Source organism: Peribacillus asahii (assembly GCF_004006295.1).
Lineage (GTDB): Bacteria > Bacillota > Bacilli > Bacillales > DSM-1321 > Peribacillus > Peribacillus asahii_A.
Genome location: NZ_CP026095.1, coordinates 1,998,776 through 2,921,521, shown reverse-complemented (window position 1 = coordinate 2,921,521; position 922,746 = coordinate 1,998,776). Strand labels below are relative to the sequence as shown.

The window sequence follows — 922,746 nt, the reverse complement described above, 5'->3', positions numbered from 1 at the left end:
CAATTTCACGTTGAATAATTTCGCCATTTTTAAGATGTTGAGTAATACTTTCTTTAATGATTCCGTTATTCTCTTTAGAGATGGTTTTTTCTTCTTTCATTACTCTGTTTAAGTCTTGGTTAATCTTTTTGTGATTTTCCATAGCTTGAGAGTATTGAGCTAGGATTTTGGACACCTTTTCATCGACTTGGATATTTAATTTTATACTATTAATTTTCTTTTCAAGTGTAGCGATATCTCTGTTTATCTGAGATGTCGATTGGTTTATGTCTAAAATGGAAACTATGGATATTTTAATGTCATTGTTCATATGAACACTCCTTTCTTAAAAATAAAAAAAGAAGTGCCAATGAAAGGACACTTCCTAAATGTTATTTATTCATCTATCTTTATTCCGTAATCTGACTCAATTTTATTTAATATACCTTCATATTCTTTGCGTTTTTCATCCATTGTTTCTCTGTTACCAGTTTGATACGCCAACATATAGTGAGAGTTAATAACTTCTAAATGATAAATATCATAAACAATTTGTTCATCTTTAGTTTTATTAACACCATCTTCGTTATATTTATATTCATCAAAGAATGATTGGAGCTTAGCTTCTTCCTTTTCGTTTAACATACGTTCACCTTGACCATGCATTTGATTAATAATATTTATAATTTCTTCACTGTCTTTATAAAGAGAATTATCTACGCCACTTGTATTAGATGAACATGCGAATAAAAAGAAGGGGAGTAGGATTGATAATAGCTTTTTCAGTGTAATCACCTCATGGTAAATTTTACTTACATTATAACATATTTACCATGAGATAATACTTATTTTCTTAATTGTAATCTATATTCGACAGCACACTTTACACTACAACAATGACTTTTATTATTTTTGTAGTGCGATATTAATTGTTCTTTTTCTGTGCCACAATTATCACAATTAAATATTATCCACTTATCAGCTTGTTTTTTGTTTTTCTTTTTACCTACTATATTAATTAATGTTCTTAATTCTTCAATGCTGTACTCCATAAATGGAATTATAATGTTATTCGTTATCTCGATTTTATTATCGTTTAAAGCATAGTTAAAACTGTGATAATAATCTAACTTTCCTTGTGACTCTATATATTCTTTTATAAGTAACTCGCACAATTCTCTATTTTCTAAGATGTCTTCTTCCCATAGATACAAAATATTTATTTCATAATTATTTTTAATGTAAGTATTTTTTGCTTTGTCGTTTTTAATTCTATCAACTTGATTCTGATAATTTATTTCATGATAAATTCTTGGGTCAGCGTGCCAATATCCTCCATTAACTTCAATCATTAAATTATAATCAACTAAATAATTATCTACAGCATAATATTTGCAATTGTATTCATTTTCATATTTTATTTTTAAATTGTCTAATATCTCATTGATTATCATTTGACACTCTGTGTCAGTTTTATTAAAAGTGCCATCTTCTAACATTCTGACTGCTCTCATTCTACTTTCATCTTTCCATTCGAGAGATTGTGACCATTCTTTCGCATACCATTCACGATAGCATCTAATAGAACAAAATAACGATTTACCTTGTTCTCTCATTTTGATTTTATAAGGGGCTTTCAATTCATATTTCGTTCCACACCAATCACAATTATGCATTCTCATTTCAGATGTGATATTCGAATTATAATTGTTGGCATTTTCACCAATTAAGTATTTTGATTGCCAAATTTTTTGACATTCAACAGAACAGGTGACGCTTTTCTCAGCTTCCGAAGGTTTTACATCATAATGTGTATTACATATCAAACATGTTTTATTAATCCTGTTTTCTTTATGTCTAATAGCGTTATATTTTCCAACACATTCGTTTGAGCAAAATACTTGACCACTTTTACTTTGTTCGATTTTAGAAGGTGCTACTTCTAATTTCTTATTACAAACCCCACAATTTATTTCTATCCTTTTTCTAGAACCAATTCTTTTACATTTATCAGAACAAAATTTAGCAGTATGTTGTCTGTGTTTTGGTACTGAAAATTCTTCTTCACAGTATTCACAGTTTATTTTGATTGAATTAAAATGTGGGTTATTCTCTCCTGTGCGATTTAAGCTGTTCCATTTACCTTGACATTCTCTGCTACAAAATAAATTTTCATGCTCTCCGTTTTTTACTTGTTGAAATCTATAATTAGCTACTCTGAAAGATTTGTCACACATATCACAATTGTATTCTACTTTTGTTTCAGGAGTTATCGGGTTTAATTTATTGTATTTATTTCTGCATTCATTTGAGCAGAAATGTTTATCGGATTTAAAAGCACGTTTAGCTTCTCTTTTAAATATATCTTTACATTGATTACAAGTGCATTCTATTTCTATCCTTGATCCTTTATTTAGCTCATTTATTCTTATTTCGAATTCTTCACCTTTACAGGTAAATTGATATCCAAATAATTCGAAATATTTTTTATTTTTTGTCGTCCATTTAACTTTAACCATTTGTCCCTCAATAATAGCCATCACAAATCACCCTCCACACTCATTAAATTTATCTGTATGTTATGAAAAAATATCGAGCATGAAAGGAGAAGAGTAGACCAACCAATCATACTCACATAATAATCACTCATTTTATGTATCTACTAATTACTCATCCGCACAAAAATACTTTAAATTCTCCAAATCAGCTTCCCAATCATGAACATCCACAACGTGAGACTTTCCTTCATTATCAATTCTAATAAGAATAAATCTACTTGTTGTTAATGAGTCAAATGTATAACCTCCTTCTAATAATCCATCTTGTTCGCTTTCCGATGCAACCTCTGTAGATACCGACAATTTTAGATCTGTAAATACTGTGGGTTTCATATTTAAAACACCCCTTCTGAATAAGTGTAACTAGGAAGCTATTTCCTGTTGATATACTTATTATAAAAGGTTTATAAACCATTTGTCAATAGTTTCAAAGGTTAAAAGTTTACAAAAGGTTTATAAATAATATGGAAACTTTTTATAAATTTTGTTATTATAAATTTAATACCTTAACCTTAAGTAATTAGAAGGAGGAATTTCATGTCTATATCTGAAAACAATGATCGTTTAACTATAATTATCAATAAACAAATTAAAGAAGAATTGAAGAACATTGCCAAAGAGAATAATAGGAGTCTGAGTAATTATATAGCTCATATCCTTGAACAACATGCGTTACAAGTAGCAGTCACTAAAAATGCAATCAATAAGAGAAATCAACTTGAGAGAGAATTACAAAGAGATACTAATCGTAACTTAGGTAATGAAGAGGGATTACCTAGAAACGATATGAATGGTTATCACATTATCAAAAATGAACAATCTTCTCGTGAATACAACCCTTATGAAGTTGATTTCGATAATTCAGATGAGATACAACTTATGGACAAAGGTAAACTTAAAAAGCTTAAAATTCCAAAGTCACTTAGAGAAGATGAATGATTTATACGTTATAAACACAAAAAGACATTCAAATTTAAATGAGTGTCTTTTTCTACTTACAAAATGTATTTCAACCGAACGCCTAGAAGGGAGTATAGACGCTCAGTTGATACGAATAGGGGAGAGGAGATACTGTGATAAAAGGGTAATTTTACAGTAATCAATTAGCCGAAAATACCGTTTTTCTCATCTTCAAAATCTCTTAGATCATATATTGAAGTAGTCGAAATATCGTTATGGTGTGCAATAAACTTGCTGACTAAATTGATGTCCACTCCATTTTCTAGATGATAAGTAATACAAGAATTTTTGAAAATATGAACATTAATTCGTCTTCCTAAAATGTTACTTAATACTTCTGTACAAAAATAATCAGCCCAACTAGGAGACATTTGACGAATTTCACCATTATGCTTTGTTGTAAAAACATATTCACTTTCATAGCCTCTAAATTCAATCCATTTTTTCCAATAGGGTAATACATCTAACGGGATCATGTATTCTAGAGGTTTACCATCAATCGATGATCCCTTACCACGAACAATATGCGAAAGTACATAATTTTGACCTTCTTTTGGATTTTGTTCCAGAATACTTGTTCTGAATTGGATAATCTCGGAACGTCTAGCTCCCACTAAGAATGCAGTAGCTAACCAAGCCATACCTAGATAATTCTCATCGGATTCTAAAACTTTCATCATTTCTTGCCATTCATCATATGTAACTTTAATTTTCTCATATACTTTATTTCGGGGGATTGAAGGCAGACCACGTGTGAAATTTCTAAAATTTTTATAGTTTTGATCTTCATCTGCTACTACATTTTCAATATAATTACATAAGCTAGATACGGTTGCTTTTTTTAAATTCATTCCACTTGAAGACATTTTTCTATCATCTCTCAAATAACTTAAATATCGCAAGAAGTCACGTTTAGTTATTTTATATAGTGGTTTGTTATTCATAGACTGACACATAAACCAGCCAAATTGACGGAGAGATGAGGTGTACTGTTTCTTAGTTTGTGGACTGTGAGATTGAACTGAGATATATTCTTCAACAAGCAATCTATAATCCTCATTAACTTGTTTCCACATTTCATCTGTTACATCAGGCAATTTTTTAGCACGTTCTCTGAGCATATTTTTCTCAATTTTCTTACTCAAACTTTACACCACCTTTATATAATTTTATTTAATGTTCAACCCAACTGACTTCAAATCATCTTTCATTGCATTAGTCAGTTTATTACTATTTCTCAATGCTTCTCTAGTTGGCTCCACTGCATGACGAGGCTTCTCATAGCCATATCCATATGTATCTTCAATAGAATATTCTTTATGTCCTTCGATAATTTCTAACGCATACACATCTTGACCACTTCTATCTGTAGCTTCCCTTGTAGAGTAGATAGACACACCTTCAGCAGTTTCATCCATCGCAAAGTTTTCAGGGTCAGTTAATCCACCATCAGTAGTTTGACGAGTATACATCTTTGGGTCATATTTCGGATAAATATTTTTATCAATCTTTTCAATCATTTCGTCAACAACTGCTCTTTTAACATTTTTACCTTTAGACATAGCTTTCTTAGCCTGTTGATTCATATATTTCTCTAAATCTTTCAAGTTTGAAAAAGTTGGCATACATATCAACTCACATTCTATTTATCTGCTAAAACATTACTCACGTCAGATTTATTAGGGAATAGAATTTCTTTATTTTCTAAAGGTAATTCCTGCATTTCCTTTTGTACATTCGTAATCATATTTTGAAATTTAGCATTGAAATCTCGAACTTCATAAATACGTTCCATTACTGATTTAACTGATTCTTCAGGAAACGCTTGTAATAGTGTTTTGAATACGCTTGAATTTTGAGCAATCTTAAATTCTTTATAAATTGTTGAAGCTTTTTTACTATTGGTGAACTTTAGGTTGGTGAAATATTTTACAATAAAGAATCCAATTAAATCATCTTCATCTAACTGATCAACTTTCACTTTTTCTTTTTCAGCAGCCTTAAAGAATTCAATCAAGCTGTTAACTAGATCACGCACTTTGGTAGGGGAGAAGAAAGGGTAGAGTTTAATATTTAACTCTTCAGTTTGACCTTGAATAGTGACGGGGATATCAATATGCTCACTGTAGAGCTTAGTTTCTTCTTCCAACATTTTAATACTTACTTGTTTTGCCATAATATTTAATTCCTCCTTATGATCCTTGTCGAAAACCCTTGTAAATAAAGGACTTTCTTCTCTTAAATTTGCGATAAAATCATGCTTTTAACGGATTAAAAAAAATAAAACACCTCACTTTAGGGAGTGGGTGTTGGTTAGTACAGAATTCATTATCTTTTTACTTCTTGCGTCATATGCAGTTATTACATTGTTCTTTTTTGCAAATTCTTTTAGTGAGTCATATCTTTTTAATACTTCTTTAAATAGAAATTCATGTTTGTTTTCTCTCATAGTCCCATATGATGGTAAAACTCTTTTTATTTTACTAAACTTCATTATTTCTTCAAACAGTGTTTCATCAGACATTTCGTGAAGAGTAAATGTTGAAACAAGTCTATCTTTAACTTCGATGAAAGGGAGATTTAAATAATCTGAAAATATATTATATAATTTCTTTTTAATCATTCCCATAGAATTATAGAATATGTCTGGAGTTACTGATATTAATTCTATGTTATATTTTTCGTATAATTGAAGCTTTTCTTTCATTACTGAATCATAATCGTATAATTCTCTTTGTCCATTAAATGTTCTCATTCCGCCCCAAACTTCAACGTGAATTTCTTTTTCATCGAGATAAAATGTAAAATCACTTCTATAATTTAAATTTTTATTAAATACCTTAAAAGGAAGTTGTTCACGTTTGTAAGGGATATTTTGTGCAATTAAGTAATTTGCAACTATCAATTCAAATGAAGATTTATTTATAAACCCTCTGTTATCTGTTAAATACTTTTTATCATTATATCCTAACTTATCTCTTATTTCTACTAAAGCACCATGTTTTTGATAATCTGAACTGTGTATTTTTAAATCTTTAGATAAGTTTTTCTGATCCGGGAAAAATCCATACTCTTTAACAAAGTTATCAATTTTTTCTTTTAACTCTTCAAATGGAATAATATAACCATTAGGCTTTCTTCTTTGAATGTTATTTAAATCGTATCCCAAATCGCTTACTAATTCACCTAAGTCTAATTCATTTCTTTTCACAGACCAACTAATCATATTCCATTTTTTATTTTGTTCTTCATTGTCACTTTTCCCAGTAAAACCATTGAATCTGATATACTCATTTAATTCATTTTTAATATTATCTACACTAGACCAATAACCACGTTCACTTTGATTTTCTATTAAATTATTTCCAAGTTTATAATTTAAAATATCTTGTCTTTTCTTATGCCAGCATTTTTTACAAGCGTCTTTATGTAGGAATACATGTTTAGTTCTAACATAATCACAATATCTAATGTTATATTTATCACTACAATAATCACATTGAACTTCAATCTCTTTACCTGAGCTTTCTGGTAAATCTTCAATCGAAACTTTAATCACATTACCGACAATCGAATCGTTGTAGCCTTTATTTAAATAAATATTTTTATTCCTATGAGAAATCGACACATCAACTGTTTCACTTAGTAACATTTTAATCCACCATCCCTAGTGTATTTATCCCTTTAAATAAAATAAGGGAAGAGAGGTGGGATTGACCCCTCTTATCAGTATTAATCCTTACCTATCCACACATTAAATATAACATATAATTTTATTTGCGTAAATGGTTTAAATAAAAAATTATTTAAGTTTTTCAAATTTTACACTGTGAGGATTTTCAATATCTCCAGTATATTTGACTTTAATTGTTGTACCTTTAGATACATGTCCTTTGAAATCTTTATCAAAGTAAACACGCATACGCCAACCATCAAGATTAACGATTACTGATTTTTCTTCTACTTCATGGATAACTAATTCAGTTTCCTTGATAGTTTCTTTTTCTTGTGTCGCCATTTGCTACACCTCCATAAAAGGGGAGAGGGTATTTTTTACAATACCCTCAGTGTTTTTCTCCTAAATATTAAACAATTGCAGATTGATCGTAAACGATTAATTCCCACATAGTTGAAGAAGTTGGAGATTTTAGAATTTCCATGTTTAAATCTAGAACCGCTGGATCTCCATCAGCAGCAACGCTTATATTCACACGAATTCGCTAAATTCATGCAGTTCTCTTATGAACTTCTCTATATTTCTATAGAGGCTAGACTATATCAAAATCTTCAGCATTATCCGTTAAGATTCCACCCATTTCCACCATCAATCGCTTATGGTGTACGTCTTTCGACTAGTCGTTGCACCTTCTATATAATTTTGTTTATATAGCTTGGCTCAGAATTGTCCTCAACCTTACTTGTTAGGAGTTTCTCTGAATTAAAGTGGTTTCGATATGATATTTCTATCATAAAGCCCTATTAAATTTTTAAGGAAAGATTAAAGTTGTCTTCAAACTTAGCATTAGGAATTACAAGGTCAGCTTCAAAAGCATCTTTAGTGAATTCATCAACAACAAGACATTTAAGAACTCCACGGAAAGTGCCTCCGAAAGCATCAGATGATACCTTGATTGTTTTAGTATCAGATGCAGTAGTTACTTTGTAGTATACTCGGAATTGAGTTCCGTTTGTTACTCCAGTATGGAAAGTTAAATCCTTACCAGCTACAGAGTATTCAGTTGCATTTGTTCCCGGTGTACCAAGAGTATATTCTTGACCATTTGTACCATCTACATTAACTTTATAAACAGTAACGATAGCTCCTGTAGGAGTTTTAGATAAAGTTAATTTGTTAGAAGTTACAGCTTTAACTTCATAGAAGTCAATAACTTTTGTTCCAGAAACAAGATCATTTCCAGTCAACATTGCAACTGCTTCGTTATCAAAACATTTCTGTTATCTATGAGACTTTTTATTCTCATATTCTAGGAGTTTCCTCGCATTACGGTATGTCACTTCATACCTAGTTCAGCATACATTTTCACCTTCAACATTACTTGTTAAGGTGTCAACCACTCGTGGCTACATTTTTCCTCTCTTAACGGTCAGTAGCTATGCGTTACGGTGACAGGTGATGTTCCTGTTTACCTCGGTATTACCATATTATAATTTTATTCATAACTTAGGCTTCACCGATTTTGGTTGATGACTATCTAAAACATTTCTGTTTTAGGCGACCTTTGATAAGTTGATCGCATCTTGAAGTGTAATTTTTGCTTGACGGTTAGATGAGAAACCGATTAATCGTGCGTTCAATTTTGTTATCGTAGAAGTTTTTTATCATCTACTTCTTATAGTTTCCTATAAGTTCAGCATACTTTTTCATCCTCATCGTACATAAGAGGAGCAGGAGTCTCTTGGGTAGATTGTATTCTTATAATAAGGTTCACTACCTATGCGTTGCCCCTGACTAAAGTTTTACCTTTAGCCTTCGGTTCGAGTTAGCATATCATCAGACTTAGCCTTCTCGCTTAATACTCCTGTTTTACATATACGTTACCGTATAAGGTGGCTAACGCTTAACCACGTCCACCCTGTGCGTAAACTGTTTCCACATTGTTATCGCATGGCTTTTTATCCATACTTCTTACACTTTGCCATTGTGCAAGGTCGGCATATATTTTCATCCTTTAAAATAAGAAAGGATGTCAAGCACTCGTGGGAATATTGTATTCTACTATAAGTAGTTTCAATTCCTATGCTCTACGGTGAGCCACACCTTTTAAAGTGTGCTTTACCTCGGTATTATCCTATGATTAATTGGAGGACTTCACCGATTTTGCTCGATTTTCACTAATATATTACTATACTAGGTGGCAAAATCTACCAGTAGTTTCCACGCCAGAAGTTTTTAATGTTGTTAAAGTTACTTTTGCTTTGCCTGTTACTAAATCATAAGCTGTAAATTCTCCAGCTTCTCGGATTGCCCAACGATTAGGTGTTGCCATAATAAAATTCCTCCTATTTCTATAATTTTATGTATTAAAAATGTTAGCCCAATTAATATCCTCTAACTTAAGTTTCGAGGTATCGATTGTGCCAGCATAAATACCATTCATTGTGTAATGGTAGTTGTCAAACAATTGAAATCTAGAATAGCCATTATAAAGTTGATAAATGTTTAATTGATTAATAAAATCAAAGCTTTTAGATTTCCAACCAACAGCAGAGATAATGCTATGCAAGTTGATTTTAGGTTTTTTAAGTTTAGCTAACAGAGCTTTTCGTTTCTTTTGTTCTTCCATGAACTGTCTAGCTCTTTCGTTGCCTGCAATTATTTCATCTTCCTCTTTTTCTTCTTCAGCAAGATTATTAGCTATCCTTATCAACTTTTTCATGTACCCGAATCTCTCATCAGTCAAAACAGTTTCCTCAGACGCTTCATCAAAATAGACGAAACCTTGTTCATGTAATCGAGGTGTCTTACCAAAATGCAATTCTAAAGCATCAAAAAAGACATCTCTAAATGAACCATCATGATAAATAATAGATGACAGTATCTCAAAATCAGATAAATCTTTAACTTGCTCTGGATCTACATCTAAATTTTTTCTATCGAAGAAAATAGAAGATAGTGCCATATTATAAGATTCCTCAGTCAAATCAACAATGTCTTTGAGTAGGGGAGACTTAAGCTCTCCAATTCCATCCACAGGTATAGATAATCCCAATAGAAACTTCAAATGAATATCATTTTCATTCAATATCTTCATATCCAATCACCTTAATAATTCTCATGACAGAATTCATAGATTAACCTATATCCAACATAATTAACTGGTGCACTTACCGGATGTCTCTGTATAAACAAAGTTTTACCTAATCCAGCAATTGACTTATTAAAGACCAGCTCATTCACTCTGTCACAAATCCATTCTAAACGTTTATCTGTGTTTTCAATTGACTGATGAACAAATACATCAAAATGGAATTGCTGCTTAGAAAATAAATAATTATCCTTCGCACTCCTACCGTTACCTGCATAGTAAAATAATCTACATATAGGTGACGTATCAAATCCATTGAAATTTGAAGCAGTCATAATCTTATCGTTGAATATTGCCCATTTATCCTTAGTAGGTTTATCAAGTATATTAGGTTTAGCGGTATCTAATGGATTATCCAACACATTCTTAGGCATGTAATAAAGTAGGCGTAATAACTCTTCATCCATTAATACATTTTCAATTTTGTATGTATATTCACGTAAATTCATTTATTACACCTTCTCTCCTAAGACTGTCAATAATCCAACTCCATTAATAACCTTTGTTTTATCAACGGTTTTAACTTGATAAATATTCTCATATAACTCAATTTGAGTTTCTTTAAAATCAAAGTAGGGGAGAGTGACCTGAACAACATCATTATTGATGCGAATGGGTTGATTCTCTAGATTTTCATTCTCTAATTGCATTGTTACTATACAAGGGTAGGTTGTAGGTACTCCATCTTGATATTCATACACAGGCTCTCCAGTATAAGGATTTGTTCCAACTTGAGTTTCTGTAGGTTCACCTTTAACTGTCAATGAGTTGTTGCAAAGTTTCAATGTAGCTGTAGGATATATCTCGTTAATTCCATCACCAAGAAAATCAAAAACAAGATAATTTGACTCTTTGATTTTAACTACTGATCCAATATTAATTTTGACATCAGGTTTTAAAAGTAGTTGTTTATCATTACTTTTTTCACCTTGCGTAATAATAGCTTCATATTCATCATCATTGATTAAAACCAATTCAGAAAATAGTGAGTTACTAAAGTTATTCTTAACCGTATGTTTACTTGAAAAGACAATGCCATCTGTAGAATTATCACCACTAGCTTGAAGTCTTGTTTTGTAAATATCTAAATAACTCATTTTCACTCTCCTTTCTGAATCTTTTCGATTAATCCAATCAATCTAAATATTTCACTTCTAATAAACTTCAAGTCTTTTTCTTTTACTAAAACTTCATCCAATATTGACTCAAGACCGCATAGTAGCGATAAGTAATTAAATGACTCTTTAACTCCTGTGATAACGTACTGTAAGCCATATATCTCAAAAAGCAATGAATCTACATAATGATACAATCCTTCATTTTCTTCTTCTAATAATGGAAGTATTTTATATACTCGACCTTTAGACACCTCTAAGTAACTATCAAACAATTGACTGTTTCTAGGGATTTTATATGTTGTCATAGGAAATCATCCATCTTTGATTTAGTGAAGGTGTACAATATCATTAGATTGTTTGCCTCTTTTTGAAAAATATCTCTAAGTTGACGAATTTCTTTAATGTGATTCGCTTGAGAATATAGACTATAATCTTTAGAGTTTAAAGTTTGCTTTAGTAGGTCATCAGTCAAGAGTTTAGGAGTTAAAAATTCAACGCACATGAGAGTGGCTAAGATTTCTTGTTCCTCATCTGTTAAATTTTCATTGAATACATTTACTGCTTCATCTCGGTCACTTAGTTTGTTGCAATATCTAAATTTGATGATAGAAGACTTCATGAATGTTTCTAAGTTATCTTCAACTTCTTCATTGGTTAAATTCAGATAAGAGTAGTCTGTTACTTTCGGAAGAAACCTTGCGTATATATCTTGATAAGAAGTTGCCATTTTCAGCACCTCCTAATCAACGAAGAATACTTAAATCGATTTTCAATTTATCTTCTAATAGTCTAATTTTTCTTGTGTCATATAAAGTTTCATCTTCAATTTTCTTTCTAGCGCGAATTGATACCGTTTCCTTTAATCCTTTAGGAAGTTTAGTTAAGACTTGTTCCATTTCAGAAACAGGTGATTCGAAAAATTCATCTAAATCTTCAATTTCAACAAGGTCTTCATACATTTTAGTTAAACCTAAATGTTCAGCTACATCTTCATCATCAATAATCAACCAAGGCTCTTTTAAAAACTTAGGCTGAGATGCCTTCATTGTTAGTAATTCTCCAACAGTTAACATTTCCTCAGCATCATATTCTGACCAAATAGTTTCTAAGCCAGTTTTTTTCGATACATAAACTAACAGTCCGTCAGTCACATTACGACATGATACTAAAATATCTAGATCAACTTGTTTTTTACGTTTAACTTGTTTTTCTTCTTTAACTTCTACAGTTTCAACCACTTCTTCTGTTTGAACAGGTTTTGTTGGAGTAGTAGTCTTTTTTCGTGTAGTTGTTCGTTTAGTTGTTTCAGCCATTTAATTTAAATCCTCCTTGTATTCATATAAAAAAGGATGTGCCATATTGAACACATCCTTATATTATGTAATTTAATTTTATTAAGCAGTAATAGTATATGACCCATAAAGAGTGTTAAATACAACTTGAACTCCAAAACGAGTTAAGAATTTGTATTCTAGTGACATATCCATATTTTGAGTACCATCAGATACTTCTTTAACTAAAGAATCGCCTTCGAAAACTAGTTTAACTGGTTTTGCATCGTTTGCAGGTAGTACAAGAAGTTTATTGTCGTCATATGCAAATTCAAAAGTATTAGCTTTATGTACAGTTGGTAATTGAACTAGTACAAGACCATTATAAACAGAAAGATGACCTGTTTGATTTAATTGATCTTTCATACTTTCAGAAAGGTTTGCTCCAGCAGTAACTTTTGCTAACGCTTTACGAGTACCAACTACCATAGGAGTAGCACCAGTAGCAGCTTCAACATGACCAACGATATCCATTAACGTACCTTCTGAATAAGAACCAGTTGCTTTAAATTCAGTAGGTAGGTATCCTGCACCTGCTGCGAATGATGCTGCAACTTCTTGAGCGATTTTGTTTTGGATTGCTTTAGCTACTTTTGCAACTAATTCTGCGAAATCAACACGACCAGCTAAGAATTGCATGAAGTCAGCGTACACAGCCATACCGAATGAACGAGTTTTAACTGTGAAAGATTGACCAACATCTAATTTTTGACGAGTGATATCCCAATGATTTCCTGCAAGTTCAGAAGCCACTAGTAAACTATTATCAGGTACATAGAATTCTAATTGATCTCCAAGTGCTACGTTACGAGTTTCTGCAAATTGCATGAAGAAATCATCTTCGTTTACACCATTGATAACTGTTTGGTCTAATACTTCTTCAAGAATCTCAAATACTTCTACTTTATGTTTACGTAAATCTTTATACGTAGGTTTTTCTGTACCAAGGATTTCGAAGAATTCTTTACGAATTACATCACTTGGATTAAGCCCTTTTGAAAAGTTTTGTACAATTGATGGATTTTTAACTGTGTCAACACATAGTTTTACTAATTCTTTATTCATTTAATTTTATCCTCCTAGATATTATATTTTATAATTTTATTTAATTAAGCGTTCTTTTGTACTTCGATTACAGCGTATTTTAATACACGACCAACTGAACCTGCTTGACCAGTTACAGCAGTAGTACCTAAAGTATCAATACGAACGATTTTACCAACAAATGCTTCTGTTCCAGCCACAGTTGTAGATTCTTTAAGTTTGTATGTAGATGCATCTCCAATTACATAGTTACCTACAACTAGGTCTGTTCCGAGTAGAGTTAAACCTTCTTCAGTTACAGAAAAGATGTCTGTTTTTTGTAATTCGTAAGCACGAACAACTTCTCCGTTTGCAATTGAATATTCTTGTTCAGAATTTGCACCTTGACGAGCATTGTCATAGTTGATTGCAGGGTTAGCAATTAAAACTACAGGTTTAGTTGTACCTGCTTTTTCGATTTCATAAATTTCACGCTCTCCTGCTTTAAGTCCTTTAAGTGCTGCAACGAAACCATTTTGTAAAGCTTCAGGTGCTAACACGGAGTAAATGTGACCCACTCCTGTAGATTTTACTTTATCTAATCTTACTACGCTATTTGCCATTCTTATTTCCTCCTAATTGATTTTGTTTTATAAAATATAAAAAGACATCACTAATGTAACGTCTAATTTAATACCTTAATTTAATTTTTAATGTACTTATTCAAAATGCCACCATAAGGAACAACTTCTTCATCCTTATGTTCGAACTCAATTTTAATTGAAGATGATTTTTCTTTTTTAGTTTGTTTAGAGAAATTAGCTTTCTTCTTACCGACTAATGTAAATAATTTTTCTTCAATTTGTTCCAATGTGAATTCAGAAGCAATTTCTTTAACTTCTTTCATTTCATCTTCTGTAAGTTCAGTAGAGAAACTTTCAAATAATGACTGTTCTTCTTTTAAACGTTCAGCAGATAATTTTTCTTGTTTAAATTGACGTAAACCTGTAACCTCTTCTTCAAGTTTATTGAAGTTTCCAGATAGTACATCAAGCTCATCTTTAATTTCATTTACAGCCGTTTCTTTTTCTGTAGTGAAATTACTTTCTAACTCTTTTCCTTTTACATTTAACTCGTATTCAACTTTATCTTTTGATGTTAAGTTAAATTGTAAATCAGATTCACCTTCGATAGTTTCATATGCAAGTTTTACTCGTTTTTTAGAATCGAAATCAATTTCAATTACATCATTGTTAACTGTATAAGATAAACCAATCAGACGATAATTATCTTTAGCATCTTCTGCGATAACTAATCCGTCAGTATGGTCTACATACCAATAACTACGAGATTTATAACCCCATTCATCTTCAGTGTAATCTTTATAAAGTTCTGCTCTAATTTCATCTTTTAATTGACTAGCAACTAAAGCGAAATCTTTATTTTCTACAGAAGCAATTTCTTGTAATTTAACGTCTAACTCTTCAATTGAATATTCTTCTAAGTTGATTTCTTTTACTTTTAAATCTTCTTCTGTAAGAGAGTATTTTTTCAACAACTCTAATTTTTCATCCACGTTTTCGTTACCTCCTTCATCAGTCTTACTAAATACAAGCTTGAATTGCTCCATTTTGTTTTGAATTTCTCCAAACATGTTGTCATATGAAAACTGTGCCTCAATCGTTGCTGATCGCATAGCAGGTAAAATTTCTGTACCTAGAGCACATGCACCAAAGAAGGAGAATTTTGTGAAATGGAATAATCCGTCTTCTCCAAACTGTCCTTCATAATCATCATGAAGTTCCATTGATTGAGCTTTAAATACGTCACGATTAAAAATATCTACAGGATCGTCCCATTTTGTCCACACTAATCCATCAACTGTTAGGAATTCTCGTTCAATGCCATCGTCACATAAACGTGTTTCAAATTGAGCGTTATTATCTTCAGGAATGACACCAATAGCTTGACCGATGTATTTTATTTTAAATTGTCCATCTTCTTTTGTTAAAACCATTCTATGATCAGAGAAGTCTACTTCATCTTCTGAATTTTCTTCAATGTAAGCAAGAATAGGAGTGTTAGCTAATGTAGGGATAGCTTCTTCAACTACTTTTTTATCAAAATAACTACCATTAAGATTTTCTTCAGTGTGCATTAGCCAAATTTTAACCTTTAAGAATCTTGTATCTTCTGATTCATTTTCGTATGTATTTAATTTTTGAAAGAGGACGGGTACAAATTTATCAATTTTCTTGTCCAACCATTTCACCTCCTTCCAAGCGAAATATTAAATTAATCATTCTCTAATATTCCCATCTGTATCCTTAGTTTTAAGTCCAGACTCGCTTAATTCATCCTCATTTTTAGTTGGTCTTCCTGCACCATCTTTTCCACTTATGGTATGTGAAGAACTCAATGGGATTAATTTGTTATGTAAATCTAGGACATCATTTTCTAAGAATGTTTTACTAATTAAACTAGAAGGGGAGAGTCCTAATGTAGCTGCTAATTCTTGTTTGACTGGCATTCCATATTGAGCAGCCTTTAAATATAAATCACTAATTTCCTTATAGTTGAAATTTGTAGTATCAAGGAATTTAACTCTAAACTTATATTTATTATTGATATATTTTAACTTACGATTTACCCATCGCTCTATTTGTCTCAATACAGTTAAAACAATTTGCTCATCAGTAGTAATAGATTTGCTTAATGCTGTACTATTTGTCTTATCACTATTAAATAGCATTTGACTTACACCTGAAGCATTATAATAATCACGTTCTGACTGTGCTACATGGTCAGCGTCTTTATTTCGTCTTTCTAATTTAATAGCTTCAATTTTCATAGGAGAGGTGACTAGTCCGACTTCTTCAGGTAAAGACTGAATCGCTTTATTATGGAATGCAATTGCAGTATCTAAGTCTATTAGGAATTGATTCGGTTCACTTTTCTTGTCATCAATAGGAATCTGCTGAGTAAGAATCATATAGTTATCCATTTTCGTACTTATCTTACGCATTCGTTTAGTCTCATCAATATCAAATACAGCTTCAAATACAGTATTGAAGGGAGGTACAGGATATTCAAACTCATCATTTATCTTGATACAAATTGTTTGTTTGGAGTCTAGCTCCTGCCATCTATTATTTAATTTATCATTAAGATATAATTTACGTTTCGTTTGAAATTCTTGTGGATAATTCTCAACGTTATAAGTTGAATCATTAAAGAAAGAGAAGTCGAATTCAAAATTATAGATACCATCTTCAATACTACTAATTCTACAGAAATCGGGATTCAGTCTTTGGATGAAATAAGAATCGACTGTAGAATGCTCATAACCATAAAACACATCTTCCTTGAAACAAGTTTTCAAAACTTTTTGCATTTCATGAGGGATGTTCATAATTTCTAATGATTTTATAGTTTGTAAGTATTGTTTCTTAAATTTATCTATTTCAATTTTCTCTGTATTCAAGTCAAAAGGCTCAACAATATAGTCAAATTTCAACATATTAGCAAAGTACAAGATTAATCGTCTATAGTTAGGGGAACCGTTGAATAGGAAATTGCTTAGTTTACGTAATTCTTTTTGATTCCCTTTGGGATTCTCTAAAAAGCGAACAATTTGTTCTTTTGTATACTTTGTCATGATAGATGACTTTGTTGTAGATTTTTCGATATCGTTATAAATTAATTTACCTAGTTGAGCGAATGAAATAGGGATGTTTTGATTTACTTGTTCAGTCATATTATTAATTCTACACCTCCTTGTTTATAAATTTGGTTGTTTGAACATGAATAACTCACTAATATTTACTTTAGGACTTTGTCTCTTAGTGATTCTTTCACGTCTTAATTGTTGTAAATACCAAGCCAACATAGCGATAGTATAGGCACGGTCATCATGAATTTTATTTTGTTTATCAGGTGGTAAATCATAACGAACGTTACCATTTGAACTTTTGAAAGCATAAATACTAACCAATTCTTCTTTTGCTATATCAATATTAGTCAATGATAATATTTCATCGTCAGTTAACTTGTATTTTTTAACTTCTCCATTTTCAAGAGGGATTGTTAATTCACCTTTATAGTCATAGGTTTCTGGAAAAGAAATGAGATTCAAATTCATCATTTCTATTAAAGCTTCAAACATTTCTTTTTTGTATTTTTGAGGGGAGAGTAGGCTTATTTTATCAACAGCATTTGGATATTTAGGAGAGTAAGTTTTATACTCATCATGATTTTTATCAATCAATCCTCTACGCTTAATACCGTTATTATCTGTCCAATCTTCTAATAATCCATCAGCCCAAGCAGACATACCTGCTCCACCAGCACCAGCATCAATTAAAACTCTATGAATATTCTCGTAATCAGCCACTTTAACTCCATTGTAGTCGAGTAACATTCTTTTGAAATCTTTAATTTGATCAGGAGTTTTAATAGGTGTCTTTTTCTTTTTTTCTAAATCAGTCCAAGACACATTGTTTACTATTTCCATTCTCCAACCTATATTTTCATCCTCTATTAATTCAGCTACAGTTGACACTGAATTATCATGATTCCTAGCAGGGTCAATAGCAAAAACAAATATTCCATTCCCATCATTAGATAGAATAGGCGGTCTAGTTTCTGAATTTCTAATAATCATTGCACGCTTGATGATTTGATTATCAGAGCCTTCACTTGTGAATATATTCTTATACTCACGCATTGCTTTCTCTTTATTATCCCTCATTGCAGCGTCAACCGTTTCTTGAGATAGAAGAGAAACAGGATATAATTTTCCGTTAAACGTAGCGTTAATAACCACATCTGAACTTATATCTGCAACAAAGTATCTTTTATCTCCTAAGAACATTTTCTTAGCAAAATCAGAATACTTCCTAAAAAAGTACGTATCAGTAGATGACGCAGAAGATGCGTATACTAATTGGTTTGGCATTTGTTTCGGGAATAGAGTTACATCGACATCTCCACCTAAACGAAAGTCGCTATTTTGTACAGCGAATGGTTCCGATGTTGTGAACAATTCATCTGGAGCAAATCCGCTTTCATCATAAAAATTCAAGTTTGATCTTTTACTTCTGTTATTGTCAAATGAACCGTTCAAAGAGTTTACAATAGAACCATTATATAATTTGTATTGAAACGAAGCAGGATTATGAGTAAATCCATCTGTATTTGCAGCACTTTTTACTGTTTCGTTATAGAAAACATCAGTAAGCCCTGTAAAGGATGCAATTTCTCTTTTAGCTATCTTCTCAATTTTTAAGAACATTTCTTGTGACTGTGAACCAACACCTGCTAATATATAAGCTTGAAAATTTGGTATTAACAAACTTTTTGCCATAATGAAAGGGGAGCCTAGTGTGGTTTTTCCACTATTACGTCCCATGCACCAAAGTACGTATTGCTTATACCAACTTTCCATGAATACATATTTTTGATAATCCAATAATTCCATTCCGAAGAATCTTTCCACAAAACGTACAGGATTTTTTCTTCCCCACTGAATTATTTGTGCTAACTTTAAATATCCGTCTATTTTCCTTTGAGATAAATTTTGATTATTCATCGGAATCACCATCTGACTGCTTATACCTAATTAACTCTTTTTTTAACAATCTGTTTTCTTCTTCTAGTTTCGTTACTTTTGCATCTAACTCCTGAATCATTTCTCTTTGTTCCATTAACATGCTAGTGTAATCATTTTCATCGAACTGTAGTTGAGCCATTATGCTTTGATTACTCAAATCAGCAACTTGTCTAATGCCTTGTGCCGTCTCAATATCATATAAGTTTAGTTCTCCTTGTTCGATTCCTTTTTCTTGGAGAGTCTTAATGATTCCTGTAAGAGTTCCAGCACCTTTACTTTTTTGAGTATTGTGTTTAACTGATATACCATTTTCTTCAGCTAATTTAATTAATGATGCAAGAATGTTCTTCTTCGAATCAATCAGCGACTTTATTCCGCCTGATTTATCTGATAGTCTATCAATATCATTAGTGATATTTGTAATAGCATGGTTTATTTTATCTATCTGATTAAATCCTATAACGATTTCAATGACAGCTTGTAACTTAAACCCATCCTCAAGCGTACTTTCATCTAGGAAATCAACAAGCCTACTATAAAGATGCTTTTTGTCATTAGGATTTTCATGTTCAAATGGATCATAACCCAACATTCTAATAACATCTTCTTTATCTCTAGTGTCAATTACAACAATTTCTTCATTTTCTTTTTTATTTGATTTATTAATTACTTCTACTTCGACTTTATTTTCGGTGGATGGAAGGTTAGGTTCGAATTCACTATCTTTCCATGAGTAATCTCTATATTGAGGCATGGATATATTTTTAATATACATCCCGAACAATTCTCTACCAGTTCTTGATGATTCTTCAACAGAAGTAGTCCATTGTGAGAAAAGGAAGGGGCGATTCATTTCAATTAATACATTTTTAAGAGACTCTATAGCTTCTTGAGACATAGGTTCATCTAATTTTAAATTATTTTTAATACAGGTTTTACAGATAGGGTAACGAGAATCTGCATGATTAGTTGAATTTGAAAGATAAAAATCTTTAGTAATCGGCTTATCTTTTTCACATTTTAAACATGGTTTTTTTGTAGGTTTGTTTGTAGTCATGTAATCTCTCCTTTCTTATAAAAGAAAAGAACACTCATGACAGTATTCGATACAAGAATAATCAAGTATCAAATACTGGATAAAAGAGTTCTTTTAATTATTAATTATGTAATTTTACTTAAATAATCTCGTTTACAATTCCTAACTCAATACCTTCTTGATCGGCAAACATGTACCACTCTTCATCTTCTTTTTCTTCATACAATTCTGCTGAAATCTTTGTATTAGCTAGAATAAAGTTTTTAATTCGTTCATCTAAGCGATCATAAAAATTCATTGTATTTTTAGCTTTCTTACTTGTAGAAGAAACAGCCATAGAACCATCATGAATCAGGATTACAGTATTAGGATATGCAATTCTCTGATGACCAGACATTAACAATAATGCTCCCATAGAAGCACAAAGTCCAATACCTTTAGTAACTACTTTTGTTTTGCTTTTCTGGATCGCATCAATGGCAGCAAAACCTGTAATCACATCTCCGCCTCCAGAGGTAATTTCAATTGTAATCTGAGGACGGTCATCTCCAACTAATCCTGCTTTATCATCTTGGGCATTCCATAGTTCAATCCAACTTACAATTCGGTCAATAATACTAGAATCAACTTCTTGGTTAAATGCAATTTTACGTTCTTTTAATTTTAACCAATCTTGATAGTCATCCAAATTCGTTGACATTTCTTGAATTAATTCTAAATATTCCTTTTCGAATCCAATTGTTTTCATATTTCACAACCTCCAAATTTTTTATTATTTGTTTTAATTCAGAGATAGCGCACAGTCATACTGTGATACCTATTTTATAATTTTATTTTTTAAGTTTTACTCACAATCACAATGTTCTTCACGTTGAAACTTTAATAAATCAGACATTTGTAATCTCCTTTAAAGTTTAGCCATCAAACAATTTTATTTAATTTGAATCGATATGTACTTTCAATCCCATCTTCATTTAGCACCATGAATTTTTGACTTGGGATTCCACCGTATCTACCTTGTACAGTGTGATCGTCAGCACCAATCAATGAACCATTGACTGAAACAAGTGTTCTACCATGTTCTTTTTCGTAATGGTGGTGAACATGTCCTCCGAAAATCAGAGTAGGAACATACCCTAATACTTGAGGTAAGTTTTTAACACTCTGTTCAATCTTATCAAAGTTCCCATGAACAAATACAACTTCTTCATTCATAATCTTAGCAGGAATGTATCCATCTTTATCGGTAATGATTTTGATATTATTGAAATCTTTTAATCGAGCTTCAATAAACCAAGGGATTAAATACTCAAAGTTTTCTTTGATACCAACGTCATTCTTGTGTCCGTTTCTTCCGTGATTGCCAATTACATTGTAATAAATGATATTAGGGAAGGTGTTTGCTAATTTAGCTAATACTTCAGATAAAGTTTCCGACACATATTTAATTTGACCAATCGAATCCTCATGTGAATCAGCACGTAATGCAACATGAATAGTACCAGTAATCATGTCACCTAAATTAGCAACGTGAAGAGTAGAAATGTTATTCTTTTTACCATGTTCAATAATCTTATTAACCAAATGTTCAACACGTATATCAAATATTTCTTTGTTAAACTTATTGAAAGTATTATCAACACGCAACCCAAAATGCCAATCACTAAATAAAGCTAATCCTTCTTTATGAGTATCTGAAACTAGAATAGGGGACTTGAACTCTAAAGGTTTCTTTTTCTCAAGATTTAACACTGCTGCTAAAATTTCATCTTTAAGATGTTCAAATCTAGCTTGATTACGAATAAGCTTTTTATACTCACGTTTCTGATCTTGATTTCGGATTTTCTCTTTTTCAGATTCAATTCTAATTTCTTCATATTTTTGAAGTTTCTCAGAATCCAGATCCTTTTTAATCAGATAATCCTTCCATTTCACAAACTGCGAATAGTCTTTCCGCCATTTGGACTCATCGTAATTACTACCGTATTCAACATTTAATAAGGAAGCTATTTCATAATTATCAATTCCGTACTCATTTTTATTCTCAAATAAGCGTATATGATAGTCAATGAATGACTCATTATCTTGTCTAGTTAGAATAGGATTCATTTTAACTCCTCCTATTCGTCTTTCACTGGTAATTCAATCTCTTCTTTTAGGTTAATAGAAATTGTTTTACCGTCAAATCCACGAAGAATAGATAGGAAATCGTAAGTGAATTCTCCTTCTTTGGTAACTTCTGTCACTGTCATATCATCTAATGATAATTCACCTTTTAAGTTTACCGACTGAATTTTCTTACTTGCCATTTGTAATTCCTCCTTGTAATCCTCATGAAAATAACCACTCCTAGAACACTAAGAGTGGCTTGAATAGTTTATTTATTGTGAGAGTAGAACGTCAGAAAGTATAGTGTTTGCCATACTTTATGCAAGCTTATAAAATATCCGCGCATAACTGTGCCAGTGGAGAACGCTCTCCTTTAACTAAGCTAATATGACCTGCAATCTTTTGGTCTTTCATTTTTTCAATTACATATGTAAGTCCATTTGAGTAAGCATCCAAGTAAGGGTGGTCAATCTGTTCAGGATCTCCTACTAAAACAATTTTCGCTCCTTCTCCTACACGAGTTAGTATTGTTTTAGCTTCATGTTTCGTTAAGTTTTGAGCTTCATCAATAATAATGAATTGATTTGGAATACTGCGACCACGTATGTACGTTAGAGCTGCTATCTGAATAATATCTTCGTAACCTTGAAGAATGTTATTTAATTCTGCATCATCTTTACAATTGAATAAGAATTCCAAGTTATCGTAAATTGGCTGCATCCAAGGTCTTAGCTTTTCTTCCATTTCACCCGGAAGGTATCCGATATCTTTCCCCATTGGAACAACTGGTCTAGATACTGTAATCTTACTATAGAACTTATGTTCATGTGTTTGTTGTAACGAAGAAGCTAAAGCTAATAATGTTTTACCTGTTCCTGCTTTTGCCGAAATCGTCACTAAAGGAATATCTCTATTCAATAGTAATTCAATCGCCAATCTTTGTTCCACGTTTTTAGCGGAAATACCATAAACATATTCTTTTTCATTATAATTATATAGTGGAATCAAAAATCCATCTTTATATGTTGCCAACGCACTCATTTGTCCACATTTTAAAATTGCAAAATGATTAGGTGGATACTTTTCGGGAGAAATCAATTTTTTCTCGCTATAGAATACATTAATATCCTCTGAATCCACTTCTAGATAGGTAACACCTGTGTAGTGGTCATCTGATTTACTTAAAACTTTATCATTAAGATAATCTTCAGCAATAACGAACATATCTGATTTAACACGAACTAATACATCCTTAGACACCAAAATTACTTCTTTATCTACATTTTGTTCTTGAACACATAAAGTTGTTGCGATAATCTTTGAATCGTTTGAATCATCATTAAACGCTTTATACACGATAGAATCTTGAGGATGAAGTTGAGTAGAAATTATTCCTCCAGTGATTAACTCGATACCTTCATGCAATTTGCCTTTTTCACGCAACTTATCAATTTGCTTACTTATGTATCTAGCATTTCGTCCTACTTCATCCATTAAACTTTTCTTAGAGTCTAGTTCCTGAAGGACTACAGTAGGGATTAGAATGTCGTTATCACCAAAAGAATAAATTGCATTTGGGTCTGCAAGTAGTACGTTGGTATCTAGAACATAGATTTTATCAGCCATATATAATGCTCCCTTAATTTTAAGATTTATCAACAGAGAAGGGAGGTAACGAGGGGCATTGATAACCTTCTCTGTGATATTTGAATTTTATCTTATATGTGTAAATTACTTAATTTTATTTATAAAAAATTAAACTTCTAATGCTTTAAGTGTATCTTTTAGTTTCTTAGAAGGTTTAAATTTAGGAGCATACTTAGCTGCTACTTCAACAGGCTCTCCTGTTTGCGGATTTCGAGCAGTACGAGCTTTTTTAAATGCTTTTTCAATTTCACCTAAATCTCCAATTTGTCCAGAACCGTTTTCGATTACTTCTTCAAGAACTGTTTCAAATACTGCGTATACAAATACTTCTGCTGTTTTGCGATCCAGTTGTGTTTTTTCTGCTACCTTTTGTGCGAATTGTTGTTTTTTAGTTAATGCCATTTAAATTCCTCCTTGATATCCTTTTATAATTTATTTTTAGCCGTTGGTTAAAACAGCTATTTTATTAATTTTACTTATGAAAAAGGGAAGATACTTGCCATTATTACTTGTACTTTAGTTTTTTCTTCCTTTATAGACAATTAAGGAAAAATGCTCACAAACGTTGATATATCAATGTTTTAAAGGGTTTTGAATTTTGAAATTTTACTTAAATGTTGTCATATCAAGGGTTCAAACCGCATCCAATTGTCCACGTTTCTTTAACCTATACAATTTTTCTTTTTCTTTTTTATATTCTTTTCTACGTTCAATAAAACAAACATCGCAATATTTAGATTGACTATTTACGATTTCAATCCTAGTTCCACAGCATTCACATTGCTTTGTTCCTTTTAAGTTTTGTTTTACATTTAAAAGAAGGATGTCACCATAAGTCCACCACAAAGTATCTTTGTAACAACTGTTCTTTCTATTGTATAGATACTCAACTAAAACATTGACTATTCTATTTTCATCGCTATGTATTTTAGACATTTCTTCTCTTATGAGTTTGAAAATATACATCCGATCATTTGATTTTAATTTTTCTACGCTTTTACCAATCCATTTTTTACTTCTATCTAACTCTACATATCTCTTGATTATTTCTTCATTTAGATATTCAACTTCTTCACTTTGCATCACCTTATAATCAAACTTTCCAGCGATTTCTTCAAAATTAATCCTTTTATTAGGGATTATCTTTCTCAATCTATTCACTGTACTGTCATTAATTGGTTCAACCTTATTCTTTTCTTTATCTTTAGCTTCAATAAAGAAGTAGGGGACTTTACTTTTTATGTACCCTCGAATAAGTTTATCTACCCATTCAGGTCTTGTAGGCATGTATAAGCTTTTAGCAAAATCGATTATGTAATTATTTTCAGCAGTCAACCATCTCACAACTCGTAAATCAATATTATTACTGTTAAAGACTTTTGTTATGTTATTACTAACTTCTCCGATATTCGCTTTAAAAGCTAACAATAGACTGTCATATATCTTTGTATTAGTAATTGTCTCTGCTTTTGCTGAACCCATTTCATAGTACAGAGGAACAATACCTTCCATATTCCTTTCTGCGATTTCCGTAAACAAATCACTTTGTATGACTAGTGCTTTATCCCCATCGTTGTCAAATTGAAGTATGCGAGAGATTGGATCAAAAATACTCGTATAGATACCTTTTGTAATAAACCATTTTTTTCTTTCTTCATTAAACTTATTTTCTCTAATACAATGCTCCTTATATAAATGAGGACTACGTAGAATATCTAATTTCCCTTCATTATATATACCACAATAAACTTCACCGTTTCCGAGTAACCCTGTTGGACTTTCTTTACCTAAAAATAGCCGTTCACAGAATGCATATAAGTCTGGAATAAGATAAATATACTTCCCGTTAATTCTCAATTTAGCAGCTCTCGCATCGTTAACCATTGATTTCTTTTTGTCTTTTATGATTTTCTTAGAGTGTTCATCATTCAGTAGTTCAGGATAGATATATAGTGCTTCTTGATAATAATTTTTCCTTTTGTTTGTTTCTGTAGCACCTAGAATCCTTAACATAGTTTCTTTATCAGATCCTATTTTTAAAATATCGTCCACAGTAGGTTGAGCTAAAACCTTCAATTCTTTTGTGGAAATGTCAGTGAGAGTTTGCATCATCTGGTAGTTCAGAGTTGCATTTTCTCCGATATCCTCTTCATTTAACTTTACAGCTTGACATTTATTTTCTTTGAATCTTGTTTTATAATCGTTCCAATCCTCATAATATTTCTTCATTTTGAATTGGGAAGCTGTAAATATTACTTGAATATTGTCTTCAATAATATCCCATTCTTTGCCGTAGATATCTGTAACTTTAGTGTTACCGTATTCCTTTGCAAAATCATCAAAAGCAAATGGAACTAACAATCCTTTTACGTAAGGCAACCTAACCATGAACGATTTCTTCGACTTTTTAGGCAATATAATTCCGCAACCATCTGTATGTTCAATAGGGACACTCATTTCTTGTCTAGTAATCTCGTATGTATCACGATTGATATAATCAAACATTGAAGTTACTTTCGTTTCTAAATCTGGAACAACGATTGTTCTATCAATGTCAAAGTTATCCCATCTTTTTGAAGCTGAAGCTGTCAATGCTTTATAAGCCAATAGCTTGTTGACATTACATCCACCTTTTTCGTTGATTTCATCAATACTTAAGCCACAAGTTAAAGCACCTTCATGTTTATTCCATAATGCTTCTTTGATGAATACTGCTTTTTTAGTACGAATTTGTCCTGCACTAGAAGAGAAGTAGATGTATTTTTCACCTTCATATATGAATCCATCTTCTATAATCTCTTTTAACACTTGGTAATAATAAGCTCTGACAACAAAGAGACTCGTTGAAACTTGATCTGTTTTCATTCCTATGGTTCTTGTTAATGCAGAATCAAACATTCCAATCTTTTTATTATCCTTTAAGGTGTCCTGTCTTAGAGTTCGTATGCCTTTGTGATTAAAAAGAAGATGTTTTAATTCTGTTTTATATCTATTTAGAAACTCATTTAATTTTCGATTTCCTTTGTTTAATTTCTTCTTCTTTTCAATTAAGATGTCTTTTTCGGATTCACTTGTTTGATTATCAGTCATCGATGTATCAATTTTACGTAATTTTTCTTTAATTGATTTTTTAAGTATATGTAACTTTGAAATCTTATTATGTAGAATCATTTCTTCATCGGTGTAGAAGCTCTCTGTGCCGATACTAAATATGTACACTTGTTTATCTAATCCTTTAGCCAATAACAAAACACCACCTATATGTGTAATTTTACTTACTAAGCCTATCGGCACTTTACACCAATAGGCTCATTATATGTATTACTCGCCACGATATTCTTTGTACATTTCTTTCAATAGTTGCTTATATGTATTTCTACTGAATTTCCCATTCCATTTATAATCTTCATATACTCTCATTTCTTCATCGGTTTCAAGGTTGTTACCGATTTTCCACTCTAAATAAGCGATCACCTCGCTCGGAATAAATTTATTACGCTCCATCTTTCTCACCTCCATTCTAAGTTGTTATTAAACTCTTAATATGTAATTTTATTAAATTGCTCATTGAAGAGAAGGGGTGCTCCTCTTGTTACATTCATTATAGTATATAAATAAAATTATGTAAATAGATGATTGAGAAATATTTCAAATTAAAAAATAATAATTTTTATTATAATAATGGAATCAAGACAAGTTATACCTGCATAATATTTATCAAGACTTACAAATCACTTACAAACAACAAACAAAAACCTCACAACTCACTTATAAGTATCTTGTAAGTCACTTACAAACATCTAGGAGGCTACTTACAAATGGATTACTTCACGTTTATAACCAACCGTTTAACTCATGAGGACTTGTCTATGTTAAATGTACTTTATTCAGAGGATTCAACAAATGTATTAAAAGCATTAAATAAGAAGCAATTACTCGAACAGACACAAATCAGTGACTTCACTTTTAAACGCTCACTATTAAGACTTGAAGCAATGGGAATGATTGAAATTGCCAATGGTAAAAAACATCATCAATACTTCATTACTCATTTTGGCAAATTAGCCATCGAGAAAATTACAGAAGAGGTGAGTGTATAATGTTTGCTTGTATTGGAATTGGTCAGGGTGGAAGTATGATTTGTGATAAGTTTGCTGAATATGGAATACCTACAGCTATCATCAACTACTCTCAATCCGATTTATCAGCATGTGTACACGTAGAAAATAAATTATTATTACAAGGAAGCGAAGGAGTAGGCAGAGATAGAAGTTTAGCAGCAGAGCAAATGTCTAATAATTATGAAACTGCTATTTCCTTCATTAAAGAACACTTCTCACAACCTTCCACAGAATTAATATTCATCATATTTTCAACAGGAGGGGGAACAGGATCAGGAATCACACCAATAATTAGCGAATTACTAATGAACGAAATGGATAAAACACTCGTTCTTTGCCCAATCATCCCTGATACAACAGAATCCATCAACTCACAACTAAACTCATTAAATACACTTGCTGAAATTTCTAATTTAGAGTGTGCTATAGCTCCAATAGACAATCAGAATGTATTTACTCTAGGTATAGGTAAGAATCAACTGTACAACGCTGTAAACTCCAAATTTGTACACTCTATCATATCTCTAATTGAATACACAGAACGTAACACTGCATTTGGTAACATTGACAGAAACGATATCCTCCGTTTATTTGAAACCAAAGGATTCCTTAATATATCCCACATCGATATTTCAAATTTATCAAATGGAGTTTCATTAGAACCTTCCTATATAAATAAGGCAATTCAAGAATCATGGAGTAATAACATTTTCACTTCACCATGTTTTGATCAAGTTATACGAACAGGCTTAATATTTGATGGTCAAGAGTCTTTAATGAGTCTCATTCAACCTAAAGAAATATTCTCATCATTCACTACTCAACCACTTGATGTATTTGAAGGGTGGTATACAGGAGAGAAGGGGAAAGTGTTCACAATTTTAACGGGAATGAAGTTTAATCCAACTAGACTACAACAAATAAAAGACATCGTAGAAAGTCAATCTCAATCTATTCAAAATGTACTATCTGCTGACGTAAGTATTCCGGTCTCAACGATTAGTTTTCAAACTAAATCTAAAACTCAAAAGAAGAAAAGCTTATCTGACATTCTAAATAAATACAAAAAGTAAATATATCAATATACTAAATGTTCGTTACCCACTTCATTACCGATTGCTTGTATATCTCGTTACCGAACCATGTTACCCATAGTGGGTAATTACCCAAGAGGCAAATAAGCAGATTTTGATAATATGAATTTTCGGTAATGAAACTTAATTTTTACTTTTCTATAAAAATAACAACTTAGATTTACATCTAAGAAAGGATGTTTCAAAATGTATAAAATCACCTCGAAATTTCATCAGCAGGAAGCCTTCAGATTAAAACCTCATAATGGCATCGATTTAAAAATGGAGGTTGGCGAACCTTTACGCTCAATAAAAGAGGGAGTTGTTCGTACAGCCGATTACGGCAGCACTAATGCTGGAAAAACGGTATTTGTGGAATGGGAAGATGGAAAGACTGCGATATATGGACACTTATCAGAATTCGCAGTTAAAAATGGGCAACAAGTGGAAGCAGGTGACTTGATTGGGTATGCAGGAAATACTGGTCATTCAACAGGAAGTCATTTACATTTTGGATTAAAAGAAGGGAGCGAATTTATTGATCCAACTCCCTATATAGACAGTCTTCAGCATATGAACGATGTAGGATATTTTGTACAATCAGCATCTACGAAATTCAGCTTCTTAAGTTTCTTCCAACAGCACATGAGCTTATACACTGACATGAAAATGCATTTAATTAACATTTTCTCAACGGATTACATGCCATTCATAAAGCTTTTCCAAAATGTTATACAGCTTATCTTTTTCAATATTTAATCTGTCAAAGTCAATTTTAGTTAATTTTTCAAATTCGATTTGCCAAGCAAGTCTGTCATCAGTAGCCCATCCAAAGCCTCTCATTTAGATTCACCTCTATTTTTATCAGAACTGTCAAATATTTCATCTATTAGTCGGTCAATATCTTTATCATCTCGTTTGAATGTTGTCATAATTTCCTCCAAGGTGATGTATTTAATCATATACTGTCCAAGAAGGAGTTGAGTTATACGTGGAATACACTAGTATAAATTTACTTATTAAAAAAGAAACAATGGATAAAATTGAAAAACTCACTCAACACAGAAATTTAAAAAATGATTTATTTAATAAAGGAAAAAGGTTTAACACTGTTGAGGATTTTATCATTGGCACTTTGTATCATTATTTAGATCAGATAGAGAATCAAGATTTATCTGCTGGTTTAGATGACTTAGGCAAACCGTATAGACTTAAAAATAATTTCAAGGAAATTGCAAACTCAAAGAGCCTGTCACAACAAAAGGTGTCTGAAATGACTAATATTGAACCAAGTAATATAAGCCTGATATTCAGGAATAAGAATCAGCCTTCCTTGGATTATTTTCTAAGAATTTGGATAGCGTTAGGATGCCCTCCAATATCTAGTTGTCTTTATAGGGAAATTGCAGAAAAATAAAAATAATTATTAAATTGTATCGGACAATTCACTAGGCGAATATCATGAACATATGATGTATTAGATAACAAAGGAGTGAATGAAATGGTAACAACCTTAATTGTTGGTGGAGTTGTCAAGTTAGCAGGTATTTGCGGAATTGGCGTAGGTGTTTCTGGAATGTTGAAGTTTTTCCATGAGTACGAATTAAACTTTAAAAAGAAAGGTGATAAAAATGCAAACAACGATCAAAGTGAATCTTTGCGTGAAAGAGCCTCAAGATTACATTAATTATCAACGGTCATCATTTGATGTAGGTAAAGAAATAAATTTTCCAAATTCAATGATAGAGGAGGTGATGAATCTTTCCAAAAAACAAAGAAAGAAGTACGACAAAATCATCAAGTCATTCATAGGAACAACAATAAGCTTTCTGACATTAACGTCAAAATCAATGGCATCTCAATTACAGAATACACAACCTCAACAGATAATGGAAACAGGGCTTCCAACAGATCTAATCGAACCGATTATGGAATTAATCAGGCTGGCTCTGGGAGGTTCAGTTCTTCTATCCGTAATACTTCTAATAGCAGCAGGAACACTAAGGCAGTTCAGAAAGAAAAAAGAAGCTATGGAATGGAGCACCGACATAATAAAAGGATTCATACAAATTCTAATCGCCACTCCTCTAATTTTTCTACTATATTACGTAGTAACTTCGATGTTAGGAGGATTTTCAATGTTTTTAAAACCATTCTAAACACATCTAAAAAAGTATTGATTCCAACCACTGCTATTTCTACAACATTCCTATTCGCTAAATTCACTCAGGCTAAATCATTCTTAGAAAGAGGAGATGTAAGTAATGGTTACTTTTCAGGTAAAGCGATAGCTGAAAGGGGAGGACTTACGTCCGAAATATCTAGATTCTTTGAGGAAGCGAATAAAACAATTGAGTATTTTAAAAACATAAATCAACACATATATCAGTGGTCATTAGACCTTCTTTCCTTTACTTATGAAACTCTAACAACCATCGTCCTCCAAACTCCTCTATTTTTATTCAATAACTCATTTGTAAAAAATACTTCTACTACATTTTCAATGATATCTGTAAGCATAGTTATTCTATTTACCATTTATGAAATGATTATGAAATTACTAAAAAAGAGACATACGGATTTTAAAACAATAATAAAACGTTTCCCATTAGCCGTTGCAGCCACAGGATTTGCACCATTCTTGTTCGAGAAATCATTTGAGTTAATTAATAAAATTACAAAAGGAATTACTCAAGTTGGAGGAATAACACTCAATGGTAGCTCATTTGCAAATTTCGTAACTGTTGGAGAAATAGATGTATTGATCTTGTTGCTATTCGATGTAACATTGTTATCCTTACTAATCCCTATATTTTTACAACAAGGTAAACGATGGTGGGAATTATTTTGCTTATCAGCTATAAGTCCTCTCGCATTGTCAGCTTGGGTTTTTGACAGACATTCTCATTTATTCCATCAGTGGTGGAATCATATAAAAAGATTATCAATGGTTCAATTAGTTTATGGTACATTCATAGTCCTATTAGGAGTATTCATATATGGAACAAGATTCATTTCACCAGAAATGTTTTTCGTTAAGCTGTTGGTGACAATAGGAGCACTAACTTCACTTAGTAACCCTCCACAAATAGTTAAAGCGTACAGTAGAGGTGATGGGGATATATTCAGTATGTATGATTCATATAAAAATACTGCACTAGGAATTTACAAAACAGTTACATTTAAGAATTTCAGACCGACTCAATTTATAAAGAATAAGCAACAAGAAAAGTTAGCGAAAATTACTAAACTGAGAAAGCAACACAACAGGCGATTTGTTGACGACTTACTAAAATAGGGAGGTAATTCATATGAAACTAGAAAAAAGAAGTTATAGGTATATTAAATATAAAATGAATCAATTCCAACAAGATGTAATGGATAGCTTTCTTGACTCTAATCATGCTTCAGAAGGGGTATTTGGTTTTGAAATAGCTAATACTCCCTCTAAAAAAGAAATCCTCGCATTTTCACCAAGCTTTTTAAGGATCGATTTACCTATCTCATCACTAGATACTCCTATACTTTACTACGAAAATCAATCCAAATGTTATGAGTTAACTATGGAATATCCAACATTTCTTCCTTTATATAATGAGCCAATTGACTTGATAAATAAAATAATGAATGTTGATGTTTTAGACGGAGTGTTGTTTAATCAGATTTTAATATCAAAGTATAAAGGGAGGTGGAGAGAAAATTTAGTTGATATGTATGACGACTACCTCAAAGGCAATGATTATCCTTCTTCTGTAGCGGTAATTAGAAATATTCAAACTGGCTTAATTAAGCTTTTCAATAAGATAGGAAATTTTGAAATTAGTCATTCGTACAGCACTGATGTAGAAGAAAAAATATTGGAACCAAATTATAGGATGGAAATGAGATTTTTAATTAATAGTAAAAACAGTGAAGAAATTGTTCAAAATGTTAATGATTTACTCAAAAAATTAGACTTTTTCAACAAAATTACTGTAAAAACTGTAGAAAATAATGACCAATTTATTGAAGATATTCGTCAGAAAAACTTTTCTTCAACATCTAAAAACATCTATTACTCTAGAAGTGAGGTAATGAATATTCTAAGCGACTCGGAAACGTCTAATCAACCCATTGCTCTGATAGAAAACAAGACAGATAAATCATTAGTCAATACCTCTTGTGTAAATTTCATCGAACTATTACCACGAGGGAAAGAGCGAAACCAAGTAATTGATAAATCCATTACTAAATTACTCGAATCAGCCTTTAGCCGATTAAATATTACCAAAAGCAAATTAAAGATACAGAGCATTGAACAGGGGGCTACCCTACAAAAGGCAACCGTCACTATTCCTAAAGATACAACCTACTCACATGTTGAAAAGAATCTCAAAAACATTCAAGCTACCATTGGCAACGAAGCTGTAAGTATGGAAATAGGCGATAAACCAGAAACAATTAACTTTTATTTACCTTGTGAGAATAGAGAAGTTGTATACTTGAGATCCTTAATGGAAACTGAACAGTGGAAGGAATTTACAAAGGAAGCTATTTTACCTTTTGTTGTTGGTGAGGATTCTATTGGAAACCCATTATTCGCTGACTTACAAAAGCTCATTCACATTTTAATAGCAGGAGCAACAGGAAGTGGGAAATCCGTATTTCTAAACAGTATAATATTCTCTTTATTGTTAAGTAAGACACCTGATGAATTGCAATTGTATTTAATTGATCCTAAGCAAGTTGAATTAGGGATATATAAGGATGTTCCTCATGTCAAAAAGGTCATTACTGACATGGATAAGGCTTATCAAATTCTAAATTCATTGATAGTGGAAATGGAAAACAGATACAACACTTTCTCAAATGCAGGTGTACGTAATATTGAATCATATAATCAAAAATCAAATCACCCCCTCCCATACATCATAACTATCATTGACGAATTAGCTGACTTAATGGATACGCACAAGAAAACAGAGGAGCTAATTAAAAGGTTAGGTCAAAAAGCTAGAGCAGCAGGAATCCATTTAATTGTAGCTACTCAAAGACCAAGTGTAAAAGTTATCACAGGGGATATTAAAGCTAATCTACCTTCATCATTTTGTTTGAGATTAAAGTCTCAGCATGATTATAAAACAGTATTCGGAAAAGGAATTCCATTCAACCTGCTTGGAAATGGCGATGCAGTTGCTTCTATAGAAGGAAATCAAAAAGAGTTCGAACGTTTCCAATCTCCAGTTGTTTCACTAGATGATGACGAGGTTGTTGATATTTTAGATGAATTATCAAATCAAATAGGAGAATGCGATACAAAAGAATTAGAAATCATTGATCCAGAAAGCAATCTAGATAAATTAAAAAGACTCATCGCTACAACAGGAGAAAAAAGAGTGGCTGCATTACGCAAGGAAATGGGAATAAGGATTAATGATGTATCTGAACTAATGCAACAATTAACAGAAGAAGGATGGTTAGAAAAACAGGGGAGAAGTTATAATATCATAGCCACAGAAGAAGAACTAAACAAATGGAGAGAGTCATAGGAGGTGTTCGTTAGCCTCCTGTTTACTGTTTTAAGAGTTTCTGAGAATGTTACACAAACGTTAAAATAATCCATGACCAATTACATTCGTACAACTTAAAGTGTCTCTAACACTCTTGTACATAAATTAAAGTTTAATAAATAAAATTATGTATTGAATAAATATGATAATCGAGTTATAATCAACTTACGAAATCAACAAGAGCAATTTCTACATAGTTAAAAATAAAATTACATATCAAAAAGGAGTTAATAAGATGACTAAATTTAACGATGAACAAAAACTTGCAATCGAATTTCATACTGGAGCAGCAGGTATCGTAGCTGGAGCTGGTTCAGGTAAGTCAACAGTGCTACTTAACCGAATCAAAAACTTAGTGGAGGTACATAATGAACCGCAGAATTCCATCTTGGCTATTAGCTTTACACGAAAAACAGCAGATGAGCTAGAGAAGAAATTATCTAAAATGGGACTTGGTGATGTCAATGTAGGGACATTTCATTCTATATGCGGAAGAATTCTTGTTCAAGAAGGTATCACATTAAAACTAATTCAAGATTGGCAGGTTGCTAATTATCTCAAATCAGTTGATAAAAACGTTGATATAGATGATGTGAAAAGTTTCATCAGTTATCAAAAGAATCATAATAAAACATTCACTGATAAATTTATACCTAAAGATAGCCTATACAATGAAAATGAACTTAGAGTATTTTTCAAGAAATATGAAACTATGAAAAGTAAAGCAGGATTATGCGACTTCGATGACTACTTAACAATGTGTTTGGATATCCTTCAGAAAAATAAAGGAAAGTATACATATGAATTCATATTGGTTGACGAGCATCAGGATAGTTGCCTCGTGCAGAACATGATCTTACAAGAACTCTGTCAGTCAGGTAACATGTTCTGTTTATATGACCCAAGACAGGCAATCTACTCATGGAGAGCAGGTAATATTGAATACTGTATAAATTTCGATAAGTATTGGGAAAATCCAACTATCATTAACTTATATAAGAATTATCGTTCCGCTAAGAATATTGTGAATAATGCAAACAAATTCATTAAGCCTTACTTTAAGAATTATGAGCACTATGTGGATTCAGAAGCACATAATCAATCTGATGGTGAGATTACTATCCGTACATATGGAACCAGAGAAATTGAAGGAGTGGAAGTTGTAGATAAGATCGAGGAATTAATTGAACAAGGTGAAAAGTTAAGCGAGATTGCTGTATTATATAGAATGAACTTACATAGCAGCTTTGTTGAAAATGAGTTAAAAAGACGTGGAATTGACTATGAAATTACGAATGATTCAGGTTTCTTTAAGTTAAAAGAAGTGGAAGCCATTCTTTCTTATTTGAGATTATTACATAATCCACACGATGATCAAGCATTTGAAACAGTGTTTAGATCAAGAAATTATCCGTTGAAGTATTTAAAGAATGACATGTTAGATAAAGCTAAACATTATTCAGGTTTACATGATATATCTACATATGAAGCTTTTGTAACTATGGAAGTGTCTGAAGCAAAGCATAAAAGAAGCATCAGAGAATTTGAGAATTCAATAAACAAACTAAGACTTCAGGTAGATAGAGAAGCGAGTGTAATTACATTGATTAGTAATATTGTGAAAAGTTTCAATATTGATAGTGGGATTAGAGAGAATTATAGCAACAACGATGAAATTAATGATCGATTGAATAGTATTGACGTATTGAAAAGTTTTGTTAAAGGGAACAATTTAGAGCAGTTTATTACATACGTATATAGTAACAATACGAAAAAGAAATCTAAGAAGAATAGTGTTAAGTTAATGTCCATTCATTCATCCAAAGGGCTTGAGTGGAATAATTGTTTCCTAATTGGAATTGAGGATGGTAAATTTCCTCATGAAAAGTCAGGATTAGATGAGGAGGCTAGGTTGCTATATGTTGGAATAACTCGCAGCAAAGAAAACCTTTATATTTCACAGATTGGATTAGGGGAAAGTGGTAGAGGTAATCAATTTATCTTAGAGTATTTTGGTGATATTAAGTAAAATTACATAAATACATATTATTAACTAAGGTGGCTTATATAGCTGCCTTTTTATTTTGGATGAAAATATAGCCCCCTCTATGGTCAAATGTGAGTGTCGTATTCTTAAAATAGGGATATATGAGATATAAGGGTTCGATAAGTTGGTTATCGTATAAGCATGATTATAGTGTGAAAATGTAGTATTTATCAGGGTTTTTGTGATATGTGGAGATTAGTTGACTATAGGAGTCGGATGAAGCGTTGGTGTATATAGGTTTGTGGATGATTTGAGGGTGTGATATGGGTGATTTAGGTGAAAATGAGGGTAGAGTGAGGAGTGGGAAGTGTAGGTAATATAAGGGTTTCTATCGTGAGTTTCGACAGACATTTCGATAGATGATAAGGGGAAAATGTAGGTTTAATTCTTAGTATCGAGATTGGAAAAATAGGTATGGTGTGTGGATAGATGTGTTAGGCGTTCTAACTGATAACCATTCCCAATTATAAATGTAAAATAGCCCCCGTATACCCTTATGAGTTGCGGATATAATATCCATTATCATGCGTACTGACTACTATTCCTAAACAGTCACCAATATCAAGCTGATCTACACTAATATTCCCAACTAACCCAATACAACTTAAAAAAATTATACATCTCACCTCAAAAATTTAAACGTATTCTATATCATACCTAACTAGTCGGTTATAACATAACCTTGACGCTTGAAGTATTCTATAAGAAAATATTATCACTGTGCATAAGTTTTAATTATTATATACTGTACATCATACACTAGTGTAGATACTATAACTATCACATGTAGTTTTCAATACTACTTATACTATACGTCATACACTATCCACAATAAAAATAATCAAATAAACTTAATAAAAATATATAATTTTACTTCTATTTTCCATCAATCTATAGTATAATAAGAGTATAGAAAACGGAAACAAAATAAATTAATTAAAGGGGTTAAATAATATGACAACTATCCAATTAGTACCACAAAAGAAAGCATTCTTTCAAGACATGAACAATATCACATTCTCATATGGAGAAGGGTATAAAGCTTTTGATATCTATAATGTAGATAATTATAACTCTGATATCGTTTATGTAGAACTATTTTTAAATGTAGCTTATGCATCTAATCAAACTGTACATATTCACTTTAATTATAAGACACTTGAGCTAGTAAAAATTAAATTGGTTGGAACCGGATCACGCAGAAATCAAGAAACAAAGAAACAACATGCAGAAGCTTTCTTTAATAAAGTTATTATTCCAACTATTATTGAACGTTACCACGAGAAAGCAATTGTTATGAACTATGATTACAATAAACAAGTAAATGAAGTAGCTGCTTCAATTGAAGTAAATGAAGTTACATCTAATAAACAAGAAGAAACAACTTCTTACAATGTAGGCAATAGAGCCTTTAACACTCACAAAGAAGCAGTAACATATTGCGATAGTGTAGACTATGAATACAACATGATAGAGGAAAGTAAACAAACCGAACCTACTCACAACATGAATACAGTTACAATCAATCCATTATCCGATTCATTCAATACTCACATGATGGAAGCTTATTCAAAAGGTTATACTGTGGTATGTGCTCAGCGTCCTTTAAACGGCTTACAAACATGGCAAGGTAATTCACTAGGAAATGGTATCTACTTTGCGTATGGTAACATGTCAGACTATGCTAAAGGCTGGGAGTTCCTAGACGCTTCTATTGTAACTATACAAACTAATGAAGATATTATTAAGCTAATAACTAACATGTGTATAGAGGAAGGGACAACAATAGAGGAAGTCTTACAAGATAGCACAATGAAAGAGATAGCGGAATCACTTGAATTAAATTATATAAATCAATCTGATAACGTGTTACCTGAAACATTAAAAATTATAGAAGCTCATAACACTGGGCTTCTTTCCAACAATGATATGAATGAATCAATTAAACAATCTGAAGTAGTAACAACAATTGAATATGATGAGAATGAAACATATCACCTATATAAGAATACATTCAGCACATACAAAGAAGCCTATAATTACTCTCTAAAGTATAATATACCTGACACTATGATAATAAGCTCTAATCATCCAACAATGACAAACGAACGTTTACAAGAACTAGAAAAGGAATATGTATTTTCTAAACATAAGATGTCATACGATAACATGAAAGAATATTTTAATTATATATCTGTTTTACCTGTCTCACTTGATCAAGAAGAAAGATATTACAAATTGCGTGATTGGATTAATAGATACGAATACAAAGAACACACAAAGAAAGAACGAGAAGAAAAGCAGCACAAAGAAAATATTGACACTGCTAAGCGTTTATCATTCATGGTATCAAAAGGATTAATAATCAAACACGCTACAAAGAATTATGGCTTTACTGAATATTATTTCAATGGTTCAAAGGTTTGGAGCTGGTATAGTGGTATCTCTACAATCAAATACAATGAAGCTATTCACAACATATTCAATCAATACTTTTCACAATATGAAAACGAGTACCAAACAAACTACACACTATACGAATATGAACTATCACAACCATACAATATAGACATGAATCTAAACGAGCTAGAAGGCTGTATATACATTGATAATAAAAGTAGTATCAATGGTACTGTAGTAACAAATAGAAAGCTCACAAGCCAAGAATTAAACGAATATAAGCTAATAACTAATAAAGCAGTATCAGCGTAAACATAATAAATTAATAGGATAATCAAAACGGTTATCCTTTTTTCTTCTACCTAAATAAACTTACATAATCACCTTAAACTATATACAATCCTACCATAATATGTTATTATTAAGAGTGGATAGTTATATCTATTCGGACTATCGCAACTAAAATTATATAGGAGGTTATACGTAAATGGACATTGATCAATTAGAAGTGGGACTCATAGTAAAGAACTACAAAGAATTATGCAAGCTGTTAGGTGAGGAACCAAAGAAAGCTAATAGCAAGAAGGCACAACTTAAAGAATGGAATAGGTACTTTGCTCATGAGAATCAAGGTCATAAGTTTATTATTACTGATATATACGATATCCCAAAGGATAAAGTTGACTTGCGTACTAACAATAGAGCAGCGTATATAGAATACATAGAAGACTTACTTATCAGCATCTTAGTTAATAAAAAGAAATTATTTCTTTCTCGAAACGGAATACTAAGACTATTGAAAATGATTAATGACAACTATACATATGTTAAATATAATCCATACAAAGAGATACAGGAACTAATTGACGTTGATAAAGATGAGATAAGGGACTTCTACAATACTACAGATGATTTGTTAAAAAGGAATATAGAAACTGCATTGGATGGATTAAGAAAGAAACGTCTTATATCTTGGAATAAGATTACAACAGTATGCTTTATCAATACAACTATAGATAAGAATGATTCAAATATGATAAGGGTAACTAAGCATGAAGAGATAACCGAAGAAGGGGATATTATAGTCTCATACGATACAGCACAGCCATTAATAAGAGAGATACATAGAAAGGCTACTGAAGAAGAAACTAGACTTATAGACAGTGTAGAAAGGTTATTGCTGGATCAATACAAATACACTGACATATCAGACATATATAAGAATAGAACGGCTGAAAAGTTTTACAAGCAAGCTAATAGCATATTATTAGATAAAGCTAACATTGACTATTATTATAGTTCATATGAGATTATCTGCAATGATGAATACATATTAAAGAAGTATAATGACCCAAACTATTTAAGATTAAGTAATGATAAAACAAAACTTAATATTGATATGATAAATACAGGTATCATTAACAGAATAGAAGACAATGCAAACAAAAGACATATGAAAGCAATTGAATCATATGTACTTAAGAATGATACAAGGAAGCTAACTAAATTAAGGTCAAATGAAGCCTATCTCACTAATACAAATAAACTTACAGAAACTTTAATTGATATCAATTCAAAGAGTCTTAAACCTGAAGAATAATATCTTATAATAAGTTAAATTATAAAAAAGTAACAACTTATCCAATATAATTATATAGTCTTATTATGGGGCAACATGTTACTTTTTTATTTCTCTATATATGGGATTGATGGACAAAAAATAAAATTACATAAAAGGAGTATGTTGCTAATGGAAAAATTAATGGACAATGAATTTAAAAATGTAGTGTGTATTTATAAAATCATGAATAATAAAACTGGTAGAGTGTACATAGGTAGTACAACTAACCTAAAGCATAGGATTAACTCTCATTATACCCATTTAGCAAACAATAAACATTATAATACAGACTTACAAAAAGATTGGAATATATATGAAAGTAAAAGTTTTTCTTTTAAAATTCTTGAGTTAATTAACAATAGAGATAATTTACCTAAAGCCGAAAAGAAATACATAGATGAATATAAAAATATAAATGGAGTATATAATAAAAGTGATCCAACAGAAGAAAATATCCATATACGATATAAGCCTAAATTAAAATTATCTGAAAAATATCCTGTTAAAGAAGGGACTATTTTTATACATACACAAACTTATATATTTAATTATATAAATGAAAAATTTAAAAACTTAATCGAGTCAATGAAAGATCACGCTGCTACAAGAATATATTACTGTAAAAATGATGTTGATCAATGGATTATAAGTAACATAGATGATAATGACATAAAAAATGATACGAGAATTCTAAAGGTGCTTCATAAATGGTATAATAAAAACGGCTTTGCTGTTACAACTTCTCAACTATATAAAAGAGAGTTAAGAACTATCTTCGGAATTACAATAGCAGAAGACATAGAAATACTTTTAACAACCAAGTCATACGATAAACTATACCTTGAAAGGAAAAAGAGATACAAAAAAGGTAAATGAATTTACATATACATTAAAACCATTCTATCCTGTTATAGAGTGGTTTCTTTCTTTGTCTCCTTATATATTTCAAAAGTGACAACAAAAGATCAAAACATTAAAACCTTTGTCAGTCACGAGAAGACCGCTCGTTCCTGAGATTAAAACTTTTTAATAAATAAACTTACATATTTAAATAAAATAGTTGTATTTTTCCTCATTGTATCATATAATAAGTATATAGAAACCAAACAAATAATAAATAAAATTATATCAAATGGAGGTTTTACATTATGAAAAAATATACTATGACTTACAAAGGTGAAGCTTATTGTTCATTCGAGCGTGAAACGGATCAAGCAGCTATTGAATTAACAAAATTAACTATTGAAGAAGATGGACTTAACCAAGAAGAAGTTATTCTTTACCTTTTCAACTCTGATGAAATCATTGATCTTGACACTCAAGAAGAAGAGTCTTCTACTGTTGAACCATCATTAACTATCCACATGGAAAAAGCAGTAACTCTTATGAAAGATATTTCTAACAATAAAACAGCAATTTGGACTGTTAAGTATAAAGAGTTAGAAAATGAACTATTAAATGAAAATGAAATTGTAGTTCAATATTGCTTTGGTCAATTAAAGAAGCGAGTAAACTTATTAGCTAAGTTAGGTTATAAACTTAAGAATACAATTTGGTTCAATGATGAAGCTCCTTATTCTAAAATAAAAGAGGTCTGGACTAGATAAGTCTAGGCTTCAATATAGAAAGGGGGATCATAATGTATAGTAAAATTAATCAATGGAATAAACTTGCGAATGATTTTCGTGATTTAAAAGAAGATGAAGAATTAACAATATTATTAGGCGATAGAAGGTATATAGTTAGAGTATTAACCAATGAAGAATCAAATAGTGAAAATGAAATATTAAAAGAAAAGATAGGACAATTAAAAAGTGCTTATAAAGATAAGGTTAATGATATTAAAGCATATGAAGAAGTATTTAATGAAATTGGAAAAGTAGTTTGCACAGTAAAGAACGATAAAGAAGCTATATATTCAATAGCTAAAATATTAGATAGTTTAAAGTTGTCGGATTAAAAGGTGTTACACATGAATAATATTTGGTGTAAATTATTTCATCGTAAATATTGGTTTAGTAATGACTTTGGGACTTGGTGGACTAACTGGGACATTCATAATGGGAAGTTTGAAATAAAATGTATTAAATGTGGGAAAATACATAAAGGTCAACATAAACATTAAAACAAATTAACTTATTAGAGTAGGCTTTATACTTACTCTTTTTAACTAAATTAAATTAAGTATTTATCAAATAAAACTTTACTTTTAATCCTTTTCCATGGTATACTAGGTATAAGAAATCAAGGAAATAAAAAATAAAATTATACGGAGGTTTTCGGTATGACTAACTTAATTTACACTGTGGAAGTAAAGGATTGGAACAATGATGATACATACCCAACTTTATATGAGGGATCAAGCCTTATTATCGCTATGATGCATTTTAAAGAAGCTCACCTTAATAATGAAGATGTTGTATTATTCATTACAGACCAAGAAGGAAACGAACTTGACGTTATTACTAACTATAATAATGAAAATAATAATGTTATTCATTGTAATGACTTCTTTGTTCCAACTGACAAAGAACTAAAGAAAGAACATAATGAAGTTGTTAAACAAAAAGAAGTATACGTTAATCTATACCAAGAAGAATTAACTAAAAATGAAACAATCAAAAAGGATAACGAGCGTCTATATAATCAAGTAAGAAAACAAAGTCAAGAAATCAATAAATTAAATAATACAATTAAGTCATTAAAGGTTGTAAACGAGAATGACACAACAAAACAACAAACTAATAACAATCTATTCTGGTATGCTTACCGTTTACGTGGTTTCTCTCCATTCTGTCAACCTAAAGGACATATTAAAGTAGATCAAACTATAGGAAGATATGGTATAATTGCATACGCTAGACCGCTAACAGATAACGAACTAGAAGAGTATGACCTTGTACCATATAATGAAGCGGTAACGGCTTAAAAATCTTATAAGGAGTAGATAGAAAATACTATTTACTCCTTTACTAAATAAAATTAAATCTAATCCAAAAGGGGATAACCAAAATGAAAAAACTTATCCAATTAATCATTATCGCTTCAATCCTATTCTCTCTATCTGCATGTAACACTAAACAGTCGGAAACAGCTCACAAGGTAACAGCAGTCCAATCAAACGAATTAACACAAGAATACACAGTGACAAAGGTTATCGACAATGTAGAAGGTAATGACGAATACTTTGGAGTATCTGAAGAATCAGACAACAATATTTACTTTACATCAGATTACATACAATCCACTGGACAATTACATGAAGGAGACACAATAGAAGCATTCTTTGAAGATATCACTATTGACGATTCGCTACTATACGTAAAGAAAACTAATAAACCAGCTAACATTGTAACGGAATCATTCAAAGTAACATCAATTGAAGGCAATCAATACATTGCAACTAGTACCACTCATTCAGCAGATAAACCACAATTAATCTTTACTATGGACGATATAGAAGGTAATAAGCGTATCAATGTAAATGATCATGTAACTGGTTACTATATAGAAGCAGGTAAGGAAGATATATTTTATAAAGTTAAACGGGAATGACTAACAAACCTTAAGGAGTAGATATATAAAAATATTTGCTCCTTTTTAATAAATAAAATTAAGTAATTAGTAATAAAAGATTGAAATTTATCATAGACTATAGTATAATAAACTTAAGTTAAAGGAATCGAAAAAATAATAAATCCTAAACAGGATCAAAGGAGCCGATTAATTATGAAAACTCAAAACGTTATTAATATGATTAACTCTAACCCACGTCACGCAAAGAAAGCACTTGAAACAGTTTACCATTCTAAAACGTTCGTAGCAGTTGACGTAGCTTCTGAATGTATTGACGGGTTCTACAAAACTAAACGTGGAGCAGAAGGTTATATTAAACGTCAACAATCAGTATCATATTATGACGAAATGACTTTCAAAATGGTTACTTGCGGTTCTAGTTTGGAAGTATTCGAAATTCCTGCATCTGAAATTGTTGATCCAGCTACAAACGTTAAAATTTGGTATAAACATATCAAATCATTATTTTCTCGTAATTGGTTAGTAGGAGATGCACTATCAGCAGCTAAACATTATGGAGTATCTGAAGAAGTTCTTACATACGTTGAAAAAGCAGTCAATGAAGCACTAACAGAAGGAAGCTTTACAAACATTGAAAAATATGAAGAAAAAGAAATTGAAGCTATTCAAGAAGTAAATGAAATTACAACTACAGAAGAAGCACCAGAACAAATTGAAACTGTAATAATGGAAGAAAATGCAAACCAAGGAACAAGTGGAGCTGTATATACAACTGGTACAGGATCAAAAGGAAATGGGATTGAAATAACGTTCACTGAAAAGCCTTCAGAAGAAGTTAGGAACGCAATGAAAGCAATTGGGTATAGATGGGGAGGAAAGAAACGTCCTTCTATCTGGTGGGCTATTATGGATGAAAATACAATCTCACTTGCTAAACAATTAGTAGGTGAAACAGTTCTAGAATCTAAAATAGAATCAGATTATTTAGACCAGCTCACACCAGCGCAAAAGGAAACATTATCTACACGTTTACAAAAGGAACATGTGAAGCCTTTACGCTTATATAAAGCCAGTAAAGGGAATAGCATCTTATTGGAATGTGTCAATGCTAACCTAGAAACAAATGAATCTTTCTACTTCCTTATTACTGATAGTGGTATAGAACATGGTAAAGGATATAATTTTGAGTATTTAAACGAATATACATTAATTTATAATTATGACAATAAAGTAGCGAAGGAGCAGGAAGAAAAACCTTCTTTCTCCTATCCTGAAATTAATATAGATGATGTAACGGACGAAAAATATAATATTAATCAACAATTACAAGACAGGGAACACGATTCAGCATGGATATTCAGAAAAGAGAAGAAAGATCACAACAAAGAATTACAGGAATACTTTACAGAGTGTAATAACAAGGTATTAGAGGCTATTGGAACTACTAACAACGAATATTATATCTATAAGCTCAAAGAGGCTTTACAACGTCATAAAAAGAATTATCACGCTCAATACGTAAAATATTTAAATCATCGTGCCTCAAACCCTTCATGGGTGATAACTGGAAGAGGAAATATGAACGTTTCTAGATACAATAATAAAATGGATCAACAAAGTAGAATCATGATGGAGCTTGCAACCATGCCGGAAGAATTCAACAAACTAATTAATAAGTATGAAAATAAAATATACAAGGATAAGCAAACTGAACTAAACGAACAATTGCAAAATGAATTAAACCAACCTTTACCGGATTTAAAATTTAAAACAATCAATAAAGAGGTTGATATATACGGAAGTGGTAGATTATTTAACGTTCGTTTTTATGAGTGTGAAGGTTATCTGATTTCAAAAATTGCTGGTGCATTCCGAGTATATAACAGTAAAGGAAAAGAACTATGGTCTGCTAAGTCTAAAGGTAAATTATCCGATGCAAAAGCCTATGTTAGTTTATTGATCAAGAAGGATAGAGATCAATCCCAAAAAGCAGTATAAAAGCCATAAGGAGTAAGTAAGGACGCTTATTTGCTCCTTAATAACTAAAATTAAGTGTTATAAATTATAAGGGGTTGCATATAATAATGTTAAGTAGACAAGAATTAGCAACCGTGATCAAACAATTAGAATATGAAGTAGTAAACACCGGAGAGTATCACAACATCATCAATAACCATTTAATCGACAATGTAACTATCAACGAATTAACCGCAGTAGAAGCAATATGGCTTTACAATCATCTATCCAAACTACCAACAAAATAAATTTAACTAAAATGGAAAATATTTCTTGACTATGTACAAAGCAAATTATATACTTTACTTAACAAAACAAATTAATTTAATTGGAGGCGTTTAAAATGAAATTAAATAGCGAATCAATTAACGAGTATATTGTACACTTACAAAACCATGCATTAGTATTAAATGGATATAAAGGTAAAGTAAAAGAAATCCCATTAGATGTATATGCAAGTTTATTAGATAGTCATATTGAATTAGCTAATAAATATAGAGATGAAGCAGACAAAAATAATACAATTTCAAATAAAGTTAAAGAATTAATGATTGTATGCTAACCAGTCTTAAATATGAGGCTGGCTCTTTTTTGTTTATGGACTTGCTTAATTGTATTATTTGATCCTGAATAAAACACACTGACCAACAAAAACGAACCCATACAAGGCGAATACAGACGTTTTAAAAGTAAATGAATACAAATACATTAATAGTTATCAAGCGTGTTAGAAGGCTATTTTAGACGTTTTATGATAACATGAATAAATTTATAGAATTAATCATAAAAATCATTTACATTTATAATTTTATTTGGTAAACTGTACTTAAGTTAAATAAATAATTTTTTGGAGGTTCTACACATGGAACAATTAGCGAATCATGTTATGAGTGAGGCTCTTAATTCATATTTTGCAGTCAATAGAAAGATTGCATTTTTAGAAAGCGAACTTAAATCAGCTAATGAGGATCAAAAGAATTACATTTCTTATTGGTTAGATACATACAGTGAAGCTCAATTAAATTTAATAGAGGATTTCATGGCGTGGGACTATGAAAACTATGTTGATTTCATTGAATCTAACGGTCATTTATTTGATGAAGTTAAGGAAGGCGAATTTGATTTTCATATAGAAAATTTAGCTTCATTTCAATCATTCGAACTTGGAATGACTGTTAAAGAAAACAAATCAAATAAAGTTTATGAGGTTGTAAATAAATATAAGGAATATGATTTCATAGACGATGTTGAATATAACGTTATAGTCCTTAAAGGTGAAAATAACAAGAAAACTGGAATTGCTGAAAATATTGTTTTACGTGACTTTACAATAATGAACTAATAACGAGCACTGTAAAAGGTGCTTTTTTATTTTTATATAACAGTGATGTTTTAAGTAAATTTATAAAATTATTTGCTTTTTCATTTTTAAGCGTGTTACAATAAATTCAAGAAATTGTAAATATTACATTTAGGAGGGGTTTTATGAAAAAGTTAATGAAAATTTTTATCACGTCAGTTATTGCATTGTCATTTTGCACATTTAATTCATCAGTCACAGAAGCAGCAAAGAAGGCTAGTTACTTACAAAATACTAAAAAAGTTTATGTTTTCAATGATTTTATTGATGGAGTCAAAAGAACATATAATTTAAAATATACGAAAAAATCAAATGGGAATTACTTTTGGCAAGATAAACTTTCTTATAAAGAAATTTCATATGCTTTTAAAGAGAAAGAAACAACAAAAGGATTATACCATGACGGTTATTTAGCTTTAGCTTATCCAATTAAAAAGGGTAAAACGTGGAAAACTTGGTCAGGAACAGTTTGTAAAACTACATCAACAAATAAAACAATTAAGGTAAAAGCAGGTACTTTTAAAAATGTAATAGAAGTAACATGTGATCATGGTTCTCCATATCCCGGTTATCCAGAATACTCTAAGTTCTATTACGTGAAAAGTGTAGGGAAAATTTTAACAAAGTACACTTATACTACTAATGATTCTAAAGGTAACAAAGTAAAAGATACAGTGACTCTTTATGAATTAGTTAAACTTAAGAATAGATAATTTACAGGGGATATGTCTTTTAAGATGTATCTCCTTCTTTTTGCTTTAAATAATCCACAGAAAGCCATATAGCAGCCAAATATCACACCAAATTACACAATTAATAAAACATGTCTTTTATCGTGATTCTAAGGCATTAACTAAATAAATTTATTAAAATGAATATAAAAGTATTTGACTTTACATTAGTTAAATTATATAATAAATACAAGAGAACAAGTTAAAAAATATTTTTTAAAAAAAGGGGAAATGAGAAAATGAATAAAACAGTTAAAGAATTAGATGTATTGTTAGCTGAAGAAGAAATGGAATTAAAAACAATCGAAGAATGGGAAAAAGTTTTTGACACTTTTGTTATGGATGCCGATGGTTTCCCTATTGGAACAAACAGAAAAGAAACGCTTTTTACCGAAAAAGATTTTTTAAAAAATTGTAAGACAAGTACGATTAGATTTAGTGAAACGCTTTTAAAAGCAATGAAGTGATTATGTCGCAGTCCGAAGAGAAGGAAGGTGAAATAATGAATTTTAAGCAAAGACTAAAACAATTATTCTGCAAACATCATTATTGGAATGTCCTCTTGGGTGAAAACAACCTTACATTAAAAAGATTTATGAACTTAACAGAAGAAGTTATTATAGTTCAGCGTTGTGAAAAGTGCGGATATTGTGTATTAAAGTAATTTATATAACGGGAGGCTATACCAATGACAAAAATTATAACTGTAAAAATGAATGATGATTTTACTTGTAAGTGTGGGAATGATGTAATGGATAGTGGTTTCCATCCTTGTGATAAAAAGGGAAATGAAATTGAGCCTGCTACAACATGGGAAGGTTATTACAAATGTGCTAAGTGTGATAAAATTTATTTAGATGAAGAGTAGATTTCATATCTGCTCTTTTTCTTTTGTGTAAATGACTATAACAGCAGCCTCTTTTAAACACTAAGACATTTTCACGAATCCGCTATAACAGATCGACAGTTTGAACGCTGAGCTTTAAGCAGAGTGAAAATAATATGAATTAAATTATAAAAAGTTTTGTATAAATGTAGACAAAATATTCCATTCATGATATGATAGAGAGGTATTAAACAGAAGGGGGTAGTCTGACCTTTTGTCAGTACAGTAATAAAATTATATATAATATAGTAGATTAAAAGTTATCAGGTAGCGAGGTGAAGGAATGGAAAGATGTATTTGGTGTGAAAGTGTATATAATTTAGAAGAATCCACAGCCAGCGAAAAAGTAAAATCAGCAGTTTGTTCAGAGGAATGTGAACAAAATTTTAAAGAATGGAATAGTAAGCCATTGGAATTTGTTACTGAATAGTCTGAAGAAACTGGAGTAGATCTTAAAATATAAGGAGGTGTAATAAGTAGATGAATACATTTATCTATGAGTATGGATAACTAATATTTATATAAATACAAATTATTCAACTAACTAAAATTAAAATGTTTTAAAGGGGAATCACTGTTATGTCAAAAAACTTCTTTTTCTGTTACTCAAAATATGTATCTACTTATCTTGTGAATAAAGGTTTCAAGCCGATCACGACAGCTAGAGAAATGAAAGAAAATAAAGTTTTTACGCTTTACGAAATTACACCTGATTTACAGGCAGCATTAACTGAATACAAAAAGAACAGATAACGAAGTATTTTATTATTCAATCTATATGGTTAATTAATCAATCTACATAATCATATAATCAATCTATATAATCGGAGGAATTTAAAAATGAAATATGAGGAAATTGAAAGCTTATTAAAGTTTGATGAAAAAGAGTCTAAATTATTTATGCCTAATGAAATTTTTGAAGATTTACAAAACAATATTAAAAAAGGTGTGCATATTCCAGTAGCCTATTCTTATTATTACTTGGTTAATTGGTTATATCGTCACGCCAAATTTGCGTACAATCAAATTGATAACAGGAAGATGAAGGAGATTCTAGGCTACAATCCAGATACCAAAGGTATAGACTACATACTTAAGAAGAATGGTGCACTTGATACAATGGGATATACTGAAACAGTAAAGGATTTCCCTGTTGTTTGGGAATTATCGGAAGATGATGGATTGACTTTTACTTTACTTAGTGAAATGGATGATTATTTTAAAGAAGAAATAAAAGGGAGTATCAGTAGAAAGTATACAGTTAAATTTCCTGTTAAAGCATTTCATAGACATATTTATGATGAAGAAATGAAAGGGGATTATAATAATGGGTATGAAGATGGGACATTTTTTGAAGTTGATAACACTCATTTAATCCCTTTTGAAGTATTTATGTATTGTATGAATAACGATAAGATAGGCTGCACTGGATTCTATTTATATGCTTTCTTAAAGATGAATAATCAAATATTCAGGGGAGCTTATGATATTCCAATGAAAACATTAGCAGAAAAGACAGGTTTACCATATACAACTATGACAGATTCATTATCTAACTTAAGGAAGTATAAAATGGTCGAGGGAATACATAATCAAGAATTTTTCTGTATAGCACTAGAGGATCATAAACGCAAAGCAAACTCTTACATAACAAATGAATTTACACAATTCACAAATGAACCTGTAGAATATGAAAGAATAAAAGTGTTGGAAGTTGAGGAATACTTTGAATTATTGGAAAAACAGCAGAATCAAGAAAATGGACAGGAATTTGACTCTGACACAATAACTCAAATTTAAAGCTTAATTAAATAAGTTACAATTTCGGACTATATACAACAGAATTCAAAATGGTTCAAATTTAATATAATTATAATAAACGAATAAGTTATAAATTAATACTACACATAATAAATAAAATTACAATTATTATTCAATAAGTTATATATTTATACTACATAAATAATTATATATAGTGTGAAAATGTAACTTATTCAAATTTGATACTAAGGTTAAATATTAATATCTGTTAAGTATAGTCCGAAAAGATAACCTATTAGACTGAGCTGCTACATGTGAATGTGGTGGCTTTTTTCTTTGTTCAAATTCAGATAAAATATTACATTTATTAGCCTAACTGAATTAAATTATAAAATTAATCATAATACCTAAAATCGCTCATATAATAAACTATAACCAAAGGGAGGCGTTACAATGGAAAACTTAATTAACATCATCAAGAAGCACGAATTAGAGCCTACTGAGCTTGCGAGGATCATTTATGTATATTTAGATGTGTTCGGGGATGAAAACTACGAGGAACTGAAAGAGGAGATTTATTTTATATACTTATCTGAATAATGTATAATTTTACTTGTTATATGATTCCTTATGTATTATAATAAGCTTAACGAATCAGAGAATAACATAAATAAAATTAAGTAAAATATAAAATAAAGGTTGTAATTTCAGAAACAATAGCATATAATGGAATTAAGAAGTAAGGGGATAACAATAACAGTCCAAAAGGGACTTAAAGGGGATATGAAGAATGAATAAAACAATTTCAAAATATGATGAAATGGTTAAAAAGTATGCTACAAGTGATGTACAAGAAGAATACATTTACAACTTAGGTTCGGAAGTTTTTGAAGAAGTGTATGAAACTATTGAATACATGGAAAATCATGAAAATAAAAAAGTTACATATGAAGATGTACTTGAGCAAGCATTGGTATACTGCATAGTGAATTTCGATTATAATACACGATATAAAGTTGAAGAATTATCAAAATTAGTAAGTTATACTTTGTTACATGAAGTTGCTTCTGACAGTGAATTCTCTATAGAGCAAGATGAATTCGGAAATACAACAGTAAACATTAAAATGAAAGATGAGAATTTTGTAGTTATGTCCTTGGTTGGAACTTTAGAGGAACTGAAAGATTTTATGAGAGAACAGGGCGTTGCTTATAACATTAACATCACTGATCTTGAAGGAAATAAATATTAACTCGTCTGGGCGAGTATAAAAAAGTGCATTAAGCCTAGAGCGTTCCCACTATAACAGGTGGGAGGTTGTAACTAAAATACATATAACAGGGGAGTGAATTGAATGTTTAAGAAACTATTCAAGAAGAAAGCAACTCCAAGTATTGAATCAATTATAACTAAACAAATGGAATTATCAGCTTTGTTTGATCAGCAGCAGGTTAAAGTTTTGAATGAAGTAAAAGTATTAACTAAATAAATTTATTATAAAAGAATCAGCTAAAGAACACTGGACAAAATAAAGGAGTGGGATAGATGGAAGAAAATACAATTAGAATAAACGGAAATAGTATTGAAGCATTAGAAGACGGTGGAGTTTTGATAAATGGTATTAAAGCTGATAGTAAGGAAGATTTAGAGAAAGCGATTAATATTTTAATAAAGGCGACAATCGCAATCGTTAGATGTTAAAATAAGTATTTTAATAGGCGGATAAAATTATATTAAAGGGGATTGTTAAAATGAAAAATTATAATTTTGAGCAGAAAATAAAAAATGGTGGATATAAAAAGATTGTTAGGACTGCTGAAAATATTTTATTAAGACCAAATGATAATAAACTGCTGATGGGCGAGGAAAGACTTAATGCTTTAACCATTGCACTTGAAAAAGTATTAGAGGATTACAAACACGATGAAGTATATAATTATTATTATGAGTTTAATAAAAATAAACACGGCTTTTGCACTTTTGAAAGATGGAAATGTGTATATATGCAGAAAAAAGAAATAATTTAACTTAATAGACCCAAATATACAATAAGGGAGTTGAGAGCTTGAGTAAAATTCAAGAAATCAAAGATGAAAGCTTACATGATGGAAAAGGTGTAATTGTTCATATTGATAACTTTAAATGGCTTATAGAGCAAGCTGAAAAGGTTGAACAATATAAAGAACAACTTACTGAATTAATTTGTACTATTTATGAACACGCAAATGAAGGTACAGCTTTGATGGATTTGGCTGAAAGAATTGATGAAATGGAATAACATGCAGTACGATAAAACTATCATTTTAATTCAATTTGATTGTGAAACGAGGTTGAAAAAGCTAGTATTTACAGGGTTTTTATAAAGTTAAATTTCACAAACTTTTTAATAATTTCAATCAATTGATGATTATGGTAAAATCGAATAAAGCAGAAAGGATGTGCAAGGATGAAATTTTGTGAAGTTAGATTTTACGATGAAAATCACAATAATTTAATTGAAAAGGTGATTATGCCTTTAGGTGATGATGTTAGACTTCAAATTCTAATAAAAGAACAAGCTTCTAAATATCTTGAGACAGGAAAATATAAAAAGATTAATTGGAGTATATGGAAAGAAGTTTCTTCAGGAAGTCTAAGCAAATAACTTATAGTTCCGTCTTATGATTTTCATTAATAAAATTATAACTATTGATGTTTGTAATTACTTCATTCTAACCAGTGAGGTGAAAGGAAATATTAATAATACATTATGGAGGAGAATTCAAATGAAATCTAAACAATTTAGAGCGTTATCGGCTCATGAGGTAGTTAGCTTAGGCTTCGAAGGATTTTACACTTACATAACAAAAAGGCAGCATCAAAGGATGTCACGAGATCAAGTGAAAGATAAGTATGATATGTACGTTGAAGTTTATAGAATATTTCAGGGGATATAGGAGTTGAAATAAGTAAATGGAAAAATTTTTATCAAACAAAATGACATTACCTATATTAATTTTCTTTGTAGGAATCTTCAATAGTGGCTTTAACTTGAATAAAACAATAAATGAAGCTTGGTGGTATACACTGTTACCATTATTTATAGGTCTATTCTGGGGAATGGCAATAATTGCAATAGAACAGTTTAAATATTTTAATGATATTGATTAATTAATGTAGTCAAAAAACTTTAATCTATGATAAATGGAGGTATTAATATGTACATAACAATGAGTAAAGAGAAATTAGAAATTCTGAAGGAATTCGCTGAACTATCGTATGAGGAACAGCTAGTATATTATGATTTTGTCCTAGAAGCTGTTAGGGAATGTAGGGAGACTGCAAAGGGAGTATGAAAATGAAAAATAGCTTTAGAATTTTAATAATGTTTATAGAAGGTTTCTTAATAAGTAGTATTTACCATTTAGCTAAAAATTATATTAATAATGTAATGGATATTTATGATGTTATCGTAAACCTTGCTATATTGGTTATCTCTGTATTAATTGTTAAGGATTTATTGAAATATGCAAAAGATAATGAATAAAATGCTAATTTAATCGTAAATTAAAGGAGATAATTATGTTTAAACAAATGGCTGAATTAAAAAAGATTACAGAAAACTTACGGAATCAAGGAAAGACCAATGAACAAATTAAAGCTGCAATAGGGGCATATCTGGATGAATCAAAAAGGAAAATCAATCCTAATGGAGATTTAGATATACTTTAGTCTTATAAAACACATCTTTTATCATAGTTTTAGCGATGAAAAACGGAGCATTTGGGAGTATAAGAGAGAATGAGGGAGGCTACATAATGAATAGAGAAATTGACCGTTTGGTTATTGAAAAGGTTTTAGAATTGTCCTATAAAGAGTCAGATGAATTTGGGTTATGGGTAATTTTAGAAGAAGGGGAGGATGCTGTTTTATTTAGACCTTCAGAAAATATAAAAGATGCATGGATAGTTCTTGAAAAATTCGATTTCGCTGATGTTAAACGAGTTACAGGGTATGGTGATGACTTTTACAGTGTTACATTAGCAGTAGCTATGATGGATGGGGCGTATAATGATATTGAAGTAAGGGAAAATACAGCACCGATGGCTATCTGTAAAGCAGCGTTAAAATCAGTTGGTGTGGAAATTTAATTATAAGATAAATTACTGATTTTATGAGGCGTAGTAGACCAAAACTGTGCGATAAAAGGAGAGGTGTAAATTGAATTACGGATATACAGAAAAAGAATGGGACGATATCAAAGCAGGTAAGTGGAATGGAAGATATTTCGATGTTGTCAAAAAACATATTGAAGTTGATAACATTCACATGCCGCACTTGCTTTATTTAATCAATTTAGTGGAGCGACAACAAAAAGAAATCCAATTGCTCGATAGCGCAATAGAAGATGATGACATAACAAAAACTCGATATGCAACAACAATTGGTGAATTAATTAGTTTGAATCTATGGTCTGCGAGAAGGTTGCATAAGACTCATAAAAAGTTCGCATATGATGAACTAGAAAAAATCACTGGGTTTAAACACGAACGTCTTTGACACACAGTCCGACCAAGTATTAACACAACCAATGAGATAGGAGGAATGGTGAGTATGAATACAAGGCAAGCGTATAGAACTTTTATCAGACACCAATTAGAGGTGATGAGTGATGAAGGAGAAATTTCCTTGTCATGCGAAGAAATTGAAGCTTTTGTTAGTGGTGCAGAGGATGATTACGATTTTTACAAACAGTTAGGAGAATTTCTATCTGAGTACATTGAAAATTACGGAGAACGTTACGGTATTGATGTTTAACTACCGCACAGTCCAACGAAACTATGATTCATAAAATTACACGTATTGTATTATAGGGCGGTTATAGTTTAGCTGCCCTATAATATGAAAATGACTATAACAGCACTACATACGATGAAATGGGACTTTTAACTAAAAAGGAGAATGAGAGTATGAAAACTTATATTAAAGGATTCTTTGCAGAATACACTTGGTTTTTAGTTGGTGTAGTGTTTGTTTGGGGATTAAGTTTACTATATTCTAGCAACTTGCAAGATCGTTGGTAAATATATGTTGCAATTAAATAAGTAAAATTATATACTATTAATAGGCGGACACATCGTGGTTTAATCTTCTTTAAAATAAAAACTATAAAGGGGAATACGAATGACAAATAATAAGCAATTAGAAGCTGGATTAACCGAATCAAACGAAATGGTTTTAGTTGAAAGTAGAACAATGAGAGATCAATACGTTTATAAAGATAGTGTACTAGATAAAATCAAAATTGTGCCGCTATTAGAAAATACAGTAGAAGTAACTACAGAAATGATTGCTAACTATTATGAAGTACCAGTAGGAACAATTAAAACTATAATTTCACGTAATCGAGATGAATTCAACCTATACGGGGAGCTAAGAGTGTTGAAAGGTAAGACGTTAAAGGAATTCAAAAGCGAGTTTCAAGATGAAACTGCCTTTAAAGGAGCTAGTTCCTTAACACTTATTAATAGAAGAGGGCTGCTTAGAATAGGAATGGTGTTGACCGAATCGGAAGTAGCTCAATCAATTAGAAATTATCTTTTAAATGTTGAAGAAATATCTGATAAAGAACAAAAGATGTGGGCTGTGGAACGTGAAATTAGTAAGCGTGAGAGAAAACAGTTAACAGATTCAATTCAAGAATTTTACCAAGGAACATTAAAACAAGGCTTTGAATTTTCCACATTCACGAATCTAGTTTATAAAGTTCTATTTGATTCAAATGCGAAGAGACTAAGAGAGATGTATGAGCTAGATAAAAATGATCCTATTAGAGATTCATTTACTACTGAGGATTTAAGAAAAGTCGTTAATGTAGAAAGAACTATTTCAGTACTCATACAGTTAGGGAAAGATTATAATGAAATCAAAGAAGAATTGTTGAGTAAGAAAGAGCGATATCAATAAATAAAATTATAATGAGAAGCTAGTGAGGGAAATTACATAGTATATAACAGATAATATCTACTAGCTTTATTAATTACATAATAGACACATATTGTGAAGGAGGAATTTGAATGGTTGAAATGAGATTTCATTGGTGGAACGAGGATGCAGAAAAAGAAGGAACGGTAAAAGTTTCTGCACCAACAGTAGAAGATTGTATTGAGATTGCGGAAGATGAAATAGAAGGTGCAGGACTTACAATTACAGATTATTACGTTATTTAATATCTCACAGTTCAAATATAACACAAGATAAAATTAAAATTTTTTCGTAATTTAACTATGAATAGGAGGTTTATTTTACATTGAATAAAAAGGTATGTTCAGATTGCGGAGAAAATAAAGCTTTGACGGATTTTTACTCACAAAATAAATATTCGAAGACAAGAGGTAATTGGATTTATTTTAACCCTGAATGCAAGGAATGTACTAAAAGGAGGGCTGTGACATGGAAAGCGCAAAATATGGATAGATGGTATGAAAATTATAAAGAGTATTATGTTGAAAATAGAGATATGTATATAGATAACGCTAAGAATTGGAATAACGAAAACGCTGAAAGAAAACAAGAAAATTATAAAAGTTGGCAAAGAAGTAATCCAGAAAAGTTAAGTGTATATAATCAGTATAAACGAATGCACGGTACTCATAAAATAACAAATGAAGAGTGGGAGAACTGCAAGAACTATTTCAACTATAGATGTGCGTATTGTCATTTACCAATTGAGGAACATTACATAAAATTTAATGGTAAAGTTAGATTAGGTGATTTCCATAAAGAACATGTGGATCATAATGGTTCTAACAACTTAGCTAATTGTGTTCCGAGTTGTAAGAGTTGCAATGGAAGAAAACACACCTCTAGTTTGGAGGAATGGTTTAATATCAGTAAAGATTTTGATCAGAACAATTTACATAAAATCAAGAAGTGGTTAGATAGTGATTATAAACAATACATAAATAAAATTACAATATAACAGGAATTTCATTAGGAGTAAATCTAGAAAGGAGAATAATATTGGTTATAGTTTGTGACATTAAAACTAAGAAAGAAAAGAAATTTAAATTTCCATATGAAAATAACCACAAATATATTTGTGGTGTAGAACATAAATTATGCTCAGATTGTAATGAATGGCTGCTGATGACCGATGAATTTTATTATAAGAACTCTGCTAATAGAGTTGATGGTTATAATCCATATTGTAAAGAGTGTACTATCAGAAGATCAGCTACATACGTCAGGAAACCTGAAAACTGGAAAAGAAAATTAGAATTAAAAAGGATGAGAAAAAATAGAGATAAAAGTAATGAGTATCTAAGAAAACGAAAGGCAGAAAATGAAGAATTAAGAGAATACATAAAAGAATATAATAAAAACTATCGGAAAAATAATAAAGATAAAATTAAAATATATAACAATAATAGAATGCAGAAAAATCACGATATAACAACTCAGGAATGGAATTCATGTAAGTCATATTTTAATCATTCTTGTGCATATTGTGGGATATCAGAAGTTGAAGCAAAAGATCTTTATGGTCAAAATTTACATAGGGAGCATGTTATCCCTGAAGGTAGAAATGATTTGAAAAACTGTGTACCTGCATGTAGGATGTGTAATTCTTTAAAAAACAGAATCCCTTTTAATACTTGGTACAATCCTAATAATCCTATTTTTAGTGAAGAAAGATATCTAATGATATATAAATGGCTGAGATTTGATGTTAAGAAGTTCATGAAGAAAAAGAAGAAATGATTATAGAGTAAAATTATAAAATAAGTTATATTAAATCCTCCTTGGTCATACATTTAATTGTAACCATCAAAGGAGGTATTTTTATGACCATCGACCCTAGAGAGTTGCTATTGAAGATGAAGGAGTACGATTTCATCTATGACACTAAATTAGGCAAAATAATGAATAAGAAATCAGAAGAAGATAAGTATTTCATTTTTAAAATTTTAGATTTGTTATATGATAATTTCGACAGAGTTAAGTATACTGATGATTTAAGCGAGTCTGTTATAGGTAAAGAAAAATGGGGTATTTTAATATCTCAAAAGTTCGCAATATCAGATAAACGGATGCCTATTCCACAGGTTCCTTTTAATTTACTATATAGCAGCAAGCTCATTAGTATGAGTTTGAGTGCAAGACAAGGATACTATACACTTGTAGGCTTGTTACTAGAAACAGATGAGGATATATACGTTATGTTGAATTTTAGAGATGAAAAATATAGAAAAGAGTATAAGAGGTTGACTAAAGAGAAAAAGAAAGTTAAATGATCATATTGGGTTCAACGTCTGAAAAGTCCTATTTTTAGGGCTTTTTTGTTTGTTCGAATCAGAATTGTTATAACATTAAAGGTGAGGAGAAAAATAATTAAAAATTTAATAACATAAATGAAACGTTGATATATAGAGGTTTGCTAACCTTATTTATATTTAAAATTTTCCGAAAACAAGTTGACAGTTTGTTATAACTGTTATAACATGGGTTATGTGGAAGAGACAACCACTAAAAACTTATCCGAATTGGGGGAATTGGAAAATGGGTTTATTTACAAGTAAAATTGCTTTAAGTGTTATTGCTGGTGGAGGACTTACGTTAGGTGCTTTAGGGTTAACATTCGGAGGATCAGACACACTACAAGCTGCTACAAGTAATGTTAAGGATTTTGGGGAGCGTTTAGTACAATTCGAAAACAATGAAAATAGTTTACTACAAAAAATTGGTTTAATTAAAGAAGATGCAGGAACTAAGATTGCTAATGCCAAAGCAGAGATTGATAAATTGACGGGCGAAAAGGCTGAATTAGAAACTACTGTAACTGATCTGCAAACTCAAGTAAGTGGGTTAGAAGCCGATATTGCAGAATTAACAGCGAGTCTAGAAACAGAAAAAGGGAATCACGCTGAAACTCAAGCAGCTTTAGATGCTAAAACGGCTGAATATAATACTAAAGTTGCAGAGTTAGAGACTGCTAACCAAAAAATAGCAGACCTGAATACAGCGATCAAAGTTGCAGAACAAAAAATGGGAGAAGCTGATGATTTAGTAACGGAGCTAGAAGCAGAGATTGAAAGGGCAAATCAGGAAGTAGAGGCTCATGGACAAGCAGTAGAAGCAGAGAAAGCGAAAACTGAAAATGCCCAACCAGTCACTCAAGAGGAAATCGATGCTATTGATACTACTGTAGGTGATGACGATGCAAGCCCTGTTGAAAGTCCTGAATCTACTGAAGGTACACAAGAATAAGTTCGCCATGTATAATGTAGATAGGGTGGAGATTATTTCTTCACTCTATCTCTTTATAAGGAGCGAGTTTATGGAGGTTGAACGTAAGATTCGAAAAGTAGGAAATTCATTAGGAGTATTATTACCATCTAGTATGCTTAAAGAAATAGGGGTTAAAGATGGTGACACTGTATATATAAGTATGGGAAATGATGGTGAAATCGTCATTAGAAACACTGAACAGAAAAAGAACAACGAAAAGTTTAAAAAACAAGTAATTGCAATAATTGATGAGTATATGGAAAACAAAGAATGATATCAGGAGGCTAAAGAGTCTCCTTTTTAATTGCTTATTTCTATACAATTCACAGATTATGGTATAAAATATACGTAAGATAATACAATCTCAGAAATAGCAGCCACTAATAGAAAGGAGTGGTGAAAATGATTCTGATTAAAGTGGATAATAGAAAAGCTAAGTACGGGGTTTATTATAATGTAGTGAATGAAGAAACTAATGAAACTATATACAAAGGTAGATGTAGTAAGTTTTCATATGTGAGTGATTTATATTATGATCTAAAGGATAAATACGGTTCGAAAAATGTTAGGATGATTTTAAAATAGTTGGTAACTTTTTCTTTACGTAAATAAAATTATATGTTATTATGTATTTAAGGGTTAAGGGAATAATAAATTTCATTAAGAATGGAGATGGCTTTATGTACGTATATCGGATTGTAGAGGAAGAAATTAATGAGGAAATGGAAGATGGTTTTGCAACCGACTTTAGCTATGTAACACATGAGCAGAAATTTTCAGAAGTCGAGTTCGAGGATATGTGTAAAAAAGCTATTACGATGTCTGAAGAAAAAACAGTCTATTCTTTTTATCTAATAAAAATACTTTGTAGTGAATTCGGTTTTGAAAAATTAAATCCAGTAGCTTCTTTTCAATACACAATAGAATAAAAGAAGAGATTTATTCGATGAGGAGGAATACAATATGGCTACATACTTACTTTTTCAAGGAGAATATAGTAGAAGAAGAGTAGTATCTGTAACGGAAGATGTGAAATATACAGCTAAAATGTACACTGATTTATTAAAAGATGGAGAAAAAGTAGATGTTGAAATTTGGGAAAATAATAAACCCATAGGATATTTTTATGATTATGAAAAAGTTGAAAGTAAAGTCAAGAAAGCTATGAGTATGATTGCGATTGGTAAACATGAAAAATCATTAAGATAAAAATCTCTTTCATCTTATATAAAAGTGATTCATTTTTAAAATATAAAGAATAAAAAGGAGATTATGAATGCATGTAATTATTTTTGATTTAGAGATGAATAATGTTTATAAAAAGGAGCGAACGAATAGTATCGTTGAAATTGGGGCAGTTAAAGTTAAATTAGAAAATTTAGAAATTCAACAATATTTTCAAACATATATTATGCCTCACGTGGGAATAGGGAAAGGTACTATGAAATTTATACAAATGGATGAAAATGATGTAAGAAAAGCGGTTAGTCCTAAACAAGCTTTAAGTGAATTTGTTGAATGGATTGGAAAAGATTATTATTTATGTTCATGGGGTGATATAGATAAACTTTATTTAATACAGGAGTGCGTCAATGAAAGTTTTCCTTTATCATGGTTAAAAAATTATAATGATATTCAACCTGCAATTGCCAACGCTATAGTCGGGAAAAAAATTATTAAATTAAAAGATGCGATAAGAGAATCTGGAATTAAGGAAGAAGGATATTCGCATAGCGCAATGTATGATGCAGTGAATACATCATCATTATTTATTAAATATCATGATCAAATTGAATTAAAAACAAGCACTGCATCTGAAAATTATTCATATAGCAAAGACTTATATAGGAAATGTAATAAATGTGGAATAGTCAAATATTTCACAAAGCTACATCGTATAAAAAAGAAACCTACAAATTTTTGTAGAGATTGTCATTTGGAAAATCAAATATTAAAGAGAAAAGAGAAGTTTGGAGAGTAATAAAACAAGTCTTTTACTTTAAATTAGGAGGAATTAATATGAAAGTATCTGAATTAAAAGAAATAGTAGATAAGTTAGTCAGAAATGGTAATGGTGAAATGGAAATTGTTATCCCTGACAATAGTAGATTAATGACTTTTAAAAAGTTGAATAAAATGGAAATTAATATGTTTTATCGTAATGGTATTGAATTTCCTGATGTAGATACAGGAGATTACTGTGATAAAGAAAATACAGTTAAGAAGTTGTTTTTGTACTAAAAATCCGATTAAAACGAATAACTTATTCAGAAAGGATGTTTGATGTGAAGTGTGTTATGACTGAAGAAGAAATGCAAAAATATGCAAATGAACAGGAAGGTTACGAAGTTGAATTTTTATATGAGTATGCTGATATATTAGGGTACTCGGCAGAACTTAAGGAAGATGATAATGGAAAAGAATATTATGTTTTTAAATTAAGGGCTAAATAAAATGACAATTTTAAAGGAGATGAATTAAATGAATGAATTAGAAAATACTTTTATAGCTTGGAGAGAAATATTAAAGAAACAAAGTGTAGATGAAAATATAATACAACTATTTGAAACTATTTTTGCCTATATGAGAGATAAAGAAAGAAGAACGGAATTGTTGAAGTTAGCTATTAAATCATGTGGTAATGGAGAATTGACAATTGAGCAGTTAAATGAATTAATAAATGGAGGGAAATAATGAAAGAAATATACTGGAATGATGGTTGTTATCGAGAAGGAGGAACAGTTATTTATAATGGTAAGGTGGAAATTGTGAAAAGTTTAAATGTTATTACAATTCAAAATGGTTCAATATTTGATAGAAAACAAGTATTAAGAATTATCACAAGGAATGGAAAAGTTATTGAATCAGAACAAGGGGAAATAGTTAACTAATAAAATAACTACGTTATCGCTCATATGAACCAAATTACATAATTTATTATTAGTAACGCACATATTCATATGAGCGATATAAATAAAAACTTATCGAAAAAGGAGAGGTTCACAATGAGTAAAAAAGAAATCGATGTGCTCCTAGATACGTATAACGATTATGTGAAAATGTATGCTATTTTCGGTGATGTAGAATATAAATACTTAGCAAATTCAGTTTTAGAAAAACTAAGGAAGGGTGTAAATCATGTACCTTATTAAGTGGATCGAGAACGGGAAAGAAAAATCATTTGTAGCTGACGCTTGGATTGTAAGAGATGTATACCAAGAAGAGTTAGCAGCTAAAGGAATTCACTTCACAACTGAACTTATATAATTATACATAATGAACAGGAGGTGAAATGGTAAAGGGGTTTATTAAGTAAAATTATATTTGTTGACGTATAATTAATGGCAATATATACTAAGGATTAAGAAATAAAAAATATCCGTCTACATAGCGCAAGTAGACGGATTAAAGGTTAACGGTGATATTATTAGGATTGTCCACTAATAATAACTTTTATACACAGTTTACGAAAAAATAATCATTTTAATCGAAAAGGAAATGGTGATAGTGTTAAATATAATCGGTATTACATTGGGATTTTTAGGATCTTTGATTTCAGTATTTGGTATTATTAGTAAACCGAATAAAAAAGAAAGCACATATGATGATGTGAAAAATTCATGGATAACAGAAAATATAAATAAGTTTTATACCATAATAGGATTATGTTTTATAGCAGTTGGTTTTTTACTCCAACTGACATCGGAAATTATTAAATTTAAATAAAAGAAATATTTCGTTAGGGAGTGAAGTGTAATGATAGTTAAGGATTTAATCCAATTATTGCTGCAACAGAAGCAAGATGATGAGGTGAAAATTTGGTCACAAATCAAAGTGAACGGTGGGGGAAATGCAAGTCAACATGAAATCGATGAGTTATTTTCATTAAATAGCGATGGAACTGTAATGATTAAACAGAAGGAATTGAATATTGGGACTGATAATGAAGAGTTTCAAAAATACGTATATTGTAGCAGTGATGAAGCAACTCATGTAGTCTTTCCAATTGATGATATATCATCAAACATCTCTTCAAATAAAATATATTCCTTGATTGAAGATGAGGAGGAAGATGACATAGTTATCGAAAATGACATTGGAGTTACTTGTGTTGCTATGGATATTATTAATACTTGTTATTATTTGAAAAAAATCTAATTATAAATATGCCTGTTAAAAGAATTGTTTTAATTTACTAATAAAAGAGGAGGATATTTATGATTAAACAATCGCTTATGATCATATCTTTTTCTATCTCACTGCTGCTATTACAGGGTTGCAACGATAGTGCAGAAGAGGTTAAATCGGAAGACAAGCAAGAAGTAAGCCAACTAGAGTCGACTAAACCAAAAGAAAAAGTTGAGCCTAGTGAAACAAAGAATCTTAAGAATTCGCTTACTATTGATGAATTTAACGCGATGTTCAAACAAGATCCTGAAGAAACTCAATATCCACATGGTAAGTTTGAGTTAAAGGATGGGACAATTGTTAATGCTGATTATCTCATGTATGGTGAAAGCAGTGTATTCGATTATGCAATGGTAACTTTTTATGAAGACAAATTAGCAAAAATACAAGTTGACACTGAATCAAATATAGAAGACATCGAAAAAGGATTAGGTGTCTCTTTTAAAAACGCCATTGTTGAACCGTATAAATTCGGTGAAGGTTATGAAATTATTTTTAATGAAATTTTTACAGATGAGAATATTACAAGACTTCCTAATGAGTGGGATTAATTATTGGAAATGATTTAAATAATGAAATAAATTCTTAGTTTTAATTGGAGGATGATTATATGTATATTAGTAATGCAGATGTACGTTTGGTAACTGTTAAAGAGGATGGTAGCGTGGAAATCCTATTTAAAAATCAAACATTTATGGATGTCCCGAAAGAGAGAGTTGAAATTAAAATCAAAAAAGATTGATAATCGTATTACGGAAAAGGAAATTCTATAGATAAAAACTCAATTTTAAAAGGAGGTACGTATGGAGAATCAGAGAGTGTTTGAGCTACAGCCATTAACAGAAGATCAAAAAAGAGAGATAAGAGAAATTATGGGGAAATTAGGCTTTAAAACAGATGATAACTACATTGAATTGGACACAAAAGAAATCAAGTTTTAAACTTAGGTTGATTTCGTAAGGAGAAATGACATGAGAAGATCACTCAACGATAGACTAGACATGATAATTGAAAAACTAGAAAGTGTTAAAGTTACAGGTAAATGGGACGCTGTTGTAGATTTTTGTGAAAAGCATGATATTGATCCTGAGTGGCTTTTAAATTATTTAATAATGACAAGAGATATAGCGATGAAAAGTCAAGCTAGGCGTGAAGCAAAGAATAGTTGAGTATTACACTTGACTATTTTCCAGTTTTATCATAAATTAAATTATATAAACAACTTGTGTTTAAGGTACATACAACATGATGGCTTTACAACAACTTAGATAAAATAGGGAAGATAAGAGGAGATGTGGTACTATATGATATCAGAAAGTATGTTAAAGTTCATAACTGATTCAAAAGCGTTAGAGGTTCAATTAGAAGAGAAACTAAGTAAAAAAGAAGAGGTCTATAGTAGCTGGTATGCGTCTGAAGAATCAAAGGGGTTAATGAAGGAGCTTTACAATTTCCAAAACTTGAATGAATCGTATGAGTTCAGTGTTCCGATTGCAGCACCAGTTGAAAAAGATCAGATTGAATGTGTCTAATAGTACCTAGCCACGTTATCCATAGTTAAGGTGCGTGGCTTATTTAAATAAAATTATATAAAGTGATTGAGTTAATGTGGAGATAGTGGTAAAATGTAAATATAAATAAATTACAGGAAATTAGGGGTGGAATACAAATGATGAACGAAAGAGAAGTGATGTCTAAATATGTAACAGTTGACGATTATATGGATTTTTATAGAGCTGTGTTCGGTGAAGAGGTAAAAGCTGATGATGAGTTTTCACAATTCAAAAGGAAGAAAGAAAAAGAGAAGACAGAAGATGAATGGGCGCAGCAGTATATTGATCTATATGGATATGCTTATACACCTGAGTATAGCACACATAAGAAAAAGCAGGTTAATTTTAGATAGCATGGGAGATGGGTTAAATGGAGAAATGTATTTACTGTGAATCTTCTTATTGGATATATAAATCTAACTCAAGTTTTCCAGAATCGTGTTGCTCCAAAGATTGCGAGGATAAATATAAAGAGTATATTGAGAATTTAATATCTATGAATTCTGAGAAATAAAGGAGGAATAAAAATGGCTTGTGAATGTTGTCCGTTTGCTTTTACAGATGCTTCTGAGGAAGTTCAGAATTATGGTTGTCTACCAACGCCATACGATATTATTCAAATGAAACGAAAGACTGGTCACAATTGGGCTTGTCATAGTAACGAAAAGAAGATTTGTAAAGGATTCGTGGATCATGTTAAATGGTCACAAGAAAATGCTTTTGCAGATAAGTTAGATGATATTGATACGTCAAAAGGAAATCTTATTTCGTATGAAACTTGGTATTACAAAGGTGAAGAAGAAGCAATTAAAGAAGCTGACAGTAAAGAACATACGAAGAAAGGATAGTTTTATTTGGAGGTGAGCAGCTATAAAAGACAGTAAAATGAAAGAAATGATGTGTAATTTAGAGAATATAAAACATGAGCATAAAGAAGATTTATATATGTTACGTTTAATTGAGGATACAGAAATTTATCTTAAAATGATTGATCTTCGTATTCGAAGAAATGAAAAATAATGGGGTGAAGTTATGGAGAGATTGAATGAAATTATGAATCGAAAACCTAGTAAATGGGGTAATTTAACCATTAAAGAATTTGAAAGAGATATAAAGTTACTTCAAGAAACTTGTAGACATTTAGTTATAAATGATAAATACGTTAATCTGCTTGAAGAACAACGAAAAGAACTAATTAGCTTAAGCCTTTGGTCAGCTAGGAGATTGCATAAAATTCATAAAAATTTTGCTTACAATGAATTAGATAAAATTACAGAACAAAAACATGAAAGGTTATAAGTTAAAAATTGAAATTTATTCGAAGGAGGTTAAACTATGGATTGCAAACATAAAGAAATTGTCATGGTCAATAAGGTAGGTAAAAGGTGCGAAACTGGTGGTCATGAAGTAGATTTTGTTATTAAGTGTCGCATGTGTGATGAAGACTTATCCCGTATAAGTGAATATAAAAGAATTATTTATAATATTTCAAAACATTAAAAGGCAGATGATAAATGAAATTAATAATTAAATTAATGTTATTTTCAGCAGCGTTATTAATTGTATCTTATCTCATATTCGTTAATACTTCAGATCGCAAGGAAGATTTAGAATTAGGTGATAAAGTAACTATAATAATGCCCAATGGAACCACTATTCATACTTACGAAGGATACATAATTAAAGATGGAGATAAGTTAATTTATAAAGGTAAATATGATGAATACAATATAACGGGTGGAGTTGTTGAATATGAAGAGTAGAAGGGAGCAAGGGAATGGAATACATAGTTAAGGTGAAGCAAGATATTAGAAAGAATTGGTTTAACAATCATATAGCTAAAATTGAAGGAGAAGAAGGTTTACAAGTTATTTATTGGGGAGAACCGGGAACAAATATGTATCGTACTAAATATGTGTTGTCTGGTAATAACGTTTTTATTTCGGGTGACATCGGAGAAGCTGTCTACTCACTTACTTGTGCAGCGACATTGGATAATATTAAGGATTTCAATTTAAGTTATTTCACCAAGAAATTATCAGCCTTCTGTGAAGATCGTTGGGACTTTGATGAAAAACTAGCTAAAAAGGAACTAAAAGAATATTGGGAAGAATATGAAATGAGTCAAATCGAGGACAGTAAAGAAATTTATGACGGTATTATATCTGCAATTGAGGAAAGTAGAAGTATTAACGAGTATCACTCTTGGCTTATGACGGTTTACCATGATACTTCAATAGATTCAGATATTATGGAATATGTATGGGATTTCGGGCGGAAAATGCCACCTCGTTTAATTGGTTATTGGGTAGGGTTGCAAATGATAATTGAACAGTTAGAGAAAAAAGATAAGGTAAATTAAAATACCAATTTTATCACAGGTTTTATACTAGATATAGATATAAAATTAATTAAAGACACTATATATAGTTATGGTTTTATAACTAGGAGGAGAAAATATTGAACAAAGATCAATTAGAGATCCTTACAGAGATATTAATTAATATAGGTGATAAGTTGCAATACTTACAAAAAGAATATGATGATTACACAATACATAATATGGCTGAATGGCTCAAATATCCTGATATTTCTGAAGGTGTGATAGTGAAACACAAATTTAAGGATTATGGAGAAGGATACGTTAGAAACATTAATATGGAGTCTACTCATCCACTTGAAGTTCATTTCTCTTTTTATCCAGAATACGTGGATTGTAATTTTAGTGATTTGGAAGTAATTAAATAATTCCAGTAAAACATTTATTTTAAAGGAGGTATTAATAAATTTATGAAAATAAAAGTAGATAAAATTAAAAAAGGTTTAATGCGTATACATTACATAAAAGAAATTGAGTATATGGATAATAAGTATAGAAAAATAAATAGGCTGACCTCTCAGGTTGGAGATGTCGCTTTAACAATAAAAGATGGATTATGGACTACTAAAGGTGAGTTTTATCTATTACAAGAATGTTATCCTCCAAATGGATTTAAAGGTATTATCGCTGACGATGGTAATCCTATGGGTATCCACGATGATTTGGGTGGATTTGATTTCTATAGAAGGATTTAATAATCATACGATGAAAGCACTATTTTATTACGAGCAGCACTTGATATAGGTGTTGCTTTTTGTGTATAAATATGTCCACTTATATCCTTAAAATCCCATCATACCCAACAATTACACATTAAATTTTAGTTGACTATATGATATAATTTAGACCGTAAAAAATAAACAGTAAGGGGTTTAATTGAGTTGAAAGAATTTAACCTCAAGAAGTACATTCGTGATTTACAATCGAAAGATCATACTTTACTATCTAAATTAGCTGAAATAGCAGGTCATACAAGCACATCACCCATTATAAAATGGTTAGATAACCCTCATCGAGAACTTGACAATTTTTGTAGTCTACTATTAATTGTAAGACATCTCTTCCCACAAAAAGAGAATGAAATTATGTCTAGGTACTCTTTACTACTAGACCCAAATAAAAAAGCAGCTCGTTACATGCTTGAATATCTCTCTACACATAGACTTCTCGAACCTATGCAATTATTATTAGACAAAATGGGAAAAGAGTCATATAAAAAGAGTCAAGAGTGGGTAGAAGTATACTCTGTTTTGTATGAATTACAATTAAATTATAGAACTTTAGATAAAGAAGAATACTTAAGAAAGATTATAAAAATAAAAGTTAATGATCCCAAATTAAACTTTCTCCTTAATTCTATTAAAGCATATATGTATTTTATTAAAGGAAATCATAAGATGTCTAATGAAATTATCAAAGTATTAGCAATTAAATTTGAAGATTTAAAAGATAGCTATGTTAAAAATAGTTATTATGCTAGGCTTAACGAATCATTAGCATATCTGAACTTATGGGTATTAAATGATAATGATGCAGCTCGTAAAAATGCTTCGATTGTATTGGAGTCGAATATAGGGAAACAGTTTGATGCTCAAGCTTATTTCACATTAGGTTATTCATATTACTTTACGTCATACGATAAGGCAGAGGAATATATATTAAAAAGTATTGACATGTATAACAGAATTGGTTTCACCGAAACGACGAGACAAATAGAAGAAGGTTATGAACGCTTAAAGATATATTGGGGTAAAAAACAAATAGATGAACCTTTTCTAACAGTGGAAAACGAACTCTTATTTCGCGCGTTGAGAAAAGAAGACATTTCAGATGATTTACAGAGGTTTGGTGGAGATATCGATGAAGCTAGAAGGAATTTTATATTAGGAGTTAGTAAAGATGATGTAGATTTATTGTTATTATCCATGATACAGTATTTGAAAAATGGAAATACACTGTATGCGAATGTACCAATGAATGAGTTAAAAAAAATAAATTATAATCCAGTTATTTTAAATGAATTGATAAATGTTCATAGATAATTTCAAATGGATAGTCATGCTTTCAAATGAAAAGTGTGGCTATTTTTTAATTATTTAAATAAAATTATATAAAATAGTAATAAAAGTATTGCACTTTGGATATAATTACTATATACTAAGTTTAAGAAATAACATTGAGAGGTGAAACAAATGTTAAACGACCTGTACGGATGGTATAAACGAAATTTAAATAATTGGACTACATATAATAAGCGAAAAGCAAAAGATGAGCTATTGGCTATAGTAAAATTAATCGATGAGGATCTCAATAAAGGAAAGGGAGGGGTTAAAAATGCAAGCTGCTAATAATAAAGAAGTAAAATTATTAAATGCCATTGAAAATAACAGAGAGTCAAAAATTTCTGATTTACATGACTATAAAGTTTTCAATGACATACAAAATTATTTTAATGACCTCGAAACATTTAGCAAGAATACGAAAAGAGGTTACGAAAGAGATATTAAAGATTTCTTTGAAGGGTTTCTAAAAAAAGATATCAGATACCTTACTGAAAATGATTTAAAAATTGATAAAAAGCTCATTTTAAAGTTTAGAAAATGGCTCATAGATAGTGAAGAATATGCAAATTCAACAATCAATAGAAAAATTAGAGGATTGAAGAGTTTATACGATACATTAAGTTCATATGAGTATGATGTTAATTTAAACTCATTTAATAAGATTAGAGAGCTTCCTAATAAGACTAAAGCACACGGAACATTAACACCTGAAGAAGCTTTTAAGATGGCTGAGTTAGCATTAGAAACTGAAAGAGAACAAAAGAAAATAAAATATTACCTAATTCAAACTGCAATAAGAACGTCTTTGAGGATTAGTGATTTGTTAGCTTTAGAATGGAACGACTTTAAAGAAAAAGATGATTTAGTAGTAATTACAATATATGAAGAGAAAACAAATAAAGAAACTGAAAAACCATTAGTACGAAGTTTTCATGAAGAATTATTAAGTATTAAAGAAGAGGGAAAAGATAAAGTATTTAATATCGATAGAGATACTATAACTAGAATGATGAAAAGACTTAGAGTGAAAATGGGTTTCCCACCAGAAAGAAATATTGTATTTCACAGTTTCCGAAATGTAGGGATTAACTTTGTATTAGATGTTACTGGGGACGTTAAAGCAGCAGCCGAACAAGGAAATCACAGTAACATCAATACTACCTATTCTCATTATTTAGATAGAAATAAGAACTATGATAATATGGCTGGAGTATTAATGGATAAAGAGCTAAATGAGAATGTTTTAAATGATCTAAGTAAAGAAGAGTTGTTAGAATTAATTGATAAATTAAGTTTTAAAAGTAAAGTTGAATTAATAAAATTAGCAGAAGGAAATATAAAATAGATGAATTAAAATAAATAAAAACATTTAAAAATGCATATTTCTTGCATAAATTTAACAATAATTTATGCCATTAAACTTTACAATGTAGTTTATAGACTATATATTATAAATTGAGGAATATATAAATTTACTATCAATACTTATAAAAGAGGTGTTATATATATGTTAAAAGAGAGAGGATTATTAGAATCTAATCTTATTGAAGTAATTAATAAGGTTAAATATGATAAACCAAAAGTAAAAAAGATTAAACAAGGAATGAAAGAATATAATTTTACACCGGGGGAAATACAAAGTTATTTTCACGATACAGAAGATAAATTACCTGAGTTAGACTTAAGGATTCTTTGTTTATTAACCCAAGAAATTTATATTGTAACTTTAGAAGATAATATTAAACCTGATGTATACTTTACTACAACAGAATTAAAACAAGCTAAAACTTTTGACTATTCTCTAGCTAGAGAATTTGAAGAAGTTAAATTTCCGATTATTTTAGATAAAGTAATTATGATTGACTCAGAAAATTATATAACAATATGGGATATACACTTCATTAAAAAGTTGATGGACAATCAATTATTAAGATATAATTTTGATACTCAACGTGAGCATATTAGAATAAAGAGAAATAATACTATGCAAAGAGGTATCAATGTAAATAGTAAATCAGTAAAAGAAATCGAAGAGAGTGCATTAAATAATGAATTAGAAACTACTACAATTACTATTAATGCACTTGTTGGTACATCCGATGATGGGGAAGAGTTGACTTATGATGCTAAAAAGATGCAGCTATCTGTTCATGAAGGAACTTTCCTTGATATCGTAGATGGATTCCATCGTATAACAGGTGCATTAAATGCTCTTAAGAAAGATCCAGAAATTAATCAAGTATTCCAAGTAGCAATTAAAAATTTTAATATTAAACAAGCCCAGAAACATCTCGCCCAAATTTCGAAAATCAATGAAATTAATAAGACTCACATTGAGGCTTTAGAAGCTTCTAGAAAGTCTGACTTGGTTGTTAGACAACTACAAAGAGAATCTGATTTAAGAGGGAAGATATCTCAAACGAATAGAATACACTCTAAAGTGGGAGAGTTAGTTTCTTATAATACACTTGCAGATACAATCGAAGAAGAGTTCAACATGAAAACTAAGATGGATGCTATGGAAGTAGGAGAGTATCTAACAGAGTTCTTTGATCTTTTAATTGGTTCCTACCCAAATGAGTTTATTAAAGATGAGGAAAATAATTCTTTAATGAGTGAAAATATTATGTTTGGTGGATATGTAGTCTTAGCTAAAAGAATGAAAGAAGAAGGAATGCCTTTAAGTAAACTTAAAAAGATTGTAAATAATATTGATTTTGACAGAAACAATGTAGATTGGACTATGGTGAATATTCTTGATGTAGAAGGAAGACTTTCTCCTACTGCAAAAAATAATGTGAAGAAGTTTTTCAGGGGTTTAGAGTTGTAAATGGATTGGACTAAAAATGGAGGGCAAATGACATGCTGTACAATGAGAATATTAAAGAAGAGTTTTTAAACGAATATAACAACGAAGCTACCCAAGATACAATGAGACATTTATTTTTAAAGAGTGCTGAAACAGAAGACATGTTGAAAAAGGACTTATACGATTTTACACTTGAAGAAATCGGTACTATTATGTATGAAATAAACCCAAAAACCACTAATTCAGCAAGAACTTACGGAAGATTTATTAATTATTATATAGATTGGGCTATTGAGCATTATAGAACAGGTAATGTAAGCTCTTTAAATGGCGAGCCTATTGATCATTTTGATAAATATATTGATAAGGATTTAAAACTACTTTATTCAGAAGAAGAAATTATTGAAATGGAAGATAAGCTTATAAATTATCAAGATAAAGTAGTCATTAGGATGTTGTTTGAAGGTGTTGAAGGTGACGGGTTATCTGAGTTGTTAAATTTACAAGAAGATGATGTTGACTTTGAAAAGGGTATTTTACATCTTAAAGACGATAAAAAAGGAGAAAGAACATTAGAGATTAAAGATGAAGATAAACGCTGTTTAGAGTTTATTCAGAAAGCATCTGGAGAATCTTATTATCATTTTAAAAATGGAGAAGGAAAAGGTAAAAATAAAGGCATAGAATTATTAGAAAATAACTATGTTGTTAAATCTGTGAGAAATAGAGCTATTAATTTAGAGAGAGCAGATAAACATTTAATTTATAGAAGGTTAGCAACAGTTAGCAAGATGTTGGAATACCCGTACCTTAATGCGAAGAATATCATGAAATCTGGCATGTTGAAAATGGCTAAAGATTTATACGTTAGAGATGGAGAACTGGAGAAAGTGCAATTAACTGAGATAGCAGAAAGATTCAATGCTACAAAAGTTAAGATAAATAATACACTTGATTACAATTTAACGCCTATTAAATCTGTGGTAACAATAGATAATTTAAAAGAACTATATCCTGAAATATTTATGTAATAATCTCAACAAACGGAACATAATTCATTAAATCCCTGTGCTTAGGGGTTTAATAATACATACTAAATAAATAAAATTATAACATTTCCAAGTTTTCAAATAAAAAATATTGGAAGTTTGTGAACTGTATATTGGGTTAAAAACCTTTGTTTACCAAGGGATTGCGATTGAATCCGATATAGAATTCACAAACTCACTTAAAAATTATGACATAATTCGACAAAAGTAGACAATGACATCTTTGTAAAATTGATGTAATATTATCCTATTACTAAATGTTCATTACATAATGAACTCGTGAGGAGGCTAAGGAGAAATCCCTAACCCATACCTACTATTGATCTTCGACAATCTGATATTCATAAAGGTCATCAACATGACAGTCTAAAACAGAAGCGATGAGAATTGCAGTCTTTAATGACATGAATTGTTTATTGTGGATATAAGCAGATATTTGAGACTTTTTGATACCTGTTTTATCACTAAGAGCAATTTGCGTCCAGCCACGCTTCTTTAATAAATCAAATAGTAGGCATTTTCCGAGTTGAATTTCAATCATCGGAAACCTCCTTAATTAAAAAGAACAGCTTATATAGTTTAACAAATATTGTTCAAATAAGAAAGTATTAATATAGGTAAAAGGATATAGGTTGCTTTTGTTTAATATGTGTTAATCTGTTAGATGAAAAAATAATCCATTGGTTGAAAGTTAAAACATGTGTGGTACACTAGGAAAAAAGGTGGTGAAACACATATGATGAAGGTGAATGTGGGTGATTTTCTTAGATTGAAAAGACTAGAGAAAAGAATGACACTTAGCGACATAGCAAGTAAAGTTGGGGTATCAACTAATTATATAAGTGAAATTGAAAAAGGTACTAAATCAAATCCATCTGATGATAAAATTATTCAGCTTGCTGAAATTTTTAATTTAAATGAAGATGATTTATTTGTTGCGTTTAATAAATTACCTCTATCAGCAAGAAAAGAAATTTACGCTCACCCTAGTTTAGCAAAAGCCTTATCGGAGTTAAACAACGATCAATCATTGAGCTACGAAAAGAAAGAGCAATTTTATAACAAATTAGTATATTGGTATAAAAAGATATCAGAAGAAGATAATTAAGAAAGGAAGTATTATACAATGAATGAGCAGCGTCAACGAATGATTGAGAATCAAGAAGAGATTTTGAGAAATCAAGAACTCATGATGGATAATGAGCCATTTTGGGAGCACTTCAGTGATCACCTTATTATTGCTTTCTCCTTTTCCTCCCTAGGTTTCATAGCAGGTACGTATCTAATCTATTACCTTTATAAGAAAAAAATAAAAATAGACTATGATATAGAAGAAGGTGAAGTTATGAGAGTGGATAGAAATAACGGTAAAAGGTTATTAGTCGTAAGACCTGAGAATCTTATGCAAGTATATGATATAATACTTCTTTCCTTTTTTGATAGAGGAAAAGGTAAATATATATTCAAGCATGATACAAAAAGAATTCGGATAATTAGAAATGTAATTATTATTCTGATGGCAATACTTATTTTATCAGGAGTACTACTTCTTTTATCAGCTTTGAAAATGGATATGAACCCATTTAACTATATTTTCAAGTAATTTTATTTATTTAAAAAAAATAATATAATGATAGCCAATATAGGAAAATAAGGGTATAATAAATAAGAACTGATGTTCTTGTTTTGAGAGAAGGTTCGATACAATGTAAAAAATCAAGGCTTATTTTCATAAAAACATTAGTAAAAAAGAAGTGTATAAATTATAATATTTAACAAGGGAGAATGATACAATGGAAACGTATAGATTAACTGGAGAGGTTACAATTAACTTTGATACATACTTGAAGGGGAATAAGAAGGACGCATTAGAGTTTATAAATAAGTTTAACGAATTTGCTTTACAGTTTCAAAATGTCGATTTAAAAGTAGTTGATGGAGAGTGTAAAGGTAGAGTGCTCGATCATAGTTTTCGATGGATATCTATTGAAGATGAAGAAGAAAATATACAAATTATAGACGAAGATTTACTAGCAGATAAAAAAAAGACACTAAGTAAAACTTAGCATCCAAAATTACTATTTGGGCGGCAACCCATGTAGTGATAGAAATCACATTAAATTATTTTATGACACAATAATATCACATTTTAAATTCGTTATCAATGGTAATATGTTAAACTTGATTTAACTTTGAATCAAACTAGAATTAGTCATCTTAGAATTTTCTGAATAAGAAGTATACTGAGGTGACTAATTTTAATGGTTTACATAAATAAAATTATGTGATATATTGGTAGTGGGATAAAGTTTATATTTTGTTAGAAGGAGGAGATGAGTAAGTTAATGGCTATATTGGAAAAAGAAATATTAGTAGAAGCTTCTGGAATGAATATTAAACACTACGAAGAAATAGGTTATACGATCCCTAGGCAAAAAGATAGAAAAGGTAGATTGAATGTAAAGAAAGGAACTAAAATTTTAGTCAAAGTAACTGACTTACCTAGAAGAAGTAGCACATTGGTAACTAAAATATGTGATGAGTGTGGAAAACACATTGGGGAAATTGCATATGCGTCCCTTATGGCTAATAGAAATAAAGGGGACGGAATAGACAGATGTAGAAAATGTGCAATGTTGAAAAATGGGATCAACAGAAAAGAAAATGTACCGTATGAAAAGTCTCTTGATTATTTTGCTAAAACAAATAACAAAGAATATCTATTAGAGGAGTTCAGTGATAAAAATGATAAAAAACCAGAAAATATAAATTACTGTACTACTGATGAATACCTATGGATATGCAACAAATGTAAAAGTGAGTTCGTTATGCAACCAGCTTATAGATCATCTGGTGGAAATTGCCCTTATTGTATAGGAAGAAAGGTTAATCATACCAACTGTTTATGGACTACTCACCCTGAGATAGCGAAGTTGCTTAAAAACAAAGAACGTGGTTATGAAGTACTTTCTACACACAGTAAATCATTAGAAATATTAAAGTGTGATAAATGTGGCTATGAATCTGAAAAAATAATCAACCACATTAGAAAATATGGATTTGTTTGTCCGAAATGTTCAGATGCTGTGAGTTATCCTGAGAAATTTATGGCTAGTATGTTAGATCAAATTAATATTGAACATAAAAAAGAAAAAACATTTGAATGGTCGAAAGTTAATAATAGTAAGAAAAGATACGATTTTTATATACCTTCATTGAATTGCATCGTTGAAACTCATGGTAAACAACATTATGATGGTGGTTTTGAGTATCACAATGGAGGTAAAACTCTTGAAGAAGAAAGGAAAAATGATTTAATCAAAAAAGAGTTAGCTATCAATAACGGAATTCAACATTATATTATCATTGATTGCAGAGAATCTAGTATCGAATACATAAAAAGCAATATAATGTCAAGCGATTTATCAGTTTTGTTAAATTTAAATGAAATTGATTGGTTGAAATGTCATGAGTATGCTTGTAATTCAATGGTGAAAGCGGCTTGTGACTTATGGAATGAAGGGGTTAAAAGCACATCGGAAATAAAAAATAAACTATCAATAGGTAAAGGTACTGCTTTAAGGTATTTAAAACAAGGTGCTGAATTAGGTTGGTGTGATTATGATCCTAAAAAAGTAAGCAGTAAAGCTAGGTCGATTAACGGTAAAATAAACGGTAAAAAGAAATCTAAGAAAGTGGTTCAATTGTCACCAAAAAGAGAATTTATAAATGAATTTGAAAGTATGGAAGCTGCTAGAATAGCAACGAACGCCAAGAATATACCAGCAGTTTGTAAAGGGATATTTAAGTCATCTGGTGGCTTCTTGTGGATGTATAAAGAGGATTATGAAAAGAATAAGGATTATCTTCTTTCTTTACCCGAAGTACAAGTTAGCAGAGAAAGAAAAGTAATTCAACTATCTTTGAACGGAGAGTTTATAAAAGAATGGAGCAGTGTAAAAGAAGCGACTTCTATATCACATGGAATACGAAGAGTGTGTAAAGGTAGACAAAAAACCGCAGGTGGTTACAAATGGATGTATAAAGAAGATTATGATAATATTTATAAATCTACGAATAAAGGAGTAAAAATATGACAATTGTAGAATCTGAAATGAGAAAAGAACGTTTGCTATATATTTTAAAAAATTCATTAACATGGTCTTCTAGTATAATAAACAGTTTCGATGATGCATCATTGAATCATATTTATCAGTTGCTCTTAGATCAGCAGAAACTATATAAAGTTAAACTTTCAGAAAATAGTGTATTTAGTCTTAGACTAACTTTACCGTCAAAGCTTGCTAAAGAACATGGGGTTACATATGGAGATCGCTTTAATATTAAGTTTAATGTTGATAAGAAGGAAGTATATTTAGATTTCGTACATAATGGCAAATGTAAGATTGATAAGAATAGATTGATTGTAATGCCTTATTCATTGGTTGAAAGAAATGTACTCAAACGTAATGATGATACGCTGCTATATTATAAGGATGGTAGGATTACCATTAAGTCGTTTAGCTTTATGCAATAACTAAATAAAATTATATAAAATGATTGACTTTTAAGTTTGGTAAATTTATACTTGAAATATATAGAATAATAGTAAGTGAGGTAAGAAAAGTGACACCTGAAGAAAAAATCAATAAAGCAATTAAAGAGTGTTATAAAGCATTGGAACATTTAGAACAAGATAATAAACGAATGACTATTGGGACGCTAGACATCGTTGAAGAAAGAATTCAAGCTGCACGGTGGATGGTTATTAACATGATCGAAGATGAAGAAGGAGAGTTTTAAGTTAGTATAGACTTATACTACAAAGTAGGTGATTAAATGGTTGATTTCAGAAAAGTCTTTTTTCCAACGGGAGAAGAGAAGCGTCAACAAAAAGAACTTCTCAATAGACTTGAGAGGGAGCGTGTACTCCACTTTATGAATCAAGGATTCAATAGACAAGAGGCAGAAGAACAAATTGATAAAGAAGTAAAGGAGTTTACGGAGCGAGATTATTACAGTTAATTCGCAGTTCAAAGGTACGTTAAAAGATGCATTTTATAAGGAGGTTAGTGGAATGAAAATTAGTGAAATGATTGAAAAACTTCAACGGATTAAAAATGAATATGGGGATTTAGAAATTTATGAGCATAATGACTGGACTACACTATCTAAATATGAATCAGGTTATAGACCTAGAGTAAGTAAAATTTATTATCAAAAATGGGAAGATGCTGAACATATGCAGAATGAATTAAGTGAAGGGAATGTAAATGAAGCAGATGATGAATTATTTGATGTGGATATAAGTAAACCTATTATTCTAGGGGTTACTATCTAACGAATAAAAGTTAAGTTTTAACTTAAAAGGAGATGTTGAATATGTATTTTTACACAATTTCAAACGGTGAGTATTCTGACTACTCATATACAACTATTTACCATGAAACAAAATTCACGAATAAACAATTTGTAGAAATGTACAATAAAGCACTTGAAAGTATGAATGGGGAATATGAGTACCATGATGGAGTAGCTGAGAAAATGGCTGAAATGTTCGGGTTTAAAATAGCAGAAGATGAATATGAGATTGGTGTTGGTTATGGTTCACATAAGCCAATTAACTTAAATGAAGTATCTGAAGATTACAATAGCTATTATAGAGATGGAATTTAACATAAGGGGTAGTAATATGAAAAGGAATTACGTGATGCAGATAACACATGAGGAAATGGCTGAGTATGGTAAGCTATTCAGATCACTTAGAAAGTCAACTGGATTAAGTTTGACTAAATTTGCAGATGAGCTAAAGATTATATCAAGAACAAGCTTAAGTAAGTGGGAGAAAGGTATCTCAGTGCCTAAAGAGGATATTTACTTGATTGAATGTAGAATTAGAGAAGTTGCTGAGAATTATAATAAATAAAATTACAAATGGAGGTTTTAAAATGAGCAAAATTAAAATACCTTACAAATTAGCAAATTCTATTGAATTAATCAAATCAGAAAAAGGAGAAGAGTATCTATATAAAATTGAATGGTTGATTAGTTATTTTAAAAATACAGTAACATTTGAAGATGAACTACAAGAGGCGATTAATTACGTTGTATCTTACATAAAAGAATCAGATGTACATAGAAAAACATATTTTAAAGTATTAGTTGATGGATACGAAAAACAAGATCCCTCTAGCTTTAGAGATTTGAATAGACAAGATAAAGAAATAATTCTAGAAGGTCTTACGAATGTTATTAAGGGATATATTTTCAATGAAAAAACTTATAAATTTACATATAATCATGAGCGTGGTACAGGTGTAACAGTTAAAACGGGAACTGGTATTCCTTTGATGAGTGGTTTGAACGGAACAGCCACTATCACCATTGAAGTTAATGGTGGAGCTGAAGATACTTATTAAGTTAAAATATACATTTTAACCTATAAATAGCGTTGAAAAACGGAGCATAAGCGAGTAAACGGGAGTATTCGAGAGGTATAAAAAGGAGGAGTAAATATCATGACAGTAGAAACAATTAATAATCTTATAGCAGATGAAGTGGCTAAAGGTATTGAACAGTTTAAAAGAAATTACATTAACACAAAATTCGAAAAGAATAAATTGTATGATTATCTCGGTGAAGATCTAATAGATACATTTAAGCATCATAATGCAATAATTGCAGGTGGAACAGTTACGAGTCTTTTCAATAATAAAGATATAAATGACATTGACGTTTATTTTAGAGATGAAGATTCACTTATTAACTTCCTGTCAGATGTATGGAGTAGTAGTTGTTGGATTGTTTCAAATACTAATAAAGCTACACAATTCATGTATAAAAAGAAAGACAAAGAAGTTAATGTGCAACTAATCCATTTTAAATATTTCAATGCAGCAGAAGATATCTTTGACACATTCGATTATACAGTTTGCATGGGAGCATATGATTTTACTACAGAAGAATTTATCTTACATCCAGATTTCCTTAAACATAACTCGCAACGTATTTTAAAGTTTAATAGTGAAACAGCTTTTCCAATTGTATCATTACTACGTGTTCAAAAGTATGAGAAGAAGGGATATGTAATTTCTAAGCCTGAATTTATTAGAATTATACTTACATGCATGAATTTAAATATCAATACATATGAAGAATTAAAAGATCAACTTGGTGGAATGTACGGAATTAATTACGACAAATTATTTGAAGATATCGAAGATGAAGAATTTGATTTACAATATGCGATAGATAAAATTGCTAATATTTCATTAAGTGAAGATTATTTCGTTAAACCTGCACCTGTAGAGTTTGGAGGCATTGACGATATCATTGACAATATTATTAAAACACCTTTCCAATACATCAAAAAGAATGATGAAAACTATCGCATTGGATCAACAGGATTACTTAGAAAAACGAAAGTTATCACATACGGTGAACAGGTTGATGGAAGTGATTACTTCAATGGTTTGAAAATTTATAAGTTTGTTAAGAAGGAAGACGATGTTTATAGAAGTTTTTATAAAAATAAATTTATATATAAAATTGGAGAAGAAGTTAAAGCTTCAAGAGAAGACTATGCCGATGGAAAACTGTATTTCAATTATAAGGATACCATTGCTCAATCGACATATAAAGACAGAAACAATGCAGTATTAATTGAAGCAACAATTGATCTAGATGGATTCGAATATGGTGAAGATGGTGTTATTACGACAAATAAAGCTTTTATCACAAGAGAAGTGCCGATATCTGAATGGGAAGAGTGGAATAAACCAGAACACGAAATTGATGATCTTACTAAGTTTTTCGATTAAAAAGCTGATTTTAAAGGAGGAGTAAACATGTGCAAATATGAAATTTTCCAAGTTAAACGTGAACTAACTAGAGAATTCGGCTATATGAGTAAGGATATGCTTGAAAATGAAATAAATCTAGATAACTATGATTCAGTTTATCAAGGAGAAATTGAAGGTAATTATAGCAACATAGATACACTGTTAGAGGATTTATTTGTAATGTTTAATATAAGTCATCCAGATAATTTCACTGGTAGATCAATGAGTGTTTCAGATGTCGTACAAATAAACGACAATTACTTCTATTGTGATTCATTCGGTTGGGAGAAGATTGCAGTATAAAATACGAATTTTAACTTAGAAATTAAAAGGAGTGTGCAGTATGAAAAATATATCAGTAGAAGATTTAAAAACGCTAAATAGAATTTTCAATATTATTGAGGATAGAGGATATGAGTTAATTCGTTTAAATAGTGAATTGTCTCCAGAAGAATATGGTCATAACCTTTACTCACATGGAATTCATGAAGTTTTGGAAAATCAAATAGGATTCTATTGTGAAGATAAATGGGATGAAATTCATTATAAATATTTTTCGTTTGAGCAATTTCTTAATGATGAGTATTTTGAAAAACTTAAAAAACAAGTAGATGAAAAACAGAAAAAAGAACAAATAGAAAAGGAAAAACGTGAAAAAGAAAAGTTAAAGATTAAAGAACGGGTGGCTCAAAAAGAAGCATTCGAAGTTGTAATAAAAGCAATGAGAATTCAAATTAATAAACTTAAAGAAGAAATAGAAACTGAACAGGATTATACTTTAAAAAGACGAAAGTCTCATGAGTTAGAATCTTTTAATCAATCTATAGAATACATTGAAGATAAAATGGTCGATCTAAAATTAATATAAAAGTAAGATTTTAATGAGTGGTGAACTGTATGAGCAAAGAAGAAATAGTAAAGAAAGCAGAAGCACAATTGAATAAATACAAAGAACAAAAGAGTGTGAATGACATTATAAAAAATGTGAATATACATAAAAATGATGGGATGTTGAGGAGGATTTTAACAATATTTAGAGGATATCCTTAAGGGGGAATTATCTGATGTTATCGTATACCGAATTGGGTAAAGGAACGCCAGTGGTATTTTTACATGGATTAGGCAGCAATTCGAAAGCTTGGATTCCACAACATGAATTATCAGATAAGTATAGACTTATAGCAGTTGATCTCCGTGGTCATGGTAGCACTGAAATAAATTACAATCTAACCGTTAAAAATTTTGCATCTGACATTATAAAACTATTAGAGCATCTAGATATACAGTCGGCTGTTATATGCGGATTGTCGTTAGGTGGTATCGTTGCCCAAGAAGTCTACAAACAACGTCCAGATATGGTTCTAGGCTTAATATTAGCTAATACGTGTTCATATGTCCCTCCTATACTTGCGTATGGAATAGTTAAGGAATCTGAGAGGCATATACGAGATGGAACGTTAATTGACCATGTGTTAGATAGAGGGTTACATAATCAAGCTTACAGAGAAGAAGCTAGAAATGCTTTTCTAATAAGAGATACATATTTAGAGTCGGCTAATGCTGCTACTGGATTAAATTATTTTCCATTATTACATAAGATAAGAGTACCAACATTACTTATAGGAAGTACAAACGACAAAGTCACACCTGTTATAAATACATACACAATGAGAATGTTCATTAAAAACGTAAGAAGTGTCATATTGTCTGATACCGGACATTTGAGCAATATAGAACAAAGTGAAAAATTTAATCAAAGTATTAGAGAATTTATGGAAATTTTCGGTTGACTATATAAATAAAATTATGTAATATAAAGATATAAATAGAAAGGGTGATTGATAAATGGGATTCAAATTACCAGCGAGTTTTTACGAGAAACAGAAAGAATTATATGAAAAGAAATACATCTCAATTGGTGAGAAAGAAATTCATGTTAGCGAGTTAGAGGATAGAAGTGTAACTCCTGAAATGAGAGCTACAATGAGAATGAACTCTTACGCACAAGATGATTTGCCTCCGAAGCTAACAGATGAAACTTTGATCAACACAGTTAAACATTATCTGTCACATTGTTCGAAACCTAGTTTCCCTTGTTCAACCTATGACGAAGCTATAATTCATAAATATGTTCCAGAGTTAATTAAACGATTGGGAGAGAAATGAGATAAAATTTAGGTTTTAACAGATGAATTCGATAAAAAAGGAGAGATGATTAAATGAATCAAATTACAAAAGAGGCGTTATTGTTTTTAGAAAAAGCTAAAAAAGGATTTGAGGAAAATAAAGAATGGACTACATACAGAGATGAAGAAGAGAATTTCATTGCGTTGAGAACTGGAATGTTTGAAGATTGTATTACTGTTTACGAACTAAGTAATCCAGTGGGTATTTTTACAGAACAATTAACACGTCAAAATAATAAAGTAATTGACTATGATGATTACGGACGATTAAAAGAGATCGAGAAGACGATGAATGAACTTAGATATTATCTAAATAAAGACAGTCATTTTACAAGTCTTAATGAGCTTTACTTGTACATAAAAGATACTTTAAATGAACTAGAAAGAAAATAAAAGGTCAATTTTATAAGGAGGGCGATATCTTGTTTAATTGGATTGCTGAAGAGAATAAATGGATAAAGAAAAACGTTCCTTCATTTATAAAGGTAAGGAAAGATTATATTAATACTTTTTTAAATGAAGATGTTAAGGAATTGCCTTATGTCGGGAATGGTTTTAATTCAGATGGTGAAATGTGGATTACTATAAACGTTTTGAGTCGAGATATAGATATTCCAATAGTCATCTTAGGGGATTTGATTGATAATTACGAGCAGGTGTTTTCGGAAGACTAATAAGGAAAGAGGGAATTTGAATGTTATGGACGTTCAAAAAATTCCTTATTAAAGCCTTACTAGTAGTCGCAGCCTTATTTTTAGCATTTAACGTACTTAATTTACATAAGGAAAATCAGAATAAAGTGGAAGTTATAAAGCAAACCGAAGAAGTAAAAAGTTCTACATATATAATTGATAAAGAAATGGTTCTAGGGAAGCTGAAAATGAACCCACAAATTGTTTCTCTAGAACAAAAGTTTTCAGATAAAGACACTCAGGTTGATGACAGTTGGCTAGGAGAAAGACATGTAGAACTTAAAGTAAAAGGTAAGTTTAAGTTAGGTATAAATACAAGTGAAATTGAATTGAAACATATCGATTTAACGAATAGGATTGTATACCTAAAGCTAGGAAAACCGACACTTATTAGCTTAGAATTGCCATACAATCAAGTAAAATTTGAAAAGACACAAGGATTCTTTAGGTTAGCATTAGATGAAAAGGAACGAGAGAATTTCTACATAGCAACAGAAAAGAGCATTAGAAATGAAATATTACATAATAAAGAAATAATGAAGCAAGCTAACTTATTTAACCAAGCTGTAATCAGTGGTTTATTAAAGGAAATGGGAGTTAAGAGTGTTATATTTGAATGATTAATAAAATTACATAAGGATGTGCTGATATGAGCTTTATAGAAGAAGCAACCGAAGCGTTTAAAGATTCATTAAAAGGTTACGGAGCCTCTGAATTATTCATTAAAAATGCTATAGCTTCATTTATAACAGGAGTTGCAGTAGGATCTTTGATTAACTCTAGTGAGGATTTACAAGAAGAAATGATCAATACAATCTTAAATGGAGAAATCATTAATTAACTCTATTACATAGTAAAACTCGTCAGAATATAGTTTGTTTAAATTAGAAGTAGCGGTTAGGGGATTGGTGATGAATGAAATAGAGGAGTTAATACAAAGGAGAAGACGACAGGTTCTTGTGAATAGCTATTTGTATTATCAAATGAACATGAACCTCATTGACGATCATACTTATGATAAGTGGTCGAAAGAGTTAAGTGAATTACAACAGAAATATCCTCAAGAATCTAAGAATGTGAAGTTTTATTATGAAGAATTTGAGGACTTCGATGGATCAACGGGCTACCATTTACCAAAGGACGAATGGCTGCATGATTTATGTTTTAGATTATTAACTGAACACAAGAGGAGGAAGGAAGATGGAATTTAAACAAGGTGATACGCTAATTTCAAGTTACACTGACACAGTTAATAAGGTGACAGAGAATAAGCTGTATACGGTGGATAAAGTTAATGAGGAAGGCTTCTGTATTGTTAATGACGATGGTGTAGAGGTGTATCCTAATGAATCTAGTTTCACGAAGTTGGAGTTCAATGGAATTTTTTAAGGGGTGTCTCATTGCGCTTCCTGTCGGGATATTGTTTTGGGCATTGATTATATGGGGAATTATGAAGTTGTTTAACTAGGAGGATGATACATGAAGAAAAGTAAAATTGAGATTGCTGCTATGACAGTGATAGGATTTGTAACTATCAGCATGATCGCCACGCTTGTATTGTATGGTTTTGTAGGAATTAAGCTTATTAATAACCCGGAGGTATTTGGAGAATGGTTTGCTAAATTAGTTGAAGGATTCAATAAAGAGTAAATTTATAGATTAAAATGGTGATTTTATTAGATGAAATTACATAAAGGGAGTGTATTAAGATGAGTGAATGGTTAACTATTGGTAAGTTGGTTGATCAATTAAATGTTGGTGAAATAGCTGAATGTAGTGACGGTAAAAGCTATGTGACAGTTACAGAAGAGGGACATTTTAGTTTTTGCGATAAGAATGGTCATCATAGATGTTTTCTTGACTTTTATGCAACTAAACCTAATAGAGAAAGAATGTATAGAATAGTTCCTAATTATGTAACTTTAGATGAAGCTATAGCTGCGTATCAGGATGGTAAAACAATAGTTTCATATTGGAGAGGTTCTACTATGGAGTTCACAAAGAAAGCAGAATGTGATAAATGGACAGTATGCAGTGGTCGATTTTTCGATGGGAAATGGACAATTAAAGATTAAGATATAACAAGTATTTTATAGGAATAGAGGTGTGTCATGAAAAAATTACTTACATTACTTTTTGCTACTTCATTATTAGCAGCTTGTAGTAACAGTGAACAAGGTAATAATGAAAAACTTATAAAAGTAGATAATATTGAGGTTGTAAAAGTCGAAAATGGGGGATGTAGTCGCTTTGGTTGTAATAACTTTGTAACCTTTAAAAAAGGAGATACATCTTTGAGAATGAGCGTATCTACAAATTTAGTGGAAGCAGTTACAAAAGGAGCTGTTTTGGATATATCATATGATCCAGAAAATTTATATGTTGAGAAATATATGTTTAGTGATTTTCAAGAATCGAAATAAATTCTTGGTTTTAATCGAAAGGAGGAAAAACAAATGAAAGGTGATTTATTTATCAACAAGGATCAAGTAATAAGTGCTACCCTATCAGCACCTGTCGCTCCAACCATCTTCTTTAAAGGTAAAGAAGATATTGAGATTTTGCGATTAGAGCCAAATGGAGATATTTTCATTCGTGGACGACTAGTTGAAAATGACAAACAAATTACAGACGGATTACGGCAGTTCTTATTAAGTCATGGATATTAATAAAAAGTAGGGAGGAATATTATGATGCCTTGGAAGTGTGATGATTGTGATTACGAGCTTACAGATAGTCTATTCGTAACTTACATTGAATGTCCTAAATGTGGCTCTGAAAACTTCTTTCATGGTTAGATGATTGAAGAGGATATTGAAGATTATAACATTTACGATGATGAGGACTAACACGGTTCGAACAAATTATGAGATAAAAATCTTGTTTTATAAAGGAGAGAGGTATTGTGGAAGAATTAGCAAATGGTGTAGAGAATGGTATTGAATATAAGGTAGTTTGGAAATATGGAGATTATGTCTATATAAATGTGAAAGATACGCTATCAAATAGAGAACAGTTATACGAATATAAACTGATACATAGACCTATTTTTGGTATTGATATAGCAGACCATGTAGAAATCAAAAAGAAATTAGATGAAATGATTGATATGGTTAGTAAATAAAAATTCTCTTTTATTCGAGGTGACATAAATGAATTTAAACGATGAGCAAATGTTAAGTGAAATAATTAGCTATTACAATGATTTTGATGGTGAGTTGGAAGAAAGTTTATTTAATTGGCTTGTTTCAAGATTTAAAGAGTTAAAAAAGGAAAATGAAGAGTTGAAAGTAGATATTACAAAAAGAGATGAACAAGATGAATATGACTATTGGGAATGGAGAAACGGTCAAGATTGATAAAAAGAGAAATATGAGATTCAATTAAGAAGGATGTGAATTAACAATGAGCGTAAAAGTAGAGTTTGACAATATTAGAGTATTGATCTTGAATATCTTAGAGAATCATCCAGAGGCTAGAGATAATGACACCCTACTATATTTAGAAGCTTGCAAGTACCTTGGAGCAAAAAGCATAGAGGACTTGGTTAAATTAAATCTAAGTATAATTTCTATACATAAAATGAGACAAGTGATTCAGAATAAAGAGGGTTTATTTAAGCCTTCTGAAGAAACTGAGAAAGCTAGAAGTAGAAGAAGAGTTGCAATTAAAGAGTATATGTCTAGATTAGGTTAAATGAGATTGGAGACAAACATGAATTGGTTTGATGTATGGAGTAAGGTGAAGTTTTACGGTGTAGCGTTAAATGTACTATTGATGATGTGGTATTTAGCAGCACTATCGTTTGTTGATCGTAAGAATAAAGTTAAAAAATTTAATAAATAAAATTACATAAAACTATTTACATAAATAAAATTATGTAGTATTATAAGTATATACCAAATGAACAGGTGGTGAGGAGATGAAGCTACTAGATTTAAATCATTCAGCTTTACAGATTTATAGAACGACAAAAGGTAATGAGGGAATCGGATTTACAGATGCAAAAAGGAAGCTAACGAGAAATGTGCAGCTTGCAATTAAGTTAAAAGAAACTAACAGTATTATAACATACAAATATGGTAATCTACTGATCAAAGTGAACAAAAAGAGAAATCGCATCGTTTGGATTCACAACTGGAAAGGTTATCGAGATAGTGAAGGTTGGGAAGAGAACGAATTCATGAAATACATACTGAATGAGGATTTAAGAATCAAAACTTCATAAATTAGTAGAAGGTGATGATTTGATGGTGAGAAGCCCACCAAAAACCATTGAAAAATAAGGGTTTTGAAGCACTAATTTTAAGTTAAAATGGATTTTTTATCAGAAGTACTCATTAAATGAAATTATAAAATTAAAATGGATATTATAGGAGGAATTATACATATGACAATTGAAAACACTTTACGCCAAGCAGATAACGAGGTAATCGTAGAAGGTTTGTTACAAGAGGTTCGCTTAGAAACAAGAAATACTACTGATGGTCGTGGATTTATTGGTGGAGAAATTGATATTGAAGTAAGCGAAGGTTCAGTACATACATTACGAGTGTTCAGTATGAAAGAAAAGAAAGATGGGTCTGAAAATGGCATTTACAAAGGATTATTAACAGTTAAAGAAGAATATGTATCAATTGCTAAAGTTGGTAGAGATGAAGCTGATAAAGTACGAATTACAGCAGGTCAATTAGGAGTTAATGATTATGTGGGTGGAGATGGACAGGTTAAAACTCATCCTCAACTATCAACAAACTTTATCAATCGTGTGCAAGCTAACGACACATTTGAACCTAAAGCAGAATTTGAAGTTGAAATGGTTATTCAATCTGTAGCCGAAGAAATGGATCGTGAAGGTGAAGAAACAGGTCGAGTTAAATTAAAAGGTTTTGTTCCTCAGTATGGAGGAGGAATTGCTCCACTTGAATTTGTAGCTGAAGGAGAAGGTGCAGAATATATTCGTGATACATACGAAAAAGGTCAAACAGTTAAAATTTATGGGGATATTGTCAATAAAGTTGAAATCACAAAAATTGAAGAAGCAGTTGGTTTTGGTAAACCGAAAGAAAAAATTAAACGTAACTTTGTACGTGAGTATTTAATCACAGGTGGTTCCGAGCCATACGAAGAAGAAAATGTGAATACATATGATGTAAAAGCTATTGGTAAAGCATTAACTGAGCGTGAAGTATACTTAGAAGGCTTAATTAAAAAAGCTGAAGAAAAAGCTAAGAACGGCAACAAACCTGCGAAGAAAGAAGAGAAAAAAGGATTTGGAAGTAAGCCTAAGAAGGAAGAAAAAACAATTGACATCAGTGATGATGACCTTCCATTTTAATAAGTAAAATTATAATTTGAATAAAAAGAGGAGAGGGTTTCTCTCCTCAATATTAATAAAACTAATAAGTAAATGGAGGAATTTTATAATATGACAACTTTCGATATCTTTAACCCTCAAATTTCAGTAGTAGCAAAAGGATTAGACGGAAAAATGATTTTGGTTTACGGTGATAATTCTACTGGTAAAACGAAACAAGCTACACGAATGAAAAAACCTTACTATCTTGGATTTGAAGCTGGTATTCGTGCAATTAGCGGTGTCCCTTTCCTACCTATTAATAAATGGAGTGACTTCAAAAAGATTAATAAGCAATTAACTGATCCTAAAACATTAGATCGAGCAAAAGATTTATACCAAACTATTATTTTTGATGAAGTATTCACCGCTGCCAAGTATTGCCAAGACTATTTATGTAAAAAACATGGAGTAGAAACAATTGGAGATGGCAACAACGGATATGGGTTGTGGAAAGAATATGAGAATGAGTTTTGGAGTGAGCTTGATAAGTTAATGAAAGCAGGATATACACTTCTATTTATCGGTCATATTCAAGAAACAAAAGAAGGTAAAATCATCCCTAAAGGCGATGCTCGCAGTATGCAACCTGTACGTGATAATGCAGATGTTGTAGCATACTTGACTCCGAACGGGATTGATGAAAATGGAAAAGTAATTAAATCATCTGCTTGGTTCGCACAAACTGATGAATTCTTTGCACGTTCACGTTTTGATTACATTGATACATATTTAGAAGAATTTACAGCAGAAAATCTAGAGAAAGTAATTGCTAAAGCGATTGAGCGTCAAGAAGAAGAAGAAGGTATTACGGCTGTTACATACGAAGAACAAAAAGAATCATTTGAGTCAGAAGAGTTAGTTTATGATGATTTGATGGCAAAAATTAAGAAGCTAGGCACTCAGCTTACTAAAGCAGGTAAACTTGAAGAATTACAAGAGGTTGTGGAGAAGCATCTTGGTGTAGATGCTAAAGTTACTGAATGCACAAAAGGACAGGTTGAAACAATGGCAGTAATTTTAGATGATCTAACAGATTTACTTGAAGATATTGAAGATTAATTAAAAAACTTAATTGGAGGGTAGGTAATATACTTACTCTCCTTCCTTTTATCATTAGGAGGTGTATTGATAAATGGGTAGAATGGTCAAATGTCCATACTGCGAGCAACAAGTTGATAAAGATGTTTCAGTGTCACATCAGAAACGTTACTATCATGAATTATGCTTTAAAACAATGAAACGTGAGCAAGATGATTATAAATCTCTAATGGACTACATAGTTGAATTATTTGGTGAAGATAAGCCTTTGATGCTATTGAAGAAGCAAGTTAAAGACTTAAAAGATGAAGGTTACAAATATAAAGGAATGGAATTAGCCCTCAAGTATTTTTTTGATACTTTAGGAAATCGAGTGAAAGAGAATACAGGGATTGGAATTATTCCGTACATATATGAGGATGCCAAAAATCACTATATTACAATCAAAAAAGTAGAGAATAGTACTGAAGGATTTAACACTGATATAAAAAAGAAAGTCGTGATTATAGAGTCTCCAAAACAAACTTTTCAAAAAAAATCAAAATCAATAGATATTGAGTCATTATGAACGAGGTGAAAAAATGTCATTAATATGCAAAAGATCAATCTTTCAGATACTAGGGAATTTAATGAAAAAACCATCTTTACTACACGATAATAAATACAACTTTCAAAAAGATGATTTCACATCTGAAGGAGAGTCATCCTTTTATGTTATTATATTTGCAGCCATTAACAATCTGTATGATCAAGGCATCGAACAAATTGACTTAATGATGATTGATACATTCTTAAGTAGTTACGATGTTCAATATAAAATTTTCAGCGACAATAAAGGACTAGAGTATTTAGAAAGTGGTATTGAGAAAGCAAGCATGAAGAATTTTGATTATAGCTATAATCGTTTAAAAAAATTCAGTTTGCTAAGAACATATAAACGCAATGGATTTGATATTTCAGAATTATATGATGAATCAGTTTTTGCTCCAAAAGAGTCTGAATCAATGATTGAGGAATTTGATAAATTAACTATCGATGAAATGATTGCACATTTTGATAAAAAACTTTTAGAAATATCTAGTCAATTTTCTAAAAGTGAAGAAACTAAAACGATTCATGCTTCATCTAATGCAAAGCAATTATTACAAAAATTTAAAGAGAAGCCCGACTATGGTATTTCTATGATCGGTGATATACAGAATACTATTTTCAGAGGAGCGAAATTAAAATCATTAGGATTGCGTTCTGCACCTTCTAACTTAGGTAAAACTCGTATTGCACTTGGCGAAGCAACTGATATGGCAATTGATGAGATATATGATTTAAAGAAAAATGAATGGGTAAGTAATAATAATGCTGAAAATGTTCTTTTTATTAGCACAGAAATTGAAGGAGATGCTCTTCAAAGTACAATATTGGCATACATATCAGGTGTTCCAGAGAGAAAAATTAAAGACGGGGCAACAAATCAAGAAGAAGATAAAAGATTAAATAAAGCAGTGGAAATACTTGAAAGAAGTAGTTTTTGGATTGAGTATATTCCTGACTTTGATACACAACTAATTGAAAACAAGATTAAGCAACATATTATTGAAAATCAAGCACAGTATATCTATTTTGACTATTTGCATATTAGTATGAGTATTTTAGAAGAGCTTGCTAATGCATCAAAAGGAATGAAATTACGTGAAGATATGGTTTTATTTATGTTTATGAATAGACTTGATCAAATTAGAAAAAGGTACAATGTCTATATTCAAACTGCTACACAAGTAAACGGAGACTGGAAAAATAGCGAAAATGCAGACAGTACAGTACTGAGAGGCTCAAAAGCCATTGCCGACAAAGCTACAAGAGGGATTATTGCTTTATCTCCCACAAGTAAAGATTTGAAGTCAATTGACCCAATCCTAAAAAAAGGATTCCATCCTGAGCCGAATGTTGTTTATCACATTTATAAAAATCGTGAAACTGAATATAAGGATTGTAAACTTTGGTTATACATAGATTACGATACAATGAGACAAGAGGAATTATTTTTAACTAAAAATGATTATACATTAATTGATATCAAACCAACTGAAATACAAAGTAAGACTGCACCAGTAAACAAAGAATATGATTTTTGATTAGTATACATATATTTAGATTAATACAAAAGAAGGATATCGAGGTGATTAAATGGCAAAGTTTACAGATGATGAAATTAAGGGAATTTTAAAACAATATAACTTACAAATATTGGATGGTGAAGTTTATAAAAACAATAATACTAGTTTTACCTGTGTAACAAATGAAGGATACATGGTCAATATAAGAATTGGTGATTTAAAAGCTGGTAAAAAACCAAGACCTTTTCACACAAAGAATCAGTATACTATTGAAAATATTAAAATGTGGTTAAAAATGAATGATGATAATTATGAATTATTGTCCACAGAGTACGCAGGATGTGGCAAGTATTTAATTTGGAAGAAAAAAGGAAGTGATAAACCATTTGAGATGAATTGGAGGAATTTTCAAACAGGTTATAGAGATAGAGCGACTATGAAAGAAACGATGTCAAAAAAGAAAAGGAAACCACTGGAGATAGTTAAAAACGAAATTGATGATATTTTAAAAAAAGAAATATTCAAAGGTTGGAACATAAATACAGAAGAATTAAATAAATACAAAAACGCCCATACTAGATTACTATTTAATCATGTAGATGGATATAAGGTAGTGTGTACATTAGATGCTTTTCGTAGATTAAAAACAGGATTTCAATTTTTAAACATGAGCGAACCAGATTTATCAATTAACAATATTTCTATTTTTATTGATAAAAACACACCTTATAAATTTAAAGAAGGGCAAATATATCAAGGCAATCATTCTGAGTATATATTTATTTGTGAAGAACATGGGGAATTTAAGTCAATACTAAGAAATGTATTTTTTAGGAAAAAAGGATGCTCAAAATGTGATCTTGAAAGAAGAAAAGGTGAGACAAGTCCGAATTACAATCACGATTTAACAGAAGAAGAAAGGCAAATGAGAAGAGAATATCCTGAATATAAGCAATGGAGAAAGCAAGTTTACGAAAGAGATAACTATACATGTCAATGTTGCGGTAAAACGAATACAGAGTTAAATGCACATCATAAAGATAGCTACCACTGGTGCAAAGAGCGAAGAACGGATGTATCAAATGGTGCTACATTATGCGAAGAGTGTCATAATGAATTTCATTCAGTTTATGGACTTAGAGATAATACTGAATCTCAATATACTGAATTTATAACCATTATAAAAAACAGCACAATTCCTATTTAAGTGGGTGACACCCAATGAAATTAGATAAAGAACTTATCAAAAATAGTTTAACTGTAGATGAAATTAATAAAATACTATTAGACTTAGGTAGTGAAGAACCTAAAAAGGATAAAGAAGGGAATCCAATCTTCACTACCGTATGCCATGGTGGAAACAGTCATAAACTCTACTATTATCAAGATTCAAAGCAGTTTCATTGCTATTCAGGTTGTCAGGAAAGTGTAGATGTATACTCTCTTATAGCCAAGGTGAAGAAACTAACCTTTCCAGAAGATTTTCCAAAAACTGTTCAATATGTAGCTAATTTAACAGGGAAGAGATTTGGCTACAGTGCAGCAAATACAATTCAAAGTAATAAAATTGATGATTGGGATTGGTTAAGTAAATTCCAACGAAAAGATAAGCCTAAAGTAGAGTTAAATACATATGATGACAAAGTATTAGAAATGTTTCTGAAATATCCTCATGAAGAATGGCTAGATGATGGCATTAGTGCAGAAACAATGAAGAAGTATGAAATTAGCTATCATGTCACACAAAATAAAATTGTGATACCTCAACGATCAATTACAAATGAGTTGCTAGGCGTAAGGGGGCGAGCATTGAATCAAGAGGATGTTGAAACAGGTAAAAAATATATGCCATTAACCATTGAAGGCAAAACATATTCAACCATGAGTTTTTATAGTTTGTATGGATTGAATCATACACAACACGCTATTAAAAGAATCAAAAAGGTTATCATTTTTGAAGATGAAAAATCAGTATTGAAATGTGAGGATTATTTTGGAGAGGATAACTTTGCGGTAGCTACATATGGTTCTAATTTAAGTGATTATCAAGTTAATTTATTGTTATCTTTAGGTATTGAAGAAGTATTTATAGCAAGAGATAAAGAGTATGAAGATCCTGAGAGTGAAGAGGCTTATCGTTATTCGGATAAGCTGCTACGACAAGCTATGAAATTTACTCCTTTTGTTAGAACGTATATATTGTTTGATAAGTGGGACTTACTAGGATACAAGTGTAGCCCTGCTGATCGTGGAAAAGAAGTTTTACTGGAATTAATGAAGAATAAATATGAAGTAACAACAGTTGAGGAGGAATGTATTTGAAGTATAAGTTAATAGGTGAAAATCATTTTATGAATCCAATTGAAACTATATTACGCAACAGAGGGATTGACGACATTCAATCCTTTTTACATACAAGTGAGAAGGATATAATACACTGGAATAAACTTAGGAATATTGAAAAAGCAGTCGAATGTATGATTTCCCATATCGAGAAAAAGAATAAAATATTTATTCAAGTAGACAGTGATTGTGATGGCGTTTCGTCAAGTGCTATTTTAATTAATTATCTTAGAGTAGTATTCCCTAATATAGAAATAGAATGGAATATGCATGATGGCAAGCAGCATGGGGTTATTCTAGAACATGTTCCTGATGATGCCGATTTAGTTGTTATCCCTGATGCAGGATCAAATCAATATAGAGAGCATAGACAACTAAAAGAAAAGGGAATTGATGTAATTGTTTTAGATCACCATGAATGTGAAAAAGAATCAGAATATGCAATTGTAGTTAATAATCAAATGTCACCTGATTATTCAAATAAAGCTCTCTCTGGAGCTGGTGTCACATATAAATTCTGTAAGGCATTAGATTCTAAATTAGGAATCGATATTGCAGATAATTATTTGGACTTGGTTTCATTAGGGAATATAGGGGATATGATGGACTTACGTTCACTTGAAACAAGATATTATGTATTAAAAGGACTTAAGCAAATTAAAAATTTATTTTTGCAAGCACTATATGAAAAACAGTCTTTTTCAACAAAAGGAATTATAAATATTATTAATACACAATTCTATGTAGTTCCATTGATTAATGCCAATATTCGCACAGGAAATTTACAAGAAAAACTGCAAATGATGAACGCTTTTTTGGAGTCTAAGGAGTTAATTTATAATACTAGAAAAAAAGAATCAGAAACTATTCATGTCGCTACCGCAAGACTCTTAACAAATGTAAAAGCAAGACAAGGGAGAATACGTGATAAGAATGTGGCAGCCATTGAAGAGAAGATTGCAGAAAAGAATCTTTTAGATAATAAACTCCTAATCGTTGAGGTTGGTAGTATATTAGATAAAAATTTAACGGGACTCGTAGCAAATAGTCTTGCAAAAAAATACAAACGTGGAACACTACTACTAAGATATAATAAGGAAACAGGTATTTTAAACGGCTCTGGACGTGGATATGATAAAGGGGTAATCAAAGATTTACGACAACTCCTGTTAGAAACAGAAAAGTTTATTTATGTAGAAGGACATGGTAACGCACACGGTATTTCAATAGAAGCTAAAAACTTGATTGAAGCGAATGAAATTATCAATGAGAAATTAAAAGATGTAGAAATTGACGTTGGATTTCACGAGGTTGATTTTATCGTCCCATCAAAACAACTCAAGCCAAAGTTTATTAAAGAGTTACATTCACTTAGAGACAACTGGGGTTATAAAGTAGAAGAACCTCTAATAGCAATTAGCGATATTGAGGTAAATAAAGATGAAGTATACATAAATGGATCAAAGAAAAACACTTTAAAGTTTACATGCAAAGGAATTGAATTTATTAAATTCTTTAGTAGCGAATCTGAATGGGAATCAATTGTTAATCAAGGAGAAAGATTAGTAATTGATGTAATAGGTAAATGTTCACTAAACGAATATCAAGGTAAAAAGACAGCTCAAATTCTTATTGAAGATTATGAAGTGGCTAAAGTCAAAGAAAAAGAATTTGTTTTTTAATTGCAATAAGTAAAATTATATAATATAATTAAGGTATAAATAAAAAGGAGGGATAATCAGTTGAGCTACTTCTCAGTACATAATCACAGTATGTATTCTAATATTCGTTTAATTGACGCTCTGAATAGACCAGAAGAGTTAATATCTTACGCAAATGAAATTGGACTTAATGGTATTTGTTTATCTGATCATGAATGCTTATCAGGTCATGTTAAGTTTATTCAGGCATACAAGGAAATGAAAAAGGAGGGTAAACTGTCTGATGGGTTTAAAATAGGATTAGGCAATGAAATTTACCTAGTGAAAGAAGATTCGTTAGAGGAATTGAAAGAGAATTATTCAAATAAAAACCCTAATACTAAATTCTATCATTTTCTGCTATTAGCAAAAGACTTTCAAGGGTACGAACAATTAAAAATCTTGAGTAGCACAGCATGGGAAAACTTGTTTAAAACAGGGTTCATGGAACGAGTGCCAACTTTTAAAGATAAGTTAAAAGAGGTTGTTCAAGGAGGACATGTGGTTGCAACAACTGCATGTCTCGGTGGAGAATTGCCTCAAGTTATCTTAAAGTTAATCGATGCAGAAGAAAATGGCGGAGAAGTAGTAAAATTTAAAAGAGAGATTAATGACTTTATAAAATATTGTGTAGATGTATTTGGTAAAGAAAATTTCTTTTTTGAGATTCAACCTTCAAACAATAAACAACAAAAAGTAGTAAATAAAAAATTAATTGAGTTATCTAAAGTTTACGAGATTGATTATATTGTTGCTACAGATGGTCACTACCTTAAAAAAGAAGATAGGTACGCTCATAAAGTTTATTTGCAAAGTCAAGATGGAGAAAGAGAAGTAGATGATTTTTATGATGCTACATATATCATGAGTGAAGATGAAGTTAGAGAAAATCTTAAAGATCATTTATCAGAAGAGGAAATTGACATAGCTTTTAAAAATACACTGAAAATACATAATATGATTGATATATTTGATCTCAAGAAAGACACAGCTATTCCTCATGCTGGTATCCCTAATTTTGAAGTTAAACACATCTTTGCGCCCGCATATCAAAAATTCAATTATATTGAAAAATTTGCAAATAGTGAGTATGAGATAGATCAATATTTATTGGCTTTAATCGAAGAAGGGTTTAACAGCTATATTAACAATGATAATTTAACAAGAGAATACTTCTATACAGTTATGGAGCGTATCAATACAGAACTAAGAGAGTTATGGCTTATTTCCGAAAGACTTGGGGATAGAATGTCTTCTTATTATGTGTTGACTAAGCAAGTTGTTGATATCATTTGGACAAAAGGCGATTCTTTAGTTGGAGTGTCACGAGGTTCAGCAGCAGGATATTTGCTAAATTTCTTAATTGGTATTACACAAATCAACCCCTTAGATTATGACTTGCCTCATTTTAGACACCTTACAGCAGAGCGTCCTGAATTACCTGATATAGACTTAGATTCAGAGCAAAATAAACGACAACAGATTCTTGAAGCAATGAAAGAAGTGTTTGGTCAAAAGCAAGTTTTAAATATCGCTACATTTGGTACAGAAGGTAGTAAAAGTGCTTTATTATCAGCTTGTCGTGGAATGGGTATTGATGTAGACGAAGCTTCCCATATGACGACTTTAATCCCTATTGAGCGTGGATTTAACTGGAGTTTATCAGATTGTTATTTTGGCAAAGAGGAAAAAGGAAGGAAGCCGATTACTGAATTAGTAAACCTTGTAGAGAAACATGATGGTTTGAAGGAAATATCATTAAGAATTGAAAACCTTGTTAATAAACGTTCTATCCATGCTTCAGGAGTATATATTTACAACGAAGAATATACAAAACATAATGCAATGATGCGATCTAGCTCTGGTCAACCAACTACTCAATTTGATATGGGCGACAGTGATTATATGGGGAATCTGAAGATTGATATGCTAACTGTGCAAGGAATTGATAAAATTAGAACTTGCATGGACTTGCTCTTAAATGATGGATACATTGAATGGAAGGAAACATTAAGAGACACCTATAATGCTTATTTACATCCTTCTAAACTTAACTACACTAACAAGAAAATGTGGAGTAAAGTTGGTAAAAATGAAATCCCCGACCTTTTTCAATTTGACACTCAAGTTGGTTTACAGTGTGCTCAAAAAGTTAAGCCTGAAAGCGTAACTGAATTAGCAGTTGCAAACTCTTTGATGAGGCTAATGTCAGATGGAGATTTGCAGCCTGTAGATAAATATGTGTTACATAAAAACAATCCTGATATATGGATTAAAGAAATGGAAGATTACGGTTTAAATAGTGGTGAAATTATAGTATTAAGAAAACATTTAGATGAAGTATATGGAGTTTCTGATTCACAAGAAAGCATCATGTTGTTATCTATGGATGAAAATATTTCTAATTTTGATGTCATTGAATCCAATAAACTTAGAAAAGGTGTAGCCAAAAAGCTAGAGGAAGTATTAAAGAAAGTTAAAGAAGATTTTTTTGAAAAGGGTAAGAAATATTCGAGTGAAAATATGCTGAACTATGTTTGGAATACTCAAATCCTACCACAAGCAGGGTACAGTTTTTCACGATTGCATAGTGCAGGTTATTCTCTCATCGCCTTACAACAAATGAATTTAGCGTATTTTTATCCTTCCGTATATTGGAATACATCATGTTTAACTGTTAACGCTGGAGCTAATGAAGATAACGATAATAATAAAGCAACTCAATATGGAAAAATCGCCTCAGCAATTGGATCAATGAAAAACAGAGGAATTAAAGTGTCTCTACCGGATATCAATAAAGCTGAATTCGGCTTTAAGCCAGATGCAGAAAACAATACAATTATCTTCGGATTAAAGGGGATGAATGGCGTTGGGGATGATCTTGTACATTTAATTATCTCTAATCGTCCATATACATCATTTGATGATTTCTTAATTAGAATGTTTGATACCAAACTAGTCAAACAAGCACAAATTGTTCAATTGATTAAAGGTGGCTGTTTTGATTCTTTCGGTGATAGAAAAGACATCATGAAGAAGTTTATCGAACATACATTTGAACCGAAGAAACAATTGAATATGCAAAATATGAAAATGTTGGTTAGTAATGGATTTATACCTGATGAATACAATTTAAATGTACGCCTGTATAATTTTAAAGCTTATATATCAAAGAAAGTACACGAGACTGTTACAAAGCCTAAAGATAAACTATTCCTTCTTGATGAGGTGTCTATTCCGTTTTTTGAACAACATTTTACTGATAATCCGATTGTAGATATGGTTGATGGAAGACCCGTAGTTTCTGAAAAGCTATTCAATAAAGAATATGATAAGTTGATGATCAATCTAAAGGAATGGATGTCTAAACCTGAAACATTAGATTATATTAATGAAGAATTACTAACTACTGAATATGAACCGTATGAGTGTGATTCATTAAGTAAATGGGAGATGGATGCATTATCTTATTATTATCATGAGCATGAATTAGTTCATGTAGATAAAGATAAGTATGACATCAGTAATTTCTTTGAGTTACCTGAAACTCCTATTGTAACAAAAGAATACATATCTCGTGGGATTCCACGTCAAGAATATCAGTTAAGTAGAATAGCCGGAACTGTACTTGATAAGGATAAAAATAAACATACAGTAACCATTTTAACTACTGATGGAGTGGTAACTGTGAAGATGTACGGAGGCAGCTTCGGATTTTACAATAAACAAATCTCAAGACCAATCTCCAAAGATAAAAAAGAAGTATTAGAAGGCTCATGGTTTACACGAGGTAACATGCTTTTATTCACAGGATTCAGACGTGGAAATCAGTTTATCCCTAGAAAGTATCGTGATTCTATCTACAGACACACTATTAGTAAGATTGATCACGTATATGAAGATGGTAAATTAGATTTAACTACGGAACGTGTAGAGGTATAAATCTATGAAAACTTACATAAATAAAATTATAAAATGCTCATTAGATGTATTGACTTGGGTGGTAATAGTTGGTATACTTACATTAATCACATATCTTATATCCACCTACACTAACTGGCTTAACTAGTAGATTAAAAGATTCCCCCTCAATAAAGAGGGGGTGAAAGGAGATAATTAAGATGGATTCTGTTGAAATGGAATTAAAAGTTTGTAAAGTGTGTGAATTAGAGAAACCTTTGACAGAATTTTATACGCAAAATAAAACAAGGAAAGATGGAACTGAATACATATATTATCGTCCAGATTGTAAAGAGTGTACACAAAACAAATCGATGAAATGGGCTAAAGATAACATTGAAAGACATAGACAATTACAAAAGAAGTCTAATAGCACCCCAAGAGTCAGAGAGCTTAGAAGAGGATATAGTAAACGCCAAAGAGACAGTGGGTACACAAAATCATATTATCATAAGAACAAAGAACAACTTAGGGAATATAATAAAAATAAATTAATGAATAAAACTCATAAAATATCCAATGAAGAGTGGGAAAATTGCAAGAATTATTTTAACTATAGGTGTGCTTATTGTGGTTTAGCAATTGAAAATCACTACATAAAATTCAATGGTGAAATTAGATTAGGTGATTTTGCAAGAGAACACGTAGATGATGAAGGTGTGAACGATTTAAGTAATTGCGTACCTTCGTGTAAAAGTTGCAATAGTCAAAAATCAACATTTACATTAGAAGAATGGCTTGACATTAACGCTAGAGGTTTTAATGAGCAAAAATATAATAAAATTATTAAATGGATATCAGAGGACTTCATGAAATATATCGAAAGTGTTCATGTTGATGAAATTATATAATACAACTGAGAGGTGATGGAAGCCGTTGATATTATAAGACGGTGAGAATATGAGGAAAAATACATTAGTCATTGGCGGAATTGTTGCTGCATTATTAACTACAAATGGAGTTACAGCTTACAAGTACAATAAAGATATTAATAGTTTAGAAAGTAAATTACATAATAAAACGGAACAGTTGAGTGAACTAAGTGGCGAATACTTAAAATTGAGCAAAGTGTCTGATCAACAGTCTAATAAAATTCAGAGCTTATCAGATAAAGTGTATAGATTGAATGATAAAAACACTGTATTGACAACTAAATTTAACAATTTAAATAAGAAAGTCAAGAAACAAGAAAATACTATTACTGTTTTAAAGCAAGAATTAGAGCAAGCGAAGAAACGAAACAAAGAGTCACCGCATCCCTAGTGCAACATCTGATAGCAATGTAAATAAAATTAACGAAAGTGGAATTAAAACGCTAACTATGGAGTTATCATTCTATACGAATCATCCTTCGGAGAATGGTAGTTGGGGTGCTATTACTAAGAGTGGGTATGATATATCCAATACAACTACATATCAAGGAATGAAAATAGTTGCTGCTGATACCAACTTACTCCCTTTGTATTCAATTATAAACATTGAAGGGTTCGGCAAAGCGATTGTATTGGACACAGGATCATATATCATTGGAAATCGGTTAGACGTGCTAGTCGGTAGTCAAAGTGATGCTAGGAAACTAGGGAGGTACAATGAAGAAGTGCAAGTGTTGAGATATGGAAAGGAGAAATAATATGACAGATTACAAAATTGATGAAGTAGCAGTCATTAACACTAAGAGTAGAGACTTGTCAGAATACAATGGTGAACGTGTTCTTATTGTAGATAAATTATTAGATCATCTACAATCTGACTATGAAGTTAAATTTAGTTGGGGAGAAAAAGTAAAAGTTAGAGCTGATGAATTAACTCCAATTAAAGATAAATATAAATACTTAAAGTTAAAAGTAGGAGATGATATCGGATTACTTTATGAAAATGAAGATAAAGTTAGGGTATCTAAAATTGATTGGATTAATGAGCAGGTTGAAATTCAATACGATAATGAGAATTTTAAAGTGGTTAAGTTGAGCGATGTTATTTTAGAAAATGATGCTGAATTGGAGTGGGTTAAAGTGACTGATAAGGTTGAAAACAAAGAAGATGTAGTTAATAATCCTTCACATTATAAATCTGGTGGAATTGAGACACTGGATTACATTAAGGCGAAAACTAAACCTGAAGCATTTCAAGGATTTCTTGTAGGAAATGTTATTAAGTATATTTCACGCTATGAACATAAGAATGGACTAGAAGATTTGAAGAAAGCTAAATTTTACTTAGACAAATTAATTACCGAAAAAGAATCTGTTAAATAATTATACATGTGATATACATAAAATGAGAAGATTTTCGACGGTAAGATAAAGTTTTATTCATTCTAATGAATATTAATAGAAAAGGAGAAAGTGAACTATGGGTATATTTTTAACAATTGCGTTTTTCTTGGTTAGTATTATGTATTTTTCTAAACCTAAACAATTTGATGCTCCGAATTGGTTGGTCGGTATATATGCTTTTACTCTGTCTTTGATGTATCTATTAGACGTATTGAAATAATTAAAAGGAGGATTAAAATGACTAAACTTGAGCAGTTACTCAATGAATACTTTAAAACTGAAAATCTCACACTTGATGAACAATTTGAGGATATGAAAGCAGCGTTATCCAGTTTAGAAATTGCGGATCAATTTCATGATTTTTCAAAATGGTTGAATAATAGATTAAAATAAGTTAAATTACATAATTAAAGATGAATCCTGATAAGGCTGACTAAACAACTGGTGATATATTATCAGGATTCATCTTTAAAATAACATATGAGACTACATAAGTGTTTGTGTTGATTGGAGGAATAGCCTTGGACGTATTAATCAAATTTACAGCTTCTTAGCTGAATTGGAGGAGTTAATATGGAAATCAAACAATTTGAAGGTTTTCGTTTCAGTGTGGATGATAGGGTTATTATAAAGGACACTGATACAGCAGGAGTAATTAGTCAATGCAGATATGAGATTGTGTCAAACAAGACAGGCGAACTTATTGTGGAAGAAAACTATATGGTTAAGTATGGAGGATATAGTCAAAAGAAATGTAAAGTAGATGAAATTAAGTATCAATATGGTATGGAACCTGAAGTGGAAAGAGTTGTACTAAGTGTATTGATCGATGTTGAATTAATGAGGAAGAACTTTGGTAGAGCTGCCATGTTAGATAAAGAGAGAAATGAAATTAGGTAAATACATAATATGTTGTAAGTGTATGAGTTTAAATGACTTATACACTTACAATGAAATAGAATTTTTAACTTGATTTTCTTTTGTCTAAATTATGAGACTTTAAAAAAGGAGATTATAAAATTAAAGAAAGTTATTATAATAGTAAATAAGAATTGCGATAAAGGAGAAATCAGAATGAATTTTAAAAAAGGCGACATTATTGGATATTGTAATGAATTTTTCGAAGTTGATACTAATTACGGTTCTAGCGGTTCCGTATGGGAAGTGAATGACAAATTTGAAAGAACTGGTGTATTTATTAACAATTTTCATTGGTCTGCTTATGGCGAAGATTGTAAATTAATAAAGAGTAATTAGTACTTAGAATTTTCATCGAATGATAAATTTAGGAGAGGGTGAATCAATGAGCGCAAGAGTAAAAGGAATGGGCGGTCATCAATCAGCTAAGATGATGAAAGATGAATGGCTTACACCACCAAATATAATTAAAGATTTAGGTGAGTTTGATCTTGATCCTTGCTCACCAATACATAGACCTTGGGACACTGCTAAACAACATTACAATATCTTAGATGACGGATTAAATAAGGATTGGTTTGGAAGAGTGTGGTTAAATCCTCCTTATGGGAAAGAAGCTGTAAAATGGTTAGATAAATTATCAATACATAATAATGGAATAGCGTTAATATTCGCAAGAACTGAAACAGAAATGTTCTTTAGTCAAGTATGGGAAAAGGCAGATGCAGTATTATTTTTCAAAGGTAGATTATATTTTCATCATGTAAATGGCGAACGAGCTAGAGCTAATGCAGGTGCACCTTCAGTATTAATAGCATATGGAAAAGAGAATGTAGAAGCATTGGAAAGAGTTAGTGAGTGGGGTAAATTAGTTAAATTATAAAATACATAAAGGGTTTGATAAAATGAATAAAGAAAAATTAAAGGAATTTATAAGAGAATTAAACAGATTGCAAGAAAAGCATGGAATTTACATTTCGGCTGGTTATGATGAAATGATAGATTATAACTGGGATGAGGAACCTTATGTAAGTGGCGTACAATCTTACCTTGTTTTCTCTGATAAAGAAGGGAACGAGAAAACATTAGATGATCTAGATATCGATGATCTTGCTGATATCTAATAAAGTAATAATTTTATTAGAAAGGAAAGTGAAAATAATGAAAGAAAAAACATTAAGACAACAGTATCCTAAACTTTATGCTGTATGGTCTGTAATGAAGCAAAGGTGTAATAATAAAAATTCAAAACCTTATAAAAACTATGGCGAAAGAGGAATTAAAGTTTGTGAAGAATGGAATAATTCATTTGATTCATTCTGTAAATGGGCTTTGGATAATGACTATGTTATTGGAATGACTTTAGATCGAACAGATAACGATGGAAACTACGAACCTGACAATTGTAGATGGATAACTCATGCGGAACAACAAATGAATAAACAGGCACAAGCATATGCAACAATAGATGGAGTCACTAAAAGAGTTCATGAATGGTGTAAAGAATACAATATTAATTATCAAACAGTAAACACAAGATATTGGACATATGGTTGGGATTGGGAAAAGGCTATTAAAACTCCAGTTCAATCGAGAAGTAATCCAACAGGGTATAAATTAAAAAGGAAACATCTAAGAGATAAATCAAATGCATGATATAATCAGGTTTTTAACTGAAAAAAGAAGGGAGAATATTAATGAAAATTTCTTACTTAGAAAGTGATACTTGGAAAATTGAAAGTGAAAAAGGTGAAGAAGTATTTATCGGATCGGGTTTTTCAAATATATATGAACTTAAAAAGAAATATTTAGAAATAGCTGAATTAAACTTTGATCAAGAAGTAGATAGGCTTATCAAAGCTGCAATTGCCATGAGAAACATACAATAATATCTGTCTTTTAAAGGAGGTAAAATATGATTCATAAACATAGGGAATTCCTCTGCAATTTAGCTATTAAAATACTCAAACGTTACAACTTAGGACACTCACATGATTTAAAACAATACACATACATAAAAGTTAATGGAAAGTATTATGCGGTTGATTCAGTCACAGTAGAAAAGGGAACTAATCATACAAAGGTTGAAATTGACGCTTATGATTTAAAGTATTTTATTAAAACTAATAGTAAATAATGAATAGGAGAGTGCGCATCGCATATGAATGAATTTCGACCAGTTATTCAGGAGAATAAGAAGGAGACACTTACACAATGCGTAAACAGTCTCACAGAAGTCTTAGACGACCTATATATTGCTATTGATAACTTAGACTTAACTGAAACGCAGCGTAAAATAATTGATCCTGTAGTGGATAGACTCGGCTCTGAATTAAATGAATTATCTGAAGAAATTTATTTTACATAATTTTAAAATAAAGCTTTACATAAATAAAATTACGTAATATAATAATAGTGTACCAAGTTGATAGGCGAGTCTTAAAAGCTTGGTACACTACATAAAAAGGAAGGTGAATGAGATGAATAGTAAATTAGAAAAGCTACATTCACTCCAAGATCAAAAAGCAGATGTTAAACGTCAAATTAGCAACCTAGAGGACTTCGAGGAAGAATTGAATAAAGAAATTGATAAAGTAAAAGAAGAATTATGGGAAATGGGGATTGAAATATGAATTTTAAATTAGATGAAAATTTCGTTATAATTACTGATCCTAGAAATTTCACGTTACATAAACTACATGAGGTTAATAAACGAAACGGTGAGACAGAGAAAGATTGGAAAGACATTGGTTACTACTGGACATTTCGAGGTGTACTACATAGATATGTTAATGAAGTTTTAAGAGATGAAGAATATACTGATGTTAAACAATTACTTAGTAAAGTGGACGAATTACATAATAAAATCGAAGAAATTGGTGAGCAATTGAAGGTAAATGCAGAGCAAGTACATGAATATTATAGTAAATGAAATTACAGATTTGAGGTTAGCGTATGTTTTGTGGTTTATGTGAAGAAACAGGTGATCGAAGTCATGTTATAACTTTGACAGATAAGGTTTCTAGAGTTGAGATTAAAGGTTGTAAGAATTGTATAGATGATGTGTGGATTAAGATTAGACAAATTGAAGGTCGAGATAAGATGAGCAATGAGAAAGTTTTAGAGTTGCTTGGATTGAGTATTGATGATTTTGAGGTTGAGCAGTTAAGGAAGTGATGTAGAAGGAGGTAATTACTTGGATAAAGAGAAAAAGATTTCTTTTAAAAAGTCTCATCCTCGCTTATTACCAAACTTGGGCTAATATGAAATACAGATGTAATACACCGACAAATTGGGCTTATAAGTGGTATGGAGGAAAGGGAATTACGTATCATGATGAATGGGAAAAGTTTGAACCATTTTATAATTGGGCAATCTCAAATGGATATGAAGATAATTTAACTTTAGACCGAATTGATCCAACTAAAAATTATGAACCAAGCAACTGTAGGTGGGTAACGATGGAGTTTCAAAATAAAAACAAATCAAACTGTTATAAAATAACGATTGATGGAGAAACGAAAACTTCATTGGAATGGTGTGAAATATATAATCTAAATCACAGGACATTCTTAACAAGACGAAATGTATATGGGTGGGATAATGTAAAAGCAATTACTACACCTGTAACAAAAAGAAAAAATCCTGCTGGATTCAACACAAAAATAAACGAAAACAAATCGCAAATTACATAATAAATTTGATTTTTACAAGGAGTGATTTACAAATGGAAAATGAAAAAGACTTAGGATATGAAGCTTTTAGCAAATTAATGGATTCAGTATTTGATCTAGCGTATGAGCTAAATGATGAACATCCTGACAATCTAACTACCAATGAGCTTAACTTCCCTTAAAGCAATGGACACATATTGTGAAACTATGGAAGAGGAGGGGTAAAATGAAGAAACCAATTATCATTTTAGGCTTAAGCACCTTATTATTAACTGCTTGTAGTTCAACTGGGAAAAACTATCACATATGAAAATAAACGTCAATCTGTTAAGTAAAGTAGAAGAGAAACTTGAGGATAAATTAGAGTCTGAGAATCCTAATATGGATTTAGAAGTTAGTATTTATGAAGATGATGACAAGAAAAAGTCAAAGAAGCGATAAAACGAGGTGGAAAAATATGAAAAATAAATTTGATAAAATATCAATATTACTAGGAATTACAACAGTCGTATGTTGGGAATGTTGTATATACAACGGTTGGAGTTTAATGAAAAACTAGATAGTCTTGAAGAATCAGTAAACACTCTACATGGATTGACTGATAAATAAAACATTCCTTTTATTGGAGGTGACAAGAAATAATGAATACTTTAACACTTGAAAAAGTTGTGCTGTACAACGAATATACAGAATGGTTTAAATGAAGACTTGAATTTTGAAGATCGCTCAGTAGGTATTTACTGGACTAGTGAACTATATAAAGAATTAGTAGATGAGATAGTTGAAAATTCGAAGAATAAATTGATCTATTGGGATAAAGAAACTTTAGTTATGAAAGACTCATGCTATCGTGTAACAATTAAACTAATAAAATTGGGCGATGAATCCAAATGGATTGTTGCAGGAATTAAATGATCTATAAAAATTTAAATGGAGAGTGATATAATGTTAGAGTTAAATAAAATTTATAATGAAGACTGTTTAGGTGATAAAGAATTAGGAACAGGTATGTGGAGAATTCCTGATAAATCAGTTGATATGATTCTATGTGATTTACCTTATGCTAAAACAAAAAATAAGTGGGATTCATTAATTCCACTTGATAAACTTTGGGAACACTACAAGAGAATTATTAAGGTAAATGGAGCTATTGTTTTAACAAGTGCAGAACCTTTTACATCTCAACTAGTAGTCAGTAATTTAGATATGTTTAGATATGATATTATTTGGGAGAAGCAAAAAGGGTAGCGATCCTTTGAATGCTAACAGAAACCATTAAGAAGTCATGAAAATATATTAGTATTTTATAAGAAACTGCCTACATATAATCCACAATTTGAATACGGAGAGCCTTATATAAGAAAAGGTGATTGTTCCGTAAAAAGCAGTAATTTTAATAAAACAAATGAGATAAGAGACTTGGGTTCAGAAGACGGTAAGAGATATCCAAAGACAGTGATTAAATTCTCAAATGAAGGCATGAACTCTAAGAATCTACATCCTACTCAGAAACCTTTGAAATTATTTGAGTGGCTATTAAAAACATATTCAAATGATGGTGAAGTTATTTTGGATAATTGTATGGGATCTGGAACTACCGCAATCGCATGTATAAACACAAATAGAAACTACATAGGTTTCGAATTAGAAAAAGAGTATTTCGATGTAGCTAATGAAAGAATATATAATCATAAATTATTAGAAGTTTAATTAAATAAATTTATACATAAAAATCTAATTTAAAACTAGGAGGATCATATTATGAAAAATATTAACACTATTCTAGATCAATTTGGATTAACTATTATGGATGATGAATTTATTGAAGCTGTAGAGGCTTATCATGCAGCAATTGCTAAAGAATTAGATTAAAAAATTTAATAAATAAAATTATATAATTATAGACAACGTTTTTAAAATATGGTAATATAATAGTATACCAGTTAAGGAGGTGAGTGCCTTCATCAAGATTAACTAAGTTACATAATAAATAAAATTATAAACTAAAATAATTAAAAGGGGATAATAAAATGGCATTTAAAAAATCTTACACAAAGTTTAACTGGGGTCAACGTACAGTATTCAACAACTATCACGAGGCTACACCTGATCACATCAAACAATTCGCAGGAACGATATTAGTTGACGGTAAAGAGGTATTAGTAACACATAAGTGTAAGTTTAGAATTCAAGCAATTAATGAGTTTGAAGCAATCGCAAGAGAATTAGGTGGAAAATTCTTTAAAACTATATCCAATGCAAGGTTAATACATATGCAAAAATTCGCCCATAAAGGATTTTTAGTTTCTGTTACTAAGGCTACTGAAAAAGGAGTAATTGAAACACAGTATGGTAAAGCGATTATTTGTCCTAATGATCTTATTCTAACTGATAAAAACGGTAATACGCAAATTACAACTGAGGAATTATTTAAACAGAATTACGTCCCTGTTGAAGAAGTAGTTGAGTCAGAAGAAGACTTAGCAAGCACATATGCTGAAGCTCTACAGGCATTTAGTTTAGATAGCACTGAAGAGGATTATACAGAGTTTCAGAAGAAAGTTAGAGAAAGAAATAGTATTACATATTGAGTTAGATAATAAATGAAATTACATAAAAATATATTATAAGAGGTGTATGAGTTGACAGCTATCACAAAGGATAAAGGACGAAGACAATTACCGTTCGATAAAGAAAGATTAGAAAGATTTATTGACAATGTGATGAAGGATTTCCCACAATTAAACTCAGAAAGTTACAAACATCGAATTGTACGTTCAATTGAAAATGTTGATGAGTATAGAGCAGCAGAAATTACAGATAAATTAATTTTGAATGCATTGGATAATATTTCACGAGAAGAAACGGAATGGACGAATGTGGCAGCAAGAATTCTTCTAAACAAGCTTTACAAAGAAGCTGCTTATAATCGTTCATATGATGCAAATGATAAGTATGGTAGTTTTTACGGACTTCTTAAAAAACTAGGTGAGATGGGAATTTACTCTGAATTAATTCTAAAAGAGTATTCAAGAGATGAAATTAAACAGGCAAGCGAACTCATTGTTCCAGAAAGAGATTATAAATTCAATTATATTGGTTTAAAAACATTTCATGATCGTTATTTAGCTAAAGACTATGATAAACGTACATATGAACTTCCTCAAGAACGATTCCTAGTAATTGCTATGATTGAAATGATTAATGAGCCAAAAGAAAAACGAATGAAACTTGTAGAAGAATCTTATTGGGCATTATCTAATTTCTATATGACTGTAGCTACACCTACTATGGGTAATGCTGGTATGGCATCTGGACAATTATCAAGTTGCTTCATTGATACGATAGGAGATAGCTTACAAGGTATTTACGATAGTAATACTGATGTTGCCAATTTATCAAAATGGGGCGGAGGAATTGGAGCCTATCTTGGTAAAAATTAGAAGCTTAGGGTCAAATATTCGAGGACATAAAGGTGCTTCAGGTGGAGTTATTCCTTGGATGCGACAACTAAATAATACAGCAGTTAGTGTGGATCAACTAGGAAAACGACAAGGTTCAATTTGTGTAACACTTGATGCATGGCATAGCGACATCTTCTCATTCCTTGAAGCAAAATTAAATAATGGTGATGAACGTTTGAAAGCACACGACTTATTCTTTAGCGTAAGTATTCCAGATTTATTCATGGAGCAAGTTGAAAAGCGTGGAGATTGGTACTTATTTAATCCTCATGAAGTGAAAGAAGTAATGGGATGGTCATTAGAAGATTCGTATGACGAAGAAAAAGGTAAAGGTACATTTAGAGAACGTTATGAGCAATGTGTACAATCAAATGAATTACACAAAGAAAAAGTGTCAGCTATCGAAATTCAAAAAAGCAATTATGAAGGCACAATTAGAAACAGGAACACCTTTCCTTTTCTTTAGAGATACAGTGAATCGTGACAATCCCAATAAACATGCAGGAATTATCTATTGCTCAAACCTTTGTCATGAAATCGCTCAAAACACAAGCGAAACAACTGTTACAGAAACTTACACTAACGATGGAAAAATTATCATCGTTAAAAGAAGCAGGTGACTTTGTTGTATGTAACTTGTCATCAATTCATTTAGGCAATGCAGTCCCAGATAATGTTTTAGAAAGACTGATCTCTATTCAAGTTTAGAATGTTAGATAATGTAATTGATTTAAACAATATCCCAGTTCTACAAGCTAAATTAACTAATCTAAAATATAGAGCAATTGGCTTAGGAACTTTTTGGCATCACTTACTAGCTCTAAAAGGAATTCAATGGGATTCTGAAAAAGCAGTAGATTACGCTGATAAGTTATATGAGAAAATTGCGTATTTAACAATCAAAGCGTCAAATGAATTAGCTATTGAAAAGGGTGAATATCCTGTATTTGAAGGTTCTGATTGGCATACTGGAAGTTATTTTGAACGAAGAAATTACGGGAAACAAGATGACACCGAAAGATTTGTTACTAATGAACAGTGGAATGAACTCATCAACTCGGTGAAAGAAAATGGGATGAGAAATGGCTATTTAATTGCTGTAGCTCCAAATGGCTCTACGAGTGTAATTGTAATGGAAGTGCATCAATTGATCCTATTTATCGACAACTATATTTCGAAGAAAAGAAAAATTATAAGATTCCTGTAACTGCACCTGATTTAAATCCTAACACAGTATGGTATTATCAAAGCTCTCACGAGGTTAATCAAATTCAAAGTATCAGACAGAATGCAGCAAGACAGAAGCATATTGATCAATCTCAAAGTTTCAACTTATATGTACACAACAAGATTAAAGCAAAAGATTTACTAAACTTGCACATGGAAGCATGGAAAAATGATTTGAAAACTATTTATTATGTGCGTTCTACTTCTGGTGGCTCTAATGATGATTCAACCAATGCGAGATATAAAGAGTGTGAGGCTTGTACTTGATTAAATCTTTAATTGTTTACTATTCATTAGGCGGAAATACAGAAGTAGTAGCAAATAAAATAGAAGAGAAATTAACTTCTCTAGGGAAAGAATTTGATGTTCTTTCCTTGGGGAAGAAAAGTAAATTTGAATCAGTCGACATAGAAAACTATGATATTGTTTTCATTGGTAGTCCGACATACAAAGAAGGGAAAACACCTTTATATGTATTGGATTATCTAAGATATATCTTAAATACAATAATTTTAAACTACCTAAATTCTCTGTATTTGGAACAGGGGATACGCAATGGACACACTTTGCAAGAGCAGTTGATGAAATATCTTATCACCTTAGTAAAAAAACAGAGGTAGTTAATCAACTAAGAATTGAACAAAGACCAACTAGTGATTATCAAATAAATAAAATTAATGAATTTGTTATCGATTCAATGAGGAGGATGTAATTTTGTTACAATTAGATGATAAAGTAAAAAGAGTTCCGTTATTAATTCCAGAGAATCCAAATCAAGCTACAGCGATTGTAAATGGTTCAGCCAGTGGGATTTTAAATTGGAATGATGTTAGAGATGATCTTGCTTATGAACGACTACGAGAACTTGAAGAAAACTTTTGGACACCATTTGAAATTAATATGAGTGATGACGTTAAACAATGGAAAGACTTCTCCGAAGAAGAAGAGAAAGATACTTTTATGAAGATTAATGGACTAGTTGCAATTCTTGACTCGGTTCAACCTAAATTCTTTGGACTATTAATTAAATACATATCAGATCCAGCGTTCCAAGCAGATTTCATTTTCAGTATGCAACAAGAGGTAATTCATAATCAATCATATTCATATATTCTATCTTCCTTAGAAAAGTCTGCAAGACAAAATAAAGCATTTGAAATGGCACGAACAGAAAAACCTATTTACGAAAGAAATAAACTAATTGTAGATGTTTATGAGAAGTTAGAAGATAATCCAACAGTAAAAAACTTCATCGAAGCTCTAGTTGCTTGTGGCATTAGAAGGAATTAATTTTTACTCTGCCTTTGCTTACTTCTACAACCTTGCAAGAAACCAAAAAATGCTTAAAACTTCAACTATGATTTCATACATTAATCGTGATGAACTTGTTCATACAAAATTGGTTGTTGACGTTTTAAATAGTTTTATTAAGGAAAACCCTAACTTATCAAATTATGTTGGTGAATTTGCTAAAGAGTTCTTTGAAGTAATTGTTAATAAAGAAATTGAATGGTCTGAATATATTCTTAAAAATGAAGAAGACATCGATATGATTGAGATGAAGGAGTATATCAAGTATAGAGCAAATAAATGTTTGTCAATGATGGGAATTACTCCACTTTATGATGATATCAGCGATAACCCTATGCCTTGGATTAGAGCTTTTTCAGAAGAAAATATCAATGATAGTAAATCAGATTTCTTTGAGCAAAAACCTAGAACGTATACAAAAATTAATGATGATAATGGATTTGATGATCTGTGAGTAAATCAACCAGTATTGTCGGAGAAGTTTTTAAAAAATAATGCGAATCAAGAATATAGGGTCATTTGTACAGAAGGTAAAAATAAATCGGGTAACACTAAATATAGGATTAGATTTTCAGAAAACAGGATATGAAAGAGTCGTAGAAAAGGTTGAAATAAAAAGAGGAAAAATTAAAGATAGATTAGAGAAATCAGTGTTTGGAATAGGTATTCTTGGAGATATTAAAATGGTTAACTTCAAAAGAGAGTATACAGTGTGGAGTGGAATGCTGGAAAGATGTTATGATGAAAAGTTTCACTCTTATCATAGATACGGTGGTAGAGGTGTTACTGTATGCGAAAGATGGGCATACATTCACCAACTTCCTAAATGATATTGAAAATATTGAAGGTTACGATGAAAAGTTATTTAAGAAAGGCTTAATTTTTCTAGAAAGACATAAAACAAAAAGAAGTAGAATACAAAGTATATTCTTTGAAACTTGTAAATTTGTATCAAGTAAAGAAAACAACGAAGCAATAGATTACGAAGATAAAAAGAAAACATTCTATGCGCTACCTCCTGATGGAAACATACAAAAAGTAAAAGGATTGGGAGAGTTTTCTAGAGAGCATAGCTTAATACGCCAAGGCATTTACAATTGTTTAAAAGGAAAGGTTAAAACACATAAAGGATGGAAGTTTAGTTACAGAGAGGAAGATTTATTGTGAGTAAAATTATTAAATTAGAAAAACCAAATTGTAATCCATGTGGAATGGTATCAAGTTTTTTGAATGACCAAGGAGTAGAGTATGAAGCTTTCAATGTAATGGAAAATCCAGAGATGGAGCTAAATATGGAGTAATGAGCGTTCCTGTGACAATCTTATTAGATGACAATGGAAATGAAGTACAACGATCAATTGGCTTTAAACCTGATGAATTAGAAGAAATCATTTCGAAACTTTAGTTAGACAAGGGAGGTTGATTCCTCCCTTAATGATAATTAATAAAAATACACAATAAAAGGATGATTATAAATGGGTAAAATGGATGAAATCATTGTAGTAGCACCACGTAAAGAAGTATTTGCAGATGAGGCTTTAACATTCCAAGGCGTAAATTCAAATAAAGAAACAACAAAACAAATCACAGATAATTTAGCAGCTACTTTTTCAGAAATGCGAAGAGGAGATGCTGAAGAAAACAATGACTACAAGCAACCTATCCCTTATTGTGTAATCAAACGTGGAGATGAAGTATTCTCTTATACTCGCTTAAGTGGTGGAGGAGAAACACGTTTACATGGTCAAATCTCTCTTGGGGTTGGAGGACACGTTAATACTGTTCCTGAGAAAGATTTCTATGAAACACTTTCAATCAACTTGCAACGTGAACTAGAGGAAGAGTTAATTATTGACGCTGATAAAATGGATTTAAATACAATCGGTTTAATTAATGACGATGCTAATGACGTAGGCAAAGTTCATCTAGGAATGTTGGTTATCGGTGAGTTACCTGTTGAGGAAGCTGTTCTAGTTCGTGAAACAGATCAACTACTTGGCAAATGGATTAAGATTAAGGATTTAAAATCACCTGAAATTTACGATAGATTAGAGTCTTGGTCACAATTTGTAGCTGATATTCTATATTAAAATTTTACTTTTATCACACTGACAGAGGGTTCATACGCTCTCTGTCTTTCACTATGAGAGGAGGATAAATCAAATGTCACCTGAAGAGTTATTCGAACAGAATACAAAATTAGTAGCTATCACACTAAAGAAAATGTTTAAAAATCCGAAAGCAATAGCAGAAAAAAATAAAATTAGCTATGATGACCTTTTGCAATATGGATATGAAGCTCTATGGGAATCTTGTCTCGGTTATAAATCCAGTAAAGGTAAATTTAATACATATGCAATTAATGCAATTCGAAACAATATTGTTAGACGATTACATTTAGACTGTAGAGCAATGAAATATGATAAGAAAAGCAAAAAATGCCCCTAAAGATTCAGATTTATATAAGCTAATGTCTATTGACAATGAAGTGCCAGAAACAGGCGACACATTCCATGAGTATATCAAGTCATCGCAATATATGAATGTGGAAGATGAAGCTATATTAAACTTATTGAATAAAGATATATTTAAATTACTTAGTGATAAAGAAAAAACTATAACTACATATGAAAATGAAAGAAAGAACTACATATGAAATTGGTGAATACTTAGGGTTAACTCATCAAATGATAAGTGTTTATTGTAGGAAGATTAGAAGTAAAGTTAGAGAATATTTAGATAAAAGTGAGGTTGCTTAGTTATATGACGTATGTGGATAAAATTTTTATTGATGATTTAAAACAGGTTTTTAAATGAAGATTGGGAAGTTGATAATAGAGCAAAATGGGAAGATGGCTCTCAAGTTAAAACTAAGCGTATTTTGCAGGTTTCACATAAGTATGATCTATCTAAAGGGTTCCCAATTTTAACGCTGCGAGACATCAATTATAAAGCTGCAATAGAAGAGATGCGATGGATATATATTCAGATGTCTAATGAGATTAAAGATTTAAAATCAAGCATTTGGGATTCTTGGAGTAACGAAAACGGTGAGATAGAAAAAGCTTATGGATTTCAAATCGCTAAACCTACAATGGGATTCCCGTCACAACCTCATTATGTCCTAAATGAAATTAAAACTAATCCAACAAGTAGACGTATTCAAATGAACATGTTTAACGCAGAAGAACAAGAGACTAAAGCTAAAAAATCACTCATTGAATGTGCATTTGGAACAAACCTTTCAGTTAAAAATGGGAAACTGTATATGACTCTTACACAAAGAAGCGGAGATAAACTTACCGCAGCAGGTGCAGGAGGATGGAATTTAGTACAGTATGCAAGTCTAATGCACGCAATTGCAATGGAATGCAACTTAGAAGTAGGGGTATTGAAACATGATATCCAAGACCTTCATATCTATAATAAACATATCAAACAAGTTGAAGAAATGATTAGAAGATATGAAGAATTAGAACAATATGAATTGCCACAGTTAAAAGTTAAAAAAGAAGCCATTTTTCGAATTAACTGCTGATGACTTTGAATTAGTTGGTTATGAAAATCATGGTAAAATTGGAAAAGTTGAGGTGGCTGTATGACTATTACACTTGTAGCAGCGATTGATAAAAATAGAGGGTTAGGATATAAAAATCAACTATTGTGTAAGCTTCCCTCAGATATGCGACACTTTAGGGAGTTAACCTTAAATACTATCTGCATCATGGGTCGAAATACGTATGAGTCTATTGGTTCTCCCTTACCTGAACGAACAAATCTTGTATTGTCTCGTGATGCTAATTATGATCCACATCCAGCAGTATTCGTATATTCGTCCATTAAAGATATTATTAGAGAGTATGAAACCTATAGCGACATAAGTGAACAGGTCATGATTTTAGGTGGGAGTTCCATCTATAAGCAATTCTTACCTTATGCCGACTCAATTGAATTAACAGTTATTCACCATGAATTTGATAAAGTAGATGCATTTTTCCCTGAATTTTCGCTAGATGAATTTGAAGTAGTTAACAATGTATTTAATTCAAAGGATAATAAGAATCCTTATGATTATTCATTTGTAAGTTATAAACGTAAAATTAAATAATCATTTACATAAATAAAATTAAGTATTATAATAAAAGAGTAGTTAGTAATAGCTGCTCTTTTTACTAAAATGAAGGAGGATATGAAATGATTAAAATTAAACCACTTGGAGTAAATGGAGCTTTTACAAAATACTATCACAACAACTATGTATTTGAATTAGGGGATAGAAATCTATTGGTTGATGCAGGGACAACATTGAGATACAGCTTACCAGAAGCAGAATATAAAGAGTCAGATATTACAGATATAATTATTACTCATTTACATAGTGATCATGTAGGTGGTTTAGAGGAGTTCGCTCAACGTTGTAAATGGATTCATAATCACAAACCTAATTTATGGCTTAGAGGTTCTATGAAAGAAGAATTTGAAGAAGTTGTTGGTAAAGGATTATTTACAGATGGATTAACCTTGAATGACTATTTCAATGTATATACTTGTGGAATTGGATACTTGAATTCTTTTAAAATTGGTAATTATACAGTCGAATTAATTCAAACTGATAATTTACATGCTCAAGGAATGAAGTCTTTTGGTATTAAAGTACATGACGAGGAATTACATAATAATGTGATTTTCACAAGTGATATCGCTAAACATGAAAATGCTCAATTTAGAAATCTAATTAATCCAGAAACAGTTGCATTATTCCATGATGTTTCAATTATTCCTAATGCTGTACATTCTTATTTAGAAGATGTAGTTGAGTTTTATAAGGATGATATTGATTTAAATAAGATGTATGGAATGCATTATCAAGATGACGCTGATTTAGACCACTTAAAGCAAATATATGGTATTAATTTTGTTGAAAAGGGTAAGGTAATTGAATTTAATTAAAGTTTGTGAAATTGATGGGTATAAAACTATTGAAAATAAAGAGCTTTTAAGCCTAATTTCACAATATAATTCAGATAAAATATATCTTATATCGAGTGAAATTAATGAGTAGTAGATTAAAAATTGTGCAGAAAGGGGATTTAAAATAATGTTGAAAAAAGAGGATTTAGATAAACGTATTTGTGATGCGGAAGAGGGAGCAACAAACCTACAAACTTTTAGAGAGTTTATTGAAAGTAGCGAATCGGAATTTGAGTTAATCGCTAAAAATTTAGATGTTATGAGCGAAAAACAACTAAATGAGTATCTAGATTTCTTAGACTATCTATGGGAGAAGTAATAAATTTGCATGTTTTATTAGGAGGTGAAACACATGAGTAAACTTGAAGAATTAGCTAACAAACTGTTCAATATGAAGCCTGATGAAAAGTTAATTAAAACTTTAAAAGGGGAAGTAATGATTCCATCAAAGGATATTAAGAAATAATTAAATAAAATTACATATTAGGAGTGATTAGAATGTTAGAGGTATACAATTCTAAAACAAACGAAGTACTATACTGGAATAATGATATGATTCAATGTTTCGAGTTCATTCACAGTAACTTTAATGAGTTACACGAGGATTGGGGAAACATTTGGATGAGAGAAGCTGAATAATAAAGTCAACTAAAGAGGAGATGATTAATTGGAATTAAAACTTACTTTGCCTTTACCTATATCATTAAACGCTTTATACATAAATAAGTTTGGTTATAATCCTAAAACTAGGAGTCGTATTCCAACTGGTCAACGTATTCTTAGTAAAGAAGGAGAAAAAACAAAGAAAGCTATTCAAACAGCAGCTAATGAACAAATTAAAAATAGTCATTGGGATTATGAGTATACGTTAGATAATTACATATACATGGATACAGAAATATACTTTAATCGCAAGGGACGTGACGACAACAACGTATATAAGCTCCTATGTGATGCTTTAGAGAAGATAGTGTATGAGAATGATAGTAGGGTATTAATCAGAACACAAAAGATACTATACAATCCAGATGATCCAAAGGTTGTTGTTACATTCACTCCAGTTACATATAGAGGAATATTTAATGATGAAATACATATGAATGAATTTGAAGACAAATGTAAGGTATGTAAACGATACAAGAGGAATTGTTCTATATTAGCTAAAGCTAAAGAAGGACGTATTCAAGAGGAAATTAATGATGAGTTTGAATGTGTTAAATATAATCCAATTAAATAAAATTACATAAGGAGTACATATGAGTGAATTAAAAACAATGACTATGACGTTTGAGGGGAAACTAAGCAAAGAAGCAATTAAAAACTTCGTTACTGTTTTAAATGAATTATACGATAAAGGTAAATCAAAAGAATTAGAATCTACTAAAAATTGAATGGATTGTAGAAGATGGCATTTCGCTATCTTCTATTTTTATTTTAAATTGTAAATATGATAGTGAAATATCCAAAAATGTATGCTAAATTAATTCTATCATATTTATTTTAGGAGGGAATAGGAATGCCTAAAGGTACTTCGTGGACAGAAAATGAACTATCATTATTAGAAGAAAACTACAACAAGGTAAATATAAACCAATTAATTAGGTTACTTCCTAATAGAACTGAAGCAGCTATTGTAAATAAAGCTAAGAAATTGAAGCTAAGCACTACTCAAAAATTAAAATGGACTGAGGAAGAAGAAGTTAAACTTAAAGAATTGTTCCCATGTAATACGATAGATGAACTATTAACTCATTTTTCTAATAGGACATCTAATAGTATTCTAGCAAAAGCAAAAGAGATGAATTTAAAGAAAGATGAATCTCATATTCAAAAGGTAAGAAGAAAAAGATCAACTAACTGGACTGAATCAGAGGATGCGATTTTAAGAAAGCATTACCCTACAGGTGGATATAAACCAGTAAACGAACAATTACCTCACAGAAATGCAAAATCAATCCTATCTAGAGCAGTTAAATTAGGCATCAAAAGGATTGATAAATACGGATGGAATTGGAACAGAGAAGTGGTGTCTATAGAGGATATCGGTCATAGAAGAACAGTTGTTATTAAATTTACTAAACCTGAAATAGAAATTGGAGAATAATCAATGGAAATCAATGCAGTAAATCATATTAAAGATGTTGCAATTTATTTGAGGAAGTCTAGGGGTCAAGAGGAAGACCTTGACAAACACAGAGAAGAATTAGTCGAGCTATGTGAAAAGAATGGTTGGAGATATGTAGAATACGGTGAAATAGGATCAAGTCAAAAGTTAATGGATAGACCTGAGTTATCGAGACTCTTGAAGGATATTCAAGAAGACATGTACGATGCCGTAGTTGTAATGGACAAAGATAGGCTTTCTCGTGAAGGTGTAGGACAAGCTCAAATCAATAAAATATTAGCAGAAAATGATTGTCTTATTGTTACACCTACAAGAGTATACGATTTAACAAATGAAAGCGACATGATGGTCTCAGAATTTGAAGATTTAATGGCTCGATTCGAATATAGAGCTATTGTTAAACGTTTAAAACGTGGTAAAAGACGTGGAGCTAAACAAGGTAAATGGACAAATGGAACTCCACCTATCCCATACATCTACAATCCAAAGTTTAGAGATAAGACGGATAAGAGTATTGAAAAAGGTGAGGACTTAGATTCGTTAATTGTTGATGAAGAAAAATTAGAAATATATAGATTCATCGTAGACTCATTCTTAAACGGAATGTCACCTTATACGATAGCTTGGGAGTTAAACAAAAGGAAAATCGCATCCCCTAGAGGTTCAACTTGGAACAATACAGGTATTAGACGATTACTTAAAGATGAGACTCATTTGGGACGGATTATCGCAAATAAGACAACTGGATCAAAAAAGCGACTGAGTACAGGTAGATTAGATTACAAAGTAAATAAACGTGAAGACTGGATTATTGTTGAGAATTGTCATAAAGCAGTAAAAACAAAAGAGGAACACGAAAAAATACTCATTGAGATGCAAAAACGAAAACGTGATTCTTATGCAACTACAGGTGAAAATGCTTTATCAGGTCTAATCGTCTGTTCAAAATGTGGAGCAACTATGGCACAAAAGAAAAGTAAAATTGAATCGGAAAGATATTCATACGTAGAAGCATGTAAAAACTTCTTAGAAGATGGAATAACTAAATGTGATAACCACGGTGGCAGCACAATGTATCTCATGAAAGAAATAGAGAGACAATTAGTTATGTATAGGGATGACATTGAGAAAGAAAATGAAAGGGTATCAAAAGGTGGAGGATTGACTAAAACGATTGAAAGTGAGAAAAAAAAGAAAGAGGAACGAATCATTGAGCTGGAAGACGAATTAGAACAAGTTACAACATTAGCTCTAGCTAAATTCTTTACACCTGAAGAAGCTGTTCAACAAAAAAAGAAAATTTTAGATAATATTTCTAAATTGGAATCAGAGTTATATGCCTTGAATTTACAAACAGATAATTTAGGCAACATGACAAGAAGCGAAAAAGTAAACGCAATTAATAAATTCTTAGAGGTAATGGATATGCCTCATATTTCTAATAGTGATCTAAACAGGCTTTATAAAACAATCATACATTCAATTATATGGGATAAATCGAATCCTGATGAGCTAAAGGTAACTATAAATTTTCTATAGGCGAATAGCATATATCACAACTCATTTTAAATGAGAGTCACTAAGTTTACCTTGTGTTTTAGATATTTCTCTTTATTTAAATAGTTGGTCGTAAATTACCACATGCTATTGGGGACATGATTTTCGGCCAAGCTATTTAAAAATTAAAACCCTTTTAAAAGAGCTGCCATCGAAACCAATTGTGCTTGCTTTAACAGCGACAGCTACACCGGAAGTAACAGCAGACATTTGTCAGTCGCTTGGAATTGATAATGAAACGACGATTTCTACAGGGTTTGCTCGGGATAATTTGTTTTTTTCGGTTGTGAAAGAGGAGAATCGTGATCAATTTCTCATGCGCTATATAGAAAAAAATAAGCAAGAATCGGGTATCATCTATGCAGCAACAAGAAAAGATGTTGATTTGCTTTATCAGCGGTTACAAAAAGCAGGCATCCAAGTTGGACGTTATCATGCGGGAATGAATGAAGGAGAACGCTCTTTCATGCAGGATCAATTTATTCAGGATGACCTATCGGTGATGGTCGCAACGTCTGCATTCGGAATGGGGATTGATAAATCAAATGTCCGATATGTGATTCATTATCAAACTCCTAAAAACATGGAAAGTTATTATCAAGAAGCGGGACGTGCTGGACGAGATGGATTAGATAGTGAGTGTATTCTCTTATATTCTCCCCAAGATATGCAAGTGCAGCGTTTTTTAATTGAACAATCTCACCCAGATCCCGAACGAAAAGAAGAAGAGTTAAAGAAATTAAATAAAATGAAAGGTTATAGTTTTACCGAAGGATGCTTACAAGCTTTTATTTTACGCTATTTTGGCGATGCAAATCCTGAAGATTGCGGTCATTGTGAGAATTGTACAGATCAACGTCATTCAATGGATGTAACAACGGAAGCTCAAATGGTACTATCTTGTATGATTCGTATGGGGGAACGTTTTGGAAAAACATTAATTAGTCAAGTGTTAACAGGCTCTCGTAATAAGAAAATTGAAGAGTTTGGTTTTGGGCGTTTATCAACCTATGGTATTATGAAGCATCAAACAGCGAAGGAAGTAGCGGACTTTATTGATTTTCTTACCGCTAAGCAATATATCGAAATGACAGGTGGGCAGTATCCGGTATTAAAAGTAACGCATAGTGGGAAAGAAGTTTTAATGGGTCAGAAGCAAGTGTATCGTAAGGAAAGAAAGCAAGTTGCTGCCCTTACAATGGATAATGTCTTGTTTGAACAATTACGTCATGTGCGTAAAGAATTGGCGAGTGCGGAAAATGTTGCACCATTTATCATTTTTTCAGATGTAACGTTAAAGGATATGGCGGCTAAATTACCGCAAACGAAGGATCAACTCCTTGATGTGAAAGGAGTCGGGCAACAAAAGCTTGAACGATATGGTCAAGCTTTTATGGAGAGTATTCAAGCATATGTCGCTGAGCACCCCGAGGCAGCGCATATACCTCAACCGAAGGAGAAATCACGAAAAAATGGAGGAATACCAACGCATCTTGAAAGTTATCAATTGTATCGTGAAGGAAAAGCGATAAAGGACATTGCGACAGCTCGCAGTTTATCAATTGTGACGATTGAAAGTCATATTATCAAGTGTGCTGAAGAAGGTTTGGAAATAGACTGGAATCAAATTTTTTCAGAAGCGGCATATCAACAAATTATTGAAACAGCCAATCGGCTCGGTGCAGACAAGCTTAAGCCGTTAAAAGAAGCGTTATCTGAGGAAACATCCTATTTTATGATTAAAGCAGCCCTTGTAAAAGCGAGGACAGAAGAGTAATTAAATTTTTTTCAGTTCATAAATAAGTTATAAACGTAATGCGTATACTATGGAAAAGAGGAGGTTGCCCATGTATTTTGCTAAAAGAAATTCAGAGGAGCCCGAAATAGTTATTGAAAACACCGTTGTATACGCATGTGAATCAGCTAGTTGTAATGGGTGGATGAGGAAGGACTTTGCTTCTGAAAATTATGTATGCCCAATGTGTGGCAGTCAGTTAATTGAAGAAGTACGAGAACTGCCGAAAATCCAGACAGACTTTACTTCATTTAAGTAAGGGGTGAGTTGCTCACCTCTTTATTTTTTTTGTAATTCTTTACATATAGAAAAAAATGTGTTATTATTAAAATTCAGTGATTTAAATGATAAATCGCTAGAGAGTAATTTTTTATAAGGCACTGTTAATGTATTGGTTGGCGTAACTTTTAGCTTAGTGTGTACACAATTACTGTTTCACACATAGTTGCATGAAAGAAACTAACAATCAATCGCCTCATATAACATAGCCTTTTATAAAGCAGCATTTTTATTAAATTATGCTCGTGAGTTGAGTATAAGCATGAAAGATTAATCAATTGATTTCTCCACATTTATTTAGCCTTCAAGATTTTCTACAACCTTTTTATGTGTAAATTTCATTTTCCATTATTATGAGAGATTTTGTGAATAAAGATGTGCTTTGTGTCCTAGAACTTGATTCTCACAGGCGCGGTTTTGGAGCCGTATGGATGAGAGAGAGGCAGGGCTTTCATTGTTTCAGGTTTGGGCAAAAATTACGCTCGTGTATAAAGTAGCTTAATAGGAAATGCTTTGTTTATATACCGATTGGGGCTTTTATCCAAATAGTTGAGCTGTAATATGATATAATAGAATTAGATTTCTTGTTCATACTAACGGGTTCTCGTATCTCGTTCCACTTGAATGAAAAATAGTTTTTCAAAGAATCTAAGGAGTGAGATATATTGTATAGACGAAATAATGCAGAAGAAGTTGTCCCCGAAGAAACGAAAGTATGGGAATGTGTAGCTGATGATTGTAAAGGGTGGATTCGTGATAACTTTACAAGCAGCGATGATCAAAAGTGTCCGTTATGTGGTAGTGAAATGAAGGCCGGAACACGCATGCTGCAAGCGATTAATAATCCAAGAAACTATTAAGTGGAAAAAAGAGCAAATGCTTAAAACAGCATTTGCTCTTTTTTAATGAATATCTTTTTTCTTAAAGCGGCCGCCGCGTACTTCAGCAATATCCCCAACGGCTAGAAAGGCAGAGGAATCGTATTCTTTTACGATATCTTTTAACTTAGCTTCTTCAAGACGGTTAATGACACAGAAGATGACTTTCTTATCATCCCCAGAGTAAGCCCCTTCACCAGTTAAATATGTAACCCCGCGGCCGAGTCGATGGAGAATTGCATCGCCAATGTCATGAAAGTTGTCACTGATAATCCAAACGAATTTCGATTCATCAAGTCCTGCAATCACGACATCCATTGTTTTATAAGCGACGAAGTAAGCAAGGATAGAGTACATAGCACGATCCCAGGAAAAGACAAAACCAGCACTGCCTAAAATGAAGATGTTGAAAAACATGACGATTTCCCCAACGGAAAAGGGCAGTTTCTTACTGGCTAAAATCGCCATAATTTCTGTACCGTCGAGAGAGCCGCCATATCGAATAACAATCCCAATTCCAACACCAAGAATCATACCTCCGAAAATTGAAGCGAGCAGAATGTCTTGCGTAAAGGCAGAAACAGGATGCAATAAGCTTGTGGAGATAGAAAGAATGATAATTCCATAAAGGGTGGAAATAGCGAAGGTTTTACCAATTTGTTTATAGCCGACGAAAAAGAAAGGAAGGTTTAAAAGAAAGATAAATATCCCTAATTTCCAACCTGTCGTGTAAGATAACATAATCGAAATTCCAGTAATACCTCCATCGATTACATTATTCGGTACTAAAAAGATTTCAAGACCGATACTCATTAAGATGGCGCCTAGTGTAATAAGAAAAGCACGTTGGATAATTTGGCGCATTGTTAAGCGTTTATGTTGCGTTTTTTTTTGGACAGCTTCCGCTGCGTGATAGCTTATTATGTCTGACATATACCTGTCCCGCTCCTTTTTCTATAAATATATTTATTGTTAATTATAAACGTAGAGAGATTTGTAAATAAAGGACTTTACATCATAAATGTGAAGTTTTTTGTTGATATTCCTTATTTTGGGTCGAAGATGGGAGAAAAGAAATATTATAAAATGAAATAAAAACAAAAAAAGTTTTTAATATCGTTACTTTTTCCATTACAATATAAGAAAATAGATGTAGAAAGGTAATATGAAATAATGGACGGACTTATTGTATCACCCAATTCAGTTATTTTTATTACCGCGGTAATGTTGACTTTTATTTCGACATATACAGCGATTGAGCTATTACTTATGATGCGGACAACGAAAGGGCATATGAAGCGTTTCTTATATCTAGGCAGCAGCTTTGCGTTAGGAATCGCGATTTGGACACTTAATTTCTTTAATAGTTTAATTGGCGGTGACAATCGTATCGTTTCAATGAACGTAGCTATTAGTGTTTTAGCTTTTGTACTTGGAACGGCTTTAGCAGCAATGGGTTTCTTAAGTTTATCTAAAAAAAGCTGCTTCTTTCCCAGTTGTTAATGGCCAGCTTTTTGCTCTCTATGGCTGTATTTTCTAGTTATATTATTGGAATGTATGCCCTGCAACATTCATTTGCGTATAATGTAGTCTTACTCGGTATACCATTTGCTATTCTTTTTTGTTTATTTGTTGTGGCCCTTCTTATTTTATTTTATCCAAGCAGATTTAATCGAGGGAATACGTACTTTTTGAAGTTGGTTAGTACGTTGGTCATGACGGGGGCGATTACCCAAGGGCATTTTCTGCTGCTAAGCGCGTTCCCTATTAATCACGCAATCGGCAGTATTAATGAACTCTTGAATGAGATGCCTTTTATTATGTATTTACTCTTTTTTGTTTCGCTTCTTGTATTATCCGGTTTGATTACGTCTAGTACGATTATTAATCGTCGTTTAGCAAAAAGTGATAATTATGTAAAGGATATTCGCTTTGCGCTTGATCAATCTTCCATTGTCGCGATTACCGACCCACAAGGTATTATTACGTATGTAAATGATAAGTTTGTTGAGATTTCAAAGTACAGTGAAGAAGAGCTGCTTGGACAGAGTCATTCCATTATTAACTCGGGATATCATCCAAAAGAGTTTTTCGGGAATTTATGGAGCACGATTAAGCAAGGGCGCACATGGAGCGGGGAAATATGCAATAAAGACAAATATGGTAACTTCTATTGGGTCCATACGACGATTGTCCCTTTTATGGATCACGGAAAGCCATATCAATTTATTTCGATTCGTTCAGATATTACGCGTCGTAAACAAGCAGAACAGGATTTGAAAACATCGATTCGCGAATTACAAGATATTTATAATGCACTTAATCATTCGTCCATTGTCATGATTACGGATAAAGCAGGGAAAATCGTTCAAGTGAATGACCAATTTATCGCTATTTCTGGATATACAGCAGAGGAACTAATCGGTCGTTCACATTCAATCCTGCAATCGGATTATTATACAAAAGCATTATTAAAAGAAATCGACGAAACGGTTTGGGCAGGCAAAGTGTGGAAAGGAGAATTGCGCAATCTAGCGAAAGATGGCCGGGAGTATTGGGTAGATGCGACCATTGTTCCATATCGTTCTGAAGCAGGAAAACCGACGTACTTCCTATCTATTCTTCATGATATTACCGAACGGAAGAAATCAGAAGAGCTATTACATCAACAAGATAAATTAGCCGCCGTCGGCCAATTAGCGGCAGGCGTGGCCCATGAAATTCGTAATCCACTTACATCGATGAAGGGGTATACAGAGTTTTTACAATTGGATGAAAAAGACCCAACAAGGCTCGAGTATTTGGATATTATCTTAGATGAAATTGATCGTGTAAATCAAATTGTTGAGGAGTTTCTTGTGCTTGCGAAGCCGCAGTCTGTTAAGTTAGAAACAAAAAATATTGTTCCAATCATTCAAAATGTTTTATCCTTAATGGAATTTGATGCGAGGAAGAAAAAGGTCAATTTTTATTTTGAAAACATGTATGATTTCATTTTCGTTCGTTGTGATGAAAATCGTTTGAAGCAAGTGTTTTTAAACTTTGTGAAAAATGGAATTGAGGCCATGCCTAATGGCGGTCATATTAAAGTGACAACAGAGCTTAAAGAAGGCGAAGTACAAATTTCTTTTGAAGATACTGGTGTCGGCATTCCGCCCGATCGTTTGAAAAAGCTAGGCGAACCATTTTATACGACTAAGGAAACCGGAAATGGCTTAGGGTTAATGGTGAGCTTTAAAATCATTGAAAGTCATCAAGGGCGTATAGTCGTTGAAAGTGAAGTGAATAAAGGAACTGCTTTTAATATTTTATTACCGTTAGAAACGGCATAGGGGTTTGGTCAAATTATGATGTGTGAGTAGGGATGATAGATGAATACATTTCATTGTTGCGCAACATGTGAACACTTTCGCAGCGAGAGAGTTGATGATAAGATGCGTTATTATTGTTCAAGACTTCGTTATGAAACGCATCCAAAATATCAATTTAATTGTTGGTCTCCGACAGAAGTCGTTCAAAAATTGATGGAAAAAAGAAATCAAGAGAGATAAAGACAGAAGAAATTTTCTTTCTGTCTTTTTTTTTGTCTTTTTATAGAGATGTGTTTTAATGGAAACATTAGAATGTTTTGGAGGGATGAAGGTGAGCAGATGGAGGGTAAGAATCGTTACGGTTTTCTCGGCGCTGCTCGGTCTGTTGTGGATGGGCTGTCTTAGCTGGGCAATCGTGGATTATTATCACGGAGAAGCTTCTGGTGTTGAAGATCTATCCGCACAACCGATTGAAAAGCGTCCGGATGAGTTTACTGTTGTTGCTTTAGGAGATTCATTAACACGGGGAACAGGTGATGAAACAGGAAAAGGATATGTAGGCACTGTGACTGAAGAGCTTGAAAAGAAATTCGATCATCCTATTACGGTGCAAAATCTTGGGATTAAAGGATTAGTATCTGCTCAATTAGCAGAACAAGTACAAGAACGAGAAGTGGAACGGCAGCTTCAACGAGCAGATGCGATTTTAGTAACCATAGGGGGCAATGATTTATTTCAAAAAGGAGATACGTTGCTAAATCTAGATTCAACAACGATTTCTAAATTACAGAAAAATTATTTAGTACATTTAGATGAGATTTTATCGACAATTCGTCAGAATAACAGTTCAGCTCAACTGTTTATGCTTGGTTTATATAATCCGTTTATTGAATTGGATGAAAATGGGGAGATGAATGCCATTGTACGGCAATGGAATAATGAGACAGCTGAGGTGTTAGCGAAATATGAAGACATGGTGTTTGTGCCAACCTTTGACTTGTTCCAATTATCGGTTAATGAGTATTTATATTCGGACAGGTTTCACCCAAATAGTGCTGGATACCGCTTAATGGCTGAACGAATTGCCCCATTAATTGAATGGGAGGCAAAGGACGATGAGTAATGTGACATTAGAAGTAAACTCTGTAAAAAAGACAATTAGAAAACGAGAAATTATTAAAGATATTAGCTTCACTGTTAGAAAAGGAGAAGTTTTTGGATTTTTAGGGCCAAATGGTGCAGGTAAAACAACGACCATTCGAATGCTCGTTGGACTAATTAAACCAACAGCAGGTTCCATTCGTATTTGTGGCTATGATGTGAAAAAAGATTATAAGAAGGCCATGCAGCATTTAGGCTGTATTGTTGAAAATCCTGAACTATATCCTTTTCTGAGTGGCTGGAATAACTTACTTCATTTTGCGAGAATGCTGCCGAATGTAGGGGAAGAGCGAATGATGGAAGTGGTCAAATTAGTTGGGCTAGAGCAAAGAATTCATGATACGGTGAAAACGTATTCTCTTGGTATGCGCCAACGACTTGGAATTGCCCAAGCGATGTTAAATCGTCCAAAGTTATTAATTTTAGATGAGCCAACAAATGGTCTTGACCCAGCAGGAATTCGCGAAATGAGACAGTTTATTCGTATGCTGGCAGAAGAGGAAGGAATGAGTGTGCTCGTTTCTTCTCATTTATTAAGTGAAATTCAATTGCTCTGTGACCGCGTAGCGATTATTACGAAAGGCGAAATTGTGAAGGTAGGTACAGTTAGTGATTTATTAAGTGTACAAGAGCGGATGAATTGGCGTGTTGAGCCAATAGAACTTGGAACAGAAGTATTACGTTCATTAACAGAGGTAATGGAAACAGAAGATGGTTATATACTGACGAGTTTTGATGAAGAGGAAACACCGAAATGGAATGAAGCGCTAGTAAAGCATGGTGTGAAAATACTTGAAATGAACAGAAGACTTCCGACGTTGGAGGATTTATTTTTAGAGCTTACAGACGGAGGAGGTGCAGGTATTGATTAACTTAATTCAAAACGAAATGATGAAGCTGTTGGCAAAGAAAAGACTGCTTATTATTGGCGTAATTGTCGCTGTATTAGTCGTTCTGTTTACATACGCGCAATATAAACAAGCCGAAGAGCAAAGAGAGAAGCTTGGGACAGATGATTGGCGTACAGCTGTACAGCAGCAAATTATTGATATTCAAAATCGTTTAAGTTCTAGTCGGATGTTAGATGAGTGGAGAGAACAGCTGCAGGTAACAGTTAAACAGCAGCAATATTATCTTGATCATAATATTAATCCATCTGAACCTGGAGCGGCTACATTTACGAGAATGTTTATCGAAAATGCGAGTTCTTTATTCATTCCTTTATTGGTCATGATTGTAGCGAGTGATTTAGTCTCATCTGAAAGTAGTCAAGGAACGATTAAATTATTGTTAACAAGGCCTGTGCCGCGTTGGAAAATATTAATGAGTAAATATATTACGTTACTCTTATCGATTTCCATAATTGTGGCGATGACAGGAGTTTTAGCATATGCATTATCTGGTGTCGTTTTCGGTTATCATGGTTGGAATGCCCCGATTATTACTGGATTTACAGTGGAAGCTGGAAATATAGATACAAGCGGTGTTCGTTTAATTAGCCAATGGCAGCTATTATTGATGGATTTTGGATTAGTTTGGTATATCGCTGTTGTCGTTGGTACGCTTGCGTTTATGTTATCTGTATTGATACGCAGTACTCCTGCAGGGATGGGAATTATGCTGGCAGCTCTTATTTCGGGGGCTATTTTGAACAATATGGTATCGTCTTGGGAGTCTGCTAAATATTTTTTATGGTCAATTTACAGCTTACTAATTATTTAAGTGGAGTCGCTCCACCGATTGAAGGAATGACGCTTTTATCGTCTGTGCTTATTCTCTTTGTGTGGTGGCTGGTAGCGTTAATCGTTTCATTTATGGTATTTATTCGAAAAGATGTATATTAGACAATTTCATTCCACACTTAACGGGCAGTAAGCCCCCTCAAGTATGAGTAATTAAAGAAGATAGATGTGGGGGATAAAGGGAAAACCAACTTCTGGAAGATCCGCTTTATTCTTTATAGAGGCTGTTTTCATTTTCCACGTGTATGAGACTGTAGCATGGATAATAATAAATTTGTACCAACTACAGAAGTGGAGGAATTCTCATGCAAACAGTAAGAGATATTATGACAACGAATGTGGATTGTTGTACGACACTAGATAATATTTATGAAGCGGCACTAAAAATGAAACAGGATAATGTGGGGATGATTCCTGTTTTGGATAATGATACGTTAGTCGGTGTTATTACTGACCGTGATATTGTTATTCGCTGTGTTGCTGAAAAGAAACCAAATTCAACAAAAATTACTGATGTGATTTCCACACGTCTAGTAACAGGCACACCAGATATGTCCATTGATGATATCGAAGAGTTAATGGCAACCGAACAAATTCGTCGTGTTCCAATTATTGAGAATAATCGACTGGTTGGTATTGTTGCACTTGGGGATTTAGCTGTTCGTAAAGAATCGGATCAAAGAGCGGGCATAGCCTTAAGTTCCATTTCGGAACAGCATAATCAAATTCAGCATTAACAAAAGAAACCTCTGTTAGCGAGTGCTAACAGAGGTTTCTTATATGTTTATTAAACCAATTTTTAATTTCTTGAAGGTGCTGCAAGCGCATATTTGGTGAACCGTTACGTGTAATTTCATGTGTTTCATCGGGAAAAATAATAAGAGTAGTTTCTTTCTTTTGCCGTTTTAAAGCAATAAATAGTTGCTCGCTTTGTTCGAGCGGACAACGTAAATCTTTTTCTCCATGTAGTAGAAGCAAAGGTGTTTGTATATTAGCAGCATACTTTAATGGCGAATGATTCCATAGCTTCTCTGGTGTTTGAAAAATATCGCCCTCGAGTTGCCATTCCGTAAAATAATAGCCAATATCACTTACCCCGTAAAAGCTAAACCAGTTGGAAATGGAACGTTGGCTGACAGCTGCTTTAAAACGATCCGTATGGCCAACAATCCAGTTTGTCATGAAACCGCCGTAGCTGCCACCACTAACTCCTAGTTTATTGCGGTCTATAAAGTCGTATGTGTTAGTCACATAATCAACAGCAGATATTAAATCTTCGTAATCCATACCTCCATAATCACCACGACAAGCGTTTACAAATTGTTGACCATAACCGACACTGCCACGCGGATTAGTATATAAGATTGTATATCCTTCGTTTGCTAATGCTTGAAATTCATGCATGTAGCTGTTTCCATACATTAAATGCGGTCCACCATGAATTTCTAAAATGAGGGGATAGGTTTTTCCTTCTTCGTAACAGACAGGCTTGATAAGCCAACCGTGAAGATCCAAGCCATCCTTCGCTTTCCAGCTAATCGCTTCAGCTTCAGCTAGTGATTTGTTCTGGACAAAACTTGTATTCACAAAGGAAATTTGCTCCTGTTGCCCATTCATTAAGTTAAAATAATACAGTTCTCCAGGGTTTGTTGGAGTACTGATTGCTACAACGGCTTGATGGTGATTTGGATCAATAGAAAGTCCGTAAATATGTTGATTTTCTAAGATAGATGGATACATAGCCCCTTCAATGGAGCCATAGTATACTCCTGTGTTCCCGTCATCGCTCATTAAAAAATAAAACCCTGCGCTGTCATTCGTCCAAAGAATACCCGGGTCGACAGCCCCCATTTGAAAATCGGTAATACAAGAATTTCCTAATTCTACATCCCAGCCTTCCGTTAAGCAAGAAGTAGTTTGCTTGTTTATGTCATATAGCCAGATTTTAGCTAATGTAGCATTGAGAAATTCTCGCTTATGACCAAGAAAAGAGAGATATTCACCGTTAGGAGACCATTTGGGGTCATAAAAAAATCCAGCTCTATTTGTAATGTTGACTGATTTCTTTGTTGAAATATCCATAGTGAAAATATCAGAAATAAAATCGTATTCGCCTTGTTCTATCGTTTTACTAACGTATGTAATATGCTTTCCATCTGGAGACCATGCACTTGGAGAATAATGTTGTCGTCCTTTTGTCAAAAATTCGATTTCTTCTGTCAGCACATCAACAACAGCTAGATGTTTATACAGCCCGTTAAAATATCCTTGCCCTTCTGATTTATATTGAATGCGTTCAAATCGAAGTGCCGTTTTCTTTTCTTCATTTCTGTACTCCTCTTGGTCGCTAGCTGGACGACTAGTTGAAAATAAAAGCTTCGTTGAGCAGGGAGACCAGATGGGCGGAGATACTTCAGATTTTAAGTTTGTTATTTGCTTTGCTTCTCCTCCTGCGGAACTCATTACATATAATTGGTTACTTCCTGATTGGTTAGAGACGAAGCTCATATATTTACCGTCTGGAGACCAACGCGGGCTAGAATGTCTGTTTTGTCCAGTTGTCCATTGTTTCGTTTCTTTTGTAAGGACATTATATAAATAGAGATTAGATATGTATTTCTCGGTTTCTCGATCAATGCTCGTTTGAACATACATGACGAGATGTCCATCAGGAGAAAGTTGAGGGTCTGTTACGGATTGTAAGTGAAATAAGTCCTCAGCAGTTATACCGTGTGTGTTCATTTTTATCATCCTTTCCATTGAACTAGAATATACTATTCGTTATGTACTGTCGAATTCCTTGTTGGAATAAAGTGAAACATATTATACAGCCTGTTAAGTGAAGGATAAAAAAATCCGACCGTTGTCTGGTCGGATTTTTTATCATTTTAGCCAAGAAGACTCCCATCTTCAAGCCATAGCCATGCGATAGCGAGCGAAGGGTAAGTGGGAGATGAGTGGGCTTCTTTTTTGTTTCTTCAGTTATTTTAGATTGAAAAATTCGCTAGCAACAGGTAAAATATTCATATATATAGGAACTTATGTTCTGATTGGTGGTGAAAGCGGGTGAAAGCAACTTATTTTTCAAAACGATTATATAAAAACAAAATGAGCAAATCGTTAGTGGATGAAATTTCTCGTTTTACAGAAGTATTCAATCAAGCTAAGAGATTCGCCTTTCAAACATTAGTTCGCGAAAAAAGATGGAAACGAAAATTACACAAAGAAAGCATCCATCAAGTCGTAAAGAAAACGTTTGATGTAAGCGACTATGTTGCGAACAGTATCGTTAGAGAAGCGAACGCTCTTTTCACATCCCGAACCAAATTAACCCATTTGTATATCCGCCAAACAGAAGAAAAGATGAAAAAAATCAAGAAAAAGCTCAAAAACGAACGGAAATATCTTATGCAGTTGAAGAAAATCAAAGAGAGTTGTATCAAAGGAGACCTACGATTTCCTAAGAACCTGAAGTTTTCTTATCATTCAAGTGGGATTTTTTCACTTGAACAGAAGAAACAATCATTGATTTGGTTCAATGCGTATTTGTTTGAACATCAATATGTAGATAAAGAGCTTACCTTTCGAAAAGCCCAAATTGGACGTTTAGAACATCGCCTTTTTCGATTAGAGCAAAAGAAAGAAAAACAAAAAACATCTATTCCAAGTGTGGTGTTTGGCTCTAAGAAATTATTTAAACAACAATTCACCAAAGAAGAGTATGTTCAAGATCATGCATGTTGGAGAAAGCTCTTTTTAGCTGCACGAAATAAAGAATGTTTGATTTCTGGTCGGAAAGATGCCGGATCGGGTAATTTCGTTTTTCATTACCATACAGAAAATAATGAACTCCATATGACTGCCTTAGGTGGCCAAGTCGTAACCATTCCTGGTGTTACCTTTCCATATGGACAAGAGATGGTCAATCAAGCGACAGATAATCAAAAGAAATGTAAAAATAAAAAAGAATTCGGGAAACCGATTTCGTGGTCTATCGAAAATCACGGAGATTATTACATGATTAAAAACATTGTAGATGTTGACTTGAATCCTTGTGTTAATTTCTCTACTTCGGATGGTGTAATGGGTGTCGATTGTAATGTGGATCATTTTGCTTGGGCAGATGTTTCAAAGGACGGAAATTATCTCGATAGTGGAAAGCTATTATTTTCTATTCACAAGAAAACATCTGGACAAATCACCAAAATCATCGAAGCAGAGGCCATTGCTTTGGTCGATTTGGCTTTTCGTAAAAATAAACCCATCGTAATCGAAGATATCGATACAACTCTATCTAAAACAGGCGACATTTACGGTAACAAAAAAGCCAATCATCTAAAAAGTATATTCGCTTATCGTAAAATGTCTCAAGCCATCATTAATCGAGCCAATAAAATAGGATTAGATGTCATTCAAGTGAATCCAGCTTACACATCGATTTCAGGAAAAATGAAATACATGCGTAAATTTGGCACCTCGATTCATCAGGCGGCCGCTTACACAATTGGGCGTAGAGGGTTAAGGTATAAAGAAAAAGTACCAAAAGTGCTTACTGCCTATATTGTTCAAAAGGAAAAACATCATTGGAGTCAATGGTCTGTCTTGCATAAAAAGTTTTCTATTCATTTACATTCGTTTTACCACATTTTTAATGTAAATAAACCACATCAAGGGATAAATGTTTACTATTCTTCTCTTCAAGAGGAAGAAACCAGAAAATTGTTAAGAGTATTCACATAAAACATACACAACCCAAGAACGCATTGTACCAGTCTTTTACTTTGACCACCGGAGCAGATGGTGTCCCTTTTAGGGCGTAATGATTCTAGGAGCTGGGTGCATTGCAATGCGTTCTTCTATTCTGTGCGAATGAAAGATGGTGTACCTTTTTGTTTGCTTCCATAGGAATAAAAGAGGTCGTCTCGAAAGAGACACTTCTACCATCTCGCATAGCTAACCTATCTCGTTGAACGGATGGGGTTCTCAGGTCTAAGACTTAGGAATCCTCCACTTCAAGCTTGCTAAGTGGGGGTAGTTCAATGATGATGAGGTTTATGGTGCATATGGTGAGGTGGATATTGAAAGCCTCGTTCTTCAATCATTTCATATCGTTTCTCTAAATGTTCGATTATTTTATCAGCTTGTTCTTGCTTGAGAGCGCCATATTCTACGTATTTATTCAACAGTTCTTTTTTGTCTGTCAAAATCTTTTGATGCAGTTTGCTTAGTTCTGATTTTTGCTCTTTGGTAAAGGTGACTTCTGGTGTTTTATTCTCTGTTTGTTTCTCTTGTGAATATGCCTGGGCCATAGGAGATAGAGAAAGTAGTATGCAGGTTAATCCCGATATAAGTAGTTTTTTCATAGTGGCTGTCTCCTTTTTATAAATGGATTACGATAAACATGTTTATTATTTGTATAACTGGTTTGTTTATACAAAAATATACTTCATGTAGAGCAGTTTGTTTTTTCCTAATCAGGAGATGCTATCCATATATAACAGAGGAGAAGTGAAGAAGGTTTTTAAAATAAGGTTCTGTTAAATCAACAATACTGATTTACATAGCCTAAAATCATTTTAGAAGAAGATAGATAGGGCCCTTCTGTTATAAAAGGGCCCTACGTTTCATCTTATAATTTGGAGCTAATCCGTATCAGCTCTTACGATTCTTCTTCTACTGATTTAATCCAGTCTGATGACCATTGTTGAATTTCATTAATGACAGGTGCTAATGCAAGCCCTTTTTCTGTTAATGAATATTCAATTCGAACTGGTGTTTCAGGATAGACGTCTCTTTTTACAATGCCTTCTTGTTCTAAGTCTTTTAAACGTTCCGAGAGAATTCGACCACTAATTGGGAAGGCGGCTTCAATTCTACAAAACCGTTGAGGGCCATTCAGTAATTGGTGGACGATTAATCCTGTCCATCGTTTGCTTAAAATTTGCATCCCTTTTTCAAATCGAGGACAAATCGTTGTATTATTCATAAAATCACCCCCTCCATACTATTATAAATCATTTACGGTTTATGTAACAACTTTACATATTAAAATAAAGTTACTTCATATAGGGTGTTAATAAAAGGTTTGTTACTTATATTAAGTAAGTTTTGTGTCAAATTTCACAAAATGTATAAAGTAGCGAAGAGAATCGAGGGAAAAGATAGTACAAAATATGATACCTTATTAGAAAGAGCATATAATTTTGGAAGGAATTGAATAAATGAACCTTATATTTCAAGAGGCAGAAGCGTTCATCCGTAGCAGTTATTTAGAAATGGGGAAGACGGAGGATGAAATCAATAGCCGAATCATGGATATCCAAAAAGAAATAGAAGAAACACATACGTATCAGCATTCAGTAGAGGAGCTTGAAATAGGAGCGAAACAAGCATGGCGGAATAGTAATCGCTGCATTGGCCGATTATTTTGGGATTCGCTTCGTGTGATTGATCAGCGTCATCTTCGAGATGAGGAGCAGATTAATGAGGCGTTGCGTCATCATATCGAATTTGCTACAAATGATGGTGCCATTATTCCGACGATTACAATTTTTAAGCCGGCAGATGAACAATTCTCGATTCGCTTATGGAACCATCAATTGCTTCGCTATGCAGGCTATGAGACAGAACACGGGATTGTTGGTGACCCGGCTTCTGTTGAATTTACGAAGATCTGTCAGGAGCTCGGTTGGAAAGGGAGTTTGGGGTCTTTTGATATATTACCACAGGTTATTCAAGTGAATAGGCAACAGCCAAGATGGTTTGAAACACCTGCTTCCATTGTAAAGGAAGTACCGATTCATCACCCCGATTTTGAATGGTTTAGTGAACTAAATCTAAAGTGGTATGCCGTTCCTATTATATCAGATATGTGTTTAGAAATTGGGGGAATTAAGTATTCGGCGGCACCATTTAACGGCTGGTATATGGGAACGGAAATTGGAGCGCGAAATTTTGCGGATGAGGGTCGCTATAATATGTTACCGCGAATTGGAAAAAGGATGGGGCTCGATATTAAACGTGATGCAACACTTTGGAAAGATCGCGCGCTAGTTGAATTAAATGTGGCTGTGCTACATTCCTTTAAAGAAGCGGGCGTAAGTATAGTGGATCATCATAATGCAGCCAAGCAATTTAAACATTTTGAAGAAAAAGAAACAGCATGTGGACGGAATACAACAGGAGATTGGACATGGCTAATTCCACCTGTTTCACCTGCAACCACTCATATCTTTCATAGGCCATATCGCAATCAAAAGGTAAAGCCTAATTTCTTTTATCAAAAAAAGCCTTATTAAACAATATAACAGCGAAACATAAAAATCATTAGGTTAATATGTAATACTGAAATTAAAATAATTTAAGAAATATAAGTATCACTGCACGACAACGCATGTGTAGTTTTAAGGTGTATCAACACTTTGCTTGATACGCCTATTTTTTTATGATTTTTTCTTCATTTTATTACTACATTTAGTGGATTTATCAAGACTTTTATTGCTACATTTGAACTTTTTAACACCACTTTTATTGCCACATTGTTTTAGGTTAGGTCTGCTAAAGGATAGTGTTGATTATCTTGTGGAACTAAACCAGCTAATAGTTTAACAGTCAAACTATCAAATTCATTATTTTATATTGTATAGTAATTCATATATAAATACTTATACATGTTAGATAGGAGTGGAGATAATGAAATTGATTTGTGAGTCTGATAATTTAGATGATTATTTACTTGAATTAAATGAAGTTAATTATTCCAATCCAATAATAAAAAGGAAAGCGGATGAACTTTTCAATCTAAATCAAACAGAAATTGAAAAAGCTAAAGTAGCTTTTGAATTTGTTCGTGATGAAATTTCTCATTCTTTGGATTTCCAATCAAAACGAGTTACTTGTAATGCTTCGGAAGTATTAGATTTTAAAGAGGGGATTTGTTATGCAAAATCACACCTATTAGCGTCTTTATTGCGTTCACAATTAATACCAACAGGTTTTTGTTATCAAAGATTGATGTTGTCTGATACTCCAGAAAAAGGGTATTGTATTCACGCTTTAAATGCTATCTTCTTTAAATCACTTAATAAATGGATTAGGGTAGATGCTCGTGGAAATAAGAAGGGAATTGATGCCCAATTTTCAATTAAAGAAGAAAAATTAGCTTTTCCTATTAATGAAGAACTTGATGAAAAGGATTATCCAGTTATCTATGCAAAGCCTCATCCCAAAACAGTAGCTGTTTTAAAAAAACATACGAATGCATTGGAAATGTGTAAAAATCATTTACCGGAGAGTTTGTAGTTGTTTCACTAAACCAGCTAATAGTTTGTCAATATTTTTTCAATAAAATCTTAAAATATTTAATGCTATACCGAATTTGTGCGTACTAAATAACCTTCCAAAGTTCTCTATCTGGGAATTTCCGGTCCGTTTAGTTATAGTTCCCAATTAGACTAGATCATAGAAGCTGAGCGGTATATCGCAAAAGGAAATAATGAGTATTTGAAAAGATTATTTGAGACGTATGAGGGATAAAATTGAAATAAAACCATCAGTTGTCGTAATAAAAGGAGTGGATTTACCACTCCTCTTTCATTTTTTATAATTGTTAAACATCATGTCTTTACTCTTAATTTAAGCCTTAAACTTCATTTCTCTAATCTTTCAGTAAAAGTACTTGGCCTAGTGATTTTTTATGTATAGAAGCTGGTTGGGGCTCTAATAATACCTGTATTGAAATAGAAAACAGGTGATGAAAGATGAAAGCCATTATACGTATCTTTCAAGATGATTTACGAAGTATATATACAAATTGGGCAGTCCTTATCGTGGTATTTGGGCTGTTATTTTTACCTGGTTTGTATGCATGGATAAACATAGAAGCTTCATGGGACCCCTATAAACATACGAATACGATTCCAATTGGGGTTGTGAATAATGATAGAGGAGCTGTGTTTCAGAATAAAGAAATTAATATCGGAAAAAAAATTACTGATGCTCTCAAAGAAGATCAATCACTTGGGTGGCATTTTACGAGCGAAGCGGAAGCAAAGCAAAAAGTGAGACTAGGTGAATACTATGCCTGTATCATCATTCCAGAAAATCTGTCTGAACGGATTACAACTGTATTAACCGATGAGCCTATTAAGCCGGAAATCATATATTACGTAAATGAAAAAAGCAATGCGATTGCTCCAAAAATTACGTTCAAAGGTGCAAGCGGCATTGTAGAACAAGTGAGTAAAAGCTTTGTGAAAACATCAAGTACAATGCTCTTAACGGTATTTAATGAAATAGGAATTGAGCTTGAGCGAGAGTTACCAACCATTCAACAGGTGAAACAAATGGTGTATCGGTTAGAAGATACATTTCCGGAAATAGAACGCATTACAGAGCAGGCGTTGACAGATGTTCAGAAGGTAGAAAAAAGAATGGACCGAGCAAACGCGGCCCTTGATAACATCAAGCAAGTTACCTCAAATGGGGAAGCATTACATAAAGCGATAGAGAACTATGTATCTACGACAAACGAGACATTACAGGCTCTTGGTCCTAATCTTAAACAAAATATATCAAATCTACTGCAGCAGGAAATGACGATAGCTTCCATGATGGGAACGTTGGATATAAACAATCAAGAGGCGGTACAAACTGTATTGGATAGAGTTTCTAGCAATAGGAATGTGTTAGTTGCCATTCAACAGATGATTCAGCGTCTAAATGTTTTTGCCGGTACAAACTTATTTCAAACCGAACAGGGTGCGCTAGAAAGAGTGCTTGCTAATCAAAACAAACAGATTGAGGGGTTAAGGCAACATCATTTGTCGGTTTCAGAGCTTCAACAATTAACTGAAGCAAACGTAGGTGAATGGGAAGGATTACAAGAGAGATTTGCTTCAGAAACAAGTCCAAAGCTAGCCAAAGTGGTTGATCAAGCAAGAACAACGATGAAAGAATTTGAGGCGTTAAGTAAGCAAGGGCAAAATAAGTTAAATGAAGCACAAGCAATGCTTCAGCATACAAAACAACGTGTTGTTACTGGTAGTAAAGACCTTGCTTTTTTTCAAACTCAATTACCTGAATTAAAAAGAAAGATTTCAGAAATAGCAAGTCAAATGCGTGCATTTGACAAAAATCATGATTTACATGAAATTATTGATTTATTACGAAACGATATTAAAAAAGAAAGTGATTTTTTTGCAGAACCTGTATTGTTAACTGAACATAAACTATTTCCAATCCCTAACTATGGTTCAGCGATGTCACCGTTTTTTACAACGTTAGCTCTTTGGTTTGCAGGTCTTGTACTCGTTTCTATTTTTGGAGTCCATATTCAGGATTTAGAGGGAACGTATAAATCTTACCAAATTTATGTTGGGCGTTATCTAACTTTCTTTTGTATAGGCATTTTACAGTCAATTATTATTTCCGTTGGTAATATTGTATTCCTTCACACATATGTAGCTGAAAAACTATGGTTTTTTTTTGTTCTCAGCTTTCATTGCTACAGTGTTTGGCATGCTGATTTATACATTAGTAGCGCTCTTCAGTAATGGAGGGAAAGCTGTTTGTGTGATTTTACTTGTGTTGCAAATTTCGTCTTCAGGCGGCACGTTTCCAGTTCAAGTGACTCCGCCATTTTTTCAATTTATCAATCCGTACTTGCCTTTTACGTATGCAATTAGTTTATTACGAGAAACTGTTGGAGGAATGATTTGGAGCGTTGTGAACATGGATGTGTTGATTTTGTTTTTGTTTTTTATGATAACCTTTTTTATTGGGTTTTTCTTGAAAAATCGATTACTACAAAAAACAGCAGCATTTCGACGGAAATTAGCTCAAAGTCGTATGACAGAACATGAATAATGGAAAATAATTGATCGGTGAGTTGATTATTTTTGAGTATATGTATGAATTCATGGTTGTACTTTGAAAATATTAGCATTAAGATAGAAGAATCAACAGGGAGGAGATGATACGATGGGTGGAAGTTCTTACGATCCTGAACCCAGTAGGTATGAGAAAGCTTATCTTATTCTAAAGAATCGAGTTTGCATATTCTTCTCAGAGTATCCTCTCGAACAGACAGATAAATAGGCTTTCTCTTTAAAGAAGAGGAGGTCGAGCAGATGATAGAAATTTTCAAAACAATGGAAAACCGAGAATTAATAACTGTTGATGAAATTGTTAAAGGTTCTTGGGTGAATATGATTGCCCCAACAGAGGCTGAAATTAATGAAGTTTGTGTGAAACTACAATTGCCGATGGATTTTATGAAGGATCCCCTTGATGATGAGGAACGTCCACGGATTGAAAGGGAAGACGATCATTTACTGCTTATCGTTGACTATCCTTATATGACACATGATGAAGCGGGTTCGCGGATTTACGAAACGATTCCAATTGGGATGATTTTTACTCCCGATTGCTTTGTTACGATTTCCCTTAAAGATACTCCTATTTTAGCAAACTTTAAAAATAACAAAATTAAACAATTTTATACAAATAAAAAAACAAGGTTTGCACTGCAATTATTATTTGAGATTTCATTATATTATTTACGCTATTTAAAGCAAATTAATAAAATGACAACCGAATCAGAACGAGAGCTTCATCAATCGATGAAAAATAAGGAGTTATACACATTTTTAGCATTGGAAAAAAGTTTAGTCTATTTTACGACTTCCTTAAAATCTAATAAAGTAGTGTTAGATAAAATTCTTCGCTTCAATTATTTAAAAATGTATGAGGAAGATAAAGAATTATTAGAAGATGTAATTATTGAAACGAACCAGGCAATTGAGATGACCGAAGTATATACATCAATTTTGAATGGAATGATGGAAGCTTTTGCTTCTATTATTTCTAATAATGTAAACAATGCGATGAAGTTTTTGACCTCGGTTACAATTATTTTAACGTTGCCAACAATGGTCGCTAGCTTTTTCGGTATGAATGTTGATTTGCCATTCTCTCATAATCAGCATGCTTTCATGTTCACCTTGATGATTGCTTTAGGTTTAGCGGGAACAGTCGCTTTTATTTTTTGGAAAAAGAAATATTTTTAATCGTTTAGGCCAACTTCATTCAATTGGAGTTGGCCTTTTATTTGGATACATAGATAAAAGAAAAAATGGACAATTTAACAAAGAGGAGGTGTAACCTTATTATGTCAAAAATTGGTGTAGAGCAATCATTAACGAATGTGCAAGACGCATTGCGTGCAAAGGGTTACGACATTGTTGAACTAAAACAGGAATCAGATGCACAAAATGTAGATTGTTGTGTTGTTACGGGGTTAGACAGTAATGTGCTTGGCGAACAAACGACATCTATTAAAGGGTCAGTCATTGAAGCGAATGGTCTGACTGCGGATGAAGTTTGTCAGCAAGTAGAGCAAAAACTAAGACATTGATGTGTAAAAACAAGCCAGGTTGTAAATGATGACCTGGCTTGTTTCATTACAATAGTGTGAGCTCTAATTCGATATCTACATTTCCTTTTAGTGCTTTTGAAATCATGCAAGAAGATTCTGCTTTTATGGCTAGCTTTTTTGCCCTTTCTCTATCCCGCTCGGTTGCCGTTGAAGAAAGAGTGAGAGTCGGCCGATGGATAATTTTTTTATAAGTAAATACTCCGTTTGTTACATCAACAATACCCTCTGAATTCATATGTAAATCTGTTTTTTCAATGTTACTTCGCTCTAACATTGCAGCAAGTGTGATGATATAGCAGGTTGCCGCAGCCCCTAGCAGCATTTCATCTGGATTTGTACCAATTCCAGGTCCGTTCATCTCTGGCGGGATACTTACTCTTGTTTGTAACTGGCCGGAAGAAATAGTCCCTGAACCATTTCTTCCATCAGGCCAGTGTGCTTGTAAATGAAAATGATGTGTAGTCATTATGAATCTCCTTTAGTTTGTTGTTTATTATATACTATACAGTGAAACTTTTACTTAATTAAAGAGAGAGTGTTGACATTTTCATAAAAAAGAATTATCTTTAAATCAAGATATTTTAATTTGAACTATTTAAGTGGTTATGGAATATGGAGGGATTATACATGCAACTCAAAGGAATTCATCATTTATCAGCGATTACGGCAGATGCTGCTGCAAACTATGACTTTTATACAAAAACATTAGGATTACGCTTAATTAAAAAGACTGTCAATCAAGATGATATTCGTGTTTATCATTTATTTTACGGCGATGAAGTAGGTTCACCTGGAACGGAATTAACGTTTTTTGAAATTCCACAGGCAGCACGCGTGCACGAAGGAAATAATAGTATTTCTGAAACGTCTTTACGTGTAGCAAACGATGCGGCACTTCAATTTTGGAAAAAACGTTTTGAAGAGTATGAAGTAGAGCATGAAGAGATTGGTGAGCGCTTTAATCGGAAAGTTCTTTCGTTTAAAGATCCAGAAGGTCAAAGATTGCTTTTAGTATCAGATGAAACGAACAAAGGGGTTACCGGTGGTGTACCGTGGGATAAAAGTCCAATTCCAAAAGAGTTTGCGATTCTTGGTTTAGGGCCGATTAAATTAACGGTACCGATTATTAACCCGACAGCAGAAGTATTAACAGACGTGTTAGGTTTTCGAAAAGTTGGCTCCTATCCAGCGCTTGTAGCAGGACAAGGGAGTATTGAAGTGTATGCAACAGGAGAAGGCGGAACAGGTGCTGAAATTCATATTGAGAAAAGAAATGATCTACCGCCAGAATATTTAGGACGAGGTGGCGTGCATCACGTAGCATTCCGAGTTGATAATGAAGAAGAATTGCAACAATGGATTGAACGAGTGAATTATGCTAGATATGCAAATTCCGGATTTGTTGATCGCTTCTTCTTCCGTTCGCTTTATTTTAGAGAGCCAAATGGCATTTTATTTGAACTAGCTACGGATGGACCTGGATTTGCAACAGATGAAGAGCTGGAGCACTTAGGTGAATCTCTTTCTTTACCACCGTTTTTAGAATCGAAACGAGCGGAAATTGAAGCGCACTTAAAGCCATTAAACACAACTGTTGAAGAATAAGATAGAATATGGAGAGGAGAACGTACATGAATAAGCAAACAACAGGCATCCATCATATTACCGCTATAGTCGGTAATCCGCAGGAAAACGTAGACTTTTATGCAGGCGTATTAGGAATGCGCCTTGTGAAAAAAACGGTAAACTTTGATGACCCAGGTACGTATCACCTGTATTTTGGAAATGAAGCAGGCTCGCCCGGAACGATTATTACCTTCTTCCCTTGGCCAGATGCTTATAAGGGACGTATTGGTTCAGGGCAGGTTGAAACTACTACGTATGTCGTTCCAGAAGGGGCTTTAGATTTTTGGGAAAAACGATTAGCGAAATTTAAGATTGCCTTTGAAAAAGTGACACGTTTCGGCGAAGAATTTCTTGAATTTAATGATCCACATGGCTTACATTTAGAGCTAGTTGCCCGTCAATCTGGAGAGAACAGTGAATGGACATTTGGTGGTGTACAGGCGGAGCAAGCGATTAAAGGATTTGGGGGAGCTGTGTTATTAACGGCAAATCCTGAGAAAACAATGCAAGTGTTAGAAGGTGTGATGGGTCTTCAAAAGGTTGGGGAAGAAGGAGAGTTTGTTCGCTTCCAAACAACAGGAGATATCGGGAATATCATTGATGTGAAGAAATCGACTTTACCAATGGGACAAATGGGGGTCGGAACGGTCCATCATATTGCTTGGCGTGCCAATGATTTTGATGATCATAAGGAATGGCGTGAGCATGTAAGCAGCTTCGGTATTGGGGTAACACCATTTAAGGACCGTCAATATTTTGACGCCATATACTTCCGTGAACCAGGCGGTATTCTGTTTGAAATTGCGACAGACCCACCAGGATTTGCTCGCGATGAGTCGAAGGAAACATTGGGAAGCAAATTAATGCTGCCACCGTGGTTAGAAGAAAAACGAGAATTTTTAGAGAACACGCTTTTACCAGCTATTCCGCGAGTTCTTGAGGAGGATATAATATGACCATGAAACATATTTATCAACAAGGGAGCAATCCGAATGCACCTGTATTGCTACTTTTACATGGAACAGGTGGTACGGAAACGGATTTATTACCATTAGCGGAAATGGTATCTCCTGACTCTTCTGTTTTAAGTGTACGAGGAAATGTGTTAGAAAACGGCATGCCGCGCTTTTTCCGTCGTTTAGCAGAAGGAGTTTTCGATGAAGAAGATTTAGTGTTCCGTACGAAAGAATTACAAGAGTTTCTAGATGCTGCAGCGAAAGAATATGGATTTGATCGTAGTAATGTTGTAGCAATCGGCTATTCAAATGGTGCCAATATTGCAGCTAGCTTATTATTTCATTATGAGAACGCTTTAAAAGGAGCGATTCTTCATCATCCAATGGTACCTCGACGTGGGCTAGAGCTACCGTCACTTTCTCAAGTACAGATCTTTATTGCTGCAGGTAAAAATGATCTAATTTGTCCAGCTCGTGAAACAGAGGAATTAGCGGAACTGCTTCAATCAGCCCATGCGGATGTAAATGTATTTTGGGAAAACTATGGTCATCAGCTGACTCGTTCTGAAGTAGAGGCAGCCGCTAGTTGGTTTCAAAAAAATTTTAGTTAAGCATAATAAAGAGGGGGTTACAGATGATTTCTATTACTCCAGAAAGTATGAGCCAAAGAGAGAATTATAAATTTTTAACGGGGAGTATTATTCCCCGTCCAATTGCGTTTGTCACGACACAATCGGACGAAGGAGTGGTGAATGCCGCGCCGTTTAGCTATTTTAATATTGTGAGTGCCAATCCCCCGCTTATTTCGGTATCGGTTCAACGAAAAAATGGAGCGATGAAAGACACCGCAAGAAATGCATTAAAGTTAAAAGAGTTTGTCGTTCATATTGTTGATGAAGACATTGTTGCGGATGTGAATGAAACAGCGGCTGAATTGCCAGCAGATGAAAGTGAGTTATCACGAACTAATTTTACGTTAGTGAAGAGCGAACGAATTGCTGTACCTGCTGTGAAAGAGGCAAAAATTCGTTTTGAATGTAAGCTGGAAGAAGCGATTCAGCTTGGAGGCCAAAGTGGGGAAGTAGGTTGCGATTTATTAATTGGCAAAATTGTCTGTTATCATATCGAACCATCGCTCTATCAAGCGGGCCGAATAAACGCTGAAGCATTAAAGCCTGTAGCCCGACTAGCTGGAAACTATTACAGTAAATTAGGTCAAACATTTGAAATAAAACGTCCAACCTCTTTGTGAGTGGTTAACGATATCTCCTAATATTAGCGAATCGGCTGATTTAGGAGATATTTTACTGTCTGACCACTCCCATGGCTAAGGCCACGGGGTTCTTTCTCACAAACACCCCACTTACCACCTTCCATAAGAAGAGGCAGATTTTCGTTCCAGTTTTTCTTTTTCTTCTTCGTTAAAAGGTCAGAGAGGGAGAATCCATAGTCTACTTTTTTAATCGTGATGGTGTTTGTTGAAATGTCCATAGAAGCTTTTTTTAAGGGGATACAATAATAATATTTTCTTCGCCACGGATATTTGGCTTTTTTATCCGTTTTTCTCAGCTGTCGAATCGTTTCACGGTTTGCCGCATATTTATCTGCAATGGCTTGAACCGTTTGCGAATGAAGGTTGTAGGTTTGTTTTCGAATGGCTTGAATCTCTGTTTTACTTACCCACTTTTTGCAAGCAAAATAATAGGAAGTAGCTTCCCGCACGATATCGTTCCAAACGGAGGCTGCTTCTCGTTGCATCGTTCTTAATTCTTTGTATATGTTTCGATCATAAGGAATTTGAAAGGAATGAGTGACAAACAAATCGTTTTGCCTCCTTTCTCTTTTACTTACACTCATTATATCAGAACGTTTGTTCTTAATACAAGAGTATATCCTATAAAAAAAATCGAACCTCTGACGTGTCATAAAACACGCCCGGTTCGATCTCACTCTCATCCCATCCCTAAAGGGGGTGTGACTCACACCGTAATGGGCTTTCTCGTTCGGAAAATCGGTAAAAACTAAAACATAATTAAAACTTTGAACGTTGACAACATACCTACAAGGGTATATATTGAGTGTAGTAGTTTTCTTTCATAATGAGCCTGTATAATAGGGTAACCTACATACAAGCAGTAAAGGAGGCCGTTACGTATGGAATATGATGCTCAAGTGAAAAATCGAGTCAAGCGAATTGAAGGTCAGCTTCGCGGTATTCTGAAAATGATGGAAGAGAATAAAGACTGTAAAGATGTTGTAACACAGCTTTCAGCCACACGTTCTGCAATCGATCGTACAATTGGTGTAATTGTTAGTTCTAATCTTGTGGAATGTGTTCGTATGGCAAATGAAACAGGTGATAAAAATCCTGAAGAGCTTGTCAAAGAGGCAGTAAATCTACTTGTGAAAAGTAGATAAAATAAAAAAAGGCTTGCAACCTTTTTTATTTTATATATAATATACCCTATAGGGTATAAAATAACGTTTGGAGGAATGAAACATGAAAGTAGATAAATTTTTAGATGCAAAAAGTTTAGCATGTCCAATGCCAATTGTTCGAGCAAAAAAAGCGATTCAAGAGTTAGAAGAAGGAGAAATTCTTGAAGTGCATACAACGGATAAAGGATCAAAAAATGACTTTGCAGCTTGGACTAAATCAACGGGTCACGAATTAATAGAAGTAACAGAAGAGAATGATGTAATTCAATTTTTAATTAAAAAGCGTTAATTTTTTTTACGTTTTAATATACCGATAGGGGTGTATGTATAATAAGGGGGTAAACAAGTGACTGAAAAGAAAAAAACAACGATTGTCTTGTTTAGTGGAGATTACGACAAAGCGATGGCAGCTTATATTATTGCGAATGGAGCAGCGGCTTATGATCATGAAGTGACAATTTTTCATACATTTTGGGGATTGAACGCGCTTCGTAAAGAGGAAGAAGTGAAAGTAAATAAAGGATTTATTGAAAAGATATTTGCAAAAATGATGCCGCGTGGGGCAGATAAAATGGGCATCTCTAAAATGAATTTTGCAGGATTCGGTCCAAAAATGATTAAACATGTAATGGCAAAGCATAACACGATGACTTTACCACAATTAATTGAAATGGCTCAGGAGCAAGACGTCAAGTTAGTAGCTTGTACGATGACGATGGATTTGCTTGGCTTACAGCAAGAAGAATTGTTAGAAGGCATTGAGTATGCAGGAGTAGCTGCCTATTTAGCCGATGCGGAAGAGGGACATGTCAATTTATTTATTTAAATGAGGAGGAGTATAATGAAAACTATTTCAGCGGAAGAAGTGAAGTCTCTTTTAGAAAAAGGGGAACAACTACATTTAATTGATGTACGTGAAGCAACGGAAGTGGCAGAGGGAAAAATTCCTACAGCTCTTCATATTCCCCTTGGTTTATTAGAATTTCGTCTTCAAGATTTAGATAAAGTGAAAGAATATATTATGGTTTGTCGTTCGGGTGGACGCAGTGCTCAAGCTGCATTATTTCTAGAACACCAAGGATTTAAGGTGATAAACATGGATGGCGGCATGCTTGCTTGGGACGGAGATGTAGAATAAAGTGAAATTTCCATCGGTCATGCATGGGTGATTGCTTATGAAGTATGAAATAAAAAATTTTAATTTAAAATATACCCATATAGGTATAATAGGAGGCTTGAAATGGCTATTCAAACAAATGTAACACTTGATGCAACCGGATTAGCTTGTCCAATGCCCATCGTGAAAACGAAAAAAGCGATGAATGCGATGGAACCAGGACAAGTTTTAGAAGTGCTAGCGACAGATAAAGGATCTAAAGCAGATTTACAGGCTTGGGCTGCTAGCAGCGGGCATCAATATATTGGAATCATTGAAGAAGGTTCAGTATTAAAGCATTATTTACGTAAGTCTAACGGAGAAGAAGAAACAGAGAAAAAACATCCTTATGTAATTTCAAATGAAGGGTTGGCTGAGAAGTTACATGATTCTTCCGTCATTATTGTAGATGTTCGTGAAGCAGCAGAGTATGCATTTACTCATATACCTGGTGCTGTATCTATTCCGCTAGGAGATTTAGAAAAAGAAGCATCTTCTTTAAATAAAGAGGCTGAAATTTATGTGGTATGTCGTACCGGAAACCGAAGTGATTTGGCGGCTCAACAATTAGCGAAACAAGGCTTTCACAATGTTATAAATGTCGTGCCTGGAATGAGTCAATGGACGGGGGCAACGGAATCGTTATAAAGCATAAAGGAAAGCTTTACTCATTGAGGAGATTGACTTGCTGTTAACCTGAGATAAATGACTACTCCTAGTTAATGGGAGTAGTAAAAAAATGCATTTTTAAATACTATAGGGGGTATATTAGATGACTTATCAACCAATGACAGCTAAGGAAGTAACGAAAAAGATTTTTAATAAAGAGCCACTTTTTATTTTAGATGTACGAAATGCAAGTGATTTTGAAGATTGGAAAGTGGAAGGAGCTAATTTCGCACATTTAAATATTCCTTACTTTGACTTATTAGACGGAGTAGAAGAATTACTGCCGAAGCTTCCGACTGATCAAGACATTCTAGTTGTTTGTGCCAAAGAAGGATCTTCGGTTATGGTAGCTGACATGCTTTCTGAAGCTGGGCGAGATGTTAGCTATTTACAGGGTGGTATGAAAGCGTGGAGTGAACATTTAGAACCGGTGCGGGTTGGGGATTTAAAAGACGGTGGCGAGATTTATCAATTCGTTCGTATTGGAAAAGGCTGTCTTTCTTATATGGTCATTTCAGATGGTGAAGCTGCTGTGATTGATGCGACAAGAATGACGGATGTGTTCCTTCATTTTGCTAAAGAAAAACAAGCAACTATTAAGCATGTATTTGACACACATTTACATGCAGACCATATTTCTGGCGGCCGAGTCATTGCGAAAGAAACAGGTGCGAATTATTGGTTACCTCCAAAAGATGCGGCTGAGGTAACGTTTGACTATAACAAGCTTGAAGGCGGCCATGAAGTAATGATTGGAAGTACAGCTATTTCAATTGAAGCACTATACTCTCCAGGGCATACAATTGGTTCTACTTCCTTTGTAGTCGATAACACATATTTATTATCAGGAGATATCCTTTTCATTGATTCGATTGGTCGTCCTGATTTAGCAGGCTTAGCAGACGATTGGGTGGGGGATTTACGTGAAACATTATATAAACGTTACCGTGCACTATCGGATGAGTTACTTGTTCTACCAGCTCATTTCATGATTGTGAGCGAGCTTAATGAAGATGGTACGGTTTCTGAGAAGTTAGGCAAACTATTTGCTGAAAATCATGGATTAAATATTGAAGATGAAGCAATATTCCGAAGCGTTGTATCGGAGAATCTTCCACCACAACCAAATGCGTATCAACAAATTCGTGAAGTCAATATGGGGAAAATTACACCGGATGAAGAAGAGCAAAGAGAAATGGAGATTGGCCCTAATCGCTGTGCTGTAAGATAAAGTGAAACTTCCATCAGTGGGGGGTTCCTTCATCCCCCACTGATGGTTAGTTGAACGAATCGGACCTTTACGGGCAGTTGTCCCCCACCTCTCTTCTTTGGTTCCTCATAAGCTTGAGGTGGGGGTCTTACTGCCCGTTAAGTGTGGGATAAAAAACAACCTTTACTCTGTAAACCTTATTGTCGGTTACAGAATCAATTTGAAAAGGGGCCCTTATTTGGTCCCTTTTCTTAAAGGGAGAGTTTAAAATGGATATAGGATTTATGATTGTTATTTTTCTAATTGGATTTATCGGCTCCTATCTTTCAGGGATGGTTGGAATCGGCGGGTCCATCATTAAGTATCCGATGCTGCTCTATATTCCTCCTCTATTTGGCATTGCAGCATTTAGCGCCCATGAAGTATCCGGTATTAGTGCCGTACAAGTATTGTTTGCCACGATTGGCGGTGTTTGGGTTTATCGAAAAGGCGGCTATTTAAATAAAACACTCATCGGCTATATGGGAATTAGTATTTTATTAGGAAGCTTCATTGGAAGCTATGGATCACGCTGGATGTCCGAATCGGGGATTAACGTCATTTATGGCATTCTTGCCTTGATTGCTGCTGTCATGATGTTTATACCGAAGAAGAATATAGACGACCAATCATTTGATCAAGTTACATTTAATAAATGGCTAGCAACAGGATTGGCGTTTATTGTTGGAATTGGTTCAGGAATTGTCGGTGCCGCAGGTTCTTTCTTACTTGTGCCGATTATGTTGACCGTGTTAAAAATTCCGACAAGGATGACGATTGCTTCTTCCTTAGCGATTACGTTTATTTCATCTATTGGCTCAACAGTTGGTAAAGTATCTACCGGACAAGTGGATTTATATCCAGCTGTTATTATGATTATTGCAAGCTTACTTGCCTCTCCGCTTGGTGCAAAAGCAGGTAAAAAAATGAATACAAAGGTTTTGCAAGTGCTCCTTGCGCTCTTAATTTCCGCGACAGCAATAAAAATATGGCTCGATATTGTGTGAGCAATAATGGAGTCACCTGATTTTTTGCTGTTATAAAAAGAGGCTTTTCATGTTTTTGGAGGGCCTCTTATTTTCTTTTAGTGAAATGGTCCTTATGAAACGACGTTTATTCCTTTTTTTAATAAAGAATGAATGTTATCCTTAACAGAGAAGATAAAACTTGTTTGTGAGGATTTTACTATGTCAATTACATCGATTTTCCTTATTTTAATTCTCATTTTAAATCTTTTGTTTGCGACGATTGTTATTTTTATTGAAAGAAGAGAGCCGAGTACAACATGGGCTTGGTTATTAGTGTTATATTTTTTACCTGTTGCTGGCTTTGTTCTTTACCTTTTATTTGGACGCACATTACGCCGTTCCCATTTATTTTATTGGGAGGATAAGAAGAAAATTGGAATTGAAAAGATTTTAGATCAACAGTTAACGGGCTTGACAAATAATCAGTTTTTATTTAGGAATGATTCAACTAGAGACTATCGCGATTTAATTTATATGCATTTATGGACAAATGATGCCGTGTTAACGGAAGATAATGAAGTTTCAATTTTTACGGATGGTAAGCAAAAGTTCGAGCAATTGTTTAAAGATATTGCGCAAGCGAAAAATCATATACATATTCAGTATTATATTATTCAAAATGATTGCTTAGGGAAGCGGTTTATTGAAGCGTTAACAGCTAAGGTTAAAGAAGGGGTTAAAGTTCGTGTATTATATGATGATTTGGGATCACGAACGTTGAAGAAGAAGTTTTTTAAAGAGTTCCGCGAAGCCGGTGGACGAGTGGAAGTGTTCTTTCCGTCTAAAGTAAAGTTTTTTAATCCGCGTCTTAATTTTCGTAATCACCGGAAATTAGTCATTATTGATGGGAAAATTGGCTATGTGGGAGGCTTTAATGTAGGGGATGAGTATTTAGGATTAGTTCAAAAATTCGGCTACTGGCGTGATACCCATTTACGGATAGAGGGTTCAGCGGTATATGCGATTCAAACTCGGTTTATTCTCGATTGGAATCAAGCGTCTAAACATCATGATATTGTGTATCAACCAAATTATTTTCCTGTGCTTGAACCAAATGGCTCTATCGGTTTACAAATTGTCACAAGCGGCCCAGACTCAGAATGGGAACAAATTAAAAACGGTTATATTAAATTAATTACATCGGCGAAAAAGTCGATTTTGATTCAAACGCCATACTTTATTCCAGATTCCAGCTTGTTAGATGCACTAAGAATTGCGAGCCTTTCAGGAATTAGCGTGAAGCTTATGATTCCGAATAAGCCAGATCATGTGTTTGTATATTGGGCGACGACATATTATGCAGGGGAATTATTAAAGACTGGAGCACAAGTATATATTTACGATAACGGTTTTATTCATGCCAAAATGATTGTAGTAGATGAAGAAGTTTCATCGGTTGGCACAGCCAATATTGATGTAAGAAGCTTTAAATTGAATTTTGAAGTCAATGCCTTCATTTATGATGAAAGTATTGCCCAGACGCTGACCGACGTTTTTTATAAAGATATCGAAGTGTCCACAGAGTTAACGAGGGAATTGTATGAAAAACGTTCTAAAAAAATCCGTATGAAGGAATCGTTATCGAGATTATTATCGCCAATATTATAAGTATCAAAAAGCAGTCAGGTTAAACATCTGGCTGCTTTTTTCATGCGCCTGACATAGGTGCTACGTAATTTAGTGCGGGGAAAGGATTCGAATATTAGCCTTGTTATAATCTTCTACTATATTTGAAGGGATTGAACGATCCGTAACGATAAGATCAATTTCCTTTAATGGACAAACATTAATATAAGAGGATGTTTCAAATTTTGATGAATCTGCTACTACAACTTTATATTTTGTTCGTGAGAGAATCGTTTGGATAACGCCTACTTCGTGAATTCTAAAATCTGTTAAACCGTTTTCAAGTGATAATCCATTTACAGTAATAAAAGCGATATCAATATTAAAATTGGCAAGAATTTCTTCACATTGTTTTCCGTATAGGGTGTACTCTTCTGGATTAAAAAAACCACCAGAAAGGATAACGTTGAAATGTTTATTAGCTCCAAGAATACTTAAAATACGAATATCATTTGTAATAATCGTTAATCTCTGAAATTTTTCTACTAATACTTTTGCTATCTCAATTGTAGTTGTCCCGCCGTTGAGAGCAATTGCTTGTCCTTCTTCAATCAATTCAACTGCTAATGCAGCAACTTCTTGTTTGTTTTCTAAATTTTTGACTTCTCTTTCATTAAAAAGTTTATTTAAAACATTATTATTATTTTGTTTTAAAATAGCGCCTCCATGAACTCTTTTTACTGTTCCTTTTTTCTCAAGTGTTTCTAAATCCCTGCGAACAGTATCTATAGAGACATTTAATAATGATGCAAGTTCAGCAGCTTTTACAGCTTTGTGTTGTTTTAAAAAAGACTCAATTTTTTGATGCCGATGTTCTTGTAACAAATTTCTTTCCTCCGATTTATATTCATTTGATAAAAATAGTTATTATTCCTTTCTTAAATATTAACATTTATTATAAAAAAGCAAAATAAAGCAAAAAAGAGCAGTTTGTAAAGTGAAAAGTCCATGTTTTCTATGTAAAAAACGTTAATGTTATATGAATAAAGCGTAAATACCATTGTAAAACTGCAAAAAACGGATTAACCTTGCATTATGAAGCATAAAACAATAACAAAGTGGGTGAAGCTATTGAGTGAAAAAATTGAAGCAGTTATTTTTGATTGGGCAGGAACAACGGTAGATTATGGTTGTTTAGCTCCAATGAATGTATTTGTAGAAATCTTTAAAGAAAGGGAAATTGTCGTCACTTCTGAAGAGGTTAGAGGGCCGATGGGGATGAATAAGTGGGATCATATTTATGAACTATGCCAATTACATAGCGTAAAAACGCAATGGAGAGCAAAATACGACAAATATCCAGGGAAAGAGGATATAGATGAGCTGTATTTGAGATTCGAACCTATTTTACTCTCTAACCTTAGATCATTTGCAAAACCAATCGAAGGAATAATTGATGTAGTAGATAAGCTACGTAAACAAGGGATTAAAATAGGATCGACGAGTGGCTATACGAAAGAAATGTTGGATATTGTAGCTGAAGAGGCAGCCGAACACGGGTATAAACCGGATATTAGGATTACGTCAGAGACAGTCGGCAAAGGGCGCCCATTTCCTTACATGTGTTATGAAAATGCGATCCAGTTAGACATTAATGGGATGCAAAAAATGATTAAAGTAGGCGATACAGTATCTGATATTCAAGAAGGCATACAGGCAGGGATGTGGAGTGTTGGAGTCATTTTAGGAAGCAGCTTGCATGGGTTTAGTGAGAGAGAAATAAATTACATGAATCAAACTGATCTTTTCATGAGTATGGAAGCAGCTAGAACGAAATTCTATCAAGCTGGTGCTCATTTCGTCATTAATTCAATTAAGGAGTTACCTGAATCCATTGAAAGACTAAATGATTTATTGCAACAAGGGGTTTATCCTCACGAATATACAAAAAGAAGGGAAATGGGACAATGGGAAACTTCTATAATCCAGTAAAGGTAGTAATAGATAGTATCGATGTAATTGGAAATATGTTGGAAAATATTAGTGATCAAGTGAAGAATATTGTGCTTCTTACCCGAGGTGGAGATTTCTCAGATTCTCTACCTGCTTATACCTTAGTTAAGTGTCTTGAAAGATTTAACGTTAAACATATCGGAATAGAAATTTCTAATCCTGATATCGAAGATTTATTTCATTATTATTTAGAAACTAAAAACTTTGACTTCCAATGCATCATCGGTGTTGGCGGAGGGAGTATTTTAGATCTTTCGAAATCTTTGTCCGCATTAACTCATATGGAGATTGATTCTACTACTACACTTCGAGCAGTGATTGAGCAAAAAAGCTATGTAGAAAACGAAAACATCGTGCCATGGATTGGAGTACCGACTACATCAGGCACAGGTTCAGAAGTTACTTGCTGGGCTACTATTTGGGATCGAGCTAGAGGAGTGAAATTATCAATAGATTGTGAAAAGTTGTATGCACATACCGCTATTATCGATTCTGCTCTTACAACAACATTACCGAAAAAATTAACAGCTTCAACAGCACTTGACGCTTTATGTCATGCTACAGAGGCTTACTGGTCCAAGAACTCTAATGAAATATCAAGGGTATATTCTCTAGAAGCAATAAAACGTATTGTAGGCAGCTTGGAAAAAGTATTAAATCGACCTAATGATATTCAATTAAGAAATGAAATTGCTTTAGGAAGTTTATATGCTGGATTAGCTTTTAGCAATACAAGGACGACGGCATGCCATTCCATTTCTTATCCTCTTACTTTGAATCTTGGAATAGATCACGGTGTAGCGGCAAGCTTAACCCTAGCTAAAATAATGGAATTAAATCTTGAGAAAATTATTGAGAAAGATCAATTATTTGAAGCATTCGGTGTAAATCATTGTAAAGAAGTTCAACAGTTTATTGAGCATATTTATGAATGTGTTGGCTTCTCAAGTAATCTTAAAGATTACAATGCTAGTCCGAAAATTATTGAATCTATAGCTGAAAATGCTTTTACTAAAGGGCGGATAGATAATAATCCTATCGCGTTAACAAAGGAAGATGTTATAACCGTTCTTATGTCGATATTTAATGATCAAGGAGAGAAGGTAAAATGATGAAAAAAATAGTAACTGCAATCTTAGCCGTAATCTGTTTATTAAGTGTTGCTGCTTGTAGTCAAACTAATGAAGCTAATACAGAAAAGCAAGAAACTATCAAAATGGGAGTTATTCCGACAGATGACAATGCAGATGTTTCTGCAATGTATGAACCTGTAGCAGAGTATTTAGAAAAAGAAACAGGTATGAACGTTGAATTATTTTTAGCTAATGATTATACAGCAGTTATTGAAGCGATGAAAAACGATAAAATTGATATTGCGCGCTTAGGTGCTTTCTCTTATATTTTAGCAGCAGACCAAACGAAAGTAGAACCATTAGTAGCTGAAATCAGTAAAAAAACGGGAGATAAGTTCTATACAAGCTTACTTATTACTCAAAATGATTCTAGCATTAAATCTATTAAAGATTTAAAGGGAAAAACAGTAGCTTTTGTCGACCCTGCGTCTTCTTCTGGGAATTTAGTTCCAAGAAAATGGTTATTGGACAATGGAATTGATCCAGATAAAGATTTAAAAGAAGTTATTTATAGTGGCGGACACGATGCATCTGTGCTTGCTGTAGAAAATAACAAAGTAGATGCAGCTTTTGTGGCTGTTAACATATATGAAGATATGAAACAAAAAGAGATGATAAAGAATACAGTTATTTTAGGTGAATCTGAAAAAATTCCAACTCAGCCTATTGTAGCACGCAGCGCTTTAGATGCAGAAACGATTGAAAAAATAAGAACAGCATTTATCGAGATGGATAAAAATGCTCCAGAAATTCTAGACTCCTTTAAGGAAGCTCAAGGATTTACTAGTGTAGAAGATAATGAGTATGATGGGCTACGTGAATTAGCTAAGTTATTAAACCTTGATTTAAGCAAGATGGAATAACAGATCAATTTTGGAGGAATATATGAATGATTAACATTCAAACCTTAAAAAAGAATTTTAACAATGAAACCGTACTGAAAGATATCAATCTAACTATTTCTAATGGTGAAATAATAGCTTTATTAGGTCCTAGTGGAGCTGGGAAATCTACTTTGTTAAGATGTTTAAATGGTTTTGAGCGACCAACGTCAGGAGTATTGACGATTAATGGGCAACCTATTCCAACACAACCCAAATCATTACAAGCCTTCCGGAAAAATATTGGTTTTATCTTTCAAAATTTTAATCTAGTAAATCGAATGACGGTTCTTGATAATGCCCTTTGTGGCAGACTTGCGTATACCTCGACAGTAAAATCATTTTTCAAAATATTCAGTAAAGAAGATCGTGAATTAGCCGAATATTATCTAAATAAAGTTGGTATTTATGAGTATCGGCATAAAAGAGTGGACCAATTAAGTGGCGGACAAAGACAGAGGGTAGCCATTGCGAGATCACTTATTCAACAACCAACTATTCTTCTCGCTGACGAACCTGTAGCAAGTTTAGACCCTAAAACAGCTCACTCGATTATGAATTTACTGCAACGTTTAAAAGAGGAGGAAAATCTTACTCTTATTATGACCTTGCATCATGTAGAGCTGGCAAAAGAATATGCCCAGCGAATCATTGGCTTAAATCACGGTGTAATCAAAATTGACGCTTTATCTCAGCTGATTTCGGTAGAGCAGTTGTACAAATTATATGAGCAACATGAAAATAACAGCGAACAAGAAATGAAAGTAGGTGAATTAATTGCAAGCTATTGATAAGAAAAGAACGACTATCCAAAAAATACTCAAAAGCAATAGTAAAGTTCTAATTTATACTTTGCTATTTATGGCCGTTATTTATTGGAGTGCAATAGGTGTAAAGTTGAATGTAGTTGAACTAATGGAAGGACTTCCAAATATGTGGAACATAATTTCTTCCATGTTTCCACCAAGTTTGGCCAATTTCGGGCAATATGTTTCTTCAATGCTGATTACGATTCAAATGTCTATTACAGGAACTTTAATTGCGATTATTCTTTCGATACCGTTAGGAATAGGAGCGGCACAAAATATGAGTCCGCATTCATCCATTTATCGAGCTTGCAGATTTATTTTAAATGTGATTCGATCCATACCAGAATTAATTGTGGCACTTGTATTTGTGGCGGCCGTTGGATTAGGTCCTTTTGCAGGGGTAATGGCAATGGCAATACACTCGGCAGGAATGCTAGGGAAATTTTACGCAGAGGCTATTGAAAATATTAGTAAGGGAGAAATTGAAGCATTACAAGCAGCTGGTGCGAATAAGATTCAAATTTTACGATTTGCTGTATGGCCGCAGATTTTACCTGAGTTTATTGGGGTAAGTTTATATCGATGGGAAATTAATGTACGTGCAGCAACCGTTTTAGGACTTGTAGGTGCTGGAGGGATTGGTTTTGATTTATTATCTACTCAGAGATTGTTTAAATATGAAGAAACGGCAACAATCATTATCCTAATACTAGTTACAGTAGTCATTATGGACAGATTATGTGCAAGTATTCGGAGTCGAATCATTTAATACCTTTAATAAGGTGAAAGAAAAAGATTGCATCTAAGCAGTGTAAATAAAAAATAAAAATATATCGATAGTACTGAAAGGTGTTCAAAATTTGAGCATCTTTTTTTATAGTGTCTTTTCTTTTTTATGAACGAATGATTATATGAGGATTATTTTTTCTTCCTTGAAAATCAATTCATATGGTTTTGCAAAAGTCGTATTGAAAGAAGGCAGCCGCGGTGAAGCTGTCCGTACCTTGCAAAAGGGATTAAATGAGCTGTCTTAATCGAGAAGGGTTTTTTATTTAAACTTGCAGGATTTCAAAGTAAGTGCCACTGTGCACGAATTTGATTAGTCCGGAAGTTCTTTCTTTGAATAAGGGAGAATGCTTTGACGAAGAAGTTAACTAAAGAAGAAAAGACTCTGGAGGTTGTCCCATCTCCAGAGTCTTTTACATTAAATGTATAGTAATTTTATTTAACGGCTTCTTTTAATTCCTTACCTGGTTTAAAAGCTGGAACTTTAGACGCAGCAATGTCTATTTCTTCACCTGTTTGTGGATTGCGACCTTTTCGAGCTGAACGTTCACGTACTTCAAATGTACCGAATCCAATTAATTGGATTTTTTCATCTTTAGCAAGTGTGTTAGAAATCGTTTCAAATAACGCATCAACTACTTTTGCAGCATCTTTCTGTGTCATTTCAGCTTGCGCAGATACAGCTTGTACTAATTCGGTTTTATTCATTTTGATACACCTCTTTTTTAGATACTATATGGAAACCAAAATATAACATAAATTTTCTTCGTTTGCCACTTTAAGGTGTTCGACTTTTTCTTTTTCTTTCTCTTCTCCAAATACTTTTATAAAATTTGTTCAATTTGTTGCTTTTAAATAAAGTTTAATCATTCTTTTATTCATGAACTTTGCAATATATATAATTAAAAATGTAATATATATATTGCAAAATGTTAAGTGAAGCATATAATAAGTGTAAGGGTTCAAAAAAACGGGAGGTTGATTAAAATGAATCTATTTAAACGAACGAAAAAAACGACGGATGAACGAATTGAACATGTTAGAAATAAAATTTATAAAGAAATGTATCATGTTATTATGGCGATTTGCTTAGTCAGTTTTGTCGTGAAAATGTATAAGTATGGTGCAGGCATTGAAGAGGTAGTTCTAGAATTAGTGATTTTGATTGGAGGAGGAGTATACTTTTTAGCTCGTTCTATTTTCTTAGGGGTATTCTGGGATGAAGTCGAAATGCATGATCGTACTAGCAAAACATCTATGAGTATGAAGACTATTTTTAGTAGTGTTGGTTTAGCTTTTATTATAGCTGTAGTGATGGGCATAAATAGTGCTGTATCCTATGCAGATAGCAGTTCTCAAGGTTTATGGTATTTTACATTAGTATCATTTGTTTCAGTTATGATCTATTTGCCTATTTTACTGCTCTTGTTTGGTGGTATATACTTGCTAGCAAAGAAAGTTAGTATGAAATATCAAGATGATGATAAGAAGTTGTAGGTGAAGTCTTTTGAAAAATATGAAATTGAAGCTTGCAAGAGTAGAGAAGGACTTGTCGCAAGAAGAGTTAGCCAAGATTGTCGGTGTTTCTAGACAAACAATTGGATTGATTGAATCTGGAAAGTACAATCCCTCATTAAGTTTGTGCGTTAATATTTGCAAAGCATTATCTCGTACGTTAAATGATTTATTTTGGGAAGAAGAGGTAAAGTGAAAGGTTTACTACCTCATCAGTTCAGGGAGCTAGAGCAAGCAGGAGCCAGGAATCGTTCTGCCGACTAGATGGGATAATGTCAGAAAATCAATTTGGATTTATATAGTTTCTGTCCAAAATAAAAGAAAGACATATGGAAATAACATTTATCCCATCTATTTCTTGTAAAAATAACAGCCTTTTTCCTGTATAATCTGTTAGGAAGGAGGCGTGATTATTGAAAATATTATTGATTTTTGTTTTAATGATTATTCTTTATTGTTTCATTAAAAAAGCATATAAAAACACGAAAGATATCGTGATAAATAAATTGAAAATCAATGCACAATTATCGAATCAACACCATCCAAAATTAAATATTCTGCAGCTTTCTGATTTGCATCTTGAAAATATATCAATTTCCCCTAATGAACTGTATGAGAAGTTAAAAGATGAACCCATTGATTTAATTGCACTCACTGGAGATTTTCTCGATCGTAAACGTACAATCCCCAAGCTTATTCCGTATTTAAAAACACTAAACCAATTACAGCCAAAGTATGGCATCTACGCTGTCTTAGGCAACCATGATTATGTACTACGCCCCAAAAATTTAAAGGTATTAATTGAAACACTTGAAAAATATAACTGTAAGGTTTTACAAAACGAAACGGACATCATTTCGGTCCAAGGTACACGAGTCAATATCATTGGCATTGATGATTTTAGTACAAAACGAAGCAACATTGAAGCCGCTTATGAAGGAATTACATTTGGAACAAACTTAGTATTAACTCATGATCCCAATATTGTTTTGAATATGAAGAAATATCATTTTGATTATTTGCTTGCCGGCCATTTTCACGGTGGACAAATTTGCTATCCAAAAGCGTATCACCTTGTAAAAATGGGGAAGTTGGCACGAATGAATATTATTAAAGGATTTCATACGCAGGATGGAAAGCCATTCTATATCAGTGAAGGACTTGGTCAAACAGGTGTTAATATCCGTGTAGGAAGCCGACCTGAAATGACTCTTCATGAACTAACATTGGAAATTGCTAATAGAGAAGCAGTAAAAGTAATATAAGGAAAAAAAGCTGTTATTTATTAACGGCTTTTTTCTTTTCGGAGGTTAATTAATGGGTTACTTATGGTTAGCAATTGCTATTATAGCTGAGGTATTTGGTAGTTCAATGTTGAAATTAACAGGAGGATTTAAAAAGTTAGTCCCAACAATAGGCGTTATTATTGGCTATGGGATTGCATTTTATGCATTATCACTTTCATTAAGCTACTTACCATTAGGTGTTGCCTATGCTATTTGGGCTGGAGCTGGAACGGCTTTAACTGCTCTTGTAGGTGTTGTGGTTTATAAAGAAGGGTTGGATATGAAAAAATCACTCGGTATTTTATTGGTAATTGGTGGCGTTGTGCTACTGAAAAGTGGAATATAGGAGGCTGTTATGAAAGGATACGGATTATTAAGTATTGCAATTGTAGCTGAAATTGTCGCAACGATTTGTTTGAAACTTTCAGAGGGGTTTACCGTTTTAGCACCTTCAATTGTTGTAGTTATTGGATACGGATTAGCATTTTTTATGCTAAGTAAAGCATTAGCCTTTCTACCACTTAGCTTAGCTTATGCCATTTGGTCTGGAGTAGGAACAGCGTTAACAACAATTTTAGGGATTTTAATATTTGCCGAACCATTTAGCTTAGGAGTTGTTTTAGGGATTTCTTGTATCATTTTAGGAGTTGTATTTATGAATACATCAAAATCTGGAGTACACTAAAAAAGGCTATTCCATTATTAACAATGGAATAGCAATACTGATGTTTTAAACCATCTTATATACTTCCGTATTAAGGAAATTAATTCTTTCCAATGTATGTTTCAAGAAAATCAGCCAACTTAGAATAGGCATATATTTTATTTTTAAATTTTACTAACCTATGCCCCTCATCTTTTATACGAATATATGTAACAGGATGATCTCGTTTCTTAAGTTTATTCACAATCTGCTCTGATTCTTCAATCGGGACTCGCGGGTCATTAACTCCATGGATTACCATAAGGGGAGAGGTGATTTTATCCGCATGATTCAGAGGATCAATTTGATCGAAAAATTCTCCATCTTTTTCAACCGTTCCATATTCATCCTCTCTAAACTTCTTCCGCCAAGGACTTGTTGTTTCTAGGAACGTTCGTAGGCTTGATATTCCTACGATATCAACGGCAGCTGCCCACAAATTAGGATAATGACTAATTGCGGAAAGAACCATAAATCCACCATAGCTGCCCCCCATAACCGCTATCCTACCAACATCAACATTCGTATTTTCCTTAAGCCATTTCACTAAAGAAATAAGGTCTTTCACAGCGTCCATACGTTTACGAACATCATCTAAATGGGTATACGTTTTTCCGTAACCTGTACTGCCGCGAACATTAGGAGTTACCACTGCATAACCAAGACTTAAAAAATATTGCAAAAGAGGGTTATAAACAGCACGACTTTGACTTTCCGGGCCACCATGAATATATATGACAACAGGGAATTTCTCAGCCGCGCATTTCGGCTTATAGTAAAAGGCGGGTATCTGAAGATTATCGAAAGAACGAAAGAATATTTGCTTAGGCTCAATTAATTTCCCCTCGAGAATAGGAATTCGGGAAACATATGTAAGGCGTTTTGTCTTGAGGGTTTCAAGGTCAAGCTCCCATATATCAGATGGGTGCGCAGGTCCATTTAATATATAGATGAGCCTTTGATTTTTTGGTGAAAATTTGAGGTTTGTGATTACGCCCATTGGCGTTTCCCATGTATAAAGAGTACTTATATTTAAGTCTAGTAAATACCCTTTGGATATTCCCCCTTCATTGATAGTAAACGCTAATTGGTTTTTCTTCTCATTCATGGCTAGGCCTTCAAAATCGCATTTTCCCTGCTCCAGCCAAGTGAATTGTTTAGTAGATAAATGTATACATGCCAGCCCAAAGAATTCACGGTCTTTATTTGATAATAGATAAATATGATCTCCATCCTTATTAAAATGGACATTCTTAAAACTCGCTTCTCCCGAATGTTCTGTTATCCAGTCCATGCATCCAGTTAAAAGAGAAAATACACCTAAATCATTATCAAGAGGAGAGTTAGTTTTTCTAATCAATAATGAATTCCCATCAGGAAACCATTTCACCACAGAAAACTTCCCATCTTTGGCAAAAACGAGGCGAATTTCAAGGGTCTCAAGATTCTGAATATAAATATCAAAAAATGCTTGATTTCGTCGATTGCTAGACCATGCAATCCATTTTCCATCTGGAGAGCTTCCACCATATAAGTGAACATGTTCTGGGGAGTTTGTTAGGGCGATCAACTCTCCATCCATCTTTAATAAGTATAATTGTTCTCTTTCATCACCCGAAACATCCATCCCGATAATCAGATCTGATTTACCAGTAACATATTTTAAGAAGGTGATTCCTTCCTTTGTGAAAGAGGATTGAGCAATCCATCCATTTTCTTGATCATACTCCCATATCTGTGGTAATTCCGTATAATCAGAAATAAAGCTTATCTTTTTTTCGTTCGGTTCGTATTCCAGATTTTTTACGGTACGAACATGTACATAAGGGTCTAGACTTATTTCATCCATTGTATGATCACCCTTTATCTAGTTTCAAAAAATAGTCTGCCAAAATAGCATTTTTTTGAATGTTGCTTCTATGGAGTAATCTTTATTAAACAAAACAATACAATATCAATTCATTATATTTAGACAGAATGAGTATCATACTTTATTAATGTGTAAGAAGGTGGCGGTTAATCACTATTTGAAAAAGCTATATTTCTCATTTGCAAAGCTTTGAGTGCCCCACCTTAAATCAATCATGTATTTCCTGCTCCTTTAAGTGCTAATTTAATTCCTTGTTTAAGGACACCTATCATCGCTTCTCGTTCAAGTAAGAGTCGTTGTGCTTGCTGAACAGAGATTTCTTGAAAGGATAAGACATCACCTGGTTTTAATTGCGCGATGAGCGGTAGGTCGACTGATGCGACTTCACCGATTCGTGGATAGCCGCCTGTTGTTGGATGATCAGCCATTAAAAGAATTGGGCGGCCATTAGTAGGAACTTGAATCGAACCGAATGTAACGGGTTCAGACAAATATTCTTTTGGCCCTACTAATGATAGAGGAGTTCCTTTTAAACGATAGCCCATACGATCTGAGTTCATGGAAATGGTAAAAGGTTTGGTGAAAAAATGTTCTTGGCTATCTCGTGTAAACTGTGAAAAATGTTTTCCTTTCATAATAAAAACGGTATGTTTCTTATTGAAATGCGGGATACATTCATAAGAAATATGCCATTTTACTGGAAGGTGGTTTTTCGTTGTCATGCAAGTAAATCGTTCGATAAGTTTGGTTATGTAAGGAGAGGGAGAATAACTTGATAATTGGTCGCCGCTTTGAACGGCGCGTCCTTGTACACCTCCTATCCGTGCTTTTAAAAAAGTAGAGCGACTGCCCATTACGTTTGCAACACGAATCCCTCCTGCAATGGCTAAATAGGCGCGACAGCCATTTTTACAAAAACCAAATGAAAGCTTGCTGCCTTTGCGAACAAAAATCGGTCGCCATAACGGCAATGGTTCATTATCGATGGTTGGAGACAAATCCGCTCCGCAAATAGAGATGAATGTATCGTCTTCGAAAAGGATGGCAGGCCCAATAAGGGTCATTTCTAGTGTTGCTTGCTGTTCATCGTTTCCAACTAGGAGATTGGCGATTCGATGGGCAAATGTATCCATCGCTCCAGAAACGCTGACCCCGTATTGCTGATAGCCGTGACGTCCTAAATCTTGTATTGTCGTTAACATGCCAGACCTGATAATGGTAAACATCGTGTTATACAGCTCCTTATCCTCATTATCTACCCCTTTTTGTTTCGTAAAGTGGTGTATTCTGCTTCTGAAATTGGTACAAAACGTATTTGATCGCCGCTTTTCAGTAAAGACGGTGGGTCGGCATTTTCAAGAAATAGTGCAAGCGGTGTCTGACCGATTATCTGCCAGTTCCCAGGTGAATCGAGCGGATATACGCCTGTTTGCTCACCGCCGATTCCCACAGAGCCTGCTGGAACAAACAGACGCGGGCTCGTACGTTGCGGGATATGAAGTTTTTGATTTAATTCACCTAAATAAGGGAAACCAGGAGCGAAGCCAATCATATAGACGGTGTATGTACGCTCAGAATGAAGTTGGATGACTTCTTTTGGCGTCAGCTTTGTGTACTGCGCCACATCAAGTAAATCCGGTCCTAGCTGCCCCCCATAACAAACAGGGATATCGATTTGTTTAACTTTCTTCGTTGTGTGAGGAGGCGTTTGTTTGAAAAGGATGTTTATTTCCTCACAAACGATTTCATAAGGAGAATGCTTTGCTCCGTATTGTTTTTGTAAAATTAGCGGGTTATATAGGACGGTGAGCGTTGTCATGGCTGGGATATATTCTATCAGCCAATCGGGTTTGATGTGCTCTAATGTTTGCGCGAGTTGACGTAGTTTTTGCCATTGTGCAACGTTTAGCTCAGATTCTAATTCAATTGTGACTGCTTGATCGCCGAGCGGATAAATGGAATAGGTCATTCTTTTCACCTCAAAATCGTATAGAATGGTTATATAAGAACTTATTCAAGTTCAGCTCGTTGTAATACTGATAGTGAGGGGAAGTTTGAGTACATTGGTTTCTGAATAAACACATAATTCAATGCAATTTGCAACGAGGTAAACTTTTGCTAGAATAAGGACAGCTAAATATTTTAGGAGTGTTGTCTTGTGAATCACAGGTTATCGAATGGTATATGCTATATACCGCCTAAGGGTGATTTTATTACTTTCGAGAACGAGGAAACTTATATTGCAAAAGGTATTGAGTGGAAATTGTTCACAGAACGTTCAGTTAAGAAAGAACTTGTGTATAAATCAAACAGTTATCAAGCAAAGGTCAAGTTAGTCGGGTATGAAGAGTATGGCGGCAGTACACAAACTATCGTGGTGGAGTTTGAAGATGGCAGCCTTGGCTGTATTCATCCTGCCTATTTAAAAGAAATGCAAAGCGCTAGTTTTGGAAAAGACTCATTTATAGAAGAGGCGACAGCGGCAACAGATTCCCATGCGGAACAAACAGAGGTAAAGTCCGATAAGAAGCCTAAATCTAAGGCTAAAAAAGAGCCGGCACAACCGAAACTTGTGTTACCTGAAGATAAGGTTCATTTCACTGCAACGGTTAAAGAATTCACATCGAAAATGAATCATTTTACCGGAGAAGAAGATGAAGTCATTCTTCTTGAACATGTCAAAATAGAAGGTGAACAGGAGCTAGAAATTGGAGATGCTTGGTGCAGCTATAGCAAAACGTTAAAAAAACTGGAATTAGCAGAAGGGGACAGCCTTGAATTCGATGGTAAAATTGTTGATAAAAAGTTTGACAAAGCGATTCGTTATAAAATAAATAATCCATCAAAGCTGAAAAAAACAACAACATCCTAATTGGGAGTTTAAGGGGGAATAGGGCAATGAAACTTCGTGTTTCTGCAGTACAGTATCATTTACATACGATTAGCTCATTTGAGGAATTTGCTAAGCAATGTGAACATTATGTAAAGACAGCTCAAGAGTTTGAAGCAGAATTTGTTTTATTTCCGGAGTTTTTTACGACTCAACTATTATCAATTGGTGATGAACAAGGACAAAGCTTAACGATTCAAGATTTACCAAGTTTCACGGAGAAATATCACGCACTGTTTAGTAAGCTTGCGCAAGAAACAGGGATGCATATTATTGGAGGCACTCACGTTATTGAACGAGAAGGGTGTTTGTATAATGTAGCCCATTTATTTTATCCAGATGGTCGGATTGCGGGGCAAGCGAAGCTTCATAGTACACCGACTGAAGTGCATGAATGGAATATGCATAAAGGTGATAAGTTGAATGTGTTTGATACGGATAAAGGACGGATTGCGATTTTAACATGCTATGATATCGAATTCCCAGAAATTGTAAGAATGGCGAAAGTGAAAGGAGCCGATGTTATTTTCTGCCCGTCTTGTACAGATGATCGTCATGGCTTCCATCGTGTTCGTTATACAGCGCATGCTCGTACAATTGAAAATCAAGTGTATGTTGTCACGACTGGAACAGTCGGTTCGCTTCCGACGGTTGACTTTATGCGTGCCAATATCGGTCAGGCAGCGGTCATTACACCTAATGATATTCCATTCCCGCCAAAAGGCATTTTATGTGAAGGTGAGCTGAACCATGATATGATTATTACGGCTGACCTTGATTTAGACTTACTATATCAAGTTCGTGAGAAAGGTTCTGTGACAACATGGCGAGATCGCCGCACGGATTTATATCCTGATTGGGAGACATCCGATTAATAATGGCATACTATAGCGGGTTTTTTGTGTTCGATCAACAGAAGCCACGGCGTGCCGTTTTACGGAATTATACAGAAGCGGATTTTGATGAATTAATCAAAGTTCAATCGGAGTGCTTTCCGCCCCCTTTTCCAGAGGAACTATGGTGGAATCGTGAGCAGTTAAACAATCATATTACACTCTTTCCAGAAGGAGCTATCTGTGTGGAAGTAAACGGACAATTAGCTGGTTCACTTACGACTCTTTGCGTGGATTTTGATCCAGCTCATCCTACACATTCCTGGTCTGAGATAACGGATGATGGGTATATTCGTAACCATCAAGGAAACGGAAATACACTGTATGTTGTCGATATTAGTATTCGACCAAAGTATCGAAAGTTTGGACTTGGAAAATGGATGATGCTGGCGATGTACCAGCTTGTTATTGAGAAGAAGCTTGATCGCTTATTAGGTGGTGGCCGAATACCTGGATTTAAGCGGGTTTCCGGCAGGATGACAGCGAAAGAATATGTAGAAAAAGTTTTGTCTGGTGAGATAAATGATCCGGTCATTAGCTTTTTATTAAAATGTGGCCGAACGCCCATCGCTGTTGTTGAAAACTATTTGGAAGATGATGAATCACAAAATTATGGCGTGTTGATGGAATGGAAAAATCCGTTTAAATAATGATGGCTAGCGTAAATAAGGATAGCTCTTATGTTTTTTATTGGTAATTAAGTATTTTTATGTAAAGCTAGGTCCGTATTAATGGATCTAGCTTTTGATTTTTTACCAATTTTCATGATGATAACTACCTTTTATATGTTTTTCTGACCACTCCCATGGCTAAAGCCACGGGGTTCTTTCTCACAAACACCCCACTTACCACCTTCCATAAGAAGAGGCAGAGGCAAGACTTGAGTGAGCAACACTTGAGAGAAAAACAGTCTTTCAAGTGGGCAAGGTCTGTGCCAACTACGCCGTTCGACCGGCGATACTTTTTCCTGTTAGGGCTTGTCCTTAAGAGAAGGAATCTCCTTGTTTTTTAATAGAATTTGTTTTTTTGAAAAATACATTTGTATTTTTATGAGTTGTTTATTATTATAAGATAGGAAACCGGTTGTATATATAATCTTGCTAATAAATCAAGAATTAATTAAGAAGCTAGTATAGAGAAGTATAGCCGTTAATTTGTATTCGAAGGAGTCAATCATGTCAAACAAAGAATTAAAGAGAGGATTAGAGGCACGTCATATTCAGATGATTGCTTTGGGCGGTACCATTGGTGTGGGCTTATTTATGGGCTCAGCTAGTACAATTAAATGGACCGGGCCATCTGTCATGCTAGCTTATGCTGTCGCTGGTCTTTTTATATTTTTCATTATGCGTTCAATGGGGGAAATGCTTTATTTAGAGCCTACTACAGGTTCATTTGCAACCTTTGCGAGCGATTATATTCATCCTTTAGCAGGGTATATGACTGCGTGGAGTAATTGGTTCCAATGGGTAATTGTCGGAATGTCTGAGATTATTGCTGTTGGGATGTATATGAAGTATTGGTTCCCTGACTTACCTGCATGGATACCAGGCGTGATTGCCATGGGTATTCTAGGAGCTGCAAACCTCATTTCTGTAAAATCCTTCGGAGAATTTGAATTTTGGTTTGCACTTATTAAAATTGTAACAATTGTACTTCTGATTGTTGCTGGCTTGGGCTTAATCTTCTTCGGATTAGGAAATGACGGCCAGGCGATTGGATTATCAAATCTTTGGGAAAATGGCGGTTTCTTTACAGGAGGATGGACAGGCTTCTTTTTTGCACTTTCTCTTGTTATAGCAGCCTATCAAGGGGTTGAACTGATTGGGATTACTGCAGGTGAAGCGAAAAATCCACAGAAGACCATAACAAAAGCAATTCAAACCATTATATGGCGTATTTTAGTCTTTTATATTGGTGCCATTTTTGTGATTGTAACAGTCTATCCTTGGGATCAATTGGATGAACTCGGAAGTCCCTTTGTTTCAACGTTTGCTAAAGTCGGAATTACTGCAGCTGCAGGTATCATTAACTTTGTCGTTATCACAGCAGCAATGTCAGGATGCAACAGTGGGATTTTCAGTGCAGGGCGTATGCTTTATACGCTAGCCATGAATGGTCAAGCTCCTAAAATCTTTGCGAAAGTATCTAAAAATGGCATCCCAGCCTATTGTACGATTGCTGTCCTTATAGGTTTAGCTATTGGTGTTGTCTTGAATTATCTTGCTCCGCCAGAAATCTTTGTCTATGTTTATAGTGCCAGCGTTCTGCCCGGAATGATTCCATGGTTTGTGATACTGATTAGTCAGCTTAGATTCAGAAAGGTAAAAGCTGCTGAGATGGGTAACCATCCGTTTAGAATGCCTTTTGCCCCTTATAGTAACTATGCGACAATTGCATTTTTACTAATCGTGCTAGTTGGGATGTGGTTTAACCCTAGCACGCGTCTATCTCTTGTTGTTGGAATCGTTTTCCTAGCTCTTGTCGTAGCAAGCTACTACGTGTTAAAAATGGATAAACGAGTACCGTTAGACGTTAAGACGGATGATGATATTTCTAAATAATAATAACAAGCTGACGGCATTTCGATAAAGGAGTCCGTAGTACGTACATGTGATTCTGTTATAAGGGATTAAAGCCCTGTCATCTAATTCAAGGAAACATAATAGTTGCAATCATCATTCAAGCGAGGTTGCAAACGTAATGCTTGTTAAAATAGAAGTAAATAGGAAGGAGAGCTCAGTCTTTAAAGACTGAGCTCTCTTTGTATTATGAAATAGCTGTTTCAAGGTAAAGATAATGGCTAGTATATACAAATAAAATCATCTTATATTTCTAGGATTCTTTCTATCTGAATTACCGATATTTAGGAGGGACAGGAACGTGGAATTAATTCCCGCTAAAAATGATTAAAAATTAGGAATTCTCATTCTTTAGTTTTTTATATAAACTTGTTAATATAGAAGTTAACTATTATACCAATCATAGGAGTGAACAATCATGAGTGTACACAAGGCTATCACGTTACATGCCCAAAAACAAAATCAAGATTTCACTAAATTTACTCGTTTAGACCAACAACGGGAAGAATATATTCAAGAGGCTATAGATTTATGTAAAGCAGGAAAGGACTTTACAACAGACAAAATTAATGAAGTCACTTTGCAAATTAATGTGCTTGCAAATGAAAGATTTATCCCTACTCGTAAACTCGTTACGACCGAAATGGTTCGTGTTTATGTCGAGTCATTGAACTAACCAATCCCATGGCTAAAAAGCCATGGGATTCTTTCTCGCAACCATATTACTTACCATTCCTTCGTAGGAAGAGGCAGGGGGAGGGACATGTAGAAATTAGATTCCATGCTGTTCGCAATATTCATTAATTAGCTGTTCAATTTGATTAAGTTCGGGATATTTCCCGGAAAAGGAAAATTTTACTTCTTCAACAAACGCCCCTTCATTATATACGTGAATTGCCCCATTTTGCCCGATTACACTATACTCGGGTTCAAATCTATACCCATTCCGTTCTATAGCACCCATCTGTAAAAAGCATCTCCTTAAAACTCAATGTATTCACTGTTATTATTATTTCACGTTCTAGCTTGTAATAATCTAGAAGTTTTATTTTTCTTTTATCAAAAAAATAGGCGAGAATACCCCTTCCTCAAGGAATGTGAAGGGTGATAGCCCGATGAGTAGGGAGGGGATGAATCGCCTTCTGATTGGGATGGCTTACTTGCCATCTCGATTGTCCGACTGTTGGTTGAATCATAAGAAAATGACGATGATAGGAGGACCATCCCTTTTGTCCTTTTGATTAGTGACTATTTTTTTAAAAAAGGGAATATATGTTTGTATCCTTGGGTTTACATATGGTATAATAAGGTAAATGGTGAAGGAGGTGCTCAACCATGTTCATCCACAAAGCTTTTAAGTTTCGCTTATACCCTAATCAGAAACAAAGGGAACTCATCCATAAGACAATCGGTTGTTCAAGATTTGTCTTTAATCTCTTTCTTGGTAAACAGAAAGAAAAAGACGCTTACTGGTTTATCACAGAAGAAATGAAGCAGAATGGTCAACTTTCCTCAAATAATTGGAAAGGGGACTATTTGAATAAATATGAAACCATCAAAGAACTTCCAGAATTAAAGAAACAGTATTCTTTTTTGAAAGAAGTGGATAGTATCGCTTTGCAAAAATCGGTGGAAAACTTAGCGGATGCTTATAGTCGATATTACAAAAAACAGAATAAGCTACCACGTTTTAAATCAAAAAAGAATCCTGTCCAGTCTTACGTTACGAAGCATACGAATGGAAATATCGCTGTTATAGACGACCAGATCAAGTTGCCAAAGCTAGGTCTTGTTCGTTTTGCCAAAAGTCGTGAAGTACACGGTCGTATTTTGAGTGCGACGATTAGACGGAATCCATCGGGAAAATATTTTGTTTCTCTAACGACCAAAGTAGAAGGAACAGAATTACCAAAAACAAATTCGGCTGTTGGCATCGATGTCGGCCTAAAAGATTTTGCGATTCTGTCAGATGGAACCATCTATTCAAACCCAAAGTTTTTCCGTTCTCTGGAGGAAAAATTGGTGAAAGCACAACGGATCTTATCGAGAAGACAAGAAAGAGCGATTCAACAAAAGAAGCCACTAAATGAAGCAAAAAATTATCAAAAACAACGAAAAAAAGTGGCGCGTATTCACGAAAAAATCGTGAACGCACGAATAGACTACCTTCAAAAAATATCTACCGAAATCATCAAAAACCACGATGTGATCGGAATAGAAGATTTAAAGGTAGCGAATATGAGGAAGAATCACAATCTGGCAAAAGCGATCAGTGAAGCATCTTGGTCACAATTCCGTACCATGCTCAAATATAAAGCGGAATGGTATGGGAAAACCGTCATCGCTGTCCATCCTACGCGTACCTCACAGCGTTGTCATGCTTGCGGCCATACAGAAAAAGCCAATCGTCCATCGCAAGCTGAATTTGTGTGTCAAAAATGCGGTCACACAGACAACGCAGATGTGAACGCATCTAAAAATATAAAAGAATTAGCGTTAGCTGTCTAACTAGATTCTTTTTTTTGCAGGAGACTTGCTAGGTTAGTCGTTTGTACTGCTAACTGTCGGTGCGACAGGGATCGCCTACTCCATTAAGGTTCGATAGAATCTTGTACGTAGGAATCCCCCTCCTCAACGAAACGTAGTGGAGTAGGTGGGGGTAGTTCAAGGATTTAACTAATCAACAAATTCTAAATAGCCTTTTTCTAATGTTGCTCGGTTCTTCAAACTTTCAACAGGAAAAATAAATGTCCATGGCATACTAGTTTCTCGTTGAATGACTAGTGATGGAAGGTTAAAGATATACTCCGCGATGATTTCTTTATTTTCAATATAACGTAGTTTTTTATTATGGAATAAAAGTACTTGTTGGCTAAAATTATGGACAAGTACGGTAACTAATAGTTCTTCCTTATGATTGGTGGCTTGCCATAAAGGGGTTAGTTGCACATTAGCAGGATTGGATAAGCTCGTTTCGAAATAAATTTCCTCAATTCTTTTACGATCTTTAGGGGATAAGGTTTTATCCCATGATGGTTCAAACTGAAGCTTTTGCATGTAGTAACACCTCTTCTTTTAAACTAACTCTATTTTAACATAGCAGTTAATATATCAATTTTATAATCATTATCAGGTTTGCGAAGTATTAATTAATAGTTCTTATTAAACTAAGAGCCAGAGTAGCTGCATAAGGAGGGAAGTATCTAAGTAGAAGAATGCTGCTTATTGTACACCTGAAAATTGTATTTTATCAAATAATAATGTATAAACACCTATAAGAATAGGTAAACGAATGATGAAAATGATGTTTCAGCTATGCTTACTTGAACAAATCTAGGTAGGGTACAACTATATAGTGAAAAATGTAAGGGAATAGCAGTAAACGTCTGTCGTCTAACTGCCTAGAAAACGGTTGCGGAATATTTTGAACTATTAGTGAAAAATATATATGATTCTATTCATTCTCGTTATTTTATAGTGAGCAACTAGGGAAAACAGATAGCCCGTGGGGAGAGTAATTAAGTCGTAAGGGCTTTTCTATAGTCAAGTCATGTGGAGTGCTGTTCACTACTCTTAAGGAAAGATGAATAAGGTATGCAGCAGTGAGTAAGAGTCTTTTCGTTTGGCTATTTTCGTATAGATTGTTTATTACACATAGAAAATCTCGTAAACGTGGTGGGGTAGCTACCAAAAGGGGTATTTCGAAGGAACAAGTCTGTGTTTTAGTAGCACAAGACTGTAATGGACAAAGTTATCTCTCAAATGGCGGGAAAAGGACGTATTAAATCAACGGACATTGATAAGGTGTTAGGTTCGTTTATCGATACCTCTGCTTTGCTATGTTCTGATACGGCTAAGAATTATAAGAAATTCGCCAAAGATAAGGGGTTGCAACACGAAATGGTGAATATGAGAAAAGGAATTTATGTGAGAAAGTCTATCTATCATATCCAGCACGTAAATGCGTACCGTAAACGTTTAAAACAATTTACGGAACGATTTCAAGGTGTGGAAACGAAATACTTGTATAACTATTTATACTGGTTCAGATACCTTGAACAAGCTAAGAAAGTTGCTCAAAAAGAACGAGTGAGGCAACTTTTATTAAGTGCTGTCCACAAATCAAACTATGCAACTGTTGAGATGTTTAGAATTGCATAAAAAAACTCGGCATTATACCAAGTTATGGTTGCTTTTATGCTTATTTTGAGTATTCGTTCTGTAATAAATCCAACGACAAAACCAATTATAATAGGAACAACCGAACCTCCTGCTTCAAAAATTACCCCTTTAGATGGATTTTCTTCATAAAAATTCCAACCCAAAAATGAGATTTCAAATACGTTTCCGATTGTATATAAAACTCCTATTGATAACAATGCCGCTAACAAAGGAAACCAAAACAACTTCTTTTTCACAGATAACACCTCCTTTTTTTTATTTTAATTTTAAGTGAAAAAATGTCAATTTATTAATTTAAGTTTAACTATGTAATATCCATGTATAATTCTCAATTATATAAGGATGTTTCGAAACACCTTGTGTCCTTGTTTATAACGACATAATCTACTACAATTCTTTGAATATATCTTGTTCATTTTCTGAGAGATGGCCTGTTTTGAATGGATGATTCAGTATAGTTAGAGCATCTAATAACCGAACTCCGCCGTTGATGTTGTAAGTTGGATACAACGTCAGATGTGATTAATTATTCTAGTATTATTTTAAAAATTGATATCTTCCCGTTATACTTCTGTGATATCTGTCATCTATTCTTTATCTGTTTGTTCTTTGTATAGGAAATAACTGTGATATGATTGCAAATATTAGCTTACAGGGAGGTAACAACATATGAAAAAATCAATCTTATCACTAGTGGCAGCGGCTGCAATATCTAGTGCATTTACTAGTCCGGTACAAGCAGAAGATGTCGAACTGAAAGATGGAGACACATTATGGGGGCTATCTCAAACATATAAAGCTTCAATAGAAGAAATTAAGTCTTGGAACCAGTTGTCGTCAGATACAATTTATGCGGGAGAAACACTACAGGTTTTTCAAGAAGTGGATTATATGGTCGAGTCGGGGGACACGCTATCGGAAATCGCGCATAACAATGATGTATCAGTAAACGATCTTAAGTCTTGGAACGGTTTAAATTCAGATACAATTCATCCGGAACAGAACCTAGTTATGAAACCAGGGGTAAATAAAGTTGAGACAGAGAACGTAGAATCTGGAACGAAATCAGAGCAAGCTGTACCAACTAACACAGCTGTACCAGCTAATACAGCGGAACAAGAAAAAACAGTATCAAAAAGTGAAACTACGAATCAATCAGATATAGAAAAAGAGATTACCGTAAGAGCGACGGCATATACTGCTGATTGTCAGGGGTGTATTGGGACTACAGCTACAGGTGTCGACTTAAAATCGAATCCGGATGCAAAAGTCGTAGCAGTTGACCCATCTGTCATTCCGCTTGGATCAAAAGTGTATGTGGAGGGCTATGGCTACGCAACAGCCGAGGATACAGGTAGTGCTATAAAAGGAAATAGAGTAGATGTCTTTATTCCTAATGAGCAGGATGCTTTAAATTGGGGCGTTAAAAAGGTGAAAGTGCAAGTGTTGGATTAACTCATTCATATAATTGATCGTGTAGAAGATATCTTCTACTTCGATTTCAACTTGTTAAACCGACATAAGAATGTTTATTTGAATACGCTGTTGAAATTTTTGTGACGAGGTACAAAAATGATTCATTTTTCAGGCTGATGTCACTCAATATAACATGATGTGGCGTAATAAGAGGGGAAGGCGGAACATTGTGAACACAGATCAAGTATTTGAGCTGTTACAGGATGCGGGAGTATCAGAAAGTACTAGCATTCAAACTGTGAGACGTTGGCTGCGTGAAGGGAAGATTAAATATGAGGGAGGAAAAAGGAGTAGAGAAACTGACTGCATAATTGATGACACAGATCAAGCGTTTGACCTGTTAAAAGATGCAGGAGTATCAGAAAGTATTAGTAATCAAATAGTTAGACGTTGGTTACATGAAGGCAGAATTAAATACGAAGGAAACAGAAACAAGAAAACTGATTACATAGTTGATGATACAACCTCAAAGCTGTTTATCGATGATCATACTAATCAAAATATGGATGAAATGATCCACCGATTAAAACTAAAAATACAGGCACAAGATAAGCATATAGAAGGAATGGAAGAACTTCACGAGAATGCAAAGCGCAGATTAATTGAGCAAAGAGATAAGCTGAAAAAAGAAGTGATCATTTTACAGAATAAGGAAAATAAATTACAAAGTGAAATAAAGAATTTAGTGAAACAAAATATTGAATTACGTAATGAATTAAAAAAATTAAAAGAAAGCAAAGGAGACCATTACACTCTCACCTCCAACACTCAATCAAATAATTATAGTAAAAAATTAGGGCTTTCAAAAATGGCGAGTAATAAAGAAGTGTTGGCAGAATATAAAGGGTTATTAAAAATAACTCATCCAGACCAAGGCGGCAACGCAAAGTTATTTCATTACATTAAGACGGATTACGATAATTTTAGAAATAGTACTAAAGATAAATGATGATTACGTGTATAAAAAAATCAGTGCCTGTCCCCGACGACATTAAAGCATCAACGAATGAGGGGAACAGGCTTCTTGTAGTAGATTGTATTGTTGGTGTTAAAATATTGTCTCAAAACATAAACTCTTCATAGTAATTATTAGACATTGAGGAGATGAAGAAATGAACTTCGAGATGCAAATAGCGAAAATGCTGGCTGAAAATATAGATGGTTTTGTAAAATTTGTTCATAAACATTATCAAAATAAAAAAAACAGCTTGATTTTAAATCGAGATAAATTGTATCAAGTAAAACTTCTTGTTGAGGAGTTTAAATTCCAAATATTAGCAGACGAACTTCTGAGAATAAACCGATTTATTTGGAATGAAGAGTACACGTATTTATTAGTTAATAGATTTAGGAAAGGGCTAAGCATTATTGATGAATACATAGAAAATAACTACGATGATTTATTCATTCTTACTGCCAGACTTCACACATTAAAGAGCCTCAGCTTATTATTTAACAATAGGGAATAATTGTGAATTTTTTCTTTGTTTCTTTTATACTTTCTCCCCAATCCCTCCTTCTCATCACGTTCACTTCTCTTTTGCTGTATTGTTTTTTAGTATACCAGTCAACTAGATGCAGTTTGGCGGGGAAGGTTCAATAAACAAATATAGTATAAAGAGGAGAGTTGAAATGCGACAAAATAAAAGAAAACAGAGAATCATAGGTAGCATAATTGGGATATTTGTAGTGATTATTGGGATAGTGGGCATTAATTATTCATTGGATAAGACGTTAAATGACATGACCGATTTATTTGTGGTAAAGAGCGAAGGTTTAGACATCCAAAAACCTTTAGAGGAGCAAACAGATTTATTGGGAACAGAGGAGTTTAAAACATTAGAAGTCAAAAAAATGAAAGGGAAGTATGTCACTCATATCGAACAAATTAAAGGAAAAAAATTAAATCGAACGATAGAGGTAGGGCGTCCTATCCCCTTGATGCGCTAGAGGATATAAAATGACAGAAGAGAAAATGGAAGTATCTTTTCCTTTCCCTCGAACTAATAATTTGTAGGAATTTTATTTTCATTTGTGCAGATACTATTTTTGAAATTAGTATAGGGAGGGTTACATATGCCAGGAAAAGCTAAACAATACGTTGACCAAAGTATGTCGTCTGTACAGGATACGGTTAACACATTGCAACAAGCGCTTAGTTCTGTAGAAAAACAAGACAACAAAGAAAAGATTGAACAAGCCATTAACTCACTTAATTCTGCGCAGCAACAATTATCTAAGTATCAAGATTAGCAAGAATGCACATTGATTGTGTATTTAAACCTGTTGAAAACACTTTATTCTAATTTCTTAGAGTAAAGTGTTTTTTTCATTCTCCTGTATCAGTGCTAACCAGGATTTTCTAGGAACTTGTTCAAAATGGGCGAAAAGCACGAAGGTATAATAAGCGTACACCATTCGATATTCTTCGCATCACTTAAGAATATACGATGGGACTTCACCAAGATATATAAAAATACAGAATGAAGAAAGTTTTATTTGAGTATGTCCAAAACATATTTATCCTAGTTCCTTTTATAAAAAAACAAGTTCGATGACTTTGGCATCGAACTCGTTTTTCTAAAATTGATGGCTGTGACCCTGTAGGTAGACTTTTTTAAGTGTCTACTCTATAGGGTACATTGTATTTCGGAATGGTGCTGTTTTTTTATTAAATTATGCTTTTATACCATCCAATAACGTGTGTATAATCTTTTGAGTTTCTAGTAAAAGGTCAAAATTATCATCGCCGATACACCAATCGAAAAGTGTTCCGCGCATGCATCGTGTAATGATTATGGTGATTTCTTCGGGGGAAAGATCTTTTTTGAATTCTCCTTTTTTTTGACCTTCGCTTACAAACTGATGGACTATTTTAAAGATAGCTCTGTTTTTATTCAAAAAGTAATTGTTATTTGGGGAAGCGTTCGTATACAGGGTTCGAAACAGATCCTTTCCCCAATAATCTCTGAGATAAACCATTTGCAATTCAGAAAGCTGCCGCAATTTTTCGCTGGCATCTGTTTCTTCAGGCAAAGACTGAGTAAACTCCCAATAAACCTCGTCAATCTCTTTAAATTTTTCAAAGAAAATTTCGTATTTAGATTTAAAGTGTGTGTAAAATGCCCCTTTTGATGTACCGCTCAGTTTAACTATTTCATCAACGGTTGTATCATCGAAGGATTTTTTGCTAAAAAGCTCTAAAGCCGTTTCTAGAATCTTTTTTCTTGTTTTCCTGGCTTTTATTTGTCTGGGGGTTAAATCTGACATCTATGAATCTCCTTAATCAAACAAAGAATGTGTGTGTTGTCGTATAATTCATAATTTTAGCATAAACAAATTAATTTATGGAATTAAGAAAGAAAATTTTAGAGCTTAAGGGCTCTTTGAAGTTGGCCAAATTGTTAGTGGCATATCTTCATAGGTCTTTAAGGATGGGTGAAAAAATTACGTATTTTTTGTAATTAAGTAATTTTTTAAAAATATTGACAATTTAAAACATTTAAAATAAAATTCAAATACAGACTACGGTCCGGGACTGTAGTCCGAGACTATAGTCTTTGCTATTTAGTTTTTCAAAATCGGTCTTAGGGGGAAGTGGGGAAATGGGAAAAACAGTAATTGTTAGTGCGGCCAGAACTCCTTTTGGAAAATTTGGAGGAGCTTTAAAGGATTTACAAGCTGTTGACCTTGGCGGGGTTGCAATAAAAGAAGCGTTGATCCGTGCTGGAGTTGAAGGAGATCAGGTGGATGAAGTAATCATGGGGATGGTTCTTCAGGGCGGCGCGAAGCAAATACCCTCAAGGCAGGCAGCAAGGATTGCGGGATTACCTTGGGAAGTTCAAACGGAAACAATTAATAAAGTGTGTGCTTCTGGCCTTCGCAGCGTAACATTAGCAGACCAAATCCTTCGTGCCGGTGACGCTGATGTCATTGTGGCAGGCGGAATGGAGAGCATGAGCAATGCACCTTACATATTGAAAGATGCACGTTGGGGTATGCGTATGGGGGACGGCAAGGTAGTCGATTTGATGCTGAATGATGGACTCACCGATGCTTACGATGGACAGCATATGGCCGTTCATGGAAGTAATGTTGCTGCTGAATATGAGATTTCACGTGAAGTGCAGGATAACTGGGCATTGCGTAGCCAGCAGCGTGCGATTGAAGCAATTGAGGCAGGCAAATTTAACGAAGAGATCGTGCCTGTAGCTGTGCCGCAGCGCAAGGGCGAACCAATTTTGATAAATAAAGATGAAGCACCGCGTGAGACAACATTCGAACAACTGAAAAAATTGCCTCCGGTTTTCACCAAAGACGGATCCATTACAGCAGGGAATGCACCTGGTATAAATGACGGTGCCGGTGCCATGGTTTTGATGTCGGAGGAGAAAGCAGCCGAGCTGGGCAAAACGCCGCTAGCCGTCATCCTGGGACACGCCGCGGTGGGACAGGAAGCTCCTTACATCGCTACAACTCCTGGCCTTGCAATAAATAAGTTGCTGGAAAAAACAGGATATACTATAGATCAAATTGATTTGTTTGAGGTAAATGAAGCATTTGCAGCTGTAACTCTCACAAGTGAGAAAATTGCCGGATACAATCTGGAAAAGGTAAACGTAAACGGTGGAGCGGTTGCCTTCGGACATCCGATTGGTGCAAGTGGAGCGCGGATTATAATGACGCTGATTTATGAACTGCGCCGGCGCGGCGGCGGTCTCGGTATTGCAGCAATCTGCTCCGGAGCTGCACAGGGCGACGCTATCCTCATTGAAGTACGATAAAGAAATTTGAAATAGAGGGGCAAAGGAAGTATAGAAATTAAAACGTTTATGGTTATTGGCGCAGGTCAAATGGGAAGCGGGTTTTATCAATATAACTAATAAAAGAAACAAGAAAAATACAGAGGAGGAAAAAGTATGTGTTTGGAATTTACTGAAGAACAAGAAATGATGCAAAAAATGGTGCGCAACTTTGCTCAAAATGAAATTGCTCCTTTTGTTGAAACGATGGAAGAAACGGACGAATATCCATTGCACATTATCCGCAAAATGGGCGAATACGGCCTGATGGGGATTCCGATTCCACAGGAATATGGAGGAGCAGGGGCAGATTTCACTTCCTACATATTGACTATTAATGAGATTGCCAAAGTAAGTGCTACCCTGGGAGTCATTTTATCCGTTCATACATCTGTGGGAACCAATCCGATTCTGTATTTCGGAACGGAAGAACAAAAGCAAAAATATATTCCGAAGTTGGCATCCGGTGAGTACATTGGCGCCTTTGCACTAACGGAGCCAAATGCGGGATCCGATGCAGGGAGAATTCGTACTTCCGCGGTGAAAAAAGGCGATAAATACATTTTGAACGGCTCCAAGATTTTTATTACAAACGGCGGTGCTGCCGATACTTATGTTACGTTTGCCGTAACGGATCCAACTGCAGGTACAAGAGGCATTTCCGCATTTATCGTCGAGAAAAATACCCCAGGCTTCACTGTTGGCAAAAAAGAGCGGAAAATGGGGCTCCATGGTTCCAATACAACCGAATTAATTTTTGAAAATGCCGAAGTTCCTGCAGAAAATCTGCTGGGCCAAGAGGGAGAAGGATTCAAAATTGCCATGGCCAACCTTGATGTAGGTCGGATTGGTATTGCAGCCCAGGGTCTGGGTATTGCCGAAGCCGCTTTGGAATATTCGATCCAGTATGCAAAGGAACGGATTCAGTTTGGCAAGCCACTCGCAGCAAACCAGGGAGTTGCCTTCAAAATCGCCGATATGGCTACAGAAGTGGAAGCAGCCAAACTGTTTGTTTACCGTGCAGCCAAGCTTCGCAGCCAGGGCATCAAATGTGGGAAAGAAGCTTCGATGGCAAAACGCTATGCAACCGATACAGCGATGAAGAATGCGATGGAAGCGATCCAAATTTATGGTGGTTATGGCTATACGAAGGATTATCCGGTGGAAAGATTATTCAGAGACGCAAAAGTTACCCAAATTTATGAAGGTACCAATGAGATTCAGAGATTGGTAATTTCAAAATATTTGTTGGGAGATCAACCAAAGGCACAAAACACTCAATCAAAAAACGCAGGTCAAACGGTCTCAGTGTAATTTTTACAGACGACAATAGATAAGATAGGGGGAGAAAGAAGTATGCAGGACAAGAGATGTTCTTTAAAAGAAGCTGTGCAAATGATCCAAGATGGCAGCATGATTACCTTTAGCGGATTTACCATTTGGCGGCGTCCAATGGCCGCAATCTATGAAATGCTGCGCCAGGGGAAAAGAAATCTTCATTTAATCGAGGTTAATTCGGGAACGCATACCGAAATGCTGATTGGGGCGGGTGCTGTCTCCATTTGGGAATCTTGCTGGAACGGCCATGAACTTTACGGGAAAGTGCCTTATTGTATGGACCGAAAAATGAAATCAGGCGAAATAATCGTTGAAGATTACAGCCACCAGCATATTCTGTACCGAATGCAGGCAGGAGCAGCTGGAGTTCCATACCTCCCAACATGGGCCTCAAGGGGTACGGACATTTTGAATCCGGAATATGATATGCTCGGCAAAGCAGGCTTAAGGGACGGAAAGAACCCGCACATTCCTTTTCAAAAGTTTGGGTATGCACCCGATCCGTTCTACGATGAAGGCGAAATTATTCTTGTACCGGCGGCAAGGCCGGATGTATGTATCATTCATGCCCAGCAGGTGGGGGAAGAGGGTACGGTACGTGTGATGGGACAAACCTTCTCCGATGAACAGGCCGCTAAAGCAGCGGATAAAGTCATTGTCATTGCCGAGGAAATTGTTCCGGAGTCCTATCTAAGAGAGGATCCTGATCGCAATCTCCTCCCAAGTTACATGGTTGATGCGATTGTTGAAGTTCCATGGGGGGCGCACCCAACCGGTATGTACGGCTGCTATGATGTGGACGGTGCGTTTATCAATGATTTTGCAACCGCCTCCAAAACAGAGTCCGGAACGCAAGACTGGCTTGACGAATGGGTTTACGGGGTCGGAAGCCATGAGGAATATCTGGATAAACTGAATGTTTCCCGCCTGATGAACCTGAGGACGAACAGTTTTTACAAATATAGCACTCGTGCAAAAAGGGGGAGTAATTAATGGAAAAGGTACTAGTACAGAATAAAATGTATGCAGCCCCTGGTGAGTATACTGCTGCCGATTTGCTTGCCGTAGCTGCAGCCAGGGAAGTAAATAACGATGAAGTTGTTTTTGCCGGTACCGGGCTTCCGGTGCTGGCGGTCATGCTGGCTGCTCAAACCACCGCACCTGACTGTAAGGTTATTTACGAAGCGGGGACGATTGGATCCAGAAGTACTTCTCTGCCTTCGTCTGTTGGGGACCCCCGCTGCGTGGAAGGTTGTTCGATTGCCTCCGGTTTACTGGATGTTTTTGACCAGTTGCAAAGAGGGAGAGTGGATCTCGCTTTTTTGGGCGGAGCAGAAATTGATCAGTATGGAAATGTGAATACGACCGTTGTCGGTGATTACTTAAATCCCGACATGCGCTTCCCGGGCAGCGGAGGAAATAATGATATTAATTCGCTGGCAAAACGTACCGTTTTTATCATGGTTCAGGAAAAACGCCGTTTTAAAGAAGAAGTTGACTATCTCACCTCTCCGGGCTGGCGTGTCCGCCAATGGCCTTCCGGTGAGTGGATGCACCGCCGTCAGGCCTACGGAAAAAAATTTCTAGGCGGTCCATCCGCTGTAATTTCGAACATGGCAGTGTACCGCTTTGATGAGGAAACTGGGAAGATGTATGTAGACACTTTGCACCCGGGAATTACTGAAGAGATTCTCCAGGAAAACACTGGTTTTACTCTTGATTTCTCACGCTGTCGCGGTGAAACATTGCCTCCAACACATGAAGAATTGGATATTCTTTATGGAGTCGTCGACCCTGAAGGAATCTTTCTTCCGAAGAAATAAAGAAAATGCTATGTGCTGCGGGGCAAGCGGCGACAGGATGTGGATAGAGGCAACACAGGGAAAACGGATAAACGTTGAACGTGTCGAACAAGCACTTGGGCTTAGTCCAACAATGCTCGGAAGTAATTGTCCCTACTGCTTGACCACGCTGAGCGATGGGACCAAGGTAAAGGAAGCAGAAGACCAGGTCAAAACAATGGATATTGTAGAAATTTTGGGAAAATCTTTGCAGTAGAAAAAGAAATTAAGAGTAATAATTTTTGGTTTGCACTTGCATGATGAATGCGAGTGTTTTTTTCTTTAACGAACTTAGCCAGAAGTCTCCTTCCTCAAAAATTCGATAGGGTTTTAGGTGGGAGATGAATGGCTGTTTTTTATGTTTTGAAATAAAGTAAAAACAAAAAATGACAAAAAGAAAATAATAGAATAAAACAAAAGACAAACTAGTGTTCGGTTGGTAAAATATACATATAGATGGATTTGGAGGTGAAAAAACATGTATCGAACCATGAAGATCCCTTTGCGAGCAAGTTCAACTACTATCCAAAGCCTTTTTGATATTCGACGTTTAGGGGGGACGATTTGGAATGATTGCGTCCAATTGGCCCGTTATTACTATCGTTTAGGTGGAGGATGGATCACCAAAAGTGACCTTCAAAAAGAATTGAAAGGTTTATATCCTCTGCATAGTCAAACGGTCCAAGCAATCGCACATAAGTTTCTCCAAGCTAGAGACGCCGCAAAAGAGGCACGTAAAAAAGGCTATCCTACTCGGTATCCTTGGAGACATAAATTTGTGTTCCATCCAAAATGGGTGGATCAAGCGTTCAAAATAGAGGGAAAGAAACTCATTCTTTCAATGGGAGATTGGAACGGAAAACGACAACCCAAACTGACGCTTAGACTCCCTAAAGTCCCTGTTGGAAAAGTAAAAGAATTAGAAGTAGTATTTGACCGCAAATGGTTCGTTTGTTTATCTTATGACGATGGAATGAAAGAAGAGAGCCAAAAACAAGGAGTGACCGCAAGTATCGACCCTGGTGAAATTCATACGATTGTCGGTGTGACAGAAAACGGGGATGGTATAGTGATTACGGGTAGGTATATGAGAAGTGTTCATCGTTTACGAAATAAAAAAGTAAAAGAACTTCAAGAACGGATGAGTCGTTGTAAAAAGGGCTCAAGGCAATGGAGAAAGTACAACCGCGCAAAGAAATTTGCTCTTTCCAAAAGCGAAGCTCAACTTCAAGATGCCTTACATAAAACGACCAAACAATTTGTAGATTGGTGTTTAGAGCATGATGTCAGTCATGTAGTACTGGGAGATGTAGAAGGTGTCCAACGGAATAATAGAAAGAAAAGAAAGAAAAAGACCAATCAAAAGGTATCGAATTGGTCATTTGGAAAACTGTATTCTCTTTTAGAATATAAACTAAAAGCAAAAGGAATAGCCATTGAAAAAGTGAACGAAAGGTACACGTCACAAACATGTCCTGTTTGTGGAAACCGTAAAAAATCAAACACCAGAAACTATACATGTACATGCGGTTATCAAGAACATCGTGACCTTCATGGTGCAAGAAATATTTTGACAAAAACTTTATATGGAGAAATGAATTATTTTCAGATTCATCATCCGACATATCTACGACCTGTTATTTTGGCGTAAGAAGAAGCTTTTCCGCCAAAAGGACGTAGTTAGATGGGTAGAACCGCCCCTTATGCGTTGGGAAACATCTAACGCAAGCACCACTAAAGTTTATCAAACGATACACTTTGTTAGAGGATGACCACGGTGGAGGGTGTCGTGTGCACCTAGAAGCATTTGCTTCGTTTCTTCTAGGTTATTCCTTACAACAAGAAACCCCCTCCTCAAGCGCAAACGCGATAGGAGGGGGAGGTTCATAGAAGAGTGTTTGAGAATTAAATAAAAACATAGGTGTTGATATTGCTAAATCGCTGTTGTTAACCTATTCCCATCGAGCTAACGATGTAAATGACTAGTTACGAAATCATTCTTGTTTCAAACGAAAAAAATGAAAGTAATAGGGTTATTATCGAACTGTTGAAAGAACAATATGAAGAATAAAGAAGTCTGATATTTCAGCTAATATTTCAATTATATATTGACTCACGGCGAATTCTAGGTAACGATAGTAATAAATTATATTTTTCTTGGAGGATATTATGAAATATATTAGTACACGTGGTAATGTAAGTAAAATTGGTTTTATTGATACAGTCTTAATGGGGTTGGCAACGGATGGAGGACTTTTAGTTCCAGAAAAAATTCCACAAATTCCTGTGGAAAAGCTGCAGGCAATGTCCCGGATGACTTATCCTGAATTAGCATACGAGATCATTTCCTATTATGTTGATGGAGAAATTCCAGAAAATGAACTTAAGGAATTAATCGAGAAAAGCTATGGGACTTTCCGCCATTTTGACGTAACTCCTGTTCAAAAGGTAAAGGATAACATGTATGTGCTAGAACTGTTCCATGGACCAACCTTTGCTTTTAAAGATGTTGCTCTGCAATTTTTAGGAAACTTGTATTCTTATATAGCAAAGAAAACGGGTGTAACCATCAACATTCTTGGTGCTACTTCAGGGGATACAGGTGCATCAGCTATTGAGGGTGTAAGAGGAAAAGAAGGGATTCGTATATGTATTTTGCATCCCCATGGAAAAGTAAGTAAGGTGCAAGAGCTGCAAATGACGACTGTTCACGACGAAAGTGTTTTAAATTTAGCGATAAAAGGAACGTTTGATGATGGGCAAAGAATCATCAAGGAATTATTCGCAGATTTGGAATTCAAAAATAAATATCATCTGCGTGCCATTAATTCCATTAACTTTGCTCGTATTTTAGCGCAAACCGTTTATTATTTCTATGCGTACTTCCAAGTCGCAAAAGAGAAAGACATAGAGAGCCTCAACTTCAGTGTGCCAACAGGAAATTTTGGGGACATTTTTGCCGGTTATTTGGCGAAGAGAATGGGTCTTCCAGTTGGTAAGCTTATTGTTGCAACGAATGAGAATAATATTTTAGAACGTTTTATCAAGGATGGAGTGTACCAGCCTGGTGAATTCCGTAGTACATATAGCCCTTCTATGGATATTCAAGTAGCGAGCAACTTTGAGCGTTATCTGTACTACCTGCTTGGTGAAAATCCAGGCGCAGTAACTGCCTTAATGGATCAATTCAAATCAGAAGGAAAGATTGTTGTGAATGAGGAGCAGCTTCGTCAGGTAAAAGCAGATTTTGCGGCATATGGAGTAGAGGGAAAAGAATGCCTGCAAACTATCAGTAAGTACTATGCTGAAACCAATTATTTACTTGATCCGCATACTTCTTGTGGAGTTGCTGCTTACGAAACTTGTAATGATCCTAGTGAAGTATGTGTCACACTCGCAACAGCGCATCCAGCAAAATTCAATGAATCCATTGAACTTTGTAATATTGCACAGACATTCCCTGAACAAATTAGTCAACTGTTTGATAAACCACAATACCTGGAAGTTGTCGAGGCGGCCAATGATGAAATTGTTGGTAAACTAGAGAAACATTTTAGTTCTGCCCAATCAAATGTGAAATAAAATTTTAACGTAAATTCGATAAAAACAAATGGAAGAGATTTGTTTAGATTTCTCTGATTAGAATGAAATGGACGTAAGAGAAGAGTGTATAGCCCCGTTGTGATAATCTGAATGATTGCATAAGAATGAATTAAATAAATATAACGATAAAGAGCTCAGTCTTAAGACTGGGCTTTTTATCGTTGTAGTGGCATTAGGAATAATATTATGTATGAAGAAGGATAGGACTTATATGTTTATGTAACCCCTTTTTTCCACTCGAACATTTAGTACAAGGCTTGCATACGATGGGAAAAAGGGGTGTTTGAATGAGTGTTATTACCTTTATTCTTTCTGTTATTATTGCGATGATAATTGGTACGGTTGCCGATAAGATATCACCTTTTAATATGCCAGGAGGCTGGGCTGGAGCTATAGTAGCTGGTTTCATAGGAGCTTGGGTTGGTCCGCTTTTATTTGGGACATGGGGTCCGATGGTAGCAGGTTTTTCGTTAGTTCCTGCCCTGATCGGTGCCATTATTGTTGTCATTGTTGCAGGCATCATTGCTAAGCTCTTTGATTAGTTTTGTGTTGAAAGAAGAAACGGTAACGCCTTGGTATCCGATTTTAAAAGACTTTGAGTCGGATATGGATGCTTTTTATAGTGAGCGGCTGAATCGGCCGCTGCCACAAGTGAAATAGGATGGAGATTAGACGACGGTGAATGCCGTCGTCTAATGTTTTATGTCATAAAACTTATTTATTTAGATTCATAACTAAACTACATAGAAGTAATTAAGGAAAGGGGAGAGAGTGAATAGGTTGCTCGTTTATAGTGGGAATATCTTTTGTGTGATTTGTTTGTTAGAAAATCTTACATAACGCTTGATGTTACGTTTCCTTACATTTATACTTTGAAATATATTACAAGATTAACAGAAAAGGAGATGAGCGGAATTGGATGCTACAGTTTTAATGGATAATCTGTGGGTAATCATTGGTACAATTTTAGTTTTCTTTATGTTAGGTGGATTCATATTACTTGAAGCTGGATCAACTAGAATGAAGAATGCTGGTCACATTGCCGGTAAGACAATCTTCACTGCAGGAATTGGAGCTTTAGTTTTCTGGGCTGTCGGATATGGTTTTATTTATGGAGAAGGTAATGCATTTATAGGATTATCAAATTTCTTTTACGGTGATGCCTCAACGGTTGAGGAAGGGTTAGCTCCCGCTGTGGATTTTATGTTCCAAATGATGTTTGCTTTAGTCTCTCTAACAATTGCATTTGGTGGTTTCGCTGAACGTGCAAAATTATCTGCTTATGTTATTTTCGCCATTTTATTCTCGGCATTTGTTTATCCTGTTGTTGCTCACTGGATTTGGGGCGGTGGTTGGTTAGGTGAACATGGTAAGCAGGACTTCGCTGGTTCTACAGTTGTTCATTTAACAGGTGCGATGGCTGCTTTAGCTGCTACAATGATCTTAAAGCCGCGTATTGGTAAATACAATAAAGACGGCTCAGCGAATAATATTGCTGGTCATAACCAAGTTTTTACTGCATTAGGTGTTCTGGTTTTATGGGTAGGTTGGTTTGGATTTAACGCTGGTAGTACATTCGGAGTTGCAGATGCATTCTTTGGTTTTGTTGCATTAAACACACAATTAGCTGCTGGTGCTGGAGCAGTTGCTGCGATGTTTATCGCTTGGGTAGTAACGGGTAAAGCCGATATTCCAACAACATTAAATGGTGCATTAGCAGGTCTTGTTGCCATTACTGCATCTTGTGGATTCGTTGAACCTTGGGCAGCGGTTGTGATCGGTTTAGTTGGTGGACTTATGGTTTTCTATAGTATGAAATTGTTTGATAAAGCGAAGATTGATGATCCGATTTTTGCATTATCCGTTCACGGTACAGTTGGTGTGTGGGGGACACTTTCTAATGGACTATTTGCAGTACCTGCACTTTCAACAGATATTGACTGGGGCCAAGCGGGATTATTCTACGGCGGCGGCTTTACACAATTAGGTGTTCAAGCAATGGGTGTAGCGGCATCAGGTGTATACGCATTTGTCGTTTCATACATTATCTTAAAAGTGATGAATGCAGTTATGGGAGGTATCCGTGTTACTGAAGAAGAAGAAATCATTGGACTTGATTTAAGCGAACACGGAAGTTATGGTTATCCAGAAAGCATGCCTAAGCATAAAGAAAAAGCGGGTGTATAAAATGGTTATTGTTAACCATTCAGATAATGATGAGTTTGAAGCGTATATAAACTGCTATCTTGAAATGAGACAGTGGCGAGATAAACATATTCATAAAGTTTGGGAGAATCCAATAGCTCTTAATCAATTTCATGATATGTTAATTAAGACAACTGTTCAAAAAGCAATCGAGAAAGTGGAAAGTGAGCTTGGGCCAGCCCCGGCTCACTTTGCTTTCTTTATAATGGGTAGTGGCGGAAGGTCTGAACAATCTATTTGGAGTGATCAAGACCACGGTATTATTTTTGCAGGCAATGAAGGATTTAAATCCTATTTTTTAAGGATGGGAGAAGAAATCTCCAATGGATTAAGTGTAGTTGGTTATGAATTGTGTGATGGAAAGGTTATGTCATCAAACCCTAAATGGTGCAATTCAGTCGCTTCTTGGGAACAGCAAATTAGCAATTGGCTAAATGAGGCAAGCTGGGAATCTCTTCGGTATTTTTCTACCTTCTTTGATTCGCGTGTTTTAATAGGAGAGGATGGTTTTCTATTAAGATTAAAAGAACGTGCATTTAACCATTTGAGGAAAGATCCTTACTTATATATTCGTTTATTTGAAAATATCCGTCATATGAAGAAAGGACTCGGTATTCTTGGGCAGTTTCTACCGGATTCTTTTGGTAAGGAAACAAGGTGTATTAATATGAAGGAAGTAATCTTTTTTCCATATATCAATTCCTTGCGATTGCTTTCATTGAAAGAGGGAATTTTTACTCCGTCTACTTTAGCCCGTTTTCAACAGCTGCCTAATCGTTATAATACTATCAAAAAATATCAAGTTGATTTTGAAAAGCTATTACATTTACGTCTTTACTTTAAAAAGCATTCGAAAAGTTACGAGGATGTTCATCTCTTAAATGTGGATTATTTAGCAAAATCAGAAAAGCAAGAGCTTAAACAAATTATGAAACATGGCTATAGGCTTTTTAATGAAACAAAACATATTATTAATAAAGGGTGTTCATCATGATGAATCCGATGATTCGCTTTGTTAAACAATTATCTGGAAAGCTAAGTACGAGTATGTACACATCTATGGCACATCAAACTGATGCAGCAAGTATAGCGTTTCTTAGACAGCTTCAGAGGGATATAAAAGCTAAAGATGTTTTGCAGGTACCTTTTTCGGAATTAAAGGTAACGGTAGTTGATTTAGAAACGACAGGCTTTTATCCGCAAAAAGGTGATAAAATTTTATCTATTGGTGCTGTTAACATGACTGGCTATCAAATTATGGAAGATGAAACGTATTATTCCTTAGTGAGTTATAGCGAACCGCTTTCAGAACATGTTAAAGATTTAACAGGCATTTGTGAAGCTGAACTTGCCAAAGCTCCTCCCTTAGAGCAAGTGCTGAAGGAGTTCTATCAATTTATTGAAAGTCGGCCTCTAGTTGCTCATCATGCTAATCATGAAAAGAGTTTTATGCAACATGCCACATCTTCCGCTTTAAAGCTGAATTTTCAGCATCGTATTATAGATACATCTTTTTTAACGAAGGTCGTGGAGCCTAGAAAAGATTTAATTACTTTAGATGATTGTTGTAATCATTTTGGTATTTCAATTGAAAAAAGACACCATGCATTACATGATGCCATTGGAACTGCCAAGCTATGGGCTGAGAGTGTTCGTTTAACTCAACAACTAGGTTTTTCTAACTTGTCAGATGTATATGCTCATTTAGCAAAAATAAGCTAAAGGTTATAGTTAGGCGCCTTTGAAATATACCATTCAAGGTGCTTTTCTTTTAGTTGAAATTAATTCAAGTCGATTAGCTCTGTTTCAGCATCCTTTTGTACTTGAACTTGTAAATCAGATGCTTTAGCAACTTCCGGAGCTACATCGAAAACGACTTTACCTGAAATTTCTGAGTCAGGATTTAATTTTTGTGAGGAAAAGCTGTTGTCGATTGTTCCATCTTCTTTTTGGTTCGCTGACATGCTAGCTGTACTGTCGGCTTCATATGTTTTTTCGCTACGCTTCAATCTGAAGAAACTTGAATCTACTGTGACAGCTTCATTTCCGTTGTTCTTAAGCGTTACGTCAAGAATAAGGTATGTGCTACTTGCTTTTGATGACAAAGTAGACGGATTAGATTTACCATTGATGGTATATTCCATATCTCCAACTGTTACAGGATCCCCGATTTTAAAAGATTTCTCTTCTTTAGGGGCTTCTTTTTCTCATCTTTTACTTCCTCTTGTTTCGGCTTATCGGCTGTTGACGATGTTTCTTGACCTCCACAAGCGGCTAGTCCTAATGCTAGTAAAGCTGTAGTCCCCATTAGTAAAAACTTCTTCAAAAGCCATTCCCCCTTAAATAATAATAGGATGCCTATGTAAAAGATTAATAGTTTTTTAAATATTTGTAAATAATATTCTCAGATAATATTTGATAGAAGGGAATAGACTAAAATTCCTTAAGATTAAGCGGTGCCAGCTTATGCCATAAACTTCGTTATACAGTTCCGATGAGGTCATGGCTATTTTTATGCTTCAAAATTCTAATAAATCAACGGCATTATTGACCAATTCATGTAGGCACATCCGATAGCGAGGATACATACGAGTACGAGTGTAAAGATTGTTTTTCTAGCTTGGTTCGAGTTACTTGAAAAACATAGCGACATAAGACCGAAGAGTAAATCGGAAATAAAACGAGTGTTATGATATAAATTAATTTTTATCATTAAGCAATTTAGGTTTAGAATTACTATGCCAATTGGGATAATATCCAACTATGCTTCTCTACAAAAACTGAACTGCTTAAGCTTCATGCAGGGCCTTTTTATTGTGCTAAAAAAGATTTTCACATGTGTCGTTTATTTTGTGTCTAATGCGAGCGTTAAAAGATGTTATTTTTACCTGGAATGGTATAATAAATTGGCAGAAGTAGACATTAAAAAGAGGGTAACTTTGTACTGAAATGTAGATAACTAAAAATAACTCATTATAGAATGTCTTTTGTCTAACTAGGGTGGAAAAAGACAAAAGAAGAAAAGGGGGATAAGATGACAAAGGATCAAGAAACAGGATGGAACTTAGACAACAGTTATGCTCGCTTGCCAAAATCATTGTTTTCCAGTCTTAATCTAAACCCTGTACGCTCACCGGATTTGGTTATTCTCAATGATTCGTTGGCGACATCGTTAGGATTAAACGTAGAGGAACTGCAAAGCGAAAATGGTGTAGCGGTGCTTGCTGGCAATGATAGTCCCGAAGGAGCTTTCCCGCTTGCTCAGGCTTATGCGGGGCATCAATTCGGGAATTTTACGATGTTAGGAGACGGCCGGGCGGTGCTGCTTGGTGAGCAGATTACTCCTCAAGGTGAGCGGGTGGATATTCAGCTTAAAGGTTCAGGTAGAACGCCGTACTCTCGCGGGGGAGATGGTAGAGCGGCACTTGGGCCGATGTTGCGTGAATATATCATTAGCGAAGCGATGCATGCGCTCGGTATTCCTACTACCCGTAGTCTAGCAGTAGTGACCACCGGCGAGTCAATCATCCGTGAAACCGAGCTGCCTGGTGCAATTTTGACCCGTGTTGCTGCTAGTCATTTACGCGTCGGTACGTTTCAATACGTTGCAACATGGGGCACTATTGAGGAACTCCGGGCTTTAGCTGATTATACAATTAAGCGCCATTTTCCGGATATTGAAGCGGATGAGAGTCGATATCTTTCACTGCTCCAAGCGTTGATTAAGCGCCAAGCTATGCTGATTGCTAAATGGCAATTGGTTGGTTTTATCCATGGGGTCATGAACACTGACAATATGACCATTAGCGGAGAAACGATTGATTATGGTCCTTGTGCCTTTATGGATACTTATGATCCGGCAACGGTATTTAGTTCGATTGATAGAGAGGGCCGCTACGCTTATGGCAATCAGCCGTATATTGGCGGTTGGAATCTTGCACGATTTGCTGAAAGCTTATTGCCGCTGCTGCATGACGATCAGGAGGAAGCAATTAAATTGGCTCAAAATGCAATGTCAACTTTTGGTGAGCTGTATGAAAGTCACTGGCTTGCAGGAATGAAAGCAAAACTAGGCCTATTTAATGAAGAGGCACAGGATAGATCTCTTATTGAAGAGCTCCTTAGTATCATGCAAAAGTATCGTGCCGATTATACGAATACCTTCCGCGCGTTAACGTTTGATACATTAGAGGATACGGTTCTGTTTGGGACTCCAGAATTTACTCAATGGCATGAGTTGTGGAAGGCGAGACTAGGCAGGCAGCAAGAATCAAAAGCTGATTCACATCAATTGATGCGGAATAGCAATCCTGCAATAATCCCTCGGAACCACCGGGTAGAGGCCGCACTAGAAGCCGCAGTGAAACAAGGAGATTATAGCGTGATGGAGCGACTTCTTCAGGTTCTCTCAAATCCTTATGCGCATTCTCCTCAACAGGCTGAGTATGCTACATTGCCTGCGGAATCAACACGTCCTTATCGAACTTTTTGCGGTACATAATAATGGTACATGCTGAGTGCTGTTCATTGCTTGTAAGGAGAGATAAATAAGATATAACAGTGGTAGAGAGAGCCTTTTGGTTTAGAAAGGCTCTTTTAGGCAAGGTCTGGATAATGAAATGATGATTAATAAAAATCTTTTATATATGTGAAAATTAAATTGAGAATGAGGGATAGAACAATGAAACAGTACCACAAGCATCCCGAAGAAGTTACAACAGCCGGAATAGAAGATATCGAAAGCATGCTCTTATTAAATGATAAAATTTATCCGAAGGAGTGGCATGTGTCTCCAGAGTATATTAAAGAAATTATGCTCAGGAATCCCGAGGTTTATAAAGTTCTTAAAACTCCGGCCGGGGTAAAGGGGATATATGGGCTATTTCCTTTGGATAAAGGAGATTATACAGCTGTATTAGAAGGGAAGCTGGAAGAGAATGAGGTTGGAAAATTTGTTCTTAACTACACTAATCCAACAACTGTATATCTTTATTTGGTTACTATAATAGTTGATATTCACGATGATCAAAGGAAAGAATACGCAAGTACGCTTATAAAAGATATTCCTTTAGAATTAAAACGTCTTAAGGAAAAAGGGATAGATATAAAAGAGATCGGTGCCTTTGCAGTTAGTACAGAAGGAGAAAAGATTTTGCCCAAAATTGGATTTGATTATTTAGGAGAAAAGGTAGTGCTTGATAATAAGGAATATCCCGTATTTAGAGCAAAACTGGAGAATATCATTCATAAAATAAAAATATAGAATGCATAGAATTTAAGAAAAGATTAATAAAAGAGATGTAATCTTTAACCGATTTAGCTTATACTGGATGAATATCATTTATTTTTCGATAAATCAAATTTTTCAAAATAGATTGACACTAGATTGACACCCTTGAAAGAATCGTGATATAACATAATTAAGGTACTTTATTACATAAAAGCATAAAAGTGTGAAAGTATAAGGGCTAAAATTAATGAAAAGTGGGATAAATAGGAGGAGATTAACATAATGAAAAATGATGTGAAAATTTTGGACTGTACCATTCGTGATGGAGGTTTGATTAACAATTGGGATTTCAGTGTCGAATTTGTTCAAGACTTGTATAATGGCTTAAGTGCAGCTGGTGTTGAATACATGGAGATTGGCTACAAAAACTCCCCTAAGCTTCTTAACGCGACTGAGCCCAACCCATGGAGATTTCTTGACGATAACTTCTTGAAAGAAATTATCCCTGAGAAAAAGTTCACAAAGCTATCTGCTTTAGTAGACATTGGGCGTGTAGATCCAAATGATATTCTGCCACGTGAACAAAGTGTTTTAGATATGATTCGAGTAGCATGCTATATTCGAGAAGTGGATAAAGGCTTGGAGCTTGTAAAAATGTTTCACGATTTGGGATATGAGACTTCGCTTAACATTATGGCTTTATCTAGTGTGCCTGAACATCAACTTATTGAAGCGTTTAAAATGGTACAGGAAAGTTGTGTAGATGTTGTATATATCGTTGACTCCTTTGGAAGCTTAGATCCTACGGATATTGAGCATCAGGTGAAGAAGTTCCAAGCAATGATTCCTAACAAGCAGCTTGGAATACATACGCATAACAATATGCACTTAGCATTCGCCAATACATTAACTGCGATGCAAAATGGGGTTACTTTCCTTGATTCGTCTGTTTATGGTATGGGTCGTGCGGCTGGTAACTGCCATACAGAGCTTCTTGTTAGCTACATAAAAAAGACAAGCTATGAGCTTAAGCCAGTTCTTGGTGTAATTGAAAAGCATATGCTAGAAATGCGTCAAAAGTGGGAGTGGGGCTATATCATTCCTTACATGATCTCTGGTGTACTTAATGAACATCCACGTGTGGCTATGGCTTACCGTGATAGTGACGATCGTGACAAATTCGTAGAGTTTTATGACAAGGTAACATCACCTGAAGTTACTCTGGCTCCAACGTCGAAATAGGTTATTTAAAGGTACCTCTACTGATATTAGAAAGAAAACAAAACCAGCTTCCTTGGCGAAGCTGGTTTTATTTATGCACTTGTGTTTAACGAAGGAAGTTAATGTACTTATATTTCCTTATCGAATAAAAAAATTCCTAAGGTGTATCTTAAGATTACGAAAGCGAATAAAAACTTAAGTGGAGGGCTTACAATGGTGAACCTTGATTTTGATAAATTTATTAAAACCCAGAAAAAACACGAAGGACAATATTTGGGCGGAGGAAATCAGCCCCAAGGAATAAATGACGAAGAATATAACAATCGAGGAAATTCAGACAAGTCGGTGGGGACTACAGGAAGGAAGATATAAAGCAAGCTAAAATATGAAGAGGAAATTCCTGTCGCCAGCTTATAAAGGTGGCGACAGACTGTTCTCATTTTGGCTGTTGAATAGATACATGTTTTGGGGGAGCGGGATATGTTCTCTTACCTTCATCGTCAGGACCAGTAAGGGTATTTCTTTTATCCAGGACTTTTCCTGTATACTTAATTGGGTTTATATCTGTCATTGTTTTCACCTCCATTTAATAGGATGGTTGAAAAATAAGTTCAAATGCCAGGTAATTTCTCCTTTTAATGAAGAAATTTTTAGGACTATTAAAAAAGATGTAACCGTAAGAACAAGGCCTTTCCATTTGGGAGAGGTTTTTCCATATTATCAGCCCGTATATGACATTTATCATACTCTGTACATGACACCTACTACTAATAACTTCAATTCCCTTCCTTTATAATTAGACATAACGATGGAAACAAGGAAGGAAACTCAAATAAAATGACCTTACAAAATACGAAAACTTTGAGAAAACAAGTGGCTCCATTTGAAAAATCAACGACAAAAGAAAGTGTATGGCAGATTATTAACACAGTCGTGCCATTTATTACATTATGGTATCTTGCTTATATAAGTCTGTCCGTTTCTTATTGGTTAGCATTAGTTCCTATTGTGATAGCTGCAGGATTTTTGACAAGAATTTTTATTATATTTCATGATTGCACGCATCATTCTTTTTTAAGAGACCGCCGTGCCAATCGAATAGTTGGGACAGCTATGGGTGTGTTAACGTTATTCCCTTTTGATAAATGGGGACACGAGCATTCCGTTCATCACGCGACAAGTGGTAACTTAGATAAACGAGGTACAGGAGATATTTGGACGCTTACAGTAGAGGAATATTTAACAGCACCACTTAAACTTCGTTTGGCCTATCGTTTTTATCGCAATCCATTCGTTATGTTCGGATTAGGACCGATTTATGTATTCGCTCTTAAAAATAGATGTAACCGTAAAGGTGCCAGAAAGAAAGAACGTATGAACACGTATTTAACGAATATTCTTATCGTTGCTTTAATCGGAGTGCTCTGTATGGCAATTGGATGGCAGTCATTTCTTCTAGTACAAGGCTCTATTTTCTTACTATCAGGTTCAATAGGTATTTGGTTGTTTTACGTACAGCATACTTTTGAAGATTCTTATTTTGAAGAAGATAAAGATTGGGAATATGTGAAAGCCGCTGTGGAAGGAAGTTCTTTCTATAAACTCCCGAAAATTATCCAATTCTTAACCGGAAATATTGGGTTTCACCATGTTCATCATTTAAGTCCAAGGGTTCCTAACTATAGACTAGAAGAGGCACATAAAAATACACCTCCATTACAAAACGTACCGACGATTTCTCTTGCTACAAGTTTGAAGTCGCTCCGTTTCCGTCTATGGGATGAGGAAAATAAGAATTTCGTGAGTTTTAAGGACGTCAAAGCTTTAGCTAAAAATAAAATTTCCGTTCAAGTAAAAACTGAACTGTAACTTCACCATCTATAGTTGACTCCCCTTTATTTATGGGGAGTCTCTGTTTTATAGTAGCTTCCAGGTAGGAGGGAACTTAAATGATTCGAATTGTCATTGCTGAGGATCAGGAAATGCTGTTGGGGGTAATAGGCTCCCTGCTCGATTTAGAGGAAGATATGGAAGTGGTTGGTCAGGCAAGGAATGGAGAAGAAGCCCTTACTCTTGTGCACCAATTGCAGCCCGATGTTTGTATTATGGATATAGAGATGCCCGAAATGAGCGGACTTGAGGCAGCAGAGGTTTTAATGTCAACAGAATGCAAGGTAATCATTTTTACAACCTTCGCAAGGACTGGTTATTTTAAACGTGTACTAAAAGCGGGTGTAAGAGGTTATTTATTGAAGGACAGTCCAAGCGAGGAGTTAGTCTGCTCGATTCGCAGTATTATGGACGGCAAGCAAATTTATTCTCCTGAATTAATAGATGATAATTCCAGTGATAGTGATAACGAACAGGAAATACCAGTGTCAGAACTGGTGGACGATGGTCAAATCACCAATGAACTTTCTAATCAGCGAAGTAACACAGTTGGAACGGTTAGAAATTACTTTTCAACAGTCATGAATAAAATGAAGTTGCCAACTGGATAGAATCTGTTTAACATTCACTCAAAAAATACACCACATCTAAGAAACCTCCTTGAGAGAAAGGCAACGATGCTGTAATGAAATAAAAATTCTTTTTGAGCTCTTTTTCTATAGTGAGAAAGGGTTTTTATTTTACTTATTCCAGCTCTAAATAATGTAAAGTTTTAAGTCAAATGTATGAAGTGGAACAAATTTCTTCGGGGAGTCCATATGATAGATGAGATTTTTTACTTTTTCTAGTATAATCTAGATTTAGAAGATTAAGAGAAAATGTGGGGATAAAAAAGTGAAGCGATTAACTATTGATCAGGTAGTTCGTAGATTTTCTTTAAGTGTATTAGTGGGGGAGCATCATTTACAGAGCGAAATTAAACAGCCAGGGGCGCATCGACCAGGTTTGGAATTTGTTGGTCATTTCGACTTCTTCCCTACCGAGCGAATTCAAGTTCTAGGGAAAAAGGAAATTACTTATTTACACAAGCTAAGTCATAAAGAACGAAAAATGCGGATTAGAAATATTGTTCAATATCATCCACCATGTTTTATTGTAACGGCTGGTGAGGATGGACTAACCTATTTGACTCAACATTGTATCGAAGAGAACATACCACTGCTTGTGACGAAAGAACCTGTCGCGACGACGGATTTTATAGCGCAACTCGATGCATATATGGTCAAAGAATTAGCACCTGAAACAGCCGTACATGGAGTATGTGTCAATGTATTTGGGATAGGCATTTTGCTTCGTGGAGATTCAGGAGTTGGTAAAAGTGAAACAGCTCACACGTTAATTGGCCGGGGACATCGATTAGTCGCAGATGATATTGTAGTGTTAAAAAAGCTTAGTGCCCAAACCCTTTTAGGAACACATGACGAAAAAACAAAGGAATTCTTGGCTCTGCGCAGCATTGGACTGTTAAATGTTGTTCGCTCTTATGGACAAAAGGCATTTCAAAATGAAACCCGTATTGCCCTAGAAATCAACCTAACGAAATGGGAAAAAGATGCGTTGTACAATGACTTGGAACAAGAACCGGCTTATACAGATTATATGGATATTAAGATTCCTTCGATGGAAATTCAACTGCAACCCGGTCGCGATATAGCCGGCCTAATCGAGGCCGCCGCCAACAACTGGTACCTCAGACAACAAGGCTACAGTGCCGCCGAGGACTTTTATAGTCGCCTGGCACCTGAATTTTCTTAGAACAGTTACTGTAGTATCTTGTTTTTTGTTGTACAAGTAAGATTCACGAAGGACGAAGAGGGGCTGTTTGAGATTAGATAACCCCCATCAAGTACCTGCTTTGGTGCACTTGGTACAGATACAGGCCGGTTTGGTAAGGCTGCCATCAGCAGTCAATGGAAATGATGAAAAATCACCGATTATTTGATACTAACTTATCCCGATCCATAATGGTTCGGGATATTTTTTTGGAAATTTCTCTTCTATCTGTCCCTTTGCGACCTTTTTTAGACAGAGGGAATAGACCAAAGTTGAAAACAAAACCCCATTAAACGAGGCGTTGCGATATGAATAAGAAAATGATCTTAACGGGAATATTGACTGGAATCATGACTTTGTTCCTTATTGCCTGCGGGTCGAATAATGCGTGGGAAAAAGAGGAGAAAACAATTGAAATGAGTGACAGGATTATAACGGAGAATGTAGAGGTAGAATGGGAGCTTGATAATAATCCGGCTTCCGGAAAGGGAACGCAAATCCGGCTTCATATAACAAATAACGATGAGCCGATTCATGATTTTGAAGTGAATCATGAAAAATTACTTCATTTAATTATTGTGAGCAAAGACTTGTCTTATTTTAACCATGTCCATCCTGAATATAAAGGAAACGGTGTATTTGAAATCGAGAATGAATTCCCGGCTGGCGGAGCGTATCGAATGGTGGCCGACTTTAAACCGTCCGATGGCAGCTCGATGAGTAAGATGGAGTGGATACATGTGGAAAGGAAGAATAGTCAGCCAGCAGCTGTTGCTGTAGATAATCATCTGGAAAAGTCCGTTGATGGTAAAAAGGTAGTGTTATCTGTAGATCCTCAACTGGAAGCGGGAAAAGAACTGACTCTAAAGTTTACCTTAACGGATGAAAACACAAATCAACCGATATCCGACCTAGAACCTTATTTAGGCTCCATTGGGCATGTAGTCGTTTTTTCTAAAGACGGAGAGCGCTACTTACATGTTCACGCAGTGGAGGACCAGGGGAGCGGACCCGAAGCGGTATTCGAAACTACCTTTCCAGAAAGCGGAGTCTATAAAATATGGGGCCAATTCCAAAAGGACGGTGAAGTGTTTACCGTACCGTTTGTGATACAGGTTCCTTGAGTGAGGGGATGGTTTTCTGCTCCTGCAACGATGATTACCTACAGTTAGAAACATTGATTGTTGTCCCAGAAAATAATAAAGTTGGAGTTACTGACGGGGTGAATAATTTAGCAAGTTTTAAGCTTGAAATCTTGTTCTTTTTAGGGTTGGCTTGATCCTGACCACCGGTATCTTTAGGTAAAAGCGAGTTATCTATAAAATAGCATAAGAATTGTGTGAGTGTCATCTTGAAAACAAACTATCGTATAAATTGAAAGTAAAACGACCGTGAAGGAAGAAAATAGTGAAAAACAGGTAACCCATTGAGTAAGTATCTAATTTGAGATGGCTATTTGGTGGGTTAAATTATAGCGTTAAGCCTATCACTTTAGTAATAATAGTCATTGGATATGCTAAGAGGATATCATGACTGATTTTGTCGAATATATGGGGGAATATTCAAGTATAATAGAAGTAAATTATACTTGAGAGGCGGTTTGAAAAATGAGTTACTTTCTAGGTTCACCAGCTAACATAGTAGGCAATAGTTTCTTAAGGGAACCTCAAGACTGCCACGTTCGTAAAAAAAGCGTCTCCACTTATTGTAGAAACGCACCCATTAATTCAATAATTTTCAAGTTCAGTTTCTAAATCTTTTAGGATAACACCTATATTAACCACTGCTGTATCATCAGTTGGAAAAATAGATGGTTTTATGCCATCGTTTTTCATTCCAGTAAGCCATTTATTAATAAAATCATCCAAGTCAATCGGTTTAGCTTCGCATTCTGACCATTCATTTTTAGCACAGATTTCTGCAAACTCCTTTTTCGGGAAAAACGGAATGACTGTATTACCTTCCTCATCCTGTCCTGTCACCCAACCATCATTGTACAAACTCCAAACCTCTTCAAAATCTACAACCTTTTTTATGAAATACTCATATCTAATATTTGGTGGTTGTTTCATTACTGCTTCCAATTCTTTTTTATTCATTAGCATTATTCCTTTTCCAATTAATAAAGTATCTTTTCTGTTATTTTATCACTTACTTCTTGTTCCACTAAAATCCGTAGTTTAAGTACATTCTTTCACGAACTTGTATATGGACATAAGGTACTTTACAAAATTGTATTTTTGTTAATCTCACTAAAAAAGGACCGTCTTTTATACAGTTGAGAGCCTTTTTTATAAAAGCTCTATTGTTCGATTGTGCTTTTATACTATTATATAAATATTGGCGAATAATTATGGTTTTGAATCAATGAAAATAAGACAAAAATTAGAAATTCTCACTAAACAAAAATGATATATCCACAAGAAGGTTGTGATTCGTTTGAACACACATGTTAAAAAAAAGTATACTTTGATAATACTATTAGTTGTAGTGATAACCATTGCCGTAACCATCTCAGCTTTCTCACTTTATGGCTACATTAAAGATGTAGTTATCAATGAAATTGGAAAAAATGCGGCTAATACCTCGATGACGATTGCAGAATTTATTGAACAGGATTTAGATTCATACAAAAAATTATATGATACTAAGGAATACAAAGAAGGGACCTATAATAAGGTTTACTATGATAAAATGCAAAAGCTTTTTAATAAGTTAATTAAACAAACAGGCGCTAAGTATATTTATACAGAAAAACGAGTATCTGATGATGAAATTGTTTATATTTTAGACGGAAAAGGTCAGGTATTAGGTGTAAAAGAAAAAATGTCCAAGTTAAAAATAAAAACATACAATAATGAAGCTCCTATGTACAGTGAAATTATCTCTGATGAAATATGGGGTCCCATTATTTCTGGTTTCACCCCAATAAAAGATAACAAAACAGGTGAAGTCTATGGATTTATAGGGGTTGATTTTTCCTTACAATATATACAAAATATCCTCTTCAAAGTAAAACAAGTGATCACATTGGTCAGCTTACTAGTTATTTTCCTTTCTTCTATCATAGCTTACATCATTTTTCAAAGAGTAATTGATAGAGAGTATGTGGAAAGCCAGCAGAAATACAAATCTCTAGCTGAAAATACTCCTGACTATTTATATATTTTAGATGAGAAAGGTCATTTTATTGAATCAAATCCCCAATTTGAGACCATTACTGGGTATAGTAAATCTGATTTAATCAATAAAGAACCTTCTAATCTAATACTAGAGGAATATCATAGAATAATTGATAACGGAATTGAACAAACTCGTAAAGGTTTAACGACTAGGAATGATATTCAGATAAAAAAGAAGGATGGAACCATCCTTGATGTTCATACAACATTATTTCCTATGAACATCAATGGAAAGGTTATGGGCACTTTTATATATGGTCGAGATGTTACTAAAATAAAAGAAACGGAAAAAATGTTACTCAAGGCAGAAAAACTATCGGTTATAGGCGAGTTGGCCGCTGGTATTGCACATGAAATTCGAAATCCATTAACGTCTATACGAGGATTTATCCAATTATTACATTCCGACGACCAGATCCATTCCACTTATTATCAAGTGATGTTAGAGGAAATTGATCGAATCAATCAAATTGTTGGCGAACTTCTAGTACTGGCTAAACCAAAAAAATCACAGTTAGTCAAAGGGAATATTGAAGAAGTCATGCAATCCGTTATCACTTTATTAACACCTCAATCCAACCTGAATGGTATAGATATGTTCATCAAAGCGTTGGACCCTATTCCAGAAATAGATTGTGAGCCCAACAGTTTAAAACAGGTATTCATTAATATGATTAAAAATTCTATTGAAGCTGAAGCTAAAAAGATCGAAATTAAACTAAGTAAAACCAAAGATGATTTCGTAAAAATTATGATAAAAGATGACGGATGTGGAATCGATGAAGAAAGAATCAAACATCTTGGAGAACCTTTTTATTCGATGAAAGAAAAAGGAACAGGACTGGGATTAACGGTCAGTTATAAAATTTTGGCGGACCACCACGCAACGATTCGCTATTCCAGTCAGTTAGGTCAGGGAACAGAGGTAGAAATTTGTTTGCCAATTCATGCGGACCTTAAAAAACATTCATAAAGTAACTTAAGAGATTATTCATTCATCTACAGAAAATAGAGCGTCATTGCCCCTTTTCCTGTAAGTGTTATTCTCTTCTAAACTTTAACCTAGATACCTAAGTGTTGTTAAACAATATGTCCCTATAGCTAAAGAAGGCGCAATTCATTCCAAGAATTGCGCCCTTTTGTTGAAGAATAAGAGCCTTGTTCCAGTAAAGATTTTTTCCTTAGAACTGTTATCTCTATTGCTACGATATAGTTCTATTAAATATAATCACTGGTTTGTGCGTGTATCATATGAGTGTACCCAACTGAAATATGTTCTTGACCAAGTAATTATACTCTCTCGTAATGTATCGTATACATTTTTTCAGTGGATATTTTCTAATAGAGGCCCTATAATCATTCTTGTATTTTTAAATATTAAGGAGGATTATTAAAAAATGACACATTTTATGAGACTACGATTCCCAACTTTGAACAAGTAATTGAATATGTTCAAAGGCTCTGTTTATGTATGCAGAGTAAACGGGATTAGTCTGTCCTTTTTTAATAATCTTCATTTCATATATCATTCACTTATATAAGCGATTTGTTGCCCATTTGACTAACTTTCCTAGTGGGTTCTCATTGCCTGGTTGTTTGTGGGGAAATATGTAATGTAAAGAAAGGTGGCTTGTTCTGCCTTTCTTTATTTTTGTCTAATTTACCTTTCTTTGCTATGCCAAAGGTGGGTTTATTTGCTGACGGCTTCAAAAAGCCACTAATAAAATAAGGATGGGTCTCTTTCCCTTTACTCTAAAATCACAGACAGATGCTGTGATTTTTTTATTTGAAAGGAAGAAGAAACCATGACTAATAAAGAAAAAAGTGCTGAATTAGTTAGTAAATATGTTCATGTATTTAATTGCCCGCTATGTAATAGTCCAATGGAGGTTGTTGATTTAAGAAGCCTCATTTGTTTAAACAACCATACGTTTGATTTTGCGAAACAAGGCTATGTAAACTTGATGACTCGTTCTACAAATAGTCATTACGACAAAAAATTATTTGAAGCAAGACATAAAATCATTACGGAAAGCGATTTATACGGCCTGCTGCATCAGAGGATTTCAGAAGTTATCAATGAAAATATAGAGACTTCAAATAATGAAATCATGATTTTTGATGCTGGATGTGGAGAAGGTTCACATTTAAACATGATCTTAGACAAATGTAAGAATGAAGCGATGATAGGGCTTGGCTTGGATATTTCAAAAGAAGGCATCCTGATGGCTGCGAAAAATTATAGGAAATTAATATGGTTTGTTGGGGATTTAGCTAAATCACCATTAGTGGATTAATCGTGCCAAGTTATTTTAAATATCCTTTCTCCTGCGAATTATAAAGGTTTTAAAAGTATTTTAGCTCCAGATGGTCTCATTGTTAAGGTAGTTCCTCGTCCGAATTATCTAAAAGAAGTAAGAGAAACATTTTACGGAGATACAAATAAGAAGACTTATAAAAATGATAAAACAGTAAACCTTTTTAAAAAACATTTCTATTTAAAAGAGGTTATTAACGTATGTTATGAAAGAAATTTAGATCAAGAAGAGCTGATAAATTTAGTGCAAATGACTCCACTTTCTTGGAAATCGAAAAAAACAGATGTTGAGTCATTTATGAATTGTGGTTCTTCTAAGATTACGATTGATTTAGATATATTAATTGGATTGAATAAATTTTAAAAAATGATATATTTCTTTAATCTTTACCAACGGAGAAGTATGTTTATTTTATCCGTTATAAGGCGTGCTCTGTAAATTAAATACTCATCTCTCTACATACGCCCTTCATTCTAGGAGGATAATAATGAGACATCTAAACGGAGAAAATAGGAGGTATGAGGGGGAACATATCAGGTCTAAGTTCTATCATTGGATCTCCCTCCTGAACAAACCTAAAATATGGGATGCATTCAGCTAAAGGATGAAAACACAGGAGGTTAGCGAAATAGATTCGATTTTTCAATCGAGAAAAACAACTCGGAAATATAAGAATAAGCCCATAAGCAAAGAGACGCTTGTGAAAGTCTTTGACGATGCGACTCGGGCACCGTCGTGGGCGAATTCACAGCCTTGGGAGATTTATGTAGCTGCAGGAGAAACGCTAGAAGAGTTAAGGTCAGCTTATCTTCAATCTTATGAAAATGGAGAACCGGGCCAGCAGGAGATGCCAGTTCCGAAAGAGTGGCCGGACTATATACAAGAACGCATGAATCAAGCATACGCAGCATCGTTTAAGGCAATGGGTATTGAACGAGATAATCAAGAAGCACGCGAAGCCAATTGGAAGAATAATTTTGCCTTCTTCAACGCGCCTGTTGCGGTCTTTTTATGCTTAGATGCTTCTTTAACGGATTGGTCCATTCTTGACTTAGGGCATTTAGGGCAAAGTTTGATGCTGGCAGCGAAAGCGCATGAACTGGATTCAACGCCGGCTGCAAGCTCCGTGAGCAATCCTGCTCATCTTAGACGAATTCTAGATATACCGGAAAGCCAGAAAATCGTCGTCGGCATCATGCTGGGGTATGCAGATGAAGACCATCCGTATAACCAGACAAGGTCTACCCGTGTCCCGTTAGAAGAGGTCATACATTTTAGAGGCATATAAAAATGTGAGAGAAAGGAAAGAGCTATCGTTGGGATAGTTCTCACGTTGTTAAAAAAGAAGTGAAATAAATTTGTACTAATCTTTATTTTCAGTAAATTCAGTATTGACAACTTGAGTTTATCGATATATTATCGTATTTAATTACATAATAATAAGCAAGGATTGGAAATAGTAAAAGGATTTATAAACTTTTCAGAGAGCTGATGGTTGGTGAGAATCAGTAGTTATAACCTTTGAACTCGTCCAAGAGCTACTCCCTGAACATAATCAGTAGGGGATGTCGGTTTTCTACCGTTATGAAGATAGGTGGTGATTGCCACCGAAAATGAGTGGATTAATATAATTATGATTAATCAATTAGAGTGGTACCGCGAGCAATGCCTCGTCTCTATATTTTTTTAGAGACGGGGCTTTTTTTATTTTTATAAATAAACGAACAATTAATACGAAAAGGTGGGAGTCAGGATGAAAAATATCAATAAATATTCTAGAGGTTACTTTATGCCTCCAGTTCAAAGCTTGAAATGGACAGAAAAGGAGTATATTACAGAAGCTCCTACTTGGTGTAGTGTGGATCTTCGCGATGGAAATCAGGCTTTGGTCGTCCCAATGAGTCTAGAGGAAAAGTTAGAATATTTTCAGTTGCTTTTACAAGTAGGTTTCAAGGAAATCGAAGTAGGTTTTCCAGCTGCTTCGGAAACCGAATTTACATTTTTACGTACATTAATTGAAGAAAATTTGATTCCGGATGATGTGACAATTCAAGTTTTAACACAGTCCAGAGAACATATTATCAAAAAAACATTTGAAGCGTTACAGGGTGCGAATAAAGCAGTGGTGCACTTGTACAATTCCACATCGGTGGCACAACGTGAGCAAGTATTTAGAAAACCTAAGGAAGAAATTATCGATATTGCTGTAACTGGAGCAAAAATGCTTAAGAAATATGCTGCTGAAACCGATGGGAATTTCCAATTTCAGTATTCTCCTGAAAGCTTCACAGGTACAGAAGTAGAATTTGCACTTGAGATTTGCAATAAGGTACTTGATATTTGGCAGCCGACAGTTGATAACAAGGTAATTATTAACCTGCCAGCTACTGTATCCATGTCCATGCCTCACGTTTACGCAAGTCAAATTGAGTATATGAGTGACAATCTAAACTACCGGGATAATGTAATCCTATCACTTCATCCACACAATGACAGAGGAACTGGGGTAGCAGATGCTGAGCTAGGAATGCTTGCCGGAGCGCAAAGAGTCGAAGGAACATTGTTTGGAAACGGGGAAAGAACAGGAAATGTGGACATCGTAACACTTGCATTAAATATGTTTTCACACGGGGTCGATCCAAAGCTGAATTTTGAAAATATCCCTACGATTATATCTAAATATGAAAAATTAACAAGAATGAAGGTTCACGAAAGACATCCATATGGCGGTGAGCTTGTCTTTACTGCATTTTCAGGTTCCCATCAAGATGCCATTGCCAAAGGTATGAAATGGCGCGAGGAAGAAGAACGTCAGTATTGGACTGTACCTTATCTATTAATTGATCCGATGGATATTGGAAGAGAATATGAGGGAGATATCATCCGAATTAACAGTCAATCCGGTAAGGGAGGAATCGGTTATATCCTTCAGCAAACGTATGGGATTGATATACCTGCCGAAATGCGTGAGAGCTTCGGATATAGTGTGAAAAATGTCTCAGATCATATGCACAAGGAACTTATGCCGAACGAAATCTATGACATTTTCATGAATGAATATGTGAATATTAACACTCCTGTCGAATTTATCCGTTATAAGCACACTGAAAATGGTCATTACGAAACGATTGTATCAATCCGGATGAATAACGAAGAACATGAATTTTCGGGTGTGGGAAATGGAAGATTGGATGCTATCAGCAATGCTCTTCAAACCAAACTGGATATCGACTATACCAATTTGGTCTATAAGCAGCATGCGTTAGAAATAGGCTCAGGATCAAACGCTGTATCTTATGTAGGAATCACAGCTAAGAATGATACGGTATATTGGGGATGTGGAATTGACACTGATATTATGACTTCTTCAGTAAAAGCTCTATTTAGTGCCATTAACAACATGGTATCCAGCTTACAACTTCCTGTTGGAAAAGAATTTACCCATTCAAAAAAATAAATGAGAAGATAGTATTATCTTTTATGACAACAATATGTTCTTATGCTTGCTCTTCATTTTAAACGCAATTTTGGATGATAAAGCTGATAAAAAACTACGATATAATTAGTTGAACTGCACCCCGATTGTTAGACACTGACAATTGGGGTGTAGTTTTTTATTCTAGATTCTTATCTAACAAAGCCCCCGGTTGTTCTGCCATGACACGAGCTGGCAAAGTCATTTCATTCTTGAACCACCATTCCACTGCTCCAACGACCAATGAAATAAATAAGTAGACCAAATTTTTGAGAAGCCTTTTTTCATTTCTTGCGTTATGTAGATATAAATATTTTTCATAATTTTAAAATAGATAACGGCATTATTAAAATAACGTTATGGAATTTAGCTGACTTTGGTGATTGTATGTAACAAGAGATTAAATGATTAAATATTTACTAAGAATCGATTGTTTATTTAGAAAAAGTAAAGATGCTATAAAGATAATAGTTGGGGAGTATCAAGGAATTAAAAAGTTTTTTACTAGTAGTTTTCTCTCTAGAAGAGACGTCAAATAGAGGAAAGACAGTCACAGCAGAATTGAAATACTAATAAAGCATATTTGGAACAAATTATATACTATTAACTTCCTAACTGGAGGAAAGAAGATTGAATCATTTAAAGTCCGTTTTCCTCAATTTCCCGTTTTGCACGTATAAATGCAATAAAATGATATAGCTCTTCAGAAGTGATGATTTTTTTGTCTATTGCTAGTTTAATATTAATTAATTGTTTATTATCTGTTAAATCAACAGGATAATTGACTTCAACTGGTTCTTCTTTCGCATTGAAGTATGAATCATCTGTTCGTTCTAATAAATAGTCAACGGATGTTTTAAATAGTTCAGCGATATTTTTTATTGTTTCCAGCGAAGGTTCTCGATAACCAGATTCATATCCTGCATAAGTACTTTTGGCAATTCCAAGTTGATCGGCTATATATTGCATTGACCACTTTCTACTTTTTCTTAGTTCAGTTAATCGCTTTAACATTTTCATAACCTCCTAGAACTTATACTTTATTATAACATTGGTTATTGATGGTTGCAGGTGCAGGAAATTAATTTGTTCGCGTTATGAATTAATCATCTTGCTATTTTACTGATTATTCCCTATAATGTGAATAGAAGTTCTCAAAATGCGTATTTTTAGAGTTTCTAAATGAAAGCGAATTCAGTTAATCTCAAATTTACATTTCATTTGTCCTAAACTTAATGAGTATTTTTATATGTTTCGTTACTAAGTAGGCACTTTTTTGAGAAAACGAGTATAAGACTATAGGAAAACAAGCGATATGGAAATTCTATTATGAAAAAACTAAACAGTCCATAGTAAAGTAGGGGGCTTAATGTTCTAGTTACATATGCAAAAAATAATGGACTTAATGTCTAGCTCTTTTTAAAAAAGGTGAGTTTATAAAAAAAGAGTAATGAAATGTAGTGAGGAGAGTCCCTATGAAAAAAATACTTATGCTAACTACTGGAGGTACTATTGCAGCTGTGCCAGGGAAAGAAGGGCTATACCCAGAAATTTCCGCTGAGCAAATAGCTAATTATTTGCCTGAACAAAATGATCGATATAAGGTTGAAAGTAAAACTTTAATGAATATTGACAGTGCGAATATGCAACCGGAATCCTGGGTGAAAATAGCAGAAACTATTTATGAGCATTATGATATGTATGATGGATTTGTTATAACTCACGGGACAGATACAATGGCTTATACGTCCGCCGCCCTTTCGTATATGCTACAGAATCTTGTCAAACCTGTTGTGATAACAGGATCTCAAATTCCGATTAATTACAAGAGAACTGATGCTAAGAAAAATATTAGTGATGCCATTCGGTTTGCGTGTGAAGATATAGGCGGTGTCTTTACTGTTTTTGGTGGGGTGGCAATAATCGGAACAAGAGTGGTTAAATTAAGGACGATAAGCTATGATGCCTTTGAAAGCATTAATTTTCCATATATAGCTCGTGTCAATAATTCGGAAGTGTTATATCAGAGGCCGATTTCCTTACCAAAACATAAAAAAATTAAATTTAATGCATCGGTTTGTCCGGATGTCTTTTTATTAAAGCTTCACCCTGGGACTAAACCTGAACTATTTGATTATATAAAAAAACTATATAAAGGAGTCGTTATTGAGAGCTTTGGAACAGGTGGAATCCCCTGTCAAGAAAGAAGCTTAGTTCAAAAAGTACATGAACTTATCGAATCAGGGATAACGGTAGTCTTTACAACGCAAGTACTTGAAGAAGGTGAAGACCTGGGCTTGTACGAAGTTGGTAGGAAAGTGTCAGAGAATATGATTGTTCGTACAAGGGATATGAATACAGAAGCAATTATTCCGAAACTAATGTGGGCTTTAGGTCAGTCAAATGATTCCGAAAAGGTGAAGAAGATTATGACGACACCTATCGCCTATGACATGAAACTGCCGAAATCTGATGAAAAATAGAGGGCAGTGAAACTATTTTTCTAGCTCTAAATGACAAGAGGAATCTTTCCTCTTGGTTTATAAAGTGTATTTTTCTATTTTTAAAAAGGTTGAAAATTCATTATATTTTTTTAAAAGTAGTTAATAAATGGGTAATTATGCATGTGTGTTCGCGAAACGAGAACTAATAAACTAATTTTTAATAGAAAAGTACGCGCTGAATTCAGAAATGAGAAACATCCATTATAGTTTCGCAGATTAGAAAGCAAAGAAATTACTTACGAAAAGATTAGGAAGGAAGTAATTATGAAAAGAATACTTTTACTAACAACAGGCGGTACTATTGCTTCAGTTCAAGGGGAAGATGGACTTACCCCTGGAATTACAGATAAAGACCTGGTCGGTTATTTGCCTGAATATAAGGAAGAATTATTGCTTCATAGTGTTATTTTAATGAATATTGATAGTACAAATATGCAACCGGAATACTGGGTGGAAATTGCTCAAACTATCTATAACAAGTATAACGAGTATGATGGTTTTGTTATCACCCACGGCACGGATACTTTAGGGTATACTTCAGCGGCACTTTCCTATATGCTCCAAGATCTAGCAAAGCCGGTTATCGTAACAGGATCTATGGTTCCTATTAGTTTTGAAGAAACTGATGCGAAGAAGAATATGATGGATGCTATTAGGTTTGCTTGTGAGAAGGTTTGCGGGGTTTATGTTGTTTTTGATGGAAAGGTGATTAGTGGAACTAGAGTCGTTAAAGTAAGATCAAAGAGTTACAATGCCTTTATGAGTATTAATTCTCCCTACATCGCTCATATAGAGGGATCGGAAGTTTACTACTTAGAAAATATCCCAGCAAATGAAAGCAATGTAGTCAAACTGGATACTTCTATGTGCAGTAATGTGTTTGTTTTAAAGCTTTTTCCAGGGATTACACCAGAGGTTTTTGATTATATCAAACAGTCTTATCGAGGTGTTGTAATAGAAAGTTACGGAAATGGTGGTATTCCATTTGAAAAGAGAAATCTACTTCAAAAGATCCATGAACTAATAGAAGCTGGGATTGCAGTTGTGATTACCACTCAATGTCTTGAGGAGGGAACTGATTTACAACGATATGAAGTAGGAAGAAAGCTGTCTAAAAAACTTATTATTTCCTCAGGGAATATGAACACAGAAGCGATTGTCACGAAACTGATGTGGGTATTAGGCAAAACAAATGACTTGGATCAAGTGAAAAAAAGGATGGAGACACCTATAGCTAATGATCTGCAAATTCAGGAAAACAATAGCTTAGTTTTATAAATGGTAAAAATAGAAAGTAAATGAAAGCGAAATACTAATATGTTTTTAGGTAAAAGCGGATAGAATCTTCATTTATATAAAAGTGAATAAATACCATAAATGGGTAAAAAATAAAAATGCAGAATGAAAGTGAGAGGACTTGATGAAAAACATAGAGGTTAATGATCGAACATACCGTATTGAGCGTGATTTTCTTGGTGAAAGGGAAGTTCCGAAAAATGTATATTACGGAATTCAAACGCTGCGGGCAGTGGAAAATTTCCCTATTACAGGATACAGGATCCATGAAGAAATGATTAGAGCTCTAGCTATGATCAAAAAAGCAGCCGCATTAGCCAATATGGATGTAAAACGTTTATATGAAGGAATCGGTACAGTTATCATTCAAGCCTCAGATGAAATATTGGAAGGGAAGTGGCACGAGTATTTTATTGTTGATCCAATTCAGGGTGGCGCTGGTACATCTATGAACATGAATACAAATGAAGTTATTGCAAATCGTGCTCTTGAACTACTTGGTTATCAAAAAGGAGAATATCAACGTTTAAGTCCAAACACTCATGTAAATATGTCACAATCTACAAATGATGTGTTTCCTACAGCTATTCATATTTCAACTCTTAATTTACTAAGGAAGCTCCTTGATACGATGAATGACATGGTGCATGTTTTCAAAAGTAAAGCCAAGCAATTTGATCATGTTATAAAAATGGGACGCACTCACCTCCAAGATGCTGTACCAATTCGTCTTGGCCAAGAATTTGAAGCGTATAGCCGTGTATTGGAACGTGATATTAAGCGTATTGAACAAACATGTCAGCATTTATACGAGGTCAACATGGGAGCAACAGCTGTAGGAACAGGATTAAATGCAGAACCTCGATATATTAAACATGTTGTAGAATACTTAGCAGATATTAGTGGACTTCCTATTGTTGGTGCAGAGCATCTTGTTGATGCAACCCAAAACACGGATGCCTATACAGAGGTGTCTGCTGCATTGAAGGTCTGTATGATTAATATGTCCAAAATTGCAAACGATCTTCGGTTAATGGCATCCGGGCCAAGGGCGGGATTGGGAGAAATTCATTTACCGGCGCGTCAGCCTGGTTCCTCCATTATGCCAGGAAAGGTCAATCCAGTCATGGGAGAGCTTATTAATCAAATTGCTTTTCAGGTAATAGGAAATGATCATACGATTTGCCTGGCATCTGAAGCTGGACAGCTAGAATTAAATGTAATGGAACCTGTGCTTGTTTTTAACTTACTACAATCCATTAGTATTATGAATAACGGTTTCAGAAGCTTTACAGATTATTGTTTAAAGGGTATCGAGGCAAATGAAGATAGAATGAGGAGATATGTGGAAGAGAGTGTAGGAATTATTACAGCCGTCAACCCTCATTTAGGATATGAAGTAGTCTCGCGAATAGCAAGAGAGGCCATTTTAAAAGGTAAATCTGTAAGAGAGCTTTGTCTTCAGTATGATGTACTGACAGAGGAGGAACTTGATTTGATTTTGAATCCTTACGAAATGACTAATCCAGGAATTGCAGGGGACTCTCTTTTTGATCGGAAGTAACACTAGTATTTCTACTAATCTAGTATATTCATAGTTAATAGATAACGAGAAAAAATCTTTTGATTAAAATATTGTAAAATCATTTTATTATTAGAGGAATACGGGTGAGGGATATACGATTACCATCTATTTTAGAAATCATTTGTACATTAGGATTGTTTTTAGTAATTGTTTTCTCGTTTACTGCATTTTTTGATTTACCAATCCAGTTGGCGCTTTTTATTTCGTGGTTTATTGTAATTTTACTTGGATTGAGATTAGGATTTCGCTATGAAGAATTACAGAAAGCCATTACAACAGGCATTTCAAATGGGCTTGAGGCAATATTGATACTTATTGCAGTTGGTGCATTGGGACCTGGATTGCAGGGGGAGTAGTGCCAACGCTTATTTATTACGGATTGGAATTTATTCATCCAAGTATTTTCTTATTAGCTACATTAGTTATCTGCTCAATCACATCTTTGGCGACAGGTATATCATGGGGAACGGTCGGAACCGCTGGAATCGCTATGATGGCAATTGGAGAAGGACTAGATATGCCTCTTCCCCTTGTAGCGGGTGCCGTTCTTTCTGGAGCATACTTTGGAGATAAACTCTCTCCGCTTTCTGATAGTACTGTACTTGCAGCATCCCTTTCAAAAGTAGAAGTTATTGCACACGTGCGTGCTATGTTATACTTAGACATTCCTGCCTACCTTATTACTGCAATTCTTTTTACTGGCGCAGGATTTATATATGGCGGGGAAGGTACTGATTTAGAAAAAGTAGAGTTTCTGAAGTCAGCACTACTTAATACATTTAATATTCACATTTGGATGTTGGTTCCTGCTATATTTGTTATTGTCATGCTTGCTATGAAAAAACCTTCTGTTCCTACAATTGCTTCAGGAGCTCTGCTTGGAGCTATCTGGGCAGCAGTGTTCCAGGGTATGAATGTTACCGATGCTGTAGGTACTGCCTACAGCGGTTTCTCCATTAATACTGGTATTGAATTTATGGATAACCTTCTTAATCGTGGTGGAATGGAAGGAATGCTTGGATCGGTCGCTGTAATTATATTTGGATTAGGATTTGGTGGTCTGTTGGAACATTTAGGAGTAATCAAAGTGATTGTTTCCAAGTTTCAGGCTTACTTAACATCAGCTGGAAATGTAACCCTATCCACTTTAATTGTAGCATTCTTTGCTAATGTTTTTGGCTGTGCTATGTATGTTTCATTAATTTTAACTCCTAAGATTATGGGAGAAAGCTATGACAGATTAAATATTGATCGAAGAGTATTAGCACGAAACTCTGAAGTCGGGGGGACATTAACCTCTGGTATGATCCCGTGGTCTGACAATGGGATTTTCATGGCGGGGATTCTAGGCATTTCCACCTTTTCTTATACTCCATTTATGTGGTTAAGCTTTGTTTCTATTATTCTTGCGGTAATTTATGGTTATACAGGAAAATTCATTTGGTACGTCCAACAGGAAAAGAATGAAGAACAGTTGCAACAAACAGCTAATTAAAATTTGGGGCATTTTTTGAGAAAAATAAGGTGGGGTTTAATAAAAAGAAAAAAGACAATATTAATTAGCAAGTAGGTACGATTTATTGGTAAGCTAGTTAGTAAAGGAGTCAATGAAGGAGTTCGTTTAGAAATGAAGACATTACAAAAAGTACAAACTATTGTTCGTTATCAAAACCATGATAAAGTATTTTATGGGATTGTTGAGGATGACGAAATTATACAATTGTCTAGTGGTTTTACTGAAATTGTAAACAATCAACTGAAATATGATGATGTAAGAGTTAAATATAGTGATGTAAAGATTTTGGAGCCAGTGACCCCTTCGAAAATCATTAATTTTGGCTGGACATATGCTGGACATGCAGAAGAGACTGGAGGAGAGGCTAATCGCAATGAGCCATTCCTGTTTTTAAAACCAACGTCTTCTTTGATTCCAGATCAGAGTGAAATTATTCTTCCATCAAGTGAATTAACCAACCAGGTAGAAATGGAGGGGGAAGTAGCACTTGTTATTGGTAAACGGGGTAAAAATATAAAAGAAGCAGAGGCATTGGATTATGTTTTTGGTTGTACAATCTTTAATGATGTAACCGCAAGAGACCTTACTCAAACCGATCCACAGTTTACGCGAGGTAAAGGTTTTGATACTTTTGGTCCGTTGGGGCCGTGTATTGTCACAGGAATAGATCCAACTAATTTAGGAATTGTTACAACTTTAAATGGAAAAGTTGTACAAGAGGGGAATACTAATCAGATATCATTTTCCTTGCCTTTCCTTATCAGCTGGATTTCACAAGTTATGACACTTGAGCCAGGTGATGTCATTGCTACTGGCTCACCTTCAGGGAGTTGTCCTATGAAATCGGGAGATACAGTAGTAGTTGAAGTGGAGCATATTGGTAAACTGTGCAACCATGTAAAGTAGATATTATATAGAAGGCTATTTTAGGTACTAAGTCACCCTTAAATGTGCTCAACTGTAGAACCTTAAGATGTTAAATTGACTAATTTTAAAGCAATAAAAAACATAAAATTATAATTTTATCATTAGACTAACCAAGGCGATGCTTGAAGAAGTATCGCCTGAATATTTCCTGTATAGATCCTGTATAGATCCTGTATAGATCCTGTATAGATCCTGTCTGATACTGTAATCTTTGAATTTGTTGGTAGTTTAGCGTTTTTTGTTTTTTTAATCTGCCTATTATTTCTGCTGTAGATTGCCGGAATATGAAGAAATAGCTCGATATAATCGCTTAATCGTTTCGATGTGTAATGCTTCATGGTAAAAGCTGAATAAAAATGCCTCACCAACTGTGTAAAATGTAATGCCTCCTCGATTTGTAAATGGAGTTGGCAGTTTTTCATGCAAACGTCCTGGAATAAAATTTTTGATTCTCGTTTTTTGCTCCGTCAAGACCTCTGCAAGCTCGGCAAATGATGGAGGCGTTACTTCCCATTCTGTCGGTTTCGTTCCAGCACTAAAAAGCAGCTCGTAATTTTTCGGAATGTTCATCTCTTCATTTGAAATTCCAAAGACGATTTTTTCCTGTACGAATGCAATGTGTCCAAAGTTCCAACGAATATTGTTGTTAAAACCTTTTGGAATGGTATCGGAAATTTCTTCCGGAATGTTTTTCATTGTTTGCTCAGTTATTCTACGCACGGTTTCCATATGACGAATAATGGTTTGTTCCAAGAAAAAGCCCTCCTTTTTTAATCATCTCTATATAGGCAATTCGCCGTCTTTACGTCTTTTTCCTACTATTAGGAATATTTTTATGTTCTATTCGTTAAGGATTCAATCGTATGGAACCTGCTGCTTAACTAGGTAAATGTGCTTCTTAATTGACTAAGGTAGAACCTAAGGCTTATATTAAATGAGCGTAATGAAATCATTCATATTCTTAGGAGTTCTTACCATCCGAATAATAAGAATTAAGATTTTTTAACCCGCTTAAGTGAATATGCAAATTTCAGTAGGATTAAAATGTATACTATATACAAAAAATGTTACTACTTATCATTGTTAATTAGATAGGCTATCCTAATTCTTGAAAAGCAATTTAATTTCAAGGAGGAATAAAGGTTTACTATCGTTAAACAAAAAGCCTATAGGCCAACTTGATAGATCAAAAATTATTCTTATAATTGTAAAGGACGTGATTGCATGCCCGCATTAAATGGGAAAACTGCTCTAATTACTGGGGCTGGTAGAGGAATCGGAAAAGCAACTGCATTGGCATTAGCAAAAGAAGGTGTGAATCTTGGCTTGATTGGTTTAAATATGACTAATCTTGAAGAGCTATCAAGTGAATTACAACAATTTGATATAAAAGTGTCAGCAGCATCTGCGGATGTATCGGATCTTGAAGCCGTTAATCATGCTGTTGCTCATATCAAATCAGAACTTGGAGACATTGATATCTTAGTTAACAATGCAGGGATAGCTAAGTTTGGAGGCTTTCTTGAGTTGACCCCAGAAGAATGGGAAAGAATCATTCGAGTAAACTTAATGGGAGTATACAATGTTACAAGGGCTGTTTTACCTGATATGATTGAAAGAAAATCAGGTGATATCGTGAATATCTCTTCGACGGCTGGACAAAAAGGAGCACCTGTTACGAGTGCTTACAGCGCTTCTAAATTTGGCGTTTTAGGTTTAACTGAGTCCCTTATGTTAGAGGTAAGAAAACATAATATCCGTGTTACTGCTTTAACACCAAGTACAGTTGCAACTGATTTAGCCTATGAAGCTAACCTTATTTCTGGGAACGCCGAAAATGTCATGAAACCAGAAGACTTAGCTGAACTTCTTGTAGCTGGATTAAAACTAAATCCAAGAGTTGTTGTAAAAACTGCGGGATTATGGACAAATAATCCTTAAATTAGCTTATTAAGCTACAGAGGGCAATCGGACGTTCATCATAAAATACATTTCTCGCATCTCCTGCTTTAATGCAGCATGGGGATGATAGTTGATTCAAAAGCGAGGCAAACAAAAAATAGTCCCGAAAACACAATTGTTATCGTGTATCCGGGGCTATTTGACGTTTACTTGTGAAATATTTAATAGATGGAACAATCGCAATAGAGACTACTAGAACGCGGAACAATTGAAAGGCTGTAACAATAGTACTGTCAGCATGAACTGACGCAGAAATAATTCCCATTTGATCGAGGCCACCAGGCACGATACTTAAAAAGCTCGTTTTAAAGTCGAGCGGATAAAATTGCATTACTAATAGAGCGAGGCCGAACGCACTTGCGATATATAGAAACGACGAAACGAACGCATAGAAAATCAGCTTTTTCGATAGGTGAAGACTCTCTTTTTTCATAAGCAATCCGATATAAATCCCCAGCACAATTTGTGCAACATGGAGTGCGCTTACCGGAATTTCCGGAATTTCGATAGTTGCAAGTTGTAAGCCCATAAATAAAAATACCGGACCAAGCATATAGCCGGTAGGGATTTTGATTTTCATGGCGATAAAGCCAGCAATGTAACTTAAAGCAAAAAACAATAAAAACGGCAACGTGTAATGCACGTCTGAAACAGATGGGCTCGAGCTGCTGCTACTACCTACAACGAGCATTGGTACAAAGCCGACAATGCAGAGTACACGGAGCACTTGATAAAACGTAATCATCGTAATATGTTTACTACCTTGTTCTTCAGCATAAGCAACAATTTGTGTCATACCGCCAGGCACACAGCTAGTAAGCGCGGTAAGTTGGTCAACTTTCACACGTTTAACTATAACCCAGCTGATGAGAATAAATAAAATGATATAAAGGACATTTAATGAAATCATCGCAGGTAAATAAAGCCGAATATCTGCAAGTGCCTCAAGAGTAAAGGCATGGCCAATCGAATACCCAGCAATAACTAAACCAAAATTTCGAAAGTGTTTATTCCATTTTAAAGAAAGCGGGGTCGTTAATTGTAAAACTAATATTGTTAGCAATGGACCAAGAAGCCACGGCATTGGGATATGTAACAATTGAAAAACATAGGCGCCAATGACACCAAGTACTGCAGTTAATAAATAGCTTTTGGTTATTGCCATAAAGGACACCTCAATTCATAAAAAACTTGTTCTATTATTTCATATTCATCCGATTTTTTAAAGGAATTGTAATGAATTTGAGGTAGATGCAGCTTGTTTTACCGTGGCTATTCAAAATCGTTCACTATTTAAATATGTAAGGGAAAAGGATTGTATAGACGACTTTCTAATAGCTTTTGAGCATGTTGTATCAGCAGTTGCAAGTTGGAAAAGTAACAGCGGCGACTTTGACAGAAGAAGGGGAGCAATGGTTATAGAGTTGTCACGTTTTTTTCGCAGCACTGATAGATGATGCAGGGTAACGATCTGTAAAAATACCCTTAGAAAACCGTTACATTATTTTTCTAGAGTATGATAAGTGAGACCAACGTCAAAAGACGTCTCTACAGATAATTGTAGAGGCGTTTTTTGATTACGTGCAACACTTGAACACCTTTATAAAGTTGTCTAGTTTAATGTTGAAGCTTTTCTCTAACGATAGGAAGAGTGCAGCATCTGAATGCTCCTCCAGATTTTATGATTTCCGTAATATCAACCTCAATCAGTTCGTAGCCCCTTTTTCTCAGTTCTTTGTTAACCTTTGTGTTGACAGGGAGAGAAATAATCCTCTTATTTCCGATTGAAAGCACATTCGTCCCAAGAGTAAATTGCTCATCTTCGGTTACTTCAATTAAATCGTATCTAGATGCCAGCAGGTTCAATTGTTCTTTATTAATTTCCCCGGGGAAAATTAACGCTTCGTTCGGGGAAATGATATTAAATACACAATCTAGATGGAGATAGGTATCAGTAAACGGAATAGGGATGACATCAAATTCAGGAAGAAGCTTTTGAAGCTTTTCAATAGACTCGATGTTTGTTCGCTCACTAACCCCGACATAAATGGTATCTCCATCTAACAGGACATCGCCGCCCTCTATTCGATCTCCTGTTAGATTATGAAAAGGTACATTTTTGTTTTGAAGCCATTCTTTCAGAACATTTTCTTCACCTGTCCTGATATCTGTACCCATCTCGGCTACAAAAACTTTCTCTCCGAGTGTAAATCCTATATCACGAGTAAATACTTGCTCGGGATACTTGTTATAGGAAGGAAGTAGGGTGACCTCTATTCCTAATTTTCTAAGGGCTGATACAAAATTAGCATGCTGAGTCATTGCGGTTTTAATATGAATGCCTTCATCTTCAAAATGTTTCTGTGTTTCATTAATCACGTCTTTAATTCTCATGTATTGTGGTTCACATAAAATAACTTGTTTCAAAGGGTCATACTCACTGAAACAATTTGCTCTCATAGCTATCACTTCCTACAAAAAGTTCTAGTCATACTATTTCCTAAGTCCATTGAGATATACCATAAAAAGGTTGAAACAAAATATTAAGTGGCACAGGCTGTTTATAATAATCTTGATAAGGCTCATTCAGTGATTGGGGGGATTGGATATGTTTAATCTTTCAAACCATACTCATGAATTGGACTAATACAACTTAAGGTTCATCGATAATCAAAGGACTCGATAGTGGAATAACGATATTTTTAAAATTTAACTTATAAAAAACAATCTATTCACACGAACGACATTTCGCAGAACTTGTGTTTTATTGAACATTTTTCCTCTATTTCTAAACATGTTATGATAGATTATAAGTTAGATTTTGACACCGTCTAGAATGTGAGGTTCATGATGATTACCAATACAAAAGAATTGAAATCCCAACTAAATAAGTTAATTAGTGATCCCGATTTTTTACGATTACAGGAATCTTTTGAAAAAGAAAGTTTGTTTCAATTATTAGGTTTTGGACACCGCGAAACAATGCATAGCGCATTTATTAGTTGGCTACTCTCGCCAACTTCTTCGTTAAATTTAGGCTCATTCCCACTGAAGCGTTTTCTCTACTACATTTGTGAAGAGAACGTTTCGAATATGAAAACAACTATTGATTTTGATTTGATTGAATCGGATGCACTTGAGTTAGAAAAAATGGAAGTCGCTACTGAGGTAACAGCTTCTGCCGTTGATCCGGATACCAATACGAAATTAAATGCCCGATTTGATTTATATTTAACAAACGACTTTGTACGAATTATTGTAGAAAATAAAGTATTATCACGTGAAAATAAAGATCAAACCGAAACATATACAAAAATTTTAAACAATTTGGATGACTCGTATACATATGATTTAAAGGTATTTTTATCTCCTGATTCTACGGTAAAACCAAAATGTCCGGAGTTTATTCAAGTCGATTATCAAGGACTATATGATTTTGTCATTGTGCCTTGCTTAAACCATCCCAAAATTTCAATTGCGAATAAAAACCTTTTAGAACAATATGTCCATAACTTACGCATGGTATATAGAGGAGTGAATAAACCCATGGCAAAAGTAAATGATGAATTATGTATCGCTATTTATAATAAATATAAAGATGTATTAGATGAAATTTTTGATGCCGTAAAAAATGAGACACCTGAAAAACGGAAAGTCAAAACTTCTTCTACCGTTCGTACATCGAAAATATCTTGGAATGAAATCTATCCTCGTCTAAATGAAACCGAAAAATATTTAGAATCTACTTATGGAAACACCATTACCAAAGCAGAAATCGATCTAACCAGCGGTCATATACTTTTCCAAAGTAAAGAATACAGCAGTCTTTCAAGTGCTGCAATTGCAGCGGTTAACTCCATCAAAGGTGAAAACTATACAGACCGTTACAACGGATTTGAATTCTGGAGCATCGTCTATCCAAATGGTGAAAAGAAAAAACTATCTGAGGTACGTGCTGATATCGCATTAGCACTCGCACAAGATGAGGAAGATTAAAAAAAGAAGACAAGTCTTAATAAAAAAACGTTCTTGTTTAATGGGGAGGTAGAACAAGAGAAAAAGTCTCTGCATCTTCTTAATTTCTATATAGAACATTAAAGATTTTCAGTATATTTTTAATTATACATAGATGGTGACCTTTTTTATGTTTCTTCTTTGATAATTTCCGATGACACATTAGTCGTGACACAAATGAATCCTCTTGGTCGAAATACTGTTTAGCTGTTGCGACTAGTTGAACAGTATTTCGAGAACGAGACATACACTTAGTTATTTTAAACTATGGAGGAGAAACTGAATGGCAGATATTAAATTCGAAATTCAAGAAACAGTAGGTACGGTATCACAATCCCCAAAAGGCTGGACAAAAGAATTAAATCTTATTAGCTGGAACGGAAAAGCACCCAAGTATGATTTACGTGACTGGGCTCCAGAACATGAGAAAATGGGGAAGGGTGTCACGTTGTCTGTTGAGGAGCTAAAGGCATTAAGAGATTTATTAAATGAAATGGAATTATAATATACTGTAGACTGGAGGAATAACTCTGGCCTGTTCTATAAAAGAAAAAAGTCAATTTCTTTGTATGAATACTCAAAGAAATTGACTTTTTATACTGTGATGTGCTTAGCGTACAGCACCCTGATTAACTCTAATTATTTAATATGATAAATACCTTCCTCATCAGTTGTATATACAGAGTTAATACCATCTTTCGTACCCACCTGAATAGTCACTGTACCATTTTTATGATAATTATTTAGAATACGAATATAGTATTTTCCTGCCTTATATGCATTCTTTGCTACGGGTTTACCAAAGTATTTTTGAATTTGGTTAGCTTTAATATTTCCTGATAAATCACGAGAAATAAGAACGATCTTTTGATTAGATGAAATCTTAGTGTACGATTTCCCATAAAAGAAACCATAAGTGGCTTTTTTAGTATTATACAAAAGAAAAGCTTCAGATGGGGCTACTTTACCTTTGTTGTTCTTTTTCAATGAACCATAAGTCATTCCTACCTGACCAGAAACACCTTTTAACTTGCCTTTCTTAGCTAAAGTAGAAAATTCTTTATTAACATATGTACTTGCTGAAGTGTTCTCTGCATTGATAGAAATAAATAATAGAAATGCAAAAAGAATTAATACAGCTCGATTTAACATTTTCATCTGTATCTTCTCTCCCTTGAAAATAGATTATACTAACTATAAATAAGGACTAATGTACTATTAAAGTATAACTTTTCCATATTATTCTGTAAAGACAATATACAGTCAAAAGCCGAGGATTCCTTAACGTAGGAAAAAACGTTTTTGATATTTACGATAGATGATAGATATAGAGGTCATAATATTCTATCTGTGAATTTCAGGGACTAAGAAGAAGATTTAAAAATGAAGTGAGCAGGGAGGAAACAGATGAAGAAAAAGCCAAAATACGCAAGTAGTGCACAAAAATGTGCGTATTCTAGGCTCTTTATTTAGTATTCCTTATTATGTTTAGGTGAATATATGCTAACATCTTACATGTTTGCGTTTGAAACCAAGTTGCCCTTTATCTATAGCCTTTTGAATATTTTCAGAAGCAAGCAGGATACTGCTTTTTTTATTTTCCCGCTTGATTTCGACTGGACCTACTGCCTTTGCGGTTTCAACCGCCTTATCATGGAGTGGCAAATATGAAATCCCCACTGTGTAAATAAAATTATTCATAGCCGATTTCGTTCGATCTGGGGAATTGTGAATCTTATTTTCCACCTGATCAAGCATACTGGCAATTTTGCTTGCACTAAATTCACTGTCGGGGCGGTTACCCAAAAGCCAGCAGTAACAGCTCCAGCCTGCTGACATTCTAAGTTCCTCACCGCTTGCGATCCATTTATCAGCAACAACTTGTGCAAAATTGGTTTCTGCCAAAGTTACTGCAACCACGAAATCGGACAGCATATAAAAATACGCCCCATCCATCCAACGTTCAAAATCAACCTCAGTCATGGTCAATGGGTCCGCAATGATGCCGGCAAAATACATAGCATCGTAGTTCCCGGTAGAGTAAAGCTGCTCAGCTAAAGTCTGATTTTTCTTGATTTTCTTTGCGAGCGGCTTCATTGCGCCTGTAGCTACGCCAAAAAGTGGTTCATGTGCACCGTTGCTTATGTACGTCTTTTTGGTTCGTTCCTTACCGAGCGCCTCCAGTTCCTGCATAACTGTTTCGAAATCCATTTTTCCACTTCCTTCCTTAATAATCATACTCACCTCATATTGTAACTACCTCTCTTATATTCTTTATCAAGCAATGTGTTATTCAACCTTAAATAAGCGTAAACTCTTAAAATCATAAAACACACCCTTGTAAAAAATATTGCTTAATAAAGAACGTATATTCGCAATTGTATCACGTATTTTATGTGTATAGAACGACTATATGAAATATCTTGTCCTTTTATCTAAGTGTATTAGATTAAATGTAAGTTATCTATATATGATTTAAACGGAAAATTAATTAAAAGGCTCTGTTAAATCTTAATGTTGATAAAACGATAAAAGGAAGCCCTATTTATTGGGTTTCCTCTATTCTTTTTCAACTAACGCCCACGAAAAATAGCTATAATAAGCAAAATAATCAATATAATCATTTGCCATAATAATCTTTTACTCTCTTTATTTTCTTTACGCAACATTACATTCGATATAGACCCATTTTCTTTAATATTTTATATCGAAAATTAAACAACTATATTTTAACCCCGTCCTAAATTTAGAATGGGGTTATGCTTGTTTTAGGTTTTAAAATTAAATAACTTTATTCTCACTTTACACAGACTAATTTGATTTTTCCTCAACGAAGAGAGCAATGAAAGAAGAAAAAGGAAAAGAAGAAAACGATATTTCTTTGAAAAATGTTTTCTTCTTTTTTCTTGTATCGATGGAGTGATGCAAAGCGAAACCTCTATGAATAATCTCTAGTCTGACTATATAATGAGTAGATTTGTAAGAATGCTTGCTCAAATAGAGCACATGATTTGGGAGACTGATGTCGGAGGGTGAAGTTTCTCCTCATCTTATATTCGTTTAATATACGAAGAAGAATTAGCCAACCTTGACCAGCATGAATACGAGGTAGGGACGACATGAATGGGTCTACTTGTAAGCAATGTTCCCGATCCTGCGCCTACTTTTTCTTTTATACTTCAAATCATGGGAAAGTTTAATTCAAAAAATAGTGAAATAACATTTGAATTTGAATTAGTTGAGCAAAACCCTACAGATATTATTCAGAATTTCAACAAGGAAAATTACGATTTTGCTATGATCTATGCATCTATAATGAGTTGAAAAAAGAAGAAATATTCGGTTTGAACATATTCATGACGGTCATATATGTATTGCAGTGGGTAAAAATTCTCCTTTTTATTCTTTGTTAAAGACTAATATACGTTAACGATGATAAAAGAAATGATGTAATAATAATGGCAATAAGTGGACGTATTGCTTTGGTACGTAATTCTTTCAAGCTAATATTTAATCCTAATCCGGTCATTGACATTGTTAACATTAATGATGTGAAGTCTGCAATATCAGACATCACTTTTTGTGATACCAATACCTTATTACCAATGATATAGCTTCCCACAAAACTCATAACGATAAAGCCAATTAAAAACCATGGAAACTCGAATCTTGCCTCGCCTTCTGTTTTTCCTTTCTTTTTCATCCAAAGCATGAGGATAAAGCAAACCGGAATTAATAGGAATACTCGTGTAAGTTTGGCAAGTAATGCGTGAGCAAGAGCATCCTGGCCTGCGGGGGCAGCAGCTAAAGCAACATGGCCTATCTCGTGTAGGCTGATTCCAACCCAATTTCCGTAGTTCATAGGACCAATTGATAAAAAAGGATATATTAGCGTATAGATTATTGAAAACACTGTGCCGACTAATGCGATGATGCCTACTCCCATAGCCGTATCTTCATCTTTTGCTTTTATAATTGGCGATACGGCCGCGATGGCAGCCGCACCACAAATGCCTGTGCCGACACTTAATAATAAAGAAAGATTAAAATCTGCCTTTAGCCATTTTGCAATGATCATAAGAACAACAATTGAAAAAATGATCGTTATTGCCCCTCTTAGCAATAGAGGGAAACCCTGATGAAATATTACAATCATGTTAAGCTTTAATCCATAAAGTATGATGGCAAATCTCAATAGTTTTTTTGATGAAAATTGAATACCAGTACGTAATTTTTCTGGATATCCAAAAACCTGTCTATAAACCACAGCTAGTAAAATGGCACACGCAAGAGGTCCAATATGATTTAGACCTGGCAACGCTGCCAAAATAAAACCTAACACGGCTATGATCAATGTAAAACCAATTCCAGAAATTAAAGAAACATTTAGTTTTTTTGCCGCTTTTTTTTGCTTATTTGGACTGGGAGTTATTAACGCTTTTTGTTCCAATGTTTTCCAACTCCTTTTTTGGATTATTTGTGATTTATCGTAACTGATGATTTATAATAAGGGAAATAAATGATTATTATAGTTATAATAAGTAAATACGATAGTAAGAAGGAGAACATATGGATCAACTATTATCTGTATTTATATCTGTAGCTGATAAAAGAAACTTTTCCAGAGCAGCGGAAGAGCTTCATATGACTCAGCCTGCAGTCAGCCAGCAAATTCAACAATTGGAAAAACATGTAGGTGCAAAACTACTTCTGCGAACAAACAAATCTGTCCAGCTAACTAAAGCAGGAGAAATAGTCTATTTACATGCTAAAGAAATAACAGGTTTATATAAACGGATGTCAATGTTAGTGAATGAATTAAATAACGAGCCAACAGGACCATTAAAAATTGGTGCCAGCTATACCTTTGGAGAGTATGTATTACCACATATACTTGCAAGAATGAAAAACCTATTTCCTAATATCTTCCCTTCGGTACAGATTGGCAACACAAGGGATATTGCCAAAGCAATCACAAGTCATGAGATCGATGTAGGAATTGTAGAGGGGGAAATTTCTCTTCGAAATATATATATAAAATCCGTTTCCACCGACCAAATGTATATCGTGGCAGGGGGGAAATATCCAATTTATTTCAATAAGGAAGTTACGCGAAGACAGGTAGAACAAGAGAATTGGATTGTCCGTGAAGTAGGTTCTGGTACAAGAGAGGCAACAGAAACATTATTTCAATCTTTACAAATACGTCCTTCCAAGTTAATGGAGTTCGGTAGCACACAACTTATAAAAGAAGCAGTTGAAGCCGGGCTTGGCATTAGTTACTTATCTGAACTTACTGTAAAAAAAGAAAGAATGCTTGGTACCATTCAAGTATTAAATGTAAAAGGGACACCGATAAAAAGAAATTTTTCAGTTATAACAGAATCTGTGGAATCGCATACGAAATCTGTGAATTTATTTATTGAGTTAATAGAAAAATATCTAAAGAACCAATTATTGCAATAGCTCTATTTTATAAATTAATCAAAAATATAAAAAAAAGACAAAGCTCTTTACTGGGGCTTTGTCTTTTTATTTAGGAGTAGATGGAGAGATCATCGAAGTAGCCCTTCTGTTATCCTGAAATTCCTTTTTAATATTATTAATACTTATATACAAATTAAAATCTTTAATTTTATTTAATTATAATTTATGAGTATACTCAAAATGTAATAATATTTTAAATATTCAAAATAGTGGGCATTCAAAGCCTCCTATTTGAGAAAAGGGGTGGAATTCATTTAATGAGTTATAACTTAAACGAAAATCTAAAAAGAAGCGCAAGTAATTTCCCAGAAAGTATCGCTTATATCTATGGAGATAAAAGTGTTACTTATCAAGAACTAAATCAGAAGGTGGATCGATTGGCTGCTGGTCTGTATGTACAAGGAATCAGGAAGGGAGATGGAGTGGCTCTTATTTTAGGAAATAGCCCTGAATTTCTCATTGCGTACTACGGTATTTTACGGCTTGGTGCATTTGCGGTTCCGATTAATCCCATGTTTACCCAAGGGGAAATCAGCTATATTTTAGATAATAGTAAGGCTAAGGCGGTTATTGCACACTCATCTGTAGAATCTAAATTATCAGAATTAACAGATAAATTAAAAAAAATAACATCCGTGATTTATGCAGGTGCGAGCCATCAGGAATGGACTTGGGAGCGTCTAATGGAAACTAGTAGTTTAGATTTTGTAAGCCCTTTCACCGATCAAGACGACCTTGCTGTCATTTTATATACTTCAGGAACAACTGGTAAACCAAAGGGTGCGATGTTATCTCATCGAAACTTGGCTTCTAATGCAGAATCTATTTCAAAACTAATGGAACTGCATGATGAAGATCGTGTCGTAGCTGTTCTGCCAATGTTCCATGTATTCTGTATGACCGTTAGCCTAAATGCTCCGATTGCCTGTGGGGCAACAGTCATAATCGTACCTAGATTTAGCCCTTTCGATGTTGTGAATACGATTCGAGAAAAGAAGGGAACAATGTTTGTTGGCGTTCCTACGATGTATAACTTTATCTATCAATTAGCTGAAGCCACTGCGGAAGATTTTTCATCCATTCGCTTGTGTATTTCAGGAGGGGCATCTATTCCAATCGAGCTACTTCAAAATTTTCAAAACAAGTTTAACGTTTCAACCTTAGAAGGATATGGACTCTCTGAAACGTCTCCTCTCGTTGCTATTAATCCTTTAAAGGGAACTTGCAAGCCAGGCTCTATTGGTATCGATATTCCAGGTGTCCAAAGCAAAGTTGTAGATGAGTTCGGAAAAGAATTGCCGAGAGGAGAAGTCGGAGAATTAGTTGTTCAAGGGCCAAATGTAATGAAGGGATATTTGGGGATGCCGGAAGCTACTGCAGCTGCTTTTAATGACGGGTGGTTTTACACTGGTGATCTCGCAACAATGGATGAAGAAGGATACATCTACATTGTTGACCGCAAGAAGGACATTATTATTGTTGGAGGTTACAATGTATATCCTCGTGAAGTGGAGGAAGTCCTGTATCAACATCCTTCTGTGGTAGAGGCGGCCGTAATCGGAGTTCCAGATGGGGAATACGGAGAAAGTGTTAAAGCTTTTGTTGTAGTTAAGGATGAGCAGATTACCATGAATGATATTATTCAATTCTGTCAGGATAAGCTGGTGAAGTACAAGCTTCCTAAACGAGTAGAATTTTTTAAAGAGCTGCCTAAGAACTCCACAGGGAAAATTTTGCGAAGAGAGTTAAGACAACTGACGGAAGTGAAGTAAGACCACTAATACTATTATTTAAGGAGGATTCTATATGTCGATTATTTTAAAGGATAAAGTTCAAGGGTCAGTAGCTTGGAAAGGAACGGATTTAGCGAAAGATGATTCATGGATTTATTATTTGTCTGAAAAAACGATTGCCTCATTAGAGAATGCTTTATCTCATGTGCAAAAAAAGGGTTTAAAAGCGCCTGATTTTACGAAGGAGGACTTTCCGATTCCCGATCTTGCGAATGTAATCGAGTACTTTGTAGATGAATTGGAGAAGGGGAGAGGGTTTCTATTAATTCGTGGATTGCCAATGGAAAGATATAGTGATGAGGAAGCAAGCATCATTTACTGGGGGCTTGGACTTCATATGGGCATCCCGGTATCGCAAAATGCAAATGGTGACCTTTTAGGGCACGTTATTGATCAAGGGCTTAGTTTAGAAAATTCAAATGTACGTGGCTATCAAACGAAATTGCATCTTCCTTTCCACGCAGATGGATCAGATGTCGTTGGGTTATTAAGTCTTCGAAAAGGAAAAACGGGTGGATACAGCAGCATCGTCAGTTCGATGGCGGTTTATAATGAATTTCTGGAGAAGTACCCAGAGTATCTTGGCATCCTCTCTCGTCCATTTTCCTTCGATCGTCGCGGGGAGGAAGGACCAGGTGAATCGCCTGTATTCACATCACCTATCTTTAGTTACTATGATGGCAAATTGAGCTGTAGATATGTTCGTTTATTCATCGAATCAGCGCAAGAGAAAACAGGCATCAAGCTGTCAAAAGTAGAAATCGAAGCATTAGACATACTAGATTCCCTTCTTCATGATGAAAACATGCATTTTAATATGATGCTAGAAGAGGGAGATATGCAATTCGTCAATAATTATGTCGTGCTTCACTCACGTACTCAGTACGAAGATTATAAAGAACTAGAACGCAAACGCCATTTATTACGATTATGGCTTACGATGCCAAACGGCCGAGAAATTTCCCCAGATTTCGCAATGTTTATTGATGAGAATACAGGGAAACCAGGTCGCGGCGGTATACCTCCACGTAAACAAACCTCTGGCGGTATTATCGAAAGCTTGAAGTAATGGGGGTTTCCGTTCCTAGGAACACAAATGACATATGTGAAGGATGGTCCCTTTTCCGATTGGAAGGAAAAGGTGCCCCTATGTGAAAGTTGGGGTGAGGTATATGACAAGTACGCCAAAATATTCTTGGATTATCTTATTGTTTCTAGTTCTTTCCGGTATGGTCAACCAAGTGGATAAAATTATCATTGGTTTGGTTTCCGTTCCAGTCATGAAAGAGCTAGAGTTAAGTCCATCCCAATGGGGAGTGGTGGGAAGTTCCTTCTTTTGGGCTTTTACCTTTTCTTCGCTTCTTTTTGGCGGCATGGCGGATTCCAAAAATAAGAAAAAAATGTTATCGTGGATGTCTTTGATTTGGTTGCTGATTCAATTTGCTACTCCTTTTGTTTCCAGCATGTCTCTGCTCGTGTTAATGAGGATTATTTTAGGAGCAGGTGAAGGTCCAGCTCCGGCTCTATCTACGGCCATCATGGGAAAATGGTTCCCGAAACACCGACATGGGATAGGGTTTGGCGCAGTGTTATTAGGAACGACAGGTGGCTCAGCGATTGCCTCGCCATTATTAATCTCTTTAATCGAGCAATATGGATGGAGATCTGCCTTTATTGCGATGGGGGTGATTGGACTAATCGTGCTTGTGTTATGGCAGATTTTTGGGAAAGAAAGTCCACAAGAAATCGGGTATCCTTCTTTTCATCAAGAGAATGAGCAGTCATCCAGTCTTTCAAAGGTTTCTTGGCGCGAGTTTCTTCCACATCTTATTTCGAAAAATTTCATTTTAGTTGTTTTGTGTGGAGGTTGTTCCTATTGGTTATTGGCTGTTCAAGCGGTTTGGTTTCCAGCCTACTTTACGAACATTCAACAGTTTAACGGTCAAACGTTGCAGCTAGCTGTATCTTTACCTTTTCTGTTTGCTGCCTTTTGCCAAATTGGATTTGCCATATTTTCGGATTGGATGTATCGCAAAACAGGAGATATACGGAAAGCACGTATCAATCTTGCTGGCTTCATGATGGTGCTATCGGCTGTATGTGTATATTTAGGAAATGCCGCCGATTCAACAGCTATGGCGATTCTTTTCTTTAGCCTTGCTCCTGGATTTGCCTATGTAATTCTATCACTCGCACCAGCTATATTGATGGAGTTCTTTTCTCCTCAAAACATCGGCAAGGCTCAAGGGACATTCATTGCTCTAGCAAGTTCAACTAGCATTATTGCTCCACTCGTATTCGGTTATCTTATTCAACATTCAGCGACTGCAGCCATGGGGTATGGTTATGCGTTTCAAGCCTCTGCTGTCGGAATGCTTATTATCGGCATATTGTTTTGGATGGGTGTACGTCCCGCCAAGCGAAGCGATATAACTATTCAATCGGACTATGTTCAATCTTAGAAGCATTAGCGTGTGTGAAAGAGTTAGATCGTAAAAGGGGCGTGAGAAGTGCTCTTGATAAAAAACTGAATATTAAGATAATAAAAAATTAGATAAACAGAAGTGGGGAAATGTAACATAGAAAGTTAAGTGAAAAACGCTTGATATTAAAGGAGGATTATGTATGACGCTTATTTTAAACGAAAAAATTCAAGGACCATCAGCGTGGAAAGGAATGGATTTAGCGAAGGATGATTCATGGATTTATTATTTGTCCGAAAAAACGGTCGTAGAGCTTGAAAAGGCTGTTGTTCATGTTCAACAAAAGGGTTTGAAAGCGCCTGAATTTAAAAAGGAGGATTTCCCGATTCCTAATCTTGCGGATGAAGTCGCTTATTTTGTAGATGAATTGGAGAATGGGAAAGGGTTTCTATTAATTCGCGGATTACCGATGGATAAGTATAGTGACGAGGAAGCGAGCATCATTTACTGGGGGCTTGGACTTCACATGGGTAAGCCAATCACGCAAGACGCAAGAGGAACCCTCTTAGGGCATATCAAAGACCAAGGTCTGGACTTTAAGGATAATAAAAAAGTACGCGGTTACCAAACAAATGTACATCTTGATTATCATACAGACCTCGCTGATGTAGTTGGATTACTATGTCTTCGTAAAGCAAAATCGGGTGGTTTAAGCAGTATTGCAAGTGCCATCGCAGTTTATAATGAAATTTTAGAGAAACACCCAGAGTATCTTGATATCCTCTATCGTCCATTCCATCATGATCTTCGTGGGGAAGAAGCACCAGGTCAATCTCCAATATTCACATCACCTATCTTTAGTTATTACGATGGTAAATTGAGCTGTCGATATTTACGTCAATATGTTGAATCCGCACAATTGAAAACAGGTATCTCTTTGAAGAAAGAGGAAGTCGAATTATTTAACTTTATCGATTCCCTTACGCATGATCCAAACATGCATATTGATATGATGATGGAGCCAGGTGATATGCAGTTCGTTAATAACTATACGATTTTCCATTCGCGCACAACATTTGAAGATTATGAAGAAGATGAGCGCAAGCGTCATTTATTAAGATTGTGGTTGAACATGCCAAATGGTCGAAAGATTGCCCCAGATTTCGAGGTTTGTAGAGAAGGAATGGCTGTTAATAAACCATAAACAGCGATGAATCGTGTTCGGAAAAAGAGTTTAGTAGAAAAGCAGATTTGATTTATTAGAAAGTAAAGTGAGGATGATGTTTCTTGGCAAATTTAGATTCGCAAGCAGAAAAGTATTTACAAGCATTGAAACAGATGCCTCCTATTCATACGATGGATCATAAGACTGTGCGAGAGATGCTTTCCAAAGCACCGCAGCCTCCTATTGAATCAGAAGGGCTTTCAAAGGTAGAAGATTGGATGATTCCAGTGAGCAAAGATGCTGAAATCAAATGCAGGGTCTATATACCGGAAGGGCAAGGTCCCTTCCCTTTGTTTATTTACTACCATGGTGGAGGATGGGTTGTGGGAGACCTCGAATCGACAGACCCTAGCTGTCGAATGCTGGCACATAGAATGGGCTGTATAGTGGTATCTGTTAACTATCGTCTAGCTCCAGAGCATAAGTTTCCGACCCCAGTCGAAGATGCTTATGCAGCATTGCAATGGGTTTATGAAAAAGGTTCTTCTTTTAACGGAGATGTTTCAAGATTAATAGTAGGTGGGGATAGTGTAGGTGGGAATCTAGCGACTGTCGTGACGATAATGACGAGAGATAGAAAAGGTCCTAGCATCGCTGCACAGGTTCTGATTTATCCGGCGACAAACCTTAAGTTCGATACGGAATCTCATCAAGCCTTCGCAAAAGGATTTGGTTTAGACCGTGAGCTTCTGTTTTGGTTCCGTGATCATTATTTACGACATAAAGAGGACAAGCATAACGGCTACGCATCTCCCTTAATTGCGGAAGATGTAAGTCATTTACCGACAGCCTTTGTGATTACAGCGGAAAATGATGTGCTTCGAGATGAAGGAAGGGCATATGCGGAGCGTTTGAAAGCATCAGGTGTCAACGTTGAATATGCATGTGAAACAGGTATGATTCATGGTTATTTTGCCAACATGACTTTTTTTTCAAAGAATATTGAAAGGACTGTCTCTCGAATCAACGAGTTTTTACGTACTACGGATGTTATAACTAACAGAAATACTAAAATCAAAAAATGTAAAGGCTGTTTGGATTGTTCATTGAACCATTAAACAGCACCCTAAATCCATAGGAAGACAACAAAAAGGCACCTCTATGATTCATAAAGGTGTCTTTTTGTTTGAGCTGAAACGTTAATAAATATAGCTTCTGTTACCAACAGATTGTCATTGTACTCTAGAACCTAGTTGGCTATGTTCGTAAAGATTGTTGCTATCATACTTATAATGAAAGAATTAGCAAATGTCTTATAAAAAAAGTAGCACAAACCATTGCCTTGGTCTGTGCTACTGATTAAATGGAGGGGAAAATCTTACAAAGAAGATGTTAACTGCGTGTTTTTAGTAATAAACTGTATTACCAATGCCGCCAGTTACGGAAATGACATCGCCAGTAATCGATGCGGATAACGGTGAAGTAAGGAAGGTAACGACATAAGCAATTTCCTCCGGTGTAATCAAGCGATTAAGTGGACTCATGGCGGCTGCTTGGCTTACAGCTTCCTCCGTGTTGAATTGTTTTCTATTCGTTTCCGTATCAACAATTCCTGGATAAATCGCATTGACATTAATTCCGTGCTTTCCTAATTCCAATGAGGCAGATTTCGTTAAATGAACAACAGAGGCATTACGAGGGCCGGAACTAAAATAATTGCCGCCAATTCTAGCAGCGAGACCACTGATATTGATGATACGCCCCCACTTATTTTCAATCATATAAGGAGCTACAGCTCGCATCGTGCGAAAATAGCCCATATACTTTTCTTCAAAATCTTTCAAAATAAGTTCCTCTTTAATCTCGTGAAAATTCTCTGGCTCTGTACCGCCAACGCGAGCGCCACTGTTGATGAGAATATCAATACTACCCATCGCAGCTGCTGCGTTTTCAGCTAAATTGAGGATCGAGTTAGGATTCGAGGTATCAGCCACGATGGGATAGATCTTTCGTTTGGTTTCTTGCGCTAATTCTTCTGCCGCTTTCTGTAATGAGGATTCGTTTCTTGAACAAATCGTACAATCAACGCCTTCTAAAGCCAGTTGGCGGGCAATAGCTTTACCAATCCCTCGGCTTCCTCCTACAATGAGTGCTTTTTTTCCTGATAACTGTAAGTCCATAGATTCAACCTCCTAATTTTGATTCAACACCCTGTACGACTAAACTCAAGGTGATTTTTTGAATATTTAAATAATCCCTCTCTTTGATTCTATCTTTTTATGATCGTTATATAAAATTAATTATTTTAACTTGTACTTAAGTGTGACTAATGTAAAAAGAGGTACGGCTATTTTTTAATAGGATGATGGAGTATGAGAGGGGATTGAGGTCATTTTGTAGTAGTTTTTCACTATTTATTGTTGTTCCTCTGCTGAATATAAGTGTAAGTTACTTGCAGTTTAAATTATTTAATTTTATGTATGAGGGTCGCAATGGATATAATAATATTCAGAATAGAAATAGTGTTCTGAATATGATTGGAGAAGGGGGGGGCATGAAGTTTTTGTAGTGCAATTTTATTGCTTCAAATCACGCTATTTCATGCTCAAGAAAAAGGGGGTAAAAGCCATTGGTTTTAACAAATCGTTTCCAGATTTTCACCCTTTTGATGAAACCGCTTACTTTGTGGTGAACTGAAGAATGGGAAGGGATACGAGCTTATTTGAATGATGAAAATTAGGGGGATTTCTATGTCGAACACTCCAAAATATTCTTGGATTATCTTATTATTTGCCGTTCTCATTGCTATGATTAACCAAATTGATAAAATTCTCATTGGTTTGGTTTCGGTCCCTCTAATGAAGGAGCTAGGTTTAAGTGCTTCTCAATGGGGATTTGTGGGAAGTTCTTTTTATTGGTTTTTTACTATCACTTCCATCTTACTTGGTGGTATGGCAGATTCTAAAAACCCGAAAAAATTGTTTATTTGGATGTCATTGATTTGGTTGATGGTTCAATTTTCTACCCCTTTTGTTTCTAGTTTTGCTCTCCTTATCCTAACAAGAATGATATTGGGAGCAGGTGAAGGGCCGGCTTCTCCTGTAGTCACAACAATGCTAGGCAAATGGTTTCCGAAACATCGACATGGTATAAGCTATGCGGCTGTTCTGTTTGGAACGATGATGGGACCTGCGATTGCTTCGCCATTTTTAATCTCCATGATTGATCAATATGGATGGAGATCAGCTTTTATTATGATGGGCATTGTTGGCTTGATTTGGTTAGGTTTTTGGTTGTTTTACGGTAAAGCGAGTCCACAAGAAATCGGATTGCCTTCATTTGATTTAGTGGAGAAGCATTCTTCCAACCTCTCGAAGGTTTCTTGGCGTCAGTTTATTCCGCATCTATTTTCTAAAAATTATTTATTGATTGTTTTGGCTGGAGGCTGTGCCTATTGGTTAGTGTCGGTTCAAACCATATGGTATCCGACTTATTTCTCCACAGTCCAACAGTTTACTGGTCAAACGTTAAAGCTAGCTGTGGCTTTACCTTTTCTTTTCGCTGCCTTTAGCCAAATTGGATTTGCTATGTTATCCGATCGGCTTTACCGCAAAACAGGAGATATTCGGAAAGCACGTGTCAATCTTGCTAGTTTTATGATGGTGCTCTCTGCTATTTGCTTATATCTAGGAAGTGTCGTGAGTTCGAATGCGATTTCTATTTTATGTTTCACCCTCGCTCCAGGTTTTGGGATAGTCGTTCTTTCACTCGCACCCTCCATATTGATGGATTTGTTTTCTCCCCAAAACATCGGCAAGGCACAAGGGGCATATATTGCTCTTTCCAATATGGGAAGTATGATTGCTCCCATCGTATTCGGTTATTTTATCCAATATGCAGCGACTGAGGCATTAGGCTTTCATTATGCGTTCCAAGCTTCTGCTGTTGGGATGATTATTATCGGCGTATTATTTTGGATTGGCGTACGTCCTACTAAGCAAGTACACACCACAATTAAAACGGAGGAGTTAGGATTGGGGAATCATGGATGATGTTCAGGAAGAGAAATAGCTAGTGTAGATTAATTTAACTAAACTGCATATTAAAAATCATAATTTTATTAAATGAATAATTATAATTATACTAACAATTAAGAAATTCGTACTAGTTAATGAGCTTCATATTGTAAACGCTATCAATATACGGATTTCAAAACTTAAAGTAGAAGAGGGGATTTGGATGAGTAAGGCAAAAGCTGTAGAAGTATATGATGCAAGTAATATCTGTCCAGATGATTTACCATGGATTCCTTATTTTGGGGTGGCTCATTTTAAGTTATTGAAGGCAAATCCAGTAACAGGACAAACGATTACCCTGTTAAAAGTTCCGGCGGGTACACAGCTTCCTACCCATTTCCATCCTGGAACAGTGATTGTGTATACTGTTAAAGGTTCTTGGAGGTATATGGAGAATGACTGGGTTTCCAATGCTGGGGATGTGGTTTATGAGCCTGCAGGATCCAAACATACACCTGAATCTGTAGGGGATGAAGAGGTTATTACGTTAAATATTGTGGAGGCAACATTAGACTATATGAATGAGAATGGAGAAATTATTGCTAGAGATAATTGGGAGTCATTCCTACAAAAATACCATGATCATTGTGCAGCTGAAGGAATTACACCTATCGATGTGACTAAATTTTAATAGTGATTTGAAAAAAAAGAGAAGTCTATTGTCCATGTGTGACGAGGATGCTTCTCTTTTTTCACTCTTTCATTAGGAGTGAAGTAGGTCTGGACCGTGCTCAGCGATATTAGTCATACTTACTTGCAAATTAAAATCTTTAATTTTATTTCATTATAACTTATTAGTATAATTAATATCGTAATAGTTTGAATATTAAAAATATTCACTGTGACCGCTATGTAAAGCGCTTCTATGTGAATAGTATCTAGGAGGAGATCTGGAATGTCATCTGCAAAATTATTTGATTTAACAGGAAAAACAGCAATGGTTACAGGAGGCGGTAGTGGGTTAGGGCGCGTCATGGCTCTGGCGCTGGCAGAAGCAGGCGCCAATGTGGTAGTATGCTCACGCCGTTTAGAAGTTTGCGAGAAAGTGGTACAAGAAATCGAAGGGTTAGGAAGCCAAGCCATTGCCCTCGCTTTGGATGTAACAGAACCTGCATCGGTTCGACAAGGTTTAGATCAAGCGATTTCTCACTTTGGAAAGATTGATATCTTAGTCAATAGCAGTGGAACAGTTTATGAAGCGCCTGCTACTGAAATGCCTTTGGAACAATGGAGAGCAATGATGGATATTAATGTGACAGGAACATTCTTGATGTGTCAGGCCGTCGGAAAACATATGATTGAAAATGAATACGGTAAAATCATTAATATTTCTTCTAGCATTGGATTTAAAGGTACTGACCCAGAAGCCGTAGACTCTGTAGGGTATACAACAAGCAAGGGGGCTGTTATGACGTTAACGAAGGATCTTGCCGTTAAGTGGGGCCGTCATGGATTGACAGTGAATTCTGTTGCTCCTGGCGTTTTCCAAACAGGAATGAATAACCCAGAAATACCGGGAACGCTTGTCCAAAAAGCAGGTCCAATCATTGCCTCCCAAGTTCCAGTAAGACGATTAGGCGAAGACAAAGATATCGTAGGAGCTGTCCTTTACTTCGCTTCCGCAGCTTCTGATTATTGTAATGGACAAATATTAGTTGTGGATGGAGGACTTGGAGCTAAATAAAAAGGTTCTTTCTTAAAAGTTTAGGAGTAAATACAGTCCTTTACTTATCTACCATTCATTTACTGATATTTTTATATATTGTATATGTGGCTTTGAAATAGAGTCACGATGTTTGTAAAAAAGATGCGATGTTTAAAATAAAGTCGCGACGTTTATAAAAATGTTGCGATACTTTTCCTCTTAGATAATTTTTGTCTAAGGGTATTGAAGGAGAATACTTCAAGAAGGTTAAGTGGTATCTTATAGAGAAATTATACTTTTGTAATGAAAGCAAACCTAAAAAAATAAACGTTTAATGTTACTGTACTAACGAGGGCGTTCTATAAGAACCTATGGAAATAATCGAACTTTTTTAAAAAAATTGCAATACCAATTAGTAAGCAAAGAATCCATTTTAATCAATCTTTTTTAAAAATGGATTCTTTTTATTTTCCGTAAAATAAAGGCTTATTCAATATTTCTGTTCTAACTATACTTTAAACTAACATGTACACCTTTATTTATTCTTCACCAGACTAATTTTCAATAGATTTATGAAACTTTCTAACTATTTTGCAATTATAATCCAACCGTTTACAGCCTCCCTTCGTTTCCTTTAATAGTACCGATAAAAATCATGTATGAAATGGAGGAAGAATCATGAAGAAGACCGTGTTCCTATCAGTTCTACTGCTCTTTGTCATTATGGCTGCCGGATTGTCAGCCTATGCACAAATGGACCGTAAGCCAGCGTTCCAGGCGACACCAAATTCCAGCCAAAGTGATCATGTCATCCGGGTGTACGGACCGGGCGGACCACTTGGACCGATTAAGGAAGCTGCTGAACATTTTTCAGCTGAAAGGGGAATCAAGGTGGAAGTAACAGCCGGACCAGAAGGCAATTGGATAGGCCAGGCAAAGCAGGATGCAGATATTATTTTCGGTGGCTCCGAGTATATGCTGCAGGACTTCATCTTTAACCATCCCGAAATGATTGACACTAAATCACGTACGGAGCTTTACCCGCGTGCTGCAGGAATATTGGTGAGGAAAGGAAATCCTAAGAAGATTGAAAGTCTGGAGGATTTAACGAAAAAGGGAGTAAAAATAATCGATGTGAATGGGGCTGGCCAGCTTGGACTGTGGGAAGACCTGGCAGGCAGAAAAGGGCTGATCGAAGGCATTTCCCAAAATATTAACCTTTCTGTAAAGTCGAGTGCCGAAGCCATTGAACGATGGAAATCGAATTCCAGCCTGGACGCCTGGATTACCTATGAATCGTGGCATTACCGGCTCCAGGATGTGACCGACCTGGTCGAACTGCCCGAAGAAGAAAAGCTCTATCGTGGAACGCCGATCGCCCTGACGAAAATCACCGATCAGAAAAAAGAGGCACAGCAATTTATTGATTATTTAAGAACGGAAGAATCTCACCAAATCTTTCAAAAATGGGGATGGAAGTAAGGACGAGCCTTAAATCTAAAAAACTGGGAGGAACATACATGAAAAAAGGAATTTTTACCCTCGCGATACTTTCGATTATTTTTGCTTTGGCTGCCTGCGGAAAAAGCACTGAGGAAAAAACAGAGATAGATCAACTCGATCAAGCCCAAACGGAACAAACTAAATCGGAACAAGCCACGGCTGACAGCCTCCAGCTTTTGGAGAATGAGAAAGCTGGAGAGTACCTGGCGGATTCACAGGGAAGGGCCCTGTATTACTTTAAAAAGGACGAAGCAGGAAAAAGCAATTGCAGCGGAGACTGCCTGGCAAACTGGCCGGCATTTACCCAGGAGGATTTCGCCGTCCCGGAAGGTTTTGATAAAAAGGATTTTGATACGATCACAAGAGAAGACAACGGGGAGAAGCAGGTCACGTACAAAGGCTTTCCTCTCTATTATTTTGCAAAAGACCAGCAAGAAGGGGATGTAAACGGACAAGGAGTAAAAGATGTATGGTTTGTCGTAAACAGCGAAACAGAATTTGAATAAGCTTGCCCAGGGAACGATCAGTCGCGGTCGTTCCCATCCTTACTTTTAAAATAGTGTAATGGCAATATATTTTTATCCAATAACAGGGAGTGCCATATGAAAGAAAAACACGATGCGGAATTAATGAGATTGGTAAATGAAAAACACGGTCACGCATTAGAGGAGCTTTATGACCGATATATAAAGCTTGTTTACGGCTTCGTTATGAAGTTTTGCAATGGGAATGAGGATAAGACGAAAGAGATTATTCAGTTGGTCTTTTTGAGGCTATGGACAACAAGCAGCCATTACGATCCTTCTCAAGGCAGCTTTGTAAATTGGCTCCTCACGATTACCCGCAATATTTGCATTGACTACCTCCGCAAAGAGAAGAGGCAGACGCAACACCATCAAGAGGAACATGAAGAGATCGCCGACCCTGCCAATGCAATCGAGCAACGAGTAAATACGAATGCTATTGCGAAAGCGAAAAACAAATTGCCGACAGCTCAAAGAAAATTAATCGATTTGCTTTATTGGAAAGGGTATTCTCTTTCGGAGATTGCCAAGCTGGAACAAGAGCCGCTCGGCACGATTAAAAGCAGGCTTCATCAGGCTCTTAAAGGATTAAGGAAGCATCTGGAACTGGAGGATATAAAATGAGAAGGGATTGTGATTATTTAATTCCATATATAGCAAATGAGCTCAAGGAGAGCGAACACATGACCTTTGTTGAACATTTAAAGGATTGTACGGAGTGTAAGAAAGAATATCAGGAATTGTCCCAGGTCTGGCATGCTTTGCCGTTTGATTATACCGAAATCGAGGTGCCTGAATCGCTAAAAGCCGAGGTGCTGGGATTTGTTTTTGATCAAAAAAGGAAAAGCGGTACGGAAACATTCATGGCTAAGATGAGCAAGCTTGCCATGATGCTCAAAAGCCAGTTCACTCCAGTTTCAACCAGTATCGTGGCCGTCTTGTTGCTCGCGATTATTGGCCTTGGAATAGCGAATGTACAGGAAAAAAATCGCCATGCCGAAAATATACCCATTGAAATTTTAACGGCCATTCCCTTAAAAGCAGCTAATCAAGGCCGTCCGGGAACAAACGGCATCGCCTATATTGTCCAACAGGGATCAGAGAAAAATTTGGTGGTGCAGGTTCACGAATTGCCCGGCGTCGAAGGTTCACAGGTTTACCAGGTTTGGCTGCTGAAAAACGGCACGAGGGAAAATGGCGGCATATTCAAGCCGGACGAAAACGGCTCCGGAATACTGACCTATCAGCTTGCAGAAGGGCAGACTTTTGATCAAATCGGCATCACTGTCGAACCGGACGCCAACGGTAGCCAGCCAAGGGGAGAAAAAATAGCTGGGTCATAGATGGTAACAGAAAAGGACAGATACATTTTTAATATCTGGCTAACCTTATATTACGATCGGGTGCTAATGTTCACGAAACTTACCCAAAAATGATCAAACTTTTTTATAAAATTCCATCTGTATTCTAAACTATAGAATCCATTTTGATCAAACTTTATTCTAAAGCTACAGTAGAGGGATTTTTTCGCTCAGAAAAATTCCTCTCCCTTCTTATTAAAAGCTCAAAGTGATCTTTCGTTTTTGTCAGGTCACATTGAGTTTTTTTCTCGTATATTCAAACCACTGAACATACATCTCCTTCAACTGATTCAGAACTGATACTATGACTATTGCACGGCTAAAGGAATGGAACCAGTAGTTGGGAGCAAACTTTAAATGATAGATTCGTATAAAAAGAGAAGCCCAGCGTCCATTTAAGACGAAGTGGCTACTCTTTTTTGTTAACTTTTCGTAATTTCGGATTTTAGATAATGAATATACTTGTTGGGTAAAATGGATAAATGTTTATCTTCAGATAGAACCAGACCAAATGAAATATTTACACCTCTATGATTCACCAAATCAATCGGAATGATCTCCCCATTTATGACAGGAATATAATTTTTCATGATGAAATCCGGGGCAAATGTAATAGCTAAATTTTCAATGATAGCTTGTAGTATTCCGTCCAAATTATTTGCTGTAAACAAGATTTTCAAGGGCTTATATTTGTTAAAGAAATCTTGCACAAAATACTGCATAAATTCACCGTAATAGGTAACAAGAGTTTGATCAAGTATCTCTTGTGGAGTTATGGTACTAATAAATGCTAAGGGAGATTGTTTGGAAACATAGACTTTCTGCTTCCCTTCTAACAGTGATTCAAAAGCGATTCCTTCCATATTTATGTTCCAATCTGATGAATATGCAATTAGTCCGATGTCGGTCTTATGCTGGCGAACATCTTCTATCACAGAAGTAACGCTTTTTTCGTTTATTTCCACATTTACATGTGGATAATCCTGTCTAAAAGCGGCTAAAGCTTTTACTAGAACCGTCGTTAAACCAGGTATAGAAGATACTCTTAATTCCCCTACTTCCGTCGAATTAAATGAGTTGGCTTTCTCTTTTATTTCCTCAAGCTTTTTTAGTACTTCGTAGGCTTGTTTCAGAATAATTCTGCCTTCATCGGTTGGTACAGCACCGTGTCCCCGTGAGCGATGTAAAATTTTTAGTCCTAATTCTTTTTCTAAACCAGTAATGGATTGGCTAATACCAGATTGAGTCACATGAAGATTCTGTGCTGCTATAGAGAGAGAGTTGTGTTTTGCGACTTCAACAATATATAGTAATTGTTCAAAGTTCATAGTTTTTCTCCTTATATTAGTATATTCCTATCCAAAATAAATATTGTGTTATCTCAATCGATGGGGAAATTAAAGGTAGATCATGTATGTAATGTAAGAAAAGTTGCTTTTCAAGATAGGGTAGGATTCCCTTGTTAAGCAAGACTGTTTAGATGCTGGTGTCTTTGCTGACCAATTACGATTTGATTGACTGTGATGGAAGAGCTGGTGGCTGAAACTATTGCTGAGATGAATCGTAAAGAAATCGCACAGTAGCTTTAAAAGCTAGCGAGATTGTTCTATCATTTGTACTTAAGAGCTACTTATTCACATCCTTTCATTTGCCTAGCTTCGCGTTAGTTGGGAATAAAACTAGTAAAAATATCGAGGATTATTAGGTATACCGTCTTTGGCTATAGTTCTTTTTATGTTTTAGTGCTTGGTAGATTCCCACTAGGCTTTAAATAGTAGTCAAACTTACTTGCAAGTTAAAATCTTTAATTTTATTTAACTACAACTTATCAGTATAATCAATATCATAATAGTAAGAATAATCAAAAAAATCGCTTCCATGCGAGTAAAGGGGGGAATCGTTAGGAAGATAAGTACTTTCCCTAGGATGGAATGTACTAGATTATGAATCTGTCTGTACAATTTTTGTTCCTGTCATTATTTTTCGAAATTCCAATAGTGATGGAGTAGAAAAAATAATGTAGTATGAGCTTCTTTTTATGGCCTCTGAGCTACTAATTAGGATATAGAACGAATAGTGGCTGTTGATAGGAGAATTGAAAACTAAGGTAAATTAGTCAAACGAATTGAAAAACTGGTTTAGGGGGAATGACAAATGACCAATGTTTATATCTTAGGAGGATCGAGAACTCCGTTTGGTAGTTTTGGTGGAATTTTAAAGGATGTTTCTGCTGTGGAGCTTGGAGTGATTGCTAGCAGGGGAGCGATTGAAAAGAGTAAGGTGGAAGCGAAAGAAATTGAGCATGTGTTTGCTGGTAATGTTATTCATACGTCAAAAAATGCAACGTATCTTGGTAGGCATGTAGCCTTAAAGTCCGGGATACCGATTGAGAGCCCTTCTTTAACACTCAATCGTTTGTGCGGTTCCGGCTTGCAAGCCATTGTTTCTGCAGCACAAACGATTTTGTTGGACGAAGCACAAGTCGTTCTAGCCCTTGGCACGGAAAATATGAGCCAATCACCTCATGTTTTAAGGAATGTTCGTTTTGGAACGGGTTTAAAATCTCCTGAAATGGATGACATGCTTTGGGCGACGTTAACGGATGAATATGTGGGTTGCGGAATGGGGATGACGGCGGAAAATCTGGCTACTCAATATGAAATAGGGCGTGACGTACAAGATCAATTTACTCTAGAATCGCAAAAGAAAGCGTCTAGAGCACAGCAAGAAGGACGGTTTAAACAGGAAATTACGCCTGTTATTGTAGAGAATAAAGGAAAACAAATTAATATTGAGGAGGATGAACATATTCGCCATGATGCTACCTTAGAAAAGTTAGCTTATTTAAAGCCAGCCTTTAAAAAGGACGGAACGGTTACTGCTGGAAATGCCAGTGGTATCAACGATGGAGCTGCAGCTATAATTTTGGCCAGCGAATCTTATGTGACAAAGAAACAAGATATAACGCCAATGGCTAGAATTGTTTCGTGGGGAATAGCTGGAGTCGACCCAAGTATCATGGGAATCGGCCCTGTATCAGCAACTAAAATCGCATTAAAAAAAGCAGGTTTAAGCATGAATGATATCGACTTGATTGAAGCGAATGAAGCGTTTGCCGCCCAGTACCTTGCTGTCGAAAAAGAACTTGGACTTAATCGGGAGAAAGTGAATGTAAATGGGGGTGCAATCGCATTAGGTCATCCAGTTGGAGCAAGTGGTGCAAGAATATTGAATTCATTAGCAATTGAATTGAAAAATCAAGGAAAGAAATATGGATTGGCTACCTTGTGTATCGGCGGAGGACAAGGAATTTCCATGATTATTGAATCTGTGTAACATTACATTTTATAGAATTACATGCTCTCACAATGGTAAGGCGGGGATTGTAATGATTTATGTTTGTAAGGAACATTTGATTAAAGGAATCCATTCAATTCAAGTACCTCATGTTGAAAAGGCTTCTTCCACAAAATTTGTTTGCCAATTTTGTAGAAAAGAAGTGAATTATAAATTGTTTATACCAATGTTGAAGAAAAAACTAGTTTCTCATTAGTTTTTTCCATTAGCAAGCTTATGATTGAGAGAGGGCAAGCCATGTTCGAAAGAGAAGGCAGCATCTTCGGTTATGAAAACTTCTATTCTGAGGGGATGCAGAAAGAATTAAATGCACTTGGTTTTAACAGTCTAAAAGATTTAATAAAAAGTTTATCTAAAAAATAATTTATAATTGAACTTTAAAAAGAGTTGAGATTTTGTTTATAGTTAATTCTACTTTTTTTGTAATCGATATGTAGTCAAGGGTGTGCTGACAAAATGTTAATATTTTGCTAACGCAATGAAGTGAAAAACGGTAAATTCTATTTAAAGATGTTACACACTCTCGTCTTACGGGCGGCATGATATAAAAATGCTAATAACCTTTTTAAAATTACACTTTTCAAACCATGTGAAGTGAGGGATATAAACAATAATTATTATCCCTTACTTAGTTTTTTTATTAATACAGAGTTAGAAATGTATTATACTGCTTTATTCAATTTGATTTTAGCAGACCACCTGCTTGACATCTTGCTAACATACTTATTTTTTTGAGCTAAACTTATTTAACTGAGCTAATTTTGAACCTTTAACAAACCTTGATATATTAATCTTTTCTGGACTTATTTAATTCCGTTGAACTAGATTGATTTTACTTAATAAGATTGACAGAATGGGGGTCGGGGGTTCAAGTCCCTCATAGGTCATTATTTACGGAACCCTTGATATTACTGATTTTTCAGTTATCAAGGGGTTTTACTTTATACCTGTAAAATTGATCAAGGGTTGGAGTTCTTTTGAATGTTGTTCTAGTCAGTCAAAAAACAAATAAATTATTAAGAGGGCTGATTGCAGAAACAGAAGAATTTAATAATGAATACATCTTTACAACTGTTTATAGAAATATCATTGAGAAAGTTAGGCTTATGTTAGCAACGGTGATAAAATCCCTAATAACAACGGTTCCAAATTCCCCTAAAATAACGGAGAATTAGTTTCGATACTAGATAAATCGGAGTGGAGAAACTAATGATCAAGATTGGGGAATTTTTTATGATTAGAGAACTATATCAGAAAGGTTGGACCATTACAGCTGTCTCTGAGAAAACAGGCTTTGATCCAAAAACAATACGTAAGTACATAAAGCAAGATACACTGCCTTCTAAAAAGAAAGTGGATCGAAAAGGAAGTATACTTGATCCCTATAAACAGTATATTCTTCAAAGAATTAAGGAAGGAACCATAAATTGTGCAGTTTTACTAGATGAAATTGAAGCCCTTGGTTATAAGGGGAAAATGACCATCTTAAGGGATTTTGTTAGACCATACAGAGAAAGTCCTAAGAAACAAGCAACCTTACGGTTTGAGACACCTCCTGGTAAGCAGGCTCAAATGGATTGGGCACATGTAGGTGAATTTGAAGTTGATGGGGAAATGAAAGAAGTATATGCCTTCGTTATGGTATTGGGCTATTCCCGAATGAAGTATATTGAATTTACAAGCAGCATGGATTTGGAAACACTCATGAAATGTCATATGAATGCATTTGCATACTTTAATGGAGTACCAGAGCAAATCCTCTACGATAATATGAAAACAGCAGTTACTAAGCATACACCTATTGAAATTCGGTTTAATAGAAAGTTTGAGGATTTCCTTGCCTACTATGGAATTGTTCCAAAGGCATGTAAACCAAGTAGACCTCAAACTAAAGGAAAAGTGGAGAATGTAGTTGGCTATCTCAAGAAGAACTTTATGAAGCGAAGGCATCAGCCGAATTTACATTCATTAAATGAGGATGTTCGAAAGTGGTTGGATAAAACAGCAAATAAAAAACCAAATGGTACTACAAATGAATCACCATTAAAGAGATTTGAACTAGAACAAAAACATCTAGGAAACTCTAATATGAAACCAGCATTTCCGCTTGCACATTGGGAAATACGCGAAGTAAGTAGAGACTCCTTTATATCTTATAATGGGAAACGGTATTCTGTTCCGTTCCGATTTGTAGGCCAGAAAGTAAAGGTAAAAGAAACACTTGAGCACCACATTGAAATTTATGATGAATTTGAATGTATAGCTAAGCATCCTATACTAACAGGGAAAACAGAAGTTCATATGAAACTGGAACATTATAAAAAAGGATTGAATGAGACAACTACAGGTTTGGCGACCAGTCTCAATCAATCCCCTGATCTTGAAGTGGAACAACGTTCCCTACAAGTGTATGAACAATTAGAAGGGAGTGACCTTGGATGAGCACTCAACATCTAACTGAACGACTAATAAAAGTTGGATGGCAGCATACTGCAGACCAAATTGAAGGTCTACTAGAAGATGCCTCTAAAGATAATGTACCATATTCTGAGTTTCTTAACACTATTCTGTTAAACGAAATTCAATACAGAGAATCAGTAGAATTAGAGAAAAGATTATTAAAAGCAAAACTTCCATTTCAAAAGACTATTCATGACTTTGAATTTGATTTTCAACCAAGTATTAGTGAAAAGCGCGTTAAGGAAGTTCTAACCTGTCGGTTTATTGAAAATGGTGACAATGTCTTACTCCTGGGTCCTCCAGGGGTAGGCAAGACCCACCTTTCAGTAGCATTCTCTACAGAAGCAATCATAAAAGGTTATACCGCCCTCTTTATTAGGGCAGATGATTTCATCAATGAATGTAATAAAGCAGAAAAACAAGGACTCATAAACAGGGTGATAAAACGTTGGAGTAGGCCAAACATATTGGTTATTGATGAATTAGGTTATTTTCCTTTTGATAATCTAAGTGCAAATATATTCTTTCAGGTTATTTCTAAACGTTATGAACAAGGCAGATCTTTGATTATTACATCTAATAAGTCATTTATTGAATGGGGAAAAATATTTGGAGATGAAGTATTAGCAACAGCAATACTAGACCGTCTTCTACATCACGCCACTACATTTAATATTAAGGGAGGCTCTTACAGGCTTCGTGAGAAGCAAAAAGCCGGCATTCAGCCAGCTGTCATAAATCGTTGATAATCGGGAATTTTGTTCCGTTGAAAAAAGGGAATTTTAATCCGTTGTTGACAGCTTAGACAAAAAGGGTCAAGCGATATGGAAAAGATGCAGATATAACAGGTGTAAGGGTTTCACCTCACGCATTTAGATCTACATTTGTAAAATATCACTTGTAAAATAATAGGGATGTCATGACCCTTCAAAAGATTTTAGGACATTCATCTATAGAGATGGTACGGAGATATGTTCAAATGACAGACAATGACATTCATCAACAACATAACAAATTTAGCTCTATCAATAACTTGTGATTGGATATGAGCAGATACAGGAATTTATCTTGTATCTGTTTAGTGATAATAAAGTCCTTTAATTTCACCATTCTAAAACCAGCAAACCTTCCAACTATTATATTTTGGAAGGTAGTTTAAGTTGTTTAAGTTCTAATCATATTTATGATTGTGGGCATGAAAATTGAGTAATAAAGTTATTTAATTCACGAGCCATATCTTCGTGTAAAGCCTCCAAATTAACTATAAAGAAATTAATAAACAGGGAATATTCTTTTCCCAATTCTAAATAATAAAGGAATTACTAATATTAAAATTGGTCCTACAATAATCGTTGAAAAAACAGTTTCTTTTAAGGAAATTAGTTCATCCATAAACATTCTATACAATATTAAAGAATTGATAGGAATGTTTAGTAAAACCCCTGTTAAAAGACCAGGTGCATATTTTTTCATTACAATTGTTGCAAGAAGATGAGGGAAAATGGCATTAAGTATCATTGAACCTAAAAATCCAATAAACACCCATTTAACTAGAATAGACTCAGGAAAATAAAAATAACTAAATGCAGATAAATAAGCTAGTGATGTAATAACCAACACAGCAAAATGAAATTCATTTGTACTTACTGCCCTTTGAAATTTTGAAGGTTGTTGAGACCATTGTGGCAACCATAAAGCTTCTTCTAAATTATGTAATGTGATGGCTAAACAAAAGAAAATTAAAAGTGATTCTTGCATAAATCCACTTCCTTATAACTGTTTGTTTGATTGTTAAATTAACAAATATCGAGATATAGGACAGTATCTGCTTTTTGTTGTCTGTGAATAACATTAAACAGCTTATTAAGTATTTTCTTCATTGAATAAAGGCTATCTGTAGTAGCTTAATAGGAATAAATTATTGTGTAGTATCTTGTATAATCTTTATAAGAAATACTTTTCGTCATATTATCTTTTTCAAAAACTAAATGATTTGCATTTTCTATTATTTTAACTGAATTCCATCCATCTTTATCCATCATTTCAATAAAAGGTGCGAACTCTCCTTGTTTCACTAAATATTCTTCATCTCTCCACACTTCAACCATTTCTTTATCTTGAAAAATCATTTTTGATATAGCTACAACTAATGGAATAGGATTTCCCTCTTGGAAAATTACTTCTCTTTTTTTGATGATAAATATAGATAAAAGGCTAAATATTAGTGCAGTTATTATAAATACTTTTGATTTTAACAAATAAATTAAATCCCTTTCCTTCTTTTTATATTACAACCTTAACTTCTTCCTCCTTTATATTATAGGGATATTTTAGCATATTGATGTAGCTGAAAATATGAAAAAAATGCTATATTCATAGGATTTAGATGTTTTGTCTCCGTTTGCCGATTCGCTTATCAATCCCAGCATCCATTCGAAGTGACCATACTTTACCTGCTTTTCTAACTGACATTAAGAAACCTCCATGTTGAGATGGAGGTAGGGGGTGCTAAACAGTATGAGTCTGTAGTGCTGTTTTCATTCAACAAAGTTTAAAATTCTATAAAAACAAATAGATATTTATGATAATTTGAGACTAACATTGCTGGGAATGATTCGTTCAAAGATTCAAGTAATCTAATGTTTTAAAACACTAAAGGCTTTTGCGACTTTTTGTGCAAACGTTAATGGAGGTTCCACAGATTGAAAATGAACATATAAAATATTGGGATTGGTAAAAATCCAGTGATTATGAATAGCGCTTATGATTAGGTTATTACGAACTAATATATTAACAAAAGGCGAGATTTCTTCTTCTAGGAGGACAACTTCTCCAAGATTAAGTGCATTTCCTTCGTGATCCATTGATTCAAACGATATTCCTGCGTGAAGTTCACCACGACTTGGACGTCCTTGGATAGTGACATGAAGATTTCGATTGATTTCTACTGAACAAACTCCATGTTTCACATTAGCCTTCCCGTTAACAATTTGAGCATATTGATGGCATATATCATGGAAGTTCAGCATAGTAAAACACCTCATTTTTTTCTAAAATTTATGAATTAAGGTGAAGGTCTAGAACTAATAATCGTGATGTTAATGCGTATTAGGTTGATTATATGCAATAAAAGAAGGTTCTTATTTAACTAATGGGGCGTTTCTACAATATGTGAAGGCGCTTTTTTTACTAACGGTTGGACAAGGATTGAAACGTATTGGCTGAAGAAACTAAGCATTATCGAAAATACCTATAAAAAAATTACTATCAATCACAAAATCCTAACAAAAGCAGAGACACGAAAAGAACTGCAAACACTTAAAAGGAGTACCGTCAGGAAAATGCGGTTTCTTGCCGGTATCCTTTATTGACTTTTACATTTTTAGTTGTAAACCTTCATCGGTAGATAAGTTAAGGACTGTCCAGTAGCTGAAGCAGTTAAATTTTTTTCTAATTCGAATCCATTAATTGGTTCGATACGAGAAAACTTTTGTAAGAATGCCTCTAGTGCAATTTTCATTTCTAATCGTGCAAGAGGTGCACCTAAACAGAAATGTGGACCATTTCCGAATGTTAAATTCTTTTTATTGTTTGAACGATGAATGTCTAGAGAGAAAGGATCTTCAAACATAGTTTCATCCATGTTGGATGCACTCATCCACGCGATGACTACATCTCCTTTTTTTAAATCAACACCTAATAAATTATTGTCTTGTTTCACAGTACGATCTCTTCGTGACATATGAAAACGGTATCGGAGCATTTCTTCGATTGCGTTTGGCACTAGTTCCCGATTACTTTTTAGTACCCCATATAATGACTCATCATCATAGAGCAATGAATAGAACGTATTGGCAATCGCATGGCTGGTTGTTTCAACACCCGCGCCTAAAAGTAACATTGTGACCTGCACAATCTCCTCATCTGTCAACCTTTCACCTTCTACTTCAACTCGGATTAAGTCAGAGATAATATCATCGGAAAGGTTTGAACGTTTTTGAATGACAATCGGGTAGAGAAATTGGAAATATTCTTTTGCAGCATTTTGTTTTGCTAACTCAATGTCTTCCAGCCTTTCTTTGTCATAAGGTTGGAAAAGAATATCAATCCATTTCTTGAACTGACCTCTATCTTGTACCGGTACCCCAAATAAATCTGCTATAACTAGACTAGGAAAAGGGGAAGCGAAGGCTTCAACAATATTTACAGTAGAGTTTTCTTGTATGCCTTCTACAAGTTCAGTTGCAATCTGTTGAATACGAGGTTCCCAGTTCTTCAAACTGCGGGGAGTGAAAGCTGCGGCTAACAAGGAGCGTGCTTTCCGATGTTGAGGTGGATCTAAGAGTGTAATATTCATAATAGGTGAAGTTTTTTCTTGTTTGTTATTAGCTCCAACAAAAATGGTTGTTCTAGGACCTTCACTTGAAAAGAATTCATAGTTGCTCAACACTTGTTTAACATCTTCATATTTAAACACATTCCATGTATTTGTTTGTTCATGATAATAAACAGGATGATGATGCAACATTTCTTTATACCAATCAATCGGAAAAAATTCCTCTGCATGTGACTGGAAATTTGTGATTTCTTTAATTGGAATGACTTCTTTATTCATAATAACCTTACTCCTCCTTCAAAATGGATTATACAACTTACCTTTATTTTTAATAAAGCAGCATACTTATGGGACAACTTCCTAATTAAAAAATACTCTAATTAGAGTATTTTTTATAGAGTAAAAGGTAATAGGATATAGTAACTGTATATAATTGGAAATTTATATAAAAAATAATCCTCATATAGCAGAACATTTTACTTGTCCTGCTATATGGGGATTTAAAATAAAATTCGATAATTTATAAAAAAGTCTGATCATTTATAATAAAGATTGATAAAAAGAACTATTTTGCAGAATATTTCATTGTTCAACAATCGGGCCATTTTGTGGAGTAAAGAAAGGGGTAGAAAAAAGTAGAAGTAAGCTGATGCAATATATGAAAATAATTCAACTCCCTGAAGGAACAGTTGGGAGATATCAGTTCTGTGTTGAAGTCTTAAACGATAAAAAGACGTATAATTCCTACATTTTTGTAAATGATAAATCAGGTAAGAGAAACTTAAATTCAGGAGTTTTTATATGAGTGAATCCAGTTACAAACTTTTTAGACAGTAGCAGACATAGTACATCTTTGGTGTTGTTACATGGCAAACAGTATGGTGAGTTGTTTTTAACATATGGTCTCAAAATTGCCCAGAATAAAAAGATACTTTCACAAGTTCAACAACCATACGACATTGCTGTTCAGACCATAACTATCTTTTGGAATATAAATAAGGAAATTACTGTTTCGGTGGGATTTACGAACGAGGATGTGAAATCGGTTAAAATCGCTGTTTCACGAGAAGATGATTCCAAAGATACGAAACAACAAAAAGGTTAGTTTGTTGACAAATAGTAAGATGAAGAGTAAAGTATATTTATAATATATCTTGAATTAAAGATATTTGAATTAAGTATAACTTAGATAATACTATTGTGTAATAAAGAAGTAAAACAATTTGGAGGCGATAGTTATGAAAGGTTGGCTATTTTCAGGTACAAACAAACCACTAGAATTGATTGAAAAAGAAGATCCAAAAGCAATTCCAGGTCAAGTTGTTATAGAAGTGAAAGCTGCTGGTCTATGCCATTCGGACGTTGCAGCATTACAAGATCCAGGTTGGATGCCACTTTTCCCAAATGGTCCTGTTATTATGGGGCATGAGTTTGCTGGGGTAGTTATTGAAGTGGGTGAAGGTGTTGAAGATATTAAAGTTGGAGACCGAGTTGGGGCTAACCCAATGGATCGAGCAACGAAAATTACTGCTGGGTACACATATGACGGCGGTTATGCAGAAAAAGTCCGTGTTCCAGCTCATCAATGCGTAATTATTCCTGAAGGAGTTTCCTTTGTAGAAGGGGCAGCTTCAACAGATGCAGGAATTACAGCTTATCGAGCTCTTTTCAGTATTGGACAAGCAAAAGAAGGTACAAAATTAGGAATTATCGGTATCGGTGGACTTGGTCAATTTGCTTTGCAAATGGCATTAATTAAAGGTTGCGAAGTGTACGCTACAGATGTTTCTCCAGAAGCTCGAAAACTTGCTGAAGAACTAGGGGCAAACAAAGTTTACGACACTGTTCTAGATATGAAAGAAGTGGAATGTGACGTTATTGTTGACTTTGCTGGTTTTGGACAAACAACTTCTGATGCACTGGAAGCTGTAAGACCACAGGGAACAGTTGTAATTGTAGGTATGGGTAAATTAGAATCTAATATCAATACTTATTTAATGATTACAAAAGAAATTAAGCTTTTAGGAAGTAATGGTGGGTCAGTAGAAGACTTAAAAGGTGTATATGATTGCTTCGCTACTGGAAAAATGAGTCCAAATCTTATTACAATTCCGTTTGAAGAAATCGACAAAGGTATTGAAAAACTGAAAAATCATGAAGTTAAAGGCCGCTTAGTCGCTGTATTTGAATAAATATAAGTTTTCTTTGTAATAAAGGTAGAGAGGTTGAGACAAAACTCTCATCTGAAGTGAAATAGCCTGTGAAATTTTACAACAAGTAAAATTTCACAGGCTTTCATATTTTTAGAATAAAATTATCAGTACTTAGGTTTCTGATTACCCAAATTTGCACCATTATCATGCTTTAATGTTTGGCCTTTAGAAGGGGCAAATTCTTTCGCAATCTCTTCTTGGCTCTTCGATTGTGATTTCAATGAAGCAAACGCATTTGACATTCTACTTGCTTGACCGTTTGTAGGAAGGAACTCTTTTGCAATCTCTTCTTGGCTCTTTGATTGTGATTTCAATGAAGCAAATGCATTTGACATTCTACTTGCTTGACCGTTTGTAGGAAGGAACTCTTTCGCAATCTCTTCCTGACTTTTAGGTTTAACATTGGTTGAAAGCTTAGCTACAGGGGTATTAGAAGGAATGCTCTTTTGATTAAGGGTTGGCGAAAATTCTTTCGCAATCTCGTCAAAATTTTTTAACAATGAACCTACAGTATTTCCTAGTTTCGATTGACCTTTATTTGTCTGACCACTTTTTTTATTTTTCTTATGATCGAATATTGACAATATCATCATCTCCTCTGTACTTAATATGAGAGAAGGTGAATGTAATTATGTCAAGAAAGGTTTGTCAAAACATCTAGTGCTGAAAATCTTTCATTGTGCATTATTCAATTGGATATTTTTTTGCGTTTTTTCATAAATTCGTCGTTATTAATACAACATAATACCCACAACGTTAGTTTCGTGGTTTTTAATATTCCACAATCGGGCGCGATTCTTCAATATGAAGGATTGTTTTTTTATTCAAATAACGATGTGAATTGTTGAAATATAGGTTTTGAATAAATATATCAGGAGCGAATCCCTAGGTCTGCCATGTTTCTCCTCTCTTTTTTCTTTTAAACAAACATTCCTTTGCATTCTCTATGGGAATCCCAAGTTTTTGGGTACTATTTAATGAATTCAAGACCATATACTAGGAACAAGGGGTGAAACGAATGACCGTTCATATTGTCCAAAAGGGGGAATCCTTATGGCAAATTGCAAATCAATATCAGGTTCCGGTTTCTACTATTGTTGAAGTGAATGGTTTGCCTTCTGCGAATGCCATCATACCTGGTCTAGCGCTTTACATTCCGGACGAAGCTATTGTTCAGATAAGGCCTTATATGGTCAAAGCAGGAGATACGTTTTTGCAGCTGGCTAATCGTTTTAATACCACGATAGAAGCTATATTACAAGCAAATCCAAGGATAGATCCGAGTCAATTATATATTGGCCAAAGGCTCCTGATTCCAACACCATTGAAACCCCAAATAGAAACGCTAGGATTCATTATTACATACTCACCACAATCCACTTTACCAATTCTTCGGACTTTATCTAATTCGCTTACGTATATAGCAGTTGTATCTTATTCGTTCACCACACAAGGCTATGCCTATGTGTTATTAGATGATACAGAGGTCGTTAGGGAAAGCAACAAGCTGGGTGTTACAACTCTTTTAATGATTCGTAACTTTACATCCGAGGGTTTTGATGCTGAATTAGCCGGGAACGTGTTTGCTAATCCCGTTTATCGGAGAAATTTAATTGATAGTTTATTACGGTTTGTTAATGAAAAAGAATATGACGGAGTTTCACTGGATATTGAATTTATTCCTCCTGCACGAAGGAAAGAGTTTAATACATTTTTGAACGAATTAAAAGCTGCTCTTGGTCCGCGCATTCTACATGTTAATGTACATGCAAAAACAGAAGACCTTCCAACGAATCGAATCGTAGGAGCCTATGACTATCAGTCAATTGGAGCGATTGCAGACGTGGTAGCTGTTATGACAATTGATTATGGATATCCAGGCGGTCCGCCCGATCCGGTAGCCCCGTTGTGGTGGATGGATCAGATTGTCCGGTATGCAACAAGTTTGATTGATTCTCGTAAGGTACAAATTGCTTTTCCTTTGTATGGATATGATTGGAGAGTAATCGATAATACAACCACGGCTTTATCAGTTAATGGTGCACAAAACCAGGCAATCTCTGCTAACACAGTGATTGAATTTAATCAGGTAGCAGCCTCACCATGGTATCAAAATTGGAAGGGGATGGAAAAACATATCGTTTGGTTTGAAGATATTAGGAGTTATCAGGAAAAATACAATGTAGTCGATCAATATCAATTGTTAGGTGTAACGTACTGGCAATTGAACCTGCCAGCACCGCAGAATTGGGTTTATTTAAATAATCATTTTATTGTTACATAGAGCAACCGGATCTGGGTTGCTTTTATTATTCCGCAAAAAGGCTTAATTCTTTAATAAGAAATGCGAATTTCAAATTTGACATATATTGCGAAGTAAACAAAAAACAAGTCCCTCTATAAAGGGACGTTTTATTAGGAAATTGAATAGGTTATTCCAGAAAAGGGCGCTTTAATTGAGCAAGAATCACAAAAATTATCAAATTTTTTATAAAAAGATGCTTCAATTGAATATAGAAAAAGCGTGTTTTGATCAATTTTTTTTCAAAATACGCTTTTTTTATTTGCTCTTTTATAAAGTTGCACTATATGGGGAGTATTTTTCATTTTTTTTACCATGTAAAAATGAAGTATTTTTTCATTGACTTCGCAAAAAGAATAAAATAACCTATAAAGATACTTTAATTTGAGTACTATTACTAAAGTGATTTAGTTAAAGTGATGTAGTTTGATTAAAATAAACTTTAACTCAAGGAAGGATACAACATATGAAATTTACTCAGTTCTTAAAAACAAGAGGGGCAACTGCTACAATCTTTATGGGGATTTTCTATGCAATTGCAATGCTAGGTATATTCTTACCTGGTTATACAGCGATTCCAGGAAATATCGATAAATTACCGATTGCTATTGTCAATGATGATGCCGGTGAATATGGGGCAAAGATTGCCGATCAGTTACAAGAAAATTTACCGTTTAAGGAAATCGAGACGGATTTAACAAATAAACAGGCCTTAAACGATTTAGAACACAATGATTTAGCATTAGTCGTATATATTCCAGAGACATTCTCCGCGGATATGCAAAAAGGTGAAGTGTCATCAAGTATCGACTTTACAGTTAATGAAGCAGGGGCAACAGTTGTTTCTTCCACTATGAATTCAATTGTTACAGAAATTAATAGCCAGTTAAGCACACAATTTTCACAACAAACAGCTCAAGGCGTATTAATGAACTTTAATGTACCAGAAGAGCAAGCTGCTGAATTGGCTAAAAAGATTGAAACAGCTTATGTAGGAAATATAGTTACAATCAACGAAATGCCAGACGGTATGCATAATAATATGCTGCCAATGTTTTTAACGATGGCTGGTTATACGGGTGCGATGATTGGAGCGATGCAATTAGTAGTTGCCTTTAAGGAAAGCCGTGGAAAAGCAAGTAAAACACGTTTATTCAGCTATGTACAATTAACTGCGTTATTGGTTGCAGTTGTATCATCATTATTTGCTTTGGGTTTAACATATTTAATCAATGAGCCAAGTGGTGACCTGTTCTTCAGTTTAGTAGGACAGCAAATTTTAAACTATATGGTATGTTTTAACTTTACCGCGATTGTGATCTTCTTAATGGGTGAAGGAGGTATGATTTTAAACTTACCAATTTTATTAATACAAACACTAGCAAATGGTGCCACAATTACACGTGATATGATGTACTTGCCATATGAGTGGATGAGTCACATTTCGCCAATGTATTACTCGGTACAGGCATACTTTGCAAACCTATATGGCAGCATTAGTCCAAGTCCGTATATTTGGTCAATGGTTACAGTAGGTGCGGTTGCCCTGTTAATTAATATTGCTATTGTCGCGTTTATCCACAAACCAATGCCAATAGAAGTATCGGAAACAGAAAGTGTAAAGAATGCAACTGAAATCACAGCGTAGTTTTGCTAAAATAAGAAGAGAATTCTTCTTGAAGGAGCAAAGAGAATGTCCATTCAAATTTTTATATTGAGTAAACTGATGGAGGATAACAATTATCCTTATAAATTAAAAAAACAGCTTTCAGATCCCATTCCATTGGATCAACTAGGTGGATTGACAGAAAGTAAACTGTACTACCACTTTGATTCATTAGCCAAACAAGGTTTGATTGAGACCGTTGAAATCGTAAAAGAAGAACATCGACCTGATAAGCAAATATTTACGATTACGGCTAAAGGTCGTGAAGAACTACCGAAAAAAATCTACAAGTTGTTTGAAAGCACGGATAAGATTAGTGATATGGTGGTGGGGTTAGCAAGCATCAAGTATGTGAATCGTGAGAAAGTAGTAGAAATATTAGAGAAAAAATTAAAAAATATTAAGGATCATTGGGAGCAAATTACTAATTTCGAAAAGCAGATTCAGATAGACAAAGAACACGAGAAGTTTGCAGAATTTATGAGTGGCTATGTTTCAACTAGAACAGAGCACACAATTTATTGGCTTGAAGAGTTAATTAAGCGAATTAAACAAAGGGAAATATAATGGGGGTGTAGTTTGTTCCAAAATAAAATAAAGAAAAGCTAGTTTTCATCAGATTTCTGGCTGACCTTATAATACGAACGGGTGCGTTGATCCAAGAAGGATTAACGCACTTTTTTTATAGTGTGCTAACGAGCAGCATTAATTGAACAAGGAAGGAAATCCTTAACTATCTGAATATCGAAAACATTCCACAAATATGGTAAATATCATATGCTTAGAAGGTATTTGCTCCCTTATAAAGAATTGGATTAGATGAGATCAAAATTTTTTCAATTGGGAGTGGTTCACTATGTTAGCTTTAGCTCTACAAGGCATTGGGGGAATGAACTCATTTGCGGCTGGGGTACTTCAAACGCTTCGAAATGAGGGGGTAAAGCCCGATTTGATTTCAGCTACCAGCGGTGCTATATTGTCAGCATATCATTTTTTGCAAAAAGACCCTAATGCTATTGGAAAACATTATGATGAGTATTTTAAATCCGAAGAAAATGGAATCCCAACTTTTTTCAAATTCATGCAATACGCATACATGGGCATTCCTGAAAAATTTTCTCCTAATTACCTCAACATTTTTGAAAGATTGCCTGACAATTGGCCTTTTTCGAGATTGGAGGAATGGATTAACTTCTGCTTCCCTAACAAAATTTACAAATCTGAATTTCCTCAACAATTTTTTGATGATATCGCCAATTTTTTTTCCACCAATGAGGAAGTGGGAATTATTATGAATGCTTATAATGTTAATAACGATCAGGCGGTTTTGTATGTGAACGAACGTGCTCTGGATACAATGGAATTAAACAAGAGCGAAAATTTTGAGGTCAAACCAATAACTCCGGATGGTGTGAGAGCATGTTTGCAGTTGCTCCAATATGGAGACTTTAAAGGGGAATATGATGGAGCTTATCAATATAATCCGGTTTTGTCTCCGTTGGTAGTGGCTGACGAGATTATTTTGGTGACAGTAGGGCCACTAGGCAAATCTCTGGACCCGATCGATAACATTTTTGATATCGAAGACTTTAAATTGAAGATGTTATTTAAAAATGCCCTTTATGCAGAGCTTAATGATATTTCCCGGATTAATAAACTTATTGAATATGGAAATAAGCTGGTTCGTCCAGAATCAGCAAATAAACCGTATAAAGAGTACAAACCGATTAAAGTGCAAACAATTCAGCCTACAATTCATCGTGGATTCTTTGAATATTTTGTGGAAACCCGTGAGTTTTACCAGGATGGTGTGTTTCAAGCGAAAAAGTTCATTGATGATAGTCTAAATAAGTAGGCACAGATTGAATGTGGATAAATCCCTCGTATAATTCATTGTTTTTGAACTAGAATATTGAAAATTATCAAATTATTATTGACAATTCTTTCGATATGATAAATTAAGTTTATGAGTTTAGTGTGAATTAAACATATACATATTGTTAGAGGCTGATTAGACAACTAAAGGCCCCTATGTTCAATTATATGCTTGTTCAAGTATATATTGAAATAGGGGTCTTTTTGTTTTCAAACATTAAGCTCGAAGGTTAATTTAAAGTTAATGAAATGTAGGCACTGACTACTGTTGACTGAAGCAAATCAGAAGCTCTTTTCAAGTCAAGCCCGATTGAGGTATGACTTTTTTGAATATGTTCCGTCAATAGAACCAGAAAAATGTTCATTTTTTTCGAGAAGGCGGTTCAATTTAAATGAAATATACATTTTGGAGACATAAAAGTCAAAATCAAAAGAAAACTATAAGGGTAATAACATCCAGAGAAGGAGTAAAACAGCCATGAAAAAGCCATTCATCGTAATAATTCTGTTCTGTATGCTTACCGCCTTTGCAGGAACAGAAGGGAGTGTACAAGCAAAAGGTCCTTGTATCAACCCTTCTATCATCAATTTAAAATATCCGATGTAAAAGCTTTGGATTGAACATGCATGGTGGACAAGAGAATTTATTGTTTCCAATCTTGCCGAATTGAAGGATCAAAATGCAGTTTTAGCACGGTTGTTACAAAATCAAGAGGAAATTGGAAATATCATTAAGCCTTATTACGGTGAAGAAGCCGGAAATAAATTAACTGCGTTGTTGAAGGAGCATATTTTGATTGCAGGAAAAATAATTGATGCTGCTAAAAAAAGTGACAAGGCGGCAGTTGACCGATTTAATAAAGATTGGTATCGGAACGCAGATGAAATAGTTGCATTTTTAACAAATGCCAATCCAAATTGGTCTAAACAAGTTCTAACAGAAATGTTTTATAAGCATTTGAAGTTGACAACTGATGAAGTAGAAGACCGTTTACAAGGAAAATGGATGGAAGATATTAAAACAGCAGATGTTAATGAAACCCATCTCATCCATATGGGAGATTTTTTAACAGACGGCATCGTTAAGCAATTTCCTAATAAGTTTAAATAAGGTAAGTGCCTTCACTCATGTATGAGGGAAGGCTTTTTATTTTATTTTTTAAACAAGTCGCTTCTTCTGACCACTCCCATGGCTAAAGCCGTTGGGGTTCTTTCTCACAAATATCCCGCTTACCACCTTCCATAAGAAGAGGCAGAGGCGTGACTGTATGGTGAAAGAGATGCCCAACTCGTAACAAAGGTATTGCTCATTATTCGACTTTTTGATTATTACTAGTGCAATAATTCTTTCGTCATCAATAAATGCGGAATTCCATCCTCTATAAATACGCTTGATGAAGTCTGATAGCCCAGCTTTTTATAAAAACCCTGTGCTTGTGTTTGACCGTGTAATTTGACCTGCGTTGTTCCTCTTTCCTGTGCAATTTCTTCTAATGCTGTAATAATTACTTTACCAAGACCGAATTTTCGGTAATGTTCTAGAATACAAATCCTCTCTAACTTTCCAAATTCATCAACCCATCTCACTCGTCCCGTTCCGACAGGTTGTTCTTCGTAATAGACTAAGATATGTTCACATTGACCATTAAGCTGGTCAAACTCGTCAAATTCATCCTCTAAGAGAACACCTTGTTCCTTAACAAATACCTCTTTCCTTATGTGAAATGCCTTCCTTAAATCTTCATCAATGGTTATTCTTTTTGCATTCATTTCTTTCAGTCCTTTTACATTAATTTGTCTAGGAATACTTATACTTTACTAATAAAATTAAATCATTTTATTGTATTTACAACAAAATTAGGTTAAATTTAATTTATATCAGTTATGTTGTAATTGCAACAAAAACTTCATTAAGGAGTAAATTTATGAAAGAAATTTTACGCGAAATAGGAATGATAGCTAGGGCATTAGATTCTATAAGTAATATTGAATTTAAAGAATATGAGCTTACTAAAGGGCAGTATTTGTATCTTGTGCGAATATGTGAAAACCCAGGAATCATTCAAGAAAAGTTAGCTGAAATGATTAAAGTAGACCGAACAACAGCAGCCCGTGCCATTAAAAAACTTGAAATGAATGGGTTTATTCGAAGGGCAGCTGATGAAAAGAACCAAAAAATTAAAAAACTTTTTCCAACAGAGAAAGGGACAAATGTTTATCCGTTCTTAATAAGAGAACATAATTATTCGGATATGGTCGCATTAGCTGGGTTTTCTGAAAGAGAAGTGGAGACCATTTTTGATCTTCTTCAAAGAGTTAGAAAAAATATAGAAAAAGAGTGGGAATTTGTGAAAAAAGGAAACAAGAGAGATTATTGAGTATATAAAGGAGCGACATATTGAAATGACTATAAATATAAAAAAGTGCACCATTGAAGACTTATGCATACTTCAAGAAATTAATTATGAAACATTTAATGAGACATTTAAGCAACAGAATTCACCTGAAAATATGAAAGTCTATTTGGAAAGGGCATTTAACTTAAAACAATTAGAAAAAGAATTATCTAATACCTCTTCGGAATTCTTTTTTGTTTATTTTAATGATGAAGTCGCCGGATATTTAAAGGTCAATATCAATGATGCTCAGTCTGAAGAAATGAGTGATGAATTACTTGAAATTGAGAGGATTTATATAAAGAACAAATTTCAAAAACATGGGCTTGGTAAATATCTGCTCAATAAAGCTATGGAAATTGCGATGGAACGTAATAAAAAGAAAATCTGGCTAGGTGTATGGGAAAAAAATGAAAATGCTATTGCTTTTTATAAGAAAATGGGGTTTGCTCAAACTGGATCTCACTCTTTTTATATGGGTGATGAAGAGCAAATGGACTTTATAATGACAAAAACACTCATATAACTTTTTTGAAAGCAGTTCAAGGTTTTAAAATAAAAATCAACAAGATAGAAGGAAAAGCTAAGTTAAGTCAAAATCATCCTGTTGAACGACAAGAGCTAATTATTAAAGAGTTAGAAAATACTTCCCAACCAGATAATATCCAGATAGCCTCTCTTATGAAGAAAAATCTACAAAGATTGTGAAGAAAGACACTTAAACGACCGGGTAGGTTTAAGGCGCCTGTCCGTCATTACTTTACAACGTTAAACAGCCGGGGGACAGGTACTTTAATCAGGAATGCTTTAATGGAGTAACGGAAAAAGCCCAATTTCTCAACATTAAATTGAGAAATTGGGCTTTTAATATTGGAATTTCTTTAACGTTGAAAATTCATATTTCGTATATTTAGATATCATTTTTTGTGAGTTCTTTTTTTGTAAAATAGTTTTTTCTTCTTTTAAATTTGCAACAGTTATGATCCATCATAGTGATGGTCGTATAAATACATTGATAAACATGAGAAACTGTGGTAAATTTATATAGATACACCAATTGTTTATTTTTTATAAAATGTCCCTATTTTAATTATACAACATAAAATCCTTTTCAGTCAACCCCTATTTTTATTTTTTTTAAAGGAGTGTTTGATATGAACATGGAACTTCGTCAGGAGCAAGAACGTGTGAACAGCGTAATGGAGACAATTACAGAGCAAATTAACAGATTGGAGGGCGAAACTTCCAAGCTTCGGATGGAAGTTGTGAATATCCGCAAACACTTTTGGGATGAAGTAAAGGTTAACGTTGATACCTTCGACGATTATCTTGAGACAATCATCGGCTTGAGACAAGAGGCTCAAGCTTTGTCCGTAAGCCAAAGCACCCATAGACATGCATCTAAGAGATTATCTGCGCTGCGGCGGATGCAAGCAGTGCCCTATTTTGGTCGAATTGATTTCCTTGAGGAAGGAACTTCAACTGCGGAACGAATCTATATCGGCATCTCTACGCTCACAGATACAAGCGGAGAAAATTTCCTTATTTACGACTGGAGGGCTCCGATCTCGAGTGTCTATTACGACTACCATCCTGGTCCAGCCGAGTATGCTACGCCTGGATGTGTCATCCATGGCACACTGGAGAAAAAGTGGCAATATCTCATCCGCAGCGACATTATCCAATCTATGTTCGATACCAGTTTCACTATTGGTGACGAGATTTTACAGCAGGTGCTTGGTAAAGGTACAGATAAACATATGCACAATATAGTAGCGACCATTCAACAGGAGCAAAACCGAATCATCCGGCACGATCGCGGGCGGCTGCTCATTGTACATGGGGCGGCTGGCAGCGGTAAGACATCAGCTGCCTTGCAGCGGATTGCTTATTTACTCTATAAATATCGAGATATGCTGAATGCCGATCAAATCATTCTTTTTTCGCCTAATTCGATGTTTAATAGTTACGTTTCCAATGTGTTGCCAGAACTTGGTGAAGAGAATATGCAGCAGGTCACATTTCAGGAGTACTTGAATCATCGGCTGAAAAGTGAGTTTCAAGTTGAGAATCCTTACGATCAATTGGAATATGTTTTGACTGCAGTGGATAACCCATTATACGGAACAAGGATTGCGAGCATCCGATTCAAGGCTACCACCTGTTTTTTTGAGGCAATCAAATCATACAGGGAGTCGCTGGAATTATCCGGAATGGTGTTCAAGGGGATTATCTTCAGAGGAAAGATAATTGTTACGGCTAAACAAATTGAGGAAAAGTTTTATAGCAGTGACACCTCACTTCGCTTTCATAGCAGACTTGAAAAATTGAAGGATTGGCTAATTAAGCAAATAGATGAAGCCGAGAAGCTCGAACGGAATAAGCCGTGGGTACAGAAGGAAATCGAACTGCTTAGCAATGAGCAGTACCATAAGGCATATACTTACTTAGCGGAAAAACGCGGTTTTAAAGGAGATTCGATTCATGATTATGAAATCGAGCCTGAGGCGTTAGCCCGCTTGATTGTTCGCCAGAAGTTAAAGCCGTTGAGAAAACGAATCAAGGCGTTTCGTTTCGTCAACATTAAGGGAATATACAGGCAGTTTTTTAACGATCCCATCCAGATTAAACAGTGGATGGACCGGGAAGCACCCGAGGAGTGGAGGGATATTTGCCTATCGACTGTGAAAATGCTAGACGAAGGTAAACTATTTTACGAAGATGCTACTCCGTTTTTGCTAATAAAAGAGCTGATTCAAGGCTTTCAGACGAACAGCTCGATCAAACATGTACTTGTAGACGAGGCGCAAGATTATTCTCCGTTTCAATTCGAGTTTTTGAAACGTTTGTTTCCCTCGGCAAGAATGACCGTGCTCGGTGACTTTAACCAAGCAATATTCGCCCATGCCAGCGAAATGGTCGATTTCCACACACTTACTGGCTTGTACGGTCCTGATGAAACGGTCGCAATCAACTTGACTCGCAGCTACAGATCCACAAGACCAATTATCGAATTTACACGCGGACTTGTACCTGACGGTGAACGGATTACTGCTTTTGAACGCGATGGCGAGAGGCCTATATTGACGCAACTGTCCAATCGTGCTGAATTGCATCGCTCCATGGCTTCCCAAGTTGCAGCTTTACGGAAACGGCAGTATAGCACAATAGCAATTATATGCAAATCTGCAGGGGAAAGCACCGCTGCATACGATTCCCTGAGCGGCATCGAAGGAATTAAGCTCGTGAAGAGTGGATCGATTGAATACGAGAAAGGCGTTGTCGTCATGCCGGCGTATTTGGCCAAAGGTATCGAATTCGACGCGGTTATCATTTATGACGCATCAGCGGAAGTATATGGAGATGAGAGTTTGCGCAGATTGTTCTACACCGCCTGTACCCGGGCTATGCATTACTTACAGCTTTACAGTATAGGCGAACCGAGTCCTTTTTTACGCAATGTTCCGCCAGAGAGTTTACTTCTGAGCCTGACTTAACAAGGAAGAGAAAGAAATGTATAGTCACGCCAATTGTTCTGAACTGACGATTATATCGTTAATGTAACCATATTTTAATTAGGTATTTTGCAAATCGAAAGGAGAAAGAATTTGAAAAATCAAAATGAAGCGACTCAAAACGGAGGGACATTTGGGAGCAGAGGTAACTTTTTGTTGGTCATGATTATGATTCTAGGTGTGTTTGTGGCCATTTTGAATGAAACGCTGCTTAACGTAGCATTGCCGAAAATTATGAATGACTTCGGAATCTTGCCGAGTACCGCGCAATGGTTGACAACTGGATATCTACTAGTTATTGGTGTGCTTATACCAGTCACAGCTTATTTAATTCAGCGGTTCACGACAAGAAGCTTGTTCCTTGGAGCTATGGGCTTGTTTACGGCGGGGACATTTATAGCGGCTATTGCACCAGGGATCGAAGTGCTTTTGATTGGAAGGCTGCTTCAAGCGGCGGGTACCGGGCTGCTCTTTCCTTTACTAACCAATGTGGTATTCTCCATCGTTCCTATTGAAAAAAAGGGGTTCAGCAATGGGGACAATTGGAATTGTCATTACTTTTGCTCCAGCGATTGGACCCACTCTATCAGGAATCATTGTAGAGCATTTCAGTTGGAGGGTTCTCTTTTACGGCGTTCTGCCGATTGCATTGTTTGTTATTATATTTGCATATATGATGCTCAAAAACGTGACGGAGACGACTAAACCGAAGATTGATCCGATATCGCTTCTACTTTCAACCTTAGGCTTTGGGGGGATTGTGTATGGATTCAGCAGTTCTGGTGAAGGTCATGGGGGTTGGTCGAGCAATGAAGTCCTAGTTCCAATTGCAATCGGCGTTGTTTCTTTAGTCTTGTTTACTTGGAGGCAATTAACAATTTCACAACCGTTGCTAGATTTAAGAACATTTAAATACAACATTTTTAGGATGTCGACGCTGATTATGATGATTGTCATGATGGCGATGTTTTCAGCGATGATGTTGTTGCCGATTTTTCTCCAGAATGCGTTAGGTTACAGTCCGTTGGAGGCGGGTTTGATTATGTTGCCAGGCGGTATTGTTATGGGAATAATGTCACCAATTACAGGCCGGTTATTTGATAAATTTGGTGCGAAGTGGCTTGCGCTTATCGGATTGGGGTTGGTAGCAAATACGCTGTGGCAATTTGCTTTTATCACATTGTCAACACCCTACAGCACGATTATGATTTTTAATACGCTATTAATGTTGGGGATTTCAATGGTTATGATGCCGGTCATGACCAACGCTTTGAACGAATTGCCACCTCCATTATATCCACACGGTACGGCTATTATCAGTACTCTTCAGCAGGTGGCTGGCGCTGTCGGGACAGCATTACTTGTATCAATCATGACCAATAGTTCTACTCGTTTTATGGAAAAAACAGTGATTAAGGAACAGGAGTCTACATTACAAATCCTGGCGATGATTGCTGGAATGAAAAGCGCGTTCTTACTTGCATTCGTACTAGTAGTCATCGCATGGATAGTTTCATTATTTATAAAACGGTCTGTTCCACAAGAAAAGAAATTGAAAATAAAGCAGGGTGCTGCGAACTAACAGAGAGTTAACTCATCGTCAGGAGTAGGTTGTGTTAGATATTCTAGAAAAGGGCGCATTTCCGGAATTGGTATGCTCCCCTTATAGTAGACACGTTTTAAAAAGCGCATTAATCTGTCTATTATTAAGGGGGTATTTTTTTATGGAGAAAAAAGCAGAGACTTATGATATATCATTCAAGAAAAAAGCAGTGGATTTATTTTATCAAAAGAAGAATTATGCAGCTGTTTCCAGAGAATTAAACACTCATCGAAAAAACATACAACGATGGGTTAAACAGTTTAGTGAAGATGGGATGGTTGGTCTTAGAGAAAAACGTGGCAGGAAAAGTGGGTCTGGTAGAGTCTCTTCATCTACCTTTGAAAATACCCAACAGAAAATAAAGCGATTAGAAGCTGAGAATGAACTGTTAAAAAAGCTTTTAAAGATGTGAAAGGAGGAATGAATCTAAAACCTAGTATTCTATTTCCAATCATTAATGATTTATCTAAACAAGCTCACTCTATACAGCTACTTTGTCATCTAGCTAAAGTATCAAGAAGTGGATACTACAAGTGGATAAAGCGTAAAGCATTACCTTCGGAAAAGCAGATAGAGGATGAGAAGCTAAAGCAGAAAATAATAGAATGTCATCAGAAATATAAGGGCATCTATGGCTATAGAAGAATACAAATTTGGTTAAAGAGGACCTATGATATTCATATTAATCACAAAAAAGTTCAACGATTACTAAGTGAGCTAGGTATTAAAGCAATTATCAGGAAGAAACGAATTTATTACGGTAAGAAAGAACCTTATCTTATCTCGAATAATTATTTAAATAGATCCTTTTACGCTTCTCGCCCTAATGAAAAGTGGGTAACGGATATTACGTACCTCATTTTCAATGGACAGAAACTATACTTGTCTGCCATCAAAGACCTATATAATAACGAAGTTGTTGCGTGCCAAATTAGTAGACGTAATGATTATAAACTAGTCTTGGATACTCTTAAAAAAGCCCTAAAAGGAAGGAATGTAAAGGGACTCCTTCTCCATAGTGATCAAGGATACCAATACACTTCCCATAACTATAATCAGCTACTCGCAAGAAATAAAATGAAAGCTAGTATGTCTAGAAAGGGAAACTGTTGGGATAACGCTAGTATGGAAAATTTCTTTAGTCATTTAAAAACAGAATGTTTTAACCTACATACTTTTAAAACTTCACAAGAGGTTAGAAGGGCTATTAAAGACTACATTCACTTTTATAACCACGAAAGGTTTCAAACCAAGCTAAACAACCTGACTCCTATCGAATATAGAAGTCAGGCTTCTTAACTGCGCTTATTTTTTGTGTCTACTTGACAGGGGTCAGATCAGAATAGGAAAAGCGTCCTTTTTGCATGAAAGGTCTGGGTTGTTGAGGGGACAGGAAGAAGAATACTCATAAAAGATTGCGTGTGAAGTATTGGATTGAAATGAAGTAGGTTAAGTTGAACGAGTTGTAAATTGAATAGTTTAAGGTTATAAGCGTTTCTTTAGAGGAATGCTTTTTATTTTTGTTCAAAATCAAAATTATTATCGATAAATAAGTAATGTAATATAATAATTATTTATTTTAAAACAATAAATTGAGTGCTAATATCGAATTGAAAGTAAATAGGAGAGGTGCTTTTATGAAACGTAAACAAGGTTCAACAATTTTCTTAAAAGTAGTTATTTTTCTTGTGGGCATTGCAGTACTTGCTGTGTGTATATTTGGGTTGCCGCAAAAGAAGACACTGAAAAAACATTTTTACAATGGTTAAGGAACCTTATTCCCTCTGAAGAATGATAATAAGGATAGTAACATTAATATCTTTTTGAACTAAAGGTGCATTACTGGAACAAGGAAATGCCTTTTTCTTATTCAAGTAACGAATCAGATTAGTTCAAGAAGAAAAACTGATAAAATAACAACAAATCAAATCTAGAAAGGTGTTGTTATATTTGGAACAATTGAGAATGTATAAAATTTCTTTGTATCCAATATTCGCTTTAATGTTTACTGGTGGAATAATGTTTTTTTTTATTTTGTTTTATGGAATTAAAAGACATTCTCTCAAATATATTCTACTCAATTGTTGGGTTAATTTTTTCATTATTATTTTTAGGGTATTCGATTTATCTCTTAAGAAAAAGAAGACAGGGTAAGGGATTTTATTGGGATAAAGAAGGAATTGTAATTGATTTACAAGGAAATAAAGTCTATTGGAATGAGATTGAAAGTATTCAATATTCCAATGTAAGAGGTATGAAGTCAACCGTGATTTATCCGCACTATACATATCACGAAAAGATTAGAATCCGTCGTAAGAAATGGATGCCAACCCCTGCCCATTCCATCGATTGGTTTTATATTGAAAAGCCAAAGGAATTTCACAGGGATTTAATGAAGACTTGGGAAGAAAAAAGGCATTAAGCATACATTTATTTCAAATTTCTTATTAAGCTAACGAAGCAGTTTAGTGCAATAATGCAGTTACGCAACCAGGGCGTGGTATTTGCTTGAACCAGTTGTATAAACGTATGCAAATGCCCCCCATAATGAAAGAATCTCCAACAGAATGCTGGAGATTCTTAAAATTATTTTTTAAATTTATCCGGAAACTGCTTTACAACTCCCGCAGAGATAGTATCTGCCATTAGGATTATATGTGTGACCCCTTCGTCAATTGAAACGATTCTTGCATTCCAATCTTTTGCTAAGCTTGCAGATAAATCATTTGTCACTAATTTCAGATGCTCAGACTCTTTCTTAATAAATACCCATTACCTTACGCAAGAATTAAGGTTAACATATATGACTTAAGAAAAGAGATTAGCTATATTATGTGAATGGTAACTAGGAGGAGCCGTGTGCGTTAATTGCGCAAGCACGGTTCTGTGAGGGGGGAGGAATACAATCTACCGCGAGGTAGAGAGATTCCCTTCTACTCGACTTGTTAAACAAAAAACAATTAATTTATGGTAAATAGGGAGAGAAATATTTATGGGTAAAATATGTAGAATTTGCGAAGAAGAAACAACCATCGGAACTAGAGAGGAATGTGAGAGTTGTTGGAACTTCTACAAAAGGGCATATCAAAAATTTCACGAGGACCGAGATATAAAAATTGAAGGTTTCGACGATGAAGTTAAGTTAGCAAAACATTTGCGGACACTATATATTGATAACAAGTATTGTTCTTATACCGGACTTGAAATGATGTTAAGGGACAGAGAATATACAGAACGACTTAAAGTTGATGGAAAAGAAGAAGAACTAGAACAATATAATCGAAAATTAGCTGTTCTTGGTTTTAGTATTGACCGTAAAATATCTAAAAATGGTGATCAGAAGGCTCCATATAAAAAAGATAATATTGTGTTGTGTATTAGAGCTATTAATACAATGAAGGGTGAATTTAAACCTGAAGAATTTATCCAAGCGTGTTACCAAGTACTCGCTTATCAAGTAGAAAATCAAACAATATTTGCTGACCAAGTTCTTTCAATGCTTAGAAATTTTAATGTAAAACATATAGAAAAACCTATAATCCCTAAAGTAGAACAGATACTAAAGGAAGCTGGGGTTTATGAAGAAGATTTCAAATCATATCGAGAAGATTATATAAAAGAAATAAATGCAAAACATAATAGAAAAAAATAACTATTTGATATATCACGTGGATTTTCCTCTAACTTTTAAGAAAACCAGATGAAAAAGAATAAAATTATTATTTTTTCAGCTATTGGGGGCTTGAGTTGAATAATGATCTTCAACAATCGGGCGCGATTGTTGAGCAACACAGGTAGAAAATGATCAAACTTTTTTATAAAACTGAAACTTAAATCTGCTAGATACGAATCCATTTTAATCAATCTTTTTTCAAAATGGATTCTTCTTATTTACCGTAAAATACGGGTTTGTGAGGTATTTTTGATCAAACTTTATTTTAAAGCAACATCTAGAAAACATCTTTACCTAAGGAGTGGTAGAATTGGCACGTGTTTTATTTATTAATGGTGGATCAGAAGGACATATCAATCCAACTATTGGAGTTGTGCAAGAGCTTATTTCGCGTGGAGAAGAGGTAGTGTACTTTACGATAGAAGCTTTTCGAGAGCGTATTGAGAAGACTGGAGCTACTGTACGAACATTTGACGGTCAAAAATTTATAAAAGCCTTTATCTCAGGTGGAAGAAATCATTTACTCGAAAGAGTCAACGGTCTTTTACATACGGCAGATATCGTCATACCTGGCGTTCTTGAACAGATTAAAGGAGAGCATTTTGATTACATCATCCACGATTCTATGTTTGGTTGTGGACGTTTACTTGCCCAAATCCTTAAGCTTCCCGCGATTAATTCGTGTACATCTTTTGCGCAGACTAAAATATCATTCGATAGAACATTAGAACATCTTTCACAAAATGTCCCAACAGAAATTTTTAAAAGGATAAATGATGATTTTCAAAACCTGACAACAAAAATTAAAGAAAAATATGATGTTGAAATCAGTTCTCCTTATGAAGTTTTTTGTAACCCTGCACCACTTACAATGGTTTATACAACTAGGGAGTTCCAACCTTTTGGAGAAGCATTTAACCAAACATATAAATTTGTAGGTCCATCCATCTCTTCACGATTAACGCAAGAAAACTTCGACCTTACTGCAATCAAAAGAAAAAGCCCCATTTACATTTCACTGGGTACTGTCTTTAACCAAGCCATTGATTTCTATAAGCTTTGTTTTAAGGCATTGGGGAACACTGATCATACCGTTGTTATGTCTATTGGGGAACAAACCCAACTAGGTGAATTGGGAGAAATCCCCCAAAACTTCATTGTGAAAAATTATGTTGCACAAACCGAATTGCTAAAATACACTAAATTATTTATCACACATGGTGGAATGAACAGTACCAATGAAGGTCTCTATTACGGGGTTCCGCTAATTGTAATCCCACAAAGTGCGGATCAGCCTATAATTGCTCAACAAGTTGCCAATATCGGAGCAGGTATTCAATTACAAATGCAAAGTTTGACGGCAAATCAACTATATGAAGCTGCAGAACATGTGTTAAACCACCCATCCTTCCATAAAGCCGTTGCAAATATTAAGGAATCCTTTAAAAAATTGGGTGGGTATCATCAAGCTGTTGATGAGATTTTCAAATTTAAAAGTCAATATGATATCTAAATATAAAAATTTCTCAACTGCCATTATTGGTGGCTTTTTTTAGTGGTTACGGCAACTTCTGTTTTTAATTAAGTAATGGAACAGGAACTATTATAAAAGCTAGATTGTGAAGTTATACACTTAAAGTAACGGGAGCTTTTCTTCAATACAGTCTTTGAAACAATCTTCCGCAATCGGGCGCGTTTCTGGAACTGATCTGACCCCTGTCAAGTAGACACAAAAAATAAGCGCAGTTAAGAAGCCTGACTTCTATATTCGATAGGAGTCAGGTTGTTTAGCTTGGTTTGAAACCTTTCGTGGTTATAAAAGTGAATGTAGTCTTTAATAGCCCTTCTAACCTCTTGTGAAGTTTTAAAAGTATGTAGGTTAAAACATTCTGTTTTTAAATGACTAAAGAAATTTTCCATACTAGCGTTATCCCAACAGTTTCCCTTTCTAGACATACTAGCTTTCATTTTATTTCTTGCGAGTAGCTGATTATAGTTATGGGAAGTGTATTGGTATCCTTGATCACTATGGAGAAGGAGTCCCTTTACATTCCTTCCTTTTAGGGCTTTTTTAAGAGTATCCAAGACTAGTTTATAATCATTACGTCTACTAATTTGGCACGCAACAACTTCGTTATTATATAGGTCTTTGATGGCAGACAAGTATAGTTTCTGTCCATTGAAAATGAGGTACGTAATATCCGTTACCCACTTTTCATTAGGGCGAGAAGCGTAAAAGGATCTATTTAAATAATTATTCGAGATAAGATAAGGTTCTTTCTTACCGTAATAAATTCGTTTCTTCCTGATAATTGCTTTAATACCTAGCTCACTTAGTAATCGTTGAACTTTTTTGTGATTAATATGAATATCATAGGTCCTCTTTAACCAAATTTGTATTCTTCTATAGCCATAGATGCCCTTATATTTCTGATGACATTCTATTATTTTCTGCTTTAGCTTCTCATCCTCTATCTGCTTTTCCGAAGGTAATGCTTTACGCTTTATCCACTTGTAGTATCCACTTCTTGATACTTTAGCTAGATGACAAAGTAGCTGTATAGAGTGAGCTTGTTTAGATAAATCATTAATGATTGGAAATAGAATACTAGGTTTTAGATTCATTCCTCCTTTCACATCTTTAAAAGCTTTTTTAACAGTTCATTCTCAGCTTCTAATCGCTTTATTTTCTGTTGGGTATTTTCAAAGGTAGATGAAGAGACTCTACCAGACCCACTTTTCCTGCCACGTTTTTCTCTAAGACCAACCATCCCATCTTCACTAAACTGTTTAACCCATCGTTGTATGTTTTTTCGATGAGTGTTTAATTCTCTGGAAACAGCTGCATAATTCTTCTTTTGATAAAATAAATCCACTGCTTTTTTCTTGAATGATATATCATAAGTCTCTGCTTTTTTCTCCATAAAAAAATACCCCCTTAATAATAGACAGATTAATGCGCTTTTTAAAACGTGTCTACTATAAGGGGAGCATACCAGAACAACGGAAACGCTCTTTTCTTTTTCAAGTAACCAGTTCAAAATTCTAAAGATTTGTGTCACAAAATTGGGAGAGAAAAACTTATAGTCTAAACTTTCATGTCATTTTCAATCATTAATTTTGAGCAGTCTAAACTTTTGTGTCACTCGTCAGAAAAGGAGAGAGTGGTTAAAAAGTAAACTTTAAACCACTTAAACTAAATATGATCTTCCTGTTATTTTTACGATAATCAATAATAATGCCTACTATATATTTACAAACCTGCTTATTAAACAAAAATGAATGGTGATACAGACAGATATACTTGCGAAAGATAAAGTAAAGCACCGCCAAAATGGTGGTGCTTTTGTGACTTCTGTATATTTACAATATTAGATTCACTAGGTTGTGTACGTTTTTCCTCATGACTATATGTAACTCTTAGAATCTTGCATGTTTAGATAATTCATACATATATTCATGGCTTGATACTGGTTTTCTGGTTCTGGTGCAAAAACTTCAACACAATTGCAAGGAATCTTAAACTCTTGGACATATTGATATTATTACTCTTAAAAAGGGGCGTGATCAGTATGAAAAAGCAATATTTATTCAAGTAGAAGCATTATCCAGTCTGATATTATCTTATTAACGGTTAGATGGTACCTAAGGTATAACTTGAGTTTTCGTGATTTGGTGGAAATAATGGAGGAACGAGGTTTATCGATGGCCCACACAACCATTATGCGTTGGGTTCATCAATATGGACCGGAATTAGATAAAAGAGTACGGCGCCAACTTAAGCAAACCAATGATTCCTGGAGAGTCGATGAAACGTATATCAAAGTAAAAGGTCAATGGATGTATCTGTATCGTGCAGTGGATTCCAAAGGAAACACGATTGATTTTTATCTCAGTAAAACAAGAGACAAAAAGGCTGCAAAGCGCTTCTACAAGAAAGCCTTGCGGTCTTTTCATGTCTCTAAGCTTCGAGTCATTATAGTCGATAAGAATCCGGCTTATCCGATAGCCATTGAAGAGCTGAAAAAAGAGAAAAGTATACCTGATGGTATGCAACTTAGACAACAGAAGTACTTGAATAACATAGTGGAGCAAGATCATCGCTTTATAAAGAAGCGAGTCCGCTCTATGCTAGGATTAAAAACGTTTCGAACAGCCAAACAGATCATCTGTGGAGTGGAGGCAATGCATATGCTGAAAAAAGGATAACTTCAACAAGGGGTGAAGTCTGTCCAAAGTGAGATTGAATTCATACATAAAATATTTGGGGTAGCATCATAATTCATAGATGAAAAGGATATTGAGATTCTATGTTTCTAACAAGTCATATTTGCACCAGAACCATTCAAATTGAGTATCTCGATACTTAAAATTCAAATTAACAAGTTTATTCATTTTGGTTATATTTTTCAATGTTATGCCGAATTTGCTCTAAAAATTTACTTGCTGCATGAGAGAAAACTTGATGCTTTTTCCAAATGACGTTTAAATTTGCTTTTAATCGAGGATTTAAGGGCTTAAAACAGAGTTTGCTGTTTCCTGATGTATTTATCAGCTTATCCAAGCATAAGGCATATCCAAGATTTTCTTCTACCATAAGTGCAGCATTAAAAAGTAAGTTGTATGTTCCAGCAATATTTAAACTTTTAACATCTTGCCCAAACCAGCCTGTCAGTTCGTTATCCACAGTTGTTTGTCGTGAAATTAATAAAGGCTTATCGATTAAATCTGTTTGTTGAATAAAATCTTTCTCAGCTAGGGGGCTATCTTTTCGCATTAAGACACCCCAAGTATCGGTAGCAGGCAACTGCATGAAATCATATTTTTGCTTATCAGTTGGTTCAATTACAATGCCAAAGTCTAATAATCCACTGTCTAATTTATCAGTAATATCATCTGCATTTCCGCTGTATAAGTGAAATTGAACGTCTGGATGTTTTTTTAGTAAGTCTTTTAAGGTTTGAGCAATAAAACGTATCGCTTCTGTTTCCCCACCACCAATGTATATTTCTCCACTTATAATTGTTGGTTGATTAAAATTTGCCTCTGTCTTATCAACTAATTTCACAATTTCTTTCGCTTTTGTTAATAAAAACAAACCTTCTGTAGTTAAGGTGATTTTTCGGTTTCCTCTGATAAATAAGGGCGTCCCTAATTCTGCCTCTAAATCACTTAACTGCCTTGATAATGTTGGTTGTGATATATGTAAATATTTTGCTGCTGCTGAAATACTTTGGTGGTTCGCAACAGCAATAAAGTAACGCAATAATCGTATTTCCATAATGAAACCTCCTATGCCTTTTGTGTATACTTCGTTATTTGATATAGGTATTTGTTATTTGGATTTTATCATTTTATGATGTTATTGAGAAGATTAGAAAAATAAGGGAGGAATGATATATAGAATTTTAAGGAAAAAGTAATTGATTTTGCGGGAGCCTTAAACGAGATTGATGGAGTAACAAACTAGTTATTTGAAAGGGATTTGTCACAGGTCTAGTCGTAGGTCTAGTCGTAAAGTCAAATGATAACACAGGTGCGGTTGAGTACCTCCTCGGCACATTGCAAAGCAAGTTTTTAATTCATCCAGAAAAACCAATTCTCCACTCTTTTCATTCTATTTCACTCAATTAGAACATCCAGATCAAACAAATAATGGGAGGTTTAAAATGAACAAAAAATTATTAGCAACATTTGGAACAGCTGCTATTGTCTTGATTATAATTAGCACTATTATATTCGCTTCAGGCGGAGAGGACAAAGCAGCCAATAATGAAGACATTAAAGAAGAAAATGAAGAAAGCGCAGTTCAAGTGGATACAGTAAACACCCCGGAATGGGACAAGACTTTTCCTCAGAGCGACGAGGTGACTCACGAAAAAGTATCATTCGATAACAGACTTGGAATTGAATTGGTTGCGGATATGTATATCCCTAATGATATTAATCCCTCAGCTGAATTACCTGCAATCATTGTCGGACATCCGTTCGGTGGTGTGAAGGAACAGACGTCCGGCTTATATGCCCAGGAGATGGCAGAACGGGGCTTTGTGACCATTGCCTTTGATGCTTCCTACAATGGAGAAAGCGGTGGGGAACCACGTAATATCGCCTCTCCAGAAGCATTTATTGAAGATTTCAGTGCGGCAGTAGACTTTTTAGGAACACATGATTTAGTGGATCGTGACCGTATTGGCGTCATCGGCATTTGTGGCAGTGGCGGGTTTGCAATCAACGCTGCACAGGCTGACCCTCGATTGCAAGCTGTCGCGACAGTGAGTCTGTATGACATGGGTCGCGCCAATCGTGAAGGATTGGGGTTAGCACCGGTAGCGGATGAGGTGATGACTGAGGAAGAATGGAGGGCAGCTCTTGAAGAAGCTGCTGAACAGCGCTGGATTGAGGCTGAAGGAGGAGAGCCAATACAAGACTTAGTAGGAACTGCTGTCGAACTAAAACCTTCACAAGTAGCAGCAGCTGCAGAGTTTGCTGAATACTACGGTACGCCTAGGGGACAACACCCTCGCTCTATGCCTATGAGCCTTACCAGCAGAGGGGCACTAATGAACTTCTTCCCGTTTGAGCAGATTGAGACGATTAGTCCGCGTCCAATGCTGTTCATTGCAGGCGAGAATGCCCACTCCAGATACTACAGTGAAGACGCTTATGAGCTAGCTGGCGAAGAGAAAGAACTATTTATTGTACCAGATGCAGGACATGTGGATTTATACGATAATATGGAGTTAATTCCATTTGACAAACTGGAGTCTTTCTTCCAAGAAAATCTCTAAAGAAAACTTTAGATTTTTGTTGTAGATAGAGAGCCTTTTGTGTCAATCGTAATCTGAGTAAAACCGCTATGTGAATCCCGCATATCTTGTCGGGATTCACACTTTTTTTAGTTTAGAATTCTATACATGATTTGGTTTCTATAAGGGATTTTTTAGCAATTACGGTAATTTGCACATGTAACCTATTTATAAATATACTGGGGGATTTTAATGATTAAGAACGTCCAACAGATACTGTTATCGCTCATAGTATCTTTAATGTTTTTAACAGCTTGCAATAACAGACCCAATGAAGAAAATACAAACAGCGAAGAAAGTTTGACTATTCATCAAAATAGCAAACAAGAATCAACAGCTGATGAATCAAACAATGAGGATAGCCAAGATTCTACACTTGATAATGAAGAGGCAGATGCTATGGAAGATACAAGAATAAACTTAACATTTAACAACGAAGAAGTCATTGTCAGCATAGATGATAATCCAACAAGTAAGGATTTTTTATCAATGCTCCCACTTACCTTAACATTTGAAGATTATGCAGGGACGGAAAAAATCAGTTATCCTTCAAATAAATTATCTACTGAAGAGGCACCATCAGGAATTGACCCTGCAGTTGGAGATTTAGCATATTATGCTCCATGGGGGAATTTAGCTATATATTATAAGGATTTTGGATATTCAAATGGGCTTATTAAACTAGGAGAAATTAAATCTGGTATAGAAAAGCTTAAAAATCTTAATGGCGATTTTACAGTGATAATTGAAAAAATAGAATAAATGTAGTGCTACTATTCATTCAAGACCTCAATCCAATTCTCTTAAAAGCAAACTATATTCCTTGTTGATTAGTTCTGAAATGAATTTTGAAAGATATAGGTGAGTGAAGTTGAAAAAATTATTAGCCATATTTTTGCTGGCAATACCTTTAATTGCGGGGTGTTCTGAGAATGAACAAAAAACTACAGAAAATGAAGAACAGGAAAATTCTGTAGCTGAGCCAAAGAATTATAGATTCGAAGTACTAGCAGAAAACCTTGAGGCTCCTTGGTCTATCGTAAAGCTTGGAAATACTTTCTATTTGACTGAAAGAACTGGCTCTATCGTAAAAGTAGATAATGAAAAAACGGATAGACAAAGTGTGGAATTTGAGAAAGAGATTTCCACAGCTTCAGAGGCAGGGTTATTAGGATTTGTACTTGCTCCTGACTTTTTAGAATCGCACCAAGCTTATGCTTATTATACGTATGAGGACAACTCTGGACAATTCAATCGTATTATCACACTCCGTTTGGAGGATAACGTTTGGAGAGAAGAAAGTTTACTGCTTGATAAAATTCCGAGTGGTACCTATCATCACGGAGGGAGACTTAAAATTGGACCTGATGAGAAGCTTTATGCAACAGTCGGTGATGCATCTGAATCGTATATGGCACAAGAACCCAATTCATTAGGCGGGAAAATTTTAAGAATGAATCTTGATGGTTCGATTCCAAATGATAATCCGTTTCCCAATTCCTACATCTATAGTTATGGACATCGAAACCCTCAAGGAATTACATGGTCGTCTAATGGAACGCTATATGCTGATGAACACGGCAACGATGCAAATGATGAAATAAATAGAATAGAAGCCGGTCAAAATTACGGCTGGCCGATTATCGAAGGCCATAAGGAACAAGAAGGGATGGTTTCACCGCAATTCACTTCAGGTGATGAAGAAACTTGGGCGCCGTCTGGAATGGACTATTATAATGAAAAGTTGTATGTTGCTGCTTTAAGAGGGGCTGCAGTTTTAGAATTTGACCTTGAAACAGGCGAATACCGTGAAGTTATCACCGGGCTTGGCAGAATTCGAGATGTAAGAATTGAAGATGATACTCTTTATTTCATTAGCAACAATACAGACGGGCGGGGTACTCCACAGGGGAATGATGATAGGCTATACAGAATTTCACTTTCAGAATTAGATTAATTGAAAGGGATGAACTGTCATTACCATATATGAAACGGTTGGAAAAAAGCGCAAGGAAATTCCGTGTAAAGACTGTACGATTACTTTGCATGGGAGTTGGTAAGTAACAAGTTTGGTAGATTTGAAATAAGCGAAAGATTGAGACGGGCATGCAGTTAGGATTGTCATCCCCAGAAACCTTAAAATTGTTCCAGGAGATTGATACAGTGCATAATAAGCTTGTTTATATTAATTGTAATGAATTCTATTAACAATACTGGAGTGTATAGAAGCCAGAAAAAAGATCAAATACGAGTAAATCGAAACAATACAACGATACTTGGAGGAAGAAAACAATATGAAAATACGATTGATTCAGACACCTATATTGTTGCTGGCCCTCATACTTACTGCTTGCAACAACAATGATACTGGTACAAAGGACAACTCTCTACAAGAAGAGAATTCCTTTGGGGTTAAGTCTGGGGAATACGCTGAAATTGGCTCTGGCGCTCATCTTGTTAAATTCCCTGAAGACTTGGAAAAGGGAATCATATTTGCCACTTACGATCGAGGAACTATTCATGAAAACATCTATGTAAATAGTAGGAAAGCAATTGAAGCAGTGCAGAACGGAGAGGAGCTTCCGAGCGGCACCGTTATCACTCTCGAAGGATTTCGTGATGGAGAGCTTGAGCATTATTTAGTGATGGAAAAACGTACCGGCTGGGGTTCCCAGTACTCGCCCGATGAGCGTACTGGGGAATGGGAGTTCCAGGCATTTACTCCTGACAGAGAAGTGATGGCAGATGGTATTGGTGGACAAGCTATTGGAGGATGCTATACCTGCCACGCAAATCAGGAAAGGAATCAATATATGAATTCGTTCGATCAAATGAAAGAGTTTGATTTAGAAGAGTTTACACAATTAAAGAACAACAGTACAGAAACCCCAATCGCGGCTATTCATACAGAGGACTGGAAGGTCAGTGAGCTTTTTACCCAAATGATTAATTCCAAGGATGTAAATAAAGTAGAAAGTAATGTAATAGATGGTGAGGAAAAAGCGGAAATAATTCAGGATATTCTTTTGAATATGTATTTAACGCACTATTTACAGAAATTTGAAAGCTAATAGATTTGTTACCATTAAAAGACATTTCCTATGACCACTATAGAAACGAATCCAATTAGAAATTAAATAGAAAGAGGAAAATGCGTTGAATCGTAAAATGTTATTTAGGCTTGTCAATGACCTTGTTATGACAGTTCTTATGTTAATAGCAATGGCTTACTATATAACTGGAAATATGATCCATGAAGTAGTTGGAGTTGTAGTGCTTGTATTATTTATCGTCCATAACTTGTTGAATCGACGTTGGTATAAAGCGATTTTAAAGGGAAAACATAATGTGCGTCGCATTCTACAAATTGGAATCAACCTACTATTTCTTGTAACGATGGTTTTGATGATGATGAGTGCTGTGTTGATTTCTAGTGATTTATTTCCCTTTATTCCTATTAATAACGACATGGTGCTAAGGCAAATACATGTTCAGACTGCTTATTGGGGATTTATCATCATGGCAGTACATATAGGATTTTCGTGGGTAATGATTATCAATTCAGTACGGAGGATGACGGGTATTACTAGTACTAGCTGTATTCGTACCATTGGGTTGCGTTTTTTAGCGGTATTTATTGTTGCCTACGGGGTGCATTCATCCTTCGAGGAAGATATGGGTTATAAGCTATTCATTTACAGTCCATTTGGTTGGTTCAATGATGATTCAACTATAAGGTTTTTAATTAATCATCTATCAATTATGGGAATCTATATTTGTGGGACACATTATGCTTTGAAATTTATTCAGAGGCAGGAACAACGAGCGGTTCAAAAAATCTGATATAGGATTAATAGGGATGGGCAATAAATGAATACTGGGATATGGAATCTGGAATAGATAAACTTGCAAATCTTAACGGTTCTTTTAAATAACTCACCCTGAAGCAACTAGAAAATCACACTTTTCTGAAAGAAGGAAATCTTTTTTATGTCTAAACAAAACAAGTTACTTATATTTATATTAACCGTAGGGGCTTTCGGAATCATAAATACTGAAATGGGAGTTATAGGGATATTACCCTACATTGCCGATCACTTTCATGTCAGTGTATCAAAAGCAGGATTGTTGGTGAGTCTTTTTGCCCTTACTGTTGCTGTATCTGGTCCAACTATGCCGTTATTATTTTCGGGGATAAATCGTAAAAAGGCAATGTTACTTGTACTTGGTATTTTCGTTCTAGGTAACATTGTTTCTATATTTACATCTAACTTTGCCATTGCCATAATTGCGCGTGTGGTTCCAGCCATATTTCAGCCAATCTATTTTACAGCAGCTTTTATAGTGGCTGCTAACTCAGTTAGCAAGGAGGAAGCTCCAAAAGCTGTTTCAAAAGTTTTTATTGGCGTATCTGCGGGGATGGTACTTGGTGTACCAATCGCAAGTTTTCTTGCTAGTACAGTTTCGTTTCAAATATCAATGGCATTTTTTGCCATAGTGAACGCTATTGTATTTATTGCTACATTAGTATATTTCCCTTCTATGCCTGTTAAAGAAAGACTTTCTTACGGTGCTCAATTATCGGTATTAAAAAAACAAATTACATGGCTTTCCATTGTTGCTGTCATTTTACTAAATTCATCCATCTTTGGGGTGTATAGTTATCTTGCTGAGTACCTTAAAACCGTTACGAATATCTCTGGAAAATCAATTAGTTTAATATTAGTTCTATTCGGGGGGGCAAATATTATAGGAAACATTGTAGCAGGTAAGTTACTTACGAAAGATGCCATCAAAACTGTAGTATCTTTTCCTTTTGCATTGGGTGCCGTTTACATCATTTTATTCTTCACAGGACAATTTACTGTACCCATGGCTATCATGACTTTAGTTTGGGGAATATTGGCTGGTATAGGATCTAATATTAATCAATATTGGATTACATCTGCAGCTCCAGAAGCTCCTGACTTTGCTAATGGATTATTTTTATCATCCGTTAACTTAGGAACAACCATTGGTACAGCTGTAGGGGGATTATTTATATCACAATTAGGTACACAATACGTCGTATTAGTGGGATTATTATCGTTGGTATTAAGTTTGGTATTTATTATATTAAGAAACAACAAGAATACTCCTACAAAACAACTTTCTATCTAAGGTATTCATTCAACAAACTATAACAGTTTTCTAAACGTTATTGATTTTTCATTTCTGTCTAACTTTTTTAGATAGAATTTCTATTTGTTACCTTGATTAAAAAGCCAAAAAATCTAAAAGTTACACTAGTCTATAGCTAAGATTATTAATAGACAAGAAATGGAGGATATAAATGTCAAAGGATAAATAAGTTGCCCTTGTTACAGGCGGGAATCGAGGAATGGGTTATGAGCTTGTCAAACAATTGGCATTGAAAGATTTTAGAGTCATTTTGTTAAGTCGGGATCCTGAGATGGGTCATGAAGCAGCGCAAAAGCTTAAGGAGTTAAATCTGGACGTTTCTTTTGATTTGATGGATGTAGATGATCAAGAAAGCATCCATCAAGCAGCGATTAAAATAAATGAGAAGTTTGGGAAATTAGATGTCTTGATTAATAATGCTGGTGTGTATTTGGATGAAAATAAAAGGCTAGTGGATATGAACCCTTCCATACTAGAGAGAACGATAGCAACGAATTTCTTCGGTGCTTACAATGTCATTCGTTCCTTTATTCCACTTATGATAAAGCATGGCTATGGGAGAGTTATTAATATAATCAAAAAAGAACAGGTCGATGTATGGAATCAATTTGTCCAAAATCAGAAAGAATTCGTCCATCAGTTCTGTTTCTTTTTGTTTTACATATGAATGTATATAGCTCTCTGCGTCTTACATTTTTAAGGAGGTATCATCCCATGGTAAGAATAGAAGGATTAACCGGGCGTGTGATTCCGCAAGGCTCACCCGGCTATGACGAAGCAAGACAAAATTATAATGGCCGATTTAACAAATTCCCCAAAATAATCGTTTACTGTGAGGTCACACAGGATGTTGTCAACGCAATTCTATGGGCACGTAAGCAGCAGCTTCCTTTTCGCATACGCAGCGGCGGACATAGCTATGAAGCATTTTCCCTCGTCGACGGCGGTCTCGTCATTGATGTCAGCGGGTTGCTAAAGCTGCAAATCGATAAAGAGGAAGGCACAGCGCAAGTCGGCGCGGGGTTCCGTTTGCTACCTTTGTACGAAGCGCTTTGGAATCAAAGAGTGACCATCCCAGCCGGGACTTGTCCGACGATCGGTGTATCCGGAATAACGCTTGGAGGAGGGTACGGGTTGTTGTCCAGGCTATTAGGAATGACATGCGATAACGTACTCGAGGTGGAAATGGTTACAGCGCAAGGAAAGATTATCCGGGCCAATGACAGTCAGCACAGCAACCTGTTCTGGGCTTGCCGTGGCGGGGGGACGGCAGCTTTGGTGTGATTACCTCCTTTACTTTTCGTGTGCATCCGATCGAGAATGTCACTCGCTACAGAATAACATGGGACTTTGCCGATCTCGAAAAAGTTATGCGTTATTGGCAGACGTGGGCTCCCCATGCCGATACTCGTCTGACATCCCTGCTATTATTTCCTGCACAAAACCAAGGCGACCTTCGTTCCAGCGGTGTATTTGTCGGCTCGGAACAAGAGCTCAGACAGATTATGCGTCCTCTGCAAAAGGCGGTTCGGCCCAAGACCGCTGAGTTCCACTCCACTACTTGGATTGAAGCAGCCCGCCTGTTTGCAGGACGGCCGGTAAAGCAAGACAAATTTAAACATTCTTCCGCCTATGCCTACGAGCCTCTGTCAGATGCGGCACTTCGTGTATTAATCCGTAACTTACAAAACGTCCCCGGCCCAACTAATGTAATCGCCTTTGACGCCTATGGTGGTTCGATTAGCAAAGTACCCACCAATGCAACGGCATTCGTACACCGCAAAGCCTTGTTCGTGATCCAATACCAATCGTATTGGGTGCAGGATGCAGAAGCAGATAAAAATATCCAATGGATTGAACAGTTCCGTAAATCCATGCTCCCCTATACTCACGGCGCATTTCGCGACTACTGCGACTCCATGATTCCTGATTGGCCTACTGCATACTTCGGAGAAAACTTAGCTAGACTGAAGAAGGTCAAACAAATGTATGATCCCGAGAATTTATTTCGCTTCGAACAAAGCATTCCAAAATAAAAAATATTAAAAAAGTGATGATAAGAAAGCGATTGTAAATTGGTTTTAATGTAGGCGCCGAATATGACGGCACTCACTAAGATTATCCACTCATTTACAGAAATGAGTATTTATTGATCTAAGCATGTTACTATCTGTTTCTTATCAAGCGACATTATACAACGGACGATTTTTCCACTAAACTGTTTACGATAGTTGAATAGTCTCTTCCACTTAAGAAAATTCCTTCGAATTGTGCTCAGTATAACGTATAGGGGAGGTGTTGAAATTGGAAATTTATGAATGGGGAGTTGACTCCGCCCAGAATGTAACGGAAGACTTATTTCAATGTGTTATGCGTAATTTTGGATATCCGAAATTTTGGGGAAGATACCTAGTAAGAGTTCCTGGTGCATCGGAAGGGTTAACAAAACAGGAAATTTCATTTATTCGAAGTAAAGGTGTAAAATTATTACCTATTTATAATTATTTTCAAGAGGCAAAAGGATACAGACAGGGAAGGGTAGCTGCAAATAATGCAGTATTTTATGCTCGAAAACTCGGAATACCAAAAGGTGTCCCATTATTTGCAAATGTTGAACGTTTTTTTCAAGTAGATGATGAATGGATTCAAGGTTGGACGGAAGCAATGTTTACAAGTGGATATAAAAGTGGTATTTACAATGATCCAATGGTAGGTGGTTTTAATAAAGCATTTTGTAATGCAGCAAAAGAAGATGAAAAGGTAAAAATACAAAATATATTATGGAGTGCTGAACCAGAGTCTGTACCTAGTGGTCCTCGGAATCCCCCAAATTATAAACCGAAGGCCCCAAATTGTGGTGGAAACATATGGGCTTGGCAATACAGTCGAAAGATAACTCAGTGTCCAATTGATACTAATTTAGCCAACAGTAGCTTAGTAAATCTTCTATGGTAATAAAAATCCCCCGTTTTTTCAGGAGACTACTGAAAAACTTACGTTTTTGAAATTAGTAATTGTTTTTCAAACCAAATAAATCCCTTCCTGTTTGATTTTCGAACAAGAAAGGAATCTATTTCTTTTATGTTTAGTTACTTTTCGTCTTTAATTAACGTGAGAATTCGCTTGAGGTTAACTGCGAAAATGGCTGTTGTGCCTTGGATTGCCATACCAAATAGACCCGCTAATGATGCCTCATCATACCCGTGTCTGTGTTTGAGCTTACTGTTCTTCGCCTCAATTTTATATCTTTTTTTCGCTAACGTTTTAAATTCTTCACTATCTTGAAACGCTTCTTGTTCGCGATGCTCGGTTGATTTGATTGTGACAGAGTACGTCTTGCTTTTTGCACCTTCCTTATAACATCCGTTACGGAATGTACATACTTCACATTTTTCAATATCAAACATATAAGTGTCTTTTTGATTTTTATTAATACCTTTCTAGCCTGTACGTGCATTACGTATAGCTAAATGCCCTGCTTTAAAAACATACATGCCCGCATCTTTATTGAACTCAAATTCATTCTCCTTTTTTCTAATACCATGTGTGGTATTAGGATTTAATTTCGCAATTAATTGGAGTTCATTTTGGCTTGCATATTGAGTATTTTCTTTTTCTGAGTACGCCGTATCACCAATGACTGTTTCTATTTCCATACCCGTTTCTTTACTTTTCTCGACTAATTCTTGTAGGTATTTCCCGTAACTTTTTTTACCAGTTGTGACCATTGCAGCCGTAATAATGCGTTCATCGCTCATCGCGATATGTGTTTTAAAACACAAGAAAGAAGAATCAGCTGTTTTATGACCGACTTAGTTCAAAATCTTCATTTTTGATTCCTTTTTAAAATCGTTTCAGGTTTTATCGCAAAGTTTTTAATGCACCACTCCAGGCAACTACTTCTTCAAGCATTGCATTAACGTTGTTAAGGTGGTGTTCAGCTGGTTTGAATTCACTCATTTTTCTAAAATCTGTAAATAAGGAGAGGGTTGGATGTGTCCGTACATCTGCTATTTTCAATTCTGCGCAGATTCCACGCAAATGTTCAGCAGCTCGTGCTCCACCTGTTGAACCATAACTTACGATTCCTGCTGCCTTGTTGTACCAATTTTCTCGAGCAAAATCTAGTGCATTTTTTAAAGCACCTGTAATGCTATGGTTGTATTCCTGAACAATAAAAACAAAACCATCTAGACTAGCAAGTTTTTCGTTCCAAGGTCCTGCTTCTGAACCATCAGTTATCCCCAAAAATGGTAGGTTGTAATCCGCGATATCGACGATTTCATAATCTGCATCTCCTCGCTTATCAGCAATCCCCTTTACCCATTTTCCAACTTGTGGGCTCACACGTCCTTGCCATGTGCTTCCTAAAATGATCCCAATTTTTAATTTTCCGTTTGGCATTTTTTCTATCTCCTTTTCTGATGAACCTCCAAATAGTTTTGAGAAAAACCTCATTTATCTGTTTTGAAATTTTTGCACCAGAACCTCTTTTCTAAGAATTGCTTTTGAAAGCCGCTTATAATCATTAAAAAAATACATCTACATATAATTTTTGTTATAAAGAGGAGTTTTCTGCAGTGGGGCTAATCTCTTTATTTTTTTGAGTTTCCTTAAAGGCGGTAAGGTGGGGATTATACAGGTTCATAAACTGAGATTTATATATGAAAGAGGTGCCATATGTTTATTTACATTGTTAAAACGGGGGACACTTTATATTCCATTTCGACGAAATATCGAATTAATATGGATAGTATAAGAATCCTGAACGGTTTAAAAACAGATCGCTTGGTACCAGGGCAGGACCTACTCATTCCGACAGATGTGTATATTGTCCAGCCTGGAGATTCGCTATACACGATCTCTCAAATGGCTTTGGTCCCAATTGAAACAATCCGCTTATATAATAGGCTTCACTTTGATGAATTGATGGTTGGGATGAATATCTATTTGCCGCCAAGACTTAAGTATGAAGCAGAAGGACTCAGTTATATCACGCCTTCTACCCCAGAAAAGAATATAGCCAATGTCGAGACATTTGCTTCAATTAATACGTATTTTGGTGTATTTGAACATCATATTCTTGAAGATGGAAGCTTAAGTACACTTGATGATCAACAACTTATCAGATTATTAAGGGAAAATAAAGTCGCCCCTCTTGCAGTAATTACAAATTTAACAGAGACTGGATTCAGCCCTGAATTAACCAGGAAAGTATTAAATAATCCGGAGGTAAGACAACAAGTTATTAATAATATTTACAATTTGGTGAAGACAAAAAATTATGCCGGAGTAAATATTGACTTTGAAAGAATCCGTGAAGGAGAAAGAGATATGTACAGCGGTTTCTTGCGTGCGTTACGAGATCGATTAAAGCCTGAAGGATATTATACTTCTGTAGCCGTACCAGCGAAAACAAGTGATGAAATACCTTGGTTGAAAGGATATGATTACGGAGGCATTGGATCTGCTGTTGACTTTGTTTTTATTATGGCCTATGACTGGCATGAAGTGAGCAGTCCGCCGGGTCCTGTCGCTCCTATACAAGAAGTAAGGAAAACCATCGAGTTTGCTCAAAGATTTATGAGAGGGAATAAAATCATCCTTGGGGTCCCACGTTATGGATATGACTGGACGATGTCAAATGGAACTGCTTTAAGTGCACGTGCTGTTTCCGTTGCCTCTGCTATTGAGACAGCTATGAAATATCAAGTTCCCATTCAATATTCCGTTGCAGATCAGCAGCCTTTCTTTAGCTATCGAGACGAGGCGGGTACAAGACATATCGTTTGGTTCGAAGACTCGAGGGCTCGTGCCCAAAAGCTGCAATTGGTTGTAGATTATCGTTTAAGGGGGCTTGGAGCTTGGCAAGTAGGATTGCACTTCCCTCAATCGGCCTACTTAGTAAAAGAATTTCTGACTCAAAGAAGAGTGATTTAAACTAAAACAAGAACAGGGATATTTTTCAATAGGGACTATATACTTGAAAAGAACCTGCTGTCGAGCAATTTTGTTCAATAGCAGGTTCATTTGTTATTCCTACATATGTTCATCGGAAATAATACATATTGAAAACTACCGATAAATTGTACGTTTCCAATAATGATATGAGGTAGTTGGTAAGCTGGTTGTAGAGGATTATAACTATTGTTGAGCGAACTGGAGTTTTAGAATAAAAAATAAGAAAGAGAAAATACATGATACCCTTTTAGGGATTATAAAAAATTCGAAACTGCTGGCAAATGGGTCGTGAAAAAAGGAAAAAAAGTTTGGCAATCAGGAAAAAAAGTCGTAAGAAAAATTAAAACTAGCTTTGTTATTCCGAAAGAGGCAACAAATACTCTTAAATATGTAAAAAAGGGTTCTGGTGCAAAAATTTCAAAACAGATGCAAGTAATCTTCCAAACTTGGACATACTGATACTATTACTCTAAAAAAGGACAGACTCTCCAAAGGGAGAAGTCTGTCCAAAATCAAAAAGAATTCATCCATCAACTGTTTGGACTAGTTACTTAAGACCAGGGGTCACTAGAAATCTTTCGCTTTTTTATATTTTCTTTAAGTATTTGCACCAAAACCTGATATTTCTCCTTTTAATAAATACCTCATTTACTTATGATATGGTTCACCGTGACTCATCTAAATGAGGTTTTTTTATCATAAAATCTCTATCTTCTTTCCAAAGTTAACCTTAGTCTCGAAGTATTCAATAAAAGCTGAAAAATCATATTGAAATATCAAAACCCAATTTTGGGCCTCTTATTTAGAGTCTCCGAAAATCGGGTTTTATTTGGAATTAGATCTGTAAGTTCTAATCCCACTGGCTAATTCCGAATTTATATTGTCTACATTAAAGATCGCGACGCACAAGCACTTATTTCATTCTTCAAGAACAATCGCCTCTTTAAACATCTTGTTTTGTAGATACGCTAATTTTTTCGCCATCACTTTAGGAGAATCTTTGAAATCCTGCTGAATCCAATACATAAAAAAGCCGAGGCTTCCATATGTTAAAAAATAGTTTAATGCAGGAATTTCAATTTCTGTTGTCTCACTTAGTCTTAGTTCGGTGCTAGATATTTGTACTATACTTTCACAAAATTGATTTTGCGATCCTGGGACCACTTCTCCTTTTAAAATGAGTGAAAAAACAAATTGATTTTGATATATAAATTCAAAAAGAGGGAGATGTAGGTGCTCATCATCTGACGAAAAGCGCTCTAAATTATGATAGCCTTTACGAAAGTAAGTAATTAATTCCTTTAAATAATCATCGAATATCGCAGCTAATAAAGCGTGTAAATCCCTATAATGCGAATAAAAGGTGACGCGGTTACATTGAGCATATTGCGCTACCTCTGTAATGGAGAGATCGTTTAATTCCTTTTCTTTCAATAATTCCAATAATGCATGCTTTAATTTTTTTTGCGTCCTCGCGGAGCGGCGGTCTTCTTTTTTTGTCATAGGTTATGGTTATCCCCCAATTATTTATTAAAAAAATAGTTCTATTAATTATGACATCAATCTTTTTATTAGACAAATCTCTCATTATCTGTTAATTTACAAATGTCGTCTATTTTTATTTTATTACAATAGTATTTATAGGAGGAATAAAACATGGCTCGTTTAGACGGAAAAATTGCGATTATCACTGGTGCTGCTCAAGGGATGGGTGCATCACATGCACGGAAATTTATCGAAAAGGGTGCGAAAGTCGTTTTAACAGACTTAAATGATGAAAAAGGAAGTGCCCTAGCAGCAGAACTTGGCGAAAACGCTTTGTTCGTTAAACACAATGTCACAAGTGCTGATGATTGGGCAACGGTTGTAGCCGAAACAGAAAAAGCCTTTGGTCCGGTAAATGTTTTAGTTAACAACGCTGGGATTACTATGGCAAAATCGATATTAGAGGTAACGGAAGAAGAATACCGCCGCATCGTCGACATTAACCAAGTTTCCGTATTTTTAGGAATGAAGGCCGTTATCCCGTTTATGCAAAAAGCCGGCGGCGGTTCTATCGTCAATATTTCATCCATAAATGGAATTGTTGCCGGTACAATCGGTTATACAGATACAAAATTTGCCGTACGTGGTATGACAAAAGCAGCTGCAATCGAAGGTGCTCATTACGGAATTCGTGTAAACTCTGTGCACCCAGGAGTTATTGCAACCCCAATGGTTATTCAAGAAGATACAAAAGCAGCAGTAGAAGAATTCTCTAAACATATTCCTTTAAAACGTGTTGCACAATCAGAAGAAGTTTCAAGCTTAGTGGTTTACTTAGCCTCTGATGAGTCAAGCTATTCAACAGGAGCTGAATTCATCGTTGATGGCGGCTTAACAGCCATGTAATGCAAGCATAACTTAAAGAACTCCCTGCCGTTTCAAACTGGAAGGGAGTTCTATATTTAGCTTCTGACGAATCCAAATTTATTACTGGAATTGAATTAATCATCGACGGCGGCTCTATTTTACATTAATTATTTATTATTGAACATGAAGAATATTTAACTTAGGAGGATGTTTAGAGTGGGTAAATTACAAGATAAAGTAGTTATTATTACTGGTGGTGCTGGTGGTATCGGCAGTGGGATGGCAAAAGCGATGATAAAAGAAGGCGCAATCGTAACTATCGTAGACGTAAATGAAGGAACCGGTAAAGAAATGGAAAAAGAATTGCAAGCCTTTTCTCCACAATCAATGTTCCTTCAAGCTGATTTAATGGATCGAGAAAATCTTGGTCAAATTATTAAAACAGTTGTTGATAAATACGGTAGATTAGATGTTTTAGTAAATAATGCCCATGCTGCGAAACAAATAACAATAGAAGAAACAACACAAGCAGATTTAGATCTATCATTTGGTACTGGATTTTATCCGACATTTTATTTAATGCAAGCTGCACTACCATACTTGAAGGAATCCAAAGGAAATATCATTAACTTCGCATCGGGTGCGGGTCTTGAGGGACATGAAACACAAGCAGCTTATGCTGCTGCTAAAGAAGCGATTCGTGGGTTATCACGTGTAGCAGCAAACGAATGGGGCAGATTCGGTATTAATGTAAACATAATCAGTCCACTCGCTAACTCTCCAGGTGTACAAGCATGGGCTAAAGCACAGCCTGAATATTACGAAAGCGTTAAAAGCAAAATTCCAATGGGCCGTTTTGGTGATGTAGAAAATGATATCGGCCGTGTTGCCGTATTCTTAGCTTCTGAGGATTCTCAATATATTACTGGTCAAACAATCATGGTTGACGGCGGCTCAATAATGCTTCACTAATATTGTAGGAAACTTTTCTGGTAAAGAAGGATTTTTAACACAAAGATGCTGTAATCAAAAAGCGAGGGGAATTGGATACATCCAATTCCCTTTTCGAATTTTTTATGATGTTTATGCTGCTTCACCTAGATTTGAAACCTCACTTACTTATGATAAGGTTCTCCGTAACACTTATAACAGCGAAAGTTTATTCATAAAATAATTAAAACTATGGGATGTACAAACAATTTTTATAGCTACTTTATTCGGATATTATCCCTAATTTATGTTATTAAGATGATCAATTACATACCTAGTATCATTTTTAAATCCTTCGTCACCAAGTAGATTGTGTTGTCCATCATTAGTTCACGAATTCTTATAATAAATAGTTGTTTTAGAATAAATAACAAAATCACCTTTTTGAATTCTAATTACTAATATTGTATCAACTTCTAATGGCTTACCATAATATTCTTTAGCATCCCAAAATAAAGAAACGAGCACTTATAGGAGTGCTTGTTTCTTTGGCTAAAAAAGGGATAAGCTATTCAGGAAATCGACTCGAATTATCTTGCAGTAGCTCCACCGTCAATAACGAACTCTGCCCCCGTTGTGAAAGAAGATTCATCAGATGCAAGGAATACAACTGCATGTGCAACTTCTTCGGTTTTGCCCATTCTTCCTAGTGGATATGCATTATTTAATTCTTCTTTCGTACGTCCAGTTGCTTCTGAAGCATAGTTTGTCATTGCTGTTTCAATATATCCTGGATGAATAGAGTTTACACGTACCCATCTGACAATCTTTTATTAATTCTGTAGCTCCTTGGATATAATTTTTCGTCAATCATGTATGTATCCCCCTTCACGTTTCTAAGTACCTATACTGTATCATAGGGTGAGAAAGAGGGAAAATTTTTCAGGGTTTAGAGTTTTGTATGTAAAGCAAAGTTTATCCGTTTTGATTAAAGTGGCACCTGTGCTCTGACAATAAAGTTGTTTAAAAACACCAGGCATGCTATTCAACAATCGGGCCATATTGTGGAGTAATGCTTTAAAGGAATTGGATTTGTAAGTATTTGTGAAATTTTGTACTTAAAGTAACAGACAGTTTTATTTAATAAATATATAAAGTATTAGTTCATGTATTTGGGATAATTTAAATTTAAACTATTTTTTTGTTGACATTATACCCTGTGGGGTATAAGATGTGACTATCAGCAATGACCAAACAATTGAGAAGGAGGCGGCACAATTGAATTCATATGATGATAAAGTCAAAAATCGAATTAAACGAGTCGAAGGTCAACCTCGGGGAATATTGAAAATGATGGATGAAGGAAAAGATTGCAAAGCCGTCATCACTCAGCTTTCCGCTGTTCGTTCTGGTGTGGATGGTACAATAGCTTTAATCGTTAGTCAAAACCTACTTGAATGTATCCAAGATGCAGAGGGTGACGAGCAAGCACTGAATGATTCAATTCAAGAAGCTGTAAATTTATTTGTAAAAAGTCGTTAACTAGTTCGACGTATTATTTTAAATAAAATAATACCCCTCGTGGTATATAAGGAGAGATTTAATGGAGATTTGGTTAATTATTGCAGTTGCGATTGTTTTTATCATTTGGCGTATGCGACCCGCTAAAGGAATAAAAACTATATCGACAGATGCATTAAACGGGATAGTAAATGATAAAGATAAAGTATTTATCGATGTAAGAACACCTGGCGAATATAAATCTCGAAGTATTCGTCAGTTTAAAAATATTCCATTAGGATCGGATTTTTCGAAACTTCCAAAAGACAAAGAAATTATTGTGATTTGTCAAAGTGGAATGCGTAGTGCACAAGCTTGCAGACAATTAAAAAAAATAGGATATGAAAACGTCACAAATGTTCGTGGTGGCATGAGTGCCTGGAGAGGTTAAAAATTGATTTAGGGGGAAAATGAAATGAAAGAAATTACTGAAAAAGAGGTTCAACAACGTATGGAAAATAGTGAAAAGCTAAATCTAATTGATGTCCGTGAAGTGGATGAAGTACAAGCAGGTCATATTCCTGGCATTACGAATATTCCACTTGGATTACTTGAATTCCGTACGCATGAACTTGATAAAAATAAACCTTATATTATGGTTTGCCGTTCTGGTCAAGCAACACAATATTTAGAAAGTCAAGGTTTTGATGTAACAAATATGACTGGTGGTATGCTTTCTTGGGAAGGGAAAGTTGAATAATTTTTTCGGAAAAATAATACCCATTTAGGTATATGGAGGTTTTAGGAATGTCAATAAAAGCAGATGTAAAGTTAGACTGCAAAGGGCTTGCATGTCCAATGCCGATTGTTAAAACGAAAAAGGCAATGAATGATGTAAATGATGGTCAGATCTTAGAAGTGCAAGCTACAGACAAAGGTTCTATTGCAGACTTAAAAGCATGGTCTGAAAGTGTTGGACACCATTATATTGGCACTAAAGAAGAAGATGGTGTATTACTACATTACATCCGTAAAAGTGGCGATGACCATGGATTAGAAAAGAAATTTGAAAATACGATTACCAATGAAGAAGTAATCGAACGCGCTACTAACGGTGGTATTATTCTAGATGTTCGTGAAGAAGCAGAATATGCATTTGGCCATATTGAAGGTTCTAAATCCATCCCAATGGGTGAATTAGAGGACCGTTTAGATGAATTAGACAAAGATCAAGAAATTTATGTGATTTGTCGTACAGGAACACGCAGTGATTTAGCTGCACAGAAACTAACGGAAAAAGGATTTACGAAAGTGTATAACGTCTTACCAGGAATGGGTTCTTGGAACGGCGATTTATCAAAAAAAATATAAAAACTTAAATTAACTGGAGGAATTTTATTATGTCTAACAAAGTAGCAATTATTGCAAGTAACGGTGGATTATTTGACGCTTATAAAGTATTTAATATTGCAACGGCTGCAGCCGCAACAGAAAAAGAGGTTGCCATCTTCTTCACATTTGAAGGACTTAACTTAATTCATAAACAAGCTATGCAACAATTGCCGATGCCAGCAGGAAAAGAACATTTTGCGGAAGGATTTGCAAAAGCAAACGTACCGAGCATTTCACAATTAGTAGAAATGGCGCAAGAAATGGGCGTGAAATTTATCGGTTGTCAAATGACGATGGACGTCATGGGCTTAACAAAAGAAGACTTTATTGATGGTATTGAAGTAGGCGGAGCTGTAACATTCCTTGAATTTGCGAAAGATGCATCACCAACATTAACATTCTAATACCAAAGTAGTTAATTTGTGCAACGCCTAATATTAGATAGCAAGGGAATACTAGTGGAAGGAAATACCCTTCCACTTAAAAAACAGAAAAACAATACCTATGGGGGTAATTGAATATGACAATCATTAAAATGACAGCAGCACAAGTTGCTCGTAAAGTTATTGAAAATCAACCGTTATTTATTTTAGATGTACGTAACACAGAGCTTATGAAGACTGGCGAATTGAAGGACCCAGCTTTGATTATTTAAATATTCCTTATTTCGATTTATTAGATGGTGTAGATGAAATCATCCCAAAACTTCCGACAGATAAAGATATATTAGTTGTTTGTGCAAAAGAAGGTTCGTCAAAAATGGTGGCAGAAGTAGGTCGCGATGTGTTCTACCTTGAAGGTGGCATGAAGTCTTGGAGTTCATATCTTGAACCAATTAAAGTAGGAGACTTAACTGGAGGCGGAGAACTTTATCAATTTGTTCGTCTAGGGAAAGGCTGTCTTTCTTACATGGTGATTTCTGAAGGGGAAGCAGCGATTATTGATGCGGTTCGTTTCACAGAAGTGTTCACAAACTTTGCGGAAGAAAAAAATGTTGAAATTAAATATGTATTTGATACTCACTTACACGGAGATCACATCTCAGGTGGCCGGCATATCGCTGAGGCAACAGGGGCTACTTATTACTTACCACCAAAAGATGCAGAAGAAGTCGTATTCGATTACACAGCTCTTGAAGATGGTTTAATAGTGAAAATTGGTGCCTCTCAAATTGAAGTGGGCGCACTTTACTCACCAGGTCATACAATTGGTTCAACGTCATTCATCGTTGATAGCAGGTATTTATTAACTGGTGATATTTTATTCATCGATTCAATCGGTCGTCCGGACTTAGCAGGTCTTGCAGAAGATTGGGTAGGCGATCTTCGCGAGACATTATATCGTCGTTACCGTGAACTAGCACAAGACTTAATTGTTTTACCAGCACACTTCATGATTATCGATGAACTGAATGAAGACGGTACAGTGGCAAAACGTCTAGGTGATTTATTTGCAGAAAACCACGGTTTAAATATTGAAAGTGAAGAGGAATTCCGTCATGCAGTAACGGATAATTTACCCCCACAACCAAACGCGTATCAACAAATTCGTCAAGTAAACATGGGGAAAATTACTCCTAACAACGATGAACAAACGGAGATGGAAATCGGTCCAAACCGATGTGCAGTACGCTAAATGAAGTGTAATGAATATGCGTGTATAATTCTTACACATAAATTCAGGAAAGGGACGGTGTTAATCCGCTCCTTCATCTGTGAAAAATTGTTATTAAAAAGGAGAATTTTAAAATGGAATCAACAAAAGTGTTAGATGTAAAAGGAATGTCTTGTCCTATGCCAATTGTACGTACAAAAAAAGAAATGGACACATTACATTCAGGAGATATTTTAGAAGTTCATGTAACCGATAAAGGAGCTTTAGCAGATATGCCTGCTTGGGTAAACGCAGCAGGACATACAATTGTAGATCAAAAAGAAGAGGCAGGTATATTAACGTTCTTCATTAAAAAATCGTAAAACAAAAAGTGAGTTGTAGTTCGACTCACTTTTTTCTCTACAAGTAATCGGTTGGATTCCATAATACTTAGTTCTACTATATTAGAAGGAAGGAAACAACATGGATATTTATTATGTGTTACTTCTGTTCGCCATCGGTTTCATCGGGTCATTTCTTTCTGGGATGCTCGGTATCGGTGGTGCTATTGTTAAATACCCCATGCTTCTGATGATTCCACCACTGTTCGGATTTCAGGCTCTAACAGCACATGAAGTTTCCGGAATTAGCGCATTTGACGTCTTATTTGTATCCATAGTGGGTGTCATTGGATTTCGAAAGGGTGGTTATTTAAATAAATCGTTAATTACTATTATGGGTATTTCGGTCTTAATTGGTACATTCATTGGTAGCTTCGGATCACAACAATTAACGGAAGTTCAAATAAACATTGTATACGGGATATTAGCATTATTAGCAGTAATTATGATGTTTATTCCTAAGAAACAAATTGATGATATTCCTTTAGATGAAGTGACCTTTAATAAACCGCTTGCAGCTAGTTTCGCTTTCATTGTCGGAATTGGTTCTGGGATCGTAGGGGCAGGTGGAGTATCTTCCAGCGATTATTGTGATTATTGCTGGTTTAATCGCAGCGCCTATGGGTACAAAGATTAGTAAAAGAATGAATACCAAAGTATTACAAGCTATTTTAGCTGTTTTAATTTTAGGTACAGCCATAAAGATTTGGATAGATATTTTATAGATGATGCTAATCAACTATGTCTGTACATAAATCTTTCTTGAAAGCGAACAATATTACAAAAGAATTGGAGGAGGATTTTATGGATTTTCATTATACAGTTGTAACTGATAAAACAATTGATGAAGCTATTTCATCTATTGAACACAATTTAAAAGAAAATAAATTTGGTGTTCTTTGGCAGCTCAACTTGACTGAAACTCTTCAGAAAAAGGGGGTAAGTAGTTATACAACGCCTTACAGAATTCTTGAAGTTTGTAATCCAGTTGAAGCTGGACGTGTTCTTAGTCACAATTCTTTAGTAGGATACTTTCTGCCATGTAAAATTACGATTTATGAAGAAAAAGGAAAAACAAAAATTGGGTTACCTAAGCCAACTGCTATGATTGGTTTATTAAACGATACTGAATTAGAAAGTATCGCACAAGAAATCGAAAAAATACTTATTGGTGTTCTGGAGAAAAGTAAATAATAGAATATTTGTAGCTTTGTAAAAAAGATTTATCACTTTTAATAAAGTCTAAATGCACTTAGACTATCATTTTTCTTACATTCTTTGTGGTGATTCATCTCTTCTTATACTTTTTCTCATCTTTATTTTTTTCGATATATAGGGGCTAAGAAAAAAAGTAACGAAACGTTGATTTAGTAAAATAAAACGGTAAGGTTTTGTCAGTTTGACGAAACCCCTTTAACTATAGAAGAGATTGTGAAAGAACGCACTAAACTACTGGCACTTTTGGTATCTTTACTTACATTAAATACGGTAGAAAAATCGGTTCTGGTGCAAAGATTGCATTTGTTTGAAAGAGGTATATAGACTCCTAATGGAATCTGTTCTTATGCAGCCATTCCAAATAGTTGATGAATGAACTTCACTTGATTGTGGACAGACTTGTCCCGTAAAGCAAGTTGTCCTTTTTTAATGATATGCATCGCTTCTATTCCCGAAAGAATAGATGTAGCTGTCCGAAAAGATTTCAATCCTAACATCGAACGAACTCTCTTTTTAATAAAACGATGATCTTGTTCCACAATGTTATTGAGATATTTTACTTGCCTTATTTGGATGCCTACGGGCATCTTTTTCTCTTTCTTCAACTCTTCAATCGCCAGAGGATAGGATGGGTTCTTGTCTACTGTGATAACACGAGGCTTTGAAACATGAAAAGACCGCAAAGCTTTCTTGAAAAAGCGCTTTGCAGCCTTATGATCTCTTGTTTTGTTTAAATAAAAATCAATCGTATTTCCTTCTGAATCAACGGCACGATATAGGTACATCCATTGACCTTTGACTTTTACATACGTCTCATCGACTCGCCAAGAATCATTGGTTGGCTTAAGATGACGCCGTACTCGCTCATCTAATTCAGGAGCATACTGATGAACCCAGCGCATGATGGTTGTATGAGCAATAGATAATCCGCGTTCTTCCATCATTTCGACTAAATCACGAAAACTAAGGTTGTACCGTAGGTACCATCTCACAGTTAATAAAATAATATCAGGTTGATAATGTTTCCACTTGAATAGATTTTGCTTTTCCATACTGATCACGTCCTTTTTTTAGAGTGATAGTATCAGTATGTCCAAGATTTAGAGATTAGTTTCAAGTTAGCTAGAATTTTTGCACCAGAACCGGAGAACGTCTCCTGGCACTTCACGCTGAGTTCACAGGGGTTAACCTCCCTGCCAGTCTTTTTTTAATAGAGGAAAAGAACTGCCAGTCTCGCGCGAAGGGGACAGAGAAGAGCATTCGAATTAGGAGAATCATTGACATCATGGTGCTTTGCGGTCTATGGTAAGAACCCTGTCACTATGATATATAATGAAGTAAGATAAATAAAAGTGGACTGTTCGGTTTTACCGTTCAGTCCATTTTTATTTCATTAGGGTTTGCCCTATTCAGAAGAAAGCAATTTATTGATTTTAAAGGCTCTAAAGGTTCTCAAATACACTTATCAAAATAGGTTATGTGGAATTTAATCCCATAGTGGCCCATGAAACCCAGAATCGTTTCCGTACCCCAATAGCTGGAATCGACCCAAAAAAGTAAATGTCAATGGTGGTGCAGTTGCTCTCGGCCATCCAATCGGGCCAGTGGCGCACGTATCATTTTAACTCTTGCTTATGAATTGAAACGTAGAGGCGGTGGTATAGGTATTGCGGCGATTTGCTCTGGTAGTGGCCGGACGCGATTATGATTGAAGTGCCTGGTAAATAAGCTTTGTAAAAAGCGCTCCATTTTCTTGGAGTGCTTTTTTAGTATTGATTAATTTATATATATGGCTTTGAGGATTTTCAATGGAAAATATGGAAAAATACATCTTATTAGACTTGACTTTGTAATATTTATTTCATATCATAATCTGTAATGAAATAAATATTAAATTAATCCGAAGGGTGATTTTCTAAAAAAATAAAAACCCAATATTTAGAAAGACTTACTTTAGTTGTGGAGATTATAGGTTTTGTTTTTCCTCATCAATTTAATGTGCGTATTGAAAATTATACTGAAGGGGTAGAAGAAATGAATTCTAAAGTCGAAAAGCACTATGAACAATCCGTTGATGAAAATTTAAATGTTCTTAATCGTACACAGCGAATTATAAAAATGGCGCTAGAAGAAATGAGAGAAAAAGATGGGAAATATGAGTTATTGAAAGAGCCTCTTCGATCTTTGAGCGTAAGGATTCCTGTAAAGATGGATAATGGTACTGTAAGTGTATTTACAGGTTATCGGGCGCAACATAACGATGCAGTAGGACCAACAAAAGGTGGCATTCGCTTTCATCCGGATGTAACAGAAGAAGAGGTGAAGGCCCTCTCGATTTGGATGAGCATTAAATGTGGAATTATGGGTGTTCCTTACGGTGGAGGAAAAGGTGGAATAAAGTGTGATCCACGTAAAATGTCATTTGCAGAATTGGAAAAATTAAGCAGAGGGTATGTTCGGGCAATTAGTCAAATTGTGGGGCCAACGAAAGATATCCCAGCTCCTGATGTATTTACGAATTCTCAAGTAATGGCATGGATGATGGATGAGTATAGTCATATACGTGAATTTGATTCTCCAGGTTTTATTACAGGGAAACCCATCGCATTGGGTGGTTCTCTTGGAAGAGAATCTTCAACAGCGCTAGGAGTGGTAATCGCAACCAAAGAAGCAGCAAAATTAATAGGTTTACCTATAAAAGAAGCACGAGTTATTATTCAGGGATTTGGAAATGTAGGTAGCTATGTCGCTAAGTTCTTTCATGATGTCGGAATAAAAGTAGTTGGCATATCAGATGCGTTGGGCGCTTTGTATAATCCTGATGGTCTTGATATCAATTTTTTACTAGACAATAGAGATTCATTTGGGAGTGTTACAAATCTTTTTGAAAATCGAATTACCAATGGAGAGCTGTTAGTTCAAGATTGCGATATTCTTATTCCTGCTGCGATTGAAAATCAGCTAACAGAACACAATGCTAATGATATTAAAGCGAAAATTGTCGTAGAAGCAGCAAATGGACCGACAACATTGCGTGCTACTGAGATTTTGAGGGAGAACAATGTGTTGCTTGTTCCAGATGTGTTAGCGAACGCAGGAGGCGTAGTTGTTTCCTATTTCGAATGGGTGCAAAATAATCAAGGTTATTATTGGTCAGAACAAGAAGTGAATGAGAAGTTGGAACTGAAGTTGGTGGAGGCATTTTCAAGAGTGTATACTACATCAATCCGAAAGAATGTGGATATGAGGTTAGCTGCTTATATGGTGGGGCTAGAACGGATGACTAAAGCAATTGAATTTCGCGGCTGGGTCTAAAAATTTATACCTATTTAAATGGAATGTTTTATTAAACGTAAAATAATTTTTTCTTCTCTTATAAATGTTGATTACAAAAATAGTTGTTTATCAATAGTTAAGGATAGATGATGAAGGGAATTTGTAATGACTTCTATAGAGATAAGTGAATTAGAAGACAGAATCAAGCAATTGAAAAAAGAATTAGTCCATATTGCTGAAACAACTGACTTGAATAGCTCTGAAACCATTTATTACAGTCAGGAATTGGACCAACTCATCACGATTTACCAAAAACTTTCTTATACAAACATGTTGTTAAATGGAAATAAGATTACTTGAATATTCAAAAATATACGAAACCATTGTTGTTACACAATAAATATTTCGAATAAAAATTTGAATTTTTATAGGGGAGATGTTCATTATGGTAGTAGAAAATAAATCTCTATTGTCAGAAAATACAAAAAAATCAGCTGAATTATTTGAAAAAGCTTGTGAAGTGATTCCTGGTGGTGTCACAGCACATATTAAATACTTTGATCCACACCCATTAATGATGGAAAAGGGAAAAGGTAGTAAGTTATATGATGTAGATGGTAATGAATATATTGATTATCTATTATGTTATGGAGCTCTTATTTTAGGTCATGGACATCAACAAGTATTTGAAGCTGTGACCAAACAAATGATGGAGTCTGGTACAACTATTTTCGGTACACCTCACAAGATGGAAACAACAATGGCAGAAAAGTTAGTAGAATTATATCCTGGTATTGAAATGGTTCGTTATACGAATTCAGGATTAGAAGCAACACTTCTAGCTATTCGTACTGCTGTGGCTTATACTGGAAAATCCAAAATAGCAAAGTTTGAAGGGCATTATCATGGGGGATATGATCAAGTATTAGTGAGTGTTAACCCTGATATAGATAAAGCAGGAGAAGCAACAGCCCCTAAAGCAGTTGGAGAATCAAGAGGATTACCAGATTACTACATTGAAAATACCATCGTTCTTCCGTTCAATGATTTAGAAGCGACAGAAAGAATTTTACGTGCCCATGCACATGAATTAGCAGGTGTTATTTTAGAACCAGTTCAAGGAGGATTTATTCCTGCTGAACAAGAATTTATGGATGGTCTTCGTAAATTGACAGAGGAACTTAATATTGTGTTGATTTTTGACGAGGTAAAAACAGGGTTTAGAATATCCATTGGAGGGGCACAAAAAATTTATGGTATTAAACCAGATATTACGGCTTTAGGAAAAGTACTAGGTGGTGGATTCCCTGTAGGGGCTATCGGGGGTAAAAAAGAAATTATGATGATTAGCTCAGCTAGAGGCGGGCGTGATATTTTAACAGCTGGAGCAGAAAATACAGATAAACAAGATCCTTTATATCATAGTGGAACATACAATGGTCATCCAACCGTACTAGCTGCTGGTTTAGCAACTATTAACGTATTAGAACAAGAAGGAACAATGGATGAGTTGTTTGCTAAAACACAATCCTTACGTAAGCAACTAGAGGCTGTATACAAAAAACATGGTTTAAAAATGCAAACAGTAGGTATGGGTAGTATCTTTAATATCATCTTATCCGATAATCCAATTAAAAATTATCGTGATATGAGTCAAGCAGATACGAAATTAAGAAAAGAAATTGATTATGAGTTATTAAAATTGGGCGTTTACACGAAGCCTCTTAATCGTTATTCGATGTCTGTTGTGCACACGGAGGAAGACATTCTTCGAACTGTAGAAGCTCATGACGAAGCTATTAGACGAGTCTTAAAATAATTACGGAGTGTTAGAATTATATTTTAAGAGACCAGATCAAAGTGATTGTACTTTTGATCTGGTCTTTTTATCATTTAATCCTTACAGATTAGCTTGACAAAAAAGGATGAAAAAACCTATTGTTTAATTATAATCATATATAATAGGGATTAAGATACTCCTAAAAATAAAATACTATAAAAAGGAGCACTCTTTTTTATGTCAAATGTCTACCAAAATATCGCTGGACAAATAGGGGAAATGAGTAAGTCCCATGTAAAAGTAGCTACATATATATTAGAGAATCAAACAACGGTTCCTTTTTTAACAGTGGGAAAGTTGGCGAAAATGGCTGGGGTTAGTGATGCCACTGTTGTACGGTTTGCAACTTCGCTTGGCTATTCAGGGTATCCAGAGATGCAGCAGTATATGCAGAGTTCTGTTCAGCAGCAACTAACAACGACGGATCGATTGAAAATGTCCCAAAAAGTATACAATAGGGGAAATTCAGGGGTCTACGAAGTTTTTCAAGATGATATTGCAAATATAAAATCCACTATGGAGAAATTGGATGAAGCTGAATTTTATAAAGCAGTGGAATGCTTATTACAGGCGAGAAGAGTATATGTTATCGCTAACCGTAGTGCTATTTCCCTTGGTGTGTTTTTACAGTATTATCTTCAAATAGTTTTGAATAATGTGGAGATGTTGCAGTCTTTAGAGGCTTCATCAGAAAAATTATACAATTTAAGTGAAGAAGATGTGGTGATTGGTATAAGCTTTTCTCGATATACGAAGAGCACGGTTCAAATGTTTTCCTTTGCAAAAGAAAAAAATGCGAAAACAATCGCTATTACTGATAATTTACTCTCACCACTTATTCCTCATGCTGATATTCCGTTGACAGTGTCTAGTCAAATGCCCAGCTTTATTGACTCCTTTGTTGCACCATTAAGCCTGATTAATGCTTTAATTATGTTTGTTGGAAAAGAGAAGCAGGAGGATATACAAGACCGATTAGAGGTATTAGAAGATATCTGGAGCCATTTTGATGTTTTCCAAAGAGGGAAAATGGAATAAGAAGAAGCCTTACTCTTCCTTTGTGGAAGGGTAAGGCTTTTTGATAGGATCAATAATTATTCTGCTTCTGATTGTTTTAGTAGGGACAAATCTTTGGATAGTTTGCTTTTTTCCTCTGAACTATCAATTTGCTTTTTGCCGAAAAAATGATTCAACACAATGATAATAATTTTTATCTAATCATAGACTGCTTTTCTTCATTAGCAGTATGGATAGGTTGGATTCTTTGAGGTTGAAATTGATTCTCCCATTTAGAAATAACAACTGTTGCTAGTGAGTTTCCTATTAAATTAACAGCTGTACGAGCCATATCTAGAATTCTATCAATACCAGCAATAAAAGCTAACCCTTCTATAGGAATTCCTACTGCTCCTAGAGTTGCTAATAGTACAACGAAAGATGTGCCTGGAACAGCAGCAATACCTTTAGAAGTTAACATTAGAACAAGCATGAGTGTAATTTGTTGGGTAATTGACATTTCTATTCCATACATTTGAGCAATAAAAAGAGCTGCTAATGCTTGATACAATGTTGAACCATCCAAATTAAATGTGTAGCCAGTTGGAATAACAAACGATGTAATAGCTTTTGGACATCCATAGCTTTCAAGCTTTTGCATCACTCGAGGTAAGACCGTTTCTGAACTAGCTGTAGAATAAGCAAGCATAATTTCGTCTTTTAATAAGCGTATTAAAGAAAAGAGTTTAATATTTATAATTTTCGCAATAATCCCAAATACAATTAATACGAAGAATAACATACTTCCATATACAAGAATAGCTAACTTTCCGAGGGGAATGAGTGAAGATAAACCAAATTTAGATACGGTAATTCCAATTAAAGCAAATACACCAAATGGGGCCAATTTCATTACTTGATTGGTTACCCAAAACATGGCATCTCCTACCCCTTTGAAAAACGAGAGCACAGGTTTTCCTCTTTCCCCAATTGCTGCTATGCCCGTTCCAAATATAACAGAAAAGAAAACAATCGCTAACATGTCACCTTGTGCTAAAGCATTAAAAATATTGGTTGGAACAATATTTACAAATGTATCAACGAAACTATGACTCTCCACATTTTCAGTAGTTTCTACATACTGAGTAATATCTGTTTTGGACAATTGATCCATATGGATCCCCGCGCCTGGTTGAAAAATATTACCGAACAATAAGCCCACCACAATAGCGACCGTTGTAATAATTTCAAAATAGAGAATAGTTTTGAACCCTAGCTTTCCAATCTTCTTTAAGTCTCCTACTCCAGCAACACCAACAATGATAGATGCAACTACAATAGGTACTACAATCATCTTAATGGCACGCATAAAAATATCAGCAATAGGCTGCAGATAAGTGGCTACTTGATCATTTCCATAAAAAATAGCTCCAACTGTAATACCACATGCTAATCCAATCAAAATTTGGTAGGCTAAAGAAATCTTAACTTTTTTCATACATTTCCCCCTGATTTAAAATGAATGTTTCAAATTTTTAATAAAAAGAATTATTTATTTCATGATGGGCTTCTTTTTTTAAAAAAGCAATCTTTATGTGAGATTTTCTTACACGTTTTTAAATCGAACTTAAAATACCAAGCCCGATTTTGTGTATGGCAACGTCACTTCCTACAAAAAGTCCTGCACCGATGACGCCTCCAATAGCAATCATTGACATGTGACGAGCACTGAGCGACTGTTCTAACTCATTCTGTTGTTTCTTCATATAAGACCTCCCAAAATAATAATTTGCAAACGTTTTTAATGCGAAAAACTAATTATCTAAACAAAAACAGGAGTAACTTTATTACATAATACACAATTTTTAGAATTTTTGAAATAAAAAATTCAAAATTAATTACAAAAAGAAATTTTTATTGCTTGAGTAATAAAAATAAAATATGATTAAATTAGATATAAAGTTCAAAATAGTCTGAAAATATTCATTTTAGAAAAGGATGTGCTTTGGATGTTGAAAGTTGCCGCGGTTCAAATGCAAGCTTTCCCTGGTTAGAGGGATAAAAATATTGAAAATTGTATAGAAATGGTGGAAGAGGCAGTTAAGCAGGGAGCTGAACTAATTGTATTACCTGAGCTTTGGGTGAGTGGTTATTATTTATCCAAGGAACAATTCCAATTGTTGCAAGAGGTGCCAACTGGGGAGACCGTTTCCTTATTTCAAAATCTCGCAAAAAAATTAAGAGTAGTGCTAATCGTACCTTATGTAGAGGGGGAGAAAATGGAAAGCTTTACATTTCTCTAGCAGTTATTGAGTCAACAGGGGAAGTTATTGCTACCTATAGGAAATCATTTTTGTGGGGAAGGGAGAAGGAAATTTTTACTCCTGGTGACAGAGCTTACAATGCAATTGACACATCCAAAGGGAAGATAGGTGTTCTTATTTGTGCAGATATTGAATTTCCTGAACCGAGCCGAATTCTTGCTCTTCAGGGTGTGGAACTTATTATTGTTCCTTCTGTATGGAGCTACGGGGCTGAAACAAGATGGGATATTCAACTTCCTGCACGTGCACTCGATAATACGGTTTATATTCTTGGCGTGAACACAGTAAATGAGGGAAGCTGTGGAAAGAGTAAACTTGTTGCTCCGAACGGTGAGGTCCTATGTGAAGCATCAACAACAGAGCAGAGTATTCTAATTCATGACGTAGATTTTTCAATTATTCCAGATGTACGCAAAGAAGTTCCTTATCTAGATGATTTGGACAAGAAATTATGGCCAAATGCTGCGTTATTTGAAATGAAAAAATAGTCTTCTTCTTTTTTAGAAATAAAATGTATAGAAGAAACTCGCCAAAAAAGGTAGCCTTTGCTTAGGAAGCAAAGGCTATTGTATTGATATCAAGCTAAGTTATACTCGTTTCAAAAGTGCACGGTGTAGCGTGGTTGGTTATTATGAAAGCGAAGATTACCGGAAATGATAATCTGAGTAAACGTATTTTAGTAGTTCTAGATGGTGGGTTAAGGGTTTCAGAGATCCCAGAGCGTTTTAAATCAAGTAAAGAAGCTGTCTCGTTTTAAGCAGATGCTCCTGTTTCTAACAAGTTTCTTCTATAATTAGTTGAAAACCTCCTGCTTGTTAAGAGATTTTCTTTTTTCTGGCTCGATATGTACGTTTGAAACGTTTATACAGGTGATGTTAATTTGAGGAGGGATGGTACTTATGTAAGTTGTGTTATTCCGTTAAAGGGCGCGTTTATTTAGGAACGCGTCTTTATTATTTAAAGGGCCAGATAATTGAATAAGAATCTCAATCAAAATTGGTATTAATTAACCTCAGTATGGTGAGTTTGTGAAGAATGATATTTAAACTAATGTTACAGGTTTAACAAGAATATTTAGTAATGCTATAGTTGGAAATAAAAGTAAAAAATAAGGGGAGGATTTTTTGAAACTAAAATTTATGGTTTTTATTTTCTTGAGTATGCTTATTTTAGTTGTGGGTTGCTCTTCAAATGAAACAGTTGAAAGTAAGTTGATCTTACCTAAAGATATACCAAACTTTGTCGAAGAAAGTGATTTTGATAAAGTTGATTGGGATAGAAAAGCCGTGATGTTCAATGACAATATTATTGGAAATGAAAATAAATCAGGTGTTATTGGTGCTGATATGCCAAGTATAAACATCGACCAAAAGTGGATGTGGCACCTTTGGGGTGTTGAAAACCTCCGAGATACCGAACTAACGGTCGTTGGTTTTCACAGAGAAACAGGAACTGTCCATCAAATTATAACAACAGGTTGGACGATAGGTCTTGGAGGAGAGAATAATGGGGCAGATGCACACGCACCTTCAAGTGTGAACATTCCAAAGTCAGGAGAATAGGCAATATTGCTTTATACTGATGGAAAATTATTCGATAAATTAGTTTACGAAATAAATGAATAATGAGTATTCTTTTTTAACGAAAGGGGACTTTAGTTCAATAAAGGAAGGTTGCTTCGACACCTCCTTTTCTTATTGAACAAACCCAGCTAATAGAAGCTTGAGTGATTTTCAACAATCGAGCGCTCTAATTGAACAGGCAGCTAAGCTCATATGCCATTAATTTTATATTGCGGCTTACTTGAAGGGAGTCTGCAAGTTGACGAATTAAGGGCAATTTTTAATTTAACGAACATTTATTGAGGATTGACACAAAAGTCTTTACTATTAAATCCTTTTATATTAGCATTTATTCTAAAAAAGTAAGGACTTTTGTGTCAAAAAAAATGACAGAAAAGTCTTTACTGCTATGCGAAGTGACACAAAATCCCTGACTATCCTGTAAATATAAAAATAATAAATAATTTACAGAATTAATCTTTTAATATGTTAAGTAACAATTATAAAAAGATTAATTTAAATAATTTTAAAAACCTTAGTAAAGATTTTTGCGTCAAAATAGTAAGGACTTTTGTGTCAACCGTCATGACGAGTGACACAAAAGTTCAGACTATAAAAACATGATTACAACAAGGTTTATCTCTTAATGGTCTAGAGTTTTGTGTCAATAATTATTGACACAAAACTCCTGACGCTCTTGTTTTTTGACACAAAGCTCTAGACACTCTCGAAAAATGACACAAAAGTCTAGACACTCTTGTACTACAACTCTGGTTATCAGAGAATGTAACTTTTGTTGATTTTGAATAAAGTTTGTTCATAAATCCCGTTGACATCAACAGGATTTTTTCTTATTCAACAAACGGGCCAGATTGTTGAACAACACGATTAAAGGAAATTGGTAAAGGCGAAGAGATTGTGAATGTTTTCACTTAAACTAAACCAGCTAATAGTTTGTCAATATTTTTCAATAAAAGATTAAAATCATCGATAAAAGATTAAAATCATCGATGATATACTAAAAAGCGCATACCAAATAACCTTCCGTTTTCTCTTGGATGGAAAGTTTTGAGTTATTTAGTTAGACATAGTTTTTAAGCTATATCTTGGAAAGTTGTTTTATTTTTTAATAAGGCATAAATCCAATGTAAGAGCTTATTTACACAAGCGATAATAGCCACTTTAAAAGGCTTTCCTTCTTCACGTTTTTTATCGTAAAACTCACGCATTTTTTTGTTGCGAGGGATAATTTCATCAGTCGTTTTCTTCTTGCGACAATCACGAATGGCACAGCGAACTGCCATATATAATGCATGACGAAGTCTACTAGATCTTCGTTTTGTGATGCGATTCTTGGTAGCTGTAAACTTACCAGATTCGAATACACTAGGATCCACTCCAGCGAAGGCTACAAGCTTTTTAGGATGGTTAAATCGATCTATTTCACCAACTTCAGAAATAATCGTTGCCGCGATTTTTTCTCCAATGCCTGGGATAGATTTGATAATAGTATATTCTTCAATTTCTTTAGCGAGAGCGTCTATCTCTGTCTCTAACTTTGATAGATGCTCTTTGTACTGAAGAAGAATATTTATATACATACCTAGGCTTAAAATATGACTTTGATAAACAGTCTTTTCAAAAGGATTACGGGCTGCTGCAGCTTTAAGCTGAATGGCTTTTTCATTTGCCCATTTGATAGATCTACTTTTACATAACTCAAATATCTTGTCTGTAATGGCTTCTTCACTTGCCTTGAGAATGTCTTCTGAAGAAGGGAACTCTGAAAGAGTTAAGAGTGACACCACAGAATATAAATCTCCAAAAACCCCTTTATATTCAGGAAACACTTGTTCAAGCACTGCCTGAAATTGCAGCTTTGTTTGGATCATAACGCCCGTTATATTTTCATGTTGTCTTGTCAGATTACGAAGGTTTAATAACTGAACCCCACGCTTTTTATATGGTTCTAACTCCTCCTTATAGAACAACTCACAGAGAAGATAGGCATCAATGGCATCGGTCTTTACTTTTCTTAAACTTGACCCTCTTGCCTTATATGAAATCAAAGGGTTGATGATAATCAATAAATACCCACGCTCTTCCAAGTAGTGAACGACTGGAGTTTGATAATGCCCAGTAGCCTCTAAAATGACTGAAGGCTTTTTTCCAGACCCTCTTTTAACATCCTCAAGAAACGCTACAAGTGAATTAAGCCCCTCAACAGTATGAGAAACTTTAAAGCTCTTACGATATGGTTTGCCTTTATCTAAAAATGCCTGAACTTGACTTTCCCCTTTTGAAACATCCAGACCAACGACTGGATTCATTCTGAATCTCCTCCTAGACTAGTCATTTGCCAGTAACTCCTAATCCTCCATGCAGTGTCACAGCTTCGCTTGTTATACGAGATCTACGTCCCAACCAGCCTCAATCATGTTTCTACAAGTAGGGGCGAACGGTTTAGCTGACGGGGTCAAAGCCCCACGGGCAGTTACGTTCTACCCTGGCTACTGATAGGATAAAACCATATAAAAAATGGTCAACCAGAAATAACTGGCTGACCTTATAATACGAACGGGACAGTTTAGTTAAAGAAGGGATTTTGATAAATGAGAGAGAGTTTATTAATTCGAGTACACTTGCTATATCGAAAAGATATAACCGTGATTACTGTCATATCATCTGAAAAATAATAAAATGTATTGCTGAAAAAAGGTAACGTTCCCCTGTGTAATGTTACCTTTTTATTTTTTTAACTTTATTAAAGTACTTTGGCTTTTGGTTATTGGTTATTGGTTCATTGATATAATTTCGTTTCTAGGTACATGAAAGATGTAAAAAAAACAAACATTAAATTAAGTCGCTTGGAGATGGTAGAGATAAGGAGATGTTAATCATTGTACTTTCTATTAAATGTAATCGGGGTATTTGTGGTAATTGGTTTGGTTTACTTATGTTCGCCTGAAAAACGGGATGTTAAATGGAAAGCTATTTTATTTTTGTTGATCGCTGAATTGCTTATGACATGGTTCATGCTATCAACTACCATAGGCACGTGGGTCATTAATCAAATTGCATCCTTTTTTACATGGTTAGTTGATTGTGCAAATCAAGGGATCTCGTTTGTATTCCCATCAGCGATGGGAAACGAGCAAATTGATTTCTTTTTTAGTGCCTTAATGCCAATTATATTCATTGTCACTTTCTTTGACATTTTAACCTATTTCGGGATATTGACATGGCTCATCGATAAAGTAGGCTGGCTCATCTCCAAACTATCAGGTCTGCCAAAGCTAGAGAGCTTTTTTTCTATTCAGATGATGTTTCTTGGAAACACTGAAGCGTTGGCGGTTATTCGCCATCAATTAAGTGTATTAAGAGAGCAGCGTCTGCTGACGTTCGGAATTATGAGTATGAGCAGCATCAGCGGCTCAATCATTGGAGCATATTTATCTATGGTGCCTGCTACTTATGTATTTGTTGCTATTCCATTAAATTGTTTGAATGCCTTACTGATAGCAAACATGCTGAACCCGATAAAGGTGAGCAAAGAAGAAGATATTGTTTACGTTCCTGATAAAGGGGAACGAAAGGATTTCTTTTCAACTATTTCAAACAGCATGCTTGTTGGCATAAGAATGGTCATTGTTATCACAGCTATGGTTATTGGATATGTAGCTTTAACAGCGGCTGTAAATGGTATATTAGGAGTATTTGTTCACGGTTTGACCATACAAAAAATATTCTCCATTATTTTTAGCCCATTTGCATATTTGCTAGGTTTAACTGGAGACGATGCTATGTATGTAGCTCAATTAATGGGAATAAAACTGGCTACAAATGAGTTTGTTGCAATGCTCGACTTAAAAGATCAGATTAGAGGATTGGCTCCGCATACTATTGCGGTAGCAGTGACTTTTTTAACTTCATTCGCAAATTTCAGTACAGTTGGCATGATTTACGGAACGTTTAATTCTATTCTAGATGAACAAAAATCACATATCATCGGAAGAAATGTATGGAAGATGTTAGTGAGTGGGATGGCTGTCTCCTTGTTAAGTGCTATGGTAGTCGGATTATTCATTTGGTAGTCACTAATTAAGTAGCCAAACGAAAACAAATTAACAAAAGGTGCATCAGTAAAATGAGCCATTTTGAGGCGGAATAAATTAAATTTGTATTTCTTAAATGTATTGTGCTTCTTCAACTACCATGAAAATAAACTTCTCTTATTACAAAAAAAGACAACACCAAAGAAGGCCCTTCTAGTTCGTAAAAAAAGAGAGCTGCAATTCATTGATCTATAGATTGGTTGACTGGATTAAGAACCATTATAGACATCTTAGTATTTTTTCATTCTCTGTGGTGAAGCGCTGATTTTTGCGCTTCATGGATGGCTAACGGTGCAGTTAGTGTAATAAAGGGTACAAGCGTTATAATTAAGGATTCATCCTTATTCAGCTTTTCCTATTTTCGTTCGAAAAAGTTAAGTAAAAAGAATCGCTGCTCGGATATTCACTAAAAGGCATAATATTAAAGAAAATTATAATTGTTTTATAAATGGTACAATCATATAATTGTGTGAAAAAGGATGCGTATCATGCCGATTAATTCTTTTGAAAACTATCCAATGAGCTGGAAGCCATCGATTGATAAAACTAAAAAGCCTATTTATCAAGCAATCGCAGGGCAATTGGAACAGGATATATTAAACGGAGTTTTACTACCTGGAACAAAACTTCCTCCGCAGAGAGAACTGGCTGATTATTTGGATTTAAATTTAAGTACCATTTCAAAAGCTTTTAAAGTTTGTGAGTTAAAGGGCTTACTAAGTGCAGCTGTCGGAAGTGGCACATTTGTATCGTATGATGCATTGTCGAATGCGTATTTACTTGAAGATACAAAGCCGAAGCATTTAATTGAAATGGGAGCAACACTACCAGATAATGCTTCGTACGAGCCACTGCTACTCCAACTAAAAAGTATGCTGCAAGAGACAGATTATGAAAAATGGTTTGGTTATGGCCGGACAGGCGAAAGCCTTTGGCAAAAGGATGCAGCTATAAAGCTAATCCGAAGAGGTGGGTTTGAAACAACCGTTGATCACATTTTATTTGCAAATGGGGGTCAAAATGCGATTGCTGCTACATTGGCAAGTCTTTGTAAGCCTGGAGATCGCATTGGTGTTGATGATCATACATATCCTGGATTAAAGACTGTTGCAGCAATGCTTAGTGTGCAAATAGTACCGATAAAATCAGAGAACTATGAAATGAGTCCAACGTCTTTTGAATATGCGTGTAAAAATGAAAATATTAAAGGTATTTACTTGATTCCAGATTATCATAATCCGACAGCTTCCTTTATGTCGGTCGAGAATCGAAAAAGGATTGCAGCAATTGCCAAAAAGTATAATCAGTTCATTATTGAAGATGGCTCGTACCACCTTCTCAACCAAAAGCAACTTCCAGCAGTCGCATCATTTGCTCCAGAACAGGTCATCTATATTGCAAGTTTATCTAAATCATTAGCACCGGGGTTACGACTAGCCTATGTAGCAGTACCTAGTCAATTTAAGGAGCCGATTTCAAAGGCACTTTATAATTTAAATATAACCGTTTCCCCGCTATTAGCAGAACTTACAGCACGTACGATTGTATCGAATCAATTTGAAGTCTTAATTGAAGGTCATCGGGAACAAACCATTCGCAGAAACCAAATCGTAAATCGATATTTTGCAGACTATACGTGTTTAGGTGTTGAAACAGGCATCTTTCGTTGGTTGTTATTACCAGGCGAGATTACAGGTGCTGAATTTGAAACGTTAGCTGCTGGGCAGGGAGTACAAGTGTATGCGGCTGAACGTTTTGTAGTTGGAAATAGTTGTCCAGAAAGGGCTGTAAGGGTTTCTGTCTGTGCCCCCAAAACACTCGAAGAGCTTGAGCAAGGATTGATTATCCTTAGACGTTTGCTAAACAATCTTACCTAATATTGTTTGCCATACAATTATGATATTGTATGGCCTTTTTTGTGCGTGTTATGATGGTTCAAATCTAGTTGGAGGTTTATAGAAAGGGAGGTTGGATTATGTTGCACAAGGATAGTGTAAAAGCGTTAGACGTCCAAACAGCTTCGTTACAAAGCTACATTGGTTCTTCAGAAAAACAAAAAGCGTTATACAAGCGTACATTATTGGTTGTAAGTATTTCACAAATTTTTGGTGGTGCAGGGTTAGCAGCAGGAGTTACTGTGGGGGCACTTCTTGCACAGCAAATGCTCGGTACGGATGCGTTTGCTGGACTTCCTTCAGCTTTACTTACTTTAGGGTCAGCAGGAGCAGCCTTATTTGTTGGGAGACTTTCGCAAGCGTTTGGACGTCGTACAGGTCTTACAGCGGGTTTTATGATTGGGGGACTTGGAGCAATAGGAGTCATAATTGCGGCAATAATAAATAGTGTTTTCTTGTTATTTACTTCCCTACTTGTTTATGGTGCAGGGACAGCAACAAATTTACAAGCTCGTTATGCAGGTACAGACTTAGCGAATAGTAAACAGCGAGCAACTGCCATTAGTATTACTATGGTTTTTACAACATTTGGCGCAGTTGCAGGACCAAATTTAGTGAATGTAATGGGGAATTTCGCTCTTTCTATTGGTGTTCCATCACTTGCTGGCCCTTTCATTTTAGCGGCAGCGGCATATATCCTGGCGGGTGTTGTGCTTTTCATAATGCTTCGTCCAGATCCATTAGTTATAGCAAGAACGATAGAAGCGACCAACCAAGAGCCTAGTGATAAAGGACATTTGACAACAACTGAACATGCAGAAAACAAAAGAGGCATAATCGTTGGGGCAACCATTATGGTTCTTACTCAAATTGTAATGGTAGCTATTATGACAATGACACCAGTTCATATGAGACATCATGGACATAGCTTGGGTGCAGTAGGTCTTGTTATTGGTTTTCATATAGGTGCCATGTATCTCCCTTCACTAGTTACAGGTGTCCTTGTTGATAAGTTGGGGCGTACTGCGATGGCTATTGCTTCTGGAACTACGTTGCTTCTGGCAGGTTTAATAGCAGCATTTGCACCCGGAGATTCTATGCTTCTTCTAGTCATTGCTCTTTCTTTACTTGGATTAGGATGGAATTTTGGTTTGATAAGTGGGACTGCACTTATTGTTGATTCAACTGAAACTTCCACACGGGCTAAAACTCAAGGTACAGTGGATGTTTTAATTGCATTGTCAGGAGCTGCTGGCGGAGCATTGTCTGGAATGATTGTGGCGGGTTCAAGTTATCTAACATTATCAGTTACTGGAGGAATTCTATCCTTATTACTAATTCCAGTAGTGATATGGTCTCGCGGAAGTAAAAAATAAGCTAGATTGTTTTACGAAAACAGTATTTTTCGGGGGAATATTCTTGGAACTAAATGGATGAGATTGTTCAATATAAGCAGTCGCTTTTTACTAACTGGGCAGCATTCCTGTAATAAAAAACTGTGAAGAAAAGTACTTAAACAAACGGGTTCGTTAATTGAAGAAGAATTAAGTGGTATTATGAGTGAGCTTAGATTTTAGTTAGTCAATTAAAGGGCGCTATCCTAGGAATTGATCTGACCCCTGTCAAGTAGACATAAAAAAATAAGCGCAGTTAAGAAGCCTGACTTCTATATTCGATAGGAGTCAGGTTGTTTAGCTTGGTTTGAAACCTTTCGTGGTTATAAAAGTGAATGTAGTCTTTAATAGCCCTTCTAACCTCTTGTGAAGTTTTAAAAGTATGCAGGTTAAAACATTCTGTTTTTAAATGACTAAAGAAATTTTCCATACTAGCGTTATCCCAACAGTTGCCCTTTCTAGACATACTAGCTTTCATTTTATTTCTTGTGAGTAGCTGATTATAGTTATGGGAAGTGTATTGGTATCCTTGATCACTATGGAGAAGGAGTCCCTTTACATTCCTTCCTTTTATGGCTTTTTTAAGAGTATCCAAGACTAGTTTATAATCATTACGTCTACTAATTTGGTACGCAACAACTTCGTTATTATATAGGTCTTTGATGGCAGACAAGTATAGTTTCTGTCCATTGAAAATGAGGTACGTAATATCCGTTACCCACTTTTCATTAGGGCGAGAAGCGTAAAAGGATCTATTTAAATAATTATTCGAGATAAGATAAGGTTCTTTCTTACCGTAATAAATTCGTTTCTTCCTGATAATTGCTTTAATACCTAGCTCACTTAGTAACCGTTGAACTTTTTTGTGATTAATATGAATATCATAGGTCCTCTTTAACCAAATTTGTATTCTTCTATAGCCATAGATGCCCTTATATTTCTGATGACATTCTATTATTTTCTGCTTTAGCTTCTCATCCTCTATCTGCTTTTCCGAAGGTAATGCTTTACGCTTTATCCACTTGTAGTATCCACTTCTTGATACTTTAGCTAGATGACAAAGTAGCTGTATAGAGTGAGCTTGTTTAGATAAATCATTAATGATTGGAAATAGAATACTAGGTTTTAGATTCATTCCTCCTTTCACATCTTTAAAAGCTTTTTTAATAGTTCATTCTCAGCTTCTAATCGCTTTATTTTCTGTTGGGTATTTTCAAAGGTAGATGAAGAGACTCTACTAGACCCACTTTTTCTGCCACGTTTTTCTCTAAGACCAACCATCCCATCTTCACTAAACTGTTTAACCCATCGTTGTATGTTTTTTCGATGAGTGTTTAATTCTCTGGAAACGGCTGCATAATTCTTCTTTTGATGAAATAAATCCACTGCTTTTTTCTTGAATGATATATCATAAGTCTCTGCTTTTTTCTCCATAAAAAATACCCCCTTAATAATAGACAGATTAATGCGCTTTTTAAAACGTGTCTACTATAAGGGGAGCATACCAGAATAAGGATAAGCGCTCATTTTTCATTTAAGTCCCATATTTCGGGATGGAGAAATTCCCTAAATCACGGAATGTAGTATCCAATCGGATTGACGAAATCGACCTAAAACCGATACTAAAAAATAAGCCTCTATTTGGATAAAGAGGCTGTTAACTCGAATAAGACTACAGTTTATTGGTAACTTTAAACTTAATGAAACATAGAGATAAGGGGATTACTTATGACCACCGATAAAGAATTTAATCCAATGGATGTTATGAAACCAATTAATTTAAGTTCAAAAGAATTAGACGAGTCACAGCCATTTACATCGGTTGAAATCGGTAAACTTTGGGTTACCTATATGGGGAACAGTATGGCAAATCAAATCTTGCCTTATTTTCTACAACATTGTGAGGATGAATATATTAGGACGTTACTTGAAAATGGTTTAGCCTTATCCAAAGATTTTATGCAGAGGATAGAAAAATTTTTAAAAAAGGAAAATTTTCCTATACCTGTTGGTTTTTCAAAGGATGATGTAAATCTTGGTGCCCCTCGTTTATACGAAGATGAATTTTACGTGCAATATTTAAAATATACGGCTAAGGCTGGGCTTAGTATCTATTCAGTAGCAATTCCGTTAGTAATAAGAGAGGATATAAGGGAATTTTTCATTTATGTAAATAAATGCACAGATATCCTATTAGGACAGATTAATAATGTTTTATTTGAAAAAAAATTAATTGTTAAACCTCCAAGTATTCCTACACCTGAAAAACCTGATTTTGCTAATAAACAAAGCTATCTAAACGGTTGGTTTGGAGAGGTTAGATCATTACACGCAATGGAAATTGTTCACCTTTACGATAACATTGAAAATAACATAACAAGTAAAGCGTTATTGTTGGGATTTTATCAAACAGTTAAGGACGAAAAAATAAAATCATTGTTTAAAAAAGGTTTAGAAATGACTGATAAAGCAGTGAAGCAGTGTATTGAAAAGCTTCAGTCAGAAAACTTACCAACACCGTCATACATTGACCATTTGGTTACAACATCCGACTATCCTCCTTTTTCTGATAAAATAATGTTATCTCATAAGTTGGACATGTTCTCTATGAAGATTAGGTCATTTGGAAACTCATTAGCGGTAAATGGAAGAAGAGATATAGGTGCATTATATGTAAGAAATATGACTAATGTTGGCGTATTTGTTGATGATGCTATGAATATTTTAATTGATAAAGGATGGTTGGAAGCGCCACCAGAAGCATTTGATAGAAGTTAATTGACAATCGAATAGATTAAAAAAATCTCCATTAGCAAGCTAATTGAAAAAAGAATATAGAAAAGGAATAGAACAATGTGACGAACAGAAAAGAAGCGTTATTATGGAATATAGCACTTTCTGGATTTGGTCAATTTCTAAATGGTAAATTAATAAAAGGTATTGTGTTTGTTTTCTTGGAATTTTTAATAAATGCTCAAAGCCATTTTAACGAAGTGATTATTTCAAGTTTTCAAATGGATATAGAAAAGGCGATTTTACAGGTGGATTATCAATGGTTAATGTTTTATCCTTGTTTATATTTCTTTGCTATGTGGGATGCTTGGAAAGATGCTGGGGGAGGGAAGGGGAAATATTCCTTTCTCCCTTTTGTGTTTGCTGCATACTCTGTTACGGTTGGTTGTATTTATTCTTCCAGTTTTAGGCCATTTGGGTTATTATTTGGACCAGTTTGGCTTCCTATGTTATGTGTAATACCTGGTGTTATTTGTGGACTACTTATTCAGAAATTGTTATTAAAGATGGAAACAAGGAAAATAACATTAGATATCCTATATTTAAGAATCGGGTGCATTTCTAGAATAAAAAATGCGCTCTTTCTTTATGTAAGGAGAGTTTGTGAAATAAGACATAAAACTAAAGGTCCTTTAGTTTCACAAGTAATAAATTACCAATAAAAAAGGTTATAACATTCTGAGATAATCAAAGTGTATGTAAAATATTTAAAACCACTGTGGTGATGAAATGAAGAAATTTCCCTCAAATCTAATATCTATTATGCTTTATACAATATTTGTAGTAAGTACGATTATTACGTTGGGTACACCAATTCCCATCACTATTCAAGAGTTAAAAGAAGAAAAACAGATGCCTGAAGGCATCCAACTAAGGCAAGTTAAATATCTCAACAATATCGTGGAGCAGGATCATCGCTTTATTAAAAATGAATTCGCCCGATGATTGGATTAAAGTCCTTACGGACTGCCAAACGAATGATTACGGGGCTAGAGGCTATGCACATGATCAAAAAAGGACAGAATCTTCAAAGGGAGAAGTCTGTCCAAAATCAAAAAGAATTCATCCATCAACCGTTTGGACTAGTTGCATAAGACCAGAGGTCACTGGAAATCTTTCGCTTTTTTATGTTTTTTTCAAGTTTTTCCACCAGAACCACCAATCGATTAACTAAGTGACAATATAAAAGTCATAGATTTTCAAATAAATTTTCATTTTTCGACTCTTTGCCAAAGGTTAGAACTTCCTCAACTGGTTGATAGGATTCACCATAAAAATGTTGATCCTTATATGTATGTATCAGATTATATGTCTTCTTCATTGCTTCAAAGATCATTTCTTCCGACTCATTATTGGGTGCCCAGTAGAGGATTTCCATTTCATTAAGCTCTTTTGTTGCAAGGGACCTTCTCTCATACCCAATGGAGTTAGCATGCTCAAATCCTTCACGTTTATAAAAATGAAGTCTTTTTTCTGAATCACTGTCTTCATAGTTAATTGGTTCTACTTCAAGTATAATCGGTTTTTCTTTTCGTTTTAGTTTTTCCAATAGTTTATGCCCGAGTCCTTCACCTCTAGCATTTTTTGAAACGAGAAGATAATCAATAAAAATAAAATTATCTAGTTCAACATACATTAAAATATGTTTAGAGCTCTCATCCTTATGGTAGATATCTGAACGCTCTTCAAGTAAGGTTTCCATGTGGTTTCTTGATTTCATTTCTTCAATCGGAAAATATTGATTTAACTTTTCATACCAATGCATCGTTTACTCCTTTTTAATGTTTTTCCTTTCAAACTTTTCATGGTGAGTCTTAATAATGAAAATACTTGTCTTTATGCTGTCCATTCTTTAGCAAACAATACTAATAAACCCCTAAATTTTGTTCTAAAGGAGCTCTAAATTTTAACTTGAAGAGTATGTAGCCTGTACCTCTTTAAATTTAGTAAAAATACTATAAACAGTTCTCAGACCTGCCGCGCTTCCGCTTGTTTACCGCTGCTCACTTCGAGACTTTGCTCTCCCACAAAGAACAATTAATGAACCCTTAATAGATTTCTTTTAAATATTATTTTAATAATAGCTATTGTTTTAACACTATTAATCGCAGGGAAGGGTGACGATAATTATAGTAGCTCAACCAAAAGAAATTTTACAAATTTAACTTTAATTTATGTGGTCATTATTATCTTTGGTTTAATTGCCCTTGGTATATATATTAGTCTTTTTTCTTAAAACAAATTATGTGGTTTTTCAACTTATTATTTTAATTATGAAAGATTTCCTAAATGGTAAAGGGTGGGCGAAATGTTAAAATATTATTTCTGGTATTTAAACCAAAGTAACTTTCCTTCAATAGACACAGTTACCATAGGCAGCTGTTTTTTTATGTCTACTTGACAGGGGTCAGATCAGAATGGATAAGCGCTCATTTTTCATTTTAGGGCGATTTTGCTGAACAAAAATACATAATCAAAGTCGAATTTTAACAAAGAAGACTTTAAAAAGTTTAAATATGGATGGATTTGAATCAAATCCCTAAACAAAGGAAACTATATAAACTAATAGCAATGGTTATATACATAATCAAGGGAGGCTATAAGAGTTAAATTTGGGGTGAAAGCTTTGGGATTTTCAAACTATTTAACAATAATTTTTGAATGTATAGTATTAATCGTAGCATGGCGTTTCAGCGATTGGAGAAATTGGAAAAAATATTATTCAACCGTGCTTTTTGTCATGACATTGAGTTTGACTGTTAGCCTTCTAACGTACAATAAATCATTATGGTATTTTTCTGGGACGTCCTTTCTTCCTAATCATACACTTATTGATTTATTTATGGTTTATCTTTATTATCCCCCATTGATTTTAATTTATCTCCCACACTATCCTTTCAAAAAACGTTTCATTAATCAAATAAGCTATATATTACTATGGACATTGACGTGGGCAGTAGTAGAAGCATTTTACGTACTTATAGGATTAAATACACATCATAATGGTTGGAATATTGGGTGGTCAACTTTTATTTGGTTTTGTATGTTTATTGGCATACGGCTCCATTTTACTAGACCATTGTTAACATGGTTATTATGCTTTCTACTTACCGTTTTTATGATTATATACTTCCATATTCCAATTACTGAATTGAAATAAAAATAAGTTGATTCTCTTAGTTGTGCAATTTAAATGGGGATTTTTAGGGGAACAAAAAAGAAAAAAATGAAGTAGGGGGAATGCGTATAAAATGTTAACTGATTATATAAATATTGGATTCAATATCGAATCTTTTGCCTATATTATTGTGATTATCACTGGCCTTCTGAGCCTTATCTTTTTTTAAAGATTAGATAAGAAAAGATAAGGTTTGTTATTTATTTTATCAGCTTTAGCTGGAAACATTTTGTGCTATATGTTTGTGAAATTTAAGTTTTATTCATTTCCATATCTATTATTCCCTAGGATTGAAATTATGCCGGTAACTGTTGTTACACTTTTCTTTCCTATAATGGTTCTTTTATCCGTTCGTTATAGTCCAGAGAAGTGGGGATGGAAAATACCTTTCTATTGGACGATTATTCATATAGGAATGTTTTTGGAAACATGGTCATTAACAAATACTGGGCTAATTAGATATAGCTTTAAATGGGGCTTTTGGGATTCTTATACATGGTGGTGGATATATTTTTTAGTTTTTGAATGGATTGGCGGTATAATTATTCCTAGAGATTTAAGAAAGCCAATCAATATAAATCATTTGAAATTTGGTGGACTTGGTTGGGCAATTATTCATTTTGTCCTTATTTTGACTATTTTCCTTGGTGGTTATTATCTTGGTTCCTTGAAATAGACGAATTTCTAAAAACTCGTTCGAACAGATAAGATTGCTTAATGCAGATTCTGGGGGTGTGAGTCGTAACATATTAGAACCTAATTGTGTTTCGAAGATGATTAGAGATAGAGTTAGGAAAATGTAGATATACAAGATTAAGGAAATTGAACTAAAAAACCCTAATTTCTCTCTTGCAGCACCTAGAAATTGGGGTTTATTTACTTTAGAAAAGCACCTTTTAGTAATTAAAATATAGATTCTCTTGAATACAGGCTGCTTTCTAGAATATGTAAAAATGTATAAGATAAATAATTTATCTTATACGGTAAGAGGAAAGTAAATACATGAGTTTTAGCTTTCTCTACATCCCTATACATTCATTACTCCTTCCTTAGTTAATTGACTGGAATGTTGTTTTTTAATAATAATGACAAATAAGCTTGCTAATAAACAGAAAACTCCTGCCAAGAAGAATGCCCAAGTGTAAGTGTTGAAAAATTTATAGATTAGACCCCCTCCATATGCAGCTACTGCAGCACCTGCCTGATGAGATGCATAAATCCAACCGTAAATGATTCCACTTTTATTAGTGCCGAAGATTTGTCTTGAGATACCAATAGTTGGTGGAACAGTTGCAATCCAATCTAATCCATAAAACATGGTAAAGATAACTAGCATAGTAGTGGAACCTTCAGTTAATGCATAAGGAAGTAATACAAGAGAAGCCCCTCTTAAACCATAGTACCAAAATAATAGCCATCGATTATCGAAACGATCTGACAGCCAACCGGATAGAGTTGTTCCTACTAGATTAAAGATTCCCATAAATGAAAGAAACGAAGCTGCTGTAACTAAAGGTATTCCAAAACTTATACAGTAAGAAATAAAATGTGTACCAATTAAACCACTCGTTGAAAGTCCACAAATAAAGAAACTACCAGATAATAACCAAAATTCCTTCACTTTCACAGCTTCGAATAAACCATTGAAGGCTACAACAATAGGGTTTTCCTTTTGTCCTTCATGGCTCTCTTGTATTTCTTCTTCAAGTCCATATGGAAGAATACCAACATCCTTTGGTGTGTTTTTTATAAATAAAAAGATTATGATAAGCATGGTGAAACTAAGGATCATAATTAAACCAATGGCCCAGCGCCACGAATACTGATCGATAATAGCCGCTAAGACAGGAAGTAGAATTAACTGACCTGTTGCTGTACTTGCCGTTAATATTCCTACTGCAAGACCTCTTCTTTTCTCAAACCAATGATTCGCTACATATGGACTTAATACCGTTAGAAAAAGACTTGATCCCAGCCCGATAATTAAGCCCCAAATGATGATCATCTGCCAAGATTGATTCATAATGAAGGTTAGTATGATACCTGTCAGTAAAGTTGTCATAGAAACAATCATCATTTTCTTTAAGCCAATCACATTAAGTAATGCTGCCATAAATGGACCGGATATACCAAATAAAAACATACTAATGGCAAAAGCGAGTGCAATAACAGATCGATCCCAGCCAAATTCCTTTTCGAAAGGATCTATGAAAACCCCTGATGATGACATAACAATTCCGGCTACAATAATGGAGAAAAATGTTATGGAAAGAATAAACCAGCTATAGTGTATACGTTTCAAAACGTAACCACCCCCGTTGTCTTCATATAAATAGCCTCCTGTTTTTTCTTAATATTAACTCGCGACTAATTATTAGTAAAATTGAAGTTTATGAAACTATTCATTGATTTTTTTGATACTATAGAAGTAAGAGTAAAATAAAGGTGGGTGAAATGATGGAAATACGCCATTTTGTTACGTTTAAAAAGGTCATTGAAACGGGTAGCTTCACACAAGCAGCAGAACATTTAGGTTACACTCAATCCACGGTGACTTCTCATATTCAGGCACTTGAAGAGCATTTAGGCGCACCTCTGTTTGATCGGATGGGTCGAAAGATAAGATTAACTGAAATTGGTAAGAAGTTGTTACCCTATACACAGGATATTTTAGATACTTATGGAAAAATCGAAAGCATTACCAGTGAGGAAAAGGATATTAGAGGGACGTTAAAGATTGCGGCTCCTGAATCTCTAACAGTATTCCGCTTAGAACCAATATTAAAAGAATATCGAAAGAAATTTCCCCATGTAAGCATCCGTTTAAGTAACGCCTCTTGCGGAGATAACAAGAAAGCAATAGTTGATGGTAGTGCAGATGTTGCGTTTGTCATGTTGCCACAGTTTGAGGATTCGGATTTAATCATCCATCCGTTAATGAATGAACCGATTGTTCTCGTTGGAAGTTCTGACTGTTCGCTGAATATTTTAGATAAAAGCTACGAAAATCAAAAGATACGCGAGTGTTTGATTGTGAACGAGAAAGAAGGCAGTTATCGAAGAATATTTGAAGAGTTCCTACGTGATAGAGGGATTGTACCGTCCAACATCATGGAACTTTGGAGTATTGAGGCGATAAAGCGTTCTGTAATGAGTGGGCTTGGTATTGCTTATTTACCTTTAATGACAGTAAATGATGAAATCGAGGCAGGAAGGTTAAAAATTATTCCTTGCGAGGCTGATTTAAAACAGATATACTCCCAAGTCGTTTATCACAAAAATAAATGGGTTTCCCCAGCTTTATCAATGTTTATCGATATTACTTTGAAACATGCAAGAGACTGGTCATGTGCAGAGACTACTTGTTGAGAGAACATGTATATTTCCCTTTTTACTTATGTTTATGCAAAAGTACTGTATAAAAGATAGTTTAGAAAATTGACAGACGCTAAAACTTAATATGACGGAAAGAAGCATAATTAAATGAACTGATTAAAATCGTCTCCTTTTGAGGCGATTTTTTTATTTAGCTGACTTTTTGCTGAAAACGCAGGGGAAAATGGTGTTTTGTTGTTCTGTATTAAGAACTGGTGATATACTTTTATATAATGTAAAAAATGTAAATTTTAAAAATGCATCGAGAATCAATCTAAGTGTCAGGACATTTTATATAAAAAGAGTAACCATTCACGAGAAAGCAAGAAAAATAAGCTAAGTAAACAAGTTAAGGAGGAAAAGTGTTTCATTTACATTTGGAGCAATTTGTGAGTCATCGATCTGCTTTAAAACAAGGTTGAGTGTGTAAACAATATAGCCGGGGCTCATTTTATCGCCGGCAAACTCTTTACGCACTGGCATTAAAAGAAGCAGGAGGCGAGAAAGATGAATAAAGCTCAAAATCGCTACATGCGTGTAAGAAAGGCTAAATCACAAGCAAAACAGAGGAAATCGAGCAGAAGATTGCTGGCTTTACTAATCTTTTTCTCTTGTTTATTTCTTTTGTATACTGCATTTGTTTTAGATCGTTATTTTTTTCACTTTACAGATAGGTTCACGGAAGAAAACGATGTTGATGCGTCTACAGCGATACATGATTCTACACCTGGGCACAAGAAAAAAAACGCTTCACAGCAGGAGACTAATATTGCTCAAAAAGATGGTGCATTGCTGACGGTTGATGTAACAAATCTAAAGCATATAGAATGGCTCGTTGTAAACAGCGCGATTGTGCATTTTTATCAAGCAAAAAAACGCTATCCTGTTTCGCTTGAGGAGTTAGCGAGTCCTTATCCGAATAACTGGATTTCATATGTTCCTAAAGGAATTACGTACAAACGAACGAGCCAAAGCTATACTCTTCTTTTAGCAGGTACCCCTCTTGATGCTCGAAAAGAACTAGTGGAAATCCTCGTTTACCCGAGTGTGCACAAATTGGCACTTTCATTTCATGGCAGACCGATTGCTGTTTACCCTATAGCTACAGGAAAAAAAGGAATGCCGTTTTCATCTTCATATGTAACGGAAAGAGTGGTGGAACCGAATGGTCCAGGCTCTCCGTTTGGCACAAGAGGGATTGTACTCGAACAAGAAGTAGCCATACATGGAACAAACAAGCCTTCTTCGGTCGGAAGAAGTGTGTCAGCAGGCTGCTTCCGCTTGTTGAATCACCATATTGAAGAACTATATCCATTTGTCCCAAAAGGAACTCTTTTAAAAATATTAGACGATGCTCCCGCTGCTTCATCCTTGCCTGAAGGAATTCCGCTTGTGTTAACAGGGGAATCACTCGAAAGTGAAAAAAATCCGGGTGTCAGGTACAAGTGGCGAGGATAATGAAAGGGGGATTACATTGTGCTTCGTGTACAACATGTTGGGGGTACGCCTTATACAAGTAAGCTTAATGTACGCTACCTAGTAGTGTGCATTTTTTTATGAATAATTTTTCGCAAAATCGATTCGCAATTATGCGAAAAATTATCACTTTTGCGAGATTATCTGAATCTAGGTCTTTTTTTATAAAGGATACTTGTTGGTATGAAACTTGCAATATGATTAAGCAAGAGGAGCAATGTTCCGTTCAATATATCAATCACAAAACAACATGATTGTTCTACGTTTAAGTATTGGACAGATAAAATGAGAATGGAGAGATGCAAATGAAAATCTATGTGATTATGAAACTTACTTTTGATACAGCAGAAAAGTCTGTGAATAAAGGAGAGTATAAATGAACTTATCTACTTCGGAATTGTTTATCGGACAAATAGCCCGTTTGCGACGGATATTTACAGAAGACGATGTTCAACAATGCAATGAATTAACAAAAGATTTTAATCCAATCTATCAACGAAATGAGGATAGTTGGAAGAATCATCGTTATTCGCAGCCGATTGTTCCTGGAATGTTGGTGGAGGGATTAGTTACCCAAGTGATTACCGATAAACTTCCGGGACGTGCTTGTGTATTGCTGCAAAAAGAGATGATTTATTATCATCCGGTACATGCCGGAGATGTCATTACCGCTGAATTGACGATTATTGATGTTAATCTTGAAAGAAATTGGGTTACGCAAAAGGTTACATGCTTTAATCAAAATGGAACCGAGGTAATTAAAGGACAAGTTGTTCTTTTTGTATTATCGGAAAGGTGATTGATATGGAGAAGACGATAAATTTACTAGAAGACTGGGGATACATTGAAGTTGATGGCAGCGGGCGACTGATTCACCTCAGCCCAGATTTTTGTGAAAACTTTTCGATAAATAAGAGTGCTTACTTAGGGGCTCCAATTTATGATGTAATCCATGGAATGTATGGCCGAAGGCGTAAAAAAGTCTTCTTCGGTGTTATTTCCGGGATTAATTGTTTAATTAGAGTGACGAAACAGAATCAACAGGAGATTTATCGGGTGATAGCCCGTGATGGAGATATTGAGCATCATGAAATGGTATCGTTCATGCATGCGATTGATTTAGCTAAAATGAACAAAAAAAAGCCCCACCAAAATAAATACAGCTTTGAGGAAATTATTGGGGATAGTATGGCGATGAAGGAGGCTAAAGAATTAGCCATTCGAATTGCGACTAGTAATTCAACTGTGCTGCTGACAGGGGAAAGTGGGACGGGAAAGGAATTATTCGCTCAAGCGATTCATGGTATAAGCAGAAGGAAAAACAATCCTTTTATTGCGATAAATTGTGCAGCTATCCCGGGGGAATTATTTGAATCAGAGCTTTTTGGCTATGAACCCGGAGCATTTAGTGGAGCAAGAAAGGAAGGAAAACCTGGAAAGTTTGAATTAGCTATGAATGGTACCCTTTTTCTTGATGAAATATCAGAACTTCCTTATGAAGCACAAGGAAAGCTGCTCCGTGTGCTTCAGGAAAAAGAGGTTGAGCGCATAGGAGGAACCGTTAGTAAAAATATCGATATCCGTATTATTGCAGCAACGAATCGTGACTTAGGAAAACTTGTTGAGGAAGGGAAGTTTAGGCAGGATTTATTTTATCGACTTTATGTCTTCGATTTAACAATTCCTTCACTTCGGGAGAGAAAAGAGGATCTCCTATCATTAGCTCATTATTTTATCGATTTTTTTAATGAGAGGTTTGATCTGGACGTTAAATTCATTGATTCCAAGCTGCAAGAGTGGATCTTGAACTATGAATGGCCAGGAAATGTTCGTGAATTAAAGGCCTTTATTGAAAGGGGAATGAATATTGTTGAAGGAGATACCCTTTCGATGAATACGATCTATTTTTCACGCCAGATGTCTACCAATCCAAAAAATAGGGAAATCACGCCTCTGCAAAGTTTAGAGGAAGAAGTGAGAAGTGCAGAGATAAACGCAATCCAACGAGCTTTACAAGAAGCAAATGGTGATCGAACTCTAGCTGCTCAAAAACTAAAAATACATATTGCCAGCTTGTATCGAAAAATAGCTAAGTACAATCTGAAATAATACTATATTTGCACACTACTCAGTAGTGTGTATTTTTTTGTATCTGAATTTGTAACTGCAATAAGAAGAACTAGAGGAAATGAAGTTGATTTTACACCAGCTTGAAAAAGAACCTGTAGAAGGAGGTGAAAGAAACAAAAGCGACTATCATGATTACAACTAATCTTGGATGTCTACTTCAAATAAAAGTAGGGATTGAGCGAGACAATTTATCTGCATCTTATTGAATATTTAGCGGATGCTGCTGGAATAAGGTAAGGATATTTCTGTATGTATTGATGACCACAGTGCACTTGTCGACATCAACAGCGTATTCAAATAAACGTTTTTATGTCGGATTAACAAGTTGAACATATATAGAGTCAACGTACTGTGGCTGAAAAATATAATATTTTTATTTGAAATGGAGCTTATCAGATGGATTTTTTTGTTTAATTTAAGGACCTTGTGCAGGAAGTTGTTGAATCGTACAAAGACATGTTCTCGTGGAGATGGGCGAATATGAGTTGAAACTTGTTTTTTCAACAATTATCGTGTGATTCAAAAATGAAACGTTGATTCATTTTTGAAACGCGAGAACCTGCTAGTAATCTATATGGTTGATTTAAATATAAATCGACAAAGAATAAGTAGTAAGTAAATCCGATAAAGGTAAGCAATTTCCTTTTGGCACACTTTTTGCATTATGTATATAGTATTCCAAATTATTAGGGGGAATTGACATGTTTACGACAGTAAATCCAGAAATTGAGCAAATTAGACAAATGGTAAGAAACTTTGTAGAAAATGAAGTAGAGCCGTTCGCGCAACAAATTGAAGAAGAGGATAGAATTCCTGAGCATTTAATCGCGCAAGCAAAAGAACTTGGATTATTCGGAATGAGTATCCCTGAAGAATACGGTGGAATCGGATTAGGAATGGTTGGAAAAGCTGCGGTTTTGGAGCAGCTAGGAAGAACACATAACGGATTTGCTACGTTGATTAGTGCTCATACAGGTATTGGAAGTACAGGGCTAGTTCGCTTAGCTTCTCCATTTTTAAAGGATAAATATTTACCGGAGCTTGCGACAGGCAGAAAGACAGCGGCATTTGCTTTATCTGAGCCAGGTGCAGGATCAGACGCAACGAACTTATCGACAAGAGCAGAAAAGGTAGGGGATAAATGGATTCTAAACGGAACAAAGCATTTTATTACAAATGCACCGATTGCTGATGTTTTTACGGTTTTTGCACTGACAGATAAAGATAAAAGAGCAAAAGGGGGCATTACGGCTTTTCTAGTAGAAAAAGATTTTCCAGGTTTTACGATTGGTAAAAAAGACAAAAAAATGGGTCTGCGTGGTTCGTATACGGCACAATTAATTTTCGAAAACTGTGAAGTTCCGGAGGAAAACGTTATCGGTGAAGTCGGAATGGGGTACATGGCCGCTTTAAAAATTCTTAGTGAAGGCCGCATTGGGCTAGCCGCAAGAGCAGTTGGATCTTCTGAAAAACTAATTGAATTATCGGCTTCCTATGCGAAGGAAAGAATTCAATTTGGAAAACCGATTGCTTCGAACCAAGCGATTCAATGGATGTTAGCGGATATGGCAACGGAAACAGAAGCGGCAAGAAATTTAATGCTAAAAGCGGCACATATGGTCGATGAAGGGAAAAAAGTAGTGAAAGAGTCTTCTATGGCTAAATTGTTTGCCTCAGATGTCTTTAATCGAGTGGCAGATAAAGCGGTTCAAATTCATGGTGGAATGGGATATGTATCCGATTATCCAGTGGAGCGTTTTTATCGCGATGCCCGCATTACACAAATTTATGAAGGAACAAATGAAATCCAAAGATTGATCATTTCTAGAAACGTGCTTGACGAAAATTAATATGCCTTTGCTACACTAAGTTTTGCGAGTCTCGTTTGGTTTGTTGTTTTTTGATTTTAGATCTAAGCTCGTTGATTCGGTTCGTCGTGCTGAGAAAGTATGTAATATTCATTTTTGCTTCGCAGTTTTAAGAAAATTATCAATTTTGCGAAAAAAATTAGGGTTTTGGCGCATCCTTTCCAAGGATACTTGTTGGTATGAAACTTGCATTATTAATAAGCGAGGAGGGATTACATTATTCAATTTTTCATTTACAGAAGAACAAGAGTATTTTCGAAAAAAATGATAAAGGAATTTGCCAAACTAGAAAAAATGGGACAGAGAAGGGATCGCTTCAAGACATGTGTAGAAAAAGCTAGGTGGAATGGGTGTTAACGTGATGCGCGAATTATAAGAATTTACGAAGGGATACCTGAAATTCAAAAGAAGATTATTTCCGTCCAATTACATCGGAAATATCAATAATGAGGAGGAATTCATGATGGTCTATCAAAATCTATTGCTTGAAAAGGAAAATCAAATTGGCATTATTAAAATTAATCGTCCTGAAGTAAGAAACGCCCTGAATAATCAAACGGTTACGGAAATCTTATCTGCATTGGAAGAGTTAGAGAATGATAAGGAAATAGGAGTTATTGTTTTTACCGGAGTTGGTGATAAGGCGTTTGCAGCGGGAGCTGATATTAACCAGCTTACGACTAGGAAATCAATCGATGCATTCAATAATGGAAGTATGACCGAAGTGTATCGCCGCATTGAAAATAGTAAAAAAGCAACCATTGCCGCCATTAATGGGTTTGCTCTTGGCGGTGGAAGCGAATTGGCAATGAGCTGTGATATTCGGATGGCATCTGATAATGCAAAATTCGGTTTACCTGAGTTGAATTTATCGGTTATCCCGGGTGCTGGCGGGACGCAGCGATTAACGAGAATCATCGGTAAGGGTCGAGCGATGAATATGATTTTAACAGGGGAATTCATTTCCGCGGGTGAGGCGAAAGCGATTGGTTTAGTGTCAGACGTGGTTCCATTAGAGGAATTGATGGATGCTGTCTGTGAAAAGGCTGAACGAATATTGGCAAAAGGACCGCTTGCTGTTCAAATGGCTAAGCTTGTTGTTAATCGAGGTTTTGAGGTTGATATGGATACTGGATTACTGATTGAAACCTTAGCCCAAGCCTTTTTGTATGGAACAGAAGACAAGGTAGAAGGAACGAAAGCTTTTCTTGAAAAAAGACAGGCATCGTTTTCAGGGAGCTAAATGGAGAAACGGATTTTATTCACTTAATTTTCTTTGTCAGAAGACGAGCCTCAGATGAGTCAAATGTGAAAGCGTTGTAGGATTTGCTGGCTTCTTTTGTACAAAAATAGGGCTGAAAAGATTGCGATATATAACTCTGATAAAAATAAAAGGAGATGTTTATTAATGATAAAAGAACTAACGTACAACGATATTCAAGTAGGGGATATGGAATTTTTCACTAAGACTATTACAGATTCTGATATAACTCAATTTGCTGGGCTGACTGGCGATATTAACCCGATTCACCTTGATGAGGAGTTTGCTAAGGAAACACCTTTTAAAGAAAGAATTGCCCACGGCTTTTTAACAGGTAGTTTTATTTCTACAGTTATTGGAACGAAGCTACCTGGAGTGAATTCTATCTATTTGTCCCAAAACTTAAAGTTTACTGCTCCCGTTAAAATTGGGGATACGATTAAGGCAACTGTTGAGGTAATGGAAAAAAGGGATGATAAGAAAATTATTAAGTTGAAAACGCAAGTATTGAATCAGCACCAGAAGATGGTGGTAGATGGAGAAGCAGTCGTTATGAAACTATAGAAAGTAAGGAGAAATAGGATAGGGATTCCCTCAAGTAATCGGTAAACATGAAATAGAAACGGCAGAGAGGGAATATTTCATTCAATAGTTCAATCACAGGACAACATAATTGTTTTACGTTAGCAAGTATCCAAGATTGGATACATATATCCAATGAAAATGGACAGATGCAAATGAATATCTACGTGATTATACGGAGGAATTCAAGAAAACCATGATTGGCACAGGAATTTAATAGTGCAATGGGAGGAATTCACTTCCTCCTATTTACTTCAAAAGTTTGTCATTGGAGGGACAAAAGAATGTTATCATTGTTGAATTTACTTGTTTTCCTAGCTGTGGCTGGATATGCAGCATATTTGTTTGTCAATCTTGTATATACCCGTTATTTATTTATCAAGCTTGGCAAAAAAGCTGAGTTTGAACCAAACCTTAAAGAACGAATCAATCTGATATTAATCAATGGTTTTGGTCAGTCCAAATTATTTAAAGACAAGAAAAGCGGTTTGATGCATCTAGTATTATTTTATACCTTTTTTATCATTCAAATAGGACTCATAGAACTTATCATAAAAGGATTTATTAAAGGCTATGAATTTCCTTTTGGTGAGGGGCATAAATATTTCAGTCTTCTGCAGGAGTGGGCTACATTCCTTATGCTGTTAGCTGTCGTATATGGATTTTACCGCCGTTATGGGGAAAAGTTAAAGCGATTGCAATGGAAGCGTGATGGTAAAGCTGCTTTTGTCTATATCGCTTTATGTACGCTAACCTTATCCATCTTGCTTACATTAGGATTCGAAGTAATTATGTTAGATCATGAACCGAATCTGGCCTATGCCCCATTTTCTGGTGCTATTGCGTTATTATTTGCTGGCATTGGATCAACCGCAGGAACTGTGTTGTTCTACGTATTTTGGTGGGTTCATATGTTAACGGTCTTCACATTTCTGGTGTTTGTCCCACAATCCAAGCAATTTCATGAGTTATTTGCCATGGTCAATATCTTTTTTAAGAAAAGCGGACCTGTTGGGAAGTTAAGGAAGATTGATTTTGAGGATGAGACGGCTGAAGAATTTGGTGTCGGGAAAATTGAAAATTTTACTCAGCATCAGCTGATTGATCTGTATGCATGTGCAGAATGTGGACGATGCACGAATATGTGCCCCGCTTCAGGAACGGGAAAAACGTTATCTCCAATGGATCTGATTGTGAAGATGAGGAATCACTTGACAGAAAAAGGAGCAGCGGTTACTTCTAGAGAACCGTGGATGCCGGCTTTTGCTTTTAAAAGCACAAAAGGGAATCAATTAGCTTTAGCTGAGGCTGGGTTTCAGGAAGTAGCAGCAGCGAGCGAAGGTGTGAGTTTAATTGGAGATGTCATTACAGAAGAAGAGATTTGGGCATGTACGACATGTCGTAACTGTGAAGATCAATGCCCGGTGATGAATGAGCATGTAGATAAAATTATCGATCTACGCCGTTATCTTGTCTTAACAGAAGGAAAAATGAATCCTGATGCTCAGCGTGCAATTACAAATATCGAACGGCAGGGAAATCCGTGGGGACTTAATCGAAAAGAACGTGGAGATTGGCGTGAAGGACGCGAGGATATTCATGTTCCAACTGTTAAAGAAATGGAGAAGTCCGGAGAAGAGTTTGAATATTTATTCTTTGTCGGCTCCATGGGTTCCTATGATAACCGTAGTCAAAAGATTGCCCAGTCATTTGCCCGTATCATGAATGTGGCAGGCATTTCATTTGCTATTCTGGGGAATAAAGAGAAAAACTCAGGTGATACACCACGAAGACTCGGAAATGAATTTTTATTCCAGGAATTGGCCAATGCCAATATTGAAACATTCCAAAAGCATAATGTGAAGAAAATCGTAACGATGGATCCACATGCCTATAATACGTTGAAAAATGAGTACCCGGAATTTGGTCTTGAAGCAGAAGTATATCATCATACAGAATTGTTGGATCAGTGGATCAAAGAAGGAAAAATAAAATTCACAAAAGAATTGAATGAGGTCATCACTTACCATGACTCCTGTTATTTAGGGCGCTATAATACAGTCTATGATCCGCCTCGTGAAATCTTAAAAGCGATTCCAGGTGTAAAACTTGTTGAAGCTGGCCGCAACCGCGAAAATGCTATGTGCTGTGGAGCTGGCGGTGGTATGATGTGGACGGAAGAGAATACTGGAACACGGATTAACATTGCAAGAACAGAACAACTTCTTGAGACAAAACCAACAATGATTGGAAGTGGTTGTCCATACTGCTTAACGATGATTAGTGATGGAGTAAAGGCAAAAGAAGTTGAGGGGACAGTAGAAAATTATGACATCGTTGAAATTTTGGAAAAAGCATTGTGATTTATAGAATAATAAACTTAATTAGCAAGAAAAGAACGTAAGAAAATAGATCATGCCAGGGAGTTTCTTGTGTATGATCTATTTTTTTGCTATTAAACTCTCATTCTTGCGAGAATTTTAGGGTTTTGATGTATGTTTAGTTAGCATGGAACTTGCCTTATTAATGAATAATCGAGGCGCTGATAGAGTAGATTTAGAACATTTTTATATCCTCTCAGACTGATATTCTGAGGGGATTTTTTTATTACCGATAGTGCACTATCTACAAAAAGGATAGGGATTTTACGTATGTATAGATTGTAAAAATGAGTAAAGCACTATATTAAAAGATATGTTAAATAATTTTTTAGCGACTCCAGTCTTGAATATCTTTTAATTTTAGGGTCTTTTTTCGTTTCTTTCGTGATATTTATTATTTTAAATGAGATAAATTGATTAATTCAAAGTAAATTAGGAGGGAGAATTATGAAAGCTATTGTTTATAACAAATATGGTCCACCTGATATTCTTAAATTAAAAGAGGTCGAAAAACCTATTCCTAAGGATAATCAAGTATTGGTAAAAGTTCATGCAGCATCGATCAACTACGGTAACCTGGTTCTTTTGAAAGGGGAACCGTTTTTAGCCCGCTTTGCTTTTGGTCTTCTTAAACCAAAATACTCCATACCCGGGGTGATATAGCAGGTCGGGTGGAAGCGGTTGGGACAAACGTTAAGCAGTTTCAACCAGGTGATGAGGTTTTTGGAGACCTATCTGGTTGTGGTTGGGGTGGTTTTGCCGAATATGTATCTGTTCCCGAAAATGCATTAGTACCAAAACCATCTAATATGTCTTTTGAGGAAGCTGCTGCAGTACCTATGGCGGCAGTCACGGCTCTACAGAGTCTACGGGATAAAGGCAAGATTCAAGCTGGGCAAAAGGTTTTGATTTATGGTGCCTCTGGCGGTGTGGGAACTTTCGCAGTACAGATTGCTAAATCATTCGGGGCTGAGGTAACTGGAGTGTGCAGTACGAGAAATGTAAACATTGTGCGATCGATTGGTGCAGATCATGTCATTGATTATATGAAAGAAGATTTTACCAAAAAAGCGGAGCGTTATGACCTGATTCTTGCTGCTAATGGATATCAACCGATTTCAGTGTATAAGCGTGCATTAAGTCCAAAAGGAACTTTTGTTCACGTCGGAGGTTCCGGGGCTCAAATGTTCCAAGTCATGGTTCTGGGGCCTTGGATTTCAATAACCGGGAGAAAGAAAATGGGGAGCTTTTTGCAAAGGCCAAACCAAAAAGATCTGATTTTTATGAAAGAACTTCTTGAGGCTGGTAAAGTAAAACCTGTTATCGATAGAGAATATAAGTTGAGTGAAGTTCCCGAAGCTTTCAAGTATTTTGAAGAAGGACACGCTCAAGGAAAAGTCGTTATCACTGTGTGAAGAGTGAATCCGTGTTTTTTGTTATCATTAGAGACTGTATATGTCACAAAAAGGCAACTAAACCCTTTCGGTTGTTGCCTTTTTACATTTTCTAACTTGTATCTTGTAAACTTTCAAATGAGTAGTTAAAATTTTAGTAGGGTTAATTTGGTTGTTTTTTATATAAATGGATATTAATAGGGTTAATTTTTCGTGAAAACTACTATTCTATTATAAATTGAATTCAATCAAATTTCCTCTGATGTTTTCTATAGTACATGACTAAAAAGGAGGAGTTTGTGTGAGGAGATGGAATAAAGCCTTTCTTTTCATTATTTTGTTAACGTTTATATTTAGTACGTTAATTTTTCCACTGAGCACAAAGGCAAATGTAATCGAAGTTAACAAAGAAGCAAATGTAAACATTGATCGGGATGAATTAGTCAAATTTGTGGATGATTTTTTTAGCAATGAACAGGTGCAAAGAAGTGCTCCTGGCGCAGTGGTAACAGTTGTTCAAGGAGATCAAGTTCTTTTAAACAAAGGCTACGGGTATGCTGATGTTGAGAAAAAAACAGCGGTCAACCCAGATGAAACTCTTTTTCGTGTAGGGTCTGTTACGAAAACCTTTACTGCAATGGCGCTTTTGCAATTAGTGGATCAAGGAAAAGTGGATTTGGAAGAGGATATTCGAACCTATTTCCCGGAAATCAAATTTAAGAATCCGTTTAAAGAACCCGTTCGCGTAAAGCATTTAATTTTGCATAATACCGGCTTTGAGCCTCGTGAGGTAAAAATAGACGACATCCACGGGGATTTTGAAACATATTATCCATTAGAAGATTATGTTAAGGAGAACTTCCCGCCTGTTATTAGAAAGCCGGGTACATCCTACATGTATGACAACTTTGCATCATTACTCCAAGGTTACCTTATTGAAAAAGTTACTGGTAAGCGTTATGAAGACTATATGAAAGAAAATGTATTCTCTATTCTTGAAATGAACCATTCTTATACCGTATTTAGTCCGGATTTACTGAAAAGCTTAGCGACTGGATACGATCCTGTTTCAGGAAAGCCAATGCCTGTTTATAACGTGAAACCTACTAATCTACCAGATGGAGGAATGTTTACGACAGGAGGGGATATGGCGAAGTTTATGATTGCTCAATTAAACAGTGGGACATATAAAGGTAAGTCAGTATTGAGCGAAAAAAACATCCAATTAATGCATAAATATCAACAAATGATTCATCCGAAATTTCCTGATACCACTTTAGGTTTTGAAGCTCCTTATTCTTTAATTAGCAATGAATACGTTGTCAATAAAGGAGGAGATATCCCTGGCTTCAGCTCCGACGTTTGGCTAGTTCCTAACAAGAAAATAGGTGTTTTCCTTTCCGGTAATATGATGGGCGGTCCGAGATTAGAGTTTTATAACGCGTTTATGACTAAATTTTTCCCACAGGAAGGAACAAAATATCAATATTTAAAAACCTCAAAAAAGAAACTCGAAAAGTTTGCAGGGTTCTATAGAGATCTAAGGATTAAGACATTCGTTACAGAAGTGAAATCCGTTGGAAATGGACAAATACAAATAGCTCATTCCGTTTTAGGGAAAAATACTTTCCGACAAATCGAACCGTTAGTGTTTGTTGATAAAAATGGCGAATATCTCATATTCCACGAGACCAAAGGTAAAATAGATTACTTGAAATATGGTGGAGATGTTAGTTACGCTGAGAAGCGTTTTATTAAACCTTTCAAGGATGTTTCAACAAAAGACCCATATAGCAAATATATCCAAACGCTTCAAATTCAAGATGCTCTTGAAGCAAAGAAGGATGGCACATTTGGTGGAAAAGAATCGATTAAAAGGGCTGAATTTTTAACTGTTTTATTAACAGCAACGAATATCCAACTATCGAATAACCCTGTTCGTTTTACAGATATGAAAAATCATAAAGCAAAAGCTGTTGTCCAAACAGCTGTAGAGTATGGGATTGTAACATCTACTTCAAAAACATTTAAGCCAAATGCTACAATAACTCGTCAGGAAGCTGCAAGCTATGTATATCGGGTGCTTGCCTTAAGCGGAGTTCAGCCGATGGATGCAAAATTATCTGGTTCCACTGATAAATGGGCTTTAGACAGTGTTAAAACTATTGTAGCATTGAGGTTATATGGACCTGAAATCAAACCGAAAAAAGATGGTACAGTTAATTATCAATCGAAAAAAATTATGAAAAGACAAGAAGCTGCTGCATTAATTGCCAAAATTATTAATGTAAACTTATAGAGTATCCTGAAACAAAAACTTCATTCATCTGTTATGAAATATGTATTTCAATAAGAATGCGGGTTAAGCATAAGACCTAAATTTTCCTCTTCATTAAAATACAGAATAGCTCTATCTATGTACTTTAATGAAGAGGCTATTAAATGTAGAAGATAAAATCCTTAAAAAATCATGTCTACTCTATTTGATCTAAAAAGAAGCGAATGATTATTTAAAGTGAGGGGCGAAGTAATGAGTATACAGGGAGTTATTTTGGGCCTTACTGTTTTGTTATCTGGAACACATATAGATGTTCAAGAGACCCAACCGATAATGAAATTTGAAGAAATAAATACTCAACAAGTTTCGGTATCTAGCAAGCTGTCTCCGAAACAAGCGAAGGCTGTCATTAGCAAAAAAGCAAAAGCAACGGTTGAGGCTATTAAAAATAAGAATATGAAACAATTAAAAACTATGATTCATCCTGATAAGGGAGTTAGGTTCTCGCCCTATACGTATGTGGACAAAAAATCTGACCTTGTATTTAAGCCTTCTCAAATAGGAAAGCTCCCAACCAGCAAGACCGTTTACACATGGGGGCATATGATGGCTCAGGTAATCCAATCAAGGCGACGTTTAATCAGTACTACCGTAATTTTATTTATGACCGCGATTATAAAAATATGAAAAAAGTCGGGTATAATCAAACGATAGGGAAAGGAAATACGGTTAACAATATTCGTAAGGTGTACCCAAACTCCATCGTGGTTGAATATTACTTTGGAGGCACTAAGAAATACAGTGGTATGGATTGGTCGAGTTTAAAGCTCGTGTATGAGAAAAAAGGCAGTACGTGGTACCTTGTAGGTATTGTTCACGATGAATGGACGATTTAACTATTGGGTAAAAATCCTTCAATACACATGCTTATTATAGTAGTAGGATTGTTAAGATACTCTTTCTTTAGTTGGGGTAATGTGGAATTCTTGATGTGGTGAATGTCGCAGTTTAGTTTAAGTATATTCCTTTACAAAGTTATAGAAAAAGTCGATTATCCCATGAAAAGGAAATCGGCTTTTTTCTTTAATTCGGCTTTAAACAATAACTATTGAAGAATTCGGTTTCATCGAACCATACTTAAACTCCAAATAATTTGCTGATACTGTATTGTTACTTTTAAAAAAAATGAAGCCAATTACCATAATTGACTTATAGTTAAGTCTATATTGTAAAGGTCTTCTGAATTAGCTATAAGGGGGGACTTCATGGTAAACATTGCAGAAAAAGTAATCTTTATTATGGGGGGGACATCAAGTGGAATTGGCGAAGAAACGACTAAGAAACTCGCACAAGAAAGAGCAAAATTAATCATTGTGGCGCGTTGTGAGGATTGCTTGAAAAATCTATTTTTGTTTGTAGTAAATACTAAGAGGTAGTTATTGATACAAATAAAACCACCTGTATTTCATACATTTATGAAATACAGGTGGTTTTCTATTAATTAGTAACGGAAATCTCTATTTTATCTTTTTTATGAATATCTTCCGTTCCAGCATCTAAAGCAGTCTTGTAATATGAACATTTATGTTCGATAAGTTCGATTGTTTTTTTAAGCTCTTCCATCTGTGCTTCCACAAGTGCTTTTCTTTCTATAAACATATCATATCTTTTTTGCAACGTGGAATCCCCGTCAGAACACCAATCAATGAAGTTTTTTATTTCCTTAATGGGCATCCCAGTGGCTTTTAGACATTCAATCACTTTTAAAGCACCGATATCGGATTCTTTAAACAATCGTGTTCCGCTAGGTGTCCGTTCTACAAAAGGCATAAGTCCCTCTTTGTCGTAGTAACGCAAGGTATATACGGTAAGATTCAATTCTTTTGCCACTTCGCTGATAGAATATGTCTTCATCATTCATCTACCTTTCTTAATGATATAGACTTCGAGTTAACTCTATGTTGTAAAGGGATTTTATCACGGCATTTTTTGGATGTCAAAGTCGTCTTATAGGGAAAGTAGAAATCGGCTTTGTGCATTAGGGCTATACTTACTTTTAAAAAAAATGTAGTTAGCTATAGGCTAGATTGCTAGATGGTATGGAACTTGTATGGCTAGGGAGATTTTCAAAAGAAATATAAACTAATTGCTTGACTTAGAGTTAACTATAGGGATTAACATGGTTTTGCAAGAGAAAAAAGTGGAGATAGAAATGAATGAAGGGGAATTATAAATTGAGGTCTTCATTTATACCGGTATAAGCGCATTCTCTTGAAAAATATAAATTAATAGGAGGCTTTTTTTATGATAATTGCTAAAGCACGAGCTGTTGACGGTCCAGACAAACCGTTTCGAGCTGCTGAAATTAAACGACGCGATCTTGATTTGCATGATGTTCTCATTGAAATTAAATATGCAGGAATATGCCATTCTGACATCCATACTGCACATGGAGAATGGGGTCCAGTGAACTATCCACTCGTACCTGGACATGAGATTGCGGGAATTGTCACGGATGTAGGAGCTGAGGTGACAAAGTACAAGGTCGGTGACCGTGTAGGGGTCGGATGTATGGTTGACTCCTGCGGTGAATGCGACAACTGCCGTAAAGGAGAAGAGCAATACTGTCTTAAAGGAAATATCCCTACCTATGCTGGTGTTGACAAATACGGCGAGCCTACTCAAGGTGGTTACTCTACCCACATTGTCGTAACAGAGGACTTCGTAGTCAGAATTCCTGATAGCATTGAGTTTGACGCTGCAGCACCATTACTATGCGCAGGTATTACGACATATTCTCCACTAAATCATTGGGGAGCTGGCCCAGGTAAGAAAGTAGCTGTAGTTGGTATGGGCGGTCTTGGTCATATGGCTGTCCAAATTGCACATGCCATGGGTGCCGAGGTTACGGTTCTGTCACAAACATTGAAGAAGAAGGAAGATGGCTTGCACTTGGGCGCAGACAACTACTATGCCACAAAAGATCCAGAAACATTCGAGAAACTTGTCGGAACCTTTGACTTAATTATTAACACAGTAAGTGCAAAGATTAACCTGGATGCATATTTAGGACTTCTTACTCTTGATGGCACTCTTGTAAACGTCGGTGCTCCTGCAGAACCGTTGTCACTAAACGTGTTTAATTTAATTGGTCATCGCCGTTCATTTGCAGGCTCAATGATTGGGGGCATCCGTGAGACTCAGGAAATGTTGGAGTTCTGTGCAGAACATAATATTGTTCCTAAGATTGAAGTCATTTCAGCTGACCAAATTGACGAAGCTTATGAACGCGTATTAGCTTCAGATGTGAAGTATCGATTCGTGATTGACATCAGTACAATGTAAGTTGCGTAAATGATAGGTTTTAATGGTAATTTTGAGGATGTCCCAAAAGCTTAGCTTTTGGGACATCTTTTTATTTTTACATTTTTAAGCTTTGGAATACAGGTCTTTATCTTACAATCATCCTAATTTACTGATACTTATTTGTCATAGCAGTTGGCTAACAAGATATATGGCTACTGCCCATATAATGAGTGCTGAGACTTTATTAATTATTTTCAAAACTTTCCCTTTTGTATCAAAGTTGCCTACTATCTTCCCGCATACAGCAAGGCCTAGAAACCATAGCCATGAGACGACTATACATGCAGCTGTGAATGCTATTTTTTCTAGACCAGTATAGCTGAGAGAACTTGTTCCAATGACACCGACTGTATCAAGAATGGCATGAGGATTCAGCAAGGATACAGACATGGCAAACATAATCTGTTTCTTAGGCGGCATGGCTGCTTCTTTTTGACTTACATTTGCAGTATCACTATTCCAAATGGACCACCCCATATAAAGAAGAAATACAATTCCAATGGAAAAAATCCCTATCTGTAATGCTGGAACTGTTAGTACAATAATAGATACTCCTAAAACTGCTAATAAAATAAGAAACGTATCGCAAAGTGAAGCGGTAATAATAACCGGAATCGCCCCTCTTAACCTTGGTTGAGAAGCCCCTTGGTTAAAGATAAAGATGTTCTGCGCGCCAAGAGGAAGAATTAATCCAAAGGCTAGTATAATTCCATGAAGTAATGCTGATAACATGATGTCCTCCTATTAATATCAAGAAAAGGCGGTAGTATAGAATAAGCTATGTGAATCATTCATATGCTTTTTCAATCCAGTGATTTTCTCACTGTTTATACGGGTTATGTCTCTGATCTTGATTATCCATCAATAGTAAAAATGATTTTCCTTTTTTAAAGAAAAGGTTGTTTCGGTATCGTCATAATAATATCTTGTCCTTTATATGTAAATAATATTTTTTGAAAATAATAGAATGGTTAATGAGTGTGGGGAGTTATTTTCATTTTTTCTCTGAAGCTTTTAATCGTAGTAACACCCTAGTGATGGCCTCGATATAATTGAATCACCAGATAACTAGAACTACATTTAAAATGAAAAGAAAAATTAGAACTTGCAACATATGATGTATCGAGAGAAAGAAAAGTTAAAAGGGAGGGATAAGACAAATGAATGACTTCTTTGTAGGCACAATCTTATCGAGTGTAGGGTTTCTATTTGTAGGTGCAGTATTATGGTTGTTGATTATCGTTTCAGTCGTTTTGCTTTTATGGGGAGGTCTAAAAAAATCTTGGAAAGGATTTTTCTTTAGCGGACTCGCCATTTTAATTCCAGCCATCATTTTATCTACTCAAAAAGGTTTCTTTATCTTGTTTTTATTTCTGCCATTACTTGCTTTTGTAATTGCTTATCTTATGAAAATTAGAACGTAAATAATAAAGTTTATGTGAGAATAGTTAGGAGTAATTACAAAATAAAGTAACTAATTCTATTTCTAATACAGTAAGAAATTTGAAGCTGATGCCGTTAAATCTAATATTATAACTGATAATGATAAAATTGTTATGACTAATCCTGTTTTTATCAACTACTCCGAAAGCGTGCTACTGACTGCAGGAGAGCGTGTGTCATTAATAATGCATGAAACGTTCAGAATAGGTAAATGAATGATGAAAATGATGTTTCAGCAGAATGTTTTAGGGAGGAATGTTATGAAAGAGGTAGATGTGGTTATTGTGGGTGCCGGGTTTGCGGGGCTTTCTGCTGCATGGGAGCTAACAAAAAGAAAGGTAAATATTGCTGTGATAGAAGCTATGGACCGTGTAGGTGGACGTGTACACAGCTTTCAAACAAAAGATGCTGTAACAGTTGACCTCGGAGCGCAGTGGGTCGGACGCTATCAAAGGCGAATAAGAGCTCTCGCTAAAGAATTTAGCTTGCCTCTTGTAAAAACCTATACTAAAGGTAAAACGACGTACAATTTAAGAGGGACGATACAGAAAATAGAAGGGGAACACCCTCCTCTTTCACCTGAAGGTTTTTCTGACTTGTTCCAGCTCAAAGGCAAAATAGAACGCTTGGTAGCAGAATTACCTGAACAAGACATATGGGATTCATCTTTAGCAAAAGAACTAGACACATACAACCTCGATGCATGGATTCAAACTAATATGTTTACAGAGGAAGGGAGAAACTTTTTTCGTCTATTTGCAGAAGTAATGTGTGTAGAGCTTTCTGAACCTTCAGCATTAGATTTTTTATGGTGCGTAAAAACAAGCGGCGGTTTCCAGCATGTCCTGACAGCGGAAGAGGAGTGGTTTTCAGAAGGTGCGTATACACTTGCGTTGAAGATGGCAGATGCAATGAAAGATTATATATATGTCAGTACGCCAGTAAAAAGAATTGAATACGGCGAAAATGGCGTACTTGTTTTTACTGAAAAACAAGTATGGAAGGCAAAAAAAGTAATTGTCGCTGTTCCGCCAGCTGTTAGCAGTCGCATTGAATATAATCCGCCTCTTCCAGCGGGGCGAAGTATAATAACCGGGAAGATTAACCAATCTTCTGTTATCAAGATGATTCTTATTTATGACAAGCCATTTTGGAGAGAGGAAGGCTTAAACGGACACGCACAGTGCGATAGAGGGCTGATCCGGCTTGTTGCAGATAGTTCGCCAATTGATGGAAGGAAAGGTGTTTTAACGGTGCTCTCTGGAGGAAGATACGCAAAGGAATTGGCTCAACTTGAAAAGCAACACCGAAAGCAAACGGTGTTAAAAGAAATAGGGCTCTTGTTCGGTCCGAAAGCTGAGCAACCAATTGAGTTTTATGAAAAAGATTGGACAGAGGAACCCTGGATTCGAGGGGATATGCGGCTCATTTTCCTCCTGAAATTATTACTTCCTTCGGTGAATGGCTGCATCAATCTATTGGACCGATTCATTGGGCGAGTACGGAAACGGCAGATGAATGGAAATTTTATATGGAAGGCGCGATACAATCAGGAGAACGTGCGGCAAAAGAAGTATTAAATAGGTTTACTTGAATAATACCTTTAAAATGCATTTAATTCTAAAATGTAATAAATCCTAAAAATGAAATGAGGGGCTGATTAAGATGAATACGGAACACCAGTCTAAAACGACACTCAATAATAAAGAGAAAGCAGTGTCGTTTCTACAACTCGTAGCATCGGGGAGAGTTAGTGAAGCATATCAGAGACACATTGGCCCTGGCTTTCGCCATCATAACCCCTTTTTCCCCGAAGATGCTGATTCATTACTGCTAGCGATGGAAGAGAGTGCAGCCCAAAATCCCCACAAGACACTTGAGGTTAAACTTGCTATCGAAGAGAACGAGACCGTTGTAGTTCACTCTCATGTCAAACAGAATCCTAATGACCTTGGTGGGGCTGTTGTTCATATCTTCCGCTTTCAGGATGAACGAATTGTGGAATTGTGGGATATTGGTCAATCTATACCAGAGAACTCTCCAAATAAAAATGGAGTGTTTTAACGTCTTAACATGAACTTGGCTAAAATTAATAATTTGCACGAGATTCAAACGGTAAACTGACCGCTTCCATGGTTAAGGAATGGAATAATTGGCAAAACAAATTCTAAAACCATGCAAGAATAAAAAATAAATTAGCGTAAAAAAAGGTACTCTTTTCCTTTGTTCTGGAGATAATAACTTTCGATAAACCAAACAAGAAGGGACTACCACGGATGAGAGAATTATTTCAGTTGTTGAAAAAGGGGAATAAATCCGCTTTTATTGCAGCTTGTGTGAACACGATTATTGCGATTTTAAAAGGGGTAGCTTTTTCTATTACGGGCAATGTGGCGATGTTTGCTGAAACCTTACATAGTTTAGGCGATGCGGCCAATCAATTGTTTGTATTTATTGGATCTGCGTTAAGTAAGAAGTCGCCAACAGATCGATTTCCTAATGGATTTGGGCGACTAGTCAATCTTGTTTTATTAGGTGCGGTATTAATTGTTGGGATTATGTCGTATGAAACGGTTAAAGAAGGGATTCATCATATTTTGCATCCAGTTGAATCAGAAGGTATTTTAATCAATTTATCAGTATTATCGATTGCTGTTATTTTAGAAATGTATGTACTGTATAAGGCAATGAAAGAAGTGCTGCATGAAACAGGAACGGAAGCAAAGGGCTTGTCGGTTTTATACAAAAGCTTTGGAGCACTGAAGCGTGCAAAACCAGCGACCAAGCTTGTGTTTATGGAAGATGCGGTAGCCACATCAGGTGGTTTATTAGCCATTATTGCGATTTTGTTAGCCAGGTTTACACCATTTGATACAGCGGAGGGGTTTGCTTCTGCCATTATTGGTCTTATGATGTTCTTTGTAGTTGGACGAGTATTTCTGGATAATGCAGCTGGGGCTCTAGGTGAGGCAGATCATGATATGCAGCTGAAAATTGGGCAGATGGTGATGGATGATCCAGATGTGCGTGATATTCAAGAACTGCTGGTCATTAAAGAAGGGGAAGACTTTCACGTTGAATTGGAGATAGAACTCGATGCTTCCATTACGCTTGCGAAAGCGGATGATATTAAAGATCGTTTAAGGTCCGCTATTTTGAATGAAAGAGGCGTAACCCATGTTATTATCGAGTTTGATGAAGATGATAAGTTCCCTCAGTGGCAAGAGTAGCCGAATTGTTTCGTTAGCAAATGAATGCAAGAACCTGTTACGATTAGGGTGTTCGTATATAAAGAAAAGGGAGTGGGCATATGACATTAAATAAATGGTTTGAAAAAGGCCAAACATTTGAACAATATCGTACAAGTATGCAAGTGAATCAAGTTGAAGTAACGGCAGTTTATGAGCAGGTACAATTAAATGACGAAGATCAACGTTTCTTAACGGACCTTCGTGAGCGCAACTGGAGAGGGATTGTACTAACCGCGGATTGGTGTGGAGATGCAGCATTGAACGTGCCGATTATTCAAAGAATGGCTGAAGTAAGTGATATTGAATTGCGCTTCCTTATTCGAGATGAAAACTTGGAATTAATGAATCAATATTTGACGAATGGAACGTCACGTTCAATTCCGATTTTTGTTTTTATTGATCAAGAAGGAAAGGAAGTTCGCGTTTGGGGACCGAGAGCAGATGAGATTCAGCAGCTCGTTACATCGTTAAGAAATGATTTGCCAGCGAGTGATTCACCTGATTTTGAAGAAAAGCAGAAAAATATGTATCGTGAATTTAAACAAACCATTACAACTGATCCGAACATGTGGCGTGCAGTCATTGATAGTGTAAAGGAAAAATTAGCATAATTGTAGGGGAAAGCGTTTGGAGGATACTCTTCCAGGCGTTTTTTTATGATTTTGTAAAAAAATTAAGCTGTATGGTGAGAAAGTTATTGTATTTGATTCAAATATTTCAATTTTATTCCACCTTCACAAATCTTCAATAAAACCTTCATATTGTTAAACATTTCTTTATTCTCCATTAATACGTGCTACATATTCGCTCATTATACTGAAGTTAGATTACAAATACTGGAGGGATAGAGGTGATAGGTTTTATATGAAAAGCATCCTAATGATTGTCCAAAACTTTTATCCTGAAATTGGGAGCGGCGCAAATCGCTTAAAAAATATATATCTGCATTTAAAGAGAAGCGGATATGAAGTGACCGTATTAACGATGAATCCGAGTTACCCTAATCAGAATTTGTATCAAGATGAACAGTTTTGGGATGAAGAGGATATTGAACAGGATGTAATTAGAATTCACCCAGCAAAAATAAAAAAGTACACAAGTAGTATTTGGTTTCGGCTATTTCATTACCTAGAATCGATGTTTTTATTTATTTTGACAATCTTTAAGCTAAAGAAAAAATACGATTATGTATTTATCTCCACACCGCCTATTTTTCCGAGTGTGGCAGGCATGATTGCGAAACGGAAAATGAAGGCGAAACTTATTACCGATGTTCGAGATTTATGGCCGGAGAGTTTATTGGGGGTGGGTGCATTTACTAATAAAGCCGTGTTAAAAGGAGCTTATTGGTTCGAAAAAAAATTATACAAAGCATCTGATCAAATTATTATTAATAGTCCTATTTTCAAAGAGTATATTCAGTCAAAAGGAGTAGAGGCACAGCGAATTCGTTTTATTCCAAACTCTTTAACAAGTGAAGAATTGAATCTTGCTCTCCGTCCTCCGCCATTATCGGAAGAAAAAATAAAGGTGATGTATACCGGGAATATTGGTTTAGCGCAAGATATTTTGAAACTGCTTAGCGTTGCGGAACGTTTAAAGGAATATTCAAACATTGAGTTTGTCATTATCGGATATGGTTTTCGAAAAAATGAAGTGGAAACCGAAATAAAAGCAAGAGGATTGAACAATATTACTTTCACTCAAGCGAAAAGCAGAAAAGCGACTCTTCAGGAATTAGCGGCTGCTCATATTGCCTATGTTAGTTTAGTAGAAAAATCGGTTTTTGATAAAGTATTACCGGGGAAAATTATTGATTATATGTGTGTTGGCAAGCCGATTGTCGCCGATGTTTCAGGCTTTGCAGCAAACTTGATTCGAGGAGCGCGATGCGGGCTTATAGCTGAAAATAGAAGTGTTGAGCAAATTGCAGATCATATCGTGATGCTTGCTCAAAATCGAGGGTTAATGAACCTTTTTGGAAACAATGGCTATCAATATGCTAAACAACATTTTTACTGGAATCATAATATCGAAGGATTGCGCCACATATTAGAAGCTCAGTAAATCATATTCTTGGAGGCTAAGATGTCTAAAAAAGTATGCATGTTTGTTTGGAACCACTTCACAAATGATGCCAGGGTGCTTAGAGAATGCTCGGCATTAACGGAAGTTGGCTATGACGTAGATTTAATTGCGATTCATAATTGGAAAGATGAACAGTTAGCAAAAGAGGAGCAGCATCCAAACGGTTTTCGGATTATCCGAGTTAATAATCGAATGAATTCACTTCTTCGTGTCATTCGTTTCATTAAAAAAGTTAAGAAAAAAAAAATTGAAATGCTGCTTCTGTTTTTAATTACTTTCAATATTTTATTGAATCTTGAAGTGATTACAAATTGGTTTGGAGTAACCATCTATTTTAGTTTGCTTGCTTTAGCAGGAATCTTGATCTTTGCACTAACGAAAACAAAAATTCCAACATTAATGGTTCGAGGTTATATTTTTAGCCAAATGGTGCGGTATGGTCGAAAAAAGAAATATGATTTCTATCACTCGAATGATTTAAACACGCTTATGCAAGGTGTACTCTCAGCTAAGTGGTTTCGCCGTAAAAAGCTCATTTATGATTCTCATGAAGTCCAAACGAGTCGAACGGGATATAACAGTCCTATTTACGGCATCATGGAACGAGTTTTGCTATGGTTCGTTGATGAAATCATTACCGAAAATCATACGCGTGCTAAATATCATGATGATCGTTATGGACATTATCCGAATGTTGTTCATAATTACCCGATTCCAACTAACCCTGAGAAAAGCTCAGCTATTAATTTGGCAGAATTATTGCAAATTGAACAAGATGAACCGATTCTCTTGTATCAAGGGGGCATCCAAACGGGACGAGGGTTAGAGAAGATTGTTGAAGCGGTTCCGATGATGGAAAGAGGTACGGTTGTGTTCATTGGCGATGGTCGGCTAAAGCCAGAGTTAGTCAATATGGTTGCGGAACGAAATCTTGAACATCGTATTAAGTTTATTCCGAAAGTACCGGTGGATGAACTTCTTCATTATACGAAGCATGCTTACCTAGGATTTCAAGTATTAAACAATGTTTGTTTCAATCATTATTCAGCCTCTTCTAATAAGCTGTTTGAATATATGATGAGCGGAGTGCCTGTTATCGCTTGTAGTTTTCCGGAAATTCAGAAAGTTGTAGAAGAGGAGAAAATTGGTGTTTGTGTTGATTCACATGAGCCGGCATCCATTGCTGAAGGTGTCAATTATTTATTGAATCATCCCGAAGTTCGCGAGCGAATGAGTGTAAATTGTTTACATGCTCGTGAAAAATATAATTGGAAAAAAGAAAAAGAAGCCTTCATTGAGATTTACGAATCAGCCTAAAGTAGTAGATTCATATATAAATCATGAGGAGTGGGGAATAGATGAAATTATGTACAATGGGATTAGGATATATTGGATTACCAACTTCAATTATGTTTGCTAAACATGGAGTAGAAGTGGTAGGTGTGGATCTTGTACCAGAAATTATTAATCAATTAAATGATGGTAAAATCCATATTGAGGAACCTGGATTGCAGGAGTTTTTAACAGAAGTTGTTAAAAGCGGAAAGTTTCGTGCTTCAGTAATGCCGGAAGCAGCCGATGTATTCTTAATTGCTGTGCCAACGCCAAATAAAAAGGATGTACATAGATCATGTGATTTAACCCATGTGTTACAAGCGATGAAACAGATTCTCCCGTTTATTCAAAAAGGAAATACAATCATTATTGAATCGACAATTGCTCCAAGAAGCATGGAAGATCAGATTGCTCCTTTATTAGAAAAAGCAGGTTATACGATTGGTGAGGATGTGTATGTCGTTCACTGTCCTGAACGTGTATTACCTGGACAAATTTTCCATGAATTGGTGTATAACAATCGAGTGGTCGGCGGCATTACAGAAGCTTGTACGAATGCAGGTGCTGCTGTATATGAAACCTTTGTTAAAGGAGAAATTATTCGGACGAATGCAAGTACTGCTGAAATGGCCAAGCTGATGGAAAATACGTTTCGTGATGTAAATATTGCTCTTGCGAATGAATTAGCTAAAATTTGTTTTGAGTTAAATATCAATGCACTTGATGTGATTAGAATGGCCAATAAACATCCTCGTGTGAATATTCATCAGCCAGGGCCTGGAGTAGGAGGGCATTGCTTAGCGGTTGATCCACATTTTATTGTCGCTGAGGCCCCTAAGGCAGCCAAAATGATTGGATTAGCTCGTGAAACAAACAGGAGCATGCCGCAGTATATTGTCGATTGTGTTAATATGTTGCTCAGACATCGGCAGTTTCCGAAGGTTGCCATCTTTGGTCTTTCGTATAAAGGAAATGTCGATGATTTACGAGAAAGCCCAGCTATTGAAGTTATTAACTTATTAATGAAACAAAAAAATATCGAGCTGACCTTCCATGATCCTCATGTTCCAGTGAGTAAAATGCCGGTAGTATCAGCGGAAGAGGCGGTGCAAAAGGCTGATCTTATCTTACTCCTAACTGACCATCAAGAATTTAAAGAGATGGATCTGGATATTTTATCTCAACAAATGAACGGGAAAATGATTTTTGATACGCGTAATTGTATTGATCCAGAACGATTTGAACAAATTCAAGTTGTTAATTTAGGCAATGTTCATGAATGTAAAACATCGGAGCTTGTGAAAAAATTATTAAAAGCGTTGTAATGAAATCGAATGTTGAGTAAACCGTAGCTATATAAAGCTGCGGTTTTTTGATTGCATAAAATTTAGACTCGGCACTACAAGCAGTATACAATAGAGGTATAGTAATAAATGAGGTGAGATGAATGGATGCGGGAGAATTGAACAAAAGATTAGCAGAACATAAACCTTCTATATTAGGAAGTGAAACATTTTCTAAATTCGCGGTTCTATTGCCGCTCGTTGAGAAAGAAGATGGACTTCATATTCTTTTTGAAGAGCGAGCTCATACATTGAAGCGTCAGCCGGGAGACATTTGTTTTCCGGGTGGAAGAGTGGATCATGATGACCGTGATGAAAAACAGACAGCAATTCGTGAGACGATGGAGGAACTTGGATTAAACAGGCGTGATATTGGCGACCTTTATCCGTTAGATTATATTGTGACACCATTTGGAACAAAGATAACTCCATTTGCTGGTTATATACATAATCTCGATGATATTCAAGTAAACCAAGCTGAAGTAGCTTCTATTTTTACGGTTCCATTAGCGTTTTTTATTGAACATCCACCTAGGATTTTTCAAGTGAACTATAAGATAGAGCTTGATGAGCAGTTTCCTCTTGATTTAATCATCGGAGGTAAAAACTATGACTGGCAGCCGCGAAAAATGGATGAATATTTTTATCGATATGAAAATCGCGTCATTTGGGGACTGACCGCGAGGATTTTAACGCATTTTTTAGAGGCGTTTTGTCGATTGAAGTGAGGATGAGTATGAAGCTCATCCTCTTTTTCGTGCGTCTACCATGGGCAGCCCTATAGTATGGGGTACAAGTTTTGCATTATTAAGGCAGTAGGCGTGATAAACTTTTATTTTTTCGCCTAAACAACCTTTCAATATCTAACGTTGGGTATAAGAAAGGAACTTCACACATACCGGATAAGGAACGGATACGCTCCCTTGAAGCAGCGTTAATCGTCCTGTTTGCTGGTCGCGTGCAAATAAAGTAAGGTTCCCTGATTCCTCATTTGCAGCAACAAGAAATGCTTCAGACGGATCAAGTGAGAAATCTCGCGGCCAATGTCCTTCTGTTCCGATAAGCTGTAGTAAGGTAAGGTGTCCGGTTTCGCTATCAACAGCAAACACTGCAATGCTATTGTGACCGCGATTAGCTGCGTAAACAAAACGACCGTCAGACGATATAGAAATCGCACTTCCTTGATTGTTGGCGTAGAAATCACTTGGAACAGAGCGAATGCTTTGAATCATCTTAAAACATCCGGTGTTTTTTTTCGAATTGGAGAACGATGACTTCCGGACGAAGCTCGGCCATGACGTAGACGTATTGTTGATTTGGATGAAAAACAAGATGTCTTGGGCCGCTGCCAGGAGCTGTTGCTAACCGATTTACTTCATGAAGTTGATCTTGTTTGACGCGATATGTAAGGATGGAATCGATTCCTAAATCGACAGCAATGATATACTGCTCATCAGGGGAGAATCCAGCATAATGAGTATGCGCTTTTTCTTGTCGCTCTTTGTTTGGACCCGAACCTCTATGTTGAATAGTGGATATAACATGGCTAAGAGCGGCATTTTCCTCAATATGATAGGATTCAATAAGTCCGTCTCCATAGCTTGCTGCAACAAGCATGTTGTTGTTCTTGGTTACACTAATATGGCAATACGATCCATTTTTAGATTCAGATGTATGTAATAAAGTCAGTTCACCGGTATTGTGATGAATGGAAAAGCTTGCAATAGCGCCTTTTCCCTCTACTTTATAGTTGGCATATAAAAATTGGTTGTTATCACTAATAGCTAAATAAGTTGGATCCGTTAATGTCGCAGCTAAGCGAGGTTGACTAATTGTGCTTGTTTTTGGGTCAAGTGTAAATGAATAGATTCCCTTGCTTATTCCTCTTGTGTATGTGCCGAGATAGCCAATGAATGTCAAGGTATTTCCCTCCTTTGTATCTCGTATTATAGCGTCAAAAAGGTGCCCTCAAAAGAGAGGAACACCATAAGCTGATTCTGTTAAGTAGACGATACGGCTTCAATTGGAATATGAGAAAAAGAAGAAGTAAGGAATAGCCCTTGATCAGTTAATTTAATTTCAGGAATGACAGGCAATGCTAAAAATGCAAGTGTTAAAAACGGATTAAATTGTTGACTTGCGTTCAATTTGGTTAGTGCTTGATCTATTTCTGCTAATTTCGTAATTACTTGTTGATAGGGGGAGGTCGACATTAAACCAGCAATCGGTAGTGATAATGAGGCCAATACTTCACCATGCTGAATGACGACTAAACCGCCTTGCATTTCTTTAATCGTTCGAGCAGCTATCGCCATGTCTTCGTTGTTTGTTCCCGCGATGATTAAATTATGGGAATCATGAGCAACCGTTGTCGCAATGGCCCCTGACTTTAATCCGAGGCCTTTCACAATGCCGAGCCCTATATTTTTTGTATGATGATGTCGTTCAATCACAGCTAAAGTTAAGTGATCGATATCGCTTGAATATTGAAATACACCTGTATCGTCAACATTCACTTTTTCGACTAGATGTTTTGTAATAAGACTATTTGGGATAATTTCGATAATATTAGCTAAGTTATTTGCGAAAGAAATAGCAAAGTCCGTTGCTTGTAACTCATGAAAATGAACGGTATTTTTCAATGAATCTTCTATGCCCAATGGTTGTACTTCCGGAAAAGGAATCAGTTCACCCTGTGCACAAACTAGTTCTCCACTTTTATAAACTGAATCAATATTAATGGAAGATAAATCATTGAGTAATAAAAAGTCCGCTTTATATCCAGGAGCAATGGCTCCTTGATTCGCTAATCCAAAACATTGTGCTGTATGAATAGAGGCCATTTTAATTGCATTAATCGGTTCAATCCCGTGTGTAATGGCTAGGCGAACATTATAATCGATGCTTCCTTCATGATGAATATCATCTAGATGACGGTCATCTGTGACAAATAAGCAGCGGTGAATATTGTTTTGGTTGATAGCGGGAAGAAGATTGATTAAGTCTTTGGCAACGGTACCTTCCCGAAGCATTAAATACATACCATTTCGAAGTCGTGCCTGAGCCTCTTTGGCTGTTGTACTTTCGTGATCAGTTGTAATATGAGCACTCCCATACACGTTTAGCTGTTGGTTTGTTAATCCCGCGGCATGACCATCTATTTTTTTATGCAAGGAGTTTGCATCTGCTAATTTTTGTAACATATCAGCATCACAACTTTCGACAGCTGGATAATTCATTACTTCTGCTAATCCAAGTACGCGGGGATGCTGATAAAATGGTAATAAATCTGAGCTGTTTAATGTCGCGCCAGCATGTTCAAAAGAAGTAGCAGGAACGCAAGAGGGGAGCATAAAGTAGAAGTCAAAAGAGAGCTGCTCCGATTGGTCCAGCATATATTGAATGCCCGTTGATCCAGCAACATTAGCAATCTCATGAGGATCAGCGATGACACATGTTACACCGTGCACAAGCAGTGCTTTCGCAAATTCTGAAGGACGAACCATGGAGGATTCGATATGAACATGTCCATCAATGAAGGATGGTGATACATACTTTCCTTCGGCATCGATTTCTTTTTTACCCGTATATGTTCCGATGCCGGCAAAAAAGCCGTCCACAATGGCGATATCTCCTTCAAAGATATTTCCGTTAAACACATCGATAATTTTTCCATTTTTAATGACGCAATCAGCCGCTTCTTTCCCGGAAGCTACGTTAATTCGTTTTTGCAACATACGTTGATCCATCGGTCCATCACTCCTTTGTTACATCATCTTTTTATGAATTAAACTCTGTTATGGTACACGGTTGAGTTTAGCTTATTTGTGTGATCAATAATATTATTTAACAAAGCTTTGAATTAATATTCTACTTTATCGCTGAAAGTTTCCCACGTTCTAAACGGTAAATCATAGTGTGGAGAATCTAGCTTTTTCATTTGTAAGGAGCGTTGATGGATGGGGAGTTCTAGCTCTTCATAGATAAATTGATCATCGAAACCGATTGCAGCAGCATCTTCTTTCGTACAAGCATAATAAACGGCTTTTGGGCGTGCCCAGTATAAAGCACCGATACACATTGGGCAAGGCTCGCAGCTTGTATACACTTCGCAATCGTCTAGTTGGAAGGAATTTAAATTGTTGCATGCATCGCGAATGGCTTGAACTTCAGCATGGGCTGTTGGGTCATTTGTTGTTGTGACATTATTACATCCTTTACCGATAATTTTTCCATCTTTAACAATCACGGCTCCAAAGGGACCGCCGCCTTTTGCTAACACATTGTCTTTCGCTAGTTGAACAGCCATATCCATGAATTTTACATCCATGTTTAACACTCCTTTTCGTTATGAATATTAATGTTAAATTTTGTAACATAACTCATATATACATATTACCATGAAATGGGTTTAATGACATGCTAAGTGTGTATAAAGAGGGGATGTATCCTAGCCTAATTTTACTTTCGTTATAGGAAGTGATAGAGTTGGATATAAATATTTTAGTAGTGAAGGTGAGGAAATTGGAGTTTTTAGGTGTATTATTGCCTATTTTTAGTATATTTGTCCTGGGGTTTATCGGTCAGAAGAAATTTCATTTAGAACCAAAAGCAATCTCAACGGTGTCTGTTTATTTAATGTCACCTTTTCTTGTTTTTCGCACTTTTTATACAACGGAATTTAATACGGATTATTTATTTTTAATTTTCTTTACATTTATTCTTTGTATATCGCTCGTTTTAATTGTCTATATTGTTTCGTTTATTCGCTCGTATTCGCGAACGGAAACGTGCAGCTTGATTTTGGCTTCTGCATTTATGAATAATGGAAATTATGGCACACCGGTTATTTTCTTATTATTTGGTGCTGTTGGTTTAGATTATGCAATTGTCCTGATGGTCGGTCAACAGCTTGTAATGTGTACGATTGGGATTTATTATGCAGCAAAGGGAAGCCCTGAAGGAAATGGAATTCAGTCTGCGCTTCGTGCCGTCAGACGAATGCCGATTGTATATGGTGCAATGGCGGGTTGGCTGTTTCATTTCTTCCATATCCCATTAAGTAAACCGATTATGGAAGCTATTAGTCTTGTGGCGGATGCAGCGATCCCAACCGTAATGCTTGTACTAGGAATGCAGTTAGCGACCATTTCGTTACGAAAAATGAAAGTACGAAGAATTTCGCTTGCTTTGTTCCTTAAATTAGCGATTTCGCCAACAATCGCATTTTTACTAACCCTGATTCTCCCTGTAGATGAAGTCGTTAAACAAATTATGATTATTGTTGCCGCGATGCCATCTGCAGCTAATACGACGATGTACGCCCTGCAATTTGAAACAGAACCCGAGTTTGTTTCTAGCGTAACATTTATTAGTACGGTCTTAAGTTTGGTTACTTTGCCAATTGTTTTCCTTATATTATTATAGATTTTATAAATTTACAGTTATTTCTAAAACTTCAGAAAAGACTTTTTGAGCAGAACGTTATAAAATTTACTTAATTACTTTAGCTATGTTAAATGATCTTGTTGAATCGTTACTATTTTAGATGAGGAGGGGTAGGAGTGCTGCAAACGACAGTTGACTTAGTGAATGTAGAACAAATTGAGGCGATTTTAAAAGAACTTGTGCAAGATTCCTATGAGGAAGTGAAAGAAGAAGGGCTATTATTATGCATGGAATGTGGGGATGTTGATTTGTATATTACAGCATCACATCATGAACTGCTTCAAGATGCAATTCACCGTAACTTTCAGGTTGATGAATATGGGAAAGTAATCAATCGTGAAAAATATCAACAGTTAATGGATGATTTGAACGAATATTTTGTAAAGCTTCATATAGAAAGTGATTACTTTGATTACTATCCAGCAGGTACATATGAAGTAAATGGAGAACAACGTGTATCGGAGACAGATATGTTGGCACCCAAAGGTCATTTTTATGCACCGTTTGAAGATGCTAAATATATATAAGAATGTTCTTTTTCGAAAAGGCTTGGCTTAAATGTCGGTTTTGAAAAAAGTACTAAACATCCTAGTCGGATTTTCAACCTTATCTATTATATGGATAAGGTTTTTGTTTTTTATAAAGGATATTTTGTTTTTTGCAAAGAATAAATTATATAGGTAACAAGTAATAAGACTTATTAACGGGGGGATATTTGTGCAATATTATTTAGCAACGGATGAAAAAAATAAAAAGCAAGTGCGTTCGTTAGTGAAGAAGCTCAAAACAAGAGGCTACAATTGTTTGAATGATTTAAGCCAAACATCTTGTAAGTCTAATACTGTAAACATAGGTGAGTCGGAAGAGCAAATGATAGAAGAGGCTGATTTTATTTTAGTGTTTCTCAAGGCTGGAAAAGGGAGTTTGTATACGATTGGCTATGCGCTTGCTTTAAAGAAAAAGATTATTGTATATTCTCCTGAGAAAGAACATTATCATCTTGGAAAAAAATCGATTTTTCACAACATGCCATATGTTGATATTTGCAGTGGTACGTTTTATAAATTAGAAAAAATGCTTCACTCTGTATTTGTAGCGTAAAAGCGTACAAGATTCGTTTCAAATCTGTAACAAGTAAATAACAATTATTACATTAAAGAAGTTACCCCCACATTGTTTAACCATGATCTCGTATCGTGTAATAGAACATAAATTAAAGGGGAGAGATTTGATTTGAGAATAATCGATATCGATCAATTATTGTTAGCGACGGTAGATATAGAGACAGAATCGGTTGCAAATCAACTTCATACGTTTCATATATACGATATTGATCAAGTATTGGAAAAAACAAGAGATGAGTGAAAGCATGACAATGTGTGCATGCTTTTTTCTTTGTTAAAAAAGTTGAGTGATAGGCTCTTTTTAACAAAGAAAAAAAGCTCCTCACTTGAAGGAGCTTTATACGAAGTTATGATAAGATTGTCATGAAGGTACATACGCATGAATGGGCTAATCCTGATGCATTATTCTTGGTTGTAAGATGAGGATTAAGACTGACGGCCTTTAATAAAGCCGAGCATAACGAACATAGCAACAGATCCAACAACAAAAACTCCCTTAATAATGCCAACAAGAAGTTCATCGTACATGTATAAGACCTCCAAAAAAAGAATTAAGATACGGCATAGAATTTACCATTTCTAGGTGAATTATAACATATTTGTTGGAGGGAGTAGTAACAAAAGCGTTAATTGAAGTTTAATGCTTTTCGCGTTTGCGAGCCGACGACCCCATCCGCGGTTAAGTTGTTATCCTTTTGAAACTTTTTAACGGCCTTTTCCGTATTCGAACCAAATATACCGTCTGTTCCTTTTGTTGAATAGCCAAGTGAGGTTAGTTTCTTTTGTAGCGCAACAACTTGAGGACCTTGACTTCCTTTTTTCAGTACTGTATCGACTGTTCCAACTGGCATTGTTTCGGTCCCTGTCACTTTAAAGCCATTAGCAGCGGCAATAGCTTTAAATGATTTAGACGAGCTTGTAATAATAACAGGCGTACCTACTTTTACTTTTGAATAAAGCCACTTTACATCTTCATTGTACATGCGAACGCAGCCAGCACTTACATATTTACCAATAGAACTGGCGTTATTATTGCCATGAATGGCATAGGTATTACCCGGCGTGTTTCTTGCATTAATGCCAAGCCATCTGTTCCCTAAAGGATTTCTTGGGTCACCGCCTCTAATGTTTTCTTTGTAGTACGGTCTGTTGACAATTTTGTTGACAATCTTAAACTTTCCTTCGGGGGTGTACGAAGGTTTTTTACCAGTCGCAACGAGAAAAATTTTGGTGAGTTTATTATTCTCATAGTAGGCTAATTGATTAGTAGTTTTATTAATGATAATCAATTGCTTTGAAGCGGCACCGGCAGGCGGACTGTAAAAAACAAAACAAGAAACGAAAAATAATAGCACTACGAGTAATTTCTTCATATCTCTTTCCCATCCTTCTAAATTGGCGAATCCTTTTATTTTATGCATCGTAAAGAATCTGGATGACAAATAGAAGCTAAAATAGGTATAAAAGCAGGATATGTTTTTAGGAAACACACTTTATGGATGATTTCATACATTGAAGTAAACAATGGGGGGTGGAGAATATGGCAAAAGCTAATATTGAGGATTATTTAGAGCAGGGAATGTATGGAAAGAAGGAAATTAATCCAGCAGAAAGACGAAAATACCTTAGTTCATTACGAGAGCGCGTTATTGTGGTGCTTACTCAAGCACAAGTGCTAGAAAAAGAAGTATACACAGAACTTCTTCCATTATTCAAACAACATCCGAAAGCGTGCGTATTTTTAAATGGTCATATGAATTATACCCACCTTATTAAATATGTGAAATTGGCAACGACTCACAATATTCGCTATAAAATTGTGTTAAATAAAGATCATAACTCTGACCTGGGGTTAGTTTTTGCAGAAGAGTTCGCCATTGATCGAGATAATATTTATATAGAAAAAAAACAGAAAAGTGTAAACATAAAGCCGGTGAAAAGGAGTTTTTGGAAACGGCTTATCCGTTTTTGCAGAAGAATAGTAAAATAAGTTGTATGTGTACATATCATCATACAAGTGAATGCCAAAACAAAGCCTCTATCGTTATGATAGAGACTTTGTTTTTAATATAAGCTTAAGATGTTTTCTTCAAGTAAGGGACATCTTCTATTTCTTTTTCTTCTGTTTTCTTCTTATTAGAATGGATATACGCTCCGAAGAATAAACCGGCTACTAAAATGCCGCCGCCAACTGCGTTTCCTAAAAATACCGGTACGAAATTACTGAAGTAGTCCGTCCACGTTAAGGCTCCTGCAAAAATTGCAGCTGGAATGATAAACATATTGGCCACAACGTGTTGAAAACCGATAGCTACGAATGCGACAATTGGGAAAATCATACCCATAATTTTTCCAGCATTATCTTCTGCACTATAAGTAATCCATACCCCTAGTCCAACAAGCCAGTTACAACCAACAGCTGAGATAAAAGCCATCCAAAAACTATCTTCTACCTTAGCTGTTGCTGTATAAATCGTTTTTTCTAAGTAGACGCCTGATCCTGTTAATCCAAGTAGATGTCCGAAAAAATAGGCAACAAAAACAGCACCAATAAAGTTGGTGATGGTAATTAATGTCCAGTTGATTGTCAGTTGTTTAACTGTAACTTTCTTAGCGAGTGCGGCCATTGGAACAGCCATCATATTTCCTGTTAATAATTCACCACCAGCGATGATTGTAAGAATTAAGCCCAGCGGGAAGACTGCACCTCCGATTAAAGCATTCAGTGTACCCCATTCATGCGGTAAATCGGCAACGACGCGAATATGGAATAAGTATCCTAATGAAATGTAAGCGCCACCTAAAAAACCTAAAATGAGAATGCTTAAAAGTGGCATTGAAACTTTCTTTACCCCTGTTTTTACGGCGATATTCGCCATTTCTTGTGGATTATTGTAACCCATCTTGTACCCCTGGTTGTTCTTTTAAATTCAATCATTTGTAAATTTGTGAAACAAATTCCTGTTGATATAGTACAATTAACTTCACCCAAATTATTATGCCATCTGTGTTACTAAAAAGCTATTATAAAATGATATTACAGGTGATTTTTTTAAAAAAACTATAGTTGTTCCATGTGTTATATAACAATTAGTCTGTATTACTATAAATAAATGTATATATATAACAAGTGAATTTTCTTATATTCTCAGTCTATTTACAAATTGAAAATAAAAATTTTCCGAAAATTTTGTGATATAGGGGTTGAACTTTACTTCATGGAAGGAGTAAAATAATTAATACAGATTTTAATCAAAAGTCTAGTAAATTAAATCAACAAGGAGTCTTGGTAATGAAGGAACAAGAATTGGCAATCACGCTTAGCACAACAAAAAAGGAAAAGCCGCAAGCGGATCAACTTCAATTTGGTAAGAATTTTACCGATCATATGTTTATTATGGATTATATACAAGGACAAGGATGGCATGATCCAAGAATCGTTCCTTATCAACCGCTCACATTAGAGCCATCGGCAATGATTTTTCACTATGGACAATCTGTTTTTGAAGGATTAAAAGCTTATTTGACAGAAGAGGAAGAAGTTCTTTTATTCCGTCCAGAAAAGAATTTTGAACGCTTAAATAGATCAAACGAACGTTTATGTATTCCAGAGATAGATGCAGAATTCGCTTTAAAAGCATTAAAAGAGTTAATTCGTGTCGAGCGTGATTGGATTCCGCAAGAAGAAGGTACATCTTTATATATCCGTCCATTTATTATTGCAACAGAACCATACTTAGGTGTATCACCGTCGGATCGTTATAAATTTATTATTATTATGTCACCAGTAGGTTCTTATTATAAAGAAGGAATTAAACCAGTTAGAATCGCGGTGGAAACAGACTTTGCCCGTACTGTTAGAGGTGGAACAGGTGAAGCTAAAACAGGCGGTAACTACGCTTCTAGCTTAAAAGCACAGGAAATATCTGAAAAGTCAGGGTACTCACAAGTTCTTTGGTTAGACGGTGTAGAGAAGAAATATGTTGAAGAAGTAGGTAGTATGAACGTATTCTTCAAAATCAACGGTGAAGTTGTTACACCGGCTCTTAATGGCAGCATTCTTCAAGGGATTACTCGTGCTTCAATTATTGAATTATTGCAATATTGGAATGTTCCAGTAACAGAGCGTCGTATTTCAATGCAAGAAGTTTACGATGCGTATAAAGCTGGTCAATTAGAAGAAGCGTTTGGAACAGGAACAGCTGCTGTTATTTCTCCAATTGGTGAATTTTATTGGAAAGAGGAACAAATGGTCATTAACAACGGTGAAACAGGCGAATTATCTCAAAAATTATATGATACATTAACAGGAATCCAAAACGGTAAAGTAGCAGATCCGTTAAATTGGATTACAAAATTAGAAGATTAAATTACACAATCACACTAATATACAAATACGAAAAAAAACCCTTTTTTAGAAAAAGGGTTTTTTTGCATGCTATGTAAGATGAGAATAGAGGAAAATTAATAAAGCGATTTCGATTTTAACATCAATGAAATGTTATAGATACTATAAAGACAAATCGCTTGTAGTAATTTTAAATGTATATCTAGAATGTAATTGTATTTAAACCAAGGTATTTTAAGCGGTTATATTTGGATTGACAACATATGCTTTTTAGGTAAATACAGCAGGTGGAGGAACAGAATATGTCTAAAGTATTATTAATTAAAGCAAATGACCGTCCAGCGGATCAAGCAATTAGTACAAAAATGTATGAAACATTTGTTAACACATTTAAAGAAGCAAACCCAAATGAAGATATTACAGAGTTAGATCTTTTCGCACTTAATATTCCTTATTTTGGGAATATTGCGATTTCGGGCGGATATAAACGCGGCCAAGGCTTAGAATTAACAGCGGAAGAAGCAAAAGCAGCGGATGTAGTGGAACAATACTTAAATCAATTTTTAGCAGCAGAAAAAGTAGTGTTTGCTTTTCCTTTATGGAATTTTACCGTGCCAGCACCGCTTATTACTTATATTTCTTATCTCGCACAATCAGGGAAAACATTTAAATATACCCCAGAAGGTCCAGTAGGATTAGCGGGTGATAAGAAAGTTGTCTTATTAAATGCACGTGGTTCTGACTATTCTACTCCAGAAATGAATTCTGTAGAGATGGCCGTTAATTATGTAAAAGTAATGCTTAACTTCTGGGGCATTTCTAGTCCAGAAACAGTCGTGATTGAAGGGCACAATCAATATCCAGATCGCGCTCAAGAAATCATTGCAGATGGTTTAGAAAAAGTAGCGCAAGTAGCAAGTAAATTTTAAATTGTTTAAACACCAGTATGACTTCCATGCTGGTGCTTTTCATGCAGTTTTTTTCCGTGGTTCGCTTATAATAAAGAGAAGAATAAGAAAGGGAGTGATGCTATGCAAACGTTTAAAACACGTGAAGAAGTAAAAGAAGAAGAAAAGTGGAATTTAGCGGATATTTATGAAAGCCAGGAACAATGGGAAGCGGATTTTGAACGAGTATCAAAGAACATTGATCCGCTTAAAGCGTATGATGGAGCGATTCATAATGCTAAGGATTTATATGAATACCTTCATGCAAGTGAAGAGCTTGGGAGTGCATACAATAAATTATATGTTTATGCGATGCTGCAAACGGATTTAGATACAAGAAATAGCGAATCGCAAGCTTTGCTGGATCGTGCGGGCCAATTAGGGAGAAAAATTAGTCAGGCCACTTCATTTTTTATGCCCTTTTTGTTAAGTTTGGAAGAATCTACATTAAAGAGCTACATAGCAGAAGTGAAAGGGTTAGAATATTTTGAAGAAGATTTATGGGATTCTTATCGATATAAAGCCCATGTTTTAACAAAAGAGCAAGAAGCGGTTATTTCTCAAATTGGTGAGGCAATGTCAGCCCCGCAAAAAACGTTTGGTATGATTAATAACGCAGATATCAAGTTTGGAAATGTGACAACGGAATCCGGAGACAAAGTAGAACTAACACGTGGTATGTATGCGAAGTTAATGGAGGAAGAAGATCGTGATAAGCGAAAAGAAGCTTATAAAGCTTATTATAAACCGTATGTTCAATTGAAAAACACGATTGGCTCCACACTTGCAGCAGCCATTCGCAATAATGTCAATATGTCAAGATTAAGAAATTATCCATCTGCTTTAGAAAAATCATTATTTAGTGATGAAGTACCGAAAGAAGTTTATGATAATTTGATTATGTCAACTAAACAAAACATAGCCCCAATGAAAAAATATATGCAATTGCGAAAGAAAGTATTAGGGGTCGATGAGTTACGTGCGTATGATTTAAGTGTACCGTTAGTACAAGGTGCAAAAGAGGAAATTTCTTATGAAGAAGGCTATGCACTTATGCTCGAAGCATTAAAGCCGCTTGGTGAAGAATACACGTCAACATTAGCGAGTTTTAAAGAAAATCGTTATCTAGATGTCCGCGAAACACCTGGGAAGCGTTCGGGAGCCTATAACCTTGGAGTATATGGCGTGCATCCATTTATTTTATTAAATCATCGAGATGATTTAGATAGTGTGTTCACGTTAGCTCATGAATGTGGTCATGGCATGCATTCATATTTCAGTTCTACTCATCAGCCGCGCATTTCAGCTGGTTATTCTATTTTTGTTGCAGAAGTGGCGTCAACAGTCAATGAGATTTTATTAATCCGTCATTTATTAAAGACGACAAAAGAAATCGATAAGAAAAAACATTTACTGAATCATTTTATTGACAGCTTTAAAGGAACGTTCTTTACACAAGTAATGTTTGCGGAGTTTGAAAAAACAGTTCATGAAAAAGCGGAGCAAGATGAACCATTGAATGCTGATGTCTTTAATGGGGTATATGAGTCCATTTTCCGAACATATAATGGAGAAGATCTTGTTTTTGATGATGAAGTCAAATACGGCTGGACACGGATTCCACATTTTTATCGCCCGTTCTACGTTTACAAATACGCAACAGGCTATACATCTGCGATTATTATTGCTGATACGATTTTGTCCGGAGACAAAGAGGCATTAGAAAATTATTTAACGTTTTTAAAAAGTGGAAGCTCCGACAAGCCTCTTGCATTATTGAAAAAAGCTGGAGTTGATTTAACGAAACCAGAACCGATTGCTAATGCTTTACGTATCTTTAATGATCTTGTTGACGAATTTGTTGAATTAATGGAAAAGTAATAATTCCTGTTGGTATAAATTTAAGAAAAATGATATAGTAAGATGTCTGAAAAACAGGCTCAATCGATTCGATTGAGCCTGTTTATCTATTATAAGGAAACCAAGGGAAGAGAAAGATGAATTCAACGATAGAATATATTAAAGAATGGCAAGAGGCCCTGCAGCTTGAAATTCTCCATTTGAAAAAGTTTGGAAGCACAAAATATTTAATTTCAAATGGAAAACAGCTTTCAAGTGGCGAGGCTTATACGTATTATTTTGAAACAGGTATATCTGTTAAAATCCCAGTAGGCAGTTCGGTTCGCATGGAGTGGGGAGGAATAAAGGAGAAGGGACGCATTTTATCTTCAGAAGGGAAAAGCATCATTCTAGCATTTGACCGTTCACTTGGAGATGTAATAAGTGAAGCATTTCTTTTCCATGATCCGTGGGAGTTGTTAGAACAACTAATAAGCCGTTTACTAGAAGCGGCGAAAAGCAAGCAAAAGCGCTTACGAATTAAGCGATTAATGGACCCTTCTATGCCAGCAAAGCATCCAAATGAAAGCGGGCAAACGGCTGTAAAAGAACTGTTTTTGCGTTCTAAATATAATCCGGTTACATTCGTTTGGGGACCGCCGGGAACAGGCAAAACGTATACGCTGGCCCGAACGGCTTCCAACCACTATTTAAAAGAGAAAAAGGTGCTTATTTTAGCGCATAGCAATCAAGCTGTCGATGTGTTAATGGCGGAAATTTCTGCTTTTGTGAAGAAGAAAGATCGATTTCAAGAAGGAGAAGTGCTTCGTTATGGCACCCAAATTGGAGAAAGCTTAACGAAGCATGAAGATATTGTTTCCGGTCAGCTGCTGCAAAAAAAAGAACCAAGCTTGCTAAAAGAAAAAGAACAATTAATAGAAGAAAAACGACTGTTAAAGCAGGATTTAGCCGGCTCTTTTAGCGTACGCGATTCAGAACAATTAATTGAATTAGAGAAAAAGCTGGCAAGAATTTTAGAGAAAATTCGTCAAAAAGAGATGAGCTTTATAAAAGAAGCGAAAATAATTGGAACCACATTGGCGAAGGCGGCAACGGATGCTACCATTTATGAGCAAGAATATGATGTCGTGATATTAGATGAAGCGAGTATGGCCTATGTGCCGCAAGTGGCTTTTGCTGCTTCACTCGCGAAACATATCATCGTTTGCGGTGATTTTAAGCAATTGCCGCCAATTGCTGCAGCTAAAGATGCGATTGTGAAGCAATGGTTAAAGGAAGATGTTTTTCATCGTTCGGGGGTAGCAACCGTTGTCGAAGCCGGAGAGCTGCATCCGCATTTATTTCTTTTAAAAGAACAGCGACGCATGCATCCGGAAATTTCTGCTTTTACGAATCATTATATTTATCATGACTTTGTTGGTGATCACAAAAGTGTGGAGGAAAGTAGAAAGTCGATTGCTGAAATGGAGCCTTTTATGAATCGAGCTTCCATTTTGTTAAATACGAGTTTTTCGGGAGAATATTGTGTGTCAGAGCGAACGACTCATTCACGAGTGAATCCTTGGCAATTGCTGCTCTCCTTTCAACTGCTTCATGAAGCTTATATCGATGGTGCTCGTTCGATTGGCTATGTGACGCCGTATCGTGCGCAAGCCGATTTAATGGAATTGCTATTAAATGATATATATGCAAAGGAGCGTCAAACAGCCGATTTGATTGCGGCCACTGTTCATCGTTTTCAAGGCAGTGAGCGTGATATGATGATTTTTGATACGGTTGATAGCTATCCGCAAAATCGTGCAGGATTACTACTGATGGGAAAAGATAGTGAACGCTTAATAAATGTAGCGATTACGCGTACAAAAGGAAAGTTTATTCATGTATGTGATACCAATTTTGTAAAGAAATTTGTATATCGCAGTAAAACAATCCGCCAATTAGTCGATCATCAAACACAGCATCGCCAACTAGTTCAAACAAATGAAATTGGCCAGTGGGTCAAGCATCAGCATCCTCGTTTACAATGGATGCATGCAAGAAAATTAGAAAAACTATTTGATGATTTAACGTCAGCAAAGCGAGACATCATCGTAGCTTTACCTAATTCTTTTCAATTACCGGATGAATGGCTGCCGGTACTACAAAACTGTTCAGCGAATATTACGCTTATTTCACCCAAAATAAATCGTGAGCTTCCCGCCAATCGTTTTATACTAACAGCCATTGCATTTCCGTTCATTATCATCGATCAAAGATTTGTCTGGTTGGGTGTTCCTGTTGAAGCAAACAATCGGGTGCAGCCACCGTTTATTGCAGCCAGGCTAGATTCAGCTGTAATGGCTGAACAATTTATCAATCAAGTGATTGTATCAGAATAAGCACGAAAAAGGCGGGCATACGAACGTGCTCGTCTTTTTGTTCTAAATTTTATATTTAAAATTTCACCTCGTCAGAATACGATTTTTGTCAATTTATCAATCGGATACAACAATTTACCAATTGAAACGAGATTTTATTGGCTAATTTAAACGATTTATCCACCAAACACATTCAATTTATTTGTATTCAATAAATGACCTCGATAGAATACTTAATAATCGTTCATTCCAAATAAAGTGTAAAACAAATAGATAAATTAGTAAGGTTGTTTTATTGCAATCAAGCAAATTGGATGCATTTTTAGGTTATCTTAATATAAGATGACAATGTATTGCATCATCTAATGAAGAAAGAAGTGAATAAAGTGGACACATTATCAAATATAAAATTTTCCATATTAGATTTAGCACAAATTACCGTTGGTGGTTCACCTGCCGAATCATTTCAACATTCAGTCGATCTTGCACAGCATGCAGAAAAGTGGGGGTACCATCGTTATTGGCTTGCTGAGCATCATAATATGCCAGGCATTGCAAGTTCAGCTACATCTGTTGTCATTGGTTATGTAGCGAATGCGACGAAAACGATTCGTGTTGGTTCAGGTGGAATTATGCTGCCTAATCATTCACCGCTTGTCATTGCGGAACAATTTGGTACACTAGAAGCAATGTATCCAGGGAGAATTGATTTAGGATTAGGGCGTGCACCAGGCAGTGATCAACAAACAGCAGTGGCTCTTAGACGCGACCCTCGCAATCAAGGTCAAGATTTTCCTGAACAATTAGCTGAGTTAAGGATGTATCTAAATCCTGCTTCACGTAATAATCGCGTACGGGCGATTCCAGGGGAAGGACAAGACATTCCCATTTGGCTGCTTGGTTCGAGCGGCTTTAGTGCTGTGCTTGCAGCGGAACTTGGGTTACCTTTTTCATTTGCCAGCCATTTCTCACCGGAAAATATGCAATTAGCCCTTGCTAGGTATCGTCAATACTTTAAACCTTCTGAAGTGCTAGACGGGCCGCATGTGATGGTAGCAGTAAATGTGTATGCGGCAGATACAATGGAAGAAGCGCAGCGAATCGCGACTTCTCATCAACAGCAATTCCTAAATCTCATTCGTAATACACCCGGCCAATTACCACCACCTGTGGATTCAATGGAGAATCTTTGGTCAGAATATGAAAAAAGTCTCGTAATGAAGCAGTTACAAAATACGATTATTGGCACACATGAAGAAGTGAAAAAGCGATTAGAGAATTTAGCGCAAAATACGAATGCAGACGAAATCATTATTGCTACAACAACTTACAATCATCAAGCACGTCTTCGTTCTTTTGAAATGGTAGCAGAAGTAGTAGGAATGAAATAAAATAAAATGAAAGAATCATTCATGAGGGTTCAAACGAATATCTCATGGATGATTTATAAAAATGAATTGATTATAATTATATTATGTTAACAAGAGGTATGTATGGAACAAAACTCATTATTTTTTCATTTTGCAAACGAACAGGGAATTAAACAACCGCTTTTTTTTACACATCCAAAGCAAATCGTCGAAACATCTAATCTAGATGAAGTGCTAACGAAAATGCTGGAAGTACAAGCTTATGTTGATCAAGGGTATTATGCCGCGGGCTATGTTTCCTATGAAGCTGCACCAGCATTTGATTCGGCTTTTATGGTGAAACAGGGGGAAAGAATGCCGCTGCTTTGGTTTGGGATTTTTGAACAACCAACTTTTTTGAAGGAGTGCAATACTGGATCTTTTCAATTATCCAATTGGACTTCCAGCACATCAAAAGAGCAATATGAGGCAGGCTTTACAAACATTAAAACAGAAATAAAAAAAGGCAATACTTATCAAGTGAACTATACCTTACGTTTACAAGCACAATTTGAAGGAGATGATTTTGCCTTTTATCAACAGTTAGAGAAGGCACAGAATTCGGATTACAGTGCTTATTTACATATAGGAAACTATCGAATTTTATCGGCATCACCGGAATTGTTTTTTCATTGGAGAGATGATGTGATTACAACAAAACCAATGAAAGGAACGGTGAAAAGAGGGCTATTTCTAGAGCAGGATCGAGAACAAGCTAGTTGGCTGGCTGAATCTGCAAAAAACCAAGCGGAAAATGTCATGATTGTTGATTTATTACGAAATGATGTGAGTGTTATTGCAGAAAATGGATCAGTTCATGTTCCAGCATTGTTTGAAATTGAACAGTATCCAACTGTGTGGCAAATGACGTCTACTGTGAAAGCAAAAACGAAAGAACATACAACGATTACTGATATTTTTAAAGCACTTTTTCCATGTGGTTCCATAACAGGAGCTCCGAAAATTAAAACGATGGACATTATTACACATGTTGAAGATTCCCCAAGAGAAGTATATTGTGGCGCTATCGGCTATATCACACCTGAACGTGAGGCCATCTTTAATGTACCGATTCGCACCGTTTGGATTGATACAGAAACAGGGCGTGCCGAATATGGAGCCGGTGGCGGAATTACTTGGGATTCGGTACTAAGCGAAGAATATGCAGAAGCGTTCTTAAAAGCAAAATTGTTAACGGAAGTTCGACCTGACTTTCAATTGTTAGAGTCATTTCGATTAGAAAATGGTGAATATTATTTATTTCATCACCATATCAAAAGATTAATGGAAGCAGCTGAATATTTTCAATTTCCGATTGTCGAAGAAGATGTGACAAATGAGCTCCATCAATTTGCGGAGCAGCATTCGGATGGTTTATATAAAGTACGTTTAGTTGTTTCAAAAACAAACAAAGTAGAAGTTAGCGGGATGACAATTGAAGATGCATATTCTACAATTTCAATTAGATTGGCTGATTCTCCAATCAAGACAAATCATCCATTTGTTTATTTTAAAACGACAAATCGTCAAGCTTATGAAACATTTTCAAAACAAAATGTGTTTGATGTATTGCTTTGGAATGAAAACGAGGAAATCACTGAATTTACGAATGGAAATGTTGTCGTTAAGTTGAATGGAAAATTGTACACTCCTCCTGTTGAATGTGGGTTGCTGGCAGGTACGTTCCGCAAGCAATTATTGCTTCAAAAAGAAATCGAGGAGAAAGTGATTACGAAGGCAGAGTTGCTAAAAGCTGAGGAGGTTTGGTTTATTAACAGCGTACGTAAATGGATAAGGTGTGAAATGATGTGATATGACGGGCGTTGAGGCTTATCAAGCCTCAACTTGCCCACCATTTGCCCACCTTCTTTTCAATTAACTTAAATATGACTCGAGTTTTAATAAATTCTCGGCTTCGTATTTTTTTGTGATATGCAGGTACACATCTGCTGTCATTTTTATGGTCGCATGACCAAGACGTTCACTCACAAACTTAATATCAGCACCACTTTCCAATAACATAACGGCGTGTGTATGGCGCAATCCATGTGGAGAAATGTGGTGCAGATTTGTTTTCTTTAAAATATAAGCAATCGCTTTGTTTACACCATACTCGCCCATTTCTTTACCATTTGCCCTGGTTATTAAAAACTCTGAAGAATGGTAAAGGTTACCCAACAGGATTAAAGGGAAGACAAATACCATTAGTTGCCCGAATAGTTGCTGTAGCAGATACCTTTGATGCCATGTCTTCCAAACGTGTTTATAGAAATGAACTTAATCTTGAATACATTCTTAACGAGATTCAAAAAAATAAAGGGACACAATTCGACCCCGAAATTGTTAATGTTTTTCTTAGTTTGTTTGAGCAACGGACTAAGAAAGACATCATGAAATAGTAAACATACATTAAAATAAAAAAACAATATTCATATAAAATTCTAAACAATGTATTCCACTTAGCCTTCTTTATAGGAGTACAGCTAGCATTTCCGATTTACAACGTTAAGAATTGCTCATTAAAACAAATCCTAATTTTATCTATGCAACTCAAAGATAAAATTAGGATTTGTTTTTTTACTAAAGCCCCCGTCAGTTGAATAAGCAACTTCTCTTTTATTATATATTATCATCGAAATTTGAATGAAAATAACTTTTTGATTGAGTACCACACTGAATAAATTTGCTTCTCAGATTTATAATAAGCCTTAGCGTTAAATAACGCTAAACTTCAATGTGGAGGGATATACTTTGAATATTCTTTTTAGCTTATTCTCAAGCTTAATTATTTTGGGTATTAGAGTAGCATTCTTAATTAGTAATACAACCAACAGATTAACATCTTTGTTAAGAATGCCATCTTTAACTTAAGTATGGAGTATTCCGCAAGTATCGCCTAATTCGCGTTGTTGTAGAAAAAGGTAAGCATAGAATTGTGCTTGCCTTTTTTAGTGAGCTTTAATCTTCTTCATAAATTTCTTCTTAGTGAAATTCAGTGGAATGTTCTCTTATTATTCAAAGAAATTCATATCGCTAGCTATATTGGTAAATAATATCCAAGAGGTGATAACGTGGATAAAGATAAATTAAAACTCACATCTTCCGAAATAGGATCTTTGTGGGGAGAGTATGTAAATGGAACAGCTGTTGATATTGTAAACAGATATATGGTCTCCATTATTGAGGACGAGTCCATAAAATCTATTTTTCAAGATGCAATCGAGACGTTTGCAAAACAAAAGAAACAAATCGCAACTTTTATAGAGAACGAAGGATTTCCAGTTCCAATTGGATTTACTGAATCTGACCTCAATAAAGGTACAGAGAGACTGTTTACTGATATATTTTGCCTAAACTATTTACATATCATGACTTTACATGGTTTGCTAGGACATTCAACTTCATTAGGCGTTTCTGTCAGAGAGGACTTAAGGTATTTTTACGACTCATGTGATAATGATGGGAAGCGAATGTATCATCAAACAATTGACTTATTACTCGAGAAAGGAAGCTTTCAGAGAGATCCTTTATTTTATCCTGCTGAAAATCCTGAATTTATTTCTAGTCAGGATTTTAAAGATGGATTTTTCGGAAAGGGTAGAATGTTAGCAGCGACAGAAATCATAAGTATTTCTTTCAACCTTAAAAAGAGTATTATGACTAAAACTCTTTCTATTGCATTCAGTCAAGTCGCTCAAACAAAAGAAGTAAGAAAATTTTTAGAGGATTCCGAGAAAACGGCTGATGAACAAATAAAGGACTTTCTAAAAATAATGCAAAAGGATAATTTACCAAGTCCTAAGTCATGGGAAACAGAAGTGACTACTTCAACGAACTCTCCTTTTTCCGATAAGTTAATGATGTATCATATGGGTCTCTTGTTCCAAACTGCACAGATTTATCATGGGACAGGTCTAGCAACAGCCATGCGAACAGACCTTGTAGCCACTTACGAAAGCACCATTCTACAAAATCTTATGGTTATTAAAAAGTGGTTTAATATTATGGTGCAAAATAAATGGTTAGAGCAGCCTCCACTTGCTCCTAATAGAAAAGAAATTGCAAAAGAAAAATAATAGAAATAATTATTATGGTATATAAATGAATAAAAGTGCATTTGAAAAACTAATGTGGAGTATTGCACTCCCAGGGTTTGGTCAGTATTTAAACGGAAAATATTTTAAAGGAACAGTTTTATTGATTCTTGAATTTCTGATAAATGTACAAGCCAATTTTAATCAGGTCATACTTTTAAGCTTTCATGGGGAAATTGGTGATGCCATACAACATGCGGATTATCAGTGGCTGATGTTTTACCCTTGTTTATATTTGTTTGCGATGTGTGGGATGCGGTAAAAGATGCAGGCGGAGGGAAAGACCCTTGTTCTTTTCTTCTGTATGTATTCACTGCGTTTTTTGTAACCGTTGGACTGATTTTTTCCTCAAACTTAAGGATATTTGGAGTGTTACTTGGTCCTATCTGGCTCCAGGTCGATATCTTGGGCATAATACAGTTTGTATACATTAGAGAGGAGGGACAGCATGAGGCTAAGAAATGGAGATTTTTATACAAATGTTTTTACCAATAAGTTATATAGGTTAAATGAAGATAACGATAGCAGCTGGTACTTGAGTTTGCGTGATGAAGAAGGTTATAATGAAATAGGAAAGATATCAGGGCGTGATATGATTAGATTGATAGAAGGTAGTTATAAAAAAAGCTAGTAAAAAAGCTACCCCATTCCTGTCATAGTTACCTGTAATCACATTTTCTAGTGGAAAGTAGGTAAAACTTGAAACAATATAAGATGTTCCAAGGAAAAAGTCACCTTTATGTCGAATATAGATAAAGGGGATTATCCAATGAATAAAGTTCAATTATTAAAAAAATTACTAAATAGTAGTCGAGGTAATTTGTTTTCATTAGAGATTCCTACTACAAAAGAAAATGAAAAAAAGATTCAAGAATTGGTTAGAGTATTGGAAACAGAAAAAAGAATTAAATTAAGAGAATATATACAAAGAGAATACTCAGTCTATTTACATGGAATACTTAAGTATGCATCCGAATAATCGGATGCTTTTTTATTGGGGTGAATCACCATAGGGTTCTTCAAGTTATACAATAAGCCAAGATAGGTATAGAATTTTTATGAGATTTAGAACTTGTGAACCTTCATAACCCACAGAGCCAATAAATTCCTTGCACATCTATTTACTTAAACTAACCTGCCCCGTTCGTATTTGTTGTCATAGTCAGATACAGATTTGCTATCATTTTTATAGTTGCATGGCCAAGACGCTCACTTACAAATTTCATAAGAGCACCACTTTCCAATCGCATAACAGCGTGTATATAACGCAATTTATGCAGGAGGAAAGTGGTGCTAATTTGTTTTCTTGAAAGATGGCTTTTTATATGGTGCTGTTGATTGTTGGCTCATTTGTGTGAGCCAACAATCGCATGATTAATAAGGTCATTTAACAAAGAAAGGATAGGTATTAGGTTTGCGATAAAACCTAAGAATTGAACTACTGTCCCTAAGCTTTTTATATGAATCACAATTCCTTTCGTGGAATTATAAAATATAGATGGCTAACTTAGTCTAGTGAATAATGCGAAGCAAACATCATGATGTACAGGAAGGAGCGTAGTTAATGACGGACTTAAAATTAGACCAATCCAATTTAGATTGGTTAGAAGAAAGAACAATCATCTTATCTCCAACAGGAAGTTATGCCTATGGTACAAACACAGAAACATCAGATAAGGATTTTAAAGGGGTATGCATCCCTCCTATTGATTATTACTTGGGATTAGAATCTTTTAACGAATATAACACTACTGGAGGGAAGAACTTCCGCAACACGAAAGATGATGTCGATGTAAGTATCATTCATATTAATAAATTCGTAAAAGATGCGATGAAAGGAGTTCCGAACAATATTGAAATTCTGTTCGTCCGACAAGAAGATTATCTAAAAGTTACCCATTTAGGACAAATGCTTATTGATCATCGCCATTTGTTTTTATCTAAGCATATTCAAAAGAAATTCGGCGGCTATGCCTATTCCCAAATGCAAAAATTAAAAAGTAAACAATCTAATGAAACAGGGAACCAAGATTTAATGGAGGAATTTAGATATGACCATAAATTTTTTATGCACAGTATTCGCCTTCTAACAAGTGCTATTGAGATATTAGAAACTGGAGATTACAGCACATACAGAAGCAATCGCCAACTTTTGTTAGATTGTAGAAACGGAAAATTCACTTTCAATGAAGCTTTGGACATGCTTAGAATGTATGATGATCAATTAAAAGTATCATGTGAAAAATCCACGCTTCCTCCAATACCTGATTATCATAGAATTAATGAATTGTTAATCGAGATTAATCAACAAGGGCTAGGGTTGAGATCATCTTAATAAACAGTAAGTTACGCTGATGTTAGCTCTATATCAATTCAGTTTAGTTTTCTGATATCTGTTCAATAAAACATCTAATGTTTGACTATATTTAATGGTATCGGGATGATTAAACCCTTTCGATATTCCGACAGTAATCATATGGGTTCTTAAACAATGAATGGCATCTTCCAAATGTTTAAGAGGTACAGATTTTGTATTCATAAATGAACTCCTATATCAATAAAAAGTAAAGTTTAGTCAATATTTAACATTATATAATAATAATTACAAAAAAGATATTTTAAAATACGTTTATGCTAAGAAAAATTTCGATATTAGGACAAATTTTAAGTGTATGTTTGAAAATATTAATGGATATAGTAGAAGGGATTTAAGGGAAGAGTAAAAGAAAAGGCTATGATTTAGTTTTGGTTAAAAACACCATGTAACTAGTATACGGAAATAGATAAGGTGTGATTATGAGTAGAAGGAGTGAACCTGATGGCGATATGTCCATTATGTAATGCATTCAAGGAATTGGAAATGCATTGCACGTTATGTGGAACTTTATTAGATGACTCAGGAAAAGTATCCGACTTTTTAGATCCATACGGTCATTATAATGATGAAGAAACGGCAAAAATGGGAGATGGATATCCGAATACAGCAAGAGATCAAATTTGCCCTCACTTGATGTCTTGCAAATCATGCGGTCACGATCAAGTCGTTTTTATCCAAGAAGAATAACAAGTACTAAGCTATCTTTATGCAGTACATACATTTATTATATAGAATCAGTTGAGCAACTTTCAAAAAAAGCCTTAGTGGGTTTGCTAGTAACTTATGATTCTTTTATGGCCAACAATAAAGTTGGCTTTTTCTATTGCACTTATTATCAATAAAAAATACATACATAAGCAAAGAAAAAGTTTGAAACAAGTTATCCAGCTAGGTAATCGCCAAATTAACTTTACTAGTTAGATATACAAACAAGTCTAAGGAATGAAACATATAAAAAATAGGAGGTGATTTAAATGCCAGTATCGCTACAAACTTTATTATACGGATCTGTTAAAAATATGGGGAGCGGTATCCATCCGGTTGTAAAAGAATCCGCACTTGAAATGATTAAACGGGCATATGAAGAAGGGATTTATGTACAAATCAGTGCGGGTTATCGTTCTATGGAGGAACAAGCAAAGTTATATGGTCAAGGGCGCCTAGGATATAGTTATAACGGAAAAAATTATAGTAATATGTCTAAACCAAAAGTAACAAATGCTAAGCCTGGTCAGTCCTATCACAACTTTGGAGTGGCCATCGATTATTTCATTTCAAGCGATGATGGAAGACGAGCATTGTGGACAGTGAATGACCAATGGAGAAGGGTTGCAGAAATTGGGAAAGAATTAGGTTTTGATTGGGGAGGGGATTGGAAAAACTTCAAGGATTACCCACACCTTGAAATGGCAGGAGGCCTATCTTACTCTCAGTTACAATCCGGAAAACGCCCTAGTCTAACCTCTAAAGTGGGTGGGACGAAAGAAAAGTGAAATCGGAAGTCATCAAGAAGGAACCACTCTTTAAAAATAATGGAGATCCAATCATTAAAGCGATTCAGAAAACATTAAATAGTCGATATAATGCTAAATTAGATGTAGATGGTTTGTATAAAACTAAAATGAAAACAGCGCTTATAAAAGGATTACAAACTGAACTTAATAAACAATTTAAGGTTGGGTTAGATGTAGATGGTAAATGGGGAACAAAAACGAAAGCAGCTGTTCGTAATGTACGTAAAGGGACAAAAGGAAATATCACGTATATTGTACAAGCCATGTTATATATCAAAGCCTATAATCCAAAAGGCGTAGACGGACATTTTGGAGACGGTACAGAAAGTGCAGTGCGAGCATTTCAACGTGCGAATCGATTAGATGTAGATGGAATAGTTGGTAAGACTACTTTTGCAAAACTATTTGGATCATGATGCAATTAGCTTACTATTTGATTTAGATTGAGCACATTTTAGAATGTTTAGATGAAACTCAATCATGATGATTGAGTTTTTTTTCTTTATAAGGTGCAGACATCTGTTTATGGATTAGACTTGAATTTTACGTACAAAGTTCATTTTTTCGTTATAATAAAACGGAGGAAAGGAATTTAACAGAGATAGAGGATTTATAGAAAGAAAAATTTATACAGATAAGGAGATTTATATGGAGAAAAAAATAATTCCACAGTTAACAGATCTCATTGCGACAAAAGAGGTGTTTTGGACTAATCCAAACTATGCACAACAGACGGTGCCCGGGGAAAAGGTGATAGATGCGGAAGCTCGTCTTAAACGATTTGCTCCGTATATTGCAAACGTTTTTCCTGAAACAAAAGAAGCGAGTGGTATCATTGAATCGCCTCTTGTAAAGATACACCATATGCAGAGATATTTAGAGAATACATACAACGCGGTAATAGAAGGGCGTTTACTATTAAAATGTGATAGTCATTTACCGATTTCTGGTTCAATCAAAGCGAGAGGCGGTATTTATGAGGTTCTAAAATATGCTGAGAGCATTGCGATAGAACATAAACTTCTGAGAGAGACAGATGATTACGCAAAGCTTACTCACGAAACATTCCGATCCTTATTTTCGCAATATTCCATTGCCGTCGGTTCAACGGGGAATTTAGGACTAAGTATTGGAATTATTAGTAGAATGCTAGGCTTTCAAGTGACCGTTCATATGTCACAAGATGCGAAGCAATGGAAGAAAGATAAGCTTACTAGCCTTGGTGCAATTGTAAAAGAATATGCAGATGATTATAGTAAAGCGGTTGAAGCTGGGAGGCAGGAAGCAGAGCAAAATGAGAACTGTCATTTTATTGACGATGAAAATTCAGAAGATTTGTTCTATGGCTATGCAACAGCGGCTTTACGCTTAGAGCAACAATTGAAGGAACAAGGCATTGTTGTCGATTCAGATCATCCGTTATTTGTCTATTTACCATGCGGTGTTGGTGGAGGACCTGGCGGCATTACTTACGGATTAAAGCTCATTTTTGGAGAAGCCGTTCATTGTTTTTTTGCTGAACCAACGCATTCCCCTTGTATGGTGCTAGGTCTCATGACAGGCAAGTTTGATCAAATTTCGGTACAGGATGTAGGGATTGATAATCGAACAGAGGCAGATGGACTTGCAGTTGGAAGAGCATCGAAATTGGTTTGTGAGAAGATGAGTGATTTGTTAAGCGGAAGTTATACGATTGAAGATGAGCGCTTGTTTCACTTATTAAAAGCGATGGCTGAGACAGAAAATTACCAATTAGAACCATCTGCACTAGCTGGTGCGTATGGACCCATCCAACTTAGTCAAACGCTGGAAGGCCAGAAGTATCTGAAAAACCATCATCTAGAAGATAAGATGGCACAAGCGACACATATTATTTGGGCGACAGGCGGCAGTATGGTGCCGAAAGATATGATGGATGAATATCTAGCAAAATAATGAATAGGAAGAAGGATAACCGGTGAGAACAAGACATCATATTCATTATGCGTGGATTATACTCGCTGTCACGTTTATCGGGATTTTGGCAGCGCAAGGCGTACGATACACGTATGGGGCTTTTATGGAGCCTTGGGAAACAACTTTTACAACGAACCGTACAACGACTTCAGCGATCTCCTTTATTAGCTTTATCGTATTTGCCATTTTTCAACCGATTGTTGGAAAGATGATTGATCAATATGGCATCAAAAGAGTATTTTACATGAGCACACTCATCATTGGTTTTGCGGTTTTGCTTAGTTTTTTTGCGACAGAGCTTTGGCAAATGTTTATTTTGTACGGAATTGTCGCTTCGATTGGATTTGGCGGTGCTTCAGGTGTCACAGCAACGGTTGCTGTGACAACCTGGTTTCAGAAAAAAAGAGGGTTAGCACTTGGAATTAATGAAGCGGGATTTGGTGCCGGACAAATGATTATTGTCCCAAGTTCGCTTCTGCTTATTGATGCTGTTGGTTGGAGATGGACGGTTTGTATCATTGGTCTGTTTTTAATTTGTATTGTTAGTCCATTACTTGCTTGGTTGTTAAAATCTGACCCCTTTAAAGCAGGAATGGAGCCGTTTGGTTATGAAAAAAATCAAGAAGAAAAGCAGGAAGAAAAGCCAGTCGTACAAACAAAATCGAAAGCGGATCGTCGCTTCTGGTTTTTATTAATTCCGTTTGCCATTTGCGGTTTTACAACAACGGGATTAATGGACACACATTTAATCCCCTTTGCGCAAGCCTGTGGATTTTCAGCGCCTGTAACAAGTGCTGCGGTTAGTACGCTTGCTGCTTTTAATGTCATTGGAACGCTTGTTTCCGGCATATTAGCTGATCGCTTTAATAATAAAAACATATTAGTAGTCTTATATTTTACAAGAGCGATTACGGTGGCGTTTTTAGTATTCGCTGCGAGCGGGTCAGGGCTCGTCCTATTTATTGAATATCCAATACTGTTATTTATTTTTGCGATTTCCTTTGGATTAGTTGATTTTGCGACCGTTGCACCAACGGTTAAATTGCTTTCGGAATATTTTGAAGGCCAATCTGTCGGCCTGCTTTCGGGGTGGTTATTTATGAGTCATCAACTTGGCTCAGCCTTAGGTTCGTATATTCCTGGCATTTTGTTCGACCAAACGGGGAATTATCAGCAATCCTTTATCATGGCCTTTGTATTGTTAGTCATTGCAGGGGTGTTGAGTGCTCGTTTGCCTCAAGTTACAGTGAAGAGAGATTGATCAAAAATATTCCTGGGTTTTTTCAGTATTTCTATATGTTGTATTTAGTGCTATAGGACTATTTGTATGGAGAATGAGGGTTTATTTTGATTGACAACTTGTGTTTTGAAAATCTCCCATTTATTCTAAAATGGTTGTTTAAAAGATAGAGAGGGGTATGATTTACAGAAATGAATGAAGAGTTACAGAAGAATTTAGTACATAATAAAGAAAATATTTATTTTGGATTGGTCTTACTTGTAAGTATATTATGTTATATTACATTGGCTTTTTCTATTATAGGTATTGTGATTATCCTTGTTCTTGCTCTTATTTCTTATTTTTTTCATGCCATTAGTATAGCACAGATCCGTCGAAATGCAGTGAGAATTTCCCCACAGCAATTTCCGGAAATATATGAAAAAGCGGAGAAACTGTCAGCTGAAATGGGACTGGAAAAGGTTCCAGCTATGTATGTTATGGAAAGTATGGGAATGCTGAATGCGTTTGCCACCCGTTTTTTCGGTAAGAATATGGTTGTTGTGTATTCGGAAATATTTGATTTAATTGAAAGTGACAAAGAAGATGAGATGCTGTTCGTGTTAGCACATGAATTTGCACATTTGAAGAGAAGACATGTTTTAGTACATTTCTTGATCTTACCAGCGATGTGGATGCCTTTTTTAGGTGAAGCATATATGAGAGCTTGTGAGTATACATGTGATCGTTACGCTGCTTTTTATATAAAAAATATGGAAGCAGCCCAAAATGCTTTAACCATTCTAGCAATAGGAAAACAATTGCATTATCGTGTGAATCAAGAAGCATTCATGTCTCAACTTGAGGAGGAAAAAGGATTTTTCACATGGCTAAGTGAAAAACTGTCTACTCATCCTGATCTCCCTAAAAGAATGAATGGTCTATATCACTGGCAAAATCCTCATGAATATACACTATTTAAAGAGAGAAAACGAAATGTCGTTCTTGGATTGTTCTTGACTCTTGGCATTTTTCCAGCACTATTATTTGGTATATTTTATGCTGTGAATAAAGCGGATCAATTCCTAAGTGAATATGCTTGGAATGATGATGCATCGGAATATGAGGTGGAAAATGTTACGGAATTAATGGATGCTGCAAGTGTAAACGATCTCGATACGATGAAAAAAGAAATAGATAGTGGAGCGGACGTGAATGCGAAAGATAGTGATGATTCAACGGCCATTCATTATGCTGTCTATAATGATTCTCATGAAGCAGCCGAACTACTAGTTCAATCAGGAAGTAATCTTGATGCAAAAGATTACTATGGCGATACACCACTTATGATTGCTGCCATGAATGGAAATTCTGACATTGTAGAACTTCTCATAAAAAGTGGGGCTAACAAGGAAACCAAAAATGAAGAAGGATATACGGCTTATGAATATGCCGAAGAAAATGGCGATAAAGAAATCATGAAACTCCTAGCCAAATAAATCGATGTTTATGAATTGTGATCAAAAATACTGAATTTCTTATTTTGAGGGAAGTTCAGCATTTTTTTTGATGGTATGAAGAATGATATAAGTAGATATCTTTAATTTACACTCGAGTTTATGGCAAATTTTTAAAATGAATCTTTGAAGAAATTTTTGTTAAATTATGTTAAAATTAATTTAAAATATAGATTGGAGGTTTTTTAGTCCGCTCACGTTGAATCTCTTTATGGATAGGGGATAGAAAAGATGAAAAAATTTGCAGTTATCGTATTATCGGTCATTGTATTTGGTATATTAAGTACCGGAGTTACAGCAAACACTACCTCACAGAATTTATCAGATGCAAATGCGATAAAAATAGCAAATAACGCTAGCATTCATTTTTGGAACGCGTTACACGGATATAAAAACACCTCATGTTTACAAAAGACATTTACTTATAAAGGCACACAGTATTCTTATCTTTGTAAAGAATTTAATACAAAAGACAAACTCGTTAAATACTTATCAGAAACATTTACCAATAGTGCGATACAAAAAGGTTTAAAAGATTATAGATATATTACGTATAAAGGAAAATTAGCTAGGCCTGTCGGCGATGGCTTCGGCATGTTGGAATGGAAGAAAGCAAAAGTAAAATTAATTGATAAAAAACAAAACGTTCGTTCATACAAATTCACTGTACCTACTGTTGATGGTGGTAGTGTGAAACGTACGGTTACTTTCTACAAATCAGGATCGAAGTGGAAAGTAAACAAGTTTGATGCAGTTCAATAAATGAAATCCTCTTAAAAAGGCGATACTCATAAAGACAAAAAGGCGATTTTCCGCTCAGTAATGAATGGAAAATCGCCTCTTCATTATGTTCTTTTTGTTGGCTGCTAGAGACTATTTAGTTTTTCGTTGATATGTAGATAGTACTACTCTTCCCACTAAAAATAGAGATCTTCAAATTTCTGCACCAGTTCCGATTTTTTGTTTTCCCTTTTCTCCTCGACTAAAGGATTTTGGCAGGTATAGTCTTGTTACCAAGCCGAGCATACTAAAAATGGGAATTAAGTTAGCTCGGCTTGGTTCTAGCTATTATACCTGCCAAACCGTTGGATCTCTCGTCCTTAGTTTGATTTTTAAACGGATTGGTTGACGTTTTAAAGAACCAGCTTCGCACCTCAAAATAAGAGGGGACATCACCTGTCTTTTATAGCCATTAAGCTCGTCGTTTTTCCCTTTTAGATAACCATATCCAAGGGGGATTTTTATAGTAAAAGGAAAGAACATCTGAATTAATGAAAGTTGATTTACGAACAATATTTATGGAATACTTTTTCCCTTGTGTCAAAAGATAAATAGGAAAATTACTTTAATAAATGAATTGCAAAGGAGGGGGTTTCATGAAGAAAAAGGGAAGTAATGAACCTGCTATGTTAAGTGAGGATTGGGATACAGATCCTTCTGCAAGTGACAATGAATCATTTGAGATTGAAATGATGCAGAATGATTCAATAGAAGTACCTGGTACAAAGAGGGGAGATTCAAAAGAAAAAACAAATGAGTAACTCTAAAACAACTTCTTTCTATATATTTATTCGGTTGGAGTGTGTTTTGATTGATCTTTTCTTCAAAACACACTCTCTCTTTTTGTTCGTTTATCAAGGTTAATAGTATCAATCTGATCAGCTTTCTTTGCTTCAAGGACGCTGCTGAATTGCACCTGCTCGCTCGTTCCCTCAAGGTTACGATTTGATTCAACATTTATAATTATTAAATAGGAAACCGTATATCTAAAATGGTGGTTTCGTTTTTTTATATTATTTTGACTCTATATACTTATTCTAAATTTGCATGTGAAATTGTAACTCAAAAAATCAACGGGGCTGTCCGCAACACTCTTCCTCTTTTTAAACTCCTCTTAATTAGCTATGATTGGAAGTATAGTGAAAAAGATGTTTTGTAGGGAAGGGGAAGGTGCCATGCCATTAGAAATCGTTCGCAATGATATTACAAAGATGAAGGTGGATGCAAGGTTAGAGAAGCTGTGACGAACAGTGCACTGTTCGTAAAACGTACGGTTACTTTCTGCAAATCAGGGTCGAAGTGGAAAGTAAACAAGTTCGATGCGGTTCAATAAATTAAATTATTGAAAAAAGCAAGGTCACAATTAGACCTTGCTTTTTTCAACGTATCTCGCATGAAAGCAGCTTTTTTATTTTAAAATAATTCGTCCTTGTACATCTGTTCTTTTCTTAACCGTTACATATTTAGTTTTACCTGTTTTTGACTTTCTGCCATCGATGCTTACCCATTGTACCATTTTTACTTTATATGTTTTATATTGATATCTAGTTTGAAATACCCCTGTTTTTCCTTTTGGAATACTTCTAGATACTGAGGTAGATAGTGTTTTTTCTTTAGAGAACCCTGCTTCTAAACCTACTTCTACTGCTTTAACTGGTATTCCAGCACTTCCAGTAATTGAGAAGCTGCTTTTTGTAGTATAGCTTTTTTTCATAGTGCCAGGCCCAACAATCGTTCCTTTATGGCTTGTCCAACTACCATAAGACGTAGATTGATAACTTGGTGTTCCACTTTGCATCCAATAAAAATATGATGCTTCGTTACCGCTTAATGCCTGGGATTGAGAAGGGTAAAATAACAATGCCGTTACTGCTAATAAAAGGGCTGTTACATATGAATATAATTTCCTTTTCACCAAAACTACCTCCATTTTTTAAATGATATGTAAAAGAATATTTATGAATTTTTGTAAAATTCATAGTGAAAATATTATATTAATATTTTTTTGGAATCAATAGGGAAAATATCCTAAAAGTACCTTAGTATTAGAGTGAAAGGACTATTTTTGGAGTCTTTTTAAAACTCCCTTAATTAGCTATGATTGGAAGTATAGTGAAAAAGATGTTTTGTAGGGAAGGGGAAGGTACTATGCCATTAGAAATCGTTCGCAATGATATTACAAAGATGAAGGTAGATGCGATTGTAAATGCCGCGAATACAGCACTGAAAATAGGTGGTGGTGTATGTGGTGCTATATTTCGTGCAGCGGGTGTCAGCGAGTTGCAAGAAGCATGCGATAAAATCGGTGAGTGCCAGGTTGGAGAAGCTGTTATTACCGATGGGTTTAAATTGGATGCAAAGTTTATCATTCATACACCGGGACCTATTTGGCAAGGTGGTTCAAATCAAGAAGCAACTCTGTTAAAGGCAGCTTACTATAACTCTTTGGAACTAGCAAAGAATTATCAGTGTGAATCTATAGCTTTTCCATTGATTTCGACTGGCATATATGGTTATCCAAAAGAGGAAGCATTGCAAATTGCGGTTTCCACTATCAGTTCATTTTTATTAAATTATGACATGCTCGTTTATCTAGTTGTTTTTGATAAACAATCTTTCGGTTTAAGCAAGAAATTGTTTACCTCCATTCATCAATATATTGACGAGCATTATGTAGAAGAAGTAGAAAGCACGTTTAATCGTATTAGAAGAGAAGAACGATATGCAATGGACCAATTGCAGGAAGTTGAAATTTTTCAGCAGGACCTACACGAAGAAGCAAACGATTCTTTAGTAAACCTGTTGAACCAACTCGAGGAATCTTTTTCCGAGCGGCTGCTTCGTTTAATTGATGAAAAAGGAATGACGGATGTTGAGACGTATAAAAGGGCGAATATTGACCGCCGATTATTCTCAAAAATTCGGAATGGAGTCGATTATACTCCAAAGAAGAAAACCGCTATTGCCTTTGCCATTGCTTTAAAATTGAATTTAGAGGAAACGGTGGAGTTGCTAACTACTGCTGGTTATACCTTGTCACGTAGTAGTAAATTTGATGTCATTATTGAGTTCTTTATTCAACAAGATAACTATAATATTCATGAAATCAATGAAGCCTTATTTGCTTTTGATCAACCATTACTCGGTGCTTAAAATGTCGCTTTCAAAGCGACCATTTCTTATCAAATCATTGTTATCCTAAGTTTATCAATGAACGGAGGATGACGATGATGAAAAGGAATTTAACAGAATTAGTTTTTATTTTAGATAAAAGCGGCTCCATGGCAGGACTTGAAACAGATACAATTGGTGGTTTTAATGCGATGCTTAGGAAACAACAAAAAGCTGAAGGAGAAGCCTTTGTCACTACCGTATTGTTCGATCACCTTTACGAATTATTGCATGACCGAATAAATGTAAAAGGCATATCTCCTATTACTGAAGAAGATTATGAAGTAGGGGGGACTACTGCCTTATTAGATGCTATTGGTTTCACCATTCAAAAAATAATTAATGTACAAAAGAGAACAAGCGAGGATGAACGTGCAGAAAAGGTACTATTCGTTATTACAACGGATGGAATGGAAAATGCTAGCCGTGAATACACAACGAATAAAATTAAAAAAATGGTGCAGCATCAAAAAGCGGAATATGGCTGGGAATTTATGTTCCTTGGAGCCAATATCGATGCCATCTCAACTGCTGCACAATTTGGAATCGATGAGGACTTCGCAGTTGAATACCATGCTGACCATATAGGAACGCAATTAAATTATGAAGCGGTGAATGAGGCTGTGGTAAACCTCCGAAGTGGCAAAAAGATTAATCGAAGCTGGAAAGAAGGAATCGAAAGAGATTATAATCGGCGTTCAAGGAATGAATAAAATGTGATTTTCGGGGAAGTAAAACTACCTTTTCATGTCCCTGAAAAATTTTGAATAGCCAATTTTAAAAATTAAAATACTACCATAAAGGAATTTAATATTTTAGTATAGAGCTCTTCTCGTTTCTTAGAGAAGGGCCATTATTGTTTACTGCATGAGAAACATAAGATTTAGGTAACTTTTTAATACCGCCAATAATATATGGTCTCCAGATTTGAGTTGTAAATCATCATTCGTTTTTTAGTATGGCTCTGAAACAATAATGTTGATATTTAAGATATAAAAAAAATAGACCATCATTTTTGATGGTCTTATTTAACTAAAGCACCCTTCGTTCAACAAGCCTTGATATTTCTCGAACAAAGCTATGTATAATTTTAGTATTGAAATGTAGTTTGACTTAATTTATTTGAATAATAAATCCAAATCATTATGCAACTGACTCGTCTTTATTTCACTATATTCATCCCCTATTTCCTCTAATGAATAGGTCTTTTTGTTAAGTAAATAGTTTTTTAATTTCAAGAATGTACTTAGAGGGAACTCATGGTCCCAATTTTCTTTATATCCCACAACTCCATGTTTTTTAATTAAAGAATCCACTTCCAAAATGATTACCTCCAATAAGGAATCATAAGGACATTCTGTATTGATATCTACTATATCTTCATCTTCTTCCTTACCATCATATGTGACTATAACATGTAACATCCCATTAGTTTTTAATGTGAAATTCCAAGTTGTAATACTAGGTTCTGCGTTCCACTCACAACTTGTATTTGTTGTTAACCCATCCCCTTTTGAAACGCAATCAGCATTTAGATACATAAGTGCATTAAGTAAATCACCTAAGCAGTCTCTTACATAAGTGATTCCATCAAATGATGACCTTTGAGAATTTATTTCTATAAATCCATCCACAACCCAACGAGTAAAAAACTTATATTCAAACTTCATGTAATAATTCCACCTCTACACTCTTTTTGTCCATTTTACACAGTTTTCTGTTAAACCGCTTACGTTAGTTCAATAAGAAAATCAACATTGTTCTTTAACAGTGTCTTTAGTATAAATACAAATATTATTTAATGTCATTTAAAACAAAAACCCTTAAATATATTTCTATTAATATTTGCTCGATTTTTTTATTAATGAGCTTTCATAATTGTCGTTTGAAGTAAAACAAACTTTTATTATTAACTAGGATAAATTAAAAATTAATAAACTAGCATAAATATTCAAAAAATAGTTGTCAAATCATATAGATTAAAATATAATCAAATTATCGAATGATATAAAATATAACATGTATATGAGAGGTAGGGCAACATGACTAAAACACTTATTGCAAATATAACGACAGAGACTGCAGTTTTAGAACAAATTAAAGAGACAATTAAAGAAAAAAGTGTTGAACTACTACACTTACAATTTGTAGATATTGAAGGGATCTTAAAGCATATCACGGTAACATCTGAACAATTAGAAGATGTAGTAGAAGGTAAGATGATGTTTGATGGTTCTTCTATTACAGGTTTTTCACCTATTAATAAATCAGATCTATATCTACAACCAGATTTAGCTACATTTGCTGTTCTTCCTTGGACGGTAGAAGAAGGGTATTCGGAGGCACGATTCTTATGCTCTGTAAAAAACCCAGATGGAACTCTTTTTGAGGGAGATACAAGAAATGTACTAAAGAAAACAATGGAACGTGCAGCTGATAAAGGTTTTACGATTTCAGTAGGACCTGAGTTAGAGTTTTTCCTATTTAAAACGGATGAAAACGGTTATGCAACTCGAGAACTTGGCGATAAAGCAGGCTATTTCGAACCATCACCACATGATCTTGGAGAACGTGTTCGTTTAGAAATCTACCGTGCTTTAAAAGCGATAGGCTTTACGATTGAAGCATCTCATCATGAGGTAGCAGAAGGGCAACATGAACTTAGCTTTAAATATGCAGATGCACTAACTGCAGCAGACCGATCAACTACGTATAAATGGGTCGTGAAGACCGTTGCAAAGAAATTCGGACTGCATGCTACATTTATGCCAAAGCCAGTATTCGGAATCAACGGTTCTGGTATGCACGTAAATATGTCATTCTTTGAAGGCAGCGAAAATGCATTCTTTGATCCTTCAGATGAGTTGCAATTATCCGAAAAAGCGTATCAATTTATTGCAGGGGTACTAGAAAACGTGAAGAGCTTTGCGGCAGTAACAAATCCGTTAGTAAACTCTTATAAACGCTTAGTTCCAGGCTATGAAGCACCTTGTTACCTTGCTTGGTCTGCTTCTAACCGTTCAGCACTTATTCGTATTCCAGCGAAAAAAGGTCTTGCGACACGTGTGGAATTGCGCTGTCCAGATCCATCAGCTAACCCTTACTTAACGTTCGCAGTCATTGCTTCTGCAGGTTTAGATGGAATCGAAAAAGGGTTAGAAGCACCAGCTCCGATTAATGAAGATATCTTCCATATGACAGAAGAAAGAAAAGCGGAACTCGGAATTGACAACTTACCTGGTAGCTTAAAGGAAGCAATCAGTGAATTAGAATCAAGCGAATTTGCTTATAAAGCATTAGGCGATCACGTATATAACGAATATGTTTCTATGAAAAAAGCAGAATGGGATAGCTACCGCACAGCTGTTCATTCATGGGAAATCGAAAACTATCAATCTAAATTCTAAACTATTCAAAGCCTTGATATCTCTGGTATCGGGGCTTTTTTTATGTCGGGCGATTCGAATAGTTTTCCGCCTATTTTTTTGAGTGCCCGATTTTTGCCCGATTTTATTTAAAAAGTGATTATTTGAGTATGTTTTTCATATACTCTTCGTATTTGTCCATTCTATCCATTTCGATTGTTTTACTTATATGCGAATACACATCAGAAGTGATTTGAATGCTACTATGACCTAATCGTTCTTGGACATATTTCATATCTGCCCTGGCTTCCAGAAGTAAAACCGCGTGTGTATGTCTCAAAGAATGAATAGGTAAAGAAGGAAGCCCACACTTTTTGAGAATTTTAGAAAAGGCATTAAATAAACTTGTTTTAGGCATGTAATTGCCATCATTGCAGCATAGAACTAAATTTAAGTTGTGGTGATAATTCTCTTTCAGAGAGAGTTTATTTTGATTTTGATATTTCTTCTGAAAATGTAACTCACTAGCAAGAGTTTAGCTAATCGTAACGACTCTCACAGAATTAGCTGTTTTGGTACTGATAAACATTTCGTTAGGGTTGTTAGTAGCAGCTTCCCCTTTTCGCATTCCTGTTTCAATCAACACTTTAAAGAAAATCCAATAAATATATCCATATTGATAGGATTCTTTTAAAAAGTGCGAGATATGTTCAGATTCAATGAATTGTATTTCTCTTTTATTTTTTTTCTCCTTTAATTTCTACACCATTACACGGATTTTTAGAAACTTTTCCAAGTGTTACAGCCTTTTCGAATGCATTGTGCATGGTACTGTGTACAATCTTGACCGTTTCCCGACTTAATCGTTCCCCAAGATGGTTATGGAATTGACTATTGAACTTTCATATAACGGATGGAATAAAGTATCGGAGCCAATTTGCAACTATGAGAATAAAGTAATAGATAAATTATCTAAAGAAATTTTTGAACGAGCGATGGTTTATTTCAAGAAAGGAGTAGTGATGGGATGAAAGGATTTATAGAAGTATTCGAAAAATGTTATCATTCTTCGCGTTTAATAAATGTAAATAAAATCATATCTGTTTTAGATGATCAAATCTTTGTTGAATATCCAACAGGTGTAGAAATAATTAGACATGAAGGGACTTATGAGGAAATTAAACAAAAAATTCAAGAAGCTATGGAGTCCTAATATGAACACTATCCATTACAGATACTCAGACACAGGATTCAAAACAATCCTGAACACATTAGAAATTATTGTGGATACCAGGGAGCAGAAAAACCAGCATGTACTTGATTATTTTCGCAAAAAAAGTGCCATTCAAAATTTGAACCATGAAAACATGTGATTATTCGGCCATGATTCCTAAAAATATCGAAATGGGTATTACAAGGGATATTTATTTAACAGCAGGATTGGAACGTAAAAATGGTGTCGATGAGCTTGTGGAAAGCATCAAAGACCGTACTCGTTTTGAAAATGAATTAATACGTGCTTCTAAAAATCCATTCGTCTTGATTGTGGAAGACCTGGAAGGCTATCAGAAAATATTGAATGGTATGTATCGAAGTAAGTATGATCCGAAAGCTTTGTTAGGCAGCTTAAACGGGCAAACATTAACAAGGACAAAACTATCAAACATTTAAGACGGATGATCAAGTCTCTGAAAGATGAAATGGCTAAAGAGAAAAAGCCTCACTATAAAAATGGTCGTCGTGGAAGTAGGTTCAATGGCTAAGTAGACACATGGTGCACGGTAAAAAAGCCAATTGGAATTTCTCGATTAGCTTTTGATTTTTAGTTTTTCACTAGTTACAATACCTGCATTGAAAATCGCTGCGACCATAATAAAGAAAAAAAGAATTTGTATTGTTGAGTTAGCTTTCCAAAATCCTAAAAAATTCATGAACACAAGAATTACAAATAAAATCGCTGTAACGATAGTTATAAAAAATCGTACGTTAAGAGTCATTTTTCTCCTCCTTGTATGTAAACTACATTTATATAAAGGTTAACATAAATGAGGGGAGATTTTAAAACCATTAATTGGTTTTATTACTGCACATTTCGTAGAAACAGTGGGCCAAAACTATATGGTAAAGGGGTTTGAAACACTTATTGAGAAAGCGAAGAATGGATTATGCAATTTATAAAGGCGAAGATTTAATATTCATTGGAAAAACGGATGAATGTGCGAAATATCTAGGAGTTAAACCGAAAACTGTTTGGTAGAAAGTTTAGAGAACGCACGAAAACAAACATAAATCAAAATACAACATAGTTGCTATCGAGGTTGATTAACAAACAGCCCATTAAAACTCGCCAATAACTAAATTCGACACGTTTTGACATATATAGACAGGATGGAATAGGGGTAAATTCAAGAGTTTTTACAACCTGAATACAATTGGTCTATTAAACTATAAAACGCCTTAGAAGGGCATTTAAAGGAGAATATGAAAATGGCAAAAATCCAACTGAATGTATTATTTAAAAAAATCAAAAGATGATAAAAAAGAGGTTTTAGTGTTCCATGTTGTAAGTAATGAATTATCGCATGTTGATGAGCTTTTAAAAAAGCCTGGTTCTATCACTCTTATTACTGTGGAAGAAAGCGAAGTTGGAGCTGAATTCGTATCAATCCAACGTGATAATAAGAAAATTGTTTTAAAGTTTAACATCAAACGTGATACAGAAGGTAAAGTAAACAAACTCTACCCGTTTGCCGGAACTAATTTTCTCTTGGTTTATAACCATCTCAAATGAGCATTGAGGAGTTTTATGAAGATCCACATGAAGGTGTGGAGTATACCATCGATAACAACGGAGAAGTAAGTGTTCCTCCTGGACAACTAGATATGGAGGATGCAGCAGTCAAACATTAATCTTTTTGCCCTGGGTTGCGGCTCAGGGTGTTCCTGAGAAATGGGGGATATGATGAGCTTTGAATTACCTGAATTAGATAGAAAAGCGAAACAAACAGCTGTAGAAGCTGAATTGGAGAAATATTCGCAAGCTTAGTTTTGCAGCCGTGGCAACATTTTGTCATTGGTTCCCTGTATGGTTGGTTCCATAAAGATACAGGTTATAGGCGCTTTCGTGAGGGCCTTATTTTTATTGGTCGAAAAAACGGAAAAACCACTATGATTTCGGTTTTATCCAATTTTGCTGTATCTAAGGATAACGAGCCAGGATTTAATTATACATTTTGATTTATTTTGCTGAGGGCATTTATTGAATCGCGATATTAAACGGGGTTTATAAGGACTTTGAATTGTTTTTATGTTGGAGAATGAAAACCGTACAGCTGTTCATTCATGGGAAATCGAAAACTATCAATCTAAATTTTAAACTATTCAAAGCCTTGATATCTCTGATATCGGGGCTTTTTTTATGTAATTTTCAAATTTATTCATTGTGCTTTCTTCAATCTTTTTACTATAGATGAGCAAATTTTTAATCTGTTTTTAAAAGAGGACGGTTATGCTTTTTTGTTTGGAGGTTGTTTACCACAACAAAAGAATCTACAAGTTTTAAGAACAACGAATATGCTAGCTTTACTGACGGAAAGCCTTTGTATTTCTAATCCTAATGAAGCTGCTATTTTGAAAAAGGTCGCATTTATTGAAGATATCGCCCAAGGACATGTTAATGGTTCGGTTAAATGTTTTAGTCTAAAAAAGAAAAAAGTGGACGAAAATCAATATCACACAGTCATAAAAGGTGATACCGTACCAAAGCTTGCTAAAGAGTACGGCAGCAAACCAAAAGCTGGAACAAACTTGATGATGACTATACCATTAAGATTGGCCAGGAGTTGCGTGTGAAGGGACCAATATGCTAGTATCGAATACAGCTTTCTATTATTGCGATATATCTCTTTTTTAAATTTCTTCTTAGATAAACACGTTTTTAACATTTTGAAAGTGGGTATGAACAGCATGGAAACTATTTCTGAAATATCACAGAAACCGAAAACGGATAATGAAATACTTTTTATAGGAAATACTGAAGATGAGATTTCGTTTGTAAATAGCAAAATCAATTTTGTTGGTAAAGGAAATCGGTTAATTATTGAACGTGGAGCCAAAATTCAAAATGCAACGCTAAATTTTAATCGTAACAACTCGCTCATCATCATTGGGAAATCAAATCATAATGCAACGATGAGCGTCAGTGTTTGGAATGATAATACATTTTTCCTTGGTCGCAACTATTCATTTAATGGAGCAGCGAGATTTATTCTCTCTGAGCAAAAGAATCTGTTCATCGGTCATGATAATATGTTTTCAAGTGGTGTAGTCGTTCGTTTGGCAGACCCACATTTAATGTACGATGGAACAACTCGAAAACGGATTAACCCAACAAAGAGTGTGTACTTAGGTGACCACATTTGGATTGGGCAGGACGTCATGATTCTAAAAGGAGTAGAAGTTGGTACAGGTTCAATTTTAGGTGCAAAGTCGCTCGTGACAAAATCGCTCCCATCAAATGTAGCAGTTGCGGGAAGTCCTGCACGTGTGGTGCGGAAAAATGTTTTTTGGGCACGTCCGTCTGTCCATGCATATACTGAAAAAGAAACGATGGATTCACAAGAGTTTCCAGATGGGCGTTTTGTTTATACGCCAAAAGGCTCGACAGAAAAACATTTTGCAAAAATTGAAGAAAAGCTAAATGCCGCAACTTCTGTAGAGGAGAAGACTGCTATATTAACACCTTATCTTGATGTAACAAGTAAGAATCGTTTCTTTCTTCCGGTGCCTCCTGAGAACAAGAAAACATTTCTCGATCGAATCTTTCGCAAAGGAAGCAAGGAGTAAAATAAATTTATCCCCCAAAATAAATCTATAATCTTGTTTTTTGTATGTTAGAGAATGAAAACCGCACGGCTGTTCATTTATGGGAAATTGAAAACTATCAATCTCAATTTTACACTATTCAAAGTCTTGATATTTCTAGTATCAGGGCTTTTTTTAATGTTGGGCGATTATGCTTTTTTGTTTGTTTGAATATTGTTTAGTACAATGAAAAATAACAAAGAGCGTGAAGATAAATATTAAGAAGCCATCGATAAGAACTAATCGGTTATTGGAGCGCAAGCCCAGGTATTTTCTTCTTTAGTTAAGGATGTTTCTGAAATTAAACAAATGATTATAGATGAAAGGGGGAATAAATGATGGTTAGAATTTTTATTGATGCAGGTCATGGTGGGAAAGATTCAGGAGCAGTTGGAAATGGATTGCTCGAAAAGGATTTAACCTTGAGGATTGCTAAACGAGTAAAACAATTATTAGCGGCATATGAAAACGTAGAAGTGAAAATGAGCCGTACAAAAGATACTTATCCGTCTTTGTTAGAACGTACTAAAGCCGCAAATGTATGGGGAGCAGACTTTTTCCTATCTATTCACATTAATGCTGGCGGCGGTGTTGGTTATGAGGATTTTGTGTATCCGGGTAGTTCTAAATCTATTGCTTACCAAAATGTGATTCATTCAGAAATTGTGAAGCAGATTGATATGAAAGACCGTGGAAAAAAACAAGGAAATTTGCATGTGCTTCGTGAGTCTAATATGCCCGCAATTCTTACAGAGTGTGGTTTTATTGATAATAAAGATGATGCGGCTAAATTAAAGGGTGAAGATTTCATTGAAGCAATTGCTAAAGGCCATGTAAATGGATTGGTTAAAGCATTCGATTTGAAAGAGCAGAAGGATGATGAAGATTGTGAATACTGTATAGTTCTAAAAGGTGATACAGTATCAAAACTGGCTAAAAAGTATGATACAACTATTGCGAAAATCAAAAGTTGGAACCAGCTTGATGACAAGTACACGATTCGAATTGATCAAAAGTTACGTGTGAAGTAAAATGAAGTCCTTCTTCATGATGGGAGAGGGCTTATATCCGCACTAATGCCATATAGGTTAGATGTTTTCGTAAGCCCCTCCGTGAAATAGGCTCTTATATCTTTTCTAGCACTCATGGCAATAAAGCCAACGTATGCAAGTAAGCCTGCTCTCGATATATAGCCAATATAATCAAGCAGAAATGTCACGTGCTGGAAGGTGTATTGATAATGGAGAGATGGAATTTTTTAGAGAACCATCAAATGTGAAAAATCTTATTTACATAAGTATGATACTTTCGAAGAACTTTGTCTGGCTGTGGATGAGTATATACAATTCTATAATCATGATCGATTACAAAAATGACTAAACGGCCTTAGTCCTATGGGGTATAGGGCTAAAGTCGTTTAAATCATTTTTATTATTTCCACTGTCTACTTGACAGGGGGCAGTTCACTTTTTTGAGTAGGGGTTTGTTTTACATTGTCTATAAATAGTATTTTTATTGATACTTTTCATAAACAAGTTGCGGACAACGTTTTAAGATTGCTGTTCTTATCTGTTTAGGGCTCCCTACTTGTACCACAATTTTATCATATTCATATTCTTCTAAATCAAGGACAACGACTTGATTCGTGTCGTTATAGGATAAAAAGTATTTCTGTCCTTTGTACAGGAACCGCCCTGCTTTGTAACCTTTTGGAATAGAAGTGCCGAATAGTCGCAAGGCATTCCAATGTAATTTGAAATTTCCGGCTTGGACATTTTTTATAGAGCTATATGGTATCTTCAATTCCTGCTTCAATCCTGCAAGGGCAGTTAGGCCTGAAAATTTAATAATTAATTCATTTTCCTTAAATATTATACTTCGACTCATGATTTTCCTCCTAATTTGTAATAATAAAGTTATTCAACAGTTCGACTAAATTTCCTTCTAATTCGACTAAATTTCCCTCGTTAGCTGCATAAATCGACTCCGTTTTGTGTGAGAAGCTCTTTGAATCTACTCCCTAAAGGCAAAAAACTAATTATACTTGCTTATCATCATTATTTTAGCAAACAGAAATACTGGGTCTTTCGAATTTATTTTAGGTTTACTTGCTTTCAAAGTTAAAAAATATAATTGTGCTGTTCCTGAAAAAATATCTAAATGATAGGCTCTGTTAAAGATAAATGTTGATATATGATGCCACTCTGAACTTTAATATAATCAATATAAGAACTAATATTTAGGGGAGGGGGGTGAGCAAAGCGTTTAGTAACTTGTTAAAATATATTGACAAATTACCACACACCAAAAAAGAACAAGTATATCAATGGATTAAACGCTATGTTGAGCTTTTTTTCTCTGTTGGTGGTCGTTTAATCAATGAAATGAAGGAAACTCGCTTCAAGGAAGGGTTCAAGTGTCTCCATTGTTCATAATTAGTTTTAAACTTTTCAATAAAAAAGTGCTTGTCACAGATACGTGGAGAGCCTAAAAAACCTATGCAAAGGAAAAAGGTTTAGAAACTTATGATAGCCTACGATTTTCTAAATTCAATGTGTAGTCCTTATTCAAAGGTTCTGATCAGCACAATCGGGAGTAATAATAAAAAGGTAGTTTAACAGATGTTTGTGATGTGAAATTTAGCCAAGATACTATTTGTGGGAGGAATATTTTATGGAACACGAATTAAAAGAGCTAATTAAAAAGTGTGACCTTGCAATAAAGCAAGAAGATTTTGATACATTGATGAACTACTATACAGCTGATGCAATTTTAGTGATAAAGCCTGGAATGATTGCACAAGGCAAAGAGGAAATCAAAAAAGCATTTATTGCAATTGCAAAATACTTTAATAACAGTATTGTACCAACACAAGGAGAAATGATTATTTTAGAAGCAGGAGATACTGCTTTAGTTTTATCTCAAACGCTACTTGATGCTGATAAAGAGGATTCGGAATATTCAATGGATAGAAGGGCAACATACGTGTTTAAGAAGAATCCACAAGGCGAATGGCTTTGTGCAATTGATAACTCATATGGTACAGAATTAATCAATAAATAGGCTTCAAAAGGATGGGGAATCTTTGATAAATAGGTTCCCCTTAATTTTATGCAATATCAACATTAAAGTTTATCAGAGCCAAATGATAAAAAAATACATATGGGGAAGGATAAGCTTATAAATAAAGCTCATCAACTTATTAGTGCAATAAAAGGAGTATTCCCTTAATAAAGGAGGAAATAAAATGACAGAAGACAAAACAGTAGGTAAGAGTGAAATTAAAAAGGCGAAGGAAGGAGAAACTATTCAAGTAATAAAAGGTGAACAGAAAGGTAAGAAGGGAGAAGTTTTAACAGTGCGGGAAAATTCTGTGATTGTCAAAGTTGGGACAAAACCACAAACAGATGAACCGATAAAAATAGTGGTTAATCATAAAAATTATAAATGTATAAAATAAAGCAGCAAGTATAGTATCCATTGAATTTAACATGCACTTTGTACGAATATCGAGTATGTAAAAGTCAGGGAAGTATAGTATTAAACGATTTGACAATCATTACATATTAATTAAACACCGTGCACCTATCATTGATAGAAACAACCAAGCGTTACTTATGGAAGCTAGCTCTAATTAGGCTGCCCCACGGCACATCGAAATCACTACTTATGGCTGCTTCCTTCCAGACCTGACCAATTTCGTAGGTTTCCATTGCGTAGGACCCAATTGTCAACACTGCTTTCACAAGGCAGACCTCACATGTTCCTACCTCAAATAGGAGTTCAACCCCGCTACGGCGGATTGCGGGTTACAGGGCACCGCCAACTCCCCATCTAGCACGGTATGTATGAGCTAGACTATATTCTATGTGAATAAACGGCACACTCGAAGGGATTTATCCCTAGTTGACCGATTATCTTATTTCTAATAAGAGCTACAACCGAACGATAATGGTTATTGCTATTTAGCATAAGCGCATTGATGAATTCGGCTCATGAAATGGCTATAAGCCAGGTTTTGTTCCTGTGTGCTAATAACGATGCCAATCTCGCACAACCAGGTGCAGTCATATAACTATTGATTTGTTCAATCAATCCATCCTTTTAGTTCGTTATTCCCGCTGGATGGTGCCCCTACCTAAATTTGGGTTGCTCGCTCTTGGGGTTTACCTCGTTCCACTTCTTCCGTTTCCAGAAGAATTCGTCACTGTGGCACTTTAAGGTTACTCTCAGCATATCCTTTTTGGACTTAGCATGATTTCTCCGCCGTCAGCAGATACGAAGTCTGCTGCCCACCTTTACAGATGGCAAGAACACTCCGGGCATCTCAGCGCCGGGCGAGCCTGGACTTTCCTCAACTCATGTAAACCATGAGCCGCGACTACTCACCATTTCATGTTTAGTTGTTCATCAACTACGAGACTAAATGTATCATAAATAAACAGAAGACGTCATTAGTATACTTGTACCAGTGGTGGGATATTGAGGATAGTAAATCTTTTCATGAAAACATTATCGCTTTATTGTACGTTTAGTTATATGTTTAGGATTTTTATATAAAATGTTGACTTTCTAGAAAAAAAGAATTTTGATATAAATAGTAATAATATTCCATAAGTGGGTTTTTTCTTTGTGGCAAATAGTACTAGAATATTTCAAGGGGGAGAAGAGCGTTCATGAGTCAAAAATTATTGTTTGAAAGAGAAGGAAATATTGAATGGATTACTTTAAACAACCCTGCTAAAGCAAACTGCTTATCGAGAGATATGCTAATAGATCTTATTGAACATTTGCAAATGTTAAAGAATAATGAACAAGTAAGCGTTGTCATTATAACTGGCAGCGGAGAGAAATCATTTTCAGCAGGAATGGATGTCAATGAATTTGTAGGTCTAACTCCACAAACTGGATATGAACTTATTTCTTTATTAAAGCAGGTCTGTGAACTGGTTCGTAAAATTCCACAAGCTGTAGTTGTAGCTATAAATGGCTACTGTATAGGCGGGGCAATGGAAATTGCAATGGCAGCTGATATTCGAGTAGCTGCCAAGGATTCAGTTTTTATTATGCCGGAGATAAAGTTAGGTATTCCATCTGTTTTAGATTCTGTTTTGCTCCAGCAGCACATTGGGCTAAGCCGTGCAAAAGAGATGCTGCTTACAGGTGACGCTGTCAGCGCAGTGGAAATAAATCAGTTTGGTTTTTTGAATGCACTGGTAGAATTATCTGAATTGAAAGCAACTGCTGAATCTTTTGCACGCAGAATTGCTGTAAATCATAGAGTTACTATCAAACAGCAAAAAGTCCTTTTTGAAACGTGGCAGAATACTTCACTCGATACTGCGATTCAAGATAGTATGAACCAATTTGCTTTATCGTTTAGTACGGGGGTTCCTCAGGAAAAAATAGCAGAGTTTTTTGCTGCAAAACAAAAATAATTCCCAGAATAATTTTGAAAACTTTGATTGGGTGTAGTGATTACTTTCTGCCAAATGGACAAGATTCTGTAAGGTTATTTTAAAATTAAGTCGTATTGATTTTTACTAGTTTAAGGAATATTAGATCCGCTCATTAAAGTGCTTTTTAGATATTCTCGAGTAGTATTAAGGGGAGTGTAACAATATAAAGAGCTAAAAAGGTCCCAAGTGATTTCACTTCACTTGGGACGGAAATAAGGTCGCGTTTACGATTTTGTTTTTAATTGATCCCTTTTCTAGTGTCGTCAGGGATGGTTTGTGTAGAAAATAACTTTATTTGTGGCAGTTTGGAATCTAATGCTAATAGTGAGCTTCCGTTTAAGAGTAGTTGGATAGCGATGATTAGTAGAGCAACATCAAACTCGAATCCTCCCAGAAAGCCACTGTCTAGCTTCACGAATAAGATCGCACCCAGCATGATACACGCCATTAAACCAGCAAAGATTCTTGTCCCAAAACCTAAAATTAACGCAATCCCGCCCACTAATTCAATGGTCGCAACAATATAGGCTAAAAAACTAGGCAACCCCATGGCAGGAAACCCCGCCGCAACATTTTCAACACCGCCCTGGAATTTATCCAACCCATGCATAAAGAAGGTAAATCCTAGTATTAGCCTTAATAAAAGTGAACCGATTTCTTGAGTATTTTTCATCATTCATTCTCCTCTCAATAAATTATTACACTACATTATGTAGTGTTTAAGACAGAAAAACTGTGACTATTAACTCATAGTCACTAGAATCATAACCGTCATAAGAAGCATTATATGGACCGAAGCCATAATCGAAGTTGTTTTCAGCTTTATTGGAATAGCCTGATGTGGATTCACTAATTGTTTCAGCCTGTAGTTTACCGATTCATCTGAGAAATGAGCCAGTACAGGAGAGGGTTTTCTGTTAAAGTGATGTTTAATTAATTTTAACAGCGCACTTCCTAATGCTGCTTCGGAACCCGTTTTATGAATGGCATATTGATCAGCTAATAACTCACTGATGATTTTATAATTCTGATAAGCCCATTTGGTCAGTGGAATAAACCATATAGTCTGTGAAATAAGCTGCAGGGTAAAAATCTTGAGCGAATCATTGTTTTTTTGATGGGATGTTTCATGTTCAATGACTGCATTCAATTCATATTCTTCGAGGATTTCGATTAAACCTGTAGAAAGGACAATGTTAGATTTTCTAAATCCTATTGTGAAAGCTAGTAGCTGATGATCTTGAATGACCAGGATATCCGATTTATACCTATGGAATTTTCTATTTAGAAGCTTTGTCAAATCGGTATCAACCATCTGAGAAATTTTCTTTTTAAACCTTCTCAATAAAAAATATTGGTGCCTAATTTTAATAAGTGTCATCAATATCGTATAAGCAATTAATACATTTAAAAACATACTAATTATGAATTGAATAGATATATTTTCATCAAACAAACTGAGACAAAGGGTAAAAAGATTCTTCTCTAGGTTTGTCCCTAAAAGAACATGAGCCAGATACATCCCGATTTGGCTCCAAACAAGAATCGTAATCAACAGACTTAAGCTTATGATAAATATAGATTTATTCTTCCACCATCTCATGGCTTTGTTCCTTTTAATTGTTTAATTTTTTGTTCTAATTTATCCAGTAATTCCTGATCTACATCTTGTATGGCATCAAGCATATGATTGATAACTAAACCACCAAATTCATCAAGAAGATTTTCTGTTAATTTTTTCGACTGTTCTTCCATAAATTCTTCTTTTGATTGAATAGGACGGAATAATGAAAGTCTTCCTTGCATTCTTTTTTCTAAAATACCCTTGTCTGTTAACCGCTTCATTACAGTCATAACCGTATTAAAATTAATTGGTTTGTCATCTTCTAAATGATGCAGGACTTCTTTAATGCTTCGTTCTCTTCCATCCCAGAGAATCTCCATGATTCTTGATTCTAAAGGACCGAAGAAGCGCTGAAGGCCAGCTTCGTTATATTTAAAGTTCTTAATGTTCAATTTACTCACCTTCCACTACATATTGTAGTGTATTAATTGTGGAATTTCCAGACTGATTGTTCAAACTTGAGCAATGTACTCTAAAAACTAGTCTTTTCATGACAAGATATTAGAACCTTATAATCATAATTAATAGAATAATAGCAACCCCCCTTTGAATGAAAGAGTGCAAGTAAGTACTTATTAACAAATAATACCACTGTTATTATAATAAAAAATCATGCAATTTTACCATTTTAAAGTCCTGGATTTTTGATTAGCGATTATTATATATGTTCAAAAAAGCGTTTCATAATCAATGCTAGACAACACAAATAGAAGGGGGGGACTTGTTTCACATCGTAAAATAAACAGAATGAAACTGGATTCCTAATTTCGCTATAATGAGGATCTGATAGTATTTAATTAACGAGCGCTTTCCTGTAAAAAGAATCAGCTATTTGCTATAAATTTGTGAATAATTGTACTTAAGTGAACGGGTGCTTATGTTTAAGATCTAGCTGCTATCGAAGGCAGCTTTTCTTCTTGTGCTAACGATGCAGAATAGTTGAATGAAAATATCAGAAAATTGGTATAATTAAACAAATTATTATTGATATTTAGGGGGATTCTATGAAAAAAATTAAGTTGATACTTACTTTATTTGCTATGTTATTTATCTTAGTAGCTTGTACATCGGATAAAACAGTAAAAAAAGAAATCGCCTTACCTGAAGATATTCCTGATTTTGTTCGAGTAAGTGATTTTGAAAAAACCAATTGGGAAAAGAAAGCGGTTGAGTTTGGTGATAGAAATATTATTGGAAATGAAAATAGATCAGGTGTTATTGGTGCAGATATGCCAAGTTTAAACGGTCAAAAGTGGATGTGGCATCTTTGGGGAGTTGAAGTACCAGAAAACAAGGAATTAACGGTTGTCGGTTTTCATAAAGAAACAGAAGCTGTTCATCAGATTTTTATAGATGGTTGGACTAAGGGACTTGGTAGCCCAAACAATGGTGCTGATGCACATATTCCTTCTAATGTAAAAATACAAGAGTCGGGAGATTGGGCGATGTTACTTTATACCGATGAAAAGTTATTTGATATATTGGTCTTTGAAATAAATGAATAAGAAACAACTTTAAAGAGCCTTACTACAACATAGATGTAGCAATACTAGATGCTTAAGAGGCATTGTCTCTTAAGCATCTGGAATAATTGTAACAGCAACTGTTCGAACTGGAGTATCTTCTGCATTGTTTTCATTTGCATTATGGTAGTACTTATTAATTAATTCGTTTAATTCATTTTGGAATTGCTTGAATTTTTCATCATCTAACGTTAACTCGGCTAAAGAAAAAGTAGCACTATCCTCTGACCTGTTTTGCTCTTCTAATTTTTTAAGATAACTTTGATATTGATACAAAAGAGATAATTGGTAGTAAGTAACATAATCAAGTTTCTGCTGTTGCGATGCTTTTTTCCATTCCTCCGCATCGATTTTAGCTTCATCTTCTTTTAAAGCATAATATTTTTCAGAAACTGATTTCACTTTTTTTTCTTTAATAACGTGAATAATTCCAGAATCCATCATAATTTGTAACTGTCTATATAGAGTTGCTTGAGGTACATCTTTAATGATTTTGACCATTTCTAAAGGTGTTAATCCATTTTCTTTATTTCTCATTAATGATTGGCAAATTTTCATTCTAACGGGATGCATTAAAACATCAACTTTATTGACCATAATATCCCCTCTTATTCATCCGATTTTTCATTCCTATTATAAATAATGAGAATAATTATTGCAATCATCCAACTTTTATTTTATCATTATCGATAATGATAATAAAATTTGGTTATACAGAGTTAAATGCTCTTAGAGATATTGATTTTATAGCTTTTCTCTAAGGGTGTTAATCTAAGACTAATATTTTTATGAGAGGGGATACGAAAATGATAAAAAGAATAGGATTGATATTAACAGTTAGTATTATTATGTTTTTGACTGTTTTTGGACTAAGTACAAAACTTAGTTTTGCAGCCGAATTAAAGAAAATTAACGGGGAAACACCTTCGGGTATTCCATTGAATAAGATGGAAGAAAAGATAGATCAATATGTATCGAAGTATTTAGATAAAACAACACCAGGAGCTGCAATTGCAGTTGTGAAAGATGGTCAAATTATTCTCTCAAAAGGCTATGGATATGCGGATGTTGAAAAGCAAATTCCCGTTGATCCATCAAAGACAGTTTTTGAATGGGCATCCATAAGTAAATTATTCACTTGGACATCTGCAATGCAATTAGTTGAACAAGGTAAACTTGATTTAGATGAGGATATTAAAACATATCTACCTTCTGACTTTGCAAAAAAACTTAATTTCCAACAAACTGTTACAATGAGAGATCTTATGAATCATGCTGCTGGATTTGGAGACTACGCCTTTAATACAATTGCTTTTTCAAAGGATGGATTATTCCCTCTTGAAGAAGCATTACTACTTGATAAATCTAAACAGTATTATAAAGTGGGAACAGCTAGTTCGTATAGTAACTATGGAGCATCTCTTGCTGGTTATGTAGTGGAATGTATAAGTAAACAGCCATTTCATGATTATGAACGGGAACATTTATTTAATGTACTTGAGATGAATAATACAACGGGAAATACAACATTTGATGATAATAAAAAACTTTTAGAAACAAAAGCAAGGGGATATTTACCAAATCCAGAAGGAGGTTTCCTACTTGGTAATTGGTCATATGTTTCTCATTATCCAGCAGGTTCTATAAACGGTACGGTAGAAGATTTGGCGAAATATGCAATTGCAATAACTCCAGAAAAAGGTCAAAAGTCACCACTGTTTGATAATTCAGATACATTAGAAACTATGTTTTCACCAAGTTACAGTTTAGATGGAGAAATGGTTGGAACGGCACATGGTTTTTTTGAATATGTGGGAGAATACCGTACTATTGGTCATGGAGGTAATACTGCAACATTTTCAAGTCAATTTGCGATAGTACCTGAAGAAAGATTTGGAATTGTAATCCTTACAAATGCAAGTGCTGAAATGGACATTCTATTTGGAGTACAAGAATTGTTAATTGGTAAAAAGCATACAGAGAGTAAAGTTCCTTATCAAAAACTACCTTCTTCAAATGAAGTAGATGGAAAATATGTTCCATTTCAACGGCAAGAGGGAAATTTTTTAGAATTTGCAAATTATCAAAATTTATATACTATTAGTGCAACGAACAAAAATGAAATCACAATGAGTTTAGGGCAATATAAAGGTACTTATGTACAGACGAAACCATATTATTATGAACTTGTTAAAGAAAATTTCCCTATTTTTAGAAATGCGTATCCCGTTTTACAATTCAAAATGGAAGAAGGCAAAGTGAAACAGATAATTGTAGGACATGGTATGGATTTATCTGAACTACCACCTGATAGAACAATCCCAGTTTTAATTGCTAGTGTTTTAGTATTATTAAGTACAACTCTGTATTTCTTAATTGCACCACTGATTTTACTCATTCTTAAATTTAAAAATAGAAAGAAACAATTAGAATTAGAAGATAAAAGATTTAATTTCTACTATTCAATGTTAATATTATGTGGTAAAATAACCGTTTTAAACAATCTAATATGTATTACTAGAATTATGATGAATAAATTTCGTACTTTTGCGGAGGTCAAACCTCATCTTTTACTGAATTATCCTTTACTCGTATGTACAGTTATTGCAGCCTTCTTCTCTATCAAATATATGAGAAAAATAGTAAGTTCTAAAAAACGTAAAGTATTTTATTTTCTTACAATTACTTTGTTAACTTTATTATTTGCATTATTAATAGGATGGAATTTCTTTATTGTTGTATAAATAATTAGCTAACTATGATTGTCAGTGTTGTTGAACAATTCTATATGGAAAATCATGATAGAGAAGAATAGAAGAACCCACAAATTGGTGAAGTAAATCAAATATTACAGTTCCGAGATTTTCATTAAAAAAGTTAACAGTACTTTATATAATTATCTTGTTCAGCTAACTGGGGCTTTACTTCAATGTGGAGTGAAGCCTTTTTCTTATTCAAGTAACGAAGCAGTTAGCTGTACAAGTTATAAATTTAATGGTTTAAAGTTATAGAGCATTTCTTTGAATGAGGAATGCTTTTTATTTTTGCTTAAAACAAAAACCTACAATAAAAATGTTATTCAAATTAATAAAAATTTATTGTAAAACGATAAAGTATATATTAAAATCGAAATCAGAATAAATAAGTGAGGTGCTTTTTATGGAAAAAGTAATAACGTTGTTTTTAAAAATAGCTGTTATTCTTTTAGGAGTCCCAGTTCTTGCTCTGTGCATCTTTTTGGTGCCTGAGATGGCGAATCTTGCAGCAAAATTGCTTCCAGAGTTTGCTTTTATAAAATATCTCGTTTTCATCGCTTTTGATGCATCGGCGATACCTTTTTACTTTGCTCTGTATCAGGCTTTCAAACTCTTACGCTATATTGACAAAAATAAAGCTTTCTCCGATTTATCTGTAAAAGCTTTAAAGAAAATCAAATACTGTGCCATCACAATCAGTATTTTGCATGTGCTAGTTTGGCCGCTCTTCTATATCTTTGCGGAAGTAGACGACGCACCAGGAGTTATCTTTGTCGGATTGGTTGTTCCTTTTGCTTCGATGGTTATCGCAGTCTTTGCAGCTGTTCTCCAAAAACTTTTACAAGAAGCAATTAATATCAAATCAGAAAATGATTTAACGGTCTGAGGTGAATAACAATGGCAATTATAATCAATATTGATGTGATGTTAGCCAAAAGGAAAATGAGCGTAACAGAACTTTCGGAGAAGGTTGGAATAACAATGGCGAACCTTTCTATATTGAAAAATGGAAAGGCAAAAGCGATTCGATTATCCACTTTAGAGGCAATTTGTAAGGCTTTAAAATGTCAGCCTGGAGATATTTTAGAATATAAAAGTGACGAAGACAGTTAAACATCGTGGAGGAAACTTAATATAACAATTATTAGGGGAGGTATAACTATGGACATTAACAATTTGATTATTGAAAATATTGCTAACCCTCATGAGCTGGAGAGAATATATAGAAAAGACCCGAAAGCTTTTAAAAAGTCATTCTCACACGCATGGGAACAAAATCCTGATTCTCAGGTTCTTGGTGCTTGGTATGAAAGATTGCATTTCAAGGAGACGGCAAATACAGAAAAACCTTCCTTGCTTCAAAAAGGTTTCTTATTCATGGGCATTTTAGCCATTCTGGCCGGGATAAGCACCAGGATCATTTTCCATTTTGTCGAACAGGAAGCAATTGCTCCAATTAACCTGGCTTTTGGTATAATTCCCTTTATTGCTGCCTATTTTGTTTACAATAATACTCCGAAAAAAAGTGTTATTTATTCCCTTGCAGCGTTGTTCCTAATTTCCGGGTTTTATCTTAATATGCTGCCATTAAATTATAAAGACAGTATTATCCTTGCTTATTTACACCTTCCCATATTCTTATGGGTATTGGTAGGGCTTGCATTTACAGGAAATGAATATTCAAAAGGCAGTACAAGATTAGCCTATATTAAATTTAATTTGGAATATTGTATTCTCTACGCCAGCATGGCAGTTAGCGGAATGGTACTAGCAGCATTAACCATGCAGTTATTTAGCTTTGTTGGCTTGGATATAGAAGACTTCTATTTTAGTAATGTCGTTTTATTTGGTGCTGCCGCTCTCGCTATTGTGGCTGCATACCTGGTATCAATGAATCTTAAACTTGCTAAGAATATTACACCATATATAGCTAAAATTTTTAGTCCTCTTGTCCTAGTCACATTATTGGTCTATCTTATAACGGTTATATGGGTCGGAAAAAATCCATTCTTGGACCGCAATTTCCTGATAGCCTTCAACGGAATACTCCTTGGTGTATTGGCCGTTACCATATTTTCCATTATCGAGAGCGACTCAGACGAGAAAAAGAACATTTCAGATTATATAAATCTTGCCTTAATTGTTCTTGCACTTATCATTGACAGTGTGGCTTTGTCAGCCATCGTGTTCAGACTTTCTTCTTATGGGATTACGCCTAATAGACTTGCTGTTTTAGGAGTAAACATACTTATCTGGGCAAATCTAATTTGGATTATGCTCTCCTATATGCGTTTTCTACAAAACAAATCCGGACCTTCAACTATCCAAGATGCCGTTACTAAGTATTTGCCGGTCTACGGACTTTGGGCAGCTTTCGTTACATTTACTTTTCCTATAATTTTTAATTAGAAAGGCTCTGTTAATGTAACGAAAAGCTAATCTTCTATAACGTATAAAATCCTTAGAGCTGATATTATGCAGCTTTTTATACAGAGTTGCATAGTTTTGGCTTATTTTCATTACTAAAGTTAAAAAGAGGGTATTCAAACTAGAAGACATAATATATTGTTGCAACTGGATTCTTTAAAATATGTCCAGTTTCATGTGCCCAACGAAAAAGGAATTCATGAAACGTATTTGATAAGCTAAACTTGCAGGTTTTAAGTTTGAGTTTGATTTAGATTAAATGTGAAAAGATGTACTTACACTAAAGAGGGCGTTAGTTGAAGAAGAATTAAGTAATATTATGAGTGAGGTCAGACTTATTCAATTAAAGGGCGCATACCAGAATAAAAAATGCGCTCTTTCTTTATGTAAGGGGAGTTTGTGAAATAAGACATAAAACTAAAGGTCCTTTAGTTTCACAAGTAATAAATTACCAATAAAAAAGGTTATAACATTCTGAGATAATCAAAGTGTATGTAAAATATTTAAAACCACTGTGGTGATGAAATGAAGAAATGTCCCTCAAATCTAATATCTATTATGCTTTATACAATATTTGTAGTAAGTACGATTATTAAGTTGTTTATTGTATATAGGGATATTGATAATTCGTTTTCTTTTAAATTTCTAATTAGCTATGTAATTTTTCTAATTCTATTTTTTATTTATTTTATTATTATAATTCTAATCCATTTGAGAAAATTAAAATGGTTGGATATTAGAAAAAGAATGTATAGATTTCTTACTTCTATTGTTTTTCTTAGTGGGACGAGTATCATTTATTATTATTTTTTTAAACCAGCAGAAATAGATTATTATAGGATTTTTTCAATTGCTTTGGGTTTATCACTAGGGGTCGCTTTTTTTGATTTGGTGTTCTCTAGAAAAAAGAAAACTAAAATGTAAATTAACTTTTTATTCAGGGCTCTGGTGCAAAAATTTCAGTTAACTTGAAACTAATCTCTAAATCTTGGACATACTGATACTACTAAACTAAAAGAGACGTGTATAGGTATGAAAAAACCAGTAGAATTCAAATGGAAGCATGATCAGCTTGACATTATTTTATTAACGGTTAGATGGTACCTACGGTACAGCCTCAGTTTTCGTGATTTGGTGGAAACGATGAAGGAACGAGGCTTATCGATAGCTCATACAACTATTATGCGTTGGGTGCATCAATATGGACTTGAATTAGATGAATGAGTACGATGTTATCTTAAAATAACCAATGATTCCTGGAGAGTCGATGAAACCTATGTGAAAGTCAAAGGTCAATGGATGTATCTGTATCGTGCCGTTGATTCAGAAGGGAATACCATTGATTTTTATCTAAGTAAAGCAAGAAATAAACAAGCAGCCAAACGCTTTTTTTAGAAAGCCTTGGCTTTTTCGCACGTTTCTAAGCCTCGTGTGATAACAGTAGACAAGAACCCAGCTTATCCCATCGCTATTCAAGAGTTAAGAGAAGAAAAACAGATGCCTGAAGGCATCCAACTAAGGCAAGTTAACTATCTATCTCAACAATATCGTGGAACAGGATTATCGCTTTATTAAAAAACAAATTCGCCCGATGCTTGGATTAAAGTCCTTACGGACTGCCAAGCGAATGATTGCGGGGCTAGAGGCTATGCACATAATCAAAAAAGGACAGACTCTTCAAAGGGAGAAGTCTGTCCAAAATCAAAAAGAATTCATCCATCAACTGTTTGGACTAGTTGCATAAGACCAGGGGTCACTGGAAATCTTTCGCCTTTTTATATTTTCTTCAAGTTTTTGCACCAGAACCTTATTAAAATGAACCAACTTTTTTTCATAGACAAACCCCTTTCAATTATTGTTGAGAGTTTCATAGGCTAATAATGGGTTTGTATGCAACTTGATTTACGATTGATTTTTATATTAGCTACACAAAATTTAAAAGACAAGAAAGTGTGAGACTTTTCACAAAATGTTCGAAAAAGAAAAAATTAATTTGGGGTTAAATATTTTTAGTTTTACTTCATAAAAATCCATGCTACACGGAGCACCAAGTATAAAAAGGTGTATTAAAAGGAACTTAAATAAAAAGTGGATGGTTAAAATAATAGTTAAGTGGATGATTATTTATGAATGCACTTACCTTATAATCTAATTATTTAGCAGGAATTACTGATTAAAAGGATAATCTTTAATATAAAAGTGAGTTCAATTACTGTGTAACTTACTTAACCCCACTTAATTTATGTATAAATAAAATGCCTTAGAGGTGGCACATGAAGATTATGTATGCTTTAGTAATTATTATTTTAATAATAGCTATTGTTTTAACACTGTTAATCGCAGGGAAGGGTGACGATAATTATAGTAGCTCAACCAAAAGAAATTTTACAAATTTAACTTTAATTTATGTGGTCATTATTATCTTTGGTTTAATTGCCCTTGGTATATATATTAGTCTTTTTTCTTAAAACAAATTATGTGGTTTTTGAACCTATTATTTTAATAATGATAATAGGGAATCAAGTTTTATAGAAAATCAAATGATGTGGGGATTTGAACCTTCAGACTCCGCAATCTTGACAAAGGACTTTTTCCTTGAAAAGAAAGTTAAGGATATATTGATTCCTGGTATTGGATATGTGTAGAAATACAAAGGTTTTTATTGACAACAGTATAAATGTAACAGGTATTGAGATTTCAAAAACAGCGATTGAATTGGCAAGACAAAATGGGCTTAATATTAGTATTTTTCATGGTTCAGTAACCGATATGCCTTTTGATAACAAACTTTATGATAGTATATTTTGTTATGCACTTATTCACTTATTGAATAATCATGAGAGAGATAAGTTTATTAAAGATTGCTATAATCGGTTAAAGCCAAACGGATATATGATTTTTACTACTATTTCAAAAGAAGTCCAAATGTTTGGAAAGGTCAAACAACTGGGTAAAGCCTATTTCGAGATAATGGAAGGGGTAAAAATGTTTTTTTATGATTCTGACTCGATAAAACAAGAATTTGGAAAATATGGACGGATAGAATTTTCGGAAATTGTTGAGCCACATAAGAATATGGAAAATAAACCACCATTTAAATTTATAATGATAAAATGTCAAAAAGAACTATAATTACAATTGCATAAAAAATCAAAAATAGTGAATTGTTAATTGATAAGGCCTATGTGTAACCTATTCCCTAAGACCTTCAAGTGCTTACGCATTATTCTTAAAAGAGATAGCTGAATAGCTTTGTTTTAATAACGATGACCAATAAAAAGAGCATTGATGTCGATTCAATGCTCTTTTTATTCCCGTTTATTTGTCCAGCTTTCCATTATTATGTATGTATGATTCACTGAGAATTTCCTAAAGTGACGGTTGACACAAAAGTCCTTACTATCTTGTAAATATAAGAATAATAAATAATTTACGCGACTAATTGTTTAATATGTTAAAGAACTCTGTATTAAATTAAAAACAGTTTTTTTCTTTTTGCTCTTGTTGATGTTGACAACATTTTAGCATGTTATTCAATTAAAGGGCCATTTAATGGAATAACACTTAAAAAGGTAATTGGTATACAGAGAAGATTGTGAAGAAATGTACCTAAGCTAATGTTGAATCACGTTACAGGTTTTATCAATTCAACAGTTTAAAATTTTCTTTTAAGAATGTTATATAATCATAATTTTTTTAATTCTTTATTCACAATGTATCTTGGTTTTCTTGATACTACGATTAACGAAATAATAAAGCTAATCCCTAAGAGTGATGATAATACCCACGCAAATAGTTCGATGGATGCCATAGTTTATTCCTCCTTATTTTGTGTGTTTTTTAAAGATATTCCCGCTGGCTTTACTTTGAAGTCCACGGTGCTTTTTTAATTAACGTTTAATTAAAATTCAATACTACCGCTTATGAGTGCTAAAATAAAAGTAAGTCCGTTCAAAATGATAGGAAGTCCAGTGGGATGATAGAGGAAGCGATTTTCTTCTTGGATATGCTATTGGAATTTTTTTGACCGGAGTTATTTCGTTTATAGCCTGATGAATAAAGAAGAAGATAGCTAACGAGGCACTCGACAACATGATATTAAGGGACTTATCCAGTATAATATCAAGGCGGTATGCTTCTACCCCGTATTTCATGATCCATCTTGATAAACACACAATATATATCAGTTCATTCGCACAGTATATGAGCGTTATCAGTTGAAAAAGCTTGTATGTCTTCTTTTCAAAAAAAAGCTCTTTTGTTATTTTTCTGTCATAGCCCCTCATCGCCATCAGATCCAGTGTAAAGTATAAATAAAGCGGCTTCCTGGCTGCGACGCTTACAGAATATATAAATAATAAGGCGACTGAGTAAAAAACATTATTCCATAACAGCTGCAAGGCAGACCCAGACAAGAAATCCACCAATAGGCCTGCAGTTAAATTTAGGAAGACACATATTCCCGTATAATTAAGCCTTCCAGTATCATTGAATCGGTACAAGCAATAAAGGATCCCCGGCAGCGTGGAGAGAATCATGGCAGGATAGTCCCCTACAACCTCCCGACACAGCTCCCAAAATACCAAAGGGAAGATAAAAAACAGTACAAAATCTACTATCAGCATTAATGTAGGCCTCATATTCTTCACCGTACTTTCCTCAGTCATTCAATATATATGGACCAACCTCAATAAAAAGAACAAGCTTACAATTCTCTGTGTTTTTTTCAGACTATTTAGTCTTATTTTGAAGTTTTTTGATACGAGAATACTATTATGAATTTTAATTTTCTCCACATTATCGGAACTACTTACTAACAATGATAGGGGGCTTAAATTTTTCCCGAAATATATTAACCGGTATGGAACGAGAAAAAATAAGTCACTTTTTATGATAAAGAAGGGATTGTGAATGATTGTATTTAAACTATAGGCGGCGTTAGTTGAAGAAGAATTAAGTGATATTATGAGTGAGGTCAGATTTTAGTTATTCAATTAAAGGGCGCGATTGTGGAATAAAACTTAGATTTTCAAATGACTTTATTGCTAAAGCATCCTTTATAAACATAAGTATACCCCCATCTAAAACAGGACGGGGGTATACGTGTTTGAAGTATTAAAATTAAATAACTTATTGTAATCTTGACATTTACGTATTGCACGTGGTGACAGCTTCACTGGTACTACCTCATATTATGAATTGTTCAAAAGTAAAAATATAACAGAGCTACGTTTTTGATGAACTCGATTCAGGAAAGTGAATGGTTCGAATAACGGTTTGTACATTTCCGTCATATGTGATTTCTTCTAGTTTTTTTATGATTGGAAAGTACAATCAATGTCTCGAATCTCTTCTGCTGTTAATTGCACATCTAATGTTTTTAAATTATCTAGTACTTGTTCCGCTCTCTTCGCACCTGGAATCACAACGTCAATGGAAGCGCGTGTTAAATACCAAGCTAAGACGATATGGGCAACGTCTGTTTGTTTAGCATCAGCAATTTTACGTATCTTTTCTACTTTTTCTAAGTTTTGTGTAAATGCTGCTCCTTGTAAATGCGGCATTTGTGAACGAAGATCATTAAATACCATGTCTTTATTGTATTTACCTGCTAATATGCCAGCTGCTAGAGGGAAGTAAGGTATAAATGAAATATTCTGCTCTGCTGTATAGGGGAGTAATTCTTTTTCCGCAGATCGTTGTAATAAATTATATTCACCTTGATAAACATCGACATACCCGTCTGTATTCGCTTCTTTTAACTGATCCATTGAGAAGTTAGAAACACCAATCGCTCTAATTTTTCCTTCGTCTTTCAATTGTTTTAATGCACCAACCGCCTCATCTTTTGGTGTATCGTTATCCGGAAAATGTATATAAAATAAATCGATGTAATCCGTTTGCAGACGTTTTAAGCTCTCCTCAACAGCTTGTTTTAGAAAGTGCGGAGAATTGTCGATCACAACATCTTGTCCAACAAATTTATGTGCACCTTTGGTGGCAATAACAATGTCGCTGCGTTTTCCTGTTTCTTTCATGACTTCTCCCACTAATTCTTCAGAACGCCCTGGTCCGTAAATGAATGCTGTATCTAGAAAGTTAACCCCGTGATTAATTGCTGCTCGCACTAACTCTTTTCCTGCCTCTTCATTTAAATTAGGGTAAAGATTATGACCTCCGACAGCATTCGTTCCAAGTCCAATCGGATTGACGTATATATCTGTTTTTCCTAATTGTGTTTGCTTAGTCATTTTCATTCCTCTTTTCACATTTTTTATTTTGCAGACAAGTTAAACAACTATAGTAAAAAATAAATCATTTCAAATTTAGGACAAATAATAGATTGCTTTGTATATTTTTACACCCTTCTATTTATACTATAATACATATCTATTTATTAGTAATAATTTATTATAAACTTACTTGACAAAAGCAATTTCTATAAATAAACTAACTTACATAAAGTAACTTAAAAGAAATAAAAAATGAGTTAGGAAAAGTTATATGAAGTGCAGTTTTAGGACTTATTTTCTTCAGTCATGGGTTATCAAAGTTTCAAGGTGGAATAACTAGCACTTTCAGCTTTTTTGACAGCATTGGAATTCCAGGGTTTATGGCTTATGTTCTTGCATTAATCACAATCCTTCTGGGAATCGAATTCTGTTAGAGATTTAGCGGAAGGAAGATGTATATATGGAAGCTTCTGAGGGTTTGAAACATACAGGAATCGAAATTGGTCTCTACACGCTTGCAGATATCGGTCCTGATCCTCATACAGGAAAAACAGTTAGTGCTCATCAGCGAATCAAGGAAATCATTCAAGCCGCAAAGCTTGCTGATGAGGCTGGACTTGATGTCTTTGGGGTGGGGGAACATCATCGATTAGACTATGCGGTATCAGCTCCTCCAGTTGTTTTGGCAGCCATTGCCCAAGCAACTAAGCGAATTAAATTGACAAGTACCACTACTGTGCTAAGCACAGTGGATCCGGTTCGCTTGTTCGAGGACTTTGCAACCTTAGATTTACTTTCGGATGGTCGTGCAGAAATCATCGCTGGCCGGGGAGCGTTTGTGGAATCTTTTCCTCTCTTTGGTTTTGACACAAATGACTACGATGCACTGTTTTCAGAAAATATGGATTTATTTTTAAAGCTGAATGAAAACGAGAGAATCTCTTGGAATGGACGGTTTCGCTCCTCATTAAGGGAAGCTGAAATTGCACCGCGACCTGCTCAAAGTCAATTGCCAATCTGGATTGGAGTTGGGGGGACACCGGAGAGTGCAGTCCGTGCCGGTAAATTAGGAGTTGGTATGGCATTAGCTATCCTCGGAGGCGATCCAGTGAGATTTAAGCCGCTGGTTGATCTATACTATAGAGCTGGCATCGAGGCCGGACACGATTTGGAAAATCTCAAGATTGGTGTAACAGGTCATGGATACATCTCAAAAACAACCCCGCAAGCCAAGGATGAGTTCTATCCCTATTATTCAAATTACTGGTCATACGTTAATCGTCAACGAGGAATGGGGTTTAGGATGTCAAGAGCAGATTTTGAGCAAATGACGAGTCCGGGTACTGCTTTGTTTGTTGGTAGTCCACAGCAGATTGTTGAGAAAATTCTCCACCAATATGAGCTTTTCGGGCATAGTCGTTTCTTAGCGCAGATGGACATAGGGGGACTGCCGTTTAAGAAAGTAGCTGAGGGCATTGAGTTGTTAGCAACGGAGGTAGCTCCAATTGTTCGGAAAGAAACGAATAAGTGAGTTTTAAACAAGCAAACATTAGTTATTAAAACATATAGGCGGTGTGGAAGATGGGTTTTTTGGAAAAACTATTTGGGAAACAAACGAAGGAGGAAGAAATAATGACTGAAAAATTAAACATTGGAATTATCTTAGGAAGCACACGTCAAGGACGCGTAAGTCCACAGGTAGGAGAATGGGTAAAAGAAATTGCGGACAAACGTGGAGATGCAAATTATGAAATAGTAGATATTGCTGATTTTAATTTACCGTTCTTAGGAACAACTGATGGGACGGAACCGGGAATTGCAGCTTGGAATGAAAAACTTGCAAATTTAGATGGATTCGTGTTCATTGTTCAGGAGTATAACCACAGTATTACAGGAGCATTAAAAAATGCCCTTGATTTTGCGCGTGAAGCATGGAACAACAAAGCGGCCGGTATCGTTAGCTATGGGTCTACTGGTGGTGCTCGTGCAGCAGAACATTTACGTGGAATTTGCGGTGAATTAAAAATTGCGGACGTTCGTGCACATCCAACATTGTCTTTGTTTCTAGATTTTGAAAATGGAACTGATTTCAAACCTCAAGCCTTACATCTTGATAATGTCAATGCGATGCTTGGTGAAGTTGTGGAATGGAGTGGCGCCTTAAAAACTTTAAGATAAAAAATAGAAATTAGGGAGAATGGAGTGACAATTATGAAGATTGCAGTTATTGGGGCAAGCGGAAAAGCAGGACAGTTTATTTTAAAAGAAGGAATCGGACGAGGTCATCAAGTCACAGCTGTTGTTAGAGATGCGTCGAAGCTTACAGAGAAAAACGGGGCAGTTATTGAAAAAAGTATATTTGACCTAACTTCAGAGGATTTAAAGCTGTTTGATGTAGTCGTTAATGCTTTCGGTGCTCCTCTTGGCGAAGAGCAAGCCCATGTCGACGCTGGTCATGCACTCATTGAGGCACTTAAAGGAACAAACACAAGAGGGATCATTGTCGGAGGAGCAGGGAGTCTTTTTGTAGATGAAAATAAAACCGTTAGAGTCATGGATACACCTGATTTTCCTGATATGTTTAAACCTACAGCATCAGGTCAGGCACGAAATCTCAAAGAATTACAGGAAACATCCGGTATCACGTGGACATTCATCAGTCCTTCAGCTATGTTTGATCCTGAAGGAAAGAGAACGGGATCCTATCAAACAGGAAAAGATCATCTACTTGTTAATTCACAAGGCGACAGCTATATTAGCTATGCGGACTATGCAATTGCCGTACTAGATGAAATAGAAAAACCTCAGCATATGAATGAAAGATTCACAGTAGTCGGTGAAGCTAAATAAAAATCTGGATTTGTATCCAGCGAGACTGTCCTAAAAGTCATGAAAAGTGGCTTTTGAGGGCAGTTTTTTGGAATTTTAGACACAAAACATTCCTGGGTTTTCGTTTTCAACCCAGGAGTGAAATCCGAATGACTAATGACATCGGGAATTTAGTCAGTGGATATTTTTATAATGAAGAATCGAATAATAAATTAGATTACATGTTCAGTACATCACAAAAATAAAGTTAGCAAATCTACAAATATCAATAAACTCCGGGTTAGGTCAATGAATCTTCCTTTATAACAGATACGGAATAATCGGTACTACAATAGCGAGAAATAATGCCGAGGTTGTCATGGCCACATTTCCCATTGCTCCTTCTTCTTCCCCCCATACGAGTGAACGATTCGCCCCAAGCATTTGCGCTGAAGTGCCCATAGCCAAGCCTTTCGCCGATTTGCTTTTAATTCCTAAATACTTGAGCAAATTTGGACCAATCATGACGGATATTAAGGCAGAAATGATAACAAAGATAATGGTCGTTGAGGCTAATCCACCAAGGTCTGTCGCTATTGTTAAGGCGATAGGAAGTGTAACAGACTTTGGAATTAAGGAGGCTAGAAGCTGCTCGTTCAAGTGGAATAAATGGGACAGTGAAAATATGGAGATAACTCCAAGTGCCGTTCCGCATATTACACCTATAAAGATTTTTTTATAATTTTTCTTTAAGAAAGACCATTGTTTATAAAGAGGAACGGCTAAAGATACGACAGCTAATTGCAGTAGTTGATTAAAGATGAAGTTAACTTGTTGATATGTTTCTTCATGGACGTGAAAGAGGAGTAACAGAGAAATTAGAAGTACGGATGCGGTGTATAAAGGATTTAGCCAATTTTTTTTATATTTATTATAGATTTTTAATGAGACAAAGTAACAGGCAATTGTCATTATGATACAGAAGGATACTTTTAATAGGACTATGTTCATTTTGCTTTCCTCCTTTTTAATTTTTCATACCATTCTACAGTGAAGGCTGTGCCTAACAAGCAACAAATACTGCTTACAATTAGAATAATTAAGATATTCCACTGTAAAATATCTAAAAAACTTGATGATAAAAACAGGCCGGCAATGAGAGGGATAAAGAGTAATGTTAAGTGTTTTAATTGAAAAGATGAGGCTTTCTCAATCCATTTAATATTAACTAACCTTGTTAGAAGGCCAATAAATAGAAGAATCATTCCAACAATAGCGCCAGGTAGAGGGATGGAAAAAAGTGAAACAATAATATGTCCAAGGAAGAGAAAACCGATAAGGATGATAAACTGGAAAAGCCAACTAAGTTTCATATCCCCTCTCTCCATTCATTTGTAAAATTAATTTTTATTTTAGAGGGGATTTATCTGTTTGTCAGCTTTTTTGTGAGAAAATCTTACAAAAAGTGATTTATGTGCATGCATGTTTGGATAATAAAAATATAAGAAAAGTGTGTAGGTGAATAAATGAAGGATAACATTCAAGAAAAGCTTGGTGAAATTTTGGATAGTGTAGAAATATATCCAGAGTATTCTTCAGACATAATCAGAGTAAAGAATTTCACTTGGAATAAGGACCTTGTGGATTTTATTGTTGAATATTACATTAATGGAACTAAATGTATTTTCCGCTACAATGATCAAATCGCTAAAGAATATGATTCTATTAAGGACAATCCTTTAGAACAGTTAGAATGGGAGCTTACATACATAAAAAGGATGTATGAAAGAGGGAGCGGCGCGAAAGAATACCATCCTTGTACAACGATTGAACATTAAGAAGTTAATATAGTTTGAACCGCTTAATAACAATGAAAGTGGAATCATAGGAGAGTGTATAGTTGTTCAAAACCTGTGTAGACTTTTTAGCCTATACAGGTTTTTTATACTTGTGAATGTTTACAAAGGAACGCTTTGATTTTTATCTTATTTCGTAAATCGATTGGCATAGCTTGACGCAACGAAAGAATTTGGTTTGATTTTAGGTTCAAGTCCCATCGATTCAATTCTTGCGGTCATTTCTTCGACAAATATTTTTGTTTTATTGCGATTACCTGAACCGATGTCCAAATGGCCTTCCATTGTAAATGTAGCTCCTTTGTATATAAAAGGAAGTACGATATCAATCATCACGTTTTTCTTTTCCTCTGTAAACAGAGAAACGACTTCTTCTGTTAATGAAGTTTCATGAGAGAGTCGTTCGTGTATTCGATCCATTCTTCTTGGAATAGTCACTTTTCGAATACAAGCCCATGCACCTTTTCCTTCATTTAGAATGACAATTCCTGTAATGAAAACGGTATGTCTTTCATGCACTTGAGAATCGGTACCGATCATTAAGCGATAATTGCCATTGCTATTTAAAGTCATAAATCTGATAATCCGGTCAAATACTTGCTCAAAGGTCATCTCTTTTTCTTGTAAATTTTGAAATAAGAAATCATTAGCCATCTAATCACCTACATTCATTCTTTTGTTTAGTTTGAATTTCTATTAAACATACCGACACGCATTACATTCGAAAAACTCTCTATAGTCATATCTATGCAGCTTTGTCCTATTGTTGTGAAGAAAGTGCATACTGAACATAAAAAAGAATGAAAAGGGAAGAACAATTACTATTTGTGAGTTTAGAAGAGACAAGGATATCGGTCCGAAAATGAATCTAGATTTGAAATGAATGACTTTTAAGGTTGAAGAGTTGGAGAACAAGATATAATCCTCATTCTTTTAATGGGTTTGTAAGGATACCTGTCATTCTCTCGTTATTTATGATAAGATTTCGACAAGAATAGATTGATTATTAGAATTATTTAGTTCAAATGTAATAGTTTGTTCTAACATAGAACATCAGCTTTATCATGAGCTTATCTTCGCTGAAGGAAGAGGGGAAGATATAAAGCAGCTTAGCAATAAGCTGGTAAGTTTTAAGATAGAGAATATGGTAGGTTATGGTGATATCTGTAGAAAGTACATATCGATTTAGAGACATATAACAACAAGAAGGTTAGTTAATGGGGGATTCATAAATGAAAAAGAAATTTCTGGGACTGCTTACAGTTATGGCAATTGTTTTTACGCTTGTGTTAGCAGGGTGTGCACCATCAAAATCTAATCAATCTATTGAAAAAGAGGTAAAGAGGGAAATAGATGAGCTTGTGCTGTCTATTAAAGGAGAGCCTGATACAGGGTTTGATCCGACAACTGGTTGGGGGCGCTATGGATCTCCATTGTGCCAAAGCACTTTATTAAAAAGGGATCATAATCTTAATAGTTATTTAATTGCGGATGAAATGACAACGATGCTTGACGCCATTACCCAGGCTCAAATTTGGAATGCCATACTAAAAATTGCTGAACAACGAAAGATGGGAATGGTTGTTGTCAGTCATGACATGAATTTGATTCAACAACTTTGTCATCGAGTTATTGAGATAGATCATTTGAATACATAAAAGTAATTGTTAAACCGAGGATGCACTTCTCTATGTAGAGAGTGTATCCTTTTTCATTATAAGGACTATATTTAGTCGATGAAAAAATTATCACTTTTCTCTTGACCTTTACGCAACGTAAAGGTTTATGATGAGGATTATCAGGAGGGGCAACCATGGAATATACAGTAAACAAATTGGCGCAGTTATCAGGTGTGAGTAGCCGTACACTTCGCTACTATGATCAAATTGGATTACTTAAGCCGGCAAGAATCAATTCGTCCGGTTATCGCATTTACGGTCAAAAAGAGGTTGACTTGCTTCAGCAAATTTTATTCTATCGTGAGTTGGAAGTCCGTTTAGAAGAAATTATAGAAATAATACATCAGCCAACTTTTAATCAAACGACTGCTTTGAAAAAGCATTACAATAATCTAAAGAAAAAACGAGCCCGTCTTGATAAAATAATCGCGACTGTCGAGATGACAATTGCCAGCAAAGAGGGAGGGATATCTATGCAAGACAAACAAAAATTTGAAGGTTTCAAAGAAAAAATGATTGAGGATAACGAACAGAAGTATGGAAAAGAGATTCGCGAAAAATATGGAGATGAGACAGTAGATGCCAGCAATGCAAAATTAAGAGGCATGTCTCAAGAAGACTACCAAGCTATGGCTGTCTTAGGAGAAGAAATATTGTCATTGCTTGAGAAAGCATATGAAACAGGAGATCCTGCATCTGACGTGGCACAGGAACTTGCGGCAAAACATAAAGAATGGTTGATGTATTCATGGCCCAATTACTCCAAAGAAGCGTACGCTGGGCTGGCAGAAATGTATGTTGCAGATGAGCGCTTTACAGCTTACTATGATAAGAATGTTAAGGGCGGAACGGAATTTTTACGAGATGCGATTTTGATTTATCTAGGTATGAAGTAGTTTTCAAATAAGTAAATGTGTAGAATGTTTACTTGAGATATAACTATGACGGAGCTATAAAACAGGACGGAAATATAAAACCTTATGACTAAGCCTAATAGGTGGGTAGACAATGTTGCAAAATGTTGTTTAAACCTTAGAAACTTGGAAAGCAATTTTTAAACAACCAAACATACGAATGGAAATATAGCGGTCCTAGACAACCAGATTAAATTACCGAAACTTGGACTGGTTCGCTTTTCCAAAAGTCGTGAAGTACAAGGACGTATTTTGAGTGCCACGATTAGACGGAATCCATCGGGAAAATATTTTGTTTCTCTAGCAACCGAAACAGAAGTAGTAGAGTGGCCTAAAACAAACTCAGTTGTTGGTGTTGATGTAGGGTTGAAAAACTTTGCGATTTTGTCGGATGGCACAATCTATTCCAATGCTAAGGTTTTCCGTAAATTAGAAGAAAAATTAGCGAAAGCCCAACAGATTATGAGCAGACGAACTATAGGTGGTTCTAATTGGTCTAAAGTTAAAATTAAAGTAGCACGTATTCATGAGAAAATTGCAAATGCACGAAAAGACTACTTAGACAAAATTTCAACCGAGATTGTCAAAAACCACGACATAATCGGAATGGAGGATTTGTCTGTATCTAATATGCTCAAAAACAGAAATCTTGCAAAAGTTATAAGTGAAGCATCATGGTCACAATTCAAAACCATGATTGAATATAAAGCGAAATGATACGGTAAACAAAGCGTGACCGTTGCGAAAAACTTTGCTTCTAGTCAACTGTGTTCTTGCTGTGGATATCAAAATAAAGACGTTAAAAATCTCGGATTGCGTGAATGGGAGTGTCCGGAGTGTCGTACTTACCATGACCGAGATATTAACGCAAGTTTGAATTTGAAAAATGAAGCCGTAAGACTTCTAACCGCAGGGGCTGCGGGGATCGCCTAATCAATAACTGGTGGATACACTGGTGTTCTTAGGAATCTCCCACTCCAAACAACCCGTAAAGGTGTTAAGTGGCGAGTAGCTCAAGATGGGCTTGTGGCGCAACATCCAGTTGGTAGACTTGGTCGACCAGAAGAAATTGCACACGCTATTATCTTTTTAAGTGAAAATGATTTCATGACTGGAAGCACATTGCTTATTGATGGAGGATATACGGCACAGTAATAATCTTATATCAACAAAATGTGTATTGTACATGCAAAAAAATCCAGCTTTCGTATGTTAAGAAATTGAACTTCTCTCCAATTGTTAGACATCGTCTAACAATTGGGAGGGGCTCTTGATCTAAGGTAGTTATATAACGGTGCCGAGCCAATGTCTCTAATTATCTTCTCTTAAACTTAGTTACGAAAAATTTTCATTTAATCCCCCATGCTCTCAATAAAAGTTGTACGGCATTTTCTAATTCATCTTCATGAATGCCAGCGAAGCCGAGAATAATTTTGGGTGCATTTTTATCGATCTTCTCAATCGAATAGGCAGACAGTGGATATACTTTTAAACGTGCTTCCGCTGCTTTTTGTACGAGCGTATCTTCGTCCATTCCATTATGAACATCCAGCACAATATGAAGCCCCGATTGTTCGCCAATAATACTAAATTGTTCATCATAGGGCTTTAGTAAGTGAATTACTTTTTCTAATTTACGTCGATACACTTTGCGCATTCGATTTAAATGTTTTTCAAAATCTCCTTGTCTCATAAATTGTGTAAGTACATGCTGGTCAATGCGTGAAACCGTTGAGTGGTAAAAGGTCAGCTGTGCTTGATAACGCTGTAATAATGATTTTGGTAGAACCATATAACTAACTCGAAGTGATGGCATAAGTGATTTTGAAAATGATCCTAAATAAATAACTTTATCGTTTGTATCATTGCTTTGTAATGAAGGAATTGTTTTCCCGCTATAACGAAATTCACTATCGTAATCATCTTCAATAATATAGCGTTTTTCAGAAGCATTTGCCCAGTTTAGTAGTTGCATTCTTCGATTAACAGATAGTACGGTACCATAAGGAAAGTGATGGGAAGGCGTCACATACACAATATCAATTTTCGATGGCTTGATTGCTTCGACTTTGACCCCTTCATGATCGACTTCAAGCGGATACACTTCATTTGGATACGATTGGAGCATTCGTAAAATAAGATGATATCCTGGGTCTTCTACACCATAGACTGTTTCGCTTCCAAATAGTAAGAAAAGCTGCTGTAATAAAATCTCAACCCCAGCACCGACAATGATTTGTTCAGAGGTACAACGAACTCCTCGTGCTTCATATAGATAGTGAGCAATCTCTCGACGAAGCGCGATTTCTCCTTGTGCTTCCCCCAGCAATAGAAGATGATGCTGTGATTCATCAATTGTGTTTTTCATATATTTTCTCCACTGTGAAAAAGGAAAATGCTCGGTATCGACATGGCTCGGATGAAAATTGTATAACGTTTCAGGAGGAGCTTCATCGTTAGCTGTTTCTTCAGGTTGGGACGAAGAGACATATTCTAAATCCTCAAATGCTTGCACGTAATATCCTTTTCTCGGAATAACTTCTACGTAGCCTTCTGCTCGAAGCTGATCATATGCTGATTCCACTGTATTTTGACTAATTTGTAATACATCGATTAATTGCCGCTTAGACGGAAGCTTTGTTCCATAGCTTAAACGGCCTTCAATAATTTCGTTTTTAATATATAAATATAATTGTTCATATAAAGGGATTTCACTGTGACGTTGTAGGTTACAAGCTAATGTATTCATGCTGACCTCTTTTCTGACCTCTTTAATTTATCTGAAACTGACACTTTTAATACGATCAGTTTCTTTTATACTAAGAGACAAATCTAAAGATTGCAAATCTAAAGATTGCAAATCTTTTTAATAGAGGAGAGACTATAATATGAGTAAATTAGTAGGAACTGAGACTGTTAAACGAGGAATGGCCCAAATGCAAAAAGGCGGCGTTATTATGGACGTTGTGAATGCAGAGCAAGCAAGAATTGCGGAAGCAGCTGGAGCGGTAGCCGTTATGGCATTAGAACGAGTACCATCTGATATTCGTGCCGCTGGTGGAGTAGCACGTATGGCGGATCCACGAATTGTAGAGGAAGTGTTAAATGCTGTTTCGATTCCAGTTATGGCAAAAGCACGTATCGGTCATATTGTTGAGGCACGTGTATTAGAAGCAATGGGCGTAGACTACATCGATGAAAGTGAAGTATTAACACCAGCTGATGAAGAGTTCCACATTTTAAAAAGTGAATATACAGTACCATTTGTTTGTGGTTGCCGTGATTTAGGGGAAGCAGCACGCCGTATTGGAGAAGGAGCTTCTATGTTACGAACAAAAGGGGAACCAGGAACAGGAAATATCGTAGAAGCGGTTCGTCATATGCGTAAAGTACAAGCGCAAGTGCGTAAAGTTACAGTGATGAGCGATGATGAATTAATGACGGAAGCGAAAAATCTTGGAGCACCTTATGAAGTGTTAAAACAAATTAAAGAAGCAGGTAAATTACCAGTCGTGAACTTTGCAGCTGGCGGTATTGCCACACCAGCTGATGCGGCTCTTATGATGCAATTAGGAGCAGACGGTGTATTCGTTGGATCGGGTATTTTCAAATCAGAAAATCCAGAAAAATTCGCAAGCAGCATCGTGCAAGCGACTACTTATTACACGGACTATGAATTAATTGGGAAATTATCGAAAGAACTTGGCAGCCCAATGAAAGGAATCGATATTTCTAAATTAAATCCACAAGAACGTATGCAAGAGCGTGGTTGGTAAAATGACGACAATTGGCGTATTAGATTTACAAGGAGCAACGATTGAACATATTCAACAATTAGAAGGTTTAGGTGTTGATGCGCTGCTTGTAAAGAAACCGGAGCAGTTACAACAAATTGATGGGCTTATTATTCCTGGAGGAGAAAGTACGGCAATCGGTAAAATGATGAAACGTTATGATTTTATTGAGCCGATTCAACAATTTGCATCTTTAGGACAGCCGATTTTTGGAACCTGTGCGGGTCTTGTATTACTTGCTAAAGATTTAGGTGGAGCGGAAGACAGCCATTTAAATCTAATGGATATTTCCGTACAACGAAATGGATTTGGTCGTCAGCGTGATAGTTTTGAAATAGATCTTTCAATTAAAGGTATCGATCAGCCCGTTCCTGCTGTCTTTATTCGTGCCCCTTATATAGAAAGCGTTGGAAACAATGTCGATATATTAGCAACGCATGATGATAAAATTGTTGCTGCTAAGCAAAACAATCTTCTTGTTAGCTCGTTTCATCCAGAATTAACGGACGATCGTCATTTTTTACAGTTGTTTATTAATATGGTGGAAAGTAGGCTTCAATCTCAATAAGAATTAAAGGCCGTGATGGAAATGTCACGGCCTTTAATCCGTATTTTCAACTAGGTTAAGTATGATTTTTCTTGGTGAAAACCTTGACAATTAGTTATTAGAATATTAAGCTAATTTAAACAATATACTTCTTATCAAGAGAAGCGGAGGGATTGGCCTATAGATTTGGGCAATCTTTGTTAAGAGACAGAATGGTGTTCAGCAAGCAATGCTTTGAAAGGGAAGTATGAGAAGATGTACATATCAGCCTTTTTCTTTCGGAAAGAGGAATTTTTGTGTCTAAGTGAGCCGTTTTTTGTTAATAATCTCTTGAGAAGATAGTTATGATTAGGAGGAAATGAATCGATGAGCCAAATTGTTATTATATCAGGAAGTCCAGCAGTACCTTCAAGAACAGACATCACACTAAAATATTTCGAATCATTAGTGAATGAAGCTGGTTTTTCGACTGTCACGTATTCTGTTACAGATTTCGCAGCTGACGATCTTGTAAAAGGTCGATATGATAGTTCAGATATTGTTAAATTTGCAGATGTGGTTAAACAAGCAGATGCTGTGATTATTGGATCTCCTGTTTATAAAGCTTCTTATACAGGTGTGTTAAAGTCTTTACTTGATTTATTGCCTGAAAGTGTTTTGAAAAACAAACCTGTTTTGCCAATGATGGTTGGTGGGAGTACACGTCATTTATTAGCGATTGATTACTCGTTAAAACCGTTAATTGGTATTTTGAAAGGACAGCCGCTCCAAGGTTTATATTTTGTTGATGGTGAAATTGATAAAAACGATACAGCTGCACCAATTAAAGATAAAGAATTGTTAGAACGTATTCAAAGCCAAATTGCTGAATTAGTTGAAGCCATTGAAAAAGGAAAATCGGCAAATTAATCTTATAGAGAGCATATACATTTAGTACGTCTTGAAAAGCAAGATTTGCTAAATGATGCATAAAAAAAGTAAAATTATCGGTATAATATGTCTTTTAGTGAAAGCAGTTATTTTTTTAAGCATTATTCTTAGTAAAGACATAGGACAAATAGGTTGTATTTGTTATTTGATTGTAGTTGATATCCTAAATTACAGAGGAATTTTGTATTGAATAAAGAAGAAGGGGGGCTTCTTAGCTTGGAAAAAGATAAACAATCTATTGACATCTTTCAACGCCTTCAAGAAATGTTAGCTTCTATGAAGTATGGATCGATTACATTAGTGATTCAAGATGGAAAAGTGATTCAAGTGGAGCGCAATGAGAAAGTAAGAATTAAATGATAAAAGATTCAATGCAGCACTGTTCAACATTTTGAGCGGTGCTTCTTTATTTTAGATGTTTTATTAGAAATCGATGGTGCCGTGTAACAAGGTCATAAGAAAAAAGCGAATAACTTATAGGAAATTGTGGGTATACCCAATCCAAAAAGACAAGTCACTAATATACTAACCTTGAATCTAAGTTGAGGGGAGTTTAATTATATGGCAAACGCTACGAATTCATTGTTTAGCAACATTCTTCAAAATATAAATTCACAAGTAGGAGGGAATCTAAATACATTACAAAATACAGTAAATGATGCACAAAACCAAGTACAAAATGTAGTGAATAATGTACAAAACCAAATACAAAACACTAATGTACTTGACCTGATGACGATTTCATCGGCACTTAACTCTGTTCTTGCGCAACAAATGAACAATGGAAATAATGGAGGTGAAAGTGGGGACAATGGAGGTGAAAGTGGGGACAATGACCAAAACCAAAATTTACAAAGTCAACTAGGAAGCCTAGGAAACCTCGGTAATTCCACTTTACTCAGTCTGATGACAATTTCATCATCGCTTGAAACTATTCTTACTCGATTATTACAGAATAGAGAAAATCAGAACAATAACGAAAGTCAAAACGAAAGTCAGAACGAAAATCAAAACGAAAGTCAGAATGAAAATCAAAACCAAAACAACAACGAAAGTCAAAACCAAAACTATAATCAATATCAAAACCAAAACTATAATCAATATCAAAACCAAAACTATAACCCGTATCAAAATTATAATCAATATCAAAACCAAAACTATAACCCGTATCAAAACTATAACCAATATCAAAACTATAACCCGTATCAAAACCAAAATTACAACCAAAACCAAAATTACAACCAAAACCAGAATCAACAACAGCAACAACAAGCAGATATTGCTGAAGCTAATAATTTAGCTCAAATGGTAGTTTACAGCCAATTGATGTCTCGAATAATGGCTCAAGGAAATAGCTAACGTTAATTTGAAGACTAAAAACAGCCATCCACCAGGTGGCTGTTTCATTTTTATCTAGCGAGAAGTCTCCTTATTTCAAAACCAAATGATGCCAAGCAGATATAATTTAAGTAGAGATAGTGCAAAAAATGTGATTCGATCCTCATACTACTCATATTAATAGAAGGAAGAGTATATACTTTATCAATCTATTAAGTGAGGTGTTGCCTATCGTTATTCGTTATGTAGGGAACGTATTTCTTTTTCTTTTAGCACTATTATTGATGGTTTTCTTTTTTATAGGTCAAGAAATCGTGGATATTAACGCTTTCTTATCCAGTCGCTGGAATTCGGTATTTGTGGTGTTTCTTAGTATTTTCCTTGAAGCTCTTCCTTTTCTATTAATAGGTGTTCTAGCTTCAGCGTTTATTCAATTATTTGTTAGTGAAGAAATGGTTCAAAGATGTATTCCAAAAAATTCGATCAAAGCTCTCTTTTTTGCTATCATTGCAGCGCTGGTGACACCGGTATGCGAATGTGCGATTATTCCTGTTGTAAGGAGGCTTATTCAAAAAGGGGTTCCGTTGCATGCAGGAGTGGTCCTTTTAGTGGCGGCTCCAATCTTAAACTTTATTGTATTTGCCTCTACGTATTATGCTTTTCCGAATCATCCTGCCCTATTTTATGGAAGAATTCTTTTATGTGTGATAACAGCTTTGTTAGTTGGTCTCTTCACTCTAATATTTTTTAATGGAAAAGTTGAACATGTGATTTATAACTATGGTGAACTATCTCATAGTATGGAAGGGAGTAAAACCTCGTTTTCTGAAAGATGGAGAGAGTTCATTCAGCATTTTTCTCAAGATTTTTTCTCCGTCGTTAAGTATTTTATTATCGGGGCCTTAATCGCAAGTTGCTTGCAAGTATTTTTCAATCGTTCTCTATTAACTGAACTAGGTGAACAATCGATTTTTGGTACAGCTGCGATGATGGGATTTTCTTATTTGCTTTCCCTTTGCTCTGAAGCAGATGCTTTTGTTGCAGCCACATTTGTGAATAGTTTTCGTCCAGAAGCTATGTTAGGTTTTTTAGTATTTGGACCGATGCTGGATCTGAAGAATACGTTTGTGCTATTTGCTTGTTTTAAACCACGCTTTGTTCTTATGTTTATCATTGTGGTCACTTGTATTGTGTTTAGCTTATCCTTATTAGCTGGTGTCATCATAGAGATGGGAGGTTTATAATGAGGAAATATGGTGCTGGATTTCATAAAAAGTTAGAAGCATTGTTATTACTTGCGAGCGGCTTGATGATTTTTAAGTTATATGTGTCAGGTAATTTAAGTCATATTCTCGCTGATCGAATGCTTCCTTTTTCTATTATTGCGCTCGTTTTGTTTAGTGTGATTAGTGTATGTCTATTTCAAAGTGGTAAAACTCATGTTTCAAGCTGTGATTGCTGCGGATGTGAAACGTCAAAAAAGAAACAGGTTATATATCCTTACTTGCTTTTTGGTATTCCTCTTTTTTTAGGTTTTATAATGACAGATTTTTCACTAAGTGAACAAGCATTAGCGAATAAGGGGCTGCAAAATGGTACTTTTTCAACAAAGAAAATGGAAGAAGGTTCATATGATTTAGAAAAAGACGCTATTCAAGTAACGGATGAAAACTATTTCGAAGTTTTTAATCATTTGTATACGTTTCTAGATGATATGGAAGGTAAACAAATTTCTTTAGCAGGTTTTGTTTATCGTGAACCGGATTTTCCAAATAATCAAATTGCTATTGCTCGCTTAACGATGACTTGTTGTATTGCAGATGCTAGTGTATATGGTTTTATTTTTCGAGGGGATGTTGAAAAATTGAAAACGAATCAATGGTACGAAGTCCAAGGAAAGATAGGAAAAGAAACGTATAAGGGAGAAGTCATTCCAGTTATCCGGTTGAATACATTTAATCAAATCCAACCGCCGAAAGAGCAATATTTATCAGAATATACAAGTATTGAATAATTTTTTTGTAAAAAAACTTGCAAATAGTAATGATTACGGTTTATTATAGTAAGGTGATTAAATCGTAATAATTACGATTTGAATTCCGGAGTGGAGGGAATGAAATGAAACAAAAGAAAATTCCGGTCACTGTACTCAGCGGGTATTTAGGTTCAGGGAAAACAACGTTACTTAATCATATACTTGCGAATCGTGAAAATAAGAAAGTGGCCGTAATCGTAAACGATATGAGTGAGGTCAATATTGACGCAAGTATAGTGAAGCAAGGCGGATTTGTCAGAACGGATGAAACATTAGTGGAAATGCAAAACGGCTGCATTTGCTGCACGCTTCGGGAAGATTTAATTCTTGAAGTAGAGAAGCTTGCTACCAAGGGTGATATTGATTATATTGTCATCGAATCAACGGGAATTAGTGAGCCGATACCAGTTGCTCAAACATTTACATATGTAGATGAAAGCCTTGGCATCGATTTATCAAAATTTTGCCGCCTAGACACAATGGTAACTGTTATCGACGCAAATCGATTTTGGCAGGATTTTGCTTCAGGCGAAACGTTACTCGACCGAAAGCAGGCTGCAAATGATGATGATGAAAGAGAGGTAGCTGACCTCCTCATTGACCAAATAGAATTTGCCAATGTCCTTGTTTTGAATAAAACGGATTTAGTCGTAAAAGATCGGCTAGCTGAGTTAAAGGCTGTCCTTCAAGCATTAAATCCCGATGCAAATATCATTGAAACCGTTCATTCACAGCTTTCATTGGATCAAGTACTTGACACCCAGTTATTTGATTTTGAAACATCAAGCCAAAGTGCTGGATGGATGAAAGAACTGAATGAAGAACATGTTCCTGAAACAGAAGAGTACGGGATTGCATCATTTGTTTTTAGAAGGAAAAAGCCATTTCATCCAGGACGTCTTATGGACTGGATTGAAAATTGGCCAGTTGAAGTGGTCCGTGCTAAAGGATTTCTTTGGCTTGCAACACGAAACAATGTGGCTGCCTTGCTTTCTCAAGCTGGTCCGTCATTAACTTTAGAGAAAGCAGGGGAGTGGATTGCGGCTTATTCAGAAGAAGAACAGCAGCAAGTTCTCAAAGAAGAACCTGAGCTTTTAGAACGCTGGGATGCAATATATGGAGACAGAATGACTGAATTAGTTCTAATTGGGATTGGAATGGATCAAAAGCAAATCACTGATTCATTAGATAGCTGCCTGCTAACGGATGATGAAATGAATCAAGATTGGGCCAATTTTTATGATCCACTGCCAGTTTTTCAAAACTAAGTTAATCACATTGAGGAGAAATTTATCATGAGAGTAAAAATTACGTTAGCATGTACAGAGACGGGAGACCGTAATTACATCACAACCAAAAATAAACGGAACAATCCAGATCGAATTGAATTTAAAAAATATTGCCCGCGATTAAAAAGAGTCACTTTGCATCGAGAAACAAAATAAATGAATATTTTTATGATTTAAATCGTAATCATTACAATTAATGCTAAGGAGGAAAGGAATATGGCTAAAAAATCAAAAGTGGCTAAAGCCATCAAACAACAAAAATTGGTTGAACAATATGCGGAAATTCGCAAAGAATTAAAGGAAAAAGGTGATTTTGCAGCGTTAAATAAATTACCTCGTGATTCTTCACCAACACGATTGCATAATAGGTGTGCGGTAACGGGCAGACCAAGAGGATATTTACGTAAATTCAACATGTCTCGTATCGTTTTTCGTGAGCTTGCACATAAAGGGCAACTACCAGGTGTGAAAAAAGCTAGTTGGTAACAAGAAAAGCAGAAGAGCCTTACAATCTTTGTATAACACAAAATGTTTACTGAACAGTCATTCTAAAATGGATGGCTGTTTTTTATGTGTATAATAGTAATATTTTAAAAAATAATTTCCTAGGAAATGTAAAATTTACCCAAGAAAGAGGTGGTTAAATTTATTATAATATGTAAAATAGAATTTGTAGCTTAATTGGGCAGAAGCATCTTCCTAGAATTTTTTAAATCGATAGAAATGAGGCATGTCGATGAAGGAACTCTCAGACCATCTAAAGCATAACCTAGATATTTTATTTGTCGGCTTTAATCCAAGCCTTCGTTCTGCGGAAACAGGACACCACTATGCCAATCCTAATAATCGATTTTGGCGTATTCTTTTTGAAGCGGGCATTACGCCGAGAAAGTATAGTTCTAATGAAGATTATACATTATTAGGTCTAGGTTTCGGATTTACAAATATTGTTGCTAGGCCGACAAAAAGTGCCGATGAAATTACAAAAGCTGAATACATAGAAGGAAGAGAACAATTAAAACAAAAGATTATAAAGTATCAACCGAAGATTGTTTGTTTTGTAGGGAAAGGTGTTTATCAACAATATGCAAATAAGCGAAATGTGACCTGGGGTGTTCAGGCACAGCCAATGGTTTCTGGGACGATTGATTTTGTTGCTCCATCATCAAGTGGGCTTGTCAGAATGAAGATGGAGGAGATTGTGGAGATTTATCAGGGGTTAACGAGATTGCTTATGGAGCAAAAGAGATAATCATTGACTTATGGAAGTTCCACTACTACACATTACAGCAGAAAGTTTTTCGGTCATCAGCGGAGGGGAAATACATGAACGAAAGTGCATTATATTACGAGGAAGAAGATAGTTTTTGGCAAGGGGTTAAAGATTGTGTGCCTACTTTATTAGGCTATTTGAGTATCGGTTTTGCGGCGGGAGTTGTCGAAAAGACAGCGGGTTTAAGCATTGCTGAAATTGCCCTTATATCTTTAATTTTATATGCCGGATCTGGTCAGTTTATTGCGGCCGGGATGATTGCAGCTGCTCATCCGATATCAGCTATTGTATTTACCATTTTCTTTGTAAATAGTCGGCATTTATTATTAAGTGCAGCAATAGCTCCTTATTTTCGCAAGCAAACAATAGGGCAAAATATACTAACAGGCGCTTTGCTAACGGATGAAACATTTGGCGTTGCGATTAATCATGCACAGCATAAAAAACAGCTAAATTATAAATGGATGTTAGGATTAAACATTACAGCTTATCTAAATTGGGTTCTTGCTAATATAGCAGGTGGATTTTTCGGACAGTGGATTCCAACACCGGAGAAATATGGATTGGATTTTGCTTTGCCAGCGATGTTTATTGGGCTCCTTATTTTACAAATTATGAGTCATAAAAAATACTTTGTTGATATTATAGTTGCTTTAAGTGCCGTTTTGATTGTTGTTATTTCTAGCTTTCTTTTCCCAGGAAGTGCGGGCGTGATTATAGCAACAATCGCGGCGGCTACAATTGGGATGGTGATTGAGCGATGGAGATAAACATGTATATCTTATTAGTCATTGTTGGCTCAGCTATTGTTACTTTTATTCCAAGAGTTGTACCGTTAGTATTGCTAAGTCGTATTCAAATTCCAGAATGGGGCATTAATTGGTTGAAGCATATACCTGTAGCTGTTATGGCTGCTTTGCTTGCGCAAGAACTTCTATTATCAAACAATCAATTTGCTATATCGGATAACCTGTTATCTTTACTAGCTGCGTTACCCACATTTCTTGTCGCGATTTTTTCACGAAGCTTATTAGGCACTGTATTGGTGGGTGTCATATCATTAATGATTTTAAGATTTTTCTTTTGATCAATTTATAATAAGGCTAAATAGAATAAAGTGTTACACACTGCATTGAAAAGAAGATAGATAAAGCTTAAACGAATAAAGGGCAGCGCATATTAAGTAACAGATAATATGGGCTGCTCTTTATTTCATATAGATTAAAACTATTATCAAATCAAGGAGCTCTTACATACACTAACAGTACAGATATATAGGTTAAGGGAGCAGGTTTTGCAGTTGAGTTTATGAAAGCGCTTAAAAACTAGAGGGCGATGTTTAGAAATGAGGGTTTTGTCAACACTGAGAGTAAAGCAAAAAGCTACGGAGGTGTTTATCTAATGAATGTAAACAAGGCCATTGAAGTTCTTGATCGGATGCGACTTTCGAATGGGGCATATACGGCCAGTCTCTCTAAAGATTATAGCTATGTTTGGATTAGAGATGTTGTTTATACCGTGCTCCCTTTTTTAACAGATTCTTCAGACCGTTATGAGAAAGCGTATCAGGCTTTGTTCGACTTATTTCGTAATTATGAATGGAAGATTGATATTCATACAGAGAAAAAACCAATTTATTTATTTGAATATATCCATTCTAGATACTCAACGGATTTAAAGGAAATTCCTGTTGAGTGGGGGCATGCTCAAAATGATGCCATTGGTGCTTTTTTATGGGGAGTAGGCGAAGGTTTTCGTCATGGGAAAAAAGTGATTCGTGATGAACGAGATCTCCAAATTGTTCAGAAGTTAGTCGATTATTTAGAGTGCTTACAATATTGGCAAGCAATCGATAATGGTATGTGGGAAGAGAATATGGAGCTGCATGCATCGAGCATTGGCGCCTGTGTTGCAGGATTAAATGCCGTCAAAATGCTTGTGAACGTACAGGAAGAACTAATTAAAAAAGGAGAAGAAACGTTACGATTTATGCTGCCTAGAGAAAGTGAAACAAAGGAAACAGACTTAGCTTTACTTTCACTGATTTATCCGTATCGAGTTGTAGATCGGAAAACCGCTTTAAAAATCGTACAAAATGTCTCCAATAAATTAGAAAGAACCTATGGCTGCATCCGTTATGAAAATGATCAATATTATAATGAAGGCAGCGAAGCTGAGTGGTGTTTTGGGTTTCCATGGCTTGGGCTATGCTATTTAGAACTAGGTATGAACAATATGGCGAAACAATATATTGAGAAAACGAAAAAAATTATCCCAGCTAATTTTGAAGTGCCGGAACTATATATCGGCGGCAAAAATATACCAAATGGAAATACCCCGTTAGCCTGGTCCGTTTCCTTATCGTATCTATTTTTAATAAAAATGGACAATATGCGCAATGAACAGGTAACTTAACATACTCAAATAAGCGCGGGCTCTTCCTGTTGAATAGGAGGGGCTTTTTCATTTGTTTTATTTAATTTTTGGGTGCTGTTACATAACGTATAAATCAACAATATTCATGAACAACGTATCCAATTTCTAAACAGGTAAATATTTTGTCGAATATAATATTTTGTTGAATTAAATGGTTAATTATTACAGGTGAAGTCGAGAGATATGGAAGGATTAAACAGAATTATAACGAATATATATTTAAGAAAGGAATGGAGGTGGAATTTTGAATAATACTGTTGATGCTTGCTATGAAATAAATCCCACTGATTTATATTTATTTCATGAAGGAACACTTTATGAAAGTTATAAATTGCTTGGTGCACATTTTGTGAAAAAAGCGAATCAAGAAGGTGTAAGGTTTACCGTTTGGGCTCCTCATGCTAGAGGTGTATCCGTTGTTGGTGATTTTAATCATTGGAACGGAGAGAATCATCAAATGGAAAGGATTGAACGATCGGGAATTTGGGTCCTGTTCGTGCCTGACTTAAAGGAAGGTGAATTGTATAAATATGAAATACATACACCAAGTAATCATATCATTCTCAAAGCAGATCCATATGCTTTTTATTCGGAATTACGTCCCAAGACAGCTTCAGTTATTAAGCGATTAGATACGTACAATTGGCAAGATTCCAAATGGATGGCTCAACGAAAAAAGGAAGATGTGTATCATAAACCGATGTCCATTTATGAAGTACATATTGGAACGTGGAAACAAAAGGAGACCGGGGAGTTTTATACGTATCGAGAGCTTGCTGATGAATTGATTGAATATGTAGTAGATAACGGATTTACACATATCGAACTCATGCCCGTTATGGAACATCCATATGATAAATCATGGGGCTATCAGTTGACTGGTTATTATTCACTCACAAGTCGGTATGGTACTCCAGAGGATTTCATGTATTTTGTGGATCAATGTCATCAACATCAAATTGGGGTCATTTTAGATTGGGTTCCTGCTCACTTTTGTAAAGATGCTCATGGCTTAGGAAGATTTGATGGCACTCCTTTATATGAACCAATCGATTTTCGAAGAGCGGAACGCCCGGCATGGGGAACGTATAGCTTTGATTTTAGAAAGCCAGAGGTTGTTAGTTTTTTAATTTCTAATGCCATGTTTTGGATGGATGTGTATCATATTGATGGCTTTCGCATTGATGCAGTATCCTCGATGGTTTACTTAAATCATGATAACCCGCTTCCAGAGCGGATCTTCAATCAGTATGGCGAAGAGGAAAATTTAGAAGCGATTGCCTTTATTAAAAAATTAAATGAAGCGGTATTTCATAAGTATCCTACTGCTTTAATGATGGCTGAGGAAGCGACAGATTGGCCGCTGGTTACATCACCAACGGATGTAGGAGGACTAGGCTTTAATTTTAAATGGAATATGGGCTGGGTCAATGATATTCTTCGGTATATGAAGCTGGATATAAGTCATCGACCTTATCATCATAACCTCTTAACATTCTCGTTATTTTATGCCTTCTCAGAAAATTTTGTGCTTTCTTTTTCACATGACGATGTTGTACATGGGAAACGTTCTCTTCTAAATAAAATGCCAGGTGACTATTGGCAAAAGTTTGCGAATCTTCGTTTACTTTATGGGTATTTTATCACACATCCAGGAAAAAAATTATTGTTTATGGGCGGAGAATTCGGTCAATTTATTGAATGGAAAGATGAAGAGCAATTAGATTGGTTACTATTAGACTATGAATCACACACAAAGTTGGCTCGATTTTTCCGTGCTTTGCAACATTTTTATCAGCAGTCGTCTTGCTTATGGAGACTTGACCATGATCAGGAAGGGTTTGAATGGATTGATCCGAATAATCATAAACAGAGTATTATTAGTTTTATTAGAAAGGGCAAACGTAAAGGGGATTATGCGCTGATTGTGTGCAACTTTTCAGCCGATGTGTATCATAACTTCCGTATCGGTGTTCCATCATTAGGAAAATATATCGAGGTGTTAAACAGCGATGACGTTTCTTTTGGTGGAACGGGTCAGTGTAATAGGCAGCCAATTGCTGTTCAAAAGAAGCCTTATCATAATCAACGTTATAGTATGGAAATAACTGTACCACCATTAGCTATTTCAGTTTTTATGAAGCAAACGCAAAAAAGACAGGGGAGAGTGAAGGGATAATGGCTTCAAAGAAATGGGTTGCAATGTTATTAGCCGGCGGACAGGGGTCTCGATTAGGAGAATTAACAAGTGGATTAGCTAAACCAGCTGTTCCTTTCGGAGGGAAATATAGAATTATTGACTTTCCTTTAAGTAATTGCACACATTCTGGTATTGATACGGTTGGTGTCTTAACGCAATATCAGCCTCATTTACTCAACGACTATGTCGGGAATGGTAAAGTATGGGACTTGGATTCGGATTTCGGCGGCGTTTCGGTACTACCTCCTTATAAAGGGAAAGACGGTGGGGAGTGGTATAAAGGAACGGCGAATGCAGTCTATCAAAATATTCAATATATAGATCGATATAATCCAGAAAATGTTTTAATTATTTCCGGTGATCATATTTATAAAATGGATTATAGTCAAATGCTCGCTTATCATATTGAAAAACGCTCCCAAGCGACAATTGCAGTTATTCAAGTACCATGGCAAGAAGCGAGCCGTTTTGGCATTATGAATACTAACGACAATCAAAAAATTACCGAATTTGATGAGAAGCCCGAATATCCGAAAAGTAACTTAGCTTCAATGGGTGTATACCTCTTTAACTGGAAAACACTAAGAAGTTATTTAATAGAGGATGAAAGGGATTTAACCTCGGATCACGACTTTGGTAAAAATATTATCCCTAATATGTTAGAGGACCGAAAACATTTATATGCCTATCATTTTGAAGGATACTGGAAAGATGTTGGAACAGTGGAAAGCCTTTGGGAAGCGCATATGGATCTTCTAGAGGTAAACCCTCAGTTTCAATTAGATGATCCGGATTGGAAAGTATTCGCCAGAAACGCGAATCATCCGCCGCATTATATTGGGGAAGAGGCAGTCATTAAACAATCTCTTACAAATGAAGGGTGCATGATCTATGGTACAGTGGAGCACTCTGTTTTATCCTATAATGTTCAGGTTGGCTATAATACAACTATTAAAGATTCCGTCATTATGCCGAATGTTCATATTGGAGATAATGTTCATATTGAAAGAGCGATTATTGATAGTAATTGTGTGATAGAAGATGGGGCTGTGATTGGAAACTCCAATCCATCAGCTAAGATTACTTTAATAGGAGAAGGTCAAACGATTACTTCTACTAACCAAAAAAAGATTACGAATATTTGATAAGGGGCGATCGTCATGGGAAATGTATTAGGCCTTATTAATCTAATTAATGAGAAGCAATATTTAAAAGAATTAACGACTCACCGTAATATAGCATCCGTTCCTTTCGGAGGTCGTTATCGTCTTATTGACTTTACGATGTCGAATTTTATTAATGCTGATATTTCTTTAGTTGCCGTTTTTCCGAAAGAAAGATACTTATCCTTGATGGATCACCTTGGATCAGGGAAGGAATGGAATCTAGATCGACGTTCAGGAGGATTATTTATTTTGCCTCCTATTCAGCCGCATGAATCGAGTATGGGTGATATGAAACAGTTTCATAATCATTTAAGTTTTTTTGAACGAGTAAATGCTGATACAGTGATTATTTCACCAGGAAATCATGTATGTAAAATGGATTACAATGAAATCCTTGCTTTTCATCGAGAAAATCAAGCAGATATTACCGTTGTGTATAAAGATTTTTACGACGGTGCTGTTGAAAAGTTAATTTATCATCAATGTATAGTGAATGAGGACGGAAATGTAACCGATATTAACTTATTTAATGTACCGCAAGCGGGCGACCATATTTCGCTTGAAACGTATGTAATTAGTAAATCTCTTTTTATCGATTTGATTAAAAAGTGTGCAGCGAATGAAGAATATAATTTTTTAAAAGATGCGGTAAAAGCTAACCTTCATTGTTTAAATGTAAAAGGATATCACTTTACTGGGGATCTGCCATTTATTCATTCTATCGAAAGTTTTCATGCTAGTAATATGAAGTTTTTAAACCCTCAAACTCTTAAATCTTTCTTTAGTGAGGAATGGAGTGTATTTACGAAAATTAAACATGAGCCTCCAGCTAAGTACGGACAGTCATCAAATGTGAAAAATTCTTTAGTTGCTAATGGATGCGATATTGAAGGGACAGTTGAAAACAGCATTCTATTCCGCGGGGTTAAAGTGAAAAAAGGAGCAATCGTGAAAAATAGCATTATTATGCAAAAAGGTGAAATCGAAGAGGGCGCTATTGTTGAAAATGTTATCGCGGATAAAGAAGTAAGAATTACGAAAGCGAAAAAGGCTGTTGGAGAAAACGAACCACTAGTTATCAAAAAGGCGGAAGTTATTTAATGGAGGTGCCTTATTATGCATGTATTATTTGCTGCTTCAGAATGTGCCCCATATATTAAAACAGGCGGGTTAGGCGATGTCATTGGAGCGCTGCCAAAAGCACTGAAAAAACAACAAATAGGAGTTAGTGTTGTTTTACCAAAGTTTGAAGATCTTCCTTTTAAATATAAGCAACAGCTAACTTATATGACGAGTATTGAAGTACCGGTAGGTTGGCGAAAGCAATTTTGCGGGATTGAAAAATTGGTTGATAATGGGATTAATTACTACTTTTTAGATAATGAATATTATTTTAAACGACATGGTAGCTATGGATATTTTGATGATGGAGAGCGATTTGCTTTCTTTTCAAGAGCGGTGTTAGAAGCGTTACCTTATTTAGAAGAAAAACCAGATATTATTCATTGTCATGATTGGCAAACTGGACCGATTAGTGTTTTGTTAAAAAGTCATTTTAGCAATCATCCCTTTTATCGTAACTTAAAAACAGTGTTTACGATACATAACTTACGCTATCAAGGAGTATTTCCTAAGTCAGTATTATCGGAATTATTGGATTTAAGTGAGTTGTATTTTCATATGGACGCGTTTGAATTCTATGGAAATGTAAGTTATTTAAAAGCGGGATTAGCTTTTTCTGATTATTTAACAACTGTTAGTCCAAGTTATGCGGGAGAAATTCAAACAGGTTATTACGGTGAGCAACTTGATGGATTTCTTCGTAAACGAAGTAATCGTCTGCAAGGGATTATTAATGGCGTCGATTATGAAGTGTATAATCCAAGGCTGGATTCTTCCTTATTTAAACCGTATAAAACATATGCAGGAAAAATGGAGAATAAACGCAAGCTTCAAGAAGACTTACATCTTCCTATAAATGATGAAATACCCGTTATTTCAATGGTTACTCGTCTCGTTGAACAAAAAGGAATAGACTTAGTTCTTCGTGTCTTTCATGAAATGATGAGTCAACATGTTCAACTTGTTATACTTGGTACAGGAGATGCCTATTATGAATCTGCACTGCGAGATTTAGCAGCGCAGTATCCGGATAAGGTGTCTGTTCAGACGTATTTCGATGAGCAATTATCACGACGAATCTATGCAGGTTCTGATTTATTCCTAATGCCATCTCAATTTGAACCATGCGGCATTGGACAATTAATCGCACTTCGTTATGGAACATTGCCGATTGTGCGAGAAACGGGTGGGCTTCGAGATACGGTCATTCCTTATAATGAGTTTATAAATGAAGGAAATGGGTTTAGTTTCACGAACTATAATGCGCATGATATGCTGTATACGATTGAGAGAGCGGTTGGTTTATATCGTTTTCAGCCGAAAAAATGGCAAAATCTTGCCGAAAGAGCGATGAGGTTCGACTATAGCTGGGATGCATCATCAAAAGCATATATTGAGTTATATGAATCTTTAGTTGAAACGACAGCGGTCCCTGCTTTTTAAACCAAACATGGGTAGAGTTCAGACTCTATCCATGTTTGGTTTTTGTTTTCATGATCATAATCGGATATAGTATAAGAAAAAGATAGCAACAAGGAGAAGACAAAATATGAAATTAGTTTCATGGAATGTAAATGGCATACGAGCTTGTGTAAAGAAGGGATTTTTAGATTATTTTAAAGAAGTAGATGCAGATATTTTTTGTTTACAAGAAACAAAGCTTCAAGAGGGACAAATCGAGCTTGAATTAGAAGGATATCATCAATATTGGAATTATGCCCTTAAGAAAGGGTACTCGGGTACAGCCATTTTCACGAAGCAACAACCTTTATCGATAAAATATGGTGTAGGTGATGAGCAAGAGGAACCGGAAGGAAGAATTATTACACTAGAATTTGATACGTTTTATATGGTCAATGTGTATGCCCTTAATGCAAAGCGAGATTTATCGCGATTGGACGAGCGCTTAGAGTGGGAAGATAAAATTCGTGCGTATTTAGTTGAGCTTGATGCAGTCAAGCCTGTTGTATATTGCGGGGATTTAAATGTTGCTCATCAACCGTGTGACTTAAAAAATGCTAAATCGAATGTTGGGAATTCAGGATTTACAATGGCAGAACGAGAGAAAATGACAGACTTGCTTGCCGCAGGTTTCCTAGATACATTCCGTTACTTTTATCCAGACAAAGAGGGCGCGTATACGTGGTGGTCTTATATGGCTAAAGTGCGTGAACGTAATATTGGTTGGCGTATTGATTACTTTATCGTATCAGAGCGCTTGCAAAATGATTTAATAGATGCTGATATACATAGTCATATTTTAGGCAGTGATCATTGTCCCATTGTTTTAGAAATGAACTTGTAAAAATAAAATGTGAGGACATACTAGTAGTATTCTGAAGACTAATGGGAGGTTACAATGAATACTTTTATTGTTGGATTTCATCAAGAAGATAATGTAGACAGCATGCAAGTTCAAAAATTAACAGAAGCTGAGTTTGAAAAATCAACAAGTGGTGGAATTCGAAGATTATTCGAACTCGATACGAATATTGGATTTTTCGTATTTTTGGATGCGGAAGATGAGGAAGGGGATGTATCTCATCTCGTATTGAAGTATGAAGAGGATGCGGAGGATGCGGAAGATCCATCAGATTTTTATTCATTTTCTCAAAATGATTTTTACGAATTTATGGCTTTATATTTACACGGTATCGATGAATTAGAAGAAGAGGAAGAAAGTGAAGAGTATGGTCCAGTTCATCATCTTGCTCATTTACTTCATCATATTGTGGAAGAAGGGAATGCCGTTAAACCTTAAGAAATAAAAAACGAAGAACAGCTTTCAAACTGTTCTTCGTTTTTTATATATATGTAACAAATTCCGTAACAGGTTTACGATATCCTCGTGGTCGCCTGCTGGCTGTTTTTTCTTTTCCAATTGTAATCATTAGTGCAATTTCATATTGATTGGTAATGTTTAAAATTTCTCGTACTTTTGCTTGATCAAACCCAATCATTGGACAAGTGTCCCAGCCTTTGTCTTTGGCGATGAGCATAAATTGCATGGCTGAAAGAGAAGCGTTTCGAATCGCTTCCTCACTTTGAAATTTTTCTCCTTTTGTTTCTGCATCCGTTATAATGCTGTTAACAGTCTCCTCATATTCTCGTTGGTCCATAATGCCTAAATGGAGTAACCCTTCATAAATTTGCGCAACGTTTTGGTGAGCTTTTTTATCACCAAGTACAAGAATCACAGCGGAAGCGGTCGACACTTTATATTGACCAGCAGCTTCTTTAATTTGTTCCTTTATGTGTGTATCTAAAATAGCAATATATTTTGCATGCTGTAAATTGTTTGCAGAAGGAGCAAACTTCGTTAATTCAAATATTTCATTTAATTCATTTATGGAAATCGGTTGGTTTTCTAAAAAGTTATTAGCCGAGCGACGTTCTTTTACTACAGTTGTCAATTCAGACATGCTGCAACACCCCTATTCAATAAGAAAATATATGTATAAACTTACTTTTATATAGTAACATATAAATAGGATTTTAGGACTAAAAAGTAACTAGGAATAGAAAACTCGATATTTTTAGCTTAATGAGTTAGAAAAGTAAGAAGTAACAATGCTATTTTATATTTAAATAAAAACCTCGCTAGAATATATTTATCCACCTTCAAATGTTTAAAATCATGTATATCTATTTATTTCACCACTAAAAAAATGTTTAAGTAATAGTAAACCATATAGAACAAATTCTATTATTAAAATATAATAGTCTAAAAGACTTATATGAAACAGGTGGTAAATTTGGAATGTCATTCTTGCGGTAATACTATTGAAAGTCGAGGGAGTTTTTGTCCACATTGTGGTAGAAAGATCAGAGGATCAAAGCGGATTCCATTTCTTATAATCTTAGCTTTAGGTAGTATGACTACTTTTGGCTTTGTATTATGGAACTATTTTTATCCAAATGATTATCAAAAAATGCCTAAAACAACAGTTGTAGTAGATTCAACGAAAGTAGAAGAAGACAAAAAGGAAACAGAAAAGAAAACAGAAGAAATTAAGGCTGAAGCTTTACCCGCTAGTGAAATCACAGAAAAAGTTCAAAAAGATGTCTCTCGAGTGATTGAAGAATCATTACAAAAAGTAGTAACTATCTATACGGAAGCAAGCCAAGGTTCTGGTTTCTTAATTAATGAAAAAGGGGACATATTAACAAATGCTCATGTCGTGGAAGGTTCTATATACGTAACCGTTCAAGATAGTACAAATCATGAATATAGTGGAACCGTGATTGGGTACTCAAATAATACGGATGTTGCAGTTGTTAGAGTGCCTGATTTAGCCGGAGGTAACTTTCTTCCCATGGAAACGACTGAAATTGCTTCACTTGGAGAAGAAGTGCTTGCTTTAGGAAGCCCATTAGGCTTGCGTAATACCGCAACTTTAGGCCATATAACAGGAGTGGATCGCAGCTTTTATATTGGGGAGCGTGCCTATGAAAATATTTATCAAATGTCAGCACAAATTGCTTCTGGTAGCAGCGGAGGCCCACTTGTATCCTTAAAAACCGAGAAAGTAATTGCAATCAATTCCGCTAAAGTAATGGGAGAGGAATCTATCGGGTTTAGTATTCCGATAAATTCAATTTATTCATTAATTACAGATTGGATTACCACACCGTTATCTGAACAAGAACTAAATAATCTATTTTATAACGATGAAGGCTATTTACATTATCAAGAAGAGCTTGAAAATGGTGATGACTGGTATTTTGATGGAGGAGATTATTCAGATGAGAACAACTCCTACTATGATATCCCAGATGACTGGTACAATGCTTCAGAAGAAGAAGATAGCTTGTATGAAGAAGACGGTTACGAATACGAAGAGGAAACAATACATGAGGAAGATACTTATGAAGAAGAGATTTATGAGGAAGAAAACGAATATGAAGAAGATTGGAACGAAGACTCCAATTCTTATGAAGCAGATGAAAGCTATGAAAATGACGATGTATATATAGAAGAGGAATTAGATGAAGATTATTCGGATGAGGAAGAAACGGAAGAATTTGAAGAAGAGGGGGATGGTGAAATATATAGTGATGGATTAGAGGAAGAAGAGGCATATTAAATTTATTTAGATGTAAAAGCTAAAACGCTTTGATAGAAGAAAGAACATTCGGAGGGAATGTGAAAACTTTTATCGAAGTGTTTTTTATTTTTGTTAATATTTTACAAATATAATCAATTCAAGATTATAAGATATATAATAAGTAGCTTTTTATAAATATAGTATAAATAGGATTTGTAGTAAAAATATTGTAAAAATATCTAGTATATGGTATTGTTTAGGCAATGAAGCTTCTAAAAAATGTATCAACCTTTGTTAGAGTACGGGCCCGTAGAAAGAAATAATTATCTACTTAACTTTTACATATGGAATGATAACTGTTATTTGAAAAAAATGGAATATTATTATACAAAGAATTCAGTAAATTCAAACTTTTTGGATGGAGTGAAGAAAATGAACGTACCATTAGTGTTGCCGCGTTTTTTAGATCGAGCAGTTGCTTTATATGGAGATAAAGAAGCAGCTTATTGTGATGATAGAGTATTTACATATCGAGAAATAAATGAAAGAGTAAATAGACTTTCACATGGTTTACAAGATCTTGGAATTAAAAAAGGAGATCATGTTGCTTACTTAGCATCGAATACAGTGGAAATGTTCGAAGGATTTTATGGCGTGTATCAGCTTGGAGCAGTTATGGTTCCTCTTAATATACGATTAAAACCTGAAGACTACTTATTTATTTTAAACCATAGTGAATCTAAAGTATTATTTGTTGACCAAGATTTATATGATTTTATTGTACCGATTAAAGAGCGATTAGAAACGGTTGAGCATATTATTGTTCATTATAAAGACAAGGAAACTCCTGAAATCGATTATGATGCTTGGCTAGAAAGATATTCTGCTGATGCTTTCAATCGTGCTGAGTTAGATGAAAATGATGTATGCAGCCTTCTATATACAAGTGGTACAACAGGAAATCCAAAGGGTGTCATGTTAACGCATCGTAATAATTATCTTCATGCCCTAAGTACTATGCATCACTTCCGTATTACGGACCGCGATGTATATTTACATGTTTTACCGATGTTCCATGTGAATGGTTGGGGTACACCATTTTCCTATACAGCAAACGGGGCTACTCATGTTTTTCTTAGAAAAGCTACTCCAGCGGCTATTCACAATCTAGTGAAAGCCCGTAAAGTAACTGTTTTAAACATGGCTCCAACCGTATTAAATGCTTTACTAGAGTATCATGCGAAGAATCCTGTTGAATTCGAGCAAGATGTCCGTACTTTTATTGCGGGATCAGCGCCGCCGCCTGCGTTTGTTACACGTGTTGAACAGGAATTAGGATGGGAATTCATTCAAATTTATGGAATGACTGAATGTTCTCCAGTAAGTGCGATTTCCAGGATTCGATCATCATTACCTGAATTATCACCATCAGAACAAGCTAAAGTGAAGGCTAAAGCAGGGTATCCAATGATTGGTTGTGAGCTCAAAATTGTTGATGAAAACGGAGAAGAAGTTGCTCATAATGGAAAAGAAATAGGTGAAGTTGTATATAGAGGACATGGTACGATGCTAGGCTACTGGAAAAATGAAGAAGCGACAATGGAAACCATTCGAAACGGCTGGCTTCATACAGGGGATATGGGCACGATCGATGAAAATGGGTATATTGACATTGTTGATAGAAAGAAAGATGTAATCATCAGTGGTGGAGAAAATATCTCTTCTATTGAAGTAGAAGGAGCATTATATGAGCACCCAGCTATTCTTGAAGCTGCTGTTATTGCTGCTCCTCATGAAAAATGGGGTGAAACTCCACATGCTATTGTTGTTTTAAAAGAAAATCAACATGTCACTGAAGAAGAAATCATTAAGTTCTCAAGAGAACGATTAGCACACTTCAAAGCAGTGACAGGAGTTACATTCGTCGAAGAACTCCCTAAAACAGCATCTGGAAAAATTCAAAAAGTTCATCTCCGTAATGATCATTGGAAGGCTCAAGGCAAAGGTGAACGTTTGGTGAATTAAAAAGAATTTTGATGAAAGTCGATCATTTATGGTCGGCTTTTTTCTTTTATTATGAAAATTCCTTTCAATTACATTTTGTGGTAAAAATTAATTGACTTGTTCTCTATACAGAACTAAAATGAATGGTGTAATCATTATTTTTCTAAACCTTGGTTTGTTATTATGGTATTTGCACTTGCTCTTTAATAAATTTCTGACATAAAAAAGGTTATATTTAATAATATTAATCAAAATACATAGTACTTAATATAAGACCACTATATATTTATTTTAACTTTATCCTTATTTAATGACAGGGTGGGTAATATTAACTTTCTTAACTATTATAGCATCATTAATTATGCTCTATCAGATTTAGACACTGAGAGGTCGACATACAGCATAAGTAAAAAAATTAATTCCCTCTCGTTTACGGAATGAATAGTAGTATGAGAGTTAAGGGAAAATACTAAACGCTTATTTTACTCAAATATCGATGAAACATTCATTATTCCACAAAGGCTGAGAATATCTTTACATTCCCTCTTAATTTATAAAAATCCAATTCTACTAAAAAATTTTTATTTATTGATAAAATTACTCCCATTTATACAAAAAATATGTTAATATTAAGAAAAATGAATAAAAAGAAGCAAATTGGAGGAGCCTGTCACTAACGGGCTCTTTTTGCGTTTTTTTAGGGGGAGGGAAGGAATTTGGAACTATATCTTCAGCTATTCATTATTATTATTGCAACGAAGCTTGCGGGAGTCATTTCGGTTCGCTTTGGGCAGCCTTCGGTATTGGGGAAACTAATTATTGGGGTCATTATTGGACCAGCTGTATTAGACTGGGTACAAAATACGGAGGTTATTGAGGCATTAAGTCATATTGGGGTTTTATTATTAATGTTTATTGCCGGTTTAGAAACGGATTTAAAAGAACTGAATAATAATAAAACGTCGTCATTAACGGTCGCAGTTGGTGGAGTTATTCTACCGTTAATTGGGGGATACTTCTCAGGACTTGCGGTTGGGATGGATCAACATCATGCGATTTTCCTTGGCCTATTGCTTTGTGCAACTTCTGTTAGTATTTCAGTTCAAACGTTTAAAGAGCTTGGTCAGCTTCAAAGTCGAGAAGGAACGACTGTGTTAGGGGCTGCGATTGCGGATGATATTATTGTTGTAGTTGCTTTAGCATTTATGATGAGTTTCTTAGTCGGTGACGATGTAAACATCGGTGCTGTTATCGGTGGGAAAGTAGTGTTCTTTGTTATTATCGCTTTACTGGCATGGAAGGTTGTTCCGTTTATGATGAGCAAGCTTGGGCGAATTAAAATTACTCAGCCAGCTATGAGTATTGCACTTGGAATTTGCTTCTTATTTGCTTATATTTCAGAATACTTTGGAGTAGCTGGGATTATCGGTGCCTTTGCAGCGGGGATTGCAATTGCTCAAACTGAATTTAAAGAAGAAGTGGAAAGAAAAGTTGAACCTATTGCTTATACACTGTTCGTACCAATTTTCTTTGTTAGTATTGGATTAACTGTTACGTTCGATGGTTTTCTAGATAACATTTTCATCATTATTGGATTATCATTAGTGGCAATTTTCACAAAATTAATTGGTGCTGGAATGGGTGCTAGGATTACAGGGTTCAATACTCGCTCTTCTATTACCATTGGAGCGGGAATGATTTCACGAGGAGAAGTTGCTCTTATTTTGGCAACGCTCGGATTAAGTGAAAATTTACTAGCTCCTGAATATTTCACGACTATTATTATCGTCGTAATTGTGACGACTCTTGTAACACCACCATTGTTAAAATATTTTATCAGTAAACAAGAAGATAATAAAAAAGCAGCTTAATGAAAAACCTGAAAGAAGATTCTAATCTTCTTTCAGGTTTTTTTTGGTAAACTGAAAAGCGGTTATATAAAATCCTGAAGAAAAATGACCTCCATAATTTCGTTTTAAGGCTGTTGTTTTTTGATTTGCTAGTCATTTATCCCGAATATCTTAAAATGCGAATTTGCCCATTTAAATGAGGTTTAAGGAGATTTTTGATTTTTTGCTATTTCACGAGATTTATTTTCATAATATTCCGAATGTAACAAAGGACCTGTATTGATACATTCAAAATCCTATTAAATCAATGGTTTCAGCGATTTCATTTTTTAAAAAACTTAGCGTTTTTTTCATACATACATTACAATAAAAGAAGGGAGAAGGGGGCGTAGTTATACGATGCACACAACTTCAAAAAAAATAAAAAATGTCCAGCCGATTCGCCGGCTAGATCAAATAGAAAGCATGAAAAAAGCATTGCTCAAATATTGTAGCTATCGAGATTATATGATGTTTACGATTGGCATTAATATCGGACTTCGAATTGGGGACTTGTTGCAATTGCGTGTTAAAGATTTATTGGATGGTACCCATATTGTCATTGTCGAACAAAAAACAGATAAGGTTAAACGCTTCCTCATTAATCCACAATTGCGAAAAGAAGTGAGGAAATATGTACGAAAAATGAAATTGAAAAGTGATGACTATTTATTTCCGAGTCGAAAAGGAGCGGGGCCGATTACGAGGGTGCAAGCATATCGTGTGCTTAACAAAGCAGCGGAGATGGCCGATGTTCCAGATGTAGGAACACATACACTTCGAAAAACATTTGGCTATCTGCATTATCAAAAATTTAAGGACCTCGCTTTATTACAACAAATTCTTAATCATTCTAATCAAAAAGATACTATGATTTATATCGGCCTTACTCAAGACTTGATGGATGAAACGTTAATGGATTTTTATTATTAATCAAATCACAACGAAAAACATCACTAACATATGCAAGTGATGTTTTTTGTTTATATCAAATTTCTAAGAGTAGAAAATGAGATACATTTTCAGTATTCTTCATGCATTTTTCCATACAGTGCATACTTCTTTTGATAGTTTGTATCCTCTTCTTTTTCAATTAAATGTAAGGTAATTTGCTTTATTTCTTTACCTTTTATTACTTCCCTAACACTTGGAAAATCTTCTAATATTCTTTTCTCAGGATCCCTTTTAGCCAAACTACAGAGACATTATGTATGTCTATTTTACAAATTATTTAACCGCTAACTATTTATGTAAAAAATGTTATTTTTATATTATAATAGAAGGGAATACAATGAATGGATGTGGTAAGTATATAATATCTCTAAAATACTAAGTAAAATTATAAGTATTCTTAGTTTTTTGATCCATGTCCTTTATAAATCTTATTAAAAAATACATAGTGTTACTTTCATATAAGGAAACTGTCAGCATGAATAAAACAAGTAACAAAAGGGGAGCTTTTTTAATCATGGTTAGAGTAGAGCTGTACAAAGAAAGTATGACAATGTCAAAGGAGAGAATGTATCAACAAAAACTAGTAACAGCTAAACAAGCTGTTGCTAAAATAAAAGCTTACGATGATATTATCGTTCCGCTTGCTCCTGGAGATCCACCGGCACTACTAGCAGCACTAGAGGATCGAAGTGATTTGGAGCGAAATCGTCTGTTTCAAATGTTACCCTCTCGTCCTTTTATTAAAAAGGATCCACAACAGTTGAAAGTGATTTCAATGTTTTTATCAGCGGGGGATCGTAAAGGTTTTTCAGAGGGGGGAGTTGATTTGCTTCCAAATCATTTTTCCGATATTCCAGAATTATTATCAGAGATTACGACTGAGCAGGTTGTAATGGCGACTGTTTCTCCGATGGATCAAGATGGCTATTTTTCGTTAGGGACAAATTGTGATTACACAGCCCCGATGCTGCAAACAGCAAAAACGATTCTGTTGGAAGTAAACGAATATATGCCGCGTACATATGGGCTCAATCAGATTCATATTTCTGAAGTCGATTGTTTAGTGGAAAATCATCAACCGTTAATTGAGGCACAAGCGCCAGCTATTACGGAAAAAGATCGAATCATTGGTCAATATATCGCGGAGCTTATCCAAGATGGAGATAGTATACAAATCGGATTTGGAGCGATTCCGAATACCGTCATGGATTCGTTAACAAAGTATAAGGATTTGACGATTTATACGGAAGTTTTCCCTGATAAATTGGTTGATTTATATGAAAGTGGAGCAGTTACGAACATTTATCGAAGTGATTATCATGGAAAATCTACGGCTACATTTGCTTTCGGTACAAAAAGATTGTATGAATTTTTACACGAAAACCCAGATATTTATATGCTGCCAGTTAACCACACAAATAATATTTTGCATATTGCACAGCTGAATCAACTTGTATCGATTAATGCAACAGTGGAAATCGATTTTCTAGGACAATGTAATTCGGAGAAGATCGGCTCTACTTATTGGTCTTCTACAGGAGGACAAGCTGAATTTTGTATTGGTTCGCGAATGGCAAAGGGAGGAAAAGGAATCATTTGTCTGCATTCTACGACCAAAAATGATGAAGTCTCTAAAATCGTTCCGATGCTTGCGCCTGGTATACCTGTTACGACATCGAAAAACGATGTTGATTATGTAGTAACCGAACATGGAGTAGCAAAGCTTAGAGGAAAAACGGTTCGCGAAAGAACGGAGGAGCTCATTCGCATTGCTCATCCTAAATTTAGAGAACAATTAACTGATGAAGCTAAAAAAATGGGGTATTTATTATAAGGGAAGTGCCGACTCACTTGTGGGTTGGTTTTTTAATTTTTTGAACAAATATCTTGAAAGTCAAAAAAGGTCAAGGTATAATACCGTTAAAGGTCAAAGTTAGTCAAAGTCAAAAAAGGACCTATTCAAAGGAGGAGTACTCAATGAAATGTGACAAATGCAAAGTGAATCAAGCAAATGTTCAATTTCGCATAAATCTAAATGGTCAACAACATGATTTAACATTGTGCTCCGTTTGTTATAAAGAAGAACGTAATAAATTAGGAGCTGCTATGGGAGGGATGAATATGGGGAAATTCCCGACAAATGATGATTTATTTTCATCCTTCATGCAACAGCCATTTCATATAAATAATCCGATTCCACCACAAACAGAAGGTGGCAATAGAGGAGGATTACTTGACGAGTTCGGTCGTAATTTAACAGATGCAGCAAAAGCTGGATTAATTGATCCTGTCATCGGTCGTGATGAAGAAGTGAAACGTGTGATTGAAATATTAAATAGAAGAAACAAGAACAATCCCGTATTAATTGGTGAACCTGGGGTCGGTAAAACAGCAATCGCAGAAGGATTAGCTTTAAAAATTGCAGAAGGAAAAGTACCTGCAAAACTGCAGGCTAAAGCAGTCTATATGCTTGATGTTGCTTCCCTTGTTTCAAATACTGGAATTCGCGGCCAATTTGAAGAACGAATGAAGCAGCTTATTGCTGAATTACAAGAAAGAAAAAATGTGATTCTTTTTATTGATGAAATTCATCAATTAGTAGGCGCTGGTTCAGCAGAGGGGTCTATGGATGCCGGAAATATTTTAAAACCAGCTTTAGCAAGAGGTGAATTACAATTAGTTGGTGCGACGACACTTTCTGAATATCGCCAAATTGAAAAAGATGGAGCGTTAGAACGAAGATTCCAACCTGTTCAAGTGTCAGAACCGACACCAGAAGAAGCCCTTACTATTTTAAAAGGGTTACAAGGACGCTATGAAGCATATCATAGTGTCACTTATAGTGAAGAAGCACTTAAAGCAGCTGTTGAACTTTCACATCGTTATATTCAAGACCGCTTTCTTCCAGACAAAGCGATTGACTTAATCGATGAAGCCGGTTCTAAACTTAATTTAACAATTGAAGGAATTGAAGAGGAACAGGCTAAAGCTCGTTTAGCTCAAATTTATAAAGAAAAAGAACAAGCATTGAAAGAAGAAGCCTATGAAAAAGCCGCTGCTTTACGTGATGAAGAAGAAAAATTAGAAAAAACACTTCAATCAGGCGTAGACGTAGAAAAACCAATGGTATCGGTTGAAGATATTCAAACAATCATTGAACAAAAAACGGGTATTCCAGTTGGTAAGCTTCAAGAAAATGAGCAAGAAAAAATGCTTCATTTACAAGAGGCATTAGCGAAAAAAGTGATTGGTCAAAGAGAGGCTGTTCAAAAAGTAGCGAAAGCTGTACGAAGAAGTCGAGCTGGATTGAAATCGAAGCATCGCCCAATTGGTTCCTTCCTTTTTGTCGGACCAACAGGTGTGGGTAAAACAGAATTATCTAAAGCGTTAGCCGAAGAATTATTTGGCTCTAAAGATTCAATGATTCGTTTCGATATGAGTGAATACATGGAAAAACATAGCGTTTCTAAATTAATTGGTTCCCCTCCAGGTTATGTAGGTCATGAAGAAGCGGGACAATTAACAGAAAAAGTGCGTCGTAAACCGTACAGCATTATTTTATTAGATGAAATTGAAAAGGCGCATCCTGAAGTGATGAATGTATTTTTGCAAATTTTAGACGATGGACGATTAACAGATAGTCAAGGTCGTACAGTGAATTTCAAAGATACAGTCATTATTATGACAAGTAATGCTGGGGCAACAGAAAAACGCAAGGAAATGGGATTCTTAACAAATACAACCGTTACTGAAGCGAACATTCTACAATCACTTGGAAACTTCTTTAAGCCAGAGTTTTTAAATCGATTCGATAGTATTATTGAATTCTCTGCGTTACAAAAAGAAGATTTATTACAGATTGTGGAGCTTATGTTACAAGAGCTTTACACAACACTTGATACGCAGCAACTATCATTAGAAGTAACGGATGCTGCAAAAGAAAAATTAGTCGAACTTGGATATAATCCATCGTTCGGGGCTCGTCCGCTTCGTCGCGTCATTCAAGAACAGCTAGAAGATGGTATAGCAGACTTTATTTTCGAACGACCAGAAGTAAAATCTTTTAAAGCGATTGTCGAGAATGAGAATGTAAAAATTGTCGAAGTGGAATAGTATTTATCGAATACCTCCTGATTTCCAGGAGGTATTTTTTATGCAATAAGGTCATATTTGTCTCTTCTTGTAATACTTTGTCTAAAAACTGTAATATTCCTGTGAAGCAAGCGAAAAATAGTTTTCGTATAATACAAGTATGAAATTGATGTAGGAGGTATGTATGCTAAAGAAAATCATTGTTGGATTTTTGTTCATTGTCACATTGAGTATTGGAATTACTTTAAATGAAGATAAAGCAGAAGCTGCAACATATCATACTAAAGCAATCTCTGTAGCCAAAAGTCATCTAGGCGTAAAATATAAATGGGGCGGCATTTCACCAAGTGGATTTGATTGCTCTGGACTTGTGAAATATGCATATGGTAAACAAGGTAAAACATTACCGCGAACGGCTGCGGAAATGTACAAAAAAGGAAAAAAGGTAAGTGCGTTGAAAAAAGGAGACTTAATGTTCTTCGCTCCAAATAAGGCATCAAGACCAACTCATGTAGCCATTTATGTAGGAGATAATCAATTTATTCATTCATCTTCTTCAAAAGGTGTTTCTTATGCTAAAACAAGTAATAGTTACTGGAAACCTAAATATATTGGAGCAAAACGGATTTAATACATAATATTTTCATACATAAATAGAAATCATCAAAAAGGCGGGCTGTTGCCCGTCTTTTTGATGATTTTTTCACACTTAATGTAAGCTCATATTCAAACAATGCATATAAAAGAGCAGTGCCTTTTGGTACGAAAAGTTAAGAATGTGAATAATCAATCTAAAAATCGGCAGTATCATATAACATAACTTTGCTTTAAAGATCAAAGCAAAGTGTTGGACATATTATAGCAGTTCAAACGTTTCTCTTGCTGCTTGTTCAATAAAAGTACATGGTTCATCTTCTGTCATCATGACCAGCATATGCATAGCTCTAGAACAGGCAGTATAGAAAAGGGTTCTATCAGATTCAAGGGCGTATTGTTGTTTAGATGCATTTGGAATAATAACGGCATCGAATTCAATTCCTTTAGCCAAATAAACAGGAAGTACGAGCAATCCTTTTTCGAAAGAATACGTTTGCTCAGTTATTTGTTTGACGGATATTTTATGCTGTAATAAATGATAAATCATAGTACTTTCTTGTAATGTTTTACATATGATAGCGATTGTTTCATATCCTTTATCAAGCAGTTCTTTTACGTTTGCACTCAAGGTCTCTGCTATATCAGCCTTATTACTTAATGTTATCAGCTTTGGTTTTTCTCCTTCGCGTTCAAATGGTTCGATTAACTCTTTACCTGGAGCAAAGTATTTAGTGAATTCAACAATTTGCTTAGTAGAACGATAACTTTTGGTCAGAGTAATTCTTTCCTGATTTTTCTCCAGTTCCTCAGGAATAAGCGGGTTTTCCGTTGTAGCGTATGTGTATATGCCCTGATTAATATCTCCTAGTATGGTCATTCTTGTATATGGAAAGATGTACTTTATATAAGCAAACTGAAATGCGGAGTAATCTTGAACTTCATCGATAAACAAATGACGGACGGATTGATTCGTATGATTCCCTAGCAAGCGGTCTTTAAAATATGAATACGGTGCAGCATCTTCCCACGTCAAAAACTTGTGAGATAGATTGGCTTCTGTATGAACACAAATTTCTTTCCAATCCTCTGGTTTTTCTTCAAACTCTCTCTTTGTGAAAAGCTCACGGTAAGTTGCTAAGATATAGACAAACTCCAATTGCTTCACACGCCTTTTAATTGGGGAGAAATACTTGTTTACGACTTCTGATCGGAGAAAATTTTCTTCTCTGTCAGGATCATCTTCGTCTTCTTTTTGACTTTTGTAATAGGCCTTCATATAGTCTTCTTTATCTAATAACTCTATTTTCTCTGTAACCCAGTCTTTCTTTTTTTCCGCCTTCTGATGTTTACGGATTTCTTTTAGCAGCCATTTCGAAACGAGTTCCATTCTATTAGGAATTGCGATTTCTTGATCTAAAGAATAAAAATAATCACGAATTTGTTCTTTTGAAATAAGAATCTGTTTACGGAACGTCAGATTTTTAAAGCGAATTCCGTCAGATTTCAATCGAGAAATATATTTATCCAACATGTGTTTAAAGTCTAAGCTTGATTTAAAGTCGATGCTTTTTAAACGAACTGCATAATCTTTACTGTCCATTTTTGTAAGAGTATATTCTATTTGTTCAAAAGGTGATTCAATCTTAATATCATTTTCTATTCCCTTTTTCAAGAAGTCCAATAAAGTCGTTTGGTTAATATTTGTTTCTCCTAACTCAGGGAGTACGTTGGAAATATAGCTCGAAAATAAAGGGTTGGGTGAAAAGAGAAGAAGGTTATTCACAGTTAACTTTTCTCGAAAGCGATACATTAAGTAGGCGATACGTTGTAAAACAGCAGATGTTTTTCCGCTCCCAGCTACTCCTTGCACGATTAAGAGATTGCTTCGTTCATTTCTAATAATTTTGTTTTGTTCCTTTTGAATAGTTGCTACAATGCTTTTCATTGCTGTACTCGCATTATTTCCAAGTGCTTGCTGGAGAAGCTGATCACCTATTGTAACTCCAGTATCAAACATGCCTTCAATTAAGCCATATCTTATAATGAACTGTCTCTTCAAGGTCATTTCCCCTGTTATTGTTCCTTGCATCGTCTCATATTGTGCCTTACCAGGAGAATAATCATAGTACAGACTGGAAATAGGCGCACGCCAATCATAGATTAGAAAGTTTTCCTCGTTATGATCCATCAAGGAAGCAATGCCGATATAGATCTGTTCCTCCTCATTTCCTGGATTTTCGATAAAATCAATTCTCCCAAAATAAGGGGAGTCCTTTAGCTTATTTAATGTTTTTAGTTCTTCGCCAACTTTTCCATGAAATCTTTCTCGTTCCGATAATAGCTCGGCCTGCTGTTTCAGACTAGCTTGTGTTTCAATTACATCATCCGGCTCATCCAAATTGACCGTGACATCTTCCCAAAAGTTTTTACGAAGACCAATGATACTTTCTTTTAACTCAGTAGCCTTGGAATATAACTTGTTCTTTTTATAGTCAATTTCACGGATGACATCATTAATTCGGTGTTGTTCGGTTTCACGATTCATTACATCAGCCCCGTTCTATATGCTTTTGTTTTCATTACATAAAATAACAAAAGTGGAAACTTGGTTATTCTATCACATGCAGATATTTACAACAACCCTATTTGCAGATTTGATTTGTTTAATCGTTAATATGTTAGACATCCGACCTTCAAATCCCTTGTTTAATAGAAACTCTTCTGTTTTGATTCATATAAAGAGAATATTCGTATCAAACTAATAATGTTTTATATCGCAGAGAACTTTTCATCAGAGAGAGGTTTGTTACTGTCGGAAATACTGGTTGTTTAAAAAAAGAATAAAGCATTTAAATTAAATCTATTTTTCAGTTTTTGTAACGAAGATGTTCAAATAAGCGCTTATATACAGATTGATTAATAAAACATAGGGGGAAAAATCAGTGGGGGTCTGTGAACTTTGTGGTCGTAATGGAGTGGAAACAACCGTTCATCATCTACTTCCAAAAGAGATGGGGGGGGACATTTGGATCGACAGCAAAATTATGTATACCTTGTCATAAACAAATACATGCCCTCTACACGAATGAGGAAATCGCTGCACGTTTAACAACGTTGCGTGAGATGAGGGAAGATGAAAAACTCTCACGTTTTATTAAATGGCTGCGAAAGCAGCCGTCCACTAAATTAATGAAAATAAAAAAATCTAATGAACGAAAGCAGAAGGGTAGATAAAAACATGTATGTTGCAACCGTATATTTTTGTATACTATTGGTAAGCATGTCGGGTTATATACTCTATAAAAGCCTATAGCTGGTGCCTTTTAAAAGATACATGTTTTATAGAGAGTTAATGGAGGAGAACAGAATGAATGACATTAGAAAACAGGCCTTGTTTTGGTCGTCTTTTGTATATGAGAATTGGAAATTTTATTTAGCCGCAACATCTAATGGATTGTGTTATGTAGGTTCTCCTAATAAATCCTTTGAAGAGGTAAAAGAATGGGCAAAGAGACGATTTTCTACCTTGGAATTGATAGAGGATGATGGAGCGCTACAACCATATATAGAAGAATTACTAGAATATTTCGAAGGGAAGCGGGCATCATTTACATTTCCAATGGATATTCAGGGGACATCTTTTCAACAGGAGATATGGAATGCTTTAAACGAGATACCATACGGAGAAACATTTACTTATTCACAAATAGCAGAAATGATTCGAAAGCCGTCTGCTGTACGTGCAGTTGGGACTGCTATTGGAGCTAATCCCATTCTTATCTCTGTTCCATGCCATCGAGTAATAGGTAAAAATGGAAAACTGACAGGTTATCGAGGTGGTTTGGAGATGAAGAAGCATTTATTAAGTCTCGAGAAAGAAAGGGAAGGTATCACAAATATCTAGCTTAAACATTTGAACCTTTTTCAGTTGTTAATGATAGATAAAAGTAACTAAAAAAATTTTGGACAAACATGGGGGAATTCCATGGAATTTAAGACAGTGGATCATTGGGATGAAGAAGTATGGCAGAAGTGGAGAAGCATCTATTATGAAGCTTTTGGTGAAAAAGGGGCAAAGGCTGAGAAGATTATCCGAAATATGTTTCGAAAACAAACATGCTTCTTCCATATAGCTCAAGATGAATCCGAGGTATATGCGATAGCGCTATCGGGAAAGTTGCGGGGAACAACAATCCTTCTTATAGATTATCTCGCGGTTCGAGAGAAACATCGAAACCGAGGTGTAGGCAGGATGATAATTAATTATATAATAAGTTGGTCAATAAATCGTGAATTTGACAGTATTGTCATCGAAGTCGAAGCAGAACAGACGCCCGAAAATCTTGCACGTATTCGATTTTGGGAAAAATGTAACTTTATGTTACTTCCGTATATTCATCACTATAGAGTGGTTCCAGAGCCATACCAAGCAATGGTTTTAAAGCTAGTTCCTGAAGCAGAATTGCCCGAAAAAGGAGAAGAGGTTTTTCACTTAATTGAACGATTTCATAAGAAGTCTTTTCAAGGAGCTTAAGTTTTTACATGATTTATAGCCATTATTATGTTTTCTTCTTATCTTTCCTAATTTGCTTATTCGTTTTCAATTGTTCTAAGGAGAAAACATAGTGAAGCCCCTCACGGTTTAAAGCGAAATTAGCTCACTGTGAGGGGCTTTTTGTTGAAGAAGATTTTTTATTCAACGCTAATACTAAAATCATTCCAATAATACAAGCTGTACCAATCCATTGGAAAAAACCAAAAGGTTCTTTTAACCAAATGACCGTTGTTAAAACAGCTGCTAGTGGCTCTAAACTACCTAGAAGGCTTGTTTCTTTAGGTGAAAGACTTTGTAAACTTTCAATATAAAACCAAAAAGCAATCATTGTACCAAATAGGATAACAAATACTAAATATAAATAGCTTTCTAGCGTTAAGCTTGTAAAGTCCATTTGCCAAGGCGGATGGATAAAGCTTAAGGCAAAGCCACCGATAATCATCGCCCAGCCGACAACGACAAGGGAATCATATTGCTTAAGGAGAGGAATGGCATATAAAGTATAAAAGGCTAATGCCAGTCCGGATAAAACACCCCAAATGATTGCCAGTGTCGGCACAGACAGCCCAGAGATTGAGCCGTTTGTTAATAAGAAAAAGCAGCCAACTAAAGCAAGCGAAACCGTTAATAGGTCCTGTCGTGTTAGAACGGTTTGTTTACGTAAAATTAAATAGACAATAATCATGACAGGTGCTAAATATTGTAATAGCGTTGCAACAGCAGCATTACCATGGTTGATAGATGCCATATACGTGTATTGAACCGCAAGCATGCCGAGTAACCCAAAGATAATCAGCTGAATAGCTGTCCTTCGATTTTTCCAGACCCCAAGTATTTGAGAACGTTCCTTTAGAAAAAATTGAACGGTTAACAGTAGAAAACCAGCTATGAGTAATCGTGTCGTTACGAGCCAATCTACATCGATGGCGTATTGTTGAAAGAGCTTTTGTGCCACTGTGCCACCAACACCCCAAAGTATTGCTCCCATTATAACGAGAAATAAGCCTGTTCTTCTAGTAGGTTTATTCATGATTGATTCTCCATATTAAGTATAATAATAGTGTTATAATAAGTGAAAAATCGGTTTAATAATAGTTAAATTGAATGAAAAAATATAAATATATTGAGGTGATAAGTTTGCAAATGAAAAATTTTAAGGTTGATCAAAGCTTAAAAGAGCTAACCAAACATCGTACAGTCGCATTACCGATTGCATGCTACGAAACAACGATTGCCCAAAATATACACGGCTATATACCACTTCATTGGCATAAGGAAATTCAATTTGTCTTGATTGTAAAAGGAGAAGCAACCTTTCAAATAAATGAAGAAAAACTAGTCGTTCGAGAAGGTAACGGTCTATTTATAAATAGCGGCTGCTTACACATGGCGAAAGAAAACAACCAATCAGGCTGTGTCTATATTTGTTTAAATGTTTCTCCTCATTTTGTTTTACCTCAAGAACTCTATACAACCTATGTATATCCCTATATTCAAGCGACTAATTTACCCTACTTATATGTAGATGCAAATGAGGGGTGGGGGAAAAATATTTTAGAGGCTATTGTAAATATCAATCAATGGATTCAGCAAAAATCACCATATTATGAAATCGACATCACGGTACAGTTAACGTTAATTTGGCAAAACTTAATTATTAATGGATTTCAATTAGAATACAATCAGACGGAAATGTTAAAGAATGATCGAATGAAGCAAATGTTAAATTGGATCCATCTACATTATGCTGAAAAAATTATGTTAGACGATATTGCAAGGGCTGGTCAATTGAGCCGCTCTGAATGCTGCCGATATTTCAAACGAGTTTTAAAGACAACACCATTAAATTACGTAATGGATTATCGAATTCAAAAAAGCTTAAGTTTACTGCAACAAGCAGAATCCAATGTTACTGAAGTCGCCTATCAAGTAGGGTTTAATAGTACAAGCTATTTCATTGATAAATTCCGAAAGTCTATGAACATGACACCATTAGCGTATAAGAAAAGAGGAAAATAGATACGAGGTGAAGGGCATCAAGCTTGTTTATATGCGACGAACTTATCTCCAGTCTAGATGTATCCATTCAAGCACAAATCCTAAACCTGCTAAAGGAATTAAAAGAAGAGTTTAATATGTCCTGCTTGTTTTATTTCGCGTGATATGGCTGCTGTTCGATATATATGTGAACGAATTGCCTTGTTAAAAAAAGGGGGGCTCGTTGATTTATTTTTATTAGAAGATTTATTTTCAAAAAAGCGCCATCCCTATACGCAGATGTTAGTAGAGGTAGCAGCAGAGAACTAAAACTAGCGTTTCACTTTACATTAAGGAGTCCTAATTATTTGATTTATTAACTAAGCTTTTTTAAGTTCTGTAATAGTGTTAAGCGATTGTTTAAGAGATGGGAATTAACTAGCGAAGAATATGATTGAGAAGCGAGAAATCTTGAGAATCTTTTTCTATGGGAGATATCTGTATTGCGTTAATAAAAGAAATTGTAATGAGGTGTTTTATGAATCATCGCTCTAGTTCTGGTGTAAAAACTTCAAGACAATTGCAATTATTTGGGGAGCATCATCATTCATAGCGGAAAAGGACATTGAGATTCTATGTTTTTAACAAGTCATGTTTGCACCAGAACCCAAGAGAGGGTCCTATCCCTAAAGGAAAGAGACCCTTTATTATAAAATGTAGTTTAATAACGGAAATAATGCTATTCTACATGGGTTTGAATCACAAGGTAAAGTGGCTATTAAACTATGTTGTTTTTCTATGAATGATAACGTGGTAATTGAAATTTCTGATAACGGTGTAGGTATTTCACAAGAAAAATTATCATCCATACTTTCAGATGAAAAAACTAAAAGTAATGGTCATACTACGGGAATTGGTATAAAAAACGTACATAAACGAATTCAACATTATTTTGGAGAAGGTTATGGAATTACAGCCATTGAAAGTAGGAAAGGGGCAGGGACCAAAGTTCAGATTACAATCCCGAAAGTTGTAGGTGATTTGGCTTGAAATTAATGATTGTGGATGATGAACCGTTAGAACGGGAAGTGTTAACATTGATGATTAAGAAACATAACTTTAAAGTAAATCAATTTTTTGAGGCGGAAAATGGTGTTGATGCTGTAAAATTAGCCAAGGAAGAACAGATGGATCTCGTGATTATGGATATCAAAATGCCTATAATGGATGGTCTAATGGCAGCGGAGATTATTAAAAAGGAAGTTTCTAATTGTCGAATAATTTTCCTTACAGCTTATGATGAATTTGATTTTGCCTATCGTACTATTAAATTGGGAGCGGATGATTTTTTATTAAAACCAGCTCATTCAGAAGATATTCAACGAGCTTTAACGAAGTTTATACCAATGCTTGATACGAACCTCATTCCCACGCATTTAGAGAAGTCCAATGGGCATTACGATATTGTAAAAGTCAAAGATTATATCGAGCTTAATCTTCATATCGAGTTAAATTTAGAGAAGTTATCTAAGCTAGTCCATCTTAATTCACAATACCTTAGTCGTTTGTTTAAACAGGAAACGGGTTTTACTATTACACAATATGTAACGAGTCGTCGTTTGGAAAAAGCAAAACATTATCTTGTTCATACCAGGGAAACAGTTGCAGAAATCAGTGAGAAATGTGGGTTTTCTGATTCAAATTATTTTGCGAGGGTTTTCAGAAAATATGAAGGCACGACACCAACACAGTATCAGCAACAAGCTATTGTTGGAAGAAAGAAACGATTAAATTCATTTAATAATTTTGTAATGTAGAGTATACATTTTTTATAAATGAGAGAGATAGAAAAATTGGTTCTCGTGCAAAAACTTCAAGACAATATCGTACAGTGGATTCCAAAGGAAACACAATTGATTTCTATCTCAGTAAAACAAGGGACAAAAGGGCTGCAAAGTGCTTCTTCAAGAAAGCTTTGCGGTCTTTTCGTGTCTCTAAGCTTCGAGTTATTACAGTCTATAAGAATCGGGCTTATCCTATAGCCCTTGAAGAGTTAAAAAAAGAGAAAAGCAACCTGATGGTATGTAACTTACACAACAGAAGTACTTGAATAATATAGAGGATGCATGTACATGCCCGAATCTCACCTTTAACAATAAAACCCTCGATGTAGAAAATGTCTATTACGCATTTATGGCAGCACTTGGAAGCTTATGTGCAACGATTGAGACAACCGATGCTTTTCTTAGTAACCAATTAAACACCATTTTTATTTATACCAAGAGTCATACTTATCATGTTTTGGTTATACATACTTTTTTCCTTGAGCAAGCAAGAATAGGAGTGCTCTTTTTGTATACCTTTAAGGTTCGTTTTAAATTCCCATTTGAAAATTTCGTTTCCTCAACTGATCTCTATCCCTTTTAGTTTTCACAATTTTAGGAAATAAAGAGGATAGAAGGCAGGAAAAACAAAGGTTCTTTTAACACGAAGCTATATGTAGGTTTATGGTCATTAGTATATTTATTTTATTTAGTGTGGTTTTACATCAATTTCAATAATAATTAATAGAATTGGTCTATTATCAACAAAATGATTCTATGAAGTAAGCGGAATAAGTACGGTGAGTGTAGCCTTGCTAAAAGTATCGTTAGGACGTACCTAAAATACATTTTATACCGAATGTACTTAGACTAACGGGTAGCGTTAGTGAAAGAAGAATTAATTGATTTTAAGAATTAGTTGCACTTTACTATTGAATAAAATCGATATCATGAAGTACAATTAGTTCAATTCTTTTGATTAGGCTAAGTCAGAATGCTATATAGAAATTTCCTATCAAATGAAAAAGGTAGGTGAGTGAATAACTTTAACCCCTCCCCCGCCTTCGTCAATTAATCTTTCAAAGATTGAGTTAAAGAAGTCTGGTGATAAAATCAATTTAAATAAAACAAGCCAACCTTTAGGTGAGATACTTTCTAAACTAGAATCAAAAAGCGAGTCAGTCAAATGAAGGAGGCTTTTTGATTCTGTATTCGTCTCTAAAAATTTGGTGTATTATGATTTAGGGTGTTTATTTGAATTAGAAAATTGCTAGAAGGGAATTGTTTAGACGTTAGGTAATTCTTTTGGGGATTTACAGCAAGAGCCTTACATTCACTTAGACTTTGATGATCGTACTAGTTGGTACATCCGTAAGTGAAAAGAATCTTCGTATCAATGATGACGTTAGACCAACAAAATGGACCAGATATTGTGGTACAACTAGACGCACACCAAAATGGAAGAGGGATGTGTACCATTGCCCTTTTGAAAAGTGCAAACGGTCAGACAATGAGTGTTAAAAAAGTTGTGGAATACTTCAATGGACATACAGAGATGGATAGAGCTTTTAACTGGGGGGTGAGATGGACTACCGGTTCAAAATAAACTTTAAATATCATTATATGGTTTACAGGTATAATACCTGCTTAATAAAAAGGAGAAATGAACAAACATGGAAAACTTATTTCTAACACTTGCTGTTGCTGTTTCATCGGGAGCGCTAATCGCATTACTTAAAATTATACTAATTGATATCATCCTTTCAGGGGATAATGCAGTAGTAATTGCGATGGCAACAAGAAATCTGCCCAAAGAATTACAAAATAAAGCCATTTTCTGGGGAACAGCAGGAGCTGTTATTTTGCGAATTGGATTCGCAGCAATTATTGTATACCTACTGCAAATCCCATACGTAAATCTTATCGGTGGTGCCCTTCTTCTCTGGATTGCGTACAAGGTATTGGTTGAAGGTGAAGAGGATACAGATATTAAGTCACATAATAGTCTATCCAAAGCCATTCAAACAATTATTATTGCAGATGCTGTTATGAGCTTGGATAACGTAGTCGCTGTAGCAGGGGCTGCTCATGGTCATATCGGGATGATCGCTCTTGGTGTAATTATTAGTATTCCTATCATGATTTTTGGCTCAAAATTTATTGTTAAAGCTATGGAAAAATACTCCTGGATTGCATATGCGGGTGCCGGGATTCTTTCTTGGACAGCAGGAGAGATGATTTTAAAAGATAAAAGTTTAAATAGTCTGGTTGATATTCCACATGGGGTTATGTCGTATGCAATTCTAGCTATCGTAACAGTCATGATACTTGCAGCAGGTTATTTTAAAAATCAAAGCAATGCTAAAGAAAGTGAAACAAAACAAACAGCATAATTGTTGAGGGAAAGAGTGAAATTTTACTCTTTCCCTTTCTTATTACTCCATTTTGTTCTGGTGCAAAGACTGCATTTATTTGAAAGATATATAGATTCCTAATGGGGTGTATGAGCAATAGATAGTCCGCGTTCTTCCATCATTTCGACTAAATCACGAAAACTGAGGTTGTACCGCAGGTACCATCTCACGGTTAATAAAATATAATGTTTCCACTTGAATAGATTTTGCTTTTCCATACTGACCACATCCTTTTTTAGAGTACTAGTATCAGTATGTCCAAGTTTGGGAGATTACCTGCAGATATTTTGAAATTTTTGCACCAGAACCGATTGAACCACATAGTCCAGTTTAATATTGATAAGGAGGTGGACTCATTAATAGGAACACCTCCGAAAATTTATCATTAATAATATTACAACCTAAAACCTAATAATAATCCTTGAGGAATCACCCTTTGCTAACTTATCAAATCCTTCATTAATTTCATCCAACGAAATAAAATCTGTCACTAATTTATCAACTGGCAAACGATTTTGTTTAAATAGATTGATAAAGTTAGGGATATCTCTATCTGGAACACAACTACCAACGTAGGAACCTTTTAAAGTTCTTTCTTCCGCTGTTAAGCTGACATAAGGGAATGAAAAATGATGTTCTGGATGTGGAAGTCCTGTTGTAACAGTAGTTCCACCTCGTTTTGTTATTCGGTAGGCAACTTCCATTGCAGGGACAACACCAGCAGTTTCAAATACATAATCAAGTCCTCCGCCGGTTGCTTCTCGAATAAGCTTTACTATGTCAGGATCTTTTGAGTTGAATGTATCTGTTGCTCCTAACTCTCTTGCTTGCTTTAATTTAGTTTCATTAATGTCTACTGCAATAACTCTGCTGGCACCTGCAGCTGCTGCGCCAAGAAGGGCACTTAATCCAATGCCTCCAAGCCCGACAATTGCGACTGTACTTCCCAATTTGATATTAGCTGTATTAACAACTGCACCGACTCCAGTAATAACTGCACAGCCGAAAAGGGCAAGCTTTTCAAAAGGGATATCTTTTTCTACTTTTATTAACGAATTCCTTGATACAACTGAATATTCTGAAAAGGCGGATACACCGACATGATGATTGACATCTTCTGCATCTGTATGCAATCGTATTCCTCCGCTAATTAATGTTCCTTCGGTATTCGATGCTGCACCAGGTTCACATAGCGCAGGACGTCCTTCTTTACATGGGATACAGTGCCCGCAGCTAGGAACAAATACACAAACAACATGATCACCTGACTCTAAATCTGTGACACCATCTCCGACTTCTACTACAATACCTGAAGCTTCATGTCCTAATGCCATAGGCAGCGGTCTAGGTCTGCTTCCATTTATGACAGATAAATCGGAGTGACAGAGACTAGCTGCCTTAATCTGAACTAAAACCTCTTCATGCTTTGGGGAATCTAGCTCTAGCGTTTCAATCTTAATGGGACGGCTCTTTGCATAAGGTGTGGCCACTCCTAATTCACGTAATACAGCAGAGCGTACTTTCATATCATCAACCCCTCAAATAGAATTCATTAAAGTTAATCAGTCAGAATATGAGTACTTACAATAGTTTAATCCCTAAAAACTTTGTATCTGTCATATCCTCAATCGCATATTTAACGCCTTCTTTACCAATGCCGCTATTTTTCACACCGCCATAAGGAATATGGTCATAGCGGCGAACTGAAACTTCGTTGACCCAAACACCGCCTGTTTCAATTGCATCTGCTACCCGTAGTGCTCTGTTTATATCCGAAGTAAAGACACCTGCATGTAATCCTAAATCAGTATCATTTGCATGTTCAATGACTTCTTCTTCTTTCGAAAATCGCATTACAGTCACGATGGGTGCAAAGACTTCTAAACAAACAACTTTCATTTCGTGTGTCACATCAACTATGACGGTTGGCTCAAGCATAGCTCTATGACGATTGCCGCCGGTTAATACTGTAGCGCCTTGTGCAGCAGCTTCTTTAATCCATAATTCAGCTCGTTTGGCTGCTTCTTCTGTAATCATGGGTCCCATATCTGTCGATTCATCCAGTGGATTTCCTGTTTTTAGTGCTTTTACTTTTGCAACGAGTTTATCTATAAACTGTTCATATACATTTTCTTGCACGTAGATTCGTTGTGCCGAAACACATGCCTGCCCAGCATATAGGAATCTGTTCTCCATAAATAGACTTGGCTCCTTCAGATGCAAAGCGCAAAACTTGGACGGCCCGTGCTACTTCGCCTCTGCTTTCACGAATTGGTTTACCAGCTTCTAAGGAAAGTAATTCGGCAAATGCTTCAGCTTTACTTTCTAATAGATCCGCCGTTTTTCGTAAAATTTCAGAGCGTTCATATGCGGGCATTTTTTTCATCGTATCCTGAAAAACACGATGTGCGGTATCGACAGCATCTTTTACATCATCCGCTGTTGCGCATGATATTCTTCCAATGACTTCATTGTTATAGGGGTTACATACCGTTAAATCCTTTCTGCCATCTTTCTTTCTCTCATGACCATTAATAAATGAACCAAAATATAATGTATCTACATTAATCAAGTCGATAGTACCTCCATTTCCTTACGCCAAAAATGAAATCTAGAAAAGTAGTCTCATGAAACATAGTCGATAGCATGACATGAGACTAGTTGAATCTTTACTTCGTATTATTCATAAAACCCGTCCGTTGATTTAATAAACTTCCTAAACTGCTCAGAATCATGACCAAACCAGACTTGGGACTTTGTTCGTTCTGCATATTTTCTAATTTTTTCTACTGCGTTTAAATATCCAAGAGAATCATAGATAATTCCTGGCATTTTAACTGGTGGACCGTAGCTTTCAGATGTGTATACCGCATCGGAGGCTAAAATAATTCCGCCTGCACCAGGTAATTGAACATGTAATCCAAGTAGTCCCCAGGCATGTCCAGGTCCGAAGTTTAATATTTTTACACCTTTTGCAAGCTCTAATTCATCTTCATGCGGCATAACTGTCTTCCACTTTAGCCCATTATTTATCCAGGCATTCACATCCGCCCATATATAGGCACCCATGTCTTTTGTCATCGCATACTGCTTCATTGTATTAGAGAGCTCCGTATCATGAACGATAATGGTAGCGTTTGTAAATAATTCTGAGCAACCAGCATGATCAAGATGAAGGTGGGAAGCAACCACATATTTAATATCTTCAGGACGCGTATTTAATTGCTCTAAACGATTAATCAGATAGCATGACTCATCTTGAAAGGAAGGGAAGAGCTTTTGAACTCCTTCAGGCCATCGTCCATTTTTTTCCATACCTTCTGGGTTACAGCCAGTGTCAAATAGAATTTTCCCTTCTGGATGATCAATTAATACTGCATAAACTGGAAATTCTACAAACTCAGCAGGTGGATTTGGAGTATCAATACTTGCTGGATTGTGCATGGCTATCATATAATTTTTGTTCATTTTCATTGTTCCTGTATCCAATACATAAAGTTTTGGAGTTGGTTGAATAATATTTGCCATTGAGATTCCCCCTATAGATTAAAATGAATAACATTTAGCATTTAAAATTCATTGACCATGAATAAAAAGTCTTTTGTTAGGCCTCCTCTTTTCCTTACATGTAATAATGCAAAAACTATGCCAAGTCTACTTAAAGCCTTGTCCCATTCCGATAGTTCGAAATTGGTGAAAATTTTCATACTAATATGTTAAATTATGTATATGGAGATGTGGAAAGTGGTTACAATTTTCTTTGCTAGATAGAAAAAATTCACCACAAAAGGGAGAGGTGAGGAAAATGAACCTTTTAATTCAATATCCATCCTCCGTCGTTATACAAAGATTATTAACCGTTCTTGAATTTGTTCCTGATGGAATTTATATTGTGAATCCAGAAGGAATCACGCTCTATGTTAATGCTGCTTATGAAAAATTATCTGGCTTTAAGCGAAAGGATCTTGTAGGCAGGTACATGGGGGATTTAATAAACGAAGGGTATATTGATCAGTCTGCATCATTAATGGTTTTAGAACAGAAAAAAACTCTTTCAATAATGCAAAAATTAGGTAGAAAAAAGGATGTCATTGTGACAGGGAGACCTGTCTTTAATCAGGATGGAAACATTGAAATGGTTGTTTCCAGCGTTCGTGATATAACTTATTTAAACCAATTAAAAAATGATTTAGAACGTGTTGAAACGATTTCTAAACTTAACAACCATCGTTTTACATTCGATTTTGTAGGAGAACAGAAGTCTCAATTTCTGTTTAATAGTCCACAGATGAAGGAAATTGTTCAAAAAGTGGAACAAGTAGCTCCTTTTCCAACAAGTATTCTTATTACGGGACCTTCTGGAGCGGGTAAGGAGGAGATTGTTAATCTGATTCATCATATGAGTGACCGTCACAAAAAGCCGCTAATAAAAGTCAATTGTGCGGCCATCCCTGAAGCCCTTTTGGAATCTGAGCTTTTTGGATATGAAGGGGGAGCATTTACTGGTTCAAAGAAAGAAGGGAAAATGGGCTTGTTGGAGTTAGCAGATGGTGGAACATTCTTGTTGGATGAGATTGGTGAAATGCCATTACCGCTTCAGGCTAAGCTTTTACGAGTGATACAAGATAAAAAGGTACAGAGAATAGGGAGCAATAAATCAAAGAAAATTGATATACGTATTATTTCGGCTACCAATCGAGATTTAGAGAAAAAAATGCATGCTGGAGAATTTCGAGAGGATTTATTTTATAGAATAGCTGTCGTTCAAATTGAAGTTCCCCCACTAAGGGAAAGACTAGGAGACATCGATGTATTAATTGATCACTTCTTCTATAATTTTAAAGAGCAATACCGAATTGAAAAGGAACTTCTACCGAAGACGAAACAAGTTTTGCAAGATTACCATTGGCCAGGGAATATCCGTGAATTAAAGAACATCATGGAAAGCTTAATTGTCTCGATTCCAGAGGTGATCATCAAACCCGAGCACTTGCCTCGACATATTTTTCATTCTGCATACAAACTTTTTCCTAAAAACTTGAAAAACCAAATTGAAAACTATGAAAAAATGATTGTAGAAGAAGCCATCAATAGAAATAACTCTATTAGAAAAGCAGCAAAAGAACTAGGTGTTCATCATACTACACTATTGAAGAAATTGCAGAGGTGGGGTGAAGGGGGATGAACATTTCGTTTATTCTTATTAACTAGTCACTTTATAATTACAGGAACGATATTCGAGAAAGTAACCATTTGGCTTCACGTACGTAGTACAGTCAAATAACCAAAAAGAAACCAAAGTTTTAATCATACTTCATACAAAGATCCCGTTATGCATGTTTTGATGCAAGTGGTTTTGCACAATCAGCGAGTTATTCCCGTTTACGAATACATCGTTTCCGCCGTTTTCCTCCAAATGGTTAGGGGTTACTGGTAGGTAATTTGAGAGAGGAAGAGATAAATAATGAATCCAGTAGTTGATCTGGATGTTTCCAGAGGGGAAAGTCAAGTTCAAGTATTTTTAGATAAGGGGAAGCCTTACAGAAAAAGTTTAAAGTATCGCATACCAATGAGGCATTAGATTCCTTACTTCATTTTTTGAAAGAGGTATATAGATTCCTATTGGAATGTCAGACTGTAAGCAAACTCGATTTTCATTGAGTTTGTCTACAGTCTGACAGCAGACGTATGATCTGCTATTTTTATCTAGTTACTCTGTTTTAATGTTTTGAACGAAACGTTCGAAAAAGGAAGCGATAGAAGATTTCATTTCAGATAATTTCTTTTTTGAATCTTGTATAAGGCTTGTATTTTCCGCTTCTTTTGCTGTTCTTTCTTCTATTTCTTTCACGCTTTGTGGTTTTTGAAAAGCAACCGAAGCCGTATTTTTACGTGATTCTTTCATAATACGAGCAAATAAGGTAGCTGGATTATCGCCACCTGAAGTCGTTAGATAGAGGGTCTTACCTGGTTGATCAAACCCTAAATGGACGGACATCGTCACATTTGGTGTATACCCAACAAACCAAGCATCTCGAATTCCTCCATTTGTTCCTTCTTCTTCCGTTGTACCTGTTTTTCCTGCAACAGGAACACCAATTTTAGCGTTCTTTCCTGTTCCATTTGGCTCGGTTATGACTTTTTGCAACATTTCAGTCATATGATAAGCGGTTTCTGATGTAAAAACATCGATACCTTTTATTTCGGCTTGTTCCTTCTTTTGAACGAACTCTCCGTTTTTATTTTTGATCAACTTAATGGCTTTCGCTGGTTTAAAGTATCCGTAGTTAGGAAAGACAGCATACGATTGTGCCATTTGAATAGGGGTAACCCCTTTTTCCATTCCGCCTAATGCCAAGTGTAACTGTTTGTCTTTTCCTTGTATCTCGATGTTCATTTTTTCTAATACTTTTACACCAGTTTTTATGCCGATGTCTTGAAATACTGCAACAGCAGGGATGTTGGCTGAACGAATTATGGCTTGTTCTAGTGTGATTTTGCCTCCATATTTTTCTCCTGCATTTTTAGGAGAATAGCCGTTAAAATTTGTTTTTTCATCAACGACGGCGGATTGTGCATTCCATTTTCCTGTTTCCAAAGCAGGTGCATACACAACAAGTGGTTTAATAATAGAACCTGGTTGATAATACTGATACGAACGATTTAAATATCCTCTGACAAAATCCCGTCCTCCATATAAAGCAATGATGTTTCCATTGTCGTTATCGACAGCAGCTATCCCTACTTGCACTTTTTTGTCTTTGGATTCTCGATCGTCTTTGTAAGAAAAAGATTGAGCCGTTTGGTACATATGCTGTTGAAATTCAGTATCTAAATACGTATAAATATGATACCCGTTACTTTGTAAATCTTTATCACTCAGTTCATAATCTTCTTTTGCTTCTTTTAATACATAATCAACATATGAATCTAAAGCAGAAGTCTGTTTGGTCTTGGCTTGTTTCAATACAACGGTTTGTTGTACCGCTTTTTGATATTGGTTTTCTGTGATGGTTTCATTCTCTTTCATTGCTTGCAAGACAATATTTTTACGTTGATTTCCTGCTTTTAAGTCTTCTGTATATGTAGAAGGTGCTTTTGGTAAACCAGCTAAATACGCACTTTCAACTAAGGTTAAATCATAAACGTTTTTATTAAAATATTGTCTCGCAGCTGTACCTACCCCATATACGCCTTCTCCTAAATAAATCCGATTTAAATACATTTCGAGAATTTCTTCTTTGCTATATTTGCTCTCGATAATGATGGATAAAAGGGCTTCTTGAAATTTGTGTAAGACATTTCTATTGTATATGTCCCCGTTCACATTTTTAATCAATTGTTGTGTAATGGTACTTCCTCCGTGCATTTTTTGTGATGGACGAATCATTTCATAAAAAAAGGCACGAATGTATCCTTCAATGGATACACCGATGTGTTGATAGAATTGTTTGTCTTCAACATCCACAAACGCACGTTGTAGTTGAGTAGGCATTTCATCTAACGTCACAACATCTCTGTTGGTACTATTATGAACGACTTTATATACTGGATTTCCTTTTTGATCGTAGATAAAAATATTCGTTAATTCATATTGCAGTGCTTGAGCATCAAAAGTGTAATCCTTTAGTTTGGAATCGGAACTTGCGATATAAATGGTAATTCCAATCCGACTTATAAAAAATAAGAGAAGGACAATTTGTAACCCTACTAAAGAATAAAAAGAAACGCTATACAATATGCGTTTATATTTGTTTATAATGGTTTCTTCTTTATGTGAAAATAGGGCAACCAATCCCAAAATTAAAAGTCCGATAACCAAGATACTTATCCCAATAAAGCCCATAAAAAATAAAAGAAAGCCAATTTGTAATCCTACTAAAGAATAAAAAGAAACGTTATATATGATTCGTTTATATTTGTTTGTAATAGCTTCTTCCTTATGTGAAAATAGGGCAATTAATCCCCATATCAAAAGTCCGATAGCCACAATACTCATCAATAAACTTAAGACTTCCCATATCCAATGTTGTTGAATTTTAAATACTTGAGCAAATAGAGATAATATGTTAGTAAAGATAGAACGAAAGATGCCCATTACGGTGATAACAACTCCTTTATGGCATAGTAATAGCGTAGGCCCTTTTCCTTTCTATTCAGGAATAATATCAGCCAAAGGATGATGTAGGTAGATGAAAATAATAAAACTATCATATTTATCATTTAGGAATTATTGGTGATAATTATAGATTAGCATATAAAATAATGATATAGATACCATGAATGAAAAATGAAGAATTTAAAATCCTAATGAATAAGATTGAATCAGAGTATGAATTTTCAAAACACGCTCTTTCCTCTTGTTCATTTATTGAAGTTATTAGTATCCATTTGATTAAACTTTATTCTAAAACAGCCATAACAAAAAGGCAGGAACATATTGTACATATCAAATATGTTCCTGCCTATGATTTTATTGACTTTATCATGTATTACCTAAATATAACGGTGGACGGCTCTTTATTCATTATTTTATTTTGCAAATACATGATTACCAATTGTCTTCACGACGTTACGAGTACGAATCCAATCATCGGTTGCAATATCTGGGTTATAAAAATACATTGAATTATTTAAACGATCTTTCCTCATTAATGCTTCATCCACTGCTCGTTTCGACTCATCTGATGCGGGTTTACTAATTTCACCATTTTGAACAGGTGAAAAAGCATAGCTATTGCCTACTACTTGATTAATAACATCTGTAATATTATTTGGAAATTCAGGAGAATCCACTCGATTTAATACAACAGTCGCAACTGCTACTTTTCCTTTATATGATTCACCTTTTGCTTCAGCTTCTACCAATCGGGCAAATAAGTCTTTCTCTTTATTTGAAATTGAAATGGCCGGTTTCTCTGGTTCTTTTTTTGGCCTTTCTATTTCAGGTTTTGATGATTGTATGGATACTACTTTTAATTTATTCGGAATTTGCAACATTTCTTTTGTATAAATCCAATCGTCATGACGATTATGGTCTTGTTTTCTATCATCAATGGTTATACCATATTGTTGTCCAAGTTTCCAATGGCTATCTCCTTTTACAACTTGATATTTGGTAATAGCCTCGACCGTACTATTTTGTAGCCCTATAAATGTAAATGTAGCTACACAAGTTAAAACTAATGTTTTCATGTAAGTGTTTTTCATGGGTGCTACCTCCTGTGGCCTCGTTGGTATTACACTAACATGAGCTGATACTCGTTTTACAGAACGATTCCGTTACATTTCTTTTTAGTTTGATAAATATCATTACAAATAAGGTGGAATTATGACATTATCCCTATATTAATGTCATATTCAACCCAATATTTATAAAATAGAGAGATATATTACCTTAACGTTCAATCTTTTAAGACACCTCTGATTTTTTCACATAAAAAGAAACTTCAATTTTTGCTATTTTAAATAGTGCGGCTTAAAACATCATCAGTTTGATTGTTTATAAAAAAATCCCGGTTTAGGTGCAAAAACTTCGACGCAATGGCAATTAATTTGTAAATACAAGTCACGTTTGCACCAGAACCTTAAATGGATGTAGAAATGGTAGCTTTATTCATTCTTTAATTGCACCTATACTAATATAGTGCTAGTGAATAAGCTGTAATGGATTTACTATTAAAAGGAGAATTTATGAGAATTTATCAATATACTCATCCGCAACAAATTGAATCAACCGATCAACATGCTGTAATCGATGAATCAGGTGAAGTAGTTTGTTACGTACAACGTCAGTATAGTAACGGCCTAAAAAAGTTTGTCGATCGTGTTTTTGAATATCGCTATTTTGTACAATACGATGTAAAAAACAACGATGGCAGTAAAATATTCAGCTGTAAAAAGATTGTGCAAAAAGGTAGAATGTGGTTTGAAGGAACGAATTTAATTACAAATAAGAAAGTGATTATTACATATGAAAATTGGCGTCTTAGCATTCCAACCCTGACAATACTCGAGGGTAACCATAAAATTAGAATCGATAAAGAAATGGAAGAATGGTCACAGTTCGTCTATGAAGAACGAGTAATTGCAAAATGGAAGGCTGATTTTATAGATGAACAATTCCAGATGACATTACAAATAGAAGAAGAGAGTCCAATTCAAAATGTTGCATTTTTCATCGCAATTTCTCAAGCGGCGTTATTTGTCGGAGCATAAGTAATACTTTTTTCTTTTTCGAGTAAGGAACAACATGCATATGCTGAAAAAAGGACAACTTCAACAAGGGGTGAAGTCTGTCCAAAGCGAGATTGAATTCATACGTAAATTATTTGGAGCAGCATTATCATTCACAGATGAAAAGGATATCGAGATTCTATGTGTCTAACAAGTCATATTTGCACTAGAACCAATAAGACAAAGGGGAATAAAACTCTGCAGAGGGTCGAAAACGAAAATTATTTGCTTGAGTTAGGAGAAACAAGAAGTTGTTTAAACACCTGAAAAATACCTTCTATTTCTATAATTTAAATTATAGAAATAGAAGGTTATTGTTATATAATCCGAATGAATTTAGTTTTCTGAATATTCTTTCATTAGATGAATAAACTTATAAGGAAATTTTCTCCGGGGGTGAAACAGCATGTTGATATCTAATGTAATTCGTTGGCTGGGGTTGTGTGCTGTATTGGGTGGGGTATGTAGGGCGTTGATGACCCCAATAGAGTTAGCGTGGGGAGTGGATAATATAGTTGCTCTTCTCATTGGCGGAGTAACAGGATCCATTTTTATAATCCTCGGTACAGTCGGAATTTACCTTTATCAAGCGGAGAAAACCGGTATACTAGGCTTTATCGGATTTATTATCACTTCTTTAGGGAATATAATTGTCTGCAGTATGGTGTTAATTTCCCTTTTTGTTAACACTGCCTTGATGCAACCACAAATATTAGAGCAAGACTTACCAGGCCCTATTATGCCTATCCGACTAGTTATGCTGATTGGTATAAGCTTGGGTTATATTATATTAGGTTTTGTTACACTACGAGCTAAGATGTTGCCAAGTTGGGCTGGGGTTTTGATGATTCTTTTTGTCATCCTGTCTTTTATACCGTTCACAGGGGATTATATTGCAGTCGTCTGGGGTCTTTTCTACATTGGACTTGGGTGGGCGGTTTGGTCAAAATCTGATGTAAGTAAAAATAAGATTTAATAAAATCATTGATCCATTTATCATTCGCCCCCATTGAGTGTTTTTTCAGTGGAATTCGAGAGTTAAAGAGCAATACAAATGGCTGCGATACATTTTCATTGCTGAGATAGCAGAGGCTCTAGTGCAAAAAGCATTTAATAGAGACATAGAACACCTATACGGGCTATTCAATGACACGTTATGACGCAATTCCAAACAACTTATTATGTAGGGATATTAAGTTTGAAAAACGACTGTAATGAAGAAACGGTGGATAGTAAACAATTGCAGAAGCTATTTAGTGTTGTTAAGAGCATTCTGACATTTGAGGATTTGAATGAAGAGTTATTACATCGTTTAGTCGAGGTAATTGAAGTGAAAGACAATAGTGAGGTAACAATTCATTACCAATTTATGAATCCGTTATCTGTAGTAGTTTAATTATAGTGACCAACACTCGACACACATTGAGTGTATCTCGCAACTCATTTTAAAAGAAGGCAACTAACCTTTGTGGGGTGTTGCCTTTTAACGTTTCCTGCAACGTAGAACACTTCTATTTGACTGAACTCAGTAAACTGAAGCGTTACAACTCAGGGGCTAAGGTACCATTTTTTCGTTATTGATAAAGTAAGAATTGACAGTTTAGATACTTTACCCGTAAAGTTGCTTATGATGCACATTAAAACGGAGGAGAACAGATGCAATTCATTAATAATCTACTTCTGGATATGGAACTAGATCCTAAATTAGTAGAATATCTTTCGATTATAATCAAGACTCTGCTTATAGGGCTTATCTGTATCGTAGCAAATTTTATTTCAAAGAAAATAGTGATCAGGCTCATTACTCGTATCGTTACAAACTCCAAAATCAAGTGGGGTCAAATCATTTTGGAAAGAGAAGTTTTCCGAAAGTTATCCCATATTGTTCCTGCGGTCATTATTTATTCGTTTTCTTCAACCTTTCCAACCTATCAATCAACTATCGAGAAATTGGCCATTGCCTATACGATTATTGTAGGGTTAGTGTTTATACGAAGCTTACTAAATGTATGTAATGATATTTATCAAACCTTTGAAATATCCAAGGTTAAGCCTATTAAAGGATATATTCAGGTGGTTAACATTATTATCATGACTCTCGGGTTCATCTTAGTTATCTCGAACCTAATGGGAAAGAGTCCTCTTATTCTATTAAGTGGTATTGGTGCTCTCTCGGCTGTTTTGATGTTAGTATTTAAAGATTCGTTATTAGGACTAGTGGCAGGAATTCAGTTGACGTCCAATGATATGGTTCGGGTTGGTGACTGGATTGAAATGCCAAAGTATGGAGCAGATGGTGACGTTATTGATATTTCTTTAAATACCGTACAGGTTCAAAATGGGGACAAAACGATTACGATGATACCAAGTTATGCCCTTATTTCCGATTCATTTAGAAACTGGAGAGGAATGCAAGGTTCAGGCGGCCGACGAATCAAGCGCTCTTTGTACATAGATACCAGTAGTATCACGTTTTGCACCGAGGAAATGATTGAAAAATTTATAAAAGTTCATTACCTTTCAGACTATATTATTCAAAAGGAAAGGGAAATTACTGAGTACAACACCAAAAATGAAATAGATAGGAACAATCCTGTGAATGGTAGGGCCCTTACTAATATCGGTGTTTTTAGGGCATATATCAGCAATTACCTCAAAAATCACGACGGAATCAATCAGGATATGCCCTTAATAGTTAGACAGCTAGCACATAGTGAATACGGGTTGCCTCTAGAAATTTATGTATTTACAAATTCCGTACAGTGGGCAGTGTATGAATCTGTGCAATCTGATATCTTCGACCATCTATTTGCTGTTGCACCAGAGTTTGGACTTAGAGTATTCCAGAATCCATCTGGGGCTGATGTAAGAAAAATGGCAGAAGAATCGAGCAACAAAGCCTTGAGTGGCGAAAGAAGCTATTGAAATAATCAATCACCAAAACAAAACCGACTGTTTTAAATAACACAGTCGGTTTTTCTAATTTAAGAGACTACTTTGGTAGCCCTTTATACCTGTCTTTTGTAAACTTTTGTATGTATTTCTTAAGCTCAGGCATTTCCGCTTCTCTGGCTATTCTTATGGATAATTCAATATCGTAATGAAATATACCAATTCATTATAACGGCATTAATTATAGCTCACAAAAGACTCACCAACATCCCATGTGTCGCCACATATAATCTGGACATGTGGAGTGCTGTTCACTACTTGTAAGGAACGATTAATAAGAAATGTAACAGTGAGGTAAAGAGCCTTTTCATTTAGAAAGGCTCTTTAGTGTTATGAAGGTATATAAGTGTAGCAGTAACTGAATATATACTTGGCCATCTGTAGTGGTGAAAGAAGAAGCGAAGTGTAGCAAGGACAAAACGGTTCTGGTGCAAATATTTAGAGGACAGATAAAGGAGCAAAAAGTTTTCTAGTGGAATCCATTTTATACTGGAAAAAATAGTTGATAAATGAAATTGATTTGGGACAGACTTCTTCTCTTGAAGGGTTTGTCCCTTTTTCATCTGTATCAGTATGTCCAGGATTTAGAGATTACTTGGAATTTTCTTGAAGTTTTTGCGCTAGAACTGAACCGATTGATATGTATAACAGTCATTTTTTAAACTTATAATTTTTTTTGTAGTTATTTGTAGTTTTTGGTTAAATTCCGTAGTTCTTGTTATAAATTAAACCAAACTTTTCATTGGAACAAATATGAAGACGTTTAACAAGTTTTATGTTTTGTAGTTTTTAAAATATTTTTGAATGCACTTGCCTAGTATTGTAATGTTTAACACTTGGAATTCTAGTTGATAGTTAACTAGAGCAAAATAGATAAAGTAGCTAAGGATTCATACTATCTTCTTTACTATCCAGCTGTTCTTCTAAGGAGGTGGGGTATTTTCCGAAGAGGGTTACTCTAACATTAGATAAAATCAGAAAAGAATGGAGTCGCAAAATATTTTCATATAAAACAACTTATAACATAAGAGGTGTAAAGAATGACAGTGACAGTACCTGTTAATAGTGATCATGTTCAAAAGCTAGAAAGTACGCAAAATGAAACGTTAAATTTATTAAATTCCACTCAGCTCATTATAAAAGAGGCGGTTCAGAAGTTAGGCTACAACGATGAGATGTACGAGTTACTAAAAGAACCAGTTAGAATCCTCACGGTACGTATCCCAGTTCGAATGGATAACGGTTCCATTAAAGTGTTTACCGGCTATCGCTCTCAACATAACGATGCAGTAGGTCCTACGAAAGGAGGAGTCCGCTTCCATCCTGAAGTAAATGAAGAAGAGGTAAAAGCATTATCTATTTGGATGAGTTTAAAGTGTGGCATAACAAATCTTCCTTACGGCGGAGGAAAAGGTGGTATTATTTGCGATCCTAGGAACATGTCGTTTGGGGAGCTGGAGAGATTAAGCCGCGGGTATGTTCGTGCCATCAGCCAAATTGTCGGCCCCGCAAAAGATATTCCAGCACCGGATGTGTATACGAATTCTCAAATTATGGCGTGGATGATGGATGAGTACAGCCGTCTTCGAGAATTCGATTCTCCTGGATTTATTACGGGCAAACCGATTGTTTTAGGGGGCTCACAAGGCCGTGAAACAGCAACAGCACGCGGCGTCACGGTTTGCATTGAAGAAGCGGTAAAGAAAAAAGGCATGGACTTACAAGGTGCACGCATCGTGGTTCAAGGCTTTGGGAATGCGGGAAGCTTTCTGGCGAAATTCATGCATGATGCAGGGGCGAAAGTGATTGGGATTTCGGACGCGCATGGGGCTCTTTATGATCCGGAAGGGCTTGATATCGATTATTTACTTGAGCGACGCGATAGTTTTGGAACCGTTACCAATTTATTTACTAATGTCATCACGAATCAAGAATTACTCGAAAAGGAGTGTGACATTTTAGTACCGGCTGCCATCTCAAACCAAATTACGGCACAAAATGCCCATCGTATTAAAGCATCGATTGTAGTGGAGGCGGCAAATGGACCAACAACCCTTGAGGCTACCAAAACTTTAGATGAAAGAGGAGTTCTCCTGGTACCAGATATACTGGCAAGTTCAGGTGGTGTCACTGTTTCTTACTTTGAATGGGTTCAAAATAATCAAGGATATTACTGGTCAGAGGAAGAGGTGGCTGACAAACTGCGAAAAGTCATGGTTGATTCTTTTGAAACGATTTATCAAACCTCACAGGCCCATCAAGTGGATATGCGTTTAGCAGCCTATATGGTTGGAATAAGAAAAACGGCTGAAGCTTCACGTTTCCGTGGATGGGTATAAAATGTAAATCACTCTACCAATCTATTAAAAAGGGTTAAAACATACTCTTTTAATTGGATGGAATTCTTCATGTGGTTAATCACTGTCCGTTCAAAGAGCAGTATTATAATGTTTGAGTTTGACGCTGAAAAAGAAGCCGTCAGTTTCCTGGTTATCGTAAAAAAGCTTTGGAAAATCTAGAATCATTATTATTAGAAGGTTAAAGCTTAATAAAATAGGTTTTTGGAAACGATTTCTCAGTAGGAAAGAGCCTTGGCTTCATACTTAGAAACCAAAAGAGAGTCCTTAAAGAAATGGCCCTGTTAAAGATTAGTGTTGATTTTCTTATTCAATTAACGGTGCAGGATAGTTGAGGAGGTTTATGTATGGCTTGGTTTTCATTAGAAAAAAGACGATCGAAGTTTGGGCAGTTTTTAGATAAGCACGATTTAACGCAGCAGATTGTAGTCACAAAAAGCGGAGTTTCTCGCAATACAATTAGCAGACTGTGTCAGCCGAAATATGAAGAAGGACCGACAATGAAAAATGCCAGGAAAATTATAAAAGCTCTTCGGGATATTACCGGAAAAGACATTGATTATGATGATCTTTGGAGTATGTAATGATGTTAGACTGTAAAATCAAGAGCGTTGAAAGAAATGCTTTTTTAAAGTGGATAGAAAAAACTTTATTTAGGGATAACGTGCTTTAGACAACCAGGCTTGTATAGGTTCTCATATAAGATTATTGGATAGGGAATACCATTATTTGAAGGCATTCCCTAAAATTTTTACTATTTTTCAACATTAACATTTAACACAGCCAAAGAAATAAAAATGTTGGATTCCTATTGACGAGCATGTAGGATTGGAGCTAATTTCCAGAATGGAATAAATATAACGCTAACAGATTGATATGTTTTAGGGAGATATGTTTATGAAAGCAAAATATTGCAAAGAATCACGAGTGATACGAACAAGCCGTGTATTCCCAAACGATGTAAATAATCACAATACGTTATTTGGTGGTCGGCTAATGAGTCATTTGGACCAAGTTGCATCAACCTCTGCAGCTCGTCATAGCCGAAGAGAATGTGTAACTGCATCAACAGATTCAGTTGATTTTTTACATCCTGTTCGACCAACAGATTCCGTCTGCTTTGAATCGTATGTAACATGGACAGGTACATCATCCATGGAAGTGTTTGTAAAAATTATTGCTGAAGACTTAAAAAGCGGTGAGTGTAAAATTGCAGCGACTGCCTTCTTAACATTTGTGGCACTTGATCAGCATAAACGCCCAACAAGTGTTCCACAAGTTATTCCGGAAACCGAAGAAGAGAGAAAATTACATGAAACCGCACCAGAGCGGACAAGAATGCGTAAAGAACGGAAACAAAAAAGTAAAGAGTTGACCGCATTTTTAACGCTGAATTATCCTTTGGAGCAATATAGCCTATGATTTGTTAGATTATGGTGCAGAAATCTATAAATTTTGGATATGCTACATCTTTTGATCATCACTTATCAATCTATGAGAAAAGGGGATAGTCTTGACCTTGTTTTTTGCATTTTATTGTCTGTTCCCCATAGAGAAAAATTTATACTGTATAAAATTAATGGGATGGAGGAATATGGTTAAATGATAAAGGAGCATAACGTTCAGGTTGATAGTCAAAGGAAAGCTTACTTAGATGAATGGGTAATACATTATCGCTCCTATGCTACTAAAGGACAAAACGCCACTTATATTCCTGCTTTAGGAAAAGTAAATTCATCGCAATTAGGCATTAGCATAATGGGGTCAGATGGAACAATGATAAAGTCAGGAGATTGGGAAGTCCCTTTCACCTTACAAAGTATATCAAAAGTGATCAGCTTTATAGCTGCATGCTTAGGTCGAGGTATTTCTTATGTGTTAGAGCGGGTTGATGTGGAACCGACTGGAGATGCTTTCAACTCAATTATTCGTTTAGAGATGCATAAATCAGGAAAGCCTTTTAATCCTATGATTAATGCAGGAGCGATTACGGTAGCTTCACTCTTGCCAGGAAATTCAGCACAAACTAAATTAGAATTTCTTTACGCATTAATCGAAAAAATGATAGGGAAACGTCCAGCTATCAATGAGGAAGTGTTTCACTCTGAATGGCAAACAGCCCATCGCAATAGAGCCTTAGCTCACTATTTAAAAGAGACCGGTTTTTTAGAATCGGATGTAGAGGAAGCCCTAGAGGTTTACCTGAAACAATGTTCTATCGAAATTAATACAGAGGATATAGCCTTGATAGGATTGATTCTGGCACATGATGGATATCATCCTATTCGTAAAGAACAAATCCTACCTAAAAAGGTGGCTAGATTAACTAAAGCCTTAATGCTTACTTGTGGAATGTACAATGCGTCTGGCAGATTTGCTGCTTTCATCGGATTGCCAGCTAAAAGTGGAGTGTCCGGAGGAATTATGGCAGTTGTCCCTCCAAGATTGAGAAGGGAACTGCCGTTTCAAGATGGATGTGGTATTGGCATATATGGGCCAGCCATTGATGAATATGGCAATAGTTTGCCAGGCGTGATGTTATTGGAACATATCGCACAAGAATGGGATTTAAGTATTTTTTAAAATCATGGCAAGCAAAAAATGTTCAGACATCGTGCTGAACATTTTTTGTCATGTATTAACGGGCAATAAAATTCTTGCCTTTATATAAAAGAAGCGTTAGCGAGGTGAACGGCCCTGCTTGATTTACGTGTACGCACAAAATGAAAACGGACTTAACAAGTCTTCTTTCATTTTTCTTTCACAGTGACTTTCGCTGTTCTCGGCTTTTCTGTTCTTACATCTTGAATGGCTAAAAAATATTCGTATGAGTATTTGCCGAGAGATTGGCAAACACTCATAAATAAACAATGGGGCTGTCTAATAAGTCCCTAAAATAAAACAAGTAGAGAAAAACGAATTGTTTTTCTCTACTTGTTTTTTGTTTCCCCCTGTTTTTTCCTGAAAGTAGCTGGTGTAGGCCGGCCACTTTCAGGAGATTGTGTGCCATGGCCACGATGCCAAACTCCGTTTGGACTTTCGCCAAGCTTCGTAGCGAAAAGCGACGGAACGACCGATTGCCCTTGATATGACCAAAAACACTCTCTACCTCGATTTTTCGTCGCGCGTAGATTTGTGCACTTGGTTCAGACCAAAGGCTCACTTTTGCTTTCGCTTTTAATTCTTCATATACTGGATTGTACTGTACTTGGCGATTCCCTTGGGCCTTCGGACATTGGGATTTTAATGGACAATCCGAACAATCTTCACATTCATAGACTTTGAAGTCGCGTGTAAATCCGTTTTTATCCGTTCGTGTCGAGTAGCGTTTGAATAAAACCTTGCGGTTGTTTGGGCAAGTATACTCGTCCTTGTACTCATCATAGGCCCAGTTACTCGCATGACGAATGTCTTTTTTATAGCTGCGTTTTTGTTCGGTTAGAAACGTGTTGTATGGAATTAAGGATTCAAATTGTTCGTCCAATGAATAGATATAGTTTTCTTCACTACCATAGCCGGCATCTGCGATGACGTTTTTTGGGAAAGGTAACGATGTATTTTTCAATGCCTCGATGTGCGGCTTAAAACAACGGGTATCCGTTAGACGTTGATGCACTGTATAGAATAGGACAAATTGATTTTCTGTAGCCATTTGAATGTTGTACCCAGGCTTCAATTGACCGTTGTTCATATGATCTTCTTTCATTCGCATAAATGTCGCATCTGTATCTGTTTTTGAGTAGCTATTTCGATTACCAAATAACGCGTTTTGTTGCTGATATTTCACTAATCGTGGGCGGAAGTCTTCGTTTACTAATCTCAGTAATTTCTTAAACGGGCTGAGTGCACGACGTTTTTCTTTTCGTATCACGGCGTCAGTTTCTTCTTGAATCGCTGTTGTTTCTTCCGTCACTTTTTTCACGAGAACTTCTTCTATCTGCGTTAATTTTTGCTCTGCTGTTAGCTCAGACATTTCGTCCTTTACATGCAGTTCTTGTCCTTCATTGTCTGTAATACTTTGAATTTCTTGGTATACTTCATCGATTTTCTTTTGGAGCGTGGCTTCAAATTTCGTTGTCGCCTTTTTCCAAACAAATGTGTATTTATTTGTATTCGCTTCGATTTTCGTACCATCCAGGAAGTAGTTCTCCATTGTGATGTGCTTTTGTTCTATTAATTGATGAATCATTTCCTCAAATAGCTTCGGAAGAAGCTTTCCCATTTGTTCTGTACGGAATCGATTAATTGTTCGATAGTCTGGTTTTTGTAATGCTGTGAGCCACATCATTGGAATATTTTCCTCTACCAGTTTGGCGATTTCACGGCAGGAGTACACCTTTTGTGAGTATGCATATAGGATCACTTTTGTCATCATTTTTGGATGATATGAACTTCGGCCACCACCTCGATATTGTTCGAAAAAAACCACATCTTCAATTGATTCAATCATTTGGTCGATGACACGCGCCACGTGATGAGGCGGAATGAGTTCTTGTATATCAAAAATTATGGTTGATTGTTGGTTGTTGTATGGAATAAATGTTGGCGTTAGCTTTCGTTCTCTGGAAACGACAGTTTCCTCTTGAATTGCCAGTGGAAGAGAAGTTTGTTCAGTGTTATAATTTTCATTAGTAATCTTTGGATTGCACATAAAAAATCGTCCTTTCTGGGTTTGTTGGTGTGGTAACTTACATTCTACTAGAAAAGACGATTTTTTTATATTCATTTGGTGATACGAAAAGAGGGCTGCCCTCAAAAGTCATTTTTTAATGACTTTTGGGACAGCCCCATTGTTTATTTAGATAGCATCTTCTTTTTTGGAAGGTGAAGCAACTTGAGAGCGATCCCAACATTCAATGTTTTCAAGACCTTTAATACTGTCTTTATAAAAGACGGGATCTTTACCAGCCTTTTTCTGTTTCATATAGTCTGTTAAAGCAGCGAAAGCTACTTTTGATAATAAAAGAATGGCAATTAAGTTCACGATAACCATGAAGCCCATAAATAAATCAGCCAAATCCCATACAAGTTGAATCTTTGCAACTGAACCGAATATAATCATGGCTAATACGCTTGTTCGGTATAGCATCAACAATGCTTTACTTTTGTGTAAAAAGCGAATGTTTGTTTCCCCATAATAATAGTTACCAATTAACGCGCCGAATCCAAATAGGAAAATAAAGATGGCAAGGCAGCCTGATGCCCAGGAACCAACGTGTTCACTTAATGCTGCTTGTGTAAGTGCAATACCATTTAACTCTGGTTGTTTGTAAGCATCGGAGAATAAAATAATAAATGCTGTGCTTGTACAGACGATCAGTGTATCCGTTAATACGCCAAAGGCTTGAATAAGTCCTTGTTTCACCGGATGACTTGTCGTTGCCGTTGCGGCAACGTTTGGCGCACTCCCCATACCCGCTTCATTCGAGAATAAGCCACGTTTAACTCCATGCATGATCGCAGCGCCGAGTGAACCGCCTACAGCTTGTTCAAAGCCAAACGCGTTTTTAACAATAAGAGAAAGAACTTCCGGCAGTTGTGTTATGTTCGTAACGATGACAAATAATGCAATACCGATGTATAACACAGCTAAAAGCATAACCTTGTATTCAGCTACTTTTGCAATACTCTTCACACCGCCAAAGATAATCGCAGAGAAAATAAGTGCCATAATAATCCCCAGGGTTAAACGATCTGCACCAAATGCATTCTCAAAAGCAATCGAAACGGTATTTGATTGTACAGAATTGAATACAAGACCGAAAGAAATCGTAATTAAAATGGAGAATAATACTCCCATCCAACGTTTGTTTAATCCTTTTTCCATATAATAAGATGGACCGCCGCGGAAACCGTCTTTATCTTTTACTTTGTATACTTGTGCTAACGTACTTTCAATAAAGCTGGATGCTGCGCTAATAATAGAAATAATCCACATCCAGAATACCGCTCCAGGACCACCCAATGCAATCGCAATCGCAATTCCTGTGATATTACCTGTTCCAACGCGAGCCGCCATTCCAATACAGAACGCTTGAAATGGGGAAATGCTATCTTTAGAACTAGTTTTCCCCTCCATTAAAACACGGACCATTTCCTTCAACATTCGAAATTGTACAAATTTCGATTTAAATGTGAAATAAATACCGAATGAAACTAGCATAATAATCAATAACTTTGACCATAGAAAATCGTTTGTTGTGCCAAGCATATTTTCCAGTAAATGCTGCATATCGTCACCTCTTGTTAAAGTTTAGTAATTCATGTTGAAGCAAATAAAATAGATAAATTGACCATTACGGCATTGGTATTGAACGTACAGGAATCTATGCGTGCCACCTGCTCAGTAGAAATGTTAGCTGTGTTTTTTAGTACAGGAACCGCTACTATCAGTTGATCTGGAGTTAGGACACCAGCTTGATAGCCAGTGGTTTGGGTCGAAATAGAACCAGTTCCGGCGATGGTACCGCCCGTTGCCAGAATTTTAATGTTAGGCAAGTTTTTCTTAATGGGACTGGTTGTAGCAACTGCCGTAGTCTATTTGGCTTCAACAGGATTTAATGCATAAGTGTAAAAGAGACGGTAATAATCTCCGAAGACATTAACGCCAGTGCGGTGAGAGCAGCCTATTTCTTTGTAGTTAGTTTTTTCATTAGAAGTTCCTCCATTAACGTGTGATTAGTAAAAATCATTAAGCGCTTTCATATTTGTCCATTAAAAATAAAAACGTAGGTTTAATTTAAAATAGGAGCTACAGAATTATACGTAAAACTACAAAAAACTACGGAAAAAAAATTAAAATTTCTAAAAATAAATAAAAGCAGGACTTTTTTTACAAATTCTGGTGCGAATATTATGGACAGAAAAATAGATTGTTTGCTGCCATACTTGGTACAAAGCCTTTTAGATTAGCAGTATGAGTACGTTACGTCCAAGTTGGGTGGATTTCTTATAATCGAATCCGTAATTTTTTTTCGAAAAATAAAGTAAGCGTTGTATTAAGGTGAATGAGGCTGTATACTGATTTTCAGTCAAAATGGGGAAGTGATTAATTTGAATCTTAGCACGTTAGTGAAAAAAGATATCTATATTCTTGTTCTGATGATGGTTACTGTGCCATTAGCTGGCGAAATAAAGTCTTTCCCCTTAAATGAGACGTTTCGAATGAGTTTTGGTGCACCAACATTTTTCTTCTTTTTGTTATTGTTACGGAGAATGCCAGCATTTTTACCGGGTTTTTTAACAGGAATGGTGGTTGTGGAATTTCGTATCCTGTTAGGCTTCATCATGCAGGAGGATTTTGACTGGACATCTTCTTTCCAGGCCCACTATCCTAGTTTTTTCTTTTATTTCACTTATTCTTGTCTCTTTTATTTAGCAAAAATCAATCGCTTTCACCACCAACCTTTAATGGTTGGATTTATTGGCTTCATAATTGAAATATTGTCTGACTGTGTGGAATTAATCATTCAATATTTCGTATTAGAAACAACGATTACACTAGCGGCATTGAATGAGATAATCGTTATCGCATTTTCCCACAGTTTTATCGTTCTAAGCTTTTTCAATATGATGAAGTTGTATGAAGCACAGTCGAGGGAGAGACACATTAGAAAACAAAATGAACACATGCTTATGCTCATTTCCAATTTATACGAAGAATCGATTCATTTAAAGAAGACGTTGCAAGATGCTGAAAATATAACCAAAAAATCGTATGATCTATACAAAAGCTTAGACAGTTTAGAAAATGAACAACTGAGCTTTCCGGTCGAGGATTTCCGACGACAAGCATTGAAAATTGCTGGTGAAGTCCATGAGGTTAAAAAGGATAACCAACGTATTTTTGCTGGACTCTCCAAGCTGATTTCCGATGAAAGTTTTACAGATTATATGTCCATACATGAACTGGCAAACATCATCGTACGAGCAAACGATAAATACGCCCGTTTACTAGGGAAAGACATCCAATTTGTGTACACGATTGATGGCACACATCCTCATTATCATATTTACACCATTCTATCGATCATTAATAATGTCGTTGCAAACGCTGTAGAAGCCATCAAAGATACAGGAACCATCACAATTGACATTGATAAGAAGCATGATTCGGTTGAATTTCGGATAGGAGATAACGGTCCTGGTGTTGCATCGAAGGATAAAGAATTAATTTTCAAGCCTGGGTTTACTTCTAAATATGATCTTAATGGTAACCCATCGACAGGAATTGGATTATCGTATGTAAAAGAAATGGTCGAAGAACTTGAAGGTGATGTTACGTTCCAGGACAGACCGGAAGGAAAAGGATCGATTTTCATAATTCGATTATTGGTTGATCATTTAATTGAGAAAGGGTGATTCGATGTTTTTTTATATAATAGATGATGACGAAGTGGTTCGCTCGATGTTGGCCCGAATCATCGAAGATGAGGATCTTGGGGAAGTGCTAGGAGAAGCTGAGGACGGTTCATTGTTGGATCAACAAATGCTAACTTTGAAAAATATCGATATTTTATTCATCGATTTGTTAATGCCGATTCAAGATGGAATTAAAACGATTCGTCAAATAAAACCGTCATTCAAAGGGAAAATCATCATGATTTCTCAAGTGGAATCGAAAGAACTGATTGGTGAAGCCTATTCACTTGGTGTTGAATACTTTATAATCAAACCGATCAACAGGATCGAAGTGTTAACGGTCATTCAGAAAGTCATCGAACGAATCCAATTGGAAAAATCGATACAGAACATTCAAAAGTCGCTCAATACGGTGCTTAAATTGGATTGCCATCAAAGTCTGCAGGAAAAATACCGCAACGAAAAACATATAAGAACTTCCAGTCATTTTCTTTTATCCGAATTAGGGATAGCTACTGAAAATGGGAGTAAAGATTTACTGGATATGTTAGATTATTTATATCAATATGAACAAGATAAAACGTTTGAACAAGAGTTTCCTACTCTAGAAGAGATTTTTGTGAATTTAGCTCGAAAAAGACTTGGAGAATCAGCTGCAGAGATGGAATTAAAAAGAGAGGTTAAAGCATCCAAACAACGGGTCCGAAGGGCAATTTACCAGTCATTAAACCATTTGGCGTCCCTTGGACTTACTGATTTTTTAAACCCGAAGTTCGAAAATTACGCTTCTAAGTTTTTTGATTTTACAACCGTAAGGAGAAAGATGACAGAATTAAACAATGAGTCAACACTACCCGCTCGCATCGATACGAAAAAATTCATTCAGGTTCTCTATTTTGAAGCGAAACGGATACATTTGGAATCGCAATGACGAATTTCATTTTGGGCAGACTTCACTTGGTGAAGCTGTCCTTTTTTCATTATACACATGGCTTCAGTGCCACTCAATATAGAGGCGGTTGTTTCATACAACTTGAATCCAAACATAGAACGAACATGAAGCTTTCTTTAAGAATGCTTTGAAGCCTTTTTTCTTGTTTTACTTAGATAAAAATCAATGGTATCTCCTTTCGAATCGACAGCACGATATAAATACATCCATTGACCTATGACTTTCACATACGTCTCATCGACTCGCCAAGAATCATTGGTTGGCTTACTTCCATCATTTCGGTCAAATCACGAAAATTTCAATTTTGGAGCTTGTGAGTAAGCAGTTCACGATATTCCCTTGTACGGATGTCTCCATTCCTAATTTCCATTCGCATTAAAACGACAGACTTCTGTTCCACATCTACTCTCACAAAGGAGCAAGGATAGTTACGACTGCACCAAGAACCTGAATTGATATTATCCAAACCAATGGTATCCTTTCCCAATCCGCAAAGGGATGGAAGAAAGAACTTAATCTTGTTAGCTGGAACGGTAAAGAACCAAAGTACGATTTACGTGAATGGGCACCTGGGCATGAGAAGATGGGAAAAGGTCTAACATTGACGGTTGAAGAGTTAAAGACGTTAAGAGAAATTTTAAACGGTCTGGAACTTTAAAAAATGCAGACAACGAGGGCTAACTTATATTGGATGAGTTAGCCCATTCGTTTTAGTTGGCAGAAGTGAGAAAGAGGAGATCAAGTGAACAATACTGAAGAATCTCACCTACGTGTCCAAAATGTAAGAAGCAAAACACTTACGACATAATTCTAGGCTTGCCAAATATACTTGAATTTCAACTATCTAGTGATATCCTTGCAAGGGTGGGGATGAAAGGGCGGTTGGAAAGCTAAATAGTATTGTATGGATAGGTGTTGAGATGTTGAAAAAACAATACCGGGATAATTTTTTGACAGTCGAGTCGTGTGAGGTACTGTTCATTACTTGCAAGAAACAATAATTAAAAGATGTAACAGTGAGTAAAGAGCCTTTTCGTTTAGAATGGCTCTTTAGTATTAATTGAGGTGTATAATTATTCAAAATAAAGCAGTAACTAGATTTATGTTCCGCCATATTTAAACTAAAACGTTAGGAGTATAAGGTAGTGATCTCTATGCTGTAACCTGATGAAATTGAACACTTTTTGCTAAATAAGAGTGAACAATCTTCTAGAAATTAAAACGTACACATTGTCACTTTACTTAATAGCCATCCAATTCCCTTCATGAGGAACGGGAGAATTTCTAGATGTTGAAGAATCCCAATCAATACAGAAATAAATATAATTGGCAATAATACAGTTAAAAAGAAGGGTGCCTCTCCCGCGTTCGCCATGCCGCCAAACACAAAGGAAACCCCTTCGTTTGCGTATTCGAGTAGTGTGCTAAAAATTGTAGATATTCCCATGATGATGTTGAAGCCGAATTCTGTATTTAACAGTAACACTGATAAAATAATTTGGATGGCAATCATCATGATAATTGGTTTGAATTTTACTACTTTTCGATTGGAGCTTGCCAACCAAGCCAATAACAATACAACAAGAATACCTAAAATAGAAATACCGTATCGCATATGTAACCTCCTGATGAATTTAAACATTATGTACATGCTTCGAGTATAATTACCGCTCGTATCGTAATCTCTTTTATTTGTGATTGCCATGGATATTATGCCCATATTTTATAAAAAGAACTGGACATAATAGGCGGAAAAAGACGATTTGAGAAATTTTAAGATGGGTAAATTGAGGAAATAAAAGGAGAAAAACTGCCAGTTAAATAGGTGTGGTGAAGCGTACCATAAGTAATATAATGAGGCTTTTACGCATATAAGGAAAAAACACTATCCAGATTCTTCAATTAAAATTCAAATCATAAACAATCAATGATCTATTAATAGTCCATACAGCAAATCCTTACTCCACTTGTGCTTTTATTGTGAGAACTAAGAAAAATGATAGGTAGAAGGTGACAAACATGGAAGCAATCGTCCTAGCTGCTGGATATTCCAGCCGAGCGAATGCATTTAAAATGACTTTGCCGATGGGGCAAATGAGCGTGTTGGAGCAAACGATCTCTAAATTTGAAGGATTATGCAGCAGGGTCATCGTCATAGCTGGGTTTCAAGCGGAAATCATCCAAGAGGAAATTGCCAAAATCATCAGTAAAAATTCCTATTCATTTCATATCAAGTTTGTTTATAATGAAAACTTTAATCAGGGAATGTTTCATTCCATTCAAAAGGGCTGCAACGAAGTAAATGCTCCAACCTTCTTTATAACACCCGGAGATTGTCCGCTTGTTAAAAAAGAGACTGTTCAGCTACTAGCAAAACACAAAGGAGACGTGGTTATTCCCAGCTTTGACTATAAAGGCGGCCATCCCATCAAATTATCAAGCGAAGTGAAACAGAAAATTCTCGAAACCAATCCAGAAAGTAATTTGCGTATGGTCCTGGGCGGTTACGAAAAGCAATACATGAATGTAGATGATGCTGGAGTATTAATGGATGTTGATACGCCGGAGGATTACCGAAAAGCCATTGATTATAATAAAGCTTTAAATTTCTCGAAGTGAAAATATAATTAAAAACTACGAAAATCTTTAATAGAAATGAATCATAAAAGATCATTCTCATTGATAAAATCGTAGGAAGAGGTTTCTATTCAGAATATGTCCCTTTAAAAAAATGAGTCGAAGGGTGTTGTTGCAATGAATCTCAAAGACATAAGCACCTCAGTGCCCAAAAAGGACCATAAAGGTAAAGTATCGGGCCAGTTGCCCTATATTAGTGACGTGAAAGTGGAAAATATGGTTTATGGTGTTTTGTATCGGTCGCCAATTGCTTATGGAAAAATCATATCCATTCAATTACCTAACCTTCCGGAAGGGTATGAAGCTGTTGGAGCAGAGCATATCCCCGGACCGAATTATGTCAAAATTATCAAAGAAGATCAGCCCATTTTTGCCAATGAGTGGGTCAATTATATTGGTGAGCCAATTCTCATGCTCACTGGCAAAGACCTGGATATCCTGTACAGTTTGTTAAATGAAGTGAAGGTTGAATTTGAAGAACATCAGGCTATCTATACATTGGACGAAGCAATCAAGCAAAAATCAGTACCCTTAGTTTTGGCAAGCTATGAATTTGGAGAAAGCTTAGAGAACATTTCAGCTATCGAGCAGGGAGCCCATCAAATCATCGAAGAAGAATATGATACGGGTTATCAGGAGCATGTCTACCTTGAGCCGCAAGGAATGCTCGCCGTTTATAAGGATGATGAAATTGTCGTCCAGGGATCGATGCAATGTCTTTATTATATAAAAAATGCATTGCTAAGCGCATTAGCCTGTGGTGACGAGGAAGTCAGAGTTGTTCAAAGTCCTACCGGTGGAGGTTTTGGCGGCAAAGAAGATTATCCTTCGATGATGGCTTGTCACGTAGCCGTTGCCGCAAGAGCAGTCAAAAAATCGGTAATGCTCGTGTTCGACCGTTCTGAGGATATGCTGGTTACGACGAAAAGACATCCGGCCAAACTCAAATATCGAACGGCCCTTGATAAGGAAGGAAATATTGTGAGCATGTGTGTTGACATCTTTCTCGATGGAGGGGCGAATGTAGGATTGAGCTCTGTCGTGCTGCAGCGCGCATTAATAAACAGTGCTGGTGTTTATAAAATTCCACATTTTCATGCAAAAGGCTATGTCTTAAAAACCAATACCGTTCCGAACGGCGCTTTCAGAGGCTTTGGTGCTCCACAAAGCTTTGCCGGAATCGAAAGTCATATTGGACATCTTAGTAAACTGGCAAAAATCGACCCGCTTGAATATAAACGAAAATACCTCGTCAAACAAGGAGACCCCACCATCACCAAAGGTAAATTCCGCGACCCGATATTAGTGGAAGAAATGATTGAGGACGTACTCAACGTGTCAGAATACAAAAAGAAAAAAGAAGACTTTCAGCGCTTAAATCAACAAAATCAGCGCTATAAAAAAGGCATAGGAACTTCGCTGTTCCTCCACGGCTGTGGATTTACAGGCAGCGGCGAAAGAGATCATATTAAAGCAACGGTGAAGCTAGTTAAATCAAAGGGCGACCAGGTATCACTAAAAATCTCAAACTCTGATATGGGACAAGGTATTTTGACGACGTTGTGTAAAATTGTCGCCAAAGAACTTGACCTCCCGTTCGAAGATATTTTGTACCCTTATCCCGACACAAAAGAGGTTCCCGACTCGGGTCCGACAGTAGCTTCCAGGACGACGATGATTGTCGGAAAATTGCTTGAACGGGCCGCAAAAAAACTTAAGAATCAGTGGCAAACAGGGGTGGAACAGGAAGTGGTTGAGCACTATGTTCACCGTGAAATGATTCCTTGGGACGAGAAAACCTTCACTGGAGATGCCTACCCGGCTTATTCATGGGGCGTTAATATCGTTGAAGTAGAAGTTGATACGTTAACAGGAAATATAAAGTTAGAAAAAGTATACGGCAATTATGAAGTTGGGAAGGTCATCGATGAACGGATTATGAAAGGCCAAATTGACGGTGGTTTGGCTCAAGGGCTAGCATACGGATATCTAGAAAAGATGACGTCAAAGCAAGGTAGAATCCAACAAAAAAGTATATCGGATTATGGACCGCCGACTTCATTGGATGTTGTTTCAATCGAAAGCAAGGTCTTTGATAACCCCTATGCTGATGGTCCATACGGGGCGAAGGGCGCAGGTGAATTGACTTTAATTGGAGGCGCTCCAGCAGTCCAAGCTGCGATTGAGGATGCCCTGCAAACTTCTTTTCAGCAAATTCCGATTACACCGGAAGTCATTATTGAAAGTCTTTGGATGAAAGAAGGTGAAGAGGGTTGATTAAATTCACACTAAATGGAAGAACGGTAGAAACTGACGCCCCTGCTACAGCAAGATTACTAGATTTATTAAGAGATGAGTTTGAGTTAATCGGAACAAAGGAAGGCTGTGGTGAAGGGGAGTGCGGAGCCTGCAGTGTTTTTGTGAATAACCTCCTGCAAAACAGCTGCCTTATTCCAATTGGCTCGATTGCTGGTGCCGATATTCAAACGATCGAAGGCATCATTGAAACGGAACAATTTAAAATTTTAGATGAGAGCTATTCCATCGCCGGGGGAGTGCAATGCGGCTATTGCATTCCGGGGATGATTATGGCAAGTGCAGCTTTGTTATCTAAAAATCCTCATCCTTCAGAGGCTGAAATTCGTGAAGGCATCTCCGGAAATCTGTGCCGATGTACGGGCTACAATATGATTGTTGAAGCGATTAACCTAGCAGCTAAAAAAGGTGATGGCTTATGGTAGAGAAAATAACAGCGTATCGCTTCGAGCGTTTAGACGAAACGTTGAGCCAATTGAATAGAGAAGATTGTGCAATCATAGCCGGAGGCACCGATGTTATGGTTCTTCACAAAAGTAGAAGGGGAGTACCTCCGAAAATCCCTAAACCGATTGTTTTTATTAATCATCTTTCCGAATTAAAGCAGGTGTATCAACATCACAAGGATCTCCACATCGGGGCCTGCTGTACCTATAGTGAATTACTTGAAAATCCGTTGATTCCTTTTGCTTTCAAGAATGCAATTAAAACAATTGCTGCCCCGGCAATTAGAAACAGGGGAACATTAGGCGGTAATATTTGCAACGCCTCTCCAGCCGGTGACATGCTTCCTTTATTATATGTATACAATGCAAAGCTTCTGTTGCGCTCCGTAAATGGTGATCGCATGGTTGCGATTAGCGATTTTATTCAAGGTCCACGACGGGTTCAACGCTTTCACAATGAAATAGTAACGGAGATTATTCTGCCATCCGTATTAGAAGATTCACATGTCGTTTTCGAGAAAGTCGGCAACCGCAACGCAGATGCCATTGCCAAAGTATCGTTTGCGGGTTTCGTCCGGATAAGCAAAGATCGAATCGATGACATTCGATTTGCCTTCGGGGCGGTCGGACCTACGATGGTTCGTTCCATTGATATTGAGAAGAAGCTGGTTGGAAAAACGATACCATTAGCCGATGCAGACATCGCTGCGATTGTGGCAGCCTTCGATAAGATCATTAGACCAATCGACGATCAACGCTCCACTGCGGCTTACAGAAAAACCGTTGCGTTACATCTTTTACGTTATTTTCTTAGTATGAAGCAATATCAACCGAATTAATGTTTAAAAATAGGGGGGAGCTTTTCATGCTGCTGATGGAAAAAGTGGCTATGCTGACGCGTCAAAACGAAACCTTTGCTTTAGCCATGATTATTGAATCAAAGGGCTCGACTCCCAGGCATGTTGGAAAAATGATTGTCTACCGGGATGGTACCATTGAAGGAACTGTCGGAGGGGGCTTGGCTGAACACTATGTGATTGAAGATAGTGTAAAGGCGATCGAAAATGGCCAATCGAAAATCGTTGAATATAAATTGAATAAACATGCAAAAGACGGAATTCAGATGAATTGTGGCGGTACGTTACGGGTCTTTATTGAAGTCTATACAAGCAGGCCTGAACTCGTTCTGGCTGGAGCCGGTCATTTAGGCTATGCGTTGGCAAAGCTCGCTGATTTCCTCGAATATCCTTATTGCATTGTCGATGATCGCGTTGGTTATTGTACGAAGGAACGCTTTCCTAATGCGACAAACCTTTTTGTGAACGAGGATATTGGAAAGGCTTTGCTCGCAGCCAATCTAAATGAAAAGTCATATGTGGTAATTGTTACAAAAGACTGTGATGATATTGTATTAAAAACGGCACTGCAATTTCCGATTGCATATGTTGGGATGGTTGCCAGTAAACGCAAGGTCATAAGCATATTTGAAAAGTTAAAAAGTGAAGGGGTCACGCAAGAACAGTTGGAGCAGGTCCATTCTCCAATCGGATTGGAAATCGGCTCGGAAACATCAGAAGAAATTGCCATCAGTATTATCGGACAAATCATCAAAGTAAGCAAGGAAAAAAAGCCTGTAAAAGTGAAACAATTAAATAGATAAGTAGAAAGGTATAACACCTGAGGCAGATAAAGCTAAAATCAAAATGTCTAATAGACAATGGGGTCAGTCCCCGCTGTGTTTTGGCTTTGTCGCTTCCTTTGAGCAATCGAATGAACTTGTAGTAGATGTGATGCAAAAAGTAGTGAATAAAAGTTATGCATCTCAACTACTCAATTACAATGATCCAGCGGGTATTCCACATCAAAAAGCAGCGGGGTTAAACTGGATGAAGTCATTTGGTATTCATGCAGACCAAGAGAATACAGCAATTGTGTCTGGTGCTCAAAATGCTCTAGCAATTGCTTTAACATCCTGAATTAATAATACAGGGTTTTGAGGTCTATTTTTAATTGTAAAGAATTAATGTTGAAAATAATTTTCGTTAAATTATTTTCTTTTTGAACAAACCTGCAAATGAAGGATTCTATTCGTCCGCTACATGGATATTGCTTTTGTTCAGAGAACTTTTGAGAGATTTTGGTCCCTTATTCCTCTCCTAGAAAGGCAAGTGTCTTTTCCTGAAGTTCTCCATATTATATAACATCCTTTATACATCGTTTGAGAAAGGGGTTATATGTTGGAAAAGACAAAGCTTACCGGGAGAATTGTTACACCTGATGATTCTGAATATGAGCAGGCAAGAACAAATAATAACTTAAGCGTCCCAAAATTCCCAAGGTTAATTGTATTTTGTCAGAATGTTAAGGATGTATTAAATGCATTGAAGTGGGTGAGGGAAAACCGTATACCATTTCGGGTGAGAAGCGGCCGGCATAGCTATGAAAATTTTTCATTAGTAAATGGTGGTCTTGTAATTGATATCAGCGAAATGTGTAACATCACTGTCAATCGTGAAGAAATGACAGCAAAAATAGAAGCTGGAGCTAATTTAGGGCGAGTATATAATGAATTATGGAAATACGGCACGACTATCCCTGCAGGAACGGAAAGCAGTGTAGGTCTTGTCGGTCTTACGCTTGGCGGCGGAATTGGAATGTTAACACGATTGTTTGGACTTACTTGTGACAATCTGCTTGAAATTGAAATGGTAAGAGCGAGTGGACATGTAGATGCTAAATTGATTAAAGCAAATAAAAACCATAATAGTGATCTATTTTGGGCTTGTCGAGGAGGAGGTGGCGGAAACTTCGGTATTGTCACGTCTCTTACATTCCGGGTGCATCCTATTTCTAAGGTGTCAGTGTTCTCTATTACATGGGGGTGGGAAGATTTCGAAGATGCATTTGATACATGGCAAAATTGGGCGCCTAACACGGATGTACGTCTAACTTCAGAAATTGAATTAAAATCAAAGGAAGCCAACCAAATTATCGCTCAAGGTGAATTTGTCGGTACGTCATCCAAGTTAAAACAGCTTCTTCAGCCTTTAATCAATACAGGTTCACCAACAAATGTTGTGGTAAAGGAAGTCCCATATATTGAAGCTGTGCAATTCTTTGACGATCCGAGTGGAAACCGACCAGACTACCGTAAAAGGTCAGGATCTTTTCTGAATAAGCCTTTTTCAAAGAAAGCGATTTTGACAATGAAACAATTTTTAGCAAATGCTCCAAATGAACATTCTGGCATTTGGCACCAATCCCTTGGAGGAGAAGCAGGACGGATCGCCCCCAATAAGACTGCTTTTTATTACCGGGATGCCATTATCGCCCAAGAGTACCTTGCTACATGGAACAATCTTGCAGAAGAACGGCAAAACATCCGCTGGATAGAAGCGTTAAGGAGCGCTTTATCTCCATATACAACGGGTGACTATGTGAATTGGCCGGATCGGCTTATCAGAGATTGGCCAAGAGCGTACTATGGGGAGAATTTTAGCCGGCTTCGAGAAGTGAAAACGGCATATGATCCATTCAATCTGTTTAAATTCCCTCAAAGTATTCCTCCTTTTAAAAGGTGGTTTTAAAGACCTTATAGTTGATTGATAAAAATCTAAGCAACGCTTCAACGGTTCTTTCTTCAAATGTCACATCACACGTGGAGTGCTGTGCGTTGATAAAATTAATTAAAGAATAAGCAGATGGGTTCGAAAATCGGTAAAAGATTCTCGGACTTCCATCTGCTTTTATTTCAATTCTTTCAATTAAGCGATGTAAAATATCGGGAGTTAGTTCTTGAAATTCAATAAAAACACCAAGCTGTTGTTTAAGCTCCTTGATTACTAATTCGTCATCTTTTGTATCAAGAGATGAATGTAACTGTTCAATCTTAGATGATATGTTATTAATTTGCTCATTGGTATCACTCACGAATTCATCATAATCTTCTTTTGAAATTTTTTCTTCAATGAACAAATTGAGAGATTTCTTTTTCTTTAATTTTAGTCGTTCTAATTCCTTAGTAAAGGAATCAATTTGCTTTTCGGAATACTTTTTTTGTTGATTCAGTTTAGTTTCAAGTGTTTGCACAATCTCTTTGTTTTCTAAAATGGAAGCAAGTTTTTTTAAATCATTTAGAATAGCTAATTTTAGGTCAGCTTCTCTAATTAAATGATCACTACATGCCTTAATACCATGTTTATTGTAATTTCCGCACATATAGCCAAGACTGTTCTTTTTATAGTGCATTCCACGTCCACAGTCCGCACAGTAAGCAGTATTTGTAAACAGGTGTTTTTCTGCCTGAGGACGAGTACGCTTTCTACTCATCATTAGCTGCTGAACAGCTTCAAAGTCACTTTTAGAAATAATAGCTTCATGAGTATTGGGAACCGTGATAAAGTTATCAGAATGGACTTGATCTCTATTTTTATTTGTAACACTCCTAGTCGTAGACCTTCCTTGAACTAAATCGCCGGTATAATGGGGATTTTCAAGAATTCGTCTTATAGTTGAGCCATGCCACTTATCATTAGCATTTTTCTTTCTAGCAACTTGACTAGGTGTAGGACATCCTTCATTATACAATTCTCTTGCAATGCAATCAAAGCCCTTACCTGATAGATAGTTTCCAAAGATTCGTTTAACGATGTCTGGAGTTTCATCAGGACTTGAACAGAGTTTTCCATCTTTTACGATGTACCCATATGGAGCGTTGGAACCCTTAAATAACCCTTTTTGTGCTCGGCTTTTCAAGGCTAATTTGACACGCTCGCTTGTCCTTTGTGACTCTTGTTCATACATCCAAGCGTAAATACCAAACATCTGGCCATTACCTTCTAAAGTATTAATTGCGTTATCTAAGGTGATGATATGAACCTTATGTTGTTCAGCAATATCCCGAATCTCATAGGACAAACGACCATTACGAGCTAAACGTGATAGTTCTTTTGCCAATATCACATCAAATTTCTTAGCTTTAGCATCGGCAATCAGCTGTTGCAATTGTGGACGTTTATCTGTAGTGCCACTCTCAACATCAACATAGAAGTCATGAATATCCCAGCCTTTATCCGAAATGTATCTTATGAAGAGGTTTTTTTGATTGCCAAGTGAGGCTTTTTGTTCTTCTTTATTAGTAGAAACTCTGACATATACTGCACATCTCATGATACTTCTTTCCCTTCTACATGAGATGTAGTAGTGTTCACCTTGTCTTGAGAATAATAAAGGCTTACTAGTTTGTCAATTTCCTCGTTGATTAGTGAATTTAAAGTATCTTGAAAAGTAATATTTGTATTCTTATTAAAAATACGTTCGATTTCCATTGAAATGTACCCCTAATATTTTATTGAGGTCTAGACCTTGATAAATCTACAAATCTATGATGTTTAGGATTCAAAATAATTTGTAGGGATTTCAGCTGATTTCTAATGATTATTATACCTTTTGTATGTGTTTTTCTACTAAAGCACTACGGAGGGAAGTGTCATTACCATCCTCGAATAAATGAGATATTAGCAATAAATCGGAGGTGAATGTCATGAAAAACTTTAAATATCTCGTGAATTCTCTCAATTACTCGAAAAATCCGTTATAGGGAGAAAAATTTTGGAGTGGTAGTTGGTTTAACCTTGCCTTTGGCTAGTGAAGTTCGGCGCCCCACCCCTTATAAACAGAATGATTGTCCTCCTCTAGTAATGAAGAAATCCAGCTAATCTTCTTGTGGGAAGGTAGCTGGGTTGTTTACGAACAATAAAGTTGTTTAAAAAAAGCTAGTCATGTTATTCAGCAATCGGGCCATTTTATTGAACAACACCTAGATATCTAGGTTAAAGTTTAGGAGAGATTGTGAAACTTTGTACTTAAAGTAATGGCGCAGGAAAGTTCAATAAGAGATATTCTGATATGCCACATCAAATAATGGAAAACCGCTCAACCATCTTAAGCATTGAGCGGCATGTAAATAGATAATTATTTCTTTACAGCATGGATATAATGAATCGTTTCAAATGCAGTCAAATAATCCGACCGATTGCTAAAGAAACGCTCATTGATCGTCGTTGGGGATAAATGTTCATAAATGAGTAAACCTGCTTTTTCTAACATATTCTCGATTTCGTCATAAGAGCAACACGATTGCATCGTTTCTCCACCTACTGAAGCCATTTTCAGCATATTTTCAACTCGATTAGACATTCCTTTTTCTTCAAAAAGTTTTTCGTCTGCATAATCAAAAACGATTGAGCTTCCTGGTGGGACTTTGGCCAATAAATGATTGAATAAGCTTGAAATTTCCTCTTTCGTTAAATAATAAGAAACACCTAAAAGGCTAAAGAACGTTTTTTTGTTATCATCAAATCCTTCATCTATGAGGCTTTGATCGGAAAACTTATTTGTGAAGTCCATCGAAACAAAATGAAGATGACTGGGGATTTGAAAATTTGTATCAGCTAATCTTTTCCTTTTAAATTCTTGTGTAGCTGGATGATCGATTTCAAATATTTCTAATCTGTTTTTCAATTCAGGATGTCTGAAGCAAAAAGTATCTAAGCCAGCTCCGAGAATCACGTACTGTTTTACTCCTAACATCACTTCATTAAGTAGTACTTTTTCACAAAATGCAGCACGGGCTAAGGGCGTTGGAGAAAGTTGTACTTGTGTAATCCATTTTAAAATTTCATCTGGATGATCTTGAAACCTTTGACCAATATCTTGGTTGAAAAACGGTATGCCTTGAATCATATTCTCTCTGATCCTTGAAAACTCTTCTTGGGAAATGAGATCTTTTGCAATAAAATCATCGAAAATTTTTGGTGTATCGTATTGACTATGATAGGCCCGAGCGAAAGCTGATACTAAGGAAGTTACACTGGATTCATTTTGTTTCATTCCATTATTCCTCCGTATAAAAAATAAGATTCCCCTGGCCAGGAGAATCTTATTATATACACAAATGTTTTGATTGTAAATTATAGCACAAATACAATTTTTTGTCAAATATTTCGCTTGTATTTTACAGTATAAAAGTTCTGATAATATTCTCTAGTTCAACTAAAGGGTAGCATTAGTGCAATAACTACATAGAAATTTTGAAGTTCCTTTAAATTTTTTCGACCTTCAGCAATCGGGCGCGATTGTTCAATAAGGGCAGTTGTGCTAATGTGGAGTTTAGTTTAAGAAGGAACGTCAATAGAAATCAAAAATTACATGGTAAAATAGTCAAAAAAGGCTGTGTTATATATGAAAGTTTCTTTAATTGTTGCGATGGATAAGAATAGAGTAATTGGCAAAGAGAATGACATTCCCTGGAGAATTCCGAAAGATTGGGAGTATGTTAAAGATACTACAAAGGGACATCCAATCATATTAGGTAGAAAGAACCTTGAGTCAATCGGAAGGGCTTTACCTGACAGAAGGAATATTGTTCTGACCAGAGATAGGGATTTTAACTTTGATGGTTGTGAAATTGTCCATTCAATCGAAGATGTTTTTGAGTTATGTAAAAATGAAGAAGAGATTTTTATTTTCGGGGGAGAACAGATTTATAATATGTTCTTGCCTTATGTTGAGAAAATGCACATTACAAAAATTCATCATGAATTCGAAGGAGATACATTTTTTCCTGAAGTTAATTTCAATGAGTGGAAAGAAGTATCTGTTGAAAAAGGGGTTAAGAATGACAAAAACCCTTATAATTACTACTTTCATGTTTATGAAAGAAAAACTTTATTCAGCTAAAGGGCGCTTATCTGAAATGGTATGCTCCCCTTATAGTAGACACGTTTTAAAAAGCGCATTAATCTGTCTATTATTAAGGGGGTATTTTTTATGGAGAAAAAAGCAGAGACTTATGATATATCATTCAAGAAAAAAGCAGTGGATTTATTTCATCAAAAGAAGAATTATGCAGCCGTTTCCAGAGAATTAAACACTCATCGAAAAAACATACAACGATGGGTTAAACAGTTTAGTGAAGATGGGATGGTTGGTCTTAGAGAAAAACGTGGCAGAAAAAGTGGGTCTAGTAGAGTCTCTTCATCTACCTTTGAAAATACCCAACAGAAAATAAAGCGATTAGAAGCTGAGAATGAACTATTAAAAAAGCTTTTAAAGATGTGAAAGGAGGAATGAATCTAAAACCTAGTATTCTATTTCCAATCATTAATGATTTATCTAAACAAGCTCACTCTATACAGCTACTTTGTCATCTAGCTAAAGTATCAAGAAGTGGATACTACAAGTGGATAAAGCGTAAAGCATTACCTTCGGAAAAGCAGATAGAGGATGAGAAGCTAAAGCAGAAAATAATAGAATGTCATCAGAAATATAAGGGCATCTATGGCTATAGAAGAATACAAATTTGGTTAAAGAGGACCTATGATATTCATATTAATCACAAAAAAGTTCAACGGTTACTAAGTGAGCTAGGTATTAAAGCAATTATCAGGAAGAAACGAATTTATTACGGTAAGAAAGAACCTTATCTTATCTCGAATAATTATTTAAATAGATCCTTTTACGCTTCTCGCCCTAATGAAAAGTGGGTAACGGATATTACGTACCTCATTTTCAATGGACAGAAACTATACTTGTCTGCCATCAAAGACCTATATAATAACGAAGTTGTTGCGTACCAAATTAGTAGACGTAATGATTATAAACTAGTCTTGGATACTCTTAAAAAAGCCATAAAAGGAAGGAATGTAAAGGGACTCCTTCTCCATAGTGATCAAGGATACCAATACACTTCCCATAACTATAATCAGCTACTCGCAAGAAATAAAATGAAAGCTAGTATGTCTAGAAAGGGAAACTGTTGGGATAACGCTAGTATGGAAAATTTCTTTAGTCATTTAAAAACAGAATGTTTTAACCTACATACTTTTAAAACTTCACAAGAGGTTAGAAGGGCTATTAAAGACTACATTCACTTTTATAACCACGAAAGGTTTCAAACCAAGCTAAACAACCTGACTCCTATCGAATATAGAAGTCAGGCTTCTTAACTGCGCTTATTTTTTGTGTCTACTTGACAGGGGTCAGATCATAAAAAGGATCAGCGCTAATTTTCATTTAAGGGCCATATTGTGGAGGATCTTCCCTAAAGATAATTGGAGATTTTGTTAAAATAGATGGAGATTGTGAAGGAATGTACTTAAACTATAGAAGCAGGTTACTTGAAGAAGGATTTATTTGTTACCATATAGAATTTATCCGTTATACGGGCAACAAAGGAGATAGAAATTATGAGTAAAAGTAAACCAGTTGATGAATTAACCATTGAGGACTTTAAAGAAAGTTCGATATGGGAATGGGCAATAGATGAAGAGGAAAATGAAGACCAAGACGAAACTTGGGTAAGACCATCAGAAACAAAAAATTTCACTGAAGAACTAAATGGTTCGATAGTATCAGGGGAACTATCAACAAATGATGGTGAAAAGTTTCCAATGATGTGCAGTCTTGATATTGAAGATGATGAATTATTTATTAGTTCAGTTGTTTTTTATAACAAAAGAGATGACGAATACTATGCCTTAGAAGAAGTAGTTAAAAAAATTCAATTACCTTTATCAATAAATATTAGTCTTAAAATCAATGGAAAAAATCAATTATTGAATTTTGCAGCAAACAAAGTGGACATTTATAAAAATAATATAAGAACAAGTTTGTAATACTTGCTTCTTCAGCTAACGGAGTGCAAGAGCTGAAGTTCAGAGCTACCATTGTGGCTGTTTTCTTATTGTGCTTACGGAGCAAGCAGTAACAATTGCTTATTATCGTAAATTGTTTTTACCGAAAGGATTGATGTTAATGAAGAAAATACTCTCAACCATTTTACCAAGTTTGGTGATATTCGCATTTATATGGTTCGATTCTTTGTTTCCTGAAAGTAAATATATTTTATTAGGAATCTATTTGCTGTTCCCAATCATTTTTATTATTCAAGGTATTATTTGTCCAAACTCAAAGAAATATATGATAATTGGGTTTTTGTTATCTTCTTTTGCCGTTATTATACCTATTTCAGTTTGGTACAATATGGGCAGTATGATTACCCCAGTAATAATCTATCTATTATTAGGAATCGTATCCTTCTTTTTATCAAATAAAATTAGAAAAATATCTATATCTAAACAACTTTAAGATAATATCAGTGTTAATATTATTTTTAAGCTACCATGAAAATAAGTTTCTTCAAGATTAGAAAAATGGCAATACTTAAGAAAACCCTGCTCAATCGTAAAAAAAAGAGGAGAGCGATAATTAATAAGTCTATGGATTAGGGTTGACTGGATTAAGGTCAGTATCAGTATTGACACTTCCAAACCATTTTCATTCTCTGTGGTGCAGCACTGATTTTGTGCTGCATGGATGGCTAACGGGTGCGATACCTTAAAAAGGTATCGCCTTTTTTGTTTGATTAACATAGAAGATTGTGAAGTGTTGTACTTAAAGTAACGGGTGCTTATGTTTAAGATCTAGCTGCTATCGAAGGCAGCTTTTCTTATTGTGTTAATTGGGCAGCATTCCTGTAATGAAGAAATAGAGGGTTTGAACATAAAAAACACCTCTTGGTATGATAAGAGGGTCCTAAAGCTTGCCGGCAAAAAGGACTACTTATTCGCATACCAGGAGGCTCACTATGAATTATAACCAAAATCAAAAAATCGCTCAAATCACTTCCCAAACACTTATTGTCGGTGTTGATATTGCCAAATCGAAACATGTTGCACGTGCACAGGACTTTAGAGGAATGGAGTTTGGGAAACCTTTATACTTTGAAAATACAAAGCCTGGCTTTGATGGATTTTCGAGTTGGATTCAACAGCTTATCACTACACATGACATGGATCAGGCTATCGTAGGGATGGAGCCGACCGGTCATTATTGGCTGAATCTAGCTCATTTCTTGAAAGAACAGGACGTTAAGTTTGTGGTCGTGAACCCTATGCACGTCAAGAAAAGTAAAGAATTAGATGATAATTCACCTACCAAAAATGATGTCAAAGATGCCAGAGTGATTGCACAGCTAGTCAAAGATGGAAGATATGCTGAACCTAAGATTCCGCAGGGAGTGTATGCCGAACTTCGTGCGGCAAGAAAAATACGTGATCTTTTATCTGTTGATCTTCAATCCGTACAAGGGCAAATTCACAACTGGCTGGATCGGTATTTTCCTGAGTTTCTCACGGTTTTTAAAGACTGGGAGGGAAAAGCAGCACTACAATTATTAAGGCTCAGCTTACTGCCAAGTGAGCTAGTAAAGATCTCTGATGAAGAAATCTTAGCCCATCTTAAAAAGGCCGTAAAACGTGCAGTTGGTCTTGGGAAAGTAAGAGAGTTAAAACGAGTCGCCGGTCTTTCAATCGGCATTCGTGAGGGATCAGAGCTGGCGAAATTAGAGATTCGCATTTTATTAGACAAGTATGATCTCATTAAACAAAAGTTCGAAGAACTGGAACCTAGAATAGATGCCTTACTTGAACAGATACCCGGTGTTCATCAAATGCTGGCAATCAAAGGGATTGGTAAAGATACAGTGGCTGGATTCTTGGCAGAGGTCGGAGACCTAAACGATTATTCACATCCTCGCCAAATCATTAAGTTGGCAGGACTAAGCTTAAAAGAAAATACGTCAGGTAAACATAAGGGACAAACGAAGATTACGAAGAGAGGTAGGAAGACGCTGAGAGCTCTCCTTTTCCGAGTTGTCATGCCATTAGTCGCCAAGAACTCTGCTTTTAAAGCCCTACATGCGTACTATACAAAACGTCCGAACCATCCTTTAAAAAAGATGCAATCTCTTATCGCCCTGTGCAATAAATTGATACGTGTATTGTTTACCATCGGTAAAAAACAATGTGAATTTAGCGAAGAAAGAATGTTACAGGACATCCCTCATATGGCTGTGATGCTGAAGGTAGCTTAGGCTTTTGTAGCCCTGTTAATCAGAATAAAGGAACATTTATGGTTTAGTAGACATTTGAAGCACGGATTAGTCAGTATTCAACTAAATTTCGGGCAAGGACCCTGTCGGGCAGCATAAACTGACATCCACCTCATGGAAAGGTTGGACGAAGGAATTTTGGAGCGAAGACTCTGTGAGACATGGGAGGGTTGACCTCCATGAGAGACGTGGAGACCACTAGTGCAACTATAATTTAACTGGATACCCACTTATTGGATAAAGGTGGTTAAGTGGCTAAAGGTTTTTTTACTCCTTGGCTCCAAAAATATCCTTCACTTCCCTCTAATCCCAATAAGAGAATGACTAACACCTGTAAGCGACTTTAAAATTCTAAGAAAACAGGAGAAAACAAGAGATATTCCTTATTTTATAGAGGGAGTATAGTTTAATAAGCATTTACCAAAATTAAATATTATGAGGTTGTAACGAATAAATTGTATTCAGTTAATGGAACAAGTTGAAATATAGAATAAAGAGCAAAACGGAGACAAAAAATGAAAAAAATTTGTTTTACTTTTCTAATATTTAATCTTTTCATTATTTCTGGTTGTTCCAATGATTATAAATACCAGCCTGGAAAAGATACGGTGGAAATTTACGGCGATGGAACTTATCAGATTTTGTCAGGAAATACAAATACGTTAGCTAATGTTGAAACTCAAGAAAATCCTGAAGAGATAGTTTTTAAATACAAAGAAGAAAAGCCTTTGGTTTTTGTTATCGGAGAAAGTGGATATACAATACTCAATTATCAAACTGGCGAAATTAAAAAGTATAAAAAAATGAACGAAATTCCCACTAAACAAAGAAAAGTCTTTATGGAAATTGCAAAGGACTAACTTCTTTAACGGGTGCATTAGTTTAATTTAGGAGAGAAATCATAGTGGATGACAAGATTATGGAAACACCCTTACCGGAACTATACTCAAAACTTGTGGTAGCCCCCTTGTATATTATTCAACTGATATTTTGTATTGGCTACTTAATTTTCACACGAAAAGACAAAGGCATCTTTACATCTATATTTAAAATTTATTGCATTTTTATAATTGTTAATTATCTGGTCGCACTTTATTTTCGGTTCTTTCACTAAACCAGCTAATAGTTTGTCAATATTTTTCAATAAAAGATTAAAATCATAGATGATATACTAAAAAGCGCATACCAAATAACCTTCCGTTTTCTCTCGGATGGAAAGTTTTGAGTTATTTAGTTAGACATAGTTTTTAAACTATATCTTGGAAAGTTGTTTTATTTTTTAATAAGGCATAAATCCAATGTAAGAGCTTATTTACACAAGCGATAATAGCCACTTTAAAAGGCTTTCCTTCTTCACGCTTTTTATCGTAAAACTCACGCATTTTTTTGTTGCGAGGGATAATTTCATCAGTCGTTTTCTTCTTGCGACAATCACGAATGGCACAGCGAACTGCCATATATAATGCATGACGAAGTCTACTAGATCCTCGTTTTGTGATGCGATTCTTGGTAGCTGTAAACTTACCAGATTCGAATACACTAGGATCCACTCCAGCGAAGGCTACAAGCTTTTTAGGATTATTAAATCGATCTATCTCCCCAACTTCAGAAATAATCGTTGCCGCGATCTTTTCTCCAATGCCTGGGATAGATTTGATAATAGTATATTCTTCAATTTCTTTAGCGAGAGCGTCTATCTCTGTCTCTAACTTTGATAGATGCTCTTTGTACTGAAGAAGAATATTTATATACATACCTAGGCTTAAAATATGACTCTGATAAACAGTCTTTTCAAAAGGGTTACGGGCTGCCGCAGCTTTAAGCTGAATGGCTTTTTCATTTGCCCATTTGATAGATCTACTTTTACATAACTCAAATATCTTGTCTGTAATGGCTTTTTCACTTGCCTTCAGAATGTCTTCTGAAGAAGGAAACTCTGAAAGAGTTAAGAGTGACACCACAGAATATAAATCTCCAAAAACCCCGTTATATTCAGGAAACACTTGTTCAAGCACTGCCTGAAATTGCAGCTTTGTTTGGATTATAACGCCCGTTATATTTTCATGTTGTCTTGTCAGATTACGAAGGTTTAATAACTGAACCCCACGCTTTTTATATGGTTCTAACTCCTCCTTATAGAACAACTCACAGAGAAGATAGGCATCAATGGCATCGGTCTTTACTTTTCTTAAACTTGACCCTCTTGCCTTATATGAAATCAAAGGGTTGATGATAATCAATAAATACCCACGCTCTTCCAAGTAGTGAACGACTGGAGTTTGATAATGCCCAGTAGCTTCTAAAATGACTGAAGGCTTTTTTCCAGACTCTCTTTTAACATCCTCAAGAAACGCTACAAGTGAATCAAGCCCCTCAACAGTATGAGAAACTTTAAAGCTCTTACGATATGGTTTGACTTTATCTAAAAATGCCTGAACTTGACTTTCCCCTTTTGAAACATCCAGACCAACGACTGGATTCATTCTGAATCTCCTCCTAGACTAGTCATTTGCCAGTAACCCCTAATCCTCCATGCAGTGTCACAGCTTCGCTTGTTATACGAGATCTACGTCCCAACCAGCCTCAATCATGTTTCTACAAGTAGGGGGCGAACGGTTTAGTTGACGGGGTCAAGCCCCACGGGCAGAGACGTTCTACTTTGGCTACTGTTATAATAAGACCATATAAAATAAGGTCAACCAGAAATATTTTCTTATCTGGCTGACCTTATAATACGAACGGGGCAGCATTCCTGTAATAACTGAAAATGCGGTTTGAATGAAAAAAGACCTCTTGATAAGATGAATGTGTCCTGAGCTGGCCAGCTAAAAAGGACAAAACATCTACTCGGAGGTCTCACCATGAATTATAACCAAAATCATAAAATAGCTCAAATTACACCTAAAACCTTAGTAATCGGTATTGATATTGCGAAACATCATCATGTAGCTAGAGCACAAGATTATCGTGGAATGGAGCTAGGATCTACTTGCTTTTTTGATAATACCCAAGAAGGATTTAGGACATTTATTAATTGGATTATTCAAATAAAAGAGTCTTGCGAAATGGATTCTGTCATTACTGGAATGGAGCCAACTGGCCATTATTGGCTTAATTTAGCTCATATTCTAAAGGAGGAACAGATTAAGTTCGTAACGGTCAACCCTTTACATGTCAAGCACAGTAAGGAGTTAGACGATAACTCTCCAACTAAAAATGATGTAAAAGACGCGAAAGTCATTGCACAACTAGTCAAAGATGGTAGATACGCTGAACCAACCATACCACAAGGGGTTTTCGCGGAACTGCGTGTGGCTAAGAAATTACGCGATCTATTAAATGTGGACTTACAAATTGTGCAGGGACAGGTACACAACTGGCTTGATCGATATTTTCCAGAGTTCTTTACCGTTTTTAAAAGTTGGGAGGGAAAGGCAGCTCTTCATTTATTAAAACTTGAAGCGTTACCTCATGAGCTAGTGAACTATACAGAAGAAGAATTACTCGATTACTTAAGGCAAGAAGTGAAGAGAAGTATAGGAATAAAGAAGATTCAATCCTTAAAAGAAGCAGCCAATCGCTCGATTGGCATTCGTCAGGGTGCCATGATGGCTAAAATGGAATTAAGATCATTAATTCAAAAATATGAACTCATTCAAGCCAAGTTCGAAGAGCTTGACCATACTTTGGATACACTGCTTCAAGATATTCCAGGCGTTGATCAAATGTTAGAGATAACAGGAATTGGACGCGATACAGTGGCGGGTTTCTTCGCTGAAGTAGGGGATTTGAGTGAATATAATCATCCTCGTCAAATAACCAAACTGGCAGGACTTAGCTTAAAAGAAAATACATCTGGAAAGCATAAAGGGAGAACCACGATTACGAAACGTGGACGTAAGAAATTACGAGCATTATTATTTCGGGCATCTATGATTCTAGTAGCGAAGAATAAAGCCTTTAAAGCCCTACATCATTATTACACAACGAGACCTGACAATCCGTTGAAAAAGATGCAGTCTTTAATTGCTTTGTGTAATAAGCTTATACGCATTCTCTTCTCCATTGGGCAGAAACAGTTTGTGTTCCAGGAAGAGAAGATGTTGAAGGATATCCCTCATATGCATGCATTTATTCAAGAACCAATAGCAGCTTAATCACTATAAAACTGACTTTTGACAAATAGATTTGGACGGTTGAACAGACAATATCAGCATGGGATTAGTCGGCAACGCAACTAACGTAAGGACATAGATCCTGTGGGGCAGCATGACCGACATCCACCTTATGGAAAGGTTGAACGAAGGAATGTAGGAGCGTAGACTCTGTGAGACTTGGGAGGGTAGACCCCCGTAAGATATGTGGACATCCATTGGTGCGTACATACCTATTCATCCAACTTCTTGAAATTAACCGAAGGTTGGCTAGTTTCTTGCGCTCTTTTTTTCGTAAACTGCTTGATTGTGTTCTTTTCGTACTAATCAAATCTATAAGAGTAAATAAGTTGGATAGAAATATTGAGAAAAACTGAGTATTTAAGAGATAATTGTTTGTTTATTGAGGGAGGTTAGTTCAGGAAAATAATACAAAAAAATTCCAATACAGAGGACTGAATATTGTTATTATTTAGTAAAGGGGTGGTTGTATGAAAGATGAGAATAAACCATTTAATGATGCAATAGACCATTTTAACGAGATTGAAGGAAATGCTGGTAACCCTTCTAATGCTAAGATAAACAAGTTACCAAAACCATTAAAATACTTTGGATACTTTATGATTGGTTTCATTTCATTATCCATTCTGTTAATGATTATATTAAATTTATTAAATTAACTAATACTGACTGGTGGCTTTTTCTTATTCAGCTAACGGGTGCGATCGTATTATGAGGTTAACCAGTTTTTACTGGTTGACCTTTTTTATATAGGACCTATTATATCGGTAGCCAGGGTAGGACGTACGGGTGCGTGGGACCATGATTCCGTCAACTAAACTGTCCGCCCCCTACTTGTAGAAACATGTTTGAGGCTGGTTGGGACTGTGATCCCGTATAACAAGCGAAGCTATGATACTGCATGGAGGAATAGGGATTACTGGCAAAACAAATGGAGAGGAAGAGATAAAGAATGAATCCAGTAATCGGCCTGGATGTTTCAAAAGGGGAAAGTCAGATTCAAGCATTTTTAGATAAGGGAAAGCCGTACGGAAAAAGTTTTAGCGTACCCCACACGACTGAGGGACTAAATACTTTACTTCATTTTTTGAAAGTGGTGGAAAATGAGGCTGATATGAAACCAAGTGTCATATTAGAATCGACGGGACATTATCACACTCCTGTCATTCAGTTTTTAGAGGAACAAAATTACTTATACATTATGGTCAATCCTTTACTGTCTTATCAGGCAAAAAAGTCAAGTTTGCGAAAGGTAAAAACAGATGAAATAGATGCTTTTCGTTTGTGTGAACTGTATTACAAGGAAGAGCTTGAGCCTTATAAGAAAAGGGGAATCCAGCTTTTAAACCTCCGTAATCTCACAAGACAACATGAAACCCTAACGGGTTTGTATGTTCAAGCTAAGTTACAGTTTCATTCGATTTTAGATCAAGTGTTTCCTGAATATAAAGGGGTATTTGGAGATTTGTATTCAAAAGTTTCTCTAAACACACTTCTGGAATTTAGTACGTCAGAATCTGTGATACAGGCTGGAGAATCTAAGGTGACAGATAAGATTGCGAGTTTATGTATGAGTCGTTCGGAACGCTGGGCACAAGAAAGGGCAAAAAAACTTTATGAAGCAGCTCAGCGTAACCCGTTTAAGAGCACATTTTATCAAAGTCATTTGATCAGTCTTGAAATGTATATTCAACTGCTTCTCCAATACCAAGAGCACCTAGCAAAGTTAGATGATCAAATAGATGCCTTGGCAGGAGAAATAGAAGAATATAAGATTATCCAGTCGATCCCCGGTATTGGAGAAAAAATCGCGGCAACGATTATTTCCGAAATTGGAGAGATCGAACGGTTTAATCACCCTAAAAAGCTGGTTGCTTTCTCTGGGATTGATCCAAGTGTACATTCGTCGGGGAAATTTACAGCGACAATCAATCGGATCACCAAGAGAGGTTCAAGCAGATTGCGTCATGCCTTATATATGGCTGTTCTCTGTGGGATTAGATCCTCTCGCAATAAAAAGCTAAAAGAGTTCTATGACCGCAAGCGAGAAGAAGGAAAACCTTTTAAAGTCGCAATGATTGCATGTGTAAATAAGCTTATTCATTGGATTTATGCCTTACTAAAACGCAGGGAAGATTTCCTGGATTTGGTTTAAGAAATACAATCGGGTAACGCATGAAAAACCTTCCAATGTAAATGAGGAAGGTTATTTGGCATGAACATTTTTAGTATATCACTTTGTTTATAGAATTTTTATTGAAAAATGTTGACATCCTATTAGCTGGTTTAGTGAAAGAAGAAGTACAATGAATTTAGGAGAATATAGTTCTTTAAATGGAAAACAGGGGGAACTTTGATTTATGGATAAAACTGAAGAACTTTTAAAAAACTTTGGTTTAGTACCTAAGATAGATTTTGTGGATAGAATCAGAAATTTATTAAAAGAAGAAATAGAGAATAAATCATCGGAAGACAATGAATACTTAAAAACACTATGTATTCAATTATTTGCTTTAGGATGTGTTGACGATACTCTGTTAATTTGGAGAGCAAAGGAAAAGGACTTTGATACACATTGTTATATTGATGTTCAACTATTATGTGGTGCAGGATTGGAAAAGACACTGGGTTATCTCAAAAAAATTGATACTTTAGAGGCAAAGAAAGAATTAAGCTATTTACGGAAATGTAAAGAAGATTTTGAGGATTTTAATGTAGAAGAAGTCCTAAATTTTTATAAAAAGTATTACGGGATTTAGGAATTTTTGTATAAGGTCATTATAATTCCTTGTTGAACTACCATGAAAATAAACTTCTCTTATTACAAAAAAAGACAACACCAAAGAAGGCCCTTCTAGTTCGTAAAAAAAGAGAGCTGCAATTCATTGATCTATAGATTGGTTGACTGGATTAAGAACCATTATAGACATCTTAGTATTTTTTCATTCTCTGTGGTGAAGCGCTGATTTTTGCGCTTCATGGATGGCTAACGGGGGCTTTTCTTTAATAATACAACATTAATGATCTTCCACAATCGGGCGCTATAGTTGAATAAAACTTAGATTTTTAAACGACTTTATTGTTATATTTTTTAGTATAGTGAAGTATCTTACATCAAAAATTACACAACTATATTTTTAACCCCGTCCTAAATTTAGAACGGGGTTATGCTTGTTTGAGCTTTTAAAATTAAATAACTTTATTATCTTTTTACAGCAGACCAATAAAAAAGTCGATTTCTTGTTCGTAAGAGATCGACTTTTTATAAATTGAAATTTGCTTAGCATTCAAATTTTACTTATAACTATATAAAGTGTAGTAAATTCCAACAGTGTCATAAACTCCATCGGGTTTAAGTTTAAGATCACTTCTTGAATATAGTAAACCAAAACGGCTTTGATCCTCATCTTGCCATAGTGGTGATACGCTTAAGCTATTTGTGATTTTAGTTTTAGCAACTAGCTTTCCTGAAATGTTATATTTATAAATATAATCAGAAGTCAAACGTATAAAAATATTATTGGCATTATCAATATGTGTAATAAAATCAGTGTATGATATAGCATATTTAGCATTAGATCGTTTCGGCATTGAGATACTAATCTTTTTAATAATCTTTCCTACTGTGTCATACCATTCAAGTTTAAGCTTTCCTGTCTTTGCATCAATTACGGCAATTAATAAATTGCCTTTTTCATTAAATAAGACTTGTTGGAATTGTTCACTGTCATGAGATATCTTTCTAACCAGTAATTCTTTTCCTTTTGAATTATATACCTGTATATGATAATTCAACATATCTTTTGAAGAGACTACAACTACATTTCCTTTTAAAGAAATATAATTATTTTGGATCTTGTGGTTTTTACTTGGTGTTGTACCTGTCCATTGTATTTTTCCATTTTTATAATAAGAGAATTTGTTCCAATTATCTCCTTTGGGAATCAATACAGTATCATTTGAACCCAGGGCAACTCCGCCTTGGTGACGGGATATCCAAATCTGTTTGCCATTCTTAGAATCTAACCCTATAATATACCATTTTTTATCAAAGAACCTGGTTATATACAAATCCCCGTCTGGTGCTACATCCACCGCTAGACCTGTATATTTACTAAATCTCTTTTTCCACTTGACCTTACCAGATTTGTTCAATGCTATAATATTTTCAGAACCATCCACTAAATAAGCTGTTCCATCCTTATAAAGAGCAGATGCTGAGATACCTTTTAAAGATTTGTATCTATATTGCACTTTCCCCTTGGAATCAATTAATTTGTATTCTTTTGGAGCTTTAAGCCCCTTATATCCATTTCCAGCTAAATCAATATATGATACTGCCCTTTCATTTGAACTTTTCCAAGATATGTTCATCGATGCCGATAGAGTAATTTTTGTGGCAGCTTTTGTTGAAATAGGGATTATTAATGTTCCAATTAGAGAGAATACCAATACAATCACTAAAAATAGCCTTTGATGAATTTTCATAATACTATCCTCTTTTAGATGTATATTCCTTACCACCCATATTCTACCACCAAGGTGTTAAAAATGAATAGAGTAATATAAATAACATAAAAAATCCTAAAAAACAGAGTGCTCAATAGACCATACTTTATTTACTTTTGATGAAATTGTAGATTTGAAATAAAGTTGCACCGTTTCATTCCTTTTCGATTAAAGAATTCTAAGTGAGTTTTAATCAAACTTTTTTATAAAACGGAATGTTCATTCAAAAAGAAAAGAATCCATTTTTGATCAATCTTTGTCAAAATGGATTCTTTTTATTTACCGTAGAATACGGGTTTACACGATATTTTTGATCAAACTTTAATTTATAAACCAACAAGAACCCCCTAGATTTATGAGTTTATATCATATTTATTCTCTTTATCTTTTTTAACTCTTTTATCAAACAGTCTTAGAGGAGGTGCGTTTTTTTTAACATTAAATAAATCGAAAGAACTCTTAAAAAGAAATATTAGAAAAGTAGTCTCAACCAAAATAGTAAATATTAAGCTATTGCCTTGGTTCGTATATCCTTTATAAAAATGAATTATAGCACCTAAAAGGGCTAAAATAATAATAACATCCATATAGAGTACAATGTAAGGTGTGATTAAACCTTTTTTAGATTCATGAATTTTATATGCTTCTTTTAAAAGTCCTTTTGATAAAACGCCTTTTGGCATACCTTTAATTGAACCTTTTATTTTAGAATCCCATACTTGATCAGTGTGTAATATTTGTAGTAATACACCATCATTAGGATCTAAATAATCAAAATTCAATATTATTTTATTTCTCTGTCCGGGATCTATATAAGCGTTAAATTTATTAATACGTCTTGTCTCTTTAAGAAAATCTATACTTATAAATTCCTCCTCTTTATCTAATTCTAACCTTAATACATCATCTTCTACGATATTAAATCCATGAATAGTTTGGTTTCCAGAGTTCCAAATAGCAATATTGGTCATTATAACTCTAGGAATTTTCTTACCTTTATAGGTTATTTCTAGTTCATCTGAAATTCTACTATCTGTTCCTATTAATTGTATGGAATGATCTTGGTAAACTAATTGTGATTTAATTTTAGACAACTTATATAATAAAATTGAAATTAAAACGGTAAAAATAACCCCAAAAATACCAATAGTCGCTCCTACCCACCCTGGGTTTAAAATTTCTAATAATCTATCCATAAATAATTACCTCGTTATATTTGATTGACCAAGTAACCAAATAACTTCTAACTTCTACTGCCATCGGCAGATACACGGGTTTGAATGATTTATCCATGTTCATTTTTATACCCCCTTTTTCCTTATTGTACCATTTTTGAAGCTGGTACTATCCCAACAAAGATTTCAAAAATGATTAATCTTTTTTATAAAGAAGTTAATTCACCACATTAAATAAGAGCCTGTTTTGATTAATCTTTTTTCAAAACGGAGTTTTTGTAGTTGCTGTTAAGTAAGGGTTGAATGCAACTTTTTATTCAAACTTTATTTTAATCCTATATCTCACATAACATAAACTTTTCTATCACATACCTATCACTTAAGCCTTTTACAATACAATTATCAAATAACTCAGCAGACCGAAATGTCCTATTTTTTAGAATTTCAATTTGCTATTGATGAAACAGGCAGAGAAGAAATGATTCGAACATTTAAAGCAACATAACGTTTTGATAACTAGGAGGAACTAACGATGGCAATTGAAGTTTTTAATCGACATGAAAAAAAGTATATGATCGATGTTGACATTTTTTCAAAAATTCAAATGAGACTTGCTGATTATATGGAGTTGGATGCTTACAACAAAGATAACGCCTATTACACAATAGCAAACCTCTACTACGATACAGCAGATAACGATTTGATTCGTCATTCGATTTCAAAACCCGTTTTTAAAGAAAAGTTGCGCATGAGAGGATACGGTACTCCAAGTTTAGATTCAAAAGTATATATCGAAATCAAGAAAAAGGTAAACGGAATTGTTAATAAACGAAGAAGTTCCATGAAATTAAAGGAAGCATACGTTTTTTTACAATCAGGTATAGCACCTACATACCAGCCATATATGAATCAACAGGTTCTTGGAGAAATTGAGAGTTTCCTTACACAATATCAACTGAAACCAGCAGTTTATCTTGCTTATGATCGAATGGCATACTTCGGTAAGGGAAACCGAGACCTACGGATGTCTTTTGATTTCAATATTCGGAGTCGACGATCTGAACTTATGCTCGAAGCAGGAGATCACGGACAATTACTTTTAGAAGAAGAAAAAGTTCTAATGGAAATCAAAACGGGAAATAGTATGCCACTTTGGCTCGTTCGTATTCTTTCAGAATACAAAGTGTATCCTTTTACGAAGGTATGAAAATAAAAGGTGTTATGAAGGTTGCGAGCGAAATAGAAAGCAAATATGGTCAGAGTGATTTTGAAAGCGCCATTGATCGGCTTACCTTTAAAAACTCTGTTCTGGTGTTTATTACGGACACGGAAGGTAATATCAAATATGTCTCAGATGAACATGATTCTGGAAAACCGCCAAAGGACTTACCAGAAGAAGCAATCGAACAACCGAAAAGAAATAGACCTTTACCAGAAAACTTTAATGAATTTCTACAAAAATTAAATGCTAGTACAGAAGATTATATATCGTATAAGGTGGAAGAATTCAAAGGGCCAACACTTGTCTACGGATCTAAGCTTGATAATGACACACTCCTATATATCAGCACATCAATTGGTCCAATAAACTTAACGACAAATATTTTAAAAACTCAGCTCGTATATGTGACGATTACTGCCTTACTTTTAGGGCTTGTCGTTTCATTTTTTATTGCCAAGAAAGTAGCCAAACCGATAATAAAAATTACAAATAGTGCTGAGCGCCTCGCTAAAGGTGATTATCACGTGCAGTTTGAAAACGGTCATTACGCAGAATTAGATCAACTTGCAGCAACACTGAATTACACAACGAATGAACTTTCTAAAGTAGAAAAACTTAGAAGAGAACTGATTGCAAATATATCTCATGATTTACGTACACCTCTAACGATGATTAAAGCCTATGCCGAAATGATACGTGATATCTCAGGTGAGAAAAAAGAAAAGCGTGAAGCACATCTTCAGGTTATTATTGAAGAAAGTAATCGCTTAGCATCGCTTGTTAACAATATTTTAGAATTATCTATACTTCAATCGAATAATGAAGCGCTACAAATTAACAATGTCAACTTGAGTGAAACGTTAAAGAAAATTTTGCTTCGCTTTGGAGCATTGTCAAAGTTTGAAGGATTCGAAATAAAGGCTAATATTGATTATGATTTGTATGTATTAGTAGACGAACAGCGTATGGAACGAGTAATCTACAACTTAATGGGCAATGCAATCAACTATATTGGAGAAGATAAGGAAATTAAAGTGAATTTAATCGATCTAGGAAGTAGAGTCCGCTTCGAAGTAATCGATACTGGAAAAGGTATTCCAAGTGAGGAGCTCAACCTGATTTGGGATAGATACTATAAGGCGAAAACTCATAAGCGTTCAATCATAAGCAACGGATTAGGCCTTTCAATCGTCAAAAGCATACTTGAAATGCACCAAGCTGAATTCGGCATAGAAAGTGCTGTTGGTAAAGGGAGTAAATTTTGGTTTGAATTAAGAAAATAAAAGCACAAAACGCTTGAGAGGGTTCTGGTGTAAATACCAAGACAACAAGTGAATCAAGCGCTAAACAAGCAGCCAAGAGATTTTTCAAGAAAGTTTTGGCTGCTCCTCATATTTGTAACCCCCGTGTTATAACAGTAGATAAGAACCCAGTCTATTGCATATAGATTCAGGAGTTAAAAGAAAAGAAAAAAAGTATGCTATCAGGCACGTAAATAAGGTAAGTCAGATATCTCAATAATATAGTGGAGCAAGATCACATCGTTCTATGCTAGGATTAAAAAGGTCTCGAACAGTCAAACAGACTATCTGTGAAGCCGATGCATATACTGAAAAAAGAATAACAACAAGGGAGTGAAGTCTGTCCAAAGCGAGATTAAATTCATACATAAATTATTCGGAACAGCATTATTATTCATAGATAAAAAGGATATTGAGATCCTCTGTTTCTAACAAGTCATATTTGCACCCAAATCAGTTTTTTTATAAAATCTTTATATTTAGTTCCGATACTGTTACAATAATACGTTTATTTAGGTTATGATGATTAGTATTGGTTCTTAAAAGGACAATAATAATGATGACTATACATATGGAAATATTATTTGGAGGTTTATAAATGGATAACAACGATATATTAATTAGGCTAAGATATGCTCTAGATATAAAAAATAAAGATATGGTAGAGATATTTAAACTTGGCGGTATAGAAGTTACAAAAGACGAAGTACTAAAGATCCTTACAAAATCAAAAGATGAGTACGATGATGAAGTTGATGGAGAGAAAACTGAAGATCAGATCAAATGCAATAATAAGATGTTAGAATCATTTTTAAATGGCCTTATTACTTTTAAAAGAGGTAAACAAGATTCAAAACCAGGACAACCTAAAAGCCCTGAACCTACTGAAAGGAACAAGGATCATATGAATAATATGCTGCTTAAAAAATTGAAAGTAGCCCTGCAATTAACAACGGAAGATATACTGGATATCCTTGATGATGGCGGTATCATTGTATCAAAAGGAGAATTAGGAGCGATTTTACGAAAAGCAGGACATCGAAATTATAAAGAATGCGGTGATAATTTCACCCGTAAATTCTTAAAAGGTTTAGCTTTCACATATAGAGCATAATTTATCGTGCCTGTCGTCTAAGCTATTTAAGTTATTGCGTGCAAAGAATAATAAATGTATGACGATTAACGGTTTTAGAATCAATCTTTTTCGTTTCGTTGTACTTTGAATTCATTTTCCTTTAGAAATAAATTCGAATTATTTACATGCTTCCTCGCATATGAAAAAAAGTGATATCGAAAGAGGGTAACTTCAAAAGGTCGGTTTGTAACGATCTTTTGAAGTTACCCTCTTATTTTCATTTTTCGTTATGTTGGGAATCGTACTACATGCCTATCAAGCAACAGTGTTTTTATATGATTACGTGATTATCCGATTAGATAACCCCTCATTTAAAAGCATTTTTAACTTTTAAAAATTAATAGTAATATAATGGGATTACATACACGATAAAAAGTGCAGGTATTACTGTAAGCGGTCTAAAAAATAAAGATAGAGATCAAATTCTCCGTGGTCTAAAAAATATAGGGAAAGTGGTAGCTGTCACAACGTTTGCGGTAGGAGTAATTGATATTTTAGATAGAGTTGATTCTGTACAAGCAGAAGAGATTGAAACAAGAAATGATCATTTAAATGGGGGAGAACATGTAGAAACAGGTGTACCTTTTATGGAAAGAACTGTTGAGTTACAGATTTTCCGAACGAGATGTAATTTTTCATAATTAACCGGAATTAGTTCATTTCTATTATAAAAAATATTAGCACAGACCAAGGCCTGGGTCTGTGCTAATAATTATTTTATGGCAATAAAAGTAGCCCCTTACTATTGTTGAGGTGCGGAAGGAGTTGAAATACTTTGTAATGCCTGTTCTGCCTCGTTTGCATATTGATTTTGTACTGCTAAATCACCTAAAGCAACCATTCCTACTATTTGTCCATTTTCGATTACCGGCAATCGGCGAATTTGCTGCTGTGCCATCAAATTTGCAGCTTGATGAACATCCATATCAGGTGTACCTTGTACGATTTGCTGTGCAGTCATGACTTGAGATACTGGTGTTTGTGCATTTTCTCCTTGTGCTGTCGTACGAAGGGTAATATCACGATCGGTTACAATTCCAACTAGTTGTCTGCTGTTATTTACTACAGGGATAGCTCCGATATTATATTCGCTCATTAATGCTGCAGCTTCCTGTACGGTCTGTGTTTCGTTAACTGTAACAATATTTGATGTCATGATATCTCTTAATTGTGCCATGAAATTACCTCCAAATATATTTTTCCTTTATAGGATGGGGAACATGGGGATTATTATTATTTGTAATTTTTTCCTGGATATAAGTTGCGCCGTTTTTTATGAATAATAACCTTAGCTATTCAACAGGTTCTCAATTTTTTGTTGATGATTGTATGATTTCATAATTATAAAGACGAGATTAGAAGGATTGTACTAAAACTATCGAATGCAGAATAGTTGAATGTGAAAATGTAATAAAATAGGTGTTTAACTTTATTAAGAAGGGAAAGGTATAGAGAAAGCATTTTCTTTGATAAATTTTTTAATAGAGAGGATATATTGATATGAGTAAATTGCATAATAAAGTGGCAGTCATTACAGGGGGGCATCAGGCATTGGTGCTGCAACTGCAAAATTATTTGTTGAAGAGGGCGCAAAAGTAGTACTTGTGGACCTAAACGAAGAAAAAGGTAAAGCATTTGAAGCAGAATTAAAGGCACAAAATGCAGAAGCACTTTTTGTAAAAGCAAACATTACATTTGAAGAAGAGGTACAAAATATTTTCAAAGAGGCAGTGGACGCTTTTGGAAAAGTAGATATCGTATTTAATAATGCAGGGATTGGGCGTGTTACACCAACAGAGGAGCTTTCCTATGATGAATGGCGCAACACAGTCAATGTAGACTTGGATGGTGTATTTTTAGTAGCTCGTGAAGCCATTCGTGAAATGCTGAAATCAGGTGGTGGCACTATCGTCAATACAGCTTCTATGTATGGTTGGGTAGGTTCACCTGGGTCGGCAGCATACAATGCAGCAAAAGGTGGGGTTCTCAACTTAACACGCTCACTTGCGTTAGAATATGCAACTAAAAATATTCGTGTGAACTCTTTAGCACCAGGCTTTATTGATACGCCAATTATTCCTGAAGAAAGTAAAAAGGAACTTGCGTCTATCACACCAATGCAACGTCTGGGCAAAGCAGAGGAAATGGCAAAAGCTGTATTATTCATGGCTTCGGATGATTCATCCTTTATGACAGGCAATACATTAACAGTTGATGGTGGATATACGGCACAATAAGAAAGTCAGTAAAATAAAACCAATCGAAAAATTGATCTTTTTTCAGCAATAGTGGTTAATAGAAGATGATAAGTTCTTCTATTAAAGGGCGCCATTCTTGAATTGGCGCTCAATTGCATTTTAGGGCCATAATGGAATAAGACTTCCAATCAAAACTGAATATTTAGGTTTGTATTGATATTTAAAAAGAGTTCAAATGAGTTAACAAAAGCTGCCTAATGGTGAATGAAACAATTTAAAGATAGAAATAATAGGTGGTGTTTGATATGGGTTTCTTATCCAAATTATTTGGAAATTCAATTGTATAAATTATATTAATATCAACTAAAAATATCTTAATTCTAGATATATTGATTAATAAATTAAATCGAGATCTTATTTAGGGAGTGAAGGAATTTGATTCAACTTTTTCCTGCAGATACACGCTACACAGTAAAAAATGATTGGTTGGAAAGTTCACTAAGTTTTTCTTTTGGAGAATATTATGATCCAACAAATATACGATTTGGTCCATTACGGGTTTTTAACGATGATACTGTCCAGCCAGGACATGGTTTTGGAATTCATCCACATCGTGAAGCTGAAATAGTTTCTATTATCTTAAAGGGAGAACTTAAGCATGAAGATAACTTGGGAAACTCTGGAACCATTAGCTATGGTAGTATTCAGCGGATAACTGCTGGAACTGGAGTGCTTCATTCTGAATTTAACGCTTCAAATAAGGAAGAGGTACAATTTTTACAATTATGGTTTTCACCGAATGAAAAAAAGCTTAAACCGTCATACGAAGACATTTCATATGATATTAAAAAGTTACATAATCAGCTAATACCAGTCATTTCTCATATAGCGTCTGAGCAGGTAGCTGGAATCCATCAAGATTTAACACTTTATTTGTCAAGATTAGATGGGAAGAATACTTTGAACTTTGAACAGGAATCAGGTAGGAAGATTTACGTTTTTAATATTGAGGGAGAAATTTCAATAAACAATGATTTTATTTTAAAGTCTAGAGACGCTGCTCGAATAACTAACATTCATGAAATAACTATTCAGGGAAATCAAGATAGTTTCTTTTTATTAATCGATTTACCTGTGGGTGAATTTTAATGTTGATGATTCGTCACTCAATTGGTAGTAGATTGCTGTGCCAAACTAATATATACAATATTGAACAACAAGACGATTGTTGGCTAATATCCGTATCTGTTGATGAAGAAACGGCTTCGAAAGTTTTAGATTTTCAAGATGAGATAAATATCTTTGAAGTAAAGGAAAATGAAAAGACTTGGTTTTACTCCTCTGAAGCACAAATAAACTTTCAACATAACAATAAAAAATTGGTGATATTGGCTGACCATAAAACTGTATATCCAACATAACAAAAGTCTTATTTCAGCACTAGAGCTAATGGAAAATGCTCTTTATGACATCCGCGATAATAAATAAAGCGGTTTTGGATAAGAAAAACACTATTTTAAAAGAATTAGTTTAGGGTTGTGGGACTTGCATAGTATGTGTAAGTCCCACAATCCTTATCTAAGACATATTTGTTATTTTGTATTATTTTTCTTAGCGGCATTCTCAAGTTGGGACTTTGGTTGTCTTTCCCGCTCTGTTCCTGTTGAATATCCTTGAGGATTTACTCCACTAAATGCTTTTGCACCACGATTTTTTTTACTCATATGACACCTCCTTACACTAGTATTTCCAAAATGCTAAAACTCATTTTGGTTCTTTTTGTTAAGTATATCAAGACCTTTATTGATTATTCTTATAACATAATGTACTTGAGAAGTTGGATTGGAAGATATCCAGAGCTTCTTAAATGATGTGATCTAATACTAAAATGAAGGATGGTGATATACAATGCATAAAGGTGATGAGGTCTATATTACTAGAACAGGTAAATTTTATCACTACTTCGACGATGACTGTCCCACTACTTCGCGAATTCTAAAGGGGAAAACCCCGGCAAGAAAAATTAAAGAAGAAGAGGCGATAAAGAAGGGATACGCTTTATGCAGACATTGTGCAAAAGAATATGCTGAAGACTTGGCTGAACGTCGGGGGTGCGGTACAGCAACTATTTTCTTTTTAGCAGCAGGTATCGGTGCAAGTTTGATTTTTAAAATCTGCATTTAAATGATGAATGACATTTCCTATTTTCATTTTCAGACTATGATTAATATACGTTGAATAGATTCTAATAGGAGGTGTGCAAATTGACTAAATTATTCGTTCATATAACAAGATTTTTTTTAGCGATCATTTTCTTAACTGCAGGTTTAAATGGTTATTTTGTAATTTTTGGACTCGAACCCTTTATAGCAACTAGTCCTGAAGCAATGGCATTATTTGAATTTGAATATCTATTGATTGTTGAAAAATCTTTAGAAATTATATGTGGAGTTTTCCTTTTGATAAATGTCTTCGTTCCATTAGCCCTTGCAATACTATCTCCGATTGTAGCCAACATTTTCTTGCTTCACTTGTTTTTAGATCGTTCGTTACTTCTTTTAGCAGTAATCCTCGTCATCGCTCATAGTTATCTGCTTTTTTGCTACAGAAAGAATTTTAAGAGTATATTAGAGAAAAAACCTCTTCGGTAATGATTAAAAAATATTGTAAAAACATGTCGTAAGTTTGAATTTTCAAAAAAATAAGTGAAGAGTAATTCACATGATACAATATTTGTAAGGTCATACATTATTTTGAAAAAATACAAGTGGAATGGGTGATTACTATGTTAGTAGAAGATTTAATACATCAGTTTAAATTGGCAAAGGATAAAAACCCATTAGATGTCAATGAATTGCTAGATTATATTCAAAAAAGTTATATCGATGGGGAATTATGTATTGTTGAATACAAAAAGCTTTTTTTTGAGTTGGACAAACGCGGGGCACAAAAGCCAGAATCATTTTTTGTACAAGCCAGACCCTTTAGTTTTGAAACAAGTAAATTAAGTATTCGATAATTGAATTTTGAGCTAATTTTAATTTTGTAATTAATAAATCTTGTGTGGGTTGAAGAGGTATAATGAAATCAAAAAGCCACATACTAAGGCATATTTCGAGAAGTAATAAAGCCTACCATGCCGCTCATTTTAAATCAAGATAGTATTTTCACCGAAAATGAAGTGACTTACGTTTTTATAAGTGAACGATGTTAATATTATACAAGTAAAAGTATTATTTTAGATGATTTAGAACAAATATTTATTCTGATAAGAGTTTTAGAGAAATTATTTTTATTAAGAAACTGAAAATGTATAAATTGATCGAGAGAAGAAATGGAATAAAACAACAAAACAAGAGGGTGGATATAAATTCACTTTCTTGTTTTGTTGTTTTTTCTTTTTTAAACAATCTGGGTGTAAATGTTAATTTTTATTATACGAATATTCATAATGAGTACAAACATTGCGAATATTTGATAATAATCGTAGCTATTTTTTAGAGGAAAACATAAGTTTAGCAAAAAGGGACAAACTGTATGTGAAGTAAGAAAGGAGATGTGGGATATGACAAAAAAATTTAATAAAGGCAGCCGTAATCAAAATTCACCACAATTACATGGCCAGGCTTCTGTCAGCGGAGACAACAGTAAAGGAAACAAAAGAAACAAAGATCAGAGCGATAAAACAGATGGTGTGTAGTTTAAATAAAACAAACCGGTTATATTCAGACCGGTTTGTTTTATTATATAGATATTTATTTGATTAGCAGAATAAATTCACCTGGATTGTATTAGTTATAAGCTAAGATAGCAAGTATCATTTGTTACGTTTCTCCTCCAATATCAATAAATAAAGGAAAGATTCTTTATAAGGAAATCTTGGTTACTTTTTCCGAAAATTATTTTTCTGAAAAAATATTTACTTCAAATAAATAGTTACCCCTCCACACAATTAAAGCATACCATTTGAATGCTAAAACGTTACTCATCTTTCCGTATAAATTTTCAAGCCAACATCTAAAAAAGAGCATTATGTAGATTAAGCGTGTATTTGGAAGAAGGAAAAGGAAGATATTTTATAAATTTCTACAAGGTGCTGAAAATAGGAATAATTTCTTATTTTCTTAAAATTACATTGACATCGATAATCATTTTCATTTATTGTTTATATGCGAGTGATAATCAATATCAATTAAAAAAATATTAGGAGGATATGATATGTCTACTCTAATTAAACCTTTAGTGTCCAACGAAACTTTGCTTTCTACGCAAGAGATTCGAGAGTCCAATGCTAGGTCTTATCCACGACGACTGCCATTAGCAATCCAAAAAGCAAAAGGTGTCATGATTACGGATATGGATGGCAAAGAATATTTTGATTGTTTAGCCGGAGCAGGTACATTAGCTCTTGGTCATAACCATGATGTTGTTCATGAGGCGATTCAAGAGGTACTTAATAACTTAATACCATTACATACTCTAGATTTAACAACACCTGTTAAAGAAGCATTTGTTGATGAAGTATTTGCTAGTCTACCAGAGTCATTTGCTCGTAAAGCGAAAATTCAATTTTGTGGACCTACTGGTGGAGATGCAATCGAAGCAGCTCTTAAGCTTGTCAAAACAGCAACAGGGAATCGTTCCATTCTATCTTTTCAAGGCGGATATCATGGATCAACTCACGGAACGTTAAGTATTAGTGGAACTACGAGTCCCAAAAAGCATATTCATGCCCTATTGCCTGATACACATTTCTTACCATATCCATATGAATATCGCTGCCCATTTGGAATTGGGAAGAATGGACATGAATTTATTAGTACATATATTGAAAACACATTAGATGATCCTGAAAGTGGAATTGTCACACCAGCGGGAATTATCGTAGAAGTCGTTCAAGGAGAAGGTGGCTCCGTACCAGCACCTATTGAATGGTTAAAACAATTGAGACGTATTACAAGAGAAAGAAACATCCCGCTTATTATTGATGAAGTACAAACAGGCATTGGCCGTACAGGAAAGATGTTTGCATTTGAACATGCTGATATTGAACCTGATGTGCTCGTTTTATCAAAAGCAATTGGAGGAAGCTTACCTTTATCCGTTGTTATTTACGATAAAAAATTAGATAAATGGGAATCTGGTGCACATATTGGAACGTTTCGAGGCAATCAATTAGCAATGGCAACCGGTCGAGCCACTTTACAATATATTAAGGAGCATCATTTACCTGAACATGCTCATCAACTAGGGCAGTATATGCAAACACAGCTAAAAAAACTTCAGCAACAAGTAAAATCGATTGGTGATGTACGTGGTCGAGGTTTAATGATTGGTGTGGAAATAGTGGATAAGACCCAAGCACCTAATTCAATCGGAAGTTATCCAGGAGATGGAGAACTTGCAAAAGCTATTCAAAAAGAATGTTTTGATCGCGGTGTCATTTTAGAAGTAGGTGGAAGACACGGGGCCGTTATTCGATTACTACCGCCGTTAATTATGACAAAAGAACAAATAGATGAAGTGCTTGTTCGTTTTGAAGATGCGATAAAAGCAGCTGAAAGGAAATGGGTGAAATAAATCGTGACATCATTCGATCAGTGGTTTTTATCATCGTCTGTAAATAGTATTAATAACTATTATCAATATATGTCAGAAGTAGTAAAACTAGTGGGTACCCACTATCAAAGCCTTGAAAAACCATATGAATATATTGAGATGGAGGATATCCAAAAGAAAACTGCAGAATTTGTAAAGCTTGAAAATGAAGGGAAGCTACCAAATGCTATTTTCGAGTCTATACAGCATCTGGTCATGAAGTATTCGTTACATATTTCTCATTCTGGTGCGATGGCTCATTTGCACTGTCCACCTATGATTCCAGCTCTTGCTGCCGAAGTAATTATTACGGCTCTCAATCAATCGATGGACTCATGGGATCAAAGTCCGGTAGCTACTTATATAGAAGACGGTGTTATTCAGGAAATGATTAAAAAGATTAATTATCCTAAAACTGCTTCTGGAGTGTTCACGAGCGGCGGTACGCAATCCAACTATATGGCCTTGCTGTTAGCTCGTAATGAATATTGCGCTAAGCATTTTTCCATCAATGTGAGTAAGCAGGGATTACCAGCGGAGGCGCAGAAATTTCGAATTTTTTGTTCGGAAAAAGCCCACTTTACCGTACAGCAATCAGCTGCTCAATTAGGTCTTGGTATGCAATCTGTCGTAACAATAAAAACGAATGAACGCTTTGAAATGTGTCCTGAGCATTTATATGAAGAAATCGAAAGAGTAAAAAAGCAAGGGGATATCCCATTCGCAGTTGTGGCGACGATAGGAACAACTGATTTTGGAAGTATTGATCCACTTCATGAACTAAGTAAATTAACCGAAAGAGAAAATATATGGCTGCATGCAGATGCGGCGTACGGAGGCGCTTTACTATTCTCGCACGAATATAGTCATCTAGTTTCTTATTTACATAAAGCAGATTCTATTACGTTAGACTTTCATAAATGGTTTTATCAGCCAGTTAGCTGTGGCGCATTTTTTGTGAAAAATGCCTCTATGTTTGAGCACATCCAACTGCATGCCGATTATTTAAATCCAGAAGAAGATTCACAGCTTCATTTAGTTGACCGTAGTATTCAGACGACGAAACGGTTTGATGCTCTTAAAATATGGTTGACATTTCAAGCAGTCGGTAAACAAGAGTTTGGTGACATGATTGATTACACAATTAGAACGGCGAGACAGACAGCTGATTATTTACAAGAGAGAAAAGATATCGAATTGTTGAATACCCCTGAAATGAATGCGATAGTATTTCGTTATCAACCAAACATTCGTTACAAAGATAAGCAAAAACAGCGATTATTTGAAAATACTATCAATCAGTCCATTCAACAGCTTTTCTATGACCAGGGCCGATTGATTATGGCGAAAACAAAGAATCACGGGCAAGTCTACTTGAAACTGACCATGTTAAATCCGTTAATTACATTTGATGAAACGGTTAAACGATTAGATGAAGTGATTAGTCTAGGAAAAGACCTTGAAAAAAAGGAGGAACGATTACGTGAACACGCAACTATCAGCTAGTTTTATTACGATGCAAAACCTAATCAATTGCTATATTCGAGAAACAGGACAGGGGATATGGCGATCCGTAAACGGCATATCTAATGAAGAAGTATTAGTCATTGAATTAAAGAAACAACCAGTAACTCTTTATTTGCCTGTAAAATACCGCTCCGTAACAGGTCGGCACTTATTTAAGCGAGAGTTATGTTATCAAATCCATCATCAAGAAATGAAGGAGCTTGATATGATTACACTTCTCTCACTGTTAATGAAAGAAGTAACGGATGATTTATTACAGGTTAATGATTTCATCGTACGTGTTCTTTTAAGTTATGAAAATATGAATCTATTTATTGAAAAAAGGAAACATGAATTAGAAGAATGCTACAAATGGGATAAAACATTTTTACAGTCAGAGCAATCTTTATTAATTGGTCATCAGCTTCATCCAACACCAAAAAGTCGTCAAGGTATTTTACCTGAAGAAGAATTTATATTTGCTCCAGAATTAAAAGGGAATTTTCAGCTTCATTATTTTAGAGCGCATCGTTCAATTGTTAAAGAACAATCGGCTTATAGTCAGTCAGCTACAAATATAATAAAAAAGCAATTAATACAAGATAAAACAATATCAAAGGAGTTTGCCTTGAAATATTGTCAAGATGATGAATATACGCTCATACCGATGCATCCACTTCAAGCACGCTTTTTACTAGGGAAAAAAGAAGTGACTAATTGGATACATAAAGAGCAGCTTACTTATTTAGGTCCGCAGGGTGGGCTCTTTTATCCAACATCGTCTGTGCGTACAGTATATAGTCCTGATGCTGATGTTATGTATAAATTCTCGATTCCTGTAAAAATCACAAATTCTTTACGTGTAAATAAAGTGAAGGAACTGAATCGTGGTGTGGAGGTAGCAAGATTACTACAAGCAAGTTTGGAAAGTGAATTACACGCTCAATATCCTGCTTTTCAATTTATTAAAGACCCAGCTTTTGTCATGTTAGGCGATGAGGAACTTGGATTTGAAGTGATGATTCGTGACAATCCGTTTAAAGAAGAAGGATACAATACGACTCTTCTAGCCAGCTTATGTCAAGACCATGTATTTAATGAAGTATCACAACTCACGAACATTATTCGGAACATTTGTAATAATAACAATCTTACTACTGAACAAGCGAGTGAGATTTGGTTTAAACGTTACATCGATATCACGTTAAAACCAATGCTGTGGTTATATACACAGAAAGGAATTGCTTTAGAAGCACATCAACAAAACTCGATTATTCACTTAGATCAAGATGGCTATCCGTCAATATTTTATTATCGGGATAATCAAGGCTACTATTTTATGAAATCAAAAGAAGCAGCGTTGCGTGAGTTGCTGCCAACATTGAATCGAGAAAGTGATACCGTATGTGAAGATGGGGTTGCTGAGGAGCGTTTCCGTTATTATGTATTTTTTAATCATATATTTGGGCTCATTAATGCATTTGGAGTAAGTAATCTTATCGATGAAAGGAAGCTATTGACCCTTTTACGAGAAGAACTTAAACCATATCTATTACAAGATCATACGCAGCTCGTCACTTCACTGCTTGAACATAAGGAGCTTCCTTGCAAAGCTAATTTCTTAACACGTGTTCATGATATGGATGAATTAGTAGGAGCTCTAGAAACTCAATCCGTTTATGTAAACATAGATAATCCATTATATAAAGCAGTGGGTGTGAACCAATGAAAATGGGATTACAAACTAATTACCCGTTTACAATTTACGACTCTCGGTAAAGAAAGAGCTTACATTTCGTCCGGTTTCTTTAAAAGAGGATTTTGACCATTTACATAGATGGATGAATGAGCCGCATGTCATTCCTTATTGGAATTTAAATATCGATAGAGATGCTTATATGCGGCATTTACAAACATTTTTAACGGATGCTCATCAACAATTACTAATAGGTGAAATCAATGGAGTGCCGATGAGTTATTGGGAATCGTATACCGTGGAAGGGGATATCATTAGCGAATACTATTCAAACGATCCAGGTGATCAAGGTATTCACTTATTAATTGGAGAACCTGCCTACTTAGGAAAGGGATATATTTATCCATTGCTTTTAAGTATTTTAAAGAGAAAATTTGAAATGGTTGAGACGAAAAAAGTTGTAGCGGAACCGGATATCCGTAATGAAAAAATGATAGCAGTATTTAAAAAATGCGGTTTTCAGCCTATCAAGGAAGTGAAATTACCAGATAAGACGGGATTACTGCTTAGCTGTGAAAGAGAAGTATTTGAAAGAAGGTGGAGTCAATGGAACAACGGAACATTTTAGACATTATTGGCGTAGGGGTAGGTCCATTTAATTTAGGATTAGCAGCACTGCTTGAAAAAACGGAATGTACATATATGTGTTTTGAACAAAAGCCACAATTCAATTGGCATCCTGGTATGCTCCTTGAAGGAACGACCTTACAAGTTCCATTTATGGCTGATATGGTAACAATGGTAGATCCAACAAGTCCCTATAGCTTTTTAAATTATTTGCATGAAAATAAACGGTTGTACCAGTTTTACTTTTTTGAAAAATTTCAAATTCCGCGTAATGAATATAATCACTATTGTCAATGGGTCGCAAATCGTTTAAGAGGTTTGAAGTTTAGCAGTGAAGTTACAAACATTACGCTTCATACAGAAGAAGATACTTATTATGAAGTAACGGTTCAACATGAAGAAAGCGTTAAAACATACTACAGTCGTCACATCGTAATGGGGATTGGAACGAAACCAATTTTCCCAAAAGACTTTCAGTCGATGTATAGTGATCAATTATATCATTCCGCTCACTATAAAATGAAACGCGAACAAACATTGAAAGCAAAAAGTATTACCGTTGTCGGCTCAGGTCAAAGTGCAGCTGAAATTGTATACGATTTATTACAACAGCAGGATGATCAAAAGTATGAGTTGAGTTGGTACACGCGTTCTAAAGGGTTTTATCCAATGGAATATTCAAAACTTGGCTTAGAACATTTTTCGCCGGATTATACACGCTACTTTTATCATTTAGAACCTAAAAAGAAGCAACAAGTACTACAAAACCAAGCGCTGCTTTATAAAGGGATTAGTGTCAACACCATTAGCGATATTTATGAATTATTGTACGAACGAACAATTGGTGGAGAGAAAACACCAATCAAAATTCAAGCGTTAACCGAATTATCGAATATTGAACAACAAGAAGACAGCCAACGATTAACCTTGTATCAATATGAACAAGGGGTATACCAGCAAACGGTAAGTGATGTAGTGATTTTAGCAACTGGTTATCAAAGCTCATTACCTTCCTTTTTAGAAGGAATGAAACAGTATGTAAAGTTTGATGACCAAGGACAGCTAGAAATAGATGAACAATATAAAGTTAAAACAACAGTTGATGGAGCTTCATTATTTATTCAAAATGGTGAACTTCATACACATGGAGTAGGAGCACCTGACTTAGGGCTTGGTGCTTATCGAAATGCAGCGATTATTAATCAAATTGCTGGAAAAGAAGTGTATAAACTGTATAGAAGAAATATCTTTCAGCAGTTCGGATTTTAATAAGTGATGACTCGCAATCAATTTGTCTTTGTATGCTTGTTTCTAACGATGCTGTCTGAGGTGTTATTATCTCCATTTTATCCGCAGTATTTTTCAGAGGCATTTGGCGTACAAGGAGTAGAAATGACTTCTATTTTTATCATTTGCTGTCGACTTGTTGTCATCATTATGACACCTTTCTGGGGAGCTATATTAAAGAAGTGGTCCATGCGACAAGTTGTAATATGCTCTCTTTTTATGACAGCTGTTTTTAAAGTCATTCTGAGTGAAAGTACAACATTTTTAAGCTTTTTAATAACATCGCTTTTATTGCTTGTATTTCAAAGCAGTTTATATCTATTGTATCCCTATTTAGTTGAAAGTATGGAACAACAAGAGGAGAAAGCGAAAAAAACAACGATTTATATGCTCGTCATGCACACAGCTATCATTGTTTCGAGTTTATTAGGAAGCTTCATCATTACATGGGAAATGCCCCTTAAAGTATATCTGATATTCGCTTGTATGGATCTTGGTCTGATGGTCATTTTACTAGCGACAAAACTGTTGTCACCCGATGCGGTAAAGAAAGATCAACCAATACATATGAAAGTTAAAAAGCAGCCCATTTACTTTTATATGATAGCTATCTTTTTCTTTCATCTTGGCCATAATGTGATTCGCCCTTACTTCACCTTGTTTGTGGAGGATAGATACGAAGTAGGTAATCAAATGAATGCTTTACTCTATGTTATGCCAAGTATGATGGCTATTATATTGAAGTTTTGTGTACCAATCCGTGTCTTTAGAGGTCAAGACACAATGCTATTGTATATAGTAACGATTCTTAGTGTGTTTTCGTTAACTATACAAGCATCTATTGATAGTCTAGGGATATTTATTATAAGTCGAATTATATACGGGGGCTGTTTTTACCTCAGTATGGTTGTATTAGATATTTATTTATTTCGACAATTCCATGAAGCGGCTACTTATTATTATAGCTGGTTAATCGCTGTACAAAATGTGGCACTGCTCTTTGCTCCTTTGTTGGCGTTAACGGTGAGTAAGGTAAGTTTGTACGTCCCTTTGCTATGCGGTGCCGTTTTATTAGTAGCAGCAATCATTGCCATAACAATTCATAACAAACCAGTAGTGCTTTATAAAAAGGTAAAGGAGAATGAAGGATGAAAATTGTAGAAACGGATATATCCAAGTTTACGAAACAATCGTGGGAAAAAGTGAATCAACAACTGCTTGCAAAAATGCTGCAAGAGTTTATGTATGAACATATTATTGAACCAACGGAAATACAAAAATTATCACAGGCTACCTTGTATCAATGGAAAGATAAGAAAGGAGTAACTTATACGTATGAAGCAAAAGAAAGGCTATTTGATAGTTATCATGTTATAGCGAATACGATAAAAGTAACGTTTGAAAACCAAGAAATCACAGTCTCTAAAGCGCTGCAGTTACTAATCGGATTGTCCGAAGAAGAAGGAATGACAAGCTCTACAGCAGGACATTTAGCGAAAGAATATTTTCATACGTTAGTTGCTGATTTATATTTGCAAAATCAAAAATCGGCAGATGAGCTTTCTACAATGGATTACGCTGAATTGGAAGGGGAAATGACGGGGCATCCGTGGATTACATATAATAAAGGAAGAATTGGTTTTGGATTTGATGATTATGTGAGATTTGCTCCAGAACAAAAAAATCCTATTCAGCTCTCATGGATTGCTGTTGCTAAACAAGTGTGTTCATTTCATTCAGTAGCCGCGTTGTCATTTGAAAAAATGATAAATCAAGAACTGAGCGAAGCCGCACTGAAATCATTCGCTGATAAATTGAAAGAACGCCAACTAACATGTAGTGATTATTATTATTTACCTGTTCATGAATGGCAATGGTTAAATGTCATCGTTCCTCTCTTTGCGGAGTATATTGCGAATGACTTTATCGTTCCGCTTGGAGAAGGTGAAGATAGCTATTTACCACAGCAGTCTATTCGAACATTTGTAAATACGACTCATCGAGAAAAATTTCATGTAAAGCTTCCGATGAGTATATTAAATACACTTGTTTATCGAGGGTTGCCTAGTGAACGATGTGTTATAGCCCCTCAGGTAACGGAATACATTAAAGGCATTCGAGATCAAGATACCTTTTTAAGAGATACGTGTAAGATAGGACTACTCGGTGAAGTGGCAACGTTAAACGTAAATCACCCTACGTTTACCAATATTCAAAATGCCCCTTATCAATATTTAGAAATGCTTGGCGTGGTATGGAGAGAAAGTGTCTACGAAGAGTTAGAAGAAGGAGAACAAGCCCTTACATTAGCTGCTTTGTTGCATCTCGATTATTCCGGGAAGGCGCTTGTATCAACATATATCCAAAAATCCGGCTTGACACCCAGAGAGTGGATTTCTGCATTAATGAATGCTATATTGCCTCCGCTATTGCATTATTTATATCAATATGGAACAGTATTCTCACCGCATGGTCAAAATACTGTGCTTGTATTAAACAATTTTAAACCTGTTCGAATTATTATGAAAGACTTTGTAGATGATGTGAATATTAGCAATCAACCGTTTGATGAGTTACGATCATTATCTCAAGAGCTAAAAAATGTATTAAGGAGCGAGGAACCAGAAGGGTTAACGCAGTTTATTTTAACCGGTTTATTTATTTGTCATTTCCGTTATTTGGCACCGATTTTAGAAGAACATGAACAGGTTACGGAACAAGAGTTTTGGAGTATGGTCCGTAATGAAATTTTGCATTATCAATTACAACATCCACAGCTGCACGACCGATTTAAACTATTTGATTTATTGCGTCCTAGAGTAACAAAATTAACATTAAACCGAAATCGTATGTTTGATTATGGATACGCAGATGACGGAGATCGTCCGCATGCAAGTGAATATGGAACAGTAAGAAATGCATTACATGAGGTTTGTGAATTGATAAAATAATCCTATCATTATAAATGTTTTCAAATTTGTGAAAAATATAATATAAAAACTCTATTATCACAGTGAACGCTTGAATAAGAGTTTGATAAGAAGTGCTAAAAGACTATACAAAATAATTATGAGGAGTCAAATTCACTAGATGGATTTGGCTCTTTTTCCTTATAAAAATAAGAAACATTTAAAATGTGTTGACAGAATTAATTAATAATTCTATTATTTTTATTGTAAACATTTTATTTTAATTAGTTTACATTTAGGTAGCATATGGTTACATGATCATAAGTATGCAACAGGAAAAGTATTATAGTATTAGAATGAAAGCTAGCTTAGAGGAGGAAGAGTAATAGCAATCGGTAATCTAATCCTCATAGGAACCATTTTCTCAAAATGGTGGAGTTGGCTTGTATAGTCATTTGAACTCCCCCAACTTAGCTAACGCTTGAAGTGGAGGATTCCTACGAATACCAGTGTATCCACTAGTTATTGAGTAGGCTACCCCTGTAATCTTACGGTTATAGCTTAATATCTTGTACGTTGGACTCACTACACTCCCTACTCTGCTTGGTTTTCGCTACTTCGGTGAGTGAGGGGTGAAAGAACGTTGAAGATTTTACATGACAGACGCTTTTCCTGTCCCAACTTCCTATCTTCAGTTTTCAAAGAACAATCCGTACAGGAATATCATACTATGGGAACGAGTGCTCCCTTCTGCGGAAAGGCGATTCATCTCCCACCTACTTATTGGGCTATCGCCCTTCACATTCCTTGAAGTAGGAGTCTTCTCGCCTAAAATGATAAAATCTTACAGAAATAACCTTTTTAAAAGAGACATCTTTACTCAAATATAGATGCGTCGCTAAAAATAAGGTGATTATATTGGAGGCATAACATAATATGACAAACGATATAAAACAAAAGCTAGAAGTTCCGAACATAACACCATTTTCACTTTCTTCTCCTGAGTTTCTAAGAAATCCTTACCCCATTTATGATAATTTACGTTCTAATAACCCTATTTATAGGGGGAATTCATTTAAATATCCGGGTTGGTATATAACTGGCTATGAAGAGGCTGTAACGATTCTTAAAGACCATATAAATTTTAAAAGTCGCACCCCGCTGCCTCAGACATCGAAAAAATATGAACATCTTAAAAATATGCAGAACGATATGATGCTTTTTAAGAATCAACATGATCATAAACGTTTACGCATGTTGGTTAGTAAAGTATTTAGTCCAAGTGTTGTGGAAGATTATCGTCCTTATATAGAAGAAACAGTTAATGACTTACTGAATAAGGTGCAAAATAAGAGGCAAATGGATGTTGTTACAGATTTTGCATTTCCTTTAGCTAGTCTCATTATAGCTAAAATATTAGGGGTACCATCAGAAGAGCGCAATCAATTCAGGGAATGGGCTGTTAGCTTAATCGAAACAATTGATTTTACTCGGACAAAAGCGACATTAGTAAATGGAAACGATACAACGATGCTGTTAATCGTTTATTTTAAAAAGCTAATCAAAAAACGGAAGCAAGCCCCTCAAGATGATCTTATTAGCATGTTAATAAGGGAGGAACAACATGGTGACAGGTTAACAGATGAAGAATTACTCGCAACATGTATTTTACTTGTTATTGCTGGACATGAGACAACAGTAAACCTCATTAGCAATTCGATTCTAACCTTATTGAATCACCCAGAGCAATTAAGGATGTTAAAGGAAAATCCATTACTGATTAAAACAGCAGTTGAGGAATTTTTACGCTATGAAAGCCCAACACAGATGACCGCTCGTATTGCATTAGAAGATATTGAAATGAATGGAGTCACCATTAAAAAAGGCGAGCAAGTATACATAATGTTAGGAGCAGCGAATCGTGATCCGAAAAAATTCGTTGAACCCAATGTGCTCGATATCACTAGAAACTTGAATCCTCATCTTGCATTTGGATATGGAATTCACTTTTGTTTAGGATCATCATTAGCACGTCTTGAAGCACAAATAGCTATTCAAACACTCCTGCAACAAATGGAGCATCTTCAATTAGCTACATCTGACCTACAATGGAGAAAACTAATTGGTTTTAGATCACTAAAAGAACTGCTGGTCACTTTTAATTAAGTTAGATTTACTTCAATATTGAAAAGAAAGAATAGAGTAGGAGGATTTTTCTGCTGTTCGGCAGACTGTGTCACAGTATAGGCTTGTTCTTAACTGTCTACACATGTGAAAGTTAATTACGTATTGATTATAAAAAAAGCTTTTAGTAAACTCAAAAAATTGAATCAAAAGTAAATAAATGAATCATTAAACTAACTGAATTTTTATAGGAATTGATAGGAAAATAGGGCATATTACCACATTCCATATAAAAACAGCAAAAGGACTTTCCAAACAAGCTCCGAGTTTAGGAGCCAAAAAGTAAATAAAAGAAAGTTTAGAAGCTGAGTGAGTTGTGATGAATGGAATTTGTAAAGTAATTTGCTTTGCACATTCTCTATATTATCAGGTTGGTCATCAATTAAAAGAACCAATTGTTTGTTATGTCACTAGTTCTGTAAACAGAATCACCAAACATTCAATATTGAGAAGTTTATTATTTAACAGATATATAATCAATCGAAAGGCGGCCAGGTTTTGATTGGAGAACTGTTGTTAGAGTTAGACCATCCAATATTACCTAGATATTTACAAGAAGGAGATTTTAATCATTTAGTTGCCAGAGATTAGATATTATGTAGATGTTATACTAATTGAAATATGAGGACAATGATTCTATTATATATCGTAAAAAAATAGTAGCCCAAACCAAGTTAATAGTTTGTGCTACTATTTTTAATATAGAACTTTGTTAAACAATATTGTTGATAATACGATTTTTGCCTTATTTTCTCTCTAGCTTCAAGCTTTTTATGGAGCCAGAGCAACCTTTAAGTAGAGCTGAAAGGTGTGTGTGACCACGCTTTCACATAAATGAACTAAAAATCAACAATATTATACAATACAGAGTCTTAATTTAAAAAGATAACAATAAAAATTCGTAAATGTAACAGATAATCTGTAAGGTATGTTAAATCAACTTGATGACTATAGATGCGTGTAGAAAAAAAGCTCTTAGGATCATTTCCTTAGAGCTTTTTGATATTTAAATAAGCGTCTTACAGCGTTCCTTTAGAATTAATTCCAGTATTATTTTACACTTTGTAATCTCAAGGAAAATACAAAAAATTAAGAAAAAGAAAAATAAATATTGAAAAAGTTTGTCCTAATACATAAACTTTAGTCAAATATCATATTTTTGCATAAAGGAAACTTTTTAGGGGTGATTAAACATGACTGACCAAAGTAAAATTTCTAGACGTGACGTTTTAAAGTTGGGATCTGCTGGTGCTTTAGGTATAGCGGGGAGTTATTTTTTAAATAATTTAGCGACTTCGACCTCTTTGGTTAAAGCACAATCGCATAGCCAAAAACACAGTAATATGAATCATAGTCAAATGGTGGGAGATATTACAAAAAACTCAGGTTATAACATGGCTGAACAGTTACTAACCACATTTGATTACGGAAAAGTAAGTATATTATCAAATGGAAAAACGCTTCGTGAATATGAAATTGTGGCTATAGATAAAGAAATTGAAATTGCAAATGGGATAAAATTTCCGGGGTGGACTTACAACGGGACGATACCAGGCCCTACTTTTCGTTGTACGGAAGGGGACTTACTACGTTTTCATTTCACAAATGGAGGCAGTCACCCTCACTCTATTCACTTTCATGGTATACACCCTCCAGAAATGGATGGAATTGCACCGATTTCCCCAGGGCAAACATTTACTTATGAATTTGAAGCTAAGCCATACGGAATGCAGATCTATCATTGTCATGTATTACCACTTGCTCGCCATATTCATAAGGGATTGTATGGGAACTTTATTATTGATCCAAAAACACCAAGGGAACCGGCGTTAGAGTTAAATATGGTGATGAATGGGTTTGACTTGGATTTAGATGGCGAAAACGATTTTTATACGGTTAATGGGTATGCCTTCGCATTCATGAATCATCCGATTAAAGTAAAAAAAGACCAATTAGTTCGTATTTATCTTAGTAACTTAACAGAATTTGATTTAATTAATTCCTTCCATCTTCACGCTAACTATTTTACGTATTATCCGACAGGAAGGAATGATAACCCTTCTCAATTCACTGATACGATCATGCAGTGTCAAGGAGAACGCGGTATTATTGAAGTGAGTTTTCCTTATAAGGGAAAATATATGTTTCATGCCCATGTCAGTGAATTTGCTGAATTGGGGTGGATGGGATTTTTTGAAGTAGAGTAAAGGAGGGATGTAAAAATGAAAACAAAATGGATAATCTCAGGATTAGTTCCTTTAGTTTTACTTGTGGGGGTATTAGCATGGGTATTAATAAATGGAGCAGGAATAGAAAAAGATCCTGCTGCACCTATTGAAGTATTAAATATTGAAAGGATTAAAGTAACGAATGGAGGTTTTGAACTTTCAGTAAGTAACACCGGTCCAGAAACACTTACCATTTCACAAGTAATTGTAAATGATTCTGTTTGGAATTTCAGCGTTTCACCTGATTCTACGCTTAAACGGTTTGAAGATGGGAAACTAACTATTCCCTATCCATGGGTTGAGGGGGATCCTCATGCTATTAAAATTATCACTGAAAATGGCATTGTAACAGAAGGGGAAATTGTAGCGGCAACTTTGACTCCTGAAGCTAGCTGGAGCAACTTTTTAAACTATGGCTTTATCGGTTTTTATGTCGGAATTGTCCCTATTACTCTAGGATTATTGTGGTATCCATTTATGAAGCATTTTAGGCGAAAATGGATTAATGCTATCCTTGCACTTACTGTCGGACTCTTATTATTCCTGTTTGTTGGAACGCTTGCTGACGGATTTGAGATTGGTATGGAAGCTCCTTCTGTGTTCCAAGGGAATATGGTGGTCATAATCGGAGCTGCTCTAACCTTTTTACTATTAATCGGATTTGATCAGTATCAGCATAAAAGACAGGAGTCTAAAGGCTTTTCAGCTTTTAAATTAGCACTTCTAATGGCTACAGGAATTGGGCTTCATAATTTCGGAGAAGGATTGGCGATTGGATCTTCTTTTGCTCTCGGTGAAGCTGCATTAGGAACATTTTTAATCATTGGCTTTACCCTGCACAATATTACAGAAGGGATTGGGATAGCTGCTCCCCTTTTAAAAACCAAGCCAAGTATAAAGGACTTTTTAATTCTCGGAACAATTGCTGGTGCACCTGCCATTCTTGGTACTTGGTTTGGCGGTTTCATTTTCTCGCCAATATGGGGTGCTTTATTCTTAGGAATTGGAGCAGGGGCCATTTTACAAGTAATTTATGTCATTACAAAAATGCTTATTGAAGATCATCGAACACATAAGGAGCCATCTGTCTCATGGTTAAATCTTTCTGGATTCGCCATTGGAATGTTAATCATGTACTTTACTGCATTTTTTGTTAAGTTTTAAGGATGGCATTAAATGATGGTAGACGTTTAAAAACTTGGTAAGAATATTAATCTAAACAACTTTTTTGCTGAAGTTATTTTGAAATGATGATAAGCGTATAAATGGAATTACAAGATTTAATGATTAGGAGGGGGAATTATGCTTCAAAATATTGGAATACCAGGATTGATACTAACTTTAATAATCGTTCTTATAATTTTTGGTCCTTCTAAGTTACCGGAAATCGGAAGAGCATTTGGCTCAACATTAAGAGAATTTAAAAAGTCTACTAGAGATCTTGTGGTAGATGACGCAAATACAGAACCATCTAAAAACAAGGATTAACTAGCCAATTAGATTAAAAGAAGGTGTAGGCTTTGTCTTACATCTTCTTTTTTCTGGAGTAATTATCATATGCGAGTAGCTCCGCACTTTGAGGAATTACGTAAACGAATTATCATTACTTTAGTCGTCTTTCTGCTGTCTTTAATGCCTAGCATTTATATTATCATTGCTAGTCAAAGATTTATGATTTAAGCTAGTGCTGTTAGGACTGAGTGGTATCCTAGGGATTTTTAAATGGAATAAGACTTATTGAACGAAGGCAGGTTAGTACAATAAAAATTCCTTTTTGTAAAAAATGAGATGTCTCTTTTCAGAAACATCTCATTAATATCTATTCTTTAAATTTTAACAATCTTATTGCATTTAAAATAACAATTAAGGCAGCGCCAGTATCACTTAATACAGCCATCCAAAGTGTAAGCCAACCAAGGAAGATTAAGACTAGTGCGATGACTTTAATAATGATGGAGAACCAAATATTTTGTTTAATAATCGTTAAGGCTTTTCTACTTAACTTCATTGTATAAGGAAGTTTGTCAAGATTATCCGCCATTAACACAATATCGGCTGTTTCCATTGCAGTGTCAGTTCCGGCACCTCCCATTGCAATACCTAAATCTGCTGTTGCAAGTGCAGGAGCATCATTAATACCGTCTCCAACCATCGCTACCTGATGTCCTTCATTTTGTAATTTCTTAATAGCATCTACTTTATCCTCTGGCAATAATTCTGCGAAATAGCGATTCACATTCGCTTCCGAAGCAATCATTTTTGCGGTTCCTTCATTGTCCCCAGTCAACATGACAGTTTGGTTAACTCCACTTTGTTTTAATGCATTTAAAGCTGACGCTGAAGTTTTACGGATTGTATCAGAAACGGCAATAATCCCAATAATTTGATTTTGTGTCCCAACGATCACTACTGTTTTCCCTTTGCTTTGTATCTCTTGAACATGTTTTTTTACATCCTCTAAAGAAACATTAAGTTCTTCGAATAATGTTAGATTCCCAGCGTAAAAAATATCTTCTTGAATGGTCGCTTGAACACCTTTTCCTACGATACTTTTAAATAACTCTCCATTTTTAGGTCGTATTCCTTTTTCATTGGCATATCCAACAATCGCTTGTGCTATAGGATGTGTTGAATAATCTTCTAGAGTTAATGCTATTGAAAGTAATTCCGCTTCTGATCCGTTTAACGTTTTGATTTCCGATACTTTAGGTTTTCCTTCAGTCAAAGTACCAGTTTTATCAAATGCAATGGCCGTGATGGCACCTGCTTTTTCTAAAAACGTTCCACCTTTAATTAAGACTCCATTCTTCGCAGCATTCCCAATAGCTGATACGATGGCAACAGGAGTAGAAATGACTAAAGCACAAGGACAAGCTACAACTAGTAGTTCCAGCCCTTTATAAAACCATTCTCCCCAAGTACCAAATCCAAATAGTGGAGGTAGCACCATAATTGCCAATGCTAAAAGAAATACAATAGGTGTATAAATACTTGCGAATTTATCTACAAATGCTTCAGTTGGCGCTTTTTGTTCTTGGGCCTCTTCGACCAAATGAATAATTTTTGATATGGTCGTATCTTCAACTAACTTAGTGACCCGAATCTCAAGGGAACCATGTTCATTTATTGTTCCTGCGTATACTGTATTACCTATTTCCTTATCTACAGGAATGGACTCTCCTGTAATAGGAGCCTGATTGACACTGGATTCCCCGTGAATAATTTCACCATCTAATGGAATTTTATCACCCGGTTTAACAATGATAATGTCACCAACTACTATATTTTCAACCGGTTTTTTTATGACTTCTGAACCAACACTTACCCAAGCTTCAGCAGGAGCTAGATTCATAAGATTACGAATCGAATTTCTTGTGCGTTCAATCGATTTGGTTTGTAGTAAGTTACCGATTGCGAATAACCAAACAACGGTAGCACCTTCAAGCCATTCCCCTATAAGTGCAGCTCCAATAGCTGCAGCAGACATCAGAACATTCATATCCAGTGAACGACTTTTTATCGCATAGAATGCACTCTTTATAGGCTTATAACCACTTATCACCATTGCAATTGCGTATAGTACCGATGACATCCATGGAGAAATTCCATTAAATGAACCGATAAAACCAAGAGCTATTAGTACACCAGACAAGATGATTAAGCCATTCTCGTTTTTATTTTTGTGAGTCTGTATCGATTGCTTATTAGATGATAATGAGGCTTTATAACCAATTTTAGAAACCTCAGAAATAATATCTTCGACACTAGCCAAATGTTCAATTTTCATTTTTCCGGTAGAAAAATTAACGCTGACACTTTTAACGGATGGAATGGTATTTAAGTGATTTTCTATGCTCTTAGCACAACTACCACAGTCCATTCCTTCAATATCGAAGGTTTTTATATTCCCTTTTTGATTTAATGGATCTGTAGAATATCCAAGTTTTTTAATTTCACACTCAATCGGAATAAAAGCATCAGCATTACTTGCAGCCACCTGCATTTTCGCTGTACTGAAATTAACCTTTACCTCATTTATATCTTTTAGTTTACTTAAACCTTTTTCAATGGTAATTGCACAAGCGGCACAATCCATTCCATGAACTCTGTATGACATCTTCTCTCTAGACGGAAGAGGATTCGAGATGGTATCTACTGTTTGTTCTTCATTACTACTACAACAGCTTGTTTTCACTGGGTTTTTATTTTCTTTAAGGGTTGTTTTACTACTACAACAATTATTGGTTCCATGCTTATTTTCACTAGGAAGGGGAGTGCTACAACAGCTTACCTTTTCTTTTCTAGTTCATTAACTGTTTCCTTCGATGAATTACTGCTACAGCAATTAGTTTTTTCTTGAATAATAATAGGTATTGAATTAAAGCTATTTACTGAATCTTTGTTACTGTTACAACAACTTGAATTTTCTTGTTTTACATCTAATTTATCAGAAGAGCTGCAACAACTTTCCCTTTTATTTTCAGGCATGTTATTTGAGCCACAACATTTTCCAGCCATTTTAAACACTCCTAATCTACATGACGATCGCAACATGCAACATCATTTTGAACATCTTCAAGAACTACATCGAACATTGTTAATAAATCCCTTATATGTTGGTTACGTAAACTGTAAAAACAATATTTTCCTTCATTTCTTCCAACAATAATTCCACAGCCTCTTAAACATGCAAGATGTTGTGAAATATTCGATTGATTTCCATTAATCTCTTCTACAATCTGAGATACCGTTTTTTCTTCGTCTTTTATACATTCAAGAATTTGAAGCCTTGTTTTATTAGAAAATCCATGAATTAATTTCACTTTCATATCGATGTCAATAGTTTGCATATATTTCCTCCTCACATATTAGACACTGCTAATATGTTTTGTTATTATCATATTAGCAATGTCTAATATGTGTGTCAAACTATCGTAATTTGACTATGTAAAAGGAGGATTGAAATGATAAAAAAAGTCTCATTATTGTTTTTATTATTCGTGTTCGTTTTATTTTCAAATCAAGCATTCGCACACACTTCCCTAGAAGAATCAACCCCTAAAGATGGTGAAGTAATAACAGAACCCTTACAGGAGTTAACGTTAATGTTTGGAACAAAAGTTGAACAGACAAGTACGATTAGTGTTTCAAATTTAAATGGGCAATCTATTGCACTCGGAAACTTTGTAATAGAGGAGGATGAAATGTGGGCTACTTTCCTGCAACCTTTAGAGAATGGGAATTATAAAGTTGACTGGTCTATTATCGGTGCAGATGGACACCCAATAGAAGGAGCTTTTTCTTTTACTGTAGACGTACCTATGAAGGAGGATTCCAATGAAAATATGGCTGAAACTGAAAAAAAGGAACCAAAACAAGGAGAAGATAATCAAGAAAGCTCCACTGAACAGCCAAAACAGGATATTAAACAAAGCAATGTACCTTCATATTTAATTCCCTCAATTATAGGCATTTTATTTGTAATAGTTGCTGGAAGTGTCTTTTGGCTAATGAGGAGGAAGAAATAATAAATGGTGTTTATAGGAATCATCAGCGAACCATTACTATATATTTGTTTCTCTCTGCTTATAGGTAGTTTTCTTCTGCAAATTGTACCAAGTTCATATAGACCCGATTTTAACGTACCTAAAGGTGTTTTAATGGCTGCAACAGCCGGGATTGCAATATTCTCATTTATACCCGTTTTACAAATCATTTTATATCTTTACCAAGATATTGGATTTTCACAAACATTTAAATCAGTACTTTTCACCTTTGAAGTGGGAAAAGCGTGGATTTTCACTTATCTTGTTTCAAATGCATTGTTTATTTATATTGTTTGGTTTGATTACCGAAAGAGGTCACTATATGCATATTTTGGAATGGTCATTACGTTTATGTTAATTCTGGCATTAGGGTGGTCCAGCCACGCTAGTTCTATAGAGAAATGGAATGGATTCCTTATACATACTATTCACTTTCTTGCTGTTACTATTTGGGTAGGGATCTTAATTGTAGTTAGTTGGTTTTCAAGAAATTATTCAAATTGGCTGAATTTCTTAAGGTGGTTTACGCCTGTAGCAATGATGTGTTTCTTAATAACTGTGATCACAGGACTATTCTTAATGACTGTGGTAATCAATTATAAAGATTATACAAATTCTTGGATGCTTCCTTATGGGCAAGCACTTTTAATTAAGCATCTGTTCCTTATACCTTTAATGACATATGCTTTCATCAATAGTGTTTTGATTAGAAGAAAACTAAAAAATCATGAGAATTTCAATCCAATACGCTGGACGAAAGCTGAAAGTTTAGTAGTTTTTCTTATCTTTTCTACAACGGCTATATTGGGGCAACAAGAACCACCACATGATATTAAAACAACCCTAGCATCATCAGGAGTATCTAAATTGTTTGACCTATTTTACCAAGGGAATATAACACGCGATTTCGTGATTGTTCTAGGTCTTGAATTAAACAGTGTAATGCTATTAATATTAGCCTTATCATTCTTGGGATTAACCATATTGTCATATATAAAGAAAGCATCTATTCTATTAGGTTTCTCAATGAGTGTATTATGTGTGGTAGCTTTTTATTTATCATTAATGGTAAGCATTCAATAAAATGCAAAATCATATTATTGTTTTCTCATTAATTAATATATTAGCTTTTATTATTTAACATATCGAAGTTAATAATTCAATAAATAATGGAAGTGATACTAATGAAGTATAATGTAATCATTATCGGTGCAGGGCAAGCTGGACTTTCAATGGGATATTACTTACAACAAACGGATTTATCTTTTTTAATTCTTGATAAAGGAGAAGAGATAGGGGCAGTTTGGAAAAATAGATATGATTCTCTTAAGTTATTTACCCCACGTTCTTATAGTTCATTACCCGGACTAGCTTTAGAAGGCAATCAGAGTGTTTACCCCACAAAAGATGAAATAGCCAAGTATTTATCTTTTTACGCTGAAGCGTTTAGCCTTCCTGTAAAGCTAAGAACTATAGTTCAAGGTTTATATAAAGATGAGGATAGCTTTCGAATCTTAACTGATAAAGGAGAAATACTAGCTGAAAATGTAGTTATAGCAGCCGGGCCCTTTCAGAACTCATTTATTCCAGAGTTTGCGAAAACACTGTCTAATAATGTTTTGCAGCTTCATTCGTCTCAATATAAAAATTCAAAGCAACTAAGAGATGGACCTGTATTAGTAGTGGGGGGAGGAAATTCAGGAGCACAAATTGCAGTTGAATTATCAAAACAAAGAGAAACTCATTTATCAGTTAATCATAAAATGAAGTTTTTACCACAAAGTGTAATGAATAAAAGCATTTTCTGGTGGTTTGATAAACTGGGAATATATACAGCAAGTGTGAATACTAAAGTAGGTCAGTACATAAAAAATAACCCTGACCCAATTTTTGGATTTGAACTTAAATCCCTAATAAAGAGTGGAAAAGTAATATTAAAGCCACGAACTATATCAATACAAAATGACAATATTATTTTTGAAGACAATAGTGAAGTACACGTTAATAATGTGATATGGTCAACAGGTTTTGTATCTGATTATAGATGGATTGATATAGCTGACGTTTTGGACGAAAAGAGTCAGCCAATTCACCAAAGAGGTATTACATCAATAGATGGATTATATTTTTTAGGATTGCCGTGGCAATATAGTAGAGGTTCTGCACTTCTTCAAGGGGTCGGAGTAGACGCAGAATATTTGATTAAATATATCCTAGATAAAAGTTGAAATTGAAAATTGGATTTTTTATCCAAATAAACAACTGATAATTTTTCAATAATTTTCAATAAAACAAAGTTAAACCATTTATAAGAAAGATGAACTGCTTATATGCAGTTTTTAGATAAAGAGGGGGAATTTATAAAAATTTAATCAAAAATCCTACTGTAGTAAATGTAGGGTTTTTTCTTGTTCAATAATCAGGAGCGATTATTGAACAAAACAAGTAGAACATAATCAAATTTTTTACAAAACAATATTAAACTTCAACGATGATTAGTGCTGATCTATTTGTTTGTATGACTAAATGAGTAACCTTTTAATTTTATACTACATACATGATGTATAACGAATCCTCTTAACGTGAATCTCCCTTATGGTACAAAAAGAAATTCAGTTTAGGATAAAACAAATGAATAGCAAAATTGCTGAATTTGTTATCTTAATTATCGAATAGTGTCTATTCTGCGCACTTTTTGTGCATTTTTTGTAATCTATTTGTTATATGAATTAAATAAGCGTGGGAGGAAGTTCTTCGGCTGAGCTGGTGAAAGAGGCTAAAAAATATGTAAATGTGCCGTATGTCTGGGGAGGGAGCACACCGAAAGGATTTGATTGTAGTGGATTTCTAACCTATGTATTTAAAGAAAGCTCAAACACTACTCTCCCAAGAACCGTTGCGGAGATTTATAAAAAGGGAACAAAGGTTTCGACTCCAAAAGTTGGCGATGTAGTTTTCTTTGAAACTTATAAACCGGGTGCTTCACATGCAGGTATATACATAGGAAATGATCAATTTATTCATAGTTCTTCATCAAAAGGTGTGAGTATTACCTCTATGAATAATAGTTATTGGAAAGAAAGATATTTAGGAGCTAAAAGAATGTAGTAGTGAAAAAGCTGATTTTATGATCAGCTTTTTTTGTTGTTTAAGAATAATTAAGTTATTTCAGGTATGGTAATAAAGTTATTATAAAAGGAGTTGTGTCCGATTAAATATTAATTCAATCGGACACAACTTTTTTTATTATCTAGGCTTGTGGATTAGAAACGATAGGAAAGGAAAAACTACACCTATTCAAATCTTGGTATTTGGTGAGTCTTAAAGTGGACCCAAAATGGAAAAGTTAATTCTTTTCCAAAAACACTTCTTATGAAGGCAAGCCGGTTGTCTGAACTAATTACAATACTCCAATTGTGAGTGCTTTTCTAATTTAGTGAAGGAGATGTTTGAATATGACAAAGAAAAGCCATTTAATTAAGACTTTTGATAACCTTAGTGATAACACACAGGAGGAAACGAAAGTAAACCAAACACAAGAAACTAAACAGATTACAAGTGAAGAAACAGTTATCGAGAATACGAATGCGGAACAGCAAGAAGCAATCCAAGAAACTGTTAATGGGGAGACTACGCCGGAAGCAACAGAAGAGGTGTAGTAGAAGTTGAGGGAAATATAGATCTGCCACGGTAAAAGAAGTGACAGAACATATTCTCTCGTCAATCCAAGAGTGCAAAATTGAAACAAACAAAAATAAAAGGAGTGATTTTATGGCAGAGACTAAATTGGATTTGAAAGTTCTTTCTATTTTAGAAGATAAAATTCAACTAATAAAAACGGAAAAGGGGGCTATTTATTTAGTCGGACCAATCAAACTACCCGTTAATTTGTACGGAGAAACTGTTGAATTTAAATGGTATTGCTGGCTGAATTGTGATGAAGTAACAGAGAATTTTGAAAGAATTATTAACAAGTTATCCTCTGTCAATTTAGCCGAATTACAACAATCGAGTATCCTTGCCTATGGCGACTTTCAATACGGCGATGATGCGATTATTCGTATGCATTCGATTTGTCATACAGGAGATATATTTGGAAGCAAGCGGTGTGATTGTGGGTTTCAATTAAAACAATCGATGAAAATGATTGTTGAACATGGCACTGGTGCATTATTTTATTTAGCCAATCATGAAGGAAGAGGCATTGGCTTGTTCAGTAAAGCTATGGCTTATATCCTTCAGGAAAATGGTTATGACACAGTGGATGCCAATCAAGCGCTTGGTTTTGTCGATGATTCAAGAAATTATAGTGATGCTATACAAGTTTTAAAAGCATTAAGAAGCAAACCTGTTACTCTTCTAACCAACAACCCTAAAAAATTAGACGCTCTAAAAAACTCTGGCTTACCTGTATCAGGAAGAGAATCGTTATGGGGTGATGTATCAGAGTATAATGAAAAATACCTTGAAACAAAAATAAATCGGTCCGGTCACATGAGAGATGAGGATACCTGTTGCAATGACTAGTCATGAATTCTATACCCTTACATAATGCGCAGGCAATGAAAGGTCAGACACCCCCAATCCTGTTGTTTTGGGGAATGGCGTTAAAATACTTGAGGATGTAGGAATTGGCGTGATTATTGGTGTTAAGCCAGAAGAACCTATTGACTCATTTATAATAGGAACAAAAAGTAATATGAAAAATTATTCACTTGAAAATACATAAGCATCTATATAATAGTAAAAAAGAAAAACGATCGGTTACGATTATGTAGCCGGTCGTTTTTTACATTTAAAAGTAAAACAATTAAAAATAGATAGGTAGAATAGAAGAAGCAGGGGAACGGTTTCTTTCATATCTTTTCGAGCTGAATGCTTGGAAAATAGATTACTCCAAAAGAATGATGGTTTTGTTTTATTATTTAAAGCCCGCTACTGGATGAGGGATATATGGTTCCTCAAGTTTTTGAATCTCTTCAGGCGTTAATTTAATCTCCAAAGCAGCGACAGCATCTGTTAAATGATGGAGTTTAGTTGCTCCGATAATAGGGGCAGTTACCGGCTGTTTTTGCAAAATCCATGCTAAAGCAATTTGAGCCCGTGGAACTTCCCGTCTTTCAGCAATTTCTTTAACGGCTTCCACGACTTTTCGGTCAGCTTCCACTGTCGCTGTATAAAGCGTTTTGCCAAATTCATCGCGTTCTGAACGTGTGCTTGTCTCTTCCCAATCTCTCGTCAGTCGTCCGCGCGCCAAAGGACTCCACGGAATTACGCCAATTTTCTCTTCGCGGCAAAAAGGAAGCATTTCTCGTTCTTCTTCCCTGTATAACAAATTCAAGTGATTTTGCATACTCACAAACCGTGTCCAGCCATGGCGCTCTGCTGTGTAAAGAGCTTTTTGGAATTGCCATGTATACATGGAGGAGGCTCCAATATAACGAGCTTTGCCTGCTTTGACAACATCGTGAAGGGCTTCCATCGTTTCTTCAATTGGTGTGTTATAGTCCCAGCGATGTATTTGATAAAGATCCACATAATCCGTTCCTAGACGACGAAGACTGTGATCAATTTCTGTCATAATCGCTTTGCGTGATAACCCGGAACCATTGGGCCCCTTATGCATTGTCCCATGGACCTTAGTAGCAATGACGATTTCATCGCGATTTGCATATTCCTTTAATGCTCTGCCTACAATCTCTTCACTCGTTCCGCCTTGATAAATATTAGCCGTATCAAAAAAATTAATCCCCAGCTCAAGAGCCTTCTTAATAAATGGCCGGCTTTGTTCTTCATTCAGTGTCCACGTATGAACACCGCTTTTGGGATCGCCGTAACTCATACACCCAAGCGCAATCCGCGAAACGTCCATCCCTGTATTCCCAAGCTTCACATACTCCATGACTCAACCTTCTCTCTATCAAATTTATATTGTTGATGATTCAGGAAAGCTGTATGATTATATCTTTGGAAGTTGTTATATCCTTCCAATTTGAATTATATCATAATCAATTTATGTATAGAATTTTTTGACTGGAACCATGAATACTGCTGGCCAATCAATCGCATTACCCGATTATAAGTTATTAGATGGAGTTTCAATTGGGACGTGAATAGAACTTTTTTTGAGTAATCCTGCAATTTGTTTTTTGTCATTAGTGTAATAAGTAGCTGTTTGGATAAGGTGATTCGTTTCTCTAACCTCTATACTGCTAGAACCAATGTACATACTAAGGATTAAAATATGGCTTTGATACACAGTTCTTTCGAATGGGTTCCTAGTTGCCGCAGCTTTTAATTCTTGAACTTTTTACTTGCCCACTTTAAAGAACGGCTTTTACACAACCTTTTGATTATTTTAGTTAACTTGTCTTCATCTCCCGTAAGATACTGATGATGGATATTCACGAAGCATATGCAAAGAAACCATCGAATACAAATCACAAAAAACACCTCGATACTCAGGAAACACCTGATCTAAAATAGCTTGGAATTGAAGCTTTGTCTGCACAAAGATTCCTGTGATATATTGATAAAAAATAGACTGAACGGTAAAAACCGATCAGTCTATAAATAATTATTTTACTAGAAGTGACTAGCATATAAGTGGATGGTAATTAAAATATTGCGGGGAAGTGTATTATCTTTCAGCTACTTTATTCAAAAACTGTAGAGTACGTTGGTTTTTTGGGTTTTGAAAGATTTCACTAGGAGTCCCTTTCTCTACAACAACCCCTTGATCCATGAATATAACTTGGTCTGCTACCTCTCGAGCGAAATTCATTTCGTGCGTAACGATTACCTGTGTCATATTCTCTTTAGCTAAACCCTTAATAACCTTTAATACTTCTCCGACAAGCTCTGGATCTAACGCAGAAGTAGGTTCATCAAACAGCAAAACTTCAGGTTCCATTGCCATGGCTCGAGCGATACCAACACGTTGTTGTTGGCCTCCAGATAATTGATGAGGATACATGTCAGCCCTATCCCATAAACCAACCTTTTCGAGAAGGGCCCTTGCCTTTTTTTCCGCTTCAGCTTTTGTTTTTTTTAGAACAATAATCTGACCTTCTATTATATTTTCAAGTGCAGTCAGGTGCGGAAATAGATTGTAACTTTGGAAAACCATACCTGTCCTTTTTCGAAAGGAGACAATTTCTGTAGAGGTCAATTTTGTGCTTTTATCAAAATGAATTGATTTATTTCCAAGTTCAATGGTTCCTTGAGTTGGAATTTCTAATAGGTTTAAGCATCGAAGTAAAGTGGTCTTCCCTGAACCTGAAGGACCGATAATAACAGCCGTTTCTCCCCTTGGGATCAATAAGTCGATTCCTTTTAACACTTCAAGCTGATCAAACCATTTATGTAGATTACTGATTCGAATCATATTTTCACCTCCATCACTTCGCTATACCTTTATCATATCTAAGCTCTAACTTTTCTTGGAAATAAGAAAGTACTGTACTGAAAATAAGATAAATAAAGGCAACCTCAATATAAATCCAAAGAGGCTCATATGTTACTGATGCAATTTGTTGCCCCTTTTGAAATAGTTCAGTAACCGTAATAGTCGCTGCTAAGGAGGTGTCCTTTACCAGACTGATAAAGGAGTTTCCTAATGGCGGTAACGTAACTCGAATAGATTGAGGAATGATGATTCGTCTCATAGCCTGGGATTTCGTCATCCCTATAGAAAAAGCCGCTTCCCACTGTCCTTTTGGAATGGAAAGAATAGCTGCTCTAATAATTTCTGAACTGTAAGCTCCTTTATTTAATGTAAAGGCTATGACAGCTGCTGGAAAAGGATCTAGTGTAACCCCAAAACTAGGTAAACCATAAAACAATATAAAAATCTGAACTAATAGTGGAGTTCCTCGGAATATCCAAACATAAAATTTAGCAAGTACAATCAATGCCTTAACATTTGATAATCGTGCAAGTGCGATTAAGAGGGCAAGTATAAGTCCTAAAACAAAGGTGATGATTGTTAAGGGAATTGTAAACTGAATTCCAGCTTTTAATATAGGAAAAAAGGAGTCAATGAGAATTCCTATAATCCGATCTATGCGTTCTTGATTTGAAAACATATTCATCCATTCCTTTACTTGGATACGTCCTCATTAAACCATTTTTTCGATATTTCTAAGTACGTGCCGTCTTCTTTCATTTCAGTAAGAGCTCCATTTACTGCCTTAACAAGCTCTGTAGATCCTTTTCTGAAAAGAAAACCATTGCTTGACGCATCTGCTTCTTTAAAAACTACTTTAATTGGTAATTCTGGACGTTGTTTTTTCAAATCAAGATAAGAAAGGCTATCATTGATAGTAGCATCAATCCGTTTTGAAGTTATAAGATCAACGGCTTGATTAAAGCCTTCAACAACTGTATTCGTTGCGCCATGATCTTCAGCAATTTTTCGATAATTACTCTCTAACGATTGCCCTACTTTTTTACCATTTAAATCATCGAGTGTTTTAATGTCATTATTGTCCTCATGAACAATAAGAACAGCTCTTGAAACAATATAAGGGTCTGACATATCATATTTTTCTAAACGATCATCACGAATTGCTACCTCATTGGCTACCATATCATATCGTTTAGCATCAAGACCAGCAATCATACCATCCCACTTTGTTTCAACAAAAACTGGCTTAATGTCTAGTCTTTTAAATACTTCTTCAGCAAGTTCAATATCAAAGCCTGTTAATTTTTCAGACTCATCATGGAAGGTAAAAGGAGCATATGTCCCTTCTGTCCCAATTGTAATCTCACCTTTCTCTTTAATTTCTTCGTAAAGACTCTTACTTTCAGCATTTTCAGAATTGGGCTTATTACTACCGCAAGCACCAAGAGCTATTGTAATAAGGAGGGTAAGTAAAATAAATGCTACCTTCTTCATAACTATCTGCATCTCCTTTGAATTTTATAAGTTTTATCATATAGCTATATTGGAATAATATACGATGTTATTATTGTCAATTTTAAATAGATATTATTAGAATTTTTAACATTGTGTAGAATTTAAATAAAGGTTGATAAAAGACAGGTTCAGGTTCATAAATTCAAGGCGAAATGAAAAGGGAAAAAGATAGAAAAAGGACGGTGCTGCAAATGATGAAACGATGTATGTGGGTAAAAACTAAAGAGCCTTTATATATGGAATATCATGATAAAGAATGGGGAGTACCTGTCTATGATGATAAGATATTATTTGAAATGCTATGCTTAGAAGGAGCACAAGCTGGACTCAGTTGGTGGACAGTTTTGCAAAAAAGGGAAAATTATCGAAGTGCCTTTGATCAATTTGAAGCGGAGAAAATTGTTCAGTATACAGACGAAAAATTACAATTATTAATAGAAAATCAGGGGATTATTCGCAATAAAATGAAAATTTATAGCGTTGTAACGAATGCAAAGGCATTCTTAAAAATTCAACAAGAATATGGTTCATTTTCTAGTTATATATGGAGTTTTGTAGATAATAAGCCGATTATAAACAATTGGGAGACAGCAAAAGATGTACCTACTTCAAACGAAATAAGTGATAAAATGAGCAAACAGTTAAAAAGAGATGGATTTAAATTTGTAGGAAGTACCATTTGTTATTCCTATATGCAAGCAGTGGGCATGGTGAATGACCATACTTTGGAATGTTTCCGTCATCCTTCGCAGTAAAAAACACCACCTTAGATTTCAAAGTTCTATGTAATGATTTGGATTCAATAATATAAAAAAGAAGGCCATCGTTTTCATCTTACTTAAAAACTGTAAGCTTTAAAAACTAAGCATTCTTATTTGATAAACAATGACATCAATGTAGGCTTTTTTTCATACTATATTTTTGAGGTGAAAAAAATGGCAAGAGCAAGCTACCGAAGTTCAGACGTTGACTTAATGGCAAGGATGATGAGAGCAGAAGCCGAAGGTGAAGGACCACAAGGAATGTTATATGTTGGAAATGTAATTGTGAATCGTCTTGTAGCTAATTGTTTAGACTTTAAAGGTTTAAGAACAATTCCACAAGTCATTTATCAAGTACAAGGAGGAAATTATTCTTTTGAAGCTGTTCAAAAAGGGAATGTATTTTATCAAAGAGCGAGAGGTATTGAAAGAAGATTAGCAGAACAGAATTTGAAGCACTGGAGACAGCATCCGGCTAAATATGCTCTTTGGTATTTTAATCCATATGCTCCATGCCCTCCAACATGGTATGATCAACCTCATACTGGTCAATTTAAAGACCATTGTTTTTATGAACCAAAACCTGGAACATGTGCTAGTGTTTATAACGGTTAGGTTGTCTAGAAGCTATTATTAATTCTGGAGTTTTATTATACTTTTGTCTTTTTAATACTGCGAATACGAAATTTTTGGTTGTAGGCTGGTAGCCACTATTCATTCAATGCAACTTCTATAGGTAATGTAACAGCTGTCAGTTGAAAAAACATAAAAAGGGAACTTCCTGATTTAGCAGGTGTTCCCTTTTTTTATATAGCAAAGATTGTTGGAGTTTATTAAAAGAAAGGTAGTAGTATAATAATAAATATAAGAATTTGAACATTTTAAAATTAAATAGTTTGAATTCAAAAGGTATCAAAAAATATTTTGATGCCTTTTGATAATGGATAGAATTATATACCAGCTCACAGAGAAAGGAACCTTTTTTATGAAACAACTTTGGTATGGCGGAAAAATTTATACAATGGAGAAAGAAAATGAAACTGTAGAGGCGGTCCTTGTTGAAGATGACAAAATTATCGCAGTAGGGACACTTCATGAGCTAAGTGTACAGGCAGATGAGAAAGTCGATCTACAAGGTGCTGTCATGTATCCGGGTTTTGTTGATAGCCATCTTCATATGATATTTCAAGGTGAAAAGTTAATCCGATTAGATTTAACAAAGGCCGCTTCAGCCGAAGAAATGCTAGAAATGGTAAAAGAAGCAGCTAAGACTACACCCTCTGATCAATGGTTATTTGGCGAAGGATGGAATGAAAATAATTTTGCTGATCAACGAATTCCCACAAAAGAGGAGCTGGATGCGATTCGTAAAGAACCCATTCTTTTAACAAGAATTTGCCATCATATGATTTTGGGGAATACAGCAGCACTTGAAGCAGGCGGCATCTTTGAAAATAGCGAATCCCCAGCAGGCGGTGAAATTGGACGAAATGCTGAGGGAAGATTAAATGGTCTTTTATACGACTTAGCAATGAATGCTGTAACTGACGCTATACCAAAAGAAGGTGAGGCGTATATCGAGTCTTTAACTGATTCTCTTAATCTTGCCATTGATGATATGCTTTCATATGGTTTAACTGGAGGCCACACTGAGGACATGCACTATTTCGGAAAATTTACTAATCCGTTAACGGCTTATCATCGAGTAGTGGGAGAAAAACATCATTTCAGAGTAACATTGCTACGCCATAATGCAGTATTTGAAGAAATGATGGAAGCGAATGCGAAATTTGATGAACCCTTTATTGAACCAGGTGCTATGAAAATCTTTGCTGATGGTGCGTTAGGCGGTTCTACGGCAGCATTATCTAAGCCTTATTCTGATCAACCAGATAATCAAGGATTATTCATTCAAACCGATGAAGAATTAGAAGAATTAGTTAAACTAGCACGCAAGTATGATGAACCTGTTGCCGTACATATGATTGGTGACGCGGGAGTAGAACAAGCACTCAATGTACTTGAAAAATATCCATTAACGAGCGGTAAAAGAGACCGCTTAATTCATTGCTGTGTTTTACGTGAAGATTTAGTAGAAAGAATGGAAAAACTACCGGTTGTTTTAGATATTCAACCTGCATTTGTACCATCTGATTTCCCATGGGCTATCAATCGACTCGGTGAAGACCGACTAGACTGGGCGTATCCATGGAAAAAACTAATTAATCGTGGCTTGATGTGTGCAGCTGGGACAGATGCACCAATAGAAGATATTAATCCGCTTACTTCTATTTATGCAGCTGTAGAACGAAAAAAACCATATGCAGACCATGAGGGTTACATACCAGAAGAAAAGTTGTCTCGTTTCCAAGCTGTCCAACTCTATACAATTGGCAGTGCAAAAGCTATTTGTAAAGAACATGAGCGCGGGTATATTAAACCAGGTTATGTTGCAGATTTTTCTATTTTTGATCGTGATTTATTTGATGGAACGTCAGAAGATATGCTAACTGCAAAAGCTGTGAAAACAGTCGTTGCAGGTCGTACAGTATTTGACAGAGCTAAAGTATAGTTATCGGCTGTCATGAACAGAGGGAGTTTTATCAATATTCATCAGAAAAAGATTATCTGAACATTCAAGTCTCCAATCCATAAAAAATTCAAAATAAACTTTTACATACTTAACCCGGTGATTTTACCGGGTTTTTGTATTGATTTTCACCTACAAAAAAGCATATGATAATAGAGGATTTGTATTTAAAGATTTTAGACGAAAGAGGATTTTAAATGATTACATTAAAAAGCGAACGTGAAATTCAATTGATGGCGGAAGCGGGTAAATTGCTTGCAGCGACACATAGAGAAATTGCTAAAATGATTAAACCAGGAATTACAACTTGGGAAATCGAAGAGTTTGTTGAGAAATTTCTAGCAGAACACGGGGCAACACCGGAACAAAAAGGATATCAAGGGTATAAATATGCGACTTGTGCATCGGTAAATGATGTCATTTGTCACGGTTTTCCTTCTAAAACTCCGTTAAAAGAAGGTGATATCGTAACGATTGATATGGTTGTCAACTTAAATGGTGGTTTGGCGGATTCAGCATGGTCTTATGCAGTTGGCGAAGTTGCTCCAGAAACACAACGATTATTAGATGTAACAAAAGAGTCTATGTACCGTGGAATTGCAGCTGCAACGGTAGGTAATCGTTTAGGCGATATTGGGCATGCAATTCAATCTTTTGCTGAAGCGGAAGGATTCTCTGTTGTACGTGATTTCACTGGACACGGTATCGGAAAAACGATGCATGAAGAGCCAATGGTGCTGCATTACGGTAAACCAGGAAAAGGCACACGTTTAAAAGAAGGAATGGTTATCACAATCGAGCCAATGCTAAACGCTGGAACATGGCATATGAAGATGGATTCAGATGGATGGACAGCAAGAACGGCTGATGGTAAATTATCGGCTCAATATGAACATACACTTGTTATTACGAAAGAAGGTCCGGTTATTTTAACAGAGCAATAATATGTACAAAAAAGCAGCGATAGTGATGTCGTTGTTTTTTTATTTATTTTGTTTTAATTATGTGACTTCATCTAAAAGACTACTTTTTTCAAAATTTATCAACAAGATTTAAATCTACTAGATAAGAATCCATTTTGATCAATCTTTTTTCAAAATGGATTCTTTTTATTTATCGCAAAATGCCGGTTTGTGAGGTGCTTTTGATTAAACTTTATTTCAAAGCTACAGTAGCATTTTTCAGGGCATTGCAATATAAAGTGAATTTGAACCGATGTGTGAACAGATCGCTAGTTAAAGAAAACTCCTATGCAGTGGACTTTTTTGAACAGGTAGAATTATGAAAAGATGAATATGAAGAAGGAAAAGCTTCTTTAATATAGAAGCTTCAGTTTGTCGACAAACTGAAATGACAGGTATGAATCACACCTGTCATTTTTTTATTACAAAAAGTCATTATAAAAAAATTCTAAATCGCATATGATTTATATGTTTTAAGAAGATAACGTTCTATAAACTCAGCTAATCCATCATTTTCGTGGTGTCCTGTAACAATATCAGCGGATGCTTTAACCTTTTCGCTAGCATTTCCCATTGCCACACCAATACCGACATGACGAAGCATCTCTATATCATTAGGTCCGTCTCCAATGGCTACGACTTCATTTGGACTAATTCCAAATTCGGTAAGTAAGCTTTTTATAGCAGACCATTTAGAAACATTAGGAGCAACTATCTCAAACCCGTCATTCCAATCGATGACTTCTGCTTCCTTTTTAAACAAATCGGTTAATTCAGGACTTGGTGCACCTGTTCGAACACTATATTTAAGAACATCTTGATAATTTGCCTGTCTTAAATCTCCAATATACCGTGGCGGAATTTGCCCAACTTTTGTCCAATAATCGATTTCTTCATTTGTTTCCTTGCAATAAAGCCCATTTGCTGTATGGATAATAACATTATAAGGACTTTCAGCGGTCAGATGGTGAAATCGTTCTTCGTTCAATCGGACGGTTCTCATTTGCATAACTCTTCCTGTCTCTGCAGCGTGAATAGCGGCACCATTCAGACAGATCATCGGAGTCCGTAATCCAATTTCTTTATGGTAGGGAGCGGTTACTTCATAATGTCGACCAGTGGCTAGAAAAACCTTGACTCCCTGATTAATGAGCCTATAAATGGCTTCCATATTTCGGCGGGAAATGTAGTTTGAGGCTTTTAGTAGTGTACCATCCATATCAATAAATATTGCACGCACATTCATTTATACTGCCTCCTCATTCGTTGCTAAACCAATCATATCGTCTGAATATTAAAGTCTAGTAAACTCAGTGTATAGATTAAGTAAAGTTTATTGGGAAGCAGGAAACGTTTCTCCGCAAGATAAAAATGTTATTCCATTAACGGGGGCTAGAGTTAAATAAATACGAGCTAACTGCAACAGCCTTTGATCTTCAACAATCGGGCGCGATTCTTCAATATGAAGGATCGTTTTTTTATTCAAATAACGATGTGAATTGTTGAAATATAGGTTTTGAATAAATATATCAGGAGCGAATACCTAGGTCTGCCATATTTCTCCTCTCTTTTTTCTTTTAAACAAACATTCCTTTGTATTTTCTATAGGAATCCCAAGTTTTTAGGTACTATTTAATGAATTCAAGACCATATACTAGGAACAAGGGGTGAAACGAATGACCGTTCATGTTGTCCAAAAGGGGGAATCCTTATGGCAAATTGCAAATCAATATCAGGTTCCGGTTTCTACTATTGTTGAAGTGAATGGTTTGCCTTCTGCGAATGCCATCATACCTGGTCTAGCGCTTTACATTCCGGACGAAGCTATTGTTCAGATAAGGCCTTATTTGGTCAAAGCAGGAGATACGTTTTTGCAGCTGGCTAATCGTTTTAATACCGCGATAGAAGCTATATTACAAGCAAATCCAAGGATAGATCCGAGTCAATTATATATTGGCCAAAGGCTCCTGATTCCAACACCATTGAAACCCCAAATAGAAACGCTAGGATTCATTATTCCATACTCACCACAATCCACTTTACCAATTCTTCGGACTTTATCTAATTCGCTTACGTATATAGCAGTTGTATCTTATTCGTTCACCACACAAGGCTATGCCTATGTGTTATTAGATGATACAGAGGTCGTTAGGGAAAGCAACAAGCTGGGTGTTACAACTCTTTTAATGATTCGTAATTTTACATCCGAGGGTTTTGATGCTGAATTAGCCGGGAACGTGTTTGCTAATCCCGTTTATCGGAGAAATTTAATTGATAGTTTATTACGGTTTGTTAATGAAAAAGAATATGACGGAGTTTCACTGGATATTGAATTTATTCCTCCTGCACGAAGGAGAGAGTTTAATACATTTTTGAACGAATTAAAAACTGCTCTTGGTCCGCGCATTCTACATGTTAATGTACATGCAAAAACAGAAGACCTTCCAACGAATCGGATCGTAGGAGCCTATGACTATCAGTCAATTGGAGCGATTGCAGACGTGGTAGCTGTTATGACAATTGATTATGGATATCCAGGCGGTCCGCCCGATCCGGTAGCCCCGTTGTGGTGGATGGATCAGATTGTCCGGTATGCAACAAGTTTGATTGATTCTCGTAAGGTACAAATTGCTTTTCCTTTGTATGGATATGATTGGAGAGTAATCGATAATACGACCACGGCTTTATCAGTTAATGGTGCACAAAACCAGGCAATTTCTGCTAACACAGTGATTGAATTTAATCAGGTAGCTGCCTCACCATGGTATCGATATTGGAAGGAAAAGGAATAACGCATCATTTGGTTTGAAGATATTAGGAGTTATCAGGAAAAATACAATGTAGTCAATCAATATCAATTGTTAGGTGTAACGTACTGGCAATTGAACCTGCCAGCACCGCAGAATTGGGTTTATTTAAATAATCATTTTATTGTTATATAGAGCAACCGGATCTGGGTTGCTTTTATTATTCCGCAAAAAGGCTCAATTCTTTAATAAGAAATGCGAATTTCAAATTTGACATATATTGCGAAGTAAACAAAAAACAAGTCCCTCTATAAAGGGACGTTTCATTAGGAAATTGAATAGGTTATTCCAGAAAAGGGCGCTATCCTTGAATTGGTATGCTCCCCTTATAGTAGACACGTTTTAAAAAGCGCATTAATCTGTCTATTATTAAGGGGGTATTTTTTATGGAGAAAAAAGCAGAGACTTATGATATATCATTCAAGAAAAAAGCAGTGGATTTATTTCATCAAAAGAAGAATTATGCAGCCGTTTCCAGAGAATTAAACACTCATCGAAAAAACATACAACGATGGGTTAAACAGTTTAGTGAAGATGGGATGGTTGGTCTTAGAGAAAAACGTGGCAGAAAAAGTGGGTCTAGTAGAGTCTCTTCATCTACCTTTGAAAATACCCAACAGAAAATAAAGCGATTAGAAGCTGAGAATGAACTATTAAAAAAGCTTTTAAAGATGTGAAAGGAGGAATGAATCTAAAACCTAGTATTCTATTTCCAATCATTAATGATTTATCTAAACAAGCTCACTCTATACAGCTACTTTGTCATCTAGCTAAAGTATCAAGAAGTGGATACTACAAGTGGATAAAGCGTAAAGCATTACCTTCGGAAAAGCAGATAGAGGATGAGAAGCTAAAGCAGAAAATAATAGAATGTCATCAGAAATATAAGGGCATCTATGGCTATAGAAGAATACAAATTTGGTTAAAGAGGACCTATGATATTCATATTAATCACAAAAAAGTTCAACGGTTACTAAGTGAGCTAGGTATTAAAGCAATTATCAGGAAGAAACGAATTTATTACGGTAAGAAAGAACCTTATCTTATCTCGAATAATTATTTAAATAGATCCTTTTACGCTTCTCGCCCTAATGAAAAGTGGGTAACGGATATTACGTACCTCATTTTCAATGGACAGAAACTATACTTGTCTGCCATCAAAGACCTATATAATAACGAAGTTGTTGCGTACCAAATTAGTAGACGTAATGATTATAAACTAGTCTTGGATACTCTTAAAAAAGCCATAAAAGGAAGGAATGTAAAGGGACTCCTTCTCCATAGTGATCAAGGATACCAATACACTTCCCATAACTATAATCAGCTACTCACAAGAAATAAAATGAAAGCTAGTATGTCTAGAAAGGGCAACTGTTGGGATAACGCTAGTATGGAAAATTTCTTTAGTCATTTAAAAACAGAATGTTTTAACCTGCATACTTTTAAAACTTCACAAGAGGTTAGAACGGCTATTAAAGACTACATTCACTTTTATAACCACGAAAGGTTTCAAACCAAGCTAAACAACCTGACTCCTATCGAATATAGAAGTCAGGCTTCTTAACTGCGCTTATTTTTTTATGTCTACTTGACAGGGGGCAGATCAGAATGGTAAGCGCTCATTTTTCATTTAAGGGCCATATTGTGGAGCAACTCCTTTAAAGAAAATTAGATCTTTATGTTAAAGCTTAAAGGAGATTGTGAAATTATGTACTTAAAGTAACGGGCAGTTGAACAAGAAGTGATTATTATAGTATATTTTAGTGGTTTATAGCATTAAAGTGATAAAATAAAAAAACTGAAGTGGGAGGAGGCTTTCAAGAGATACAACTATTATATTTAGTATGGACCCCCTCCTTTGCATTTGATTTTAAGCACGGATTTGATGAAAAAGGGGAGACGTGTTTGGTTTAAGTAGCAGGAGGGTCTCTTGATTAATTGCGACATAATCCATTTTAACTAAAGATGGGTTAATCCAAGAAGGATTGACGGTCTTTTTTTATGTATTAACCCCTATTAAACATTAAACATTTTTTATTCTCGGATGAATCTCATTTGTCGACGATTGCTTTTTATTAGAAATTGTTAATTTAGTAAAGATAATAAAAAACACGGTTAATTCAGCTATTATCAAAATATTTGGTACTATAATAATCAAATTAATAATAAAAAAGACGGCTAAAATTCCTAAAAATAACCCTAAATGATAAATTTTCAATCGGTGGTGCACATGTCTATATTGATGGAAAACAAAGGTAGTTGACAGGAAATAGAGCAATACAGATCCAAAAACAAAAAATAAGATAAATGAGTAATGGACCTCATGTAAAAACAATAGTCTGATAGATGCTGCGATCATGCTCAAAGACATTAATATAAACAGATGACCGTAAATAATGATTTGGCCGGAAGTCTGTACAGACTTGTCGAGTTTCTTCTCCATGTTATCGAAATATTGCCACCACATCGATATAATCAGGATAAATGAAATGATCGCAAAGCCTATTGAATCCCAATTTCCTTGTGTAGGCTGAATGATCGCAAGAGTGCTAATCAGCGCTTCCCCAAAGAGAATAATGGAAAATAAACCAAATCGCTCTAATAGGTGAGCCGTATTTGTTGGAACCTTTTCTAAGCACTTTCGTCCAAGCACCGGGATAATAATATCAATAAGGATGCCCGTATACAACACAGCATATCGAACCCAAGAATCAAAAAAGACGGAGAATAATGAAATAACGATTCCAATCCAAAAATACCTTCCTAAAAAGAGGGCTGCTTGTTTTCGAACTCCCGTTTCTATACGCTGGACAATAAGATATTGGATCGCAGTTACTGCTCTTAAGCCAATATACCCAATTAAAAAAGAAAGATAATAAGGATCAAAATCAACTGATAAACTTGATGTCATAATTAGTACAAAAAACATTTGCAAGATCAAAAAGATACGTTGATGAAATAAATCTTTTCCAAATCGGTTAATAAATATGGTTTGCCCTACCCAAGCCCACCAAATAGGAATAAAAATTAATACAAACTTTACTAAATACTCTGCATGGATATGTCCATCTTCAACATGAAGTAAAACATGAGTCGCAGCCGCAACCGCCGCCACAAATAACAAATCATAAAAGAGCTCTAACCACGTCACTTTCTTTTCTTCCATTTCTCCACTCCCTCCAATTCTTTATAGTTTATAGTATGTTATAAATATACAAAAAATGGAAGAAAAAATAAACATGACATAAACCATTTGCCATATCTTTGGAACATGGTGGTTTTGGTTAAATAATTAAAAGCATTTCGTTTCATTCTTTTAGAATTCATCATTTATTAGATGTAGTACTTTTTTAACCCTGCTATTATGTTAAGCAATTTATCAAACACAAGCCGAATAAAAAGAAAACAAAAGAGATATCCTTAAATCCCTAAAACTATTCTAACTTTTTTGAAATAAACACTTCATTAAATAAAAAATTTGTAATTAGGTATAACGTCGCTTCTTATATTTTGGGATATTATGGTAAAATGAAAGTGATTTCAAACGAGGAGGAATTGGATGACCAAAACCATCGGCCTTATTTGTGGTAGTTTACGTAAAAACTCTTATAATCGAATCATTGCTCAATCATTAACAGAACTGGATGATTCCCATCAATTTCGCTGGATTGAAATTAATGAACTGCCTTTGTTCAACGAAGACTTAGAAATAAGTGTTCCAGAAACAGTGACATTATTTAAATCCGCTATCCAGGACGTTGACGGTATCATTATTTTAAGTCCAGAGTACAATTCTGGAATTCCAGGCGTATTAAAGAATGCATTGGACTGGGCATCAAGACCTCGGGAATCCGCTGTTCTTAGCAGAAAACCGGTTGGTCTAATTGGTGCAACTCCTGGGGGATTAGGTACTGCCTTTGCTCAATTGCAAATCAGACAAATACTAGAGGCCATGCAGGTTCATGTTCTTCCATTTCAAAAAGTGTTGATTTCCCAAGTACATAAAAAGATTGATTCTGAACAGAAAGTCCTTACAGACGAACAAACAAAACGTTATCTTCAGCAATATTTACACCAATTTATTCATTGGATTGATCACACTCCAGCTCTAGATTAATTGAAGAAGTCCAAGCTTCATTAATCATTTATTTTTTATAAATACTACTGACACATAATGAGTTTATAAAAACGAATACTAGTAATCAGTTCAGTTACATTGGAACAAACGTAGGAGTTTAACATACATTTTTCAATCTATGAATCTTCTTCGATAACTTTAATTAAAGGAGGACATCAAAATGTCTGATTTCTATTCTCGTCTTAACAAAGATGATGCTGCCGTTCTTTTAGTGGATCATCAAACCGGCCTTATTTCCGGCCTTGTGCGTGACTATGGTGTTGATGAATTCAAGAACAATGTTATGGCGCTTGCTAAAACCGCAAAGTTTTTTGATTTACCAGTTATTTTAACAACAAGCTTTGAAAACGGGCCTAACGGACCACTCATGCAAGAATTGGTAGAACTTTTTCCTGACGCGCCAAAAATAGCTCGTCCTGGACAAATTAACGCATGGGATAATGAAGATTTTGTCAAAGCAATCGAAGAAACTGGAAAAAAACAACTTATCATTGCTGGTGTAGTGACAGATGTTTGCGTTGCATTTCCTGCCCTTTCCGCTGTGAACGCTGGTTATGAAGTATTTGTTGCTACTGATGCTTCTGGAACATTTAGCAAACAAGTAGCGGATGCGGCATTAATGCGTATGGCTCATGGTGGGGTGCAGCTTCTGAACTGGTTTAGCATTGCGTGCGAGTTACAACGTGATTGGCGCAATGATGTTGAAGGCTTTGGCGCTTTACTTTCTAGCCAACTTCCTGGATATCAAAATCTTATTGGAAGCTATAGGGGAGCTCAGAGAGACTTTAGCAAGCAGCCTAACTAGATTAGCAGCTTATTAATAACTCACTTTTTCCAATATGCAAGCTTCTGGCTTATTCAAGAAAAGGGCGCTATCCTTGAACTGATCTGACCCCTGTCAAGTAGACATAAAAAAATAAGCGCAGTTAAGAAGCCTGACTTCTATATTCGATAGGAGTCAGGTTGTTTAGCTTGGTTTGAAACCTTTCGTGGTTATAAAAGTGAATGTAGTCTTTAATAGCCGTTCTAACCTCTTGTGAAGTTTTAAAAGTATGCAGGTTAAAACATTCTGTTTTTAAATGACTAAAGAAATTTTCCATACTAGCGTTATCCCAACAGTTGCCCTTTCTAGACATACTAGCTTTCATTTTATTTCTTGTGAGTAGCTGATTATAGTTATGGGAAGTGTATTGGTATCCTTGATCACTATGGAGAAGGAGTCCCTTTACATTCCTTCCTTTTATGGCTTTTTTAAGAGTATCCAAGACTAGTTTATAATCATTACGTCTACTAATTTGGTACGCAACAACTTCGTTATTATATAGGTCTTTGATGGCAGACAAGTATAGTTTCTGTCCATTGAAAATGAGGTACGTAATATCCGTTACCCACTTTTCATTAGGGCGAGAAGCGTAAAAGGATCTATTTAAATAATTATTCGAGATAAGATAAGGTTCTTTCTTACCGTAATAAATTCGTTTCTTCCTGATAATTGCTTTAATACCTAGCTCACTTAGTAACCGTTGAACTTTTTTGTGATTAATATGAATATCATAGGTCCTCTTTAACCAAATTTGTATTCTTCTATAGCCATAGATGCCCTTATATTTCTGATGACATTCTATTATTTTCTGCTTTAGCTTCTCATCCTCTATCTGCTTTTCCGAAGGTAATGCTTTACGCTTTATCCACTTGTAGTATCCACTTCTTGATACTTTAGCTAGATGACAAAGTAGCTGTATAGAGTGAGCTTGTTTAGATAAATCATTAATGATTGGAAATAGAATACTAGGTTTTAGATTCATTCCTCCTTTCACATCTTTAAAAGCTTTTTTAATAGTTCATTCTCAGCTTCTAATCGCTTTATTTTCTGTTGGGTATTTTCAAAGGTAGATGAAGAGACTCTACTAGACCCACTTTTTCTGCCACGTTTTTCTCTAAGACCAACCATCCCATCTTCACTAAACTGTTTAACCCATCGTTGTATGTTTTTTCGATGAGTGTTTAATTCTCTGGAAACGGCTGCATAATTCTTCTTTTGATGAAATAAATCCACTGCTTTTTTCTTGAATGATATATCATAAGTCTCTGCTTTTTTCTCCATAAAAAATACCCCCTTAATAATAGACAGATTAATGCGCTTTTTAAAACGTGTCTACTATAAGGGGAGCATACCAGAACAAGGATAAGCGCCCATTTTTCATTTAATTCGTATTGTGAGGGATAGCGAAACGTCTGCTTTTTTTAGATGTTCCTCTTTTGTCGGTCAATAGTTCGATAACGGTCAGCGTTTAAATCCTGAACGGCTTCGACAAATGACATAAAACGTTAGCGCAAAGTTAATTGTTCCATAGCCTTTTTCCCCTCAGCTGCCTAGGAATACTGATAATGATTTTGTGTAAAAGTTGTACTTTTGTGAACTTCATCTTATTGCTTAAAGAAAGGATCTGTTAAAAGATAGTATTGATTTTTGAGCAAACAAAAAGGACCCTGTCCTCTAAGGTCCTTCTGGTATTCCTTATTAAACTAAAGCCCCTTTATTTTGTATAAATCGTACCGAGTCCCATTTGCACAATAATCGTACCCAGGACAATAAACCATCGGTTGGGAGCTTTGTTTTTCATCATGGTTTTCCTTTCCTTTTATAATATCGTATAATTTGGGCTTATTAGCGGAAAAGATTCGTTTTGGCAAGGTCAATGAGCTCGTTGCCGTGCCTGTTCAGGACGGCTTTCATCATCCAAAGGCTAAATCCATGCGCCTGTTCAAATGTGATTTTTGGTGGTAGAGCCAATTCCTGACGGTTCACGACAACATCAAGTAGCACAGGTCCGTCATATTGAAGGGCACGCTGAATCGCTTCCTCCAGTTCTGCAGGGTCCTCCACGCGAATTCCTTCAATGCCTATCGCTTGCGCCATCGTTGCAAAGTTGGGGTTATCAAGGGCGGTGCCTGTTTCCAGGAAGCCGGCTGCTTTCATTTCAAGCTCAACGAAACTGAGCGCACCGTTGTTGAATACGACCACCTTTACGGGTAATTTATACTGCCGCAGGGTGAGAAGATCGCCCATTAGCATGGCAAGACCTCCATCTCCAGAAAGAGAAATCACCTGGCGGTCTGGCTGGGCAATCTGTGCTCCAATAGCCTGTGGCAGGGCGTTTGCCATCGTTCCGTGATTAAAAGAACCTAATAACCGCCTTTGTCCGTTCATTTGCAGATAACGGGCGGCCCAAAGTGTTGGGGTTCCGACATCGCATGTAAATACCGCATTCTTACTCGCCAGATCACTGACGGCTTTCGTGAGATATTGAGGATGGATCGGTTTGTGGCCTGGTTTTCCGATGGCAAGTTCGTCCAAATCATCACGGACTTTGCGATAGTGGTCTGTTAATCTCTTCAGGTGGCTTCCATCATGTGGCTCTGTCAGATAAGGCAGCAGTGCTTCAATGGTTGCCTTCACATCACCGCACAGCCCGTAGGTGAGGTCGGTTCGGCGGCCGAGATGTCCCGGCTCAATATCGACCTGCAAAATTGTGGCATCTTTTGGATAGAATTGTCTGTATGGAAAATCGGTACCAAGCATCAGCAGTACATCGCATTCCTTAACCGCCTGATAGCCTGATGCATAACCGATAAGTCCTGTCAGTCCGACAGAGTACGGATTATCATACTCCAGGTGTTCTTTACCTCGCAAAGCAATAACCATAGGTGATTGCAGTTTTTCACAAAGCTGCATGAGTTGCGTGTGAGCGCCAGCACAGCCGGCCCCGCACAGCAGCGTGATGCGCTTGCCGTGGTTCAAGTATTCCGCCAGCTGCTTTAACTCTGTTTCCGAAGGATGTATTACCGGCTGTGTCACATGAAGGACATGTTGAGGTATAGGGGTCTTGTCTGCTTCTAAACCAGCGACATCCCCGGGCAGAACAAGAACGGACACACCTTTACGCGCAACTGCATTCTGCATGGCGACAACTACGGAGCGGGGCATTTGGTGAGGGGTCGTCACTACCTCGCAGTAATAGCTGCAGTCCTTAAATAGATGATCGGGGCGTGTTTCCTGAAAAAAATTGGTGCCGATTTCGTAGCTTGGAATGTGTGCTGCAATCGCAAGCACAGGGACCCGGTTGCGGTGACAGTCGTACAAGCCATTGATGAGGTGCATATTGCCAGGGCCACTGCTTCCGGCACACACAGCAATACTTCCGGTAATATCAGCATCGGCACCGGCCGCGAATGCTGCAACCTCTTCATGGCGGACATGAATCCATTCAATTTTCTTTGAACGCCGGACGGAATCGAGAACGGCGTTCAGTGAGTCTCCTATAATACCATAAATCCTTTTCACACCTGCATTTAACAGTGCTTCAACGAGTGAATCCGCAATAGTTCTTTTCATTATTTTTCTCCTTCGTTATTTTTTTGTATTTTTACCATGTTACCGGATTTTATGCTGAATCAAAGGAATGTCGTGATTGTTCCGTTGTTGCTTCGACAAGGCTTGTATCTGTATTTCATATCCGCATCGATAAGGAGGAAAGTGTAAGTAGGATATCAATGAATCAGGCTGTCCCTAAAAAGGAACAGCCTTTACTTATCTTGGTTCTGGTGCAAAAACTTCAGGACACTTGCAAGTAATCTCTAAATCTTGGACATACTGATACTATTATTCAAAAAAAGATATATGATCGATATGGAAAAAGAAAATTTGTTTAAGCCGCCTTTTTCTCTCCAGTTGAAAACGACATTTTCCTCTTGATCTTGAGCAATCAATTCCTTTTTTATAAGCCAATTCACAAGACGGTGTACAGAGATAATAAAGTTGTTTAATTTATAATAAAGTCGTTTAAAACATAATAAAGCTGTTTCAAAAACGTCAGTCATGTTATTCAACAATCGGGTCAGATTGTTGAATAACACCTTTTCAATAAAACACATAGATTTACGTGATAATATTTTACAAATTGGAAAAAGATAGTCTTAGGAAAGGAGGGATTGCGAATGTCTGTGAAAAAGTGGTTAACTGGCTTGGTCGTTTTGCTTGCGATGATTGTGACAACTCCAGGCTCACTCAGTGTATTTGCCGAGTCCGGCGTCGTAGCACAGCCGATTGAGGTCGAGTTGAACGATGATTACTTTAATCCGAAAGTCATCACTATTACGAATGGAAGAACGACAACGTTGATATTGAAAAACAAAGGTACGAAAAAGCACACCTTCACAGTGGAAAAGCTCGGAATTGACGCCGAAGTCCAGCCTGGAAAAGAAAACACCATTACCGTGAAACCGAACAAGACCGGTACATATGATCTGATATGTCGGTACCATTTACAGGAAGGAATGGTTGGAAAAGTAATAGTCAAATAAAAAGCAGGGCCAATCGGGCCTTGCTTTTTTAATAGGCAACGAACGGTAACTAACTTACTTATTATTACCAATACATCATCATAACAGCTAACTTTCCTCCACAAACAGATGTTCCTTCAAAAAGGGAAATGCTCACTTTTTGAAAGGTAAAGAGGTAGGTGAGAAAAAGATTTTTTCCATATTTATTAGTGTTAATCGTACTACTAAAATTGAAGCAAATATTGAGCTACTGAGCAGGTTAGTTGAAGAGGGACAATGTTTAAAATTATTCACTGAAACTTTTTCAAGTTTCCTCCATATTAAAGTACAAATAAATCGGTTTGTTGGAGAGGAGAACAAGTATGTCTGAAAAAGGTTGTATAAAATGCGGAAGCAAAGATGCAGAGAAAAAGGAAGTTGCAATGACAGGAACAGGATTATCTAAAATATTTGATATTCAACATTTTAGTGGAGGAAGGAGTGTTCGATTTGGAAGATGAATTTATAGCTATTATTTAGAAAAAAAGCCACACAAGTAAAACCACTGTGCGGCTAATCATGATTAAGGCTATAAAATGTTAGAATGGGACAATGTTTTCAGACTCAGATCGTTCTAACTATACTACGGCGGATTAGACTGTCTCTTGCTTCAATATATTCCTTATAAAGTTTGTCTACAAATTCAGCTGCACTAGTAACCTCTTTAATAACACCGATACCTTGACCACTTCCCCAAATATCCTTCCACGGCTTCACGGCCTTTTCTCCAAAATTCATCTTAGATGGATTACTTTCAGGAAGGTTGTCAGGATCCAATCCTGCTGCTCGGATTGATGGTTTCAGATAATTTCCATGAACACCAGTGAAAAGACTGCTATAAACAATATCATCAGACGTACTGTCAACGATTGCCTGCTTATACGCTTCAGCAGCACGGGCTTCATGTGTTGCAATGAACGGTGAGCCGATATATGCAAAATCAGCCCCCATCGCTTGGGCAGCCAGGATTGCACTTCCCGTAGCAATCGATCCGGACAAAGCAAGCGGACCGTCGAACCACTGTCGGATTTCTTGAATCAAAGCAAACGGACTCTTCACACCAGCATGACCGCCAGCTCCTGCCGCAACGGCAATTAAACCATCTGCACCTTTGTCAATTGCCTTGTGCGCGAAAGTGTTATTGATTATGTCGTGCAGAACAATTCCTCCGTAACTATGTGCTGTGTCAAATATCTCTTTGCGGGCACCTAAAGAAGAAATTATAATGGGAACTTTGTACTTCACACACAATTCCATGTCGTGCTCTAACCGTTCATTTGACTTGTGAACAATTTGATTAATAGCAAATGGTGCAGCTGGGCGATCTGGATTTTTTGCGTTATAAGCTGCGAGCTCCTCTGTGATTTCTGCCAACCATTCATCAAGTAAGGATGCGGGTCTAGCATTCAGTGCAGGCATTGATCCAACTATTCCTGCCTTACATTGCTCTATCACTAGCTTAGGATTACTAATAATAAATAATGGTGCGCCGATTACAGGGATACGCAAATTCTGAAGTATTGACGGAATTCTTGACATTTGTTGTTCCTCCATTCAATTTATAGGCATGTAATTTGTGCCTTATCTTATTTGTAAAGAACATGTACTCAGAATTTTAGTAAACCCAAGTAATTGAGCTATAGGTGCTGCAGGTCTTTCTCCAGTCATCATCTTCTTTAAATCTTCTAAATGGTTCAATAAACCCAACCTCCAAATTTTTATAGATTTGAGATGTGACTTAACAAAAATAATATATACTTAGAGTATTCGTTCTAAAATATTTGAAAAAATTAATCCAAGATACATCTTATCTTGCAAAACCAAGCATTCCTATATATTCATGAAACCTCACCCACAATCCTCAGATATTTTTCAATATTCTGTAACTTCAGGGTAAAAAATTCTTTTAATAGGGAATAGTATTAAATATATTCAAGGAAACGATTTGGACTAATTATCATTATCCTGCATAGAATATCTTTCTTTAATCATTTATATGTATATACATATATAATGGTATTGATAAACATATTATCTGTCAAGAAATAATTACCAATTAAATATTGAATGCCACCTTAATAAAAATATAGTGAAGGATTTATTAAGTTTGAATGGGTTCGAAAGGAGAGTCTGCTTTATGAATAACAAACATAATGAGATGGATTATATTATACAATTTTGTGCCTGTGCGAACCTTAGAAAAGCAGCAAGAATTGTTACTCAAATATATGAAAAGCAAATGCAGCCTACTGGCTTAAAAGTCACCCAATACTATATGTTAGTAAACATTGCCCATCATAAAGAAATTTCAATTAGCAAGCTAGGAGAGATTATGTTACTTGACCAAACTACTATTACTCGTAATGTAAATATCCTAAAGCAAAGTGGCTATGTTAACATTACGAAAGATAAAAATGATTCAAGAACAAAATCTATTTCGATAACCGATATAGGTCTTATTAAATTAGAAGAAGCAACGCCTATTTGGTTACAAATACAAGAAAAAGCTGAAAATGATATGGGTAAGGAAAAATATAAAGATTTGTTAGAAGCGCTTAAAAATTTACAAGAATCTATTGAATGATAGGAGAGTTAAATTGTAGTTAAACTCTAGGGTGCGTTAGTTTAAGAAGAAAGGACTTTACATATTAGTTAAAAATTTGAGAAATATATATACTTGAAGTAACATAGACGGAAAGGAGATGGTATTATGTCTCAATCATTGGAGCTGGCGACTTTTGCTGGAGGCTGTTTTTGGTGTATGGTATCACCATTTGATGAACTGCCAGGAGTTAAAGGAGTAATTTCTGGATACACAGGCGGCCATAAAGCAAATCCAACCTATGAGGAAGTGTGCACAGATACAACAGGACACTATGAAGCTGTTCAAATTTCATTTGATTCCGCTGTTATGTCCTATCAAAAGCTATTGGACCTTTTCTGGCAGCAAATTGATCCGACAGATGCTGCAGGACAGTTTAACGATCGTGGATTATCGTACCGGACAGCCATTTTTTTTCATAGTGAAGAACAAAGGATACTAGCAGAGACCTCTAAGGCCAAGCTTGCAGAGAGCGGGAGATTTAAGAAACCAATTGTTACGGCGATTCTACCGGCTGGGCCTTTTTATAAGGCAGAAGAAAAACACCAGCATTACTATAAAAGGAACCCTTTTCACTATAATCTATATAAAGAAGGCTCTGGACGCGTCAAGTTTATTCGTGAGAATTGGAAAAAGCGAAAAAGCGATGAGGAATTACGGAAAGAACTTACTCCGATTCAATATGAGGTAACAAGAAAGAATGCAACCGAGCCGCCTTTTCAGAATGAGTATTGGAATCATACAGAAGAAGGAATCTATGTTGATATTATCTCAGGCGAGCCATTGTTTAGTTCGATTGATAAATATGATGCAGGCTGTGGATGGCCGAGTTTTACAAAGCCATTGCGACGTTCAGAGCTTGAGGAGAAATTTGATACCTCTCATGGAATGAGGAGGATTGAAGTTCGGGCAAAAGCATCGGATGCCCATCTTGGTCATGTTTTTGATGATGGTCCTGGTCCTGATAGGGCACGCTATTGCATAAATTCTGCAGCACTTCGGTTTGTTCCTAAAAATAAATTGCAGGAAAAGGGATATGGAGAGTTTCTAAGTCTTTTTGAATCGTAAATGAATCAAAATAGGAATATAATAAGAACACTTCCGGTTTTTAATTTATTTTGATTCATTTGTTGTTTAGATGAAAACTGAAGATGGTGTTCGCAGGAATTTCCCACTTCAAATTTCCGTTAGAAAATGAAGTGGGGAGTAGTTCAAAGCTATGAATCATGGAACAATTTCAAAAACAGTGCCTTGGTTAAAATCAGTCACTTTCATAGAACCATAAACCCCTAAATATAATTTGGTTTGATTCAGATTCGTTCCCAAACTAACATAATAAGCTGATTGAGATCCAAAATTATAATCGGTTTCAATAACACTAAAATCATTTAATTTACAATCTGTTCTTATTCTAGTATAAGCTAAAACCCCTTTGACAGGAGATTGCGATTCTTCCTTCCGGGCAAGATCGGTAAATACAACACTTCCTGTTAAAGCGGGGATTCTATTCCCCATATAGGCTTGCACTCCTGTAAGTGCAGTTCCTCCAAACTTATCGGGTCGGGGATCTTTATGAAAATAACTAGTTACAGGCTGAAGACGCCTTACTGAAGTTTTTATTGCTTCATTGTAATAGGCAATTGTGTTCTCATCCAAAGTTGGATTGGCAGAGCAGCCCCTTACAATCGGAGTAGGGAAAACACCTTCCCACGCCCGCCAGCCAAAGTTAATAAATTCTGCTTGTTCAGCTTCAGATTGCATTAAAAAAGCTTGAACAAGCTGGGGAACCGGTATTGGTTTATTCGGACCGAATGAAAAAATGGATTCTACCAAGTCCTGTCCGACATTTCCCACATATTTGATATATTGATTATAAAACCTTTGAAATGAAATGCCCGGTATATTTCGAACCCCTTTGGCAATCACCGTAAGTGTCTCCTGAATAGGTACGGGAAGCTCATTAAACCGTGTGACTACGGGGGGATTCTGGTTAAATGTATTCTTACCTACATCGATTTCAATTATTTTACCGGCGATTTCCATATCATTCTGGCTTAAATTGAATGGATCATAGCCTGATCCACCATCCCCGGTGGTTAAAACAAGTTTTCCGGTTTCAGGTGAAAAGTTTAAGCTATTGACACCATTATGATTAGAAAATGGTCTTCTTAAGTTTAGTAATGTCCGTCGTTTTTGAGGTTGACCATTCGATGGTAAAATCCACTCTTCAACTGTATCAATATGATCATATTGAGTTTCTCTATTTAGCCACCTTAGGTTTAAGGTTTTTGGATCACACGGATTAGGTGAAAAAGATTTAGAAAGAGCACCTGGACCTTGTGTTCCAGCTACTGAATAATGAAGATAAAACAGACCGTTATAATAAAATTCGGGATGAAACGCTAGCCCTAGCAATCCCCGTTCATCATATCCACCACCAGAAGCACCTAGTTTTACGATTCGCGGACGAATATCTAAAAAAGTCCGTATAACTCCGTCTCTTATGTAAAAAATCTCTCCTACCTGAGTTGCAATAAACAATCTTTCTTTTGAGTCACCCGGAAGTATAGTTGTTTTCAAAACAGTGGGTAAATTTATCTTACTTACAATGGGCCGTAAACGAACCTTAGCTTTTATCAACTAATTTTACACTCCTTCTTATTTTTTGTTTTTATAAGAATATGATTAGAATTGTTCTATTAACACAAAATTAGGAATGGGGAATCTGACAAGGTATTGCACCATTTTCCGCACCAGCGTACTTAAACTATAAAATGCGTTAGTTTAATAAAAAAGGACATTACATATAGTCATATAAAATATGTAATGTCCTTTTATTTATCTAACTTTTTTAAATTCAGTTCTTGATCATCTTGATTACTCAGTTGATTCCTTTTGGTTTTCGAATATGTTACTTTACATACTTTGGTAGTTTACAAAACTACCAATAATATCCACGATAGATACTATTTTATTTAATTGATTATGATAAAATGGATATAAATAACAACAAAAAGGGGGATTTTGCATGAAAGTTGCTTTGATTTCTGCGACAAAAGCATCTTTAGATCCAATTGAAAGAGCGTTTCACGAAGAAGCACCAGATATTGAATTGATTCATTTACTAGATACTGAATTACTTTCAATGATGGAGAAAGAGGGATCACTTACACCAAACATCATTCTCCGTTTTTCTTCACTTCTAAATATTGCTGCTTCTTCAGAAATCGATGCTATTCAGCTTACTTGCTCCGCTTTTAATAACATTACTAGCATCTTGCAGCCTCTTTATAAAGTAAAACTATTTCGTTCAGATGAAGCGATGCTAGATCAAGCACTTGTCTATGAGAGAATCGGATTAATTTCTACCGTACGAGAAACTCCCATTGCATTAACGAGTTATCTACAAGAGAAAAAAGCGAATGTTCAAGTAGAATCTATCGTAGATTCAGGACTCATTCATTTACTTTATCAAGGGAAAAAAGATAAACATGATGAACGAGTAAAAGAAATGATTTATCAAATGGAAGGCAAAGTGGATGTCATTGTACTATCCCAGTACAGTATGGAACATATCGCCGATCAAGTGACTTGTTCGACTCCTATTTTAACCGCACCTAGAGCGGCGGCTAAGCGTTGCTATACTTATTTGCAAAACCAATATAGCACTAACAAATCCTCTTAATTGGGCAAGATGTTCATTAAACAAAACTTAAAAGAAGCCAGTGAATGTAGTTCTTCAGAAGCTACATTCACTGGCTTCTTTTCATTTCGAATAAATAAAAATGAGTTATTGCAGGCTTATTTGGCATGCCTTGCTTTTTACAGCAACCATATTTTGAGAAAAACCTCGTCAGAATACATTTTTTTACATATCAATCATAATAAAGAAAATAATATATATTTTATGTATTTAGGAGGTGGTATTCATGTTAAGTGACAAAAAAATTGTTTTATTTATAATAAAGTCGTTAAAAAAAGAAAAAATTCAAGCTAAATGAAGAGTAAATTTAATTAATGAAGAGATCCATGGATTCCTTAAAGCACTAGCTAGTGAAAAGAGACAGGAGATTATGTTTTTATTTATAGATAGAAGCGAAGTAATGGTCAATCAAGCTTCTGAATTAGTGGGAATTAGTCAATCCATGGCTTCCGAGCAATTAGCCATATTAAAAAGAGGTGGACTTCTGTCATCACGTAAGGAAGGGAAAGAGGTTTATTACTCTACCGACAGAAATAAGATTATGGAACTATTACAAAACTTAAATCAATTACTGACTGATTGTTGTAAATGAACATGTAGGAATATTCTATATGTTCTTTACAACATCTCTTTTTGCTTAAAATTCTCGTTCATCTTCAGTTTTCAGCATTTCCTCATCTATGATGTCAACTAATTCTTGAATACTAAACATATATAGAACAACCTCTTTGTCAACATCCTCAATATGAATTTCAGCTTGAATCCGTATTTTTGTCGGTTGTCCTTTATAAATAACATCAAAGGTTCCAATTTCTTTTACTTCGTTGTCTTCTTTCATTGTGTTAATTTCAGATTGAATAGTATTGATTTCATCTTGATTAAAACCTGAATCCAATATTGAGGAGGATAAATGTTTTAAAAAAGGTTCTACCTCTTCAAGACCAAAATTCATTCCCGCTGCATATGGTGCTTCTTCGTAGTGATTTGTATTATTTTTTTGTTAACCATATAATTTCAGGGAATTGCAAGATAAAGTGAATTTGAACCGATGTGTGAACAGACCGCTAGTTAAAGAAAACTCCTATGCAGTGGACCTTTTTGAACAGGTAGAATTATGAAAAAATGAATAGGAAGAAGGAAAAGCTTCTTTAATATAAAAGCTTCAGTTTGTTGACAAACTGAAATGACAGGTATGAATCACACCTGTCATTTTTTATTACAAAAATTCATTATAAAAGAATTCTAAATCGCATATGATTTATATGTTTTAAGAAGATAACGTTCTATAAACTCAGCTAATCCATCATTTTCGTGGTGTCCTGTAACAATATCAGCGGATGCTTTAACCTTTTCGCTAGCGTTTCCCATTGCCACACCAATACCGACATGACGAAGCATTTCTATATCATTAGGTCCGTCTCCAATGGCTACGACTTCATTTGGACTAATTCCAAATTCGGTAAGTAAGCTTTGTATAGCAGACCATTTGGAAACATTAGGAGCAACTATCTCAAACCCGTCATTCCAATCGATGACTTCTGCTTCCTTTTTAAACAAAGCGGTTAATTCAGGACTTGATGTACCTGTTCGAACACTATATTTAAGAACATCTTGATAATTTGCCTGTCTTAAATCTCCAATATACCGTGGCGGAATTTGCCCAACTTTTGTCCAATAATCGATTTCTTCATTTGTTTCCTTACAATAAAGCCCATTTGCTGTATGGATAATAACATTATAAGGACTTTCAGCGGTCAGATGGTGAAATCGTTCTTCGTTCAATCGGACGGTTCGCATTTGCATAACTCTTCCTGTCTCTGCAGCGTGAATAGCGGCACCATTCAGACAGATCATCGGAGTCCGTAATCCAATTTCTTTATGGTAGGGAGCGGTTACTTCATAGTGTCGACCAGTGGCTAGAAAAACCTTGACTCCCTGATTAATGAGCCTATAAATGGCTTCCATATTTCGGCGAGAAATGTAGTTTGAGGCTTTTAGTAGTGTACCATCCATATCAATAAATATTGCACGCACATTCATTTATACTGCCTCCTCATTCGTTGCTAAACCAATCGTATCATCTGAATATTAAAGTCTAGTAAACTCAGTGTATAGATTAAGTGAAGTTTATTTGGGAGCAAGAGACGGTTTCTCTGCAAGATAAAAATGTTATTCCATTAACGGGGGCTAGAGTTAAATAAGTACGGGCTAACTGCAACAGCCTTTGATCTTCAACAATTGGGCGCGATTGTGGAGCAACACAAGTAGAAAATGATCAAACTTTTTTAAAACACGCTCTTTCTTTTTATTCGTTCATCAATATTATTAGTATTAATTTGATCAAACATTGTTCTAAAGTAACACAAGATAAGGATTAAAAACTTTTTTATCCTTTTACAAGTGTTGATTAATGACATGAAAGTAAGGACACCGTAATTGTGACTATTATTTATATATTCTTCTGAAGTTCTTATTTTCTTGTCAAAAATTTTTGACAAGAAAATAAGAACTTTTTGTTATTGAGACAAGAATGTAAGAACTATTTTTCAGTTTTTAAAGGGATTTGTTTTTATTGTAGAGAATAAATTTAATATGGTATTTTTTAGCAAAAGGGGGTGCGTGATGTATAAACCTATTGTAATGAACTCAATTAATAAATATGGTAACAATCGATGGAAAGCTTTCAGTGAAAAAATAAAAAGAGATGTATATCTAAGTAGTTCACTTGAGTATGATTATTGGGTTTTAATTGAAACAAATTATCTAGTGGAGAATTTTTGTGAACAGCCTTTAAAAGTTGATGGTATTTATAACGGTAAGCAACATTCTTCTATATTTGATATGTGGATACAATATAAAGATGAATCAGAAAAATTTGTAGAAATAAAATACTCTAGTGATTTACTACCATCAAGCCCCAGATTTGAGAAAGTTCAAAAACAAATTAATATACAACGAGAATGGTGTGATGTAAACGGAGTTGAACACCGCGTATTAACAGAATTAGATATCCGTTCAAATGTGATTTTACTTGAAAATCAAAAAGTAATACTACCACATCTTAAAGATAGTCATCTTATTCCTTCAAATGATATTCTGAGCGTTATAAACTCTATTTATAATGGAGCATATACATTTCAAGAAATATTTATTTCAAATCCAAATATAATGAAAAATATAATATTAAAAATCATTTATATTCTTATTTACAAAAAAATACTGTTTTCAAATATTGATATTGTAAGGTTAGGTAATGAAACAGAGGTGAAATTAAATGAAAAACAGAACCCTTTTGGATAAATATTTTGATTTATCTCCTGATTTTTTAGATACATCCAAATGGGCAGCTGTATTAGAAGATAGGTTATCTGATAATCATAAATTCCTGTTTCAAAAAAGAAAAGTAGCAGTAGATATGTATATAAACGGAGAACATTCTTTAAAAGAAATATATAAATGTACAGGTGTTAGTAAAACAGAATTATATAGGTTAGTTGATAGATGTTTTATGTTAGATGAAAATAATGAAATATATGGTTATAGAGCATTGATACCTAATAAAAGAATTAAGCCATACAAAAGAGAAAAAACTTCTGATGGAAATATTATTTCAGATGAATCTAATTTTAGTGGAGCGTTTAATAAATTATTAGAGGATTATCCCCAGTTAAAAACAACCATTGAAACCTACTATTTAAGAAGAAATATTGATATTACTGAACCAATTATTAAAGTGAAATACTTACATCGAGAATTTTTAAAAACTTGTCGTTCATTAGGGATAAGGGCTGAAGCAGGAGAGTATCCTTTTAATACATCTGATCAAGGAAAACGAGCATTATATAGGTATATTAATAATTTTCGAATGAAAAATATGTCCTCAATAATTAAAGATCAAGGTAATGATGCAACTACAATGCATCACACAACAGGCAAAGGACAAAAAACAGAAAATATTATTCGGCCATTTCAAAGAGTTGAATTTGATGGACATAAGATTGACGCAGCCATGACGATTAAATTTATTTCACCAGAAGGAGATATAATTTTACGAGAAATGAGTCGCATTTGGTTATTAATGATAGTTGATGTAGCTACTAGAACAATTTTAGGCTATCATATCTGTTTAAATAAAGAGTATTCCCAGTATGATGTTCTAAATTGTATTGAAAATGCTATTAAACCATGGAAACCAAAAGAATTTGTTATAACAGGATTAAAATATCCTAAACATGGTGGATTCCCTTCAGAGGTTATTGCAGAAACAAAGTATGCTGTATGGGATGAAATAGCGTTTGATAATGCTAAAGCAAATTTAGCTAAACAAGTAGAAGAAAAATTAAAAAGAATGATTGGTTGTAGTATAAATATTGGACCAGTAGCTACGCCTACTAGACGACCAATCATTGAGAAAATGTTCCATTTACTTGAGGCAAATGGATTTCAAAGAATAATTAGCACAACAGGTAACAATCCCAAAGATCCTAGAAGGCAAAATCCAGAACAAAAAGCGAAAAAGTATGAAATCACATATGAAGAAATAATGGATTTAGCAGAAGTGCTTATATTCGAACAAAATGGGACTGCGCAAAGTGGTATTTATCATTTAACACCTCTAGAACTTATGCAACAACGATTGGAAAAAGGGGTTTATCCAAGAATTATTTCAGAAAATATTAGCTTTTCTACAATCCAAATAGAACGAGTTATTTCTGGTGACTTAAAGAAAGGGAGACGACCTTATATCTATTATGAAGGTGTAAAGTATCGAAATAATGTATTATCAGATAGCTATCATTTAGTGAAAACAAAATTAACATTATTAGTTGATACTAAGGATTTAAGAACAGTAAAAGCATTTTTACCTGATGGTTCGGAATTAGGTATATTAATAGCTCAAGGAAAATGGTCATTACAGCCTCATACGTTACAAACTAGAAAGCAAATTAATAAATTAAGAAATACTGGAGAGCTTTATTTATCAGATTATGAAGATCCTATTGAAGTTTTTCATAAACATTTAAAAACAAAAGCTATTACTAACAAATCAAGTAGGAATAAACTTGCAAATTTAGAAACTCAAATAAAAGATATGAATGATAATAAAGACAAACTAACTTCACAAATATTGGATGACAGTAATTTAGAATTTGATAAAAAAGCAATTTCACCGCACAATTTGAGAAATTTAAATAAAAAACGGATAACATTTAATCAATAATGGGAAAGGAATAGACTAAAATGGATGTTGAACAAATACTAAGCATTGAAAGACCTATTTTAGTAGCACAGACCCATCCAGTTGAAACCTATGAATATATCATTGATACACTCACAATTGTAAATTTATATAATACTATTGAAAAATGGATTATGAATAAATTGCCCGGTGCAATTATTTATGGGGATCCGCGTTTAGGTAAAACATATGCAGTTAAATACTTAAAAAGACTTTTTACTTTAGATGATCAAATCAAATTGCCCATATTCTCTTTTAATTGTCGGGCTATGCAAAGACCAAATGAAAATGCTTTTTTTAGTTACTTACTAAAAGACTTAGAACATGAATTACATGAAAAAGGAAATGCGATTCAAAAAAGAAATAGAGTTTTTCAATATCTATTAAGTTCAGGATTGAATTCGAGAAGAAAACAAGTTCTATTATTTATTGATGATGCACAACGTCTTAATACAATTGAATATGAATGGTTAATGGATATATTTAATGACTTAGATAAATATGATATTAAACTGACATCAATTTTAATAGGTCAATCCGATTTGAAGCTTAAAAGAAATTCAATGACCGAAACAAAGCAACGTCAAATAATTGGCCGTTTTATGGTACATCAATATCAATTTACAGGGATAATAAGTAAAGATTACTTGGCTTACTTGCTAATGGGTTATGATGAAGCTACTGAATATCCTGTTAATAGTAAATGGAGTTATACACGATACTATTTTCCTTTGGGTTTTTCAAAAGGAAAACGGTTAGTTCGATCAGTTGATGATATTTGGACAGTATTTGAAGAGGTACATCAAAAAATGCGGAAGAACGTTCAAATAGAAATTCCTATGTACTATATGACGAATATCATTAACGACGTTTTTCGTACATATGGTTCTGATGGTGAAAACTTAGAATGGATTACCATTCGACATTGGAGAGAAATCATAATTAATTCAAGTTATCAGGATTTCATAGAATCTATTTAAAGGAGAACAAAAAATAATGAATTTTCACTTTAATTGGTCTATTGAATGGATCCAAGATTACGAATCTCCTTGGGGAATATTAGAGAAGTTTAGCTATGCTAATGTTATTGATGGAAATACTATTTTAGAATTAATCGGAAATGAAAATGTGAAACAATTAAAAAGTATTTCAAATGCTGGCAGCAGCCACCGAAATCTAATTTATTTTTTCAGCATTGATTCAGAATTAAGTCAAAAGATTATTGGAATAGATCTAAAAGAGTATCATGCAAAATTAGTAGATAAACTAATCCATAAAATCCCTAATATTAAGTATGAAAGTAAATATTTTCATTCTAATTTGTCATATTGCCCAATTTGTTTAAGTAAAGGATATCATAGTATTTTACACCAACTGATAATTTTTGATCACTGTGCTTTTCATCCAGAACAAAAGTTAATTGAAAGGTGTGTAAGATGTAATAAATTAATGCCAGAATATCTTATTAATAAAGGATTTAAAGAGGCTTTCCGATGTAGCTGCGGTCATCACTTTCTTGATTCAGAAAATATAAGATCTATATTTTTATCATGGAAAAATCAACCTAAAATTCAAAACACAATCATAAATTCATGGTTAAATTTACCTCGCGAAAAAGTTTATCAATATCATTTAATTTACCCCTTTGATAATTACAAAAAATACTTTGTTATTAATAACACTGATTACTTGACGATGATACCCCAATTAATGATTCATGCCTTTTATGATAAATCTCCCAAAAGTAAGGAAATAATTAAAATTTCCTCTAATAAAGGAATCTTAAAAATAAAAAATGATTATAGATTGTTAAAGGAAAATTATTTAAAGGCTTATTCTCGCCAATTTTCAGATTTTAGATTCAACGAAAAACATAAAATTGATAGTTTTTTCTTTGAGATTTATAAACAAACTAGAATTATTTATAAGGCTATAAGCAGATTTATATTACGTAATATTATTAGGGACCACAAGAAATGCGTTGAAATATTCAATAAGGCACGTCAAAACGGAGATGTTTGTCCTCATGCATTAGCATTTATTTGGTGGAAAATGGAGTGCGAGGGAATAGATTCACCATGGGAAATAGAAATACATACAAAAGTACACGAAACCTATGACTTTGAATGGATAAAAGAACGATTTAGTATATTTCTTCATGGAACATTTATGACACACCTAGAAGAAGTTTTAAATCCTATTAGTAGAGAGGAAGAATTTGATTTTTTTAATTGTAATGTAAGCAGCATAAATTATATTTTAAATAAAATTGTTTCACATTTATTAATTGAGCGTTATATAAAGTGGCTAGAGGTAATACAAAATCCAAAAAAATTTAAACGACTCCATCCTGATGATACCATTCCTATGTACCTCGCGAAAATCCCACGAAACTCCAAAAAAGAAATTGTTTTTTATTTTCCTAGTGGACGTATTAAATACATGAAAAATCTTATTAAAGACATTAGTGATCAAGTGAATTGTCCCATAAATAAAAACAAAATGTATCCGTCATTTAAATCACCTATTCAAATAGTAATGGATAAAATAGATAAAAGGAGATAGTAAATAAGTAGTTAATATTCACTTTTCTTGACCTAAACACAGACAGGTTGTTGAATTCAGATAAAATATAATGTGGATCTTTCATTTTTATGTTGTCAAATGTTTATAATGCTCTTGCATGTTACTTCATTAAACCAGCCATTTACTAGAGGAAGTATCTCAAGAAAAATCTTGTTTAGGACAGGTTGGTTCAACAAAATTCAATTTATTTTCTTTTTTTTGAGATGTTAAATATTAAAAAATGGTAAAATCGATTAAATTATGTAAGTATACCATGTTTAATTGCAGTTGGATTTTGAACACCACAAACTAATATAGGGATAGTTTCACAATAATTATATGGAGGTGTGAATGTTGAAAAAATTTATGTATCTAGGAGTATTACTTGGAGCTATCGTTTTAACAGGATGTAGTGTAAATAAGGAATCAGAGGAAGAAGTACAGGTGAAAGAAAAGGTAAAAGTAACTGAAGATGTATTTCATGGACAAGATGTAGAAGTTGAAACTTTACCTAATACCAATAAAGAAGATGTTGCGTCAGTCCCCCTTTAGAATTAACTCAAGAACAAAAAGAAGCCTATTATAAGCAATATGTTGAAATTGTTAAAGATGTAGTAGCTAAGCATCCAAGTGTACTAATGGAAGTTGCACCTATTGACGAGTTTAAACCAGAAGATTGGGTTGAACCAAAAAAATTCAAACAAATAGCAATTGATAGGGCGGAATCTATTGATTTCACCTACAAACAATTTGGTGGTGATTCTGTTGAATAAGCATATCGAAATGAAACAATTTATTGTAAGTTTGCTCATTAATTTAAACAGAGCCTTAAAAAACAAGCGTATTTGAAGTAAAACTTCTTCAAATACGCTTATTCAAAATCAACAATCAAAGTATTTTATTTGAACTTATTAACATTATTTTGTGAATATTGGTAAGCATTTAAAGCATTGATTAGTCCATTTCCGTATAAATCTGTGTCACCAAGTGGTTCAGCGGACTGATTTAAAATTTCTTCAATTGCTATATTTGAAAGTTCAGGGTTTAATTGCATTAATAAACTAGCAACACCCGTAACATATGGTGCAGCCATAGAAGTTCCATTAAGAATAGCATACCCATTAATATACGTACTGTTGACTAGGACACCAGGAGCAACTAAATCTACTTCTTTTCCGTTACTAGAAAAATCAGCAATTATATTATTTTGGTCAATGGCACCTATACCCATAACATACTTATATTTAGCTGGATAATTAACATTTCCTTTTTTACTATATCCATCATTCCCCACAGCAGCAACCATAAGGATACCTTCATTATAAGCTTTATCTATTGCCTTTTTTAAAGACTTCGAGCCGATATTACTTCCAAAGCTCATGTTGATGATATCAATATTATTAGAAATAGCCCACTCAATACCAGAAATTACATCACTAAAATTTCCATTTCCGTATTTATCCAGAACCCTAATAGAATACAAATTTGCTTCTGAAGCAACGCCCACAACTCCAAGGTCATTGTTTAATGCTGAAACAATACCTGCAACAAACGTTCCATGACCATATTCATCTATATAACTAAGCGTTCCATTAACAAAAGTTGCTCCACCGACTACATTAAGATCTTGATGAGTATAATCAATACCACTATCCATAACTGCTATATTAACTCCCGAACCAGTTCCACCAAGTTGGTTTACATCATCCGCATGAATATGTGGTACACCCCAAGGTACCTCTTGACCCAAACTATGGACTTGTGCATCTTCCTCTATGTAAGAAACGTTAGGGTCATTTGCCAAAGACTGAACCGCTTGATCAGTTAAATATGCAGATACAACTGGTATAGATTTATACTTTTCTTTTACATTACCACCATGTTTTGAAATAAGAGATTCATTAACAATATTATTAAAACCAACAAGATATGATTTCATACTTTGAGCATTACCAATTTTCGGATGAACAAATGTAATAAATAATAGAAGTATACTTACTAAGGCTAATATTTTTCTTTTCAAATTTAGCATCTCCCTTTTAATTTATTGTTACTAGAACAAGTATTACAGATATAGAGATTCAGAAAACAATATTTTTATTTATCACACCCTCTTATTTTGTGAAAAAAATGCCAAATATGTCTAATTATATACTACTACCTGTAATAATTTGTAGACAAATTATTACATTTTAGTAAATTAGATATTTCTGAAGCTTTTATACTACAAATACTTTATAAATATGGAAAATTATAGATTTATAATGACTTTTAACTCATTTTAGTTAATAATATCCTAGTAAATAATGATTATGAAAATTGTGAAAACTCGGCCGACTTTGAATGATTTTCCATTTACTCCTATTAATTTTTGTTTCTATTATCATCAGGAAAGTAGAAAGGAGTATTTTTATGAAAAAATTTGTCGGAATATCACTTTCACTATACAAATCTCACTTAGTTTATTATTATTTGGCTTACTTTTTTCAATTTACTTAGTTGTTTTAAGAAATTAATACTGTGGGGTATGATTAATATATCGCTTACCATTTTTATTATTATCGAAGGGGGAATAATCTTCTTTGGTATGATTTCTTCAGGAATTTAAAGAAAAGATGATGATGACTCGACTGTCATCTTTTTTGGCAGTTTATTAATTGCCTCTGAAACCAAATTTTTATTGTTTTAGATTAACAAATGTAAATTAAAAAGGCTAATCATATTAGCTTTTTATATTTTACTAAGGGGCTATGTCATTCAATTGACCTATAAATTTTTCCTTTTTGTTCATACTATTAATACTTAAATAAGTGCTGAGCACTAAAAAAGTTTGATAATAAAAATAACAAAACTTTCTAAAAAATCCAATTTACAGTACACCCATAATTATGTTATAGTGTTATTTGTTGTAAGGCGGACGGGGTGTAAGAAGCATCTAATGATAAAAAAAGAATGGATGAAAAACTTTTATTAGTCTTATATTGGTGCTTATACTATGTATTATTGGCAACAATTATTGTTGTGTTATATCGTTTGACTATTCTATTTAATGGTTATACAGATATAGTCAATTCTTTTTTTCTTACATAAACAAAATACTCCTTAGTCCTCCAAAGACAACGGAGGAGGAGAATATGAAAAAGATTTTAGCAGTAATTTATGGAGCTTTATTTTTAGCGTTGGGTTTTAGTTTTACGACATCTGCTAATGCACAGTCACCAGTTTTTTATGTAAATGATAATGGGATTAAAATGACTAAAGCGGAGTATGATAATCTATTATCACAGGGATTTGAAGATTTGGATATCCAAATTATGGACAAAGAATCGTTTAAATTAAATAAGGATATCAAAGCAACTGAAATCTCAAAATCTACCAAATATATAAAAACAACAACTTCGTATGAACAAGATGCGTCTGGCAAGAAAATACCTAAGTCTGAATCTATTGAAGTTACAAAAGAAGAGGCTGAACTTGGGGCAGAGATAGAGAATAAGAAACAGAAAGAAGAAGCGAAGGAGAAAGCGAAAGAAAAAGGAGCCAAGAAAAATTCCGATTTTTCAGCGTTAGGAACTGAGACTGGTACTGACTACACTTCTTATAAAAGGATAACAACGGTGATTTCAAAGTTGGCCACCAATTCATACAGAGCGAATAATACCCTTGAGTGGTTAACTATTCCGAAAAACAGAGAAATGGATGTTCTCGGTGCTTCAATTAGATATCCAAGCTATTGGACTGCTGACCATACTAAAAGAGGCGGTACGCAATATTGGAAAGTAGATGCGAATGATTCATATGGTGGTTTTTACCCAAACTATGCTTCTGACACTATTCAGTATTCAGCTAGCAGTGGAAATTGGACAAATGCTTCTTTTAGTGGAGCTGCGTTGGTGCAGAATTTAAAAAATAATTATAATACTAACGGAAAATTTTGCTATGTAGTTAACTTAAGACACAATGCTTGGTTTAATTTTACTTTGACAAATACGAATTATTCCTCTTCTACAGTGAATATTATGGGAGCGTTTACACATCAAATTGATACTGCTCCAATTTCTATTGACGGGTTTACTCTAACATATGGGGCACCTAGTATTGACTTCAAATTAGGAAATAGTGCGGCAAGCTACGATACAGAATTGAATGCTATTGCCTATATAAACAAATAATTAACTAATTACCGAGTATTATAAGACTATTAAAATTTTATCGGCCTTTTGTAAATTAGGCCGTTTTTTTATTTAGAAAATAGAACGTTCAGTAAACGTGGATAGAGAACCTGTTCTGTAAGGCCTTAATGGTTTTGGATATATTTGTTGTATAGTTTGCTGTAATTTAATGAATTTTACCAAAAAGCTGATAAAATGGTATATTAAAAATAGATAATAGAACTGAAAAGGCGGAATATAGAAAAAATTCAGCGAACTTAACCAAGGGGGATGAACTAATGAAACAGAACAAATTGGAATTCATAAAGGTTGCGTGTTTAGTTGTTATAGCAGTAAGTCTATCTATTATAGCTTGGAAAACTGCGAGTCAAATTGTCGTGTTAGAGGAAATCAGAGATGGCTTAAACCTTATTGCAGGTAGAGTTAATGAATTAAAAGAATAGATATGAGAAGAACCTGAAAACAGGTTCTTTTTTAACCTTATTTTTAATCAAATCTCAACATAATTGCAAAAGTGGATTCAAGGGCATAGCCTAACAATAAACCTGTTTTTATAAGTTCGAAAGTACATTTAGGGTTAGCATAATCCCAATCAATTAAGAATTCAGATAGTTCTTTATCAGATAGTTTTTTAATTTGATTTTTTACTCTGTCGTGAAACAGAAAAAATTTTGTACAGTCTTGTAATAAAATGTAGGTTAGTTAATCAGGAAAGGAAGCTCGTCTAGAAATAATGTAGATTTTCTTGTCAGTTTAAAAGATGAAGTTTAGACTTTTTGTCTTTGTAAAAAAGCTATATCATGTAGAAGTATCTTTGTAAAAATTTCCTTACTTTCTTGTCTTTTAAGTGACAAGAAAGTAAGAAATATGTATGACGATATAGATACCAAGTAATATAAAATACTGTTATTTTTACAATGTACTTATTTTCATGTCATAAAAGGGACTTACTTTCATGTCATTGATCAATTGAACAACTCATTGGCAGGTTCTTTGTTAATTTTATATTCGCATTAAACACTAATTTAACGAACCCTTCTGAGTAAAAGGGGATTAATAATGCACTTTTCAATTGTTCGTATAATATCGATTTTACGAACAATATTGTATCCTACGGATAGTATGTTCTAAATAATAATAAGAGTTGACGAGTGACACAAAGGCCTATACATTCTTGTACTACAGTTCTAGTTATATAAAAGCTCATATATTCTAGTCTTGAATAGGTACGTATTTGTCTTAATAGATATTATAAAGCCAAAGCTCTCCTTCAAAAAGTATTGGTTTTCCACTTTTTGAAGGAAAGCTTTATTATCGAAATAGAAAAATAGTTCTTCTTTTTATGTATGCTGATCGATTAGATTACCAATTTCATATAAAAATGATAAACGAGTTATTGAGGGTTACTAAAGAGGAAATTCGCATTTTCCCTTTAATTGATTTGGAAGGGAAACGATATGAACATTTTAGATAAATTATTCAATTATCTCGCTGATAGCGGATGTACAGTTGAAGAAGTTAAAGTACCCTATGAATTTCAAGCAAATGCTAACTCAATGTTAAAAATAAAAAAGGGTAACCACAATAAGAGCATGTTTTGAGTAATATTTTTTTCAAAACATGCTCTTTTCCTTTGTTCGTTTATCTAGGCTCACGGCACTATTTTTATTAAATCTGATTTGAGTACTACATGATTTTCTAAAAGTTAAGATATATTTATTTTGGGGTTTAAAATAGTTATTTTGATATAGTTAGAAAAGTATTTATTTCTTATTTATATTGAAAATAATACACCTTTTGTAATAAACAGGTTATTATTTTGGTATATTTTTCGCGTATAATCCTCCTATTTCCTAAGGTATAATTTTATGGTGCTATTAGGAAAAGGAGGGAAATACGTGTTTAAATTTCGTAAAGTCATTTCAATAGTCCTAATTATTACGTTAATATGTAGCATGCTGCCAAATTATACAGGTGCTACGGCTATTGATGACCAGAGCAAGCAAACTGAAAAAACACTACAAAATGATCAAAATTTAGAGGAGGTTGTGAAAGAGAGAACAGCCAATTCTAAGACATTTACTGATGGAAAAGGAAATTTTCTTAAGGAAATTTACCCTGAGGAAATACATAATAAAGTAAATGGAAAGTATGAAGCAATTTCTGAAGATTTGGTAAACAAGAGTGATAATGGGTATGTAGAGACAGAAGCAACAAAACTAGAATCTTTGTTTCCTGAAAAACCAAGTAAGAATCAACCTTTAATTTATCGTTCAGGAGAACACGAGTTAACATTTGGCTTAACCTATGCTTCTGACGGAGAGCAAAAGATAGAACCAACGTATTCATCAGAGTCAGAGAAAAGGGATAATGCCTTAACCTATAAATCTCTATATCCAGCAATTGATTTACGCCATATTGCCTTAAACAATGAAGTAAAAGAAGACTGGATTATGCATGAATATAAGGGAATCAACGAATTTCATTATACTATTCAAACAGATTTATTCGGTCAAGTCAAAAAAGATGGATCCATCGGATTTTATGAAGATGAATCGAAAGAAAAACAAATCTTTACTTTACCGAAGCCGGTAATGGTCGATTCAAATTATAATGATACATTAGGTGACGGTGTCCGCTCATCAGATATTCATTATGAACTGATTAAAAAGTCAGATACTAGCTACGAGTTAGTCTTAGTGGCTAATAAGAGTTGGTTATCATCGCCTAAACGAGTCTTTCCTATTTATATAGATCCTTCTGTATCGATTGATGTGTTAGGAGATACGTTTGTGATGAGTGCTTACCCCAATAATAACTACAATAAAGAATGGGATGCATCACAAGGGGAATATGTATTAAAAACGGGATATTATGATAGTACCACTGGAACAAATTATGCTTTTATGAAGTTTAGTGTGATTGGAGATTTAAAAGGGGCGACCATAGATTCCGCTCAATTGGCTGCCTATATCACACATTCTTATTATGCCACTACTAAAACAGGTATTTGGGTAGACGAAGTGAAAGGACAATGGTATGCCGATGAGTTAACGTGGAATAATAAGCCTTCGTCCACGAACATAGATAGTACAACGGCAGCGAGGGATGAATGGGCTTATTTTGATGTAAAGTCTACTGTTCAGGCTTGGGTAAATGGCACAAGACAAAACTACGGATTTAAATTTCATACAAATGGAAATGGAAAAACGTATTGGAAAAAAATCACGTCAGCAGAGAATACGAATAAAGCGAAACTTGTGATTAGTTATCATTATAATCAAATGACTAACCCTACCGTTAATGCATACTCTTATGGTGAGGGTCAAACTACTGGGTATATAGATGTGAAATGGAGTGCCAAATATGGAGCTACTTCATACGATTTACAAATGTATGATGGGAAAGGCTATCAAACCATCTATTCAGGTTCAGGGACTAGCTGGTCATCTAAAGGGAAAAAGATTTTTCCTAAATCACCGTATTCTACTAGTTCGACATACAAAACGGATGGTACGGGAGTAGAGCTATCAGTAGATCCTAGCGCGTTTTACAGCGCCAAAAGTGGCACTACGAATACTAAAAAAGACTATGGTTTCCGTGTGATAGCCAAATTCCCAAATGGAAATAGTCCCGCCTCCACGACGGTTTATAAAGCTATTCCGATTATTCAAGTAGGAAGTCCAGAAATGCCAACCGTAAAGGCATACGCCTATCCAGAAGATAGTGCAAATAAAGGCCGCGGCTGGCTGGATATCTCTTGGAAGCCCGTGGCCAATGCAACAGGTTATAAAGTGTTTATTTATAATGGAAGAACCTATGACGCGTATCCAGTTGGAAAATCTGTCACGAGTGTCAGTACAAAAGGGAAAAAGATATGGCCTACAGATGAAGAAATAGCAGCTGGCATGAATACTCTCCATAGCGCGGATTTATCATCAACAGGAAGTCCTTCAATTGGAGCCGAATTACCCATTGATCCAGGTCCAACCTATGGAAATAACTCTAAAAGATATAGTGTTCGGGTAAAAGCCGTAACGGCTTTAGGAGATTCTCCATATTCTGATGTGAACTATGGGTATATCCCATTATTATCACCGAAAAATGTAAAAGTAACAGGGGATATTCTAGATTCCGTCAATAATAAGGGAAAATTAGCAGTAAAATGGGATGCAGTAGAGGGTGCAGGTGCTTACCAAGTTCAAATCAATACGGGTGAAGCATATAAGACGTTTACGGTTAAAGGGGACACGAACTTTGATACAACAGGTATTTCTTTGTTTGATAATATAACCGATTTACCAGCAGACCCAACTAATTATTATAGTACCAACACTCCTGAATCCTTAAAGGGAAAAAGAGCTTATCAAGTTCGTGTTAAGGCATATCGTTTTGATGATGATGATGCCCCTGAATCGGAAACAGAAAAGCTAGAAGGGCCTCGTGCTTTAAGTGTTCCTTCTGAGGATGTATATGGAGCCATTCCAGCACAAGAGGAGTTGCTAGGACTAGAAGATTATTTTACGTATGGGGAACATCAAACGGGGAATGCTCAAACATCCGTGAATGTAACGACAGGAAATATAGTCACGGAGTTTACGGATCAATCCTTATTCACTAGAGGAGTGTTAGGGTTTGACTTTACTCGTTATTATAACTCACGATCCACTCGTTCCTCTGCATTTGGACAAGGATGGACCTTTACAGGAAATGAAAATCTGGTAGAAGTATATAGTAGTAGTGAGCCATCAAAAGTTACGTATCATGATGAAGATGGGACTCAACATGAATTGATCTATGATTCTACTAATCAGAAGTATATTTCTCCAAAGGGGAAATATTTAACGTTAACAAAGGAAACGGTCAACGATACACAAGGTTTTATATTAAAAGATAAGGATGGGTTCTCCAAACTGTTTGAAATAAAACCAGGAACAACGGATGAATATCGATTATATGCCTATAGAGATGTTCATCAAAATATGATTCGTTTCTTTTATAATCAAGATCAGTTGTTAACTGAAATCTCTGAAGTCAATCATAATGGTGAAAAAATTCGCACTAGTATTCAATTAACTTATAACTCTGATAAGTTAATTAATAAAGTAGAGTACGGTGAACATTGGACAGAGTATGAATATAATAATAAATATTTGGTATCGACTAAAACTAAAGATTCACGTACGACAGAGAGCATAATAGAAAAGTTTTCTTACAATTCGTTTGGACAAATAGAATCGTATACCGATGGCAAGGGAAATATAACTAAATATCTGTATGATGACAATGAATTGAAAGTATTCGATAAACAAGAAACAGACGCAGCTATTTCTGTGTCTACTACGTATCATTATAATGATGAAAAAAATGAATTTAGAGTGACAGATACAGATGAAAATACAACGGTGTATAAAAGAGATGCGGAAAATGATACGTTTGCAGTTAAAGAAATATCGAATAGCAATGAGACCACTTCAACTGTTCAATATGATGATAAATACAATATTTTGCATTCTAAAGATGAGGATGGAATCGAAAACTCGAATACCTACGATTCCAAAGGAAATTTAAAAACGCACACGGATGCAAATGGAACGACCTCGTATGAGTATGATGATAAAAACAGAGTCATTAGTAGCACCAATCCAAAGGGGATTCAAACTATCAATACCTACGAAGGCGAGAATTTGTCTAGTACGAAGATTGGGGAGGAAACGACAAATTATGAGTATGATTCGTATGGTAGAGAAACAAAAGTAACCTATCCAAATCAAACGTATGAAGAAACGGTCTATGATGATGCAACAGATACGATTACGGTAAAAGATGCTAAAGGTCAAATCACCAGCACTTCTTATGACCCATTTGGTAATGTCAAGAGTAAAACGGATACTGAAGGAAGACGTGTGTCTTATGAATACCATCCGTTACATCTTACTGTGATTACAGCAGTGGCAGATGGAAAAGGAAAAACGACTCATTACACCCACGATGGTAATGGTAATATGACGACTTTAACGGATGCTTTAGGACGAACCAAAACCTATGAATACAATGATAACGATCAAGTTACCAAAGTAACCTTACCTGGTATGGTGTTCACTTATCATTATAATTTGAATGGAAATATGGATAAGGAAATCAAACCATCTGGAAATACACTATCTTACTCCTATGATGAGATGGATCAAATAGACAGTACAACAGTTTCTACTCCATCTGAAGGAGAAGTATTACAATTTAATCAAACATATACGGATGGTGGACAAGTAGAAAGTGTAACGTATAAGGACTTAGAATCTAATCAAACACTCCTTCAAAAGGATTTCATGTATAATGATCTTGCTCAATTGAAGTCTTATACACAAGGAAACTATACAATTGGATATACGTATGATGAGAATGAACGACCACTACGTTCATCCATTGATTATAATCAAGATACAGATTCATGGAAGGTGGAACAATCCTTCCAGTATACAGATGAAGGAAAAATGGATAGACAAACAGTGGGTATAGGCGAACAACACTGGATGATATTTGATTACGATTATGACCTTGCGAACAATCAACAAAAAGTAACAGTTAATGACAATTTATATCAAAAAACGAATACTTTTAATCAACGTAACCTTTTAGAAAGCATTGTTTATACTAAAGGAAATGATACAAGCTTAAGATATGATTATACGTATGATGGTTCAGGTAACATCAAAGAAGAAAGCAATGGACAAAGTGTTACAAGTTTTACGTATGATGAAAATAGCCAATTGACTCAAGAAGTATTACCAGATGGTACAATTAATCAATATGATTACGATGACGTTGGAAATCGCACAGAAAGTATTCGTGGGGACAAAACAGATGTCTTCAAGTATAATGCAGCGAACCAAATTGCTACTAAAAATGACATCGCTTATCAATATGATACGGACGGAAATTTACTTCAGGATGAACATTTTAAGTATGAGTATAATGCCTTTGGATATCAAACAAGAGTCACTGATCTACAAGGTAATGAAGTGGCTCGTTATGAATATGATGAAACTGGATTGCGTACAAAAAAAATTATAGGTTCGAAAACATATGAGTACTATTATGATGGTAATCAATTATCTTTAGAAGTGATACGGAATGGAGCTTCCATTGAACAATATCGAAACTATCAATGGGATGGAATTAATCCTCTAGGTATGTTAATCCGTAAAAAAGATGAAAGTGGGATTTGGAAGGAACATGGGTACCACTATTGGACCAATCATCGTGGAGATGTTCTTTCTATTCGTGATGAACAAGGAAAAGAAATTGGTTCTTATGAATATGATGCATATGGAAATGTCCTTTCTATAGATGGCGAAGTCGCTAAAGAAAATCCAATCCGTTATGCAGGCTATTATTACGATAACGAAACAAAGAATTATTACTTGCAAGCACGATATTATAATCCTGTGAATGGAACATTTTTAGCGTTAGATCCACATCCGGGTGATGAAGACGAGCCATTATCACAAAATGGATATACTTATGCTAATAATAACCCTATTATGAACATTGACATTAACGGACAAAAGTCTGTTAAAAGTTATATAAGAAATAAAGTCAAAAACGCTCCCAAATGGGTAAGAGATGGCTTGAAAAAAATGTTCCCGAATAAAAAAAGTTGGGTTTCTCAGCAAATAGCTGTAAAGTCCGTAACTTGGGGTGCAGCAGGAGCCATGACTGGAAGAATTGTTGTTAAAGTTTCATTAATTAGTGGTAAAGTTGAAACAATAGAAAAATGGGGGAAAATTGGTGCCACAGGAGGTTTTATTTTCGGTAGCCATGCAGGTGCAATTTCTGCTGCTGTACCTACCTATGCGAGATATCAAATAGGTGTGTATTTATTTGGAAAGTAGAGGATAAAAATGGATCGATTAATCGGATTAGGATTACTTTTATTTTTTTTAGTGAATCTAGTTGCATGGATTATTATTGTTTATAAAAATAAAAAAGAAGAGAATATATCCTTTTTTAAAGTCTTTATGACTTTAACTCTCGAGCTAATTTTAGGAACATTTGGTCTATACGTTGCTATAGTATTAGGATCACTTTTATTAGGAATTGCATTAGTTTTTTATCAGTAATTCTAGACTTAAGTTTTTTATATCCATAGCAGTCATGGATATAAAGAGAGGAAAGGAATACCTTGAAAGAAAGCCCATTTGTATAATGATTATTGGGATATAAGTAATAGCAAAGAATGAATTAACCATCTATATAGACAATATGGGAAACACTTGATGAATTAGCTGAGAATCAAGATATAGAAGAATTGACAAGAAGAGAATATATCCGGTTCTGGTGCAAAAATTTCAGCTAACTTGAAACTAATCTCTAAATCTTAGACATACTGATACTACTAAACTAAAAAGGACGTGTATCGGTATGAAAAAACCAGTAGCATTCAAATGGAAGCATGATCAACCTGACATGCTTTTACTAACAGTGAGATGGTACCTGTACTACGGTACAGCCTCAGTTTTCGTGATTTGGTGGGAATGATGAAGGAACGAGGCTTATTCCATGGCTGGTTCTGGTGCAAAAATTTCAGCTAACTTGAAACTAATCTCTAAATCTTGGACATACTGATACTACTAAACTAAAAAGGACGTGTATCGGTATGAAAAAACCAGTAGAATTCAAATGGAAGCATTATCAGCCTGACATTATTTTATTAACGGTTAGATGGTACCTACGGTACAGCCTCAGTTTTCGTGATTTGGTGGAAATGATGAAGGAACGAGGCTTATCCATGGCTCACACAACGATTATGCGTTGGGTACACCAATATGGGCCTGAATTAGATGAAAGAGTACGGCGCCATCTTAAGTCAACCAATGACTCCTGGAGAGTAGATGAAACCTATGTGAAAGTCAAAGGTCAATGGATGTATCTGTATCGTGCCGTTGATTCAGAAGGGAATACCATTGATTTTCATCTAAGTAAAGCAAGAAATAAACAAGCAGCCAAGCGCTTTTTTAAGAAAGCCTTGGCTTTTTCGCACGTTTCTAAGCCTCGTGTGATAACAGTAGACAAGAACCCAGCTTATCCATCGCTATTCAAGAGTTAAAAGAAGAAAAACAGATGCCTGAAGGCATCCAACTAAGGCAAGTTAAATATCTCAACAATATCGTGGAACAGGATCATCGCTTTATTAAAAAACGAATTCGCCCGATGCTTGGATTAAAGTCCTTACGGACTGCCAAACGAATGATTGCAGGGCTAGAGGCTATGCACATGATCAAAAAAGGACAGACTCTTCAAAGGGAGAAGTCTGTCCAAAATCAAAAAGAATTCATCCATCAACTGTTTGGACTAGTTGCATAAGACCAGGGGTAACTGGGAATATTTCGCTTTTTATATTTTCTTCAAGTTTTTGCACCAGAACCCAAATTTTCGATAGGAACTTTTCATTTACATAATCCTTGTTAGAAATTTACTTATCGTAACACAGCTCTTATCGCTTCGAAATAAAGTTTGATCCAAAATACCTCGCAAACCCGTATTTTACGATAAATTAAGAAGAAACCATTTTGAAAAATCTTTAATCAAAATGGTTTCTTCTATACCATATCTAGATGTTTTTTATAATTCTTTAATCGAATAGGTACATCTTTTTGATAAATGGTACGACTTTTTAAAAGCTACAACTGTTTATTTCCTTCTCGAACTTTTGTATTGTTCAGACAGATTTTAATACGTAAATAGTAGTTAACCAATAAACAACGTATTGTCCTATACCTAATACACCAATGCTTAATAATGGAACAAGATTATTTTGAGAAAAGATGAAACAGATTAGTACAGTAACTGGAATAGCAAAGGTGTAGTATATGTACACATTACGGCAAGCCTTAAATGTTACCCACTGTTGCCCTTCATCCATTTCGCGAAATTCCGGTGGAACTATGCTCATTGATTTAATCTTATTTTTAGGATTTCTTCGGTTATAAAGCTTTATAAATAAGGACCATCCAAACGTAAAAAATATTAAAATTCCAAAACATAATTTAGCCAGAAATACCTGTGTATTCATTAGAGACAGTAGCAAAAATGCAGTAATAAATACTAATAAGCTCATAGGAAAAAATGGTGAACGTAAAATATGATTTAACATAAAGAATTAATCCTCCCCTTTTAAATAAAATACATCTTCTACAGAAACATTAAACGATTGGGCTATTTTTAATGCCATCGTAACTGACGGGGAATAGTCCCCTTTTTCAATTAATCCAATTGTTTGTCTCGTTACTCCAATTGCATCAGCTAAGTCTTTCTGAGTCCACCTAAAACGGGCGCGTAATTCTCGAACTCTATTTTCAAGCATTCAAACTTCCCTTTCTTATATCGATTTAATACCTTTATTGTAATGGATGTGTTATGAAACGCAAATTATTATTTGCATTTTGTTATAAATAATTGCATGAATTAAACATAAATAATCCCTTTCATAATTAGGACGGTATTATGCTTCTGCAATAACAATTGTGTGCGAAATCAATAAAAATTAAACCACCTGTGCCTAAAGGAATATAGGGAACGAATGGGTTAAGTGTTTTGATGTGGGGTCCCGTTTTCAAAGTTCCCTTCATAAAAATGATTTCCTAAATACATTAAGACAATTATTTTTTACAAAATGCAAAGGATTATTGACATTATTGATCGCTTAATTTATTATAATCGTAGTTAAATTATGGAAAGGACTAGTGGGATGCTAATTAATAGAGTCAGAGAAATGCGTGCACGCCACAGGTGGTCTCAGCAAGATTTGGCTGAAAAAATCGGGATCACAAGACAAAAGATTGGATTAATTGAGAAAGGTGATTATGCACTTTCCATAACGTTAGCCTTAAAAATTGCCAAGGCTTTTCAAGTCACAGTAGAAGAAGTTTTTTTCCTTGAATAAGGTCTCCTATTATTCCGATATTTTCATTTATTCTGCTAGTTACTTTTTTTCTTTCTTTCTTGTATAACCCCTAGGACGAAAAACAGCTATTTGCTGACGATTCGTAATTTAAATACGGATTAAAAAGGAGGTGATGTAATGCTTGAATGGGCACAAGACCAAACGACTGTCTGGCAATTCATTGTAATTTTCGTTGTTGCTTTCGCTCCTTGGATGGATATATCTATTGTAGTTCCTCTCGGTGTGGCATGGGGACTTCCGCCGCTTGGAGTTGCAATAGTGGCTTTTACGGGTAACTTGCTTTTAGTTTTATTGCTAGGATTTTTCTTTAAGCAATTTTATGCATGGAGAGAAAAAAGGAGAAAAGCAAAAGGAATTACGGCTCCCTCCAAACAAGAAACAAGATCCAGAAAAATTTGGGATCGATACGGTATTCCAGGTCTAGCGCTTCTTGCGCCAATTTTTGTCGGCACTGATATTGCCGCTGTTTTAGCTTTAACATTTGGTTCCTCTCGGACACAAGTGGTAAGTTGGATGACTGTTAGCTTAGCTGTTTGGACAACTATATTCACTATCGGCTCCATGTATGGCTTTAGCTATCTAAACATTATTTAATATAGAGGGGTGAATTTATGGAACATCGGCTTTCTTTGCCAGAAGAAATGGTTCTATTAGGGGCGAATCATCTCCGTTTGAAATATCGTTCATACACAGAAACATATAGCATTGGATCTATATTTATTGACCTACTTTTAAAAAGGAAAATAGAGTTGGATACAAAGGGAAAAGTTGTGGTTGTTGATTCTGATATAACTGGAGTTAATTATTTGGACCAAGTTATCCTTGTTCTTGTCAAATCATTTAGAATGAGAAAATTAAAAGCTTGGATTAAGTATTTTCATTTTAAAACCCGGTTACGAGGAAAGATACATAACTCTATTCTTCAAGAACTGCAAAAAAAAGGGGCAATCACCTTAGGGTTAAAAGTCCCTTTTCTACCTCTACGAAAAATCACCGAGAGAACAAGTTGTTAAACTGATTCATTCTCAGCTCATCTATAATGGAGATCCTGATGAACAGAAAGTTGTTCTTTTATATTTGCTGAAAGAGACAGGATTATTAAAAAATTATTTTAATTCAAAAGAAAGAGCAGAAATAATGGACCGTATAAACGGGCAAAAAGATCAGCTTTCAATTGATATAAATTCTATTCGACGGATTGAAAAAGCCATACAGGATATTACAGCTTGTCTTGCCTCTTTAGGTGGTGCACTAGTGACTCCTTAGACGGTAATTAGTCCTTAATTAGATAGTGAAGGGAGATACAAAATGAACTCACTAATTATCAATACAAATAATCTAACAAAGACCTACAAAAAAAATATAGTTGTAGATTCTTTACACATGAAAGTCAGTCAAGGTGAGATTTACGGTTTTTTAGGTCCGAACGGGGCAGGGAAAACTACGACTATTCGAATGTTGCTTGGTCTTATTCGTCCCACTAAAGGTGATGTGAAGATATTTGATCAGGATCTAAAGAAGGATCGTTTGTCAATTTTAGGGAAAGTTGGATCTCTTGTTGAAACACCGACCTACTACGGTCATCTTAGCGGCTATGAAAATTTGGAAGCTGCCAGGCGACTACTACGAATAGATAATGCAGATAGAGTAAAGGAGGTACTCAAAATTGTCCAGCTAGAAGGTGCCAAGGACAAAAAGGTTAAGAATTATTCCTTAGGAATGAAACAAAGGTTGGGTATTGCAACCGCTTTGTTGAATCGCCCACAGCTTTTAATTCTAGATGAACCAACCAACGGTCTTGACCCTGCTGGTATTCATGAAATACGTGAACTTATTAAAGAAATGCCTGCAAAGTTTGGAATGACCGTTTTAGTTTCAAGCCATTTACTTAGTGAAATAGAGTTGATGGCAACTCAGGTGGGTATTATTCAATACGGGAAGATGCTTTTTCAAGATTCTATTGAGGTTCTAAGGAAAGAAAGTGAACCTAAAATAAAAATAAAAGTCGATAAGCCTTTGGAAGCAGCTAGTTCTCTTAACCATAAAGGCATTGAGGCAAATTTTGAAGAGGATGAAGGAACTGTGTATATTCAAGAATCTTCATCATCTATAGCCGGGGAAGCCAACAAGGTACTAGTAGAGGCTGGATTTACAGTCTCCCGCTTGGAAGGTATGAAAAAGTCGCTTGAAGATATCTTCTTAGATCTTACAGGGAAAGGACAGAGCTTATAATGGGACCGATATTATCGTCCGATTTAGTTAAAATAAAACGCTCATGGTTTTGGGGACTTGTCCTATTTTTCCCTGCTGTATTAGTTGGAGGGGTAACTTTACTGCTTTTGCTGAATGCTGGTGATATACAGCAGGAGGTCTCAGAAGGTAGAAGTTATAACATTTGGGGTACCATATGGATGATTACATTTTACGGCAACTATTTTATTATCCACCTTTCCGTTACAATTTTATGCTCATATATTGCTAATCTAGAGCACCAGGCAAGATCGTGGAAACTTATCTTTTCTATGCCAATATCCAAGACCCAATACTATTGGACGCGCTACATGTGGATATGCCTTGGTGTGCTACTTTCGGGCTTATTTTTAATAGTTGCTATGTACCTTTCTGGATTTTTATTCGGAGGGAGCGCTACATTTAATGCCTCCAGAATCTTTTATTTTACAATGTTTCCATATCTGACTTCTTTTGCTCTTATTGGGCTGCAGCTATGGATGTCCATGGTATTAAATAATCAGGCGATACCGATGATGATGGGAGGAGTAGGAATAGCCTTGGGGCTATTTTTGATTCAGCTGCCGGGGGTTACACAATATCTTCCGTGGGTCCTGCCATACCAAGTAACATTTTCAAGTGAAAATATCATTACTGATTTTTCTAGTATAGTTAATTCCCCTGATTACCAGTGGGAATGGGTTTGGATTAGCGTTGGCATGGGCTTATTTTTCACTATCATTGGATCGATACATTTTTCCAGTAGAGAAATAGATTAGGAGGAAGAGTATGTTTAAAGATGTATTATGGAATGATTGGTTGAAGCTTAGGAACTATATCCAAATTTGACTGATTATTCTGATAACACCTCTGTTTCTTACTGTCGTTGGAGTGGCCAACTATGTTACTCATATCCATGTTTTTGTAGAGAATGGAATGGTAGGATGGACGGGGGCGTGGACCCAAGTCGAGTTTTTGTATGGAACTGTTCTTTGTCCGCTACTTTCAAGTGTGTATCTGGCAATACTCTGTCGTTTTGAACATGCAAATGGGGGGTGGAAGCAACTTTTGTCCTATCCTATTCCAAAAGTATACTTTTATCTGTCAAAGATGATATGGGGTTGGCTGTTGGTGGGAATGACAAATGTTATGATGTTTTTGTATTTCCTTATATTAGGGAAAGTGATGGGGGTGACAGGAACATTTCCGTATTTCGAATTTTTAGGCCTGTTTCTAAATGGATGGTTGTCCATTCTGCCTCTTATAGCCCTTCAAACCTGGCTGGCGATACAATGGCAAAACTTTTCTCTTCCAATTGCCTTGAACTTTGCTTTTATAATTCCGAATATCTTTGTGACAGGTTCAAAGTATGGAAGATATTATCCTTGGTCGCAGCCTGCTTATGCTATGACACCAGAAAATCAGCTTGGATTTACACAGACAACCCAAGATTTGTACCTAGCAGTAATAGGTGGTTTTCTCTTGTTTAGTTTAGCTGGAGTCTGGAATTTCATGCGTACTGAAATGAAATAAATACCTATCCAAAATAAGGAGGGAATTATAGTGAAAAAAGGCACCATTATTACCATTATGGCGGTAGCAGTAGTTGTTTTAGCTCTCTTATTCTTTTTTGGACCTTTAGGGGAAATGTTTTTATAAACAGGTTTAATTAAAAAAGAAAAATATCGCAATTTCATTTAAAATATTACGTCTTTTTACAAACAGCATAATTTTGTTCAAACCTACAGCTTACCAACTTGCTTTACCCTGTGTCCAGAAAATGGTTCTGGTGCAAAAAATTCAGCTAACTTGAAACTAATCTCTAAATCTTGGACATACTGATACTACTAAACTAAAAAGGACGTGTATCGGTATGAAAAAACCAGTAGAATTCAAATGGAAGCATTATCAGCCTGACATTATTTTATTAACGGTTAGATGGTACCTACGGTACAGCCTCAGTTTTCGTGATTTGGTGGAAATGATGAAGGAACGAGGCTTATCCATGGCTCACACAACGATTATGCGTTGGGTACACTAATATGGGCCTGAATTAGATGAAAGAGTACGGCGCCATCTTAAGTCAACCAATGACTCCTGGAGAGTAGATGAAACCTATGTGAAAGTCAAAGGTCAATGGATGTATCTGTATCGTGCTGTTGATTCAGAAGGGAATACCATTGATTTTCATCTAAGTAAAGCAAGAAATAAACAAGCAGCCAAGCGCTTTTTTAAGAAAGCCTTGGCTTTTTCGCACGTTTCTAAGCCTCGTGTGATAACAGTAGACAAGAACCCAGCTTATCCCATCGCTATTCAAGAGGTAAAAGAAGAAAAACAGATGCCTGAAGGCATCCAACTAAGGCAAGTTAAATATCTCAACAATATCGTGGAACAGGATCATCGCTTTATTAAAAAACGAATTCGCCCGATGCTTGGATTAAAGTCCTTACGGACTGCCAAACGAATGATTGCAGGGCTAGAGGCTATGCACATGATCAAAAAAGGACAGACTTTTCAAAGGGAGAAGTCTGTCCAAAATCAAAAAGAATTCATCCATCAACTGTTTGGACTAGTTGCATAAGACCAGGGGTAACTGGGAATATTTCGCTTTTTATATTTTCTTCAAGTTTTTGCACCAGAACCCGATTATACGTATGATGGTTCAGGGAACATTAAAGAAGAAAAAATCGGACAAAGCATTACAGGTTTTACGTATGACGAAAATAGCCAATTGATTCGAGAAGAATTACCAGATGGTACAATTAATCAATATGAATACGATGATGCTGGAAATCGTAAAACAAGCATTCGCGGGGATAAAACCGACGTTTTCACGTTTAACGAAGCGAATCAAATTGCTACTAAAAATGACATCGCTTATCAATATGATACGGACGGAAATTTACTTCAGGATGAACATTTTAAGTATGAGTATAATGCCTTTGGATATCAAACAAGAGTCACTGATCTACAAGGTAATGAAGTGGCTCGTTATGAATATGATGAAACTGGATTGCGTACAAAGAAAATCGTTGGTTCCCAAACACATGAGTACTACTACGATGGCGATCAATTATCTTTAGAAATCATACGGATTAACGATTCTATCGAGCAATATCGAAACTATCAATGGGAAAAATACACTCCTCTAGGTATGGTCATTCGTGAAAAAGATGAAAGTAATAACTGGAAGGAACAAGTGTATCACTATTGGACAAATCAGCGTGGTGATGTTGTATCGATTCGAGATAATGACGGTAAAGAAGTAGGTTCCTATACGTATGATGCCTATGGAAATGTTTTAACAGAAGTCGGCAAAGTAGCTCAAGCTAACCCAATTCGGTATGCAGGATACTATTTTGATGAAGAAACAAAGAACTATTACTTACAAGCTCGTTACTATAATCCAGCAAATGGTGCGTTCTTAGCATTGGATCCCGATTCTGGGGATAATGATGATCCAAGTACACAAAATGGATATGGATATACATCCAATAATCCACTAAAATATGTTGATTATAATGGCGAAAGAAAATATGGATTTTTACTAACATTCGGGGAAACTGCTGGCAAATGGGTCGTGAAAAAAGGAAAAAAAGTTTGGCAATCAGGAAAAAAAGTCGTAAGAAAAATTAAAACTAGCTTTGTTATTCCGAAAGAGGCAACAAATACTCTTAAATATGTAAAAAAGAACGGTCATCCTAAACAGGGATACAAAGGCGGCGGTGTGTATAAAAATAGCAATGAGCTATTACCAACAAATACAAAGTATAAAGAATATGATATTTTCCCTAAGAAAAAAGGGGAAAATAGAGGGGCAGAAAGAATTGTAATAGGGGAAAATGGAAAGGCTTATTATACAAATAATCATTATAAAACTTTTAGAACAATGAATTAATACTTGCTTAAATTATTTAATAGGGGATGCAGTATGGAAATAAATAGTTTCAATAAATTAGAAAAACCATTTTTTCATTTGAGTTATAACTCATATATTTTTAAAAAATTATATGAATCTACTTGTGAAAACTTCGAAAATAACTCAAAAAAATTTGTAGCTATGATTGACGGACAAAAATGTCGTAATAAAAAAAGTTTCTTTAAAGAATTTGCAAAAAAATTAAAATTCCCCGATTATTTTGGTGATAATTGGGATGCTTTCGATGAATGTCTCAATGATTTAGAATGGTTAGATGCTGAACAATATGTTCTATTTATCGAAAATTTCAACTTGATATTTGAAAATGATGAAAAAAATTTAGAGATATTTTTAAATATACTAGTAGACACAGTAGGAGAATGGAAGATGGGGCGAGAATATGGTGCACTTCAAACTCCACCAATTCCATTTCACATCGTTATGTATAGTGACAAGGATATTATAAATGACTTACAAATCAAAACACATAATGAACAAATAAACTTATTTTAAATAATTGTAATAAGAAGTCATTGATTCCAGTAAGGTATCAAAAGAACTCCCATTGTAAAGTGACAATAAAGTTATTTAATTTTAAAACCTAAAACAAGCATAACCCCGTTCTAACTTTAGGACGGGGTTAAAATATAGTTGTTTAATTTTTGATATAAGATACTTCACTATACTTAAAAATAGGTTCTGGTGCAAAAACTTCAAAACACTTGCAATTAACCTTTAAATCTTGGACATACTGATACTACTAATCTAAAAAAGGTGCGAGATCAGTGTGGAAAAGCAAAATTTATTCAAGTGGAAACATTATCAACCCGATATTATTCTTCTTACCGTCAGATACGTACAAATGATTCATGGAGAGTGAACGAAACGTATATCAAAGTCAAAGGTCAATGGATGTATCTGTATCGTGCAGTAGATTCCGAAGGAAACACCATTGACTTTTACCTAAGCAAAACAAGAGACCAAAAGGCTGAAAAGTACTTCTTCAAGAAAGCTTTGCGGTCTTTTCATGTTTCTAAGCCTCGTGTCATAACTGTCGATAAGAATCTAGCGTATCCTGTAGCCATTCAACAATTAAAAGACGAGCAAAAGATGCCTGAAGGCATCCAAATGAGACAAGTGAAATATCTCAATAATATCGTAGAACAAGATCATCGTTTCATTAAGAAAAGAGTACGCTCCATGTTGGGATTTAAAACGTATGAAACTGCTACTTCAATAGTACGTAGCATCGAGGCCATGTACATGATGAAAAAAGGGCAGGTTCACCAAGGGGTGAAGTCTGCCCAAAATAGAAAAGAATTCATTAATAAACTATTTGGCATCGCATCATAATCCGTAAGTTAGCAGGAAATTCATGTCCTATGTTTTTTGAAATCATCTTTGCACCAGAATCCGTTTCTGGAACACAGGAAACGCTCTTTTCTTTTTCAAGTAACCAGTTCAAAAGTCTAAAGATTTGTGTCAATCGTCATTTAACATCTGTACAAAAGAGGGCATTTTCTTGATTTTACTTTTTCGCGTTAAATCCCAATTTAACGAACCCTTCTGAGTAAAAGGGGATTTATAATACACTTTTCAATTGTTCGTATAATACCTATTTTACGAATTGTTAAAACTAGCAACATATAGCGAATACTATAATCACATTCAGATCAGTTGTATTTCAACAATGAAGTTTTCTATGTAAAGCCAAAACGTCCTAATAGAGTCTAATCCATTAAGATGGAGTCAATCAAAAATTGTAAACGTTTGTATTGCGAAGGTTAAATTTTAGTTAAATCAATGGGAATAACTAGAAAAAATGATAAAGTAGTAGCATACCTCTGGTACTTCCTTCCAAGAGAAAGGGGGATATATTTATAGATTTGGAATAATATTTGGAAGTACTACTTAATAGAGGGATTTAAAGGAGGAAAACACTTGGAGAGGCTTAGAAAACAGCTATTTGCTATAACGACGATGTTTGTCATGTTGATTAGCATGATTCTCCCTTATCGGGCACAAGCGGCTGAAACTATTACGGTTTCACAGGCAATCGCGAATAATTCGGGGACAGCTACTGTGGCAGGGTATATTGTAGGTTATACAACAAGTGGCGGTGGTGGAAAAGCTACATATGATTTTGAGGCTCCATTTAAAGATGATACAAACTTCGCCATCGCTGATAGCCCTACGGAAAAAGACGCAACCAAAATATTACCTGTTCAAATCCCTGCTAGTTTCCGCCCAACCTTTGGATTATTAACGAATCCATCAATCGTAGGTAAAAAGGTTTTTGTTACGGGTTCACTTGAAACTTATTTTTCAGTACCTGGCCTAAAATCTCCAACGGCCATTTCGTTTGATGGCACAACACCACCTCCAGATGAACCTGGAAATGGCGAAACAGGTTTAAAAATTCGGGACATTCAAGGTCAATCTCATACTTCACCATATAAAGATAAAAATGTAGTAGATGTACCTGGGATAGTAACCTATGTAGTAGACGGCAGCAATTTTTACATGCAGGATCCTAACCCAGATAACAACTCTAATACATCAGAAGGCCTTCTCGTCTACAAGCCTTCTCACGGTGTTGCAGTGGGGGATAGCGTAACCGTTTCGGGACTTGTAAAAGAGTGGGTACTAGATGGATATGAAGAGAAACTGCAAACCGATTTAGCCATGACAGAAATTAATGCCCAATCAGGCAAGATTACAAAGGTTTCTAGTGGAAATAAACTTCCGGCTCCAATCGTAATTGGTAAGGATGTAATGCCGCCAGCTTCTGTCATCGACAACGATCAATTTGGCACATTTGACCCGGCAGAGGATGGCATTGATTTTTATGAAAGCCTTGAAGGGATGCTTGTTTCCATTGAAAATCCGATTGTGACAGGACCACAGAAATATGGAGAAGTACCTGTCATTACAGGTAAAATGGACGGAAAAGAATATACAAAAGAAGGAACTCCTCTTTTAACACATGAAAATCAAAATCCCGAGAAAATGCTTCTTCAGCTTGATGACCGCAGCTTTGTAACGAAAGCGGGAGATACTTTTGACGGAACCGTCACAGGAGTGGTCAGTTATTCGTTTAGTAACTTTAAGATTCTTACAAAAGCAACTGATTTACCTAACATAATAGAACGTCCAAGAACGAATGAAATAACGACTATTCAAAAAGAAGAAGACAAACTAACCATCGCAGGCTACAATATCGAAAACTTTGTAGCAACAGACACTGCCAAACGAGATAAGCTGGCAAAATCAATGATCGAGAACTTAGGATCTCCAGATATTATCGGTCTGATTGAGGTGCTTGACGAAAGTGGAGAAACGAATGACGGTGTTGTCAAAGCTGATGCAAACTATAAGGCATTAAGTGATGCAATCAAAGACTTTGGCGGACCAGCCTATGCTTGGACAGACATCGCTCCAGTTGACGGGAAAGACGGTGGATTACCGGGAGGAAATATTCGTGTAGGATATCTATACAATCCTGAGCGTGTAACTCTGAACAAGGCACCAAAGGGAGAGGCAACAACAGCTGTCGCTTACGAAAATGGTTATCTTACACTAAACCCTGGCCGCATTGACCCAACAAATGTTGCATTCAACAGCAGCCGTAAGCCGCTTGCAGCCGAGTTTAATTTCCAAGGAGAAGAAGTCATTGTCATTAACAATCACTTCAACTCAAAAGGGGGAGAAGATCCTTTATTTGGAAAAAATCAACCACCGCACCTTGAAAGTGAAGCGCAGCGTGTGCAAATTGCGAAGATCGTTAATAACTTTGTCTCTGACATAAAAGAAAAGAATGGGGACGCAAATATAGTGGTATTAGGTGACTTAAACGATTTTGAGTTTTCTGCTCCTCTAGCGGCACTCAAAGGGGATGACTTAACTAACTTAGTTGAAACTTTACCTGCTTCCGAGAGATACACATACAACTATCAAGGAAATGCACAAGTGTTGGATCATATTTTAGTATCCAATAATTTAGCTAAAGCAGCTAAGCTTGATATCGTGAACTTTAACTCTCCGTATATGAAAGAACATGGACGCGCTAGTGATCATGATGCACTCGTTGCTCAGTTAGAAGTTGTGGATGTAACCGCACCAGATGCACCACAGGTCAATCCTGTCATTCATAATGATACGATTATCACAGGAACAACAGAAGCCGGTGCAAGTGTTAAGGTAATGATGGGCAAGGTGGAGCTAGGTACAGCTACAGCAGATACTAACGGTAAGTTTAAGGTATCTGTGCCAAAGCAAAAACACAAGAATATCTTAACTGTGACGGCCTCAGATGCTTCTGGAAATATCAGTGAGGAAACTGTTGTTGACGTATTAAAGAAAAACGAGAAGTAAGAGAGAAGGCAGGTTGCCGTATGGGAAACCTGTGTGGCTTTGAAATAAAGTTGAACTGTTTATAAAAAAGTCGCACCGTTTTGAAAAAAGTTTAACCGTTTATAAAAAAGATGAACCGGAATTTCCTATCTCTATAAAGAAGGAATTTCGGTTTTTCTTGTAGATTAAGAATCTGTTAAGTGATAATAAAGTTATTCCATTAAAGGGCGCGATTGTTTAATACAACTTAGATTTTTAAACGACTTTATTGCTAAGGCATCCTTATTAAAAAATTTAATAACTTTATTTACCCCCCATCTAAAACAGGATAGGGGGTATGTATGTTTTAAGTAATCTTGGCATTTCCTTATTGCGAGTGGTGACAGCTTCGCTGGTACTACCCCCAATAAATAAGAAAGGACATTACATATTAGTCATATAAAATATGTAATGTCCTTTAATTTATATATCTTTTTTTTATTTAGGTCTTGATAACATCTTTAGGAATTTGGCTTTTTTTATTTTACTTAAAATAATGTATCTATTTATACTCTATATCTGCTAAAAGTTTTTTTGATTAATTCGGCTCTACATGTACATGAACATCGTATACCCCATAATCATTTATCATGACTTTTTCAATATGGGTTGCTATCTCGTGAGCTTCTTTAATATCTAGGGTAGAATTAACCAGAATTTCAACATCTATTACTTCGTTATTCCCATAGTTTCTCCCTTTAATCTCTTTTAGTCCTTTAACTCCATCTACTTTTAATACTACATTTTTATACAGTTCTATTTTCTCTGGATCAAACCCATCCGAAAGTTCATGAGAAGCTTGTTTAAAAATATCCCAAGCTGTTTTACATATTAATAAACCTACAATAATAGCTGTTACTGTATCAAGCCAGGGCATATGTAATTGTGAACCGAAAATACCTACTGCAGTTCCTATACTTACCCAAGCATCTGAAATGTTATCTTTTGCAGCTGCCATAACTGATTTGCTATTAATTTTAATAGCTAGCTTTTTATTGTAGCGATAGACAAAATACATGACTAATGCAGAAAAAACATCCACATAAGCTGCTATTATGTCGGGTGACTCTTTCCCACCTTGAATCATTGAAGTAACAGCATCAAGCAATACTTGTATACCCACTGCTATCATAATAAATGAAGCAATCATTGATGCAATAGTCTCACTTTTCCAATGGCCATACCCATGATCCTTATCAGGTGGTCTTTGTGAAAGCTTTAGTCCAATAAGTACAGCAATAGATGCAATGATATCAGTTGTATTATTTAGACCATCTGCTTTTAATGCAGCAGAGTCACTTATGTACCCAATAGCTAATTTTAAAACGGAAAGACAGATGCAAGCAATTATACTAATGATTGCTCCACGCTCTCCTAATTTAAGATTATTATATTTTATCTCTTCCAATAGTAATTCTGCCCTCAATCAAGTGCAAAATTATCATAACAAGTGAAATATGGGTGGGTCTAGAGCAACCTTTTTGCAACACTCTATCTAATCTGACCATATATAAATATTTTGCACATCTAACCTTAAAACTCACTACCTTCATATGATAAGATTAATAGAGGTTACTTTCTCGTTAAGTGACAAAAAAGTCGTTTAAAACATAATAAAGTTGTTTAAAAAATGTGAGTCATTCTATTCAACAATCGGGCGCTTTAATAACATAAGGATCACAAAATTATCAAGCTTTTTTATAAAAGGATGATTCAATTGAGTATAGAAAAAGCGTGTTTTGATCAATTTTTTTCAAAACACGCTTTTCTATTTGCTCTTTCATCAAGGTTTATTAAGTTAATTTAATCAAACTTTATTCCAGGGCTACACCATTGACTATCCTACAGGGTATGCGTTTTGAAAGTAATAGTATCAGTATGTCCAAGATTTAGAGATTACTTACAATTATCTTGAAGTTTTTGCACCAGAACCTTATTTCCTTAGTACAGGTATAGAAACGGTTCCCTTTCCGATGATATCAATCAGCCTTGTTCCAAACCATTGGCAAACCAGGGCATACATGATCACTTTCCAATCGATCACGACACCGGCAACAAGTAATATCAAACTATTAATCCAAAATAATATGCTTCCGGGAGGTCGCTTTATAAAAGATGATATAATAAGAGCTAAAATATCCATTCCTCCTGAAGAAGCCCCCATTTTAAATAAAATTCCCACACTAAAACCGAATAAAAGGGCTCCAATTACTAAATCGATCCATACATTTCCAACCGGATGATGAATGTATGGAGAAAGTGAATGGATAGTGAAGGCAGCTACGCCGACACAAAACATCGTCCACACCGCGTTGCTTTTTCCAAGCCACTTGACAGCTGCAATTACCATCACCGCATTTAATAACCAAATGCTCGTTGCATACGGCACAGCCCACATGTAATTTAATAACACACCTATTCCGGCAGCACCACCGGATGGAATGTAATGAGGAAATAAGAAAATAGACATAGCCGCTCCTTGAATGGCAGAGGCAAATGCAAGAATGATTGCTTTAAATAAATGTTGCGACATAACTTCTACATCTCCTTGTATTTATCACAGTATTTCTCTGTTGTTTTACTTTATATTAGTTCAATCATTAAGTGAAATATAGATTAGTGATACTTATAATTAGAAATATTAATGATTAGAAAATGGTCGTTATGAATCAAGATGCTAAATTTTAAAGACCACTATCTCCAACGGATAGCAGCCTTTAAACAAGAAAAAAACATTCAGGATGATTATAAAAGGATTGAATTGATAGGAGGGTATTGTGTGGTTCTGGTGCAAAGATAAATTAAAATTAACTATTTCGATTAAACTGTTTGAAATTCCGATAATCGTAAACTATCATAAGTATCCGTCATTTCAAATACGAATGATGTAAGTAAGAATTCTTTACTATTGTGTTTCATGCTTTCATTGCTTCGACTGTCTACGAACAAGAACCACGTAAGATAGTTGTCGAGATATTTTGTAGCCACACCTTTAAAACGGTCAATCCACTGCTTCTGTACAGAGATAATAAAGTTGTTTAAAAAACGCCAGTCATGTTATTCAACAATCGGGCGCTTTTATGAACTAACTAAAGCCTAATTTCTCACTTACAACACTGAGAAATTAGGCATTTTTATATTTGGATTTCTTTAACGTTGTAAATGCGGTTTCCTAGCGCTGCCTCCAACAGGGTTCAGGCTTATCATTTAATTCTCCATGCTGTTTGACGAAACTGTTTTTCCATGCTACATTAATCTCATATTACAAAAAGGTGTGGTGAAGTATGTCGGTAGTAGGTATCAACTAATTGTTATTAGTTGAATAAGGTGTTTATTTTCTGGTCAATGCCAGTTTATTAAGAATGCCTTTTTTCAAACATGTTACTTTAACATTTTTGAATACCTGCTATCAGACTGCTTCCATTTCAATATATTCGTTTAGCGTAGAATGTAAGACATTAAGCTTTGAGGCTGGATTCTATCCTGTCATGCTTAATTTATTTAGGTCTTATTTATTCATGCCTGTTCGAGATATGACCTTGTTTTGTGACAAGGTTATGCCCGCGGAAGCTTTCTGTCCAGTTTGGTTGTCTAAATTGGAAGGCAGGGAAGGCTTTAGCGGGCTTATTTTATTTGGAATGAGGAAGATAAAATGAATAATATGACCTTTGAAAAATTACAATACTACGAATTAAAAAATAAAGTTAAAAACCATTGCGTCAGCAGTTTAGGTAAAGAGTTAATAGAAAGATTACAGCCAAGCTCGAATATAAAAGTCGTTCGTAATCGTTTAAATGAAACGAGTGAGGCCCGAAAGTTATTGGACGCTGAAAAGCACTTGCCATTAACCGGCATTTCCAATATAACAAGCCATATTGAAAAATTAGAAAAAGGCATGGTATTAACACCAGCAGAATTACTTGCTATTTCTGATTTTTTAAGAGGCTGTAGAAAAATCAAAAAGTTTATGGCGGATAAGGAATTTTTTGCGCCTGTACTTTACGCCTATGCACTTTCTATGACTGAATTTCGAGATATTGAAGAGGATATCTTATCTGCAATTAGAGGAAATCGAGTTGATTCAGGAGCTAGTAAAGAGTTAAAACGAATTAGGAATCAGATAGCTAAAACAGAAGAGAAAATCGAAGAACGTTTGAATAAGTTTTTGAAAAGTAGAGCCAACAAAGAATATATCCAAGAATCTTATATCAGTAAGAAAGATGATCGTTTTACGATTCCAATTAAAGCATCCTTTAAGAATCATGTAGCCGGAACGATTATTGAAACATCCTCTAAAGGATCTACAGTATTCATTGAACCTGAGGCTGTCTCGAAGCTTAATGTGGAATTAGTGAGTTTGAAATCGGAAGAATCAGTTGAGGAATATCAAATATTAGCAACGTTAACCGGAGCGATTCATGAATCGCTTCATGAAATAGGTATTAATATTGAATGCATCAGTCAGTACGACATGATTTTTGCGAAAGCCAAGTACAGTAAAAGTACCGATGCTATTGAACCGAAGATCAATAATTATGGATATATAAAATTAATTAATAGTAAACACCCATTATTAGAAGGCAGCATTGTCCCATTGGATTTTGAAATCGGTGAAGATTATAGAAGCTTAGTCATTACAGGTCCTAATGCGGGTGGGAAAACCGTCGTATTAAAGACCATTGGAATTTTAACTTTAGCTGTCATGTCAGGGTTTCATATTATGGCAAAACAAGGAACTGAAATTGCCATCTTTGATTACGTGTTTGTTGATATTGGAGATAATCAAAGCATAGAGAATGCCCTAAGTACTTTTTCTTCTCATATGAAGAATATTTCAGAGATCATGAGTACTGCTACTAATAATACTCTGCTTTTATTCGATGAAATTGGAAGTGGAACGGAGCCGAATGAAGGTGCTGCTTTAGCAATCGCCATTTTGGAAGAGTTTTATCATATGGGATGTATTACAATTGCAACAACTCATTATGGGGAAATTAAACGGTATTCTGAAATGCACGATGACTTTATGAATGCGGCCATGTTATTTAATAGTGTCGAGTTGAAGCCGATGTATAAGTTATTAATAGGGAAATCAGGAGAGAGTAATGCACTTTGGATTTCAAGCAGGATGAATATCCGTGAAAATGTTTTGAAGCGGGCTCAATTGTATATAGAAAATAAAAATTATAACCTGGAAGCAATAAAAGAAAACAAAATAAAAAAACCAGTGCATGAAGTGAATCAGCCATTAGAGGCATATCATTATGAAATAGGTGACCGGGTAAAATTAATCAGCCAGGATGATTATGCAATCGTCTTTGAGCCAAGAGATAAATTTAATAACATTAAACTGTTCTATAAAGGTGAAGTATTGGAAGTAAATATTAAGCGGATTGAATTGGACATTAAAGCAACTCAATTATATCCTGAAGGGTATGATATAAACACCTTATTTACCAGTTATCAAGACAGAAAGCTGCAGCATGATTTGGAGAGAGGTTCGAAAAAGGCACTGCGAAAGGTTCAAAAGGAGATTAGAAATAGAAATCAAGAATAGTTGTCTAAATTGTATGAAGTTGATCTTCCGCTATCGGAGAGATGTCCAACAAAGTAAAAATTTCTTCTTCTACTTTACGGTATTGGGAAAAGAAAGGGTACTGTAGTTCATCGAGAAATGAAGCCAATAATTATCGTTATTTTGATTCGTATCAGTATATTAAAATTTTGTTAATAAAGCTTACTTAAAAAGCTGTTTACTCTAATGATGTTGTCGAACTAAAAAACACTATTAGGAGCTTAGTAGATGGAAAATTGAAGAAGCAAAAAAGATTGTAGCGAGATGCCAACAGCATTTGGATAAACGTAATCAAGAACAGCTGCATGGGCTATACTTCTTATATCGATTATGTTCAAAGTCTTAATTGATTAACTTGAATGAATTTCAGGCTTTAGTAATACAGCAAATATAAGTTCCTGTTTATTCAAGAAACGGGCGCTATTCTTGAATTGGTATGCTCCCCTTATAGTAGACACGTTTTAAAAAGCGCATTAATCTGTCTATTATTAAGGGGGTATTTTTTATGGAGAAAAAAGCAGAGACTTATGATATATCATTCAAGAAAAAAGCAGTGGATTTATTTCATCAAAAGAAGAATTATGCAGCCGTTTCCAGAGAATTAAACACTCATCGAAAAAACATACAACGATGGGTTAAACAGTTTAGTGAAGATGGGATGGTTGGTCTTAGAGAAAAACGTGGCAGAAAAAGTGGGTCTAGTAGAGTCTCTTCATCTACCTTTGAAAATACCCAACAGAAAATAAAGCGATTAGAAGCTGAGAATGAACTATTAAAAAAGCTTTTAAAGATGTGAAAGGAGGAATGAATCTAAAACCTAGTATTCTATTTCCAATCATTAATGATTTATCTAAACAAGCTCACTCTATACAGCTACTTTGTCATCTAGCTAAAGTATCAAGAAGTGGATACTACAAGTGGATAAAGCGTAAAGCATTACCTTCGGAAAAGCAGATAGAGGATGAGAAGCTAAAGCAGAAAATAATAGAATGTCATCAGAAATATAAGGGCATCTATGGCTATAGAAGAATACAAATTTGGTTAAAGAGGACCTATGATATTCATATTAATCACAAAAAAGTTCAACGGTTACTAAGTGAGCTAGGTATTAAAGCAATTATCAGGAAGAAACGAATTTATTACGGTAAGAAAGAACCTTATCTTATCTCGAATAATTATTTAAATAGATCCTTTTACGCTTCTCGCCCTAATGAAAAGTGGGTAACGGATATTACGTACCTCATTTTCAATGGACAGAAACTATACTTGTCTGCCATCAAAGACCTATATAATAACGAAGTTGTTGCGTACCAAATTAGTAGACGTAATGATTATAAACTAGTCTTGGATACTCTTAAAAAAGCCATAAAAGGAAGGAATGTAAAGGGACTCCTTCTCCATAGTGATCAAGGATACCAATACACTTCCCATAACTATAATCAGCTACTCACAAGAAATAAAATGAAAGCTAGTATGTCTAGAAAGGGCAACTGTTGGGATAACGCTAGTATGGAAAATTTCTTTAGTCATTTAAAAACAGAATGTTTTAACCTGCATACTTTTAAAACTTCACAAGAGGTTAGAAGGGCTATTAAAGACTACATTCACTTTTATAACCACGAAAGGTTTCAAACCAAGCTAAACAACCTGACTCCTATCGAATATAGAAGTCAGGCTTCTTAACTGCGCTTATTTTTTTATGTCTACTTGACAGGGGTCAGATCATAATAAGGAAGTGCTTTTTTTCATTATAGGGCTATATTGTTGAATAACACATTCAAAGAAAATTGGAACTCTATGTTGAATTTTAGAATAGATTGTGAAATTGTGTACTTAAAGTATGAAGCAGTTTAGTGATAGCAGGAATTTACAAGCAATAGATAAAATATATCATAGTAAACGGCTTATTGATTTATACGGAGGGGGAGGTTATTATGCAAATTACTCAAGTGAAAATGTTATACAAGATCACATTCTACAATTCTAGAGGTTTATCTGTTAATTGTTATCTTGTCGAAGAAAATGAATACTTAACTCTTATTGATACAGCTATGGAAGAACATGTAGAAAATATTCTAAGAGTTGCAAATGATATAGGAAAACCTATAAACAATATTATTTTGACTCATGCACATCATGACCATATAGGCGGACTAGACTCGATAAAACAACAAACACCCCACAGTAGAATATATATTTCTCACAGAGAAGCACCACTCATGAATGGAGATTTATCTTTAAATGGAGATGAACCACAAACTCCAGTTCGTGGAATATTCCCTAAGAAAATCATATCGGATATAGATCTTTTGCTACAAGATGGAGAACGTATAGGTTCCTTACAAGCGTTATTTACACCAGGACACACACCCGGTTCAATGTCATTTTTTGACACGCGAAATAAAGCATTGATAGTAGGAGATGCTTTTCAAACCGAAGGAGGTCTGGCGGTGGCAGGTCAAATTAGACCATCGTTTCCATTCCCAGCCAAGGGAACGTGGAGTAAGGAGATTGCTTTAAAAAGTGCCCAAAAAATACAAAGTTTCAAACCACCTTTACTTGCTGTTGGACATGGAGAAATATTAAGTCAGCCACTTACTGATATTTCTATAGCAATAGCAGAAGCTGAGCAAAACTTAAGACAAGGGAAAAATAATTAAAACCTTAATGTTTATTATAGGGTAAGTAAGTTTACTAACGGGGGCTCTAGCACCATAAATAAGGTGTTTTTTTGCATTTACCTAGCAAATAGAAAAGACTCATCTGGGGAAATGGCTAAATTGCTTCTGAGCTTAGTAAGAAGTGTTAAATTAGAGGAATCTTTATCAGAGTCTACGCTTAAATCCGTAGAAGCAAAACTGAAAAGAGTAGATGTAAATAATTTATTTTCATCCAATAAAAAACCCTAAAAGCGTAGCTTCAACTTTAGCTTTAGGGTTTTTTACGATTTAACCGGTATCTTAATTTATAAAGGTTCATGAGATTAAGACTGTTATAAAAATTCCACCGCTCCTTGACGTCTATTAATATTTTAAAATCTGCTTAGTGAAATCAGTAAAATCATCTATATGTTGTTCGATGATTTGCTGCAACGTGTCTAGATTAAGGTTTCCGTAATCTTTTACAGCTATATTCTTAAACTCTACTATCATCTTCATGCGATAGGAAATGTCCTCATCAATAACGGAATGGGATTGAAGCATATCAAAAGCATCACGACTATTTCTCGGTAAACCAAGCCGCTTCTGAGCCACGATATGCATGGCTAAATCAATACAAGCCTGACAAGCTCTCTGAATATGAAGGATGATTGAGTCTTGTTTCGTAAGGTCCTTTAGGTTATTGGGGTTTTGGCCATACACATCGAGAATTCGTTTTTTACAGCGTTCAATTACACTTATCTTATGTAAAATGACGTCATTTCTCATAAACCATTCCACTTTCATTTATTTTTAGGAGGTAATGGGGGCTTTTCAGACTTATTAAATGCATCCCAATACCATAAGTTATAACTTGGCTTTAAACTGTTAAAATGGTTGATCTTATACTCACGATGTAGGTGATAGTCTGTATGTTGTTCAGACATTCCAAAAACCTCTATAATTGTTTTAGGCTTAGTATCTATTAGTAACTTTTTTCGGGTTTTCGGACAGAAGGGGAGAGCTACCTTGCTGTGTAAAAAACTTCTGTTTAATCTCTAGATTTTTCAATATCCTTCATAACTTTTTTACTTTCTTCGGATGATAAATTCGTATACTTTTGTGTTGTTTCAATTGAGTTATGTCCCAATTGATCGCGCAACAATATAATATTACCGCCATTTTTAATCCATTCTGTAGCAAAGCTATGTCTTAATTTATGGGGGCTTAAAGATTGTCCAGAATCAAACTGTTCTTGTGAATTAAAGGCCCCTGTATACTTGTTCACTAAATTTTGAATTGCTCTTACAGAGAGGGGTCTTGAAGCACCTGCATATTTCGATACGAAAACATAAGGTGTTTGTTTGGAACCAGGATACCTTAAATCTCGAATCCCTAAATAATCTTTTAAATCCTCTAAGGCAGAAGGGAGGACTGCTACCGTATCTGCCTTATTACCTTTTCTAATAATATCGATTTGTTCTTTTTGTAAATTAATATCTTTAAATGTTAATGAGGCAATTTCACTCACTCGAATACCGCTGCCAAGCATCATACTAATTAAAGCAATATCTCTTTCTTTATCTCGCAGGAAGGAGGCTTTTTGTCGTGCTTCTAGAGAATGCTCATATCTATCTTTTAGATATACTAAAAATTCATTGATTTCTTGATTGGTAAGAATAATAGAGCTTATTTTTTTTGCTCGTCTGCTGTTTCATCTTTTTTAAACACTTTAATTTTACTAAAGACATTGCGATAGAAGTAGCATTCACCAGTTTCTTCATTTTCAGTCTCTGTAGTAAGATAGTTGAAGAGGGACTTAATGGCGTTAATATTCCTTGCAACAGCATCAACAGAACGCTTTTTTATAATTCCTTGTTCTTTTTCTTTCTCTGTGCTTATGATTTCTTCTTCTAAAAATTCTTTGTAAAACTCTGCATTTTTCTTGGTTAATGTTTCTAAAACAGAGAGCTGGGTATCTCGAATATGTTCAACTTTCGAAATACCTTCATGTTGTAACCAATTGAAAAATTTCATATATTCATGGACGTAACCAAGAAGGGTAGAAGCGGAGTATTTGGCTCTTTTCTTTGAGCGAACGTACTCAATTACGTATTCTTTTTTGACACAAAGCTCTAGACACTCTCGGAAAATGAAACAAAAGTCTAGACCCTCTTGTATTATAATTTTCGTGAAGTTTAAAAAATTAAATTGTTGACCAAGCTTGATGAAAAGAGGCGAATCTTAACATTTCGTATCTGCCAAGGAGGTTCATGTATGGATTGGTTTTCATTAGGAAAAAGGCGTTCCAAGTTTGGTAAGTTCTTAGATCGTCACGAATTAACGCAACAGGAAGTTGTTGAAAAGAGTGGGGTTAGTCGGGGTACAATCAGCAGATTATGCCAGGTAGAACATGAAAATGGACCAACAATGCAGAATGCCCGAAAGGTTATAAAGGCCTTGCGTGACTTAACAGGAAAAAACGTTGATTATGATGATTTCTGGAGTATGTAAATAAAAACGTAGGGAAAGTAAGAGTTTCCAATGGTCACATTATTGTCAGCAGGGTAAAGCCTTCTTGCGCTGAATCTTTTTATAAATTTAAAGTGGGAGGATATAAATTTGAGTACAAAAGAGAATGCATTATCTATCTTCGCCTTAGGCGGCTTGAATGAAATCGGGAAAAATATGTATGCAATCGAATATTCAAACGATATCGTGATTATCGACTGTGGTAATAAGTTTCCAGATGAAAGTTTATTAGGAATTGATTTGATTATCCCTGATATAGCTTACTTAGTAGAAAATAAAGATAAAGTCAGGGCTTTAATTGTCACACATGGACATGAAGATCATATCGGGGGGATCCCGTTCTTCTTAAAAAAATTGAATGTACCCGTTTATGCCACACGCTTCACACTAGGATTAATTGAAATCAAATTAAAAGAACATAAACTTCTAAGAGAAAGTGAACTTGTTGAAATCAACTCAAACTCAAACTTAAAAATCGGAGAAATGAGTGTGAGCTTTTTCAAAGTAACCCATAGTATTCCTGATTGCTTGGGAATGGTCTTTCACACACCAGAGGGTAATATTGTACATACGGGGGACTTCAAGTTCGATTTAACACCTGCGAATAATGAGCATTCGGATATTCATAAAATGGCTGAAATCGGCAAAGAAGGGGTCTTGCTTCTATTGTCTGAGAGTACCAATGCAGAACGTCCTGGTTTGACCCCATCGGAACAAATGGTAGGTGAACATGTGGAAGCAACTTTCATGAAAGCCGAACGCAAAGTTATTCTTTCTACCTTTGCTTCAAATATTAGTCGCGTTCAGCAAGTCGTGAATGCAGCGCAAAAAACAAATCGAAAACTTGCGTTGCTTGGACGAAGTATGGTTAAGGTCGTAGCGGTTGCTATGGAACATGGTTATTTAACAGTTCCTGATGGAATGTTAATTGACCCACATGAAATCAATGAAATGGCTCCTGAAAAGGTGGCTATTTTATGCACCGGGAGTCAAGGAGAACCATTGGCTGCTCTTGCCCGCCTGTCCACTGGAAACTTTCGCGGTGTCGACATTTTACCTGAAGATACGGTTATCTTTGCAGCAGGTCCAATACCCGGGAATGAACGAAATGTCACGAGTATCGTAGACAACTTATTTGCACTTGGAGCCAAAGTGATTTATGGATTAGGAAGTACATCCGGAATGCATGTTTCCGGCCATGGTTATCAAGAAGATTTAAAACTAATGCTTACATTAATGAAACCAAAATATTTTATTCCCATTCACGGTGAATTTAGAATGTTACACCATCACCGTTTGTTAGCTGAATCCGTTGGAGTAGAGCAAGGAAACACGTTTATCATCAATAATGGCGATGTCGTCGATATTGAACATACCATTGCCCGTCAGACCCGGAAAATACCGGTTGGGAATACCTACGTAGACGGGGGGGATGTCGGTAATGTTGGGGAATTTGTGTTACGAGACCGCAAACAGCTTTCAGAGGATGGAATGCTCATGATTGTTTTAACTATGAGCAAAGCGGAAAGAAAACTGCTTTCTGAACCCGATACCATTTCTCGTGGATTTATGGATAGAGATTTCTCGGAATTCCGCCGAGACGTTAATCGACTTACTACAGAAATTGTTAACGAGCTACAAGAAGCAAATAGAAACCAATGGAATGTAATGAAAAAACAAATAAAAAAATCAATACGACAATATGTATATACACATACTAAGAAAAAGCCAATGATTGTTCCTATACTTATTGAAATTTAATAGGGGGGAAGTTTTAAAAAAATGAATTAATTGATCTTCAACAATCGGGCCGATTGCGGAAGAATACGCAGGTTTAAAACGACTTTATTGTTATTTATTTTTGGAAAATTGAGTATAGGATGAAGAAAATTAAATAACTACTTTTTTGAACACTGTTCCATTTATGAACGGTGTTCTGCGTGTTTAGAGTATTAATATTAAAAAATGATCACCTCGAATACGCTTATATGGACCCTCTCGAGTCCGCTCCATGCTGGGATTCAAAACGTATGAAACTGCTATTTCAATAGTACGTGGCATTGAAGCCATGCATATGATGAAAAAAGGGCAAGTTCACCAAGGGGTGAAGTCTGCCCAAAATCGAAAAGAATTCATTGATAAACTATTTGGCATCGCATCATAATCCGTAAGTTAGCAGGAAATTCATGTCCTATGTTTTTTTGAAACCATTTTTGCACCAGAATCCTTCTTTGTGTCAGGTGTAAAAACTGACTTTAGTTTCAAGTTGAGCGCCTTTTACGTTTAAAAAACAAACTGTAAAGGGAAAATAAGCAGGTGGAGGGATTGTAGATGAAGATAATAATTATTGGCGGAGATGCAGCAGGTATGAGTGCTGCCATGCAAATTGTAAGGAATAGCTCAGATCACCAGATTACTGTTCTTGAAATGGGAGAAGTATACTCATATGGCCAATGTGGGCTCCCTTATGTGATTAGCAATAAAATTGATTCAACAGATAAATTAATAGCTCGGACACAGACTGAATTTAAAGAAAAATACGGAATTGATGCACGAATCTTACATGAGGTTTGCCAAGTTGATACAAAAAATAAACAAGTGTATGGGATAAACCATGCAAATGAAGAGAAGTTTTATTTGTCATATGACCGTCTCCTTATAGCTACTGGCGTAAGCCCGGTTATACCTGAGTGGGAAGGTGCTCATCTTTCGGGTATATTCACTTTAAAGACGATTCCAGATGCAAAGCGAATCATAGAATCCCTTGAAAGGGATGTTAAAAATGTCACGGTAATTGGCGGCGGATATATTGGGCTTGAAATGGCTGAGAGTTTTGCGGAATTGGGTAAGAAGGTAACAATCATTGAACGAAATGAACAATTAGCAAAAATTTTTGATGAAGAAATGGCAGAGCTTATCCATGAAGAAGCAAAGAAGCAAAACATTGATCTTAGAATGAGTGAATCTGTAGAAGCTTTTCTTGGCGAAGATAAAGTTGAATTTATAAAGACTGATAAAGGGGAGATTGAGACTGATCTTGTTCTAGTTGCTGTTGGTGTACGGCCAAATACTTCTTTTTTAGATAAGACTGGAATCATTACAAGTGTAAATGGTGCAATCCAAGTAAATGCATATATGCAAACAAATATTGAAGATGTATATGCAGCAGGCGATTGTGCAACACAATACCATCGAATCAAAGAAAAGGATGATCATATTCCATTAGGAACACATGCAAATAAGCAAGGTCAAATTGCAGGATTAAACATAATTAATATTCCAAAAACTTTTAAAGGTGTATTAGGAACCTCTATTATTAAATTCTTCAGTTTAACACTTGGAAAGACAGGATTATCAGAAAGAGAGGCAACATTATTAAACATTCCCTATCAAACAGTTACGATAAAAACATCTGATATTGCAGGCTATTATCCAAATGCTAAAAAAATGACCTTGAAATTATTAGTACATAATAAATCACATAAAATTCTTGGGGGACAAATTATTGGAGAAAAGGGGATAGATAAGAGAATCGATGTACTTGCAACGGCTTTATTTCATTCTATGACAGCTGAGCAATTGCTAGATTTAGACTTAGCATATTCACCTCCATATAATGGAGTCTGGGATCCGCTCCAACAAGCCGCAAGAAGAATAAAATAAATTGGAAAGTCATTTAGGCTCAGTCAAAGGACTGAACTTTTTTATTAACTAGCGTTCCTAATTTATCAATAAAAAAATAATTATGATAAAAAATAATAGATTTACTGATAACGATTTAAGGGTTCTGGTGCAAAGACTGCATTTATTTGAAAGAGGTATATAGATTCCTAATGGAATCTGTTCTTATGCAGCGATTCCAAATAGTTGATGAATGAACTTCACTCGATTTTGGACAGACTTGTCCTGTAAAGCAAGTTGTCCTTTTTTAATGATATGCATCGCTTCTATTCCCTTAAGGATAGATTGGGCTGTACGAAAAGGTTTCAATCCTAACATCGAACGAACTCTCTTTTTAATACGATTTTCGTGGTCCTTTACAAGAGGTAACACTAGAACGCTTATTTGAAGCGAACTTTGAAGCAACTGATGATATTTTAAACAACACCCGCTACTCCACAGAGGATAAATTTCATTTGATTATGGAGAAAGTATTCCACTTCACAGGATTAGATGTTACACATGAAGTTGCACAAATGCTAGCATTTGATGTATTCATTCTGAATGAAGATCGTCATACAAATAATATTCTGTTTTTATTTAATCCCCAAACAGAATCTTGGCAGCTAGCTCCGATTTTGGATCATGGTTTAAGCTTATTACCGGATGTAAGGGATTATCCACTCAGCAAACCTATAGATATTTTAACAAGACAAGTGAAATCAAAACCTTTTAGCTCTTCATTAAAAAACAATTAGACTTATATGAAGGAGAACCTTTCATCAAGCGTTCGTTGTTGCTTGAAAAGTTAGACAAAGCCCCGTACGATTTAGGTAGAGCTACTCTTTCAATTACGTAATCAATTATATCAAAGGATTTAATAAGCAATTTTCACCTAATCTAGAGGGATACATTACAAAAGATGAGTTGGAAAGATGGTTAAAGTGGCGTGTATTCCCTGAAACAAGAGTTAATGCAAATCAATTACTAGCTTCCCTTGGTTTAAATAGCTATAATCGGTGGGCAATTGTCCGTAAAACACATGGTGTTATGGCTGACGATGAGATTTGGTTGCGTTTTAAAGGAGAATCATTAAAGCATCGTGATGTGACACTATGTAAATCTCTTTATTACTTCATTTCAAGGCTACACCAAAAAACTCCCTCACAAATTGTGAAAGAGCGGGAGTCTGTCAGTTACGCTTTTGTATAATTCAAATCCCAAATTACACCGAATGGATCTTGAACTTTTGCATATTTAGCACCCCAGAAAGTGTCTTGTAATTCCATTAGAATAGAACCTTTTTGACTTAATTGAGTGTAAATGTGTTGAATTTCTTCTTTGCTTTCTAATTCAAGAACAAGTGAAATGTTATTGCCAGTCTCATAAGGTTGGTTAGGGGACACATCAGAAATCATAAGAAATAAAGAATCTTTTCTAAATTTCGCATGAATGATGAGATCATCAGCTTCTGGAGGAGTTGGGAAATCCGCTTCACCGTAAGTTTGTAATTCAACAACTTCACCTTGAAATACTTCTTTGTATAATTCTAACGCTTGTCTCGCATTTCCGTTAAATATTAAATAGGGGGTTGCTTGTTGTTTCATGTAATCACTCCTTTATTAAAGCACAACGTTACCTAAGGTCATCCAACCATAACGTTTATTTCCATTCTATTATATAGAAGTTAGTGAGGCTTTGTCTATAAAAAAACAAGAACTAGTGTTCCTGTCATGAACTAACCTAAATACTTTACTATTTTGTTCCAACACAGGATAATGGAATTAAGACTAAGAAAAAAATATTCTAGCGAGTTTTCTGATAGAAATGTTATGGAGGGGTATGGATGGAGAAGGGAGAAAAGCTAACTGCTTCTGTTGAGTCGATTGGATTGAGTCAAAGAGAATTTTTAACGTTATTTTTACTTCATTCTTTGTCGAAAAAAAGAAATTATCCACGGGCGATTCATGGTGAATTAAAGAGCTCTTTTACAGGAAAAGTACATAGTTATGACTATTTATGTAAAATCGCCAAACAACTTGTTGGATCCGATCATCTTTCATTATACACGGAAAAAAGAAGGAATTATTATCAAATTACGGATAAAGGGAAAGAATTATTCGCATGGTATCAAAATAATTTCTCTGCTCGTTTTACAGAAGTCAAATTGGTGATTGATCGGTTTGTATATGATTTAACAGGATCAGGGCCTAATCCAGCAGTTACACATGATCTTCCCGAAGAATATAGGTCATATATTTCAAAAATTGTTTCTGTAAAAGACTTAGTTCGTTATGTGACGCTGAAAACTTTATTTTCAAAAAAACCGATTTATATGGGAGAGATTGCGGATTTGCTCAAACATAAATTTGGTTGGATTGCAAGCAATGGGTATCTGTATGATCTGTCTCATGAAATGGAGGAAATGGGGCTGCTTGTTGGACGCTGGGAAAGTGAGAAGCGAACGAAGCGTTATTTACGTATTACAGACGAAGGGCAATACCATTATAAACAGATTGCAGATTCTGCCGCTCATCATGTTCAAGAAGTACAAAAATATTTAGCGAGTGTTCTCTCGTTTTTAGAAAAGGAATGAAGGTATGAAAAAACGTTATGAGAATCTAGATAACAAACATGAAATCAATGAAGGATCTTTGGAAATGGCAGAAGGAAAGACGCCAGAAAAAGAAAGACTTATTACAGCAAATTCCACATGCAGAGCAGAAACAGATTAAGCAACTACAAGCAAATAGTTCTCATCCTTCAATTACATGGATTGGCCATTCAACGTTTTTGCTGCAATTGAATGGCCTGAATATTTTAACTGATCCCGTTTGGGCAAAAAGACAAGGTGTACAAAAGAGACAAACAAAGCCTGGTATATTACTTGAGGATCTACCTGAAATTGATGTTGTTGTGATTTCACACGGCCATTATGATCATCTTGATTTTGGTACCATTCGACGTTTGAAAGGGAATCCGACTTTTTATGTACCACATGGGCTAAAAAAAGTATTTGTTAGAAGAGGCTATCAACATACATATGAAGCAAATTGGTGGGATTCTTTTCAAGCAGGAGAAGTGACACTTTCCTTTGTTCCGGCACAACATTGGACAAGACGTACTTTATTTGATACAAATACCTCACATTGGCGTGGATGGGTGCTACAGAATGAGAAAACTTCTTTTTATTTTGTAGAAGATACCGGTTATTTTCGTGGTTTTCAAGAAATTGCTGAGAAATTTAAGCTTCAATATGTCCTCATGCCAATTGGGGCCTATGAACCAGAATGGTTTATGAGTGATTCTCATATTACTCCAGAAGATGCGGTACGAGCGTTTTTTGAATTGTCAGGAGACTTTTTTATCCCTATGCATTACGGAGCCTATCGTTTAGCTGATGATACAGGGCCTGAAGCATTGGAACGACTTAATCAAGAGTGGGAGCGGCAACGTTGACTAAAGTGATAGAATTAAAGTAGATATTGTGTTTTATTAGGAAGGATGATGTTACGTGCCATTTTTTCAATCAAAGGAACAAGAGGATTATATCAATAGCTTAAATGCAGCCATTCAATTATTTTCAGAACGTGCTGAAGCACTTGATGAATCAAGAGGTTTTCCTTTTGAAAATATGAAAGAGCTTAAGGAGTTCGGTTATCCTACATTAACATTAGCGAAAGAATACGGTGGGAGCGGAGGTTCGTTATATGATTTCCTACTAGCACAAGAAGCGATTGCTACTCAGTGTGGACCGACAGCATTAGCTATTGGCTGGCATGTTGGGACCGTCCTTTCGTTAACTGAAAAAAAGCCATGGAATTCTGATGTACTGGATGAATTTTTTCAGGAAGTAGCAAAGGGCGCGATTGTGAATACAGCGGCAACAGAGCCGAATTCAGGCAGCCCTACACGTGGTGCACGTCCTGAGACAATAGCCACTAAACAAGGTAATCAATGGAGTATCACTGGACGAAAAACGTTCACGACACTTTCATATATTTTAGACATTATTCTTGTTACAGCTTGGATACCAGAAGAAGAGATCATGGGGACTTTTTTAATTCATCGAAATCTAGACGGTGTAAGTATTGAAGAAACATGGGATATGGTATCTATGCAAGGAACAGGCAGCCATGATTTAGTACTACAAGATGTAGCAGTACCAGAAAAGTATTTAGTTGTGCGGCAGCAGCCAGGAAAGAAACAAGGTGAAGGGTGGCTTTTACATATTCCAGCGTGTTATTTAGGCATTGCTGCGGCAGCTAGGAACTATGCCGTTGAGTTTGCGAAAACGTATAAGCCGAATAGTCTTCCAAGCCCAATTCGTGATTTGCCAAATGTGCAACGTACAATTGGTGAAATCGAATTAGAACTAGCAGAGGCACGCCATTTTCTTTACTCTGTTGCTGAAAAGTGGGAACAACAACCAGAGCAGCGTCCATTCTTAATGAAAGAATTAGGAGCGGTGAAGCATTCTGTTACAAATCATGCTATTTCAGTTGTGGATAAAGCAATGCGTGTCGTTGGTGCAAAGAGCTTGCAGAGAAACAATCCGCTACAGCGTTATTATTGTGACGTTCGTGCAGGACTGCACAATCCACCAATGGATGATGCAACGATTACACTGTTAGCGAAATCCGCTTTGTATGATTAAAGAAAAAGAACACTAAACCTTAAATGGGTTTTAGTGTTCTTTTTTATTCCTTTCATGTAAAATTGTAGGTGATTTACGTAGAGAGGAAGGGATGTAGTGAGTAAAGTAAACCATCAATCTATTATTCAATTTTCTAAAACGAGTATAGAATCGGCACCACAATATTATAATTATGCGTTTGCTATTCATAACATACAAAAAAAGCTTACAGAAGAAACAGGAAAGGAATTTCAACTATTTTCTGATGGTGAAACCTCTAATGAAATTTGGGAAGTACTTGAAGAAGATTTAATCATTCATCCTGATCGTGTTCAATCACTTGCTACTGTGTATGATTGTGTAGAAGCAGGTGTCATTTCATCTAATCATAACGATAAGCAAATGGAATTCCTTGTTAAAGCAAGTATTAATAATCATTTATACTATTATCCAGACTATCAGATTGCGCTCGTACGAATGCCAATTTATCAAGCACATGACAATATGGAACATGATTATGTATTTGCGGAAAATGAACAGGTATTAGGGAACTTTTTAACGTATGTATTAAAGCGGAAACGCGAATATATTAAAGATTATGTAACTGTATTTATTGATACGGAAGACGGCGTTGAAAATGAAAAAGAAAAGATTACGAATCTAGTTACACGTGAGGATGTTTTTTTAGAAGAGTCTATGAAAAAGCAAATTTACCGCTCGATTGATGAATTTTTCACAAACAGCGGAGAGTTTTTCAAAACGTATCAAATTCCGTATAAACGAGGAATTTTACTGTATGGTAAACCCGGAAACGGAAAAACAACGCTTGTTAAATCGATTGCAAACAGTATTTCAGCACCTGTAGCATACTGGCAAATTACAGAATATACAACAAGTTATTCGATTAAAGAAGTATTTTCATCTGTTGCGAAAATGGCGCCAATGGTCTTAGTTATTGAAGATATTGACTCCATGCCAGAAGAAGTACGTTCAGTATTCCTTAATACATTAGATGGGGCAACGTCTAAGGAAGGCATTTTTTTAATTGGAACAACAAATTATCCAGAAAAAATCGATCCAGCGCTTATTAACCGTTCAGGACGATTTGATCGCGCTTATGAAATAAAAGGACCAACGCAAGAAATGCGTTATCAATATTTACTAAAGAAAAACATTACTAATCTAATCTCTAAAAAAGATCTAACACTGATTGCAAATTCAACAGATGGTTTTTCATTTGCACAATTAAACGAGGTATATAATGCCGTCGCGCTTCAATGGCATTATGAACAGCAAGTAGACGTATTAGATATTTGCAACGAATTAAAAGCGGATAATCGAAAAAGTAAAGAGTTATCCTGGGATTCAGATAGTGAAACGAAGGTAGGATTTAACTTTTAATACTAATATGTATGCATAGCAAAAAACCAACGACTAATGATGTTGGTTTTTTCTAATCGAAAATTAAGAAGTTTTAAGAGGGTATAAAAATGGATAATGAAACAGCCAAAAATCTTAGAAAAAGTTTAAAAGCTGATTGTACGAGTTGCTTTGGACTCTGTTGTACAGCGCTTAATGTTGCAGCATCAAGTGATTTTGCAATCAATAAAATCGCTGGAACACCTTGTCCTAATCTACAAAGAGATTTTCGATGTAAGATTCATGAGAGTCTAAGAGAAAAAGGATTTAAGGGATGTACCGTATTTGATTGTTTGGGAGCTGGTCAAAAAGTTTCTCAAGTTACTTTCAATGGCCAAAGTTGGCAAGAGCACCCTGAGATTGCTGAAAAAATGTTTCGTGTATTTCCGGTCATGGAACAATTATATGAAATGATTGCATTTATCGCTGAAGCATTAACTTATGAGGTGTCACATTCATTACAGGATAAGTTAAATAAACAATTAGAAAAATTGCAAAGTCTTACGGATATGGATGCTGATAGCTTATTATCATTAAATATTGTAGAGTGTCGAATCCCTGTAAACGAATTACTTTTAGAAACAAGTGAATATATTCGAAATGAACTAAGCTCGAAAGTGTTTGCTATTAAGAAAGGCAAAAAATACAGGGGCGTTGATTGGGTTGGAAAAAACTTAACAGGAAAAGATTTAAGAACGACTGATTTACGAGGAGCCTATTTAATTGCTGCTGATTTACGAAACTCAGATCTAAGGGGTGTTGATTTTATTGGAGCTGATTTGCGTGATGCGAATTTAAATGGAGCAAATCTTTCTACAAGTATGTTTTTAACTCAAATGCAAGTTAATTCCGCTAAAGGCAATAGTAAAACGATATTACCAACGCACATACAGAAGCCATCTCATTGGACTAATTGATTGTATTCTTGTTTAAAAGTAAAGAGTTTTATTTTAATTTTATTTAACGGAAAAATATTATACTTAAATTAATTTCCTAAGGAGCTTTTTATAACAAACTACTTAAATATTAAAAAATAATAATCATTGTATTAAGTATTAATTAATTTTTTGATGATTTATACGACCACCAATAATTACTTAAATAAATGGCTGGTCGTATTTATTTTAAGTAATTTAATTTATTTATAAAAATAAACATAAAAAATTCATCTCGTCTCAATATCATAAGTAATCTTAGTTTTTGAGACTTGATATCTAATAAAAAAACGACTACCAAGAATATATATTATGTAAACTAGAAAAATGTAAAAAAATAAAATAACCTATATTATAACTATCCCCCACATCCATATCACAAAAAGTATCGAATTCTTCATAGTTTAATAAATTTTCTATAAACATCATTTGTTCTTTTGAATGCTGCGACATATTCATTCTTTTATAATTTATATATTTTCCGATTTCATATTTTTGTTTGTAAATAATCTCGGCTAATCGTGGTAAATATTCTTTTCCTTTAACCCGCATAACCTAGACACGATAAGATAAATAGAATTTCACGCTTTAGTCACTTGTTGTGTAATTGGTTATACATTACATCACGAATAGCACAATCAGATAATCTTACTATTTGGGTTTCATATTTGTCTAGATCTGTTATTAATCAAAAATAATAAATGTAGATATTCTTCTTAATTATAGGCATTTTTTTTATTATATATATAAACGAGTGTTCCTTAAAAAAAACAAATAAAAGTAAGTTGATTTCACACTTTAATTATTATATTAGTATGTGCAAATTTGGATAAAATGCTAAAAATAACGGGTTATGACCATAGGATAATTATTTTAAAATATCATATTGCTCCAGATGCTGTTTTTTGTTTCTAGTTTCTCACACTGTATATTATTTGTAATCGTATGCTTTTACCCTTTGAAATATCTCATCTGGAATAATTTCAAAGGGTAAATGTACAGTCTTTTTATTTATGTAATCCTCTTTCTTCATTTGTAAACAAATACCTTTCATGTACCTCAGATATCTTCAAAATTCCCCGCTCACTTTCTTATTCAAACTACAGTCAAGTGTATATTCCCATTATATTCACATCAATAAAGAAAAATGGTTAGCTCCAAATGACACTTCTTGAAACAACCACTTCCTACTTTAAGTTCAATACAGTTTCATCTGCAGCTAGAATATCTATTGGACCTATGTCAGTTTAATACTCTATACCAACTCGATTATTTTGATCATAATACGATGATAAATTTTGTCCTCCAATTGAAATACTATGTAAATTCCTTGCTAAAAAATCTTTAAGGTGGGATTCTAATGCAAATGAGAATGATCGATTATCAACGTTCGCTTAATCTAGAAGTTAACAGTTGTTCTTTAAAATCTGCACTTCCCCAAAATACTGTACCGCCTAAATCACCTATTCTTTTTAATTACGGTTATAACCAAACGAAATTGCTTGTAGCTTTCTTTTAAGTACGTTTTACCCGTTACTTGAAGAATAACTTTATGAATTTGTAGTGAATTTCAAATGTTTATCACCTAAGATAATAATGTTTATATTCCATCTTGGGTGCATAACTAAATTGTTGTTTTCATCAAATTCTAAAGCCATATGAATTTCATCATCCTCAGTTGTAAGAATAGCCATTCTTTTATTTTTAATATCTATATACGGTTTTAAACCGTCTGCCATTTCGATTTTCCAATCAAAAAAGTTCATCATTTGCCTCCATTTACTAATTATATCAATACTACCTATAAGAATATTTTAGCCAGTTCTTCTTACACTAACCTGTATTCGTTAGTGTAAGAAGTGACTGTTCTTCTTGAACTAACGCCCTCGATAGTTTATTTTTTTCTTATTTTAAATAATTTTTTCTTGTTCCATATCTCTTCCGGTAAATGAATTTTCTTAAATCAACATCTTTTAAATTACCGTCATAACACAAAAAGAGTAAAGATTGAAACTTCTTAAAATTCTCCATGACAAAAAGAGCGAATTCTTTTCGTTCGCTCTTCATTTTCATTTTTACTTCTTCTTTTGAAAGGATGTCGTCAAGTTGGTCTTGGTAATAGGCTTTCGTATCTTCCCATTTATCTTTGCGAATCACCAAAATATCCTTACCATACTCCGGCAATTTATTAATAACAAGGTCGATATACCCCTCTGACCACATTAACATTTTATCTTTTTCCGGAAGTTCAAGTACCATTTTCAACAATTCCGTTTCGTCCATATCTTTTTGAATGGCATATTTTCCGACCCGATTCATCATACTCACCTCATGTTCGAATTATTTGGTCTTAGTATGTTAATTTGCATGAATTCATTATTCATTCTAACTTTGTGAAGGAATGTACTTCAACTAAACTCCCGTTAGCTTAAGTACATTTCTTGACAATCTTCTTCTCTGTATACCAATTACCTTTTTAAGTGTTGTTCCACAATCTGGCCCGATTGTTGAATAACAATAACATGACTGGCGTTTTTTAAACAATTTTATTATCCCTGTACAATTTTCGTATCCTGGAAAGACAAATTGACTTGTATTCACTAACTGTGTAATGATTTTTTCATTAGTTCCTTTTTGAGACCATTTCACAGATGCCTTTCCCCATTCAATATATAATTTATTTTCATATGTAATTAATGGATCATTATCAATTTCAAATAAAGAATGCATTACTTCATATGACTTTAAATACTTAGCAGTAGTACCTTCATCTGCGGAAATATACTTTTTCAACAATCAGCAGAATTATTCAACTGACCTGCTTCTTTTTACTTTAATAAGAATAGCCATACTCCCTTCTTGAAGTATGGCACTTGTAAAGATTTTAAATAGAAATTAACCAGATTACAGTATTTTAGCGACACTATTTAAAATAAGTAGATATTGACTTTACCTCCTGCAGCTGGCGCTTTTCCTTAATCAAAAGCACTCCAATCAGGCCAATCATGGAGAAGATAACTGGAGTGATGAAACCATAGTAGTATCCATCGCTTATACTACCTGAAGCAGTTTGAAAATAATCCAATAGTTTTCCAAAAATACTTGGCAGCAATACGGCACTTAGAAATCCACCCGTATTCGCAAACCCAGAGACAATACCAGATTCTATGATAGGAAAAGATTGACGAACGGCAGCAAAAGTTAAGGCATTTGCCCCATATGCAAGGCCAATAATAAAGAAAAGTATAGTTAACAAGAAAAATGGAGGATTCCCATTAAATAAAAGAAAGATTGACCAAGTCGATAAAAGAATGATATGAACAACAACATACGGCCATTTAATTGTTTCTAACTGACTAGAAATCCAACTAGCTAGAGGAGCACCAATAAGTGCCCCGATCAGACCAATCATAATAAGTTGACTCGCATCTGAACGTGTCATTCCATACACATTCATCCCATAGGGCACTCCCCACGAACTGATAAATCCAACATACGTTCCAACAATTCCAAAGTGACAAAAGAATAAAGCCCATGCTTGCCGATTCGAAAATATTCTTCGTAGTAAAACCAATGTTTTTTCACGTTGTACTTCATTTTTTATAAATACCGATTGTTTTGGTTTTTTTAAAAGTACAAAATAAAGGAGAATGCCACATAAGCATAGCAGTAGTCCCGCTAAAAAAAATGCTGCCCTCCAACCAAGGAAGTCAATCAATAAGGAGAAAGGAACTGTCGCCAAAAGGAAACCAAGGCTTCCCGTCATTGCTGCTATACCAATTAATCGTGTAAATTCCTTTGCATTAAACCATTGGCTCAAAATTAACACCATATTGACCCAGATGGTCGCATCCCCCGTCCCGGTTAAAATTCTGGAAAAAAATAAGAAAAATTCATTCGTGCCAAAGCTATAAAGGATTGTACCTAAACCTGTAAGGATTGCACCAATAATTAGAAAGAAATTGGGTCCAAAACGATCAGCCAAAATCCCCATCGGAATTTGCAAACCCGTATACACAAAAAATTGGATACTTGTCAGTAACCCAATTGTTGTTGCTGTTACATTAAAATCCAACATTACTTGGTCGATAATCAATCCCGGAGCAGTACGTTGGCTTGACATTAATAAATAAGTAAACAATACAGAAGCAAATACAACCCATCTAAATCGGCTATTTTGTTTGTCCAATGAATATCTACTCCTGTTAGGCTTTTATTCTATATATATGGCTTTTTGTAACGGTAGGAACCAGTTTTTAATAAGTAATTTTTATGGCTTGAATTAGGATTGGAAATCCCTTTCGATTACTCTATTTAGCTATTCCATTGGAAAGGTCGTCAATCGCTTGAACAGCTAGATCCAACGCTTTAATTCTTCGTTCTAAAAGCGTTTTTTGGGGACTACCTGCCTTTAACTTAGCATAACTGTTCTCAATTGATGGAAATAAACCAGTAAGAACATTGCGGGCTTCCGCTAAATCTTCCAGGGTGTAATGATGGAGTCTTTGATTCCAAACGTTTTCCAGCATGGCTAAGCCGATATAACTAGCTTTGAGTCGTTTCTTTACTAAGGCAGTATTTGCGCCTTTCTGAGTCATCGTAGCCAAGGTTTTTTCAAGTTTTCTAATTGTTGATTGGAAGGATTTTATTGATTCCAATTTATCTACATTTGATACGCTCTCCATGTCAGTATCGTCCTCCATTCGTCTCTGTATTATTTTGTTTAAAGATGTAGATATTCTTCTTAATTTATATAAACCAATGTTCCTTAAAATAAAAGTAAGCTAATAACCCGCCCTAAAACGTTAAAAAAGCACTACTCCGTACGAAAGTAGTGCCTCTCTTATATTTTTTATATCATCAAAATTTCACGAATATCCTCTTCGGTTAAAATGACTGATGCTTTTTCTTCTGAATCGATAATGTCTGCAATAAGCTCTCTCTTTTTTTCTTGGAGCTCATTCATTTTTTCTTCTATTGTGCCACGGGCAACAAGCTTGATAACCTGTACAACATTTTTCTGACCAATTCGATGAGCACGGTCTGCCGCTTGCTCCTCGACCGCAGGATTCCACCAAAGATCATATAAGATGACTGTATCCGCACCTGTTAGGTTTAACCCTGTACCTCCTGCTTTTAGAGAAATAAGAAACAAATCTCGCTCACCATCATTAAATCGATTGCAGATTTCCACTCTTTCTTCTGAAGGGGTTTGTCCATCAAGATAAAAATACGTTTGACCTCGCATTGTTATCTCTCTACCTATCAGCTCAAGCATTTTTGTGAATTGGGAAAATATTAACACCCTTCTTCCAGAAAGTCTTGATTCCTCTAGTATTTGTAGCAACTGCTCGTATTTTGCTGAGCTTCCCGTATAGCCATCTACAAACAAGGCAGGGTGACAACAAATTTGTCGCAATCTTGTCAATCCCGCTAAAATTCTAATACGGTTTTTTCGAATAGTATCCTTGTCCAGGTGTTTCAATGTATCATGTCGCAGCTTCGCCAAATATGCTGCATAGAGCTTCTTTTGTTCAGGCAGCAGCTCTGATACTTCAAGCGACTCAATTTTTTCAGGTAACTCGGCAAGTACCTCCTCTTTTATTCTACGAAATAAAAAAGGACGAACCCTTCGAGCAATTGTTTTCCTTGAAAGATGACTATATTCCTTTAATCCTTGGAATAGCTGTGGAAAGACAATATGATAAATCGACCAAAGCTCTTCAAGTGAGTTTTCCACCGGTGTTCCTGTAAGGCCGAAACGATTATTTGCCTGTATTCTTTTAACAGCTCGAGCCGTTTGGGTCAATGGATTTTTAAATGTCTGTGCCTCATCAAAGAAAACAGTATGAAACGTTTGATCCTCATACCACTTTATATCCTGACGTAGTAACGGATAGGACGTAATAATGACATCTATATTTTTGATATCCTTTTGTAGCTTTTTTCGATCCGCTTTATTCCCATCTAGGACGATTGCTTGAAGATTAGGAGCAAATTTCATCATTTCATGTAGCCAGTTATACGTTAAGGATGACGGGCAAACAATGAGAACTGGAAGACTCCTATCACGAATGCTTGAAAGCTCAGAAACAATAAAAGTAATACTTTGCAACGTTTTGCCAAGCCCCATATCATCGGCTAGAACACCGCCAAATCCATAGCTAGCGATTATTTTCATCCATTTATATCCGTGTTTTTGATAGTCCCTTAATATGTTATCTAAACTTTGCGGCACCTCAAAATTCAAGTTACCTGGGTTAAGTATATGATCAAGAAACTGACTGAACGATTCCTCTACTGTGAAGACTTGACTATCATCAATAAAATCAAGGTGTTTAAGACTTTGAATAATAGGCATATTTAGACTAGCTTCAAAGTTTTCATCCTGAACCGGAACTTCATTCAGAAAACGATGGATTTCTTTCATTTCCTTTGTCTCAAGAGATAGAAGTGATCCATTTGGAAGGCGGTAATATTTTCGCTTTTCTTCTAGTGCTGCTAAAATCTCCCGAATCTGTTTGTCAGCAATTCCGTCCATCTCAAATTTGAATTCCAGCCAATTGGTGCGTTCTTTTTTAACCTTCACTCTAATTTTTGGATGAGCATTCTTTCTCACGATGCGATTTCGAACAGCTGTTGTCGCATAAATTTGGACGAGTGGATGAAGCTTTGGAACAACATGATATAAAAATTCATATTCCAGTGCTTCATTTTGCATATAATAACCGCCCTCTGTTTTGGAAAACCCGCTCCCCTCCATGAGCTGAAGGATTTCCTCTTCCTTTTCCAGATTCCTTATAATCATTGGTCCTGTTGGGATGTCTCGGCTTTCTAATGGTTGAATAACAACATTTTCATATTGAAATTCTAGTCCTGCCAGCAGTCGATTTTTCAGACGATCCAAATAAAGCTTGGCAACAAGCGGCGTTTTCGTAATCTCTTGAGATAACGCTTTAGACAGTTGAACATCACCAATTTTTTTCAGACCTGGTACAATCTTTTTTAGAAAAAAATCCATTTGTTCATGTGGAATCGGAATGTGATTCGTATCCGGAGATGCTAGCATTTGCTTTAGTTTGGATAATCGTTCACAGTCCTGTCCTTCTAACTGAAAGACTATTCCGTCACATAGCACAGAACTATAGAAATTCAAAACGACCATTCGGTCAAAGCCTCTAATCGTCAATTGGTAATCGTCACCTTCGATTTCTTCAAATGTAAACTGTAGAGGAGGTGGTCCATCCAGAATTCGCAGGCTTTCAAAAGAATGACCATTATGCTCAATCGTTACCAATGGGGTCTTTGTAAGTAAAGGAACGAGCCCCATCCAAGTGGATGGTGGAATAAGTAATGTTTGATTACGAACTGTACAGTCAGAAAGGTTCGGTAATGCTTCCAAAAAGGACTTTTCATCCTGGACGACCCGGATGAGTTGATGAATAACTGCATCTGAATCGTTTGAAAAGCAATGAAGGCTTGGATTATACCTAAATGTAGAGGATAGTGTACTAGGTTCCCCATGTTTTACGTTCTGTAGAAAGCCTCGAATATTTTGTAGCTTCATATGACCAATCTTTACTTCTATTCCAAACAAGTACTGACCGTTCCCGATGGAGAACGGTTTACAGGTAAACATGACATCAAGTACTTCTCTTTTTTCAAAATGAAGCTGATGTCCACTTGTTCGAGTTGGTCTGTCATTGAAGAGCGTTATGAATTCTTCTGTCAGCTCTCCATGATTGGATTGCATGCCTTGTACATCGATAGGAAACGTTCCTTGACGTTGATGTTCATAAATAGCTAATAAAACTGCCGCAATGTGTTGGCAACACTTTTGAAAATTCGGCAGCGTAGGACAGCTGCATTTCGTCTGAATGTTCCCTGTCCCGTCTTTTTCAATTGTGACATGAAAATCTTCCGTTCCATTAACGGTGGCTTCACAGAAATCAGAGCTATACTGGTTAAATGTTACTTTACTCGCTCGATAAAAAGAGTCTCCTCTTTTGAAGGAGACGGTACCGCACATTTCTTTTATTATCTTGTAATTCACTTTTATATCCATGTACTCCCGCTCCTTCCTTTCTATTTGTCGAAAGGTATCTATATTTTAGAAGTCTATACTATTTTTCTTCACTCGTCCCCATTTTATCATGTATTCTTTATTCAATCGAATCATTCGCCATTTAACTAACCTGTCCCATTAGCCTACCATAAAGCTATGTCTCACCACAGAAAATACATTCTTACATAGTAGTTTACGTACAAACCTTCACAATCTCTTATAAACTTTAATATAGATATCCAAATTTCTTAAAAGGTGCTGTAAATAAAGAAAATAGGGTTTTTCTTATCGGTAAGTTTAAATGCAGAAAAGAAATAAATACGCGATTTAGATTTTCTAATATAGTTAATAAACTTTTAAGATTAGATGGTTTACAATCTATTGTTAGATAGAAGACATTTCGATAGAATGAAAAAAAGGAGGGAAAATAGTGCCTCGCATTAATACTGAGAATGAGGAAAGAAGATCATTTTTTCAATGGATTAATTTTTTAATTCCATATTTATACACTTCGGGGATAATTCTGATTTTAATTTGGATGATACTTGCTTCACTTCTACTTTTTCAACATACTCTCAAAGAGAATCCAAAAGAACTCTTTTTACAATCAGAAAAGAATGAATCATCTGAGGCAAAATCGAATGTAAAAACAATAGAAAGTCCTTCAAGCAGTAGTTCCCAAGAGAAAGAAACATGGTTAACTATTTTAGTTAAACCTATTGTTGAATCCAATTTTAATAAAATTATCTTTCGAGGACTCTTTTTACTTTTAATTTGGATGCTTTTATTTTTAATAATTCCTGTTGCCTTTAAACGTTTAAAAAGATTTAAGTTTTTTAATATGGAATTTGAAGTAGACAATATTGAACAAGCAGCTATTGAAACTGTTGAAATCAGCGGAACTAAAGCTAAGCTTATGGCCTATTTGACTAGTGATCATGCGACCGGAAGGACACTTGAATTTTTAAATGATTCAATCATCGATTATAAAGAGGTATTAGAGTATTTTTTAGCAGAGATTCAAGCGGGATACAAAAACCCCCCGCTCCATGCCACGTTTTCATATAATGTATATAACGGAGCTATACCCGAAGAGTTACATGAATTAGTCGAAGAAACTAAAGAAACAGGGGAATCTGCAATTTTTAACAAAAATAATCAGGATAGCATATTAAAAAAGAATTATCTTGTTTTCTATTTTTGTTACGGTGTAGATGAATATGTTACTGTTATTAGCAGCTATACCTATCCCTTTGATATTTTAGACAGATACCTTTTTGAACTATTACATAATACAATCAGTAAAAATATTGAAAATATCGAGTATATGGTGGCCTTAACAAGCACTGGTGATGACGGAAACGGAACATGAATCTATTCTTGACGAATGAAGGATTGTTACATATCATTGAATAAAGGAGTGATATATATGAGCAGCGCTAAAACTCCAATTAGAATACAAGATATAAGAAATCGTGCCGCAAGAAAATTGGGTGAAACAAGCACTAGCCAAAGTGCTAAACAAACTAACAAAATAACTGGAAGCATGGTTAAACCTATTCACGTTAGTAACACGGATCCATTAGTAAAAAGAATGATACAATACAAAAAAATCAACTAGCATTATTATTCCCCGTTTGTACAATAAAGCGGGGTTTTATTTATTATTTACATGTCTGGAATGTTTTTTAGCGATTTCTTGCATAATTGGTGAACGCCCTACTAAATCAACTGGTTGTTTTATAGGTAAATACCCAAGATTGATTTCACGTATACTTTTAAATTTCTCCCCATTTAAATACCTTTCATATACCTCAGATATCTTCAAAATTTCCCGCTCACTTTCTTATTTAAACTACAATCAAGTGTATATTCCTATTATATTCACCCCACTTTCCTTTGTATTCACATCAATAAAGAAAAAGTGGTTAGTTTCAAATGACACTTTTTATAATCAGTCTTCTATATATGTTAGATAAACTTATTAATGCCCCCTTAGTAAATAAAATTAATTTTTGAACCATATTTATGGATAATAGTATTAAAATATATTCTATCGATATCTTTACCAAAATATACCTATTGTTGTTAATCAAGGTTTGCTGAATAAAACATTAACAAAGGTGTATGAAGTTTTATAAACTTTTCCCAAGAAAAAAAGCCCATATAAATGGACTTCAAATGGGGTATCCTCTCATTTTTAATTATATCAATATATATAAATCTGGGTAAAATGTCAAAAATAACGGGTTATCACTTGTAAAATATTATATTTAAATATTTTTTCATATTGTGCCCAGTCAAGATTCAACGACGGTTGAGAGTAAAATAGAATGTACTTTTCTCTCCTAGCTAAGCAAACTTCCTTTTAACCAGGCGCGGGGACGGTATGGACCCACTGGAATTTGAATTAGGCTGGTTTTTCCTTTCGAATCGATTTCGTAAAGTTTATCACATTGGTTCACATCGAATCCTAGCAGTGGATGGCCCCCCATCCCTAAAGCGCACGACACCAAGAGCAGTCGTTGTACGAGCATCCCCGCTTCCATCTGTTGAATGCGGTACCCTCTATACCCCAATTTCTCTTTAAGGTGATTCTTGTCTCCAACAACATGCATACAGAGCGGAACTTGATACAGATTCACATTGGGCATTGTTAATCCATATTGCAAAAACTGCCGGTGATCCCCCTCATTTATTTTCCGAAGTGCATGAGCACTAAGATCATAAGAGTAGGCACCATCTGTAACTCCCTCCACATTATGAAAGCTACCATATAAAGAAACACGACTCTCAACATTCCCATGTGTATCGTCAAGATCATTCTGATATGAGAAGGAAAATATCTCTTTTAACAAAGTGGATAGTTGTGTTTGACTCACTTTTCCTATCATAAAATCCATATCAGGAGAATGCCGTTTCCTGCAAACGGATGCGAGATCGTACGAAAAGCACTCCGTAAATGGCAGCAAGATCATCTCTGTACCTAAGGAACGTTCCACACTATTATTTTTCTTTATCTGCACAAATGACTGCGTTGTTTCAAACATGGATGCTTCATTAAGTTTTCTCAGCATCGGATAATCAATGACTTTCTTTGAACGGTTATAGGAAACATGCTTCAACAATGGCACTTCCCGGCACAATTCAGTGGCTGAAACAATTTCTTCTCTACTATGATCGTTGTCAACACAATTGATAGATTGATTAATAAATAACGGCATAACCGCATATACACTTTCATCCTGTTCGGATAGCCCAAGCAAATGATTGATAGAATGATCAAGAAATTGGTAGCATACCCGCGGGTAGAATCCCATCCAATCGGCTACTTCTAACGCTTGCCCAATTAACACACCTGCATCTAACCCTTGGAGCCTGTAAGAAAAATTATTATATTTATAAAAATTTTTCCAAAAAACGGTCGAGATAAAAACGGTACAAAAACAATCAGAAATATTATAGCCATTTTCAAGACTTCTGGATAAGTAGGAATCGTAATTTCCTTCTCGCACCAACATAAGGCGGTGATGTGCCACATCGTAATGGTAAATTCCCTTGGGTGCGTCCTCTAGCTTTAAATATACATATAATTCATTAGGATACAACGCCCCTCCAGAAGGAACAAATCTCCGTACTGATTGGGCAAAGCTCACAGCTTTTTTGCTTCCCTCGTTTAAAGCGGATTGAGAGTATTGAGTAAGACCGTATACATACCATAAGAAATGACCAAGCTCGACCAGACTGGGTTTTAGATGAGCTTCTCTTCTCACAAGTGTTAACGGTACATCTGCGGTAAGTGGAATCTCTGGTAAACCGCGGTACAATTTATAGGGAAGTGGTGCGTCCTCCCAATCTACCTGCCAATCCGGCGGAAAAATTTTATCCGTGTCAAAATGTAGATTGTGTAGAAATGTTTCCAGCTCCAATATTAAGCCTCCTAATCTTCCATTATGGAAACGGATGAGGATATGGATTAAGCTGTTCAAACGATAACGGCATCTTCATAAATCCTAATTGCATTGGTACCCTGAGTACCCGCTCCAGCCCTTTCACACGGGTAAGGTGGTGTCCAAACGTCATCGGTAACATTCCAGGAATCAATACCTTGACACAGAATAATCCATTCCGCTTGATTATAGGTGTCGTTTGGTCAACCACAATGACTTCAAGATTTAATTGGCGGAACCTCTTAAGAATATCCTCAAGATCATCCTTTAAATCAGCATTTGCCGGTGGCTGTTTAAATTCCTCAGCAAACGTACGTAAAGGACGTTGCTCATCCAATAAAAAATTCAGCCGTTCCTCTGCTTCTCGCAAACCGTACAACATCCCATGATCCTCCATGGTACGTACTGCAAACGGGTCACGGAGCATCCTTTCATATTTCTGACGGTTTTCCTCCAATTTTTCATCATGCCTAAACATCATTCCTGCCAGCTCGTAAATCGTGCTTTTTACAGCCCTTATAGGATCAGGGTTAGCTCCGGCTGCACAAATGAGGTTTACCCCCTTGGATTTTCTGTTTTTTGCCACTGCCCAAACGCTTGGAATCTCATGTTCCATCGTGGAATTGTAAAAATGAAGGTCATATCCCGTCACCTCATGTATACGGTTGACCATGAGCTGTAATTCTTTATCGTTAGCAGAACTAAGATCAAGACGCGGAAGGGGAAGCCTGGCATACCAGGTTAACAAGAATGAGTCTCGTTCGACAACCTCCATAATGGCATGGAAAATGGCTTCCTCTAAACTCCCCCCTAATGCACATCCATTGGAGGTTTCATAAACAAAGCTCTCCCCATAGCCCAAACTGTAATAGGCGAGTAACTCCGGAATCAGAATAGGGCGTTCTTGTAAGAACGAATAGCCCCACACCCAATTCATTGGGTCATCAGGATTAAACGGTTTAAACGGAAAATGAGGCTTTTCATATTGATCCTTTTCATGTAAACCTACTCTTGTAGGGTTTAGTGCTTGATTCTCTAAATTATGATAACTATCACGAACTACCTTTCTTTTGCCTCGAGGCTCGATCCCGCAATATCGCTCCAAACCTTCTAAAATAGCAGTTAGCTCACTCATTTCATAAGAATTAGACCTTCCTGCTACTCCCTCATCTGCTTCAAACAGCGGCATGTTCATTAAAACATCAGCAAACGGCAGCGTGAAATCCTGCATTTTCCCATTCATGATCCCAGTACGATAATCGAGATAATCTTTGACTAGCACTGTTTTTAATTCATCCATCGAACGGCAGCGATAGCCACCACCATTAATTTTAGGACTAGATTCTAACCTAATTTGAGCTAGTTCCGATGTGTCATCAGGTAATGAACTACACATCGGGCACAATGGATCAGGCAAGAAAAGGTGACTAGAGTTCGTTAACGTTCTCAGATTCGTAATGAACACCCTTTCTTCTAAGTTGCTGGGTTCTTCTTGAAGAAATCTCTGCACTTCGTCACATATCAAAGTTGCCATTTGCGATAGTCCCGTTCGTGATGCCCACGCATCTCCCAGTACCCCTTCTCCTGATGCCATTCTCATCTGAAACGTCCACATTTCTTGGCGATCAGATCCAGCTATCATGCGTCGTATGTCAGCACAGCGGGAACATCCCGGTGTATTGGGGCGTACTAATGGACCAATGATTCCCTCTCCAAACGAAACGAAACCTCGAAGCCAAGGGATACCTGTGGCTCTGAATCTTTCTTCCGCTTTTCGATGAACCGACGGATGCCAGGCATTATGAAGTACCAGAGCTAGTTCTGTTTCTTCAGGAACCTCATCTAATAAGCTTTGTCGCGTTACGGGATAGTTGCTGGACAATTGATCATAGACAAAATCCGCTAACAAACCATTTCCGTCAATTAGAATACGAGCAGCCATTAGGGTTCCTCCCCTCGTATCTGCACACCAAACACCCCTGCCAGTTCCTGTTTTAAAAAAGGTTCGAACGTAAGATCATAGACGAAGAGCCGTTTGCTGTTTCGGTTCAAGATCTGAACGGAGGATTGTAATAGCTCCAATTGTGTTATTTCTTCACAAGAAGGGATGTCGAGTTTAAATTCCTTTTCTTTCAGAAAAACAGCTGACTCTGCTTTCCTATCTGTTGAATTCACCTGGTTTTGAGTATCCAAAATCGCTTGTTGCAATGCACTTCGTAAAGCCAATGTTGTATTTAAACCTGTGCTCATGTACCGACGACTCTGCGACTGTACCCATATTACGGGGAAGCCTAACATTTCATTTTCCAAACCAATTGTTGGTGCACCATTTAGGGTAGTAAGGGAATTTAAATAAAACCTACAGTAGGGATCTTCTATTTTTTCCAGCTGTACACGAAACATCGTGCTCCGCTGATTGATTTTTCTATTTTTCAATTCCTCCTCTAAATAGGCTTGCAAGCCACGACAAACAGCTTCTTCAACTGTTTCTCCTGCACCAATGCCGATAAATCCTTCCTCTATGTTCACTTCTTCTTGATCTTTCTGATCCCTGAATCCCTTAATCATTTGTGACACATACATTTCAATACCAGTCAGTCCGGCTTCCCTTTTTGCCTCCTCATGTGTAAAACCAGAACAGATAACCTCTGGGAGAAAGTCTGCCGGTCCCTCTGACACTGGATTTACTGCTCGAACATAGCACTGCGAAAGAGGAAGCTGTTTCAAGTTTCGTTCCTCCCATGTATGGAAAATCCCTGTTTCTTCTGAAGTTAATAGACTGAAATATTCCAAAAGGTTACTCGACAGTTCCTTTTCACTCCGTTCTTGCTTTAGCCTTGCATCAAGATCTTCCACAAGTCTAGGTGAAACACTTTTATTCGTAACCAATGGATGTGTTATGAATGAAATCCAGTCTCCTTCCAGCGTTTCAAGATTAAGTTTGTAAATTTGGGTACTCTGATTTGAACCTACTACTCCTGTAGCTTTCTTGAAAAATTCAAATACCGCAACATTCGCCAGAATCGATCCAGCTGTTGAAGAGAAAGATTGTAGCTGCCGATCTAATTGCAATAAAGATTGATGGATTCGGCGCCATGCGGACTCCCAGCATCCCTCTGATTTCGGATGAACCAATGGACCAGCAAGCCCCACTTGATCCAAACATATAGCGGGTATAAATACCTTCCTCTGCTCTTTACAAACCATATTTAGATCCCTAAGTTCTTTTACATTTCCATCCTGAGAGACATATAGTATCCAATCGTACGGCTGCACAGCTTCTTGCCAAAAACTTCTCCCCTCCCCTTTTTGAAATGCTACCTGCTCTACCTCCACCTCGGAGTCAGCCTTTTTGGCATTGTGCACCAGCTCATTAATCCGTAATCGATTTGTAGGTACTGAATCCGTCACCATGAAATGGAATTTTGGGAGCCCCGATTCAATTAATGCAGAAGCCAATGAAACCATAAAGGGTCCAGATCCAATAGCCAGAACTTTAGCCTGACGATATTCTTGAAAACGATACGCACCAGAATCTACAAAATTCTCGATAAATTCAATTTGTGAAGCATACTTTTCGAGAACTTTTGCTTTTAATTGATGTGGACTATCTTGGCTTACATCTCGAACAAAGCCATTCTTGTACAACGTTTCTCCAATTTCATATACCCTATTGCGATACGGGACTGTTAATCCCTCTGTCAAATCTCCTAATGATTGCTCCCCGTTAAACATTGGCATCAGTCTTTCAATCCACTGATAGATTGTACCGCCTTCCATACGGAATGAGCTTACGTTATTTCTAAAATACACACCACCTTGTGAATCAGGTAGATAAAATGTATCTCTTTTTACTTTAAGACGTGAATATGTGGTCAGTTTTGTCATTCAGCTCCTCCTTCATTCTAATCATTCCTAATTATGCACTATCATTTTATGAGCTTTTATTTGTCCATTATGATTAACTAACAAAGAAGTGCCCCTGCGACAGATTATGCAGAGGCACTTTCCTTTCATAAAATAACCAAATTTTTTTGAAGAACTACCACCAACCTCCCCAACAGTTAAAAAAGCCAACAAAACAGCCAAAACAGCCAAAACAACCAAAACAACGAAAGCCACCGCAACGATGAAAGCCACCACAACGATGAAAGCCGCCACAACGCATACCGCCAAACTGGCGTGGATCTTGGCTCTGAAGATCCATAGGAACTAACTCACCAACTTGATAATTATCCATCCCCAACATTTGTAATTCATTTTGAAAATCGTGCATTTTTTTGCTCCCCTTTATATTTGATAATCAGGTTAAATACCTGAGAGTTGAAAGAAGGTAATGTGTGTGTTGTATATATGAAATCATCAAATACTACGTGTGCTTTCTTTAACAAATTATGATTCATTTGGGTAGTTGTTACGGATTCAAGAGCCTATTTCACATTGAAAGTAACATCTGTCATTCTGGGATGAACATCTTATTTACATTTTCATATTTTATAAAATAAGAATTGAAGAAGGTGATTCTAATTGGTAGGTCGATATATTTAGATTTTTTGTCCAAATTTGGTGTTGGGGGAGCACATCCTGGTGGCATTGGTCTAACCAAGGAAATACTTAAGACTGAAGAAATTAACAAAACTTCTCGCATTTTAGATGTAGGGTGTGGTACTGGTCAAACATTTGCCTATCTAGCTGAGCAATACGAAGCAAAAGTAACAGGGATGGATATTAACTCTATAATGGTGGAAAAAGCAAAAAGCAGAATGAGGAAATACCAATGACCAGTGGAAATTATTCAAGGCTCCATAGAGGAATTTCCGGTAAAAGATGGGGAATTTGATTTTATTATTTCCGAATCTGTCCTTTCTTTTGTAAATCAGCCAAAAGCTCTTAAAGAAATATTTCGATTATTAAAAAATGGTGGGCGTTTTATTGCAAATGAGCTTACCACTAATAAACGGCTTTCCCCAACTATAGAGGAAGAAGTTAAACAATTTTATGGATTAGGCTCCGTCCTTACGGAAAAGAATTGGATTACTTTATTTGAACAGGCTGGTTTTAAACATATAAATATTCGTATGCAAGAACAATCTATGCTCCAATACAATCCAAATCCTGAATTCCAATACTCAGAATATATTGAACCTGAACTTTACTCGGTAATGTATGAACATTTTAATATAATGGCAAAGTATGACGGTGTTTTGGGCTATAGAATATTTTCATGTACTAAATAGTTGTTTTAGATTAGTTATTAATTGGTATTTATAATCCATAATACAGGAAACATCCTATTTGTTAATTAACTATCTAAATAAACAAAAGAGTGCGATGATAATGGTGATTTTCGCACTCTAAAAACTATAACTTTTTTTTATTTAGCCATCGCTACTCCTATATATTCTTTAAAGTTTCTCATAATAACGAGACAACTCAATAATCATGGCCCCCATTCTCTCAAGTTCGGGAGCAAGCAAGCGTTCCACTCCCTCTTCTACTAAAGCCTCCGCAGTAACTTTTCCGACAGCAGCGGCAAGCGCTCTCCCTTGAAAGGATTGTAAAATATCCGTTAAGCAGCCGTTCTCCCTCGCAAAGTCAAAAAGAGACCGAACTTGGATAGCAGTCGTAAAACATACCGCGTCTAATTCATTGTTTAGCAGTTCTTCACATAATTTTGCAACTGTCTCTGACTCAGGAGCAATATGCTGGTAAGGAAGAATCGTTAACACAGATGCTCCTCTATCTTCAAGAAACTTTATTAACGTTGGAGCGGTTTCCCCATGGAGCTGAACCATTACTCTTTTCCCCGAAAAATCAAAGCTTTCAAGAGAACGGATTAATCCACGAGTAGTCCCATCCTCATCCGTTGCAACCGGTTTAATCCCAATTTTCTTTAACGTTGCAAGTGTTTTATACCCTCTTGAGGCTACACTGGCTTGCTGGATTCTATTTAAGAACTGATCTTTGATACCCAATGTTTCCGCCAAATTTAATAGAGTTTCTGTTCCAATACCCGTTGTAAAAATAACCCAATCTGTCCCTTCCATGACAAACTTCTGTAAGTCAGGTTCTACCTCCTTTTCTGCTAAAAAAACAGTTCCTTGAAGGGGACGTACGACAGAAATACCTCCTTGTTTTTCGATTAATGTACTAATTTCTTCTACTTTTCGCGAGCCGCCAATTGCAATTCGCTTCCCTGCTAGTCCTTTTCCCATACCGATTTCCCATCCTTTTATATATGATTAAAACCTACCTCTTACTCCTGAAAACTTAATATGCTAAGTTCAATCCGCTTTCGCATATTAAAATCAGATATAGAGAAGGCAACAAACACGATTGCCTTTCATTCCTATAATAAAGAACATACAACAAAAAGACCTAAATTGTAAATTACTCATCTACCGTTATTTGTTTGACATTTCAATATTTTCTTTCTATATTGAGAGTAATTATTTATGTTAGCAGTTTGTAAAAGTCGGGAGTGAGGATATGATTTTTGAACTTGATGATAAAGCAAAAAATTGGATTGAATCAAAAGGAAAACATCTGACAGTTAATAGCGTTGAAGTAAAAGGATGTTGTGCAGTAGGGGTACAGGATTTACTGGCTATTCCCAAAAAACCAAAGGGTCTGAATCGCTATAATGAGTTTAAAATAGATAATCTATCTCTATATATTCAAAAGAATATTAAGGTACAGGATAAGATTTCCCTTAAAACATCAGGTATTGGTTTTTTTAAAGGCATTTCAGCAAAATTAACTAGTTAATAAATAACATCTATGAACAAATGATAATTAACTAAAGGAGAAGTCGTTTTTATCAAATATGGTTAAAATCAACAGGATCTTTAGGTACGGTATTAAATTAATGGTCCTATGATCTCCCCTTAAGGGTTAGCTGTTCTTTGGTTATCATGATAATTTATATACCCATCTCTTGCAACCCTGTAATGGCTTTTTGAGAAGTGTCCTTTAAATGGTATCAGCCACAGCCGATAAGACCAGCATATTAATCATCAACACTAGCTAGCATCGCAGTTTTTCCTTCCCCTTCTAGGTCCTCCATGGCTGAAAGAGCTTTGGAAATATCCACATTATTTTGCTTCATAAGTTTCCGAGTTCCTACCAGACTTTCTTTTTTGATTGACTATAGTTTTTATCCCATAACCAGGGATGGCTTCAAATTCCTGAACTAAACTAAGTGGTATCCCTCTTGCTTGAATTCCTTGAGCAATGGCTTCGGCAAGTGGATGTTCAGATTGTTTTCCAGCTGCTCCTAATTAAAGATAGAAATTCCTGTTCATCAACCCCATTTTCTACAAAAATATCAGTCAATTTGGGTTTACCATTTGTAACGGTTCCTGTTTTATCTAAAATAACCGTATCAATATGATGGGTAGTTTCAAAGGTATTCTCCACCTTTAAACAAAATACCGAATTCTGCAGCACGACCTGACCCAGCTATGATTGAAGTAGGAGTTGCAAGACCTAAGTAAAGTTTATTAAAATACCCAAAAGATTAACTATGCGTAAAAAATGTATTATACGAACAATTGAACAATTGTTCTTTATTTATACTTGTGAGGTGTTTCTGTAAAAGGACAAAAAAGTTGATATAAAATGGACAGGAAAGTTGGTACATTCCTCTTTCGACTGTATACGAGACAAAAAAGTTGATACAAAAATGAATAAAAAAGTTTTTAACCCTTATTTTGTGTTGCTTTAGAACAATGTTTGATCAAATAAAAAACTAATAATATTGATATACGAATATATTAAGAGCGTGTTTTAAAAAGATTGATTAAAACACACTCTTAATATATTCAATAGGATCATTTTTCATAAAAAGTTTGATCATTCTCTACTTGTGTGCTCCACAATCGGCCCTTTAATTGAATAACTAAAGTCTGACCTTACTCATAATTTCACTTAATTCTTCTTCAACTAACGCACTCCTTTAGTTTAAGTACATTATTTCACAAACTTATCTTTTCTATTCCTTTTATTACAGTAATGTAGACCTTTAGCTAACAAAAAAGAGCATTGATTATTCTTGGATCAATGCCCCAGTTTGTTTAAGGTAATCTTTTAGAATGTCAGTGACAATTCCCTTATCATCCCAGGAAAATCCCTTACCTTGCTTCTTTTTTCTCCATAGATAAAAAGAATATCCTAAAAGTACAAATGAAAAAATGAGTCCCATAATAAAAACAAATAGATGTTCAGGGATAGCTTTTACATCCAGAAAACTTATTAATAAAATAATCAATCCAGAAAACATAAAAACCAATATTGGATACCAAGAAATATGATATATTCTCACTTTCCTCACATCCATTTCCTTTTGTCAAAAAGCCTCTACAGCATTTTATTTAGTCAACAAAAATAGTCAAGGTATTTTAGAAAAAGAACTGAGTCAACAGCTCAACCTTCTCCAATTCTTGCACCAGATAGTTGAACAAGCGTTGGCTTATTTACATTACAGAAGGAATACCTATTTCTGAAAAGCAACCATTTATTTTAAAAATAACTCAATGTCTTTATGCAAATTACTTATCTTTATTTCACCATATTCATCTCCTATTTCATTTAATAAATAGGGCTTTTTGTTAATCAAATAGTTTTTTAATTTTAGAAACGTACTCAGAGGAAACTCATAATCCCAATTTTCTTTATATCCTACAATTCCATGTTTTTTAATTAAAGAATCAACTTCCAAAACGATTATTTCTAATAAGGAATCATAGGGGCATTCTGTATCGATGTCTACTATATCTTCATCTTCTTCCTTACCGTCATTCGTAACAATTACATGTAACATTCCATTTGTTCTTAAGGTGAAATTCCAAGTGGTAATATAAGGTTCACTGTTCCACTCGCAACTGGTATTTGTTTTTAACCCATCATCTTTTGAAATGCAATCCACATTTAGATGCAAAAGTGCAGAAAGTAAATCACCTAAACAGTCAGTTACATAAGTAACACCATTAAATGAAGACCTTTGAGAATTTATTTCAATAAACCCATCTACAACCCAACGAGAAACAAACTTATATTCAAATTTCATATATTAAATCCACCATTCCATTCTCCTGGTTAATTTTAATACCATCTCCTGTTAAACTATTCTCTTTAATGCAATAAAAAGCGACACTCCAGTTATTGAAGTATCACTTCCACCTTGAATAACTGTTTCCAGACTTATTCAACATTTTGCTCTTTTATAATAAAAGTAAACTTCGGTCGAAACGTAATTTCTACTGTAGTAATGTATCGGTCTCTATCATAATCGAGAATAAGGAGTATTTTAGCTGGATCTTTTTTGTCGTTCAATATTTCTATTGTCCCTACAGTTTTATATGAATGGTAAGCAATTAGTTCCCCATTCATTTTACTTTTGACTTCTAAAACAAACTCATTGTAACTTGGCGAAACCTTTACAGTAAACAACTCTGACTGGTTCTCAAATACAAAAGTTGATTCATTATAAAAAAAAGGCGAGTCTTGGTCTAACTTTGTTGGTTCAACACAAAATAACGAGATAAAATCGAGTTCATTAGGAAAAGACTCCAAAACATTCACCTCAACTAAAAAATCGCTTATATTTTTTAAACACTTTATATGGGGGAATCTCAACCGATTTATCTGGTTCATAAATTTCTTTATCATGATATGGCATTTCTAATTCTTCCCACTCAAAATCATCTTCTACACATTTAATAAATAAATCATAACCTTCACCATCAGAAGGAGATAATCCTAATCTCGTTTCTCCATGTTTCAAGGCAATGTCAATGGCCTCTCTTAATTCGATTAAAGCTATACGATTGGCAATAAGATATGCGTTATCATGCCACATTTGCTGTCCAAAAAAATGGCATAGAGGCATAGGTTCATCTTCCTCATAAAAATGATTGTTATATGCTTTGTTTAGTTGTTCAAGTATTCCTTCGGGGCAATTAACATCTAAATAGGTGTCCATATTAACCTCCCAATACCTTTGTCCACCGCCCCAAAACTGCGAAACAAAGTCATCATATAAATCAGTGTTTTCCACTAACAAATATCTTTCTAAGACATCCTCTAAATCCCCAATATAATAATAGCTGTTTATTTGTTTTTCATCCTTTTTATAAATAAAATGATAAAGAGTATCCGCTATTTTTTCGCTTTCCAGCAATTCAAAGTTATTTTTCTTCGTTTTTTTGGGTTTTAATACTCCATTTACAAATGGTGTTTCTGGAATATATATCGCTGTGAACAATTTTGTCTCTGACATTTATACACATCTCCTAAACCAATAGTATCTCTAACACTATTTTTACAAAGTACGCAATTATAAACCATATATTATTTGGAGGAACAATATGATAAACTTTCTATCCCAATTCATGAAAGAGCATTTTGATAATCTAACCCTAAAACCGCCCCTATTTTATTCATGGGAATACGGAATCCGTTTTGAAATCTCTATACCTTGGGTAGAGCATGAAGATAAGAGCAATCTTCAGCAAATCGAAGAAAGAATCAATAGTATATTCAATAAAGTTTTTAGTGATGGGGATGAAATGTTGCTAATCACCGACATTCATTGTGAGAGGAATGATAGCTTCTTACAAAAGAGACCAACAAAGGTCTACCAAAAATATATAAAGGATAAGGAGTTAAGGCTAAAACTACAATACAGGATGTTACCAAGTGTTTTTGAAGATTATGAAGAGATCGTCACACACCGATTTGTTCTGCCCTGTAAAAAGAGCGACATTCGTTATAAACCACTTTTAACTGCTATTAGTTACGAAGACTTTCCACACCCATCTCAAATTTTAAAGGGATTTCCCAGAAATGGAATAGATATTTACTTTGTTAATGTTACAAGAAAAATGATTTATCACCTCTATGATGACCGAGGCTGTGATGTTATTGCATCAAATAAAGAGGATTTACGTTCGCTTTATGAAGACCTAAATGATTGGATTTTAGATTATGACCAAGAGCAGATTGACCAGTTATTCAAATAATAATTTAAAAAGGAAATATGTTAAACAAAAAATTATTAAGGTTTTTGTCACCATATTTCCTTTTCATTCAGTAAACGCCTAATGCTTTTGGACTATTGTCCTTAATCTACAAACCCCTTCTTCTATTTCTTCTTCTCTTAAATTGCCATAACCCAATATTACTTTATTTACGTGTCTACCTTTTTGAATAGTATGGTGTTCTACGGGATACACCTTGACGTTACTTTGATAGAGTCTTTCTATTAACTCCTTTGTAAACTCACCCCCTTTAAATTCCGCTATGAGGTGTAGTCCAGTAGAATCACCCAAAATTTTCACTGATTGTCCAAACTTATGATTCAAAGCTCTCCTTAATACTTCCCGCCTCTTCATATAAACTTTTCTCATTTTACGAATATGGCGTTCCATTAGTCCTTCTTCAATAAAACGTGCAAGGAGCATTTGATTCAATGAGGGTGTGTGAAGGTCATGAAACCATTTAAGGCTTCTACAACGCTCAATGAGAGCTTGAGGAAGCACCAGATAGCCCATTCGTAAGGCTGGAGAAAGATTTTTGCTAAATGTTCCAACATATATGTAAACGTCAAGTAGCCCCAAATACACGATGGAAATTGTGTTTTCAGGACTACTTTTTGTTTACTTCCCTTTTTATCGGCACCTTGCATATGGAAGGTAAATCCGTTGACCAAGGTAAGACTTGATCTATTTCTTCTTTATTCGTTACATCCATATTTGGTAGCGTTTCAAATAAATAGCGAAGATAATGATAAGGACTTAAACCGTTCTCTTTTGCCGTTTCAACGACACTATACATGATGGCGCTCCCTCTAGCACCTCGCGGTGTATTCGAGAACATCCAATTTTTTCTCCCAATCACAAACGGTTTAATGGAACGTTCACTTCTATTATTATCGATTTCTAAATGGCCATCCAATAAAAAAGCTTCAAGGTGATTCCATTGATTCAAACAATAAGTGATGGCTTTTCCTAGAGCGCTTTTGGGTAGGGCTCGGTCTTTTGGTTTATGAAGCCATGCTGAAAAAAGGTCCAGAATGGGCCTGCTTTTTTCAAGTCGCTGTTGATACCGTGCCATAGAATCGACATGCTTGAGCTTTCTTTCAATCGAATAGAGTTGGTTACAGAAGTGCAGACCTTCGGTCGCCTTCATCTTTTTCCCCTTTTGTGAATGGGGTAAAGCCTTTAAGGATTCATCAAATTTACGTCTGGCATGCGCCCAACATCCGACAAGAATGACATTCGGTACTTTATTGTACCCACTATATCCATCCACTTGTAGATATCCTTGATATCCTGTTAAAAAGCGTTTCGGATGTTCACCTGCTCTTGTTGGTTGGTAATCATAGAGAACAATCGGGATATCATCACGTCCAGTACGGTATAACCACAGATAAGACTTGGTAGTTGCGGCTCGACCAGGTTCACGTAACACCTGGAAGGTTGTTTCATCCGCATGAAGAATGGTTCGAGTAAGTAGATACTCATGCATCCTACTATATAAAATCGCTAACCAATGATCCGCCCCGTATAATAACCAATTTCCCATCGTTTACTGACCTCTTTTCAATGTAATAGTTCAGTATTTTCAAAGCATCATGGCAATTACGGTTTGGACGGAATCCAAAGGAACAGTCTAGAAAGTCATTCTCATAGATGGTATTTAGTATCCTTGTAATGCCTTTTTGGACAATTTTATCCTCATATTCTGGTATTCCCAACGGTCTTTTCTTATCTGAATTTAGCTTTGGAATATACATTCTCCTTACTGGAACAGGACGATAACTTTTGCTTTTAAACCTATTTACTAAATCCTCTACGTTTTCTTTTAGATTTTCATTGTATTGTTCTTTAGTTGTACCATTGACCCCAGTTGCCTTTTTATTTGGTAACTCATGATGACATTGAATTAGTGATTGCTCATTTAATAAATGTAAAAGGGATGTAAATTTCATTTTAGGATTAGATTTTGCTAATTCTGCTATCCTTAGTAGTTTTGTTTCCATTTATTATCCCTACCTCTGTGTGTAGTAAATGTGTCCCCAGTAAGGGTGATAACTGGTAGCTAACCTTTCCTCCATCGGCATTACCCAACTTCATTGGTACTACGCTGCTATCCGACTTCCTACACGGCATTTGGTTTCCTTACTTGTTATCGCTTGTACACCATACTCTTCTAAAAAAAGGAAAAGACCGGTAGGGTCTCCCGAGTTGCCGTATCATATCAATGTATAATGTGCCAAGGTCTCTGACTCCAGAGAGGTGTCATTCTTCTTGCCTTTTGCGAAGAATGTAATGTAGCTTTCTGCTACAGGTAAAGCATCAGCCCTCTCCAATTACTAACATTATGGAGCTCAATCCCTTCAACCATTTGGCTTTCGGCCCGCTACCTAACTGTCTACGCTTAAAGACTAAAGTTACCTTTAGCCCTCCAAGACACGCTACGAGCGAATGGCTAGTTCTTACTCGACGGGAATCCCACCCGCTATATGACACGACCTAAGCTCGGCCGCACACCTGCCCGTTACTTCAATAAGAAAAAGCGATCCCCCTTATTGGAACATCGCCCCCGTTAGCCATCCATGAATCGCAAAAATCGGCGATTCACCACAAAGAATGAAAATAGTTGGGAAGTGTCAATACTGATACTGACCTTAATCCAGTCAACCCTAATACATAGACTAATTAATTAACGCTCTCCTCTTTTTTTAAACGATTGAGCAGGGTCTTCTTAAGTATTGTCATTTTTCATTATTAAAGAAACTTATTTTCATGGTAGTTCAAAAAGAATGATTAATTTAACAAAGATTAGAAATTATTCAATTCCTCAAACCATCTAAGAAACCATTCTTGTGGTAAAGAAACTTGAGATAAGTCCAACGTTCGTAATTTTTTATCTGAATAAGTGTTGATTAAATATAAATCCCATTGACATTCTATATCTCGTGCAACACAAAATGCTAATTCATCTCTTTCACTCAAATCATCAGCCTCATCGTCATCGAAAGCCACTGTTAGGTTATCACACCACTTTGCAAACTCGTATTGTGAGAAATTGTTTTTCTTGTTGCAAATGTTATTTAACAATTCTTTCAAATTATCAAAAGTATATGGAAGGTTAATTGCGGTCTCATTCCAATTCCAATTCATAAAACAACCTCCATCTTCAACTCTTGCACCCTTTAGTTTAAGAAGAAATCATTCGTTGAACCTTAGATTTCACATAACTATTTGATTAAGTATTAACCCTAAAATTACAAACCCAACAATAAAAGCACTTATGTGAATTAAAATCTTATATCTCAACTTAATTTTTATTAAGAAATATAACTTAAAGGTGAAATAAATTATTATCAAATCAATAGGTGTCTTAATCAGTGAAACAATAAATTTATTATTGATATGGAACTGTTCATAAATTTTTTCATAAAGGATGCTTTAGCAATAAAGTCGTTTACCACAATCGCGCCCATTTATGGCTTAGTCACAGGGTTGCTGCTCTAATCCATCAGATAATTTACATAAAATGGAGTTTTATTTAATTTGCTTTGTCTATGTATCTATACAGAGAGGTTTTACTGATTCCCGTTGCTTCTGTAATTTGATTGATTGTATACTCCTTACTCCTATACATTTTAATCGCCATTTCAACTTTGTCCTTTTTCTTTGTGGGTCTGCCACCTTTTCTTCCTCTGGATCTTGCTGCTTGAAGACCAGATTTTGTTCTTTCACTAATTATATCTCGTTCTAATTCCGCAATACTTGCCATTGTACGAAAGAAAAACTTCCCCATAGCAGTTGAAGTATCAATACTGTCCGTAATGGAAACAAAATCTACTCCTAAATCATTGAATAATTCACTGAGTTCAATTAGATGTTTTGTAGAACGTGAAATACGATCGAGTTTATATACAACAATTTTATCACCACTACGTAGAACTTTAAGAAGCTCTTCGAGTTGAGGTCTATCTTTTCTGGTTCCGGTCAATTTTTCTTTATAAATCTTTTCGACTCCAAATTGTGTAAGTGCATCAATTTGCATATCCAAATTTTATTCCTCCGTACTCACACGAGCGTAACCAAAAATCATCATTCATCACCTACTAAAAGTTGTCTATAACCCCATATTAGCACCAAAAAGGGTGTTAGTGATTAAAAATGTAACTTTGTTTTTGGTAATGAGTTTTGGAACTGCGAATCTATGAAAAAATGTAGTTTTCAGCTAAAGTAATCACGGGCCCCATAAACGGACGTTTATGGTTCATTAACTCCTAAACATGCCCTTTACAATAATTGGATTAATCCTAAGAAATTATCTTTTTCTTGATAATTGAAATTAAGTTATAATAATTGTATATTATGTATATGGTGTATATCAAGGACATATACAGTTAAAAAAAGAGGGTTTCTATGAAAATAATTATTAAAAATGGTTCCGAACAACCGTTATATCAACAAATAAAGGATCAAATTAAGGGTGGAATTCTCCGTCAGGAACTAAAAGAAGGTGAAAAACTTCCGTCTATTCGTTCATTAGCAAATGATTTACATGTTAGTGTTCTTACAACAAAAAGAGTATATGACGAATTAGAAAAGGAAGGATTTATTGTAACAACCGTTGGAAAGGGTTCATTTGTAGCATCCGACAACTTAGAGATGTTGTCGGAATCTAAAAGGCACATGATCGAAAAAAAGCTCTCAGAGGCGTGGCAAATGGCTAAAACTCTAGGAATAAATAAAGAAGAACTTTATTTAATGATGGATATCATTTTTGAAGAGGATGATGAGTGATGACAGCTGTTTTAGAGGTGAAAAACTTAAAGAAAGAGTTAGATACTTTCAGCTTAGATAAAGTGGACTTTTTACTAAAAGAAGGTTGTATAACTGGATTTATCGGAATTAATGGCTCCGGAAAAACAACAACTATAAAAACTATACTTGGACTCTATCCAAGGGACGAAGGTAGCATTAAGTTTTTTGGCAAAGAAATAGAAAAAAATGAGTACATAATAAAGAATCGTATTGGGGTAGTTTTAGATGAAGGCTATTTTTATGAAGATATGACATTGAAAGAAATGAAAAGTGTTATTGCTCCTGCATATACGAACTGGGATGAATCTGTTTTTTTAAAGTATATCAATCGATTTAATTTGAAATTAAACCAAAAAATTGCAACCTTATCGAAAGGTATGCGAATGAAATTTGCCATTACTTTAGCTCTTTCTCATCATGCTGATTTATTGATAATGGATGAGCCAACAAGTGGCCTTGACCCATTAATTCGTAATGAGTTAATGGAGATACTTTTGGACTTCATGGAAGAGGACGGAAAAAGTGTATTCTTTTCTACTCATATAACTTCTGATTTAGATAAAGTAGCTGACATGCTTATATTGATCGATAAAGGCAGAATCATATTCAACGAAAGTAAAGATGAACTACTGGATAGGCACGCTTTGGTAAAAGGAGATAATAGTTTAATTAATGAACATACAAGAAAATTATTTTTAAGTTTGCGCCAAACAGCAGTTGGCTTCGAAGGAATTACCGATAAATTAGACGTAGTACGTGAACAAATGAACGATTGTCTAATAGAAAGGCCTTCCATTGAAAATGTAATGTTAGCCTATGTAAAGGAGGGATAAAAATGTTATTTCATCTTGTCAAAAAGGATTTCATTCTAGCCAAAAAATATCTATTGTTTATGCTTATTTTTGCAGTTGTAGGGCCAATATTTATTTATTCTAGGTTAGGATTTAGTAATGGAAGCTTTACAAGCTTTCTTATTACTTCCTTATTTGTGGAATATATTTTATTTAATATGGTTTCGATGCAAGAGGATAAATATAGGGGATCAGCACTTCTTTGTACAACCCCACATACTCGTAATGGTGTCATTAAAGCAAAATATCTATTTGTCCTTGTGATTTTTATTGGGTGTTTCCTTTTATTTAACCTTGCTGCAGCAATTGGTTCTTCTACAGGGTTAGCAAGATTAAATATTTATAGTATAGGAATAGCTCTTTTGATCATTTCTGTTTTTTTCGGAATATTAATACCTATTCAAACTAAATTTGGCTATGAAAAAACAAAGTATATCTTTTTTATTTTGATATTTTTAACTCCATTTATACTACCTACTATTATTGAATGGTACCAATCGATGAATTTTAATATCAGTTTTCACTTACCACTACCTCAAACAGTAATGGTTTGGATGCCTTTTGTAATATCTATTTTTATTATCTTAATTTCAATGATTATATCAATCAAAATCTTTTCAAAGAAAAACTTATAGCTTCTTATTTTGAGGTGAATATAAATGAAAATAATAATATTTGTAATACTGTTTGCATTTTTAGTATTTGTAATTAAAAAAATTAGGGGTAAATAGAAATCCATAGTTTAATTTTGAATGGGTCTTAGCTGTTGTTCTTTTTAATCATTTTGAACAAGGAAGTGGGTAATAAAAAAGTCGATTCCTTTAAGGATATCGGCTTTTTTAGATTGAAATTTGCTTAGCGTACAAAATTTCCGAAATGTTGGCTGTACCCCTAGTAAGGATTGCGGTCTTTTCGCATCTAAGTATTCAATGCAAAAACCAGCTAATATCATGACAAAATATTAGCTGGTTTTCCGAACAAAAATGATGAAAGCTATGACACTTTCAACTTAATAGGGATTCGCTGATCCATATTGAGTTGAAAGGTTCCATAGGGATTCACATGGTTATAGAACAAGGGCGTTAATCCTCTAAAATCTTCAGGAGCCATTTTCTTCAGCCAATATTGGTTGTTATTATAGAGAATCTCTTGAACCATTAAGGTATTGATGTAAACTAAGCAGTTTTGAAGCAATTGGAGCGATAATGTAGAAACTTCTTGATCATCTAAAGAATTGAAACGAATTTCACTGTTTTTTCCATAAAAAATATAGCTGTTAACAGAGTTCCATTGTTCAACAGTATTTAATCCTTCATGAATTTCCCTACGTACTTCCTCGAAATGTAAATAATCACATAAGAAAATGGTTTTGATTGCTTTTCCCAATTCACATAAAGCTAGATAAGTTGGATGCTTCGTATCTCTTGTAAATCGCTTTAAAATGGCTTCTGCTGATGCGGTTCCTAATCGTAAAGCAGTCGCAAACTTAATGATTTGTTCATATTGTTGACGGATGAGATCCCAATTAATGGGCCGACTTAAAACAGGCTGTAAGTGAGGATACTCCTCTCATTCATTCCGGCTTCAGGACGATACAACTTTTGAGAACCGATATTTTTGAAGCGTGGCATCAGTTTAAAACCAAGCAGATGACAAAAGGCAAAAGCTACGACACTTTGTCCATGTGTGTCTACATAATTTCGGTCTATTTCCATGTCTGTACAGTGACGAAGAACCCCCTCCATCATAGCTGCAACCTCAGAGGAGAGACAAGTTTTGAGCTGAGAGTAGATACACGCTGACTTTCGATCTGTATGCCAGTAAATCATGACCCCATGTCTTTTATAACGAGGATGCCATTCGGTAAGAAGGTTTTGATCCCAGGATCCAAAATGCTTCGAATCGGAAGCACAGGCAGTAGTAGCTTCTCCCTATACCTCTTTCATTCGATGGTAAATGATATGATTGGTAACCTCTGCATTAGCTTTTCGCAAATGATCTTTATGAATAAATTTATTACGAATATATTGGAGTTCACGATAACTATCTAGGTTGTTTCCAGCAGAAACAGCCTTTAACCCTGTATTAGTTCCCAATCCGAATAAACATAGGAGAAGTCGACGTTGAATGGTTTCTTGATCTAAAATAGACCGATCGGCTGTAGTTTTAAAGTGATTAGTAAATCCAGTAAGAAAATCTGTTTCTTTTAATAAATCTAAGAGATTGATATTGGACCAACGGTCCCTAATCTCCTGTTTAATCATAGATAAATGTGGAGGTTCAGGTTGCTTTTCTAGTGGAGTAACACGAATCCACCCCTTGTTATTCCTACTGGTAATGGCAACCTTGTCATTGCTTTTATCCTCAAACCCTTGATTCAGTAAATGGAGCTTATCTTTCATTAATTGTTTGATGTCTGAGATAAAAGGCTCTACATCGAGTGGAGCTTTTAGTGCTTGAAAATATTCATCTTTGTGCTCTTCGAAATCTTGAGGTAGATCTTCATCGGGGTTTCGATATCGGTCAGCGCCCTCAATCCAAATTTCTTTACATCGAAGCCCCGTGCGAAGAGATTGTAAAACAGCAATCTCATAATTGATTCGGTTAACCCTCTCTATCCCCTTACTATCTGTTTCAATAATAATATCCTTCCATTTGGGCTGAATGACTCCTTCAATGGGAACTTCGTCCCCAACCGCAAAAAAACGTTGGCCACTATCGCTGTATTCCTGAATAAGTTGAAGAGCTTCAATGGTCGGTTGATGAAATAGATTATTGGACCTAAACGTAAGGTTCTTTAAGATGTTGCAGAGAGATCTCCTATAGTGCCCTCGATAGGAAGAGTGCATCTTTATATAAATTTTTTCTTTGTACTCCCGGTTACTTCTCGTCATGTCTTTAATGATATCCCTAATGGTGGAAGGATTTACAATAGGATATAAAGTATCTTGTATGATGCCATCTGGATGATCAACCGTTGCTTTTAATAAGTTGAGAATATGTTTGCTTTTTCCTTGTACTTTTTCTAACTCTGCCACGGCCTCATTACGGGTTGAATTCTTCGCTTTATTTCCGACCTTAAGAATAATTTCATCTAACAGATCAACTAAATAATCGATGATTTCAGCTTGACGATGCCAAAATAAGATAGTAAGTAAGGTGTAACGGATGTGCGTTGGGTGTGCACGCAATTTTGTTACTGTCTCAGTAGCTGCACGGAGTCGAAATTTCTTTATTAAATTTGGAGTCAATTGATGAAATAAACCTTCCGGAATTTGAAGATGTCGAATAGCCAATAATTTCTTAACTTCCGTATCCATTGTATTGACACTTGGTTTACGAGGAGAAGAAAGTAGGTGCCGAAAAGCTAAAATATCGCTTTCTCCTTCGTTAGATTCCCCTTTATCATGGGATTCTAATAAAGCATCTAAACGAGCGCATGTCTCAGGAGATAATTGCTGATAGGTTTCCTGATAGAAACGCTTTTCAAACGTATCAATGGCAGAATCAATCATTCGTTTCAACCTTCCACTTACGAAAAAGACTATATGCTTGGTTTGTTAAATAGTCTGTATCATGTGTAAGCGGAACTTGCTCTTCTAACCATTGCCCAAAACGTTCATTATCTGTATATGTGAGTTCCCGAAAACCGAAAAAATCCCGTATGCTTTTGCGGTGTCGTGTGTATGTTTTTTCTTTTCCACCCCAGCTATAATCGTCAAAGCTATCAGGTGAAATATCTAATTGCTTAGCTATGTATTTAACAATTACTTTTGGAATCTCCTGTTTTTTACTTGGGAATTTAGCTTCTTGTTGGAAATATTTTAATAACAATGCAAAGCCCAAACGGTTTGCATCTGTTTTATTCACCATAGATAAATGTAATTCGTTTGGCATTAATACAAAGTCTGCTAAAAGCTCTTCCTCATTCCAATTTTTCTTCACCGGTTCTCCCTCTAATTTACATGTTTTTTAATAGTATAAATTCAAAAATGGAGAACCATCAAGATAACTGGGAAAAACACTTCCAATTAAGAAATCCCTTTTAATTGGAAGTAATCTGACGGACTAGAGCAGGAACCCTGTGACTAGGCCTTTATGGAATAAGCAAGAACTTCTATTAGCTGGATTTGTAGGAGTTCAATTGTCTGAAAAAGCATGATCAGTAAACATTTTGTATTAACATTACCCAGAGTTGAACAAGAACGCACAATTTCCCTCTATCCTTCACTACTTTCTCCGTTCTGCAGAGAAGGATTTTGTAACTTTTGTTGCTCCCAAAATAGGTTATGTTTCTCTCGAATATCTTCTGAAGGAGTAAAAGGATTTGAATCCGATGTAACAGTTACCTTTTTAGGGGTTTTTTCTATTAAAATAGGTTTCATTTGACTATCCCTTTTTCTTTATCTAGATTTGAATAGTCCCACTCACAATAGCGACGATACCAATTACCGCACAAATTAAACCAGTATTTATTTTACCCGTTTTTCCTTTTGTACGCTTTCCAGAGAGGAAGAGGGAAATTCCTAATATAACAAGCACAATTCCAAGACCAATACTAAAAATATAAAGTTGGGATGAAGCACTTTCAAGTACATGATTAATGGACTTTTCAATTCTTTGTTCCATTTACTCTACCTCCATATGATTTACTTTGTGAATCAGATTTACAGAAAAGATTATTCCGACAAATATCATAATCAAACTGAATATATACATGAACGTTATACTTGAAGTGGTGTTTACCACAATATTGCACATCAGCGAAGCCAAGAGAACAGCCGAAACAATGGTAGTAGGAACTGATTTCTTAATAAATCCAATGCCCGTTGCTATAATTCCTATACATGCGGCTATAATGGCCATGACAACTGTAATTTTTATAGCTTGTAGCATAATAGCAGCCGTAAAGCCTCCACTGACAAGATGCATAGTTTTTTCGGTTATACCAAATATCAAAAAAATAATGAGATTGCTAATAATCATTGAAATAATCGTAAATATGCTAACAACACTTAATTTTGAAAATAAGATCTTTTTTCTGCTTATCGGGTATGAAAAAAGTAAAACAGGTCTATTTCCAGAATAATCCTCGACTATAAATTTAGAATACATAACAGCTGATAGGACGCAAAAAGCCGCCATATTTAATACACCAAACAAAGGGATCAGATTGTTATATCCTAAAAAAATCTCTAAATCTTTATCGTTTGGCTCTAGCTTTGGCGCATAGGCAAAAAGATAGAGGAAACCTAACATGACTATAGCAATCATAATGCTGGCAATTACATAAGTACGAATGTTGTTTCTTCTCAATTCCAATTTAATAAGTTTTATCATTGCTTATCCTCCCGGTCATGATATCCATAAAATACTCTTCGAGACCATTCGGGGATTCTGCCTTTACTTCGGCCAAAGAAATCTCTCGTATAACAGTGCCGTTTACAATCACCCCAATGGTATCAGCAATATGCTCAATTTCCGATAAAATATGACTGGAAATCAATAAAGTCATATCTTGATTTTTAACAAGATCAAGGAACAATTCTCTCATTTCTCTAATTCCAATTGGATCTAGTCCGTTAATGGGTTCATCTAAAATCAACAATTTAGGTTTATGAATGATAGCTCTTGCAATGGCTAATCGTTGACGCATACCAAGAGAGAATTTTGAAACAGGCTGTTTGCCTGTGTCATTTAATCCGACTTTAGTTAAAACAGAGGCTATATCCGTGTCATTATCTTCCATATAGGCAAGGTGTATTTCTAAATTTTCAGTTGCTGATAAATGCTCATAAAATACAGGAGTTTCAATGATCGTTCCAATATTTCTTAAAATTTCACTTCGTTGAGACCTAACATCCATTTCTAAAACTTGTGCATTCCCCATTGTCGGTGTAAGCAAGCCAGACAGCATTTTAAATACCGTTGTTTTTCCAGCTCCATTTGCACCTAAAAAACCATAAATAGTACCTTTTTGCACATTCATATTGCAATTTTTTATTACTTCATTTCCATCAAAGGTTTTTGTAAGGTTTTCGACTTTTACAGCAGAAATATTATTCATTTGTTTTGTTCTCCTCTGGATATAACCTTTGCAATAATTCTTTTATCTTTTCAAGCAAATCATCATTCAATATATCCATTCCGATTGATTTCATCATATGTTGCAAAAATTTCAAACGCATGGCTAATTTGGCATGGTTACACTTAAAAACAACAGGGTCGCACCAAATATTCATCAATAGTAAAAAAACCTCTGCACATTCTTCGGGATAATCAGTAATAAGTGAGCCATCTGCTATTCCTTCTTTTATGATTTCAGTAATGAGTGCAGAGTCTTTGTTTACGCAGTCCTGCATATATGACACTACAAATTCTGGACTTTTTATGCGTGAACCCATCACATCGTCCAAATAGTGTACCTCTTGGCTGGAAAAGCTCTTATGCAAAAGAGTAATTAGCTTTTCTTTTCCAGTACAAGACCCCATTTCAGATAACCAACCCTTTATCATATTTTCTACGCTTTGTGCCTGCATTTCCGTAACGGCATTGATGATTTCATCCTTGGATTGAAAATGATGGTAAATAGCCCCTTTGGATATTCCTGCAGTTTCCGCGATATCCTTTATACTGGTTTTATCAAATCCTTTTTCCAGAAAAAGTTTTGCGGAAACAGACAAAATGGTTTCAATCGTTGCTTGTGAATTATATTTTTTCGCCATACTTATTAGCCTCCAAACAAAAACATACCGAACGTCCGGTTTTTATTTTACTATATCCATTTTTTTGAAATTTGTCAATATTACTAGAACAAATTTCTGTACTTCGATCTTCTTTATTCCTTTTTAACTTCAAATGTTCTTGGGGTATGTCCGAGATAAGTCCGTAAACGGCCATATAGATGGATATAAATGTAAAATGGTTTTTCTTACTCTTACCGTCACAAAAACGGTCGTTTCCGTTACATGATGTATAAACAAATATTCTGTCTATCTGTGACTTTAAGAGATAAATTACACACTTTTTAAACGCTATTTTGCACTATAAGTAAATATAAAAAGCCCAATTTCTCAACATTAAAATTGAACTGCACCCCAATTATTAGACACAACATCTAATAATTGGGGTGTATTTTTATGTCTAAATTTACTTTAGAAGAAATAAATGAAGCTGTTGAACATTATTTTAATGGTAAAGAAAGTGCCAAGGATATGGCTAAATCTCTTGGTATTAATCAGTCTACATTTACTGAATGGATCAGACATTATGAACACAACGGTTTGAGCGTATATGCTAAACCCTATACAAGCTATACATTAGAGTTTAAACTAAATGTACTAAAATATATGACTGAAAATGGTACGTCTAGTTATGAAACAGCTGCGATTTTTACTATTCCAAGCCCTTCTAATATAAGAACTTGGAAGAGAAAACTTGAAGCACAAGGTATAGATGCCCTTCAGTCAAAGAAAAAGGGGCGTCCAACTATGAAAAAAGAAGGGAAAAAACAACTAAAAACACTATCAACTGAGGGATCTGTCGAAGCACTTGAAGCTCGAATTAAGCAACTAGAAATGGAAAACGAGTACTTAAAAAAGTTGAATGCCTTAGTTCAAAACAAGGAAAAATCATCAAACAAGACAAAGCGCAAGTAGTCTACGAGTTAAGGCATAAGCACTCGGTGAAAGCACTTGTAAAGCTCGCTGGCATTCCACGCAGTACGTATTATGATTTAGCAAAGCGTATGAATCGTCCGGATTCAGATGCCGATTTAAAAGCTGAAATTAAGTCCATTTATGAAGAACATGAAGGTCATTACGGTTACCGTCGTATTTGTGATGAGCTAGCGATTCGTGGAAAGAAAGTAAATCATAAGAAGGTTCAACGTATCATGAAGGGGCTAGGGTTGAAATGCCTTGTACGTATGAAAAAATATAAATCTTATAAAGGTACTGTAGGTAAAATAGCGCCGAATCATTTAAACCGTCAATTTACAACGGACGTCCCGAACGAAAAATGGGTAACAGATATTACGGAATTTAAATTATTTGGAGAAAAGCTCTATTTATCGCCTATATTAGATTTATTTAATGGTGAGATTATTACATATACCATCGGTTCACGACCGACTTATTCACTTGTTTCAGAGATGTTAGTGAAGGCATTAGAGCGTCTGCCAGAGAATCATCAACTACTCCTGCATTTCTGATCGAGGCTGGCACTATCAAATGAAGCAGTATCGTCATGCGCTTCAAGAAAGAGGTGTCCTACAAAGCATGTCTCGTAAAAGGAATTGTTATGACAATTCCGTGATGGAGAATTTCTTTGGCATTATGAAATCAGAGTTTCTCTACTTCAAAGAATTTGAAAGTGTAGAACATTTTAAACAAGAATTGGAAAAATATATAGAATACTATAATACGAAACGGATAAAGGTAAAATTAAAAATGAGTCCGATACAATATCGAACTCATTTTGAGCAAGCTGCCTGATGAAATAACCGTGTCTAACTTTTTGGGGTCACTTCAAATTGAGAAATTAGGCTTTTTTCGTTGCTCCATTAAATCTACCCGTTAGGTGAACAAGATTTTTAGTTTCCCTTTCTACATTGTTTAAGACTTTCCTTTTCAGAAATACCTTTTTGTATTGTAACTTTATTGATTTCAACGCCCTTTTCTGGAGTGTCAGTCAATGTGATATGAATTCTCTATCATAGGGAACATCTCCATGATGCCCGTCGTAATTTAACGCACTTGCATTAACGATATGTCTGCGAGTATCACCCTCTATTCTTTCGATTTTATCTATTTTGAGACACAGGATAAAATCTGAATAGGTTTGGTCGAGATAAGAATGGTATCTTGTATATAATGTTTCTTCAAGCAATTCATTTTTGGGAACTCCATTCCATCCTACCAAGAGTAATCCAACAAACACTATGACTATTTTCCCGCGAACTATTACCACCTCTGGACTATTCTCCCTGATTGATAATGTCCTTATTCAATTAAACTCCCTCTATAAAATAAGGAATATCTCTTGTTTTCTCCTGTTTTCTTAGAATTTTAAAGTCGCTTACAGGTGTTAGTCATTCTCTTATTGGGATTAGAGGGAAGTGAAGGATATTTTTGGAGCCAAGGAGTAAAAAAACCTTTAGCCACTTAACCACCTTTATCCAATAAGTGGGTATCCAGTTAAATTATAGTTGCACTAGTGGTCTCCACGTCTCTCATGGAGGTCAACCCTCCCATGTCTCACAGAGTCTTCGCTCCAAAATTCCTTCGTCCAACCTTTCCATGAGGTGGATGTCAGTTTATGCTGCCCGACAGGGTCCTTGCTCGAAATTTAGAGCACATTATAACTATGGTGATTTTTATAAAATTCATCTATCTTCTCAAATATTTTTTGTATAGTTTCGATTGAAGTATAAGGATTTAATAGAACTGCTCTTAACCACCGTGCTCCTCTATAAGTTGGAAAGGAGAAAAATACGCCTTCTTCATTAAGCAGAAACTGTTGCAACTCTAAGTTCCATTGGTCCCATTGTTTTGAATCGAGGTATTTTGGTTTTCCTCTAAAACAGCATAAATTTGTATCAGGTTCACTGGCTAGTTCTATGTAGGAGCGTTTTTTTACTTGTTCTACAAATTCCTTGACTAATAAATAACTTTCATTCAATAGTTGGTCGTAACCTTTTAATCCAATGTGTTGAAGAGACAAATATAACTTTAAAATGTCAGCATGACGAGTGCCTTGAACACTAATTTCACCTAAATTTGTAAAATTTGTATCATTCATATATGGAGCAGAAATTCGGAAATCAGTTTCCAACAATTCACGATTCTTAAATAAAACCATAGCACATGTTTTTGCAACATACATCCATTTTTGAGGGTTAAAAGTTATAGAATCTGCCCTTTCTATACCAGAAAGAAGTTGACGATACTTCTCTGAAAACACTAATGCCCCTCCATAAGCAGCGTCTACATGTAACCATAGCCCATACTTCTCTGCTATTTCTGCAATGAATAAGATGGGATCAATACTACCCGTTACAGTGGTTCCAGCCGTTGCCACCACTGCAAAAGGTTTTTTCCCTTCTTCAAACAAATTAATAATCTTTTTCTCCAAATCTGAGGTATCCATCTGAGAATTCTGATTACTTTTAACAGCGATTACACTAGATGTACCTAATCCTAATAACATTGCTGCTTTATGAAGAGAAGTATGACTCGCTTCTGATACTAAAATAACTGGCTGTTCTATTAATCCAGTTAATCCTGCCTCTTTAACTTTTAATTTATGATTTCGAGCGACTGAAAGAGCTTGAAGGTTAGCAAGACTACCTCCACTAGTCATTACTCCCCCACCCTGTTCGTTAAAACCAAACATTTGTGCAATTTTTTGAAGCACTTGAACTTCCATTTGAGAAAATACTGGTGACATTTCAAGACTCAACATATTGTTATTAATAGCCGTTGTTACAAATTCACCCAAACAGGAAATTAAAGTAGGTATTGAGTCCATGTGACCAATATAGTTAGGAGTTAGAGGATTCATTGAATTTCTTAAAATATCTTGTAATTGTATAAGAATATCTTCATTAGTAGTCCCTTGTATAGGAAACTCACCAAAATTATAATTTTCTAATTGAAATAAAGATTGACGTTGCTCAGAATTAGCACAATTCTCTATAACCAAATCCATAACTTTTGTAATTAGGCTTTTAACTTCGGCAACATTTTGACCACTAGGTTCAATAAAAGAGTCATTAGGGAGAAAATCAGTATTCATAATCATCACTCTTCTTTCAGAATTATTGCACTCATTATAACAATCGAGTAGATAGATTCAAGAAAAACATAGAAATCTAAAGTAAACAGCATAAAAGCAACTCTGTTCTTATTCAATTAAATGGCCCGACACAAAAATAAAGAGCGCAATTCATGCTACAGAATTGCGCCCGATTGCAGAAGAAGTACAAGTAATTAATTTAAAAATTAGTATCTGTTGATTTATCATTATTTCCTTTTTTCACAACTCTGTAAGCAATCCAAATAACTAAATTACAAATTATTAATCCAATAAAAGCTGGTAAAATGACTGATACACCTGAACCATCACCTGCATATAAACTCCATAGAACTTTAAGTATAGCAATTAAGTTAATGACGAGTATCCCATACTTCCAAGAATGTTTCCAAAACGCATATGCTAAAGCAAACATTGTCACTGGAACCAATGAGGACAACGCAATCTTAACAAAATCCCATTCACCAAACAAATAATCCATTTCCATTTCCAAAAAAGCTTCCACTTTTGGATTCACCGTTGTAGGTTTTGGGAACCAAAACATACTTGTAGCTAATGCAACTAAAGTAATTATTATTCCTTTGATACTTCTTTTATAGGCAAAATAGCAAAACGGTAATAAAAATAGTGGGCGAATATACCAACTTAGGATATTGTGATGCCTTTCAAACGCCCAAGTAAAAAAGTCATTGAGAAAATCCACAGATACTCACCTCCTGAATATAGTTTAGAGTAAAATCACTACGTCACTCTATATGAATATCATTATAATTCAATTACCGTATTTTAAGAGTGTTGAATTAACCTGCCGGTTACTTTAAGTACATTCCTTCACAATCTCTTCTAAAAAATTTAATATTAATTTCCAACGCTTTGAGAATGCGTTACTCAACAATCTGTCCCTATACAAAAAGACGCGTTGCTCGATAAACGCGCCCTTTTCTTGAATAAGGGGTAGCGTAATAAAAGAAAATCAAGCCTTCTGTTACTTGAACAAGAAATAAGAGCCACACTTTTCGAAGCACCCTTTAACGATAGTAAAATAATACCATTTCACTATCGTTAAAGAGTTCTAGATTCATTACATTGTCTATATTAATACATATATTTACAATTAGTTAAACACTATTTATTTCAAATGAAAACTTTGGATACTTAAAAAAATTTTTTATGGGGAGAGTGACTATGAAATCCTGTGAAAATTGTGGAATGCCTTTAAGGAAGGATGAACAAGTCTGTGGACACTGCAGGGAAAATCAGGAGCAACAGGATAAAGTAAAAAAAATCTCAGTATCAATTCCTTTTGAGAAAATACTCAATAATTTGAAATGGAAACCACTATCAAAAAAAGGTAAAACCCTTGTATTTACAAGTTTAATCTTCTTAGCCATTTTAATCGGGATTCACTTGACTATATCGTCACTTATTAACCCAATGTCAGTAGTAGAGGAATTTGAAAAAGCCGTCTTAGAAAAAGATGCCAAGCAGCTAGCATCCATTATAAATAAGGGGCAAAAAAACTATTCGATCTCTGAAAAAGAAGCGGCCTCCTACATTTCATATCTTACGAAACAAAATAATTTTACAACAATCGATAATCAGTTAAAAATGCAAGCAAATGAATTAGACGATTCTCATGAATTTGTTCCTATCCCTATTACAGATAAACACGGAAACCATCTTGTCATATTAAATAAAGATTATAAGAAAAAATGGCTCTTTTATGATCAATATTATCTAGAGTTCTACCCATTCAGTCTTACGGTAACTTCTAATCTTCCTAATACGGAGGTCTTTGTCAATGATAAGAAAGTGACAAAGATACAAGCAGCTGAAGAACCTGTATCCATAGGATTTGTTTTTCCTGGAGAATATCAGTTTAAGGGTACATTCAAAGGTGAATATGGGGATATTACTAAAGAAGAAAATATAAATTTAACTGAGGGTAATGGAAACTCATTCTCGGTTTATTTGCAACTTGACGGTCAATACGTCTCTATTTCTTCTAATCATGATGATGCTATTTTATATGTGAATGGTAAAAGTACGGGGCAAACAGTAAATGAATTAGAAAGTATTGGCCCAGTAAATATGGATGGGTCGATTAAACTTCATGCAGAAAGGAAGGTTAATGGCAAGACTATCAAAACTGATGTGATTCCAGTAACGGATGAATCAGGGATTGACCTTGCCTTTGAAGAGGAAGAGGAAGAGGAATACGAGTACGTAGCAGCTTCAACAGATACAAAGTTTGTTGATGAAGTTTCTCAGTTTATGAATGATTTCTATATCGCTGGAGTTCAAGCGATTAATAGTCGTAACATTTCCGTAGCTGAGGCATACCATGACCCAAGTGGTACATCTTTAGGTGAAGCGAAAGAGTACCTTAAATCAATTGAAAAGAGAGGGATTACCGAAGAATTTATTAGTATGTCTTTAATTGATTTACAGGAAGCAGAAGGAGGCTATAAGGTTACAACTCAGGAGGATTATAAAATCTTTTATGGAAATGGCGCTAAAAAATATAAAAAATTCCAAACTTTATATTACCTAACTAAGGTAGATGGTAAACTAAAAGTACACTCCCTTCTAAAAACAGAAGAAATAGAAAGTAAAGATTTATAATTACTTTAGATTTTAAATTCTTAACATTAATGTATTTTCATTAAAACAAGCAAAGAGTTTTCCTCTTTGCTTGCTTTTCTTTAATCATATTAGAGTGATAGGTTATTTGGAGGTTTATTGCCTTCTGAGGATACTGATTCGTTCTCTCGAGGTGAATTCAATTTTTCATTAAGTCTTTTGTAATTTCCTTGGTTAGCATTCTTTGGTTCGCCTTGGGAGGCACTATCTTCATTAGTACCATTTGATTTGACTTGGGTGCCTTCCTCTTTGTTGTCATTCACTCGATTCTTCGATACGACATTGTCTTCGTTGTCATCCACTAGATTGTTTAAAGTACCATCTTCTTCATTTTTATATTGATTTGAATTTAAATCTTGTTGTTCCTCTCCATACTCTTCTTGCTGTTCTTTTCTCAAATAAATTGGAACAAATTCCGGCGGGACCCTGTAATCTTTCCTATATAACTGATAATATGTAGAATGTAGGACACTATCGTGTTTTTTTAGAGCCTCTTCTAAATTTTTTACACTAGATTGATTTCGGTTATAAATCTCTATTAACTTATCTTCAGCTTCTTTCAAGTCACTATTCAAATCTTCTCTAAACTTTTTATAACCTATATTGGGTTTGCCTGTTACTTTTTCTACTTTATCAAAGAATAAATTAGCTATCCGAAGTTCAAAAGAATAAGCGTCCCTTTCAATCGATTGATTATAGTATTTGGCATCAGAATCTTTAGTTCCTTCATCCGGAAAATAGTAATAATTCTCTCCTTTATTAACCAAATTCAAAGACCAATAAAATACTTCTTCGGGATTTGAGTGAAACCCTGGGTTTTGAATTGCATGATCTTGATAGGCATGCCGTCCTTCATGTATTAACGTATGAACAATTTGATAGCTATTTTTTTCATTTTTCAGTAAGTCCTTATCAAGTTTAATAACTTTTTGGTCTCCTTTTCGTTCATATCCCCCATATGCACCTTTTAATTTTTGAAATTTTAGTTTAACTGGTGGACGACCACGACCAAGATCTGAATCACTCGCAAGTATAGCCTCTAGCTTAACTAATGCTGCCTTTCTTTGAGAAATACTTGCAGGACGCCAGTTCGATTCATGAAAAATTGAGATATCTAAAGGCTTATCGCCACTAATTCCACCCTTGAACATTTGTGAAAACTTTTGTGTTATGGATTCAAATAAGTTAAACATTTAAACCTCCTCTCTTTTAAAAAAGTATTTCGTTATTCTGTCCCTCTTCCATATACTATATTTTTGAGTTCGTTTAATATTTTTCTCTCCTTCTATTCGATCAACTTAAACAATTTTACCTTCATAAAATATCGGATAAAACAGGAATGGTTCCCCCTGTGGCAAAGATACAATACACTCACCAACATTTAAATTCGTAATATCCCAATCTTCTATCACTTTCCCATCAATCAATTGATCTTGGGCACCTTTGTTAACGATGGTAGATGCTAATGTGATTAGTCTTTTTACTGCACCATGCCTTTGTGATACGAAGGAGCGGCTCTCTTCATCGAATAATCGAAAAGCAAAGATCGTACCAAAACCACTTAACATACTGTAAGCAAGTGAATCACCATATCGATGCTTGACTTGACCAATGTTTTGGATTCCTGCTATCACTTTTACACCCAGGGATCGGCCAAAGTTAAGCGCGTTGTCCATATAATTTAATTTTGGAATGAGAGGAAATTCATCTAAGATAAAATAAACATTTCCATCCGTTTTAGAGCGACCTAATACCTCTTTCATGACTAAATCCAATAGAATAGTATAAACGGGATCCAGGATATTTCCACTAGATAAATCATATTCCAGGAATATCGCTTTTCCCCCTTTTTGTGTTACGGCTTCTCGAATGGAAAAGTCACCATCTTTACCGAAGGAACCGCTAAAAATTTTAAAAACGGTTTGGTACAGATGCACGAGAAAACTTTGAGTGGTTGATCCACCATCTTTTTGTATGTAATTCCTTAACCACATAAATTCTGGATTGTCTAAAAAAAGATTACGAAGAACGGCATCGTGTGCCTTCTGCATATAGGCAACTAATTTTTGATGATTCCACTGCTCTTTGCCCTCCTCCATTTCCCTGACCTGAATCGTCAGTAAGGCTGCTAATAAGTCTCTTGCTCCCATACCAAAAACAGGAGCTTGAGAATTCTCTATATCCTCTTTTAATAAAGAAGAAGCGATTTCCCTAATCGTTTCCTCCCTTTTTTCTTTTGGGGTATAAAGAATATCTTTATAAATGTTCCAATGTGTCACTCCCGGTGGAGGGGTGAGATGATTCGAAATCACATAATCCCCATTTTTATAAAAATGTTCTAGATAGTCTCCTTTCGCGTCGAAAAAAACCATCACATCATTCTCATCCATCTTTTGTCGTACAGCCTTTACAATGTGGTACATTGTGTTAGATTTCCCACTCCCAATTGCCCCGACGGTCAAGATATGCTTGGAAAAAAGGGCAGGGTGTAACGTAATACCAGTTCTTTCTTTCCCTTCTATGCCTACATCTGACTCTCCTTTATCAATAACTGTTCCTGGAGAAAGCTTGCGAAGATTTTGTCCCTCAAGAATTTTTGCATCTAAATAACTCATTCTTGATAAAACCTCACTTTCCGAAATAGCAAATTTTCACAAAGAACTATCTCTTAAGTTGCATTTTATGGTAAATAATTACATAAACCTATTATATAATTTTATATGTGAGTTTTATGTTTCTTATTAAATAACTTTAATAAGAGACAAACAGGAATTTTAAGTAGTAGTAAGCGTCTATAACCTTCTGTATTGTATTTATTAATTTAAGGAGGGTTCGTATGAGAGTCATTCAAGGAGTTTGCTTATCTGAAGATGAACAAGTGATTAAGAAATACAAAGCCTCAATTGTAGGTCCACAGCATTTTTTATCCATGTTGGCTCCAAATACACAATTGGGGAAACCAAAATCATCCACAATAGGATATTTAATCGTTACGACACATCGAATTATATTTGTTGGTGAAACAAAGGTGAATGAATTTTTTACAATTAGGGATGTAAGTATTGATAAAGTGACCGGCGTTATTTCTTACATAGGTAAAAAAGTAAATATCTTCAAGGTTTTAGGAGGATTATTTCTTTTGCCAATCGGATTAATTATCTCCTATCTTTTAACGACTGTGAGCGATTCTTTTATATCGATCCTTGCAACTATCCTATTCATTGGTTGGCCAGTTTATTTAATTTACTCTGGTATGGTGAAGAAATATACACAAATAGATTTAAGAATAATGGCAAGTAATGACGGAAATAGTGCTGTAGGAGTTTCTGCTGACATAAACTTAGGTCTTTTTGCGAGAATTTTGTATGCAATCTTTAAAGCTGACCGAGAGAAAGCATGGATGGCCGTTGATGCAGCAGACACATCGACAGATACACAGAAATTAATGAGGGAACTTGGTGCCCTTGTACGTGATGTTCAAAATTTAGGTCATCAAGCTGTTGCTAAATGGCAAGATAAAAATGTTCTTAAGGAAATTATTGATACAGACGCAGATGCTTCAAAAGATGTACACCAACCAGAAAAAATCTTATCAACTTCTCAAATGGAAACACCACAACAAAATATTTTCCAGTAAAAGTAAGGACGAAATCAAAAGAGAAAGTCAAAAAAATACGGACTTATAACTTTAAACATATTACATTATCATATTAAAAATCCCAATCTCTCAATAACATAAATGAGAAATTGGGATTTATTTATTCAACAAAATGGCCCTTAAATGAAAAATGAGCGCTTATCCTTGTTTGATCTGACCCCTGTCAAGTAGACATAAAAAAATAAGCGCAGTTAAGAAGCCTGACTTCTATATTCGATAGGAGTCAGGTTGTTTAGCTTGGTTTGAAACCTTTCGTGGTTATAAAAGTGAATGTAGTCTTTAATAGCCCTTCTAACCTCTTGTGAAGTTTTAAAAGTATGCAGGTTAAAACATTCTGTTTTTAAATGACTAAAGAAATTTTCCATACTAGCGTTATCCCAACAGTTGCCCTTTCTAGACATACTAGCTTTCATTTTATTTCTTGTGAGTAGCTGATTATAGTTATGGGAAGTGTATTGGTATCCTTGATCACTATGGAGAAGGAGTCCCTTTACATTCCTTCCTTTTATGGCTTTTTTAAGAGTATCCAAGACTAGTTTATAATCATTACGTCTACTAATTTGGTACGCAACAACTTCGTTATTATATAGGTCTTTGATGGCAGACAAGTATAGTTTCTGTCCATTGAAAATGAGGTACGTAATATCCGTTACCCACTTTTCATTAGGGCGAGAAGCGTAAAAGGATCTATTTAAATAATTATTCGAGATAAGATAAGGTTCTTTCTTACCGTAATAAATTCGTTTCTTCCTGATAATTGCTTTAATACCTAGCTCACTTAGTAACCGTTGAACTTTTTTGTGATTAATATGAATATCATAGGTCCTCTTTAACCAAATTTGTATTCTTCTATAGCCATAGATGCCCTTATATTTCTGATGACATTCTATTATTTTCTGCTTTAGCTTCTCATCCTCTATCTGCTTTTCCGAAGGTAATGCTTTACGCTTTATCCACTTGTAGTATCCACTTCTTGATACTTTAGCTAGATGACAAAGTAGCTGTATAGAGTGAGCTTGTTTAGATAAATCATTAATGATTGGAAATAGAATACTAGGTTTTAGATTCATTCCTCCTTTCACATCTTTAAAAGCTTTTTTAATAGTTCATTCTCAGCTTCTAATCGCTTTATTTTCTGTTGGGTATTTTCAAAGGTAGATGAAGAGACTCTACTAGACCCACTTTTTCTGCCACGTTTTTCTCTAAGACCAACCATCCCATCTTCACTAAACTGTTTAACCCATCGTTGTATGTTTTTTCGATGAGTGTTTAATTCTCTGGAAACGGCTGCATAATTCTTCTTTTGATGAAATAAATCCACTGCTTTTTTCTTGAATGATATATCATAAGTCTCTGCTTTTTTCTCCATAAAAAATACCCCCTTAATAATAGACAGATTAATGCGCTTTTTAAAACGTGTCTACTATAAGGGGAGCATACCAGTTCAAGGATAGCGCCCGATTGTTGAAAGTGACCCAGAACACTAACACTGAAAGGATATTCAAGATAAACACTCTGAAACTCAATTATTGTTCCAATATATATAAATACATTTTAACACTAAATTTCAACTATTTACCTCCTTTTTAAATTATTCCTCAAGTGACCTGCACCATTTAAGAAGAACCTATCCCGTAACTCTTAACTTTTGATACCGTTTATTTTAAAGAAAACAAAAAACTACTTATTCAACTAAAGCATTCCGTTAGTTTAAGAAGAATCCTTTCATTTATATCAAAAAATCTTGGAATTATTTACACCGATTAGCAATATCGAAGAAGATTAAATGTTACTTTATAATGATAAATGGAAAGGCGTGAAAATATCTGAAGTTTTTAATCATTAGTCTTATTATACTTTTTGTTGGAGGTACTATTTATATGGTTAACAAAAAAAATAATACAAATCACTACGAAGAAGCACCATATGCAGCAGGAATGAATTTTGGTCTTGAAGAGGTAGAACCTTTTTTAAAACATTTATCCTCCTCAATATTGGATTCAGGTTTTAATCAAAATGAAATCAATACTATTCAATCTGAAATTAACACAATGAAAGAAGACAACGAAATAAAAGAAATTGGAACCTTTGATGTTATTTATAAAGGACAACCGACAAAAATACGGATTCAAGCTGAAATTCATATTGAGGATGTTGACAAAGAGGTTGTTCTATATATGTTTAGCATTCAAGAATTAGTTGACATCATAGATGAGGAAATGCTAAAAATTGAAGACGAACGAGAATTTTAAGTAAAAAGAGATGTTTTAACTAACATCTCTTTCTTTAACTAAACTGCTTTGTTAGCACAATAAGCGACTGTTCTTATCGAACAATTGCGCCCTTTAATGGAATAACTAAAATATAATCTTAGTCTTAAAATCACTTAATTCTTCTTAAATTCAACCTGTTACTTTAAGTACAACCATTGACAATCCCCTGTTACAAACCTGGTCATTTTACTTAAATATCTCTCTGATTAAATACTACGTTCTCTTATTTGTTGTACAATATTCTTTTTAAAACCTTCAAATGAAACACTTTCTGATTGTTGATCCCCGTATTTTCTAACATTTACTGTATTTTCTTTAACTTCATTATCCCCTAGCACCAGCATATATGGGATCTTTTGCATTTGTGCTTCTCTTATTTTGTACCCCAGCTTTTCATTACTATTGTCAATTTTCACTCTTACTCCTATTTGCTTCAATTCCGATTGAATCTTTAAACAATAGTCCGAATGAACTTGCGAAACAGGAATAATTTGTACTTGTATCGGTGCAAGCCAAACAGGAAAAGCACCAGCAAAATGTTCGATTAAAATACCAAAAAAACGATCAATAGATCCAAAAATAGCACGATGAATGACAACAGGACGAACCTTTTCATTATTTTCATTGATATAAGTCAAATCAAATTTTTCTGGCATCTGAAAATCAAGTTGGATTGTAGCGCATTGATGACTTCGCTTTAATGCATCTTTAATATGGAAATCAATTTTTGGTCCATAAAATGCTCCATCACCTTCGTTTAGCTGGTATTTAATTTCTAAACTTTCGAGTACATTCTTTAATGCTCCTTCAGAAATTTCCCAAAGGTTGTCATCACCTAATGAATCCTCTGGACGAGTTGAAAGCTCCACCGAATAGTCAAAACCAAAAGTTCGATATACTTGGTCAATTAGATAAAATACCTGTTTAATTTCATTTTCAATTTGATCCTCTCGAACAAAGATGTGGGCATCATCCTGACAAAATGCACGAACCCTAAGCATTCCATTTAAAGCACCACTGTATTCATGACGATGAACTTGACCAAATTCCGACATTCGAATTGGTAAATCTCGATAAGAGTAAAGGTTGTTTTTATAAATCAGCATATGACCCGGACAATTCATTGGTTTCAGTGCGAATTTTTTATGTTCAACTTCAGTGAAGTACATATTTTCGTGATAATGGTCCCAATGACCCGATTTCTCCCATAATTGTTGATTCATCATAAATGGAGTACGAACCTCATCGTAAGAAGCACTATTTTGAAGTTCACGAGAGAAATTCTCTAATTCATTTCTAACAATTTGTCCTTTCGGTAAATAAAATGGCATTCCTGGAGCTTCCTCAGAAAACATAAATAACTCCAATTGCTTCCCTAATTTGCGGTGATCGCGTTTTGATGCTTCTTCTAAGAAATTTAGATATTCATTTAAATCCTTTTTCTTTTTAAATGCCACTCCATAAACACGTTGAAGAACTTCGTTTTGACTATCTCCTCGCCAATAAGCGCCTGATACACGAGTTAATTTAAATGCTTTTATGAAACCAGTAGATGGAAGATGAGGACCACGACAAAGGTCAATAAATTCTCCTTGTTGATAAAGAGTTATTTTTTCACTTTTTGGAATGTCTTTTAATATTTCTAACTTGAATGGCTCACCTTTTTCTTCAAACAACTTTTCAGCTTCTTCATAAGAAACTTCTATTCGTTTGATTTCTAAATTCTCATTTATGATATTTTCCATCTCTTTTTCAATGGCAAGTAAGTCATCGGAAGTCAAACTGTGTTCTAGTTTCAAATCATAGTAAAATCCATCTTCAATGACTGGTCCTATCCCCAATTTTACATTACCATAGAGTCTTTTAACGGCTTGTGCCAATACATGCGCTGATGAGTGCCTTAAAATATGCAATCCTTCTTCCGAATCTAGCGTTAAAACAGAGAGTTCCACATCCCGTTCTATCTTGTAGCCTAAATCTACCAATTGTTCATCTACTTTCCCTACAATTGCATTTTTTCTTAGGCTCGAGCTAATGGATTCTGCTACATTCTCCACTGTAATGCCCTTCGGAAGTTCCTTTATTTTTCCGTCTAAAAATTGAACTTTAATTAACTTTTCATTCATAACAATAAACACTCCTTTAAAGTAATAAATAAAAAACGCACTCATCCCTATGACAAGGGACGAGTGCGTTTTACTCGTGGTTCCACCCAATTTCCCATAAGCTAAAAGATCACTTATGGCTTTGGTGCTGTAACGCAGCATAGACGATATCAGATACTTAAGTTCACCGATATAGCTCAAAGGTGGTAAATTATTTTCCTAAGTTAGGAAGTTCTCAGCTTTCCTTCCCTCTCTGGAAACCGTAAAAATAATTCATGTCCTTTTCATCGCAATAATTTTATATTTTATGATTGTAAAATAAAAAAACGCACTCATCCCTCTGGCAAGGGACGAGTGCGTTATACCCGTGGTTCCACCCAATTTTCCATAAGTCAAAAAAATCACTTACAGCTCTGGTGCTGTAACGTAGCATAGACGGTATTGGATACTTAATTCCCCAATACAGCTCAAAGGTGGTAAGATACTTTCCTGCGTTAGGAAGATTTCAGCTTTCCTTCCCTCTCTGGAAACCGTAAAAGTAACTCATGTCCTTATCAGTGCTTTGTAAATTTAAACATTTAATTGTTATTATTTTCATATACTACAAGAATTGTCCATAAATAGCAACACCTATTTTGGGCCTTTTACATTAACCTGTAACTTTCGTTCAATGAGCCTTCCTCTATTAAATGGCTTGATTGCTGAACAACATAGCATACAGTTCTTCAACAAAGAAATAGCGCAAAAATTTAAGGATAATACAGACGAAATATTAAAATGGATTACTCAGATTCAACTTTCTCCAACGCCTTTGGCACGAGCTGCGTATTGCGAAAAAGTATTACTTAATGAAGTCAGGTTAGGATTAAAACAATATGTCATACTTGGTGCCGGGTTAGATACTTTTGTTTCCGCCATCCAGAATTGAAAAACAGCTTAGAAATATTTGAAATTGATTATCCAGCTACACAGGAATTTAAAAAGAAAAAGCTGGATCAAGCTAATTTCAAAATCCCTAGTAATCTTCATTTCGTTCCTATGGATTTGACCAAAAAGTTTTCCTATCAAAATCTAATAGATGAAGGATTTGATAACAAAAAAACTTTCTTTAGTCTTTTAGGTGTTTCCTATTATTTAACAAAAGAGGAAAATGCCTACTTGATTAATAAATTATTTACCAAAGTTCCATCAGGAAGCTCTATTATTTTTGATTATGCAGACGACAAACTTTTTAAAGAAAAAGGAATGTCTAATCGAGTTCAAAATATGGTTCAATTGGCTTCAGCTAGTGGTGAGCCAATGAAATCATGTTTTACTTATGATGAAATGGAGAAAATGTTAGAAAACTCAGGTTTACTCATTTATGAACATTTATCACCTGTTACTATTAATGATCAATTCTTTCGAGATCGTACAGACTATTTGTCTGCATTTGAAACGATTCATTACATCCATGCTGTGAAAAAATAACATTCTGGTTGATAACAGCCTTACCTCCTAATCTTCCCTATGATTGGGAGGTTTATTTTTATCTAAAGATTTATATTTTAATTTTTCTTACTATAAGTTATTCAACAATCTGGCCCGATTGTTGAATAGAATGACTCACATTTTTTAACAACTTTATTATGTTTTAAACGACTTTACTACAAATCACTCATGTAGTGTAAATATACAGTCCCTATCTCACCATTTTTTAATCGTTTATACTCTGTCCCACTAGATTCCAATAAGATCAATATCTCCTACTATCTATATTATCTACTGCTGTTTGGATTGGAGATTTATATGGTGAATACTGAGTTGACTTATTAGTAGGACAGATTGTTAGATTATTAATATCTTTAATAATCTTTTTCATGTAATCAATACGATTATTTAGGAAAAGGAAACTAATTTCATCATTACTACTAATATTTTTGGGGATTATTGCAAGATACATTGGAAAGTTGTCGTCAGAATAAGTTGGTATAAAAACAAATCCTTAAGTCATTTATGAGTTGCTTATTCGAGTCTCTTTGTGAGTACCAAGAAACAACTACTAAGTACTATTAAAGAGATGAATAAGGAAGATTCTCTTATATAAGAAAAAGAATGTATAATGGCATATTCAGCTAGTTTAGCAAGGAATGAGAAGATGGTGTCCTTTGCGACGAGCTTATTACGAAACGTGTCCACAGTCTTTCCTTCAAAATAGATTCTGAAAAATGAGTTGTCCTTTTGCTCGAGTTCACTGTGAGTTCGTACTCGAGTCGTCCGTATAATCGATGATGGTATGTTATTGCTACTTTATCATTGTATTTTTTGAACTAGGCCTACAGCCAATAATTTTGGAAATTTATATGGGCATCTTGTCTAATCCATAACTTCCCTTATTTAGGTTCTACACTGTGATAAAAAATAGTCTACTTTAAAAAAATGAAAAATTCCCGTGAACAACCTAGTATTATCTTCTTTCTTTCAATAAAAAAATGAGCCCTAGGGTAGCCATTTGTAACTTTAAAATAAAGTTTGTTCAAAAATGCCTCATAAACTACATTTTACAATAAATAAAAAGAATCCATTTTGAAAAAAAGATTGATCAAAATGGATTCTTTTTCAGCAGATTTAAGTTTCGTTTTTATAAAAAAGTTTGATCATATTACAATCGTTGATTACAATCACTTTCTACCTGTGTTATTTCACTCGCCGTACCAGCCGTCGTCGGTACCGCAATAAGCGGCAGCCCTGGCTCCGTTAGCACAAACTCCCCATCAAAAAAGCGCTGTGTCGTCGCAGTAGTAGGTGCTAAAGCGGTCGTCACCTTTGCACAATCAAGCACACTGCCGCCACCTAACGCGACTGCAAAATCATACTTACCACTACGCAACACCTCGATACAATCATCGGTATTTTGCACCGTTGGATTTGGCTGAATACCGTATGTGAAATCAGTAATCAACCCGCCACTTTCCGCTACAACACGATCCGCTATGCCGTTCGCAACAATAGACTTCGTGGTAATTAATAACCCCTTGTGATAGCCGCGCTCCCGAATAATGTCCGGCAAGCTTTGTAATTTCCTCACACCGAACTCAATTGGCACCGTTTGATAATAAAAAAATGCAGACATAAAATTCTCCTTTAATAATAGCCGTTAATCGGTAATTCATGCCCGTTCACTACATAATTGCCGACATCCTTCAGCTTATACGAGCTCGGGTTGTGCGAGGCGATCGTGCGAATGTTACGCCAATGACGATCTAAATGCTGGTCGCGTCTCGTCGCAGATGCACCACCGACATCAAATAGCTTCGTGGCCACCTGCAACGCCAGCTGCTCACCAATGACTTTTACATACACTGTTTTCAATGCCGCCTCATGCTTAGACTGCTGCGTACTTTGTAGCAACGCCTCATCTAATGCCTGCGCAGCCTCGCGAATTAACGTCTTCAATGTAAACGCCGTTGCTTGAATTTCACCAATTGTTAGTAAAAGCAGTGGATCTTCATTTGCTGTAGCTGACGAACCGTGCGTAAATGTTCGCTTACGCCCCTTTAATAGCTTTACACCATCCTCTACAATCGCCTCGACAATTCCTGCTACGACCGCCTGTAAAAATAACTGACGAATCGCCACATAACTTTGCTTTTCACGCTTCAGCTCGACCGCCTCATAACTTTTCACTGGCGTATTTGTAAACGTTGTCGTGCCACTCGCTGTTAGCTGCTGTCCAAAACCGTCCCAGTCGTCATAAATAGCCACGCCTTCACGGTTCGTCGGGATAAAGCTCACAAATACCGTATCTCCTTCACCAGCCGATACGACCGATACCCAATCCGCATATAAAGTACCTGTTGTAAAAAACTTCGTACCGTTTAACACATAATCATCTCCCACCTTGCTCAGCACAGTTTCATACTGCTTTGCTCCTTGTGGATTAGATGAAATTTCCGTCGTCGCATTGCCGACTAAATCGCCCTTGGCTACAATTTGCAAACGACGCGTACGCTCTGCGCTTGACGGTGCTGCTAAATTATCCTCGACAAACACAAAATGCGCGCGCAATGCATGAGCTACATCCGGATCGGCCTTCGCTAATTTTCTTACAACCTCAAATAGTTCAACATTCGTCACACCAGCACCACCAAGATTCTTCGGCAAACGAATGGCTCCAAGCCTTGCCTCTTTAATAAGCTGAAATGCCTTATACGGCAGCAGACGATCATCTTTACTACGGCGCGCCTCTGCATCTTCCTCGATTGCTTTTACTAACTCTTCAAAAGCGCCCGAATGAATATCAATCGGCGCTGTTTCTTTTATTGCTTTTACCATTCAAATCTCCCCCTAAATATGACGGCGATCTAGCTTCTTCGCTAATAAATTACCGATAAACTGCACAACTTGTACGATGATAACTAACAACAGCACCATGAAAATCATGACATCTGTTTGGAAACGGTAGTAGCCGTAGCGAATCGCTAAATCGCCAATACCGCCACCACCAACCATTCCAGCCATCGCTGAATATGAAATAAAGCTAATTGTCGTCACGGTTAAAGCTAAAATAATACCTGAACGTGCTTCATTTAATAGTACCTCTTTAATGATGTAACGCTTCGGCGTACCAAGTGCAATTGCTGCCTCGATTGTTCCATGTGGCACTTCCTTTAACGCCTGCTCTACTAAACGCGCAAAATACGGAATCGCTGCGATAGATAGCGGTACCGATGCTGCTAGTGGTCCAACCGTTGTTCCAGCAACTAAACGCGTAAACGGAATTAACACAACGAGTAAAATAATAAATGGAAACGAACGAACTAAGTTGATCGTATAATTTAAGAAGCGATTGACAACCGCATTCGGCCGAATAGAGCCCTTTTCCGTTAAGAACACGTACACGCCTAGTGACGTCCCAAACAGTACAGCTGCCGATAGCGAAATCGCAACCATCATAAACGTTTGAGCGATACTTTCTTTAATTTCCGGTAAAAGCATAATAATATTATCAAACATGGATAACGCCTCCTAAGCGAATATCATACTGCTTATGCCTGTTTTCCTTCTCACGATGCTCAATGAGTAATTTGCCTATGCTCGTCGTCGCTGTCGGTGATTGTGCCAGCGTCAGCTCTTCTTGAATCGCACCTTTTTCCATGACAGCAACACGGTGGCACAACGTGTTGACAACCTCCATCTCATGCGTCACGATAACAAGCGTTACACCAAGCTTTTCATTAATCGATTTTAAAAACTCCAAAATATTTTCCGTCGTTTGCGGATCAAGTGCTGACGTTGGCTCATCACATAACAGCACTTTCGGGTTTAACACGAGCGCACGTGCAATCGCCACACGCTGCTTTTGCCCACCACTTAGCTGCGCCGGATAATGATGCACCTTATCACTCAGCTCTACTACCTTTAAAATATGATGAATGCGCTCTGCCCGCTCAGACTTTGGCACACCCGCAGCCTTCAACGCAAATTCGATATTGCCATATACGGTTTTATTTAATAGCAAGTTAAAATGCTGAAAAATCATCCCAATCTCATGGCGCTTCTGCTGTAATTGCTTCAGCTTTAGGTCTGTCAGCTCGACTCCGTCAAACCATACCTCACCTGATGTTGGCGGCTCGATTAAGTTAATCATGCGCAGCAATGTCGATTTCCCTGCACCACTAAAGCCGATAATGCCAAAAATTTCACCTTGCTGAATCGTAATCGATGTCGGCTGCACCGCCTCAAACTGCGTAGACTTCGTTTTGTAAACCTTACTAATATTTTTTAACGTAATCATCTAGATTCACCCTTTCCTGATTTAATAAAGTTGTTTACTTGGTATTTAGTGTGAAAGGATTCACTTTCGACTCTACGTGCTCGAAAAATAACGGTAGTTCTGTTAATGGATTGCGGAATGCTAGTAACACCTGATCAATGCCGATTGCCTCCAGTTCGCGCAGCTTGCTCGCTACTTGCTCATAGCTGCCGACTAATCCTGTACGGAAGCCTTCATTGTTTGCGACAAAGTCACTCACTGTTTTAGCGTTTTTCCACATCCCTTTCGTTTCTTTGCTCGCCTTAAATTGTGCGATTGCTTCCTCATCTGCTCTTGCTAAAATTGCCTCATATTCAGCCAATGCTTCCTCTTCTGTTTCACGTGCAATAACGTATGCTGCGACCGCGTATTGCAGCGTGCGATTTTCCTGCTGTGCTAAAGTCTTCACCGCCTCAATTTGTGGCTGAAGCTCTTCTATTGGCGCACCATTCATGAAATACACATCTGAATTTTTTGCTGCGACTTGCTGTGACTGTGCAGAGTTTCCGCCTTGATAAATGGCTGGATACGGCTTTTGCACAGGCTTTGGATTTAACGTCCCGCCTTGAATGTTGTAAAAATCGCCGTTAAATGTGAAATCATCCTGCGTCCACAAGCCTTTCACAACTTGTAAATATTCATCCGAACGACGATAACGATCACGGTGATCAATCCAATCAATACCAAACTTCTCCTGCTCCGCCTTGAACCAGCCACTCACTAAATTAATATGGAAGCGACCGCCCGAAATGACATCTAACGTCGAGCCAATTTTCGCTAACGTTACCGGATGAATAAAGCTTGGCAATACCGCCGCCAATAAACTCACACGTGACGTTTGCGTTGCTACTGCACTGACAACTGTTAACGGATCCAGCTGCCCATCCGTCCCATTATTGCCACCGATACGCCCTACGTAACGAATCGGAAATAGGATACCGTGCACGCCTATTTTATCTGCCAGCTGTGCCAGCTCTATGTTATACGCAATATCACCGCGCAATTCTTGTTCAATGTTGGCGCGTAAAAAGCCGCCGCCGATATTGGCACCCCATGTTAAAAATTTCATCGTCTCACCACTTATACAGTTATTTTTTCAAATCTTGGAAGCACGTCTTTTCCGAAACGTAACGCTTCCTCTACATGCGGGAAGCCCGATAGCACAAAATGCGTCACACCCGCATCGATATATTCCTGCAACGCCTCTTCAATTTGCTCCGGTGTGCCGACAAGCGCTGTGCCTGCACCTTTACGAATTTTCCCGATACCCGTCCAGCTATATTTATCAAAACGCTCGCCTTGCTGCGCAATTTCCGTCATACGTTTTTGCGCCACTGAATCCGTCTCTTCAAATACATTGTTCATCTTCTCTCGAACGTCCTCATCAATTTGACTAATAATATGGTACGCTGCCTTCCAAGCTTCCTGCTCCGTATCACGTACAACAACGTGTAAACGAACTCCAAACTCTAACGTGCGCTTGTATTTTGCAGCACGCGCCTTCACGTCCTCTAGCTGCTCCTTCACCTGAGCAACCGGCTCACCCCACTGCAAGAACACATCCGCATACTGCGCCGCAATTTCCTTTGCGCTATCCGATGAGCCACCGAAATATACCGGAATACGTCCTTGTTGATACAGCCCAGGCACTAACTGCGCATCCTTCGTTTCGAAAAACTGACCTTTATGACTAAACGTCTCGCCCGTCCAAGACTTCGTAATAACATCTAAAAACTCGCCTGTACGCTCATAACGCTCCTCGTGCCCCGTAAAATCACCGTCCTGACCAAGCTCCTTTTGCGAGCCACCTGTCACAACGTTTACAAGCAAGCGGCCTTTCGCAAACTGATCGAGCGTCGCAGAAAGCTTTGCCGCCACAGTCGGTGCGATAAAGCCCGGACGGAACGCTACTAGCGGTTTAATCCGCTTCGTATTTTGCACGATAGCAGATCCGACAATCCATGAATCTAAATACGGAATGCCCGTCGGTACTAAAATCCCTTCAAAGCCTGCTTCTTCTGTTGCTTGTGCCACCTCAATTAAATAATCTAACGAAGGCTCACGCTGAGGCTTCGCCAGCCCTAAAAATTCGCCATCACCATTTGTCGGCACAAACCAATAAAAATGTGCTTTTGTCATATTGTTTTCCTCCTATAAAATCGATGTCGCAAACTGTGTGAATGCCTGCTGCTGTGGATGATTATTATAATAATTCGCATACGTGCGAACCGGATCTCCTGAATAAAAGCGCTCATACAACGCATGACGCGAACCAAGCGGACTACCGATAAAATCCCACGCCAGCTTGCTAAGCATCGTACGCTTCGTACTATCGAACTCATCAGATGCGGAAAAATATTCGCGCCATTCTGGATGACTCGCAAGCTCCTCTGTCGTCGCTGGTGTCTGTAGCAGCCCCGACGCCCCGATTTGCTGAATCGCCTCTACACCTGTTGCATAATAACGCGTCCCTAAATTACGCGCCGTGTCTAAATATTGACGATTCGGAATAAAAATCCCGTTATGCAACTCTCCTGTATGCTGTGCCGTACGCAGCAACGCCTCAATCGTCTCCACCTGCATGATTAAATTTGCTAAATCATTTTGAACGTTTAAAAAGCCTGTTACATCTGCACTTTTCGCAAGCCCGTACGCAATCCCCGCCACGCTTTGCAGCTTACTTTTTAAACGGACTACCGTTTGATGCTGGCTTAGTGCAGCTGCCACTGGGTCTACCTGCAACTTCCACGCTGCATCCGGATCCTCTAGCACAAGCACATACTCCCAAGGAATGAGTACATCCTCAAAAATTAGCACCGCGTCCATTTCATCATAACGTGCACTCAGTGGTGCATTAACCGCATCACTACTCGCAAACGATTCACGACAAACAATTTGCAAGCCCTGTAAATTAGCCGGAATAATAAACGTATTCGCTAACGCACGCTGTGTATCGCTCCGCTTATGGAACGACGAAATAATATATTCATCTACATAAGGAGCAGCCGTCGCAATGGTTTTAGCTCCGCGTACAATAACCCCTTCTTCCGTCTTTTTGACAACGCGTAGCTGACCATTGTCCGCCTCGACCGTTGCGCGACTACGATTACGCTGTAAATCTTGCGCCGCTGCGGTCGATAGCAAATCGCGATTACGTGAATTTTGATAAATACGCTCAATCTTCGTATCAAAATGTGGAATAATCGTTGCTAAATGCTTACGATTTGCATACCAGCCCGTCTCGATTTCACGCGAATACTCCGACAAGCGACTCATAATCCCAAAAGTCGCATCCGCCCAAATTTTGTACGCCTTCTCCTTACGCTGTAAATCCTCACGCGCTGTAGGCACTAAAAACGAAAGATGCGCACCCTCGCATGTTAGCTCCTGCTCCAACGCACCTGCCTGCAACCCTAATAGCTGCTCAATTGTCTGCACTGTCCCGCGAAACGCATGATGCTCCGCAATATTTGTCACGAGCTTGCCACCGTACCAAACACTACGTCCATCCTGCATTCGTTCCTTCAAATTCGTCATACAAACACATCCTGTCTTACTGTCGTCGTCAAGCTATTTAAAAACGTATCCAACCGTTCATCCAGCCACCCTTTATCATAATTTTCAAAAAATAAAGCTTGGATGCGCAACGGGTCTCCTGTATAAAAACGCTCATATAAATCATGCCTGCTGCCGATTTCACTGCCGACTAGCTCCCAGCCAACCCTAAATAGTGCAGTCTTATCCTGAGCAGAAGTCGCCGCGCCCTCGTAATAACGATGCAACAACGCCTCTATTCGCTCATCCTCAAAACGATGAATGACTGTTGATGGCAGCTGCGTATAACCACCCGCGCCGATTTCCTTTAAAATGCTCATCGCCCGAGCATAATACTGCGTCCCTAAGTGACGTGCTACTTGTAACGGCACCGCACTCGGCTTATACGCACTACCTTCTACACTCCCTTCCGTTTCCGCCGCCTGTAGCAAACCGTTAATTGTATCGACCTGCATATACAGCTCACCAAGCTTTTGCTGCACATGTAAAAACGTATCCACCGCAATACTTTTCGCAATGGCCGTCGCAAGTCCAGCAACAAACTTCAGCTTTGTCGCCAGGCGCACAACCGTTTGGTAATGCGCTAACGTATTTAACTGCTGATGACGATGCGCTGCTGTTGCCCCTTGTGCATGACCACGAATAAAAATACGTTCATTTGGAATAAAGACGTTATCAAAAATGATAACCGCATCCATCTCATCAAACTGGCTCGCCAGCGGATATAGTTCACGATCCGTCTCCGCATGGCTCTTACGACAAATAATTTCAAGCGCTGGCGAATCCGTTGCGACGATAAATAAATTCGCATATTGCTCCTGACCGTCTTCTTTGCTATACGGCGTATTAATAATAATGTCGTCGACGTACGGTGCACCGGTTGCAATCATTTTCGCTCCACTAACAACAACCCCGTCCTCTCTCTGTTCTACAACTCGAAGTAACGCATGATCTGCACGCTCTGTAATCGGCTTCGAACGGTCCATTTGCGGATCGGCAATCGCTGTTGTCACTAAACGACGTTCACGCTTTACTAACTCAAAATAATTCGTTATTTTTTCAACGAATGTTGCATCATATACACTTAGCTGCTCGCGGTCGATGTAGTAGCCGGTAATAAGCGTATACGCATAATCCGATAAGCGACTCATCATTCCGTAGGACTTGCTGGCCCATGTCTCATACGCCTCTCTCTTTTCTAATAGTTGCTCATACGTTTGTGGAATTAAAAATGCTTTATGCACATTTTGTTGTACTGATTCATCATAAAAGCCAACCTTCCCATCATCAATTAGCTTGATGAGCTGCTTGATTGTTTCAAACGTCCCGCGAAACGCAGCGTGCTCTGCTGGCTTTTCTACTTTATTTCCATCGAGCCAAATATTTCTAGCTCCTTTAATTTGCACCATGCGACATCCTCCTTTTAAACAAAAAAAGCTCCAAGCATATCGATGTGATATGAAAGGAGCTCTGGTGGTCCAGTGGCTTTTGTTAAGTTATGTAAACACAATAAACAAATAATTCAGATTAGTCAAGTGAGTTTTATATGTTTTTTGAACAAAAATAATTTTACTGTGCTCCATTAGATGAAAAAACTATCTCTCTACGATTTTTGTTATTATTTATTTCAAAAATAGTATTGCCAAATGAAAAACTGCTTGGTAAAATCATCCTTAATTCCAATTAGTCTACTAGACTTTTCCGACCGGATCACCGGAGGCGTATATATTTGTTCAACAAATATATGTGTCTCTTTTTTTTGTTTCTAGCAAAATGAGAGACTACACGCAGACGTAATGGATGAACATGGGGTCGACTTATGTCCAACAACATATTTGAGGAGGAATTTTGTATGAAAAAATTTGCATTATTTGTCGTATCTATTTTGACCGTCGTATTGTTAGCAGCTTGCGGATCATCTGATGTCAGTAAATCAGCTAGTACCGATGATACGAAACATATTCGAATCGGTTTCTCGCCTGGTCCTTACAGTGATCAAGTACGTAAAGGGATCCAGCCTATCTTAAAAGAAAAAGGCTACACGATTGAGTTCGTCGAATTTACGAGCGGTAATGAAATCAATTTCGCCCTTGCAGAAGGCTCACTAGACGCTAACATTTTTCAGCATACAGCGTATTTTGAAAGCTTTATTAAAGAGAATAAATTAGATTTAGTCGAAACAATTAAAGTACCGACAGCGCCGATGGGTATTTATTCTGATAAACTTACAGAAATTAAGCTAGATACTAGTACAAAATACAAAGTGTTAATTCCAAATGACCCACCAAACATTGCTCGTGCACTACGCATTTTAGAGGAAGGTGGATTTTTAACATTAAAATCTGACTATGATCCGCTAACAGTGAGCTTACATGACATTGAGTCATACAAGGTAGAAATTGAGTTTGTAGAAGTAGAGCAAGCACAGCTAGCACGCCTAATTAGCGACGTTGATTATGCTGTCGTAAACGGTAACTATGTTTTAGCATCAGACCGTAAGCTTTCTGACAGCTTACTGCTTGAAAACCCACCATTTGAGTACCAAAACTTAATCGCTGTTCGTACAGAAGACAAAGATAAAACATTTGTTAAAGACTTAACAGACGCATACCAAACAGAGGATTTCCAGCAACTGATTGAAACAGACCCACAGTTTGAAGGCTTCTGGCAACCACCATACTTTAAATAACGAAAAAGAGTAGCTTCCCCCAAGCTACTTTTTTCGTTGTTTATTAATACTACACATGCCCAAAATACTGACCAATTAGCTTGCGACAACGTTCTAACGTTGTATAGTAGGGCTCCATCGCAACATCCGTTTCAGCACCGCTTCTGCCCATACTTAGTCGCTCCTCATTTGACGCATTTAGCCCCTCAAGCCACTGCCCCTGCACGACATTTTCACTTGCCTTTTATTCAATAATTTGGCCCTTAAATGCAGAAATAGCGCAATTCCTGAATTGCGCCCGATTGTTGAATATCTTAACTACTTTTTCTTGTTTCACTAAACCAGCTAATAGCTTGTCAATATCTTTCTATAAAATATAATTTTTTATATGCTATACTGTTTTCAGGCATACCAAATAACCCTCCAGATATATTATGGGAGATTTTTCTTTTCATGGTTACTATCACATACTAAGCTATATCAAGGAAATGTTCTTTCCTTTTTAACAAAGCATAAATCCAGTGAAGAAGTTTATTGATACAAGCAACGATCGCCACTTTTGAAGGCTTTCCTTCTAATCGTTTCTTGTCGTAGAACTCTTTGAGCTTTTTATTTTGGGAACTTCTTATTCCACATAAAATAGCTAGATATAAACTATGCCTTAGCCTACTAGAACCTCGCTTTGTTATCCGATTCATGGTCGCTGTAAACTTCCCAGATGAATAGACACTCAGATTACTTCCAGCGTAGGCAACTAATTTCTTAGGGTGATTAAACCGATCAATTTCTAAAATAATCGTGGCAGCGATTTTTTCACCAATCCCAGGGATTGATTGGATAATCTTATATTCTTCTATTTCATTTGCTAGGGATACCATTTGGCTCTCCAATTCCGAAAGGTGTCCTTGGTAATGAAATAGGATATTTATATACATACTAAGATTGGTAAGATGACTTTGATAGATCACCTTCTGAAAAGGGTTTTGAAAAGCTGAGTGTATCAATTTTCTCGCCCTCTCTCTTGCCCATTGAATAGAACGAGTTGGGCAATACCCTCGTATTCGCTCTGCTAGTTCCTCTTCGTCAGTCTCTAGAACCTTCTCCGAAGTTGGATATTCTCTTAATATCGATAAAGATACTTTCGAAAAAAGATCCCCAAAGACTTTTCTATATTCGGGGAAAATCTAATCTAAAATCGTATGGAATTGTAGTTTTGCTTCCACATACATATTCGTGATAATCTCTTGTTGTCTGGATAAATTTCGAAGGTTTAGAAGATGAATTCCTCTCATTTTATGAGGCTCAAATTCCTCTTTGTAGTAAAGAATACATAATTGATAGACATCGAAAGCATCTGTTTTTACTTTTCTTAAACTTGATTTCTTTGCTTGATGAGAAATAATTGGATTCAACAAAATATAAAGCATTCCGTTCGTTCTCTTCTAAGCATTGAATAATGGGGGTATGATAATGCCCCGTTGATTCCAATATAACTACAGGCATCTGACCTGTCAGTGATATCTATAATTGGCTTTGCACTTAAATTCTTTACTGCTGTACTTCCAATATGATGGACATTTACTATATACTCACGAATAATATTTTGAATTCTCTCTTTCTTTAATAAAAATCCCTTTTCCCATTCAGTTGTCCAAGGAACTAAAAACACCTTTCCTCTTGGCAATCCAAGCAATTTTATTCCTCCATCCATTTCTTTATTTCGCTTTATAAAATTCGATTTTCTTCTTACACTAACCTCCGTTTGTTGAATAAGAAGATACTAATCTCTGTTCATTCATAATTCTCCCGATATGGCGTCTTGATACGACACCCCCTTGTTTCTTCAACTATACTTTGATTTTGCGAGTACCATAATTCTGACGGCTCGAACAGAAGATCTCGATTACTTTAGAAGAAAGAACATCCTCAGATGCTCTTTCTTTTGCTTCATAGTAATAGGTGCTTCTGGGAAGTTGCAGGACTTTACACATGGCTGATATCGAGTATTTGTGTTGATTGTTTTTGATCACATTTACTTCCGTCCTAGTATCAGCGCAGCTTGCTTTAAAATGTCGTTCTCCATTTGCAATTGTTTTAGTTGCTTACGTAGTTCCATTAGTTCTGATTCTTCTGATGTTCGATTATCAGATTCTGTGAAAGAACCGGAGGTTTTATATTGAGATATCTACTTATCTAAAGCCGATGGCGTCAGGCTGTACTCCTGAATGAAATCTTTCCTAGGTTTCCCATTCATATATAGCTGCACCATTTGTTGCTTAAATTCTTGTGTAAATGTTCTTCGCTCTCTTTTGGTCATGGTAGGTTCTCCTCGATTATATTAACTGTAGTCTACTTGACCTTAAAATATCTGTCCAACTAAGTACAGCCTATCCATATTGTATGAGGCCATTTATTGTCCGGTAAAGCTAATACTAAATATAAAGTGATAGAAATACGGCTTTACTTTTAACTACTTTGCATAAGGAACGTAGAAATTATTAATACTATTTAAAAAATAAAGGAATTTTACAGATTTAGCTGTTGATCTGAGATAAGTATAGGGTGATAAAAATGTGGAAAGCGATTGTTTCCTACCTTCCAGAATGGCAGGTTTTTATACAAGCTTTTATTGTGTTTTTTATTCCGTATCTAATCAGCCAATTGTTTAAATGGCTTCGCACCTCAAAGGATGAGTGATGATAATGAAAGACTGGATATCAAAGATTAATAAAAAAGGCAAAGTCACTAACAATGACAAACAAGAATCATCTACCTCCCAAGGTACAACCGGTCAGTTTACAGATAATTTCATTTTAAACCTTGAAATGGTCAAGCAAGAAATTGGACATAATTGGGATGTGCATTTTCGGGAATTTAATTTAGGGCGTACAGGTATAAGGTCTATTATCATTTTTGTGGACGGACTATCGGATAAAGACCTCATTGATAAGCATATTATGCCATCATTGATGGTTGATTTTTCAGCAGAATATAAGCAGAACCTTCCTTCCTTCAAAGAAGGCATTTCAAAAGAATTTATAAAAAATGAAGTGTTATCCATTAGTGATGTGGAAGAAGTTCGTTCCGTTAAAGAGTTAGCATCAAAAGTACTAACAGGCTCTACCGCTCTTATAATTGATGGATTATTGGATGCGCAAATCCTTGGAACTACAAAACTTAAAACAAGAACGATTGAAGAGCCGGTATCAGAGGCACTAGTCAGAGGTCCACGAGTCGGTTTCACTGAATCTTTGAGTGATAATACAGCTTTTTTAAGGGGCAGTGGTGAAATTGAGAATTTATCGTTAGTAAAATTCCAAGTAGGAAAGCGTTCAAAAAAAGATTTAGTTGTCGCTTACATAAAAGATATTGTTGATCCCGAACTAGTTCAAGAGGTAGAAAATCGAATTAAGAAAATTGATATTGATAATGTGCCTGAATCAGGTTATGTAGAACAACTCATTGAAGATAATTACCTAAGTCCTTTTCCGCAGGTACAGAATACAGAGCGTCCGGATCGTGTGATCGCTGCTTTGATGGAAGGTCGAGTGGCCATCTTATTAGATGGGACGCCCTTTGCTTTGATCGCTCCGGTTACCTTAAGCATGGTGTTGCAATCACCGGAAGATTATTATGAAAGGTGGATTCCTGGCACATTCATACGAATGCTTCGTTACCTCGCAGCTATTCTGGCTCTTTTTACGCCGTCTTTGTATATAGCTTTTATCTCATTTCATTCAGGGATGATTCCGACCAAACTGGCCATCTCCATTATAGGAACCAGGTCCGGCGTTCCGTTTCCGGCACTTATCGAAGCATTATTCATGGAAATATCCATCGAAATTTTGAGGGAAGCAGGACTGCGCTTACCTAAGCCAATCGGTCCGGCAATGGGAATTGTCGGCGGTTTAATCATTGGGGAAGCTGCTGTACAGGCCGGGATCATTAGCCCTGTTTTGGTCATTGTAGTAGCGTTAACCGCTATTTCATCATTTTCCATTCCGCAATATAGTACGGGGTTTACATTACGGATTCTTCGTTTTCCCACAATGCTATGTGCTGCCACATTTGGATTATACGGGGTCATTCTCTTTTTTCTTTTTATGGCCAGCCATTTAGTGAAATTAAAAAGCTTTGGTGTACCTTATTTGAGTCCAGCCGTTCCTTATCGTTTAAGTGAATGGAAAGACCTGATGATTCGCATGCCACTCATGATGATGAAACGCCGGCCAAAGATGATGCATACGAAAAATCCTATACGTAAAGGATAATCTATCGATGAAAGAGTGATTAAAAAATGATTCTCAGTCCGAAAGACCAAATTACCACTCCTCAAGCAGCTGTCATTGTCATCAACTTTATACTTGGTACAGGATTACTCACCCTACCCAGATCATCTGCGGAGAAAGCGCATACACCAGATGTATGGATAAGCGTTATTTTAGGCGGGGTTATCGCCATAATCGCAGGGGTGATCATGGTTAAATTAGGCCAGCAGTTTCCAAAAAAGACCTTTTATCAATACATCAATGAAATTGTAGGAAAATGGGTGGGTGGGTTACTCAATTTAGCTATAATCTGTTATTTTCTTATGACTTCCGGGTTTCAACTCCGTTCAATGGCGGAAGTCATGAGGTATTTACTTCTGCAAGGTACCCCTACATGGGCTATTACTATGACTTTCATGTGGGTGAGTCTCTATCTGATTATCGGCGGCATTAACCCAATCGCCCGTCTTTTTGAAATTATATTACCTTTGACACTTATCCTTTTTTTGGTTGTTTCCTTTATGAGCATTAAAATATTTGAGATCAATAATCTGCGTCCAGTATTAGGAGAAGGAGTTATCCCTGTACTAAAAGGAGTAAAGACAACGGCTCTCGCTTTTACAGGGCCTGAAATCATGTTACTGCTTATTCCGTTTATGAATCAGCCAAAAAAAGCAGTAAAAGCCGTGCTTGTTGGAGTGTCCATTTCATTAATTTTTTACGTGATAACGGTCGTAATGGTTATCGGAGCATTATCCGTTGATGGAGTGGTAACGAGAACATGGCCGACACTTGATCTTATACGAAGTTTTGAAGTCTCCGGTTTGATCTTTGAACGGTTTGAATCTTTATTGCTCGTGGTTTGGATTATGCAAATATTTTCCACATTCACCATCACATACTATGCAGCTTCTTTAGGGCTAGCTCAACTTTCAAAAAAGAGCATTCAACCATTTATGTTTGGCTTGCTTCCGATTCTATATATCATTTCCACGATTTCGAAAAATGTCAATGACCTCTTTAAATTTGGAGATTTCATCGGCAATTTCGCATTATTTTTATTTGGTTTACTCCCGCTTCTCCTGCTTATTATCTCAAGAATAAAGGGAGGAAAATATGAAACAATCACATAGCCATATACGCCCTCTCTTCATTTCCATCTCGGCTCTTTTGTTCTTATCCCTTACAGGATGTTGGAGCAGTCATGAAATTGAAGAGCAAAGTCTAGTTATAGGTTTGGCATTGGATAAAGGCAAGCAGTCCTCCATTGAGAAAAAGTTAAACGAACAAGGGGTGGGTTATTCAAAAAGAAACCTGATTACTGCAACCTATCAATTTATCACGCCAGAAGTAGCAAGTTCAACAACAAAACAAGCCGGACCACAACAAAAATCTTATGTTAATGCTTCTGAAACGGGAGATTCCAACCATCAAATAGTTCGTGAATTATCATTGAGAAGTGATCAACCCCTAACCGGTTACCATATGAAAGTGGTTGTTATCAGTGAAGATCTTGCAAAATCGTATAAATTGGAACAATTACTTAATCAAAATCTTCGAGACAGCGAGGTTAGACTAAGCTGTCTTGTGCTCATTAGTAAAGGAAAGGCAAGCAAGACACTGGAAACAAAGACTGCAGGAGGAATTCCAGCCTTTCGTCTGGTTAGCATTGTAGAAAATGCATATCGTTCAACGAGGATTTTACCTCCTATGTCGTATACTAAAGTAGAGAGCAAAATCCAATCAGAATCTAGTTTTCTATTGCAAAATGTACTGTCAGCGAATGGGGAAGTCAAATTTGCAGGAGCTGCCGTGATCGATGGAAAGACACACACAATGACTGGATTTTTGAATGAGGAAGAACTAGAGGGCATAACATGGATAACAGGTAAGGGAAAAGGCGGCGTAGTGAAAAGCTTTGATAAAGAAACTGGTCAGCTGCTTGTGTATGAGATAGAGTCCATGAAAAGCAGTATTATACCTCGAGTTAATGGAAACAACATCTCTTTTGATGTAAACATTGAATCAGATGGAAGACTTTCTGAAAATTGGGTGCTTTCAGGAAATGCTTTTGAAAATGAATTTCTCAAAAAAGCAGAAAAATCTTTTGAAAATGAAGTGAAACGCTTGGTAGGGAATGTAATAGAAAAAATGCAAAAAGAATACCGAGTGGACGTTGCTGGCTTCGGAGATTACTTGAAAATTGAGAACCCCAAAGTATGGAAGAAAGTCAAAAAGGATTGGGATCAAACATTTAGTGAGACCCCGATTAACTACCATGTAAAATTAACGATTAAAGATTATGGAACATTAGGATCATAGAAGTGAACCTTATCGTTCGTGCAGAATTTGATATAGATATTATTAATCGGCATTCTATGGTGTATAGAAGTGTTAGATCAAATTAATACAAGAAACCTTTGATATATGAATAAATAGAAAGAGCATGTTTTGAGAAAAGATTAATCAAAACATGTTCTTATAATATTTAATTGGAGTATTTTTTATTAAAAAGATTGATCATTTTTGTGTTTCTTAATGAACTAAACCAGCTAACAGGATGTAACTATATTCCTCTAAAATCCCCCCTTATGATATACTATTTTTGTCTATGCCAAATAACCCTCCAAAACCCTTTTGGAAGGATTTTTCTCTGTTTCACAAAACCGTTAATTAGGCTAAATCTAGGAACGTTTCTTTTCTCTTTAATAAAGCGTAATTCCAATGAAGCAACTTATTAATACAGGCAACGATTGACACTTTGGCAGGTTTTCCTTCTGATTTTTTCTTATCATAGAATTCTTTAAGCTTTTTTGTTCCTTGAACTTCTTATGCCGCATAGTACGGCAAGATACAGAGAATGACGTAGTCTGCTCGAACCTCTTTTAGTAATACGATTAATGATTGCCGTAAACTTCCCCGATGAATGAACACTTGGATTTACTCCAGCGAAGGCAACCAGTTTTTTCGGATGATTAAACCCATCGATTTCACCAATTTCAGAGACAATCGTGGCTGCGATTTTTTCTCCTATACCGGGAATCGATTGGATGATCTTATATTCTTTCATTTCATTTGCCAGGACCACTATACGCAGAGAGGTGTCCCTGGTAATGAAAAAGCAACTCAATATACATACGAACATTGATTACGTAACTTTGATACACGTTTTTTTGGAATGGATTTCGAGATGTGGAGTCCGTTATTTTTTTTGCATTTTTCCATGCCCATTGATCCCATTGGCTAGAACAGAACTCTATAACACTCTCTGCTAGTTTACTTTCCCGGCTGTTAATACGGCCTCTGAAGTGGGATATTTCTTTAATATCAATTGTAAAAGCTATTTAATTTAACATTATTTATCTCCTCTTTTCGGTATTTCAATATTTGAGTACGGCAGCCAAAAACCCCATAACTCTACCATAATATCTCAATTATTAAATTTTTATATCGCACCCGAAAAGGAGACGAATGGATTAAATTTGTTGAATGTATGTTTAAAGATTACTCCCTAAGAAAATCCGCTGAAATTGTTGGGGTTACTTGGGTTACACTTTTCTATTGGAGAGACAAGTTGCTAAACGCCCTCAAACAAATGGATTTTCAGCATTTTGAAGGTATCGTCGAAATTGACAAGACCTATTTCCTATACTCTGAAAAAGGAAAACGTGGCGTTACTGACCGCAAACCTCGAAAGCGTGGTGGAAAATCTAAACATAAACATAGAGGTATAAGCCACGAACAAGTTTGTGTTCTTGTTGCTAGAGACCGTACAAAAGCAACCGTTTCCAAAGTTGCTTGTATGGGTCGTGTTGTGAAAGACAAAGTTAATAGAATGATTGGCTCTAAACTAACAACTGACAACGTACTTGTAACAGACGCTTGGAGAGCCTATAAAACATATGCAAAAGAAAAAGGATTAGAACATTATAGAATTAAATCAAATGATGGTAAGTACGTTATCAAAGGCTTATACCACATCCAAAACGTTAATGGTCTCCATTCTCGTATGAAATATTGGATAAACCGATTTAAAGGCATAGCTACAAAATATCTCGACAATTACCTCGCTTGGTTCTTGTTTATAGATAGTCATAGTAATGAAAGTACAAGACACAATATCAAAGAATTATTATTAACATCGTTTATATTTGAAATGATAGATACTTATGATAGTTTACGCCTTTCTAAATTCAAGGTGTAGTTCTCCAAAGCGAAGTCTACACAAATTGGATTATTATAGTAAAATGGACAAAGGAAAGGTGGGGCAAATGGAAACAAAATTAAACATAAAAATTGAACCAAAGAATAATAATATAAAATTATTTATATGTTACCTTTTATTATTTTACTTTGTTTGGGCTTTTAAAGAATTATGGTTAGTAAAGTATATTCAATCATTTAGTGAGGCTGTTTCAGCTTTCTTGACTGCATTAGTTAAGATTTCCGTCTGGATTGTTCCAGCTTGGTTATACATTAAATACTATTTAAAGACTAACCCAATAGACTACTTAAAAATGAATATTAATGTAAGGAAAGGCTTATTTTTGGGTGTAATTCTTTCAATATTACTTGGTTTACGATTTGCTTTAGAAGTTTATGTAATTAATAATCAAACATTTAACTTTACATTACCCTTGAACAGTTATCTTAATGTTTTTCTTTTGGCAGGAATTACAGAAGAGATTGTGTTTAGAGGATTAATTCTACAAGAGATTAGTAAAAGAATGTCTTTTTGGAAAGCCAATTTTATCACAGCTTTCTTGTTTTTAGTAATCCACTATGCAATCTGGATTTACAACGGGGAATTTTTTGATTTATGGGGTCATATATACGTTTTTCTTCTTGGATTAATTTTTGGTTTTGTATATAAAAAGACAGGTTCATTATGGTCAGTTGTAGTATTGCATTCATTTCATAACTTTTTTGTTATTATTATTTGATATAAAAGGAACTATGGGTTATGTAGTTAAACAAGGATTAGGAAACCCCTATATATGGGTTTCCTATAATTATTTATAACTATCAACATTAACATTTAACACAGCCAAGTTATTAAAAAATATTCAGTTCAGTTTTATCACTAAAATTAAAACAGATAATAAAGTTGTTTATTTCTTGTTCAACTAAAACACTTGTGGATTTTAAAAAAAGTTTGATTAGAATCATCTTCCCTCTAAAGAAATTTTAAAGGAGAAACGATTTGTAATTGGATATTTATGTTACGGATTTAACTCAAATCACTCGAAGTACACAAGATTTATTCGATTTAGTTGATTACATACGAAGCAAAAAAGCAAACCTGAAATCATTAAAGGATACATAGCTCGATTTATCAGAAGATAATCCCTATAGTCAATTCTTAATTACCGTTATGGCTGGTGTTTATCAATTAGAACGTGATCTTATTCGTATGCGTCAACGTGAAGGTATATCCGTTGGTAGCAAGGTAGGCAATCTCTTGCATACTCAAAACTTGAGTTTGTGTATGTTTAACGGCTTTATTAAGGTACTCCCACATGTGAATAGAAAAAGGAGTATTTTTCTCTGTAAGTCCTAAGTTAATTGCTGTAATAGATATCGTTCTATTGAGATTTTCACGGTGTAAGATTATAATATTACTAATTGAATTTATTTTTTGTAAACTCTTCTTTATAGCCCTCTCACTAATGGGGAGGTTTAGCAAGAAGTGTGCTTGTGAGGTGACGTGCTGGGTTCCTGGGGAGGAGTAAAGCACGTCTTTTTCTTTGCATAATTCTGTTTTCATCCTGCTACCCTCGCTTTATCCATTTTTGAAGCAAGGATGCTCACGGCTTTTTCCTCTATATCTCCACCTCGTTCCATTAATTACTTAATTTCATTATCAGAAGCTAACAGGAATAAATAGATTCGTGATCGAGTTGGAGGAGTTACTGGATAAGTACCTCTTGTCGCTTTGCCATAATTTGTGTAATCAATCTTTAACAGTTCACAAAACTCTTTTTTATTCAATCCCAATTGGATTCTTCTTGCTTCACACAAGACTATAATTTCTTCTACCATATTTCCCATCCATCTCCATTAGTTTCATGTGTTGTAAAAAGGTAGTCAATCCGATGGTTTAACTTGATTCTATCATACAAATTTATTCATACAAGAAGTATTCCAAACGAAATAAAGTATAGCAAAGTACAATAAATAATTTTTAAGTGACAAGAAAATCATATACTCCACTACGTTTCGTAGGCGCATACTTTTTTTGCAAACTCTCCGCTACCGCTCCAAAGTTTCGCAAAAAAAGATATACGAATAAAAACCCCTGCCAGTAGCAAGGGTTTCTAAAAATAATGCACAAGTTTATACATCGTTATACATAAAATGAAATATATAGCATAGTAGAAGGAACTTTTGGATACAGGTCTTTTTTTTGTTTAAGCAGGTTGTGTGCGATTTTCATACTTATAAATCGTTGTTCTATTCCTACCATCGGATTTGGATTGGTAGAGAGCTTTATCAGCTCTTTCAATAATGGTTTTTGGATGTTGATCTTCTGGTTGTAAAGAAGTAACCCCTAATGATATTGTAATCGGTTTGCCAGTTGGACTAGTCGTTTCTGCTATCCTTATTCGTAACCGTTCGGCAATATGAAAGGTATCGGATTCCGTTTTGTGTTTAATTAAAATGACAAACTCTTCTCCGCCATAACGGAAGCACAAATCCTCTTCTTCACAAAAACTTTCCATAATCCGAGATAAATACTTTAACACGTCATCCCCGATTAAATGTCCGTACGTATCATTTACTAGTTTAAAACAATCAATGTCTAGCAGGATAAGCGAAAAGGGAGTTCTTGTTTCCACGTATTCCATAATAATGGAGTCAAACGTTCTCCGATTAGCGATTTCTGTTAAACCATCGATTTGAATGTGCATATTTAATAAATGTATGTGATTTTTGATGTGATAGAAAAGCTCACGAAACTCATAGATACTCGAATGAATTTGTAGATTTTCAATCGATACAACTTTCTTCTGAGTGATTGCATGCTTTGAAAATTCCGCCAAATTATTTAATGGTTTTACAAGGCTGCAAACTAAGAGCCAAGCAATGATTAAGAGGATCGTTAAAAATGGAAGGGATCGAAAAGCCATCTCTTTAAATAATTTATGAAGTGGCTCTTGAAGTACGGATACAGGGGTTTGAGAAACAATTCCCCATCCTGTACTTTCTTCGAAGGCATATCCCATAAAAAATTCGATTCCTTGGCTATTTGTAGTTTGAGCTTTCCCACTTTCTCCTTGTCGAATTTTATCAACAACGGCATTGTTAGTCACTACCTCATTAATTCGGCTTGCGTCAGGATGATAAATAATGCGACCAGTATGATCGACAACATACACATAAGAACCGTTATCATATCCATGGTTTTTCAACGTACTTTTAAGCACATTTTCTGATTCTAAATAAATGGTACCAACGATCAGACCTTTATAGTTTCCTGATTGATCAAAAATAGGAGCAGATAGGAGCAATACTAACCGACCAGAAGTCCCGCGATACGGTTTTGAAATAAAAGGTTCTCTCTTAGAGAGAGCGAGTTTCATAGTATCTGTGCTAATTTTTTGTCCTGCTTGTATCTTGACTCCTCCCTTAGCTGGAATAATAGAAGGACTCATTCTTTGAATAACTCCGTCTTGATCAACAATAAAAGTAGAATTAAAATCAAGACCATTAGCAGATTTCCATGTATCTAGATCTTTTTGGGTAAACCCTTTATTTCCTACGAGCTGTGCTGCTGCATTAAGATTTTGCTGCATAATTTCAAGTAAATTATAGGTGTTTAAGGATAATTTTTTTGCGTAATTGTAGTTGTTTTCTAGATATTCTTCTGTTAATGATTTTTTCATTGCATTTGTAGCTGAGTACCAATTAACTAGAATAGAAATAATCAGTGAAAATATGACCAATATACTTATTGCAACCTGTAGTTTTAATCCTTTTTTTGCATTCATACTTTTCTTTCCCCTTAATTAAGCGTGTGTATAGAATATATTTCCGTTTTAGTAATAATATAGTACCATTAAATAGGACTTTAGTTTAAGTGATTATTTCACAATCTATACATTTTTACCAAAGAAGAATAGATAAAAAGCTGATATTAACGAAGTTACACTTGACTCATCTTTCTTCATACAAACACACTCCTTCATTTTAGAACAAAAAAATAGGATTCCCCTGGCCAGGAGAATCCTATTATATGCTTCAAAATTATATAATAGGATAAATAAATTACTTTGTCAAGTGAAAATCATTAATCACAGCTTTTTTCGTACAAATATTGACACCTAGCAAGCGTTAAATGGATAAAAAGGCTTTTCTTCAAGTGGCTCAAAAAAGAAGGAATTCTTACCGTACCCCAGTAAGGGAAGAAGATACTGACACAAATAATGGAATTTGGGCAGGAGGAATTGCCCAACTCAACCTGTTTATAGTTTGGCATTCTGAAACTCAAACTGTAGATCAATTCTTTAACACTCCTGAATGGAAATCAGCCTTTGCAAATTGGTGTGCACAAGTAAGAAATGCTTTTTATATTCAGACAGAGCCTCAGTTCAAGTACAGATGTGATTGACAAACTGGTACTTTAGCAAAAAGTCGAAAATATACAAGGTTTTGTTCACCTTTATATATTTTCGACTTATTTACATAAAAACAAGCATTTCCATTTAGTTACCAAATACAAAACTGAACCCAAAAACAAAAAGATTTACCTCATTAAAAAAATAGCCGTTAATGAAAGTAATTCACCAGTTGGAAGAAGCGTCAAGAACAGTGAATTGTTCTTTAATACTTTCGCTAAAAATAAATTTGTTCTTACTTATGATACAGTTCACCTTGATGTATCTAAATGAGGTTAGAGATTTTGGGTTATAAGGTGGAATTCATATAATCCCTTTTCTTTTTACTGAATTCATAGAAATCAATAATTAATCCGGATTTCATCATAAAATTTACTCCAAGGATTCCAATTAAACTCGTAAGTTGCCTTTGTTATCCCTAACTGTAATTGAAAGAGATCTGCCTAATAGTTATCAATTTCTTAATCCGAACAGTTTGCTTTCAGCAAAGCTCACTTTTTTCCCAGCTGAGTAAATTCTTCTTGGTCTCTCATTTTTACGATTTAGTCCAATCTATTCTACCTCATCTGTATAAAAAAGTGGTAAGACTCATCCTTTAATAATTACATTCTAAAAATACTACTACAAAAATCACTACAAGATCTTTCAGCCTCTAGTTTTCTTTTTGAATAAATTTTCCTCTCCTTATCCTTCTCCAATTATCCATTAACACCTCAGGCAATAATAAGAATAATAGATAAAAGAAGCATTATCACAGCATTAATGGCCATCAGTGGGCTATGCTTTGCACGGAATAAGTGGGCATGTATTGCACCAATCATTAAAATAGCAAAAAGAACAGCTGCAAATATCAACATTCTTTGAACCCAAAATGCTGCTAATAATCCTAATACACCTGTTAATTCTAATGTAGCAATAACAAACATAAACCACATAGGATACCTATACTCATTCCAATGATGTACCATCATTGGTTTACGTAAAAATTTGATAGCTGCGGAAAATGCAAACATACATATTAAAATAACCTGAGCAATAATTAAAAGTATCCTCAATTAATAAACACTCCTTAAAAAAAAATTGAAAATTTTCCACCTAAAATTATTATAATTGATAATGTAATAGTAATCTGTAGTCTAGCCTACCAATTAACGTATAAGGGGGGAATTTGGTGGATAAAATTAAATACTTATCGAGAATCAATTTATTCCATGATTTGGACATAGAAGAACTACAACAAATGGAATCCATTGCTCCAATCACTGTAACTAAGAAAGGCACTTTAATTACCTCTCCCAACAAGAGTCAAAAACGACTGTATTTAATAAAATGGGGAAAAGTCCGTATGTACACCATATCTAACAACGGAAAAGAACTTACGATTGATGTATTAGGATCGGGACATATATTTGGGGAAATTAGCCTTTTTGCCCCTGGGTCCCACCTTATATACACTAAAGCTATAGAGGATTCTGTTATTTGTTCAATAGACAAGGTCCAGTTTGAACAAATTATAATGGAAAAACCAGATATTGCATTAAAGATAATAAAAATTCTCTCCACTCGTTTGAAGGAAATGGAAGAAATGATGGAGCAAATGGCATATGGGAGCGTACGAAACAAGCTACTTTTTTTATTAAACAGATTATCAGAAAAATTTGGGGAACCTTTAAACGAGCATGCTGGTGGTGAAACTGAGTGGATTCAATTAGGGGTAAAGGTTACACACCAAGAGTTGGCTAGCATGATGGGAAGCATTCGTGAAACCGTAACAGAGTTATTAAACGAGTTAATTTCTGAAGGAGTAGTAAACAGAACAAGTACTCGCGGTTTTTTTATCATTCATCTTAAACGATTAAAGGAAACTATAGAGAATACTATATAATTGAGAAGCCACTGTTGTTCTAGTATTCATCTACCATTGGAGTTGAATAAACTAGTAAAGGATCCAGTTATTAAATATGGAAAAACTATTGAAAAAGACTCTATGGATTGATACAGATAGTTTGAACTGAACCCTAATTGTTAGTTGTGTTTAACTTTTAGGGTTTAGTTCAGTCTTGTATTTTAAAGTTTTCAAAAGTATATATTCCAAGTTAAAAAATTAACGGACCAATATCGATTCCCTGATCAAGGCCATTCCCAACCTTAAGCTTGTCCAGCTCATTTTTGAAAAGCTGAGTAAACTCTTCTGCTACTTCTTCGTGCACAAATACTCTATTTGTACAAATACATGTTTGACCAGCATTTCGGAACTTAGATTGAACAAGGCCTGCTGCTGCTTGTTGTAGATTGGCATCATCCATCACAATAAACGGGGCATTCCCACCTAGCTCGAGAGATACCTTTTTTACAGTTTCAGCAGCACCCCTCATCAATGTTTTTCCAACCTCTGTAGAACCTTTGAGACTCCCACGACTAAAGTCGCCAGCCCTAAACCTTACGGTTAAACGGGTGGGATTCTTGAGTGACTAAGCGTTCGCAGTCCATTTCTGTTTTGAACAGCCTTCAAGATGAGGGCATCTCATTGCCCCTCCTAAGACAGACCATATAGGTTCTTAGGCTGATTGACTTTTACCATCAACCACAGGTGCATATCGAATATTCATTGCACCCACTACATCCCTATGCTTCTGAAAGCCACATTCGCATGTATATTTGCGGTCTTGTGCCTTGTTCTTAGCGGAACATCTTGGACACATTTGGCTTGTATAAGCAGGTTTCACATATTCAACTTTAATGCCAGCTAAATTTGCCTTATATTCAATGAATTGAGACAGGCGATAGAATGACCATGTATGCAAATTTTTCTCGTTTTTACGGCTCGTTCTTGCCGTCTGTCGGATGTTCGCCAGTTGTTCTAAGCGAATGACAGAGATTTTATTATCTTTTGCAAAATTTACAATAGCACGACTTATTTTATGGTCTTGGTCTTTCATCCAACGCTGTTCTTTGTCTTTTGAGTTACGAATTGCATGTAGCTTTTTCTTTTTGCCTAATGCTTTGCGTTCAGAGCGAAACTTCCGCTTCATGTATTTGTTTTGTCTACCGTTACCAAAGAAAAGGACACGCTCATCATCTGTTACCGCAACAGCAGGAACTTTAAGACCTAAGTCCACCCCCATAACTTTTAGACCTGTACCTTCCACAGTTGGAATCGTGACAGAGATTTGAGCTATCCATTTTCCAGACTTTTGCGTGATGCGGAGCGTTCCTAATTTATGTTTCAGCAAGCCAAAATTACGGTTTTCCTTATCAATCAACAAAGCACGAATCGGTGTTTTCTTCGCTTTTCCATTGATCATGATAGGGAGTGAGATATGCAAGAAGTCAAACGAATAGTTCTGATTGTTCCAAATGCAGACAGGTTTCTTGAGAACAGGAACAACAGAGAACTTGTTCTTCTTCGCTTTCTTAAACACACTTTTTGCATCCTTGATGGCTTGGTTCTTGACCGCACTCGGCAAATTGGTAGAAATGTCTTTGCTTGATTTTTTAGTGCTTTTCTTTTCCTTAACCATTTCAGATACAAGTATGTTGATAGTGAAGATATATTCCCTGCTCATTTCCTGCAAGATAGTTGCCTGTTCTTTTGTTGGAAGCAGTTTCACTTTGACTGTGATGATTTGCGACATGGTTTCACCCCCTTGTTTTTTGTTGTTCAACATAACGCTTTATCGTTTCACTCGATACATTTCCTGCGGTAGAAACGAAGTATGAGCGTGTCCACAAACTCGGCAAATGCCTAAGATGTGGACACTCTTCACGCAATTTCCTAGAAGTCACCCCTTTGATTTTTTCCATCATATCCGCAGGACTTAATGATGGGAGTGCATTGAGAAACATATGCGTATGGTCTTTGTCGCATTCAAGAGCGACAATTTGTATTTGCAGTTCCTCACACACTTCACGTACTAACTCTTTGAAGCGTTTCTCCACCTCTGCTTGCAGAAAAATCTTTCTTCTATACCGAGGGCAAAACACAAAATGATAGTTCAATAATGATACGGTTGTGCTTGTTCTTCTGTATTTGTTCATGTATCAATTGTATTAGTTTTGTTTATAGACTAAAACAAAAAATAGAGAGTTTTCCAAATACTTTAAGTGCCACAAACCTTCGGTTTATTCGTGGTATTTAAAGTATTTGACCTCACTCTCATCCCATGCCTAAAGGTGGTGCTATCGCACCCTGATGGGCTTTCTCGTTTAGAAAATCTGTAACAAGCTTCATAATTAAACGGTCGAAGCTGCAGATAATTCCGAATAAGAAAAAAACGCTATTTGGTTGTTCCTATTTCACTGTACCGTTCTTCACTCGTCCTTGAGAGTCCTAGGCAAAGCGTGCTTTTTTCGCAATATGTATGACAATCACTTCTAGAACATTAACAATACAACTAAAACATTCATTTTTAGATAAATGACCCATTCCTCGAATCGTTTCCTTACCTATTTGCTGACGGAAAGAAATCAAAAAGGGTGCCAATCACCATATCCTGATGCTTGACACCCAAAGTTACAAACAACTTAATCTATTCTATTCCATTCAATGCGATACAAATCACGTCGTCGATCGCGTAATTGGCGCAACGAACCAGAATTTCGAGAACGTCTCAGCTTCTCAAGGTCAACGTCACCAACAACGACGGTATCAATGTTAGCATCACATTCTCCTACAATTCCATCCCTTGCAAATTCAAAATCGGAAGGCGAAAAAATTCCAGATTGCGCGTACTGAATATCCACATTCTCAACATGTGTTAAGTTGCCCACGGTTCCAGCAATACAAGTATATACTTGGTTCTCAATCGCACGTGCCTGAGCACAGTAGCGAACACGGAGGTACCCCTGACGATCCTCTGTACAAAAAGGTACAAAAATAATGTTCGCACCCTTATCAACAGCAATCCTTGCGAGCTCTGGAAACTCGATGTCGTAAGAAATTTGGATAGCAATCTTTCCGCAATCCGTATCAAACACATGAATTTCGTTGCCTTCTGAAATGCCCCACCACTTTTTTTCATTTGGTGTTATGTGAAGTTTAGACTGTTTTTCTATCGTGCCGTCGCGACGGAATAGAAAACCTACATTGTAGATATCCCCATTCTCTTCAACGAAATGTGACCCGCCAATAATGTTTATGTTATATCGCACTGCAAATTCCGTAAACAGATCGATATATTGATTTGTATAGGTTGCCAGTCGTCGAACTGCCTGATCCGGTCGTTTTTCTTCGAGAAATGATAATAATTGGGTTGTAAATATCTCCGGAAATACAACAAAATCAGATCCGAAATCAGCCGCGACGTCGACATAGTATTCAATTTGCCGATTAAAATCCTGAAACGAGTCAATCTTTTTCATCATGTACTGAACCGCACAGATTCTAACCGGGAACGATGTGCGATAAATTCGCTTATTCTTAGGACGATAATCGACGTTGTTCCATTCCATCAAGGTAGCCATAGAAGCAGATGCTTTGTCATCTGGCAGATACCTTGTGTTGATACGTTTAATCGTAAACCCCTGTAGAAGCTGAAAGGACAAAACGGGGTCATAAATACTGTGCTTTTCAACTGCTGCAACATATTCACGAGCCGTCATTTCATTCTTGTGTTTGTGGTAATTTGGGATTCGTCCGCCGATAATGATACTTTGAAGATTTAATCGAACAGCGAGTTCCTTGCGCGCCTCGTAAAGCCGGGCTCCTAGTTTCATACGCCGGTATCCTGGATCGACCATCACTTCAATCCCATATAAATTGTTCCCATTGGGATCGTGATTCGTGATATACCCATTGTCCGTGATAACGTCCCATGTGTGCTGGTCATCATATTCTTCAAAATTGACGATTAAACTTGAACAGGACCCTACAATCTTATCCTCATATTCCACGCAAAATTGACCCTCGGGGAAAATTCGAATATGACTTACCAATTGCTCCCGCTTCCATGGCTCCATGTTAGGGAAGCAAACTTTCCCTAACTCTATAATTTCATCAATGTCTTCAATTTGTATGTTGCGAATGATTATTTTCTTCTCGTATTTTGACAAATCTGTCTCTGACACGTTCTCACACCCTTGCTCTAGTTGTAAAGCTATGTAGTTTCCTTGAAAATATCCTTCTATTTAAATGCCATTTTCATTTATGATTCCCTTTAATTACATAATTAATGATACATATTAAAAATTGACCTGAGTCAAAATTTCCAAATTCCCCTGAACCTTGCGAATGAGTAATCTTTTATATAAACCCCATCTACTAATACCTCCCATTTTGTGACATCGTCTTTTTAGAAAAAGTAGTAGGATGATGCTTACTCCACTCCTTATGTCATTCACATTGTAAGGAATAGATATGTTATTAAGCGTACACCTGCTTTAATTCTTTGTCACGTTAAACGAAAGACTGTAAGTTAAGACATTCAACAGCATTGCTGAATTTCAAGATATAAATGCTTTTTAAGAAAATAATAAATGGGCCAAAAAAATAACTATGGTTACTGTCATCATACTGAATACGGTAGACAATAAAACTGCTTGCGCAGCATATTCAGGATGATTTCCATATTCAAGTGCGAACAGCGAACTATTTCTTGAAGTTGGAAAAGAGCTCGCAATAAACAATGACTGTGCTGTAGTACCGTCCAACTTTAATAGTAAAATAACGAAGAACGCAATACATGGTGAAAGAATTAACCTTCCAATAAGGCTTAGCACTAAAGGCAGCGAAAAGCTTGTTATTCTTAGGAAGGCACTTTGTGCACCAAGTGTAATAAGTGCTATAGCTAAAAATGCGTTTGAAGTATTTTTAATAGGGGTCCATATGTATTCTGGAATTTTTATAGAAACTGCATGAAGAAAAAAACCAAACAAAAAGGCGTATAAGACAGGGTTTTTCAAAAACGTTTTTATTGCCTGGAATTTTGCCTTATCAACAGAAACAGAATTAAATAACCCATAAGTATAAGTTAATAGATTTTGAAAAATCATAACGACTACTTGTATCGATAGTCCAAGAGGGTTATGATGAAAAACAACCTGACTGACAGGTAATCCAAAGTTCCCCGAATTACTTAATACAACACTGTTTTTAAAGGTAGCTGAAAGACCGCTCTCAAATTTCGCTATTTTAGAGATTCCTGTACTGAATATCATTAAACAAAGACTTTGTATGACAAGGAAACTAAGAATATGCAGAAGCGTATCTCCTCTAATTTCACTCTCATAAACATTGGCAAAACTCACAGCAGGCATTAGTAAATATGAATTTAATTTAGATAAGGTACGCATGTCTAATTTAAATCTTCTATGAAGAAGTGCTCCAACTCCAATAAGTGCAAATATGGGAAAAATAACGTTCAAAGTAATATGAAATAAAACGTCCATAAAATAATCCTTTCCATTTTAAGAATAATAAGTGCAATGGGAACTTGTAATTTTATTAGAATAAAAGTCTGTATAATGCTTAAGGTGCTTTAATCCTTCCAATATGGTTCAAAAATCTGTATATAGATGCTATAGCCATTGTTATATTTTATTGTTAATGCTATATCATACCGCCGACAGGTTTCGTCGTAGATCTGTTCAATTCCACTAATCGGTAAGTAAAAGTATGTTCCTGTATTAGGTTCACTAACTGTTATTCTCCCTGATTGGGTATGAACTTTTGCCCCCTTAACATAAGTCATAAAACTAAATCCAACGATCCCTTCGATTTCATCCTTTATGATTGCATCGAAATCTTTCCCTTCGTGCTCCATTAAAAATGTAATAAGTTTCTTTGAATTGTCCTCCAATTGCTCTCCCCCCGTCCATTTCATTTTAAAAACAATATCCAAATAGTTGAAATACAAATAAATTATCGAAATTCATTCAAAAAAGGAATGACAACATCTCCTGTTTGACACCAAATAAAAAAAGCCTGAGCAATTGCCCACACTTTCCTAAATAGTAGATTTAAAATCCAATTTTTTCACAAATTCTATAAATTCTTTAACTACTTTGATTTCAAGATATTTCTCAGGATACAACATCCAAGTTCTTCTTACAATCGGATTCCCTTTTCTATCTTTTAGAATGATTCGATTAAGGTTTTGATGTTCCTGTACAAGAACACTCGGAAGTATCCCGTATCCCAAACCGTTCAATATCATTTCTTTGCAAGTATCAGCTTTATCCACTTCCATGCCGATAAAAGGCGGCTGTGAAAATTCCCCACGCCACCAATTATCAATCATGGTCTTGAGCAACACATCTGTTTCATATTCAACTCTCGGTAGGGCTGGCAGGTCACCAAGTTCAATTTTTTCTAATGATGTTACACAGAGGTTTTCTTCAAATAGTAGTATTTTTGAACCTGACCACTGATAGTCTCCACGGACCATCCCAATATGAACATCCCCATTATATACAAGATTAAATACATCCTTGCTCCATCCCGTTGTAACTTTGTAATTTACTTTTGGGAACTGTTCACGAAAAAGCTTTAAAAGATGTGGCAGCTTGTGCCTTGTTATGTAATTAGAAACTCCTAATCGTAAGGTTCCGCTAACCTCTTCACTCATATTAGATACTGTATCTTTAATCTGTTGGAGGCGATAAAGCATTTCATCCGCACATTGAACTAAATATTCTCCTTGAGGTGTAAAGTGAACACCTTTTGTTCCTCTTTTGACAATTACTACTTGATATTTTTTCTCTATTTGTTGAATTTTTTTCGTTAATGATGGTTGGGATAGATATAAGCTCTCGGCCGTTTTTGTAATATTCTTTTTTTCGTAAAGCACCTTTAAGATTGTCCAGTCCTGCTCATCCATTTTCTTATCCACCTTATTTACTATTAATGTTACAAAAAAATCATTCAATCACTATTTAGATTACCATATAAAAATAAGAATAAGGGTTTTAGAAAAATTATTCTTATTAAACTAACTTGTTTGTTAGCATCATTCAGTGAACTTTAGCTCTTGCCCCGTTTGTTTAAGTACAACATTTCACAAACATTATAAATGGGCTAAATGAATAATCAAAAATACAATAGGAGGAATCATTAATGAGGGCAAAAGATTTAAAGTATTACATTTCTTGATTCCCAAAATACTTAATCCTGACGCTAAAATCAATATTCCTCCTACAATAGTTACTTCATTCAGGAGATCATTACTTAAGGAATTCTCCATTAAAATAGCAATTAAATAAATGGAACCTTGCCATGCGAATAATACTATGCCCGCAAAAGCTATTCCAATTCCAAAAGTGGAGGCTAAAACAATCGAAGTAATGCCATCTAACATACCATTTGCAAGGAGATACGTATAATCTCCCTTTAACGCTGCTTCTACAGGACCTAAAATAGATAATGTCCCAATACAAAATAATAAAATAGCAGTTGATAACCCTTCAGCTAAATTACCCTTAGAATATTTATTAACTAACGTATTAAATCTCGATTCCAACTTAAGTTTTTCACCAAGTAATCCCCCTATGGCTAAACTTACAATAAAAAGAACTGGATATTTGCTGGAAGGTAAATGCTGTACTAATGCATTAATTCCTAATCCCATAGCTGCTAATCCCATAGCCTGCATAAGGATTTCATGATATTCATCTTTTATCCCTTTCTTAAAAATGCTTCCAATAATGCTCCCCATTATGATCATCATAGTATTAAATATTGTTCCAAACATACATTTATCTCCTTTTCTCTAAGTGGTGTTTCTTATTAGAATCTAAAAACAAAAATAAACCCTCTAGTAACTAGAGGGTCAAGTGGCTATTATCAATAAATGATTAAAATTTATGTGCGGGTGTACGGCAATAAAATTTCCGTAACATATTTATCTTTATCATTCGTAATGCCATAATCAATCAGTGTTATTTCAATAGAATCGTCTATCAGTTCATAATTATACTTTTTCATATGGGTTAACAATTTTTTATAATAGGCTGCAGCATCCATATGAGTTCCTTTAAATCGAATTCTTAAATAGTCTCTCTCTGGTATAATAACCGAAGATGGAGCTATCTAATCTCCTTCTTCAAGCACCATGAAAACATTTGAATATTTATCAAAATTATGTGCACTCAAATTAGAAATCGAAATCGAGACTCCGATTTTCCCTAAAAAAATTTCTCCATTTATCCCATAACTATTCCTTAATTCTGTAATGGGTAGTTCAATGTCATCTCCAATAACATATTCATGGCGTAAATATGCTACACGCATTTCAGGAAGTTTTACTTCCGATATTTTATCTAGAGTTGTACTGACAGCATCTTCAATTTGTACTAGACGGCGTAAGATTTTAGTTTCAATTATCTCTAATTCTCTCTTTTTTTTAGCTACTTCATCCTTTTGTTTTTTTAACATCTCAACTAGAGTATCAATTTCCCGATAGTTAAAAAAGTCTTTAATCTCGCTTATTGGCAAATCTAAAGCCCTCAAATATTTTATTGAATTCAACCTTTCAAACTGTCTGTTGTGTCGAATAATATCTATAGTTGTTCTTTTCATCAATAAATTCTGGACGTAAGAGACCAATCTCATCATAATACCTAAGTGTTGCAATTTTGACTTTGAATAGCTTTGATACTTCTCCAATAGTAAAATACTCTTTCATAGAAAACTCCTCTATCTGCATTAATACTAAAAATGAAATTACTCGAATTTTACAGTAGATTCCGTACTAATATTACATCATCTAATAAGAATAGGGTATGTAAAAAGTGAGCTTACGTTGTCATGAAGGGACAATGTAAGCTCACTTTTCTTTTTAGATGGGATAGAGAAAACAGTATTGAACTATGTTCTTTAGTTGTTATAACCGCTTCTTTCTAGTTACCCCTGATAAATCGAGAGAAACGAATTAGTAAACTTAATTCGTAATAAAGGATACTATACTAGTCTAAACAGAGCTTGTACACCTGTTAGGAAAATCCCTATTACAAAACCACAAACTGCTCCGTTAACACGAATCCATTGTAGCTCTTTTCCTACATTGTTTTCTATCATATCAACAAGTGTTTCATTGTCTAGCTTATCTAAATTTTCTTGTACAAGATTGCCAATTTGTGAATGATTATTTTCAACGAGCACGGCTATTTGTTTTTGTATCCAATGATCAATGTTGGTGTTATTTTCTTGGATGTTGTCTAGTATGCGGTTCATCAATGGAATAAGATAAGTATCCATAAAATCTTTATCTTCTACGAAAACTAATGCTTTTTCTTGAATTTGTTGCAGACTTTCCGTTATTGTTTGATCAGGCTCCCATTTCGCTAGAAGTTGATTTTTCCATTTTCCAATGCTCTCTACTAGCTCCTTGTTATCATTTATACCTTGTAACTCTTTCCGGATATATAAGAGTAAAGCTTCTCGATTCGCTTCACCCTCGTGTTTCAAACTATTGACCACACTTAGTAATAGGTTTTGCACAATATTGCCGAGTTTTTCCTCGTTCAGTAAACCTTGAATAGACTTAAGAACAAACTGCAGCATGCCATCTGCTTCAATCTTGTTGATTATATTCATAGAAACAGTACCTAACCGGTGACTAGTCTGTTCTTTTCTTAACCAAGCCTCAGCTTTTTTCAAAATATGATCCAGAGCTTTCTTATCAACCTGTTCATTAATTAGCTGTGAGCTTATGACTTGAAGAAATTTTCTCATTTCAACGTTAGCAAGCGTCGATGTTATTTGTTTTTTAATGAAAGGTGTAAGCTTTTCAACGTCTATGTAACGAATCAGTTTCTTGATTAGTTGAATAAGACCTTTTCTAAAAGAATCTGTTTGCATCTGTTCAGCTATGATGGCGATTAGCTTTTCTGTAAAAGGAATGTGTTTTACTTTTTCTTGGATGCTTTCCTTAGAAATCCAGTCATTTTTTACTACCGAAACAAGTGCATTTGACATTCTTTTACGATTATTGGGCAGTAAAGCTGTATGGGGGATGGGTAATCCAAGCGGGCGGCGAAATAGTGCAGTAACTGCAAACCAATCGGCTAATCCACCAACAAGCCCAGCTTCAAAACCTCCGTGTAATAAACCACTCCACAATGAACCTTCAAACGGCATGGTAGCAATATAACCTACCCCCATAATAATTAGTGAATATCTAGCAATTTTTTTTGACGATTTTGTTTTAGTTGACATTATATTCCCTCATCCTTCAATGATATACAACATTTAATATAACCAAATTAGTAGCAAATTTCATCACAGTTCTTTATAAAAAGCTCATTGGATTAATTAAAAAATCAGAAGTAAAGAAAATATCTATTCATGGCTTACGACATACCAATGCAATGCTATTAATGAAACAAGGCATCAATCTCAAAATTGTCAGCGAACGTCTCGGTCATGCAAATAGAAACAGTGAGCAAATTTGAAAAAATGCTAGGTTAAAAGTGAAGGAATTCTGTTTATAAATCAAAACAAGAAAATGGAGAAATAATGATTTTCCTCATTTGCGTACTTTTAATTTATAAATTCATAACCTAATATAGATTACTATACTAACAAACGTATAAAGCAAAAATGGGCGGGCATGAGTCCGGTTCAATACCGCCTTCACACCAGCCAATTACGTATAAACTCTAACTTTTTGGGGACACACCAGTTTAACGTCCTACTTCTCTTTCACCTTGAATTGGGACACTTCTACTGTTCTCCCATTCCAGTAAGATTCTTTGACTCAAAGTTATCGAGCAATGCACACACTTCATCTGTTGACACTGTGTTCATTAATTGATTTCTTAATTCACTCGCCCCTCGGAATCCTTTGACATAAATCTTAAAAAAGCGATGAAGAGCCTTGAACGAACGCAGCTCTAATTCTGAATATTTATCATGGAGATCCAGATGCAACCTTAAGAGATCAAGTAATTCCTTACTACTATGATCTTTCGGCTCTTTTTCAAAGGCAAATGGATTATTGAAAATACCACGCCCAATCATAACCCCATCAATACCGTATTGTTGAGCAAGCTTTAAGCCAGTCTGACGGTCAGGGATATCCCCATTGATCGTCAAGAGTGTATCCGGTGCCACCTCGTCACGAAGTTTCTTAATCTCCGGGATTAGTTCCCAATGAGCATCTACTTTGCTCATTTCCTTTCTTGTACGCAGATGAATGGAAAGATTCATAATGTCTTGTTTCAATATGTGTGTCAGCCAGTCGCGCCATTCGTCTACCTCCGTGTAACCAAGCCTTGTCTTTACACTTACGGGCAATCCTCCTGCTTTTGCTGCTTGTATTAAATCTGCTGCAACTTCCGGACGACGGATAAGGCCGCTTCCCTTCCCATGCTGTGTCACATTAGGTACAGGACAGCCCATATTGATATCCACTCCCTTAAACCCAAGTTTCGCCATACCAATACTCATTTGCCGAAAGTTTTCAGGTTTATCGCCCCATATATGAGCTACAATTGGTTGTTCATCCTCTGTAAAAGTCAAACGCCCACGCACACTGCGGATCCCCTCTGGGTGACAATAGCTCTCCGAGTTTGTAAACTCTGTAAAAAACACATCCGGTCTAGCTGCTTCACTCACTACATGACGAAAAACAACATCCGTCACATCTTCCATTGGTGCCAGTATAAAAAAAGGTCGTGGTAAATCACGCCAAAAATTATCTATCATATTCAAACTCAAATCCTCTCATGATGGGATACCAGGCCAACCCCTTGTCCCAAAATTACAAAGCAAAATGTCTCTGCTTCCTTTACACTTATACCATGCTTAAGCACTTTTTATCAAATGAATCGTAAATGTTTATTTTAACTTTGCAATCTCTGTACAACCAAAATAACCTCCTGCTAAAATCCACCTCATCAACCAGCATTCCACTGTTCGAGTTAAAATAAAGCTTTGCTCAAAAAGAAAATTGAAAGAACACTGGATTAACAAGGATTCAACAGAAAAAAGACCTCGAAATCGCAAAAGTGTACTTTAGCGAAATCAGGGTCGGAATGTTTAATATTATCGTTTTGTCATTGTATTAATTAGCGTGCTAAATACTGGTGTCCTGTCCATTTGTGTATGATTTCTCCGAAACGTGCCAGATAGTAATAACCCGCAATCATTTTATGGCCTATTTATGAATTACTTTTTAATGAATTCACAATGCTTTTGATTTAATTTTTCATAAACCCAATTTAAATCTAAGCCTTTTCCTGTTTCTATTTTTTCTAAGATAGCTGCTTCTCTATTCTGGAGTTCTAACACTTTTTGTTGTAATTCTTTTGCCTCTTCCGGCTTTATAACGATAACACCATCATCATCTCCTATGATGATATCTCCAGGACAAACAACCTTTCCTCCAATACTAACAGGAACATTTATCTCTCCAGGACCATTTCTATAAGGACCATTCGGTGTTCGTCCTTTCGCAAAAATAGGTAAGTCCATTTGACTTAATACTTCGTAATCCCTAATACAACCATCAATTAGGAAGCCACCTAATTTTTTTGATTGTGCAAGCTTCGACAGAACTTCTCCCACTAGTGCTCGATCCATACATCCTTCTCCATCAATGACAAGGATATCGCCCGGCTGTGCTCTTTCAATAGCAAGAAAAATTAATAGATTATCCCCGCTTGGCACTTTAACGGTATAGGCTGGTCCAAGCAAATTTTGTTTATTGACTTTTTGAATAGATGAGTCAATTGCAGCCATTTTATTCATGCAATCCCCAATGTTGGCAGCTTGCATACCTGCAAAACCTAGAATTAACTCCGTTGATGGTCTTTGAATGTCTTCAAAAACACGAAAACCTATATTTGACATAAAAATCTCCCTTTTGAACCAATATAAAAGTTTATTTTAGTTTATTTTTTACCATAAACCAAGTACTTTCCACCAGAGCCCTCCAACAAGACCCCAAATAATAATATGAATGACTGAAACGCCAAATCCGATTAACCACCATTTATCTTGCAAAACATAGCCTGAACCAAAGAATACAGGAGCAGGACCGGAGCCGTAATGGGTTAGACATCCGAACAAGTTACCGAAAAACCCTAAAATCAAAGCAGTTAGCATGGATGACGTTCCTGCTGCGATGGCTACTCCTAAAAATGCGGCATACATGGCACGGACGTGTACGGTATTGCTTGCAAAGAAATAGTGTGAATAAAAGTAAATTAATTCCCCTTTTTTGTAACTAAACAAAGCAGACAGTAAAACCGCTGATTGCTTTGGTCTATCTTCCATTTTTCCGTGTTATAAATTTACTTTACTTTTTATCATGCTGCACTTGAAATTGATTTTTTAGCTTTTTTCTTTTCGGACACTTTAAATACATAGCTAACAATAATCGGACAGATTATTGCAGATATTACACATGCTGCTGCAACTTGTGCAGTAGCTCCGGGTGCTATTGAAGCTAAGGTAGGATCTGCTGCTGCAACAACAGCTGGTGTAGCTACAGCATTTCCAGCTGTTGACCCTGTTGCTAAACCAACTATAGGATTTTCTTTAAATAACTTCAAAAGTACGTAAGCTCCAATTCCAGTGAATGCAGCTATTAATCCTAGTAATATGCCAGGACCTCCCGCTTCTAGAATTGTTGAAAGATTCATTCCTGCACCTAATGGGAATGAGAAGAATGGAATTAATAATAATTTACTGCTGCCAAGGAACTTTCTCATATCAGGATCAATATTCCCCAAAATCATTCCTATTATTATTGGAATTAATACTCCTACAAGTGCTTCAAAAGGAATGGAGGCAAGGCCGGATGCACCTAATGCAACTAATGTGAAAAATGGACCATCTTTTAAAGAAAATACCGCATATGCCCCTACATCCGTTTCGTCACCATACGATGAAGCAAGAGATGCATATAATCCACCATTAGCATTTAATAACGCTGCAAGGATGGCTAATGGTGATAATCCTAGTATTCCAGCAGGTCCAAAAAGCATGGCTACCGTTATACCTATACCAGCACCTACTATAAATTTTCCTGTTATTAATATGGCACCTTTTTTTAATGCTTTTGGTGCTAATTTGAAATTAATTTGTGAACCAATTAAAAACATAAAACATGCCAAAATTGTTGATGAGGCTTCTTTACTGAATAATGCCGTTGTAAAACCCCCAATTTGTAAAAACTGCGGGAAAAATGTATTAGTTAATACGCCTAAAAAAAGTGGAACAACCATCATACCACCTGGAATTTTATCAAGCGTTTTCTTAATTGGAATTTGCATGTTTAATCCCCCTAAAATAGTTTTTTTAATCTTGCAAAAAACCTATTATTTTCTCGATTTATCCAGTTATTAGGGGAAGGAATTTCGATTTTGTTGCAGGCTGTGTTATGTTTTAATCCCCTTTTATCTTGTTACATGTCTATCATATTCCCATGTAAACCGTTTTCATAGTTTATGAAAGTTTAGTAATTCTTTTTATAAATAAAAAAAGTAAGCAGCTTCAAAAACTGCTTACAGAAAATTTTTTATTAAGTGTTCTTTAAATGGGTTAAATTCATGCTGATACACAGGCCTTCCGATTGTTCCATGAATCACCTTGACTTCAAGTATTCCTAAGTCCTTTAGAAAGTTAAGGTACTTTCTTGCTGAAACCCTTGATATTCCTACAACATTCGCTACTTCATCAGTGGAAAAAGGCCCCCGCTTCAACTCTTGAATGGCATCCCATACCTGCTTTAAGGTATCCTTCGCTAATCCCTTTGGCAGTTCCTCTGCGATTACGGCTTCTTCTCTGTGCCAAAGTAAGTTATCGAGCTCTTGCTGACTAACCGAATCCTGTTTACCAATGAACCGGGCTTGCTCAAGATAGGCAGCAAGTGCAGCGTTAAACCGTTCAAACTCGAAAGGCTTAATTAAATAGTCGACAACACCATACCTTAATGCCCTCTTAATTTTTTCAAGATCTGAGGCCGCTGAAATAATGATGACATCAATTTCAAGGTCATTTTCCCGAAGATACGCTAACAGCTCTAGACCCTGCTTCCCTGGCATAAAAATATCTAAGAGAATGAGCTGAATATCATACTTTCTCAAAGATCGAATGGCTTCAGCAACTGAATGGACTGTTGCAGCCAGCCGGAATCCATCAATTTTGGCAAGATATTGTTTATTGATTTCTGCTACCATCGGGTCATCTTCGACAATCATTACATTAATCATTCTGTTCATCCTCTGCTTTATACGGTATATACACGGCAAAATTTGTTCCCTTTCCTGGCTTGGACGAAATAATCATGTCCCCCTCTAGTTTTTCAATTGCCTGCGCCAACAGATATAATCCGAACCCTCGGTTGTCTCCTTTCGTAGAGAAGCCTTTATCCAGTATTTTATTTTGGAGTGATTTCGTCATTCCCACCCCTGTGTCTTTAACCTCGATTGTTAAAATATCCTCTGCATAATCAAGTTTAAGGTCGACTTTTTTGTTTGGACTGTCCGCAATTGCATCCATTGCGTTATCGAAGAGATTTCCAATGATTGTTATCAGCTCATGTGTGATTTCCGGGTTTGCAGGCTTGGGGATTTTACTTGCACAATCAAATAATAAAGAAGCACCTGATTCTCTAGCAAAGCTTAGTTTACCAATTAAAAATCCAGCAAGAACAGGGTCTTGAATTTTCTTCATCATAAAGCCCATTTCTGTTTCCCGGTGGTTAACCGTTTCACTCACATAGTTAGCAAGTGCATCATATTGTTCAGTTCGAACTAGGCCAAGGATGACATGAAGTTTGTTCATGAATTCATGTGCCTGGGCACGAAGAGCATCCGCATAGTTACGCACACCTGTGAGCTGTTCGGCCAAAACTTGAACCTCTGTTTTATCACGGAATGTAGCAATTACCCCTACCGGTTGATTCTTCACAACCACCGGTACCGTATTTACTAAAATAGTAACCCCATGCAGGTTCTGTTCTTGATTTATTTCCGTTTTACCCGATTTTACAATGCGAGTTAACCTAGTCTCTGGCAAATATTCTTCGATGTTCATTCCCATAGGATTCTCTTCAAGTCCAGCTTTTTTAAAGAGCTTACGGGCCGCCCTGTTTACAAGGGTGATTTTTCCTCCCTGGTCAATGGCTATTATTCCCTCACGCACAGACTGAAGCATGGAACTACGTTCTTCAAGCAACCTGGCAATAGCGGGCGGTTCGAGTCCTAAAAGGATTTTTTTGATGTATCTCGCAAGCCCTACTGCGCCAACCACTCCAATCAATAATCCGATTAAGGTACCAATAACCATACCCATTCGACCTTTATGTACAGCCATTGTTACGTTTTCTAAGGAAATTCCTACAGCAACTGCACCAACTTGTTTTCCTTGAGAATTCTTTATTGGGGTAAACGCCCTCATGGATGGTCCTAGTATGCCTTTTGAGATTGATACGTACTCTTTCCCTTGTAGGACAGGCCCTTCATCTCCTCCCCTAAAAAGCTTCCCTACTTCACTAGGATCCGGATGGGAAAGCCGTATTCCTTTCATGTCCATCACAACAACAAAATTAACATTTGTTTTATCCTTAATTTGGTTGGCAAAAGCTTGTATTTCCGATATATTGGTTGATCTTTCCAAACCATCAATCACCAGCGGGCTTAAGGAAACCATCTTTGCTACATTAAGGGCCTTTTCTTTTTCGGTGTCTTCCACACTGGAGGTAATTCTTTTGCTTATGATTAAATCCGTTATTCCAAGTGATAAAGCCACGACAATACATACAAATATAATAATAATGGCTTGTAAACTAAGTTTGCTCTTCTTCATACTCTCCTCCAGGTATTATCATAATGATAGTATGTATATAACTTATACATAAAATGACAAAAGACCGCTAAGCTCATAAAAAAGCTTTAAGCAGCCTTTATCAGAAATCATCCAATTAGCAAAGTGGCATCCGCCATAATTGGGGGTGAGCATCATTGCACTTTTTAAAATTAACATCGGAACATTGTTGGTAAATTTGGCCGCAATAAACCCTAGTAATATACCTATTAGAAACCTAGTAAGTGTGATGATCAAAGATGTCACCCCCCAACACACTTTCACTTCATGAATGAAATTTATCAACGTATATTATAGTACTTGAAAATGGCAGGACGCTTTTTGTAATTAAAAAAAGTGTTTGGGTAGAAAAATAGTACGGGTTTTTTCATTGTTCATAAAAAAAAGACAAGCTTTTTTTGAACTTGTCTTCATAAATATATTTATTTAAATTCTATTTTCTTGTTTACCATCACTTGTGATAAGGTTCACCGCGTTAGATCTAAATGAGGGAATGAGTTGGAATGACTCCATCTAACTTACTAAATCCAAACCATTTGCCTATTATCTATTTTCCAAACCTTTTGCGATATCCGCATTTTCTACATAGTTCCTCGACTGCCACTCTTCGTGAAAAACCATCTACAAGGTTTTTGGCTCTATCCATCTCGATAATATCAGAAAATGAATGATCATTAATATTTCCAAGGTTAATAACTCCCTCACCATCCAGACAACAAGGGATAACCGTTCCATTTGCTAAAATCCCTGCTTGATTTCGCATGCCATAGCAGAAGCCCTTCCCATCATCTTCTTCTTCATGTAACGCAGGCCACTGAAACTCGTAATCTTGATTAATGAAGATGCGTTCCGCAATTTTCACGCCGCTTCCTGGTACGACCTTCTCTTCAATTTTGTAGTCTAAATCAAATTCTTTCTCAATAATTTCTAGTAATTCTCTGTTTCGTTTTCTTTCAATATTCGTCGTATTGTCTTGTGTAAGGTTCCATAATCTCAGGGAAACAATCATTTCTGATTGGCTCGTTGCTTCTTTAATAAAAGAAATGATACTTCTAACATACCCTTCCTTATCTTTAGAACCAATATGGCCATCAAAGCTATGGAGTGAGAAATTCATTTGTCTTAGCGCAGGCTTATTTAATAATTTTTCCCTCTTTTTATTAATTAATGTTCCATTGGTTGTGATATTGACTTTAAACCCTTTTTCATGACTTAAGTCTAACAATTGGTCTATTTTAGGATGGAGCAGCGGCTCACCTTTTACATGTAAATAAATGTAGTCTGTGTGCGGTTTAATTTGGTCTAATCTCTTAGAAAAATCCTCCACAGAAATGAATTGCTTCTGTCGTTCTGTTGGCGGACAAAAGCTGCATGCAAGATTACACACACTTGTAATCTCTAAGTAAAACTTTTTAAATTTTTTCACTATCAATTCCTCACTTCTTCGACTCTTAGAACAGGATGAACTATTATTCTATCACTATTACAGCATATTTATTCCTAAATGGGAACATGCTTATTCAAGGAAACTACCGTTACCATTTTTCTGTTTAACAGAACGCACTTGTATTTTTCCTATTATTTATCCTACTACTATCTACACAAGAATTCCTTTACTTATACCATTCACATATAATGGTAGAAAACTATCAGAAGATTTTCTTCAATGGTCTTCACATGTTAGCAAACGATTAGGTAACTAACATATTGTCAAAATTTTAACCAAAAATGTTCCACCATATAGTATATTCCATTTTATGTAGTCTTAGGGGGACACACTTACTTAAAAACCTCATTTACTTATGATAAGGTTCACCGTAAGAATACAATGCACATAATTAGTTTCGAACAAAAAGTATTTATATCTATATAATCGTCTTCCCCACAACCTAGTGTGGGCTTTTTAGGTTTCCTGCTCTAACAAAATAAAAAGAAATACTTCATTAATATTTACCAATATTCTTTTTTTGTGTGGTAAAATATTTTGCATCAAGGAAACTTTTTGAGAGTAATGCATATAATGCAAAAGTCCAAAATCAAACATACAAATTTTTTTGTTCTTATTTTTTACCTAAGACAAAAAAGTTTATATAAGGAAAAAAACTAAATATTTAAAGAGGAGGATTACTCGAATGGCAATTCAATCAAAAGTAAATAAAAAAAGATGGTTGTTTCCATCTCTTATTGTTTTAATGCGTGTTCTCTTTGGAATTGGTTGGCTATTAGCTGGAGTAACCAAAATTTCCGAAAAACTATGGTTTAAAGAACCGGGGGTATTTCTGAATGAATATTTAATCAGTGCATTAGAGAAGCCAAATGTCCCATTGTTTTATAAAATTTTCATTGAAAACGTAGCATTAGAATATATGATGACTTTAAACTATGTCATTCCTATCGTTCAAATTATTCTTGGTGTACTTATTATAATGGGATTACTTACTATACCATCAATCTTAATCTGTCTCTTTATGCACATTAACTTCATACTTTCTGGAAATATGAATTTAATGAGCCTTGTTCTTTATACGAGTACGTTTACATTAATCATTTTTAGAACGGAAATTTATCATTTAAGTCTTGATAAGTATTTTAATCTAGATATTCTGTTTACAACCAATGAAAACAAAAGAGAAAAAAACAACTCCATGCCACCTGAGAAAGAAAGATTGCTGAGGAACACTTAATCTATTACCATTAGTTAAATATGTCTATTAACATTAAAGTAATCCAATACAGCAACCCAAGGATATTAAATAATACAAACAAATATAATAAAATTCTAGTAACCTTCAATGTCATTACTTCCTTTACTTATTGATGTTAATAGTGGTTCATAGCAATTATATTCTAAAATAACCTTAAAATTACATTAAAGTATATAATAAATTACCGTCACTAAAAATTAGTGACGGTAATTTATTATATTTGCATCATTACGATTATTAACAATAAGAAAATTGAATAATTCTTTTATTCTTTTCTTAAAGGAACTTTATACTACTTATGGTACGGTTCTCAGTGATATATCTAAATGAGGTTTAACTCACTGCTAACTCAATATGTATTTCTATTTCCATCTTACCAGCTTAAAAAACAGGTATTCTTTCTCCCATTCATATGAAAATTTTAGTAAGTTGCATATTTCCAATGAATTGATTCCCCGTTCTTAGGGCGATTTGGAAAGGTGTCTCCCTGTAATAGGCTGATTGGCTTTCGGACATTCAAGAAATGTTTCGCCCTTTTTGAAAATTCCCAACTGCCTAATCACTCTCTTGCTTTAATGCATAGTACGTTCTCTTTTGCTATAGCTAACTCCTAAAAAAGGTGTTAAAATAGGTGAAATTCATCTAGAAGGAGCACAAGTATGCAACAAAAAATATCATTTTCTACCTATGCCATCATTGGTACGATGCTGTTCGGAATGTTCTTTGGTGCGGGAAATTTAATTTTCCCGATCCAAATGGGGCAACTCGCTGGCACGAATTTTTGGCCGGCATTAATTGGCTTCCTCATAACTGCAATCGGACTGCCATTTATGGGGATTTTAGCATTTGGTTTATCCGGGAGTAATGGATTGCGTCAATTAGCAGGTCGGGTCCATCCACTATTTGGAGTCGTCTTCTCCGTGGCACTTTACTTAACCATTGGACCGTTTTTTGCAATTCCACGGACAGCAACAGTTCCTTTCGTAGTCGGTTTTGAACCGTATATCAATCCAGTGCACGGCAGTTTATATCTCGGCCTCTTTAGCTTTGTATTTTTTACGATTGTCTATTATTTCTCTTTGAACCCAGCAAAAATTATCGACTATATTGGCAAATATTTAACCCCTGCGTTTTTAGTGTTTTTATTCATCTTAATTGTCATTGCCATCGTCAAACCGATGGGTCACTTCGGTAAGCCAACTGGTGACTATAGCGACTTGGCCTTTATAACGGGCTTTAAAGAAGGGTATAACACGATGGATGCTCTTGCGTCACTCGCATTCGGCATTGTTGTCATCCAGGCGATTAAGGGACAAGGCATCACCAATCCAAAAGAGATTGCGAAAGCCACTTGGAAATCAGGCATTTTCGCCATGGTACTGATGATGCTGATTTACGGACTCATTACCTATATGGGGGCATCGAGCGTATCGGCCATCGGGACATACGATAATGGCGGTTTAATCTTTGCTGCAGTGGCTCAGCATTATTTCGGATCATTCGGCTCCATTTTATTAGCAATTATTATCGTACTCGCTTGTTTAAAAACGAGCATCGGACTTATTACGTCTTGCAGTGAGTTTTTTAATCATATATTTCCAAAAATAAGCTATAAATTGTTCGTTCTGGTACTATGTCTTATGTCATTTTTCATTGCCAACTTCGGACTAAACAATATCATTCAATATGCGGTACCCGTATTAATGTTACTGTATCCTTTAGCCATTGTTCTGATCTTATTAGCCCTTTGTTCATCTTTATTCGGCCATAAGCAGAGTATTTACGCAACCACAATGTTCTTCACTTTTTGTGTAAGCTTCTTCGATGGCTACAGCACGTTGGTCGACAGTTTACCAGGCGCGTCTCTCTCTTTGTTCGAATCCATTAAATTGTTCTACATGGATAATTTACCACTTTACGATATTGGACTCGGCTGGATTTTACCAGCTCTAGTTGGTGCGTTTATCGGTTTTTTATGGCCAACGAGCTCTAAAAAAACTGCTGTTCAATAACGCTAGTTGGGAACCAGCCTAGATAGCTCCTAAGCTGGTTCCTAATCTTCTATTCTCCGTAATCATAATTCCTAGTGTAAAAAACCTCATTTACTTATGATAAGGTTCACCGTAAGAATACAATGCACATAGTTAGTTTCGAACAAAAAGTATTTATATCTATATAATCTTCTTCCCCACAACCTAGTGTGGGTTTTTTAGGTTTCATGCTCTAACAAAATAAAAAGAAATATTCCATCATAAAGTCGTAACCAGCAGGCAGTTAGACGACCGCCAGTACGAATTAGAATTTGATCAAGCCCATCGTTTGAAGACAACTCTCTCTTCCTTGAATAATGTGACGTCTGATTTAATATAGGGATTATGTGTAATATTCTATAATCCCCTTCCTAAAATCATAAAAATAGAACAACATCGCCTAATCATAAAGGGCGCACAAAAAAGATCAACTCCCAATTGTAAGAGCTAATCATACTTTTTGTTCATTTAATCTCCAGCTTTCTTTTTAAGAAATAACCTCATTTATTTATAGTACGGTTGACCACACCTATTAAACCGGCAGTCAATTTGTATTCGAATTGGTTCAAGATTTTTTGCCTTCCCTGATCCGAATGACACCCATTCATCGTAATAAAAAACTACGGTCATTCCTCCAATTATTCTTATTCTTGGCATTATGAATTGAATTACCAGTACTGCATGCCTAATCCCTTTAACTGCTGTAGTCGTCACGCTAAAAAAGCTTCATTTTTGTTTTTTTGTCGATACCGGACACCAAAGCAATGTGACCACTTTTTCCTGACTATAATGCTTACACTTGTATAAGAAGAGGAAGTTAAAAAATGATATGGATTGGTTTTATCATAATTAGTATTATTTCGTTTACAGCCTATCATTCTTTTACCTATCTAGGATTATTAATATTTAATAAAAACAAATAGTTTATATATAAAAATAAAAGGAAGCCTCCTATTGACACTTCCTTTTCCGGCATAGTTTGTGAGACTTTGAGGCAAAAAGTACTCTAAAACACCTATAGTTTTTATCATATTTTTCTTTGGAATTAAAGTGAAGGATTTTCATATACGAAGATACTAATTTCACATAATGGAATCACAATGTATGTTGGAAATGGCGAGGGAACGTCTTCAAGGACAAGAATATCACTGTTTACTTTATGAATTTTACGCGAAAAGTTTTGATTATGTTTCGTATACACTGTAACGACATGGCCTATTCTCATCTTTAATTCTTCAAATATCCCTTCAATACAGCAGCAGTTGCACTCTTTATTTTTTTTATCTTTATTTTTATCTTTATATTTTTCTTCTTTTTTACTTGACAATTTATTCACGCCTTTCATAAACGTGTTTTTACGTTTCATTTATTTGAGAAAAAACATCGAAGATTACTGTGAATCCCCGATGTTTTTTCTTTAGGAGTAAGATAGGCTTGGACTATTAGCAGGAAGAGTTATATTAGGAGGTTACAAAATCTCTAGAAACATTTGGAAGTCTAATTGAAATATTATTTGTTGTGTCTTCTAAAAGAATATCGCTATATTCAACCCTTACTAACACCAATCTCTGACCTTGCCCACAGTTAATATCATCACTTGGGGCTGGAAATTCACCATCTGTACAGATGGTTTCTCTTACTCTACCATTTCGAGAAGAGAAAGTTCCACCTCCTGATACAAAACCTGAAACACTTTCTTTATTAGAAGCTGCCGGATTATGACCACCACGATTGCGACATTCAAAGAAAGCTACTCCATCTGCAGTTAATACATAGTCAATATCCTCATTACCTAACCCTCTTTCGTCAAAAGCGACACATAAATCACCTGCACTATTGATAGAGGCTATTGCCGACTGGAAAAATGCCATTTAAATCACCTCCCTTTCCATATTTATTATATGAATATAACTTGTCCGTGACTGTGAAGATATCATGTTTACGAGCACATTTTATTAGAATTAGAAAAATAGATGGTAATTTGGCTTTAGGAAGGAAGTTGAGTTAATAACACTATGAAAATACTCCATTTCTCAACAAAAAGAGGGATTAAGGAGGTGTTTTTCTCTTAACTCAAAAGTTTTGAATGGTTGTATTATCAAATTGAGGTATAAGAAAGATTAAGAATTTAATTATGTTATAAGAAGGAGCGGTTATTCTAAGTATTACTGGAATTTGGGTGGTAACTGGAGCTAAATTCTACGCAGTAAAGGGGGATTCTCGGATTTCGAACATGTGGAGCAATTAGTTAAATTGGCTGAGACAAATCGAATTTTAAAACAATCCGGTGTGAAATAGCCCTTCTTACTTCTGTATTACTAAACAAGGAAGAAGAACATTCCGCAACATTGCCTACTAAGTAGGTAACCACTTTTAAAAACTTCTATTTCTTTTGTACTAATAGGGCTTAACCTGAATTCAACTTTTATCCAATATAATAAAGTTTTGGATTTTTTTAATTTTAACTTATAAAGAAAAAGACGAACCCTTTATATATCGTCCTTCAATAACAAAATTTTTTTATATCTATATTTTCATTTTTTAGGTTCAGTGAAGTTATATAAAAAACCGCCTCTATTTATGATACAGTTCAGCCTGATTAATACTAAACGTCCTATCAATCCTCCTATGTTGCTCATTCAACATGTCAACATTTATATGGTTAATAGGTGAAAATTCATCTAGAAAATCTGATTTTTTTCATAATAAAAGGTCCATACGGCTCAGTAACTCGCCACATGGACTGGTTTGTTTCTATAGTTGCTTGCTATGAAATGACGAGAAATATTCTACAAAGATACAATATCCATATAGAATGCCTCCTAATAAATTACTTAAGAAAAACTCTTACCGTTGAATCTATTAAAACATCCAGCAAAATTGGTTTTCTCTCATTAAACGCTTTCTCAAAAGCTGGTTGGAGTTCTTCAGGTTTTTCAATTCTTATCGAATCGATTCCAAATCCCTTTGCTACACTAACAAAATCCACTGCAGGTTCATTTAAATCCATTCCAGGAAAAACGTTTTGTTTTGCAGATTCTCCGTCAATATTTAGAATTCCACCTTTAAGAATCATGTAACTTTGATTATTCATAATCACAAAAACAACTGGCAGGTTATGCTTGGCGGCATTCCATAAAGATTGGATATAGTAAAGTGAAGAGCCATCCCCAATCACATTGACTACCCTTTGATCAGGACGTCCTAACTGAGCACCAAGAGAAGCCGGCATACCGTATCCAAGACCGCCGCCCTTTAATGCGATAAGACTGCCAGGTTGGTTCAGTTCCAAATAACTATGTGTGAACCTTCCGGAGGTCACGGATTCATCAACTACCAAAACATTCTCAGGGAGTGCTTTATTTAGTTCATATACGACTTCAGCAGGGGATAATGGAACTTGTCCTCTCGTCCCTTCTAATTCTTTCAAACGCTGTTCATCACTTTGTTTTTTCATTAGCAAAGTTTTTTCTTTTAAACTTTCAAATCGGGCTCGGTCCTCATTACTAGCATGAAGGTCGATTAGTTCTGTAATCTCTTTAACTGCGATTCTTGGATTTGCCAGAATAGCAGTATCAACATGCATATTTTTTCCCAGTTCCCACTCTCCGCTGTTAATAGCAATCACCTTGGTTCCTGGTTGAACAATAGGTCTGTCAAAATAAAGCAATGGAGCTTGACTCGTTACCCCAACAAAAACCACCACATCTGCATCTTTGAGTACCTTCTCGATATATGGACCGTTAGGTAGACATCTCCCTGCATACTGTGGATGTCCATAAGGGAAGTTTAAGCGGGAACATTGATGCTCAACATAAACTGGAGCTCCAATCATCTCTGCAAATTGAACCATCTCGTTCAAACCTCCACAGCTTGCTAATTGATCCCCAACCAAAAAGACAGGGTTTTTAGCTTGTCTAGTCAAAATAGCAGCATTTTGCACAGCCTCAAGGTCTCCCCTTGTATTAGAGGAAACAACGGTTAGAGGAATGGGTTCTGTATCTACCTCTTGCCAAAGTACATCAGAAGGAAGAGAAAGGAAAACAGGACCCATCGGTTCAGTTAAGGCCATTTTGAATGCTCTATGTAATACTGTCGGTAATTCTTGAGCGTTTTTCACTTCCCAGCTCCATTTAGTATAATCCTTGACCATGCTAACCATTTCGCCCCAGAGTGCAGGTTCTTGTATAGCGAGTCTAGTGTCCTGCTGCCCGGCTGTGACAATAAGAGGAACCCCCGCCCGATAGGCATCGTATACGTTCCCCATACCATGAGCAAGACCCGGAGCGGCATGCAAGTTCACAACGCCTGGTTTTCCCGTTGCTTGCGCATAGCCTGCCGCCATACCAACACAGACATCCTCATGTAGTGAAACAATAAATTCAATATCTGGATAGTTCACTAAACCATCGATTAATGGCAATTCAGTTGTCCCTGGATTTCCAAATAAATACTCTACCTCGTATTCTTTCAAAGCCTTTAAAAAAAAGTCTCTACCTAACATTACGTCACACCCTTATATTTTAATAGAATCATGGCCATTTTATTAAGATCGACTCCACTTTCAAACTGTAACTAAACATTGTTCAAGAATCGAACGCAGTTCTGGCGGAATGACCTCGGACTGTTGTGTTTGAAAGTTAAAACAAACGATAACAGCACTTCCAGCTGCAACCATTGCACCTGTATCTGCTGATTTAATTTCGTGCGCCAATGTATAGCTCTTTGTTCCGATTCTGGAAACTCTCGTGGAAAGAGTTAGCGTTTGGTTTGCATATGCCTGAGCCAAATAATCACACTGTGCTGAGGCCACAATGAAATTCATTTCCCCCCTATTATCTTTGTCGTAACCGACCGCTTTAAAAAATTTTGTTCGTGCTTCTTCCATATATATAAAGTAACTAGTGTTATTGACATGACCTGCTGCGTCTGTCTCACAAAACCTAACATATACATCGATTTCAGGAATATTATTCATGTTCAAACCCCTTTCTATTGACTGATCCCTAATACTTCTTGATTATTTATGCCTTTTTCCTTTGCCAAATCATATATTTCCTGTCGATCCCCGGTCTTCCATTCTCTTAAAGCATAATTCCTATCACCTTTTACTAAGCTTCTAACTTAGTAGGAAGCTTCTACTTCATATAAGAAGCTCGTCACCTACGCTTCACTTATTATTACAAAGAAACTCCACCGTCTATTGCAATAATCTGTCCCGTAATATAATCACTTCCATTGCCAGCTAAAAAAAGTGCCGCTCCTTTCAGTGAGTCAGGATCCCCCAATTTTTTCATGGGATTTTTATTTATTATTGCAGCCTCTTTTTGGTCAAGTACGTGCTTTGTCATTTTCGTTTCAAAGAATCCCGGTGCAATTGCATTGACATTTACTCCATACCCCGCCCATTTTCTTGCTAAATCTTTCGTAAAATGATGGACCGCTGCTTTACTTGTACTGTATCCAATTGCATTTAGGACTTCCGGAGGCTCTGCCTTCAACCCTGCAACGGAACCGATATTAATAATCTTCCCCTTGCCGCGACTAATCATATGGTTTCCAACGGCCTTTGACATTAGAAATGTGCCGGTTACATTTACATTCAAGACCTTTTGCCATGCTTCGAGCGGCATATTCTCCGCTTTTTCTCCCCAAGTAGCCCCGCTATTATTGACGAGAATATCGATTTGGCAAAAATCAGAAAGAACGGCTTCCACTGTGTCAGCCACAGCTTCTTCACTGGCTACATTGCATTCATATGCCTTTGCCTGTATAGAGAACGTATTTTTCAAATCCTCTGCGGTTTCCTGACAATTATGTAATTTCCGAGAACAAACGGCTACATTTGCACCATATTCTGCAAATACTTCTGCGATCACTCTCCCCAATCCACTTCCCCCGCCTGTAATAAGCGCTGTTTTTCCACTTAAATCAAACAAAGATTTTGTCATATTTTTCCTCCTATTAGGTCTTACTTGAGATAATCCTTAACGAACCTCCAACAACATCGACTGGAGACTGAACCTTCTTCATCCATTAAATCGAGGTTCTGTGCTTAGCCAGTTCTTATTTCTTCTCCTTTTATTAATGCAACTTGCGTGCCAAGTTTTTAACGGGATAAACAGCTATATTTTATATGAATAAATCGTTAAATAATTCAATAATGAATCACTTCTCTTCTATTGCACCTCTTATAGCTATTCATTATTGTATCGTTGATTCATTTATGAATAACTTACAGATTTCCCGAACGAGAAGGCCCACTTCTTTAGAGGTGGGATGATAGTGAGGTCGAACCAGACGTGTCTCGTGACGCGTTAATGGTTCGATTTTTTTCGTGTTGTGGGCGTATTTCTTGTGCAGGGAACGTATGTTCTTATATAATGGTTGTATAGAAAACAAGAGAGGAGGAAAAAAACATGTTTGTCACACACTCATTTCGTATTCCCTATGAGAAATATCTATATGAAGAATTGAGAATGATGCAGAGAGAAGCAGCTTCTGTATGGAATGATATCGTTCGAGAAGCGACTTCTTATTATGTTTCTCGTAAAAAGTGGTTAAGTAAAACAGAGATTCAATTTGTTCGAAAACAAACGTATCAGCTCCATTCTCAGACCGTTCAAGCCATTGCGGATAAGTATGAAGCGAATCGAGAAACGATTCGACAGCTTCGAAAAACGGATAAAAAAGCGAAGTATCCGTGGAGAAGAAAATACTATTATTGCATCCCATTAAAAAAAGCATCGATGGGCGAAAGGAAGACACTTTATTTGTTCTGTTCATAAAACAGAAATCCATCGTGATGTAAACGGAGCACAAAATATTGCCCGTAAAAAACATACGATGGCAGTCCAATCTCTTTATTCGGTCCTATTCAAACAACCGATTTGGTATAAACGCTTTTTGTCTGAAGAAATCAGACAAAAAACGAAACATCCGAAGAATAAACCAAAGAAAGAACTAAGTATCGCCAGTCGAATGGCGTAGTGGCACCGACCTTGCCCTTTTGAAAGACTGTTTTTCTCTCAAAAGTTGCTCGCCCAAGTTTCACCCCTGCATCTTCCTGTGGAAATTTGTAAGTGGAATGTTTGCGAGAAAGAACCCCACTGGCTTCAGCCGTGGGAGTGGTCAGGGATACTTCACTCCTAAAAACGAGCTATTAGAGGAAATGCTAGGTTAAAAAATGAAGGAATTCTGTTTATAAATCAAAACAAGAAAATGACGTGTAGAATGGTACACGTCATTTTCTTGTTTTATATATATCTTATTAAACTAAAGCGTCCCGATAGTTTAAGTAGAATCCTTCACAATCTCTTCTACACCTTAATATAACACCAATTTAAATGTGTTACTCTAGATTAAAAAACGACACCTTCTTACTTAAAGAAAAGCTCCCTATAATTGAATAACTGATGGTTTTCTTACAGTAAGTTTACAAAGCTTTAGGTAAATTTAGTAAAGTAAAGAAGAGAATATCCAAACTAATATTCTCTTCTTGAGATTTACCCGTTTAAAAAGAAGGTAAGTTATCTAAGTTATTTTCTTTAATACCATCAGGTTCACTACGTATAATATCCCTGCCATACTTATGAAATACGTCGACATGAGCTAACTTCCCTGATTTTGCTTCATCAAGAGCAGTAATATAATCTAGTTCTCTTCCACTACTTGTTTTAAAAGCAATAATATCATCCTCATCATTTTTACGAACTGCAACAATTTGTTCTACTCCTGAATCGACTTCCTCAACTACTTCCAATTGAGCTTGGCCTTCTCCTTGTTGTAAGTATTCATTATAAACTTTTTGAAAGTCTTTTTTATCCATCAACCCCACCTCCAAAACATTTTATTAGTATGGTCGGAAACCATTAGTTTATGTACTATAACCCTTAACAAAATGAATTATTTTTGCAGTTTTTCACATCTTTTTTCACTATAGCACCTGATAGTTCAATAACTACTGGAATTCCTATAATTCACAAACATTGTGGGCTGATTTAAAATTAATAACCATTGTTTGTGAAAGAAGGGTTTTCAAGCGTTAAATGACAAAGGAAAATTAGAGAAATTTACAATTTATTTAGAAACAGATGATGAAAAACCCTCTATGCAGGTATGGATAAATCAACAGGCTATTTTTGTATAAAAAAACAATAACACCGTTGAATTACTTTTAGATAGAAAAAACCTAACGTTAGAACAAGCAAATAAACAACAAAGGAATACATCAAATTCCATTCCATATAGACAAATACATTGAATAACGAAGCCACCCATTCCGAGAAAACAAGGATGACTGACCACACTAATATATAAAAACTCACAAAAATACCCTTTAATTCCCGCCTAACCAAGATATATACAAAGAAGTAACCAAAAAGCGGGTAGGCTATTCCTAAACATAACCAGTCAAATAAATCTTGCTTAAATGTGTCTAAAGCAAGGTACTGTTGAAACTTAATGCCAATAACGTAATCCGTCCATTTGCCTATTGAGGCAAAATAAAGTAGTACGGCTACTGTGATACCTGATGGTAAAACTTTACGAAAAACAATAAATCCCAGAATAAGGGGAAGAAGAGCTATTAATACGAACCACTCATTTTCATCAAAATGGATTGGTAATAATAACATAAATGCTTATACTCCTTTCGAAAGTAAAAAAAAACAACGTCGAAAGATGTATACAACAAGAAGAACAAGACACCACACTAAAAATGAGTCCCATTTTGACATTTGATGGTGTTTAATAATCCCTACAAAATCTGCTGTATATTCTAAAACAACGAGAACAAAAGGACTCATTATAATAAACATATATTTCCAAACGAGTGTACGAAGGGACAAAATGATACCAAATATCCAAGTTATGAGAGCTGGTATCAATGCAGCACTAACTACTACAAATGAAAAAAATTCTTCCATTCTATCTGAAGTTTGTATATGACCAAGGTTTAAGCCACCCATACTATACACATCCTGTACAAGACTAGAAATAAACATCCAAAGTACAACCACTTCCAGTTTATGAAGGCACTTTGTGCGAAACGCAAGGACAGTTAACAGTATGGTTAGTAAGAGCGCTACTGAGAGTACCATTTAAAAATACCTCATAGTTCTTTAATGTATTTAACGTTCTATACAGAAACCAATAGTTGTTCATCTTGTTTCTGTATTCTCAGATAATTTTTTTAACTTTATTCTTTATTTTCCCTTACATTTCCCATCAAATGGGGATTTAATTCTTTTATCCAAATATAATATTTTATTGCGTTAACCTGTCCCTATAGTTTAAGTACATCACTTCACAATCTTTATACACATATTAAAGAAGTTACATGATCTTTGTTCACAGAAAAAAATTTTTTTGGCTACTGTCACATGTCAAAATTTTAATATTTAGCTTTTAATCTCATTTTGATTCCCATAAAAATATTGGTCACTCTCTGGTCACACGCTATCGAAAACCACAGTTCATTTAAAATTCCTAAATTCACTTTAACCCTTGATATAAAGGCATTTACGGATATTGTTGAAAACTAGAGGAAGTCTTGCTCCCCAACCAGGCAGCGTAGAGGTCAAGATTCCTTCTTCACTCAAAAAATCTAGAGCCTCTCCATAAAAAAATCGAACCATTAACGTGTCACGAGACACGCCTGGTTCGACCTCACTATCATCCCATCTCTAAAGAAGTGGGATTTCTCGTTCGGGAAATCTGTAAGTCTGGTAGGACAACCTCTTTTTTTTATAATAAAACGGGACATGCATAAGCTAATTGATTTTTTCGAAAACTACAACCTACCCCCTGGAAACTTCTGCTTGCTCAGCATTTCAGCAACACCTTGATAATAACGTTTGCTGAAGAAGGAAGATACAACTTTCGTCCAAGTTCCAACACGGTTGTTTTTCGATCTTTCCTGCAGATAACGGGAATATCTTTCATTATACTCCTCGAGAAGGGGTCCCTGTTCACGGTTGTAAACTTCTTCATGGTAAACGGCTTCTTTTAAAAGACGCGGTTTTTGGCCAGTGTCTTCAACAGGATGACCAATGCAAAGGCCGGACACTGGGATTACGTATTCCGGGAGGCCAAGCATCTCAATAACTTCTAGCGCATTTCTGCGAATCCCGCCAATCGGCACGGTTCCGAGGCCAAAAGACTCAGCCGCTGTAACAGCTGTACCAAGGGCAATCCCAACATCCGTCACGCCAACAATGAGTGTGTCAATATCATCTGTTGTATTTATTGTTGTACCTTCCATTTCACATGCTAGATGAGTTCGGTAAAAATCCGCACAGAAGACCAGGAAAACGGGTGCTTCTTCGATATGTTTTTGGTTTCCGCAAAGCTCCGCCAATTTCTTCTTGCGCTCTTCGTCCTTCACAGCAATAATAGAATACTGCTGTCCATTAATCCAGTTGGGAGATGCCTGAACCGACTGGATAATCTGATTCAACTGCTCCTCATCCACCGCCTTGTTTTGGTACGAACGGAAAGAACGATGAGCTTTCAATGATTTTATCACTTCATTCACAATTATAAACCTCACCTTCAATAAATAATTAATAGGCTAAGTAAATGCTAACACTAATATAAATTATAAAACAAATATAAAAATCTGCATGAGTACCTGCCTGTTACACGTAGGCTTGCTGCTTCTTGTCGGTCTTTTAAAACTTCCTTCTGATAGTACGCGCTAATGGAATTGAATATGTGGGTGTAGTTTGAGACTTATGAAAAAGTTGCATTAAAAGCTATGAAAAGGCAGCACAATAAGTAAGAAAATAAGGGACAGTTCGCATCACTATCCCTTGATTTCAATACCATACTAACCATAATCTAATGACAAAGCTTTTGTCTCCCGCTATATTCATAACCTGCCTTAGATTCGGTTGGTCACACTCATCCTGTCCTTAATTTTCTGTAGAATGATGCAAAACATTCTTTTCTTTTTTTACAATTAAAAGACAAGTTACAGCAAAGGCCAAAATTGCTAGTATCACAAGGATCAAAAAGACCGTATGCAAACTTCCTTCTAACTCCTGCCCATAGAGCTGGTCACTGAGCCATAGACCCGAAACCGCAATCCCAATCGTCTGCCCAAGACTTTTCATTAAATTATGTGCACCCATCGCCACTCCCCTAAGCGACCAATCTACTGCCGATTGAACAGCAACGGTGAATGTGGTGATGACTATACCAAAACCGAATCCGAGTACAGCAGATAGTAGCATAATCCAAAGCATACTCGTATTTGTTTGCATAGCAGCTAAACCGATGCTTCCACCAATGACGATGGCTAATCCGATTAATGCAAGCCGTGCAAAAGAGTTATTTACTAACCATCTTCCTATCAAAATCCCGGCTATCGGCCAGGCAAGTGATATCGGAAGCATCGCAAGACCGGAAGAAGTAGCATTTAAACCGTTAACCCCCTGCACCCATAATGGAATATAAAAAGTGACAGCTACCAAAATAAACCCAAGCAAAAATCCAGCCAGGTTCGCGATATTAAGAATTCGAATCTTAAATAAAGTAAGTGGCAGCATCGGCTCCTTCGCCTTTTTTTCGATCCAAATAAAGAGGATTATTCCGATAATTGCGATCCCAAACAGTAAGGATACGCTAGTTGTCAGCCCATTTTTTTCTTTTAATAAAGTTAAGCCATATAGTAAAGAACTCATACTGGCAGCGAAGACAATAATTCCGGCATAATCGATGCTGTGTTTTTTCTTTTCAATCTGTTCAAATAATGAAACCGATAAAATCAACATCGCCGCTATTCCAAAAGGAATATTCATGAGGAAAATCCACCTCCAGGATATCGTATCGACAATAAAACCGCCGACAAGCGGTCCAATAATCCCTGAAATTCCCCAAACGCTCCCGATCCAGCCTTGAACCTTCCCTCGTTGTTTAAATGAAAAAATATCCCCGATAATCGTAAACGGAATTGTCGCTAACGCCCCTCCCCGATACCTTGAACTAAACGAAATAAGACAAGCTGTTCCATTGATTGCGAAAACCCAGATAAAGTTGAGCCAGCTAAAAAAATAATGACCCCTGCGTTGAACATGACTTTTCTTCCATATAAATCTGCTAATTTCCCAAAAATCGGGATGCTTATAACAGTGGCCAATAGATAAATAGAAATTACCCATGTATACCATTGACTGCCTTGTAATTCCTCAACGATTTTGGGCATAGCGGTACTGACAATGGTTCCCTCAATTGCTGTTAAAAATGTAGCGATAAACAATGAAACAATCACTACATTTTGCTTCGTTTTTTTCTCCATACTTTCACCTTTCTCTATGTTTAAAAACAAACAATCATTATTGATGTTCTCCACTTCATAGACTTTAATTGCATAAAATCCCCCTTTTTTATGCAGCCACCAGGCTTCTTCGGAAGCCGAAAACCTTGATCCATCAACGATGTATAAAATCCTGCATAAACGATAAAAAACGACAATAGGTCAATCCCTTATCTACCAAAGGATTGGCTTTTTTTTAATCCTTTGGGATCTTCTTCAACAAACTGAAAATAACGGTGTGCTCAAAAATCTCAAAGCCCAAACCAACGATCAAAAAAGAACTAAATGAAATCGCCCTGTTTTAGCGCGGTCCGGTACCGCTCCAAGACATTGACAAACACCAAACAAGGGGCACTGCTCTGGTCTAGCAGTTGCTCCTTGTTAAAACCGTGATACTGAAGAAGAGCATCCAGACACTGTTCTACAAGATCGTCTTTACAGTTTACCTAATGTAACAGTGATTAAAAATGCTCAAACAAAAGAATAAAATAATTGTTCCGTGTATTCACTTGCCTTGCCGATTTCCTGTGCATACTTTGACACACGGTGCGCTTTATTTGTATTTTGAGCGAAAAGGTTGTCGTAGTTTAACGTTAAACCTAAGTCTTTTGCACGTTCAACCGGTGCCTTTAACATTTGCTCGATTTCTTCCATTAGCTTCCCAATCATCTGACTCATTGCTTCTAGCATTTTCTGTTCTGGTTGCATCGGGCTGTTTGGCATCAATTCAAATGCCTTATAACGAATCGAAATTTAGTGTTGTAAATTTAATTTTTCGATTGCACGTTGTAATTCTTTTTTGCCAATATAGCAATATTCACAGACATAATCTGTCCAAATATCAATTGTAATCATTATATTTTCACTCCATATTCTCTAAATTAAACTTTAATTTTTCTAACGATTTGATAAACACCGTCAGCTCTTCTTCACTAAATCCTTCAAATAAACGATTGTCAAAATTATTACGGCTACTTTGACATTCTAATGTACCTTTGATACCTTCTGCTGTCGCTTGTACTAGCATTTCTCGGTTATTTTGAGGGTTTCGTGTACGGGTAATATAGCCTTCTTCTTCTAATGCTTTTAAATGTCGTGTAATCGCTGCTGCATCTAAATTTAAAAGCTTTTGTAAATGCATTTGTGCATAAACCTCACCATCTACAAGGTAGTGAAGTAGTTCATATCTTGACAAATTCAGGCTTGTGGCACGCTCAAATTTTGTGTTGAGCTGATTGTTTAATACACGTAGTAAAAAGGTTGTTCGAACATAGCCAATATAGTTTTGTTCCAAATGTATCACCTACTTGATTTCTTTTAGCTTCTCAATCATGCTATCCGCAATGATTTGCCATGTAGCATAGTCTTCTGTGAATTTACTTACAAACTCTTCAAACATTGCTAATTGCTTTTCTTTAAAATCAGGTGCATCTTCGCTTGGTAACTGTGCTTTTAATTCATCAAAGTGTTGTTGAATTTTAGCAGCACGTGGTCCCCATACAGCTAATTCGTTACCTTTATCATCAATAAAAATAAAAATCGGAATCGATCGAGCAGTACCATTTGTTAAATATTGATCCATTAATTCTAAATTGCTATCGCGTAGAATAAAACGAACATCGATGTTTGTTTCCTCTGCAATGCGTAGTAAAACTGGGATGTTAACCATCGCATCGCCACACCAATCTTCCGTTAACACAATAACTTTCATGCCAGTTGTCTGCACAGTTAAAAGCTCTTCTTTATTTGCATCTGAAAGTTTGAACGACTCATAAACCTTTTGTAGATTTTCTTTATGCGTTTGCATACCATCTATATATTGTTTTGTTGTTAAACCTTTTTCAAACCATTGTTGTAATTTCATTTAAGACTCTCCATTTATAATTACCAACTATTGATACCTCAATTATTGATAGCTCAACTATAGTATTTATGAAACTAAAAATCAAGAAAAACAATCGGTCCATATTATGGAATAATAATCAATAGGAAATAACTAGATATTTATGTTGTTATTTTAGTGAGATTGTGAAGAAATATAACTAAATTACCCCTTAATAAGAAACATGGCCCAAAATAAAAGTAAAGAACTTACACTACTTATGTAAGCTACATAAATATGTGAAAGCGTTCTTCAACAATATGACCCGTTTGTTGAACAAAGATTAAAGGCACTCCTCAACATTATTACGATTATATTTTTTGGTTTGTTTTTTATAAACGATTAAACTTTGTTCCACTAACAATCAATCTTTTTAAATACACGCCTGCATGAAAGAAATGTTACATGCCCATACTATTTACCACACCCTACCTCCATCTCAACATGGAGGTTTTTTTATGTCAGTTAGGAAAGTAGGTAAAGTATGGTCATTTCGAATTGATGCCGGAATTGATGATTGAACCGGCAAACGAAAACAAGTATATCGTAGTGGCTTTAAAACAAAGCGCGAAGCTATAGCGGAAATGAATAGGCTAAAAGCAAAGATTATGACTAGAGAATATAGTGAGCCTTCGAAAACTGTATTTAAGGATTATATTCAAAGTTGGCTGTACGACACCCATAAGCATGAAGTACAACTGTCTTCTTTTGAAGTCGGAGAAACAATTGTACGTATTCACTTAATCCCTTACTTTCAATCTATCCCCTTGTCTAAAATTACAGCGTATGATATCAATCAATTATATACTCAAAAGTTAAACGAGGGCTTGGCCAATGCGACTGTAAAGAAAATACACAATCTGTTATCTAAAGCATTACAGAAGGCTGTGAAGTGGGGATCAATCAAGAATAATCTGGCTAAAAATGCTTCCCCTCCCTCTATCCATAAAACGCCTAAGCAAATATGGACATTAGAAGAAGCGAGGGCTTTTCTAGAAGTTTGTGAGCAAGAAAACGAGCTTGTCCCTTTCCTATTAGCTATCTTTACAGGCATGAGGCGAGGAGAAATTCTCGCTTTAAGATGGAAAAACGTCGACTTAGACAAAGGAGTTATACACGTAGAAGAATCCTTAGCCCGTACAAAAGCAAAAGGTTTATTCGTAAAAGAAGTAAAAACTTCTCATTCACGGCGTGACGTGTATTTATCAGCTAGCGTACAAGAGGCTTTGGTTAGATATAGAGAGAAACAAGCACCCAATAAACTAGGTTTAGTCATTGCATCAAAAGGTGGTCGCTACCTCGAACCACGAAATCTCATTCGTAAGTTTAAAGCTCTTACGAAGAAAGCAAACGTTCCTGACATTCCTTTTCACAATTTGAGACATACTCATGCCACGATTTTGATGCGAATGGGTGAAAATCCAAAAGTCGTTAGCGAGCGTTTAGGACACGCTAGAGTTGGAATTACGCTTGATATCTACTCACATACAAATCAAGAAATGCAGGGATAAAATGGATATGTCAGTAAACAAAGAAAAAGCCCAAACCCTTGATACAAAAGGATTTGAGCCTTGTTTAAATGATGACCTGTGAGGGACTTGAACCCCCGACCCCCACTCTGTCAATTTTCCAAACCACCTTTTGAACTATCTGCAATTTCCTTTTGGGATTCTTCAGGCCCAACATTTGCAGGAGAAGCATGTTTTAAAAATATCTTCTTTCCTTCTCTAGTTTTTCAAAATCATTTCACCAAATCAAAGGCATTGACTCGTTGCAAGTTTGCAGATACTTCGTAGGATGCTGGGGTTATTTGTTTAAGTTCATCAAGGGAAATGCCTGCAACAATTTCCTCAAGATATAGTTGTCCGCTGCGAATTTTAAAGACCGCGTATTCGGTGATAACTGTATCAACCCTCCCTTTTGCCGTTAAAGGATAGGTACAGCCGGGAAGGATCTTCGGTTCACCTTTCGCATTCAAATGGGTTGTTGTAACGATTACTTTTTTCGCGCCAGCAACTAAATCCATCACACCACCGACTCCTAGAACATCTTTTCCTGGTATAGCCCAGCTGGCAATATCCCCGTTTTCCGCTACCTGCAGTGCCCCAATGACGGTAGCGTCTAAATGTCCACCGCGCATCATCGCAAAGGATAGAGAACTGTCAAAAAAGGAGGTATGTGGAAGTTGAGTAATTGGCTGTTTTCCTGCATTAATTAAATCTCGATCTACAAAACCCTCAGCTGGTGCCGCACCAACGCCTAGAATACCGTTTTCAGAATGTAAGGTTACTTTTCCCGGAGTAAGGTAATCAGCCACTAATGTCGGGATACCAATGCCTAGGTTCACGATGCCTGTCTTTAATTCCTGGGCAGCGCGCCAAGCAATATAGTGTCTAATTGATTCCAATTTCATTAGGCATTCACCACTCTTTTTACAATGACATCAACAAATATAAATGGTGTAACGATTGATTCTGGGTCAAGTTCCCCAACCTCTACAATCTCCTCTACTTCAACAATGGTTAAATCTGCAGCCATCGCCATAAGGGGATTAAAGTTCCGAGCCGTTTTACGGTAAATAAGATTGCCCGCTTTGTCGGCCTTGTACGCTTTAATAAGAGCAACATCTGCACTAAGTGAATGTTCAAGGACATACTCACGATTATTAAAATAACGAGTCTCTTTTCCCTCAGCAAGCTCCGTTCCAGCTGAAGTCGGCGTATAAAAAGCCGGAATGCCAGACCCGCCTAAACGCAATGCTTCTGAAAATGTTCCCTGTGGGATTAACTCAATGTCGATACGCCCTTCGTTATATGCTTTCATGACTGCTTTATTTGTTGTGAAATAGGAACCGATAGCTTTTTTTATTCGATTCAATAAAAATAATTCATTTAAATTCGAGCCTTCAGTTATATTATTGCTCATAATCGTTAATTCAGTGACCTCATCACGATTCATCACCGCCCGAAGTAAATACTCGGGGATACCAGAATCTCCAAACCCTCCAACCATCATTGTCGCACCATTAGCGGGTATTTTTGCAATTGCGTCTTCAGCTGTTAGAAACTGAACATTTGTTTCAACCTGATTGTCCTTCACATTTTGCATATAATCATCCTTTCATTTTGAAACTTAAAGTGATGTTCGATGATGCTTTTGAAAACCCGCAACCATTTGTGGATAGATTTTATCAAGTTTATAAATCCATAGAAATATCTTGATACTGATCCCTATAAAGCTATCACTATCTTTTGTATTACTAGATAATGCAAGAGATATGCCAAAATGAAAACGCTTAGCATATGGGTTTTTATTGACTTAATGTGTTTTTTGCATATGCATTTTTGCATAAGATGATGTTTTTTTGCACATTGTCCGCTTGCTTTTGTTTATTTAATTTGCTACTATAACTGACGAACGTTCGTAAAATATGAGGTGATTACATTGAAAAGTAATGAAATTAAAGAGGCAGCTCTAAAATATTTCACCATTCATGGTTATGAAGGAGCATCCCTCTCTCAAATTGCTGAAGAAGTCGGTATAAAAAAGCAATCTATTTACACTCATTTTAAAGGAAAGGATGACCTTTTTCTGCAAGTTTTGCGTGATGCGAAAGAGACTGAGCTATCTTCGAAACTTCAATATTTCAATAAAATTGATTCACAAAATCCCGAAAAAGATTTATACGGATTTCTAAAATTGGTCATTGATCTTTTCCAAAAAAATGAGCAGTTGAAGTTTTGGCTACGTATGTCTTTTTTTCCACCAGCACATCTTTCAAAAGCAATCGAAGAGGAAGTAATCGATATCGAAGAGAAGGTGCAGGCGTTACTAGAAAGCAAATTTCAGGATTGGATCGATGCTGAAGTAATAGTCAGAGATGTAGCAAAAACACCGACTTTCGCCTTTTTGGGAGTAGTCGATTCTATTATGCTGGAGCTTGTATACGGAAATGATGAGGAGCGGCTGAAAGATAAATTAGAAGCCTCTTGGACAGTATTTTGGAGAGGTATTTTACATCAATGATTGGAACAGAAAAGAGGTGTTAATCCATGAAGAAAACAATAAAAGAACAAAAAGCGGTATTAATTATTCTTCTAAGTAATATATTCATTGCATTTCTAGGAGTTGGTCTTATCGTCCCTGTTATGCCGTCTTTTATGGATATCATGCATTTATCAGGAAAAACGATGGGCTATCTTGTTGCGGTATTTGCGGTCGCACAACTACTTATGTCACCACTCGCAGGACGCTTTGTTGACCGTTATGGCAGAAAGAAAATCATCATAATCGGCTTACTCCTTTTTGGTGTATCAGAACTTATCTTTGGTTTAGGCACGAATGTTTGGGTGCTTTATCTATCAAGGGTTCTAGGGGGAATTAGCGCTGCCTTTATTATGCCGGGTGTTACTGCATATGTTGCAGATATTACATCCGTTCAGGAACGGCCCAAAGCGATGGGCTATCTTTCCGCAGCCATTAGCACGGGCTTTATTATAGGACCTGGCATCGGTGGCTTTATTGCAGAATACGGAATACGTTTCCCCTTCTTCTTTGCGGCATCTATTGCTTTTTTAGCATGTATTTCATCCATATTTATTTTAAAAGAGCCGCTAACAAAGGAACAGCTTGCAGAAATTTCTGCTAATACAAAGCAAACAAACTTTATAAGCGATTTAAAAAGATCCCTTAATCCGCTTTACTTTATTGCATTTATCATTGTATTTGTACTCGCTTTCGGTCTATCAGCATATGAAACTATTTTTAGCCTATTTTCTGATCATAAATTCGGTTACACGCCGAAGGACATTGCAGCCATTATTACAATAAGCTCAATCTTTGGTGTTATTGTACAAATATTTATGTTTGGAAAAATAGTAGATATACTCGGTGAAAAGAAACTGATTCAATTATGTTTAATCATAGGTGCAATATTGGCGGTGGCGTCCACCGTGATCTCTAGCTTTTTAGTAGTGCTTGTGGTAACTTGCTTCATCTTCCTTGCATTTGACTTGCTTCGTCCGGCATTGACGACATTTTTATCAAAAGCAGCCGGGAAAGAGCAAGGATTTGTTGCTGGTATGAACTCAACCTATACAAGCTTAGGCAATATCGTCGGACCAGCGATGGGTGGAATACTCTTTGACGTAAATATCCACTATCCTTATCTTTTCGCTGCTGTCATAATGGGAATTGGCCTCGTTATTACAGTCATGTGGAAAGAAAAACAACTAGCAGAAAGCTTAGCGGAATAAGTAAACTTTTTTATAAAATCGAAACATAAATTTGCTAGATAAGAATCCATTTTGATCAATCTTTTTCAAAATGGATTTTTCTTTGTTTACTATAAAATAAGGGTTTATGGAATATTAAAGACTTCTCATTTATTTTACTAGAGCCCTCATTAACGTTAGGCCTAAACGGACAGTTCTCTTGTTTTTCTATGGATTATAGCTTCCATTAATCCATCCAATGTTCCACCACTAGTTCTATTTAAAAGATACTTTTTATTAAATAGGTTAATGAAATGATCTTCGTGCCCATGAAGTTCATCAGTTGGATACACAAATATCCTCGTGGTATTATAAGCTCTAAAGCTATCTATCGATAAAATGGAATTTTCTTTACTTCCGAATATTAACCGGTCAAATTCTTTTTGTTTACTCCAATGAGACTGAATCCGTTTTTTAATATTACCACTTCTACCGATATAAGCTTGAGCGTATTCATCTAGCACCATAATATAATATCCAGGAACCTCACTTAACGGAACAAGATTAGTAATTTCCTTAAATAATTTAGTTTTACTGATAAATGTCATAAGTTCTTTATTAAATTCCAGCTTAGATAATAAATCAAAATACTCTATATTCAAATCATAATTAAATAAGCTATCTTCTACATATTTATTTATCTCTGAATCAGAGTAAACTTTTCGTGTATCTAACGAACTTTTATTATTTACTTTTATGTAATTGTCTCTTGTTAGTTTTAATCCATCAGATTTTTCACGTATATTTACCCCAAAATGTTTAACCATTTTAACTTCTTACCCTCCTCCTATATATACAATATTGTAACAACTATAAATGTTTATAGAAACTTTTTTAAGTCTTATTACGGTCTATGACAGCTATTGCTGGAGTTATCGTTGAGGCAAAAAGAAAGCACGGGACGGTCCCCGCGCTTCTCTGTTTTTGTATATCTACACATTGGATAGTTAGTAAATGATAATAAGCATCTATTGAGAAAGGTGAAATATCAGTTTTTCGGGTGGAATAGAAATGTAAAAATAATGTTATGAAAACCATCATATTTTTGTGTTTGGATAATTTTCAACATACTTCCTATTTTATTTCAATAGCATCATCTACATTTACTTCAAAAAAACCCCCTTTTTCCATAGCGATGTGTCCGGATGAATAAGGTTCATTATCAATAGTGAGGTATACTTTTGCCACTCCATAATACTGGCCGAAGGTATTAACAATGCTTTGAAGAATCATTCCTTCATACGCAGCACCGGCACTCATTTCTGTTAAAAAAGCTTGATTCAAGTCAATGTACAAATTGTTATCTTTATTTAAATACAAACTGTTAATTTTTGTGTTTTCAGAGAATACCGGTTCTACTGTATTCGGTACGTTTTCTTTATAAGCATCTTCTAAAACCTTTTTGGTTATAGAGTTTGTCAGGAATGAAAGCTCCCTACTTTTAAAATACAGCTTATCATCATCAATATTAGGGTAGTAAAAAGTAATTGTTTGGACTAACGGGGCGTTTTCTTCAATTTTACTCAAAGAAGAGGATACCTCCATTCCCTCTGAAAAAAATGAAGTTTTTACTAAACCTACTCCTTTAGCATAGTAATCAATGTTTCGTCCATTAGAGCCTTCTGTCGTTACCTCAATCGCTTTATAATTTCCGGAAGGAGTCGATACATCCACAGAAGTATTGGTTATAGTTCTAACACTCGAGTCCTCAAGTCTCCAAGTTGTTCCTTTTTTTAATGGTTCCATTAATAAGGTTTCTTCATCCCCCGTTTTTGTTTCTAAAAGGTTTTCTCTATAGTAAGCCTCTGCTCTTGAGTAGGTACTGGTTAACTTACCATCTTTTAATTCAACGACACGAGCCATAACGGTTCCACCATTATCGATTCTTTCTTGTAGTTTGTTCTCGGAAGTATAATCAACGTAAACATTAAATGAAGCGTATTCATTTCCTTTTCCATCGTATATATATCGAGTATTTTCTTTAATTGGGTAATAATCTTCAATTTTTAAAGATTGGACCGAAGGGGCTTTCTCCTTAGTATTCACTTCATTATTATGGTTGCTGGAGTTACTTTCTGATTGGCATCCAGCCAATAAAATAACAAGTGCTGCTGAACCTATTAATATACTTTTCTTCATGTTAATCTCCTTTATCATTCGTCTATTCCGTGTGCTTATAGGGCTTTTATTATGTATTGTAGAATTTCTTGGACAAAAATCTTTATTTTTTCGATGCCTTTTTGAAGGGAGGCCAGTTGCTCTTATAAAAAACGGAATTGTGGATAGAGAGGCACTGAAAAAAGCCGATAGTAAAAAAATTTCCCTAGCAGAAACCGCCACCGAATCCTGCACTAGCGCCATTACAAAAAGTACCAAGGACTTTCCTTGGTACTTTTATAACGGCAAATACACGATTAACACTTTGCGCATTTCTATTAACTTGCAAGCTCTGTATCTAATTGGACTCCTGTTGATAATATTTCATCTATATATTGAAGCACATCATGATTTTCTACATCGTCAAATAATGAATAATAAGAAATATAATTCGTTTTTAACATATTTTCTTTGATATCTTTCTTATCAATAGCATCAAGGATAACTAATTGGGGTTGATTATTCTCATACTCTCCAGCGGCCAAGAAATACTCGTTTTCATATGTAAAAATAATGTTATAGAAACCATCATATTTTTTCGTTTGGATAATGTTAAACATATTATTAATCCCCCTACTATTTTGATTTCATTCGTTTTAAAGCTGATTTATATATATCATTCTAAACAATAATTGTTGAAAAAAATGTCGATTCCTCTCCTGAACGACACATTTTTTAACGACAAATTTCTTGTATTCTACCAAATCCCTACCAAATATGGGACCTTTCTTTTAAATAGCATCGTTTTACTTAATATGAAACAGGCTACAAGACAGCACTTTAAGTGGATATTGAGGATGAATGCTGTCGCGAAGATTATGTTTGTTGAATAAATTAGTAAATAGGTATGATGGCATGACCATCCTCTTCCTTTCTATATGCACACATATTATGAAGGAGGGTTTTATAATGAAAAAAATTGAATTCGACAAAGAATATTTGGAGTTAGTTGCAAATTTACCTGATTCTCTTGAAGAGTATCAGTTTTATCTGGGACTGAAAGAACGAAGAATTTATTTTAATTATGATGTGGATACAACCATTGTCAATAAAGTTGTTTATTGGATTCAAGAATGGAATCGAGAAGATAGAGAATTAAATATTCCAGTCGATAAAAGAAAAACAATACAAATTTATATAACATCTAATGGTGGAGATGTAGTGGCAGGTTTTGCTGCTATCGATGCCATCAAATCAAGTGAAACGAAAGTTGAAACGATTGGTATAGGTTCGTGTGCTTCTATGGGTGCTTTACTTTTAATTAGCGGACATTATAGAAAAGCATATCCCAATACAGTCATTCTTATTCATGATGGGAGTATGGCTGTTCAATCCACTTCTAAAAAAGCGAAAAACACAATGAATTTCTATGATCGTTTAGATAATCGCATTAAGCAGTTTGTTGTGGAAAATACAAACATTTCAGAGGAGTTGTATACTGAGAAGGAAGATGAAGAATGGTATATGTTCGCGAATGATGAGGGATTAAGTTTAGGAATTGTACATGAAATCATCTAATAGTTTACGAGAACTTCTTAACATAGCGTTTGTTTTTTCTTAGTGATTAGACAAGTGTTAGATAAGAAGTTTTTATATAGCATTTGTATCAAGGAAATTTCATCATTAATCGAAATTAAACCAAGACCAACGCTAGTGCTCCAATGTATTGGATCACTAGCCATGTCGAAAAATTAAGTAGAACTTATATAGAACTTTTTTGTAAAAAAATAAGCACTAAAAGGACAGACCCTTTGTGCTTATTAATAACCGTTATTTTGCGAATACGTGATCGCCGATACGAACAGTCACTGGACGAGAAAAAATCCATTCACTTGTTGATTTTTGAGGATTATAGAAATATAAAGAACCATTACCTTGTCCACGAAAAGCAATCGCTTCATCTATCGCTCTATAATCTTCACTAGTTGGCGTATTATGAATCCGTCCATCTTGTACTGGTGAAAATGCATAATGTCCTTGTTCTATTTGGTATATAACACTCTTAACGTCATTTGGAAATAACGAACTGTCCACACGATTGAACACTACTGTTGCCACCGCTACCTTACCTGAAAAAGGCTCTCCTGCCGCTTCTGCATGCACCAATTGAGCTAAAAGTGTTCTTTCGGCAGATGTGATTGTAGGAATAGTCAAACGTTGGCCAATATACAAATTATTATCCCACTCATTATTAATCTTTTGAAGAGAAATTAAAGGTACTCCATATCGTTGACTAATTTTCCACATTGTATCTCCTGGTTTAACAGTATAATCAGTTGCAGCATCAACAGAATGAACTTGGAAAGCTGATAATGTCATCCCTAATGAAGCTACGAGCAACATTTTTTTAAATATTTTCATATGTACCCCCTAGCAATTTATCTAGTAATCACATATAAGGGTAACAATTCTATTATTTTATTTCCACATACTAAAAATACCAATCCTTGAAAATTCAATTATATCAATACTTCATTTAGCTTCTGTTAATTTTTTCTGTTATCAATCCGTGAGCGGGACCATAAGAAAAAGCTGGGATAATCCAAGCTTTAAACTGTTAATATGATTACAATAACTGTAATTTTATGTTATTATTAACTTGCAAGCTCTGTATCTAATTGAATCCCCGTTGATAATATTTCATCTATATATTGAAGTACATCGTGATTTTCCACATCATCAATTAATGAATAATAAGAAATATAATCTGTTTTCAACATGTTTTCTTTGATATCTTTTTTATCAATAGCATCAAGGATAACTAATTGAGTTTGATTATTTTCATATTCTCCAGCAGCCAAGAAATACTCGTTTTCATATGTAAAGATAATGTTATAGAAACCATCATATTTTTTCGTTTGGATAATGTTAAACATATTATTAATCCCCCTACTATTTTGATTTCACTCGTTCTAAAGCTGATTTATATATATCATTCTAAACAATAATTATTTAAAAAAATGTCGATTCTTCTCCCAAGATACACATTTTTAAACGACAAATTTTTCGTTCTGTCAATTAGAGCAAAATAAAAAATGGACAGGAATACTCAAATTCCCATCCACTTTCTTCTATATTTTTCTTATTCTTCTCTTTTATATTTTTTCAACAAATCATAGAACGAGTATATAAATGGATTAACTAGCTAACTTTCTATTTTTTTCTTTTTCAGCAGCCTGGTTTGCTTTCATCTTACGAACACCAAAGAAAATAGCTACTCCCCATCCCAAAAATAGAAAACCATAAATAACAGGATAGTATATTTCATCTGTTACCCATGTGCCTAAAATTGTGCGTGCATTTACTATAATAATAAAACCTCCAACTAAAATTCCCATTAGTTGAGCTGGAACCATTCGAACGAGCCATGCCGCAATCGGTGCAGCAACAATTCCTCCTATCATCAGCGCTCCGACCCAAAGCCAATTCACGACTTCCCATCCTAAAGAAATGATAAAACCGACCGTCGCAGAAATAGCGATAGCAAACTCGCTCGTATCTACTGTTCCAACTACTTTACGCGCTGTCATTCCTTTTTTGGATAAAAGAACAGGTGTTGCAATCGGTCCCCATCCGCCGCCTCCCGTTGCATCCGCAAAGCCGGCAATTAAACCTAATGGTATAGATTGCTTAACTGATAATGGTTTTGATTCCTTTTCTTCACTAGACTGAAATTTAAACAGAAAACGAAAAATAACATAGAAACCAAGCAATAAAAGGAATGCCGAAACGTAAGGCTTAACGACATCGCCAGGTAAATTACTTAAGAAGCACGCACCAGTGAAAGCCCCAATTGATCCTGGAATAATCAGACGATATACCAATTGTTTATCCACGTTTCCAAATTTGATATGAGATACTCCCGAAGCAGCCGTTGTTACGACTTCAGAAAGATGGACGGAAGCAGAAGCTACTGCTGGTGCAATACCAAATGCTAATAAAAGAGACGATGATGTAACGCCATATGCCATCCCCAAGGCTCCGTCAATTAGTTGTGCTAAAAAACCTACAAATGCCAAAACAATTAGCTTTTTCATATTTTTCCTCCTGGTGCCTTTTATTTGATTATGTATTATCTGAAAATACAGAATTTTATTTTTTTGAAAAAACTCCTACTCTAAGCAGTTAAGAGTAGGAGCCTTCAGTTTGTCTGATCAGCTGCCTCATTTTCTTTTTCATAACAGGTATTCAACTAGAATTTTTTTGAAATATAAATAAATTTTATATTATTGATAATAACCGTACTTTTCCTACCTGTCAACTATAGTTTAGTTTTTTCTTTCCTTGTATTTGATATAAACTAGATTTTAGATTGTACCTTTGAAATAACGTTTAATTGAGTTCACACTATAAGCTTTGATAAAAGAGTAAATAAAACAGCGTGTTTTGAAATAAAGATAGCTCAAAACACGCTTTTAATATATTCAAGTAAATCTATAGTGACAGGTACCTAGGGCTGTCTCTGATTGAAGGGAGGTATTTAAGATATCTAAAGTTTTTAGCCCGTCATTGAAATTTGTCGGAAGAGAGGTCTTGGGAATTATGCTTGCTCCTATACCCGATGCAACTAAAGAAAGCAGGATGTTTACATCCATACATTCACATAGAATGTTAGGCTGAATTTCAAACCGTCTGCATTCTTCAATGATAGAGAACTCCTTAATTTCAGTGAAAAACTCCCTTCTGCATAATTTCTCGAAAAATGTTTGTTAAAATAAGGGATTATATAATGAAAGGAGATTTTTATGTACGACTTCCTAAATAAAATTAGCCAATTTTTCTCTGATCCAGTATTACAATTGATGAATAGTTCCTTAGCCATTCCAGTTATAGGAGCCTTTCTATTAGGAATCCTTGGTTCATTAGCACCTTGTCAGATTACTGGAAACTTTACTGCAGTTACCTATTTTGGAAACAAAGCCATAGGAAGAAAAACACCTTGGATGGAGGTTTCTTTATTCATTCTAGGAAAAATATTAGTTTATTCTATCTTTGGAATATTAATTTGGTTTTTAGGAAAAGAAATTCAATCTACTCTAACTACATATTTCGCGTATTTTCGAAAAAGTATAGGATTGATTAATATTTTAGTGGGTCTTTTTCTATTAGGTTATTTAAAATTCGTTTGGCCTTCACGTTTTTTCATCTGGAACGGGTTTAAAAGCTCAGGAGGAAAATTTGGAGCCCTTTTATTAGGTATCAACTATTCAATAGCATTTTGTCCAACCATGTTTGTTATTTTTTTTGCAAAACTTATGCCTATGGTATTATCGACTACATACGGTTTTACATTGACCCTTATGTTTAGTATTGGAACTGCCTTGCCCCTTCTTATCATTCTATTATTAATATGGACCTTTGACGGAGAAGGATCTTTAATAAAAAAAGGGAAAAAGTTTGGCAACATTGTTCAAAAGTTAGCAGGAGTAGTGATTATTATTATAGGTCTGTTCGATATTCTAACCTATTGGTAAAACATAATAAAAAGCATCAAGGCCAGCCCTCCTTTACCAAAGAATTGGCTCTGCTACCCATATTAAGTATGATTTTATGACCATATCAATATGTTTTTGCTCCTAAATACCTTTTAGACCAATAGCTATTATTCATAGAAGAAATACCCACACCTTTTGATGAGGAGCTATGAATAAATTGATTGTTTCCTATGTATATACCCGCATGAGAAGCTCCAGGTTTATAGGTTTCAAAAAACACGAGGTCCCCAATTTTCTGTGAAGAGACCTTTGTTCCCGACCTCAAATGGGTATACTTTTTCGAAAAAGAAGTACTTAAAAAGCACCCTTAAAATCTATTCAACATCATAGCCTTGGTCATTAATTGTTTCCTTTATTTTTTCATTAACTTTTGTATGGTTACTAATAACTCATCAATAATTTCTGAATCTCCCTCATTAAGTCGGTGGACTACACAGTTTTTCAGATGTCCCTCTAATAAAATCTTGGCTACACCGTTTAAGGTACTTTGAGCGGCTGCAATCTGTGTGACAACATCGTCACAGTAAGTATTCTTCTCAATTAAACCTTTAATTCCGCGAATTCGGCCTTCCATACGATTTAAATGTATTGTGAAAATATCCCTTATATTAAATCATTCAGTAAAAAGAGCTTATCCATGTAAGGAATAAGCTCTCTTGAGATTAAAAATATATTCATTTAGTTTAAACATTATTTAGCTGGTGATAATTCACTTTCTGTTACCCATTGATGATTTTTCACTTCTGCTCCACCGGTAGTTGGAGTGAAATCAACCATATATATAGTCGTTTCTTCGGCTGAATCAATTTCAGCGGTTGCACCATCCATACCTTCCATATGATCTGCATTGATTGTAACTTCTGTTCCTGGCTCTAATGGGGATTTATCGACATTTTGTAACTCTTCATGAATCACCCATTTATGGTTTTCTACTCTTTCCCCACCAGTTGTTGGCGTATATGAAACAGTGTAAACCGTAGTGTCATAAGCCCCTACAATTGTTGCTTTAGCACCCTTCATACCTGGCATGTGACTTTCTTGAATAATGGCTTGACTGCCAACTTCATAAGTTGGATTTTCTGCTACTTTTAAACCTTCAGGAACTTCACCTGAGCCAGACATGTTCATCTTACTATGATTCATGCCCTCCATGTTTTCTGTGTTCTCTGTACCTGCTGCATTTCCTTTATCTTCGTTTTGCGTATCCTCTGTATTTTCGTCATTAGCATTCCCGCAGGCACCCAGTACTAAGGAAATGGCTGCAAATAAAGATAAAATGATGGACATTTTCATTCTTTTTTTTTGCATAGACATAAATCCTCCTTTAACATTTTCCAATATCATACCAAAAGAATATGCAGAAATTATGGAGTAAGCTCGAGAAAGGGAAAAAGAATTCTTTACTCCATTTCCCCATTTGATAAGATTTTATTCCACTTTGCCTCCTGGCCTTCACTAACATAAACATCATTCTTTGTGGTTACCATCATCATTTCATCCTCAGTTAAGGGATTGACCTCTAAATAAATAGGGATGTTTTCGTTATTCAAAGAAGGAGCTGCTAGGATAGTACCCTGATTGTTACTCAAATTTGTTTCATGAAGGCTTACTTTATTATCTTCAACCATGGAATGAATTATGGAATCGTTTTTAAAGGTTAATGAGGTTACCACTCCTTTAGTTGGGATAAGGGAAAAATCCTTGCCATAATTTTCAGATAAAAACATTCCTTCTTCTCCATAAATTGCAATGATATTATCCTTTGATGGATGAACATCAAAGCCCCTAATGGAAGAAGCAAGCATCCCGTTTAGCTCTAGTTGTGTCCAGTCTTTCCCCTTATTTTTGGAGTAAAAAAAGCCTGTTCCTATTTTGGGATTTTGTACTTCATTATACACATAGACAGTTCCAGTCTCATAACTGGCTCCTAAGTAATGAAAATCCACCTCTCCGTAGAAAGCGAGTTTGTCCAGATTTTCCCCTTTATCAGTACTTTTGACCAGCCCTAGAGGATTTTTCAAATCTGATCCCTTTTCAGGATGCCCACTTGAATAAAATCCGTCTTTGGTCGTTTGAAACCCCATGTAGTCATGGTTGTTCCGTGTGGTTTTGTACCAGACTTCGCCTCGATATTCAAATGGCCCGCCATGTGTTGCTATAACTGGGGTTCCTTCTTCACCCCAGTACCCTGCTCCATGGATATGTTCAATTTTTTCATTCTCTGCTTTTACAAAATACTGCTTTGACTCATCATTTGAGCATGCAGCTAAAAGTAACAGCAGAGATATGAGAGAAAATAAGCTCCATTTAAAACGTTTCAATATTCATTCTCTCCTGTCTTAATGTATTTTTTAAATTAAAGAAATAGTTATTCCTTAGTTACCCACTTATACCCTACCCCCAAACAGTTGAAAGGTACTGATCAATAGGAAAGTTTGCTTGTCTGAGTTTATCACGAATATTTCGGACATGAGAATCAATGGTCCTGTCTTCGGTAAAGGCCTTATTCCCCCAGATAATCTCCAGTAAATGTGCCCGCGAAAAGACTTTATTTGGATTTTTCAATAATAATCCGAGTAAGGAAAACTCTTTTGGAGTGAGTTGAATCCGCTGTTCTTCATATGTCAATTCAAAAGATTCCTCGTCCCACCGCAATCCCTTGAAATAAACGGCCATCGTGTCTTCATTATCCATTCTCCTGAAGAGGGCATCTATTCGGGCCAGTAATTCCTCTTCATCAAATGGTTTTGTTACATAATCGTCCGCACCTAATTTTAAGCCCTTAACTACATCTGATTTTTCATTTCTAGCCGTCAGCATAATAATGGGGATATTGGAGAATTCTCTTATGCGACTGCATGTACTCCACCCATCCAAATTTGGCATCATCACATCTAATAAAATTAAATCTGCATAGGAATGTTTCATATAGTCCACGGCTTCTTGACCCGATTTTAATTGGATACAATGATAAGTGGGTGATAAGTATATATTTAATAAATCAAGCATCCTTGCTTCATCATCTACAAGCAATAAGGTTTTCATTCTATCATCTCCTCTACTGTAATTAAGAAGGCTGTTCCCTTACCCGGTTCACTTTTCACCTCAATGTGACCCCCATGAGCTTCAATAAGTTCCTTGACAATGGATAAACCTAAACCTGTGCCTCCGGTACCTCTCGACCGGGACTTATCTATTCTATAAAAGCGCTCAAATATAAAAGGAAGATCCTCTTCAGGTATCCCATCTCCCTCATCCTTTATTTCCATCAATACCTTCCCCTTTTCCCGCCTTACAAAAATACATGTTTTGGTATGAGGTTCAGAATACTTGATAGCATTATCTAGCAAGTTAAAAAGCACTTGTTCAAATCTCATAGGATCAATCATGATATGTACGTTTTTGTGACAGTATACTTTCAAATCCATCCCTTTTTCCTTGAACGCAGGAAGTATCTTTTCATAGATAGATAATAAAAAAGAACAAAGCTCGACTTTCATAAAATTAATAACAAAGGTGTTCCTATCTAATTTAGCTAAGTCAAATAAATCCTTTATCATATCAGACAACTTTTCAGATTCTTCGTAAATAATATCAAGATACTGCTCTCGCTCTGTTTGATCTAAATCTTTACGTCTCGACACATCCGCATAGCCTTTGATATAGGTCAGAGGAGTTCGTAACTCATGAGAGATGCTAGCTAAAAACTCACTTCTTTCCTCTTTTAGATGTTTTAATTCTTTGCCAAGAGTTTTTATCGCACAGGATAACTCTCCTAGCTCATCATTCCCCATGTCTGGCAGATTGACTGAAAAATCCCCCCTACTAAGCTTTTCCGTAGCTTGCTTCATCCTAATAAGAGGGGTTATCAGTACTTTGGATAATAACAGAATCGTTATAATCATTAAGGAAAGAATCATGATAGCCCCGGTGATAAAGTGACCGTTCAACTTTGAAATTAAACTTTGAATCTGATCCGTACTTCGGAACATGTAGACATATCCTTGTTGATTTTTGTTTATTAAAAAAGGGGTTACCGTGGAAATATATTTTTCACTTTTCCATCTGTTTTCCAGTATCATTCCAGCACGAGGTACCTTCTTTATTTTTTTTGATATAATTCTTTGCTCTTCATTATCTAATTTTGAAGATGAAATAATAATATTTTGATTTAAATCAGTGATAATGACTTCTGTATCAGCATTTGCTTCCATTACAGCAATGTGATGCAAAGTCTCTTCATTATAGGAAATTTCAAGTACGTCTCTATGACTATTACCTCTTGCCTGTAGTGCGTTTAATTCTTCTTCTATTCTGGAACCTACAATGCTTGTATGTAGAAAAAAGAATAAGCACACTTCAAGAATAAGCATAGCACCTAAAAACCAGAGACCGAATTTCAGGGATATTTTATTCAAGATAATCACCGCTTTTCCTAAGTACTGTCACCATCATATCATAATGGAAAATTATCAAAAAAATGTGCAGTTTTTATGGAGTTTTTAAAAATTAGTTTTATATGAGAAGGGATGGGTAGAATGTAGATGTTCGAAAAGTTACTTAGGAGGGCTTCAGTTGAATTCAACATCTGAAGAATGTATTAAAGTATGCTTAGAATGCATGGAAGCTTGTAACACATGCTATGATGCATGTCTTAAATCGGAAGACGTAAAAATGATGGCCTCTTGTATTAGATTCGATAGGGAATGCGCGGACATTTGTGCACTAGCTGCTAAAGCGATGCAATCCAATAGTCCTTTTGCCGAACAAATTTGCCAGCTTTGTGCAGATATTTGTGAAGCCTGTGGAGATGAGTGCAAAAAGCACAATCATGAACATTGCCAAATGTGCGCGGAATCATGCTTTAGATGCACGGAAGCTTGCCGTAAGGCTTCTTAAGTTAACAGAGACTCTGTGCCATATAAACTGCAGTCCGACTGGTGATAAACCCATCTCAAGCTTAAATATGAGATGGGTTTGTTTATTTTGACCTATAGAACCCTGCACTTTTCAAAATTAGTCCTTTTTTATAACCTTCCAATTTTCTCTTCTACCTATATTAAGGATTATAGGATTGTAGGAAGAATACTAGAGTGGAATTTGATAGTCTATGGAGTGAAGACCAAAAGATACATTTAAAATTGCCGTTTACTTTCCTTCATTTCACAAGCTATAACACTTCAAGATTTCCAACCATTCCAGCTTCCTTGTGACCAGGAATAGTACAATAAAATACGTATTTTCCTGTCGGAAGGGAACTTATTTTTGCCTTTGCTGACTGCTTCGCTTGAGCATGAACATGAAAATTATATTTCCCATGTTGCTTATCTATATGATTTTAACATTTGTTGTTGATTCAAATATTATATCGGAAAGTGAAGGGAAACTCTTACTTTGTTGGGTATAAAAGTAATGATTTTCACTGTTTAACATCATGATTAATACTGGATTTTTTATAGAAGAGTGATTTAAAAAGTTCTGAATATTTTTGGAGGATAGGCTAAACGGAAAAGATACTAGTATAGCTATTAGAGAGAAAGTTAGCAGCATTCCTACAAATATTATATTGATTATGCTGAAATAAGTAATCACGATCTTTTTTTCTGTAGTTTTCCTTCTCATAGATTATCAGCCTCCCATATAACATATATGTATAAGCTACAACTTTAGAATCTCTCATCAACAAAGATTAAATTACGAGAAGAAGAATGCACATTATTTTATAAACTGAGTTTCATTTCAAGGTTTGTTTTTTAAAGATTCTTTCTAGTTTATTTATTGTTTTAATTTAAAATAGATATTGGATTATTTGATTTATACATAAAAGTGAATAGACTTATATTATAGTAGTGTGCTAGAAGATAGATAACAAAAGGCAGTTAATTGTTACAAAAGGAAAATCAATAGCTTGAATTCACTTAAACAACAAAAAAGCTGATCATAAAATCAGCTTTTTCACTACTACATTCTTTTAGCTCCTAAATATCTTTCTTTCCAATAACTATTATTCATAGAGGTAATACTCACACCTTTTGATGAAGAACTATGAATAAATTGATCATTTCCTATGTATATACCTGCATGTGAAGCACCCGGTTTATAAGTTTCAAAGAAAACTACATCGCCAACTTTTGGAGTCGAAACCTTTGTTCCCTCTTTATAAATCTCCGCAACGGTTCTTGGTAGAGTAGTGTTTGAGCTTTCTTTAAATACATACTGTAAAAACCCACTACAATCAAATCCTTTTGGTGTACTCCCTCCCCAGACATACGGTACATTTACATATTTTTTAGCCTCTTTTACTAACTCGGTTGAAGAACTTCCTCCCACGCTGGCAGTTTTTACTGTTTGCTTTTTAATACCTAACGCTTTATATGTTTTAGCACCTACAATGCCATCTGCTTTTAAACCTTTAGCTTTTTGGAACTTCACTACTGCTTTTTTTGTAACTGTTCCAAAATAGGTAGTCGTTTTTTTATTTGTAAAGTAGCCTTTGCTTTTTAAAACTTGTTGTAATTGTTTTACTTCAGTATGAGTCATTCCACTTTTTAGTGTTCTATCCCCTAATGCTGCTTCACTCACAAGCGGGTTTGAAAGCATTAACCCTGTCACAACAAATGCTGCGATAATTTTTTTCATATTCTTTCCCCCGAACCCTCTTTTTTCACATATTACCACGTTAAAGTAACACCCGTATTTAATTCATATAACAAGAACATTACAAAAATGTGCAAAAAGTGCGGAGAAGAGACATTATTCGAAAAAATATTCTTAATACTACTTTTGCCTTTTTATTGTCCTCCCTAATCAACCTGAATTTTCCCTATTGTATTAACTTGCCAAGTTAGTACAATAAGAAAAACCGAACTCCCTTCTTTATTAAGATAAGGTATTTCGGTTTATCTTTTTATAAACATCGTGACTTTATTTCAAAACCACAGAGGTTTCAATTTTGAGCATTTTTAACGTACTTAAATTCCATAGACAAATTCATTTATACTGATGACATCACTCAATAGCTTTTTTCTAACCCTTATTCTCTCATAAAAGTGTTAATGCTTTTGTCTCATCAATATGAATAAACGCATCATATCGTTCAGACAAACGAGAAGGCACATAATTTCCGTAATGCTCATGAGCAGGATTATAGACAACACCAATCGCCCGGTGCCCAATTACATTGCGAAATAAATGCTTGTTTTCTTCTGTAAAGAGCAAATATTGATTGAAATCACCAGCGTTGTGCATCACTTCTTCCCAACTTCCTTCCGTACCTTTTGGAACAGTCATGACCTCAGCAGGGTCTCCCCATCTCTTTGCAGCGATAACGGTACCTTGATATGTACCAAAACCAATCGCATATACATTGTTTTGTTTATATTTTTCTCGAGTTAATTGACCTACGTTAACCATTCCTTCATCAGCCATATCCGTAGCTCGAGCATCACCAATATGTGTGTTATGTTCCCAAATGATTCCTTTTGCCGCTGTACCATAAAAATTTCCGATATGGTGCAGGGCTTCGACCATATGACGATCCCGAATATTCCAAGATTCATTATTATTTGTCACCATCGTATGATAATAATGCTCAGCGTTGTTCGCAACAATCGCATTAATATTCATATTAAGGGCTGCTTCAGGATCTTCGGTAGGAATACTTTTATTTTCTTTTATCGTATTTAGTAGCTCGAGAATTTCGCTCATGCAATCTTCCCCATAAAACGCAGAAGAAATTCCATACATTTCTGGCTTACGTTTATATGGATCAAAACAGTCAATAGCATTTAATGCTTTTTGCAGATCGGGCGACTTGATTTTTTTTAAGTAGTCTACGATTGCCTCCATAGATTCCCATAAACTATACACATCAAGGCCATAAAACCCTACTTTTTTCTCTGTTTGTGTTTGGTTATACGAATGTAACCAATCAATAAGATTCACAATTTCATGATTAGCCCACATCCAACTTGGCCAGCGGTTAAACGATTTTTTCAACACATCTTCCGCACTTTGATATTCGGGAGCCAATCCTTTTACATAACGATTTACTTCATAACAAGCTGGCCAATCTCCTTCCACAGCGACAAAAGAAAATTGATGTTCTTGAATAAGCTGTTTTGTTAATTCAGTACGAATCGTATAAAACTCACTCGTACCATGACTTGCTTCACCAAGCAAAACATATTTAGCATGACTTGCTGCGTTAATCAAAGGCTGAAGTTCTGTTGGACTTGAAAATTTAACACCATAATTCTGAATTTCGTCTATTAATTGACTTGTTTTTAACAATTCCGCTCACCTCTTCTTTAGTATGAACGGATTTAAGTGACTTTATCTAAAATCGGCAAGGATACCCCTACTTTAGTCGTGTGAAGGGCGTTAGCCCAACGATAAGTGGGGGAGGAATTGCCGTCAGATACGGTATGGTACGGTGAAAATCGTAAGATTTTGTGCCATATCAAGTATCTGAAACTTCCGCCTTACCTCCTCCTTCCTCTGTTTAAGTTATTTACTTTAACTAAAAAATTGGTATAATTTGGTTAGTAGAAGGTGGTGTGAAAATAATGTCTACCATTACTGCAAAAATACAAATCTATGTTTCCGATAATCAAGCTCAAAGTTTAAGGATAACGACTAGTGCTTATCGCAAAGCTTGTAATTGGTTATCGAAACAAATATTTGAAACAAAAAACCTAAACCAAACAAGTCTTAATAACTTGTATTATTCTGATTTACGAAATCAATTTGGACTAAAAAGTCAAATGGCTCAATCCGTGATGAAAACCGTAATCGCTCGTTACAAGTCAGCTAAATCGAATGGACATGAATGGTCTTTGATTGAATTTAAATTTCCTGAATATGACCTTGTATGGAATCGTGATTACTCACTAACTAAAAATCAATTTAGCGTAAATACACTGGATGGTCGTCTAAAGCTAAATTATGAACGTAAGGCTATGAAGAAATACTTCAATGGTACTTGGAAATTTGGCACTGCTAAATTAGTGCATAAGTACAAGAAGTGGTTCTTGCATATCCCGATGACAAAAGAGTACCAAGTATTAGGCCTAGCAGATGTAAATAGTACTGTCGGTATTGACTTAGGAATTAACTTTCTTGCTACTACTTATGATAGTCAAGGTAAAACCACTTTCTATAATAGCAACATTGTCAAGCATAAGCGTGGTAAGTTTAAAGCTACTCGCAAACAACTCCAAATGCGACAAACACCATCTGCTCGTAAGAAACTAAAACAAATTGGTTCAAGAGAAAACGGTTATGTAAATGATGTAAACCATCAAATTACAAAGGCACTCGTTGATAAATACCCTAGAGGTACTATGTTTGTTTTAGAAGATTTGACAGGTGTTCGCACTGCCACTGAAAAAGTACGAGTAAAAAACAGCTATGTTTCGGTGTCTTGGACTTTCTACCAATTCCGTCAAATGCTTGAGTATAAAGCTGAATTGAACGGACAGAAGGTGATTGTGGTAGACCCAAAATATACTTCTCAAACTTGCCCCAAATGTGGACATATTGAAAAAGCAAATCGTAATAAAAAGCTACACACTTTTAAGTGCAAAAATTGCCAATACCAATCAAATGATGACCGTATTGGTGCTATGAATCTACACCGTAAAGGAACTGAACATATTGGTGTAGTTGCCACAGGAGTATAACTCTTGTGGTAGGGGCGAAGTCAACCGTCCTTATGTTCCATCACACTAAGGTAGGAGAGCATTGCTCGTTCGTACTACTGGGTAGGAACAAGCGTAGTTGCTCTCTATGAGGGTAGAAGCACTGTCAAACTCTGACAGACGCAAGCCCCCACTTCAAACAGACCGTAAGGTCGTTAAGTGGCGGGTTGTTGACTAAATGTTCCATCTAATGAATAAAAGCAAGATAACTTCATAAACCGTTTCCAAAAGAAAACACCCATTTAAATGGAATGTAGCTGACTTTGATATGTATATCAGGTTGAATATGGAATAATATCTTATCTTTCATTATATCAATATATAAACTGGTTAAAATTCCAAAAGTTACATGACTGATATTACATTATGTTAAAAAATAATAAACCGAAAATAAACTGAGCGCTAAAACCGCTCAGTTTATAAAAGTTCCACTACAAAAGCATATTTATTGTTGTAAGATAGGAGCAACTACATCAATTCTATTGGTCCAAACACCGCCAGAATAGTTAGCTGGAAGACGCCTAACATCCTCCGCTGTATCAAAACCCTCTGACCATCCTCCATCACCTGCAACAATAAATACTCGAGTATCTACATTTTCTAATCGTTTGATAAATTTATCCGGCCATCCCCACATCCACGAAGCATATGTCTCTGGAATGTGAATTTGTGTATTTTGACAAGCATCAGGAACATATCCCGTCCATCCTGCCGCGATATAAGGAAGCATACAACTTTTCATCGTAGCCATGGACATAACCCGAAGTTCTGGAAGACTTTCTTTTAATGCTTGAATAGGTTGATCTCCACCATAAACCGTTAATTGACTTAAACGTTCTTTTGATAATGTAGAAAGAGCATGAGCCAGTTGTTTTCCTTCTGCTGGGTCATCACTTTTAATATGAATTAAAAACGATTCATCTGGAAAATAAGACAGCACTTCTTCAAGGGACGGCATAAGCCCTACTCCTTTGCCACGGAACGGATAGCTTTTTCCATTATCAGCCGTGTATCCATATCCGATGTCCAGAGACTTCAATTCCTGCATAGTATGTTCCCTTGTTACTCCTTTTCCATCTGTCCGGCATTCAAGTGTCCAATCATGGAAAACAGCAAACTGACCATCTTTTGTAGGTTGGACATCAAATTCAACGATATCAGCACCCGCTCCAAAGGCTGCTTCCATAGACGGAATCGTATTCTCTAGATAAGGATGTTCCGGCTCATAAATCCTTTCTGCCGTACATGTGTCACCTGTAATTCCTTCCATATGGAATGTTTGAGCCATTCCTCTATGTGCTAACAATAGAGGGGCTTCATCTGTCGTTTTAGTAAATAAGGAGGTATTATTTACGTACATGAATACTACTAAAATGAATAAAAATAGGACAAATCTTTTTATAAATATTTTAATTTTCTTCATAACTTCTCCAATTTTTTTATATGTAATGATGAACTTTTATAGTTTAGCATGGGTACCCTTCGCTTGCATCGTTACGAAACTCTATATAAGCTTTTCTAACATTAAAAAGGTATAATCCCTCTATATTTCTGAGGAGATTATACCTTTTTAATTAAAGTGATTTCGTTAGGTTTTTGAAATCACAGCAAACTTCATTCGTTTTTTAGATAAGGCCAGTCAGCATATAAACACCGATGATGAAGAAAGCTGCAAAAGATTTAATAATCGTTATAGCAAAAATATCTTTGTAAGCTTGACGATGTGTTAAGCCGCAAACTACAAGTAAAGTGATAACAGCACCGTTATGTGGAAGCGTATCCATTCCACCGGCTGCCATAGACATTACGCGGTGCATGACTTCTAATGGAATGTTAGCGGCATTAGCTGCCTCTACATACTTCTCCGCCATTACACCTAATACAAGACTTATTCCTCCAGATCCAGATCCCGTCATTCCTGCAAGAATATTTGTCGATACCGCCCCATTTACTAGCGGGTTGGTAAAAGTTGAAGAAAGGGCATTTTGAACGATGGCAAACCCAGGTAAAGCTGCGATAACTCCTCCAAATCCAAATTCAGATGCGGTATTCATTGTAGCAAGCAAGGCCCCGCTTATCCCAACACTCATGCTTTCCTGGAAATTCTTTTTAACCTCCTGAACGTTTAGAGCAATGGCCGTTACAATCCCTACAAGAAGCGCCATTACAACTGACCAAATACCAAGATTCTGATTTAAGTTAACCGTTCCAAAACTCTCTAATCCAATTTTCGCAAAATCAAATCCATTTTCATACCATTTAGGAATGTAGGTGGTGAAAAACTTATTCATAACACCTACCAATACGAGCGGCAGAAAAGCAAGCCAATCTTTCGCCTTTATCTTTCCATCTGAAAGTTGAGTGGCAGGCGCAGACTTCGCTTCATGAATATCCGCTGCTTCACTAGCGGCTGCCATCTCATTGATTGCATTTTTTCCGATTCCATAATACCCTTCCCCATTCGCAGCTGCCTTACGTCGACGGCTCTCTAAATACCACATACCGAGACCGAAAATGAACACTGCACCAATCATTCCAAGTATTGGAGCAGCATAGATATCGGTACCAAAGAAACTTGTTGGAATAACATTCTGAATCTGCGGTGATCCTGGAATGGCATCCATCGAGAAAGTAAAAGCACTAAATGCAATAGTCGCTGGAATGAGTCGTTTTGGAATATTTGCCTCGCGGAACAATTGAGCTGCAAAAGGATAAATAGCAAACACAGCTACAAATAAGCTAACCCCACTGTAGGTAAGAATAGCACCCATTAGCACGACAGTCAGAATGGCTTGTTTAGCCCCAATAAACCGAACAATAACCTTAGCTATTCTCTCAGCGATTCCAGTAATCTCAATTACTTTACCAAAAATAGCACCAAGTAAGAAAACAGGAAAATATAGTTTTACAAAGCCAACTAACTTTTCCATAAAAATATTAGAGAAGAATGGTAACACATGACTTGGTTCAGTGAAGAATACAGCTAACAATGCACATATTGGAGCCAAAATAATAACAGAATAGCCTCTATAAGCGCCAAATATGAGTAGCCCTAGAGCTGCTAGAATAATAATAAGGTCCATAAATCAATCTCCTTTTACAGTTATATAAGGCCTCTCTAGATATAATCAATGTGCTGCGATGACCTGCCTAAAGAAGAAGGAAGCATCTGTATTCTTTCTTGAGAATGAACATACAGAAAGTCCTTTTATTCTGCACTCTTTTTGTTCATCAAAATTTTCATACATTCCCTTATGTACTCACTTAAGATTGTTTTCTATGATTACTTATCTATAAATTTTGGTTTCCGCTTCTGGATAAAGGCTTCAACCCCTTCTTTTACATCCTTTGTTTGCAAAACATGACCAAAATACTCAGCTTCCGTAACTAAGCCTTCATGAAGTTGTTGTTCATAGCCACCATCAAGAGAGTGCTTCGCAAAAGAAAGAGCCGGCAATGAAAAATTGCTTATACATTCTGCTAGTTCCAATGCTTTTTCTAAAGATTTTCCTTTAGGAACAACATGATTAACTAGTCCAATTTGTTTTGCCTCTTCTGCAGAGAGCGGCTGACCAGTAAAAATCATTTCTTTTGCTTTCGCTTTTCCAACTAATCGTGAAAGCCTTTGGGTACCCCCAGCTCCTGGAAATAACCCCAATTTAATTTCAGGAAGGCCAATTTGAATTTGCTCCTCCGCTATTCGAATATCACACGATAAAGCTAGTTCACATCCTCCGCCTAGCGCCACGCCGTTAATTGCAGCAATCGTTGGTTGAGATAAACGTTCAATCTTGTTAAGAGGTTCCTGAAGCCAAAGTGATTTTTGCTTTCCTTCTTCCACCCCTTTTCCCATCCATTCTGGAAAGCTCTTTATATCTCCACCAGCAACAAAAGCCTTTTCTCCTTGACCTGTAATAAGTACAACTTTAATTTCCGAATCGTTTTCAATTTCATCTAATATAAGTGTCAATTGTTCAATAACGTCAGCACTAAATACATTTACAGGTGGATTATCAATCACGATTTTTGCTATCTGACTCTGCTTCGACCATGATACAACTTGAATTTTATTCATTGGACTCCACACCAACTTTCTTTTAAATGTAAACATCAATCTACTATATAAGTATTTCTCTGCTTATCTACTGAAATATGGGGTTTAATTTATACCACTATACTGATTTCGTAAAACATACTTTTGAACCTTTCCTGAAGGGGTGCGCGGTATTTCATTAACAAATTTGACTTCTCTAGGTTTCTTATAACTTGCTAGGTGTTTTTTACAAAATTCAACTACATCCTCTTCCGTTAGGGTAGCTCCTTCTTTCTTAACAATTACCGCACATACAGCTTCAATGTATTTTGGATCAGGAACACCAATTATAGAAACTTCCTTCACATCCGGATGGCGGTATAAAACATCTTCAATTTCCGCTGCATAAATATTTTCACCGCCGCTTCGAATCATATCCTTTTTTCTTCCTACTATTGATAGATACCCATCTTCATCGAATACTCCTAAATCTCCCGTTTTACACCAACCTTCAACAAATGTTTCCATTGTTGCATCAGGTCTCCTCCAATACCCCTCTGAAACACCCGGGCTTTTAATTGCAATTTCACCAATTTCACCAACAGCAAGAGGCATTCCATTATCATCAATAATATTAATTTCTGTAAGAGGCATTGGCTTTCCAACAGTATGACCCTTCGTAAAATTATCTTCTGGATCGAGCGCAGCCGCAATTGGTTGACCTTCCGTTAAACCGTATACTTGAACAACTCCAAGGTGCGGAAACTTCATTTTCAATTGTTCGAGCGCCCATGGCATGAGCGGGTCACCACCGGTATAAATTGTTTTTAAAGCTTTCAAATTATAATGATCTAGATTAGGCATATTTAACATTTCATAAATCATAAATGGAAATAAAAAACAATCAGTTACATTTTCATTCTCTATTACGGATAGAATCCTTCCAATCTCGAAACCTTGGCTCTTCGTAATAATAACCGTCCCACCCATCATTAGAATCGGAAGGGCGATATCTTCCATAGCTCCAACATGATAGAGTGGACCAGTAGTCATCCCAACTTCCTGACCATTAAACTTCCATTTCAATGCTTGTATTGCAGAGAACCAATATGTTGTATCATGAGTCCAAATCGCCCCTTTAGGTCTTCCAGTTGTCCCAGACGTATACATCAGCATAACTGGATCGTGTAATTTAATATGTCTCACGTTTACTTCTTCTATCGAACCGCTCTCTAACATACTCCATGGTTCAGACCAATGCGGGATAGCATCTTGGGTATTCTCAAGGCAAATAAAACGCTCAACAGAAACTTGATTCACAATCCCTTCCAGCTGCTTAGATAAATTCGAATGAAAACATACTATTTTCGTCTGCGAATCGTTTAATGCATATTCAAGCTCAGCACTTGAAAGCCGAAAATTAAGTCGGACAGCAATTGCTCCAATTTTTGCAACAGCAAAATAAAGACCGAAATATTCAAGACAGTTATGAAGCAAGATGCCGACACGGTCTCCTTTTTCAACCCCAAGTTCACAAAGCTTATTTGCATAGGAGTTTGATATACGGTGAAGATCCGAATATGTCCATGATTTTCCCATCTCTTCTTGTATGGCTACTTTTCTATGATTTAACGTATTTAAATCATTGGCCATTTTTCTTGTGAAAAATCCAATATCCAAATAAAATCCCTCCCTTTCGTTATATTAACTATATTTAATGCAATATTTATGCCAATTTTTTGTAATTTAATGGTATCAACATTTCCAGGATTAAACCGTTAAATAATTAGATATTTTTTCCATAAACTCAGAAAGTCTTTACTGCAAAACTTTCTATAATTGATGAAAGTAACCCATTGATAGGGTCTGATTTATTGCATCTCTTCCTAATCTATCGAGGAAAAATCAATATTCATTCGGAAATAAAAATAAATCCGGGATTTCGGAGCGCATTCCGAAATCCCGGATTTATTTTTATTTGATTAGAATCTGATATTTCTTGATTTTATCATATATAGTAGAATTCCCAATTCCAAGAGCTGCTGCTGCTCGGTTTTTATCGAAATTAAACTTCTTTAGTGCTTTTTCAATTACCTTCTTTTCTGTTTCTTCTACAATATCTTTTAAGCTTTTTTCCTCTGCTTCCAACTTGTAATTTTTCAAGTAATGGGGTAAATCATCTATTCTTATTTCTCCATTACTTGATAGATGAACCCCTGCATTAATTACATTCTCTAATTCTCTTATATTTCCTGGCCAATCATATTGCTCAATTAACGACAGAACTTCCGGGTGTATAGAAGTAATTCTTTTTCCTATCTTAGTTGCGGCCTTTTTTAGAAAATGCTTTACAAGTACAGGAATATCTTCAGTTCTATCACGTAAAGCAGGAACGAATAATTGAACTGCATTAATTCGGTAAAATAAATCTTCACGAAAAAGTTTTTGTTCAATCAATCTTTCTAAAGGACGGTTTGTAGCTGCAATTACCCGAACATTTATTTTTTTAGGGTACAGCGAACCTACAGGCTCATATTCGTTCTCCTGAAGAACTCTTAATAACTTAACTTGCATATGCAAAGGCATATCACCAATTTCGTCCAAGAAAATTGTTCCACCATCTGCAAGTTCAAACTTTCCTATTTTTCCGCCCTTTTTTGCCCCAGTAAAAGCACCTGCCTCATAGCCAAAAAGTTCTGATTCAATCAATTGTTCCGGAATAGCTCCACAATTCACCTTTACAAATGGTTTATCCATTCTTCCGCTAAATTGATGAATGCTATGCGCAATAATTTCTTTACCTGTACCACTTTCTCCTCGAATTAAAACAGATATATTCCCCATGGCGACTCTTTTTACAAAATCCTTTAATTGTTGGATTTCTTGTGATTTTCCAATTAAATCATGTGAAGAATACTTAATCCCGCCTGGTATTTCCCATTCCTTTTGATAAAATTTATAATTGATTAAAAGTTCGTTAATATGGCTGTTCATACTCTTCCAATCAGCAAGATCTCGAAAAGTAATAATTCCTATTGCACCGAGTATTTCATTATTTTTTATAATAGGGATTCGATTAGCAATAACAAAATCGTTATGAAGAAAATGTAAGTCAGCCATTTCAGCTTTACCTGTTTGTACTACTAAATGCATTCTTGTATTTTCAATCACATTTGTGACATGCTCACCAATCACTAGTTCCCGTTCAATTTTTAAAAATTCACAGTAATTATTGCTTATATATTGGATTTTCCCATTAATATCAACAATCACGGTGCCATAATATGTACTTTCAAATACTATATCTAGTAACTTATTATTGAAAAAATGTTCTGTAATCATCGTACTCTCCTTTTTATAATTTGTGTTCTATACTAAAATTGGAAATAAAAGTAATATAGTTAACTATAGCACAATTACAATATTATGGAAGTTTAGGTTTTCCGATACAGAACTTAGATTTTCTTTGCATATGAACAAATGTAACCTCAAAATCTATACGCAACGAACACTGACTATTTTGTAGAAATAGATTGGCAAGTACTCATTAGTATCAGCTTAATGATGATGCAGCTGAACTGCACGACAATCCTGACAAGAAATGTATGTATGGAACAAGACTGTTTTTCTCTCAAGTGCTGCTGACCCAAGTCTCGCCTCTGCCTCTTCTTATGGAAGATAGTAAGTCCGATATTTGCGAGGAAAGAACCTTAGCGGCTTTAGCCATGGAAGTGGTCAGTGACGTGGGGCTAATAACATCACTGAAACTCCAACTAAGCATATACATGCACCTATCCAATCGTATAAATCAGGTGTTTTTTTACCAATCCCCCACCCCCACAATACAGAAAGAACGATAAATATTCCTCCATAGGCAGCGTACACTCGGCCGAACGATGGGAATGATTGAAATGTAGCAATCACACCATATAAAGCCAATGCTATTCCACCAAAGATTCCCCAATAAACAGATTTTCCTTCTCTTAACCATAACCAGATAAGGTATCCCCCGCCTATCTCCGCTAAACCTGCTAGTATAAATAATACAATCGCATAAAACACTCCATTCACTTCCTTCAAACATTTAATGATATACAAGTAATAGCATAACGTATTCTTCTATTTCTAAACTCTTAAAAATGGAAAATTTTCGCCCGTTTTTATTGTCTAATACTACAAAATATTGGAATGTTTTGTATAATGGATTATATGCTTATAAACTATTTTGACAAAACATAGTATGAATCCAAGGGGGATACAACATGAAAAAGTGGGAGATTTCCGTTATTCCTGGAGATGGAATTGGAACAGAAGTAATGCCAGAAGCCATTAAAGTTTTAGATGTGCTGGCCGATATTCATGGGGGGCTTAATTTTACATATAAAGAATACCCATGGAGTTGTGAATATTATCTCGAACACGGTGTAATGATGCCAAAAGATGGCTTAAAGCAATTAGAACAAAGTGATGCCGTTTTTTTAGGAGCAGTTGGAAATCCAAAACTTGTTGCAGATCACGTATCTCTTTGGGGACTGCTTGTTAATATCCGAAGAGAATTCGAACAAGTCATCAATGTTCGTCCTGCAAAACAAATGAAAGGAATCGTCTCTCCACTCGCCAACCCGCGAGAATTTGATTTCGTTGTAGTAAGGGAAAACAGTGAAGGAGAATATAGTGAGATTGGAGGAAGAATTCATTCCGGCGAAGATGAAATGGCGATTCAAAATGCTGTTTTCACTAGAAAAGGAATTACGCGTGCCATGGATTATGCGTTTGAACTAGCTAAAACAAGAAAAGATCATGTTACAAGTGCAACAAAATCAAATGGAATTGTTCATTCTATGCCTTTTTGGGATGAAGTCTTTCAAGATGTTTCAAGAAAGTATGACAATATCGAAACACAATCTATACATATTGATGCTCTTAGTGCTTTTTTTGTTTCAAAACCGCATACCTTTGATGTGATTGTAGCAAGCAATTTGTTTGGAGACATTCTAACCGATATTGGTGCATCCATTATGGGAAGCATCGGAATTGCACCTGCTGCCAATATTAATTTAAATGGAAAATTCCCATCCATGTTTGAACCTGTTCATGGTTCTGCGCCAGATATTGTTGGCAAAGGAATTGCTAATCCAATTGGACAAATTTGGACAGGAAAAATGATGCTCGATCATTTCGGAGAGCAGGAGCTAGGTACTTTATTATTAGACACAATAGAAGAAGTACTCCAAGATGGCATAAAAACTCCGGATATCGGTGGTACTTCGTCTACAATGGAAGTAACTGAACATATTATCAATAAACTAAAAGCACGTTCATAAGATGGCGATATAACAGTTGAAGAAAAGGACTCTTAGAAGGTCCTTTTTTTCTTGACCGACTATAAACATAAACTTCTATATCATTGCTTACATTTCATTGCTTATTTTCAGAATATTTATTTAATGATATGGTAATATATAGTAAGGACGGAATGCTGATTATATCTCAAAAAAGAGGAGGAAAAGCATGGGGAAAATGAACGTTCTTTTATATGAAGTCCATGAATATTTCGAGAATGACTCGAACTTTATTAAGGCACAAATCGAAGAGTCTATAGGTACAGTCGTTTTAACTGGTGAAATTAGAGGAAAAGGTACAGGGGTCAAAATTTACGTTAAAGATCTTAACAAGGAAAAGTATCATCACACTTTAATCCCTTCTCTGCGCAACAAAGGGTATGAGGTAGAATTTCTTTATACGGAACATGAATTATTCTTGTTTTAATTCATTGCAGCGACTAACTAAAGGAAAAATAAAGAACAAACAGGGTTGCCTTATCTTATAAGGCAACCCTGTTTGTTATGATAAGCCATGAAAGCGCTAATTCCTTATTTTCTCTGCTTACCTTTTTTATATTTAGAATAATACGCATAGCTCATCCAAGCATATAATACCGTCGCTATACTAAAAATGATTTTCATACCTGTTAAAGGATATATAATAGCCGATAGTAAGGCTAATATTGTAGCAAGTACATAAAGCCCTAGAACGATTGTATCTTTCATTTAAATCTCTCCTTCTTCTGTTGATACCACGTTGTTTTTCTCTAATGATTGTGGTTTATATGTATAAACGGCTTAAAATAAGCTCCATTATATATGTTTTATTTAAATTATCATTGCTGCTATCACTTCATTTTACATATAAATTCTAACTTAAACAATGATAGATATGCATTTATCTAATCCTACTCTTTTATTATTTAATAAAAGAAAAGCCCTGTAGAGATTTCAAGCCTCCACAGAACCAGAATGGGTTTGTTCATAAATCTACACTAACTAAAGTCAAGGGCAGATACAATCGAATTGAACAGCGATACAGATTGATTTACTTATTTTGTTCCCATTCATACACTTCTATCCAATGATGTATGGCGACAATTACTTCTTTTAATGCTATCCCACTAGGAGTTAGTGTATACTCCACTTTTTTTGTAGAGGAATCAAGATAATGCTTGTTTACGATATTAGCGTTAACTAATTCATTTAGTCGTTTGGTTAAAAGCCGATCTGAAATCCCTGGAACCGCCGAAAGAATTTCATGATACCGCTTTGGTCCGGACATTAAAGTATAAATGATGATCCCCATCCACTTTCTTCCGATAAATTCTATCGTACTATGGTAGTTACTACAAACATCCAATTTAGTTTCACAGTTAGACTTCTTCAATACACTCCCCCATTTAATCTTCATTTATCTATTTTTATCTTATCATATATGTATATTTATTGACGTGGAAAACTTACTAATGGTAAGCTATATGCTGTAAACTTACTAATAGTAAGTTTTAATAAAGGAGGAATATCAGTGACTACAACAATTGATTCAAATATATATTCAATCATGAAAGCTAGAAAGTCTGTCCGCGTATATGATCCAGCATTCAGTATTCCAAAAGAAGAAATTGAAGAAATGATTCAGCTGGCAACATCCGCTCCATCTTCTAGTAATCTTCAACCTTGGCGCTTTCTTGTGATTCAAGATCAAGAAGTAAAAAAAGAATTAAGAACCATTGCGAATAATCAAGAACAAGTAGAAACAAGCTCTGCTGTTATCGCTGTATTAGGTGATCACGAAATGTATCAAAAAGTAGAGCAAATTTATAACCAAAACTTTGCTGAAGGTCATATGAACGAAGCAATCACAAAGCAAATGATTGATAGTACTCGACGTGTATATCCACAAATCTCAACAGAAGCTAGAAAAAATATCGCTTCTTTTGATGCAGGACTCATTTCTATGCAATTCATGTTACTTGCTAAAGAAAAAGGCTATGATACTGTTACAATGGGTGGGTTCGATAAGGTGAAATTCGCTGAAAGATTTGAGTTGCCAGAAGGAACTTTTCCTATTGTTTTAATAGCACTTGGAAAAGCTGCTGCCCCAGCATATGGCTCTTCTCGTCTTCCGGTAAACGATATCGTACGTTTTATTTGATAGAATGAATAAAAAATCAGAGCATGCTTTGAAGAGAAGATTCATCAAACTATGCTCTGATTTTCTTTAAAAATTCATCCTAGATTGTCCACCATCTACATTTATACTAGCTCCGACAATCCAAGAAGCTTTATCAGAGGCTAGAAAAGTAACAACATTGGCTATTTCTTCAGGAGTGCCAAAACGACCTGCAGGAATTTCACGCTGAATAAATTCTTTCATTTGCTGAGGATTCTCTTCGATTCGCTTTTTCCAATTTCCTGTTTCGTGAAGAATACTTCCTGGAGCAATGCTATTTACACGAATTCCATAAGGGATTACCTCATCAGCGAACGATTTAGTAAAGCTAATCAAAGCCGATTTGGCATTGTTATAAGTCACTTTTCCGCCGCTCTCTCTTCCAAATATAGATGTAATGTTAATAATTGATCCGTTGCGAGATGTTTTCATATGCTCAGTCGCTAATTTACTTAAATGAACGGCGGAAAAATAATTTAGCTCTAGCGCCTTATAAAATACATCCATCTCTGTATCTAGGGCTTTGCCCCCATTACTGCCACCTGCATTATTAATTAGAACATCTATTGTTCCGTTTTGTTCAATAAAAGATTGCATGAGTTTTTCTCTTTCATCTGCTTTTAAAATATCCGCTTGAAAAATGGATACGTTGCCACCAAACTCTTCTTTTGTCTTTTGTAAAGATTCTATGCCGCGGGCAGCAATTGATACATTCGCTCCTTCTAAAACAAAAGCCTGAGCAATGGCTTTTCCTATCCCTTTCGACCCGCCCGTAATCAATATGTTTTTCCCTTGTAATTGTAAATCCATTTTAAAAATCTCCCATTCATTCCCAGTTAACTTTACATATGTATTTTGTTCGATATTGTACTTCACAAGTAAATTTCTCTTTTGGTATATCGATTATAAAAGAACTTTCTATAATTTCTTTAAATTTCTAAATATATGTCTAGTGATTTCTAGTTCGTTCATTTGATATTGTTCCATTAAAGATACTCCCAAACAACCAATAAGTATAGGACCATCTGAATTTGTTTGAAACTCCAGTCCACACTGCTGTAAATAATCAAGTAGATTGAATACGCACTCGTCTTGGTGTACATATAGAGTATTGAGTCGACGATAAACAATTGCCTTAATCTTCCCGTGCGGCTTATTGTCCCATTCTTCTAGTTGTGAGTCAGCGACACCGTATGGAAATTCAAAATAACTATCTATTTCTTTAAATGAAAGATTTTTATCCTGACCAAACACCTTTTGTACAGTTTGATCAAACGCTAAAAGCAAATTCTTTTCTACTTCCGTTCTGTACAACTGAGTGGCAATCGATTGATAATACCAATTTTGTTCTTCTTTTCCACTATTAAAGCGATTCCATACTTCTTCCCCTATCCTACTACCTTCTTCTTTGATAGACGAAAGATTATTCAACTTATCCGCACAGACGATCGCCGCTCCATTTTTGGATAAAGAGTGAATTGTCTGCACTGTATGTAATTTTCGTACTTTCCATGGTAAGCTTTTATCTTTTTCCGATGCTTCTTCTACTAAATTGGCTACCCTAAAGCCAAATTCATCGACGAGTTGCTCATACGTAGCTTGGGTATCTTCAAGCACATCGTGTAAAATACCAGCTGTTATTGTCTCCTCGTTATAGCCATATTTTTGTAAGAGGAAGCCGACAGATAGGGGATGAACGACGTAAGGAATTGTTGTTTGCTTGCGCATTTGTCCATGGTGAGCGGAAAGAGCGAAATTGATTCCTTTTTCTATTAGTGATGTACCCATTATTTTCATTCCTTTATCATTCTTTTTGAGTAGCTTTTTTCTTAAACTAATCATTCATAAACTCACTACAAAAAAGACACCTTCTAGAATGAAGTTTACCCACTACATCCAAGAAAGGTATCATCATGATTAAAAATAACACAATATTTCTAAATATATCCATACTAATTCTTAATAATCTGATTATTTAACCATCTTCCCCCATCCATAGTAATACATTCGCCATTCATATATTCAGCTTCTGGTGATAATAAGAAGTTTGCTAGATTAGCAATTTCTTCAGCTTTTCCAAATCGTTTTAGAGGTACAGAATTAATAGCCTCTTGATATACATTTCTCGTTTCAATCAATCTCGCTACCCCTTCTGTATTTTCAATCGGTCCCGGAGCAATGCAATTTACCCTAATTCCATATTTGCTGCCCCATTCTACAGCAAGTGTACGCGTCATCGATAGCACTCCTGCTTTTGCACTAGCTGAATGGATAGTGCCAGGTCCAGCCCCCCATGCATAGGTCGCTACAATATTTAGAATACTACCGGTTTGGTTATTAGCAATCCACTCTTTTCCAACTGCTTGAGAACAATACCATGTCCCATTTAATACGATATCAATAACAGATTTCCAGCCATTTATCGAAAGCTCTTCGGCAGGACAAACGAAATTTCCAGCAGCGTTATTCACAAGTGCATCTATCTTTCCAAATTGATTTTTTGTTGCAAGAATCATTGCCTGCACATGTTCAGGATCACGAACATCCATTTGAAAATCCAGTACTTGACCGTTCAGTGATTTCATTTCCGCCTTTGCCTGTTTTAACCGCTCAGGATTCCGGCCAGTAATGACTACATTTGCGCCTTCTGCAGCAAATTTCATCGCCATGGCTTTACCAATACCGCTACCGCCTCCAGTTATAATGACCGTTTTTCCGTTCACAATATCTCCTCCCAAAAAATGATTTAGTAATAAATAAGGAAAAGTAAAGAGACAGACCTTACCTCCTCAATATGTTGTATATCAATTTTCCTATATACAACATATTGAACAGGGAGACTGTCCCTTTTCACACTATCTTTTCTTAATCTCAAAAGAAGATTTTACCTTAACTTCTCCTGCTTCGTTTACTGCCTCCGCTTGACAAATCCAGCGATCTTCTGTTTCCTCTACTACGCTGCCCTGAACAGTAATTTTTTCTCCCGGTCTTGTCATTGCTCTAAAACGAGTAGAGAATTTTACAAGATCTTTTGTTGAGAACCATTGACTAATTGCTTGGCCAACAAATCCCATAATTAGCATGCCATGAGCGATTACACCACCTAATCCGGCAGATTCCGCAAATGGTACGACTGTATGAATAGGATTGAAATCTCCTGATGCTCCTGCATATCGAACAAGCTGTGAATGAGTAATTTCTTCTTTGTGTAATGGTTCAAACTGATAACCGACTTCCATATAATCCCCTCCTAGTGTCTTTCGATAATAGTCGAACGGCTAATTAATACCGTTTCACCATGTTGATTTACAAACTCTTTTTTGATAATGAAAAAATCCATAGCTGCTTTTGTATACACATTTTCAATTACACCCGTTACTGTAAGATCATCGCCTGGTTTCATTTCTCCTAAATATTCATACTCTTGTTCCCCGTGAAGAACCTTTTGTAGATTTAACCCTAATAGATCCTCCAACGTAGAGGTTTCTTCACCCATAAAATCAACCACAGTTGGAAAGGTAGGTAAAACCAACTCTCCTTTTAAGGATTCCTCTCGCAAATCACCAATCGCAAGGGCAAGCTCTCTAAGCTTCCCTTTTTCGATTTTGAAATTATATGTATCCAATTTCATGCCGACTTTCTCTTGTAGTCCTGTGCTCAAACTCTCCACTCCTTTTGTATTTTTTAATATATTAAGAATTTACAATATATTCAATATAATGAACATATTGGATATTTCTAGAATAATATTAATCTAGATATAAGTAAACAATATTTTACATAAATTTATAAATAATTTTACAAAAAATCAAGATAAACTAAGTCGGCACCTAACTCTCTCCAATAGGAATTCGGGAACTGGCTGCAAACACTGCGAACACTTTGTCTTAATTTTTCATAAAATTGACTCTTTTCTTTTATACTTACATTAGTCATAGCTAGATGGATTTCCAAACCTTAAATAAGACTCCAATCTGCCATCATAACGAATAGAGGGAGATGAAATGGTACTAAAAAGAGTATCCAATCTATTTTTTGCAGAGATAATGGAATATGAATTAAAGAAATGACCACCCTGATTCAACTGAATACTGAATCAGGATGGTCATTTTTTGTTTTTTTATATCATTTTCTTAACTTGATGGCTACGGAGGCTACCCCTTTTTTAACGCTATCTTTTCTTAATTTCAAAGAAAGCTTTTACTTTCACTTCTCCTACATCGTTTACTGCCTCAGCCTGGCAAATCCAGCGTTCTGCTGTTTCATCTACTACATGGCCCTGAACAGTAATTTTTTCTCCTGGTCTTGTCATTGCTCTAAAACGGGTAGAGAATTTTACAAGATCTTTTGTCGAAAACCATTGACCAATTGCTTGGCCAACAAATCCCATAATTAGCATGCCATGAGCGATTACACCACCTAATCCGGCAGATTCAGCAAATGGTACAACCGTGTGAATAGGATTGAAATCTCCTGAGGCTCCTGCATATCGAACAAGCTGTGAATGAGTAATTTCTTCTTTGTGTAATGGTTCAAATTGATAACCGATCTCCATATAATCCCCTCCTAGTGTCTTTCGATAACAGTTGAACGGCTAATTAATACCGTTTCACCATGTTGATTTACAAACTCTTTTTTGAGAATGACAAAATTCATAGCTGCTTTTGTATATACTTTTTCAACTACACCCGTTACTGTAATTTCATCACCTGGTTTAATTTCTCCTAAATATTCATACTCTTGTTCCCCATGAAGAACTTTTTTAACATTTAACCCCAATAGGTCAGATGTAGAAGCTCCTCCGCCCCAGAAATCGATCACAGTTGGAAAAGTAGGTAAAATCGCTTCTCCATTTAAGTATTCCTCCCGCAAATCACCAATTGCAAGTGCTAGTTCCTTAATTTTCCCTTCTTCTACTTTAAAGGTATACGTCTCTAATTTCATACCGATTTTCTCTTTTAGTCCTGTGCTCAAAATCTCCACTCCTTTTCTATATTATTAAGACAACTCTTTCCCTACGATAGATACGAAAGAGACACATTGCATAGGTGTTCCGCCTAAATTGTGGGTGAGTCCAATCTTTGGATTATCTAATTGGCGTTTACCTGCACGGCCTTGGAATTGTAAATACATTTCGTATAACATTCGCAAGCCGCTAGCTCCAATCGGATGTCCAAATGACTTTAGCCCTCCATCTGGATTAACCGGCAGCTCTCCACCCAGTTCAAAAACACCATTTAAAACGTCTTTCCAACCTTGCCCGCGTTCACTAAATCCTAAATCTTCATAAATGACCAATTCTGTAGGAGTAAAGCAGTCATGCACTTCCGCCATACTAATTTCTTTGCGCGGATCTTTAATTCCTGCTTCACGATACGCAGCTTGTGAGGATACGACATTTTCCTTAATGCTTGTAAAATCAAAGTCCTGACGTAATCGACCATCTCCAGGTCCAGCTGCAATCGATAGCGCTTTGACATACATCGGATCTTTTCTATATTTATGGGCATCTTCTGTTCGAACGATAATGGCAGCAGCAGCTCCATCTGCCACCCCCGAACAATCCATAATTCCAAGCGGGGCTGCTACCATCGGAGAGTTCGAAATTTTCTCCATTGGAACTTCATTACGGTATTGAGCTTTAGGATTCAACGAGCCATTATAGTGATTTTTCCAAGCAATCCGTGACAGTACTTCTCTTCCTTGCTCTGCCGATAATCCATATTTTTCAAAATAGGCTGGGGCGAGGAAGGAAAAAGAAGCGGGGGCAGAAAAATTAGGGGCTGTCCCATCATTTGGCGGCTTAGGTGAATTCAATCCGCTAAATCCTGAATCCTTTAGTTTTTCGACCCCGATTGCCAGAACGATATCATATGCACCTGAAGCTACTGCATAACAAGCATTTCGAAATGCTTCAGAGCCTGTTGCGCACATATTTTCTACTCTCGTAACTGGAATAAATTGCGTTTTTAACGGTCCCGAAAGAGTAATTCCTGCATATCCAGAAATCATCGTTCCTAACCACGCCGCTTCTATATCCGCTGGTTCAATACCAGCATCAGCGAATGCTTCATACGCAGCATCCACTAATAAATCATCAACACTTTTATCCCAATGCTCGGCAAATCTTGTACAGCCCATTCCAATAACGGCTACCTTATCGCTAATTCCCTTTCTGCTCATACTAGACACTCTCCTTTTGCCTGATTGGTCGGGCTTTCCAGAAATAATTACTGATCCCCCCAGCTTCATATAAACGTCTGAATGTCATCTCAACATTCATCCCAATTTCTATTTCTTTTGGATGACAATCGGTCACTTCGCAAATAATGCGTCCTCCTTTATCAAAATCCACAACCGCTACAATCATTGGAGGAGCAGGTGAGGCAGCTAAATGATCGAGTGTATAAGTCATTATTTTAGCAGATTGTCCAACAAAGCGATAATCGTCCATTTCATCCTTTACTTGGCATTGGGTACAAATACGTTGCTTTGGAAATTGTGGTGTACCACAATTTCTACATTTCGATCCGGTAAATGAAAGGTTTTGATGATACCCCCTATATAGAGCGGGAGCGGACGGACGCTCTGTTTCTGGTCTTCTTGGCGGCTCTGTTTCAAGAAGATTTCTCCATTTTAAATAATCACTATAAGACGTTTGATCGTTTTTAACCGTTAAATAACCTTGAACGCCTTTTCTTTTAGCAAGACGAGAAATGGCCTCTGTCACCTCTAGCAACATGACATCCAGTCCTTCTGCAAATGCTACGACAAGAAGCTGATCCCCAGGCTTTGCTTCTTCTAATGCAGAAACGAGCATCATCGGAGCATGAGCATTTCCGGCAGCACCTACTGAATCAAATAAGGGGTCTTGTATTTGATTTTTTTGGAATCCAACGGCACTAGCCGCTTGTGTATGAGCACGTGTTCCTGGACCAGATATAATAACCTTGTTGATGGCATCAGCAGTACAATTGTTTTTTTCTAAAAAAGGGGTAACGACTTCTTTCACTTGCTTTAAAAATACCGTTGAACCTAAACGTTCCTCCCAATTTTGAGTAAATGAATCGGTTTGACTGCGCCATTCACTGACCAATTCACCTTGTACACTCACTGCATCAATAACGTTGGCGATTACTTCCGGCCCGTGACCAATTAAGAAAGAAGCCGCTCCATCGCCAAACCACTGTTCGTTTTGTCCAGTAGGAGCCCCTGTCCGGCAATCTGAGGCAATAACAAGCGTTTGCTCGAGTTCATTAGCTGCTAAAATAGCAGAAGTGCCGCTTCTTAAAGACGAGGCTGCTTCGATTCCTCGGACATTTTCTTTTAAATGTAATGCCGCAGCAATCGTGGAAATCGACCCTTTTTCCTTATAAGGAGCACTCGTTGTCGCAAAATAAACAGCATCAATCTCTTTTGAATCTGTTCCATGTAAGCAATCAAGTGCTGCCTCAACGCCCATCGATACGCTGTCTTCATCATAGCCAGCAACAGCTTTTTCCCCGCTATACGTAGATTTACCAAAGAATTCCCCAATTTTTTTTCGTTGGAGACGATTATACGGAATGTATGCTCCGTAGGAAATAATTCCTTTCATATGCCTGCTCCTCTCAATCTTCACTATCATTAGTGTGCAATTTTCGGATTATTGTATAAAGGCTGGAAAGCTACCAATCTATTAATTAAGCATGGACAGTTGGTACAGTTTTTAAGTACTCTTTGTGTATTTGGGCAGCAATAATGTTCTTTTGAATTTCAGATGTTCCTTCATAAATTTTTGTAATACGAGCATCGCGATAATATCTTTCAATTGGATACTCTTTGATGTAGCCAATCCCACCGTGAATTTGAACCGCTTTGTCAGCGATGCGATTATAGATTTCTGAACCAAGAAGCTTCGCCATTGCTGCTTCCTTAATAACATTCATGCCTTGGTCAACCATCCATGCCACTCGATAGGTAACTGAACGCAATGTTTCGACGTCCAATGCGATTTCAGCTAAATAATGCTGAATGACTTGCTGCTCAAAAATCGGTTTGCCAAACTGCTCACGCTCATGTGCGTATTTGACAGATAATTCATACAACTTTTGGCATGATCCGAGATTACGTGCCGCGAGTCCAGCTCGACCATTCGCAAGAATCTTCAGGGCATTTACATAACCCAGCCCTTCTACACCAAGAACATTTTCAACTGGAACTTCGCAATCCTCAAAGAAAATTTCAGAGGAGTGGGAGCCGCGTAATCCCATTTTTTCTTCAGTCTTGCCAATGATAAGTCCTTTACTGCCTTTTTCTACAATGAAGGAAGTAATCCCTTTCGCTCCTTTACTTGGATCAGTAACGGCCATAACAGTAAATATATCGGCAATCGGCCCGTTTGTAATATAATGCTTGGATCCATTAAGAATATATTTATCTCCCTTTCTCACGGCTCTCGTCTTTAAGGCAACGGCATTAGAACCTGCGCTTGGTTCTGTTAAAGCAAACGCTCCAATCAAATCTCCTGAAGCCATACCCGGCAAATATTTTCTTTTTTGCTCCTCATTCCCCATCTCAACGATTCCAACTGAACCAATACCTGTATGAGCACCAATTACCGTTGTAAATCCATTAGATGTACGACCAATCTCTTCATAAATGCCGCATTTGCCAACCATATCAATTCCTAGTCCACCGTATTCCTCTGGAATACTTAGACCAAACAGGCCGATTTCCTTACTCATTTTCATAATATGTTCTGGGATTCTATCTTCTCTTTCAATTTGATCAGCAAGAGGATCCACTGTATTATCGACAAAATCTCTAATTGATTTTTTCATTTCTACTAAATCAGATGATAAGTTAAAATCCATTCTCTAACACTCCTTTAAAATGATTAATCGTACTGCTAATACTTTTACAATTGATTCAGTTTTTCTTTATATTCTTCAACAAGTCGGCGCCTCAATATTTTCCCAACTATTGTTTTAGGTAAAGCTTCCCGAAATTCGATAGCTCTTGGAATTTTATATCTTGCAATTCGACCTTCACACCAACTTAGCAATTCTTGTTCACTAATGTTTTCACCCTGTTTCAATATCACAATGGCTAACAGTTTTTCACCAAGATACGCATCAGGTACGCCAAACACACACGCTTCAGCTATTGCTGGATGCTGATAGAGCATTTCTTCCACTTCAGTTGGGTAAATATTCAAGCCGCCCGCAATCACCATATCTTTTTTCCTGCCGACTATAAAATAGTACCCATCTTTATCACGAACAGCTATGTCTCCTGTGTATAGCCAACCATCACGAATCGTAAGAGCTGTTTCTACAGATTTATTCCAATACCCTTTCATCACTTGTGGGCCTTTCACGATAAGTTCACCACGTTCTCCAGTCGCTAACTCTTTCGTCCCTGTTTCGATATCTACTATTTTTGATTCTGTTAAAGGGACTGGAATACCAACGCTGCCAATCTTTCTTTCTCCATCTACTGGAGTTCGGTGAGTGGATGTTGTTGCTTCTGATAAGCCGTATCCTTCGAAAATATGTGCTCCGGATTTTCGCTCTAATTCTTTTAAAACTTCTACAGGAAGAGGGGCAGATCCAGAAATACAAATTTTAAAGCAGGATAAATCATTTTTCCCTAGGTTAGGATGATTCAGTAAAGCAATATACATCGTTGGAGAGCCTAACATCATTGTAGGTTTATATTGACTAATTGTTTGTAAAACTTTCGTCACTTCAAATTTTTCTACAATAATGTATGTAGCAGCAAATCGGACCGTATAATTCATATTTGTCATAGCCATAGCATGTGTAAGCGGTGCCACTCCTAATATGCGTTCTTCTCCTTCCTTCATGACCGATGAAACAACACTGCCCGATTGATGAATATTACTAATAATATTAAAGTGAGTTAACATAACCCCTTTAGATCTACCAGTTGTTCCACCCGTATACTGTAAAACAGCTACATCCTCCTTTGGATTAATATTTAGTGGAGGAAGTGTACAGTTCTTTCCTTTTAATAGGATTTGATCCTTATTGCTTTCATCTTTTGTGAAAATGACATGTACGTTTTTAAAATCCTCAATTTTCTCTAGTTTTTCAGCTTGATTTCTACCACAAATAAACAATTTCGGTTTTGCGTCATCTAGCATATATTGGAGTTCAGATGTTTGATATAAAGGGTTAACTTGTACAACAATTCCGCCTAAACGCTGAGTAGCATAATAAGAAATCATATAGTGAATCCCATTCGGTAACATTAACCCGATTCGATCGCCTTTTTGAACTCCTTTTTCATATAGAACTGAAGCAAAAGCATCAATCGTTTCCTTTAACTCGCTATAACTTAATTTAATTTCACCATCTATTACCGCCACTTGATTAGGATATTTGACCGCAGTTTGTTCTAACATTTCATAAAGGGACAGGACAGAAAAGTTATCAAGATTAATCAAAGCATTTTACCCCTTTCACTTAAACTTTTCTTTCATATTGTTCTTTTACCTGATCTGAATGTTGTCCAAACTTTGGTGGAGCTGTGTAATAGTCTTCAATAGCTGGATATTTCGTTGCTGTATATCGTATCCCTTCCTTTTCAACAATAAGTCCTCTTTCTTGGCTAAATGGATGATTATATAATTCACCAGTTTCTAGAACAGGAGCTAAGCAGCAATCTACTTGGTGAGAAAATTGTGTCCATTCGGCCAATGTTCTATTAGCAAATACTTCTTTCATTTCGTTAAATACAGGATTACTTGGTTGAGCTAGTGAAAAATGTTCTGAAATCCAATGTTCTTTATTCAAGGCTGTACAGAAAGTCCTCCAAAATTTCGCTTCCAAGGCTCCTAAACTCACAAATCTGCTATCTTTTGTTTCATATAAGAAATAGCAAACATATTTATTATTAAGCTTTGAAATACCGTGCTGCTCTCCTGTGGCATGTTCGATTAGAATATGATTGGACATAAGGGAGAATAGAGAGTCTGTAATCGATAGATCAATATAAGAACCTTCCCCTGTTCTTAGCTTTTTCACTAATGCGCCTAGAATGGCTTCACTAGCAGATATCCCCCCTACAAAATCTGCTATTGTTGTACTCGGTTGCACCGGACGTCCTTTTTCATCCTTTAACTGCGCAAGCAGCCCGCTTATTGACATATAGTTAATGTCATGTCCACCTAAATGACTCATTGATCCCGTTTGGCCATAACCTGAAAGCGAGCAATAAATAATATCTTTTTTAACTTGGGCAGCATGTTCATAACCAATCCCAAGTCGATCCGTAACTCCTGGGCGAAAGCTTTCAAGGACAACATCAGCTTCACTAATTAGATTCAAGGCATTCTTTCGATCTATAGGATCCTTTAAATCTAATACAACACTTTTTTTATTTCGATTTTGCGTCAAAAAAACAAATCCACTTCCATTTATTCCAACAGAAGCTCGAGAAGGATCTCCTTGGGGTGATTCTACTTTAATGACTTCGGCTCCCATATCTACTAAACGTAAGGTTGCATGAGGTCCTGGAAGATACTGAGAAAAATCGATAACACGTATTCCTTCTAACATGTAATCCCCCTTATCTTTTTAATAACGGTTATGAGCTTGAAACAATATACGCGCTCAAGCTCATAACTATTAAAATTATTTATTTAGCATTATACTAATGGCTCATATGGGAATACGTCAGCACTTACTTCAAGCGGAGTAAAACTAGATTGTAAGGATCCTTTAATCGAACTTAGGCTATCGATGGACCAGCCTTCTGCATTATAAACAGAACGAACTGGACGCGGCTGTGAAAAGACCATAATTTCCTTGCCTCTAACACCGAAAATTTGGCCGGAAACATCAGCCGCTTCATCCGAACTTAAGAAAGCGACTAATGGTGCAATATGAGCTGGGGATAGTTGCTTAAGTTTATCGACTCTAGCCTTTTGGTCGTCTGTCTCAGTCGGAATGGAACCAATTAATCGACTCCATGCAAACGGCGCGACCGCATTAGCTGTTACATTATAGCGGGCCATATCTAACGCTGTTATTCTATTAAGACCCGCAATCCCTAATTTTGCTGCAGCGTAGTTTGCTTGACCGACATTACCAATTAAGCCTGATGTAGATGTAAAGTTAATGAAGCGGCCGCTTTTTTGTTCTTTAAAATATGGAGCGGCTGCTCTTGTCATATTAAATGAGCCTTTTAGATGTACGGCAATAACAGCATCCCATTCCTCTTCACTCATTTTGAACAGCATGCGATCTCGTAAAATACCAGCATTATTGACAACAATATCGATACGGCCAAACTCCGTTAATGCTGTTTCTACAATTTTTGTAGCGCTTTCATATTCAGAAACCGAATCATAATTGGCTACAGCTTCTCCACCTAGTTCTCTAATTTCTTGAACTACTTCATCTGCCACTTTTGTATCGTTCCCATTTCCATCAGATCCACCGCCCAAGTCATTGACAACGACCTTTGCTCCTTCTTTAGCCATTAATAACGCGATATCTCGACCAATTCCACGACCTGAACCTGTAACAACTGCAACCTTATTTTCTAATTTTTTCATTATAATCCATCCCTTCAAATTGTTATTTTTTATAAGCCTAATTGTTTTGAAATAATGACCTTCATAATTTCATTGGAGCCTGCAAAGATTGAAGTAACTGGAATATCTCGATAGCGACGGGCAATCTTGTACTCTTCCATATAGCCATATCCTCCGTGCAGCTGCATACATTCTGTCGCCACACGTTTTGCCATATCGGTAATCCACCATTTGGCCATCGATACTTGAGTCACGATATTTTCTGAATCGATATGTTTAGCAATTAAATCATTAACGAAAGTACGGCCAATTTGAACTTCAGTAGCCATTTCAGCAATTTTAAACTGTGTATTTTGAAACTTACTGATTGACCTTCCAAAGGCTTCGCGCTCTTTTACATATTGAATGGTTAGTTGAAGCATATCTTCAGCTGCTACAAGAGCATTAAGAGAGGCAATTAATCTTTCCTGTTGCAGCTTAGTCATTAAGTAGGAAAAACCTTTTCCTTCTTCTCCTAGAAGATTGGAAACCGGAACTCTAGCATTCTCAAAAATAAGTTCAGCTGTGTCTTGACTATGCATACCTACTTTATTCAATTTACGCCCTCTAGAGAAACCTAACGTATCTCTCTCCACGAGCAATAAACTAACCCCTTTATGCGGCCGTGATGCTTTTGGATCTGTTTTACAAGCAACGATAATTAAATCTGAATGAATTCCATTTGTAATAAATGTTTTTTGTCCATTAATGACATAGTGGTCACCATCTTTAATTGCTGTTGTACGAATGCTGGCTAAATCTGAGCCCGCCCCTGGTTCAGTCATGGCAATAGCTGTTATGATTTCCCCGCTTACACAGCCAGGAAGGTATTTTCTTTTTTGCTCTTCTGTACCAAATGATGCAATGTAAGGGACAATAATATTGCTATGTGTACCAATTCCTGTTAACCCTGCACCTACTCTTGCTAACTCTTCTCCTAAAATAGCGGAAAAGGCAAAATCCGTACCTAAACCGCCATATTCTTCACTTACCCATGGACAAATGAATCCTTTTTCACCCATCTTCTCCCAAAAGGATCTTGGGATAATACGATCCGCTTCCCACTGGTCAAAAAAAGGCACCGCTTCTTTTTCGAGAAACTTTCTAAGCGAATCACGAAACATAACATGCTCATCGGTAAAAATAGAAGTCTGAACTTTTTGATTGTTTAAAACAGCAGATTCTTTCATGATTTCCCTCCCTTTAATACTATTAATAGTCGGTCAAGGTTCTGTTATATCATTTAAGCTTGCACAGATAGGCTTTGCTCAAATTCATGAGAAAGTGCTTCACGGAAATCGGGATGTGCTATATGAATTAAAGCTTGTGCTCTTTCAGTGAGCGATTTTCCAAACAATTTAGCAATTCCATATTCGGTCACAACATAATCGATTTCAGATTTGATGGACGTAACGTATGGAAGCTTAATTTTAATGCGGGATTCAGTTCCTCTCTTCGCTGTAGAAGGAAGTGCTATGATAGCCTTTCCACCTTGTGAGAGCCTCGCTCCATGAATGAAATCCATTTGGCCGCCAACGCCAGCTACTGGATAGCTGCTAACCTGCTCAGCATTAATTTGACCGAATATATCGACTTCAAGTGCCGAATTAACAGAATGGAAATTACTTATTTTTGAAATAATTGCAGCATTGTGAGTATAATCTGTGGGGAACAATTGTATGTTTGGATTCTGATGGGCATATTTATATAATGTTTCTGTACCAGTTAGCGTTGCACATACTGTTTTGTAAGGATTAATCTCTTTTCGCTCATTTGTAATCACACCAAGATCAATCAACTCTGTAACGGGATCGGTGATTGATCCTGAATGAACACCTAATCCTTTTTTTGATGTAAGAGATAATAAAACACTCTTTGCAATCTTACCAAGTCCTACTTGAATCGTTGCGTAATCTGGTATAAGTTCTGCGACGTATTTTCCAATCGTCAGCTCCTCGTCAGATGGTTTTCCATCAGGAACGCTAAGCAATGGTCGATTAGAAACAACAAAATAATCAATTTCTGATACATGTACAAGAGTATCTCCGTAAGTAAGCGGAAGTTGGTTATTCACTTGCGCAATGACGACCGTTGCTTGCTTAATCAATGTTTGTACAGCATCTACGGATATACCTAGGTTGCAATATCCTTCATCATTTGGAGGTGAAACTTGTATAAGAGCTATATCTATGTTCTCTTGATGAATCCAGTGCGGAATTTCTGAAAGATTTACAGGAACATAGTCGCACACTTGATTTAAAAATGCGCTTTTTAAAAGAGAAGAGCTTAAAAAGGTGCGAATTTTAAAATGTGAGTGACAATCTGGATCTGCATATAAACATGGACTGCCAATCACAAGATTGTATAGAAATACATCTTGTAAACGATTCTTTTGTTGAACGAGTTCTTCCACTAACGTTTGTGGTTCGTTACAAAAAGGTGCAAGGAATACTTTTTGACCTGACTGTATCCTATTGATCGCTTGCTCGACACTCGTTAGTCTAGCATTGTATATGGCACCCCATTCTTTCTTTTTCATGATTATTCATCTCCGTAATGTTAGATAGTAAATAAAACATCTTGATTAACAGTTTCATTATTAAACTTGTAAATTTTCAACTATCGTTGTTATGCCTAAACCACCACCAATACAAAATGTAACTAATCCGTACTTTTCTCCACGTCGTTCCATTTCATGAAGCAGCTTTGTCATAAGTACTCCACCGGTACCTCCTAGTGGATGCCCTAAAGCAATGGCACCTCCGTTGACGTTTACTCGATTCATATCCAATTCTAGTTCTTTAATAACAGCCAGCGATTGAGCAGCAAAGGCCTCATTTAATTCGATTAGACCAATATCATCTAATGTTAAACCCGCTTGTTTCAATGCTTTGCGTGTGGCAGGTGCAGGTCCGATTCCCATAATTTCTGGCGATACACCGGCGACAGCCTGAGCAATAATTTTAGCTTTTGGTTTCTTTTCATAGCGTTCAGCTGCTTCCTCCGACATGAGTAGTACAACTCCTGCCCCATCGTTACGACCACTTGTATTTCCTGCAGTGACCGTCCCATTTTCTTTAAAAACGGGCTTTAACTGAGATAGCTTTTCCATGCTCGTTGCTCTTGGATGTTCATCGACCTTAAACTCTATCGTTCCTTTTTTTGTCTTGACTTCAAAAGGAACAATTTGATCGGTAAATAAACCTGTAGAAATCGCTCTTTGAGCATTTTCTTGACTCCTAAGTGCAAATTCATCTTGTTCTGTTCGAGATATAGAGTATTGTTCAGCTAAATTCTCTGCTGTCATCCCCATCGTTAAATGGCCGTAAGTTTCAATCGGCTGTGCTCGGGGCTGACTTTCCGTATTGGAATCAAGAATTTCAGCATTTCCTATTCCAAATCCATATCGAGCATTTCGAAGATAGTATGGTGCTGTGCTCATACTTTCAGCACCGCCAGCAATGATGATATCTGATAATCCGCACATAATTTGTTGTGCACCATTATTCATTGCTTGAATCCCAGAGCCACATTGACGATGAACCGTGTACCCAGTTATTTCAATAGGAAGCCCAGCACGTAAAAGGGCCAAACGAGCTAAATTAGGAGCATCTGTACTTTGTTTTGCTTGACCAAGAATCACTTCATCTACATGACTTTTATCGATTCCAGTACGCACCAAAATTTCGTCTAACACTTTGGCCGCTAAATAATCCACCTCGATATCTTTTAACGTTCCTCCCATACGCCCTACTGCAGTACGGACAGAATCAATAATGACGGCATTTCTCATATTAAGTTCTCCTATTCTTATCTTTATAGTTTATATTCGACTTGAAAGGCTTTTAGCAAAAGGACTCGCTTTTACTAGTTCATCGAAATTAAGATTGGTTTCGCATCCCATTCGTATAAGCATATTTACTAATTCCTCTGTTGCAACATTACCCGTTGCTCCTGGAGAATAGGGACAACCGCCAAGACCTCCAACGGAACTATCAAATTTTGTAATCCCTGCTTGTATGGCAGCAATTACATTTGCTAGCGCCATTTTTTCTGTATCATGGAAATGTCCAACAAACGTAGTATCGGGATATAAATCTTGCAATCTAGAAAAACGCTCATACACCATCTTTGGATCTGCTTGCCCATTCGTATCTCCTACATCAATTTCATCTGCCCCAAGCTGTATAAAGCGATCGCAAACATATTTCACTTCATCAAATGTCACTTCACCTTGGAATGGACACGTGAAGGCCATCGATATATAAGCACGAATGAACATCCCTTCTTGCTTTGCTCTAGCAAACATCGGCTCGCATTCAGCCAAAGATTCTGAAGTCGTTTTATTAATATTCTTTTTATTAAATTCAGAACTTGCTCCGATAAAAACGGCCATTTGCGGGACTGTTGCAGCAATCGCTCTCTCCAAGGCTTTCATATTTGGAGTTAGAGCGATATAGGTAATCCCAAGCTCATTACAATAACGAGCAATTTCTTCACAATCAGCCATTTGCGGAACCCACTTCGGATGTACAAAGGATGTTGTTTCCATGCGCGAAAATCCTGCTTTAGCGAGCCTTGCAATTAGTTCCTTTTTTTGTTCTGTCGATATAGCTAGCGGTTCGTTTTGCAAACCATCACGTGGTCCAACTTCAATAATTTCAACTTCCTTAGGAATAAACAAAGGATCATCTCCCTAAATTAATACGACCTTGGCAACCCTAGCACGTGCTCTGCAACATAAGAAAGTATTAAATTCGTTGAGATAGGAGCTACCTGATATAATCTAGTTTCTTTAAATTTGCGTTCTACATCATACTCTTCCGCAAATCCAAAACCACCATGTGTTTGCAGGGCAACGTTTGCCGCTTCCCATGAAGCGTCTGCGGCAAGAAGTTTTGACATATTAGCCTCCGCTGCACATTTTTCACCTGAATCAAATAGCTCTGCTGCTTTAAAGCGCATAAGATCTGCCGCTTCAATATTTACATGTGCTCGAGCAATTGGAAATTGTACCCCTTGGTTTTGCCCGATTTGTCGACTGAAAACGATTCGTTCATTTGCATAATTAGTTGCACGCTCGATGAACCAGCGACCATCACCAATACATTCTGCCGCAATTAATATACGTTCTGCATTCATACCATCTAAAATATACTTAAAGCCTTTCCCTTCTTCTCCGATAAGGTTTTCAACTGGAACTTCTAAATCTTCTATAAATAGCTCAGTAGTAGCATGGTTCATCATCGTACGAAGCGGACGAATTGTAAGGCCGTTTCCAATAGCTTCTTTAAGATCCACTAGTAAAACCGATAAGCCTTCTGTCTTCTTTTTCACTTGTTCAATTGGGGTTGTACGAACTAATAAAATCATCAAGTCAGAATGTTCTGCGCGTGAGATAAAGACTTTTTGTCCATTCACAATATATTTATCACCTTTACGTTCTGCAAATGTTTTTAATTTTGTTGTATCTGTCCCCGTATTTGGTTCTGTTACACCAAATGCTTGTAATCTAAGAGAGCCATCTGCAATTTTAGGTAAATATTTCGCTTTTTGTTCTGCGCTTCCGTGACGAAGCAATGTACCCATTGTATACATTTGAGCATGACAAGCTCCTGCATTGCCTCCTGAACGATTGATTTCTTCTAATATAATAGAAGCTTCTGTAATTCCAAGACCAGAACCGCCATACTCTTCCGGAATAAGAGCCGCTAAAAATCCGTTTCTTGTAATCTCGTTAACGAATTCTTCAGGATAAGCTAATTTGGCGTCTAACTCTCTCCAATAGGAATCTGGGAATTGGCTGCAAACATTGCGAACACTTTGTCTTAATTCTTCATGAAATTGAACATTTTCTTTTACACTTGTACTAGTCATATGTAGTACCTCCTCAATAATCATGTATTTTTATTGATTAAACACAGGTTTACGTTTTTCAAAAAAAGCCTGAACACCTTCTTTGAAATCCTTTGATTCAAAACACATAGCTTGTGCAAACCCTTCCAATTCTAGCGTTTCATCAAGATCTGCTAGAACACTACGATTAACCAACTTCTTCATAAACCCTAATGCCATATCTGGTCCTTCTACAAGCTGTAAGGCTAAAGCATGTACTTCATCCATTAATCGTTCATCTTCAACAACACGATTGATCATACCAATATTTTGTGCCTGTTCAGCAGATACTTTTTCTCCTAAAAACATAAGCTCTAATGCACGATGACGCCCTATTAGTTTCGGTAAAAAATGAATTGCTCCAAGGTCAGGTATTAATCCTACCTTTGCAAAACTTTGGATAAAAGCAGCGGAACGGCTGGCTATAACCATGTCACAAGCTACCGCTAAACTGACTCCCGCTCCTGCGGCAACACCATTGATTGCTGCAATAACAGGCTTTTCTAAATTCACTATGGAATGAATCATTTCATGTCCCGCTTGCAGTCTCTTTCTACCTGAAACAGCATCTACTTCTTTTAATGCGCTTAAATCACCCCCAGCTGAGAACGCTTTCCCTTCACCCGTTAAAACGATGACTTTTACTTCATCATTCTGTTTAACAGAAGTGAAAAAATCTTTTAACTCTTCCCGCATTTCCAATCCTAGTGCATTTCTAACTTCCGGGCGATTTAGCTTAACCGTACAAATTCCATTTTCAATTGTTACATCAATATTTTCATAAATCATGTCTTCACTTCCTACCTTTATAGATTTATAATGTACTAAATCATTTACCGACAAACTGTGGTGAACGCTTTTCTACAAAAGCACGAACTCCTTCCAATCGATCTTCCGTATTAATACAACGGTTGTAATAGTCTATTTCTATTTTTCTTGCCTCTTCATTTGGCATTCCGAATATTTCATCTACAGCTGCTTTACAATTTTGAACAGCCAGCGGGGCATTACTAGAGATTTTATCCGCCAACGCTAGCGCCTTTTCTCGTATATCACTTGATTTTGCTAGAATATTCACAAGTCCCGCTCGATCAGCTTCTACACCAGAAACCATTTTCCCTGTACATACCCACTCTTTCGCTCGATGAACTCCGATACGTTTAGATAGTAGCCTTGTACCGCCGCCGCCAGGCATAATTCCTCGTGTTACTTCAGGTAAACCAAAGGTTGCGGTTTCTGCAGCTACGATCATGTCGCAGTTTAAAATCATTTCAAATCCTCCGGCTAGCGCATATCCATCGACTACAGCTATTACAGGTTGTTTTAAATCTTGTATACTATTAAACATATTTTGAAATAGTTGATGTTGCGTACGCCATTCTGTTTCTGTCATATTATTTCGTTCTTTTAAATCAGCTCCAGAGCAAAAGGATTTTGGATTGGAAGAGGTAAGCAAAACAACTCTAACATCGCTTTTTGCTATCGTTTGAAAAATTCCGAGAATTTGTTCAGCCATTTCTGAGTTAAATGCGTTTCTCGCTTCTGGACGGCTTAAAACAATTTCCGCAATCGTACCTGTTTCTCCAACTCTTTTCCATTCAACAAATGCCATAACTGTCTTTCCTCCTCATTCACATTAAAACTCACAATACTTTTTTAATTTTCAGATATTTCAATTTCCAACTGGCGTATGAGTACCAATTACTCCTTTACTTCTAAAATCATCAATGTTAGCTCTAGAGTAATTTAATGCCGATAAAATTTCCTCGGTATGCTCTCCAAGAATCGGTGCATGAGAATGAATTTTTCCTGGCGTATGTGAAAATTTAATAGGGAATCCAATTTGCTTAATCATTCCCGCTACAGGGTGATTCATTTCAGTAAATAACTCTCTCTCAATAATTTGAGAATCTGAAAAGATTTCATCGATATTATAAACAGGTCCCACACATGTATCTTTTGTTTGTAATAAATCCAGCCATTCTTGCTGATTTCTTTGTTTAAATAATTCACTCATATCTTTCTTTAATTGTTCTTGAACGTCTTCGGGTCCTTCATGGAGTTCAATCCACTCAGGCTTTCCGACTAATTCGCAAATTTCTTTCCAAAATTTCTTTTCGGATGCTCCAACTGAAAGATATTTCTGATCTTTCGTTTCGTAGACATTGTAAAAAGCAAAGTGGCCATCCAAACGAGTTTTCCCTCTTTCTGGAATAGAACCTGAAGCAAAATAATCTGAGAGTGCCGCATATAACCATGTAACAGCGCCATCTAGCATCGATATATCCACATATTGACCCTTTCCGGTTTTTTCTTTATGAAAAAGTGCCATCATAATGCCGGATAGCGCCATTAATGCCCCTCCGCCTAAATCAGCAATTTGGACCCCTGGAACAACTGGCTTTCCATCCTTCTCACCAATCAAACCTAATATGCCGCTGTAACCGATATAATTGATATCATGTCCAGGTAAGCGGCGATAAGGACCAGTTTGTCCATACCCTGTTAACGAACAATACACAATTCCTTCATTAATCTTGGAAATTTCATCATAACCGATACCTAATCGATCCATGACCCCTGGACGAAAGCTTTCTAAAATAACATCCGCGCTTTCAGCCATTTTCTTGAAAATCGCTTTGCCTTCTTCAGTCTTAAGGTTTAATTCAATACTTTTTTTATTTCGATTTACCGTTAAATGTCTGGCCCCAATTTCTTCAATGGCCGGCTTTCTCCAGCGTATATAATCTCCTTGCCCTGGTTCTTCAATCTTAATAACTTCTGCCCCGTAGTCTGCCATTATCAATGAACAATAAGGTCCTGGAAGTAGCCTTGATAAATCTAATACTTTAACTCCGTTAAGTGCTCCCACATTATTACTCCTTTTTTAAAAATATTTTTAGCCTTTTAATCTTATAAAAGGGGATTTAACAATTGAGATTTTTTATTGAGTTACTTTATAATAGTATTGGATACGCTTACAACAGTGATTAAAAGCTCCTAATTCTTCTACTGATTTCATCAGCTACTTCTTTCATTAGCTTGCCTTTTACATGAAGATCTTCTTTCTCAAATTGAGAAGTAAAACCAATTAACTCTATGGACATTTCAACTTTATTTCTAGTATCAAAGATTGGAGCGGCTATGCCACATAACCCTTTTATATACTCTCCATAAGTAATCGCATACCCATTTTTCTTTAGATTCTCAATATCTCTTTCGATTAGTTGTAAGTCCTCTTCTGAAAATGACTTTAAGCCTTGAGCTTGTTTTAAATAATATTCTCGTAATTCCTTATCCATATATGCTAGAAAGCACATTCCAAATGAACCGTCAGTAATTGAAAAATGTCTTCCTACTGATACACTTACTCCAAAATCACTAGCTTCTGATTTTGCTATAATCGCTAATTTTTCTTCACCAATTTTATTAACTAGAATCGAAGTCATGCCGGTTTGTCTCGTTAAGTCTTCTAGATAAGGCATAATGACAGAGATATAATCTAAATGTTCCTTTGCTCTTTCTCCTAAAACAACAAGATATGGACCTAGCGTATATCTTTTTTTATCCTCTAAATATCGAACAATCGAAAGATTTTCCAAACTTTGTAAAATTCTGTAACAAGTGGCTGGACTCAATGATAATGCATTAGCAATCTCCGTTACAGTGCTTTCACTAAAACGTTTACGACTGAGCAACTTTAGTATTCCAAAGGCATTTTCCAATGCTGGTACTGAATATTTCTTTTTTTCCTTAGTTTTAGCATTTTCCATTTATTTACACCTCTTGATTATTATTTTATATATAAAAACTTTTTTTGTCAACAAAAACACCACTGATATTCAGCGGTGTTTTAAGAAGTAGCTAAACTAACTTGTTATAGTCCCATTTTTTTCGCAATAATCACTTTCATAATTTCATTTGTTCCTGCAAAAATCGGAAAAACGGCAATATCTCTATAACGACGAGCCACTTTATATTCTTCCATATACCCATATCCCCCGTGCAGCTGCATACATTGAGAAGAAATTCTTCTTGCCATATCCGTAATCCACCATTTCGCCATAGAAACTTCTGTCACAATATCATCACCGTTTTGGTGTCTGACAACCAACTGGTCAATAAATGTGCGCCCTACCTGAACTTCTGTTGCTATTTCAGCTAGAGTAAATTGGGTATTCTGAAACTTACTGATTGGCTTGCCGAAGGCCTCTCTTTCTTTCACATACTGGAGGGTTAACTCTAACATATCTTCAGCAGCCACCTGACCTCCAATTGCTGCTAAAATACGTTCCTGCTGCAATTTAGCCATTAAATATTTAAAACCTCGCCCTTCCTCACCAAGCAAATTAGCAGCAGGGACTTTAACATCCTCGAAAATAAGTTCAGCCGTATCCTGAGAATGCATGCCGACTTTGTCTAATTTTCTTCCTCTTGAAAATCCTGGCGTGTCTCTTTCTACTAAAAATAAACTAACCCCTTTATGCGGAGGACTTGCTTGCGGATCCGTTTTACAGGCTACAATGATTAAATCAGAGAGAATTCCATTTGTAATAAACGTTTTCTGACCATTAATAATATAATCATCACCATCTTTAATAGCAGTTGTACGAATATTAGCTAAATCTGAACCCGCTCCCGGTTCTGTCATAGCAATAGCTGTTATGATGTCCCCGCTTACACAACCAGGGAGATACTTTTGTTTTTGTTCATCTGTTCCAAAAGAATGTAAATAAGTGACAACGATATTACTATGTGTTCCCATTCCAGAAAGCCCCGCCCCGACTCGACCTAATTCTTCAGATAGAATAATAGATAAACCAAAATCTCCACCGACACCGCCGTAATCTTCACTTACTTCTGGACACAAAAATCCATTTTCACCTAGTTTTCTCCATAACGTTCGAGGGACTATTCTTTCTTTTTCCCATTGTTCAAAAAAAGGAACAGCTTCTTTTTCTAAAAACCTCCTTAAAGAGTCTTGAAACATAATATGTTCTTCCGTGAAATAAGGACGATTTGTTTTTTGAATATCATATACAGCAGTATTTGGCATTTGTTTCCCTCCGTTTTATAAATCATTTATTTTTTTGGATCAATGAACAAGTCATAAAAAAGCCCTTTATAATGGGATGACAGGTGATTCCCTATTCCCCCCACTAAAAAGGACCAATTATGATGGACAAGGATAGGTAAAAAATAGCCTTAGATAAAATTGGCTTTCGTTGGTTCTTTCAACTATTTTCTTAATGAACCTTATTTTCTTGAGCATTTGAGCGTAAAACCGTTTTTAATACTTTGCCGGCTGCATTTCTTGGAAGGGAATCTATAAATTCGATTATTCGTGGTTTCTTGTAGGAGGCGATATGCTGCTTACAAAATTCAATAACTTGTTCTTTCGTTAATTGCTTTCCAGGTTTTAATACAATGTATGCTTTAACCGTTTCTCCCCATCTTGAATCTGGAATGCCGATTACAGCCGCTTCTAAAATGTCGGGATGACGATAGAGCACTTCTTCAAGTTCTTTAGGATAAATATTTTCGCCACCGCTAATAATCATGTCCTTTTTACGATCGACTACATAAATATAGCCATCTTCATCCATCCGAACTAAATCACCGCTATGGAACCATCCCCCTTTAAAAGCTTCTTTCGTTGCTTCAATATTTTTATAGTATTCCTTCATCACAGTTGGCCCTTGATACACAATTTCTCCGACTTCTCCTACAGGTACATCATTCATCTCATCATCTACAATCCGAATTCGAACATTAATAGATGGTTTTCCAACAGACGCTGTTTTATTCTTGCGAAGAGAATCTTCACCATACAAATAGGTTGTAGATGGGCTCATTTCCGTTTGCCCAAAAGCTTCATATACGTTAGCGTTTTTAAATACTGTCATAATGCGTTTCTTTATTTCAACAGGACAAATAGCCCCGCCCAACGAGCAATTTTTCATTGAACTTAAGTCATAATCTAATAGATTAGGAACTTGGAACAAAAAGTTCCACATTGCTGGGACTAAGAACATCGAATTGATTTTTTCACTTTGAATGGTTTCAAGGATGTTTACGGGTTCGAATTCTCGATGAAGAACAATCGTACCTTCCGTTAGACAATTTTGTACTAAAAGAGATAACGCTGCTATATGGAAAAGAGGAGGAATTACTAAATGTGTTGTTCCTTTTGGTGAAGAATTATGATATAGCTTGTTCATACCATTAATATAAAGATTTTTATGTGTCAGCACTGCTCCTTTCGGCCTTCCAGTCGTTCCAGATGTATAGATAATGACATGGGCATCTTCATCATTTAATATCTCTATATTTTGATAACCTACAGGATTTTTAAAAATGGTTTCATATGAGATAGCATCGAAATCAAGTTCTTTCTCTACAGTATCTACTATTACAATCATTTGGAGTTGCGGAAGCTTATCTATTATCGGGCGGATGGTCTCAATAAATTCTTCTTCAATAAATAATATTTTCACATCTGAGTTATTTACAATATATTCAATTTCGCTAGCAACTAAACGGAAATTAACTGGAACAAAGACATTTCCATTTAAACTCGTCCCGAAATATAATTCTACAAAGGGAATTCCGTTTTTAAATAGACAACCCACTTTGTCATTCCTGCCGATTCCTTGTTCTCGGAGCCATCTTGATAAATGAGAAGCACGTTTAAGTAGTTCTTGATAAGTTAATCGTTGATGTCCATATACAAAAGCGACTCTCTCGGGTACATTATGTGCAGCACATTTTAACGCCTCTCCAATAAGTAGCTGTTGAGATAAAGAAACTTTTAATTGATCCATCTAATTCCCCTTTCGACACTTATAAATGAAGGAAATGATTATTCAGTTTCAACTCTTGTGAAAATAACACCGTTATAAGTTCCTCCTTCGTTTCTTGGAGGAAAAGAAACTATTCAACTTTTCTGAAAAGCGGACTTCATACGCCTTAAGCAAAAAATCATATGAATCAACACTATTCATTAACATAGTTAAATTTTCATATAGAAGAATTTCATTGATTCTATCTAGGACATTTTAAAGAAATAAAAAGGATTCTAAAACAATAGAACCCTCTTTATTTCTATTTGAATCCCCCTATTACGTAACATACAAGAAGTTTCATTAATTATTACTTATTAAAATCTTTCAACGGTTTCTTATTCTTTTAAAGGTGCCAGTTGCCTTCGCTAATAATTGACCATTAGAATCTTCAATTATTCCTTCAGCAGTCATAATGCTTTTTCCATGCTGAATAACATTAGCTCTTGCAATCATAGTTTCCCCATTTTTAACTGGAGCAAAATAATTAATAGTCACATTCACTGTCACAATAGATTGTTTAATGACTGTACGAATAGTTGCCCCCATCACTGAATCGAGAATACTAAAATACACTCCTCCATGTACTCCTTGATTCACATTTAAATGGGCCGGAGTAACTTTAAGAGAATAAACGACAGAGCCTTCCTCGAATTTTTCTAATTTGATGCCCAAAAAATTATTAAAAGGGCTGTTTTCATAAATTTGTCTCATATCTTCCATTGATTCCACTAGCACAAAGCGTCACCTCTTCTTTAACTCAGGATTAAGTTTTTACTTATATTTTTCTAGTTTTTCTTTATACAGATTTAGTACTTTTTCATACGAATGGCCATCAGATTTATTCTTGTCTAACCAAGATTGATTAAATTCTTCTGTTACCTTTGTCCATTCCTCTTGTTCTTTCTTTGTTAATTCTGCTATCGTTCCGCCGTTTTTTACGAACTCCTCATTGAATTTATTCGTTTCTTCCTTATAAATTTCTCCTGCTGCTTCCATAATCTCTTCTCCCGCTTGAATCATCGCTTTCTGTGTATCCTCAGAGAGTCCTTGCCAAACCTTTTCATTAACTACTAATCCGTGTATAACAGATCCAACATGTGGAAAAACTCCATAATTAAGAATTTCTTCTGCACCAGAACTTTTTACAGCCATAGAGTAGTAATTAGCCGCTTGGATAACTCCTTTATCAAGAGCTTCATACGTTTCTCCATGAGAGATTGTAACAGGGACTGCTCCCATAAATTTATACATCTCACTCGTAATGCCTCCTGCTGTTTTCACCTTCAAGCCTTTTAAATCTTCTGGTACACGAACTTCCTCCCCTGTTGTCCAAATTTCGTTCGGAGGAGATACATGAGTCAAAACAGGTCTAACTCCATTATTTAAGTAATCCTTTTCTAATAATGTCGAGCTTTCTTGCAACGAGTCACGATAAGCGAGAGTTCCTTGATTTGATGTCTCACTAAGATTCGGAAGACCTGCTATCATATGACTATAAGGCATGTTATCTGGGAAATAGTTAGCTGGATAGATACTAATATCAGCCACACCATCCTTCGTTAACTTCAAGAGATCTTGAGCTTTCCCTAATTGTTCGCTAGGGAAATATTGAAATTCAACTTTTCCTTCAGTTAACTCTGTCACTCTTTCCATCCAAGGTTTTGTTACCGCTGTATAAATAGGAGATGTATCAGCAAAATAAGACGCTAATTTCAAAGTAACTTTTTTGTCCTCCTCTTTTTCTGAGCTGTTTGTAGTACTTGCACTACAGCCTGCTATTAGCAGAGAAAGAGTAGTCATAATCGTTGTGAAAATTAAAAGCCTCTTTTTCGTCATTAAATTACCCCCAATTAAAGCGTTTATTTTAAGCCATTAACCGTAACTTAAATAAATTTGAATACGGTTACATTCCTAAGTTCTTAGCGATAATAATCTTCATAATTTCATTCGATCCGGCATAAATAGGGGCGACAGCTGCGTCACGGTATCTTCTAGCAATCTTATATTCCTCCATATAGCCATACCCGCCATGCAGCTGCATACATTCTGCGGAAATACGTCTAGCCATGTCAGTAAGCCACCATTTTGCCATAGATACCTCCGTAACAATATTTTGACCTTCCATATGCTTGACAATTAAATCATCAACAAACGTACGACCTATTTGAACTAATGTAGCAATTTCCGCTAGTTTAAATTGTGTATTTTGAAATTTACTAATTGGTTTGCCAAAAGCTTGGCGTTCTTTTACATATTGTAACGTTATGTCTAACATGTCTTCTGCAGCAACGATTCCTCCAATTGCAGTGAGAAGGCGTTCTTGTTGCAATTTATCCATTAAATAAAGAAATCCTTTTCCTTCTTCTCCTAAAAGATTAGAAGCTGGAACACGTACATCTTCAAAGATTAATTCAGCTGTATCTTGACTGTGCATGCCAACCTTATCTAGCTTTCTACCTCTCGAGAAACCAGCCATTCCTCTTTCTATCAATAACAGACTTACTCCACGATGCGCAGGAGTTGCTTTTGGATCTGTTTTACAGGCTACTAATACGACATCAGAAAGGATTCCGTTTGTAATAAATGTTTTTTGACCATTGACAATATAATCAGAACCATCTTTAATAGCTGTCGTAGAAATATTTTGCAAATCTGACCCTGCTCCAGGTTCAGTCATAGCGATTGCGGAAATCAATTCACCGCTAACGAATTTTGGTAAGCATCTCTTCTTTTGCTCTTCTGTCCCAAAAGAAGAGAGATAGGGAGTAACTACATTACTATGTAGGCTTATTCCGCTAAGTCCCGTACCTACTCTAGCTAATTCCTCTGATAGAATAGCCGCAAAGCCAAAATCTACCCCCATACCTCCATATTTTTCATCGACTGAAGGACAAAGAAATCCTTGTTTACCTAGTTTGAGCCATAATTCACGAGGTATTAAACGCTCTTCTTCCCATTGTGTAAAATAAGGCTCCACTTCTTTTTCCACGAATTTTCTTAATGATTCCCGAAACATTAAATGTTCATTAGAAGGATAGATACGACTTGCTTGCGCCTTATGAATAGTTTGATTACTCATCTTTTTTCCCTCGCTCTCCTTTTTATAGTATTGCTACTATATAATCATGCAATTTTTATGCCAGCAAAACCAACCTATGTCTTTCAAGGATTCTCCTATTTCAATGCTACAGAAAGGAAACACTATTGTATTTAATTGTCCTGAAAATCGGACACTGTCTCTTTTTCGAGACACTTTTGAATTGCGTCACCATTTCTTTTTCATCACAGAAGCGTATTTCCTTTCCTCAAAAACAGGCTAGTCAAATAGCAGAAAGAGGTTAACCTAGCCCATCGTTATGAAACGACCTTTTAGGTCAACCTCTTTCGTTTACCATTATAAAAGCAAAGCATTTCTACAAAATAACAGGGCAGCAAAGACTTATTGAATGCATTCTACACTCAACGGCAAAGTTAAGACCTCAAACTTTATAAAGCCTCTCCTTTCCCCCCATCAATATTGACGGAGGTACCTGTGACGTATGATGCAGCATCCGATACTAAGAAACTAATCACATTAGCTGCCTCATCCGTTTCGCCAATTCTTCCTAACGGGATTTTATGGGAAGACAATTTCGAAAACTCCTCCCACGACAAATGACCATAATCTCTTTTCCACTTTCTTTCTATTTGCTCACTTCTAATTAATCCAATACAAACTGTGTTCACTCGTATATTATATTTAGCTAAATCTTTGCTCATTGCATTTGTTAAAGTCATTCCTGCTGCTCTGCTCACACTCGTTGGTAGTGATGAAGCAGGAGCTGTTTTAGCGATTGTTGCTGTGACATTTAAAATTGCTCCACCCCCTCTTTCTTTCATATACGGGATCGAAGCATTCGAACAAAAGATTGCGGCAAATAGTTTTAAATTTAGATCTGCTCTCCACATTTCTTCATTAACCAGTTCAAATGAATGTGCAGAGCTTTGACCAGCATTGTTAATTAATATATCAACCCCGCCAAAATGCTTCGCCGTCTCCCTAACAAACTCCTCACAATCACTCTTTATAGACACATCTTTTGAAGCATAATATACCTCTCTTCCGGTTGCCTCTTTAATGATTGCTGAGGCCTCTTGCAATTTCGTTATATCTCTTCCACAAATAGCAACGTCAGCCCCTTCTTTTGCTAATAATAAGGCTGTTGCAAAGCCAATCCCCTTACTGCCGCCTGTTACTATTGCGACCTTATTTTTCAAGTTTAAGTTCATTGTAGTTATACTCCTTCTTAATGAATAGTTAAATAATCTTCCCTTGTTCCAAATTCGCAATTTCCTTTTTTGAATAGCCTAATTCTAGTAATACTTCGTGCGTATGCTCTCCTAGTAAAGGAGGATGTTTTTTTAATTGTGCAGGGGTTTCAGAAAATTTAATTGGAAATCCAGGAACTTTTAAATTTTTGACAATAGGATGTTCAATTTCGAGGACCATCTCTCTTGCGATTACATGTGGGTGAGTCATGATTTGATCAATAGTATGAATAGGTCCACACGGTACTCCGGCGTGTTCCATTCTTTCAAAAATCTCCTTGCTTTCCATTTTGGATAGACGTTCATTAATCATTTCAACAAGTAATTCGCGATTAGCTACTCGATCATCGTTTATTTTAAATCTAGAATCCTCTAATAAGTCATTCCATTCAAAGCCTTTACAGCACTTTTCCCACAATCTATCATTCGCTACCGCTAATATAATATCCATGTCCTTTGCTTGAAAAGCTTGATAAGGAACAATTGTCGGATGCCCTGATCCATATCGTTGCGCTACTTGTCCAGTAGCAAAAAAATTAGTAGCTAAATAATTTAAAATAGCGACCTGACTATCTAGTAAACTAGTATCAATGAATTGTCCTCTCCCGCTTTTCTCTCTAGCAAATAGCGCAGTTACAATTCCAAATGCTGCAAACATACCTGTATTAATATCCACAGTGGAAGTTCCCGTCTTCACCGGCGGCCGTTCGGGATCTCCGGTTACACTCATTAAGCCGCTGAATCCTTGTAATAATAGATCATAACCTGGCCTGTTCTTTTCAGGTCCGGAACGCCCAAATCCAGAAATCGAACAGTAAATTAATCGCGGATTTATTTCTTTTAATTGTTCATAGCCGTATCCTAATTTCTCCATAGTTCCTGTTCTAAAGTTTTCGACTAGCACATCTGCTTCTTTTACTAATTTATATATAATGTCTCTACCTTCTGGAGATTTTAAATCAATTGTAATACTACGTTTATTTCGATTGGATGAGAGATAGTAGCAACTTTCACCGTTCCATGTAGGTGGGGTAAATCTTCTTGTTTCATCACCTACAGATGGCTGTTCTACTTTAATAATATCTGCTCCCATATCACCTAACATCATCGTACTAAATGGACCTGCTAATGTTCTTGATAAATCTAATACTTTGATTCCCTCTAAAGCTTGCAATGCAGTTCACCTCAGACCTTATAATTTTATTCTGTGTTAACAAATAATACGACTTTAGCTATTTAAGAAGGCGCTTTCAAATATTACTCCCCTATTTCTCTGTAGCTAGGACCTTGTCGACATGTACGCTTAGTCTACTTTTAAAGCAACAAACAAGGGGGCCCCATCCTTTATTCCCTAACTATGATTTGTCCTCCTCTCCTTTTTCTACAATTTTATTAACATTATTTAACATTATCAGGCTTTGAAAGATATATCCAATTCAAAATATTCGCAAAAGTGAAATAATTAGTAACAATAATTATTGTTCATACGGCTATAGGGATCATTTAAATACATATTTATATAAGAAATCACGACCGTACCCATTCAAAAAATAGCTTGAATATATGTTTTGGAGATTGATAAAATACTTGAATCCCCTAAAAAATTGTAGTAGTATACATTTTATACAAAAAATGGATAATGATATCCGTAATAGGTGATTAATTGAAAAGGGGGTTTCATGATGGAGAATAAAAGAGTTTATTTTTTTGATACTACATTAAGAGATGGTGAACAAACACCTGGGGTGAATCTTAATCAAGAAGAAAAGGTGGAAATTGCACTACGATTAGAAAAGCTAGGAATCGATATTATTGAGGCGGGATTTGCTGCTGCATCGCCTGGGGACGCACAAGCTATTAGAGCAGTCGCACAAGCTGTTTCTAAACCAATGGTAGTCAGCCTCGCTCGAACAAATAAAGAAGATATTGATGCAGTAATAAATGCTATTGGAGATATTGATAATACAGGTATTCATATTTTTATAGCTACTTCCCCGATTCATCGAGAACGTAAACTAGGATTGACAAAAGAACAAGTAGTAGCCAAAGCGGTCGAAAGTGTCTCTTATGCAGCCAAACATTTTAAACATATTGAATTCTCCTGTGAAGACTCTACACGTACCGAATTAGATTTTCTTTGTGAAGTAGCCGAAAAAGTGATTGAAGCAGGCGCAACTGTGTTGAATTTCCCTGACACAGTCGGTTATACAACTCCTGAAGAATATATCAAGCAATTTCAATATATTAAGGAAAATACAGCAGGAATTGAGAACGTACGCTTAAGCTGTCATTGCCATGATGATCTTGGTTTAGCATTAAGTAATAGTATTGCGGCCATTAAAGCGGGGGTTACACAAGTTGAAGGCTGTATAAATGGGATTGGTGAACGAGCAGGAAATGTAGCTCTTGAAGAAGTAGCTGCTTTATTAGAAACTCGAAAGGATTATTATCATAAAGAAACAGGGATTGATTTGAAAGAAGTGGCTAGAACAAGTAAATTAGTAAGTAGACTTACAGGCATTGCTATTCCTCCTAACAAAGCGGTTATAGGTGGAAATGCGTTTGCTCATTCTTCTGGCATTCATCAGGATGGGGTTATTAAAGATAAATCTACCTACGAAATTATGAAGCCTGAAAGTATTGGTTTTCATGAGACTAAGTTAGTATTAGGCAAACTCTCTGGCAGAAATGCGCTTAAAAAGAGATATGAAGAGCTCGGTTATTTTGTTAATGATGAGCAGCTTAGAGAAGTTTTCAAAAAGTATAAAGATCTTGCCGATCGTAAGAAGGAAATTTTTGATGAGGATATTATCGCTTTGTTAGAAACACAGACGACAAAAGAAAAGCATTCTTTATATTCATTTAAAGACTTTAGTTTACAAATACTTACAGATAATCGATATCGAGCATTCGTTAATATCGTGCATAGCGATGGCTCTTTAATTGAAGGAATTGGTGAAGGAAATGGTCCGATTGATGCTCTTTATAAAGGAATAGATGGTGCTCTTCAGTTAGAAGATACCGAATTAGTTGATTATAAAATCAACTCCATTTCACAAGGAAAAGATTCAATTGGAGAAGTATTTGTTAAAGTTAGAAAGAAAGGATCGTTATTCCAAGGCAGAGCTATTAATGTTGATATTATCGTTGCAAGTGCTAACGCTTATATCGATGCAATTAACAGATTAAAAACCCCACATGAAAATTTATCCAAAATTTAAAACAGTCAACTACGTTTAATAAACTTCTATGCTGACTATTTATAAATATTGATACTAAAAAAAGATGGCTTCTATTTTGAAGTCATCTTTTTTGTGGCCAATTGGCTATGTGTTAGTTAATGTTCGGTTTATTTTAAAAACCAAAGCTAAAATGAGCTATAAATCGTTTTATCAACACTATTAGTTAACAGCGTCAACTCATTAAATAATTAACATTGTATCTTTCTTGTAGATATTAAAGCAGATAAGGCTTTTTCATACTCTTCCTCAAGGTCATTAACTACTTGAGAAATTGGCAGAACTTTATCAATTGTCCCTACGCCTTGACCAGCAGACCAGATGTCCTTCCAAGCTTTTGCTTTTACTTCCTTATTCTCCATATGTGAAAAATCTATCGTTTCTTTTCTCTCAAGCTGCGAAGGGTCAAGACCAGCATTTTTAATACTTGGAATCAGATAATTGGCATGTACCCCACTAAAAGCAGGCGTGTAAATGATATCATCAACTGTTGAATCCGTTACCATCTCTTGATATTCTTTACTAGCATTACTTTCGTTTGTAGCAATAAATCTCGTTCCCATATAAGCAAAATCTGCGCCTAAAGCTTGGGCTGCCAATATATCTTGTCCATTCGTAATACAACCAGAAAGCAGGGTAATTCCATTCCAAAACTTTTTGACCGCTCCCATAAATGCTATTGGATTGATTGTACCACCATGACCTCCTGCCCCATTACAAACTAACACTAATCCATCAATACCAGTCTCTGCCGCTTTTTTTGCATGAGTAAGGGTCGCTACATCAGAAAATACAAGTCCACCATATTCATGGACAATATCAACAACAGATGTGGGCTTACCTAATGAAGTAATAACAATAGGAGGTTGATATTTCTTAATTAATTCCAAATCTGTTTCATACCGTTTATTGGTTTTATGAACAATAAGGTTGACAGCCCATGGAGCTATTTTCTGATCAGGATTCAACGCTTTTGCTTCTTCTAATTCTTCAGTAATTCGATTCATCCATTCTTCTAAAATTTCCCCTGTTCTTGCGTTTAATAATGGGAATGAACCAATTATGCCTGATTTACAAGCTTCAATCACTAATTCTGTACCAGATACAAGAAACATTGGTGCTGAAATAACTGGTAACCTTGTTTTTTCCAAGAGCATATTTAATTTAGTATTTGTCATTATTATTCCCCTCTCTTTAAAATATGAGAATAGTAAATCTAAAAGTATAAGGATTATTAACCACCATTCCATAATAATACCATTATTTTTAATATTTTGTAAATATATGTTAAATTATTCTCTCAAACTTAACTTTTCGATAATAGAAATAAAACATGATCATAGCGCAAAAAATAAGAAAAGAAATACTCAAGAAAATATTTCTATAAACTAGTTCCAATAATAACCCTTTTTGAAATGTTAACATTAGACCCGCAAGAGTTACACCAAAGGCACCTCCAAAAAACTGTACTAATTGAGTCATTCCCGCACCTGTCCCAATTTCCACAATTGATAAAATTCTTGTTACTTCATTAGAAATACTTGAATTGATTGTAGAAAATCCAATACTAAATACTATATATATTGTAAGTAGTGATAATGGAGATGCAGTGGAAAATAACCCCATCATAATAGTTCCACTAAAAAGCAAGAACTGACCTGTGATAATTAATGATACACTTCCAATGCGGTCAATTAATCTCCCTATAAACTGAGAAGCTATTGCACCTAAAATTGCTCCAGGAAAAATAATCAACCCTACTTCTGCTGGTTCTTTTTTAAAGACAACGGTTAAAATAATAGGCAATAAAAACAAAGTCGAAAAGTTGGTTAGAAACGTAGTAAATCCAATAAAAAGTAATTTTAAAAATTGTCGATTTTTAAGGAGCTTTGGTTGAATAAAGGGTGTCTCCATTTTATGAAGATACTTCCACAATATGAAACTAAGAACTAACGTACTTATTAAAATGACATATGAAAAGGTAGAGAAGAATAATAAAAGCCCTGTTACACTTAATGCCGTAAGCACTGCACCAAGTAGATCAAAATGTCCCCTCTTGACCTTTTCTTTAGGCAACAGCTTTCGAAAAAAAGGAATAAATAAAACAACTAAGCCGGTAATCCCAAAAAGATATTCCCACCCTAAGTATTGGGTAATGGCTCCTCCTACCACAGGACCTAAGCCGAATGCTAAGGAAACAGCAGAAGTAATAAATGACATTGCTTTCCCTCGTCTCGTTATCGGTACATAGCGCCTGATAAGCACTACGACCAGCCCTGGAACTGCCCCTGCTCCTGCAGCCTGTAAAATACGGGCTGCTAGTAATAGATAGAAATGCGAAGCAAAGAACCCTAGTATGGATGATACTCCTAATATCGCTATGCCAATTAATAATAATTTAGAGATGGGAATAAAATCAGACAGTCTACTAAAAGTCAAAGTAGAAATGGCAAATGCGATAGAATAACCAGATACAATCCATGATGCCATCGAAGAATTGATAGAAAGCTCACTAAGTATGGTCGGCAACGCTACATTAAACATCGTTGTATTCATGACTACTAACCAACTAGTGAAACTCCAAATGATAAGGATTTTATTCTCTTGAATAGGTTTGGCACTTGCAAAATCCGAAGTAGGGGTAGAAATGGACGACATTGTCTCTCACCTTAATTCTTATATTTTTTGAAAACCAAAATATTAAAAAGGCCTTGCTTTTAAACAAGACCCAAAATTAACTTCAAATTAATTTAACTTAACTATTAGATTGGTGTCTGGCATTCTTATTTTTTATTTATATTTTTCCAAGCTCTCTTTATACTGGTTTAGCACTTCCTCATACGGAAAATCTTTAGATCCTTGTTCTTTTAACCATTTTTCTGTAAATTCTTTAGTAACCTTTTCCCACTGCCCTTTTTCGGCATCCGTTAAGTCTACAATGACCCCGCCAGCTTTACTAAATTCTCCATTAAAATTCTCTGTATCTTGATCATACTTTTCTCCAGACGGTTGTACCAACTCTTGTCCTGCTTTCTGCATAGCCTTTTGTACATCTTCAGGAAGTCCGTTCCAAACTTTTTCATTAATTACTAAACCATGAATAGCCGTTCCTATATGAGGAAAAGTTGCATATTTAAGAAGGTCTGCAGTTCCAGAAGCTTCCACAGCCACACTGGAGTAACCCGCTCCATCTATGACACCTTTCTCAAGAGCCTCGTATGTCTCTGTATGAGAAACCGTTACAGGAACAGCTTCCATATATTCGTACACTTCATTAGCAATTCCACCTACTGTTCTAGTTTTTAAACCTTTTAAATCTTTTGGTACCCGTACTTCTTTATCTGTAGTCCAAATCTCATAAGTAGGTGATACGTGCCCCATAATCGGTCTTATCCCATTTTTTAAATAATCCATTTCTAGTAAATCTTCATTTTCTTGTAACAATTCGTTATAAGCTACTGTTCCTTGATGTGAAGTCATACTAAGATTCGGCAAGCCTGCCAAGGCATTTGTTAAAGGCATATTATCCGGAAAGTAGTTGGCCGGAAAAACACCAATATCCGTTACCCCATCTCTTGTTAACTTCAGCATATCTTGAGCCTTTCCTAGCTGTTCTCCAGGATATGCATCGAATTGCACCTTACCATCAGTGAGTTCTGTTACTCGCTTCATCCAAGGTTCCGTTACATATTTATATACTTGGGATGTAACTGGAACATACGTAGCTAACTTTAGTGTAATTGTTTCATTTTCTTTCGAATTATTAGAAGAACTTGTACTACATCCAGCAATTACTAGAGAAAGAATCGAAATTATAATTGTAAGATTAAACAAACGCTTGGCTTTCATAATATTTTCCTCCACCCAAAAGTTATAGTTGTTTTATAAATCCCATCAAATTAGCTCTACATATTAGTTGGTAAGTAAAGAGCAATTTGTGGAAAAATAACTAAGAGTAATATCGTTAATAGCAATATCCCGATAAACGGTATAGACCCATAAAATACACGGTCAACAGGGACTTGGGAATGCTTACTTGTAATAAATAGATTAATTCCAACAGGCGGTGTAACAAGACCAATTTCTAGTAACAGTACAACAATTACACCAAACCATATTTCATCAAAACCTAAGGCTTGAATGATTGGAAACACGAGAGGTAAGGTCAAGATCATAGAGCCAATCAAATCCATAAACAATCCAAGGATGAGGTAGAAGACAATAATTAAAAACAAAATGGTCCATTTGGATAAACCGCTCTCAGAAATCGCTGAGATGATACTTTGTCCAGTACCAGTTAATGTGAAGAAATATGCGAATATGTATCCGCCAATCACAATGGTAAAAATCATAGCTGTCTGCTGAACAGCGTCTTTAAGTGATTCAATAACAGATTTAACATTTAATCGCTTTATAAGTAAACCGATTAAAAGTGCTCCTAATGCTCCAAATGCCGCAGCCTCTGTAGAAGTTGCAATTCCTAAATAGATAACGGCTAAAACAAATGCTACAAGTATCAGCATCGGCCAAATTGTTTTTAAGGAAACAAATCTTTCACTCCATGAGGATTTTTCAATTTTAGTATTCAATTTTATAGAAGTAATGAAGATGAAGGCACAAAGAAGTCCTGCAAGCAGTATTCCTGGTAAAACGCCAGCCATTAATAGGTGTCCTATTGATGTTTCTGTTTGCACGGCATAAAGAATAAGTGGAACACTAGGTGGAATTAGAACGGCTAAGGTTCCCGTAGATGAAGCAACTAAACCGGCAGCAAAAGTATCCTTGTATTTAGCCCTAACCATCTCTGGGATACAAATTTTTGACATAATCGAAGTGGCAGCGATACTTGAACCAGATAACGTTCCAAATCCTGCACTGGCAAATACGGTGGATACTCCTACTCCACCTGGTACATGACCAATCCATTTTAGGATACAGTCATATAGATCTTTCGCAATATTACTTTTGGAAATGAAGTTCGCCATTAATATAAACAAAGGGATTGTCGTTAAAGTAAAACTATTGACACTTCGATAGGCTGTTGATGAAAGAATCCCAGTAAATGTATCGAATCCACTAACCAAAAAGATTCCTAACGAACCAACAACTATTAAAGTAAACCCAATAGGCATGCCTATAAATAATAGCAACAGCAATAAGAGAACTATTCCTAGTGTTAACATAGATTATATCCCCCCTTTAAATAGATAAAACTAGTGTATGAATCTTTCTTTAACCAGTAATTTTCTTTTCAGAATCAGCCAAAGAATTACTAGATATTACTTTATTCGAAAAAATAATCAAGATACATTCTAGTAAAAGTCTTAATGTTATCATCATCATCCCTAACGATATGATGAATAGGGCCGGTGCAAGCGGATAACTTAACACACCGGAAGATCGAATATTCTGTTCGATGTATTCTAGACCTTCTTGAAAATTCAATATGCTAATGAAAGAGAATAAGCAAGCAGCAAAGAGATTTGTCATACATTTCGTGATGTTTTTGATTCGTTGGGAGAATTTATCCTCTAAAAAGGTTACTTTTACATGACCATCCTGTTTATGAGTATAGCTCAACGATAAATAGACTAGCAGCACCATTAAATACTCTCCAGTTAATTCAATAGTGCCTTGAATAGGTCTATGAAAAAACGTTCTTAACATTACATCTACAAAAATCCACACCATCATAAGAAACAAAGTAAACGCTGAAATTCCAGAAGTGACTTTATCAATACTTTCAAAAAGCTTTTTCAACTTCTCCATTATTACCCACCACCTCTTTGCTTAGTTTGAAACTTATAAAGTATTGATACTTTCAGTTATGACCTTTCCTTTCCCTCGTCGATTATTTTTAAATCATACATAGCCGTAATCAGTTCTAAAATAAACGAATTCACCTCCTTTATCAGTACTCAATAAAGCTTTACGATGAAAAAAAACATGCAAAATGAAAGACAGCAGAAAATAATACAGACGTTTTTTAACTGATTTTTTCTCACTGTCAGTGCACTTTTAGTTGCGTATTTATTTAATTGAAAAGTTTTAGATAGTCGGATAATTATATGCATGTTATAAATAGATCTATTTTTCTGGGGAACATCATTGTGTGGTCGTCTTAGGAACAATTTCATAAAGCTTCATTCATCTTCTTTTAAGCTGTGTTACATGGCTCTCTTATTTTTATCAACATAGCTATTAAAAAAAATGGGTGCTTAAAGACATGCATATTGTACTTTGAGGTATGTACATATAAAAGTATTTCTACGTTATTAAGCGCTTACAATTTGGACTAATTGTTATAATTTCAAAACAGGATAAAGAAGCAATGCTTCCAACTAATTGATTAAATGAATTCTTACCTCTTGCTATTTGAATAATGTACTTATTTACTTCACTAATCTAAATTACTTTTTTTACCATATCTAAGAATACTTTAGCATGTGCTTTTTATACATGTCAATATTTTTCCATATATAAAAAGATTTTACATATACAAAAACGAAATTATTCAAAAATATGACAAGAAATAAAAGGGATATATTATATTTTAGCGAATACAGTTACTGATTAAAATTCAATAAGCAAAGGAGAATTCCATGTTTGTAAAACATTATTTTTACCCAACAGTGAAGGAATTTATGAATCAAGATGTTTCAAAATTGTTCTTAACGAGCACATTACGCGACGCCGTAGTACTATTTCAGCATAATAAAGTAAAACTTATTCCTGTCGTGAATTCACATGATCAATTGATTGGTATCATGACTCACTCTGCTCTTTTTAAAGCACTTTTACAAGATGTATCTATGAATGAAAGCATAGTCCCTTTTATAAAACATCAAGTTGTTACGGTAAAAGAAAATGATTTTTTATACGATGTTCGCCAATTATTGACGAATAATAAAATAGGCCATGCAATCGTGATTAACAAGGATAATTGTGTAAGCGGTATTCTTGATTCAACAAATATTATTAAAGCTTATCGTTCTAAGTCTGAATTATTAACTAGTAAACTTGAAATGACAAAAAAATTAAAGCGCACTTTACAAACTGTTTTAGATACTACTTATGACGGATATATTGTCATTGATCATAAAGGAAAAATTGAGAATATTAACGAGACAGCATGCGAATTTTTACGAAAGCCAAAGAACAAACTACTTGGTCAACCTTCATCTTATATTATTCCAGAATTAAAACTAGAAGATGTCCTTTCTATAGATTTTCAAGGGGAAAAACTAGAAGCAATGGTGATTGGACAACATCGATGCCTTGTTATAAAAAGTAAAATATATGAAAATGAACAACTCGTTGGAGCTATGGCTAAAATTATCTACCAAAACTTAAACAAATGGAAACACGCTGTTAGCAAACTAGATGATCTAGGAAAGGAAGTTTCTTATTGTCACGAAGAACGATCACTCAGTAGTGGTACTCCTTTCAATTTAGAAAACATCCTAACAAAAAATAAACAAATGGAAAGTATGAAACGATTAGCCCGGCAATCAGCCTCTAGCTTTTCAAATGTACTGTTATTAGGAGAGAGCGGGACAGGAAAAGAGCTATTTGCACGCGGTATTCATGTTACATCTAATCGTTCTGGACGATTTGTGAAGGTAAACTGCGCTGCCGTACCTAATGAGCTATGGGAATCTGAATTTTTCGGCTATACAGAGGGTGCGTTTACAGGTGCAAAGCGCGGCGGGAAGCCTGGTAAATTCGAGATAGCTCATAATGGTACATTATTTTTAGATGAGATTGGCGATATGCCCCTATCTATGCAAGGAAAATTGCTTCGAGTTCTTCAGGAAAGAGAATTCGAACGTGTTGGAGGAAATGAAACAATTAAAGTGAATATCAGAATCATTGCTGCAACTAATAAAAATTTAGAGCAAATGGTGGCTAATCATGAATTTAGAGAGGATTTATATTATCGACTAAATGTTATCGTTATCAACATACCTCCCCTTCGAGAGCGAAAAGAAGACATCCCTTTACTTGCTACTTCCATTACAAAAAAATTTAGTCGTCTTATGGGTCATGGAGAAGTTACGATAAGTAAGGCTGCACTCCATCTACTTTCCTCGCATAACTGGCCAGGAAATGTAAGGGAGCTTGAAAATACTATTGAACGGGCAATCAATTGTGTAAATAGTGATACACTTGATGCAGAGCATTTCTCTGAATATATAAAAAGTAAAAAATGGAGTGAAAGTCGATCCTCACTAAATACACTCAAACCTACTATGCAGATGCATCCACAAGAAAAATTAACCCCTGAGTTTTTCAGATTTAACATAAATAAGACAGAAAAAGAGACTATTGAAATGGCATTAAAACAAACAGGCGGAAATCGAACAGCCGCGGCTAAACTATTAGGAATTAGTCGGTCACAATTTTACAAAAAACTTAATAAATTTGAATCTGAAATGGGGCTCTTACAATGAATACGTGAGCTAACAATCCTATTATCTTAGAGATTGTTAGCTCACTTCGTGCGAAATCTCGCCATTTTGCACGAAAAAAGAGCTACCTAAGCAGCCCTTCAGGAACAGATTTACCGCGTAACTGGAGGAAGTAATACTTCCTTTTTCATCACATCATAAATTCCTATTGGTGTAATTCTTATATAAGGAAGATGCGTCGCTGAAAAGAATAATAATGTGAAGGCTGGATCGCCAAATTGATAGCCACGCTCTTGAAGCAACTTCTTCAATTGCTTCTCTTCTTCTATTAAATCCGATAATTCCTTAGTAGACATATATCCCTTTAACTCTAGCGGGATTTCAAAAATGATTTTTCCGTGTTCAGCAATGACAATTCCGCCGCCTATTTCTTTCATCCGCTGAAAGGCGAGTAAAATATCTTCTTTTCGTTTTCCAATTAAGATGATATCCCCTGTTCCAGAATACGTACTGGCAAATCCGCATAATTGATTTGCGAAACCCTTCACAAACGTATTGATTTTCCATTCTCCATTCCGATCAATCATCATGAAAAAGCATTCATCACGTTCAAAAGGAATAGTTTCATCAAACTCTTCTGGTGTAACAGAAAATGGTTTGGTGATGACATCATTGATTAATTGTAAGCCAAGTGTTGTAGTGAATTCTAAATCAGATTTAGTTAAGTTCCAATTAAGCTCTAATGCGCCTAGTCCATTTTCAGCCCAATGGATGACAGCAGAATCCTTTATCTCCACTCCATCGCGTTTAACCCATTGACCTTTAGCCAAAACAGAAATAGGTGTAGGATTTGTCTTACTTTGAAGAAAATTAATATGAGCGATTCTGCCTGTTGCAATTTTCCCGTGTAAATGAGCTAAATTGTAATATTGCGCCACATTGATGGTAGCCATATTGTAGGCATCAATAATTGGAACATTTTGCTCAAGTGCTATTTTAATCATCTTATCAATACAGCCTTCATCATAAAAGGACGAGTGCGAGCCATCAGTCGTGAAAATAAAGTTATCGTATTGATGAATACCTAATTCATGAATGTCCTTCAGCAGATTTTCTAAATCAGGTCGAATAGAAGAGTTTCTCAAGGAAACGGTATATCCTTGCATCAAACGAGAAAGAACTTCCTGACCTGTCATAGCTTCATGATCACAATCTGCTCCTAGTAACATAAGTTTAGCTAACGTTTTTTCTGATGCACCTGGAAAGTGGCCTTCAATTTTCTTTCTCATTCGTTTTGCTTCTTGGACCCAATTTAGCATGTCTTCATGACCAGCTAGCAATTTAGGCCATGCTGTCAGTTCACCGCCTTGGACTACAGCATCGTGTTCAAGCCAAGCTGTTACTTGATCATGTGTAAAGATTGTTTCTTCATTTCTAAGTTCCGTTTGACCATCAAAACGGCACCACCAATACATACTAGCTGGGATATTTTTCAGTTCTTCTAACAACGTAAACGCTTTCTTCTGCTCAAGATGTAAAAAGAATTGAAGATTATCATTAACCAATGTTGTCGTTCCACCATACGCTGAATATCGTGCATATGTTTGAGGATTATATAATTGAAATGGATGCGAATGGGGCTCAATATAACCGGGAACTAAAAAACAATCTGTGCAATCTACAATTTCACAACCCTCTGTCACATCTGGAAGCTTATCTCCTACATAAATGATTCGATCACCGTAAATCCAAATGTTTGCCTTCACCCATCTTTTCAGTGGATGATTTAAATAAGTTGCATTTTTTAAAAGAATACTAGGAGCTCGTTTCCCATCTACTATTTCAATCTGTTTGCGTAACTGCTTATTTTTCCATCTATATCTCTGTTCTACCAAAAAAAGCCCCCCATTCGGTTGATTATCTATATTTTAACATAATTTTAAATAAAAGGGTTTTCAAGAGCTCAAAAAAAAGAAACGAAGCGAGTTCGTCTCTTAAAGCCAACTTATTTTATTTTCATAACCAAGACGCGCTGATATTTGCTGCCCTACTTGAATCATTCGCTGACTCAATTGTTCTAATCGTTCATCCGTCATTCTGATCGTTGGTCCTGAAATACTTATAGCAGCAATAATATTCCCTAAATGATCAAAAATAGGAACAGCGATACAAGTAATCCCCGATTCATTTTCTTCTAAATCAAGAGCAAATCCTACCTCTCTCACCTTGCTTAATTCTTGTAAAAACTCTTCTTGATTCGTAATTGTTTTATCCGTATGTACCGGCATGCCTTTTTGATCCAAAATATTTAAAACAACTTGTATTGGCAGATGAGCTAATATTGCTTTCCCAACCGATGTACAATGCATCGGTGCTCGTTTTCCTACTTTAGAATGCATTCGTAATAACTGATTACCTTCTAACTTCTCAATATATACAACTTCACCTTGATCATACACAACTAAATGAATGACCTCCGTTGTTTCTTCTTCAAGCTCTTTTAAGAAAGGTCTAGCTTCTGTACGTAAATCAATAGACTCTAATAATTTAGAGCTTATTTCTAAAAATTTATAGCCTAATTTATAGCGATCCGTTTCTTGATTTTGTTCAACATACCCATATTGAACAAGGGTAGATAAAATTCGATAAACGGAACTTTTATTAATATCCATTTGATTAGCAATTTCAGTCACGCCTAGACCTTGCTGCTTTGTACCTAGTATAGCAATAATATCCAAGGCTCTACTTACAGATTTGACCATATTGTCTCTATTCATATATTTTGTTCACCTCCACTGCTGTATTTTATTATGATAAAGGATTCCTCCAAAACTGTAAATCTACTGAAAATAGCTGAGTCAAAAGTTTGTATGCAACAAGCTTTCAACTCAGCCGTTCCTAGTGTATTAGGATTGTTTTACTGCAAATTTAGCTTTAGCTTTTGCTTCTAAACGACGACGATGTAAAATTGGCTCTGTATATCCATTTGGTTGATCATAGCCTAAGAAAATTAAATCACTTGCTGCTTGGAAAGCTACTGAATTTTCATAATCAGGACTCATTGGACGATATGCAGCATCTCCCGCATTTTGTTCGTCAACAAGCTTTGCCATACGTTGTAAAGTTTCCTCTACTTGTTCCTTTGTTACAATGCCATGGTGAAGCCAGTTTGCCACGTGTTGACTAGAAATTCGAAGTGTAGCACGATCTTCCATTAAACCAATATTGTTGATATCCGGCACTTTTGAACAACCTACACCTTGTTCTACCCAACGTACTACATAGCCAAGAATACCTTGTGCATTGTTATCTAATTCCGCTTGAATGTCTTCAGAGCTCCATTGTGGATTTTCTGCTAATGGAAGCGTTAAAATATCATCTTTTAAATCACTTGTTTGATTCTTTAATTCATTTTGAACTTCTGTTACATCTACTTGATGATAATGAAGCGCATGTAATGTCGCTCCTGTTGGAGATGGAACCCAAGCAGTATTGGCCCCAGCTTTTAAATGACCAATTTTTTGCTTAATCATTTCAGCCATTAAATCTGGCATTGCCCACATTCCTTTCCCGATTTGGGCACGACCTTGTAAGCCAGCATTTAAACCGATGTTTACATTAGATTTTTCATAGCTTTGCAGCCATGTTGTTGCTTTCATATCATTTTTGCGAATCATGACGCCCGCTTCCATAGATGTGTGCATTTCATCACCTGTACGATCTAGGAATCCTGTATTAATGAAGGCAATACGATCTTTTACCGCATAAATACTGTTTTTCAAGTTCAATGATGTACGGCGTTCTTCATCCATAACCCCAATTTTTAATGTATGGCGCTCTAACCCAAGCATATCTTCAATTCGGTTAAATAACGTATTCGCAAATGCCGCTTCTCGAGAACCGTGCATTTTCGGCTTAACGATATAAATAGAGCCCTTCGCTGTATTGCTATATTTTCCATTTCCTAAAAGCGTATGCTTCGCAATTAAACTTGTAATTACGCCATCCATAATTCCTTCATACACTTCATTTCCATCCGCATCTAAAATGGCTGAATTCGTCATTAAATGCCCTACATTACGAACAAATAATAGAGAGCGACCATTTAACGAAATTTCTCCTCCATTTACCGATGTGTACGTACGGTCAGGATTCATCGTTCTTGTCATCTCTTTATTTCCTTTAGCGAAAGTCGCTGACAAATCACCTTTCATTAATCCTAACCAATTGCGGTATACTAGCGTTTTATCTTCCGCATCAACAGCAGCAACGGAGTCTTCACAGTCCATAATTGTTGTTGTTGCAGCTTCTAGTAAAATATCTTTTACACCAACTGCATCATCTTTACCAATTGGATGATTGCGGTCGATTTGGATTTCAAAATGCATTCTATTATTTTTTAGTAACACGGCTGAAGGCTCTGCTTCATTTCCTTGGTAACCGATTAATTTTTCACTTTCAGCCAAAGTAGTTGTTTGACCATTGTTTAATGTAACAATTAGTTGTCCTGCTTCAATTTTGTATTGTGCTGCCTCTTTATGAGAGCCATTTTGTAACGGAGCAGCTTGATCTAGGAAATTGCGTGCAAAGTCAATAACCTTTTGACCACGAACTGGGTTATAACGGGGTGTAACCTCGGCCCCATCCTCTTCACTAATAGCATCTGTTCCATAAAGTGCGTCATATAAGCTTCCCCAGCGAGCATTCGCTGCATTAATCGCATAGCGACCGTTATTAACAGGTACAACTAATTGAGGTCCGCCTTGAATCGCGATCTCGTCGTCTACATTTTCTGAACCGATTTGAAAATCGGCTACTTCCTCTTCTAAATAACCAATGCTTTGTAAAAATGCTTTGTATTCGTCACTATTAAACTCTTTATGTTCTAAATGCCAAGTATTAATTTTATTTTGAAGCTCGTCGCGGATAGCTAATAGCTCTTTGTTTTCAGGTGTTAAATCTGTAATGATTTTTTCGAAACCTGCCCAAAATTGCTCCGTTGTTAAACCACTTTCTGGTAAAGCTTCTTGATTCACAAAATTATACAATTCATTTGCTACTTGTAAACTACCAACCTTTACATATTGAGTCATGTTTCTTTCCTCCAAACTATTAATAAAAAATTCAGATAATCAAGCGTTTGTTATTACGAAACGCTGTTTTTTATTCATGTTGAAAATATAACATACTACTATGGGAATATTCAATAAATTTTCCAAAATATATTTTTTATTTCATAAAATTGTAAACACAACCTCACTTAGTGAAGGATTTTGACGATTCATGAGGAATATATTTAGTTTATCATTCGTTTAAAGTATCACATTGCCGAAAGGATGAAATTCATGCCATTACACAATCCAATTAAAATCGTACGTGTTCCAATTTCCACGCCAACTCTATGGCCAAATACAACAACAAATTGTTATTTAATTGGGAATAAGCAAGAAAGTATATTAGTTGATGCGGGATACGATCAGGAGATAACGAAAAAGGAGTTAAACAAAGCACTTAAGGAAAATGACTTAGCCATACCCAAATCTATTATTCTTACACATTCTCACCGGGATCATGCACCGGGGGTTCGTCAATTAATGGATTGGTCTCCTGTAATTTATTGCCACCCAAAAGAAAAACAAGCCATCTTGAAAGCGATTTTTCCAGTGCATGCAGTATCGATGCTAAACGATGGTGATGTCATACATATAGCTGACCTAGAAATACTGATTATTCATAGTCCAGGACACACTCCAGGTATGTTAAATCTTTATATACCTTCTAATCAAATTCTCCTTGCCGGGGACAATATTTTATCTGAAGGAACAACATGGATTGGTCCCCCAGAAGGAGATATGAGCGAGTATATTCATACTTTAGAACGTTTACAGCACTTGGATTTAGCAAAAATTGGACCAGGACATGGTGAATGGGTCGAACATCCCTATAAACAAATTGAATTTGTATTAAACCGTAGATTATACCGAGAAAACCAAATTCAATCTCTACTTTTAAAACATCAGCAATTAACCTCTACAAGTTTGACAGAAATGATTTATGAAAAGAATATTCATCCAAGTATTTTTGAGGTTGCGAAAAAAACGACAGAGGCCCATTTAATCAAGTTGATGAAGGAAGGAACAGTTTCACTGCACGATTCATGGTACTCGATTCACTCTTGATTTCTTACCTAGGCATGAGCAGCGCTCCCCCTTTTTGATAATTGATAACTGTTTGAAGTGCAGTAACCGTTGGAGGAGCAAGAAGCATATTTCCATTTTGATAGGACAATAAAGCTTCCTCTGGGGCAATCCAAAAAGCTTTGTCAATTTCGTTTAAATCAGGCTTCGGGGTTTGTCCCTCAGGCAATTCCGCTAGAAAAAATCGAGTATCGAAGCGATAAGCACTTTCTTTTGGAGTAATTCGGTGCCCAAAATATCGCAGACAATCAAGATGAAGGCGAATGTTTTCTTGCTCTAATAATTGTGCAAATGAAATGTCACGATTTACAAGGAGACGACGATATTCCTGTTCCGTTTCTTTTTGAAATTGAATAGGAAATCCGTCGCCTTGACTGCCAAATAAAATCCCAACTTCTTCGAATATCTCTCGTACTGCAGCGATATAATGAGCAGAACTAAATGGCTCATTCAATATCGAGTGAGTTATGTATGCATGATCTACGACATAATCTCCTTCTTCTACTGCTCCGCCTGGAAACACATAAAAGCCAGCTAGAAACTTCATCGTCGCTGGTCGCTTCGTTAAATAAACCCTAGACATATGATCGATTAAAACAACGGTTGATGCAGGTTTTGGAAGTACAGTCATAACAGCCCACCCCATTTTCTATAATTTACCACATAACAATATTCAACTTTTGAGCGGCGTTTCCCTCCCTGCTCCTTCTTTAAATATAGAGAATCACCCTTTTGTCTAAATATTGACACATAAACTTCTCATCATGAACATTTCATTCCTTTAATAAAATAAGCATAGGTTCTTCATAGATTTAAAAGGAGGATACCGTTATCTGGTCTAAACTTATAAGTCAGAAAAAAATAACACTCCTTGAACCTCTTGCCACAATCAAAAAAGAATTAAAAGCAAGAAGTAAACAGCCTTCCATAAAAACAGAGCTCTCTTCCGAGGAAAGAACATTAATCGAACAAATCAAATTTAAAACAAACAAATGGAACCAAAATAATATAACAAGAACGAAAGCCTATCTTGATTTTTATCAGTGCCATCCCGAAGTGCATTGGGCTTTTCTAGGACATATGGTGTCGCGAAATGGCGGCTGGAATATGACCGATTTAAAGGGCGGGCTTCTTCCTCGATTACTAACGAAAAAAGAATGTCAGTCCTTTTTCACATTTTTAGAGCGAGGGAATTGGCTGATTTTTCAAGATGCATTTCCCCAATTTTTACTTTATGAAGAGAGCATCAAAAGAGAAAAAAATCTTTTTTATCTTTTGCCGCATTTTCATGTGTCGCTGTTCATGGAAATAATTTGGAATCATTTTTTAGAAGATTGTGATCCATATACTCTAACAATTGCCTTAATCATTAATGAGCAAAGCTATTTAGAATTAAGAGTGATAGACAACCCTGTTTTTAAAAAGAGCATTTTTAATACTTTAGAATTTAAACTACAGGATTTATTATCAATGAATCAAATTCTTTTTCCTTATTTAGAAAATGGTAAAGTAAAGCTAATTGGTGAGACCTTACATCATTTTGAAAGCTTACACCGACGAATTTTATTAGGAAAACGACTATATTCTATTTTGTTTGCAGATTCAAAACGGTTAAATAAAATCGAGCAATGGGCATATCTGACCCCTCATTCTGGTTCTAGAAAAGATTATTGGCCTCATATTTTTCATGATATCGATGAAGGTGTTCCAGGAAGATTGTTGAAACGAAGGCTCAAGTCATGCCAGCTGCTTCCAGGCTCCATACGCTTCTATAGTCCTAAATTAGAATTCGTATGGAAAGATTGCGTACATGAGGAGGCTGAAATCAAGGAATGGTATGAAGATTGGCAAGTTGTTTATTACTTAATTAATTCAGAAGAAACCATAAATGGAGAGATTGAAGATGAATATTGCCAAACACTTGAAAGAATCGAGCTCACAACGATCGCCAAAAAAGCGATTTTTCTACGGAACTAAACATATATCAGTCGTAATTCCTACGCTACTTCTCGCTTCACTCATTGGAACGTACCTTGATCTTTATTTTGTTGGAAAAGGTATATACTACTTCCCTAAAAGACCCTTGCCCGAGATTTTTCCAATCAATATTTTCTTTACATTGATTGGGCTCCCGCTGTTCGTTGGCTTATATATATATGTGTGTCAGAAAGTAAACGTCTGGAAAAAAGCAGCGCTTATTCTCCTCTTAAGCCTATTTATATCTATTGGCGAAAAGCAAGCAGAAACATGGGGACTTTTCATTCACAACGATTCATGGAAGCACATCTATTCATTTATTGGTTATGCACTTTATTTAACATTCATTTATGTTTTTTATCGTTGGGTTAAACGAATCAGAGATTAATCTTCATAACATTTTCGTTATTTTAATATGGTTAAAACGATGAAACATACGAAGCAAAACTCCAAATATTTTAACTATTTTCTGTTTGATGAATTAAACGAGTAAGAAAAATAAAAATATTTAATTAGGGGTTCTTAACTTACTATGCTATACTTAGAGCAACCTTTTAAGTTTTAAACTTTTTTTCTTCACTTGTACCATGCGCCCTACTCGTATATTGAGTAGGGTTTTTATATTTTTTTAAAACGAGCATCTGAATTTTACTGGTATATGATGTATGTAAACGAACGATTCTGCTTGCGAGTCATTTAAAGAAAATTAAAAAAACAGACTCTAATTAAAGAATCTGTTTGTGTAGATGTTTAGTTATTGTTGCTATTAAGCTTTTTGAACGTTAGCAGCTTGAGCACCACGAGCACCTTGCTCAACGTCAAAAGTTACTTTTTGACCTTCGTCTAATGATTTGAAACCTTCACTTTGGATAGCAGAGAAGTGTACGAATACGTCGTCTCCATTTTCACGCTCGATAAATCCGAAACCTTTTTCTGCATTAAACCATTTAACTGTACCTTGTTCCATTTTTATTGCCTCCTAGTGTGTTAAACACACAGTATATTACTATTCTTGCCCAAAGTGATCATCAAGACGAAAAGTCAAACTTATACTATCCTTTACACCGAACAAAAATAATTCTTTTTTATCATAACAGAGATTGGAAAGGAATGCAAATTATTTTAACATTGTATTCAATTGATAATAGGAGGACAACACATTCAGAATAAATTAGGGCAGCAGCTACTCTTTTAAGGAAATCCATTCTTCCGTTAGAAGGACAGTTTCGTATAATTATCCTTATTGAAGATTTAATTATCGATTTTGCGAAAAGAAAGCCCATTACGGTGCGCTGGCACCCCCTTTAGGGATGGGATGAATGTTCGCTCAAATGCGGTGTGCAGATAAAAAACCGAAAATATGTTCTATACACCATGCATTTGAAATGGTATAATTTAGTATATAGGATGTTCTTTGAAAACTGAACATAGGTGGTTGTGACAGGAAAAACGTCTGTCACGTAAAATGTTCAACGTTCTACCGACCAACACTCTTCGTAGAAAGAGTGCGGTATCATCATCCTAGACAAGTATCGCCGGTTGAACGGCGTAGTTGGCATCGACCTTGCCCTCTTGAAAGACTGTTTTTCTCTCAAGTGTTGCTCACCCAAGTCTCGCCTCTGCCTCTTCTTATGGAAGGTGGTAAGTGGGATATTTGTGAGAAAGAACCCCAGCGGCTTTAGCCATGGGAGTGATCAGTTAATAGCCTTGCTAACTTTCAGCTTCTTTCCTTTGATTGTTGTATTTTCCATGGCTTGTAAGACTAGCGAGCCTTTTCCATTAAGAATATCAACATATGACAAATTATCCCGGATTGTTATAATACCAATATCATCTGCTGTTACTCCAGGAATTTTTGCAATCGTTCCAACAAAATCTACAGCTCGAATCTTCTTGTTTTTTCCCCCATTAAAATGAAGTTTTAGAATATCTTTGTTTATTCGGGCAGTTTTATTATTTTTAACGACTCGGCGGCCGCTTACTTTTTCTTCGAAGGAGGCTTTTCTTCTAGCAACTTCCTCATGTGTAGGAGCCTCCATTGTAGGTATCTCAAAGCCAATGTATTTTTCAATTGCTTTAAGGAACTTCCCTTCATAAGGTGTCGCAAACGTAATTGCTTTTCCTTTATTACCGGCGCGACCGGTTCTTCCTGTTCGGTGGACATAGCTCTCTTTTTCCATTGGAACATCATAGTTGATGACAAGTGTCACATTATCAATATCAATTCCTCTTGCAGCTATATCAGTGGCCACAAGATAACGAAAATTCCCCATTTTGAAACCATCCATAACGGCAAACCTTACTTCTTGTTCTAATCCTCCATGGAGTCTTTCACAAGAATAATTGGATTCTTCCAATTCGGTAAAGACTATATCTACGTGTTCTTTAGTTCTGCAAAAAATGATACAACTCTCTGGATTTTCAACGACCGTAACGTCTTTTAGCAGTGAAATTTTTTCTTCTTCTTTAACCTCGATTAAACTATGTTCAATTGTATTCGTCGTTATCCCGGTAGCAGTAATCTCAATATTAATAGGATTTTTCATATATTTATGGCAGAGATTTTCAACATCTCTAGGTAATGTGGCGGAAAATACCATCGTTACTCTGTTTAAAGGGATTTCATTTATAATCGCTTCTACTTCGTCGATAAAACCCATATTAAGCATTTCATCAGCTTCATCTATTATAAGATACTTTACTTGGTCTAAAACTAGAGTCCCTCTTTCGATATGGTCCATGACACGACCGGGTGTACCGACGACTACATGAGTTTTTTGTTTTAATTCTTCTTTTTGTTTCGCAAAAGGTTCTTTTCCATAAACGGCCATAGCTTTAATCCGTTTAAATCTTCCAATATTCGTTATATCTTCTCGAACTTGGACAGCAAGCTCCCTAGTTGGTGTAAGAATAATTGCCTGTGGCTTTTTTTCTTCCCATTCAATCATTTCGCAAATAGGTATACCAAAGGATGCAGTCTTGCCACTGCCTGTTTGAGATTTTACTACAAGATCTTTCTTTTCCATTGCTAATGGTATTACGTCACTCTGAACCTCTGTGGGAATTTCGTATTTTAACACAGCGAGTGCTCTTTTTATTTCATCGCTTAAATTATAATCCTCAAAATTTCTTTTCCTCATGTATTAACCTCGTTTTTTGTATTATCCGACTTATATATAGGATTCTCTCAAAGAAATATTATATGTAAAACCCGAATATAGTTCATTATACTTGAAATACCAGATAAATCGGCTTTTATTTTTATTACATCAAATTTCTGGATCAAATAATCTGTTTTTCTTTTGCCGCTATATAGTGGATGGGCTTTCTCGTTCGGAAAATCTGTAATAGAAGGGCAGGCACTCAACTTTTTATCCTTATCATCATCTGAGTCCTTTATAGCAGACGTTACTAAATCTAATTAAAATTATTCTGCTTCTTCGTTTAAGTACAAACCTCCACAATCTCTACTAAACTTTAATATGGATATCCAATTTACCAAAGATGTTGTTCATTTCAGATATAAATAAAGGCTGAACCCCCTTAATAAGGTTCAACCTTTCGCTTTAGTTCCTGATTAAAAAATCCTCTTCAGAATCCCCAATAAAAAAAAGGCGATGAAGCGGCCTTGTCATGACGACGTACAGTAATTTAATGTCCAATTCACTTTCGATTTTATAGGATTCGTTCAGAGAAATTGCAAAAACGCCATCAAATTCAAGTCCTTTTGCTAGATACGATGGCAAAATAACTAGTTGATCCTTTGGGATGGATGCTTGTTCTTCGAGTAAGCAAACTGATTCGTCTATTTCACTCAACACTTTGTAAGCTTCCCGGCAATCTTCCATCGTTTTAGTAATGACAGAAAATGTGCGTAGTCCTTCTTGTTTCATAGTTTGAACTCGATCAAGCAACTCCTTTCCCCAGAATTGATTCACCTTTTTAATAAAAATAGGTTTCTCACCGTGACGAACGACTGGCTCTACTTGAGGAAAGTTATAAGGTAATAGTTCCAATAGTTTATTGGCTTCATTCATGATTTCAACTGTCGTTCGATAACTTTTCTTAAGCTCAGTATAGGTAGCGCGCGGAAAAATATTGTGATGAACTTCCTCCCACTCTTCTAATCCGCGATACGAGTAAATCCCTTGCGCCAGATCGCCGACCAATGTGAACATATCCGTGTCAGATGACGTTTTTAACGCTTGCAGCTGCATGAAGCTGTAATCCTGTGCTTCATCGATGACGATATTCTTGGCCCGCTTCTCTTTATCGACTCCAAACAGATGCGAATGGAGGTATAGTAGAGCACCTAAGTCCTCCAGCTCATATTGATTTTCTCTGAAAAATTTCATTTGATATCGGCAAAGTCGTTCCGCTTCCTCAATTGAGAGTGTCCCATCACTATATGTAACCAGCATCTCTGAATCGGTAAAAAGCTCCTGATAGTATTCAAGAATATGCTTTCGTTCAAATGGTTTAAAATAAGCTTTAACAGATGTACGAATCGCTTTCTTGATTTCTTCCGTTCGTTCCGCTTTTTTATCCAAGAATTTCGTGACGTACTCTCGGCGAAGATCAGGTTTAATATTTCTAGTTAAAGCCTTTTGAATCTTAGTATCATAAAAACTAGTCACTCGGTCGAGCATAGTTTTTTTCTTCGATTTTACTTGACTTTGCAAGACTTGCTTTAACTTATCGACCCGTGTATAAATCGGTAAATACCAATACTCTTCCACCAACAGCTTCTTGAACTTTTTAGCCGAATAAAGTCGGTATTTATCGCAGTAGAAATCTTCCTTTGGAAAGAATCGAGTGATGATTTCTTTCACATATTGGTCGAGGATTCCTTTAAATTTGGACGATCCCTTAATCCCTGAAACCCAGATTGACTCTGTTGTTTCATCATCTTTCTTTTCAAGCAAATCAATAAGTTTCCTATCAGGAATAATGTTCAACTTACATTCAATCGCACTTTGTACATATTCCGTAAAGGTAAATTGCTTCGCTTTTTCTACCCCTAACTCTGGTAGCGCCTCGGAGATGTAATCGATAAACAGTCGACTTGGCGCCAAAATCATCAGCTGTCTTGGATCAAATAAATCTTTATAGTAATAGATGAAATAAGAAATTCTATGGAGAGCAATCGTCGTCTTTCCGCTCCCCGCCGCGCCCTGGACAATAATCGGCTTATTCAAGTCGGCCCGGATGATTTTATTTTGCTCTTCCTGAATCGTGGAAACAATTTCGGTCAAACGATTACTAGAGCTCTTCGCTAACGAATCTTGCAACAGCTCATCCGTTGTTGTCAAATCAATGTCACGGATTTCATCTAAAGTTCCATCCTCAATCATTAACTGTCGTTTCAGCGTAATATCACCTGAGAATTTTTCCCCTTCTGCTTCGTATGTTACCGACCCGATTCTACCCTCGTAATACAGGTTGGCAATCGGCGAACGCCAGTCAACAATGATTTGCTCCTGATTTTCACGCTGATACAAGGAAGTTTTACCAAAGTAAAGAATTTCCTTTAGTCCGTTTTCATCCCGCGTGAAATCCACTCTAGCAAAATACGGCTTACTTTGTGCCTTTTTAAGGCTTTCCAGTTCCGCTTGCGACATGTCGAAGAAATTAGCCGTCGTCAGTAATTCGGCATATCTCCCTGACTCCTTCCAGTCTTCATCTCCAAACGTTTCCTGCATAATTTTCTTAAATTGATCCTTGCTCGTCTCAGCAGTCTTAATGACCACATCCATATAACGCTTTGTAAATTCTAATCTTTCTTGCTCACTTTTCCTGTCCGGGTGCTGTTTCGATGTCATTTCGTTCTCCTCTCATTCTTCGAAATAAGGTTCTTGACAATCGTCTACAGCGGTGAAATGGACATTAATACTATCAGAAATATCTTCTTATTGCAATGAAAAACACCTCTCATTAGAATGGGCTTTTACGTTCTATTCTTTCTTCTTCATCCAATAGTTTACCTCTGTTTACACACGTGACTGCACCTTACTGCTTATTTATTTTGTATTTAAAAATAACCTAATTTTGTTGGGTTACAGCACTACTACTCACAATTTCAAATGTTTATTTTTGGGGAAATAAAAACCATCCCTTTGGATAATCAAATCTAAAAGGGTGAAAATGGTGCAATTTTTTATATTAACTGTGCTATGTGATTACTAGAGGTTAATGAACAACACCTAGATATATAAGTTAAAGTTTAGAAGAGATTGTGAAATTTCGTATTTAAAGTAACGAAACAGATTAGTCCAAGAAGGTACTAATGGAGCAGTTTTCAATACTTCGAAGGCAAGTTAATTGAAGAACCCTCTCAAAAATCATCGTTTTAAGAGGGCTTTATTTTATTTGAAAGTTTGTAGATTTTAGGAATGAATATGTCTCAATTGATTACTCAAATTCTAATTCACATGAACAAACGTTTTGATCGTATTTTCTTAACGTTGGAAATCCGCATAATCGAAATGCCCCCCTCCATGCAAACTTACCCATACTAAAAGAGTAAAAATTTATTTGGAGTAATATGATTTTTTCTACTGTCAATTAAAGCAATACAGTGAGCCAATCGCTCTATCCCTAGTTTAATTTGACTCTCCTTCACTTGAGAGATGCTTAATCGAAGGAGATTTTCCTTTTTATATTCTGGTAAAAACATTCTAGAGGCATCATCAACATATATATGCTGCTCGTTTAGTATATGGACTACCTGTTTTGCTGTCACATTCTCGGGCAAACTAATGGATAGATAGAATCCTGAAGTTGGTTTAGAAAAATAGGTATTAGCAGGTAGCAATAATTCACATGCTTCTTGAGTGATTTGCATTTTAGTGCGATATACCTCTTTTATTTTTTTGAGATGTTTATTAAACATACCACTTTTTAAATAGATTTCTAGCGCACCTTGAGAAAGTGCTGAACTATTAAAATCCGAACTAAATTTATATCGTAAAAAATTGTTAATCATTAAGGCAGGAAGAACGACAGTAGCAATCCTTAACCCTGGGAGAAAAATTTTCGAAAAGCTTTTAATATAAATCACTCTCCCAGAAGGATCAAAAGAAAATAAAGGATCTGATTTTGCATTTAAATCAAGGTCTCCTAAAAAATCATCTTCCACTATATATACATCGTATTTTTTAGCTAACTCAACGATTTTTTTCTTTTCGCTATTCGAGTAACAATGTCCCAGTGGATTGTGAAATCTCGGGATAATATAGAAAAATTTTATATCATTATTTCGAAACATGTATTCCAGACGTTCAAGATCAATCCCTTCCATCGATAATTCAATTCCAAAAGTAGTAGCTTGGTGCAAATTGATGGACTCAATGAATCCGAAATAAGTAGGCTGTTCAATTAGAATATTTCTTTTTCCATTTGGAAAAGGCATAGAAACTAATAAATTAAGGGCTTGTTGCGAGCCAGAAACAACGACTACTCTTTCAGGTTGAGTGAACACCTGTAGACTCTGCAAATATTTCACTAACTGTACTCGTAATGAGTAAAGCCCTTGTTGATCAGAGTATGTAAAAAGCTCTTCTTTATATTGTTCAATTGCTTGATTCATACAATGTTGAAATTCAATATAAGGCATAACGTGTTTATCTGGACCAGCAGACAAGAAATCAATCATGTCCTTTTCATTCGTCGCATTTTGATATTCATTCACAACAAAGTAGCCACTTTTAGGGACAGAATAAATTAAATGTTCTTTTTCTAGTTCTTCGTATGCTTTAATAACTGTATTTTTACTACATGAAAAATGCTCAGATAGTTGACGAACAGAAGGGAGTTTACTTCCTGCAATAAGCGCCCCATCTGCTAACCGAAGCTTAATTTCTTCCATTATCTCGATATATTTTGAGCTCACACATTTATCCTCCTTTAACTGTACCGGTACAGAAGGGTAAAAAATTGGTTTATTTTTAATATATGTACCTATTATTATTTAAATTATATCAGAACTGTTTTTTAATAAAAACAGAAAGTGGTACAGATATAATACGAAGTAAAAAGGTAGGTAGGATAAGATGCAGAGAGAAACCAGAGAGAAATTTGGATTATTGTTGGGATTAGTAGGTGTTATTTGTTTTAGCTTAACACTTCCTTCTACAAGTATTGCTGTAGAGTACTTTGGGACCACGGTCGTTGGTTTAGGAAGAACGGTTGTGGCTGCCATTTTAGTAGCTGTGATATTTATTATTCGAAAAGAAAAACTTCCTTCTCCCCGCCAATTCAAAAGTCTACTTATTGTTGCTGTTGGTGCAGTCTTAGGATTTCCTCTCCTCACTTCCTGGGCAATGAAATCCTTGCCTGTTTCCCATGGAGCTGTGGAATTGGCCCTGTTACCATTATCAACAGCCGGCTTTGCTATGTTTAGAGCAGGTGAAATCCCTTCTCCTAAATTCTGGATTTCAAGTATAATCGGTTCTCTAGCTGTTATCATGTATGCACTTCATCTCGGATTCGGTCAATTACAATTTGCCGATTTAGCTTTACTAGCAGCAGTGATTATACTTGGACTTAGTTACGCAGAAGGTGGGAAGTTAGCGAAAGAATTAGGTAGTTGGCAAGTAATTGCTTGGGCAATTATGATCGGTGCTCCATTTTTCATCATTCCAGTTGGACTAAACCTTACAACTGAAATGCTCCATGCCCCTATACAAGCCTGGGTCAGTTTTATTTATCTCGCAGTCGTTAGTCAATTTCTAGCATATGTTGCTTGGTATGGCGGAATGGCTATGGGTGGAATAGCAAGAGTGAGTCAACTTCAATACATACAACCATTTTTGATGATTATATTTGCAACAGTATTTCTAGATGAATCCATCACATTTTTCACTCTTGTAATAGCAGTGATTGTTGTTATTTCTGTTATATTAGGAAAAAATGCTCCCGTATCAAAAAAAAGATTTGTATCAGAGAAAAACTAGCTGCATGTTCAATTGAGATAGCTAAATAATTAAATTATGAAAAGGTATGAATCGTAGGAGTTCAAGGATTTAAAATTTATTCAACTAAAAGGCGGAACAACTAGTTACATATAAAAAGCTGATCGGCAAATAACACCAATCAGCTTTTTCATGATGCTTATTCTTCTCGAATGACTAATAGTACACCCATAAAGATTAATAGGGTACCTATCCAAAAAGAAAAGCCAATTTGTTCACCTAGTAATAACCACCCTAAGAAAGTACCGACTATAGGTTGGAAAAAGAAAAATAATCCGCCACTCGAAGCGTTAAGCATTTGCAACCCGCGATTCCACAGTAAAAAGCCATATGCCGTCGAAATAACTCCTAAGTATAAAAGACCGCCCCAAATAGATGGATGCATCATAGCTTGAAAATCAAGATCTGCTAATCGATTAATTGTAAAAGGCGTTAGTAAGGCAATTGCTACAAGAATAGCATAGCTCGTCACGACAATTTGTGAATAGTGTTCCGGTACACGTTTAATAAGAACAGACATAAGTGACCATGTTAATGCTGCAATAAGCAGTGATACACCTCCAAGTTGATGAGATGAATCGATATTGGCATTTCCAACAATCATACAGACACCGATTGTTGCTAACATAATAGAAATTGCTTTTTTAAACGTGATTTTTTCTTTTAAAATAATGCGGGCAAATAACACCATAAATGCAGGTGTCGTTGAAGTAATAATGGCACCCATTTGTGCGGTAGAAAGCATCGTACCGACTTCTTGGGTTACGATAGAAATTGTATTCCCAATAAGCCCAATCATGAAAAGTAATAGCCAGTCTCGTTTTCCAATACGCCACGATTGTTTTGTTACAACACCAATAATGAGCAATGCAAAGATCGCAATAACATAGCGAAACCATACTAATTCAAGTGGCGGTACAACATCTACCACAACTTTTACTACAACATACATCCCGCCCCAAATACTCGCAGCGAGTGATAAATATAAAGAACCTAATAAGGTGTTTTTCATTTTGTACCCTCCGTTTTCTCTAGACAATTCTTGTCCTTAACGGAGATATAGTTATTCTACCGTTAAGGGAGAATAACTACAGGTACATCATTTTCAAATAGTGACAACCACATCATCAGCTTTCAACTCACTTTCAAAACGTTTACTTTATCATATACTAATTTTGTTGAATTCGATATAAAACGGTTCAATTATTCGACCACTCGTACGATTCAAAAATTTGATAGACTATATTTACAATTGTCATTTCTGTTCATCACATTCAGTTTGAATAACTTGTAATTCAGCTTGTCCGTCATTTTCAACCACATGTTTGAGGATTGACAACTTATTAGTCCAAAATTGTTCAAAAAATGAAAGCCACTGTTTTAATTCTTCTAAGGATTCTGGTTGCAGCCGATAAAGTTTTTCTCTACCAACCTTTTGCCCACTAACTAATTTTGCTTCTGAAAGAATATGAAGGTGTTTTGCAATGGCTGTACGACTCATAGGAAAATAAGATGTTATGTTTGAAATAGATAACTCTTTTTGAGTGAGTAATTTTAGTACTTCTCTACGAGTTGGGTCGGCAATAGCTTGAAATACATCGTATTTTTCTGCTGATGAAGACATTTAGCCCTCAACAACCTTTTTAAGCTTTTCATTCACAATCCCTACCCAACCGTAATTCATTCTGTCACGAATAACAGCACTTTCCTCGTTGGCTTTCGGAAGAATCGTATCAGAATGTTTCCATCCAGTATGAATTAGAGTAAACTCCGTCTTATCGCCCATCTCTTTTAAAATAAACGATACAATCCAACCATCTGTATCCCATGAAAAAGAAAGTCGATAAGGTGCATCAATTTCTAATACTTTGCATGGGGATGGCCCAAAAGGTGACTGCACATGAAATTCATGCCCTACTTTCAGCTCAAAATCATTCGGCATAAACCATGATGCAATACCTTCCGAAGTAGATACTGTATCCCATACTTTTTGAATAGATGCTTCAAAAATAACCGTTTGCTTAATATCTGGTACTGTCTTTTGATTATTTGTTTCCATAATCATTCTCCTTATTTAATTTAAAATGCAACACTATATGGTTTCATATTTTCATAATATAACACCCTATGGTTTCGTGTCAAAGTAATGTTTATCTTCAAAAAACAGATGTTCCTCTAAAAATCCACCAGGAAACTACAGTAAAGCGGCAAACAAATGACTCCCGCTAGGATTGCTGGAGTCATTCTACTTAAATACATTTGTGTAGATCCGTTTGCTTTTTTATGGCTATGTTAAACGATATTGTTGGTACTACGATTTTTGGCTCATTTTAGCCAAAAATCAACTAAGTCCTCTAACAAAGCCTTTAAAGAGAAATACTATATGCTTTATATTCAAAATTGAGCTTACTCAAGCAGTAAATGTTTCAAATTCAATAAGCTATCCTGCTGAACTTTGCAAGCTTGACATAAATATGTTTCTATATCTCCATATTTATCAATAATGCCATAATACACGTCATCTAAATAGTCACGACGAACTTCTAACATTGGTTTTATTCGCTCCGGTGATGCTTGAAATAAACTCATCCATCGAATAAATCTTTCCACTTTTTTCATTCTTGGTCCAATGACATCATTTGAAAATAAATAATCCTTTAACACCTTTTCATAAGATACTCCAACAAGCAATTGAATGATAGCTGCTATATATCCTGTGCGATCCTTTCCTCCTGTACAATGAATAAGTGCTGGTACATTTTTTTGCTCCGAAAGCAATTGAATGACTTCTTGAATTTCATTACCACTTGAAAATGCCATATTCCGATACATTTCCTTCATGATTTCCTCAAAATTGATGGTATTCGACTTTCTAACTAAAAATTTTAAAAACTCAAAGTGAGTAAATTCCTGGCTTTTATCGTACATTGATATGCTTACTAACTCTACTCCATGTTCAGGCTTTATTCGACCTGGTTTTGATTTTTGCTCATTTGGTGTTCTTAAATCACAAATTAATTTTAATTGTAAACGTTTCATCTTCTCTATATCTTGTTTAGATAAACGAGACAATTCATCTGAACGAAATAAAACACCTGTCTTCATTCGATTTCCATCTATTGTCTCTTGCCCGCCAATATCACGAAAATTATACAACCCATCGAATTGTCTTATGACTTCCTTCTCCATAATTTCCATATGAATTCCCCCAGCTTTATTTATTAACTCATTCTATGAACAGAACGATTGCATCCAAAGCAATCATTTTGTTTTATATGACTAAAAATATTTATATAGTCACATAAAACACAAAAGAAAAACTGTTCCTTCAACAGTCTAAATTTTACTTTATATAATATAGCGATTATGATGATTATAAAATATAATATGACTAAAAGTCTATAAAAAGTCATATAAAAATTTTATACAGGGGTTTTATTATGCCTAAATTTACAGAACAAGAAAAAGAACAGATTCGTCAGTCTCTCTTATCAAAGGGAAGAGAACTATTTATTCAATATGGTTTAGCAAAAACAAGCATTGATGATATTGTACTTGCATGCGGAATTGGAAAAGGTTCATTTTATAAATTTTTTTCTTCAAAAGAAGAATTATATTTCGCGATTTTAAAAAATGAAGAAGAAGTGCGTGAGACAGTACTGAATCAGTTATTTAAAGAAGAACTTTCTTCCAAAGAATTACTGTCCTCCTTTTTTCATACATCGTTTCAATTTGTGGAAGAAAATCCATTTCTCCAACGTGTCTTCCAAAACGGAGAACATGAACGTTTAATGCGAAAATTACCTCATGAGATGATGGCGTTTTCTGAACATAATATGAACAGAGGGATCTTGGCTATCCATACTCTAATAGAACGTGGAATACTACCTAAGGAAGATCCACAAGTTATTGTCGGAATTATTAAAGCTATCATGATGTTACGGTTACATAAAGAAGAAATAGGCGATGTGTTATTTCCTAAAGTAATGGAGAAAATTATCGATTTTATTGCAGAGGGATTAACTAAAGAAGGATGAGATAATATTGTGGAAAATCTGATTATTTTATGCTGAAAACACCTCATTACGTTCAGACAAAACTCAATCCATAATTGGGCAGCAAGTATACTCAAAGGTAGCTCTGCCTAAAACTATACTAATAACCTTTTCCCACTCTATCTTTTATACATTATTTATACAAAAGGTTTAACCAGTTTCCATACTCTTTTTAACTAATGCACTCACTTACACTTATTCATATAAAAAAAGCGATTCTTATTAAAGAATCGCGCCTTCTTGTTAAAGAAATCCTATTATTTATTATGTTTCACATTACAAACACTCGGATCAATTATAACGTTTTCACTATTATGAAATGAACGTGGTAAATATATAGTAAATGTTGTACCTTTTCCTATTTGACTAGTTACTTTGATCTTCCCATTTAACTCCTCAATTACACGATAAGCAACCATCATTCCAAGTCCTGTTCCCTTTTGACCTTTTGTAGTAAAGTACGGTTTTCCTAATCTCTCAATTTGTTCACGATCCATTCCGACTCCTGTATCTTCAATAGAAATCTCATACATATTTTTATGGGAATTCATAGATATTACTAATTGCCCACCATTAGGCATAGCCTCAATAGCATTTTTAAAAATATTTAAAAATGCCTGCTGGATGATTCTTCTATCACCTATAATCCAAAAAGGAGAGAGGCTCTTTTTAACTTTTATAGAGTTCATATTAGAAATAGGACTAACTAATTCAATTATATAATTCAAAAAATGTTCCATGTTTATTTTTTCTATTTTTTCAGGAGCAGGTTTAGCGAAAGTAAGAAAATCGCGAATAATAATTTCCGACCTTTCTAATTCATCCAATGCAATTCCAATATATTTTTGCTTTTGGAGATCGCTTTCATTCTCCTTCAATAGCTGCATGAACCCTTTTGCACCAGTTAAACCATTTCTAATCTCATGTGATATGGATGCACTTAAGTGACTTAGGATTTCCATCTTTTCAATATCTACTATTTTATTTCGAATTTGGTAATTCAGCCTTATTCTTTCGAGAGTAAAAACACAAAGTATAATACATATAATTTTAATAAGATTTCCTAGTAAAGTTATGTTTAACGGCGTATGTGAAACAAATATATTACTATAAATAAAGTAACTTAATGACAAGTGGAAAGTAATAACACTTAAAGAAATCAGTAATTTATGAGTGGTTTCCGATTTTATAAATCTTTTAAAACAAATAAAAGTAAGCAGCGGTATGACACTATAATTCAAAATGGTACCCCAAAAACCAAAGTCTACACCTATAACAAATCGATACAGAACTATAAACACATATAATCCAACACTTACCAAAGGTCCGCCATACAAGCTTGCCATAATAAAAGGAACTATGCGAATATCAACGATAAACCCTTCATTCACAGAAAATGGAAAAGTCATACAAAAAAAGATTGATATCAAACCTGCAAGAAACGAATAGATTTTTATTAATTTCCTTGTTAGTTTCTTTGTGTAAATTTCTATAATGTGTTGTGTGATAAGTAACACAACTAATAGAAATAAGACATTGATAAGAATCGCATACATTTGTAATGCTCCTAGTATAAAAATTATTAATAATATTTTACCATATATAAATCCCCCATTATTACAATATTTCAAATAAAATACTGGAATTTTATTTGAAATAAGGCTCTGTTAAACTTAAATGTTGATAATTCTATAAAAAATTAGGGAGCTACCATTAAAGGAGCTCCCTATCTTGTTTCACTAACGGACAGGTTGAACAAGGACTATTCAAATGTTAGGCTGTATTCTATGTAATGGATGATTAAAACCAAGGAAACCATTTATGAAATATAGACATTTAATAACCATCTAGGTATGTAGCCCATATAATACATAAAGGGGGCAATCATCATGTATTCAACAGGGGAATTTGTGCAAGAAATGTTAGTCCTTTATAGTATTGCCATATTGGGATTTATCGTAGGAAAAACCGAAATCCTAAATGAAAACACTAATGATGTACTAACACAACTAATTCTATATATTACTTTGCCCGCTCTCCTTTTATTTTCGTTAGATATTCCATTTTCAGTTACTATAATAAAAGAATTCTTGTGGTTTATATTATTGTAAATCTAATTAACTCATAAAATATTGTGTAAAACGCATTCTCGCTAAAAATCAACAATACCCTCTAACAAAGCCAAACAAAAACAGCTGAAGTCAGTACGATCAGTACCAACATCAGCTGTTTCTTATACTTATTATTCTTCACCAAACATCTCATCAATTGTTCCTGCGTTTGCCATTACTGCTTCCATCAGATTTTCATCGGAAACAATTTTATACTCGCCTTCTTTGTCCTTCTTCAGGTTTAATGTAACCTCACGAGTTGCCATAGAAGCATCTTCAGCAGTCAAATGTTTAATAAGAGTGGTCTCCATCATTTTATCCATTGCTTTATCGGCCTCTTCTGTATCTTCACTGAACGCCATCCCGAAGGCCATTGGCATGACTTCGCTAATTGTTGAAGTTACTGCAACTGCGAAATCCACAGACGTTACTTCCACTTTGACTTTTGCAGTATCCCCTTCTTTTGACACTTCAACTGGCTTTTCAAATTTGTATGTTTTACTTAATGATTTAAAAAGCTTGTCAACATCCATTCCCTCAGCTTTTCCTTCATTTAAGTTTTTAAAGTCGAAATCCTCTGTTGCTTTTGTATCGACAAATGTACTTGCTTTTTCAAAATCGCCCTCTTGGATAGACGTCATAAAATCATTAACAGTATCGGTTGGTTTCGGTGACCCGCATCCTGCCAACATGCTAACGGTCAATCCTGCAACCATAATTCCAGATAATAGTTTCTTGCTCAATTTCTTCAAGATATATTTCCCCCTATTGATATATGAATTTATTAATCATTTAAAACTATTGTAACATAACAAATTCTTTTATAGGATTACACCCATTAACTACCAGTACTTAAGAGATGAAATAAGCCCCCCCAGCTACAAAAGAACGTAACCGTTGGGGTGAGAACATTTAACCCGAGAATTAAAAGAAGCTGCAAATAAAACAGCTGAGCTTAATCGAAAATGGAGCCGTATTAACGATGAGATCACTATTGTAAATTTCATGCTCTGCACTCGCCCAGAAATCTATTGCAATCATACGAATTTGCATTTCTACATAAACATGGATCTTACGGTCTGACATGAATAATGGAATTATAGTCTATCTTCTTGTATTAGAAATATCATAGAGAATGAGAGAGGTGAAAAAATGAAAAGTGAGGACAAAAAGCCTTATTTAACAACTAAAAATCTTACTCCAGAAAATCAAGAATCACCTATTCATTTTCTTAACAACTGGCAAACACCCACTAAATACTTTTATCGTAGAAATCACTTCCCTTACCCGTTGCTTAGCCCGCACCATTTTTGGTTACAAATTACTGGTCATGTTTCTCAACCACGCTTTTTTCATTTTTACGAATTATTGTCTATGCCCACAAGATCTCTTATAGTCCCCCTTGAATGTTCAGGAAATAAACGAGCACATTTTATTCCAAAAGTATATGGAGAACAGTGGGAGGAAGGAGCTTTAAGTCAAGGTAAGTGGACTGGTATTCCTTTAAACGCCCTCCTTAAATACGTGGGACTCACTAATGATGCCCAAGAAGTTGTCTTTCAAGGAGCTGATTTTGGCAATAGAACAGATGTAGAAGAAAAAGTTTCTTTCAAAAGAAGCCTTCCTTTGGAAAAGGCATTGCATCCTGATACAATGATTGCTTTTCAATACAATGATAAACCGCTCACTTTTAAACATGGTTACCCATTCCGTTTAATTGTTCCTAACTGGTACGCGATGGCTTCTGTAAAATGGTTAAGAAAGATTACAGTGATCAATCATTCTTTTAAAGGGCCCTTCCAAACAGATGATTATATGTATTATCCGTACAAAAACAGTGATAAAGATTCAGTTCCTGTGACAATAATGAACGTTAATTCAATCATACAACAACCACTGAACCTTTCCATATTAGATACTGGTGCACACCAAGTTAAAGGAATTGCTTGGTCTGGACAAGGAATAATCACCGAAGTACAGTTAAGTTTCGATAAGGGGGAAACATGGCTGCAAGCAACATTAAATCAATTGCCAAATCAGCCCTATTCTTGGTCAAGTTGGTCCTTCGATTGGAAAGTTGATAACAAAGGGGAATATATGATTTATGCAAGGGCTAAAGATTCATCAGGTAACGTACAGCCTTTAACCCCGTTTTGGAATCGAAAAGGATATGGTTATAATGCTGTATCAAAAATTGCTGTGAAAATTAAATAATATGACGAAAATTAATAGTAGCGATGCTTACTCATAAAGCATCGCTACTTAACATCAGAAAATTCTATAAGTTCAGTTCTTGTGGCGGTTCACCTTGATTATTTAAGATACGAACCGTTTCAGGCTGTATTTGTAGAAATACATAGTTCGGATCTTCAGGCCCCTCGAACCATTTGTTAAAGGATTCATCCCAAAATTGTTTTTTTAGCTGTTCCGAATTATTAATTGTAGACGTTCCAGCAATTTCAACATACGTATCGCTTTGCCCTTTATCTTCGTAACCTAACAGTACAGACACAGCTGGATTTTTTTCTATCTCTTCTATTTTCTCCGTATCAGCTTTCGTTGGTGTAAATAGGGTTAGGTCTTCATTATAGAACGTCATATAGCGTGAATGAGGTTTATTATTTTCAACAGATGAAAGGACACCTGTTCTATGATTAGAGAGAATTTCAACTACTTCTTTTTTTAAATCTTGTTGGCTCATTAATATTTACTCCTTTTACACAATTATTTATGATCCGTGAAAATAATTTAATTATCTCAAGAAGGCGAGCGTATACATGCTCGCCTTCTTTCTAACTACGGTGTTCAACAAGGTCAATTACCCCTAATACGACATGTGCTAAACCAAAACCAAAAATAGTATTGGCCACCATTTTGTTAGAGCCTCGTTTTTGTTTCAACATATAACCTGCTGTGGATACAGCTGTACCTAATACAGTTGGAATTAAGCCTTCGCGCATTGTAATTTCCCTCCACCCCGAAGTTAGTAGTGCCTAAACACCTATTTTATTTTCACCTGGGTGATATAGAAATATACCGGGTCATATAAAGGCTTACCGCGAATATCATGTGAAGTATTCTAATTTAGCATGGGGGAAAAATTTCTCCATATAAGAATATAAATGACTTTTAATATCTTCCTCTTCTTCTTTTTGATAAATGTACTTTCCTATTCCATATTTCCCCCATTTATATCTTCTTGCGGATTCATTTAATTCTAATTTAGTCATCGGATAGTTCTTTTCAATTACTTTCTTAGCTGGTTTCGTAAAACGATGCTGAATGAATTCAAATGTTATATCTTTCCTTGCTTCTGCAGGCAATTCTGCATCGAGCCGCTCAAACATATGATAGTAGCCATCCTGCCATCCTTCATGAAGATAAATGGGTGCAACAATAAAACCTAATGGATAACCCGCCCTTGCTACTTTGCCTGCTGCCTCAATCCGTTTAACCAACGGAGAAGTTCCCGGCTCAAAGTTTTTAATCACATAATCAGCGTTGACACTAAATCGAAATCTTGTTTTTCCATTATGCTTAGCATCAAGTAAATGATCGACATGATGAAATTTAGTCACAAATCTTAGCTTTCCATACTCTGATTCTCCAAAGTGTTCAATTGCACGTTTTAACGTATGAGTTAAATGATCAATGCCTACGATATCGGACGTACAGGATGCTTCAAATCTTGTCATTTCAGGTGCACGTTCTTCCATATATTGATCGGCAGCCTCCAAAATTTCATCAACATTTACATACGTACGAATATATGGTTTACTCCCCATTGTAGTTTGTAAATAACAATAATGACAATGTCCCATACAGCCTGTTGCAAAAGGAATCGCATATTCAGCAGACGGCTTAGAAGTATCGAATTTGAGCGTTTTTCTTATTCCAACGACAAGTGTAGACTTGGCAATTCGATATTTTTGAAAATCATTTTCACCAGGCAAATTCCTTACTTGATTATGAGACGTTGTATATCGAATTTCTATATTCATTTTTTCGAACTTTTCTTTAAGCTCTCTTCCTAATGGATACTCCAAAGCGTTTGGCTCAAAATATACGAGTTGGGGTGTAAACGGTTTATTCATTCTAGAATCCCCTTTTTTAATTCTTCTAAAAAAACTGTTGATAAGCTTGTTCCGCTTCTATTTGGCTTGAATATACAGCTGTTTCATTTGTTAACGGATAATATGTCTCATACAAAAATAAAGCTAATTCACCTGGGCTCTCAGGGTTATTGACAACCGCTGCTTCTTGTATATTGGCTACATCTTGTGTGTGGGGGTTTCGATAAAATACATATACAATATCTCCTACCTTGTAAGACTCCACCTTATCACCATCCAATAGGATTTATTATCATTCTTCCTTGAGCAGAAAAAAATATAATTACTTGATTATGGAATTAAAGCGTTTGTATCAAGCGATGTAGAAGGAAGAAGGAAGCGGCATTAATTTAACAAAACCTCAAGATTGAAAAGTGAATATGGATTAATTATTTTTAATTTAGCTCATACTAACTTAGCATTAATGAATTATAGGAGTTGAATAAGTATGGAATTTGAAGCTAGAAACTCTACAGAAGCTGCCCTGCATCATTATAAAGCTGGTTTAGGACTATTTACCGAGAAAATGCCTGAACTCGCTCAACAATTTAATGCTTTTACAGAAGAATGTTTTAAAGAAGGGGTTTTATCGCAGAAAGAAAAACAACTAATTGCCCTTGGTATAAGTCTGTATTCTCAAGACGAATATTGTATTATTTATCATGTTAAAGGATGTTTGGACCAAGGCTGCTCAGAGCAAGAAATCTTTGAAACAGTTGGAGTAACCGCAGCATTTGGCGGCGGAGCAACAATGAGCCAAGCCGTAACGCTTGTCCAAGAATGTGTTCAAGAACTAAATCAGCTGAAGCAATAGGACTGCGTAGCTTGAATGAATCATTTAGCATGAGTCTAGAACAATTTCTCTAGATTCTTTACATTAATTATGAATAAAACGTGGCTCAAAAGGTTGAATATATACCCTTTTGAGCCACGCTTGTATAGTTCATATTTTCACAAAAATATTGTATTTATTTCAAACGAAAGGAAGATCCATCAATAATTTCGACATCATCCCGTACCTTTACTTCTTCCATTAAGTGAAAAAGCGCTTCATCCTTTTTCTTAGCCTCAATCATACAATCAATTTGTGGGACACTTTCCTTAACCTCTTTTAAAAATCTAAAAAACATATCCACATCAACATAATCTGAATGATGACGAAACGCTTTTTCGTTTTTCGGACTCGAAATATGCATTTTAATCGGTAGTGGAGAGTCCTCCCATGTGTGTATGACACGGTCCCAATTATCTTCCCAATTAGCGTGACGATGATGAGCCAAGTGATGATGATAATCAAATACAAGAGGAATTCCTAATTTTTCACATAAATAAAGTGTGTCATCTAAAGTAAAAGAAGTATCATCATTTTCAAGCATAATCATTTTTTGAATAGAACGTGGGACAAGCATCCAATTGTCTACAAAACGTTCCAGTGATTTTTCGGTTTCCTTATAATTTCCTCCAACATGCATGACACAGCGATGCGCCGAGTCAATCCCCATCCCTTTTAATAATAAATAATGCAGCTTTAATGTTTTTATTGAATTTTTTAAAATAGATTTTTTTAAAGAATTAATAAGAACAAAGTGATCTGGATGAAAGTCAATTCTAATTTTATGCTTTTTAGCAAAATCCCCTACTTCACGCAATATTTCTTTTAGGGGTTTCATATAATCCCAATCAAGAAGTTCTTCATGATTGGCTAACGGAATCAGACGGGAAGTTAAACGATAAAAATGAATATCAGAAGCTGCATTATGCTTCAGCAGTCTAAGTGTCGTTTGTAAATTTGAAATCGCAATTCGTTCCAATTTACGAATTGCCGCTTCTCGATCCTTAATTTTTTCAAATTGGGCAAAAGTCATTGTTTTCGATGGGGATGCGTTTTTCAGTTCCATGCTCATAGCAACGTAACCAAGACGTACAATTGTCATTTTTTCACCTCTTCAACAGTATGGGGTAAATGATGAATTGGTAGACAGCTAATAACTAAAAATTTCAGATCAGTAAATAGCCTTATCATCCCTCTTTTAAAATCCAAGGCCTGATTAAAAATCGTATAAATCAACCTTTCCTCAAAACACAAAAAGTAAATAGACGCATGTTGCTATTTATTTAGGCAATAATAAAGTCTTAGAAATGGATGGACAAAAACTCAAAGAGGGAATGACATATATGGATATATTAATTGCTATTATAGGTATCTTACTTACACTAGGGATTGCTTTCTTATTATCGAATGATAAAACAGCCATTAACTACAAAGCGATTATTACCTTGTTTGTATTACAACTAGTGATAACACTTATCATGTTTAAAACAGTAGTTGGATTGAAGGTTGTGGAGGCTGTTTCAAATTTCGTCACAACAGTCCTGAACTATGGATACGAAGGTGTAAATTTTGTAACTGGCGGTTTAGTTCCAGAGGGTGCATCGGTATTTTTTATCAATGTACTAATGCTCATTATTTTTACCTCTACACTATTATCCATTCTAACGTATATCAGAGTTCTTCCTTTAGCTATTAAATATATTGGCGGAGCTTTAGCGAAAATAACTGGCTTATCTAAAGTCGTCTCATTCAATAGTATAAACTCTATTTTCTTCGGTCAGAGTGAGGCATTATTAGCCATTAAAACGCATTTAGATAAAATGGATAGAAATAAATTGTTTATTGTATCTACATCTGCCATGGCTTCAGTGTCAGCTTCAATCATGGGCGCATATATGTCCATGATTCCAGCCCAATATGTTTTAGTGGCCATGCTGTTAAATGCATTATCTGGTTTAACTATAGCCAGTATTATTGCCCCAATTAGAAAAGATGAAGATGAAGAAATCCATGTGAAGGATATTTCCCAGGCAGATTCTGTATTTGGTGCTATTTCTGCAGGTGCTCTTGACGGAGGAAGAGTTGCTCTGATTGTAGCGGCCATGCTAGTAGCGTATGTAGGTTTAATGGCTCTGATCAACGCTGCATTTGCTGGCGCAATTGGGATTTCTTTCACTAAAATTCTTGGATACATCTTTGCACCTGTTGCCTTTATTATGGGTGTTCCTTCAAGCGAGATTCTAACAGCTGGCTCTATTATGGGAACAAAGTTAGCAACAAATGAGTTTGTTGCCATGCTTCAATTACAACCTATGATTGAAACGTTGAATCCTAAAACAGTGGGAATCATCTCTACATTCTTGGTTTCATTTGCTAACTTTAGTTCAATCGGTATCATCAGTGGTTCTATTCAGGCAATCAACGGAGAAAAAGCGAATATTGTTGAAAAGTTCGGTTTAAAAATGCTATTAGCTGCAACACTGGCTTCTATTCTTACAGCAACAATTGTAGGATTGTTTATTTAATAAACAAAGGCTGTCCCCAAAGTTGATCTTCATCGACTTTTGGGACAGCCTTTTAACTTCATAGCTATGAAGTCATGCTCATATAATTCACATACTTTAACTTAAATAGTCTGCCATTCATTTCAAACGAAAGGAGGCCCCTTCAGTTCCTTCCATACGAAACAACTGCACTCTATAATAAATTGCCTCTTTAATGTCCATTTGTTTTTCATAGGTCGGCAAAGATTTTATTATTCCTATCAAAATTATATCATTTTCAAGGGTACAGGTGTCTAGCTCACGAATCCTTGGATTTTTCTTATCTACAGCCTAACTACAATTTCAGGATTTGACGTCTACTCAATATAATGACTATGGTTGTTACAATACACCCGAATCCCATTACACTTCCTGCATATAGAACTCCTGCCCACGTAGCAATAGCACCGATGAGGATTGCACCTAAAGGAATAAAGCCTCTATCCATTAAGGCAATGCTCAAGATTCTCCCACGCAGATGATCAGGAACCTGCATCTGTAAAGTAATACGGCTCAATGTTCGGTAGGTTTGACTCGTTAATCCGACAAGAAACATAGCTACACCTGCTACAAACAGATTGTTACTCCCTATGAATAAGAGCAAAGAAAGGCCGAAACCTATAATAGAAGAAATCAGCCACTTTCCTGTGCCTTTCATCTCTTTACCAAGAGATAGCCATGTCGTACCAACTATAGCCCCGATAGATGAAATGGATAAAAGTATTCCAAACCCTTCAGGTCCAAGGTTTAAAAGATCTCTAGCAAATAACGGCATCATCGTTGTATAAGGAAACCCGAATACCATAGGTACAATAGCTAAAATGAGTAAAGATTGAACGGATGGTTGGGTTTTTATATAATCTACTGCCTCACGAAGATTTATTTTTTCCCCTTCCTTTTTATCACGAGTTGGAAAGGAATTAGAACGAATCATAAGTAAAGAGAATAGTACACCTAAAATCCCCCACGCATTGATATAAAATAAATTAGCAATATCAGTAATGGCAAGCAATAATCCTGCAATAGCTGGTCCAATAATACGAGAAAGATTGATGACCATTGTATTAATAGCTAGTGCACTTGTCATAGAGCTTCGAGGAACTAAATTGGGTATTAACGCATTACGAATGGGCGGATCCATAGCTGCAAGCATAGAGCGGAGTGTGACAATGAATGCAAAAATCCAAAATGATTGTTTTTCCTCGACAAGATAGCCAAGACAAAACGTCAATAACATCATTCCTACTTGAAGCCAAATTAATAATTTTCGTCTATCGTATCGATCTGCTAGGATACCTCCCGGAACACTTAGTAAAAAAGTTGGAACCAAACGGCAAGCATTTATTAATCCTAAATGAAGCGGAGAATTCGTGAATTGTAACACTGCCCAATTTAAGGCGACTAAATCCATCCAATCCCCTACTCGAGTCACTAAACTTCCATATGTAAACATCCTGAACGTTTTTGAGCGAAGAGCAAGGCGTGATTTTGGCTGATACTGAACTTCAATTTTTTTCATAACTTCTTACTTATTCCTTCCCCCTAAATTCGTAAAGAGAATGAATGGATAATTGCACAGAAATATCCTCTCTTCAAGTTCTAAGCATATTTTTCAATTTTCTTGTGTTCTATTTCGTTTATAAAAATTGACTTGAGATTGATGATGTCGAAACTTTCTTTGACACCCTCCCACGCCTCCACCATCCCGGTAAAACAGTTGAAAGGGACGGACACCCTTTTACATCATAACACTGTATTGCAAACGACGGCTCAAACCAATTCAGTTTAATATACGCATTTTGCTGATGAGGTTGCTTTTATTCCGCTTCCTTTATCACAATCATGTAGATTGGCACTTATATAACTCCTTAAATATGCATAAAAAGAACGTCACATATTCTAACACAAATAAAGATTTAAAATAGGATTATCAGTATGATATTAGTATAGATTACATTGAGGAAAGGAAGATTCCTATGAAAATGTTTATGAATGCTTTTAAAAAGAATACCTCGTGTATTATTGAAACCGCTTATCTTTATATACTATTCTTACTTGTAGAATTACAAACTACTACTGGTAATGCTATAAAGTTAAAATAAATTCTTCATTATCTCAATGACTTGTTTATATAGAATCCTAAATCTCTAGTATCATAGATAAAATTCCTCTTTATTTATATAAACAAAATGCCCAACTGATAAAAAATCAACTGGGCATTTTGTTTATATCCATTAATTTTTAATGTGCTGAACTCTTTTTAAAGTTACTGCCTAGAACAACCACAATAATAGCATTAATTGTAAACATAGCGATTTGTTGAACTTCTTTTAAAACACATTTTTTTTTGTTACGACCACCGACATTATGCCTTCCTCTATTAAAAAGTATTATATATTATACTATTCATTAAATATTTATAGAGGAATCGTTTTTCTTTCTATTAAATTTTCTTTCATAATACATTGTAAAGCCGATTAATACTGGAACAAGAATACATGTCGGAAGCAGCCATAAAAGCAGGCTTGAAGATTGAATGTTTAATAATCTTGGAGCTCCAAATACAGTAAAGGCCGTAACCGTTGAAATACTACAAGCAATCATTCCTCCAAAATGTTCAAATAACCAGTGCATCTTTTTCACTGGTTTGCGCAACCAATAATTTAATTGGATTCCGCCTAATAAAAGACCTAGTAAAGGAAAATAAGTGATAAGTGCTGAATCAATGGTTATACCATATATCCCAACCCCAATTCCTGAAGAAAACAACAATAGACTGACAAGAAGATCGATTACTTTACGATGCGTATCTTTTCTCTTTTTAAATCGGAGTACACGTATTCCGTACCATGCAGATACACCACTCAGAATAGAAATAAATATTAAGAACCAAGAAAAAGAAATTCTATCAGCATCCGCCTGATTATCGAAAAATACTCGATATACCCCCATATAAAAGGCTGAAATGGCAACTGCGCTCATAGCGTATACATAAATCCACCCGATAATGTTATGAACTTTACCTCCTTTTTTGGTAACCATAGGTATCCAAAAAAGGACTAGCGCTACAAATCCCGCCACGATATGTACGATTCTAAACAGCGAAAAAATCTCCATTATACATCCCCCCTCTAATTTTAATTCTTTACAATATTCATACATCAAAAAAGCACATACAATTACTTCCTTAATATAACATATAAAATAAACCCTTAACTATTTTACATTGTTAAAAATATAATATGATTTTTGATATATTTATTGGTGATAGTTATTTTATATATTCTATCGATATCAATTATGAAATATACTATATTGTTATACCTGTTCTACAAAAAATAAACGGATAAGCGAACAGTCTAAGAAAAAAGTAAAACCCAGGATACTTATATTTTAAGTACCCTGGGTTTTATAATAGCTCCCTTAAAATCAATTATTTAACTTTCACCACAAACGGATACACGGTTACTTTTCCATCTTGTTGAAATTCTGCCCAGATTTTATAAATACCAGGATGCGGAAATTGAGTTTCAAAGATTGGATCATGTTCATTGAGTGGATGAACATGTAAGTATTCTTCCGCTTGTTCATCTAAAACTACAACGTGACCGATTGCTCCTAAATAAGGCTCAAGTACAGCTTCATAAACATCGAATGTTAATGTCACGGGTTCATTAGCCGTCAAATCCGTTGTTATGAGAGATACTTTGTTTTTATCAACTGTTTTAGTTAATTCTTTATCAACTTGCAATGAACCATGTGCATGTTCACTCGTTGCAGGATTGCCAACTATAAAAGGAATTGGTTGAACTTCGTATTGTAAGCTCGTTGATTTGATGTCTACAAAAGCTTTATAAGTTCCTTCTTCCAATTCGCTTGGCACTTTAAATTGACCTGGTGCTATTTCTTCAGGATGTAAATGATGATACTGTTCTAAATGTTCATCAACGACAATAAGGTGAAGAAGCTTCTCATGATTTATTTCTAAATCTGTTATAGGATTTCCCAAACTATCTTTTAGTGTTAGAAATAGCTGCTTGTTACCTTCTTTAATTGTTACCTGTATTTCATTCTCTTTACCAGTTGTTTCGCCATGTTCGTGATTGTCTTCCTCATGCTGTTGTTCTGTTCCAGCATTAGCATGGGAATTATATTCTTCGATTTTTTGCTCGGCTACATTTTTCGAAGCATCATGCTCTGCGCCCTTATTTACACCAAACACTGCCTCATAAACAGCGTACCCTGCAACAACAACGACTACATATAAAACAGCTGAAAACATCCACTTTTTCATCGGTTTGTTTCCCCTTTATCTGAAAGTTTCACCCTTTGCAAGCGCAATGCATTTAATACTACCGACACGGAACTAAACGCCATCGCAGCTCCTGCTAACCATGGAGCTAAGAAACCAAACGCAGCAATTGGAATTCCTAATGCATTGTAGGCAAACGCCCAAAATAAGTTTTGTTTAATATTTCGGATTGTCTTTTTACTCATATAAATCGCATCTGCAATACTACCGAGATCTCCTCTAATAAGTGTAATATCAGCTGCTTCTATCGCTACATCTGTTCCTGTTCCGATTGCCATTCCAATATGCGCCGTCGCTAATGCTGGAGCATCATTAATTCCATCTCCAACCATTGCGACTACTTTCCCTTGAGCTTGAAGTTGTTTCACTGCTTCTGCTTTTCCTTCTGGTAAAACTTCCGCCACAACATGATCAATGCCTGCCTCTTTTGCAATCGCCTCGGCTGTGCGTTTGTTATCTCCTGTAATCATGACCACTTCAAGGCCCATATCTTTAAGTCGTTGGACTGCTTCTTTTGAAGTATCTTTTATTGTATCCGCAACAGCTACTAAACCGGCATATTGATTGTTGATGGCAATAAGCATTGCCGTTTTCCCTTTTCCCTCCAACTCCTCCATCGCCTTAAGAACATGTTCAATATGAATGTTATGCTTATTCATTAATTTTCTCGTTCCTGCAACAATAACATGGCCATCTACCTTTGCCTGAACCCCATAGCCTGGTATGGCTTCAAACTCTTCCACTTCCACAAGTTCAATATTTTTTTCTTTTATACCAGCAACGATTGCCTGAGCTAGTGGATGCTCTGATTGTTTTTCGGCAGCGGCTACTAACATTAAAAACTGCTGTTCTTCAAATCCCTCTTCAATTAAAATATCTGTTAAAACCGGCGCACCATTTGTCACTGTCCCCGTTTTATCTAACAAGATTGTTGTTAACTGATGTGTCCTTTCCAGGTGTTCGCCACCTTTAAAAAGAATACCAAACTCAGCCGCTCTTCCTGTACCTGCCATAATCGAAGTAGGAGTTGCTAATCCTAAGGCACATGGACAAGCAATCACCAAAACAGCAATTAATTTTTCTAATGCCTCGGCAAAGTTACCAGGAGCCACCCAGATGAACCACACTAAAAAGGTAAGCAGAGCAATTCCTACTACGATTGGAACAAAGATTCCTGAAATGTGATCCGCTAATCGCTGAATAGGTGCTTTTGAACCTTGAGCCTCTTCTACCACTTTAATAATTTGAGAAAGTGCTGTATCACGACCTACTTTTTTCGCTTTTACTTTTAAGAATCCATTTTTACTGATCGTTGCCCCAATTACTGAGTCACCTACTGTTTTATCAATAGGAACACTCTCACCTGTTAACATTGATTCATCTAAAGCTGAACTTCCTTCTACGATTTCTCCATCTACCGGTACTTTTTCACCCGGCTTTACATAAACAATGTCACCTACTAATACATCCTCTAGCGGAATCTCTCGTTCAACTCCAGCTCTCAACACGGTCGCTGTTTTTGCTTGGAGACCCATTAGTTTTTTTATGGCCTCTGATGAACGGCCTTTTGCTCTAACTTCAAACAATTTTCCTAAAATGATTAATGTAATTAAAACGGCACTTGTTTCATAATAAAGCTCAATCATATGCTCAGTGCTGCCAATAGACGCTATAGACAAATACAAACTATAGAAATAGGCAGCCGATGTGCCTAAAGCAACTAACACATCCATGTTAGCACTTTTATTTCGAAGTGCTTTAAAAGCCCCTATATAAAACTGCTTCCCAACAATAAACTGAACAGGTGTCGCAAGTGCTAATTGCACCCAAGGATTTAGAAACATTTCTGGTACATACATAAATGATGTAAAGCTAAAGTGACTAACCATCGCCCATAATAATGGTAAAGATAAGAAAGCCGAAAAAATAAACTTCCCTTTTTGAGTTTCTAGCTCTTTTGCTTTAAGATCTTTAATGTTCTCTTTTTGTTCCTCTTTTAAATTCGCTTGATACCCTAACTTTTCAATTCGCTTTACCATATCCGATGTTCCAATTTGTGATGGGTTATACTCGATAGAGGCGCTTTCTAACGCTAAATTGACCGATGCTTTCGTTACACCTTCTAGTTTAGTTAACCCTTTTTCAATTCTAGTCGCACAAGCTGCGCAAGTCATGCCGATAATATCCAGCTCAGCTTTTTCCTCTATCACTTCATAGCCTAATTCATGGATTTTCTTTTTAAAGTCCTCTATATGAGCTACATTAGGATCGTACGTAATAGAAGTTTTCTCCAAAGCAAAATTGACCGTCGCCTCTTCTACACCTTCTATTTTCTTAATTCCCTTTTCAATTCGCACAGCACAAGCGGCACAAGTCATCCCTGTTATCGGAAGTACAGTTTCTTTTAACTCTTGTGTCATTTTCACCCCTCCTGAATACCCCTACAAGGTATGTTTTTTATCAAAAATAATACGTGCATTTTTTTACTTGATGCACGTATTTACAATTCAAATTATGCTACATCATAGCCTTGATCATCGATTGTTTCTTTTATAGTCTCTAATGAAACCATTGATGAATCAAACTCTACATCGACTTTCCCTTCACTTAACTGAACGTTTACATTAGATACTCCGTTCAATTTACCAACAGCACCCTCAACTGCATTAACACAGTGGCCACAAGACATTCCGCTTACAAGTAACGTTACCTTTTCCATATCATGTTCGCTCCTTATTTTTTCATTAATCTTTGAATAGTAACCAACAGTTCATCTACTACTTCTAAATCCCCTTCTTGAATCCGCTCTGTTACACAGCTCTTCAAGTGATTTTCTAATAAAACTTTGGAAAAACTATTTAGTGCAGATTGTATCGCTGAAACTTGAGTAATTACATCATCACAATAAGTATCTTTTTCAATGAGGCCTTTCACCCCGCGAATTTGACCTTCTATTCTATTTAGACGATTAATTAAACTCTTCTTTACCTTTTCAGAATGATGACTCACCCTCTCAGAGTGACTCGAGCAACATGGTTCAATTTCTAATAGGTCCTCTTGGTTTTCACAATCCACCTATAGCACCCCCTTACTTATAATATACTATACCCCCCTAATGTATGCTACATATTTTTAAAAAAAGTATCCATTTTTTTCTACTCTTAAAATGGATACACTTATTTTAGATGTTGCTAATCTACATCATAAAGGCTAGTTGGATGACTAATTGCAAATCCATTAAGTAATGTGCCAACATAATAGGAATGAGTCTCTTTGTTCTCGTATATATAAATCCTAATGCAAAGGCAAGTGGAATGAATGATAAAAATCTCCATAACATATAAGGTATATCAAATACTAAAGGCAAGGCAACATGTTGAAAGGCAAGTGCCAAACCAGCTAGAATAATGGCTAGCCACTGTTTTCCTGTAATGGCATAGAGGCGAGGAAGCGCATATCCAATATAAGTAGGTGTTTCAACAAGACCATTTGTTAAAGGGAATAGAATTAATGCAAGGACTAGTGCCCATACAGGGATTTCTTGAAACATCGTCGTAGGTAGACTAAATGTGCCAAATAACAGATAGGCAGCTACATATAATGATACACCTCCCAAAACAAATCCTACTAACACTAACCATAATGTTTCTGCAGCATATTTTCGTTGACTATCCTTTTGATAATTGAACATACTCTTATATGGAATTCCTTCTTTTCTTAAAAAGGACCTTAAAATAAAATACGTTGCGATGTTTGCTAATATCGCTTGGAACGGCCACCACTTCTCTCCAGCTTTTAAAGGTGTTTCACTTCCTAATACGGAGAATAGACCGACAAAAACAGCCCCAAATACAATAAATAATAACGTACGCATTATCAATGAAAAGAAAACTCGATAATTCCAATTCGAATCTGTTGGTCGTGTCAAATGAAGACCATTTTTTTGTAAATCGATATTGTCCACAAATCCACCTCATTTATATAGGTTTAAACATCGTACGTACTTCAAAATAGGTATAAAGGATTAACCAATTTAGGCTAATTCTTCATTATTTATTTAAGATAGCAGGAACTAGTTAAATCATCATAAAAAAACCAAATATTCGTTATAATTGTTGTAGTAATGTGTAAGGCAACATGTGAAACCATTGCAATCTCGAGACCTTTTTTCCAATATAACCAACCAAATACAATTCCGCCAATTCCATTAAGAAACAGCATTCGAGTTAAAATAAGCGGTGTTAATGGAGCAGCTAACATATTAACGCCTAAGTGGCCTAATGCAAATAAGGTGGAACTGATGATAATACTAATCCAAAATATTGCTGGAGAAGGGGCTGATTTTGACCGTTGAAAAACTTTCCACATAATCCAAATAAGCAAAGACATGAATCCCCATCGGAGTAATAGTTCCTCGACTATTCCACCGTAGAATATTCCATTTAACGTATTTACAAGATTCCTTGAATCCACACTCATTTTTAAAGTTTCCGGTAGATATGGTTGAAATATCAGTTCAAAGATAAAGAAAATAGCAGATACAATAACCCCTAGAATAATTCCAATAGGAAGATTCGATGTAAACGTCTTCCATATGCCTTTATTCCCTTGCATATGGTGATATAAATATGAGTCCAGCTTTAATTTTGGAGCCGTCAGCTGGCCAACTATAATGGCAATAATTAAAAGAATCAGTGGATTAATCAAGGAACTAATAACAAGCACTTTAAAAGGAAGGTCAGGTACATTCGGAAGGGATTGTAACTGTTCCTCCAATAACGGAATCATAGCGGGTACTAAAAACCCGATTCCTATAAGACCTATACATAAAAAGGCCAAAAACGTTTTCCAAAATCTCCGGTTTTTCACAATTTAATTCCCCCTCTAACTTTATGCTCTATTCCTATGACGTTTAGCACTATCCATTCGTTCATTTATTTTGGCATAAATATTTTTCTGTATTGATCTATGTTTCACTAATTAAATGTATAAAAAATATAGCTTTCTTTGTGACTTAACAATAATCTAATCATCGACTCGTTTTATTAATCTTTTATTTCATGGACCACTAATTCCAGTTCATCTTTAGCAATTTCATGTCCGCTGTTCTTGGCAATTAAGAATTTACTATCAGTCGATAAATTAGAGAGCTTTTTTTGTTCGTCATACCATATTTCCTCAAATAAATTCCCTTCTTCTTTTGATAAACCAAATACAGTTAAATCCGCATCCTTCCCCTTTGAAATAACCGTTAGCGGAATATTACCCATACTTGTTTTTTTCAGAGCTTGCTCTAGGCCTTGTTCCTCCAACGTTTCATCCTGTATTGCCTCATAATATTTAGAAGTTAGAGTCACATTAATAGCTTCATTTAATTCCCTTTCCGTTTCATAATAATCACCTAATAAAGGTTCTTTAAAAATACGCAATAACCCAGAAGCTTTCAGAAATTTCAGCAGATTAGTTGGGGGAGACCCAAATTGTTGAGGATCAACACCGGCATTTTCTAAAATTTTATTTGTTCTATCAGAAAAGTGCTCACTCCTGGCATCCAATAAAAGCATTCCTACTACTTCTGCTTCGTATTTTTCAGCGAATAACCTCGTGTACATTCCACCAATAGAATGACCAACTAAAATATACGGACCATTTATGTCACTGTTTTGAAGTGCAGTATGCAATTCCGTTACAATGTTTTCCCCTGTCCGTTTGGTCACATGTTTATCACTCCAATTGTAACCAGCACGATCATAAGTAACTACGGTAACATTAGGAGGTAAACTCGAAGCAATTTCCTTCCAATATGTGCTTGGTGCCCCGCTCCCTCCCTCAAAAAGAATAGTTGGAGAACCACTTCCTTGCTGAAGAATGTGCAGATTATAGCCATCAGCATCTACTAATTGTCCAAGAGGCGGGTAATTCTTTGCTTCCCTTTTCGCAGCAATGAGCTCATAGGTATAAGACCCAATCAATATAGTTACTATAAGCCCAATAAGTAACACCATACTCATAAACGCTCTTTTCATTAAACGACTGCTTGTATCTGTTTTCTTATTCCTCCTGATTACTTCCAATTATTTCATCCCCTAATTTATAAATATAACTCCTTATAAACCTTCAATCATTTCCCATCCTGTTTTGTAATATCTTTAAATTTGTTCATCCAACATTTCATTGTTATGACGTTTAAAATCATCTATTCGTTCACTACAAAGATATTTTTCTAAAAACATCTTTATTTATTTTGTATGAAGAGACTTTTAAATAATTAAAATCTGAACAAATAAAATAACCTCAGCTCCATAAAATACAGAGCTAAGGTTTGAATCTAGAAACAAACTTATTCATCGTGAACCTTTCTTATATTCGCTGAATATGTGTATCTTTAAAGTCGCTGTCATATTTTAATCCATAACCTAGTAGTCGGTCCATTCCAATATGGGCAATCCAGATTAAACTGACCATAACTAAAGTTTGAACGCTCACCATCATTCCAATGACGTATAGAACAATAGGGATAGAATATGAATGAAATACATTATATATATTTGCCCCTACTTTCTTATTGACAAAATAACCTACCATAGAAATATCGGGAACAAGGAGAAGAATAAGAAATAACAACCAACTAAAATGATTGGAATAATATAGGTAAATAGATGCTAGAAGTACAACTAACCCTTCAATTTTAATGAACGATTTAATCATCTGTTAAACTCCTGCCTTCTTCAGTCTTTTCCTGCAAACCTTTTCTTACATACAATTAATCTATCGAATATAATAACTAAATATTCCGTTACAATTGCCTTGTATCCCCACTGAACGCGAATTAATCCAAATGTTTCTTTGTTAATAATAACGATAAATACTTAGCAACGATTGCTGCCTGTCCACTTGATGAAGCTATACTCGAAAATAAAGGATTTGTACAAATATCTCCAATAGCATAAATAGCACTGTTGCTTGTTTGACCTATACGGTCGGTCACAACCAATCCATCTTCCGCTACTTTAACAAGACCTTTCACAAGCTCACTGTTTGATTTACTTCCTATCCTTAGGAGAACAGCATCTACCTCTAATGTAGAGTCTTCTCCTTTGTTATTAAGCAAATCGATTGAAGTTACACACTTTTTTCCATGAATAGCCGTCACTTGAGTATTTGTAATCACTTTTATATTCTTTTCCTTAGTTAAAATATCCATATATTGACTTCTTGCCTTGAAGTTTTCAGATCGATGAATCAAGTACACTGTAGCATCGGCATCCGCTAAAAGAATAGCCCCCTCTAAAGCCCGATCTCCTCCCCCTACAACGGCTACGATTTTATTTTTAAATCGATATCTATCTGCTGTCGCAGAGTAAACTTCTCCTCTAGCAATCATCTCCCTTTCTCCCGGAACTTCCAGCAATTTTGGTCCTGACCCCATTGCTAAAACTAAATAATGAAAGTGAAGTTCTTCTATCTTATTCCCCTGTTGAATTTTAAGAGTTTTTGATGAAACATCGATGGATAAAATCTTTGTATGTAATCTATATAAACATCCTGCATTATGAAAATAAGCGGCAAATTCCTGTTGCATTTCCTTTCCGTTTTTAGCATATAAGCCTGGATAATCTATAATTTCATTATGAATTTTGGTTAATTGTCCCCCTAACTTCTCTTCTTTTTCAAGAAGAAGATGATCCATCCCCAGCCTCTTACACCATATTGCTGCTGACATTCCTGCTGGCCCTCCACCAATAATGATGACATCAATATGCTTCATGAAATCTCCACCCAAGCTTCTGTTTGTAAGAACCTTTCAAACTCTAACCAATTTCCAATTCTCGGAACTTCAACATCTCTGTTGTAAGGATAATCCATAGCAACAGCAAGCCTTCCAGTAGCAGAAAATTCCTTTAAATTATGTGGGGCATCATCAAATAGCAGGTCACCAACAATCATGTTTTTTCGATGAGTAAAAATCATGTTATGCTTTCCTATAAAAGGAAGATGTTTTTCCACCCATATTTCCTTCTCGGCAAAGGCACTCGAAACACTGCTCGTTACGATTAAAATTTCATAATCCTTGTATAATCTTTTTAAAACTTCTACTGCATGCGGAAGCGGCTTTAAATGACTAAATAAACCTGATTCTTTCAAATAATCATATATTTTCATTCCACATTCAGGCTTTACATATTTCTCAGAATTCCAGCACTTTAACCGATCAACCGTTAAATTATCACCATAGTCTTTATTATATCGATGATGCCACTCTGACATTAAGTCACATATGACAGAATCCATATCAATTAGTAACGTTCGCATGAAACTACTCCCCTCTTTTACTAATAGAAAGGCGTACCCCAATTTAATTTAGGTTACGCCTTTTCTGTTCCTATAAAACATTAGGTCTTTGAAGAATCGATAAAAACTCTGCACGTGTCTCGGATTTATCAGCAAATATTCCGCGAACAGATGATGTTGCAGTCGAAGCATTCGACTTTTTGATTCCTCTGCCACACATACACATATGCTTGGCTTCAATTACTACCATCGTGCCTTTAGGTTGTAAAATTTCTTCAATGGCCTCTGCAATTTCAGTTGTTAATCGTTCTTGAACCTGAAATCTCTTCGCATATCCTTCCACCATACGAGCAATCTTCGACAACCCAGTAATTTTTTCATTAGGGATATATCCTACATGGGCTACACCAAAAAAAGGAGCAAAGTGATGTTCACACATCGAATAAAATTCAATATCTCTTACTAAAACCAACTCCTGATGATTTACATCAAAAGTCTTTAACAAATGAGCTTTAGGATCTTCTCTATAACCCTCTGTATATTCTAAAAATGCTTTTAATACTCTATATGGAGTTTCTATAAGACCATCACGATTAGGATTATCGCCGCAGAGCTCAATTAAGCCTTTAACAGCTTCCATAAAATGTTGAGATTGATCAATTTTTCTATGTATTTCAGTAGCATCGTCTTGCTCAAATATATCCGGGAATTTTTGAGCAATTAATTTTTGTTCATTAAAAGACATTTTCTTAATTACCTCTCTTTTATTCTGGCTATGTTATATAACCTCGTTGATCCGAAATCAACAGCGTCATATAACATAGCCTTTATTTGAAATATATACAAGGAATCGATATCCTCGCTATCTACTAACATTAGCTAATCATAAATAATTAAAAGAAGAATGTAAAGGTAGTATGCATTGATTCTTTCTATATTAATTAGTATTAATTAAGTTAATAGTTCTCTTGAAGGAATCTTTCCAACTCCTGTTTACTAAGTGGCTTACTAAACAAATAGCCTTGCATATGATAGCATCCATTCTTTAATAAAAACTCTTTTTGATGCTCTTCCTCAACCCCTTCTGCTATTACATGTAACCGTAAGCCACGTGCCATCGTTATAATAGCTTCAGAGATTTCAGAATTGCTATGATCTTCCTGGATATCTTGAATAAATGTTCGATCAATCTTAAGGTTATCAATGGGTAATGTTTTTAAATAACTGAATGAAGAGTACCCGGTTCCAAAATCATCCACTGAAACAGAAACTCCATAGTTTCGTAACTTTTCCAAAGCTTCTATAGTTTCTGTTGAATGATCAAATAAAATATTTTCTGTAATTTCCACTTCAAAATAGGCAGGTGACAATTTTGACTCTGAAAGAATGTCTACAACCTGTTTTATTAGTCGATTAGAATCTTGAAATTGCTTTGGTGAAAAGTTTACGGCGAGATTTAACGGCTCTAAACGACCTTCATTCCACTTGCTTACCTGGAAACAAGCTTTCTTCATCACTAATTCCCATAAAGAATGAATCAACCCTGTGCTCTCTGCGACAGGAATAAACTTATCTGGTGACACAAATCCAAGTTCCTCATCTGTCCACCTTACCAATGCTTCTACTCCAGTCACGATATTTTCCTTAGCATTTATTTTCGGCTGATAATAGACTTCAATTTTTTCTTCTTTAATAGCCTTTCTCAATCGGGTTTCTATACGCAGCTTCTCTTTATTTTTTATATTGATTGTATCGTTATATACAACGAATTTGCTGCCCCCTTGTTTCTTAGCCTCATACATCGCTATATCAGCATATACCATCAGAGTATCTTGATTCTCCGTATGCATTGGATATAAACTTAAACCACAACTCGCACCTACATGTATTTCATTTCCTTCAATAATAAAAGGTTGTTTAATGACCGTGACAATCGTTTCAGCCGCCGCTTTTACCCTCTCTAATTCAAGGTTTTTAAATAAAATAACAAATTCATCGCCGCCTTGTCTGGTCACAAAACTATTTGTACTAGAGAGACAGCTCTTTAGTCGATTTGATACAAGCTTGATTAATTCATCACCGAGCGCATGTCCTAATGAGTCATTAATATCTTTAAATCGGTCTATGTCAATAAATAACACTGCTACCGAATCATCTGTTTGTTTTATATTTGCAATCATCTTATTTAGCTCTTCTTGAAGATACCTTCTATTAGGCAGTCCAGTAAGAGAATCATGGTACGCTTGAAACTCAATGACTTCTTGACTCTGCTTTAAATCCGCTACATAGACTTGTAAAAAATCCGATAATGCATTTACATTTTGTGTAAGAAGCCCTAACTCATCTTTTCGTTTTAAAATCAAATTTTTCCCGAATTTCCCTTGGGCAATCTCGTTGACTTGTCCAACTATATAACCAATCGGTTTTGTAATCGAGCGAGAGAACACAAAACTTGTAATTAACACAATAAGTATAAACGGAATCAATAATAAAATATGATTCAACAATTCACGGTTTAGTTCTTTCTCAATTAACCCATAGTCATATGTTACACCAATTACATATGGTGCCTCTACATCGGTATTAATAGGAACAAACGTCTTCCTAACGTTTTTTTCGTTTATCGTTTCAGTGTAGTGCTGTGTCTCTCCTGTCTTTATAGCTTTTTGAATCATCTCTGCATCTAATTGTTGGTTACTGTATTTATACGTACCATACCAAATCGGTTGATCAGCAATTCGAATATAATTGTATCCATTTTTATTAATGATTTGGTCTTTCTGACCAAAATTCTCCGGATTAAAAACGGTCAGTTCCACAACACCATCAAGTTCCTTCGTAAAGCGTTCCATAACATTACTTGGACCAAACCGCTTTTCATACTCTAATACTTGATTGTCACGAAAATAGGGGTTAATAATAAAATTAGTAGAGCCATCATAAAAATAGCCCCATTTATCTATATGATTAGGATTGCTAGAAGCAATCTCAGTTGGCCCTGTCCAGTAATTCGGCAGGGCTACCCCTTCTTTTACAGTAACCGGTGATAAAGAGAAAAGCTGTTGAAAGGCATCATACCAGTATTCCCACTCTTTTGTTGACATGTTAACTTCATGTGAATCAGATGATTTTACACCGATAATATCGTTTTCCTTTTGAGCTAATAAAGTAATATGTGAAATCATCAACTCATCAGCCAAAGCTTTTAACTGTTCATTTGTGACCTCTTCATATTTAGAAGGTAACGAGTTTTGTATAGCAATAGAAGCCGTTCTTAATTCTCTCCCAAGAATATTTTCTACAAATAAAGACCCTTCTTTTGCACTTTCCACCTGATACAATACTTCCTGAGTAATTAATGCTATTTCTTTCTCATTAAAATTTATTAATTGCTGTTTAGATCGTAAATAATGTAAAGCATTATTCGCTATTAAAATACATAATACCAACAAGGTGAAAATTAATGGAAGTTTCTTCTTGATGGACACTATCGATCTACCTCCTGCTGACATTTAACCGTTGATTATCGTTTAGTTCATGGGGTATTGTGAGTAGCATAGTTAAAAATCAAGATAATTTTTTAGCAAAAACTCTCTTCTGTAAGAAGATCATTACACGACGAGACAAAAAGACAGTTTTAATCACAGTATTAAAAGCAGCTCACCAAAACGTATCTTTAACTTAACAAAGCCTAATTTAAAGATAGGTAGATGACACTACATTGTTGTTATTTATATCTCTATAAGTTCTAAAGCTAAGCTTCTTTGATTGCTCACTTTTTTTAGAAAAGGTTGGAATATAGACATGAATTGGTCAGGCTGGTGAATATGGGCTACATGTCCAGCATTTTGCAGCTCATGATATTCAACATGCGGGACATATTGTTCTAAGTCCGCTAATGTTTCTTTATACAATTCATCATATTCGCCCATTACCCATAAAATCGGACTTTTTGCATTCATTAAATCCATTCTCGAATCATATTCAAATTGTACCCTAACGGCTTTTTCAAAAACATTCGGATGAAGTAAAAGAGCATTCTTTACAAAAATAGCCTCTGAGTTTTCTTGTATTTGCTTTTTGTTTGGATTCATAGCGGCTGCATATCGTTTCAGCCATGCTTTATAATCATATTGTGGTTTTTCATTTAACAATTGAATTTGGATTGTGTTTAATTTTGAGAGAGCATTACAAAAATATCCGCCTACAAAAGTCAAACTCATTACCATTTCAGGATATTTTTTATTAAAAGCCATAGCAACTATACACCCAAAACTTAATGTGCATAAATGAGCCTTTTGAATTCCATTTTTTTTGTACTGATCATAAAGCTGTTGAAGTAATAAGTCCAGAGAAAAAGGATGATCTTCTCCTAGGTTTTCAGAATCATAAAAGTCGTAAGCTATACAATTATATTCATCCTTCAATGTATCTATTTCCGCCTTAAACGCATTTTTATTTCCCACTATTCCATGCAAAAATATTATAGCCTCTTTCAATTTTACAAAACCTCTTTTTAATAGACTCTTTATTTTTATACGCTTTCACACTTACCTTTAAAGGCATTTCTACATAATAATACATTATTGATTACGTTTAGAAAACAGTCATCCATCGATGATTAGTAATTTTTTATTATAAACATCATTATTAAGTGTTTAATAATACTTTAGAACTATAGAAGTAGTTGAGTGGAAAGGACTTGAATGATGTATACAAAAATGTACATAGAAGAATATAACGGAATGGGATTGTTTTAATAATGCTATTTACAGCTCTTATACAAAATTGGTAAGCTTTAACCTTAATTGTTTGACTTATATTTTATAGGTAATTTAATTAGTATCAGTTTTTTAAGAATAGTGATTCTTCATAGAAAAGACTATACTCCCTATTTTATTTAACATATAATACAATAGGCTTAAAAAATTGGATATTTTTGTTTATTGAGGTTTGGTAACTATGAAAAAAATATTATATAATCAAAAATTTAAACTTACTACTTTATTAACTAGTCTTGTATCAGTTTCCGTAATATTTACTATTTTGATTCTATTGTTTGCATCTTATCAATCAGAAAAAGAGTCATTGGTTAAAACATATTTATCCCTTAATGATTCTAAGTCAGATAAAATCAGTAAATCGGTTAATTCCTTATTTCAATCCATGAGAGTGAGTTTGAAAGAAACTGCTAATTTCCTTAAAGAAAATGAAGGAATTACTGATGAAGATATTCAAGAACAGCTAGAGCTTTTGAGGAAAAACAGCAGATATTTTAATTCGCTATCTTGGATAGATGAAAAAGGGGTGGTTCGAAACATAGCACCTATTAGCGTTGGACTAAAAGGGCACATTATGACTGGAGTGACAAAAGAAGTCCTTAATTTAAAAAAGCCCACTCTAACAACACCATATATCGCACCTTCAGGGCGACTTATCGTATTAATGAGTGAACCTTTTTATGATAGTCACGGAAAATACAGAGGAATAATCGGCGGAACGATATACCTACAAGAAAAAAACGTTCTCAATGAAATTCTTGGTAACGATATAATTGATGATACTGGTTCCTATTATTATGTAGTTGGACCGGATGGAAAATTACTATTTCATCCTGACATTAATCGTATTGGAGATGATGTAAGTGCAAATCCATTGGTTATGAAGCTCTTACAGGGGGAAAGTGGAACACAACTCGTGACAAATACTAAAGATATTCGGATGCTTGCAGCTTATAATGTTATTCCTGAAACGGGTTGGGGAGTCATACAGCAAACGCCTGTTTCCTATGTTCAGGAACTGCTAAAAAAACATGTCCAAAAGCTTATATTATATATACTCCCACCGTTTCTCATATTATTGTTCTTATCCATATTAGTTGCTCGAATGCTTGCTAAACCATTTATTTATTTAGCAGATCTTATAAATCAACTTGGTTCCGGAGAACAGGTTTTAACTCCTAAGACTCAATCACATTGGAACCGAGAAGCAGATCTTTTGACTAAGAGTGTGTGTATTACCATAGAGTCGGTCCAAAAAAATAATAATAAACTTACTCAGGCTGCAATGACCGACACACTTACAGAATTACCGAATCGCAGAAAGCTTAATGAAGTAATGGCTATTTGGGCAAATGATAGACAATTATTTTCCTTAATCGCAATAGATATCGATTATTTTAAATCAGTTAACGATACCTACGGACATCAAGCTGGTGATGAAGTTTTAAAGTATTTGGCTAAAACTGTTCAATCAGTGATCAGGAAGACAGATATGTTTTTCCGTTACGGAGGAGAAGAATTTGTTTTATTACTCCCTAATACCAAAGCTTCAGAAACCTACGATATTGCAGAGATAATTAGAAGGACAATAGAGAATGAAATCAGCCCTGTTGGAAAGCCAATTACAATTTCTCTAGGAATATCAGAATTTCCATTACATTCTAATTCGTTAGATGAGTTGTTTAAATATGCAGATGAAGCCTTGTATCAATCAAAATTAGAAGGAAGAAACCGAACAACAATTTGTTCCCACGACTAATCATTCTATTTAAAAGAAAATCCCTCATTGAACGAAAGGATGCATTAGTAAAAAATAAACCTCAATTTTATCTTTGTATCTTATATGGGACTGACTCCATAGAGTAAGACAAATAAAAACACCTTTTAAGTTGAAAACTGGGTAATGGTATATCCAGAAACAACTTGGAGGTGTTTTTTCTATGGGTACAAGAGTAAGCTATCCAGCGGAAGTAAAATTAAAGGCCATTGAAATGAGATTAGCGGGGATACCTGTCAAAGAAGTGATGACACAATTTATTAAAGTAATCGCTACATAACTGGTCTTCTTGCCTTTATACACAAGGAAACTAGTTAGTAAGTAAGAGTTTATATATTTTCACCCTCAATCGTATTCAGGATTAGTTATCGTTAATTCGACTTTGTTTTCAGAAATATCCCCTTTTTAATAAAATAATTTTTAAAAGCTCTATCTGTCTTAATCTCCTCAATTGCTTTCTCACGCTTGGCCAAAGAGTTACGTAAGTGACGTTTCTTTTTATTCGTCATATCTCAACCTCGCTTTCTCTTTTTGATAGATGTGCTCAAGATCGCGTAATGAAAGTTCGTACAATTGCCGACCATCAGGCGTTTTAAAATAACCCATATTCAAAAGTTCTGCTTTGAAAAAATCTTTCTGAATTACGATAGCTTTGTTTAACCGTTTAACAGGAACCGAACTAATCATATAGAACCTCTTTTCAATAGCTCACGAGCCATATAGAAAAAAGGATGATAGATATAGTTCCCTGTTGTACTAGCTGAAAGAAATACAGTTGAAAAGTTATACCGAACCTCAAATGTTTTTAAACTGCCAAGCAAAGCTTTCGGATCATACTTGCTGCGATACATGCCGTTTAATATTTTTTGCTATCCTTCTAATTCCTCCACAATCAAGACGAATGGGTTCTTAAAAGCCCGTATTAATTCATTTTCAAAACGAGTACGATCTTTGATACTTTCCACAAGCTCATCGACTTCATTTTTCCTTTCCAATCCAGCTGTTAAGTAAATATCACGTGTAATTCCCATTTCAATATTTTTAGGATTCATAACCGAATAATCACATGTTTTCATAGTTCGAATCTTGAATGGTACTTTCTTTTTTCGAAAATAATCAAGCACATGCTGATTATTTTGCTCCCTGGTATCCACAATAATTTCTAATGTGTCCAGGATTGTTTTTAATTCTGTGTCTGAGCATCTGTAATGGATAGCGTTCATATTAGGACCCCATAGCTTCTTGAATTTTTTGTTTAATTTCCTCATAAGTTCCTTCATGTCTAATTATTTCTACACCTGTTGGATATTCAACAAAGATTTGATCATCTAAAACAGATATGATTTTATTTACATTTATTAAACGTGAAGAGTTATAACGTTTTTCTAATACTTCTATAAATTCTTTCATCCCATCACTACTCCTTTCTTGAAATAAACCATCGCTCGTTCAAAAATTTCTTTAGATAATTTATCTATTACTTTATTCTCATAATTGCAAATTGGCTCCGATACTTTATTCCATCCGTTATATGAAAGTTCAATAGTCAATTCCATAACCATCTTGGTGGCCTCACCGTCATGGTTAAGCCAATCGTTTATTTTTCCGTTTATATCTTGGTCGATGCCCACATAGAAATTAATAATCTTGTCCACAGTTTGTTTTACATTGTGATTATTGCCTGAATACTCACCTTTCAAATAAGCAACGATACGAGATTAATAATTCTTCGCTAACTCTTCAAGTTCTGGATAGATATTCTCTGGATACTCCATGTACAAGTCATTACCATCTAAAACTAAAGGAGATTCCGTTAAAGCAAAATGGGGCAAATATCGGGCAGTCGTTAAAATAGGCGGAAAACTATTATATTGCCCGTTAATAAAAAAAGCCCCTATACTAGCAGTATCAAGGCTTTCGTTTGATTAATATAGACGCATATATTGGTCAAGTTCCCATAGATGAACTTGTCTATTAGACATATATGATGTTGGAAATGAGCAATGTAGCAGAATGCGAAACTCTTATATGATAGGGGTTTCAAGCACTTCTTCATATTGAACTAGCAATAAGAAATATATAAATATGGACCGTTTTTGGTCATATTTTGGTCGAGCATACAAAAGTATCGTTTATGGCAGTATGCTTTTTCACATGGAAAACAAGGCATTATATACAAGTTATGCATACAATCTTGTATATAATGCCTTATTTAGAGTATAAGCTTATTGCATTAACGCGCCCTTTTCTGGAATAACTAAAATAAGATCTCAGTCCTAAAATCAATAAATCCTTCTTAAACTAATGTTCCCAGTTAGCGAAATAAAGGCGCAGCGATTATCATAAAAATTGAAAAACAAATCAAAGATACACTAATTTTCTTTGGGAGTTTTTTATTTCCTTCCTCATTATAAAATTCTGGAAATTGAAGACGATTTCTATACAATACAAAAGTAATAGTAAAATTGTTATACCAACAAACCATCCACCAGTAGTATTATCTACGTTTATTTCTATACTTGCATAGACTATGCTTAACTAAGGCTCTCATTAAACTACCCAGAATAAAAATAATAGATGTGATATAGAATAATTCCAAGATTGCCCTAATCATATTACATCTCTTTCCAAAACGCTATCAGGAAAATTATACCGTATTAATTTTGATCTCTTGTGTATTAAACTGCTGCCCCTTTAGTTGATTAAAGAACAAGAAAAATGGACTGCTGAAACAGTCCATCGTTATTCAATTCTTGCGCTAGATTAATAATATTATATATCCAAAGAAACTGTTTTGGAGTGACTTTTCCACCTTGACTTTTAATTATTCAAAAATAATTTCCGTACGGTAAATCTCGTCTAAGCTTTTACCTCGAGCTCGCTTCAACACTTCTATCCTTGCATTCATTTGTTTGGCCATAAAAGCTTGACTATCTGATTTTTTTACACCAAATGGACTTACTTCTTCAAAGCGCATCGTTTCACTCAATTTGATTGCAATTGGCATTAATCCTTGGAGTTTATTTAAAATACGGTCTAATAAATGTGGATTCTCAGAAATAAGACGTTGTAATAGGAAGGTTCCAAATCCAATGTGCCTTGACTCGTCTCTTTTAATATGGGTAATCCCTTCTAGGAGGCCAGGCATTTTTTTAATTTTAGCTAAACTCTCATAAAAATCCCAATACCCGGTTTCAGCAAGTACTCCTTCTGCAAACATATTATAAACAACGGAGGCATCCGCAATGGCTTCAGGAGATTGGTCATGTAATAGGCGGCCCATCGTTTCTGGCAATATTTCATCAAATACCTTTCTATAGACAGGTGAAAGAAAAGAATTTAAATCTCGTTTAATACCGATGTTTTGTAACAGAAGACTAAAAAAGTCTGCATGTTTCGCTTCCTCGAATAAAAAGGTTGTTAAATACATTTCTTCCTCATATTGTCCTGTTTTTGAAATTGCATAAATAAGTGGAAGAATATCATGGGTTACGGCCTCCTCAGCACCGTAAAAAAAGGAAATTAGTTGAAGAAGTGTATCTTGCTGGTCCGTATTTAATGATTCCCAATCAGCTTTATCTTTACTAAAATCAATGTTGTTAGGATCCCAAGTTCCAAATTTTTTAGCCTTCTCATATAGTTTAAATGGCAGTGAGTCCCGATTAATTCCTTTTTGACTAGTAGACACATAATGACGCATCAACATTCCTCCTAAATTGGTTATGATTTCAACGTGAAATGGGACGATACTATGATAAGCTTTTGAAGTTTAAATCTATAGAGGGAGAAAATTTACAATCAGGATGTGACATAGAAGAAAGTATGAGTGTTCATTCCATTTTATTATATTTTTCCCGTTGTAATTGTCAATTTATTTTTTGAATAATTTGAATTTTACATCCTTTTTCAAATAAAATTTGATTATTTTAAAGCTCTTAAAGCTTATAAACGAACAAATAATAAGGAGTAGCGGCGGATTTACAAAGTTGAGGAAATTCCAATATTAAAAGCCTAATTTCTCAGCATTAAAATTGAGAAATTAGGCTTTTTCTTCAAAGGGCCAGTCAGTGGTCGGTGTATTCTATAATAAATTATAATCTAACTTTAACCTCAGTACCGTCCTTAGCTTTGACATCTACTAGCACGATCCCCTTATAATTTTTCAGTTCCTTGACGATAGGCTTTAGCGTTTTTTTGTCTATTAGTGGAAAGGTGAAGTCCAGTTTTTTTCTTTCGAAGTGCTCTTTTGTCCATTTGTTTGCATTTTGCTGAAAAAATTTTGAAGACAAAACGGAAATAACAATGTTTAAAATAGCATATGGAATCGGGATGGTAAACCGAACATCTTTTGCTTTCACTTTTACATGCATCATAAGCAAATCACTAATCAATGATGACCGAAACGGTATCTCCGTTTGCCGATTTAATATCAACAATTTGGCCATCTAATTCATTTTCGATTGCTTCAATAATAAGGTTTATATCTATATCTTTAACGTATTTTTCCGATTGAGGAATACTCGCTGCGATGCTGTGTCCAGCCATTAATACTACCTTGACAAGTTTTATAGGCAAATTGACCGTGACGTTATCGTTTTCGGCTGATACAACACGAATTTTTAATGTTTTATCTAAATATTTAGTCGGTTTTTCAAAAAGCTTATTACCTGTCTCTTCTTTCTCTCTTAATACTTGAATCAGTTCTGACCCCTTATCTGCATCAATCTTCCCTTCTTGAACCATTGTTAACACTCTTGTAATTTCCTCTTTCATGATAAATTCCTCCCTATTCCTCTTTTAAGAGCTTAATGGCTTCTTCTGGTGTGATTTCGCCATTCTCCAACATGGTGACAACTTTTTTCTCGTCTACTTCATTTTTCTTCTTCTGCACATATCCAAGGGATGAAATGATGTCTGTTAGCTTGCCTCGAACCGTTGGATACGAAATCCCCAGTTCCTTTTCAACTTCTTTGATATTCCCTCTGCATGTTAAAAATACTTCCACAAAATGAAGTTGATCCTTTGATAATGATGCCAACTTAGATAATTCAAACTCGTTTTCAATCGTAGTGTGACAATGAGAGCACTGCAACTTTGTAATTTTCAATGTTTTACTGCAGACAGGACAACTTGTGATTACTTTATAAGCCATAATGAAATTCCTTCCTTTTAGTTGATTCGATTATATAACAAGAAATAAAAAATATAAATAATAAAATTTAAATTTTACCGATTAAAAAATTAATAATATTAATTTGTTTTTTAATATTATTAATTTTCCATTTTAATTATTCATTCAATTATTATATTTACCATAATGGTTGAACTTGTAGACATCCCTCTCTCTTGGTTAAAACACCTCCAGTTGCATAATGAGCACGATTACTTAGACTTTGAGATGCTGATTAATAATCCATGGTCCAACTGATGATGATTCAGCAGTCATTAGCATTGATGTATTATTTAATGATTTAGAACTTAAAAATAAAGGCGCTCATAAAGTATTATACTTTTATGAACGCCTCTTCTTTGAGAATATTCAAATATGGTTATTTCTGTTTAATATCTTCTAATACTGTATACTTTTTATGTTTTAATTTACTAATAAAATATCCTAATAGGCCTCCAATGATAGCTGGTAGTACCCAACCTAGACCGATACTGTATAACGGCACAAATTGATGAAAGAAATCATCGACACTCTGAAATTGAAAACCAGCTACAGTAAGTCCGTCAAATAGACTAATAATAAATGTGAATAGCAAACTGATTTGATAGACCTCCCGCTGACCATTAAATAATGAGTGTAAGAAGGTTAAGGCAATCAGCACGATAGCAAGTGGATAAATCACCGTTAAGACAGGCTCTGAAATAGTGATAAGCTGTGTTAAACCAATATTAGCAACCATCGCACTAAAAATTGATAAAACAATCGTAATGACTTTATAAGAGATTTTAGGAAATAGACTATGAAAGAATGACGAACAAGCTGTCACTAGGCCAACGCTTGTTGTTAAACAAGCCACTGTTATAAGAAGGCCTAAAAGTACATTACCATATGAACCAAAGTAATAGTGGGAAACACCCGCTAGAACTTCTCCCCCATTATCTAAATATCCAAGTTCTCCTACGCTTGATGCTCCCATATAAGCAATAGCTGTATAAAAAAGAACGAGTATGATTGCAGCGATTCCTGTCGCTTTAATACAAACACTCATAATTTGTTTCTTGGTCGTAGCACCTTTCTCTTTAATCGCATTAATTATAATAATACCAAAAACAAAAGAAGCTAAGGTATCCATTGTCAAATATCCTTGTTGAAATCCTTTAAAAAATGGATAAACTTGATAATCAGGTATAGGTGCTTGAAAATGAGCGATAGGAAAAATAAAAGCAATTATTACTAGGATACCTATAAAAGTTAATTTGATTGGCGTTAAGAATTTTCCAACAATATCAACAATTTTAGATGGATTCAAAGACAAAATACACGTTAATCCAAAGAAAATAACGGTAAAAATTAATAAAGGTACAGAATCCCCATTTTGTGATAAGAATGGTTTAACGCCAATTTCAAATGATACAGTCCCAGCCCTAGGAATTGCAAAAAAGGGACCAATAGATAAATATAAAATTATTGTAAAAACAATACCATATATCGGATGAACACGACTAGCTAACGACTGTAAATTATCTTTACCCGAAAATCCAAAAGCCAGAATACCAATCAATGGTAAACCGACACCCGTAACTAGAAATCCAGCATTGGCGACCCAGATATTTTCCCCGGCAGATTGACCAAGCATAGCAGGAAAAATGAGGTTACCTGCCCCAAAAAATAATGCAAACAGCATTAAACCGATAACAATAATATAAGAAGTTGGAAATTTCCCCGACATAGTTGTCCCCCACACGTTCACTTTAAGTAATTAAATTTTTCCGAATTTTCTACACCGACATATTATATTACCGAAACTAAAATAAAACAACCTTTAAATAAATATAAAAAGAAACCCACTTCCCATTTTATTTAACTGATTACGTCTTAGATTAGATAAGTATCCCCAAATTTAAATAGTATGAGATTAGTCTTCTTAATTATTAAAAAATCTACAAATACAATTTTTGACCAATTTAATTCATAAAGTAAACACTCTTCTTAATCGGGAATAGCCTTTACCTTTTTTTATAATAGTACAGGCGTCTTTTCGCTATCTCCTCATACGTCCCGGTATCTTCAATCTTAAACCCCATAGAGTTGCAAAAGTCGTGTGTTAACGTTCTAGAATTTCATCCATGTTAACTACATCGTCTGGTTCCAGTCTCAGGCAACAATCTCAACAATGAATTTCGGCTAGTCTTTTCATATATACCACCTCTCCTTTTCTGATTAATTCATCATTGGAGTAAGTAAATTCTTTGACTTCACGAATTTGACATAAAAAAGGAGCCTCTCTCGAGCGTTACCCTTTAAAAGACAAAATACATGTATGTATTTTGTAACAAAGACTGTAGGTATGAAAGTAAAGTGTTCAGCATTTTTCTCATTGTGGGCATCCCAGTCTTTGGGGTCCTTTTTAATCATTAATAATGTTTGAATAAACGAGGTGGTAATTGCCTCGTTTTATTAAACTATTAAAAACTAAGGTTCTAGTGCAAAGACTGCATTTATTTGAAATCGAGTAGAGGGAAATTAATTTAACTATTTTCGCCCCTCTCACACCACCGTACGTACGGTTCCGTATACGGCGGTTCAATTTATATTACAGTGTGTACTTTTAGATAATGTTCTAAAGCAGAGGGAAGCCCCCTCTGCTTTAGTCTTTTGTTTGAGATTGCTCTTTGAACAACTTTTGATAGTCCGATGTACCGATAACCTTTTCGACAGAAAGTTAATCCTTTCGCCTCTTCCTCTGGAATCCCTAATTGGACAAGCGATTTGATTTGTTTCTTCGCTACCTTCCATTGCTTCCAGATGATCACTCTAATTCTGGAGCGAAGCTTCTTATCTATCTCAGTCATCGCTTTTTTCATATTCGAGATTCTAAAGTAATTAACCCACCCAAGTATGACTTGTTTTAGTTTTAGAATTCGGTAGTCCAGCGGAACACTCCAATTTCGCTTTGTTAATTTTCGAAGCTTCCTTTGAAGTTTTTGTATGGATGTGAGATGGGGTTTTACTTGATATTTCTCATTCTTAAAATCGTAATAAAATCCAAATCCTAAGAATTTCAAATCTTTTGGACGGGAGATTTTACTCTTTTCTACATTGACTATCAACCCTAATTTCTTTTCTATAAATCCCACGATTGATTCCATCACTCTATTGGCCGCTTTCTCACTTTTCACAAAGATGAGAGCGTCATCTGCGTATCTTACGAATCGAAGTCCTCTATTCTCAAGTTCCTTATCGAGTTCATTTAACATAATATTGCTCAATAACGGACTGAGGTTTCCTCCTTGCGGAGTTCCAATTGGTGTTTCTTCATATTTTCCATTCACCATAACTCCACCGACTAAGTATTTCCTTATTAGAGAAATGACATCTCCATCATCAATTGTATTAGATATGATTCGCATGAGCTTATCGTGGTGGACTGTATCGAAGAATCTTTCCAGGTCAATGTCCACAACCCAGTCATGTCCATCGTTCAGAAATTCCAAACTTTTTATAATAGCCATCTCACAACTTCTTTTCGGTCTAAAGCCGTAACTGAATTCACTGAATTGCTTTTCAAATATCGGACTGAGTACTTGATGAATGGCTTGTTGAACGACCCTATCCACTACTGTTGGTATTCCCAATTTGCGCATCTTTCCATTTTCTTTTGGGATCTCCACTCGTAAGGCAGCTTGTGGTTGGTATTTTCTTGTTCTGATGCGCTGGCGCAGTTCATCCTTGTTCTCTTTCAGATATTGCTTTAGTTCATCAACTGTTACTCCATCGACACCACTTGCACCCTTATTTTTATAAACACGCAAGTAAGCTTCATTCATGTTTTGATTACTTAGAATCTGTTCTAAAAGTTCCACACTCGTTTCTCCTTCCTTCTCACGTAGTAAGTGATAGCCCCATTTTGGTTATTCTTTGAGATACGCTCATACTTTCACCATTAACACATTCGGAGTACGTCACTTACGCATTCGTGGCGTTGAAACACTATAAATTGTTCAGCCCTTCATGAATGGTTTCATTACTATGGCTTCTGCTGACTTCTTGCGGCTAACCTTTTTCGACTGTACTCCTGTACATCCGCAAGACCTCCCAGGGTAAGACAACTATCTTTCCTCTTTTACTCGCCTGATTTACTCTACAAAGTTACGCACACCTTTTGGACTTTGACTTGCTTTGGAGTCTCATCCCTTTATAGAGCCTTAGTATCAGATTTCTGTTCGTCGAGCCAAGATTTTATTCCACGCTTCCTCCAGCCCTTACCTCACGATAAGTACCTTGCGCTTCCTTAGTGGTTGGTCGATGTGTACCCCCACAGTGGACTTTCACCACCTAGATAGTTGCCATGCCTGGCACACAAACAAAAGCATCCTCGAAAGGACGCTTTTTAAATATTACCCGCTTCTTTATTGTTGTCGTATTCAACGAGAAGTCGAGCTGTTACTGCTGCATTAATAATAATAATAGTTTCGGCTAGTTTTTCTATTTTATCATCACCTAAACCTCGTACATATTTTTCTATTTGTTCGTTAGCTATTTCGATAGCCCTGCTCTGGATAAGTTCTAATTTTTCCGTATCCATTTTATATCACCACACTTTCGTCTGCTTAATTCTACAAAGGGAGATGACTTCCTGCGAATAGCTCAAATTATTCACGACACATCACTCTATTCAAAACTATATACACTTGTTACATATTTTGACGAGGTGTATTCTTTAATTCGTTATCCACCTTAAACCCCTGCATCTTTAAGCATCTTGGGAACTTGCACACCCACGTCATTTCATTTACTTTGTTCACCCATATGCATGATTCGCATTTCTTCATGGCTTTCACCTCAACAAAAAAAAGCACCCCGGAGGGTGCTTCATTTCCATCCATAAAAAAACGCACCCGTAAAGGATGCGAATAGGGGGATATACTTTCTAAAGCAGACACAAAGCAAGAGAGGCCAAGAATCTGTACATAGTTTTATTCCGCTTTAATAAAACGGGATTCTGTTTATGTCTGCTTTACAAAGAATATAAAGGTGGGGCAGTATGAACGGCTGCCCCTCGCTAGTAAAAAGAGTATAGAGAAAATGGGCTTTGATAGTGTTATAATCAATAAACAATCGCCTAAATCCCTTTCATCTAGTTTGACCTTATCCAAGGCTTTAGGTACTTAGTACGCTTGTACTTGTTTATTTTGATACTATCATCTTACTACGTTTTATAAGGCCGAAAGTGCAATGTTTTTAAAGTTCTTTTTGCTTTTTCACTAACTAGCTCATGATTGCTTATCTTCACTAAGATAGAGATCAACATTTTCAAGTAATTGTTGATACGTTATGCTCCCTTGTTCATGAAGCATTAAGTAATTATGAATAACGGGGTCATACTTCGCTCTTTCGGTAATTTCGTGACTAACTTCTTTCAAAGTCTACACCCTTTCTAAATATATTTATCGCGCATTTTCTGGCACCATTTATCTCCATCCCAACACTTCTGCAACAGCTTGAATAATTTGATCTCGCCAATTAAAGGCTTTCCTTCTGCTGATATGTAACTCCGCAGCAATCCCTTCCCACGTTTTCGTTTGTGGCTTTGTCCAATACTTCAGTCGAATAAGCTTTTTATAATCGTCATTTACAACGTTATATACTTTCTCAATAGCTTCTGCGATTTCTTCCAGGTTATTCAACTTTTTGTGAGTCGCTAACCTTACCCCTATTTGTTCTGTAGGAGAAGAAAGCAACGAACTTCTTCCGCCCCCAACATTCTCATCGTAATTCTCTTTCGTGAACATAATATTATTTCTTAAAAACTGGATTTCTTTTAATGTATCATGATAGCTACATAACTCAGATTCCATATACTAGAAAGTTTCTTTTTTTAATTTTGTTGTAGTTTTCAAATAATATCCTCCTCGGTTGCCACAAAAATTAAAATTGAACATTTTAATTCCAGAGACTAAAATAAAAAAACAAAAAAGGACACCAAACAACACTTAACGCGTCATTCAGTGTCCTCCAGGGGGCTGGTAGAACTTAATATTATTTCCCTTTTATATCCTCTTTATTACACGTCTCATTCTCCATATCTGGTTCATCTATATAATCAATAATAATTAATAACAACTCCCTTAACTTGGTTAATTCTTTAATTTTCCCTAAAAAATTAGGAGCAACCTTGTATACTAATAGTGTCTAATCAAAGAGAAATCTCTAATTGCTCCCCGTTGTCAGACGGGGAATTTTTTATTTATATAAGACCCTTCTTCTTTCTTGCAGCACTTAAAAAAAGAAAGCCGAGAGGATGGTAAACTAACCTTGTTTGCCGTCCACTTTTTTTGTTAGACCTCCACGATCTCAAACTCTTCAAAAGGCAAAGTATCTTTCGCTACCTTTAACATAGACTCAGCCCTCCTTCTTGTTTCATGCTGCACTTCTTGACCGTATGTATCCGGTTCTGTCGAGAAGAACTTATAGCCTGATTTACCTCTTATAACAAACATAGAATCACCCCTTTCGAATGGATTGTTATCTTATCTTTTCCTTTCCTAACTTGATTTAACTTATACACTTTAATGATTTTCCCCATGTATCAATCATTTTTAAAAAGCATACAGTAATACAGAGCAAGGCGTTTAGTCATCGAGATCTCCACACCAGTGAGCCTTGCTCCTTTCGAGTTTCTTCGAGCTGTGTGTTAAAATCATTTAAAGTATTTAGAGTGTTTTTTAGCCAATTCTTACATTGCTTTATTACTACCCACTAAATCGGATGGGTTCTTAATGTGTAATGATTCTTCAACTAATTCTGAAACAGTTTTAAACTTTTTCCCTGCTTTATACTGTGCATATATCTCTGTTATTTTTGACATAATAAAAACCTTTCTTGTTTCATGGTTTTGTCAGATGTGCAGTATCTTCGTACTATACGGCATGGAACTGATACAAAACCCAATATTTACTTTTCTATATTTACAATTCCTTAATATCAGCTTCATATATCAGTGGTAAATTTCTATTATACTCACATTAATAGGAGGTGCACTTTTCTTATAAGGTAATTCTGTTCAAAATATTCTGAGGAGGAATACGTGTATGGAACTTTTACTTAACACACTATTCGTAATGGGAGTAATAACAGCATTTACCTTTATTTTTTATTCAACCTTCTTTAGTAGTGCTAAATAAGTGAAGGGTTTTCTTACCCTTTATAGTAATCCTCAATTTACTAATCATCTAAAACCTCCTACCCACAAATCTCCCACCCGTGCTTCAACATGGTAGCAACTTGCTTCTGACGCAACCGATCATAAAGGTAAAAGTCTGTCCCACGCTCTTTTCGATACAACAGAACCCACACGAGGTTTCTTTTTCGTACTTGGCTTCACCTTCTTTTCAATTTCTTTCAACCTTTCCCACGTTATAAAGCCACCGTATTCAGGCTTATAAAAAAGAACAGTACGACTTTGCAGATACAACCTTTCAAAAAGCTTATGTTTTAACTTGAATTCGGCTGTTGGTGGAGCTCCCTTTATGTCAATGACTTCAATAGAACCATCTAATCTATGAACTTCAAAATCTGCTATGTACTCAATCTTCCGAAAAGTAACACCATTCTTTTTAAATGAATCTTGAAGCAAATATCGTGGCTGCAATTTAAAGCTTGTGATTTGTTCAGATAAAAGTAGCCATTTTAGCTGCTCATAATATTTACTTTCAGCGATGCCATCAAAATGGTTTAGCGTAATCATATGGGTAACTTTCTAGCACACCTTCTGGCAATTATGTAGATAGTTTTCGGAAACTAGGTAATAACAAACATTCAAGGTTTTTTAGAATGTAAAATAAATGTTAAAAGCTCATTTTCTACTTAAACTGCCATTTAGTTTAAGTACAAGCCTTCACATTTTCATCTATATTTTAGTATGGATATCCAATTTTCTTTAAAGGTTTTGTTCAACAATCTGGCCCTATAACAGAAAGACACGCACTTTTACATGGGTGTCTTAAATCACTAACAGTTTTTTAATTTCAAAAGTATTTACTGTAATAATCCTGTCTTAGTTTTCCGCTTAGCTGAGCATATATCTTTGTAGTCTCACTCTTTTCATGCCCAAGTAAACTTTGGATGACATCAATTGGCGCACCGTTATTAATCATATGCGTTGCATAGCTATGGCGCAGTTGATGGGGATGTATACTCTTTTTTATTCCAGCTCGGTTTGATATGCGTTTGATAATATATCTTAGATTATCGATGCTCATACGTCTTTTCGGTCTTCTGTCCGTAATAAACAAACAAGAATCCTCATCCTCCTGTTCATCTAAATATCTTTTTAACCAAATGGAGCAGCGGGTATTAAAGTAAACTTCCCTTTCTTTATCACCTTTCCCTTGTACAATGACTGAATTCGATTGAAAATCAATATCTTCGCGATTTAACTTTACAACTTCACCAATACGGCAGCCGGTTGAATACATAAACTCAAATAGTGCATTTTCCATCGTTGTTTGGCAAGCTTCCCTTAGATGTTCAATCTCTAATTCTGTGAGAAACTTAGGAATTCTTTTACCTAATTTCGGCTCTTTCAATTTAGCAGCAGGATTTTTTAGAATATATCCCTCTTCATGTGACCATCTAAATAGTGATTTAACACAACGAACCCTATGTCCTAAACTAGAAGGCTTTAAGTGATCTCCTGACTGTATTAAATCAATTGGCCAACTTATTATTTTTCTAATCTAAGTGGAGAAGAAATTGCAGAAGAAATGAATGCACATTAATATTAAATATTAGAGTTTATTAGACCATAAAAAAATAATGAGTGTTTTTGTTCACTTTTTTTGGGGATTTTTCGAAATAGTCAAGTAAGAAAATAGTAAAAATCTTCATAATCTGATGTGTAGAACTACTTATCTATTGCTATTATGAAAAGCCCTCAATCCACAGATTGAGGGCTTCCTTCTCACTTTTAAATTAATTTCTATATTCACTAACGGCTTATGTAGCCAGTATCGGTATGTATAGTTGTTCCTGATGCATAAGATTATTGATCTAAGTGAGAAAACTCATAATTAGTTAGTGATCACTTGATGTTCGTTTAGTTGTTGAACAGGACGATTATTCTTCGAAAAGATATCTGAAAAATCCTTAATTTGTATCAGTGTTAACAAAAATCATTCACGTCAGAGACAACGCTTTACAATAGCACATGAGTTAGGCCATTTTCTTCTTCACAAGGGAACTGCTATCCATGTTGACCGTAACTTTAGGGTCAATTTTAGAAATGGAGCTTCATCTCAAGCTACAGATTTAGAGGGGTTACCGATTTTCATGTCTCTGAAAATAATTAGTTAAATTTAAAATCCTCTACCTCTAATTAAGATCTTTTCGTATTTCTCTTACTACATGGGTTATTTCTGGAATAATGAGCTTTTCCATAGCTAGTTTGACCGCCCCACTAGACCCCGGCGTAGAAAAAATGGCTGTCCCATAAGCGACACCGGCAATCGCTCTGCTTAAAATTGCTGCAGAACCAATATCCTCTAAATAACTAAGCATACGAAAAATCTCACCGAATCCTGTTAGTTCTTTTTCCAATAACTCTTGAACCACTTCCACTGTAACATCACGGCTTGCAATACCTGTTCCACCATTTAGTAACACAACATCAATCTCTTTATCCAGACATCCCTTTTTTATGGCTGCCTTGATTACCTCATAATCATCGGTCACAATTTCATAATCATGTATAGAATGGGAGCTTTCTTTTAACATTTTTATCATCAAACTCCCACTTTTATCTGTCTCTTTTGTATGTGTATCACTGACTGTAATCACTTTGCAATTTACCTTTTTAAGTGCTTCTTTCTTATGTTGCTCTGTACTCATCATCTTCTCTCTTTTCTTTCTATCATTTTGAATGGACAAGCTCCCAATTTTATTTGAATCATTGAATTAAACAGAGAAGTTAATCAAATTCCTTGAACTTCGGTTTCCTCTTTTTCAATCCCCCAATCTCCTCAATTTCTATACAATTTTTAAATTGCTGTTCGAGTTCTTTCTTATTTAAATCTTTACCGATAAACACTAATTCACTTACCTTCGTTTCATTCTCTTTCCATTTTCGATCGGGTCTTCCTGAGAAGAGCATGTGCAGACCCTGAAATACCAAGCGGTTTTCTATCCCTTCAATATAAAGAATTCCCTTATATCGTAATAAGTCTTCTCCTTTTTCTTGAATAAGCTGACTCATCCACTGATTCACTTTTTCAAGATTAAGGGGTCTATTTTCCCGAAAAGCAACGGACGATACCTTGTCATCGTGCTCATGGTGATGATGATCCTCCAAAAAATGTGGATCCACTTCAAGTTTATGGTTTATATCAAATGTATGGATCCCTAGTATATCTTTAAGCTCTACATTACAATTTTGCCCATATAATCGTTTAGCAGTAGGATTCATCTGTATGATTCTTCCTTCAAGCTCTTGTAAATTTTCCTCAGATATTAAATCTGTTTTATTTAAAATAATCACATCAGCGAAGGCAATTTGCTCTTGTGCTTCATCATGATAATCCAAATGCTTTGTGACATGCTTGCAATCTACTACAGTAATAATACTATCTACTTCAAATGTCTCAGATAGTAGTTCATCCATAAAAAAGGTCTGAGCAACAGGTGCGGGATCTGCAAGCCCTGTTGTTTCAATTAGGACCCGATCAAATTTCACCTTCCCTTCTTTCATTGAAAACAGAAGAGTTCGCAAAATACGTATCAAATCCCCACGAACAGTACAACAAATGCAACCATTGTTCATTTCCAAAATTTCTTCATCAGAGTTTACAACCAATTGATTATCTATACCAACTTCACCATATTCATTGACAATAACAGCGATTTTTTGATTATGCTTTTCTGTCAAGATTCGATTTAAAAGCGTTGTTTTTCCAGCCCCCAAATAACCAGTTAGGATGGTCACAGGAATTTTATTTGGATTGATCATAACCATGGATTTTAATCCTCCATTTATAGTATTTTGGATACTTTATTTACTTTTGCTTTATTTTTACGAACGCCTGCTACAGCCCCCTCTGAACGTTCAAATTCTTCACCATTAAATGTATGGCTTATTTTCCCTGTACAATCTTTATTACTCAAAAGGGAATCAATTAATAAAGGAGAATCCTCGGGCTTCATATCCTTATACCAGGTTCCATTTGGATAAGCAATGACCACACATTTATCATGGCAGCGTCCATTACAACGAGTACGGGTGGTGTGAATCGTATCATCTAATTCTCGATCTGAGATTTCTTTGCGAATGGCTTGAGTAAGTTCCTCCGCTCCCTCTCGATTGCAGCTGCTGCCATTACAAATAAGAACATGATGCTTCGTGTTACTTAGATTCCATGTAGCCATTTTTATCATCCTTTCACAGTGAATCATAATAATTACGATTTATCAGGTATAATAATTGATTAATTAATGAACAGATATAGATGTTTCTTACTATCCTTAGCATTAGATTGTTTCACTTTTTTCGTATAGTCAATCCATTTCACCTTTTTATATCTTACTTCCATTCTTTCACTGATTTCTGCCTCAATTTCTTGCATGAAACGAGTAATCTCTTCGACTGACATATTGAAGTGACGAGCTGCAAGTCGATAGGGAGGGTGCTTCGTTAATAATTGGAGTAGTTGATCAGCTGTTTCTGCTTTTTCAGCCAACAAATCTTCTTCTTTTACAATGAATTGGTAAACTTTCCTTTTCTCATCAGTAAGCTTGCTTACCTCATCCCTTAACAAAAACTCCATTAATTTATCATTCATTTTCTTTACCTCGAGTATATGAATGGTAGTATAAGTTTGACTTTCTCTGATTTGAATAGATTTTCCTCAACATACAATCGTGACTCGCTCACAAAGGGTTTGAACCCTCTGCTTTTGAGTCAACCTTCGTCTGCTTACCAACTGGCTTTTTTCACTCCTGGTAGTTGCCCTTTATGTGCAAGCTCACGAAAAACGATACGAGACATGTTGAATTTACGTAAATATCCTCTTGGTCTGCCCGTTACCGCACACCTATTATGCAATCGTGTTGGTGAAGAATCACGAGGTAATTTATTTAACGCTGCAAAATCACCTTTTTCCTTTAATTCTTTGCGAATTTCCGCATATTGTTCAACCAATTTTTGTTGTTTGATGGCTTTAGCCACTTTTGATTTTTTAGCCATATTCCTTTCCTCCTTAGCATTAATTGTAATGATTACGATTTAAATCATAAAAATATTCATTTATTTTGTTTCTCGATGCAAAGTGACTCTTTTTAATCGCGGGCAATATTTTTTAAATTCAATTCGATCTGGATTGTTCCGTTTATTTTTGGTTGTGATGTAATTACGGTCTCCCGTCTCTGTACATGCTAACGTAATTTTTACTCTCATGATAAATTTCTCCTCAATGTGATTAACTTAGTTTTGAAAAACTGGCAGTGGATCATAAAAATTGGCCCAATCTTGATTCATTTCATCATCCGTTAGTAGGCAGCTATCTAATGAATCAGTGATTTGCTTTTGATCCATTCCAATCCCAATTAGAACTAATTCAGTCATTCTGTCTCCATATATTGCATCCCAGCGTTCTAAAAGCTCAGGTTCTTCTTTGAGAACTTGCTGCTGTTCTTCTTCTGAATAAGCCGCAATCCACTCCCCTGCTTTCTCTAAAGTTAATGACGGACCAGCTTGAGAAAGCAAGGCAGCCACATTGTTTCGTGTTGCAAGCCAAAGAAATCCTTTAGCACGGACCACTTCAACTGGCCAATTTTCAATCCAGTCCATAAGACGTCCTGGATGAAATGGCTTTTTCCTTCTAAAAACAAATGATGCAATCCCGTACTCTTCTGTTTCAGGAACATGTTCTTCATTCAGTTCTTTCATCCATCCAGCACTTTGGCTTGATGTTTCAAAATCAAATAACTGGGTGTCAAGTACTTGATCCAATGAAAGCTGTGAATGAACGGTTTCAATGATATTTGCATCGGGATTTAATGCTTGAAGGACAGCCTTTAACTCAGCTAGCCGATCTTTTACGACTAAATCCGTTTTATTCAAAACAAGGACATTGGCAAATTCTATTTGGTCAATGAGGAGGTCAGCTACCTCTCTTTCATCATCATCATTTGCAGCCTGCTTTCGGTCGAGTAACGTTTCGCCTGAAGCAAAATCCTGCCAAAATCGATTTGCGTCGATAACAGTTACCATTGTGTCTAGGCGGCAAAATTTTGATAAATCGATGCCAAGGCTTTCATCTACATATGTAAATGTTTGAGCAACTGGTATCGGCTCACTAATTCCCGTTGATTCGATGACAATATAATCAATATCACCCTTGGTAGCAAGCTTCTCTACTTCAAGAATTAAATCTTCCCGAAGCGTGCAGCAAATGCAGCCATTTTGTAATTCCACTAACTTTTCTTCTGTACGTGAAAATCCCCCCTGTTTAATAAGGGAAGCATCTATATTTACTTCACTCATATCATTGACGATAACAGCTATCTTTTTCTCGTCTCGGTTTTGTAAAATATGATTTAATAACGTCGTTTTCCCTGAACCTAAATAACCACTTAAAACGGTAACAGGTATCTTTCCTCTTTCCACTTTATCCCTCCTAATGCACAAATCAAAATCATTACGATTTAAAACTTAAAAGAATAAATATTTTTATAAACTATCAACAATTCGGCCTGCTGCATAGCGCGCTCCAGAAATATTACGGGCTATTGGTCCAATTTCAAGCTCAGCTAGCGCTCCTATTACATATAAATCAGGACCCCATTGTAACGACCTCGATACGATGGGATAGCCACATTCAGAACAACACAATTGGTAGGTGTCTATGACTGGAGATAGCCATTCTTTTCCCGGAAGTGAAGGCTTAAAACCGGTCGCTAATAACACCGTTCCCGTTTGTTCAATTAAATTCCCATTCTTGTCATGGAGATTTATTTTCCCATTTCGATATTCAGCCTGTTCAACTTCTCCATCTAACAAACATAATGTTCCTTGCTTCACCCGGTTCAACAGTTTCATATGTAAATCAGGTGGAATCGATCCTTTATGCCTAGCCTGAATAATTTGCTCACGCCTCTTTTGGAAGCTCTTCAACTTACGAAAAGAGAGTTGGTTTTTTGGTCCTAACCAAGCTGGGTCACTATCAAAATCGTAAACCCGAAATGGATGTCTTTTTAATAACGTAACCTCATTCGGATGACTTCCACTTAGCTTTAACGCCAAATGAACGGATGATATACCGCCTCCAATAATGGTGATTGGTCCTTGTAATTGTTCAATCGCAGGTAATTTCCCATCAAAAATATGAAAAACAGAAGATTCATGATTTTGTTTCAATTCCTCAGCCCATATCGGCCAGTAAGGCTGTTCCCCAATTCCCATAGCAAGAACAAGTTTTTGACCAATCAGTTCCCCACCGTTACTCAAATGAACAGTCCATCCGGTTTCTGTTTTAGCAACAGCTATTACTTTCCCCTGTATCCAAGCCTGCTTCAAAGATAAATCCTCAATAAGATGCTCACAATGTTCATTAAAAGCAGCCAAAGATGGGCGTTTATATCTTCCGTAAAAGGCAGTATTCCAATGGAGAGCATTTTTTTTCACATAGGTTTGCAAACTGAACGGTTTAACATCCAGATGGTGAACGGATGGAGATCGTAAATAGGGCATTGAAATGACTTCTGTACATTTTTTCCATCGGGCTAGTGGCTCGTCATTCATATCTACGATAGCTAGATGATCGACTGTTGTTTTCCCTGCCTTAAGCAAAAAGGTTGCCATCGTCATCCCTTGAATGCCTCCACCTATAATTATCCAATCAAACATGAGACCCTCCTATATTAAATCGTAATTATTTCGATTTGTATTTTAAATTACTATGTTCTGATCTATCATGCAAGCTTATTTAAAAAAAAAGAAAAATTTAGATTCATAATTCGAATTTAGCACATCTCATTAGGGGGAGAAAAAGAAAGCCATTCAAGATTCATGTCAGCTTGAATAACTTTCCTTTTTATTTACTTAATGAGTCTTCGCCGGTCTTACATACTTAGCTATTTATTTAGAGTTATATAGTGCCACTTTTAAAGCTTCTAAATTTTTCTCCATAACTCCAATATAGTCTAAACCTTGCTCTTGTTCGTCCTTTGTTAATCCCTCTAATGGATTTAACACTTCTGTTTTTGCGCCCGTTTCATTAGCCAACGTTTTTGCTACCTTTGGGGATGTAAGCTCTTCAAAGTAGACTACCTTAATTTTCTTTTCCTTCATCATGTCTGTTAATTCCGCTAATTTAGCCAGTGTTGGTTCAACATCAGGAGAAAGTCCACCTATAGGAATTTGTGTCAATCTATACTGTTTAGCTAGATATCCGAATGCAGCATGTTGTGTAACAAACTCTTTTCGTGGTGCTTTATCGATTGTTTCTTTGTATAATTTGTCTAAATCTGTTAGCTCTGCTTTAAAGGCATCTGCATTTTTTTCATATTGTTCTTTATTTTTAGGATCAGCCTTTTCTAAAACCTCAGCAATATTGTCAACCTCTTTTTGAGCTAAAACCGGAGAAAGCCACACGTGAGGATCTTTCGTAGCTTCACTATCCTCATCATGATCATGTTGTTCTTCCTCAATGTTTGAATCCATGAGTCCAATCCCATTTGATGCCTCTACTACATTCAGATTGGATGAATCAATACTATCTAGCACTTTTTCCGTCCATGTTTCAAAGTAACGACTATTATATATAAATACATCTGCTTCTTGCATGTTTATCATATCTTTTGAGGTGGGTTCCCAATCATGTGGTTCCACACCATTAGGTATTAATATTTCAACATTTGCCAAATTCCCGGTAATTTGTTTTGTAAAGTAATACATAGGATAAAAAGTAGTGATAATTTGTAGCTTTTCTGGATCTTCCTTTCCTTTTTCATTACTCACCTGTTTTCCATTGGAGCAACCACTTAAAATAATGAAACAACCAATGATTGCACATAAGAGTCTTTTCACTTTTTTCATCTTCCTCCCTAACAAATTGGAATCATTACGATTTATAATGAATAAAAATACATCAAATCGAAATGATTACGAATTGAATCATAAAAGATTTATTTGCAAATGTCAATCTTTTTGTTGGTTATTAATTCTGTGTGAGGACGCATATCCTTATTTTAGAATTGAATGAAAAGGAGGGAAAATAAGTGCCTTACTTGTATAAATTCATGAAAGATAGTCTAGTTTTTCTTTTATTTTGTCTATTTCTGTTGTTATTTTTCTTTTCTGAACAAGTGAAAAACTTCTCGTTTTTTACTACAATCCCCAATTCTTTTGTTAATGTCAATACGATATTTCTAAGTATTATTCTAGAAGCTATTCCTTTTATTTTGTTGGGTGTTTTTGTATCGGCTATCATTCAATCCTTTGTCTCTGAACAAACGATTCAAAAATTAGTACCACGAAATGCTTATTTAGCCCTTATTCCTGCCGCCCTATTAGGAATCATTTTTCCTATATGCGAATGTGCGATTATTCCAGTCGTTCGAAGGTTAATTAAGAAAGGAATGCCTGCTCATGTTGGAGTAGTATTTATGCTTAGTGCCCCTATTCTTAATCCTGTCGTTTATGCATCTACGTATTTTGCTTTTAAAAGTACACCCTATATCGCAAATGCAAGAATGATCATTGGTTTTACTACAGCTATCATCATTGGTTTAATTTTATATCATACATTCAAAGGGCAAACTATTTTAAAAGAAAAAAATCATCACCATCACCATCACAAGCATCACCATACCCATGGAAATAAGTTTTTAGAAACGATGTATCATGCTAGTGATGAATTATTTGATACAGGTAAATACCTATTTATCGGAGCCTTTTGTGCGAGCCTTTTTCAAACGTTTTTGGATCGAAATCTATTGTTATCCATTGGGACAAGCACTACACTCTCACCAGCTATTATGATGGGCTTTGCTTATGTACTTTCTGTTTGTTCTGAAGCTGACGCCTTTGTTGCTTCTTCGTTTGGATCAAGCTTTACAACAGGAGGTATTCTCGCTTTTCTAGTATTTGGACCCATGCTTGATATTAAAAACACATTAATGTTATTTGCCTATTTTAAAAAGAAATTTGTATTTTCATTGATGGCTATTACCACAGTAATAGTGTATATAACTATTGCTATTTATCAATGGCTTTATTAGGAGGTTACGTATGAAAAGGAGTAATCAGGGGAATGTTTCGTATCATCATTTAATAAGGGGGATTGTACTGATTGGATTAGCCCTTCTTGTATTTAAATTACTTGTTACAAACCATATTGCTTTCTTCATTGCCCCACAGATGGTCCGTTTCATCTATTTTTCCTTTATTGTTTTACTTATTTTAAGTATTATATTAATCTTGCGAGGTACTTCTGAAAAAAACCATTATTCATGTCATTGCGACGGAGAGCATACCTACCCTACATCTAGTTTTAAAAGTATTATGCTTTATGGGTTATTTATCCTTCCTATTACAACGGGATTCCTATTTTCGGACAATGTTCTTGACAGTTCTGTGGCAATGAATAGACCCATCACTTTAGTAAGCCCATCACAAAACAATAATACAATCAGAGCTGCTCAAAATAGCACTGATACAATTACAGTTTCTGATAGAAATGCAAATCAAGCCAAGTCCATTTCCGATAACAGTAATCCCTCTTCCGCTCAACAAGAACCTTTATCCGAAAAAGAATATTCCTCACTGCAGAATCAATTGGAAGCAACTAACCATATTAAAATGAATGATGAGTATTATGTTCCTATCATCAACATCCTAAGTGAAGATCTTTCAAATATGATTGGTAAAACGATTACAACGAAAGGGTTTGTTTATAGAGAACAAAATTTCTTTCAGGATGAAATTGTCATCGCTCGATTTTCAATAGTATGCTGTGTTGCTGATTCCTCTGTCTACGGCATTATGGCAAAAGGAAATGTAGCACATTTACCAAAAGATCAATGGATACAAGTGACTGGTAAGATAGATCAAGTAAAATATGATGGATTAACCGTCCCTATTATCAAAATAAAGAAACTTTCAAAAATACCTGTACCGGAAAATCCATACGTGTATGATGTCGGTGTTCAAATTAACTAGTTTCACAACAACAGGAATGACAGAATCAAGTAATAAGAATCATCTCTAATATAAAAATTTTGGTAATCGAGATAGTTATTTATATTTTATTTTCAATCAAAAAGTGACTATACTTAAGCGAATAAAAAACTCATTTTTTAAAAATTTTCATACATTAAGAGTTTTTGTTTACATCAAAAAAAGTAAAATTTGTAGTCGGAGATGAAAACATTAGATGAGTCAGTCATTCTTACAAATGAATACAGTTTTTATTAGTATTCTTATTGAGTCATTACCATTTATTTTATTGGCAGTTATATTATCTGGAATCATACAAATATTTGTTACAGAAGAGATGTTGGCCAAAATCATTCCGAAAAATCGGTATTTGTCTGTTTTAGTAACAACCTTATTAGGAGCCTTATTTCCTGCATGTGAGTGTGGGATTATTCCAATAACAAAACGATTAATTGCGAAAGGCGTTCCGCTCCATGCAGGAGTCGGCTTTATGCAAACAGCTCCCGTCATAAATCCTATTGTTGTAATGAGCACCTATGCCGCTTTTGGAAATAGTTGGCGAATGGTTTTGTATCGTTGCGGTTTATCCTTTTTTGTTTCCTTTATTTCTAGTATCATATTATCCTTTCAATTTAAGGACAGCCAATTAAAGCAGGCATTCATTCCTGAAGTTACTCATAAGATCGGTTTTACATCAAAATTAGATGGGATGATTAGACACACAATAGATGAATTTTTTTCTGTTGGAAAATACTTAATCATGGGAGCGTTAATTGCTTCTGCCATGCAAACATATATTAAAACTTCAACATTAGTTTCCATTGGACATGGAACATATAGCGCTATTCTTTTGATGATGGCACTGGCTTTTATTCTTTCAATATGTTCATCAGCTGATGCCTTCATCGCTTCGTCATTTAGAAGCACGTTCGGAACAGGCTCCATTGTTGCCTTTCTTGTTTTTGGGGCGATCTTTGATATTAAGAACTTGCTGATGATGACAGGTACTTTCAAGAAAAAATTTGTGTTTTTCTTATTCATTTATACTATTGTATTAACATCCATAGGAGCTTTATTTCTTTGAAAGGGAAGGTAGATTCATGGGCAAGATTCTGATTCTATTAAGTTTTACATTTATCTTTATGCACTTACATGCAACAGGAAATATCACTAAGTATATTAATATGAAATATTCTTATATTTCATTTATAACGATTTTTGTATTATGGGGGCTAACCATATACCAAATGTATCGGTATTGTAAAGAAGAGAAAAATATTAATGAGGGTCATCATCACGATCATATAAATTGTGATTGTCATCACGAGGATGACAAGTGGTATAAAAAGCTATGGAGTTCTACCCTGCTGATTTTTCCAATCGTAGCTGTGTTATTAATTCCAGCAGCAACCTTAAATTCAACAATGATTGAAGCGAAAGGATTCAATTTTCCAATACTTCAGGACAATGATCCATCAAGCATTCATCAAATTCTTGCACCTGATACAAGCTATTATTATGGCAGTGAAGATTATACGGATATCATGAATCACTTAATGAGCCAATATAGAGATAAAACTAGTCTAACTATTAATGATAAGAACTATTTAGAAAGTATGGAGCTCATCTACAACTATCCTGGAAATTTCATGGATAAAGAAATTGAACTTGAAGGTTTTACTTTTAATAATAATGACCTGCAAAAGAACCAAGTATTTCTTTTTCGCTTCGGTATTATTCACTGTGTAGCTGACTCTGGTGTATATGGCTTGTTAGTTGATTTTCCTCAAAATATTCATTTTCATAATGATGAGTGGATTCGTGTCAAGGGCAAAGTAAGTTCCTTGTACTATCAGCCATTTAAAAAGACCATTCCAATCGTTAAGGTACAATCATGGGAAACCATTCAAAAACCAAGTGACGAATATGTATATAAACAATTTCAAAATTAATTAAAGTATGAAATCTTCTAAATAAAAAAGGCAATACACTACATATCAAAGTGTATTGCCTTTTTCACTTTTATCTTCTTCTCATGAATGACCTAACAACAGCAATATTAGATGAACATTCTAGGAGTATTGTACAAACAGAACTCAGAAAAGATGGAAATGTTATTCTAATGGTATTGAAGTATTCTTCTCACTCAGCGTAACGTAGATACTCAAAATGAGATGTAGGAATACTCTTAATGATTTTACCATTATTATCTTTATAGATCTCATATTCCCTATATATCTCCACTAGATATCCATTCTCTTTCTTTTGCCCTACCAATTTAGTTTCTAAAGTGTATATATTCCCATTTACATCATTAACTAAAGTCTTAACTTGTCCATCAACGGGAACATTTAAAGGAACGTTTTCTGAAGTGGCCAAATTAGTTTTTGTCTCCAAATATGACACAGCCATAATTATTAGGATTACATTAAGCAAGATTAACAGCTTTTCTTGGGTTTTCATAATTAATACCCATCCTTTAAAAATTTATTTATCTTCCCTCCCCTTATTAGTAATAAGATATACAGTTTTTAGAAATTATAGAATACATTAACAATTTTATTTAAGCGATTTGTGGATGAGCACTTCTTCCTCAATCATTAATGGCCGATTTAACAAATTAGTAAGATTTATTTTAAATATCTTCAATACGACAAGAACATTCTAACCTTATAGAATTGAAAGGAGAATTAATTTATGGAAGCCACTGTCATGGATATCGTTCAACACGAATTATATATGATTACCATGGTCTTTCTCTTAGGGCTATTAACGATGAAATTAGCAGAACGTATTAAAATTCCAGATGTAGCATTGTTTATGATTGTAGGAATTGTGATTGGTCCTTCCTTTTTAAATTTAATCACAGTTCCCCATAATTCGGTGTCATATCAATTTATTATGGTTCTGGTGCAAAGATTGCATTTATTTGAAAGAGGTATATAGACTCCTAATGGAATCTGTTCTTATGCAGACATTCCAAATAGTTGATGAATGAATTTCACTTGATTGTGGATAGACTTGTCCCGTAAAGCAAGTTTTCTTTAAAGTGTTATTCCATTAAATGGCCCGTTTGTTGTACAAAATTAAACAACCCTCTTCAACTAAACTGCTTTGTTAGTGAAACAAAAAAAGCTGCCTCTATAACAGTATGTAACCATTCCTATAATTACCCTTTTCATAAAAAACCTCATGATTGGACACAATATAAGGGGAGGTGTTACACATGAACAATGAAGAAAGCAAAGAAGTGTTTTCACAATATCCAACAAATCAAATGGTTGAGATTGAATCTCCTAATGTCGATAAAACGCAAGAAAAACAAGACAATAAGAAGGAGTTCGCCGACAAGGAATCTACCTATTTGGGTCGTGGAGATTTAGAGACACCATAAAAAAGAAGGGATTGATTCTAATAACCTTGATAAATAAAAAAGGAAAGAGCATGTTTTTAAGTGACTCTTTTCTTTATTTCTCTCCTTCCAAACCCATTAATTAATCTAACGTAACTTTTTAGTACAATAAAAAAATCCTTACTACTTATTTGAAGCTCAGCACCCGATAGTTAAAGAATGAAAGTTGTGAAAATAGATAAGAAAGCTCCTCATTAATCAATTACAGGCCCCAGTTCGTGAAAGAAACTGAAATAATAATCAATCTAAACGTAGTATTGAATTTTATTTTGGATTAATTGTTCATACTAATTATAAAATACCTGTTACAGAAGGAGATTATATGCCAAATCAAAAAAATAATCGCCATAATCCAGTCCCACATAAAAATCAAGTTAATCGATTAAATAAAGAAGATGATACATACGGCATACTTAAACAAGCAATAGAAGTAGATACAGATGTCAATGAAGACCCGAATCGAGAAAGATTATTGGATGAATCCGTCGATGCTTTTTTAGAATCGAAAGAAAAATAGTAATATAAGCGCAGGAAGTGTCATTGCTCATATCTCACAATAGATTAAAAATCTCGTTTCTATGTCTACTTAAACTATTCTGCTTCTTCGTATTAGTAGGGACATCTTTTGTAACAACAGAATCAGCAGTACATCTTTTTAAATTAGCTAGATTATTTAGAAGTAAAAGTCGATGATCTGTATTGGCGGGAGGATCAACCAATTTTAAAAATGAAAGGTCTATTTACAAGAATTCTCCAAAACTAGTAACCTTTAATACAGGTTGTTTGAACCAGTATTATTTAAGGGGGCAATAATTTTGAAGAAATTTTTACTAATGGGCATGACTGCTTTACTAGCATTAGGCCTAGCTGCTTGTGGAGAGGAAAATACACAGAGTAGCACAGAGCCAAAGGAAGATCCGAAACCAGCTGAACAAAAAGAGGTTTCTAATAAACCTGAAAAAACAGAGAATGGCGATATCGTATTTACGAAAGCTGGACAAAAAGGGGAAGTTGATGGAGGAACACTAGAGTTATTAAAGATTAAAAATGTAAACGAAACTATCGATATTTCGCCTTTAAAAGTCACAGTTAAAGAAATTAAATTATTCAAAAAGACTGACATGGACGAAGCAACAAAAGAAGCTTATAAAATGTATAATGACGGTAAGGCAATTGGCGATGAATTAATCTATGTTCAAGTTTCATATGATGCTGAGAATTTAGAAGAGAAAAATATAGGATGGAACTCATTGTTGAACGCTGTCACAGATAAAGGGCAGCAAATCGATGTAGATATGAACGATATGATTTATACAGACTCTGATGGTAGTTCGGAATTCTTAGGAAAAGTCACGAAAGAATATACAGATGGTTTTGTTGTTAAAGATGCTGATATTTCAAAAATCAAATTTGTCTGGGGTAGCACATACGATACAGACTCTTACGAAAACATTACAGAAGAACAGCAAGTAGAATATTCATTTTAACAACAATCAAGCCCCTACTCATCGAGTAAGGGCTTTTCGGAACGTTATGTCATGGGGGACATAAGAACTTTACCTATATCATAAACAATATGGTTGATTATGTAAAATAAATAGACCCCTATTTAAACAAGTAAGGGATTATTTGCTTTTAACACGAAAGGCAAGGTAGTGATAGTGTACCTTTTGACCATGTCCTTTATATATAAATTCGCCCCTAAGTATTCTGCAAGAATTCAGTACCGGAGAGATTAAACCCTTCAACTTCACGAATTTAACATAAAACTTTCAACACTCTTTATTTACAACCATTATCCAAAACTGGTACTATTTACATATTGAATTATTAGGAGGAAAACAATGGGATTCTTAGATGGATTACTAGGAAATGCATCCACAATAAGTAAAGATGAGGCAAAAAAAGAACTAGAACAACTTTTAATCAATGGTGAAGAAGTAGACGTTGCATTTAAGTTAGTACGAGATTTAATCGTATTTACAGACAAGCGTCTTATATTAGTGGATAAGCAAGGGATTACTGGTAAAAAAATCGAATACCATTCAATTCCTTTTAAAAGTATTTCTCATTTTAGTGTAGAAACTGCTGGACACTTTGATTTAGATGCAGAATTAAAGATATGGATTTCAGGAGCCCAAGCACCAGCTATATCGAAGCAATTTAAAAAGGATAATAACATTTATGATGTTCAAAAGGTCTTAGCTGCTGTCTGTATGTAACTAACATTTAAAGCCCCTCTCGAATGAGAAGGGCTTTTTTTGGCTTCCAATCACTATTCAATAACGTTTTTATCTTTCACAAGCATATCCATCTTTATCACGATCCATTTTAGCTTAATAAGCTGGATGTGATTTAGATACGCCATTTGGATAAGTCTTTATTTTATGAACTAACTTTTCCTTCTTCAACTAATGTATCCTTTAGTTAAAGAACAAGGTACGATTTTCTTCTTACTTTTTAAAAGTATAAATCTGTTGTTCCCAGACTCCGTTTGTTATAGAACCTGCCATTAATTTAACTATTTTACCTTCCTTATGTTAAGTGACAATAAAGTCGTTTAAAAATCTAAGTTGTATTCAACAATCGCTCCCCTTTAGTTTAAGTACAATTTTTCACAAACAATAAATTTTACCTTGTGACAGCAAGTAATAATGTAAGAGAATATTATTAGTAGGCGATACCTACACGTGATTTTATATAATTGTTACTTTCAATCTGCTTATATGTAAATTCTGCTGTATCCGATACATTTATTTTAACTCCATCCACTGGCAAAAAATCACGTTCCACACGGTATTCACCTAATCTTTCTCCATCAGGTAAATACGTTGGACATACAATGGTCCATTCAATTGTTGATTGTTTAAGCAGATCATACACCTTATGATGTTCTTTCGCTGCACGGGTTGACTTCTGCTTTGATTCACTTGATTGATAACGCAGAGAATTTGGCGTGGTTCTACTTTGCAGAATACCCGCAGTTCCTATTGTTATTATTCGTTTCATACCTTCGTTTTCCATTGCTTCGATAATAAGTGGCATACTTTCTGATAGAGTGGTTGTGCCATCAGTATTCAGTGCACTAATAACTACATCAATCCCATGCATTGCACGTACTATATCATCTTTATTTAAAACATTCCCTTGAATAATGGTTAAATTTTCATTATTTATTTGAAACTTCTCTGGATTGCGAACTAATACAGTAACATGATGTCTGTCATGAAGGGCATAAGTCACTATTTGACTTCCAACTCGTCCAGTTGCACCTAAAATTAAAACATTCAAAAGTAAAATCCTCCTTTTTACGAATACAAATATTACACTACACTATAAATGCTATTATTTCGTCTTTTTTAACTTAGGCAAGATTACTTTAAGTATATAAATTCAAACTACTTAAATTTTGAATAGTGAACTAATTTTCTTAAAAAAAGTCGCACAACTAATGCTGCCCTTTACTTAAAGAAGAAAAGCATTACTATTGTTGCAGTAATGCTACCCTTTAGTTTAAGAACATTTCTTCACAAACTATTAGATTGAACTGAAGTTCTATTTATCAATTTTTGAATAGAATTCATCTTCCAAATTGAAAATAAAAAGAAAAGCCTTGGCAACTGAAAAATTCAGTCATACCAAGGCTTTTAAAAGATTAATATAGGCTCATATACTAATCGCGTTCTCATGAGTGAACCTGACTATTAAACACATCCTCTCACATCATTTTTCACTCTCTTTTTAAATTCTTAAACTAGTATAATTAAATAGGATAAATCTAACACTCACATTCTATTTAATCTGCTCAACGTTTACATCACATAACACGATCTTCGGAAACGTTTTCATTTTCATTACCTAAACTGTTTTCTTTATTTTTAAATGGATCATACATTTTTTCTCGAATAAATAAGGCTGGAATAATTCCGGATAATGCATAGGCTATACCTAGCGTAGCCAGGCCGAACCCAATGGATTGAGCTTCGGCAATAATACCGATGATAATAGGTGCTATCGCTGCCCCAAATCGTCCGATATTATAGGCACCGCCTACAGCTGTACCCCGAATGTGTGTCGGGAAGCTTTCGCTCATATACGTTGAATTAATTCCATATTGTGCACCATATAAAAATCCAAGGATTGTAAGTAAGATAATGATATTGCCTGGTGTGTTATACAAATAAATGACCGGTAAAGAAATAGCTGTCAATAAACCACTTAGAATATATACATTACGACGGCCATATCTATCTGCTAACCAACCTGCAAGAATTTTACCTAAAATCATGGCTGTATAGCTTCCAACAAGATAACTTGTCATCGTCTTAAAATTGAAACCTAAATCCTCGATAATATAAGTCGGCAACCAAGTCCCTACACCATAATAGCCAAACTGTAAAAAGGTTGAAGTAATAATCCAGAACAGGAAAATTGCTCTTGTTTTCGGTTCTTTGAAGATTGTGAGCCATTCATTTTTCTTGAATTGTTTCGGTTGTTGTTTTGCTTCTAACCAACCTTGAGGTTCTGGTATCTTAAATCTGATATAAATAGCTAAAGCTACAGGTAAAATAGAAATAAGGTAAAGAGGCCGCCATCCATAAATCGGTAAGATTGCACCTGCCAATAAGGCCGCTACTAAGTAACCAACTGAATAAGCTGCTTGTAATGAACCTAAAATAGTTGTCCGTTTTTTCGTTGGTACATATTCAGCCATAAGCATTGTGACTATAGAATATTCCGCTCCAATCCCGATAGCAGAAAGAAATCGAACGACGATAAATTGCTCGTATGTTTGCACTAAACCAAGTAAAGCAGTTCCTACAGAGAAAACGATCATCATATAGGTTGCCATCCGTACCCGACCAAATCGATCAGATAGCCAACCACCTATAATGCCACCGACGGCCATACCTACTAAAGACCATGTGCTAATAATCCCTGCTTGTGTTTTTGTAATTTGGAACTCTTCCATTAAAGCAGGAATTGTTAACGATAGCATTTGCAAATCCATTCCATCTACCATAAGACCTAAAAAACAAGCGACGAATACAATAATCCAATTTCGATTTGATTGGCTTTTTTCCATCATCTGTCCCCCTTTTTTATTGCGTAGTATCACGTATGCAATCGCTTGCTTTTGATGAATCATTCTAAGTCAAAATACCTTCGCTCTCTTTAACTCTTTAATTTGTGTATAAGAGTAGTCAAGTTCATTTAATACTTCATCAGTATGTTCTCCAAGCAACGGCGGATATCGCTGAACGCTAGATGGTATATCCGATAATTCAACTGAGAATCCTGGTATTTTTAAATCCTTCACATAAGGGTGTTTAATCGACTCATTTTCATATGATAGTCTGTAAAATGTTTGATAGCACTGACACCAGCATTAGCGGACGAATAAAATGGAAGTCCACTTTCTTTCAGAATTTCATAACTTATCTCTAATTCACCTGATAAAGATAACCATAATGGAATAATGAGTTTATTCACCCGCTGTGCCATTTTTATAGTGTGCCTCACTAACATTTCTGTATAAATTCCTAATTTATACGAATAAAGAACAAACACTATATCTATATTGGGATCATTCGTAAACTGCTCTAGACATTCACTAACATCACTCATATCTTGATAGACATATATTTTCATATTTATTGGATTGGCAGGAGTCTCTAGATTCGGAAAAAAATCTTGAATTATTGATTTCGTTTCATCTGTAATATCCGGAACAGGCAGATTAGCTTGTCTACACTTCTCAGCTAATAATGCTGATACTCCATTAGAGTAAGAAAATATACCAATCCGATTTCCTTGCGGATGTCCATATTTATAGAATAACCAACTTACATTAAGAAGTTCATCAAGATCATAAACCTGGATTATATCCAGTTCTTTAAAAAAATCAGAATGAACTTGCTTATTATTGTTTAATTCTTCTTTAGTGGAAATCTCCTCTTCTACCTGTCCTATATTTAGCACAATAAGAGGCTTTCCGAACCTTCTTGCTGTCTCTGCAGCTTTTTGAAATTTCCATTTGTCTTTTAATCTTTCTATTATCACTAAAATAACTTGAGTGGAAACATCATGGGAAAAATACTGGATAAAATCAGCTGTTTCTAAATCAACTTCATTCCCCGTAGAAATCCAATAATTAAACCCAATTCCTAAGTGGTTTGCATCTAAAACGGCTCGCCCTAACCCTTCCCCCTGCGTAATAAGTGAAATCTTGCCGTTTTGTAACCAGTTTGGTTCATAATCTGCAACACCAGAAATACCAATAGATTTAACAATATTAAATACTCCTGAACAATCCGGACCTAGAATCCGAATATCCGTTTCCTCAGTAAACGTTTTCAATAATTGCTCAAAAGCAAACTTCTCATCTTCACTCTCAATAACATCTGTACTGGGAATCATAATAAACTTCACTTTCTTTTCTACACACTCTTCAAGGATAGGTAAAACAGACTTGGGAGGTAACGTAATAACTACTGTAATTACTTCTTCAGGTATGCTACTCAAGTTTGGGAACGTTTTCATTCCGAAAATTTCTTCAAACTCAGAAGTAACAGGATAAACTCTACCTTGATATTTAGATTTCTGTAAGTTTAATAATACTCTTCCCCCAACCTGATGAGGATTGAAAGTTTCACTTATGACTGCAATCGAACGTGAAGTAAGCAAGTATGACAAGTTAGATACTTTTTGAACAACCAGATGATCACCACCTTTTATTCTTGAGAATTTTTAATGTCTTTATTTAATCATTTGCAAGAATCATGCCATTTCTCAACACTTGATATACGGAGGTTTTCAAACATTTCCTCTAAAAAACAATGTATGCTTTCATCATCTAATGTAATAATACATTAGTCATACATCATTCCTTTTATCCTTGAAAGTAAGATTACTCTCTCTGCCCGCATGTAGCTTCAAAATCAAAAGATATATAAGAGGGCCACAAACGGAGAAATTCTCTGGAAATTAAAAATCAGGAATGCTGGTTATCAACATTCCTGTTATTCAAAAGGAGCGTGTTCAAGCCAAAAATCGACTTGTGACACAGCTCCTTTCCTCCATTTATTCATTGTCTTTTTAATTCAAATTCTATCAAAAATCCTATTAGAAATTTTCCGATTATATGAATAGCTAGTTTGAACGGCTTCATTCATATTTTTGTAGGCTGTTTTGTTACTCCTTATTCCTTCTGATTTTGTTTATGTTTTCATTTTCTGTAACTTACGAACAATAGTTGATTGATCCACATTTAAAATATTAGCAGCTTTATATGTGCTTCCATACTTCTTCAACGCTCTGTTAATGAGCTTATTTTCAAAATTCATAACTGCTTCCTTTAACGGAAGAATTTCTTCATCATCTATTTCCGTATCTTGTTCAATCATTTCACTTTGTAAAAAACTAAAGTCTTTTACATTAATGTATTCTCCTTCAGACAGCACAAAAGAACGTTCAATAGCATTTCGTAATTCTCGAATATTTCCTGGCCACTTATAGCGAAAAAGTATTTCAAAGGCATCCGATGCTATCTGTTTAGACATCCCATATGTTTGGTTAAACTCATTTAAATACATTTCAATCAAAGGCAGTAAATCTTCTGTTCTTTCTCGAAGCGGCGGTAATGTGATAGGAATTACATTTAAACGAAAAAACAAATCTTCGCGAAATTCCCCTTTTTTAACTTGTTCCTCCAAATTGCGATGCGTAGCTGCCAAGATTCGAACATCTATCTTAATAGATTTAGTACCACCCAAGCGAGTTACTACTTTTTCTTGAATCACCCTCAGTAGCTTTATCTGTATAGAAAGAGGACATTCCCCAATTTCATCCAAAAAAATTATTCCATTATGAGCTAGCTCAAACATACCAGGCTTTCCACTCTTTCCCGCACCTGTAAATGCCCCCGCTTCATAACCGAATAATTCAGATTCAAGTAAGGTTTCTGGTATGGCTCCACAATTAATTGTAATAAAAGGACCTTCGCTCCGTACACTGTTTAATTGAATAATCCTTGCAAGCTCTTCTTTTCCCGTTCCTGATTCCCCAAAAATCATGACCGTAGAATCGAAGGCCGATACCTTTTTAGCAATATGGACTACTTTTTTCATGATTGGGGAGTCTGCAATAAAATTAGCACGAGATTTGAGTTCTACTCGATATTGTTCTAATTCTTCTTTATAACGTTCTGTTAATCTCCTATTATTTTCAACTTCTTCTTGCAATTGAATAAACTTCGTAATATTCTGAATATTAATCACAACAAAGTCTATATGTTCATTTTTATTAAGAACAGGATTGACCGTAATAATTAAGGTTACATTGGCTTCAGTTTTTTTCAATAAAGCTATAGATTGTTTCCCTTCTAACATTTGTTTTATATTTTCAATTTTGAAAGACGGAAAAACTTCAAAAATAAACTTCCCATTAAGATTATCATTGGTGTCACCTTGAATGAATGTGAGAAATGCTTGATTGTATCTGATGATTTGTCCTGTTGAATCTGCAATCACAATCCCATCATATGAAGCAGCTATGATAGCTTCTAATTGTTGATTTAATTCACGAACAGATTGCAGCTCTCCTGAAATTTTTTCAATTTCGGAAATATCCTGAAAAACTGCTACAACACCCGTCACTTCACCATTTTCTATAATGGGTGTTCGATTCGAAATATATTTTCGATTCCCAACTTGATATTTCGTTCCATATTGTGGTTCTCCAGTACGAAGAACTTCAAGCATACCACTCGGAATAAAGACATCATTTAAAAACCTACCTAACGCACCCTCTCTATTTACCCCACTTATCTTTTCCGTGGCAGGATTAAATGAAGTAATGATACCATTTTTATCAATAGCTACAATTCCGTTATGGGCATGTTCAAATACAGCTTCTAATTCTTTTAAACGTCGCTCTAGTATACTTATATGCATATAGTTAAGATCATTGTGGCTAATAATCCCAATAATAGATTTATATTTGTTTTGCACTAAATAAAACTTTTTCTGTTTTTTTATAATACCCTGAATATGATCATTCTCTGAAACAATCATATAGTCCTGATCCAAGTGTAAGTTTGACACTACATTTTCATGATTCTGAATTCCAATCATTACAGTATCTTTAGTTAAAATACCTATTAATTGATTACAAATATTAAATACCGGTAAACTATCGACGTTAGTTTGTTCAAAATATGTTAATACTTCTTTTAGATATTGGTTTTCCTTGACTCGTATTGACGTTTTCATGACCATATCCTTAATAAGCATGTTCATGAACCATCCCCCTATTAGTCTTTTTTTATGTAGAACACCTTTTCATCGACTGTATAGTCAGGATGGCCATTTCAATGTTCATTTGCCGCCCTTGATAGATTCACTTCTAATTTCCACCCAATATATTCTCTCTCCTACTAGCGTCGATGCAAAAATGATAGGAATAAGTTAATCATATCACTTTATATTTTCAAAAAAAAGGAATTACCTTACAATTAGAGAGAAAATGAGTCAAATACAGATTTCTAATAAAAATAAAATATAATTTTTAATATATTTAGGGATTTAAAGTAATTTTATATATTCTATCGAGATAAATCATGAAATATATATATAATTTTTGATTCTGCAAAGATTTCCGTTTATATAGAAAAACATTCGATCCATTAATTTTTCCTTTATAAAATAGTTAGTTAACATAAAATAATTATAATCAATAACTTCTTTTATTCTATTCGGTTACTATTTCTTATCTTACTAGTCCCTGCTTAGCTCGTTTTCTTCCTGTTTATTTTAATGGAATTTAACACCCACTAATTGCGGAGTCTTACTGCTTATTTTATTTTTTGGTACAAAATTTATCGGACTTTGTCTATGAATATATTGTATGTGATTTGAAATTCCTATTCTCATACCAAGAGGTGGTTGTACTGAAAAAGAGAGCCCTTTTTACTGTGCCGATTAGTATTTTACTTATTGCCATGATTGTGACGTCGTTCTTCTTATTAAGCATCAAGCCTGACACGTCAAACATTAAACAAGCTGAAAAATTGTCTGAATATTCAAAACCCGCAGTCGTACGCATTATCGACTATGCGATTGTTGAATGGCAATTTAATGATTATTTGACCCAAGCTGGACCTCTAGTTGATGCATATCTGCAAGAAATAGAGTATCAGACCCTTATCGGTGGATCTGGTTCAGGTGCCATTATTAGCCCTAATGGCTATGTCGTGACCAATGCTCATGTTGTCGAAAGCTCTGAGATGGAAGATGAGGATCTCGCTAACGCAGCCTTCCAACAATTAGTCGCTGGAATTGCTGACTACTTCCAAGAGGATTATGAATGGACCTATAATTATATGCTTAGCTACACGAAGTACACGAAAATCACTCGAGTATTAAAGGTGATTTTACCTGGTGGAGATATTCTTGACGGTGAAGTAAAAAGCTATGGGGCCCCTGTGAACCAAGGAAAAGACGTAGCCGTTCTTAAAATTGAAGGAAAAAACCTTCCTACTTTACCACTTGGAAATTCAGAAACCATAGAGGATCAAAATAATATTTGGGTCATTGGGTACCCTGCAGCAGCAGATTCAGATTTGTTATCCCCTGATTCCTCTTTAGAATCTTCCATGAACGCAGGACAAATTACCGCTACTTCCAAAAAGACAGAACAAGGCAGTCCCGTTATTCAATTAGATGCAGCAGCAACACACGGAAATAGCGGCGGACCGGTAATCAATGAAAAAGGTCAAATTATTGGATTGTTAACATTTAGAGGAGATACCGTGAATGGTCAAGAGGTTCAAGGCTTCAATTTTGCCGTACCTGTCGATACCGTTAAAGAATTTGTTAATCAGGCTGGAGCAAAAAATACAAGAAGCCGTACAGATCAGCTCTATAAAGAAGGCTTGACACTATATTGGGGCGGTTACTACAAAAATGCATTAGAAAAGTTTGAAGCTGTCGAAAGAATCTTCCCAAATCACTCTGAAGTCAAGCAGTACATTGCTAATTCCGAGAAAAAAATCGATGACAGTAAAATTCTCTGGTCCGACTATAAAACGATATTCTATATTATCGATGGTGTAGCTGGATTACTGATTATCCTGTTAATGGTGTTTACTTTTGTTCTAAAACCAAAGCCTGTGGCAATTGCAAACACTGCTCCGACAACTACCACTGAAAATTTCATTCCTGATTTAAACGGAGATGGGAAAGTCGACGAGCAAGATGCCTTGATTGCCCTTCAAAAACAAAAGGAGGAGAAAGAAAAAGAGAAAGAATAACGTGGTGAAATTTTAAATTTAGTGAATAAGGTAAGCAACCTATTTTTTACGTCTAATCTAATAGGTTGCTTACCTTTTAAAGTCATACGAGAGAATAAAAAGGGCAAGTATGGTACTTACGATTGTTAAAACTAAAGAAATCCTAAAAAACGGCGGATAGTAAACTAATGTAATATGATTGATCCCGTCTTTTATGGGAAATCCCAAAAAAGCATAATTTACTTTTTCGAATGGTTGCTTTTCATTATTAATCATAACTTCCCAGCCTTTTTCAAAAGGAATCGGCAACATCATATAACGATCACTGCTTTGGTTGTTATATGTAATTGTTAATTTATTCCGAACCCACTTAATATGAGCTGTTTTATAATCTTGCTTTTGCGCCGTTTCTAATGTGTGATAATTCTCCTCATATAACGCCAAATCTTTAAGAATGTAATTGCCTTTTGGCAGTCGAATTTTAATTTTCTTTGATTTTGGAACGCGAATTGTGAAATCATCAACACCAGTTTTGTAGATGGATTGATTGGACTTGCGTGTTGTTTTATAGTCATTGACTTTAAGAGTGAATCCTTGATTTGGGGCTAAACTTTCAAGATGAAAGCTAACGTAATAATCCTTTATATCTAAACCTGGTTGGTGGATGACTAAATCAAGCCCACCTTTAGTCTTTGTGACAGATAATTTATTGTTATTAAATGAGGAACCAACCGTTTCAATGGTAGTGTCATTCAATACACTCGGTACATTAGGTATTTGAGTGTTCACTGTATTTACAGTTGGTACGATGACCCCTTCTAACATGGCATGTTCTCTTTCTAGAACTGAGGAATTCTTCAAATCCACTTCGGAAAAAAGTTGATTTGTCGTGCGCACGAATGGTAATACATTTGTATTCTGATATAGGACATAGTGCTTTGACTCTTCTATTTTCTTAAATCCATATGGAATATGAGCTTTTTTGTTTTTTTTTGTGATCATATATTTACCTTGAAACATGCTATATAAGTTAGCCCGATTTCCAAGCGTTGCATAACGACTTACACTTTCCCGTCCCGTATCAATGTTTAAATCATATAAATACAAAAAGAGTAGATCTTTATTTAGGATACTCGAATAAACACTCAGACCGTTAAAATCTTGAACAATTGGTGTATTATTCAAGGACCTGACTTTCCAATCAATGCGATAAAATGGATCAGATTCTCTATTTTTAACTTGCTGAATCAATTTACGTTGTTCTTCCCCATTGTACTCATTACTGACTAAATAATTTTTTGACACTTGATTAAGGTCACCCACTACTGAAATTGCATATTGACAAACATTAACAATTAGTATAAGGGTTAGTAAAACCCCTAACTGCAATAAAAGATGCCATGACTTGTTACGTTTCCAAATGAAACCAAAGATTAAAATAAGGGTTAAAATCATCACCATTAACATTACGATACATGGTAAAGAATAGATACCCAATGTCCGGTCAGAGAAATAGAAGACAAAATATGTAGTGATAACACAAAGACTTGATATCACAATTTCCTTTTTACTTAACTTGTATAAATGATGTAAACCTGTGGCTGTTGCTCCCCCCATCGTAAATGACAACAAGTATTCCCAGCGATATTGAGGCGCGGAGAAGCCATTAAATACACTCGCCGCGAGTGGACTAAAATGAAGAAGAAGAAAAACAATACTAATCAAGGCAAACAACCGAAAGGTCGGAATTTTATATAATGAATACGTAAAAAGAAAAAGTAAAAAAAGGGTAGGTACTATAATAACAGGGCTTGTAAATAATATATTATCAGTAAAATCAACAATCCCAATTGGTTTGTTATATGGTGGTCGATGATTATTCAAAAAACCGTAAACGGCGGGTATAAACGACATCGCGCTCATCCCAAAACCGATGAACCCGCTGCTAACATATAATTTAAATTGCTTCCACCTATTTGTTTCGGTATCCTCTATTCGAATAACCAATCGAAAGGCGATATAAATCATAATGAAGATTAGATTGATATAAGCAAAGTAAAAATTATTAAAAAGCGTCATCGCTACCGCGACAGTAAACCATCCGAATCGTGCTTCACGAACAATTTTTTCTACGCCAAAGACAAGCAACGGAATCCAAAGCATCGCATCCGCAAAAAATTCCCAATAAGCTACATGACGGAAATATATGATTGATAGGCCATAAACAGCAGCCCCTGTTAATGCAGCTAGCCAATTACTCTTCATATATCTAAAAACTTGTGTCGTCATAAAAATAATGAGCGCTAACCGGCATACACTTATAAAAACAGCAGCATTTGCCCAAAAGATAATATCTGGCTCCTCAATTAAACGAACAGTTTGAAAGAAGAAAACGATAGCTACAGTTAGAATAAAAACAAACGAAGTCGAGAAATAATAAGCTAATTGACTGTATATTCCCCCACCTAAACCATATCGATAAGAGTAAAAAAAGTTCTTACTTGTATATTGCTCGTACATGAGCTTTTTAAAAGTTACGATCTGTTGTAAACCATCATTAGGCCCAACCATGTATCTATCCTGTGTCCACTCATGTAAAAAAAACAAGTGAGCAAGAATTGCAAGAACAATGCTGCAAACTAAAATAGAAAGGTTACGCTTTTTTTGCATGTAAAATCCCCGTTACTTTTTCAGTATTTTCCTCGTTATAACAAAAGTGAGAGGAACTGTAATGAAGATGGACAGAACCGGTGCAATCGTACTATTAATACGGATATGCTTGACAAACACGTACAAAAACAAAGAAGATAGTGCTATATTAACGAGCTGCGTTAATGGAAATTTCAAAAACTTATCTAACGTTGGTTTCACTTTAAATGTAAAATAAGAATTTAAAAAAAATGAAATCACTAAACTTGTTATAAAACCAACTATATGAGCCATCATATAATCTGTTTCTAAAATAGCGTGTAAAAATAAATACACAATGTAATAATTGAAAGTATTAATAATCCCCACTACGATGAATTTTATAAACTCTCGGCCGATTACCTTCATAACATTCTCCACTTTTTATATTTGTTTCTTCTATTAGATAATGAGGGCGATTTTTAGTTTCGTAATAAATCCTTCCAATATATTCACCAATGACACCAAGACAAAGCAGTTGAATACCTCCTAGGAAAAGAATTGAGGAAATCGTTGTAAAGTACCCAGGTTCAGCGATACCATTTCTTATAATTAGAAATAAATTAATAAAAATATAAACAAGAGACAGTAATAAAATAAAGGCACCTGTATAAAAACAGATTCTAAGCGGTCTATTGTTAAAAGATACAACCCCATCAATTCCATAATTCAATAATTTTGTAAACGACCATTTTGTCTTTCCGTTTTGTCGTGGAACATTTTCATAATAAATAATTTTTTGATTAAAACCAATCCAAGAAAATAACCCTTTCGAAAAACGATTTCCTTCATTTAACATTAATAGCGCATCAACAGCTTTGCGGCTTAAAAGTCTAAAATCACCACAGCCATCTCTTAATTCCACATCAACGACTTTATTAATGATGCAATAGTAAAGAGATGAAATGAACGAACGAAACCGACTATCTCCTTTACGATTACGTTGGGCAATTACCTGGTGATACCCTTCTTCGAATCCGTTAATAAAAGAGTGTATTAACGCACAAGGATGCTGTAAATCTGCGTCCATAACAATCACCGCTTCACCTTTAACATGTTGAAAACCTGCTAAAAGTGCTAATTCTTTTCCAAAATTTCTTGTGAACGAAATATATTTTACTTTTTGGGTCCTTAACACCAGCTTTTTAATACGAAGTAACGTATCATCCGTGCTTCCATCATTAATAAAAAGAATTTCATAATCATAATTAACCCCTACAAATTCCTTAACCAAAGCTTCATATATTAGTTCGATATTACTTGCTTCATTAAAAGAGGGAATGATAATTGAAATGAGGCGAAAATTCATTATTGCACCTTCTTTTAGTGATTTTCTGGTAACACCAAAGAACAAATTAGTATTTTTTCTTTGGATAGTTTGAACATGATATTTATACTATGGAAACTCTTACTCCTATTTTACAATCCCCTAAAAGCAAGAATTTTCCTTTGGGAATTTTTAAAAATCCCATTTGTGAATATTTGAGGAACTTGCTTTCTTATCAATTAAAATGCTTCAAGGAACCCTCTTTTATCATTAACTATACTGTTTGGTGTTATCCATTACTTGTTCGTTTGTTAGTGTCATATCTTACACTTCCTTTTTTATTATTTTTTCATTACTAAAAAAATGGTTTTGTTATATGGCACCAAAAATCGTTTAATCAACAAGATGATTTAACATAGCTAAATCTTAAAAAGTACTAACCACTGTTCTCAAGATTTCAGTAACTCTATTCTTAAATATGTTCAGTTAGAAGAAAAATTTCTCCTGATTTAATTCTCAGTATCATTAGTGACAGCTCTTTACATTGTTTCATTCGGATCTTTATCATTTAATTTACTCACTCACAACCAACGAAAGCGCATCGCCAACAGCCCTCTCTCCTGCTGCATCGGATGGATGGTTTACTACTTTTCCGTTAATCGCCATCGTTGTAGAACCTCCGCCATCTAAATTTAGAGCATCTTGTGCGCCTAATGCTTTCATTAACATCGCACTTTCTCCAAAACTAAGTCCTACACTAACTTGCTCATTTCGACCGTCTACTACAACAAGCAGGATATTCCCATTCGGTTTAATGCCCACTAACGTACGTGGATTTCGCTTAATACCAAATTTATAAAAAAACTTATCACTATGCGCAAATCCTTCTTTTTTGGCTGTAATCATATACTGCTGATTTTTCAATAAAAGCGGACCCCCATTTACAATGTGGGTTTCTTTAGTAAGGGAAATCGGAATTTGATTACTCATCACTTTTGTTGAAATCATAAGTTTTTCCCCAATTACAGCGTGCTTCTTTAACCACTCTGCTGCTTCGCCTATTCCAGCAATAATAGACCCTTTAGCGGGAATAGCCTGTCCACGAGAATTTCTTATTTTAATAACCGTCCCTTTGCTGTCTAATACTACTTCTGTTCCTTTACCAGCAGGGGTTCTCGTTCCATAAATAGGCCGATACTGAACTAATTCATTATGATTGGTACAAGTAATATTATGCCTAAGTTGTTGATCAAAACGCCCTCCGCACCCTCTTATTTTTCCAATCATACGATTCAGACCATCTATAGTTCTTACAGCACCTTTTGAAGATTGAATGTATAAAGAAGTAGACACTGGGGCAATGGCTGTATATTTTCCGCCTAGTACAAAGGCAGAACGGTTATTAATGGCTTCACTATTTAGCTCTCCACCAACAACAGAAATACCTATTAAATCTCCAGGAGTTCCAGCATGTTTGTGCATAATGAAATATCCACCGTTAATGGTTACAAGTGAATTCATCCGCTTAGCGATACTTGAGACTGTTTCTCTACCTTGTACTGTGTTTAATGCTAAAGATGCAGTCATGTGATGGATAAGGTTTCGGCCGATTTCAATAATATGGATAGACCAGGGGCCTGTTATATTTCTTCTTTCCCATCCACTATATGAGACTTTTACGTTTGAAAATCCCTTTTCAACTAATTCTTTTTTACACTGAATAGCTTCGGATTGTGTCTTAAATTTCCCCGATTTAATGACATAGCCTAGCACATCTTTATATAAATCATTATATCGTTCGTTATAAATCGGCAGTATAAACGAATCGAACCCGTATTTTTTTAACGTTTGTTTCGTTACTTTTGCTTTTTTTAAATCTGAAAAAAATCCCATATCTACGGAATAGTACTCTTCAAATGACGGTATCCCTCTTTTTATAGAAGTATAAGTGACTCCTGATGTTAGTTGTTGAACAAAGCGAGTTTCAGGAAGTCCAGAAATGCCTAAAGGAAGTTCATTTTGGTTAGTTGATTGAGCAAAAGTACTAGAAGGTACGGATATAAATAGAAAGATGGTGATATAAAGGAGTGAACGTACAATAATTGGAGTTATGACCTTATTCATCTATCTCATTATCCTTTTTTACTTCCTAGTCTTAGACGATTTCAGTAATATTACTCATAAATGAATCGTATGTAAAAAAAGGAGGCCCTCAAGGCTCCCCTCTTTTCTCTTATGTATATACTCTTAATTGCTAACCGTGTTCTTTAAGACACCAATTTGATCAATGGTAATTTCAATTTCATCGCCGGCTCGTAAAAAGCGCGGTGGATTGAATCCTTTTCCTACCCCTGATGGTGTGCCTGTTGCGATAATATCTCCCGGTTCAAGGGTCATTCCTTGTGATAGCACAGAAATAATCTCAGAAATCGAAAAAATCATTTTTTCTTTTTCCGAAGATTGCCGAACTTCTCCATTTACTTTTGTTTCAATCTGCAAAGCACTCGGATCTGTAATGACTGATTTGTGAACAATGCATGGACCTAAAGGGCAAGTAGTATCCAAACTTTTTCCGATAAAAAATTGTTTATGACGCGACTGCAAATCTCGCGCTGTGACATCATTTAAGATTGTATAACCAAATATATAATCTAACGCTTCTTCTTTCGTAATCGCTTTCCCTTCTTTGCCAATAATAACGGCTAGCTCTCCTTCGTAATCAAGCTGTTCGGTTACTTCTTGATGAGATAAAATCGGTGCTCCAGAAGCAATTACAGTAGTTGGCGCTTTTGTAAACACCATCACATGTTCAGGAATATCATCCTTACTTCCCATTTCAATTACATGTTCTCGATAATTTTTTCCGACACAAAAGATGTTTTTTCGAGGACGAGGGATGGGAGCTAACAGCTCAACTGCATCAAGCTCAAGAAAATCAGATTGACTCGCTTGTTGTAATACTCTCTCTGCTTGCTTGACAAATTCATCTCCTAATTCAATACATTCAATCATGCTTTGAGGAAAAGCAAATCCATTTTCTTTCTTTGTCAATGGTAACACCAATGCTTCTGAAGCATCTAAAACACCTACAAAAGCTTGTCCATTTTTTCGAGCTGTTATAAACTTCATTATTTTTCACCTTCTATATTTGTAGAATATATCCATTATATCATAGTACTATTTACCATTTTCAGCTCACTTATCTTCTCTCACTATTCTTCATTGAAAACATTTAAAAATGATAGAATGATTCATAGTCCTCCTAGTAGCCAAGCTTTAACACAGCCTAACTAAAACGAGCAAACTTAGTAAAAGTCTGCTCGTTTTAAAATCAAGCCATAATCATTTATAATCTTTCAGCTATTTCCTTTGGCTGACTCACTGATAGAATTGCAGGATTTGTCATTACTTCAATTACAGCAGGACTACCACTAAACAGCGCTCTTTCCAATGCAGGTATGAAATCCTCATTTTTCCCCACTCGTTCCCCATGTGCCCCAAATAATCTCGCTAATTCAGCAAAATTAGGATTCGTTAATTCTGTAGCAATTACACGATTAGGAAAATGCTTCTCTTGATGGGCACGAATGGTTCCGTACATGTTATTGTTTACAACGATTGAAATGACCGGAATCTTCTCTCGAACAGCTGTTTCAAGTTCTTGCATTGTCATCATAAAGCCCCCATCTCCGGAGAAAGAAACAACTGTTTTTTCTGGTCGCGCTACTTTAGCACCGATTGCAGCAGGCAGACCATATCCCATCGCTCCGGATGTAGGCCCTATATAAGAATTCTCCTGTTCAAAGCGATAATAACGAGATAGCCAGCCAAAAAAGTTCCCGGCATCACTTGTTATAATAGCATCCTTCGGAAGTTTATTAACCAAATCGTACATCATGCCATCCAAGTCTACATAATCTAGGGAATAATCAGCTTTTATAGAAGAAAACTCCCTGTATCGTTTATGAAGTTCTGTTATCAGTTTTTTTCTTTCCACATCGCTCATGTCCGGAATTCTTTCAAGTGCTTTTATTAAAAATTGCTTCACATCCGTTACAATCGGGAGCGTTGGAGCATATACTTTTCCGATTGTATCAGGAGAAATATCAATATGAATAAGTCTTGCATCATCTGCCAACAAGCTATAATCCTGTGTTGTTACTTGAGAGAAGCGCGTTCCAAGCGCAATCACTAAATCGGCATTTTTTATATAGTTCAATAAGCTTGAAGGAGTACCGAATCCAAGCCAACCAGCGTAGCATGGATGAGTATTAGGAAAAGCAGAAAAGCGTCTAAAAGCTGTTACAACCGGAATATGCATCGCTTCAGCAAACTTTATTAACAATGAAGTAGATTTCGAGCTTGTAACCCCGCCACCAGCAATAAGCACCGGTCGCTTTGCTTGTGCGATTTCTTTGAGTGCTTCGTCAACAGACTTCTCATCTGGACTTGGTGCTCCTACATAATAAGGTTTTTGTTCGACGAATTCAGTTGTATCCTCCAACATATCGTGAGGTAAAGAAACGACAACAGGCCCTGGCCGCCCTGAACGAGCAATATGAAAAGCACGGTGTAATAGCTCTGGAATTCGCTCGACTCGATCAATTTCTACAGCCCACTTACATAAATGGCTAAACATCCCTGAAAAATTCACTTCCTGAAATGCCTCTTTCTCTTTAAAAGGACGTTCAACTTGACCAATCAGGGCAACTAAAGGCGTAGAGTCCTGCATCGCTGTATGGAGTCCAATAGCCAAGTTGGAAGCTCCCGGTCCTCTTGTAGCCATACAAACGCCTACATCACCTGACGTTTTGGCATATGCCTCAGCCATAAAGGATGCTCCTCCTTCATGACGTGCAGCAATAAGTTGAATATCAGAATGATCATATAATGCGTTGATTACACCTAAATAGCTCTCTCCAGGAACACAAAAAGCTTTCTTTGTCCCCTCTTTTACCATCACGCGAACGACTGCTTCTCCCCCTGATAATCTCTTCAAATTATGTGCCCCTCCCTTTTACCTTTATGAACCTATAGTCAACGCTTAGTAAATCGCATCTTCGATTACTAATTGGTTTTCTGCAAAACGCTCCCGTTAAATCGGATGGAAAGCAGAGACAAGAGCGACTCAAAAACGTCGTTATGTAACGACCTATTGAGCCCCCCTCGTCTAGTTAACTAATTATGATTTTATTCAGCAAACAGTTCATCTAATTGCTTCCGCAACACAAACTTTTGAATTTTCCCACTCGCATTACGCGGTAGAGCATTACAGAAAATATATTTGCGTGGTCGCTTATAATTAGCTAACGTATCGCTATTTTTACACCAATTTTCTAATTCACTATCGGTTAAAGATGAATTTTTAGCCACAACAAAGGCCACAACCGTTTCTCCATAGTGCTCATCAGGTAGTCCAATGACCGCACAATCAAGGACATCGCTATGTTCATATAGTGTATCTTCTACTTCACGCGGATAAACATTTTCGCCGCCTGAAATAATCATATCGTCCACGCGGTCTTTGACATATAAGAAACCTTCTTCATCTAAATAGCCAATATCACCGGAATGATACCACCCTTTATAAAGCGCTTTTTCGGTTGCTTCTTCTCGTTGAAAATATGCCTTCATCATACAAGGACCCTTCACTAGAATTTCGCCGGTTTCTCCTGGAGGGAGTCGGTCATCAGGATCCGAAGGACCATCTTCATTTGGACGCACAATAATCAGTTCATGCTCAGAACAGACTTGACCTGCTGCCCCCGCCTTTCTTACTTGGTCATCTTCGAGCAGCAATGTAATGGCCGGTCCCATTTCGGTCATTCCATATGCTTGAACAAGCTGGATACCTAACTTTTCTTGGCAAGCGAGTACAAGCGTTGGTGCCATCGGAGCTGCACCATATAAACCTATTTTTAAGCTGCGTAAATCATACTTTGATAACTCTTCCTGCAGCAGCATATTCCACATCGTTGGAGCGGCAAAAAGCTTTGAAATTTTTTCTTTTTCAACCAGTTCTAATACCGTGTTTGGCTTAAATTGATGTAAAATGA

Annotated in this window: 910 protein-coding genes, 2 other RNA genes, 73 pseudogenes and 3 other annotated features (2 of these 988 only partly in view); of the genes and pseudogenes, 611 read left to right on the top strand and 374 right to left on the bottom strand. The window is 35.3% G+C overall.

Going from position 1 to position 922,746, the window contains the following annotated elements; genetic code table 11:
• The 4 genes from BAOM_RS14350 to BAOM_RS14335 all read right to left on the bottom strand — a co-directional run.
• Window positions 1-310: the beginning of a phage tail tape measure protein gene (locus tag BAOM_RS14350; protein WP_127760853.1), read on the bottom strand. The gene continues 1,067 nt to the left of window position 1, outside the view; 310 of the gene's 1,377 nt are visible here — the first part of the coding sequence; the start codon lies at window positions 308-310; its stop codon lies beyond the left edge, outside the window.
• 65 nt (window positions 311-375) lie between these two features.
• Window positions 376-774: a hypothetical protein gene (locus tag BAOM_RS14345; RefSeq protein WP_127760852.1), complete on the bottom strand. Its 399-nt coding sequence runs from the start codon at window positions 772-774 to the stop codon at window positions 376-378.
• 50 nt (window positions 775-824) lie between these two features.
• Window positions 825-2,522 (bottom strand): PDDEXK family nuclease, encoded by a 1,698-nt coding sequence (locus BAOM_RS14340; protein WP_127760851.1) that lies wholly within the window; start codon window positions 2,520-2,522, stop codon window positions 825-827.
• A 123-nt stretch (window positions 2,523-2,645) separates the two neighbouring features.
• Window positions 2,646-2,870, bottom strand: a complete 225-nt coding sequence (locus tag BAOM_RS14335; protein WP_127760850.1) for a hypothetical protein — start codon at window positions 2,868-2,870, stop codon at window positions 2,646-2,648.
• Window positions 2,871-3,074: 204 nt separating this feature from the next.
• Between BAOM_RS14335 and BAOM_RS14330 the strand changes: the two genes are divergently transcribed.
• Window positions 3,075-3,476 (top strand): DUF6364 family protein, encoded by a 402-nt coding sequence (locus BAOM_RS14330; protein ID WP_127760849.1) that lies wholly within the window; start codon window positions 3,075-3,077, stop codon window positions 3,474-3,476.
• Window positions 3,477-3,640: 164 nt separating this feature from the next.
• Here the strand turns inward: BAOM_RS14330 and BAOM_RS14325 are convergent, their stop codons facing one another.
• The 26 genes from BAOM_RS14325 to BAOM_RS14205 all read right to left on the bottom strand — a co-directional run bounded on the left by BAOM_RS14325 (window position 3,641) and on the right by BAOM_RS14205 (window position 27,703).
• Window positions 3,641-4,642 (bottom strand): tyrosine-type recombinase/integrase, encoded by a 1,002-nt coding sequence (locus BAOM_RS14325; protein WP_127760848.1) that lies wholly within the window; start codon window positions 4,640-4,642, stop codon window positions 3,641-3,643.
• A gap of 24 nt (window positions 4,643-4,666) precedes the next feature.
• Window positions 4,667-5,122, bottom strand: coding sequence for a hypothetical protein (locus BAOM_RS14320; protein ID WP_127760847.1), 456 nt, complete (start codon window positions 5,120-5,122; stop codon window positions 4,667-4,669).
• A 17-nt stretch (window positions 5,123-5,139) separates the two neighbouring features.
• Window positions 5,140-5,673, bottom strand: a complete 534-nt coding sequence (locus BAOM_RS14315; protein ID WP_127760846.1) for a hypothetical protein — start codon at window positions 5,671-5,673, stop codon at window positions 5,140-5,142.
• Window positions 5,674-5,787: 114 nt separating this feature from the next.
• Complete coding sequence (locus BAOM_RS14310; protein WP_127760845.1) at window positions 5,788-7,149, bottom strand: hypothetical protein; 1,362 nt, start codon at window positions 7,147-7,149, stop codon at window positions 5,788-5,790.
• Window positions 7,150-7,299: 150 nt separating this feature from the next.
• Window positions 7,300-7,515 carry a hypothetical protein gene (locus BAOM_RS14305; protein ID WP_127760844.1) on the bottom strand — a complete coding sequence of 72 codons (216 nt, stop codon included), beginning with the start codon at window positions 7,513-7,515 and terminating at the stop codon, window positions 7,300-7,302.
• Window positions 7,516-7,976: 461 nt separating this feature from the next.
• Complete coding sequence (locus tag BAOM_RS14300; protein WP_127760843.1) at window positions 7,977-8,423, bottom strand: hypothetical protein; 447 nt, start codon at window positions 8,421-8,423, stop codon at window positions 7,977-7,979.
• Between the two features lie 938 nt (window positions 8,424-9,361).
• A complete protein-coding gene (locus tag BAOM_RS24530) occupies window positions 9,362-9,505 on the bottom strand; it encodes a hypothetical protein (RefSeq protein ID WP_164853246.1) in 144 nt (47 codons plus the stop codon).
• A 27-nt stretch (window positions 9,506-9,532) separates the two neighbouring features.
• Complete coding sequence (locus BAOM_RS14295; protein WP_127760842.1) at window positions 9,533-10,270, bottom strand: hypothetical protein; 738 nt, start codon at window positions 10,268-10,270, stop codon at window positions 9,533-9,535.
• Window positions 10,271-10,281: 11 nt separating this feature from the next.
• Complete coding sequence (locus BAOM_RS14290; RefSeq protein ID WP_127760841.1) at window positions 10,282-10,773, bottom strand: hypothetical protein; 492 nt, start codon at window positions 10,771-10,773, stop codon at window positions 10,282-10,284.
• A gap of 3 nt (window positions 10,774-10,776) precedes the next feature.
• Window positions 10,777-11,421, bottom strand: a complete 645-nt coding sequence (locus BAOM_RS14285) for a hypothetical protein (protein WP_127760840.1) — start codon at window positions 11,419-11,421, stop codon at window positions 10,777-10,779.
• Between the two features lie 2 nt (window positions 11,422-11,423).
• Window positions 11,424-11,747, bottom strand: a complete 324-nt coding sequence (locus BAOM_RS14280) for a hypothetical protein (RefSeq protein WP_127760839.1) — start codon at window positions 11,745-11,747, stop codon at window positions 11,424-11,426.
• Window positions 11,744-12,169 carry a hypothetical protein gene (locus BAOM_RS14275; protein WP_257467353.1) on the bottom strand — a complete coding sequence of 142 codons (426 nt, stop codon included), beginning with the start codon at window positions 12,167-12,169 and terminating at the stop codon, window positions 11,744-11,746. The genes BAOM_RS14280 and BAOM_RS14275 overlap by 4 nt, the downstream gene beginning before the upstream one ends.
• 16 nt (window positions 12,170-12,185) lie before the next feature.
• Window positions 12,186-12,755, bottom strand: a complete 570-nt coding sequence (locus BAOM_RS14270) for a hypothetical protein (RefSeq protein ID WP_127760838.1) — start codon at window positions 12,753-12,755, stop codon at window positions 12,186-12,188.
• Window positions 12,756-12,836: 81 nt separating this feature from the next.
• Window positions 12,837-13,838, bottom strand: a complete 1,002-nt coding sequence (locus BAOM_RS14265) for a hypothetical protein (protein ID WP_127760837.1) — start codon at window positions 13,836-13,838, stop codon at window positions 12,837-12,839.
• 44 nt (window positions 13,839-13,882) lie between these two features.
• Window positions 13,883-14,419: a hypothetical protein gene (locus BAOM_RS14260; RefSeq protein WP_127760836.1), complete on the bottom strand. Its 537-nt coding sequence runs from the start codon at window positions 14,417-14,419 to the stop codon at window positions 13,883-13,885.
• 80 nt (window positions 14,420-14,499) lie between these two features.
• Entirely contained in the window at window positions 14,500-16,059 is a 1,560-nt protein-coding gene (locus tag BAOM_RS25165; protein WP_257467352.1) for a V-type ATP synthase subunit I domain-containing protein, read from the bottom strand.
• Between the two features lie 36 nt (window positions 16,060-16,095).
• Window positions 16,096-17,553 carry a hypothetical protein gene (locus tag BAOM_RS14250; RefSeq protein WP_127760835.1) on the bottom strand — a complete coding sequence of 486 codons (1,458 nt, stop codon included), beginning with the start codon at window positions 17,551-17,553 and terminating at the stop codon, window positions 16,096-16,098.
• Between the two features lie 24 nt (window positions 17,554-17,577).
• Window positions 17,578-19,386, bottom strand: a complete 1,809-nt coding sequence (locus BAOM_RS14245) for a terminase (protein WP_127760834.1) — start codon at window positions 19,384-19,386, stop codon at window positions 17,578-17,580.
• Window positions 19,379-20,464, bottom strand: a complete 1,086-nt coding sequence (locus BAOM_RS25160; protein WP_257467351.1) for a hypothetical protein — start codon at window positions 20,462-20,464, stop codon at window positions 19,379-19,381. Before BAOM_RS25160 ends, BAOM_RS14245 begins: the two co-directional genes overlap by 8 nt.
• A 118-nt stretch (window positions 20,465-20,582) precedes the next feature.
• A complete protein-coding gene (locus BAOM_RS14235; RefSeq protein ID WP_127760833.1) occupies window positions 20,583-21,191 on the bottom strand; it encodes an ATP-dependent Clp protease proteolytic subunit in 609 nt (202 codons plus the stop codon).
• 173 nt (window positions 21,192-21,364) lie between these two features.
• On the bottom strand, window positions 21,365-22,552 hold the full coding sequence (locus tag BAOM_RS14230; protein WP_127760832.1) for a hypothetical protein: 1,188 nt from the start codon (window positions 22,550-22,552) through the stop codon (window positions 21,365-21,367).
• 11 nt (window positions 22,553-22,563) lie between these two features.
• A complete protein-coding gene (locus tag BAOM_RS14225; RefSeq protein ID WP_127760831.1) occupies window positions 22,564-22,752 on the bottom strand; it encodes a YonK family protein in 189 nt (62 codons plus the stop codon).
• Window positions 22,753-22,879: 127 nt separating this feature from the next.
• Entirely contained in the window at window positions 22,880-24,178 is a 1,299-nt protein-coding gene (locus tag BAOM_RS14220) for a PhoH family protein (RefSeq protein ID WP_127760830.1), read from the bottom strand.
• 129 nt (window positions 24,179-24,307) lie between these two features.
• Window positions 24,308-24,601: an HU family DNA-binding protein gene (locus BAOM_RS14215; protein ID WP_127760829.1), complete on the bottom strand. Its 294-nt coding sequence runs from the start codon at window positions 24,599-24,601 to the stop codon at window positions 24,308-24,310.
• Window positions 24,602-24,832: 231 nt separating this feature from the next.
• Window positions 24,833-27,442 carry a hypothetical protein gene (locus BAOM_RS14210; protein WP_257467350.1) on the bottom strand — a complete coding sequence of 870 codons (2,610 nt, stop codon included), beginning with the start codon at window positions 27,440-27,442 and terminating at the stop codon, window positions 24,833-24,835.
• Between the two features lie 78 nt (window positions 27,443-27,520).
• Window positions 27,521-27,703, bottom strand: a complete 183-nt coding sequence (locus BAOM_RS14205; protein ID WP_127760827.1) for a hypothetical protein — start codon at window positions 27,701-27,703, stop codon at window positions 27,521-27,523.
• 314 nt (window positions 27,704-28,017) lie between these two features.
• Between BAOM_RS14205 and BAOM_RS14200 the strand changes: the two genes are divergently transcribed.
• The 76 genes from BAOM_RS14200 (at window position 28,018) to BAOM_RS13895 (ending at window position 74,595) form a co-directional block, all read left to right on the top strand.
• Window positions 28,018-28,299 (top strand): hypothetical protein, encoded by a 282-nt coding sequence (locus BAOM_RS14200; protein WP_127760826.1) that lies wholly within the window; start codon window positions 28,018-28,020, stop codon window positions 28,297-28,299.
• A complete protein-coding gene (locus BAOM_RS14195) occupies window positions 28,299-29,393 on the top strand; it encodes an FtsZ/tubulin family protein (RefSeq protein ID WP_127760825.1) in 1,095 nt (364 codons plus the stop codon). The genes BAOM_RS14200 and BAOM_RS14195 overlap by 1 nt, the downstream gene beginning before the upstream one ends.
• A gap of 207 nt (window positions 29,394-29,600) precedes the next feature.
• Window positions 29,601-30,152 (top strand): M23 family metallopeptidase, encoded by a 552-nt coding sequence (locus BAOM_RS14190; protein WP_127760824.1) that lies wholly within the window; start codon window positions 29,601-29,603, stop codon window positions 30,150-30,152.
• A gap of 232 nt (window positions 30,153-30,384) precedes the next feature.
• Complete coding sequence (locus tag BAOM_RS14185) at window positions 30,385-30,810, top strand: helix-turn-helix domain-containing protein (RefSeq protein ID WP_127760823.1); 426 nt, start codon at window positions 30,385-30,387, stop codon at window positions 30,808-30,810.
• Between the two features lie 84 nt (window positions 30,811-30,894).
• The gene (locus BAOM_RS14180) at window positions 30,895-31,080 is read left to right on the top strand and encodes a DUF7394 family protein (protein WP_127760822.1); all 186 of its coding nucleotides are present in this window, start codon (window positions 30,895-30,897) and stop codon (window positions 31,078-31,080) included.
• 348 nt (window positions 31,081-31,428) lie between these two features.
• Window positions 31,429-32,691, top strand: a complete 1,263-nt coding sequence (locus BAOM_RS14170; RefSeq protein ID WP_164853245.1) for a hypothetical protein — start codon at window positions 31,429-31,431, stop codon at window positions 32,689-32,691.
• 13 nt (window positions 32,692-32,704) lie between these two features.
• On the top strand, window positions 32,705-34,921 hold the full coding sequence (locus tag BAOM_RS14165) for an FtsK/SpoIIIE domain-containing protein (RefSeq protein WP_127760819.1): 2,217 nt from the start codon (window positions 32,705-32,707) through the stop codon (window positions 34,919-34,921).
• Between the two features lie 256 nt (window positions 34,922-35,177).
• The gene (locus tag BAOM_RS14160) at window positions 35,178-36,971 is read left to right on the top strand and encodes an ATP-dependent helicase (protein ID WP_127760818.1); all 1,794 of its coding nucleotides are present in this window, start codon (window positions 35,178-35,180) and stop codon (window positions 36,969-36,971) included.
• A gap of 972 nt (window positions 36,972-37,943) precedes the next feature.
• Window positions 37,944-39,701, top strand: coding sequence for a hypothetical protein (locus BAOM_RS14155; protein ID WP_127760817.1), 1,758 nt, complete (start codon window positions 37,944-37,946; stop codon window positions 39,699-39,701).
• Window positions 39,702-39,876: 175 nt separating this feature from the next.
• Complete coding sequence (locus tag BAOM_RS14150; protein ID WP_127760816.1) at window positions 39,877-40,989, top strand: hypothetical protein; 1,113 nt, start codon at window positions 39,877-39,879, stop codon at window positions 40,987-40,989.
• Between the two features lie 150 nt (window positions 40,990-41,139).
• Window positions 41,140-41,886, top strand: a complete 747-nt coding sequence (locus BAOM_RS14145) for a GIY-YIG nuclease family protein (protein ID WP_164853244.1) — start codon at window positions 41,140-41,142, stop codon at window positions 41,884-41,886.
• A gap of 272 nt (window positions 41,887-42,158) precedes the next feature.
• On the top strand, window positions 42,159-42,617 hold the full coding sequence (locus BAOM_RS14140) for a hypothetical protein (RefSeq protein ID WP_127760814.1): 459 nt from the start codon (window positions 42,159-42,161) through the stop codon (window positions 42,615-42,617).
• A gap of 32 nt (window positions 42,618-42,649) precedes the next feature.
• Window positions 42,650-42,970 carry a hypothetical protein gene (locus BAOM_RS14135; RefSeq protein ID WP_127760813.1) on the top strand — a complete coding sequence of 107 codons (321 nt, stop codon included), beginning with the start codon at window positions 42,650-42,652 and terminating at the stop codon, window positions 42,968-42,970.
• A 324-nt stretch (window positions 42,971-43,294) separates the two neighbouring features.
• Window positions 43,295-43,939 (top strand): defense against restriction DarA-related protein, encoded by a 645-nt coding sequence (locus BAOM_RS14130; RefSeq protein ID WP_127760812.1) that lies wholly within the window; start codon window positions 43,295-43,297, stop codon window positions 43,937-43,939.
• Between the two features lie 83 nt (window positions 43,940-44,022).
• Window positions 44,023-44,565: a hypothetical protein gene (locus BAOM_RS14125; protein WP_127760811.1), complete on the top strand. Its 543-nt coding sequence runs from the start codon at window positions 44,023-44,025 to the stop codon at window positions 44,563-44,565.
• Between the two features lie 174 nt (window positions 44,566-44,739).
• Complete coding sequence (locus BAOM_RS14120) at window positions 44,740-46,545, top strand: hypothetical protein (RefSeq protein ID WP_127760810.1); 1,806 nt, start codon at window positions 44,740-44,742, stop codon at window positions 46,543-46,545.
• An 86-nt stretch (window positions 46,546-46,631) separates the two neighbouring features.
• Complete coding sequence (locus BAOM_RS14115) at window positions 46,632-46,811, top strand: hypothetical protein (RefSeq protein WP_127760809.1); 180 nt, start codon at window positions 46,632-46,634, stop codon at window positions 46,809-46,811.
• Window positions 46,812-46,906: 95 nt separating this feature from the next.
• Window positions 46,907-47,125, top strand: coding sequence for a hypothetical protein (locus BAOM_RS14110; RefSeq protein ID WP_127760808.1), 219 nt, complete (start codon window positions 46,907-46,909; stop codon window positions 47,123-47,125).
• 300 nt (window positions 47,126-47,425) lie between these two features.
• The gene (locus BAOM_RS14105) at window positions 47,426-47,905 is read left to right on the top strand and encodes a hypothetical protein (protein WP_127760807.1); all 480 of its coding nucleotides are present in this window, start codon (window positions 47,426-47,428) and stop codon (window positions 47,903-47,905) included.
• A 143-nt stretch (window positions 47,906-48,048) separates the two neighbouring features.
• On the top strand, window positions 48,049-48,636 hold the full coding sequence (locus BAOM_RS14100; RefSeq protein WP_127760806.1) for a hypothetical protein: 588 nt from the start codon (window positions 48,049-48,051) through the stop codon (window positions 48,634-48,636).
• A 257-nt stretch (window positions 48,637-48,893) separates the two neighbouring features.
• Entirely contained in the window at window positions 48,894-49,121 is a 228-nt protein-coding gene (locus BAOM_RS14095) for a hypothetical protein (protein ID WP_127760805.1), read from the top strand.
• 221 nt (window positions 49,122-49,342) lie between these two features.
• Window positions 49,343-49,522, top strand: coding sequence for a hypothetical protein (locus tag BAOM_RS14090; protein ID WP_127760804.1), 180 nt, complete (start codon window positions 49,343-49,345; stop codon window positions 49,520-49,522).
• Between the two features lie 301 nt (window positions 49,523-49,823).
• A complete protein-coding gene (locus BAOM_RS24525; protein WP_164853243.1) occupies window positions 49,824-49,970 on the top strand; it encodes a hypothetical protein in 147 nt (48 codons plus the stop codon).
• Window positions 49,971-50,119: 149 nt separating this feature from the next.
• Entirely contained in the window at window positions 50,120-50,293 is a 174-nt protein-coding gene (locus tag BAOM_RS24520) for a DUF5659 domain-containing protein (RefSeq protein ID WP_164853242.1), read from the top strand.
• 87 nt (window positions 50,294-50,380) lie between these two features.
• On the top strand, window positions 50,381-51,340 hold the full coding sequence (locus BAOM_RS14085) for a hypothetical protein (protein ID WP_127760803.1): 960 nt from the start codon (window positions 50,381-50,383) through the stop codon (window positions 51,338-51,340).
• Window positions 51,341-51,754: 414 nt separating this feature from the next.
• A complete protein-coding gene (locus BAOM_RS24515) occupies window positions 51,755-51,901 on the top strand; it encodes a hypothetical protein (protein WP_164853241.1) in 147 nt (48 codons plus the stop codon).
• A gap of 190 nt (window positions 51,902-52,091) precedes the next feature.
• Window positions 52,092-52,553, top strand: coding sequence for a hypothetical protein (locus BAOM_RS14080; protein WP_127760802.1), 462 nt, complete (start codon window positions 52,092-52,094; stop codon window positions 52,551-52,553).
• Between the two features lie 102 nt (window positions 52,554-52,655).
• The gene (locus BAOM_RS25155; protein WP_257467347.1) at window positions 52,656-52,790 is read left to right on the top strand and encodes a hypothetical protein; all 135 of its coding nucleotides are present in this window, start codon (window positions 52,656-52,658) and stop codon (window positions 52,788-52,790) included.
• 56 nt (window positions 52,791-52,846) lie between these two features.
• Entirely contained in the window at window positions 52,847-53,002 is a 156-nt protein-coding gene (locus tag BAOM_RS24510) for a hypothetical protein (RefSeq protein ID WP_164853240.1), read from the top strand.
• 50 nt (window positions 53,003-53,052) lie between these two features.
• Complete coding sequence (locus BAOM_RS14075) at window positions 53,053-53,328, top strand: hypothetical protein (RefSeq protein ID WP_127760801.1); 276 nt, start codon at window positions 53,053-53,055, stop codon at window positions 53,326-53,328.
• A gap of 38 nt (window positions 53,329-53,366) precedes the next feature.
• Window positions 53,367-53,579: a hypothetical protein gene (locus BAOM_RS14070; RefSeq protein ID WP_127760800.1), complete on the top strand. Its 213-nt coding sequence runs from the start codon at window positions 53,367-53,369 to the stop codon at window positions 53,577-53,579.
• Window positions 53,580-53,747: 168 nt separating this feature from the next.
• Window positions 53,748-53,945 (top strand): hypothetical protein, encoded by a 198-nt coding sequence (locus tag BAOM_RS14065; RefSeq protein ID WP_127760799.1) that lies wholly within the window; start codon window positions 53,748-53,750, stop codon window positions 53,943-53,945.
• 308 nt (window positions 53,946-54,253) lie between these two features.
• On the top strand, window positions 54,254-54,451 hold the full coding sequence (locus BAOM_RS14060) for a hypothetical protein (RefSeq protein WP_127760798.1): 198 nt from the start codon (window positions 54,254-54,256) through the stop codon (window positions 54,449-54,451).
• A gap of 47 nt (window positions 54,452-54,498) precedes the next feature.
• Window positions 54,499-54,636: a hypothetical protein gene (locus BAOM_RS24505; protein ID WP_164853239.1), complete on the top strand. Its 138-nt coding sequence runs from the start codon at window positions 54,499-54,501 to the stop codon at window positions 54,634-54,636.
• 2 nt (window positions 54,637-54,638) lie between these two features.
• Complete coding sequence (locus BAOM_RS14055) at window positions 54,639-54,827, top strand: hypothetical protein (protein WP_127760797.1); 189 nt, start codon at window positions 54,639-54,641, stop codon at window positions 54,825-54,827.
• 35 nt (window positions 54,828-54,862) lie between these two features.
• Complete coding sequence (locus BAOM_RS24500) at window positions 54,863-55,012, top strand: hypothetical protein (protein WP_164853238.1); 150 nt, start codon at window positions 54,863-54,865, stop codon at window positions 55,010-55,012.
• 86 nt (window positions 55,013-55,098) lie between these two features.
• On the top strand, window positions 55,099-55,431 hold the full coding sequence (locus BAOM_RS14050) for a BC1872 family protein (RefSeq protein ID WP_127760796.1): 333 nt from the start codon (window positions 55,099-55,101) through the stop codon (window positions 55,429-55,431).
• Between the two features lie 70 nt (window positions 55,432-55,501).
• Window positions 55,502-55,840: a hypothetical protein gene (locus BAOM_RS14045; protein ID WP_127760795.1), complete on the top strand. Its 339-nt coding sequence runs from the start codon at window positions 55,502-55,504 to the stop codon at window positions 55,838-55,840.
• 54 nt (window positions 55,841-55,894) lie between these two features.
• The gene (locus tag BAOM_RS14040; protein WP_257467342.1) at window positions 55,895-56,098 is read left to right on the top strand and encodes a hypothetical protein; all 204 of its coding nucleotides are present in this window, start codon (window positions 55,895-55,897) and stop codon (window positions 56,096-56,098) included.
• Between the two features lie 366 nt (window positions 56,099-56,464).
• A complete protein-coding gene (locus BAOM_RS14035) occupies window positions 56,465-57,247 on the top strand; it encodes a hypothetical protein (protein WP_127760794.1) in 783 nt (260 codons plus the stop codon).
• A 110-nt stretch (window positions 57,248-57,357) separates the two neighbouring features.
• Window positions 57,358-57,510: a hypothetical protein gene (locus BAOM_RS24495; RefSeq protein WP_164853237.1), complete on the top strand. Its 153-nt coding sequence runs from the start codon at window positions 57,358-57,360 to the stop codon at window positions 57,508-57,510.
• 80 nt (window positions 57,511-57,590) lie between these two features.
• Window positions 57,591-58,262 carry an HNH endonuclease gene (locus BAOM_RS14030; protein ID WP_127760793.1) on the top strand — a complete coding sequence of 224 codons (672 nt, stop codon included), beginning with the start codon at window positions 57,591-57,593 and terminating at the stop codon, window positions 58,260-58,262.
• Between the two features lie 41 nt (window positions 58,263-58,303).
• Window positions 58,304-59,044, top strand: a complete 741-nt coding sequence (locus BAOM_RS14025) for an HNH endonuclease (protein WP_127760792.1) — start codon at window positions 58,304-58,306, stop codon at window positions 59,042-59,044.
• An 83-nt stretch (window positions 59,045-59,127) separates the two neighbouring features.
• Window positions 59,128-59,577 (top strand): hypothetical protein, encoded by a 450-nt coding sequence (locus tag BAOM_RS14020; RefSeq protein ID WP_127760791.1) that lies wholly within the window; start codon window positions 59,128-59,130, stop codon window positions 59,575-59,577.
• A gap of 265 nt (window positions 59,578-59,842) precedes the next feature.
• The gene (locus BAOM_RS14015; RefSeq protein WP_127760790.1) at window positions 59,843-60,550 is read left to right on the top strand and encodes a coiled-coil domain-containing protein; all 708 of its coding nucleotides are present in this window, start codon (window positions 59,843-59,845) and stop codon (window positions 60,548-60,550) included.
• Between the two features lie 70 nt (window positions 60,551-60,620).
• Window positions 60,621-60,845 carry an AbrB/MazE/SpoVT family DNA-binding domain-containing protein gene (locus tag BAOM_RS24490; protein WP_164853236.1) on the top strand — a complete coding sequence of 75 codons (225 nt, stop codon included), beginning with the start codon at window positions 60,621-60,623 and terminating at the stop codon, window positions 60,843-60,845.
• Window positions 60,846-60,973: 128 nt separating this feature from the next.
• Entirely contained in the window at window positions 60,974-61,156 is a 183-nt protein-coding gene (locus BAOM_RS14005) for a hypothetical protein (protein WP_127760788.1), read from the top strand.
• 95 nt (window positions 61,157-61,251) lie between these two features.
• On the top strand, window positions 61,252-61,500 hold the full coding sequence (locus BAOM_RS14000) for a hypothetical protein (protein WP_127760787.1): 249 nt from the start codon (window positions 61,252-61,254) through the stop codon (window positions 61,498-61,500).
• 34 nt (window positions 61,501-61,534) lie between these two features.
• Complete coding sequence (locus BAOM_RS13995; RefSeq protein ID WP_127760786.1) at window positions 61,535-61,780, top strand: hypothetical protein; 246 nt, start codon at window positions 61,535-61,537, stop codon at window positions 61,778-61,780.
• A 67-nt stretch (window positions 61,781-61,847) separates the two neighbouring features.
• Window positions 61,848-62,552 (top strand): 3'-5' exonuclease, encoded by a 705-nt coding sequence (locus BAOM_RS13990; RefSeq protein ID WP_127760785.1) that lies wholly within the window; start codon window positions 61,848-61,850, stop codon window positions 62,550-62,552.
• Window positions 62,553-62,590: 38 nt separating this feature from the next.
• Window positions 62,591-62,812, top strand: coding sequence for a hypothetical protein (locus tag BAOM_RS13985; RefSeq protein WP_127760784.1), 222 nt, complete (start codon window positions 62,591-62,593; stop codon window positions 62,810-62,812).
• Between the two features lie 56 nt (window positions 62,813-62,868).
• The gene (locus BAOM_RS24485; RefSeq protein ID WP_164853235.1) at window positions 62,869-63,024 is read left to right on the top strand and encodes a hypothetical protein; all 156 of its coding nucleotides are present in this window, start codon (window positions 62,869-62,871) and stop codon (window positions 63,022-63,024) included.
• A gap of 28 nt (window positions 63,025-63,052) precedes the next feature.
• The gene (locus tag BAOM_RS13980) at window positions 63,053-63,265 is read left to right on the top strand and encodes a hypothetical protein (protein WP_127760783.1); all 213 of its coding nucleotides are present in this window, start codon (window positions 63,053-63,055) and stop codon (window positions 63,263-63,265) included.
• Window positions 63,265-63,462, top strand: coding sequence for a hypothetical protein (locus BAOM_RS13975; RefSeq protein ID WP_127760782.1), 198 nt, complete (start codon window positions 63,265-63,267; stop codon window positions 63,460-63,462). The genes BAOM_RS13980 and BAOM_RS13975 overlap by 1 nt, the downstream gene beginning before the upstream one ends.
• A 114-nt stretch (window positions 63,463-63,576) precedes the next feature.
• Entirely contained in the window at window positions 63,577-63,723 is a 147-nt protein-coding gene (locus BAOM_RS24480; RefSeq protein WP_164853234.1) for a hypothetical protein, read from the top strand.
• Window positions 63,710-63,838 carry a hypothetical protein gene (locus BAOM_RS25150; RefSeq protein ID WP_257467339.1) on the top strand — a complete coding sequence of 43 codons (129 nt, stop codon included), beginning with the start codon at window positions 63,710-63,712 and terminating at the stop codon, window positions 63,836-63,838. The genes BAOM_RS24480 and BAOM_RS25150 overlap by 14 nt, the downstream gene beginning before the upstream one ends.
• 240 nt (window positions 63,839-64,078) lie before the next feature.
• Window positions 64,079-64,297: a hypothetical protein gene (locus BAOM_RS13970; RefSeq protein WP_127760781.1), complete on the top strand. Its 219-nt coding sequence runs from the start codon at window positions 64,079-64,081 to the stop codon at window positions 64,295-64,297.
• 30 nt (window positions 64,298-64,327) lie between these two features.
• Window positions 64,328-64,729: a hypothetical protein gene (locus BAOM_RS13965; protein WP_127760780.1), complete on the top strand. Its 402-nt coding sequence runs from the start codon at window positions 64,328-64,330 to the stop codon at window positions 64,727-64,729.
• A 59-nt stretch (window positions 64,730-64,788) separates the two neighbouring features.
• Window positions 64,789-65,310: a hypothetical protein gene (locus BAOM_RS13960; RefSeq protein WP_127760779.1), complete on the top strand. Its 522-nt coding sequence runs from the start codon at window positions 64,789-64,791 to the stop codon at window positions 65,308-65,310.
• Between the two features lie 59 nt (window positions 65,311-65,369).
• Complete coding sequence (locus BAOM_RS25145; RefSeq protein ID WP_257467336.1) at window positions 65,370-65,501, top strand: hypothetical protein; 132 nt, start codon at window positions 65,370-65,372, stop codon at window positions 65,499-65,501.
• A gap of 61 nt (window positions 65,502-65,562) precedes the next feature.
• Window positions 65,563-65,700, top strand: coding sequence for a hypothetical protein (locus BAOM_RS24475; protein ID WP_164853233.1), 138 nt, complete (start codon window positions 65,563-65,565; stop codon window positions 65,698-65,700).
• Window positions 65,701-65,730: 30 nt separating this feature from the next.
• Window positions 65,731-65,928: a hypothetical protein gene (locus BAOM_RS13955; protein WP_127760778.1), complete on the top strand. Its 198-nt coding sequence runs from the start codon at window positions 65,731-65,733 to the stop codon at window positions 65,926-65,928.
• Between the two features lie 135 nt (window positions 65,929-66,063).
• On the top strand, window positions 66,064-66,291 hold the full coding sequence (locus BAOM_RS13950) for a hypothetical protein (protein ID WP_127760777.1): 228 nt from the start codon (window positions 66,064-66,066) through the stop codon (window positions 66,289-66,291).
• A gap of 137 nt (window positions 66,292-66,428) precedes the next feature.
• A complete protein-coding gene (locus BAOM_RS13945; RefSeq protein ID WP_127760776.1) occupies window positions 66,429-66,665 on the top strand; it encodes a hypothetical protein in 237 nt (78 codons plus the stop codon).
• Between the two features lie 174 nt (window positions 66,666-66,839).
• Window positions 66,840-67,160 carry a hypothetical protein gene (locus BAOM_RS13940; RefSeq protein ID WP_127760775.1) on the top strand — a complete coding sequence of 107 codons (321 nt, stop codon included), beginning with the start codon at window positions 66,840-66,842 and terminating at the stop codon, window positions 67,158-67,160.
• 184 nt (window positions 67,161-67,344) lie between these two features.
• The gene (locus tag BAOM_RS13935; protein ID WP_127760774.1) at window positions 67,345-67,611 is read left to right on the top strand and encodes a hypothetical protein; all 267 of its coding nucleotides are present in this window, start codon (window positions 67,345-67,347) and stop codon (window positions 67,609-67,611) included.
• A 36-nt stretch (window positions 67,612-67,647) separates the two neighbouring features.
• Entirely contained in the window at window positions 67,648-67,812 is a 165-nt protein-coding gene (locus BAOM_RS24470; RefSeq protein WP_164853232.1) for a hypothetical protein, read from the top strand.
• A gap of 14 nt (window positions 67,813-67,826) precedes the next feature.
• Entirely contained in the window at window positions 67,827-68,075 is a 249-nt protein-coding gene (locus BAOM_RS13930) for a hypothetical protein (protein WP_127760773.1), read from the top strand.
• A gap of 14 nt (window positions 68,076-68,089) precedes the next feature.
• The gene (locus BAOM_RS13925; protein ID WP_127760772.1) at window positions 68,090-68,674 is read left to right on the top strand and encodes a hypothetical protein; all 585 of its coding nucleotides are present in this window, start codon (window positions 68,090-68,092) and stop codon (window positions 68,672-68,674) included.
• Between the two features lie 98 nt (window positions 68,675-68,772).
• A complete protein-coding gene (locus BAOM_RS13920) occupies window positions 68,773-69,060 on the top strand; it encodes a hypothetical protein (RefSeq protein ID WP_127760771.1) in 288 nt (95 codons plus the stop codon).
• A 42-nt stretch (window positions 69,061-69,102) separates the two neighbouring features.
• Complete coding sequence (locus BAOM_RS13915; RefSeq protein ID WP_127760770.1) at window positions 69,103-69,387, top strand: hypothetical protein; 285 nt, start codon at window positions 69,103-69,105, stop codon at window positions 69,385-69,387.
• Between the two features lie 186 nt (window positions 69,388-69,573).
• Window positions 69,574-70,734 carry an AimR family lysis-lysogeny pheromone receptor gene (locus tag BAOM_RS13910; RefSeq protein WP_127760769.1) on the top strand — a complete coding sequence of 387 codons (1,161 nt, stop codon included), beginning with the start codon at window positions 69,574-69,576 and terminating at the stop codon, window positions 70,732-70,734.
• Between the two features lie 150 nt (window positions 70,735-70,884).
• The gene (locus BAOM_RS24465) at window positions 70,885-71,040 is read left to right on the top strand and encodes a hypothetical protein (protein WP_164853231.1); all 156 of its coding nucleotides are present in this window, start codon (window positions 70,885-70,887) and stop codon (window positions 71,038-71,040) included.
• Window positions 71,027-72,100, top strand: a complete 1,074-nt coding sequence (locus BAOM_RS13905; RefSeq protein ID WP_164853230.1) for a tyrosine-type recombinase/integrase — start codon at window positions 71,027-71,029, stop codon at window positions 72,098-72,100. The genes BAOM_RS24465 and BAOM_RS13905 overlap by 14 nt, the downstream gene beginning before the upstream one ends.
• Before the next feature lie 162 nt (window positions 72,101-72,262).
• Window positions 72,263-73,585 (top strand): DNA sulfur modification protein DndB, encoded by a 1,323-nt coding sequence (locus BAOM_RS13900; RefSeq protein WP_127760767.1) that lies wholly within the window; start codon window positions 72,263-72,265, stop codon window positions 73,583-73,585.
• A 32-nt stretch (window positions 73,586-73,617) separates the two neighbouring features.
• A complete protein-coding gene (locus BAOM_RS13895; protein WP_127760766.1) occupies window positions 73,618-74,595 on the top strand; it encodes a phage lytic cycle repressor MrpR family protein in 978 nt (325 codons plus the stop codon).
• Window positions 74,596-74,929: 334 nt separating this feature from the next.
• On the opposite strand, the gene BAOM_RS13890 is transcribed toward BAOM_RS13895, so the two are convergent.
• Window positions 74,930-75,154 carry a helix-turn-helix domain-containing protein gene (locus BAOM_RS13890; RefSeq protein WP_127760765.1) on the bottom strand — a complete coding sequence of 75 codons (225 nt, stop codon included), beginning with the start codon at window positions 75,152-75,154 and terminating at the stop codon, window positions 74,930-74,932.
• Between the two features lie 195 nt (window positions 75,155-75,349).
• On the opposite strand from BAOM_RS13890, the gene BAOM_RS13885 reads away from it, so the two are divergent.
• The 81 genes and pseudogenes from BAOM_RS13885 (at window position 75,350) to BAOM_RS13535 (ending at window position 126,300) form a co-directional block, all read left to right on the top strand.
• Entirely contained in the window at window positions 75,350-75,721 is a 372-nt protein-coding gene (locus BAOM_RS13885) for a helix-turn-helix domain-containing protein (RefSeq protein WP_127760764.1), read from the top strand.
• A gap of 18 nt (window positions 75,722-75,739) precedes the next feature.
• Window positions 75,740-76,216, top strand: a complete 477-nt coding sequence (locus tag BAOM_RS13880; protein ID WP_127760763.1) for a hypothetical protein — start codon at window positions 75,740-75,742, stop codon at window positions 76,214-76,216.
• Between the two features lie 190 nt (window positions 76,217-76,406).
• Entirely contained in the window at window positions 76,407-76,679 is a 273-nt protein-coding gene (locus tag BAOM_RS13875) for a hypothetical protein (protein WP_127760762.1), read from the top strand.
• A gap of 267 nt (window positions 76,680-76,946) precedes the next feature.
• Window positions 76,947-78,710 (top strand): zinc-ribbon domain-containing protein, encoded by a 1,764-nt coding sequence (locus BAOM_RS13870; RefSeq protein ID WP_127760761.1) that lies wholly within the window; start codon window positions 76,947-76,949, stop codon window positions 78,708-78,710.
• Window positions 78,707-79,150: a hypothetical protein gene (locus tag BAOM_RS13865; RefSeq protein WP_127760760.1), complete on the top strand. Its 444-nt coding sequence runs from the start codon at window positions 78,707-78,709 to the stop codon at window positions 79,148-79,150. The genes BAOM_RS13870 and BAOM_RS13865 overlap by 4 nt, the downstream gene beginning before the upstream one ends.
• Window positions 79,151-79,239: 89 nt before the next feature.
• Window positions 79,240-79,416 (top strand): hypothetical protein, encoded by a 177-nt coding sequence (locus tag BAOM_RS24460; protein ID WP_164853229.1) that lies wholly within the window; start codon window positions 79,240-79,242, stop codon window positions 79,414-79,416.
• Between the two features lie 36 nt (window positions 79,417-79,452).
• Window positions 79,453-79,638, top strand: coding sequence for a hypothetical protein (locus BAOM_RS13860; RefSeq protein ID WP_127760759.1), 186 nt, complete (start codon window positions 79,453-79,455; stop codon window positions 79,636-79,638).
• 52 nt (window positions 79,639-79,690) lie between these two features.
• Entirely contained in the window at window positions 79,691-79,954 is a 264-nt protein-coding gene (locus BAOM_RS13855) for a hypothetical protein (protein ID WP_127760758.1), read from the top strand.
• A 41-nt stretch (window positions 79,955-79,995) separates the two neighbouring features.
• The gene (locus tag BAOM_RS13850) at window positions 79,996-80,289 is read left to right on the top strand and encodes a hypothetical protein (RefSeq protein WP_127760757.1); all 294 of its coding nucleotides are present in this window, start codon (window positions 79,996-79,998) and stop codon (window positions 80,287-80,289) included.
• 16 nt (window positions 80,290-80,305) lie between these two features.
• Window positions 80,306-80,539 carry a helix-turn-helix domain-containing protein gene (locus BAOM_RS13845; RefSeq protein WP_164853228.1) on the top strand — a complete coding sequence of 78 codons (234 nt, stop codon included), beginning with the start codon at window positions 80,306-80,308 and terminating at the stop codon, window positions 80,537-80,539.
• A 22-nt stretch (window positions 80,540-80,561) separates the two neighbouring features.
• Window positions 80,562-81,032: a hypothetical protein gene (locus tag BAOM_RS13840; RefSeq protein ID WP_127760755.1), complete on the top strand. Its 471-nt coding sequence runs from the start codon at window positions 80,562-80,564 to the stop codon at window positions 81,030-81,032.
• A 99-nt stretch (window positions 81,033-81,131) separates the two neighbouring features.
• On the top strand, window positions 81,132-82,433 hold the full coding sequence (locus BAOM_RS13835) for a Gabija anti-defense Gad2 family protein (protein WP_257467327.1): 1,302 nt from the start codon (window positions 81,132-81,134) through the stop codon (window positions 82,431-82,433).
• A gap of 27 nt (window positions 82,434-82,460) precedes the next feature.
• Window positions 82,461-82,757, top strand: a complete 297-nt coding sequence (locus BAOM_RS13830; protein ID WP_127760754.1) for a YodL domain-containing protein — start codon at window positions 82,461-82,463, stop codon at window positions 82,755-82,757.
• Window positions 82,758-82,797: 40 nt separating this feature from the next.
• Window positions 82,798-83,322 carry a hypothetical protein gene (locus BAOM_RS13825; protein WP_127760753.1) on the top strand — a complete coding sequence of 175 codons (525 nt, stop codon included), beginning with the start codon at window positions 82,798-82,800 and terminating at the stop codon, window positions 83,320-83,322.
• A 29-nt stretch (window positions 83,323-83,351) separates the two neighbouring features.
• Window positions 83,352-83,504, top strand: coding sequence for a hypothetical protein (locus BAOM_RS24455; RefSeq protein ID WP_164853227.1), 153 nt, complete (start codon window positions 83,352-83,354; stop codon window positions 83,502-83,504).
• A gap of 14 nt (window positions 83,505-83,518) precedes the next feature.
• Window positions 83,519-84,244, top strand: a complete 726-nt coding sequence (locus tag BAOM_RS13820; RefSeq protein WP_127760752.1) for an alpha/beta fold hydrolase — start codon at window positions 83,519-83,521, stop codon at window positions 84,242-84,244.
• Between the two features lie 55 nt (window positions 84,245-84,299).
• The gene (locus BAOM_RS13815; protein ID WP_127760751.1) at window positions 84,300-84,620 is read left to right on the top strand and encodes a hypothetical protein; all 321 of its coding nucleotides are present in this window, start codon (window positions 84,300-84,302) and stop codon (window positions 84,618-84,620) included.
• Window positions 84,621-84,673: 53 nt separating this feature from the next.
• Window positions 84,674-85,033 carry a hypothetical protein gene (locus BAOM_RS13810; protein ID WP_127760750.1) on the top strand — a complete coding sequence of 120 codons (360 nt, stop codon included), beginning with the start codon at window positions 84,674-84,676 and terminating at the stop codon, window positions 85,031-85,033.
• A gap of 29 nt (window positions 85,034-85,062) precedes the next feature.
• Window positions 85,063-85,314 (top strand): hypothetical protein, encoded by a 252-nt coding sequence (locus BAOM_RS13805; RefSeq protein WP_127760749.1) that lies wholly within the window; start codon window positions 85,063-85,065, stop codon window positions 85,312-85,314.
• 20 nt (window positions 85,315-85,334) lie between these two features.
• A complete protein-coding gene (locus BAOM_RS13800; RefSeq protein ID WP_127760748.1) occupies window positions 85,335-85,952 on the top strand; it encodes a DUF4230 domain-containing protein in 618 nt (205 codons plus the stop codon).
• Window positions 85,953-85,981: 29 nt separating this feature from the next.
• A complete protein-coding gene (locus tag BAOM_RS13795) occupies window positions 85,982-86,173 on the top strand; it encodes a hypothetical protein (RefSeq protein ID WP_127760747.1) in 192 nt (63 codons plus the stop codon).
• 70 nt (window positions 86,174-86,243) lie between these two features.
• A complete protein-coding gene (locus tag BAOM_RS13790) occupies window positions 86,244-86,543 on the top strand; it encodes a DNA ligase LigA-related protein (RefSeq protein ID WP_257467324.1) in 300 nt (99 codons plus the stop codon).
• The gene (locus tag BAOM_RS13785) at window positions 86,533-86,721 is read left to right on the top strand and encodes a hypothetical protein (protein ID WP_127760745.1); all 189 of its coding nucleotides are present in this window, start codon (window positions 86,533-86,535) and stop codon (window positions 86,719-86,721) included. Before BAOM_RS13790 ends, BAOM_RS13785 begins: the two co-directional genes overlap by 11 nt.
• A 90-nt stretch (window positions 86,722-86,811) precedes the next feature.
• Window positions 86,812-86,982 (top strand): hypothetical protein, encoded by a 171-nt coding sequence (locus tag BAOM_RS24450; protein WP_164853226.1) that lies wholly within the window; start codon window positions 86,812-86,814, stop codon window positions 86,980-86,982.
• 59 nt (window positions 86,983-87,041) lie between these two features.
• A complete protein-coding gene (locus BAOM_RS13780) occupies window positions 87,042-87,407 on the top strand; it encodes a hypothetical protein (RefSeq protein WP_127760744.1) in 366 nt (121 codons plus the stop codon).
• Window positions 87,408-87,443: 36 nt separating this feature from the next.
• A complete protein-coding gene (locus BAOM_RS13775; RefSeq protein ID WP_127760743.1) occupies window positions 87,444-87,755 on the top strand; it encodes a hypothetical protein in 312 nt (103 codons plus the stop codon).
• A 33-nt stretch (window positions 87,756-87,788) separates the two neighbouring features.
• Window positions 87,789-88,001 carry a hypothetical protein gene (locus BAOM_RS13770; RefSeq protein ID WP_127760742.1) on the top strand — a complete coding sequence of 71 codons (213 nt, stop codon included), beginning with the start codon at window positions 87,789-87,791 and terminating at the stop codon, window positions 87,999-88,001.
• A 236-nt stretch (window positions 88,002-88,237) separates the two neighbouring features.
• Window positions 88,238-88,456 (top strand): hypothetical protein, encoded by a 219-nt coding sequence (locus tag BAOM_RS13765; protein ID WP_127760741.1) that lies wholly within the window; start codon window positions 88,238-88,240, stop codon window positions 88,454-88,456.
• A gap of 28 nt (window positions 88,457-88,484) precedes the next feature.
• Window positions 88,485-88,691: a hypothetical protein gene (locus tag BAOM_RS13760; protein WP_127760740.1), complete on the top strand. Its 207-nt coding sequence runs from the start codon at window positions 88,485-88,487 to the stop codon at window positions 88,689-88,691.
• A 46-nt stretch (window positions 88,692-88,737) separates the two neighbouring features.
• Window positions 88,738-89,028 carry a hypothetical protein gene (locus BAOM_RS13755; RefSeq protein ID WP_127760739.1) on the top strand — a complete coding sequence of 97 codons (291 nt, stop codon included), beginning with the start codon at window positions 88,738-88,740 and terminating at the stop codon, window positions 89,026-89,028.
• Window positions 89,029-89,046: 18 nt separating this feature from the next.
• Window positions 89,047-89,178, top strand: coding sequence for a hypothetical protein (locus BAOM_RS25140; protein WP_257467323.1), 132 nt, complete (start codon window positions 89,047-89,049; stop codon window positions 89,176-89,178).
• Window positions 89,179-89,254: 76 nt separating this feature from the next.
• Window positions 89,255-89,560, top strand: a complete 306-nt coding sequence (locus BAOM_RS13750) for a hypothetical protein (protein ID WP_127760738.1) — start codon at window positions 89,255-89,257, stop codon at window positions 89,558-89,560.
• A 162-nt stretch (window positions 89,561-89,722) separates the two neighbouring features.
• Entirely contained in the window at window positions 89,723-90,670 is a 948-nt protein-coding gene (locus BAOM_RS13745) for a hypothetical protein (protein WP_127760737.1), read from the top strand.
• A gap of 90 nt (window positions 90,671-90,760) precedes the next feature.
• Window positions 90,761-91,750 (top strand): ATP-binding protein, encoded by a 990-nt coding sequence (locus BAOM_RS13740; RefSeq protein ID WP_127760736.1) that lies wholly within the window; start codon window positions 90,761-90,763, stop codon window positions 91,748-91,750.
• 73 nt (window positions 91,751-91,823) lie between these two features.
• Window positions 91,824-92,297, top strand: a complete 474-nt coding sequence (locus BAOM_RS13735) for a hypothetical protein (protein WP_127760735.1) — start codon at window positions 91,824-91,826, stop codon at window positions 92,295-92,297.
• A gap of 61 nt (window positions 92,298-92,358) precedes the next feature.
• A complete protein-coding gene (locus tag BAOM_RS13730) occupies window positions 92,359-93,858 on the top strand; it encodes a DnaB-like helicase C-terminal domain-containing protein (RefSeq protein WP_164853225.1) in 1,500 nt (499 codons plus the stop codon).
• A gap of 52 nt (window positions 93,859-93,910) precedes the next feature.
• On the top strand, window positions 93,911-95,047 hold the full coding sequence (locus BAOM_RS13725; RefSeq protein ID WP_127760733.1) for an HNH endonuclease: 1,137 nt from the start codon (window positions 93,911-93,913) through the stop codon (window positions 95,045-95,047).
• 14 nt (window positions 95,048-95,061) lie between these two features.
• Window positions 95,062-96,162: a hypothetical protein gene (locus BAOM_RS13720; RefSeq protein WP_127760732.1), complete on the top strand. Its 1,101-nt coding sequence runs from the start codon at window positions 95,062-95,064 to the stop codon at window positions 96,160-96,162.
• On the top strand, window positions 96,159-97,865 hold the full coding sequence (locus BAOM_RS13715) for a DHH family phosphoesterase (protein WP_127760731.1): 1,707 nt from the start codon (window positions 96,159-96,161) through the stop codon (window positions 97,863-97,865). The genes BAOM_RS13720 and BAOM_RS13715 overlap by 4 nt, the downstream gene beginning before the upstream one ends.
• A 60-nt stretch (window positions 97,866-97,925) precedes the next feature.
• Window positions 97,926-101,825, top strand: a complete 3,900-nt coding sequence (locus tag BAOM_RS13710) for a PHP domain-containing protein (RefSeq protein WP_257467322.1) — start codon at window positions 97,926-97,928, stop codon at window positions 101,823-101,825.
• Window positions 101,826-102,004: 179 nt separating this feature from the next.
• Window positions 102,005-102,694 carry an HNH endonuclease gene (locus BAOM_RS13705; protein WP_127760730.1) on the top strand — a complete coding sequence of 230 codons (690 nt, stop codon included), beginning with the start codon at window positions 102,005-102,007 and terminating at the stop codon, window positions 102,692-102,694.
• A gap of 49 nt (window positions 102,695-102,743) precedes the next feature.
• Window positions 102,744-103,106 (top strand): hypothetical protein, encoded by a 363-nt coding sequence (locus tag BAOM_RS13700; protein WP_127760729.1) that lies wholly within the window; start codon window positions 102,744-102,746, stop codon window positions 103,104-103,106.
• 58 nt (window positions 103,107-103,164) lie between these two features.
• Window positions 103,165-103,473, top strand: a complete 309-nt coding sequence (locus BAOM_RS13695; protein WP_127760728.1) for a 3D domain-containing protein — start codon at window positions 103,165-103,167, stop codon at window positions 103,471-103,473.
• Window position 103,474: 1 nt separating this feature from the next.
• Window positions 103,475-104,098, top strand: coding sequence for a DUF3310 domain-containing protein (locus tag BAOM_RS13690; RefSeq protein WP_127760727.1), 624 nt, complete (start codon window positions 103,475-103,477; stop codon window positions 104,096-104,098).
• Window positions 104,099-104,356: 258 nt separating this feature from the next.
• Window positions 104,357-104,512, top strand: coding sequence for a hypothetical protein (locus tag BAOM_RS24445; RefSeq protein WP_164853224.1), 156 nt, complete (start codon window positions 104,357-104,359; stop codon window positions 104,510-104,512).
• A gap of 180 nt (window positions 104,513-104,692) precedes the next feature.
• Window positions 104,693-105,019 (top strand): hypothetical protein, encoded by a 327-nt coding sequence (locus tag BAOM_RS13685; protein WP_127760726.1) that lies wholly within the window; start codon window positions 104,693-104,695, stop codon window positions 105,017-105,019.
• 174 nt (window positions 105,020-105,193) lie between these two features.
• On the top strand, window positions 105,194-105,376 hold the full coding sequence (locus tag BAOM_RS13680) for a hypothetical protein (RefSeq protein ID WP_127760725.1): 183 nt from the start codon (window positions 105,194-105,196) through the stop codon (window positions 105,374-105,376).
• Between the two features lie 46 nt (window positions 105,377-105,422).
• On the top strand, window positions 105,423-105,920 hold the full coding sequence (locus BAOM_RS13675) for a DNA N-6-adenine-methyltransferase (RefSeq protein WP_127760724.1): 498 nt from the start codon (window positions 105,423-105,425) through the stop codon (window positions 105,918-105,920).
• A 22-nt stretch (window positions 105,921-105,942) separates the two neighbouring features.
• Window positions 105,943-106,161 (top strand): hypothetical protein, encoded by a 219-nt coding sequence (locus tag BAOM_RS13670; RefSeq protein WP_127760723.1) that lies wholly within the window; start codon window positions 105,943-105,945, stop codon window positions 106,159-106,161.
• 37 nt (window positions 106,162-106,198) lie between these two features.
• The gene (locus tag BAOM_RS13665; protein WP_127760722.1) at window positions 106,199-106,693 is read left to right on the top strand and encodes a hypothetical protein; all 495 of its coding nucleotides are present in this window, start codon (window positions 106,199-106,201) and stop codon (window positions 106,691-106,693) included.
• Window positions 106,694-106,734: 41 nt separating this feature from the next.
• Window positions 106,735-106,926, top strand: a complete 192-nt coding sequence (locus BAOM_RS13660; protein ID WP_127760721.1) for a hypothetical protein — start codon at window positions 106,735-106,737, stop codon at window positions 106,924-106,926.
• A gap of 26 nt (window positions 106,927-106,952) precedes the next feature.
• On the top strand, window positions 106,953-107,174 hold the full coding sequence (locus BAOM_RS13655) for a hypothetical protein (RefSeq protein WP_127760720.1): 222 nt from the start codon (window positions 106,953-106,955) through the stop codon (window positions 107,172-107,174).
• Between the two features lie 24 nt (window positions 107,175-107,198).
• Window positions 107,199-107,405: a hypothetical protein gene (locus BAOM_RS13650; RefSeq protein WP_127760719.1), complete on the top strand. Its 207-nt coding sequence runs from the start codon at window positions 107,199-107,201 to the stop codon at window positions 107,403-107,405.
• A 112-nt stretch (window positions 107,406-107,517) separates the two neighbouring features.
• Window positions 107,518-107,670, top strand: a complete 153-nt coding sequence (locus BAOM_RS24440) for a hypothetical protein (RefSeq protein WP_164853223.1) — start codon at window positions 107,518-107,520, stop codon at window positions 107,668-107,670.
• Window positions 107,667-107,969 (top strand): hypothetical protein, encoded by a 303-nt coding sequence (locus BAOM_RS13645; RefSeq protein WP_127760718.1) that lies wholly within the window; start codon window positions 107,667-107,669, stop codon window positions 107,967-107,969. Before BAOM_RS24440 ends, BAOM_RS13645 begins: the two co-directional genes overlap by 4 nt.
• A 23-nt stretch (window positions 107,970-107,992) precedes the next feature.
• The gene (locus BAOM_RS13640; protein WP_127760717.1) at window positions 107,993-108,214 is read left to right on the top strand and encodes a hypothetical protein; all 222 of its coding nucleotides are present in this window, start codon (window positions 107,993-107,995) and stop codon (window positions 108,212-108,214) included.
• 86 nt (window positions 108,215-108,300) lie between these two features.
• The gene (locus tag BAOM_RS13635) at window positions 108,301-108,732 is read left to right on the top strand and encodes a hypothetical protein (RefSeq protein WP_180319785.1); all 432 of its coding nucleotides are present in this window, start codon (window positions 108,301-108,303) and stop codon (window positions 108,730-108,732) included.
• Window positions 108,733-108,764: 32 nt separating this feature from the next.
• The gene (locus tag BAOM_RS25135; RefSeq protein ID WP_257467321.1) at window positions 108,765-108,893 is read left to right on the top strand and encodes a hypothetical protein; all 129 of its coding nucleotides are present in this window, start codon (window positions 108,765-108,767) and stop codon (window positions 108,891-108,893) included.
• Between the two features lie 124 nt (window positions 108,894-109,017).
• Window positions 109,018-109,152 (top strand): hypothetical protein, encoded by a 135-nt coding sequence (locus tag BAOM_RS25130; RefSeq protein ID WP_257467320.1) that lies wholly within the window; start codon window positions 109,018-109,020, stop codon window positions 109,150-109,152.
• 504 nt (window positions 109,153-109,656) lie between these two features.
• A complete protein-coding gene (locus BAOM_RS25385) occupies window positions 109,657-109,959 on the top strand; it encodes a hypothetical protein (RefSeq protein WP_306821265.1) in 303 nt (100 codons plus the stop codon).
• Window positions 109,960-110,001: 42 nt separating this feature from the next.
• A pseudogene (locus tag BAOM_RS25380) lies at window positions 110,002-110,421 on the top strand (DNA-methyltransferase); the annotation flags it as partial.
• Between the two features lie 320 nt (window positions 110,422-110,741).
• Window positions 110,742-111,302 carry a hypothetical protein gene (locus tag BAOM_RS13625; RefSeq protein WP_127760716.1) on the top strand — a complete coding sequence of 187 codons (561 nt, stop codon included), beginning with the start codon at window positions 110,742-110,744 and terminating at the stop codon, window positions 111,300-111,302.
• Between the two features lie 132 nt (window positions 111,303-111,434).
• Window positions 111,435-113,669: pseudogene (locus BAOM_RS13620) on the top strand (ribonucleoside-diphosphate reductase subunit alpha).
• Window positions 113,666-114,022, top strand: a complete 357-nt coding sequence (locus tag BAOM_RS13615) for a flavodoxin family protein (protein WP_164853222.1) — start codon at window positions 113,666-113,668, stop codon at window positions 114,020-114,022. Before BAOM_RS13620 ends, BAOM_RS13615 begins: the two are co-directional and overlap by 4 nt.
• A gap of 94 nt (window positions 114,023-114,116) precedes the next feature.
• Window positions 114,117-115,167 (top strand): annotated as a pseudogene (locus BAOM_RS25560) (ribonucleotide-diphosphate reductase subunit beta).
• Between the two features lie 215 nt (window positions 115,168-115,382).
• Entirely contained in the window at window positions 115,383-115,880 is a 498-nt protein-coding gene (locus BAOM_RS13605; protein ID WP_257467316.1) for a hypothetical protein, read from the top strand.
• Complete coding sequence (locus BAOM_RS25375; protein ID WP_306821264.1) at window positions 115,877-116,014, top strand: glutaredoxin domain-containing protein; 138 nt, start codon at window positions 115,877-115,879, stop codon at window positions 116,012-116,014. The genes BAOM_RS13605 and BAOM_RS25375 overlap by 4 nt, the downstream gene beginning before the upstream one ends.
• Before the next feature lie 174 nt (window positions 116,015-116,188).
• A complete protein-coding gene (locus tag BAOM_RS13595; RefSeq protein ID WP_127760714.1) occupies window positions 116,189-116,803 on the top strand; it encodes a hypothetical protein in 615 nt (204 codons plus the stop codon).
• Window positions 116,804-116,876: 73 nt separating this feature from the next.
• On the top strand, window positions 116,877-117,161 hold the full coding sequence (locus BAOM_RS13590; protein ID WP_127760713.1) for a sigma factor: 285 nt from the start codon (window positions 116,877-116,879) through the stop codon (window positions 117,159-117,161).
• Window positions 117,133-117,369 (top strand): hypothetical protein, encoded by a 237-nt coding sequence (locus BAOM_RS13585; RefSeq protein WP_127760712.1) that lies wholly within the window; start codon window positions 117,133-117,135, stop codon window positions 117,367-117,369. Before BAOM_RS13590 ends, BAOM_RS13585 begins: the two co-directional genes overlap by 29 nt.
• A 204-nt stretch (window positions 117,370-117,573) precedes the next feature.
• A pseudogene (locus BAOM_RS13580) lies at window positions 117,574-118,251 on the top strand (thymidylate synthase); the annotation flags it as partial.
• Between the two features lie 60 nt (window positions 118,252-118,311).
• Window positions 118,312-118,821, top strand: coding sequence for a dihydrofolate reductase (locus BAOM_RS13575; protein ID WP_127760710.1), 510 nt, complete (start codon window positions 118,312-118,314; stop codon window positions 118,819-118,821).
• Between the two features lie 86 nt (window positions 118,822-118,907).
• Window positions 118,908-119,663 carry an MBL fold metallo-hydrolase gene (locus BAOM_RS13570; protein ID WP_127760709.1) on the top strand — a complete coding sequence of 252 codons (756 nt, stop codon included), beginning with the start codon at window positions 118,908-118,910 and terminating at the stop codon, window positions 119,661-119,663.
• A gap of 148 nt (window positions 119,664-119,811) precedes the next feature.
• Window positions 119,812-120,003 (top strand): hypothetical protein, encoded by a 192-nt coding sequence (locus tag BAOM_RS13565; protein WP_127760708.1) that lies wholly within the window; start codon window positions 119,812-119,814, stop codon window positions 120,001-120,003.
• 348 nt (window positions 120,004-120,351) lie between these two features.
• Window positions 120,352-120,921 (top strand): RusA family crossover junction endodeoxyribonuclease, encoded by a 570-nt coding sequence (locus BAOM_RS13560; protein ID WP_127760707.1) that lies wholly within the window; start codon window positions 120,352-120,354, stop codon window positions 120,919-120,921.
• A gap of 19 nt (window positions 120,922-120,940) precedes the next feature.
• The gene (locus BAOM_RS25115) at window positions 120,941-121,075 is read left to right on the top strand and encodes a hypothetical protein (RefSeq protein ID WP_257467315.1); all 135 of its coding nucleotides are present in this window, start codon (window positions 120,941-120,943) and stop codon (window positions 121,073-121,075) included.
• A 125-nt stretch (window positions 121,076-121,200) separates the two neighbouring features.
• Window positions 121,201-121,788: a hypothetical protein gene (locus tag BAOM_RS13555; RefSeq protein WP_127760706.1), complete on the top strand. Its 588-nt coding sequence runs from the start codon at window positions 121,201-121,203 to the stop codon at window positions 121,786-121,788.
• Window positions 121,789-121,791: 3 nt separating this feature from the next.
• Window positions 121,792-123,348: a recombinase family protein gene (locus tag BAOM_RS13550; RefSeq protein WP_127760705.1), complete on the top strand. Its 1,557-nt coding sequence runs from the start codon at window positions 121,792-121,794 to the stop codon at window positions 123,346-123,348.
• Window positions 123,349-123,442: 94 nt separating this feature from the next.
• Window positions 123,443-125,143 carry an ATP-dependent DNA helicase RecQ gene (locus BAOM_RS13545; RefSeq protein ID WP_257467710.1) on the top strand — a complete coding sequence of 567 codons (1,701 nt, stop codon included), beginning with the start codon at window positions 123,443-123,445 and terminating at the stop codon, window positions 125,141-125,143.
• 70 nt (window positions 125,144-125,213) lie between these two features.
• Entirely contained in the window at window positions 125,214-125,420 is a 207-nt protein-coding gene (locus BAOM_RS13540; protein WP_127760703.1) for a cold-inducible protein YdjO-related protein, read from the top strand.
• A 685-nt stretch (window positions 125,421-126,105) separates the two neighbouring features.
• Window positions 126,106-126,300: a cold-shock protein gene (locus BAOM_RS13535; protein ID WP_127760702.1), complete on the top strand. Its 195-nt coding sequence runs from the start codon at window positions 126,106-126,108 to the stop codon at window positions 126,298-126,300.
• A gap of 42 nt (window positions 126,301-126,342) precedes the next feature.
• Here the strand turns inward: BAOM_RS13535 and BAOM_RS13530 are convergent, their stop codons facing one another.
• A complete protein-coding gene (locus tag BAOM_RS13530; protein ID WP_127760701.1) occupies window positions 126,343-127,251 on the bottom strand; it encodes a YitT family protein in 909 nt (302 codons plus the stop codon).
• Between the two features lie 240 nt (window positions 127,252-127,491).
• Here BAOM_RS13530 and BAOM_RS25110 point away from each other — a divergent pair, with 240 nt between their 5' ends.
• The 6 genes and pseudogenes from BAOM_RS25110 to BAOM_RS13500 all read left to right on the top strand — a co-directional run bounded on the left by BAOM_RS25110 (window position 127,492) and on the right by BAOM_RS13500 (window position 133,269).
• Window positions 127,492-127,821, top strand: a complete 330-nt coding sequence (locus tag BAOM_RS25110) for a hypothetical protein (protein WP_257467314.1) — start codon at window positions 127,492-127,494, stop codon at window positions 127,819-127,821.
• Window positions 127,822-128,240: 419 nt separating this feature from the next.
• A pseudogene (locus BAOM_RS13525) lies at window positions 128,241-129,650 on the top strand (PAS domain-containing sensor histidine kinase); the annotation flags it as partial.
• 310 nt (window positions 129,651-129,960) lie between these two features.
• Window positions 129,961-130,752 (top strand): SGNH/GDSL hydrolase family protein, encoded by a 792-nt coding sequence (locus BAOM_RS13515; protein WP_127760699.1) that lies wholly within the window; start codon window positions 129,961-129,963, stop codon window positions 130,750-130,752.
• Window positions 130,745-131,662, top strand: a complete 918-nt coding sequence (locus tag BAOM_RS13510) for an ABC transporter ATP-binding protein (protein WP_127760698.1) — start codon at window positions 130,745-130,747, stop codon at window positions 131,660-131,662. The genes BAOM_RS13515 and BAOM_RS13510 overlap by 8 nt, the downstream gene beginning before the upstream one ends.
• A pseudogene (locus tag BAOM_RS13505) lies at window positions 131,655-132,634 on the top strand (ABC transporter permease). The gene BAOM_RS13510 and the pseudogene BAOM_RS13505 overlap by 8 nt, the downstream one beginning before the upstream one ends.
• 203 nt (window positions 132,635-132,837) lie before the next feature.
• Complete coding sequence (locus tag BAOM_RS13500; protein ID WP_127760697.1) at window positions 132,838-133,269, top strand: CBS domain-containing protein; 432 nt, start codon at window positions 132,838-132,840, stop codon at window positions 133,267-133,269.
• A 25-nt stretch (window positions 133,270-133,294) separates the two neighbouring features.
• On the opposite strand, the gene BAOM_RS13495 is transcribed toward BAOM_RS13500, so the two are convergent.
• Window positions 133,295-135,274 carry a S9 family peptidase gene (locus BAOM_RS13495; RefSeq protein ID WP_127760696.1) on the bottom strand — a complete coding sequence of 660 codons (1,980 nt, stop codon included), beginning with the start codon at window positions 135,272-135,274 and terminating at the stop codon, window positions 133,295-133,297.
• A 324-nt stretch (window positions 135,275-135,598) separates the two neighbouring features.
• Here BAOM_RS13495 and BAOM_RS13490 point away from each other — a divergent pair, with 324 nt between their 5' ends.
• Window positions 135,599-137,272 carry an IS200/IS605 family accessory protein TnpB-related protein gene (locus BAOM_RS13490; protein ID WP_127760695.1) on the top strand — a complete coding sequence of 558 codons (1,674 nt, stop codon included), beginning with the start codon at window positions 135,599-135,601 and terminating at the stop codon, window positions 137,270-137,272.
• A 296-nt stretch (window positions 137,273-137,568) separates the two neighbouring features.
• Here the strand turns inward: BAOM_RS13490 and BAOM_RS13485 are convergent, their stop codons facing one another.
• Both BAOM_RS13485 and BAOM_RS13480 read right to left on the bottom strand, forming a co-directional pair.
• Complete coding sequence (locus BAOM_RS13485; protein WP_127760694.1) at window positions 137,569-137,895, bottom strand: DUF2680 domain-containing protein; 327 nt, start codon at window positions 137,893-137,895, stop codon at window positions 137,569-137,571.
• Window positions 137,896-138,191: 296 nt separating this feature from the next.
• Window positions 138,192-138,518, bottom strand: a complete 327-nt coding sequence (locus BAOM_RS13480) for a winged helix-turn-helix transcriptional regulator (protein ID WP_119118657.1) — start codon at window positions 138,516-138,518, stop codon at window positions 138,192-138,194.
• A gap of 235 nt (window positions 138,519-138,753) precedes the next feature.
• On the opposite strand from BAOM_RS13480, the gene BAOM_RS13475 reads away from it, so the two are divergent.
• The 6 genes from BAOM_RS13475 to BAOM_RS13450 all read left to right on the top strand — a co-directional run bounded on the left by BAOM_RS13475 (window position 138,754) and on the right by BAOM_RS13450 (window position 144,947).
• Window positions 138,754-139,830, top strand: coding sequence for a nitric oxide synthase oxygenase (locus BAOM_RS13475; protein ID WP_127760693.1), 1,077 nt, complete (start codon window positions 138,754-138,756; stop codon window positions 139,828-139,830).
• Window positions 139,831-140,224: 394 nt separating this feature from the next.
• Entirely contained in the window at window positions 140,225-140,833 is a 609-nt protein-coding gene (locus BAOM_RS13470; protein WP_127760692.1) for a transglutaminase-like domain-containing protein, read from the top strand.
• A 458-nt stretch (window positions 140,834-141,291) separates the two neighbouring features.
• Window positions 141,292-143,085, top strand: a complete 1,794-nt coding sequence (locus tag BAOM_RS13465) for a YhgE/Pip domain-containing protein (RefSeq protein ID WP_127760691.1) — start codon at window positions 141,292-141,294, stop codon at window positions 143,083-143,085.
• Complete coding sequence (locus BAOM_RS13460; RefSeq protein WP_127760690.1) at window positions 143,051-143,398, top strand: ABC-2 transporter permease; 348 nt, start codon at window positions 143,051-143,053, stop codon at window positions 143,396-143,398. The genes BAOM_RS13465 and BAOM_RS13460 overlap by 35 nt, the downstream gene beginning before the upstream one ends.
• A gap of 263 nt (window positions 143,399-143,661) precedes the next feature.
• Window positions 143,662-144,600: a magnesium transporter CorA family protein gene (locus tag BAOM_RS13455; protein ID WP_127760689.1), complete on the top strand. Its 939-nt coding sequence runs from the start codon at window positions 143,662-143,664 to the stop codon at window positions 144,598-144,600.
• A gap of 101 nt (window positions 144,601-144,701) precedes the next feature.
• Window positions 144,702-144,947: a YkuS family protein gene (locus BAOM_RS13450; protein ID WP_119118661.1), complete on the top strand. Its 246-nt coding sequence runs from the start codon at window positions 144,702-144,704 to the stop codon at window positions 144,945-144,947.
• 46 nt (window positions 144,948-144,993) lie between these two features.
• Here BAOM_RS13450 and BAOM_RS13445 read toward each other — a convergent pair whose 3' ends face one another.
• A complete protein-coding gene (locus tag BAOM_RS13445) occupies window positions 144,994-145,434 on the bottom strand; it encodes an OsmC family protein (RefSeq protein ID WP_127760688.1) in 441 nt (146 codons plus the stop codon).
• Window positions 145,435-145,595: 161 nt separating this feature from the next.
• Here BAOM_RS13445 and BAOM_RS13440 point away from each other — a divergent pair, with 161 nt between their 5' ends.
• The 4 genes from BAOM_RS13440 to BAOM_RS13425 are packed head-to-tail and all read left to right on the top strand — an operon-like array spanning window position 145,596 to window position 148,802.
• Window positions 145,596-146,573 (top strand): ring-cleaving dioxygenase, encoded by a 978-nt coding sequence (locus tag BAOM_RS13440; protein ID WP_127760687.1) that lies wholly within the window; start codon window positions 145,596-145,598, stop codon window positions 146,571-146,573.
• A 26-nt stretch (window positions 146,574-146,599) separates the two neighbouring features.
• Window positions 146,600-147,550, top strand: coding sequence for a ring-cleaving dioxygenase (locus BAOM_RS13435; protein ID WP_127760686.1), 951 nt, complete (start codon window positions 146,600-146,602; stop codon window positions 147,548-147,550).
• Between the two features lie 2 nt (window positions 147,551-147,552).
• Window positions 147,553-148,161, top strand: coding sequence for an alpha/beta hydrolase (locus BAOM_RS13430; protein ID WP_180319849.1), 609 nt, complete (start codon window positions 147,553-147,555; stop codon window positions 148,159-148,161).
• Window positions 148,162-148,184: 23 nt separating this feature from the next.
• The gene (locus BAOM_RS13425; protein WP_127760684.1) at window positions 148,185-148,802 is read left to right on the top strand and encodes a flavin reductase family protein; all 618 of its coding nucleotides are present in this window, start codon (window positions 148,185-148,187) and stop codon (window positions 148,800-148,802) included.
• 23 nt (window positions 148,803-148,825) lie between these two features.
• Here the strand turns inward: BAOM_RS13425 and BAOM_RS13420 are convergent, their stop codons facing one another.
• Window positions 148,826-149,371 carry a hypothetical protein gene (locus BAOM_RS13420; protein ID WP_257467308.1) on the bottom strand — a complete coding sequence of 182 codons (546 nt, stop codon included), beginning with the start codon at window positions 149,369-149,371 and terminating at the stop codon, window positions 148,826-148,828.
• A gap of 333 nt (window positions 149,372-149,704) precedes the next feature.
• Between BAOM_RS13420 and BAOM_RS13415 the strand changes: the two genes are divergently transcribed.
• The 8 genes from BAOM_RS13415 (at window position 149,705) to cls (ending at window position 155,699) form a co-directional block, all read left to right on the top strand.
• The gene (locus BAOM_RS13415; protein ID WP_119118669.1) at window positions 149,705-149,968 is read left to right on the top strand and encodes a metal-sensitive transcriptional regulator; all 264 of its coding nucleotides are present in this window, start codon (window positions 149,705-149,707) and stop codon (window positions 149,966-149,968) included.
• 82 nt (window positions 149,969-150,050) lie between these two features.
• The gene (locus BAOM_RS13410) at window positions 150,051-150,278 is read left to right on the top strand and encodes a sulfurtransferase TusA family protein (RefSeq protein ID WP_127760683.1); all 228 of its coding nucleotides are present in this window, start codon (window positions 150,051-150,053) and stop codon (window positions 150,276-150,278) included.
• A 57-nt stretch (window positions 150,279-150,335) separates the two neighbouring features.
• Entirely contained in the window at window positions 150,336-150,815 is a 480-nt protein-coding gene (locus BAOM_RS13405; RefSeq protein WP_127760682.1) for a DsrE/DsrF/DrsH-like family protein, read from the top strand.
• A 15-nt stretch (window positions 150,816-150,830) separates the two neighbouring features.
• Window positions 150,831-151,127, top strand: coding sequence for a rhodanese-like domain-containing protein (locus tag BAOM_RS13400; protein WP_127760681.1), 297 nt, complete (start codon window positions 150,831-150,833; stop codon window positions 151,125-151,127).
• A 102-nt stretch (window positions 151,128-151,229) separates the two neighbouring features.
• Window positions 151,230-151,793, top strand: coding sequence for a sulfurtransferase TusA family protein (locus tag BAOM_RS13395; RefSeq protein ID WP_127760680.1), 564 nt, complete (start codon window positions 151,230-151,232; stop codon window positions 151,791-151,793).
• Window positions 151,794-151,917: 124 nt separating this feature from the next.
• On the top strand, window positions 151,918-153,045 hold the full coding sequence (locus tag BAOM_RS13390; RefSeq protein WP_127760679.1) for an MBL fold metallo-hydrolase: 1,128 nt from the start codon (window positions 151,918-151,920) through the stop codon (window positions 153,043-153,045).
• Between the two features lie 248 nt (window positions 153,046-153,293).
• Window positions 153,294-154,070, top strand: a complete 777-nt coding sequence (locus BAOM_RS13385) for a sulfite exporter TauE/SafE family protein (protein WP_127760678.1) — start codon at window positions 153,294-153,296, stop codon at window positions 154,068-154,070.
• A gap of 180 nt (window positions 154,071-154,250) precedes the next feature.
• Window positions 154,251-155,699, top strand: coding sequence for a cardiolipin synthase (gene cls / locus BAOM_RS13380; protein WP_127760677.1), 1,449 nt, complete (start codon window positions 154,251-154,253; stop codon window positions 155,697-155,699).
• Between the two features lie 69 nt (window positions 155,700-155,768).
• Here cls and BAOM_RS13375 read toward each other — a convergent pair whose 3' ends face one another.
• A complete protein-coding gene (locus tag BAOM_RS13375) occupies window positions 155,769-156,542 on the bottom strand; it encodes a DeoR/GlpR family DNA-binding transcription regulator (protein WP_127760676.1) in 774 nt (257 codons plus the stop codon).
• A gap of 246 nt (window positions 156,543-156,788) precedes the next feature.
• On the opposite strand from BAOM_RS13375, the pseudogene phnX reads away from it, so the two are divergent.
• The 5 genes and pseudogenes from phnX to phnE form a co-directional block, all read left to right on the top strand.
• Window positions 156,789-157,562: pseudogene (gene phnX, locus BAOM_RS13370) on the top strand (phosphonoacetaldehyde hydrolase); the annotation flags it as partial.
• 62 nt (window positions 157,563-157,624) lie between these two features.
• A complete protein-coding gene (locus tag BAOM_RS13365; protein ID WP_127760674.1) occupies window positions 157,625-158,782 on the top strand; it encodes a phosphonoacetaldehyde reductase in 1,158 nt (385 codons plus the stop codon).
• Window positions 158,779-159,666, top strand: a complete 888-nt coding sequence (gene phnD / locus BAOM_RS13360; protein WP_127760673.1) for a phosphonate ABC transporter substrate-binding protein — start codon at window positions 158,779-158,781, stop codon at window positions 159,664-159,666. The genes BAOM_RS13365 and phnD overlap by 4 nt, the downstream gene beginning before the upstream one ends.
• A gap of 26 nt (window positions 159,667-159,692) precedes the next feature.
• Window positions 159,693-160,475, top strand: coding sequence for a phosphonate ABC transporter ATP-binding protein (gene phnC, locus BAOM_RS13355; RefSeq protein ID WP_127760672.1), 783 nt, complete (start codon window positions 159,693-159,695; stop codon window positions 160,473-160,475).
• Window positions 160,462-161,262 carry a phosphonate ABC transporter, permease protein PhnE gene (gene phnE, locus BAOM_RS13350; protein ID WP_252282463.1) on the top strand — a complete coding sequence of 267 codons (801 nt, stop codon included), beginning with the start codon at window positions 160,462-160,464 and terminating at the stop codon, window positions 161,260-161,262. The genes phnC and phnE overlap by 14 nt, the downstream gene beginning before the upstream one ends.
• A gap of 452 nt (window positions 161,263-161,714) precedes the next feature.
• On the opposite strand, the gene BAOM_RS13345 is transcribed toward phnE, so the two are convergent.
• The gene (locus BAOM_RS13345) at window positions 161,715-161,987 is read right to left on the bottom strand and encodes an HU family DNA-binding protein (RefSeq protein ID WP_127760671.1); all 273 of its coding nucleotides are present in this window, start codon (window positions 161,985-161,987) and stop codon (window positions 161,715-161,717) included.
• A 279-nt stretch (window positions 161,988-162,266) separates the two neighbouring features.
• Here BAOM_RS13345 and BAOM_RS13340 point away from each other — a divergent pair, with 279 nt between their 5' ends.
• The 5 genes from BAOM_RS13340 to BAOM_RS13320 all read left to right on the top strand — a co-directional run bounded on the left by BAOM_RS13340 (window position 162,267) and on the right by BAOM_RS13320 (window position 164,765).
• Complete coding sequence (locus tag BAOM_RS13340; RefSeq protein WP_127760670.1) at window positions 162,267-162,776, top strand: DUF6773 family protein; 510 nt, start codon at window positions 162,267-162,269, stop codon at window positions 162,774-162,776.
• Window positions 162,777-162,786: 10 nt separating this feature from the next.
• Window positions 162,787-162,990, top strand: coding sequence for a helix-turn-helix transcriptional regulator (locus BAOM_RS13335; RefSeq protein ID WP_127760669.1), 204 nt, complete (start codon window positions 162,787-162,789; stop codon window positions 162,988-162,990).
• 217 nt (window positions 162,991-163,207) lie between these two features.
• Window positions 163,208-164,059, top strand: a complete 852-nt coding sequence (locus tag BAOM_RS13330) for a metallophosphoesterase (protein WP_127760668.1) — start codon at window positions 163,208-163,210, stop codon at window positions 164,057-164,059.
• Between the two features lie 52 nt (window positions 164,060-164,111).
• Window positions 164,112-164,426 (top strand): DMT family transporter, encoded by a 315-nt coding sequence (locus BAOM_RS13325; RefSeq protein WP_127760667.1) that lies wholly within the window; start codon window positions 164,112-164,114, stop codon window positions 164,424-164,426.
• A 9-nt stretch (window positions 164,427-164,435) separates the two neighbouring features.
• Window positions 164,436-164,765, top strand: coding sequence for a DMT family transporter (locus tag BAOM_RS13320; protein WP_127760666.1), 330 nt, complete (start codon window positions 164,436-164,438; stop codon window positions 164,763-164,765).
• A 79-nt stretch (window positions 164,766-164,844) separates the two neighbouring features.
• Here BAOM_RS13320 and BAOM_RS13315 read toward each other — a convergent pair whose 3' ends face one another.
• From BAOM_RS13315 to pxpB, 3 genes are all read right to left on the bottom strand, one after another.
• Window positions 164,845-166,632, bottom strand: coding sequence for a S9 family peptidase (locus BAOM_RS13315; RefSeq protein WP_127760665.1), 1,788 nt, complete (start codon window positions 166,630-166,632; stop codon window positions 164,845-164,847).
• A gap of 233 nt (window positions 166,633-166,865) precedes the next feature.
• Entirely contained in the window at window positions 166,866-167,879 is a 1,014-nt protein-coding gene (locus BAOM_RS13310; protein WP_127760664.1) for a 5-oxoprolinase subunit C family protein, read from the bottom strand.
• Window positions 167,880-167,908: 29 nt separating this feature from the next.
• Complete coding sequence (pxpB, locus tag BAOM_RS13305) at window positions 167,909-168,622, bottom strand: 5-oxoprolinase subunit PxpB (protein WP_127760663.1); 714 nt, start codon at window positions 168,620-168,622, stop codon at window positions 167,909-167,911.
• A 189-nt stretch (window positions 168,623-168,811) separates the two neighbouring features.
• Here pxpB and BAOM_RS13300 point away from each other — a divergent pair, with 189 nt between their 5' ends.
• The 5 genes from BAOM_RS13300 (at window position 168,812) to BAOM_RS13280 (ending at window position 173,694) form a co-directional block, all read left to right on the top strand.
• Window positions 168,812-169,525, top strand: coding sequence for a hypothetical protein (locus tag BAOM_RS13300; protein WP_252282462.1), 714 nt, complete (start codon window positions 168,812-168,814; stop codon window positions 169,523-169,525).
• A 26-nt stretch (window positions 169,526-169,551) separates the two neighbouring features.
• Window positions 169,552-170,418, top strand: a complete 867-nt coding sequence (locus tag BAOM_RS13295) for a carbon-nitrogen hydrolase family protein (RefSeq protein ID WP_127760662.1) — start codon at window positions 169,552-169,554, stop codon at window positions 170,416-170,418.
• 2 nt (window positions 170,419-170,420) lie between these two features.
• Window positions 170,421-171,086 carry a GNAT family N-acetyltransferase gene (locus BAOM_RS13290; RefSeq protein ID WP_127760661.1) on the top strand — a complete coding sequence of 222 codons (666 nt, stop codon included), beginning with the start codon at window positions 170,421-170,423 and terminating at the stop codon, window positions 171,084-171,086.
• Between the two features lie 525 nt (window positions 171,087-171,611).
• Window positions 171,612-173,000: an amino acid permease gene (locus BAOM_RS13285; protein ID WP_127760660.1), complete on the top strand. Its 1,389-nt coding sequence runs from the start codon at window positions 171,612-171,614 to the stop codon at window positions 172,998-173,000.
• Between the two features lie 436 nt (window positions 173,001-173,436).
• A complete protein-coding gene (locus BAOM_RS13280; RefSeq protein WP_127760659.1) occupies window positions 173,437-173,694 on the top strand; it encodes a DUF2533 family protein in 258 nt (85 codons plus the stop codon).
• A 96-nt stretch (window positions 173,695-173,790) separates the two neighbouring features.
• Here BAOM_RS13280 and BAOM_RS13275 read toward each other — a convergent pair whose 3' ends face one another.
• Window positions 173,791-173,982 (bottom strand): YbxH family protein, encoded by a 192-nt coding sequence (locus BAOM_RS13275; RefSeq protein ID WP_127760658.1) that lies wholly within the window; start codon window positions 173,980-173,982, stop codon window positions 173,791-173,793.
• 371 nt (window positions 173,983-174,353) lie between these two features.
• On the opposite strand from BAOM_RS13275, the gene tnpB reads away from it, so the two are divergent.
• A complete protein-coding gene (tnpB, locus tag BAOM_RS13270; protein WP_127760657.1) occupies window positions 174,354-175,526 on the top strand; it encodes an IS200/IS605 family element RNA-guided endonuclease TnpB in 1,173 nt (390 codons plus the stop codon).
• Between the two features lie 168 nt (window positions 175,527-175,694).
• Here the strand turns inward: tnpB and BAOM_RS13265 are convergent, their stop codons facing one another.
• A complete protein-coding gene (locus tag BAOM_RS13265; protein ID WP_127760656.1) occupies window positions 175,695-176,075 on the bottom strand; it encodes an SLAP domain-containing protein in 381 nt (126 codons plus the stop codon).
• A 590-nt stretch (window positions 176,076-176,665) separates the two neighbouring features.
• Here BAOM_RS13265 and BAOM_RS13260 point away from each other — a divergent pair.
• A pseudogene (locus BAOM_RS13260) lies at window positions 176,666-177,179 on the top strand (IS1595 family transposase); the annotation flags it as partial.
• Here BAOM_RS13260 and BAOM_RS13255 read toward each other — a convergent pair.
• On the bottom strand, window positions 177,146-177,436 hold the full coding sequence (locus tag BAOM_RS13255) for a hypothetical protein (protein ID WP_127760655.1): 291 nt from the start codon (window positions 177,434-177,436) through the stop codon (window positions 177,146-177,148). The pseudogene BAOM_RS13260 and the gene BAOM_RS13255 overlap by 34 nt on opposite strands.
• A 433-nt stretch (window positions 177,437-177,869) precedes the next feature.
• Between BAOM_RS13255 and BAOM_RS13250 the strand changes: the two genes are divergently transcribed.
• The 5 genes from BAOM_RS13250 (at window position 177,870) to BAOM_RS24435 (ending at window position 180,929) form a co-directional block, all read left to right on the top strand.
• A complete protein-coding gene (locus BAOM_RS13250; RefSeq protein ID WP_127760654.1) occupies window positions 177,870-178,655 on the top strand; it encodes a LysM peptidoglycan-binding and 3D domain-containing protein in 786 nt (261 codons plus the stop codon).
• Between the two features lie 190 nt (window positions 178,656-178,845).
• Window positions 178,846-179,625: a hypothetical protein gene (locus tag BAOM_RS13245; RefSeq protein WP_127760653.1), complete on the top strand. Its 780-nt coding sequence runs from the start codon at window positions 178,846-178,848 to the stop codon at window positions 179,623-179,625.
• Between the two features lie 163 nt (window positions 179,626-179,788).
• Entirely contained in the window at window positions 179,789-180,145 is a 357-nt protein-coding gene (locus BAOM_RS13240; RefSeq protein ID WP_127760652.1) for a hypothetical protein, read from the top strand.
• A gap of 163 nt (window positions 180,146-180,308) precedes the next feature.
• Window positions 180,309-180,626 carry a hypothetical protein gene (locus tag BAOM_RS13235; protein ID WP_127760651.1) on the top strand — a complete coding sequence of 106 codons (318 nt, stop codon included), beginning with the start codon at window positions 180,309-180,311 and terminating at the stop codon, window positions 180,624-180,626.
• Between the two features lie 126 nt (window positions 180,627-180,752).
• Window positions 180,753-180,929 carry a hypothetical protein gene (locus BAOM_RS24435; RefSeq protein WP_164853219.1) on the top strand — a complete coding sequence of 59 codons (177 nt, stop codon included), beginning with the start codon at window positions 180,753-180,755 and terminating at the stop codon, window positions 180,927-180,929.
• A gap of 423 nt (window positions 180,930-181,352) precedes the next feature.
• Here the strand turns inward: BAOM_RS24435 and BAOM_RS13230 are convergent, their stop codons facing one another.
• Window positions 181,353-181,946, bottom strand: coding sequence for a TetR/AcrR family transcriptional regulator (locus BAOM_RS13230; protein WP_127760650.1), 594 nt, complete (start codon window positions 181,944-181,946; stop codon window positions 181,353-181,355).
• Between the two features lie 335 nt (window positions 181,947-182,281).
• Between BAOM_RS13230 and BAOM_RS13225 the strand changes: the two genes are divergently transcribed.
• From BAOM_RS13225 to BAOM_RS13170, 12 genes and pseudogenes are all read left to right on the top strand, one after another.
• Window positions 182,282-183,460, top strand: a complete 1,179-nt coding sequence (locus tag BAOM_RS13225) for an acetyl-CoA C-acetyltransferase (protein WP_127760649.1) — start codon at window positions 182,282-182,284, stop codon at window positions 183,458-183,460.
• Window positions 183,461-183,595: 135 nt separating this feature from the next.
• Entirely contained in the window at window positions 183,596-184,792 is a 1,197-nt protein-coding gene (locus BAOM_RS13220; RefSeq protein WP_127760648.1) for an acyl-CoA dehydrogenase, read from the top strand.
• Between the two features lie 42 nt (window positions 184,793-184,834).
• Entirely contained in the window at window positions 184,835-185,809 is a 975-nt protein-coding gene (locus BAOM_RS13215) for a CoA transferase subunit A (protein ID WP_127760647.1), read from the top strand.
• Complete coding sequence (locus BAOM_RS13210; RefSeq protein ID WP_127760646.1) at window positions 185,809-186,639, top strand: CoA-transferase subunit beta; 831 nt, start codon at window positions 185,809-185,811, stop codon at window positions 186,637-186,639. Before BAOM_RS13215 ends, BAOM_RS13210 begins: the two co-directional genes overlap by 1 nt.
• Window positions 186,632-186,874 (top strand): annotated as a pseudogene (locus tag BAOM_RS13205) (heterodisulfide reductase-related iron-sulfur binding cluster); the annotation flags it as partial. The gene BAOM_RS13210 and the pseudogene BAOM_RS13205, both read left to right, overlap by 8 nt.
• Window positions 186,875-187,135: 261 nt before the next feature.
• Window positions 187,136-188,308 (top strand): RNA-guided endonuclease InsQ/TnpB family protein, encoded by a 1,173-nt coding sequence (locus BAOM_RS13200; protein ID WP_127760644.1) that lies wholly within the window; start codon window positions 187,136-187,138, stop codon window positions 188,306-188,308.
• A 518-nt stretch (window positions 188,309-188,826) separates the two neighbouring features.
• Window positions 188,827-190,239: a threonine synthase gene (gene thrC, locus BAOM_RS13195; protein ID WP_127760643.1), complete on the top strand. Its 1,413-nt coding sequence runs from the start codon at window positions 188,827-188,829 to the stop codon at window positions 190,237-190,239.
• Window positions 190,240-190,547: 308 nt separating this feature from the next.
• Window positions 190,548-190,802: a GlsB/YeaQ/YmgE family stress response membrane protein gene (locus tag BAOM_RS13190; RefSeq protein WP_127760642.1), complete on the top strand. Its 255-nt coding sequence runs from the start codon at window positions 190,548-190,550 to the stop codon at window positions 190,800-190,802.
• Complete coding sequence (locus BAOM_RS25555) at window positions 190,750-190,920, top strand: acetone carboxylase subunit gamma (RefSeq protein WP_373995298.1); 171 nt, start codon at window positions 190,750-190,752, stop codon at window positions 190,918-190,920. The genes BAOM_RS13190 and BAOM_RS25555 overlap by 53 nt, the downstream gene beginning before the upstream one ends.
• 255 nt (window positions 190,921-191,175) lie before the next feature.
• Window positions 191,176-192,447, top strand: coding sequence for an ammonium transporter (locus BAOM_RS13180; protein ID WP_127760641.1), 1,272 nt, complete (start codon window positions 191,176-191,178; stop codon window positions 192,445-192,447).
• A gap of 1 nt (window position 192,448) precedes the next feature.
• Complete coding sequence (locus BAOM_RS13175) at window positions 192,449-193,459, top strand: DUF294 nucleotidyltransferase-like domain-containing protein (protein WP_257467296.1); 1,011 nt, start codon at window positions 192,449-192,451, stop codon at window positions 193,457-193,459.
• Window positions 193,456-194,187 (top strand): exonuclease domain-containing protein, encoded by a 732-nt coding sequence (locus BAOM_RS13170; protein WP_306821262.1) that lies wholly within the window; start codon window positions 193,456-193,458, stop codon window positions 194,185-194,187. The genes BAOM_RS13175 and BAOM_RS13170 overlap by 4 nt, the downstream gene beginning before the upstream one ends.
• Before the next feature lie 59 nt (window positions 194,188-194,246).
• Here BAOM_RS13170 and BAOM_RS13165 read toward each other — a convergent pair whose 3' ends face one another.
• On the bottom strand, window positions 194,247-194,609 hold the full coding sequence (locus tag BAOM_RS13165; protein ID WP_252282454.1) for a DUF4352 domain-containing protein: 363 nt from the start codon (window positions 194,607-194,609) through the stop codon (window positions 194,247-194,249).
• 11 nt (window positions 194,610-194,620) lie between these two features.
• The gene (locus BAOM_RS25100; RefSeq protein ID WP_252282453.1) at window positions 194,621-194,791 is read right to left on the bottom strand and encodes a hypothetical protein; all 171 of its coding nucleotides are present in this window, start codon (window positions 194,789-194,791) and stop codon (window positions 194,621-194,623) included.
• A 708-nt stretch (window positions 194,792-195,499) separates the two neighbouring features.
• Here BAOM_RS25100 and BAOM_RS13160 point away from each other — a divergent pair.
• The 4 genes from BAOM_RS13160 (at window position 195,500) to BAOM_RS24430 (ending at window position 199,288) form a co-directional block, all read left to right on the top strand.
• Window positions 195,500-196,966, top strand: coding sequence for a protein adenylyltransferase SelO (locus BAOM_RS13160; protein ID WP_127760640.1), 1,467 nt, complete (start codon window positions 195,500-195,502; stop codon window positions 196,964-196,966).
• A gap of 180 nt (window positions 196,967-197,146) precedes the next feature.
• Window positions 197,147-197,728 carry a hypothetical protein gene (locus BAOM_RS13155; RefSeq protein ID WP_127760639.1) on the top strand — a complete coding sequence of 194 codons (582 nt, stop codon included), beginning with the start codon at window positions 197,147-197,149 and terminating at the stop codon, window positions 197,726-197,728.
• Window positions 197,729-197,977: 249 nt separating this feature from the next.
• On the top strand, window positions 197,978-198,937 hold the full coding sequence (locus tag BAOM_RS13150; RefSeq protein ID WP_127760638.1) for an aldolase catalytic domain-containing protein: 960 nt from the start codon (window positions 197,978-197,980) through the stop codon (window positions 198,935-198,937).
• Window positions 198,938-199,129: 192 nt separating this feature from the next.
• Entirely contained in the window at window positions 199,130-199,288 is a 159-nt protein-coding gene (locus BAOM_RS24430) for a hypothetical protein (protein ID WP_164853218.1), read from the top strand.
• A 64-nt stretch (window positions 199,289-199,352) separates the two neighbouring features.
• Here the strand turns inward: BAOM_RS24430 and BAOM_RS25095 are convergent, their stop codons facing one another.
• Window positions 199,353-199,487 (bottom strand): hypothetical protein, encoded by a 135-nt coding sequence (locus tag BAOM_RS25095; RefSeq protein ID WP_257467295.1) that lies wholly within the window; start codon window positions 199,485-199,487, stop codon window positions 199,353-199,355.
• 266 nt (window positions 199,488-199,753) lie between these two features.
• Between BAOM_RS25095 and BAOM_RS13145 the strand changes: the two genes are divergently transcribed.
• From BAOM_RS13145 to BAOM_RS13130, 4 genes are all read left to right on the top strand, one after another.
• Window positions 199,754-200,785 (top strand): Delta(5) desaturase DesA, encoded by a 1,032-nt coding sequence (locus BAOM_RS13145; RefSeq protein WP_127760637.1) that lies wholly within the window; start codon window positions 199,754-199,756, stop codon window positions 200,783-200,785.
• An 80-nt stretch (window positions 200,786-200,865) separates the two neighbouring features.
• A complete protein-coding gene (locus BAOM_RS13140) occupies window positions 200,866-201,417 on the top strand; it encodes a response regulator (RefSeq protein ID WP_127760636.1) in 552 nt (183 codons plus the stop codon).
• 283 nt (window positions 201,418-201,700) lie between these two features.
• Window positions 201,701-202,621, top strand: a complete 921-nt coding sequence (hprK, locus tag BAOM_RS13135; RefSeq protein WP_127760635.1) for an HPr(Ser) kinase/phosphatase — start codon at window positions 201,701-201,703, stop codon at window positions 202,619-202,621.
• Between the two features lie 326 nt (window positions 202,622-202,947).
• Window positions 202,948-203,763 carry a hypothetical protein gene (locus BAOM_RS13130; RefSeq protein ID WP_127760634.1) on the top strand — a complete coding sequence of 272 codons (816 nt, stop codon included), beginning with the start codon at window positions 202,948-202,950 and terminating at the stop codon, window positions 203,761-203,763.
• 603 nt (window positions 203,764-204,366) lie between these two features.
• On the opposite strand, the gene BAOM_RS13125 is transcribed toward BAOM_RS13130, so the two are convergent.
• Window positions 204,367-204,738 carry a DUF2750 domain-containing protein gene (locus BAOM_RS13125; protein ID WP_127760633.1) on the bottom strand — a complete coding sequence of 124 codons (372 nt, stop codon included), beginning with the start codon at window positions 204,736-204,738 and terminating at the stop codon, window positions 204,367-204,369.
• Window positions 204,739-205,078: 340 nt separating this feature from the next.
• Here BAOM_RS13125 and BAOM_RS13120 point away from each other — a divergent pair, with 340 nt between their 5' ends.
• The 5 genes from BAOM_RS13120 (at window position 205,079) to BAOM_RS13100 (ending at window position 211,596) form a co-directional block, all read left to right on the top strand.
• Window positions 205,079-206,794: an ATP-binding protein gene (locus tag BAOM_RS13120; RefSeq protein WP_127760632.1), complete on the top strand. Its 1,716-nt coding sequence runs from the start codon at window positions 205,079-205,081 to the stop codon at window positions 206,792-206,794.
• Window positions 206,795-207,218: 424 nt separating this feature from the next.
• Window positions 207,219-207,263, top strand: coding sequence for an erythromycin resistance leader peptide (locus tag BAOM_RS25550; protein ID WP_127762567.1), 45 nt, complete (start codon window positions 207,219-207,221; stop codon window positions 207,261-207,263).
• Between the two features lie 363 nt (window positions 207,264-207,626).
• Window positions 207,627-208,118 (top strand): putative RNA methyltransferase, encoded by a 492-nt coding sequence (locus BAOM_RS25090; RefSeq protein ID WP_252282449.1) that lies wholly within the window; start codon window positions 207,627-207,629, stop codon window positions 208,116-208,118.
• Between the two features lie 625 nt (window positions 208,119-208,743).
• Window positions 208,744-209,427, top strand: coding sequence for a nitroreductase (locus tag BAOM_RS13105; RefSeq protein WP_127760631.1), 684 nt, complete (start codon window positions 208,744-208,746; stop codon window positions 209,425-209,427).
• Between the two features lie 149 nt (window positions 209,428-209,576).
• Window positions 209,577-209,820 (top strand) — a binding site (T-box leader).
• 72 nt (window positions 209,821-209,892) lie between these two features.
• A complete protein-coding gene (locus BAOM_RS13100) occupies window positions 209,893-211,596 on the top strand; it encodes a 2-isopropylmalate synthase (RefSeq protein WP_127760630.1) in 1,704 nt (567 codons plus the stop codon).
• 157 nt (window positions 211,597-211,753) lie between these two features.
• On the opposite strand, the gene BAOM_RS25085 is transcribed toward BAOM_RS13100, so the two are convergent.
• Together BAOM_RS25085 and BAOM_RS13095 are read right to left on the bottom strand one after the other, a co-directional pair.
• Window positions 211,754-211,879, bottom strand: coding sequence for a hypothetical protein (locus BAOM_RS25085; protein ID WP_257467292.1), 126 nt, complete (start codon window positions 211,877-211,879; stop codon window positions 211,754-211,756).
• Between the two features lie 374 nt (window positions 211,880-212,253).
• Window positions 212,254-212,634: a helix-turn-helix domain-containing protein gene (locus tag BAOM_RS13095; RefSeq protein WP_286676272.1), complete on the bottom strand. Its 381-nt coding sequence runs from the start codon at window positions 212,632-212,634 to the stop codon at window positions 212,254-212,256.
• A gap of 455 nt (window positions 212,635-213,089) precedes the next feature.
• Between BAOM_RS13095 and BAOM_RS13090 the strand changes: the two genes are divergently transcribed.
• The 5 genes and pseudogenes from BAOM_RS13090 to BAOM_RS13070 all read left to right on the top strand — a co-directional run bounded on the left by BAOM_RS13090 (window position 213,090) and on the right by BAOM_RS13070 (window position 219,421).
• On the top strand, window positions 213,090-214,097 hold the full coding sequence (locus BAOM_RS13090; protein ID WP_127760628.1) for an asparaginase: 1,008 nt from the start codon (window positions 213,090-213,092) through the stop codon (window positions 214,095-214,097).
• A gap of 285 nt (window positions 214,098-214,382) precedes the next feature.
• Window positions 214,383-215,396, top strand: a complete 1,014-nt coding sequence (locus BAOM_RS13085) for an asparaginase (RefSeq protein ID WP_127760627.1) — start codon at window positions 214,383-214,385, stop codon at window positions 215,394-215,396.
• Window positions 215,397-215,538: 142 nt separating this feature from the next.
• The gene (aspA, locus tag BAOM_RS13080; protein ID WP_127760626.1) at window positions 215,539-216,978 is read left to right on the top strand and encodes an aspartate ammonia-lyase; all 1,440 of its coding nucleotides are present in this window, start codon (window positions 215,539-215,541) and stop codon (window positions 216,976-216,978) included.
• Between the two features lie 104 nt (window positions 216,979-217,082).
• Window positions 217,083-218,494: pseudogene (nhaC, locus tag BAOM_RS13075) on the top strand (Na+/H+ antiporter NhaC).
• 132 nt (window positions 218,495-218,626) lie between these two features.
• On the top strand, window positions 218,627-219,421 hold the full coding sequence (locus BAOM_RS13070; RefSeq protein WP_127760625.1) for a fumarylacetoacetate hydrolase family protein: 795 nt from the start codon (window positions 218,627-218,629) through the stop codon (window positions 219,419-219,421).
• A gap of 279 nt (window positions 219,422-219,700) precedes the next feature.
• Here BAOM_RS13070 and BAOM_RS13065 read toward each other — a convergent pair whose 3' ends face one another.
• Window positions 219,701-220,195 carry a DinB family protein gene (locus BAOM_RS13065; protein WP_127760624.1) on the bottom strand — a complete coding sequence of 165 codons (495 nt, stop codon included), beginning with the start codon at window positions 220,193-220,195 and terminating at the stop codon, window positions 219,701-219,703.
• 471 nt (window positions 220,196-220,666) lie between these two features.
• On the opposite strand from BAOM_RS13065, the gene BAOM_RS13060 reads away from it, so the two are divergent.
• Entirely contained in the window at window positions 220,667-221,383 is a 717-nt protein-coding gene (locus tag BAOM_RS13060) for a 3-ketoacyl-ACP reductase (RefSeq protein WP_127760623.1), read from the top strand.
• 139 nt (window positions 221,384-221,522) lie between these two features.
• Here the strand turns inward: BAOM_RS13060 and BAOM_RS13055 are convergent, their stop codons facing one another.
• Window positions 221,523-222,569, bottom strand: coding sequence for an AbrB family transcriptional regulator (locus BAOM_RS13055; RefSeq protein WP_127760622.1), 1,047 nt, complete (start codon window positions 222,567-222,569; stop codon window positions 221,523-221,525).
• Between the two features lie 452 nt (window positions 222,570-223,021).
• Window positions 223,022-223,864 (bottom strand): dimethylarginine dimethylaminohydrolase family protein, encoded by an 843-nt coding sequence (locus BAOM_RS13050; protein WP_127760621.1) that lies wholly within the window; start codon window positions 223,862-223,864, stop codon window positions 223,022-223,024.
• A gap of 387 nt (window positions 223,865-224,251) precedes the next feature.
• On the opposite strand from BAOM_RS13050, the gene BAOM_RS13045 reads away from it, so the two are divergent.
• Window positions 224,252-225,400: a PD-(D/E)XK nuclease family protein gene (locus BAOM_RS13045; RefSeq protein WP_257467288.1), complete on the top strand. Its 1,149-nt coding sequence runs from the start codon at window positions 224,252-224,254 to the stop codon at window positions 225,398-225,400.
• A 301-nt stretch (window positions 225,401-225,701) separates the two neighbouring features.
• A complete protein-coding gene (locus BAOM_RS13040) occupies window positions 225,702-225,923 on the top strand; it encodes a YdbC family protein (RefSeq protein WP_127760620.1) in 222 nt (73 codons plus the stop codon).
• Between the two features lie 134 nt (window positions 225,924-226,057).
• Here the strand turns inward: BAOM_RS13040 and BAOM_RS13035 are convergent, their stop codons facing one another.
• Together BAOM_RS13035 and BAOM_RS13030 are read right to left on the bottom strand one after the other, a co-directional pair.
• Window positions 226,058-226,576: a hypothetical protein gene (locus BAOM_RS13035; RefSeq protein WP_127760619.1), complete on the bottom strand. Its 519-nt coding sequence runs from the start codon at window positions 226,574-226,576 to the stop codon at window positions 226,058-226,060.
• A gap of 345 nt (window positions 226,577-226,921) precedes the next feature.
• Window positions 226,922-227,629: a DNA alkylation repair protein gene (locus BAOM_RS13030; protein WP_127762565.1), complete on the bottom strand. Its 708-nt coding sequence runs from the start codon at window positions 227,627-227,629 to the stop codon at window positions 226,922-226,924.
• Window positions 227,630-228,541: 912 nt separating this feature from the next.
• Between BAOM_RS13030 and BAOM_RS13025 the strand changes: the two genes are divergently transcribed.
• On the top strand, window positions 228,542-228,742 hold the full coding sequence (locus tag BAOM_RS13025; protein WP_127760618.1) for a hypothetical protein: 201 nt from the start codon (window positions 228,542-228,544) through the stop codon (window positions 228,740-228,742).
• Window positions 228,743-228,827: 85 nt separating this feature from the next.
• Here the strand turns inward: BAOM_RS13025 and BAOM_RS13020 are convergent, their stop codons facing one another.
• Window positions 228,828-229,850: a YeiH family protein gene (locus BAOM_RS13020; RefSeq protein WP_373995342.1), complete on the bottom strand. Its 1,023-nt coding sequence runs from the start codon at window positions 229,848-229,850 to the stop codon at window positions 228,828-228,830.
• Between the two features lie 137 nt (window positions 229,851-229,987).
• Here BAOM_RS13020 and BAOM_RS13015 point away from each other — a divergent pair, with 137 nt between their 5' ends.
• The 6 genes from BAOM_RS13015 to BAOM_RS12990 all read left to right on the top strand — a co-directional run bounded on the left by BAOM_RS13015 (window position 229,988) and on the right by BAOM_RS12990 (window position 237,404).
• Window positions 229,988-230,884, top strand: a complete 897-nt coding sequence (locus tag BAOM_RS13015) for a LysR family transcriptional regulator (RefSeq protein WP_127760616.1) — start codon at window positions 229,988-229,990, stop codon at window positions 230,882-230,884.
• Window positions 230,885-231,162: 278 nt separating this feature from the next.
• On the top strand, window positions 231,163-232,677 hold the full coding sequence (locus BAOM_RS13010; protein WP_127760615.1) for a long-chain-fatty-acid--CoA ligase: 1,515 nt from the start codon (window positions 231,163-231,165) through the stop codon (window positions 232,675-232,677).
• Window positions 232,678-232,711: 34 nt separating this feature from the next.
• Window positions 232,712-233,767, top strand: a complete 1,056-nt coding sequence (locus tag BAOM_RS13005; RefSeq protein WP_127760614.1) for a TauD/TfdA family dioxygenase — start codon at window positions 232,712-232,714, stop codon at window positions 233,765-233,767.
• A gap of 103 nt (window positions 233,768-233,870) precedes the next feature.
• The gene (locus BAOM_RS13000; protein ID WP_127760613.1) at window positions 233,871-235,160 is read left to right on the top strand and encodes an MFS transporter; all 1,290 of its coding nucleotides are present in this window, start codon (window positions 233,871-233,873) and stop codon (window positions 235,158-235,160) included.
• A 163-nt stretch (window positions 235,161-235,323) separates the two neighbouring features.
• Window positions 235,324-236,325: a TauD/TfdA family dioxygenase gene (locus BAOM_RS12995; protein WP_127760612.1), complete on the top strand. Its 1,002-nt coding sequence runs from the start codon at window positions 235,324-235,326 to the stop codon at window positions 236,323-236,325.
• Between the two features lie 83 nt (window positions 236,326-236,408).
• Entirely contained in the window at window positions 236,409-237,404 is a 996-nt protein-coding gene (locus BAOM_RS12990; protein ID WP_127760611.1) for an alpha/beta hydrolase, read from the top strand.
• Between the two features lie 288 nt (window positions 237,405-237,692).
• Here BAOM_RS12990 and BAOM_RS12985 read toward each other — a convergent pair whose 3' ends face one another.
• The gene (locus BAOM_RS12985) at window positions 237,693-238,466 is read right to left on the bottom strand and encodes an SDR family NAD(P)-dependent oxidoreductase (protein ID WP_127760610.1); all 774 of its coding nucleotides are present in this window, start codon (window positions 238,464-238,466) and stop codon (window positions 237,693-237,695) included.
• A gap of 570 nt (window positions 238,467-239,036) precedes the next feature.
• On the opposite strand from BAOM_RS12985, the gene BAOM_RS12980 reads away from it, so the two are divergent.
• The 7 genes from BAOM_RS12980 (at window position 239,037) to BAOM_RS12950 (ending at window position 245,377) form a co-directional block, all read left to right on the top strand.
• Entirely contained in the window at window positions 239,037-240,338 is a 1,302-nt protein-coding gene (locus BAOM_RS12980) for an MFS transporter (protein WP_252282432.1), read from the top strand.
• Between the two features lie 187 nt (window positions 240,339-240,525).
• The gene (locus BAOM_RS12975; RefSeq protein ID WP_127760608.1) at window positions 240,526-240,993 is read left to right on the top strand and encodes a 2,4'-dihydroxyacetophenone dioxygenase family protein; all 468 of its coding nucleotides are present in this window, start codon (window positions 240,526-240,528) and stop codon (window positions 240,991-240,993) included.
• A 264-nt stretch (window positions 240,994-241,257) separates the two neighbouring features.
• On the top strand, window positions 241,258-242,046 hold the full coding sequence (locus tag BAOM_RS12970) for an SDR family NAD(P)-dependent oxidoreductase (protein ID WP_127760607.1): 789 nt from the start codon (window positions 241,258-241,260) through the stop codon (window positions 242,044-242,046).
• Window positions 242,047-242,685: 639 nt separating this feature from the next.
• Window positions 242,686-243,489, top strand: a complete 804-nt coding sequence (locus BAOM_RS12965) for an extracellular solute-binding protein (protein WP_127760606.1) — start codon at window positions 242,686-242,688, stop codon at window positions 243,487-243,489.
• Between the two features lie 38 nt (window positions 243,490-243,527).
• Window positions 243,528-244,016 (top strand): hypothetical protein, encoded by a 489-nt coding sequence (locus BAOM_RS12960; RefSeq protein ID WP_127760605.1) that lies wholly within the window; start codon window positions 243,528-243,530, stop codon window positions 244,014-244,016.
• Between the two features lie 96 nt (window positions 244,017-244,112).
• Complete coding sequence (locus tag BAOM_RS12955) at window positions 244,113-244,658, top strand: RNA polymerase sigma factor (protein ID WP_127760604.1); 546 nt, start codon at window positions 244,113-244,115, stop codon at window positions 244,656-244,658.
• A gap of 59 nt (window positions 244,659-244,717) precedes the next feature.
• Window positions 244,718-245,377, top strand: coding sequence for an anti-sigma factor (locus tag BAOM_RS12950; protein ID WP_257467281.1), 660 nt, complete (start codon window positions 244,718-244,720; stop codon window positions 245,375-245,377).
• Between the two features lie 440 nt (window positions 245,378-245,817).
• Here the strand turns inward: BAOM_RS12950 and BAOM_RS12945 are convergent, their stop codons facing one another.
• Window positions 245,818-246,723 (bottom strand): LysR family transcriptional regulator, encoded by a 906-nt coding sequence (locus tag BAOM_RS12945; RefSeq protein ID WP_127760602.1) that lies wholly within the window; start codon window positions 246,721-246,723, stop codon window positions 245,818-245,820.
• Between the two features lie 826 nt (window positions 246,724-247,549).
• Here BAOM_RS12945 and BAOM_RS12940 point away from each other — a divergent pair.
• The 4 genes from BAOM_RS12940 (at window position 247,550) to istB (ending at window position 251,958) form a co-directional block, all read left to right on the top strand.
• On the top strand, window positions 247,550-248,731 hold the full coding sequence (locus BAOM_RS12940) for an acetyl-CoA C-acetyltransferase (RefSeq protein ID WP_127760601.1): 1,182 nt from the start codon (window positions 247,550-247,552) through the stop codon (window positions 248,729-248,731).
• A gap of 258 nt (window positions 248,732-248,989) precedes the next feature.
• A complete protein-coding gene (locus tag BAOM_RS25080; RefSeq protein ID WP_257467276.1) occupies window positions 248,990-249,115 on the top strand; it encodes a hypothetical protein in 126 nt (41 codons plus the stop codon).
• An 846-nt stretch (window positions 249,116-249,961) separates the two neighbouring features.
• The gene (istA, locus tag BAOM_RS12935; RefSeq protein WP_127760600.1) at window positions 249,962-251,194 is read left to right on the top strand and encodes an IS21 family transposase; all 1,233 of its coding nucleotides are present in this window, start codon (window positions 249,962-249,964) and stop codon (window positions 251,192-251,194) included.
• A complete protein-coding gene (gene istB / locus BAOM_RS12930; protein ID WP_127760599.1) occupies window positions 251,191-251,958 on the top strand; it encodes an IS21-like element helper ATPase IstB in 768 nt (255 codons plus the stop codon). The genes istA and istB overlap by 4 nt, the downstream gene beginning before the upstream one ends.
• 526 nt (window positions 251,959-252,484) lie before the next feature.
• On the opposite strand, the gene BAOM_RS12920 is transcribed toward istB, so the two are convergent.
• The 4 genes from BAOM_RS12920 to BAOM_RS12905 all read right to left on the bottom strand — a co-directional run bounded on the left by BAOM_RS12920 (window position 252,485) and on the right by BAOM_RS12905 (window position 255,827).
• Window positions 252,485-252,970, bottom strand: a complete 486-nt coding sequence (locus tag BAOM_RS12920) for an HXXEE domain-containing protein (RefSeq protein WP_127760598.1) — start codon at window positions 252,968-252,970, stop codon at window positions 252,485-252,487.
• A 146-nt stretch (window positions 252,971-253,116) separates the two neighbouring features.
• Complete coding sequence (locus tag BAOM_RS12915) at window positions 253,117-253,470, bottom strand: hypothetical protein (RefSeq protein WP_127760597.1); 354 nt, start codon at window positions 253,468-253,470, stop codon at window positions 253,117-253,119.
• A gap of 378 nt (window positions 253,471-253,848) precedes the next feature.
• Window positions 253,849-254,241 (bottom strand): DUF1259 domain-containing protein, encoded by a 393-nt coding sequence (locus BAOM_RS12910; protein WP_127760596.1) that lies wholly within the window; start codon window positions 254,239-254,241, stop codon window positions 253,849-253,851.
• 353 nt (window positions 254,242-254,594) lie between these two features.
• Window positions 254,595-255,827 carry a cytochrome P450 gene (locus BAOM_RS12905; RefSeq protein WP_127760595.1) on the bottom strand — a complete coding sequence of 411 codons (1,233 nt, stop codon included), beginning with the start codon at window positions 255,825-255,827 and terminating at the stop codon, window positions 254,595-254,597.
• 526 nt (window positions 255,828-256,353) lie between these two features.
• Here BAOM_RS12905 and BAOM_RS12900 point away from each other — a divergent pair.
• Entirely contained in the window at window positions 256,354-256,653 is a 300-nt protein-coding gene (locus tag BAOM_RS12900) for a hypothetical protein (protein WP_127760594.1), read from the top strand.
• Window positions 256,654-256,786: 133 nt separating this feature from the next.
• Complete coding sequence (locus tag BAOM_RS12895; protein WP_127760593.1) at window positions 256,787-257,740, top strand: zinc-binding dehydrogenase; 954 nt, start codon at window positions 256,787-256,789, stop codon at window positions 257,738-257,740.
• Window positions 257,741-257,865: 125 nt separating this feature from the next.
• On the opposite strand, the gene BAOM_RS12890 is transcribed toward BAOM_RS12895, so the two are convergent.
• Window positions 257,866-258,351: a cohesin gene (locus tag BAOM_RS12890; protein WP_127762564.1), complete on the bottom strand. Its 486-nt coding sequence runs from the start codon at window positions 258,349-258,351 to the stop codon at window positions 257,866-257,868.
• A gap of 428 nt (window positions 258,352-258,779) precedes the next feature.
• On the opposite strand from BAOM_RS12890, the gene BAOM_RS12885 reads away from it, so the two are divergent.
• From BAOM_RS12885 to BAOM_RS12860, 6 genes are all read left to right on the top strand, one after another.
• Window positions 258,780-260,045 carry a LysM peptidoglycan-binding domain-containing protein gene (locus tag BAOM_RS12885; RefSeq protein ID WP_127760592.1) on the top strand — a complete coding sequence of 422 codons (1,266 nt, stop codon included), beginning with the start codon at window positions 258,780-258,782 and terminating at the stop codon, window positions 260,043-260,045.
• Between the two features lie 484 nt (window positions 260,046-260,529).
• A complete protein-coding gene (locus tag BAOM_RS12875; RefSeq protein ID WP_127760590.1) occupies window positions 260,530-261,711 on the top strand; it encodes a YhgE/Pip domain-containing protein in 1,182 nt (393 codons plus the stop codon).
• Between the two features lie 45 nt (window positions 261,712-261,756).
• The gene (locus tag BAOM_RS12870) at window positions 261,757-262,296 is read left to right on the top strand and encodes a PadR family transcriptional regulator (RefSeq protein WP_127760589.1); all 540 of its coding nucleotides are present in this window, start codon (window positions 261,757-261,759) and stop codon (window positions 262,294-262,296) included.
• 289 nt (window positions 262,297-262,585) lie between these two features.
• Window positions 262,586-263,584, top strand: coding sequence for a patatin-like phospholipase domain-containing protein (locus BAOM_RS12865; RefSeq protein ID WP_127760588.1), 999 nt, complete (start codon window positions 262,586-262,588; stop codon window positions 263,582-263,584).
• A 498-nt stretch (window positions 263,585-264,082) separates the two neighbouring features.
• Window positions 264,083-264,211 (top strand): hypothetical protein, encoded by a 129-nt coding sequence (locus BAOM_RS25075; protein WP_257467260.1) that lies wholly within the window; start codon window positions 264,083-264,085, stop codon window positions 264,209-264,211.
• A gap of 90 nt (window positions 264,212-264,301) precedes the next feature.
• Window positions 264,302-264,715 (top strand): hypothetical protein, encoded by a 414-nt coding sequence (locus BAOM_RS12860; RefSeq protein ID WP_127760587.1) that lies wholly within the window; start codon window positions 264,302-264,304, stop codon window positions 264,713-264,715.
• Window positions 264,716-264,936: 221 nt separating this feature from the next.
• On the opposite strand, the gene BAOM_RS12855 is transcribed toward BAOM_RS12860, so the two are convergent.
• Complete coding sequence (locus tag BAOM_RS12855; RefSeq protein WP_127760586.1) at window positions 264,937-265,374, bottom strand: GNAT family N-acetyltransferase; 438 nt, start codon at window positions 265,372-265,374, stop codon at window positions 264,937-264,939.
• A gap of 155 nt (window positions 265,375-265,529) precedes the next feature.
• On the opposite strand from BAOM_RS12855, the gene BAOM_RS12850 reads away from it, so the two are divergent.
• From BAOM_RS12850 to BAOM_RS12790, 12 genes and pseudogenes are all read left to right on the top strand, one after another.
• A complete protein-coding gene (locus BAOM_RS12850; protein WP_127760585.1) occupies window positions 265,530-265,982 on the top strand; it encodes a MarR family winged helix-turn-helix transcriptional regulator in 453 nt (150 codons plus the stop codon).
• Between the two features lie 25 nt (window positions 265,983-266,007).
• The gene (locus BAOM_RS12845; protein WP_127760584.1) at window positions 266,008-266,526 is read left to right on the top strand and encodes a spermidine/spermine N(1)-acetyltransferase; all 519 of its coding nucleotides are present in this window, start codon (window positions 266,008-266,010) and stop codon (window positions 266,524-266,526) included.
• Window positions 266,527-266,534: 8 nt separating this feature from the next.
• A pseudogene (locus tag BAOM_RS25070) lies at window positions 266,535-266,708 on the top strand (FMN-binding negative transcriptional regulator); the annotation flags it as partial.
• A gap of 446 nt (window positions 266,709-267,154) precedes the next feature.
• Entirely contained in the window at window positions 267,155-269,497 is a 2,343-nt protein-coding gene (gene helD / locus BAOM_RS12835; RefSeq protein WP_127760583.1) for an RNA polymerase recycling motor HelD, read from the top strand.
• Between the two features lie 180 nt (window positions 269,498-269,677).
• A pseudogene (locus BAOM_RS25065) lies at window positions 269,678-269,992 on the top strand (MFS transporter); the annotation flags it as partial.
• Window positions 269,993-270,002: 10 nt separating this feature from the next.
• A complete protein-coding gene (locus tag BAOM_RS12830) occupies window positions 270,003-271,097 on the top strand; it encodes a DHA2 family efflux MFS transporter permease subunit (protein ID WP_306821258.1) in 1,095 nt (364 codons plus the stop codon).
• A gap of 142 nt (window positions 271,098-271,239) precedes the next feature.
• Window positions 271,240-271,530 carry a helix-turn-helix domain-containing protein gene (locus BAOM_RS12825; protein ID WP_127760578.1) on the top strand — a complete coding sequence of 97 codons (291 nt, stop codon included), beginning with the start codon at window positions 271,240-271,242 and terminating at the stop codon, window positions 271,528-271,530.
• Between the two features lie 8 nt (window positions 271,531-271,538).
• The gene (locus BAOM_RS12820; protein ID WP_127760579.1) at window positions 271,539-272,417 is read left to right on the top strand and encodes an IS3 family transposase; all 879 of its coding nucleotides are present in this window, start codon (window positions 271,539-271,541) and stop codon (window positions 272,415-272,417) included.
• Between the two features lie 338 nt (window positions 272,418-272,755).
• Window positions 272,756-272,887, top strand: a complete 132-nt coding sequence (locus tag BAOM_RS12815; RefSeq protein ID WP_306821257.1) for a hypothetical protein — start codon at window positions 272,756-272,758, stop codon at window positions 272,885-272,887.
• A gap of 272 nt (window positions 272,888-273,159) precedes the next feature.
• Window positions 273,160-273,540: a hypothetical protein gene (locus BAOM_RS12810; protein WP_127760582.1), complete on the top strand. Its 381-nt coding sequence runs from the start codon at window positions 273,160-273,162 to the stop codon at window positions 273,538-273,540.
• Window positions 273,541-274,110: 570 nt separating this feature from the next.
• Window positions 274,111-274,770 carry a hypothetical protein gene (locus BAOM_RS12800; RefSeq protein WP_127760581.1) on the top strand — a complete coding sequence of 220 codons (660 nt, stop codon included), beginning with the start codon at window positions 274,111-274,113 and terminating at the stop codon, window positions 274,768-274,770.
• Window positions 274,771-275,101: 331 nt separating this feature from the next.
• Window positions 275,102-276,304 carry a macrolide family glycosyltransferase gene (locus tag BAOM_RS12790; protein WP_127760580.1) on the top strand — a complete coding sequence of 401 codons (1,203 nt, stop codon included), beginning with the start codon at window positions 275,102-275,104 and terminating at the stop codon, window positions 276,302-276,304.
• A gap of 233 nt (window positions 276,305-276,537) precedes the next feature.
• Here the strand turns inward: BAOM_RS12790 and BAOM_RS12785 are convergent, their stop codons facing one another.
• Window positions 276,538-277,416 (bottom strand): IS3 family transposase, encoded by an 879-nt coding sequence (locus BAOM_RS12785; protein ID WP_127760579.1) that lies wholly within the window; start codon window positions 277,414-277,416, stop codon window positions 276,538-276,540.
• Window positions 277,417-277,424: 8 nt separating this feature from the next.
• Complete coding sequence (locus BAOM_RS12780) at window positions 277,425-277,715, bottom strand: helix-turn-helix domain-containing protein (RefSeq protein WP_127760578.1); 291 nt, start codon at window positions 277,713-277,715, stop codon at window positions 277,425-277,427.
• A 648-nt stretch (window positions 277,716-278,363) separates the two neighbouring features.
• Here BAOM_RS12780 and BAOM_RS12775 point away from each other — a divergent pair.
• Window positions 278,364-279,072, top strand: a pseudogene (locus BAOM_RS12775) (IS6 family transposase).
• Window positions 279,073-279,178: 106 nt separating this feature from the next.
• Here BAOM_RS12775 and BAOM_RS12770 read toward each other — a convergent pair.
• The gene (locus BAOM_RS12770; RefSeq protein WP_127760577.1) at window positions 279,179-280,072 is read right to left on the bottom strand and encodes a LysR family transcriptional regulator; all 894 of its coding nucleotides are present in this window, start codon (window positions 280,070-280,072) and stop codon (window positions 279,179-279,181) included.
• 388 nt (window positions 280,073-280,460) lie between these two features.
• On the opposite strand from BAOM_RS12770, the gene BAOM_RS12765 reads away from it, so the two are divergent.
• From BAOM_RS12765 to BAOM_RS12720, 10 genes and pseudogenes are all read left to right on the top strand, one after another.
• Entirely contained in the window at window positions 280,461-281,582 is a 1,122-nt protein-coding gene (locus BAOM_RS12765; RefSeq protein WP_127760576.1) for an alpha/beta hydrolase, read from the top strand.
• Window positions 281,583-281,792: 210 nt separating this feature from the next.
• Window positions 281,793-282,362, top strand: a complete 570-nt coding sequence (locus BAOM_RS25060; RefSeq protein WP_257467255.1) for a cyclophilin-like fold protein — start codon at window positions 281,793-281,795, stop codon at window positions 282,360-282,362.
• A 109-nt stretch (window positions 282,363-282,471) separates the two neighbouring features.
• Window positions 282,472-283,557, top strand: a complete 1,086-nt coding sequence (locus BAOM_RS12755) for a PQQ-dependent sugar dehydrogenase (protein ID WP_127760575.1) — start codon at window positions 282,472-282,474, stop codon at window positions 283,555-283,557.
• 337 nt (window positions 283,558-283,894) lie between these two features.
• Window positions 283,895-284,671 carry a cytochrome P460 family protein gene (locus BAOM_RS12750; protein ID WP_127760574.1) on the top strand — a complete coding sequence of 259 codons (777 nt, stop codon included), beginning with the start codon at window positions 283,895-283,897 and terminating at the stop codon, window positions 284,669-284,671.
• Between the two features lie 85 nt (window positions 284,672-284,756).
• A complete protein-coding gene (locus BAOM_RS12745) occupies window positions 284,757-285,443 on the top strand; it encodes a DUF4405 domain-containing protein (RefSeq protein ID WP_127760573.1) in 687 nt (228 codons plus the stop codon).
• Between the two features lie 147 nt (window positions 285,444-285,590).
• Entirely contained in the window at window positions 285,591-286,760 is a 1,170-nt protein-coding gene (locus BAOM_RS12740; RefSeq protein WP_127760572.1) for an MFS transporter, read from the top strand.
• 202 nt (window positions 286,761-286,962) lie between these two features.
• Window positions 286,963-287,448, top strand: a pseudogene (locus tag BAOM_RS12735) (SDR family NAD(P)-dependent oxidoreductase); the annotation flags it as partial.
• A gap of 47 nt (window positions 287,449-287,495) precedes the next feature.
• A complete protein-coding gene (locus tag BAOM_RS12730) occupies window positions 287,496-288,065 on the top strand; it encodes an FAD-binding oxidoreductase (RefSeq protein WP_164853217.1) in 570 nt (189 codons plus the stop codon).
• Window positions 288,062-288,817 (top strand): FAD-binding oxidoreductase, encoded by a 756-nt coding sequence (locus BAOM_RS12725; protein WP_127760570.1) that lies wholly within the window; start codon window positions 288,062-288,064, stop codon window positions 288,815-288,817. The genes BAOM_RS12730 and BAOM_RS12725 overlap by 4 nt, the downstream gene beginning before the upstream one ends.
• A 268-nt stretch (window positions 288,818-289,085) precedes the next feature.
• A complete protein-coding gene (locus BAOM_RS12720; RefSeq protein ID WP_257467250.1) occupies window positions 289,086-289,736 on the top strand; it encodes a glycoside hydrolase domain-containing protein in 651 nt (216 codons plus the stop codon).
• 134 nt (window positions 289,737-289,870) lie between these two features.
• On the opposite strand, the pseudogene BAOM_RS12715 reads toward BAOM_RS12720, so the two are convergent.
• Window positions 289,871-290,593 (bottom strand): annotated as a pseudogene (locus tag BAOM_RS12715) (transposase); the annotation flags it as partial.
• 49 nt (window positions 290,594-290,642) lie between these two features.
• Window positions 290,643-291,239: an NADPH-dependent FMN reductase gene (locus BAOM_RS12710; protein ID WP_127760569.1), complete on the bottom strand. Its 597-nt coding sequence runs from the start codon at window positions 291,237-291,239 to the stop codon at window positions 290,643-290,645.
• Window positions 291,240-291,461: 222 nt separating this feature from the next.
• On the opposite strand from BAOM_RS12710, the gene BAOM_RS12705 reads away from it, so the two are divergent.
• Window positions 291,462-292,721 carry a glycosyl hydrolase family 18 protein gene (locus tag BAOM_RS12705; protein ID WP_127760568.1) on the top strand — a complete coding sequence of 420 codons (1,260 nt, stop codon included), beginning with the start codon at window positions 291,462-291,464 and terminating at the stop codon, window positions 292,719-292,721.
• Between the two features lie 309 nt (window positions 292,722-293,030).
• Window positions 293,031-293,201 (top strand): hypothetical protein, encoded by a 171-nt coding sequence (locus BAOM_RS24425; RefSeq protein ID WP_164853216.1) that lies wholly within the window; start codon window positions 293,031-293,033, stop codon window positions 293,199-293,201.
• A 459-nt stretch (window positions 293,202-293,660) separates the two neighbouring features.
• On the opposite strand, the gene BAOM_RS12700 is transcribed toward BAOM_RS24425, so the two are convergent.
• Window positions 293,661-294,245 (bottom strand): TetR/AcrR family transcriptional regulator, encoded by a 585-nt coding sequence (locus BAOM_RS12700; protein ID WP_127760567.1) that lies wholly within the window; start codon window positions 294,243-294,245, stop codon window positions 293,661-293,663.
• 153 nt (window positions 294,246-294,398) lie between these two features.
• On the opposite strand from BAOM_RS12700, the gene BAOM_RS12695 reads away from it, so the two are divergent.
• Window positions 294,399-295,133 carry a glucose 1-dehydrogenase gene (locus BAOM_RS12695; RefSeq protein ID WP_127760566.1) on the top strand — a complete coding sequence of 245 codons (735 nt, stop codon included), beginning with the start codon at window positions 294,399-294,401 and terminating at the stop codon, window positions 295,131-295,133.
• A gap of 177 nt (window positions 295,134-295,310) precedes the next feature.
• Window positions 295,311-296,066 carry an SDR family NAD(P)-dependent oxidoreductase gene (locus tag BAOM_RS12690; RefSeq protein ID WP_127760565.1) on the top strand — a complete coding sequence of 252 codons (756 nt, stop codon included), beginning with the start codon at window positions 295,311-295,313 and terminating at the stop codon, window positions 296,064-296,066.
• Between the two features lie 548 nt (window positions 296,067-296,614).
• On the opposite strand, the gene BAOM_RS12685 is transcribed toward BAOM_RS12690, so the two are convergent.
• Window positions 296,615-296,851, bottom strand: a complete 237-nt coding sequence (locus BAOM_RS12685; RefSeq protein WP_257467708.1) for an SDR family NAD(P)-dependent oxidoreductase — start codon at window positions 296,849-296,851, stop codon at window positions 296,615-296,617.
• A 406-nt stretch (window positions 296,852-297,257) separates the two neighbouring features.
• Here BAOM_RS12685 and BAOM_RS12680 point away from each other — a divergent pair, with 406 nt between their 5' ends.
• The 9 genes and pseudogenes from BAOM_RS12680 (at window position 297,258) to BAOM_RS12640 (ending at window position 302,104) form a co-directional block, all read left to right on the top strand.
• Window positions 297,258-297,566, top strand: a complete 309-nt coding sequence (locus tag BAOM_RS12680; protein WP_306821256.1) for a metal-sensitive transcriptional regulator — start codon at window positions 297,258-297,260, stop codon at window positions 297,564-297,566.
• A 61-nt stretch (window positions 297,567-297,627) separates the two neighbouring features.
• On the top strand, window positions 297,628-297,975 hold the full coding sequence (locus BAOM_RS12675; RefSeq protein WP_127760563.1) for a rhodanese-like domain-containing protein: 348 nt from the start codon (window positions 297,628-297,630) through the stop codon (window positions 297,973-297,975).
• A 24-nt stretch (window positions 297,976-297,999) separates the two neighbouring features.
• Window positions 298,000-298,284, top strand: coding sequence for a rhodanese-like domain-containing protein (locus BAOM_RS12670; protein WP_127760562.1), 285 nt, complete (start codon window positions 298,000-298,002; stop codon window positions 298,282-298,284).
• A gap of 47 nt (window positions 298,285-298,331) precedes the next feature.
• A complete protein-coding gene (locus tag BAOM_RS12665; RefSeq protein ID WP_180319783.1) occupies window positions 298,332-298,895 on the top strand; it encodes a sulfurtransferase TusA family protein in 564 nt (187 codons plus the stop codon).
• Between the two features lie 29 nt (window positions 298,896-298,924).
• On the top strand, window positions 298,925-299,320 hold the full coding sequence (locus tag BAOM_RS12660) for a DsrE/DsrF/DrsH-like family protein (protein WP_127760560.1): 396 nt from the start codon (window positions 298,925-298,927) through the stop codon (window positions 299,318-299,320).
• A gap of 116 nt (window positions 299,321-299,436) precedes the next feature.
• Window positions 299,437-300,551 (top strand): annotated as a pseudogene (locus BAOM_RS12655) (MBL fold metallo-hydrolase).
• 113 nt (window positions 300,552-300,664) lie between these two features.
• Window positions 300,665-300,892 (top strand): sulfurtransferase TusA family protein, encoded by a 228-nt coding sequence (locus BAOM_RS12650; RefSeq protein ID WP_127760559.1) that lies wholly within the window; start codon window positions 300,665-300,667, stop codon window positions 300,890-300,892.
• A 100-nt stretch (window positions 300,893-300,992) separates the two neighbouring features.
• Window positions 300,993-301,635, top strand: a pseudogene (locus BAOM_RS12645) (sulfite exporter TauE/SafE family protein).
• 79 nt (window positions 301,636-301,714) lie between these two features.
• Window positions 301,715-302,104 (top strand): DUF302 domain-containing protein, encoded by a 390-nt coding sequence (locus BAOM_RS12640; RefSeq protein ID WP_127760558.1) that lies wholly within the window; start codon window positions 301,715-301,717, stop codon window positions 302,102-302,104.
• A 368-nt stretch (window positions 302,105-302,472) separates the two neighbouring features.
• On the opposite strand, the gene BAOM_RS12635 is transcribed toward BAOM_RS12640, so the two are convergent.
• On the bottom strand, window positions 302,473-303,180 hold the full coding sequence (locus tag BAOM_RS12635; RefSeq protein ID WP_127760557.1) for an IS6 family transposase: 708 nt from the start codon (window positions 303,178-303,180) through the stop codon (window positions 302,473-302,475).
• Between the two features lie 495 nt (window positions 303,181-303,675).
• On the opposite strand from BAOM_RS12635, the pseudogene BAOM_RS12630 reads away from it, so the two are divergent.
• The 5 genes and pseudogenes from BAOM_RS12630 to BAOM_RS12610 all read left to right on the top strand — a co-directional run.
• A pseudogene (locus BAOM_RS12630) lies at window positions 303,676-303,836 on the top strand (acetyl-CoA C-acyltransferase); the annotation flags it as partial.
• A 326-nt stretch (window positions 303,837-304,162) separates the two neighbouring features.
• Window positions 304,163-305,443, top strand: a complete 1,281-nt coding sequence (locus BAOM_RS12625) for a Glu/Leu/Phe/Val family dehydrogenase (protein ID WP_127760556.1) — start codon at window positions 304,163-304,165, stop codon at window positions 305,441-305,443.
• Window positions 305,444-305,569: 126 nt separating this feature from the next.
• Window positions 305,570-305,764, top strand: coding sequence for an aspartyl-phosphate phosphatase Spo0E family protein (locus BAOM_RS12620; RefSeq protein ID WP_127760555.1), 195 nt, complete (start codon window positions 305,570-305,572; stop codon window positions 305,762-305,764).
• A gap of 85 nt (window positions 305,765-305,849) precedes the next feature.
• Window positions 305,850-307,223 carry an aspartate aminotransferase family protein gene (locus tag BAOM_RS12615; RefSeq protein WP_127760554.1) on the top strand — a complete coding sequence of 458 codons (1,374 nt, stop codon included), beginning with the start codon at window positions 305,850-305,852 and terminating at the stop codon, window positions 307,221-307,223.
• Between the two features lie 198 nt (window positions 307,224-307,421).
• Complete coding sequence (locus tag BAOM_RS12610) at window positions 307,422-308,282, top strand: MurR/RpiR family transcriptional regulator (protein WP_127760553.1); 861 nt, start codon at window positions 307,422-307,424, stop codon at window positions 308,280-308,282.
• Between the two features lie 172 nt (window positions 308,283-308,454).
• Here BAOM_RS12610 and BAOM_RS12605 read toward each other — a convergent pair whose 3' ends face one another.
• A complete protein-coding gene (locus BAOM_RS12605; RefSeq protein WP_127760552.1) occupies window positions 308,455-309,738 on the bottom strand; it encodes a cation:dicarboxylate symporter family transporter in 1,284 nt (427 codons plus the stop codon).
• Between the two features lie 118 nt (window positions 309,739-309,856).
• The gene (locus tag BAOM_RS24420) at window positions 309,857-310,006 is read right to left on the bottom strand and encodes a hypothetical protein (RefSeq protein WP_164853215.1); all 150 of its coding nucleotides are present in this window, start codon (window positions 310,004-310,006) and stop codon (window positions 309,857-309,859) included.
• A 318-nt stretch (window positions 310,007-310,324) separates the two neighbouring features.
• On the opposite strand from BAOM_RS24420, the gene BAOM_RS25545 reads away from it, so the two are divergent.
• From BAOM_RS25545 to BAOM_RS12595, 3 genes are all read left to right on the top strand, one after another.
• The gene (locus BAOM_RS25545) at window positions 310,325-310,543 is read left to right on the top strand and encodes a nitrilase-related carbon-nitrogen hydrolase (RefSeq protein ID WP_373995297.1); all 219 of its coding nucleotides are present in this window, start codon (window positions 310,325-310,327) and stop codon (window positions 310,541-310,543) included.
• Window positions 310,456-311,052: a nitrilase-related carbon-nitrogen hydrolase gene (locus BAOM_RS12600; protein ID WP_373995341.1), complete on the top strand. Its 597-nt coding sequence runs from the start codon at window positions 310,456-310,458 to the stop codon at window positions 311,050-311,052. Before BAOM_RS25545 ends, BAOM_RS12600 begins: the two co-directional genes overlap by 88 nt.
• A 636-nt stretch (window positions 311,053-311,688) precedes the next feature.
• On the top strand, window positions 311,689-312,126 hold the full coding sequence (locus BAOM_RS12595; protein ID WP_257467241.1) for a hypothetical protein: 438 nt from the start codon (window positions 311,689-311,691) through the stop codon (window positions 312,124-312,126).
• A 1,094-nt stretch (window positions 312,127-313,220) separates the two neighbouring features.
• Here the strand turns inward: BAOM_RS12595 and BAOM_RS12590 are convergent.
• On the bottom strand, window positions 313,221-314,456 hold the full coding sequence (locus BAOM_RS12590) for an IS110 family RNA-guided transposase (RefSeq protein ID WP_127760551.1): 1,236 nt from the start codon (window positions 314,454-314,456) through the stop codon (window positions 313,221-313,223).
• 570 nt (window positions 314,457-315,026) lie between these two features.
• Here BAOM_RS12590 and BAOM_RS12585 point away from each other — a divergent pair.
• From BAOM_RS12585 to BAOM_RS12575, 3 genes are all read left to right on the top strand, one after another.
• Window positions 315,027-316,220 carry a NupC/NupG family nucleoside CNT transporter gene (locus tag BAOM_RS12585; RefSeq protein WP_127760550.1) on the top strand — a complete coding sequence of 398 codons (1,194 nt, stop codon included), beginning with the start codon at window positions 315,027-315,029 and terminating at the stop codon, window positions 316,218-316,220.
• Between the two features lie 509 nt (window positions 316,221-316,729).
• Entirely contained in the window at window positions 316,730-318,118 is a 1,389-nt protein-coding gene (locus BAOM_RS12580; protein ID WP_127760549.1) for an aminotransferase-like domain-containing protein, read from the top strand.
• Between the two features lie 95 nt (window positions 318,119-318,213).
• Window positions 318,214-319,512, top strand: a complete 1,299-nt coding sequence (locus tag BAOM_RS12575) for an MFS transporter (protein ID WP_127762560.1) — start codon at window positions 318,214-318,216, stop codon at window positions 319,510-319,512.
• Between the two features lie 274 nt (window positions 319,513-319,786).
• Here the strand turns inward: BAOM_RS12575 and BAOM_RS12570 are convergent, their stop codons facing one another.
• Window positions 319,787-320,665: an IS3 family transposase gene (locus BAOM_RS12570; RefSeq protein WP_127759246.1), complete on the bottom strand. Its 879-nt coding sequence runs from the start codon at window positions 320,663-320,665 to the stop codon at window positions 319,787-319,789.
• A gap of 8 nt (window positions 320,666-320,673) precedes the next feature.
• On the bottom strand, window positions 320,674-320,964 hold the full coding sequence (locus BAOM_RS12565; protein ID WP_127759245.1) for a helix-turn-helix domain-containing protein: 291 nt from the start codon (window positions 320,962-320,964) through the stop codon (window positions 320,674-320,676).
• A 294-nt stretch (window positions 320,965-321,258) separates the two neighbouring features.
• On the opposite strand from BAOM_RS12565, the gene BAOM_RS12560 reads away from it, so the two are divergent.
• From BAOM_RS12560 to BAOM_RS12550, 3 genes and pseudogenes are all read left to right on the top strand, one after another.
• On the top strand, window positions 321,259-322,308 hold the full coding sequence (locus BAOM_RS12560) for a DUF3231 family protein (RefSeq protein WP_252282415.1): 1,050 nt from the start codon (window positions 321,259-321,261) through the stop codon (window positions 322,306-322,308).
• Window positions 322,309-322,385: 77 nt separating this feature from the next.
• Window positions 322,386-322,829: pseudogene (locus tag BAOM_RS12555) on the top strand (hypothetical protein); the annotation flags it as partial.
• Between the two features lie 310 nt (window positions 322,830-323,139).
• A pseudogene (locus BAOM_RS12550) lies at window positions 323,140-323,417 on the top strand (DDE-type integrase/transposase/recombinase); the annotation flags it as partial.
• A gap of 95 nt (window positions 323,418-323,512) precedes the next feature.
• On the opposite strand, the gene BAOM_RS12545 reads toward BAOM_RS12550, so the two are convergent.
• Complete coding sequence (locus tag BAOM_RS12545; RefSeq protein ID WP_127760548.1) at window positions 323,513-324,088, bottom strand: GNAT family N-acetyltransferase; 576 nt, start codon at window positions 324,086-324,088, stop codon at window positions 323,513-323,515.
• Window positions 324,089-324,940: 852 nt separating this feature from the next.
• On the opposite strand from BAOM_RS12545, the gene BAOM_RS25540 reads away from it, so the two are divergent.
• A complete protein-coding gene (locus BAOM_RS25540) occupies window positions 324,941-325,483 on the top strand; it encodes a CBO0543 family protein (protein ID WP_353737898.1) in 543 nt (180 codons plus the stop codon).
• A gap of 211 nt (window positions 325,484-325,694) precedes the next feature.
• Complete coding sequence (locus BAOM_RS24750) at window positions 325,695-326,177, top strand: CBO0543 family protein (RefSeq protein WP_286676271.1); 483 nt, start codon at window positions 325,695-325,697, stop codon at window positions 326,175-326,177.
• Between the two features lie 351 nt (window positions 326,178-326,528).
• On the opposite strand, the gene BAOM_RS12535 is transcribed toward BAOM_RS24750, so the two are convergent.
• Window positions 326,529-327,803 carry an MFS transporter gene (locus BAOM_RS12535; protein ID WP_127760547.1) on the bottom strand — a complete coding sequence of 425 codons (1,275 nt, stop codon included), beginning with the start codon at window positions 327,801-327,803 and terminating at the stop codon, window positions 326,529-326,531.
• 152 nt (window positions 327,804-327,955) lie between these two features.
• Here BAOM_RS12535 and BAOM_RS12530 point away from each other — a divergent pair, with 152 nt between their 5' ends.
• From BAOM_RS12530 to BAOM_RS24415, 13 genes and pseudogenes are all read left to right on the top strand, one after another.
• Complete coding sequence (locus BAOM_RS12530) at window positions 327,956-328,870, top strand: LysR family transcriptional regulator (RefSeq protein ID WP_127760546.1); 915 nt, start codon at window positions 327,956-327,958, stop codon at window positions 328,868-328,870.
• Between the two features lie 513 nt (window positions 328,871-329,383).
• Window positions 329,384-330,334, top strand: coding sequence for a L,D-transpeptidase family protein (locus BAOM_RS12525; RefSeq protein ID WP_127760545.1), 951 nt, complete (start codon window positions 329,384-329,386; stop codon window positions 330,332-330,334).
• Window positions 330,335-330,728: 394 nt separating this feature from the next.
• Window positions 330,729-331,151, top strand: a complete 423-nt coding sequence (locus BAOM_RS12520) for a MaoC family dehydratase (protein WP_127760544.1) — start codon at window positions 330,729-330,731, stop codon at window positions 331,149-331,151.
• 5 nt (window positions 331,152-331,156) lie between these two features.
• Complete coding sequence (locus BAOM_RS12515) at window positions 331,157-332,461, top strand: sigma-54 interaction domain-containing protein (RefSeq protein ID WP_127760543.1); 1,305 nt, start codon at window positions 331,157-331,159, stop codon at window positions 332,459-332,461.
• A gap of 722 nt (window positions 332,462-333,183) precedes the next feature.
• Window positions 333,184-334,332, top strand: a complete 1,149-nt coding sequence (locus BAOM_RS12510) for an acyl-CoA dehydrogenase family protein (protein ID WP_127760542.1) — start codon at window positions 333,184-333,186, stop codon at window positions 334,330-334,332.
• A gap of 478 nt (window positions 334,333-334,810) precedes the next feature.
• Window positions 334,811-335,593 carry an enoyl-CoA hydratase/isomerase family protein gene (locus tag BAOM_RS12500; protein WP_306821254.1) on the top strand — a complete coding sequence of 261 codons (783 nt, stop codon included), beginning with the start codon at window positions 334,811-334,813 and terminating at the stop codon, window positions 335,591-335,593.
• A 165-nt stretch (window positions 335,594-335,758) separates the two neighbouring features.
• Complete coding sequence (locus tag BAOM_RS12495; protein ID WP_127760541.1) at window positions 335,759-336,175, top strand: MaoC family dehydratase; 417 nt, start codon at window positions 335,759-335,761, stop codon at window positions 336,173-336,175.
• Window positions 336,176-336,477: 302 nt separating this feature from the next.
• A complete protein-coding gene (locus BAOM_RS12490; protein ID WP_127760540.1) occupies window positions 336,478-338,556 on the top strand; it encodes a (Fe-S)-binding protein in 2,079 nt (692 codons plus the stop codon).
• 465 nt (window positions 338,557-339,021) lie between these two features.
• Window positions 339,022-339,989, top strand: a pseudogene (locus tag BAOM_RS12485) (NAD(P)-dependent alcohol dehydrogenase).
• 280 nt (window positions 339,990-340,269) lie between these two features.
• A complete protein-coding gene (locus tag BAOM_RS12480) occupies window positions 340,270-342,267 on the top strand; it encodes a serine hydrolase domain-containing protein (RefSeq protein WP_127760539.1) in 1,998 nt (665 codons plus the stop codon).
• Window positions 342,268-342,498: 231 nt separating this feature from the next.
• Window positions 342,499-342,933, top strand: coding sequence for a hypothetical protein (locus tag BAOM_RS12475; RefSeq protein ID WP_127760538.1), 435 nt, complete (start codon window positions 342,499-342,501; stop codon window positions 342,931-342,933).
• Window positions 342,930-343,142, top strand: a complete 213-nt coding sequence (locus tag BAOM_RS12470; protein ID WP_127760537.1) for a hypothetical protein — start codon at window positions 342,930-342,932, stop codon at window positions 343,140-343,142. Before BAOM_RS12475 ends, BAOM_RS12470 begins: the two co-directional genes overlap by 4 nt.
• A 369-nt stretch (window positions 343,143-343,511) precedes the next feature.
• Complete coding sequence (locus tag BAOM_RS24415) at window positions 343,512-343,682, top strand: hypothetical protein (RefSeq protein WP_164853214.1); 171 nt, start codon at window positions 343,512-343,514, stop codon at window positions 343,680-343,682.
• A gap of 61 nt (window positions 343,683-343,743) precedes the next feature.
• On the opposite strand, the gene BAOM_RS12465 is transcribed toward BAOM_RS24415, so the two are convergent.
• A complete protein-coding gene (locus BAOM_RS12465; RefSeq protein ID WP_127762557.1) occupies window positions 343,744-344,160 on the bottom strand; it encodes a MerR family transcriptional regulator in 417 nt (138 codons plus the stop codon).
• A 390-nt stretch (window positions 344,161-344,550) separates the two neighbouring features.
• Here BAOM_RS12465 and BAOM_RS12460 point away from each other — a divergent pair, with 390 nt between their 5' ends.
• Window positions 344,551-345,591, top strand: a complete 1,041-nt coding sequence (locus tag BAOM_RS12460) for an NAD(P)-dependent alcohol dehydrogenase (protein WP_127760536.1) — start codon at window positions 344,551-344,553, stop codon at window positions 345,589-345,591.
• A 144-nt stretch (window positions 345,592-345,735) separates the two neighbouring features.
• Here BAOM_RS12460 and BAOM_RS12455 read toward each other — a convergent pair whose 3' ends face one another.
• Window positions 345,736-346,344 carry a LysE/ArgO family amino acid transporter gene (locus tag BAOM_RS12455; protein WP_127760535.1) on the bottom strand — a complete coding sequence of 203 codons (609 nt, stop codon included), beginning with the start codon at window positions 346,342-346,344 and terminating at the stop codon, window positions 345,736-345,738.
• A 428-nt stretch (window positions 346,345-346,772) separates the two neighbouring features.
• On the opposite strand from BAOM_RS12455, the gene BAOM_RS12450 reads away from it, so the two are divergent.
• The 10 genes and pseudogenes from BAOM_RS12450 (at window position 346,773) to BAOM_RS12410 (ending at window position 355,800) form a co-directional block, all read left to right on the top strand.
• Entirely contained in the window at window positions 346,773-347,036 is a 264-nt protein-coding gene (locus BAOM_RS12450) for a hypothetical protein (protein WP_127760534.1), read from the top strand.
• A gap of 234 nt (window positions 347,037-347,270) precedes the next feature.
• Window positions 347,271-348,461 (top strand): annotated as a pseudogene (locus BAOM_RS12445) (flavin monoamine oxidase family protein); the annotation flags it as partial.
• Window positions 348,443-348,649 carry an FAD-dependent oxidoreductase gene (locus BAOM_RS25535; RefSeq protein WP_373995296.1) on the top strand — a complete coding sequence of 69 codons (207 nt, stop codon included), beginning with the start codon at window positions 348,443-348,445 and terminating at the stop codon, window positions 348,647-348,649. The pseudogene BAOM_RS12445 and the gene BAOM_RS25535, both read left to right, overlap by 19 nt.
• A gap of 71 nt (window positions 348,650-348,720) precedes the next feature.
• The gene (locus tag BAOM_RS12440; RefSeq protein WP_127760532.1) at window positions 348,721-349,119 is read left to right on the top strand and encodes a nuclear transport factor 2 family protein; all 399 of its coding nucleotides are present in this window, start codon (window positions 348,721-348,723) and stop codon (window positions 349,117-349,119) included.
• 212 nt (window positions 349,120-349,331) lie between these two features.
• Window positions 349,332-350,285, top strand: a complete 954-nt coding sequence (locus BAOM_RS12435) for a cation diffusion facilitator family transporter (RefSeq protein WP_127760531.1) — start codon at window positions 349,332-349,334, stop codon at window positions 350,283-350,285.
• An 80-nt stretch (window positions 350,286-350,365) separates the two neighbouring features.
• Complete coding sequence (locus BAOM_RS12430) at window positions 350,366-350,917, top strand: thioredoxin family protein (RefSeq protein WP_127760530.1); 552 nt, start codon at window positions 350,366-350,368, stop codon at window positions 350,915-350,917.
• A 253-nt stretch (window positions 350,918-351,170) separates the two neighbouring features.
• Complete coding sequence (locus BAOM_RS12425; protein WP_164853212.1) at window positions 351,171-352,373, top strand: glycosyltransferase family 4 protein; 1,203 nt, start codon at window positions 351,171-351,173, stop codon at window positions 352,371-352,373.
• 21 nt (window positions 352,374-352,394) lie between these two features.
• The gene (locus tag BAOM_RS12420) at window positions 352,395-353,711 is read left to right on the top strand and encodes a glycosyltransferase (RefSeq protein WP_252282408.1); all 1,317 of its coding nucleotides are present in this window, start codon (window positions 352,395-352,397) and stop codon (window positions 353,709-353,711) included.
• 41 nt (window positions 353,712-353,752) lie between these two features.
• Window positions 353,753-355,054 carry a nucleotide sugar dehydrogenase gene (locus BAOM_RS12415; RefSeq protein WP_127760528.1) on the top strand — a complete coding sequence of 434 codons (1,302 nt, stop codon included), beginning with the start codon at window positions 353,753-353,755 and terminating at the stop codon, window positions 355,052-355,054.
• Window positions 355,055-355,176: 122 nt separating this feature from the next.
• On the top strand, window positions 355,177-355,800 hold the full coding sequence (locus BAOM_RS12410) for an NUDIX hydrolase (RefSeq protein WP_127760527.1): 624 nt from the start codon (window positions 355,177-355,179) through the stop codon (window positions 355,798-355,800).
• Between the two features lie 135 nt (window positions 355,801-355,935).
• On the opposite strand, the pseudogene BAOM_RS12405 reads toward BAOM_RS12410, so the two are convergent.
• From BAOM_RS12405 to BAOM_RS12395, 3 genes and pseudogenes are all read right to left on the bottom strand, one after another.
• Window positions 355,936-357,019 (bottom strand): annotated as a pseudogene (locus tag BAOM_RS12405) (lactonase family protein).
• A 53-nt stretch (window positions 357,020-357,072) separates the two neighbouring features.
• Window positions 357,073-358,821 (bottom strand): adenine deaminase, encoded by a 1,749-nt coding sequence (gene ade, locus BAOM_RS12400; protein WP_127760526.1) that lies wholly within the window; start codon window positions 358,819-358,821, stop codon window positions 357,073-357,075.
• A gap of 113 nt (window positions 358,822-358,934) precedes the next feature.
• Window positions 358,935-359,402, bottom strand: coding sequence for a nucleoside deaminase (locus tag BAOM_RS12395; RefSeq protein ID WP_127760525.1), 468 nt, complete (start codon window positions 359,400-359,402; stop codon window positions 358,935-358,937).
• 194 nt (window positions 359,403-359,596) lie between these two features.
• Here BAOM_RS12395 and BAOM_RS12390 point away from each other — a divergent pair, with 194 nt between their 5' ends.
• The 4 genes from BAOM_RS12390 (at window position 359,597) to BAOM_RS25055 (ending at window position 361,885) form a co-directional block, all read left to right on the top strand.
• Window positions 359,597-360,499 carry an AEC family transporter gene (locus tag BAOM_RS12390; RefSeq protein ID WP_127762556.1) on the top strand — a complete coding sequence of 301 codons (903 nt, stop codon included), beginning with the start codon at window positions 359,597-359,599 and terminating at the stop codon, window positions 360,497-360,499.
• 137 nt (window positions 360,500-360,636) lie between these two features.
• Window positions 360,637-361,047 (top strand): hypothetical protein, encoded by a 411-nt coding sequence (locus tag BAOM_RS12385; protein WP_252282406.1) that lies wholly within the window; start codon window positions 360,637-360,639, stop codon window positions 361,045-361,047.
• A 190-nt stretch (window positions 361,048-361,237) separates the two neighbouring features.
• Window positions 361,238-361,621, top strand: a complete 384-nt coding sequence (locus tag BAOM_RS12380) for a nucleoside 2-deoxyribosyltransferase (protein WP_164853211.1) — start codon at window positions 361,238-361,240, stop codon at window positions 361,619-361,621.
• A gap of 132 nt (window positions 361,622-361,753) precedes the next feature.
• On the top strand, window positions 361,754-361,885 hold the full coding sequence (locus tag BAOM_RS25055) for a hypothetical protein (RefSeq protein WP_257467232.1): 132 nt from the start codon (window positions 361,754-361,756) through the stop codon (window positions 361,883-361,885).
• Between the two features lie 385 nt (window positions 361,886-362,270).
• On the opposite strand, the gene BAOM_RS12375 is transcribed toward BAOM_RS25055, so the two are convergent.
• The gene (locus BAOM_RS12375; RefSeq protein ID WP_127760523.1) at window positions 362,271-363,017 is read right to left on the bottom strand and encodes a L,D-transpeptidase family protein; all 747 of its coding nucleotides are present in this window, start codon (window positions 363,015-363,017) and stop codon (window positions 362,271-362,273) included.
• A 167-nt stretch (window positions 363,018-363,184) separates the two neighbouring features.
• Between BAOM_RS12375 and BAOM_RS12370 the strand changes: the two genes are divergently transcribed.
• Window positions 363,185-363,634, top strand: coding sequence for a YueI family protein (locus BAOM_RS12370; protein WP_127760522.1), 450 nt, complete (start codon window positions 363,185-363,187; stop codon window positions 363,632-363,634).
• Window positions 363,635-363,719: 85 nt separating this feature from the next.
• Here BAOM_RS12370 and BAOM_RS12365 read toward each other — a convergent pair whose 3' ends face one another.
• Complete coding sequence (locus BAOM_RS12365; protein WP_127760521.1) at window positions 363,720-364,547, bottom strand: formate/nitrite transporter family protein; 828 nt, start codon at window positions 364,545-364,547, stop codon at window positions 363,720-363,722.
• A 389-nt stretch (window positions 364,548-364,936) separates the two neighbouring features.
• Here BAOM_RS12365 and BAOM_RS12360 point away from each other — a divergent pair, with 389 nt between their 5' ends.
• The 6 genes from BAOM_RS12360 (at window position 364,937) to pabB (ending at window position 374,377) form a co-directional block, all read left to right on the top strand.
• Complete coding sequence (locus BAOM_RS12360; RefSeq protein ID WP_127760520.1) at window positions 364,937-366,013, top strand: branched-chain amino acid aminotransferase; 1,077 nt, start codon at window positions 364,937-364,939, stop codon at window positions 366,011-366,013.
• A gap of 281 nt (window positions 366,014-366,294) precedes the next feature.
• Window positions 366,295-366,921 (top strand): FMN-dependent NADH-azoreductase, encoded by a 627-nt coding sequence (locus BAOM_RS12355; protein WP_127760519.1) that lies wholly within the window; start codon window positions 366,295-366,297, stop codon window positions 366,919-366,921.
• A gap of 102 nt (window positions 366,922-367,023) precedes the next feature.
• On the top strand, window positions 367,024-368,820 hold the full coding sequence (gene pepF, locus BAOM_RS12350; RefSeq protein WP_127760518.1) for an oligoendopeptidase F: 1,797 nt from the start codon (window positions 367,024-367,026) through the stop codon (window positions 368,818-368,820).
• A 116-nt stretch (window positions 368,821-368,936) separates the two neighbouring features.
• Window positions 368,937-371,177: an AAA domain-containing protein gene (locus BAOM_RS12345; protein WP_127760517.1), complete on the top strand. Its 2,241-nt coding sequence runs from the start codon at window positions 368,937-368,939 to the stop codon at window positions 371,175-371,177.
• Window positions 371,178-371,521: 344 nt separating this feature from the next.
• Window positions 371,522-372,547, top strand: coding sequence for an LLM class flavin-dependent oxidoreductase (locus BAOM_RS12340; protein ID WP_127762554.1), 1,026 nt, complete (start codon window positions 371,522-371,524; stop codon window positions 372,545-372,547).
• A gap of 102 nt (window positions 372,548-372,649) precedes the next feature.
• Window positions 372,650-374,377: an aminodeoxychorismate synthase component I gene (pabB, locus tag BAOM_RS12335; protein ID WP_127760516.1), complete on the top strand. Its 1,728-nt coding sequence runs from the start codon at window positions 372,650-372,652 to the stop codon at window positions 374,375-374,377.
• Window positions 374,378-374,440: 63 nt separating this feature from the next.
• Here pabB and BAOM_RS12330 read toward each other — a convergent pair whose 3' ends face one another.
• Window positions 374,441-374,686: a tyrosine-type recombinase/integrase gene (locus tag BAOM_RS12330; protein ID WP_218973840.1), complete on the bottom strand. Its 246-nt coding sequence runs from the start codon at window positions 374,684-374,686 to the stop codon at window positions 374,441-374,443.
• Between BAOM_RS12330 and BAOM_RS25530 the strand changes: the two genes are divergently transcribed.
• The 6 genes and pseudogenes from BAOM_RS25530 to BAOM_RS12300 all read left to right on the top strand — a co-directional run bounded on the left by BAOM_RS25530 (window position 374,596) and on the right by BAOM_RS12300 (window position 378,994).
• Window positions 374,596-374,964 (top strand): HD-GYP domain-containing protein, encoded by a 369-nt coding sequence (locus tag BAOM_RS25530; protein ID WP_218973839.1) that lies wholly within the window; start codon window positions 374,596-374,598, stop codon window positions 374,962-374,964. The genes BAOM_RS12330 and BAOM_RS25530 overlap by 91 nt on opposite strands.
• Window positions 374,965-375,636: 672 nt before the next feature.
• Entirely contained in the window at window positions 375,637-376,641 is a 1,005-nt protein-coding gene (locus tag BAOM_RS12320) for a DUF3231 family protein (RefSeq protein ID WP_127760514.1), read from the top strand.
• A gap of 25 nt (window positions 376,642-376,666) precedes the next feature.
• A pseudogene (locus tag BAOM_RS12315) lies at window positions 376,667-377,154 on the top strand (hypothetical protein).
• Window positions 377,108-377,290 carry a hypothetical protein gene (locus BAOM_RS12310; protein WP_127760513.1) on the top strand — a complete coding sequence of 61 codons (183 nt, stop codon included), beginning with the start codon at window positions 377,108-377,110 and terminating at the stop codon, window positions 377,288-377,290. Before BAOM_RS12315 ends, BAOM_RS12310 begins: the two are co-directional and overlap by 47 nt.
• Before the next feature lie 138 nt (window positions 377,291-377,428).
• Window positions 377,429-377,638 (top strand): hypothetical protein, encoded by a 210-nt coding sequence (locus BAOM_RS12305; RefSeq protein WP_127760512.1) that lies wholly within the window; start codon window positions 377,429-377,431, stop codon window positions 377,636-377,638.
• Window positions 377,639-378,223: 585 nt separating this feature from the next.
• On the top strand, window positions 378,224-378,994 hold the full coding sequence (locus BAOM_RS12300; protein ID WP_127760511.1) for a nucleotidyltransferase domain-containing protein: 771 nt from the start codon (window positions 378,224-378,226) through the stop codon (window positions 378,992-378,994).
• 33 nt (window positions 378,995-379,027) lie between these two features.
• Here the strand turns inward: BAOM_RS12300 and BAOM_RS12295 are convergent, their stop codons facing one another.
• Window positions 379,028-379,198: an aspartyl-phosphate phosphatase Spo0E family protein gene (locus tag BAOM_RS12295; protein ID WP_127760510.1), complete on the bottom strand. Its 171-nt coding sequence runs from the start codon at window positions 379,196-379,198 to the stop codon at window positions 379,028-379,030.
• Between the two features lie 279 nt (window positions 379,199-379,477).
• On the opposite strand from BAOM_RS12295, the gene BAOM_RS12290 reads away from it, so the two are divergent.
• From BAOM_RS12290 to BAOM_RS24410, 8 genes are all read left to right on the top strand, one after another.
• Entirely contained in the window at window positions 379,478-379,723 is a 246-nt protein-coding gene (locus BAOM_RS12290) for a hypothetical protein (protein ID WP_127760509.1), read from the top strand.
• 287 nt (window positions 379,724-380,010) lie between these two features.
• A complete protein-coding gene (locus BAOM_RS12285) occupies window positions 380,011-380,529 on the top strand; it encodes a M15 family metallopeptidase (RefSeq protein ID WP_127760508.1) in 519 nt (172 codons plus the stop codon).
• Window positions 380,526-380,966 carry a peptidoglycan-binding domain-containing protein gene (locus tag BAOM_RS12280; RefSeq protein ID WP_127760507.1) on the top strand — a complete coding sequence of 147 codons (441 nt, stop codon included), beginning with the start codon at window positions 380,526-380,528 and terminating at the stop codon, window positions 380,964-380,966. Before BAOM_RS12285 ends, BAOM_RS12280 begins: the two co-directional genes overlap by 4 nt.
• A gap of 232 nt (window positions 380,967-381,198) precedes the next feature.
• Window positions 381,199-382,485, top strand: a complete 1,287-nt coding sequence (locus tag BAOM_RS12275; RefSeq protein ID WP_127760506.1) for a D-serine ammonia-lyase — start codon at window positions 381,199-381,201, stop codon at window positions 382,483-382,485.
• A gap of 22 nt (window positions 382,486-382,507) precedes the next feature.
• Window positions 382,508-383,767, top strand: a complete 1,260-nt coding sequence (locus tag BAOM_RS12270; protein ID WP_180319782.1) for an MFS transporter — start codon at window positions 382,508-382,510, stop codon at window positions 383,765-383,767.
• A gap of 170 nt (window positions 383,768-383,937) precedes the next feature.
• Window positions 383,938-385,224: a M48 family metallopeptidase gene (locus BAOM_RS12265; RefSeq protein ID WP_127760505.1), complete on the top strand. Its 1,287-nt coding sequence runs from the start codon at window positions 383,938-383,940 to the stop codon at window positions 385,222-385,224.
• A gap of 249 nt (window positions 385,225-385,473) precedes the next feature.
• On the top strand, window positions 385,474-386,004 hold the full coding sequence (locus tag BAOM_RS12260; RefSeq protein WP_127760504.1) for a Phr family secreted Rap phosphatase inhibitor: 531 nt from the start codon (window positions 385,474-385,476) through the stop codon (window positions 386,002-386,004).
• Between the two features lie 614 nt (window positions 386,005-386,618).
• A complete protein-coding gene (locus BAOM_RS24410) occupies window positions 386,619-386,783 on the top strand; it encodes a hypothetical protein (RefSeq protein WP_164853210.1) in 165 nt (54 codons plus the stop codon).
• Window positions 386,784-387,430: 647 nt separating this feature from the next.
• Here the strand turns inward: BAOM_RS24410 and BAOM_RS12255 are convergent.
• Complete coding sequence (locus BAOM_RS12255) at window positions 387,431-387,937, bottom strand: hypothetical protein (protein ID WP_127760503.1); 507 nt, start codon at window positions 387,935-387,937, stop codon at window positions 387,431-387,433.
• A gap of 233 nt (window positions 387,938-388,170) precedes the next feature.
• On the opposite strand from BAOM_RS12255, the gene BAOM_RS12250 reads away from it, so the two are divergent.
• Together BAOM_RS12250 and BAOM_RS12245 are read left to right on the top strand one after the other, a co-directional pair.
• A complete protein-coding gene (locus tag BAOM_RS12250) occupies window positions 388,171-389,175 on the top strand; it encodes a macro domain-containing protein (RefSeq protein WP_127760502.1) in 1,005 nt (334 codons plus the stop codon).
• A 77-nt stretch (window positions 389,176-389,252) separates the two neighbouring features.
• Window positions 389,253-389,906, top strand: coding sequence for a vWA domain-containing protein (locus BAOM_RS12245; protein WP_127762552.1), 654 nt, complete (start codon window positions 389,253-389,255; stop codon window positions 389,904-389,906).
• Window positions 389,907-390,311: 405 nt separating this feature from the next.
• On the opposite strand, the gene BAOM_RS12240 is transcribed toward BAOM_RS12245, so the two are convergent.
• The gene (locus BAOM_RS12240) at window positions 390,312-390,863 is read right to left on the bottom strand and encodes a hypothetical protein (RefSeq protein ID WP_127760501.1); all 552 of its coding nucleotides are present in this window, start codon (window positions 390,861-390,863) and stop codon (window positions 390,312-390,314) included.
• A gap of 372 nt (window positions 390,864-391,235) precedes the next feature.
• On the opposite strand from BAOM_RS12240, the gene glnA reads away from it, so the two are divergent.
• Window positions 391,236-392,600 carry a type I glutamate--ammonia ligase gene (gene glnA / locus BAOM_RS12235; RefSeq protein ID WP_127760500.1) on the top strand — a complete coding sequence of 455 codons (1,365 nt, stop codon included), beginning with the start codon at window positions 391,236-391,238 and terminating at the stop codon, window positions 392,598-392,600.
• A 118-nt stretch (window positions 392,601-392,718) separates the two neighbouring features.
• Here glnA and BAOM_RS25050 read toward each other — a convergent pair whose 3' ends face one another.
• Complete coding sequence (locus BAOM_RS25050; protein ID WP_252282405.1) at window positions 392,719-392,976, bottom strand: tyrosine-type recombinase/integrase; 258 nt, start codon at window positions 392,974-392,976, stop codon at window positions 392,719-392,721.
• 469 nt (window positions 392,977-393,445) lie between these two features.
• Here BAOM_RS25050 and BAOM_RS24405 point away from each other — a divergent pair, with 469 nt between their 5' ends.
• The 3 genes and pseudogenes from BAOM_RS24405 to BAOM_RS12215 form a co-directional block, all read left to right on the top strand.
• On the top strand, window positions 393,446-393,589 hold the full coding sequence (locus tag BAOM_RS24405) for a hypothetical protein (protein ID WP_164853209.1): 144 nt from the start codon (window positions 393,446-393,448) through the stop codon (window positions 393,587-393,589).
• Window positions 393,586-393,771: a hypothetical protein gene (locus BAOM_RS12220; protein WP_127760499.1), complete on the top strand. Its 186-nt coding sequence runs from the start codon at window positions 393,586-393,588 to the stop codon at window positions 393,769-393,771. The genes BAOM_RS24405 and BAOM_RS12220 overlap by 4 nt, the downstream gene beginning before the upstream one ends.
• 1 nt (window position 393,772) lies before the next feature.
• Window positions 393,773-394,187 (top strand): annotated as a pseudogene (locus tag BAOM_RS12215) (ERCC4 domain-containing protein); the annotation flags it as partial.
• Between the two features lie 179 nt (window positions 394,188-394,366).
• On the opposite strand, the gene BAOM_RS12210 reads toward BAOM_RS12215, so the two are convergent.
• The gene (locus BAOM_RS12210; protein ID WP_127760498.1) at window positions 394,367-394,555 is read right to left on the bottom strand and encodes a hypothetical protein; all 189 of its coding nucleotides are present in this window, start codon (window positions 394,553-394,555) and stop codon (window positions 394,367-394,369) included.
• 490 nt (window positions 394,556-395,045) lie between these two features.
• Here BAOM_RS12210 and BAOM_RS12205 point away from each other — a divergent pair.
• From BAOM_RS12205 to BAOM_RS25520, 6 genes and pseudogenes are all read left to right on the top strand, one after another.
• Window positions 395,046-395,468: pseudogene (locus BAOM_RS12205) on the top strand (hypothetical protein).
• A 123-nt stretch (window positions 395,469-395,591) separates the two neighbouring features.
• Window positions 395,592-395,777, top strand: a pseudogene (locus BAOM_RS12195) (terminase large subunit domain-containing protein); the annotation flags it as partial.
• A 297-nt stretch (window positions 395,778-396,074) separates the two neighbouring features.
• A complete protein-coding gene (locus BAOM_RS25620; RefSeq protein ID WP_127760497.1) occupies window positions 396,075-396,410 on the top strand; it encodes an N-acetylmuramoyl-L-alanine amidase CwlD in 336 nt (111 codons plus the stop codon).
• Window positions 396,411-396,524: 114 nt separating this feature from the next.
• Window positions 396,525-397,403: an acyltransferase gene (locus BAOM_RS12185; RefSeq protein ID WP_164853208.1), complete on the top strand. Its 879-nt coding sequence runs from the start codon at window positions 396,525-396,527 to the stop codon at window positions 397,401-397,403.
• Between the two features lie 356 nt (window positions 397,404-397,759).
• Window positions 397,760-398,452, top strand: coding sequence for an N-acetylmuramoyl-L-alanine amidase family protein (locus BAOM_RS12180; protein ID WP_127762551.1), 693 nt, complete (start codon window positions 397,760-397,762; stop codon window positions 398,450-398,452).
• A gap of 237 nt (window positions 398,453-398,689) precedes the next feature.
• Complete coding sequence (locus BAOM_RS25520; protein ID WP_127762550.1) at window positions 398,690-398,797, top strand: IS3 family transposase; 108 nt, start codon at window positions 398,690-398,692, stop codon at window positions 398,795-398,797.
• A 136-nt stretch (window positions 398,798-398,933) separates the two neighbouring features.
• Here the strand turns inward: BAOM_RS25520 and BAOM_RS12170 are convergent, their stop codons facing one another.
• A complete protein-coding gene (locus tag BAOM_RS12170) occupies window positions 398,934-399,308 on the bottom strand; it encodes a PH domain-containing protein (protein ID WP_127760495.1) in 375 nt (124 codons plus the stop codon).
• A gap of 365 nt (window positions 399,309-399,673) precedes the next feature.
• On the opposite strand from BAOM_RS12170, the pseudogene BAOM_RS12165 reads away from it, so the two are divergent.
• From BAOM_RS12165 to BAOM_RS12155, 3 genes and pseudogenes are all read left to right on the top strand, one after another.
• Window positions 399,674-399,853: pseudogene (locus BAOM_RS12165) on the top strand (IS1595 family transposase); the annotation flags it as partial.
• 241 nt (window positions 399,854-400,094) lie between these two features.
• Window positions 400,095-400,484, top strand: coding sequence for a YybH family protein (locus BAOM_RS12160; RefSeq protein ID WP_127760494.1), 390 nt, complete (start codon window positions 400,095-400,097; stop codon window positions 400,482-400,484).
• A gap of 184 nt (window positions 400,485-400,668) precedes the next feature.
• On the top strand, window positions 400,669-400,881 hold the full coding sequence (locus tag BAOM_RS12155) for a DUF2187 family protein (RefSeq protein WP_127760493.1): 213 nt from the start codon (window positions 400,669-400,671) through the stop codon (window positions 400,879-400,881).
• Window positions 400,882-400,998: 117 nt separating this feature from the next.
• On the opposite strand, the gene ffs is transcribed toward BAOM_RS12155, so the two are convergent.
• Window positions 400,999-401,264: signal recognition particle sRNA large type (ffs, locus tag BAOM_RS12150), an RNA gene on the bottom strand.
• Window positions 401,265-401,423: 159 nt separating this feature from the next.
• An RNA gene (rnpB, locus tag BAOM_RS12145) (RNase P RNA component class B) lies at window positions 401,424-401,814 on the bottom strand.
• Window positions 401,815-402,097: 283 nt separating this feature from the next.
• Between rnpB and BAOM_RS12140 the strand changes: the two genes are divergently transcribed.
• Window positions 402,098-402,859, top strand: coding sequence for an enoyl-CoA hydratase/isomerase family protein (locus tag BAOM_RS12140; RefSeq protein ID WP_127760492.1), 762 nt, complete (start codon window positions 402,098-402,100; stop codon window positions 402,857-402,859).
• A 259-nt stretch (window positions 402,860-403,118) separates the two neighbouring features.
• Here the strand turns inward: BAOM_RS12140 and BAOM_RS12135 are convergent, their stop codons facing one another.
• The 3 genes from BAOM_RS12135 to BAOM_RS12125 form a co-directional block, all read right to left on the bottom strand.
• A complete protein-coding gene (locus BAOM_RS12135; protein ID WP_127762549.1) occupies window positions 403,119-403,553 on the bottom strand; it encodes a DoxX family protein in 435 nt (144 codons plus the stop codon).
• A gap of 69 nt (window positions 403,554-403,622) precedes the next feature.
• On the bottom strand, window positions 403,623-404,483 hold the full coding sequence (locus BAOM_RS12130; protein WP_127760491.1) for a M56 family metallopeptidase: 861 nt from the start codon (window positions 404,481-404,483) through the stop codon (window positions 403,623-403,625).
• Window positions 404,480-404,896, bottom strand: coding sequence for a BlaI/MecI/CopY family transcriptional regulator (locus tag BAOM_RS12125; RefSeq protein WP_127760490.1), 417 nt, complete (start codon window positions 404,894-404,896; stop codon window positions 404,480-404,482). The genes BAOM_RS12130 and BAOM_RS12125 overlap by 4 nt, the downstream gene beginning before the upstream one ends.
• 612 nt (window positions 404,897-405,508) lie before the next feature.
• Here BAOM_RS12125 and BAOM_RS12120 point away from each other — a divergent pair.
• Window positions 405,509-406,009 (top strand): hypothetical protein, encoded by a 501-nt coding sequence (locus BAOM_RS12120; protein ID WP_180319781.1) that lies wholly within the window; start codon window positions 405,509-405,511, stop codon window positions 406,007-406,009.
• A gap of 69 nt (window positions 406,010-406,078) precedes the next feature.
• Here the strand turns inward: BAOM_RS12120 and BAOM_RS12115 are convergent, their stop codons facing one another.
• Window positions 406,079-406,624, bottom strand: coding sequence for a helix-turn-helix domain-containing protein (locus BAOM_RS12115; RefSeq protein ID WP_127760489.1), 546 nt, complete (start codon window positions 406,622-406,624; stop codon window positions 406,079-406,081).
• Window positions 406,625-406,833: 209 nt separating this feature from the next.
• Between BAOM_RS12115 and BAOM_RS12110 the strand changes: the two genes are divergently transcribed.
• The 7 genes and pseudogenes from BAOM_RS12110 to BAOM_RS12080 all read left to right on the top strand — a co-directional run bounded on the left by BAOM_RS12110 (window position 406,834) and on the right by BAOM_RS12080 (window position 414,342).
• Window positions 406,834-408,771 carry a serine hydrolase domain-containing protein gene (locus BAOM_RS12110; protein ID WP_164853207.1) on the top strand — a complete coding sequence of 646 codons (1,938 nt, stop codon included), beginning with the start codon at window positions 406,834-406,836 and terminating at the stop codon, window positions 408,769-408,771.
• Between the two features lie 415 nt (window positions 408,772-409,186).
• The gene (locus tag BAOM_RS12105; RefSeq protein ID WP_127760487.1) at window positions 409,187-409,669 is read left to right on the top strand and encodes a DUF2975 domain-containing protein; all 483 of its coding nucleotides are present in this window, start codon (window positions 409,187-409,189) and stop codon (window positions 409,667-409,669) included.
• Window positions 409,670-409,680: 11 nt separating this feature from the next.
• The gene (locus BAOM_RS12100) at window positions 409,681-409,896 is read left to right on the top strand and encodes a helix-turn-helix domain-containing protein (RefSeq protein WP_127760486.1); all 216 of its coding nucleotides are present in this window, start codon (window positions 409,681-409,683) and stop codon (window positions 409,894-409,896) included.
• Between the two features lie 48 nt (window positions 409,897-409,944).
• Window positions 409,945-411,192 (top strand): DUF4153 domain-containing protein, encoded by a 1,248-nt coding sequence (locus tag BAOM_RS12095; RefSeq protein ID WP_127760485.1) that lies wholly within the window; start codon window positions 409,945-409,947, stop codon window positions 411,190-411,192.
• A gap of 1,050 nt (window positions 411,193-412,242) precedes the next feature.
• Window positions 412,243-412,954: pseudogene (locus BAOM_RS12090) on the top strand (IS6 family transposase).
• 538 nt (window positions 412,955-413,492) lie between these two features.
• The gene (locus tag BAOM_RS12085) at window positions 413,493-413,678 is read left to right on the top strand and encodes a hypothetical protein (protein WP_252289501.1); all 186 of its coding nucleotides are present in this window, start codon (window positions 413,493-413,495) and stop codon (window positions 413,676-413,678) included.
• A gap of 72 nt (window positions 413,679-413,750) precedes the next feature.
• Window positions 413,751-414,342 (top strand): annotated as a pseudogene (locus BAOM_RS12080) (class I SAM-dependent methyltransferase).
• A 553-nt stretch (window positions 414,343-414,895) separates the two neighbouring features.
• Here the strand turns inward: BAOM_RS12080 and BAOM_RS25045 are convergent.
• The 3 genes from BAOM_RS25045 to BAOM_RS12075 form a co-directional block, all read right to left on the bottom strand.
• Window positions 414,896-415,021: a hypothetical protein gene (locus BAOM_RS25045; protein WP_257467224.1), complete on the bottom strand. Its 126-nt coding sequence runs from the start codon at window positions 415,019-415,021 to the stop codon at window positions 414,896-414,898.
• Between the two features lie 103 nt (window positions 415,022-415,124).
• A complete protein-coding gene (locus BAOM_RS25515) occupies window positions 415,125-415,835 on the bottom strand; it encodes a VC0807 family protein (protein ID WP_353737896.1) in 711 nt (236 codons plus the stop codon).
• A 690-nt stretch (window positions 415,836-416,525) separates the two neighbouring features.
• A complete protein-coding gene (locus BAOM_RS12075) occupies window positions 416,526-417,461 on the bottom strand; it encodes an aldo/keto reductase (RefSeq protein WP_127760483.1) in 936 nt (311 codons plus the stop codon).
• Between the two features lie 275 nt (window positions 417,462-417,736).
• Here BAOM_RS12075 and BAOM_RS12070 point away from each other — a divergent pair.
• The 4 genes and pseudogenes from BAOM_RS12070 to BAOM_RS12055 all read left to right on the top strand — a co-directional run.
• A pseudogene (locus BAOM_RS12070) lies at window positions 417,737-417,865 on the top strand (DoxX family membrane protein); the annotation flags it as partial.
• Between the two features lie 38 nt (window positions 417,866-417,903).
• On the top strand, window positions 417,904-418,974 hold the full coding sequence (locus tag BAOM_RS12065; RefSeq protein WP_127760482.1) for an LLM class flavin-dependent oxidoreductase: 1,071 nt from the start codon (window positions 417,904-417,906) through the stop codon (window positions 418,972-418,974).
• Between the two features lie 50 nt (window positions 418,975-419,024).
• Entirely contained in the window at window positions 419,025-419,621 is a 597-nt protein-coding gene (locus tag BAOM_RS12060) for an NADPH-dependent FMN reductase (protein WP_127760481.1), read from the top strand.
• 33 nt (window positions 419,622-419,654) lie between these two features.
• Complete coding sequence (locus BAOM_RS12055) at window positions 419,655-420,293, top strand: NAD(P)-dependent oxidoreductase (RefSeq protein WP_127760480.1); 639 nt, start codon at window positions 419,655-419,657, stop codon at window positions 420,291-420,293.
• A 279-nt stretch (window positions 420,294-420,572) separates the two neighbouring features.
• On the opposite strand, the gene BAOM_RS12050 is transcribed toward BAOM_RS12055, so the two are convergent.
• Together BAOM_RS12050 and BAOM_RS12045 are read right to left on the bottom strand one after the other, a co-directional pair.
• Window positions 420,573-421,262: an LrgB family protein gene (locus BAOM_RS12050; RefSeq protein ID WP_127760479.1), complete on the bottom strand. Its 690-nt coding sequence runs from the start codon at window positions 421,260-421,262 to the stop codon at window positions 420,573-420,575.
• Window positions 421,259-421,624 (bottom strand): CidA/LrgA family protein, encoded by a 366-nt coding sequence (locus BAOM_RS12045; protein WP_127760478.1) that lies wholly within the window; start codon window positions 421,622-421,624, stop codon window positions 421,259-421,261. The genes BAOM_RS12050 and BAOM_RS12045 overlap by 4 nt, the downstream gene beginning before the upstream one ends.
• 153 nt (window positions 421,625-421,777) lie before the next feature.
• On the opposite strand from BAOM_RS12045, the gene BAOM_RS12040 reads away from it, so the two are divergent.
• Entirely contained in the window at window positions 421,778-422,089 is a 312-nt protein-coding gene (locus tag BAOM_RS12040) for a hypothetical protein (RefSeq protein WP_127760477.1), read from the top strand.
• A gap of 147 nt (window positions 422,090-422,236) precedes the next feature.
• Here the strand turns inward: BAOM_RS12040 and BAOM_RS12035 are convergent, their stop codons facing one another.
• The gene (locus BAOM_RS12035) at window positions 422,237-422,761 is read right to left on the bottom strand and encodes a ribonuclease H-like YkuK family protein (RefSeq protein ID WP_127760476.1); all 525 of its coding nucleotides are present in this window, start codon (window positions 422,759-422,761) and stop codon (window positions 422,237-422,239) included.
• A gap of 578 nt (window positions 422,762-423,339) precedes the next feature.
• Between BAOM_RS12035 and BAOM_RS24730 the strand changes: the two genes are divergently transcribed.
• The 4 genes and pseudogenes from BAOM_RS24730 to BAOM_RS25040 form a co-directional block, all read left to right on the top strand.
• Window positions 423,340-423,765 carry an ATP-binding cassette domain-containing protein gene (locus tag BAOM_RS24730; protein WP_180319779.1) on the top strand — a complete coding sequence of 142 codons (426 nt, stop codon included), beginning with the start codon at window positions 423,340-423,342 and terminating at the stop codon, window positions 423,763-423,765.
• Between the two features lie 155 nt (window positions 423,766-423,920).
• Entirely contained in the window at window positions 423,921-424,682 is a 762-nt protein-coding gene (locus tag BAOM_RS12025) for a MerR family transcriptional regulator (RefSeq protein ID WP_127760475.1), read from the top strand.
• A 162-nt stretch (window positions 424,683-424,844) separates the two neighbouring features.
• Window positions 424,845-425,633, top strand: a pseudogene (locus BAOM_RS12020) (RNA-guided endonuclease TnpB family protein); the annotation flags it as partial.
• Between the two features lie 84 nt (window positions 425,634-425,717).
• Window positions 425,718-425,855: pseudogene (locus BAOM_RS25040) on the top strand (SDR family oxidoreductase); the annotation flags it as partial.
• A 193-nt stretch (window positions 425,856-426,048) separates the two neighbouring features.
• On the opposite strand, the gene pdxR reads toward BAOM_RS25040, so the two are convergent.
• Window positions 426,049-427,449: a MocR-like pyridoxine biosynthesis transcription factor PdxR gene (gene pdxR, locus BAOM_RS12010; protein WP_127760473.1), complete on the bottom strand. Its 1,401-nt coding sequence runs from the start codon at window positions 427,447-427,449 to the stop codon at window positions 426,049-426,051.
• A gap of 139 nt (window positions 427,450-427,588) precedes the next feature.
• On the opposite strand from pdxR, the gene pdxS reads away from it, so the two are divergent.
• The 20 genes from pdxS to BAOM_RS11910 all read left to right on the top strand — a co-directional run bounded on the left by pdxS (window position 427,589) and on the right by BAOM_RS11910 (window position 445,591).
• Complete coding sequence (pdxS, locus tag BAOM_RS12005) at window positions 427,589-428,476, top strand: pyridoxal 5'-phosphate synthase lyase subunit PdxS (RefSeq protein WP_119118610.1); 888 nt, start codon at window positions 427,589-427,591, stop codon at window positions 428,474-428,476.
• A gap of 1 nt (window position 428,477) precedes the next feature.
• Window positions 428,478-429,062: a pyridoxal 5'-phosphate synthase glutaminase subunit PdxT gene (gene pdxT, locus BAOM_RS12000; RefSeq protein ID WP_127760472.1), complete on the top strand. Its 585-nt coding sequence runs from the start codon at window positions 428,478-428,480 to the stop codon at window positions 429,060-429,062.
• 345 nt (window positions 429,063-429,407) lie between these two features.
• On the top strand, window positions 429,408-429,950 hold the full coding sequence (gene ssuE, locus BAOM_RS11995) for an NADPH-dependent FMN reductase (RefSeq protein ID WP_127760471.1): 543 nt from the start codon (window positions 429,408-429,410) through the stop codon (window positions 429,948-429,950).
• Between the two features lie 258 nt (window positions 429,951-430,208).
• Complete coding sequence (locus tag BAOM_RS11990) at window positions 430,209-430,331, top strand: YezD family protein (RefSeq protein ID WP_373995340.1); 123 nt, start codon at window positions 430,209-430,211, stop codon at window positions 430,329-430,331.
• Window positions 430,332-430,532: 201 nt separating this feature from the next.
• The gene (locus tag BAOM_RS24400; protein WP_164853206.1) at window positions 430,533-431,330 is read left to right on the top strand and encodes a hypothetical protein; all 798 of its coding nucleotides are present in this window, start codon (window positions 430,533-430,535) and stop codon (window positions 431,328-431,330) included.
• Window positions 431,331-431,533: 203 nt separating this feature from the next.
• On the top strand, window positions 431,534-432,553 hold the full coding sequence (locus tag BAOM_RS11980) for a permease (RefSeq protein ID WP_252282400.1): 1,020 nt from the start codon (window positions 431,534-431,536) through the stop codon (window positions 432,551-432,553).
• On the top strand, window positions 432,553-433,323 hold the full coding sequence (locus BAOM_RS11975) for a TIGR03943 family putative permease subunit (RefSeq protein WP_127760469.1): 771 nt from the start codon (window positions 432,553-432,555) through the stop codon (window positions 433,321-433,323). The genes BAOM_RS11980 and BAOM_RS11975 overlap by 1 nt, the downstream gene beginning before the upstream one ends.
• A gap of 104 nt (window positions 433,324-433,427) precedes the next feature.
• Entirely contained in the window at window positions 433,428-434,612 is a 1,185-nt protein-coding gene (locus tag BAOM_RS11970; RefSeq protein ID WP_127760468.1) for a GTP-binding protein, read from the top strand.
• Window positions 434,613-434,639: 27 nt separating this feature from the next.
• Window positions 434,640-434,789: a 50S ribosomal protein L33 gene (rpmG, locus tag BAOM_RS11965; protein ID WP_127760120.1), complete on the top strand. Its 150-nt coding sequence runs from the start codon at window positions 434,640-434,642 to the stop codon at window positions 434,787-434,789.
• Window positions 434,790-434,849: 60 nt separating this feature from the next.
• Window positions 434,850-435,119 carry a 30S ribosomal protein S14 gene (gene rpsN / locus BAOM_RS11960; RefSeq protein WP_127760121.1) on the top strand — a complete coding sequence of 90 codons (270 nt, stop codon included), beginning with the start codon at window positions 434,850-434,852 and terminating at the stop codon, window positions 435,117-435,119.
• 250 nt (window positions 435,120-435,369) lie between these two features.
• A complete protein-coding gene (mug, locus tag BAOM_RS11955; RefSeq protein WP_127760467.1) occupies window positions 435,370-435,885 on the top strand; it encodes a G/U mismatch-specific DNA glycosylase in 516 nt (171 codons plus the stop codon).
• A 74-nt stretch (window positions 435,886-435,959) separates the two neighbouring features.
• On the top strand, window positions 435,960-436,676 hold the full coding sequence (locus BAOM_RS11950; protein WP_127760466.1) for an AzlC family ABC transporter permease: 717 nt from the start codon (window positions 435,960-435,962) through the stop codon (window positions 436,674-436,676).
• Window positions 436,667-436,993, top strand: coding sequence for an AzlD domain-containing protein (locus BAOM_RS11945; RefSeq protein ID WP_127760465.1), 327 nt, complete (start codon window positions 436,667-436,669; stop codon window positions 436,991-436,993). Before BAOM_RS11950 ends, BAOM_RS11945 begins: the two co-directional genes overlap by 10 nt.
• 314 nt (window positions 436,994-437,307) lie before the next feature.
• The gene (locus BAOM_RS11940; protein WP_127760464.1) at window positions 437,308-438,321 is read left to right on the top strand and encodes a glycoside hydrolase family 15 protein; all 1,014 of its coding nucleotides are present in this window, start codon (window positions 437,308-437,310) and stop codon (window positions 438,319-438,321) included.
• Between the two features lie 265 nt (window positions 438,322-438,586).
• Window positions 438,587-440,521 carry a 1,4-alpha-glucan branching protein GlgB gene (gene glgB / locus BAOM_RS11935; RefSeq protein WP_127760463.1) on the top strand — a complete coding sequence of 645 codons (1,935 nt, stop codon included), beginning with the start codon at window positions 438,587-438,589 and terminating at the stop codon, window positions 440,519-440,521.
• Window positions 440,521-441,687: a glucose-1-phosphate adenylyltransferase gene (locus BAOM_RS11930; protein WP_127760462.1), complete on the top strand. Its 1,167-nt coding sequence runs from the start codon at window positions 440,521-440,523 to the stop codon at window positions 441,685-441,687. The genes glgB and BAOM_RS11930 overlap by 1 nt, the downstream gene beginning before the upstream one ends.
• Before the next feature lie 15 nt (window positions 441,688-441,702).
• Window positions 441,703-442,809 carry a glucose-1-phosphate adenylyltransferase subunit GlgD gene (gene glgD, locus BAOM_RS11925; RefSeq protein WP_127760461.1) on the top strand — a complete coding sequence of 369 codons (1,107 nt, stop codon included), beginning with the start codon at window positions 441,703-441,705 and terminating at the stop codon, window positions 442,807-442,809.
• Between the two features lie 15 nt (window positions 442,810-442,824).
• Window positions 442,825-444,273, top strand: a complete 1,449-nt coding sequence (gene glgA / locus BAOM_RS11920) for a glycogen synthase GlgA (RefSeq protein WP_127760460.1) — start codon at window positions 442,825-442,827, stop codon at window positions 444,271-444,273.
• A 106-nt stretch (window positions 444,274-444,379) separates the two neighbouring features.
• Window positions 444,380-445,135: an exodeoxyribonuclease III gene (locus BAOM_RS11915; RefSeq protein WP_127760459.1), complete on the top strand. Its 756-nt coding sequence runs from the start codon at window positions 444,380-444,382 to the stop codon at window positions 445,133-445,135.
• Window positions 445,136-445,189: 54 nt separating this feature from the next.
• Complete coding sequence (locus BAOM_RS11910; RefSeq protein WP_127760458.1) at window positions 445,190-445,591, top strand: cytosolic protein; 402 nt, start codon at window positions 445,190-445,192, stop codon at window positions 445,589-445,591.
• Between the two features lie 43 nt (window positions 445,592-445,634).
• Here the strand turns inward: BAOM_RS11910 and BAOM_RS11905 are convergent, their stop codons facing one another.
• Window positions 445,635-446,252 carry a nitroreductase family protein gene (locus BAOM_RS11905; RefSeq protein WP_127760457.1) on the bottom strand — a complete coding sequence of 206 codons (618 nt, stop codon included), beginning with the start codon at window positions 446,250-446,252 and terminating at the stop codon, window positions 445,635-445,637.
• A gap of 453 nt (window positions 446,253-446,705) precedes the next feature.
• Here BAOM_RS11905 and BAOM_RS11900 point away from each other — a divergent pair, with 453 nt between their 5' ends.
• From BAOM_RS11900 to BAOM_RS11885, 4 genes are all read left to right on the top strand, one after another.
• A complete protein-coding gene (locus BAOM_RS11900; protein ID WP_252282396.1) occupies window positions 446,706-447,917 on the top strand; it encodes a S1C family serine protease in 1,212 nt (403 codons plus the stop codon).
• Window positions 447,918-448,310: 393 nt separating this feature from the next.
• Window positions 448,311-449,903 (top strand): long-chain-fatty-acid--CoA ligase, encoded by a 1,593-nt coding sequence (locus BAOM_RS11895; protein ID WP_127760455.1) that lies wholly within the window; start codon window positions 448,311-448,313, stop codon window positions 449,901-449,903.
• A gap of 695 nt (window positions 449,904-450,598) precedes the next feature.
• Window positions 450,599-451,753 carry a cation:proton antiporter gene (locus BAOM_RS11890; protein ID WP_127760454.1) on the top strand — a complete coding sequence of 385 codons (1,155 nt, stop codon included), beginning with the start codon at window positions 450,599-450,601 and terminating at the stop codon, window positions 451,751-451,753.
• Window positions 451,754-452,131: 378 nt separating this feature from the next.
• Window positions 452,132-452,704: a site-specific integrase gene (locus BAOM_RS11885; RefSeq protein ID WP_252282395.1), complete on the top strand. Its 573-nt coding sequence runs from the start codon at window positions 452,132-452,134 to the stop codon at window positions 452,702-452,704.
• An 89-nt stretch (window positions 452,705-452,793) separates the two neighbouring features.
• Here the strand turns inward: BAOM_RS11885 and BAOM_RS24395 are convergent, their stop codons facing one another.
• Window positions 452,794-452,964 carry a hypothetical protein gene (locus BAOM_RS24395; RefSeq protein ID WP_164853205.1) on the bottom strand — a complete coding sequence of 57 codons (171 nt, stop codon included), beginning with the start codon at window positions 452,962-452,964 and terminating at the stop codon, window positions 452,794-452,796.
• 236 nt (window positions 452,965-453,200) lie between these two features.
• Between BAOM_RS24395 and BAOM_RS11880 the strand changes: the two genes are divergently transcribed.
• From BAOM_RS11880 to BAOM_RS11870, 3 genes are all read left to right on the top strand, one after another.
• Window positions 453,201-454,559, top strand: coding sequence for an acetyl-CoA hydrolase/transferase family protein (locus tag BAOM_RS11880; RefSeq protein WP_252282394.1), 1,359 nt, complete (start codon window positions 453,201-453,203; stop codon window positions 454,557-454,559).
• A 143-nt stretch (window positions 454,560-454,702) separates the two neighbouring features.
• Complete coding sequence (locus BAOM_RS11875; protein ID WP_127760453.1) at window positions 454,703-456,838, top strand: ATP-dependent Clp protease ATP-binding subunit; 2,136 nt, start codon at window positions 454,703-454,705, stop codon at window positions 456,836-456,838.
• 163 nt (window positions 456,839-457,001) lie between these two features.
• The gene (locus BAOM_RS11870) at window positions 457,002-457,448 is read left to right on the top strand and encodes a C40 family peptidase (RefSeq protein ID WP_127760452.1); all 447 of its coding nucleotides are present in this window, start codon (window positions 457,002-457,004) and stop codon (window positions 457,446-457,448) included.
• Between the two features lie 225 nt (window positions 457,449-457,673).
• Here the strand turns inward: BAOM_RS11870 and helD (BAOM_RS11865) are convergent, their stop codons facing one another.
• Complete coding sequence (gene helD, locus BAOM_RS11865) at window positions 457,674-459,959, bottom strand: RNA polymerase recycling motor HelD (protein ID WP_127760451.1); 2,286 nt, start codon at window positions 459,957-459,959, stop codon at window positions 457,674-457,676.
• A 397-nt stretch (window positions 459,960-460,356) separates the two neighbouring features.
• Here helD (BAOM_RS11865) and BAOM_RS11860 point away from each other — a divergent pair.
• The 3 genes and pseudogenes from BAOM_RS11860 to BAOM_RS11850 all read left to right on the top strand — a co-directional run bounded on the left by BAOM_RS11860 (window position 460,357) and on the right by BAOM_RS11850 (window position 461,948).
• A pseudogene (locus tag BAOM_RS11860) lies at window positions 460,357-460,648 on the top strand (HNH endonuclease).
• 133 nt (window positions 460,649-460,781) lie between these two features.
• Complete coding sequence (locus BAOM_RS11855; protein WP_127760450.1) at window positions 460,782-461,318, top strand: methylated-DNA--[protein]-cysteine S-methyltransferase; 537 nt, start codon at window positions 460,782-460,784, stop codon at window positions 461,316-461,318.
• An 81-nt stretch (window positions 461,319-461,399) separates the two neighbouring features.
• Entirely contained in the window at window positions 461,400-461,948 is a 549-nt protein-coding gene (locus tag BAOM_RS11850) for a GNAT family N-acetyltransferase (RefSeq protein WP_127760449.1), read from the top strand.
• A gap of 124 nt (window positions 461,949-462,072) precedes the next feature.
• Here BAOM_RS11850 and BAOM_RS11845 read toward each other — a convergent pair whose 3' ends face one another.
• Entirely contained in the window at window positions 462,073-462,999 is a 927-nt protein-coding gene (locus tag BAOM_RS11845; RefSeq protein WP_127760448.1) for an EamA family transporter, read from the bottom strand.
• A 107-nt stretch (window positions 463,000-463,106) separates the two neighbouring features.
• On the opposite strand from BAOM_RS11845, the gene BAOM_RS11840 reads away from it, so the two are divergent.
• From BAOM_RS11840 to BAOM_RS11810, 6 genes and pseudogenes are all read left to right on the top strand, one after another.
• Window positions 463,107-463,988, top strand: a complete 882-nt coding sequence (locus BAOM_RS11840; RefSeq protein ID WP_127760447.1) for an AraC family transcriptional regulator — start codon at window positions 463,107-463,109, stop codon at window positions 463,986-463,988.
• Between the two features lie 699 nt (window positions 463,989-464,687).
• Window positions 464,688-464,996 (top strand): sensor histidine kinase, encoded by a 309-nt coding sequence (locus BAOM_RS11835; RefSeq protein WP_127760446.1) that lies wholly within the window; start codon window positions 464,688-464,690, stop codon window positions 464,994-464,996.
• Between the two features lie 5 nt (window positions 464,997-465,001).
• Window positions 465,002-465,763 (top strand): response regulator transcription factor, encoded by a 762-nt coding sequence (locus BAOM_RS11830; protein WP_252283526.1) that lies wholly within the window; start codon window positions 465,002-465,004, stop codon window positions 465,761-465,763.
• Window positions 465,764-465,828: 65 nt separating this feature from the next.
• Window positions 465,829-466,031 (top strand): annotated as a pseudogene (locus BAOM_RS11825) (DDE-type integrase/transposase/recombinase); the annotation flags it as partial.
• Window positions 466,032-467,144: 1,113 nt separating this feature from the next.
• A complete protein-coding gene (locus BAOM_RS11815; RefSeq protein ID WP_127760444.1) occupies window positions 467,145-467,375 on the top strand; it encodes a hypothetical protein in 231 nt (76 codons plus the stop codon).
• 67 nt (window positions 467,376-467,442) lie between these two features.
• On the top strand, window positions 467,443-468,162 hold the full coding sequence (locus BAOM_RS11810) for a TerC family protein (RefSeq protein WP_127760443.1): 720 nt from the start codon (window positions 467,443-467,445) through the stop codon (window positions 468,160-468,162).
• A gap of 107 nt (window positions 468,163-468,269) precedes the next feature.
• On the opposite strand, the pseudogene BAOM_RS11805 reads toward BAOM_RS11810, so the two are convergent.
• The 5 genes and pseudogenes from BAOM_RS11805 to ahlS all read right to left on the bottom strand — a co-directional run.
• A pseudogene (locus BAOM_RS11805) lies at window positions 468,270-468,401 on the bottom strand (IS6 family transposase); the annotation flags it as partial.
• Window positions 468,402-468,584: 183 nt separating this feature from the next.
• Window positions 468,585-469,709, bottom strand: a complete 1,125-nt coding sequence (locus tag BAOM_RS11800) for a zinc-dependent alcohol dehydrogenase family protein (protein ID WP_127760442.1) — start codon at window positions 469,707-469,709, stop codon at window positions 468,585-468,587.
• 55 nt (window positions 469,710-469,764) lie between these two features.
• Window positions 469,765-470,379 carry an aldehyde dehydrogenase family protein gene (locus tag BAOM_RS25370; RefSeq protein ID WP_306821250.1) on the bottom strand — a complete coding sequence of 205 codons (615 nt, stop codon included), beginning with the start codon at window positions 470,377-470,379 and terminating at the stop codon, window positions 469,765-469,767.
• Entirely contained in the window at window positions 470,303-470,755 is a 453-nt protein-coding gene (locus BAOM_RS25365; RefSeq protein WP_306821249.1) for an aldehyde dehydrogenase family protein, read from the bottom strand. The genes BAOM_RS25370 and BAOM_RS25365 overlap by 77 nt, the downstream gene beginning before the upstream one ends.
• Window positions 470,756-470,862: 107 nt before the next feature.
• On the bottom strand, window positions 470,863-471,711 hold the full coding sequence (gene ahlS, locus BAOM_RS11790; RefSeq protein ID WP_127760441.1) for an AhlS family quorum-quenching N-acyl homoserine lactonase: 849 nt from the start codon (window positions 471,709-471,711) through the stop codon (window positions 470,863-470,865).
• A 277-nt stretch (window positions 471,712-471,988) separates the two neighbouring features.
• On the opposite strand from ahlS, the gene BAOM_RS11785 reads away from it, so the two are divergent.
• The gene (locus BAOM_RS11785; protein ID WP_127760440.1) at window positions 471,989-473,368 is read left to right on the top strand and encodes a sigma-54 interaction domain-containing protein; all 1,380 of its coding nucleotides are present in this window, start codon (window positions 471,989-471,991) and stop codon (window positions 473,366-473,368) included.
• A 279-nt stretch (window positions 473,369-473,647) separates the two neighbouring features.
• Window positions 473,648-473,793: pseudogene (locus BAOM_RS25510) on the top strand (IS110 family transposase); the annotation flags it as partial.
• A 100-nt stretch (window positions 473,794-473,893) separates the two neighbouring features.
• On the opposite strand, the gene BAOM_RS11780 reads toward BAOM_RS25510, so the two are convergent.
• Together BAOM_RS11780 and BAOM_RS11775 are read right to left on the bottom strand one after the other, a co-directional pair.
• Window positions 473,894-476,281 carry a transglycosylase domain-containing protein gene (locus tag BAOM_RS11780; RefSeq protein WP_127760439.1) on the bottom strand — a complete coding sequence of 796 codons (2,388 nt, stop codon included), beginning with the start codon at window positions 476,279-476,281 and terminating at the stop codon, window positions 473,894-473,896.
• Window positions 476,282-476,715: 434 nt separating this feature from the next.
• The gene (locus BAOM_RS11775) at window positions 476,716-477,393 is read right to left on the bottom strand and encodes a cell wall hydrolase (RefSeq protein ID WP_127760438.1); all 678 of its coding nucleotides are present in this window, start codon (window positions 477,391-477,393) and stop codon (window positions 476,716-476,718) included.
• Between the two features lie 483 nt (window positions 477,394-477,876).
• Here BAOM_RS11775 and BAOM_RS11770 point away from each other — a divergent pair, with 483 nt between their 5' ends.
• The 9 genes from BAOM_RS11770 to BAOM_RS11735 all read left to right on the top strand — a co-directional run bounded on the left by BAOM_RS11770 (window position 477,877) and on the right by BAOM_RS11735 (window position 486,311).
• Window positions 477,877-478,401 carry a tubby C-terminal domain-like protein gene (locus BAOM_RS11770; protein WP_127760437.1) on the top strand — a complete coding sequence of 175 codons (525 nt, stop codon included), beginning with the start codon at window positions 477,877-477,879 and terminating at the stop codon, window positions 478,399-478,401.
• 40 nt (window positions 478,402-478,441) lie between these two features.
• Window positions 478,442-478,570: a hypothetical protein gene (locus tag BAOM_RS25035; protein ID WP_257467723.1), complete on the top strand. Its 129-nt coding sequence runs from the start codon at window positions 478,442-478,444 to the stop codon at window positions 478,568-478,570.
• Between the two features lie 321 nt (window positions 478,571-478,891).
• On the top strand, window positions 478,892-479,395 hold the full coding sequence (locus BAOM_RS11765; protein WP_127760436.1) for a hypothetical protein: 504 nt from the start codon (window positions 478,892-478,894) through the stop codon (window positions 479,393-479,395).
• A gap of 222 nt (window positions 479,396-479,617) precedes the next feature.
• Window positions 479,618-479,815 (top strand): DUF4368 domain-containing protein, encoded by a 198-nt coding sequence (locus BAOM_RS11760; protein WP_127760435.1) that lies wholly within the window; start codon window positions 479,618-479,620, stop codon window positions 479,813-479,815.
• Between the two features lie 260 nt (window positions 479,816-480,075).
• Window positions 480,076-481,344 (top strand): mechanosensitive ion channel family protein, encoded by a 1,269-nt coding sequence (locus tag BAOM_RS11755; protein WP_127760434.1) that lies wholly within the window; start codon window positions 480,076-480,078, stop codon window positions 481,342-481,344.
• 1,067 nt (window positions 481,345-482,411) lie between these two features.
• Window positions 482,412-483,710: a Glu/Leu/Phe/Val family dehydrogenase gene (locus BAOM_RS11750; RefSeq protein WP_127760433.1), complete on the top strand. Its 1,299-nt coding sequence runs from the start codon at window positions 482,412-482,414 to the stop codon at window positions 483,708-483,710.
• 365 nt (window positions 483,711-484,075) lie between these two features.
• Window positions 484,076-484,312 (top strand): helix-turn-helix domain-containing protein, encoded by a 237-nt coding sequence (locus BAOM_RS11745; RefSeq protein ID WP_127760432.1) that lies wholly within the window; start codon window positions 484,076-484,078, stop codon window positions 484,310-484,312.
• 313 nt (window positions 484,313-484,625) lie between these two features.
• A complete protein-coding gene (locus BAOM_RS11740; RefSeq protein ID WP_127760431.1) occupies window positions 484,626-485,150 on the top strand; it encodes an acyl-CoA thioesterase in 525 nt (174 codons plus the stop codon).
• Window positions 485,151-485,330: 180 nt separating this feature from the next.
• Window positions 485,331-486,311: a glutaminase gene (locus BAOM_RS11735; RefSeq protein WP_127760430.1), complete on the top strand. Its 981-nt coding sequence runs from the start codon at window positions 485,331-485,333 to the stop codon at window positions 486,309-486,311.
• A 274-nt stretch (window positions 486,312-486,585) separates the two neighbouring features.
• Here the strand turns inward: BAOM_RS11735 and BAOM_RS11730 are convergent, their stop codons facing one another.
• The 3 genes from BAOM_RS11730 to BAOM_RS11720 form a co-directional block, all read right to left on the bottom strand.
• A complete protein-coding gene (locus BAOM_RS11730; RefSeq protein WP_164853203.1) occupies window positions 486,586-488,379 on the bottom strand; it encodes an IS1182 family transposase in 1,794 nt (597 codons plus the stop codon).
• 147 nt (window positions 488,380-488,526) lie between these two features.
• Window positions 488,527-489,960, bottom strand: coding sequence for an alanine/glycine:cation symporter family protein (locus tag BAOM_RS11725; RefSeq protein ID WP_127760428.1), 1,434 nt, complete (start codon window positions 489,958-489,960; stop codon window positions 488,527-488,529).
• 29 nt (window positions 489,961-489,989) lie between these two features.
• Window positions 489,990-490,226 carry an asparaginase domain-containing protein gene (locus tag BAOM_RS11720; protein WP_252282391.1) on the bottom strand — a complete coding sequence of 79 codons (237 nt, stop codon included), beginning with the start codon at window positions 490,224-490,226 and terminating at the stop codon, window positions 489,990-489,992.
• A gap of 546 nt (window positions 490,227-490,772) precedes the next feature.
• On the opposite strand from BAOM_RS11720, the gene BAOM_RS11715 reads away from it, so the two are divergent.
• Entirely contained in the window at window positions 490,773-492,089 is a 1,317-nt protein-coding gene (locus BAOM_RS11715; protein ID WP_127760427.1) for a sensor histidine kinase, read from the top strand.
• A gap of 4 nt (window positions 492,090-492,093) precedes the next feature.
• Entirely contained in the window at window positions 492,094-493,020 is a 927-nt protein-coding gene (locus tag BAOM_RS11710; RefSeq protein ID WP_127760426.1) for a response regulator, read from the top strand.
• On the opposite strand, the pseudogene BAOM_RS11705 reads toward BAOM_RS11710, so the two are convergent.
• A pseudogene (locus BAOM_RS11705) lies at window positions 492,981-493,307 on the bottom strand (DDE-type integrase/transposase/recombinase); the annotation flags it as partial. The gene BAOM_RS11710 and the pseudogene BAOM_RS11705 sit on opposite strands and share 40 nt — an antisense overlap.
• A 185-nt stretch (window positions 493,308-493,492) precedes the next feature.
• On the opposite strand from BAOM_RS11705, the gene BAOM_RS11700 reads away from it, so the two are divergent.
• Window positions 493,493-493,699, top strand: coding sequence for a YdbC family protein (locus BAOM_RS11700; protein ID WP_127762542.1), 207 nt, complete (start codon window positions 493,493-493,495; stop codon window positions 493,697-493,699).
• 576 nt (window positions 493,700-494,275) lie between these two features.
• Here BAOM_RS11700 and BAOM_RS11695 read toward each other — a convergent pair.
• A pseudogene (locus BAOM_RS11695) lies at window positions 494,276-494,656 on the bottom strand (Na+ dependent nucleoside transporter N-terminal domain-containing protein); the annotation flags it as partial.
• Between the two features lie 404 nt (window positions 494,657-495,060).
• On the opposite strand from BAOM_RS11695, the gene BAOM_RS11690 reads away from it, so the two are divergent.
• The 7 genes and pseudogenes from BAOM_RS11690 (at window position 495,061) to BAOM_RS11660 (ending at window position 502,027) form a co-directional block, all read left to right on the top strand.
• Window positions 495,061-495,660, top strand: coding sequence for a nucleotidyltransferase family protein (locus tag BAOM_RS11690; protein WP_127760424.1), 600 nt, complete (start codon window positions 495,061-495,063; stop codon window positions 495,658-495,660).
• Between the two features lie 135 nt (window positions 495,661-495,795).
• Complete coding sequence (locus BAOM_RS11685) at window positions 495,796-497,955, top strand: xanthine dehydrogenase family protein molybdopterin-binding subunit (protein WP_127760423.1); 2,160 nt, start codon at window positions 495,796-495,798, stop codon at window positions 497,953-497,955.
• On the top strand, window positions 497,952-498,419 hold the full coding sequence (locus tag BAOM_RS11680; RefSeq protein ID WP_098175203.1) for a (2Fe-2S)-binding protein: 468 nt from the start codon (window positions 497,952-497,954) through the stop codon (window positions 498,417-498,419). Before BAOM_RS11685 ends, BAOM_RS11680 begins: the two co-directional genes overlap by 4 nt.
• On the top strand, window positions 498,413-499,279 hold the full coding sequence (locus tag BAOM_RS11675; protein ID WP_127760422.1) for an FAD binding domain-containing protein: 867 nt from the start codon (window positions 498,413-498,415) through the stop codon (window positions 499,277-499,279). The genes BAOM_RS11680 and BAOM_RS11675 overlap by 7 nt, the downstream gene beginning before the upstream one ends.
• A 26-nt stretch (window positions 499,280-499,305) precedes the next feature.
• The gene (locus tag BAOM_RS11670; RefSeq protein WP_164853202.1) at window positions 499,306-500,100 is read left to right on the top strand and encodes an XdhC family protein; all 795 of its coding nucleotides are present in this window, start codon (window positions 499,306-499,308) and stop codon (window positions 500,098-500,100) included.
• A gap of 82 nt (window positions 500,101-500,182) precedes the next feature.
• Window positions 500,183-500,413 (top strand): annotated as a pseudogene (locus tag BAOM_RS11665) (PLP-dependent aminotransferase family protein); the annotation flags it as partial.
• 264 nt (window positions 500,414-500,677) lie between these two features.
• On the top strand, window positions 500,678-502,027 hold the full coding sequence (locus BAOM_RS11660) for an FAD-binding oxidoreductase (protein WP_127762541.1): 1,350 nt from the start codon (window positions 500,678-500,680) through the stop codon (window positions 502,025-502,027).
• On the opposite strand, the gene BAOM_RS11655 is transcribed toward BAOM_RS11660, so the two are convergent.
• The 3 genes from BAOM_RS11655 to BAOM_RS11650 form a co-directional block, all read right to left on the bottom strand.
• Window positions 502,011-503,609 carry a recombinase family protein gene (locus tag BAOM_RS11655; protein ID WP_127760420.1) on the bottom strand — a complete coding sequence of 533 codons (1,599 nt, stop codon included), beginning with the start codon at window positions 503,607-503,609 and terminating at the stop codon, window positions 502,011-502,013. The genes BAOM_RS11660 and BAOM_RS11655 overlap by 17 nt on opposite strands.
• Entirely contained in the window at window positions 503,606-503,767 is a 162-nt protein-coding gene (locus BAOM_RS24390) for a hypothetical protein (RefSeq protein WP_164853201.1), read from the bottom strand. The genes BAOM_RS11655 and BAOM_RS24390 overlap by 4 nt, the downstream gene beginning before the upstream one ends.
• A gap of 646 nt (window positions 503,768-504,413) precedes the next feature.
• Complete coding sequence (locus BAOM_RS11650; protein ID WP_127760419.1) at window positions 504,414-505,331, bottom strand: class I SAM-dependent methyltransferase; 918 nt, start codon at window positions 505,329-505,331, stop codon at window positions 504,414-504,416.
• Window positions 505,332-505,682: 351 nt separating this feature from the next.
• Between BAOM_RS11650 and dfr the strand changes: the two genes are divergently transcribed.
• The 6 genes from dfr (at window position 505,683) to BAOM_RS11620 (ending at window position 511,253) form a co-directional block, all read left to right on the top strand.
• Window positions 505,683-506,180 carry a DfrD/DfrG/DfrK family trimethoprim-resistant dihydrofolate reductase gene (gene dfr / locus BAOM_RS11645; RefSeq protein ID WP_127760418.1) on the top strand — a complete coding sequence of 166 codons (498 nt, stop codon included), beginning with the start codon at window positions 505,683-505,685 and terminating at the stop codon, window positions 506,178-506,180.
• A 90-nt stretch (window positions 506,181-506,270) separates the two neighbouring features.
• On the top strand, window positions 506,271-506,561 hold the full coding sequence (locus tag BAOM_RS11640; protein WP_127759245.1) for a helix-turn-helix domain-containing protein: 291 nt from the start codon (window positions 506,271-506,273) through the stop codon (window positions 506,559-506,561).
• Window positions 506,562-506,569: 8 nt separating this feature from the next.
• Window positions 506,570-507,448: an IS3 family transposase gene (locus BAOM_RS11635; protein WP_127760417.1), complete on the top strand. Its 879-nt coding sequence runs from the start codon at window positions 506,570-506,572 to the stop codon at window positions 507,446-507,448.
• Between the two features lie 240 nt (window positions 507,449-507,688).
• Window positions 507,689-508,117 (top strand): hypothetical protein, encoded by a 429-nt coding sequence (locus tag BAOM_RS11630; RefSeq protein ID WP_127760416.1) that lies wholly within the window; start codon window positions 507,689-507,691, stop codon window positions 508,115-508,117.
• A 971-nt stretch (window positions 508,118-509,088) separates the two neighbouring features.
• The gene (locus BAOM_RS11625) at window positions 509,089-510,375 is read left to right on the top strand and encodes an IS110 family RNA-guided transposase (RefSeq protein WP_127759247.1); all 1,287 of its coding nucleotides are present in this window, start codon (window positions 509,089-509,091) and stop codon (window positions 510,373-510,375) included.
• Between the two features lie 533 nt (window positions 510,376-510,908).
• Entirely contained in the window at window positions 510,909-511,253 is a 345-nt protein-coding gene (locus BAOM_RS11620) for a hypothetical protein (RefSeq protein ID WP_127760415.1), read from the top strand.
• Window positions 511,254-511,640: 387 nt separating this feature from the next.
• Here BAOM_RS11620 and BAOM_RS11615 read toward each other — a convergent pair whose 3' ends face one another.
• Window positions 511,641-512,876, bottom strand: coding sequence for an IS110 family RNA-guided transposase (locus tag BAOM_RS11615; protein WP_127760414.1), 1,236 nt, complete (start codon window positions 512,874-512,876; stop codon window positions 511,641-511,643).
• Window positions 512,877-513,254: 378 nt separating this feature from the next.
• Here BAOM_RS11615 and BAOM_RS11610 point away from each other — a divergent pair, with 378 nt between their 5' ends.
• From BAOM_RS11610 to BAOM_RS11595, 4 genes are all read left to right on the top strand, one after another.
• Entirely contained in the window at window positions 513,255-514,550 is a 1,296-nt protein-coding gene (locus BAOM_RS11610; RefSeq protein ID WP_127760413.1) for an IS110 family RNA-guided transposase, read from the top strand.
• A 488-nt stretch (window positions 514,551-515,038) separates the two neighbouring features.
• Entirely contained in the window at window positions 515,039-515,227 is a 189-nt protein-coding gene (locus BAOM_RS11605) for an amino acid transporter (RefSeq protein ID WP_127760412.1), read from the top strand.
• 293 nt (window positions 515,228-515,520) lie between these two features.
• Window positions 515,521-516,723 carry an IS110 family RNA-guided transposase gene (locus BAOM_RS11600; RefSeq protein WP_127760411.1) on the top strand — a complete coding sequence of 401 codons (1,203 nt, stop codon included), beginning with the start codon at window positions 515,521-515,523 and terminating at the stop codon, window positions 516,721-516,723.
• A gap of 205 nt (window positions 516,724-516,928) precedes the next feature.
• Window positions 516,929-517,327, top strand: a complete 399-nt coding sequence (locus BAOM_RS11595; RefSeq protein ID WP_127760410.1) for a hypothetical protein — start codon at window positions 516,929-516,931, stop codon at window positions 517,325-517,327.
• Window positions 517,328-517,862: 535 nt separating this feature from the next.
• Here BAOM_RS11595 and BAOM_RS11590 read toward each other — a convergent pair.
• Both BAOM_RS11590 and BAOM_RS11585 read right to left on the bottom strand, forming a co-directional pair.
• On the bottom strand, window positions 517,863-519,056 hold the full coding sequence (locus BAOM_RS11590) for an outer membrane protein assembly factor BamB family protein (protein ID WP_127760409.1): 1,194 nt from the start codon (window positions 519,054-519,056) through the stop codon (window positions 517,863-517,865).
• A 374-nt stretch (window positions 519,057-519,430) separates the two neighbouring features.
• Complete coding sequence (locus BAOM_RS11585) at window positions 519,431-520,273, bottom strand: hypothetical protein (RefSeq protein ID WP_127760408.1); 843 nt, start codon at window positions 520,271-520,273, stop codon at window positions 519,431-519,433.
• A gap of 511 nt (window positions 520,274-520,784) precedes the next feature.
• Between BAOM_RS11585 and BAOM_RS11580 the strand changes: the two genes are divergently transcribed.
• From BAOM_RS11580 to BAOM_RS11560, 5 genes and pseudogenes are all read left to right on the top strand, one after another.
• The gene (locus BAOM_RS11580) at window positions 520,785-521,459 is read left to right on the top strand and encodes a polyphosphate polymerase domain-containing protein (protein ID WP_127760407.1); all 675 of its coding nucleotides are present in this window, start codon (window positions 520,785-520,787) and stop codon (window positions 521,457-521,459) included.
• Window positions 521,456-522,757: a sensor histidine kinase gene (locus BAOM_RS11575; RefSeq protein ID WP_127760406.1), complete on the top strand. Its 1,302-nt coding sequence runs from the start codon at window positions 521,456-521,458 to the stop codon at window positions 522,755-522,757. The genes BAOM_RS11580 and BAOM_RS11575 overlap by 4 nt, the downstream gene beginning before the upstream one ends.
• Window positions 522,758-522,804: 47 nt before the next feature.
• Window positions 522,805-523,207, top strand: a pseudogene (locus BAOM_RS25505) (DDE-type integrase/transposase/recombinase); the annotation flags it as partial.
• Window positions 523,208-523,373: 166 nt separating this feature from the next.
• A complete protein-coding gene (locus BAOM_RS11565) occupies window positions 523,374-523,889 on the top strand; it encodes a YehS family protein (RefSeq protein WP_127760405.1) in 516 nt (171 codons plus the stop codon).
• Between the two features lie 473 nt (window positions 523,890-524,362).
• A complete protein-coding gene (locus BAOM_RS11560) occupies window positions 524,363-524,551 on the top strand; it encodes a hypothetical protein (RefSeq protein ID WP_127760404.1) in 189 nt (62 codons plus the stop codon).
• A gap of 101 nt (window positions 524,552-524,652) precedes the next feature.
• Here the strand turns inward: BAOM_RS11560 and BAOM_RS11555 are convergent, their stop codons facing one another.
• Window positions 524,653-525,087, bottom strand: coding sequence for a CBS domain-containing protein (locus tag BAOM_RS11555; RefSeq protein ID WP_127760403.1), 435 nt, complete (start codon window positions 525,085-525,087; stop codon window positions 524,653-524,655).
• Window positions 525,088-525,410: 323 nt separating this feature from the next.
• Between BAOM_RS11555 and BAOM_RS11550 the strand changes: the two are divergent.
• The 3 genes and pseudogenes from BAOM_RS11550 to BAOM_RS11540 all read left to right on the top strand — a co-directional run bounded on the left by BAOM_RS11550 (window position 525,411) and on the right by BAOM_RS11540 (window position 527,529).
• Window positions 525,411-526,147, top strand: a pseudogene (locus BAOM_RS11550) (SDR family NAD(P)-dependent oxidoreductase).
• Between the two features lie 396 nt (window positions 526,148-526,543).
• A complete protein-coding gene (locus BAOM_RS11545; protein ID WP_127760402.1) occupies window positions 526,544-527,257 on the top strand; it encodes a pirin family protein in 714 nt (237 codons plus the stop codon).
• On the top strand, window positions 527,257-527,529 hold the full coding sequence (locus BAOM_RS11540) for a hypothetical protein (RefSeq protein WP_127760401.1): 273 nt from the start codon (window positions 527,257-527,259) through the stop codon (window positions 527,527-527,529). The genes BAOM_RS11545 and BAOM_RS11540 overlap by 1 nt, the downstream gene beginning before the upstream one ends.
• A gap of 171 nt (window positions 527,530-527,700) precedes the next feature.
• On the opposite strand, the gene BAOM_RS11535 is transcribed toward BAOM_RS11540, so the two are convergent.
• Window positions 527,701-527,832 (bottom strand): small, acid-soluble spore protein L, encoded by a 132-nt coding sequence (locus BAOM_RS11535; RefSeq protein WP_127760400.1) that lies wholly within the window; start codon window positions 527,830-527,832, stop codon window positions 527,701-527,703.
• 184 nt (window positions 527,833-528,016) lie between these two features.
• On the opposite strand from BAOM_RS11535, the gene BAOM_RS11530 reads away from it, so the two are divergent.
• The 16 genes from BAOM_RS11530 to BAOM_RS25020 all read left to right on the top strand — a co-directional run bounded on the left by BAOM_RS11530 (window position 528,017) and on the right by BAOM_RS25020 (window position 545,823).
• Window positions 528,017-528,292 (top strand): MutS N-terminal domain-containing protein, encoded by a 276-nt coding sequence (locus BAOM_RS11530; protein WP_127760399.1) that lies wholly within the window; start codon window positions 528,017-528,019, stop codon window positions 528,290-528,292.
• Between the two features lie 80 nt (window positions 528,293-528,372).
• The gene (locus BAOM_RS11525) at window positions 528,373-528,759 is read left to right on the top strand and encodes a DoxX family membrane protein (protein WP_127760398.1); all 387 of its coding nucleotides are present in this window, start codon (window positions 528,373-528,375) and stop codon (window positions 528,757-528,759) included.
• A gap of 134 nt (window positions 528,760-528,893) precedes the next feature.
• Window positions 528,894-529,127 carry a YppF family protein gene (gene yppF, locus BAOM_RS11520; RefSeq protein WP_127760397.1) on the top strand — a complete coding sequence of 78 codons (234 nt, stop codon included), beginning with the start codon at window positions 528,894-528,896 and terminating at the stop codon, window positions 529,125-529,127.
• A gap of 546 nt (window positions 529,128-529,673) precedes the next feature.
• Window positions 529,674-529,808: a hypothetical protein gene (locus tag BAOM_RS25025; RefSeq protein WP_257467688.1), complete on the top strand. Its 135-nt coding sequence runs from the start codon at window positions 529,674-529,676 to the stop codon at window positions 529,806-529,808.
• 518 nt (window positions 529,809-530,326) lie between these two features.
• Window positions 530,327-531,688, top strand: coding sequence for an aspartate aminotransferase family protein (locus BAOM_RS11515; RefSeq protein WP_127760396.1), 1,362 nt, complete (start codon window positions 530,327-530,329; stop codon window positions 531,686-531,688).
• Between the two features lie 3 nt (window positions 531,689-531,691).
• Complete coding sequence (locus BAOM_RS11510; protein ID WP_127760395.1) at window positions 531,692-533,212, top strand: pyridoxal phosphate-dependent decarboxylase family protein; 1,521 nt, start codon at window positions 531,692-531,694, stop codon at window positions 533,210-533,212.
• Window positions 533,190-534,941: an IucA/IucC family protein gene (locus tag BAOM_RS11505; protein WP_127760394.1), complete on the top strand. Its 1,752-nt coding sequence runs from the start codon at window positions 533,190-533,192 to the stop codon at window positions 534,939-534,941. The genes BAOM_RS11510 and BAOM_RS11505 overlap by 23 nt, the downstream gene beginning before the upstream one ends.
• Before the next feature lie 112 nt (window positions 534,942-535,053).
• Window positions 535,054-535,536 carry a GNAT family N-acetyltransferase gene (locus BAOM_RS11500; RefSeq protein WP_257467687.1) on the top strand — a complete coding sequence of 161 codons (483 nt, stop codon included), beginning with the start codon at window positions 535,054-535,056 and terminating at the stop codon, window positions 535,534-535,536.
• Entirely contained in the window at window positions 535,515-536,804 is a 1,290-nt protein-coding gene (locus BAOM_RS11495; protein WP_127760393.1) for a lysine N(6)-hydroxylase/L-ornithine N(5)-oxygenase family protein, read from the top strand. Before BAOM_RS11500 ends, BAOM_RS11495 begins: the two co-directional genes overlap by 22 nt.
• Before the next feature lie 6 nt (window positions 536,805-536,810).
• On the top strand, window positions 536,811-537,974 hold the full coding sequence (locus tag BAOM_RS11490) for an MFS transporter (protein WP_127762540.1): 1,164 nt from the start codon (window positions 536,811-536,813) through the stop codon (window positions 537,972-537,974).
• The gene (locus tag BAOM_RS11485) at window positions 537,971-539,773 is read left to right on the top strand and encodes an IucA/IucC family protein (RefSeq protein ID WP_127760392.1); all 1,803 of its coding nucleotides are present in this window, start codon (window positions 537,971-537,973) and stop codon (window positions 539,771-539,773) included. Before BAOM_RS11490 ends, BAOM_RS11485 begins: the two co-directional genes overlap by 4 nt.
• 894 nt (window positions 539,774-540,667) lie before the next feature.
• Complete coding sequence (locus tag BAOM_RS11480) at window positions 540,668-541,897, top strand: cytochrome P450 (RefSeq protein WP_127760391.1); 1,230 nt, start codon at window positions 540,668-540,670, stop codon at window positions 541,895-541,897.
• A gap of 1,211 nt (window positions 541,898-543,108) precedes the next feature.
• Window positions 543,109-544,122 (top strand): multicopper oxidase domain-containing protein, encoded by a 1,014-nt coding sequence (locus BAOM_RS11475; RefSeq protein WP_127760390.1) that lies wholly within the window; start codon window positions 543,109-543,111, stop codon window positions 544,120-544,122.
• 15 nt (window positions 544,123-544,137) lie between these two features.
• Complete coding sequence (locus BAOM_RS11470; protein WP_127760389.1) at window positions 544,138-545,307, top strand: ZIP family metal transporter; 1,170 nt, start codon at window positions 544,138-544,140, stop codon at window positions 545,305-545,307.
• Window positions 545,308-545,445: 138 nt separating this feature from the next.
• Window positions 545,446-545,631: a twin-arginine translocase TatA/TatE family subunit gene (locus tag BAOM_RS11465; RefSeq protein WP_127760388.1), complete on the top strand. Its 186-nt coding sequence runs from the start codon at window positions 545,446-545,448 to the stop codon at window positions 545,629-545,631.
• Between the two features lie 69 nt (window positions 545,632-545,700).
• Window positions 545,701-545,823 (top strand): hypothetical protein, encoded by a 123-nt coding sequence (locus BAOM_RS25020; protein WP_257467686.1) that lies wholly within the window; start codon window positions 545,701-545,703, stop codon window positions 545,821-545,823.
• A 139-nt stretch (window positions 545,824-545,962) separates the two neighbouring features.
• Here the strand turns inward: BAOM_RS25020 and BAOM_RS11460 are convergent, their stop codons facing one another.
• The 3 genes from BAOM_RS11460 to BAOM_RS11450 all read right to left on the bottom strand — a co-directional run bounded on the left by BAOM_RS11460 (window position 545,963) and on the right by BAOM_RS11450 (window position 548,993).
• On the bottom strand, window positions 545,963-548,260 hold the full coding sequence (locus BAOM_RS11460; protein ID WP_127760387.1) for a heavy metal translocating P-type ATPase: 2,298 nt from the start codon (window positions 548,258-548,260) through the stop codon (window positions 545,963-545,965).
• Between the two features lie 170 nt (window positions 548,261-548,430).
• Entirely contained in the window at window positions 548,431-548,661 is a 231-nt protein-coding gene (locus BAOM_RS11455; protein WP_127760386.1) for a hypothetical protein, read from the bottom strand.
• Window positions 548,662-548,672: 11 nt separating this feature from the next.
• The gene (locus BAOM_RS11450; protein ID WP_127760385.1) at window positions 548,673-548,993 is read right to left on the bottom strand and encodes an ArsR/SmtB family transcription factor; all 321 of its coding nucleotides are present in this window, start codon (window positions 548,991-548,993) and stop codon (window positions 548,673-548,675) included.
• A 114-nt stretch (window positions 548,994-549,107) separates the two neighbouring features.
• On the opposite strand from BAOM_RS11450, the gene BAOM_RS11445 reads away from it, so the two are divergent.
• The 6 genes from BAOM_RS11445 to BAOM_RS11420 all read left to right on the top strand — a co-directional run bounded on the left by BAOM_RS11445 (window position 549,108) and on the right by BAOM_RS11420 (window position 554,216).
• The gene (locus BAOM_RS11445; RefSeq protein WP_127760384.1) at window positions 549,108-549,671 is read left to right on the top strand and encodes a copper resistance CopC family protein; all 564 of its coding nucleotides are present in this window, start codon (window positions 549,108-549,110) and stop codon (window positions 549,669-549,671) included.
• Between the two features lie 3 nt (window positions 549,672-549,674).
• Window positions 549,675-550,772 carry a copper resistance D family protein gene (locus tag BAOM_RS11440; protein WP_127760383.1) on the top strand — a complete coding sequence of 366 codons (1,098 nt, stop codon included), beginning with the start codon at window positions 549,675-549,677 and terminating at the stop codon, window positions 550,770-550,772.
• Between the two features lie 101 nt (window positions 550,773-550,873).
• Window positions 550,874-551,917 (top strand): flavin-containing monooxygenase, encoded by a 1,044-nt coding sequence (locus tag BAOM_RS11435; protein WP_127760382.1) that lies wholly within the window; start codon window positions 550,874-550,876, stop codon window positions 551,915-551,917.
• 511 nt (window positions 551,918-552,428) lie between these two features.
• The gene (locus BAOM_RS11430; RefSeq protein ID WP_252282385.1) at window positions 552,429-552,797 is read left to right on the top strand and encodes a C40 family peptidase; all 369 of its coding nucleotides are present in this window, start codon (window positions 552,429-552,431) and stop codon (window positions 552,795-552,797) included.
• A gap of 347 nt (window positions 552,798-553,144) precedes the next feature.
• Complete coding sequence (locus BAOM_RS11425) at window positions 553,145-553,348, top strand: hypothetical protein (RefSeq protein ID WP_127760380.1); 204 nt, start codon at window positions 553,145-553,147, stop codon at window positions 553,346-553,348.
• A 112-nt stretch (window positions 553,349-553,460) separates the two neighbouring features.
• On the top strand, window positions 553,461-554,216 hold the full coding sequence (locus BAOM_RS11420; protein WP_127760379.1) for a GTP cyclohydrolase II: 756 nt from the start codon (window positions 553,461-553,463) through the stop codon (window positions 554,214-554,216).
• A gap of 394 nt (window positions 554,217-554,610) precedes the next feature.
• Here the strand turns inward: BAOM_RS11420 and BAOM_RS11415 are convergent, their stop codons facing one another.
• From BAOM_RS11415 to BAOM_RS11400, 5 genes and pseudogenes are all read right to left on the bottom strand, one after another.
• The gene (locus BAOM_RS11415; protein ID WP_127760378.1) at window positions 554,611-555,591 is read right to left on the bottom strand and encodes an aldo/keto reductase; all 981 of its coding nucleotides are present in this window, start codon (window positions 555,589-555,591) and stop codon (window positions 554,611-554,613) included.
• 318 nt (window positions 555,592-555,909) lie between these two features.
• Window positions 555,910-556,224, bottom strand: a pseudogene (locus tag BAOM_RS25015) (IS110 family transposase); the annotation flags it as partial.
• Between the two features lie 105 nt (window positions 556,225-556,329).
• Window positions 556,330-557,076, bottom strand: coding sequence for an amino acid ABC transporter ATP-binding protein (locus BAOM_RS11410; RefSeq protein ID WP_127760377.1), 747 nt, complete (start codon window positions 557,074-557,076; stop codon window positions 556,330-556,332).
• A gap of 13 nt (window positions 557,077-557,089) precedes the next feature.
• Complete coding sequence (locus tag BAOM_RS11405) at window positions 557,090-557,776, bottom strand: amino acid ABC transporter permease (RefSeq protein WP_127760376.1); 687 nt, start codon at window positions 557,774-557,776, stop codon at window positions 557,090-557,092.
• Window positions 557,777-557,790: 14 nt separating this feature from the next.
• Window positions 557,791-558,591, bottom strand: a complete 801-nt coding sequence (locus BAOM_RS11400; protein ID WP_127760375.1) for an amino acid ABC transporter substrate-binding protein — start codon at window positions 558,589-558,591, stop codon at window positions 557,791-557,793.
• Window positions 558,592-558,806: 215 nt separating this feature from the next.
• Between BAOM_RS11400 and BAOM_RS11395 the strand changes: the two genes are divergently transcribed.
• From BAOM_RS11395 to map, 4 genes are all read left to right on the top strand, one after another.
• Window positions 558,807-559,367: a DNA-3-methyladenine glycosylase I gene (locus tag BAOM_RS11395; RefSeq protein WP_164853337.1), complete on the top strand. Its 561-nt coding sequence runs from the start codon at window positions 558,807-558,809 to the stop codon at window positions 559,365-559,367.
• Window positions 559,368-559,547: 180 nt separating this feature from the next.
• Window positions 559,548-559,988, top strand: coding sequence for a cell wall hydrolase (locus BAOM_RS11390; protein WP_127760373.1), 441 nt, complete (start codon window positions 559,548-559,550; stop codon window positions 559,986-559,988).
• A gap of 370 nt (window positions 559,989-560,358) precedes the next feature.
• On the top strand, window positions 560,359-561,945 hold the full coding sequence (locus tag BAOM_RS11385; RefSeq protein ID WP_127760372.1) for an amidohydrolase: 1,587 nt from the start codon (window positions 560,359-560,361) through the stop codon (window positions 561,943-561,945).
• A 215-nt stretch (window positions 561,946-562,160) separates the two neighbouring features.
• Window positions 562,161-562,907 carry a type I methionyl aminopeptidase gene (map, locus tag BAOM_RS11380; RefSeq protein ID WP_127760371.1) on the top strand — a complete coding sequence of 249 codons (747 nt, stop codon included), beginning with the start codon at window positions 562,161-562,163 and terminating at the stop codon, window positions 562,905-562,907.
• A 466-nt stretch (window positions 562,908-563,373) separates the two neighbouring features.
• On the opposite strand, the gene BAOM_RS11370 is transcribed toward map, so the two are convergent.
• Complete coding sequence (locus BAOM_RS11370; RefSeq protein WP_127760370.1) at window positions 563,374-564,171, bottom strand: HAD family hydrolase; 798 nt, start codon at window positions 564,169-564,171, stop codon at window positions 563,374-563,376.
• Window positions 564,172-564,601: 430 nt separating this feature from the next.
• Here BAOM_RS11370 and BAOM_RS11365 point away from each other — a divergent pair, with 430 nt between their 5' ends.
• The 3 genes from BAOM_RS11365 to BAOM_RS11355 all read left to right on the top strand — a co-directional run bounded on the left by BAOM_RS11365 (window position 564,602) and on the right by BAOM_RS11355 (window position 567,296).
• Window positions 564,602-565,717, top strand: coding sequence for a LysM peptidoglycan-binding domain-containing protein (locus BAOM_RS11365; protein ID WP_252282384.1), 1,116 nt, complete (start codon window positions 564,602-564,604; stop codon window positions 565,715-565,717).
• Window positions 565,718-566,118: 401 nt separating this feature from the next.
• Entirely contained in the window at window positions 566,119-566,409 is a 291-nt protein-coding gene (locus BAOM_RS11360; protein WP_127759245.1) for a helix-turn-helix domain-containing protein, read from the top strand.
• An 8-nt stretch (window positions 566,410-566,417) separates the two neighbouring features.
• Window positions 566,418-567,296 (top strand): IS3 family transposase, encoded by an 879-nt coding sequence (locus BAOM_RS11355; RefSeq protein ID WP_127760366.1) that lies wholly within the window; start codon window positions 566,418-566,420, stop codon window positions 567,294-567,296.
• Window positions 567,297-567,755: 459 nt separating this feature from the next.
• Here the strand turns inward: BAOM_RS11355 and BAOM_RS11350 are convergent, their stop codons facing one another.
• Complete coding sequence (locus BAOM_RS11350) at window positions 567,756-568,898, bottom strand: low temperature requirement protein A (protein WP_127760369.1); 1,143 nt, start codon at window positions 568,896-568,898, stop codon at window positions 567,756-567,758.
• A 393-nt stretch (window positions 568,899-569,291) separates the two neighbouring features.
• On the opposite strand from BAOM_RS11350, the gene BAOM_RS11345 reads away from it, so the two are divergent.
• Window positions 569,292-569,849, top strand: a complete 558-nt coding sequence (locus tag BAOM_RS11345) for an NADPH-dependent FMN reductase (RefSeq protein ID WP_127760368.1) — start codon at window positions 569,292-569,294, stop codon at window positions 569,847-569,849.
• Between the two features lie 181 nt (window positions 569,850-570,030).
• Window positions 570,031-570,675: an isochorismate family cysteine hydrolase YcaC gene (ycaC, locus tag BAOM_RS11340; RefSeq protein WP_127760367.1), complete on the top strand. Its 645-nt coding sequence runs from the start codon at window positions 570,031-570,033 to the stop codon at window positions 570,673-570,675.
• A 121-nt stretch (window positions 570,676-570,796) separates the two neighbouring features.
• Here the strand turns inward: ycaC and BAOM_RS11335 are convergent, their stop codons facing one another.
• From BAOM_RS11335 to poxB, 3 genes are all read right to left on the bottom strand, one after another.
• Window positions 570,797-571,675, bottom strand: a complete 879-nt coding sequence (locus BAOM_RS11335; RefSeq protein WP_127760366.1) for an IS3 family transposase — start codon at window positions 571,673-571,675, stop codon at window positions 570,797-570,799.
• Window positions 571,676-571,683: 8 nt separating this feature from the next.
• Window positions 571,684-571,974, bottom strand: coding sequence for a helix-turn-helix domain-containing protein (locus tag BAOM_RS11330; protein ID WP_127759245.1), 291 nt, complete (start codon window positions 571,972-571,974; stop codon window positions 571,684-571,686).
• A 564-nt stretch (window positions 571,975-572,538) separates the two neighbouring features.
• Entirely contained in the window at window positions 572,539-574,266 is a 1,728-nt protein-coding gene (gene poxB / locus BAOM_RS11325) for a ubiquinone-dependent pyruvate dehydrogenase (RefSeq protein ID WP_127760365.1), read from the bottom strand.
• A gap of 602 nt (window positions 574,267-574,868) precedes the next feature.
• On the opposite strand from poxB, the gene BAOM_RS11315 reads away from it, so the two are divergent.
• Window positions 574,869-575,234, top strand: coding sequence for a cupredoxin domain-containing protein (locus BAOM_RS11315; RefSeq protein ID WP_127762539.1), 366 nt, complete (start codon window positions 574,869-574,871; stop codon window positions 575,232-575,234).
• 341 nt (window positions 575,235-575,575) lie between these two features.
• Window positions 575,576-575,677 (top strand): annotated as a pseudogene (locus BAOM_RS11310) (zinc ribbon domain-containing protein); the annotation flags it as partial.
• A 139-nt stretch (window positions 575,678-575,816) separates the two neighbouring features.
• Here the strand turns inward: BAOM_RS11310 and BAOM_RS11305 are convergent.
• A complete protein-coding gene (locus tag BAOM_RS11305) occupies window positions 575,817-576,791 on the bottom strand; it encodes an NAD(P)H-dependent flavin oxidoreductase (protein WP_127760363.1) in 975 nt (324 codons plus the stop codon).
• Between the two features lie 598 nt (window positions 576,792-577,389).
• Here BAOM_RS11305 and BAOM_RS11300 point away from each other — a divergent pair.
• The gene (locus BAOM_RS11300; RefSeq protein ID WP_127760362.1) at window positions 577,390-577,836 is read left to right on the top strand and encodes a MarR family winged helix-turn-helix transcriptional regulator; all 447 of its coding nucleotides are present in this window, start codon (window positions 577,390-577,392) and stop codon (window positions 577,834-577,836) included.
• A gap of 126 nt (window positions 577,837-577,962) precedes the next feature.
• The gene (gene msrA, locus BAOM_RS11295; protein ID WP_127760361.1) at window positions 577,963-578,922 is read left to right on the top strand and encodes a peptide-methionine (S)-S-oxide reductase MsrA; all 960 of its coding nucleotides are present in this window, start codon (window positions 577,963-577,965) and stop codon (window positions 578,920-578,922) included.
• Window positions 578,923-579,078: 156 nt separating this feature from the next.
• Here msrA and BAOM_RS11290 read toward each other — a convergent pair whose 3' ends face one another.
• Window positions 579,079-580,494 (bottom strand): PQQ-dependent sugar dehydrogenase, encoded by a 1,416-nt coding sequence (locus BAOM_RS11290; protein ID WP_127760360.1) that lies wholly within the window; start codon window positions 580,492-580,494, stop codon window positions 579,079-579,081.
• 388 nt (window positions 580,495-580,882) lie between these two features.
• On the opposite strand from BAOM_RS11290, the gene BAOM_RS11285 reads away from it, so the two are divergent.
• Window positions 580,883-581,539, top strand: coding sequence for a hypothetical protein (locus tag BAOM_RS11285; protein WP_127760359.1), 657 nt, complete (start codon window positions 580,883-580,885; stop codon window positions 581,537-581,539).
• A gap of 328 nt (window positions 581,540-581,867) precedes the next feature.
• Window positions 581,868-582,149, top strand: a complete 282-nt coding sequence (locus tag BAOM_RS11280; RefSeq protein WP_306821310.1) for an ArsR/SmtB family transcription factor — start codon at window positions 581,868-581,870, stop codon at window positions 582,147-582,149.
• A gap of 45 nt (window positions 582,150-582,194) precedes the next feature.
• On the opposite strand, the gene BAOM_RS11275 is transcribed toward BAOM_RS11280, so the two are convergent.
• Window positions 582,195-582,509 carry a hypothetical protein gene (locus tag BAOM_RS11275; RefSeq protein ID WP_252282382.1) on the bottom strand — a complete coding sequence of 105 codons (315 nt, stop codon included), beginning with the start codon at window positions 582,507-582,509 and terminating at the stop codon, window positions 582,195-582,197.
• 290 nt (window positions 582,510-582,799) lie between these two features.
• Entirely contained in the window at window positions 582,800-583,597 is a 798-nt protein-coding gene (locus BAOM_RS11270; protein ID WP_127760357.1) for an HAD family hydrolase, read from the bottom strand.
• Window positions 583,598-584,179: 582 nt separating this feature from the next.
• Between BAOM_RS11270 and BAOM_RS11265 the strand changes: the two genes are divergently transcribed.
• From BAOM_RS11265 to BAOM_RS25010, 6 genes are all read left to right on the top strand, one after another.
• Complete coding sequence (locus BAOM_RS11265; RefSeq protein WP_164853200.1) at window positions 584,180-584,857, top strand: TnsA endonuclease N-terminal domain-containing protein; 678 nt, start codon at window positions 584,180-584,182, stop codon at window positions 584,855-584,857.
• Window positions 584,832-586,778: a hypothetical protein gene (locus BAOM_RS11260; RefSeq protein ID WP_127760355.1), complete on the top strand. Its 1,947-nt coding sequence runs from the start codon at window positions 584,832-584,834 to the stop codon at window positions 586,776-586,778. The genes BAOM_RS11265 and BAOM_RS11260 overlap by 26 nt, the downstream gene beginning before the upstream one ends.
• Before the next feature lie 20 nt (window positions 586,779-586,798).
• Window positions 586,799-587,776 carry an ATP-binding protein gene (locus BAOM_RS11255; RefSeq protein WP_127760354.1) on the top strand — a complete coding sequence of 326 codons (978 nt, stop codon included), beginning with the start codon at window positions 586,799-586,801 and terminating at the stop codon, window positions 587,774-587,776.
• Between the two features lie 16 nt (window positions 587,777-587,792).
• Entirely contained in the window at window positions 587,793-589,361 is a 1,569-nt protein-coding gene (locus BAOM_RS11250; protein WP_180319835.1) for a hypothetical protein, read from the top strand.
• A 351-nt stretch (window positions 589,362-589,712) separates the two neighbouring features.
• Window positions 589,713-589,913 (top strand): hypothetical protein, encoded by a 201-nt coding sequence (locus BAOM_RS11245; RefSeq protein WP_127760353.1) that lies wholly within the window; start codon window positions 589,713-589,715, stop codon window positions 589,911-589,913.
• Between the two features lie 86 nt (window positions 589,914-589,999).
• Window positions 590,000-590,134 carry a hypothetical protein gene (locus BAOM_RS25010; protein ID WP_257467685.1) on the top strand — a complete coding sequence of 45 codons (135 nt, stop codon included), beginning with the start codon at window positions 590,000-590,002 and terminating at the stop codon, window positions 590,132-590,134.
• A 125-nt stretch (window positions 590,135-590,259) separates the two neighbouring features.
• On the opposite strand, the gene BAOM_RS11240 is transcribed toward BAOM_RS25010, so the two are convergent.
• A complete protein-coding gene (locus BAOM_RS11240) occupies window positions 590,260-591,384 on the bottom strand; it encodes a S8 family peptidase (protein ID WP_164853199.1) in 1,125 nt (374 codons plus the stop codon).
• A 1,111-nt stretch (window positions 591,385-592,495) separates the two neighbouring features.
• Between BAOM_RS11240 and BAOM_RS11235 the strand changes: the two genes are divergently transcribed.
• The 6 genes and pseudogenes from BAOM_RS11235 to BAOM_RS11210 all read left to right on the top strand — a co-directional run bounded on the left by BAOM_RS11235 (window position 592,496) and on the right by BAOM_RS11210 (window position 602,899).
• A complete protein-coding gene (locus tag BAOM_RS11235) occupies window positions 592,496-593,533 on the top strand; it encodes a hypothetical protein (protein WP_127760351.1) in 1,038 nt (345 codons plus the stop codon).
• Between the two features lie 278 nt (window positions 593,534-593,811).
• On the top strand, window positions 593,812-593,976 hold the full coding sequence (locus tag BAOM_RS24385; protein ID WP_164853198.1) for a hypothetical protein: 165 nt from the start codon (window positions 593,812-593,814) through the stop codon (window positions 593,974-593,976).
• A gap of 1,455 nt (window positions 593,977-595,431) precedes the next feature.
• Entirely contained in the window at window positions 595,432-601,428 is a 5,997-nt protein-coding gene (locus BAOM_RS11225; protein WP_164853197.1) for a DNRLRE domain-containing protein, read from the top strand.
• A gap of 9 nt (window positions 601,429-601,437) precedes the next feature.
• On the top strand, window positions 601,438-601,656 hold the full coding sequence (locus BAOM_RS11220) for a hypothetical protein (protein WP_127760349.1): 219 nt from the start codon (window positions 601,438-601,440) through the stop codon (window positions 601,654-601,656).
• 301 nt (window positions 601,657-601,957) lie between these two features.
• A pseudogene (locus tag BAOM_RS25615) lies at window positions 601,958-602,091 on the top strand (IS6 family transposase); the annotation flags it as partial.
• A gap of 101 nt (window positions 602,092-602,192) precedes the next feature.
• Window positions 602,193-602,899: pseudogene (locus BAOM_RS11210) on the top strand (IS6 family transposase).
• Between the two features lie 355 nt (window positions 602,900-603,254).
• On the opposite strand, the gene BAOM_RS11205 reads toward BAOM_RS11210, so the two are convergent.
• Window positions 603,255-603,689, bottom strand: coding sequence for a hypothetical protein (locus BAOM_RS11205; protein ID WP_127760348.1), 435 nt, complete (start codon window positions 603,687-603,689; stop codon window positions 603,255-603,257).
• A 6-nt stretch (window positions 603,690-603,695) separates the two neighbouring features.
• Window positions 603,696-603,899 carry a helix-turn-helix transcriptional regulator gene (locus tag BAOM_RS11200; protein WP_049113274.1) on the bottom strand — a complete coding sequence of 68 codons (204 nt, stop codon included), beginning with the start codon at window positions 603,897-603,899 and terminating at the stop codon, window positions 603,696-603,698.
• 384 nt (window positions 603,900-604,283) lie between these two features.
• Here BAOM_RS11200 and BAOM_RS11195 point away from each other — a divergent pair, with 384 nt between their 5' ends.
• The 12 genes and pseudogenes from BAOM_RS11195 to BAOM_RS11145 all read left to right on the top strand — a co-directional run bounded on the left by BAOM_RS11195 (window position 604,284) and on the right by BAOM_RS11145 (window position 615,021).
• Window positions 604,284-604,478: a helix-turn-helix transcriptional regulator gene (locus BAOM_RS11195; protein ID WP_127760347.1), complete on the top strand. Its 195-nt coding sequence runs from the start codon at window positions 604,284-604,286 to the stop codon at window positions 604,476-604,478.
• Window positions 604,479-604,616: 138 nt separating this feature from the next.
• Window positions 604,617-605,093 (top strand): small multi-drug export protein, encoded by a 477-nt coding sequence (locus tag BAOM_RS11190; RefSeq protein WP_098338690.1) that lies wholly within the window; start codon window positions 604,617-604,619, stop codon window positions 605,091-605,093.
• 17 nt (window positions 605,094-605,110) lie between these two features.
• Window positions 605,111-605,512 carry a GPP34 family phosphoprotein gene (locus BAOM_RS11185; RefSeq protein ID WP_127760346.1) on the top strand — a complete coding sequence of 134 codons (402 nt, stop codon included), beginning with the start codon at window positions 605,111-605,113 and terminating at the stop codon, window positions 605,510-605,512.
• Between the two features lie 124 nt (window positions 605,513-605,636).
• The gene (locus BAOM_RS25000; protein WP_257467684.1) at window positions 605,637-605,765 is read left to right on the top strand and encodes a hypothetical protein; all 129 of its coding nucleotides are present in this window, start codon (window positions 605,637-605,639) and stop codon (window positions 605,763-605,765) included.
• 42 nt (window positions 605,766-605,807) lie between these two features.
• A complete protein-coding gene (locus tag BAOM_RS11180; protein WP_127760345.1) occupies window positions 605,808-606,731 on the top strand; it encodes an ABC transporter ATP-binding protein in 924 nt (307 codons plus the stop codon).
• Entirely contained in the window at window positions 606,731-607,507 is a 777-nt protein-coding gene (locus BAOM_RS11175; protein WP_127760344.1) for an ABC transporter permease, read from the top strand. The genes BAOM_RS11180 and BAOM_RS11175 overlap by 1 nt, the downstream gene beginning before the upstream one ends.
• A gap of 70 nt (window positions 607,508-607,577) precedes the next feature.
• Window positions 607,578-608,261, top strand: a complete 684-nt coding sequence (locus BAOM_RS11170; protein ID WP_127760343.1) for an ABC transporter permease — start codon at window positions 607,578-607,580, stop codon at window positions 608,259-608,261.
• A gap of 340 nt (window positions 608,262-608,601) precedes the next feature.
• Window positions 608,602-609,309: pseudogene (locus tag BAOM_RS11165) on the top strand (IS6 family transposase).
• 150 nt (window positions 609,310-609,459) lie between these two features.
• Window positions 609,460-610,626: an RHS repeat-associated core domain-containing protein gene (locus tag BAOM_RS11160; protein ID WP_127760342.1), complete on the top strand. Its 1,167-nt coding sequence runs from the start codon at window positions 609,460-609,462 to the stop codon at window positions 610,624-610,626.
• 33 nt (window positions 610,627-610,659) lie between these two features.
• A complete protein-coding gene (locus tag BAOM_RS11155) occupies window positions 610,660-611,160 on the top strand; it encodes a barstar family protein (protein ID WP_127760341.1) in 501 nt (166 codons plus the stop codon).
• A 274-nt stretch (window positions 611,161-611,434) separates the two neighbouring features.
• Window positions 611,435-612,000, top strand: a pseudogene (locus tag BAOM_RS11150) (IS6 family transposase).
• 627 nt (window positions 612,001-612,627) lie between these two features.
• Window positions 612,628-615,021 (top strand): DUF6359 domain-containing protein, encoded by a 2,394-nt coding sequence (locus BAOM_RS11145; protein ID WP_435873569.1) that lies wholly within the window; start codon window positions 612,628-612,630, stop codon window positions 615,019-615,021.
• A gap of 556 nt (window positions 615,022-615,577) precedes the next feature.
• On the opposite strand, the gene BAOM_RS11140 is transcribed toward BAOM_RS11145, so the two are convergent.
• The 3 genes and pseudogenes from BAOM_RS11140 to BAOM_RS11130 all read right to left on the bottom strand — a co-directional run.
• Window positions 615,578-616,447: a cation diffusion facilitator family transporter gene (locus BAOM_RS11140; protein ID WP_127760340.1), complete on the bottom strand. Its 870-nt coding sequence runs from the start codon at window positions 616,445-616,447 to the stop codon at window positions 615,578-615,580.
• 525 nt (window positions 616,448-616,972) lie between these two features.
• Window positions 616,973-617,572, bottom strand: coding sequence for a YitT family protein (locus tag BAOM_RS11135; protein ID WP_127760339.1), 600 nt, complete (start codon window positions 617,570-617,572; stop codon window positions 616,973-616,975).
• Between the two features lie 287 nt (window positions 617,573-617,859).
• Window positions 617,860-618,063: pseudogene (locus BAOM_RS11130) on the bottom strand (IS1595 family transposase); the annotation flags it as partial.
• Window positions 618,064-618,691: 628 nt separating this feature from the next.
• Here BAOM_RS11130 and BAOM_RS11125 point away from each other — a divergent pair.
• The 5 genes from BAOM_RS11125 to BAOM_RS11105 all read left to right on the top strand — a co-directional run bounded on the left by BAOM_RS11125 (window position 618,692) and on the right by BAOM_RS11105 (window position 623,274).
• Entirely contained in the window at window positions 618,692-620,596 is a 1,905-nt protein-coding gene (locus tag BAOM_RS11125; RefSeq protein ID WP_127760338.1) for an endonuclease MutS2, read from the top strand.
• Window positions 620,597-620,637: 41 nt separating this feature from the next.
• The gene (locus tag BAOM_RS25500) at window positions 620,638-620,784 is read left to right on the top strand and encodes a MerR family transcriptional regulator (RefSeq protein WP_127760337.1); all 147 of its coding nucleotides are present in this window, start codon (window positions 620,638-620,640) and stop codon (window positions 620,782-620,784) included.
• A gap of 335 nt (window positions 620,785-621,119) precedes the next feature.
• Window positions 621,120-621,410, top strand: a complete 291-nt coding sequence (locus BAOM_RS11115; protein ID WP_127759245.1) for a helix-turn-helix domain-containing protein — start codon at window positions 621,120-621,122, stop codon at window positions 621,408-621,410.
• 8 nt (window positions 621,411-621,418) lie between these two features.
• Window positions 621,419-622,297, top strand: a complete 879-nt coding sequence (locus tag BAOM_RS11110; protein WP_127759246.1) for an IS3 family transposase — start codon at window positions 621,419-621,421, stop codon at window positions 622,295-622,297.
• A gap of 251 nt (window positions 622,298-622,548) precedes the next feature.
• Window positions 622,549-623,274 (top strand): MBL fold metallo-hydrolase, encoded by a 726-nt coding sequence (locus BAOM_RS11105; protein ID WP_127760336.1) that lies wholly within the window; start codon window positions 622,549-622,551, stop codon window positions 623,272-623,274.
• 363 nt (window positions 623,275-623,637) lie between these two features.
• Here BAOM_RS11105 and hepT read toward each other — a convergent pair whose 3' ends face one another.
• The 3 genes from hepT to BAOM_RS11090 form a co-directional block, all read right to left on the bottom strand.
• Window positions 623,638-624,042 carry a type VII toxin-antitoxin system HepT family RNase toxin gene (hepT, locus tag BAOM_RS11100; protein WP_127760335.1) on the bottom strand — a complete coding sequence of 135 codons (405 nt, stop codon included), beginning with the start codon at window positions 624,040-624,042 and terminating at the stop codon, window positions 623,638-623,640.
• A 262-nt stretch (window positions 624,043-624,304) separates the two neighbouring features.
• Window positions 624,305-624,844 (bottom strand): tyrosine-type recombinase/integrase, encoded by a 540-nt coding sequence (locus BAOM_RS11095; RefSeq protein ID WP_257467704.1) that lies wholly within the window; start codon window positions 624,842-624,844, stop codon window positions 624,305-624,307.
• A gap of 98 nt (window positions 624,845-624,942) precedes the next feature.
• Window positions 624,943-625,290 carry a site-specific integrase gene (locus tag BAOM_RS11090; protein ID WP_127760333.1) on the bottom strand — a complete coding sequence of 116 codons (348 nt, stop codon included), beginning with the start codon at window positions 625,288-625,290 and terminating at the stop codon, window positions 624,943-624,945.
• A gap of 240 nt (window positions 625,291-625,530) precedes the next feature.
• On the opposite strand from BAOM_RS11090, the gene BAOM_RS11085 reads away from it, so the two are divergent.
• The 4 genes and pseudogenes from BAOM_RS11085 to BAOM_RS11070 all read left to right on the top strand — a co-directional run bounded on the left by BAOM_RS11085 (window position 625,531) and on the right by BAOM_RS11070 (window position 629,448).
• Complete coding sequence (locus BAOM_RS11085) at window positions 625,531-625,767, top strand: helix-turn-helix transcriptional regulator (RefSeq protein ID WP_127760332.1); 237 nt, start codon at window positions 625,531-625,533, stop codon at window positions 625,765-625,767.
• Window positions 625,768-625,875: 108 nt separating this feature from the next.
• Window positions 625,876-627,546 (top strand): ribonuclease J, encoded by a 1,671-nt coding sequence (locus BAOM_RS11080; protein ID WP_127760331.1) that lies wholly within the window; start codon window positions 625,876-625,878, stop codon window positions 627,544-627,546.
• 238 nt (window positions 627,547-627,784) lie between these two features.
• Window positions 627,785-627,949, top strand: a pseudogene (locus tag BAOM_RS11075) (IS6 family transposase); the annotation flags it as partial.
• Window positions 627,950-628,116: 167 nt separating this feature from the next.
• On the top strand, window positions 628,117-629,448 hold the full coding sequence (locus tag BAOM_RS11070) for a CoA-disulfide reductase (protein WP_127760330.1): 1,332 nt from the start codon (window positions 628,117-628,119) through the stop codon (window positions 629,446-629,448).
• Window positions 629,449-629,631: 183 nt separating this feature from the next.
• Here the strand turns inward: BAOM_RS11070 and BAOM_RS11065 are convergent.
• Window positions 629,632-629,808: pseudogene (locus tag BAOM_RS11065) on the bottom strand (IS6 family transposase); the annotation flags it as partial.
• A 113-nt stretch (window positions 629,809-629,921) separates the two neighbouring features.
• Here BAOM_RS11065 and BAOM_RS24995 point away from each other — a divergent pair.
• Entirely contained in the window at window positions 629,922-630,203 is a 282-nt protein-coding gene (locus BAOM_RS24995) for a hypothetical protein (protein WP_353737947.1), read from the top strand.
• A gap of 169 nt (window positions 630,204-630,372) precedes the next feature.
• On the top strand, window positions 630,373-630,657 hold the full coding sequence (locus tag BAOM_RS11055) for a hypothetical protein (protein ID WP_252283446.1): 285 nt from the start codon (window positions 630,373-630,375) through the stop codon (window positions 630,655-630,657).
• Here the strand turns inward: BAOM_RS11055 and BAOM_RS11050 are convergent.
• On the bottom strand, window positions 630,642-631,052 hold the full coding sequence (locus tag BAOM_RS11050) for a VOC family protein (protein ID WP_127760329.1): 411 nt from the start codon (window positions 631,050-631,052) through the stop codon (window positions 630,642-630,644). The two genes, BAOM_RS11055 and BAOM_RS11050, sit on opposite strands and share 16 nt — an antisense overlap.
• Before the next feature lie 239 nt (window positions 631,053-631,291).
• Here BAOM_RS11050 and BAOM_RS11045 point away from each other — a divergent pair, with 239 nt between their 5' ends.
• From BAOM_RS11045 to BAOM_RS24380, 6 genes are all read left to right on the top strand, one after another.
• Complete coding sequence (locus BAOM_RS11045; protein WP_127760328.1) at window positions 631,292-632,041, top strand: helix-turn-helix transcriptional regulator; 750 nt, start codon at window positions 631,292-631,294, stop codon at window positions 632,039-632,041.
• Window positions 632,042-632,079: 38 nt separating this feature from the next.
• Entirely contained in the window at window positions 632,080-632,904 is an 825-nt protein-coding gene (locus BAOM_RS11040) for an MBL fold metallo-hydrolase (RefSeq protein ID WP_127760327.1), read from the top strand.
• Window positions 632,905-632,959: 55 nt separating this feature from the next.
• Window positions 632,960-634,102 (top strand): acyl-CoA dehydrogenase family protein, encoded by a 1,143-nt coding sequence (locus BAOM_RS11035; protein ID WP_127760326.1) that lies wholly within the window; start codon window positions 632,960-632,962, stop codon window positions 634,100-634,102.
• 96 nt (window positions 634,103-634,198) lie between these two features.
• Window positions 634,199-635,482: an AAA family ATPase gene (locus tag BAOM_RS11030; protein ID WP_127760325.1), complete on the top strand. Its 1,284-nt coding sequence runs from the start codon at window positions 634,199-634,201 to the stop codon at window positions 635,480-635,482.
• A gap of 89 nt (window positions 635,483-635,571) precedes the next feature.
• Window positions 635,572-636,417, top strand: coding sequence for a pentapeptide repeat-containing protein (locus tag BAOM_RS11025; RefSeq protein ID WP_127760324.1), 846 nt, complete (start codon window positions 635,572-635,574; stop codon window positions 636,415-636,417).
• A 1,378-nt stretch (window positions 636,418-637,795) separates the two neighbouring features.
• Window positions 637,796-637,954 (top strand): hypothetical protein, encoded by a 159-nt coding sequence (locus BAOM_RS24380; protein ID WP_164853194.1) that lies wholly within the window; start codon window positions 637,796-637,798, stop codon window positions 637,952-637,954.
• A gap of 31 nt (window positions 637,955-637,985) precedes the next feature.
• Here BAOM_RS24380 and BAOM_RS11020 read toward each other — a convergent pair whose 3' ends face one another.
• The 6 genes from BAOM_RS11020 to BAOM_RS10995 form a co-directional block, all read right to left on the bottom strand.
• Window positions 637,986-638,204, bottom strand: coding sequence for a hypothetical protein (locus BAOM_RS11020; protein WP_252283445.1), 219 nt, complete (start codon window positions 638,202-638,204; stop codon window positions 637,986-637,988).
• 136 nt (window positions 638,205-638,340) lie between these two features.
• Window positions 638,341-638,757: a hypothetical protein gene (locus BAOM_RS11015; RefSeq protein ID WP_252283444.1), complete on the bottom strand. Its 417-nt coding sequence runs from the start codon at window positions 638,755-638,757 to the stop codon at window positions 638,341-638,343.
• A 90-nt stretch (window positions 638,758-638,847) separates the two neighbouring features.
• Window positions 638,848-639,231 carry a hypothetical protein gene (locus BAOM_RS24990; RefSeq protein WP_252283443.1) on the bottom strand — a complete coding sequence of 128 codons (384 nt, stop codon included), beginning with the start codon at window positions 639,229-639,231 and terminating at the stop codon, window positions 638,848-638,850.
• A 127-nt stretch (window positions 639,232-639,358) separates the two neighbouring features.
• Window positions 639,359-640,624 (bottom strand): MFS transporter, encoded by a 1,266-nt coding sequence (locus tag BAOM_RS11005; protein WP_127760323.1) that lies wholly within the window; start codon window positions 640,622-640,624, stop codon window positions 639,359-639,361.
• A gap of 121 nt (window positions 640,625-640,745) precedes the next feature.
• Window positions 640,746-641,120 carry a hypothetical protein gene (locus tag BAOM_RS11000; protein WP_127760322.1) on the bottom strand — a complete coding sequence of 125 codons (375 nt, stop codon included), beginning with the start codon at window positions 641,118-641,120 and terminating at the stop codon, window positions 640,746-640,748.
• Window positions 641,121-641,287: 167 nt separating this feature from the next.
• Window positions 641,288-644,500 carry a DEAD/DEAH box helicase gene (locus tag BAOM_RS10995; RefSeq protein ID WP_127760321.1) on the bottom strand — a complete coding sequence of 1,071 codons (3,213 nt, stop codon included), beginning with the start codon at window positions 644,498-644,500 and terminating at the stop codon, window positions 641,288-641,290.
• Window positions 644,501-644,930: 430 nt separating this feature from the next.
• Between BAOM_RS10995 and BAOM_RS10990 the strand changes: the two genes are divergently transcribed.
• Together BAOM_RS10990 and BAOM_RS10985 are read left to right on the top strand one after the other, a co-directional pair.
• Complete coding sequence (locus BAOM_RS10990; RefSeq protein WP_127760320.1) at window positions 644,931-645,872, top strand: hypothetical protein; 942 nt, start codon at window positions 644,931-644,933, stop codon at window positions 645,870-645,872.
• A gap of 57 nt (window positions 645,873-645,929) precedes the next feature.
• Window positions 645,930-646,121 carry a hypothetical protein gene (locus BAOM_RS10985; protein WP_127760319.1) on the top strand — a complete coding sequence of 64 codons (192 nt, stop codon included), beginning with the start codon at window positions 645,930-645,932 and terminating at the stop codon, window positions 646,119-646,121.
• A 36-nt stretch (window positions 646,122-646,157) separates the two neighbouring features.
• Here the strand turns inward: BAOM_RS10985 and BAOM_RS24375 are convergent, their stop codons facing one another.
• The 5 genes from BAOM_RS24375 to BAOM_RS10965 all read right to left on the bottom strand — a co-directional run bounded on the left by BAOM_RS24375 (window position 646,158) and on the right by BAOM_RS10965 (window position 652,726).
• The gene (locus BAOM_RS24375) at window positions 646,158-646,328 is read right to left on the bottom strand and encodes a hypothetical protein (protein WP_164853193.1); all 171 of its coding nucleotides are present in this window, start codon (window positions 646,326-646,328) and stop codon (window positions 646,158-646,160) included.
• A gap of 520 nt (window positions 646,329-646,848) precedes the next feature.
• Window positions 646,849-648,429: a SagB family peptide dehydrogenase gene (locus BAOM_RS10980; RefSeq protein WP_127760318.1), complete on the bottom strand. Its 1,581-nt coding sequence runs from the start codon at window positions 648,427-648,429 to the stop codon at window positions 646,849-646,851.
• Between the two features lie 22 nt (window positions 648,430-648,451).
• A complete protein-coding gene (locus tag BAOM_RS10975; protein ID WP_127760317.1) occupies window positions 648,452-650,392 on the bottom strand; it encodes a TOMM precursor leader peptide-binding protein in 1,941 nt (646 codons plus the stop codon).
• Window positions 650,392-652,338: a putative thiazole-containing bacteriocin maturation protein gene (locus BAOM_RS10970; protein ID WP_127760316.1), complete on the bottom strand. Its 1,947-nt coding sequence runs from the start codon at window positions 652,336-652,338 to the stop codon at window positions 650,392-650,394. Before BAOM_RS10970 ends, BAOM_RS10975 begins: the two co-directional genes overlap by 1 nt.
• Window positions 652,339-652,492: 154 nt before the next feature.
• Entirely contained in the window at window positions 652,493-652,726 is a 234-nt protein-coding gene (locus BAOM_RS10965; protein WP_127760315.1) for a heterocycloanthracin/sonorensin family bacteriocin, read from the bottom strand.
• A 241-nt stretch (window positions 652,727-652,967) separates the two neighbouring features.
• On the opposite strand from BAOM_RS10965, the pseudogene BAOM_RS10960 reads away from it, so the two are divergent.
• A pseudogene (locus tag BAOM_RS10960) lies at window positions 652,968-653,687 on the top strand (class I SAM-dependent methyltransferase).
• Between the two features lie 168 nt (window positions 653,688-653,855).
• On the opposite strand, the gene BAOM_RS10955 reads toward BAOM_RS10960, so the two are convergent.
• Window positions 653,856-654,665: a uroporphyrinogen-III synthase gene (locus BAOM_RS10955; protein WP_127760314.1), complete on the bottom strand. Its 810-nt coding sequence runs from the start codon at window positions 654,663-654,665 to the stop codon at window positions 653,856-653,858.
• A gap of 274 nt (window positions 654,666-654,939) precedes the next feature.
• Here BAOM_RS10955 and BAOM_RS10950 point away from each other — a divergent pair, with 274 nt between their 5' ends.
• Window positions 654,940-655,218, top strand: coding sequence for a CC/Se motif family (seleno)protein (locus tag BAOM_RS10950; protein WP_127760313.1), 279 nt, complete (start codon window positions 654,940-654,942; stop codon window positions 655,216-655,218).
• Window positions 655,219-655,375: 157 nt separating this feature from the next.
• Here the strand turns inward: BAOM_RS10950 and BAOM_RS10945 are convergent.
• The 5 genes and pseudogenes from BAOM_RS10945 to BAOM_RS10925 all read right to left on the bottom strand — a co-directional run.
• Window positions 655,376-655,942: pseudogene (locus BAOM_RS10945) on the bottom strand (HAD family hydrolase); the annotation flags it as partial.
• A 555-nt stretch (window positions 655,943-656,497) separates the two neighbouring features.
• Entirely contained in the window at window positions 656,498-656,773 is a 276-nt protein-coding gene (locus BAOM_RS10940; protein ID WP_127760312.1) for a hypothetical protein, read from the bottom strand.
• A gap of 192 nt (window positions 656,774-656,965) precedes the next feature.
• Window positions 656,966-657,517 (bottom strand): hypothetical protein, encoded by a 552-nt coding sequence (locus BAOM_RS10935; protein ID WP_127760311.1) that lies wholly within the window; start codon window positions 657,515-657,517, stop codon window positions 656,966-656,968.
• 134 nt (window positions 657,518-657,651) lie between these two features.
• Window positions 657,652-658,023 carry a hypothetical protein gene (locus BAOM_RS10930; RefSeq protein WP_127760310.1) on the bottom strand — a complete coding sequence of 124 codons (372 nt, stop codon included), beginning with the start codon at window positions 658,021-658,023 and terminating at the stop codon, window positions 657,652-657,654.
• Between the two features lie 10 nt (window positions 658,024-658,033).
• The gene (locus tag BAOM_RS10925) at window positions 658,034-658,729 is read right to left on the bottom strand and encodes a hypothetical protein (protein WP_127760309.1); all 696 of its coding nucleotides are present in this window, start codon (window positions 658,727-658,729) and stop codon (window positions 658,034-658,036) included.
• 88 nt (window positions 658,730-658,817) lie between these two features.
• Here BAOM_RS10925 and BAOM_RS10920 point away from each other — a divergent pair, with 88 nt between their 5' ends.
• The gene (locus BAOM_RS10920; RefSeq protein ID WP_127760308.1) at window positions 658,818-659,471 is read left to right on the top strand and encodes a DUF3885 domain-containing protein; all 654 of its coding nucleotides are present in this window, start codon (window positions 658,818-658,820) and stop codon (window positions 659,469-659,471) included.
• A 78-nt stretch (window positions 659,472-659,549) separates the two neighbouring features.
• On the opposite strand, the gene BAOM_RS10915 is transcribed toward BAOM_RS10920, so the two are convergent.
• From BAOM_RS10915 to BAOM_RS10895, 5 genes and pseudogenes are all read right to left on the bottom strand, one after another.
• On the bottom strand, window positions 659,550-660,074 hold the full coding sequence (locus BAOM_RS10915; RefSeq protein WP_373995327.1) for an aminotransferase class I/II-fold pyridoxal phosphate-dependent enzyme: 525 nt from the start codon (window positions 660,072-660,074) through the stop codon (window positions 659,550-659,552).
• A gap of 22 nt (window positions 660,075-660,096) precedes the next feature.
• A pseudogene (gene tnpC / locus BAOM_RS10910) lies at window positions 660,097-661,038 on the bottom strand (IS66 family transposase); the annotation flags it as partial.
• A complete protein-coding gene (locus BAOM_RS24985) occupies window positions 660,983-661,246 on the bottom strand; it encodes a reverse transcriptase domain-containing protein (RefSeq protein ID WP_252283518.1) in 264 nt (87 codons plus the stop codon). The pseudogene tnpC and the gene BAOM_RS24985, both read right to left, overlap by 56 nt.
• Before the next feature lie 1,048 nt (window positions 661,247-662,294).
• Complete coding sequence (locus BAOM_RS10900) at window positions 662,295-662,636, bottom strand: hypothetical protein (RefSeq protein WP_127760307.1); 342 nt, start codon at window positions 662,634-662,636, stop codon at window positions 662,295-662,297.
• A 388-nt stretch (window positions 662,637-663,024) separates the two neighbouring features.
• On the bottom strand, window positions 663,025-663,528 hold the full coding sequence (locus tag BAOM_RS10895) for a recombinase family protein (protein WP_127762536.1): 504 nt from the start codon (window positions 663,526-663,528) through the stop codon (window positions 663,025-663,027).
• 368 nt (window positions 663,529-663,896) lie between these two features.
• On the opposite strand from BAOM_RS10895, the gene BAOM_RS10890 reads away from it, so the two are divergent.
• The 3 genes from BAOM_RS10890 to BAOM_RS10880 are packed head-to-tail and all read left to right on the top strand — an operon-like array spanning window position 663,897 to window position 665,784.
• Window positions 663,897-664,277, top strand: coding sequence for a GntR family transcriptional regulator (locus tag BAOM_RS10890; RefSeq protein ID WP_127760306.1), 381 nt, complete (start codon window positions 663,897-663,899; stop codon window positions 664,275-664,277).
• On the top strand, window positions 664,277-665,131 hold the full coding sequence (locus BAOM_RS10885) for an ABC transporter ATP-binding protein (protein WP_127760305.1): 855 nt from the start codon (window positions 664,277-664,279) through the stop codon (window positions 665,129-665,131). The genes BAOM_RS10890 and BAOM_RS10885 overlap by 1 nt, the downstream gene beginning before the upstream one ends.
• Before the next feature lie 2 nt (window positions 665,132-665,133).
• Complete coding sequence (locus tag BAOM_RS10880) at window positions 665,134-665,784, top strand: ABC-2 transporter permease (RefSeq protein ID WP_127760304.1); 651 nt, start codon at window positions 665,134-665,136, stop codon at window positions 665,782-665,784.
• A 358-nt stretch (window positions 665,785-666,142) separates the two neighbouring features.
• Here BAOM_RS10880 and BAOM_RS10875 read toward each other — a convergent pair.
• The 6 genes and pseudogenes from BAOM_RS10875 to BAOM_RS10855 form a co-directional block, all read right to left on the bottom strand.
• Window positions 666,143-669,094, bottom strand: a pseudogene (locus BAOM_RS10875) (Tn3 family transposase).
• 275 nt (window positions 669,095-669,369) lie between these two features.
• The gene (locus BAOM_RS24370; protein WP_164853192.1) at window positions 669,370-669,534 is read right to left on the bottom strand and encodes a hypothetical protein; all 165 of its coding nucleotides are present in this window, start codon (window positions 669,532-669,534) and stop codon (window positions 669,370-669,372) included.
• Between the two features lie 22 nt (window positions 669,535-669,556).
• Window positions 669,557-669,778, bottom strand: coding sequence for a hypothetical protein (locus BAOM_RS10870; protein WP_127760303.1), 222 nt, complete (start codon window positions 669,776-669,778; stop codon window positions 669,557-669,559).
• Window positions 669,779-670,489 carry an ABC transporter permease gene (locus tag BAOM_RS10865; RefSeq protein WP_127760302.1) on the bottom strand — a complete coding sequence of 237 codons (711 nt, stop codon included), beginning with the start codon at window positions 670,487-670,489 and terminating at the stop codon, window positions 669,779-669,781.
• A complete protein-coding gene (locus BAOM_RS10860; protein WP_127760301.1) occupies window positions 670,473-671,216 on the bottom strand; it encodes an ABC transporter ATP-binding protein in 744 nt (247 codons plus the stop codon). Before BAOM_RS10860 ends, BAOM_RS10865 begins: the two co-directional genes overlap by 17 nt.
• Entirely contained in the window at window positions 671,209-671,874 is a 666-nt protein-coding gene (locus BAOM_RS10855) for a TetR/AcrR family transcriptional regulator (protein WP_127760300.1), read from the bottom strand. Before BAOM_RS10855 ends, BAOM_RS10860 begins: the two co-directional genes overlap by 8 nt.
• Window positions 671,875-672,288: 414 nt before the next feature.
• Here BAOM_RS10855 and BAOM_RS10850 point away from each other — a divergent pair.
• A pseudogene (locus tag BAOM_RS10850) lies at window positions 672,289-673,644 on the top strand (IS3 family transposase).
• 853 nt (window positions 673,645-674,497) lie between these two features.
• Here the strand turns inward: BAOM_RS10850 and BAOM_RS10845 are convergent.
• Together BAOM_RS10845 and BAOM_RS10840 are read right to left on the bottom strand one after the other, a co-directional pair.
• Window positions 674,498-675,946 carry a pyridoxal phosphate-dependent decarboxylase family protein gene (locus BAOM_RS10845; RefSeq protein ID WP_127760299.1) on the bottom strand — a complete coding sequence of 483 codons (1,449 nt, stop codon included), beginning with the start codon at window positions 675,944-675,946 and terminating at the stop codon, window positions 674,498-674,500.
• A gap of 199 nt (window positions 675,947-676,145) precedes the next feature.
• On the bottom strand, window positions 676,146-676,667 hold the full coding sequence (locus BAOM_RS10840; protein WP_127760298.1) for a hypothetical protein: 522 nt from the start codon (window positions 676,665-676,667) through the stop codon (window positions 676,146-676,148).
• A 482-nt stretch (window positions 676,668-677,149) separates the two neighbouring features.
• Here BAOM_RS10840 and BAOM_RS10835 point away from each other — a divergent pair, with 482 nt between their 5' ends.
• The gene (locus tag BAOM_RS10835; RefSeq protein WP_127760297.1) at window positions 677,150-678,589 is read left to right on the top strand and encodes a zinc ribbon domain-containing protein; all 1,440 of its coding nucleotides are present in this window, start codon (window positions 677,150-677,152) and stop codon (window positions 678,587-678,589) included.
• A gap of 89 nt (window positions 678,590-678,678) precedes the next feature.
• Here BAOM_RS10835 and BAOM_RS10830 read toward each other — a convergent pair whose 3' ends face one another.
• Together BAOM_RS10830 and BAOM_RS10825 are read right to left on the bottom strand one after the other, a co-directional pair.
• Window positions 678,679-679,800: a hypothetical protein gene (locus BAOM_RS10830; protein WP_127760296.1), complete on the bottom strand. Its 1,122-nt coding sequence runs from the start codon at window positions 679,798-679,800 to the stop codon at window positions 678,679-678,681.
• Between the two features lie 105 nt (window positions 679,801-679,905).
• On the bottom strand, window positions 679,906-681,222 hold the full coding sequence (locus BAOM_RS10825) for a type IV secretory system conjugative DNA transfer family protein (RefSeq protein ID WP_127760295.1): 1,317 nt from the start codon (window positions 681,220-681,222) through the stop codon (window positions 679,906-679,908).
• A gap of 221 nt (window positions 681,223-681,443) precedes the next feature.
• Here BAOM_RS10825 and BAOM_RS10820 point away from each other — a divergent pair, with 221 nt between their 5' ends.
• Window positions 681,444-682,244 carry a glycoside hydrolase family 25 domain-containing protein gene (locus BAOM_RS10820; protein ID WP_127760294.1) on the top strand — a complete coding sequence of 267 codons (801 nt, stop codon included), beginning with the start codon at window positions 681,444-681,446 and terminating at the stop codon, window positions 682,242-682,244.
• Window positions 682,245-682,456: 212 nt separating this feature from the next.
• Here BAOM_RS10820 and BAOM_RS10815 read toward each other — a convergent pair whose 3' ends face one another.
• Both BAOM_RS10815 and BAOM_RS10810 read right to left on the bottom strand, forming a co-directional pair.
• Window positions 682,457-683,335, bottom strand: a complete 879-nt coding sequence (locus tag BAOM_RS10815) for an IS3 family transposase (RefSeq protein WP_127759246.1) — start codon at window positions 683,333-683,335, stop codon at window positions 682,457-682,459.
• 8 nt (window positions 683,336-683,343) lie between these two features.
• A complete protein-coding gene (locus BAOM_RS10810) occupies window positions 683,344-683,634 on the bottom strand; it encodes a helix-turn-helix domain-containing protein (protein ID WP_127759245.1) in 291 nt (96 codons plus the stop codon).
• Between the two features lie 511 nt (window positions 683,635-684,145).
• Between BAOM_RS10810 and BAOM_RS10805 the strand changes: the two genes are divergently transcribed.
• The gene (locus BAOM_RS10805) at window positions 684,146-684,517 is read left to right on the top strand and encodes a hypothetical protein (protein WP_127760293.1); all 372 of its coding nucleotides are present in this window, start codon (window positions 684,146-684,148) and stop codon (window positions 684,515-684,517) included.
• A 227-nt stretch (window positions 684,518-684,744) separates the two neighbouring features.
• On the opposite strand, the gene thrS is transcribed toward BAOM_RS10805, so the two are convergent.
• Window positions 684,745-686,664 (bottom strand): threonine--tRNA ligase, encoded by a 1,920-nt coding sequence (gene thrS / locus BAOM_RS10800; RefSeq protein ID WP_127760292.1) that lies wholly within the window; start codon window positions 686,662-686,664, stop codon window positions 684,745-684,747.
• A 52-nt stretch (window positions 686,665-686,716) separates the two neighbouring features.
• Window positions 686,717-686,940, bottom strand: a binding site (T-box leader).
• 46 nt (window positions 686,941-686,986) lie between these two features.
• Window positions 686,987-687,210, bottom strand: a binding site (T-box leader).
• 148 nt (window positions 687,211-687,358) lie between these two features.
• Between thrS and BAOM_RS10795 the strand changes: the two are divergent.
• Window positions 687,359-688,113: pseudogene (locus BAOM_RS10795) on the top strand (class I SAM-dependent methyltransferase); the annotation flags it as partial.
• Window positions 688,114-689,284: 1,171 nt separating this feature from the next.
• On the opposite strand, the gene BAOM_RS10790 reads toward BAOM_RS10795, so the two are convergent.
• The 8 genes from BAOM_RS10790 to BAOM_RS10755 are packed head-to-tail and all read right to left on the bottom strand — an operon-like array spanning window position 689,285 to window position 697,401.
• Complete coding sequence (locus tag BAOM_RS10790; protein WP_127760291.1) at window positions 689,285-689,755, bottom strand: iron-containing alcohol dehydrogenase; 471 nt, start codon at window positions 689,753-689,755, stop codon at window positions 689,285-689,287.
• Between the two features lie 11 nt (window positions 689,756-689,766).
• Window positions 689,767-690,957: an acyl-CoA dehydrogenase family protein gene (locus BAOM_RS10785; protein WP_127760290.1), complete on the bottom strand. Its 1,191-nt coding sequence runs from the start codon at window positions 690,955-690,957 to the stop codon at window positions 689,767-689,769.
• Window positions 690,958-690,969: 12 nt separating this feature from the next.
• Window positions 690,970-691,638, bottom strand: coding sequence for a methionine ABC transporter permease (locus BAOM_RS10780; protein ID WP_127760289.1), 669 nt, complete (start codon window positions 691,636-691,638; stop codon window positions 690,970-690,972).
• On the bottom strand, window positions 691,631-692,419 hold the full coding sequence (locus BAOM_RS10775) for a methionine ABC transporter ATP-binding protein (RefSeq protein ID WP_127760288.1): 789 nt from the start codon (window positions 692,417-692,419) through the stop codon (window positions 691,631-691,633). Before BAOM_RS10775 ends, BAOM_RS10780 begins: the two co-directional genes overlap by 8 nt.
• Window positions 692,420-692,453: 34 nt before the next feature.
• Window positions 692,454-693,506, bottom strand: a complete 1,053-nt coding sequence (locus tag BAOM_RS10770; protein ID WP_127760287.1) for an LLM class flavin-dependent oxidoreductase — start codon at window positions 693,504-693,506, stop codon at window positions 692,454-692,456.
• A gap of 11 nt (window positions 693,507-693,517) precedes the next feature.
• Window positions 693,518-694,576 (bottom strand): LLM class flavin-dependent oxidoreductase, encoded by a 1,059-nt coding sequence (locus BAOM_RS10765; protein WP_127760286.1) that lies wholly within the window; start codon window positions 694,574-694,576, stop codon window positions 693,518-693,520.
• 12 nt (window positions 694,577-694,588) lie between these two features.
• Window positions 694,589-695,974 carry a 4-hydroxyphenylacetate 3-hydroxylase N-terminal domain-containing protein gene (locus BAOM_RS10760; protein ID WP_127760285.1) on the bottom strand — a complete coding sequence of 462 codons (1,386 nt, stop codon included), beginning with the start codon at window positions 695,972-695,974 and terminating at the stop codon, window positions 694,589-694,591.
• On the bottom strand, window positions 695,971-697,401 hold the full coding sequence (locus BAOM_RS10755) for a 4-hydroxyphenylacetate 3-hydroxylase N-terminal domain-containing protein (protein WP_127760284.1): 1,431 nt from the start codon (window positions 697,399-697,401) through the stop codon (window positions 695,971-695,973). Before BAOM_RS10755 ends, BAOM_RS10760 begins: the two co-directional genes overlap by 4 nt.
• A 443-nt stretch (window positions 697,402-697,844) precedes the next feature.
• Here BAOM_RS10755 and BAOM_RS10750 point away from each other — a divergent pair, with 443 nt between their 5' ends.
• Entirely contained in the window at window positions 697,845-698,681 is an 837-nt protein-coding gene (locus BAOM_RS10750) for a MetQ/NlpA family ABC transporter substrate-binding protein (protein ID WP_127760283.1), read from the top strand.
• A 449-nt stretch (window positions 698,682-699,130) separates the two neighbouring features.
• Here the strand turns inward: BAOM_RS10750 and BAOM_RS24980 are convergent.
• From BAOM_RS24980 to BAOM_RS24970, 3 pseudogenes are all read right to left on the bottom strand, one after another.
• Window positions 699,131-700,172, bottom strand: a pseudogene (locus BAOM_RS24980) (IS110 family transposase); the annotation flags it as partial.
• 55 nt (window positions 700,173-700,227) lie between these two features.
• A pseudogene (locus tag BAOM_RS24975) lies at window positions 700,228-700,371 on the bottom strand (GrpB family protein); the annotation flags it as partial.
• A 55-nt stretch (window positions 700,372-700,426) separates the two neighbouring features.
• A pseudogene (locus BAOM_RS24970) lies at window positions 700,427-700,977 on the bottom strand (IS3 family transposase); the annotation flags it as partial.
• A 385-nt stretch (window positions 700,978-701,362) separates the two neighbouring features.
• Here BAOM_RS24970 and BAOM_RS10725 point away from each other — a divergent pair.
• The 3 genes from BAOM_RS10725 to BAOM_RS10715 are packed head-to-tail and all read left to right on the top strand — an operon-like array spanning window position 701,363 to window position 705,250.
• A complete protein-coding gene (locus BAOM_RS10725; RefSeq protein WP_373995326.1) occupies window positions 701,363-702,931 on the top strand; it encodes a spore germination protein in 1,569 nt (522 codons plus the stop codon).
• Window positions 702,932-702,957: 26 nt separating this feature from the next.
• Entirely contained in the window at window positions 702,958-704,061 is a 1,104-nt protein-coding gene (locus BAOM_RS10720) for a spore germination protein (RefSeq protein ID WP_127760277.1), read from the top strand.
• Window positions 704,045-705,250: a Ger(x)C family spore germination protein gene (locus BAOM_RS10715; RefSeq protein WP_127760276.1), complete on the top strand. Its 1,206-nt coding sequence runs from the start codon at window positions 704,045-704,047 to the stop codon at window positions 705,248-705,250. The genes BAOM_RS10720 and BAOM_RS10715 overlap by 17 nt, the downstream gene beginning before the upstream one ends.
• 351 nt (window positions 705,251-705,601) lie before the next feature.
• On the opposite strand, the pseudogene BAOM_RS10710 reads toward BAOM_RS10715, so the two are convergent.
• A pseudogene (locus BAOM_RS10710) lies at window positions 705,602-706,259 on the bottom strand (transposase); the annotation flags it as partial.
• 114 nt (window positions 706,260-706,373) lie between these two features.
• On the opposite strand from BAOM_RS10710, the pseudogene BAOM_RS10705 reads away from it, so the two are divergent.
• The 3 genes and pseudogenes from BAOM_RS10705 to BAOM_RS10695 form a co-directional block, all read left to right on the top strand.
• Window positions 706,374-707,132: pseudogene (locus tag BAOM_RS10705) on the top strand (IS1595 family transposase); the annotation flags it as partial.
• Between the two features lie 67 nt (window positions 707,133-707,199).
• Window positions 707,200-707,871: a CPBP family intramembrane glutamic endopeptidase gene (locus BAOM_RS10700; protein WP_127760275.1), complete on the top strand. Its 672-nt coding sequence runs from the start codon at window positions 707,200-707,202 to the stop codon at window positions 707,869-707,871.
• A 272-nt stretch (window positions 707,872-708,143) separates the two neighbouring features.
• Window positions 708,144-708,383: pseudogene (locus tag BAOM_RS10695) on the top strand (recombinase family protein); the annotation flags it as partial.
• Here BAOM_RS10695 and BAOM_RS24365 read toward each other — a convergent pair.
• The 3 genes from BAOM_RS24365 to BAOM_RS10685 form a co-directional block, all read right to left on the bottom strand.
• The gene (locus tag BAOM_RS24365; protein ID WP_164853190.1) at window positions 708,321-708,695 is read right to left on the bottom strand and encodes a hypothetical protein; all 375 of its coding nucleotides are present in this window, start codon (window positions 708,693-708,695) and stop codon (window positions 708,321-708,323) included. The pseudogene BAOM_RS10695 and the gene BAOM_RS24365 sit on opposite strands and share 63 nt — an antisense overlap.
• Window positions 708,696-708,775: 80 nt before the next feature.
• Window positions 708,776-708,979: a hypothetical protein gene (locus tag BAOM_RS10690; RefSeq protein ID WP_127760274.1), complete on the bottom strand. Its 204-nt coding sequence runs from the start codon at window positions 708,977-708,979 to the stop codon at window positions 708,776-708,778.
• A 359-nt stretch (window positions 708,980-709,338) separates the two neighbouring features.
• Complete coding sequence (locus BAOM_RS10685) at window positions 709,339-710,919, bottom strand: sensor domain-containing diguanylate cyclase (protein WP_127760273.1); 1,581 nt, start codon at window positions 710,917-710,919, stop codon at window positions 709,339-709,341.
• 407 nt (window positions 710,920-711,326) lie between these two features.
• Here BAOM_RS10685 and BAOM_RS10680 point away from each other — a divergent pair.
• A pseudogene (locus BAOM_RS10680) lies at window positions 711,327-711,539 on the top strand (hypothetical protein); the annotation flags it as partial.
• Between the two features lie 720 nt (window positions 711,540-712,259).
• Here BAOM_RS10680 and BAOM_RS10675 read toward each other — a convergent pair.
• A complete protein-coding gene (locus BAOM_RS10675; RefSeq protein ID WP_127760272.1) occupies window positions 712,260-712,601 on the bottom strand; it encodes a DoxX family protein in 342 nt (113 codons plus the stop codon).
• A gap of 116 nt (window positions 712,602-712,717) precedes the next feature.
• Between BAOM_RS10675 and BAOM_RS10670 the strand changes: the two genes are divergently transcribed.
• Window positions 712,718-713,431 carry a Crp/Fnr family transcriptional regulator gene (locus BAOM_RS10670; protein ID WP_127760271.1) on the top strand — a complete coding sequence of 238 codons (714 nt, stop codon included), beginning with the start codon at window positions 712,718-712,720 and terminating at the stop codon, window positions 713,429-713,431.
• Window positions 713,432-713,648: 217 nt separating this feature from the next.
• Here the strand turns inward: BAOM_RS10670 and BAOM_RS10665 are convergent.
• From BAOM_RS10665 to BAOM_RS10620, 11 genes and pseudogenes are all read right to left on the bottom strand, one after another.
• Window positions 713,649-713,948: pseudogene (locus BAOM_RS10665) on the bottom strand (aldehyde dehydrogenase family protein); the annotation flags it as partial.
• 156 nt (window positions 713,949-714,104) lie between these two features.
• Window positions 714,105-715,181, bottom strand: a complete 1,077-nt coding sequence (locus tag BAOM_RS10660) for an RNA-guided endonuclease InsQ/TnpB family protein (RefSeq protein WP_127760270.1) — start codon at window positions 715,179-715,181, stop codon at window positions 714,105-714,107.
• Between the two features lie 4 nt (window positions 715,182-715,185).
• The gene (gene tnpA / locus BAOM_RS10655) at window positions 715,186-715,584 is read right to left on the bottom strand and encodes an IS200/IS605 family transposase (RefSeq protein ID WP_127760269.1); all 399 of its coding nucleotides are present in this window, start codon (window positions 715,582-715,584) and stop codon (window positions 715,186-715,188) included.
• 292 nt (window positions 715,585-715,876) lie between these two features.
• A complete protein-coding gene (locus BAOM_RS24360) occupies window positions 715,877-716,029 on the bottom strand; it encodes a hypothetical protein (protein ID WP_164853189.1) in 153 nt (50 codons plus the stop codon).
• A gap of 41 nt (window positions 716,030-716,070) precedes the next feature.
• On the bottom strand, window positions 716,071-717,612 hold the full coding sequence (locus BAOM_RS10650; protein WP_127760268.1) for a carbon-nitrogen hydrolase family protein: 1,542 nt from the start codon (window positions 717,610-717,612) through the stop codon (window positions 716,071-716,073).
• A 393-nt stretch (window positions 717,613-718,005) separates the two neighbouring features.
• The gene (locus BAOM_RS10645) at window positions 718,006-718,932 is read right to left on the bottom strand and encodes an AEC family transporter (RefSeq protein ID WP_127760267.1); all 927 of its coding nucleotides are present in this window, start codon (window positions 718,930-718,932) and stop codon (window positions 718,006-718,008) included.
• An 89-nt stretch (window positions 718,933-719,021) separates the two neighbouring features.
• Window positions 719,022-719,342: a hypothetical protein gene (locus BAOM_RS10640; protein ID WP_127760266.1), complete on the bottom strand. Its 321-nt coding sequence runs from the start codon at window positions 719,340-719,342 to the stop codon at window positions 719,022-719,024.
• A 147-nt stretch (window positions 719,343-719,489) separates the two neighbouring features.
• Window positions 719,490-720,362 (bottom strand): LysR family transcriptional regulator, encoded by an 873-nt coding sequence (locus tag BAOM_RS10635; protein ID WP_127760265.1) that lies wholly within the window; start codon window positions 720,360-720,362, stop codon window positions 719,490-719,492.
• A gap of 186 nt (window positions 720,363-720,548) precedes the next feature.
• On the bottom strand, window positions 720,549-721,232 hold the full coding sequence (locus BAOM_RS10630; protein WP_127760264.1) for a DUF554 domain-containing protein: 684 nt from the start codon (window positions 721,230-721,232) through the stop codon (window positions 720,549-720,551).
• 110 nt (window positions 721,233-721,342) lie between these two features.
• A pseudogene (locus BAOM_RS25360) lies at window positions 721,343-722,165 on the bottom strand (MerR family transcriptional regulator).
• A gap of 275 nt (window positions 722,166-722,440) precedes the next feature.
• Window positions 722,441-723,697 (bottom strand): DUF445 domain-containing protein, encoded by a 1,257-nt coding sequence (locus tag BAOM_RS10620; protein WP_180319834.1) that lies wholly within the window; start codon window positions 723,695-723,697, stop codon window positions 722,441-722,443.
• Window positions 723,698-723,735: 38 nt separating this feature from the next.
• Here BAOM_RS10620 and BAOM_RS25495 point away from each other — a divergent pair, with 38 nt between their 5' ends.
• Window positions 723,736-723,933 carry a tyrosine-type recombinase/integrase gene (locus BAOM_RS25495; RefSeq protein ID WP_127762535.1) on the top strand — a complete coding sequence of 66 codons (198 nt, stop codon included), beginning with the start codon at window positions 723,736-723,738 and terminating at the stop codon, window positions 723,931-723,933.
• 113 nt (window positions 723,934-724,046) lie between these two features.
• The gene (locus BAOM_RS25490; protein ID WP_373995339.1) at window positions 724,047-724,295 is read left to right on the top strand and encodes an IS3 family transposase; all 249 of its coding nucleotides are present in this window, start codon (window positions 724,047-724,049) and stop codon (window positions 724,293-724,295) included.
• Here the strand turns inward: BAOM_RS25490 and BAOM_RS10610 are convergent.
• The 8 genes and pseudogenes from BAOM_RS10610 to BAOM_RS10575 form a co-directional block, all read right to left on the bottom strand.
• On the bottom strand, window positions 724,205-725,188 hold the full coding sequence (locus BAOM_RS10610) for a tRNA dihydrouridine synthase (protein WP_127762534.1): 984 nt from the start codon (window positions 725,186-725,188) through the stop codon (window positions 724,205-724,207). The genes BAOM_RS25490 and BAOM_RS10610 overlap by 91 nt on opposite strands.
• Window positions 725,189-725,650: 462 nt before the next feature.
• Window positions 725,651-726,334, bottom strand: coding sequence for an RraA family protein (locus BAOM_RS10605; RefSeq protein ID WP_127760262.1), 684 nt, complete (start codon window positions 726,332-726,334; stop codon window positions 725,651-725,653).
• A gap of 48 nt (window positions 726,335-726,382) precedes the next feature.
• Window positions 726,383-726,694, bottom strand: a pseudogene (locus tag BAOM_RS10600) (anion permease); the annotation flags it as partial.
• Window positions 726,695-726,792: 98 nt separating this feature from the next.
• Window positions 726,793-727,761, bottom strand: coding sequence for a 2-keto-3-deoxygluconate permease (locus BAOM_RS10595; protein ID WP_127760261.1), 969 nt, complete (start codon window positions 727,759-727,761; stop codon window positions 726,793-726,795).
• 231 nt (window positions 727,762-727,992) lie between these two features.
• Window positions 727,993-728,700: a response regulator gene (locus BAOM_RS10590; protein WP_127760260.1), complete on the bottom strand. Its 708-nt coding sequence runs from the start codon at window positions 728,698-728,700 to the stop codon at window positions 727,993-727,995.
• Window positions 728,693-730,297, bottom strand: a complete 1,605-nt coding sequence (dcuS, locus tag BAOM_RS10585) for a DcuS/MalK family sensor histidine kinase (RefSeq protein ID WP_127760259.1) — start codon at window positions 730,295-730,297, stop codon at window positions 728,693-728,695. Before dcuS ends, BAOM_RS10590 begins: the two co-directional genes overlap by 8 nt.
• Before the next feature lie 42 nt (window positions 730,298-730,339).
• Window positions 730,340-730,552, bottom strand: a complete 213-nt coding sequence (locus BAOM_RS10580; protein ID WP_127760258.1) for a hypothetical protein — start codon at window positions 730,550-730,552, stop codon at window positions 730,340-730,342.
• Window positions 730,553-730,862: 310 nt separating this feature from the next.
• Entirely contained in the window at window positions 730,863-731,741 is an 879-nt protein-coding gene (locus BAOM_RS10575) for a radical SAM/SPASM domain-containing protein (protein WP_127760257.1), read from the bottom strand.
• A gap of 706 nt (window positions 731,742-732,447) precedes the next feature.
• On the opposite strand from BAOM_RS10575, the gene BAOM_RS10570 reads away from it, so the two are divergent.
• Together BAOM_RS10570 and brnQ (BAOM_RS10565) are read left to right on the top strand one after the other, a co-directional pair.
• Window positions 732,448-732,999, top strand: a complete 552-nt coding sequence (locus tag BAOM_RS10570) for a DoxX family membrane protein (protein WP_127760256.1) — start codon at window positions 732,448-732,450, stop codon at window positions 732,997-732,999.
• A 680-nt stretch (window positions 733,000-733,679) separates the two neighbouring features.
• The gene (gene brnQ / locus BAOM_RS10565; RefSeq protein WP_127760255.1) at window positions 733,680-735,032 is read left to right on the top strand and encodes a branched-chain amino acid transport system II carrier protein; all 1,353 of its coding nucleotides are present in this window, start codon (window positions 733,680-733,682) and stop codon (window positions 735,030-735,032) included.
• Between the two features lie 1,063 nt (window positions 735,033-736,095).
• Here brnQ (BAOM_RS10565) and BAOM_RS10560 read toward each other — a convergent pair.
• From BAOM_RS10560 to BAOM_RS10540, 5 genes are all read right to left on the bottom strand, one after another.
• Complete coding sequence (locus BAOM_RS10560) at window positions 736,096-736,377, bottom strand: hypothetical protein (protein ID WP_127760254.1); 282 nt, start codon at window positions 736,375-736,377, stop codon at window positions 736,096-736,098.
• A gap of 133 nt (window positions 736,378-736,510) precedes the next feature.
• Window positions 736,511-736,921 (bottom strand): hypothetical protein, encoded by a 411-nt coding sequence (locus BAOM_RS10555; protein ID WP_127760253.1) that lies wholly within the window; start codon window positions 736,919-736,921, stop codon window positions 736,511-736,513.
• A gap of 959 nt (window positions 736,922-737,880) precedes the next feature.
• Window positions 737,881-739,554 carry a thiamine pyrophosphate-binding protein gene (locus tag BAOM_RS10550; protein ID WP_127760252.1) on the bottom strand — a complete coding sequence of 558 codons (1,674 nt, stop codon included), beginning with the start codon at window positions 739,552-739,554 and terminating at the stop codon, window positions 737,881-737,883.
• 60 nt (window positions 739,555-739,614) lie between these two features.
• Window positions 739,615-740,028, bottom strand: coding sequence for an acyl-CoA thioesterase (locus BAOM_RS10545; protein WP_127760251.1), 414 nt, complete (start codon window positions 740,026-740,028; stop codon window positions 739,615-739,617).
• Between the two features lie 202 nt (window positions 740,029-740,230).
• Window positions 740,231-741,001 carry an SDR family oxidoreductase gene (locus BAOM_RS10540; RefSeq protein ID WP_127760250.1) on the bottom strand — a complete coding sequence of 257 codons (771 nt, stop codon included), beginning with the start codon at window positions 740,999-741,001 and terminating at the stop codon, window positions 740,231-740,233.
• Window positions 741,002-741,469: 468 nt separating this feature from the next.
• On the opposite strand from BAOM_RS10540, the gene BAOM_RS24945 reads away from it, so the two are divergent.
• A complete protein-coding gene (locus tag BAOM_RS24945; RefSeq protein ID WP_252283422.1) occupies window positions 741,470-741,838 on the top strand; it encodes a hypothetical protein in 369 nt (122 codons plus the stop codon).
• A 725-nt stretch (window positions 741,839-742,563) separates the two neighbouring features.
• On the opposite strand, the gene BAOM_RS10530 is transcribed toward BAOM_RS24945, so the two are convergent.
• From BAOM_RS10530 to BAOM_RS10490, 8 genes and pseudogenes are all read right to left on the bottom strand, one after another.
• On the bottom strand, window positions 742,564-742,878 hold the full coding sequence (locus tag BAOM_RS10530) for a DUF3892 domain-containing protein (protein ID WP_127760249.1): 315 nt from the start codon (window positions 742,876-742,878) through the stop codon (window positions 742,564-742,566).
• 307 nt (window positions 742,879-743,185) lie between these two features.
• On the bottom strand, window positions 743,186-743,686 hold the full coding sequence (locus BAOM_RS10525) for a hypothetical protein (protein ID WP_127760248.1): 501 nt from the start codon (window positions 743,684-743,686) through the stop codon (window positions 743,186-743,188).
• Window positions 743,687-743,692: 6 nt separating this feature from the next.
• Entirely contained in the window at window positions 743,693-744,151 is a 459-nt protein-coding gene (locus BAOM_RS10520) for a hypothetical protein (protein WP_127760247.1), read from the bottom strand.
• Between the two features lie 692 nt (window positions 744,152-744,843).
• A complete protein-coding gene (locus tag BAOM_RS10515) occupies window positions 744,844-745,587 on the bottom strand; it encodes an NADPH-dependent oxidoreductase (RefSeq protein ID WP_127760246.1) in 744 nt (247 codons plus the stop codon).
• 379 nt (window positions 745,588-745,966) lie between these two features.
• Window positions 745,967-747,258, bottom strand: a pseudogene (locus BAOM_RS10510) (MDR family MFS transporter).
• Between the two features lie 582 nt (window positions 747,259-747,840).
• Window positions 747,841-748,224 (bottom strand): annotated as a pseudogene (locus tag BAOM_RS10505) (DsbA family oxidoreductase).
• A 7-nt stretch (window positions 748,225-748,231) separates the two neighbouring features.
• The gene (locus BAOM_RS10495) at window positions 748,232-748,663 is read right to left on the bottom strand and encodes a MarR family winged helix-turn-helix transcriptional regulator (protein ID WP_164853188.1); all 432 of its coding nucleotides are present in this window, start codon (window positions 748,661-748,663) and stop codon (window positions 748,232-748,234) included.
• Between the two features lie 9 nt (window positions 748,664-748,672).
• A complete protein-coding gene (locus tag BAOM_RS10490; RefSeq protein WP_127760242.1) occupies window positions 748,673-749,233 on the bottom strand; it encodes a thioredoxin family protein in 561 nt (186 codons plus the stop codon).
• A 626-nt stretch (window positions 749,234-749,859) separates the two neighbouring features.
• Between BAOM_RS10490 and BAOM_RS10485 the strand changes: the two genes are divergently transcribed.
• A complete protein-coding gene (locus BAOM_RS10485) occupies window positions 749,860-750,762 on the top strand; it encodes a tyrosine-type recombinase/integrase (protein ID WP_164853187.1) in 903 nt (300 codons plus the stop codon).
• Between the two features lie 230 nt (window positions 750,763-750,992).
• Here the strand turns inward: BAOM_RS10485 and BAOM_RS10480 are convergent, their stop codons facing one another.
• A complete protein-coding gene (locus BAOM_RS10480) occupies window positions 750,993-751,664 on the bottom strand; it encodes a 3-oxoacid CoA-transferase subunit B (protein WP_127760240.1) in 672 nt (223 codons plus the stop codon).
• Window positions 751,664-752,359 carry a CoA transferase subunit A gene (locus BAOM_RS10475; RefSeq protein WP_127760239.1) on the bottom strand — a complete coding sequence of 232 codons (696 nt, stop codon included), beginning with the start codon at window positions 752,357-752,359 and terminating at the stop codon, window positions 751,664-751,666. The genes BAOM_RS10480 and BAOM_RS10475 overlap by 1 nt, the downstream gene beginning before the upstream one ends.
• 336 nt (window positions 752,360-752,695) lie before the next feature.
• Here BAOM_RS10475 and BAOM_RS10470 point away from each other — a divergent pair, with 336 nt between their 5' ends.
• Together BAOM_RS10470 and BAOM_RS10465 are read left to right on the top strand one after the other, a co-directional pair.
• Window positions 752,696-753,277: a TetR/AcrR family transcriptional regulator gene (locus BAOM_RS10470; RefSeq protein ID WP_127760238.1), complete on the top strand. Its 582-nt coding sequence runs from the start codon at window positions 752,696-752,698 to the stop codon at window positions 753,275-753,277.
• 26 nt (window positions 753,278-753,303) lie between these two features.
• A complete protein-coding gene (locus tag BAOM_RS10465) occupies window positions 753,304-754,506 on the top strand; it encodes an MFS transporter (RefSeq protein ID WP_127760237.1) in 1,203 nt (400 codons plus the stop codon).
• A 161-nt stretch (window positions 754,507-754,667) separates the two neighbouring features.
• On the opposite strand, the gene BAOM_RS10460 is transcribed toward BAOM_RS10465, so the two are convergent.
• The 3 genes from BAOM_RS10460 to BAOM_RS24350 all read right to left on the bottom strand — a co-directional run bounded on the left by BAOM_RS10460 (window position 754,668) and on the right by BAOM_RS24350 (window position 757,241).
• The gene (locus BAOM_RS10460) at window positions 754,668-755,291 is read right to left on the bottom strand and encodes a GIY-YIG nuclease family protein (RefSeq protein WP_127760236.1); all 624 of its coding nucleotides are present in this window, start codon (window positions 755,289-755,291) and stop codon (window positions 754,668-754,670) included.
• Window positions 755,292-755,598: 307 nt separating this feature from the next.
• Entirely contained in the window at window positions 755,599-756,663 is a 1,065-nt protein-coding gene (locus BAOM_RS10455) for a GerMN domain-containing protein (RefSeq protein WP_127760235.1), read from the bottom strand.
• A gap of 296 nt (window positions 756,664-756,959) precedes the next feature.
• Window positions 756,960-757,241, bottom strand: a complete 282-nt coding sequence (locus tag BAOM_RS24350; RefSeq protein WP_119118799.1) for a hypothetical protein — start codon at window positions 757,239-757,241, stop codon at window positions 756,960-756,962.
• Window positions 757,242-757,590: 349 nt separating this feature from the next.
• Between BAOM_RS24350 and BAOM_RS10445 the strand changes: the two genes are divergently transcribed.
• Window positions 757,591-758,199 carry a ClpP family protease gene (locus BAOM_RS10445; RefSeq protein ID WP_164853186.1) on the top strand — a complete coding sequence of 203 codons (609 nt, stop codon included), beginning with the start codon at window positions 757,591-757,593 and terminating at the stop codon, window positions 758,197-758,199.
• A 252-nt stretch (window positions 758,200-758,451) separates the two neighbouring features.
• On the opposite strand, the gene BAOM_RS10440 is transcribed toward BAOM_RS10445, so the two are convergent.
• From BAOM_RS10440 to BAOM_RS10430, 3 genes are all read right to left on the bottom strand, one after another.
• Window positions 758,452-759,024 (bottom strand): cell wall hydrolase, encoded by a 573-nt coding sequence (locus BAOM_RS10440; RefSeq protein WP_252283514.1) that lies wholly within the window; start codon window positions 759,022-759,024, stop codon window positions 758,452-758,454.
• Between the two features lie 251 nt (window positions 759,025-759,275).
• On the bottom strand, window positions 759,276-759,557 hold the full coding sequence (locus tag BAOM_RS10435) for a hypothetical protein (protein ID WP_127760232.1): 282 nt from the start codon (window positions 759,555-759,557) through the stop codon (window positions 759,276-759,278).
• A 261-nt stretch (window positions 759,558-759,818) separates the two neighbouring features.
• The gene (locus BAOM_RS10430) at window positions 759,819-760,718 is read right to left on the bottom strand and encodes a sulfite exporter TauE/SafE family protein (RefSeq protein WP_127760231.1); all 900 of its coding nucleotides are present in this window, start codon (window positions 760,716-760,718) and stop codon (window positions 759,819-759,821) included.
• A 708-nt stretch (window positions 760,719-761,426) separates the two neighbouring features.
• On the opposite strand from BAOM_RS10430, the gene BAOM_RS10425 reads away from it, so the two are divergent.
• Window positions 761,427-762,155: a cytochrome c biogenesis CcdA family protein gene (locus BAOM_RS10425; RefSeq protein ID WP_127760230.1), complete on the top strand. Its 729-nt coding sequence runs from the start codon at window positions 761,427-761,429 to the stop codon at window positions 762,153-762,155.
• 85 nt (window positions 762,156-762,240) lie between these two features.
• On the opposite strand, the gene BAOM_RS10420 is transcribed toward BAOM_RS10425, so the two are convergent.
• From BAOM_RS10420 to BAOM_RS10395, 6 genes and pseudogenes are all read right to left on the bottom strand, one after another.
• Window positions 762,241-762,441: a C40 family peptidase gene (locus BAOM_RS10420; protein ID WP_127760229.1), complete on the bottom strand. Its 201-nt coding sequence runs from the start codon at window positions 762,439-762,441 to the stop codon at window positions 762,241-762,243.
• A gap of 87 nt (window positions 762,442-762,528) precedes the next feature.
• Window positions 762,529-762,762, bottom strand: a pseudogene (locus BAOM_RS10415) (metal-sensitive transcriptional regulator); the annotation flags it as partial.
• A 104-nt stretch (window positions 762,763-762,866) separates the two neighbouring features.
• Window positions 762,867-763,484, bottom strand: coding sequence for a DUF1541 domain-containing protein (locus tag BAOM_RS10410; protein WP_127760227.1), 618 nt, complete (start codon window positions 763,482-763,484; stop codon window positions 762,867-762,869).
• Between the two features lie 92 nt (window positions 763,485-763,576).
• Window positions 763,577-764,497, bottom strand: coding sequence for a F510_1955 family glycosylhydrolase (locus BAOM_RS10405; RefSeq protein WP_127760226.1), 921 nt, complete (start codon window positions 764,495-764,497; stop codon window positions 763,577-763,579).
• Between the two features lie 47 nt (window positions 764,498-764,544).
• A pseudogene (locus BAOM_RS10400) lies at window positions 764,545-765,221 on the bottom strand (response regulator transcription factor).
• Window positions 765,218-766,603, bottom strand: coding sequence for a HAMP domain-containing sensor histidine kinase (locus BAOM_RS10395; protein WP_306821304.1), 1,386 nt, complete (start codon window positions 766,601-766,603; stop codon window positions 765,218-765,220). The pseudogene BAOM_RS10400 and the gene BAOM_RS10395 overlap by 4 nt, the downstream one beginning before the upstream one ends.
• Window positions 766,604-766,796: 193 nt before the next feature.
• On the opposite strand from BAOM_RS10395, the gene BAOM_RS10390 reads away from it, so the two are divergent.
• Window positions 766,797-767,075 (top strand): four-helix bundle copper-binding protein, encoded by a 279-nt coding sequence (locus tag BAOM_RS10390; protein WP_127762533.1) that lies wholly within the window; start codon window positions 766,797-766,799, stop codon window positions 767,073-767,075.
• 271 nt (window positions 767,076-767,346) lie between these two features.
• Here the strand turns inward: BAOM_RS10390 and BAOM_RS25480 are convergent, their stop codons facing one another.
• The 3 genes from BAOM_RS25480 to BAOM_RS10375 all read right to left on the bottom strand — a co-directional run bounded on the left by BAOM_RS25480 (window position 767,347) and on the right by BAOM_RS10375 (window position 770,468).
• A complete protein-coding gene (locus BAOM_RS25480; RefSeq protein ID WP_127762532.1) occupies window positions 767,347-767,508 on the bottom strand; it encodes a plastocyanin/azurin family copper-binding protein in 162 nt (53 codons plus the stop codon).
• Between the two features lie 629 nt (window positions 767,509-768,137).
• Window positions 768,138-768,815, bottom strand: coding sequence for a C40 family peptidase (locus tag BAOM_RS10380; RefSeq protein ID WP_127760223.1), 678 nt, complete (start codon window positions 768,813-768,815; stop codon window positions 768,138-768,140).
• A 402-nt stretch (window positions 768,816-769,217) separates the two neighbouring features.
• On the bottom strand, window positions 769,218-770,468 hold the full coding sequence (locus tag BAOM_RS10375; RefSeq protein ID WP_127760222.1) for an erythromycin esterase family protein: 1,251 nt from the start codon (window positions 770,466-770,468) through the stop codon (window positions 769,218-769,220).
• 275 nt (window positions 770,469-770,743) lie between these two features.
• Between BAOM_RS10375 and BAOM_RS10370 the strand changes: the two genes are divergently transcribed.
• Entirely contained in the window at window positions 770,744-771,859 is a 1,116-nt protein-coding gene (locus BAOM_RS10370; RefSeq protein ID WP_127760221.1) for an RNA-guided endonuclease InsQ/TnpB family protein, read from the top strand.
• A 463-nt stretch (window positions 771,860-772,322) separates the two neighbouring features.
• On the opposite strand, the gene BAOM_RS10365 is transcribed toward BAOM_RS10370, so the two are convergent.
• The 6 genes from BAOM_RS10365 to BAOM_RS10340 all read right to left on the bottom strand — a co-directional run bounded on the left by BAOM_RS10365 (window position 772,323) and on the right by BAOM_RS10340 (window position 779,972).
• On the bottom strand, window positions 772,323-773,300 hold the full coding sequence (locus BAOM_RS10365; protein WP_127760220.1) for a glycerophosphodiester phosphodiesterase family protein: 978 nt from the start codon (window positions 773,298-773,300) through the stop codon (window positions 772,323-772,325).
• Window positions 773,301-773,502: 202 nt separating this feature from the next.
• On the bottom strand, window positions 773,503-774,960 hold the full coding sequence (locus BAOM_RS10360; RefSeq protein ID WP_127760219.1) for a GntP family permease: 1,458 nt from the start codon (window positions 774,958-774,960) through the stop codon (window positions 773,503-773,505).
• 200 nt (window positions 774,961-775,160) lie between these two features.
• Window positions 775,161-775,952 carry an enoyl-CoA hydratase gene (locus BAOM_RS10355; RefSeq protein WP_127760218.1) on the bottom strand — a complete coding sequence of 264 codons (792 nt, stop codon included), beginning with the start codon at window positions 775,950-775,952 and terminating at the stop codon, window positions 775,161-775,163.
• A gap of 84 nt (window positions 775,953-776,036) precedes the next feature.
• Complete coding sequence (locus BAOM_RS10350) at window positions 776,037-777,590, bottom strand: acyl-CoA synthetase (RefSeq protein ID WP_127760217.1); 1,554 nt, start codon at window positions 777,588-777,590, stop codon at window positions 776,037-776,039.
• Window positions 777,591-777,884: 294 nt separating this feature from the next.
• On the bottom strand, window positions 777,885-779,252 hold the full coding sequence (locus BAOM_RS10345; RefSeq protein WP_180319832.1) for a sigma-54 interaction domain-containing protein: 1,368 nt from the start codon (window positions 779,250-779,252) through the stop codon (window positions 777,885-777,887).
• A gap of 393 nt (window positions 779,253-779,645) precedes the next feature.
• Window positions 779,646-779,972, bottom strand: coding sequence for a YnfA family protein (locus BAOM_RS10340; RefSeq protein WP_127760216.1), 327 nt, complete (start codon window positions 779,970-779,972; stop codon window positions 779,646-779,648).
• A 200-nt stretch (window positions 779,973-780,172) separates the two neighbouring features.
• Here BAOM_RS10340 and BAOM_RS10335 point away from each other — a divergent pair, with 200 nt between their 5' ends.
• Both BAOM_RS10335 and BAOM_RS10330 read left to right on the top strand, forming a co-directional pair.
• A complete protein-coding gene (locus tag BAOM_RS10335; RefSeq protein WP_127760215.1) occupies window positions 780,173-781,234 on the top strand; it encodes a tartrate dehydrogenase in 1,062 nt (353 codons plus the stop codon).
• Window positions 781,235-781,421: 187 nt separating this feature from the next.
• Window positions 781,422-781,679 (top strand): hypothetical protein, encoded by a 258-nt coding sequence (locus tag BAOM_RS10330; RefSeq protein WP_127760214.1) that lies wholly within the window; start codon window positions 781,422-781,424, stop codon window positions 781,677-781,679.
• Between the two features lie 104 nt (window positions 781,680-781,783).
• On the opposite strand, the gene BAOM_RS24345 is transcribed toward BAOM_RS10330, so the two are convergent.
• Both BAOM_RS24345 and BAOM_RS10325 read right to left on the bottom strand, forming a co-directional pair.
• Entirely contained in the window at window positions 781,784-781,960 is a 177-nt protein-coding gene (locus BAOM_RS24345) for a hypothetical protein (protein ID WP_164853185.1), read from the bottom strand.
• A 322-nt stretch (window positions 781,961-782,282) separates the two neighbouring features.
• Complete coding sequence (locus BAOM_RS10325; protein ID WP_257467680.1) at window positions 782,283-782,624, bottom strand: winged helix-turn-helix transcriptional regulator; 342 nt, start codon at window positions 782,622-782,624, stop codon at window positions 782,283-782,285.
• Window positions 782,625-782,798: 174 nt separating this feature from the next.
• Between BAOM_RS10325 and BAOM_RS10320 the strand changes: the two genes are divergently transcribed.
• Window positions 782,799-783,392 carry a nitroreductase family protein gene (locus BAOM_RS10320; protein ID WP_127762530.1) on the top strand — a complete coding sequence of 198 codons (594 nt, stop codon included), beginning with the start codon at window positions 782,799-782,801 and terminating at the stop codon, window positions 783,390-783,392.
• A 66-nt stretch (window positions 783,393-783,458) separates the two neighbouring features.
• Here the strand turns inward: BAOM_RS10320 and BAOM_RS10315 are convergent, their stop codons facing one another.
• The 29 genes from BAOM_RS10315 to BAOM_RS10175 form a co-directional block, all read right to left on the bottom strand.
• The gene (locus BAOM_RS10315; RefSeq protein WP_127760212.1) at window positions 783,459-784,220 is read right to left on the bottom strand and encodes an SDR family NAD(P)-dependent oxidoreductase; all 762 of its coding nucleotides are present in this window, start codon (window positions 784,218-784,220) and stop codon (window positions 783,459-783,461) included.
• 108 nt (window positions 784,221-784,328) lie between these two features.
• Entirely contained in the window at window positions 784,329-785,198 is an 870-nt protein-coding gene (locus BAOM_RS10310; RefSeq protein WP_164853184.1) for an HD domain-containing protein, read from the bottom strand.
• Window positions 785,199-785,362: 164 nt separating this feature from the next.
• Window positions 785,363-786,133 (bottom strand): 2,4-dienoyl-CoA reductase, encoded by a 771-nt coding sequence (gene fadH, locus BAOM_RS10305; protein ID WP_127760210.1) that lies wholly within the window; start codon window positions 786,131-786,133, stop codon window positions 785,363-785,365.
• 132 nt (window positions 786,134-786,265) lie between these two features.
• Window positions 786,266-786,649 carry a MaoC/PaaZ C-terminal domain-containing protein gene (locus tag BAOM_RS10300; RefSeq protein ID WP_127760209.1) on the bottom strand — a complete coding sequence of 128 codons (384 nt, stop codon included), beginning with the start codon at window positions 786,647-786,649 and terminating at the stop codon, window positions 786,266-786,268.
• A gap of 11 nt (window positions 786,650-786,660) precedes the next feature.
• Entirely contained in the window at window positions 786,661-787,080 is a 420-nt protein-coding gene (locus BAOM_RS10295) for an FAS1-like dehydratase domain-containing protein (RefSeq protein WP_252283403.1), read from the bottom strand.
• 501 nt (window positions 787,081-787,581) lie between these two features.
• Entirely contained in the window at window positions 787,582-787,965 is a 384-nt protein-coding gene (locus BAOM_RS10290) for a MaoC/PaaZ C-terminal domain-containing protein (RefSeq protein WP_127760207.1), read from the bottom strand.
• Between the two features lie 11 nt (window positions 787,966-787,976).
• Entirely contained in the window at window positions 787,977-788,393 is a 417-nt protein-coding gene (locus tag BAOM_RS10285; protein WP_252283402.1) for an FAS1-like dehydratase domain-containing protein, read from the bottom strand.
• Between the two features lie 15 nt (window positions 788,394-788,408).
• Window positions 788,409-789,593 carry an acetyl-CoA acetyltransferase gene (locus BAOM_RS10280; protein ID WP_127760205.1) on the bottom strand — a complete coding sequence of 395 codons (1,185 nt, stop codon included), beginning with the start codon at window positions 789,591-789,593 and terminating at the stop codon, window positions 788,409-788,411.
• Window position 789,594: 1 nt separating this feature from the next.
• On the bottom strand, window positions 789,595-791,007 hold the full coding sequence (locus tag BAOM_RS10275) for an OB-fold domain-containing protein (protein WP_127760204.1): 1,413 nt from the start codon (window positions 791,005-791,007) through the stop codon (window positions 789,595-789,597).
• 85 nt (window positions 791,008-791,092) lie between these two features.
• Window positions 791,093-792,265: an acyl-CoA dehydrogenase family protein gene (locus tag BAOM_RS10270; RefSeq protein ID WP_127760203.1), complete on the bottom strand. Its 1,173-nt coding sequence runs from the start codon at window positions 792,263-792,265 to the stop codon at window positions 791,093-791,095.
• A 44-nt stretch (window positions 792,266-792,309) separates the two neighbouring features.
• A complete protein-coding gene (locus BAOM_RS10265) occupies window positions 792,310-793,863 on the bottom strand; it encodes a long-chain-fatty-acid--CoA ligase (protein WP_252283399.1) in 1,554 nt (517 codons plus the stop codon).
• Window positions 793,864-793,882: 19 nt separating this feature from the next.
• Entirely contained in the window at window positions 793,883-794,977 is a 1,095-nt protein-coding gene (locus BAOM_RS10260) for a CaiB/BaiF CoA transferase family protein (protein ID WP_127760202.1), read from the bottom strand.
• 89 nt (window positions 794,978-795,066) lie between these two features.
• A complete protein-coding gene (locus tag BAOM_RS10255) occupies window positions 795,067-795,978 on the bottom strand; it encodes an SDR family NAD(P)-dependent oxidoreductase (protein ID WP_127760201.1) in 912 nt (303 codons plus the stop codon).
• A gap of 29 nt (window positions 795,979-796,007) precedes the next feature.
• Entirely contained in the window at window positions 796,008-797,186 is a 1,179-nt protein-coding gene (locus BAOM_RS10250; RefSeq protein WP_127760200.1) for an acyl-CoA dehydrogenase family protein, read from the bottom strand.
• Between the two features lie 53 nt (window positions 797,187-797,239).
• On the bottom strand, window positions 797,240-798,535 hold the full coding sequence (locus BAOM_RS10245; protein ID WP_127760199.1) for an acetyl-CoA hydrolase/transferase family protein: 1,296 nt from the start codon (window positions 798,533-798,535) through the stop codon (window positions 797,240-797,242).
• 60 nt (window positions 798,536-798,595) lie between these two features.
• Window positions 798,596-799,789, bottom strand: coding sequence for a thiolase family protein (locus BAOM_RS10240; protein WP_127760198.1), 1,194 nt, complete (start codon window positions 799,787-799,789; stop codon window positions 798,596-798,598).
• A gap of 30 nt (window positions 799,790-799,819) precedes the next feature.
• A complete protein-coding gene (locus BAOM_RS10235) occupies window positions 799,820-800,680 on the bottom strand; it encodes a hydroxymethylglutaryl-CoA lyase (RefSeq protein ID WP_127760197.1) in 861 nt (286 codons plus the stop codon).
• Between the two features lie 17 nt (window positions 800,681-800,697).
• Window positions 800,698-801,873, bottom strand: a complete 1,176-nt coding sequence (locus BAOM_RS10230; protein ID WP_127760196.1) for an acyl-CoA dehydrogenase family protein — start codon at window positions 801,871-801,873, stop codon at window positions 800,698-800,700.
• 30 nt (window positions 801,874-801,903) lie between these two features.
• Window positions 801,904-802,680 carry an enoyl-CoA hydratase/isomerase family protein gene (locus BAOM_RS10225; protein ID WP_127760195.1) on the bottom strand — a complete coding sequence of 259 codons (777 nt, stop codon included), beginning with the start codon at window positions 802,678-802,680 and terminating at the stop codon, window positions 801,904-801,906.
• Between the two features lie 40 nt (window positions 802,681-802,720).
• Window positions 802,721-803,503: an enoyl-CoA hydratase/isomerase family protein gene (locus BAOM_RS10220; protein ID WP_127760194.1), complete on the bottom strand. Its 783-nt coding sequence runs from the start codon at window positions 803,501-803,503 to the stop codon at window positions 802,721-802,723.
• 60 nt (window positions 803,504-803,563) lie between these two features.
• The gene (locus BAOM_RS10215) at window positions 803,564-804,763 is read right to left on the bottom strand and encodes a CaiB/BaiF CoA transferase family protein (protein WP_127760193.1); all 1,200 of its coding nucleotides are present in this window, start codon (window positions 804,761-804,763) and stop codon (window positions 803,564-803,566) included.
• A 118-nt stretch (window positions 804,764-804,881) separates the two neighbouring features.
• Window positions 804,882-805,664, bottom strand: a complete 783-nt coding sequence (locus tag BAOM_RS10210; RefSeq protein WP_127760192.1) for an IclR family transcriptional regulator — start codon at window positions 805,662-805,664, stop codon at window positions 804,882-804,884.
• 104 nt (window positions 805,665-805,768) lie between these two features.
• Entirely contained in the window at window positions 805,769-806,947 is a 1,179-nt protein-coding gene (locus tag BAOM_RS10205) for an acyl-CoA dehydrogenase family protein (RefSeq protein WP_127760191.1), read from the bottom strand.
• Between the two features lie 190 nt (window positions 806,948-807,137).
• Entirely contained in the window at window positions 807,138-808,715 is a 1,578-nt protein-coding gene (locus BAOM_RS10200) for a class I adenylate-forming enzyme family protein (protein WP_127760190.1), read from the bottom strand.
• Window positions 808,716-809,060: 345 nt separating this feature from the next.
• On the bottom strand, window positions 809,061-809,471 hold the full coding sequence (locus BAOM_RS10195; RefSeq protein ID WP_252283396.1) for a PaaI family thioesterase: 411 nt from the start codon (window positions 809,469-809,471) through the stop codon (window positions 809,061-809,063).
• Between the two features lie 36 nt (window positions 809,472-809,507).
• On the bottom strand, window positions 809,508-810,572 hold the full coding sequence (gene dctP, locus BAOM_RS10190) for a TRAP transporter substrate-binding protein DctP (protein WP_127760189.1): 1,065 nt from the start codon (window positions 810,570-810,572) through the stop codon (window positions 809,508-809,510).
• Between the two features lie 67 nt (window positions 810,573-810,639).
• The gene (locus BAOM_RS10185; protein WP_127760188.1) at window positions 810,640-811,815 is read right to left on the bottom strand and encodes an acyl-CoA dehydrogenase family protein; all 1,176 of its coding nucleotides are present in this window, start codon (window positions 811,813-811,815) and stop codon (window positions 810,640-810,642) included.
• A 407-nt stretch (window positions 811,816-812,222) separates the two neighbouring features.
• A complete protein-coding gene (locus tag BAOM_RS10180) occupies window positions 812,223-813,005 on the bottom strand; it encodes an SDR family NAD(P)-dependent oxidoreductase (protein ID WP_127760187.1) in 783 nt (260 codons plus the stop codon).
• A 28-nt stretch (window positions 813,006-813,033) separates the two neighbouring features.
• Window positions 813,034-814,218: a CaiB/BaiF CoA transferase family protein gene (locus BAOM_RS10175; protein ID WP_127760186.1), complete on the bottom strand. Its 1,185-nt coding sequence runs from the start codon at window positions 814,216-814,218 to the stop codon at window positions 813,034-813,036.
• A gap of 505 nt (window positions 814,219-814,723) precedes the next feature.
• Here BAOM_RS10175 and BAOM_RS10170 point away from each other — a divergent pair.
• Window positions 814,724-816,265 (top strand): 2-isopropylmalate synthase, encoded by a 1,542-nt coding sequence (locus tag BAOM_RS10170; protein ID WP_373995325.1) that lies wholly within the window; start codon window positions 814,724-814,726, stop codon window positions 816,263-816,265.
• Between the two features lie 209 nt (window positions 816,266-816,474).
• On the opposite strand, the gene BAOM_RS10165 is transcribed toward BAOM_RS10170, so the two are convergent.
• The 5 genes from BAOM_RS10165 to BAOM_RS10145 form a co-directional block, all read right to left on the bottom strand.
• Window positions 816,475-817,461: an NAD(P)H-dependent flavin oxidoreductase gene (locus tag BAOM_RS10165; RefSeq protein ID WP_127760185.1), complete on the bottom strand. Its 987-nt coding sequence runs from the start codon at window positions 817,459-817,461 to the stop codon at window positions 816,475-816,477.
• Window positions 817,462-817,570: 109 nt separating this feature from the next.
• Window positions 817,571-818,941, bottom strand: coding sequence for an MFS transporter (locus BAOM_RS10160; protein WP_127760184.1), 1,371 nt, complete (start codon window positions 818,939-818,941; stop codon window positions 817,571-817,573).
• A 132-nt stretch (window positions 818,942-819,073) separates the two neighbouring features.
• Window positions 819,074-820,132, bottom strand: a complete 1,059-nt coding sequence (locus BAOM_RS10155; protein WP_127760183.1) for a TRAP transporter substrate-binding protein — start codon at window positions 820,130-820,132, stop codon at window positions 819,074-819,076.
• A 56-nt stretch (window positions 820,133-820,188) separates the two neighbouring features.
• The gene (locus BAOM_RS10150; protein ID WP_127760182.1) at window positions 820,189-821,466 is read right to left on the bottom strand and encodes a TRAP transporter large permease; all 1,278 of its coding nucleotides are present in this window, start codon (window positions 821,464-821,466) and stop codon (window positions 820,189-820,191) included.
• 49 nt (window positions 821,467-821,515) lie between these two features.
• Window positions 821,516-822,052: a TRAP transporter small permease gene (locus BAOM_RS10145; protein ID WP_127760181.1), complete on the bottom strand. Its 537-nt coding sequence runs from the start codon at window positions 822,050-822,052 to the stop codon at window positions 821,516-821,518.
• A gap of 833 nt (window positions 822,053-822,885) precedes the next feature.
• On the opposite strand from BAOM_RS10145, the gene BAOM_RS10140 reads away from it, so the two are divergent.
• A complete protein-coding gene (locus BAOM_RS10140) occupies window positions 822,886-824,736 on the top strand; it encodes a sigma-54-dependent Fis family transcriptional regulator (RefSeq protein WP_127760180.1) in 1,851 nt (616 codons plus the stop codon).
• Window positions 824,737-824,846: 110 nt separating this feature from the next.
• Here the strand turns inward: BAOM_RS10140 and BAOM_RS10135 are convergent, their stop codons facing one another.
• The 3 genes from BAOM_RS10135 to BAOM_RS10125 form a co-directional block, all read right to left on the bottom strand.
• Entirely contained in the window at window positions 824,847-826,589 is a 1,743-nt protein-coding gene (locus BAOM_RS10135; RefSeq protein ID WP_127760179.1) for an adenine deaminase C-terminal domain-containing protein, read from the bottom strand.
• Window positions 826,590-826,688: 99 nt separating this feature from the next.
• The gene (locus BAOM_RS10130) at window positions 826,689-827,471 is read right to left on the bottom strand and encodes an IclR family transcriptional regulator (protein ID WP_127760178.1); all 783 of its coding nucleotides are present in this window, start codon (window positions 827,469-827,471) and stop codon (window positions 826,689-826,691) included.
• Between the two features lie 129 nt (window positions 827,472-827,600).
• Window positions 827,601-829,787, bottom strand: a complete 2,187-nt coding sequence (locus BAOM_RS10125; RefSeq protein ID WP_127760177.1) for a malate synthase G — start codon at window positions 829,785-829,787, stop codon at window positions 827,601-827,603.
• 252 nt (window positions 829,788-830,039) lie between these two features.
• Here BAOM_RS10125 and BAOM_RS10120 point away from each other — a divergent pair, with 252 nt between their 5' ends.
• The gene (locus BAOM_RS10120) at window positions 830,040-830,873 is read left to right on the top strand and encodes an MBL fold metallo-hydrolase (RefSeq protein ID WP_164853183.1); all 834 of its coding nucleotides are present in this window, start codon (window positions 830,040-830,042) and stop codon (window positions 830,871-830,873) included.
• 4 nt (window positions 830,874-830,877) lie between these two features.
• On the opposite strand, the gene BAOM_RS10115 is transcribed toward BAOM_RS10120, so the two are convergent.
• Window positions 830,878-831,522 (bottom strand): NUDIX hydrolase, encoded by a 645-nt coding sequence (locus BAOM_RS10115; protein ID WP_164853182.1) that lies wholly within the window; start codon window positions 831,520-831,522, stop codon window positions 830,878-830,880.
• Window positions 831,523-831,722: 200 nt separating this feature from the next.
• Here BAOM_RS10115 and BAOM_RS10110 point away from each other — a divergent pair, with 200 nt between their 5' ends.
• Both BAOM_RS10110 and BAOM_RS25355 read left to right on the top strand, forming a co-directional pair.
• Complete coding sequence (locus tag BAOM_RS10110; RefSeq protein WP_127760174.1) at window positions 831,723-832,868, top strand: DUF2515 domain-containing protein; 1,146 nt, start codon at window positions 831,723-831,725, stop codon at window positions 832,866-832,868.
• Window positions 832,780-833,256 (top strand): CBO0543 family protein, encoded by a 477-nt coding sequence (locus BAOM_RS25355; protein ID WP_306821303.1) that lies wholly within the window; start codon window positions 832,780-832,782, stop codon window positions 833,254-833,256. Before BAOM_RS10110 ends, BAOM_RS25355 begins: the two co-directional genes overlap by 89 nt.
• Window positions 833,257-833,634: 378 nt before the next feature.
• Here BAOM_RS25355 and cspC read toward each other — a convergent pair whose 3' ends face one another.
• From cspC to BAOM_RS10085, 4 genes are all read right to left on the bottom strand, one after another.
• On the bottom strand, window positions 833,635-833,835 hold the full coding sequence (cspC, locus tag BAOM_RS10100) for a cold shock protein CspC (RefSeq protein ID WP_010331195.1): 201 nt from the start codon (window positions 833,833-833,835) through the stop codon (window positions 833,635-833,637).
• A gap of 727 nt (window positions 833,836-834,562) precedes the next feature.
• A complete protein-coding gene (locus tag BAOM_RS10095; RefSeq protein ID WP_127760173.1) occupies window positions 834,563-836,008 on the bottom strand; it encodes a DEAD/DEAH box helicase in 1,446 nt (481 codons plus the stop codon).
• Window positions 836,009-836,434: 426 nt separating this feature from the next.
• Complete coding sequence (helD, locus tag BAOM_RS10090; protein WP_127760172.1) at window positions 836,435-838,690, bottom strand: RNA polymerase recycling motor HelD; 2,256 nt, start codon at window positions 838,688-838,690, stop codon at window positions 836,435-836,437.
• 692 nt (window positions 838,691-839,382) lie between these two features.
• Window positions 839,383-840,759: an aminotransferase-like domain-containing protein gene (locus tag BAOM_RS10085; protein WP_127760171.1), complete on the bottom strand. Its 1,377-nt coding sequence runs from the start codon at window positions 840,757-840,759 to the stop codon at window positions 839,383-839,385.
• A gap of 160 nt (window positions 840,760-840,919) precedes the next feature.
• Here BAOM_RS10085 and BAOM_RS10080 point away from each other — a divergent pair, with 160 nt between their 5' ends.
• Window positions 840,920-841,822, top strand: a complete 903-nt coding sequence (locus tag BAOM_RS10080; RefSeq protein WP_127760170.1) for a DMT family transporter — start codon at window positions 840,920-840,922, stop codon at window positions 841,820-841,822.
• Between the two features lie 157 nt (window positions 841,823-841,979).
• Here BAOM_RS10080 and BAOM_RS10075 read toward each other — a convergent pair whose 3' ends face one another.
• From BAOM_RS10075 to BAOM_RS10060, 4 genes are all read right to left on the bottom strand, one after another.
• Window positions 841,980-842,852, bottom strand: a complete 873-nt coding sequence (locus BAOM_RS10075) for a DMT family transporter (protein WP_127760169.1) — start codon at window positions 842,850-842,852, stop codon at window positions 841,980-841,982.
• Window positions 842,853-843,095: 243 nt separating this feature from the next.
• Window positions 843,096-843,464 (bottom strand): ArsR/SmtB family transcription factor, encoded by a 369-nt coding sequence (locus tag BAOM_RS10070; protein WP_127760168.1) that lies wholly within the window; start codon window positions 843,462-843,464, stop codon window positions 843,096-843,098.
• Window positions 843,465-843,899, bottom strand: a complete 435-nt coding sequence (locus tag BAOM_RS10065; RefSeq protein WP_127760167.1) for an SRPBCC family protein — start codon at window positions 843,897-843,899, stop codon at window positions 843,465-843,467.
• Between the two features lie 347 nt (window positions 843,900-844,246).
• Window positions 844,247-845,038 (bottom strand): tyrosine-protein phosphatase, encoded by a 792-nt coding sequence (locus BAOM_RS10060; RefSeq protein ID WP_127760166.1) that lies wholly within the window; start codon window positions 845,036-845,038, stop codon window positions 844,247-844,249.
• Window positions 845,039-845,280: 242 nt separating this feature from the next.
• On the opposite strand from BAOM_RS10060, the gene BAOM_RS10055 reads away from it, so the two are divergent.
• Window positions 845,281-845,877 (top strand): TetR/AcrR family transcriptional regulator, encoded by a 597-nt coding sequence (locus tag BAOM_RS10055; RefSeq protein WP_127760165.1) that lies wholly within the window; start codon window positions 845,281-845,283, stop codon window positions 845,875-845,877.
• Between the two features lie 275 nt (window positions 845,878-846,152).
• Here BAOM_RS10055 and BAOM_RS10050 read toward each other — a convergent pair whose 3' ends face one another.
• Window positions 846,153-847,451 carry an ATP-binding protein gene (locus BAOM_RS10050; RefSeq protein ID WP_127760164.1) on the bottom strand — a complete coding sequence of 433 codons (1,299 nt, stop codon included), beginning with the start codon at window positions 847,449-847,451 and terminating at the stop codon, window positions 846,153-846,155.
• A 333-nt stretch (window positions 847,452-847,784) separates the two neighbouring features.
• On the opposite strand from BAOM_RS10050, the gene BAOM_RS10045 reads away from it, so the two are divergent.
• Window positions 847,785-848,006, top strand: a complete 222-nt coding sequence (locus BAOM_RS10045) for a hypothetical protein (protein WP_127760163.1) — start codon at window positions 847,785-847,787, stop codon at window positions 848,004-848,006.
• A 131-nt stretch (window positions 848,007-848,137) separates the two neighbouring features.
• Here BAOM_RS10045 and BAOM_RS10040 read toward each other — a convergent pair whose 3' ends face one another.
• The gene (locus BAOM_RS10040; protein WP_435873568.1) at window positions 848,138-848,722 is read right to left on the bottom strand and encodes a DUF4878 domain-containing protein; all 585 of its coding nucleotides are present in this window, start codon (window positions 848,720-848,722) and stop codon (window positions 848,138-848,140) included.
• Between the two features lie 436 nt (window positions 848,723-849,158).
• On the opposite strand from BAOM_RS10040, the gene BAOM_RS10030 reads away from it, so the two are divergent.
• On the top strand, window positions 849,159-850,220 hold the full coding sequence (locus tag BAOM_RS10030) for a sulfite oxidase (protein WP_127760161.1): 1,062 nt from the start codon (window positions 849,159-849,161) through the stop codon (window positions 850,218-850,220).
• A 64-nt stretch (window positions 850,221-850,284) separates the two neighbouring features.
• Here BAOM_RS10030 and BAOM_RS10025 read toward each other — a convergent pair whose 3' ends face one another.
• The 4 genes from BAOM_RS10025 to BAOM_RS10010 all read right to left on the bottom strand — a co-directional run bounded on the left by BAOM_RS10025 (window position 850,285) and on the right by BAOM_RS10010 (window position 852,344).
• Window positions 850,285-850,707, bottom strand: a complete 423-nt coding sequence (locus BAOM_RS10025; RefSeq protein WP_127760160.1) for a pyridoxamine 5'-phosphate oxidase family protein — start codon at window positions 850,705-850,707, stop codon at window positions 850,285-850,287.
• Window positions 850,708-850,798: 91 nt separating this feature from the next.
• Window positions 850,799-850,972: an asparagine synthase gene (locus BAOM_RS10020; RefSeq protein ID WP_127760159.1), complete on the bottom strand. Its 174-nt coding sequence runs from the start codon at window positions 850,970-850,972 to the stop codon at window positions 850,799-850,801.
• A 99-nt stretch (window positions 850,973-851,071) separates the two neighbouring features.
• Complete coding sequence (splB, locus tag BAOM_RS10015) at window positions 851,072-852,100, bottom strand: spore photoproduct lyase (RefSeq protein WP_127760158.1); 1,029 nt, start codon at window positions 852,098-852,100, stop codon at window positions 851,072-851,074.
• Between the two features lie 25 nt (window positions 852,101-852,125).
• Window positions 852,126-852,344 carry a transcriptional regulator SplA domain-containing protein gene (locus BAOM_RS10010; RefSeq protein ID WP_127760157.1) on the bottom strand — a complete coding sequence of 73 codons (219 nt, stop codon included), beginning with the start codon at window positions 852,342-852,344 and terminating at the stop codon, window positions 852,126-852,128.
• A gap of 222 nt (window positions 852,345-852,566) precedes the next feature.
• Between BAOM_RS10010 and BAOM_RS10005 the strand changes: the two genes are divergently transcribed.
• Window positions 852,567-852,932: a carboxymuconolactone decarboxylase family protein gene (locus tag BAOM_RS10005; protein WP_127760156.1), complete on the top strand. Its 366-nt coding sequence runs from the start codon at window positions 852,567-852,569 to the stop codon at window positions 852,930-852,932.
• A gap of 154 nt (window positions 852,933-853,086) precedes the next feature.
• Here BAOM_RS10005 and uvsE read toward each other — a convergent pair whose 3' ends face one another.
• A complete protein-coding gene (gene uvsE, locus BAOM_RS10000) occupies window positions 853,087-854,052 on the bottom strand; it encodes a UV DNA damage repair endonuclease UvsE (RefSeq protein WP_127760155.1) in 966 nt (321 codons plus the stop codon).
• 241 nt (window positions 854,053-854,293) lie between these two features.
• Between uvsE and BAOM_RS09995 the strand changes: the two genes are divergently transcribed.
• Entirely contained in the window at window positions 854,294-855,475 is a 1,182-nt protein-coding gene (locus BAOM_RS09995) for a NupC/NupG family nucleoside CNT transporter (protein ID WP_127760154.1), read from the top strand.
• Between the two features lie 313 nt (window positions 855,476-855,788).
• On the opposite strand, the gene BAOM_RS09990 is transcribed toward BAOM_RS09995, so the two are convergent.
• The 15 genes from BAOM_RS09990 to BAOM_RS09920 all read right to left on the bottom strand — a co-directional run bounded on the left by BAOM_RS09990 (window position 855,789) and on the right by BAOM_RS09920 (window position 872,596).
• Window positions 855,789-857,012 carry an MFS transporter gene (locus BAOM_RS09990; RefSeq protein ID WP_127760153.1) on the bottom strand — a complete coding sequence of 408 codons (1,224 nt, stop codon included), beginning with the start codon at window positions 857,010-857,012 and terminating at the stop codon, window positions 855,789-855,791.
• 890 nt (window positions 857,013-857,902) lie between these two features.
• Window positions 857,903-858,610, bottom strand: coding sequence for a DUF2306 domain-containing protein (locus BAOM_RS09985; RefSeq protein ID WP_127760152.1), 708 nt, complete (start codon window positions 858,608-858,610; stop codon window positions 857,903-857,905).
• Between the two features lie 316 nt (window positions 858,611-858,926).
• Complete coding sequence (locus tag BAOM_RS09980) at window positions 858,927-859,787, bottom strand: hypothetical protein (protein WP_127760151.1); 861 nt, start codon at window positions 859,785-859,787, stop codon at window positions 858,927-858,929.
• On the bottom strand, window positions 859,784-862,225 hold the full coding sequence (locus BAOM_RS09975) for a heavy metal translocating P-type ATPase (RefSeq protein ID WP_127760150.1): 2,442 nt from the start codon (window positions 862,223-862,225) through the stop codon (window positions 859,784-859,786). Before BAOM_RS09975 ends, BAOM_RS09980 begins: the two co-directional genes overlap by 4 nt.
• Before the next feature lie 92 nt (window positions 862,226-862,317).
• The gene (copZ, locus tag BAOM_RS09970; protein WP_127760149.1) at window positions 862,318-862,524 is read right to left on the bottom strand and encodes a copper chaperone CopZ; all 207 of its coding nucleotides are present in this window, start codon (window positions 862,522-862,524) and stop codon (window positions 862,318-862,320) included.
• Window positions 862,525-862,538: 14 nt separating this feature from the next.
• Entirely contained in the window at window positions 862,539-862,880 is a 342-nt protein-coding gene (locus BAOM_RS09965) for a metal-sensing transcriptional repressor (RefSeq protein WP_127760148.1), read from the bottom strand.
• Between the two features lie 121 nt (window positions 862,881-863,001).
• Window positions 863,002-863,769, bottom strand: coding sequence for a CPBP family intramembrane glutamic endopeptidase (locus tag BAOM_RS09960; protein WP_127760147.1), 768 nt, complete (start codon window positions 863,767-863,769; stop codon window positions 863,002-863,004).
• An 89-nt stretch (window positions 863,770-863,858) separates the two neighbouring features.
• Window positions 863,859-864,674, bottom strand: a complete 816-nt coding sequence (locus BAOM_RS09955) for a CPBP family glutamic-type intramembrane protease (protein ID WP_127760146.1) — start codon at window positions 864,672-864,674, stop codon at window positions 863,859-863,861.
• 176 nt (window positions 864,675-864,850) lie between these two features.
• A complete protein-coding gene (locus BAOM_RS09950; protein ID WP_127760145.1) occupies window positions 864,851-865,879 on the bottom strand; it encodes an alpha/beta fold hydrolase in 1,029 nt (342 codons plus the stop codon).
• Window positions 865,880-866,165: 286 nt separating this feature from the next.
• Window positions 866,166-866,513 (bottom strand): DUF4260 domain-containing protein, encoded by a 348-nt coding sequence (locus BAOM_RS09945; protein ID WP_127760144.1) that lies wholly within the window; start codon window positions 866,511-866,513, stop codon window positions 866,166-866,168.
• Between the two features lie 121 nt (window positions 866,514-866,634).
• A complete protein-coding gene (locus BAOM_RS09940) occupies window positions 866,635-867,573 on the bottom strand; it encodes an NAD(P)/FAD-dependent oxidoreductase (RefSeq protein ID WP_127760143.1) in 939 nt (312 codons plus the stop codon).
• Window positions 867,570-868,118 (bottom strand): 5' nucleotidase, NT5C type, encoded by a 549-nt coding sequence (locus BAOM_RS09935; RefSeq protein WP_127760142.1) that lies wholly within the window; start codon window positions 868,116-868,118, stop codon window positions 867,570-867,572. Before BAOM_RS09935 ends, BAOM_RS09940 begins: the two co-directional genes overlap by 4 nt.
• 70 nt (window positions 868,119-868,188) lie before the next feature.
• Window positions 868,189-868,842 (bottom strand): GTP cyclohydrolase I FolE, encoded by a 654-nt coding sequence (gene folE / locus BAOM_RS09930; RefSeq protein WP_127760141.1) that lies wholly within the window; start codon window positions 868,840-868,842, stop codon window positions 868,189-868,191.
• Window positions 868,843-869,053: 211 nt separating this feature from the next.
• Complete coding sequence (locus BAOM_RS09925) at window positions 869,054-871,585, bottom strand: bifunctional diguanylate cyclase/phosphodiesterase (RefSeq protein WP_127760140.1); 2,532 nt, start codon at window positions 871,583-871,585, stop codon at window positions 869,054-869,056.
• Window positions 871,586-871,828: 243 nt separating this feature from the next.
• Window positions 871,829-872,596 carry an alpha/beta fold hydrolase gene (locus BAOM_RS09920; protein WP_257467679.1) on the bottom strand — a complete coding sequence of 256 codons (768 nt, stop codon included), beginning with the start codon at window positions 872,594-872,596 and terminating at the stop codon, window positions 871,829-871,831.
• A gap of 463 nt (window positions 872,597-873,059) precedes the next feature.
• Between BAOM_RS09920 and BAOM_RS09915 the strand changes: the two genes are divergently transcribed.
• Window positions 873,060-874,637: a sensor domain-containing diguanylate cyclase gene (locus BAOM_RS09915; RefSeq protein ID WP_127760138.1), complete on the top strand. Its 1,578-nt coding sequence runs from the start codon at window positions 873,060-873,062 to the stop codon at window positions 874,635-874,637.
• 389 nt (window positions 874,638-875,026) lie between these two features.
• Here the strand turns inward: BAOM_RS09915 and BAOM_RS09910 are convergent, their stop codons facing one another.
• The 17 genes and pseudogenes from BAOM_RS09910 to BAOM_RS09840 all read right to left on the bottom strand — a co-directional run bounded on the left by BAOM_RS09910 (window position 875,027) and on the right by BAOM_RS09840 (window position 888,563).
• Complete coding sequence (locus BAOM_RS09910; protein WP_127760137.1) at window positions 875,027-875,164, bottom strand: DUF3983 domain-containing protein; 138 nt, start codon at window positions 875,162-875,164, stop codon at window positions 875,027-875,029.
• On the bottom strand, window positions 875,154-875,342 hold the full coding sequence (locus tag BAOM_RS09905; RefSeq protein WP_127760136.1) for a Fur-regulated basic protein FbpA: 189 nt from the start codon (window positions 875,340-875,342) through the stop codon (window positions 875,154-875,156). The genes BAOM_RS09910 and BAOM_RS09905 overlap by 11 nt, the downstream gene beginning before the upstream one ends.
• A pseudogene (locus BAOM_RS09900) lies at window positions 875,339-875,878 on the bottom strand (ERCC4 domain-containing protein). The gene BAOM_RS09905 and the pseudogene BAOM_RS09900 overlap by 4 nt, the downstream one beginning before the upstream one ends.
• A gap of 1 nt (window position 875,879) precedes the next feature.
• Complete coding sequence (locus BAOM_RS09895; protein WP_127760135.1) at window positions 875,880-876,065, bottom strand: hypothetical protein; 186 nt, start codon at window positions 876,063-876,065, stop codon at window positions 875,880-875,882.
• A pseudogene (locus BAOM_RS09890) lies at window positions 876,062-876,430 on the bottom strand (hypothetical protein). Before BAOM_RS09890 ends, BAOM_RS09895 begins: the two are co-directional and overlap by 4 nt.
• A gap of 1,049 nt (window positions 876,431-877,479) precedes the next feature.
• A complete protein-coding gene (locus BAOM_RS09885; RefSeq protein WP_127760134.1) occupies window positions 877,480-878,355 on the bottom strand; it encodes a R2-like ligand-binding oxidase in 876 nt (291 codons plus the stop codon).
• A 391-nt stretch (window positions 878,356-878,746) separates the two neighbouring features.
• Entirely contained in the window at window positions 878,747-879,028 is a 282-nt protein-coding gene (locus tag BAOM_RS09880; protein ID WP_127760133.1) for a hypothetical protein, read from the bottom strand.
• Between the two features lie 10 nt (window positions 879,029-879,038).
• Window positions 879,039-879,428: an SHOCT-like domain-containing protein gene (locus BAOM_RS09875; protein ID WP_127760132.1), complete on the bottom strand. Its 390-nt coding sequence runs from the start codon at window positions 879,426-879,428 to the stop codon at window positions 879,039-879,041.
• A 13-nt stretch (window positions 879,429-879,441) separates the two neighbouring features.
• Window positions 879,442-879,807, bottom strand: coding sequence for a DUF2089 domain-containing protein (locus BAOM_RS09870; protein ID WP_127760131.1), 366 nt, complete (start codon window positions 879,805-879,807; stop codon window positions 879,442-879,444).
• Window positions 879,808-880,204: 397 nt separating this feature from the next.
• Window positions 880,205-881,554 (bottom strand): branched-chain amino acid transport system II carrier protein, encoded by a 1,350-nt coding sequence (brnQ, locus tag BAOM_RS09865; RefSeq protein WP_127760130.1) that lies wholly within the window; start codon window positions 881,552-881,554, stop codon window positions 880,205-880,207.
• A gap of 859 nt (window positions 881,555-882,413) precedes the next feature.
• Window positions 882,414-883,688 (bottom strand): group II intron reverse transcriptase/maturase, encoded by a 1,275-nt coding sequence (gene ltrA, locus BAOM_RS09860; protein ID WP_127760129.1) that lies wholly within the window; start codon window positions 883,686-883,688, stop codon window positions 882,414-882,416.
• A gap of 527 nt (window positions 883,689-884,215) precedes the next feature.
• On the bottom strand, window positions 884,216-884,410 hold the full coding sequence (locus BAOM_RS09855) for a hypothetical protein (protein WP_127760128.1): 195 nt from the start codon (window positions 884,408-884,410) through the stop codon (window positions 884,216-884,218).
• Between the two features lie 688 nt (window positions 884,411-885,098).
• Window positions 885,099-885,248, bottom strand: a complete 150-nt coding sequence (locus BAOM_RS24340; protein WP_164853181.1) for a hypothetical protein — start codon at window positions 885,246-885,248, stop codon at window positions 885,099-885,101.
• A gap of 48 nt (window positions 885,249-885,296) precedes the next feature.
• The gene (locus BAOM_RS09850; RefSeq protein WP_127760127.1) at window positions 885,297-885,683 is read right to left on the bottom strand and encodes a transcriptional regulator; all 387 of its coding nucleotides are present in this window, start codon (window positions 885,681-885,683) and stop codon (window positions 885,297-885,299) included.
• 480 nt (window positions 885,684-886,163) lie between these two features.
• A complete protein-coding gene (locus BAOM_RS24335) occupies window positions 886,164-886,325 on the bottom strand; it encodes a hypothetical protein (protein WP_164853180.1) in 162 nt (53 codons plus the stop codon).
• Window positions 886,326-887,128: 803 nt separating this feature from the next.
• A complete protein-coding gene (locus BAOM_RS09845; RefSeq protein WP_127760126.1) occupies window positions 887,129-887,572 on the bottom strand; it encodes a DUF1064 domain-containing protein in 444 nt (147 codons plus the stop codon).
• Between the two features lie 280 nt (window positions 887,573-887,852).
• Window positions 887,853-888,563: a tyrosine-type recombinase/integrase gene (locus BAOM_RS09840; protein WP_127760125.1), complete on the bottom strand. Its 711-nt coding sequence runs from the start codon at window positions 888,561-888,563 to the stop codon at window positions 887,853-887,855.
• 394 nt (window positions 888,564-888,957) lie between these two features.
• Here BAOM_RS09840 and BAOM_RS25475 point away from each other — a divergent pair, with 394 nt between their 5' ends.
• A complete protein-coding gene (locus BAOM_RS25475; protein WP_127762524.1) occupies window positions 888,958-889,179 on the top strand; it encodes an ImmA/IrrE family metallo-endopeptidase in 222 nt (73 codons plus the stop codon).
• 18 nt (window positions 889,180-889,197) lie between these two features.
• Here the strand turns inward: BAOM_RS25475 and BAOM_RS09825 are convergent, their stop codons facing one another.
• From BAOM_RS09825 to BAOM_RS09785, 9 genes are all read right to left on the bottom strand, one after another.
• A complete protein-coding gene (locus BAOM_RS09825; protein ID WP_127762523.1) occupies window positions 889,198-889,713 on the bottom strand; it encodes a MogA/MoaB family molybdenum cofactor biosynthesis protein in 516 nt (171 codons plus the stop codon).
• Window positions 889,714-889,792: 79 nt separating this feature from the next.
• Window positions 889,793-890,833: a CobW family GTP-binding protein gene (locus BAOM_RS09820; RefSeq protein WP_127760124.1), complete on the bottom strand. Its 1,041-nt coding sequence runs from the start codon at window positions 890,831-890,833 to the stop codon at window positions 889,793-889,795.
• Window positions 890,834-890,850: 17 nt separating this feature from the next.
• A complete protein-coding gene (locus tag BAOM_RS09815) occupies window positions 890,851-891,243 on the bottom strand; it encodes a (2Fe-2S) ferredoxin domain-containing protein (protein WP_127760123.1) in 393 nt (130 codons plus the stop codon).
• A 59-nt stretch (window positions 891,244-891,302) separates the two neighbouring features.
• Window positions 891,303-891,656: a hypothetical protein gene (locus BAOM_RS09810; RefSeq protein WP_127760122.1), complete on the bottom strand. Its 354-nt coding sequence runs from the start codon at window positions 891,654-891,656 to the stop codon at window positions 891,303-891,305.
• A gap of 134 nt (window positions 891,657-891,790) precedes the next feature.
• Complete coding sequence (gene rpsN, locus BAOM_RS09805; protein ID WP_127760121.1) at window positions 891,791-892,060, bottom strand: 30S ribosomal protein S14; 270 nt, start codon at window positions 892,058-892,060, stop codon at window positions 891,791-891,793.
• Between the two features lie 60 nt (window positions 892,061-892,120).
• A complete protein-coding gene (rpmG, locus tag BAOM_RS09800) occupies window positions 892,121-892,270 on the bottom strand; it encodes a 50S ribosomal protein L33 (protein WP_127760120.1) in 150 nt (49 codons plus the stop codon).
• A 27-nt stretch (window positions 892,271-892,297) separates the two neighbouring features.
• Complete coding sequence (locus tag BAOM_RS09795) at window positions 892,298-893,482, bottom strand: GTP-binding protein (protein ID WP_127760119.1); 1,185 nt, start codon at window positions 893,480-893,482, stop codon at window positions 892,298-892,300.
• A 63-nt stretch (window positions 893,483-893,545) separates the two neighbouring features.
• Entirely contained in the window at window positions 893,546-894,721 is a 1,176-nt protein-coding gene (locus BAOM_RS09790) for an NAD(P)-binding domain-containing protein (protein WP_127760118.1), read from the bottom strand.
• A gap of 231 nt (window positions 894,722-894,952) precedes the next feature.
• Window positions 894,953-895,912, bottom strand: coding sequence for a metal ABC transporter substrate-binding protein (locus BAOM_RS09785; RefSeq protein WP_127760117.1), 960 nt, complete (start codon window positions 895,910-895,912; stop codon window positions 894,953-894,955).
• Between the two features lie 182 nt (window positions 895,913-896,094).
• Here BAOM_RS09785 and BAOM_RS09780 point away from each other — a divergent pair, with 182 nt between their 5' ends.
• From BAOM_RS09780 to BAOM_RS09765, 4 genes are all read left to right on the top strand, one after another.
• On the top strand, window positions 896,095-897,096 hold the full coding sequence (locus tag BAOM_RS09780) for a permease (RefSeq protein WP_127760116.1): 1,002 nt from the start codon (window positions 896,095-896,097) through the stop codon (window positions 897,094-897,096).
• Window positions 897,097-897,106: 10 nt separating this feature from the next.
• On the top strand, window positions 897,107-898,036 hold the full coding sequence (locus tag BAOM_RS09775) for a TIGR03943 family putative permease subunit (protein ID WP_127760115.1): 930 nt from the start codon (window positions 897,107-897,109) through the stop codon (window positions 898,034-898,036).
• Between the two features lie 214 nt (window positions 898,037-898,250).
• A complete protein-coding gene (locus BAOM_RS09770) occupies window positions 898,251-899,117 on the top strand; it encodes a permease (protein WP_127760114.1) in 867 nt (288 codons plus the stop codon).
• Window positions 899,118-899,133: 16 nt separating this feature from the next.
• A complete protein-coding gene (locus BAOM_RS09765; RefSeq protein ID WP_127760113.1) occupies window positions 899,134-899,985 on the top strand; it encodes a TIGR03943 family putative permease subunit in 852 nt (283 codons plus the stop codon).
• A gap of 190 nt (window positions 899,986-900,175) precedes the next feature.
• Here BAOM_RS09765 and BAOM_RS09760 read toward each other — a convergent pair whose 3' ends face one another.
• Complete coding sequence (locus BAOM_RS09760) at window positions 900,176-900,496, bottom strand: hypothetical protein (RefSeq protein WP_127760112.1); 321 nt, start codon at window positions 900,494-900,496, stop codon at window positions 900,176-900,178.
• 234 nt (window positions 900,497-900,730) lie between these two features.
• On the opposite strand from BAOM_RS09760, the gene BAOM_RS09755 reads away from it, so the two are divergent.
• From BAOM_RS09755 to BAOM_RS09740, 5 genes are all read left to right on the top strand, one after another.
• On the top strand, window positions 900,731-900,979 hold the full coding sequence (locus BAOM_RS09755) for a cation:proton antiporter domain-containing protein (RefSeq protein WP_127760111.1): 249 nt from the start codon (window positions 900,731-900,733) through the stop codon (window positions 900,977-900,979).
• Between the two features lie 280 nt (window positions 900,980-901,259).
• Window positions 901,260-901,427: a hypothetical protein gene (locus BAOM_RS24330; protein WP_164853179.1), complete on the top strand. Its 168-nt coding sequence runs from the start codon at window positions 901,260-901,262 to the stop codon at window positions 901,425-901,427.
• A gap of 340 nt (window positions 901,428-901,767) precedes the next feature.
• Window positions 901,768-901,962 (top strand): hypothetical protein, encoded by a 195-nt coding sequence (locus tag BAOM_RS09750; protein WP_127760110.1) that lies wholly within the window; start codon window positions 901,768-901,770, stop codon window positions 901,960-901,962.
• Between the two features lie 298 nt (window positions 901,963-902,260).
• Window positions 902,261-902,932 carry a hypothetical protein gene (locus BAOM_RS09745; RefSeq protein WP_127760109.1) on the top strand — a complete coding sequence of 224 codons (672 nt, stop codon included), beginning with the start codon at window positions 902,261-902,263 and terminating at the stop codon, window positions 902,930-902,932.
• Window positions 902,933-903,289: 357 nt separating this feature from the next.
• Window positions 903,290-903,667: a PH domain-containing protein gene (locus BAOM_RS09740; protein ID WP_127760108.1), complete on the top strand. Its 378-nt coding sequence runs from the start codon at window positions 903,290-903,292 to the stop codon at window positions 903,665-903,667.
• 448 nt (window positions 903,668-904,115) lie between these two features.
• On the opposite strand, the gene BAOM_RS09735 is transcribed toward BAOM_RS09740, so the two are convergent.
• From BAOM_RS09735 to BAOM_RS09720, 4 genes are all read right to left on the bottom strand, one after another.
• Window positions 904,116-904,736, bottom strand: coding sequence for an NAD(P)-dependent oxidoreductase (locus BAOM_RS09735; RefSeq protein ID WP_127760107.1), 621 nt, complete (start codon window positions 904,734-904,736; stop codon window positions 904,116-904,118).
• Window positions 904,737-905,262: 526 nt separating this feature from the next.
• Window positions 905,263-906,534, bottom strand: coding sequence for an MFS transporter (locus BAOM_RS09730; protein WP_252283368.1), 1,272 nt, complete (start codon window positions 906,532-906,534; stop codon window positions 905,263-905,265).
• Between the two features lie 227 nt (window positions 906,535-906,761).
• Window positions 906,762-908,141, bottom strand: coding sequence for a CoA-binding protein (locus BAOM_RS09725; RefSeq protein WP_127760106.1), 1,380 nt, complete (start codon window positions 908,139-908,141; stop codon window positions 906,762-906,764).
• A 524-nt stretch (window positions 908,142-908,665) separates the two neighbouring features.
• Entirely contained in the window at window positions 908,666-910,744 is a 2,079-nt protein-coding gene (locus BAOM_RS09720; RefSeq protein WP_127760105.1) for a sigma 54-interacting transcriptional regulator, read from the bottom strand.
• 674 nt (window positions 910,745-911,418) lie between these two features.
• On the opposite strand from BAOM_RS09720, the gene BAOM_RS09715 reads away from it, so the two are divergent.
• On the top strand, window positions 911,419-912,756 hold the full coding sequence (locus tag BAOM_RS09715; protein ID WP_252283367.1) for a S1C family serine protease: 1,338 nt from the start codon (window positions 911,419-911,421) through the stop codon (window positions 912,754-912,756).
• 69 nt (window positions 912,757-912,825) lie between these two features.
• On the opposite strand, the gene BAOM_RS09710 is transcribed toward BAOM_RS09715, so the two are convergent.
• The 7 genes from BAOM_RS09710 to BAOM_RS09680 form a co-directional block, all read right to left on the bottom strand.
• Window positions 912,826-915,405: a YfhO family protein gene (locus BAOM_RS09710; protein ID WP_127760104.1), complete on the bottom strand. Its 2,580-nt coding sequence runs from the start codon at window positions 915,403-915,405 to the stop codon at window positions 912,826-912,828.
• 12 nt (window positions 915,406-915,417) lie between these two features.
• Window positions 915,418-915,792: a GtrA family protein gene (locus BAOM_RS09705; RefSeq protein ID WP_127760103.1), complete on the bottom strand. Its 375-nt coding sequence runs from the start codon at window positions 915,790-915,792 to the stop codon at window positions 915,418-915,420.
• The gene (locus BAOM_RS09700) at window positions 915,740-916,732 is read right to left on the bottom strand and encodes a glycosyltransferase family 2 protein (RefSeq protein WP_127762520.1); all 993 of its coding nucleotides are present in this window, start codon (window positions 916,730-916,732) and stop codon (window positions 915,740-915,742) included. Before BAOM_RS09700 ends, BAOM_RS09705 begins: the two co-directional genes overlap by 53 nt.
• A gap of 531 nt (window positions 916,733-917,263) precedes the next feature.
• The gene (locus BAOM_RS09695) at window positions 917,264-918,814 is read right to left on the bottom strand and encodes a phosphodiester glycosidase family protein (protein ID WP_127760102.1); all 1,551 of its coding nucleotides are present in this window, start codon (window positions 918,812-918,814) and stop codon (window positions 917,264-917,266) included.
• 123 nt (window positions 918,815-918,937) lie between these two features.
• The gene (locus BAOM_RS09690) at window positions 918,938-919,819 is read right to left on the bottom strand and encodes a fumarylacetoacetate hydrolase family protein (RefSeq protein ID WP_127760101.1); all 882 of its coding nucleotides are present in this window, start codon (window positions 919,817-919,819) and stop codon (window positions 918,938-918,940) included.
• 217 nt (window positions 919,820-920,036) lie between these two features.
• Window positions 920,037-921,689: a thiamine pyrophosphate-dependent enzyme gene (locus BAOM_RS09685; RefSeq protein WP_127760100.1), complete on the bottom strand. Its 1,653-nt coding sequence runs from the start codon at window positions 921,687-921,689 to the stop codon at window positions 920,037-920,039.
• Between the two features lie 191 nt (window positions 921,690-921,880).
• On the bottom strand, window positions 921,881-922,746 hold the 3' portion of the coding sequence (locus BAOM_RS09680) for a fatty acid--CoA ligase (RefSeq protein ID WP_127760099.1). 694 nt of this gene lie beyond the right edge of the window; the window shows 866 of its 1,560 coding nt (coding positions 695-1,560); the start codon falls outside the window, past its right edge — the gene reads right to left on this strand; its stop codon occupies window positions 921,881-921,883.

Excerpts from the sequence above, each read along its gene's own strand:
- BAOM_RS14335 (WP_127760850.1), bottom strand. The coding sequence starts at position 2,870 with ATGAAACCCACAGTATTTACAGATCTAAAATTGTCGGTATCTACAGAG.
- BAOM_RS14330 (WP_127760849.1), top strand. The coding sequence starts at position 3,075 with ATGTCTATATCTGAAAACAATGATCGTTTAACTATAATTATCAATAAA.
- BAOM_RS14320 (WP_127760847.1), bottom strand. The coding sequence starts at position 5,122 with ATGCCAACTTTTTCAAACTTGAAAGATTTAGAGAAATATATGAATCAA.
- BAOM_RS14315 (WP_127760846.1), bottom strand. The coding sequence starts at position 5,673 with ATGGCAAAACAAGTAAGTATTAAAATGTTGGAAGAAGAAACTAAGCTC.
- BAOM_RS14310 (WP_127760845.1), bottom strand. The coding sequence starts at position 7,149 with ATGTTACTAAGTGAAACAGTTGATGTGTCGATTTCTCATAGGAATAAA.
- BAOM_RS14305 (WP_127760844.1), bottom strand. The coding sequence starts at position 7,515 with ATGGCGACACAAGAAAAAGAAACTATCAAGGAAACTGAATTAGTTATC.
- BAOM_RS14300 (WP_127760843.1), bottom strand. The coding sequence starts at position 8,423 with ATGTTGACTGGAAATGATCTTGTTTCTGGAACAAAAGTTATTGACTTC.
- BAOM_RS24530 (WP_164853246.1), bottom strand. The coding sequence starts at position 9,505 with ATGGCAACACCTAATCGTTGGGCAATCCGAGAAGCTGGAGAATTTACA.
- BAOM_RS14295 (WP_127760842.1), bottom strand. The coding sequence starts at position 10,270 with ATGAAGATATTGAATGAAAATGATATTCATTTGAAGTTTCTATTGGGA.
- BAOM_RS14290 (WP_127760841.1), bottom strand. The coding sequence starts at position 10,773 with ATGAATTTACGTGAATATACATACAAAATTGAAAATGTATTAATGGAT.
- BAOM_RS14285 (WP_127760840.1), bottom strand. The coding sequence starts at position 11,421 with ATGAGTTATTTAGATATTTACAAAACAAGACTTCAAGCTAGTGGTGAT.
- BAOM_RS14280 (WP_127760839.1), bottom strand. The coding sequence starts at position 11,747 with ATGACAACATATAAAATCCCTAGAAACAGTCAATTGTTTGATAGTTAC.
- BAOM_RS14275 (WP_257467353.1), bottom strand. The coding sequence starts at position 12,169 with ATGGCAACTTCTTATCAAGATATATACGCAAGGTTTCTTCCGAAAGTA.
- BAOM_RS14270 (WP_127760838.1), bottom strand. The coding sequence starts at position 12,755 with ATGGCTGAAACAACTAAACGAACAACTACACGAAAAAAGACTACTACT.
- BAOM_RS14265 (WP_127760837.1), bottom strand. The coding sequence starts at position 13,838 with ATGAATAAAGAATTAGTAAAACTATGTGTTGACACAGTTAAAAATCCA.
- BAOM_RS14260 (WP_127760836.1), bottom strand. The coding sequence starts at position 14,419 with ATGGCAAATAGCGTAGTAAGATTAGATAAAGTAAAATCTACAGGAGTG.
- BAOM_RS14250 (WP_127760835.1), bottom strand. The coding sequence starts at position 17,553 with ATGACTGAACAAGTAAATCAAAACATCCCTATTTCATTCGCTCAACTA.
- BAOM_RS14245 (WP_127760834.1), bottom strand. The coding sequence starts at position 19,386 with ATGAATAATCAAAATTTATCTCAAAGGAAAATAGACGGATATTTAAAG.
- BAOM_RS25160 (WP_257467351.1), bottom strand. The coding sequence starts at position 20,464 with ATGACTACAAACAAACCTACAAAAAAACCATGTTTAAAATGTGAAAAA.
- BAOM_RS14235 (WP_127760833.1), bottom strand. The coding sequence starts at position 21,191 with ATGAAAACAATTGGATTCGAAAAGGAATATTTAGAATTAATTCAAGAA.
- BAOM_RS14230 (WP_127760832.1), bottom strand. The coding sequence starts at position 22,552 with ATGAATCCTATTCTAACTAGACAAGATAATGAGTCATTCATTGACTAT.
- BAOM_RS14225 (WP_127760831.1), bottom strand. The coding sequence starts at position 22,752 with ATGGCAAGTAAGAAAATTCAGTCGGTAAACTTAAAAGGTGAATTATCA.
- BAOM_RS14220 (WP_127760830.1), bottom strand. The coding sequence starts at position 24,178 with ATGGCTGATAAAATCTATGTTCTAGATACCAACGTACTACTTGCAGAC.
- BAOM_RS14215 (WP_127760829.1), bottom strand. The coding sequence starts at position 24,601 with ATGGCATTAACTAAAAAACAACAATTCGCACAAAAGGTAGCAGAAAAA.
- BAOM_RS14205 (WP_127760827.1), bottom strand. The coding sequence starts at position 27,703 with ATGGAGCGTAATAAATTTATTCCGAGCGAGGTGATCGCTTATTTAGAG.
- BAOM_RS14200 (WP_127760826.1), top strand. The coding sequence starts at position 28,018 with ATGGATTACTTCACGTTTATAACCAACCGTTTAACTCATGAGGACTTG.
- BAOM_RS14195 (WP_127760825.1), top strand. The coding sequence starts at position 28,299 with ATGTTTGCTTGTATTGGAATTGGTCAGGGTGGAAGTATGATTTGTGAT.
- BAOM_RS14190 (WP_127760824.1), top strand. The coding sequence starts at position 29,601 with ATGTATAAAATCACCTCGAAATTTCATCAGCAGGAAGCCTTCAGATTA.
- BAOM_RS14180 (WP_127760822.1), top strand. The coding sequence starts at position 30,895 with ATGGTAACAACCTTAATTGTTGGTGGAGTTGTCAAGTTAGCAGGTATT.
- BAOM_RS14170 (WP_164853245.1), top strand. The coding sequence starts at position 31,429 with ATGGAGCACCGACATAATAAAAGGATTCATACAAATTCTAATCGCCAC.
- BAOM_RS14165 (WP_127760819.1), top strand. The coding sequence starts at position 32,705 with ATGAAACTAGAAAAAAGAAGTTATAGGTATATTAAATATAAAATGAAT.
- BAOM_RS14160 (WP_127760818.1), top strand. The coding sequence starts at position 35,178 with ATGACTAAATTTAACGATGAACAAAAACTTGCAATCGAATTTCATACT.
- BAOM_RS14155 (WP_127760817.1), top strand. The coding sequence starts at position 37,944 with ATGACAACTATCCAATTAGTACCACAAAAGAAAGCATTCTTTCAAGAC.
- BAOM_RS14150 (WP_127760816.1), top strand. The coding sequence starts at position 39,877 with ATGGACATTGATCAATTAGAAGTGGGACTCATAGTAAAGAACTACAAA.
- BAOM_RS14145 (WP_164853244.1), top strand. The coding sequence starts at position 41,140 with ATGGAAAAATTAATGGACAATGAATTTAAAAATGTAGTGTGTATTTAT.
- BAOM_RS14140 (WP_127760814.1), top strand. The coding sequence starts at position 42,159 with ATGAAAAAATATACTATGACTTACAAAGGTGAAGCTTATTGTTCATTC.
- BAOM_RS14135 (WP_127760813.1), top strand. The coding sequence starts at position 42,650 with ATGTATAGTAAAATTAATCAATGGAATAAACTTGCGAATGATTTTCGT.
- BAOM_RS14130 (WP_127760812.1), top strand. The coding sequence starts at position 43,295 with ATGACTAACTTAATTTACACTGTGGAAGTAAAGGATTGGAACAATGAT.
- BAOM_RS14125 (WP_127760811.1), top strand. The coding sequence starts at position 44,023 with ATGAAAAAACTTATCCAATTAATCATTATCGCTTCAATCCTATTCTCT.
- BAOM_RS14120 (WP_127760810.1), top strand. The coding sequence starts at position 44,740 with ATGAAAACTCAAAACGTTATTAATATGATTAACTCTAACCCACGTCAC.
- BAOM_RS14115 (WP_127760809.1), top strand. The coding sequence starts at position 46,632 with ATGTTAAGTAGACAAGAATTAGCAACCGTGATCAAACAATTAGAATAT.
- BAOM_RS14110 (WP_127760808.1), top strand. The coding sequence starts at position 46,907 with ATGAAATTAAATAGCGAATCAATTAACGAGTATATTGTACACTTACAA.
- BAOM_RS14105 (WP_127760807.1), top strand. The coding sequence starts at position 47,426 with ATGGAACAATTAGCGAATCATGTTATGAGTGAGGCTCTTAATTCATAT.
- BAOM_RS14100 (WP_127760806.1), top strand. The coding sequence starts at position 48,049 with ATGAAAAAGTTAATGAAAATTTTTATCACGTCAGTTATTGCATTGTCA.
- BAOM_RS14095 (WP_127760805.1), top strand. The coding sequence starts at position 48,894 with ATGAATAAAACAGTTAAAGAATTAGATGTATTGTTAGCTGAAGAAGAA.
- BAOM_RS14090 (WP_127760804.1), top strand. The coding sequence starts at position 49,343 with ATGACAAAAATTATAACTGTAAAAATGAATGATGATTTTACTTGTAAG.
- BAOM_RS24525 (WP_164853243.1), top strand. The coding sequence starts at position 49,824 with ATGGAAAGATGTATTTGGTGTGAAAGTGTATATAATTTAGAAGAATCC.
- BAOM_RS24520 (WP_164853242.1), top strand. The coding sequence starts at position 50,120 with ATGTCAAAAAACTTCTTTTTCTGTTACTCAAAATATGTATCTACTTAT.
- BAOM_RS14085 (WP_127760803.1), top strand. The coding sequence starts at position 50,381 with ATGAAATATGAGGAAATTGAAAGCTTATTAAAGTTTGATGAAAAAGAG.
- BAOM_RS24515 (WP_164853241.1), top strand. The coding sequence starts at position 51,755 with ATGGAAAACTTAATTAACATCATCAAGAAGCACGAATTAGAGCCTACT.
- BAOM_RS14080 (WP_127760802.1), top strand. The coding sequence starts at position 52,092 with ATGAATAAAACAATTTCAAAATATGATGAAATGGTTAAAAAGTATGCT.
- BAOM_RS25155 (WP_257467347.1), top strand. The coding sequence starts at position 52,656 with ATGTTTAAGAAACTATTCAAGAAGAAAGCAACTCCAAGTATTGAATCA.
- BAOM_RS24510 (WP_164853240.1), top strand. The coding sequence starts at position 52,847 with ATGGAAGAAAATACAATTAGAATAAACGGAAATAGTATTGAAGCATTA.
- BAOM_RS14075 (WP_127760801.1), top strand. The coding sequence starts at position 53,053 with ATGAAAAATTATAATTTTGAGCAGAAAATAAAAAATGGTGGATATAAA.
- BAOM_RS14065 (WP_127760799.1), top strand. The coding sequence starts at position 53,748 with ATGAAATTTTGTGAAGTTAGATTTTACGATGAAAATCACAATAATTTA.
- BAOM_RS14060 (WP_127760798.1), top strand. The coding sequence starts at position 54,254 with ATGGAAAAATTTTTATCAAACAAAATGACATTACCTATATTAATTTTC.
- BAOM_RS24505 (WP_164853239.1), top strand. The coding sequence starts at position 54,499 with ATGTACATAACAATGAGTAAAGAGAAATTAGAAATTCTGAAGGAATTC.
- BAOM_RS14055 (WP_127760797.1), top strand. The coding sequence starts at position 54,639 with ATGAAAAATAGCTTTAGAATTTTAATAATGTTTATAGAAGGTTTCTTA.
- BAOM_RS24500 (WP_164853238.1), top strand. The coding sequence starts at position 54,863 with ATGTTTAAACAAATGGCTGAATTAAAAAAGATTACAGAAAACTTACGG.
- BAOM_RS14050 (WP_127760796.1), top strand. The coding sequence starts at position 55,099 with ATGAATAGAGAAATTGACCGTTTGGTTATTGAAAAGGTTTTAGAATTG.
- BAOM_RS14040 (WP_257467342.1), top strand. The coding sequence starts at position 55,895 with ATGAATACAAGGCAAGCGTATAGAACTTTTATCAGACACCAATTAGAG.
- BAOM_RS14035 (WP_127760794.1), top strand. The coding sequence starts at position 56,465 with ATGACAAATAATAAGCAATTAGAAGCTGGATTAACCGAATCAAACGAA.
- BAOM_RS24495 (WP_164853237.1), top strand. The coding sequence starts at position 57,358 with ATGGTTGAAATGAGATTTCATTGGTGGAACGAGGATGCAGAAAAAGAA.
- BAOM_RS14020 (WP_127760791.1), top strand. The coding sequence starts at position 59,128 with ATGACCATCGACCCTAGAGAGTTGCTATTGAAGATGAAGGAGTACGAT.
- BAOM_RS14015 (WP_127760790.1), top strand. The coding sequence starts at position 59,843 with ATGGGTTTATTTACAAGTAAAATTGCTTTAAGTGTTATTGCTGGTGGA.
- BAOM_RS24490 (WP_164853236.1), top strand. The coding sequence starts at position 60,621 with ATGGAGGTTGAACGTAAGATTCGAAAAGTAGGAAATTCATTAGGAGTA.
- BAOM_RS14005 (WP_127760788.1), top strand. The coding sequence starts at position 60,974 with ATGATTCTGATTAAAGTGGATAATAGAAAAGCTAAGTACGGGGTTTAT.
- BAOM_RS14000 (WP_127760787.1), top strand. The coding sequence starts at position 61,252 with ATGTACGTATATCGGATTGTAGAGGAAGAAATTAATGAGGAAATGGAA.
- BAOM_RS13995 (WP_127760786.1), top strand. The coding sequence starts at position 61,535 with ATGGCTACATACTTACTTTTTCAAGGAGAATATAGTAGAAGAAGAGTA.
- BAOM_RS13990 (WP_127760785.1), top strand. The coding sequence starts at position 61,848 with ATGCATGTAATTATTTTTGATTTAGAGATGAATAATGTTTATAAAAAG.
- BAOM_RS13985 (WP_127760784.1), top strand. The coding sequence starts at position 62,591 with ATGAAAGTATCTGAATTAAAAGAAATAGTAGATAAGTTAGTCAGAAAT.
- BAOM_RS24485 (WP_164853235.1), top strand. The coding sequence starts at position 62,869 with ATGACTGAAGAAGAAATGCAAAAATATGCAAATGAACAGGAAGGTTAC.
- BAOM_RS13980 (WP_127760783.1), top strand. The coding sequence starts at position 63,053 with ATGAATGAATTAGAAAATACTTTTATAGCTTGGAGAGAAATATTAAAG.
- BAOM_RS13975 (WP_127760782.1), top strand. The coding sequence starts at position 63,265 with ATGAAAGAAATATACTGGAATGATGGTTGTTATCGAGAAGGAGGAACA.
- BAOM_RS24480 (WP_164853234.1), top strand. The coding sequence starts at position 63,577 with ATGAGTAAAAAAGAAATCGATGTGCTCCTAGATACGTATAACGATTAT.
- BAOM_RS25150 (WP_257467339.1), top strand. The coding sequence starts at position 63,710 with ATGTACCTTATTAAGTGGATCGAGAACGGGAAAGAAAAATCATTTGTA.
- BAOM_RS13965 (WP_127760780.1), top strand. The coding sequence starts at position 64,328 with ATGATAGTTAAGGATTTAATCCAATTATTGCTGCAACAGAAGCAAGAT.
- BAOM_RS13960 (WP_127760779.1), top strand. The coding sequence starts at position 64,789 with ATGATTAAACAATCGCTTATGATCATATCTTTTTCTATCTCACTGCTG.
- BAOM_RS25145 (WP_257467336.1), top strand. The coding sequence starts at position 65,370 with ATGTATATTAGTAATGCAGATGTACGTTTGGTAACTGTTAAAGAGGAT.
- BAOM_RS24475 (WP_164853233.1), top strand. The coding sequence starts at position 65,563 with ATGGAGAATCAGAGAGTGTTTGAGCTACAGCCATTAACAGAAGATCAA.
- BAOM_RS13955 (WP_127760778.1), top strand. The coding sequence starts at position 65,731 with ATGAGAAGATCACTCAACGATAGACTAGACATGATAATTGAAAAACTA.
- BAOM_RS13950 (WP_127760777.1), top strand. The coding sequence starts at position 66,064 with ATGATATCAGAAAGTATGTTAAAGTTCATAACTGATTCAAAAGCGTTA.
- BAOM_RS13945 (WP_127760776.1), top strand. The coding sequence starts at position 66,429 with ATGATGAACGAAAGAGAAGTGATGTCTAAATATGTAACAGTTGACGAT.
- BAOM_RS13940 (WP_127760775.1), top strand. The coding sequence starts at position 66,840 with ATGGCTTGTGAATGTTGTCCGTTTGCTTTTACAGATGCTTCTGAGGAA.
- BAOM_RS13935 (WP_127760774.1), top strand. The coding sequence starts at position 67,345 with ATGGAGAGATTGAATGAAATTATGAATCGAAAACCTAGTAAATGGGGT.
- BAOM_RS24470 (WP_164853232.1), top strand. The coding sequence starts at position 67,648 with ATGGATTGCAAACATAAAGAAATTGTCATGGTCAATAAGGTAGGTAAA.
- BAOM_RS13930 (WP_127760773.1), top strand. The coding sequence starts at position 67,827 with ATGAAATTAATAATTAAATTAATGTTATTTTCAGCAGCGTTATTAATT.
- BAOM_RS13925 (WP_127760772.1), top strand. The coding sequence starts at position 68,090 with ATGGAATACATAGTTAAGGTGAAGCAAGATATTAGAAAGAATTGGTTT.
- BAOM_RS13915 (WP_127760770.1), top strand. The coding sequence starts at position 69,103 with ATGAAAATAAAAGTAGATAAAATTAAAAAAGGTTTAATGCGTATACAT.
- BAOM_RS24465 (WP_164853231.1), top strand. The coding sequence starts at position 70,885 with ATGTTAAACGACCTGTACGGATGGTATAAACGAAATTTAAATAATTGG.
- BAOM_RS13905 (WP_164853230.1), top strand. The coding sequence starts at position 71,027 with ATGCAAGCTGCTAATAATAAAGAAGTAAAATTATTAAATGCCATTGAA.
- BAOM_RS13900 (WP_127760767.1), top strand. The coding sequence starts at position 72,263 with ATGTTAAAAGAGAGAGGATTATTAGAATCTAATCTTATTGAAGTAATT.
- BAOM_RS13895 (WP_127760766.1), top strand. The coding sequence starts at position 73,618 with ATGCTGTACAATGAGAATATTAAAGAAGAGTTTTTAAACGAATATAAC.
- BAOM_RS13890 (WP_127760765.1), bottom strand. The coding sequence starts at position 75,154 with ATGATTGAAATTCAACTCGGAAAATGCCTACTATTTGATTTATTAAAG.
- BAOM_RS13885 (WP_127760764.1), top strand. The coding sequence starts at position 75,350 with ATGATGAAGGTGAATGTGGGTGATTTTCTTAGATTGAAAAGACTAGAG.
- BAOM_RS13880 (WP_127760763.1), top strand. The coding sequence starts at position 75,740 with ATGAATGAGCAGCGTCAACGAATGATTGAGAATCAAGAAGAGATTTTG.
- BAOM_RS13875 (WP_127760762.1), top strand. The coding sequence starts at position 76,407 with ATGGAAACGTATAGATTAACTGGAGAGGTTACAATTAACTTTGATACA.
- BAOM_RS13870 (WP_127760761.1), top strand. The coding sequence starts at position 76,947 with ATGAGTAAGTTAATGGCTATATTGGAAAAAGAAATATTAGTAGAAGCT.
- BAOM_RS13865 (WP_127760760.1), top strand. The coding sequence starts at position 78,707 with ATGACAATTGTAGAATCTGAAATGAGAAAAGAACGTTTGCTATATATT.
- BAOM_RS13860 (WP_127760759.1), top strand. The coding sequence starts at position 79,453 with ATGGTTGATTTCAGAAAAGTCTTTTTTCCAACGGGAGAAGAGAAGCGT.
- BAOM_RS13855 (WP_127760758.1), top strand. The coding sequence starts at position 79,691 with ATGAAAATTAGTGAAATGATTGAAAAACTTCAACGGATTAAAAATGAA.
- BAOM_RS13850 (WP_127760757.1), top strand. The coding sequence starts at position 79,996 with ATGTATTTTTACACAATTTCAAACGGTGAGTATTCTGACTACTCATAT.
- BAOM_RS13845 (WP_164853228.1), top strand. The coding sequence starts at position 80,306 with ATGAAAAGGAATTACGTGATGCAGATAACACATGAGGAAATGGCTGAG.
- BAOM_RS13840 (WP_127760755.1), top strand. The coding sequence starts at position 80,562 with ATGAGCAAAATTAAAATACCTTACAAATTAGCAAATTCTATTGAATTA.
- BAOM_RS13835 (WP_257467327.1), top strand. The coding sequence starts at position 81,132 with ATGACAGTAGAAACAATTAATAATCTTATAGCAGATGAAGTGGCTAAA.
- BAOM_RS13830 (WP_127760754.1), top strand. The coding sequence starts at position 82,461 with ATGTGCAAATATGAAATTTTCCAAGTTAAACGTGAACTAACTAGAGAA.
- BAOM_RS13825 (WP_127760753.1), top strand. The coding sequence starts at position 82,798 with ATGAAAAATATATCAGTAGAAGATTTAAAAACGCTAAATAGAATTTTC.
- BAOM_RS24455 (WP_164853227.1), top strand. The coding sequence starts at position 83,352 with ATGAGCAAAGAAGAAATAGTAAAGAAAGCAGAAGCACAATTGAATAAA.
- BAOM_RS13820 (WP_127760752.1), top strand. The coding sequence starts at position 83,519 with ATGTTATCGTATACCGAATTGGGTAAAGGAACGCCAGTGGTATTTTTA.
- BAOM_RS13815 (WP_127760751.1), top strand. The coding sequence starts at position 84,300 with ATGGGATTCAAATTACCAGCGAGTTTTTACGAGAAACAGAAAGAATTA.
- BAOM_RS13810 (WP_127760750.1), top strand. The coding sequence starts at position 84,674 with ATGAATCAAATTACAAAAGAGGCGTTATTGTTTTTAGAAAAAGCTAAA.
- BAOM_RS13800 (WP_127760748.1), top strand. The coding sequence starts at position 85,335 with ATGTTATGGACGTTCAAAAAATTCCTTATTAAAGCCTTACTAGTAGTC.
- BAOM_RS13795 (WP_127760747.1), top strand. The coding sequence starts at position 85,982 with ATGAGCTTTATAGAAGAAGCAACCGAAGCGTTTAAAGATTCATTAAAA.
- BAOM_RS13790 (WP_257467324.1), top strand. The coding sequence starts at position 86,244 with ATGAATGAAATAGAGGAGTTAATACAAAGGAGAAGACGACAGGTTCTT.
- BAOM_RS13785 (WP_127760745.1), top strand. The coding sequence starts at position 86,533 with ATGGAATTTAAACAAGGTGATACGCTAATTTCAAGTTACACTGACACA.
- BAOM_RS24450 (WP_164853226.1), top strand. The coding sequence starts at position 86,812 with ATGAAGAAAAGTAAAATTGAGATTGCTGCTATGACAGTGATAGGATTT.
- BAOM_RS13780 (WP_127760744.1), top strand. The coding sequence starts at position 87,042 with ATGAGTGAATGGTTAACTATTGGTAAGTTGGTTGATCAATTAAATGTT.
- BAOM_RS13775 (WP_127760743.1), top strand. The coding sequence starts at position 87,444 with ATGAAAAAATTACTTACATTACTTTTTGCTACTTCATTATTAGCAGCT.
- BAOM_RS13770 (WP_127760742.1), top strand. The coding sequence starts at position 87,789 with ATGAAAGGTGATTTATTTATCAACAAGGATCAAGTAATAAGTGCTACC.
- BAOM_RS13760 (WP_127760740.1), top strand. The coding sequence starts at position 88,485 with ATGAATTTAAACGATGAGCAAATGTTAAGTGAAATAATTAGCTATTAC.
- BAOM_RS13755 (WP_127760739.1), top strand. The coding sequence starts at position 88,738 with ATGAGCGTAAAAGTAGAGTTTGACAATATTAGAGTATTGATCTTGAAT.
- BAOM_RS25140 (WP_257467323.1), top strand. The coding sequence starts at position 89,047 with ATGAATTGGTTTGATGTATGGAGTAAGGTGAAGTTTTACGGTGTAGCG.
- BAOM_RS13750 (WP_127760738.1), top strand. The coding sequence starts at position 89,255 with ATGAAGCTACTAGATTTAAATCATTCAGCTTTACAGATTTATAGAACG.
- BAOM_RS13745 (WP_127760737.1), top strand. The coding sequence starts at position 89,723 with ATGACAATTGAAAACACTTTACGCCAAGCAGATAACGAGGTAATCGTA.
- BAOM_RS13740 (WP_127760736.1), top strand. The coding sequence starts at position 90,761 with ATGACAACTTTCGATATCTTTAACCCTCAAATTTCAGTAGTAGCAAAA.
- BAOM_RS13735 (WP_127760735.1), top strand. The coding sequence starts at position 91,824 with ATGGGTAGAATGGTCAAATGTCCATACTGCGAGCAACAAGTTGATAAA.
- BAOM_RS13730 (WP_164853225.1), top strand. The coding sequence starts at position 92,359 with ATGAAAAAACCATCTTTACTACACGATAATAAATACAACTTTCAAAAA.
- BAOM_RS13725 (WP_127760733.1), top strand. The coding sequence starts at position 93,911 with ATGGCAAAGTTTACAGATGATGAAATTAAGGGAATTTTAAAACAATAT.
- BAOM_RS13720 (WP_127760732.1), top strand. The coding sequence starts at position 95,062 with ATGAAATTAGATAAAGAACTTATCAAAAATAGTTTAACTGTAGATGAA.
- BAOM_RS13705 (WP_127760730.1), top strand. The coding sequence starts at position 102,005 with ATGGATTCTGTTGAAATGGAATTAAAAGTTTGTAAAGTGTGTGAATTA.
- BAOM_RS13700 (WP_127760729.1), top strand. The coding sequence starts at position 102,744 with ATGAGGAAAAATACATTAGTCATTGGCGGAATTGTTGCTGCATTATTA.
- BAOM_RS13695 (WP_127760728.1), top strand. The coding sequence starts at position 103,165 with ATGGAGTTATCATTCTATACGAATCATCCTTCGGAGAATGGTAGTTGG.
- BAOM_RS13690 (WP_127760727.1), top strand. The coding sequence starts at position 103,475 with ATGACAGATTACAAAATTGATGAAGTAGCAGTCATTAACACTAAGAGT.
- BAOM_RS24445 (WP_164853224.1), top strand. The coding sequence starts at position 104,357 with ATGACTAAACTTGAGCAGTTACTCAATGAATACTTTAAAACTGAAAAT.
- BAOM_RS13685 (WP_127760726.1), top strand. The coding sequence starts at position 104,693 with ATGGAAATCAAACAATTTGAAGGTTTTCGTTTCAGTGTGGATGATAGG.
- BAOM_RS13680 (WP_127760725.1), top strand. The coding sequence starts at position 105,194 with ATGAATTTTAAAAAAGGCGACATTATTGGATATTGTAATGAATTTTTC.
- BAOM_RS13675 (WP_127760724.1), top strand. The coding sequence starts at position 105,423 with ATGAGCGCAAGAGTAAAAGGAATGGGCGGTCATCAATCAGCTAAGATG.
- BAOM_RS13670 (WP_127760723.1), top strand. The coding sequence starts at position 105,943 with ATGAATAAAGAAAAATTAAAGGAATTTATAAGAGAATTAAACAGATTG.
- BAOM_RS13665 (WP_127760722.1), top strand. The coding sequence starts at position 106,199 with ATGAAAGAAAAAACATTAAGACAACAGTATCCTAAACTTTATGCTGTA.
- BAOM_RS13660 (WP_127760721.1), top strand. The coding sequence starts at position 106,735 with ATGAAAATTTCTTACTTAGAAAGTGATACTTGGAAAATTGAAAGTGAA.
- BAOM_RS13655 (WP_127760720.1), top strand. The coding sequence starts at position 106,953 with ATGATTCATAAACATAGGGAATTCCTCTGCAATTTAGCTATTAAAATA.
- BAOM_RS13650 (WP_127760719.1), top strand. The coding sequence starts at position 107,199 with ATGAATGAATTTCGACCAGTTATTCAGGAGAATAAGAAGGAGACACTT.
- BAOM_RS24440 (WP_164853223.1), top strand. The coding sequence starts at position 107,518 with ATGAATAGTAAATTAGAAAAGCTACATTCACTCCAAGATCAAAAAGCA.
- BAOM_RS13645 (WP_127760718.1), top strand. The coding sequence starts at position 107,667 with ATGAATTTTAAATTAGATGAAAATTTCGTTATAATTACTGATCCTAGA.
- BAOM_RS13640 (WP_127760717.1), top strand. The coding sequence starts at position 107,993 with ATGTTTTGTGGTTTATGTGAAGAAACAGGTGATCGAAGTCATGTTATA.
- BAOM_RS13635 (WP_180319785.1), top strand. The coding sequence starts at position 108,301 with ATGAAATACAGATGTAATACACCGACAAATTGGGCTTATAAGTGGTAT.
- BAOM_RS25135 (WP_257467321.1), top strand. The coding sequence starts at position 108,765 with ATGGAAAATGAAAAAGACTTAGGATATGAAGCTTTTAGCAAATTAATG.
- BAOM_RS25130 (WP_257467320.1), top strand. The coding sequence starts at position 109,018 with ATGAAAATAAACGTCAATCTGTTAAGTAAAGTAGAAGAGAAACTTGAG.
- BAOM_RS25385 (WP_306821265.1), top strand. The coding sequence starts at position 109,657 with ATGTTAGAGTTAAATAAAATTTATAATGAAGACTGTTTAGGTGATAAA.
- BAOM_RS13625 (WP_127760716.1), top strand. The coding sequence starts at position 110,742 with ATGGCATTTAAAAAATCTTACACAAAGTTTAACTGGGGTCAACGTACA.
- BAOM_RS13595 (WP_127760714.1), top strand. The coding sequence starts at position 116,189 with ATGGGTAAAATGGATGAAATCATTGTAGTAGCACCACGTAAAGAAGTA.
- BAOM_RS13590 (WP_127760713.1), top strand. The coding sequence starts at position 116,877 with ATGTCACCTGAAGAGTTATTCGAACAGAATACAAAATTAGTAGCTATC.
- BAOM_RS13585 (WP_127760712.1), top strand. The coding sequence starts at position 117,133 with ATGATAAGAAAAGCAAAAAATGCCCCTAAAGATTCAGATTTATATAAG.
- BAOM_RS13575 (WP_127760710.1), top strand. The coding sequence starts at position 118,312 with ATGACTATTACACTTGTAGCAGCGATTGATAAAAATAGAGGGTTAGGA.
- BAOM_RS13570 (WP_127760709.1), top strand. The coding sequence starts at position 118,908 with ATGATTAAAATTAAACCACTTGGAGTAAATGGAGCTTTTACAAAATAC.
- BAOM_RS13565 (WP_127760708.1), top strand. The coding sequence starts at position 119,812 with ATGTTGAAAAAAGAGGATTTAGATAAACGTATTTGTGATGCGGAAGAG.
- BAOM_RS25115 (WP_257467315.1), top strand. The coding sequence starts at position 120,941 with ATGAGTGAATTAAAAACAATGACTATGACGTTTGAGGGGAAACTAAGC.
- BAOM_RS13555 (WP_127760706.1), top strand. The coding sequence starts at position 121,201 with ATGCCTAAAGGTACTTCGTGGACAGAAAATGAACTATCATTATTAGAA.
- BAOM_RS13550 (WP_127760705.1), top strand. The coding sequence starts at position 121,792 with ATGGAAATCAATGCAGTAAATCATATTAAAGATGTTGCAATTTATTTG.
- BAOM_RS13540 (WP_127760703.1), top strand. The coding sequence starts at position 125,214 with ATGTATTTTGCTAAAAGAAATTCAGAGGAGCCCGAAATAGTTATTGAA.
- BAOM_RS13530 (WP_127760701.1), bottom strand. The coding sequence starts at position 127,251 with ATGTCAGACATAATAAGCTATCACGCAGCGGAAGCTGTCCAAAAAAAA.
- BAOM_RS25110 (WP_257467314.1), top strand. The coding sequence starts at position 127,492 with ATGGACGGACTTATTGTATCACCCAATTCAGTTATTTTTATTACCGCG.
- BAOM_RS13510 (WP_127760698.1), top strand. The coding sequence starts at position 130,745 with ATGAGTAATGTGACATTAGAAGTAAACTCTGTAAAAAAGACAATTAGA.
- BAOM_RS13500 (WP_127760697.1), top strand. The coding sequence starts at position 132,838 with ATGCAAACAGTAAGAGATATTATGACAACGAATGTGGATTGTTGTACG.
- BAOM_RS13495 (WP_127760696.1), bottom strand. The coding sequence starts at position 135,274 with ATGAACACACACGGTATAACTGCTGAGGACTTATTTCACTTACAATCC.
- BAOM_RS13485 (WP_127760694.1), bottom strand. The coding sequence starts at position 137,895 with ATGAAAAAACTACTTATATCGGGATTAACCTGCATACTACTTTCTCTA.
- BAOM_RS13480 (WP_119118657.1), bottom strand. The coding sequence starts at position 138,518 with ATGAATAATACAACGATTTGTCCTCGATTTGAAAAAGGGATGCAAATT.
- BAOM_RS13475 (WP_127760693.1), top strand. The coding sequence starts at position 138,754 with ATGAACCTTATATTTCAAGAGGCAGAAGCGTTCATCCGTAGCAGTTAT.
- BAOM_RS13470 (WP_127760692.1), top strand. The coding sequence starts at position 140,225 with ATGAAATTGATTTGTGAGTCTGATAATTTAGATGATTATTTACTTGAA.
- BAOM_RS13465 (WP_127760691.1), top strand. The coding sequence starts at position 141,292 with ATGAAAGCCATTATACGTATCTTTCAAGATGATTTACGAAGTATATAT.
- BAOM_RS13460 (WP_127760690.1), top strand. The coding sequence starts at position 143,051 with ATGCTGATTTATACATTAGTAGCGCTCTTCAGTAATGGAGGGAAAGCT.
- BAOM_RS13455 (WP_127760689.1), top strand. The coding sequence starts at position 143,662 with ATGATAGAAATTTTCAAAACAATGGAAAACCGAGAATTAATAACTGTT.
- BAOM_RS13450 (WP_119118661.1), top strand. The coding sequence starts at position 144,702 with ATGTCAAAAATTGGTGTAGAGCAATCATTAACGAATGTGCAAGACGCA.
- BAOM_RS13445 (WP_127760688.1), bottom strand. The coding sequence starts at position 145,434 with ATGACTACACATCATTTTCATTTACAAGCACACTGGCCTGATGGAAGA.
- BAOM_RS13440 (WP_127760687.1), top strand. The coding sequence starts at position 145,596 with ATGCAACTCAAAGGAATTCATCATTTATCAGCGATTACGGCAGATGCT.
- BAOM_RS13435 (WP_127760686.1), top strand. The coding sequence starts at position 146,600 with ATGAATAAGCAAACAACAGGCATCCATCATATTACCGCTATAGTCGGT.
- BAOM_RS13430 (WP_180319849.1), top strand. The coding sequence starts at position 147,553 with ATGAAACATATTTATCAACAAGGGAGCAATCCGAATGCACCTGTATTG.
- BAOM_RS13425 (WP_127760684.1), top strand. The coding sequence starts at position 148,185 with ATGATTTCTATTACTCCAGAAAGTATGAGCCAAAGAGAGAATTATAAA.
- BAOM_RS13415 (WP_119118669.1), top strand. The coding sequence starts at position 149,705 with ATGGAATATGATGCTCAAGTGAAAAATCGAGTCAAGCGAATTGAAGGT.
- BAOM_RS13410 (WP_127760683.1), top strand. The coding sequence starts at position 150,051 with ATGAAAGTAGATAAATTTTTAGATGCAAAAAGTTTAGCATGTCCAATG.
- BAOM_RS13400 (WP_127760681.1), top strand. The coding sequence starts at position 150,831 with ATGAAAACTATTTCAGCGGAAGAAGTGAAGTCTCTTTTAGAAAAAGGG.
- BAOM_RS13395 (WP_127760680.1), top strand. The coding sequence starts at position 151,230 with ATGGCTATTCAAACAAATGTAACACTTGATGCAACCGGATTAGCTTGT.
- BAOM_RS13390 (WP_127760679.1), top strand. The coding sequence starts at position 151,918 with ATGACTTATCAACCAATGACAGCTAAGGAAGTAACGAAAAAGATTTTT.
- BAOM_RS13385 (WP_127760678.1), top strand. The coding sequence starts at position 153,294 with ATGGATATAGGATTTATGATTGTTATTTTTCTAATTGGATTTATCGGC.
- cls (WP_127760677.1), top strand. The coding sequence starts at position 154,251 with ATGTCAATTACATCGATTTTCCTTATTTTAATTCTCATTTTAAATCTT.
- BAOM_RS13365 (WP_127760674.1), top strand. The coding sequence starts at position 157,625 with ATGGGAAACTTCTATAATCCAGTAAAGGTAGTAATAGATAGTATCGAT.
- phnD (WP_127760673.1), top strand. The coding sequence starts at position 158,779 with ATGATGAAAAAAATAGTAACTGCAATCTTAGCCGTAATCTGTTTATTA.
- phnC (WP_127760672.1), top strand. The coding sequence starts at position 159,693 with ATGATTAACATTCAAACCTTAAAAAAGAATTTTAACAATGAAACCGTA.
- BAOM_RS13345 (WP_127760671.1), bottom strand. The coding sequence starts at position 161,987 with ATGAATAAAACCGAATTAGTACAAGCTGTATCTGCGCAAGCTGAAATG.
- BAOM_RS13340 (WP_127760670.1), top strand. The coding sequence starts at position 162,267 with ATGAATCTATTTAAACGAACGAAAAAAACGACGGATGAACGAATTGAA.
- BAOM_RS13325 (WP_127760667.1), top strand. The coding sequence starts at position 164,112 with ATGGGTTACTTATGGTTAGCAATTGCTATTATAGCTGAGGTATTTGGT.
- BAOM_RS13320 (WP_127760666.1), top strand. The coding sequence starts at position 164,436 with ATGAAAGGATACGGATTATTAAGTATTGCAATTGTAGCTGAAATTGTC.
- BAOM_RS13315 (WP_127760665.1), bottom strand. The coding sequence starts at position 166,632 with ATGGATGAAATAAGTCTAGACCCTTATGTACATGTTCGTACCGTAAAA.
- BAOM_RS13310 (WP_127760664.1), bottom strand. The coding sequence starts at position 167,879 with ATGTTTACCATTATCAGGTCTGGCATGTTAACGACAATACAAGATTTA.
- pxpB (WP_127760663.1), bottom strand. The coding sequence starts at position 168,622 with ATGACCTATTCCATTTATCCGCTCGGCGATCAAGCAGTCACAATTGAA.
- BAOM_RS13295 (WP_127760662.1), top strand. The coding sequence starts at position 169,552 with ATGAAACTTCGTGTTTCTGCAGTACAGTATCATTTACATACGATTAGC.
- BAOM_RS13290 (WP_127760661.1), top strand. The coding sequence starts at position 170,421 with ATGGCATACTATAGCGGGTTTTTTGTGTTCGATCAACAGAAGCCACGG.
- BAOM_RS13285 (WP_127760660.1), top strand. The coding sequence starts at position 171,612 with ATGTCAAACAAAGAATTAAAGAGAGGATTAGAGGCACGTCATATTCAG.
- BAOM_RS13280 (WP_127760659.1), top strand. The coding sequence starts at position 173,437 with ATGAGTGTACACAAGGCTATCACGTTACATGCCCAAAAACAAAATCAA.
- BAOM_RS13275 (WP_127760658.1), bottom strand. The coding sequence starts at position 173,982 with ATGGGTGCTATAGAACGGAATGGGTATAGATTTGAACCCGAGTATAGT.
- tnpB (WP_127760657.1), top strand. The coding sequence starts at position 174,354 with ATGTTCATCCACAAAGCTTTTAAGTTTCGCTTATACCCTAATCAGAAA.
- BAOM_RS13265 (WP_127760656.1), bottom strand. The coding sequence starts at position 176,075 with ATGCAAAAGCTTCAGTTTGAACCATCATGGGATAAAACCTTATCCCCT.
- BAOM_RS13250 (WP_127760654.1), top strand. The coding sequence starts at position 177,870 with ATGAAAAAATCAATCTTATCACTAGTGGCAGCGGCTGCAATATCTAGT.
- BAOM_RS13240 (WP_127760652.1), top strand. The coding sequence starts at position 179,789 with ATGAACTTCGAGATGCAAATAGCGAAAATGCTGGCTGAAAATATAGAT.
- BAOM_RS13235 (WP_127760651.1), top strand. The coding sequence starts at position 180,309 with ATGCGACAAAATAAAAGAAAACAGAGAATCATAGGTAGCATAATTGGG.
- BAOM_RS24435 (WP_164853219.1), top strand. The coding sequence starts at position 180,753 with ATGCCAGGAAAAGCTAAACAATACGTTGACCAAAGTATGTCGTCTGTA.
- BAOM_RS13230 (WP_127760650.1), bottom strand. The coding sequence starts at position 181,946 with ATGTCAGATTTAACCCCCAGACAAATAAAAGCCAGGAAAACAAGAAAA.
- BAOM_RS13225 (WP_127760649.1), top strand. The coding sequence starts at position 182,282 with ATGGGAAAAACAGTAATTGTTAGTGCGGCCAGAACTCCTTTTGGAAAA.
- BAOM_RS13220 (WP_127760648.1), top strand. The coding sequence starts at position 183,596 with ATGTGTTTGGAATTTACTGAAGAACAAGAAATGATGCAAAAAATGGTG.
- BAOM_RS13215 (WP_127760647.1), top strand. The coding sequence starts at position 184,835 with ATGCAGGACAAGAGATGTTCTTTAAAAGAAGCTGTGCAAATGATCCAA.
- BAOM_RS13210 (WP_127760646.1), top strand. The coding sequence starts at position 185,809 with ATGGAAAAGGTACTAGTACAGAATAAAATGTATGCAGCCCCTGGTGAG.
- BAOM_RS13200 (WP_127760644.1), top strand. The coding sequence starts at position 187,136 with ATGTATCGAACCATGAAGATCCCTTTGCGAGCAAGTTCAACTACTATC.
- thrC (WP_127760643.1), top strand. The coding sequence starts at position 188,827 with ATGAAATATATTAGTACACGTGGTAATGTAAGTAAAATTGGTTTTATT.
- BAOM_RS13190 (WP_127760642.1), top strand. The coding sequence starts at position 190,548 with ATGAGTGTTATTACCTTTATTCTTTCTGTTATTATTGCGATGATAATT.
- BAOM_RS13175 (WP_257467296.1), top strand. The coding sequence starts at position 192,449 with ATGGTTATTGTTAACCATTCAGATAATGATGAGTTTGAAGCGTATATA.
- BAOM_RS13170 (WP_306821262.1), top strand. The coding sequence starts at position 193,456 with ATGATGAATCCGATGATTCGCTTTGTTAAACAATTATCTGGAAAGCTA.
- BAOM_RS13165 (WP_252282454.1), bottom strand. The coding sequence starts at position 194,609 with ATGGAATATACCATCAATGGTAAATCTAATCCGTCTACTTTGTCATCA.
- BAOM_RS13160 (WP_127760640.1), top strand. The coding sequence starts at position 195,500 with ATGACAAAGGATCAAGAAACAGGATGGAACTTAGACAACAGTTATGCT.
- BAOM_RS13155 (WP_127760639.1), top strand. The coding sequence starts at position 197,147 with ATGAAACAGTACCACAAGCATCCCGAAGAAGTTACAACAGCCGGAATA.
- BAOM_RS13150 (WP_127760638.1), top strand. The coding sequence starts at position 197,978 with ATGAAAAATGATGTGAAAATTTTGGACTGTACCATTCGTGATGGAGGT.
- BAOM_RS24430 (WP_164853218.1), top strand. The coding sequence starts at position 199,130 with ATGGTGAACCTTGATTTTGATAAATTTATTAAAACCCAGAAAAAACAC.
- BAOM_RS25095 (WP_257467295.1), bottom strand. The coding sequence starts at position 199,487 with ATGACAGATATAAACCCAATTAAGTATACAGGAAAAGTCCTGGATAAA.
- BAOM_RS13145 (WP_127760637.1), top strand. The coding sequence starts at position 199,754 with ATGACCTTACAAAATACGAAAACTTTGAGAAAACAAGTGGCTCCATTT.
- BAOM_RS13140 (WP_127760636.1), top strand. The coding sequence starts at position 200,866 with ATGATTCGAATTGTCATTGCTGAGGATCAGGAAATGCTGTTGGGGGTA.
- BAOM_RS13130 (WP_127760634.1), top strand. The coding sequence starts at position 202,948 with ATGAATAAGAAAATGATCTTAACGGGAATATTGACTGGAATCATGACT.
- BAOM_RS13125 (WP_127760633.1), bottom strand. The coding sequence starts at position 204,738 with ATGAATAAAAAAGAATTGGAAGCAGTAATGAAACAACCACCAAATATT.
- BAOM_RS25090 (WP_252282449.1), top strand. The coding sequence starts at position 207,627 with ATGACTAATAAAGAAAAAAGTGCTGAATTAGTTAGTAAATATGTTCAT.
- BAOM_RS13105 (WP_127760631.1), top strand. The coding sequence starts at position 208,744 with ATGAAAACACAGGAGGTTAGCGAAATAGATTCGATTTTTCAATCGAGA.
- BAOM_RS13100 (WP_127760630.1), top strand. The coding sequence starts at position 209,893 with ATGAAAAATATCAATAAATATTCTAGAGGTTACTTTATGCCTCCAGTT.
- BAOM_RS13095 (WP_286676272.1), bottom strand. The coding sequence starts at position 212,634 with ATGAAAATGTTAAAGCGATTAACTGAACTAAGAAAAAGTAGAAAGTGG.
- BAOM_RS13090 (WP_127760628.1), top strand. The coding sequence starts at position 213,090 with ATGAAAAAAATACTTATGCTAACTACTGGAGGTACTATTGCAGCTGTG.
- BAOM_RS13085 (WP_127760627.1), top strand. The coding sequence starts at position 214,383 with ATGAAAAGAATACTTTTACTAACAACAGGCGGTACTATTGCTTCAGTT.
- aspA (WP_127760626.1), top strand. The coding sequence starts at position 215,539 with ATGAAAAACATAGAGGTTAATGATCGAACATACCGTATTGAGCGTGAT.
- BAOM_RS13070 (WP_127760625.1), top strand. The coding sequence starts at position 218,627 with ATGAAGACATTACAAAAAGTACAAACTATTGTTCGTTATCAAAACCAT.
- BAOM_RS13060 (WP_127760623.1), top strand. The coding sequence starts at position 220,667 with ATGCCCGCATTAAATGGGAAAACTGCTCTAATTACTGGGGCTGGTAGA.
- BAOM_RS13055 (WP_127760622.1), bottom strand. The coding sequence starts at position 222,569 with ATGGCAATAACCAAAAGCTATTTATTAACTGCAGTACTTGGTGTCATT.
- BAOM_RS13050 (WP_127760621.1), bottom strand. The coding sequence starts at position 223,864 with ATGAGAGCAAATTGTTTCAGTGAGTATGACCCTTTGAAACAAGTTATT.
- BAOM_RS13045 (WP_257467288.1), top strand. The coding sequence starts at position 224,252 with ATGATGATTACCAATACAAAAGAATTGAAATCCCAACTAAATAAGTTA.
- BAOM_RS13040 (WP_127760620.1), top strand. The coding sequence starts at position 225,702 with ATGGCAGATATTAAATTCGAAATTCAAGAAACAGTAGGTACGGTATCA.
- BAOM_RS13035 (WP_127760619.1), bottom strand. The coding sequence starts at position 226,576 with ATGAAAATGTTAAATCGAGCTGTATTAATTCTTTTTGCATTTCTATTA.
- BAOM_RS13030 (WP_127762565.1), bottom strand. The coding sequence starts at position 227,629 with ATGGATTTCGAAACAGTTATGCAGGAACTGGAGGCGCTCGGTAAGGAA.
- BAOM_RS13025 (WP_127760618.1), top strand. The coding sequence starts at position 228,542 with ATGGGTCTACTTGTAAGCAATGTTCCCGATCCTGCGCCTACTTTTTCT.
- BAOM_RS13015 (WP_127760616.1), top strand. The coding sequence starts at position 229,988 with ATGGATCAACTATTATCTGTATTTATATCTGTAGCTGATAAAAGAAAC.
- BAOM_RS13010 (WP_127760615.1), top strand. The coding sequence starts at position 231,163 with ATGAGTTATAACTTAAACGAAAATCTAAAAAGAAGCGCAAGTAATTTC.
- BAOM_RS13005 (WP_127760614.1), top strand. The coding sequence starts at position 232,712 with ATGTCGATTATTTTAAAGGATAAAGTTCAAGGGTCAGTAGCTTGGAAA.
- BAOM_RS13000 (WP_127760613.1), top strand. The coding sequence starts at position 233,871 with ATGACAAGTACGCCAAAATATTCTTGGATTATCTTATTGTTTCTAGTT.
- BAOM_RS12995 (WP_127760612.1), top strand. The coding sequence starts at position 235,324 with ATGACGCTTATTTTAAACGAAAAAATTCAAGGACCATCAGCGTGGAAA.
- BAOM_RS12985 (WP_127760610.1), bottom strand. The coding sequence starts at position 238,466 with ATGGACTTACAGTTATCAGGAAAAAAAGCACTCATTGTAGGAGGAAGC.
- BAOM_RS12980 (WP_252282432.1), top strand. The coding sequence starts at position 239,037 with ATGTCGAACACTCCAAAATATTCTTGGATTATCTTATTATTTGCCGTT.
- BAOM_RS12975 (WP_127760608.1), top strand. The coding sequence starts at position 240,526 with ATGAGTAAGGCAAAAGCTGTAGAAGTATATGATGCAAGTAATATCTGT.
- BAOM_RS12970 (WP_127760607.1), top strand. The coding sequence starts at position 241,258 with ATGTCATCTGCAAAATTATTTGATTTAACAGGAAAAACAGCAATGGTT.
- BAOM_RS12965 (WP_127760606.1), top strand. The coding sequence starts at position 242,686 with ATGAAGAAGACCGTGTTCCTATCAGTTCTACTGCTCTTTGTCATTATG.
- BAOM_RS12960 (WP_127760605.1), top strand. The coding sequence starts at position 243,528 with ATGAAAAAAGGAATTTTTACCCTCGCGATACTTTCGATTATTTTTGCT.
- BAOM_RS12955 (WP_127760604.1), top strand. The coding sequence starts at position 244,113 with ATGAAAGAAAAACACGATGCGGAATTAATGAGATTGGTAAATGAAAAA.
- BAOM_RS12950 (WP_257467281.1), top strand. The coding sequence starts at position 244,718 with ATGACCTTTGTTGAACATTTAAAGGATTGTACGGAGTGTAAGAAAGAA.
- BAOM_RS12945 (WP_127760602.1), bottom strand. The coding sequence starts at position 246,723 with ATGAACTTTGAACAATTACTATATATTGTTGAAGTCGCAAAACACAAC.
- BAOM_RS12940 (WP_127760601.1), top strand. The coding sequence starts at position 247,550 with ATGACCAATGTTTATATCTTAGGAGGATCGAGAACTCCGTTTGGTAGT.
- BAOM_RS25080 (WP_257467276.1), top strand. The coding sequence starts at position 248,990 with ATGTTCGAAAGAGAAGGCAGCATCTTCGGTTATGAAAACTTCTATTCT.
- istA (WP_127760600.1), top strand. The coding sequence starts at position 249,962 with ATGATCAAGATTGGGGAATTTTTTATGATTAGAGAACTATATCAGAAA.
- istB (WP_127760599.1), top strand. The coding sequence starts at position 251,191 with ATGAGCACTCAACATCTAACTGAACGACTAATAAAAGTTGGATGGCAG.
- BAOM_RS12920 (WP_127760598.1), bottom strand. The coding sequence starts at position 252,970 with ATGCAAGAATCACTTTTAATTTTCTTTTGTTTAGCCATCACATTACAT.
- BAOM_RS12910 (WP_127760596.1), bottom strand. The coding sequence starts at position 254,241 with ATGCTGAACTTCCATGATATATGCCATCAATATGCTCAAATTGTTAAC.
- BAOM_RS12905 (WP_127760595.1), bottom strand. The coding sequence starts at position 255,827 with ATGAATAAAGAAGTCATTCCAATTAAAGAAATCACAAATTTCCAGTCA.
- BAOM_RS12895 (WP_127760593.1), top strand. The coding sequence starts at position 256,787 with ATGAAAGGTTGGCTATTTTCAGGTACAAACAAACCACTAGAATTGATT.
- BAOM_RS12890 (WP_127762564.1), bottom strand. The coding sequence starts at position 258,351 with ATGATATTGTCAATATTCGATCATAAGAAAAATAAAAAAAGTGGTCAG.
- BAOM_RS12885 (WP_127760592.1), top strand. The coding sequence starts at position 258,780 with ATGACCGTTCATATTGTCCAAAAGGGGGAATCCTTATGGCAAATTGCA.
- BAOM_RS12875 (WP_127760590.1), top strand. The coding sequence starts at position 260,530 with ATGAAATTTACTCAGTTCTTAAAAACAAGAGGGGCAACTGCTACAATC.
- BAOM_RS12870 (WP_127760589.1), top strand. The coding sequence starts at position 261,757 with ATGTCCATTCAAATTTTTATATTGAGTAAACTGATGGAGGATAACAAT.
- BAOM_RS12865 (WP_127760588.1), top strand. The coding sequence starts at position 262,586 with ATGTTAGCTTTAGCTCTACAAGGCATTGGGGGAATGAACTCATTTGCG.
- BAOM_RS25075 (WP_257467260.1), top strand. The coding sequence starts at position 264,083 with ATGAAAAAGCCATTCATCGTAATAATTCTGTTCTGTATGCTTACCGCC.
- BAOM_RS12855 (WP_127760586.1), bottom strand. The coding sequence starts at position 265,374 with ATGAATGCAAAAAGAATAACCATTGATGAAGATTTAAGGAAGGCATTT.
- BAOM_RS12850 (WP_127760585.1), top strand. The coding sequence starts at position 265,530 with ATGAAAGAAATTTTACGCGAAATAGGAATGATAGCTAGGGCATTAGAT.
- BAOM_RS12845 (WP_127760584.1), top strand. The coding sequence starts at position 266,008 with ATGACTATAAATATAAAAAAGTGCACCATTGAAGACTTATGCATACTT.
- helD (WP_127760583.1), top strand. The coding sequence starts at position 267,155 with ATGAACATGGAACTTCGTCAGGAGCAAGAACGTGTGAACAGCGTAATG.
- BAOM_RS12830 (WP_306821258.1), top strand. The coding sequence starts at position 270,003 with ATGTGGTATTCTCCATCGTTCCTATTGAAAAAAAGGGGTTCAGCAATG.
- BAOM_RS12825 (WP_127760578.1), top strand. The coding sequence starts at position 271,240 with ATGGAGAAAAAAGCAGAGACTTATGATATATCATTCAAGAAAAAAGCA.
- BAOM_RS12820 (WP_127760579.1), top strand. The coding sequence starts at position 271,539 with ATGAATCTAAAACCTAGTATTCTATTTCCAATCATTAATGATTTATCT.
- BAOM_RS12815 (WP_306821257.1), top strand. The coding sequence starts at position 272,756 with ATGAAACGTAAACAAGGTTCAACAATTTTCTTAAAAGTAGTTATTTTT.
- BAOM_RS12810 (WP_127760582.1), top strand. The coding sequence starts at position 273,160 with ATGGAATTAAAAGACATTCTCTCAAATATATTCTACTCAATTGTTGGG.
- BAOM_RS12800 (WP_127760581.1), top strand. The coding sequence starts at position 274,111 with ATGGGTAAAATATGTAGAATTTGCGAAGAAGAAACAACCATCGGAACT.
- BAOM_RS12785 (WP_127760579.1), bottom strand. The coding sequence starts at position 277,416 with ATGAATCTAAAACCTAGTATTCTATTTCCAATCATTAATGATTTATCT.
- BAOM_RS12780 (WP_127760578.1), bottom strand. The coding sequence starts at position 277,715 with ATGGAGAAAAAAGCAGAGACTTATGATATATCATTCAAGAAAAAAGCA.
- BAOM_RS12770 (WP_127760577.1), bottom strand. The coding sequence starts at position 280,072 with ATGGAAATACGATTATTGCGTTACTTTATTGCTGTTGCGAACCACCAA.
- BAOM_RS12765 (WP_127760576.1), top strand. The coding sequence starts at position 280,461 with ATGAACAAAAAATTATTAGCAACATTTGGAACAGCTGCTATTGTCTTG.
- BAOM_RS25060 (WP_257467255.1), top strand. The coding sequence starts at position 281,793 with ATGATTAAGAACGTCCAACAGATACTGTTATCGCTCATAGTATCTTTA.
- BAOM_RS12750 (WP_127760574.1), top strand. The coding sequence starts at position 283,895 with ATGAAAATACGATTGATTCAGACACCTATATTGTTGCTGGCCCTCATA.
- BAOM_RS12740 (WP_127760572.1), top strand. The coding sequence starts at position 285,591 with ATGTCTAAACAAAACAAGTTACTTATATTTATATTAACCGTAGGGGCT.
- BAOM_RS12730 (WP_164853217.1), top strand. The coding sequence starts at position 287,496 with ATGGTAAGAATAGAAGGATTAACCGGGCGTGTGATTCCGCAAGGCTCA.
- BAOM_RS12710 (WP_127760569.1), bottom strand. The coding sequence starts at position 291,239 with ATGAGGTTTTTCTCAAAACTATTTGGAGGTTCATCAGAAAAGGAGATA.
- BAOM_RS12705 (WP_127760568.1), top strand. The coding sequence starts at position 291,462 with ATGTTTATTTACATTGTTAAAACGGGGGACACTTTATATTCCATTTCG.
- BAOM_RS12700 (WP_127760567.1), bottom strand. The coding sequence starts at position 294,245 with ATGACAAAAAAAGAAGACCGCCGCTCCGCGAGGACGCAAAAAAAATTA.
- BAOM_RS12695 (WP_127760566.1), top strand. The coding sequence starts at position 294,399 with ATGGCTCGTTTAGACGGAAAAATTGCGATTATCACTGGTGCTGCTCAA.
- BAOM_RS12675 (WP_127760563.1), top strand. The coding sequence starts at position 297,628 with ATGGAGATTTGGTTAATTATTGCAGTTGCGATTGTTTTTATCATTTGG.
- BAOM_RS12670 (WP_127760562.1), top strand. The coding sequence starts at position 298,000 with ATGAAAGAAATTACTGAAAAAGAGGTTCAACAACGTATGGAAAATAGT.
- BAOM_RS12665 (WP_180319783.1), top strand. The coding sequence starts at position 298,332 with ATGTCAATAAAAGCAGATGTAAAGTTAGACTGCAAAGGGCTTGCATGT.
- BAOM_RS12660 (WP_127760560.1), top strand. The coding sequence starts at position 298,925 with ATGTCTAACAAAGTAGCAATTATTGCAAGTAACGGTGGATTATTTGAC.
- BAOM_RS12650 (WP_127760559.1), top strand. The coding sequence starts at position 300,665 with ATGGAATCAACAAAAGTGTTAGATGTAAAAGGAATGTCTTGTCCTATG.
- BAOM_RS12640 (WP_127760558.1), top strand. The coding sequence starts at position 301,715 with ATGGATTTTCATTATACAGTTGTAACTGATAAAACAATTGATGAAGCT.
- BAOM_RS12635 (WP_127760557.1), bottom strand. The coding sequence starts at position 303,180 with ATGGAAAAGCAAAATCTATTCAAGTGGAAACATTATCAACCTGATATT.
- BAOM_RS12625 (WP_127760556.1), top strand. The coding sequence starts at position 304,163 with ATGAATTCTAAAGTCGAAAAGCACTATGAACAATCCGTTGATGAAAAT.
- BAOM_RS12620 (WP_127760555.1), top strand. The coding sequence starts at position 305,570 with ATGACTTCTATAGAGATAAGTGAATTAGAAGACAGAATCAAGCAATTG.
- BAOM_RS12615 (WP_127760554.1), top strand. The coding sequence starts at position 305,850 with ATGGTAGTAGAAAATAAATCTCTATTGTCAGAAAATACAAAAAAATCA.
- BAOM_RS12610 (WP_127760553.1), top strand. The coding sequence starts at position 307,422 with ATGTCAAATGTCTACCAAAATATCGCTGGACAAATAGGGGAAATGAGT.
- BAOM_RS12605 (WP_127760552.1), bottom strand. The coding sequence starts at position 309,738 with ATGAAAAAAGTTAAGATTTCTTTAGCCTACCAAATTTTGATTGGATTA.
- BAOM_RS24420 (WP_164853215.1), bottom strand. The coding sequence starts at position 310,006 with ATGAAGAAACAACAGAATGAGTTAGAACAGTCGCTCAGTGCTCGTCAC.
- BAOM_RS25545 (WP_373995297.1), top strand. The coding sequence starts at position 310,325 with ATGGTGGAAGAGGCAGTTAAGCAGGGAGCTGAACTAATTGTATTACCT.
- BAOM_RS12590 (WP_127760551.1), bottom strand. The coding sequence starts at position 314,456 with ATGAATCCAGTCGTTGGTCTGGATGTTTCAAAAGGGGAAAGTCAAGTT.
- BAOM_RS12580 (WP_127760549.1), top strand. The coding sequence starts at position 316,730 with ATGCCGATTAATTCTTTTGAAAACTATCCAATGAGCTGGAAGCCATCG.
- BAOM_RS12570 (WP_127759246.1), bottom strand. The coding sequence starts at position 320,665 with ATGAATCTAAAACCTAGTATTCTATTTCCAATCATTAATGATTTATCT.
- BAOM_RS12565 (WP_127759245.1), bottom strand. The coding sequence starts at position 320,964 with ATGGAGAAAAAAGCAGAGACTTATGATATATCATTCAAGAAAAAAGCA.
- BAOM_RS12560 (WP_252282415.1), top strand. The coding sequence starts at position 321,259 with ATGACCACCGATAAAGAATTTAATCCAATGGATGTTATGAAACCAATT.
- BAOM_RS12545 (WP_127760548.1), bottom strand. The coding sequence starts at position 324,088 with ATGCATTGGTATGAAAAGTTAAATCAATATTTTCCGATTGAAGAAATG.
- BAOM_RS12530 (WP_127760546.1), top strand. The coding sequence starts at position 327,956 with ATGATGGAAATACGCCATTTTGTTACGTTTAAAAAGGTCATTGAAACG.
- BAOM_RS12525 (WP_127760545.1), top strand. The coding sequence starts at position 329,384 with ATGAATAAAGCTCAAAATCGCTACATGCGTGTAAGAAAGGCTAAATCA.
- BAOM_RS12520 (WP_127760544.1), top strand. The coding sequence starts at position 330,729 with ATGAACTTATCTACTTCGGAATTGTTTATCGGACAAATAGCCCGTTTG.
- BAOM_RS12515 (WP_127760543.1), top strand. The coding sequence starts at position 331,157 with ATGGAGAAGACGATAAATTTACTAGAAGACTGGGGATACATTGAAGTT.
- BAOM_RS12510 (WP_127760542.1), top strand. The coding sequence starts at position 333,184 with ATGTTTACGACAGTAAATCCAGAAATTGAGCAAATTAGACAAATGGTA.
- BAOM_RS12500 (WP_306821254.1), top strand. The coding sequence starts at position 334,811 with ATGATGGTCTATCAAAATCTATTGCTTGAAAAGGAAAATCAAATTGGC.
- BAOM_RS12495 (WP_127760541.1), top strand. The coding sequence starts at position 335,759 with ATGATAAAAGAACTAACGTACAACGATATTCAAGTAGGGGATATGGAA.
- BAOM_RS12490 (WP_127760540.1), top strand. The coding sequence starts at position 336,478 with ATGTTATCATTGTTGAATTTACTTGTTTTCCTAGCTGTGGCTGGATAT.
- BAOM_RS12475 (WP_127760538.1), top strand. The coding sequence starts at position 342,499 with ATGAGTATACAGGGAGTTATTTTGGGCCTTACTGTTTTGTTATCTGGA.
- BAOM_RS12470 (WP_127760537.1), top strand. The coding sequence starts at position 342,930 with ATGAAAAAAGTCGGGTATAATCAAACGATAGGGAAAGGAAATACGGTT.
- BAOM_RS24415 (WP_164853214.1), top strand. The coding sequence starts at position 343,512 with ATGGTAAACATTGCAGAAAAAGTAATCTTTATTATGGGGGGGACATCA.
- BAOM_RS12465 (WP_127762557.1), bottom strand. The coding sequence starts at position 344,160 with ATGAAGACATATTCTATCAGCGAAGTGGCAAAAGAATTGAATCTTACC.
- BAOM_RS12460 (WP_127760536.1), top strand. The coding sequence starts at position 344,551 with ATGATAATTGCTAAAGCACGAGCTGTTGACGGTCCAGACAAACCGTTT.
- BAOM_RS12455 (WP_127760535.1), bottom strand. The coding sequence starts at position 346,344 with ATGTTATCAGCATTACTTCATGGAATTATACTAGCCTTTGGATTAATT.
- BAOM_RS12450 (WP_127760534.1), top strand. The coding sequence starts at position 346,773 with ATGAATGACTTCTTTGTAGGCACAATCTTATCGAGTGTAGGGTTTCTA.
- BAOM_RS12440 (WP_127760532.1), top strand. The coding sequence starts at position 348,721 with ATGAATACGGAACACCAGTCTAAAACGACACTCAATAATAAAGAGAAA.
- BAOM_RS12435 (WP_127760531.1), top strand. The coding sequence starts at position 349,332 with ATGAGAGAATTATTTCAGTTGTTGAAAAAGGGGAATAAATCCGCTTTT.
- BAOM_RS12430 (WP_127760530.1), top strand. The coding sequence starts at position 350,366 with ATGACATTAAATAAATGGTTTGAAAAAGGCCAAACATTTGAACAATAT.
- BAOM_RS12425 (WP_164853212.1), top strand. The coding sequence starts at position 351,171 with ATGAAAAGCATCCTAATGATTGTCCAAAACTTTTATCCTGAAATTGGG.
- BAOM_RS12420 (WP_252282408.1), top strand. The coding sequence starts at position 352,395 with ATGTCTAAAAAAGTATGCATGTTTGTTTGGAACCACTTCACAAATGAT.
- BAOM_RS12415 (WP_127760528.1), top strand. The coding sequence starts at position 353,753 with ATGAAATTATGTACAATGGGATTAGGATATATTGGATTACCAACTTCA.
- BAOM_RS12410 (WP_127760527.1), top strand. The coding sequence starts at position 355,177 with ATGGATGCGGGAGAATTGAACAAAAGATTAGCAGAACATAAACCTTCT.
- ade (WP_127760526.1), bottom strand. The coding sequence starts at position 358,821 with ATGGATCAACGTATGTTGCAAAAACGAATTAACGTAGCTTCCGGGAAA.
- BAOM_RS12395 (WP_127760525.1), bottom strand. The coding sequence starts at position 359,402 with ATGGATGTAAAATTCATGGATATGGCTGTTCAACTAGCGAAAGACAAT.
- BAOM_RS12375 (WP_127760523.1), bottom strand. The coding sequence starts at position 363,017 with ATGAAGAAATTACTCGTAGTGCTATTATTTTTCGTTTCTTGTTTTGTT.
- BAOM_RS12370 (WP_127760522.1), top strand. The coding sequence starts at position 363,185 with ATGGCAAAAGCTAATATTGAGGATTATTTAGAGCAGGGAATGTATGGA.
- BAOM_RS12365 (WP_127760521.1), bottom strand. The coding sequence starts at position 364,547 with ATGGGTTACAATAATCCACAAGAAATGGCGAATATCGCCGTAAAAACA.
- BAOM_RS12360 (WP_127760520.1), top strand. The coding sequence starts at position 364,937 with ATGAAGGAACAAGAATTGGCAATCACGCTTAGCACAACAAAAAAGGAA.
- BAOM_RS12355 (WP_127760519.1), top strand. The coding sequence starts at position 366,295 with ATGTCTAAAGTATTATTAATTAAAGCAAATGACCGTCCAGCGGATCAA.
- pepF (WP_127760518.1), top strand. The coding sequence starts at position 367,024 with ATGCAAACGTTTAAAACACGTGAAGAAGTAAAAGAAGAAGAAAAGTGG.
- BAOM_RS12345 (WP_127760517.1), top strand. The coding sequence starts at position 368,937 with ATGAATTCAACGATAGAATATATTAAAGAATGGCAAGAGGCCCTGCAG.
- BAOM_RS12340 (WP_127762554.1), top strand. The coding sequence starts at position 371,522 with ATGAAGAAAGAAGTGAATAAAGTGGACACATTATCAAATATAAAATTT.
- pabB (WP_127760516.1), top strand. The coding sequence starts at position 372,650 with ATGGAACAAAACTCATTATTTTTTCATTTTGCAAACGAACAGGGAATT.
- BAOM_RS12330 (WP_218973840.1), bottom strand. The coding sequence starts at position 374,686 with ATGGGCGAGTATGGTGTAAACAAAGCGATTGCTTATATTTTAAAGAAA.
- BAOM_RS12310 (WP_127760513.1), top strand. The coding sequence starts at position 377,108 with ATGAGGCTAAGAAATGGAGATTTTTATACAAATGTTTTTACCAATAAG.
- BAOM_RS12305 (WP_127760512.1), top strand. The coding sequence starts at position 377,429 with ATGAATAAAGTTCAATTATTAAAAAAATTACTAAATAGTAGTCGAGGT.
- BAOM_RS12300 (WP_127760511.1), top strand. The coding sequence starts at position 378,224 with ATGACGGACTTAAAATTAGACCAATCCAATTTAGATTGGTTAGAAGAA.
- BAOM_RS12295 (WP_127760510.1), bottom strand. The coding sequence starts at position 379,198 with ATGAATACAAAATCTGTACCTCTTAAACATTTGGAAGATGCCATTCAT.
- BAOM_RS12290 (WP_127760509.1), top strand. The coding sequence starts at position 379,478 with ATGGCGATATGTCCATTATGTAATGCATTCAAGGAATTGGAAATGCAT.
- BAOM_RS12285 (WP_127760508.1), top strand. The coding sequence starts at position 380,011 with ATGCCAGTATCGCTACAAACTTTATTATACGGATCTGTTAAAAATATG.
- BAOM_RS12275 (WP_127760506.1), top strand. The coding sequence starts at position 381,199 with ATGGAGAAAAAAATAATTCCACAGTTAACAGATCTCATTGCGACAAAA.
- BAOM_RS12265 (WP_127760505.1), top strand. The coding sequence starts at position 383,938 with ATGAATGAAGAGTTACAGAAGAATTTAGTACATAATAAAGAAAATATT.
- BAOM_RS12260 (WP_127760504.1), top strand. The coding sequence starts at position 385,474 with ATGAAAAAATTTGCAGTTATCGTATTATCGGTCATTGTATTTGGTATA.
- BAOM_RS24410 (WP_164853210.1), top strand. The coding sequence starts at position 386,619 with ATGAAGAAAAAGGGAAGTAATGAACCTGCTATGTTAAGTGAGGATTGG.
- BAOM_RS12250 (WP_127760502.1), top strand. The coding sequence starts at position 388,171 with ATGCCATTAGAAATCGTTCGCAATGATATTACAAAGATGAAGGTAGAT.
- BAOM_RS12245 (WP_127762552.1), top strand. The coding sequence starts at position 389,253 with ATGAAAAGGAATTTAACAGAATTAGTTTTTATTTTAGATAAAAGCGGC.
- BAOM_RS12240 (WP_127760501.1), bottom strand. The coding sequence starts at position 390,863 with ATGAAGTTTGAATATAAGTTTTTTACTCGTTGGGTTGTGGATGGATTT.
- glnA (WP_127760500.1), top strand. The coding sequence starts at position 391,236 with ATGACTAAAACACTTATTGCAAATATAACGACAGAGACTGCAGTTTTA.
- BAOM_RS25050 (WP_252282405.1), bottom strand. The coding sequence starts at position 392,976 with ATGCCTAAAACAAGTTTATTTAATGCCTTTTCTAAAATTCTCAAAAAG.
- BAOM_RS12220 (WP_127760499.1), top strand. The coding sequence starts at position 393,586 with ATGAAAGGATTTATAGAAGTATTCGAAAAATGTTATCATTCTTCGCGT.
- BAOM_RS12210 (WP_127760498.1), bottom strand. The coding sequence starts at position 394,555 with ATGACTCTTAACGTACGATTTTTTATAACTATCGTTACAGCGATTTTA.
- BAOM_RS12185 (WP_164853208.1), top strand. The coding sequence starts at position 396,525 with ATGGAAACTATTTCTGAAATATCACAGAAACCGAAAACGGATAATGAA.
- BAOM_RS12180 (WP_127762551.1), top strand. The coding sequence starts at position 397,760 with ATGGTTAGAATTTTTATTGATGCAGGTCATGGTGGGAAAGATTCAGGA.
- BAOM_RS12170 (WP_127760495.1), bottom strand. The coding sequence starts at position 399,308 with ATGAGTCGAAGTATAATATTTAAGGAAAATGAATTAATTATTAAATTT.
- BAOM_RS12160 (WP_127760494.1), top strand. The coding sequence starts at position 400,095 with ATGGAACACGAATTAAAAGAGCTAATTAAAAAGTGTGACCTTGCAATA.
- BAOM_RS12155 (WP_127760493.1), top strand. The coding sequence starts at position 400,669 with ATGACAGAAGACAAAACAGTAGGTAAGAGTGAAATTAAAAAGGCGAAG.
- BAOM_RS12140 (WP_127760492.1), top strand. The coding sequence starts at position 402,098 with ATGAGTCAAAAATTATTGTTTGAAAGAGAAGGAAATATTGAATGGATT.
- BAOM_RS12135 (WP_127762549.1), bottom strand. The coding sequence starts at position 403,553 with ATGAAAAATACTCAAGAAATCGGTTCACTTTTATTAAGGCTAATACTA.
- BAOM_RS12130 (WP_127760491.1), bottom strand. The coding sequence starts at position 404,483 with ATGAGATGGTGGAAGAATAAATCTATATTTATCATAAGCTTAAGTCTG.
- BAOM_RS12120 (WP_180319781.1), top strand. The coding sequence starts at position 405,509 with ATGAAAAAAATTAAGTTGATACTTACTTTATTTGCTATGTTATTTATC.
- BAOM_RS12115 (WP_127760489.1), bottom strand. The coding sequence starts at position 406,624 with ATGGTCAATAAAGTTGATGTTTTAATGCATCCCGTTAGAATGAAAATT.
- BAOM_RS12110 (WP_164853207.1), top strand. The coding sequence starts at position 406,834 with ATGATAAAAAGAATAGGATTGATATTAACAGTTAGTATTATTATGTTT.
- BAOM_RS12105 (WP_127760487.1), top strand. The coding sequence starts at position 409,187 with ATGGAAAAAGTAATAACGTTGTTTTTAAAAATAGCTGTTATTCTTTTA.
- BAOM_RS12100 (WP_127760486.1), top strand. The coding sequence starts at position 409,681 with ATGGCAATTATAATCAATATTGATGTGATGTTAGCCAAAAGGAAAATG.
- BAOM_RS12095 (WP_127760485.1), top strand. The coding sequence starts at position 409,945 with ATGGACATTAACAATTTGATTATTGAAAATATTGCTAACCCTCATGAG.
- BAOM_RS12085 (WP_252289501.1), top strand. The coding sequence starts at position 413,493 with ATGTATGCTTTAGTAATTATTATTTTAATAATAGCTATTGTTTTAACA.
- BAOM_RS25045 (WP_257467224.1), bottom strand. The coding sequence starts at position 415,021 with ATGGCATCCATCGAACTATTTGCGTGGGTATTATCATCACTCTTAGGG.
- BAOM_RS25515 (WP_353737896.1), bottom strand. The coding sequence starts at position 415,835 with ATGCTGATAGTAGATTTTGTACTGTTTTTTATCTTCCCTTTGGTATTT.
- BAOM_RS12075 (WP_127760483.1), bottom strand. The coding sequence starts at position 417,461 with ATGACTAAGCAAACACAATTAGGAAAAACAGATATATACGTCAATCCG.
- BAOM_RS12065 (WP_127760482.1), top strand. The coding sequence starts at position 417,904 with ATGGAAGCTTCTGAGGGTTTGAAACATACAGGAATCGAAATTGGTCTC.
- BAOM_RS12060 (WP_127760481.1), top strand. The coding sequence starts at position 419,025 with ATGGGTTTTTTGGAAAAACTATTTGGGAAACAAACGAAGGAGGAAGAA.
- BAOM_RS12055 (WP_127760480.1), top strand. The coding sequence starts at position 419,655 with ATGAAGATTGCAGTTATTGGGGCAAGCGGAAAAGCAGGACAGTTTATT.
- BAOM_RS12050 (WP_127760479.1), bottom strand. The coding sequence starts at position 421,262 with ATGAACATAGTCCTATTAAAAGTATCCTTCTGTATCATAATGACAATT.
- BAOM_RS12045 (WP_127760478.1), bottom strand. The coding sequence starts at position 421,624 with ATGAAACTTAGTTGGCTTTTCCAGTTTATCATCCTTATCGGTTTTCTC.
- BAOM_RS12040 (WP_127760477.1), top strand. The coding sequence starts at position 421,778 with ATGAAGGATAACATTCAAGAAAAGCTTGGTGAAATTTTGGATAGTGTA.
- BAOM_RS12035 (WP_127760476.1), bottom strand. The coding sequence starts at position 422,761 with ATGGCTAATGATTTCTTATTTCAAAATTTACAAGAAAAAGAGATGACC.
- BAOM_RS24730 (WP_180319779.1), top strand. The coding sequence starts at position 423,340 with ATGAAAAAGAAATTTCTGGGACTGCTTACAGTTATGGCAATTGTTTTT.
- BAOM_RS12025 (WP_127760475.1), top strand. The coding sequence starts at position 423,921 with ATGGAATATACAGTAAACAAATTGGCGCAGTTATCAGGTGTGAGTAGC.
- pdxR (WP_127760473.1), bottom strand. The coding sequence starts at position 427,449 with ATGAATACATTAGCTTGTAACCTACAACGTCACAGTGAAATCCCTTTA.
- pdxS (WP_119118610.1), top strand. The coding sequence starts at position 427,589 with ATGAGTAAATTAGTAGGAACTGAGACTGTTAAACGAGGAATGGCCCAA.
- pdxT (WP_127760472.1), top strand. The coding sequence starts at position 428,478 with ATGACGACAATTGGCGTATTAGATTTACAAGGAGCAACGATTGAACAT.
- ssuE (WP_127760471.1), top strand. The coding sequence starts at position 429,408 with ATGAGCCAAATTGTTATTATATCAGGAAGTCCAGCAGTACCTTCAAGA.
- BAOM_RS24400 (WP_164853206.1), top strand. The coding sequence starts at position 430,533 with ATGGCAAACGCTACGAATTCATTGTTTAGCAACATTCTTCAAAATATA.
- BAOM_RS11975 (WP_127760469.1), top strand. The coding sequence starts at position 432,553 with ATGAGGAAATATGGTGCTGGATTTCATAAAAAGTTAGAAGCATTGTTA.
- BAOM_RS11970 (WP_127760468.1), top strand. The coding sequence starts at position 433,428 with ATGAAACAAAAGAAAATTCCGGTCACTGTACTCAGCGGGTATTTAGGT.
- rpmG (WP_127760120.1), top strand. The coding sequence starts at position 434,640 with ATGAGAGTAAAAATTACGTTAGCATGTACAGAGACGGGAGACCGTAAT.
- rpsN (WP_127760121.1), top strand. The coding sequence starts at position 434,850 with ATGGCTAAAAAATCAAAAGTGGCTAAAGCCATCAAACAACAAAAATTG.
- mug (WP_127760467.1), top strand. The coding sequence starts at position 435,370 with ATGAAGGAACTCTCAGACCATCTAAAGCATAACCTAGATATTTTATTT.
- BAOM_RS11950 (WP_127760466.1), top strand. The coding sequence starts at position 435,960 with ATGAACGAAAGTGCATTATATTACGAGGAAGAAGATAGTTTTTGGCAA.
- BAOM_RS11945 (WP_127760465.1), top strand. The coding sequence starts at position 436,667 with ATGGAGATAAACATGTATATCTTATTAGTCATTGTTGGCTCAGCTATT.
- BAOM_RS11940 (WP_127760464.1), top strand. The coding sequence starts at position 437,308 with ATGAATGTAAACAAGGCCATTGAAGTTCTTGATCGGATGCGACTTTCG.
- BAOM_RS11930 (WP_127760462.1), top strand. The coding sequence starts at position 440,521 with ATGGCTTCAAAGAAATGGGTTGCAATGTTATTAGCCGGCGGACAGGGG.
- glgD (WP_127760461.1), top strand. The coding sequence starts at position 441,703 with ATGGGAAATGTATTAGGCCTTATTAATCTAATTAATGAGAAGCAATAT.
- glgA (WP_127760460.1), top strand. The coding sequence starts at position 442,825 with ATGCATGTATTATTTGCTGCTTCAGAATGTGCCCCATATATTAAAACA.
- BAOM_RS11915 (WP_127760459.1), top strand. The coding sequence starts at position 444,380 with ATGAAATTAGTTTCATGGAATGTAAATGGCATACGAGCTTGTGTAAAG.
- BAOM_RS11910 (WP_127760458.1), top strand. The coding sequence starts at position 445,190 with ATGAATACTTTTATTGTTGGATTTCATCAAGAAGATAATGTAGACAGC.
- BAOM_RS11905 (WP_127760457.1), bottom strand. The coding sequence starts at position 446,252 with ATGTCTGAATTGACAACTGTAGTAAAAGAACGTCGCTCGGCTAATAAC.
- BAOM_RS11900 (WP_252282396.1), top strand. The coding sequence starts at position 446,706 with ATGACTACTTTTGGCTTTGTATTATGGAACTATTTTTATCCAAATGAT.
- BAOM_RS11895 (WP_127760455.1), top strand. The coding sequence starts at position 448,311 with ATGAACGTACCATTAGTGTTGCCGCGTTTTTTAGATCGAGCAGTTGCT.
- BAOM_RS11885 (WP_252282395.1), top strand. The coding sequence starts at position 452,132 with ATGCACACAACTTCAAAAAAAATAAAAAATGTCCAGCCGATTCGCCGG.
- BAOM_RS11880 (WP_252282394.1), top strand. The coding sequence starts at position 453,201 with ATGAATAAAACAAGTAACAAAAGGGGAGCTTTTTTAATCATGGTTAGA.
- BAOM_RS11875 (WP_127760453.1), top strand. The coding sequence starts at position 454,703 with ATGAAATGTGACAAATGCAAAGTGAATCAAGCAAATGTTCAATTTCGC.
- BAOM_RS11870 (WP_127760452.1), top strand. The coding sequence starts at position 457,002 with ATGCTAAAGAAAATCATTGTTGGATTTTTGTTCATTGTCACATTGAGT.
- helD (WP_127760451.1), bottom strand. The coding sequence starts at position 459,959 with ATGAATCGTGAAACCGAACAACACCGAATTAATGATGTCATCCGTGAA.
- BAOM_RS11855 (WP_127760450.1), top strand. The coding sequence starts at position 460,782 with ATGAATGACATTAGAAAACAGGCCTTGTTTTGGTCGTCTTTTGTATAT.
- BAOM_RS11850 (WP_127760449.1), top strand. The coding sequence starts at position 461,400 with ATGGAATTTAAGACAGTGGATCATTGGGATGAAGAAGTATGGCAGAAG.
- BAOM_RS11845 (WP_127760448.1), bottom strand. The coding sequence starts at position 462,999 with ATGAATAAACCTACTAGAAGAACAGGCTTATTTCTCGTTATAATGGGA.
- BAOM_RS11830 (WP_252283526.1), top strand. The coding sequence starts at position 465,002 with ATGATTGTGGATGATGAACCGTTAGAACGGGAAGTGTTAACATTGATG.
- BAOM_RS11810 (WP_127760443.1), top strand. The coding sequence starts at position 467,443 with ATGGAAAACTTATTTCTAACACTTGCTGTTGCTGTTTCATCGGGAGCG.
- BAOM_RS11800 (WP_127760442.1), bottom strand. The coding sequence starts at position 469,709 with ATGAAAGTACGCTCTGCTGTATTACGTGAATTAGGAGTGGCCACACCT.
- BAOM_RS25370 (WP_306821250.1), bottom strand. The coding sequence starts at position 470,379 with ATGGAGAACAGATTCCTATATGCTGGGCAGGCATGTGTTTCGGCACAA.
- ahlS (WP_127760441.1), bottom strand. The coding sequence starts at position 471,711 with ATGGCAAATATTATTCAACCAACTCCAAAACTTTATGTATTGGATACA.
- BAOM_RS11785 (WP_127760440.1), top strand. The coding sequence starts at position 471,989 with ATGAACCTTTTAATTCAATATCCATCCTCCGTCGTTATACAAAGATTA.
- BAOM_RS11780 (WP_127760439.1), bottom strand. The coding sequence starts at position 476,281 with ATGGGCATCTTTCGTTCTATCTTTACTAACATATTATCTCTATTTGCT.
- BAOM_RS11775 (WP_127760438.1), bottom strand. The coding sequence starts at position 477,393 with ATGAAAAACACTTACATGAAAACATTAGTTTTAACTTGTGTAGCTACA.
- BAOM_RS11770 (WP_127760437.1), top strand. The coding sequence starts at position 477,877 with ATGAGAATTTATCAATATACTCATCCGCAACAAATTGAATCAACCGAT.
- BAOM_RS25035 (WP_257467723.1), top strand. The coding sequence starts at position 478,442 with ATGCTGAAAAAAGGACAACTTCAACAAGGGGTGAAGTCTGTCCAAAGC.
- BAOM_RS11755 (WP_127760434.1), top strand. The coding sequence starts at position 480,076 with ATGCAATTCATTAATAATCTACTTCTGGATATGGAACTAGATCCTAAA.
- BAOM_RS11750 (WP_127760433.1), top strand. The coding sequence starts at position 482,412 with ATGACAGTGACAGTACCTGTTAATAGTGATCATGTTCAAAAGCTAGAA.
- BAOM_RS11745 (WP_127760432.1), top strand. The coding sequence starts at position 484,076 with ATGGCTTGGTTTTCATTAGAAAAAAGACGATCGAAGTTTGGGCAGTTT.
- BAOM_RS11740 (WP_127760431.1), top strand. The coding sequence starts at position 484,626 with ATGAAAGCAAAATATTGCAAAGAATCACGAGTGATACGAACAAGCCGT.
- BAOM_RS11735 (WP_127760430.1), top strand. The coding sequence starts at position 485,331 with ATGATAAAGGAGCATAACGTTCAGGTTGATAGTCAAAGGAAAGCTTAC.
- BAOM_RS11730 (WP_164853203.1), bottom strand. The coding sequence starts at position 488,379 with ATGTGCAATCCAAAGATTACTAATGAAAATTATAACACTGAACAAACT.
- BAOM_RS11725 (WP_127760428.1), bottom strand. The coding sequence starts at position 489,960 with ATGCAGCATTTACTGGAAAATATGCTTGGCACAACAAACGATTTTCTA.
- BAOM_RS11710 (WP_127760426.1), top strand. The coding sequence starts at position 492,094 with ATGTTTTTTTATATAATAGATGATGACGAAGTGGTTCGCTCGATGTTG.
- BAOM_RS11690 (WP_127760424.1), top strand. The coding sequence starts at position 495,061 with ATGGAAGCAATCGTCCTAGCTGCTGGATATTCCAGCCGAGCGAATGCA.
- BAOM_RS11685 (WP_127760423.1), top strand. The coding sequence starts at position 495,796 with ATGAATCTCAAAGACATAAGCACCTCAGTGCCCAAAAAGGACCATAAA.
- BAOM_RS11675 (WP_127760422.1), top strand. The coding sequence starts at position 498,413 with ATGGTAGAGAAAATAACAGCGTATCGCTTCGAGCGTTTAGACGAAACG.
- BAOM_RS11670 (WP_164853202.1), top strand. The coding sequence starts at position 499,306 with ATGCTGCTGATGGAAAAAGTGGCTATGCTGACGCGTCAAAACGAAACC.
- BAOM_RS11655 (WP_127760420.1), bottom strand. The coding sequence starts at position 503,609 with ATGAGATGTGCAGTATATGTCAGAGTTTCTACTAATAAAGAAGAACAA.
- BAOM_RS24390 (WP_164853201.1), bottom strand. The coding sequence starts at position 503,767 with ATGGAAATCGAACGTATTTTTAATAAGAATACAAATATTACTTTTCAA.
- BAOM_RS11650 (WP_127760419.1), bottom strand. The coding sequence starts at position 505,331 with ATGAAACAAAATGAATCCAGTGTAACTTCCTTAGTATCAGCTTTCGCT.
- dfr (WP_127760418.1), top strand. The coding sequence starts at position 505,683 with ATGAAAGTTTCTTTAATTGTTGCGATGGATAAGAATAGAGTAATTGGC.
- BAOM_RS11640 (WP_127759245.1), top strand. The coding sequence starts at position 506,271 with ATGGAGAAAAAAGCAGAGACTTATGATATATCATTCAAGAAAAAAGCA.
- BAOM_RS11635 (WP_127760417.1), top strand. The coding sequence starts at position 506,570 with ATGAATCTAAAACCTAGTATTCTATTTCCAATCATTAATGATTTATCT.
- BAOM_RS11630 (WP_127760416.1), top strand. The coding sequence starts at position 507,689 with ATGAGTAAAAGTAAACCAGTTGATGAATTAACCATTGAGGACTTTAAA.
- BAOM_RS11625 (WP_127759247.1), top strand. The coding sequence starts at position 509,089 with ATGAATTATAACCAAAATCAAAAAATCGCTCAAATCACTTCCCAAACA.
- BAOM_RS11620 (WP_127760415.1), top strand. The coding sequence starts at position 510,909 with ATGAAAAAAATTTGTTTTACTTTTCTAATATTTAATCTTTTCATTATT.
- BAOM_RS11615 (WP_127760414.1), bottom strand. The coding sequence starts at position 512,876 with ATGAATCCAGTCGTTGGTCTGGATGTTTCAAAAGGGGAAAGTCAAGTT.
- BAOM_RS11610 (WP_127760413.1), top strand. The coding sequence starts at position 513,255 with ATGAATTATAACCAAAATCATAAAATAGCTCAAATTACACCTAAAACC.
- BAOM_RS11605 (WP_127760412.1), top strand. The coding sequence starts at position 515,039 with ATGAAAGATGAGAATAAACCATTTAATGATGCAATAGACCATTTTAAC.
- BAOM_RS11600 (WP_127760411.1), top strand. The coding sequence starts at position 515,521 with ATGAATCCAGTAATCGGCCTGGATGTTTCAAAAGGGGAAAGTCAGATT.
- BAOM_RS11595 (WP_127760410.1), top strand. The coding sequence starts at position 516,929 with ATGGATAAAACTGAAGAACTTTTAAAAAACTTTGGTTTAGTACCTAAG.
- BAOM_RS11590 (WP_127760409.1), bottom strand. The coding sequence starts at position 519,056 with ATGAAAATTCATCAAAGGCTATTTTTAGTGATTGTATTGGTATTCTCT.
- BAOM_RS11585 (WP_127760408.1), bottom strand. The coding sequence starts at position 520,273 with ATGGATAGATTATTAGAAATTTTAAACCCAGGGTGGGTAGGAGCGACT.
- BAOM_RS11580 (WP_127760407.1), top strand. The coding sequence starts at position 520,785 with ATGGCAATTGAAGTTTTTAATCGACATGAAAAAAAGTATATGATCGAT.
- BAOM_RS11575 (WP_127760406.1), top strand. The coding sequence starts at position 521,456 with ATGAAAATAAAAGGTGTTATGAAGGTTGCGAGCGAAATAGAAAGCAAA.
- BAOM_RS11565 (WP_127760405.1), top strand. The coding sequence starts at position 523,374 with ATGGATAACAACGATATATTAATTAGGCTAAGATATGCTCTAGATATA.
- BAOM_RS11555 (WP_127760403.1), bottom strand. The coding sequence starts at position 525,087 with ATGGCACAATTAAGAGATATCATGACATCAAATATTGTTACAGTTAAC.
- BAOM_RS11540 (WP_127760401.1), top strand. The coding sequence starts at position 527,257 with ATGTTGATGATTCGTCACTCAATTGGTAGTAGATTGCTGTGCCAAACT.
- BAOM_RS11535 (WP_127760400.1), bottom strand. The coding sequence starts at position 527,832 with ATGAGTAAAAAAAATCGTGGTGCAAAAGCATTTAGTGGAGTAAATCCT.
- BAOM_RS11530 (WP_127760399.1), top strand. The coding sequence starts at position 528,017 with ATGCATAAAGGTGATGAGGTCTATATTACTAGAACAGGTAAATTTTAT.
- yppF (WP_127760397.1), top strand. The coding sequence starts at position 528,894 with ATGTTAGTAGAAGATTTAATACATCAGTTTAAATTGGCAAAGGATAAA.
- BAOM_RS25025 (WP_257467688.1), top strand. The coding sequence starts at position 529,674 with ATGACAAAAAAATTTAATAAAGGCAGCCGTAATCAAAATTCACCACAA.
- BAOM_RS11515 (WP_127760396.1), top strand. The coding sequence starts at position 530,327 with ATGTCTACTCTAATTAAACCTTTAGTGTCCAACGAAACTTTGCTTTCT.
- BAOM_RS11500 (WP_257467687.1), top strand. The coding sequence starts at position 535,054 with ATGAATGAGCCGCATGTCATTCCTTATTGGAATTTAAATATCGATAGA.
- BAOM_RS11495 (WP_127760393.1), top strand. The coding sequence starts at position 535,515 with ATGGAACAACGGAACATTTTAGACATTATTGGCGTAGGGGTAGGTCCA.
- BAOM_RS11490 (WP_127762540.1), top strand. The coding sequence starts at position 536,811 with ATGACTCGCAATCAATTTGTCTTTGTATGCTTGTTTCTAACGATGCTG.
- BAOM_RS11485 (WP_127760392.1), top strand. The coding sequence starts at position 537,971 with ATGAAAATTGTAGAAACGGATATATCCAAGTTTACGAAACAATCGTGG.
- BAOM_RS11480 (WP_127760391.1), top strand. The coding sequence starts at position 540,668 with ATGACAAACGATATAAAACAAAAGCTAGAAGTTCCGAACATAACACCA.
- BAOM_RS11475 (WP_127760390.1), top strand. The coding sequence starts at position 543,109 with ATGACTGACCAAAGTAAAATTTCTAGACGTGACGTTTTAAAGTTGGGA.
- BAOM_RS11470 (WP_127760389.1), top strand. The coding sequence starts at position 544,138 with ATGAAAACAAAATGGATAATCTCAGGATTAGTTCCTTTAGTTTTACTT.
- BAOM_RS11465 (WP_127760388.1), top strand. The coding sequence starts at position 545,446 with ATGCTTCAAAATATTGGAATACCAGGATTGATACTAACTTTAATAATC.
- BAOM_RS25020 (WP_257467686.1), top strand. The coding sequence starts at position 545,701 with ATGCGAGTAGCTCCGCACTTTGAGGAATTACGTAAACGAATTATCATT.
- BAOM_RS11460 (WP_127760387.1), bottom strand. The coding sequence starts at position 548,260 with ATGTCATACAGAGTTCATGGAATGGATTGTGCCGCTTGTGCAATTACC.
- BAOM_RS11455 (WP_127760386.1), bottom strand. The coding sequence starts at position 548,661 with ATGGCTGGAAAATGTTGTGGCTCAAATAACATGCCTGAAAATAAAAGG.
- BAOM_RS11450 (WP_127760385.1), bottom strand. The coding sequence starts at position 548,993 with ATGCAAACTATTGACATCGATATGAAAGTGAAATTAATTCATGGATTT.
- BAOM_RS11445 (WP_127760384.1), top strand. The coding sequence starts at position 549,108 with ATGATAAAAAAAGTCTCATTATTGTTTTTATTATTCGTGTTCGTTTTA.
- BAOM_RS11440 (WP_127760383.1), top strand. The coding sequence starts at position 549,675 with ATGGTGTTTATAGGAATCATCAGCGAACCATTACTATATATTTGTTTC.
- BAOM_RS11435 (WP_127760382.1), top strand. The coding sequence starts at position 550,874 with ATGAAGTATAATGTAATCATTATCGGTGCAGGGCAAGCTGGACTTTCA.
- BAOM_RS11425 (WP_127760380.1), top strand. The coding sequence starts at position 553,145 with ATGACAAAGAAAAGCCATTTAATTAAGACTTTTGATAACCTTAGTGAT.
- BAOM_RS11420 (WP_127760379.1), top strand. The coding sequence starts at position 553,461 with ATGGCAGAGACTAAATTGGATTTGAAAGTTCTTTCTATTTTAGAAGAT.
- BAOM_RS11415 (WP_127760378.1), bottom strand. The coding sequence starts at position 555,591 with ATGGAGTATGTGAAGCTTGGGAATACAGGGATGGACGTTTCGCGGATT.
- BAOM_RS11410 (WP_127760377.1), bottom strand. The coding sequence starts at position 557,076 with ATGATTCGAATCAGTAATCTACATAAATGGTTTGATCAGCTTGAAGTG.
- BAOM_RS11405 (WP_127760376.1), bottom strand. The coding sequence starts at position 557,776 with ATGTTTTCAAATCAAGAACGCATAGATCGGATTATAGGAATTCTCATT.
- BAOM_RS11400 (WP_127760375.1), bottom strand. The coding sequence starts at position 558,591 with ATGAAGAAGGTAGCATTTATTTTACTTACCCTCCTTATTACAATAGCT.
- BAOM_RS11395 (WP_164853337.1), top strand. The coding sequence starts at position 558,807 with ATGAAACGATGTATGTGGGTAAAAACTAAAGAGCCTTTATATATGGAA.
- BAOM_RS11390 (WP_127760373.1), top strand. The coding sequence starts at position 559,548 with ATGGCAAGAGCAAGCTACCGAAGTTCAGACGTTGACTTAATGGCAAGG.
- BAOM_RS11385 (WP_127760372.1), top strand. The coding sequence starts at position 560,359 with ATGAAACAACTTTGGTATGGCGGAAAAATTTATACAATGGAGAAAGAA.
- map (WP_127760371.1), top strand. The coding sequence starts at position 562,161 with ATGATTACATTAAAAAGCGAACGTGAAATTCAATTGATGGCGGAAGCG.
- BAOM_RS11370 (WP_127760370.1), bottom strand. The coding sequence starts at position 564,171 with ATGAATGTGCGTGCAATATTTATTGATATGGATGGTACACTACTAAAA.
- BAOM_RS11365 (WP_252282384.1), top strand. The coding sequence starts at position 564,602 with ATGACCGTTCATGTTGTCCAAAAGGGGGAATCCTTATGGCAAATTGCA.
- BAOM_RS11360 (WP_127759245.1), top strand. The coding sequence starts at position 566,119 with ATGGAGAAAAAAGCAGAGACTTATGATATATCATTCAAGAAAAAAGCA.
- BAOM_RS11355 (WP_127760366.1), top strand. The coding sequence starts at position 566,418 with ATGAATCTAAAACCTAGTATTCTATTTCCAATCATTAATGATTTATCT.
- BAOM_RS11350 (WP_127760369.1), bottom strand. The coding sequence starts at position 568,898 with ATGGAAGAAAAGAAAGTGACGTGGTTAGAGCTCTTTTATGATTTGTTA.
- BAOM_RS11345 (WP_127760368.1), top strand. The coding sequence starts at position 569,292 with ATGACCAAAACCATCGGCCTTATTTGTGGTAGTTTACGTAAAAACTCT.
- ycaC (WP_127760367.1), top strand. The coding sequence starts at position 570,031 with ATGTCTGATTTCTATTCTCGTCTTAACAAAGATGATGCTGCCGTTCTT.
- BAOM_RS11335 (WP_127760366.1), bottom strand. The coding sequence starts at position 571,675 with ATGAATCTAAAACCTAGTATTCTATTTCCAATCATTAATGATTTATCT.
- BAOM_RS11330 (WP_127759245.1), bottom strand. The coding sequence starts at position 571,974 with ATGGAGAAAAAAGCAGAGACTTATGATATATCATTCAAGAAAAAAGCA.
- poxB (WP_127760365.1), bottom strand. The coding sequence starts at position 574,266 with ATGAAAAGAACTATTGCGGATTCACTCGTTGAAGCACTGTTAAATGCA.
- BAOM_RS11315 (WP_127762539.1), top strand. The coding sequence starts at position 574,869 with ATGTCTGTGAAAAAGTGGTTAACTGGCTTGGTCGTTTTGCTTGCGATG.
- BAOM_RS11305 (WP_127760363.1), bottom strand. The coding sequence starts at position 576,791 with ATGTCAAGAATTCCGTCAATACTTCAGAATTTGCGTATCCCTGTAATC.
- BAOM_RS11300 (WP_127760362.1), top strand. The coding sequence starts at position 577,390 with ATGAATAACAAACATAATGAGATGGATTATATTATACAATTTTGTGCC.
- msrA (WP_127760361.1), top strand. The coding sequence starts at position 577,963 with ATGTCTCAATCATTGGAGCTGGCGACTTTTGCTGGAGGCTGTTTTTGG.
- BAOM_RS11285 (WP_127760359.1), top strand. The coding sequence starts at position 580,883 with ATGAAAGTTGCTTTGATTTCTGCGACAAAAGCATCTTTAGATCCAATT.
- BAOM_RS11275 (WP_252282382.1), bottom strand. The coding sequence starts at position 582,509 with ATGAATTTTGGTCTTGAAGAGGTAGAACCTTTTTTAAAACATTTATCC.
- BAOM_RS11270 (WP_127760357.1), bottom strand. The coding sequence starts at position 583,597 with ATGAATGTGCGTGCAATATTTATTGATATGGATGGTACACTACTAAAA.
- BAOM_RS11265 (WP_164853200.1), top strand. The coding sequence starts at position 584,180 with ATGTATAAACCTATTGTAATGAACTCAATTAATAAATATGGTAACAAT.
- BAOM_RS11260 (WP_127760355.1), top strand. The coding sequence starts at position 584,832 with ATGAAAAACAGAACCCTTTTGGATAAATATTTTGATTTATCTCCTGAT.
- BAOM_RS11255 (WP_127760354.1), top strand. The coding sequence starts at position 586,799 with ATGGATGTTGAACAAATACTAAGCATTGAAAGACCTATTTTAGTAGCA.
- BAOM_RS11250 (WP_180319835.1), top strand. The coding sequence starts at position 587,793 with ATGAATTTTCACTTTAATTGGTCTATTGAATGGATCCAAGATTACGAA.
- BAOM_RS11245 (WP_127760353.1), top strand. The coding sequence starts at position 589,713 with ATGTTGAAAAAATTTATGTATCTAGGAGTATTACTTGGAGCTATCGTT.
- BAOM_RS25010 (WP_257467685.1), top strand. The coding sequence starts at position 590,000 with ATGGAAGTTGCACCTATTGACGAGTTTAAACCAGAAGATTGGGTTGAA.
- BAOM_RS11235 (WP_127760351.1), top strand. The coding sequence starts at position 592,496 with ATGAAAAAGATTTTAGCAGTAATTTATGGAGCTTTATTTTTAGCGTTG.
- BAOM_RS24385 (WP_164853198.1), top strand. The coding sequence starts at position 593,812 with ATGAAACAGAACAAATTGGAATTCATAAAGGTTGCGTGTTTAGTTGTT.
- BAOM_RS11220 (WP_127760349.1), top strand. The coding sequence starts at position 601,438 with ATGGATCGATTAATCGGATTAGGATTACTTTTATTTTTTTTAGTGAAT.
- BAOM_RS11205 (WP_127760348.1), bottom strand. The coding sequence starts at position 603,689 with ATGTTAAATCATATTTTACGTTCACCATTTTTTCCTATGAGCTTATTA.
- BAOM_RS11200 (WP_049113274.1), bottom strand. The coding sequence starts at position 603,899 with ATGCTTGAAAATAGAGTTCGAGAATTACGCGCCCGTTTTAGGTGGACT.
- BAOM_RS11195 (WP_127760347.1), top strand. The coding sequence starts at position 604,284 with ATGCTAATTAATAGAGTCAGAGAAATGCGTGCACGCCACAGGTGGTCT.
- BAOM_RS11190 (WP_098338690.1), top strand. The coding sequence starts at position 604,617 with ATGCTTGAATGGGCACAAGACCAAACGACTGTCTGGCAATTCATTGTA.
- BAOM_RS11185 (WP_127760346.1), top strand. The coding sequence starts at position 605,111 with ATGGAACATCGGCTTTCTTTGCCAGAAGAAATGGTTCTATTAGGGGCG.
- BAOM_RS25000 (WP_257467684.1), top strand. The coding sequence starts at position 605,637 with ATGGACCGTATAAACGGGCAAAAAGATCAGCTTTCAATTGATATAAAT.
- BAOM_RS11180 (WP_127760345.1), top strand. The coding sequence starts at position 605,808 with ATGAACTCACTAATTATCAATACAAATAATCTAACAAAGACCTACAAA.
- BAOM_RS11175 (WP_127760344.1), top strand. The coding sequence starts at position 606,731 with ATGGGACCGATATTATCGTCCGATTTAGTTAAAATAAAACGCTCATGG.
- BAOM_RS11155 (WP_127760341.1), top strand. The coding sequence starts at position 610,660 with ATGGAAATAAATAGTTTCAATAAATTAGAAAAACCATTTTTTCATTTG.
- BAOM_RS11145 (WP_435873569.1), top strand. The coding sequence starts at position 612,628 with ATGTTTGTCATGTTGATTAGCATGATTCTCCCTTATCGGGCACAAGCG.
- BAOM_RS11135 (WP_127760339.1), bottom strand. The coding sequence starts at position 617,572 with ATGTCGCAACATTTATTTAAAGCAATCATTCTTGCATTTGCCTCTGCC.
- BAOM_RS11125 (WP_127760338.1), top strand. The coding sequence starts at position 618,692 with ATGAATAATATGACCTTTGAAAAATTACAATACTACGAATTAAAAAAT.
- BAOM_RS25500 (WP_127760337.1), top strand. The coding sequence starts at position 620,638 with ATGTCCAACAAAGTAAAAATTTCTTCTTCTACTTTACGGTATTGGGAA.
- BAOM_RS11115 (WP_127759245.1), top strand. The coding sequence starts at position 621,120 with ATGGAGAAAAAAGCAGAGACTTATGATATATCATTCAAGAAAAAAGCA.
- BAOM_RS11110 (WP_127759246.1), top strand. The coding sequence starts at position 621,419 with ATGAATCTAAAACCTAGTATTCTATTTCCAATCATTAATGATTTATCT.
- BAOM_RS11105 (WP_127760336.1), top strand. The coding sequence starts at position 622,549 with ATGCAAATTACTCAAGTGAAAATGTTATACAAGATCACATTCTACAAT.
- hepT (WP_127760335.1), bottom strand. The coding sequence starts at position 624,042 with ATGAGAAATGACGTCATTTTACATAAGATAAGTGTAATTGAACGCTGT.
- BAOM_RS11090 (WP_127760333.1), bottom strand. The coding sequence starts at position 625,290 with ATGAAATTTTTCAATTGGTTACAACATGAAGGTATTTCGAAAGTTGAA.
- BAOM_RS11085 (WP_127760332.1), top strand. The coding sequence starts at position 625,531 with ATGGATTGGTTTTCATTAGGAAAAAGGCGTTCCAAGTTTGGTAAGTTC.
- BAOM_RS11070 (WP_127760330.1), top strand. The coding sequence starts at position 628,117 with ATGAAGATAATAATTATTGGCGGAGATGCAGCAGGTATGAGTGCTGCC.
- BAOM_RS11050 (WP_127760329.1), bottom strand. The coding sequence starts at position 631,052 with ATGAAACAACAAGCAACCCCCTATTTAATATTTAACGGAAATGCGAGA.
- BAOM_RS11045 (WP_127760328.1), top strand. The coding sequence starts at position 631,292 with ATGGAGAAGGGAGAAAAGCTAACTGCTTCTGTTGAGTCGATTGGATTG.
- BAOM_RS11040 (WP_127760327.1), top strand. The coding sequence starts at position 632,080 with ATGAAATCAATGAAGGATCTTTGGAAATGGCAGAAGGAAAGACGCCAG.
- BAOM_RS11025 (WP_127760324.1), top strand. The coding sequence starts at position 635,572 with ATGGATAATGAAACAGCCAAAAATCTTAGAAAAAGTTTAAAAGCTGAT.
- BAOM_RS24380 (WP_164853194.1), top strand. The coding sequence starts at position 637,796 with ATGCAAATGAGAATGATCGATTATCAACGTTCGCTTAATCTAGAAGTT.
- BAOM_RS11020 (WP_252283445.1), bottom strand. The coding sequence starts at position 638,204 with ATGATGAACTTTTTTGATTGGAAAATCGAAATGGCAGACGGTTTAAAA.
- BAOM_RS11015 (WP_252283444.1), bottom strand. The coding sequence starts at position 638,757 with ATGATGAATCGGGTCGGAAAATATGCCATTCAAAAAGATATGGACGAA.
- BAOM_RS11000 (WP_127760322.1), bottom strand. The coding sequence starts at position 641,120 with ATGGAGAGCGTATCAAATGTAGATAAATTGGAATCAATAAAATCCTTC.
- BAOM_RS10995 (WP_127760321.1), bottom strand. The coding sequence starts at position 644,500 with ATGGATATAAAAGTGAATTACAAGATAATAAAAGAAATGTGCGGTACC.
- BAOM_RS10985 (WP_127760319.1), top strand. The coding sequence starts at position 645,930 with ATGAGCAGCGCTAAAACTCCAATTAGAATACAAGATATAAGAAATCGT.
- BAOM_RS10975 (WP_127760317.1), bottom strand. The coding sequence starts at position 650,392 with ATGGCTGCTCGTATTCTAATTGACGGAAATGGTTTGTTAGCGGATTTT.
- BAOM_RS10970 (WP_127760316.1), bottom strand. The coding sequence starts at position 652,338 with ATGACAAAACTGACCACATATTCACGTCTTAAAGTAAAAAGAGATACA.
- BAOM_RS10965 (WP_127760315.1), bottom strand. The coding sequence starts at position 652,726 with ATGCACGATTTTCAAAATGAATTACAAATGTTGGGGATGGATAATTAT.
- BAOM_RS10955 (WP_127760314.1), bottom strand. The coding sequence starts at position 654,665 with ATGGGAAAAGGACTAGCAGGGAAGCGAATTGCAATTGGCGGCTCGCGA.
- BAOM_RS10950 (WP_127760313.1), top strand. The coding sequence starts at position 654,940 with ATGATTTTTGAACTTGATGATAAAGCAAAAAATTGGATTGAATCAAAA.
- BAOM_RS10935 (WP_127760311.1), bottom strand. The coding sequence starts at position 657,517 with ATGAAATTTGAATATAAGTTTGTTTCTCGTTGGGTTGTAGATGGGTTT.
- BAOM_RS10925 (WP_127760309.1), bottom strand. The coding sequence starts at position 658,729 with ATGTCAGAGACAAAATTGTTCACAGCGATATATATTCCAGAAACACCA.
- BAOM_RS10920 (WP_127760308.1), top strand. The coding sequence starts at position 658,818 with ATGATAAACTTTCTATCCCAATTCATGAAAGAGCATTTTGATAATCTA.
- BAOM_RS24985 (WP_252283518.1), bottom strand. The coding sequence starts at position 661,246 with ATGTATATTCCAAAGCTAAATTCAGATAAGAAAAGACCGTTGGGAATA.
- BAOM_RS10900 (WP_127760307.1), bottom strand. The coding sequence starts at position 662,636 with ATGAATTGGAATTGGAATGAGACCGCAATTAACCTTCCATATACTTTT.
- BAOM_RS10895 (WP_127762536.1), bottom strand. The coding sequence starts at position 663,528 with ATGCAAATTGATGCACTTACACAATTTGGAGTCGAAAAGATTTATAAA.
- BAOM_RS10890 (WP_127760306.1), top strand. The coding sequence starts at position 663,897 with ATGAAAATAATTATTAAAAATGGTTCCGAACAACCGTTATATCAACAA.
- BAOM_RS10885 (WP_127760305.1), top strand. The coding sequence starts at position 664,277 with ATGACAGCTGTTTTAGAGGTGAAAAACTTAAAGAAAGAGTTAGATACT.
- BAOM_RS10880 (WP_127760304.1), top strand. The coding sequence starts at position 665,134 with ATGTTATTTCATCTTGTCAAAAAGGATTTCATTCTAGCCAAAAAATAT.
- BAOM_RS24370 (WP_164853192.1), bottom strand. The coding sequence starts at position 669,534 with ATGAAACCTATTTTAATAGAAAAAACCCCTAAAAAGGTAACTGTTACA.
- BAOM_RS10870 (WP_127760303.1), bottom strand. The coding sequence starts at position 669,778 with ATGGAACAAAGAATTGAAAAGTCCATTAATCATGTACTTGAAAGTGCT.
- BAOM_RS10865 (WP_127760302.1), bottom strand. The coding sequence starts at position 670,489 with ATGATAAAACTTATTAAATTGGAATTGAGAAGAAACAACATTCGTACT.
- BAOM_RS10860 (WP_127760301.1), bottom strand. The coding sequence starts at position 671,216 with ATGAATAATATTTCTGCTGTAAAAGTCGAAAACCTTACAAAAACCTTT.
- BAOM_RS10855 (WP_127760300.1), bottom strand. The coding sequence starts at position 671,874 with ATGGCGAAAAAATATAATTCACAAGCAACGATTGAAACCATTTTGTCT.
- BAOM_RS10845 (WP_127760299.1), bottom strand. The coding sequence starts at position 675,946 with ATGAATACTGATTTTCTCCCTAATGACTCTTTTATTGAACCTAGTGGT.
- BAOM_RS10835 (WP_127760297.1), top strand. The coding sequence starts at position 677,150 with ATGAAATCCTGTGAAAATTGTGGAATGCCTTTAAGGAAGGATGAACAA.
- BAOM_RS10830 (WP_127760296.1), bottom strand. The coding sequence starts at position 679,800 with ATGTTTAACTTATTTGAATCCATAACACAAAAGTTTTCACAAATGTTC.
- BAOM_RS10825 (WP_127760295.1), bottom strand. The coding sequence starts at position 681,222 with ATGAGTTATTTAGATGCAAAAATTCTTGAGGGACAAAATCTTCGCAAG.
- BAOM_RS10820 (WP_127760294.1), top strand. The coding sequence starts at position 681,444 with ATGAGAGTCATTCAAGGAGTTTGCTTATCTGAAGATGAACAAGTGATT.
- BAOM_RS10815 (WP_127759246.1), bottom strand. The coding sequence starts at position 683,335 with ATGAATCTAAAACCTAGTATTCTATTTCCAATCATTAATGATTTATCT.
- BAOM_RS10810 (WP_127759245.1), bottom strand. The coding sequence starts at position 683,634 with ATGGAGAAAAAAGCAGAGACTTATGATATATCATTCAAGAAAAAAGCA.
- BAOM_RS10805 (WP_127760293.1), top strand. The coding sequence starts at position 684,146 with ATGGTTAACAAAAAAAATAATACAAATCACTACGAAGAAGCACCATAT.
- thrS (WP_127760292.1), bottom strand. The coding sequence starts at position 686,664 with ATGAATGAAAAGTTAATTAAAGTTCAATTTTTAGACGGAAAAATAAAG.
- BAOM_RS10790 (WP_127760291.1), bottom strand. The coding sequence starts at position 689,755 with ATGTCTGCATTTTTTTATTATCAAACGGTGCCAATTGAGTTCGGTGTG.
- BAOM_RS10785 (WP_127760290.1), bottom strand. The coding sequence starts at position 690,957 with ATGGTAAAAGCAATAAAAGAAACAGCGCCGATTGATATTCATTCGGGC.
- BAOM_RS10780 (WP_127760289.1), bottom strand. The coding sequence starts at position 691,638 with ATGTTTGATAATATTATTATGCTTTTACCGGAAATTAAAGAAAGTATC.
- BAOM_RS10775 (WP_127760288.1), bottom strand. The coding sequence starts at position 692,419 with ATGATTACGTTAAAAAATATTAGTAAGGTTTACAAAACGAAGTCTACG.
- BAOM_RS10770 (WP_127760287.1), bottom strand. The coding sequence starts at position 693,506 with ATGAAATTTTTAACATGGGGTGCCAATATCGGCGGCGGCTTTTTACGC.
- BAOM_RS10765 (WP_127760286.1), bottom strand. The coding sequence starts at position 694,576 with ATGACAAAAGCACATTTTTATTGGTTTGTGCCGACAAATGGTGATGGC.
- BAOM_RS10760 (WP_127760285.1), bottom strand. The coding sequence starts at position 695,974 with ATGACGAATTTGAAGGAACGAATGCAGGATGGACGTAGTGTTTGGTAC.
- BAOM_RS10755 (WP_127760284.1), bottom strand. The coding sequence starts at position 697,401 with ATGGTGCAAATTAAAGGAGCTAGAAATATTTGGCTCGATGGAAATAAA.
- BAOM_RS10750 (WP_127760283.1), top strand. The coding sequence starts at position 697,845 with ATGAAAAAATTTGCATTATTTGTCGTATCTATTTTGACCGTCGTATTG.
- BAOM_RS10725 (WP_373995326.1), top strand. The coding sequence starts at position 701,363 with ATGAAAGACTGGATATCAAAGATTAATAAAAAAGGCAAAGTCACTAAC.
- BAOM_RS10720 (WP_127760277.1), top strand. The coding sequence starts at position 702,958 with ATGATTCTCAGTCCGAAAGACCAAATTACCACTCCTCAAGCAGCTGTC.
- BAOM_RS10715 (WP_127760276.1), top strand. The coding sequence starts at position 704,045 with ATGAAACAATCACATAGCCATATACGCCCTCTCTTCATTTCCATCTCG.
- BAOM_RS10700 (WP_127760275.1), top strand. The coding sequence starts at position 707,200 with ATGGAAACAAAATTAAACATAAAAATTGAACCAAAGAATAATAATATA.
- BAOM_RS24365 (WP_164853190.1), bottom strand. The coding sequence starts at position 708,695 with ATGAAAACAGAATTATGCAAAGAAAAAGACGTGCTTTACTCCTCCCCA.
- BAOM_RS10690 (WP_127760274.1), bottom strand. The coding sequence starts at position 708,979 with ATGGGAAATATGGTAGAAGAAATTATAGTCTTGTGTGAAGCAAGAAGA.
- BAOM_RS10685 (WP_127760273.1), bottom strand. The coding sequence starts at position 710,919 with ATGAATGCAAAAAAAGGATTAAAACTACAGGTTGCAATAAGTATATTG.
- BAOM_RS10660 (WP_127760270.1), bottom strand. The coding sequence starts at position 715,181 with ATGTCGCAAATCATCACAGTCAAAGTGAAACTGCTTCCAACAAAAGAA.
- tnpA (WP_127760269.1), bottom strand. The coding sequence starts at position 715,584 with ATGAACAAATACAGAAGAACAAGCACAACCGTATCATTATTGAACTAT.
- BAOM_RS10645 (WP_127760267.1), bottom strand. The coding sequence starts at position 718,932 with ATGGACGTTTTATTTCATATTACTTTGAACGTTATTTTTCCCATATTT.
- BAOM_RS10635 (WP_127760265.1), bottom strand. The coding sequence starts at position 720,362 with ATGGATGAGCAGGACTGGACAATCTTAAAGGTGCTTTACGAAAAAAAG.
- BAOM_RS10630 (WP_127760264.1), bottom strand. The coding sequence starts at position 721,232 with ATGTTTGGAACAATATTTAATACTATGATGATCATAATGGGGAGCATT.
- BAOM_RS10620 (WP_180319834.1), bottom strand. The coding sequence starts at position 723,697 with ATGTCAACTAAAACAAAATCGTCAAAAAAAATTGCTAGATATTCACTA.
- BAOM_RS10610 (WP_127762534.1), bottom strand. The coding sequence starts at position 725,188 with ATGATAGATAATTTTTGGCGTGATTTACCACGACCTTTTTTTATACTG.
- BAOM_RS10605 (WP_127760262.1), bottom strand. The coding sequence starts at position 726,334 with ATGTCAAATATAGGTTTTCGTGTTTTTGAAGACATTCAAAGACCATCA.
- BAOM_RS10595 (WP_127760261.1), bottom strand. The coding sequence starts at position 727,761 with ATGCAAATTCCAATTAAGAAAACGCTTGATAAAATTCCAGGTGGTATG.
- BAOM_RS10590 (WP_127760260.1), bottom strand. The coding sequence starts at position 728,700 with ATGATTAATGTAATGATTGTCGAAGATGACCCGATGGTAGCAGAAATC.
- dcuS (WP_127760259.1), bottom strand. The coding sequence starts at position 730,297 with ATGAAGAAGAGCAAACTTAGTTTACAAGCCATTATTATTATATTTGTA.
- BAOM_RS10570 (WP_127760256.1), top strand. The coding sequence starts at position 732,448 with ATGGCAATTCAATCAAAAGTAAATAAAAAAAGATGGTTGTTTCCATCT.
- brnQ (WP_127760255.1), top strand. The coding sequence starts at position 733,680 with ATGCAACAAAAAATATCATTTTCTACCTATGCCATCATTGGTACGATG.
- BAOM_RS10555 (WP_127760253.1), bottom strand. The coding sequence starts at position 736,921 with ATGGCATTTTTCCAGTCGGCAATAGCCTCTATCAATAGTGCAGGTGAT.
- BAOM_RS10550 (WP_127760252.1), bottom strand. The coding sequence starts at position 739,554 with ATGTTAGGTAGAGACTTTTTTTTAAAGGCTTTGAAAGAATACGAGGTA.
- BAOM_RS10545 (WP_127760251.1), bottom strand. The coding sequence starts at position 740,028 with ATGAATAATATTCCTGAAATCGATGTATATGTTAGGTTTTGTGAGACA.
- BAOM_RS10540 (WP_127760250.1), bottom strand. The coding sequence starts at position 741,001 with ATGACAAAATCTTTGTTTGATTTAAGTGGAAAAACAGCGCTTATTACA.
- BAOM_RS24945 (WP_252283422.1), top strand. The coding sequence starts at position 741,470 with ATGTTTGTCACACACTCATTTCGTATTCCCTATGAGAAATATCTATAT.
- BAOM_RS10530 (WP_127760249.1), bottom strand. The coding sequence starts at position 742,878 with ATGGATAAAAAAGACTTTCAAAAAGTTTATAATGAATACTTACAACAA.
- BAOM_RS10525 (WP_127760248.1), bottom strand. The coding sequence starts at position 743,686 with ATGTTATTATTACCAATCCATTTTGATGAAAATGAGTGGTTCGTATTA.
- BAOM_RS10520 (WP_127760247.1), bottom strand. The coding sequence starts at position 744,151 with ATGGTACTCTCAGTAGCGCTCTTACTAACCATACTGTTAACTGTCCTT.
- BAOM_RS10490 (WP_127760242.1), bottom strand. The coding sequence starts at position 749,233 with ATGAAATTACAACAATGGTTTGAAAAAGGTTTAACAACAAAACAATAT.
- BAOM_RS10485 (WP_164853187.1), top strand. The coding sequence starts at position 749,860 with ATGACTAGAGAATATAGTGAGCCTTCGAAAACTGTATTTAAGGATTAT.
- BAOM_RS10480 (WP_127760240.1), bottom strand. The coding sequence starts at position 751,664 with ATGAAATTGGAATCAATTAGACACTATATTGCTTGGCGCGCTGCCCAG.
- BAOM_RS10475 (WP_127760239.1), bottom strand. The coding sequence starts at position 752,359 with ATGCAAAATGTGAAGGACAATCAGGTTGAAACAAATGTTCAGTTTCTA.
- BAOM_RS10465 (WP_127760237.1), top strand. The coding sequence starts at position 753,304 with ATGAAGAAAACAATAAAAGAACAAAAAGCGGTATTAATTATTCTTCTA.
- BAOM_RS10460 (WP_127760236.1), bottom strand. The coding sequence starts at position 755,291 with ATGGTTAAACATTTTGGGGTAAATATACGTGAAAAATCTGATGGATTA.
- BAOM_RS10455 (WP_127760235.1), bottom strand. The coding sequence starts at position 756,663 with ATGAAGAAAAGTATATTAATAGGTTCAGCAGCACTTGTTATTTTATTG.
- BAOM_RS24350 (WP_119118799.1), bottom strand. The coding sequence starts at position 757,241 with ATGTTTAACATTATCCAAACGAAAAAATATGATGGTTTCTATAACATT.
- BAOM_RS10445 (WP_164853186.1), top strand. The coding sequence starts at position 757,591 with ATGAAAAAAATTGAATTCGACAAAGAATATTTGGAGTTAGTTGCAAAT.
- BAOM_RS10440 (WP_252283514.1), bottom strand. The coding sequence starts at position 759,024 with ATGTTGCTCGTAGCTTCATTAGGGATGACATTATCAGCTTTCCAAGTT.
- BAOM_RS10435 (WP_127760232.1), bottom strand. The coding sequence starts at position 759,557 with ATGTTTAACATTATCCAAACGAAAAAATATGATGGTTTCTATAACATT.
- BAOM_RS10430 (WP_127760231.1), bottom strand. The coding sequence starts at position 760,718 with ATGAAAAAGCTAATTGTTTTGGCATTTGTAGGTTTTTTAGCACAACTA.
- BAOM_RS10425 (WP_127760230.1), top strand. The coding sequence starts at position 761,427 with ATGTACGACTTCCTAAATAAAATTAGCCAATTTTTCTCTGATCCAGTA.
- BAOM_RS10410 (WP_127760227.1), bottom strand. The coding sequence starts at position 763,484 with ATGCAAAAAAAAAGAATGAAAATGTCCATCATTTTATCTTTATTTGCA.
- BAOM_RS10390 (WP_127762533.1), top strand. The coding sequence starts at position 766,797 with ATGGAAGCTTGTAACACATGCTATGATGCATGTCTTAAATCGGAAGAC.
- BAOM_RS10380 (WP_127760223.1), bottom strand. The coding sequence starts at position 768,815 with ATGAAAAAAATTATCGCAGCATTTGTTGTGACAGGGTTAATGCTTTCA.
- BAOM_RS10370 (WP_127760221.1), top strand. The coding sequence starts at position 770,744 with ATGTCTACCATTACTGCAAAAATACAAATCTATGTTTCCGATAATCAA.
- BAOM_RS10365 (WP_127760220.1), bottom strand. The coding sequence starts at position 773,300 with ATGAAGAAAATTAAAATATTTATAAAAAGATTTGTCCTATTTTTATTC.
- BAOM_RS10360 (WP_127760219.1), bottom strand. The coding sequence starts at position 774,960 with ATGGACCTTATTATTATTCTAGCAGCTCTAGGGCTACTCATATTTGGC.
- BAOM_RS10355 (WP_127760218.1), bottom strand. The coding sequence starts at position 775,952 with ATGAATAAAATTCAAGTTGTATCATGGTCGAAGCAGAGTCAGATAGCA.
- BAOM_RS10345 (WP_180319832.1), bottom strand. The coding sequence starts at position 779,252 with ATGATTACAGAACATTTTTTCAATAATAAGTTACTAGATATAGTATTT.
- BAOM_RS10335 (WP_127760215.1), top strand. The coding sequence starts at position 780,173 with ATGAAAAAGTGGGAGATTTCCGTTATTCCTGGAGATGGAATTGGAACA.
- BAOM_RS10330 (WP_127760214.1), top strand. The coding sequence starts at position 781,422 with ATGGGGAAAATGAACGTTCTTTTATATGAAGTCCATGAATATTTCGAG.
- BAOM_RS24345 (WP_164853185.1), bottom strand. The coding sequence starts at position 781,960 with ATGAAAGATACAATCGTTCTAGGGCTTTATGTACTTGCTACAATATTA.
- BAOM_RS10320 (WP_127762530.1), top strand. The coding sequence starts at position 782,799 with ATGAAAGCTAGAAAGTCTGTCCGCGTATATGATCCAGCATTCAGTATT.
- BAOM_RS10315 (WP_127760212.1), bottom strand. The coding sequence starts at position 784,220 with ATGGATTTACAATTACAAGGGAAAAACATATTGATTACGGGCGGGTCG.
- BAOM_RS10310 (WP_164853184.1), bottom strand. The coding sequence starts at position 785,198 with ATGGGTACATCACTAATAGAAAAAGGAATCAATTTCGCTCTTTCCGCT.
- BAOM_RS10300 (WP_127760209.1), bottom strand. The coding sequence starts at position 786,649 with ATGGAAGTCGGTTATCAGTTTGAACCATTACACAAAGAAGAAATTACT.
- BAOM_RS10290 (WP_127760207.1), bottom strand. The coding sequence starts at position 787,965 with ATGGAGATCGGTTATCAATTTGAACCATTACACAAAGAAGAAATTACT.
- BAOM_RS10280 (WP_127760205.1), bottom strand. The coding sequence starts at position 789,593 with ATGAGCAGAAAGGGAATTAGCGATAAGGTAGCCGTTATTGGAATGGGC.
- BAOM_RS10275 (WP_127760204.1), bottom strand. The coding sequence starts at position 791,007 with ATGAAAGGAATTATTTCCTACGGAGCATACATTCCGTATAATCGTCTC.
- BAOM_RS10270 (WP_127760203.1), bottom strand. The coding sequence starts at position 792,265 with ATGGATTTTAACTTATCATCTGATTTAGTAGAAATGAAAAAATCAATT.
- BAOM_RS10260 (WP_127760202.1), bottom strand. The coding sequence starts at position 794,977 with ATGTTAGAAGGAATACGTGTTATCGATTTTTCTCAGTATCTTCCAGGA.
- BAOM_RS10255 (WP_127760201.1), bottom strand. The coding sequence starts at position 795,978 with ATGAAAAAATTAGAAAATAAGGTTGCAGTTGTTACAGGTTCAGGTCGT.
- BAOM_RS10250 (WP_127760200.1), bottom strand. The coding sequence starts at position 797,186 with ATGAAAGAATCTGCTGTTTTAAACAATCAAAAAGTTCAGACTTCTATT.
- BAOM_RS10245 (WP_127760199.1), bottom strand. The coding sequence starts at position 798,535 with ATGAAAAAGAAAGAATGGGGTGCCATATACAATGCTAGACTAACGAGT.
- BAOM_RS10240 (WP_127760198.1), bottom strand. The coding sequence starts at position 799,789 with ATGAGAAATGCCGTCATTATTGATTCTGTCCGTACTGCAGTAGGGCGT.
- BAOM_RS10230 (WP_127760196.1), bottom strand. The coding sequence starts at position 801,873 with ATGACTAGTACAAGTGTAAAAGAAAATGTTCAATTTCATGAAGAATTA.
- BAOM_RS10225 (WP_127760195.1), bottom strand. The coding sequence starts at position 802,680 with ATGATTTATGAAAATATTGATGTAACAATTGAAAATGGAATTTGTACG.
- BAOM_RS10220 (WP_127760194.1), bottom strand. The coding sequence starts at position 803,503 with ATGGCATTTGTTGAATGGAAAAGAGTTGGAGAAACAGGTACGATTGCG.
- BAOM_RS10210 (WP_127760192.1), bottom strand. The coding sequence starts at position 805,664 with ATGGAAAATGCTAAAACTAAGGAAAAAAAGAAATATTCAGTACCAGCA.
- BAOM_RS10205 (WP_127760191.1), bottom strand. The coding sequence starts at position 806,947 with ATGCCAAATACTGCTGTATATGATATTCAAAAAACAAATCGTCCTTAT.
- BAOM_RS10200 (WP_127760190.1), bottom strand. The coding sequence starts at position 808,715 with ATGGATCAATTAAAAGTTTCTTTATCTCAACAGCTACTTATTGGAGAG.
- dctP (WP_127760189.1), bottom strand. The coding sequence starts at position 810,572 with ATGACGAAAAAGAGGCTTTTAATTTTCACAACGATTATGACTACTCTT.
- BAOM_RS10185 (WP_127760188.1), bottom strand. The coding sequence starts at position 811,815 with ATGAGTAATCAAACTATTCATAAGGCGCAAGCAAGTCGTATCTATCCT.
- BAOM_RS10180 (WP_127760187.1), bottom strand. The coding sequence starts at position 813,005 with ATGAACTTAAACTTGAAAAATAAGGTCGCAATAGTAACAGGCGGCAGT.
- BAOM_RS10170 (WP_373995325.1), top strand. The coding sequence starts at position 814,724 with ATGATGGAGAATAAAAGAGTTTATTTTTTTGATACTACATTAAGAGAT.
- BAOM_RS10165 (WP_127760185.1), bottom strand. The coding sequence starts at position 817,461 with ATGACAAATACTAAATTAAATATGCTCTTGGAAAAAACAAGGTTACCA.
- BAOM_RS10160 (WP_127760184.1), bottom strand. The coding sequence starts at position 818,941 with ATGTCGTCCATTTCTACCCCTACTTCGGATTTTGCAAGTGCCAAACCT.
- BAOM_RS10155 (WP_127760183.1), bottom strand. The coding sequence starts at position 820,132 with ATGAAAGCCAAGCGTTTGTTTAATCTTACAATTATAATTTCGATTCTT.
- BAOM_RS10150 (WP_127760182.1), bottom strand. The coding sequence starts at position 821,466 with ATGTTAACACTAGGAATAGTTCTCTTATTGCTGTTGCTATTATTTATA.
- BAOM_RS10145 (WP_127760181.1), bottom strand. The coding sequence starts at position 822,052 with ATGGAGAAGTTGAAAAAGCTTTTTGAAAGTATTGATAAAGTCACTTCT.
- BAOM_RS10140 (WP_127760180.1), top strand. The coding sequence starts at position 822,886 with ATGTTTGTAAAACATTATTTTTACCCAACAGTGAAGGAATTTATGAAT.
- BAOM_RS10130 (WP_127760178.1), bottom strand. The coding sequence starts at position 827,471 with ATGAATAGAGACAATATGGTCAAATCTGTAAGTAGAGCCTTGGATATT.
- BAOM_RS10125 (WP_127760177.1), bottom strand. The coding sequence starts at position 829,787 with ATGACTCAATATGTAAAGGTTGGTAGTTTACAAGTAGCAAATGAATTG.
- BAOM_RS10120 (WP_164853183.1), top strand. The coding sequence starts at position 830,040 with ATGCCATTACACAATCCAATTAAAATCGTACGTGTTCCAATTTCCACG.
- BAOM_RS10115 (WP_164853182.1), bottom strand. The coding sequence starts at position 831,522 with ATGACTGTACTTCCAAAACCTGCATCAACCGTTGTTTTAATCGATCAT.
- BAOM_RS25355 (WP_306821303.1), top strand. The coding sequence starts at position 832,780 with ATGGAGAGATTGAAGATGAATATTGCCAAACACTTGAAAGAATCGAGC.
- cspC (WP_010331195.1), bottom strand. The coding sequence starts at position 833,835 with ATGGAACAAGGTACAGTTAAATGGTTTAATGCAGAAAAAGGTTTCGGA.
- BAOM_RS10095 (WP_127760173.1), bottom strand. The coding sequence starts at position 836,008 with ATGAGGAAAAGAAATTTTGAGGATTATAATTTAAGCGATGAAATAAAA.
- helD (WP_127760172.1), bottom strand. The coding sequence starts at position 838,690 with ATGACATCGAAACAGCACCCGGACAGGAAAAGTGAGCAAGAAAGATTA.
- BAOM_RS10080 (WP_127760170.1), top strand. The coding sequence starts at position 840,920 with ATGCAGAGAGAAACCAGAGAGAAATTTGGATTATTGTTGGGATTAGTA.
- BAOM_RS10075 (WP_127760169.1), bottom strand. The coding sequence starts at position 842,852 with ATGAAAAACACCTTATTAGGTTCTTTATATTTATCACTCGCTGCGAGT.
- BAOM_RS10070 (WP_127760168.1), bottom strand. The coding sequence starts at position 843,464 with ATGTCTTCATCAGCAGAAAAATACGATGTATTTCAAGCTATTGCCGAC.
- BAOM_RS10065 (WP_127760167.1), bottom strand. The coding sequence starts at position 843,899 with ATGGAAACAAATAATCAAAAGACAGTACCAGATATTAAGCAAACGGTT.
- BAOM_RS10060 (WP_127760166.1), bottom strand. The coding sequence starts at position 845,038 with ATGGAAATTATGGAGAAGGAAGTCATAAGACAATTCGATGGGTTGTAT.
- BAOM_RS10055 (WP_127760165.1), top strand. The coding sequence starts at position 845,281 with ATGCCTAAATTTACAGAACAAGAAAAAGAACAGATTCGTCAGTCTCTC.
- BAOM_RS10050 (WP_127760164.1), bottom strand. The coding sequence starts at position 847,451 with ATGTATGCGATTCTTATCAATGTCTTATTTCTATTAGTTGTGTTACTT.
- BAOM_RS10045 (WP_127760163.1), top strand. The coding sequence starts at position 847,785 with ATGTATTCAACAGGGGAATTTGTGCAAGAAATGTTAGTCCTTTATAGT.
- BAOM_RS10040 (WP_435873568.1), bottom strand. The coding sequence starts at position 848,722 with ATGGTTGCAGGATTGACCGTTAGCATGTTGGCAGGATGCGGGTCACCG.
- BAOM_RS10030 (WP_127760161.1), top strand. The coding sequence starts at position 849,159 with ATGAAAAGTGAGGACAAAAAGCCTTATTTAACAACTAAAAATCTTACT.
- BAOM_RS10025 (WP_127760160.1), bottom strand. The coding sequence starts at position 850,707 with ATGAGCCAACAAGATTTAAAAAAAGAAGTAGTTGAAATTCTCTCTAAT.
- splB (WP_127760158.1), bottom strand. The coding sequence starts at position 852,100 with ATGAATAAACCGTTTACACCCCAACTCGTATATTTTGAGCCAAACGCT.
- BAOM_RS10005 (WP_127760156.1), top strand. The coding sequence starts at position 852,567 with ATGGAATTTGAAGCTAGAAACTCTACAGAAGCTGCCCTGCATCATTAT.
- uvsE (WP_127760155.1), bottom strand. The coding sequence starts at position 854,052 with ATGACAATTGTACGTCTTGGTTACGTTGCTATGAGCATGGAACTGAAA.
- BAOM_RS09995 (WP_127760154.1), top strand. The coding sequence starts at position 854,294 with ATGGATATATTAATTGCTATTATAGGTATCTTACTTACACTAGGGATT.
- BAOM_RS09990 (WP_127760153.1), bottom strand. The coding sequence starts at position 857,012 with ATGAAAAAAATTGAAGTTCAGTATCAGCCAAAATCACGCCTTGCTCTT.
- BAOM_RS09985 (WP_127760152.1), bottom strand. The coding sequence starts at position 858,610 with ATGGAGATTTTTTCGCTGTTTAGAATCGTACATATCGTGGCGGGATTT.
- BAOM_RS09980 (WP_127760151.1), bottom strand. The coding sequence starts at position 859,787 with ATGAAAAAGTGGATGTTTTCAGCTGTTTTATATGTAGTCGTTGTTGTT.
- BAOM_RS09975 (WP_127760150.1), bottom strand. The coding sequence starts at position 862,225 with ATGACACAAGAGTTAAAAGAAACTGTACTTCCGATAACAGGGATGACT.
- copZ (WP_127760149.1), bottom strand. The coding sequence starts at position 862,524 with ATGGAAAAGGTAACGTTACTTGTAAGCGGAATGTCTTGTGGCCACTGT.
- BAOM_RS09945 (WP_127760144.1), bottom strand. The coding sequence starts at position 866,513 with ATGATTAAATCGTTCATTAAAATTGAAGGGTTAGTTGTACTTCTAGCA.
- BAOM_RS09940 (WP_127760143.1), bottom strand. The coding sequence starts at position 867,573 with ATGAAGCATATTGATGTCATCATTATTGGTGGAGGGCCAGCAGGAATG.
- BAOM_RS09935 (WP_127760142.1), bottom strand. The coding sequence starts at position 868,118 with ATGCGAACGTTACTAATTGATATGGATTCTGTCATATGTGACTTAATG.
- folE (WP_127760141.1), bottom strand. The coding sequence starts at position 868,842 with ATGTCTTTTAATGAACAAAAATTAATTGCTCAAAAATTCCCGGATATA.
- BAOM_RS09915 (WP_127760138.1), top strand. The coding sequence starts at position 873,060 with ATGAAAAAAATATTATATAATCAAAAATTTAAACTTACTACTTTATTA.
- BAOM_RS09910 (WP_127760137.1), bottom strand. The coding sequence starts at position 875,164 with ATGACGAATAAAAAGAAACGTCACTTACGTAACTCTTTGGCCAAGCGT.
- BAOM_RS09905 (WP_127760136.1), bottom strand. The coding sequence starts at position 875,342 with ATGATTAGTTCGGTTCCTGTTAAACGGTTAAACAAAGCTATCGTAATT.
- BAOM_RS09895 (WP_127760135.1), bottom strand. The coding sequence starts at position 876,065 with ATGAAAGAATTTATAGAAGTATTAGAAAAACGTTATAACTCTTCACGT.
- BAOM_RS09885 (WP_127760134.1), bottom strand. The coding sequence starts at position 878,355 with ATGCGTCATTATGTGTCTACTAGTCAAAAAGGAATTAATCGGGACTCA.
- BAOM_RS09880 (WP_127760133.1), bottom strand. The coding sequence starts at position 879,028 with ATGATGCATGTAAAAGTGAAAGCAAAAGATGTTCGGTTTACCATCCCG.
- BAOM_RS09875 (WP_127760132.1), bottom strand. The coding sequence starts at position 879,428 with ATGAAAGAGGAAATTACAAGAGTGTTAACAATGGTTCAAGAAGGGAAG.
- BAOM_RS09870 (WP_127760131.1), bottom strand. The coding sequence starts at position 879,807 with ATGGCTTATAAAGTAATCACAAGTTGTCCTGTCTGCAGTAAAACATTG.
- brnQ (WP_127760130.1), bottom strand. The coding sequence starts at position 881,554 with ATGTCGGGGAAATTTCCAACTTCTTATATTATTGTTATCGGTTTAATG.
- BAOM_RS09855 (WP_127760128.1), bottom strand. The coding sequence starts at position 884,410 with ATGGATACGGAAAAATTAGAACTTATCCAGAGCAGGGCTATCGAAATA.
- BAOM_RS09850 (WP_127760127.1), bottom strand. The coding sequence starts at position 885,683 with ATGGAATCTGAGTTATGTAGCTATCATGATACATTAAAAGAAATCCAG.
- BAOM_RS24335 (WP_164853180.1), bottom strand. The coding sequence starts at position 886,325 with ATGTTTGTTATAAGAGGTAAATCAGGCTATAAGTTCTTCTCGACAGAA.
- BAOM_RS09845 (WP_127760126.1), bottom strand. The coding sequence starts at position 887,572 with ATGATTACGCTAAACCATTTTGATGGCATCGCTGAAAGTAAATATTAT.
- BAOM_RS09825 (WP_127762523.1), bottom strand. The coding sequence starts at position 889,713 with ATGAGTACAGAGCAACATAAGAAAGAAGCACTTAAAAAGGTAAATTGC.
- BAOM_RS09820 (WP_127760124.1), bottom strand. The coding sequence starts at position 890,833 with ATGGTTATGATCAATCCAAATAAAATTCCTGTGACCATCCTAACTGGT.
- BAOM_RS09815 (WP_127760123.1), bottom strand. The coding sequence starts at position 891,243 with ATGGCTACATGGAATCTAAGTAACACGAAGCATCATGTTCTTATTTGT.
- BAOM_RS09810 (WP_127760122.1), bottom strand. The coding sequence starts at position 891,656 with ATGAATGATAAATTAATGGAGTTTTTGTTAAGGGATGAGGTAAGCAAG.
- rpsN (WP_127760121.1), bottom strand. The coding sequence starts at position 892,060 with ATGGCTAAAAAATCAAAAGTGGCTAAAGCCATCAAACAACAAAAATTG.
- rpmG (WP_127760120.1), bottom strand. The coding sequence starts at position 892,270 with ATGAGAGTAAAAATTACGTTAGCATGTACAGAGACGGGAGACCGTAAT.
- BAOM_RS09790 (WP_127760118.1), bottom strand. The coding sequence starts at position 894,721 with ATGTTTGATTGGATAATTATAGGTGGAGGCATTCAAGGGATGACGATG.
- BAOM_RS09785 (WP_127760117.1), bottom strand. The coding sequence starts at position 895,912 with ATGAAAAAAGTGAAAAGACTCTTATGTGCAATCATTGGTTGTTTCATT.
- BAOM_RS09775 (WP_127760115.1), top strand. The coding sequence starts at position 897,107 with ATGAAAAGGAGTAATCAGGGGAATGTTTCGTATCATCATTTAATAAGG.
- BAOM_RS09770 (WP_127760114.1), top strand. The coding sequence starts at position 898,251 with ATGAGTCAGTCATTCTTACAAATGAATACAGTTTTTATTAGTATTCTT.
- BAOM_RS09765 (WP_127760113.1), top strand. The coding sequence starts at position 899,134 with ATGGGCAAGATTCTGATTCTATTAAGTTTTACATTTATCTTTATGCAC.
- BAOM_RS09760 (WP_127760112.1), bottom strand. The coding sequence starts at position 900,496 with ATGAAAACCCAAGAAAAGCTGTTAATCTTGCTTAATGTAATCCTAATA.
- BAOM_RS09755 (WP_127760111.1), top strand. The coding sequence starts at position 900,731 with ATGGAAGCCACTGTCATGGATATCGTTCAACACGAATTATATATGATT.
- BAOM_RS24330 (WP_164853179.1), top strand. The coding sequence starts at position 901,260 with ATGAACAATGAAGAAAGCAAAGAAGTGTTTTCACAATATCCAACAAAT.
- BAOM_RS09750 (WP_127760110.1), top strand. The coding sequence starts at position 901,768 with ATGCCAAATCAAAAAAATAATCGCCATAATCCAGTCCCACATAAAAAT.
- BAOM_RS09740 (WP_127760108.1), top strand. The coding sequence starts at position 903,290 with ATGGGATTCTTAGATGGATTACTAGGAAATGCATCCACAATAAGTAAA.
- BAOM_RS09730 (WP_252283368.1), bottom strand. The coding sequence starts at position 906,534 with ATGATGGAAAAAAGCCAATCAAATCGAAATTGGATTATTGTATTCGTC.
- BAOM_RS09720 (WP_127760105.1), bottom strand. The coding sequence starts at position 910,744 with ATGAACATGCTTATTAAGGATATGGTCATGAAAACGTCAATACGAGTC.
- BAOM_RS09710 (WP_127760104.1), bottom strand. The coding sequence starts at position 915,405 with ATGCAAAAAAAGCGTAACCTTTCTATTTTAGTTTGCAGCATTGTTCTT.
- BAOM_RS09705 (WP_127760103.1), bottom strand. The coding sequence starts at position 915,792 with ATGAAGGTAATCGGCCGAGAGTTTATAAAATTCATCGTAGTGGGGATT.
- BAOM_RS09700 (WP_127762520.1), bottom strand. The coding sequence starts at position 916,732 with ATGAATTTTCGCCTCATTTCAATTATCATTCCCTCTTTTAATGAAGCA.
- BAOM_RS09695 (WP_127760102.1), bottom strand. The coding sequence starts at position 918,814 with ATGAATAAGGTCATAACTCCAATTATTGTACGTTCACTCCTTTATATC.
- BAOM_RS09690 (WP_127760101.1), bottom strand. The coding sequence starts at position 919,819 with ATGAAGTTTATAACAGCTCGAAAAAATGGACAAGCTTTTGTAGGTGTT.